General features: G+C 51.1%; 792 protein-coding genes, 3 tRNA genes, 1 other RNA gene, 7 pseudogenes, 3 riboswitches and 3 other annotated features (2 of these 809 running past the window's edge). Of the genes and pseudogenes, 166 read left to right on the forward strand and 637 right to left on the reverse strand.

From position 1 onward, the window contains the following. A protein-coding gene (locus tag BN2762_RS17800) for a glycosyltransferase (RefSeq protein ID WP_222861094.1) crosses the window boundary here: on the reverse strand, positions 1–1125 show its 5' end (the start). The gene continues 1377 nt to the left of window position 1, outside the view; only the first 1125 of its 2502 coding nucleotides appear in the window; it begins with the start codon at positions 1123–1125; its stop codon lies beyond the left edge, outside the window. A 173-nt stretch (positions 1126–1298) separates the two neighbouring features. Beyond that, positions 1299–2033, reverse strand: coding sequence for a glycosyltransferase (locus BN2762_RS17805; RefSeq protein ID WP_055108240.1), 735 nt, complete (start codon positions 2031–2033; stop codon positions 1299–1301). A gap of 206 nt (positions 2034–2239) precedes the next feature. Between BN2762_RS17805 and BN2762_RS17810 the strand changes: the two genes are divergently transcribed. Beyond that, positions 2240–2977 (forward strand): glycosyltransferase family 2 protein, encoded by a 738-nt coding sequence (locus BN2762_RS17810; RefSeq protein WP_055108241.1) that lies wholly within the window; start codon positions 2240–2242, stop codon positions 2975–2977. 137 nt (positions 2978–3114) lie between these two features. On the opposite strand, the gene BN2762_RS17815 is transcribed toward BN2762_RS17810, so the two are convergent. The 12 genes and pseudogenes from BN2762_RS17815 to BN2762_RS17865 all read right to left on the reverse strand — a co-directional run bounded on the left by BN2762_RS17815 (position 3115) and on the right by BN2762_RS17865 (position 16559). Continuing rightward, on the reverse strand, positions 3115–4845 hold the full coding sequence (locus BN2762_RS17815; RefSeq protein ID WP_055110179.1) for an ABC transporter ATP-binding protein: 1731 nt from the start codon (positions 4843–4845) through the stop codon (positions 3115–3117). A gap of 271 nt (positions 4846–5116) precedes the next feature. Continuing rightward, positions 5117–5917, reverse strand: a complete 801-nt coding sequence (locus BN2762_RS17820) for an alpha/beta hydrolase (RefSeq protein WP_230202536.1) — start codon at positions 5915–5917, stop codon at positions 5117–5119. A 106-nt stretch (positions 5918–6023) separates the two neighbouring features. Continuing rightward, positions 6024–7073: a FecCD family ABC transporter permease gene (locus BN2762_RS17825; protein ID WP_055108243.1), complete on the reverse strand. Its 1050-nt coding sequence runs from the start codon at positions 7071–7073 to the stop codon at positions 6024–6026. Beyond that, positions 7057–8064 carry a FecCD family ABC transporter permease gene (locus tag BN2762_RS17830; RefSeq protein ID WP_055108244.1) on the reverse strand — a complete coding sequence of 336 codons (1008 nt, stop codon included), beginning with the start codon at positions 8062–8064 and terminating at the stop codon, positions 7057–7059. The genes BN2762_RS17825 and BN2762_RS17830 overlap by 17 nt, the downstream gene beginning before the upstream one ends. Positions 8065–8074: 10 nt before the next feature. Next, the gene (locus tag BN2762_RS17835) at positions 8075–9097 is read right to left on the reverse strand and encodes an ABC transporter substrate-binding protein (RefSeq protein WP_055108245.1); all 1023 of its coding nucleotides are present in this window, start codon (positions 9095–9097) and stop codon (positions 8075–8077) included. A 318-nt stretch (positions 9098–9415) separates the two neighbouring features. Beyond that, positions 9416–10411, reverse strand: coding sequence for an iron-hydroxamate ABC transporter substrate-binding protein (locus tag BN2762_RS17840; protein ID WP_055108246.1), 996 nt, complete (start codon positions 10409–10411; stop codon positions 9416–9418). 95 nt (positions 10412–10506) lie between these two features. Further along, complete coding sequence (locus tag BN2762_RS17845) at positions 10507–11607, reverse strand: mechanosensitive ion channel family protein (protein ID WP_055108247.1); 1101 nt, start codon at positions 11605–11607, stop codon at positions 10507–10509. Positions 11608–11728: 121 nt separating this feature from the next. Next, positions 11729–11851: pseudogene (locus BN2762_RS28190) on the reverse strand (5-methyltetrahydropteroyltriglutamate--homocysteine methyltransferase); the annotation flags it as partial. A gap of 233 nt (positions 11852–12084) precedes the next feature. Then, complete coding sequence (locus BN2762_RS17850) at positions 12085–13008, reverse strand: LysR family transcriptional regulator (protein ID WP_055108248.1); 924 nt, start codon at positions 13006–13008, stop codon at positions 12085–12087. Positions 13009–13147: 139 nt separating this feature from the next. Continuing rightward, positions 13148–14719: a sensor domain-containing diguanylate cyclase gene (locus BN2762_RS17855; RefSeq protein ID WP_055108249.1), complete on the reverse strand. Its 1572-nt coding sequence runs from the start codon at positions 14717–14719 to the stop codon at positions 13148–13150. A 200-nt stretch (positions 14720–14919) separates the two neighbouring features. Continuing rightward, a complete protein-coding gene (locus BN2762_RS17860; RefSeq protein ID WP_055110180.1) occupies positions 14920–15375 on the reverse strand; it encodes a nucleoside deaminase in 456 nt (151 codons plus the stop codon). Between the two features lie 305 nt (positions 15376–15680). After that, positions 15681–16559, reverse strand: a complete 879-nt coding sequence (locus BN2762_RS17865; RefSeq protein ID WP_055108250.1) for an ROK family protein — start codon at positions 16557–16559, stop codon at positions 15681–15683. A 362-nt stretch (positions 16560–16921) separates the two neighbouring features. Between BN2762_RS17865 and BN2762_RS17870 the strand changes: the two genes are divergently transcribed. Beyond that, on the forward strand, positions 16922–17629 hold the full coding sequence (locus BN2762_RS17870) for a DNA alkylation repair protein (protein WP_055108251.1): 708 nt from the start codon (positions 16922–16924) through the stop codon (positions 17627–17629). A 20-nt stretch (positions 17630–17649) separates the two neighbouring features. On the opposite strand, the gene mgtE is transcribed toward BN2762_RS17870, so the two are convergent. Then, complete coding sequence (mgtE, locus tag BN2762_RS17875; protein ID WP_083485004.1) at positions 17650–18984, reverse strand: magnesium transporter; 1335 nt, start codon at positions 18982–18984, stop codon at positions 17650–17652. Between the two features lie 265 nt (positions 18985–19249). On the opposite strand from mgtE, the gene BN2762_RS17880 reads away from it, so the two are divergent. From BN2762_RS17880 to BN2762_RS17895, 4 genes are all read left to right on the forward strand, one after another. Beyond that, positions 19250–20692, forward strand: coding sequence for a PTS mannitol transporter subunit IIBC (locus tag BN2762_RS17880; RefSeq protein WP_055108252.1), 1443 nt, complete (start codon positions 19250–19252; stop codon positions 20690–20692). Between the two features lie 74 nt (positions 20693–20766). Further along, on the forward strand, positions 20767–22878 hold the full coding sequence (locus BN2762_RS17885) for a BglG family transcription antiterminator (protein WP_055108253.1): 2112 nt from the start codon (positions 20767–20769) through the stop codon (positions 22876–22878). A gap of 1 nt (position 22879) precedes the next feature. Then, complete coding sequence (locus tag BN2762_RS17890; protein ID WP_055108254.1) at positions 22880–23317, forward strand: PTS mannitol transporter subunit IIA; 438 nt, start codon at positions 22880–22882, stop codon at positions 23315–23317. Further along, positions 23314–24468, forward strand: coding sequence for a mannitol-1-phosphate 5-dehydrogenase (locus tag BN2762_RS17895; protein WP_055108255.1), 1155 nt, complete (start codon positions 23314–23316; stop codon positions 24466–24468). The genes BN2762_RS17890 and BN2762_RS17895 overlap by 4 nt, the downstream gene beginning before the upstream one ends. Before the next feature lie 251 nt (positions 24469–24719). On the opposite strand, the gene BN2762_RS17900 is transcribed toward BN2762_RS17895, so the two are convergent. The 12 genes from BN2762_RS17900 to loaP form a co-directional block, all read right to left on the reverse strand. After that, the gene (locus tag BN2762_RS17900) at positions 24720–25790 is read right to left on the reverse strand and encodes a hypothetical protein (RefSeq protein WP_055108256.1); all 1071 of its coding nucleotides are present in this window, start codon (positions 25788–25790) and stop codon (positions 24720–24722) included. Then, on the reverse strand, positions 25777–27273 hold the full coding sequence (locus BN2762_RS17905; protein WP_055108257.1) for a hypothetical protein: 1497 nt from the start codon (positions 27271–27273) through the stop codon (positions 25777–25779). Before BN2762_RS17905 ends, BN2762_RS17900 begins: the two co-directional genes overlap by 14 nt. Continuing rightward, positions 27245–28015 carry an ABC transporter ATP-binding protein gene (locus tag BN2762_RS17910; RefSeq protein WP_230202537.1) on the reverse strand — a complete coding sequence of 257 codons (771 nt, stop codon included), beginning with the start codon at positions 28013–28015 and terminating at the stop codon, positions 27245–27247. The genes BN2762_RS17905 and BN2762_RS17910 overlap by 29 nt, the downstream gene beginning before the upstream one ends. A 188-nt stretch (positions 28016–28203) precedes the next feature. Next, on the reverse strand, positions 28204–38832 hold the full coding sequence (locus BN2762_RS17915; RefSeq protein WP_187386550.1) for a non-ribosomal peptide synthetase: 10629 nt from the start codon (positions 38830–38832) through the stop codon (positions 28204–28206). 115 nt (positions 38833–38947) lie between these two features. Continuing rightward, on the reverse strand, positions 38948–49810 hold the full coding sequence (locus BN2762_RS17920) for a non-ribosomal peptide synthetase (RefSeq protein ID WP_055108259.1): 10863 nt from the start codon (positions 49808–49810) through the stop codon (positions 38948–38950). 13 nt (positions 49811–49823) lie between these two features. Further along, positions 49824–60605: a non-ribosomal peptide synthetase gene (locus BN2762_RS17925; RefSeq protein ID WP_055108260.1), complete on the reverse strand. Its 10782-nt coding sequence runs from the start codon at positions 60603–60605 to the stop codon at positions 49824–49826. Next, the gene (locus BN2762_RS17930; protein WP_055108261.1) at positions 60580–61626 is read right to left on the reverse strand and encodes a fatty acid desaturase family protein; all 1047 of its coding nucleotides are present in this window, start codon (positions 61624–61626) and stop codon (positions 60580–60582) included. The genes BN2762_RS17925 and BN2762_RS17930 overlap by 26 nt, the downstream gene beginning before the upstream one ends. 44 nt (positions 61627–61670) lie before the next feature. Then, on the reverse strand, positions 61671–72608 hold the full coding sequence (locus BN2762_RS17935) for a non-ribosomal peptide synthetase (RefSeq protein ID WP_074048736.1): 10938 nt from the start codon (positions 72606–72608) through the stop codon (positions 61671–61673). 258 nt (positions 72609–72866) lie between these two features. Further along, on the reverse strand, positions 72867–87113 hold the full coding sequence (locus BN2762_RS17940; RefSeq protein ID WP_055108263.1) for a non-ribosomal peptide synthetase: 14247 nt from the start codon (positions 87111–87113) through the stop codon (positions 72867–72869). A gap of 29 nt (positions 87114–87142) precedes the next feature. Continuing rightward, a complete protein-coding gene (locus tag BN2762_RS17945; RefSeq protein ID WP_055108264.1) occupies positions 87143–98872 on the reverse strand; it encodes a non-ribosomal peptide synthetase in 11730 nt (3909 codons plus the stop codon). 65 nt (positions 98873–98937) lie between these two features. Further along, positions 98938–99684 (reverse strand): thioesterase II family protein, encoded by a 747-nt coding sequence (locus BN2762_RS17950; RefSeq protein WP_230202635.1) that lies wholly within the window; start codon positions 99682–99684, stop codon positions 98938–98940. Between the two features lie 321 nt (positions 99685–100005). Beyond that, positions 100006–100575, reverse strand: coding sequence for an antiterminator LoaP (gene loaP, locus BN2762_RS17955; RefSeq protein ID WP_055108266.1), 570 nt, complete (start codon positions 100573–100575; stop codon positions 100006–100008). A 569-nt stretch (positions 100576–101144) separates the two neighbouring features. Between loaP and BN2762_RS17960 the strand changes: the two genes are divergently transcribed. Further along, the gene (locus BN2762_RS17960; protein WP_055108267.1) at positions 101145–102620 is read left to right on the forward strand and encodes an MDR family MFS transporter; all 1476 of its coding nucleotides are present in this window, start codon (positions 101145–101147) and stop codon (positions 102618–102620) included. A 138-nt stretch (positions 102621–102758) separates the two neighbouring features. On the opposite strand, the gene BN2762_RS17965 is transcribed toward BN2762_RS17960, so the two are convergent. Next, complete coding sequence (locus tag BN2762_RS17965; RefSeq protein ID WP_055108268.1) at positions 102759–103616, reverse strand: VOC family protein; 858 nt, start codon at positions 103614–103616, stop codon at positions 102759–102761. Between the two features lie 355 nt (positions 103617–103971). On the opposite strand from BN2762_RS17965, the gene BN2762_RS17970 reads away from it, so the two are divergent. Beyond that, positions 103972–105144 (forward strand): copper amine oxidase N-terminal domain-containing protein, encoded by a 1173-nt coding sequence (locus tag BN2762_RS17970; protein ID WP_222861096.1) that lies wholly within the window; start codon positions 103972–103974, stop codon positions 105142–105144. Between the two features lie 143 nt (positions 105145–105287). Here the strand turns inward: BN2762_RS17970 and BN2762_RS17975 are convergent, their stop codons facing one another. Both BN2762_RS17975 and thrC read right to left on the reverse strand, forming a co-directional pair. After that, complete coding sequence (locus BN2762_RS17975; RefSeq protein ID WP_055108270.1) at positions 105288–106880, reverse strand: Ig-like domain-containing protein; 1593 nt, start codon at positions 106878–106880, stop codon at positions 105288–105290. A 349-nt stretch (positions 106881–107229) separates the two neighbouring features. Next, positions 107230–108498 (reverse strand): threonine synthase, encoded by a 1269-nt coding sequence (thrC, locus tag BN2762_RS17980; protein WP_083485010.1) that lies wholly within the window; start codon positions 108496–108498, stop codon positions 107230–107232. 131 nt (positions 108499–108629) lie between these two features. Between thrC and BN2762_RS17985 the strand changes: the two genes are divergently transcribed. Further along, complete coding sequence (locus BN2762_RS17985) at positions 108630–109532, forward strand: LysR family transcriptional regulator (protein WP_055108271.1); 903 nt, start codon at positions 108630–108632, stop codon at positions 109530–109532. On the opposite strand, the gene aroC is transcribed toward BN2762_RS17985, so the two are convergent. Then, positions 109529–110584, reverse strand: a complete 1056-nt coding sequence (gene aroC, locus BN2762_RS17990; protein WP_055108272.1) for a chorismate synthase — start codon at positions 110582–110584, stop codon at positions 109529–109531. The two genes, BN2762_RS17985 and aroC, sit on opposite strands and share 4 nt — an antisense overlap. Positions 110585–110761: 177 nt before the next feature. Here aroC and BN2762_RS17995 point away from each other — a divergent pair, with 177 nt between their 5' ends. Beyond that, a complete protein-coding gene (locus BN2762_RS17995) occupies positions 110762–111679 on the forward strand; it encodes a LysR family transcriptional regulator (RefSeq protein ID WP_055108273.1) in 918 nt (305 codons plus the stop codon). 113 nt (positions 111680–111792) lie between these two features. Further along, on the forward strand, positions 111793–111963 hold the full coding sequence (locus BN2762_RS26970; protein WP_154674771.1) for a hypothetical protein: 171 nt from the start codon (positions 111793–111795) through the stop codon (positions 111961–111963). A gap of 217 nt (positions 111964–112180) precedes the next feature. Here the strand turns inward: BN2762_RS26970 and BN2762_RS18000 are convergent, their stop codons facing one another. The 9 genes from BN2762_RS18000 to BN2762_RS18040 all read right to left on the reverse strand — a co-directional run bounded on the left by BN2762_RS18000 (position 112181) and on the right by BN2762_RS18040 (position 121811). After that, a complete protein-coding gene (locus tag BN2762_RS18000) occupies positions 112181–113863 on the reverse strand; it encodes an Ig-like domain-containing protein (RefSeq protein WP_055108274.1) in 1683 nt (560 codons plus the stop codon). A 72-nt stretch (positions 113864–113935) separates the two neighbouring features. Continuing rightward, the gene (locus BN2762_RS18005) at positions 113936–115003 is read right to left on the reverse strand and encodes a hypothetical protein (RefSeq protein WP_055108275.1); all 1068 of its coding nucleotides are present in this window, start codon (positions 115001–115003) and stop codon (positions 113936–113938) included. Between the two features lie 40 nt (positions 115004–115043). Next, positions 115044–116618: an Ig-like domain-containing protein gene (locus BN2762_RS18010; protein WP_055108276.1), complete on the reverse strand. Its 1575-nt coding sequence runs from the start codon at positions 116616–116618 to the stop codon at positions 115044–115046. Between the two features lie 381 nt (positions 116619–116999). Beyond that, a complete protein-coding gene (locus BN2762_RS18015; RefSeq protein ID WP_055108277.1) occupies positions 117000–117605 on the reverse strand; it encodes a response regulator transcription factor in 606 nt (201 codons plus the stop codon). A gap of 57 nt (positions 117606–117662) precedes the next feature. After that, positions 117663–118790, reverse strand: a complete 1128-nt coding sequence (locus tag BN2762_RS18020; RefSeq protein WP_055108278.1) for a sensor histidine kinase — start codon at positions 118788–118790, stop codon at positions 117663–117665. Next, positions 118765–119949 carry a DUF418 domain-containing protein gene (locus tag BN2762_RS18025; protein WP_055108279.1) on the reverse strand — a complete coding sequence of 395 codons (1185 nt, stop codon included), beginning with the start codon at positions 119947–119949 and terminating at the stop codon, positions 118765–118767. Before BN2762_RS18025 ends, BN2762_RS18020 begins: the two co-directional genes overlap by 26 nt. A 131-nt stretch (positions 119950–120080) precedes the next feature. Further along, on the reverse strand, positions 120081–120548 hold the full coding sequence (locus BN2762_RS18030; protein WP_055108280.1) for a hypothetical protein: 468 nt from the start codon (positions 120546–120548) through the stop codon (positions 120081–120083). A 31-nt stretch (positions 120549–120579) separates the two neighbouring features. Next, positions 120580–121131, reverse strand: a complete 552-nt coding sequence (locus tag BN2762_RS18035) for a peroxiredoxin family protein (RefSeq protein ID WP_055108281.1) — start codon at positions 121129–121131, stop codon at positions 120580–120582. A gap of 50 nt (positions 121132–121181) precedes the next feature. Further along, positions 121182–121811 carry a hypothetical protein gene (locus BN2762_RS18040; protein ID WP_055108282.1) on the reverse strand — a complete coding sequence of 210 codons (630 nt, stop codon included), beginning with the start codon at positions 121809–121811 and terminating at the stop codon, positions 121182–121184. A gap of 388 nt (positions 121812–122199) precedes the next feature. On the opposite strand from BN2762_RS18040, the gene BN2762_RS18045 reads away from it, so the two are divergent. Then, the gene (locus BN2762_RS18045; RefSeq protein WP_055108283.1) at positions 122200–123327 is read left to right on the forward strand and encodes a hypothetical protein; all 1128 of its coding nucleotides are present in this window, start codon (positions 122200–122202) and stop codon (positions 123325–123327) included. A gap of 171 nt (positions 123328–123498) precedes the next feature. Here BN2762_RS18045 and BN2762_RS18050 read toward each other — a convergent pair whose 3' ends face one another. The 6 genes from BN2762_RS18050 to BN2762_RS18075 all read right to left on the reverse strand — a co-directional run bounded on the left by BN2762_RS18050 (position 123499) and on the right by BN2762_RS18075 (position 133484). Then, complete coding sequence (locus BN2762_RS18050; protein WP_083485011.1) at positions 123499–123936, reverse strand: PaaI family thioesterase; 438 nt, start codon at positions 123934–123936, stop codon at positions 123499–123501. 37 nt (positions 123937–123973) lie between these two features. Then, positions 123974–125653 carry a long-chain-fatty-acid--CoA ligase gene (locus BN2762_RS18055; RefSeq protein ID WP_055108284.1) on the reverse strand — a complete coding sequence of 560 codons (1680 nt, stop codon included), beginning with the start codon at positions 125651–125653 and terminating at the stop codon, positions 123974–123976. A gap of 28 nt (positions 125654–125681) precedes the next feature. Beyond that, positions 125682–127493, reverse strand: coding sequence for an acyl-CoA dehydrogenase family protein (locus BN2762_RS18060; protein ID WP_055108285.1), 1812 nt, complete (start codon positions 127491–127493; stop codon positions 125682–125684). A 138-nt stretch (positions 127494–127631) separates the two neighbouring features. After that, entirely contained in the window at positions 127632–128828 is a 1197-nt protein-coding gene (locus tag BN2762_RS18065) for an acetyl-CoA C-acyltransferase (protein ID WP_055108286.1), read from the reverse strand. A 21-nt stretch (positions 128829–128849) separates the two neighbouring features. Next, positions 128850–131243 (reverse strand): 3-hydroxyacyl-CoA dehydrogenase/enoyl-CoA hydratase family protein, encoded by a 2394-nt coding sequence (locus tag BN2762_RS18070; protein ID WP_055108287.1) that lies wholly within the window; start codon positions 131241–131243, stop codon positions 128850–128852. 45 nt (positions 131244–131288) lie between these two features. Continuing rightward, a complete protein-coding gene (locus BN2762_RS18075; protein ID WP_055108288.1) occupies positions 131289–133484 on the reverse strand; it encodes a (Fe-S)-binding protein in 2196 nt (731 codons plus the stop codon). A gap of 193 nt (positions 133485–133677) precedes the next feature. On the opposite strand from BN2762_RS18075, the gene BN2762_RS18080 reads away from it, so the two are divergent. From BN2762_RS18080 to BN2762_RS18090, 3 genes are all read left to right on the forward strand, one after another. After that, a complete protein-coding gene (locus BN2762_RS18080) occupies positions 133678–134262 on the forward strand; it encodes a TetR/AcrR family transcriptional regulator (protein ID WP_055108289.1) in 585 nt (194 codons plus the stop codon). Positions 134263–134337: 75 nt separating this feature from the next. After that, entirely contained in the window at positions 134338–135105 is a 768-nt protein-coding gene (locus BN2762_RS18085; protein WP_055108290.1) for an electron transfer flavoprotein subunit beta/FixA family protein, read from the forward strand. A gap of 22 nt (positions 135106–135127) precedes the next feature. Further along, positions 135128–136102, forward strand: a complete 975-nt coding sequence (locus tag BN2762_RS18090; RefSeq protein ID WP_055108291.1) for an electron transfer flavoprotein subunit alpha/FixB family protein — start codon at positions 135128–135130, stop codon at positions 136100–136102. A 119-nt stretch (positions 136103–136221) separates the two neighbouring features. Here BN2762_RS18090 and BN2762_RS26975 read toward each other — a convergent pair whose 3' ends face one another. Beyond that, positions 136222–136395 carry a hypothetical protein gene (locus BN2762_RS26975; protein ID WP_154674772.1) on the reverse strand — a complete coding sequence of 58 codons (174 nt, stop codon included), beginning with the start codon at positions 136393–136395 and terminating at the stop codon, positions 136222–136224. A gap of 137 nt (positions 136396–136532) precedes the next feature. On the opposite strand from BN2762_RS26975, the gene BN2762_RS18095 reads away from it, so the two are divergent. Then, the gene (locus BN2762_RS18095) at positions 136533–138368 is read left to right on the forward strand and encodes an ABC transporter substrate-binding protein (protein ID WP_230202538.1); all 1836 of its coding nucleotides are present in this window, start codon (positions 136533–136535) and stop codon (positions 138366–138368) included. A 54-nt stretch (positions 138369–138422) separates the two neighbouring features. On the opposite strand, the gene BN2762_RS18100 is transcribed toward BN2762_RS18095, so the two are convergent. Next, entirely contained in the window at positions 138423–139019 is a 597-nt protein-coding gene (locus tag BN2762_RS18100) for a nitroreductase family protein (protein ID WP_148499967.1), read from the reverse strand. 196 nt (positions 139020–139215) lie between these two features. On the opposite strand from BN2762_RS18100, the gene BN2762_RS18105 reads away from it, so the two are divergent. Both BN2762_RS18105 and BN2762_RS18110 read left to right on the forward strand, forming a co-directional pair. Next, complete coding sequence (locus tag BN2762_RS18105) at positions 139216–140370, forward strand: DUF4062 domain-containing protein (RefSeq protein WP_055108294.1); 1155 nt, start codon at positions 139216–139218, stop codon at positions 140368–140370. Further along, a complete protein-coding gene (locus tag BN2762_RS18110) occupies positions 140367–140558 on the forward strand; it encodes a hypothetical protein (protein ID WP_055108295.1) in 192 nt (63 codons plus the stop codon). The genes BN2762_RS18105 and BN2762_RS18110 overlap by 4 nt, the downstream gene beginning before the upstream one ends. A gap of 84 nt (positions 140559–140642) precedes the next feature. On the opposite strand, the gene BN2762_RS18115 is transcribed toward BN2762_RS18110, so the two are convergent. Together BN2762_RS18115 and BN2762_RS18120 are read right to left on the reverse strand one after the other, a co-directional pair. Continuing rightward, a complete protein-coding gene (locus tag BN2762_RS18115) occupies positions 140643–140957 on the reverse strand; it encodes a DMT family transporter (protein WP_055108296.1) in 315 nt (104 codons plus the stop codon). Position 140958: 1 nt separating this feature from the next. Further along, a complete protein-coding gene (locus BN2762_RS18120) occupies positions 140959–141309 on the reverse strand; it encodes a DMT family transporter (RefSeq protein ID WP_230202539.1) in 351 nt (116 codons plus the stop codon). 68 nt (positions 141310–141377) lie between these two features. After that, positions 141378–141483: riboswitch (guanidine-I (ykkC/yxkD leader) on the reverse strand. Between the two features lie 159 nt (positions 141484–141642). On the opposite strand from BN2762_RS18120, the gene namA reads away from it, so the two are divergent. The 4 genes from namA to BN2762_RS18140 all read left to right on the forward strand — a co-directional run bounded on the left by namA (position 141643) and on the right by BN2762_RS18140 (position 145260). After that, a complete protein-coding gene (gene namA / locus BN2762_RS18125) occupies positions 141643–142659 on the forward strand; it encodes an NADPH dehydrogenase NamA (RefSeq protein WP_055108297.1) in 1017 nt (338 codons plus the stop codon). A 31-nt stretch (positions 142660–142690) separates the two neighbouring features. After that, positions 142691–143617, forward strand: coding sequence for an oxidoreductase (locus tag BN2762_RS18130; RefSeq protein WP_055108298.1), 927 nt, complete (start codon positions 142691–142693; stop codon positions 143615–143617). An 84-nt stretch (positions 143618–143701) separates the two neighbouring features. Then, positions 143702–144397: a futalosine hydrolase gene (locus BN2762_RS18135; protein ID WP_055108299.1), complete on the forward strand. Its 696-nt coding sequence runs from the start codon at positions 143702–143704 to the stop codon at positions 144395–144397. After that, on the forward strand, positions 144397–145260 hold the full coding sequence (locus BN2762_RS18140; protein ID WP_055110192.1) for a 1,4-dihydroxy-6-naphtoate synthase: 864 nt from the start codon (positions 144397–144399) through the stop codon (positions 145258–145260). Before BN2762_RS18135 ends, BN2762_RS18140 begins: the two co-directional genes overlap by 1 nt. Before the next feature lie 196 nt (positions 145261–145456). On the opposite strand, the gene BN2762_RS18145 is transcribed toward BN2762_RS18140, so the two are convergent. The 4 genes from BN2762_RS18145 to BN2762_RS18160 all read right to left on the reverse strand — a co-directional run bounded on the left by BN2762_RS18145 (position 145457) and on the right by BN2762_RS18160 (position 149796). Continuing rightward, complete coding sequence (locus tag BN2762_RS18145) at positions 145457–146341, reverse strand: radical SAM/SPASM domain-containing protein (RefSeq protein WP_055108300.1); 885 nt, start codon at positions 146339–146341, stop codon at positions 145457–145459. 39 nt (positions 146342–146380) lie between these two features. Continuing rightward, the gene (locus BN2762_RS18150) at positions 146381–146866 is read right to left on the reverse strand and encodes a PCYCGC motif-containing (lipo)protein (protein ID WP_148500035.1); all 486 of its coding nucleotides are present in this window, start codon (positions 146864–146866) and stop codon (positions 146381–146383) included. A gap of 120 nt (positions 146867–146986) precedes the next feature. Further along, a complete protein-coding gene (locus BN2762_RS18155) occupies positions 146987–148156 on the reverse strand; it encodes a bis-aminopropyl spermidine synthase family protein (RefSeq protein WP_055108302.1) in 1170 nt (389 codons plus the stop codon). Between the two features lie 335 nt (positions 148157–148491). Further along, complete coding sequence (locus BN2762_RS18160; protein WP_055110194.1) at positions 148492–149796, reverse strand: voltage-gated chloride channel family protein; 1305 nt, start codon at positions 149794–149796, stop codon at positions 148492–148494. A gap of 111 nt (positions 149797–149907) precedes the next feature. After that, positions 149908–149968: riboswitch (Fluoride riboswitch) on the reverse strand. Between the two features lie 147 nt (positions 149969–150115). Between BN2762_RS18160 and BN2762_RS18165 the strand changes: the two genes are divergently transcribed. Next, positions 150116–151219, forward strand: coding sequence for a chymotrypsin family serine protease (locus tag BN2762_RS18165; protein WP_055108303.1), 1104 nt, complete (start codon positions 150116–150118; stop codon positions 151217–151219). A 90-nt stretch (positions 151220–151309) separates the two neighbouring features. Here BN2762_RS18165 and rpoD read toward each other — a convergent pair whose 3' ends face one another. After that, positions 151310–152206 (reverse strand): RNA polymerase sigma factor RpoD, encoded by an 897-nt coding sequence (gene rpoD / locus BN2762_RS18170; protein ID WP_055108304.1) that lies wholly within the window; start codon positions 152204–152206, stop codon positions 151310–151312. A 235-nt stretch (positions 152207–152441) separates the two neighbouring features. Further along, positions 152442–152597, reverse strand: a complete 156-nt coding sequence (locus BN2762_RS27335; RefSeq protein ID WP_187386551.1) for a hypothetical protein — start codon at positions 152595–152597, stop codon at positions 152442–152444. A 544-nt stretch (positions 152598–153141) separates the two neighbouring features. Between BN2762_RS27335 and BN2762_RS18175 the strand changes: the two genes are divergently transcribed. Together BN2762_RS18175 and BN2762_RS18180 are read left to right on the forward strand one after the other, a co-directional pair. After that, the gene (locus tag BN2762_RS18175) at positions 153142–154047 is read left to right on the forward strand and encodes a hypothetical protein (RefSeq protein ID WP_055108305.1); all 906 of its coding nucleotides are present in this window, start codon (positions 153142–153144) and stop codon (positions 154045–154047) included. Positions 154048–154331: 284 nt separating this feature from the next. After that, positions 154332–156629: an Ig-like domain-containing protein gene (locus BN2762_RS18180; RefSeq protein WP_055108306.1), complete on the forward strand. Its 2298-nt coding sequence runs from the start codon at positions 154332–154334 to the stop codon at positions 156627–156629. Between the two features lie 140 nt (positions 156630–156769). Here BN2762_RS18180 and BN2762_RS18185 read toward each other — a convergent pair whose 3' ends face one another. Next, positions 156770–157411: a bifunctional 4-hydroxy-2-oxoglutarate aldolase/2-dehydro-3-deoxy-phosphogluconate aldolase gene (locus tag BN2762_RS18185; protein ID WP_055108307.1), complete on the reverse strand. Its 642-nt coding sequence runs from the start codon at positions 157409–157411 to the stop codon at positions 156770–156772. Between the two features lie 154 nt (positions 157412–157565). Here BN2762_RS18185 and BN2762_RS18190 point away from each other — a divergent pair, with 154 nt between their 5' ends. After that, positions 157566–158264, forward strand: a complete 699-nt coding sequence (locus BN2762_RS18190) for a metal-dependent hydrolase (RefSeq protein ID WP_055108308.1) — start codon at positions 157566–157568, stop codon at positions 158262–158264. A gap of 72 nt (positions 158265–158336) precedes the next feature. Here BN2762_RS18190 and BN2762_RS18195 read toward each other — a convergent pair whose 3' ends face one another. Further along, positions 158337–159563, reverse strand: a complete 1227-nt coding sequence (locus BN2762_RS18195) for an MFS transporter (protein ID WP_055108309.1) — start codon at positions 159561–159563, stop codon at positions 158337–158339. Positions 159564–159751: 188 nt separating this feature from the next. On the opposite strand from BN2762_RS18195, the gene BN2762_RS18200 reads away from it, so the two are divergent. Next, the gene (locus BN2762_RS18200) at positions 159752–160510 is read left to right on the forward strand and encodes a DUF4339 domain-containing protein (protein ID WP_055108310.1); all 759 of its coding nucleotides are present in this window, start codon (positions 159752–159754) and stop codon (positions 160508–160510) included. Positions 160511–160589: 79 nt separating this feature from the next. Here BN2762_RS18200 and BN2762_RS18205 read toward each other — a convergent pair whose 3' ends face one another. The 5 genes from BN2762_RS18205 to BN2762_RS18225 form a co-directional block, all read right to left on the reverse strand. Beyond that, complete coding sequence (locus BN2762_RS18205) at positions 160590–161072, reverse strand: GNAT family N-acetyltransferase (protein WP_055108311.1); 483 nt, start codon at positions 161070–161072, stop codon at positions 160590–160592. Positions 161073–161086: 14 nt separating this feature from the next. After that, positions 161087–161632, reverse strand: coding sequence for a GNAT family N-acetyltransferase (locus BN2762_RS18210; RefSeq protein ID WP_055108312.1), 546 nt, complete (start codon positions 161630–161632; stop codon positions 161087–161089). Positions 161633–161712: 80 nt separating this feature from the next. Further along, entirely contained in the window at positions 161713–162183 is a 471-nt protein-coding gene (locus BN2762_RS18215) for a DinB family protein (RefSeq protein ID WP_055108313.1), read from the reverse strand. Positions 162184–162199: 16 nt separating this feature from the next. Beyond that, positions 162200–162502 (reverse strand): antibiotic biosynthesis monooxygenase family protein, encoded by a 303-nt coding sequence (locus BN2762_RS18220; RefSeq protein WP_055108314.1) that lies wholly within the window; start codon positions 162500–162502, stop codon positions 162200–162202. Between the two features lie 136 nt (positions 162503–162638). Continuing rightward, a complete protein-coding gene (locus tag BN2762_RS18225; RefSeq protein ID WP_055108315.1) occupies positions 162639–163568 on the reverse strand; it encodes an NAD(P)/FAD-dependent oxidoreductase in 930 nt (309 codons plus the stop codon). A gap of 94 nt (positions 163569–163662) precedes the next feature. On the opposite strand from BN2762_RS18225, the gene BN2762_RS18230 reads away from it, so the two are divergent. Then, positions 163663–164022: a DUF2512 family protein gene (locus tag BN2762_RS18230; RefSeq protein WP_055108316.1), complete on the forward strand. Its 360-nt coding sequence runs from the start codon at positions 163663–163665 to the stop codon at positions 164020–164022. A gap of 44 nt (positions 164023–164066) precedes the next feature. Here BN2762_RS18230 and BN2762_RS18235 read toward each other — a convergent pair whose 3' ends face one another. Further along, positions 164067–165770: a glycoside hydrolase family 13 protein gene (locus BN2762_RS18235; protein ID WP_055108317.1), complete on the reverse strand. Its 1704-nt coding sequence runs from the start codon at positions 165768–165770 to the stop codon at positions 164067–164069. Between the two features lie 218 nt (positions 165771–165988). Between BN2762_RS18235 and BN2762_RS18240 the strand changes: the two genes are divergently transcribed. Beyond that, complete coding sequence (locus tag BN2762_RS18240; RefSeq protein ID WP_055108318.1) at positions 165989–167221, forward strand: multidrug effflux MFS transporter; 1233 nt, start codon at positions 165989–165991, stop codon at positions 167219–167221. A gap of 113 nt (positions 167222–167334) precedes the next feature. Here the strand turns inward: BN2762_RS18240 and BN2762_RS18245 are convergent, their stop codons facing one another. From BN2762_RS18245 to BN2762_RS18270, 6 genes are all read right to left on the reverse strand, one after another. After that, positions 167335–168267, reverse strand: coding sequence for a hypothetical protein (locus tag BN2762_RS18245; protein ID WP_055108319.1), 933 nt, complete (start codon positions 168265–168267; stop codon positions 167335–167337). A gap of 55 nt (positions 168268–168322) precedes the next feature. Next, on the reverse strand, positions 168323–169249 hold the full coding sequence (locus BN2762_RS18250; RefSeq protein ID WP_055108320.1) for a Gfo/Idh/MocA family protein: 927 nt from the start codon (positions 169247–169249) through the stop codon (positions 168323–168325). A gap of 242 nt (positions 169250–169491) precedes the next feature. Then, on the reverse strand, positions 169492–170421 hold the full coding sequence (locus tag BN2762_RS18255; RefSeq protein WP_187386552.1) for a glycine betaine ABC transporter substrate-binding protein: 930 nt from the start codon (positions 170419–170421) through the stop codon (positions 169492–169494). A 119-nt stretch (positions 170422–170540) separates the two neighbouring features. Then, positions 170541–171197 carry an ABC transporter permease gene (locus BN2762_RS18260; RefSeq protein ID WP_055108321.1) on the reverse strand — a complete coding sequence of 219 codons (657 nt, stop codon included), beginning with the start codon at positions 171195–171197 and terminating at the stop codon, positions 170541–170543. After that, a complete protein-coding gene (locus BN2762_RS18265) occupies positions 171194–172324 on the reverse strand; it encodes an ABC transporter ATP-binding protein (protein ID WP_055108322.1) in 1131 nt (376 codons plus the stop codon). Before BN2762_RS18265 ends, BN2762_RS18260 begins: the two co-directional genes overlap by 4 nt. A 244-nt stretch (positions 172325–172568) precedes the next feature. After that, positions 172569–173189: a TrkA C-terminal domain-containing protein gene (locus BN2762_RS18270; protein WP_055108323.1), complete on the reverse strand. Its 621-nt coding sequence runs from the start codon at positions 173187–173189 to the stop codon at positions 172569–172571. A gap of 213 nt (positions 173190–173402) precedes the next feature. On the opposite strand from BN2762_RS18270, the gene chrA reads away from it, so the two are divergent. Next, entirely contained in the window at positions 173403–174647 is a 1245-nt protein-coding gene (gene chrA, locus BN2762_RS18275) for a chromate efflux transporter (RefSeq protein ID WP_055108324.1), read from the forward strand. A gap of 26 nt (positions 174648–174673) precedes the next feature. Here the strand turns inward: chrA and BN2762_RS18280 are convergent, their stop codons facing one another. From BN2762_RS18280 to BN2762_RS18305, 6 genes are all read right to left on the reverse strand, one after another. Further along, entirely contained in the window at positions 174674–175420 is a 747-nt protein-coding gene (locus BN2762_RS18280; protein ID WP_055108325.1) for an SDR family NAD(P)-dependent oxidoreductase, read from the reverse strand. An 84-nt stretch (positions 175421–175504) separates the two neighbouring features. Next, complete coding sequence (locus BN2762_RS18285; protein WP_055108326.1) at positions 175505–175903, reverse strand: hypothetical protein; 399 nt, start codon at positions 175901–175903, stop codon at positions 175505–175507. After that, a complete protein-coding gene (locus BN2762_RS18290) occupies positions 175900–176709 on the reverse strand; it encodes a DUF817 domain-containing protein (RefSeq protein ID WP_055108327.1) in 810 nt (269 codons plus the stop codon). The genes BN2762_RS18285 and BN2762_RS18290 overlap by 4 nt, the downstream gene beginning before the upstream one ends. 134 nt (positions 176710–176843) lie before the next feature. Beyond that, a complete protein-coding gene (locus tag BN2762_RS18295) occupies positions 176844–179834 on the reverse strand; it encodes a glycoside hydrolase family 48 protein (RefSeq protein WP_055108328.1) in 2991 nt (996 codons plus the stop codon). Positions 179835–179859: 25 nt separating this feature from the next. Continuing rightward, on the reverse strand, positions 179860–182589 hold the full coding sequence (locus BN2762_RS18300; RefSeq protein ID WP_055108329.1) for a glycoside hydrolase family 9 protein: 2730 nt from the start codon (positions 182587–182589) through the stop codon (positions 179860–179862). A 254-nt stretch (positions 182590–182843) separates the two neighbouring features. Next, positions 182844–183728, reverse strand: coding sequence for an EamA family transporter (locus BN2762_RS18305; protein ID WP_055108330.1), 885 nt, complete (start codon positions 183726–183728; stop codon positions 182844–182846). Between the two features lie 213 nt (positions 183729–183941). On the opposite strand from BN2762_RS18305, the gene mscL reads away from it, so the two are divergent. Continuing rightward, complete coding sequence (mscL, locus tag BN2762_RS18310) at positions 183942–184322, forward strand: large conductance mechanosensitive channel protein MscL (RefSeq protein ID WP_055108331.1); 381 nt, start codon at positions 183942–183944, stop codon at positions 184320–184322. Positions 184323–184475: 153 nt separating this feature from the next. Here mscL and rhaD read toward each other — a convergent pair whose 3' ends face one another. After that, entirely contained in the window at positions 184476–185330 is an 855-nt protein-coding gene (gene rhaD / locus BN2762_RS18315; RefSeq protein ID WP_055108332.1) for a rhamnulose-1-phosphate aldolase, read from the reverse strand. 272 nt (positions 185331–185602) lie between these two features. Between rhaD and BN2762_RS18320 the strand changes: the two genes are divergently transcribed. Continuing rightward, positions 185603–186358 carry a DeoR/GlpR family DNA-binding transcription regulator gene (locus tag BN2762_RS18320; protein ID WP_055108333.1) on the forward strand — a complete coding sequence of 252 codons (756 nt, stop codon included), beginning with the start codon at positions 185603–185605 and terminating at the stop codon, positions 186356–186358. A gap of 917 nt (positions 186359–187275) precedes the next feature. Here BN2762_RS18320 and BN2762_RS18325 read toward each other — a convergent pair. The 32 genes and pseudogenes from BN2762_RS18325 to BN2762_RS18480 all read right to left on the reverse strand — a co-directional run bounded on the left by BN2762_RS18325 (position 187276) and on the right by BN2762_RS18480 (position 226747). Then, complete coding sequence (locus BN2762_RS18325) at positions 187276–188118, reverse strand: aldo/keto reductase (RefSeq protein ID WP_055108334.1); 843 nt, start codon at positions 188116–188118, stop codon at positions 187276–187278. A gap of 80 nt (positions 188119–188198) precedes the next feature. Beyond that, positions 188199–189191, reverse strand: a complete 993-nt coding sequence (locus BN2762_RS18330) for a dihydrodipicolinate synthase family protein (protein WP_055108335.1) — start codon at positions 189189–189191, stop codon at positions 188199–188201. A gap of 36 nt (positions 189192–189227) precedes the next feature. Then, on the reverse strand, positions 189228–190427 hold the full coding sequence (locus BN2762_RS18335) for a M20 metallopeptidase family protein (protein WP_055108336.1): 1200 nt from the start codon (positions 190425–190427) through the stop codon (positions 189228–189230). Then, positions 190420–191754, reverse strand: coding sequence for a helix-turn-helix domain-containing protein (locus BN2762_RS18340; protein WP_055108337.1), 1335 nt, complete (start codon positions 191752–191754; stop codon positions 190420–190422). Before BN2762_RS18340 ends, BN2762_RS18335 begins: the two co-directional genes overlap by 8 nt. 31 nt (positions 191755–191785) lie before the next feature. Next, positions 191786–192679 (reverse strand): sugar phosphate isomerase/epimerase family protein, encoded by an 894-nt coding sequence (locus tag BN2762_RS18345; RefSeq protein ID WP_055108338.1) that lies wholly within the window; start codon positions 192677–192679, stop codon positions 191786–191788. Further along, complete coding sequence (locus BN2762_RS18350) at positions 192654–193637, reverse strand: Gfo/Idh/MocA family protein (protein ID WP_055108339.1); 984 nt, start codon at positions 193635–193637, stop codon at positions 192654–192656. Before BN2762_RS18350 ends, BN2762_RS18345 begins: the two co-directional genes overlap by 26 nt. A 133-nt stretch (positions 193638–193770) precedes the next feature. Further along, entirely contained in the window at positions 193771–194595 is an 825-nt protein-coding gene (locus BN2762_RS18355; RefSeq protein WP_055108340.1) for a carbohydrate ABC transporter permease, read from the reverse strand. Positions 194596–194629: 34 nt separating this feature from the next. After that, positions 194630–195565, reverse strand: a complete 936-nt coding sequence (locus tag BN2762_RS18360; protein WP_187386609.1) for a carbohydrate ABC transporter permease — start codon at positions 195563–195565, stop codon at positions 194630–194632. A 120-nt stretch (positions 195566–195685) separates the two neighbouring features. Then, on the reverse strand, positions 195686–196966 hold the full coding sequence (locus tag BN2762_RS18365; protein ID WP_055110200.1) for an ABC transporter substrate-binding protein: 1281 nt from the start codon (positions 196964–196966) through the stop codon (positions 195686–195688). A 191-nt stretch (positions 196967–197157) separates the two neighbouring features. Then, the gene (locus tag BN2762_RS18370) at positions 197158–199206 is read right to left on the reverse strand and encodes an alginate lyase family protein (RefSeq protein ID WP_055108341.1); all 2049 of its coding nucleotides are present in this window, start codon (positions 199204–199206) and stop codon (positions 197158–197160) included. After that, the gene (sdaAA, locus tag BN2762_RS18375) at positions 199199–200113 is read right to left on the reverse strand and encodes an L-serine ammonia-lyase, iron-sulfur-dependent, subunit alpha (RefSeq protein ID WP_055108342.1); all 915 of its coding nucleotides are present in this window, start codon (positions 200111–200113) and stop codon (positions 199199–199201) included. Before sdaAA ends, BN2762_RS18370 begins: the two co-directional genes overlap by 8 nt. Positions 200114–200144: 31 nt before the next feature. Continuing rightward, entirely contained in the window at positions 200145–200810 is a 666-nt protein-coding gene (gene sdaAB, locus BN2762_RS18380; protein WP_055108343.1) for an L-serine ammonia-lyase, iron-sulfur-dependent subunit beta, read from the reverse strand. After that, positions 200807–201880, reverse strand: coding sequence for a dihydrodipicolinate synthase family protein (locus BN2762_RS18385; RefSeq protein WP_055108344.1), 1074 nt, complete (start codon positions 201878–201880; stop codon positions 200807–200809). The genes sdaAB and BN2762_RS18385 overlap by 4 nt, the downstream gene beginning before the upstream one ends. Next, positions 201880–202896 carry an NAD-dependent epimerase/dehydratase family protein gene (locus BN2762_RS18390; RefSeq protein ID WP_055110202.1) on the reverse strand — a complete coding sequence of 339 codons (1017 nt, stop codon included), beginning with the start codon at positions 202894–202896 and terminating at the stop codon, positions 201880–201882. Before BN2762_RS18390 ends, BN2762_RS18385 begins: the two co-directional genes overlap by 1 nt. Before the next feature lie 200 nt (positions 202897–203096). After that, complete coding sequence (locus BN2762_RS18395; RefSeq protein ID WP_055108345.1) at positions 203097–203597, reverse strand: sigma-70 family RNA polymerase sigma factor; 501 nt, start codon at positions 203595–203597, stop codon at positions 203097–203099. Between the two features lie 28 nt (positions 203598–203625). Beyond that, positions 203626–204552 (reverse strand): D-alanyl-D-alanine carboxypeptidase family protein, encoded by a 927-nt coding sequence (locus tag BN2762_RS18400; RefSeq protein ID WP_187386554.1) that lies wholly within the window; start codon positions 204550–204552, stop codon positions 203626–203628. 247 nt (positions 204553–204799) lie between these two features. Continuing rightward, positions 204800–205465: a GGDEF domain-containing protein gene (locus tag BN2762_RS18405; RefSeq protein ID WP_055108347.1), complete on the reverse strand. Its 666-nt coding sequence runs from the start codon at positions 205463–205465 to the stop codon at positions 204800–204802. Positions 205466–205528: 63 nt separating this feature from the next. Next, positions 205529–208618: a hybrid sensor histidine kinase/response regulator gene (locus tag BN2762_RS18410; protein ID WP_074048738.1), complete on the reverse strand. Its 3090-nt coding sequence runs from the start codon at positions 208616–208618 to the stop codon at positions 205529–205531. An 86-nt stretch (positions 208619–208704) separates the two neighbouring features. Beyond that, on the reverse strand, positions 208705–209391 hold the full coding sequence (locus tag BN2762_RS18415) for a class D sortase (RefSeq protein WP_055108348.1): 687 nt from the start codon (positions 209389–209391) through the stop codon (positions 208705–208707). 135 nt (positions 209392–209526) lie between these two features. After that, complete coding sequence (locus tag BN2762_RS18420) at positions 209527–212997, reverse strand: LPXTG cell wall anchor domain-containing protein (protein ID WP_055108349.1); 3471 nt, start codon at positions 212995–212997, stop codon at positions 209527–209529. 143 nt (positions 212998–213140) lie between these two features. Beyond that, the gene (locus BN2762_RS18425; RefSeq protein WP_222861097.1) at positions 213141–213626 is read right to left on the reverse strand and encodes a hypothetical protein; all 486 of its coding nucleotides are present in this window, start codon (positions 213624–213626) and stop codon (positions 213141–213143) included. Positions 213627–213744: 118 nt separating this feature from the next. Then, complete coding sequence (locus tag BN2762_RS18430; protein ID WP_083485021.1) at positions 213745–214893, reverse strand: response regulator; 1149 nt, start codon at positions 214891–214893, stop codon at positions 213745–213747. A 24-nt stretch (positions 214894–214917) separates the two neighbouring features. Further along, on the reverse strand, positions 214918–216015 hold the full coding sequence (locus BN2762_RS18435; protein WP_055108351.1) for a sensor histidine kinase: 1098 nt from the start codon (positions 216013–216015) through the stop codon (positions 214918–214920). Beyond that, positions 216005–216700: a response regulator transcription factor gene (locus tag BN2762_RS18440; protein WP_055108352.1), complete on the reverse strand. Its 696-nt coding sequence runs from the start codon at positions 216698–216700 to the stop codon at positions 216005–216007. Before BN2762_RS18440 ends, BN2762_RS18435 begins: the two co-directional genes overlap by 11 nt. A 208-nt stretch (positions 216701–216908) precedes the next feature. Continuing rightward, positions 216909–217622 carry an MgtC/SapB family protein gene (locus BN2762_RS18445; protein ID WP_055108353.1) on the reverse strand — a complete coding sequence of 238 codons (714 nt, stop codon included), beginning with the start codon at positions 217620–217622 and terminating at the stop codon, positions 216909–216911. Between the two features lie 140 nt (positions 217623–217762). Continuing rightward, positions 217763–220069 (reverse strand): 5-methyltetrahydropteroyltriglutamate--homocysteine S-methyltransferase, encoded by a 2307-nt coding sequence (metE, locus tag BN2762_RS18450; protein WP_055108354.1) that lies wholly within the window; start codon positions 220067–220069, stop codon positions 217763–217765. A gap of 130 nt (positions 220070–220199) precedes the next feature. Beyond that, positions 220200–220396: riboswitch (cobalamin riboswitch) on the reverse strand. Between the two features lie 106 nt (positions 220397–220502). Continuing rightward, positions 220503–220862 carry a replication termination protein gene (locus BN2762_RS18455; RefSeq protein ID WP_055108355.1) on the reverse strand — a complete coding sequence of 120 codons (360 nt, stop codon included), beginning with the start codon at positions 220860–220862 and terminating at the stop codon, positions 220503–220505. Positions 220863–221057: 195 nt separating this feature from the next. Continuing rightward, positions 221058–221699, reverse strand: a complete 642-nt coding sequence (locus tag BN2762_RS18460; RefSeq protein ID WP_055108356.1) for a response regulator — start codon at positions 221697–221699, stop codon at positions 221058–221060. A 468-nt stretch (positions 221700–222167) separates the two neighbouring features. Beyond that, positions 222168–224539 (reverse strand): annotated as a pseudogene (locus tag BN2762_RS18465) (ATP-dependent RNA helicase). A gap of 200 nt (positions 224540–224739) precedes the next feature. After that, on the reverse strand, positions 224740–225546 hold the full coding sequence (locus tag BN2762_RS18470) for an SDR family oxidoreductase (protein ID WP_055108357.1): 807 nt from the start codon (positions 225544–225546) through the stop codon (positions 224740–224742). A 146-nt stretch (positions 225547–225692) separates the two neighbouring features. Beyond that, a complete protein-coding gene (locus BN2762_RS18475) occupies positions 225693–225887 on the reverse strand; it encodes a hypothetical protein (protein WP_055108358.1) in 195 nt (64 codons plus the stop codon). A 23-nt stretch (positions 225888–225910) separates the two neighbouring features. After that, positions 225911–226747, reverse strand: a complete 837-nt coding sequence (locus BN2762_RS18480) for a hypothetical protein (protein WP_055108359.1) — start codon at positions 226745–226747, stop codon at positions 225911–225913. Positions 226748–227210: 463 nt separating this feature from the next. Here BN2762_RS18480 and BN2762_RS18485 point away from each other — a divergent pair, with 463 nt between their 5' ends. After that, the gene (locus BN2762_RS18485) at positions 227211–227450 is read left to right on the forward strand and encodes a hypothetical protein (protein WP_055108360.1); all 240 of its coding nucleotides are present in this window, start codon (positions 227211–227213) and stop codon (positions 227448–227450) included. 59 nt (positions 227451–227509) lie between these two features. Here the strand turns inward: BN2762_RS18485 and BN2762_RS27340 are convergent, their stop codons facing one another. Together BN2762_RS27340 and BN2762_RS18490 are read right to left on the reverse strand one after the other, a co-directional pair. After that, a complete protein-coding gene (locus tag BN2762_RS27340; RefSeq protein ID WP_187386555.1) occupies positions 227510–227647 on the reverse strand; it encodes a hypothetical protein in 138 nt (45 codons plus the stop codon). 97 nt (positions 227648–227744) lie between these two features. Next, the gene (locus BN2762_RS18490; protein WP_055108361.1) at positions 227745–228965 is read right to left on the reverse strand and encodes an MFS transporter; all 1221 of its coding nucleotides are present in this window, start codon (positions 228963–228965) and stop codon (positions 227745–227747) included. Positions 228966–229253: 288 nt separating this feature from the next. Here BN2762_RS18490 and BN2762_RS18495 point away from each other — a divergent pair, with 288 nt between their 5' ends. Together BN2762_RS18495 and BN2762_RS18500 are read left to right on the forward strand one after the other, a co-directional pair. Beyond that, the gene (locus BN2762_RS18495) at positions 229254–230240 is read left to right on the forward strand and encodes a YpdA family putative bacillithiol disulfide reductase (protein ID WP_055108362.1); all 987 of its coding nucleotides are present in this window, start codon (positions 229254–229256) and stop codon (positions 230238–230240) included. A 1-nt stretch (position 230241) separates the two neighbouring features. Further along, complete coding sequence (locus BN2762_RS18500) at positions 230242–230694, forward strand: DUF441 domain-containing protein (protein ID WP_055108363.1); 453 nt, start codon at positions 230242–230244, stop codon at positions 230692–230694. A 127-nt stretch (positions 230695–230821) separates the two neighbouring features. Here the strand turns inward: BN2762_RS18500 and BN2762_RS18505 are convergent, their stop codons facing one another. Together BN2762_RS18505 and BN2762_RS18510 are read right to left on the reverse strand one after the other, a co-directional pair. Further along, positions 230822–232570, reverse strand: coding sequence for an ABC transporter ATP-binding protein (locus BN2762_RS18505; protein WP_055108364.1), 1749 nt, complete (start codon positions 232568–232570; stop codon positions 230822–230824). 15 nt (positions 232571–232585) lie between these two features. Further along, entirely contained in the window at positions 232586–233551 is a 966-nt protein-coding gene (locus BN2762_RS18510) for a phosphotransferase family protein (protein ID WP_055108365.1), read from the reverse strand. A gap of 150 nt (positions 233552–233701) precedes the next feature. Here BN2762_RS18510 and BN2762_RS18515 point away from each other — a divergent pair, with 150 nt between their 5' ends. Then, a complete protein-coding gene (locus BN2762_RS18515; RefSeq protein WP_055108366.1) occupies positions 233702–234220 on the forward strand; it encodes a hypothetical protein in 519 nt (172 codons plus the stop codon). A 235-nt stretch (positions 234221–234455) separates the two neighbouring features. On the opposite strand, the gene BN2762_RS18520 is transcribed toward BN2762_RS18515, so the two are convergent. Then, positions 234456–234758 carry a HesB/YadR/YfhF family protein gene (locus BN2762_RS18520; protein WP_055108367.1) on the reverse strand — a complete coding sequence of 101 codons (303 nt, stop codon included), beginning with the start codon at positions 234756–234758 and terminating at the stop codon, positions 234456–234458. Between the two features lie 471 nt (positions 234759–235229). Here BN2762_RS18520 and BN2762_RS18525 point away from each other — a divergent pair, with 471 nt between their 5' ends. Together BN2762_RS18525 and BN2762_RS18530 are read left to right on the forward strand one after the other, a co-directional pair. Continuing rightward, positions 235230–236987 carry an ABC transporter ATP-binding protein gene (locus BN2762_RS18525; protein WP_055108368.1) on the forward strand — a complete coding sequence of 586 codons (1758 nt, stop codon included), beginning with the start codon at positions 235230–235232 and terminating at the stop codon, positions 236985–236987. After that, on the forward strand, positions 236987–239062 hold the full coding sequence (locus BN2762_RS18530) for an ABC transporter ATP-binding protein (protein ID WP_055108369.1): 2076 nt from the start codon (positions 236987–236989) through the stop codon (positions 239060–239062). The genes BN2762_RS18525 and BN2762_RS18530 overlap by 1 nt, the downstream gene beginning before the upstream one ends. Positions 239063–239244: 182 nt before the next feature. Here BN2762_RS18530 and BN2762_RS18535 read toward each other — a convergent pair whose 3' ends face one another. The 3 genes from BN2762_RS18535 to BN2762_RS18545 all read right to left on the reverse strand — a co-directional run bounded on the left by BN2762_RS18535 (position 239245) and on the right by BN2762_RS18545 (position 241824). Beyond that, positions 239245–240150: an S-layer homology domain-containing protein gene (locus BN2762_RS18535; protein WP_074048651.1), complete on the reverse strand. Its 906-nt coding sequence runs from the start codon at positions 240148–240150 to the stop codon at positions 239245–239247. 151 nt (positions 240151–240301) lie between these two features. After that, positions 240302–240631: a four-helix bundle copper-binding protein gene (locus tag BN2762_RS18540; protein ID WP_055108371.1), complete on the reverse strand. Its 330-nt coding sequence runs from the start codon at positions 240629–240631 to the stop codon at positions 240302–240304. A 110-nt stretch (positions 240632–240741) separates the two neighbouring features. Continuing rightward, entirely contained in the window at positions 240742–241824 is a 1083-nt protein-coding gene (locus tag BN2762_RS18545; protein ID WP_230202540.1) for a CobW family GTP-binding protein, read from the reverse strand. A gap of 122 nt (positions 241825–241946) precedes the next feature. Here BN2762_RS18545 and BN2762_RS18550 point away from each other — a divergent pair, with 122 nt between their 5' ends. After that, entirely contained in the window at positions 241947–242459 is a 513-nt protein-coding gene (locus BN2762_RS18550) for a MogA/MoaB family molybdenum cofactor biosynthesis protein (protein ID WP_055108373.1), read from the forward strand. Between the two features lie 26 nt (positions 242460–242485). Here the strand turns inward: BN2762_RS18550 and BN2762_RS18555 are convergent, their stop codons facing one another. The 11 genes from BN2762_RS18555 to BN2762_RS18605 all read right to left on the reverse strand — a co-directional run bounded on the left by BN2762_RS18555 (position 242486) and on the right by BN2762_RS18605 (position 254123). Beyond that, positions 242486–243019 carry a hypothetical protein gene (locus BN2762_RS18555; protein WP_230202541.1) on the reverse strand — a complete coding sequence of 178 codons (534 nt, stop codon included), beginning with the start codon at positions 243017–243019 and terminating at the stop codon, positions 242486–242488. Between the two features lie 218 nt (positions 243020–243237). After that, the gene (locus BN2762_RS18560) at positions 243238–244248 is read right to left on the reverse strand and encodes an acrylyl-CoA reductase family protein (protein ID WP_055108374.1); all 1011 of its coding nucleotides are present in this window, start codon (positions 244246–244248) and stop codon (positions 243238–243240) included. A gap of 56 nt (positions 244249–244304) precedes the next feature. Further along, a complete protein-coding gene (locus BN2762_RS18565; protein ID WP_055108375.1) occupies positions 244305–246611 on the reverse strand; it encodes a thiamine pyrophosphate-dependent enzyme in 2307 nt (768 codons plus the stop codon). A gap of 66 nt (positions 246612–246677) precedes the next feature. Then, entirely contained in the window at positions 246678–247685 is a 1008-nt protein-coding gene (locus BN2762_RS18570; protein WP_055108376.1) for a 2-oxoacid:acceptor oxidoreductase family protein, read from the reverse strand. A gap of 302 nt (positions 247686–247987) precedes the next feature. Next, complete coding sequence (locus BN2762_RS18575; protein ID WP_055108377.1) at positions 247988–249442, reverse strand: nicotinate phosphoribosyltransferase; 1455 nt, start codon at positions 249440–249442, stop codon at positions 247988–247990. Positions 249443–249498: 56 nt separating this feature from the next. Further along, positions 249499–250041, reverse strand: a complete 543-nt coding sequence (locus BN2762_RS18580; protein WP_055108378.1) for a cysteine hydrolase family protein — start codon at positions 250039–250041, stop codon at positions 249499–249501. 87 nt (positions 250042–250128) lie between these two features. Continuing rightward, entirely contained in the window at positions 250129–250914 is a 786-nt protein-coding gene (locus BN2762_RS18585) for an NUDIX domain-containing protein (RefSeq protein ID WP_055110211.1), read from the reverse strand. 79 nt (positions 250915–250993) lie between these two features. Further along, positions 250994–251416, reverse strand: a complete 423-nt coding sequence (locus BN2762_RS18590; protein ID WP_055108379.1) for a PaaI family thioesterase — start codon at positions 251414–251416, stop codon at positions 250994–250996. Positions 251417–251620: 204 nt separating this feature from the next. After that, positions 251621–252055 (reverse strand): YlbF/YmcA family competence regulator, encoded by a 435-nt coding sequence (locus tag BN2762_RS18595; RefSeq protein WP_055110213.1) that lies wholly within the window; start codon positions 252053–252055, stop codon positions 251621–251623. 93 nt (positions 252056–252148) lie between these two features. Then, entirely contained in the window at positions 252149–253699 is a 1551-nt protein-coding gene (gene miaB / locus BN2762_RS18600) for a tRNA (N6-isopentenyl adenosine(37)-C2)-methylthiotransferase MiaB (RefSeq protein ID WP_055108380.1), read from the reverse strand. Positions 253700–253916: 217 nt separating this feature from the next. After that, positions 253917–254123 carry a DUF1657 domain-containing protein gene (locus tag BN2762_RS18605; protein ID WP_055108381.1) on the reverse strand — a complete coding sequence of 69 codons (207 nt, stop codon included), beginning with the start codon at positions 254121–254123 and terminating at the stop codon, positions 253917–253919. A gap of 169 nt (positions 254124–254292) precedes the next feature. On the opposite strand from BN2762_RS18605, the gene BN2762_RS18610 reads away from it, so the two are divergent. The 3 genes from BN2762_RS18610 to spoVAD are packed head-to-tail and all read left to right on the forward strand — an operon-like array spanning position 254293 to position 256671. Continuing rightward, complete coding sequence (locus BN2762_RS18610; protein WP_055108382.1) at positions 254293–255153, forward strand: DUF421 domain-containing protein; 861 nt, start codon at positions 254293–254295, stop codon at positions 255151–255153. A gap of 11 nt (positions 255154–255164) precedes the next feature. Then, on the forward strand, positions 255165–255653 hold the full coding sequence (gene spoVAC / locus BN2762_RS18615; protein WP_055108383.1) for a stage V sporulation protein AC: 489 nt from the start codon (positions 255165–255167) through the stop codon (positions 255651–255653). 1 nt (position 255654) lies between these two features. Next, the gene (gene spoVAD / locus BN2762_RS18620; RefSeq protein ID WP_055108384.1) at positions 255655–256671 is read left to right on the forward strand and encodes a stage V sporulation protein AD; all 1017 of its coding nucleotides are present in this window, start codon (positions 255655–255657) and stop codon (positions 256669–256671) included. 72 nt (positions 256672–256743) lie between these two features. Here spoVAD and pduL read toward each other — a convergent pair whose 3' ends face one another. The 96 genes from pduL to BN2762_RS19100 form a co-directional block, all read right to left on the reverse strand. Continuing rightward, positions 256744–257316 carry a phosphate propanoyltransferase gene (pduL, locus tag BN2762_RS18625; RefSeq protein WP_055108385.1) on the reverse strand — a complete coding sequence of 191 codons (573 nt, stop codon included), beginning with the start codon at positions 257314–257316 and terminating at the stop codon, positions 256744–256746. 121 nt (positions 257317–257437) lie between these two features. After that, positions 257438–258304: a 2-oxoacid:ferredoxin oxidoreductase subunit beta gene (locus BN2762_RS18630; RefSeq protein WP_055108386.1), complete on the reverse strand. Its 867-nt coding sequence runs from the start codon at positions 258302–258304 to the stop codon at positions 257438–257440. Next, positions 258305–260065: a 2-oxoacid:acceptor oxidoreductase subunit alpha gene (locus BN2762_RS18635; RefSeq protein WP_055108387.1), complete on the reverse strand. Its 1761-nt coding sequence runs from the start codon at positions 260063–260065 to the stop codon at positions 258305–258307. It abuts the gene before it with no gap. A gap of 229 nt (positions 260066–260294) precedes the next feature. Further along, complete coding sequence (locus BN2762_RS18640) at positions 260295–261242, reverse strand: dipeptidase (RefSeq protein ID WP_055108388.1); 948 nt, start codon at positions 261240–261242, stop codon at positions 260295–260297. Positions 261243–261395: 153 nt separating this feature from the next. After that, the gene (locus BN2762_RS18645; RefSeq protein ID WP_006286829.1) at positions 261396–261656 is read right to left on the reverse strand and encodes a stage V sporulation protein S; all 261 of its coding nucleotides are present in this window, start codon (positions 261654–261656) and stop codon (positions 261396–261398) included. A 131-nt stretch (positions 261657–261787) separates the two neighbouring features. Continuing rightward, the gene (locus BN2762_RS18650; protein ID WP_055108389.1) at positions 261788–262582 is read right to left on the reverse strand and encodes a TIGR00282 family metallophosphoesterase; all 795 of its coding nucleotides are present in this window, start codon (positions 262580–262582) and stop codon (positions 261788–261790) included. A gap of 87 nt (positions 262583–262669) precedes the next feature. Beyond that, positions 262670–264211: a ribonuclease Y gene (gene rny / locus BN2762_RS18655; protein WP_055108390.1), complete on the reverse strand. Its 1542-nt coding sequence runs from the start codon at positions 264209–264211 to the stop codon at positions 262670–262672. A 283-nt stretch (positions 264212–264494) separates the two neighbouring features. Then, positions 264495–265322, reverse strand: coding sequence for a regulatory protein RecX (locus BN2762_RS18660; RefSeq protein ID WP_055108391.1), 828 nt, complete (start codon positions 265320–265322; stop codon positions 264495–264497). 130 nt (positions 265323–265452) lie between these two features. Then, complete coding sequence (gene recA / locus BN2762_RS18665; RefSeq protein ID WP_055108392.1) at positions 265453–266511, reverse strand: recombinase RecA; 1059 nt, start codon at positions 266509–266511, stop codon at positions 265453–265455. Positions 266512–267383: 872 nt separating this feature from the next. Further along, positions 267384–268649: a competence/damage-inducible protein A gene (locus BN2762_RS18670; RefSeq protein WP_055108393.1), complete on the reverse strand. Its 1266-nt coding sequence runs from the start codon at positions 268647–268649 to the stop codon at positions 267384–267386. A gap of 107 nt (positions 268650–268756) precedes the next feature. Further along, positions 268757–269344, reverse strand: a complete 588-nt coding sequence (gene pgsA, locus BN2762_RS18675) for a CDP-diacylglycerol--glycerol-3-phosphate 3-phosphatidyltransferase (protein WP_055108394.1) — start codon at positions 269342–269344, stop codon at positions 268757–268759. Then, complete coding sequence (gene rimO / locus BN2762_RS18680) at positions 269341–270669, reverse strand: 30S ribosomal protein S12 methylthiotransferase RimO (RefSeq protein ID WP_055108395.1); 1329 nt, start codon at positions 270667–270669, stop codon at positions 269341–269343. Before rimO ends, pgsA begins: the two co-directional genes overlap by 4 nt. 140 nt (positions 270670–270809) lie before the next feature. After that, a complete protein-coding gene (locus tag BN2762_RS18685; protein WP_055108396.1) occupies positions 270810–271301 on the reverse strand; it encodes a YajQ family cyclic di-GMP-binding protein in 492 nt (163 codons plus the stop codon). Between the two features lie 335 nt (positions 271302–271636). After that, complete coding sequence (locus BN2762_RS18690) at positions 271637–272671, reverse strand: RodZ domain-containing protein (RefSeq protein ID WP_392391580.1); 1035 nt, start codon at positions 272669–272671, stop codon at positions 271637–271639. Between the two features lie 415 nt (positions 272672–273086). Continuing rightward, positions 273087–273341, reverse strand: a complete 255-nt coding sequence (locus BN2762_RS18695) for a DUF3243 domain-containing protein (RefSeq protein ID WP_055108398.1) — start codon at positions 273339–273341, stop codon at positions 273087–273089. Between the two features lie 142 nt (positions 273342–273483). Next, entirely contained in the window at positions 273484–274251 is a 768-nt protein-coding gene (gene ymfI, locus BN2762_RS18700; RefSeq protein ID WP_055108399.1) for an elongation factor P 5-aminopentanone reductase, read from the reverse strand. A gap of 3 nt (positions 274252–274254) precedes the next feature. Next, positions 274255–275535, reverse strand: a complete 1281-nt coding sequence (yfmH, locus tag BN2762_RS18705) for an EF-P 5-aminopentanol modification-associated protein YfmH (protein ID WP_055108400.1) — start codon at positions 275533–275535, stop codon at positions 274255–274257. A gap of 3 nt (positions 275536–275538) precedes the next feature. Beyond that, on the reverse strand, positions 275539–276819 hold the full coding sequence (yfmF, locus tag BN2762_RS18710) for an EF-P 5-aminopentanol modification-associated protein YfmF (protein WP_055108401.1): 1281 nt from the start codon (positions 276817–276819) through the stop codon (positions 275539–275541). Positions 276820–276952: 133 nt separating this feature from the next. Continuing rightward, positions 276953–277786: a spore cortex-lytic enzyme gene (gene sleB, locus BN2762_RS18715; RefSeq protein ID WP_055108402.1), complete on the reverse strand. Its 834-nt coding sequence runs from the start codon at positions 277784–277786 to the stop codon at positions 276953–276955. A gap of 172 nt (positions 277787–277958) precedes the next feature. Beyond that, positions 277959–280655 carry an FtsK/SpoIIIE family DNA translocase gene (locus BN2762_RS18720; protein WP_055108403.1) on the reverse strand — a complete coding sequence of 899 codons (2697 nt, stop codon included), beginning with the start codon at positions 280653–280655 and terminating at the stop codon, positions 277959–277961. 61 nt (positions 280656–280716) lie between these two features. Beyond that, positions 280717–280944 carry a YlzJ-like family protein gene (locus BN2762_RS18725; protein ID WP_055108404.1) on the reverse strand — a complete coding sequence of 76 codons (228 nt, stop codon included), beginning with the start codon at positions 280942–280944 and terminating at the stop codon, positions 280717–280719. Continuing rightward, positions 280941–281711, reverse strand: a complete 771-nt coding sequence (locus BN2762_RS18730; protein WP_055108405.1) for a ClpP family protease — start codon at positions 281709–281711, stop codon at positions 280941–280943. Before BN2762_RS18730 ends, BN2762_RS18725 begins: the two co-directional genes overlap by 4 nt. Positions 281712–281923: 212 nt before the next feature. After that, the gene (locus tag BN2762_RS18735; protein ID WP_055108406.1) at positions 281924–283603 is read right to left on the reverse strand and encodes a ribonuclease J; all 1680 of its coding nucleotides are present in this window, start codon (positions 283601–283603) and stop codon (positions 281924–281926) included. Between the two features lie 223 nt (positions 283604–283826). After that, the gene (dapA, locus tag BN2762_RS18740; protein ID WP_055108407.1) at positions 283827–284702 is read right to left on the reverse strand and encodes a 4-hydroxy-tetrahydrodipicolinate synthase; all 876 of its coding nucleotides are present in this window, start codon (positions 284700–284702) and stop codon (positions 283827–283829) included. A 22-nt stretch (positions 284703–284724) separates the two neighbouring features. Beyond that, entirely contained in the window at positions 284725–285948 is a 1224-nt protein-coding gene (dapG, locus tag BN2762_RS18745) for an aspartate kinase (protein ID WP_055108408.1), read from the reverse strand. Positions 285949–286117: 169 nt separating this feature from the next. Beyond that, positions 286118–286708, reverse strand: a complete 591-nt coding sequence (locus BN2762_RS18750) for a dipicolinate synthase subunit B (RefSeq protein WP_055108409.1) — start codon at positions 286706–286708, stop codon at positions 286118–286120. Further along, positions 286705–287604, reverse strand: coding sequence for a dipicolinate synthase subunit DpsA (gene dpsA, locus BN2762_RS18755; protein WP_055108410.1), 900 nt, complete (start codon positions 287602–287604; stop codon positions 286705–286707). The genes BN2762_RS18750 and dpsA overlap by 4 nt, the downstream gene beginning before the upstream one ends. A 186-nt stretch (positions 287605–287790) precedes the next feature. After that, positions 287791–288240 carry a dUTP diphosphatase gene (gene dut / locus BN2762_RS18760; RefSeq protein ID WP_230202542.1) on the reverse strand — a complete coding sequence of 150 codons (450 nt, stop codon included), beginning with the start codon at positions 288238–288240 and terminating at the stop codon, positions 287791–287793. Then, positions 288230–289483 carry a M16 family metallopeptidase gene (locus BN2762_RS18765; RefSeq protein ID WP_055108412.1) on the reverse strand — a complete coding sequence of 418 codons (1254 nt, stop codon included), beginning with the start codon at positions 289481–289483 and terminating at the stop codon, positions 288230–288232. The genes dut and BN2762_RS18765 overlap by 11 nt, the downstream gene beginning before the upstream one ends. A 200-nt stretch (positions 289484–289683) precedes the next feature. Further along, positions 289684–290667 (reverse strand): polysaccharide deacetylase family protein, encoded by a 984-nt coding sequence (locus BN2762_RS18770; protein ID WP_055108413.1) that lies wholly within the window; start codon positions 290665–290667, stop codon positions 289684–289686. 184 nt (positions 290668–290851) lie between these two features. Further along, positions 290852–292957 (reverse strand): polyribonucleotide nucleotidyltransferase, encoded by a 2106-nt coding sequence (pnp, locus tag BN2762_RS18775; protein WP_055108414.1) that lies wholly within the window; start codon positions 292955–292957, stop codon positions 290852–290854. Between the two features lie 276 nt (positions 292958–293233). Beyond that, entirely contained in the window at positions 293234–293503 is a 270-nt protein-coding gene (rpsO, locus tag BN2762_RS18780) for a 30S ribosomal protein S15 (RefSeq protein WP_055108415.1), read from the reverse strand. A 195-nt stretch (positions 293504–293698) separates the two neighbouring features. Continuing rightward, positions 293699–294652, reverse strand: a complete 954-nt coding sequence (locus BN2762_RS18785; protein ID WP_392391581.1) for a bifunctional riboflavin kinase/FAD synthetase — start codon at positions 294650–294652, stop codon at positions 293699–293701. A 34-nt stretch (positions 294653–294686) separates the two neighbouring features. Beyond that, positions 294687–295610, reverse strand: coding sequence for a tRNA pseudouridine(55) synthase TruB (truB, locus tag BN2762_RS18790; protein ID WP_055108417.1), 924 nt, complete (start codon positions 295608–295610; stop codon positions 294687–294689). After that, positions 295607–296584 (reverse strand): DHH family phosphoesterase, encoded by a 978-nt coding sequence (locus BN2762_RS18795; protein WP_055108418.1) that lies wholly within the window; start codon positions 296582–296584, stop codon positions 295607–295609. Before BN2762_RS18795 ends, truB begins: the two co-directional genes overlap by 4 nt. Positions 296585–296602: 18 nt before the next feature. Next, a complete protein-coding gene (gene rbfA / locus BN2762_RS18800; protein WP_055108419.1) occupies positions 296603–296956 on the reverse strand; it encodes a 30S ribosome-binding factor RbfA in 354 nt (117 codons plus the stop codon). Between the two features lie 15 nt (positions 296957–296971). Continuing rightward, positions 296972–299551, reverse strand: coding sequence for a translation initiation factor IF-2 (infB, locus tag BN2762_RS18805; protein ID WP_055108420.1), 2580 nt, complete (start codon positions 299549–299551; stop codon positions 296972–296974). Continuing rightward, positions 299544–299867, reverse strand: a complete 324-nt coding sequence (locus tag BN2762_RS18810) for a L7Ae/L30e/S12e/Gadd45 family ribosomal protein (protein ID WP_055108421.1) — start codon at positions 299865–299867, stop codon at positions 299544–299546. The genes infB and BN2762_RS18810 overlap by 8 nt, the downstream gene beginning before the upstream one ends. Next, positions 299860–300174: an RNase P modulator RnpM gene (rnpM, locus tag BN2762_RS18815; protein ID WP_055108422.1), complete on the reverse strand. Its 315-nt coding sequence runs from the start codon at positions 300172–300174 to the stop codon at positions 299860–299862. Before rnpM ends, BN2762_RS18810 begins: the two co-directional genes overlap by 8 nt. A 41-nt stretch (positions 300175–300215) precedes the next feature. Then, positions 300216–301313: a transcription termination factor NusA gene (gene nusA, locus BN2762_RS18820; protein ID WP_055108423.1), complete on the reverse strand. Its 1098-nt coding sequence runs from the start codon at positions 301311–301313 to the stop codon at positions 300216–300218. A gap of 39 nt (positions 301314–301352) precedes the next feature. After that, positions 301353–301814, reverse strand: coding sequence for a ribosome maturation factor RimP (rimP, locus tag BN2762_RS18825; protein ID WP_055108424.1), 462 nt, complete (start codon positions 301812–301814; stop codon positions 301353–301355). Between the two features lie 234 nt (positions 301815–302048). Continuing rightward, positions 302049–306365, reverse strand: coding sequence for a PolC-type DNA polymerase III (locus BN2762_RS18830; RefSeq protein WP_055108425.1), 4317 nt, complete (start codon positions 306363–306365; stop codon positions 302049–302051). Between the two features lie 173 nt (positions 306366–306538). Then, on the reverse strand, positions 306539–307990 hold the full coding sequence (gene proS, locus BN2762_RS18835; protein ID WP_055108426.1) for a proline--tRNA ligase: 1452 nt from the start codon (positions 307988–307990) through the stop codon (positions 306539–306541). Between the two features lie 35 nt (positions 307991–308025). Beyond that, positions 308026–309300, reverse strand: coding sequence for an RIP metalloprotease RseP (gene rseP, locus BN2762_RS18840; RefSeq protein ID WP_055108427.1), 1275 nt, complete (start codon positions 309298–309300; stop codon positions 308026–308028). Between the two features lie 110 nt (positions 309301–309410). Beyond that, positions 309411–310550: a 1-deoxy-D-xylulose-5-phosphate reductoisomerase gene (locus tag BN2762_RS18845; protein WP_055108428.1), complete on the reverse strand. Its 1140-nt coding sequence runs from the start codon at positions 310548–310550 to the stop codon at positions 309411–309413. Positions 310551–310633: 83 nt separating this feature from the next. Beyond that, the gene (locus tag BN2762_RS18850; RefSeq protein WP_055108429.1) at positions 310634–311437 is read right to left on the reverse strand and encodes a phosphatidate cytidylyltransferase; all 804 of its coding nucleotides are present in this window, start codon (positions 311435–311437) and stop codon (positions 310634–310636) included. Between the two features lie 21 nt (positions 311438–311458). After that, positions 311459–312226 (reverse strand): isoprenyl transferase, encoded by a 768-nt coding sequence (locus BN2762_RS18855; protein WP_055108430.1) that lies wholly within the window; start codon positions 312224–312226, stop codon positions 311459–311461. Positions 312227–312296: 70 nt separating this feature from the next. After that, positions 312297–312851 (reverse strand): ribosome recycling factor, encoded by a 555-nt coding sequence (gene frr / locus BN2762_RS18860; protein WP_055108431.1) that lies wholly within the window; start codon positions 312849–312851, stop codon positions 312297–312299. Next, on the reverse strand, positions 312851–313579 hold the full coding sequence (gene pyrH / locus BN2762_RS18865; protein ID WP_055108432.1) for a UMP kinase: 729 nt from the start codon (positions 313577–313579) through the stop codon (positions 312851–312853). Before pyrH ends, frr begins: the two co-directional genes overlap by 1 nt. Before the next feature lie 161 nt (positions 313580–313740). Next, positions 313741–314391, reverse strand: coding sequence for a translation elongation factor Ts (gene tsf / locus BN2762_RS18870; protein WP_055108433.1), 651 nt, complete (start codon positions 314389–314391; stop codon positions 313741–313743). 143 nt (positions 314392–314534) lie between these two features. Next, entirely contained in the window at positions 314535–315233 is a 699-nt protein-coding gene (gene rpsB, locus BN2762_RS18875; RefSeq protein WP_055108434.1) for a 30S ribosomal protein S2, read from the reverse strand. Positions 315234–315454: 221 nt separating this feature from the next. Beyond that, positions 315455–316108: a hypothetical protein gene (locus BN2762_RS18880; protein WP_055108435.1), complete on the reverse strand. Its 654-nt coding sequence runs from the start codon at positions 316106–316108 to the stop codon at positions 315455–315457. Beyond that, positions 316108–316638, reverse strand: coding sequence for a hypothetical protein (locus BN2762_RS18885; protein WP_230202543.1), 531 nt, complete (start codon positions 316636–316638; stop codon positions 316108–316110). The genes BN2762_RS18880 and BN2762_RS18885 overlap by 1 nt, the downstream gene beginning before the upstream one ends. 147 nt (positions 316639–316785) lie before the next feature. After that, the gene (locus tag BN2762_RS18890; protein ID WP_055108437.1) at positions 316786–317103 is read right to left on the reverse strand and encodes a hypothetical protein; all 318 of its coding nucleotides are present in this window, start codon (positions 317101–317103) and stop codon (positions 316786–316788) included. Between the two features lie 51 nt (positions 317104–317154). After that, a complete protein-coding gene (locus tag BN2762_RS18895; RefSeq protein ID WP_055108438.1) occupies positions 317155–318567 on the reverse strand; it encodes a DUF342 domain-containing protein in 1413 nt (470 codons plus the stop codon). Between the two features lie 49 nt (positions 318568–318616). Then, positions 318617–319405, reverse strand: coding sequence for a FliA/WhiG family RNA polymerase sigma factor (locus BN2762_RS18900; protein ID WP_055108439.1), 789 nt, complete (start codon positions 319403–319405; stop codon positions 318617–318619). Positions 319406–319420: 15 nt separating this feature from the next. Then, positions 319421–319843 (reverse strand): hypothetical protein, encoded by a 423-nt coding sequence (locus BN2762_RS18905; RefSeq protein WP_055108440.1) that lies wholly within the window; start codon positions 319841–319843, stop codon positions 319421–319423. Positions 319844–319845: 2 nt separating this feature from the next. After that, positions 319846–320343 carry a chemotaxis protein CheD gene (locus BN2762_RS18910; RefSeq protein ID WP_055108441.1) on the reverse strand — a complete coding sequence of 166 codons (498 nt, stop codon included), beginning with the start codon at positions 320341–320343 and terminating at the stop codon, positions 319846–319848. After that, positions 320336–320959, reverse strand: coding sequence for a chemotaxis protein CheC (locus BN2762_RS18915; protein WP_055108442.1), 624 nt, complete (start codon positions 320957–320959; stop codon positions 320336–320338). The genes BN2762_RS18910 and BN2762_RS18915 overlap by 8 nt, the downstream gene beginning before the upstream one ends. Before the next feature lie 4 nt (positions 320960–320963). Continuing rightward, the gene (locus BN2762_RS18920; RefSeq protein ID WP_055108443.1) at positions 320964–321425 is read right to left on the reverse strand and encodes a chemotaxis protein CheW; all 462 of its coding nucleotides are present in this window, start codon (positions 321423–321425) and stop codon (positions 320964–320966) included. A gap of 67 nt (positions 321426–321492) precedes the next feature. Further along, positions 321493–323583 carry a chemotaxis protein CheA gene (locus BN2762_RS18925; RefSeq protein ID WP_055108444.1) on the reverse strand — a complete coding sequence of 697 codons (2091 nt, stop codon included), beginning with the start codon at positions 323581–323583 and terminating at the stop codon, positions 321493–321495. A 27-nt stretch (positions 323584–323610) separates the two neighbouring features. Beyond that, the gene (locus BN2762_RS18930) at positions 323611–325077 is read right to left on the reverse strand and encodes a protein-glutamate methylesterase/protein-glutamine glutaminase (protein ID WP_055108445.1); all 1467 of its coding nucleotides are present in this window, start codon (positions 325075–325077) and stop codon (positions 323611–323613) included. A 28-nt stretch (positions 325078–325105) separates the two neighbouring features. After that, complete coding sequence (locus BN2762_RS18935) at positions 325106–325996, reverse strand: MinD/ParA family protein (RefSeq protein WP_055108446.1); 891 nt, start codon at positions 325994–325996, stop codon at positions 325106–325108. Next, on the reverse strand, positions 325993–327396 hold the full coding sequence (flhF, locus tag BN2762_RS18940) for a flagellar biosynthesis GTPase FlhF (protein WP_055108447.1): 1404 nt from the start codon (positions 327394–327396) through the stop codon (positions 325993–325995). The genes BN2762_RS18935 and flhF overlap by 4 nt, the downstream gene beginning before the upstream one ends. Continuing rightward, positions 327393–329429 carry a flagellar biosynthesis protein FlhA gene (gene flhA, locus BN2762_RS18945; RefSeq protein ID WP_055110215.1) on the reverse strand — a complete coding sequence of 679 codons (2037 nt, stop codon included), beginning with the start codon at positions 329427–329429 and terminating at the stop codon, positions 327393–327395. Before flhA ends, flhF begins: the two co-directional genes overlap by 4 nt. Positions 329430–329452: 23 nt before the next feature. Further along, positions 329453–330541 (reverse strand): flagellar biosynthesis protein FlhB, encoded by a 1089-nt coding sequence (gene flhB / locus BN2762_RS18950; protein ID WP_055108448.1) that lies wholly within the window; start codon positions 330539–330541, stop codon positions 329453–329455. Between the two features lie 15 nt (positions 330542–330556). Further along, positions 330557–331345, reverse strand: a complete 789-nt coding sequence (gene fliR / locus BN2762_RS18955; RefSeq protein WP_055108449.1) for a flagellar biosynthetic protein FliR — start codon at positions 331343–331345, stop codon at positions 330557–330559. A 12-nt stretch (positions 331346–331357) separates the two neighbouring features. Beyond that, a complete protein-coding gene (gene fliQ / locus BN2762_RS18960; protein ID WP_055108450.1) occupies positions 331358–331627 on the reverse strand; it encodes a flagellar biosynthesis protein FliQ in 270 nt (89 codons plus the stop codon). Between the two features lie 78 nt (positions 331628–331705). Further along, positions 331706–332467: a flagellar type III secretion system pore protein FliP gene (fliP, locus tag BN2762_RS18965; protein WP_055108451.1), complete on the reverse strand. Its 762-nt coding sequence runs from the start codon at positions 332465–332467 to the stop codon at positions 331706–331708. After that, positions 332464–333000, reverse strand: a complete 537-nt coding sequence (locus tag BN2762_RS18970; RefSeq protein WP_055108452.1) for a flagellar biosynthetic protein FliO — start codon at positions 332998–333000, stop codon at positions 332464–332466. Before BN2762_RS18970 ends, fliP begins: the two co-directional genes overlap by 4 nt. 10 nt (positions 333001–333010) lie before the next feature. Continuing rightward, complete coding sequence (locus BN2762_RS18975; protein WP_055108453.1) at positions 333011–333376, reverse strand: response regulator; 366 nt, start codon at positions 333374–333376, stop codon at positions 333011–333013. Between the two features lie 27 nt (positions 333377–333403). Next, the gene (fliY, locus tag BN2762_RS18980; protein WP_055108454.1) at positions 333404–334681 is read right to left on the reverse strand and encodes a flagellar motor switch phosphatase FliY; all 1278 of its coding nucleotides are present in this window, start codon (positions 334679–334681) and stop codon (positions 333404–333406) included. Beyond that, positions 334671–335669, reverse strand: a complete 999-nt coding sequence (fliM, locus tag BN2762_RS18985; RefSeq protein ID WP_055108455.1) for a flagellar motor switch protein FliM — start codon at positions 335667–335669, stop codon at positions 334671–334673. The genes fliY and fliM overlap by 11 nt, the downstream gene beginning before the upstream one ends. A gap of 41 nt (positions 335670–335710) precedes the next feature. Continuing rightward, positions 335711–336184 (reverse strand): flagellar basal body-associated FliL family protein, encoded by a 474-nt coding sequence (locus tag BN2762_RS18990; protein ID WP_055108456.1) that lies wholly within the window; start codon positions 336182–336184, stop codon positions 335711–335713. A 2-nt stretch (positions 336185–336186) separates the two neighbouring features. Further along, a complete protein-coding gene (locus BN2762_RS18995; RefSeq protein ID WP_055108457.1) occupies positions 336187–336405 on the reverse strand; it encodes a flagellar FlbD family protein in 219 nt (72 codons plus the stop codon). Positions 336406–336489: 84 nt separating this feature from the next. Next, the gene (flgG, locus tag BN2762_RS19000; RefSeq protein WP_055108458.1) at positions 336490–337308 is read right to left on the reverse strand and encodes a flagellar basal body rod protein FlgG; all 819 of its coding nucleotides are present in this window, start codon (positions 337306–337308) and stop codon (positions 336490–336492) included. A 90-nt stretch (positions 337309–337398) separates the two neighbouring features. After that, on the reverse strand, positions 337399–337782 hold the full coding sequence (locus BN2762_RS19005) for a TIGR02530 family flagellar biosynthesis protein (protein ID WP_055108459.1): 384 nt from the start codon (positions 337780–337782) through the stop codon (positions 337399–337401). Beyond that, the gene (locus tag BN2762_RS19010) at positions 337779–338360 is read right to left on the reverse strand and encodes a flagellar hook capping FlgD N-terminal domain-containing protein (RefSeq protein WP_055108460.1); all 582 of its coding nucleotides are present in this window, start codon (positions 338358–338360) and stop codon (positions 337779–337781) included. Before BN2762_RS19010 ends, BN2762_RS19005 begins: the two co-directional genes overlap by 4 nt. A gap of 18 nt (positions 338361–338378) precedes the next feature. Next, the gene (locus tag BN2762_RS19015; protein WP_055108461.1) at positions 338379–339785 is read right to left on the reverse strand and encodes a flagellar hook-length control protein FliK; all 1407 of its coding nucleotides are present in this window, start codon (positions 339783–339785) and stop codon (positions 338379–338381) included. Positions 339786–339836: 51 nt separating this feature from the next. After that, positions 339837–340769, reverse strand: a complete 933-nt coding sequence (locus BN2762_RS19020) for a MotE family protein (RefSeq protein ID WP_055108462.1) — start codon at positions 340767–340769, stop codon at positions 339837–339839. A gap of 46 nt (positions 340770–340815) precedes the next feature. Continuing rightward, positions 340816–341259, reverse strand: coding sequence for a flagellar export protein FliJ (fliJ, locus tag BN2762_RS19025; protein WP_055108463.1), 444 nt, complete (start codon positions 341257–341259; stop codon positions 340816–340818). A 10-nt stretch (positions 341260–341269) separates the two neighbouring features. After that, entirely contained in the window at positions 341270–342589 is a 1320-nt protein-coding gene (gene fliI, locus BN2762_RS19030; protein ID WP_055108464.1) for a flagellar protein export ATPase FliI, read from the reverse strand. Beyond that, positions 342586–343431 (reverse strand): FliH/SctL family protein, encoded by an 846-nt coding sequence (locus BN2762_RS19035; RefSeq protein WP_055108465.1) that lies wholly within the window; start codon positions 343429–343431, stop codon positions 342586–342588. Before BN2762_RS19035 ends, fliI begins: the two co-directional genes overlap by 4 nt. After that, positions 343424–344428: a flagellar motor switch protein FliG gene (fliG, locus tag BN2762_RS19040; protein ID WP_055110217.1), complete on the reverse strand. Its 1005-nt coding sequence runs from the start codon at positions 344426–344428 to the stop codon at positions 343424–343426. Before fliG ends, BN2762_RS19035 begins: the two co-directional genes overlap by 8 nt. A 23-nt stretch (positions 344429–344451) precedes the next feature. Further along, complete coding sequence (fliF, locus tag BN2762_RS19045) at positions 344452–346035, reverse strand: flagellar basal-body MS-ring/collar protein FliF (protein ID WP_055108466.1); 1584 nt, start codon at positions 346033–346035, stop codon at positions 344452–344454. Between the two features lie 32 nt (positions 346036–346067). Then, entirely contained in the window at positions 346068–346379 is a 312-nt protein-coding gene (fliE, locus tag BN2762_RS19050) for a flagellar hook-basal body complex protein FliE (protein ID WP_055108467.1), read from the reverse strand. Positions 346380–346414: 35 nt separating this feature from the next. Continuing rightward, the gene (flgC, locus tag BN2762_RS19055) at positions 346415–346864 is read right to left on the reverse strand and encodes a flagellar basal body rod protein FlgC (RefSeq protein WP_055108468.1); all 450 of its coding nucleotides are present in this window, start codon (positions 346862–346864) and stop codon (positions 346415–346417) included. 6 nt (positions 346865–346870) lie between these two features. Further along, positions 346871–347278: a flagellar basal body rod protein FlgB gene (gene flgB / locus BN2762_RS19060; RefSeq protein ID WP_055108469.1), complete on the reverse strand. Its 408-nt coding sequence runs from the start codon at positions 347276–347278 to the stop codon at positions 346871–346873. A gap of 389 nt (positions 347279–347667) precedes the next feature. Next, positions 347668–349074: an ATP-dependent protease ATPase subunit HslU gene (gene hslU / locus BN2762_RS19065; RefSeq protein ID WP_055108470.1), complete on the reverse strand. Its 1407-nt coding sequence runs from the start codon at positions 349072–349074 to the stop codon at positions 347668–347670. 122 nt (positions 349075–349196) lie between these two features. Further along, a complete protein-coding gene (gene hslV, locus BN2762_RS19070; protein ID WP_055108471.1) occupies positions 349197–349739 on the reverse strand; it encodes an ATP-dependent protease subunit HslV in 543 nt (180 codons plus the stop codon). Between the two features lie 82 nt (positions 349740–349821). Then, positions 349822–351147, reverse strand: a complete 1326-nt coding sequence (gene trmFO / locus BN2762_RS19075; RefSeq protein ID WP_392391582.1) for a methylenetetrahydrofolate--tRNA-(uracil(54)-C(5))-methyltransferase (FADH(2)-oxidizing) TrmFO — start codon at positions 351145–351147, stop codon at positions 349822–349824. A 41-nt stretch (positions 351148–351188) separates the two neighbouring features. Continuing rightward, complete coding sequence (topA, locus tag BN2762_RS19080; protein ID WP_055108473.1) at positions 351189–353288, reverse strand: type I DNA topoisomerase; 2100 nt, start codon at positions 353286–353288, stop codon at positions 351189–351191. A 92-nt stretch (positions 353289–353380) separates the two neighbouring features. Beyond that, positions 353381–354466, reverse strand: a complete 1086-nt coding sequence (gene dprA / locus BN2762_RS19085) for a DNA-processing protein DprA (protein WP_187386611.1) — start codon at positions 354464–354466, stop codon at positions 353381–353383. Positions 354467–354580: 114 nt separating this feature from the next. Next, entirely contained in the window at positions 354581–355510 is a 930-nt protein-coding gene (sucD, locus tag BN2762_RS19090; RefSeq protein ID WP_055108474.1) for a succinate--CoA ligase subunit alpha, read from the reverse strand. Between the two features lie 37 nt (positions 355511–355547). Beyond that, positions 355548–356708 carry an ADP-forming succinate--CoA ligase subunit beta gene (gene sucC / locus BN2762_RS19095; RefSeq protein ID WP_055108475.1) on the reverse strand — a complete coding sequence of 387 codons (1161 nt, stop codon included), beginning with the start codon at positions 356706–356708 and terminating at the stop codon, positions 355548–355550. A gap of 502 nt (positions 356709–357210) precedes the next feature. Beyond that, the gene (locus tag BN2762_RS19100; RefSeq protein WP_230202544.1) at positions 357211–357954 is read right to left on the reverse strand and encodes a restriction endonuclease; all 744 of its coding nucleotides are present in this window, start codon (positions 357952–357954) and stop codon (positions 357211–357213) included. A 471-nt stretch (positions 357955–358425) separates the two neighbouring features. On the opposite strand from BN2762_RS19100, the gene BN2762_RS19105 reads away from it, so the two are divergent. Next, positions 358426–360081, forward strand: coding sequence for a YifB family Mg chelatase-like AAA ATPase (locus BN2762_RS19105; RefSeq protein ID WP_055108476.1), 1656 nt, complete (start codon positions 358426–358428; stop codon positions 360079–360081). 288 nt (positions 360082–360369) lie between these two features. Here the strand turns inward: BN2762_RS19105 and BN2762_RS19110 are convergent, their stop codons facing one another. From BN2762_RS19110 to BN2762_RS19175, 14 genes are all read right to left on the reverse strand, one after another. Continuing rightward, entirely contained in the window at positions 360370–360768 is a 399-nt protein-coding gene (locus tag BN2762_RS19110; protein ID WP_055108477.1) for a YraN family protein, read from the reverse strand. Continuing rightward, entirely contained in the window at positions 360758–361069 is a 312-nt protein-coding gene (locus BN2762_RS19115) for an EscU/YscU/HrcU family type III secretion system export apparatus switch protein (protein ID WP_055108478.1), read from the reverse strand. Before BN2762_RS19115 ends, BN2762_RS19110 begins: the two co-directional genes overlap by 11 nt. Further along, entirely contained in the window at positions 361066–361593 is a 528-nt protein-coding gene (locus tag BN2762_RS27800) for a flagellar hook-length control protein FliK (RefSeq protein ID WP_055108479.1), read from the reverse strand. Before BN2762_RS27800 ends, BN2762_RS19115 begins: the two co-directional genes overlap by 4 nt. 5 nt (positions 361594–361598) lie before the next feature. Then, positions 361599–362456, reverse strand: a complete 858-nt coding sequence (locus BN2762_RS27805) for a hypothetical protein (protein ID WP_055108480.1) — start codon at positions 362454–362456, stop codon at positions 361599–361601. 100 nt (positions 362457–362556) lie between these two features. Further along, on the reverse strand, positions 362557–363177 hold the full coding sequence (locus BN2762_RS19130; RefSeq protein WP_055108481.1) for a ribonuclease HII: 621 nt from the start codon (positions 363175–363177) through the stop codon (positions 362557–362559). 169 nt (positions 363178–363346) lie between these two features. Further along, positions 363347–364321, reverse strand: a complete 975-nt coding sequence (locus BN2762_RS19135; RefSeq protein ID WP_187386557.1) for an MraY family glycosyltransferase — start codon at positions 364319–364321, stop codon at positions 363347–363349. A gap of 139 nt (positions 364322–364460) precedes the next feature. Further along, positions 364461–365324: a ribosome biogenesis GTPase YlqF gene (ylqF, locus tag BN2762_RS19140; RefSeq protein ID WP_055108482.1), complete on the reverse strand. Its 864-nt coding sequence runs from the start codon at positions 365322–365324 to the stop codon at positions 364461–364463. Positions 365325–365363: 39 nt separating this feature from the next. Next, positions 365364–365987 (reverse strand): signal peptidase I, encoded by a 624-nt coding sequence (gene lepB, locus BN2762_RS19145; protein ID WP_055108483.1) that lies wholly within the window; start codon positions 365985–365987, stop codon positions 365364–365366. A 104-nt stretch (positions 365988–366091) separates the two neighbouring features. Next, complete coding sequence (gene rplS / locus BN2762_RS19150) at positions 366092–366436, reverse strand: 50S ribosomal protein L19 (protein ID WP_055108484.1); 345 nt, start codon at positions 366434–366436, stop codon at positions 366092–366094. A gap of 641 nt (positions 366437–367077) precedes the next feature. Next, positions 367078–367386 carry a hypothetical protein gene (locus BN2762_RS19155; protein WP_055108485.1) on the reverse strand — a complete coding sequence of 103 codons (309 nt, stop codon included), beginning with the start codon at positions 367384–367386 and terminating at the stop codon, positions 367078–367080. Between the two features lie 214 nt (positions 367387–367600). Beyond that, positions 367601–367674 (reverse strand) — tRNA-Pro (locus BN2762_RS19160). Positions 367675–368136: 462 nt separating this feature from the next. After that, the gene (locus BN2762_RS19165) at positions 368137–368589 is read right to left on the reverse strand and encodes a hypothetical protein (protein WP_055108486.1); all 453 of its coding nucleotides are present in this window, start codon (positions 368587–368589) and stop codon (positions 368137–368139) included. 45 nt (positions 368590–368634) lie between these two features. Then, positions 368635–369291 (reverse strand): hypothetical protein, encoded by a 657-nt coding sequence (locus BN2762_RS19170; protein ID WP_055108487.1) that lies wholly within the window; start codon positions 369289–369291, stop codon positions 368635–368637. 308 nt (positions 369292–369599) lie between these two features. Then, on the reverse strand, positions 369600–370295 hold the full coding sequence (locus BN2762_RS19175; protein WP_055108488.1) for a hypothetical protein: 696 nt from the start codon (positions 370293–370295) through the stop codon (positions 369600–369602). Positions 370296–371240: 945 nt separating this feature from the next. On the opposite strand from BN2762_RS19175, the gene BN2762_RS19180 reads away from it, so the two are divergent. Beyond that, positions 371241–372152, forward strand: a complete 912-nt coding sequence (locus BN2762_RS19180) for a polysaccharide deacetylase family protein (RefSeq protein ID WP_055108489.1) — start codon at positions 371241–371243, stop codon at positions 372150–372152. Positions 372153–372254: 102 nt separating this feature from the next. Here BN2762_RS19180 and trmD read toward each other — a convergent pair whose 3' ends face one another. From trmD to BN2762_RS19275, 19 genes are all read right to left on the reverse strand, one after another. After that, the gene (trmD, locus tag BN2762_RS19185; protein ID WP_055108490.1) at positions 372255–373004 is read right to left on the reverse strand and encodes a tRNA (guanosine(37)-N1)-methyltransferase TrmD; all 750 of its coding nucleotides are present in this window, start codon (positions 373002–373004) and stop codon (positions 372255–372257) included. 2 nt (positions 373005–373006) lie between these two features. Further along, positions 373007–373525 carry a ribosome maturation factor RimM gene (gene rimM, locus BN2762_RS19190; protein WP_055108491.1) on the reverse strand — a complete coding sequence of 173 codons (519 nt, stop codon included), beginning with the start codon at positions 373523–373525 and terminating at the stop codon, positions 373007–373009. Positions 373526–373637: 112 nt separating this feature from the next. Then, complete coding sequence (locus BN2762_RS19195) at positions 373638–373868, reverse strand: KH domain-containing protein (RefSeq protein WP_019638108.1); 231 nt, start codon at positions 373866–373868, stop codon at positions 373638–373640. Positions 373869–373891: 23 nt separating this feature from the next. Continuing rightward, positions 373892–374164: a 30S ribosomal protein S16 gene (gene rpsP / locus BN2762_RS19200; RefSeq protein ID WP_055108492.1), complete on the reverse strand. Its 273-nt coding sequence runs from the start codon at positions 374162–374164 to the stop codon at positions 373892–373894. A 45-nt stretch (positions 374165–374209) separates the two neighbouring features. Next, the gene (gene ffh, locus BN2762_RS19205; RefSeq protein WP_055108493.1) at positions 374210–375589 is read right to left on the reverse strand and encodes a signal recognition particle protein; all 1380 of its coding nucleotides are present in this window, start codon (positions 375587–375589) and stop codon (positions 374210–374212) included. A 117-nt stretch (positions 375590–375706) separates the two neighbouring features. Further along, complete coding sequence (locus BN2762_RS19210; protein WP_055108494.1) at positions 375707–376060, reverse strand: putative DNA-binding protein; 354 nt, start codon at positions 376058–376060, stop codon at positions 375707–375709. 206 nt (positions 376061–376266) lie between these two features. Then, on the reverse strand, positions 376267–376914 hold the full coding sequence (gene trhA, locus BN2762_RS19215; protein ID WP_055108495.1) for a PAQR family membrane homeostasis protein TrhA: 648 nt from the start codon (positions 376912–376914) through the stop codon (positions 376267–376269). A gap of 47 nt (positions 376915–376961) precedes the next feature. Beyond that, positions 376962–377963, reverse strand: a complete 1002-nt coding sequence (gene ftsY, locus BN2762_RS19220; RefSeq protein ID WP_055108496.1) for a signal recognition particle-docking protein FtsY — start codon at positions 377961–377963, stop codon at positions 376962–376964. 81 nt (positions 377964–378044) lie between these two features. Continuing rightward, complete coding sequence (gene smc, locus BN2762_RS19225; protein ID WP_055108497.1) at positions 378045–381617, reverse strand: chromosome segregation protein SMC; 3573 nt, start codon at positions 381615–381617, stop codon at positions 378045–378047. Between the two features lie 113 nt (positions 381618–381730). Continuing rightward, on the reverse strand, positions 381731–382429 hold the full coding sequence (gene rnc / locus BN2762_RS19230; RefSeq protein WP_055108498.1) for a ribonuclease III: 699 nt from the start codon (positions 382427–382429) through the stop codon (positions 381731–381733). A 12-nt stretch (positions 382430–382441) separates the two neighbouring features. Next, positions 382442–383680, reverse strand: a complete 1239-nt coding sequence (gene fabF, locus BN2762_RS19235; RefSeq protein ID WP_074048652.1) for a beta-ketoacyl-ACP synthase II — start codon at positions 383678–383680, stop codon at positions 382442–382444. A gap of 122 nt (positions 383681–383802) precedes the next feature. Continuing rightward, positions 383803–384036, reverse strand: a complete 234-nt coding sequence (gene acpP / locus BN2762_RS19240) for an acyl carrier protein (protein WP_019638123.1) — start codon at positions 384034–384036, stop codon at positions 383803–383805. Between the two features lie 68 nt (positions 384037–384104). Further along, positions 384105–384854 (reverse strand): 3-oxoacyl-[acyl-carrier-protein] reductase, encoded by a 750-nt coding sequence (gene fabG, locus BN2762_RS19245; protein WP_055108500.1) that lies wholly within the window; start codon positions 384852–384854, stop codon positions 384105–384107. A gap of 93 nt (positions 384855–384947) precedes the next feature. Then, the gene (gene fabD / locus BN2762_RS19250; RefSeq protein ID WP_055108501.1) at positions 384948–385883 is read right to left on the reverse strand and encodes an ACP S-malonyltransferase; all 936 of its coding nucleotides are present in this window, start codon (positions 385881–385883) and stop codon (positions 384948–384950) included. Between the two features lie 151 nt (positions 385884–386034). Further along, positions 386035–387024, reverse strand: coding sequence for a beta-ketoacyl-ACP synthase III (locus tag BN2762_RS19255; RefSeq protein ID WP_148499970.1), 990 nt, complete (start codon positions 387022–387024; stop codon positions 386035–386037). Between the two features lie 8 nt (positions 387025–387032). Continuing rightward, positions 387033–388022, reverse strand: a complete 990-nt coding sequence (gene plsX / locus BN2762_RS19260; protein ID WP_055108503.1) for a phosphate acyltransferase PlsX — start codon at positions 388020–388022, stop codon at positions 387033–387035. Beyond that, positions 388006–388602, reverse strand: coding sequence for a transcription factor FapR (gene fapR / locus BN2762_RS19265; RefSeq protein WP_055108504.1), 597 nt, complete (start codon positions 388600–388602; stop codon positions 388006–388008). The genes plsX and fapR overlap by 17 nt, the downstream gene beginning before the upstream one ends. A gap of 215 nt (positions 388603–388817) precedes the next feature. Continuing rightward, on the reverse strand, positions 388818–388991 hold the full coding sequence (gene rpmF, locus BN2762_RS19270; protein WP_055108505.1) for a 50S ribosomal protein L32: 174 nt from the start codon (positions 388989–388991) through the stop codon (positions 388818–388820). A 52-nt stretch (positions 388992–389043) separates the two neighbouring features. Further along, positions 389044–389562, reverse strand: a complete 519-nt coding sequence (locus BN2762_RS19275) for a YceD family protein (protein ID WP_055108506.1) — start codon at positions 389560–389562, stop codon at positions 389044–389046. Between the two features lie 282 nt (positions 389563–389844). Here BN2762_RS19275 and BN2762_RS19280 point away from each other — a divergent pair. Then, positions 389845–390665: pseudogene (locus BN2762_RS19280) on the forward strand (nucleotidyltransferase family protein). Here the strand turns inward: BN2762_RS19280 and BN2762_RS19285 are convergent. Next, positions 390655–391704, reverse strand: coding sequence for a SepM family pheromone-processing serine protease (locus tag BN2762_RS19285; RefSeq protein ID WP_055108508.1), 1050 nt, complete (start codon positions 391702–391704; stop codon positions 390655–390657). The pseudogene BN2762_RS19280 and the gene BN2762_RS19285 overlap by 11 nt on opposite strands. A gap of 116 nt (positions 391705–391820) precedes the next feature. Here BN2762_RS19285 and BN2762_RS19290 point away from each other — a divergent pair, with 116 nt between their 5' ends. Further along, entirely contained in the window at positions 391821–393077 is a 1257-nt protein-coding gene (locus BN2762_RS19290) for a nucleoside recognition domain-containing protein (RefSeq protein ID WP_055108509.1), read from the forward strand. A 54-nt stretch (positions 393078–393131) separates the two neighbouring features. On the opposite strand, the gene coaD is transcribed toward BN2762_RS19290, so the two are convergent. The 5 genes from coaD to gpmA all read right to left on the reverse strand — a co-directional run bounded on the left by coaD (position 393132) and on the right by gpmA (position 396412). After that, positions 393132–393644 (reverse strand): pantetheine-phosphate adenylyltransferase, encoded by a 513-nt coding sequence (gene coaD, locus BN2762_RS19295; protein WP_055108510.1) that lies wholly within the window; start codon positions 393642–393644, stop codon positions 393132–393134. Further along, positions 393628–394245, reverse strand: a complete 618-nt coding sequence (gene rsmD, locus BN2762_RS19300) for a 16S rRNA (guanine(966)-N(2))-methyltransferase RsmD (protein WP_055108511.1) — start codon at positions 394243–394245, stop codon at positions 393628–393630. Before rsmD ends, coaD begins: the two co-directional genes overlap by 17 nt. A 431-nt stretch (positions 394246–394676) precedes the next feature. Further along, the gene (locus BN2762_RS27810) at positions 394677–394772 is read right to left on the reverse strand and encodes a hypothetical protein (protein ID WP_055108512.1); all 96 of its coding nucleotides are present in this window, start codon (positions 394770–394772) and stop codon (positions 394677–394679) included. A gap of 83 nt (positions 394773–394855) precedes the next feature. Next, entirely contained in the window at positions 394856–395569 is a 714-nt protein-coding gene (locus tag BN2762_RS19310; protein WP_055108513.1) for a glycoside hydrolase family 73 protein, read from the reverse strand. A 93-nt stretch (positions 395570–395662) separates the two neighbouring features. Continuing rightward, positions 395663–396412 (reverse strand): 2,3-diphosphoglycerate-dependent phosphoglycerate mutase, encoded by a 750-nt coding sequence (gene gpmA, locus BN2762_RS19315; RefSeq protein WP_055108514.1) that lies wholly within the window; start codon positions 396410–396412, stop codon positions 395663–395665. A 197-nt stretch (positions 396413–396609) separates the two neighbouring features. Here gpmA and BN2762_RS27815 point away from each other — a divergent pair, with 197 nt between their 5' ends. Together BN2762_RS27815 and BN2762_RS19325 are read left to right on the forward strand one after the other, a co-directional pair. After that, on the forward strand, positions 396610–397203 hold the full coding sequence (locus BN2762_RS27815; protein ID WP_230202545.1) for a hypothetical protein: 594 nt from the start codon (positions 396610–396612) through the stop codon (positions 397201–397203). 148 nt (positions 397204–397351) lie between these two features. Beyond that, on the forward strand, positions 397352–398023 hold the full coding sequence (locus BN2762_RS19325) for a tetratricopeptide repeat protein (RefSeq protein ID WP_055108515.1): 672 nt from the start codon (positions 397352–397354) through the stop codon (positions 398021–398023). A 184-nt stretch (positions 398024–398207) separates the two neighbouring features. Here the strand turns inward: BN2762_RS19325 and BN2762_RS19330 are convergent, their stop codons facing one another. From BN2762_RS19330 to BN2762_RS19355, 6 genes are all read right to left on the reverse strand, one after another. Further along, positions 398208–398642 (reverse strand): GNAT family N-acetyltransferase, encoded by a 435-nt coding sequence (locus BN2762_RS19330; RefSeq protein ID WP_055108516.1) that lies wholly within the window; start codon positions 398640–398642, stop codon positions 398208–398210. A 19-nt stretch (positions 398643–398661) separates the two neighbouring features. Next, on the reverse strand, positions 398662–399330 hold the full coding sequence (rpiA, locus tag BN2762_RS19335) for a ribose-5-phosphate isomerase RpiA (RefSeq protein WP_055108517.1): 669 nt from the start codon (positions 399328–399330) through the stop codon (positions 398662–398664). A 130-nt stretch (positions 399331–399460) separates the two neighbouring features. Further along, positions 399461–400138, reverse strand: coding sequence for a thioredoxin domain-containing protein (locus BN2762_RS19340; RefSeq protein WP_055108518.1), 678 nt, complete (start codon positions 400136–400138; stop codon positions 399461–399463). A 131-nt stretch (positions 400139–400269) separates the two neighbouring features. After that, the gene (locus BN2762_RS19345) at positions 400270–401520 is read right to left on the reverse strand and encodes a bacillibactin exporter BcbE (RefSeq protein WP_055108519.1); all 1251 of its coding nucleotides are present in this window, start codon (positions 401518–401520) and stop codon (positions 400270–400272) included. A gap of 78 nt (positions 401521–401598) precedes the next feature. Then, a complete protein-coding gene (gene helD, locus BN2762_RS19350; protein ID WP_055108520.1) occupies positions 401599–403941 on the reverse strand; it encodes an RNA polymerase recycling motor HelD in 2343 nt (780 codons plus the stop codon). A 331-nt stretch (positions 403942–404272) separates the two neighbouring features. After that, a complete protein-coding gene (locus tag BN2762_RS19355; protein WP_055108521.1) occupies positions 404273–405298 on the reverse strand; it encodes an FUSC family protein in 1026 nt (341 codons plus the stop codon). Between the two features lie 203 nt (positions 405299–405501). Here BN2762_RS19355 and BN2762_RS19360 point away from each other — a divergent pair, with 203 nt between their 5' ends. Further along, entirely contained in the window at positions 405502–405975 is a 474-nt protein-coding gene (locus BN2762_RS19360) for a hypothetical protein (RefSeq protein ID WP_222861098.1), read from the forward strand. A 149-nt stretch (positions 405976–406124) separates the two neighbouring features. Here BN2762_RS19360 and BN2762_RS19365 read toward each other — a convergent pair whose 3' ends face one another. Continuing rightward, a complete protein-coding gene (locus tag BN2762_RS19365) occupies positions 406125–407189 on the reverse strand; it encodes an AI-2E family transporter (RefSeq protein WP_055108523.1) in 1065 nt (354 codons plus the stop codon). 200 nt (positions 407190–407389) lie between these two features. Continuing rightward, positions 407390–408475, reverse strand: coding sequence for a lactonase family protein (locus tag BN2762_RS19370; RefSeq protein WP_055108524.1), 1086 nt, complete (start codon positions 408473–408475; stop codon positions 407390–407392). 177 nt (positions 408476–408652) lie between these two features. Between BN2762_RS19370 and BN2762_RS19375 the strand changes: the two genes are divergently transcribed. Next, positions 408653–409006 (forward strand): LytTR family transcriptional regulator DNA-binding domain-containing protein, encoded by a 354-nt coding sequence (locus BN2762_RS19375; RefSeq protein WP_055108525.1) that lies wholly within the window; start codon positions 408653–408655, stop codon positions 409004–409006. 131 nt (positions 409007–409137) lie between these two features. Here BN2762_RS19375 and BN2762_RS19380 read toward each other — a convergent pair whose 3' ends face one another. Further along, positions 409138–410142 carry an aldose 1-epimerase gene (locus BN2762_RS19380; protein ID WP_055108526.1) on the reverse strand — a complete coding sequence of 335 codons (1005 nt, stop codon included), beginning with the start codon at positions 410140–410142 and terminating at the stop codon, positions 409138–409140. Between the two features lie 139 nt (positions 410143–410281). Here BN2762_RS19380 and BN2762_RS19385 point away from each other — a divergent pair, with 139 nt between their 5' ends. From BN2762_RS19385 to BN2762_RS19395, 3 genes are all read left to right on the forward strand, one after another. Beyond that, on the forward strand, positions 410282–411163 hold the full coding sequence (locus BN2762_RS19385) for a hypothetical protein (protein ID WP_055108527.1): 882 nt from the start codon (positions 410282–410284) through the stop codon (positions 411161–411163). Positions 411164–411291: 128 nt separating this feature from the next. Continuing rightward, on the forward strand, positions 411292–412350 hold the full coding sequence (locus tag BN2762_RS19390) for a LacI family DNA-binding transcriptional regulator (protein WP_055108528.1): 1059 nt from the start codon (positions 411292–411294) through the stop codon (positions 412348–412350). A gap of 103 nt (positions 412351–412453) precedes the next feature. Then, the gene (locus BN2762_RS19395) at positions 412454–414889 is read left to right on the forward strand and encodes a glycoside hydrolase family 94 protein (RefSeq protein ID WP_055108529.1); all 2436 of its coding nucleotides are present in this window, start codon (positions 412454–412456) and stop codon (positions 414887–414889) included. A gap of 170 nt (positions 414890–415059) precedes the next feature. Here BN2762_RS19395 and BN2762_RS19400 read toward each other — a convergent pair whose 3' ends face one another. Genes BN2762_RS19400 through BN2762_RS19415 form a run of 4 tightly spaced genes read right to left on the reverse strand, consistent with a single transcriptional unit; the run spans position 415060 to position 418884 of the window. Beyond that, on the reverse strand, positions 415060–415449 hold the full coding sequence (locus tag BN2762_RS19400) for a RidA family protein (RefSeq protein ID WP_055110224.1): 390 nt from the start codon (positions 415447–415449) through the stop codon (positions 415060–415062). Positions 415450–415480: 31 nt separating this feature from the next. Further along, entirely contained in the window at positions 415481–416962 is a 1482-nt protein-coding gene (nhaC, locus tag BN2762_RS27820; protein WP_055108530.1) for a Na+/H+ antiporter NhaC, read from the reverse strand. A gap of 27 nt (positions 416963–416989) precedes the next feature. Next, positions 416990–418165 (reverse strand): MalY/PatB family protein, encoded by a 1176-nt coding sequence (locus BN2762_RS27825; protein ID WP_055108531.1) that lies wholly within the window; start codon positions 418163–418165, stop codon positions 416990–416992. 44 nt (positions 418166–418209) lie between these two features. Continuing rightward, positions 418210–418884, reverse strand: a complete 675-nt coding sequence (locus tag BN2762_RS19415; RefSeq protein WP_055108532.1) for a helix-turn-helix transcriptional regulator — start codon at positions 418882–418884, stop codon at positions 418210–418212. A gap of 241 nt (positions 418885–419125) precedes the next feature. On the opposite strand from BN2762_RS19415, the gene BN2762_RS19420 reads away from it, so the two are divergent. Further along, a complete protein-coding gene (locus BN2762_RS19420; protein ID WP_055108533.1) occupies positions 419126–420376 on the forward strand; it encodes a methyl-accepting chemotaxis protein in 1251 nt (416 codons plus the stop codon). Positions 420377–420512: 136 nt separating this feature from the next. On the opposite strand, the gene BN2762_RS19425 is transcribed toward BN2762_RS19420, so the two are convergent. The 7 genes from BN2762_RS19425 to BN2762_RS19455 all read right to left on the reverse strand — a co-directional run bounded on the left by BN2762_RS19425 (position 420513) and on the right by BN2762_RS19455 (position 431269). Continuing rightward, positions 420513–422711, reverse strand: a complete 2199-nt coding sequence (locus BN2762_RS19425) for an alpha-galactosidase (protein ID WP_055108534.1) — start codon at positions 422709–422711, stop codon at positions 420513–420515. A gap of 117 nt (positions 422712–422828) precedes the next feature. After that, entirely contained in the window at positions 422829–423935 is a 1107-nt protein-coding gene (locus tag BN2762_RS19430) for a DUF4349 domain-containing protein (RefSeq protein ID WP_055108535.1), read from the reverse strand. Positions 423936–424787: 852 nt separating this feature from the next. Continuing rightward, positions 424788–426215, reverse strand: coding sequence for a C4-dicarboxylate transporter DcuC (dcuC, locus tag BN2762_RS19435; protein ID WP_055108536.1), 1428 nt, complete (start codon positions 426213–426215; stop codon positions 424788–424790). A 227-nt stretch (positions 426216–426442) separates the two neighbouring features. Then, positions 426443–427363, reverse strand: coding sequence for a ribonucleoside hydrolase RihC (gene rihC, locus BN2762_RS19440; RefSeq protein WP_055108537.1), 921 nt, complete (start codon positions 427361–427363; stop codon positions 426443–426445). Beyond that, positions 427360–428250, reverse strand: a complete 891-nt coding sequence (rbsK, locus tag BN2762_RS19445; protein WP_055108538.1) for a ribokinase — start codon at positions 428248–428250, stop codon at positions 427360–427362. Before rbsK (BN2762_RS19445) ends, rihC begins: the two co-directional genes overlap by 4 nt. A gap of 15 nt (positions 428251–428265) precedes the next feature. Then, positions 428266–429246 (reverse strand): LacI family DNA-binding transcriptional regulator, encoded by a 981-nt coding sequence (locus tag BN2762_RS19450; RefSeq protein ID WP_055108539.1) that lies wholly within the window; start codon positions 429244–429246, stop codon positions 428266–428268. A 244-nt stretch (positions 429247–429490) separates the two neighbouring features. Continuing rightward, on the reverse strand, positions 429491–431269 hold the full coding sequence (locus BN2762_RS19455; RefSeq protein WP_055108540.1) for an ABC transporter ATP-binding protein: 1779 nt from the start codon (positions 431267–431269) through the stop codon (positions 429491–429493). Positions 431270–431432: 163 nt separating this feature from the next. On the opposite strand from BN2762_RS19455, the gene BN2762_RS19460 reads away from it, so the two are divergent. Continuing rightward, positions 431433–432302 (forward strand): helix-turn-helix domain-containing protein, encoded by an 870-nt coding sequence (locus BN2762_RS19460; protein WP_055108541.1) that lies wholly within the window; start codon positions 431433–431435, stop codon positions 432300–432302. Between the two features lie 73 nt (positions 432303–432375). On the opposite strand, the gene BN2762_RS19465 is transcribed toward BN2762_RS19460, so the two are convergent. Beyond that, complete coding sequence (locus BN2762_RS19465; protein WP_074048653.1) at positions 432376–432696, reverse strand: hypothetical protein; 321 nt, start codon at positions 432694–432696, stop codon at positions 432376–432378. Between the two features lie 478 nt (positions 432697–433174). After that, complete coding sequence (locus BN2762_RS19470; RefSeq protein ID WP_055108543.1) at positions 433175–434653, reverse strand: amidase family protein; 1479 nt, start codon at positions 434651–434653, stop codon at positions 433175–433177. A gap of 631 nt (positions 434654–435284) precedes the next feature. On the opposite strand from BN2762_RS19470, the gene BN2762_RS19475 reads away from it, so the two are divergent. From BN2762_RS19475 to BN2762_RS19490, 4 genes are all read left to right on the forward strand, one after another. Continuing rightward, complete coding sequence (locus BN2762_RS19475; RefSeq protein ID WP_074048654.1) at positions 435285–436280, forward strand: FecCD family ABC transporter permease; 996 nt, start codon at positions 435285–435287, stop codon at positions 436278–436280. After that, on the forward strand, positions 436277–437113 hold the full coding sequence (locus tag BN2762_RS19480) for an ABC transporter ATP-binding protein (RefSeq protein WP_074048655.1): 837 nt from the start codon (positions 436277–436279) through the stop codon (positions 437111–437113). Before BN2762_RS19475 ends, BN2762_RS19480 begins: the two co-directional genes overlap by 4 nt. Positions 437114–437190: 77 nt before the next feature. Continuing rightward, positions 437191–438249 carry an ABC transporter substrate-binding protein gene (locus tag BN2762_RS19485; protein WP_055108545.1) on the forward strand — a complete coding sequence of 353 codons (1059 nt, stop codon included), beginning with the start codon at positions 437191–437193 and terminating at the stop codon, positions 438247–438249. A gap of 31 nt (positions 438250–438280) precedes the next feature. Then, positions 438281–439219: a ferrochelatase gene (locus BN2762_RS19490; protein ID WP_055108546.1), complete on the forward strand. Its 939-nt coding sequence runs from the start codon at positions 438281–438283 to the stop codon at positions 439217–439219. Between the two features lie 176 nt (positions 439220–439395). On the opposite strand, the gene BN2762_RS19495 is transcribed toward BN2762_RS19490, so the two are convergent. The 4 genes from BN2762_RS19495 to BN2762_RS19510 form a co-directional block, all read right to left on the reverse strand. Next, positions 439396–440115: a 3-ketoacyl-ACP reductase gene (locus BN2762_RS19495; RefSeq protein WP_055108547.1), complete on the reverse strand. Its 720-nt coding sequence runs from the start codon at positions 440113–440115 to the stop codon at positions 439396–439398. A gap of 106 nt (positions 440116–440221) precedes the next feature. After that, positions 440222–441199, reverse strand: a complete 978-nt coding sequence (gene bioB / locus BN2762_RS19500; RefSeq protein ID WP_392391601.1) for a biotin synthase BioB — start codon at positions 441197–441199, stop codon at positions 440222–440224. A 221-nt stretch (positions 441200–441420) separates the two neighbouring features. Further along, positions 441421–441831: a hypothetical protein gene (locus tag BN2762_RS19505; RefSeq protein ID WP_055108549.1), complete on the reverse strand. Its 411-nt coding sequence runs from the start codon at positions 441829–441831 to the stop codon at positions 441421–441423. A 143-nt stretch (positions 441832–441974) separates the two neighbouring features. Then, positions 441975–442457 (reverse strand): hypothetical protein, encoded by a 483-nt coding sequence (locus BN2762_RS19510; RefSeq protein ID WP_222861099.1) that lies wholly within the window; start codon positions 442455–442457, stop codon positions 441975–441977. 132 nt (positions 442458–442589) lie between these two features. On the opposite strand from BN2762_RS19510, the gene BN2762_RS19515 reads away from it, so the two are divergent. After that, complete coding sequence (locus BN2762_RS19515; RefSeq protein WP_055108551.1) at positions 442590–443477, forward strand: helix-turn-helix transcriptional regulator; 888 nt, start codon at positions 442590–442592, stop codon at positions 443475–443477. Here BN2762_RS19515 and BN2762_RS19520 read toward each other — a convergent pair. From BN2762_RS19520 to BN2762_RS19555, 9 genes are all read right to left on the reverse strand, one after another. After that, entirely contained in the window at positions 443474–443938 is a 465-nt protein-coding gene (locus tag BN2762_RS19520) for a GNAT family N-acetyltransferase (RefSeq protein ID WP_055108552.1), read from the reverse strand. The genes BN2762_RS19515 and BN2762_RS19520 overlap by 4 nt on opposite strands. A gap of 156 nt (positions 443939–444094) precedes the next feature. Further along, on the reverse strand, positions 444095–444514 hold the full coding sequence (fosB, locus tag BN2762_RS19525; RefSeq protein ID WP_055108553.1) for a metallothiol transferase FosB: 420 nt from the start codon (positions 444512–444514) through the stop codon (positions 444095–444097). 44 nt (positions 444515–444558) lie between these two features. Then, entirely contained in the window at positions 444559–444702 is a 144-nt protein-coding gene (locus tag BN2762_RS26980; RefSeq protein ID WP_154674773.1) for a hypothetical protein, read from the reverse strand. A 136-nt stretch (positions 444703–444838) separates the two neighbouring features. Next, on the reverse strand, positions 444839–445576 hold the full coding sequence (locus BN2762_RS19530; RefSeq protein WP_055108554.1) for a GTP pyrophosphokinase: 738 nt from the start codon (positions 445574–445576) through the stop codon (positions 444839–444841). A gap of 145 nt (positions 445577–445721) precedes the next feature. Then, entirely contained in the window at positions 445722–446390 is a 669-nt protein-coding gene (locus tag BN2762_RS19535) for a phosphatase PAP2 family protein (protein WP_055108555.1), read from the reverse strand. After that, positions 446387–447556, reverse strand: coding sequence for an FtsW/RodA/SpoVE family cell cycle protein (locus tag BN2762_RS19540; RefSeq protein ID WP_055108556.1), 1170 nt, complete (start codon positions 447554–447556; stop codon positions 446387–446389). The genes BN2762_RS19535 and BN2762_RS19540 overlap by 4 nt, the downstream gene beginning before the upstream one ends. A 59-nt stretch (positions 447557–447615) precedes the next feature. Then, positions 447616–448194, reverse strand: a complete 579-nt coding sequence (locus tag BN2762_RS19545; protein WP_222861100.1) for a hypothetical protein — start codon at positions 448192–448194, stop codon at positions 447616–447618. A gap of 95 nt (positions 448195–448289) precedes the next feature. Beyond that, positions 448290–449744 (reverse strand): sensor histidine kinase, encoded by a 1455-nt coding sequence (locus tag BN2762_RS19550; protein ID WP_230202546.1) that lies wholly within the window; start codon positions 449742–449744, stop codon positions 448290–448292. Next, entirely contained in the window at positions 449698–450402 is a 705-nt protein-coding gene (locus BN2762_RS19555) for a response regulator transcription factor (protein ID WP_055108559.1), read from the reverse strand. The genes BN2762_RS19550 and BN2762_RS19555 overlap by 47 nt, the downstream gene beginning before the upstream one ends. 351 nt (positions 450403–450753) lie before the next feature. Between BN2762_RS19555 and BN2762_RS27345 the strand changes: the two genes are divergently transcribed. Then, a complete protein-coding gene (locus BN2762_RS27345; RefSeq protein WP_055108560.1) occupies positions 450754–451392 on the forward strand; it encodes a copper amine oxidase N-terminal domain-containing protein in 639 nt (212 codons plus the stop codon). Here the strand turns inward: BN2762_RS27345 and BN2762_RS19565 are convergent. The 5 genes from BN2762_RS19565 to BN2762_RS19585 form a co-directional block, all read right to left on the reverse strand. After that, on the reverse strand, positions 451379–451741 hold the full coding sequence (locus BN2762_RS19565) for a VOC family protein (protein ID WP_055108561.1): 363 nt from the start codon (positions 451739–451741) through the stop codon (positions 451379–451381). The genes BN2762_RS27345 and BN2762_RS19565 overlap by 14 nt on opposite strands. Positions 451742–451845: 104 nt before the next feature. Further along, on the reverse strand, positions 451846–452373 hold the full coding sequence (locus BN2762_RS19570; RefSeq protein WP_055108562.1) for a tubby C-terminal domain-like protein: 528 nt from the start codon (positions 452371–452373) through the stop codon (positions 451846–451848). 117 nt (positions 452374–452490) lie between these two features. Further along, positions 452491–452670, reverse strand: coding sequence for a hypothetical protein (locus tag BN2762_RS27830; protein WP_055108563.1), 180 nt, complete (start codon positions 452668–452670; stop codon positions 452491–452493). Between the two features lie 89 nt (positions 452671–452759). Beyond that, on the reverse strand, positions 452760–453446 hold the full coding sequence (locus tag BN2762_RS19580) for a phosphoribosylaminoimidazolesuccinocarboxamide synthase (protein WP_055108564.1): 687 nt from the start codon (positions 453444–453446) through the stop codon (positions 452760–452762). Positions 453447–453553: 107 nt separating this feature from the next. Next, positions 453554–454297 carry an alpha/beta fold hydrolase gene (locus BN2762_RS19585; RefSeq protein WP_055108565.1) on the reverse strand — a complete coding sequence of 248 codons (744 nt, stop codon included), beginning with the start codon at positions 454295–454297 and terminating at the stop codon, positions 453554–453556. A 275-nt stretch (positions 454298–454572) separates the two neighbouring features. Here BN2762_RS19585 and BN2762_RS19590 point away from each other — a divergent pair, with 275 nt between their 5' ends. Together BN2762_RS19590 and BN2762_RS19595 are read left to right on the forward strand one after the other, a co-directional pair. Further along, positions 454573–456387: a rhamnogalacturonan lyase gene (locus tag BN2762_RS19590; RefSeq protein ID WP_055110226.1), complete on the forward strand. Its 1815-nt coding sequence runs from the start codon at positions 454573–454575 to the stop codon at positions 456385–456387. A gap of 26 nt (positions 456388–456413) precedes the next feature. Then, positions 456414–457811 carry a M6 family metalloprotease domain-containing protein gene (locus BN2762_RS19595; protein ID WP_055108566.1) on the forward strand — a complete coding sequence of 466 codons (1398 nt, stop codon included), beginning with the start codon at positions 456414–456416 and terminating at the stop codon, positions 457809–457811. Between the two features lie 56 nt (positions 457812–457867). On the opposite strand, the gene BN2762_RS19600 is transcribed toward BN2762_RS19595, so the two are convergent. The 19 genes from BN2762_RS19600 to BN2762_RS26990 all read right to left on the reverse strand — a co-directional run bounded on the left by BN2762_RS19600 (position 457868) and on the right by BN2762_RS26990 (position 480740). Further along, a complete protein-coding gene (locus BN2762_RS19600; protein WP_055108567.1) occupies positions 457868–458617 on the reverse strand; it encodes a MerR family transcriptional regulator in 750 nt (249 codons plus the stop codon). Between the two features lie 114 nt (positions 458618–458731). Beyond that, entirely contained in the window at positions 458732–459601 is an 870-nt protein-coding gene (locus BN2762_RS19605) for an arylamine N-acetyltransferase family protein (RefSeq protein ID WP_055108568.1), read from the reverse strand. Positions 459602–459629: 28 nt separating this feature from the next. Further along, positions 459630–460160 carry a hypothetical protein gene (locus BN2762_RS19610; RefSeq protein WP_055108569.1) on the reverse strand — a complete coding sequence of 177 codons (531 nt, stop codon included), beginning with the start codon at positions 460158–460160 and terminating at the stop codon, positions 459630–459632. A 27-nt stretch (positions 460161–460187) separates the two neighbouring features. Continuing rightward, positions 460188–460724, reverse strand: a complete 537-nt coding sequence (locus BN2762_RS19615; RefSeq protein WP_055108570.1) for a DUF2569 domain-containing protein — start codon at positions 460722–460724, stop codon at positions 460188–460190. A gap of 458 nt (positions 460725–461182) precedes the next feature. Further along, positions 461183–461416: an MbtH family protein gene (locus BN2762_RS19620; protein ID WP_055108571.1), complete on the reverse strand. Its 234-nt coding sequence runs from the start codon at positions 461414–461416 to the stop codon at positions 461183–461185. A 16-nt stretch (positions 461417–461432) separates the two neighbouring features. Next, positions 461433–468707: an amino acid adenylation domain-containing protein gene (locus BN2762_RS19625; RefSeq protein WP_055108572.1), complete on the reverse strand. Its 7275-nt coding sequence runs from the start codon at positions 468705–468707 to the stop codon at positions 461433–461435. A 2-nt stretch (positions 468708–468709) separates the two neighbouring features. Next, entirely contained in the window at positions 468710–469687 is a 978-nt protein-coding gene (locus tag BN2762_RS19630; RefSeq protein WP_055108573.1) for an isochorismatase family protein, read from the reverse strand. Between the two features lie 84 nt (positions 469688–469771). Further along, on the reverse strand, positions 469772–471661 hold the full coding sequence (locus tag BN2762_RS26240) for a (2,3-dihydroxybenzoyl)adenylate synthase (protein WP_083485030.1): 1890 nt from the start codon (positions 471659–471661) through the stop codon (positions 469772–469774). After that, positions 471661–472983, reverse strand: coding sequence for an isochorismate synthase DhbC (gene dhbC, locus BN2762_RS19640; protein WP_055110228.1), 1323 nt, complete (start codon positions 472981–472983; stop codon positions 471661–471663). The genes BN2762_RS26240 and dhbC overlap by 1 nt, the downstream gene beginning before the upstream one ends. A 25-nt stretch (positions 472984–473008) precedes the next feature. After that, complete coding sequence (locus BN2762_RS19645) at positions 473009–473794, reverse strand: 2,3-dihydro-2,3-dihydroxybenzoate dehydrogenase (RefSeq protein ID WP_055108574.1); 786 nt, start codon at positions 473792–473794, stop codon at positions 473009–473011. A 204-nt stretch (positions 473795–473998) separates the two neighbouring features. Continuing rightward, positions 473999–474826 carry an alpha/beta hydrolase gene (locus tag BN2762_RS19650; protein WP_055108575.1) on the reverse strand — a complete coding sequence of 276 codons (828 nt, stop codon included), beginning with the start codon at positions 474824–474826 and terminating at the stop codon, positions 473999–474001. Between the two features lie 25 nt (positions 474827–474851). Next, positions 474852–475874: an ABC transporter substrate-binding protein gene (locus tag BN2762_RS19655; protein WP_055108576.1), complete on the reverse strand. Its 1023-nt coding sequence runs from the start codon at positions 475872–475874 to the stop codon at positions 474852–474854. A gap of 49 nt (positions 475875–475923) precedes the next feature. Beyond that, on the reverse strand, positions 475924–477150 hold the full coding sequence (locus BN2762_RS19660) for an ABC transporter substrate-binding protein (RefSeq protein ID WP_055108577.1): 1227 nt from the start codon (positions 477148–477150) through the stop codon (positions 475924–475926). A 266-nt stretch (positions 477151–477416) separates the two neighbouring features. Further along, positions 477417–478112, reverse strand: coding sequence for a GNAT family N-acetyltransferase (locus tag BN2762_RS19665; RefSeq protein ID WP_230202547.1), 696 nt, complete (start codon positions 478110–478112; stop codon positions 477417–477419). Further along, a complete protein-coding gene (locus tag BN2762_RS27835) occupies positions 478079–478396 on the reverse strand; it encodes a hypothetical protein (protein ID WP_230202548.1) in 318 nt (105 codons plus the stop codon). Before BN2762_RS27835 ends, BN2762_RS19665 begins: the two co-directional genes overlap by 34 nt. A 122-nt stretch (positions 478397–478518) precedes the next feature. Next, positions 478519–479277, reverse strand: coding sequence for a class I SAM-dependent methyltransferase (locus BN2762_RS19670; protein WP_055108578.1), 759 nt, complete (start codon positions 479275–479277; stop codon positions 478519–478521). Between the two features lie 46 nt (positions 479278–479323). Beyond that, the gene (locus BN2762_RS19675; protein ID WP_055108579.1) at positions 479324–479863 is read right to left on the reverse strand and encodes a GNAT family N-acetyltransferase; all 540 of its coding nucleotides are present in this window, start codon (positions 479861–479863) and stop codon (positions 479324–479326) included. Between the two features lie 14 nt (positions 479864–479877). Next, positions 479878–480354, reverse strand: coding sequence for a GNAT family N-acetyltransferase (locus BN2762_RS19680; protein ID WP_148500037.1), 477 nt, complete (start codon positions 480352–480354; stop codon positions 479878–479880). A gap of 227 nt (positions 480355–480581) precedes the next feature. After that, positions 480582–480740, reverse strand: a complete 159-nt coding sequence (locus BN2762_RS26990) for a hypothetical protein (protein WP_154674774.1) — start codon at positions 480738–480740, stop codon at positions 480582–480584. 302 nt (positions 480741–481042) lie between these two features. Here BN2762_RS26990 and BN2762_RS28200 point away from each other — a divergent pair, with 302 nt between their 5' ends. Further along, on the forward strand, positions 481043–486061 hold the full coding sequence (locus BN2762_RS28200) for a rhamnogalacturonan lyase family protein (protein ID WP_316246812.1): 5019 nt from the start codon (positions 481043–481045) through the stop codon (positions 486059–486061). Between the two features lie 224 nt (positions 486062–486285). After that, positions 486286–487404, forward strand: a complete 1119-nt coding sequence (locus BN2762_RS19690) for a VanZ family protein (protein WP_055108581.1) — start codon at positions 486286–486288, stop codon at positions 487402–487404. A 127-nt stretch (positions 487405–487531) separates the two neighbouring features. Here BN2762_RS19690 and BN2762_RS19695 read toward each other — a convergent pair whose 3' ends face one another. From BN2762_RS19695 to BN2762_RS19760, 15 genes are all read right to left on the reverse strand, one after another. Next, positions 487532–487924 carry a hypothetical protein gene (locus BN2762_RS19695; protein WP_055108582.1) on the reverse strand — a complete coding sequence of 131 codons (393 nt, stop codon included), beginning with the start codon at positions 487922–487924 and terminating at the stop codon, positions 487532–487534. Positions 487925–487975: 51 nt separating this feature from the next. Beyond that, positions 487976–488431: a GNAT family N-acetyltransferase gene (locus BN2762_RS19700; protein WP_055108583.1), complete on the reverse strand. Its 456-nt coding sequence runs from the start codon at positions 488429–488431 to the stop codon at positions 487976–487978. Positions 488432–488610: 179 nt separating this feature from the next. After that, positions 488611–489141 (reverse strand): DNA topology modulation protein, encoded by a 531-nt coding sequence (locus tag BN2762_RS19705; RefSeq protein ID WP_055108584.1) that lies wholly within the window; start codon positions 489139–489141, stop codon positions 488611–488613. Positions 489142–489379: 238 nt separating this feature from the next. Further along, positions 489380–489868: a GNAT family N-acetyltransferase gene (locus BN2762_RS19710; protein ID WP_055108585.1), complete on the reverse strand. Its 489-nt coding sequence runs from the start codon at positions 489866–489868 to the stop codon at positions 489380–489382. A gap of 103 nt (positions 489869–489971) precedes the next feature. Continuing rightward, positions 489972–492170 (reverse strand): DEAD/DEAH box helicase, encoded by a 2199-nt coding sequence (locus tag BN2762_RS19715; RefSeq protein WP_055108586.1) that lies wholly within the window; start codon positions 492168–492170, stop codon positions 489972–489974. Continuing rightward, the gene (locus tag BN2762_RS19720) at positions 492167–493507 is read right to left on the reverse strand and encodes an ATP-binding protein (RefSeq protein WP_055110233.1); all 1341 of its coding nucleotides are present in this window, start codon (positions 493505–493507) and stop codon (positions 492167–492169) included. Before BN2762_RS19720 ends, BN2762_RS19715 begins: the two co-directional genes overlap by 4 nt. 10 nt (positions 493508–493517) lie before the next feature. Further along, a complete protein-coding gene (locus tag BN2762_RS19725; protein ID WP_055108587.1) occupies positions 493518–495407 on the reverse strand; it encodes a TerB N-terminal domain-containing protein in 1890 nt (629 codons plus the stop codon). 124 nt (positions 495408–495531) lie between these two features. Beyond that, positions 495532–495825 carry a hypothetical protein gene (locus tag BN2762_RS19730; protein ID WP_055108588.1) on the reverse strand — a complete coding sequence of 98 codons (294 nt, stop codon included), beginning with the start codon at positions 495823–495825 and terminating at the stop codon, positions 495532–495534. 226 nt (positions 495826–496051) lie between these two features. Further along, a complete protein-coding gene (locus BN2762_RS19735; protein WP_055108589.1) occupies positions 496052–497770 on the reverse strand; it encodes an ABC transporter ATP-binding protein in 1719 nt (572 codons plus the stop codon). Between the two features lie 67 nt (positions 497771–497837). Beyond that, the gene (locus BN2762_RS19740) at positions 497838–498131 is read right to left on the reverse strand and encodes a DUF5316 domain-containing protein (RefSeq protein ID WP_055108590.1); all 294 of its coding nucleotides are present in this window, start codon (positions 498129–498131) and stop codon (positions 497838–497840) included. A 157-nt stretch (positions 498132–498288) separates the two neighbouring features. Beyond that, positions 498289–499098, reverse strand: a complete 810-nt coding sequence (locus BN2762_RS19745; RefSeq protein ID WP_055108591.1) for a hypothetical protein — start codon at positions 499096–499098, stop codon at positions 498289–498291. Between the two features lie 51 nt (positions 499099–499149). Then, on the reverse strand, positions 499150–499989 hold the full coding sequence (locus tag BN2762_RS19750) for an alpha/beta fold hydrolase (RefSeq protein ID WP_230202549.1): 840 nt from the start codon (positions 499987–499989) through the stop codon (positions 499150–499152). An 80-nt stretch (positions 499990–500069) separates the two neighbouring features. Next, complete coding sequence (locus BN2762_RS19755; RefSeq protein WP_230202550.1) at positions 500070–500423, reverse strand: GNAT family N-acetyltransferase; 354 nt, start codon at positions 500421–500423, stop codon at positions 500070–500072. Then, a complete protein-coding gene (locus tag BN2762_RS27850) occupies positions 500399–500566 on the reverse strand; it encodes a hypothetical protein (RefSeq protein WP_230202551.1) in 168 nt (55 codons plus the stop codon). The genes BN2762_RS19755 and BN2762_RS27850 overlap by 25 nt, the downstream gene beginning before the upstream one ends. A 177-nt stretch (positions 500567–500743) precedes the next feature. Further along, entirely contained in the window at positions 500744–501352 is a 609-nt protein-coding gene (locus tag BN2762_RS19760) for a hypothetical protein (protein WP_055108592.1), read from the reverse strand. A gap of 74 nt (positions 501353–501426) precedes the next feature. Here BN2762_RS19760 and BN2762_RS19765 point away from each other — a divergent pair, with 74 nt between their 5' ends. After that, positions 501427–502599 carry a hypothetical protein gene (locus BN2762_RS19765; protein ID WP_055108593.1) on the forward strand — a complete coding sequence of 391 codons (1173 nt, stop codon included), beginning with the start codon at positions 501427–501429 and terminating at the stop codon, positions 502597–502599. A 327-nt stretch (positions 502600–502926) separates the two neighbouring features. On the opposite strand, the gene BN2762_RS19770 is transcribed toward BN2762_RS19765, so the two are convergent. Beyond that, positions 502927–503994, reverse strand: a complete 1068-nt coding sequence (locus tag BN2762_RS19770; RefSeq protein ID WP_055108594.1) for a glycoside hydrolase family 11 protein — start codon at positions 503992–503994, stop codon at positions 502927–502929. 636 nt (positions 503995–504630) lie between these two features. On the opposite strand from BN2762_RS19770, the gene BN2762_RS19780 reads away from it, so the two are divergent. Together BN2762_RS19780 and BN2762_RS19785 are read left to right on the forward strand one after the other, a co-directional pair. Beyond that, positions 504631–505644, forward strand: coding sequence for a hypothetical protein (locus BN2762_RS19780; RefSeq protein WP_055108596.1), 1014 nt, complete (start codon positions 504631–504633; stop codon positions 505642–505644). Positions 505645–505659: 15 nt separating this feature from the next. Further along, positions 505660–506367, forward strand: coding sequence for an ABC transporter ATP-binding protein (locus BN2762_RS19785; RefSeq protein ID WP_055108597.1), 708 nt, complete (start codon positions 505660–505662; stop codon positions 506365–506367). A gap of 181 nt (positions 506368–506548) precedes the next feature. Here BN2762_RS19785 and BN2762_RS19790 read toward each other — a convergent pair whose 3' ends face one another. From BN2762_RS19790 to BN2762_RS19870, 17 genes and pseudogenes are all read right to left on the reverse strand, one after another. Beyond that, positions 506549–507619, reverse strand: a complete 1071-nt coding sequence (locus BN2762_RS19790) for a polysaccharide deacetylase family protein (protein ID WP_055108598.1) — start codon at positions 507617–507619, stop codon at positions 506549–506551. A 389-nt stretch (positions 507620–508008) separates the two neighbouring features. Further along, complete coding sequence (locus BN2762_RS19795; RefSeq protein WP_055108599.1) at positions 508009–512916, reverse strand: polysaccharide lyase family 8 super-sandwich domain-containing protein; 4908 nt, start codon at positions 512914–512916, stop codon at positions 508009–508011. Between the two features lie 113 nt (positions 512917–513029). After that, a complete protein-coding gene (locus BN2762_RS19800) occupies positions 513030–517190 on the reverse strand; it encodes a polysaccharide lyase family 8 super-sandwich domain-containing protein (RefSeq protein ID WP_230202552.1) in 4161 nt (1386 codons plus the stop codon). Between the two features lie 450 nt (positions 517191–517640). Next, on the reverse strand, positions 517641–518294 hold the full coding sequence (locus tag BN2762_RS27855) for a hypothetical protein (RefSeq protein WP_055108601.1): 654 nt from the start codon (positions 518292–518294) through the stop codon (positions 517641–517643). 28 nt (positions 518295–518322) lie between these two features. Next, positions 518323–518892, reverse strand: coding sequence for a pyridoxamine 5'-phosphate oxidase family protein (locus tag BN2762_RS19815; protein WP_055108602.1), 570 nt, complete (start codon positions 518890–518892; stop codon positions 518323–518325). A 172-nt stretch (positions 518893–519064) separates the two neighbouring features. Beyond that, a complete protein-coding gene (locus BN2762_RS19820) occupies positions 519065–519682 on the reverse strand; it encodes a nucleotidyltransferase domain-containing protein (protein ID WP_055108603.1) in 618 nt (205 codons plus the stop codon). Between the two features lie 41 nt (positions 519683–519723). Next, positions 519724–519939 carry a hypothetical protein gene (locus BN2762_RS28205; protein ID WP_316246813.1) on the reverse strand — a complete coding sequence of 72 codons (216 nt, stop codon included), beginning with the start codon at positions 519937–519939 and terminating at the stop codon, positions 519724–519726. Beyond that, positions 519914–520264 (reverse strand): histidine phosphatase family protein, encoded by a 351-nt coding sequence (locus BN2762_RS28210; RefSeq protein WP_316246814.1) that lies wholly within the window; start codon positions 520262–520264, stop codon positions 519914–519916. The genes BN2762_RS28205 and BN2762_RS28210 overlap by 26 nt, the downstream gene beginning before the upstream one ends. Positions 520265–520297: 33 nt before the next feature. After that, positions 520298–520699, reverse strand: a pseudogene (locus tag BN2762_RS26570) (nucleotide disphospho-sugar-binding domain-containing protein); the annotation flags it as partial. 160 nt (positions 520700–520859) lie between these two features. After that, on the reverse strand, positions 520860–521549 hold the full coding sequence (locus tag BN2762_RS19835) for a class I SAM-dependent methyltransferase (protein WP_055110235.1): 690 nt from the start codon (positions 521547–521549) through the stop codon (positions 520860–520862). Positions 521550–521613: 64 nt separating this feature from the next. Next, positions 521614–522111: an HIT family protein gene (locus BN2762_RS19840; RefSeq protein ID WP_055108605.1), complete on the reverse strand. Its 498-nt coding sequence runs from the start codon at positions 522109–522111 to the stop codon at positions 521614–521616. 583 nt (positions 522112–522694) lie between these two features. Then, on the reverse strand, positions 522695–522835 hold the full coding sequence (locus tag BN2762_RS27000) for a hypothetical protein (protein ID WP_154674775.1): 141 nt from the start codon (positions 522833–522835) through the stop codon (positions 522695–522697). A gap of 345 nt (positions 522836–523180) precedes the next feature. Then, positions 523181–524242: a TIGR04066 family peptide maturation system protein gene (locus BN2762_RS19850; RefSeq protein WP_055108607.1), complete on the reverse strand. Its 1062-nt coding sequence runs from the start codon at positions 524240–524242 to the stop codon at positions 523181–523183. Continuing rightward, positions 524239–525657, reverse strand: coding sequence for a radical SAM/SPASM domain-containing protein (locus BN2762_RS19855; protein ID WP_055108608.1), 1419 nt, complete (start codon positions 525655–525657; stop codon positions 524239–524241). The genes BN2762_RS19850 and BN2762_RS19855 overlap by 4 nt, the downstream gene beginning before the upstream one ends. Continuing rightward, positions 525632–527398, reverse strand: a complete 1767-nt coding sequence (locus BN2762_RS19860; RefSeq protein ID WP_055108609.1) for an ABC transporter ATP-binding protein — start codon at positions 527396–527398, stop codon at positions 525632–525634. Before BN2762_RS19860 ends, BN2762_RS19855 begins: the two co-directional genes overlap by 26 nt. Before the next feature lie 53 nt (positions 527399–527451). Continuing rightward, positions 527452–528249 carry a hypothetical protein gene (locus tag BN2762_RS19865; protein ID WP_055108610.1) on the reverse strand — a complete coding sequence of 266 codons (798 nt, stop codon included), beginning with the start codon at positions 528247–528249 and terminating at the stop codon, positions 527452–527454. Next, entirely contained in the window at positions 528246–529166 is a 921-nt protein-coding gene (locus BN2762_RS19870; protein WP_055108611.1) for an ABC transporter ATP-binding protein, read from the reverse strand. Before BN2762_RS19870 ends, BN2762_RS19865 begins: the two co-directional genes overlap by 4 nt. A gap of 227 nt (positions 529167–529393) precedes the next feature. Here BN2762_RS19870 and BN2762_RS19875 point away from each other — a divergent pair, with 227 nt between their 5' ends. Together BN2762_RS19875 and BN2762_RS19880 are read left to right on the forward strand one after the other, a co-directional pair. Further along, positions 529394–530131, forward strand: coding sequence for a LytR/AlgR family response regulator transcription factor (locus BN2762_RS19875; RefSeq protein WP_055108612.1), 738 nt, complete (start codon positions 529394–529396; stop codon positions 530129–530131). Then, positions 530124–531422 carry a sensor histidine kinase gene (locus BN2762_RS19880; protein ID WP_055108613.1) on the forward strand — a complete coding sequence of 433 codons (1299 nt, stop codon included), beginning with the start codon at positions 530124–530126 and terminating at the stop codon, positions 531420–531422. The genes BN2762_RS19875 and BN2762_RS19880 overlap by 8 nt, the downstream gene beginning before the upstream one ends. Positions 531423–531712: 290 nt before the next feature. Here the strand turns inward: BN2762_RS19880 and BN2762_RS19885 are convergent, their stop codons facing one another. From BN2762_RS19885 to BN2762_RS19915, 8 genes are all read right to left on the reverse strand, one after another. Further along, complete coding sequence (locus BN2762_RS19885) at positions 531713–532108, reverse strand: GNAT family N-acetyltransferase (protein ID WP_316246815.1); 396 nt, start codon at positions 532106–532108, stop codon at positions 531713–531715. 271 nt (positions 532109–532379) lie between these two features. Next, positions 532380–533105 carry a hypothetical protein gene (locus tag BN2762_RS19890; RefSeq protein ID WP_055108614.1) on the reverse strand — a complete coding sequence of 242 codons (726 nt, stop codon included), beginning with the start codon at positions 533103–533105 and terminating at the stop codon, positions 532380–532382. After that, positions 533102–533812: a fluoroquinolone export ABC transporter permease subunit gene (locus BN2762_RS19895; RefSeq protein WP_055108615.1), complete on the reverse strand. Its 711-nt coding sequence runs from the start codon at positions 533810–533812 to the stop codon at positions 533102–533104. The genes BN2762_RS19890 and BN2762_RS19895 overlap by 4 nt, the downstream gene beginning before the upstream one ends. A gap of 1 nt (position 533813) precedes the next feature. Beyond that, the gene (locus BN2762_RS19900) at positions 533814–534668 is read right to left on the reverse strand and encodes an ABC transporter ATP-binding protein (RefSeq protein WP_055108616.1); all 855 of its coding nucleotides are present in this window, start codon (positions 534666–534668) and stop codon (positions 533814–533816) included. A gap of 49 nt (positions 534669–534717) precedes the next feature. Beyond that, positions 534718–535332, reverse strand: coding sequence for a TetR/AcrR family transcriptional regulator (locus tag BN2762_RS19905; RefSeq protein WP_055108617.1), 615 nt, complete (start codon positions 535330–535332; stop codon positions 534718–534720). Between the two features lie 125 nt (positions 535333–535457). Beyond that, complete coding sequence (locus BN2762_RS28215; protein WP_316246816.1) at positions 535458–535673, reverse strand: hypothetical protein; 216 nt, start codon at positions 535671–535673, stop codon at positions 535458–535460. Further along, positions 535648–535998: a histidine phosphatase family protein gene (locus BN2762_RS28220; protein ID WP_316246817.1), complete on the reverse strand. Its 351-nt coding sequence runs from the start codon at positions 535996–535998 to the stop codon at positions 535648–535650. The genes BN2762_RS28215 and BN2762_RS28220 overlap by 26 nt, the downstream gene beginning before the upstream one ends. A 33-nt stretch (positions 535999–536031) precedes the next feature. Then, complete coding sequence (locus BN2762_RS19915; protein ID WP_055108618.1) at positions 536032–537234, reverse strand: macrolide family glycosyltransferase; 1203 nt, start codon at positions 537232–537234, stop codon at positions 536032–536034. 140 nt (positions 537235–537374) lie between these two features. On the opposite strand from BN2762_RS19915, the gene BN2762_RS27860 reads away from it, so the two are divergent. After that, positions 537375–537647, forward strand: a complete 273-nt coding sequence (locus BN2762_RS27860) for a hypothetical protein (RefSeq protein WP_222861101.1) — start codon at positions 537375–537377, stop codon at positions 537645–537647. A 66-nt stretch (positions 537648–537713) separates the two neighbouring features. On the opposite strand, the gene lspA is transcribed toward BN2762_RS27860, so the two are convergent. From lspA to BN2762_RS19945, 6 genes are read right to left on the reverse strand one after another with little or no spacing between them, the layout of a single operon-like run. Then, positions 537714–538187, reverse strand: coding sequence for a signal peptidase II (gene lspA, locus BN2762_RS19920; RefSeq protein WP_055108619.1), 474 nt, complete (start codon positions 538185–538187; stop codon positions 537714–537716). A 28-nt stretch (positions 538188–538215) separates the two neighbouring features. Continuing rightward, positions 538216–539283: a sensor histidine kinase gene (locus tag BN2762_RS19925; RefSeq protein WP_055108620.1), complete on the reverse strand. Its 1068-nt coding sequence runs from the start codon at positions 539281–539283 to the stop codon at positions 538216–538218. Further along, on the reverse strand, positions 539280–539978 hold the full coding sequence (locus BN2762_RS19930) for a response regulator transcription factor (protein ID WP_055108621.1): 699 nt from the start codon (positions 539976–539978) through the stop codon (positions 539280–539282). Before BN2762_RS19930 ends, BN2762_RS19925 begins: the two co-directional genes overlap by 4 nt. Before the next feature lie 16 nt (positions 539979–539994). Next, a complete protein-coding gene (locus BN2762_RS19935) occupies positions 539995–540768 on the reverse strand; it encodes an ABC transporter permease (protein WP_055108622.1) in 774 nt (257 codons plus the stop codon). A 14-nt stretch (positions 540769–540782) separates the two neighbouring features. After that, a complete protein-coding gene (locus BN2762_RS19940) occupies positions 540783–541559 on the reverse strand; it encodes an ABC transporter permease (protein WP_055108623.1) in 777 nt (258 codons plus the stop codon). Further along, a complete protein-coding gene (locus BN2762_RS19945) occupies positions 541556–542296 on the reverse strand; it encodes an ABC transporter ATP-binding protein (RefSeq protein WP_055108624.1) in 741 nt (246 codons plus the stop codon). The genes BN2762_RS19940 and BN2762_RS19945 overlap by 4 nt, the downstream gene beginning before the upstream one ends. 721 nt (positions 542297–543017) lie before the next feature. On the opposite strand from BN2762_RS19945, the gene ytxJ reads away from it, so the two are divergent. After that, positions 543018–543356 (forward strand): bacillithiol system redox-active protein YtxJ, encoded by a 339-nt coding sequence (gene ytxJ, locus BN2762_RS19950; RefSeq protein WP_055108625.1) that lies wholly within the window; start codon positions 543018–543020, stop codon positions 543354–543356. Positions 543357–543616: 260 nt separating this feature from the next. On the opposite strand, the gene BN2762_RS19955 is transcribed toward ytxJ, so the two are convergent. Beyond that, positions 543617–544087: an SRPBCC family protein gene (locus BN2762_RS19955; protein ID WP_055108626.1), complete on the reverse strand. Its 471-nt coding sequence runs from the start codon at positions 544085–544087 to the stop codon at positions 543617–543619. A gap of 221 nt (positions 544088–544308) precedes the next feature. Between BN2762_RS19955 and BN2762_RS19960 the strand changes: the two genes are divergently transcribed. Continuing rightward, positions 544309–544854 (forward strand): DUF1697 domain-containing protein, encoded by a 546-nt coding sequence (locus tag BN2762_RS19960; RefSeq protein WP_055108627.1) that lies wholly within the window; start codon positions 544309–544311, stop codon positions 544852–544854. A gap of 275 nt (positions 544855–545129) precedes the next feature. Here the strand turns inward: BN2762_RS19960 and BN2762_RS19965 are convergent, their stop codons facing one another. From BN2762_RS19965 to BN2762_RS20020, 11 genes are all read right to left on the reverse strand, one after another. Further along, positions 545130–545492: an NIPSNAP family protein gene (locus BN2762_RS19965; protein WP_055108628.1), complete on the reverse strand. Its 363-nt coding sequence runs from the start codon at positions 545490–545492 to the stop codon at positions 545130–545132. Positions 545493–545525: 33 nt separating this feature from the next. Then, on the reverse strand, positions 545526–546080 hold the full coding sequence (locus tag BN2762_RS19970) for a GNAT family N-acetyltransferase (RefSeq protein WP_055108629.1): 555 nt from the start codon (positions 546078–546080) through the stop codon (positions 545526–545528). A gap of 112 nt (positions 546081–546192) precedes the next feature. After that, positions 546193–547053 carry a YwqG family protein gene (locus tag BN2762_RS19975; protein ID WP_055108630.1) on the reverse strand — a complete coding sequence of 287 codons (861 nt, stop codon included), beginning with the start codon at positions 547051–547053 and terminating at the stop codon, positions 546193–546195. Next, positions 547053–547778: a metallophosphoesterase family protein gene (locus BN2762_RS19980; RefSeq protein WP_055108631.1), complete on the reverse strand. Its 726-nt coding sequence runs from the start codon at positions 547776–547778 to the stop codon at positions 547053–547055. Before BN2762_RS19980 ends, BN2762_RS19975 begins: the two co-directional genes overlap by 1 nt. Positions 547779–548654: 876 nt before the next feature. Beyond that, complete coding sequence (locus tag BN2762_RS19990; RefSeq protein ID WP_055108633.1) at positions 548655–549467, reverse strand: inositol monophosphatase family protein; 813 nt, start codon at positions 549465–549467, stop codon at positions 548655–548657. A gap of 23 nt (positions 549468–549490) precedes the next feature. Next, complete coding sequence (locus tag BN2762_RS19995) at positions 549491–550342, reverse strand: HAD-IIB family hydrolase (protein ID WP_187386559.1); 852 nt, start codon at positions 550340–550342, stop codon at positions 549491–549493. Between the two features lie 712 nt (positions 550343–551054). After that, positions 551055–551690 (reverse strand): copper amine oxidase N-terminal domain-containing protein, encoded by a 636-nt coding sequence (locus BN2762_RS20000; protein WP_055108635.1) that lies wholly within the window; start codon positions 551688–551690, stop codon positions 551055–551057. Between the two features lie 64 nt (positions 551691–551754). Then, positions 551755–552213 (reverse strand): hypothetical protein, encoded by a 459-nt coding sequence (locus BN2762_RS20005; RefSeq protein ID WP_055108636.1) that lies wholly within the window; start codon positions 552211–552213, stop codon positions 551755–551757. Between the two features lie 510 nt (positions 552214–552723). Then, positions 552724–553266, reverse strand: a complete 543-nt coding sequence (locus tag BN2762_RS20010; protein WP_055108637.1) for a phosphotransferase-like protein — start codon at positions 553264–553266, stop codon at positions 552724–552726. 24 nt (positions 553267–553290) lie between these two features. Further along, positions 553291–553677 (reverse strand): nuclear transport factor 2 family protein, encoded by a 387-nt coding sequence (locus BN2762_RS20015; protein ID WP_055108638.1) that lies wholly within the window; start codon positions 553675–553677, stop codon positions 553291–553293. Between the two features lie 375 nt (positions 553678–554052). Beyond that, entirely contained in the window at positions 554053–556779 is a 2727-nt protein-coding gene (locus tag BN2762_RS20020; RefSeq protein WP_055108639.1) for an adenosylcobalamin-dependent ribonucleoside-diphosphate reductase, read from the reverse strand. Positions 556780–557572: 793 nt separating this feature from the next. Here BN2762_RS20020 and BN2762_RS20025 point away from each other — a divergent pair. The 3 genes from BN2762_RS20025 to BN2762_RS20035 all read left to right on the forward strand — a co-directional run bounded on the left by BN2762_RS20025 (position 557573) and on the right by BN2762_RS20035 (position 561848). Next, entirely contained in the window at positions 557573–559336 is a 1764-nt protein-coding gene (locus BN2762_RS20025; protein ID WP_055108640.1) for a DEAD/DEAH box helicase, read from the forward strand. Positions 559337–559341: 5 nt separating this feature from the next. Next, entirely contained in the window at positions 559342–560277 is a 936-nt protein-coding gene (locus BN2762_RS20030) for a YqhG family protein (RefSeq protein WP_055108641.1), read from the forward strand. Positions 560278–560504: 227 nt separating this feature from the next. Then, a complete protein-coding gene (locus BN2762_RS20035) occupies positions 560505–561848 on the forward strand; it encodes a hypothetical protein (RefSeq protein WP_222861102.1) in 1344 nt (447 codons plus the stop codon). A gap of 72 nt (positions 561849–561920) precedes the next feature. Here BN2762_RS20035 and BN2762_RS20040 read toward each other — a convergent pair whose 3' ends face one another. Continuing rightward, on the reverse strand, positions 561921–562139 hold the full coding sequence (locus tag BN2762_RS20040) for a YqzE family protein (protein ID WP_055108643.1): 219 nt from the start codon (positions 562137–562139) through the stop codon (positions 561921–561923). Positions 562140–562754: 615 nt separating this feature from the next. Here BN2762_RS20040 and BN2762_RS20045 point away from each other — a divergent pair. Next, entirely contained in the window at positions 562755–563438 is a 684-nt protein-coding gene (locus BN2762_RS20045) for an N-acetylmuramoyl-L-alanine amidase family protein (RefSeq protein WP_055108644.1), read from the forward strand. Between the two features lie 161 nt (positions 563439–563599). Here BN2762_RS20045 and BN2762_RS20050 read toward each other — a convergent pair whose 3' ends face one another. From BN2762_RS20050 to BN2762_RS27355, 7 genes are all read right to left on the reverse strand, one after another. After that, positions 563600–563914: a MazG nucleotide pyrophosphohydrolase domain-containing protein gene (locus BN2762_RS20050; RefSeq protein WP_055108645.1), complete on the reverse strand. Its 315-nt coding sequence runs from the start codon at positions 563912–563914 to the stop codon at positions 563600–563602. 184 nt (positions 563915–564098) lie between these two features. Further along, positions 564099–565328 carry a serine/threonine transporter SstT gene (gene sstT, locus BN2762_RS20055; protein ID WP_055108646.1) on the reverse strand — a complete coding sequence of 410 codons (1230 nt, stop codon included), beginning with the start codon at positions 565326–565328 and terminating at the stop codon, positions 564099–564101. Positions 565329–565486: 158 nt separating this feature from the next. After that, positions 565487–566608 (reverse strand): NAD(P)/FAD-dependent oxidoreductase, encoded by a 1122-nt coding sequence (locus BN2762_RS20060; protein ID WP_055108647.1) that lies wholly within the window; start codon positions 566606–566608, stop codon positions 565487–565489. 1608 nt (positions 566609–568216) lie between these two features. Next, positions 568217–569302 carry an aspartate-semialdehyde dehydrogenase gene (asd, locus tag BN2762_RS20065; RefSeq protein ID WP_074048657.1) on the reverse strand — a complete coding sequence of 362 codons (1086 nt, stop codon included), beginning with the start codon at positions 569300–569302 and terminating at the stop codon, positions 568217–568219. Between the two features lie 119 nt (positions 569303–569421). Further along, positions 569422–569689, reverse strand: a binding site (T-box leader). 161 nt (positions 569690–569850) lie between these two features. Beyond that, entirely contained in the window at positions 569851–570507 is a 657-nt protein-coding gene (locus BN2762_RS20070; protein ID WP_055108648.1) for a GAP family protein, read from the reverse strand. Continuing rightward, entirely contained in the window at positions 570504–571289 is a 786-nt protein-coding gene (locus BN2762_RS20075) for a MerR family transcriptional regulator (RefSeq protein WP_055108649.1), read from the reverse strand. The genes BN2762_RS20070 and BN2762_RS20075 overlap by 4 nt, the downstream gene beginning before the upstream one ends. A gap of 25 nt (positions 571290–571314) precedes the next feature. Beyond that, entirely contained in the window at positions 571315–571497 is a 183-nt protein-coding gene (locus tag BN2762_RS27355; protein ID WP_222861132.1) for a hypothetical protein, read from the reverse strand. 249 nt (positions 571498–571746) lie between these two features. On the opposite strand from BN2762_RS27355, the gene BN2762_RS20085 reads away from it, so the two are divergent. After that, positions 571747–572340 (forward strand): DUF4097 family beta strand repeat-containing protein, encoded by a 594-nt coding sequence (locus BN2762_RS20085; RefSeq protein ID WP_055108651.1) that lies wholly within the window; start codon positions 571747–571749, stop codon positions 572338–572340. 160 nt (positions 572341–572500) lie between these two features. Here the strand turns inward: BN2762_RS20085 and BN2762_RS20090 are convergent, their stop codons facing one another. The 5 genes from BN2762_RS20090 to BN2762_RS20110 form a co-directional block, all read right to left on the reverse strand. Then, the gene (locus BN2762_RS20090) at positions 572501–573103 is read right to left on the reverse strand and encodes a hypothetical protein (protein ID WP_055108652.1); all 603 of its coding nucleotides are present in this window, start codon (positions 573101–573103) and stop codon (positions 572501–572503) included. A 38-nt stretch (positions 573104–573141) separates the two neighbouring features. Then, positions 573142–573702, reverse strand: coding sequence for a hypothetical protein (locus BN2762_RS20095; protein WP_055108653.1), 561 nt, complete (start codon positions 573700–573702; stop codon positions 573142–573144). A gap of 121 nt (positions 573703–573823) precedes the next feature. Further along, positions 573824–574255 (reverse strand): SRPBCC family protein, encoded by a 432-nt coding sequence (locus tag BN2762_RS20100; RefSeq protein WP_055108654.1) that lies wholly within the window; start codon positions 574253–574255, stop codon positions 573824–573826. A gap of 33 nt (positions 574256–574288) precedes the next feature. Then, positions 574289–575920, reverse strand: coding sequence for an FAD-dependent monooxygenase (locus tag BN2762_RS20105; protein WP_055108655.1), 1632 nt, complete (start codon positions 575918–575920; stop codon positions 574289–574291). Between the two features lie 23 nt (positions 575921–575943). Next, complete coding sequence (locus BN2762_RS20110) at positions 575944–576573, reverse strand: PadR family transcriptional regulator (RefSeq protein WP_055108656.1); 630 nt, start codon at positions 576571–576573, stop codon at positions 575944–575946. Between the two features lie 203 nt (positions 576574–576776). On the opposite strand from BN2762_RS20110, the gene BN2762_RS20115 reads away from it, so the two are divergent. The 3 genes from BN2762_RS20115 to BN2762_RS20125 are packed head-to-tail and all read left to right on the forward strand — an operon-like array spanning position 576777 to position 579042. Then, positions 576777–577157 carry a BlaI/MecI/CopY family transcriptional regulator gene (locus BN2762_RS20115; RefSeq protein WP_055108657.1) on the forward strand — a complete coding sequence of 127 codons (381 nt, stop codon included), beginning with the start codon at positions 576777–576779 and terminating at the stop codon, positions 577155–577157. After that, positions 577154–578437: a M56 family metallopeptidase gene (locus BN2762_RS20120; protein WP_055108658.1), complete on the forward strand. Its 1284-nt coding sequence runs from the start codon at positions 577154–577156 to the stop codon at positions 578435–578437. Before BN2762_RS20115 ends, BN2762_RS20120 begins: the two co-directional genes overlap by 4 nt. Positions 578438–578454: 17 nt before the next feature. Next, complete coding sequence (locus BN2762_RS20125) at positions 578455–579042, forward strand: copper amine oxidase N-terminal domain-containing protein (protein WP_187386561.1); 588 nt, start codon at positions 578455–578457, stop codon at positions 579040–579042. A gap of 143 nt (positions 579043–579185) precedes the next feature. On the opposite strand, the gene BN2762_RS20130 is transcribed toward BN2762_RS20125, so the two are convergent. The 3 genes from BN2762_RS20130 to BN2762_RS20140 all read right to left on the reverse strand — a co-directional run bounded on the left by BN2762_RS20130 (position 579186) and on the right by BN2762_RS20140 (position 581589). After that, positions 579186–579959 (reverse strand): DUF4367 domain-containing protein, encoded by a 774-nt coding sequence (locus BN2762_RS20130; RefSeq protein WP_055108660.1) that lies wholly within the window; start codon positions 579957–579959, stop codon positions 579186–579188. 90 nt (positions 579960–580049) lie between these two features. Further along, the gene (locus BN2762_RS20135) at positions 580050–581048 is read right to left on the reverse strand and encodes a DUF4367 domain-containing protein (protein ID WP_230202553.1); all 999 of its coding nucleotides are present in this window, start codon (positions 581046–581048) and stop codon (positions 580050–580052) included. Continuing rightward, positions 581014–581589 (reverse strand): RNA polymerase sigma factor, encoded by a 576-nt coding sequence (locus BN2762_RS20140; protein WP_055108661.1) that lies wholly within the window; start codon positions 581587–581589, stop codon positions 581014–581016. Before BN2762_RS20140 ends, BN2762_RS20135 begins: the two co-directional genes overlap by 35 nt. 163 nt (positions 581590–581752) lie before the next feature. Between BN2762_RS20140 and BN2762_RS20145 the strand changes: the two genes are divergently transcribed. Together BN2762_RS20145 and BN2762_RS20150 are read left to right on the forward strand one after the other, a co-directional pair. Beyond that, on the forward strand, positions 581753–582334 hold the full coding sequence (locus BN2762_RS20145; protein WP_055108662.1) for a TetR/AcrR family transcriptional regulator: 582 nt from the start codon (positions 581753–581755) through the stop codon (positions 582332–582334). Between the two features lie 228 nt (positions 582335–582562). Continuing rightward, entirely contained in the window at positions 582563–583603 is a 1041-nt protein-coding gene (locus tag BN2762_RS20150; protein WP_055108663.1) for an NADH:flavin oxidoreductase, read from the forward strand. 193 nt (positions 583604–583796) lie between these two features. Here the strand turns inward: BN2762_RS20150 and BN2762_RS20155 are convergent. Next, positions 583797–583880, reverse strand: a tRNA-Leu gene (locus BN2762_RS20155). 210 nt (positions 583881–584090) lie between these two features. Between BN2762_RS20155 and BN2762_RS20160 the strand changes: the two genes are divergently transcribed. Next, positions 584091–584996 (forward strand): hypothetical protein, encoded by a 906-nt coding sequence (locus tag BN2762_RS20160; RefSeq protein WP_055108664.1) that lies wholly within the window; start codon positions 584091–584093, stop codon positions 584994–584996. 141 nt (positions 584997–585137) lie between these two features. Here BN2762_RS20160 and BN2762_RS20165 read toward each other — a convergent pair whose 3' ends face one another. The 4 genes from BN2762_RS20165 to BN2762_RS20180 all read right to left on the reverse strand — a co-directional run bounded on the left by BN2762_RS20165 (position 585138) and on the right by BN2762_RS20180 (position 587057). Further along, positions 585138–585485, reverse strand: a complete 348-nt coding sequence (locus tag BN2762_RS20165; RefSeq protein ID WP_055108665.1) for a carboxymuconolactone decarboxylase family protein — start codon at positions 585483–585485, stop codon at positions 585138–585140. Between the two features lie 127 nt (positions 585486–585612). Continuing rightward, on the reverse strand, positions 585613–585828 hold the full coding sequence (locus BN2762_RS20170; RefSeq protein ID WP_055108666.1) for a hypothetical protein: 216 nt from the start codon (positions 585826–585828) through the stop codon (positions 585613–585615). Between the two features lie 233 nt (positions 585829–586061). Further along, positions 586062–586400 (reverse strand): hypothetical protein, encoded by a 339-nt coding sequence (locus BN2762_RS20175; RefSeq protein ID WP_055108667.1) that lies wholly within the window; start codon positions 586398–586400, stop codon positions 586062–586064. Between the two features lie 84 nt (positions 586401–586484). After that, positions 586485–587057, reverse strand: coding sequence for a xanthine phosphoribosyltransferase (locus BN2762_RS20180; RefSeq protein ID WP_055108668.1), 573 nt, complete (start codon positions 587055–587057; stop codon positions 586485–586487). 160 nt (positions 587058–587217) lie between these two features. Between BN2762_RS20180 and BN2762_RS20185 the strand changes: the two genes are divergently transcribed. Then, the gene (locus BN2762_RS20185; protein WP_055108669.1) at positions 587218–588255 is read left to right on the forward strand and encodes a YkvI family membrane protein; all 1038 of its coding nucleotides are present in this window, start codon (positions 587218–587220) and stop codon (positions 588253–588255) included. On the opposite strand, the gene BN2762_RS20190 is transcribed toward BN2762_RS20185, so the two are convergent. The 3 genes from BN2762_RS20190 to BN2762_RS20200 are packed head-to-tail and all read right to left on the reverse strand — an operon-like array spanning position 588252 to position 593810. Continuing rightward, positions 588252–591353 carry an AAA family ATPase gene (locus tag BN2762_RS20190; protein ID WP_055108670.1) on the reverse strand — a complete coding sequence of 1034 codons (3102 nt, stop codon included), beginning with the start codon at positions 591351–591353 and terminating at the stop codon, positions 588252–588254. The two genes, BN2762_RS20185 and BN2762_RS20190, sit on opposite strands and share 4 nt — an antisense overlap. Further along, a complete protein-coding gene (locus BN2762_RS20195) occupies positions 591350–592672 on the reverse strand; it encodes a metallophosphoesterase family protein (RefSeq protein WP_055108671.1) in 1323 nt (440 codons plus the stop codon). Before BN2762_RS20195 ends, BN2762_RS20190 begins: the two co-directional genes overlap by 4 nt. A 13-nt stretch (positions 592673–592685) precedes the next feature. After that, entirely contained in the window at positions 592686–593810 is a 1125-nt protein-coding gene (locus BN2762_RS20200; protein WP_055108672.1) for a glycosyltransferase family 4 protein, read from the reverse strand. A gap of 191 nt (positions 593811–594001) precedes the next feature. On the opposite strand from BN2762_RS20200, the gene BN2762_RS20205 reads away from it, so the two are divergent. Together BN2762_RS20205 and BN2762_RS27360 are read left to right on the forward strand one after the other, a co-directional pair. Then, positions 594002–595447: an RsmB/NOP family class I SAM-dependent RNA methyltransferase gene (locus BN2762_RS20205; RefSeq protein WP_055108673.1), complete on the forward strand. Its 1446-nt coding sequence runs from the start codon at positions 594002–594004 to the stop codon at positions 595445–595447. A gap of 132 nt (positions 595448–595579) precedes the next feature. Next, complete coding sequence (locus BN2762_RS27360) at positions 595580–595672, forward strand: sporulation protein YjcZ (protein ID WP_195903618.1); 93 nt, start codon at positions 595580–595582, stop codon at positions 595670–595672. Positions 595673–596054: 382 nt separating this feature from the next. Here BN2762_RS27360 and BN2762_RS20210 read toward each other — a convergent pair whose 3' ends face one another. From BN2762_RS20210 to BN2762_RS20235, 6 genes are all read right to left on the reverse strand, one after another. Next, entirely contained in the window at positions 596055–596870 is an 816-nt protein-coding gene (locus BN2762_RS20210) for a Cof-type HAD-IIB family hydrolase (RefSeq protein ID WP_055108674.1), read from the reverse strand. A gap of 21 nt (positions 596871–596891) precedes the next feature. Then, the gene (locus BN2762_RS20215; protein WP_055108675.1) at positions 596892–597650 is read right to left on the reverse strand and encodes a pseudouridine synthase; all 759 of its coding nucleotides are present in this window, start codon (positions 597648–597650) and stop codon (positions 596892–596894) included. Between the two features lie 5 nt (positions 597651–597655). Next, a complete protein-coding gene (locus BN2762_RS20220; protein ID WP_055108676.1) occupies positions 597656–599245 on the reverse strand; it encodes an RsmB/NOP family class I SAM-dependent RNA methyltransferase in 1590 nt (529 codons plus the stop codon). 154 nt (positions 599246–599399) lie between these two features. Then, on the reverse strand, positions 599400–599870 hold the full coding sequence (locus tag BN2762_RS20225) for a DUF309 domain-containing protein (RefSeq protein ID WP_055108677.1): 471 nt from the start codon (positions 599868–599870) through the stop codon (positions 599400–599402). Next, the gene (locus tag BN2762_RS20230) at positions 599860–600675 is read right to left on the reverse strand and encodes a GTP diphosphokinase (protein WP_055108678.1); all 816 of its coding nucleotides are present in this window, start codon (positions 600673–600675) and stop codon (positions 599860–599862) included. Before BN2762_RS20230 ends, BN2762_RS20225 begins: the two co-directional genes overlap by 11 nt. A gap of 30 nt (positions 600676–600705) precedes the next feature. Then, complete coding sequence (locus BN2762_RS20235) at positions 600706–601800, reverse strand: quinone-dependent dihydroorotate dehydrogenase (RefSeq protein ID WP_187386562.1); 1095 nt, start codon at positions 601798–601800, stop codon at positions 600706–600708. Between the two features lie 194 nt (positions 601801–601994). On the opposite strand from BN2762_RS20235, the gene BN2762_RS28090 reads away from it, so the two are divergent. Then, positions 601995–602126 carry a hypothetical protein gene (locus BN2762_RS28090; protein WP_262362825.1) on the forward strand — a complete coding sequence of 44 codons (132 nt, stop codon included), beginning with the start codon at positions 601995–601997 and terminating at the stop codon, positions 602124–602126. A gap of 3 nt (positions 602127–602129) precedes the next feature. Here BN2762_RS28090 and BN2762_RS20240 read toward each other — a convergent pair whose 3' ends face one another. The 3 genes from BN2762_RS20240 to BN2762_RS20250 all read right to left on the reverse strand — a co-directional run bounded on the left by BN2762_RS20240 (position 602130) and on the right by BN2762_RS20250 (position 605466). Further along, on the reverse strand, positions 602130–603560 hold the full coding sequence (locus tag BN2762_RS20240; RefSeq protein ID WP_055108680.1) for a L,D-transpeptidase family protein: 1431 nt from the start codon (positions 603558–603560) through the stop codon (positions 602130–602132). A gap of 257 nt (positions 603561–603817) precedes the next feature. Then, positions 603818–604060 carry a ferredoxin gene (locus BN2762_RS20245; protein ID WP_055108681.1) on the reverse strand — a complete coding sequence of 81 codons (243 nt, stop codon included), beginning with the start codon at positions 604058–604060 and terminating at the stop codon, positions 603818–603820. Positions 604061–604179: 119 nt separating this feature from the next. After that, entirely contained in the window at positions 604180–605466 is a 1287-nt protein-coding gene (locus BN2762_RS20250; RefSeq protein WP_055108682.1) for a DNA polymerase IV, read from the reverse strand. Positions 605467–605698: 232 nt separating this feature from the next. Between BN2762_RS20250 and cimA the strand changes: the two genes are divergently transcribed. Continuing rightward, positions 605699–607315, forward strand: coding sequence for a citramalate synthase (gene cimA / locus BN2762_RS20255; RefSeq protein WP_055108683.1), 1617 nt, complete (start codon positions 605699–605701; stop codon positions 607313–607315). Positions 607316–607414: 99 nt separating this feature from the next. Here cimA and BN2762_RS20260 read toward each other — a convergent pair whose 3' ends face one another. Then, positions 607415–607993: a TlpA family protein disulfide reductase gene (locus tag BN2762_RS20260; protein ID WP_055108684.1), complete on the reverse strand. Its 579-nt coding sequence runs from the start codon at positions 607991–607993 to the stop codon at positions 607415–607417. Positions 607994–608079: 86 nt separating this feature from the next. On the opposite strand from BN2762_RS20260, the gene BN2762_RS20265 reads away from it, so the two are divergent. The 5 genes from BN2762_RS20265 (at position 608080) to BN2762_RS20285 (ending at position 611856) form a co-directional block, all read left to right on the forward strand. After that, the gene (locus BN2762_RS20265) at positions 608080–608583 is read left to right on the forward strand and encodes a M67 family metallopeptidase (protein ID WP_055108685.1); all 504 of its coding nucleotides are present in this window, start codon (positions 608080–608082) and stop codon (positions 608581–608583) included. Between the two features lie 121 nt (positions 608584–608704). After that, on the forward strand, positions 608705–609133 hold the full coding sequence (locus BN2762_RS20270) for a MerR family transcriptional regulator (RefSeq protein ID WP_148500040.1): 429 nt from the start codon (positions 608705–608707) through the stop codon (positions 609131–609133). A gap of 40 nt (positions 609134–609173) precedes the next feature. Beyond that, positions 609174–609860 (forward strand): zinc metallopeptidase, encoded by a 687-nt coding sequence (locus tag BN2762_RS20275; RefSeq protein ID WP_055108687.1) that lies wholly within the window; start codon positions 609174–609176, stop codon positions 609858–609860. A gap of 182 nt (positions 609861–610042) precedes the next feature. After that, a complete protein-coding gene (locus BN2762_RS20280; RefSeq protein ID WP_055110242.1) occupies positions 610043–610756 on the forward strand; it encodes a response regulator transcription factor in 714 nt (237 codons plus the stop codon). Beyond that, the gene (locus BN2762_RS20285; protein ID WP_055108688.1) at positions 610753–611856 is read left to right on the forward strand and encodes a sensor histidine kinase; all 1104 of its coding nucleotides are present in this window, start codon (positions 610753–610755) and stop codon (positions 611854–611856) included. The genes BN2762_RS20280 and BN2762_RS20285 overlap by 4 nt, the downstream gene beginning before the upstream one ends. 53 nt (positions 611857–611909) lie before the next feature. On the opposite strand, the gene BN2762_RS20290 is transcribed toward BN2762_RS20285, so the two are convergent. The 7 genes from BN2762_RS20290 to BN2762_RS20320 all read right to left on the reverse strand — a co-directional run bounded on the left by BN2762_RS20290 (position 611910) and on the right by BN2762_RS20320 (position 639867). Beyond that, positions 611910–612710, reverse strand: coding sequence for a DUF4097 family beta strand repeat-containing protein (locus tag BN2762_RS20290; protein ID WP_055108689.1), 801 nt, complete (start codon positions 612708–612710; stop codon positions 611910–611912). After that, on the reverse strand, positions 612707–614332 hold the full coding sequence (locus BN2762_RS20295) for an ABC transporter permease (protein ID WP_055108690.1): 1626 nt from the start codon (positions 614330–614332) through the stop codon (positions 612707–612709). The genes BN2762_RS20290 and BN2762_RS20295 overlap by 4 nt, the downstream gene beginning before the upstream one ends. Continuing rightward, on the reverse strand, positions 614329–615204 hold the full coding sequence (locus BN2762_RS20300) for an ABC transporter ATP-binding protein (protein ID WP_055108691.1): 876 nt from the start codon (positions 615202–615204) through the stop codon (positions 614329–614331). The genes BN2762_RS20295 and BN2762_RS20300 overlap by 4 nt, the downstream gene beginning before the upstream one ends. Before the next feature lie 207 nt (positions 615205–615411). Continuing rightward, positions 615412–622965, reverse strand: coding sequence for a non-ribosomal peptide synthetase (locus tag BN2762_RS20305; RefSeq protein ID WP_074048659.1), 7554 nt, complete (start codon positions 622963–622965; stop codon positions 615412–615414). A gap of 29 nt (positions 622966–622994) precedes the next feature. Further along, entirely contained in the window at positions 622995–630890 is a 7896-nt protein-coding gene (locus tag BN2762_RS20310) for a non-ribosomal peptide synthetase (RefSeq protein ID WP_055108692.1), read from the reverse strand. Positions 630891–630921: 31 nt separating this feature from the next. Then, positions 630922–632796, reverse strand: coding sequence for a condensation domain-containing protein (locus BN2762_RS20315; protein WP_055108693.1), 1875 nt, complete (start codon positions 632794–632796; stop codon positions 630922–630924). A 36-nt stretch (positions 632797–632832) separates the two neighbouring features. Continuing rightward, positions 632833–639867 (reverse strand): non-ribosomal peptide synthetase, encoded by a 7035-nt coding sequence (locus BN2762_RS20320; protein WP_055108694.1) that lies wholly within the window; start codon positions 639865–639867, stop codon positions 632833–632835. A gap of 233 nt (positions 639868–640100) precedes the next feature. Between BN2762_RS20320 and BN2762_RS20325 the strand changes: the two genes are divergently transcribed. Both BN2762_RS20325 and ectB read left to right on the forward strand, forming a co-directional pair. Continuing rightward, a complete protein-coding gene (locus BN2762_RS20325) occupies positions 640101–641360 on the forward strand; it encodes an MFS transporter (protein ID WP_055108695.1) in 1260 nt (419 codons plus the stop codon). A 69-nt stretch (positions 641361–641429) separates the two neighbouring features. Further along, positions 641430–642752, forward strand: a complete 1323-nt coding sequence (gene ectB, locus BN2762_RS20330; RefSeq protein ID WP_055108696.1) for a diaminobutyrate--2-oxoglutarate transaminase — start codon at positions 641430–641432, stop codon at positions 642750–642752. Between the two features lie 98 nt (positions 642753–642850). Here the strand turns inward: ectB and BN2762_RS20335 are convergent, their stop codons facing one another. Then, complete coding sequence (locus tag BN2762_RS20335; RefSeq protein WP_055108697.1) at positions 642851–643759, reverse strand: glutamate biosynthesis transcriptional regulator GltC; 909 nt, start codon at positions 643757–643759, stop codon at positions 642851–642853. A 97-nt stretch (positions 643760–643856) separates the two neighbouring features. Further along, positions 643857–644459, reverse strand: a complete 603-nt coding sequence (locus BN2762_RS20340) for a rhomboid family intramembrane serine protease (protein WP_055108698.1) — start codon at positions 644457–644459, stop codon at positions 643857–643859. Positions 644460–644556: 97 nt separating this feature from the next. On the opposite strand from BN2762_RS20340, the gene tpx reads away from it, so the two are divergent. Then, complete coding sequence (gene tpx, locus BN2762_RS20345; protein WP_055108699.1) at positions 644557–645078, forward strand: thiol peroxidase; 522 nt, start codon at positions 644557–644559, stop codon at positions 645076–645078. Positions 645079–645145: 67 nt separating this feature from the next. On the opposite strand, the gene BN2762_RS20350 is transcribed toward tpx, so the two are convergent. From BN2762_RS20350 to BN2762_RS20355, 3 genes are all read right to left on the reverse strand, one after another. Further along, positions 645146–645538, reverse strand: coding sequence for a DUF1499 domain-containing protein (locus BN2762_RS20350; RefSeq protein ID WP_055108700.1), 393 nt, complete (start codon positions 645536–645538; stop codon positions 645146–645148). 190 nt (positions 645539–645728) lie between these two features. Continuing rightward, positions 645729–645919: non-coding RNA, 6S RNA (ssrS, locus tag BN2762_RS26255), on the reverse strand. A gap of 67 nt (positions 645920–645986) precedes the next feature. Beyond that, positions 645987–646844: a YesL family protein gene (locus tag BN2762_RS20355; protein WP_055108701.1), complete on the reverse strand. Its 858-nt coding sequence runs from the start codon at positions 646842–646844 to the stop codon at positions 645987–645989. 174 nt (positions 646845–647018) lie between these two features. Here BN2762_RS20355 and BN2762_RS26575 point away from each other — a divergent pair, with 174 nt between their 5' ends. Continuing rightward, positions 647019–647123: a sporulation protein YjcZ gene (locus BN2762_RS26575; RefSeq protein WP_083485040.1), complete on the forward strand. Its 105-nt coding sequence runs from the start codon at positions 647019–647021 to the stop codon at positions 647121–647123. 68 nt (positions 647124–647191) lie between these two features. Here BN2762_RS26575 and BN2762_RS20360 read toward each other — a convergent pair whose 3' ends face one another. Further along, positions 647192–648772: a degradosome RNA helicase CshA gene (locus BN2762_RS20360; protein WP_055108702.1), complete on the reverse strand. Its 1581-nt coding sequence runs from the start codon at positions 648770–648772 to the stop codon at positions 647192–647194. Between the two features lie 274 nt (positions 648773–649046). Between BN2762_RS20360 and BN2762_RS20365 the strand changes: the two genes are divergently transcribed. The 3 genes from BN2762_RS20365 (at position 649047) to BN2762_RS20375 (ending at position 651704) form a co-directional block, all read left to right on the forward strand. Beyond that, on the forward strand, positions 649047–649874 hold the full coding sequence (locus BN2762_RS20365) for a YitT family protein (protein ID WP_055108703.1): 828 nt from the start codon (positions 649047–649049) through the stop codon (positions 649872–649874). Positions 649875–650059: 185 nt separating this feature from the next. Then, positions 650060–650248, forward strand: a complete 189-nt coding sequence (locus BN2762_RS20370) for a hypothetical protein (protein ID WP_230202554.1) — start codon at positions 650060–650062, stop codon at positions 650246–650248. Between the two features lie 262 nt (positions 650249–650510). After that, positions 650511–651704 (forward strand): putative glycoside hydrolase, encoded by a 1194-nt coding sequence (locus BN2762_RS20375; protein WP_055108704.1) that lies wholly within the window; start codon positions 650511–650513, stop codon positions 651702–651704. Between the two features lie 177 nt (positions 651705–651881). Here BN2762_RS20375 and pfkA read toward each other — a convergent pair whose 3' ends face one another. The 3 genes from pfkA to BN2762_RS20390 all read right to left on the reverse strand — a co-directional run bounded on the left by pfkA (position 651882) and on the right by BN2762_RS20390 (position 654586). Further along, on the reverse strand, positions 651882–652853 hold the full coding sequence (pfkA, locus tag BN2762_RS20380) for a 6-phosphofructokinase (protein WP_055108705.1): 972 nt from the start codon (positions 652851–652853) through the stop codon (positions 651882–651884). A 239-nt stretch (positions 652854–653092) separates the two neighbouring features. Continuing rightward, positions 653093–654121 carry a tetraprenyl-beta-curcumene synthase family protein gene (locus BN2762_RS20385; protein ID WP_055110246.1) on the reverse strand — a complete coding sequence of 343 codons (1029 nt, stop codon included), beginning with the start codon at positions 654119–654121 and terminating at the stop codon, positions 653093–653095. A 144-nt stretch (positions 654122–654265) separates the two neighbouring features. Continuing rightward, positions 654266–654586: a hypothetical protein gene (locus tag BN2762_RS20390; RefSeq protein ID WP_055108706.1), complete on the reverse strand. Its 321-nt coding sequence runs from the start codon at positions 654584–654586 to the stop codon at positions 654266–654268. Between the two features lie 165 nt (positions 654587–654751). Between BN2762_RS20390 and BN2762_RS20395 the strand changes: the two genes are divergently transcribed. Together BN2762_RS20395 and BN2762_RS20400 are read left to right on the forward strand one after the other, a co-directional pair. After that, positions 654752–655939, forward strand: coding sequence for an MFS transporter (locus BN2762_RS20395; protein ID WP_055108707.1), 1188 nt, complete (start codon positions 654752–654754; stop codon positions 655937–655939). 95 nt (positions 655940–656034) lie between these two features. Then, positions 656035–656682 (forward strand): nitroreductase family protein, encoded by a 648-nt coding sequence (locus BN2762_RS20400; RefSeq protein WP_055108708.1) that lies wholly within the window; start codon positions 656035–656037, stop codon positions 656680–656682. A gap of 132 nt (positions 656683–656814) precedes the next feature. Here the strand turns inward: BN2762_RS20400 and BN2762_RS20405 are convergent, their stop codons facing one another. From BN2762_RS20405 to BN2762_RS20415, 3 genes are all read right to left on the reverse strand, one after another. Continuing rightward, positions 656815–657711, reverse strand: a complete 897-nt coding sequence (locus BN2762_RS20405) for a hypothetical protein (RefSeq protein WP_074048660.1) — start codon at positions 657709–657711, stop codon at positions 656815–656817. A gap of 115 nt (positions 657712–657826) precedes the next feature. After that, positions 657827–658795: a helix-turn-helix transcriptional regulator gene (locus tag BN2762_RS20410; RefSeq protein WP_055108710.1), complete on the reverse strand. Its 969-nt coding sequence runs from the start codon at positions 658793–658795 to the stop codon at positions 657827–657829. A gap of 332 nt (positions 658796–659127) precedes the next feature. Then, a complete protein-coding gene (locus BN2762_RS20415) occupies positions 659128–659325 on the reverse strand; it encodes a cold shock domain-containing protein (protein WP_009222768.1) in 198 nt (65 codons plus the stop codon). A 214-nt stretch (positions 659326–659539) separates the two neighbouring features. Here BN2762_RS20415 and BN2762_RS20420 point away from each other — a divergent pair, with 214 nt between their 5' ends. The 5 genes from BN2762_RS20420 to BN2762_RS20440 all read left to right on the forward strand — a co-directional run bounded on the left by BN2762_RS20420 (position 659540) and on the right by BN2762_RS20440 (position 663636). After that, a complete protein-coding gene (locus BN2762_RS20420; protein ID WP_055108711.1) occupies positions 659540–659773 on the forward strand; it encodes a hypothetical protein in 234 nt (77 codons plus the stop codon). A 40-nt stretch (positions 659774–659813) separates the two neighbouring features. Then, on the forward strand, positions 659814–659984 hold the full coding sequence (locus BN2762_RS27365; protein WP_055108712.1) for a hypothetical protein: 171 nt from the start codon (positions 659814–659816) through the stop codon (positions 659982–659984). A 275-nt stretch (positions 659985–660259) separates the two neighbouring features. Continuing rightward, on the forward strand, positions 660260–662050 hold the full coding sequence (pepF, locus tag BN2762_RS20430) for an oligoendopeptidase F (protein WP_055108713.1): 1791 nt from the start codon (positions 660260–660262) through the stop codon (positions 662048–662050). Positions 662051–662134: 84 nt separating this feature from the next. Then, positions 662135–662497 carry a LapA family protein gene (locus tag BN2762_RS20435; RefSeq protein WP_055108714.1) on the forward strand — a complete coding sequence of 121 codons (363 nt, stop codon included), beginning with the start codon at positions 662135–662137 and terminating at the stop codon, positions 662495–662497. A 101-nt stretch (positions 662498–662598) separates the two neighbouring features. Next, entirely contained in the window at positions 662599–663636 is a 1038-nt protein-coding gene (locus BN2762_RS20440) for a M42 family metallopeptidase (protein ID WP_055108715.1), read from the forward strand. Between the two features lie 163 nt (positions 663637–663799). Here BN2762_RS20440 and BN2762_RS20445 read toward each other — a convergent pair whose 3' ends face one another. The 8 genes from BN2762_RS20445 to hemE form a co-directional block, all read right to left on the reverse strand. Further along, entirely contained in the window at positions 663800–665821 is a 2022-nt protein-coding gene (locus BN2762_RS20445; protein WP_055108716.1) for an ABC-F family ATP-binding cassette domain-containing protein, read from the reverse strand. Positions 665822–665949: 128 nt separating this feature from the next. Continuing rightward, positions 665950–666765 carry a DUF92 domain-containing protein gene (locus BN2762_RS20450; RefSeq protein WP_055108717.1) on the reverse strand — a complete coding sequence of 272 codons (816 nt, stop codon included), beginning with the start codon at positions 666763–666765 and terminating at the stop codon, positions 665950–665952. Then, positions 666762–667409, reverse strand: coding sequence for a fumarylacetoacetate hydrolase family protein (locus BN2762_RS20455; protein WP_055108718.1), 648 nt, complete (start codon positions 667407–667409; stop codon positions 666762–666764). Before BN2762_RS20455 ends, BN2762_RS20450 begins: the two co-directional genes overlap by 4 nt. Before the next feature lie 35 nt (positions 667410–667444). Then, the gene (locus BN2762_RS20460) at positions 667445–668173 is read right to left on the reverse strand and encodes a glycerophosphodiester phosphodiesterase (RefSeq protein ID WP_055108719.1); all 729 of its coding nucleotides are present in this window, start codon (positions 668171–668173) and stop codon (positions 667445–667447) included. Positions 668174–668227: 54 nt separating this feature from the next. Next, positions 668228–669583: a CapA family protein gene (locus tag BN2762_RS20465; RefSeq protein WP_055108720.1), complete on the reverse strand. Its 1356-nt coding sequence runs from the start codon at positions 669581–669583 to the stop codon at positions 668228–668230. 214 nt (positions 669584–669797) lie between these two features. Continuing rightward, positions 669798–671222 carry a protoporphyrinogen oxidase gene (hemG, locus tag BN2762_RS20470; RefSeq protein WP_055108721.1) on the reverse strand — a complete coding sequence of 475 codons (1425 nt, stop codon included), beginning with the start codon at positions 671220–671222 and terminating at the stop codon, positions 669798–669800. A 7-nt stretch (positions 671223–671229) separates the two neighbouring features. Continuing rightward, positions 671230–672171, reverse strand: a complete 942-nt coding sequence (hemH, locus tag BN2762_RS20475) for a ferrochelatase (RefSeq protein ID WP_055110249.1) — start codon at positions 672169–672171, stop codon at positions 671230–671232. A gap of 59 nt (positions 672172–672230) precedes the next feature. Then, entirely contained in the window at positions 672231–673292 is a 1062-nt protein-coding gene (gene hemE, locus BN2762_RS20480) for a uroporphyrinogen decarboxylase (RefSeq protein ID WP_055108722.1), read from the reverse strand. Positions 673293–673495: 203 nt separating this feature from the next. Here hemE and BN2762_RS20485 point away from each other — a divergent pair, with 203 nt between their 5' ends. Then, positions 673496–674719 (forward strand): MFS transporter, encoded by a 1224-nt coding sequence (locus BN2762_RS20485; protein ID WP_055108723.1) that lies wholly within the window; start codon positions 673496–673498, stop codon positions 674717–674719. Between the two features lie 278 nt (positions 674720–674997). Here BN2762_RS20485 and BN2762_RS20490 read toward each other — a convergent pair whose 3' ends face one another. Continuing rightward, positions 674998–675627 (reverse strand): O-methyltransferase, encoded by a 630-nt coding sequence (locus BN2762_RS20490; protein ID WP_187386564.1) that lies wholly within the window; start codon positions 675625–675627, stop codon positions 674998–675000. Between the two features lie 130 nt (positions 675628–675757). Here BN2762_RS20490 and BN2762_RS20495 point away from each other — a divergent pair, with 130 nt between their 5' ends. After that, the gene (locus tag BN2762_RS20495; RefSeq protein WP_055108725.1) at positions 675758–676903 is read left to right on the forward strand and encodes a THUMP domain-containing class I SAM-dependent RNA methyltransferase; all 1146 of its coding nucleotides are present in this window, start codon (positions 675758–675760) and stop codon (positions 676901–676903) included. Positions 676904–676946: 43 nt separating this feature from the next. After that, a complete protein-coding gene (locus tag BN2762_RS20500; protein WP_392391583.1) occupies positions 676947–679151 on the forward strand; it encodes an LTA synthase family protein in 2205 nt (734 codons plus the stop codon). A 311-nt stretch (positions 679152–679462) separates the two neighbouring features. Here the strand turns inward: BN2762_RS20500 and BN2762_RS20505 are convergent, their stop codons facing one another. From BN2762_RS20505 to BN2762_RS20525, 5 genes are all read right to left on the reverse strand, one after another. Further along, positions 679463–679693, reverse strand: a complete 231-nt coding sequence (locus tag BN2762_RS20505) for a YuzB family protein (protein WP_055108727.1) — start codon at positions 679691–679693, stop codon at positions 679463–679465. 26 nt (positions 679694–679719) lie between these two features. Continuing rightward, positions 679720–680022 carry a HesB/IscA family protein gene (locus tag BN2762_RS20510; RefSeq protein WP_055108728.1) on the reverse strand — a complete coding sequence of 101 codons (303 nt, stop codon included), beginning with the start codon at positions 680020–680022 and terminating at the stop codon, positions 679720–679722. A 106-nt stretch (positions 680023–680128) separates the two neighbouring features. After that, complete coding sequence (locus BN2762_RS20515; RefSeq protein ID WP_055108729.1) at positions 680129–680368, reverse strand: YkvA family protein; 240 nt, start codon at positions 680366–680368, stop codon at positions 680129–680131. A gap of 106 nt (positions 680369–680474) precedes the next feature. Next, on the reverse strand, positions 680475–681398 hold the full coding sequence (locus BN2762_RS20520) for a M14 family metallopeptidase (RefSeq protein WP_055108730.1): 924 nt from the start codon (positions 681396–681398) through the stop codon (positions 680475–680477). A gap of 58 nt (positions 681399–681456) precedes the next feature. Continuing rightward, entirely contained in the window at positions 681457–682089 is a 633-nt protein-coding gene (locus BN2762_RS20525; RefSeq protein ID WP_055108731.1) for a TraX family protein, read from the reverse strand. A 97-nt stretch (positions 682090–682186) separates the two neighbouring features. Here BN2762_RS20525 and BN2762_RS20530 point away from each other — a divergent pair, with 97 nt between their 5' ends. Continuing rightward, positions 682187–683080 carry a diacylglycerol/lipid kinase family protein gene (locus BN2762_RS20530; RefSeq protein ID WP_055108732.1) on the forward strand — a complete coding sequence of 298 codons (894 nt, stop codon included), beginning with the start codon at positions 682187–682189 and terminating at the stop codon, positions 683078–683080. A 104-nt stretch (positions 683081–683184) separates the two neighbouring features. Here BN2762_RS20530 and racE read toward each other — a convergent pair whose 3' ends face one another. The 5 genes from racE to BN2762_RS20555 form a co-directional block, all read right to left on the reverse strand. Further along, the gene (gene racE / locus BN2762_RS20535; RefSeq protein WP_187386565.1) at positions 683185–684000 is read right to left on the reverse strand and encodes a glutamate racemase; all 816 of its coding nucleotides are present in this window, start codon (positions 683998–684000) and stop codon (positions 683185–683187) included. Between the two features lie 177 nt (positions 684001–684177). Then, positions 684178–684600: a YtxH domain-containing protein gene (locus tag BN2762_RS20540; protein WP_055108733.1), complete on the reverse strand. Its 423-nt coding sequence runs from the start codon at positions 684598–684600 to the stop codon at positions 684178–684180. 133 nt (positions 684601–684733) lie between these two features. Then, on the reverse strand, positions 684734–685174 hold the full coding sequence (locus BN2762_RS20545) for a DUF86 domain-containing protein (protein ID WP_055108734.1): 441 nt from the start codon (positions 685172–685174) through the stop codon (positions 684734–684736). A gap of 85 nt (positions 685175–685259) precedes the next feature. Then, complete coding sequence (locus BN2762_RS20550) at positions 685260–685481, reverse strand: hypothetical protein (RefSeq protein WP_055108735.1); 222 nt, start codon at positions 685479–685481, stop codon at positions 685260–685262. Positions 685482–685529: 48 nt separating this feature from the next. Beyond that, on the reverse strand, positions 685530–685817 hold the full coding sequence (locus BN2762_RS20555) for a Dabb family protein (protein WP_055108736.1): 288 nt from the start codon (positions 685815–685817) through the stop codon (positions 685530–685532). 238 nt (positions 685818–686055) lie between these two features. On the opposite strand from BN2762_RS20555, the gene BN2762_RS20560 reads away from it, so the two are divergent. Next, the gene (locus tag BN2762_RS20560; RefSeq protein WP_055108737.1) at positions 686056–686382 is read left to right on the forward strand and encodes a DUF2642 domain-containing protein; all 327 of its coding nucleotides are present in this window, start codon (positions 686056–686058) and stop codon (positions 686380–686382) included. Positions 686383–686447: 65 nt separating this feature from the next. Next, on the forward strand, positions 686448–687284 hold the full coding sequence (locus BN2762_RS20565) for a patatin-like phospholipase family protein (protein WP_055108738.1): 837 nt from the start codon (positions 686448–686450) through the stop codon (positions 687282–687284). A 102-nt stretch (positions 687285–687386) separates the two neighbouring features. Here the strand turns inward: BN2762_RS20565 and BN2762_RS20570 are convergent, their stop codons facing one another. The 3 genes from BN2762_RS20570 to BN2762_RS20580 all read right to left on the reverse strand — a co-directional run bounded on the left by BN2762_RS20570 (position 687387) and on the right by BN2762_RS20580 (position 690556). Next, positions 687387–688181, reverse strand: a complete 795-nt coding sequence (locus tag BN2762_RS20570) for a Nif3-like dinuclear metal center hexameric protein (RefSeq protein ID WP_055108739.1) — start codon at positions 688179–688181, stop codon at positions 687387–687389. 106 nt (positions 688182–688287) lie between these two features. Then, entirely contained in the window at positions 688288–689403 is a 1116-nt protein-coding gene (locus tag BN2762_RS20575) for a Gfo/Idh/MocA family protein (RefSeq protein WP_230202555.1), read from the reverse strand. After that, positions 689384–690556, reverse strand: a complete 1173-nt coding sequence (locus tag BN2762_RS20580) for a Gfo/Idh/MocA family protein (RefSeq protein ID WP_055108740.1) — start codon at positions 690554–690556, stop codon at positions 689384–689386. The genes BN2762_RS20575 and BN2762_RS20580 overlap by 20 nt, the downstream gene beginning before the upstream one ends. A gap of 275 nt (positions 690557–690831) precedes the next feature. Between BN2762_RS20580 and BN2762_RS20585 the strand changes: the two genes are divergently transcribed. After that, positions 690832–691647: a TetR/AcrR family transcriptional regulator gene (locus tag BN2762_RS20585; RefSeq protein WP_055108741.1), complete on the forward strand. Its 816-nt coding sequence runs from the start codon at positions 690832–690834 to the stop codon at positions 691645–691647. 21 nt (positions 691648–691668) lie between these two features. Beyond that, entirely contained in the window at positions 691669–692607 is a 939-nt protein-coding gene (locus tag BN2762_RS20590; RefSeq protein WP_083485048.1) for an alpha/beta fold hydrolase, read from the forward strand. Positions 692608–692634: 27 nt separating this feature from the next. On the opposite strand, the gene BN2762_RS20595 is transcribed toward BN2762_RS20590, so the two are convergent. Both BN2762_RS20595 and BN2762_RS20600 read right to left on the reverse strand, forming a co-directional pair. Next, a complete protein-coding gene (locus BN2762_RS20595) occupies positions 692635–693084 on the reverse strand; it encodes a nucleoside deaminase (protein ID WP_055108742.1) in 450 nt (149 codons plus the stop codon). A gap of 241 nt (positions 693085–693325) precedes the next feature. After that, the gene (locus BN2762_RS20600; RefSeq protein ID WP_055108743.1) at positions 693326–694045 is read right to left on the reverse strand and encodes a DUF981 family protein; all 720 of its coding nucleotides are present in this window, start codon (positions 694043–694045) and stop codon (positions 693326–693328) included. A gap of 654 nt (positions 694046–694699) precedes the next feature. On the opposite strand from BN2762_RS20600, the gene BN2762_RS20605 reads away from it, so the two are divergent. After that, a complete protein-coding gene (locus BN2762_RS20605) occupies positions 694700–695347 on the forward strand; it encodes a hypothetical protein (protein WP_055108744.1) in 648 nt (215 codons plus the stop codon). 1373 nt (positions 695348–696720) lie between these two features. Here the strand turns inward: BN2762_RS20605 and rbsK (BN2762_RS20610) are convergent. Further along, complete coding sequence (gene rbsK / locus BN2762_RS20610; RefSeq protein WP_055108745.1) at positions 696721–697641, reverse strand: ribokinase; 921 nt, start codon at positions 697639–697641, stop codon at positions 696721–696723. Between the two features lie 269 nt (positions 697642–697910). Further along, positions 697911–699443 carry a 2-isopropylmalate synthase gene (locus BN2762_RS20615; protein WP_055108746.1) on the reverse strand — a complete coding sequence of 511 codons (1533 nt, stop codon included), beginning with the start codon at positions 699441–699443 and terminating at the stop codon, positions 697911–697913. Between the two features lie 93 nt (positions 699444–699536). Next, positions 699537–699765: a binding site (T-box leader), on the reverse strand. A gap of 1131 nt (positions 699766–700896) precedes the next feature. On the opposite strand from BN2762_RS20615, the gene BN2762_RS20620 reads away from it, so the two are divergent. Then, a complete protein-coding gene (locus BN2762_RS20620) occupies positions 700897–702093 on the forward strand; it encodes an oxalate decarboxylase family bicupin (protein ID WP_055108747.1) in 1197 nt (398 codons plus the stop codon). 128 nt (positions 702094–702221) lie between these two features. Here the strand turns inward: BN2762_RS20620 and BN2762_RS20625 are convergent, their stop codons facing one another. The 7 genes from BN2762_RS20625 to BN2762_RS20655 all read right to left on the reverse strand — a co-directional run bounded on the left by BN2762_RS20625 (position 702222) and on the right by BN2762_RS20655 (position 706942). Then, positions 702222–702833 (reverse strand): flavin reductase family protein, encoded by a 612-nt coding sequence (locus BN2762_RS20625; RefSeq protein WP_055108748.1) that lies wholly within the window; start codon positions 702831–702833, stop codon positions 702222–702224. A 29-nt stretch (positions 702834–702862) separates the two neighbouring features. After that, entirely contained in the window at positions 702863–703477 is a 615-nt protein-coding gene (locus BN2762_RS20630; RefSeq protein ID WP_055108749.1) for an alpha/beta hydrolase, read from the reverse strand. Continuing rightward, positions 703477–704427, reverse strand: coding sequence for a ring-cleaving dioxygenase (locus BN2762_RS20635; protein WP_055108750.1), 951 nt, complete (start codon positions 704425–704427; stop codon positions 703477–703479). The genes BN2762_RS20630 and BN2762_RS20635 overlap by 1 nt, the downstream gene beginning before the upstream one ends. A 25-nt stretch (positions 704428–704452) precedes the next feature. Further along, on the reverse strand, positions 704453–705079 hold the full coding sequence (locus BN2762_RS20640) for a nitroreductase family protein (RefSeq protein ID WP_055108751.1): 627 nt from the start codon (positions 705077–705079) through the stop codon (positions 704453–704455). A 44-nt stretch (positions 705080–705123) separates the two neighbouring features. Beyond that, positions 705124–705519 (reverse strand): DoxX family protein, encoded by a 396-nt coding sequence (locus BN2762_RS20645; RefSeq protein ID WP_055108752.1) that lies wholly within the window; start codon positions 705517–705519, stop codon positions 705124–705126. Between the two features lie 160 nt (positions 705520–705679). Then, the gene (locus BN2762_RS20650) at positions 705680–706120 is read right to left on the reverse strand and encodes a MarR family winged helix-turn-helix transcriptional regulator (protein WP_055108753.1); all 441 of its coding nucleotides are present in this window, start codon (positions 706118–706120) and stop codon (positions 705680–705682) included. Between the two features lie 96 nt (positions 706121–706216). After that, the gene (locus tag BN2762_RS20655; protein WP_230202556.1) at positions 706217–706942 is read right to left on the reverse strand and encodes a YdeI/OmpD-associated family protein; all 726 of its coding nucleotides are present in this window, start codon (positions 706940–706942) and stop codon (positions 706217–706219) included. 101 nt (positions 706943–707043) lie between these two features. Between BN2762_RS20655 and BN2762_RS20660 the strand changes: the two genes are divergently transcribed. Next, positions 707044–707700, forward strand: a complete 657-nt coding sequence (locus BN2762_RS20660; RefSeq protein ID WP_055108754.1) for an SGNH/GDSL hydrolase family protein — start codon at positions 707044–707046, stop codon at positions 707698–707700. Positions 707701–707859: 159 nt separating this feature from the next. On the opposite strand, the gene BN2762_RS20665 is transcribed toward BN2762_RS20660, so the two are convergent. After that, entirely contained in the window at positions 707860–708042 is a 183-nt protein-coding gene (locus tag BN2762_RS20665; protein WP_055108755.1) for a hypothetical protein, read from the reverse strand. A gap of 224 nt (positions 708043–708266) precedes the next feature. Between BN2762_RS20665 and BN2762_RS20670 the strand changes: the two genes are divergently transcribed. Continuing rightward, positions 708267–708554, forward strand: coding sequence for a hypothetical protein (locus BN2762_RS20670; protein ID WP_055110258.1), 288 nt, complete (start codon positions 708267–708269; stop codon positions 708552–708554). A gap of 82 nt (positions 708555–708636) precedes the next feature. Here BN2762_RS20670 and BN2762_RS20675 read toward each other — a convergent pair whose 3' ends face one another. The 8 genes and pseudogenes from BN2762_RS20675 to BN2762_RS20710 form a co-directional block, all read right to left on the reverse strand. Continuing rightward, the gene (locus BN2762_RS20675) at positions 708637–710982 is read right to left on the reverse strand and encodes a DUF262 domain-containing protein (RefSeq protein WP_055110260.1); all 2346 of its coding nucleotides are present in this window, start codon (positions 710980–710982) and stop codon (positions 708637–708639) included. A gap of 20 nt (positions 710983–711002) precedes the next feature. Next, positions 711003–712517, reverse strand: a complete 1515-nt coding sequence (locus tag BN2762_RS20680; protein WP_055108756.1) for a hypothetical protein — start codon at positions 712515–712517, stop codon at positions 711003–711005. A gap of 269 nt (positions 712518–712786) precedes the next feature. Next, positions 712787–713296: pseudogene (locus tag BN2762_RS26260) on the reverse strand (transposase); the annotation flags it as partial. Positions 713297–713528: 232 nt separating this feature from the next. Continuing rightward, complete coding sequence (locus tag BN2762_RS20690) at positions 713529–714002, reverse strand: low molecular weight protein-tyrosine-phosphatase (RefSeq protein ID WP_055108758.1); 474 nt, start codon at positions 714000–714002, stop codon at positions 713529–713531. A 115-nt stretch (positions 714003–714117) separates the two neighbouring features. Continuing rightward, positions 714118–715038: an aminoglycoside phosphotransferase family protein gene (locus BN2762_RS20695; RefSeq protein ID WP_230202557.1), complete on the reverse strand. Its 921-nt coding sequence runs from the start codon at positions 715036–715038 to the stop codon at positions 714118–714120. Positions 715039–715136: 98 nt separating this feature from the next. After that, on the reverse strand, positions 715137–715565 hold the full coding sequence (locus tag BN2762_RS20700; protein ID WP_055108760.1) for a VOC family protein: 429 nt from the start codon (positions 715563–715565) through the stop codon (positions 715137–715139). Positions 715566–715612: 47 nt separating this feature from the next. Beyond that, positions 715613–716359, reverse strand: a complete 747-nt coding sequence (gene map / locus BN2762_RS20705; protein ID WP_055108761.1) for a type I methionyl aminopeptidase — start codon at positions 716357–716359, stop codon at positions 715613–715615. Between the two features lie 18 nt (positions 716360–716377). Then, positions 716378–716935: a hypothetical protein gene (locus tag BN2762_RS20710; protein WP_055108762.1), complete on the reverse strand. Its 558-nt coding sequence runs from the start codon at positions 716933–716935 to the stop codon at positions 716378–716380. A 239-nt stretch (positions 716936–717174) separates the two neighbouring features. Here BN2762_RS20710 and BN2762_RS20715 point away from each other — a divergent pair, with 239 nt between their 5' ends. Both BN2762_RS20715 and BN2762_RS20720 read left to right on the forward strand, forming a co-directional pair. Continuing rightward, positions 717175–718155 (forward strand): glycoside hydrolase family 43 protein, encoded by a 981-nt coding sequence (locus BN2762_RS20715; protein WP_055108763.1) that lies wholly within the window; start codon positions 717175–717177, stop codon positions 718153–718155. Positions 718156–718320: 165 nt separating this feature from the next. Next, positions 718321–718962, forward strand: a complete 642-nt coding sequence (locus BN2762_RS20720; RefSeq protein WP_055108764.1) for a DUF2306 domain-containing protein — start codon at positions 718321–718323, stop codon at positions 718960–718962. A gap of 242 nt (positions 718963–719204) precedes the next feature. Here BN2762_RS20720 and BN2762_RS20725 read toward each other — a convergent pair whose 3' ends face one another. Continuing rightward, on the reverse strand, positions 719205–719792 hold the full coding sequence (locus BN2762_RS20725; protein ID WP_055108765.1) for a TetR/AcrR family transcriptional regulator: 588 nt from the start codon (positions 719790–719792) through the stop codon (positions 719205–719207). A 186-nt stretch (positions 719793–719978) separates the two neighbouring features. Here BN2762_RS20725 and BN2762_RS20730 point away from each other — a divergent pair, with 186 nt between their 5' ends. Beyond that, the gene (locus BN2762_RS20730; RefSeq protein WP_055110262.1) at positions 719979–720299 is read left to right on the forward strand and encodes a DMT family transporter; all 321 of its coding nucleotides are present in this window, start codon (positions 719979–719981) and stop codon (positions 720297–720299) included. After that, positions 720299–720613 carry a DMT family transporter gene (locus tag BN2762_RS20735; RefSeq protein ID WP_055108766.1) on the forward strand — a complete coding sequence of 105 codons (315 nt, stop codon included), beginning with the start codon at positions 720299–720301 and terminating at the stop codon, positions 720611–720613. The genes BN2762_RS20730 and BN2762_RS20735 overlap by 1 nt, the downstream gene beginning before the upstream one ends. Before the next feature lie 1067 nt (positions 720614–721680). Here the strand turns inward: BN2762_RS20735 and BN2762_RS20740 are convergent. From BN2762_RS20740 to BN2762_RS20755, 4 genes are all read right to left on the reverse strand, one after another. Continuing rightward, positions 721681–724797, reverse strand: a complete 3117-nt coding sequence (locus BN2762_RS20740; protein ID WP_187386566.1) for a hybrid sensor histidine kinase/response regulator — start codon at positions 724795–724797, stop codon at positions 721681–721683. Between the two features lie 177 nt (positions 724798–724974). Next, positions 724975–725676: a sensor histidine kinase gene (locus BN2762_RS20745; RefSeq protein WP_055108768.1), complete on the reverse strand. Its 702-nt coding sequence runs from the start codon at positions 725674–725676 to the stop codon at positions 724975–724977. Between the two features lie 251 nt (positions 725677–725927). Further along, positions 725928–727262: a sensor histidine kinase gene (locus tag BN2762_RS20750; protein WP_055108769.1), complete on the reverse strand. Its 1335-nt coding sequence runs from the start codon at positions 727260–727262 to the stop codon at positions 725928–725930. 1 nt (position 727263) lies between these two features. Further along, positions 727264–727950, reverse strand: a complete 687-nt coding sequence (locus BN2762_RS20755; protein ID WP_055108770.1) for a response regulator transcription factor — start codon at positions 727948–727950, stop codon at positions 727264–727266. Between the two features lie 252 nt (positions 727951–728202). Here BN2762_RS20755 and BN2762_RS20760 point away from each other — a divergent pair, with 252 nt between their 5' ends. Both BN2762_RS20760 and BN2762_RS20765 read left to right on the forward strand, forming a co-directional pair. After that, complete coding sequence (locus BN2762_RS20760; RefSeq protein ID WP_055108771.1) at positions 728203–729255, forward strand: DJ-1/PfpI family protein; 1053 nt, start codon at positions 728203–728205, stop codon at positions 729253–729255. Between the two features lie 23 nt (positions 729256–729278). Continuing rightward, complete coding sequence (locus tag BN2762_RS20765) at positions 729279–729926, forward strand: DUF2306 domain-containing protein (protein WP_055108772.1); 648 nt, start codon at positions 729279–729281, stop codon at positions 729924–729926. On the opposite strand, the gene BN2762_RS20770 is transcribed toward BN2762_RS20765, so the two are convergent. Then, on the reverse strand, positions 729923–730807 hold the full coding sequence (locus BN2762_RS20770; protein ID WP_055108773.1) for a DMT family transporter: 885 nt from the start codon (positions 730805–730807) through the stop codon (positions 729923–729925). The two genes, BN2762_RS20765 and BN2762_RS20770, sit on opposite strands and share 4 nt — an antisense overlap. Before the next feature lie 553 nt (positions 730808–731360). Here BN2762_RS20770 and BN2762_RS20775 point away from each other — a divergent pair. After that, positions 731361–731900: a transcriptional regulator gene (locus BN2762_RS20775; protein ID WP_316246818.1), complete on the forward strand. Its 540-nt coding sequence runs from the start codon at positions 731361–731363 to the stop codon at positions 731898–731900. 650 nt (positions 731901–732550) lie between these two features. Here BN2762_RS20775 and BN2762_RS28355 read toward each other — a convergent pair. After that, positions 732551–732832: a GNAT family N-acetyltransferase gene (locus BN2762_RS28355; RefSeq protein WP_055108774.1), complete on the reverse strand. Its 282-nt coding sequence runs from the start codon at positions 732830–732832 to the stop codon at positions 732551–732553. A 466-nt stretch (positions 732833–733298) separates the two neighbouring features. Here BN2762_RS28355 and BN2762_RS20785 point away from each other — a divergent pair, with 466 nt between their 5' ends. Both BN2762_RS20785 and BN2762_RS20790 read left to right on the forward strand, forming a co-directional pair. After that, on the forward strand, positions 733299–733772 hold the full coding sequence (locus BN2762_RS20785) for an Lrp/AsnC family transcriptional regulator (protein WP_055108775.1): 474 nt from the start codon (positions 733299–733301) through the stop codon (positions 733770–733772). Positions 733773–733799: 27 nt separating this feature from the next. Beyond that, positions 733800–734261: pseudogene (locus BN2762_RS20790) on the forward strand (AzlC family ABC transporter permease); the annotation flags it as partial. A 588-nt stretch (positions 734262–734849) separates the two neighbouring features. Here BN2762_RS20790 and BN2762_RS20795 read toward each other — a convergent pair. Next, positions 734850–734922, reverse strand: a tRNA-Ala gene (locus BN2762_RS20795). A gap of 386 nt (positions 734923–735308) precedes the next feature. Between BN2762_RS20795 and BN2762_RS20800 the strand changes: the two genes are divergently transcribed. Next, complete coding sequence (locus BN2762_RS20800; protein WP_055108776.1) at positions 735309–737159, forward strand: hypothetical protein; 1851 nt, start codon at positions 735309–735311, stop codon at positions 737157–737159. A gap of 97 nt (positions 737160–737256) precedes the next feature. Next, positions 737257–737529, forward strand: a binding site (T-box leader). 91 nt (positions 737530–737620) lie between these two features. Next, positions 737621–739324 (forward strand): 2-isopropylmalate synthase, encoded by a 1704-nt coding sequence (locus BN2762_RS20805; protein WP_055108777.1) that lies wholly within the window; start codon positions 737621–737623, stop codon positions 739322–739324. 506 nt (positions 739325–739830) lie between these two features. Here the strand turns inward: BN2762_RS20805 and BN2762_RS27865 are convergent. Then, positions 739831–740010 carry a hypothetical protein gene (locus BN2762_RS27865; protein ID WP_222861103.1) on the reverse strand — a complete coding sequence of 60 codons (180 nt, stop codon included), beginning with the start codon at positions 740008–740010 and terminating at the stop codon, positions 739831–739833. A 414-nt stretch (positions 740011–740424) separates the two neighbouring features. On the opposite strand from BN2762_RS27865, the gene BN2762_RS27870 reads away from it, so the two are divergent. After that, a complete protein-coding gene (locus BN2762_RS27870; protein WP_055108778.1) occupies positions 740425–740655 on the forward strand; it encodes a hypothetical protein in 231 nt (76 codons plus the stop codon). Here the strand turns inward: BN2762_RS27870 and BN2762_RS20815 are convergent. Next, positions 740652–744062, reverse strand: a complete 3411-nt coding sequence (locus BN2762_RS20815; RefSeq protein ID WP_055108779.1) for a DEAD/DEAH box helicase — start codon at positions 744060–744062, stop codon at positions 740652–740654. The genes BN2762_RS27870 and BN2762_RS20815 overlap by 4 nt on opposite strands. Positions 744063–744280: 218 nt before the next feature. Here BN2762_RS20815 and BN2762_RS27005 point away from each other — a divergent pair, with 218 nt between their 5' ends. Then, the gene (locus BN2762_RS27005; RefSeq protein ID WP_154674776.1) at positions 744281–744448 is read left to right on the forward strand and encodes a hypothetical protein; all 168 of its coding nucleotides are present in this window, start codon (positions 744281–744283) and stop codon (positions 744446–744448) included. Between the two features lie 81 nt (positions 744449–744529). On the opposite strand, the gene BN2762_RS20820 is transcribed toward BN2762_RS27005, so the two are convergent. Beyond that, positions 744530–745162 carry a DedA family protein gene (locus BN2762_RS20820; RefSeq protein ID WP_055108780.1) on the reverse strand — a complete coding sequence of 211 codons (633 nt, stop codon included), beginning with the start codon at positions 745160–745162 and terminating at the stop codon, positions 744530–744532. Positions 745163–745356: 194 nt separating this feature from the next. On the opposite strand from BN2762_RS20820, the gene BN2762_RS27370 reads away from it, so the two are divergent. Further along, a complete protein-coding gene (locus tag BN2762_RS27370; RefSeq protein ID WP_055108781.1) occupies positions 745357–745971 on the forward strand; it encodes a hypothetical protein in 615 nt (204 codons plus the stop codon). 595 nt (positions 745972–746566) lie between these two features. On the opposite strand, the gene ltrA is transcribed toward BN2762_RS27370, so the two are convergent. The 7 genes from ltrA to nrdR form a co-directional block, all read right to left on the reverse strand. Beyond that, positions 746567–747859: a group II intron reverse transcriptase/maturase gene (ltrA, locus tag BN2762_RS20830; protein ID WP_055107312.1), complete on the reverse strand. Its 1293-nt coding sequence runs from the start codon at positions 747857–747859 to the stop codon at positions 746567–746569. A gap of 588 nt (positions 747860–748447) precedes the next feature. Then, a complete protein-coding gene (pstB, locus tag BN2762_RS20835; protein WP_055108782.1) occupies positions 748448–749206 on the reverse strand; it encodes a phosphate ABC transporter ATP-binding protein PstB in 759 nt (252 codons plus the stop codon). Positions 749207–749218: 12 nt separating this feature from the next. Continuing rightward, complete coding sequence (gene pstA, locus BN2762_RS20840; protein ID WP_055108783.1) at positions 749219–750106, reverse strand: phosphate ABC transporter permease PstA; 888 nt, start codon at positions 750104–750106, stop codon at positions 749219–749221. Continuing rightward, complete coding sequence (pstC, locus tag BN2762_RS20845) at positions 750103–751005, reverse strand: phosphate ABC transporter permease subunit PstC (RefSeq protein WP_055108784.1); 903 nt, start codon at positions 751003–751005, stop codon at positions 750103–750105. Before pstC ends, pstA begins: the two co-directional genes overlap by 4 nt. A gap of 74 nt (positions 751006–751079) precedes the next feature. Next, on the reverse strand, positions 751080–752021 hold the full coding sequence (locus BN2762_RS20850) for a phosphate ABC transporter substrate-binding protein (RefSeq protein ID WP_055108785.1): 942 nt from the start codon (positions 752019–752021) through the stop codon (positions 751080–751082). Positions 752022–752200: 179 nt separating this feature from the next. Then, on the reverse strand, positions 752201–752395 hold the full coding sequence (locus BN2762_RS20855) for a hypothetical protein (protein ID WP_055108786.1): 195 nt from the start codon (positions 752393–752395) through the stop codon (positions 752201–752203). 46 nt (positions 752396–752441) lie between these two features. Continuing rightward, positions 752442–752918 carry a transcriptional regulator NrdR gene (gene nrdR / locus BN2762_RS20860; RefSeq protein ID WP_055108787.1) on the reverse strand — a complete coding sequence of 159 codons (477 nt, stop codon included), beginning with the start codon at positions 752916–752918 and terminating at the stop codon, positions 752442–752444. 162 nt (positions 752919–753080) lie between these two features. Between nrdR and BN2762_RS20865 the strand changes: the two genes are divergently transcribed. Beyond that, positions 753081–753302: an alpha/beta-type small acid-soluble spore protein gene (locus BN2762_RS20865; protein ID WP_055108788.1), complete on the forward strand. Its 222-nt coding sequence runs from the start codon at positions 753081–753083 to the stop codon at positions 753300–753302. A gap of 83 nt (positions 753303–753385) precedes the next feature. Here the strand turns inward: BN2762_RS20865 and BN2762_RS20870 are convergent, their stop codons facing one another. From BN2762_RS20870 to BN2762_RS20930, 13 genes are all read right to left on the reverse strand, one after another. Next, on the reverse strand, positions 753386–753949 hold the full coding sequence (locus tag BN2762_RS20870; protein WP_055108789.1) for a lytic transglycosylase domain-containing protein: 564 nt from the start codon (positions 753947–753949) through the stop codon (positions 753386–753388). Next, positions 753946–754542 (reverse strand): dephospho-CoA kinase, encoded by a 597-nt coding sequence (gene coaE, locus BN2762_RS20875; protein ID WP_055108790.1) that lies wholly within the window; start codon positions 754540–754542, stop codon positions 753946–753948. The genes BN2762_RS20870 and coaE overlap by 4 nt, the downstream gene beginning before the upstream one ends. A 174-nt stretch (positions 754543–754716) precedes the next feature. Continuing rightward, positions 754717–755547 (reverse strand): DNA-formamidopyrimidine glycosylase, encoded by an 831-nt coding sequence (gene mutM, locus BN2762_RS20880; RefSeq protein ID WP_055108791.1) that lies wholly within the window; start codon positions 755545–755547, stop codon positions 754717–754719. A gap of 156 nt (positions 755548–755703) precedes the next feature. Further along, positions 755704–758370, reverse strand: coding sequence for a DNA polymerase I (polA, locus tag BN2762_RS20885; RefSeq protein WP_055108792.1), 2667 nt, complete (start codon positions 758368–758370; stop codon positions 755704–755706). 227 nt (positions 758371–758597) lie between these two features. Continuing rightward, complete coding sequence (gene phoU / locus BN2762_RS20890; RefSeq protein ID WP_055108793.1) at positions 758598–759257, reverse strand: phosphate signaling complex protein PhoU; 660 nt, start codon at positions 759255–759257, stop codon at positions 758598–758600. A gap of 19 nt (positions 759258–759276) precedes the next feature. Next, entirely contained in the window at positions 759277–760032 is a 756-nt protein-coding gene (pstB, locus tag BN2762_RS20895; protein WP_055108794.1) for a phosphate ABC transporter ATP-binding protein PstB, read from the reverse strand. Positions 760033–760187: 155 nt separating this feature from the next. Continuing rightward, the gene (locus BN2762_RS20900; protein WP_055108795.1) at positions 760188–761375 is read right to left on the reverse strand and encodes a methyl-accepting chemotaxis protein; all 1188 of its coding nucleotides are present in this window, start codon (positions 761373–761375) and stop codon (positions 760188–760190) included. Between the two features lie 265 nt (positions 761376–761640). Beyond that, on the reverse strand, positions 761641–762339 hold the full coding sequence (locus BN2762_RS20905; protein WP_083485052.1) for a Crp/Fnr family transcriptional regulator: 699 nt from the start codon (positions 762337–762339) through the stop codon (positions 761641–761643). Position 762340: 1 nt separating this feature from the next. Continuing rightward, positions 762341–764200 (reverse strand): heavy metal translocating P-type ATPase, encoded by a 1860-nt coding sequence (locus tag BN2762_RS20910; protein ID WP_055108797.1) that lies wholly within the window; start codon positions 764198–764200, stop codon positions 762341–762343. A 23-nt stretch (positions 764201–764223) separates the two neighbouring features. Further along, positions 764224–764451, reverse strand: coding sequence for a heavy-metal-associated domain-containing protein (locus BN2762_RS20915; RefSeq protein WP_055108798.1), 228 nt, complete (start codon positions 764449–764451; stop codon positions 764224–764226). 179 nt (positions 764452–764630) lie between these two features. After that, positions 764631–765374 carry a response regulator transcription factor gene (locus BN2762_RS20920; protein ID WP_055108799.1) on the reverse strand — a complete coding sequence of 248 codons (744 nt, stop codon included), beginning with the start codon at positions 765372–765374 and terminating at the stop codon, positions 764631–764633. Between the two features lie 168 nt (positions 765375–765542). Further along, positions 765543–767339, reverse strand: coding sequence for a two-component system histidine kinase PnpS (pnpS, locus tag BN2762_RS20925; protein WP_055108800.1), 1797 nt, complete (start codon positions 767337–767339; stop codon positions 765543–765545). A 3-nt stretch (positions 767340–767342) separates the two neighbouring features. Further along, positions 767343–768884 carry a fumarate hydratase gene (locus tag BN2762_RS20930; RefSeq protein ID WP_055108801.1) on the reverse strand — a complete coding sequence of 514 codons (1542 nt, stop codon included), beginning with the start codon at positions 768882–768884 and terminating at the stop codon, positions 767343–767345. A gap of 175 nt (positions 768885–769059) precedes the next feature. On the opposite strand from BN2762_RS20930, the gene yfbR reads away from it, so the two are divergent. Then, positions 769060–769683 (forward strand): 5'-deoxynucleotidase, encoded by a 624-nt coding sequence (gene yfbR, locus BN2762_RS20935; protein ID WP_055108802.1) that lies wholly within the window; start codon positions 769060–769062, stop codon positions 769681–769683. Between the two features lie 197 nt (positions 769684–769880). Here the strand turns inward: yfbR and BN2762_RS20940 are convergent, their stop codons facing one another. Together BN2762_RS20940 and BN2762_RS20945 are read right to left on the reverse strand one after the other, a co-directional pair. Continuing rightward, on the reverse strand, positions 769881–770750 hold the full coding sequence (locus BN2762_RS20940; protein ID WP_055108803.1) for an SDR family oxidoreductase: 870 nt from the start codon (positions 770748–770750) through the stop codon (positions 769881–769883). A 161-nt stretch (positions 770751–770911) separates the two neighbouring features. Then, entirely contained in the window at positions 770912–771790 is an 879-nt protein-coding gene (locus BN2762_RS20945) for a glycosyltransferase family 2 protein (protein WP_055108804.1), read from the reverse strand. 171 nt (positions 771791–771961) lie between these two features. Between BN2762_RS20945 and BN2762_RS20950 the strand changes: the two genes are divergently transcribed. After that, positions 771962–772309, forward strand: coding sequence for a helix-turn-helix domain-containing protein (locus BN2762_RS20950; protein ID WP_055108805.1), 348 nt, complete (start codon positions 771962–771964; stop codon positions 772307–772309). A gap of 118 nt (positions 772310–772427) precedes the next feature. On the opposite strand, the gene BN2762_RS20955 is transcribed toward BN2762_RS20950, so the two are convergent. From BN2762_RS20955 to citZ, 4 genes are all read right to left on the reverse strand, one after another. Beyond that, positions 772428–772853 carry a hypothetical protein gene (locus BN2762_RS20955; RefSeq protein WP_055108806.1) on the reverse strand — a complete coding sequence of 142 codons (426 nt, stop codon included), beginning with the start codon at positions 772851–772853 and terminating at the stop codon, positions 772428–772430. Between the two features lie 163 nt (positions 772854–773016). Continuing rightward, positions 773017–773958: a malate dehydrogenase gene (gene mdh, locus BN2762_RS20960; protein WP_055108807.1), complete on the reverse strand. Its 942-nt coding sequence runs from the start codon at positions 773956–773958 to the stop codon at positions 773017–773019. Positions 773959–773978: 20 nt separating this feature from the next. After that, complete coding sequence (gene icd / locus BN2762_RS20965) at positions 773979–775274, reverse strand: NADP-dependent isocitrate dehydrogenase (RefSeq protein WP_055108808.1); 1296 nt, start codon at positions 775272–775274, stop codon at positions 773979–773981. A gap of 85 nt (positions 775275–775359) precedes the next feature. Further along, entirely contained in the window at positions 775360–776472 is a 1113-nt protein-coding gene (citZ, locus tag BN2762_RS20970; protein ID WP_055108809.1) for a citrate synthase, read from the reverse strand. Positions 776473–776805: 333 nt separating this feature from the next. Here citZ and ytvI point away from each other — a divergent pair, with 333 nt between their 5' ends. Then, entirely contained in the window at positions 776806–777924 is a 1119-nt protein-coding gene (ytvI, locus tag BN2762_RS20975) for a sporulation integral membrane protein YtvI (RefSeq protein WP_055108810.1), read from the forward strand. Between the two features lie 71 nt (positions 777925–777995). Here the strand turns inward: ytvI and BN2762_RS20980 are convergent, their stop codons facing one another. The 7 genes from BN2762_RS20980 to BN2762_RS21010 form a co-directional block, all read right to left on the reverse strand. Next, the gene (locus tag BN2762_RS20980; protein WP_055108811.1) at positions 777996–778388 is read right to left on the reverse strand and encodes an FxsA family protein; all 393 of its coding nucleotides are present in this window, start codon (positions 778386–778388) and stop codon (positions 777996–777998) included. A gap of 113 nt (positions 778389–778501) precedes the next feature. Next, positions 778502–778921, reverse strand: a complete 420-nt coding sequence (locus BN2762_RS20985; RefSeq protein WP_055108812.1) for an acyl-CoA thioesterase — start codon at positions 778919–778921, stop codon at positions 778502–778504. Between the two features lie 111 nt (positions 778922–779032). Further along, positions 779033–780454 (reverse strand): pyruvate kinase, encoded by a 1422-nt coding sequence (gene pyk, locus BN2762_RS20990; RefSeq protein WP_055108813.1) that lies wholly within the window; start codon positions 780452–780454, stop codon positions 779033–779035. Between the two features lie 122 nt (positions 780455–780576). After that, positions 780577–781674 (reverse strand): acetyl-CoA carboxylase carboxyltransferase subunit alpha, encoded by a 1098-nt coding sequence (locus tag BN2762_RS20995; protein ID WP_055108814.1) that lies wholly within the window; start codon positions 781672–781674, stop codon positions 780577–780579. Next, complete coding sequence (accD, locus tag BN2762_RS21000; RefSeq protein ID WP_055108815.1) at positions 781675–782568, reverse strand: acetyl-CoA carboxylase, carboxyltransferase subunit beta; 894 nt, start codon at positions 782566–782568, stop codon at positions 781675–781677. An 86-nt stretch (positions 782569–782654) separates the two neighbouring features. After that, positions 782655–782843 (reverse strand): hypothetical protein, encoded by a 189-nt coding sequence (locus tag BN2762_RS21005; RefSeq protein ID WP_055108816.1) that lies wholly within the window; start codon positions 782841–782843, stop codon positions 782655–782657. 135 nt (positions 782844–782978) lie between these two features. Continuing rightward, on the reverse strand, positions 782979–783470 hold the full coding sequence (locus BN2762_RS21010) for a phosphatidylglycerophosphatase A family protein (RefSeq protein ID WP_055108817.1): 492 nt from the start codon (positions 783468–783470) through the stop codon (positions 782979–782981). An 835-nt stretch (positions 783471–784305) separates the two neighbouring features. Between BN2762_RS21010 and BN2762_RS27375 the strand changes: the two genes are divergently transcribed. Beyond that, a complete protein-coding gene (locus BN2762_RS27375) occupies positions 784306–784494 on the forward strand; it encodes a hypothetical protein (protein WP_187386567.1) in 189 nt (62 codons plus the stop codon). A gap of 1135 nt (positions 784495–785629) precedes the next feature. Here BN2762_RS27375 and BN2762_RS28095 read toward each other — a convergent pair. Next, complete coding sequence (locus tag BN2762_RS28095; RefSeq protein WP_262362833.1) at positions 785630–785755, reverse strand: hypothetical protein; 126 nt, start codon at positions 785753–785755, stop codon at positions 785630–785632. After that, positions 785742–789215: a DNA polymerase III subunit alpha gene (locus BN2762_RS21020; protein ID WP_083485054.1), complete on the reverse strand. Its 3474-nt coding sequence runs from the start codon at positions 789213–789215 to the stop codon at positions 785742–785744. The genes BN2762_RS28095 and BN2762_RS21020 overlap by 14 nt, the downstream gene beginning before the upstream one ends. Positions 789216–789447: 232 nt before the next feature. On the opposite strand from BN2762_RS21020, the gene BN2762_RS21025 reads away from it, so the two are divergent. The 3 genes from BN2762_RS21025 to BN2762_RS21035 all read left to right on the forward strand — a co-directional run bounded on the left by BN2762_RS21025 (position 789448) and on the right by BN2762_RS21035 (position 790664). Next, positions 789448–789780: a YtrH family sporulation protein gene (locus BN2762_RS21025; RefSeq protein WP_055108819.1), complete on the forward strand. Its 333-nt coding sequence runs from the start codon at positions 789448–789450 to the stop codon at positions 789778–789780. Beyond that, positions 789777–790274: a sporulation membrane protein YtrI gene (locus BN2762_RS21030; protein ID WP_055108820.1), complete on the forward strand. Its 498-nt coding sequence runs from the start codon at positions 789777–789779 to the stop codon at positions 790272–790274. The genes BN2762_RS21025 and BN2762_RS21030 overlap by 4 nt, the downstream gene beginning before the upstream one ends. Positions 790275–790352: 78 nt before the next feature. Then, positions 790353–790664, forward strand: a complete 312-nt coding sequence (locus BN2762_RS21035; protein WP_055108821.1) for a YtpI family protein — start codon at positions 790353–790355, stop codon at positions 790662–790664. A gap of 188 nt (positions 790665–790852) precedes the next feature. On the opposite strand, the gene BN2762_RS21040 is transcribed toward BN2762_RS21035, so the two are convergent. The 4 genes from BN2762_RS21040 to BN2762_RS21055 form a co-directional block, all read right to left on the reverse strand. Beyond that, positions 790853–792190, reverse strand: coding sequence for a DRTGG domain-containing protein (locus tag BN2762_RS21040; RefSeq protein ID WP_055108822.1), 1338 nt, complete (start codon positions 792188–792190; stop codon positions 790853–790855). A gap of 188 nt (positions 792191–792378) precedes the next feature. Then, positions 792379–792696, reverse strand: a complete 318-nt coding sequence (locus BN2762_RS21045; protein WP_148499976.1) for a hypothetical protein — start codon at positions 792694–792696, stop codon at positions 792379–792381. Between the two features lie 106 nt (positions 792697–792802). Then, positions 792803–793150 carry a YlbF/YmcA family competence regulator gene (locus BN2762_RS21050; protein WP_055108823.1) on the reverse strand — a complete coding sequence of 116 codons (348 nt, stop codon included), beginning with the start codon at positions 793148–793150 and terminating at the stop codon, positions 792803–792805. A gap of 32 nt (positions 793151–793182) precedes the next feature. Further along, positions 793183–794349: a DUF445 domain-containing protein gene (locus tag BN2762_RS21055; protein ID WP_055108824.1), complete on the reverse strand. Its 1167-nt coding sequence runs from the start codon at positions 794347–794349 to the stop codon at positions 793183–793185. Positions 794350–794627: 278 nt separating this feature from the next. Here BN2762_RS21055 and BN2762_RS21060 point away from each other — a divergent pair, with 278 nt between their 5' ends. From BN2762_RS21060 to BN2762_RS21080, 5 genes are all read left to right on the forward strand, one after another. Further along, a complete protein-coding gene (locus BN2762_RS21060) occupies positions 794628–795995 on the forward strand; it encodes a YheC/YheD family endospore coat-associated protein (RefSeq protein ID WP_055108825.1) in 1368 nt (455 codons plus the stop codon). Positions 795996–796014: 19 nt separating this feature from the next. Continuing rightward, positions 796015–797133: a YheC/YheD family endospore coat-associated protein gene (locus tag BN2762_RS21065; protein WP_055108826.1), complete on the forward strand. Its 1119-nt coding sequence runs from the start codon at positions 796015–796017 to the stop codon at positions 797131–797133. Between the two features lie 84 nt (positions 797134–797217). Further along, complete coding sequence (locus BN2762_RS21070) at positions 797218–798591, forward strand: YheC/YheD family endospore coat-associated protein (RefSeq protein WP_055108827.1); 1374 nt, start codon at positions 797218–797220, stop codon at positions 798589–798591. Then, complete coding sequence (locus tag BN2762_RS21075) at positions 798591–799715, forward strand: YheC/YheD family endospore coat-associated protein (protein ID WP_055108828.1); 1125 nt, start codon at positions 798591–798593, stop codon at positions 799713–799715. The genes BN2762_RS21070 and BN2762_RS21075 overlap by 1 nt, the downstream gene beginning before the upstream one ends. Positions 799716–799760: 45 nt before the next feature. Continuing rightward, a complete protein-coding gene (locus BN2762_RS21080) occupies positions 799761–800864 on the forward strand; it encodes a YheC/YheD family endospore coat-associated protein (RefSeq protein WP_055108829.1) in 1104 nt (367 codons plus the stop codon). Between the two features lie 33 nt (positions 800865–800897). Here the strand turns inward: BN2762_RS21080 and BN2762_RS21085 are convergent, their stop codons facing one another. After that, on the reverse strand, positions 800898–801608 hold the full coding sequence (locus BN2762_RS21085; protein WP_055108830.1) for an HAD family hydrolase: 711 nt from the start codon (positions 801606–801608) through the stop codon (positions 800898–800900). Between the two features lie 312 nt (positions 801609–801920). On the opposite strand from BN2762_RS21085, the gene BN2762_RS21090 reads away from it, so the two are divergent. Both BN2762_RS21090 and BN2762_RS21095 read left to right on the forward strand, forming a co-directional pair. Then, complete coding sequence (locus tag BN2762_RS21090; RefSeq protein ID WP_055110266.1) at positions 801921–803039, forward strand: amidase domain-containing protein; 1119 nt, start codon at positions 801921–801923, stop codon at positions 803037–803039. An 88-nt stretch (positions 803040–803127) separates the two neighbouring features. Continuing rightward, on the forward strand, positions 803128–804621 hold the full coding sequence (locus BN2762_RS21095; RefSeq protein ID WP_055108831.1) for an oligosaccharide flippase family protein: 1494 nt from the start codon (positions 803128–803130) through the stop codon (positions 804619–804621). Between the two features lie 106 nt (positions 804622–804727). On the opposite strand, the gene BN2762_RS21100 is transcribed toward BN2762_RS21095, so the two are convergent. The 22 genes from BN2762_RS21100 to BN2762_RS21205 form a co-directional block, all read right to left on the reverse strand. Next, complete coding sequence (locus tag BN2762_RS21100) at positions 804728–805102, reverse strand: c-type cytochrome (RefSeq protein ID WP_055108832.1); 375 nt, start codon at positions 805100–805102, stop codon at positions 804728–804730. Between the two features lie 29 nt (positions 805103–805131). Next, entirely contained in the window at positions 805132–805593 is a 462-nt protein-coding gene (locus BN2762_RS21105) for a FixH family protein (RefSeq protein WP_055108833.1), read from the reverse strand. 34 nt (positions 805594–805627) lie between these two features. After that, positions 805628–805927: a hypothetical protein gene (locus tag BN2762_RS21110; RefSeq protein WP_055108834.1), complete on the reverse strand. Its 300-nt coding sequence runs from the start codon at positions 805925–805927 to the stop codon at positions 805628–805630. 261 nt (positions 805928–806188) lie between these two features. After that, complete coding sequence (locus tag BN2762_RS21115; RefSeq protein ID WP_230202558.1) at positions 806189–808126, reverse strand: methyl-accepting chemotaxis protein; 1938 nt, start codon at positions 808124–808126, stop codon at positions 806189–806191. Positions 808127–808268: 142 nt separating this feature from the next. Beyond that, on the reverse strand, positions 808269–809129 hold the full coding sequence (locus tag BN2762_RS21120; RefSeq protein ID WP_055108836.1) for a sensor histidine kinase: 861 nt from the start codon (positions 809127–809129) through the stop codon (positions 808269–808271). Between the two features lie 74 nt (positions 809130–809203). Continuing rightward, positions 809204–809758, reverse strand: a complete 555-nt coding sequence (locus BN2762_RS21125) for a TlpA family protein disulfide reductase (protein ID WP_055108837.1) — start codon at positions 809756–809758, stop codon at positions 809204–809206. Next, positions 809755–810495 carry an ABC transporter ATP-binding protein gene (locus tag BN2762_RS21130; protein ID WP_055108838.1) on the reverse strand — a complete coding sequence of 247 codons (741 nt, stop codon included), beginning with the start codon at positions 810493–810495 and terminating at the stop codon, positions 809755–809757. The genes BN2762_RS21125 and BN2762_RS21130 overlap by 4 nt, the downstream gene beginning before the upstream one ends. After that, entirely contained in the window at positions 810488–811309 is an 822-nt protein-coding gene (locus BN2762_RS21135; protein WP_055108839.1) for an ABC transporter permease, read from the reverse strand. Before BN2762_RS21135 ends, BN2762_RS21130 begins: the two co-directional genes overlap by 8 nt. An 18-nt stretch (positions 811310–811327) precedes the next feature. Beyond that, positions 811328–812020, reverse strand: coding sequence for a nitrous oxide reductase accessory protein NosL (locus BN2762_RS21140; RefSeq protein WP_055108840.1), 693 nt, complete (start codon positions 812018–812020; stop codon positions 811328–811330). Next, positions 812017–813432, reverse strand: coding sequence for a NosD domain-containing protein (locus tag BN2762_RS21145; RefSeq protein WP_055108841.1), 1416 nt, complete (start codon positions 813430–813432; stop codon positions 812017–812019). Before BN2762_RS21145 ends, BN2762_RS21140 begins: the two co-directional genes overlap by 4 nt. 280 nt (positions 813433–813712) lie before the next feature. Further along, positions 813713–813952, reverse strand: coding sequence for a hypothetical protein (locus BN2762_RS21150; RefSeq protein WP_055108842.1), 240 nt, complete (start codon positions 813950–813952; stop codon positions 813713–813715). Positions 813953–814137: 185 nt separating this feature from the next. Beyond that, positions 814138–814854 carry a GntR family transcriptional regulator gene (locus tag BN2762_RS21155; RefSeq protein WP_055108843.1) on the reverse strand — a complete coding sequence of 239 codons (717 nt, stop codon included), beginning with the start codon at positions 814852–814854 and terminating at the stop codon, positions 814138–814140. A gap of 9 nt (positions 814855–814863) precedes the next feature. Further along, a complete protein-coding gene (locus BN2762_RS21160; RefSeq protein WP_055108844.1) occupies positions 814864–815880 on the reverse strand; it encodes a sugar kinase in 1017 nt (338 codons plus the stop codon). Beyond that, positions 815873–816628 (reverse strand): 2-dehydro-3-deoxy-phosphogluconate aldolase, encoded by a 756-nt coding sequence (gene dagF, locus BN2762_RS21165; RefSeq protein ID WP_055108845.1) that lies wholly within the window; start codon positions 816626–816628, stop codon positions 815873–815875. Before dagF ends, BN2762_RS21160 begins: the two co-directional genes overlap by 8 nt. A gap of 1 nt (position 816629) precedes the next feature. Continuing rightward, positions 816630–817733 (reverse strand): DgaE family pyridoxal phosphate-dependent ammonia lyase, encoded by a 1104-nt coding sequence (locus BN2762_RS21170; RefSeq protein ID WP_055108846.1) that lies wholly within the window; start codon positions 817731–817733, stop codon positions 816630–816632. After that, positions 817699–818832 carry an amidohydrolase/deacetylase family metallohydrolase gene (locus tag BN2762_RS21175; protein ID WP_055108847.1) on the reverse strand — a complete coding sequence of 378 codons (1134 nt, stop codon included), beginning with the start codon at positions 818830–818832 and terminating at the stop codon, positions 817699–817701. The genes BN2762_RS21170 and BN2762_RS21175 overlap by 35 nt, the downstream gene beginning before the upstream one ends. A gap of 200 nt (positions 818833–819032) precedes the next feature. Continuing rightward, positions 819033–821363, reverse strand: coding sequence for an alpha-xylosidase (gene yicI, locus BN2762_RS21180; RefSeq protein WP_055108848.1), 2331 nt, complete (start codon positions 821361–821363; stop codon positions 819033–819035). 31 nt (positions 821364–821394) lie between these two features. After that, positions 821395–822369, reverse strand: a complete 975-nt coding sequence (locus BN2762_RS21185) for a 2-hydroxyacid dehydrogenase (protein ID WP_055108849.1) — start codon at positions 822367–822369, stop codon at positions 821395–821397. Between the two features lie 48 nt (positions 822370–822417). Beyond that, the gene (locus tag BN2762_RS21190; protein ID WP_055108850.1) at positions 822418–823251 is read right to left on the reverse strand and encodes a carbohydrate ABC transporter permease; all 834 of its coding nucleotides are present in this window, start codon (positions 823249–823251) and stop codon (positions 822418–822420) included. Continuing rightward, on the reverse strand, positions 823251–824180 hold the full coding sequence (locus tag BN2762_RS21195; RefSeq protein WP_055108851.1) for a carbohydrate ABC transporter permease: 930 nt from the start codon (positions 824178–824180) through the stop codon (positions 823251–823253). The genes BN2762_RS21190 and BN2762_RS21195 overlap by 1 nt, the downstream gene beginning before the upstream one ends. A 111-nt stretch (positions 824181–824291) precedes the next feature. Next, a complete protein-coding gene (locus tag BN2762_RS21200) occupies positions 824292–825551 on the reverse strand; it encodes a sugar ABC transporter substrate-binding protein (RefSeq protein WP_055108852.1) in 1260 nt (419 codons plus the stop codon). Positions 825552–825723: 172 nt separating this feature from the next. Then, on the reverse strand, positions 825724–826758 hold the full coding sequence (locus BN2762_RS21205) for a LacI family DNA-binding transcriptional regulator (RefSeq protein WP_083485056.1): 1035 nt from the start codon (positions 826756–826758) through the stop codon (positions 825724–825726). 579 nt (positions 826759–827337) lie between these two features. On the opposite strand from BN2762_RS21205, the gene BN2762_RS21210 reads away from it, so the two are divergent. Then, positions 827338–828129: a CAP domain-containing protein gene (locus BN2762_RS21210; protein WP_055108854.1), complete on the forward strand. Its 792-nt coding sequence runs from the start codon at positions 827338–827340 to the stop codon at positions 828127–828129. A gap of 292 nt (positions 828130–828421) precedes the next feature. Here the strand turns inward: BN2762_RS21210 and yfcE are convergent, their stop codons facing one another. The 18 genes from yfcE to BN2762_RS21300 form a co-directional block, all read right to left on the reverse strand. Next, positions 828422–828967, reverse strand: coding sequence for a phosphodiesterase (yfcE, locus tag BN2762_RS21215; RefSeq protein ID WP_055108855.1), 546 nt, complete (start codon positions 828965–828967; stop codon positions 828422–828424). A 190-nt stretch (positions 828968–829157) separates the two neighbouring features. Further along, a complete protein-coding gene (locus BN2762_RS21220) occupies positions 829158–829481 on the reverse strand; it encodes an antibiotic biosynthesis monooxygenase (protein WP_055108856.1) in 324 nt (107 codons plus the stop codon). Positions 829482–829690: 209 nt separating this feature from the next. Continuing rightward, positions 829691–830404 carry a PadR family transcriptional regulator gene (locus BN2762_RS21225; protein WP_055108857.1) on the reverse strand — a complete coding sequence of 238 codons (714 nt, stop codon included), beginning with the start codon at positions 830402–830404 and terminating at the stop codon, positions 829691–829693. 293 nt (positions 830405–830697) lie between these two features. Then, positions 830698–831879: an MFS transporter gene (locus BN2762_RS21230; RefSeq protein ID WP_055110268.1), complete on the reverse strand. Its 1182-nt coding sequence runs from the start codon at positions 831877–831879 to the stop codon at positions 830698–830700. 461 nt (positions 831880–832340) lie between these two features. Then, on the reverse strand, positions 832341–833249 hold the full coding sequence (locus tag BN2762_RS21235) for an NAD(P)/FAD-dependent oxidoreductase (protein WP_055108858.1): 909 nt from the start codon (positions 833247–833249) through the stop codon (positions 832341–832343). A gap of 56 nt (positions 833250–833305) precedes the next feature. Beyond that, positions 833306–833785: an RrF2 family transcriptional regulator gene (locus tag BN2762_RS21240; RefSeq protein WP_055108859.1), complete on the reverse strand. Its 480-nt coding sequence runs from the start codon at positions 833783–833785 to the stop codon at positions 833306–833308. A gap of 151 nt (positions 833786–833936) precedes the next feature. Then, positions 833937–834890 carry an alpha/beta hydrolase gene (locus BN2762_RS21245; RefSeq protein WP_055108860.1) on the reverse strand — a complete coding sequence of 318 codons (954 nt, stop codon included), beginning with the start codon at positions 834888–834890 and terminating at the stop codon, positions 833937–833939. Between the two features lie 181 nt (positions 834891–835071). Next, entirely contained in the window at positions 835072–836877 is a 1806-nt protein-coding gene (locus BN2762_RS21250) for a copper amine oxidase N-terminal domain-containing protein (protein WP_055108861.1), read from the reverse strand. Between the two features lie 55 nt (positions 836878–836932). Further along, positions 836933–837337 carry a DUF2304 domain-containing protein gene (locus BN2762_RS21255; protein ID WP_055108862.1) on the reverse strand — a complete coding sequence of 135 codons (405 nt, stop codon included), beginning with the start codon at positions 837335–837337 and terminating at the stop codon, positions 836933–836935. Beyond that, entirely contained in the window at positions 837327–838079 is a 753-nt protein-coding gene (locus BN2762_RS21260) for a glycosyltransferase family 2 protein (protein ID WP_055108863.1), read from the reverse strand. Before BN2762_RS21260 ends, BN2762_RS21255 begins: the two co-directional genes overlap by 11 nt. Continuing rightward, a complete protein-coding gene (locus BN2762_RS21265; RefSeq protein ID WP_074048663.1) occupies positions 838045–839337 on the reverse strand; it encodes an ArnT family glycosyltransferase in 1293 nt (430 codons plus the stop codon). Before BN2762_RS21265 ends, BN2762_RS21260 begins: the two co-directional genes overlap by 35 nt. Positions 839338–839516: 179 nt before the next feature. After that, complete coding sequence (locus tag BN2762_RS21270) at positions 839517–840740, reverse strand: sensor histidine kinase (protein WP_055108864.1); 1224 nt, start codon at positions 840738–840740, stop codon at positions 839517–839519. 1 nt (position 840741) lies between these two features. Next, positions 840742–841452 (reverse strand): response regulator transcription factor, encoded by a 711-nt coding sequence (locus tag BN2762_RS21275; RefSeq protein WP_055108865.1) that lies wholly within the window; start codon positions 841450–841452, stop codon positions 840742–840744. 250 nt (positions 841453–841702) lie between these two features. After that, the gene (locus BN2762_RS21280; RefSeq protein ID WP_055108866.1) at positions 841703–842518 is read right to left on the reverse strand and encodes a hypothetical protein; all 816 of its coding nucleotides are present in this window, start codon (positions 842516–842518) and stop codon (positions 841703–841705) included. A 292-nt stretch (positions 842519–842810) separates the two neighbouring features. Next, positions 842811–843629 carry a carbohydrate ABC transporter permease gene (locus BN2762_RS21285; protein ID WP_055108867.1) on the reverse strand — a complete coding sequence of 273 codons (819 nt, stop codon included), beginning with the start codon at positions 843627–843629 and terminating at the stop codon, positions 842811–842813. After that, positions 843629–844507, reverse strand: a complete 879-nt coding sequence (locus tag BN2762_RS21290) for a carbohydrate ABC transporter permease (RefSeq protein WP_055108868.1) — start codon at positions 844505–844507, stop codon at positions 843629–843631. Before BN2762_RS21290 ends, BN2762_RS21285 begins: the two co-directional genes overlap by 1 nt. Positions 844508–844644: 137 nt before the next feature. Continuing rightward, positions 844645–845949: an ABC transporter substrate-binding protein gene (locus BN2762_RS21295; RefSeq protein ID WP_055108869.1), complete on the reverse strand. Its 1305-nt coding sequence runs from the start codon at positions 845947–845949 to the stop codon at positions 844645–844647. A gap of 116 nt (positions 845950–846065) precedes the next feature. Further along, positions 846066–850295 (reverse strand): NPCBM/NEW2 domain-containing protein, encoded by a 4230-nt coding sequence (locus tag BN2762_RS21300; protein ID WP_055108870.1) that lies wholly within the window; start codon positions 850293–850295, stop codon positions 846066–846068. A 204-nt stretch (positions 850296–850499) separates the two neighbouring features. Between BN2762_RS21300 and BN2762_RS21305 the strand changes: the two genes are divergently transcribed. Next, positions 850500–852251, forward strand: a complete 1752-nt coding sequence (locus tag BN2762_RS21305) for a cache domain-containing sensor histidine kinase (RefSeq protein WP_055108871.1) — start codon at positions 850500–850502, stop codon at positions 852249–852251. On the opposite strand, the gene BN2762_RS21310 is transcribed toward BN2762_RS21305, so the two are convergent. After that, positions 852221–853438, reverse strand: a complete 1218-nt coding sequence (locus tag BN2762_RS21310) for a response regulator transcription factor (RefSeq protein ID WP_055108872.1) — start codon at positions 853436–853438, stop codon at positions 852221–852223. The genes BN2762_RS21305 and BN2762_RS21310 overlap by 31 nt on opposite strands. A 307-nt stretch (positions 853439–853745) precedes the next feature. Between BN2762_RS21310 and BN2762_RS21315 the strand changes: the two genes are divergently transcribed. Beyond that, entirely contained in the window at positions 853746–854336 is a 591-nt protein-coding gene (locus tag BN2762_RS21315; RefSeq protein WP_148500044.1) for a cupin domain-containing protein, read from the forward strand. A gap of 634 nt (positions 854337–854970) precedes the next feature. Here BN2762_RS21315 and BN2762_RS21325 read toward each other — a convergent pair. The 9 genes from BN2762_RS21325 to BN2762_RS21365 form a co-directional block, all read right to left on the reverse strand. Continuing rightward, positions 854971–855171, reverse strand: coding sequence for a hypothetical protein (locus BN2762_RS21325; RefSeq protein WP_055108874.1), 201 nt, complete (start codon positions 855169–855171; stop codon positions 854971–854973). Positions 855172–855201: 30 nt separating this feature from the next. Then, on the reverse strand, positions 855202–855771 hold the full coding sequence (locus BN2762_RS21330; protein ID WP_055108875.1) for a manganese catalase family protein: 570 nt from the start codon (positions 855769–855771) through the stop codon (positions 855202–855204). A 54-nt stretch (positions 855772–855825) separates the two neighbouring features. Beyond that, positions 855826–856095 (reverse strand): spore coat protein CotJB, encoded by a 270-nt coding sequence (locus BN2762_RS21335; RefSeq protein WP_074048748.1) that lies wholly within the window; start codon positions 856093–856095, stop codon positions 855826–855828. A gap of 4 nt (positions 856096–856099) precedes the next feature. Then, entirely contained in the window at positions 856100–856333 is a 234-nt protein-coding gene (locus BN2762_RS21340; protein WP_055108877.1) for a spore coat associated protein CotJA, read from the reverse strand. A 179-nt stretch (positions 856334–856512) separates the two neighbouring features. Next, complete coding sequence (locus BN2762_RS21345; protein WP_055108878.1) at positions 856513–857919, reverse strand: hemolysin family protein; 1407 nt, start codon at positions 857917–857919, stop codon at positions 856513–856515. Between the two features lie 18 nt (positions 857920–857937). Then, the gene (gene yfkAB, locus BN2762_RS21350; RefSeq protein WP_055108879.1) at positions 857938–859074 is read right to left on the reverse strand and encodes a radical SAM/CxCxxxxC motif protein YfkAB; all 1137 of its coding nucleotides are present in this window, start codon (positions 859072–859074) and stop codon (positions 857938–857940) included. 109 nt (positions 859075–859183) lie between these two features. Continuing rightward, entirely contained in the window at positions 859184–860278 is a 1095-nt protein-coding gene (locus BN2762_RS21355; RefSeq protein WP_055108880.1) for an HD-GYP domain-containing protein, read from the reverse strand. Between the two features lie 94 nt (positions 860279–860372). Next, a complete protein-coding gene (locus BN2762_RS21360) occupies positions 860373–861203 on the reverse strand; it encodes an undecaprenyl-diphosphate phosphatase (RefSeq protein ID WP_055108881.1) in 831 nt (276 codons plus the stop codon). Between the two features lie 41 nt (positions 861204–861244). Beyond that, positions 861245–862687, reverse strand: a complete 1443-nt coding sequence (locus tag BN2762_RS21365) for a bifunctional metallophosphatase/5'-nucleotidase (protein WP_392391602.1) — start codon at positions 862685–862687, stop codon at positions 861245–861247. 147 nt (positions 862688–862834) lie between these two features. Here BN2762_RS21365 and BN2762_RS21370 point away from each other — a divergent pair, with 147 nt between their 5' ends. Together BN2762_RS21370 and BN2762_RS21375 are read left to right on the forward strand one after the other, a co-directional pair. Then, complete coding sequence (locus BN2762_RS21370) at positions 862835–863575, forward strand: molybdenum cofactor biosynthesis protein (RefSeq protein ID WP_055108883.1); 741 nt, start codon at positions 862835–862837, stop codon at positions 863573–863575. A gap of 87 nt (positions 863576–863662) precedes the next feature. Beyond that, positions 863663–864709 (forward strand): HD-GYP domain-containing protein, encoded by a 1047-nt coding sequence (locus tag BN2762_RS21375; protein ID WP_055108884.1) that lies wholly within the window; start codon positions 863663–863665, stop codon positions 864707–864709. A gap of 70 nt (positions 864710–864779) precedes the next feature. Here the strand turns inward: BN2762_RS21375 and BN2762_RS21380 are convergent, their stop codons facing one another. The 18 genes from BN2762_RS21380 to BN2762_RS21465 all read right to left on the reverse strand — a co-directional run bounded on the left by BN2762_RS21380 (position 864780) and on the right by BN2762_RS21465 (position 883503). Next, a complete protein-coding gene (locus BN2762_RS21380) occupies positions 864780–865220 on the reverse strand; it encodes a spore coat protein (protein ID WP_055110272.1) in 441 nt (146 codons plus the stop codon). Between the two features lie 220 nt (positions 865221–865440). After that, positions 865441–866838, reverse strand: coding sequence for a Fe-S cluster assembly protein SufB (gene sufB, locus BN2762_RS21385; RefSeq protein WP_055108885.1), 1398 nt, complete (start codon positions 866836–866838; stop codon positions 865441–865443). A 21-nt stretch (positions 866839–866859) separates the two neighbouring features. After that, positions 866860–867279, reverse strand: coding sequence for a Fe-S cluster assembly sulfur transfer protein SufU (gene sufU / locus BN2762_RS21390; RefSeq protein WP_055108886.1), 420 nt, complete (start codon positions 867277–867279; stop codon positions 866860–866862). After that, a complete protein-coding gene (locus tag BN2762_RS21395; RefSeq protein WP_055108887.1) occupies positions 867279–868493 on the reverse strand; it encodes a cysteine desulfurase in 1215 nt (404 codons plus the stop codon). Before BN2762_RS21395 ends, sufU begins: the two co-directional genes overlap by 1 nt. Next, complete coding sequence (gene sufD, locus BN2762_RS21400) at positions 868490–869791, reverse strand: Fe-S cluster assembly protein SufD (RefSeq protein ID WP_055108888.1); 1302 nt, start codon at positions 869789–869791, stop codon at positions 868490–868492. Before sufD ends, BN2762_RS21395 begins: the two co-directional genes overlap by 4 nt. Positions 869792–869808: 17 nt before the next feature. Next, positions 869809–870591, reverse strand: a complete 783-nt coding sequence (gene sufC / locus BN2762_RS21405) for a Fe-S cluster assembly ATPase SufC (protein WP_055108889.1) — start codon at positions 870589–870591, stop codon at positions 869809–869811. A gap of 378 nt (positions 870592–870969) precedes the next feature. Then, positions 870970–872229, reverse strand: a complete 1260-nt coding sequence (locus BN2762_RS21410) for an MFS transporter (RefSeq protein ID WP_055108890.1) — start codon at positions 872227–872229, stop codon at positions 870970–870972. Between the two features lie 13 nt (positions 872230–872242). Then, positions 872243–873433 carry an ATP-grasp domain-containing protein gene (locus BN2762_RS21415; RefSeq protein ID WP_055108891.1) on the reverse strand — a complete coding sequence of 397 codons (1191 nt, stop codon included), beginning with the start codon at positions 873431–873433 and terminating at the stop codon, positions 872243–872245. Positions 873434–873459: 26 nt separating this feature from the next. Further along, positions 873460–874128 (reverse strand): RraA family protein, encoded by a 669-nt coding sequence (locus BN2762_RS21420; RefSeq protein ID WP_055108892.1) that lies wholly within the window; start codon positions 874126–874128, stop codon positions 873460–873462. 53 nt (positions 874129–874181) lie between these two features. Beyond that, the gene (locus BN2762_RS21425) at positions 874182–875636 is read right to left on the reverse strand and encodes a circularly permuted type 2 ATP-grasp protein (protein ID WP_055108893.1); all 1455 of its coding nucleotides are present in this window, start codon (positions 875634–875636) and stop codon (positions 874182–874184) included. Beyond that, positions 875611–876567 (reverse strand): aminotransferase class IV, encoded by a 957-nt coding sequence (locus tag BN2762_RS21430; protein WP_055108894.1) that lies wholly within the window; start codon positions 876565–876567, stop codon positions 875611–875613. Before BN2762_RS21430 ends, BN2762_RS21425 begins: the two co-directional genes overlap by 26 nt. After that, a complete protein-coding gene (locus tag BN2762_RS21435) occupies positions 876564–877604 on the reverse strand; it encodes a C45 family autoproteolytic acyltransferase/hydrolase (protein WP_055108895.1) in 1041 nt (346 codons plus the stop codon). Before BN2762_RS21435 ends, BN2762_RS21430 begins: the two co-directional genes overlap by 4 nt. A gap of 23 nt (positions 877605–877627) precedes the next feature. Next, entirely contained in the window at positions 877628–878647 is a 1020-nt protein-coding gene (locus BN2762_RS21440) for a beta/alpha barrel domain-containing protein (RefSeq protein WP_187386568.1), read from the reverse strand. A gap of 93 nt (positions 878648–878740) precedes the next feature. Then, positions 878741–879487 (reverse strand): iron-containing redox enzyme family protein, encoded by a 747-nt coding sequence (locus BN2762_RS21445; RefSeq protein ID WP_074048664.1) that lies wholly within the window; start codon positions 879485–879487, stop codon positions 878741–878743. A 26-nt stretch (positions 879488–879513) separates the two neighbouring features. After that, positions 879514–880410: an ATP-grasp domain-containing protein gene (locus BN2762_RS21450; RefSeq protein WP_055108898.1), complete on the reverse strand. Its 897-nt coding sequence runs from the start codon at positions 880408–880410 to the stop codon at positions 879514–879516. Continuing rightward, positions 880382–881719 carry a hypothetical protein gene (locus BN2762_RS21455; RefSeq protein ID WP_055108899.1) on the reverse strand — a complete coding sequence of 446 codons (1338 nt, stop codon included), beginning with the start codon at positions 881717–881719 and terminating at the stop codon, positions 880382–880384. The genes BN2762_RS21450 and BN2762_RS21455 overlap by 29 nt, the downstream gene beginning before the upstream one ends. A 250-nt stretch (positions 881720–881969) precedes the next feature. Next, on the reverse strand, positions 881970–882815 hold the full coding sequence (locus BN2762_RS21460; protein ID WP_055108900.1) for a PhzF family phenazine biosynthesis protein: 846 nt from the start codon (positions 882813–882815) through the stop codon (positions 881970–881972). Between the two features lie 214 nt (positions 882816–883029). Further along, positions 883030–883503 carry a Dps family protein gene (locus tag BN2762_RS21465; protein WP_055108901.1) on the reverse strand — a complete coding sequence of 158 codons (474 nt, stop codon included), beginning with the start codon at positions 883501–883503 and terminating at the stop codon, positions 883030–883032. Positions 883504–883788: 285 nt separating this feature from the next. Between BN2762_RS21465 and mtnK the strand changes: the two genes are divergently transcribed. The 3 genes from mtnK (at position 883789) to BN2762_RS21480 (ending at position 886902) form a co-directional block, all read left to right on the forward strand. After that, complete coding sequence (gene mtnK / locus BN2762_RS21470) at positions 883789–885012, forward strand: S-methyl-5-thioribose kinase (protein WP_055108902.1); 1224 nt, start codon at positions 883789–883791, stop codon at positions 885010–885012. Continuing rightward, positions 885009–886130 carry an S-methyl-5-thioribose-1-phosphate isomerase gene (mtnA, locus tag BN2762_RS21475; RefSeq protein WP_055108903.1) on the forward strand — a complete coding sequence of 374 codons (1122 nt, stop codon included), beginning with the start codon at positions 885009–885011 and terminating at the stop codon, positions 886128–886130. The genes mtnK and mtnA overlap by 4 nt, the downstream gene beginning before the upstream one ends. Before the next feature lie 163 nt (positions 886131–886293). Then, positions 886294–886902, forward strand: coding sequence for a hypothetical protein (locus BN2762_RS21480; RefSeq protein WP_055108904.1), 609 nt, complete (start codon positions 886294–886296; stop codon positions 886900–886902). Between the two features lie 87 nt (positions 886903–886989). On the opposite strand, the gene BN2762_RS21485 is transcribed toward BN2762_RS21480, so the two are convergent. Further along, a complete protein-coding gene (locus BN2762_RS21485) occupies positions 886990–887376 on the reverse strand; it encodes a DUF423 domain-containing protein (protein WP_055108905.1) in 387 nt (128 codons plus the stop codon). A 171-nt stretch (positions 887377–887547) separates the two neighbouring features. Here BN2762_RS21485 and BN2762_RS21490 point away from each other — a divergent pair, with 171 nt between their 5' ends. From BN2762_RS21490 to BN2762_RS21500, 3 genes are all read left to right on the forward strand, one after another. After that, positions 887548–887961 (forward strand): hypothetical protein, encoded by a 414-nt coding sequence (locus BN2762_RS21490; RefSeq protein WP_055108906.1) that lies wholly within the window; start codon positions 887548–887550, stop codon positions 887959–887961. 127 nt (positions 887962–888088) lie between these two features. Continuing rightward, positions 888089–888958, forward strand: a complete 870-nt coding sequence (locus BN2762_RS21495) for a DegV family protein (protein ID WP_055108907.1) — start codon at positions 888089–888091, stop codon at positions 888956–888958. 26 nt (positions 888959–888984) lie between these two features. Continuing rightward, on the forward strand, positions 888985–889839 hold the full coding sequence (locus tag BN2762_RS21500; protein WP_055108908.1) for a DegV family protein: 855 nt from the start codon (positions 888985–888987) through the stop codon (positions 889837–889839). Between the two features lie 71 nt (positions 889840–889910). Here the strand turns inward: BN2762_RS21500 and BN2762_RS21505 are convergent, their stop codons facing one another. Further along, positions 889911–893540 (reverse strand): PAS domain S-box protein, encoded by a 3630-nt coding sequence (locus tag BN2762_RS21505; protein WP_055108909.1) that lies wholly within the window; start codon positions 893538–893540, stop codon positions 889911–889913. A 209-nt stretch (positions 893541–893749) separates the two neighbouring features. Here BN2762_RS21505 and BN2762_RS21510 point away from each other — a divergent pair. After that, a pseudogene (locus BN2762_RS21510) lies at positions 893750–894418 on the forward strand (DUF444 family protein); the annotation flags it as partial. Positions 894419–894430: 12 nt separating this feature from the next. On the opposite strand, the gene BN2762_RS21515 reads toward BN2762_RS21510, so the two are convergent. From BN2762_RS21515 to BN2762_RS21675, 39 genes are all read right to left on the reverse strand, one after another. After that, complete coding sequence (locus BN2762_RS21515) at positions 894431–895969, reverse strand: recombinase family protein (protein WP_055108910.1); 1539 nt, start codon at positions 895967–895969, stop codon at positions 894431–894433. 87 nt (positions 895970–896056) lie between these two features. Further along, positions 896057–896224, reverse strand: a complete 168-nt coding sequence (locus tag BN2762_RS27010) for a hypothetical protein (protein ID WP_154674777.1) — start codon at positions 896222–896224, stop codon at positions 896057–896059. A 28-nt stretch (positions 896225–896252) separates the two neighbouring features. Beyond that, on the reverse strand, positions 896253–896744 hold the full coding sequence (locus BN2762_RS21520) for an ArpU family phage packaging/lysis transcriptional regulator (protein WP_055108911.1): 492 nt from the start codon (positions 896742–896744) through the stop codon (positions 896253–896255). 57 nt (positions 896745–896801) lie between these two features. Beyond that, entirely contained in the window at positions 896802–897299 is a 498-nt protein-coding gene (locus tag BN2762_RS21525; protein WP_055108912.1) for a hypothetical protein, read from the reverse strand. Positions 897300–897374: 75 nt separating this feature from the next. After that, positions 897375–897536 (reverse strand): hypothetical protein, encoded by a 162-nt coding sequence (locus tag BN2762_RS27015; RefSeq protein WP_154674778.1) that lies wholly within the window; start codon positions 897534–897536, stop codon positions 897375–897377. After that, a complete protein-coding gene (locus BN2762_RS21530) occupies positions 897514–897873 on the reverse strand; it encodes a hypothetical protein (protein ID WP_055108913.1) in 360 nt (119 codons plus the stop codon). Before BN2762_RS21530 ends, BN2762_RS27015 begins: the two co-directional genes overlap by 23 nt. Beyond that, positions 897870–898919, reverse strand: a complete 1050-nt coding sequence (locus BN2762_RS21535) for a DUF5131 family protein (RefSeq protein ID WP_055108914.1) — start codon at positions 898917–898919, stop codon at positions 897870–897872. The genes BN2762_RS21530 and BN2762_RS21535 overlap by 4 nt, the downstream gene beginning before the upstream one ends. Before the next feature lie 13 nt (positions 898920–898932). Then, on the reverse strand, positions 898933–899496 hold the full coding sequence (locus BN2762_RS21540; protein ID WP_055108915.1) for a dUTP diphosphatase: 564 nt from the start codon (positions 899494–899496) through the stop codon (positions 898933–898935). A 395-nt stretch (positions 899497–899891) separates the two neighbouring features. Next, complete coding sequence (locus BN2762_RS21545) at positions 899892–900152, reverse strand: hypothetical protein (protein ID WP_148499978.1); 261 nt, start codon at positions 900150–900152, stop codon at positions 899892–899894. Continuing rightward, a complete protein-coding gene (locus BN2762_RS21550; protein ID WP_055108917.1) occupies positions 900149–902656 on the reverse strand; it encodes a DNA methyltransferase in 2508 nt (835 codons plus the stop codon). The genes BN2762_RS21545 and BN2762_RS21550 overlap by 4 nt, the downstream gene beginning before the upstream one ends. A gap of 2 nt (positions 902657–902658) precedes the next feature. Then, a complete protein-coding gene (locus tag BN2762_RS21555; protein WP_222861104.1) occupies positions 902659–903084 on the reverse strand; it encodes a hypothetical protein in 426 nt (141 codons plus the stop codon). Between the two features lie 41 nt (positions 903085–903125). Beyond that, positions 903126–904526 carry a class I SAM-dependent methyltransferase gene (locus BN2762_RS21560; RefSeq protein ID WP_148499980.1) on the reverse strand — a complete coding sequence of 467 codons (1401 nt, stop codon included), beginning with the start codon at positions 904524–904526 and terminating at the stop codon, positions 903126–903128. 653 nt (positions 904527–905179) lie between these two features. Further along, the gene (locus BN2762_RS21565) at positions 905180–905608 is read right to left on the reverse strand and encodes a hypothetical protein (protein ID WP_055108920.1); all 429 of its coding nucleotides are present in this window, start codon (positions 905606–905608) and stop codon (positions 905180–905182) included. Positions 905609–905626: 18 nt separating this feature from the next. Beyond that, positions 905627–906310 carry a hypothetical protein gene (locus BN2762_RS21570; RefSeq protein ID WP_055108921.1) on the reverse strand — a complete coding sequence of 228 codons (684 nt, stop codon included), beginning with the start codon at positions 906308–906310 and terminating at the stop codon, positions 905627–905629. Further along, positions 906307–907431, reverse strand: coding sequence for a DNA polymerase III subunit beta (gene dnaN / locus BN2762_RS21575; protein ID WP_055108922.1), 1125 nt, complete (start codon positions 907429–907431; stop codon positions 906307–906309). The genes BN2762_RS21570 and dnaN overlap by 4 nt, the downstream gene beginning before the upstream one ends. Continuing rightward, positions 907428–908099, reverse strand: a complete 672-nt coding sequence (locus BN2762_RS21580; RefSeq protein WP_055108923.1) for a hypothetical protein — start codon at positions 908097–908099, stop codon at positions 907428–907430. The genes dnaN and BN2762_RS21580 overlap by 4 nt, the downstream gene beginning before the upstream one ends. 18 nt (positions 908100–908117) lie before the next feature. Beyond that, positions 908118–908483, reverse strand: coding sequence for a hypothetical protein (locus BN2762_RS21585; RefSeq protein ID WP_055108924.1), 366 nt, complete (start codon positions 908481–908483; stop codon positions 908118–908120). Further along, complete coding sequence (locus BN2762_RS21590) at positions 908458–909750, reverse strand: replicative DNA helicase (RefSeq protein WP_230202560.1); 1293 nt, start codon at positions 909748–909750, stop codon at positions 908458–908460. Before BN2762_RS21590 ends, BN2762_RS21585 begins: the two co-directional genes overlap by 26 nt. 46 nt (positions 909751–909796) lie before the next feature. Beyond that, on the reverse strand, positions 909797–910162 hold the full coding sequence (locus BN2762_RS21595) for a replicative helicase loader/inhibitor (protein WP_055108926.1): 366 nt from the start codon (positions 910160–910162) through the stop codon (positions 909797–909799). Continuing rightward, positions 910101–910913: a replication protein gene (locus BN2762_RS21600; protein WP_055108927.1), complete on the reverse strand. Its 813-nt coding sequence runs from the start codon at positions 910911–910913 to the stop codon at positions 910101–910103. The genes BN2762_RS21595 and BN2762_RS21600 overlap by 62 nt, the downstream gene beginning before the upstream one ends. Before the next feature lie 16 nt (positions 910914–910929). Next, positions 910930–911580 (reverse strand): hypothetical protein, encoded by a 651-nt coding sequence (locus BN2762_RS21605; protein WP_055108928.1) that lies wholly within the window; start codon positions 911578–911580, stop codon positions 910930–910932. Further along, positions 911581–912345, reverse strand: a complete 765-nt coding sequence (locus BN2762_RS21610; protein WP_055108929.1) for an MBL fold metallo-hydrolase — start codon at positions 912343–912345, stop codon at positions 911581–911583. Beyond that, the gene (locus tag BN2762_RS21615; protein WP_055108930.1) at positions 912335–912799 is read right to left on the reverse strand and encodes a hypothetical protein; all 465 of its coding nucleotides are present in this window, start codon (positions 912797–912799) and stop codon (positions 912335–912337) included. The genes BN2762_RS21610 and BN2762_RS21615 overlap by 11 nt, the downstream gene beginning before the upstream one ends. Further along, on the reverse strand, positions 912796–913038 hold the full coding sequence (locus BN2762_RS21620) for a hypothetical protein (protein ID WP_055108931.1): 243 nt from the start codon (positions 913036–913038) through the stop codon (positions 912796–912798). The genes BN2762_RS21615 and BN2762_RS21620 overlap by 4 nt, the downstream gene beginning before the upstream one ends. After that, complete coding sequence (locus BN2762_RS21625) at positions 913022–913957, reverse strand: RecT family recombinase (protein ID WP_055108932.1); 936 nt, start codon at positions 913955–913957, stop codon at positions 913022–913024. The genes BN2762_RS21620 and BN2762_RS21625 overlap by 17 nt, the downstream gene beginning before the upstream one ends. 14 nt (positions 913958–913971) lie before the next feature. After that, entirely contained in the window at positions 913972–914121 is a 150-nt protein-coding gene (locus BN2762_RS28360; RefSeq protein ID WP_392391584.1) for a DUF6906 family protein, read from the reverse strand. 5 nt (positions 914122–914126) lie between these two features. Then, positions 914127–914399 (reverse strand): hypothetical protein, encoded by a 273-nt coding sequence (locus BN2762_RS21630; RefSeq protein ID WP_055108933.1) that lies wholly within the window; start codon positions 914397–914399, stop codon positions 914127–914129. 31 nt (positions 914400–914430) lie between these two features. Continuing rightward, complete coding sequence (locus BN2762_RS21635) at positions 914431–916014, reverse strand: AAA family ATPase (RefSeq protein ID WP_055108934.1); 1584 nt, start codon at positions 916012–916014, stop codon at positions 914431–914433. Between the two features lie 44 nt (positions 916015–916058). After that, positions 916059–916277, reverse strand: coding sequence for a hypothetical protein (locus tag BN2762_RS21640; RefSeq protein WP_055108935.1), 219 nt, complete (start codon positions 916275–916277; stop codon positions 916059–916061). Between the two features lie 10 nt (positions 916278–916287). Beyond that, entirely contained in the window at positions 916288–916545 is a 258-nt protein-coding gene (locus BN2762_RS21645) for a hypothetical protein (RefSeq protein ID WP_222861105.1), read from the reverse strand. Between the two features lie 57 nt (positions 916546–916602). Next, positions 916603–917151 (reverse strand): AP2 domain-containing protein, encoded by a 549-nt coding sequence (locus tag BN2762_RS21650; protein ID WP_055108937.1) that lies wholly within the window; start codon positions 917149–917151, stop codon positions 916603–916605. A gap of 110 nt (positions 917152–917261) precedes the next feature. Beyond that, positions 917262–917417 carry a hypothetical protein gene (locus tag BN2762_RS27020; protein ID WP_154674779.1) on the reverse strand — a complete coding sequence of 52 codons (156 nt, stop codon included), beginning with the start codon at positions 917415–917417 and terminating at the stop codon, positions 917262–917264. Positions 917418–917434: 17 nt separating this feature from the next. Then, complete coding sequence (locus BN2762_RS21655; RefSeq protein ID WP_055108938.1) at positions 917435–917698, reverse strand: hypothetical protein; 264 nt, start codon at positions 917696–917698, stop codon at positions 917435–917437. Then, positions 917686–917817 carry a hypothetical protein gene (locus BN2762_RS28100; RefSeq protein WP_262362835.1) on the reverse strand — a complete coding sequence of 44 codons (132 nt, stop codon included), beginning with the start codon at positions 917815–917817 and terminating at the stop codon, positions 917686–917688. The genes BN2762_RS21655 and BN2762_RS28100 overlap by 13 nt, the downstream gene beginning before the upstream one ends. Continuing rightward, positions 917798–917959 (reverse strand): hypothetical protein, encoded by a 162-nt coding sequence (locus tag BN2762_RS27025; RefSeq protein WP_154674780.1) that lies wholly within the window; start codon positions 917957–917959, stop codon positions 917798–917800. The genes BN2762_RS28100 and BN2762_RS27025 overlap by 20 nt, the downstream gene beginning before the upstream one ends. Next, positions 917956–918198, reverse strand: a complete 243-nt coding sequence (locus tag BN2762_RS21660) for a DUF7667 family protein (protein ID WP_055108939.1) — start codon at positions 918196–918198, stop codon at positions 917956–917958. Before BN2762_RS21660 ends, BN2762_RS27025 begins: the two co-directional genes overlap by 4 nt. Before the next feature lie 69 nt (positions 918199–918267). Then, positions 918268–918993, reverse strand: a complete 726-nt coding sequence (locus BN2762_RS21665) for a BRO family protein (RefSeq protein WP_055108940.1) — start codon at positions 918991–918993, stop codon at positions 918268–918270. Beyond that, positions 918971–919315, reverse strand: coding sequence for a hypothetical protein (locus BN2762_RS21670; protein WP_055108941.1), 345 nt, complete (start codon positions 919313–919315; stop codon positions 918971–918973). Before BN2762_RS21670 ends, BN2762_RS21665 begins: the two co-directional genes overlap by 23 nt. Further along, entirely contained in the window at positions 919284–919571 is a 288-nt protein-coding gene (locus BN2762_RS21675) for a helix-turn-helix domain-containing protein (protein ID WP_055108942.1), read from the reverse strand. Before BN2762_RS21675 ends, BN2762_RS21670 begins: the two co-directional genes overlap by 32 nt. Before the next feature lie 243 nt (positions 919572–919814). Here BN2762_RS21675 and BN2762_RS28225 point away from each other — a divergent pair, with 243 nt between their 5' ends. The 5 genes from BN2762_RS28225 (at position 919815) to BN2762_RS21695 (ending at position 922488) form a co-directional block, all read left to right on the forward strand. After that, on the forward strand, positions 919815–920507 hold the full coding sequence (locus tag BN2762_RS28225) for a helix-turn-helix domain-containing protein (protein WP_074048665.1): 693 nt from the start codon (positions 919815–919817) through the stop codon (positions 920505–920507). A gap of 214 nt (positions 920508–920721) precedes the next feature. Then, the gene (locus BN2762_RS26275; protein WP_074048666.1) at positions 920722–920940 is read left to right on the forward strand and encodes a helix-turn-helix transcriptional regulator; all 219 of its coding nucleotides are present in this window, start codon (positions 920722–920724) and stop codon (positions 920938–920940) included. A 246-nt stretch (positions 920941–921186) separates the two neighbouring features. Next, positions 921187–921747: a hypothetical protein gene (locus tag BN2762_RS21685; protein WP_055108943.1), complete on the forward strand. Its 561-nt coding sequence runs from the start codon at positions 921187–921189 to the stop codon at positions 921745–921747. A gap of 98 nt (positions 921748–921845) precedes the next feature. Next, on the forward strand, positions 921846–922040 hold the full coding sequence (locus BN2762_RS21690; RefSeq protein WP_055108944.1) for a type II toxin-antitoxin system HicA family toxin: 195 nt from the start codon (positions 921846–921848) through the stop codon (positions 922038–922040). A 64-nt stretch (positions 922041–922104) separates the two neighbouring features. Then, positions 922105–922488, forward strand: a complete 384-nt coding sequence (locus BN2762_RS21695; protein ID WP_055108945.1) for a type II toxin-antitoxin system HicB family antitoxin — start codon at positions 922105–922107, stop codon at positions 922486–922488. 101 nt (positions 922489–922589) lie between these two features. Here BN2762_RS21695 and BN2762_RS21700 read toward each other — a convergent pair whose 3' ends face one another. Next, a protein-coding gene (locus tag BN2762_RS21700; RefSeq protein WP_055108946.1) for an N-acetylmuramoyl-L-alanine amidase family protein crosses the window boundary here: on the reverse strand, positions 922590–922746 show its 3' end. Its footprint extends 545 nt past the window's final position; the window shows 157 of its 702 coding nt (coding positions 546–702); the start codon falls outside the window, past its right edge; it ends in the stop codon at positions 922590–922592.

A 922746-nucleotide genomic window follows, 5' to 3' on the forward strand; every position in this document is an offset into this window, starting at 1 on the left:
CAGAGGCTTGATTTGAAACGGAATTAGACAGACATCGAAAGCATGCAGATAGGCGGGGAGCTCTTGATACTGCTTCTCTCCAAGGATGAATACGTTATGAAGCTTTTCTATGTTTGAAGTATCACTATAGTACGTATCGCCGATTAGAACAAAATTCCAGGCCGGATTGTTCTTCGCGAGCTCATGCATCAATTCCATGTCAAACCAGTCGGCGATGGCTCCGATATAGCCGATAATCGGTTTATGAACCTTCGCTATATCAATGGGCGTGTAAGTTGGTTTTGCGGAGAAATGCTCCAATTCCCCTGCATTCCGTATCAAATGCACGGATAGATTGAGGCTTCGGGCCTTTTGATAGAGTATATCGGAGGAGGCGACTACGGCATCGGCCCGTTTCATTAAATCAGGCTCAAGTGCGAGCAGTTCTTCGGAGGGATTGGAAAAGTCGCCATGCTCATCCATGCAATCATAAATGACTTTATTATCGTCAAAGTCGAACACGAGCATGGACCAGAATGGAAGATCAACGATCGATGCGGTTTGGCGGATATTAAACTTTTGCTTCAGAGCATCAATAGACCATTTCATATACTGCTTATCCAGCGGATGATGGATTTTATCGCGGTATGCGTTCAAGCTCTGATAAGAGCATAATTTAACCCGCCAGACATTCTTCTCTGCCTCTTGAATCTGCAACGCTGAATAGATATCCGCATACGTGGCATCGTGTCTGCCCAACGCCATTGTTTCTATCGAGAAATAGAATACTCTGTACCCATGCCGGGCAAATTGCTGGCAGATATGCTGGGGTCTTTGCCATCTGTAATCCCAATCAATAATTGGAAAACGGAACAGTGTAATCGTCTTGGGAGGATCTAATAAAAGCTTCGGCGGCTCTAGATCGGCGGCGACTGCCGGATATTCTATAGGAGCTTCTTGCTGCATGATGTTTTCCTTTTTAGATTGTTTCTCGAGTTGTATCTTAGGTTGTGTTTCAGCCAGGCTTACACTCTGCATCTCGCTGCCGATTTCTGGGAAGTGCGGCTGAACCAGAACTTGTGGACGTGGAGGATTGATTATCGGATCGGGAACCGGTGTAGCCACTGCGTCCTCCTGATTTTTCATGGCAGGAATTCTTTGGTTCTTAGTGGCTTCCCAATGCTGTATTCTTCGAAGCAATGCTCTTTTTTGCATATTCGCCAGTCTTTTTCCTTTGCTCCACCGAATAACGCCGCTTAACATTCTTAATAACCTTCGCTGCTCCTTCGTGTACACGCGGATCCACCTTTCTGCCTGTTCTAAATTCCTAAATAATTTCGAATGATTCGGGGATGCTGCCCGGAGAACGGAACCGTTCTTACCTCATACTCGTCATGCCGAAACGACCAGTCGGGCTCGCCCGTATTGTCGTATAAATTGACATCCCCGCGTCGATTATCGTTAAATTTGAATCGTTTTCCGAAGGCATAATGGTAATGATATAGCGGTACATCCATGCGTTCGGACGGCAGTGACCAGATATCGCTGCTCGGTCCTTTAAGCGTGCAGTGATGCTTCTGATCCCGGTATCGTATGCCGATGCCATTGCGCCACATCCGGATGATATCATTCGACCATCTCTCGTCATTAGGTGCATTGACGCGCACCGTCCACGGATCCCGCCAGAAATTAATAATCGGAAATCTGAGCACATGCGCGGTTGTTTGGGCTAATATGCCAGGTAATACTGTATCCAGAGCGTCATCGAATATTTCATCAGCATCGATATTAGCGATCCAATCGCCCTTAGCTCGATCAACCATAAAATTCCTAACCTCGGATTCATTCCATTCATCCGTATAAGCGGTTCCCTGATTATTGGTGAAAAGGCGGATGTTGTGATGGCCCATAAAAGACTTGATGATCGGGATGGAATTATCGGTGCTTCCCCCATCGACGATGATAATCTCATCCGCAAAGGCCGTTACCCTTTCCAAAAACAATCTCAAAAAAGTCTCCTCGTTTAGTACTGGAGTAATTACCGTAATGGTCATTCGTCACCACACTCCATATATCATTCATTTAATTCACAGTCTATGCCCTTGGCTAGAATAGGAACATCCGCATTTGCCCTTTTGCTGTGTAAAACAGCGATTCCTTAAAAGTAGCCGAATGCCTCAATCGCCCGTTTCTCCAGATGCATATGCTGAAGAGATATTGAACCCAGAATAGATTGACAAAAAAGAAAGGGCGATATCTTGTGAAGACTGACCTGGTGATTGTAACCTATAACTCCGCCTCATATATTCAGCGCTGCATCCAAGCCATTCATGCCCATACGCCTTCTGATTACACCATTATTGTCGTCGATAACGGAAGCTCTGACGGTACGATCGAATACGTGCGAGGCTTCCCGGAAATCAAGCTTATCGAGAACGAACAGAACAAGGGCTTCGCTGGCGCAGTCAACCTCGGGATCAGGAACGGCTCCTCAGAGACGGTCGTGATCATGAACCCCGACGTGTTCGTAACGAGGAACTGGCTGCCGCCTCTGATTGACGCCCTGTGGAGAGATGAGCAGACGGCGGTCGTCGCACCCAAATTGATCAATGAGGCCAATCAGTTGGTCGGAGTAGGAACAAATTGGGATTGGACTTTACCCTATTTTTTATGTCCAAATGAACCGGGAATTCTGGAGGAGACCAGAGCCTGCCTGGCAATTAATGGAGCTTGCTTCTTATTGAAAAGGCATTTGCTGGAGAAGCTTGGTTTGCTGGATGAGCAATATTTTCACTATTTTGAAGAAACCGACTATTGCTTCAACGCCATTTATCACGGCTACAAGATACTGTTCTGTCCAGACAGTACAATCTATCATGAATATTATCCCAACCCGGAACGTGACGAGGCGATCAGACAGTATTGGGCGCATAGCGAAGCCCGGTTTAACAGCAAATGGAGCTATCAAGGCAATGGGATCGTCGCTAAAAATGCATGAAAAGAGGGTGGCTGAATTCAAGTTCAGCCACCCTCTTCATCTATGTTCATATTTCATTGCAAATCGATCTATAATTTAGCTCCCGGATCGCCCGAAAATACAGATACAATTATACATTCCTGCCCCCTAAGCCATCGTTACACAGCGCCGACCGCGCTTTGGAACTGGGCCTGGTGCAGACGGCTGTATGCGCCGCCTGCTGCGAGCAGCTCCTCGTGGGTTCCCTGCTCGGAAATCCCCTCCCCGGTAACGACGACAATGCGGTCGGCATTCTTAATCGTTGCCAGCCGATGGGCAATAACAAGTGTCGTGCGTCCCCGGGACAATTCAGCCAGCGATTGCTGAATGACCTGCTCCGTCTCCGTATCCAGCGCAGAGGTCGCTTCGTCCAGAATAAGAATCGGCGGGTTCTTGAGGAACATCCGCGCGATCGCCAGACGCTGCTTCTGCCCGCCTGACAGCTTCACACCGCGTTCGCCTATAACCGTCTCCATGCCCTCAGGCTGGGAGCGGATGAACTCGTCCAGACGCGCCCGGCGAGCTGCCTCCCAGACCTCCTCCTCCGTCGCATTCAGCTTGCCGTACAGAATATTCTCGCGGATTGTGCCTGCAAATAAATACACGTCCTGCTGCACAATCCCGATCTGATGGCGCAGCGACTGCATCTTGATGTCCCGGATGTCCACGCCGTCGATCGTGATCGCGCCGGCTGCCACCTCGTAGAAGCGAGGCAGCAGGCTGCATAATGTCGTCTTGCCTGCTCCGGAAGGCCCCACAAAGGCCACTGTCTCTCCCTGGCGTATCGTCAGATTGATATTGTCTAGCACAGGCAATTCACTGTCATAACCGAAGGATACTCCTTCAAAGCGAATCTCCTTTTGCAGCTCGCCAATCTCCACGGCATCCGGCCGATCCGCAATATCCGGCTCGGTATCCAGCAGCTCAACATAGCGCTTAAAGCCGGCAAAGCCTTGCGGATAGCTTTCGATGATCGCATTGATTTTTTCGATCGGCCGGAAGAAGACGTTGGTCAGCAGCAGGAACCCGACAAACTCACCATAGGACAGCTGGCCGCGAATGACGAACCATGTACCGCATACCATGACGAACAGCGTAACCAGGCGCATCATCATGTAGCTGATCGCCCCGTTCTTGGCGATCAGCTTGTAGGAGAACAATTTCGTCAGGCGAAACCGGCCGTTATTTACAGCGAATCTTTCCATCTCGTGCTTCTCGTTCGCAAATGCCTGAACGACACGAATGCCGCCGACGTTATCCTCAACACGGGCATTAAAGTCGCCCACATCGGTAAACAGCTGGTGAATCGCCTTGGTCATTTTGCCGTTAAAATACACCACCAGCCAAATAATAACGGGCACAACGACGAAGGTTAACACCGCCAGCTTCCAATTGATCAGGAGCATAAGCGTGAAGGAGCCCGCCAGCGTCATTACCGCAATGAACAAATCCTCGGGTCCATGGTGGGCCATTTCGCCAATTTGCATCATGTCATTCGTCAGCCGCGACATAAGATGCCCCGTCTTGGTGTTATCAAAAAAACGAAAGCTCAATTTCTGGATGTGCTCAAACAGCTTCTTGCGCATATCCGTTTCAATATTGATCCCGAGCATATGCCCCCAGTAATTTACAATATACAGCAGGATCGTATTTAAAAAGTATAATACCAGTAAACCAAGCGAAGCCCAGATGATCAAATTCCATTCTTCATTGGGCAGCAGATCGTCTACAAATCGGTTCACGACCAGCGGGAAGCCCAGCTCTAGCAGGCCAGCGATCAAGGCACAGCCAAAATCGAGCAGGAACAATCCCCTGTAGGGCCGATAGTAAGCAAAAAACCGCCGAATCATATTCATTGTACTATTTTCAGCCCCTTCTCCTATAAATTCAACCGCGATAGCAATCACCAGATTGGCAAATAGCACCATCATATCGGTAGCATACCGATGTTTTATTATTATTTCAACATCAATATGCGTCACAAATGATTGCATAGCCCCTCACTTGTCTTTCAAATCGTAGAAAAAGAAAGCTATTCAACGTCCGTTGAAAAGCTCTCTCCAAGTAAGTATGATGAATCTGCTCATTAGGCTGCTTGTCTGATGATTCGCTAATCCCCGATCAAGACTTATCCTCTGGAGCACTCACTAATGCAAAACGAACCGCCCGGCTGATGAATGCAGGCAGCACTGAAATATGGCTCTCTCCGGCAAATTCGCAATATTCCACCCGTCCCCCTCGTTCAGCCAGGATCGACAGGCGCTCTGCCAGCCCGCTCGCGTTCTCAACCATACGGCTGGGATGATGTTTCTCCAGCTCTCCTGCCGTAATCATCAGATTGAGCTTCATGCCGTCTGCTTGCTCGCTTCCCTGAGTAATCCGGGACAGGAACCTCTGCTCTGCCTCGGTCATGAACTCTTTATTCCAATGGATCGAGGGACTGCCCGCAACATAGTTCTGAAACATCTCCGGATGGTTGAATAGAGTCTGCAACACAAATAACCCGCCTAAAGAATGGCCTGCAACGCTCTGTCTGCTGCAATCAATAGGAAATTTGCGTTCGATTTCCGGCTTTAAATCCTGCCGGATAAAGGCAGTGAACGCATCGACGCCGCCCAGCTCGGGCCACGGCATCCCCTCCGGCCCTTTGATCAGCTTGTCGGGAGGAGTCGGCATCGTATAGTCATAGTAGCGTGCAGGATCAAACAAGGCGTCCGAAGGGTAGCCGATGCCGATAACCACAGCAGGAGAAACCCCGGTCTTCTTCTGCATGCGCGACTGCGCGCGCACAGCATCTGCCGTAGTCGCGAACAAGGCGTTTCCGTCAAGCAGGTAGATGACAGGGTATCCCTCGGGAGGCGGCGCTTCGGCCGGCTTGGCTGCAAAAATGCGATACTGGCGGTTCGTTGTGCTAGACCGCATGTCCCAATATTGCGAGTTAGATAACGTAAACGGTTGATTCACAGATTCCAAGGTAACCATTCCCCTCTTTATTTTTTGCAAAGACTGCTGCTGCTGAACTTGCCATTCAGGAATTGCTTCGTCCCTTTGCTCTATAGAGCAAAAAGATAAAATAAGGTACGCCTATGATTGCTATAACGACGCCTACCGGCAGTTCAGACGGGGTAAATACCGTTTTGCCGATATAGTCGGATATCATCACCAGCAGCGCCCCGACGACGCCGCAAATCGGAAGCATATGCCGATGGGCATGGCCGACAAGCCGCCTGGCGATATGCGGGGCCATCAGCCCGATGAAACCGATTCCTCCCGATACGGACACACAGGCGCTCACGATGCCGATACTGCCCAGCAGCAGCACAGCCTTCTCTTTTTCCGAGGCCACGCCTACGCTGATCTGGCTGTCTTCATCCAGTTGAAACAAATCAAGAATATACGGTCTCGATGCGATCAATGGAATGAGGAGCACAAGCCAAGGAAGCATGGATACGATATATTTCCAGTTCGCGTTATAGATGCTGCCCATATTCCATACGGCGGCCATTTCAAAATCGCCCGGATTCATTTTTAAAGTCAAGTACAGTGAAACAGCGCTTAAGCCCGAGCCGACGGCGATTCCTGTAAGCAGCAGCCGCTGCGGCTCCAGCCTGCCGTTCTTCCAAGAGAAGGCATAAATAAGTATCGCGGCAATAAGCCCTCCCAGCAGCCCAAACAGCGGCATGGCGAGGATCGGAAGCCAGCCGTCACTGCGGATCTGCCCTTGATAGAAGAAGAGGAATATCACCATCGCCGCGCCCGCACCGGAATTAATCCCCAAAATACCGGGATCTGCTAGTCCGTTCCGGGTAATGCTCTGAATGACAGCCCCCGCCAGACCTAACCCTGCGCCCACGAGCAGAGCAATTACGATTCGCGGCAATCGAAATTCGAAAATGACCAAATCATGATCGGGCTCCGGCCGGATGCGCAGCAGCGTCCGAACGACGTCACCGATACCTATGTCGAAGATGCCATTCGTCAAGCTGATGTATGAAGTAACCAGAATCAGGGCCAGCCCGCTGATGAATACGAATATAAAACGCCGATTCGCCGGTTTATGCTTATGCACGCTTTCCATCCCCCCTGGTTCGAATTAAGTAGAGGAAAAAAGGAATTCCCAGCAGGGATGTCACTACTCCGATCGGCATTTCGTAGGGATAATTCAGCAATCGGCTCAGGATGTCGCAGAGAGCCAGGAACAGCGCTCCGACGATGCCGGAGCAGGGAATGATCCATTTGTAATCCACACCGGCCAGGAAACGAACAATGTGCGGCACGATTAAGCCGACAAATCCGATTTTTCCTGCTAACGCAACCGAAATTCCCGTCAGAATAACGACAGTCAGCATCGTCGCAAATTTGATGAGCTTTGTTTTTTGGCCCAGGCCCAGGGCGATTTCTTCCCCCAGGCTTAGTACCGTAATGGACTTGGACAGCCAAACGGCAAGCAGAATGCCTGCGATAGCGAATGGAATCGCCAGCTTAATCAGCTCGGGGTTCAATTGATGCAGCCGTGCATTGTACCAGAAGCTGATGTTTTGCGATACTTGGAAATAGGCGGCGGTCGCTGCGGATATGCTGCTTAGAAACGTGCCGATAATTGTGCCCAGAATGGCCATCCGCACCGGAGATAAGCCGCCGGGCAGCAGCGCTGCAAGCCCAAAGACGATGAAGATGCTGAATGCCGAGCCGACAAAAGAATAAATGATCATTTCCATCGAGGAAGAATCCGGCATAAACACCATGCAGAGCGTGATAGCAAATGCTGAACCGTCGGATACGCCCATAATAGAAGGGGATGCAAGATAGTTTCTTGTCATCCCCTGCATTAACGCCCCGGATATAGCCAGGAAAGCTCCGATGAGCAGCGCGCCGACGACTCTAGGCAATCTGGAATGGATAATAATTTGATGATTCACATTTCCTGCATCGAAGTGGAGCAGCGCGTCGCGGATCGTGCTGATCTCGATATTTTTCGCACCGTACAATACGGATAGCAGAATCGTCAGCACGATTAGAATCGGTGAGCTCCATAGAATCAGAACAGTCGCGGTATGCCTTGCTCGCATATCGGATTTCTCACTTCGCTTCAACTAGCTTGCTGTTCTTCACAGCTTCCAGAAAAGCAATTTTGCTGTAGGCCGTCCCGCCCTGAGCGATAGGATCCACAATGTTCACGAACAGATTGCCATTCTTCACGGCGTTAATGCTGCCCCAAATCGGATTGCTCTGCAGTTCCTCCAGCGCTTTCGGCGTATCCTTATTCTCTGCTTCCGAGAATTGGACGAACAGATAGTCCGGATTCATCTCGGACAGCTTCTCCAGTGAAATGATTTGCTGCGCCTTCGCCTGCTTCACTTCCTCTGGCACGAGGGCTCCCAGGTCTTCATAAATCGATGGATTGAAGAAGACGTTCTCTGGATAAATCGCTATGCTGCCGGCACGAATTCTTATAAACAGTACATTTTTATCCTGGAGGGTCGGGCCAATCTTCTCCTTCAAATCAGCCGCATCCTTCCGATACGTCTCCAGCACCTGCTTAGCCTGATCTTCCTTGCCCGTGAGCTCCGCCAGCAGGTTCAAATTGGCTTCCCAGTCTGTAGAAATATGGGATACAGGGATCGTGGTGCTTACTTTGCCCAGCTTCTCTATCGTTTCAGCGGGAAATTTAGTGCTCGCCAAGATGACATCCGGAGCCAGCTTCAGAATGGTCTCCACACTGGGCTGCGTCTTCTCCCCAATTGCAGTTGCGCCCTCCGTAATGTCTGCAAATAACGGCCCGAACGAACCGCCGGAGGTCATCGCGCCAATTGGTTTGACGTCCAGCACAAGGGCATCCTCCATCGATTCCACCGACCCGGTGATTACGATCTTATCCACTTGGGCTGGAACCGTGTACTCCTGGCCTAAATATTGAATCGTCCTCGATTCCGCCCCGGCATTCCCGTGATTGACTGCAGCATCGCCAGCGGAAGCGGAGTACTGGGTGTTCAGATTGCCCGGGCTTGCGTTCGCGGGCTTGGCTTCTTCTTTGGTACCGCACGCGGTTAAACCAAGCATGGCCGCCAGCGTTAGAGCGAATATCGTTTGTTTCCTGAACATGTCTTACTCTCCCCTCATCCTCGATGACTCTCTCTGTTATCATCGATAATCATTCTCAATTACAGATTATAGGTCGCCAATCTGAAATAGAACATGGACGAAATCCAGATTACAGCGGGACGATTTCCTTCTATGCGGAGGATTCGATGACGGTCACACGACTGACATGCAAAGGCGAAGACATGATCCCTCATGAGCCGGAAGCTCGAATCAAGCGTATAATGATCAAGTTGGAGCTTGCTGAACCATCGATCAGACAAAAAACTGCTGCCCAAATAGGCAGCAGCTAATCTTGCGAAATTTTCGTATAAATCATGCTTATTTCAAAATACTCTCAACAACATCATCGATCATTTGGCTGTTCGCTATAACACCGGTATACAGCCAGCTTGATTCATTATCGAATTCATAGATCTGGCCGTTCTTCACCGCCGGCAGCCCTGCCCAGATCGGATCGGCAAGCAGTTCCTCCATCGGCACTGCGGAGCTGACAATGAAGATGTAGTCGGCATCCAGCTCAGCGAGCTTCTCTGACGAAATCTCGTTCCAGTTCGCCACAGCCGAAGCCGAAATTTCCCGCACGACGTCCGGCACCTTCATGCCCAAATCCCGATAAAGGACGTCTCCGCTGGAGAGCTTCTCGTGAACGACGAACGTATTCTTGCCAAGCGGCCACAGAACCGCTGCCGATTTCTCGCCGATGGCGTCCTGCAGCTTCTTCTTCGCCTCCTCTGCTTTCGCATCATAATCCGCCAGAGCCTTCTTGGCTTCTTCGGATTTGTTCAACACTTCCCCGACAGTCAGCAGCTCCTCCCGCCAGTCATTGTTCTGCTCCGTGCCTACGGAGTAGGTAGGAGCGATTTTGGAGTACTGCTCATATTTATCGCCGGCAACCATTTCTGCGCTATCCATTAGAATCAAGTCCGGCTGGAAGCTCATCACCGTTTCAAAGGGAAGCTCGGACGGGATTGTCGGCACGTCCTTCAGTTCATCCTGCAGATAATTCTGCACCGTCTTGCCTTGAGCCACGGACCACTGGGCTACAGGCTTGACGCCCAGGGCTACGAGATGGTCCTCCAGATAGGAAGCGATGATCCGCTCGGGATTAGCCGGCACCTTCACTTCGTGGCCTAAGGAGTCCGTAAGCAGCCGCTCCTCCGGCTGAGACGAAGTGCCCTGTTTATCCCCGGCAGCAGTGCTGGAATTGCCATTTTCACCGCCAGGGCTCGACCCGCCGGAGCAAGCGCTTAATAGCAGGATCAAGCTCAATAGCGCTGCTGCAAAAGCAATATTCTGTCTACGGTTTCTCTTCATTCCTGAATCTCCTCACTGTCCAGATGATAATGATAATTATTTTCAATAACATCAGTATATACGCAAATTGGACGAGATTCAATCAAAATCAATGCTCACCATACCTGCTTGCTTGCAACCCCGCTTGCCCCCGGCTTTTCTTCAAGGAACACGCGCTGTGCGGGATAGGCCAGCTTGATGCCTTCCTCCTCTAAAATTTGCATAATCGTTAAGTTGATTTCCTGCCACACCGTCAAATACTCGGCCCAAACCGTTGTTTTCGTGAAAAAATACATGAATATGCCTAAGCTGCTCTCATTAAAATCCTTGAATTTTACCATAATCGTCTTCTGGTGAATAGCCTCGTGTCCAATCAGCATATTCTCGATTCGCGTGACGGCGGTCTGCAGCCGTTCCCGATCCGAGTCCAAGGCTACGCCGAGCGTAAACGAAACTCTTCTTCTCTCCATCTTGCTCCAATTTGTAATCGGCTGAGCAGCGAGCGTAGCATTCGGCACAATGACCAAGGCGTCAGCAAAGGTGCGAATTTGGGTGCTTCGGAACGTAATATCCTCGACCATGCCCTCGACATCTGGCGTCAGGATCCAGTCTCCCTTGGAGAAAGGCTTCTCGAGAATAATGACCACGCCGCCAAAAATATTCCCCAGTGTATCCTTCGCTGCCAAAGCAACGGCAAGGCTGCCCAGTCCCATCCCCGCTACGACCCCGTTGATGCTGAAGCCCCATTCCGCGCCAACCAGCGTTACAATGAGAACGACCACAATGAACCGGATAACCTTGGACAAGAAAGGGATCATCATGCTCGTCTCATCCAATCCGAACCTTTTGCTGATCGCCTCCAGCACCGAGGAGGACGAAGCCGACACATTATAAACGCCCCAGCCGGCTAATATAATAGACGCACTGCGGTACAGGCGGTCAATAGTAATATTTATGCTCCACGGCGAGGGCAGCAAATACTTGATTGCAAGATATAACCCCGTAACGGTAAAAAAGATGCGAAGCGGCTTCTCAAAGCCCTTTATCCACATCGCGGCGTGCTCCGCTCGAGTGAGCTTCTGCACGACAAAAGTGAAGAAGTATTTCGTAAACAGCTTGCGAAATAACCAGAATACAGCCATGATGCCGAATGCGACAAGCAGCTCGATCCAACTGATGCTTTGCAACAATTTCACGATCCAATCCATCATTTTCATCTGTCCTGCTCCTTGATCCGAAAAATTAAAGCTATATTATAACATAGAACAGCTGCTGCAAAAAAACAGCCTGCCGGATCACTTCACGGCAAGCTGTACCTGCTATATATTATTTCCAAATTTCCTCCGCAATTTCCTTTATCGGTTTGAAATCCATCGCCCGATCGGTGTCGAATTCCAAATAATAGCCATCGATATGCTCAATCCCGAACAGATGCTCCGCTACCGGCTCATAGCCGCCGGAGGGAATCCCCCCTCAGGAACTTTGCTCTTGCCTCCTTCAATGCCTGCGGACGCAGGAAATTTCCTACCATATATGTCTAAACGGCGCGTTACGCTTCTTGGTTTGGCTGCTTCAAGTACACTGCTCATTATGTCGTCTCCCTTAACGTGAATATTCAAATCGATTTATTAAATGATACGGTACCATGGAACAGGTGTTATAGCGTAACTCCTATTAACTACATCTGGATATAACTAAATACTATATCTAGCATAATCCTTGGCCACGGATTCCTTGAGCGCCTCTACATAAGCCGAGCCCAGCTTCGTAAGCGGCATGCTGCGATGCGAAATCCAGCCTACATTGATCGTCTCGTCACAGTCCAGCGGGACGGGAATGATATCCCGGCCGTTTAAATCGGCGCTGAGCACCCCCGTAGATATTGTATAGCCATTAAGGCCAATTAATAAATTGAACAGCGTTGCCCTGTCATTAACCCGGATCATCTTCTTATGCGATAACGTGCTCAGTATTTCCTCCGAGAAGTGAAATGAGTTGAACTCGCCTTGGTCAAAGCAGAGGAACGGATAATCGTCGAGCTGGTCGATCGTGACGACCGACTGCTTCGCGAGAGGGTTTCTGGAACTGATAAAAATATGCGGCTTAGCTACAAACAAGCTGGTAAATTGCAGTCCGGCATCCTCCAGCAGCCTGTTAATGACCTTGGCATTGAATTCGTTTAAATACAGGATGCCAATTTCGCTGTACATATGCTTGACATCCTCAATCACCTCGTAAGTTTTCGTCTCTCGCAAGGCCAGCTCATACTCATCATGCCCATGCTCATTAACCAGCTTCACAAAGGCGCTGACCGCAAAGGCATAATGCTGGGACGAGACGGAAAAATGCTGGGGCGCCGGCTTCCCGTTCAAATACCGGCTCTCCAGCAGCGCCGCCTGCTCCACCACCTGCCGGGCATAGCTTAAAAACTCAGCGCCATCCTTGGTCAGCAAAATGCCTTTATTCGTTCGTTCGAAAATCGTGATCTGCAGCTCCTCCTCCAGATCCTTGATGGCATTGGACAGACTTGGCTGCGAAAGGAACAAACGCTTCGCGGCTTCATTCATCGAGCCGCGGGTCGCCACCTCAATTACGTATTTCAATTGCTGCAGAGTCATCCTCCACGCCTCCTTAGTCAATCTTGTATTCAAATCCATTGTAAAGCTATCCTTTGCAGCAGGCCGACCCGTCCCCTGGTCGGCTGTGTCGGCGCATATGCAGCTAGCTGGAACCGATGATAAATGCTTATAGCCATGCTTAAATGGCATCGTGCCCTTCAAAGGCGACAACCTGGTTCCGCCCGCGCTTCTTCGCTTCATACAAGCAATCATCCGCATCAGCAATTAGCGCATCGAAATCTGCGGCCTGATCGGGGTATGCCGCCACTCCCGCGGAAATCGTTACGATGTCGCCGCATGGACTAACCGTGCTCTCCATCTTCGATCTCAGCCGCTCCGCCACCCGTACGGCATCCTTCTGCACTGTGCCCGGCAGCAGAATGACGAATTCCTCCCCGCCATAGCGGCAGCAAATATGATGCGGCTCCACCGACTCGGTCATCAGCATGGCCAGAAATTGCAGCACATGGTCGCCGGCGGCATGGCCGTAAGTGTCATTGACCCGCTTGAAATGATCAATATCCAGCAGGATCAGGGAGAACGGCTTCTTTTCCTCCAGCCACTTCTTCATATGCTCGTCCATTCCGCGGCGATTCGTCAGCTTCGTAAGCGGATCGGTCCTGGACTGATGATTCGAATAATTGATGCGGTTATGAAGAATAGCAAGGCTATGGGCAAGCGCCTTTTTCAATTGGATGACCTCGTAATACCAGGCCGATATTTTCGCGATATGCTTCTCTTGATTCTTCTCCGTGCTGTTCTCGGTATAATAGGCCAGTTTATGCAGCGGGTGGGCGATTTTATTGGACAGCCAGACGATAAAAATAAGCGACACAAACAAGAATGGAAAGGACGTAACAATCATTTTTCGCAGCATCTGCTTCGCGGGGGCCAGCGTAATTGAAGTCTCCCGCTGGGAGACAACGCCCCATTCCGCCGTAGGAATGTAACTGTATCCCGTCAGCACATCCTTATTCTTCGTATTCATGACGCGCTCGGCCCCTCGCTGCCCTTCCATAAGCTTCTGCACAACCGGATTGCTGTCTACGACATCATTGACACGGCCTTGATCCTGATGATAAATAATCCGCCCATCCCGGTCAACGACGTAAACATAGGATCCGTCTTTATAGAAATGCTCTCCCAAAATTTCGTTGAGAATGTTCACTTCTTTCAAATAGATCGTTCCGCCTACCAATCCCAGATAATTATGATGCTGATCGAAAATCGGATAGGAGATAAAAATAATCAGGCGACCGGTTATGGCTTCATAAGGCTTGGAAATGAGCGGCCTGCGATCTTCAAGCGCATCCTTGCTTGAGGGGGAGGTCAGCATTTGTCCTTTAAGATCAAGCGATTGGGGGGATGTCGCCAGAACTTTGCCGTCCGCATTCGTAATCACTACCGAATTGAAGGTTCGTGTCTGCTGCATGAGGCGATCCGCCTCCCGAAGCAGCGCCTTCTCATTATCCATGATTAAAGCTATATCCTCAGCGCTGACGCTCAAGGTTTGCAAAGTTGTTTGCAGGAACGTCTCCGTCGTCTGAGCCAGCTTCTCTGCATACATCCGATTCGTTTCTAGCGTGCTTGTGATCAGCGTCTGTTTATACGTATTATAACCGCTCAGCAGGCTGCCAAGCAGCGTTAATATAAAAGATAATAGAGCCACACTGACAATCAAATACCGCAGCGACAGTTTCATTCTTTTCATTCACGAGTCTCCCATTTCAGCGCGAAAATACTTGAAAATTGTCTAATCCGTTGAATCTTATCATATTTACGGGCGGTTTTGAACAATCACTTTGTATAGGTAGCTCCAGCAACCAACAAGGCGAAAATGCCGCATATCAAATAGCCCTTCCCGGCTCGGAAAGCAGCTGGGAAGGGGTGGAAAATCGGGGCGCATCGCTTCTATTTATTCTCCTTCAGCCTGTGAAAGTGCTCGAATAAATAGTCGCAATCCTCGCGGGCCGGTACCTTGACCATCTTCAGCACGCTCTTATCCTTCCCCGTCAGGTAGTCGCGCAAATGCAGATCGCTGAAGCCGTGCTTATGTGCATCTTCAGCCGTATTGCAGTAGTATACCTCTTTGATACCCGACCAGATAATGACGGACACGCACATGGGACAAGGCTCGCAGGTTGCGTAAATAACACAGTCGGACAGATCCGTCGTACCCAGCCTTTGACAAGCTTCCCGGATGGCGGCCATTTCCGCATGCTGCGAAGGATCGGTATCGGCGATGACCCGGTTGCCGGTGACAGCAATAATTTCATCGCCGCGGACGACGGCAGCGCCGAATGGCCCTCCAATGTTCTCGTTCATCCATTCGATAGTTTTATCTACAGCCAGCTTCATGTAATCCATGTTCATCATCCTCTCCAACTGATTTTATACTAAGCCCGACATCGGGCCAGGAAGCTAATCATGTTGATGATTATTTGTTAGACGCAGCGAGAGATGTATTCCTGACAAACAACAGGATTATCTTTACCGTCCATAGTTATTACATACGACAGCATCGTTGAAAAGTCCAGCCTCAGGAGGTTAAATCCGACGCCCCAGCATAGGTAAGATCAAAGAGATAGATGTATTTAGGGTACTAAAAAAGCGAGCCTTAGAAATTTGCATTCCAAGACTCGCAGTTGTAGGGGCCCTGCTATAGCTTCTTCTTACTGACGCAAAAATAATGATGCCGCTCCGAGAACGCCTGCTTTATTCCCTAAAGAGGCCTTAAGTATTTTCACGTCCTTATAGCTCTGCATAACGAATACCCTAGTTTTTGCTTCAACCAGCCGGACCAAATCCTCCTGCTCCATAACGCCGCCCCCGACAATAACGGCGGACGGATTAAAAATATGAATGATCGAGGTCAGGCCGTACGCGACTTCATCGGCCCATGCATGCAGAGCCTGCTCCAGCTGTTCGTTCCCCTGCTTTATTTTCGCAAACAATATTTTACCGTTCGTACAGTCAGGGTCAATCTGCCTGGCCTTTTGCACCAAAGCCGTCGTTGAGGCGTATTTCTCGTAGAAATAATGGCCCTCCCCCCGGAAATCAGCTGGAGCATGAGTCATGATATGACCGAATTCGGCCGCAACGCCGTTAGCACCTTTATAGACCCGGCGATCGATGACAATGGCGCCGCCAATTCCCGTACCAAAGGTTAAGCATAAGAAATCCTTCAAGTGGCGCGCCGCACCGAAGAAGGCTTCGCCTAGCGCAGCTGCGTTTACGTCATTTTCAACCTTTACGGGCTTATGGAATCGCTCTTCCAGCATATCCTTCACTCTCATGCCGGTATAATCAGGTATATTGCTGTTAGCGAAGACAATCGCTCCCGCTTCGGAATCGACTTGTCCAGCCGTGCTGATCGCAATCGCATCAAATGCGTCATATTCAGCGATCTTATCCATCAGCCTGGCCATGACATGCGGGCCGCCCTGCCGGCTTTCCGTGTCGTACTCCTGGAACTGCTCAATGCTTCCGTGCTCATCACAAATGCATAGCTTGGTATTCGTCCCACCGATATCTGCAGCCAAAATTTTCATTCTCTCACGCCTCCATGAACTGTTTTGTAACCTCCACCGCATGCATCATCGCTGAGCCGACAACACAATTAAAATTACGATGGATCTTATGGAAGACTTTATAATCCTCATTCATATGTAATCACTCCACACTTCTCAATTAAGAAATTATGATCACCAGGAATCATTCGGATGGAGCTTAAGCTTCCCGGCTCTTATGTATTCAAGTTATCATGAACCTTCGATTCTGTAAATTATTTTCTTCGACAGCTTATTTAATGAAAATCATTTCCTAAAAAGTCAATGCTGGGTTTCCTTACCTGCCCTCCTTCCGGCCGCAGTATGGTACCATAGAATCCATAAATCCATAGGAGAGTGGCCATATGACATTCGCAGAAATCATGACAAAGCTCGAGGAGTTAGGGACGGAGCAGACAAAGAGGACCTTTATTCGCCACGGCGCCAAAGAGCCGCTGTTCGGAGTAAAGGTCGGGGATTTAAAAAAACTGGTCAAGCCGGTAGCGAAGGATCAGGACTTGGCCCTGGCTCTTTTCGATTCAGGCAATTCCGATGCCATGTATTTGGCAGGCCTGGCCGTTAACCCGCAAATGATGACGAAGCCGCAGCTTGAGCATTGGGTCAAACAGGCCAACTGGTACATGCTCGCCGAATATACTGTTGCCGGCGTTGCTGCGGAAAGCCCGTACGCGCTGGAGCTTGCCAGGGAATGGATGCGCTCTGCCGAGGAAATGGTTGCCGCCTGCGGCTGGAGCACGTATGCCAACTACATCTCGATCACTCCTGACGAACAGCTCGATATGGAGGAAATCCGTTCTTTGCTGCGCCAGATCGAAGCAACGATCCATAAAGAGCAGAACCGGGTACGGTACATCATGAATACCTTCGTCATCATCACGGGCAGTTATGTGACTCCTTTATATAAGGAAGCCTTTGGAGTTGCGGAGAGCATCGGAAAAGTTCACGTTGACGTCGGCCGAACCGCTTGCAAGGTTCCGTCCGCGGCCGAATATATCCGCAAGGTAGAGGAGCGCGGCAAGCTCGGCGTGAAGAAAAAGACCTGTATCTGTTAGGTCCTTCATCCTTTTGGCAGCTAGAGATTAAGCAGTATTCTTGCCACCGTGAAATAAATAACCAGGCCGGTGCCGTCTACGAGCGTCGTGATAAATGGCCCCGAGATGACGGCCGGATCCGCCTTCAGCTTATGCAGCACCAGGGGCAAAATAGCCGCGACCAGGGATGCCCATATAACGATCATCAGGGCAGTGATGCCGACGACTAGACCCACGTTCAGTTCCACGCCCAGCATCCAGGCACGCAGAAAGGCGATCACAAAAATCGTTGCCCCGGTCATAAGCCCCGTTGCCAGCTCCTTCTGGATGACGCGAAACAAATCGCGAAAATGCACCTCCCCTACGGCAAGAGCCCGAACGAGCGTTGATACCGTCTGGGTTCCCGTATTGCCTCCGGTACCAATCAGGAGAGGAATGAAAAAGGCGAGCGAAATGACATTCGTAAGCGTATCCTCATAATGTCTCAGAACCGTGCCTGTATAGGCTTCGGCCACGAACAAGATGAGCAGCCAAATGATCCTCTTGCGGTACAGGTGAAACACAGAGGTTTTGAAGTATACATTCTCCAGCGGCTGGCTGCCGCCCAGCATTTGAATGTCCTCCGTCGCCTCCTCCTGCATTACGTCGATCAAATCATCGACCGTAATGACGCCGATCAGGCGGTGCTGCGCATCCACTACGGGCAGAGCGACCCAATCATAGCGCGACAGCAGCTCTGCGGCCTGCTCCTGGCCCATGTTGGCCGGCACGGAGATGGGCTCATCCGCGATTTCCTGCAGCAGAGTATGCGGGTCCGCCAGAATGATTTTTTTCAGCGAAACGACCCCCAGCAGTTCCCCCTTCAACCCGGTTACATAAATATATGCCGTAATCTCGGCCTCTCGTCCCACTTTGCGTATATGCTCAAGCGTCGCTTCCATCGTCCACTGCCCTGGTGCGGCGATGTAATCGATCGTGGCCAGACTCCCCGCCGTCTCCTCCGGAAACGTCATCAACGTCTGGATGCGTTCGCGGTAATCCTCCGGCAGCAGGTCAAGCAGCTGGTCCGCCTGATATCTATGAATCGCCAGCATCATATCCGCCACGATGTCGCTGGGCAGCTCATTAAGGATTCGAGAGGTCAGCTCCTCCTTTAAACGATGCAAAATTTGATACTGCACAAGCGGCTCCACAAACTCCAGAATTTCCGCAGCTGCCGCCGGCGGCAGCAGGTCCATCAGCTGAAGCTGCTCCTCCGCCTTCAATTTCTCCAAGCTTTCTGCCAAATCAATCGGTCTGAACCCTTGTACAAATGAAACTATCTGCGCCTGATCCCCTGTCTGGATCGTCTGCCGCATCCGATGAAGATCGATCATTTTAACGTACTCCTTTAAACTTGTTATTTCATGCTTAATATTCCATTGTACCACGTTTCTTGGCCATAATAGGCTCTTATGAAGCTTTGGAGGTATAAGCCGGCGGCATTCATCAGACAATAAAATCATGGCAACAGCCCTCATGAAGCAACCTGCTTTTGATTTGATTGCCAGTGAAATCGCTGACAGATACGATAAGTATAGGATATATGAACTACTCCTTATTTTCAGATCCAACAAATATTTTTGTGGAGGTTAATATCATATGGATACTGCACAATCATCTGGTTTTAAAGTTCAAGTGCAGCGTTTCGGCAGATTCCTGAGCGGAATGGTTATGCCGAACATCGGTGCATTCATTGCCTGGGGTCTGATTACCGCTCTCTTCATCCCAACGGGTTGGGTCCCGAATGAAAGTCTCGCTTCGCTTGTCGATCCTATGATTACTTACTTGCTGCCGCTGCTCATCGGTTATACGGGCGGGCATATGGTTCACGGCGTAAGGGGCGGCGTTATTGGCGCCGTCGTAACGATGGGCGTCGTGGTAGGAGCCGATATCCCTATGTTCCTCGGAGCCATGATTATGGGTCCATTAGGCGCCTGGGTGCTCAAGAAATTCGATAAGGCCGTTGAAGGCAAAATCCCTGCCGGCTTCGAAATGCTGGTCAACAACTTCTCCTCGGGGATCATCGGCGGCGCACTGGCCCTGGCGGCCTTCAAAGGCGTCGGTCCAGTCGTTCAAGCATTCAGCGACGTCCTTGCCGCAGGCGTTCAGTTCCTGATCAATACAGGTCTTCTTCCGCTTGCTAACCTGCTGATAGAGCCTGCTAAAGTATTGTTCCTGAACAATGCCATCAACCACGGAATTCTTGGTCCGCTGGCGCTGGAGCAGGTGTCCAAGGCCGGGCAATCCGTTATTTTCATGCTGGAATCCAACCCGGGACCTGGTCTTGGCATTCTGCTGGCTTACTGGGTTTTCGGCCGAGGAATGGTTAAGAATTCCGCGCCTGGGGCTGTCATCATTCACTTCCTCGGCGGGATTCATGAGATTTACTTCCCGTACATCCTGATGAATCCGCGTCTGATCCTTGCTGCGATTGGCGGCGGTATGGCGGGTACATTCACCTTCTCGATTCTGGGAGCGGGCCTCGTAGCTGCGCCATCCCCGGGAAGTATCATTGCCTATATGGCCATGACGCCTAAGGGCGGTTACCTTCCTATGTTTGCCGGCGTTCTGGTGGCAACGGTCGTGTCCTTCTTGATCGCTTCCCTGCTGTTGAAAACAACGAAGGCTAGCGCCGAGGAAGGTACGGATCTGGAAGAAGCACAAGCGAGAATGCAGCAAATGAAGGCGGATGCTAAAGGAACCGCTGCTTCCAGCGCTGCTGTAACCAGTGCTGCTGCAGCCAATGCTGCGGTCAAATCCAAAGACGAGGTGAAGAAAATCGTCTTCTCCTGCGATGCAGGTATGGGCTCCAGTGCCATGGGGGCTTCTATTCTCCGGAAAAAGGTTACAGCCGCCGGCTTGCCGATTACAGTCACCAATACGGCGATCAACGACATCCCGGATGATGCCGACATCATCTTCACCCATAAGACGCTGACCGATCGGGCACGTCAGAAAAATCCTAAAGCAGAGCATATATCCATCGATAATTTCCTGAAGAGTCCTGAATATGATGCGCTCGTCGATAGATTGAGCAAGTAATTTCAAGCCTGACGCTGACAGTATTCTGTCGGCGTTAGGCTCATTTCTACCGTGAAGGATGATGCCGTATCATAATGTCGACTAGACAACGACGGATTGTAGAGCTGCTGTTCAATCAACAGAATGACATTACCGCAGCTGATATCGCTGCCGAAATCGGAACCAGTACGCGCACCATTCACCGGGAGCTTAACGATATTGAGCCGGCCCTTGCGGCTCATGGCATTGCACTTCATAAGAAATCCGGGATTGGCATCAAAATCGAAGCGGACGGCGGCAGCATTGACCGTTTCAAGCAGCAGTTGAACTTATCCGTGCCTGCGGATTATTCTCCCGAGGAGCGCAGGGTGCTGATCCTGTGCAAGCTGCTGCAATATGACGAGCCGGTGAAGCTATTTACGCTCGCCCATGAGCTGAACGTGACGATGCCTACCATCAGCAGCGATTTGGATCAGCTGGAGGATCAAATCAACGAGCAGCGGCTCACGCTGGTCCGTAAACGCGGCTACGGGGTTGAACTGACAGGCAAGGAGCAAGCCAAACGGCAAATGATCAGCCTTCTGGCGATCAGATACTTGGATGACTCGGACCTGTTCGGGCACCATGACGATGGAACCGACCATACGGTCGTGCATCCATTGACCAGTCAGTTGATGTCCATGGTCGGCAGAGAACAATTCTTCAAGCTTGAAAGAGCGCTATGGCAAATGAACAAGCAGTGGCCGCTCCGCTTGTCCGAGGATGCTTACACAAGGCTGCTCATTCGGCTGTCCGTGGCTTTGACCCGTATCCAGCTCGGCTGCTTAATCCAGCCAAGCAATTCTGAGGCTGCTGTTCCATTGGGCGCATCGGGCGCATCGGCCCCACCGGCACAGGCAGCTGCTGGGAATGGCAGGGAGAATGATCAGCTCGACCGTCTGCTCCAGCTGCTCGACCTGCAGCTGCCTGATCAGGAAGCTGCTTACATCAGCGCCTTGCTGACCGATGAAGCACAGCACGAGCTGGGGCTTCTGGTCAACCACAACGATATGTCTCTCATCGAGACGGTAACCGGGCTGATCCGCTTCATCGAAGACAAGACGCAAATTTCATTGATGAATGACCGCTCGCTGGTGGAAGGCTTGATCCAGCACATGCACCCTGCCTTTCAAAGAATTGCCAACGGCATCGCCATTCGGAATCCGATCCTGACGCAAATCAAAAAAGACTATGATGAATTATTTACCCTCGTCAGACAAGGTATTGACACATTTGTGCAAAATATCCACATTCCCGACGAGGAAATCGGATATATCGTCATGCACTTTGGGGCAGCTATTGAACGGCTGAAGCAATTGCCGTGGAAGGTTCGGGCCGTGCTCGTATGCACAAGCGGCATCGGATCATCCAAGCTGCTTGCAGTACGCATTTCCAAGGAGCTGCCGCAGATCGAATTGATCGGCCATCTCTCTTGGTACGAGGCCGTACGGCTGCCTGCAGATGATTATGATTTGATCATTTCTACCGTCAATTTGCCGCTGGCGTCCGATAGGTATATCAAGATCAGCCCGCTGCTTACGGAGGATGAGACTGTTAAGCTGCGAGATTTTATCCATGACATTACTTTAAAAAGCAAAGAGCCCTCCCCCGCTGTGCTGGCGGATTCGGACCGCGGCCCGGTAGATAGGCTAAGACAGCTCCGCCTTTACTCGGATATTGTGCTGCGGCTGCTCGACAATTTCCTAGTCCATCGGATGGAGCGGGCTGCCGGCGGCCCGGATTTGGCAAGCCAGCTGCTGCATATGGTGTCCACCATCGATCAGCCAAGCGTTCTGCTCCATAAGGAGAAGATCGTGGGGCAGCTGCTTCAACGGGAGCAGCAGGGCAGCCTGGTCATGCCGGATACGGAGATTGCCCTGATCCACACGCGCAGCGAATGGGTTCAGCATCCTGTGATCTCCCTCTTCCGCTATGATTTGCCTATCGAGCTGAATTATGAAGCGGGCTCCGTGAAGCAGGTCCTGATGATGCTAGGACCGTTGAAGCTGGATAAGGCTAGCCTGGAGGTACTCAGCGAGATCAGCGGAATGCTGCTTCTGACCGAGATGACTACCCTGTTGGAGGGAGGGAGCAAAGAGGAAATCAAGAGCTTTATTTCCGGGCAGCTGGAGAAATATATGATTAGAAAATTGGATTGGAGAGATTAACATGACTATTCTATCTAAAGATAAAGTGAAGCTGAATGTGAAGGTTCAGGATAAGTACGAAGCCATTCGCATGGTGGGACAAATGCTGGTCGATGCAGGGCACGCGCCGCAGGAATATATCGAGAAAATGATTGAGCGTGAGAACTCCCTCTCCACCTATCTTGGCGGAGGCCTGGCGATGCCTCACGGCACCAACGAAGCCAAATCCATGATCAAATCCACGGGCATGGCTATACTTACCGCCCCGGACGGGATCGACTTCGGCGGCGATGAGCCTGCGCGCTTAGTCATCGGGCTTGCTGCCATCCGCGATGATCATATGGGAATTTTAACGAATGTGGCCGTGCTCGTCTCCGATGACGAAGAAATGGAACGGATCGTAAATGCGACCTCGGAGGAGGAGCTCATTGCCATCTTCGAACAGGGGTTGAGCGAATGAAGGCCGTACATTTCGGGGCCGGCAATATCGGGCGCGGGTTTATCGGCCTACTGCTCTCGAAATCCGGATACGAGGTCACCTTCGTCGACGTGAATGACAAGCTGGTCGAGCTGCTGCGGAGCAAACGCCAGTATACAGTCGCTTTGGCCAATGAAGAAGCCGCTTCGATCACCGTGGAGAATGTCACCGCCATTGATGGCAAGAACACTGCCCTTGTCGCCGAGACGGTTGCCAAAGCCGACATCGTTACCACCGCCGTCGGCGTCTCTGTACTTAAGCATATTGCGGCTGCCATTGCCGAAGGGATCGAGCTGAGGCTGGCTCGAGGCGAACGCCCGCTTCAAATCATTGCGTGTGAAAATGCCATCGGCGGCAGCACACAGCTTAAACATCATGTATACGAGCATCTGTCCGAAGCAGTAAAAAGACAAGCCGACCAAACGATCGATTTTCCCGATGCCGCCGTGGATCGGATCGTGCCGCTGCAGCAGCATGATGATCCGCTGCTTGTCACGGTCGAGCCCTTCTATGAATGGACCGTCGACCGGTCGGCGATACGCGGTGAATTCAAGGAAATCGCCGGCGTACATTATGTAGACCGGTTGCTGCCCTATATCGAACGTAAATTGTTCACCGTCAATACGGGACACTGCATTGCCGCCTACCACGGCTTCCTCCGCGGATACGAAACGATTCAGGAAGCGATGAAAGACCCGGTTGTCGTTGGCGAGGTTAAAGGAGCTTTGCAGGAATCGGGAGAGATGCTTATCCAAATGTATTCATTCGATGAGGCATCGCATCGCCAGTACGTCGAGCAAATTCTGGAGCGCTTCATCAATCCTTACTTGACCGATGAGATCGTACGCGTTGGCCGCTCCCCGATCCGGAAAATTTCCGCGAACGATCGGCTCGTAAGACCGGCGCGGCTGGCCCATGAGCTGGAGATTGCTGTCCCCCATCTGACCAGGGCCATTGCCGCAGCCCTGCTGTTCCAAGAGGACGGCGATCCGGAAGCAGCCGAGCTGCAGGCCTATATTCATGAGCATGGTGTCCATGAAGCCATTGAGAAATATACGGAACTGCCGAAGGAGCACCCGCTTCTTGGGCAAATAGCCGATGAATATGCAGAGCTTAAAGATAATCGATCCTGATTAGCACACGAACCAGGGTCAAATTAGTAATATCACTTTATCGGAAAAAGAAGCCGTTGACGCTGCAGTACCCATCAGGCGAGCCTGCAGTCTATCGGCTTCTTTTTCCCTGTTTTACTGTGAAGCCTTAGCTCCATGTAAAATTTTTGATGATATGTAGACCGAATTGCTCATCCATCCTCAAAGAAATACGGAGGAAAAAAATAGGGTAAAGGAATTATCCTTTACCCCATTTTAAAGAATATGATTTTTTAAGCTTCTGCGTTTATTTTCAGGTGTACCGCATCCTGAAAGGCATCCGGATCGTCGAGCTTGATCCATATCTTAGTGATTTGCTCCTTGCCGCCCAGCATATAGGTCTTCCAGTGCGGTTCTTTTAATACAAGCTCATATTGGGGCGAATCAAGACTTAAAACACAATTGAAGGTATCTTTTGTCTTGTCTTCGTCACTAATATTTTTAGGCGCATGGCGAAAGACATCAATTTGATCCGGGCTGAATTCCGTCCTCGAATAAAACCCAAGTCTTAATATAATGACTTTATCCGTCACCATATGCGGCTCATACCGACATGAATTATAGAAGGCGACCAATTGGAACATCAGGTAAATGCTGGAAATCGTAATGATCCATGCTAGCGTCTTACTAAACAGGCTGATTAATAAGTGAAGGACGCTAACATCAATCAGAAGCATGATGCATCCAAAAATAATCAATACTTTAATCATAGAGGTTTTGTGGTAGGTGTAGGATACGTCCGCATCAATTTTCGGCGGCTTAAACCAGACATACAAGCAATAATACCACAACCTAATCTCATTGAAGGCCAGCCTCCTGAGCAAGCCTTGGCCAAACAGCGGTGTCAAGCTTTGCTCCAGCCGTACGATCGTTTCTTTGGATGGATCAACCCGTAAAAAATCCTGCCTGACCTTGATTAGCTTATACAGAAAAAAGACAACAAAGCTGGCCAGAATCGGAGGGCCTCCCCACTGTATAGCATATGTATACAATTCTGGCCTTGGATTGGGCAATATCAAAGCTGCAAGCAGAAAGGATATGCCAGTCATCATATAAAAGAATACAAACGGCGCTGCTGTCAGCAGACTGACAAACAAGCTAAGCATAGGAATTACAATTAGGATTCCGGCTGTGACGATCATAGTTTGATTGACCAGTAACTCTTCATTTCTGGATAGGAGGAAGTAGCCTCCCCCATAAATGATCGTCGTCATCAGCAGCATACATAGCTGGAGCGATTTTTGCAATCGGGTGCTTTCCGGCTTAGTTACGGCTTCTTTTCTCGGCAAGTTATCGATATTCACTGGCACGCACTCCTAAACCAAACATAGCGAGACATGGCAAGAAAAGCAACACAGAAAAGAGATAATGCAGATTGAACCAATATAGTGCAACAGCGATAAGCGTATAAATCAGGCCAGCAAAGCTGGACAATATAGGGATCGGACTTTGCGGCACCTGCTCCAGCATCCCGTTGGAATCTTCCTCTTTGATGATCATCATGACTGCCTGCCCTCCCTTTCGATCAAGGGAAGCAATCCCCAATTGCAGTAAAATAGCGCCCATCGTGATGGATACGCACCACACCAGCGTTTGTAAGATCACTAGGCCATCGATCTGCAAGAACAGAGCTACCACAGGGTACCCGATCAGTACGGGAACTACAACCAGCAAAACCGAAGTTATAAATTTCGCCGTGAAAATATGCCTGCCCTTGGTTCCGCTCATAAAATAAAGAAGATAGCTCTGCTTTTCTTGCTGATATAGCGCAGACACAATCTCACCAAACGCCAGCATGGTATAGAGAACGACAAATCCAAATACATAAGCAGGGGTGTTCTGCCCGGTAAGGAAGGAATTAAACATTCCGATTTTTGTGAGAACAATAGCTGCAATCATTCCAATCAGCCATAAGCCTACTCTCACTAATGTAATCTTATTTTTAATAATTAAAATCCAATCCTTGATCATAACTGCATTTTGCGGAGTTGAGATCAGATGGGAAATCCCGCTATCTTTGTTCTGGATCCTTTTATCATTCTCTACAAATCGAAGCCAGCCTTCATAATACAGCTCCCCCATTTTCCCTGTGAGAAGAAGCAATACGATTACACCTGCACCGCAGACCGCAGCAACCGGATACATGATCTGTTCAAATTGGCTCCAAAAAACAGAGGATACCGACTCCAGTGAAACTAGCACCCATACGATAAAGCCGAACAACGCCAAATAACCAATCGTCGCTATGCCGACAAATCCCTTTACGATGGCCGGAATATAATACATGGTAATAATCATCATATAGCGGCAGACCAGATCGACGGTCATCTCGGCTGCAAATCCAATGACAAACAACAATACCCCTGTCGTCAATTTATGGGCCATGCCCAGGCCGCTTGTCAGCGGAATCGTCAGGATTAAAGCTGCCCATAAATATAAAGGCATCCGGGATAGCCATTGTCCCATAATGAGCTGAAAGTTAGAGATACCCGACGAATGAAACAGCATCAAATTTTTTTGCATGTACATTTGCGAAGGCAGATCGTTCATAGCACGGAGCAAGCCGACAAGCAGACTTTCAGCGACAATAAAGAGAATTTTTTTAGATAAATCGGCCTCCATAAAAATATTCCCAAATTTCTCTGAAAAATAAATGGGAATCGCGATTCCTAGCAATAGAATCCAGATTAGCAATTTAGCCCGGCTGTGGTATAAATACTGATTCAGGAAAGGGCGATTATAGTAATAGATAATCGATTTAATTGTTGAGGGTAACAGGTTTTTCACCCCTTTCTATTAGAGATAGAAAGATCTCCTCCAGCTTGCTCTCCGATTCCATGCCCCGGCTTTGGCGCAGCTCCTCCATCGTCCCCATGGCCTGAATCTTCCCGGCGTCCAGAATAGCAATCGTGTCAGCCATCTCCTCTACCACATCAAGAATATGCGTCGTAAGAAACACGGTGACGCCATTCTTCTTCGCTGATCGATAGATTTGATCCTTGACCTCTCGAGCGGCCAAAGGATCTAGACCATTGGTTACTTCATCCAGGAATAGAACCTCTGGGTTGTGAATGAGTCCGCACGCAATAGCGGTTTTCCTTTTCATCCCTAAGGAATAAGCCTTGATTAACTTATCCGCACTCTCCAGCAAGCCAAACTGAGCCAGCAATTCCTCCGTCCTATGATGGATCTCTTCCCTTCCAAGTCCGTACAAGCCACCGACAAATCGCAGCATCTCCCGGCCTGTCAAGCCTTCATGCAGTAGGGGGACATCAGGTACATACCCTGTAATTTTCCGAATGCTTTTATCCTTCCACATGTCAATCCCTTTAATCAAAATACTGCCTGAGGATGGCTTTAGCTGGCCTGTCATCATTTTCATCGTTGTAGTTTTCCCGGCTCCATTACTTCCAAGGAAAGCAAAGATTTCCCCCTGGGGAACAGAGATAGATAGATTGTCTACAGCAAGATGCTTATCATAAAATCGGGTAAGGCCTTTCAGCTCAATCATATGGGGCACTTCATTCATCTAGCATTCACTTTCCTTTCATAATGACTGGGTTTGAGTATCGATGGGCAATCCTTCCGTGCAAAAAAGAGGAGACCCTTGCAGATATCCTAACCACCGGCAAGGGTACCTATATTAACCACATTAGTAAAAATTATAAAGTCAGTTTATTATACACTAATTTGAATCATGTGTTAAATTTGTAATTATTATTTATTTATTGCATCTTGTTTGACTTCACTTTTGTACATATAGTTGACCAGCTTTTGAATATACTCCTGATTCACAAGCGGATAATCGAACCCAAGCTGGCCTAAATAATGCTGTGTAAAAGGTGCGGCTACATCTACATTGATTTGTGCCTCCTCCGCCTCTGCATCCGGCCTGTCAGCCATAAACCCGCTAAGCCATTCATGCTTGCTTTCGTCTTTCATCAACTCTTCCAGATGGCTGGCTGCCTCTGCCTCGCTTAGTTGTTCCATCTTATACCCTGCCTCCTGCAATGCTTCACAAATTAAGGCATAGGTTGTCGGCCGCGGGTTGAAGATGTGGAATACGTTCCCGGCTGCCTCCTTTGTCCTGACAATCTTTAGAATCGCTTCAGCACAGCTGTCAATCGGGGTGAATTCCTCTGTCTGCTCAGCCATTTCTGCTATAGCAATTCCGATTTGAATAAAGGATTTCAAGCGGTTGTAGAACATATTCTCGTCCATGTTTTCCTGGAAAGCCCCGTCTCCATAACGACCGGTCAAATTGCCCACCCGGTATATCGAGGCTTGAAGTCCCTTCTCCATAGCTTCATAGATCAAGCCTTCAGCCTCAAATTTACTTCTGATATAGAGGTTGTCATCATAGTTCTGCCCGATATAGAAGCTGCTCTCCGTAAAACTCATCTCAGTCTGGCGGTCTTGAGGGATGCTGCCCGCTACACTTGTTGTGGATATGTGATGCATTCGGAGATTGTAGCTTTGGCAGAATTCGGCCACGTGGGCTGTCCCCTGAACATTCATGCGATAAAAATCCTCATAGTATCCATAATGCTTGACCAGCGCTGCTGTATGAATCACGCTGTCCACAGAATGGCCCAATTGCTCCCTTACCTCAGGAGACAGTCCTAAATCTGCTTTCGTTACATCCCCAGGGTAGACATGAATTCGAGCCAACCAGAAATTCATTTGCTCATCAGCCTCATCGGGAAAATAAAAATGAAGCTTCTTCACTAGCCGCTGCTGGGCCATGAATCTATCCTTTCCTCTGATAATGCAGTGAATCTCGGCTCCCGTATCAGTCAATAGCTCATATAGCAAATGAATGCCAAGAAAACCGGTTGCTCCCGTAAGCAGTACATGATCCAGTGGAGCCTGCTCCCCGCTTAACTGAACAGGCTGTTGGGCTTTTCGCTGTATCCATTCGGTTTGCGGACGGTGCAAGCCCGTTGTTGGCTCCTCCTCTACAGCAAGGGTGCCATCTATTTTGGCTGCCAGCTGCTCGATATTTTTGCATATATAAAAATCCTTTATCGTAAGCGGCCACTGAAGGACATAGGTTTTGGCGAGCAGCTTGAGAATAACCAGCGAATGGCCCCCCAATTCAAAGAAATTATCATGCATGCTAATTTGAGCTTCAGGAATGCCGATCCCTTCTGCAAACAACTCCACTAATTTTCTTTCCGTTGCATTTCTTGGGGCGACATACTCCGTGTTCCGGTAAATCACACCTTCTGGAATAGGAAGTGCCTTGCGGTCCACCTTCCCGTTAGGCGTTAGCGGGAATGACTCCAATCGTATGAAAAAGGAAGGAATCATATAATGGGGCAAATGCTCCTCCAGAATTGCCCTGTACTGTGAAGTGGTCATTTCCTGATCGGATTTCACATAAGCACATAATTGCTTGCTTCCATGGATAACCTTCGCGATAACGATCGCTTCCTGAATGGACTCATGAGTAAGAAGCCTGCTCTCCACTTCCCCAATCTCAATACGGAAACCACGGATTTTAACCTGATTGTCAAGCCGTCCCAGAAATTCAAGCTCCCCCGCCTCATTCCAGCGCGCAGCATCCCCGGTTCGATACAGTCTCTCGCCTGACACAAACGGATTATCAATAAACTTGGCCGCTGTCAGCTCAGGTTGATTGAGATAGCCCTCCGCTACGCAGGCTCCTGCGATACATAGCTCGCCCGGAACACCAATCGGCTGCAATTGACCCAGCGCATTCAGAACATAGGCATGCACATTGCCGAACGGTCGGCCTAATAGTACCGTTTCTTCATTCAGAGCACAGGGGTGATGCAGAACATCCACGGTAGTCTCCGTCGGACCATAATGATTAAACAACCTGTAGCCCTTGCTGACTACCTGATTGACCAGAGAAGGCTCCAGCTTGTCTCCTCCGGAGATTAACACCTGCAGACTTTCCATCCTAGGGGAATGAGCAACCAATTCCTGCAAGGTTACCGGAACAAACTGGCAGACCTGAATACGGTGCCTGTTCACATATTCGTAGAAGGCCTGCCTGTCTAAAATAATTTCCGCATCCGGAATAAATAAGGTTCCCCCATGCAGGAAGGTGACCAAAGTCTCCAGAACCGATACGTCAAATGAAATATTGGTCATTTGAATGACCTTGTTATTTTTCGTCAAGTTGTAGGTGTTGTGGAACCATTGCGCCAGGTTGATTACGCTATTCTGCCGGATGATAACCCCCTTGGGAAGACCGGTTGATCCGGATGTATATATAATATAAGCCCGGTCATAAGCGGAGACTCCCTCCATTGCCTGATTGTCTGCGCTGCCCTGATAGCTAAGCGGATCATCCAGCAATACAATGGTATGACCTGCCGGCGCTCGTTGTACATCTCTCCCATTCATGAGCAGCAGACTGGCTTGACTGTCCTCAAAGATATGAGCGATTCGATCCCTAGGGTAGCTGGGATCGACCGGAATATAGGCGCCGCCGGCCTTCAGGACAGCCAGTACGCCAACAATGTATTCCACGGATCGTTCCGCCATAATTCCTACCAGGCTGCCTCTGCCGACGCCCTCGGCACGGAGGCGGTTCGCCAGTTGATTCGCCTTCCCATTCACCTGGGCATAGCTGTGAGCCTCTCCCTTGTAGTACAGCATGGGGTGATCAGGTGTACTGTTAACCTGCTGCTCAAAGCATTGCATGATCGTTTTATCAGAGGGATAGCTCATCGCTGTATCATTAAAATCATGAAGGATTTGCCGCTTCTCTGCCTGTGTAATCATGTTCAGTTCTGCGATTCTCACCTGAGCCTGCGAGACAATTCCGTAGATAATCTCAGTAAAATGACCTGCCATTCTCTGAATAGTTGATTTCTTGAACAGACTTGTACTGTACTCAAAGGCCAGCTTGAGACTGCCGGGCTCTTCAATAATATCCAGCGCCAAGTCGAACTTGGAAATATTAAATTCGTATTCCTCTCCAGTCTCATGATGATCAACGGATGAATCATCCATATGGTCCGGGGCTTCGACGGTCAGCATAGTGATCATGACGTCAAACAAAGGATGGCGGCTTAAATCCCGTTGAACATTCAGCTTCTCGACCAGCTCCTCGAACGGATAATCCTGATGATCCTGAGCCAATAGAATCTGCTCTTGAACCTCCTTCAAGAACACCGGAAATGCCTTGCTTCCGGCAGGCAAACTGCGAATCGGGACGGTTTTGACAAACATCCCCATCAGATTTTCCAAATCGCTATGCGGCCGCCCGACTAGGACGGTTCCAATCACATTGTCCTCCTGTCCGGTATATTTGGTCAGAAGGATACTGAAGGCTGCCAACAAGGTGCTGAACAGGGTCGTTCCGTGAGCTGCAGAAATCTTCCTAAGCTCATGTGTCAGCTCAGAGGACCATTCAAAGGATACCTTGCCCCCATCAAATTGCTGTACAGAGGGGCGGGGATAATCTGTAGGCAAATCCAGAACCGGAATTTCCCCTTCGAACTGCTTCAGCCAATACTGCTCTTGCTGCGCAAGAAGATCAGCCTTCAGCACCTGCTGCTGCCATACCGCATAATCCTTATATTGAATTCTTAACGGAGGCAGCTCGCCGTTCTCATAGATCCAGAGCAGCTCCTGGTTAAACACAGACAAAGAGGCAGCATCCGAAATAATATGATGCATATCGTATAGAAATAGCGTTCTATTCTCGCTGGTCTTAATTAACGCAAACCGGGCTAAGGGAGCCGCGGACAGATCAAACGGGCGGACAAAAGCGGTTATCGTCTCCTGAAGCTTGGACTCATCTGTTTCAATAATTTCAAAGGCCAGTTCTGCATGCGGATGAACGATCTGCACCAGTTCTCCCTCGGCAATATCAAATGAAGTCCTTAATGCTTCATGGCGGACGATCATCTTCTCCAAGGCTGCGCGGAAATGAACAGGATCGATATCTCCGGACAACGGCTGAACAACCGGCAGATTGTAACCGATATCCTCCTCCTCCACCTGACTGACCATATAAATCCGCTTCTGTGCAGAAGACACCGGATAATACTCCCTTTCCGGCACCGCAGGTATGGATGAATACTTGTTCTGCAGGTCATGTTCCTCAATATAGGCTGCCAGCTCCTGGATTGTTTTTCTTTGAAAAACGATTCGCAAAGGAACTTCAATCTGCAATTCTCTCTGCATCCGGGATAACATCGCTGTCGCCTTAAGGGAATGTCCTCCCAGCTCGAAGAAGCTGTCGTTGATGCCAGCCCGTTTAATGCCAAGCACCTCTCTCCAAATTCGTTCAAGCTGTAGCTCCAGCAACGTCCTTGGAGGTACATATGCCGCATGCGTCCTTATTAATCCGTCAGGCTTTGGCAGCCGATTCCTGTCGACTTTCCCGCTAGCCGTTAAGGGAAGTCGCTCGATCTGGATGACATACGAAGGAATCATATATTCAGGCAAAGTTATGGACAAATGCTGCCGCACCTCAGTGATGCTCCAGACCTGGTCAGAGACAAGATAGGCCACCAAGCTCGTATCCCCATCTGAAACGGCATGAGGCATAACGACAACATCCTTGATGGCAGGATGCCTCCGCATTTGCTCTGTGATTTCACCAAGTTCAATGCGGTAGCCCCTGATTTTTACCTGATGATCCAGCCGGCCCATATATTCAATGCTTCCATCAGGCAGCCATCTTGCCAGATCGCCTGACCGGTACATCCGTTGCCCGGGCTCGTAAGGGTTCTCGGCGAATTTCTCCAGAGTCAGCTCGGCCCGGTTCAGGTATCCGCGGGCTACCCCTTCTCCGGCAATGCATAATTCACCAGGTATCCCAATAGGCTGAAGATGCTGCTCCTGATTAAGAATATAGATTCTGACATTATCAAGCGGCCTGCCGATGGGAATCTGTGCACACTCTCTCCCTACGGAATGCTTCGTTGCATAGATCGTCCCTTCCGTCGGTCCGTAAATATTTTCAAGCCGGATGCCAGCCGGGAGTCTTTGATACAGCTTCTTCACCAGCTCATGAGGGAGCGGCTCCCCGGCAATCAGGATATATTTCAAGCTGCTGATTCGTTCCAGACTATGTTCGCCAGCGGCAAATAACTGCAGCATCGAAGGAACAAAATTAATATGTGTTACCTGATTTTTCTCAATAGCCGATATTAATTTTTCGGGATCCTTCTCGTCTTCGGGAGGCAGAATGACTAATGAGCCTCCGCCCGGGATCCAGCCAAAGAGCTCGGTAACCGATACATCGAAGGTATAATTCGTCTTTAGTAAATATCGATCCTGCTCCCCCAACGGGTATTCCTGCTGTAAGCTGAATAACACATTTACTACCCCGGCTTGCTCGATCATCACCCCTTTGGGCTGACCGGTCGAGCCAGATGTATAGATGACATACGCCAAATCACTAGCATTGCCTCTAGGCAAAGTGCCTGCCTCAACAAATGCAGGAGGGCTTGTCTCCAAATCCAGAATTTCCCCATCGAATTGCAGGCCATTGGGTAATGGCCCGCAGGTCAACAGCAGCTTTGTACCGCTATCCTTCAGCAAATAATTTATCCGTTCAGCGGGATAAGCCGGATCAATCGGCAAATAAGCTCCTCCCGCCATTAAAATCCCCAAAACCCCGGCCATCATCTCGAAGGAGCGTTCCATCATAATCCCAACTATGCATTCGGTGCCGATGCCTTTGGATCGCAGCAGGTATCCCAGCTGAGCTGCCCGTTCATTGAGCTGGCTGTAGGTCAGCCTCTCCTCCCCCATCAACAGTGCTGTCCTGTCTGGGGTTCTCTTTGCCTGTTCCTCGAATAGAGCTTGTATCGTTGTATCCTTTGGAAATTCGGCATACGTCCTGTTGAACTCATACTGAACGATTTCTCTCTCTGAGGATGTGAGCAGCTCAATTTCAGCAACCCTTTTGTCCTTATTCCTGACGATTTCCCCAATAATTGTACAGAAGTGTCCCGCCATGCGACGCACCGTGTCTTCATTAAACAGCTTCGTACAATATTCCAAGCTGAATAATACCTCATCCTCAGCATCCACAGCCATCAGTGTCAGGTCAAACTTGGATACATGATGTTCATGCGGGTAGGGAGTTACTCTTAGCCCTTGCTGCACAGAAGCCGGCTGCTGAGCTTGCTGCTCCACGCTTTGAACGATAAACATCGTATCGAACAAAGGATTCCGGCTTAAATCCCGCTGTACACCCAGCTTTTCAATCAGTTCCTCGTAAGGATAATCCTGATTTTCGAACGCTTTCAGACAGTTGTCTTTGACCGACTGAAGTAATTGTTGAACAGTATGGCTGCTTGCAACCTTATTCCGCATAATCAGTGTATTTACAAACATGCCTGCCACCGATTCAAGATCGGAATGATGCCTTCCGGCTACGACACTCCCGACCATAATATCTTCCTGACTGCTATATTTGGACAGAAGCAGATTATAGGCGGCCAGCAGCGTCATATAAAGCGTTGTTTCTTCCTCCCGCATGAGCTCCTTCAGCTTCGCGGTGAGCTCCTTATCCATGCTGAACTCAATGACATTTCCGGCAAATTGCTGAACAGCTGGCCGCGGGTAGTCCACAGGGAGATTCAGCACCGGGATATCGCCCTTCAATGTTTCTAGCCAATATCGCTCCTGTTCCTTATAGCTGTCGGATTGCAGCCACTCGCTCTGCCACTGCGCATAATCCTTGTATTGTATCCGCAGCTTGGGCAGCGCATCGCCTTGGTTCTCGTAGAGGCATAGCCAGTCATGAAGCAATATATCCGTTGTTAGACCATCCGAGATGATATGATGCATATCAATCAGAAGAATATGCTCCTGCTCGCTTCTTCGAATGACTCCAACCCGCAGCAGAGGAGCTTGACCGAGGTCGAATGGTTGAATAAAAGCATCGATCTGAGCCTCCAGAGATACTTCTTCTGCCATAAAGTTAATTCTCAGCTCTGGCTGTTCATGAATACGCTGTACAAGCTCCCCGTCCACCATTGCAAAGCTTGTGCGCAGAGCTTCATGCCGTTGCATCAGATCGCGAAAGCTGGCTTGCAGCCTGATGGGATCGAGCGGTCCTTCGACTCGCAATACATTCGGCATATTGTAGTTAATCCCATGTTCCTCCAGCTGGCTAACCACATACATTCTGCGCTGGGCAAAGGAAACCGGATAGAACTCTTTCAACGGTGCGATTGGGATCGCCTCGAAGCTGTTATTGACAGCTGTTTGCAAATATTCCGCCATTTGTTCAATAGTTGGCCGCTGAAAAACCTCCCGCAAAGGCAGCTCCAATCCCAAATGCTTATGAATTCTCGAGACAAGCACCGTCGCTTTAAGGGAATGGCCGCCCAGGACAAAGAAGTGATCCCGAATCCCGATTCTCCGCTTGTTCAGCACCCCTTCCCAAATCTCTACCAGCTTCTCCTCCAGCTCATTTCTAGCAGGAGCATACTCCGTACCGCTCTCTGTCCCGCCTTCCGGCTCAGGCAGTGCTCTCGTATCTACTTTTCCGTTAGGTGTAAGGGGCAGAGCTTCCAGTGCGAGAAATTGGCTTGGCAGCATATACTCCGGCAAAAACTGCTGAAGATATGCGCGCAGCTCCGCTGCATTCCACTTCGCTCTTGGCACAATATAGGCGCATAAATAGGCGGGCTGGCCTCCTTCCTCGCGGGCAATGACAACCGCTCTTTCGATGGCGGAATGCTCGAGCAGCCGTGCTGTAATTTCGCTCAACTCGATCCGGTAGCCGCGAATTTTAATTTGTGTATCCTCTCTGCCGATAAACTGAATATCTCCGGTAGGCAGCCATCGTGCGTAGTCTCCCGTACAGTACATCCGCTCACCGGGAACAAACGGATTGGGGACGAATCTTTCTGCCGTCAATTCAGGTTTATTCATATAGCCGCGGGCTACCCCCGCCCCTCCGATACATAGCTCGCCGTCAATTCCGACAGGCATCAGCCGTCTATCGGCATCGACGATGTAGAGCTTCATATTCGGCAATGGCCTGCCAATCGGCACATGCCCCTTTACGTTTAAGCGAGGACTATCCGCCTCATAATAGCTGGAATCAATGCAGGCCTCGGTTACGCCATAGCTGTTGATGATTCTCATGTCTTGGCCAAAACGGCATAGCAGCTTTTCGAAATCTACGGAGGAGCAGCTATCAGAGCCAAGAATCAACAGATCCAGCGATGGGAGCGCTTTCCCATGCTCATACACATACTCCATCAAGGGCAGAATGAGCGCCGGTGTGGATTCAAAAATATGAATGTTATGATTCACAAGCAGATCATATGTATCTGCTGGAGACAGCTTAGCCTCCGCCGGACATAGCACCAGCGTCCCTCCATTAAGCAGGGTTCGGGACACATCCCCCGCAAATACGTCAAAAGAAAAGCTGGCCATTTGAAGCAAATTCATTCTTTTCCGATCTAGCCCGTACTCCTCTCTCCATGCGTAAGTTGCATTAACGAGATTACGATGCTCAATCAAAACCCCCTTCGGCAGCCCGGTTGTACCGGAGGTATAAATGACATAGGCCAAATGATGAGGAGCGCTGCTGCTCTCCGGATTTGCGATGCTTTCTTTGCTTATTTCCGGTTCATCCATATAGACGACTTCTTTGTGAAAAGCTGCCGTGCTCACACTGTTGCGGTCTGTGATCAATAATGACGTTTCGCTGTCATCCAATATATATTGGACACGTTCCTGCGGGTACTGCGGGTCAATCGGCAAATACGCTCCGCCAGCCTTTAATACCCCCATCACCGCAATCAGCAAATCGAGCGATCGGTCGAGCATAATGCCTACGATGGAATCAGGCTGTACTCCTTTTTTGCGGAGCCATCCGGCTAACTGGTTCGCACGTTCGTTCAGCTCTCGATACGTTAACTTCTCCTGCTTGAACACCACGGCTGTTTGATCCGGATATTGCTCCGCCTGCTGTTCAAACAGTTGGGGAGTAGTTTGGTTCAGCTCATACGATCGGGCTGTCGCATTAAACTGCTGCAGAATCTGCAGCTTCTCCGCCTCGGTAATCAATTCGATCCGGTTCAGATAAATGTCAGGATCCCCTACAACTTGCTCTGCGATGTGCCGAAAATGCTCTCCAATGTTGGCGACGGCATCCCTGCTGTACTTCAGCCCGTTATAATTAAAGTTAAGTCTCAGCTCTTCCCCTGGAACGATGGTGACATTGAAATCATAGCTTGTCTGCTCAAAGCTTCTGAAGTCTTGCACCGCTGCCGCATCCCGTTGGACTTCATGATGATCTAACTGAGTATCGATCGGGTAATTCTGAAAAACTAGCAGATGATCAAGCAGTTCCTGCTTCAGTTCGGAAGCCGCCTGAATATCTGCCAGCGATACATAATGATAATTCTCCGACGCGACAAATTGCTTCCAGACCTGCTTTAGCAGATCGCTAAAGGCTTGATTCGGGGAGGCTTGGACTCTCACCGGGACGGTATTGATGAACAGCCCGACCATCTCTTCCACACCCTCAATATGGGAGGGTCTCCCGGATACAACCGAACCGAAGACAATATCGTCACAACGGTTATAGCGCTGGAGCAGAATCGCCCAAATCACCTGTACCGTATTATTTAATGTAACCTGGTACATCTTGGACAGCTCATTCAGAGCCGCAGTTAACTCCCGGCTAAGATAACAGTCATCGAGCTGCTGCTCGAATCCGTCCGCTGCAGAGGATTCCTGCGGCAGACTTGCTTTTTCGGCATATCCATCGAGGTAGCTTCTCCAATAATCAAGGGCCTCTTCCTTGTCCTGCTTGGCCAGCCAACGGACAAAATGACTGTAGGGATACACCTTGCCAAGTTGGACAGGCTGCTTATTCTTAAGCTGATGATATACGGTAAAGAGCTCATTGAGCACTTTACCCAGACACCATCCATCCATAATGATATGATGATTGCTGATAATCACATGACAGCAGTTCGAATCCAGCTCCAGAACTGAAATCCGGAACAGAATATCCTTGGATAAATCAAAGCCCTTCTCCCGATCCTGCTTCATGTAATCTTCAATAAACGCTTCCTTCTCCGTATTGGACAGATGCGCAATATTGGCGCTCTGAATGCTGCCTTTGCGCTCCTTCAGCACGACTTGTACCGGCTCATCGATCCCTTCATGGATAAACACAGTACGAAAGGCATCGTATCGTTGCAGAATATAATTATAACTCTCTTCAAAAAGCGGCAGCTCCAGCTTTCCTGTAAATTGAAACGCCATTTGTTCGAAATAGGCATTCGAATCCCGGTCCAGCAGATAATGGTAGAGCATCCCTTTTTGCATCGGGATAAGCGGAAGCACCATTTGTAATTCCTTACTCTGTGACATGTATGCACCCCGTCCTTTTATAGTTGTGCCCGGAATCGTGTGATAGCGGCAGTCGGCCGGCATGACACGATTCCAGGACACACAAGCTGAAAAGTGAAAGAAATTACATCGAGAATTACAGAGAGAATTGAATTTTATCGGTAATGGTCAGCAAATCCTCGACAGACAGATCTTCATGCCCCAGATCACTTGGTGTAGCTTCTGAACCCTCTTTCTCAGCACAATGCCTAATAATATCCAGTAGAGCTTTTTTGCAGCTCTCAAGAAGCTCTATCATTTGCTGCTCCGAATACTCCTCCTGATGATACGAGAAGTTCATGGTCAGCTTGTGATCCAGTACAAGCCCGGAAATATCAAGTGAACATTCCCTCTTGTTCCTTGGACTGATGGCCGAGCCGGATGAAAGGGGGGATTGAACAAATTGACCCTTGTCGATGTCCCCGTCAAATTGCCCCAAGTAGTTAAAGCTAATGTCCGGGGCGATAGCAAGGCTCTGATCCTGCTCCTTCGTCCGCTCCGTCAAATAGTTTAACAATCCATATCCGATTCCTTTATTTGGAATGCTGCGCAAGGTTTCTTTTACATTCTTGATGTGATATGCCAGATCATGCACTTTGCTCATATCCAGCACTACTGGATACATCGTTGTAAACCAGCCCACCGTACGAGTAATATCCAGCTCCTCGAACAGCTCCTCTCTTCCATGGCCCTCCAGCAGAATCGCAGCCCGTTCATAGCCTGTAAAGGCATGCAGTGTTATTCCCAATGCCGCCAGCAGCAAGTCATTCGGCTCTGTATTGTAGGCGGAAGGCGCTTTTCTCAAGAACAAATCCGTCTCTTCCTCCGAGAACTGAATGGAGAGTGTCCGTGTGTTCTCCCAGGTTCTATCTGCTGCCAATCGCTGCTTCGGAAGCGGCTGCAGCTTCAGATTCGCTAGGCTGCGCCAGTAATCGAGCTCCCGGTGCATACTGCTGCTGTTGGCATAAGCATATAGGCGCTCCGTCCAATCCCGGTAAGAGCTGGTTTTATCTGGCAGATGAAGGGTTGAGCCTTCCAGCGCCTGCTGGTAGCATTGCTCCAAATCCTCCAGCACAATTCTCCAGGATACCCCGTCAATCAGGAGATGATGAATGGCGAGAAGCAAATGATCGCCGGCCTCCGTATGAAACAGCCCTAACCGAATTAAAGGCCCCTCATGAATATTCAAGCTGCTTTGCAGCTCATTGGCAGCCAACGATATCTGATCTTCTGATATGTCGTAACTCGTGAGAGTATATAACTGCTGGTTTTCTGCCTTGGCTGAACGGTTCACCTGCGTCAGATGGCCGGCCTGATGCAGGAAGATAATTCGCAGTGCATCATGATGCTCCACAACTTTATCAAACGCCATACGAACCAGCTCCGACTGAAAGCCTTCTGCTCTGAACAGCATCATAGCCTGATTAAAATGATGTGGCTCCGAAAAAGACGATTCAAAAAACCACTTCTGGACAGGTGAAAGTCTGACATCGCCAACGACTTCACTTTGATCTACCCGATATTTGACCGGTTGGACAGCTGGCGTGAGAGCGCTAATCGTCGGATTCATATACAAATCCTTCATTTCCAGCTTGTAGCCATGCTGCTTTAACTGAGCGGCAATCTGAATGGCCTTGATCGAGTCACCGCCCAATTCAAAAAAGTTGTCCTCCGTACCGACCCGCTTCATGCCCAGCACCGTCTGCCAGATTTCCGACAGCAGTCTCTCCTTCTCGTTCGCCGGCGCTGTGTAATCCGTCTCCGCCGCCTGTTCGCGATCCGGCTCCGGCAGCCGCCGGCTGTCGATCTTCCCGCTGCTCCCCAGCGGCAGCTCCTCCAGGCCCACATAGAAGGACGGCACCATATAATGCGGCAGATAACCGCTGGCATAACGCCGCAGCTCCTTCCTCTCCCAGCCGGGCTCCGCCACCACATAAGCGCATAAATACGGCTGGCCCGCTTCATCCTCCCGGGCCAATACTACAGCGTCCCGCACCTGATCATGCTCCCGCAGACGCGCCGCAATTTCTCCCAGCTCGATCCGGTAGCCTTTGATTTTTACCTGGAAGTCCATCCGCCCCAGGTACTCGATCGTCCCGTCGGCAAGCCAGCGGGCCAAATCCCCTGTCCGGTACATCCGTTCTCCCGGCTCGAACGGGTTCGCCGCGAACTTCTCCGCCGTCAGCTCCGCGCGGTTCAAGTATCCGCGCGCCAGGCCCGCTCCTGCGATACACAGCTCGCCAGGCACCCCCGGCGGCTGCAGCTGCCCGGCTTCGTTCACGATATAGGCCCGCACATTGTCCAGCGGCTTACCGATCGGCATGGTTCTCTCCCCGCCTGTCACCGAATAGCGGGTCGCATAGATCGTCCCTTCCGTCGGCCCGTAGATATTTTCTAGCCTCACTCCGTCCGCCTGCTCCCTAAGCTTGTCCGCCAATTGCACCGGCAGCGCTTCACCCGCCACGAACAGATACTTCAGCTGATTCAGACGCTCCAGACGCTGTCCGGCCATAACGAACAACTGAAGCATCGACGGCACGAAATTGATATGGGTAATCCGCTCAGCCTCGATCGCGGACAGAATCGCTTCCGGCTCCTTCTCCGCACCCGGCGGCAGCACCACCAGAGCGCCCCCGCCCGGGATCCAGCCGAACAGCTCGCTTACCGAGACATCGAAGGTGTAATTGGTCTTCAGCGCGTAGCGGTCTTCCCGCTGCAAAGGATAGGCTCGCTGCAGCGCATGGAGGATATGGCTCAAGTTCCTATGCTCGATCATGACGCCCTTAGGCTGGCCCGTAGAGCCGGACGTATAGATGACATACGCCAGATGCCCCGGTTCAGGCCGACGCTCCAGAGGGCTGGCATCCCCCTGGTACAGCTCCGGCTCCAGCAGATCGATCCATTCGCCGCGGAAGCCAAGCTCTGCTGCCTGCGGGCCCCGGCTGAGCAGCACACGAGCTCCGCTGTCCTCCAGCATGTACTCCACCCGCTCAGCTGGAAATTCCGGATCAATCGGCAAATAGGCGCCTCCCGCTTTAAGGATCGCCAGAATGGCTGCCACCATTTCGAAGGAGCGCTCGACCCGCAGGGCGACAATGCTCTCCGGTCCTACTCCCTTGCCGGCAAGGACGCGGGCCAGCTGATTGCAGCGGGCATCCAGCTCCCGGTAGCTCAACTGCTGGCCGCCATAGATGACCGCCGGCTGCTCTCCCAGGCGCTCGGCCTGCTCCTCGAACAGCTCGACTACCGTCTTCTCCTGCGGATAAAGCGTCTGCGTAGCATTAAAGTTCTCGGCGATCCGGCGTTTCTCCGCCTCTGTGATAATCTCCAGCGCAGACAGCTTCTGCTCCGGCCGCTCCGCAATCTGCTCCAGCACCTGCTTGTAATGCTCCGCCATCCGGCGGATCGTATCCGCATGGAACAGGTGAGTGCTGTATTCCAGCTCAAACTGGATGCCCTCTTCCAGCTCCCAGGCTGTCATCGTCAGATCAAACTTGGCCATCCGCTCCTCATGACCATAGGGGCGGAATTCCAGGCCTTCCGTCCGCTCGCTGGCCTCGCGCAAATTCTGTACGCCAAACAGGGTGTCAAATAGCGGATTGCGGCTCAGATCCCGCGGCAGCTCCAATCTCTCCACCAGTTCCTCGAACGGATACGCCTGATGCTCGAACGCCTTTAACCCGTTCTCCTTCACCTGCTGCAGAAACTCCCGGAAGCTGCAGCTCCCCTTTGGATAATTGCGGATCGGCAGGGTGTTGACGAACATGCCGATGACCGATTCCAGATCAGCATGCGTTCGGCCTGCCGCCACAGTTCCAACGATAATGTCCTCCTGTCCGCTGTACTTGGACAGCAGTACATTGTAAGCAGCCAGCAGCACCATGTACAGCGTCGTGTTTTCCGCCTTCATCAGCCGGAACAGCTTGGCGCTCAGCTCAGGCCCGATATCAAATGTGAACTGCGCCCCCTCGAACTGCTGCATGGCCGGACGCGGATAGTCCGTCGGCAAGGACAGCACCGGCAGCTCGCCGCTGAAGGTCTCCAGCCAGTACGTTTCCTGCTCCCTCTGCTGCTCGGTCCCCTGCTGTTCTTGCTGCCATACCGCATAATCCTTGTATTGGATACGGAGCTCCGGCAGCGGCTTGCCTGCATACAGACGGGAGAATTCCTCCGTCAGCACGGTCATCGATGCTCCGTCCGAGATGATATGATGCATATCCAGCATCAGAACATGCCGCTGCTCGCTCCAGCGCATCAGTCCGACCCGAAACAGCGGGGCTTGACTGAAGTCAAAGGGCCGGATAAACGCCGCAATATGCGCCTTCTCTTGCTCTGAATCAACCGCGCCTGATGGATGGGCTGTGTCAACTGCCAGCTCCTCCACCTTCAGCTCCACCTGCTCCTGGATCTTCTGCACCAGCTGGCCATCGATCATCTCAAAGCCGGTGCGGAATGCTTCATGGCGCTGCACCAGCGTCTGGAATACGTCCTCCAGCCTGCGAATATCCAGCTGCCCTTCCACCACCAGCACATTCGGCATATTGTAGCTGGTCTTCGCATTCTCCAGCTGGCTTACCACGTACATTCTTCGCTGCGCCGCGGATACGGGATAATACGCCCGCTTCCCGGCCGGGGCGATCGCTGCAAACTCCTGCTGCTCCTGCTGCTCCAGCGCCCGGGCCAGACCTTCAATTGTCGGCTGCTCGAACAGCAGCTTGAGCGGAATTTGCCGGTTCAATTGCTTGTGGATCCCGGCAATCACCGTCATCGCCGACAGGGAGTGGCCGCCCAGCTGGAAGAAATGGTCATGGATGCCCACCGGACTTACGCCCAGCACATCCTCCCAAATACGGGCCAGCGCCGTTTCAATGTCCGTACGCGGCGCAATGTACGCCGGCTTGCTGCTGCTATCGGGGCCAGGCTCCGGCAGCCGCCCGGTATCCACCTTGCCGTTGATCGTCAGCGGCAGCTGGTCGACCTGTATGTAACGGGACGGCATCATGTAATCCGGCAAGTATTGCGCCAGATAGCTGCGCGCTTCATCGCCCGTGAACTCCCGGTCAGCGGCGTAATATGCGCACAGGTACGGAATGTCCGATTGTTCCTCCTTGCACACCCTGACATACGCTTCCTTGATCGCCTCATGCCGCCTTAATTGCTCGGCAACCTCCCCCGGCTCAATCCGGTAGCCGCGAATCTTCACCTGATGATCCAGCCTGCCCAGGAACAGAAGGTTCCCTTCCGCTGTCCATTTCGCCAGATCGCCGGTCCGGTACAGCCTCTCTCCCGGGATCAGCGGATGGGGAACGAACCGTTCGCTGGTCAGCTCGGGATTGTTCAGATATCCGCGAGCCAGTCCATCCCCACCTACGCACAGCTCCCCCGCAACGCCGATCGGCTGCAGCTGCATGGAAGCATTCATCACATAGGCTGTGGAGTTGGCGATCGGTTGGCCAATCGGAACCATCCCCTCTCGCATCCGATCCATAGGATAGCTGGTGGAGAAGGTGGTATTTTCGGTCGGGCCGTAGACGTTCAGCATCTTCAGCTGCGGATTCTGGACCCTTACCTTATTTGCATCCGCAGGGGACAGAATATCTCCGCCGACCATCAGCAGCTTCAAGCCGTCAAAGAGATCCGCATCCTGCTTTAGCAGCTGATGGAACAAGGGCGTCGTCAGAAACATCGTCGTAATTTGATGCCGCCCGATCACTTCCTTCAGCCCCTGCGGGCTGAGCAGCCGCTCCTGCTCCTCCAGGTATAATTCCCCGCCATTCAACAAAGCGCCCCAGATCTCCAGCGTCGAAGCATCGAACACAATGGAGCCGGTCTGCAGGATGCGGTGCGGCTCCGTGAAATCGATAAAGTTCGTATTCTTCACCAGACGAACGATACTCTGATGCTCGATCATAACCCCTTTGGGGCGCCCGGTGGAGCCGGAGGTATAAATTACATAAGCCAAATCATGAGGCGACGCACTGATCGCCGGGCGGTCGACAGGGTATTCCTGTAATCCGGCATCCTGCAAGCTCAGCGTCAGGACCGAGCTGTATTCCGGGGTCGACTCGGCCAACGCGGTCGACGCCGACGAAGCGCCCGTCGGCAGCAGCAGCCACTTGGCACCGCTATCCTCCAGCATGTACCGGGTTCGCTCCTGCGGATAAGCGGGATCGATCGGCACATACGCTCCCCCTGCCTTGAGAATGCCGAGCAGGCAGACGATCATCTCCGCAGATCGCTCCGCCATGACCGCCACCGGCATATCCCGGCCTACTCCTCTGCTGCGCAGCGCATGAGCCAGCTGGCTGGAGCGCTCATCAAGCTCCCGGTAGCTCAATTGCTGGCCGCCATAAATGACCGCCGGCTGCTCTCCCAGACGCTCGGCCTGCTCCTCGAACAGCTCGATTACCGTCTTGTCTTTCGGATAAGCCACCTGCGTGGCATTAAAGTCCTCGGTAATCCGGCGTTTCTCCGCCTCCGTGATAATTTCCAGCGCAGACAGCTTCTGCTCCGGCCGCTCCGCAATCTGCTCCAGCACCTGCTTGTAATGCTCCGCCATCCGGCGGATCGTATCCGCATGGAACAGGTGAGTGCTGTATTCCAGCTCAAACTGGATGCCCTCTTCCAGCTCCCAGGCTGTCATCGTCAGATCAAACTTGGCCATCCGCTCCTCATGACCATAGGGGCGGAATTCCAGGCCTTCCGTCCGCTCGCTGGCCTCGCGCAAATTCTGTACGCCAAACAGGGTGTCAAATAGCGGATTGCGGCTCAGATCCCGCGGCAGCTCCAATCTCTCCACCAGTTCCTCGAACGGATACGCCTGATGCTCGAACGCCTTTAACCCGTTCTCCTTCACCTGCTGCAGAAACTCCCGGAAGCTGCAGCTCCCCTTTGGATAATTGCGGATCGGCAGGGTGTTGACGAACATGCCGATGACCGATTCCAGATCAGCATGCGTTCGGCCTGCCGCCACAGTTCCAACGATGATATCCTCCTGACCGCTGTACTTGGACAGCAGTACATTGTAAGCAGCCAGCAGCACCATGTACAGCGTCGTGTTTTCCGCCTTCATCAGCCGGAACAGCTTGGCGCTCAGCTCAGGCCCGATATCAAATGTGAACTGCGCCCCCTCGAACTGCTGCATGGCCGGACGCGGATAGTCCGTCGGCAAGGACAGCACCGGCAGCTCGCCGCTGAAGGTCTCCAGCCAGTACGTTTCCTGCTCCCTCTGCTGCTCGGTCCCCTGCTGTTCTTGCTGCCATACCGCATAATCCTTGTATTGGATACGGAGCTCCGGCAGCGGCTTGCCTGCATACAGACGGGAGAATTCCTCCGTCAGCACGGTCATCGAAACCCCGTCCGAGATGATATGATGCATGTCGATGAGCAGCACATGCTCCTGCTCGCTCCGGCGGATCATTCCGACTCGCAGCAGCGGCGCCTGGCTTAGATCAAACGGACGGATAAACGCCGCAATATGCGCCTTCTCTTGCTCTAAATCAACCGCGCCTGATGGATGGGCTGTGTCAACTGCCAGCTCCTCCACCTTCAGCTCTACCTGCTCCTGGATCTTCTGCACCAGTTGGCCATCGATCATCTCAAAGCCGGTGCGGAATGCTTCATGGCGCTGCACCAGCGTCTGGAATACGTCCTCCAGCCTGCGAATATCCAGCTGCCCTTCCACCACCAGCACATTCGGCATATTGTAGCTGGTCTTCGCATTCTCCAGCTGGCTTACCACGTACATTCTTCGCTGCGCCGCGGATACGGGATAATACGCCCGCTTCCCGGCCGGGGCGATCGCTGCAAACTCCTGCTGCTCCTGCTGCTCCAGCGCCCGGGCCAGACCTTCAATTGTCGGCTGCTCGAACAGCAGCTTGAGCGGAATTTGCCGGTTCAATTGCTTGTGGATCCCGGCAATCACCGTCATCGCCGACAGGGAGTGGCCGCCCAGCTGGAAGAAATGGTCATGGATGCCCACCGGACTTACGCCCAGCACATCCTCCCAAATACGGGCCAGCGCCGTTTCAATGTCCGTACGCGGCGCAATGTACGCCGGCTTGCTGCTGCTATCGGGGCCAGGCTCCGGCAGCCGCCCGGTATCCACCTTGCCGTTGATCGTCAGCGGCAGCTGGTCGACCTGTATGTAACGAGACGGCATCATGTAATCCGGCAAGTATTGCGCCAGATAGCTGCGCGCTTCATCGCCCGTGAACTCCCGATCAGCGGCGTAATATGCGCACAGGTACGAAATGTCCGATTGCTCCTCCTTGCACACCCTGACATACGCTTCCTTGATCGCCTCATGCCGCCTTAATTGCTCGGCAACCTCCCCCGGCTCAATCCGGTAGCCGCGAATCTTCACCTGATGATCCAGCCTGCCCAGGAACAGAAGGTTCCCTTCCGCTGTCCATTTCGCCAGATCGCCGGTCCGGTACAGCCTCTCTCCCGGGATCAGCGGATGGGGAACGAACCGTTCGCTGGTCAGCTCGGGATTGTTCAGATATCCGCGAGCCAGTCCATCCCCGCCTACGCACAGCTCCCCCGCAACGCCGATCGGCTGCAGCTGCATGGAAGCATTCATCACATAAGCTGTGGAGTTGGCGATCGGTTGGCCAATCGGCACGGAACTCCCCTCAATCTTCTCGGCGGTATAGGTCGTCGAGAAGGTGGTATTTTCGGTCGGGCCATAGCCGTTCACCAACTTCAATTGTGAATAGTGAGCTCTTAGCTTATTTGCATGCACCGGAGACAGAGCATCGCCGCCAACCATCAGCAGCTTCAAGCCGCCGAAGATGTCCACATCCTGCTCCAGCAGCTGATGGAACAAAGGCGTTGTCAGAAACATCGTCGTAATTTGATGCTTCCCGACCGCTTCCTTCAGCCCCTGAGGGCTGAGCAGCCGCTCCTGATCCTCCAGGTATAGTTCCCCGCCATTCAACAAAGCGCCCCAGATCTCCAGCGTCGAGGCATCGAACACAATGGAGCCGGTCTGCAGGATGCGATGCGTCTCCGTGAAATCAATGAAGTTCGTATTTTTCACCAGACGAACGATACTCTGATGCTCGATCATAACCCCTTTAGGGCGTCCGGTGGAGCCGGAGGTGTAAATTACATAAGCCAGATCATGAGGCGACCCGCTGATTGGCGGGCTCTCGATAGGGTATTCCTGTAACCCGGCATCCTGCAAGCTAAGCGTCAGGACCGGGCTGTATCCCGGGGTCGACTCGATCGAAGCGCCCGTCGGCAGCAGCAGCCACTTGGCGCAGCTGTCCTCGAGCATGTACCGGATTCGCTCCTGCGGATAAGCGGGATCGATCGGCACATACGCTCCCCCTGCTTTAAGAATGCCGAGCAGACAGACGATCATCTCCGCAGATCGCTCGGCCATGACAGCCACCGGCATATCCCGGCCTACTCCTCTGCTGCGCAGCGCATGAGCCAGCTGGCTGGAGCGCTCATCAAGCTCCCGGTAGCTCAACTGCTGGCCGCCATAAATGACCGCCGGCTGCTCTCCCAGGCGCTTGACCTGCTCCTCGAACAGCTCGACCACCGTCTTCTCTTTCGGATAAGGCGCCTGCGTAGCATTAAAGTCCTCGGCGATCCGGCGTTTCTCCGCCTCCGTGATGATCTCCAACTCACCGATTCTCTGCGTCGGATCAGCCGCCACCTGTCTGGACAGGTGAACGAAATGCTTCAGTAGTTGCTTTATCAGTGCGTGACTATATACATTGGAATTGAAGGTCATTTTTAAGACGATTTCTTCGCCTGGCGCTGCCATAAATGTCAGGTTATAATTCGTTTGCTCATGCGTATCTGTCTCCTGAACCGCAAAACCCAAACCAGGCTGCTCTTCCATCCCGGAATTGCCGCCTATCACGGGATAATTCTGAAATACATATAAGATATCGAACATGTCCTGCTTCAGCGGACTGCTTGCTTGAATCTGAGCTAATGAAATATAGTCATGACGCTGAGCCTCGATATCCCGCCACTTCACATCCCTGACAAGCTGGTCAAACGTGCTATGCTCCTCCGCTTTAATCCGCACCGGTATCGTATTAATAAACAGGCCGACCATTTTTTCGATACCTGGTATGTCGGAGGATCTCCCGGATACGACAGAGCCGTATACGACATCCTCCGTCCCGCTATAACGAGCTAATAGGATGCCCCAGATCGATTGAACAATATGATTCAGGGTAACCTGATGCTCCTTGGCGATAGAGGTCAGCGCTGCGGTAATCTCCTTGTCGATGGATACTACCAGTTCTCCCTTATCATAGCCGTTCTCGCCGGCCAGCCTCTCTTCCTGTCCAGTTAATACCGTCCTCTGCTCGCAATCTGCCAGATATCCCTTCCAAAATTCAAGCGCCTCGTCCATATCCTGCGTCTCCAGCCATTTAATATAATGGCTATAAGGATAGACGGGGCCTAATTGGGCAGGCGCATTGGCCAGCTGTGCAGTATACAATTGAAAAAAATCGTTCACTATGATGCTGAAGCACCAGCCATCCAGCAAAATATGGTGATGACTCCAGATCAGCCGGTAGCGGGTCGAGTCCAGTTTTACCAATATCATTCGCATCAGGACATCCCGGGTCAAATCAAAGCCTCTCTCCCGGTCTTCACTCTCGATCTGGCGGAGACGCTCCTCCTGCTCCCCCGCCTGCATATTTGAGAGATCGATGTGCGTCACTGCCGCTTCACGGTGTTTCAATACAACCTGCAGCGGTCTGTCCACATTTTCATAAATAAAGACGGTACGGAGTATACCGTACCGTTGAATGAGCATTTGGAAGCTTTTCTCCAGGATGCCGACCTTAATATCACCCTGCAGCGTAAAATTCATCTGTTCAAAATAAGCTTGAGCATTGTCATCTCGAATGGAATGATACAGCATGCCCAATTGCATAGGGGATAAATTATAAATATCCTCCACCTGATCTCGGTTAAACATAAGGCACCTCGCTTTAAGTTAACTTTTGTCCCAGCGCTGCAAACACATTTTCCAGATCCCCCATGGACAGGTTGGCTGCAGAGAAATCGCTTGGCGTCGACGCTGATTGCTCCTGCTCCAAACAGTGCTCAAGTATAAGAAGAAGATGCTTCTTATAGGATTCAGCCAATGCGGTCATCGTCTTCAGCTCATATTGCTGCTGGTTGTACATCAGCTGAAGGATCAATTGCCCGTTCTCCACCATTCCAGTCACCTCCAGCGCATAGCTTCTGTCCGAATCAGGGCTGAAGGATGCCCCTGAAGGCATGGAGGAGGGTCCAAACACTGCCGTCGCCATATCCTGGTCAAATTGTCCCAAATAGTTGAAGCTGATTTCCGGACACAGGTTGAAACGCAGCTGTTCCTTTCGCTCGGCGGGCGCTGCATATTTCAAAATGTGATAGCCTGTACCTTTTTCGGGAACGTTCCTTAGCATCTCCTTGATCGTCTTGATCTGGAAGGAGAGATCCTTCGAATGCTCCATATTCAACACCACCGGATAAAGCGAGGTGAACCAGCCAACTGTCCGGCTAACGTTCAAGTCCCTGAACAGTTCCTCCCGCCCGTGGCCTTCCAGCTCAATAAGCACCTGATTGGCTCCGCCCCACTCCTTGACGGAATAACCAAGGGCAGCAAGCAGCAGGTCGTTCATTTCGGTGTTGTAAGCGCGATGCGCCTTTTTCAATAAAGCTTCTGTTTCCTCTGCAGACAGCTGAACCGTAACTGCGCCGCAGTCGCTCCATCGATTGGATTGGACCGCAAAGTCCTTGGGAAGTGCGGGGATGTCCGCCTCTTCAACCTGCTTCCAGTAAGGGAGCTGCTTCATGATCTTATGGCTTTGTGCATATTCGAGCAATTTATTAGTCCAGTCTCGATATGAATTGGTTTTGGCCTGGAATACAATCTCCTTGCCGGCCAATGACTGCTGGTAGCCAATGGCCAAATCCTCGAACAAAATCCGCCACGATACGCCATCTACAACCAAATGATGAATAACGATTAGCAAATGATCTCCTTCGCCGGTTTTGAATAATCCAAGACGAAGCAGCGGACCCTGTTCCAGATTAATGCTCGCCTGAATCCGGGAAGCTTCCTCGTTTATCCGGTCAGCTAGGCTGGGCTCGTTCTCAAAATGGAAAATTTCCATTGAAAAAGGCTCAGCACTCATCTCCTGATAGGTCTGCACGACATCGCCCTCTCGCTTCGTGAATACGATTCGCAGTGCATCATGATGCTCGGTCAGCCTGTGAAAAACCTTTCTAAGATGCTCCGCATCAAAGCCTTGCGGCTGGCTGAGCATCATCGCCTGATTCCAGTGATGGAGAGAGGTGAAATTCCGCTCAAAGAACCATCGCTGGATCGGTCCCAGCGGGGCCTCCCCTGTCACCAACTCCTGCGATATCTCCGCTTCCAGCGGCTGTACGAATGGTGCTGTACCCGCTATGGTCGGATACTGGAACAGATGCTTGACCTCCAGCTTCAGCTGATGCTTATTGAGCCTTGCTGCAATTTGTACCGCTTTAATGGAATCTCCGCCCAGCTCATAAAAGTTCGTATGAATGCCCAGCGCTTCGGCGCCAAGCACTTCCTGCCATATGTCGGCTAATAACTGCTCAATTTCTGTCGTAGGCTGAGCAAAATGAGTTGGCGGCAGCAAACTGGCATCCCGTTCCGGTAAGGCTGCCCGGTCTACCTTTCCATTCGAGGTCATCGGGATATGATCCAGCCTGATGAAAAAAGCGGGAATCATATACTCCGGCAGCACTTGAATCAAAAATTCTCTCAGCTCCGTAACCGTCAGCGCTTCCCGCGATACAAAATAGGCGCACAGATACTTGTTTCCCTGCTCGTCCGTTTTATCGAGGACAACAGTTTGGGTGATCTTGACATGCTTGGCCAGTTGATTTTCAATCTCGCCCAGCTCAATACGATAGCCGCGAATTTTGACCTGGTGGTCTATTCTTCCGTAATACTCCATGTCCCCATTAGGAAGAATACGGGCCAAATCTCCCGTCCTATACAGTCTTTCTCCCTGCTTGTATGGATGGCTGATAAAGCGTTCGGCGGTCAGTGGCTCGTTGAACAAATAACCGCGGGCCACCCCTGCCCCGCCGACATATAGCTCCCCGACCACACCCACGGACACGAGCCGTTGACCGGGATCCATAATATAAGTGCGCAAGCTTGGAATAGGCTGCCCAATATTACTCTTATTCCGCCGCATATCTTCTGCCGATATTTTTTTATAGGTGACATGGACGGTTGTTTCTGTAATTCCATACATATTAACAAATTGAAGCTCTGGATATTTATGATGCCAATCCAGCAGCGCACGCGGCTTCAATGCCTCCCCGCCGAAAATAACATAACGCAGAAAATGAAGCGACACTCGCCCTTTAGCCTCCGCCTCACAAAGGGCATGGTAAGCAGTCGGCGTAATATTGAGGATTGTAACCCGTTCTCGCTCCAGCAGTCTAACAAATTCATCCGGACTTTGCGCCGTTTCTTTAGGGACGACCACCAGCCTGCTTCCATGCAACAGTGCTCCATATATTTCCCACACCGAGAAATCAAAGCAGCAGGAATGAAACAGCGTCCAGACATCCTGATGCTGGAAATCAAAGTGGAATGTACTTGCTGCCAGCAGGCTCATCACATTGCGGTGTTCCACCATTACGCCTTTGGGCCGTCCGGTCGTGCCGGAGGTATACAAGATATAAGCAAGCTGCTCCGGTTGGATTACCGTATTGAGGTTGCCGGCTGTACCTGCAAACAGCTCTTTATGCCGGAGCTCCAGAACCACTCCCTGGTAACGGTCAAGAATTGCTGGACGTTGTCCGGCAATCAGATAACGCGCCTCGCTATTGTCAAGCGTGTACAGAATTCGGTCTGCCGGATAAGCCGGGTCAATGGGCAAATATGCACCTCCAGCCTTCAGCACAGCCAGCATGCTCACAATCATATCCAATGACCGCTCTACCAGAAGAGCCACCACAGTTTCGGCCGTTACTCCTCTTTCCTGCAGCCTGCGCGCGAGCTGATTCGCCCGTTGGTTCAGCTCCTGGTAGGTGAAGCTCTCCCCGTTCATGGAGACAGCCACATCATCAGGCCGGAGTCTGGCCTGCTCCTCAAATTTTTCATGAATGGTCATGTTAGCATCACCAGACATGCGCACCGCTTCTTCTGTTGCCCCATATAGCAGGCGCTGCTCCTCCTCAGGCGTCACCGTACTGATTTCACTTAGCCGCTGTTCAGGAGAGCGGATAATTTGTCCGATAATATGCACAAAATGCGCGGCAAAGCGCTCCATCGTCTCCCGGTGGAAAAGATTCGTGCTGTACTCGCATTCGAAAACCAGCCTTCCGTTCGCTTCGGAGGCTTGCAAATTCAGGTCAAACTTGGCGATTTTATAAGGATGCTTGAAGGCCGAGAACGTCGCCTCTCCTGTCTGCCATTCCCCTTCTTCTATATTCTGATAGATAAACATCGCATCGAACAGCGGATTGCGGCTCATATCCCGCCGGATATCCAGCTTCTCCACCAGCGTGTCGAAGCCGAACATTTGATGGTTAAACGCCTCAAGGACATGCTCCTTCACCTCTGAGAGCAGTACCTCGAAGGTTTTATCCGCAGACGGATAGCAGCGTAAGATGGTCGTATTTACAAACAAGCCGATAATATTCTCCAGATCCATATGCGGACGGCCAGCCAAGGTAGTGCCGACAATAATGTCTTCCTGTCCGCTATATTTCGCCAGTACGACATTATAAACTGCCAGCAGCAGCATAAATGGCGTCACTTGCCGCTTGCGGGCCAGCTCCATGACCTTTGCAGTCGTTTCCTTGTCCAGTTCAAAGCTCACGCTATCTCCTTCAAAGCGCTGAAGAGGCGGCCGCTCCTGGTCTGTGGGGAGCTGCAATACAGGAAGCGGGCCACGGCAGACCTTCATCCAGTACTCCTCCTGCCTGCTTAGTTCGCCGCTGTCGCGGCTGTCCATTTGCCATTGGATGAAGTCCTTGTACTGCAAGGCTGCCGGCGCGAGTGTCTCACCTTCATACAGACGGATGAATTCATTCATAAAAATTCCCATGGATACGCCATCGGCAATAATGTGATGCAAATCCATCAGCAGAATATGCCTGTCCTCCGCAACCCGAAGAACCCCTGCCCGGAATAACGGTCCGCTGTTCAGATTAAACGGCTGAATAAACCTCTGGATGCCGTCCATAATCTCATCTTCAGCTACAGTCTTCCAGGCTATAGGAACATCAATTTCCGGGTGAATGCTCTGCGTTAATGTATCCTCGTTCATTGTAAAATACGTCCGCAGGGAATCATGTCTGGCCGCCATTTGGCCCAGTGCATAACGCAGGCGCTCTGCGTCCAGCCTGCCATTCACATCAAGGATAATCGGCATATTATAATTAATAGAGCTGCTGTCCATTTGATGGATAATATACAGCCTTTTTTGCGCTGCGGAGACAGGATAGGAGTCGCGTGCTGGCGCCTGCGCAATACGCTGGCAGCTGACGGGGGTCTTGCTGTCGAGCAGTTCAGCCATCTCCCGGATTGTGGAGTGGTGAAAGACGTCCCGCAAGGTAATGCGTACCTGGAACTGCTGTTCGATTCGGGCAACGAGCAAGGCTGCCTTGAGGGAATGACCCCCCAGTTCGAAAAAGTTGTCCTCCGTACCGACCCGCTTCATCCCCAGCACCGTCTGCCAGATTTCCGCCAGCAGTCTCTCCTTCTCGTTCGCCGGCGCTGTGTAATCCGTCTCCGCCGCCTGTTCGCGATCCGGCTCCGGCAGCCGCCGGCTGTCGATCTTCCCGCTGCTCCCCAGCGGCAGCTCCTCCAGATCCACATAGAAGGACGGCACCATATAATGCGGCAGATAACCGCTGGCATAACGCCGCAGCTCCTTCCTCTCCCAGCCGGGCTCCGCCACCACATAAGCGCATAAATACGGCTGGCCCGCTTCATCCTCCCGGGCCAATACTACAGCGTCCCGCACCTGATCATGCTCCCGCAGACGCGCCGCAATTTCTCCCAGCTCGATCCGGTAGCCTTTGATTTTTACCTGGAAGTCCATCCGCCCCAGGTACTCGATCGTCCCGTCGGCAAGCCAGCGGGCCAAATCCCCCGTCCGGTACATCCGTTCTCCCGGCTCGAACGGGTTCGCCGCGAACTTCTCCGCCGTCAGCTCCGCGCGGTTCAAGTATCCGCGCGCCAGGCCCGCTCCTGCGATACACAGCTCGCCAGGCACCCCCGGCGGCTGCAGCTGCCCGGCTTCGTTCACGATATAGACCCGCACATTGTCCAGCGGCTTGCCGATCGGCATGGTTCTCTCCCCGCCTGTCACCGAATAGCGGGTCGCATAGATCGTCCCTTCCGTCGGCCCGTAGATATTTTCTAGCCTCACTCCGTCCGCCTGCTCCCTAAGCTTGTCCGCCAATTGCACCGGCAGCGCTTCACCCGCCACGAACAGATACTTCAGCTGATTCAGACGTTCCAGACGCTGTCCGGCCATAACGAACAACTGAAGCATCGACGGCACGAAATTGATATGGGTAATCCGCTCAGCCTCGATCGCGGACAGAATCGCTTCCGGCTCCTTCTCCGCACCCGGCGGCAGCACCACCAGAGCGCCCCCGCCCGGGATCCAGCCGAACAGCTCGCTCACCGAGACATCGAAGGTGTAATTGGTCTTCAGCGCGTAGCGGTCTTCCCGCTGCAAAGGATAGGCTCGCTGCAGCGCATGGAGGATATGGCTCAAGTTCCTATGCTCGATCATGACGCCCTTAGGCTGGCCCGTAGAGCCGGACGTATAGATGACATACGCCAGATGCCCCGGTTCAGGCCGACGCTCCAGAGGGCTGGCATCCCCCTGGTACAGCTCCGGCTCCAGCAGATCGATCCATTCGCCGCGGAAGCCAAGCTCTGCTGCCTGCGGGCCCCGGCTGAGCAGCACACGAGCTCCGCTGTCCTCCAGCATGTACTCCACCCGCTCGGCTGGAAATTCCGGATCAATCGGCAAATAGGCGCCTCCCGCTTTAAGGATCGCCAGAATGGCTGCCACCATTTCGAAGGAGCGCTCGACCCGCAGGGCGACAATGCTCTCCGGTCCTACTCCCTTGCCGGCAAGGACGCGGGCCAGCTGATTGCAGCGGGCATCCAGCTCCCGGTAGCTCAACTGCTGGCCGCCATAGATGACCGCCGGCTGCTCTCCCAGGCGCTCGGCCTGCTCCTCGAACAGCTCGACTACCGTCTTCTCCTGCGGATAAACGATGTCGGTGTCATTAAAGCTCGCAAGCATGCGCACTGCTTCTTGTTCAGACACGAGCTTCAGCTCCTTCAGCAGCCGCTGAGGGCCGTCTGTAATCTGCTCGACCAGATGTTCCAGATGACTATGCATTCGTATTATAGTAGCTTTGCAGAATAAATCCGTGCTGTACTCCCATTCAAAATATAAAACGTCCTCCCCTTCTGTTACCTGAAGGGTAAGATCAAACTTGGCTGTCTTATACTCGAGCGGATATGGCTGCAGTTCCAGCGCACCTGCCTTGGCAGCCAGCGCATCCGTATTCTGCAAAACAAACAGCGTATCATACAGGGAGCTGCGGCTTGCATCCCGTTCCAGCTGCAGACGTTCAAGCAGCTCCTCGAACGGATAGTCCTGATGCTCATAAGCACGGATCAGCTGCTGCTGCATTTCCTGCAGAAACTGCTGAAACGAGCTATCCCCGTCAATGCGGCTCCGAATCGGCAGTGTATTCACAAACATCCCCATGATCGGCTCTAAATCAGGATGCGGGCGATTGGCGACAGGAGTCCCTACGATCAGATCCCTCTGTCCTGTATACTTGAACAGCAGCGCTTTGTAAATGGCCAGCAGCGTCATAAATAAGGTGCTCCCGGTCGCAGCTGCCAGCTCTTTTAATCGCTGTGTCAGCTGTTTGTTGAGACCAAAAGCGACAACCTCGCCGATAAAGCTCTGCTTCATAGGTCTCGGCGCATCCGTCGGCAATTCCAATACGGGCAATTCCCCGGAGAATACATCGAGCCAATATTGCTCCTGCTTCTTCATTGCGCCTGCATGGATTTGCTCCTGCTGCCATACTGCATAATCCTTATACTGAAGGCTTAGCGGTTCCAGATTTCGTCCTTCATACAGTTCAGCCCATTCCCTCATAAAAATAGACATCGATGCTCCGTCAGAGATCAGATGATGCATATCCAGCATCAGAACATGCCGCTGCGAGTCCAGCTTCAACAGACCGGCCCGAAACAGCGGGGCTTGACTGAAGTCAAAGGGCCGGATAAAGGAGGCCAAACGCTCTTCAAGCTCCTGTTCATTGACAGTCCCCGTGTCCACGACAAGCTCCAGATGCGGATGAATGCGCTGAATCAGCTCTCCATCCACCCACTCAAAGGAAGTCCTCAGCGATTCATGGCGATTGACCAATTGCTGAAAAGCGGCTATACAGCGAGCCTGATCCAGCTCTCCCTGAATCAGCGTTATGCCGGGCATATTATAATTTGTTGAGGCGCCATCAAGCTGGCTGACAATGTACATTCTTTTTTGCTGCGATGACGCCGGATACCATTCACGCGGTGCGGCAGGTACGATAGATGAAAGCTCTAAATTGTCAGACTGCTGCAAGTAAGCCGCCATAGCTTGCAAGGTGGGGTTCTGGAATATGGCAGTAACCGGCAGGCTTCGCTCCATCTGTTTTTTGACCCGCGAGCTTAATGCGATGGCCTTTAAGGAATGTCCGCCCTGTTCGAAAAAGTGATCCAGCAGGCCGAATTCTTTATGGCCGAGCACCTCCTTCCAAATCGCCGCGAGTGCCCGTTCCGTCTCGGTCGACGGAGCCCTGTATTCAGCCTGTCCGGGCAGATTTCCGCTAGGCTCCGGCAGTGCCCGATAATCAACCTTTCCGTTGGCGGTTACAGGGAATTCCTTCATATAGACAATGGCTTCCGGTATCATGTAATCCGGCAGCTTCTTGGACAGATGCTGCTTGATTGCAGACTCATTCCATGCCGCGTCCGCCTTCATAATCAGGTAAGCGCATAAATAAAAGTTCCCGTCCTGATCCTGCCTGGGCACGATGAGAGCATCCTGAATCGCTGGATACTGCAGCAATTCCCCGATGATCTCCCCCTGTTCAACACGGAAACCGCGAATCTTCACCTGCTCGTCCGCACGTCCTAGATATTCCAGCTCGCCGTTTGGCAGCCATCTGGCCAGATCGCCTGTCCTGTACATGCGCTCTCCCGGTTTGAACGGATGAGGGACGAACGCAGCCTCCGTCAGCTCGGGGCGGTTCAAGTAGCCCAGGGCCAGACCATCCCCCGAAATGTATAATTCGCCCGGTATCCCCTGTGGCTGCAGCTTGCGGTCGCTGTTAAGCACGTAGACACATGTATTGTCGATCGGCCGGCCTATCGGAATTGTGACCATCGTGCCTAACGGCTGCTGCACCTCATAGCTTGTGGCTACCACGGTGCTTTCTGTTGGCCCATAATTATTGACAACGGTGTAAGGCGTCGGTACAACATGCTTCAGCCTCTCCCCTCCAGTGAGGAGAACGCGCAAAGAACGGTTAGGAAGCAGCATGAACTGCTCTGCATATTGAGTCGGCAAAAAACAGATCGTAATGTGATGTTCTTCAAAATGCCGGTTCAGCTGAACCGGATCCAGCCGAATTTCATCCGGGATCATATGAAGGGTTGCCCCAGCTATGATATAAGGGAAAATCTCCCATACTGAAGCGTCAAACCCAAATCCTGCGAATTTGGCGGCTTGATCCTCAGAGGTAACCTGGAAGCGCCGATTATGCCAGTGGCATAAATTGACCACAGACCGGTTCGCTACCATAACCCCTTTGGGCGTCCCCGTAGAACCGGAAGTGTAGATGACATATGCCAAGTCCTCGGGCTTGGCGGGCGAGGACAGATGGGTTGCAGGAACAGATGCCTCGTATAGTCTCCCGCTATCGATCGCCACTCTCTCCCCTTGAAAGTCCAGCTCTGTTCCCAAATGGCTCTCGTGCAGCAGCATCTCAGCTCCGCTGTCTTGCAGCATAAAGTTGATTCTCTCTGCAGGATAATCCGGATCAATCGGCAAGTAAGCCGCCCCTGCTTTCAGAATAGCCAGTACGCCGATCATCATCGAAAGGGAGCGGTCTGCAATAATACCTACAATCGCCTTGGGCGGCAAGCCGCGCTTGCACAGCTCCGCACCAAGCTGATTGGCCCTATCATTCAATTGCTGGTAGGTAAGACTGTCCTTGCCGGAGACGACCGCAAGCTGATTCGGATGGCTATTGACGGTTTGTTCGAACAGCTCTACAATCGTCGCTGTGCTGGGATAACTGGCTGTAGTACGGTTAAAATCCACCAGCAGCCGCTCCCGCTCTGCCGGCGGTACGATCTCCAGATCCTGCAGCCGGACATCGGGGTTCGCAGCAACCTGCTGGGCTGCCATAATCCAATGAGCGCCTACCTCCTCTATCCATGCCCGATCGTATAAGCTGCCATTATAGCTGATTTTGATCCGTATCCGGTCACCCGGAGCCACCATAATCGTCAGATCATAATTTGTTTGCTCAAAAGCCTCCGAGCCGATAATCCGAACCGGGGAAGCATCCTTGTCTTCTGCCGGGCCTTCAGCGGAATTGAAATTTTGAAACGCTATAATATGCTGAAACAGGGCATGATCGACATCAGAGCGGGATTGGATGTCCGCCAAGGAGACAAATCCGTATTTCTCCGAATCCAGGGCGGAGAGCTGCATGGCTTTAATCAACGCAGTGAAGGTCTGATTCGCGCTGTCTTGGACGCGGACAGGAATCGTATTAATAAACAAGCCCATCATGTGTTCAATGCCTTCAATCTCGGGGGGACGGCCGGAAATGACAGAGCCGAACATGACATCATCCGCATTATTATAGCGCTGCAGCAGGATGCCCCATATCGCTTGGATAACTATGTTGAGGGTGACCTGGTTCCGAGAGGCCAGGTTCAGAAGCTGTTCTGTAATCTCGCTGTCCATTTCGACCAGCTGCTCCTCCAGGACATAATGGCCTCCATGTTGAATTGGCTTTTGATGCGGAATGACAGTTTGGCCGCTGACGCCGCGAATATAGTGCTCCCAGTACGCCAGCGCCTCCTCCTTGTCCTGTTTCTTCAGCCAATCTATATAATTGCTGTACGGATATACCTTCTTAAGCTGCAGAGGCAAGCCATGGAGCAAGCTATGATAGATTTGGAACAATTCATGAATGAGCGGCATCGTGCACCAGCCGTCAATCAGTATATGATGGTTGCTCCAAATGAGCTTGAAGGTCTGCAGCTCGGTTTGGATGAGTGTCATTCGTACGAGCAGATCTCTGGACAGATCAAAGCCTCTCAGGCGATCCGCCAGCATTTCCTCCTTTACTATGGCTTCCTTCCGATCCGATGCGAAAGACCGGATGTCTTTAAAGACGATCGTGGCTTTCCGCTCCTTTAATACGATTTGCCGGGGCTTTTGCACCTTCTCCCATACGAATAAGGTCCGGAATATATCATGGCGTTGAATAAGCCGATTAAAGCTCTCCTCCAATATAGAGGGAACCAGCTCTCCTTCCAGTGTTAACGTCAATTGCTCAAAGTAAGCTTGAGAGTGTTGTTCATACAAAGAGTGAAACAGTATTCCCTCTTGCATCGGTGTTAAAGGATACACTTTAGAGATCTCTGTAGGTGCCGTCATTATTTGCTCCCCCTATTCGCTCTTTGTCCTTTTGATTAAGCTTTCTTACAACATCATCGATGACCGAATAGAAGCCTGGGAAAAAACTTTTAAAAAATCCGGTGCAGTGATGAGCTCTGGCATAGGCCTCGTCCCGCATCAGGATGAGATGTGCCTTCTTCAAATTGTAATGCGGTATAGCAGGGAATAAATGATGCACAATATGATAGGTATCGTGATGCGGATACAGAATCAGGCGTTCAAGAACATTGCCGTAAGAGTTCCGGCTGGAATAGAGCGGGTCGCTCGACTCCAGGCCGGAATGGTCGGCTAAATCCGACCAGAAGCGAATGACCGGAAAGACGATCACCAGCGGAACCACCCAGTACATAATCAACTCTAGCCAGAAATTCAGGTAGATAGAAAGGGTAATAACCGCCGCCCAATAGCCCAGCTTGACCACATAATCCGTTGTCGTCTGCAGCTTGCGTGAGAATAGCTTGGTCAGCACATTCCATATATTTTTGGGCACATTCAAGACAATAAAAAAACCAATGATATGCTTAAAGAAAAAATGCAGCTTGGAAACCGTTGCCTTGTTCAGACCCATCGCCGTCAATTGGCTCGTATCCGGATCCTGATCTGTCCATAAATATTTATGATGCTTATAGTGGGACTGGCAGTAATCCATGTAATTGGTGAAGACGGGGAAGGAGACCAGCATAGATGTTACCCATTTGTTCAACCAGCGGTTTTTGAACAGCATGCCATGGCTGGCTTCATGCATCAAATTGTCGAGACCGCGCATCCTTCCTCCGATGAGAATGACTGCAAAAGCATAAGCGTAAATATTTTGAAAATATTGTGATACGGCAATAGCCAGCGCGATTAATGTCCAGTCGAGCGCAATGGAAAAGAAGTTGTACCAGTTGTTTTTTGCCTGCAATGCACGAATTTCATTTAAAATATCTTTAGAGAACATGGTCTTTGGATTTGCCGTGCGCTTCTGTTTTTCTGGTTGAAGTTCAACGATTGTTGTCATACAAACTCCCCCAATGAATGATTCTTGTTTTAGATCCAAACCTCTTACTTAAGCGACTCCAGCAAAGCCGTAATATCCTCAAGTTCCTCCATGGTCATCTCTTGGTCTCCAAGATCGCTTGGTGTGACATCAGTGCTCTCCCGGCTCAGACAGTGCGCGATCAGCTCCAGCAGCGCCTCCTTGTATCGCGCAGCCAGCTGCTCCATCGTCTGGCGTTCATATTCCTCACGGTCATAGGTCAGATCGATCCGAAGCCTGCCTCCGGTTACCGCTCCCGTTATATCCAGTGCCTGGCTTCTTGGGGCAGACGGGCTGATCGACTGTCCGGTCGGCAGCGGCGACAGTTCAAACAGGGCACCGGCCCCATCGCTCCCGCTGGTGTCAAACTGGCCCAGATAGTTAAAGCTGATGGCCGGTTCTGCGCCAAACTGGAGATCCTCCTTATGCTCTGCGGAGGTCATGTACTTCAGAACCCCATAGCCGATCCCCTTGCTTGGCACCCGGCGCAGCGTCTCCTTCGTCTGCTTCAGGTGGTATGACAGCCCTTGCTGCTGCTCCACCTCCAGCACCACTGGATACTCCGTCGTAAACCAGCCGATCGTCCGGCTGATATTGATTCCTTCCAGAATCTCCTCCCGGCCATGTCCTTCCAGCTGAACCGGCACCCTGCCGTGACCGCTCCACTCCCCGATCGCCAGGCTTAGCGCCGCCAGCAGCACATCATTCATCTCCGTCTTGAATGCGGTGTGCACCTCCTGGAGCAGCTGCTTCGTCTGCTGCTCATCCAGCTCTGCGCTCACCGTCTCGGCATTTCCCCAGCGTCTCACCGCAGCCTGGCCATCCTGCGGCAGCACAGGGACCGTCTCTAATGCTGTACGGCTCCAGTAGGCCTTCTCCCGGAGCAGCGCCTTGCTGTTCGCATAGCGCTCAAGCTCCTCTGCCCAGGCTTGGAACGAATGGCTCTTCTCCGGCAGCCGGATGTCCCTTCCCTCGCTGGCCTGGCGATAGCCCGTCTCAAAGTCCTCCAGGAGGATGCGCCAGGAGATGCCGTCTATGACCAGCTGATGCGCCACAATCAGCAGGTGGTCTCCCTCTGGCAGATGGAATAGCCCCAGTTGAACGAGCGGTCCCGTCTGCAGCTTCAGCTCCTGCTGCAGCCGGTTCACCTCGGCCGCAAGCCCCGCACCAGCTTCACCCGTCCATTCCTGTACGGTCAGCTCGACCGCTTCGGCGTCCGGGCCCCGATTGTATTGCCGGATGCCCCCGGCTTCCTCCAGGTAGACCATGCGCAGCGCATCATGATGGGTGAGGATCGCCCGGAAGCTTGCTTCCACCAGCTTCACCTCAAAGCCCGCCTCGCGGTACAGCATAAAGGCCTGGTTCCAGTGCTGCTTCTCCGCGAAGTCCTGCCCCATGAACCATGCCTGAATCGGGGTGAACCGCACGTCTCCCTCAACCGCCTCCTGGCTGGCTGCTGCCGTCAACGGCTTCACATAGCCGCTCAGCTCCTCGATGGTCGGGTACTGGAACAGATGCTTAACCTCCAGCTTCAGCCGCTGCTGATGCAGGCGCGCCGCAATCTGTACCGCCTTGATCGAGTCCCCGCCCCGTTCAAAGAAGTTGTCGTCAACGCCGACGGCCGCAAGCCCCAGCACCTCCTTCCAGACCTGGACCAAGAGCGCCTCCATCTCATTGCCCGGCGGCTTGCCTTCCATATCCGCCGGATGAAGCTCCGGCTCCGGCAGCGCCTTGTAATCGATCTTGCCGTTGGGCGTCAGCGGGAACTGCTCCAGCCTGACAAAGTGGTGTGGAATCATATACCCCGGCAGCTTCTGGGCCAATTGACGCCGCCACTGCGAGAGATCCGCCTCACTGTCGGTCAGGAGATAGGCGCACAGGATGCTTTCTCCTGCCGGATCTTGACGCGTCAGCACGGCAGCATCGCGCACCTGATCAAGCTGCAGCAGTTGATGCGTAATTTCACCCAGCTCGATCCGATGGCCGCGGATTTTCACCTGCTCGTCGATCCGGCCCAGATATTCGACCGTTCCCTCCGGCGTCCAGCGCGCCAGATCCCCTGTACGGTACATCCGCTCGCCCGGCCGGAACGGGTTGGCTACGAACTTCTCCTTCGTCAATTCCTCCCGGTTTAAGTAACCCCGCGCCAATCCGGCTCCGCTGATGCACAGCTCGCCCGGCACGCCGATCGGCTGAAGCTGTCCCGCTTTATTCGTAATATAGACCTGGACATTCGCAATAGGCCTGCCGAGATACATCTGACTGTCTTCTTTGCTGCAGGGATAGCGCAGAGCATCCACTGTTGTCTCCGTCGGACCATAATGATTGAATAGCCGATAGCCCTTTTCAATAATCCTTGCTGCTAGTGTTTGCTCCAGCTTCTCTCCACCACAGATGACGACTTGCAGACTGGGAATTCGCTCCGCAGGCAATAACAGCTCACGCAGCGTTGCAGGTACGAATTGGGCCACATGAATGTGATGAGTCCGAATATAATGAACAAGCTCCATAGGCTGTAAAATGGTAAATGTATCTGGCAAATGGACGGTCGCCCCGTTCAAAAGCGAACCTAAAATCTCCTCGATCACCACATCAAAGGAGAAATTAGTCATTTGCAAAACATTATAGTTTTCCGTCAGATTATAGGCGGAATGGAACCATGTCGATAAATTAACAATACTGTGATGTTCGATTTGAACACCCTTCGGTGTTCCTGTAGAACCGGAGGTATAGATGATGCAGGCCAGTTGCTTCGAGCTCTGCTCTACAGACAGATTGCTGCCGTCTCCCTGATACACATCCTCAGCCTCTAAATCGACTAGCCGGCCCGTGTAAGGGAAATCAACCAGCCGGGAAGGAGCAAGCAGCACAAAGGCACCGCTATCCTCCAGCATGTAGGCTTTTCTGGCCTGTGGATATTGCGGGTCAATAGGCAAATACGCGCTCCCTGACTTCAAAATCCCCAGAATCCCTGCCGCCATCGCAAAGGAACGCTCGGCCATCAGTCCAATGACCCTGTCGGGACCCGCCCCTAGCGCTCGCAGTTTCACAGCCAGATTGTTCGCATGCTCATTCAACTCCCGGTAGGTCCAGCTCCGCTCTCCGGCCACCACCGCAATCTGCTCCGGCCTTTCTTTCACCCGCTCCTCAAATAACTGATGGATTAGCTTCTCCTTCGGATAATAGGCCGATGTATCATTAAACGTATACAGAAGCTGGTCCTTCTCCTCTGGGGTCAGCAGCTCAATGTCTGAGATCAGAATGCTGCTGGATTTCATGACCGTATTCAAAACTGTTGTAAAATGGTGGGCCATTCTTTGAATCGTATGCCGCTCAAACAGGTCGGTCCGAAATTCCCATTCAAAACGCAAGATATTCTCGGTTTCTACAGTGTCCAGCGTGAGATCGAATTTGGAAAACGGAAAATCATACTCATACGGTCTTACGGACAGACCACCCGCCGGTGAAGCGGATCGTTCCCCGTTCTGGACGGAGAACATCACATCGAACAGCGGATTGCGGCTGCGGTCGCGGCGCAGCGCCAGCTTCTCTACGACTTCCTCGAATGGATATTCCTGATGCTCCTGCGCCCCCAGCACCGTCTGCTTGACTTCCTGCAGGAAGTCAGCAAACGCCTTGCCGCCCTGCGGGCAGCTTCGCAGCGCCAAGGTGTTCACAAACATGCCAATTGTCCGTTCCAGCTCTGGCCGCGTTCTGCCGGCAATTGGCGTCCCCACGATCAGATCCTCTTGCCCGGTATACTTGTGCAGCAGCACGTAATACGCCGCGAGCAAGGTCATGTACAGTGTCGTTCCCTGCTCTGCACTCCATTCACGCAGCTGCTGGGTTAGCTCCCAGCCAATTTCGAACGTCAGCCGGTCGCCTTCAAATTGCTGGACGGGCGGACGCGGCTTGTCCGTCGCCAGCGCGAGCACCGGCAGCTCACCGGCCAACTCCTGCAGCCAATACGCCTCCTGCTTCGCATACCGTTCCTGCTGGCGCTGCTCCTGCTGCCAGACCGCATAATCCTTGTACTGGATCGCCTGCTCCGGCAGGCTCGCTCCGTCATACAAGCTCATCCATTCCTCCAACAGCACATTCACTGACACCGCATCCGAGATAATGTGATGCATATCCAGCAGCAGCAGATGGCGCTCTGGATGCAGCTTCAACAGCTGAACCCGTAGCAGCGGTGCTTCATTCAGCTTGAACGGCCGAATAAATGACTTCGCTCTCTCCGCCGCCTCCTGCTCGCTGACCGTCTCCGGCTGGAGGCTGAGCCCTGGAAGCTGCTCATATGCCTGTACTTGCTGGACCAGCTCATTCTCAATCAACTCAAAGGAAGTGCGCAGACTGTCATGACGGCGTATCAACTGGTGGAGCGCCTGCTCCAGACGGCTGCTATCCAGCTGCCCTGTGATCTCCAGCATTTGCGGGATATTATAGCTAAGCTCTGCTCCTTCCAGCTGGCTGATCGCATACAATCGTTTTTGTGCTGAAGAGGCGGGATAATATTCCCTCTCTTGAATCGAAGGGATGCGCTCATAAACGAATTGCTCCGCTCCAGCCAAATAGCAAGCCAGCTGGCGTACTGTGGGATGACGGAAGATGTCGCGGATCGTTACTTCCCGGCCAAGCTTCCTGCCGATTCGCGAGATCAGCATGGTGGCCTTCAAGGAATGGCCGCCCCGCTCGAAAAAGTCATCGTCGATTCCGAGCCGCTGCACGCCAAGCACTTCCTGCCACAGCTCCACCAGGGCCGTCTCCAGCTCGCTCTCCGGCGCCGCATAGACCGACGTAACGGCCCGCGCCCAGTCCGGCTGCGGCAGACTCCGCCGGTCTACCTTGCCGTTTGCATTGAGCGGCAGCTCGTCCAGCTGGATGAAGAAGGAGGGGACCATATAGCTTGGCAGCATATCACCTAGCCGCTGGGTCAGCTCCGCAGCAGATATCGGACTTGCAGCGGTGTAATAGCCGCACAGGCAGGCCTCTCCGCTGGCGGCGTGTGCAGCCGATCCACCCTCCGCCCCTTGCGACGCTAGGGACGGCTGCATGTGATGCACCAGCACGTAGGCCTCCTTGATCTCCTCCTGCGCCAGCATTGCCTGCGTAATCTCTCCCGGCTCGATCCGGTGGCCGCGGATCTTCACCTGCTCATCGATCCGGCCCAGATATTCGATCGTTCCCTCCGCCGTCCAGCGCGCCAGATCGCCTGTACGATACATCCGCTCGCCTGGCCGGAACGGGCTCTCTACAAATTTCTCCTTCGTCAATTCCTCCCGGTTCAGATACCCCCGCGCCAGTCCTTCGCCGCCTCCACACAGCTCCCCCGGTACACCGATCGGCTGCAGACGCTGATAGCCATCTACGATATAGACGGTCGTATTGCTGATCGGCTGGCCGATCGGGATACTCTCCCGGTGCTTCTTGTCGATCACATAATACGTCGAAAAGGTCGTGTTCTCGGTCGGGCCGTAGCCATTCACCAGCTTCAAGCCGGGATGGGCTTGCCGCACCGCCTCGATATGCGCTGGCGACAAGGCCTCTCCGCCGACGATAAGCTGCCGGACTCCCCGGAACAGCTCCACATCCGCCTGCGACAGCTGGTTGAACAGCGATGAGGTCAGCCACAGCAGCGTAATGCCCCGCTCCCGGATCACCCGCTTCAGTTCCCCTGGACTCAGCAGCGTCTCCTGCGGCGCCAGATGCAGCTGAAGCCCGTTAAGCAGTGCCCCCCACAGCTCGAAGGTCGAAGCGTCGAATGCCAGCGAGCCTGTCTGCAGCAGACGATCCTCCGGCTCGAACGTCACATAGTTGGTCGCCTTCACCAGCCGGACCACACTCCGCTGCTCAATCATGACGCCTTTAGGCTGGCCGGTCGAGCCCGAGGTATAGATAATATAGGCCAGCTGCTCCGGCCGGTGAGCCGCCGGCAGATTCTCTCCCTCTCCCTGCTCCAGCAGCGAGGCATCCAGCGGGATACGCTGCCCCGCGAAGCCCAGACCTTCCGGCCAGCCGGAGGCGCTCAGCAGCCAGTTGCTCCCGCTGTCCTCCAGCATATAGCTGATCCGCTCCAGCGGGTACTGCGGATCGATCGGCAGGTAGGCCCCGCCCGCCTTCAGGATGCCCAGAATGCCCGCCGCCATCTCCAGGGAGCGCTCCGCCATAATTCCGACCACCTGCTCGGGGCCAACGCCCTGCGCTTTCAGCTGCCGGGCGATTCGGTTCGCCCGCAGGTTCAGCTCCGCATAAGTCCACTCCCGCTCGCCATCCGATACCGCGATGTCCCCGCCTCGAATCGCCACCTGCTCCTCGAACAACTGACTGATCGTCCGCTCCCGCGGATAGGCGGTGTCCGTCATACTGAAACGTTGCAGAAGCTCCTTTTCTTCAGCAGTCATCATATCGATATCCGACAGCAAGATCTCACAATCATCTGCAATCTGGCTCAGAATGTTCTTGAAGTGCTCCATCATGCGGAGCATCGTTGCAGGCATATAGAGATTCTTGCTGTATTCAAGGTCAAAGCTCAAGCTATGCTCCAGCTCAAACACCTGCAGCGTAAGATCAACCTTTGCTACCTTATACTCCAGAGGCCGAACTGTGATTGACAGATCAGAAGCCGATTCTCCGGCCCGATTCGGATGCTGATAAGCGAACATCGTATCGAACAATGGATTCCGGCTCGGGTCCCGCCGCAGCGCCAGTTTATCCACCAGCTCTTCGAAGGAGTAATTCTGATGCTCCTGGGCTCCCAGTACCGTCTGTTTGACTTCTTCCAGAAATCCCTTGAACGTCTTGCTTCCTTGCGGGTAGCTGCGCAGCGCCAGTGTGTTCACAAACATGCCAATGACCCGCTCTGTCTCCGGGCGGGTTCTGCCTGCAATGGGTGTACCGGTAATCAGGTCTTCCTGGCCCGTATACTTATGCAGCAGCACATTATAGGCAGCCAGCATGGTCATATACAGGGTTGTTCCCTGTCTCCTGCTTAATTCCCTCAGCTTCTGTGTCAGCTCGCCCTCAATTTCAAATGTCAGCCGCTCTCCTTCAAACTGCTGTACTGCAGCCCTCGGCTTATCAGACGCCAGCTCCAGCACTGGAAGCTCGCCGGACAGCTCCTGCAGCCAGTAGGCCTCCTGCTTCGCATACCACGCCTCGCTGCGCTGTTCCTGCTGCCAGACTGCATAGTCCTTGTACTGGATTGCCAGCTCCGGCAGACTCTCTCCTTCATACAGACTCATCCATTCGCTAAGCAGCACATTCATCGATACCGCATCGGCGATAATGTGATGCATGTCCAGCAGCAGCAAATGGCGCTCTTCGCCCAGCTTCAGCAGCTCCGCCCGTACAAGCGGCGCTTCGCTTAGCTTGAACGGCTGAATGAAGGCTGCGGCTCTTGCAGCTGCTTCCTGCTCGCTGACAACCGCCTGCTTCAAGCCAAACCCTGCCAGCCGCTGGATCTGTTCGTATGTTTGTACCCGCTGAACCAGCTCTCCCTCTATGAGTTCAAAGGTGGTTCGCAGGCTTTCATGACGCCGGATCAGCTCTATCAGCGCCCGCTCCAAGCGGCCTGCATCCAGCGAGCCGGCAATTTCCAGCGCTTGCGGGATATTGTAGCTCAGCTCCGCGCCCTCCAGTTGACTGATCGCGTACAGACGCTTTTGCGCTGATGACGCCGGATAATATTCACGGTGCTCAACTGGGGCAATCGCTTCATAGACCGCTTGCTCTGCTCCGGCCAGATGCGCTGCAAGCTGCCGTACTGTAGGATAGCGGAACAAATCACGCAGCGGAAGCTCTCTGCCCAGTTCGGTCTGAATGCGGGCGGCCAGCATAGTTACCTTTAGCGAATGGCCGCCCCGCTCGAAAAAGTCATCGTCGATTCCGAGCCGCTGCACGCCAAGCACTTCCTGCCATAGCTCCACTAGAGTCGTCTCCAGCTCGCTCTCCGGCGCTGCATAGACCGATGTAACGGCCCGCGTCCAGTCCGGCTGCGGCAGACTCCGCCGGTCCACCTTGCCGTTTGCATTAAGCGGCAGCTCCTCCAGTTGGATGAAGAAGGAGGGGACCATATAGCTTGGCAGCACATCACCTAGCCGCTGGGTCAGCTCCGCAGCAGATATTGGACTTGAAGCAGTGTAATAGCCGCATAGGCAGGCCTCTCCGCCAGCGGCGTGTTCAGCCGCTCCATCTTCCGCCCCTTGCGTCGTTGGGGACGGCTGCATGTGATGTACCAGCACGTAGGCTTCCTTGATCTCCTCCTGCGCCAGCATCGCCTGCGCAATCTCCCCCGGCTCGATCCGGTGGCCGCGGATTTTCACCTGCTCATCGAGCCGGCCCAGATATTCGATCGTTCCCTCCGCCGTCCAGCGCGCCAGATCCCCTGTACGGTACATCCGCTCGCCTGGCCGGAACGGGCTCTCTACGAATTTCTCCCTCGTCAGCTCCTCCCGGTTCAGGTACCCCCGCGCCAATCCGGCCCCGCTGATGCACAGCTCGCCCGGCACGCCGATCGGAAGCAGCCGATTATCCGAACCTAGGATGTAGACACTGTGGTTCGCAATCGGCCGGCCAATGGCTATATTCGCGGACAAAGCGGTGACGTCTTGGCTCGTTGTCACCACGGTATTCTCCGTCGGCCCGTAGTTGTTAACCAGCAGATAACGCTGTTTTTGGAATCGGTTCAGCTTGTCGCCGCCTGTCAGCAGCACCCGCAGCGAACGGTTGTCCAGCTGCATGAATTGCTCGCACAGCGGTGTCGGCAGGAAGCTGATCGTGATCCCTTCCCGCTCATAATAGGCATTCAGCGCATGGATATCGGTCCGGGTCGCTTCATCGATCATATGGAGCGCCGCTCCGCTGATCAGATAAGGGAAGATCTCCCAGACCGATGCGTCGAAGCCAAACCCCGCCAGCTTCGTGCTCCGGTCGCTCTCCCGCACCGCAAATTTCTGCTGATGCCATACCGACAGGTTGACCAGCGAACGATGCTCTACCAGTACTCCTTTGGGCTGGCCGGTGGAGCCTGACGTGTAGATGACATAAGCCAGCTGCCCGGCGTTCATGTCCTCCAGCGCAAGCTCGCTTCCGTCGCCCTGGTACAGCCCTTCCTCCTCCAAATCGAGAATATCTCCCGTGAACGAGGATAGCCCAAGCTGTTCTCCGAGCGAGGCCGAGGCCAGCCCAGGCCGTTCTCCGGTCGAGGCGGAAGCCTGCCCTTGCGGCTTTCCGAGGGGGGCGGAAGTCGGCCCTTCCGGCTCTCCCGCAGCCGAAGACGCCAGCAGCAGCCGGGCTCCGCTGTCCTCCAGCATGTACCGGATGCGTTCGCCCGGATACTGCGGATCGATCGGCAAGTAGGCCCCGCCTGCCTTCAGAATGCCCAGGATGCCTGCGATCATCTCCAGCGAAGGCCGGGCCAGGATGCCGACAATTTGCTCCGGCCCTACGCCCCGCTCTCTCAGCTCACGCGCCAAGCTGTTGGCCCGTGCATTCAACTCCCCGTATGTCCAGCTCTGTTCCCCGGCCACTACGGCTGTCTGCTCCGGCCGAACCTGTGCTTGCTCTGCAAACAGCTCCTCAATCCGCTTCTCCTGGGGATAAGCGGCCTCCGTCGCATTAAACTCATACAGCAACTGCTCCTGTTCCCTGGGCGTCACAATATCGATATCATGTACAAGGATATTCGGATCATTGGCCAATGTATTTGCCAAGTGAATGAAATGGCTGCCGACCCGTTCAATCGTATCCCGCTCGAAAATCCGCCCGTCATAGCTGATCTGAACTATGAATTGCTCTCCAGGCTGGACCATTACAGTCAATGGATAATTGGTTTGTTCGAACACCTCGGCCTTAGTGAAGCGCAGCTCCCGGCTGTCGCGATCTGCTGGCTCCTCTGCTTCCAGGCGATTCGAGAAATTTTGAAACGAAACAATATGATCAAACAGCCCTTGCTTCATTTCAGAATTAGCTTGAATATCCGCTAATGATGCATAGCCATATTTTTCACCCCGAAGAAGGGTCTGTTGAACCTGGGCCAGCAGCTCCGGGAACCTCTGCCCTTGCCGGGAGGTGATGCGCAATGGAATAGTATTAATAAACAAGCCGACCATGCCTTCAATGCCCTCCACTTCCGGGGGGCGTCCGGAAATAACGGTTCCAATTACAACATCCTGTGTAAGACTGTACTGTTGAAGCAAAATTCCCCACATGGCCAGAAACACATGGTTTAATGTGACCTGGTTTCTGATCGCGATCTGCGAAAGCTCGGCTGTCAGCCCGGCTCCCAGCGTAACCAAAGATTGCTGCCTGTCATAGTCTTCCTTACTATCAGAACGGAAATGGCTCCTTGGAATGGAGACTCGTTCTGCGTAGCCGCTAAGGTTTCGCTGCCAATACATCAATGCTTCCTCTTCATCCTGCTTTTCCAGCCATTCCAGATAGCCGCGATTCGATGGGACAGGATCCAGCTGTACCCTCTGCTTTGTACTGCTTTGCTTATACAGCTTCAGCAAATCCTCCATAATGATGCCAAGGCACCAGCCATCCATCAAAATATGGTGATTACTCAAAACAATCTTATGGCGGCTCTCCGAAATCTTAAATACGGCAGCGCGTATAAGCAGATCTGACTGCAAATTAAATCCGGTCTTGCGGTCTTGGTATGTAAACTGCTCCAGACAAGCCTCTTGCTCCTGTTCCTTCATAGCAGAGATATCTTCGTAGTAAACGGTCGCTTTTCGTTCCACAAGAACGACCTGCAGCGGCGTATCCATTTCTTCATATAGAAATACCGTCCGCAAGATGTCATGCCTCTCAATTAATTGGTTGAAGCTCGTCTCAAAGGCCGCGATGTCAAACGAACCTTCAGCAGTCAAAACCATCTGTTCAAAGTACTGCTGCGAAGCCGGCTCCAGCCTATGATGAAACAACATTCCTTTTTGCATGGGAGATAAAGGCTGAATCATCTTGATGTCCAGATTAGGCACTTTATTCACTTCCCTTGATTTATTGAGGAGGCCAGTCAGCAGCAGGCTGCTGCTCTATGGCTTGCTGATCAACAGCTTGCATCCGGCTGCTGCTGCCTTCCCCTGTTATCTTTTCTTCACGAAAACAATCCCCTATTTTAAGGAAGATATCGAACCGGGATGCTCCTTCGGCTCACCCCGGTTCACATTCTTGCCTGTAGCAGCCCTCTTGGCTTGCATAGTTATAATTTAGACAGCCTATACCTTGATTTTCAGCTTCAATAATGAGTTCACCTTATCCAGCTGTTCCAAAGACAATTGGTTATATCCCAAATCACTTGGTGTGACATCGGTGCTCTCCCGGCTCAGACAGTGCGCGATCAGCTCCAGCAGCGTCTCCTTATATCGTGCAGCCAGCTGCTCCATCGTCTGGCGTTCATATTCCTCACGGTCATAGGTCAGATGGATCCGAAGCCTGCCTCCGGTCACCGCTCCCGTTACATCCAGTGCCTGGCTTCTTGGCGCGGACGGGCTGATCGGTTGTCCGGTCGGCAGCGGCGACAGTTCAAACAGGGCATCGTTCCTATCGCTCCCGCTGGAGTCAAACTGGCCCAGATAGTTAAAGCTGATAGCCGGTTCTGCGCCAAACTGGAGATCCTCCTTATGCTCTGCGGAGGTCATGTACTTCAGAACCCCATAACCGATCCCCTTGCTTGGCACCCGGCGCAGCGTCTCCTTCGTCTGCTTCAGGTGGTATGACAGCCCTTGCTGCTGCTCCACCTCCAGCACCACTGGATACACCGTCGTAAACCAGCCGATCGTCCGGCTGATATTGATTCCTTCCAGAATCTCCTCCCGGCCATGTCCTTCCAGCTGAACCGGCACCCTGCCGTGACCGCTCCACTCCCCGATCGCCAGGCTTAGCGCCGCCAGCAGCACATCATTCATCTCCGTCTTGAATGCGGTGTGCACCTCCTGGAGCAGCTGCTTCGTCTGCTGCTCATCCAGCTCTGCGCTCACCGTCTCGGCATTTCCCCAGCGTCTCACCGCAGCCTGGCCATCCTGCGGCAGCACAGGGACCGTCTCTAATGCTGTACGGCTCCAGTAGGCCTTCTCCCGGAGCAGCGCCTTGCTGTTCGCATAGCGCTCAAGCTCCTCTGCCCAGGCTTGGAACGAATGGCTCTTCTCCGGCAGCCGGATGTCACTTCCCTCGCTGGCCTGGCGATAGCCCGTCTCAAAGTCCTCCAGGAGGATGCGCCAGGAGATGCCGTCCATGACCAGATGATGCGCCACAATCAGCAGATGGTCTCCCTCTGGCAGATGGAATAGCCCCAGTTGAACGAGCGGTCCGGTCTGAAGCTTCAGCTCCTGCTGCAGCCGGTTCACCTCGGCCGCAAGCCCCGCACCGGCTTCACCCGTCCATTCCTGTACGGTCAGCTCGACCGCTTCGGCGTCCGGGCCCCGATTGTATTGCCGGATGCCCCCGGCTTCCTCCAGGTAGACCATGCGCAGCGCATCATGATGGGTGAGGATCGCCCGGAAGCTTGCTTCCACCAGCTTCACCTCAAAGCCCGCCTCGCGGTACAGCATAAAGGCCTGGTTCCAGTGCTGCTTCTCCGCGAAGCCCTGCCCCATGAACCATGCCTGAATCGGGGTGAACCGCACGTCTCCCTCAACCGCCTCCTGGCTGGCTGCTGCCGTCAACGGCTTCACATAGCCGCTCAGCTCCTCGATGGTCGGGTACTGGAACAGATGCTTGACCTCCAGCTTCAGCCGCTGCTGATGCAGGCGCGCCGCAATCTGTACCGCCTTGATCGAGTCCCCGCCCCGTTCAAAGAAGTTGTCGTCAACGCCGACGGCCGCAAGCCCCAGCACCTCCTTCCAGACCTGGACCAAGAGCGCCTCCATTTCATTGCCCGGCGGCTTGCCTTCCATGTCCGCCGGATGAAGCTCCGGCTCCGGCAGCGCCTTGTAATCGATCTTGCCGTTGGGCGTCAGCGGGAACTGCTCCAGTCTGATAAAATGGTGCGGAATCATATACCCCGGCAGCTTCTGAGCCAATTGACGCCGCCACTGCGAGATGTCCGCCTCGCCGCCGGTCAGGAGATAGGCGCACAAAATACTTTCTCCCGCCGGATCTTGACGCGTCAGCACGGCAGCATCGCGCACCTGATCAAGCTGCAGCAGCTGATGTGTAATCTCCCCCAGCTCGATCCGGTGGCCGCGGATTTTCACCTGCTCGTCGATCCGGCCCAGATATTCGACCGTTCCCTCCGGCGTCCAGCGCGCTAAATCTCCTGTACGATACATCCGCTCGCCTGGCCGGAACGGATTGGCTACGAATTTCTCCTTCGTCAATTCCTCCCGGTTCAGGTAACCCCGCGCCAATCCGGCGCCGCTGATGCACAGCTCGCCCGGCACGCCGATCGGAAGCAGCCGATTATCCGAACCTAGGATGTAGACACTGTGGTTCGCAATCGGCCGGCCAATGGCGATATTCGCGGACAAAGCGGTAACGTCCTGACTCGTTGTCACCACGGTATTCTCCGTCGGCCCGTAGTTGTTAACCAGCAAATAACGCTGCTTTTGGAAACGATTCAGCTTGTCGCCGCCTGTCAGCAGCACCCGCAGCGAACGGTTGTCCAGCTGCATGAATTGCTCGCACAACGGTGTAGGCAGGAAACTGATCGTGATCCCTTCACGCTCATAATAGGCATTTAGCGCATGGATATCGGTCCGGGTCGCTTCGTCGATCATATGGAGCGCCGCTCCGCTGATCAGATAAGGGAAGATCTCCCAGACCGATGCGTCGAAGCCAAACCCCGCCAGCTTCGTGCTCCGGTCGCTCTCCCGCACCGCAAACCGCTGCTGATGCCATACCGACAGGTTAACCAGCGAACGATGCTCGACCAGTACTCCTTTGGGCTGGCCGGTGGAGCCTGACGTGTAGATGACATAGGCCAGCTGCCCGGCGTTCATGTCCTCCAGCGCAAGCTCGCTTCCGTCGCCCTGGTACAGCCCTTCCTCCTCCAAATCGAGAATATCTCCGGTGAACGAGGATAGCCCAAGCTGTTCTCCGAGCGAGGCCGAAACCAGCCCAGACCGTTCTCCGGTCGAGGCGGAAGCCGGCCCTTGCGGCTTTCCGAGGGGGGCGGAAGTCGCCCCTTCCGGCTCTCCCGCAGCCGAAGACGCCAGCAGCAGCCGGGCTCCGCTGTCCTCCAGCATATAGCGGATCCGTTCGCCCGGGTACTGCGGATCGATCGGCAAGTAGGCCCCGCCCGCCTTCAGAATGCCCAGGATGCCTGCGATCATCTCCAGCGAAGGCCGGGCCAGGATGCCGACAATTTGCTCGGGGCCAACGCCCTGCGCTTTCAGCTCACGCGCCAAGCTGTTGGCCCGTGCATTCAACTCCCCGTATGTCCAGCTCTGTTCCCCGGCCACTACGGCAGTCTGCTCCGGCCGAAGCTGTGCTTGCTCCGCAAACAGCTCCTCGATCCGCTTCTCCTGGGGATAAGCGGCCTCCGTTGCATTAAACTCATACAGCAGTTGCTCCTGTTCCTTGCTTGTCAGCAGCTCGAGTTCAGCCAGCGGCGCTGTCTCCCTCCCGGCAATGCTTTCCAGCAGGCGGACGAAATGGCGAGACATTCGTTCCACGGTTGCCCCATGATAGAGATGGACCCCGTATTCCCATTGAAATTGCAGCCTTCCTTCGATCTCGCTTGCTGTCAGCGTCATATCAAACTTGGAGCTGCGAAGCTCCCAAGGATATTCCCGAATCGCCCAATTCGCTGCTGCAGGCAAAGGATGATCCCCATCCTGCAGAACAAACATCGTGTCGAACAGCGGATTGCGGCTGCGATCACGGTGCAGCGCCAGCTTCTCCACCAGCTCATCAAAAGGATAGTCCTGATGCTCCTGCGCCCCCAGCACCGTCTGCTTCATTTCTTGCAAAAAGCCGGTAAACGTCTTGGCTCCCTGCGGGTAGCTGCGCAGCGCCAAGGTGTTCACGAACATCCCGATGACCCGCTCCAGCTCTGGGCGGGTTCTGCCCGCGACAGGTGTGCCGACGATCATATCCTCTTGTCCGGTATACTTGTGCAGCAGGACGCAATACGCCGCCAGCAGCGTCATGTACAGCGTCGTTCCCTGCCTTGCGCTCAGCTCGCGCAGCTGCCGGGTGAGCTCCGCCCCAATCTCAAACGCTACTTGCCCGCCTTCAAACCGCTGCTCCGGCGGCCGCGGCTTGTCTGTCGCCAGCGCAAGCACCGGCAGCTCGCCGGACAGCTCCTGCAGCCAGTACGCCTCCTGCTTCGCATGCCGTTCCTGCTGGCGCTGCTCCCGCTGCCAGACCGCATAATCCTTGTACTGAACCGTCGGCTCCGGCAGGCTAGCTCCTTCATACAGACTCATCCATTCGCTTAGCAGCACATTCATCGACACCGCATCCGAGACGATATGATGCATGTCCAGCAGCAGCAGATGGCGGTCTTCTTCCAGCTTCAGCAGCTCCGCCCGCAGCAGCGGGGCCTCGCTCAGCTTGAACGGCTGAATGAAGGCCTGCACCCGCGCTGCAGCTTCTTCCTCACTTGCTGCCTCAGGCTTCAAGCTCAGTCCCGCACACACGGCATCAACATCCTGCACCCGCTGCACCAGCTCGCCCTCGATCAGTTCAAAGCTGGTGCGCAGGCTGTCATGGCGCCGGATCAGCTGGTGCAGCGCCTGCTCGAATCGTTCCTCGTCGAGTTCACCTGTAATCTCCAGCACCTGGGGAATATTGTAGCTAACCTCCGCTCCTTCCAGCTGGCTGATCGCATACAGCCGCTTTTGAACAGAGGAAGCCGGATAGTACACTCTTGGCTCTACAATCTCAATCGTTTTGTAGACGACCTGCTCTGTGCCAGACAGATGCTCCGCCAGTTGACGCACTGTAGGATAGCGGAATAATTCCCGCAACAGCACTTCCCGCCCAAGCTGCTTGTAGATACGCGCAATAAGCATGGTCGCCTTTAGCGAATGCCCGCCTCTCTCGAAGAAGTCATCGTCGATTCCCAGCCGCTGCACGCCAAGCACTTCCTGCCACAGCCCGACTAAGGCCGTCTCCAGCTCGCTCTCTGGCTCCGCATAAATTGAGGTACTGGCTTGCGCCCAATCCGGCTCCGGCAGGCTCCGGCGATCCACCTTGCCGCTGGCATTGAGCGGCAGCCGCTCCAGCTGCATAATAACTGCCGGTACCATATACCCCGGCAGCCGCTTGGCCAAAGCCTGACGCAGCTGGACCGCGGGCAATTCACTAGCAGCTGTGACATAAGCACATAAGCTGTAATCCCCTCCTGGATCGGTACAGGCTGTTACAACCGCTTCGTTCACTCCTTCAAGCTCAAGCAGGCGTGCTTCTATTTCACCCAGCTCAATCCGGTAACCGCGAATTTTAACCTGATGATCAATTCGTCCCAGATACTCGATATTTCCGTCAGGCAGCCAGCGTGCCAGATCACCTGTGCGATACAGCCTCTCCCCTGCATCAAAGGAAGCTGCTGTAAATTTCTCCGCCTGCAGCTCGGGACGATTCAAGTATCCCCGCGCCAAACCGGCTCCGCCGATGCACAGCTCGCCAGCCACACCCAGCGGCAGCGGCTGATCGCAGCCGTTCAGTACATAAAGCCGCACATTAGCGATCGGCTTGCCGATCGTGATTTGTTTGCTTTGCTCCATCCGTCTCAAGCAGCTGGCAACGACACTGTTTTCCGTCGGCCCATATTCATTGACAAGCTCTACCTGAGGCAGAAGCCTGCTGCTCTCCTTAAGCATGGCTGCGGTCGGCTTATCCCCTGCTAGAGTAACAATCCGCAGCGGCAGCGCGGCCGGAGGCTGCTGCGTATCGTCATTCAGGCCTTCCAAAATTGCGGCGTACAAGCCAGGGATACAAATAAAGGTTGTAATTCCGCAATCCCGGATGGTCTGCGCAATAATCCGCGCATCCTTGCTCTGCTCCCTGTCAAGCAGAACGATCTCAACACCAGCCAATAAAGGGGTGAAAAAGCTGAGCACAAAACCGTCAAAGGCAAAAGAAAATAATTGCAAGGCTTTATCCTGCCCAGTAAAGGCGTACTCCTCATTTCGCCACTGCAAGGCATTAATAATACTGCGATGCTCAATCAAAACTCCTTTAGGCTGGCCGGTCGTACCCGATGTATAAATTACATAGGCTAAATGCTCCGGACGGGAGATCGTTTCCAGATCCGCTTCCGCCGCATCTGCTCCGCCTGCAGCTGTCACCTGATTTTCACTGTCAATTAGGATCACGCTATCGATCAACCCATCTGCCAAATGGTTGAATTTCTGCTGCGTCAGCAGCAGCTCCATCCCGGAATCCGCCACCATATACTGCATTCTCTCCAGCGGATGATCCGGATCCATCGGTACATAGGCCCCGCCAGCCTTTAATACCGCCAGCACAGCTACCGCCAGCTCCAGTGACGGTTCGGCCAGAATTCCTACCCGTCTGTCCGGCTTAACTCCGCGTTCCCGCAAAATTCGTCCCAGACAATTTGCCTTGGCATTCAGCTCGCTATAAGTAAGCTGCTGATCGCCAAATCGGATAGCACGCCGCCCCGGCGTGTTCTTTACCTGCTCCTCAAACCAGCTGTGAAGCGTTTGTCCGGCCTCATATGAAGCCGATGTAGCATTAAACACTTGTACCAGCTGATGATGTTCCTCCTCGGTAAGAAGCGCCATACTGTTCAGGCGCAGAGCTGGCTGTTCCGCCACCTCCTCGAGCAGCCGCAGGAAATGGCCTGTCATCCGTTCCATTGTAGCTGGATCAAATAATGAAGTACGGTATTCCAGTTGGCCGAGCAAATGGTTGTCTCCTGTCTCTTCCACCGTAAGCGTTATATCGAACTTGGCCATCGGATATTCCATTTCGAGCGGTACAATCGTGAGCTGACCATAATTTTTCTTGATCTGACCTAAATTTTGCATTACAAACATGACATCAAACAACGGATTGCGGCTTCTGTCCCCGTGCAGCGCAAGCTTCTCCACCAGCTCGTCAAAAGGATAATCCTGATGTTCCTGCGCCCCCAGCACGGTCTGCTTGATTTCCTCCAGAAAAGCGGTGAATGTCTTCGTTCCTTGCGGATAGCTGCGAAGTGCCAGCGTATTTACAAACATGCCCATGACCCGCTCGCTCTCCGGGCGCGTTCTTCCTGCAACAGATGTGCCGACGATCAGCTCTTCCTGGCCCGTATACTTGTGCAGCATGATTTTGTATACGGCCAGGAGGGTCATATACAAGGTAGCTCCCTGCCTGGTGCTTAGCTCACGAAGTCTTTGCGCCAAACTGCTGCCAATGGTGAACATGACACGCTTTCCATCAAATTGCTGTACCGGGGGACGAGCCTTGTCTGTGGTTAACTCCAGTACTGGAAGCTCGCCGGACAGCTCCTGCAGCCAATACGCCTCCTGCTTCGCATGCCGTTCCTGCTGGCGCTGCTCCTGCTGCCAGACCGCATAATCCTTGTACTGAATCGTCGGCTCCGGCAGACTAGCTCCTTCATACAAGCTCATCCATTCCTCAAGCAGCATATAGACGGATAGCCCGTCTGCGATAATATGATGCATGTCGAGAAGCAGCAGATGACGATCCTCCCCCGTCTTCAGCAGCTCCGCCCGCAGCAACGGGGCCTCGCTCAGCTTGAACGGCTGAATGAAAGCCTGCACCCGCGCCGCGGCTTCTTCCTCACTTGCTGCCTCAGGCTTCAAGCTCAGTTCCGCACACACGGCATCAGCATCCTGCACCCGCTGCACCAGCTCGCCCTCGATCAGTTCAAAGCTGGTGCGCAGGCTGTCATGACGCCGGATCAGCTGGTACAGTGCCTGCTCGAATCGTTCCTTGTCGAGTTCACCTGTAATCTCCAGCACCTGGGGAATATTGTAGCTAACCTCCGCTCCTTCGAGCTGGCTGATTGCATACAGCCGCTTTTGGACGGAGGAAGCGGGATAGTACGCTCTTGGCTCTACGGGGGAAATCGCCTCATAACCTGTTTCTGCCGCTTCCGGCAGCATACTGCTAGACATATAGTGGGCCAGCTGACGGACCGTCGCGTGGCGGAACAGCTCGCGCAGCGGAACCTCCAGGTTAAATTGCTTGTAGATTCGGGCAATCAGTGTCGTTGCCTTTAAAGAATGGCCGCCCCGCTCGAAAAAGTCATCGTCGATTCCGAGCCGCTGCACGCCAAGCACTTCCTGCCACAGCTCCACCAGGGCCGTCTCCAGCTCGCTCTCCGGCGCCGCATAGACCGACGTAACGGCCCGCGTCCAGTCCGGCTGCGGCAGACTCCGCCGGTCCACCTTACCGTTTGCATTGAGCGGCAGCTCCTCCAGCTGGATGAAGAAGGAGGGGACCATATAGCTTGGCAGCACAGCGCCAAGCCGCTGGGTCAGCTCCGCAGCGGATATCGGACTTGCAGCAGTGTAATAGCCGCATAGGCAGGCCTCTCCGCCAGCGGCGTGTTCAGCCGCTCCATCCTCCGCCCCTTGCGTCGCTGGGGACGGCTGCATGTGATGTACCAGCACGTAGGCTTCCTTGATCTCCTCCTGCGCCAGCATCACCTGCGCAATCTCCCCCGGCTCGATCCGGTGACCGCGGATTTTCACCTGCTCGTCGATCCGGCCCAGATATTCGATCGTTCCCTCCGCCGTCCAGCGCGCCAGATCCCCTGTACGGTACATCCGCTCGCCCGGCCGGAACGGGCTCTCTACGAATTTCTCCCTCGTCAGCTCCTCCCGGTTCAGGTAGCCCCGCGCCAATCCGGCGCCGCTGATGCACAGCTCGCCCGGCACGCCGATCGGAAGCAGCCGATTGTCCGAACCCAGGATGTAGACACTGTGGTTCGCAATCGGCCGGCCAATGGCGATATTCGCGGACAAAGCGGTAACGTCCTGACTCGTTGTCACCACGGTATTCTCCGTCGGCCCGTAGTTGTTAACCAGCAAATAACGCTGCTTTTGGAAACGATTCAGCTTGTCGCCGCCTGTCAGCAGCACCCGCAGCGAACGGTTGTCCAGCTGCATGAATTGCTCGCACAACGGTGTAGGCAGGAAACTGATCGTGATCCCTTCCCGCTCATAATAGGCGTTCAGCGCATGGATATCGGTCCGGGTCGCTTCGTCAATTATATGGAGCGCCGCTCCGCTGATCAGATAAGGGAAGATCTCCCAGACCGATGCGTCGAAGCCAAACCCTGCCAGCTTCGTGCTCCGGTCGCTCTCCCGCACCGCAAACCGCTGCTGATGCCATACCGACAGGTTAACCAGCGAACGATGCTCGACCAGTACTCCTTTGGGCTGGCCGGTGGAGCCTGACGTGTAGATGACATAGGCCAGCTGCCCGGCGTTCATGTCCTCCAGCGCAAGCTCGCTTCCGTCGCCCTGGTACAGCCCTTCCTCCTCCAAATCGAGAATATCTCCCGTGAAGGAGGATAGCCCAAGCTGTTCCCCGAGTGAGGCCGAGGCCAGCCCAGGCCGTTCTCCGGTCGAGGCGGAAGCCTGCCCTTGCGGCTTTCCGAGGGGGGCGGAAGTCGGCCCTTCCGGCTCTCCCGCAGCCGAAGACGCCAGCAGCAGCCGGGCTCCGCTGTCCTCCAGCATGTACCGGATGCGTTCGCCCGGATACTGCGGATCGATCGGCAAGTAGGCCCCGCCTGCCTTCAGAATGCCCAGGATGCCTGCGATCATCTCCAGCGAAGGCCGGGCCAGGATGCCGACAATTTGCTCCGGCCCTACGCCCCGCTCTCTCAGCTCACGCGCCAAGCTGTTGGCCCGTGCATTCAACTCCCCGTATGTCCAGCTCTGTTCCCCGGCCACTACGGCTGTCTGCTCCGGCCGAACCTGTGCTTGCTCTGCAAACAGCTCCTCAATCCGCTTCTCCTGGGGATAAGCGGCCTCCGTCGCATTAAACTCATACAGCAGCTGCTCCTGTTCCTTGCTCGTCAGCAGCTCCAGCTCTGTCAGCGGCGCTGTCTCCCTTTCGGCAATACTTTCCAGCAGACGGATGAAATGACGAGACATTCGTTCCACGGTTGCCCCATGATAGAGATGAACCCCGTATTCCCATTGAAATTGAATTCTTCCTTCCGTCTCTCTTGCCGCTAGCGTCATATCAAACTTGGAGCTGCGAAGCTCACAAGGATATTCCCGAACCGTCCAATTCGCTGCTGCAGGCAAAGGATGATCCCCGTCCTGCAGAACAAACATCGTGTCAAACAACGGATTGCGGCTGCGATCCCGGTGCAGCGCCAGCTTCTCCACCAGCTCATCAAAAGGATAGTCCTGATGCTCCTGCGCCCCCAGCACCGTCTGCTTCATTTCTTGCAAAAAGCCGGTAAACGTCTTGGCTCCCTGCGGGTAGCTGCGCAGCGCCAAGGTGTTCACGAACATCCCGATGACCCGCTCCAGCTCTGGGCGGGTTCTGCCCGCGACAGGTGTGCCGACGATCATATCCTCTTGACCGGTATACTTGTGCAGCAGGACGCAATACGCCGCCAGCAGCGTCATGTACAGCGTCGTTCCCTGCCTTGCGCTCAGCTCCCGCAGCTGCCGGGTGAGCTCCGCCCCAATCTCAAACGCCACTTGCCCGCCTTCAAACCGCTGCTCCGGCGGCCGCGGCTTGTCTGTCGCCAGCGCAAGCACCGGCAGCTCGCCGGACAGCTCCTGCAGCCAATACGCCTCCTGCTTCGCATGCCGTTCCTGCTGGCGCTGCTCCTGCTGCCAGACCGCATAATCCTTGTACTGAATCGCCGGCTCCGGCAAGCTTGCTCCTTCATACAGACCCATCCATTCGCTCAACAGCACATTCATTGACACCGCATCTGAGACGATATGATGCATGTCCAGCAGCAGCAAATGGCGACCTTCTTCCAGCTTCAACAGCTCCGCCCGCAGCAGCGGGGCCTCGCTCAGCTTGAACGGCTGAATGAAGGCCTGCACCCGCGCTGCAGCTTCTTCCTCACTTGCTGCCTCAGGCTTCAAGCTCAGTCCCGCACACACGGCATCAACATCCTGCACCCGCTGCACCAGCTCGCCCTCGATCAGTTCAAAGCTGGTGCGCAGGCTGTCATGACGCCGGATCAGCTGCTGCAGCGCCTGCTCGAATCGTTCCTCGTCGAGTTCGCCTGTAATCTCCAGCACCTGGGGAATATTGTAGCTAACCTCCGCTCCTTCGAGCTGGCTGATTGCATACAGCCGCTTTTGGACGGAGGAAGCCGGATAGTACGCTCTTGGCTCTACGGGTGAAATCGCCTCATAACCTGTTTCTGCCGCTTCCGGCAGCATACTGCTAGACATATAGTGGGCCAGCTGACGGACCGTCGCGTGGCGGAACAGCTCGCGCAGCGGAACCTCCAGGTTAAATTGCTTGTAGATTCGGGCAATCAGTGTCGTTGCCTTTAAAGAATGGCCGCCCCGCTCGAAAAAGTCATCGTCGATTCCGAGCCGCTGCACGCCAAGCACTTCCTGCCACAGCTCCACCAGGGCCGTCTCCAGCTCGCTCTCCGGCGCCGCATAGACCGACGTAACGGCCCGCGCCCAGTCCGGCTGCGGCAGACTCCGCCGGTCTACCTTGCCGTTTGCATTGAGCGGCAGCTCGTCCAGCTGGATGAAGAAGGAGGGGACCATATAGCTTGGCAGCATATCACCTAGCCGCTGGGTCAGCTCCGCAGCAGATATCGGACTTGCAGCGGTGTAATAGCCGCACAGGCAGGCCTCTCCGCTGGCGGCGTGTGCAGCCGATCCACCCTCCGCCCCTTGCGACGCTAGGGACGGCTGCATGTGATGCACCAGCACGTAGGCCTCTTTGATCTCCTCCTGCGCCAGCATTGCCTGCGCAATCTCTCCCGGCTCGATCCGGTGGCCGCGGATCTTCACCTGCTCATCGATCCGGCCCAGATATTCGATCGTTCCCTCCGCCGTCCAGCGCGCCAGATCGCCTGTACGATACATCCGCTCGCCTGGCCGGAACGGGCTCTCTACAAATTTCTCCTTCGTCAATTCCTCCCGGTTCAGATACCCCCGCGCCAGTCCTTCGCCGCCTACACACAGCTCCCCCGGTACACCGATCGGCTGCAGACGCTGATAGCCATCTACGATATAGACGGTCGTATTGCTGATCGGCTGGCCGATCGGGATACTCTCCCGGTGCTCCTTGTCGATCACATAATACGTCGAAAAGGTCGTATTCTCGGTCGGGCCGTAGCCATTCACCAGCTTCAAGCCGGGATGGGCTTGCCGCACCGCCTCGATATGCGCTGGCGACAAGGCCTCTCCGCCGACGATAAGCTGCCGGACTCCCCGGAACAGCTCCACATCCGCTTGCGACAGCTGGTTGAACAGCGACGAGGTCAGCCACAGCAGCGTAATGCCCCGCTCCCGGATCACCCGCTTCAGTTCCCCTGGACTCAGCAGCGTCTCCTGCGGCGCCAGATGCAGCTGAAGCCCGTTAAGCAGTGCCCCCCACAGCTCGAAGGTCGAAGCGTCGAATGCCAGCGAGCCTGTCTGCAGCAGACGATCCTCCGGCTCGAACGTCACATAGTTGGTCGCCTTCACCAGCCGGACCACACTCCGCTGCTCAATCATGACGCCTTTAGGCTGGCCGGTCGAGCCCGAGGTATAGATAATATAGGCCAGCTGCTCCGGCCGGTGAGCCGCCGGCAGATTCTCTCCCTCTCCCTGCTCCAGCAGCGAGGCATCCAGCGGGATACGCTGCCCCGCGAAGCCCAGACCTTCCGGCCAGCCGGAGGCGCTCAGCAGCCAGCCGCTCCCGCTGTCCTCCAGCATATAGCTGATCCGCTCCAGCGGGTACTGCGGATCGATCGGCAGGTAAGCCCCGCCCGCCTTCAGGATGCCCAGAATGCCCGCCGCCATCTCCAGGGAGCGCTCCGCCATAATTCCGACCACCTGCTCGGGGCCGACGCCCTGCGCTTTCAACTGCCGGGCGATTCGGTTCGCCCGCAGGTTCAGCTCCGCATAAGTCCACTCCCGCTCGCCATCCGATACCGCGATGTCGCCGCCTCGAATCGCCACCTGCTCCTCGAACAGCTGACTGATCGTCCGTTCCCGCGGATAGGCGGTGTGCGTATCATTAAACGTATGGAGTATCTTCTCTCTGTCACCGTCTGCAAGCAACTCGATACGGCTGATTTCCAATTCAGCGTCATGAATAAATTGCAGCAGCAAGCGCTCAAACCATGTCCCTAACTGCTCGATAGCCTCTTCATCAAACAGCAGAGCGTTATATTTGAATTCAAGCTTCAGCTCCGCCCCAGGCATAATCACAAGCGACAGATCATAGTTATTGCTGCTGAATTCCTGAATCGATTCCATTCGAAGCAAATCCGAATGATACATTTCATGGTCTACCGGGAAATTCTCGAGTACAACAATAGAGCGGAACAGCTCTTCGCTTTTTTTCAAACCGCAGCTCGCAGCAATATCAACCAACGCTGTCGTCTCATAGGCAAGACGCTCTACAAGAGCATCGCGGACATCTCGTATCGCCTGAATCAGGGTCGCGTTTGCTGAAGGCTCTGATTTCAACGGAATAGTATTAATCAGCATCCCCAGCATGGTCTGTACATCGGGCACCTGAACATTTCTGCCAGAAACGGTTGTCCCAAACACCGCATTTTTCCCCGTTAACCGCTGCAGAAGCAAGCCCCATATGCCGTAATAAACAGCAGATAGAGGAACATGATTCTGCTTCGATGCACGCTGAAGCTCTTGCAGGATGGAGCCGGATAGTTTAAAGCTTGCGCTGCGGGTATTTACTTTTTGAGCCTTGGAGGCAGGCTTTGCCAAAGGCAAGTCTGTATTTTCCGCTATTCCGGACAAATAATTGCTCCAGAAGGCTTCACTCGGCTTCGAAGGCTGGCTTCGCAAAAATTTAATATAATCCTTGAAGCTTCCTTGTGCTTGCGGAATACAGCTTTCTCCCCGGAAAAATGCTTGATAGGCGTGCCAGAATTCCTTCAACAGCAGGGAGAGACTCCATCCATCCAGCAAAATGTGATGGCTTGTGATGACCATTTGATAATGGTCATCCTTCAATTTAACAAGCGTTACACGAAAAGGGCTTAGTTCCAGATCAAACGATTGACAACGATCCGCTTGAACGAAAGCTTCCAGACGCTGTGCCTGTTCCGAAGCTCCCCATCGAGACCAGTCCATCGAATGAAAGTTCAGCTCCTGTGACCGTAGTATGACCTGGACGGGCTGAGCAATTTGTTTCCAGCGATAGACTGTTCTTAGGACCGGGTGATGCTCGCTCATCCACTGCCAAGCCTTTATAATCAGAGCTTCCTGTATAGATCCGGTCAATTTTATATTCAGCTGCATGACATACAGATGATCATCCGGAGCATGCAATGTATGGTACAGCACCCCCTGCTGCAGAGGGGATAAAGCGAAAATATCCTCTACATTCTTTTTATCAAGCGCCCTCTTCTTTGACATCAATGGACAACCCCCTCTATCTTGGACGATTACAGATCGAATAACGCTTCAAGCTCTTCGCTGCTCAGATCCGCAGCATCCAGCGAATCTGCTTGCAAATGGGAAGCATCCTCGGCCAGGCTCTCGACAAGTACTTGTATATGGTTAAGGTATCGCTCATGCAAGCTGCGTATGGTTTCTTCCCGGTGGCAATTGGAGTTGTACCGGAAGGCAACGTTCAGCAAATCATCTGTTATCCAGCATGTTACATCCAATTTGACTAAAAAATGGTTTTCTGGTGCTGCATTGGCCGTGAGCTGGAAGCCCGAGAACAGGTCATGAGGGGCAAGAGGCGTGAACTCTCCCAAATAGTTGAACTGAACGTCCTTCAACAGCCTATCCCGCGCAGGCAAAAGCTTGGTCAAATAATTCAATATCCCATAATGAAAGCCATGATTCGGCACAGACTTCAACTGTTGGCTGAGATCGCTTAGCTGCTGACTCGGATCCATATCCTCTTGGAGCGTCATGCGAATCGGATACATCGCTGTAAACCATCCTACAGTTCTTGAATAATTGAGCTCATCGGAATGTCTCCCGTGACTTTCCATATCTAGAACGACTTCTTTAGTGCCTGTCCACGCCTGAAGGCATTTAACCAAGGACATAAGAAGCACATCCTGCACGGAAACGTTCGATATGCTTCTGCTGGCGATACGCTTCAGGGCAGCCGTCTGTTTCAGATTCAAGCTGCCTTCCACTGCTCTAAAATGCTTAAAGCGCCAGTCTTCCGTCTCCATATCGGTCGGGATGGAATAGTCGGTGTTGTGAACCTGGTTCCAGTAGGCAATATCCTCAGCAAAATCAGTTTGAGCTGCATATGCATGAAGCCATTCCCCATACTCCTGCAGTGATGCTGTTTTTGGCGGCAAGATAGGCTGTTCATTTTGTTCCAAGCTGCGATAGATATGAAACAGATCATCCAGCAAAATCCGCCACGATACGCCATCTACAATGAGATGATGGGCACAGAGCATGAGTTTCCATGTATGGAAATCTATCTGGACTAGCGCCGCACGGAGCAGCAGCTCAGAGGCCAGATCAAATTCACCCTGCAGTTCCCGGCTCACCTCATCCAAGCCGGCCTGCTTATCCTCCCATTGGCTCAGATCAACTACGCCGATTTGTAAACGCTCGCCCAGGTGGGCCTCATTATAATAGAAGCTTTTGCTGTCCAGCCTGCAATTCAAGCGCAATGCATCATGATGTTGAATTAATAGGTTCAAGGCGTCTTCCATGCGTTCAATATCAGGAACAGCGTTAAGATCCATTTGAACCGCTTGGACATAATGCCCCGGATGGGACCAGCCCAGCTCGATAAACCAATAATCAATCGGCGTCGGGAGCTTCTCCCCGCGGACAATTCCTTGCTCATACTGCCGAACCTTTGAATGCCAGTCTACGTTCTGGCAAATATCAGCTATGGTTTGATGCTTCAGAATATCTCCGACGCTAATGTTTAAGCCCCGCTCACTAAGCTTAGCCGACAGCTGTATAGCCATGATCGAATCTCCGCCCAATGCATAGAAGCTGTCATTCACCTGAATGCGGTCTGTTTTGAACACCGATTTCCAAGCCTTAATCAGCTGCTCCTGCTCCCAGCTTAGCGATACAAGGCTATCATCCTGATTCGAGAGCGTCTCATAGACGATAGGAAGCTGTTCCAGCGCCTTGCGGTCTGCCTTGCCTGAATGTGTTAAAGGCATCTCCGGCAGCCAAATAAAATAGGACGGAATCATATAATGAGGTAATGCCTGGCTCAGATGCTGCCTCATTAAGTGGGCATCCAGCGGCTGCGGAGCAACATAATAAGCGCATAAAAAGACGCGCTGCCCTTCCTCTGCCTCCCGTTTCAGCACAACGGCAACCTGACCGATATTCTCGTACTCTGCCAAATGAGCTTCGATTTCCCCCGTTTCAATCCGGTAGCCTCTAACCTTGACCTGAGTGTCAATTCTCCCCAAATAATGCAAGGTTCCATCCTTAGACCAGACGGCCAGATCACCCGTACGATACATCGTTCCAATCCCGGGAATAGAACTTGTAACAAAGCTCCGACTGGTCAGCTCCGCGTTGTTTAAATAGCCGCTGGCAACCCCGGATCCTGCTACGCAAAGCTCGCCCGGAATGCCTAGCGGCTGAAGCTGGCCCAGCTTGCTCAGCACAAATACCTTGACATTGCTTAATGGCTTCCCGATAGGTACTGCCGCTATTGGCCCAGGGGCAATTGAATATTTCGTAGCATAGACCGTGACCTCCGTAGGTCCATAAATGTTTTCCAGCCGTACGGCAGGCAGTATTCGCTGGAATCTCCGAGCCAAGTCAACCGGGAAAGCCTCTCCGGCGACAAATACATATTTAACGTCCTGTAGTTGTGAAGCAAGCTGCTCATACTGCAGCAGCAATTGAAGCATAGAAGGAACAAAATTCAGATGCGTAATCCGTCTCTCCCGGATGGTTGCAGCTAGGCTGGTAATATCCTTTTCAAGCTCGGGCGGTAAAATTACAAGCTTGCCTTCTCCGACAATCCAGCCAAACAGCTCTGTGACAGATACATCAAAGGTAAATGTTGTTTTCAGCAAATAGGTGTCATCCTTCTCAAGAGGATATTCCTCTTCCAATGCGTACAGAAGATTCAGCAGGCTGCCGTGCTTGATCATGACACCCTTAGGACGTCCTGTCGATCCCGAGGTATAGATGACATACGCTAAATCATCCGATGAATAAACCGGATTAAGTGAATGCGAGTTCTCTTCCAGATAGATGTCTTCATCATCCAATGCAATCATGTCAGCAGAAAGCTGTTCATAAGCGCTCATCCACTTCTGCTGTGTCAAAATGAGCTCCGAGCCGCTATGCTCTAATAAGTAGCGTACACGCTCCGCAGGGTAGTGAGGATCAATCGGCATGTAAGCGCCCCCCGCCTTCATGACTGCGATAATACCGATCAGCATTTCGAAGGATCGTTCCGCCGCCAGGCCGACAATTGAATTCGACTGTACCCCTCTAGCCCGTAAAATGTGAGCTAATTGATTCGTCTTCCTGTCCAATTCCCCGTACGTAAGCTGTTCATCCCCAAACAGCAAGGCTGCTCGATCCGGCGTTTCAGCCGCCCGCCGTTCAAACCGCTGCATAAGAGAAGCATCGCCCTCATAAACAGTATCCGTATCGTTTAAAGCATGAATCGTGTAATCATATTCAGCAGGAGATAGCAGGGCTGCTTTATCGATCCGCTCTTCCGCATGATGAATGAACCTGAACACTACTGCTTCGAAATATTGAATGAGCCGCTTGCTTTGCTCAGGCTCCCATACCGATCCGACCCGGATTAAACAGTGATCTCCTGTTGCCGATACAGTGAAATCCAGCAGGGTGTTATTCCTGTCATGCAGCATTTCCATATCCAGCTTGAAATCACCGCTGCCCATGCCTGCATCCTTTAATTCGTCATACACATGGAAATCAACAAAATTAAACATAGTGTCAAATAGAGGGTTCTCCCCTTGTGCCGATTCTCCCAAAGAGCGATAAATCTCCAACAGGGACAGCCGGCCATAGGCCTTTAATTGAATCTGTTTGTCCTGTACCGCCTGGAGCAAGTCCGCCCATGTCCAATCTTCTCTCATCACGATTCTGAATGGCACAGTGTTCAAAAAGCAGCCGAGCATGCGGTCGGCGTCCGCGCATTCCGGCCGGCTATGCTCAACCAACCCGACAAGCAGATCATTGTCATAAGAAAACATATTTAAGGCTGCAATATAAGCGGAGAACAGAACCGCCTTCAAATTGGTATGATGTTTGCGGGCAACCTTGTGATTTAACTGATTCAGCATCTCCTGATCCAGCGTATGAGTTACAAAGGAATATTGCTGTGCCTGATCCGCGGAAGAGGAGACCTCAAATCTGCGGTAATCCTCCAGCTCATTTCTCCAGAATACTTTGTAGCTTTCGTCATTTTTTAATCTTTCCTGCTCCAGCATGAAATCTTTGGGGCTTGCCTTCAAGCCTGGCGATACGACCGCAGCCTCATCTTGTCGGATATAGGCTTGAATCCAGCCAGTCATAAAGGCCGCCAAGCTCCAGCCATCCAGTATCGCGTGGTGACAGCTTACACAGACCTTCGCCTGATGCCGATTCAGCAGGAATACCTTGGCACGCCAAAGCGGAGCCTCTTTTACCAAAAACGGAAGCTTTCTGTCCTGTTCAAAAAATGAGTGAATGATCTGCGCCTGTTCAGATGGAAAATATGGTTCCAGGTTCACTGCCTCAAATTTAATAGGAATTTCCTTCCAAACGATTTGCACTGGCTCCGTAAATCTGTCCACCTCCAGCGAAGTCCTCAGGACAGGATGAACAGCCACCACGCTCCTTAATGCTGCTTCAAATCGCTGGATATCAAACGAATCTACACTCAGGTCATATCCAAATTGGTCATGGTACATCGCCGCATCGGGATTTTTCATGCTGTGATAAACCATTCCTAATTGAACGCCGCTCATCGGATAAACCTCTTCAATATTCCCGCCGCCCATTGCTTCGCACACCGTACGCTTTAGCGTCTCCCATCTCGCCAAGATCTGTTCATTGAGGAGAATCGGCTGCTCGGCTTGGGCAAGACGACCGCTTTGCATATAGGTGTACAAATTCCGGATCGTCGGGTACTGATAGAGATCCTTTATTGTGAGCTGACTGTCAAAGCACTCATTAATCGAGCTTAAAATACGGATCGCCTTAATCGAATCGCCGCCAAGGACGAAGAAGTCATCATGCACGCCAAAATGAAGACCCTGCAGCTTCTCCTGCCAGATGTCCATGAGCTTGCTTTCGCCCTCGTTGGCTGGTGCTTCATATATAATACCGCTTTCCATTTGCTCATCCGGTCCAGGCAGCTGCTTACGGTCAACCTTGCCATTGGCAGTTAGCGGGATATGCTCCATCTGTATGAAGTAGGCAGGAATCATATAGCCAGGCAGCAGCTGGCTTAAATATGCTCGGAGCTCGCTAGTCGTCAGTTTGTGACACGGTACAATATAAGCGATCAGCTCCTGCTCTCCGCTGTCATTAAGACGCGCTGCAACGACTGCTTCTCTCACACCAGAATGCTTGAGCAGTTGTGACTCAATATCTCCTAGCTCAATCCGGTAACCTCTTATTTTTACCTGCTGGTCGCTTCTTCCTTGGTACTCCAGACTGCCTCCCGGAAGCATTTTGACCAAATCCCCCGAGCGGTACAGCCTCTCACCAGCCACAAACGGGCTGGGTATAAACTTTGCAGCCGTTAACTCCGGTAAATTCAAGTATCCTCTGGCCAGCCCCTCACCTCCAATGAACAGCTCGCCTACTGTGCCGACAGGCATCAGATTCAGATGAGCATCCATCACGTAGGCTTTAAGCGTAGGGATCGGCTGACCGATATCACTGATATTGCTGTCAATTTCCTTGGCGGTAATACGCTTGAAGGTAACATGAACTGCGGTTTCGGTAATTCCGTACATATTAATGTATTCAATGGACGGGAAGGACGCGGCAATCTCCTTGAGCATTATAGGAGCTAGCGCCTCACCTCCAAAGATGACATACCGGATGGGCAGACTTGCCGTATTCTGCTGTAAAATTTCGTTGATCAGCCCATAAAAAGCTGTAGGTGTCTGATTCAATACTGTAACCTGGAACTTGTTCACCAGAGATAAAAATTGCTGCGGATCCTGTGCCGTCTCCTTGGGTACGATCACAAGCTTGCCGCCATGCAGCAGAGCGCCGTACATCTCCCAGACCGAGAAATCAAAAGTATAGGAGTGGAACAAAGTCCAGACATCGGCGGCCTGGAAATCGAACAACGGCTGATCATTGAAGAACAGCCTGACAACATTGCGGTGCTCCATCAGTACGCCTTTCGGCTTCCCTGTCGTGCCTGAGGTATAAATGACGTAGGCCAGGTCTGCAGGGGAATTTATACTTGGCAAATTGGAGCCGTCGCCCGTATATAGCTCATCTCGGTCAACATACAATGCCTGTCCTTCATAATCCGCAGGCAGCGGAAGATGTGTCTGGGTGAGCAGGACGCGAGCCCTGCAATCCTGCAGCATATATTGAATCCGGTCCTCCGGAAAATCCGGATCAATCGGCACATACGCCCCTCCCGCCTTCAGAACAGCCAATATTGCAATCACCATTTCCATGGACCGCTCGACGAGCATTCCGACAAGCTGCTCACGTTCTACGCCAATACTGCGCAAGCGGCGCGCTAACTGGTTGGCACGCTGATTCAGCTCGGCGTAGGTCAAGCTCTCTTGTCCGAAGCAAACCGCGGTTTGATTAGGTGTGGCACTGACCTGCTGTTCGAATAAATCTACAATATGACTGTCTTGCGGATAGGGGACTGCATGAAAATCATTAATACTCCGCAAATAGTGCTGTTCCTCATCCGCTAAAATTGAAATTTGTGATATCCGCTGATGCGTATGAAGTGAAATGCCTTCAAGCAATTGCACATAATGCTTCAGCAAGGCATTCATCCGGTCTTCACGAAACAGCTCTGTGTTGTATTCCAGATTGAGCAGGACCTTGTCGGCTGACGGATAGGCATGCAGGGCAAAGTCAAATTTGGCGGTATCCGTCGGTTGCAGGCCGACCTTCATATGCAGCTTGCCCAGGGTTGTATGCTCAAAATAATGATCATGCAGGGCAAATAAAATTTGAAATAACGGGTGTCTGGACGGATCATGCTGAACGGGCAGCATCTCAACAATATGTTCAAAAGCAGCTTCGCCATGAGCAAGCGTCTCCAGCACTTCGCTTTTAACCTGCTTCAAGCAGTCCTTAAAGGTGCTGTTGCCGGAGACTTGAAAGCTTAGCGGCAGCGTATTCACAAAATAGCCAATGAGATGCTTGACCTGCCGGGAGTTGCGATTAGCGGATATGGTTCCAATAATGATTTCTTCCTGCTGCGTGTACCGGTTAAGCAGCGCGACAAAAGCAGCCAGCAGGGTCATGTATAGGGTACAGTCCTCTGCTCTGCTGATATCCATCAGGCGAGCCGTTATTTTGCTATCGATTTCGCATACTGCCGTCTTGCCGTAATGACTGAGCACCCTGGGTCTCTTATAATCCGTTGGAAAATCCAAAGATGGAATGGCGTCCGCATAGCGTTGCTGCCAATATTCCAGCTGCTCGATATATGCAGGTTGAAGAATACGGTTCTCTTCCCATGCCGCATAATCAGCATATTGTACCGCAAGCTCTGGCAGTTCAAGCGGCGTTTGCTCGGAATAATGAGCATATAAGCTCTTGAGCTCCTCTAAAAACAGACCTACGGACCAGCCATCGAAAACAATATGATGCATCACCACAAGGAGAATATGACTGTCCGCACTGCATTTAATGAGTACAAAGCGATGAAGGGGAGCTTGCTCCAACTGGAATGGCCTGTTCACTTGCTCCTGAAGCATGGCCTCTAACATGGGCTTCTGTGCTTCCCCTGACATACCTGATAAGTCCTGAATTGAAAAATCAAGCCGGGCCCCGGGGTCCTGACAAACGGAAACTAAGCCGTCCTGCTCCATGAAGTAAGAACGGAGAACCTGATGTCTGTTCAGGATGTGCTGCAAGCCTTGCATTAAGGCCGTCTGATTCAGATCCCCCTGGAATTCCAAGGTGAAAGCCGTATTATAATAAGGGTTCTCCGGTTCTCTTCGATACAAGTACCATTGCTGTCTTTGCCCCTGTGACAGGCTGGATGTGCCAGGCTTGCCAGCAGGGGTTATCCATGTTCCTTGATCTGGCTGTTCTTGAATGATTATTCCGGCTAACCTGGCTATCGTAGCATTTTGAAATAAGTGATGAATCGTAATCGTTACATCAAATTGCTCCTGAATGGCGGAGGTCATTTGCAGCAGCTTAAGCGAATTTCCTCCCATTGCAAAAAAATTATCCTGAATGCCAACCCGCTCTTTCCCCAAAATCCCTGACCAAATACGGGCCAGCTTCTCTTCTGTTTCATTCCGTGGAGCAACATAGTCGGAGACACCCATCGACATTTCCAAATCCAATAAAGCTCTACGGTCAATCTGACCATCTATGGTAGTGAGAAGCTCATTTCTTATTCGGTATTTAATCATGTATGGTGCTTCGGGATAGAATTGCGACATATAAGCATCGATTCGTCCTCTTAGCTCCTGAACAGCAAGCTTGCTGTCGCCGGTTGGCGGAAAATAGACATAGACCGTGTATTCTGGCCGGGCAGGCTCGAGCATCTGCCGTGCGATCCGGTCCTTGCGCTCATTTAAGCCAATATAGAGAACCGGCAGATTCAGCGTACTCCCGATAACAAAAGAAAGTACACCTTGCTGGGGCGAAATCGGATGAAGGCCTTGTTCAATGAGCATAGACGAAATCGCCGCATTCCCCTTGCTCATCCCCAGGTTATCCCACATGCCCCAGGCCAGGCAGTGGCAGCGTATTCTGCTTGTATTTCTGATGTGCTCGCTGAAGGCCTCTACAAACCGGTTGCTTGCACTGTAAGGTCCCATTAGCATGCCAGGGTCTATAGTCTCCGTAGAGGAAGTGGTTACAAATATCGCTTCAGGCCGTTCAAGCAGCAGCTGATACAGCACAAACGTACCGTACACCTTAGCGTTGTACAGCATTTCGATCTGCTCATGCCCGCAATCCTTAAGAGCTGCCTGTGTGCCAATACCCGCCAGATGAATAATGCCGGACAGTCTTTTCTGATGCTTCCGCTCACTCGCTTCAATCAAAGCTTTCATTTCTTCATAGCAGGTCAGGTCTACAGAGTGGTAAGCTACCTCGCCTCCAGCTTCAGCAAGCTTCTGGAGCCCCAGATAACGACGCAAATGATCGCTCTGTCCAGAACCGCTGCCCAGCTCCAAATCCCAATGCTCCTGTGGCGGAAGCAGGGTTCTGCCGGCCAGCACAATGCTGGCATTGTAATGCTCAAGTAAATGCTGCGCCAGCTGCTCCCCCACTGCACCAAGACCGCCGGTAATCAAATAAAGTCCCTGCTCAACAAAAGGCGGGACTTCATCTTGAATCAAGGCTTGGACATCTACCCGCTCCAAGGCAGGAATATAGCGCGTCTGATGGACATAGCTCACCAATTCCCTACCAACGCCAGCCCTTAATTCATTCAGCACCAGCCTGCAATGCAGGCTGATATTAATCTCGTTAAAATCAATTTGACCCGTGCGTATGCCGGGCATTTCCTTCCCGGCTGCTTTTACTATGCTTTCGATCGTTGCCTTTTCGCTCGCAATCGTTGTATTCCGGTTATTACATGAATACGTCGTTATAACCAGCAGATCGGCGGGAAGCCTGCTCTCTTCTAACGCCTTATATAGAGAAATCAAGCCTAGAGAGCCTGTCGATTGTGCTAGCCTCAACTGCCCGGCATTCTCCAAGAGAAGATAGGGCGTGTAATTCCACAGATGAAGAAGCTGCCTGATGTCCGATCCCGTCTCGGCCAATTCATTCCATAGCGTCCTATAATCCTCGATACGCTCCGGGTGGATCTCAAAGGTTGATGCATCGATTTTTCTATAAGCTTGCCCCGGATAGACGTGATACACCTGTTCATCCGGCAGGGCAGCTGCAATAGCATTCCCTAGGCCAAGCAGATCCGAAAAGATAAGCAGCCCGCCAGCCGATTCCTTCTCCGGTGCTTCGGTCAGAGCCTGCTCCTTCCAGGCCTGTTGAAAGAACCAGGATGGCAGAGTATCTCTTTCCAAGTGGGTATTTACAAGCTTGAGCTCTTCATCGAATTCCCCGGCGTTGAATCTTCTCACTAATTCTCCATGCTGAATTTTGCCCGAATTGGTCTTAGGAAAAGCCTCTTTGGATACTGGAATAAGATAGGTAGGCTCAATGCCAATATGCTTGACTACATGATATTTAATATCATCTGCGACTTGCAGGTAGAAGGAAGGCTCCTGCATATACGGCGAGAAGAACAGCGCGAGCTGGTCCTCATGCGCGCCCGGAGCAGTAATGGCTGCTGCTGCTGAATAAGTGGTTTCTACCCCAAATACTTCCTCAATTATAGCTTCGATTTCGTAATTAAAATGGTTTTTTCCATTTAAAATAATAATATCCTTTTCACGCCCTGTCAGTGTCAGCGCGCCCTCACGCAAAAAACCCAAATCCCCCGTATTAAACCAGCCATCCCCAACAAAGGATTCCGAATTAGCGGACGGGTTCTTGTAGTACCCCGCCATTAAAGCCTCACCCTTTACTTGCAGACGACCGATTTGACCTTCCCGCTTAAGCTGATTGTCCTGATCCACGATCCGGATGGACATTCCTGGAACAGGCTTGCCCAGCTCTACGAAGGAAACGGAATTGATATGCTGTTCGTCTATTTCCTTGAGTGTTGTGCTCAAGCTTAATTTATCGATATGATAAACACCGGTTAAGCGGTCATGCTCCAAACAAAAACTTTTGGCGAAGGTTACCCCGGAAGATGTTTCAGACATGCCGAAAGCAGGCGAGATTGCATCCGGTTTAAGTCCAAAGGGAATAAGCATTTGCAAAAAGGCATGGGCGGTCTTGGGAACGATGCTTTCGGCCGCATTGATAATGTAGCGCATCGAGGATAGGTCCCAATATTTCTGTTTGATTTGCTCTGCCTCCGCTGCTATGAGAGCAAAGGCAAAATTGGGCGCCCAGCTCATGGAGACGCGGTGCTTGTCAATCAGATCCAGCCATTGCAGCGGCCGGGCCAGAAAAACCTCGGTCGATGCTATCACTTGCTTGCATCCCAAGAACACAGAGGTCAAGTGAGAGAAGACAATCCCGCCAACGTGATCCAGCGGCATCCAGTTCAACCATACCTCCCTGGAAGTAAGCTCGAAGTGAGCCGTGACGGATTGTACCAATGCAAGCAGACTGTGGTTGCGGTGCTGGACGCATTTAGGAATTCCTGTACTCCCCGACGTAAGCAGACTCATTGCGAAGCTCTCCCGGCCTTTTGCAGGAAAATCGACAGCAGCTTCATGCTTCTCCAGCGACTCGGCCGAATAGACCCGAATCTCTGTCATGTCCATCGTTTGCTCTAATGCCAGCAAATCCGGTACAAGCGCTTCATCCGCAATAATTGCAGGTCTGCCGAGCAAGGTCCAGGAATTAAGCAGCTTTTTTAAGGCCGCATTATTTTCGGCGTAAGACGGAGCAGCGCCGATAGGGGCCGGGATAAAGCCGCCCAATAGACAGGCCCAGAATCCGGAAATCAAATTATAATTGCTTTTACACTGGAATAGCACATGCTCTCCAAGCGTCAGACCCGCTTGCTGCAAGCCTGTTAGAATGCGCTGGGCGCGGTTCAAGATTTCGGCATACGTGATGAACAGCTCTGAGCCGGGCTTCTCCATAAAAACAATGCCCTGACCTTCTTTAGAAGCTGCATTCAACAGCAAATCTGCAACCGATTGCAGGTTGTCATCGAACTCCAGATGCCCCCCCTGGCTTATGGCCCATGCATCGCTGGCCACATTAGCAGCCTCATCAAGGCTCGCATTTTGTAATCCGGAACGATGCGCAAAGAGCTGGCTTCCAGCTTCGCCAAACAAATCCTTGACATTGATCGGCGGACTCTTCTCATAGCCTGCTTGCACCAGAACTGCCGCTCCCTCCCGGCCCAGCATTTCCTGCAAATCCGTTTCTATTTTAAAAGTGTACGTCTCGTGTTCGAGCTCTGCTTTCCGTTCCAAATTGTACCCCTCCCCGCAATAATTGGCCTAGATTTAAAACGTTATTACAACCTTTGAATCATCGTCTAATGCTGCCCGGACGAGCCTGTTGATTGAGCTGCACTCATTGTTTCAGGCAGAAGCTGGTCACCTATACATCGAATCAGCTCCGGATAACGATCCCAAATATAGAAATGTCCCCCGTCGATTGCAATAAATGAAGCCGAAGCATTCGTGTAATTCGCCCACAGCATAACTTCATCTCTCGATATCTTATCCTCAGTTCCGTAGAACACAGTAAGCGGACAATCCACCTTGACAGATAAATCTGCTTCATAGGTTTCAATAAGCCTATAATCGGCACGAATAATAGGCATGAAGGTTTCCTGCAAATAGTCGGAATGAACAAATTCATCAGTTACGCCGCCATCCTTATGTAGTTTTTGCAAGAAATCCGCTTCATTCAATACCGAATAACGCTCGATTAAATGATTGGTGCATGGGGAGCCCTTGGCGGAGATAAATAACCGCTCAGGGGAGGAGTACCCTGCTTCTGCGAGCTTTTTGGTTAATTCAAAGGCTATCAGTCCGCCCATACTGTGACCGAAAAAGCAGTACGGATCATCGGGCCGCCTCTCCAGCAAATCTATAACCTCCGGGACTATGTGATTGATTAAAGATTCCATACTGGTATGTAAAGCTTCTCCCATTCTCGCCCCCCTTCCCGGCAATTCGAAGGGAAATACAGTAATAGCATCAGTTCCAAAGTGAGGCTGCCAGCCAAAATATATCGCCGAGGATCCGCCGGCATAAGCAAAGCAAATAAGCTTCATATTGTTCACAGTAAACACCTCAACCTCAAATAATCGATAAGTATTAAGTCATTACAGCTCAAGGTGAAAGCTTCAAAGGAAAGGTCACTTTACTTGAAAAGCAAAAGAAAAAAAGCCATTTCTTTAGATAAGAAGTGACTTTAAATAATTCTAACTATTCCTATGTTTTTAATATGAAATTGGGCACAGCTTCGCCCGCTCATCTATATAGAAACATATAGACTACTTTTGCCCGATTATAATCTCAGAGATTTCTCAACGTACCGAAGCAGCGTTTGATTCTTCTCTGATACTTGTATGAATCTTCAAGAAATAAGATCTTTAATGTACTTCAGGCGGGGACAGCACTTCGACCCCTACATCCACTTCTATTGATTTTCCCATCAGTTCAAGCACAATCCGTGCCCTCTTCTTGCGCTTGTCGATCTTCTTAATCATACCTTCCCTGCCCTTTAACGGGCCGCTTCTGACCTGTGATCTTGCATTCTCTACATACAGGACAGAATAGTTGATGATTTCATCGTGATCCATCAATTGCGTAATTAAGGTCATTTCCTCTTCATCAATTTGCGAGAATAAGCTCGTGGAGGAAGAGTTCGTTTCCTCATTTTTTCCTGTTGGCTGTTCATCAAATTTATATTTATTAAGAAGCTTATAACATCTAGGAATCTTCTTTAAGCCATAATAAGTGTCAATACTCATCTTAGCTTTGATAAACACATAGCCCGGAAACAAAATTCGGTTAATTTCATAAAAAACACCATCTCTTTTTTCTCTTAATCTACGTTTTGGTACGATTGGCATGACAATAGAGGAATCAAATTGCTGCTGAATTGCAGACCGAACAATGTCTTCCTTCCCTGTCTCTACAAATAATGCATACCATTTCATGGATTAAAACATGTCCCCTTTTCTGATGTTTTAACCTACTATTTGCTTCAAGCCTTTTTAATTGTCTCATACGCCTTTTATGGCTTATAAATTTATCAATTCACCTCCTCTTCTGCGATTTATTCCAGGTTAGTCTATCCTCCCCTTGTCTCCGTTCTGCCGAGTTACAGGCTATTAAAAATTGGAATCAGACACAAATTGTCTAAATATTTTCCTTATTTTGTCTTCTGATAACAGCAATTCTAGCATATCAAATCGACAGCGGTCAACCAAATATTGCCAACATATTTCGACAATAAACGATATTAAAACTGTAAAAGCTGTCCCTTAAAAACAACCCAGCCATACAGTTTGTGCCGTCCCATAGGCCCTCCAAAATAATTAAAATATTAATTATATCGTGATGCATTTTCATCCTAATCTGACTTGCATGCAGAAATGGATGTATCATGCGCCGTTCATGGAAATTTTGATTATAATAAAAAATTACAATTTTAAACGATGAAATTTTACATTAATCTGTTACAATAACACTGATCAAAAATAAAAAATAAGGATAGGGATGAGACTTGAATTCTACTTCTTCTACACAACAACAAGATATACAAAACATCAAGAAGCTGCCGATATTGATCTCGCTCATCATCGGGGCATTCTTCTCCATTCTGAATGAAACGCTGCTCAATATTGCTCTGCCGAAGCTCGAAGTGGCGCTGGAGGTTTCTGCTTCTACGCTGCAGTGGCTCGCTACGGGGTATATGCTCGTCGTCGGCGTGCTCATTCCTGTATCGGCGCTGCTCGTACAATGGTTTACAACCAGGCAGATGTTCCTTGGAGCTATGGTGCTGTTCACGGCGGGAACGCTTCTGTGCGGAATTGCCCCGAATTTTGAATTATTGCTGATCGGTCGTTTGCTTCAAGCAAGCGGAGCAGGCCTAATGCTGCCCGTCATGATGAACACGATTCTCGTGCTTTATCCGCCGGAGACACGCGGAGCAGCTATGGGCACGATCGGGCTCGTGATCATGTTTGCTCCAGCGATCGGTCCCACGCTTTCGGGCTTGATTCTGCAGTTTGCCGACTGGCGCTGGCTGTTTTTCCTCGTGCTCCCTTTTGCCGTGCTTTCCATCGCGGTCTCATTCATTTTCTTGAAAAATGTAACCACCGTTACCAGGCCGAAGGTCGACGTGCTGTCGATCCTGCTGTCGACCCTCGGGTTCGGCGGCATCGTATTCGGCTTCAGCAGTGCGGGAAAACCTGAGGCAACCTGGGCCAGTACGGAAGTATACGTCCCTTTAATTGTGGGCGGTGTATCATTGCTTCTATTTGTCATCCGGCAATTGAAATCGAAAGAGCCTATGCTCGACCTTCGCGTCTTTAAATTTCCGATGTTTACGCTCACGACGATTATGCTCATCATCGCGATGATGACGATGTTCTCGACGATGCTGCTGCTTCCCTTCCTGATGCAAGGGGTATTCCTGATGACAACCTTTGCGGCCGGGCTTGTCCTGCTTCCGGGAGGATTGCTCAACGGACTCGTATCGCCGATTACCGGCAAGCTGTTTGATAAATTCGGCCCGCGCGCGCTCGTCATTCCCGGCAGCATTCTTCTGCTCCTCATTATGTGGCTGTTTACGCGCATTGATTTGCAGACGACCACGACAATCCTGGTCATCCTGCACATTCTGATGATGATTGCCATAGCGATGATCATGATGCCGATGCAGACCAATGGATTAAACCAGCTGCCGCAGCGGCTCTATCCGCATGGAACGGCCGTACTGAATACTCTGCAGCAAATCGCCGGCGCCATTGGTGTCGCGCTGTTCATCAGCATTATGACATCAGGGCAGCAATCCTATTTCATGACGCTGACGGCGGAACCTACACCTGCACAAATCGCGGAGGGACTGCTGGCCGGCATTCATCGTGCTTTTGTCGTCGGCCTCGCATTCGCCATCGTCGCTCTAGCGCTTTCGCTATTCACGAAGCGGACGAAAGCCCCTGTGGAGCAATTGGCTGCCGATCATTCCGCATCCTAATGCTGCTGTTAGCATCATTTTCCGTAATACAAGAAGGACGATCTCCTAGCCTCTTAGGCTTGGAGTCGTCCTTTTTGCTGACTAAGAATAATGATATTCGCTTCAGATGCTGCCGTTAACTGTGTATTCGGATGCTTCTTATCTTTCAAAGCCAATGCGGACATGAATGCCAAACGGGTCGCTTAAGGCAATAACGTCATCTTGACGCTGGCAGGATAAATCCGCCTGTCTGATTCGCCCCTCTACTTCGGCAAGGGCCTGCAGATTCGGTAGTGCAACGGTATAATACGCCAGACCCGTTGCATCGGCGGCCGCAGGCGGCGCGCCTACTCCTGCCCAAGTGTTCAGCCCGATATGATGATGATAGCCGCCCGCGGAGATGAACAATGCCGCTGATCCGTAATGAGCGGTAATCTCGAAGCCGAGCACGTCGCAGTAGAACTGCTTGGCCTGCTGCAAATCGCCGACGTGGAAATGGACATGCCCGATCACCGTTCCTGGGGGCAGCCCCTGCCACTGTGCCTGCTCGGAAATGCGCAGCAGCCCCTCGATATCCACGGGATCCGTCGTCATGACATATTCCCCGCTGGAGCTGCGCTGCCATGTATCCCGCGGCCGATCCGCATAAATTTCGATCCCGTTATTATCCGGATCGTTCAAATATAGCGCTTCACTTACAAGATGATCCCCTTGTCCGACCGCAATGTTATGCTTGATCAAATTACGCAGCGCTAGTCCGAGCGATATTCTGTCAGGCACTAAAATGGCAAAATGGTACAAGCCGGAGGAACGGCCTGCCGAGATGCGGTAGTTCTCGTTCGCTTCCAGAACAATCAGCGTACGCCGCCCATCAGCAGTCAGCTCCGCCGTATTGCCCTCTTGCTTCAATAGCTTCAGCCCGATGACCTCTTCATAGAATGCGATCGAGCGTTCCAGTTGTTGGACCTTCAAACGTACCAGGCCTATCTCTGCCTGGGGATGTATCGATTGTGCCATGACTGCGGCCCCTTCCATCTGAGTCTATAAAGTATGCAGCATTAAACTTGTAATCAACTTAGTTACAATTGTTGTAATCAGTATAGTTACACTTATACCTTTTGTCAATCATCAGGCCAACGAACACTTCTGGAAGTGAGTATCTGTAATGTGTGCTAATTGCAGCGCTTATATTAAGTACCTATAGTCGGTACCTGTACTTAGTATCTGTAAACAGCTTCTATAAAATCAGTATCTATAATAAGTACCCGTTATGAGTACCTAAAATGATGTGCAACTTTTTACCATGTTCTTCGTCCAAAGATTATATAAGAGCATTAAAAACTTTTACAGTCAGGAGATTATGATGATGCACATGACAAAACACGTTTCAAACAAATTAGCCATGCTCGGGCTGGCCGCCCTGTTAACCACCGTTCCTCTCGCCTGTTCATCGGCTACTGCAACCGCGGCTGCGGCCACCAGCGCCAAGACACAATCCAATATCAAGCTGACCATCAACGGACAGAAACATTCGCCTTCCTCTGCGCCTTTGATGCATAAAGGAGCCGTCTACCTGCCTTTGCGGGATATCAGTGAGCTGCTTGGCAGCGTCGTGTTCTGGAATGCGAAGGATAATAGCGTGACGATGACGTACCCCAATCGCGTAATTTCTATGAAATTGAATACTTCAACCGCTATGGTCAACGGAAAGACAGTGAAGCTGAATTCGCCGGCCATCATCAAAGATGGGCGCACCTTCGTCCCCGTTCGCTTCTTCTCAGAAGCGATTGGAGCCATTGTAGATTGGAACGCTACCTCGAAGACCGTATCTCTGACTCAACAATCTATCTATGCCAAAGGAGGCGGAGTGAATACAACCGTTTGGCTGAATAAGGAGACGGGCGATGTGTATTTGGCCTATCCTTTTGAAGCGGATCCGGTTCACGTTGGACAACTAGACATAGACGTCAAGGAATTTTTGGACATCACAGCCTACAGTATGCCGGGCGGACAGCAAAGCTATATCATTACAGTCGAGGACAACTATGGCGAGCCCCATGTTCATACCAACGTGTATACGGCGATGATCAAAGACAATCAGCTTGTCAAACAAAGCAAAGCCTATTACTTCCAACGGTATGAGAAAAATGCCGTACTGGATCAAGAAGGAAATGCTGTCTTGAACGATGGCAAGCAGCTCACGATCATCGACGAACAAGGCCGCATCATCCAACAATATGACCTGCCCAAGCTGACCGGGAAGGATGAGAACCACTCCGTTCTGGCTGTCGCCTCATCCTATTTGCTCGTCCGGCCAAACCTGAGCGGACATCTGACCTTGATCAATTTAAAGGACCAATCGGCTACCCTCCTCTACCAAGAGTTCTTAAGCGGAACTGATCGCGAGTATGCCGAAATGAACGATGTGCCGTATTGGGGCGATAACCTCGTATTTATAGGCGAGGCTCCGGATGGCTCTCTGCAATTCGAGAACCACAGTCCTTTTGGCAGCAAGGATAAGAAATACACATACAAGTTGAATTAGCAGGAATGATCCATGGAGGACGGCTTTATCTATCTAGAAAAGCCCATCGCTCTGCACTATCAGCAACACCTGCTTAACTATACGTATATAATGAGAAAGAACCGGGTCCCCCCGGTTCTTTCTCATTATGGCATCAAGGATGATCAATAAACATCAAGAAGCGCTGTGTCCTCATAGCCGTTGTAAGTTACCTTCAAAGCGGTTCGCCCTATTTTTAACCCGATAATGTGACCATCCTCTATTCGAGCGATAGACGGATCACTGACTTCAAAAGAACTCTCAGCCGTAATGTCTGTAAGCTTGTTGCCCTCCTGATAGTAAACGACTAGATCCAGCGGTTGGCCGATATTAACACTATATTCTGCAGAATCCAACAGAACAGCTGTATACGTCCTCACGACAAAGACGGTGGCTTCTGCCGAAATGTTGTTAAATACCGCTCGAATCTTCGTTTGTCCGAGACGATGCCCTGTCAGATTGCCATCCTCATCAATAGAAACAATAGTTTCATCTTCCGAGCTATAAGCAGCTTGTCCGGTGACATCGCTCTTCACTCCGCCATACACAGCTGTCACTACCGTATCGAGCCTCTGCCCCTCGACCAGCGAGTAAGCGTTAGAGTCAAAGCTCAGGCTATCTTCCAAAGGAGCTTCCTCATTCGCCCCTTTGAATTTCAGCAGCTTTTGACCTGCAATTACAACAGCTCCTCCGTCCGTTGTAGGAGCCAGCTTGCTTAATTCGCTCAACGCTCGCTGCCATTGCACATTTCCGTTTTCATCCGTCTTATAAATGCCTTCTGTCGTACCTACCAGATAACCGCCATCCGCTGCTTCCTCAAGGGATTTCACTTCTCCTTTAAAAGAAAGCGGGAGATACAGCTCCGTCTCGTGTGAGGCTGTATTTTTAAGGAATACAACTTCATTCGTCTCGGCATCCGTGGCAAAAATGATGTATCCTCCATCATCCGTTGCAAGCGCCGCTCCGCTAATAAGCCCCTGATATTCCTGTGTTTCCAGGATCTGACCCTCTGCATCGAGCCGCCATACGTATTGATTTCTATAGTAACCGTTATATCCTTCCACCAGGTAGCTTCCGTCCGTCAATTTAATCAATCTGTCGGAATGATATCCGAAACTCGCAAATGTATCGCCGAGCTTGGTCGACCATACCGTTTCTCCTTGATCCGTAACTTTGCCGGCGAAAGCTCTGTCATGAATATTAAACCAGCCCCCCAGATTATTGGCATATAGTATCCCTCCATCCTTTGCGAGCCGAATATCTGAAAAACCCGGAGAGGTACCGCCAGTGAGATGTATATATGCTACACTGTTACCTTCGGTATCATATTTTTCGATAAAAAACGGGCTGTTCCGCTCCCTTCCAATTCCGACAGTGCCGCCAATTAAATATCCTCCGTCCGGTGTAGTGGTTCCAGCTCCTGGAAGATATCTTCGGCCGGGTTCGGAGTTTGCCTCATGAAATTTCTCCCAGTATAAATAACCTTCTGTATCGGTCTTAGCTAAATACAAGTCAAAGCTTGGTTTATGAGAACCAATTAGGGAGTATCCGTCCTCCGTCTGCTTCACATCGATGAATCTAATGTCCTTACTTAAAGTCCGTTCCCACTCCAATTCGGCTTCATTGCTTGCCGCGATAGTCCCTCCTGTTGGTAGAACGGTGAGGAGCATAACCGTTAACAGCCAAGTAAACCATTTTTGATTTAGACGTTTATTCATGTTTCTTCCCTCCAATAAATTAGAATGAAATAAAGGATTGATGAAAACGCCTGCTGCTGTCTTTGAATTTGAACGATGCTCCCCTAAGAGGTAATGTCATTTAGTTCATCCGATCTTTCACTGGAGCCACTCACAAGGCACGCCAGCTTTTTCCACCGATAGTGAAGCCACCTCTCTCCCGTCTTATCTCATAGATTAAACCTTGACCAAGCTCGAACTGAAACCACCTCCCAACCCAAGTTATATAGTTAGACTTAAAAATAGCCTGGAAGTTTCGTTATATTTTTCCATATTTTCATAATTTATTTATTCAATTAATAGAGTCATTTAGGGATAATCCCCAACACGATTATGGCAACTTATCCCTGACACTCTTCGGCGACAAAGGCTCATCGCCCAGATGGAGCATTTCCTCTCCATACATCTCCTCCAGCGCATCCACATCCTTGAGGATATGCCCGGTCAAGATCGCTGCCGCAGTCTCCTCCGGATCGATCACGCCACCCGCACGCAGCTTCTTCAGCCCGGCTACCGTTGCGGCGGAGGCCGGCTCGCAGCCGACTCCACTGCTGTCTATAATCCGCTTAGCCCGCATTATCTCCTCATCGCTAACCGATACCGTTACACCTCGGGTAAGCTTCAATGCAAGCAGTGCCTTGCGCCAGCTCGGCGGATTACCGATGTTCATGGCACTGGCCCTCGTCCGTGGCTGCGGATCAGGTATTAGCATCTGCTCGTTATTCTGCACCATTCGATGAAACGGACTAGCCCCTTCGGCCTGAACAAGCGCGATGCGCGGCAGCTTATCGATCATGCCCAGCCGCCATAAATCGTCCAATCCTTTGCCCAGGGCGGAAACATTGCTAAGCGCCCCTCCAGGGATCGCGATCCAATCCGGCATCTTCCACCCAAGCTGCTGCGCCAGCTCATAGATGATGCTCTTCTGCCCTTCGATCCGGTAAGGGTTCAACGAATTGCACACATAGAGGCCGAGCTCATCACCCCAACGCTCCAAAAATCTGATCCCGTCATCATATGTCCCATTAAAACGGATCACTTGCGCGCCATATGCAATCGTCTGATTGATTTTTGCCGGAGAAATATCGCTGGCCGGCGCGATAACAAGTGAAGCCCGGCCGCACCAGGCCGAATACATGGCGAGCGATGCCGAGGTATTTCCGGTAGAGGAGCAAGCGAAGACATCTCTTCCCAAGGACAACCCATGGGAGACGGCAACGACCATTCCGTTATCCTTGAAGGAGCCGCTCGGATTCTCGCTCTGTGCCTTCAGCCTGATCTCCCGTATTCCTGCATACGCGGCGCTGACCTCGGAACGGTACAGGCCTGTGTTTCCCTCACCCCTTGTGATCATGGCCGCCTCCGGAAGCTCTGGAGCGATCAGCTCCGCATACCTCCACACCCCGCTGGCATGAACATCTCCCCGTAGATGCAGCCTTTGCTCAAACAGCCGCTTTAAGTGTTCTCCATCCAAGCCGCTCAAATCACGCTGCAGCTCCAATATCCCCCCGCATTGGCAGCGAAGCTGCCAATGTCCGCTAATCCCGGCCCCGCATTCCAAGCAGACCAGCATATGTCCCCGATTTATGCTATTTGTCATCCCATTCTCTCCTTCGCTTAACAGGTGAATTTGTCATCCTACAAACACCATAACGGATAGCAGAAAATAAGAATAATATATATAATTTAGTTATATATAAATTTAATTTATGTATAAGGGAGACGAATTTCATGAACCTTCATGCACTACGCATTTTTCACCAAATTTCACAAGCTGGAGGAGTAAGCAAAGCCGCTGAAGAGCTTAAGATTAGCCAACCGGCGGTCACCATGCAGCTCCGTAAGCTGGAGAGGGAATTGCAAATGCGCTTGACGCGGTCGGAAGGAAGAAAGGTCGTGCTGACCGATGCGGGGATTTGGCTGGCTGCCCAGGCGGACAGGCTGTTTGCCCTGGAAGCGGAAATCGACAAGCAGTGCGGCGCCTATCAACAGGGAATCATTGGCAGCCTGAAAATATCAGCCACCTATTTGCCGGCAAATTATTTACTGCCGGCATGGCTGGCGCAGTATCAGCTGAGGCATGCCGGCGTTGAAATCAGTCTTGTATCGGGCAATGTGCAGTTTGCGATCGACAAGCTGCTTCGTTTCGAGACGGATATGGCCTGGATCGGCGACTCGCGCAGGCGGCTCCCGGCCGGCGTTGACGCCATCCCTGTGCACGAAGACGAGCTCTGGTTCGTAGCTTCTCCGCAGCATCCGCTTGCCGGGCAAAGCGCTGCCCCTGCCGAACTGCTCGCCTCTCCCTTTGTACTCAGAGAACCCGGGAGCTATACGCTTGAGGCTCTGCTGTCACTCTGCCGGACAGCAGAAATACCCGAACCGCTGCCCGCGGTTCGGGTAAATGGGCCCCAGGAGGCTCTTCGGGCTGCGCTTGCCGGGCTGGGGATTACGCTGACGTCAGCCATGGAGGCGCATTCCTACGTAGAGAACGGCTCGCTAATACGGATCGAGGCCGAAGGCCTTAAGGCGAGCAACGTTATTTCCTGCTGCGTGCGCTCCGGCGATCCCCTGCCTCCGCAAGCCAAATCCTTTCTGGAGCTGGTTCAGAAAGCTGGTGTAAAATGCTTGATTTAGCCGAGCATGGCAGCCTGCCGCTTGTAATGATCCTCAAGCACCAGGCAGGCCATCGCTTCAACGACCGGTATAATCCGCGGGCAAATGGATGGATCATGTCGGCCTTCCGTAATGATTTGCTGCTCCTCGCCTCGAATATTCATCGTTTGCTGAGGAACGGAAATCGACGAGGTTGGCTTAACGACGATGCGGAAGACGATTTCATTCCCCGTGCTAATCCCCCCGAGAATGCCGCCGGCATTATTGCTCAAAAATCCGGACGCATTCATCTCGTCGTTATGCTCGCTGCCCAGCATGCCCGCTGCAGCAAAACCCGCTCCAAACTCGATCCCTTTCACGGCACCGATCGAGAGCATCGCCTTGGCAAGCTCTGCATCCAGCTTATCGAAGACCGGCTCTCCCAGCCCTGCCTTTACGCCGCGGATTCGGCACTCTACAACGCCGCCGCAGCTGTCTCCCGCGGCTGCAAGCTGCTCTACCCGTTCAATCATCCGCACGGCGGCATCCGGATCACAGGCCCGTACCGCATTCTGCTCGATGATTTCTTCATTAAAGGTCTCGCAGCGAATTCCGCCGAGCTCCTTCGTATAAGCTACCACTTGAACGCCGCGAAGCTCCAGCAGCCTGCGGGCGACTGCGCCGGCAGCCACTCTGCCCGCCGTCTCTCTGCCTGAAGCTCTGCCGCTGCCGCGGTGATCGCGGATTCCGTATTTTTGCAAATAGGTATAATCGGCATGTCCCGGACGAAAAGCATTTTGAATGTCGCTGTACGCCTCCGGCCGCATATCTTTGTTTTCCAGCATAATGAACAGCGGCGTTCCCGTAGTCTTCCCTTCAAACATGCCGGATTTAATGCTAATGATGTCGTACTCTTTGCGCGGCGTAGTCACCGAGGATTGCCCCGGCTTGCGGCGATCCATCTGAGCCTGAATGTAAGCCTCGGTCAGCTCTACTCCCGGTGTAACTCCATCTACAATCACACCGACAGCCGCCCCGTGAGATTCTCCGAACGTCGTGATTTTGAACACTTCTCCGAATGTGTTTCCTGCCATATCGATCTCTCCCTCATTCTTCTAGGTTGACAGCTTCTTATATCTCTCATTATAATTTGTTCATTGATATAAATGAAATCGAAATTTCACTGAGTTGATATAGACAATATTTATATCAACTAATTACAATGTTAATATTCACAAACTAAGGACATCCATATGACGGGGTGATAATAGATGGAACAGATTCCCTTAAACCAAGTCAATATCGAGCTATATCGCATTTTTCTGCATACCGCACGCCTCGGCAATTTGACCAGGGCGGCCCAGCAGCTGCACATCACTCAGCCGTCCGTCAGCTATGCGATCAAGCAGCTCGAATCCCATCTCCAGGTCAAACTGTTCGATCGCCTCTCCAAAGGAGTGAAATTAACGCCGGAAGGACAGGCATTGCTCGAATACGTAGAGCAATCCTTCGCCTTGCTTCACGCCGGCGAGCAGAAGATCGCCAATCTCCGAACATTATCCAGCGGCGAGCTTCGCGTCGGCGCAAGCGGACCAATGATCAAGCATCTTCTCCTGCCGGCGCTGGATCAATTTCACGGTGAATATCCCGAGGTCAGAATCCGCTTGTCCCAAGGCAAGAGCAGCGATATTCAGCACCAGCTGCTGGAGGGGAAAATCGATATCGGGCTCGTCCATTTGCCGCTGAACGATGAGAGGCTTGTCTCTCATCATCTTATTTCACAGCAGTATATTTTTGTCGTCGGATCAGCCTATCGTCACTTTTCCGCAAAGCCGCTTAAAGCAAGCGAGCTCCATCAAATCCCCCTGCTCTTGTTCTCCAAAGACAGCAGCACGCGTCATTTCGTCGAGAAATGGCTTCATGCCCTGGGAGTCGATGTCCAGGTCGACATTGAGCTGGGCAGCCTGGATATGCTGATCGAATTCGCCAAACGCGGCTATGGGGCCGCCTTCGTCGCCCGCTCCTTCGCTATCCCGGAACTGCACGCCGGAACGCTGTTCGAGCTGCAAATCGCCGAACCGATTCCCCTGCGCTCCATTGCAGTGGCGACGCGCCGGGACATGTCGTTATCGATTAGTGCGAAGCAATTTATGGAGCTGTTGATTCAGTCTCTCAAAGCTTTACCGTAGCACGTAATCGATTTTTAAATTTTAAAGTTCAAAGAAGATCATGTTTGTAATACAGTGCAAAGGGTAACTATAGATAGGGACAGAATCAACTTTGCCTAAAGAAGGAGGCTTCTATGATGAACCAACGATCCGAAGATCAAGTCCGTAACAAACTGGATGAGCAAGGCGATTCTTTAGCCGAGAAGAAAAAAATCGAAAGCGGCAAGGATATTGAGCCGCAGGCTGAGGAATGGGTGGCCAAGCCCGTTGCGTTTGTCGATAACGACGAATCCGGCGGCAAATAGGAAGCAGGAATCTAGCAGGTACTACGACGGGGATGCCCCCTTACTTTGCAAGAGCAAAAAAAATATACACCCACAGAGAGGACGGAGCTCATATCCCGTCCTGCTTCTTTGGGTGTATCTGTATATCTTCACGGATTCCCTGCTGCAGCGCCGTCTTCACTCCAAGGGTTGAGGGGAAGCAGCTCCGTTTTATTAAAACGTGGAGCCTCTGTTTTCGTTAGTAGACGTCAACTACCGCCGTCGCTTCAATTCCTTCATAAGTCGCCGTGATCACCGTACGCCCTTTTCCAAATCCCGTTATATTCCCTTCGGCATCTATAGTGATGATGTCAGGAACAGAGACCGTCAACAAGGCGTCTCGGGTAACGTCCCTATGTTGATCCCCTCGGCTGTAGATCACTGTCAAATCCAGCGTCTGGCCCACGGTCAGGCTGTATTCGCTGGAATCCAGCTGCAGCCGGGCTGCTGGTGCTGATCCATAAACATATACGGTAGCGCTTGCCCTCACTCCGGCAGTCTCTGCAGTTATCGTCGTCACACCATGACGCAGCCCGGTAATGTTTCCAGCCGAATCGATCGATGCAATCTCAGGATCGGCCGAAGCATAATCCACTTGTCCGCTGACGTCCCGAATCTCCCCGTTGCCATACACAGCCGTTATGACCGTATCCAGTGTCTGGCCAATACTCAAGCTATAGCTCTCGGAGTCATAAGCTAGGGATCTGATCTTTTCGGGCTGGGGCAGCGCTATCAGCTTGATCATGCTGCCGGTTTCCGTGAGAAGTATCGCCCCGCCTTCGCGAGTAGGCACAGCCCCATTGACCCACTGGACATCCGTTTTTGCCCACTGAAGATTGCCTTCCCCATCCGTCTTGATCACTCCCCTTACCGTTCCTATAAGAAAACCGCCATCCTCCATTTTCTCTATGGAAAGAGGTTTGCCCTGGACACCATAATTTTGTGTATTTACCGTTTCCCCCGACGAGTCTAACAGCGTCAGCACGGTGTCGGTATAATACTCAGAGGAAACGATCGCATACCCACCATGGCCGATCGATGTCCCTACAGAAGGCTTAAAGCCGTCATAACTCCTGTGCCAAGCCACTTCACCCGCCCCGGTCAGCTTATAAATATCCAGCTTGCTTCGATTGGATGCAAACACGGTATATTCTTCTTCCCCGGATTGCTCAATCAATAACGAATCCATATTCCAAAGTTCAAGGAAGGTGCCGGACTTCAATGTTGTTTCCCAAACCTCCTGGCCGTTCGCATCCAGTTGACCCACCATCATATGCATCGGCTCGCCTGACTGGACCAGGGAATAAATAAAGTTTCCAGCGGTATCCTCCTTAATGTCATATAGCTCTGCATATTCAATATCCCTCTCAAAGGACTTACTCCACTCCAGCTCCCCGGCAGCATTTATTTTGGCCGCGTAGGAAATCGAGTCAAAGTAATAAAACTCCGGATAAGTTCCGCTGAGAATGAACCCGCCAGCCCGGGTAGGGGCCGCCGAGGTGATCGTAACGCGCTTGCCGTTGTCACCGGTTAGGTAAAATGTTCTGCTGCTTTCAAGCCGGCCTCCGGCATCTACCTTCGATAAATTCACCGCGTCCTTTAAAGCTACCCCTGCCAAATTGTAACCGCTGTCCGTTTCATGCAGATGAAAAATTCTATAGTAGCCGCTATACTTATGGCTCCATTCTATGATCGGCTGCTGATCAGTCTGGGGCATCGCGCTCACGATGAGTTCTATATCGGCCCCGAAATCCCGTTCCCATTCCAGCTTCCCCGCCGCTTGAGAAGCTGCTGTCTGCCCCGCTGGCAGGCACCATGCCAATACGATGGCCATCAGCCCAATGAATATCCTTCGATTTAAATATACACAAGCTTTGCTCATAAGTTCTCGCCTCCCAGGGGATAAGAATGTATGACTGTACCCGTAAGCCAGATATTCATAAGCGGTGTTCAGTTAGAGGCTGAGGCCTTGAAGCTTAACCACCTTTTCATAAGAAGAAATATATGCCGCTCCGCCGTCCTTCGTCGGCAGCGCCTTGTTCAATTGACTTACCGGCTTCCTCCAGACCACGTTCCCCTGCGAATCGCAGGCGATGACCGCATTGGAAAGTCCGATCAAATAGCCGCCAGCCCGGGAAGCTTCAATCGATCTTGCCGTACCGTTGATGCCGAGCCCCTTGCTCTGCTGCTGACCCTTCGAATCGATTAAGATTAGTACGGACTGATTGCTCCAGCGTTCATAGTTGACAATCGCCAGCCCGTTATTCGGGGCTGGTGCGACCCACCCGATCCCGTCGCCATAATAGTTGGTCCATAAGGAATTCCCCATAGCATCCAGCTTCCACAATATAAAGCTGCCGCTGCGGAAAGCTCCGGCGATATAGCCTCCATCAGCCGTAGGGCGAACGGTTTCTACGGATGCATTCGGATCGTATTTCGTCATGTACAGCTCATTGCGCCATTGGAATTCTCCCGAGGTTCCGAGCTTAACGATATAGCTGAGAGACCGTCCCGAGTTATAGGCATAAATAACACCGCCATCACCACTCTCCCGGATGTCGTTGAAATCCACGTAATCGCGGCTGAATTCCTCCTTCTCCCATAGAATGACGCCTTCCCCATCCGTCCTTGCTATATAGTAACAGGAGTCATATCCCGGCACTGTGCCTCCAAGAAGGTATCCTCCGTCAACCGTATAATGCCCGGCTGTGATAATGACTTCATTGTCATCAGCCGTTCTGAGATCGAGCGTCTTCTCCCAGACCGTATTTCCCCCTGGATCCAGCCTCGCCAGAAACGCCTGCTTTCTATCTTTCGTTCCGATTATCGTATAGCCTTGATCCGTCTCATAAATATCGAAAATTTTCATGCCGGTGCCGCTGTAATCGCGCTCCCATTCCTTTTCAGGGCCTTGTCCGCTTGCAGCCGCTGGCGCCCCAGCCGAAAAGCTTGCCGTCAGGGCAACTATTATGGCCAGCAAGAGAACCTGCCACGCTGTTCTCAACCGGAGTTCGAATCTCATTATATTCCTCCAATCTCAAGAGCCTTGTAATCATGCCCATTCAATATACTTCAATCGTGGCTTCGGCTTCCAAACCGTTATAGGCCGCCGTCAGAATCGTCTGCCCCCGCTTCAAGCCTATAAGCTTCCCCGCTTCGTCCACGGTTGCAATCGAAGGATCGCCTGTACTGAATACACTCTCCCCCGTCACAATACTTCGGCTCGCCCCTTCATAATAAGAAACGACCACATCGATCGGCTCCCCGATATTTACGCGATATGCGCTGGAATCCAGCTGCAAAGACTTATACATTTTGAATACATAGACCTGCGCCGAGCCTGCTTTACCGTCCAGCACGGCCCTTATCGTGGTCAAGCCTGACTTATGGCCCGTAATATTCCCGTAGGAGTCTATCGTTGCGATGGATTCATCGTCCGAGGAGAACGTCACTTCCCCCAGGTTAGATATGACGATTCTGTCCTTTCCGTAGACGACTGTAATCACAGTATCAAGGGTCTGTCCTTCCAGAAGGCTGTAGCTGTCAGAGTCAAATTCCAGCGTCTCAAGGCCGCTGCCAAGCTTGCTTACTTTTCCTTCCGCGAGAACCACGGCTCCCCCGTCTGATGCCGGAATAGCCTTACTCAGACCGCTGGCCTCATATTGCCATAGAATTTCCCCGCTTGAATTCGTCTGATATACGCCTTGGGAGGTACCCAATAAATAACCTCCGGCCGCCGTCTCATAGAGGGAGCGAACCTGCCCTGTCAAAGCAAGCGGGACGATATTAGGTTCTTGATGGCTACTGTATATATACAGCGTGATATAACCTTGCTGCGTTCCAGCCAAAGTGTAGCCTCCATCGGCAGTGGCTGCCGCTCTTCCTGTAGAGAGAGCCGCATGTCCCTGCTCATCCACAATGGTAAAATCATCGGCCAAGCTCCATGTATAGAATTTTTGATCCTTGCCTCCGGCTACCAGGTAGCCGCCGTCCTTTAATTCAAGAATCTGTTGAGCATATGGATATGTGAATCTTCCGCTGGCAATGGTTCTCTCTCTCCGGTTCTCACCGTTTGCCTCCATTTTCCCTACGGTTGTCTTGGAAAAATCGGCTAAATAAACCTCCGTAGTATTGAGAAATAAATATCCCCCATCCTTGGCCTCATAAATTTGATTAAAGGAAGCATGTGACCCTGATAAGTACTCAGAGCTCCACTCGATCCTGCCTTCAGCGCTAATTTTGGCCGTATAATAATCGCTATAGCGATAGTGAAATCCATCTACAGTGGCTCCTACAATATAGCCTCCATCCCGAGTTGTGCCAGCCGACGCAGGTATCGCCCGCTTGCCGTTAGCGGCAATAAGCTCAAGCTCCTTCTCCCAATAAACCGTTCCGTCGGCATGGAGCTTCGCCAAATACACAGAATGATTATTCCTGTTCAAGCCGACCACGGAATACCCATTTCCGGTTTCCGACACATCAAGCAGCCTCAGGCTTGCTCCCAAAGACCGTTCCCATTCCAGAGTCCCTCTCGCTTCTATGGCCGCGACCTGTCCCGCCGGCAGAGTCCATGCGACCGTTATGGCTAGCAGCAAGATGAATATCCTTGGATTCCACAGTGCACTCGTCTTATTCATAATTCTCTCCTCCAGGGTTTAAGAATGTATGACTGTACCCGGGTGAACCAGACATTCTAGATATTCATGATGACCGGTCTCATTAAGAGACCTTAAAAAGGGTTAGGATGTCATTATTCTCCTTCCATCTGTGATTGAAGCTTGAGATATAGCAAGCTGCAGCTGCCGATATCACCTCCGGGAGAACCAGGATATGGGCTTACACCAAATTAGACTACATATTCCGCTGGAAGTTTCGTTATAATTTACCAAATTTAACGATCATCAACAGATAAATATACACTTCTTGGGCCAATCAAAAAAACCACTTCCTTCGGAAGTGGCCTGCTCGATTAGGTTAGTCAAAACAACAGCGTTATAGTGTGCTTACCTTACCTATCTTCAGATCCAGCCGCGGTCACGAGCTTTGGCTATAGCGTGATGCCTCGTTTCTACTTCGAGCTTCTGGATGACGGAAGACAGGTAATTCCGAACCGTTCCTGTTGTCAAATATAGCGTATTCGCTATGACGCGGGTGGAGGCCCCATCCGCAGCCAGCCGCAGCACCTCCCGCTCACGTTCGGTTAGCGGATTATCCTCATGAGCAAACAGGGAATCGGCCAGATATGGACTGACTACCCGCTTGCCCTGTATGACCTTGCGAATAGCCTCTACCAAAAATTCAATCGGCTCGTCCTTCAACAAATAAGCATCTACAGATGCACTCATCGCCTGCTGTAAATAGCCCGGTCTTGCAAACGTGGTGACAATCATAATTTTGCAGGCCAGCCCCGCTCGCCTTATGGCAGCAGCAACCTCCAGGCCAGTGAGCCCCGGCATTTCGATATCGAGCAGGCACAGATCCGGCCGGCAGGCCTCGATCATGCTCAATGCTTCATGGCCATCCGATACCTGGGCAACGATCTCGATATCCTCCTCCAATTGCAGCAGGGAAGCAAAAGCGCCCCGCAGCATATGCTGATCTTCCGCTATAACGATTCGAATCAATGCGATAACCTCCTCTAACCGGAACGATGACTACAATAAACAACTACAATAAACTCTCTAGCTCTCGCGCTTACTGTACGGGGCAACCGAAAGCGGAACACGAAGCTTCACGATAGTTCCGCCAGAAGGAGCCGGAGCAATCAGAGCGTGCCCCTGTACCTGGCGCATCCGCTCCTGCATGGACGGCAGGCCGAAGCCTTCCGTCTGCTCTGGCTGCAGGCCTCTGCCGTTATCCTGTATCGTGATGCTGTAGCTGTCTTCGCCGACATCGTCATGAATGCTGCAGCAGTCTGCGCCGCTATGCCTGACGATATTCGTCACCGCTTCGCGAAGGGAGAGCGCCAGCATCGTCTCTGCAGAACTGCCTAGGGATGGAGTTCCCTGAAACCGTTCGTGATCTACCGTAATACCGGCGGACGAGAGCAACTGCAGCGCATGACGAAGCTCATCCTGCAGCGTTACATGCCGAATCGATGTCACCAGCTCGCGCACCTGCTGCAGCGCCTGACGCGCGCTGATTTTGATCTCATCGATTTCAGAGCGCGCCCGCGAGGTATCCTTGTCCATCAACCGGGAAGCGAGCTCGCTCTTCATTTTGATCATCGTCAGCGTTTGCCCCAGTGTATCATGAAGATCACGGGCAATCCGGTTCCTTTCCTCCTCCTGGATATAGCGCTCAAGCTTGCGGTTAGCAGCATGGAGCTTGGAGGACAGCCTCCGGGAATGCTCGACCGTCCGGATAATATAGGGCATTATGAGCTGAAGGATAAGAAACGGCATCATCGGCGACATGACAAAAGTCAAGATTTCTCCATACAATACCGTATACGAGACCAGAAACATGGCCGCAATACCGGCCATTCCCGCCCACATGATCCGGTCCGAGCGGGCCCGGCCAAGCAGATCCGCGTAAACAAATCCGTACAGAATCATCCAGCTGCTGTAATAAATCGAATAAACAGTTATGATGCCAAGTCCAGCCCAGGCCGCTAGCACCAGCAGCCATCCGCGCTGCCACAATGCGACATAAAAGCAGACTAGCATCAGTATATAGAGAAGAATGGCCGCTCCCCATCCCAGCGGCCGGTCAATTACGATCGTCAAGTAAGCCAGGGTAACCAGGACAATGACGTCGATAGTGAGATAGTGCTCGATTTGATCAGGCGGATACAGTTTTCGAATCATGATTCCTCTCTTTGGCGGATAGCCGCCTTACCATAATTTTTCTGATTGTCTCAAGGGGCCCTTGCTTAAACAAGCTGAGCCAGAGCCAGGCAAAGCATGAGAGGCAAAGACTGATGCACAGCCAAATTGCCACGGTTCCAAGCGAACCTGTCTTACCGCCGAGACCCCATCCCCATCCGTAAAAAACGACGGAAGCCAGCACATTTTGCAGCACATAGCAGCTGAGTGCCATTTTCCCAACCCGTTCCAGTACGGCCCAGAGCCTCCAGCGGTGGAATCGCTCCGTCAATAAAGCTATGAGAGCAATATAACCGATCGACATGACCGGAGCAAAAAGATAGCGCAGCGGAAAATCAAAGATTCCGCCCGGCACGAACAGCAGCAGGTTAAGCGGTATGCCTGCCCCCAGTCCAATCCTCAGCATGCGGCGGCGTATGGCCCGCCCCTTCTCGTCCGGATGAAACGCCCCCGCCCGCATGAGGCGCACCCCAGCGAGAAACAGGAAAATATTAAGGAAAAGCACGTATATCGCTTCCAGGCGGAATACCGCAAAATTCTCGATACGGAAGACGATTTGCTCCAGCCATGTTCCGGTGCTGTACAGACTCTCCGTGCTGCCAGCCATGTTCATGGACAGGCCGCCATCGACCAGGTACAGGGCCAGACTGGCAAGAAAAAGCAAGGATACGAACAATACATGAATAATGCCGGTGATCCACATGGTTCGTTTGATGGCGCGGTCTCCCCGTTTCACGATGAAGGCGACAATGACAGCCGTAAGGGCGTAGCTCATCAGAATGTCGTATTCCAGCACGAGCGTGTAATGAAGCAGCCCCTCCAGCAGCAAAAACACAGTCGTCCAGAGATAAGGCCCCGGCCAGCGCTTCTGTCTGCTCTGCAACCGGCCGAACTGTATCTCCAGCCCTGCTCCAAACAGAATGGTCAGCAGCCCCAGCAGCTTGCCGTTGACCAGAAACAGCGTGATGTAACGGATCAGTACATCTGCAGATGCCCACCAATCATAATGCGCATAGGTGAACAGGTAGTCCGTATTGCCAAGATGGGCGAAAAGCCAGATATTCGTCCCGAGCGTGCCGATAATGGCAAATCCCCGCAGAATATCCAGCAGCCGGATTCGTTCGTAGGATACTTTTTTCATTATAGATGCCCCTCCAGATCTTTCTGAATATATTTCATATCCAGTTTAAAAGTCAGGAGGTCATTACGATAGACACGGGAGTCATGCCTGAAGAGATGACAGGTGTCATAAAATTTTGCAATGAACGGATTTTAAGCTTTCAGTTCCTCAATCGTCTCTTTCCACCGCTCCATCACCATCTCTGGCTCCTTAAGCCGGATTTGCACGCCGGAGATAATATCGGCATATTTCGCCTTGTCCTCCCGGCACTCTGCCACTATAGCCTCAAACCGCGTTCGCGGATGCTTGGCTTCCGCAAGATCGGGAAGTCTCTTCAGCGACATCCGGACATAACATGCGGTCTGAGCAGAAACAGCCACCAGCATAGCTTGTCCCGTACGGACGATGTTTCGGGCTGTAACCGTATTCTCCCATAAACCGAGCCTGAGCGTCGTCCGGCTTACAGCCACGATTTCACCTGCGCTGATCATCGCCGTATGCGGCCAATTCTGCTCCGTAACAGTGAGGAGCATGAAGGCCTCGTGCTGCTTGTCCGGCAAATTCTTACCGCTCAGCAGCGAATATAGATGAGGAGACAGAGCTGCAGCGTCGTTATGCATCATTTCCCTCCCAGACTCATATTCACAGCACCTACTTTGCTGCTTTTTCATAGGCTTCCTTCATCATATTATAATCAATCGCTCCCTGGAACCTCTGCGTGATCACGCCCTCTGAATCAAGGACATACGTCGTAGGATATGCCATGATCTGATACTGTTCGGTGACGCGTCCCGTCTCATCAACCGCATGCGGGAACGTTAGCCCGAACTCCTCGAGAAAAGACTCCACATGCTCCTTGCCTTCCTCAAGATGGGTCATGTTAACGGCCAGCACGACAGCACCCTTCTCGGCATACCTCTCGTAGAACCTCTCCATATGCGGCATTTCTATCCGGCAGGGAGGGCACCAGCTTGCCCAGAAATTAAGCATCACCGTCCTCCCGCGGTAATCCGACAGCTGAACCTCTTCCCCATCAAGATTTTGCAGGGTGAAATCCGGCGCGCGGTTGCCAACCTTTAGACCGACTGGAATCGCTTCATCCATTTTCGAACCCGGCTGCGTATTTTCTTTTCCGGCATAATCATAAATTCCCCAACCGATTAAGCCAAGGAGCACGATCATGGCGATCCAATTTCTTCTCATATTATATTCTCCGCCTCCTTACCCGTTTCCATATCCGTGCGCTAGACTGATTACCGGCGAATCCAGAAGGAATCCAGAATCAGCAGCGACACCGCCAGAAGAATGAATAACAGCTGCTCCAGCGAAAAGCCTGCCGCTGCGATATGACGATTCGCATTCCAGAAAGGAATAATCGCAGAGCCGATACTGTACCACAGAACGAGGGGCACAAACGACCGGACAGGAGACGCCAGCTTCAGCCAGGCGCCAACCCCCAGGGCGGCCGATAATAGCGCAGAAAGCGGGATTTCCCACCCTCCACTGCCTTCCTCAAGCATGAACAGTGTAAATCTAGCGGCTTGAACGGCACTATAGGCTAAGACCGCCGATTTAACAAGCAATGGGATAGCCGGCCGATTCCTATAGCCTCTGTAGATCAAATAGATTATTCCAACGAGCGCCCCAAGCCATACCCCCCTCTGCCCTCCCGAAAAATAGAGCAGCGACAGCGGATTAGCGAGCGCTTCCCGCGGCTCAAAGAACAGCAGGCTGAATTTCCATAAGATAAATCCGATGCCCAGAGCATTAACATACGTATCCTTAATCCAGCCGCCCTTTTCATCATGGCGGAGCCGGATGGCCAGAACAGCATAACCGATGACGGCCGACAGCAGAAAAATGAGCAAATCCGCTCTTAACATCAGCGGCCCAAGTGCTATGGTTCCGATTTGATTCCCTCCGTTCTAGAATGCAGGCATGGAACTAACGCCTTTTGCATTTCTCATTTTCTATCCCCACTCCATAGATCCGATTCAGGCGTCGTTTGATTACATATCGTTTGACTTTATGTCGTTTGCCCATATAAATAAGGCAATTTTCCTGTACCTTTACCCCTATAGGTATATTAAGAAGGATATTAATTTTTCAGCAGCATGTCAAGTGAGCTTGGCTGCGATCTGTTTTTAAACTTTTCCACAAGCTGAAACAGACTATAGTCCTATTTTGGGCCATGTTGCGAAACTCCCCTCTTGCATGCTCGTATAACATCATTTATAACATAAATCACACAGAAACAGGAGGTTTGGCGATTTGATTGAAATGCGCAGCAAGGAAGACTTGAAATACTCCAACGAAATTCCGAAATGGGCAAAAATCGCCCACATCGTCATCATTTCCGTTATCGCGCTGATCGGAGCGGGAGCGTTCATCCTGGGCGGCTACTTCATCTATGAGGGGGACTGGCTCGGGGCGCCGCTATGTCTGATTATAGGAGCAGTCATCGTATGGGCCGTGCGAATGATGATCCTTGGCAGCAGGCTCCATACCGACTTTATATTTGTCAGCGAGCTAAGGGATGATGGATATTATACATATTTCAAAAATAGGAGGAGCGGTCAAGAAGACGAGCATCTGCTCCCGTACCAGCGCATGCAGGAGGTTCTCATCGGGCGCAAAACGCGTTATTTTTCATCGGGGACGGCGAATACTCCCGGCTATTACATCATCAGCGCCCAAGTGATCATGCAGTGGAAGGATGAGCACGGGAACATCGATTACATGCTGTTTGGACTGGGCAGCCGCGACGAATTGGCGAAGTGGGTAAGCAAGCTCCGGGAGCACGGCATTCCCTTATTCCATACGCATCAAAATGTCAGCGAAGCTTCGGCGGCGGATTTCAGCAGCGGATATCACGAGCTTGATAAAACGCCGCTAATGTCCATGGATGCCTTGTCGGACATCGAAACGAGGCGCCGCAACAATATCCCGATTTGGCGCAGTACGGAAATGATGCTCCGCCGCACACGCCAGCATGCTGCGAATGACCGCCGAATTTTCCGGCCGATGCTGTTCATCGTTCTATTGTCCCTGTTTCTGGCCGCCATGCTGTGGGTGCCTCGTTGGCCGATTGAGGAAGAGATGTTCCCCGACAGCTCGCCGTCTCCGGTGATCAGCATCTTGACCGTCATAAGCATAGTCGTTTCACGCACGTATTGGAGACGGAAGCAGAAATGGTATCGACCGCTTGCCGATACGCTAATGATATTAACCGCCTATTTTGCCGGTCTGACGGCAGCCAGGCTATGGACCTCTGTTTCATCCATTTATTACGAAGCGGTACTGATCGACGTGCTCACGGCCGGCTTCTTCCTGGCTATCATTTTCCTAGCCTTCAAGTTCATTTATTTCCGGGATCGGCTGGAGAAGCGGGATAAATGACAATAAACCGACCCTGTCCATATTGCCGGATCATCCGAGGCATCTTCAATCGGCATTCCCGTGAAATCCTGGATTTCACGGAGCTGCCTCGAATCGAGCCTGCTGGCGGAACTCACTATGGACTAGAGGTCGGTTTGTTTTTAACTGGCTATATGAACTGAGAAGGGGGCTTCACCCCGATCCGCGAATGACGCGAAACGTTCCGGTGCCGAACGCACAGAGCTCCCCGCTCTCCAGTCGGGCGAATGCCTGCGTCGAAATGGATTTGCGGGAGCTGTGGACGATTTCCGCCGTCACGATGATGCGCCCCTGTTCGGCCTTTGCCACATAATTCATGCCAAGATTGGTCGTCACGACGCTGTCCTCAGGACGCGCAAGCATGGCGACCAGTCCCATGGCCGAATCGACGAGCGTCGCATATACTCCGCCATGAACGATGCCGATCAGATTGCGGTGATGAGGCTGGATGTCCAGGATCACGATGACTTTTCCCTCATGAAGCTCCGCGATTTCGCAGCCTAAGTAATCCCAGAACGTATTCTTGGCCATGGCATTCCATTTCTCAATTTGGCGCTGCAGGGCGCCTTTGTCTTCCGCTTCCGCATGCATAGCATGTTCTCCCTTCCGCCGGGATCAATGAATTCGATTAATGTGGTTCCCCGCCTTCTTCCTCAATCAGCTTGCGGCGAAGCACTTTGCCGGCAAGCGTCTTCGGAAGGCTGTCGCGAAATTCATAAATTTTAGGCACTTTATATGCCGCCAGCTTCTCCTTGCACCACTGCTTCAGCGACTCTTCATCCGGCGATGCCCCGCTGCGCAGAACGACGTAAGCCTTCACCGTCTCTCCGCGGTAAGGATCGAAGACGCCGGCAACGATGGCCTCGGCCACATCGGGATGCTCGAAAAGCACTTCCTCCACCTCACGCGGATAAATATTATATCCGCCAGCGATGATCAGATCCTTGCGCCGATCAAGAATGTAGAAGAAGCCGTCCTCATCCATGCGCCCGAGGTCTCCGGTCAGCAGCCATCCTTCCTTCAAGGCCTTGTACGTGTCCTCCGGGCGGTTCCAGTAGCCCTTCATGACCTGAGGTCCGCGGACGGCCAGCTCGCCGATTTCCCCCGGCGCCGCATCCTCCAGCGTATCCGGGATGACGATCCGGGCTTCCGTGTCCGGAAAAGGGATGCCGATTGAGCCGTTCTTCCGCTTCTCCCAAATGTTGTTGGCATGCGTAACGGGCGACGCCTCCGTCAAGCCATACCCTTCAATCAGCTTGCCTCCCGTCAAGGCCTCGAACCTCGTCTGAACCTCCAGCGGCAGCGGGGCTGCGCCGCTAATGCACACATTGATGGAGGACAAATCATATTTCCTAACCTCCGGATGATTGATAATGGCTACGTACATCGTCGGCGCGCCCGGGAATACCGTGGGCCGCTGCCGTTCGATGGCTTTTAGTACCTGATCCACCTCGAACCTTGGCATCAGAATCAATGTGCCGGCCATATATACCGCTTTATTCAGCAGCACTGTCATTCCGAACACGTGAAAGAACGGAAGTGCCGCCAAATATTTCTCCTCCGCAGTGCGGCCGCGGTAGAACCATAAATGCGTTTGCAGCGTATTCGCTACTAAATTGGCGTGTGTCAGCATGACGCCCTTTGCGAAGCCTGTCGTGCCTCCCGTATACTGAATCAGCGCTAAGTCCTCTTTCCCATCTACTGCAGCTTCGTTAGGCTCTGCCGAGGCTTCCTTCAGCAGCTCCTTGAAGGGAAGCACCCGGTCGCTATAGTCTATTTTCACGTACATGCCGTCCTTTTTGGCTTTGATCGGATACAGCACGTTTTTAGGAAATGGCAGATAATCCTTCACAGACGTAACGAGGATATAATCAAGCCCGTCTCCGCTGCCGCCCATCGCTTTTTTGACACGGGGAACGAGGGCATCCAGCGTGACAATGATCCGTGTGCCGGCATCCTTGAGCTGATGCTCCAGCTCCCGGGGCATATACAGCGGGTTCGTCATTACGACGATCCCGCCCATTAGCAGCGTGCCGTAATAGGCGACCACGGCCTGCGGGCAATTGGGCAGCATCACAGCTACCCGCTCTCCCTTCCCGATGCCCAGCTTCCGAAGCGCATTCGCAAACCGATAGCACTGATCGAGCAGCGTGCCGTAGCTTATTTTTGCGCCCATAAACTCAAGAGCGGTTTTCTCTGGATAACGTCCAGCGGAATCTACCAGGAATTTGGCCAGATTATGTGCAGGATATTCAAAGTTCGGCGGTACTTCAGCGGGATAATGTCTCAGCCAGGGTTTGTTTGACATTGCCGTGCACCCCTATCTTTGGATGTTGTTACACAACATACTTCTCAGCAGCGATGACTCTACCTGCAATTTGCCGCTTTAAGCCTATACCGTCAGCCAGCGTTCTGCGGGTCAGCTTCTTGAGTACGGACAGCTGCGTCCGCAGCATATCCCCGGTTTCCATCGCCGCCAGCGCTTCCTTCGCCCAGATCTCCAGCTGTGCGAACTGTTCATGCACGAACACGATGGTCATGGCGATCGGAAGCCCGGCCTTCGCTTCGCCGGATGCTTCGAGAATTTTACGGGTTCTGAGCAGGGCGCTTTCCATGGCATAGATCGATATCATCATATTTGCAAGCAGGCTCAGGATCTCCTGCTCCTGCTCCAGCTTCAATTGGTATTTCTGCACCGCACCCGCCCCGCTCATCAGAAATATCTTCTTGGCCATAGCCAGCAGATGGGCCTCCTGCTCCAGGATGCCTTCAAAAGACGAGGACGGCACCATGCCCAGCAGCTCCGATTGCAGAGCCATCGCTTTCTCCATCAAAGGGAGCTCGCCCTTCAGCGCCCGCTTGATCAGTGTCCCCGGAATAAGCAGCCGGTTGATCTCATTCGTTCCCTCAAAGATCCGGTTAATCCGGGAATCGCGGTATATCCGCTCAATCGGATATTCCTGAATATAGCCGTAGCCGCCGTGAATCTGCACACCCTCGTCGGCGACGAAGTCCAGCACCTCGGAGCCGAACACCTTGTTGATCGAGCATTCCAGCTGATATTCGGCGATCGCCTTGGCCGACTGGTAGCCGACGTCCTCGCTCTGATGATCTACCCCGGAGAGACCGACGTCAAACAAGCCCGCCGTCCGGTATACCATGCTCTCCAGAACGAAGGTGCGGATATTCATGTCCGCCAGCTTCTGCCCAATGAGCGGGAAAGAGCTGATCGGGCGGCCGAATTGGGAGCGTTCGTTGGCGTACTTGGCGGAGTACTGGATTGCGTCCTTGGCTGCGCCGACGCAGCCGGCGGCCAATTTGAAGCGGCCGATGTTCAGAATGTTGAAGGCGATCAGATGGCCTTTGCCGACCTCCCAGAGCAGATTCCCGGCTGGAACCTTCACGTCCTCCAAAATGAGCGGGCAGGTGGAAGAGCCCTTAATGCCCATCTTCTTCTCTTCCGGCCCGATGCTGACGCCCTCCATCTCCCGTTCGACGATAAATGTGCTGAACTGCTTGCCGTCCACTTTGGCATATACGATAAATACGTCGGCAAAGCCCGCATTCGTAATGAATTGCTTCGTCCCGTTCAGCACGTAGTGCGAACCGTCTTCAGACAGCACGGCCGTCGTCTTCGCGCCAAGCGCATCCGATCCCGATGACGGCTCCGTGAGGCAGTAAGCGGCAATTTTCTCGCCGGAGGCCAGCAGCGGCAAATATTTCTGCTTCTGCGCCTCCGTCCCGAAATACACGATGGGAAGCGTGCCGATGCCGACGTGCGCGCCAACGGAGAGCGCAAACGAAGAGGCCTTCGTCAGCCGCTCGCTGATCAGCGTCGCGCTCACTTTATCCAGGCCCATCCCGCCGCAGCTATCCGGCACCTCGGCGCCGAGCAAGCCGACCTCCCCGGCTTTACGAAGCAGCTTCACCGTAAGCTCGTAATCCAGCTTCTCTATCTCTTCGTCCCGCGGCAGCACCTCTGCCGCAACGAATTCCTCCGTCGTCTCGGCGATCATGCGGTGCTCCTCCGTAAAATCCTCCGGCGTCGTCAGTTGCCTGATGTCCAAATCCTCGATCACGAATGCCCCGCCCAGGATCTTGCGCATGGATTCGGCCGGATGTGCCGATTGAACCGTTTCCTTGTTCATCCTAGATCATCTCCTCATTCCTTACGGATTTGTCCTCTCGAAATTTCCTTCACTAGGGTTGCCGTACTGTATTCCCGCTCTGCAGCCTCCCCGTCCTTCCCTTCTCCGAGCCTTACATTAAGTTCCAGACACTAACTGCTAGGATTTTGCCTGCTGCGCATGTACTTCGAATACGCCTGCCGCGCCCATGCCGCCGCCGATGCACATCGACACCACGCCGTATCCGCCGCCCCGCCGCTGCAGCTCGGAAATCAGGCTGATCGACAGCTTCGTTCCCGTACAGCCCAGCGGATGGCCAAGAGCGATCGCCCCTCCGTTGACGTTGACCTTATTCTCAGCGATCCCCAATTCCCGGATGATATGCAGGCATTGCGAGGCGAAGGCCTCGTTGATCTCATAGATCGATACGTCCTCGGGCTTAATGCCGGCCTGCGCGAGCGCCTTCGGGATAGCTTTGACCGGGCCGACGCCCATGATCTCCGGCTCCACGCCGCTGAGCGCGAACGAGCGGAAGGTTGCCAGCGGCGTTAAGCCCTTCGCCGCAGCACGCTCCTTGCTCATGACTACAACTGCCGCTGCCCCGTCGCTCATCTGCGACGCGTTGCCTGCCGTTACCGTCCCTCCGAGCTTGAAGCCCGGCTTCAGCCGGGACAGCGCCTCCAGCGTCGTGTCCTGCCTCACGCCTTCGTCCTTATCGAAGACAAATGTTCGGCTCCGGACCTGCCCGCTATCATCCACTGTCCTTTCTTCCACCTCAACCGGAATGATCTCGTCCCGGAACCTCCCGGCCGCAATCGCTTTCGCTGCTTTCAAATGCGAGTTTAGGGCGAACCGGTCCTGATCCTCCCGGGTGACGCCGAACCGCTCTGCAACCCGCTCAGCCGTATGCCCCATCGTCATATAAATTTCCGGTTGATTCTCCACGATCCGCGGGTTCGGGGACACCTTGAAGCCGGTCATCGGCACATGGCTCATACTCTCCACGCCGCCGGCGATGATGATGTCCGCGTGGCCCAGCATGATGCGTTCCGCCGCCAGGGCGATCGTCTGCAGTCCCGAGGAGCAGAAGCGGTTGACGGTCATGGCCGGGACAGTTACCGGAAACCCGGCATACAGCGCCATGATGCGGGCAAAGTTAAGACCCTGCTCGCCCTCCGGCATGGCGCAGCCGATGATCATATCCTCGACCTCCTCCTTGCTGAGCCCAGGAGCCCGCTCGATGACCGCTTCAAGCACGGCACGGCCGAGATCGTCAGCCCGAACCTGGGCCAGACTGCCTTTCCTCGCTTTGCCGACGGCGGTTCTTGCCATCGCTACAATTACTGCTTCCCTCATCCTTGCTCCCTCCCCTGTTCTTTAATTGCGCAGCGGCTTGCCAGTGGCCAGCATATGCTCCATCCGCTGCCGGGTCTTCGGTTCGCCGCAGAGACTGAGGAACGCCTCGCGTTCCAAATCGAGCATATACTGCTCGCTTACATAGGTGCCTGGCGGAACATCTCCTCCGGCCAGCACATGGGCGAGCTTCTTCGCAATGAGCAGATCGTGGTCGCTGATATAGCGGCCTTCCCTCATGCCGATCGCCCCCAATTGCAGCACGGCCTTGCCTTCCGAGCCGACGACGCGCAGCTTCTCCTCCTGCGGCGGTTCGTATCCGGCAGCCGCCATCCGCAGCACCGCCTGCTTCGCTTCATAGATCAAGTAGTCCGGATTAAGGATGATGCGATCCTGCTCCCTCAGGTAGCCGAGCGCCTTGGCATCATGTCCGCTGCTCGATACCTTAGCCATCCCGATCGTCTCAAAGGCGCGATTGATGAGCGGCTGCAGATCCCCGTCCGCTCCCGCGTGCCGGCTTGCCCGCAGCGCAAGCTCCTTGCAGCCGCCCCCTGCCGGGATCAGCCCGACACCGGCCTCTACCAGGCCGTAATACGTCTCCGCCGCGGCGATCACCTGATCGGCAGGCATGCACGCTTCGACCCCGCCGCCGAGCGTCATCCGGTGCGGGGCAGCTACGACCGGCTTCTCGAACCGTTTCAAACGGTACATCGTTCTCTGGAACAGCCGGATAATCTCATCGATCTCATCCCATTCCTCATCCTGCGCCTCCATGAGCAGCAGCATCAGATTAGCGCCGACACAGAAATTGCGTCCCTGATTGGCGATGACCAAGCCCGCGAAATTGCGCCTCACCTCGTCTACACTCTGCGTAATCATCTCCAGAATGTCCCCGCCGATCGCATTGTTCGGCGAGTGGAACTCCAGGCAGGCTACGCCGTCGCCGAGATCGATGAGGTTTGCTCCGCTGTTCGCCTTGACCACCTTGTTCTGCTCCTTCAGGTCGCGCAGGGAAATCTTCTCCGGCGGGATGTCAATCTGTTTATATTTCGATCCACACGCCTGGAACAGAACGCCTTGCTCTTTCTTGTAAAATGTTTCATGCCCCTCGGAGATCCAATCCTTAATCCAGGAGGGAACGGTTAATCCCTCGGCTTCCATTCGCGCGACAGAGCGGGACAGCCCGATGGCCTCCCAGGTCTCGAAGGGACCAAGCTCCCAATTGAAGCCCCACTTCATCGCCTCATCAATCTCGCGGAGGCTGTCCGCGATTTCACCCACCTTTTCGGCGGAATAAATCAGCACCTGCTTCAGAACATCCCAGGCAAAATCGGCATAACGATCCCCGCCGGCGAGCAGCGCCTTCGTCTTGGCCTTCGCGCCTTTAGCCAGCTTAGCAGCCTCGAGCGAGCCGGAGGCCGGCTTTCTCAGCGGCTTGTATTCCAGCGTGCTCAAATCCAATGCAAGGATCTGGCTGCCCTCGGCACCTTTCACTTTTTTATAGAAGCCCTGCCTTGTTTTCTCTCCCAGCCGCCCTTGGCTGACCAGCTCTTTCAGCACGTCAGGGATGGCGAACACCGAGCGCTCCCGCTCATCTGCCGCATGCTCGAACACATTGTTCGCCACATGCACGAACGTATCCAGGCCGACCAGATCCAGCGTGCGGAAGGTTGCGCTCTTGGGGCGGCCCATCGCGGGTCCGGTAACGGCATCCACCTCTTCCACAGACAGCCCTTTTTCAATCATCTCGCGCAGCGTGACAAGCAGCCCGTAGGTGCCGATCCGGTTTGCGATGAAATTCGGCGTATCCTTGGCTTGAACGACCGTCTTGCCGAGCTTTCCTTCCGCAAATTCAGCCATCCGGGCCACCACGCCGGAATCCGTTGTTCTTCCGGGAATGATCTCCAGCAGCTTCATATACCGCGGCGGATTAAAGAAATGGGTGCCGAGAAAATGGCGCCGGAACGCTTCTGACCGCCCCTCGGCCATCTCATTGATCGAGATGCCCGAGGTATTGGAGCTTACGACGATCCCCGGCCTCCAATGCCGCTCAATGTCGCTCAGCAGCTTCCGCTTCACCTCTAAATTCTCGACAACGACCTCGATCACCCAATCGACACCGGAAATGCGGTGGAGATCGTCCTCCAGATTCCCCGGGGTAATCCGCGAGGCGAAGCGTGCATCATACAGCGGAGCAGGCTTGGTCTTGACCAGCTGCCTGATGGCCGACGACGCAAGCCGGCTGCGCACTGCCGGATGCTCCAGCGTCAATCCTTTGGCTGCCTCGGACTCCGTAAGCTGCGTTGGAACGATGTCCAGCAGCAGGCAGGATATTCCCGCATTCGCCAGTTGGGCCGCAATCCCCGAACCCATAATGCCCGAGCCAATGACGGCCGCCCTTCTGATTGGTTTGAACATACTCCTTCCCCTCCCGTGCATATTTAATAGTTGCTCGACCGGCAGCTAGACCCTCTTCTCCTGCATAATCTCCGGCTGTCCGGCACTTGCAGTATCACTGCCGAATACGGACAGCGCCAAAATTTCCGCGACGTCCTTCGCCTTGATGTGTTCATCAACCTCCTTCAGCTTCGTTCCATCCTCCAGCATCGTGAGACAATAAGGACAGGCGCTGCTGATCAAGCTCGGTTTTACCTCCAGCGCCTGTTCGGTTCTGGCCACATTAACCCGTTTGCCGCTGGTCTCCTCCATCCACATCAGCCCGCCCCCGGCCCCGCAGCACATGCCGTTGTCCCGGCTGCGCTCCATTTCAATGAGCGTCACGCCCGGGATGGCTCGAAGCACGTCCCTCGGTTCCTCATATACGCCGTTGTACCTGCCGAGATAGCAGGAGTCATGGTAAGTGATTCTCTCCCTTACCTGATGACGCGGGGTCAGCCGCCCCTCCATGACCAATTGGCCCAGCAGCTGCGTATGATGCAGCACCTCCACCTCTCCCAGTCCGAAATCGGGATATTCATTCTTCAGCGTATTGAACGTATGCGGACAGGCGGTCACGATTTTTCGAACGCCATATTTGCGGAACATCTCGATGTTCTCCAGGCAAAGCTGCTGAAACAGAAGCTCATTGCCAAGCCGACGCGGCGTATCTCCGGAGCCTCTTTCCTCATTGCCGAGAATCGCGAAGCTGATGCCGGCTTCATGCAGGAGGCGAACAAGAGCTTTGGAGGTTTTGCGGCTCCGCTGATCATAGGACCCCATCGAGCCGACAAAAAACAAAAATTCAAACCCGGGATTGTCGCGTACCGTCGGCACAGGGATTCCTTCAATTTCTGCCGTCCAGTCCGCCCGGTCGCTGCGGCTCAGCCCCCACGGATTGCCCTGACGCTCGATGTTCATCATCGCGCGCTGCCCCTCGTGAGGCATACTTCCCTCCATAAGAACTAAATGGCGGCGCAAATCGATGATTTTATCCACATGCTCATTGCCGACAGGACATTGATCCTCACAATTCCGGCAGGTCGTGCAGGCCCAGATCTCCGCCTCCGTCATCACCCCGCCGATCAAAGCGACATCCTCAGGAGATTGCTCCCGGAACGTCCAGGAGACTTTATGCCAGGCCATGGTAGGGGCGATATCGGTAATGCCGGCCGATTCGGTCCAAACCGGCTGAAGAGGTCCAGCTTCAGAAGCAGGCTCAACGGCATGGGCTCCCTGCTTTAAAGAAGGCAGGCTAGGAACATATGGCGATTTCCCGGTGGCCGCTGCCCCCTTCTCCTGTAAATGGTCGCGCAGCTTCGTGATCAGATGCATCGGCGACAAGGCTTTGCCGGTATTCGATGCCGGACAGACATTCGTGCAGCGCCCGCATTCCACGCAGGCGAAGAAATCGAGCATCTGCTTTTGCGTGAAATCTTCGATGCGGCCCGCACCGAAGTTCTCGGTCTCTTCATCTTCAAGATCCAGCTTCTTGAGGCGCCCGATGGGCTCGCTGCGGCGCAGCCACAGATTAATAGGTGCAGTGATAATATGGAAATGCTTCGATTGGGGTACGTAGACTAAGAAGGATAGCAGGATGAGTAAATGCAGCCACCAGAACAGGTAGAAGAAAAAGGCTGCGTAGGGCGGCGGCATTCCGGCAAATGCGGCGGCAATAAGCGAGGAGACAGGCGCATAGCCGGAGGGCTCCAGACCGAGCCACAGACGCTCGAAGCCGAGCGATAGCAGGACAGTCAGCATAAGTGAGTAAATAAAGATAATGACAATGCTGGGCTTCCAGCCCCTTTTCAAGCGAGCCAGCTTCTCCCCATACCGTCGATATGCTGCATAAGCCATAGCGAGCAGAATGAGCAGAGCTGTGATTTCCTGGAGCAGCCCAAACTGCTCGTAGGCGGGAAGCGGCAAATGCTTCCCTTTGGCCAGTCCTTTGACGATCAGATCCAGCGCGCCAAACTGCAAAATGATAAATCCGTAAAATATCGCGATGTGCATTAAGCCGCTGCGCGGGTCCTTGAGCAGCTTCTTCTGCCCGAACACCTCGGACATGTATTCGCCCGCCCTGCCCTTGCTCCGGTCCTGCTGCTCTACCGGCCTGCCGAGCCGCAAATACCCGAAGCGGCGATAGACGACGATAACAAAAGCGTAGATGCCTGCTCCGGTTGCCGCTAAACACAAACCCAGGTTAATAAGCTGCAACGTCATGAGCTTTCCGTCCTTTCTTCCATAAATGATCGAGCCTGAAGACGACAAGCCTAAGAGAGCGTTTACATTTGCTTGGACTTCTTATACTTTTGTAGAACAAACATTGACTTTTTCCATGATTTCCCCTAAGATGAATACAAAAATGAATGAGCATTCATTCAGTTGGTTTAAATATTAACATTGAGGTGACCTCATGACAAGTAGAAAACAGGAAAAATTTGAAATGATTTTGGATGCGGCCCAGAAGGTCATCGCCGAGAACGGCTTTCACGGCTCACAGGTGTCCAAAATTGCAAAGGAGGCCGGCGTAGCGGACGGTACGATTTATTTATATTTCAAGAAGAAGGAAGATATCCTTATCTCTTTGTTCGAGGATCGCCTGGGCAAGCTGGTCGATAGGTTCAACAGCAGCATTCAGGAGACCGACACGGCGGAGCAGGCGCTGCGCAAAGTGTGCGAAATCCATTTCACCGAGCTGGAGAGCAACGTCGACCTCGCCTATGTTACCCAAATCGAGCTCAGGCAGAGCTCCATTGAGCTGCGCAAGGCAATCGGGCTCTCCGTGAAGCCCTATATTCAATTGATCGAGCATATTGTACAAAAGGGGATCGCGGAGAATTCGTTCCGGCCCGAGCTGGATCCCAAGCTCACGCGCCACCTGATCTTCGGCGGGATGGATGAGGTTGTGACCTCCTGGCTCATTTCTGGAAGGAAGTACTCCCTCTCCGCCCAGGTGGACAAAACGGTCGACTTCTTCCTGAAAGCCTTAAAGCTCTGAAGCCTTGCAGCCCAATCCAAGCTGGTGCTGAATTCAAATGTATCCTGCGTCAATCATATGAGGAGGGAAATTTGCATGAACATCTTCGTGATTTTGAAGCAAACCTTTGATACCGAGGAGAAAATCGTGCTTGACGGAGAAAAAGTCTCTGAGGATGGCGTAAAGTTCATCATCAACCCTTATGACGAATATGCGGTAGAGGAGGCGCTGCGGCTGAAGGAGCAGCATGGCGGTCTCGTCACAGTCATCTCTGTCGGTCCGCCAAGGGCTGCGGAGGCGCTGCGGACCGCCCTGGCGATGGGCGCAGATGAGGCGGTGCTCATCTCGGATGAGCGCATTCCTGCAGACGAATACAGCCTGTCGACCGTGCTGGCAGCCTGCCTTGCGAAGGAATCCGCCGACATCGTGCTTGGCGGCAATTTCTCTGTGGATCAAGGGTCCGGGCAGGTCGCCATCCGTGTTGCCCGACTGCTCGGGCTTCCCCACGTCTCCTCCATTACGAAGCTGGATGTCGCGGGCGGCAGAGCCGATGTGCTCCGGGATGCCGAGGGCGATACGGAGGCGATCGAGGTTGCTCTACCTGCCCTGTTTACGGCGCAGCAAGGCCTGAATGAACCGCGCTACCCTTCCTTGCCCGGCATCATGAAGGCGAAGAAGAAGCCGCTGCGGCAGCTTGGGCTGGATGAGCTCGGCTTGCCGGAAGGCAGCTTCGCTCCCCGAACAGAACGTCTCTCCCTGTCGCTTCCCCCGCTAAGAAATGCCGGACAAATTCTGCAGGGCGATCTGAAGCAGCAGGCAGCGGAGCTTGTATCCCTGCTGCGTAACGAAGCCAAGGCGATTTAATTAATCAAAGGGAGGAATACCCATGAGCCATCATTATGTGGTTATTGCGGAAGCACGAGGCGGGCAGCTCCGCCAGGTCAGCCTGGAGGCCGTAAAGGCCGCGCAGCTGTCTGCAAATGAAGGAGACGCGATCTCAGCCCTGATCCTGGGACATCACCTGGCTGAAGAGGCCAGACAGCTGTCCTTATACATTAGCGGTCAAGTGCATGTCGTCGATCATGCCGATCTGGAGCATTATTCTGCCGAATGCTATTGCTCTGCAATGCTTCCTCTCTTGGAATCCTTGCAGCCCTGCGGCATTGTGCTCGGCCATACAGCCATGGGCCGGGATCTGGCTCCCCTGCTCGCCGCGCACCTCCAAGCTGGACAAATTTCTGACGTGACCTCCATTCATAGAAGCGGTTCAGAAGTGCTCTACACTAGGCCTATCTACGCAGGCAAAGCCTTCGAGCAGAAGCGGTTTACCGCAGCCCCGCATATCCTTACCATAAGGCCTAACAATATCCCGCCGGCTGCAGAAGCGGAGTCTCCGGGCCAAATTGTTCAGCATGCTTACACGGCTCCTGCCAATCTTAGAACCGTCATTAAGGATGTCATCACCAAAGCCTCAGGGCGGGTCGATTTATCCGAAGCGCAAATCGTCGTCTCCGGCGGCCGCGGCGTGAAGAGCGCAGAAGGCTTTCAGCCGCTTGAGCAGCTAGCCGAGGTGCTGGGCGGAGCTGTGGGCGCTTCCCGCGGAGCCTGCGATGCCGGGTACTGCGACTATGCGCTGCAAATTGGCCAGACCGGCAAGGTCGTCACGCCGCAAATTTACATTGCCTGCGGAATAAGCGGCGCTATTCAGCACTTGGCAGGCATGAGCCAGTCCCGCATCATTATTGCGATAAATAAGGACCCGGAAGCCCCGATTTTCAAAATAGCGGATTACGGCATCGTCGGCGATCTATTCGAGGTGCTTCCTCTTTTGACGGAGGAGTTCCGCAAAGCGCTGGCTTGAAGCCGATCCTGCCAGCCTTGTGCGCCTGTAAACCTGCACCTAGTGCGGACTTCTGCCTATTCAATAATTTCCATGTCCTATAGACAGCTAAGGCGACGACGGTAAATTCCGTCGTCGCCTCATAATTTCACCAAGCTTGCGACCGAGCGCAGCAGGCGAAGCGCCGCTTGCCTCCTTAAATGCCGCCTTCTCGGTCCGATGATTCTCCCCTCCTCATTCACCCTGTAATGCTGAGGATGATGATGGAACCATTTCATATCTCTCTCCAACCGGTATAATTCCTCGGTGTACATCTTCTCTCCCCCTCAATCTTCCTAAGCCTTAATTCATTTCCATTATCATCTTCAAAAGCAGGAAGAAAAAGAGTACACTAATGAACAAGTAATTCCCCTTTTTATTGAGGAAGCGAATTTTAGGGCACAATGAGGTGATGGGTATGCTGACAGAGGAACGTTATTTGACATTGCTGAACGAATATATGGTGAAGGAACATCCGGCGGGCAGTTCCGGCACGGGCAAGGAAGTTACTTTAAAAGAGCTGACCAAGCTCTTTCATTGCACGGAGCGGAACGTCAAGCTCATCACACGCAAGCTCGAGGAGGAGAAGTTAATCGCCTGGCATCCCGGACGCGGACGCGGTCATCGCTCACGTCTCGAATTTCGCGTGCCTAGGGACGAATTTCTGCTCGAATATGCGAAGCGGCTTGCCGACAAAGGCGATTACCGGACCGTATTCGAAATTTTAAATCAGCATGAAGAGGACCAAGCCATACTCGAGCAATTCGTCAAGTGGCTCAATAGCCAGTTCGGCTGCAGCGAGGAGCCAATCTCCGGCACCGACTCCATCGATCTGTTCCGCCTGCCGGTATACCGCGCCCCGCTGACGCTCGATCCCGCCAATCTGTTCCACAGCTTTGACGCTCATCTTACACGACAAATATTCGATCGGCTCGTGCAATACGAATCCGATGAGAATTCAAAGGTGGTCCCGATGCTCGCTCATCATTGGGAGAGCAATGAGGACGGAACAGAATGGATTTTTCACCTCCGAAAAGGCGTCCGTTTCCACCACAAGCGCGAGCTGACGGCTCATGACGTCGTATTCACTTTCAATCGGCTTCGAGATCGATCGATAAACGATTGGCTGCTTTTTACGATGGACCGTATTGAGGCGCTGAACCCGATTACGGTCAAAATCGTCCTGAAGCAGCCCAATTGGCTGCTCCCGCGTATGCTCTGCTCCGCATGCGCCGCGATTTTGCCCGCAGATTTGGTCAGCGAGGATGAAGAGAAGTTCTGGGGGATGCCCATCGGCACGGGCGCTTTTCGGCTGACGCATTGGAGTTCGAACCTTATCACCCTTTCCGTGAACACCGAGTATTTCTTAGGAAGGGCCTACCTAGATGCAGTGAGCATCGTCATCCTTCCCGAGGAGATCCCCGGTTCTTCCAGACTGAGATGGGAGAAGCTGATCGACAACGAAGCACGGTTTCCAAGCAAACCGGAAAAGGATTGGAACCAAATCGAAGGCTTGTGGAAAAACTGCAGTCTGATTAGCTGGAACCGCAATAAACCCGGTCCGCAGCAATCCTTGTCCTTCCGTCAGGCCGTGAATCTCATTATGGATCGGAGGCAGCTCATTCAAGATGTGGAGCGAGGAGCTCCTGCCCGTGGTTTTTTGCCCCGTGAGGAACCCCTCGCCAGTAGCTCATTCAGGTATGACCGGGACGCCGCCCTGCAGTTGCTTCAGGAATCCGGCTATGACGGAACTCCCCTTGACCTGGTTACGACCGTTCATCAGAGCGAGGATGCCGGCTGGTTTGCGGAGCAATGCGCTTCGGTCGGCATAAATGTCCGGATAAATTATGTTGCAAGCAGCGTGTGTAATGACGAGGACATCGGCGCGGAAGCCGACTGCATATTGACCTGCCTTGCCTTCGCGGATGACGAAGTATGCCAGTTGGAAACTTACCTTCAAAGCCAAAGCTTTATTTATAACCATATGGAACACAACTTGCGCAAATGGATTTTTGGAATCATCGAGGAAATCCTGGCGACTGCGTCAATCGAGGCGCGCAGCGCTCTTTTTCAACAAATCGAGTTCCGGCTGCAGGACGAAGCTCAGTTCTTGTTTCTCGTTCACCGCAAAATCAATACCTATGTCCATCCCTCCATCCGTGGAATCGGCATCAACCGGCTGGGCTGGATGGATTTCAAGGACATCTGGTTAACCTCACCGGTCTCCGGTCAAAGTCTAAGCGGTTAAATGCTAAAAAGGGAAAGCATCCTTGGGACGCTTTCCCTTTTTATTATCACATTGTTATTTGAATACTTTCATGCGGCTCTCGATCGGGTTGAATGGCTTCTCTCCCGGCTCTGCCATCGGCTTGCCGAACGGCATTTGCGCAATCAGCTTCCAGGAAGCCGGAATGTTCCATTCGTTGCGGACCTTCTCGTCGATCAGCGGGTTGTAGTGCTGCAGCGTCGCGCCGATTCCTTCATTGGCAAGCGCCGTCCAGACCACGAATTGCAGCATTCCCGAGGATTGCTCAGACCATACCGGGAAGTTATCCTTATACAGGGCAAATTGCTCCTGAAGCCCTTGAATGACCTCTTGATCCTCAAAGAACAGTACAGTTCCGCGGCCGCTGCGGAATGCAGCCATCTTCTCTTCAGTTGGGGCGAAGCTGTCCGCCGGAACGATCTCTCTCAGTGTTTCTTTTGTGATATCCCACAGCTTATCATGCTGCTCATGGAACAGAACGACTACGCGCGAGCTTTGCGAGTTGAAGGACGAGGGCGTGTGCAGCACCGCTTCCGCTACGATTTCCTCCACGCGCTGGTCGGAAACAACCTCTTCCTTGCTGATCGCATAAATGCTGCGTCTAGCTTTGATTGCGTCTAAAAACTGGCTCATCATCCCAATCTCCTTTATCTTTTGATCTATTACTTACTTTTAATTAGTAACTCTGTTTTGTATATTACATGATAAAAATAAGAAATGCAATAGGAATAATTACTTAACCAAGTCTCCCTATTTCAACGCTATTCATTCCCCAATTTCTCGTTTATAATGGGAATAAAATCCAAACTGGGAGGGGGTGACTCCTGGCGTGGCAAGAACAAAGGTATTTATCAGCTCCGTAAACGAAGATGGATTAAAGCCCCTGCGCCGCGCTGCCTATCGCGAGCTGTCCTCCCTGGGGCATGAACCCTTGATGTGGGAAGAGAATTTAGGACCTTGGCCCTCCAATGCAGATCCGATCAGAAAGTGTCTCGAAGCCGTTGAGGAGTGCGATATTTACTTGCTGTTCCTTGGCAGTAAGGCTGGCACCTATGTTGCTGCATCGGGCATCACAATCACGCATTTGGAATTCATCAAGGCGCATGAGCAGGGCAAGCTTATTCTCGTTTTTGCGGATACAGAGATCAAATCCTTATTTTTTGGCGGAATCAAGCCCTACATCGATCAGCTGATCGACCAGCATATCCATGATCAGGAACAGTCCCCTTCCCCTTTACATATTATGGATTCCCTGAAGGCTAATCATACTATTCCTCCAAACATCGATCCCTATGTATGGTATTTCCTTTACGACATCACCCTCCGCAAAATATACATCGACGACATCTCGCTGGGCGTGCCTATCGATTGGAAAGCTTACTTCAGCGATTTGCTTCGCCGCGGCTCGCTGCTGATCCCCCTTGAGCAGTCCATCGCGCAGAACAGCTCCAGGCTGGAACAATTCGACGAAGCGGTTGAGCTGCTGTACCATCTCTTCCCCCAGCTTCGCATTGCCGGATGGCAGCAGCCCGAGGAGCTCCTGGAGACCATCCAGTCGCGTATGACCGGCGGCCGGATCGAGCACAGCTATGGTCCATACGTCGCGGAAACCGTCGGCTTCTATGGGGATTGCAGTGCAGCCACCTTGTATATCCAGGAGGAGGATCGTCTCCGCTTATTGGCCAAGGCAGGCCATGCGGCGGGAGCCGATATGTACAGGCTGGACGATCGCAGCTCATATAATGTGTTGACATACCTTATGGGGGATCATGAGGAGCAATTATTCTTCAAGGCCTCAAAGAATATGTTTTACTATTGCATGCGGATGGGCAGATTAGTATTGACTCTCCACTTCCCAGCCGCCCCCGATTGGGATTATAAGAAATTCATCCACTACAAAGAAGCGGCAAACGATGCTATAATTAGTAAAAATCCTTTAATGATCGAATTTATCAAGCTTATTCTAGGAGGGATGCAGTTGTGAGCACCGGAGTATTCGTCTCGAAGAACGGTAAAGTTACCGAAGCCGTAGGCACACAGCCCAAGGAAGCGCTGCTGTTCGCTCCTTCCAAGAAGACCTCCTCGCAGATTTTACGCGAGCAGCGTACCGCGATGAAGCGCAATAATCAACGGATCAAAGACCGCTTTAACGAAGCGACCAAGCGGGTCTGACCTCCTGTAATGCAAAGAAGCGGCCGGATTTCTCCAAACTGGAGATCCGGCCGCTTTTTTTAAATTCATATTCTGAGTGGCTCCTTAGGATATCAGCTTAAGCCCTACTGCTGCGCAAAGCACCATAGCTATGAACAGGATTCGTCTCCAATCCTTGGACTCCCCGTACAGCAGCATTCCCATAAGCGCGCTGCCGACGGTGCCGATCCCCGTCCAGACCGCATATGCCGTGCCCATGGCCAAAGTTTCCATCGCTATAGACAGAAGCAGAAAGCTGGCTGTGAACCCTCCGAACAGCAGCGCAAATGCTTTCCAATCTCTATGCTTGTTGATGCGGCTGATGCCCGCTACACCGATCACTTCGCCAATTCCCGCCAAGATAAGAATAAACCATGCCATCTTAGTGCACCCCCTGCTCGTCCTTTTCCTTGGTTACCAGCTTAAGTCCAGCCACTCCGCATATTAGAAGAATGATCAGCAGCAGCTTGGCCAGCCTGAACGGCTCGCCAAATACCAGCATTTCAAACAGTACCGTGCCTGAGGTTCCGATTCCCGTAAATACGGCATAAGCCGTACCGGTAGGCAGCTTCCGCGTCGACAGCACGAGCAAATACATGCTGACGAAGATCGCCACCACCGTCGCGAACCATGTCAGGACGTTATAGGAATGCTTCAGGCCGATAACCCAGCCAATCTCGAACGCCCCGGCGACCAGCACGAGCAGCCAGTAAAAATTCATCTTCCTATCCATGGAACTCATCCTCTCTCCGCTCTATCTTCCAGGCACACAAAAGCCCGGAAAGATATCGCTACATGATATCCTCCCGGGCTTTTGTCCCTCCGTGCCGCAGGATATTTCCTGCGTGTTCTCTCTTGGACCAGACCGGCTGCATTCGGCTGCCGCGGAACCCTAGAGAACAATTGTGATTCATATCATACAGGATTTTATGCTGAGGGTCAAGACTGCCAAGCGCGGCCTGTGCCCGTACTTGTCATCGCTTCCCGTATAGTCTAACATAGTTCCCAGAAGGAAATTTGCACCTTAATTCCTTCATACAAACCATACAGATAAAGGAGAGTAACTATGGCCCATACCCCTAAACTATTCTCACCATACACCATTAGAAATGTTACCTTAAAGAACCGGATCGTCATGTCGCCGATGTGCATGTACTCTTCCTATAACCGCGACGGCAAAGTCACTGACTGGCATCGCGTGCATTACCCGAGCCGGGCTGCCGGACAAGTAGGGTTAATTATGCTTGAAGCGACGGCTGTTGTACCGGAAGGCCGGATTTCTTATCAGGATCTCGGCATTTGGAGTGATGATCATATTGAGGGCTTGCAGGAAGTCGTCCGCCTGATCCACCACCACGATGCCAAGGCCGCGATTCAGCTCGCGCATGCCGGGAGAAAGGCCGAGCTGGAAGAGACCATTATCGCGCCTTCGGCCATCCCTTTTGAAGGAATGAAGACGCCCAAGGAAGCCTCCAAGGATGATATCGCCCATATTATCGCATCCTTCCGGGAAGCCGCGCGGCGTGCCAGAGAAGCCGGGTTCGACATCATCGAAATTCACGGCGCCCATGGCTACCTGATCAGCGAGTTCCTGTCCCCGCTCGCGAATAAGCGTACCGATGAATACGGCGGCAGTCTGGACAACCGTTACCGCCTGCTGCGCGAGATTATCGAAGCGGTGAAGACGGAATGGAACGGCCCGATCTTTGTGCGCATCTCCGCTAATGAGTATCACGAGGAAGGCAACCAGCTGGAGCAGTTCATCCAGTTCGCCGCCTATATGAAGGAGCAGGGGGTTGACCTGATCGATTGCAGCTCCGGCGGTGTCGTTCCGGCGGCCATTGACGTCTATCCAGGATACCAGGTCGATTTGGCCGATCAAATTCGCCATCAGGCCGGGATTGCTACAGGAGCCGTCGGCTTGATTTCCAGCGGGCTGCAGGCTGAAGAAATTCTCGGCAACGGGCGGGCCGATCTCGTCTTTATCGGCCGTGAGCTGCTGCGCAATCCGTATTGGCCGCTCAGTGCGGCGAAGGAGCTGCGCGCAGAGATCGAGCGTCCAGCGCAGTATCATCGTGCTTAACTCATTTTATGCGGTAAGGCGGTCATGAACCATGAAGAAATGGACGGCAGAGGACATTCCTGATTTGGCTGGGCGTACAGCTATCGTTACCGGTGCGAACGGAGGATTAGGCTATATCATTACAGAGGAGCTGGCGCGGAACGGAGCTCATGTCGTTATGGGCTGCCGTGACCAGAACAAGGGCATGCAAGCGGCCGATGCCCTGCGCTCGAAGCTCCAGGGAGCGAGCGTTGAAGTCGTTCAGCTCGATCTAGCGGATTTGTCCTCTGTTCGGACGTTTTCCAGCACCGTAGCGGATAAATACGATACACTCGATTTGCTTATTAACAACGCAGGGGTCATGGCGACCCCTCCGCGTAAAACGGCCGACGGCTTTGAGCTGCAGTTCGGCACAAACCATCTCGGCCATTTCGCGCTTACAGGACTTCTCTTCCCCCGGCTGGCTGCAAAGGCTGGCTCCAGAGTCGTTACCTTAAGCAGCATTGCGCACCGTTATGGCCGGATAAATTTCAGAGATCTTCAGCATGAGCGCAGCTATAGCCCCAACCTGGTGTACGGCCAGTCCAAGCTGGCCAATTTAATGTTCGCCCTGGAGCTGCAGCGGCGTATTCAGCAGGCAGGCCTGCACATGTGCAGCATCGCCGCCCACCCGGGCATCGCGGCTACGAACCTGTTCCAGGTCGGTCCGCAAATGAGCGGCAGCCGCTCGCAGCGACTGCTGTACGGCTGGATCACGCGCCGTTTGGCCCAGCCCGGGAGCATGGGCGCGCTTCCGGTATTATATGCGGCAACTTCTCCGGAGGCGCAGGGCGGACAATTCTACGGTCCTGACCGCTTCGGCATCAAGGGATACCCTGCCGTGGCCTCGGCATCGATTGCCGCGCGCAATGTGGACGTGGCCCGGCGCTTGTGGGAGATCTCCGAGCGGCTTACGGGCATCAGCTATCCGTTAAAGTAAATCAATAGTGTGCAGAAGTACGTACAGGTACGCTCAAGATTTACGGCATGAATGAATAGAGGTTTATAAGGAGTTGCACACAGTATGGATCACGATCATAAAGCCTTATCCCTTCCCCCCCGTTCTCCCCGAGTGCTTATCATGACTGCGGTTGACGCCGAAAGAGATGCGGTGCTGCGCGGATTAAACGGGGCAGCCGGATATGAGGTCATGCTCGCGGGAGTCGGCCCGATCGCCGCTGCGGCGAATACGGCAGCCATTCTCGCCACATCCTCCGGATCAGCAGCGTACGATTTGGTGATCAGCGCCGGGATCGGAGGGGGATTTACAGGCATTGCGGACATCGGCTCCGTCGTCATCGCTACGGATATAATCGCTGCCGATTTGGGCGCGGAGTCACCCGAGGGCTTCCTCAGCCTGGATCGGCTCGGCTTCGGTTCCTCCAGGCTGAAGGCTGATGCCGAGCTGGCGGAGCGCTGGGCCGGGGCTGCTCTGGCAGCCGGCATACCCGCCTGCGCAGCGCCTGTTCTGACATTATCGACCGTCACAGGGACGGCAGCCACGGCGAAGGAGCTCAGCCTCCGCATCCCAGGGGCTGCTGCGGAAGCGATGGAAGGCTACGGCGTGGCATTAGCGGCGAATCATCTTAAGCTGCCCGTGCTGGAGATAAGGGCCATCTCTAATCCAGTCGGCCCGCGCCAGCGCGAGCTGTGGAAAATCAGCGATGCCCTGACAGCCCTGGAACGAGCCTGTTCCTTATTACCGGAGGTACTGCAATGATGAACATAGCTTTTTCTCCTTGTCCTAATGATACATTCGTATTTCACGCCTGGGCTCATGGCCTCATTATCGGAGCGCCAGAGCTGAACATTACTTACGCAGATATCGACATAACGAACGGTCTTGCCGCTAGCGGCAAAGGACCTGATATACTGAAAATATCTTATGCTGCCCTGCCTTGGGCGCTTGAAGAATACGCCCTTATTCCGTGCGGAGGGGCACTCGGCCGCGGCTGCGGGCCGCTCGTGCTGACGGCCGGAGAGCAGGCCGCTCCTGGAGCAGGACCGAATGCAGCACAGCCTGATCCAGCTCAGCTATCCGGTAAGCGCGTAGCTGTGCCGAGCGAGCGCTCCACCGCCTACCTGCTGTTCCGCTTATGGGCAGCTCAGGCCGTCCCCGGCGGCGTAGGCGAAATCGTCGTGCTGCCCTTCGATCAGATCATGCCCGCGGTTCGCGACGGCGAGGTTGACGCAGGGCTCGTCATCCATGAAGCCCGCTTCACTTATCCGGCGTACGGCTTGAAGCTAATGCGGGACCTCGGCAGCTGGTGGGAGGAGGATACCGGCCTGCCGATTCCGCTTGGCGCTATTATCGCTAGACGCTCGCTTGACCTGGAGGCCATTGCCACATGGACGCGGCAATCCGTGCAATATGCCTGGGCTCACCCGGATGCGTCACGCCAATACGTCATGAGCCATGCCCAAGAAATGTCCCCGGAAGTCACCGAAGCCCATATCAATCTGTATGTGAACCGATATACGGAATCGCTGGGCGAGGACGGTTACGCCGCTATTACCGCCCTGCTTAGCCGGGCAGCCCGCGAAGGTCTGGTTCCAGAGGTTCCATCGGACCTGCTGCGATAGAACAGCAAAAAGAGCCGAGCTCCCGAATGCAGATAAAGCATTTAGGGAGGCCTCGGCTCTTTTGTTGTTCCTGTTGTCATCATCTATCAGGCATGTGCCGGGCTTAAGCACCGCATGCGCTTAATGAGCAGTGCCGGATTCATGAACCGTACGCGCTAAGGAGCAGTGGCGCATGGAGAAGCACCGGACGATATGCTTAGGCCCGGCCCCCAAACCGCTTCCGGTAGCCGCATTTGCGGCATAGCTCCTCCACGGCGGTCCGGCGCGAGAAGCCCTCATACAAACGGGTCGCCCGCTCCCCCTCAATAATTTCAGAGAACGGCGTCTTATAGACATTGCCTAGATTAATCACGCCTTCTCCATCTAGGCAGCACGGAATAACCGTTCCATCCACAAGGATGCCCGCTTGATTCCGCAGCGCATGGCAGAAGCCATGGCCGTCGTCCTCCTCCGCGCGCAAATCGGGCCAGTCGAACTCATGATCCTGATTCAGGTATATCCGGTCAGCCAGCTTGATTCCGCCTCCCGGAACAACTCTTTCCTCGATTTGATAATCCAGCCCGAACTCCTTCTCGATCATTTCCAGAGTGGCCCGGTTGCGGCTCCGCTGCAAATTGGTTTCGTTGCTCTTGTCCAGGTTCCACAGCCGGAACGAAACGATCAGATCCGAGGTGCTAACCGCTTCTCTTACAAAAGCCAATATATTCTCGATATATCCTTCACGATCCGTCGAGCCCTCATGCCCGTCGAAGCTGTGCAGCGAGAAATTCATTTGTCTTAGCGCCGGCTTGTTGATAATTTTGGGCCAGGCCTTGCGAATCAGCGTGCCATTCGTCGTAATATTTACTTTGAAGCCCTTCTCATGACTCAAATCCAGCAGCTGGTCAATTTTGGGATGCAGCAGCGGCTCACCCTTAACGTGAAAATAAATATAGTCCGTGTGAGGCTTCACTTCATCCAGCACCTTTGCGAATTCCTCGACCTTGATGAACTGGGATTTCCGTTCAGTCGGCGGGCAAAAGCTGCAAGCCAAATTGCAAATGCTGGTCGTTTCAATATAGAACTTTTTGAATTTTTTCATTTTCGTTTGATTCCTACTGTCATAATTATTTACGCATGATTATAGCGGTAACGGCGTATCCGTCGGCTTGGCATAGCCCTCGCGGTATTTCTCGTCAATGAATGTACGGATCTCCCCGGCCGCTTTTCCTCCCTGCTTCATCTGAATTGACTCCACAGCGATTTCCAGGCAGACGTTGCATTTCGTGCCATGATCATCCCAGACGATCGAGCCGTCCTCCTTTACCTCATGAATGAAGCAGTCCCGGTTGCTGCGATGGCCTGCCGAATCCCCGCAGCCGCAGTAGCAGGGCATGCCGTCCAGCAGCTCAGGGTACTCGCTGACCGCTCGATATACGAGCACAATATTCTCGTGCTGACCGTCCAAAAAGGAGGGCAATACCTCCTTGCCTGCCGTCAGCTCCTGCACATCCCCGCTAGCCGTAATATGTAATGCACTATGCGCATGGTTCGCTTCATCCCCGCTCTTATTTGCGCTGCCTCCGCAGGCGGATAAGGAGAGCAATAGCAGAGCAGACGCCAGCATCGTGGCAAACGCTTGTCTCACTTTTCAGAATCCTCCATTCATTTTGAAAAATATGATTTACATCACTTCCTCGCTAGCTCTATTCTATCTCAAAACCTTGGAAAACACCTAACGCAAGTTTTAGATTTCTTCTTTGCTCATTAATTTGAACGTGCTGTTACTGCAGCTGGGACAGCCTGCGTTTTTTAGCGCTTCGATCGTCTGATACTCCCCGTCCATTCCTACCCGGATGATCTCAGTGCATTGCAAGCAACAGTATGTTCTCCGAGTACGCTTTACCTCGCCCGTGTATAACGCATCTGTAAAGCTGTCCGTATATTCGGGTGCCGTATGATCCGTAGTTTTAAGAATCATCATTTGGCTTCGATTGGCTATCATTTCAGCTCCTTCATACTCATTGAAATGGAGTAGCGTACTGCCGACAGTAAGCCCCATCCGCACGAATTCCCTTTGCATGGCCAGCATGAAGTCAGGTGACTTATGCGCGAAGGACAGGAAAATTGGCAAGCCCTTCTCCTTGCGCAATGCGCTGATTCCCCGCGAGAGGAATAAGCTGGCTCCTTGAAGCGTATAGGGCGGATCTGTAAAGAAAGCATCGAACTGCCCGCACAAATCGGAGGGTAATGGTTCGCGTAAATCCACTAGTCGGCAGGTAATCGGCAGGTTCTCCCGCTCTGCGATCATTCGGATATAATCCAGGAAACGATCATCAATATCGACAACTTCAATTTCTGCTTTTGCCTCGCTGCTTCCCGGAAACAGCTGCTTCAGCAAAAAACCAAGCGACACACTCACAAGATCATCATCGCCGACGCACAGTATCCGTTTGCCGATTACTGCATGATTGCGCAAAGCAAGAATCGCCCTGCGCAAACTCGTTTCAGGCGTGCATTTGGATTGATCGATCTGCACGTTAACCTGGGGCCGGGTATTAAAAATTTCTCTCCATCCGTGCCATTCCCTCTCCTGAGTGAGCTCTTGAAGCTCCAGCCCTTCCCTCATGAATCTCCTGTACAAGCTCCGGTCGATATCCTGATAGCCTCCCGCCTGCTCAATGCATCTCCTGCCAGTGCTGGTGCAGTCCACACCTCTATCCTGCTTAAGAATCCTTGCCCGGATCAGCTCCTTCTTGATGGCTGCCGCCACAGGAATCGGCAGCATTTGCCGGCGCGCCAATTCTTTCGTAGATATACCGGGGTTCATGTAACATTCTATCAGCATTTGCTCGATGATTCCGGGGCCTTCCTGAAGCTTGACCTTGGCATAGATTTCCTTCACTACATCCTTCATTCCCATTCCCTCTTTTCTTGTTTTGGATAACAAAAAAAGGGCAGAAAATGAACATTAGCGTTCATCTTCTACCCTTGAATACCCGCGATATATCAAAAAAGGCCATGCGGAGTGCACGGCCAGAATCGCAGTGATTGGATTTGGTCGATGTCCTATGTTCTTAACTAATCGAGTCCTTCCAAATTAACATGGACAAACAAACCGCCTAATTGGCAGCTTTTGATCCAGGCCCTGGAATTGAACTCTATCCAATTAATTAGTTAAGAACTCCCACAAACACAAAGACATCCCCTAGGATTAAATTTACTAAATTATAACATCCCTTTCATTGCATTTCAATCCCTGGGACGACGGGATTTCAACATGCTCCTTCTGCTGCCGAGCCTTGTATCCGGCGGAATGCTTAGCAGCGAGCTCTTGGAGGCGCCGATCTGCTGCGAGCTATAAATGCCGCTGTGGCCGGAGAAGACATAGCTGACAAGACAGGCTATGAATAGATACACGGCACCTTCCGAGCCGAACAGCTCAATGCCCATGATGAAACAGGCGATCGGCGTATTGGCTGCCCCGCAAAATACCGCGATAAATCCGAGCGCGGCCAGAAAGGGCGCATACAGTTGAAGCCACCCGGACAGAGTGTGCCCCAGGCTTGCCCCAATCGCAAAGAGCGGCGTCACCTCTCCACCTTGAAAGCCCGAGCCCAGCGTCACCGAAGTGAACAGCAGCTTGCCAAGGAAAGCAAACGGAGATACCCCCTCTCCAAATGAATCCTCGATCAACGGCAGGCCTAGCCCCAAATAATCCCGAGTTCCGGCCAAATAGACCATGGCGATAATGAGACAGCCGCCGACTGCGCTTTTTAACACCGGATTTGCAAATAAGCGACTAAACCCTCTTTTTAAATAATGGGTCAGCTCGCTGAACAACAGACTGGTCCACCCAAATAAGATGGAGGCGAAAGCCACCTTAAGCAGCACCATGCCAGATAAAGCCGGGATTTGCCCTATATCATAAATATGATGCTGCACGCCCCATAGCCCTGTAGTCACCAAATGTCCTACGAAGCTTGCGGCAAAGCAAGGGATAAGCGCGCGATAGCTGATTACACCGAGCACGGCCACCTCTAACCCGAACATCGTTCCCGCCAGCGGCGTTCCGAATACGGAGCCGAAGCCTCCGCTTATCCCGCACATTAACAAAATTCGGCGATCCTGCGCATCCAGCCTGACCAGCCTGCCGAACCAGTCCGCCAAGCTTCCCCCCATTTGCACGGCGGTTCCCTCCCGTCCAGCCGAGCCTCCGAGCAAATGTGTCGTTAGGGTTCCAAACAGTACAAGCGGAGCCATGCGAAGCGGAATTCTTTCATTTCCGCTTTGGATTTGCTCCAAAATCAGATTATTGCCCTGGGCGCTGCTTTTGCCCCACTTCATGTAGGCATAGCTTACCAAGGCTCCCCCGGCGGGCAGCAGCCATAGCAGCCAGGGCTGTGCTGACCGCCATTGGGTAACGGTATCGAGACTGATTAGAAAAATGGCAGAAGCCGTGCCAGTTAGCAATCCGACAACGCTGCCAATTATTATCCATTTCAGGAATGAGCCGGGAAAGGCGGCAGCAGTTCTAATTGCTCCGGCCCATTTCATTTTTTGATTTCCGCTGTTAGGTAAGGTTTCGTGATCGGACTTCAACTCCAAGCCTCCTGCGTGAATTTATTGCCGATGAACAAAAACTCCTACCAGTGCATAACAAAATAAGCACTGGTAGGAGTCATCAGCCTGTTCGGCGGTTATGGCGAACTCCATCGCCTTATCATCAATATGATTACGTCGAAATTATTGTATATCAATTATACTATCTGCGTCAATTCCCCTGTCTTAGAGTATGAGCCAGATTAAATCCAGGTAAACCCAACCCTTGTCTCAGCATAATATGAATGAAAACAGACAGAAAAGGTGATTTCATTTGGCAAGCTTCCGTAAAGCCTATCTGGCCAAGCAGCGTATCGCGGCGCATGTACTGAAACAACGCGGCATACACGGCATTGGCGTAGGAATGTGCGATCCACGCCGCCCGGGGAAAGGCGCCGCGATTATCCTCTATGCCAGCGCTGCAGCGGCAACTGCAAATTCTAGCAAAAAAAGCCCGAAAAAACAGAAGACCATTAACCCCGTTGAGCTGCAGCGCAAAATAGGCGTGCCTGTACGAATCGTGCAATCGTCAAGCTTTCATAAACACAGTACCCAGGAGAATGACCGTTTCAGATCTAGAATAAGACCAGTGATCGGGGGATACAGCATCGGCACGCCGGATGCCTCAGGTACGGCGGGATTGATTATTGCCGATAGGCTCTGTGGCAGCCAGCTCTATGTGCTCAGCAATAATCATGTTCTTGTAAACGAGAATACGCGGCGCTGCTCCAAGACGCTCCAGCCCGGCGGAGCCGATGGCGGAACAGCAAGAGCAGATCGCATTGGAGAGCTGCATCGTTTCGTGAGACTAAGCAAGAATAGAAACAACTATCTCGATGCAGCGATGGCCAGGCCGCTGCGGCGTTCCTTGCTCAGTCCCCGTTACGCTGTATTCGGAACAGTGCCTGGCCATCTGCGGTCATATCGTATCGGAGACCAGTTCAAGAAGGTCGGCCGCACTACCGGCATAAGAACGGGGCGGGTAGAATCAATTCACACCGATATCCGCGTGGGATATGGTCCATACGGCAATCTCGGCATGATTACTTTCAAGAACCAGAGCGTCATTCGCGGCAAGCGACCCGTCTCTTTAAGCGGCGACTCCGGCTCCGTATGGCTGACCCAGCGCGGAAATTTAGCGGCTGCCGTCAATTTTGCCGGCTCTGACGATGGCTTCTTATCGATATCCTATCCGATTGAATGGTTTATGCAGGTATTCGGGACGCAGGTCGCCTCCCCCTTGCAGCACCGAAAAACGCATACACCGGCTCGCCCAGGCCGGAGAGCGGAGCGAAGCTATTTGTACACACAGCCTCTGCCGCCCAGACTGCTCCGCACGATCAAGCCGCTCCTCGCCAGACGATGCCCGGTAAAATGATGCAGCTAGCCAGCATCTATTAAAAAAGGGAGCTTCCATGACCTTTCGTCAAGGTGGCTCCCTTTGCATCTATTGTTATCAGATAAATGATTATTCCATAAAGTCCTTCAGCCGCTTGCTGCGGCTCGGATGTCTCAGCTTGCGGAGGGCTTTGGCCTCAATTTGTCTGATCCGCTCCCGGGTAACGCCGAACTCCTTGCCTACTTCCTCAAGCGTTCGCGTCCGGCCATCATCCATTCCGAAGCGCAGGCGAAGCACGTTCTCCTCACGCTCGGTCAGCGTATCCAGCACTTCCTCCAGCTGCTCCTTCAGCAGCTCGTAAGCCGCAGCCTCTGCCGGGGCCAGCGCATCGTGATCCTCGATAAAATCGCCCAGATTCGAATCATTCTCTTCGCCGATCGGCGTCTCCAGCGAGACCGGCTCTTGAGCGATCTTCATGATTTCTCGAACCTTCTCCGGCGTGAGATCCATTTCCTTGGCGATCTCCTCTGGAGTCGGCTCCCGTCCGATCTCTTGCAGAAGCTGGCGGGAAACGCGAATCAGCTTGTTGATGGTCTCTACCATATGAACCGGGATTCGAATTGTTCTGGCCTGATCCGCTATAGCTCTCGTAATGGCCTGACGAATCCACCATGTCGCATAGGTGCTGAATTTGAAGCCTTTCTTGAAATCGAATTTCTCGACAGCTTTAATAAGACCCATATTGCCTTCCTGGATCAGGTCGAGGAACACCATTCCCCTCCCGACATATCGGCGGGCGATGCTAACAACGAGACGCAGATTGGCTTCCGCCAGTCTGCGCTTGGCTTCCTCGTCTCCCTGCTCTATTCGCTTGGCTAGTTCGATTTCTTCCTCTGCCGATAGAAGCGGTACTCTACCGATTTCCTTCAAGTACATGCGTACAGGATCATCGATCTTTATGCCTGGCGGCAGCGTCAGGTCATCTGTATATTCTGATTCAGTATGAAGCTTCAAATCCTCTGTCACGATTCAGACCCCCACCCATAAATGAAATGCTACTTATCTTAAATCTATATTTCGTTTGACAATTGCCAGCTTTTATGCTATTATAAAAGCGATCCTAAAATGATATACCGTTATTTGACTATCCGTCATTTTAACACATAAATAATAAATAATCAATCTGTAGTTTTGTTCAGTTCATGCAAACAACGCTGATCCCTTACGGGTCGGCGTTTTTTAGTGGATTCGGATTTTAGGATCAATGTATCAGCCCAAATTCCCGGGCCTGCTCCTCCGTTAATATGAACTGTTCCTTTTCCCATACCTCATCGTTTTGCTCAAGACCGAATGCTTCCATGACTTTCAGCCATATCCCTTTCTCAACAGCCTCGCCCTGCGTAATAATAATTTTCATGCCAGAACTAGCCCCCTTTCATCGAGTGATTAATGCTCTAATATTTTGCCCTAATATTTAAATTTTTAATAATAGTTTAGCCAATTAGTCATATTTGAAACACTTCATTAGTGTGAGCAAATCGGCTGCAAAGTGTTTCCCACGCATTGCAACCGCTTACAATAGGTTCTTTATAGAGATTTTTTATTAGTCGCAATATAGGAACCAGTTCATATCAGGCGAACAGCCTCTTTACCGATAACTCCTATAATATGTTCCAAGTTTTTCACAGAAAACGTAATAAAATATATTTATTTACCCTATCAAGTCGTATTTGAACCAGGATTTTAGAAATCCATACTAAAGTCCTATGACAATTTACGACAATAATGTCGAATTATGTGATATAGTTCATTTATAACCATTTACTCATGCAATTTTAATGCGGTAAAGAAAAAGCAGGAGGTTGGGCCTGGAAATAACAGCATATCATTAAACCATTTCATCTTCCCATTACCACAGTCCTATTTTTATGTACATTTTATGATTAAAGGAGCTGGACAACATGAATTTTCCTACCCTTCCTTTCCTCCGGCGTCTATTTTTCCTGCTGCTAGCAAGCATGATTATTCTATCCGCAAGCAATCCCATTCGTACCGAAGCGGCAACAGGCAAGCTGCCCAAAGCAACTTGGCTGTGGCACGCGAAACTGATTGAGACAAAGCCAGATGAGCTTTTATCCTTCTCGGCATCCGAAGGCATCCACTTCATATATCTGCAGATCAGCAATAAGGTGGATACCTCCTACTACAAAAATTTCATTGCCAAAGCCCATGCCCTCGGCATCCGGGTACATGCCTTGAACGGGGCGCCGAATTGGGCGCTGGAGTCAAACCGCTCCCAGCTGGCAAGCTTCATGAAGTGGATTGGAGATTATCAAGCCACGGCTGCCGAGGAAGAGAAATTTACCGGTATCCACGTGGATATCGAGCCCTATCTGTTACCCGAATGGAAGACCGATCTTAACAATGTGATAAAGCAGTGGCAATCCAACGTGGAATTTCTCGTTCAAGAATCTGCCAAATTGAGGCTGCCGATTGCGGCAGACCTGCCCTTCTGGTTAGATAAATATGCAGCAAGCGAGTCGAAGATGTCACTGAGCTCCTGGATGATCTCCCAATTTGATTCTGTAACCCTGATGTCTTATCGGGACAGCGCCTCGGCCGTGATCAGCCTAGCCCAACAGGAGCTATTGGAGGCTGAGAAGCTGAACAAGCGCATATATACCGGTGTAGAGACCAAATATTCCTCGGAAGGCAATCAAGTCACCTTCTATGAGGAAGGCTATGATTACTTGAATATACAGCTGCTCTATCTGGATCAGCTGGGCCGAAACTACCGCTCTTATGCCGGGATCGCCGTTCATGATCTTGTAGGGATGATGGATCTGGCTGCACGAAGCCAGCCGTAATTACAAATTAGCCTAACAGGGGCAGCCTCAGCTCCACTTCTCAAGCTCGATCCGATTGCGGAGTGATCCTATTCATTCTCCGAGCGGGTCGAGCTTTATTCATCTCTCTGAGGAGGAGCCGCCTGGCGCGTAACAGCCTTTAGCGCAATGAGAGGAATCACCAAGCTGGAATTCGGTCTATTTAAGGCTGTTGCCCTTCTAATTTTTCAGCCGCTACAATAGGTATTGCAAACGTTTACAAAAATATGCAGCGGTAAGCTCCCGCGGAAAGAGAGGGATTTACGATGTCATATCACGGCGGCGGCTGGAAATCACGCGTTCTCCCTTTGCGATCCAAATGGCTGGTCATGTTGCTCGCTATCAGTATTATTATGCCGTGGGTTCCCGGCCAGAGTCTTCCAGCAGCATGGGCCGACTCGCAAATCACGATCGATTCGCACAGCAATGGTGCGCTGGTGGAGGCGGGAACGGTCACAATTTCGGGCCATTATACGGATGTCTATGATATTAAGCTGATTGTGAATGGGCGCGAGCAGCTCGATACGCATATGAACCATCTAAGCGGCACCGAATCTGGAACGTGGTTTGCCGAATTGGACACAACCCGGTATCACGGGGAGATCCGCCTCGTTGCACGGGGATTGGGCAGTGAGACCAGATACGGGGTAACATCCCCAACCAAATGGATTGAGGTCGATAATCCCACCGTCTCTCCTCCCTTAATCCGCATCGATCAACCGCTTGATGGCTCGGTCGTTGAAGGACAAATCCCCGTCACCTTATCCGTCTATGCCTTGAATCCGGTTCAAGCCGTTGAGGTCCGAATTAACGGTGGCGCTTGGACCGCCGCGCATGGCGCCGGCGAGACTTACGAGTATATATGGGATGCCGAGTCCGCCCCGAACCGTACTTCAAGCATTGAAGCCAGGGCGATCGATCAATTCGGCAACATCGGCCGCAGTCTGACGGCGTACGTAAAGAACGGCGATGTCGAGAAGAAAGAGATTGTTCTTGAACGTCAGGATCGGGCCATATGGATCTGGGAAAAGGCAGCCTACAATTTATTCCTAAACCCTGGCTCGCGTACCGCCCTCAAAGCATTTGCAGACGATACGGATACCTTCGGCTCCGATGCGGTAACCACCTTCTATCTGGGCGTATTCCCTTATGAAGGGATCGATATTCTTGAGGAGGAGCCCGATAAGGTTCGGGATTTCCTGGCCTGGGCCCACGATAACGGCTATAAGGTTCACGCCTGTATCGCCGGCGGAACGGTTCCACCTTATTTCGGCGCATTAACGGAGTACCATGAGCTGGCGATCCGCGAGATGGAGAAGGTCATCAACTATAACCTGTCATCTTCTCCTGACGAGCAGTTCGACGGCATAAACGTAGACATCGAGCCGTATATCCTGCCGGACTTCAGACTGCAGAAGCCGTCGGTACAGCTCCAGTATCTTGATATTATGGAACAGCTGATAGCTCGCAGAGATACCGCCGGCATCGCTCTCCCCTTCGGCCCGGCCATCCCCAGATGGTTTGACAGCAACGACCCGGCAAAGGATATTACGTGGAACGGGCAAACCAAGTGGCTGTCCGAGCACATTCAGGACATGAGCGATTATATTTCGATTATGGATTATCGCGATACAGCCGAAGGCAGTGTCGGGATCATCGCACATGCTCAAGGTGAAATCGACTATGCCAATCTGATCGGCAAGCCCAACTCGGTCATTATCGGCGTAGAAACGCTGGATATCGCCAACAGTGGAGACCCGGAGACCATCACCTTCCGGGAGGAAGGCCGCACTTATATGGAGAGCGAGCTGGATAAGGTCTATGATTGGTTCAACGGAAATCCCGCCTTCGGCGGTATCGCCATGCACCATTATGATTCGATCCGCTGGCTTCCGTCAGCCTGGGGACCTGAAGGGGTGAAATGGGCGGTGACTCCCGAGGACGTAACGCCGCCGTCAGCGGTCAGCGTGCAGCCCACTGCCGAAGCCTATGATTACCAGAGCATCACCCTTCGTTATGGCAGAGCCTTCGATGATTCTGACGTCGAGGAATACGTTATTTATCGCAGCACCGAGCCCGATTTCGAGCCTGACGCATCGAATATCGCCGGTCTTTCGCGCAATCTGAGCTATAAGGACCGGGGGCTGCTGCCCGATACGACGTACTATTACAAGGTCGCCGCGAAAGACATCAGCGGCAACGTCGGCCCTGCTTCTGAAATTGCATCGGCTGCTACTTTAAGCACCAGCCTTCGTCCGATGATACTAAGCGAAATGTCGATTCAACGCGACGGCACACGCTCGAAGGTAACGTTGAAGGTGTGCGATTATGAGACCGGGGAACAACTAACGGCCAGAGTGTATGGGCGCTTTACCTTCAATGGAGGCCGGTATGTTGAGCTTGCTCCCGATGTCAACGGGATCATGTTCGCCCATTCAGAAGCATTGCCTGCGGCGTCCGGAGAAGTCGGCTTCTGGCCGCAGCGCGTGCTGGCGGGCGGCTATTACTGGGCCACCGCTTACGATGATCCGAGAAACGTCTCCATAAGCTGGCCGAATCCTTAGAATAGCTTTGATGCCAGTCAAGCCAAACCGGCCCAAGTTCATGCCACAAAACTCTCGCCTAATATAAAGTAACAGCAGCAAGCTCCCTTGAACGGCGGTTCAAGGGAGCTTGCTTAATGCTGTCTGTACTTAATTTAATTTCACGGTCTGGCTGCCGAACGCGCTGCCTGTACGAGCGCTGCAGCATTCTGTTCAATTTCTTCAAAGCGGCCTTCCTTCATGAGAGCCATGTTCGCGATGCCTCCGCCCATTCCGACTGCCGCAGCTCCGGCTTGAAAGAATTCATGAATATTATCGAGACGGACCCCGCCCGTCACGATCATTGGAATATGGCTAAGCGGCGCCCGCACCTCTTGCAGATAGGCCAGCCCCAGCGAGGCCATAGGGAATACCTTCACGGCGGTTGCCCCCGCGTTCCAGGCCCGGACGATTTCACTCGGCGTCATCGCCCCCGGATAGACGTCAATCGATTGTTCCCGGGCATAGTTCACGACCGCTTCGTCCAAATTGGGGGCAATAAGATACTCTGCCCCTGCGGCTACCGCCTGCTTGGCCATATTTAAATCGAGGACCGTCCCAGCGCCGATCCGCATCCTGCCGCCGTATTGCTCCCGCCAGCGGGATATCATGCCCAGAGCGCCGTCACTGTTTAGCGTCGCTTCCACGAATACTACTCCCGCCCGATCCAAAGCAGCGATCAGCCCGTCTGCCCGTTCCTCCGGGACATGGCGAAGTATGGCGACGATTCCCTCTCTTCTCAATTGTTCAAACGCAGTGCTCATCTGCTTCCCCCTCTCGCTTCAAAAAGTAGCATGTTCCTGCTCCGAATACAATACTTCCTTTCTTTTGCCGGCATATATTGCCTGAAATGTGACTCCTGCGCCCAAGTCAGGTATAATTTAGTAGAGATTCAACTATGTTATTGAGGTGATAAAATTGAAGCTGACCTACTTAGGACATTCTTCCGTTCACATCGACACAGGCGAATACAAGCTCGTCATCGACCCGTTCCTGACGGGCAATCCGGTGGCTGCGGTCTCGGCTGAAGATATTCAGGCCGATTATGTGCTGCTGACGCATGGCCATTCCGACCATATCGGCGACGCCGAAACCATCGCACGTAACAATCATTGCCCGATCATTGCCATCGTGGAATTAGCCGATTATTTCGCGGCCAAAGGGCTGGAGACGACCGGCATGAACCTGGGAGGCTCCTGCTCGTTTCCTTTCGGCAAACTGAAGTTCACTCCGGCTCTCCACAGCTCCTCGGTACTTGTCGACGGCATGAACATTTATCTTGGAAATCCAGCTGGAATCCTGCTGGAGCTGAACGGGTTCACGATCTATCATGCGGGCGACACGGCCCTATTCACCGATTTGCAGCTGATCGGCACGCGCCATCGGGTCGATTTGGCCTTTATTCCGATCGGCGATTTCTTCACCATGGGGCCGGAGGATGCGCTTACCGCAGCAGAATGGGTTAGCGCCCGCCATGTCGTACCCATCCATTATAATACCTTCGATCTGATTCGGCAGGATGGCGATCTTTTTGTCAGCGAGCTGAGCAAGCTTGGCATTACCGGGCATGCCCTTAAGCCAGGAGAAGAGCTGCATCATCATCAGCTAAGCGTATAGAATATTATAATTGCATAAGCCTGGAAGCCCCTTGCGCCATGATGGAGCAAGGGGCTTCCAGTTGCCGCACGATTAATCCGCCAGCTCCTTTCCTTTCGTCTCTGCTCCAAGCCATAACACCGCTGCGGCACCTATAAGAATCGTTACAAAGAAAATGCCAAATATATATCCGATCTGATAATGCCGGGCAACAAGCATCCCGACCATGTAAGGAGCAAGAATGCCACCGACGCGGCCGAACGAAGCGGCAAGCCCTACACCCGTTGAACGTACGGCGGTTGGATACAGCTCCGGCGTGTAAGCGTACATCCCGCCCCAGGCGCCGAGATTGAAAAATGACAGGCAGATGCCGGCGGCAATCAACGCGCCTTCCGTCGTAGCCAGGCCGAACCAGGCGGCACTGACTGCGGTAAACACCAAATAGAGAACGAGGACGAATTTGCGGCCGAATTTCTCTATGAAATAAGCCGCAGTGAAGTAACCGGGCAGCTGAGCCAGCGTCATAATAAGGACATATTCGAAGCTCTTCACTAGGCTGAACCCTTTGATCATCATTACCGAGGGCAGCCACAGGAACATGCCGTAATAGGAGAATACGACCGTAAACCAGAGCACCCACAGCATAATCGTTGCACGGCGATGAGGCCTGGCCCACACGGATTTGAACCGCTGGCCAAACGACGCTGCCTGACTGCGCTGCTCCGCAGATTGCTGCATATATCTTGGCGGATCCTCGATGGCCCTTCGCAAATACAGGGCATAGAGTGCCGGCAGACCGCCGATGATAAAGGCCGCTTGCCAGCCGTACTTTGGAATGATAAAGTAGGCAATCAAGGCCGACGCGATCCAGCCCGCCGCCCAGAAGCTCTCCAGCAGCACGACCGCCCTGCCCCGGTCTTTCAATTGCACGGACTCCGATACCAGCGTCGAAGCGACGGGCAGTTCTCCTCCCAGGCCAAACCCGGCAATGAATCTGAGGATGCACAGGACAGCAAATCCGGTGGCCGCCGCCGAAAGGCCTGTCGCGATGGAGAAAATCAGCAGCGTCCACAACAGCACTGACTTTCGGCCGTACTTATCCGCCATATAGCCGGCGATGGCCGCACCGAATACCATGCCGATCGAATTAATGCTCGTAAACAAGCCGGTTTGCTGGGGCGACAGCTGCCATTTCAAGCTTAAGTCGGCAATAATGAACGACAGCATGCCGACGTCCATCGCGTCAAACATCCAGCTCAGCCCGGCGCTCATCAGCAGCTTGCGCTGCTTCGGCTGGCGGATCGTCTCCAATATGCTCATTTTTCTACCACTCCTACGGGCTCGTTTATTTGTCTATTTCATCTTAATATGGATTTATAATAGCAAATCATGACATTTTTCGCTTAAAAACTTCCGTTTGCCCGTTACTTCTATGTAATTCCATGGTACTATTGAGGATATTATGCTATATTCTTCAAATCTTTTTTATTAAAAGGCAGGATGATATTATGAGTAGTAATTATAACACTAGCCCGGTTCCCTGGTACTATGTGTATAATGACAGCATCAAGGGGCCGGTAACCATCGGCCAGATGCAAAGTGACTATTACATCCACCGGGAGCTGCAGCCAAACACGATGGTTTGGACTGAAGGGATGGCCGAGTGGGCACCGCTGTCTTCGACAGAGCTGATTCACCACATTATGTTTGCGCCAGGCAGCGGATCTCAGGCCAACCACGGGCAGCCGCCGTACAATGCAGCTTATCCGTATCCATCACCCGGCGACCAAGCTTATCCCCGCTCAGCTCCCGGAACTGCAGGATATCCGCCTGGAGGGCATACCCCCGGGGCTCAGACCTATTCGGGACAGCATACCGGGTATCAAGTACATCCCGGCCAATATCCACTGCAAAAAGTAAACAATACATATATGTGGCTGATCGTTGCGGTTTCCGGAACCACTAGTCTTATAAATCTTATTGCCCGGGACGCTGGCCCTTTCTTAGGACTCAGCTTCCTATTATGGATTGTAAAAATCGGATTATATGCTCTGTTTTGCTCGCTGGACAAAAATGAACTCCAGCGTTCCGGTCACCGGACTACCCCGATCTGGTGGTTCTTGATTGTCCCGGTATATATGTTTATCCGTGCATACCGGCTGCGCCAATTTCCGATCTATGCAATCCTATTTCTGGTCATCAGCTTTTTCGTTGGTTTTTTCTATGGTTTCTTCACCTCGTTTTATGATGCATTCCTATACGGCTAGCCGACTTTAGCCTGACTCCAATAAGAGTTGACCCCAGCTGCCGCTATCATCCCGGCCTCTGGGTACAGCTCTTCTGCTTTTAGGCTATGATCAAGTGATAAATATGCTGCGGCCCAATCGGGCCTTCAATCAGTCTGCCTTCGTCTCGAAAGCCTGCAGCCAGGTATACAGTCTGGGCCGCCTTATTGCGCTTATTTACCGCTAGGACGATTTCATTCCGTCCAGGGAACCGGGACTTCATGAATTCAGGGAGCTGGAGCATGGCCTGCTTGGCGATGCCCTGTCCTTGATGGCGATAATCGATGGAGAATGAGCGCAGCAGCATCGCTTGGGGATTAGGCGTAAATTCCGCGATAGCCGGCCCCTCATGCAGAATAAAAAAGCCGACTAGGCTCTCCCCGCAAACAATCACTACTGGATACCGATGACTGTCCTGAATCGCTTCGGACAGCACCTCCTTGGGCAAAGCGCTAAACAAAATCTGTCCCTCGGGAAGCTCATAGCGCTCCAATGCCTCCATGTCACCGGGCAAATACTCTCGTAAACTCACATTATTTGTCATGTTAGATCAAGGACTTAATCGCTCTCTATCCTCCTTCCCATAATAACAAGATCTCTTTCGGTTCCGTCCAGATTGGCCACCCGCGGCAATACCCCCCACTGCCCAAACCCGTGCTTTCGGAGCAGCGCCAAACTTCCAGCGTTATGCGCAAACACAAAGCCCAGCATCGTCTTCACTTCAATTTCAGGACAAGCAGCAATAGCCTTCTCCATGAGCAGGCTGCCAATGCCCTGGCCGCGAAACGCCGAAGATATGTAAATGCTAATTTCCGCCGTGTTGTCGTAGGCCGGACGCCCATAAAAGGACTGAAAGCTGAGCCAAGCCACTACCCGCTTTTCGTGCTCCTCTGCAGAGCTTGTCCCGTTTGCTGCTTCCGCTCTCACTACCCAAAGGGGCCTCCTGCGCGGTGTATGCTCCTCAAACCATTTCAGCCGGCTCTCCACGGTAATGGGCTCGAGGTCAGCTGTAACCATCCTGCTCCCGATCGTCTCGTTATAGATCGCTACGATCTGGCTTAAATCTTCTACTGCGGCATGTTCGATTCGATATGATGTCCCCATGATGGAAAACTCCTCACCAATTCAGCTTTTAAGCCAATCCAAGATAACAAATGAACTTAAAATTAGCTAGCCCCGGAAGGCTAGCTTTGGATTAATTTCTTATACATTTTAATGACGCTGAAGTGCATACCCTCGTGGTATAAGCAAAAATTCAAAAATCCCTCTACCCTGTCGAGCGTAATGCCCGAGGATGTTGTATACGGCTTGCTGACGGTCTCGTCCAGTTTCCCCGGCAGGATCGAAGCGATTTGCTGCGGCTGGGACTGCAGGACCTCAATAATTTCCGCAAGCTTGGGCACGTCCTCCGGCCACCCCTCCGGAGAGGTCCCGTTAGTGAAGCAGCCCTTATAATTTGCCGAAATCAGCGAAGGGCGGCCAGTCAGCCGAAATGCAAACGCGTCCTGCACGAAAGCGATATGCCCTAGATTCCAGCGAATATTGTTGCGGAAGCCGAAAGGAATGATGTCGGCCTGCTCCTCCGATAAATCCTGAACCATTTTTAGAGTCTGATTGCGGACAAATTCCAACTGGCTAAAAATAATCTCTCCCATACGCTACCTCCTTGGACTAATCCAGAGCATGCTTGATACGTACATAGTGCTGGACAATAGGAAACGGGTCGTAGAAATGATGAAGCAGAGCCTTCCATTCCTGATACTGTTCGGACTTCCTGAATCCAACCTCATGATCGGTAATGGAACGCCATTTGACAAGGAGTATGTATTTATTATCCTCCTCTACACACTTGTGAAGCTCGTGATCGATATATCCTGGCATTTCAGCAATGATCTTGGAAGCCTGGCGAAAGCTGCTCTCAAAATCATTAATCGTTCCCGGCTTGACGTGCAGCTCGGCGACTTCAAGTACCATTCTCTCCCCCCTCACCAGCTTGGACAAACTCAGCTTTTGCTACATCGACCTTATTATACCATCATATCTATGATGTGAGCGAATGAGTTAGTCCTGCTGGTATGGCTTGCCTGCCGAGAGGGCTCATGACTCAACGTTAATTTGACGGTTCCCTCTTTGCTCTCTGCTTTCGCAGCGCCTTATTGATCCAGATTGCAGCAATCGATCCCTCGCCCATAGCAACGGTCGCCTGCTCGGCATGAAGTGCTAGATCGCCGGCGACCCAAACGTTGTCCACGCTCGTCTGCTTGCTGCGCGGGTCGCTTTCTACATGACCGTTAGAGCTCAGCTTTGCTCCCAGCTGTTCTGCCAGCCCGGAATGCACCTGGTTCCCGCCAAACGCTATGAAACCTCTCTCCGCTAACAAAACCGTTCCGTCATTCAGCACGATCTGCTCAATTTGGCCCTCGGCGGCAGGGCGTATTTCGGCAATGGCCCTCTCCATATAGGTGACTCCCGCCTGGCGAAGCTGCTCCAGCAGCCTTGGGGAGACAGCCGATGCCTCATGGTTCACATAAGTGAGCTCATTTGTCCGTTCGGCAAGAAGAAGCGCCATATTGGCCCCGGCATCGCCGGCTCCCATCAGAACGGTAAGCTTGCCTTCAATCTCATACCCGTCGCAATCCGGACATATATACACGCTGCTTCCGAGCAGCGGAACAAGTCCGGGAATTTCAGGAATACGATCGCTTACGCCAGTGGCAAGCAGCAAAGTAAGCGCCTCGTACGTCCGGCCCGTTTCCCCCGTAAGCCGGATCGTTCCGGCATCGCTCCGCACGGCCGTGGTCACCTTGTCTCTAACGAAGCGGACACCCGTGCTTTCCGCCTGATCTCTGCCCCGTCTCCGCAGTTCTGCCCCTGACACCCCCTCCGGCCAGCCTAAAATATTGTGATAGCAGCGGCAGAGCGACGACCTGCCTTCTCCGGCATCAACGACCAGAACATCATAGGCCGAGTAACGTCCCAGTTGAATTGCGGCCTGCAGCCCGGCGATTCCGCCTCCGACAATAATGCAATCCTGTAGCATAGACGAACTTCTCCAATCTTTTAGGTTATGGGCGCTGAATATCTCCTGCGGCAAGCTGGGTATCATGAGTGTACATCACTAAGAGGAGGACATCATGACCAAGCGAATCCTTATCAAAACTGTCTGGAGCTGCCTCATTCTTGTAGGGCTCTTCATGCTCACGAGCAATGCCTCTTTCTTTGCTTCCCTGCTGTCTGCTCTCGGTCTGGCAGCTTTTTCGTTTTTATTGGTTGATCTGTTCGTACTGCCTCGGGCTACGAATGCCTTGGCGACGATGATCGATGCCGTCCTGGCCTACTTGTTCATTTGGGCGCTGGCCGCTAACAACGGCTGGTCGATGACACTGCCGGAGGTACTCACCATAACGCTCGTGCTGACTGTGTTCGAATATTTCTACCATGACTGGCTGATCAAGAACGGGATCCAGCGGGACAGGCAGATGAAAGTCGAATAAGCGAACAAGCCATAACGACCGCAATTGCGGTCGTTTTGTCCTATTCATTCGGCAGGTTTAGGCAGACGCTGCAAATAAACTCTGGCTTCATAGGGGCGCAGCTTCAGACTGCACAAGTCTTCATTTTGCTGCGTAGGATAATTTGAAATAAGCAGCTCGAGCCCCTCCCTGCTAATATCCTTAGGCAGCTCGAACACCGGCTCCCGCTCGAAAAAGTTCAGAATCACCAGCAATTGATCGCTATCCAGTGTCCGGGTATAGGCGTAGATTTCCGGATGCAGCGGCAGCAGCAGCTTGTATTCGCCATAGACGATAACCTGGTGCTGCTTGCGAAGCTGAATAAGCTTCTTGTAATAATGGAAAATGGAGTCGGGATCCTGGAGCGCATCCGCTACATTGATCTCCTTATAATTCGAATTCACCTTCATCCACGGATTCCCCGTAGTGAAGCCTGCGTTCGGACTTGTATCCCACTGCATAGGAGTACGTGCGTTATCCCGGCTCCTCTTGCGGAGCGCCTCCATAATTTTTTCCTCCGGCACCCCGTTATTACGCTGTTCCTCGTAGTAATTCAGCGTCTCCACATCACGGTAATCGTCAATGGACTCAAAGGCGATATTCGTCATGCCGATCTCTTCTCCCTGGTAAATATAAGGCGTTCCTTCAAGCGTATGAATGAAGGTGGCGAGCATTTTCGCTGAAGGCACCCGGTACAGCATATCGTTCCCGAATCGGGACACCGAGCGCGGCTGGTCATGGTTGCACCAGTAATTTGCATTCCAGCCCCGGCCATGGAGAACGTTCTGCCAGTTGCTGATAATTTTCTTCAGCTCGAGCAGGTTCCAAGGAACGACGTCCCATTTCCCGCTCCCTGAGGAAGCGGCATCGACGAACATATGCTCGAATTGAAAGGTCATGTTCAGCTCGCGCCGGCCGTCGCCTACGTAATCCAGCGCTTGCTCGGGGCCCAGGCCCGAGGTTTCTCCGACCGTCATAATGTCGTAGTAATAGAGCACCTTATCATGCAGGTTTTGCAGCAGAGTATGAACATTCTCCAAATTGGAGAACATTTCATAAGCCCGGACGGTTGTTGTCTTGTTCGGGTTATGGGCATCCGGAAGCCCTTCGGCCTTGACGATGTGAGAGATCGCATCAAAGCGGAAGCCGTCGACTCCCTTTTTCAACCACCATTCCACCATTCTGTGCAATTCATCGATTACTACGGGGTTGTTCCAATTCAAGTCCGGCTGATACTTGGAGTATAAATGCAGGTAATATTCATCGGTCTGCGGATCGTACTCCCATACCGAGCCGCTGAAGTACGATTCCCAGTTGTTCGGCGGCCCGCCGTTCTTCCCTTTCCGCCATATGTAGTAGTCCCTTTTGGGATTGTCCTTGGACTGGCGGGACTCGAGGAACCACGGATGCATGTGCGAGGTGTGATTCAGAACCAAATCCATCATAAGCTTCATCCCGCGGGCATGCATTTCTTGCAGCAGACGGTCAAAATCCTCCATCGTCCCGAATTGTTCATCAATATCGCAATAGTCGCTAATATCATATCCGTTATCGTGGCCTGGCGATTTATAGATCGGGCTGATCCAGACTACGTTAACCCCCAGCTCCTGCAAATAATCCAGCTTGGAGATAATGCCCTTAAGGTCGCCGATCCCGTCTCCGTTGCTGTCCTTAAAGCTGATCGGGTAGACTTGATATACAACACTTTCCTTCCACCATTTTGGTTTCATTGTCAACTCTGCCTCCTTATCCGGGTGCAGCCCTTTTCTTATCTTTAACCATCTTTAAACATTCGGAACGCCGCCATAACAGGCGACAAGAATATTCGGCGGAATCGCAACATTTTCACCGATTATTTTCATGGATATAGTATAATGAAATAATGCGCGTCTATACGCTGCAACCAAGCAATTATTGCAATTGTCTCGAAAGGATGTCTTTTCAGATTATGAATTCCCACACTCGCGATTATTCGACCGCAACTCCCTTATCGCCCTCGGCTCGGCTAAAGGCAATATTCATTCTCGGCAGCTTGTCGGCCTTTGGTCCGCTCTCGCTGGATATGTATTTGCCGGCGCTCCCCAAACTGGCGGAAGAACTCGGGGCGACAGCTTCCGTAACTCAGCTTAGCCTTACGTCCTGCTTGCTGGGACTAGCCCTTGGCCAACTCGTGGCTGGTCCGATGAGCGATGTGCGAGGACGCCGCTCTCCACTCCTACTATCTCTTTGCATTTACGCTATCAGCTCGTTGCTGTGCGTCTTCGCGCCCTCAGCCTGGGGACTGATTGCTCTCCGGTTTCTTCAGGGCCTGTCTGGGGCAGCGGGAATCGTAATTTCGCGGGCCGTCGTGCGGGATTTATACTCTGGCTCGGAGCTGACGAGGTTCTTCTCCATGCTTATGCTCGTGAACGGGGCGGCACCGATTCTCGCACCGATCTTTGGTGGGCAGCTGCTGCAGTATACGTCCTGGAGAGGTGTATTCGTAGTATTGTCCTTGATCGGCGTTGTTATGATGATCGCGGTACTGTTCGGTCTCCCCGAGTCACTGCCGAAGGAGCGGAGGCAATCCGGCGGATTAAGCGCAACTGGCATGACTTTTCGCCGTCTGCTCGGAGATCGCCTTTTTGTCGGCTTTTGCCTGACGCAAGGTCTAGTCTCTGCCGCCATGTTTGCTTACATATCCGGCTCGTCCTTTGTCATGCAAAATGTGTTCGAGGTATCGCCGCAAATGTACAGCCTGATCTTCGCCGCGAATGGAGTAGGTATCATTATAGCCAGCCAGGTTACCGGCCGGCTGGCTGGCAGGGTCAAGGAGGCCTCGATGCTGCAGCTTGGACTAGCCTTGGCGGTAACAGCCTCCATCGGCCTGCTGGCTTCGATTGTTCTTGGAGGAACGCTGATCACCGTGCTGATTCCGCTGTTCTTCGTAGTGGCCTGTGTAGGGATCGTCTCAACATCTGGCTTCTCATTGGCGATGCAGAGTCAGGGCAAAGCTGCGGGCAGCGCCTCAGCCCTGCTCGGACTCATCCCGTATATTCTCGGAGCTGCGGTCGCTCCTCTTGTAGGGCTCGGCGGCGAGCATACCGCTCTGCCGATGGTCATCGTTATCGCGATCGCGGAGCTTGGTGCACTGCTCAGCTATTTGCTGCTGGTGCGGCCGCGCCTGAACCCTTCGTCTTAATGAGAGAGACGGTGGACAGCAGCTTAAGCTTACAAAAAGGAAGGGATCATTTATCGCGGTTCAGCGATAGATAATCCCTTCCTTTTTCTGCGCGGGTTGATCCCTTTATTGATCTAATCCGTATATTGCTCCACGCTGCGTACATAACTTTGGCGCTTTACCGTCAGATCCGCTTCGACCTTGCGTTTCCAGTCGTTCAGTTGGGATAGAATCCGATTTATCTCTGACCGCTTGTTCTCCACTTGCTGCAGCATGTCATTAATTTTACCCTGGACAATCCAATCCATAATGAAGCCGTCAAAGAAATAATCCGAGAATTTGAGAAATCCGCCGATTTCAGTATGAACCGGCAGCTGCTCGCCTACATCCCGCAGCTCCTTCTCGAAATGCCGCAGGCTGTTTTGGGAGCGATATAAATAATCCATCGCCTCATCCAAGCGGCCATGCTTGATATGGGTTGAAATCATTCCGCCGCCAAGCATATCATAGGTCCCCCAATTTTTAGCCGATCGCAGCTTTTCGATGGCGCAATCCAAGTCGTGGGCGACCGAACGTCCGGCCTGCAGCGCCTCTTCCAATTCCTTGTTCTGTACACTTAATGCCGCCTGCTCTTCCGCCAAAGTTCGCAGCTCCTCGTTCTGCTCTAGCACTTGTCTTTCCTTGGCCTCGAACACCTGATCATAATCCAGCTTCCAGAATCTCACCTCCGCCAGTTGCTTCTCGATAGCGGCGATCTGCTGTTCAATATGCTGCACTGCCCGGTCGGCTTCATCGTATTTCAGCTTGGCTTCAATCGCCTCGCGCTGCTCTTGATCTAGCTTCTCCAGCTTTTTGCCAAGAACCGTGTACAGCAAATTGGACAATGACAAGCCTGTCAGTTGCTTGACGTCCTTCTCCTCTGCAGCGAGTCTCCGGCTAGCCTCTTCTCTAGCCCGCTCCAATGCGGCCAGCTCTTCCTTCAGCTGCTGGTGGCGCTGCTCCCATTTCTCCTTCTTCCGCCCCTTCTCCTTAAGCTCTGCCAAACGTTCATTCATGTCCTCATACATCCGTTGTCCACCTCCACTGAGCTTGTTCGTCTTCCCCTCTATCTTCTATCTTGGCTTACCCAAGCCAAACATCGGCACCCTGCTCCTCAGCATGCTTGACGACAAGCTCGCACAAGCGATGGCTTTCAAGGGCGTCACGAGCGGGCAGTCCGTCCGGCGTCCCGTTCCTTACGCTGTTCAGGAACTCCGCAATGATCTGATGAAAGCCTCTGCGGCACAGCACCGGATCCCAATCATTGAACTTGATCAGCTGCTCTTTCCCGGCATGAAAATGCCTGGTTGTGTTCAATCCATCAATAAACCATTTGTTCCCCGGATTCATCACCTCAAGCGTCTCCTCGGTTATCCCGTTATCGCGGTTCATGACAGCCATGCTTGTAAATCCGTCTCCCTCCAGGTGCAGAACAACATGATACAGCTTCCCATCCCGCTGATAGGTTGAAATTCGCGTGTCTTTAATCTCCCCTGGCGATAAATAGCGTACCGTATCCACAACATGAATGAAATCGTCCAGGACGAAGCGGCGCGCAAAATCGGGGAGTGCCGCCCGGTTCTTCTGCAGGATCATCAAACGCCGCTCGTTCTGTTCTTTCATGGCCGCATACATTGGAGCATAACGCCGGTTGAACCCGACCATCAGCTTGACTCCCTTGGCTTCAGCCAGCTCGACCAGTCTGGCGGATTCCTCGTAGAAGTAGGAAATAGGCTTGTCTACATATACATGGATGCCGTGTTCGATCAGACGCTCAATAATCCCGGCATGCGACTCCGTAGCTGTATGTATGAATGCGGCATCTACTCCGGCAGCGATCAATTGCTCGGGCCGATTTGCCGTTTCTCTGATACGATACTGATTTGCTACTGAACTAAGGACTTCGGAATTGCGTGTGCACAGTACAAGTTCTATATTTTCAATAGCCGATATAACCGGCAGGTATGCTTTGCGGGCTATGTCTCCAAGACCGATGATGCCTATGCGCATTTGGAACCCTCCTAATGATTAAAGTAAGAACGCCTACCATGTATTACGCATTTTCCCTGTTAAAGTTACACCAAAAAGGCATCTTCCGGCGCCGCTCCCCATCCGACCCTATGCATGATCAGTCTTCTGCCTCAAGCCGTTCTAGGCCAATAGGCTAAACAAGAGAGACTGCCCATTCTGCGATATCATCAGCAGAACGGGCAGTCTGTACTTATCGGCGGGCAAGAAGCCCGCTGATAAAACTAGCCTTCTATCAATCCTTTGTCAATCAGAAATTGACGAGCGACCTCTTCCTCCTTCATTCCTTCGACATCCACGTCGGCATTCAGCTTCTGCATCTCCTCATCGGTGATCAAGCCGCTCATCTGGTTCAGTACCTCTTCTAGCTCAGGGTACTTCTCCAATGTCGCTTTACGGATGATTGGTCCGGCATCATACGGTGGAAAAAACTCCTTGTCGTCCCGCAAAATGACCAGATCATGAACCTTAATCTGTGCGTCCGTAGCATAAGCGTTCGTTACATCCGTCTCTCCGCTCGCGATCGACTGGTACATGATGCCGTGATCCATCCCTTTCTGCTGCTTGAAGTTCATGCCGTACAGCTTCTGGATTCCGGGGAAGCCGTCGTCCCGATCGAGAAATTCGAATTCGACGCCTAGAATCATATCCTCGGACACTTTTGCCAAATCGCTGAAGGTCTCGAGATGATGCTTCTCTGCAGTCTCTCTTGTTACCGCTAACGTATACGTATTATTAATGCCGAACGGCTCCAGGAAAACCAGCTCGTCTTCGGCCAGGAGCTCTCTCGTTCTAGCGAGGGATTCCGCCGAATTGCCGGTTTCCTCTTGATAATAGTTGGCAACGACGGTTCCCGTATATTCGGGATACAGCTGAATTTCATCGTTCTTCAGCGCGCCCCATGCGACGTTGGAGCCGCCCAGGTTAACCTGCCGCTTCACTTTGAGGTCCGTTTTGGCTTCAATTAATTCTGCCATCATCAAGGCAAGCAGCATGTTCTCCGTGAAATTTTTTGAGCCAACGGTAATTTCCCCCGTGCCTTCTGCGCCGGCTCCTTTATTTGTTCCTCCTCCGCAAGCGCTTAGAAGCATCGCGGCCAATAGCAATGCCAGCATGCCTGCTGCCGTTTTTTTGCTTATCGCTACCCATTTCATCGGTTTCTTCAACCTCCGTTTTATTAAATCATCTGCATCAGGCCTGACTCAGCCTGATCCTGCTTAAACCCTGCTACAAATCATACAAATCATGCCTTGCCAGAGCATCTCTTACCTTGCTAAACCTTCAACCCTTTTGGAGTCGTTACCTTCTCCAGCAGGCCAAGCAAATAATCCATAATCAGCGCAAGAACGGCTGCGGGGATCGCACCTAGCAGGGTGAGAGCCTCAATGTTGCGCTGTATGCCCAGGAAAATATATTCTCCAAGACCACCTGCACCGATAAAAGAGGCCAGCGTTGCCGTCCCGACATTGATTACCGCAGCCGTACGTATGCCGGCCATGATGACGCTCAACGCGAGCGGCAGCTGAACGCGGAATAAGATTTGCCATTGCTTCATGCCCATCCCCCGCGCCGCTTCCACAATCGACTTGTCCACATCAGTAATCCCGGCATACGTATTGCGGATAATCGGCAGCAGCGAATACAGAAACAATGCGGCTACCGCGGTCTTCATGCCTATGCCGAAGAGCGGGATCATGAACCCGAGCATCGCGAGGCTCGGTATCGTCTGCAGCACTCCGGCGGTTCCCAACGTAATGCCTTTGAGCTGCTTCACTCTGGTAATCATGATGCCTAAGGAGACACCGACGACAATTGCCAGCAGCATCGACAGCAGCACGAGCTCAATATGCACCAATAGAGACTGGGCCAGCTCGCCCTTGCGCATATCGAATTGATGGATCAACTGCTCCCACAAAGATTTATCTCTCATGCTTCCTCTTCACCCCCTACCCATTGAGCGGCAAATGCTGTTAACAGACTGCTGCGGGTGACGATGCCGGCAATTATGCCTGCTTCCGTTACCACCGGGATAACGCCAAACGGAGCTTGCGTGATCAGGGCAAGGGCATCCCTGGCCGTCGCCGTATCCTGCAGAACCACCTGGGGCGGCTGCATGATCTCGCGGATGGTCATCGAGCTGTCCATCTGGGCGGAGACATCGTACGCCGAGACAATGCCCAGCAGCTTCCCTGCCTCATCGCTTACGAGCAGCGTATCGGTCTTCCTCTGCCTCATGAACGTAAGCGCCCGGCTCGGACTGCGTCCTGGGAGTGTTGTTGAAGGGTTATCGCGCATGATCGCCGTGATCGGAATGTATTCGGGATTTTGATAGAGGCGATTTTTTCCGACGAAGCCTTCTACGAACTCATTGGCCGGATGACTTAGAATTCGCTCCGGCGTATCGATCTGCACCAGCTCTCCATCGCGTAGAATGGCGATTTTATCGCCGAGCTTCAGAGCCTCCTCCATGTCATGCGTTACAAATACGATGGTCTTTCTTACCTCCTGCTGAAGCCGCAATAATTCATCCTGCAGCTGCTCCCGGGTAATCGGGTCAAGAGCGCCGAACGGCTCATCCATCAGAATAATATCTGGATCCGCCGCTAAGGCCCGGGCGACACCGACCCGCTGCTGCTGACCGCCGGAGAGCTGCTTCGGGTACCGCTTCGCGAAGACCTCCGGATCAAGCCCGACCAAGCGGAGCATTTCATTCACCCGCTCTTTTTTCCTGTCCGTCGTCCATCCCTTCAGCTCGGGAATTAAGCCAACATTGTCTTCGATGGTGTAATGGGGGAAGAGTCCGATTTGCTGAATGACGTAGCCGATGTTCCTGCGCAGTGTTACGGGATTCTCCTGCGTAATGTCCTTGCCTTGCACGTATATTTTGCCGGAGGTGTGCGGAATCAGGCGGTTAATCATCTTCATGGAAGTCGTCTTTCCACAGCCGCTGGGACCGATCAGCACCAGAATTTCTCCTGCCGCCACCTCAAAACTGATATTTTTTACTGCTTGATAACCGTTTGTATATGTCTTGCTTACTTCTTCAAATTTCAGCATCTCTGCCTCCTTTGTCCTTGAAATTCTGTTTTTCGCCTGCTCCCAAAGCTGACTTTGAGTCAGCCACATTGATAGTTTCTTACTGTGCTGGAAGCATCAATAGGTATTACTATAGCAAACCTCCCGACAACTGACAACCTTATATTTATAAATAAGTTGTATGTCAAAAAAAGGATCACTATGACAAAAAAAGAGGCTGACCCTGGCAAAATCGCCTTAGGGCCAACCTTTTTTCGTCCGTGCTCTATTCTATAATTTGATTAACAAATCGCTCGGTTTTATCGTAAATTTTGGGGTCTCCAACAAAGACAAGACTGTCATTCTCCCGCAAAATAACATGAGGTCCGGGCGAGATCGAAATCCTCGTGCCTCTGCGCAGCGCGATTACGGTAGCCCCGGTATTCTGCCAGAATTGCAGGTTGCCGATCGTCTTCCCTACCGCATGGGATCGTTCCTTAATCAGAACCTCCATCGGGTTGTAAGGCGTCAGGTTCTGCAGCCGGTCGGAAGCCTTCGTAATCTTGTTCAGCAGAACCTCGAATCGGCGATCCACTTCCTTCTTCTCCGCCATCAGAAGCTCCAGATCCCGTTTCAACGAATAGGCCGACTTCAAATAATTGCTGCTTGCCAAATACTCCTCGGCCTTCCGGTCCGATATGACGACAATCTCCTTGCCTTGCGAGACGGAGACGATGCCCTCGTCCTTTAATAATCCAATCGCCTTGCGGATCGTTTCTGGAGAGACGTGATACTGGGCCGCCAGCAAGGTGCGCCCCGATATTTTGCTATGGACGGCCAGCTCCCCGCTGACGATACGCTGGGCAAGATCGAGCGCGATGGATTTATAGACAGCGATTTCCTGCATGGCGTTGAATCCCCCTTTAAGTCAATCAACTAGTTTATTAAGTATATCTCGTTTGGTCCGGTAAATAAATGAGCGGGCTGACCTAGGAATTTCCGCAATTTACGCTTAGTTAATACATCTATGATAATGTTAGAGCGATGAATAACCCGATAAGTTTAACGGTACAAGATATTAATCAGTACAAGAACATTGGGAAAGGAACTTCCGAATATCATGGATATTAATACAGCGCCGCATAAAAAGGCAGTAAAGCACCGGTCCCAGGTCCCCGTTCAAGATATTTTTTTGGCCTCGCTTAAGCTGGGATTAACCTCGTTTGGAGGTCCTGCAGCCCATCTGGGTTATTTCCATCAGGAGTATGTCATCCGCCGCAAATGGATCGGAGAGAAAGCCTACGCCGACCTCGTCGCCCTATGCCAGCTTCTGCCCGGTCCAGCAAGCAGCCAGGTCGGCATCGGCATTGGCCTGCGCTGCAGCGGATTCCTGGGAGCTGCTGCAGCCTGGCTCGGCTTCACACTGCCTTCCGCCCTGCTGTTAGGTCTGTTTGCTATTGCTGTGCAGCAAATGAATATTGGCGAAGCGCCATGGCTGCATGGGCTGAAGCTGACTGCCGTCGCCATCGTCGCTCAAGCCGTATGGAGCTTGGGTGCAAAGCTGGCTTCCACCCGGAGCAAAGCGGCGATCGCCATTGGCGCCGCCTCGTTATCGCTGCTGTGGCCCAGCACGCTCAGCCAGATCATCGTTATCGGGGCAGCGGCATTGCTCGGCCTCTTCCTACAGCGGCAAGAGACGGCCTTAGTACAACCGGAGCGGCCTAGGGCAGCTGAAGACCGCCCGGATGCCCCTCGCTATAGGCCAGCCATCGTTTATTTAGGGCTCTATTTTGCCCTGCTTCTGCTGCTTCCCCTGCTTAGCCGATGGGCAAACAGCGGCTTGCTCCCCTTGCTTGACGGCTTCTACCGTGCAGGATCACTCGTTTTTGGCGGAGGTCATGTGGTGCTCCCGCTGCTCCAAGAGGAGGTCGTCGCGCAAGGCTGGGTCAGCCAGTCCGATTTCATCGCTGGATACAGTGCTGCCCAGGCTGTTCCAGGGCCACTCTTTACCTTTGCGTCCTATCTAGGCGCGATCTATGGGGGAGCACCCGGGCTGGCCGTAGCGACAATAGCTATCTTCCTCCCGGCCTTTCTATTGGTCGCTGGCGCCCTGCCGCTGTGGGACTGGCTGAGCCGCAGCGCAGCCATGCAAAGAGCGCTTCAAGGCATTCATGCAGCGGTGGTAGGGATTCTGCTGGCCGCGCTATACGATCCTATTTGGACCAGCGCCATATTCGGGCCCCTGGATTTCGTGATCGCACTTTGCTTGTTCGCGGTGCTTGTTTTCTTTAGACTGCCTCCGTGGTGCATAGTTATCATTGGAGCAGCAGCAGGAATGCTCCCGGAAATACTCCTGCTGCGCTAGCCTGGCGCTAGATGTGGAACCGCCTCTTATTCCTCATAGATCATTTTCCTAGTCATCCCGCCATCGACGACCATATGCGCCCCGGTGACGAAGCTGTTGTCTGGATGCGTCAAATACAGGCAGGCCCGCGCGATATCCTCGGGCTGGCCTACCCGGCCCGCCGGATGTTGGGCATGATCAGTCTCGCGAAGCTCGTCATAGCTGCCCGTCTCGATCCACCCAGGGCTGATGCAATTCACCCTGATTCCCTCGGAACCTAGCGATACGGCCATCGCATGACTCAGCGACACGATAGCGCCCTTCGAAGCAGCATAGGCCTCGGAATTCGGTTCAGACATCAGGGAGCGGGTCGAGGAGATATTGACGATGGAGCCGCCCCCCTGCTTTTTCATCCATTTGGCTGCCTCCCGGGTAACGAGAAAGCAGCTGCGCGCATTCGTATTCAGCACGTCATCCCACTCATCCGCCGTCAGCTCGAAGAACGGTTTGAAGCGGGACACTCCCGCATTATTAATAACAATATCGATTCTTCCATATGTACGCCCGATATTCTCTACCATGGCCGATATGTCCCGTTCTCTGCGGACATCGCAAGGAATGAACACGGCTTGCCCACCTGCCTGCCTGATGGCTTCTGCAGACTGTTCCCCAGCCGAGGGCTGCAAATCGGCCAGAATGACTGCTGCACCGCGGAGAGCGTAGGCCTCCGCAATGCCGCGCCCGATTCCTTGGGCGGCTCCGGTAACTAATACGACAAGATTAGCAAAAGACATAAGCAGGTATAGCCTCCTAATGATCATTTTTAAGCGGTCTGGCTCCATCCATAAACATTGCATCAGCGGCGGTTATTCTAATGATTACCGGGCTGCAAAGAAGCTCCTGATTAACGTCAGTCCGCTCATGAGGCCGAAGAAGAAGAACTCGCGCTTTTGAACCAAATGAAAATATTCAGCGATAGCGATAATTTTAATATACGTAGAGGCGATAGGATAAATCCACACCAAAAAGCATGGCAGAAACACGCAGAAAAACAGCGGTTTATTCATTTTTCTCCGGGAAGGCCATCCGTTAAGCAGGCTCAGATACAAACCGAACACAAAGGAATATAGCATGTTGGCCAGCAGCATATTGTCTGTCTTGTAAAGAATCGTCCGCTGATGCTCCATCATGGCAAAGAAGCTGCTGCTGTAGTAAACGAGCAAAAAGGCACCGATCATCCATACGATATAATAGAAAATCCCCTTTGAATTGTTCATGCGCCACTCTCCCATTGATTCGTTGGCACGCCTTGCTGCGGGCCTGATCTTCCCATTTTAACATGCTTCAGCTGAGCAACAATAATAATGCTGATCACAACGAGCAGAAGCCACGAGCTGATTTTGCCGATATGGACGAGCCTCCACACCTCCTCCTGATTCGGGTATTTCCAGGCGCCAAGGAAGGTAGTTACGTTCTCGGCAATCCAAATAAAGAAGCCGATCAAGACGAAGGAGAGCAGCAGCGGCATGCGAAATGTACGCTCTTCCAGCGTGAAATACACCGTGCAGCGAAAAAATACGACAATCAGGAGAAGCAGGAGTATCCAGCGATAATCACCGATAAAATGATGCGTGAAAAAATTAAGATAGATTGCCGTGCTGATCGCAACGGCATAGACTGATTTGGGCCAGCCCGTAATTTGCAGCTGCAGCCGTCTCCAGGCCTGGCATATATAGCTGGCTACGCTGGCATACATGAATCCGCTGTACAGCGGAACACCAAACACCTTGCTCCAGGCGGCTTCGGGGTAAGACCAAGAGCCCATATGGACTTTGAAAATTTCCAGTCCCAGACCAATGACATGGAACATGCAAATTACCTTTAGCTCATCCAGTGTCTCCAGCTTGCTTAGGATCATCCCTGCCTGTGCCAGCAAGCAAATCAGTAGAATCCAGTCATATCTAGGAAGAAGCGGCAGCTGGATTACTTTCGTCAGCGCAAGGGCTCCGAAAATGATCAGCGGAAATATACAGGATAGCGCTTGAAGCCATGCAAATACGAACAGCTTGCGAATAAACGTCATAACGGTGCATCAGCCTCCTATTTCTACAATTGGATTTTATCACAATCCGAGGGAATAAGGCTGACCAAGTAAAATTTCCTGTAATAAAAAGCGTCCAATCCGCCGTATCAGCAGATTGGACGCTGAGCTAACCTTTAGGGCTCAATCCCCCATACCAGATTTCCGTTCAAATACAGAGGTGCCTTCTCCCAGCTGGCAAAGCTGGTCTTGGTGGCATCATACGAATAGTCATCGGCTTCGTTATAATTGGACCAGTCCGTCTTATTCACCCGAATCTGGATTTCACCGCTGCTGGCTCCCGGCGCCAAGCTTCCCGCTCCCGGAGCGAAGGAAATTTCCAAGTAATAATCAGCTCCGGTCTTGGCCGAATCCAGCTTGACGAAGGTTCCGCTGACGTTGCCGCTGCCCACGGCGGCGTAATCGCAATGGAATTCCTGCGGCTTATCGCCATCGATCGTGTAGTAATAACGAATTTTCACATCGCTGAGCGATACAGCCGTATCGCCGTTGTTCACGATCCGGAACTGTGGACGGAACTGGTTGTCTCCCGGATTCGTATCATTCGTACGGTATTCTAGCGTCAAGTCGCCTTGCACCGGAAGAGGAACAGCTGTCGGCTTCGCACTTGCCTCCGGAGAATCAGGACTCTCCCCGACGCTGTTGGATGCACTGACCACATAATAATATGTCGTGTCATTGACTACATTAGAGTCGGTATAGGAGGCTTGGGCGGTTGTGCCTACCGTCGTATAAGGCCCGCCGCTTGTCGTTGCCCGTTTTACCGTATAGCTGTCAGCGCCGCTCACATTGTTCCAGGACAGGCTGACAACGCCATCACCTGCAACCGCATTCGGCTTCGATGGAGCTTTTGGCGCTACAGGCTCTACCGGGCCGCCTTGGTCGCTATTAATTAGACGGTCATATTCAGCATAGGCCGTCGCCATATCGACTTGAGACCAGAAGCGATGGTACGTGAATTCCGGAGCCCCGTTCGTCCATTTCTTCGTCTGCGGATCCCAGGAGCTATTGTATTTGTCCACCAAATACTGCCATTGCGGATCATTTTTAATGGCCGGACGGACATCCGCATAGCTTGCATATACGCCATTGCCGCCCTTAGCCGGATCCGAAGGCACTGTATTCGATCCAGGCAGAGTATTGCCTTGACCGAATAAGCCTGTCCAGCCGTTAGGGAAGTAGATTTCCTTCGTGAAATAACGATAGTAGTCCTCGCGCGGCTCAACGGTCGTAATTCCTATGCCGTCATTATAGCCCCAAGCTGCATCAAGCAGCGCTTTGGCCAGTTGTTCAGCCTGGCTTCCCAGCGCCGTATAGTTACCGGTTTCGGCTTTGGTGCCGGCTGCAAAGAAGGTCAGCGCCTTGATATAGCTGCCGAGAACGCCCGCATCCTGCCCTGGGTTCTTCGTTACGACACGGAGATTAGGGTTGCCGTTGTGGTTGCTGAAGCCGTTCCAGGTCGCTGGTTGGCCGGACCATTCCAGATTGCTTGGAATCCAGAACTCCCCAGGCGCCGGAACCGTTGCAATCGCCGGATTATTGCCGCCGAGCACCCGGTTGCCCTGATGATCCAAATAGTAGCCCTCGGAGTCGGTTACAGGCCGGCTGTTGGCAAAGGCATAATCCATGGACCAGTCGACCCATTTCTCTACGACCTGCTTAGCCATTTGGAAATTCTCCGAAGTCGTATCGCCATTGGAGGCTAAAATGTAGTACAGCTCGGCAATCCGTTCTACCGGCCAAGCCTGCATGCCGAACCAATTGTTGGAAGGCGGATCGTGGTAGACCGGTGCATCGTCATAAGCCATTCCGTAGAATGTGCTCTTGCCTGCAGGGTATGCTTTATACGAGCCGTCCCAGCTATTGGTTGCTCCGCCGGCAATCGCCCCTTCCGCAGATTGAAGCCAGGTGTAGAATTCCAATTGGCGCTTCAGGGAAGTTGTCCAATCCTGGCCTGCTGTCGGAGAGTTCGGTACCAGGCCGCCGTTCGGGTTAGAGAGCGCGTAAGCCGCTACGACGTTCTGGTACCCTTGGTGGGCGTGGCTGGACCCGATCCGCCAAGCCCAGTTGCCGGTTTGTCCCAGGCCGCCGCCCCATGCGGTGTACCAAGCCATCAGGTAATGGCTCGCATCCTTGCCCGTTCCGGCTGTTGGCGTTCCATTTGAAGCGCTTCCAATCTTCTGGAAGTATTTGTCGTACATCCCGTAACGCAAATAGTCTCCCATTTTTTTAGCCTTGTCCAGATATACGGGGTTGTTGTAGCCCAGCTCCTTGGCCCAATACATGGCTTGAATGGCCCGCGCGTCCGCATCGGTCGCATTCGTATAGCGCCACTGCTCGGCCGGCGCGCTGCTTTCATTAGTAAACAGCGTCATGAAGCCTTCCCCGGTTTTACCGAACGTTTTATTGTCCTGGGACGGGTGCGGCACGGCTTCCCATACCGACTCCTGCTCGCCCCGCTGGAACGTATTCACATAGGTTGCCGTATGGCTGGGATTGAGCAAATTGCCGAATCCGTACCAGTTGTCCACGTCCAGAAGCCAGTGCATCAAATACGTCTGGTTATTGCCATACGTCGCTTTAAGCTCCGCATCCAGCGGGTCCCTGCCAGCCGGATACTGCCCGCTCAGCTGGCTCGGATATTGATCCGGCTGTGAATATTCCGCCGCATAAGTCGCCGGACTATTCGGATTATAGTAGCTCATCGTCGGCTGTTCCTCGCGGCCGTCTCCCTCATTTACCGGGATGATATACTTCTCCATATTGTCCCAAGCGGCTTCCAGCTTGCTCCAGTCTCCCGTGTAATGCCCGTACAGCACCTCGAGCCACAGCCAGTAGCTGTACGCCTCCGAGGTCGTCATGTGACCATAATCCGGAGCCTCGCTCATCAAGGTCTCGATGGAGTGATAAGGAATTCCTTCGGGCGAAAAATAGCCATTGGCCGGATTTTTAAGCTGCTGATACATCTGCAGGAATCGGGTTTCCTCCGTCGATGGCGCGGCAAGAGCCTTGCTTGACTGGACGGTGAATGCGCCCGATACGATCGTAAGCGACAATGCAGCACTCAATAAGAACGACACCGGTTTCTTAAAAGCCGACAATTTCATGAATTTCATCCTCTCTTACCTGAATTTAGGGTTCATTTCCCCATACGAGAGTATTTCCTTGATGCAATGTCACTTTGTTCCAATCTGTAAAATCAACCTGTGTTCCACTGTACGAATAGTCATCAGCCTCGTTATAGCTCGACCAGTCTGCCTTGTTGACCCTTACCTGAATTTCCCCGCTGCCCGTTCCCGGAGCCAAGCTACCCGCCCCCGGTCCGAAGGAAATCTCCAGGTAATAATCCGCACCGGCAGCTGGCGTGTCCATCTTAACGAATCTTCCGCTTACGTTGCTGCTGCCGACGACAGCATAATCACAATGGAACTGCTGAGGCTTGTCGCCGTCTATCGTATAATAATAGCGAATTTTCACGTCGCTGAGCGCGATGCTTGTCGTTCCCGTGTTAACGATGCGAAATTGCGGGCGGAACTGATTGTCTCCCGAGTTTGTATCGTTCGTCCGGTATTGCAGCTTCAATCCGCCTTCGACCGGCGGCGTCTCTTCCTGCGGCATTGCACTGACCTGCAGCGAATTAGGGCTGTCCCCGACAGAGTTCCTGGCCGCAACGACATAATAATAAGTCGTTCCGTTGTTCACCCCAAGGTCGGTATAGGTCGTCCCCGCCGTCTCGCCAACTACAGTATAAGGCCCCCCGCTGATCGCCGCCCGCTTCACCACATACTGGCTTGCGCCGCTTACAGCATTCCAGGACAGCTCAACCCGGCTATTTCCTGCGGCTGCCTGAACTCCCTTAGGCGAAGCTGGCCGTACTGGCTCGCCGGGATTTCCCCGAGGAGGCTGCTGTCCGAATACGTGAACTCCTCCATCATAAACGGGGATGTTGTTCATCTTTACGGGAGTGGCAGCATTTAATGCAATACCCTGGAAGGAAAAATCATTGCTATTATCCCAGAACCTCGTATTTAACGGAGCCGAAATCCGGAACTGAACTTCCTTCCGGTGCGCCGATTGTCCTCCCGGATAAATCGGAGTGCCAGTAAAATCGATCGTCGTATAATAAATATGATTAGCTTCATCGTACGGCTTCAGCGGAGATACCGCTGCGCCTTGGTTATACCCGCCGGCCGAAACCGTGATATCCTCCGGACCGCAGCCGGCGGCTGCCGCTTCACTGAGATCAATATAATAATCGAAGGACAGCTTGTCGCTCGTTCGCGCAGGCCAGCCGGAACGATTATTGAGCAGGGCCCGGATCTCCACAAAATTGCTGCCGCTTACATTCACGGACGCTTCCACGAACATTTCATCGTCGCGGACTTCCGGTGCCGGGAAATGGGGTAACGGCTGCTGCCCTTGACCATGAAGCAGCACCATCTTGGCGAGTGCTCCTGTAAAGGCAGCATTGTAGTCTATGGCCACTTCGTTGGATACATAATCTCCGATCGAGTCGGTGTAGCTATCGTTCTTGGACGGGCCGCCAACGAGCGCACCATAGAGGATATGTCTGTGATTCTCAGGAACCTGCTGATTGTCTGCCCAGGAGCCGTGCGAGGTTCTATGATGCGGATGCTCCGGCGGCTGATTGCCGAATCCGACCACATAGCTGCTGCTGCGGGGATTATCCCCGAGCATGTACAGGATTTGACTCTCTGCAAAAGAACGCGCGCGCGATTTCTTGACAGGATCGCTCACCCAATCCGAGTAAACGAAAGCCAGAAATGCCTGATTGGCGGCATAGCGAAGGGCGCCCCATTGATCCAAATGAGCAAGTCCCCCCGGCGTATATGTGACTCGTTCTCCGGTTCCCGAGACGCCTGTGGTCCAGAACTCCATGCTTCGTTCCGTGGATTGAACGAACCGCGGATCCCCGGTGATCCGGGCCAGAAGCAGCTGAGCACCGTATTGCTTATTGTCCCAGTTATGCGTCCACTTGTAATCCCAGCCTCCGGACTGCAGAGTCCCCCATTGGTCGCTCGCCGCAATCGCCTTGTTCAGATAAGTCTCGTCCTCCGTCGCGAGATAGAGCCAGACGCCTCCCCAGCTCAATTCGTCGGCATATCCGCTCCAGGATCTGTAGAACTGAGCAGCATCGGTAATGCTGTCGGAATAAGCACCCCGGTATTGATCCGCGAACTGATATAACTGCTTCGCATGCTCAAGCAGCTTCTCCGCATAAGCCGCATCCGTATCCTTGAAAATGATCGAGGCCGCAGCCAGCGCAGCCGCCGTCTCACCCGCGAGGTCAGAGCCTGGCCGGCTAGCATCGATCTTATAGGCTGGACGCTGCATCGGCATAACCTCTGCCGGTCCCCACCAATTGTGGTCGGCCGTGCCGTTCCCTACTTGCCCCCAAAATTCATTGGGTGCCGTATGAGCCTTCATGAAGTAATCCGTCGCCCAGCGAATATTATCCAAAATATACTCAAGCTGGCCCGACTGCTCAAAGCCTTCCCGGTACTCATACACGGACCAAGCGAGCATCGTCGCCGTATAAGCCATCGGAAACCCGAATTTGACATGATCGCCGGCATCATACCAGCCTCCGGTCAGATCGTGACCGACGTCGGCGCCGTCCTGCAGCCCGGAATCGCCGCGCCATTCCACGCGATTGTTGTCCGGCAATTTGCCAGATCGCTGAGCTTCATAGAAATAGATCGACTTCTGCAATGCTTCGGCATAATTATAATCCGAGGCGGCGGCATGCGTACGCGGGCCAAACGTTAGGGCTGATCCTCCTGTAAGCGCTAACACAAGAGCGAAAGAAAATAACCCGCTTCGTTTTACCCATTGTCCCATCCCATTCTTGCCCTCCTTTCTAGCGACAAAATTTCCAAATCGAAACCGATACAGATCCGCTCCAACAACCACCTTCTTTCGTTGAATTAGGATTGTTGTTATAAAGTTTCCAATTAATTACAACATTCCTAGCCATAATATAGCATATGAATCTATTTATTTCTATAATTACCATAAAAATTGTTATTGCTTGTTAGCATTTATACACAAAAAGAGTGATATGTCGAGGACATACCACTCTTTCGAAGCTCGTTCTAAAAAACCCGCAGCGCAATCATGCCAATGATGCAGATAGACATGCCAATAACCTCGAGCCTTCTAAATTTCTCTTTTACAAAAACGCGGGTATACAGGAGAATCAAGAGTACATTCATGGCTACGACGGCGGAGACCAGCCCGGTAATGCCGAATTTAAAAGCAGTAATAATCAGGATCATTCCAAAAAAATTCGTCAAGCCGATGGCCATTCCTGCGAAAAATGTGCGCTGTTCATTCCACTTGCCTTGCTGTACAGCAGGTTCGTATGTATTAGAAGCTGCCTTAAGCCGTTTGCGGTTTCTGTCAATCAGCCACCAGACAGCAAAACAGATAGAACCGACGGAAAACATAAAGAATAGTGTCGGAAATAACTCCGCTTCCAAACGCGTCGACATCTTGCCCGCCATATCATTCAAGCCGAAAAACAGCATGGCCAGCAGCCCCCATTGCGCTCCCTGCAAATTCCCCATCCGAAGATCATTCGAATACCTCACGGTCAAAATTCCTGCTACAATCAGGAGAAACGCAAGCAGTTGTCCCAGGGACAGCGTCTCCCCCCACAGCAGATAGGCAAGCGTGACGACCACGACCGGCGGAAGTCCCGTCAGAATCGCGATGATGGACGGCTTCCCGACCGCAAAACCTTGAAACATGCAGGCATTTGCAATAAAAGAAAACGCCCCCATAAATACGCCAGTAAGCGCGCTCAGCGTCCAGCTCTGCCCGAACATGAAGCTGCCTACTAAACTAGCAATCGCCCCGGTAAAAAACACCCCGAACAGCATCAGATTGCGATCCATTCCCTGACTTGACGACCAATGGTACAAAATGCCGCGCAGGCCAAAGCTGATCGCCGCGAGTAACGCAAATAAAAGCCACATCTCCTTAAAACTCCTTATCTGTTGAACTCATGCTCGTAAAAAGCCACTAAATAAGCATTATACCATCATTCTCAAGCACAGCCATCCATGTTCATCACTTTTCGTGAAGAATCATTTCACTATTCCAGTCCTTAAAATGTTTTTTCTTGTTGCCAAGCCGGGGAAGCTCATTTAATCTAGATTTAAACTTATACACCGTAAGGAGGGACATTTATGTGGAAAGAGTTCAAACAATTTGCGTTTAAAGGAAACGTGCTTGACCTCGCTGTCGCCGTCATCATCGGCGGGGCTTTTGGAAAAATCGTCAGCTCTGTCGTCGAGGACCTGATTATGCCTCTATTGGGCATTTTGATGGGCGGCCGCGATTTCTCAAATATCGTAATTCCGGTCAATGAAGCATCGATTAAAATCGGCTCGTTTATTCAAACCGTCATCGATTTCCTGATCATTGCCTTCTCGATCTTCCTCTTCACCAAACTGCTCAGCAAATTAAAACGCAAGCAAGAGCCCAAGCCGGACAAGCCCGAGGAACCGAGCAAGGAAGAACTGCTGCTCACCGAAATCCGCGATCTGCTGAAGGAGAAGCAAATTTAATTTAGGTCTATTGCAAAGCAGCTATTCTACATAGCAGCGCCTGCAGCAAAGTCATATCTGCTGCGGGCGCTGTCTTTTTATCTTAATGGCGGCCTGCGTTCAGCATATGGATTATTTCCTCCAACATTTCTTCCATAAACTGCCCGCGCTAACTCATGGTTGTTTGGCGTTCAAAATACCCTCCCGCGGCGTTACGCCGAAGGCCTTGGCCAAATCAGCCAGCTCTTCGTCGGTGATTCGCTGTCTGATCGGCTGATGGACGATAAGCATGTAGATTTGGGCAGCCTTCTCAATCGTCTCAATAAGTCCGAAGGCCTCGTCAATGGTGCTGCCCGTGCCAAAGATGCCGTGATGCGGCCATATGACCGCGCGATGATCCTTCATTTGGGCTGCCGTCGCCCTGCCGATCTCGCTGGAACCTGGAACCATCCAAGGGATGATGCCGATGCCGTCCGGGAAGACAACGATGCATTCCGTGCACATTTCCCACAGCGTCTTTGTGAATTTATTCTCATCTAATTCGTGAATAAAGGTCATGGCAATCACGTTCGTCGCATGGTTGTGAATAACAACCCGGTGGCTGGGATCGACTTTCAAACGTTCAATATGGCTCATGAAATGGGACGGCAGCTCACTTGTCGGCACCGCGCCGTCCTTCAGCCCCCACAGCAGCTCCAGATGCTCGCCGTCCTTCGAGACGCGCAGCACGCCTAGATTGGCCTCGGGGTCGGCCACGACGTTCTTGAAATACTTGCCCGAGCCAGTGACTATAAAATAACGCCCAGCCAGCTCATGCACGGGAAACGCCGGCTTGATCGTCCGAATGACATGGTGAATATCGAGGTGCTCAGCTACTAGGTGTTCGTCAAGAATATAGCTTATATTGCCGCCGTTCCGTTCATCCCAGCCAAACCTCCACATATGCTGCGTAATTTGCGCCATTTCCCTCACAAAAGGAATGTCCAGCTTTCGCGTACAGGACAATTGATGCGGCTTAAAAGTTGTCATCGCGCTTCTCCCCTTTTCTTATTTCGAAGTGCCAGCAGCTTGCCTCCATCTCAACTGCTCTTACAATATTGGCACCGCAAAGCTGTGGTTTCGTCCCTTCTGCTTTCATCGTACCTGTGTTCACTTTGTTAGTCAACAAAAACAAACATGATAAAATGTTGTTTTACCTGTATTTATTTGTTTTTGTTAACATATTTGTAACAAAAACTATACTTTTCTTTATTTTCAACATATAATAAAAAGGACAACGAAGCACGGAGAAAGGAGCCACTATGCTAGCAGCTGAACGGCGCCAAATTATAATTAATATGGTACATATGGACAAACGCGTCCTCGTCTCGGAGCTCAGCGACAAATTCAACGTTACGGAAGAAACGATACGCCGCGACCTGGAGAAGCTCGAGAAGGAAGGCATCGTCACCCGAACCTACGGCGGCGCGATATTGAATAGCCACACCAATGAAGACCTGCCCTTTACGACCCGAAATGCTACAAATTCGGAAAGCAAGCAGCAGATCGCTTCCAAGGCATTGAACCTGATCAATGACGGCGATACCCTGATGATCGATCCCAGTTCTACCTCCCTTGAGCTCATGAAGCTGCTGCACCAGCGCAAAAATCTAACTATCATCACGAGCTCGATTCATATTTTGCATGAATTTTTGAACACAGGGATGCAGATTATTTCCACCGGCGGCACCTTGCGGCCGCGATCGATGTCCCTCGTGGGCACGAATGCGGAGGATATCGTCAAGAAATACAACGTGGATAAAGTGGTCCTGAGCTGCAAAGCGCTTGCCCTCGGCAAAGGGATTATGGATTCCAACGAAGCGGAATGCGAGCTGAAGAAGGCGATGCTTCGCCAGGCCAGCAAGGTTCTTCTGCTTGCAGATCATACGAAGTTCGATAGAACGGCGTTCGTAAAGCTTATGGATTTCGAGGATGTCGACGTGCTCATTACGGATCGGGAGCCTGAGGCGCCTTGGTTGGATATGCTGAAGGAGAAGGATATCGAAGTCCTGTATTGAGGAGCGGTAGTGTAATCCCAATATGAGAAAACCACGGAATCAACAGCAAAAAAAGGGCGCTCCTTAGTCATCTATGATGACTGAGGAGCGCCCCTTTCTTTTAGAAAGCTATCCGTTTTTGCAGAATTCGTTTCTGGATCCGCTTCTGGAAATGCGTTTCTGGAACTCCGTTTCTGCGGAATCAATGTTTGCCGGAAACAATTTCTCCTTTGCCTGAACCCCATTCTTTGGCTCGTCTTATACAAGCTAGAGAACATTGAATTCAAACATAAGCTGTCGAGCGCGATTATAAGGTATCGAGCTCGAATATAAGCTGCTGAACTCAAATATAGCTAATGGACTCGAACATATGTTGCTGAACTCGGACATAGCTGTCGAACTCAAACATATGTTGCACTCGAACATAGTAGCTACCGAACTCGAACATATGTTGCACTCGAACATAGTAGCTACCGAACTCGAACATATGTTGCACTCGAACATAGTAGCTACCGAACTCGAACGCTAAATGGAATTCATGTATCTAATGATGCTCTAAACGAGTGGTTCAATAGATTAGCTGGATTTGATGCACCTAGAATCAAGAATCCCGCCCACAATGAACCATTCCCTGCTTCTGACGACATGAAATCCATTTAAATCTGCTTTCCTTGCTTTGCCGCAGAAATTAATTACTATCATTCCATTTAAAACGAGTTGTCTTCGCGATTGACGCTCGACTAGAACAAGAAGTCTTCGCGATTCATGCTCGGCTGGAACGGGAAACCCGTGATTCGTGCCCGGCGCAAAGGGGGGACGATCGCGTGTTACTCAGATCATGGGCGGCCGGAGGCCGAAAGCGTGTTGGTCACATCAAGGGCAACCGGCCGTAAACGTTTCTGCGGTTTACTTTGGGGGCAGCCCCCTCTATGTTATGGCTAGAAATTGAAATTATCCGGGTCGGAGCCGAAACGGCGATTCCGGTTCAGCCTGTCGATCACTTCCATATCCTGCGCATCAAGCTCGAAATCAAATACATTTCCGTTTTCCGCAATCCGTTCTTTGTTTACCGATTTCGGTATCGTAATGACTCCGTTCTGCAAATCCCAGCGCAAAATGACTTGAGCCACCGACTTGCCGTGCTTGTCCGCTATTTCCTTCAGCGCCTCATGGTTCAACAGGTTCCCCTGTCCCAGCGGCGACCAGGCTTCCAAGCGAATCCCTTTGCTGCCGCAATACTCCAGCAAGTCCTTCTGGGTCAATTCCGGATGAAGCTCCACTTGGTTGACCGCAGGCACAATCTCGCTGTCCTTAAGCAAATCCTCCAAATGGTGAATTTGAAAATTACTTACGCCGATTGCTTTAGCCTTGCCCTCCTGATAAATTCGCTCCAACGCTCTCCACGTCTCCTTATACTTCCCTTTCACCGGCCAGTGAATGAGATATAAGTCCACGTAGTCCAGATTCAATCTGTCCATGCTCTTCTCGAAAGCAGCCAGCGTAGATTCGTAGCCTTGCTCCGAATTCCATACCTTCGTAGTAATAAACACATCCTCGCGGGATAGTCCGTTATCCTTTATTGCCTGCCGGACTGCCCGGCCCACACCTTCCTCGTTATGATAGGCAGCTGCGGTATCAATACTGCGATATCCGTGACGAATGGCGGCTTGCACGGCCTGCTCCACCTCGTCCCCTTCTTTGGCCTGATATACTCCGAGGCCAAGCCAGGGCATTTTGACTCCATTGTTTAGTGTGACTGCATCCTGCAAATGACTAGGCATAACGATATACCCTCCCATGAAAATGATGACAACAACTCTATTATGAAGGATTTTTAACTATTTTAAAAGCTGCCTCCCTGCTAATACAACCGATATGTCTGGATTGCCTGACGGAGAGCGTGGAGCTCCTGTTCCGTCATATCATGTTCAGCGATATCGTTCGCTGCGGCCTCCGGAATTACGCCGCATAGGGATAGGCAACACAGCATTCTCAAAATATATTTGTCCATCGGCTCGGTAAAGGTCGATTCAGCAAAGCCGTCAACGCGCTCCGATAATTCTATAAAGCGGGAATAGTCTTGCTTGAAATAAGCATCTATCATATCCGCCTGAATATTCGGGAACGCTGCTCCCAGGCCGACGAGCGCACTGCGCGCCCCGCGCATCAAAGCATAGCCAAACATCCGGTCTTCTCCCGTGATGTGCAGCTTCCCCGGAAACTCCCCGGCGAGTAGCCGGGCGATGGTCTGCATCGTCATGACGCTGTCCAATGTCGCCACCTTGATCCCGGCCACTTGCGGGATAGACAGCAGCTCCCGCAGTAGATCCGGGGAATACGACCATCCGCCGGCTTCTTCATACAAATAAAAAATGATAAGCGGAATGCCGAGCTGAGCCAAACTCCGGTGATAATCAACCGCCGCTTCTTCCCGGACATGAGCTGGCAGCTCCCGAAATATGACGGGAGGAAACACGAGCAGAGCATCCGCTCCTCCGGCAGCCGCCTCTTCCGCCATTCTTCTGCTTCTCGACTGCCAGCGGCTGATCCTCTCCGCATCGGCGATAGAGTCATCCGGCCGCGCCCCTACCCCGGCTATGACAATCCGGGGAGGCTCAAGGGCAGATCTCCACGACTGCAGAATATACCAGCGCTGCTCCGGCCGCAAATGCAGGCCCCGCCCGGTATGCGCCCATACCGCCACACCCGCGACTCGTTGGGCGGTCAAATAAGCTGCGTATGCGGCCTGCGCCTCTTCATGAATCTCCCCGTCCGCATAGCGCGGAACGGGAACGGCAGGGATCAATCCGCCCTGCAGCGCCAGCTTGACCCGTTCCGCTTGCTCTGAACCCATGTTCTCAATCCCCCTTCCAGGAAGCATACCCCTTTATTACGCCCCCACTGTCCTTCGCAAATAGCTGCGCACAAATTGTGCCAAATATGCAGCGCCATAGAGCAGGGCCCTTTCGTCGACGGCCAGCTCGGGATGATGCAGCGGGAACCTGCCCCTGCCTTCTCCGCCCGCGCCGATCAACAGAAAAGCGCCGGGAACATGCTCCATATAGTAAGCCATGTCTTCGCTCGTCATCTGCGAATGCGCAAGATGATGGACCGCTTCCTCCCCGTACAGCTCGCGAACGGCCTCTTCGGCGCGGAGAATCCATCTGGCATCATTCACGGTAGGCGGGTACCCGCACTCGTAACGAACGTCGGCCCGGGCGTTCAACCCCGCTGCGACGGCCCCGGCGAGCTCGGCTACCCGCGTGCGCATCCTTTCCCGGGTCGCAGTGTTCACCGCACGCACCGTGCCGCGAATCTCTACCCGGTCCGCGATAATATTCGGGAGACTCCCCCCGTGGATCGAGCCCATGCTCAGCACCACAGCATCCGCAGGATCGCTCTCGCGGCTGACCAGCGCCTGCAGCACCGACAATACATGGGCAGCGGCGATGATTGCATCTACGCCCTGATGCGGCGCAGCTCCATGCCCGGACTGGCCATGGATCGTAATATCGACGTGATCCATGCTCGCCATGACCGTGCCCGCCTTGACGCCGAAGCGTCCCGTCGGCAGGTCCGGCCAGAGATGCAGCCCGATAATGCCGTCCACACGCGGCGATTCCAGCACTCCGGCGTCAATCATATGCCGTGCGCCGCCCAGCATTTCCTCCGCCGGCTGGAAAATGAACTTGACCGTCCCCGCCAGTTCGCGCTCTAGTCCGGTCAGCATCCGGGCGGCGCCAAGCGCCATGGCCATATGGCCGTCATGGCCGCAGGCATGCATCACGCCGTCATGCCGCGACGCATAGGGCAGCCCTGTCTGCTCCTGCAGAGGCAGGGCGTCCATATCGGCCCGCACCGCAATGCACGGCCCAGGCCGGCCCGTCTCGAGCAGCGCGACAACCCCTGTGCCGGCGATACCGCGCTGCACGTGCAGCCCGAGCTGCTCGAGATAGTCCGCCACATACGCCGAGGTAATGAACTCCTGGAATCCCAGCTCGGGATACTGGTGCAAATGGCGGCGAATACTCACGATTTCCTCTTCCAGTGACACGGCGACTTGCAGCAGGCTCATATCCCCATTATTCATAGTCGACTCCTTCTAGGTTCAAAGAATAGATTTGTCGCGGTCTGCCCCGCCCCGCCGGCTGCTCCTCGCCAACGATGCTGGCGACCTCGTATTTCTCCAGCGTCGCCATAATCCTTCGGGCGCTGCGAAGCGTGATGCCAAAGCCCTCGGCCAGCTGGGCCGCGGTAATCGTCCTCGTGCCGAGCCTCCGGCATAAGGAAATAAGCTTGTTGATCGTGCCTACGCTAAGCCCCACCTTCTTGGCCAGCGAGATCAGCTCAGGATTCTCGCTCCGAGCCGAATATTCCAGCTTCAGCTCCGACCCCATCGGGCCGTAAACCATGCCGTCCTGCATCATCAAAAAGCAATTGCCGCCCCCGCCTGCCTTTGCTTTAAGCAGCGCCTCCCGGGCCTTTCCCTCCGCCTCGTTCGCCGTACGCCCCATGCCGATGCCGATGCTGGCATTCCACTGCAAGCGCTCCATCACCTCCAGCAGCAGCGGCGCATCCTGAAACTTACGCGTCACCTGCTCAATAATCCCGCGCGTCGTAATAAACGAGACTTCGTCCGAATCGCTCCATTTGATCAGGGATTGCGTCTCTTCCCCGAAATCGATCAGGATTTGCTGAAGAATGATTTTTTTACGCTGGATGTCGTATTCCGAGGCTGCTTCTTTGGCGACCTGCTCGAAATTATCGATGTTCATAATGCCAACGGCGATTTGCGTGCTGCTAAAGCGGACGCTCTTCCCTTCCAGCAGGGCGCAGTTCAAGGCATCCCGGATCGCCGATTGGGTTGGCACGACCCGGAAGGCCGGAACGCCTAGCGAGATCAGCCTATGGTACACGGAGGTTACACAGGTCACGGTCACCGTTACTTTTCCCGCTCTCCACAGGTCATAGTGAAAGGCTACAAACTCCTCATGACTCATGCCTGTCTCATAGGATTTAATGAATATGTCCTGAATCGGCAGCCCGATTTCCCTCAGCGGCTCCTCCACCTCGTTCTTCTGCAATACATCCACACTGATCGGCAGCCCTTCTTCGAAGGACAGAATCCTCTGGCGATAGCCTTCGAACAGCACCTTGTACAGCGCCGTTCCCGAATAATGCACATGAACCATTGGAACATCGGGCGACGCCGCCAATGCGATCTGGTAAGGAATCGGACCGGTGAACAGTAAAATATCCGCCTGATCCCTTATTTTGGCTACCCTCTCCAGCGTTTCCCTTTCATGTTGATAAGGCGCAGGGAGCATGGACAGTTCCGAAAACAAAGATCCAATGTGGAGAACCGCATCGACCAGGTCATGCGGACCGATGACTGCAACCTTCATGTTCAACGACATGCTCGCCACCTCCGAGTCAGGATCGAATGCTTTAATCCGGGTTAATGATCCGCTTATGCACATATTCAATTAATTCCGCTAACGATTGCTCCGCCAGCTCCAGGGCCCGATCCCCGAAATATTCGAGCGATATGAAGCCCCGATATCCTAGAGAAAGCAGCCTCTCGAGAATCGCCGCATGGCCGGCGTCACCCTGCAGTACGGGCACGGCCTCGCTTCTCCCCCAATCCTCATGGTTCCAGCGATAATCCTTGAAGTGCACATGGCTGACAAATGGATAATACCGCTCCAGAACCGGGATCGGATCGAGCCGGTCCACGTACAGATTAAAAGGGTCATAGATCAGTTCAACTTCCGTAACCTCCGCCGCTTCTGCCGGAGCCTGCCCCTTTTTCGGCAGCCGGGAATCCTGCAGCAGCCTGCCGAGGCTGTCCGCCGTATCCGCCAGCGTATTATTGTGAATTTCAACGGCGAGGGCAACACCCTGACCGCGGCAAATTTGAAGCGCCTCCCGGAGCCCCGTTGCCGCCATGCTCCAATGCTCGCTTTCCGCCTGCCTGGACGGCATATGCCCCGCAAATACGCGAATCCGCGGGCAATTCAGCGCCCTCGCCCATTCCGCCGATTGCCGGAGATCGTCAAGCTCCCCGGGGGACACTTCCTCGCCCTTTGTGAAGCAGCTGTATTCGCTAATACAGGGCACCTGCAGCCGGCTGGCCTCCAGCACTGTCCGCAGCATGCTCAGCGTGCCGCCCCGGTTCAGGTAGTCCCTGATATGCCCGCTCCAAATTTCTAGACCTTGCAGGCCCAACCGGCTGGCTTCCGCAGCGATGTCTTCAATGGCCATCCCTCTGAGGCCGGTCGTACATATGCTGAACTGCAGGGATGCCCGCCTCGCATCAAATAATGTCAACGGATTGTTCATCTCCCGTCTCATCCGAGCGGTACACCGCTTCCAGCACGGCAATGACCGATCTCGCGTATTCTCCCGAGCTGTCCGGCTCGGCATCCTGCCTGATCGACCTCAGTAAATCTTCAAATTGCAGCACGAACGGGTCAAGGCTGTCTTGAGGCTTAACCTCCTCGTACCGCCCATTTCGGCTTACCCACAGCCCTTTCGCGGAAACGAGCCGGATCATTCCATGATCAAAAATGAGCTCCGTCTCATCCTTGGGCACGCCTGCATAGCCGGATTGTACGACGACGGCTGGTATGCCGCTTGACGTTTCCAGGAATAGACATCCGCCGCCCTCTACATCGCCCCTCTCTCCTTCGTAGGATAGAAGCGCCTTGACCTTCCTGATCCGGCTGTCCGTCAGCCACTGGATTTTATCGATCGAGTGGGCGCCCAGATTCATGAGAATTCCGCCGCCCGCCTTGGCTTTCTCGAGAAACCAGGCTGGACGGTCATGATGGAAATAGTAGAGATGGCGCGTATCCTGGATCGCGACGAGCTTGCCGAGCTCTCCGCTGGCAATCAGGGCCTTGGCCTGAAGATTGGCTGGCCAGTAATGCTGCGTATGCCCGATCATCAGCTTGACCCCTGCAGCCTTTACCGCGTCCAGGATCGTGTCGCACTGCTTCACGCTGAGCGCCATCGGCTTTTCCAGGAGCAGATGGCAGCCCTGGGCTGCGCACCATACCGCACATTCCTCATGCAGAAAATGGGGCAGCGCGATAATGGCGATATCCGGCTTTTCTATTCGGATCATTTCCTTATAATCGCTGTAATAAGCGATGCCGTACTCGCCGCTGACCGTCCTGCCCCGCTCCTCGTCGATGTCAGCTACGGCTGCCGCGGACAGCTCGCTCATTTGCCGCATAGCGTTCAGATGGTTCCGCGAGATGATCCCCGCTCCGATGAGGGCGACCCGATAGGACATGTTAACGCCTCCCTTCCATGGGGTTACAAGCAAGCTGCTCCGGTTACTTGATACCGGAAGAGCTTGCCTGTGACACAAACTACGCCGGGTTACTTGATACCGCGGAAGAGTTTGCCCTGGCTCAAATGTCCGGTCACTTTATGCCGGATGAATTTGTGCCTTGCACAAAGTATTTCTCCGCGAACAAAAACACAAGAAGTATCGGAATTAAGCTCATAAGCGCCGCAGCAACCATATACTGCTCATTGCCCGACCACTGTCCCGCCATGGAGAGGATGCCGATCGGCAGCGTGAAGTTCTCTTTCGAAGTCAAGAAAATCGCCGGAGACAGGATCTCATTCCATTTTGTCATGAAAGTAAAGACGGCGAGCGTAGCAAAGGTTGGCTTGCACATAGGCAGGAATATTTTCCAATAAATCTGAAACGGATTGCATCCGTCCAGCTTGGCGGATTCCTCGTAATCCTTCGGAATCATCAGGAACGCCTGCCGCATCAGAAATATGCCAAACGGCTGAGCCAGCCACTCTATGATCCACAGCGGCGTTAGCGTATCTAGCAAATGCAGCGATTTAAAGATGACGAACTGCGGAATGATCAGAACAACCGGCGGAATCATCATCGTCCCGAGCACGATCATGAACAGCGTATTTTTGAAGGGAAAGCGCAGCCTCGCAAATGCATAGGCGACCATCGAGCAGGAGATCAGCGCTCCGCCCACGGACAGCGCCGTTACGATGACGCTATTGATCGTATACTGCCCGAACGGTCCCAGCTTCCAGACCTCGGCATAATTGCTCCATTGAATCGGGCTTGGAAACCATTTAGGCGGAACGGCAGTATACTGGGCATAGGTTTTTAAGGAATTGAACAGTGTCGTCAGAAAAGGCATGATCATAATAAGCGAGCTTAGAATAATGACGGCATATCCCATGCTCTTGCGGAAACGATGCAGCTTCATAATGGAGCCTCCTTTCGGCATGCTGTGCAGCGATTCATTCGTAATGCACCCACTTCTTCTGGAGTGTAACCTGCAGGGCGGTCAGAATGAACAGGATGACGAACAGCACCCAGGCAATCGCGGAAGCATAGCCCATGCGCAGGAAGGTGAAGCCTTCCTGGTACAAATAAATCATCAGCACAAGGCTGGATTTGTTCGGTCCCCCCGCCGATGAGGCGTCGAGCGCTCCTCCCGTCATGACATAGATTTGCTCGAAGGCCTGGAACGTCGAGATGGTGCTCAGAATAAGAACGAGGAACGTCGTCCCGGAGATGAGCGGCACCGTAATATGCATGAATTTGCGGAAGACCCCGGCACCGTCAATCTCGGCCGCTTCGTACACGTCAGCCGGAACATTCTGCAGCCCGGCGAGGAATATGACCATAATGTAGCCGATCCCTTTCCAAACGGCGATCATCACCAGCAAAGGAATGACGAGCCGCTCATCCTGGAGCCATTTTTGCGGTTCCAGCCCTATTTTCAGAAGAAATGAATTCGCCAGCCCAAAGCGGGGGTTAAAGATCGCATCCGAGACATACAGAATGACCGTCCAGGATGAGATGACCGGCACGAAATGCGCCAATCGAAAAAATTTCAGCCCACGCAATCGCTGGTTTAATGCCGTCGCGAGGATCAGAGCCAGGATAGTCTGCAGCGGCACGAACAGAATCGTGAAGTAGATCGTGTTCCACATCGCCTTCCAGAAGACCGGCTCCTGAAACAGCTTCTTATAGTTCGCCAGGCCTGCCCACTGCGGGGCGTTCAGAATATCATAATGAGAAAAACTGAAATACAAGGAAGCGAGCAGCGAGCCGAGCACAAACACGATAAAATGAACGATATACGGGGTAACCATCAATAGCCCCCACTTGCCATCGCTGTCAAGACGTCTCCTTCTATGGCTTTTGGGGGTTAAAGGTTTGTCTCCCATCCTTACGGTTTCCGTTTTTTCCATCATGATCATCACGCTTTCTGTAGCTATTCTGGGGGGCCGGCATCCATATGCCAGCCCCTATTTTCCTAAAGTGATTCGAATCCGCTTGCTGAGCAATTACTTCTTATAGAATTCATCAAGAACCTTCTGTACCTCCTGATCGGCCTGCTTCATCGCCTGCTCGACCGGTATCTCCCCTTCGAATGCCCGGTTGATGTTGTCATTGAATTTGCCGACCCATTCGCTCCATACCGCATTGACATCCAGCGTTCCGGCAAACTCGAAGCTGTCGAGGAAGGCCTGCTTATTGGCTGGCGACCCGCTCAGGAACTGCTCGGAATTGGCCACGGATTTCTTGACGGGGACCGCTTCGCCCAGCGAGGCCCATTCCTTCTGAACCTCATCCTCCGTCGCCCAGAATTTCACCCATTCCCAGGCAGCATCAGCCACGGCGCCATCCACCTTCTTATTGATTACCCAGGAATTTGCGATCACTGGAGAGAAGCGCTTGCCCTCAGGTCCCTTCGGCAGAAGCGTCACATCGTAGTTCAGGCCTGCGGCGTTCGCATCAATCGTTCGGGCGTAGATGCCGATTCTCATCGCAGCCGCTTTGCTCGGGAAGGGCGCCATATTGCTCTGGAAGCTCTTCAAATCGGAGGGCGTTGGAAGCAGCTCGCGCTGCATGCCGTCCACAATCCATTCCAGGGCGGCCCGATTCTCCGGAGAATCGATGACCGACTGGTCAAGCGTCTCATTAAGCACCCCTCCGCCGTAGGATTTCAGGACCGTCATCCAGCCCTCGGTAATGCTGAAAAAGGTGAGCCCGTATTGGCTGACTTTATTTTTGTCGAACGCCGGATCTGCGGCGTATTTGCCGTTGGAATCCTTCGTCAGCTGCTCCGCAGCCGCTTTCAGATCGTCCCAGGTCCAATCTTCATTCGGATACTCCACCTTCGCCTCGTCGAACATATCCTTGTTGTAGTACAGCACGGCGATCTGGATGCCCTGAGGAACGCCCCAATACTTTCCGGCAGCGTCTTTATTGAACTCCAACCCGTAATACTCATCGCCTTTCAAATCCTGCTGAATCCGTTCCGTCAAATCCATGAGCCCCCCGCGCTCCGCGTACTTTGGAACGAGCACGCCATCGGAGAGCCATACGTCCGGCGCGCTCTCCGCTGCGATCTGAGTATCCAGCTTCTGAAAAAATTGATTATACGGGGAGGATTCCGTTTTCACTTTAATATTCGGGTACTTCTCCTGGAATTTGGCGATGAGCTCCTGCATTTTCTCATCCGACTGGGCCGAAGAGTAAAATCCAAGCTTTAATTCCACATCTCCGCCGCCTCCGCCTTTGGAAGAGCAGCCGGAAATCAGCAGCGCAGCAAGCAAGATCATCGTTAGCAGCAGCGCGCTCCATTTGTTAAGCTGGCTTTTCAAGCTAAAACCCCCTAATGAATGGATTGTTCACCTAAATAAAGCGCTTTCTCAAAAATATGTCCGTTTCGTGAACGTGAACTTACCTTAAAATTACTTTATTCTTCCTTTTATGGTCAATGTCCTTAAAATGTCCTTTAATTGTGTTTTTCTTATATTTTTATGATGTAGGGCTTGACTTCATTCCCGGCTAAGCCGCCGCTGCGCACGACAAGCACCTCCCCGCTAAGGTGATGCGCTCCAAACCTGTAGCTCCGCGGACCTTGGTGGGAGAAGACAAGCTCCTCCTTTCCGCTTACCCGCTGGACCGACAACGCTGTAACTAAATGAGAGGGCACCGGGTTGCCATAGCTGTCCAGCACCTCCAGCTCCTGCAGAATCGGCAGCTTCGCCTGCGGATCCACACTAGGATAGAGCAGGGTTATGAATTTGGTAAAGCCGCTCCCCTTCTGAACGAAGGAGGCTTTATGCGCGGGGGTCTTCTCGTTGTAGTTGCGGGACACCCAGCTGGTACCCAGCTCGGTCCGAACAGGAACGAACGGAATGATCCAAAGAGCGGGACCGTGCTCGGAAGCAGCCGCATGAAGGATGCCCCCCTCCTGAATCGACGGCGTCAGCCCCTCCGCGAAATGAAAAGGGAGATGATATTCATGCTCAGCATGGGAACGGCAGGTATCGACCATGATCCAATAATCCGGCTTAACAAACAGCACTTGCCTGAACACATGAACCGGCTGTTCCAATCGCCAATAGCCATCATGCCCGGCCTGCACGTAATCGAAATCGGGACCGCTGCTCCAGTAACGGTCAACCGGCCTGGCCACGTTCGCCCATCTCCAGGAGCTGACAAAGGTGGAGATCGTCTCCCCGTCGACCGACAGCGTATTATGCTGCAGCGATTCCATGAAATATTTTCTGTCCTCCGTCTCCATGTACGTAAATCGGCCCGGATCGGTCAGGAACTCGCGGCCGTGGGCAAACAAGCTGATATGCAGAAGATCGTCATGCCCATGAGCCCGGATAACATCCATATGACCACCGTCAAAAACAAGATATTGCGCCTGACGGCTCCAATCACTGCGCATAAAGGCATAGCCGCTGTCGTTCAGCATGATCGAGGTGAAGCTTGGCTCTTGCACCGGCAGCTGCCTGTAACGATCATAGCCCCGTTCTCCAAAGAACCAGATTCCTTCATAATCCAGCCTCTCATAGGCCATCCGTTTCAAATCGCCGCGTCCGAATAGCACGGCCCCCCGGCAGAGCACGTCCCGCATATCCGTCCCGTCGCTGTCGCCGAGCATCGGCTGATGGCCATCAGGCTGAATGAAGGCCAGCGAAGCGGAATACATTCGATTCAGCGTTTCCTCCAGCACCGCCGGCATCTCGATGCCATTCAGCTTGCCCAGCCAAACCGATTCGAACAGACAGTGGAGCACCTCATGATGGTACATCGTGCACTGCTCGTTCTGAAGGCCGTCGGAATATACTTGAAGCCTGCACATTTCGGCCAGGCGCTGCAGCGCCGTATCAAGCCATTCCGCAGACTCCTCATGTTCAGGGAACATCAGCGCCAGCTGAAACAAGCCGTTCGTCTCCAGAAATCCCCAATTGCTCTGGCGATCATGAGGAACGTAGGCCAAGTTCAGATACATGCCATGCCGCCGGACCGCTTCTCGAAACAGCTTCTCCTCCGGCTCTCCCCATAAAGAGCAGCCGCGAACGCAATAGTATCCTTTAAGCCAATGCGTAATCCTTATGCCGCTGTCCAGCTTGCGCCATGTATCCTTAACGTTATACGCCCGATCCGCCGCAGACAGCACTTCTTCTTCCGTCAATGGATTTTGCCGGATCCAATCTTTAAGCAGCCGGATATACCCTTCGGCATACTGTTTCTTGCCGGTCAGCCAGTAGGCCTGCCCAAGCTCGCCCATATACCGGGCTCGATTGAGCATGACCAGCCATTCCAAGTCCTCGTTATGCCGATAATACCAGTCGATGCCCTCCGGAAACGCCACCTCCTCTTCACAGCGCTCCATATCCCAGCGATGAGTGAAAATAAAGGTATTTCTGCAGGCCAATTCCGCCCGGTGCAAGACCTCTTTCACTTCTTCCGGCCAGTGCTTGCGGCAGGCATCCACGATGAAGGGCTGATCATCCTCTGACCAGTAAAAGCGCCGAACCGGCTGCAAATCTTCACGCATTCTCTATATCCCCCTCCCCTGTTGTGCCTTGGTTTGAACCGAACAATCGGCGCCGATGCCTCTCGCCTGTCGGGGTCGCGGCAAGCCCGCCGAGGGCCGTCTCTTTCAGCGTACCCGGCATCGCCTGGCCAATGCGGTACATGGCGCCGATCACTTCATCCGCTGGAATGACGCTTTCGATCCCCGCAAGGGCCAAATCTGCCGCGACGATCGCGTTGGCTGCCCCCATCGCGTTCCGCATGACGCAGGGCACCTCCACGAGTCCGGCGACAGGGTCGCAGACCAGGCCCAGCGTATTCTTCAGCGCGATAGCAGCGGCATGAGCGGACTGGCTTGGCGTGCCCCCGGCCATTTCCACGATCGCCCCCGCAGCCATAGCCGATGCGGAGCCTACTTCAGCCTGGCAGCCTCCCGCAGCGCCGGAAATGAAGGATCGATTAGCGATGACATAGCCGATGGCTCCCGACGTGAACAGGAAGCGCACCATCGCCTCCCGGTCCGCCCCGATATCACCGGCCAGGCCAAAGAGACAGCCGGGAATCACTCCGCTCGCGCCTGCGGTCGGGGTGGCCACGATTGTGCCCATCGCCGCATTGACCTCATTCGTGGCAATCGCCCGGCTGACCGCCTGAAGCATCCTGGCCCCCGCCAGGGTACGACCCTGCTGCAGGTAGCCTTCGAGCTTGCGAGCATCCCCGCCGGTCAATCCGCTCCGTGATTTAACCTCCTCCGTCAGCCCCCGCAGCACGGCCTGCTCCATCGTGTCCAAATGCTGCTGCATCTTCTGGATGATCTGCTCCTTCGGCACTTCCGTGGCGTTCTCTTCCTCCTCGATCATGATGTCGGATATCGCTTTGCCCTGGGTCTCTGCCAGCCGTACCAGTTCCTCTATCGTGCTAAACCTCATCGTGCTGAACCTCCCTTTCTTTGCCTGCTCCTCACAAAGGCGGCAGGATTCGAACCTGCCCGACATCAGCAATGCCCGCGATCCTGGACCCTAAGGAATCGGCGATCGCTTCGTCCGTCTCGATGATCAGGAGAGCATCCTGGCCCTTCGCTTTGCGGGACATCCCCATTTTGGCGATATTGATTCGCTGATCCGCCAGTACGCTGGCTACGGAGGCGATCATGCCGAAATGATCCTTATGGAACACTAGCGCCGTCCAGGCATCCCCCGACAGATTCATCGCAAAGCCGTCCGCTTCCAGCATGGCGATTTTGCCCCCGCCGACGGAGATCCCCTTCACCCTCATTGTTCCTGCTCTGTCCTGCAGGGTGATCCAAGCCGTGTTGGGATGCTCTCCTGGCGGGTCTACGGTCGAAATCCTGATTTTCAGACCGATATCCTCCGCAATTTTGAGGGCATCCTTGATCCGAGGATCATGGGTATCAAAATTCATCAGCCCGCCGGTAATAGCCACATCGGTACCATGCCCCTGATACGTATTCGCAAACGAGCCGCAAAATTCAATATCGACCTCATGCGGAATGCGTCCAAATAAACGCCTGGCCATCCGGCCAATTCGCGCTGCACCCGCCGTATGCGAGCTGGACGGCCCAATCATCGCCGGGCCGATAATGTCGAAGACCGAGCGGTATTTCATAACGATCCCAGCCACTTTGCCAAATGGGCTCGCACGAATTCATCATCATTCAGATGGGGATAAGCGCGATAGACGCGATCTATCTCGTCCATTTGCCCCGGAGACAGCTCCTCCTCCGGGTTCAGGCACCAGCGGCCCTCGAGAAGGCCTTGACGGCGAAGCACCTCGTGTATGCCCGGAATGCAGCCATGAAATCCATGCCCCGGATCAAAGAAAGCGGCATTCGCATCGCTGATCTCCACCCCCCGCGTCAGCAGCTCTCCAGGTATGCCGTCTCCGCTTTCGCGCAAATCGATGATCTGCGACATCAGCTCAACGGCTTTGCGCGTCCATACGGCCCAATGCCCAAGCAGGCCGCCGACAATCCGCTTCTGTACTTTTACGCCGTTCACCGTAAACCGGTAGGTCGTCAGCAGATCAGCTACAATATTGTCATCGTTGCCCGTATATAAAGCGATGGACTCGCGCCGGCTGGATTCGCAGACGGCCCTGGCGACGTCCAGTGTCTGATAGCGGTTGAACGGTGCCATTTTTATCGCTTCAACCCCGGGAATTTCCGCCATTTCCCGCCAGAATCCGTAGCTCAGCCGCTGTCCGCCCACAGCCGGCTGCAGGTAAAATCCGAAGACGGGAATGACGCCCGCGATGGCCTCCACTCGCTGCAGAAGCTCGGACTCGGTCCACGATTCAAGTCCGCCGGTACTCACTAGGCCCAAATCAAACCCCAGCTTCGCTGCCAATTCCGCTTCCCGCAGTGCCTGATCCGTCGGACCACAGATGCCTGCGATTTTAATGAACGTCCGCTCCAGCCCCGCTGCCTCGACCTCTTCCGCTGCCATTCTCAGAACCGGTTCATACAGGCCAATGCCTGGATCGCGAATCTCAAATTGGGTCGTATGCACCCCGACTGCGATGCCGCCTGCCCCGGAATCGATATAGTACCTGGACAAAGCCCGCTGCCTGCGCTCATCCAGCCGCCTGAACGAATCCAGAGCCAGCGGATGGGCAGGGATAACAGTGCCTCGCTGCAATAGAGCCTTAGTGTCCGGTTTCAACTGGGGAGCTGCCATTAGAATGCACCCGCCCGTTCCTGGAAATGGGTCGGTTTGTTCAATGTGTCTCCCCCGGCTTCAACCCAGGCGGCGGTCCATTCCATCATCTGCCGCAGCGTGACGCGGGGATAGCCGAATACACGATGAGAATGGGAGGCATTGTTCAGCAATGCTGTCGGCTGCTCCGTTCCTGTAAGGCTTGGGGCAACCCCGAACATTTCACCAAACCGCTCCGCCAGCCAGCGTACGGATACGGTTTCCGGTCCGGTTATATTGAGCGTCACTGGTGGAGAGTCACAGAGAAGGAGCGAGCGTATGGCCATTTCATTGGCATCCCCTTGCCAAATGACATTGACCTGGCCCATGCTCAATTCAATTGGCGTTCCCTCCTTGACCGCCTTAGCAATCTCCAACAAAATGCCATAACGTAAATCGATAGCGTAATTCAAGCGAAAATTGACGAGCGGAGTGCCGTTCTTCCGGGAGAAGTATTCAAACACTCTTTCCCGGCCGAGACAGGATTGCGCATATTCGCCTACCGGAGCAGGAGGGGTCTCCTCGGAGGCGCCGCCCGATCCGATTTCTGTCAGCGGATAAATATTGCCCGAAGAGAAAGCAACAATACGCGATTGTGGAAACTTCTCCGCCACCCGTCCCGGCAAATAGGCATTCATCGCCCAAGTAAAATACTCCCGTCCGGTCGTCCCAAACTTGTTCCCGGCCATGTAAATGACATTGCGCGCCTCGGGCAGCCTCGCAAGCGACGCCTCATCCAGCAAGTCAGCAGCAATCGTCGCAATCCCTGCCGACTCCAGCTCATTCTGCAAATGGCCTGAGGAGAATCTTGACACTCCGGTAATTTTCGTCTTGAGGCCCGCAGCCTCGACCCCTCTCTTCAGGAGCTTGGCCAGACTCGGCCCCATCTTTCCGCCCACGCCGAGGATGAGAATATCACCATCCAGCTTGGACAAATCCTCTATTAAGCGGTCGGAAGGCTCGCTTAACTTGTTCTCCAGTTCGCTAATCGTTCTCAACATTCTCACCTCTTCAAATCATATGATCCCATGGAAGTTAATACCTCCCGTTGACTTCATTCTAGGAGCGGCAATATTATAAGACAACGTCTTTAAATCGACCTTAAAAGCGCTTACACAGATGACAAAATAAAAACAGCCGGGGATCTTCCCCGGCTTTGTCTGATGCCATACAGCAATTGAGCACTTATTGATTAAGGTCAAGCAGTGACTGTAGCCTTCGGCACACTGCGCAGCCTTTGTCTCGCACGATATAAGGTGATTTTGAATTTGGACAGCGAAATGTCCATCAAATTCGCCGCTTCCTGATAAGAGAAACCATGGATATCATACAGCAGCACAGCCTGCTGCTGGTTTAGAGACAGCAGGGACAATTGGCTGTACAGCTCTCGGCGGATCTCCTCCCGAAGCACGCACGCCTCCGGCGTTTCATCGGAAGCAAGTTGGTAGAAAAATTCATTCTCGTAAGAGGAGCAGCGGCTCTCCTTGCGCAGCTTATCTATGTAAGCATTATGAGACACGCGAAACAGCCAGGGCTTCACTTTTTTCTCCGGCAACTGCTCCAAATGTCCCCATGCCCGGCAAAATGTTTCTTGTGTCAAATCCTCCGCAGTATGATGATTCCGGCATAAATAGAACAAATAGCGGTATACGTCATTCTTATATTCGCGGTAAGCTTTATCTATCGATAAGACGTTCATGTTATTTCTCCCCTTCGCTTCTCTCTCTTTAACTTTGGAATCCGTAATTCAGCAATCGGATCGAATCCGACCACACCCCGAGCTCCGTCGAATGAAGAACTACAGAGATCAATTCTTTGTCGTTTTGGACGGCCGACCCGATCAGACAATAGCCTGCCTTCTCGGTGTAGCCGGTTTTAATGCCGTTAGCCCCTTGAAAATACCATTCATTATCGCTTTGAATCAGTTTATTGCGGTTATGAAAGGCTGCAGCTTCTCCAGCGCCCTCCCTATAATGAACCGGCTCGCCGACGATTTCCCGAAATGCTTCATGATTCATTGCGGCTAAAGCGATGGCGGCCATATCACGGGCCGTCGTATAGTGATCCGGATCATGAAGTCCATGCGGATTGACGAAATGGCTTTTCTTCGCGCCAAGCTCATTGGCCCGCTGATTCATCAATCCGGCAAAATATGCGATCGCTTCCTCCGGCTCCAGCTTGCGGCCCATATCTTTCTCAGCAACATAGACCGCAGCAGTTCGGGCGGCATCATTTCCTGACGGAAGCATCATGGCAGCGACTAAATCCCTGACGGACAGCTGGTCTCCTTCCTGCAAGCCCGCCGTGCTCTCATCGGCTGTGCGAAGGCGCGCCTCCCGGCCGACCGTTACAAGCTCATCCAACTGAGCTCTTTCCAGCACGACCAGCGCTGATAAAATTTTAGTTGTACTGGCCGGGTACATTTTGCTCTTGTCATTATGGGCATACAGGATTCTTCCGGTTTCCCGGTCCATGACGAGTACGGCTTTCCCTTCCATGCCGCGGAGCTCGGGAACGCTAAGCCCGCGCCATTGGGCTCTAGCATCGTTCATCAACGCGGCAGCACGCAGGTGAAGGCGCTCAAACTGCGGATGATAGCCAAGAAACAGCAATATTACGATCACTGCCAATAGTGCAAGCCATTTTTTTCGCAAGAGCCTTAACCCCCTTCTCTTCATGCTCCAGTCCAACGAATCGATAGTTCTATTATCGGGCTCATAGTTTTCTTTCCGCGTAAGAAATTATTAAGAATACCTTAAGATTTTGCTGCAAAATCCTTAAACTTCCTTCCTGACGCTGATCCAGATCGGCTACGGCAATACGGCAACGTTCCTCAAACAGCGTACAATTACAAAAAGACGCGCCTCCCTGTACGGGATGACGCGTCTTTAACAGACGGATCTAAAACAGCATTTTTTTCTTATGCTTCTTCCTAAGCGTGTACTCCAATTCCTTTAAATATTTATGCCTTTCCTCTCTGTAAAGCGAATAACGGTTTCTGCCGAGCTTCTTGGCGTGATACATTGCGAGGTCAGCTTCAGCCATCATTCGCTGCCGGTCAACCTTGCGCCCTTCACTGATGCTGATCCCGATGCTCCCGGTAACCTTGATGTTCCGACCCTGAATTTCAAACGGCCGGCTGATTTTATCCAGGATCAGCGCCGCCAGAATCTCCACCTTGTTCGGATCACAATTTTTCATGATGAAGACGAACTCATCGCCGCCGATGCGAAAAGCCAGCTGGTTTTTATTCGTGATTTGGCGCAGGCCGATGCTGACATCATGCAGAAGCTGATCTCCCGCCTGATGGCCATACGTATCATTGATTTCTTTGAAATGATCCAGATCCAAAGACAATACAGCCAGTTGATCCTTCCCTTTATGTCGTGCCCAGAAGTTTTCGAAACCATTTCGGTTCATAAGCCCTGTGACGGCATCGGTATAAGCCAGCTTCATCAGTTCTGTTCTCTCGCGGAGCAGCGACCGCAGAACAACGGTCATCCCAACCAGCACCGCGCTTAAAACCCCGATGATTATGATATAAATCGTTCCTGTATGTTCTGCCATACTCATATCACATCCTATTTCATAGAAAGAACTATAAATAGCGAAGAACCAAGGTCGGCCAGGCTATGATTTAGGCTTAGGTATCTTAAAAGCCACCCTCGTTCCTTCGCCAGGAACGCTGCTTATACGTAAGCCCTGTCCATAGAGCTGCTTCAAGCGCCGGTCTGTATTGATGAGCCCGATTCCACGGCGCGAACGGGAATCGGCTTCAAGCAGGCTGCTCAGCTTCTCTTCCTCGATGCCAACGCCGTCATCCTCAACGATAATCTCTGTATAGCCGGGGTGATTATGGATGCGGATCGTTACTGTGCCTCCGCTTACCCGTGTCAGCAGGCCGTGCCTGACCGAATTTTCCACGATGGGCTGAACGGATAGGGGAGGAATCTGCATGCTGCTGTAGTCCTGCAAGTCCCAAACCACCTGCAGTCGGTCTCCGAAGCGCTCCTTCTCGATGTACAGATACGAATGCAACAGTTCAAGCTCATGCTCTATCGGCACGAGACGCTGCAAATTGCGCACATCAAAGCTGGTTCGCAAATAACTGCCAAATCGTTCGAGGAGAACAACCATCCTTGACGTATCGATGACACTGAGCGAAGCCACGGAGTTCAGCGTATTATACAGAAAGTGCGGCTGAATCTGCGCTTGCAGCCAAGCAGCCTCCATGCGCAGCCGTTCCATAATCGACCGCTTAAGGGCAATCAAGGCCTGCACCCTTGTTTTTAGCTCTAGCGCATCCATTGGCTTGCTTAAGTAATCATTCGCTCCCGCCTTGAACCCGGCTTCGATATCCTGAGACCGGCTTCTCGCCGTCAGGAGCAGGATCTGCAGCTCGGAAATCGAGTATTTGCGGCGAATTTCCCGCGTAAGCTCGTAGCCTGATATATTGGGCATCATGACATCGGAAATGACGAGGTCCCATTCCCCCGCATCAAGAAGCAGCAGCGCTTCCTCGGCGGTGGTTACCGCCGAAATATGATAATGCTCCGCAGAGAGAACATGCTGCAGTATTTTTAGATTCACAGGATCGTCATCCACAGCGATAATTTTCGGCTGGCTGTCCCACCGGGGCGCCTCCTGCTCCAGAGCGGATTCCTCCGTAACGGCCGGCTCGGCTAATCCGTCGGAGGAAGCTAAAATCATGAAAGCCGCCTCGTCCTCTCCGGATTCCCCGGTCTCTGGAGCAGCTTCATTCTGAGCGGCCATGGCCAGAGGCAGCGAGAAGCTGAATACGGAACCATGGCCAGGCTCGGATTGCAGCTCCAGGCTGCTTCCATGCAGCTCGACGAATTGCTTGCAAATGCTGAGTCCGAGTCCCAGCCCGCCCTGTAGGGCAGGAGCGTTAGGATCCCCCTGATTATACGGGAGGAATACTCTGCGCTGTGTCTCTTCGTCCATGCCGATCCCCGTATCTCTTACATAAATACGGGCCTGATTCTCTTGCACTTCCGCCGACAGCACGATGAAGCCTTCATTCGTGTATTTAATCGCGTTATGCAGCAAATTGAACAGGATTTGCACCAGCCTGTTCTCGTCGGCAAGAACGCGCGGAAACGCATCAGGCACATCCAGAACCATTTCCAGCTTCTTCGCATCGCTTAAATAACGAAGCATCTCAACTACGCCGGAGGCCGTCGCCTGCAGGCTCACACTCTGCTTATACAGCCGAATTTGCCCCTCTCTGAGCAATGAAACGTCCAGCAGATCATTGAGCTGAAGCGACAGCCGCTGGCCAATTTGGACTAGAAGCTTCAGATCGCTGCGATGCCTGTCTACCAAGCGATTCTGTCCATTATCAAGCACCGCCTGGGCCATATTGATCATCCCGTGCAGCGGATTCCGCAATTCATGCGAAGTGTTGGCAAGGAACTCGTCTTTCCGCTTATCTTCCTCTTGCAGCCGTTCGGCCAGCTGCTTCGCTTGAAATGTCGTCTGCGAGAACCGGATAAACCAGAAGGCCGCAAAGCTGATAAAAGCAATGATCAAATCCACTGGATAGTAGGGCATATCCATCCAAAATCTACTCTTGATAATCCCGCCGATAAATATATTTATGGAAACGGCAGCGGCCGCCATCAGAATGAAAATGGCCGACTTCTCTCCTTCCCGTATAGAGCGGAATGCGAAGTACGGAACGAGTATAATGACGGCAAGCATAATGATAAGCAGCAGATGATTGCCCACTCTCAGATAGCGGTCCGGCAAGCCGATCATAAGCAGCATGCCCGCAGCGCTAAACACAAGAAGCGCGCGAACGATTCTTCTATTCTCATTTCGGCGCAGAAGAGTTTTCGTGCATAGCATCAGAAAAATTGCCAGGCAAATGTAGATGATAATCTTCAGCTTGAAGACCCATGCCATCTGCATAGGCAGCCAGACAAGCAGCAGCTTATCGTCGTCCGTCAACACGGAGAGGACGGCAAAGAAAATCATTAGCGCAAAGTAGAGCAGCTCCTTGCCGCGATGACCGAGCGCAAACAAAATTCCGGCATATACGCCATGCAGCAGCAATACGATACATACGACGATCTGCAGCATCTCGGACAACAGCCTCTCACTCATCATGGCCGAGGCTGTTCCAAATTGCACGGACTGTACAATGCCGCCCATGCCGTAAATATGAAAATTCGATACATGGAGGAGAACCTCAATTTCAGATTTATCAGTGTGAAAATCAACGGAATAAGGAACGTTTCTTGCTTTGTTCTGTTCCTTAGTCTCAGCGGGATGCCCCATTTCACCGTACATTTGACCATTTATATACAGTCGTGATGCTGACTGGACATTCGGGAGCCGAATCGAATATACGTCGTCCGTATCCTTAATGAGAACCCGAAGGCGGTAGGATCCATAGCCGTATTCGTGATTTATGGAAGAGCTCCATTTTCCCGGAACCTGCATATAGAGACTATCGAATTCACTACGCTGTTGTCCGCTTGCTGCTGGACTCACAAATTGCCCGGGGTAGAATTCCCACTCTCCATTCAGTGCAATAATCTGCCGGTCGCTGAACTGCCACTGTCTGAGATCCAGTTCTCCGCGCTCCGCCTGAGGATGCTCCGGCATGATGCGGAAGGAGTACCAAAGCAGTCTCAAGCTAACCAGCACAAGCAAAAATATTCCGAGATAAATGAATACTTTCCTCGTTGTCATCTGTTTCTTTGAAATGGACAAGGCTCAACAATTCCTTTACGGTAAGATTGTAGACCATGCCTCACAATCAATTGAAAAAGGGAAGTCTACTCATTTCCCGCTGCTTGTTCGCCTTCCCTGACGTCCTGCTTGGCATGAACAATCAATCGATGGGTAGGGTTAACCAGCGGATCGCAAGTAATCAAGGTGAGCGTCCGCTCGCTGCCGCGATTCTCCAGCACGGAAACATCAGTTGGTTCGACAACTGAAATTTCGTACACAGTGTATACGAACTTCTCTCCCTTGGAACGAACGATGATTTCATCTCCTACTTTAACCTCATCCAGCCGATTGAACAACCTTCCGGGCGTCTGGGAACGATGTGCCGCAATGGCGGCATTTCCTACCTGCCCTAACGGAGCTGTCTCTGTCATGTGCGCAGCCGCATGCTTCAAGTTCTTCTTAGTAGCCCCTTCCAAGACCGGCAGCTTCAAATCGATGACATCGATGAGAATCGTTCCCAAACCTTCTTCCTCATCAGCTTGGGTATCCTCTACCAAGTCAACGATTTGTTCCGGCTCCGCGCTCATTTCCTCCAGCCATTGAGATACCTGCGTATAGCTGGACAAGAGGCTTGAACGATCATGGCCGTCCTTCCTGCCCCATCCTTGTTCCGCCTTTTCAATCTCTTGCAGCAGCATTTCTTGTCTATGTTCGCTGTATAATACGTTCATTTTAGGATATAGGACGATGAGTATTCCTGCAACTATAAATACGTACGCTAATTTACGCATGTTCCTTTACTCCTGTTCTATCTTTTATATTTCGAGCTTGATTCGCCAAGTATACAATCTGGTTCTATACAATTTCTCAACGCTCCCTGTATAAAAAAATCCTTTCCCGGCAAATACCGGGAAAGGATCCTTCCATTAAGCTTGTTTCATTGTTCTGCGCCTTAAATAGATTCCGGCAGCAATCATTGCCAGACCTGCAGCATAGTACAGCAGATTAGAGCTTTCACCCGTTTTCGGAAGCTTGGTCACGCCTATATCCGTTTTGCCGGCCTGATCCTGCGTTCCTTGTGCAGCTCCTGAGTTGTCTGTGCCGTCCCCCGCATTTGCATGATCTTCATGGCTTTGTCCGCCGTCCCCGGTTTGAGGCGGGTTGCTATCGCCCGGAGCGATGTTCTCGCCGGAATCAGGGTCCTCCCCGTTGTCCTCTTCTGGCTGTTTCGGAACTTCCGGTTTCGATTCTACCGGCGGCGTCACCGGCGGCGTTCCCGGCGTTGTCACCCACGTTCCTGGCCATGTCACCGGTGGTGTCACCGGTGGTGTCACCGGCGGTTCTACCGGTGGTGTTACCGGTGGTTCTACCGGCGGCTCTACTGGTGGTTCTACCGGAGGCTCTACCGGTGGTTCTACTGGCGGCACTGCCTCTCTAGCATTGGCAATGACCACTCGCTTAACATTCCCATCGGTTCTGATACTTGAATCCATCTTAATATTCATGATTGCTTCAAGCACAACATAGCCATCCGGTGCCTGCGTCTCTTCTAAAATATAGTCACCGTACAGCAATTCGGTAAATAACGCTTTTCCATCAACATCCGTCGTTTTCGTGATTGCCGGTTTTTTGCCCTTGGCATCCTGCAAGACGAAAACAGCACCTTCCAATCCTTGAGACGGATTGTCAACATCCACCTTGGTAATCTCCAGATTGCCTCTGATTCCTGAGCCTGTACCCGAGCCCCCGGAGGTTTTGACGATAATCTCTTTATTTGAAGCCATTTTATCTGTCTTGATGTCGGTTCCTTCAAATTGTACCGTATTGCCCACAAGATCGCCGTTCTTAGCATCAATCAACGTTTCATATTTTAAAATATATGCTTCGGTGATCGGAGCAATAAACGATAATTCAAATTTTCCTGAATCGTCCGGAGCGAAGTCCAGCGAATAATCGACGCCTTCCTGAAGCGGCGTCAAGCCCGTGATGTCCTCGCTTACTCCGCGTTCGTTAACCTTTGCTTTATACAGGCGGAAGGATTCTTCGACCAGCACCTGATTTGGTGTCGGCTGGTCAATAATTTTGGCATTCTCGACATAGGATTGGCCGCGGTTGATATAAATCGTCCAATCGATTTTCTCGTCGTTCTGCTCCCCGCCTTTGGATACGAATTCGCCACCCTGCGGGATGGAAGCATTACCCTTCCAGGTTACCGGTCTGTTGTTCCCCTCTTTGAAGACCACTTCATTCTCTACCGAGCCTTTATCGATGATGACATTATCCTGAAGGCTGGTTTTGAATTCGATCCAGTACGGGGTCTTATCCTCCGTCGTATTGAATGTAACCTGCAGTTCATGGCCGTTGGCTTCAGTCGGAGGCGTCAAGGTGTACTTCGCCGGATCAACCGGATTGCCCCTGGACGTTCCGTTCCAGCCTCCGGTCAAGGTCATTTCATACACGGCCAGAGAACCGTCAACATACTTCTGTCCCTGCTTCAGCACGTCTGTGAGGACTGCGCCAGTCAAGGATTTCTTGTTATAGTTTGCACGAATCGTCCAAGTGATTTCTTTGGTTCTCGGGTCATAACTTCCTGACTTCGAGCCATTGTTTTTGGTCAAATCATCCGGCCAGAGCGTAGCTTCTGCCTTGGATTCTACAGGCGTGCCGTCTATTTCTTCACCTGTAATCGTCGCCCGGTTAAGGAACTTCGATACGTCCCCGTCATCCTTCCATTCCGGATTGAAATAGGTCACATACGTTACTGTATGCGCCCCGCTGATCGGCTGCTTAAAATCGAGCCTGAACCCTTCCTTCAGATCCGGCGAGGCGGGAACAAATTCATAATCGGCAGGTTGAGAGAGTACTGCGCCGTTATGATCCTTGACTACTAGCGATCCTTCCTTGAATTGCTGGCCGCCGTTTACGAATTCATCCGTGATGACAACATTCTTCATCTGGTAATTGTCTTTGTTGATCTCGATGCTCCAGGACTGTTCTTTTGTATTGTAGTTAGTCTGGCCTCTAGTTTTCTGGATCACTAAATTCTCGAGCACCATCGAGGCTGTCTCGGGGCCGTAGGTACCTGAAGTTACTGTGTTTACAACCTCTTCGTCCTTCAGGACCCTGCCGTTTGGTCGGGTATCATATTTGATAATGTAACCGGAATCAATAGGAGCGTTAAATTCCAAATTGAAGCCGGTCTTCCCTTTATCCGCTGGAACAGTCGTAACCGTATAATCGTTATTCGGGCCTTCGCTCAGAAGCGCGCCCGTAACCCGGTCATAAACCTCAAGCGTCCCATCTACTAAATGCTGAGAATCATTAAAGCGGTCTTCCAATTTTCCCTGCTCTATGTATTTGCCTCTGAAGTTATATTCAATCATCCAGGAAATTGTTCGAGTCTGCTCGTTGTAGCCCGCAAATTTTTTGGTTAATACCTCTGGCCGCTGAATCGGAACAGTATCCGATGCAGTGTCAGTTTTGCTTCCCGTCAGCTTCGCCGTATTGGTGAAGCTCGTTTCGTCCCCATTTCCAACATCTGTCGTATACGTCACCCGGTATGCCGAATCGATCTGGCCGTCAAATGCGATGCTGAAGACATTCGTGGCCTGCGTATCGAGCTTATACCCGGCTGTTACGAGAGCCCCAAGGCTGGTGCTGCCATCTACGTTGACGTCCAGCTTATACACCTCGATCGAGGAAGCATTCAACGTAAGACCCTCAGGTACCTCATCTGTAATCACGGCCTGATCGATCGTCTCCAGCAAAGTGTTGACATCGATCGTCCAATGAATCTGTTCATCCTCTACAGCAGTGCCTTGCTTATCAAGCAGCACGCCTGAAGCCGGCTTGAAATGAACAATGGCTACCTGCTGTCCTCCCCGGACCGGAAACGGAATATGAACCTCTGTACTCCCCGTCATCGAGGTTCTGAAATTAGTGTGAAAAATAATCTTGCCGCCCACGTCGGAATACTGGCTTACATCTTCATCGAAGGTAACCACGGCATGTCCGTCTTTGGTAGCCCTTAACTTGCCGATCTCGAGTCCGTCAATTTCCAGGATTCCTTCCACGCTGTTATACAGCTCGAATACCTCCGGAATTTTAAACTCATACGTGCTCCCGGCGACATAATCATGCCCATTCTCTAATTCCCACTCATATTCGAGGATTACCGGAGCCCCCATGATCACGCGACTGGCATCGGAATTATAGACGGCGTCAATAACGTTGCCTGCCTCATCCTTAAGCATGACCTTGGTAAAGATACTCTTACTTCCCGTACTGGCACTGCCTGCTCCCTGATCGGCCGTATTCGCCGACGCAAGTCCAGGAGCGATGATGCTGTGTAGAAACAGCACGACGGCTGCCAGCATTGCAAACATTTTTTTTCTCATACTTTTACCATTCTCCTATTTATCGAACTTGTCTTTCAGAAAAGGGTTGTTCAAAGCTTCCTCCCTTCGTCGGTATTTGCAGCACCAAATTTATACTACAATTTCCGACTCGACAACTTCTCAACAAATAGGGGATTTAGATGCTATAAAGCCATTTTCAGTAATATTATGTCGTTATCTTGAAGCTCATCCTCTTTTAAGGTGTAGAAGCTATAAAATTTCTTTCGTTTAACGGCCATGGCAAGCCAAGTAAAGAAATCCTGAACCATATCGTCCACCCACTCGTCGCCTTTGCGGTATAGTACGCGAGGATATACGATACGCAGCTTGGTTTCCCCTCCCCAGGTAAACAGGAATGTATTCTCCCGGCCATGGTGCAGCAGCTGTAATTTAAAATTATCCTTAAGTAAATAGGTATCCTTATTACAGAAGAACAAAGGTCCCTTCGGCGTAGCGACAATGCCAATCATTTGCCCATCAAAGTTAATGTAATAGCCTCTTCTGTAATTGGCATGCTTGTCTCTAGCAATTTCAATTTCTTTCATTGCAAGGAGATCCAAGCCCTTGGAAACAATGGTAGAGCGATGTCTGAAGTTACGTATTAATTTCATGCGCAGCTTTTCCTCCATCTTATATTTAAAGAAATTCTTCTATTCATCATAGATAATGATCCTTTACAATTTCTAAACAGGAAAAGAAGCTGCGCCTATAAATAAAAAAAGCCGCCCATCAGCGACTTTTCCAGGATCATAATCGGTCAATATTCTCTTTCCAATGATTGAACCACTCAACAATATAAGAGCTCGGTGCATCATTCAATTCTTGCAGGCATATCTGCGAAAGTATCTCAAATTGACGCTCTACCAAATGGGGATGATTCATGGCATGATGAATTTTCATAAGTGCTAGATAAGCTTGCTCCTCTAAAGGATGCTGCTTGCAGATCGCGGTATAGCTATTTATTGCCTGATCGATCAAGCCCTCATTCTCGTACCACCTGGCGACAGCATAAGAGGCCTCTAACCACAGCTCCTTGAGCCGCTGGCGTTCACTCTCCGCCCACCAATAATCATATTCCTGCAAATAATGCCCGGTATACATCCTTATTGCTTCAGCGCATTTGTCAATGCGCTCCGAATTCGGAGGCCAAAGCGAGACGAGCTTAGACTCCCACTCTTCCGCATCGATGATTACATTTTGAATTTTAAGAATATAGCCTTCGGTCGCATTGGCAATTTGAAACCGTTCCCCTAAAGGCTCCAGCGTTTTCCGGATATGGTACACCGCAGTATATAACTGGGAATACACCTTGTCCATTTCATACTCGGGCCAGAGCATCTCGATCAGGGCGGACTTCCGCACCAATTGCCCTCGATGCTGCAGCAAATACAGGAACAGCTCCTGTGCTTTCGAGGTACGCCACTGCATCATGGAGAATTGTCCGGGCGAGGTCTCGATCGTAACCTGCTTCAGGACGTTTAACCGAATATACTCATTTTTTTTCGAGGAGGCTTCCTGTTGCTTCGAGGCCAATTCCATCCGCGAGCGAACGCGCTTTATCGTTAAGGCCAGCCGTTCCGCGACGATTGGCTTGACAATATAGTCCAAAGCGTTCAGCTCAAAGGCTTTGACCGCATGCTCGTTGTATGCCGTTACGAAGACGATATGGATATCAGGCTTCTTCTCCAAAATCTGCTCCGCCAGCTCAATCCCGTTGATTTCGGGGAGATTGATATCGAGGAAAATGACGTCGACGTCCTGCTGTAAAATTTGCTCTTTGCCTATAAGTGGGTTAGTGTATTTCCCCAAAAGCTTAACCTGGCCCAGCTTGTTCAGCTGACGCTCCAAATAGTCTAAGGCCAGTCTTTCATCATCTACCAGAATTACCTTCATCATATATATACTCCTCCGACAACATGCTTAAGGCTTCGCTTTTCTAGATAACTTAACGGTAAATGCTGTGCGATCCCCATCGCTGTCCGCAGAAATTTCCCCTTGATGAAGATCAACGATGTGCTTGGCGATAGCCAGGCCGATTCCAGATCCTCCTGTGTTCGTAGCGCGCGACTTCTCAACCCGATAAAATCGGTCGAACAAGTGCGGGAGATCAGCTTCGGGGATCGGTTCTCCATAGTTGATCACCTCGGTAATTACCTGATCTCCTTCTACACGACCGCGGATGTCGATATATTTGCCATCGCTGCCATAACGGATAGCATTGGCGATCAAATTCTCATATACCCTTCTCAGCTTGTCCCCGTCGGCAATAACGAAGAGCTGCTGCTCTCCAAAGCAGAGGCGGCATTCCATATTACTCTCCTGCAGCTGCCAGCCAAAATGCGCCGTAATTTGATGGAGCATTTCCACTAGATTGATCCTGCTTTTGTACAGCTTCATTTCCTTGTTCTGCAGCCTTGTAAACTCAAACAAATCCTGGAGCAACTGCTTCAGGCGAAGCGATTCCTCGTAGGCCATGCCGACGTAATAGCGAAGCTCCACCTCGTCCTTGTACTGATCCTGCTCTATCAACCCTAAATATCCGGTAATCGATGTTAGCGGAGTGCGCAGATCATGGGAAACGTTCGTGATCAGCTCATTTTTCGTCTGCTCCGCCCTTCTCTCTTCCTCGATCGAGGTTCGCAGCCGTTCGACCATGCGGTTGATGTCCGTTGCCAACTGGCCCAATTTCCCGACATTTTCTATAGGTATTTTGCGTGTGGAACCCTCCTCGATCCGGTGCACCTCCTCAATCAGCAAAGCCAAATACTTCTCTTCATGACGGCGTATGCTCCGCCGGTAGAAGTACAGTGCAAACAGAAGCAGGATGGGAACGCCTGTAATGTAGTAAGCATCGGGATAACCGATGTTCCGGTTCACCCAGCTCAGTACGTATCCAATGGTTACCCAAGGGAATAGGGCGTAAAACAGCTTTGCTACCAGCACTAAAATCAGCAGCGCGGCGATGGAAGTGATAACGGTCCATAACAGCCACGTAAGAAATCTGAGGCTAGCTTTCAATTTTGTAGCCAACCCCCCATACGGTGCGAATCAGTTTCTCGCCGTCCATTTCCTTCTCCAGCTTATCCCGCAGCCGGCTGATATGAACGGTAACCGAGTTATTGCTCTCAAAATACTTGTCCTTCCAAATCAGCTCGAAAATTTCCTCCGACCCGAATACCCGCCCGGGATGGCTGGCCAGCAGGAACAGAATATTGAACTCGATCGGCGTTAGCTTGACTGGCCGGCCATCCACTGCCGCCGTATGCGTCTCTTTGTCGATTTGCAGCGAGCCTAAATGAATAATATGCTCCTGCGCCGACTGGACGGGCTGGATATTGTAAGACGAGCGCCGCAGCAGCGATTTGACGCGCGCAATCAGCTCCAGAGGGTTGAACGGCTTCACCATATAGTCATCCGCACCGGTCATGAGCCCCGTTATTTTATCCATGTCCCCATCCTTGGCGCTAAGCATCAAGATCGGCGTTGTTCGCGTCTCTCTAATTTTCATGCAGACGGTAATGCCGTCCATTCCAGGCATCATGACATCCAGGATGACCAAATCGATAGAATCCCGCTCCACGATGTCCAGAGCCTGCAAGCCGTTGTCTGCCTTAAATACGGCATAGCCTTCATTCAGCAAATATATCTCGATCAGCTTGGCGATCTTCTCATCATCGTCTACGATTAGAATTTGTTTGCTCATCCAATAATCCATCCTTTGGTGGCGGTTTAGATCGAAAAACCAGCTCTATCCTATGGCAGAGGTTGATCGAAAAAAACCAGGTTATTTCTATCATATCATGGCTGAATCGCTTAATTATGAATAAAAGGTAACGAAAAACACTTATTTATATCATCCCTAGCCTTCTAAGCAACCAAAATACGCGCGGATGATTTGGTAATTTACAATGCTATAAATTCTCTACTTCAACGCTGACGACATGATCGATTTGCCGTACGAAATGGTATATTTCCGTCGTATATTCGCGTTCCGGTGCCGAAATAACCATATCGATGCGCTGACGGCCCTCCTCCAGATCCTTAATCTTCAATCGGCGAATGCGATGACGATTCCACTTTGCTCCGGGACCTTTCTCGTCCTTGCATTCGATGATTCGGATCAGCTCAGTAACATTGCCCCGGTCCTCCATCACGATTTTGATGGAAACATCGCGTTGATTCAGCTTATAAGGACCAAGCCATTTAATCATGTAAGGTATAAAATTGACCGCTAAAATGAGCAGCACTACCGCTAACGCCGCCTCCAGATAAAAACCGGCGCCGATGGCGATACCTATGCCTGAGGCCGCCCAAATCATCGCCGCCGACGTCAGCCCGGAAATCCCTTCATTACTTCTGCGCAAAATAACCCCGGCGCCGAGAAATCCGATGCCGCTTACGATTTGGGCCGCCAGACGCATCGGATCCATATTCGGATGATCGGGACCGGAGAATTTGGCAAAGGACTGGATGGATACGATGGTGACCAGGCAGCTGGCGATACAAATAACCATGCTGGTCTTGATGCCCAGCGGCTTCTGCTTCAACTGCCGGTCGATGCCGATGAACAAGCCGAACAGAAGCGCGATAAACAGCTTCATGATGATTTCCCATTCTAATAACATTCGAAATCTCCTCCTGCATATAGAGTGAGTATAAGTTGAATTCCTATATTTATGCAAACAAAAAAGACTACCCTTCAGGTTATTTATTAACCTATTCAGGGTAGCTTTATTGTTTACTCGTTATGATTACAATCAGCGGATTACTTGATGCCGGTTAATGACGCTTTGGCGCGGTATTGCCCAGCGGCGAGCACCATGTTCTTCAAGGACTGCACCGTCTCTTCCACACCCCGCGTCTTGAGGCCGCAATCCGGGTTGATCCAGAACAGCTCCGGATCTAGGACTTGAAGAGCGCGATCAATCATAGAGGTCATTTCCTCAACCGAAGGTACCCGCGGACTATGGATGTCATATACGCCTAAGCCGATGCCAAGATCGTAAGTGTGCTCCTCGAAGCTGTGAACGAGCTCACCGTGGCTTCGCGAGGTCTCAATGGAAATGACATCCGCATCCAAGGCCCGGATAGAATCGATGATGTCATGGAACTCGCAGTAGCACATATGCGTATGGATTTGCGTTGTATCTCGAACGGTCGAGGTCGTAATGCGGAACGCCTTGACAGACCACTCCAGATACCCGGCCCAGTCCTTGCGCTTCAGCGGCAGTCCTTCACGAAGCGCCGGCTCGTCGACCTGTATCATTTCGATACCTGCGCGCTCCAGAGCCTCCACCTCTTTGCGCAGCGCCAGCGCGATTTGATAAGCAACCTGCTCTCGCGATAAATCGCTGCGTACGAAGGACCAGTTCAGAATCGTGATCGGACCGGTCAGCATTCCCTTGACCGGCTTGTCCGTATGCGATTGCGCATACTCCGTCTCCTTCACGGTCATCGGCTGGTCGAAGTCGACATCCCCGTAGATGACAGGCGGCTTTACGCAGCGGGTACCGTAGGATTGAACCCAGCCGCCCTTCGTAAAGGCGAATCCCGGCAATTTCTCACCGAAAAATTCCACCATGTCCGTACGCTCGAACTCCCCATGGACGAGCACATCGATTCCGATTTCCTCCTGCAGGGAAATCCATCGCCGGATTTGCTCCTGAATAAACGCATCATACTGCTCCTGGCTCCACTCCCCCTTGCGCCATTTCTGACGGGCCGAGCGGACCTCCAGCGTTTGCGGGAAGCTGCCGATCGTGGTCGTCGGAAGCAGCGGCAATTGCCATTTCTCCTGCTGCTTCCTGCGGCGAACCGCGAACTCGCTGCTTCTTGCGGCTGGCTCAGCGGAGATTTGCTCTACCGCCGCCGCTACGCCAGTCCGGTTGCGGGCCGGATGGTTCGCCAGCTGGTCAAGCGCCATGCGATTGCGCTCAAAGAACGCCTTCACGCTGTCCATGCCTTTATTGGCCGCGGTACTGAGCGCGACGATCTCCTCCAGTTTCTCCTCGGCAAAGGCCAAGGCATCGCGAAGCACTGGCGTCAACTCCACCTCCTGTCTCGCCGACACGGGGACATGCAGCAGGCTGCAGGATGGCTGGACGATAACCTCCGCCCCGGAGGCAAGCTCCAGAATTTCCTGCAGCAGCTCCTCCTGACGATACAAATCCGTTCGCCATATGTTGCGGCCATCGACGAGCCCTGCTCCCAGCACCTTGCCTGCCGGAAATCCGAACTGGCGGAGGGCAGCCAGGTTGCCGTTCGCGCCGTGAACGAAGTCAAGGCCAAGACCATCGACCGGTAAGGCAGCGACCTCATCATAGCGTTCAATCGCCTCGAAATAAGTCTGCAGGAGAACGGATATTTCTGGAGCCTCGCGCTGAATCGTATCATAAATCGCTCTGATCCGCTTCATGTCCTCATCCGTCATGGAGGTAACTAAGGATGGCTCATCCATTTGAACCCATGCGGCGCCCTCTGCAGCCAGCTCCCGCAAAATCCGGACGTACAGCGGCAGGAGCAGGTTTACCCAGCGATCCCATTCCGTCGCTTCATTAAATCCTTTCGATAATTTCAGGAAAGAATATAATCCGAGCAGCACCGGCCTGCCTTCGATCCCCAGCGTTTCCTTCGCTTCCCGGTAAGCCGCCAGCGGCCGATTGACCGTAAGCTGCGGCTGTCTGCCGCCAAGCTCGGGAACGATATAATGGTAATTCGTGTTGAACCATTTCGTCATTTCGCTGGCCGGGGCTTCTTTGCTCCCCCGGGCGATGGCATAGTACGTAGCCAGCGGAACCGCGCCGCCGCTATAATCGAACCGCTCAGGCACGAGTCCGAACATGACGGCCATGTCCAGCACATGGTCGTAATACGTGAAATCACCTACGGGTATGATTTCGATGCCTTGATCCCGCTGCTGCCGTAAAGAATGAAGCCGGATCTCGGTCAGTTGACTATGAAGCTGCTGCTCGCTCAGCCTGCCAGCCCAGTAGGCTTCGATCGCTTTCTTCCATTCCCGCTGTGCGCCGATTCTCGGATAACCTAAATTCCCGCTTTTTACCGTATGACTCATTTGAATAATTCCTCCCCAGTCTATGTTATTCCCAAACAAAAAGGTCCCCTATAGCGAATGCTAAAGAGGACCCTCGTCATATTGCGCGATGGCTCGAATCTTTAACACCTCCCTATCTCCCGTAGGTACAGCAGTGCTGACAGAACAGGCAGGTCTCCTGGCTTCAGAATCATGACTGGACAGCTGCCTTCCCAATGAATTCTCATCAGTGGCACTATAGCTTCCAGCTCCTCTGTTACAGTGGCGGGACCGCGCCGGCATTGCACCGGACTTCCCTTTTAAGCTTCAATCGACGGCGACTGAAGCACCTGTTCCCACAATATTCGGTTATGAATATAAAATTCATGTTACTTGATGTTGCCAAATAATACAATACAAATCGGATTAATCCCGGAATAAACCTTCAATAACTATGCAAAAAACTAAGCAAAAATCAATAATTATCGGCAACCGCCTTATTCAGCATCCCAATACAGCGGTCCAAATCGACCTTGACCTGCTTCTTGTACAACTCGGCCTTCTCATAGCCGCCATCGGTAAAATGATAGAGCACGATCTCCTGGAAATCCACGCTGGGATCATTGCCTTTAAGCTGTTTTGTCCGGTACAGCACCCCTTCCTGCACCAGCTCATGGAGGGCGCGGTAAATCTCGCTCTGCGGAGGCACATAACCGAAAGGCTTGAATTCTTCCTTCAGCTCTTCAAGCATCTGATACCCATAGCCTCTCCGCTGCTCGACCATCGAAATCAAATACAGCTTAATATACGCGCGCTGCGCAATCATAAAGGCCATTCTGCCACCTCCTGCTTTTCTAAAAGTATAAAACAGCTGTGAAACTTTCACAATAGCGGTTTAGTCTGCTCTTTAAAACTATTTATTTTATTAAATAGGTTCGTGGATAGAAGTAGATTTAGCTAGAAGGTGATAGAGAGATTTAGGTTTTTATTATTGTGAATTTTTCATATATTGAAATATTGGAATTAAGGGCTATCGGTCGATCCAGCCTTGCTCCAAAGCATATCTCGTCAGCTGCACCCGGTTTTCCAAATGTAATTTTTGTAAAATATTTTTTAAATGATTTTTGACGGTTTGGTCGGAAATTTGCAGCTCCTTGGCAATTTCCCGGTTGGTGAGCCCCTTGGCCACCCAATCCAGAATTTCGCGCTCCCGGCCCGTCAGCGGATGATCGGCACTGTTATTCTTCTTGTTGAGCGGAAATTCCTGGAGGATGCGGTAAGCCAGCTCGCTGGAGAGCGGCGCTTCGTCGCTGGCGACCGCCCGCAAATACTGCAGCCAGGTGCCCGGCTCCAGGTTCTTGAGCAAGTAGCCCTGCGCTCCCTGCTTCAGCGCTTCAAACAGATGTGCCGCATCATCGGAGACGGTAATCAATACGATTTTGACGTAAGGATATTTCAGTTTGATTTCCCTGGTCGTTTCCAGGCCGTCTTTGCCCGGCATATGAATATCCATCAATATAAGATCAGGCATCCACAGCTCCGTCTGCTGTAGCGCTTCGTCTCCATTCTGCGCGTATCCGATAATTTCGAAGCTTTCGTCATCCGATAGTATTTCGGCGATGGCCTCGCGGGCATGCGGATGATCATCGACCACTAGCACTCTTACCTTCATAGCTCCTGTCTCCTTTTATAGAATGTTATGTTAATTAACGTCTAATTTTAAAAATTGCATTTATACTTCAACGAATATACGCCATGAGCTCTTTGCTGGCAAGCTCGTCCTTTCATTCCCGGGCGCTTCGGGCTATGGCTCGGGTCCGCTCTATAGCCGTGTTGTCTTGGCCCTGCCAGTTCATTTCAGCTGCGCTAAACAGCTTCAATGCCATTATCCTGTAAGCGTTCAGCAGTTTTTTAACGATGAGACGAAAAATGGCTTAGAGCCGGGAGAGACTGGTTATGCAGGCGTCCGTAGGCTTTCCCATCCCTGCTCGCCACACTCTCATCGCCAGCCAGGTCAGGTGAGCTTGCAGTTATCAGATCGCAGGAAAAAAAGCCAAGCTTCCCCCCCTAAACGGGATGGCTGGCTTTGGCTTCTCTGTGGTAAAAATCTTATCATGGCCGCCCTGCACAGGGCTTTGGTTCATTTCGGACGAACCCTTCTGGTCGCCGTAGCCTGCAGCGGATCATCCGGCCAATAATGCTTGGGATAACGTCCCTTCAAGTCCTTCTTCACTTCAAAGTAAGCATGGTCCCAGAAGCTGCGCAAATCCGCTGTAACCTGAACGGGACGCCCTGCGGGAGACAGCAAATGCATGATGACGGGAACTGTTCCGTAGCCGATCCGGGGCGTATCCATCATGCCGAACAGCTCCTGCAGGCGGACCGCAGCATAGGGTTCACCTTGATCATAATGGATCTGGATTCTGGAGCCGCTCGGAACCGTCAAATGTGTCGGGGCTTGTACATTCAGCTCCTGCTTAAGCTCCCAATCCAGCTCATGCTCTAAAATGGACACGAGAGACAGCGACTCCAGATCCGAGCGCTTGCGGAAGCTCACAATATATGGTGCAAGCCATTCTTCCGCGCGCTCGGCCAGCGCGGCATCCGAGAAATCCGGCCAGCGGTCGCTCAGCCTGCGCAGAAAGCCGACCCGGGCCTGCAGCTGGCGGGCTTTCCCGGACCACGGCAAAATACCGGCTCCCTGCGTGGCCACAGCCCGCAGCAGCGCCTTCGTAAAATCCTCGGCCGCAGGCTGTACCGGCCGCTCCTTGATGACAATCGCGCCGAGGGTCTCCCGCAGGCGAACGCGAACTGTTCCCGCTTCCTCGTTCCATTCCGCCTGCCTCTCTTCCTTCATATGCGAGCCATAATACCGCATTAGATCATTCAGCTCCACAGGAGCCGCCAATAAAATCCGTCCTTCCGTTCCCTCATCATCGACTTCTGCAACGGCGAGGAAAGAAGCCTCCCCAAGCCGCTGCTTCCTGGCGAAGGCGGCGCCGCGGCCATTCCGCAGCAAATATCTCCCGTCAGCTCTGCGCTTAGCGATGCGGTCCGGATAAGCAAAGGATACGAGCAGGCCGCAAGCCTCATGCCAGGCCTGTCCGCTGGAGCTGCCGGCGTCTTTAAGGCCAAGCCTTCGCTCATATTGAACGCTCATAGCCAGAATGCGCTGTATGTCCCGCTCCTCCACGCGGAAGGCCGGATCTTTGCCCTTCCCGGAAGGGCCGCCTTCCAGCAATAGCGCCAGCCGGCTGCGGATGTCGCAATCCTCGCCAGTTCCCGCGGAGCCCCTGAACAAGTCCCGCTCCTCCAGGAGCGCGGCGAGACGGCAGGCCGGGTAACCCAGCCCGAGCTCCGCGGCCTTCAGCAGCATATGCGCCAGGCGGGGATGCAGCCCGAGCTCGGCCATCCTGCGGCCATGACCGGTGATGCGGCCTTCGCCGTCAAGCGCTCCGAGCTGCTGCAGCAGCTGCACCGCCTGTGCCTCCTATACACACCCTCCCGCTTCCTCCTTCCATGCCCACTGCCTCTCTTCCTTCATATTCGAGCCATAATTCAGCACTACCTCATTCTACTTCACTGCACCCGGCTCATGCCGGTGCGCGGCGAGAACAGCGCCGTGCGCCGCAGGCCGCTGTCGATCACCACCGTCACGCCTTCGATCGTCAGGCTCGACTCCGCGATCGACGTGGCAAGCACCACCTTGCGCTTGCCTGGCGGCGGCGGCGCAATGGCCCGCTGCTGCTGCTCGGCAGGCAGCGCTCCATACAGCGGCGCCAGAAGCACGCCGCTCGGCACCGATGGAGCCAGCGCCCGCTCCACCCGGCGAATTTCCCTCGCGCCGGGTAGGAACACCAGCAAGCTCCCCTCATGCCGCTCCAGCGCGCTGCGTACCGCGCGCGCTACCGACTGCTCCAAGGGAGCTTGGCCGGAAGGCCCTTCCGCGTACCTGGTCTCCACCGGGTACGTCCGCCCTTCGCTGCGGATGACCTCGGCGCCGCCAAGCAGCCTGATCAGCGGCTCTGCATTCAGCGTAGCCGACATAATGAGCAGCCGCAGATCGTCCCGAAGCAGCTCACGGCTTTGCAGCGCCAGCGCCAGCCCGAGGTCGCCATGCAGATTCCGCTCATGAAATTCATCAAAAATAATGAGCCCGGTCCCCATTAAGGCCGGATCATGCTGGAGCATCCGGGTCAGAATGCCTTCCGTCACGACCGTAATTCTTGTCCGGCTCGATACTTTAGTGTCCGTTCTGATCCGGTAGCCGACCGTTTCCCCCACCGGCTCGCCGAGCTGCCGCGCCATATAGCCCGCTGCCGAGCGGGCAGCAAGCCGCCGCGGCTCCAGCATCACGATGCCCTGTCCCTGCAGCCAGGGCTCTTCGAGCAGCTCAAGCGGCGTGCGCGTCGTCTTGCCCGCCCCCGGCTCCGCGAGCAGAATAGCCTTGCCCGCTCGCTGCAGACAAATCTTCAGCTCCGGAATCACCTCATCAATAGGAAGCCTTGTCATTCTCTTCTCCTTCATAAAACAAAGTGCTGTTAGCATTTTACCATACAGGCCTCATTTGTCCCACAGCGGCGTGAAGCCCCGTCCCGGGGCATGCGCCTGTCGGAACGGGGCTTTCTGTACGGCCTGCTGGATAGTTCGTTATGCAAGCGAATCCGCTTAACCGCTTAGTGCGTCTACAGCTGAATGGGCTCTCTTCCCTGCTACAGCAAAGATTCCGCCCCGTCAATGACGATGCGGGCCCCAGTAATATGAACGGATTCATCGGAAGCAAGGAACGCGACTAGATCAGCCACGTTCTCCGGCTGCCCGGGGCCATCAGCCAGCGGCTGCGCGCCTTCCGGGTACTCAACCGGAATGATGATCTCCTCCAGCTCCTCGCTCACCTCGGAGGTGGAATCGATATTCGTCGCGATGGCGCCCGGACAAATGACATTGACGCGGATTTTGAATTTCGCAAGCTCCAGGGCCAGCATCTTGGCAAAGGCCACCTGCCCGGCCTTGGTCGTGCTGTAAGCCGACATGCCGAATCCGGAGAAACGGTCATTTCCGTTGATCGAGCTAGTGATGATAATGCTGCCGCCGCCCTGGCTTTTTAAATACGGAACCGTGTGCTTCACCGTAAGAAACGTCCCGTTCAAGTTGATGCTGAGCGTACGCTGCCAATCCTCGAAAGACATTTCCTCCACCGGAGCCAGCGTTCCATTAATGCCTGCATTTGCGAACACGATATCGATGCGCCCGAAGTACTCTGCCGCTTCCCGAATCGCTTGCTCCATCCGCACCGGATCCGATACATCGACGTCGAATGAACGCGACACTCCCCGATAGATATGGTTAATCTGATGCTCCGTGCTGCGCGTTCGATCATCTATCAAATCAAACAGTGCGACTTTGGCGCCTTCTCTCGCCAATTTAATGGCGGCGGCCTTTCCGATCCCGGAGCCCGCCCCCGAAACAATAGCGGTTTTCCCTTGAAACCGAAGCCGATTACCCTGCTTCTCCGTCATGACGGTCACACTCCTACCGATATTTGGATTAGTGGCAAGGCATGCTGAGTCTGCTGCTTCCGCTTTGCCGTCTGTTTCAAGATTACCCAAAATGGAGTGCAATTAAATCACCGGACAAGCAAAATATTGAACCGGGCTACTATCTATCAAAAGACATATTGAATTACAACCATAGCCACCAGCCACAGAGTCATTAATCCAGCCACAGTCAGAAATCCGGCAAGGAACCACCGGACATAGTTCATAAACCGCGGAGACGGCTCCTCATAGAGCTTGGTTCGCTCCTCCAGCCGGGCGACCCGTTCCCTGAGCTCCGCTATTTCATCCTCGATCCTGCCCACATCATCCCTCTTTCCAAATTTAACTATTGCTTGCCTTCCGCTTGCTCGCTGGGCTTCCGAAACCAGTGAAGCAGCATTTCCTGGAATTGATCCTTCTGCGTAGGCGTAGCAATAAGCCAGTCCTCCTCCGCCTTCGTGCTGGAGCGGAACAGCCAATTGATCGTATGATTGTTCATAAACTGGGCATGCTGCGACTCCCATCCATCCCCGTTCCAGGAGAAGAAGCGGATATCCCCCTGCGCCACATGCGTCTTCAGGCATTTGGCCAGGGAAATAACCCCTTCCTGGTCATCCGTGATCTTCAGCAGTTCCACCATGACATCCTCTATATCTAGATAATCCAATTTCCGGACGATTTCCTCAAACTGCCGTCTGGACAGCATGAGCGCAGGCAGTTCTCCCGGACATTGCGCGTTCCACATCATTTCGCCGACTATGCTGCCGCATACGCTGCGCACCTCGCTAATTTCATCCAGCTGATGCAAAGCCAGGCAGTCCTTTGAACGCTCTACCTTGACAACACATTCATTCGCAATATGTAGAAATTGTTCGTACGTCTCGGTACCTGTGCGATATTTCACCCAGCAAGCCTTCTCGGCCAAGGACGCCGCCGCGAGCCTGGACATGACCTGCATCGGCACGGTCAGCCTTTCCTCGTTCCCCTGGGGCGTCAAGTAGCCTTTTTGAATTAAGGAGTCCCGGACAGTCTCCCAATCCTCATCCAGTTCCTTCAGCAAGAATTCGCGAAATGGATCCTCTTTGCCCATTAGGCGGTTTACTCCGAGCAGATCAGTTAAATAGATCAGTTCCTTGGATTGCAATGTTACGACTTCACTCTGGGACGCATCTGCAATTAACATCTGCCCACCTCCTCAATTTATCAGGTCTGACCCGTTATTCCTATTTTCTCTATAACTAATTATTGAAGTCTGTATTCCTTAGCCAGGAATGTTCAAAGGGTTACCTCATACCTAAAATTCAGCCAATATAATTAACCCTTTTTTCCAAAATTTGAAACACTCCTTACAGTTTTGTCATAATCTCATCCCTATCATACCACTGTTTATATCATTTATGCTCGGAATAATTTGGTAATCTATTACAATATACCCATAAAAATAGGAGGATCATCTTAACTTTTTTAGGCTTTTGAAACTTTATGGCTCTCTTATTCGTATCAAAAATAGAAAATTCATAGAATCCAGGTTCCATTCTTCTAGAATTCTCATCAAAGATTAATTGAATTATAATGTTTTCTTAATCTATTTTTAAGTTTTCTGCTTTACAATTTGTACTATGAAACCACTGTAAGAGGTGATTCGCATGAGAATACTCATTAACTTCCAGGATAATCTGGTACCTGTTTATTTCAATGTCGATAGCAAGCAGCCGATTCAACGAACGCTCAAGCTGCTGACTAGCGCGCTGGAGAACAAATTCAATAACGGAAAACGAGCTTTGAAGAAATGCCTTAATTCATTGATCAGTATCGAAATCGAAGGCTCGGAAGCTATATTGCACAGTAAGAGTGAATACGACTCCCTTGCGCTTTCCCTTTATTAATATTTTGCTGTAATTTCAAATCGACAGGAATGAAGAACAGAGGCCCGAAGCAGCGGCATTTATAATGCCGGCTTTCGGGCCTCTTCTTCATGCCAAGCCTTCTCAATGCGAATGATCAACAAACGGAGCAGATTTTGCTTCATCGGCTGATAAGTACAGCTTTGCAGCTTTTTGATGATAAACCGATCGATCGCCATGCTCTCCTCCCCTTCATTCGGGTCACGCAGCCAGGCGGGGGTTATTCCCCTTCCCTTTAATGGATATTTAACCCAAATATAACGGATTAAACGCCCATTAAGGGAGTCCTGCTGGGGTACCTTGATCTGAAGAGCGGCGGATTCCTGCCCTTGGCTTCAGCTTGAGAGCAGCCGCCGTCGCGGCAAGAAGCAGGCCGTTAAGCACGAACACCGCGGGAATCGATACCCAACCAGCCAGCGTTCCGCCAGCGATGGGTCCCATCATATTCCCCAGCTGCCCCGCCGACTGGTTCAGGCTAAATGCTCTGCCGCGGAATTCCGGCTCTGTCGTTTGGACGATCAGCGCATTCAGCGCCGGAAATACGGCGGCGAAGAACAAGCCATAGATGAACCGGAGCGTGCCGAAGCCGAAGATATCATGAAAGAACACCTGCAGAATATTGCCGAGCCCCCCGCCAACCAGACCGATTATCAAGGTATTCCGGTAGCCGATCCGCTCGCCGACTTTAGCCCACACGGGGGCAGCAAGCACAGTAGAAATCCCGACAGCCGAGAAAATGATTCCCGAACTAAACGAGGCATCCGCGGCACTTGCGCCAAGATGCAGTACATAGAGCGACAGCAGCGGTTCAAGAACCATGACAGAGGCGGTAACGATAAGCACAATGGTCAAATGCCGCATCAACGGACGGTTCTTGGAGGCAGCGCGCAAATCGTCAATCACCCGCGACCGAGCCTTGTTCTTGTCGAAATTGGACTCCCGGACGAACAGCCACGCAATCAAGGTAGGAATAAGCACGATCACCGCAGCTGCGAGAAAGGATTCCCGATAGCCGACGAATTTACTCAGAATGCCGCCTGCTAAAGGGCCGATGATTCCTCCTGCCGCCCCTGCGGTAGACATGATGCCTAGACAGAACCCCACCTTCTTCTCCGGGGTATTCGTCGCTATCAGCGCGATCGCCGATGGAACATAACCTGACAGCAATCCGGTAAGAATACGAACGAGGATTAGTTCGAACGGATTTCTGACGAAGGCATTCAGCACGTAGACCAGGCATAGGGCGAAGCCCGCCCGAAGCAGCATCGGCTTGCGGCCGTATTTATCCGAGAGGGAGCCCCAGAAGGGGGCGATAAGCGCACTGGCTAGAAATGTAATGCCAAACGTAAAGCCGGACCAGAGGGTCAGATGATCGGTAATTCCCAAATCATGGACAATAAACAGAGACATGAAGGGGATGACCATCAAATAGGCGGTGCTGCAAAAAAATACGCCGATCCATAGCACATATAAATTTCTTCTCCAGGGGATTTCCATGCAACCACCTCAACTTTGCGTTCTGCTTCCCTGGTACGCCAACAAGCTCAATAGGATAATTCCATTGTACCACTTTACCCATATTTCGCTTGTCTGAAATCTGCCGGGAAATGATATAATTTCTATGACTGGGCATATTGGGATGCCGTATTCAAGACGTACTGGCCTGACTTGCCCTGGAGAAGGCGCATTCCCTTCCCGGGTGGATATTCATGGTCATTTCCTGTAGGATGGTATTTGTTTCACTCAAGTGAACTAGAATTTTATTCAACAACTAGGAGGCCTCACATGCAAGACGTTATTATTATCGGTGCTGGCCCCTGCGGACTCTCGGCGGCTATAGAGTGTCAGCGGCGGGGACTTCATGTACTCGTTCTGGAGAAGCACTGTCTTGTCCATTCCATTTATTCTTATCCGACCCATATGCAATTCTTCAGCACGCCCGAGTTGCTGGAAATCGGCGATATTCCGTTCAGTACGCCGAACGAGAAGCCTTTCCGCCATGAGGCCCTGGCTTACTACCGGGGAGTCAGCCGCCACTATGATTTGCAAATCGCATCATACGAGGAGGCAACGGCCATCCATCGCCAGGAGGACGGCAGCTTCATCGTGCATTCCGTAACGCGCAGCGGCGAGAAATGGGAATACCCAGCGCGTAATGTCATCATTTCCACGGGCTATTTCGATCATCCCAACATGCTGGGCATCCCGGGAGAAGAGATGGACAAAGTGTCCCACTATTTCCGGGAGGCGCATCCGTATGCCGGCACAAAGGTCGCGATCATCGGAGGCAGCAACTCCGCGGTTGACGCGGCGCTGGAGTTGCTTCGCGTCGATGCGGAGGTAACGATCGTGTACCGCCGGGACAGCATTTCCGAGCAGATCAAGCCTTGGGTCAGACCGATCTTCGAGAGCATGGTCAATCGGGGGAGAATTTCCCTCCGCCTCTCCTCCCGGGTCATTGATATCGGCCAGGATCATGTGATCATCGAATCCGAGCTGGGCCGGGAGAAAATCCTTAATGATTTCGTGCTCGCTCTGACTGGCTTCCATCCTGACCGCAAGCTCCTGCTTGAGGCAGGCGTCGAAATGTCAGGCGATATGGAGAAGCCGGTCTTTCATCCGGAAACGATGGAGAGCAACGTGCCAGGCCTATACGTCGCCGGCGTTATTGCATCCGGAAGCAACGCCAATGAAGTGTTCATCGAGACCGGCCGCAAGCATGGCGTGCTGATCGCCGATCACATTATCGCCTCCAGAGCGGGAGAAGCTTAAGATGAGCCAGGTTGACATCACCTCGCTCATTCTGCTGTTCCTGGCGGCCCTGGGCATATTCAGCAGCAATTTGCCGATCACGGTAGCGATGATTTTCCTGCTGCTGATCCGGGTTCTGCAGCTGCACTCCGCCTTTCCTTGGCTGGAGAAGTACGGCTTGACCGTCGGCATTATCATTTTGACGATTGGTGTCATGACCCCCGTAGCCAGCGGCAAGCTTCCGCTGTCCACCCTGTGGTCCTCCTTCTTCCATTGGAAATCCCTGCTGGCTATTGCCGTAGGGATGCTGGTGGCCTGGCTTGGCGGAAGAGGCGCCGCCCTCATGGGCAGCCAGCCGACTGTCGTGGCCGGTCTGCTGATCGGCACAGTTCTCGGCGTAGCCTTCTTCCGCGGAGTTCCGGTTGGCCCGTTGATCGCAGCCGGCATATTGTCGCTCCTCATCGGCAAGCTCTAGATGCTCTGCCAGGCGAGACGAATAAGCGCCCATGAAGGCTATAAACTAAGCCTTCATGGGCGCTTTGTGTCTGCATCGTCTGCCGCTGCTCTGAAGTTATTATGAACTCTTAATAAGTCCCGGCGTGCTATGGATTCAAGTTCTGAATATTGTACAACTGAGCATACACGCCATCCTTGCTCATCAGCTCGTCATGCGTCCCCCGTTCGGCGACGCTTCCGTCCTTCATAACGATGATTTGATCCGCATGTGTAATCGTTGACAGCCTATGGGCGACGATTAAGGTGGTCCGGCTGCGGGAAAGATGCTGCAGCGATTGCTGGATCAAATGCTCAGACTCCAAATCCAGCGCTGAGGTCGCCTCATCCAGAATTAATATCGGCGGGTCCTTCAGAAATACTCTGGCGATAGCTACCCGCTGCTTTTGCCCGCCGGACAGCTTGACTCCCCGTTCCCCTACTTCAGTATCATAACCATTCGGGAGCTCCATAATGAAGTCATGCGCGTTCGCCGCCTTGGCCGCCTGATAGACCGCCTCATCGCTGCTGCCGGGATTCCCGAGCAGAATGTTCTCGCGAACAGTTCCGCTGAACAAGAAATTATCCTGCAGCACCATGCCGATCGAACTGCGAAGGCTCTCCATCGTCCAATCCTTTACATCCCTCCCGCCTACGATCAGGCTGCCCTTCTGAACGTCGTAGAATCTCGGAATCAAGCCGACAAGAGAGGATTTCCCCCCTCCGCTCATCCCGACGAACGCGACTGTCTGTCCCGGGTTGATCTGAATGGAGATATTCCTTAGCACCCAGGGGCCATCCTCGTGATATTTGAACCAGACATTGCGGAGCGCAATGCCATGGCTGCTTCCGGTCAAGGCGAGGGCGCCCGGCTTATCGACCATATCATAAGGCTCCTCCAGCAATTCCAGCACCCGTTCCCAGGAAGCGGAGGCCTGGGTCAGCACGGTAGAGGAATTGATTAGACGCTTAAGAGGTGAATACAACCGGTCAAGATAGCCGAAAAAGGCGATAAATGTCCCAAGCGTCAGATTCTGCTGAATGACCTGGTAGCCCCCGTAGCCGATGACTAGCAGCGGCGCAATATCAGTCAGCGTATTGATAATCGCGAAGGTCCAGGCATTCCAGCGGCTGTGGGCCAGCGCTTTTTTCAAATAATTCCCGTTGATGCCCTCCAGCTTGGCCTGATCATGCCTTTCCAGCGCAAAGCTCCGAATGACCGAGATGCCCTGTATGCGCTCATGCAAATACGCCTGAATGCCGGCAAGGGCCGCCGAGCGGTCTTTGGTCAGCAGCTTGAGACGCTTGTACAGCACCTTGACCGCAACCGCATATAGCGGGAAGATCGCAATAGCGACAAGCGCCAATACCGGATCAAGGTAGAACATGAACCCGAGAACGAATACGAGCGTAAAGGCATCCAGCCAAACGTTCATCATGCCAACCTCGACGATGTTCTTCGTTTGCTCCGCATCGTTGATGAACCGAGAGATGATCTCGCCTACCTTCGTGTTCTGGTAATACCGCAGCGATAGCTTCTGCAGATGGCTGTACAGCTTGTTGCGCAGATCGAAAAGAATTTTCGCCGTAATCAGCTGTGCAAAATACTGCCGGGCATACTCTACGGGCCCGCGTACAATGACGAACAGGAACAGAGTTGCTCCAAGCACGATCATCAACCGGGATATCTGCTCCTCCAGCCCCAGCGATTTACTCAGCAAAATATCGTCAACGACATATTTCTGCACCAGCGGCAGCAAGGACGGAATCCCGAATTTCAAGATCCCGATAAAAAGAGTGAGAATAATCCATTTCGTATACGGTTTGACAAAAGCAAAATACGCTTTCCAATGTTTCAATGATGCGCACATCCTTTATGTTGTTCGGCCGGGTGATCTTAGCAGACTTTCCGCATATTCGTCAAGCCTTGCTGCCAGCAAATCCTCGTGCAGATGGGTTACGCCGAGGTCTGTCCAGCCCCGGTATACCGTAAGCTCCCCCGATGCATAACTCGCGAGAGTAAGCATATCCCAGTAGGGATCATATTCAAATTCTTCTCCGCCGGCCATACTGCTCCTATAGGCTTCAAGAAAGCGACCCGCAGCCTTCAGCCCATGGAGCTGAACCAAATTGACCCTGCAATGGCCCACGTCAATACCGGCCGGGCCCAAGCAAGCATTGACCCAATCGACGATCCCGGATACTCGGCCCCGTTCCCAAAGGACATTGGCCGGATGATAATCGCGGTGGATAAACCGGGGAGTATAATCCGGTTCGGGTCTGTTGATGATTCTGGCGATTTCACGCCAAGCCTCCGGCCTGTCCGTCCAATCGGGAATACGGAAGCGAGCGGGCTCCATATAGGAGTAATAATGCCAAGAAAACTTCTCTATCTTCCCCGCCCCTTCCCGGTGCAAATGAGCTAAAGTCTGCGCCAATCCCTCCAGCCAAGCCTCCAGGGCTGCTGGCATTAACACAACCTCCCCCGGCAAGCGGGTCATCAGGACGGAAGGCATGCCGCAGCGGCTGCCGTCAGGGTCGGAGGCAATCCACTTCGGCGAAGCAATCCTATATCCTAACGCGGCTTGAAGCGCTGCCGACTCATGGACTGCAAGATCAGGCTCTTCCTCAAGCCAATTGCGGTCTGTAAATTGACGAAGCACCCATGAGGCCTGCTTCCCGTTCCTTTCCAGCTGCATCTCATATACCGCCGACGAAATGCCGCCGGGCAGCGGGCGGTATTGGCGAACCCTCCAGCCTCCCCCGCCTTGTTCTTCGATCCAGCTAATGACGCTGGCGGGAAGTTCCGAGTTCCGTGCCCATTCCTTAGATTCAGGCATAACCTTCCTCCAATCGTCATTCAATTTTTGCCGATTAAGCTGTAATTGTATTCATGATATGATATACTCCCTATAATATGTCCTGCCGCAGCCTAGCCAAGGAGCAGCAGGTGAGAGACCATTGCAGTAACCGTTTGTAGGAGGATAACCATGTCACGTCGATTTGTCATTGAAGCCGTGATGGTGGCCATTTATGGGGAGTTACTCGCGCCGGGCGCGCCAGTAGAATATATTGTACCTTACACCACCGTCATGGAGCTGTATGAATTCCAGAATAGCCCCGAACCCCTCATGCATGATCCAGCCGACGATCTGCATGTTAAGAATAAGATCAACGAATTGATAGCCTATCTCGAAGAACCGCTAAATCGCAAGAAGCTTGAACGTGCCCTGAACGTACCCTGGTCGAAAAGCCCTTCCATCCTGTTCGGCGAGAACGTCTCATGGACAGTGGTCAACGCGCTCGATAACGAGCAGTACGGGGAATTCCTTGATCCGATCGAGACGGAGATCGTGCTTACGGCGCAGCGTGAAGGCGCGCCTGTTCTCACGGATCAGCTTGAGCTGATTCGCCGGATTATCGAAGCGGAGGTTCCGGTACAGGTGTTCGATATCCAGGACTTTGAATTCGCCATGGAAGACAGCATTTTTACAAATAACCAACCGTGAAATAACCGCCCAGCAGCCTATTTTCTAAGCAGACAGACCGCGTTTAGCGGTCATTTTTTTTCGGCTAGAGCATTGTCAGTCCGACAGGAAATTTATCCATTTCTATATACTGAAAAATTGAAGGCCCGCAGTACGGGCCTTTTCTTGGTCGGGACGGGTCACGAATCAGCTTGTCCCCCTGAGCATGAAGATCGCTCTCTGATGTGGATATGCCGGGACGACCCGCTTCTGCAGCTTAATGCTGGCCACCGTCCGTCTCGTACGTATATTCGATATCATTGTGAATCTGATCATACACGACGTTCAGGTGATAGCCCTTCAAATACCATAAATCCTTGTCTTCCATGTAGAACGTAATCCCTTCTACCTCAGAGATGGTTCCCGGCGAGACGGGCTGCTCAATGCCGATCCCCAAGGAGAATCCCGGGTGGAGAGTCCCTCCGGCGCTATATCTCGCAAAAAAGCGGATCGCCTGACCCTCTTGTACGCCAAGTTCGTTTTTGAACCAGCCGGCCGCTTCTTTTGTTACGTTGATCATCTCGATCCCCTCCTATCTTCTCCTTATTTTAGACCAATCCCGAATGAATTGCCAAAATAAAAATTGACAGCCGCAAGAAAGCGGTGTTAAACTCAACAACATACGAGATCTCATTTGCATTAATTACCAAACGAAAGGGTGAGCACGGTGTTAATTGTTAATCATTTTCCTGCATTTCATGACGGAATCACATTACAACTGAATACCGGAGCAACCCCTGCAGGCTCGACCGGAATATATTCGCGAACTGTCCCCGCCGTCTTCTAGCGGGTATCGATAATACATTTTTGGCTGCGGTTGCTTCACACTTTGTGTTAGCACTGTACGCGTTATATGTTATTGGTTTTTAAGGCATATCGTTTACGGACGATATGCCTTTTTTCGCTTTCAAGGGAACTTGCCTGCAGGGATCTGCCAAAAAAATAAAATGACTATAATCATACGTTGTTAAGGAATAGGAGGAGGCTTTATATGTTTTCCGTTCTTCACAAGCTAGGCTGGTTCTTCCGCCGGGAGAAAAGGCGATACACGATCGGCATGGTCCTGCTGGTCTTCGCCGGGATTATTGAACTGCTGCCGCCCAGGCTGCTTGGCGCCGCGATCGACGATATCGTGAGCGGATCCATCAGCTGGGAATCGCTCGCCCGGTATATTCTGATGATCGTCTTCGTGCTCATCATCATCTATTACATGACTTACATATGGATGCATAAGCTGTTCGGCGGATCTAACCTCGTGGAAAGACTGCTCCGTACGCGATTCATGAATCATTTGCTCCGAATGACGCCGCCGTTCTTTGAACGGAGCCGTACGGGCGATCTTATGGCGAGAGCGACGAATGACCTGAGATCCGTCGCCCAGACGGCCGGCTTCGGCATGCTGACCTTAACGGACTCGACGGCTTACCTGACCGTGATCTTAGTCGCTATGGGGACACTCATCAACTGGAAGCTGACGCTGGCCGCGATCATTCCGCTGCCCTTCATCGCCCTGGCCATGATGATATATGGCCGGATTATCCATCAGCGTTATACGCTGGCTCAGGATGCGTTCGGTGATATGAATGACCAGGTGCTTGAATCGGTCGCCGGCGTGCGCGTCATCCGCGCCTATGTTCAGGAGCGGCTTGACGAGAAAAGATTTCAGGATGTGACCGATGATGTGTACCGCAAGAACCTGGCTGTCGCCCGAGTCGATGCCTATTTTGAGCCGACGATTCGGCTCTGTGTCGGGCTTAGCTATGCCATTGGCTTGACATACGGCATTTACCTTGTATTTCATAACGAGCTGACCCTAGGGGATCTCGTGTCCTTCAATATGTATCTCGGGATGATGATTTGGCCGATGTTCGCTATCGGCGAGTTAATCAACATCATGCAGCGCGGCGGCGCCTCCCTCGACCGCGTCAACGAGACACTGAACGTCAAGCCCGATGTTGAGGATGCTGCCGAGCCTGCTCAGGTGGATTCCCCCGATACGATTGAATTCAAAAACGTAACGTTCCAGTATCCGACCTCAACGATGGTCAATCTTGACAATATTAATTTAACAATTCGCCGCGGCCAGACGCTCGGCGTCGTCGGCCGCACCGGCAGCGGCAAATCCACGCTTCTGAAGCAGCTGCTGCATGAGTATCCGCTAGGCACCGGCGAACTGACGATTTCCGGCGTGCCGCTCCAATCGATTGCGCTTTCCCAGCTGCATGGCTGGATCGGTTATGTGCCGCAGGAACAAATTCTGTTCTCCAAGAGTGTCCGGCAGAACATTCAATTCGGCCTCAAGGATGCTTCTGACGAAGTAATTATGGAGGCGATCCGCACCGCGGCGTTCGATCAGGATCTCGGGACGCTGTCCGACGGGCTGGACACGCTGGTCGGTGAGAAAGGGGTTGCCCTCTCCGGGGGCCAGAAGCAGCGGGTATCGTTAGCCAGAGCCTTTATCGCCAATCCGGAGATCCTTATTCTTGATGATGCGCTGTCAGCCGTAGACGCCCGCACAGAAGCAAGGATCGTCGACAATATTCGGAGCAAGCGCTCCGGCAAAACCACGCTTATATCCACCCATCGGCTGTCTGCGGTAGAGCATGCCGATTGGATCATTGTACTCGATAAAGGGCGGATTATCGAACAGGGCACGCATCAGGAGCTGCTGGAGTCAAACGGATGGTACCGCGAACAATATGAACGTCAGCAGGTGGAATCTAGCCTGACGGACGGGGAGGTGTCCTAATGCACGCGAATACAGGAAAGGCGCTGTTCAAGTACGCCTTGACGGCAAAAAACACATTCATCCTGGCCCTGGTCATGCTGGCCGTCGGCGTTGCCGCTGAGCTGGCCGGGCCATTCATCGCCCGTTATATGATCGATGACCATATGCTGGCGATCGAGCGGCCATTCTACGAGACGTCCACTCCGAGCGAGGAGACCGTATCCTATGACGGCCGGTACTTCAAACGCGGAGATCGCTTTGCAGAAGGCGAAGTCAAAGGACAGGAGATCCGTGTTCTCCAAGCCGGCATGACCTTCGTCTTCATTGACGGTCCGGTAATGGAGACGAGCGGCGACCGCAGCTACTCGGACGGTATATTGACGATCGACTCTAAAAGTGGCAAGGCGGAATATCCGGCGGTCAAGCTGACGAAATCGGAGCTATTCGCTTTCTACAAGCCGGAGATTCCCGGCATCCTTACGCTAATCGGCTGGTATTTTGCTTTCCTTGCGGTAGCGATCGTTATGGAATTCGGCAAAACGTACTGGCTGCAGTCCTCGGCGAACAAAGTGATTCAGAAGCTTCGCCTTGACGTCTACAGCCATATCCAGCGCCTGCCGGTCAACTTTTTCGATAACCTGCCGGCAGGCAAGGTAGTCTCCCGGGTCACGAATGATACCGAGGCGGTGAAGGATTTGTTTATCGCTGTTCTGTCCAACTTCTTCTCGGGCGTAATTAATATGCTCGGCGTATATGTGGCCCTATTCCTGCTCGATATCAGGCTGGGATTCATCTGTCTTTTCGTCGTGCCCATCATCTGGCTCTGGGTTGTGCTCTACCGGAAATTTGCCACGAAATACAATACGATTATTCGCTCCAGGCTGAGCGAAATCAACGCTATAATCAATGAATCGATTCAAGGAATGTCGATCATCCGGATATTCCGCCGCGAGGAGCAGACCAGGGAAGAGTTCGAAAATCTGAACGACGATTACATGAAGCACCAGAACAAAATGCTGAATCTGAACGCCTTGACCTCGCATAATCTTGTGAACGTTATCCGCAGCCTATCCTTCGCTATCGTCCTGTGGTATTTCGGTTCAGCCCAGCTGACGGGAGCCGGTATCATCTCGCTCGGTGTACTGTATGCCTTCGTGGACGTGCTCGGACGGCTGTTTCAGCCGATTACCGGCATGGTGAACCAGCTCGCGGCGCTGGATTCGTCGATGGTCTCCGCTGGACGCGTGTTCAAGCTGATGGATGAGCCGGGCGAAGCAGTCACGGATGGCGGGATGCCGCGCTATACAGGCAACGTCGAATTCAAAAACGTCTCCTTCGCCTACAAGAAGGATTATGTGCTGAAGGACATTTCCTTTGAAGCGAAGCAAGGCCAAACCGTCGCTCTGGTCGGTCATACGGGCTCAGGGAAGAGCTCGATCATCAATCTGCTATTCCGCTTCTACGATCCTCAGAAGGGAACGATTACGATCGACGGGCAGGACATCACCAAGCTGCCGAAGCAGTGGATTCGCCAGCATATGGGCATCGTTCTGCAAGATCCTTACCTGTTCACAGGCACGATTGCCTCGAATGTGAGCCTTGGCGACGAGCGGATCAGCCGGGAGAGCGTAGAGAAGGCTTTGGCCGATGTAGGAGCTGCGCGGCTCCTGCAGCATCTGCCTAAAGGCATCGATGAGCCCGTGGTGGAGAAAGGCAGCACCCTGTCTGCCGGAGAGCGGCAGCTGATCTCCTTTGCCAGGGCGCTCGCCTTCGATCCGGCGATCCTGATTCTGGATGAGGCGACCGCCAATATCGATACCGAGACGGAGGCGCTGATCCAATCTGCACTCGAGGTGCTTAAACGGGGACGAACAACCTTCATCATCGCCCATCGCCTCTCCACGATCCGCAGTGCCGACCAGATTCTCGTGCTGCATCGCGGCGAAATCGTCGAACGGGGAACGCACGAGGAACTGCTGGCCCAAGGCGGCAGATACTATCAAATGTATCGCCTACAGCTGGGCTCGGCGGAAGCGGAGCCGCTTCCGCCGCAGGCAGGCTCGGTATCCGCCAAAGCTGCAGTGAACCCGGTGTAGCCAGCCCGCCGGCAGTACCTCGTACCATGCGCGGCCCGCCGTGAAGCGATATTGTGCAATATGATGGCGGTCTTTCGATCACCCGAGCCTGCATTCAGGCAAGCTTCTAAACCGGCCTCATTACCGACTAATAAACGTAATAAACGCCACTCACAATACGTGAGTGGCGTTTATTGTACCTTTTATTTTTTCAATGGCTTAATGGTCACTTCATATTTGCTGGATACATACGTTTCCGTCTTTGCATCCGTAATGACCTGTGGATAAAATTTATCCGGATCCGGCGACAGCAGCTCATAATGGACAACCGCCGTCTTATCCTTGAATTCTACCTTGGCCACGGAAATGCCGTAGCCGGGATGAGGCTGGTTAGCCCGAGTCAGGACAACCTTATTAACCTCGTCGTTCACCTTCTCGACCTGGTACGAGACCTTATTCAGATGCTCGCCATCCCCTTGGTCCGGCAGCGCGATCTCCTTATGCTTCTGGACGAATTCCACAGCGTTATATACCAGCCTCGCTGCCTCCATCCGGGTAATGGGTGATTTCGGATGAAAATGGCCGTCTTCGTCCAGGGAGGCAATCTTCGTCAGCAGCAGCGTTTGAATGCTGCCCATGTAATCGGGATGAACCTTATCCGCATCGGCGACGTTCACATACATCATGATGACGGGATAATTCCCGGTCGAAGCTATGCCCTGCATCAGCATGTTGGCGAAGGCTTCGCGGCTCAGCTTCTCGTTCGGCTGGAAATCCGCGGGCAGCTCAATGCCATTGTCCTTGGCAATCTGCAGCGCCTCGGAATACCAGAATGCTGCGCCGCCCTTTACGCCATGGGCCGCTTTGCTGTCGCTGCTGCCCTTCAAATCCAATGCCTGCACGATCATCCGTACGCCCTGTGCCCCGGTAAGCTGGCTTTTGGGCGCGAATTTGTCCTTCGTGACGCCATGGATAATGCCTCTCTCCTGCAGCGCCTTCGTAATTGCCGCGTCCTGTCCTGCCACGTCATCGAAAGCTGCAGCCGATGAGGCCAACAGGAGTGAGCTGGAAAGCAGAAGCGCGGCCGTTAGTTTCATTTTTTTGTTCATTATCATTCATCACCTCTGCCCTCTCTGACGCACTAAGCGTATCGAAGGTTTCAATTTTGCATGAACTTTTGTCATTTTTCTATCAGAAAAAGCCCAAGCATCCTTATGGACACCGGGCTCTCCTTGCCGATTAACCTTGGCCGATTATAAGCTACGCCACCATCCTGCGGCATATTTCCGCGCATCTGCGGCAGGCCTGCTCGCATTGCTTGCAATGATGGTGCTCATGCTTTGCGCATTCTTCCGCGCAAGCGTCGCAGGCTTTGGCGCACAACTCGCAGATTTCCCGGGCGAAGGGAGTGTTGCGCGACAGCGATTCTGCGGCAAAGGAACAAATCTCTGCGCATTCCCGGTCAAGCCGGATGCATTCCCTCAGCATCGCCAAATCGTATTCCTTCAAGCTGGATACATAGCAGTAGTTGCAAGCATTCATGCACTCCAGACAAGCCTGAATGCACTCTCTGTATTTCTCCTGAATCATTATTTATCCCTCCTGAAGTCGTTGTTTCCGCGGACAAGCTCTTTATTACACTAACCAGGAAGACCATGAAATGAAACGATGAAGGACGCTTTGTTAAATATTGACCATGTTCAGCGAGGATCCGCTTCAAGCTGGCGAAGCCGGCTCTCAAGCGTGTTTCTGTCAAAATGCTCACCGATAAATACGACGACATCCGGTACATTGCCCTGAGGCGTTATTTTCAAATAATCCGGCTCCCGGTAAGCGTATTGGAACAAGAAGCGGCTGGACGTATCCGAAAAGCTGAGCACGCCTTTAGCCCGGTACACCTCCCGCGGCAGCTCTGCGATGAATTCCTCGAACTGTTCGCTGTTTATCGGCCCTTGAAAATAGTGGCTGTACACCGTGACGTGTTCATGAGAATGATGCATCTGCCCCTGCCCTTCCCCATGCCCATGATGATGCTCATGATCATGCTCCTGGCAATCGCACGCCTCATCGTTGCTGCAGGATTGCCCCGGCGAATCAGAATCGCGTTCATGAACCTGCTGCGGGCGTTCATACAATGTTGTAAGACGCTCCAGATCCACTTCACATTTAACTGCGGGCAGCAGGTCGGCATATGGATTCAGCCGGCGCAGCAAGGTCTCGACCTGGTGCTGCTCCTCACCCTGCAGCCTGTCGGTCTTATTGACGATAAGAACCGAACCGCAGCGTATCTGCTCCATCATCAGCCGGTACGTCTTCCCTTTCTGCGCTTCATGCAGCTCCAGCAGATGAACTGAATCCACTACCGTAATCATCGGCTTGATATCGATCTTCGCCGTTAGCGACACCTCAGTTACAGCATCCAATATTTCGAGCGGATTCGCTGCTCCTGTAGCCTCAATCACGATGACATCAGGCTGCTCGGTATGAATGAGCTCGAGCATCTGCATGCTGAGATCTCCCCGGACCGTACAGCAAATGCACCCGCCGAGCATTTCCGCCATGGGCACTTCATTTCCGACCAGCAGGCCGTCTAGATTAATATCGCCAATTTCATTCATAATGACGGCAGGCTTCAATCCCTGATCCTTCCAGTACGACAGCATTCGCTGCAGCAGCGTTGTCTTCCCGCTTCCTAGAAAACCGGACAATATATAAACCGGCGTTACCTGATTCAAATGTTCTTCCGACATCATCTTACCCCCATCCGGCAATTCGCTTTCCATGAGAGCGAGTTTACACCAAGCCTTCCCTCGATGCAAGTTGTGTTTGGAGGAATCGCCCAGGGTAAAGTATGTTAAAATAAATTATTAGATAGTAAATCCACATTCAGAAAGGAAACGATACGATGAGATCCGCAGAAGATCACCGTCAGGAAGCGCCCTTGAACGTTTCCTGCATGATTATAACCGTGTCCGATACCCGAACCCCCGATAATGATGCCAGCGGCAAGCTGATGCGGCAGCTGCTGGAGGAAGGCGGCTTCGAGGTGGTTCAATATATGATCGTCAAGGACGATTACGACCAAATTCGCCAGCTCCTTCGGGAGGCCGCCTCCGACCGCAGCATCGAAGCCGTACTTCTCAGCGGTGGCACGGGAATATCGCCAAGGGATACGACGTACGAAGCCGTGCGCAGCCTGTTGAACAAAGAAATGCCCGGCTTCGGAGAAATTTTCCGCTACCTGAGCTTTACGGAGGATATCGGGTCTGCTGCCATATTAAGCCGCGCAATCGCCGGAACAATCAGCAATATGGCCGTCTTCTCCATGCCCGGCTCCCAGGCGGCCGTCAAGCTTGCCATGGAGAGAATCGTCATTCCGGAGCTTAGGCATGTCATTCGCGAAATGAATAAGCTGTAAAACTCAAAGGCAGAGGGATGGACCGGTCAAGGATTCGCAATCCGGTCCAATAAATCCTCAAACACGGCCCGCATATGATCAGTATACACCTGGTTTCTCATTCCGTTTGAGCCGTAGACGAATACGGTTCTGCCCCGCGCGGCGATCACCGCTGGCTGGTTGGCCGCTTTTACGCGGATTCCCCCTGTGCCGTAAATTTCAGCCATTTCCCGGACGCGCTTCTCCTCGGACGGGTAGACGTAGACGATGACGAAATGGCGGGGATCGCTGTTGATTAAATAATTGTAGCTGATTGTGCCGTCTAGCGTTTCCGCGTAGGTTTCTTTCGTCAGCCGGATTCCGCGTTTGGCGCTTTCGGCAACCAGGTTGTACAGCAGGGCTTTGTTCAGCGTTTTTCCCTGGACAGCCTGTCTCTGATTCCCCTTCTGGTACGTTCTCATCTGTATGCGATCCAGCTCCTCCTTGGCGATCTGGTTCGTACCGTCTCTACACCCTGCGGCAATCACAGCCATCCCCAAAATAAGCATAATTATGCACTGGCTGGCCTTGCGCCTGTTCATGGCAACCCCTTCTTTCCTTACGATTCTTCAGCTTAGAATTAAGATTAGGTTGTCTCAGGCAGGCCGGTTTCATACGAGCGTGGATGATGGACGATGGTTATGCAAAAAAAGAGCAGCTGCTCAAGATGAGCAGCTGCCCTTTTGTATCGAACTCTCCGCAGGAGCGGCAAGCTTCAATGACATGGCAATTACGTTGTAACATGCTGGAGTAGCCCGGCCTAGTTGCTAGTCTTTAGAGCGACGACCTGCCGGCCTAGCACCTTGCCGTCCAGCACGACCGACAAAGCGTCCTCCAGCTGTTCCAGACCGTATTCCTTTACGCCGTCCTGAAGCACCTGATCCGGTCTCCAGTCTGCGCCGAGCCGCTCCCATAATTCAAGCCGCTTAGCCTGCGGGCAGTACACGGAATCGATGCCTAGCAAATTGACGCCGCGCAGAATAAAAGGAAATACCGAGGCTTCAAAGGCTCCTCCGCCCGTTAGGCCGGACAACGCAACCGATCCGCCATATTTGACAGCCTTTAGAATTTCGCCCAGACCGGCTCCACCGACCGGATCGACAACCGCCGCCCAGCGGGTTCTGCCAAGCGCCCCTTTTATGCCTTCCGCAGCGGCTTCCCGCGAAATGACATCGGCGGCGCCCCAGCTGCGCAGGGCTGCTTCTGCTTCGGGCTTGCCGGTCGCCGCAACGACCTCAAAGCCAAGCCTGCTCAAAATATTGACGGCGACGCTCCCGACGCCTCCTGTAGCTCCCCTGACCAGTACTGGACCATCGCTCGGCCGAAGCTCATTTAGAAGCAGCCGGTCCACCGATAAGGCTGCGGTGAAGCCTGCTGTGCCGAGCGCCATGCTGTCCCGAAGCGACAAGCCTTCGGGGAGCTTGACAAGCCAATCCGCCGGTACGCGGGCAATTTCGGCATATCCCCCGTCATGGGATACGCCGAGACCGTAGCCCGTACATAGCACCTCATCGCCGGGCTGAAATTCCCGGCATCGCGAAGCTATCACTTTTCCGGCCAAATCAATGCCAAGGATTCTCGGATAGCTTGTGACCACTTTTCCCTTCGGGGTGCTGGCAAGGCCATCCTTATAATTTACGCTGGAGTAATATACTTCAATATCCACGTCACTGTCCGGCAGCTCAGACAGCTGCAGCACGTCTATGCCTGCCGAAAAGCCGCCTTCATCCTGATGTACCCGAAACGCCCGAAACGCAGACATCGTTTCCATTAAGGCACCTGCTCCTTTCTCCAAAGGACTCTTGGGATTATAACCTCCCTGACTTCTTACAAATACGGATGCTCATGCTTCGCCAATAAAATTTGCCATCTCCGGTTCACTTCCCGCTCGAACTCGGCCAGGGCTTCGCTGTTCTCCGGCTTCGTCAGATGCCGGGTTTTGCCCATCGTCTTCAGCCAATCCACCAGCGGGATGCGTTTGCCCTTTTCCTCCGGATTATACGTAATCGTCGTTTCGCCGCGTTCCACCTCATATAGCGGGAAGAAGCAGGAATTGACGGCGGCATCCACGATGTTCGTCCCTTCGTCATCGGGACTGATCCAGTTCAGCGGGCACGCTATTAATATTTTACCATAAACAAGTCCTTCATTCTGAGCGTACCACTGAGCTTTAGCCGCTTTCTTGACCAGATCCTGCGGATAAGCCTCGCTTCCGGTGAACACGTAAGGAATATGGGTGGCAGCCATAATTTGCGCCGTATCCTTGTGATGGAACACCTTGCCCTTCTGTACGGAGCCAATATTTGAAGTCGATGTGCGATGGCCGAGCGGTGTCGAATAGGACAGCTGGGCTCCGGTATTCATATACCCTTCATTATCGTATTCAACGATGATCATCCGATGGTTGCGCAGCGCTGCGCCAATTGCAGGACCCATGCCGATATCCATCCCGCCGTCGCCGGTGACCATGACGAACGTAAAATCATCCTGAAGGCCGAGGTAATCCAGCTCTCCCCGGCGCTTGCGCTCCCAGAACATTTCCACTACGCCCGACAAGGTGGCTGCACCGTTCTGGAACAGGTTATGAATATAGGTCGCTTTATGCGAGGAATACGGGTATCCGGTCGTCACGACCATAGCGCACCCGGTGTGAAACAACGCAATGATATCGCCTTCGATCCCTTTAAAGAACAGCTCCAGCCCGGAGAAGATGCCGCAGCCCGGGCAAGCTCCGTGACCAGGCGCTATGCGTTTCGGCTTCTTCGTTAATGCACGGAGCGGCGGTATGCGGACGCCCAGCTTACCGGTCTCTTCGTTTCGGGCCACTTGGATCAACCCGGTCTTCAAGTCCTCGAAGCGAAGCGGATTCAGCACCCGCTTCGGCGCCTTGTCGGGGTCTCCCGGCGTATGGCCGTAATAATCGAACGGAACGTCCACCTTCTGTTTCTTAGCGGCCTCAATCGCCAGTGAGAACAAATGGTGCCCGTCCTCGGCATAGAACTCCTTGCCGCCCAGGCCGTAGACGCGGCTGATCACCTGGGTCGTCGTATTGCCGTACGTAAACAAGGCCGCCTTGATTTCATTCGTCATATTGCCGCCATGCGCCCCATAAGAATCGGCCCGGTCGCCTACCGTTATGGCCTTCACGTTTTTGAGCGCCTCGGCGATTTGCCGCTGGGGGAAAGGACGAATCATGTTTGGCGCGATCGACCCCGCCTTGATGCCTTGGCTGCGCAAGCTGTCGACCACGTCTTTGATGATTTCCGAAGCCGAGTTCATCAGGAACACCGCCACCTCGGCATCCTCCATCCGATACAGATCGAGCATTTCATATTTTCTGCCCGTTAACAGCGCATATTCCCCGGCAATCCGCTCGAATACGCTCTCCGCCCGGTACATCGCCTGGGACTGCTGATAGCAGTTATTAATATAATCGGGCTCATTCATATAGGGGCCAACGGTAATCGGATTGTTGCGGTCCAGCGTATGCGGGAATCCGGCCGGCGGCTGCTCGCCGATGAATTTCTGAACATCCTCTCGTTTCGCGAACGTATGCACCCGGCGTTTCTGGTGCGAGGTGAAATATCCGTCCGAAGCGACAAGCACAGGCAATCTCACCTCCGGATCCTCCGCCAGCTTGATCGCCATAATATTCATATCATAAACCGCCTGCGGATCGCGGCACATTAAGATCGGCCATCCCGTGTTCAAGGCAAAGTACAAGTCTGAATGGTCGCCGTGAATATCCAGCGGACCGGATACCGAACGGCATACCAGGTTCATAACCATAGGAAAGCGGGTTCCGGACTGAACCGGCATTTGCTCCAGCATATACATATATCCGTTCGCGCTCGTCGCATTGAATACCCGTCCCCCGGCTGTGGACGCCCCGTAGCAAATTCCCGCGGAGCTGTGCTCCCCATCGGAAGGGATCAGCTTGATGTCATGCTGGCCGTTCGCCTTCATCAAATCGAGAAATTGTGCGACCTCGGTTGACGGAGATATCGGAAAATACCCCATGATATGATAATTGATCTGATGGGCAGCGTAAGCCGCCATTTCATTGCCTGACTCATATACAACGCGCTGCTCTACCTTGGCTGTACCTTGCTCTATTGCAATATCCATCGCCATAACGTTTCCGCCTTTCTATAATATATTTGACTTCAACGGCAGCTTCTCTATGCCGACATTTCCCGCCTACTGCAGCGCCAAATCGAATCTGTGCGGGATGCGATTGGCCTCTGCGTAGCCGTCCTCCTCCCGCTCGCCGGACAGCGCGTCCGTCGGGCAGGCATGAATGCATTTCAGGCAGCCTTTGCAATACTGATAATCAATACCCTGCAGGAACATCTGGAGACGCCCCCGTTTATCCGGCCGCTCCTCCCATACGAAGCAGTTATCCGGACAGACGTTGTCGCATTGGGCGCAGTGTATGCAGGCATCCAAATTAAAATGCGGCATCATCCCCGAGCGAGAAATGCTTAAATCCTTCAAAATACTGTTGCCCGGATTGGTCACAAGCCCGCCGATCGGCTGTGTCTCATACCCGAGAACAGGTGTATCCGCCCGGGTAAAGGCGGGCATGCTCATTCCTACCGGAAGCGGAAACGTCTCAATGGTCACCTCTTGATAGCCCCGTTCGAACGTGGCCAGGGCAGGAGCAACCGATTGGGGATATTTCTTCTCCAGCGACTTCCGGATGACATCCTTCATCGTCTGCGCATTCAAAAACGGGCACAAGCGGAACATCGCGCCCAGCATCGCCATATTAACCCGGTTCTTCTCCTCCAGGGCAATGCCCGTCGCATCCACGACAGCGATCGTCCCCCCGAGCAGCTTCATCTGCTCCTTCAGCTCAGCCGGAGATTTGCGGGAGTTCACCAGCACGGTACTGTCCTCATAGATGCCGCTGATCACATTGACGGTCTTCGCAAGCGCTTCCTGAAAAATGCCAACGATGTGAGGCCTCTCTACAGGGGATGTATCCCGGATTGGCGTATCAAGATCACAAAAACGGATATGCGCCTTAACCGGCGATCCCTTCTTCTCCGAGCCATATGAAGAGAAGCTTACCCCGTTCAATCCAGCTCCCTCGACCCCCGCTTCAGCCAGCATTTTTCCGGCTAGATTCGCACCAAGGCCGCCAATCGATTCCAGCCGAATTTCAAAAAATCCCAACTCATTCAATTTTGGTAATTGGACCATGCTCCGGACTCCCTTCTTTCGCCTATGCGTTTTGTTGAAAGACAGGGTTATAACCCTGTGATAAACCACCTTCTACAACATCACGATGCACCCGAGTCAAAATAACCTCGATTAATTTTTCAATTTACCATATAAGAGGTGTGACGGATGTAACAAATGTCATAAGGACAATTTTGGGACTGCTGTCGAATGAAGCAAGCATAAACGCTAAAAATAGCGCTTTTTGCGCTTTCCCGAGAAATAAAAAAGCTGTTTCCCAAGCGCATGTCTTGGAAAACAGCCAATCTGTACTGCCTATTCGATTAATCCTCATGGTTGCTCATATATTCCTCGATCAGCTTCTGCTTGAGCTCCCACGCTTCTTGGCTCAGGTTAACGCGGTATTTCTCCGGGTTTAGCTTGCGCAAGTATTCTGGCCAGAACATTTGCAGCTGCTCTTTATGATAGGCTCGGATGGCCTCCAAAGTAGGCAGCTCATAGACCAGCTCTCCCTCTGCAAAAATTTGCTGCTGCATCGAGATCGCGTTGTAATTTTTCACGGATTTCTTCAAGTAAGGATGAACCGGGTCAAACAAGCGAAGCTTGCCTCCGGACCTAGCCTGCTGCTCATGAGGGAAGCAGATGTAATCGGCAATCGCCTTGCCGCTCTCGCGATCAACGATCCGTAAAATATCCTTCTTGCCCGGGGTTGTCACCTTCTCCGGATTGGCAGATATTTTGATCGTCGGCTCCATTTTCCCGTTCCGCTCACGCTCTACGAGCTTGTACACTCCACCGAGAGCCGGCTGGTCCGCTGCCGTAATGAGCTGCGTTCCCACGCCCCAAATATCGATTCTCGCCCCTTGGGCTTTGAGGTTAAAAATCGTATTCTCATCCAAATCGTTCGATGCCACGATTTTGACATAAGAAAGGCCAGCCTCGTCCAGCATCTTGCGCGCTTTGGTTGACAAGTAGGCCAGATCGCCGCTGTCAAGCCGGATGCTGCCAAGCCGCTTCCCTTTGCTCTCCAGCAGCTTCGCCGTCTTAATGGCATTCGGCACTCCGCTGCTCAGCGTATCGAACGTATCCACAAGCAGAGAGACCTGATCAGGAAGCGCCTCGGCGAACCGCTCAAAGGCCTCCAGCTCCGAGTCAAAGCTCTGCACCCAGGAATGCGCATGCGTTCCCTTTGTAGGGATGCCGAAAATTTCCCCGGCAAGCAGGTTCGAGGTAGCGTCAAAGCCGGACAAATAAGCGGCGCGAGCACCCCAAATCGCCGCGTCGGCTTCCTGTGCGCGCCGTGTTCCGAATTCCAGCAGCACGTCATTCTCAGCCACTCGCTTCACTCTGGAGGCTTTTGTCGCGATCAAGGTTTGGAAGTTCATGAAATTAAGCAGCGCCGTCTCAATCAGTTGTGCCTCCATAATCGTCGCATCAACGCGAATCAGAGGCTCGCTTGGGAATACTAGCGCCCCTTCGGGGACGGCGTACAGATTGCCCTTAAAGCGAAAATTGCGCAGCAGCTCCAGAAAATCCGGATCGTAATTCTCTTCCTGCCTGCCCAGAAATTCGATATCGCTATCCGTAAACTGCAGGTGGGATATGTACTGCACGATCCGCTCCAGACCTGCAAACACGGCATAACCGTTGCCAAAAGGCAGCTTGCGGAAATAAGCCTCGAACACGGCCCTGCGCTCATGTGTGCCGTTTACCCAATGAGCATAAATCATGTTGATCTGGTATTTGTCCGTATGTAATGCCAAACTTGCGCTTTGCATGTGTCTTTCATCCTCTCTGGTGTCACAACTGCACAGATGCGCAGCTTTACTTAATTCTATCGGCTGGATGTCACATTTGCACCTAAAGCTGCGCGGAAATGTCCGAGTGCCCATGCATGGCCCTCTGGATTAAAGCTGGCTACTCCGTCTTCGTATACTGTAATGGCATAGCCTTTATTATACGCATCTACGGCGGTATGCAATACGCAAATATCAGTGCACACCCCGATGATCGCGATTTCCGTAATGCCGCGCTCCCGCAGCTTCTGGTCGAGATCCGTACCGCAAAAGGCGCTGTACCTCGTCTTGTCCATCCAATAAATCCGATCCCGGTGCCGCTCGTATACATCCGCTAATTTACCGTATAAGTGCCGTCCTTCCGTATCCCGGATATTATGCGGAGGAAACAGCTTCGACTCCGGATGGAGCGTATCTCCCTCCTCGTGCAAATCGACCGCCATAACGACGAAGTCGTCCTGCTCTACAGCTTGCTCCGTAATTTGGCATATCGCCGATTCCAGCAGAATCGCCGGCTCTCCTACGGGGAGCTTCCCATCCACGAAATCCTTCGTATAATCAACAACAAGCAGTGCCTTCATCCAGCTTCACCCAGCCCTTCTTCATTAATGAACATTCCGTATTGAACATGGTATGAACAATGAAACGACAGCCTGTTCGTGTTAGTTCTAAGTATATATAGATAACCTCGGACTATAATCGGTAAAGCGATAGAGCTGTGCAGGACGCTGCGAATATTGGTTAGACAGCAGCGGATTTCCGTTCTCATCGCGGACTTCCTCAAGAATCCCCTGACGGCTTCGCGTCGACGTGATTTTACGGATAAAATTCAGTTCCGCAAAGTCCGGCACCACAGTCTGAATCACCTGATACAGCTCACCTAAGGTAAAATGAGGCGGCAAAAACTGCTTCGCAATCGTCGTATGAAGCATCTGCTGCTGGATTCGCTTGTAGGCATCCTCCAGTATTTCCCGATGATCGAACGCCAACTGCAAATCCTCCAAGGCTTCCTTCACCGTAAACAGCCCGACCTCCTGAGCATCATCGGCGGATTGCCGCTTCTCCAGCACCCATTCCTCCACTAGCGCGAAAAAGGCATGAGAGATAATCCAGCCGCGCGGATCGCGGCCCGGCTTGCTGTACACGCCAAGGTACTCCAGATGGTGTCCGTCTACCCCCGTCTCTTCCTTCAGCTCTCTACGCGCCGTCTCATACAGGGATTCGTCCTCTTGAGAGAAGCCCCCCGGCAGCGCCCAAGCGCCGGCAAACGGCCAGCTTCTGCGGCGGATCAGCATGACCTTCAAGTCGAACCTCGGAAGCGACTTGGTAGCTGCCTTCCGCTCCTGTTTGGCTAGTGTAAACATGACGATATCCGCAGGAATTCCATCCGGTGTCCGGTATTTCTTGGCATCGTCACGATGCTGCCCCTGATCCTGTTCTTGTTCCATATTCATCATGAATCACCACATTAATCATATGATAACGCTGCCCGGCCCATGCGCCGCACAGCATTCCCTTGTAATTTCATTCTCCCTAGCCCAGATGCGAACCGGGAGCTCCTTGATCCTTCGGCAGGCGAAATGTCGCGGTGGAGATGCATCCCAGCGTCCCTTTGCTATCGCGGACTTCAGCGCGGAGCGTCATCGTCCGGAATGTCTCGTGCAGCGGATAAGCCGTCACGATTAATTCACCCATCGACATCGGGCTAAGAAAATTTACGTTCAGATGGGTCGTCACCCCTTCCCGCCCGCCCTTCACTGCGGTTACGAGCGTCCCCATCGCCTGATCCATCATTGAGGACAGTACGCCACCATGAACAATGCCCATCGAATTGAGATGCGACTGCGTGGCGGTAAGTCCGATTTCCACGCGCTGACTGTCTGCCGATATCAGCCTGAGGCCAAGCAGTCCCCAAAACGAATTCTCGCTGCGGGACAGGATATCCGTCCAATCCATGATCGTTCCTCCTGTTCCAGTAGAGGTTGATTCTACAGCAACCCTTCTAGGGTATTATTCCTAAGATGCCGCTGTTCAAACAATCGCAAAGTGGATATTTCATGACATTAAATAATTTCGTTTGCAGCTCCTGCTGCGCTTCTTCTTTCTATTATCGTCAAAAAAAGTGCGAAGGGAAAGCCTCCGCACCAGATTGATGACGACTTACTCGCCATATCCCGAGGCCGGAGCAGGTTCGCTTCCGGACTCGACATTCACCTTCTCCGATACCGTATCCCGGATTACCGAGATAACGAGCTGCAGCAAATAGTTGATATCGCTTTGGCTTTGCTGGAATTCGGTTACGAGCGGAATTCCATCGAGCTCGTCCTGGAGCTCATCGATTTCGCGCTCGATCTTCTCGACCATCGCTTGATTCTGGAAGCTTTGGAAGGCGACGATCTCCTTCTGCTTCTTCTTGATGGCACTGATAAGCGTCTGCACCCTTTCATGCTTCTGAATCAGGCGCTCAGCCTTCTGGTAATGCTGTACCTCCTCGCTTGTCCCGATCAGCTCTGCGAGTTCTTTTGCTTTAGCCATAATATCTTCCCGGATAACGAGATCACGGGAATCGAATTTCGGTATGCCGCAATCGGTCATATGATTATGCTCCTGTCCCAAGGCTCTATCCTCCCCATCATGATCAAACCATGTGATGCTGTAATATTCAATTCATTAATTTTAAGGTATTCATTAAACAGACGTAACTGCTTCCGGTACGATGTTCCCTTTAATGTACCAAGTCATTGGATCGGTGATCTCCACATGCACGAATTTGCCGATCAGATCCTTGCTGCCTTCAAAGTGAACCAGCTTGTTGCTGCGCGTCCGGCCGGACAAGACGTCAGCATTATTCTTGCTCTCTCCTTCGACAAGAACTTCGACGATCTTGCCTGCCATCAGATCGTTGCTCATCCGGCAATGCTCGTTAACGACTTCATTCAGCCGCTGGAGCCGCTCCTTCTTGACCTCCATCGGCACGTTATCCTCCATGACGGCTGCCGGGGTACCTTCACGCGGCGAATAAATGAACGTGAAGGCGAAGTCATAGCCTACCTCACGAACGAGGGACAGCGTATCCTGGAACTGCTCCTCGGTCTCCCCTGGAAAGCCGACGATGATGTCCGTAGTCAATACCACATTGGGTATGGCTTTCTTGATCTTGCGAACAAGCTCCAAATAGTGCTCCCGCGAATATTTGCGGCTCATTCGTTTCAAAACCTCGGTATTTCCCGATTGAACCGGGAGATGAATATGCTCAACCAGATTGCCGCCCTTGGCCAGCACTTCGATTAATGCATCGTCAAAATCACGAGGGTGCGAGGTCGTGAAGCGAATGCGCGGTATATCGATCTGGCGAATATCGTCCATCAAATTGGCAAACGTATAGTCGATATCCGTAAAATCCTTGCCATAGGCATTCACGTTCTGCCCAAGGAGCGTAATCTCCTTGAAGCCTTGCCGCGCCAAATCGCGAACCTCAGCGATGACATCCTCTGGACGGCGGCTGCGCTCCTTGCCTCGCGTGAATGGAACGATGCAGTAGGTGCAGAATTTATCGCAGCCGTACATAATGTTGACCCAGGCGCGCATGCCCTCGCGCTTCTTAGGCAGGTTCTCGATGATATCCCCTTCCTTGGACCACACCTCTACGACCATCTCTTTGCTGAATAGCGCCTCCTGAATCAAATAAGGCAAACGATGGATATTGTGCGTACCAAAAATCATATCGACGAACCCGTGCTTCTGCATAATGCGGTTGACTACGCCTTCCTCCTGCGACATGCAGCCACATACGCCAAGCAGCAGATCCGGATTCTCCGTCTTTAGTCCTTTAAGGTGGCCGAGCTCACCGAACACTTTATCCTCGGCATTCTCCCGAATAGCGCAGGTATTCAGTAAAATTAGGTTCGCTTCCTTACGCTCCTCGGTAGGGGTATAGCCCATTTCCTCCAGCAGGCCCTTCATCGTCTCGGTATCATGCTCATTCATCTGGCAGCCGTACGTGTAGATGATGTATTTCCTGCCGTTGCCGAGACCCTTCAGCTCTTCAGGAACGGCGGTGTCGTACAGCACTCGAATATCTTCTTTCCCGCGCTGCTTCTCTTTGCGGTGATCCGGTTCCGAAAGAATTTGAATATCCCGTCCGCGAATTCTGATCTTCTTCCCGCTCTCGTCCTCAGAAATGACTTTGGCATCTGAAAAATCAAAATACTTGGAGTAATCCTTCGTTTCCTTAGCCATGATGTCGGCCCACTCCTTTAATCAATCTATCGCTAAAAATACCACGTCTTCATGAGTGTATGAAAAATGCATTACACTAAATTATAACATGGTTCCAAAGTGATATCCAGACGCGAGACAGCCTTTAGCGATAATAGGATCGCAGGAGGCGCGCATGCCAAAAAGCCCGTTCCTTAGAACGGGCTTTGCTTGCTTCTTCATATGGTTGGGTCAGCCTTTAGAATCCTTTATACTGCGGCTCCTCATTTTCCAGCTGCTGGACTCTCGTTTCTACTTGATCCACGATTTGCTGCGTTTGCTGGGCTGCATTAGTAAACAGGTTTTTAGCATCCTGGTTTTGCGTGTTGAGCGCGAATTGCTCCAGATTTGCTTGAGCGCTTTTTAAAGACGCCAGCGTCGTTTTCACTTGGGCTGCTACAGTCATTGTTTCACCACCTTAGTCAATAGCTTTACTTTTCGCCATCATAATTTCACCATTCACTCACAAAACATACTCTCAAGAATAATGCCAAATTTTGTGTTAGTAAAAAAACTGCATCTGCGCATAATTTGGTTGTTGAGCTTGTTCATGAGCAGTGAAAGGAGCAGCGATAATGCCGTTATGGTTAGAGGTTGTTATACGTACTTTGGTATCCGTCGTCGTGCTGTTTTTTCTGACCCGGATGCTTGGCAAAAGGCAGGTCTCCCAGTTATCCCTGTTTGAGTATATTACCGGGATCACGATCGGGAGCATCACGGCCTATATTTCTCTAGATGTCGATACGGACTGGTATTTAGGCATTGTTGCCTTAGTTGTATGGGTGCTGGTTTCCTACGGGATTGAAGTCCTGCAATTAAAAAGCAAGCGCTCGAGAAACTGGATTGAAGGCAAATCTACCGTACTCATTAAAGATGGAAAAATACTGGAAGACAATCTAAAAAAAGAAAAGCTGACGAATGAAGAACTGCTGGAGCAGCTTCGCCAAAAAAATGTATTCAAGGCTGCCGAAGTCGAATTTGCCACCATTGAACCGAGCGGAGAGGTTAATATACTGCTCAAGAGCGAATATCAGCCTATTACGCCTGCCCATCTTGGGATCAAGGTAGCTCCCGAGCCCGAATCTCAAGCTGTCATCCTTGATGGACGAGTGATGGACGAGCCGCTTTCCAATCTTGGATTAAACCGGGATTGGCTGGATACCGAGCTGGAAAAGCTCGGGGTATCGATCGACAACGTGTTTCTAGGGCAGGTCGATGGATATGGTCAGTTATTTGTCGACCTCTACGATGATCAGCTGCAGGTGCCGGAGCCCCAGGAAAAGGCCTCTTTGCTTGCTCAATTGAAGAAGTGCGAAGCTGATTTGGAAATGTATGCCTTATCTACTGAGGATACCGAGGCGAAGCAGATGTACACCGATTGCTCCAACCAGTTAATGCAGGTCATTCATGACGTTAAGCCGCTACTGTCTCAATAGGAGGTAACAAGATGAGCAGCCAAAATAAAAAAATGACCCCGGTGCAGCAGAAGTATCAAAAGCTCGCTCAAACGAAAGAGCCCAAGCGGCCTGTATGGAGCAACTGCCTGCGCGCTTTTGTGATCGGCGGGGGAATCTGTCTTCTCGGCGAAGGCATTCGGCAGGCCTTTATGAAATATGGAGGCTTCGATGAGAAATCGGCCTCCAATCCAACGGTAGCTGTGCTGATTCTCCTGGCCGTAATTCTCACCGCTTTGGGCGTGTACGACAAAATTGCCCAATGGGCCGGGGCCGGATCAGCCGTTCCTGTAACGGGATTCGCGAATTCGATGGCTTCCTCAGCGATTGAGCACCGGAGCGAGGGGCTTGTACTAGGCGTGGGCGCAGGGATGTTCCAGCTGGCTGGCTCCGTCGTCGTCTTCGGCACTGTCGCTGCATTCGTTATCGGCATCATTTATGCCCTGTTTGTACCAGGCTATATAGGAGGAGGAGGTTCGTGAGATGCTCAAAGGCCACCAGAGCTGGATATTTGAGAATAAACCGAAAATCATTAGCAAGGCGACAATTGTCGGCCCGTTTGAAGGTCAGGGGCCATTGGCCAAAGACTTTGATATCATTCATGCAGACCTCTATTTGGGACAGGAAAGCTGGGAAAAAGCCGAGAAAACGCTCATTGAGGAGTCAGCCAGTCTAGCGATCAAGAATGCTGGACTCACTAAGGATCAGGTGCAGTTCTATTTCGGCGGCGATCTGATGAACCAAATTATCAGCAGCAGCTTCGCCGCAAGGACCCTCAGCATTCCTTATTTAGGGCTGTTCGGAGCCTGCTCTACCTCTATGGAGAGCCTTGCCCTTGCTGCATTCGTTGTCAATCACGGCGGCGCTAAATACGCTTTGGCTGGTACCTGCAGCCATAACGCCAGCGCCGAGAAGCAGTTCAGATATCCGACGGAGTACGGCTCGCAGAAGCCGCCAACCGCCCAATTCACCGTAACCGGCTCAGGCTCGGTCATTATCTCTCCGGACGGCGATGGTCCCGCCGTGACCTCCGCCACGATCGGAAGGGTCATCGACATGGGCATCACCGATCCGTTCAATATGGGGGCGGCGATGGCTCCCGCGGCCGTCGACACGATGCAGGCTCATTTCCGCGATATGGGCATTGAGCCTTCCTACTATGATTTGATCGTCACCGGGGACCTGAGCAAAGTAGGCTATGAAATTGCCAAGGAGCTGCTTCGTGAGCATCGCATTCCGATGGAAGGCACGATCTATAAGGACTGCGGAATGATGATTTACGATTACAGCAAGCAGAAGGTTCAGGCCGGCGCCAGCGGCTGTGCCTGCTCAGCGGTCGTCACCTATGGTCACTTGCTTAATCAGATGCAGCGGGGCGAGTTGAACAGGATCCTTGTCGTCGCTACAGGAGCTCTCCTCTCGCCGCTGTCATATCAGCAGGGAGAGACGATTCCCTGCATCGCCCATGCCGTATCGATCGAGAACACTACAGCACCTTAGATTTATTCATAATGTAAAAAGAGCTATCTCCAATTAATTCTGGAGATAGCCCTTGATTTAAGCTGATTGCTATTAATCAATGATCTCAGCCGTATCGCCATTGCTGGCTCCGGCTGCATTAGCCTCATCAGTATCGATATGCATGTCCAGAGCAAAGGAATCAGAGACGCGTGCAATCACGTTCTCCAGCACCAAACCGCGCTCTCCGCTCAAACGGACTTTTAGCAGCTGCTTGTCCTTAATGCCCCATTTCTCGGCATCGGAGGTATGGAAGTGAATGTGGCGAGCCGCTACAATAACTCCCTCCTGCAGTTCTACCTCTCCGGCTGGGCCTTTAATCTTAATGCCCGGTGTGCCGTCAATATGTCCAGATTCTCTAACCGGCGCCTTAACGCCAATCGCAAACGAATCAGTACGGGAAATCTCAAGCTGTGAAGCAGGCCGTGCAGGTCCTAGTATGCGAACTTTATCAAATTGACCCTTCGGACCGATAACAGCCACCGTCTCGTTGGCCGCAAATTGTCCTGGCTGGGACAACGGCTTAAATTCCGTAAGCTGGTAGCCTTGGCCGAATAAAGCCTCGATATGCTCCTGGGTCAAATGAATATGACGCGCTGATACGCCGACTGGCACTGTTTTGCTCATTTTGCAAACACTCCTCAGTTTTTTCTCTATGTCAAATGATGCTTTACATCGTTACCCATTATACACCTATTTCAAACAAAAAGAAAAAGATGTCCTCCCGAAAAGGACATCTTTCACCGATTTATCTGAATTCTGCTACAAGATTGTCAAAGTCTGCCTGGGATAATGCCAGCGATTGATGTGCCAGCGGCTCCTGGGAGAAACCGTGAACGAGATTCTCATAGCTCTTCTTCTCTTTGTTCTGATAGATCAAGCCTGTAATCATGCTTCCCGTCTCCATCAGCTTCGTCATCGCAGCGAGGCGGTTCGTAGGATCATAGCCTTCTACCGTATCCAGATTGATGATATTTTCTTTAAACCAGTCGTACGTGTTCACCTTGTTGAACGTTACGCACGGGCTGAATACGTTGATCAAGGAGAAGCCTTCATGCTGAATGCCTTGTTCGATCAAGGACGTCAGCTGCTTCAAATCGCTGGAGAAGGATTGCGCTACGAAGGTTGCTCCCGCAGCAATCGCGACCTCTAATGGGGACAACGTCGATTCAATGGAGCCTTCAGGCGTACTCTTCGTCTTGAAGCCTTCGCCGCTTCGCGGAGAGGTTTGCCCTTTCGTAAGTCCATAGATCTGGTTATCCATAACGATATAGGTGATATTGATATTCCGGCGGATCGCATGAACGGTATGGCCCATTCCGATCGCAAATCCGTCGCCGTCCCCGCCGGAAGCGATAACGGTCAGGTCGCGATTGGCGAGTTTTACGCCCTGCGCGATCGGCAGCGCCCGGCCATGAATGCCGTGAAGGCCGTATGCGTTAATATATCCTGATATCCGGCCCGAGCAGCCGATTCCGGAAATGACAGCCAAATTCTCCGGCTCCAGCCCAACATTGGCCGCAGCGCGTTGAATGGCAGCTTGTACGGAGAAGTCTCCGCATCCAGGACACCAATTCGGCTTTACTTTATTACGAAAATCCTTGAAAGTTGCCATTTATACCAACTCCTCCTGCGGTTTATTTCCGGCTACTTTTTTGCATTCGTTGTAAACTTCCGAAGGAAGGAACGGATTGCCGTCATATTTCAGCACATTGACAATTTTATCGTGATAACCGATGTTTTGTTTAATCAGGCTAGCCAGCTGGCCTGTCGCATTGTTCTCCAGGACGAGTACTTTCTTCGCTTTCTTAAGTTCCGGAAGTACTTCCTCTACTGGGAACGGATGCAGCTGGCGAACCGTCATATGGTTCGTCTTGATGCCTTCGCCGTCCAAGCGGATGCGGGCCTGATCGATCGTTCCGCCCGTAGAGCCCATGCCGACGATAAGAATGTCCGGCTCGGCATGAGGAGCCTGCAGATGGATCGGGTTCGTCACCTTCAGGTTGTTCAGCTTGCGCATACGCTTATCCATCATTTTCTTCCGGTTGACCGTACTCTCGGATGGACGTCCAGCCTCGTCATGCTCAACGCCGGTCACATGGTGAATGCCGTTCTTCTCGCCGGGCAGAACCCGCGGGGAGATCCCATTCTCCGTGAACGCATAGCGATTGAACATGCTGCCGTCCTCGCGATCAGGAATATCCTTCACCACGTAGCCGCGGTCGATGACGATTTTGTTGTAATCGAGCACCTCGCAAGACTGCTTGCCGAGCGACAGCTGAAGATCCGTCGCCAGGATAACAGGCACTTGATATTTCTCAGCAAGGTTAAAGGCTTCGATTGTATCGTAGAAGCACTCCTCAATCGAGCTCGGCGCAATAACGATTTTCGGAATTTCGCCGTGCGTACCATAGATCAGAGCATTGATATCACTTTGCTCCTGCTTCGTCGGAAGTCCTGTACTCGGACCGCCGCGCTGCGTATCAACAATCACGACAGGCGTTTCCGTCATGCCGGCTAGTCCAATCGCTTCCATCATCAGGGACAAGCCAGGTCCCGCCGATGCGGTCATCGTCCGAACACCAGCATAGTTCGCGCCGATTGCCATTGTAATAGCAGCGATCTCATCCTCAGTTTGAATGACCGTTCCGCCGAATTTTGGCAGCTTCGTTATCAGATATTCCATAATTTCGGAAGCCGGTGTAATCGGATACGCGCTCATGATCCGGCAACCAGCGGCAACAGCCCCTAGGCCGATCGCATCGTTACCGATCATAAACAGCTTCTGCTTGCCGTCAGCAGGGCCCAATTTAAAGCTGTCAATCGGACCTCCTGCAAGCTCAAGCACGAAATCCGCACCGCGTTTTACCGCTTCGATATTCTTCTCAACAATCGCCGGGCCCTTGCGGCCAAATTCTTCTTCTACGGCTTTGTTAAACACTTCTAATGGCAGACCAAGCAACGCCCAAGATGCACCGGACGCCACCATATTCTTCATCAGCGAAGTACCCAGCTCCTCCGCAATAGCCGTAATTGGCACCGCGAAGAGAGTCGCGTCAACACCTTCAGGAACAGTAGGATCGAATTTGGCATCCGCCACGATGACGCCACCGCTGCGGAGCTCATGTGCATTCAAATCGATACTTTCTTGGTCAAAAGCGACTAAAATGTCCAAATCGTCGGAAATCGCACGAATCGGCATTGTACTGATCCGAATTTTGTTATTCGTATGGCCGCCTTTAATACGGGAGGAGAAATGCCGATACCCGTACAAATAATATCCAAGTCTGTTCAAGGCCGTCGAAAAAATTCGATCTGTACTTTCAACGCCTTCACCCTGCTGTCCACCGATCTTCCAAGACAATTGACTAATCAAGATCGCCCACCCCTTTAATCGTATCGCTATAGCACTATTGGAATATTTATAGTGCAGCTAGAATGTTGACTTGAAAACAAGGATTTCCCGTTTTCAGATATGTGAACATTCTGTTTCAGAGTCATGTCAATTTTATGTCGCAAACAAATAAAAAGCAAGCGTTTTCGAGCCTTTTCTCATATAGTAGTTTTCGATCATATCGATCTCGCGATTGGATGAATTGAAGCGCTTACTTGCTTTTTGGCAGCCACTCGCGCAAAAAACCGACCCCGTTCTCGTACAGCCACCCGCGTACAAGCCGCTCGGGGTAATGCTTTACGAGCATTTCCGCCCATTCGGAATAGCGGCCGCAATGATCTAAATCACTAAGGTGTTCTTCAATTCCATCGAAGTCCGAACCGAAAATAATGTTGCTCTCCCCGCCCAAAGCGCAAATATGCTCAATGTGCTGAAGCAGATGCTTGCTCGACGCTGCATCGCCCTTATGAACGAACCAAGGGACAAATGTCACACCAATTCGGCCGTTCATTCGTATGATAGCTTGAATTTGCTCATCATGCAAATTTCTGACATGATCGCAAATAGCGTATGCGTTGGAATGAGAAGCGATAAATGGCCGCCGTGCTGCCTCAGAGAGCTCTGTAAGCTCCCAGAAGCCCTGTTGTGACAAATGGGATACATCCAATATCATTCCTAATTCGTGGCTTAAATGGACGAGCTGGACGCCTTTAGAGGTAAATCCCCCGTTGCGCGGCTCCAAAATACCGTCTGCCGCCCAGTTGGCATGATTCCAGGTAATCCCCAGCAAGCGTACTCCCAGATCAAAGCATACCTTCAAGTAATGCAAGCTTCCCTCCAGGCCATCCGCTCCTTCCAGCGCCAGCAGGCTCCCGGCTCCTCCGCTCTTCTCCCACTGCGCCAGATCTTCTGCGAAACGGACGGGCTTTAGGCCAGCCGCTACGACGCGAGTATTGTAAATATCTATCTGATCCAGAATATGCCCTATATTCGGTGAACCCAGCTGCTTGGATAAAAAGATGGCAAAGCACTGCAGCGCCACGCTGCCCTGTCTCATCCGCTCTGCCGTTACGTCAAGCCGGTCGTCTGTATTGAAATCCATATTAGGATGAAGCTGTATTTTGCTCAGAGCATCGCAATGGAAATCGACGACTTTCATGTTCAACCTCGTCACCCCGCTTTTCATTAGCTGATTACACTTTTCCGCCCGGAAATGAAACGATAAACCTGCAATACGCTTGCCTAAAATGCAAAAAACCTGTCTACGCAAGCACTCGTAAACAGGTATCTAATTATGATGCGATGTATTATTTTATCTAGGCTCAACGATCAGTTTAATGGCTGTGCGATCTTCGCCGTCAATGACAATGTCCGTAAACGCCGGAATGCAAATCAAGTCGACACCGCTAGGTGCGACGAATCCCCGGGCAATCGCTACCGCTTTAATGGCTTGATTGAGAGCACCGGCCCCTATAGCCTGAAGTTCAGCAGCGCCACGTTCTCTTAGAACTCCAGCTAGCGCACCGGCAACGGAGTTGGGATTGGATTTTGCTGAAACTTTTAATACTTCCATGGTAAGTACCTCCCTGGGAATAATGGTTGATTCCACTACTTAGAAGATATTCGTTAGAAGCGAAAAAATTCCTGCTTTTTACCAGGTGCCCATCTTCCGCAGCCGATATTCAGGCCTTATGCTAGGGACGCCTATTCCATGATCCACTCATCCTCCAGCAGACGAATTTTTTGAATTTGCTTCGCCCGGCCCGAAGACTCGTCGATATCAGCCACGGCGGCATGAAAATGCCATTTCCCCTCGCATACTTGGAAGCGTACCGGCAGCTGTGTCGTGAATTTCCGCAATACCGCTTCCCTCTCCATGCCCAGAATGCCTTCCCGCGAGCCAACCATGCCCACATCTGTTAAATACGCTGTTCCCTGGGGCAATATGATGTCATCGTTGCTCTGGACATGCGTATGCGTGCCTACAACGAGGGATGCCCGCCCATCCAAATGCCAGCCCATGGCGATTTTCTCCGAGGTTGCCTCAGCGTGAAAATCAACGAGGATGCATTTATGCTTCTTGGCTAATTTTCCAATGATCACGTCAGCAGCTCTGAATGGATCATCTATGGCCGGAAGGAAGGTGCGTCCCATCAGATTAACGATTGCCAGTTCCTTGCCGTTTGCTTTAATGACAGTATGACCCAGCCCCGGCGTACCTGGGGGAAAATTGGCCGGACGGACCATGCGCGGCTCATCATCAATGAATTCAAAAATCTCCTTATTGTCCCAAGTATGGTTTCCCATCGTTAGACCATGTACGCCGAGCTCGAAAAACTCCTTCGCAATCGCCGCAGTAATGCCTCTCCCCCCCGCCGCATTCTCGCCGTTTGCAATGATGATGTGAGGATTATATTTGGATTTCAAATGAGGCAGCGTTTCTTTAAGTGCTCTGCGTCCCGTGCTTCCTACGATATCTCCGATAAATAAAACCTTAATGGCAGGTACCTCCCTAAAATCATTAATTGTATCTCATAAGCAATGAGAAAAAGCGGCCCCAAAAGGGCCACTTTCTCAGCATTGGCTTTACTTTGCGTATTCAACCGCCCGCGTCTCACGAATGACGGTAACCTTGATATGTCCGGGATAATCCAGTTCATTCTCAATCGTCTTCGTAATATCTCTAGCCAGACGAAATGCTTCTGCATCGTCGATTTTATCAGGCTGTACCATGACGCGAACTTCACGGCCAGCTTGAATGGCATAGGACTTCTCCACGCCTTCGAACGATTCCGAAATTTCTTCAAGCTTCTCGAGACGCCGGATGTATGTTTCCAGCGTTTCGCGGCGCGCGCCAGGTCTTGCTGCCGACAAGGCATCAGCCGCCCCGACCAGCATGGCAATTACCGATGTAGCCTCGCAATCCCCATGATGGGATGCGATACTGTTGATCACCACCGGATGCTCCTTGTACTTCTTGGCCAGCTCCACGCCGATCTCGACATGAGATCCTTCCACTTCATGATCAAGCGCTTTACCGATATCATGCAGCAATCCCGCCCGCTTGGCCAGTACGATGTCTTCGCCTAATTCTCCAGCCATAAGGCCGGCCAAATAGGCAACTTCCATCGAGTGCTTCAGCACATTCTGTCCGTAGCTTGTCCGGAATTTTAGCCGTCCCAGAATTTTGATCAGATCCGGGTGAAGCGCATGAACACCAACTTCAAAGGTTGCCTGCTCCCCGTATTCGCGAATTCGTTCATCCACCTCGCGGCGTGACTTTTCGACCATTTCCTCGATCCGCGCCGGGTGAATCCGTCCATCTGCCACAAGCTTCTCAAGCGCAGTGCGCGCGATTTCGCGGCGAATCGGATCAAAGCCCGACAGAATGACCGCCTCTGGCGTATCGTCAATGATCAGGTCGATTCCGGTTAACGTCTCCAGCGCGCGGATATTCCGTCCTTCGCGGCCAATGATCCGTCCCTTCATCTCTTCGTTCGGCAGTGCTACAACGGATACGGTCGTCTCCGCTACATGATCGGCCGCGCAGCGCTGGATAGCCAGCGTAATGATTTCACGCGACTTCTTGTCGGCTTCCTCTTTCGCCTGCTGCTCGATGTCTTTGATCAGCTGCGCCGTTTCATGACGAACTTCCTGCTCTACATTATTCAGGATAATGACTCTGGCATCCTCCATCGTCAAGTTGGAGATCCGTTCCAGCTCCTGAACCTGATCTTTATAAATCTGATCAATTTGCTGCTGAGTTTCTTCAATTCGCTTCTCTTTGCCTGCCACCTGCTCTTCTTTTCGTTCAAGCGATTCTAATTTTTTATCCAGCGACTCTTCCTTTTGCAACAATCGTCTTTCCTGCCGTTGAATTTCATTCCGACGTTCACGAATGTCTTTATCAGCTTCAGTCCGGATTTTATGGACTTCGTCCTTAGCTTCCAGGACTGTTTCTTTCTTCAGTGCTTCTGCGTCTTTCTTTGCGCTTTCCAAGATTTGACTTGCAGCGTGTTCCGCACTGGAAATTTTAGCTTCTGCAAGAGATTTGCGAATAAAATATCCGATCACGAACCCAAAGAATAAAGCGGCTGCAACGAGAGCGATCCAGACTCCATCGTGCATCTGTTCACCTCCCCGTTGATTCCTCCAAGGCATTCCTTGGGATACTTGCAGTTGTAGTTAACTTTTCCCAATTCATCATCATTTCTAAGAATCGAATACAGGCCGATTCAGGTAGGCTGCTCACTATAAGCATGAGCTAAAAAGTTATAAGCCTTCATGATTGGCGAATAGAATGTGTGCAGAGTCATAATTTTGGAAGGAAAAAAGGACTCTGCGCATATAGACATTTTATTATTTGACGAAAGATATTGTCAAGCAAATGACAGCAGTCCGGCAAACAAGCTTACTCCTCTTCCCAATCCTCCGCATTTTCCTGACCGTCTTGATGGACCAGGTCGCGGATTACTTTGGCAACAAGCCCGCCCGAGTATCCTCTGCGCATAAGATAAGCCCCTGTCTTGCGTTTTTTATCTATGGGTTCGCCTGTGGTGGAATTCCATTTCTTCCTCCCTAGCTGTAAGGCGCTGTTATATTCATCCTCTTCACTGACTTCGCCAAGCGCCTCCTCGACCAAAGGCTTTGCAATCCCCTTCTGAATGAGTTCATGGCGAACCCATAGCTTACCCTTCCCCCGGTTCCCAACGCGCTGCCTGACCCATTCCTGAGCGTATGCAGCATCATCTATAAGTCCCTCTTGTGTTAGTCTGCGAAGCACCTCGCCCACTGTATCCTCGCTCCATCCCTTCTCACCGAGGCGGATCGCAATTTCGTAAGCCGTACGCGGCTTGCGGCTCAAATACAATAGGGCGTCGCCATAGCTTCTCTGCCGCTCATCGGCGGCGATAATCTCTTCCAAGTCTGCTTTGGCAAATGAAGCTCCCTTGATCATCCGATATTTAATCATCACATCTTCGTGAACCTCAATGCTATGGGTGCCGAAATAAATCCGGTAACGGAACTTCGGCCGCTTCAGAGCCTCCACCCTCGTAATTTCCACTTCGCCGTCATCCGGAAAATCCGAAAAGCTTGGTTCCTCGGCAAGGGATTCCTCCTTAGTATTGCCCCAAAAACGCTCTTCTGAAATATCAACTATTCCCTGCGGTTCCTGCAAACGCCTGCCGTCCTTTCCTGGTGCAGCCTGCCTCCCACTGGTTCCATGTCTTTCATTCATTGGCCGTCCTCCTTCCCGCTCTCCGGCTTACTTTTGTTCAAATGTTAGCTTGGCTTACCTCTTCTGCAAAAAATAAAACGCCCTGTCCTGGCTTAAGCCAGAATACAGAGCGCATATCATTTCTAAATTATTATTCCTCGAAAAGCGCCTGCTCTTCTTTCGCATCTTCCTCTTGCTCACTTGCTGAAGCCGGAGGAACAACTGTGGACAACTGGCTGACTTCGCGGATTTTCTGCTCAATGGCGTCTGCAATTTGCGGGTTCTCCTTCAAGAACTGCTTCGCGTTCTCGCGGCCTTGACCCAGACGTTCACCGGAATAAGAATACCATGCTCCGCTCTTATCAACAATGTCATGCTCCACGCCAATATCGATAATGCTGCCTTCCTTGGAAATCCCTTCGCCATACATAATATCGATCTCTGCCTGCTTGAACGGAGGAGCGACCTTATTCTTGACGACTTTGATTCGTGTACGGTTCCCGACCATGTCGTTCCCCATCTTGATGGTCTCTACGCGGCGCACATCAAGGCGAACGGTAGAGTAGAATTTCAGAGCACGTCCGCCAGGCGTCGTCTCTGGATTACCGAACATAACGCCGACCTTCTCGCGCAGCTGGTTGATGAAAATAGCAATCGTTTTGGATTTGCTGATGGCACCCGACAGCTTGCGAAGCGCTTGTGACATCAATCTCGCCTGCAAGCCTACGTGCGAATCCCCCATTTCGCCTTCAATCTCCGCTTTCGGAACGAGGGCAGCAACGGAGTCGATAACGATAATATCGACGGCACCGCTTCTTACAAGAGCTTCCGCGATTTCAAGAGCCTGCTCTCCCGTATCCGGCTGGGAGAGGAGCAGCTCATCGATATTTACGCCAAGCTTGCTGGCGTAAGAAGGATCCAGCGCATGCTCCGCATCGATGAATGCGGCTTGTCCGCCGATTTTCTGAACTTCAGCAATGGCATGAAGCGCCACCGTCGTCTTACCCGAGGATTCCGGACCATATACTTCAATAATACGGCCGCGCGGCAGTCCGCCCGTACCGAGAGCTATATCTAATGCCAATGAACCGCTGGGTACAATTTCCACCTGCATATGAGTGGACTCACCCAGCTTCATGATTGAACCTTTACCGAATTGCTTTTCTATTTGACGAAGCGCCATATCCAGCGCTGCACGACGATCTGACAATCAGCTCACATCCTTATCGAATTGATTAATAATAGGACTTTACATTAATAATTGTACCTTGTTTTGGAACGTTTGCCAAGCATTTTTTCGAACATATATTCGGGTGTCTCAACCCTCCCAAACCCTCCCTTACCGTAAGGGAGGGCCCCCGCAGGGCTTGCAGCCCTCGGGACTCCCGCAAATTGAGGGAACGTGGGAGGTGCAGAGGCGCTCCTGCACGCTGTCCCCTTCGGGGATGCGCTTGGCGTTGTGCGTGGAACGCTTTTCCCCCTTCGGGTACGTCTTACTTAGGGTTCACCCGGGCCACCTGAAAACACGCTGCTTAAGGAGAGAAGGTCGAGCTCCCGGGTACTTGGCCGCTAATCGAGCCGCTTGTCACCCTGCGGGTACGCTCTTGGTTTGCGCTCCTGCTATTACTTACTGCTGAGAGTTACACTGGAGCGGCTTGCTGCTGCTTGCTGCTTACAGAACGCTCTCCCTGTGGGATTCGCTTGCATGCGGCGCAGGGCTTAACACTTTGGTTCCTCGACTCGTGGATACTTTGGCTTGGAGTTACGTTAGTGCGGCTTCCTTCTACTTCCTGCTTACAGAGCGCTCTCCCTATGGGATTCGCTTGCATGTGGCGCAAGGCTTAATCATTTTGGTTCCTCGACTCGTGGATGCTTGGCTTGGGAGTTACGTTAGTGGGGCTTGCTTCTATTTCCTGACTTACTACAGAGCGCTCTCTCTAAGGGATTTGCTTGCATGCGGAGCAGGGTCACCAAATCAACAAAAAAAGAACCGCAGCGCAACAAATTAGTTAGGCCACGGTTCTTCCGTAAATCCATTATACCTCGAGTGTTGTTAGTTTTGCAAATACGAACAACAGACAGCTACGCATGATCGGCAATTTCTTTAAGCTGCCTCCATAGATGGTATAGAATCGTCTTGGTCGAGCGAATCCGGATCGTCTCGCGGTTGCCCTTTAGGTTCAGCTCATGCACAGCGGTCTCATGCCCGCGGCGGGAGATGGCAATGTATACAAGCCCTACCGGCTTGCGCTCCGAATATCCGGGACCGGCTACGCCAGTGATCGATAAGCCGAAATCGGTATCGACAATCATGCGCACCTGCTCGGCGAGCACCTTCGCGGTCTCGGCGCTCACCGCTCCAGGAGCGTTCTCACCCTCCAGCATATCATGAGGAACATTGAGCAGCTTTTCCTTCATTTCATTGGAATAGCAGACGATCCCCCCATGGAACGCTGCAGCGCTCCCCGGAATGGTGGTAATGGTCTCCATAAGCAGTCCGCCGGTACAGCTCTCGGCACAGCTAACCGTCAAATTCAGCTCTGTGAGCATATCGACAATCGTCTTCTCAATCGGCACATCCTCGGCAGCATACAGATGATCTCCCAGCCGCGCACCGATTTCCTTCTCCAGTCCCTCCAGCTTGGCCATCGCCTCGCTTTCAGAATCGGCCTTCGTCGTAAGCCGAAGCGTTACCTCGCTCTCCTTGGCATAGGGAGCAACGGTCGGATCGCTTTGTCCCTCGATCAAGTCGAGAACCCGGGTTTCCAGAGCCGACTCGCCGATCCCCGCAAATTTCAGCATCTTGGAGTAAATCGGTTTCTCATGGGTCAGCACATGCTGCAGAATCCATGTCTTTGCCTGCTTCTGAAACATCGGAATCAATTCCTTTGGCGGCCCGGGCAATACAATATAATACTTTCCATTATGAGCGATCGCATTTCCAACGGCCAGCCCTGTCTCGTTCTGCAGCGGCGTACAGCCGTCGATCGCATGAGCCTGGCGCCGGTTATTCTCGGTCATCGGAATTTTGCGGCCTTGGAAGAACCGGTCAATGTTATCCATCGCCATCCGGTCGTAATGCAGACTTCTTCCCAGAACAGAAGCCAAAGCCTCCTTGGTCAAATCATCCTGCGTCGGCCCGATGCCGCCCGAGAAAATAAGCACATCCGCCCTGGATTCGGCGGTATGAATCGCCTGCCGCAACCGGTCCATATTGTCACCGACCACGGTTTGAAAATACACGTCAATCCCAAGAGACGCTAATTCCTGGGATAAAAACTGCGCATTTGTATTTACGATTTGTCCGAGCAGAAGCTCGGTCCCTACGGCGATAATTTCGGCTTTCATATCTCTCCCACGTCTCCTTCCACCAGCAAAATACAGCAGAAAATCTCGTTCAGGCCTAATCCGCACTACTAACTGACGGAGCAATGCCTGTCTTCACAGCTTGTCTCCTAGCTTTTAGAGAAGGATAGCAGCTTTTTGTTCTTTACGAAGTAATCGATGCCGGAATAGATCGTGATCAGCGTAGCGGCCCAAATCGCGATTTCATCGAACGGAATGTTAAGCCATTCAAACGGAAAATTGTTCAGAAGAAGCACCGAGATGGCAATGATCTGAGCAATGGTCTTGGCTTTGCCCCATTTGCTCGCCGCGATCACCGATCCCTCCAGCAACGCAATCTCCCTCAGTCCCGTCACAGCAAACTCCCGGCTGATGATAATAATCGCAATAATCGCTTCGATCTCGCCCATGGCGACGAGCGCTACAAGCACAGCGGCAACCAGCAGCTTATCCGCAAGCGGATCAAGCAGCTTGCCGAGATTGGTGACCATATTATGCTTGCGGGCAATATATCCGTCGATGCCGTCCGTGCTGGCAGCCACGATGAACAATAATGCTCCGATCAACTGGTTTACAGGCAGCGTATATCCTCCCAACGATAATTCATATGACCACCACTGGAAATCCACCAGCAGGAACACAAGCATGACCGGAATCATGAATATTCGGGCAATGGTTATGCGATTGGGTAAGTTCAAAGGACACCCTCCCCAGACATATCGTATTCATAAGCATGCGTAATTCGCACCTTGGCCATTTCCCCGATGCCGACCGGACAATTCGTCACGTACACCTCTCCGTCGATTTCCGGTGCATCATATTGCGAACGTCCGATGTAGACATCGCTGCGCCCGTCATAGCGTTCCACCAGCACATCCAGCACTTGGCCGACGAACTTGCCGGCATTCTGGTTGGACACCTCGCGCTGAATTTCCATCAGCGTATTGGCGCGCCACTCTTTCACCTCTTCCGCAACTTGATCCGGCAGCCTAGAAGCAGGCGTATCCTCTTCCTTCGAATAAGTGAAGACGCCGAGCCGGTCGAACTTGATTTCCCTTACAAAATCGCACAGTCTTTCGAAATCCTCTTCCGTTTCCCCCGGAAATCCGACGATCAGCGAGGTGCGGAGAGAGACATTCGGAATGCGCGAACGAATTTTGGCGATCAACTCGCGAATATCGCGGTTCCGTCCGGGGCGGCGCATCCGCTTCAGCACCGCATCCTCGCTATGCTGCAGCGGCATATCGACATATTTGCAAATCTTTGGATTCGTCGCGATCGTCTCGATCAATTCGTCGGTGAAAAAGCCCGGATAAGCGTAATGAAGCCGTACCCACTCGATGCCTTCAACCTCCGCTACCCTGTTCATCAGCTCAGCCAGCTTATACTCGCCATAGAGATCCGTACCGTAGTTGGTCGAATCCTGTGCGATCAGACTGATCTCCTTCACCCCTTGCGAGGCCATAAGCTTCACTTCAGCGATAATTGATTCAATCGAGCGGCTGCGGAAGTTCCCGCGCATGATCGGAATGCTGCAGAACGTGCAATTGTTATCGCAGCCTTCCGCGATTTTGACATATGTAGTATATTTGGCCGTCGATACCTTGCGAGGCAGCACCTCTTCATAATTAAACACCGGATTGCCGACTTGAATCGGTTTCTTGCCCTTCAGCGCTTCATCGACAATTTGATTGATATTATAGAAATCCCCGGTTCCGACAATACCGTCAATTTCGGGCATTTCCTCCATTAAAGCCTGCTTATAGCGCTGCGTTAAACAGCCGGAAACAATCAGCGCCTTCAAGTTGCCCGTCTGCTTCAAATCCGCCAAATCCAGAATCGTGTTTACGGATTCTTCCTTGGCAGCATCAATGAATCCGCAGGTATTAACGATAATAACTGTGGCCTCTTCCCGATCCTCTACGAGGCGATAGCCCCTCTGATCGATCAGCCCCGACATAATTTCCGAGTCCACCAAATTTTTCTCACAACCGAGTGTCACGATGTTCACTTTTTCCGTCATATGCAGTATCCCCCATTGAAATTAACCGATATACCCGTTTTTCCCTACAAGTATAAGCTTTATGAATATCCCCTGTCAAAAACGTGCAAAGGTCTCTCACCGCGCTGAACCACGCGGCGAAAGACCAGCATTAGGAACGATTATTTGAAGTTGGTAAATTGCAAATCCAGCGATAGATCGCCTTTGCGAAGCATCTGCATCACCTGCTGCAAATCATCCTTGCTCTTTCCGGTAACCCGAATTTGGTCGCCTTGTATTTGGCTCTTCACCTTCAATTTGGAGTCGCGAATCATGACGTTGATTTTCTTCGCGTTCTCCGAATCGATGCCCTGCTTCAGCTTAATACGCTGACGTACGGTTCCGAGAGAGGCCGGCTCTACTTTGCCATAATCCAGGTTCTTGACCGGCAGCCCTCTCTTGATCATTTTCGACTGCAGAATGTCAATGACAGCCCCCAGCTTGTACTCATCGTCCGAGACGATAACCAATTCATCCTTTTCGACCTTAAGCTCGCTCTTGCTCCCTTTGAAGTCATAACGATTGGCAATTTCCCGCTCCGTCTGGTCAATTGCGTTCGTGAGCTCCTGCATGTCCATTTTGGAGACAATATCAAATGAGTTTTCAGAAGCCATAACTCTCCGCCCTTTCCTGTTTGCTTATCTCTATTAATTATATGTAAACCTATTGACAAAGTCCAACCTGCTGGATGGAACCCCTTTAGGTAACCACTATGATGATACGCCATGCATGACAAAAAAGCGTTCTTCGGGCCATTTCACCGCCCAAAAAACGCTAATGATGATTTTGTGTCAGCTATCCGGTCTATACGCTTGACAGCTCTGCATTCTAAACACTTAAATACCGAGAGCATGCGGAAGAAGCAAACAAGTCAAGCCGCAGCCCCATGCACTCGGCATTAAAAGCATAATTGATAAAGCGAGACAATAATCCCCCCGCACAGAGCAAACTATTCTATGCTGGTATTCGCAGTGCCCGCTTCACCGTCTGCACCGTCTGCACCGGCTTGAGCACCGGTCTCCATGTTCAGCTGGATTTTAGAAGTATTCTTGCCATCATCCACAACCTGGCCAGCTACGGTAATTTGCGTATTCGCGGAAGCGCCCGATTTGATATACATCCCCTCAGGACCGAGCTCATAAGTCAAAACATCCCCCTCGGACGTATTGTCAAAATACAGCTTCTCGCCGCCTTTGCCGCCCTTATACACTTCAACCCAGCTCGTACCGGTTGCATTGATTACGACCGGTACCGGCTGTCCGCCAGGATTGATAACCTTGAAATTCGTCGTGCTTCCGCTCTTGCCGTCTGGCTGGACGATGATCTCCCCGCCCGTTCCGGTTCCAGCACCATCGTCATTTAAACCGTTATTCGAACCGTTGTCCGTACCGTCCGGCGTCGCGGAATCCGTCTGGTTCTCATTGTTGTCTGAAGGAGAATTGCCTGCGCCCGGCTGCTGGTTCGAATCCTTATCCTTCGCCCCCCCGTTAGAAGCTCCGTTCTGGCTCTTGTCGCCTTGCTTTCCCGGGTTCTCTGATTGGGTCAATTTCGTCGAATCCGTCTCATTGTTCTTATCCGCACTTGGATTCTTGCCCCAAACCGTAAAATACATATAAATGACAACCAAAATTAGAATTGCAAAAGACCACATCAGCGCTGTGGACATCCATTTTGAATTTCGCACCGGGGTTTGTCTGCTGCGGCGCTTCTGCAGTACGGGTTCCATCGTCTGCTCCACCTGGGGAGCCGGAACATCCTGACGATGCTCGTTAAGCAGCTCATCTGCGTCAACTCCAACCGTTTCAGCATATGTCTTTATAAAGGCCCGCACATAAAAACTTCCCGGCAACACTTTATAATCTCCCGCTTCGATGGCTTCCAAGTATCTTTTGCGAATTTTTGTCATATCTTGTACATCATCCAGTGACAAGCCTCTGGCAAGGCGGGCTTCCTTTAGCTGCTGGCCCAAATTCGACACGTCCATCACCTCCTGCAATGATTGAAAAAATTTATATTTGAAATTGAAAATACAATTTGTAATAAAATGCCGTTCGGTACATTAACGAATTCGGGGGTTGAATTGTTACGCTTAAAGCCAACCAAATTATCCTGCGTACTATTTCACCAAAAAAAGACGACCAGTAACGCCATCTTTCATCGCCATACTCAAAAAGACCTACGAATTTATGTACCACTTCGCCAAATCCCTTAGAAGTTACTTATTCGACAAAATAGGTCATTATTCCTGCATTTGTGGATATGAACGGTGAAAAGTTTGCAGAAATTCAGCGAACAATAACAATACGTGTTTTATGATATATAAAATATTTTCGAAAGGCAAGCGGCTGTATAAAATGGTAGAAAAGCTCCCCATTACAGGGAGCTTTGCCTTTCGCGAACTATGCGTTTTCCTTAGCCAATTTCACCATCAGCCGGGCGATCGTCTTGCGTTCCTCTTCATTGCCGACATCCCACAGCTCTTTCAGGGCGCGGTTAGAAGCATTCTGAGGGTCGATCTTCTCATCCAGGAAGCCGCCGATTTCGTAGGCAAGGTGAGAGATGGCCTCGTCGCTAAGACCAGATCTTTCCGCATGTTTGACGCGTTCACCCAAGAATTTTTTCCAGGTATCAAAATTTTTGAGTACTGTTGACATGTTAAATCCTCCTCGCTTGAACGTTAGATTTAAAATCAACAGTCGTAATATGCGATGAATCCAGCATCTTTATTCGTCCAACCGCTCCCTGAGCCCCGGCCATTCCTTGGTTTATCAGTCAAATCCGGACATGTCAGCAATATTAAGTCAGCCAGCCCCCGTTAGGACTAATAATTTGTCCCGTGATATAGCCCGATTCCGGAAGGGCAAGAAAATACACCAAGGAGGCGATCTCCTCCGGCGAAGCCAGTCTCCCCGCCGGAATTTCCTCCTCCAGCATCCGGATTTCCTCAGCCGCAAAGCGCTCCATCATATCCGTTCTCACGGCCCCAGGAGCGACCGCATTGACCGTAACGCAGGATGGGGCCAGTTCTTTGGCCAGCGCCTTCGTGAAGGCATTTACGCCCCCCTTGGCGGCCGAATACACCGCTTCGCAAGCCCCGCCGGAAATTCCCCATACCGAGGAGACGTTGATGATTCGTCCGAACCTCTGGTGTATCATATAAGGCATAAATGCTTGGCTGCATAAAAATACGCTTTTCAAATTGACGTCCATCACTTCATCCCACTGCTCTTCGGATACGTCGGACAGCAAGCCGTAATGAGAAATGCCTGCATTATTCACCAGAATATCCGGCTTAAGGTCACGGCCCTCCAGTTTCTCCTTCATCCGGTAAATCTCCTCGCGGCTTCGAAGATCAGCGTTGACCGTGTATACCTTAGCCCCCAGCTCAAGGCACTTTCTGGCCACCTCATTCGCTGCTTCGTGCGATTTCATGTAGTGAATGACAATATTCATGCCGACCGCCGCAAAGCGGAGGGCGATCTCGGCGCCGATGCCCCGGCTCGCCCCCGTAATCAGCACAGTCATATCCCCAATGCACTTATCAATCCCATGATGATTGTTCATTCTTTACGGACTAACGACGAGCGATACCGCTAGCTGATTCCAATCAATATGCTCGCGCAGCCGGTTGTTCACCTCTTCCAAGGTCATGGATTCATAAATCGGTAATACGGAGAACAGATCCTGACCACGGAACCGATAACGGGTAAATTCATGAGCAATGTTCTCTGGAGAATTCAGCATGCGCAAATAGCCGCCGATCTTCTTCTTGCGAGCCCGTTCAAAGTCGTCGCTCTCGAACCCGGTGGTCAAAACGGCCTTAATGTCCTCTGTAACGATCTCCAGAAGGCGCTCAGGATCCTTGGTGTCCCCGCCGATCGTCGAGAAGGCATAGTTCGGGTTGCTGTTATATTCATGGCCGAAGCCGTCTGAAATAAGATCCATGTCATACAGCTTCTGATACAGCTTCGTGCTGGTGCCGATCAGGAGCTCCAGAGCCAGCTTGGTTGCAAGGTCCCGTCGCAGCAGAGCCTCGCCCGTAACTCCAAGCTTCGTCTCTTTAAATCCGAACAGGCATTTCGGCAGAGAGACCGGAAGCTTGATGACTTTCCGTTTCTCATGAACCTCTGCCGGCTCTGCATCGAACAGCCGTTGAATATTCCCCTGGGGCTTATAGTTTTTCTTGGCCTGGTTGCTCCGCACCAGCGAGAATACCTCCTCCGGCTCAATCCCGCCCACCACGAACAAGAGCATATTGCTCGGATGGTAAAAGGTTTTATAGCAAGTATACAGCGTCTCTTTCGTAATGGTTCCGATGGATTCCACCGTACCCGCGATATCGATGTGGACGGGGTGAACGGCATACATCGCCTCGATCAGACCGAAATATACGCGCCAGTCAGGATTGTCCTGGTACATGCCGATTTCCTGGCCGATGATCCCCTTCTCTTTCTCCACATTCTGATCCGTGAAGTAAGGATTCTGTACAAAATTGACGAGGGTCTCCAAATTTTCCATGAGATTCTCGGTCGCGGAGAACAAATAAACGGTTTGGTCAAAGCTTGTAAAGGCATTCGCGGAGGCTCCCAAAGAAGCGAATTTGGCAAAAATATCGCCCTCCGGCTCCTCGAACATTTTATGCTCCAAGAAGTGAGCGATTCCGTCAGGAACCTTTGTCTCGGCTTCGCCCTCCACCTGAAAATGATTGTCAATCGATCCGTACTTGGTAGAGAAGGTGGCATACGTCTTCTGGAACCCCGGCTTCGGAAGCACATACACCTGCAGGCCGTTGTCCATCGTCTCCCGGTATACCGTCTCTCTCAGTCGTTCATGCGTGATGACTTCCATCCGCTACGCCTCCTTCTTCCCTGTCAAAAAGTAAATCGTGTCGAGCTCAACCGAATTGGCGACGCGAACGACGTCCTCCGGCGTAATGGCTTCTATCTGGCGAAGCAGCTCCTCGACCGGGCGTTCCCGGCCGGACAGTACCCGATTAAAGTCGTACGCAACGATGTCAAATGCGGAGTCCTGCATTTCCAGCAAGGTGTTGCGAAGCATCGCCTTCGTCTGCGACATTTCCAGCTCGCTGATTTGCCCGTCCCGCAGGCTCGCCAGCTGGGCTTTAATAATTTCAAGCGCTTTACTGTAATTTGCGATTTCGATCCCCGATTGAATCGAGATGATCCCCTTATGGCCATCGAATCTTGAAGCGGCATAATAAGCCAGGCTTTCCTTCTCCCGAACGTTAATGAACAGCTTGGAGTGCGGATAGCTGCCAAGAATGCCGTTATACAACAGAGCGGCCGCATATTGGTCATCACCATACGTCACCGGAATGCGAAGGCCCATATTCAGCTTGCCCTGGTTCACATCTAGCACCTCTTCCACGACGCGGACGTCGCCCCCCGCTGCCTCGCTCTTTACCGGCACATATACAGGAGAGCTGGAACGGCCTAAGGTGAAGTGCTGCTCTACAAGCTCCTGCACCTCTGCCAGAGTCGTGTCACCAACGACATACAGGTCTAGGTTCGCCTGCTGCAGCCACTGCTGGAACGCCTCATACAGCGAAGCTGGAGTGATTCCATCCAGATCCTTGCGCTGTCCGAGGGGATGAAGGCGATAAGGATCACCGCGGAACATTTCCTCCATGCAGCGCTCGGCGGCATAGCGGATTTTATCGTTGATGATCGCCTCCAGCTTCTTGCGTACCGTCTCCCGCTCCGAATTCACGTAAGCTTCCCGGAACACCCCATTTTCGGTCACGGGTTTCGTAACGACCTCGCCGAGGAAGGAGAAGGTCTTGTGCAGCAAAGAATCGCTGCTGGACACAAATTCATCGTTAATCGTGTCCACGCGGAACTGGATAATTTGATAATTCCCGCGCTTATATACATCGAAGCCGAAGCCTGCACCATATAGATGCTCCAGCTGCTTGCGAAATTGAATCGTCTCCGGATAAGAGACTGTTCCCCGTCGCAGTACGAAAGGGGTAAGCGCCGCCGTTGTCACTGTCTCTTCATTCAACGGAATACCTGCGTAGAGCGATACGGCGAAGGTTTTGAATCTGGTCGTCGGCAGGACGTGGATCCTGATATGCCCGACACTGCCCCGTTCAAATACAGTTTTATTCAAAATAAAAACTCCTTTACAAGAGACTGTCATATCTGCACTTGCAACCTCAAATAAATTTAGTTCCATTCTATACCATGGCAAAGTAAAGAAGCAACCCGATCCCATGAGGGGCTGCTTCCTGCCAAACCATTATTTACATGCAGAAAATATGCTTTCCGATCGTTTTAACCTGGGGACGAGACCAGATCCATTTCGATGTCGCCGTCTCCGGATTAAAGTAATACAGACAGCCGCCGGTGGGGTCCCAGCCGTTCAATGCCTGCTGTACCGCTTTCTTTGCACTCTCGTTCGGTTCAAGCCAGATTTGGCCGTCAGCGACCGCGGTAAAGGCGAGCGGCTCGAAAATAACGCCAGATACCGTATTTGGGAAGCTCGGGGACTTCACGCGGTTGAGGATGACCGCTGCCACGGCAACTTGTCCCTCAAAAGGTTCCCCGCGGGCTTCGCCGTATACAGCATTAGCCATGATTTTCAGATCATTGGCCGATAGTCCCATCGCGTTTCCGGAAGATAAATCTGCCGACGTGTTGCCTTCGGCCTGCTCGGGCGCACTCTCTGCCCCCTTATTCGCTCCGGTCTCGCCAGTAGCATATTCCATGCCCGGCTTCCATTCCTTCGTGGCATTGTAAAGCTTCAGCTTCGTTTTCGGTCCGGCCAAACCATCGACCGGCATGCCAAACTCCGACTGGAACCATTTGAGGGATTCCAGTGTCTTTGGACCGAAATAACTATCGAGCTTGCCATGATAAAATCCTAGAAAACCCAGCCGGCCTTGAAGCTCATAGACATCTGTTCCAAAAGCGCCATACTGGATCACCTGTTCGCTGAATACGGGAAGGGAAGATTTCGGCTCCTCGCTTCTTTCCGCCATAACGGGCGTGATATTCCAAAGCCGATATGCTCCAAACAACGCCCCGCATAAAAGCAGCACTAAACCGGTAGCAAACCATATTCTCGATTTTTTCATCGTTTAGCTCTACCTTTCTTTTGTGGATTAACATAGATGGATGACATTATTATGACTACTGCCTCCCCTTCCTATGCACCCTAAAAAGAAACCTTTGCCTGAGAACAGCAAAATAAAACGGCAGACCCTTGTCCATCAAGGATCTGCCGCTTATGATTTACTGCTTGAGCTGTTATGAAGATATTTTCCCGATCTTGAACTGCTCCAGGGAGATTAGTACTTCCCTAGGCTTGCTTCCTTCATAAGGTCCCACGATGCCTCGGGCCTCCATGGAATCAATCAGTCTGGCTGCACGGGTGTACCCGATGCGCATCCGTCTTTGCAGCAGCGACACCGAAGCCTGCTTCGCTTCAAGGATGATCTGCACAGCCTGATCGAACAGCTCGTCCACGATCTCCTCTGTCCCTTGAACCTCTTCCTCCACCTCAGGAACAAGGCTGTCGTCATATTCGGCCTGGCCTTGTCCGCGAACATAGCCCACGATCGCTTCGACCTCCTGATCGCTCATGAAGGCGCCCTGCACACGGATCGGCTTCGAAGCTCCCATCGGCATAAAGAGCATATCGCCCCGTCCAAGCAGCTTCTCCGCGCCAGCCATGTCGAGAATGGTTCGGGAGTCTACCTGGGACGATACGCCGAATGCGATGCGTGATGGTATATTCGCTTTGATAACGCCGGTTATGACGTCGACCGATGGACGCTGGGTGGCGATAATGAGATGAATCCCTGCGGCCCGAGCCATCTGCGCCAGACGGGCGATTGCATCCTCGACGTCATTGGCTGCGACCATCATCAAATCGGCAAGCTCATCGACGATGACGACAATGTAGGGAAGAATAGCTTCCGGATTATCCTTCATCATCAGATTATAGCCTTCCACATTGCGGGCGCCGGATTTGGAGAACAGCTCGTAACGCTTCTCCATCTCGACGACGATCTTCTTCAGCGCCAGCGAAGCCCGCTTCGGATCGGTGACGACAGGTGCAAGCAGATGTGGAATACCATTATAGACGTTAAGCTCGACCATTTTCGGATCGACCATCATGAATTTTACTTCATCCGGCTTTGCTTTGTACAGAATACTGGTTATGATTCCGTTGATGCACACCGATTTCCCTGATCCTGTAGCCCCGGCCACAAGCAGATGCGGCATCTTGGCTAGGTTTCCGACAATCGTCTGCCCGGAAATATCCCGGCCGAAGGCAATGGAAAGCTTCGATTCGGCATCCTGGAAGACCGGAGTTTCCATGACTTCCCGCATCGTTACCAAAGAGACCTCATTGTTCGGCACCTCGATGCCAATCGCCGATTTGCCTGGAATCGGCGCTTCCATACGAATGTCCTTCGCTGCAAGCGCCAGTGCGATATCATCCGTCAAATTGACGATACGGCTTACCTTCACTCCGATGTCCGGCTGAATCTCGTAGCGGGTTACGGCTGGTCCGCGAACGACCTCCAGCACGCGTGCCCTTACTCCAAAGCTCTCCAGCGTAGCCTCGAGCTTTCGCGCAGTCTGCTTGTAATCCGCCTGATCCCCGGATTTGCCGCTTCCTGCAGGCTTTGACAGCAAGCGGAACGGCGGCAATTTATACGGCTTTGGAGCAGGCTTGGGCGGCGGAGGCTCCTCTTGCGGAGCATTCTTCTCAGCGATTCCCTCGCCTGCAGATGGCGCAGCCTGATCATTATCTGCATCCCCTGCCGGCAGCTCCAGCTCGAAGCCATCCGGCTCCAGCGTCTGATGCGCTTCCTCCGGCACAGCTTCAATCGGCCACCCCGCCTGTCCGCCGGTGGGCTGCTCCTCAGCTTCGGATTCATTTTCATAGGCGCCGGAACGGCCTTCAAACTGAATATTATCGAAGAAATCGCGAATAATGGGACCGACATCCTTCTGCTCATCGGTTTGCACCAGCGGTTCCCCGGTATAAGGGTCGAACCGGGCCGCCTCAGGAGTACTGCCTGCATATTCAAGCTGATTCCAGTTTACTTCGGAAGTATGTAAACTCTCCTGGTCCGCAAATTCTCCATGCAATTCCTCCCGGGATTCTTCAGCTATGTCATCCTGCTTCGGACGAGGCTTGAAGTTAAACAACTGAAAGAATACCGGCTTGCGCTGCGGCCCGCGGGGTACAGGCAGCTCCTCCTCTTCCTCCGCCTCCTCTTCCTCATAGCGATTGGCCTGCACGGATTCAGCAGGCGTACGCTTCGGCCTGCTGTTGACGGGAACAGGGCGCAGCAATTTCAGCTTCCGGCTGAAGCTTGTACCTGCCCCTCTTAAGTTTTTGCGGATCAACCGGAACAAATCAACATAAGACAGCCCAGTTATTAACATGAAGCTGATCGCCATCATGACGATCATGATCAGCTTGGCACCGGCAATGCCGAATAATGAATAGAGAAGGGCAAACTCCAGCCCGCCTATATATCCTCCGCTTATGTCCAAACCAAGGAGGCTGAATCCGGTATCCTCTAGGGCCGGACCGAATAAAGCGGTCTGAAGATCGTGATGGATCTGCGACATTATATTGCCCGCAGACAAAGACACCGATGGAGCTAGCTTCTTCTCCATGGCAAAGATCGTGCTCATCAGAACGAGCGATAGTACGGCGAGCAGCGCTCCGCTGCGTCGGGTATTCCAGCGGGACGGCCATTTTCGGCTAATCATCACGCTAAGCCCGATGAAAATCCCGATCAATGGAATGACAAAATAGAACTTGCCGAGGACAAGAGCGGACATCTTCGATAACGTTCTGCCTACCGCCGCTTCCCCAGACAAGGCAATGATCGATAAAGTAATCAGGATGATCCCATATATCTCGTATTTGAGCATAGTGCCCAGTGCTGCCTTTTTTTTCTTCTTCTTTCGCGCCAAACGAAGATCACCCCCTAGATGAATATTATACCATAATCACTGGGGGCAACCTATAGGACTCTTACGGTTTGTTTAAAATCGGTACGAACGTAATTTGCTGTCCAGGCGCAAATGCCGGGTTCAGATAATCATCCAAAGAACAGCGGAGAAGCCGGATAATCGTTGCCCGGTTGTCCGGCTCCATTCTGACCTGCATCAAAATGCCGCCAAGCTCAATTTCCGTATAGTTGTCTGACGTTTCCTTCTGATCCCAGTAGGCCTCCTCCGGTAAAATCGTGTAATGAGTCATTGCGTAATACCTCCTCCCGATGAGGCAGTCCGCCGCGATTCGATCAGCTCATTCAGCTTTGTGAGCCCCTGCCCGATTCCTCCGATTCCGTCGATCAATCCGTATTTAACCGCGTCTGCCCCGCCTACCGCTGTACCAATGTCCCGGTTCAGCTCCCCTGTCTTGAACATCAGCTCCTTGAAGGTGTTCTCCGAAATTTTAGAATGGGTCGTTACGAACCGCACGACTCTTTCCTGCATCTTCTCAATATACTCGAAGGTTTGCGGGACGCCGATGACGAGGCCTGTCATGCGGATCGGATGAATGGTCATCGTCGCGCTTTCGGCGATCAACGAATAATCGGAAGCGACCGCGATCGGCACCCCGATGCTGTGCCCGCCGCCGATCACAACCGTGACTGTTGGCTTGGTAAGGGAAGAGATCATTTCGGCAATAGCTAGCCCCGCCTCGACATCCCCGCCTACCGTATTCAGAATGATAAGCATTCCTTCGATACGCGGGTTTTGCTCCGCCGCCACAAGCTGCGGAATCAAATGCTCATACTTGGTCGTTTTGTTCTGCGGAGGCAGAACGAGATGCCCCTCAATTTGACCGATGATCGTCATGCAGTAGACATTAGATTCCCCGGGAGCAGGCACAGCAGTTTGTCCAAGCTGTTGAATCGTTTCGGTTACAGCTGCCGCCGTTTTTTCCCCTCCGGGAATTTGAGGCGCAGGCTCTGCTCCATCCGTAGCCGTATACTTGGGGTTCTGGTATTGCTCCTTCATCCTCGACACTTCCTTTCGGCTGCTGGCCAGTAATTGTCCATTATGTGGTTAGTATGCCTTGGCCGGCAGCCTTCATGCAGAAGAGAAAGACAAAATAAAGAAAGCCCCTTCTCCTACAAGAAACCGTCCAATATTACCGGCAGGAGAAGGGGCGACTGTGTGCCCAACCTAAAGGTCAGATATAAAATTATCCTACATTTAGCTGTAATTCATCATACTTCCATGATGATCGGCAGAATCATCGGTCTGCGGCGCGTCTGCTCATAGAGAAAACGTCCGAGCGATTCCTTGACATTGGTCTTCAGCGAAGCCCACTCGTTTACGTTCTCACTCATCAATTTCTCCAGCGTGCTGGATACGATCCGGTTGGCCTCCTCAAGCAGGCCTTCCGATTCCCTTACGTATACGAAGCCTCTGGAAATGATGTCTGGACCGGATACAATCGTTCCATCCTGCTTGCTTAGCGTAACGACGACGACCAGAATGCCGTCCTGGGAGAGCAGCTTGCGGTCCCGAAGAACGATATTGCCAACATCGCCAACGCCGAGGCCATCGATCAGTACGTTGCCTGCAGGCACTTTGCCGGCTTTGCGGGCTACACCGTTCTGGATCTCCACCATTTCACCGATATCGATCAGGAAAATATTGTCTGGATCAACACCAACGGATTCGCCCAGCAGCGCATGCTTCCGCAGCATGCGGTATTCCCCGTGAACAGGGATGAAATATTTAGGACGCATTAAATTGAGCATCAATTTCAATTCTTCCTGGCTGCCGTGTCCGGATACGTGTACACCGGAGTTGGAGCCGCTATAAATGACCTCGGCACCAAGACGGAACAGCTCATCGATTGTGCGACCGACATACTTCTCGTTGCCTGGTACAGGAGTCGCAGCGATAATCACCGTATCCCCAGGCAGAATATCCACCTTGCGGTGAGTAGAACGAGCCATGCGTGTTAACGCTGACATCGGCTCGCCCTGACTGCCTGTACACAAAATAACTACGCGATCCGCAGCCATCTTGTTCACTTCCTCCGGCTCGATCAGAATGCCGTCCGGAACGTTAAGATATCCGAGCTCTGAAGCGATCGTCACGACGTTAACCATACTCCGTCCGATAATCGTCAGCTTGCGTCCCGTTGAATAGGCCGCATCGATGACTTGCTGAATCCGGTGCACGTTGGAAGCAAACGTAGCGACAACGACCCTCTGCTGAGCTTTACGGAATATATCATCCAGAACGATGCCGACATTTTTCTCCGAAGGCGTAAAGCCCGGCTTCTCCGCATTCGTGCTATCCGATAAAAGCGCAAGTACTCCCTTCTTGCCGATTTCTCCCATACGGTGCAAATCAGCAAATTGATCATTGACTGGAGTATGATCAAATTTGAAGTCACCCGTGTGAACTACATTGCCTTCCGGCGTCTCGATGCACACCCCAACCGAATCGGGAATACTGTGATTGGTCTTGAAGAACGTTGCCTTAAGCGTCGAGCCTAACTGCACTTCCGAATCCGCATGAATGAGCACACGCTTCGTATCCCCTAACAGACCTGCTTCCTTCAGCTTGTTCTCGACCAGACCCAGCGTCAATTTCGTCCCGTATACGGGCACGTTTAAATTCTTGAGCACATAAGGCAACCCGCCGATATGGTCTTCATGGCCGTGCGTAAGCACGATGCCTCTTACTTTGTCACGGTTCTCCGTCAAGTAAGTGATATCGGGAATGACGATGTCAATGCCAAGCATGTCCTCTTCTGGAAATTTAAGGCCAGCATCAATAACAACGATATCATTGGCATACTGAACGACGTACATGTTCTTTCCGATTTCCGCGACGCCGCCCAATGCAAAGATCGTCAATTTATCATTATTCATTTTTTTGGACAAGTGAATCTAACCCTCCTAATAATTTGGACGTTGTATATTCAATAACATTAAATTTTTAAATCACCGCACCCAGTCACTTGAAATCATTATACATGATTAAAATGGCAAAAAACAAGTCAGACGCTTTACACCTAGTTAACGTTACCTTGCGCAATAACGAAAGAACCGATGCCTCAAAGCAGGCATCGGTTCTTGGTAGAAGAGCACATTTTTAACTTTTGGCTTAGGACAGCAGATTTCGGATAAACGCCGCCTCTTCTTCGGTAGGCGGTACAAGCGGCAAGCGTACGGAACCTACAGCAAAACCAGATTGGTTCAACGCATATTTTACGGCAACAGGATTCGGTACCGGGTGCGGACATTCGAATAGTCCTTTAAACACCGGAAGCAACCGCTGATGCGATTTCGCAGCCTCAGCCACTTGACCGTTCAGGAATGCCTCGATCATATCCTTCATCTGATTGCCGATAATATGGCTGGCTACGCTGACGATTCCATATGCACCGACTGACATAGCTGGCAGTGTAGCGGAATCATCGCCTGAATACACCTTGAAGCCCTCAGGAGCTCCGGACACAATTTGAGTCACCTGCTCAAGCGAGGCGCACTCCTTCGTCGCCACCACATTTGGCAACTCGGCCAAGCGCAGCGTCGTCTCTGCCGAAAGGCCGATCACCGTACGGCTTGGCACATTGTACAGCATCACCGGGAGCTTGGTCGAGCGGGCAATCGCTTGGAAATGGCGATAGAGGCCTTCCTGATTCGGTTTATTATAATAAGGTGCTACGAGCAAGACGCCATCGACGCCGCACGCCTCAGCCTTAGCCGTCAATTGAATGGACTCTGCTGTATTGTTGCTGCCGGTGCCGGCAATAATTTTGCAGCGCCCGTTCGACTGCTTCAAAGCAAACTCGAATAACGCAACCTTCTCCTCCTCGCTTAACGTCGGAGACTCTCCCGTCGTACCGCAGATAACGAGGGAATCCGATTGCTGCTCCTCGATCAAATAGTCTATTAACCGGGCCGTTTGATCCCAATCGATGAGCCCTTGGCTATCGAATGGAGTTACCATTGCCGTAATCAATCTTCCGAAATCCACTTTATGTCCTCCTCCAGAATAGTCAAGATTGGGCAAGCTCGAATTTGGAGTGAAGCGCTCTGAGCGCTTGCACCATGTCCTCTTTATGAACGAGCACCCATATCGTTGTGTTTGAGTCCGCAGACTGCAATATTTGTATCCCTTGCTCCGTCAATGCCTCGACAATTTTGGCCATAATTCCCGGAACTCCATTTATCCCGCCGCCAATCACGGATACCTTCGCACAACCGCTTAATATGCGAGGGGACAAGCCCATGGATTCCAATATCGCCGATGCTTTGCCGGCATCGCTGTCAAATACTGTATAAACGACACCGGTTGGGGTAACATTAATAAAATCAACGCTGATGGCGTTCTCCGCCATGGCTTTAAACACCTGCAGCTGAAGCTTCGCTTCGGATTGCCCGGACGGCTGCACCGTAATCTGGGTAACATTACCTACATAGGCAATTCCAGTCACGTATCTGTCGACAACTCCGGTCTGCACGTCCCTGAAGCCTTCCGGATTGGCAACCAGCGTCCCTTCGCTTTGCGAAAACGTAGAGCGGACCCGAATCGGAATGCCGGATTGCATCGCAATTTCCACCGCACGGGGATGTATGACCTTAGCCCCTTGATGGGCCATATTGCAAATCTCCGCATAGCTGACATGCGGAAGTGCTCTGGCATCCTCGACAATTCGCGGATCCGCCGTCAATATGCCGTTCACATCCGTATATATATCGACCATTTCGGCATGCAAGGCCGCACCCAGCGCCGTTGCCGAAGTGTCGCTGCCGCCCCGTCCCAGTGTCGTAAATTCACCGTCCAGATTCTGTCCCTGAAATCCGGTTACAATGACGACATTCCCTATCTCCAGCTCTGCTAGCACGCGAGTAGGGATGACATCCAATATCCGAGCATTGCCGAATTGGCTGTCCGTTCTAAATCCTGCCTGTGCACCGGTCAGGACGGTAGACGCAATTCCTTCCCGCTGAAGCAGGCTGCTAAGCGTGGTTGCGGATATAATTTCACCGCAGCACAGCAATAAATCCTGCTCACGCGAGGAAAGAGATCCCCCCGTCTGCCCGATTAGATCCAGCAGCGTATCTGTTGCATAGGGATCTCCCTTACGGCCCATAGCCGATACTACAACGACAAGCCGATAGCCATTGTCCAGCTCCCGGCGAATATGGGAAAGGACATGCTCCCTCGCTTCGGATGTAGAGAGGGAAGTGCCGCCGAACTTCTGCACCATAATGTGCATGTGTAATTCCTCCAATATGATGGCGGAGTAAAGCAGTACTTCATTCCGTCTTAACTTATGATTGCCTAAACTACTATTCATGCATTAACGACTTTCCGGCCGGGATTTCAGCGATTAACAGCGTTACAGGCTGCTGTCATAACCGATGAACACGTCTCCATAAAGTTTCTTACCTGAATCGCTCGATAATAAGAGGCTGATATTGCTTGCCCTCGAGCGCGGCATAAGCGACTTCCGGTATAAGTTCCATTCTGGCCACAAGCGAGTTGGGCTTGCCAGTCGGATTATCCTGCCCGAAAGGAACGAAATAAATATTCTTAGCGACGATTAGTTTAGCGATATTCGCCAGGTTGAAGCCTAGTCCATCATTAGTAGAGACGGCCAGGACTAGCGGTTTTCCATTACGGAGCTGGGCCTTTGCGGCCATCAGCACCGGACTGTCTGTGATCGCGTTCGCAAGCTTGCTTGTCGTCGTGCCGGTGCAGGGCGCGATGACCAATATGTCAAGCAGCTTGGTCGGTCCAAGCGGCTCCGCTTCGACAATTGTAGAAATGATATCATTCCCCGTTATATCTTTCAACTGTTTGCGCCAATCCTCCGACTTCCCGAATCGGGTGTCCGTCGTTAGTACCGTATGGGATATGATCGGAATCACTTTAGCGCCGCCATCAACGAACCGCTGTATTTGCGGCATCACTTCATCAAAAGTGCAATGCGAACCCGTTATCGCATAACCTACCGTTTTCCCCTGCCAATTCACATTTCATCCCCCCGTAAATGGAACTCTTCCGATATCGACTGACAGATCGTGTTCGCCATGATGGTTCCAGCCGTCTTGGGAGCTACGATTCCAGGTAAACCGGGGGCAAGAAGCGCCTTGATTCCCCGCTTCTCCGCGAAGCGGAAATCCGTCCCGCCCGGAGCCGAAGCCAGGTCGATGATGACCACGTTACGGGGCAATTTCGAGATGATTTGTGCTGTGATTATCATAGTCGGAATCGTGTTAAAAATCAAGTCGATTTCCCCGGTATAAGCGGTCAAATCCGTTGCTGCAAAAGGCTTCCATCCCATTTGCACGGCTCTGGCAGCCTGATCCACCCGGCGGATTCCCGCCCGGACCGTAGCGCCCAATCCCTGCAGCGTCTGGGCCAGCGTAAACCCCGTTCTTCCCAAACCGAGCACGAGGCAGGTTGAACCATGAATCGTAATGTCTGTATGCTGAATAGCCATCATAATGGCACCTTCGGCCGTCGGAATCGAGTTGTAAATAGCGACATCATCGCGTTCAAGCAGCTCGATCAATTTGAAGCTGAATTCAGCGGACATGCGTTTGAGCAAGCTTTTGGCCATCCCCGTGTAGACCGCCGTTCCTTCCCGGATCGCCGCGAACATTTCCTTGCTCATGACGATGCCTTCCTTGGCGAACGGAGCGCTGACCGCGCCCTGATCATCACATCCAACCACCGGAAAAACAATGACATCAGCATTCATTAACAAACCGGGAGACAGCTTCTCATGAGAAACTCCGGATAGAGGAGGCTCCAGTTGATCGAAGCCGACTACCTTTACCGTTGCATCAAGCTCCGTACATTTATTGATGATTTCGATCTGTCGAGCGTCCCCGCCAATAAACACTATAGTTAGTCCGGTAAGCATCGTGGACGTCCTCCTTCCAGGCTAGCACAGTATAGACCATCTTATGCCGCCGCCTACCAAGTGGTGAAAAATTCGTTTCTGAGATGCCGCCAGACAGCAAAAAAAGCCCGCCAGGCCTGCACTGTTAGGTGCAGACTGGCAAGCTTAAATGGGTTAGTATCATTAGCCGCTAAACTGGTGGACAATTCAATTTCTGCCGGTATGGCCGAATCCGCCCGTACCGCGCACGGTATCCGACAGCTCGTCCACTTGAACCAGGTTCACTTCAGGAACGATCTGGAATACCATCTGGGCGATACGTTCTCCGCGACGGAAGGTGAAAGGCTCGTCCCCGTGGTTGATCAGAAGCACCTTGACCTCTCCCCGATAGTCGGCATCGACCGTTCCCGGCGTATTCAGGCAGGTTATGCCATGCTTGAACGCCAGTCCGCTGCGCGGGCGAATCTGGGCCTCCAGACCCGCCGGCATAGCCAGGGCAAAGCCAGTAGGGATCAAGGTCCGCTGTCCCGGCTGAAGCACAACTTCATCCGTAATTGCTGCATAAAGATCGAATCCGGATGCCTGCTCCGACATCTTCCGGGGAAGCTCCAGATCTTCATTTCCCGCTAGACGTTTAATTTGGACTTCATATGACAAGTTCATCTCTCCTTATTCCTGACAAGACTCGGTCGGAAGAACCGACCATCGCTAGAGCATAAGGCTGCTTGAACATACCTTGCAGCACTTCATTGATATCCTCCATCGTCACCGCTTCGATTCGTGAAATAATTTCATCCAGCGTAAAATGGCGCCCGAGCATCAGCTCGTTTTTGCCCAGGCGATTCATTCGGCTGCTCGTGCTCTCCAAGCTAAGAATCAAGCTGCCCTTCAGCTGCTCCTTGCCTTTGCTTAATTCGCTCTCCGTAAGCCCGTTAAGGGATACATCATGCAGTATTTCCTTGGTCAGCTCCAGGACGTCCTTGGTTTGCTTTGGGGCCGTTCCCGCATACACGGTGAATAAGCCGCTATCCGCATGAGAACTATGGTACGAATATACAGAATAGGCCAGCCCTCGCTTCTCGCGAATTTCCTGGAATAGCCGCGAGCTCATCCCGCCCCCTAAGGCATTGTTCAACAGAACCATGGCATACTGATTTTTATCGCCAATTTGCAGCCCGGGAAAAGAAAGGCAGATATGATTCTGCTCCGTCTTCTTGCGGTGGAACCTCAGGCCTCCTAGAAACTCGGGCGCCTCCAAAGCGCCTTCAGCTCCACTTAAGCTGAAATCTCCAAAGTGCTTCTCCAGCAGTTCAATGATGTTGTCATCGTAGTTACCGGCAATACTGATGACGGTATTGTCGATCGTGTACTTCTCGCGCATGTAAGCTTTAAGTTGAGAAGAATCCATGGCCTGCAGCTGCTGCTCCGTGCCAAGGATAGGCAGCGCCAGCGGGTGGCTCCCGTAGGCTGCCTCAGAGATCAGGTCATGAACCATATCATCCGGCGTATCCTCATACATCGCGATCTCTTCCAAAATAACATTCTTCTCTTTGCGCAGCTCTTCCTCATCGAATAACGATCTAAAGAACATATCGGACAAGACATCCACCGCGATCGGCAAATGCTCATCCAATACTTTGGCGTAATAGCAAGTGTATTCCTTTGACGTAAAGGCGTTTACGTTACCGCCAATAGCGTCGAACTGTTCGGCAATTTCTTTGGCATCATACCGCTTAGTTCCTTTGAACAGCATATGTTCAATGAAATGGGAAATGCCGCCTGAATCAGGATTCTCGTTCCGTGATCCGGTTTTGACCCAAATACCGAACGACACCGACCGGAAGGTCGGGATTTTCTCCATAACCACCCGCAGGCCGTTTTTAAGTTGCGTTTTGTGCACGAAAGGCCCTCCTAAAAGTTTTACGAAGCTTTGCTTCTGTATATTCCGAACGCAGTAAAACTTGCTTCGAAAGCATCCGCTTCGTTTTACGAAGCTTTGCTTCATGTATTTCTACGCAGTAACCCTGCTTCGAAAGCAAGCGCTCCAATACTGCAAGCTCCGTGAAATCATCATTATCCTATCAAAAAAAGCAAGATTGCTCAACTCCCCGGCTGCAGGACCCGATCGCTCGACAGTGTCTCCTCCACGGTACCGAGCACCAGTCCTTTTGCGCGGATGACAGCGATCATCTCCTTCAACGCGCGGCTGGATGAATCCGTTGGATGCATCAAAATGAGCGTGCCTGGCGCCACCTTATCCGCTATTTTCTGCACGATGCTCGATGGAAGCGGCTTTTTCCAATCCACGGTGTCCAGTGTCCAAAGCACCGTCTTTAACCCATAATCAGCAGCCTGCTTGACCGTACGGTCATTGAAATCGCCGGAGGGCGGTGCAAACCAACGATTGTCCACACCCAGCTCGCTTTTGAGCAGATCCTTCGTCTTGGATATTTCCATTCTCGCCCGGTAATCGTCCAGCTGGCTCATATTCGGGTGAGAGTACGCATGGTTTTCCAGTTGATGCCCTCTTTGCTGGATTTCCTTCGCCAGCTCTACGTTTTTCTTCAGCCAGCTGCCATCTAGAAAAAAGGTCGCTTTGACCTTGGCTTCATCCAGCGTATCAAGCATGGGCACAATATACTCGTTGCCCCAGGCAACATTGATCATGAATGCCACCATCGGCTTATTCGGGTTCCCCCGGTAAATCGGCTCGGCCGCTAAATCCTCCAAATTGACCCGCGGCTTGATCTCCCGGTATTGGTAAGGTATGTCCGCTCCTTGAGGCAGCGCTTTTGCTTTCTGGTATGTCTTCTCGATATCCACTTCAATACCATTATAGCCGGGAATCGCCTTCCACACGCGATCTATCACCGCATCAATTGGCTCCTCGCGGCGCTTGGCCGCCTCCTCCCGGATGACCGTCATCAATTCATCGCCGCTGGCGTCAGCAAAGAGACGAAATGCGAAGCTGCCACTCTGTTTCATTGAACTTTCTTCTACAAATGCCCGAATTCCTCCCCACTGCCAAATTGCAAATACGACAATGAATCCAATCCCTATCGCGATGAATTTATTCCGACTCATGAACTGCCCATCCCCTTACCCCGGTTTTGTCCTCATCATATGAAGACAAGTTCCATAATATGCAATAGAACCGGCGGATCAAAAAAGCAATTCATCTATTCATCTATAAGAGAACAAATTAAAAAAGAGCCAGAATGTTCATTCTGTCTCTTTTCCCGCACATTTGATGAAATATGGGGGGTCTTTAGGATGATGATTTAGCGGCCTCTGCAGTTAATACTGCTTTGCGGGAAAGATTCACGCGACCTTGCTGGTCGATTTCCGTAACCTTGACGGTTATCGTATCACCGATTGCGACAACATCTTCCACCTTAGCAACACGCTCCGTAGAAAGCTGCGAAATATGAACCAGACCGTCCTTGCCCGGCAATATCTCCACGAAAGCGCCGAACTTCTCGATCCGTTTTACCGTACCTACATAAATCTCTCCGACAACGACTTCCTTCACGATGCCTTCAATGATTGAGCGCGCCTTATTATTCATCTCTTCATTTGCTGAAGCGATGAATACGCGGCCATCCTGCTCGATATCGATTTTTACGCCGGTCTCTTCAATGATCTTATTGATAATTTTGCCGCCGGCACCGATCACATCGCGAATTTTATCGGGATTGATGTTCATGATAAGAATTTTAGGCGCATAAGGAGATAAGCTTTCCTTTGGCTTCTGGATGCGCTCCATCATTTTAGACAGGATGTGCATCCGGCCTTCTCTGGCCTGAGACAAGGCATCCGTCAGGATCTGGCGGTCGATGCCATCGATCTTGATGTCCATTTGGATCGCAGTTACGCCATCCGGTGTACCGGCTACCTTAAAGTCCATATCGCCCAAATGGTCTTCCATGCCTTGAATATCACTCAGGATCGAGACTTGATCCCCATCCTTGATCAACCCCATCGCTACCCCGGCAACAGGCGCCTTGATCGGAACGCCAGCATCCATCATCGCTAGCGTACTAGCGCAAATACTCGCCTGCGAGGTAGAACCGTTCGACTCCAGAACCTCGGACACTAAGCGAATGGTATAAGGGAACTCCGATTCAGGCGGAATTACCTTGGACAACGCTCTTTCACCAAGAGCTCCATGCCCTACTTCACGGCGTCCTGGCGCGCGCAGCGGACGTGCTTCACCTACACTGAACGGCGGGAAATTATAGTGATGCATAAAGCGCTTGGATTCTTCCAGGTCGATCCCGTCAAGAATTTGTACATCGCCCAAAGCTCCAAGCGTACATACGCTAAGCGCCTGTGTCTGGCCGCGCGTAAACAAGCCGGATCCATGCGTACGCGGCAGCAGGCTGATGTCGCATTCAATCGGGCGGATCTCATCCAGCTTCCGGCCATCCGGACGGACTTTATCATGCGTGATCAGACGACGCACTTCTTCCTTAACGATATCATGGAGAACCTCCATAACATCTTTCAGAAGCTCGGGAGACTCTATGTACTTCTCCTCAAAGTGGGCCACCGTCTCATTATTGATCGCATCGATCGCATCCTGGCGCGCATGCTTCTCGGCAATTCTGACAGCTTCGATAAGACGAGCCGCCGCGAATTCCCGAACCTCGCGGTTGACTTCCTCATCTACCGCATGAAGCTTCACTTCCATTTTCTCTTTGCCGGCAAGTTCTACCAATTCCTCAATAACTGCCACGATATTCTTGATTTCCTCATGGCCGAACATGATGGCCTCAAGCATGACTTCTTCTGGAACTTCATTCGCTTCGGCTTCCACCATCATGATGGCATCCTTCGTGCCGGCGACCACGACATAAATATCACTTGCTTCCTGCTGGGCAACATTCGGGTTAATGACGAACTGCCCGTCCACCCGTCCCACAGCTACGCCGCCAATGGGGCCGTTAAACGGAACGTCGGAAATGCTGAGCGCTGCAGAAGTACCGATCATTGCTGCAATTTCCGGCTCGCAGTCCTGATCGACGCTCATGACGAGGTTTACAATTTGTACATCGTTACGGAAGCCTTCCGGGAACAGCGGCCGAATCGGCCGGTCGGTCAGGCGGCTTGCCAAAATCGCTTTCTCGCTTGGACGCCCTTCGCGTTTAATGAAGCCCCCCGGGATTTTACCTACGGCATACAGCTTCTCCTCATAGTTTACGGTAAGCGGAAAGAAATCGAGATCCTTCGGCTCGGATGATGCGGTCACCGTACACAATACGGCCGTATCGCCGTAGCGTACCATAACGGCTGCATTGGCCTGCTTGGCCAGACGGCCGGTTTCCAGTATAAGAGGTCTTCCTCCCAACTGCATTTTCACATGTTTCTCCATGAAATCCCTCCTTATCACAGATAGAAATTCGTTATAGCCTACATTATTTCCTCCTTTTGCCCAAATCATAAAAGAAGTTGGATTTAAACTTAATCATGATGGAAGGCAAATAAGAGGTCAGTCCCTATTCACAACAAAAGCTCCTGAAGGAGCTGTATGTACGTGAAAAGCAAAGCATATACATTTACGCAACTGTTAAAAAGCAACCCGACCGCCACCGTTCGCTAATCATAGCGTATCCGGCGGCAACCAGGCTGCTTTAGTTCACACGAGAAATTAACGACGCAATCCGAGTTTCTCAATCAAAGCGGAGTAACGTTTTACGTCTTTGTTCTTCAGGTATGCCAACAGCTTACGACGTTGGCCGACCATTTTCAAAAGACCGCGACGGGAATGATGATCCTTCTTGTGCGAGCGCAAGTGTTCGGTCAAATTAACAATGTTCTCCGTAAGGATAGCAATTTGCACCTCTGGTGATCCTGTATCGGATTCATGAGTTTTGTGCTCTTCGATCAGTTGTTGTTTGCGTTCTTGAGTCAATGCCATCCTGTTCACCTCCTTTATCTGAATCGCCGTTAGCCTCGTCGCCGGGCGGTGAGGTCCGGATCAACCAAGCTAAGGTTATAGCCGTCATGGCGAAAATACCAATCTCCACCATGAACAACGTAGATCAGTATACCATACATAATGGACAAATGTAAATGCCAGTAAACACATATCTGCAAAAATCAGCTTCTTGTCCTACTCAGCAGCAAGCAGCAGGCGTTTAGCCGTATCTGCATCTTTGCCGATCTGTGCTACAAGCTCATCAACAGAAGCGAATTTCCGTTCCTCGCGAATGAATTCTACGAGTTCTACAGCCAGAGTCTTCCCATACAAATCCCCGTCAAAGTCAAATAAATGAACCTCCAGGGAAGGCGCGACCTTATCGCTATGGAAGGTCGGCTTAACCCCTACATTCATCACGCCAGGCAGCCATTTCCCCTCATAATTTGCCCTTACGGCGTAAACCCCTTTGATAGGCAATACAAAATATTCATCCGGCTTAAGGTTCGCTGTAGGGAAACCAATTTTGCGGCCCCGCTTCTCGCCGTGCATCACCGTTCCCCGAATGGCGTATCTGCGCCCCAACCAGCGCGCTGCAAGCTGCACATTCCCTTCCGCCAGCGCTCTGCGAATTCCCGAGCTGCTCACCTTCTCGCCCTCGATAAGAAATGGAGGCACCGTGCTGACTTCCAGCGTATTGTCGCTAAGCTCGCGCAGCATTCCGGCATCCCCTTCTCCGCGATAGCCGTAACGGAAATCAAAGCCGACGACGGCCGTATGAACCTGGAGCGGAACGAGTACGCCCGTAACGAAGTTTTGCGGACTTACCCGCGAGAATGCATCATTGAATTCCACGATGTATACATAATCTACGCCTAGACTTCTTAAAATTCTTTCCTTTTCGCGGGGAGGCGTTAAATACCCGTCGTAGTCACCTTTCTTCATGACTTCCTTCGGATGGGGATGAAAGGTCATCACCGCGGCCGGCAAATTCACGGATGCAGCGAGCCGAACAGCCGACTCGATTACGCTCACATGTCCAAGATGCAAGCCGTCGAACTGGCCGATGGCCAGAACCTGTGGCTTGGCGCTGTAATCTATGGTCTCTTTTGTAAGGGGGTAGGTCAGATTCATTGTTTCCACTATCATTTCACCTGCAATTTCACTCGGATTGGCATATATTTCATTCCGGCGGAAATACTTTGACAGGCGTAATTGCGCCCGTAGACTCCTCGCCGCGAAAAATGCCTAAAAATTGTCCCGCTGCACCATACAAACGGATATTCTCCCCAAAGCGAGCTGGAGGCTCAAGCAGCCTGGAAGAAAGCCTCTGCCCCTGCAGGGCCTGCTTCACTCGCTCTTCAGGAATCCGATGGGCCGGCAGATGATTAACCGCCTCATCGACAGGAATAAGATGCTCTTCCAATGTTCCCTCTGCTGCATGCTCGGCTATCTCTTCCAGGGTCAGGCATTGTGCTTCCGTAATGCCTGCAGAGACCGTCCTCTTCAGCTGAGCCATGGCCGCAGGCACGCCCAGCGCACGGCCGATATCGACGCAAAGCGTACGGATATAAGTTCCTTTAGAACACAGCACGCGAAAAGAAATCGACGGGTATTCACCGCCAGTCTCATAGGAGATCAACTCCAGCTCATGAATCGTAACTTCCCGCGCCTTCCGCTCTACCGTTTTCCCTTCCCGGGCTAATTCGTAAAGCCGCTTTCCATCCTGTTTCAATGCGGAATACATCGGGGGGACTTGGGAAATCGTCCCGGTAAACCGGCTCAGAGCCGCATGAACCTCTTCCTCTGCAACATGCAGCCCTTCTATGCGCTCGATGATTCTGCCTGACAGATCCTCCGTATCGGTAGCGACCCCGAGAAAAAGCGTCGCCTCGTACTCCTTAGGAAGCTCCTGCAGATATTCCACCATTCTGGTCGCCCGTCCTAGGCAGAGCGGAAGGACTCCAGTGACCGCCGGATCCAGTGTACCGGTATGTCCGATCCGTTTCATTTTTAAGATGCCGCGGGTTTTAGCGACGACATCATGCGAGGTAAAGCCTGCTGGTTTATGAACGGCCAGTATACCTTCATAAGGTTTCGTCTTCATAATCGGGCTTTCACCTGCTCAACGATCTGCAAGACGACGGCGTCCAGACTGCCTTGCATCCGCACCCCCGCTGCTCGTACATGCCCGCCGCCGCCAAAGGCTTGAGCTACGGCCGCCACATCCACCTTGCCGGCCGATCTCATGCTCACCTTTACGGCATTGTCATCGATCACTTTAAATAATAGGCCAACCTCTACGTTCTGAATGTTGCGAGGGTAATTTACAATCCCTTCCAAATCCTCATGGATGGCACCGGTTAGCTTCATATCCTCGTCGTTGATCGTGACCCAGCTGATTTTTCCGTCCTCCGACATTTGCAGCCCATTCAAGGCTCTCGTCAGCAGGCGAATCTGCGGCAAGGTCATCTCTTCCAGCAGCAGCTGTGACAGAGCCGGTCCATCGACCCCGTATTCCAATAACTCCGATGCCATCGCCATGACTCTCGGAGAGGTGCTTGAATAACGGAATCCCCCTGTATCCGTAAGTAGGCCCGTATAAATCGCAGTTGCCGTATCATGATCGAGGGATAGATTCAGCCACTTCACTAAATCAAACAGCACCTGTACCGTAGCGGCCGCATCGGGGACGATAAGATTAATGCTTCCAAACCCGTCATTCGTAGGATGATGATCGATATTCAAAATCTTTGCGTCCGCAGCAAAATACTCGCTCGCCTTCCCGACTCTGCGAAAATCAGCGCAATCAACGCAAATAATATGTTTATAGGACTTGGTTAAAGGGGTTACTGACAGATCCATGATGCGATCCGAATGCAGCAGGTACGACATACGCTGAGGAATCGGCCCTTCATTGACCATAACGTAATTTTTACCCAGACATGAGAGAAGCCAGCCCACCACAAGGGTGGAACTGACTGCATCTCCATCCGGCTGTACGTGCGACACTACCAGGAAATCATCATGATCCTTCAGAAAATGCTCTACCTGTAGGAACTCCTGTTCATTGGTCTGCATTGCCGTCTCCTTCTAAATTCATTTATCCTCGTCATGCGTAATTTCGCCCAGCAGCTTCTCAATGCGGCTGCCGTACTCAATCGACTCATCGACTTTGAAAATCAATTCTGGCGTATGGCGCAAACGCATTCTTTTGCCAAGCTCAGTCCGCAGGAAACCGATCGCCTTCTCCAGCCCTTTCAGCGATTCCGATTTTTTCTCCTCATCGCCAAAAATGCTAATATATACCTTTGCTTGGGACAGGTCGCTTGTAACGTCCACGCCGGTCACCGTGACAAATCCGATCCGGGGATCCTTGATTTCATTCTGAATGAGGAGGCTGAGCTCTTTCTTAATCTGTTCGCCCACACGTCCGACACGATTTTTCGCCATTTATTGTCACCTACCTTACTTCCGCTCGACGGCCTCCATAATAAATGCCTCGATAACGTCGCCCTCTTTAATATCGTTGAAGTTATCCAGCGTGATGCCGCACTCGTAGCCTTGATTGACTTCCTTCGCATCGTCCTTGAAGCGTTTGAGTGAATCAATCTTGCCTTCATATACGACGATACCGTCGCGAATCAGGCGGGTTTCGGAATTACGCGTAATTTTGCCAGAGGTCACCATACAACCGGCGATCGTTCCCACTCGGCTGAGCTTGAACGTATCGCGAACCTCAGCATGGCCAATGACAACCTCTTTATATTCGGGATCAAGCATCCCTTTCATAGCCTGCTCAATTTCCTCGATCGCTTTATAGATGACGCGGTGGAGACGAATATCGACCTTCTCCTGCTCAGCCGTGGCTTTCGTCTGGTTGTCCGGACGAACGTTGAAGCCGATCACGATCGCATTAGAAGCAGCCGCGAGAATGATATCCGATTCCGTAATGGCACCAGCGCCGCTGTGAATAATTTTTACGCGAACGCCCTCTACTTCGATTTTCTCCAGAGAGCCCTTAAGCGCCTCGACGGAGCCCTGTACGTCCGCTTTGATGATGACGTTGAGATCTTTGATCTCACCATCCTTGATGTGGCGGAACAGATCGTCAAGCGTAACGCGCGTGTTGCCGCCAAGCTCGGACTGACGTTGGGTCACTGCGCGTTTCTCGGCAATGGACCGGGCTTTGCGCTCGTCTTCAAAGACCATGAACGGATCGCCAGCCAGCGGCACTTCCGTCAACCCTGTAATTTCAACCGGCGTGGACGGTCCTGCTTCCTTGATGCGGCGGCCTTTATCGTTAACCATAGCCCGGATGCGGCCAAAGCAATTTCCGGCTACGAACGCATCGCCCACCTTCAATGTACCATGCTGCACGAGCACGCGCGCAACCGGTCCGCGGCTCTTGTCCAGCTCGGCCTCGATCACCGCTCCGCGAGCGCGTTTGTCCGGATTCGCTTTATATTCATTGACTTCTGCTACGAGCAGAATCATTTCCAGCAAATCTTCCAATCCCATTCTTTGCTTCGCGGACACGTTGACGAAGATCGTATCTCCGCCCCATTCCTCCGGAACGAGCCCGTACTCGGTCAGTTCCTGCTTCACTTTGTCCGGATTCGCCGTCGGTTTATCGATCTTGTTAACGGCTACGATAATCGGAAGCCCTGCCGCTTTGGCGTGGTTGACTGCTTCCACTGTTTGCGGCATGACTCCGTCATCTGCAGCTACAACAATGATCGTAATGTCCGTCAATTGCGCACCGCGGGCACGCATAGCCGTAAACGCTTCGTGACCCGGGGTATCGAGGAACGTAATTTTCTTATTGTTAATCTCAACTTGATAAGCACCGATATGCTGGGTGATGCCTCCAGCCTCGCCGCCGCTGACATTCGTCGAACGGATGGCATCAAGCAGTGTCGTCTTACCATGGTCAACGTGACCCATAATCGTAACGACCGGAGGACGCTCCATCAAATCCGCCTCATCATCATTCTCTTCCAGCGTCTCGAAACGATCTTCCTCTACCGGGATTTTCACTTCGACCTCTACGCCGAAATCGCCGGCGAGCAGCAGGATCGTATCGATATCCAGCTCCTGGTTGATCGTCGCCATGACGCCGAGCATAATCAGCTTCTTGATAACTTCGGAAGCATCCTTATGCAGAAGCTTTGCTGCCTCGCCTACCGTCATATTGCCGCGAACGATGATCTTCTTCGGTGTATTGTCGATTTTCTCGCGCGGAGGCTGCTGCGCACCGCCCTTGCCTCTGCCGCCTTTACCGCCGCGGTTGTTCTTGAAATTGCCCGATCTGTTATCATCAAATCGTCTTTGACCCGGTCTATTGTTATTTCCCTTACGCTGGCCCTGGCCTCTGTCCTGATTTCTGCCAGCAGCATTGCTGTCATTACTGGACTGTGGCTGACGGGCAGCAGGTCCGTTATTGCGATTCGGGGCAGCCGCCGTATTTCCTGATCCCTGTCCCTGACGAGCTCCTCCCGCATTGGTATTTGCGCGTTGCCCTCCAGACGGCTGGGATCCCCTGCCGCCTTGAGAGCTATTGCGGTTCCCCTGCGGGCCGCCTCCTGGCCGTTTATTTCTTTCTTGCGTTGCCTGTGCTCCCCCTGCATGGGAGGATGTATTTGTATCAGTTCTATTATTCATACTTACCTGCTTTTCTTGTTGATTTTTGGTATTGCCTGATCCGCTGCTGCCCGCTCTATGCCCCTGACCCTGCTCCTCACGCTGGCCGGCATCAGCACCGGCCCCGGTTTTCGGCGTTTGGCTTCCTCCTGCGGAAGCGGGTGCCGACGATTTAGCTGAAGATTTAGCAGGCTCGGAACCTTCGCGCTTGGCAGCGGCATTGCTCTTAATATCCTTGAAAAACTGCTCTACCTTGGATACGGCATCATTCTCCATTACACTCATGTGGTTATTAACCGGAATATTTAGCCGTTTAAGAATCGTAATAATTTCCTTGCTGCTCATATTGAGCGATTTTGCATATTCATATACCCTGAGTTTATCCTTGTTTTCTTGTTTACTCAATATACTCCACCTCCGACGTTTTCACGATCGTTTTCCGAATCATATCGGCGAATCCCTGATCCAGCAGAGCCAGAACGACCCGTTCCGGCTTTCCGACGCTTGATCCAAGGTCTTCCCTGCCATAGCCGATGATCAAAGGAACTTTGTAGGTCGCGCACTTGTCACGAAATTTCTTGCGGGCATTCTCGGAAGCATCCCGCGCGACAATAACAAGCTTAGCCTCCCCGGAGCGAACCGCCTTAAGGACGCTCTCGTCCCCGGTGACTATTTTGCCAGCCCGCATCGCCAGGCCAAGACCGGACAGCACTTTACTCATCGGCATCCTCTTTCCGATCGCGTTCAGCGATAAAGTCATCCTCTACCGCAAGAAAGTCCCGTGCCAGCTGCTCGTAAACCTCCGTGCCCACCGGAGATTTCAGCGCCCTGTCCAAGGCCTTGTTCTTATGGGCCAGCTTGAAACAGGACGCTTGACCGCACAAATAGGCGCCGCGGCCTGACTTTTTGCCGGTCAAATCGATCGATACGTCTCCCTCCGGAGAACGCACGACGCGAATCAACGACTTCTTGGGCATCATTTCATTGCATGCCACGCATTTGCGCAGCGGTATCTTTCTAGGCTTCATCCTCATCGCCCCCCGTCCATACTAACAATTAGAGCTAATAATTAATCGACGGAGACGGAATCCTGCGGCATTTCACCCGAGTCAGTCTTCTCTCTTCCAAATTCCTCTTCCGCTTGACTCTCGCTCTTGATGTCGATCTTCCATCCCGTCAGCTTGGCTGCCAGGCGGGCATTCTGCCCCTTGATGCCGATGGCCAGCGAGAGCTGATAATCAGGAACGATTACGCGCGCCATCTTCTCCGCTTCAAACACCTGGACTTCAAGCACCTTCGAAGGGCTAAGCGCGTTGGCTACATACTCCTCGACATTCTCGGAATAGCGCACGATATCGATTTTCTCGCCCCGAAGCTCGCTTACGATCGTCTGGACGCGAGTCCCCTTAGGCCCTACGCAGGAGCCGACCGGATCCACTTCGCTGTTGCGGGAATAGACCGCGATTTTAGAGCGGAAGCCCGCTTCGCGCGCCACAGAACGAATCTCTACGACACCGTCAAAAATCTCCGGCACCTCAAGCTCAAACAGCCGCTTTAGCAATCCCGGGTGCGTACGTGAAAGCAAAATTTGCGGCCCCTTGGTCGTATTCTCCACCTTCGTGATGTATGCCTTAATCCGGTCTCCATGCTTGAACTTCTCATTCGGCATAAGCTCGTTCAGCGGAAGATGGGCCTCAATCTTGCCGAGATCGACATAGACATTACGCTGATCCTGACGCTGGACGATCCCCGTAACGATATCCTCTTCCTTCTCGACAAAAGCGTTGTAAATCAGTCCCCGCTCGGCCTCGCGGATGCGCTGGGTGACGACCTGCTTAGCCGTCTGTGCCGCAATGCGTCCGAAATCCCGAGGCGTAACCTCAATCTCGGAGATATCATCCAATTGGAAGCTTGGATTGATCTCACGAGCCGCTGCCAAGGAGATCTCCGTCCGCGGATCCAGCACTTCTTCCACGACAAGCTTGCGGGCAAAAACCTTAATCGCCCCGGTATGACGATTCATGTCGACGCGGACGTTTTGTGCGGTGTTAAAATTGCGTTTGTAGCTGGAGATCAGAGCAGCTTCAATCGCCTCGAACAAAATGTCCTTGCTGATTCCTTTCTCCCTTTCCAATTCATTTAAGGCTTCAATAAAATCCATACTCATCTGCCTCAAGTTCCCCCTTTCATCTTCCCGTGCAGATCATTAAAAAATGATGGCCAACCTAGCGCTGGCTACTTTGTTATATGGGATGGCATAATCCTTCTTCCCGACCGTAATGACCAGCTGGTCATTGTCAAAAGAAAGCAGCCGGCCTTCAAATTCCTTCAGACCTTCTACCGGTTCATATGTAGTCACAAATACATCCTTGCCGACGGCTTTAGCTACATCCTCTGCCTTTTTGAGCGGACGCTCCGCTCCAGGTGAAGAGACTTCCAGGAAATAAGCGGACGGAATCGGATCGGCAGCATCCAGCTTCTCGCTTAAATATTCACTGATTCGGCCGCAATCATCGATATCAATGCCTCCATCCTTATCAACGAAGACGCGAAGAAACCAGTTGCTTCCTTCCTTCACATATTCCACGTCTACCAGTTCAAAGCCGTTCTCCTGCAAAAAGGGGAGAACCATCTCTTCTACGGTCGCTTTGATCTTCGGTGTGCTCAAGCGTACATACCTCCATAAATTTCATTCCTATATACCAAAGAGTAAAGAGTGGGTTTCCCCACTCTTTAAACAACGGCTCTATCTCCATGATTACCAAAAAAATTATAACATAGTCCAGCATTAGTGACAAGTAAATCACCTTTACTCAGCAGAAGCAGGTCCATCCCGCAAAGACGATTGCCGCTCCTGCCTTTCAAATCTCCGGACCGCTTGTACGGCGTACCCGAAAGACATTTAAAATAACGACAGCTGGTTGCTCTCGGGAAGACCGCGGAAGCAGCCCATCGAATTCAGGAGTTCAACAACCGTTTTCGATGCCTTCGACTTCTGCTGGAAGTCCTCGATCGACAGAAATTCTCCCTGCTCCTTAGCGGCAGCGATATTCTTGGCCGCATTATCGCCGATCCCGGCAAGGGCCGAGAACGGCGGGATCAGGGCATCGCCGTCCACGATAAAGCGCGTAGCGTCAGAGCGGTAAAGATCGATGCTCTTAAACCGGAAGCCGCGAGCCGTCATCTCCAGCGCCATCTCCAGGATCGGCAGCATGTTCCGCTCCTTCGGCAGCGCTTGGAAGCCCTTTTGCTCGATCTCTTCGATTTTGCGGTAAATGGCTTCATAGCCCTGGCAGAACAGCTCGATATCGAAATCTTCCCCGCGTACCGAGAAATACGTAGCATAGTATTCGATCGGATGATAAAGCTTGAAGTAGGCAGTCCGCACTGCGGAGATAACGTATGCCGCTGCGTGCGCCTTCGGGAACATATATTGGATCTTGAGGCAGGAATCGATGTACCACTGCGGCACTTTGCATCTCTTCATCTCATCGATCCATTCTTGGGTGAGGCCCTTTCCTTTACGCACGCTCTCCGTAATTTTAAAGGCCAGACCGGCATCCATTCCGGCCTTGTAGATCAGATAGAGCATAATATCGTCCCGACAGCCGATAACCGTCTTAATGTTGCACGTCCCGCTCTTGATCAGCTCTTGGGCATTGCCGAGCCATACTCCGGTTCCGTGGGACAGCCCCGAGATTTGCAGCAGGTCAGCGAAAGAAGAAGGCTGCGACTCCACCAGCATCTGGCGCACGAATTTCGTCCCCATTTCCGGCACACCGTAGGTCGCTACCGGCGTCCGGATTTGCTCCGGCGTAACCCCTAACGCCTCGGTGGAATTGAACATGCTCATGACCTTCGGGTCATTCATCGGAATCGTCGTCGGATCGACGCCGGTCAGATCCTGCAGCATGCGCATCATCGTCGGATCATCGTGGCCGAGAATATCGAGCTTGAGCAGGTTCGCATCGAAGGCGTGATAGTCAAAATGCGTCGTCTTCCATTCAGCATTAACATCATCCGCAGGGTACTGCACCGGCGTAATGTCCTCGACCTCGATATAATCCGGGACGACGACGATCCCGCCGGGATGCTGCCCCGTGCTTCTCTTCACCCCGGTACAGCCCGCAGCAAGGCGGTTCAGCTCAGCCCCCCGCCAATGCTTATGATGCTCTTCCTCATATTTCTTAGCGAAGCCAAACGCAGTCTTCTCAGCTACCGTACCGATCGTTCCGGCACGGAACACGCTTTTCTCGCCGAACAGCTCTTTCGTATAATTGTGAGCATGCGGCTGATATTCGCCCGAGAAGTTCAAATCGATATCGGGAACCTTGTCTCCCTTAAATCCGAGAAAAGTCTCGAAAGGAATGTCCTGCCCTTCTCCTTTCAGCTTCTCGCCGCATTTCGGGCAAGGCTTATCCGGCAGGTCAAACCCGCTCGGCACGCTTCCGTCCAGGAACCATTCACTGTGCTTGCACTCCGGGTTCAAGCAGATATAATGCGCCGGCAGCGGATTAACCTCCGAGATTCCGAGGAACGTCGCCACGACGGAGGAGCCTACGGATCCCCGCGAGCCAACGAGATAACCGTCTCTGTTCGACTTTTTAACGAGCCGCTCAGATATTAAATAGTTAGCTGAGAAGCCGTATTTAATAATCGGCTCAAGCTCCTTCTCCAGCCGCTGAACGACTACCTCAGGCAAATCCTCGCCATAAATCGACCTCGCCGTCTCATAGCAGGTGTTGCGGATTTCCTCGTCCGCACCTTCCAAAATCGGCGTAAACAGCTTGTCCGGGAACAGCTCCAGCTCCTCGAAGGCGTCGGCCAGCTCTGACGTATTCTTGACCACGACCTCGTAGGCCTTCTCTTCCCCCAGGAATTGAAACTCCTCCAGCATCTCTTCGGTTGTCCGGAAGTGAGCGTCCGGCTTGCGAATATCCTTGAGCGGGCTGAAGCCCGTAATGCCGTGAATGGTGATGTCCCTGTATATTTTGTCACGGGGCTCCAGGTAGTGGACATTGCCGGTAGCTACGACCGGCTTGCCAAGCTTAAAGCCGATTTCGCAAATTTTGCGCAGCGCCGTCTCCAGCTCCTGCACGTTTCCAACTAACCCCTTCTCGACGAGGTGCATGTACATCGTGAGCGGCTGAATTTCCAACACATCGTAAAATTCTGCTACCTTCTCGGCTTCCTCCATCGATTTATTGAGCACCGTCTCAAAGAACTCCCCCTTCTCGCAGCCGGATAAAATGAGCAGGCCTTCTCTCATCTCAGCAAGCTTGGACTTCGGAATGCAGGCAACCCGTTTAAAATATTCTGTATGAGACAATGAAACCAATTTATAAAGGTTTTTCTTCCCGGTCATGTTGAGCGCATAAATACAGCAATGGAACGGCCGGGCATTGGATAAATCCTTTCCGACCTTGGCATTAAGCTGATCCAGCGTTTTATATCCCTCAATCTTGACCGCATCCTCCAGCAATCCGTTGAGAATTTCGCCGAGCGCCAACGTATCGTCGATCGCCCGGTGATGATTCTCCAGCGATACTTTATACTTGGCAGCGAGCGTGTTCAGACGGTGATTCTTCATCGTCGGGAACAGCATCCGGGCCAGCTCAAGCGTATCAAGCACCGGATTGCTCAGCGGCGGCTGGCCAAGCTCCTTCAGCTTGGCATTAACGAAGTCAATGTCGAATCTTGCATTATGCGCTACCAGTACGGCGTCGCCGACAAACTCGACAAATTCTTTGAGGACAGGCTCTACATCCGGAGCGTCCTTTACCATATCATCATTAATATTCGTCAATTGCTGAATATTGTATGGGATGCGGACATGGGGATTAACGAAGGTAGCATAGCGATCTACTTCCTTGCCCTCTACCATTTTGACTGCCGCAATCTCAATGATTTTGTTTTGCGTTACCGACAAACCCGTTGTCTCGATATCGAATACGATATATGTAGCTGTCTTCAAGTCATCCGGGCGCGGATGAAGCACAACGGCCACATCGTCATTGACGACGTTCGCCTCGAGCCCGTATATCATTTTAATGCCATGCTTGCCAGCTGCCTTTACTGCCTCCGGGTAGCATTGAATGCCGCCATGATCCGTCACAGCGATCGCCTTATGCCCCCATTTTGCCGCCGTTTTGATATATTCGCCAATCGGCGTTACGGCATCCATCGTGCTCATCGTCGAATGAAGATGGAACTCAACGCGCTTCTCCGGCGCATTATCTCTACGGCTCGGCGGCGGGGTCACTTCATTGACGTCCGAAGGAATCATGACTAGCTCCGGCACCTGCATGAAGCGGTCCATTTCCACCCGGCCGCGGGCCCGAATCCATTTGCCGTTGGCAAGCTGGTTCATGATTTTCAAATCTTCCTTGTTCTTGGCAAACAGCTTCATTTGCAAGGAGTCCGTATAATCCGTCAAATTAAACATGAACAACGTATTTCCGTTGCGCAGCTCCTTGCGATCCAGCCCAAAGATTACGCCCTGAATCGTGATTTTCTTCTCTTCATCCTGAATCTCCTGAAGCGGAACCGGCTGCTCCTTGATCTCATATCCAATCTGAAGCTTGACGATTTCCCCTTCATCCTCCTCCGGAGGAGCCTCCATCGCCATGCTCTCCATCATCTGCTGAATCACTTCACGTTCTTCCTCAACGATGCGCTGCTGGAATTCTTCGAAGGCCTCTGCGCTGTTCGATCCGGTCTGAAGCTTGACCCGCAAATTTAAAGTAAAGTATGTTTCATAGAAGGATACCACATATCTCTCAATGTTTTTCTTCTTGGCCAGCTCAAGGGCCATGGCATCGCTGAGCGTAATCGTGATAAGATCTCCTTCCGTCTCGCATATAGCCCTGGCCATCCAGCCGTTGACAGACGGCACCTCCCGTTGAACCCACTCAATGAACAGCTTCCAGTATTCGGACACGATGTCCGCTGCGGACACACTAGTGCCATATCGGAATCCGAACGAGATTTGCGCGATATGCTCCAGCCGCTCCTTGACCCGTAAACAAAACGTACGATAAGCCTGGGCAGGAACAAGCGTATCTTTGCCGATCGTAATCTTCCACTCCCGATTGCTGCGGCTGACTTCGACCTGCTCAATCCACCCGTCCAAAAAATAAGGATCCACCAAATTAGCCGGCATTTCCGCCTGCTGCATTAACAATTCCAGCCGTTGTCTCTTCTCCCCAACTGCGGTCATGATATCCTCCCCTTGATACATTCCTCAATATGAGGTAAAGGTACGCGCTGCTTTTCCCCATGATTACAACCATTGCTCTCATTTTAAAAGAGAGCTTCCGCTCGAGGTCCGAGCGGGTATGTGCCCACCCGACAGCTCACTGCCGGAAGCCCTCCTATATGAATGCTTAATGATTAATAAGCTCTTGCAAAAACAACCGTATGCTCAGCCTCTTCACCGCAAACAAGGCATTTTGACTTCTTCGTCGCCGGTTCAAAAGGGATGTTGCGGCTCGTCGCCCCCGTCTCATCCTTCACATGCCGTTCGCAAGCCTCGGAACCGCACCAGCCGGCCAGCGTAAAGCCCCGCTTCTCTTCGATGCTCGCTTTCATTTCATCGAGCGTCTCCACGCTGTAGAAATGCTCGTCGCGGAATGCTTTGGCACGCTCATACATTTCGTTATGAACCTGCTCCAGCATCGCCTGAACCTCTTCTACGAGATTGTCCTGCTGGACAACCTTCTTCTCACCGGAAATTCGGGAGACCAGTACGCAAACACCGTTCTCCATATCGCGAGGGCCGATTTCCAGACGAACCGGCACGCCGCGCATTTCATATTCATTGAACTTCCAGCCTGGACGTACATCCGCACGTTCGTCCATTCCAACGCGGATGCCCGCTTTCTTCAGCTGGGCAAATAACTCATCTGCACGGCCAACTACTGCGTCGCGTGTCTTCGGCGGTCCGATCGGAATGATCATCACTTGCTTCGGCGCCACCTTCGGCGGCAAGGCAAGGCCGCGGTCATCGCCATGAACCATAATGAGGGAGCCGATCAAGCGCGTGCTGACTCCCCATGAGGTCGTATGCACATATTCCAGAACATTATCCCTGTTCAAGTACTGAATATTAAAGGCCACGGCAAAATTCGTGCCCAAATAATGCGAAGTTCCCGCCTGAACAGCCCGGCCATCCTTCATCATTGCCTCTATCGAATACGTATCTACGGCCCCGGCGAATTTCTCCGATGGCGTCTTCTGACCGACAATGACTGGAATGGCCAAATAATTTTCAACGAAGTCACGATAGATTTCCAGCATCTGCATCGTTTCTTCCCGTGCTTCCTGCTCATTCTCATGGGCCGTATGGCCTTCCTGCCACAGGAACTCGCTGGTCCGCAAGAACGGCAGCGTACGCTTCTCCCAACGCACGACGTTGGCCCATTGATTGATCAATACCGGCAGATCCCGGTAAGATTGAATCCATTTCTCGTACATATGACCGATCATCGTCTCGGAGGTAGGTCGAATGGCCAAACGCTCCTCTAATTTCTCGCCTGCTGCCTCCGTGACCCACGGAAGCTCCGGATTGAATCCCTCGACATGCTCCTTTTCCTTCTGGAAGAAGCTTTCCGGAATAAAGAGGGGAAAATAAGCATTGCGATGTCCCGTCTCCTTGAAGCGGCGATCCAATTCTTCCTGGATGTGCTCCCAGATTTCGTAACCGTCAGGTTTAAATACGATACAGCCGCGCACCGGCGAATAATCCATCAAATCCGCTTTTTTGATGACATCGATGTACCAGCGTGAGAAATCCTCACTTTGCGGGGTAATTTCAGTTACGAATTGTTTCTCCTCATTAGCCATATCCAACCTAATCCTCCCGTTAAATAGACACAATATTATCTAATCAATCGCAAAATATCATTATAAGTCACGGCAATCATCAGCAGGAACAGCATGGCAAAGCCGATAAAATGCACCATTCCCTCCCGGTTCGGATCAACGGGCTTCCTGCGGACCGCTTCCACGGCGAGGAAGATCAGCCGGCTTCCGTCAAGAGCCGGGATCGGCAGCAGGTTGAAAATACCCAGATACAGGCTCAGTATCGCCGCCCAATATGTCAGCTTCACGATGCCCTGCTTCGCGATTTGACCTGTTACCTCAAAAGTGCGCACAGGTCCCCCGATATCATCCATCGAGAATTTCTGGATCAATTGCTTAAAGCCGATAAATATCAGTTTCGTTGTATTCACCATGTCTTTGCCGGCAACCGTAAACGTCTCCGAGAACGTTGCGCTTCGCATATCGAAATAAGTTACGATCGATGTGCCGACCTTGCCGCCTTCCTGATTCTCCATCGCACGCGGCGTCACGGTAATCGGCAGTACCTGATCCCCACGGCGAACCGTCCATTTCATCGGCACGTCCTTCGAAGCGGAGATCGTATCGATCAGTTTATTGGCATCCGTGCCTACAGGCACCCCGTTAATCGTCTCGATAATGTCGCCTGTCTGCAATCCCGCCTCCGAGGCCGGCATATTCTCCATGACTTCACCGATTTCCAGGTGCTTCGGCTGCTCAAGAGGAACCCCCGCCATTTGCGTATGAAGGGCAAACAGCACGAAGGCCAAGATAAAGTTCATTAGCGGCCCTGCAAAAATCGATAATGCGCGCTGACCCACGGTCTTGCTAGCGAATTGCCGATCCCGCGGTGCAATCTGCGTCTCTTTGCCTTTGGCCACCATCATTGCTTGCGGATGCACCTTATAGTTAAGTATTTCTCCGTCCACATCCAGCACGATAACGAGCCGGTCTTCCAGGTCAACCTCAACGATCTCGCCGCGAATGACGTTTCTCCGGTTATCCAACCGGTCAAGGTAAATTTTGCGCACCTCTTGTTCTTCTAGACGAAGAGCTACGGTTTGTCCGGTCTGGATCTGAATCAGCTCTGGATCCTCGCCCGCCATTCTCGCGTACCCGCCGAAGGGCAGCAAGCGAAGAGTAAACTGAGTCTCGCCCCTCCGGTAAGAGAACAGCTTTGGCCCAAAGCCGATGGCGAATTCACGTACCAATATGCCAGCCCGTTTGGCAAAATAATAATGTCCCCACTCATGAACCGTTACAATGACGAAGAACATGAGTACTGTCAAGAATATGATCCTCAGCAATTCCAATCGAAAGCATCCTCCTTTTAGCCACAGATCGTCCAATTCATTTAGATTATCATTATTCTCCGATCAGGCACAAGAGAATACCCATGTGGAAACTTTTATGCAGCGGCCAATTACAACGATGCAGCCAACTCTCTGGCCCACCGGTCCGCAGCTTGAATGGTTTCAAGATCGGCTTGTTTTTGAGGTATATGCCTGGAGAGTACAGTTTCAATTATCGTTTCAATCTGCAGAAATGGAATTTCCCGGTTCATAAAGCGGGCGACTGCGGTCTCGTTCGCCGCATTGAACACGGTCGTCGCTGTCCCACCTATTTTACCACATTCAAAGGCAAGTCTTAAACAGGGGAATCGCTCGTAATCCATTTCTTGAAAATGGAGCTTGCCGACCTCTGCCAAAGACAGGCGCTTGGATGCGGAGGGAAGCCTTGCCGGGTATGTCATCGCGTACTGGATCGGGATGCGCATATCCGGAGTGCCAAGCTGGGCTATCACGCTTCCGTCACGATATTCAACGAAAGAGTGGATAATGCTCTCCGGATGAAGAAGCACGTTGATTCTATCGTATGGAAGACCGAAGAGCCAATGCGCCTCAATAACTTCCAATCCTTTGTTGACCATCGTGGCCGAATCAATCGTCAGCTTGGCTCCCATCGACCAGTTCGGATGCTTCAGCGCATCCTCCAGCGTTACATCCTTGAGCTGCTCCCGGGCCAAATGGCGAAAGGAGCCGCCCGACGCCGTCAGCGTAATCTGCTCAACTTCGTCTATGCTCTCCCCGTTCAAGCATTGGAAAATAGCCGAATGTTCACTGTCTACGGGAAGTAAAGCCACGCCCTTCTGTTTTGCCAGCTCTGTAACGATATGCCCTGCCGTCACAAGCGTCTCCTTATTGGCCAGACCGATCGTTTTCCCTTCAGAAATTGCCGCCAGGGTAGGGGGCAGTCCAGCGCTGCCTACAATGGAGCTAAGCACAAAATCGGCATCGGTCCCTGCAGCCACCTCGATTAAACCTTCCTCGCCGTAATACAGCTCAACCTCCGCCGGAAGCAGCGGGGCCACCTGCTCTGCAAGCCGCTTATTCCCGATAGAAGCCTTCTTCGGGCGAAATGCATTCACCTGCTGGACGAATAAATCGATATTCGAGCCTGCAGCCAAGCCTTCAACGACGAATTGATCGGGATGCTGCCTGACAACATCCAGCGTTTGCGTTCCAATGGATCCTGTGGAACCGATGACAGCTATTTTTCTCATATCATACCTCGCATCATTACTCGCATAATTTGGACGGCTGGCCGGTAACTCGACAGCCGTGTCTTAACTTGCGGGACAGACCCTCAGTAGTAAGGGAGCAGCATTAAAATATGTACGAATGGAAACACGACAACCCAACTGTCACAGCGGTCGAGAATGCCGCCATGACCCGGCAGAAGCTTGCCCGTATCTTTAACTCCGTACACTCGTTTATAAGCGGATTGAATTAAATCTCCAAGCTGTCCCACAACCGCTGCCGACACTCCAAGCAGCAAGGCTCGTCCGATCGAAAGAAGCCCCCCGGAGAACAGGGAGAATAGCACTGCGGCAACGACAGCGAGCACAACCCCGCCAATCGCTCCTTCCACAGTCTTGTTCGGACTGATCGCCGGCCACAGCTTGTTCTTGCCGAATCTTCTTCCTGTGAAGTAAGCTCCCGCATCGCTGCTCCATATTGCGGCCAGCATCAGGAAGGTCCAGAACACACCATGTCCATCCGGTGTAATCCGCGTCATTGCGATGGCCGAAAACCCGATGCCCACATAGGCGGTACCTAGAAACAAAATAGCCGCTTGGCTAATCGGCAAGTCATTTTTAGTGAACACCGTTACCGCCAGAAACAGGAACATCATTAACCACAGGGCTGGCAAAACCTCAAGCGGCATGGTCAGGCCCAGCAGACTCCAGGGGAACATCATATAGAGTATGCATACATAACCAAGAATTGCGGCGCCTCTTAAGGGCGGCAATTTGATCATCCGCACGAACTCATAATAACCAACCAGCGCCATCGCCATGATGAGCAAGTGATACCCTAGCCCGCCAACCAAGCACATGCCCAGAAAAAAGATGCCGGCAATCAGACCTGTTATCAAACGTGTTTTCAACCTTCTACACCTTCTATCCTGCTATGATAACCCGCCATAGCGACGCGTACGCCGCTGATATTCGGCGACCGCTTCCACCAGCTGCTCGCGGCCGAATTCAGGCCAATATAAGTCCGTAAACCACAGTTCGCTGTAAGCTGCCTGCCATAGCATGAAATTGCTAAGCCGGAGCTCGCCGCCTGTACGAATGAGTAAGTCGGGATCACTTAATCCGCACGATAGCAAGTTGGAATTAACCATCTCTTCCGTAATGTCTTCCGGAGACAACTCCCCGGCCTGAACTCTACGCGCAATCACCTTCATGCTCTCCGTCATTTCGCGACGGCTGCCATAATTCAAGGCAAAATTCAAAATAAGTCCGGTATTATCCTTCGTGCGGGCGATCGCTTCCTCCATGGCTTCTATCGTATGCCGGGGGAGGTTATCCGTATGACCCATCATTCGAACCTGAACGTTCTTCTCAATCAGCTCTTCAAGCTCCAGCGCCAGAAATTCCTGCGGCAGCGACATCAGGAAATCGACTTCATCCTTTGGCCGCTTCCAATTTTCCGTAGAGAACGCATATAAGGTTAAAACCCGAATGCCTAGCTCATCCGCAGCAATCGTCGCCCGCTTCACGGCCTTCATGCCGTTGCGATGCCCAACGATGCGCGGCAGCCCTTTATTGCGGGCCCAGCGTCCATTCCCGTCCATGATAATCGCAACATGCTCCGGGACGTTATCGCTCGGCAGCTTCTCGGCAGAACGCTTCCCCCTATTTTTCCACCAGGATTGAAATAACTTGATCATTCGTCTTCCTCCAGCCGGTGATGAAAAAGAGACAAACCCCACCGTAAAAGGAGGGGCCGCTTTTCGTCTCTTAAACTTCCATAATCTCTTTTTCTTTCGCAGCGAGCACTTTATCGACTTCCGCGATAAATTTGTCCGTTGACTTCTGGATATCATCTTGATGACGGCGAGACTCGTCCTCCGAGATCTCCGTTTTCTCAAGCTTCTTGATATCATCATTCGCGTCACGACGGATGTTGCGAATCGCAACCTTCGCTTCTTCACCGAATTTCTTCGTCATTTTGACCAGATCAACGCGGCGTTCTTCCGTTAGAGGCGGAATCGACAAACGGATCATCGAACCGTCGTTGGCTGGAGTAAGTCCCAGATCGGACTTCTGAATCGCACGCTCAATTTCAGCCAGGGATGATTTATCCCAAGGCTGGATAGTCAGTGTACGGGAATCCGGGGTATTAATGTTCGCCAACTGATTAATCGGCGTCGGAGTTCCGTAATAATCGACTTGAATGCGATCCAGCAGCGAAGGAGCCGCTCTTCCGGCACGCAGAGTCGCCAAATCTCTCTTTAAGGCCTGAATCGCTTTATCCATACGTTCTTCAGCGTTTTTCTTAATCGATTGTGGCATTAATCTACACTTCCTTTCACAGTCGTTCCGATTTTCTCACCGAGGACTACACGCTTAATATTTCCTTGTTCCGTAATCGCAAAGACGATAAGCGGGATGTCATTATCCATGCATAGCGATGATGCCGTCGAATCCATTACGCCCAAGTTCTTGCTCAGCACTTCCATGTAGGTAAGCATTTCGTATTTTTCGGCTGCCGGATCTACGAACGGATCCGCTGAATACACGCCGTCCACTTTGTTTTTAGCCATCAGGATGACTTCGGCTTCAATTTCAGCCGCACGCAGTGCTGCTGTAGTATCCGTAGAGAAGAAGGGGTTGCCAGTACCAGCGGCGAAAATAACGACCCGGCCCTTCTCCAAATGCCGAATCGCGCGGCGCCGTATGTAAGGCTCGGCGATTTGCTGCATGGCGATTGAAGTTTGAACCCGTGTAGGCACGTCAATTTGCTCCAGCGCGTCCTGTAAAGCCAGCGAATTCATGACTGTCGCCAGCATTCCCATATAGTCCGCCGTAGCACGGTCAATGCCTTTGGCACTGCCCGCAATACCGCGCCATATGTTGCCGCCGCCGCACACGATAGCAACCTGCACGCCCAGCTCGACTACTTCTTTCACCTGCTCCGCAATCGACGAGATCGTTTCTGCGTCGATCCCATAACCGTTCTGGCCCGCTAGCGATTCCCCACTTACCTTCAATACAACACGTTTAAAAACTGGCTGCTCCAATTGTATACCCTCCACTTTAGATGAACCCTCTTAGAGGTTGCCCAGGAAGCAGCTCATATGCAAGGCTCGCTTCCCGGACTCACACAATTAAGGGCGTTAGGTTAAAAAAGAAGGAACACGACGTGTTCCATCTCCCTATAACATAAATGTTAATGATACGCTTATTGATTGACTTGGGACATAACTTCTTCTACGAAGTTATCCACTTTCTTCTCCAGGCCTTCGCCCAATTCGTAGCGGACAAAGCGGCGGATTGAGATGTTCTCGCCGATTGTAGCGATTTTCTCGTTAAGAAGCGTTGCAATCGTTTTGTCAGGATCTTTGACGAAGGACTGCTCAAGCAAGCAATACTCCTCGTAGTATTTGGAAATGCGGCCTTCAACCATTTTTTCAACGATTTTCTCCGGTTTGCCTTCGTTAAGAGCTTGGGCTTTAAGGATTTCCTTCTCTTTTTCAATTTCCTCTTGCGGAACGTCTTCACGGCGCACGTAGCGAGGGCTCGATGCAGCGATATGTAGTGCGATATCGCGAACGAATTCTTTAAACTGATCTGTAAGTGCAACGAAATCCGTTTCACAGTTGACTTCCACGAGAACGCCGATGCGGCCGTTAGCATGGATGTAGGATTCTACGATACCTTCAGTAGCAATGCGTCCTGCTTTTTTAGCAGAGGCAGCCAGACCTTTCTCACGCAGAAACTCGATAGCTTTTTCGATATCACCATTCACTTCTTCAAGCGCTTTTTTGCAATCGAGCATACCTGCACCCGTTTTTTCGCGTAGTTCTTTTACCGATTTTGCATCAACAGCCATTTTAAATTCCCTCCATATCGTTTATAGGACGTAATCTGTGACTTAAACCAGAGATTTATCCTTTAAAAAAAGGGCAGTGAGAGGTTTGACACCTACCAACCACCCTTTTCATTTAATTCATTGCTTATAATGGAAGCCCCGCATTAAGCTGTGGTTTGCTCCCCTTGGTTAGCTTCGATTACGGCATCAGCCATTTTGCCAGTCAACAATTTAACCGCGCGGATCGCGTCGTCGTTACCTGGAATGACATAGTCGATTTCGTCTGGATCGCAGTTCGTATCAACAATACCTACGATTGGAATGCCCAATTTACGAGCTTCCGCAACAGCGATGCGCTCTTTACGAGGGTCGATTACGAACAGGGCGCTTGGCAGACCCTTCATGTTCTTGATTCCGCCCAGGAATTTCTCCAGACGGTCCTTCTCCTTGCGAAGAATGATAACTTCTTTCTTAGGAAGCACTTCGAAAGTGCCGTCTTCTTCCCAAGTTTCCAACTGTTTCAAACGGTCGATCCGTTTTTGAATCGTTTGGAAGTTGGTCAAGGTACCTCCCAGCCAGCGTTGGTTAATGTAGAATTGACCAGCGCGTTCAGCTTCTTCCTTTACGGAATCTTGAGCTTGCTTCTTAGTTCCAACGAATAGAATTGTACCGTTGTCCTCAGCAATGCTCTTTACGAAGTTATAAGCTTCTTCGACTTTCTTAACCGTTTTTTGCAGGTCGATGATGTAAATTCCGTTTCTTTCAGTGAAAATATAACGATCCATTTTCGGGTTCCAGCGACGTGTCTGGTGTCCGAAATGTACCCCTGCTTCAAGCAGTTGTTTCATGGAAATGACTGCCATCTCCATGCACCTCCTAATGTTTTGGTTTTTTTGATGCTTCCTCCGCGGGTTTCATCCCCCGCCAAGACTTCTCGAAATCGTGAAAAGCACCCTTGGCAAAATCAACCCCCGTGCGTTATAACACCGTCAATTAATATACCATAAGTGGCAAATGGATGCAACCAATCTTCACAACTGTTTCCCCCGTTTGCCTGCCGCCGATAAAATGAGCAAAAACCATCCTATTTCTTAGATGGCTTGGCGGTTATTTTTGTAATGATCGAACTGTGCTTCTCGCCGACTTGAAACGAGTACGTCCCCGTTCTGATTTTTGTGTTGATGCCGCGCTTCGATGCTTCCTTGATAAATGCTTCGCTGCTCGGAATAATCCCCGCCTTCTGAAGCCCATCCGCCACTGAGGTCAAGGTGTCTCCGTATACGATTTTGTACCTTACCGATGTAGGTTCAGGCTCAGTGACCCCCGCCGGTTCGGCTGCCTCAGGCGCCTTGGTCTCCGGCTGCTCCGGCGTAACCGGATCGGCTGCTTCTGATTGACCGGCCGCAGTCTTATCAGAAGCATTCTCTCCGCCGGATTGCGGCTCCTGCGGCACTGCAGGCGTTTGCGGAGCTTTAGGCTTCTCGGGCTGGGCCGGTTCTTCTGCCGATCCCTCTTCCACTGCCTTTTCATCGGCCTTAGCTTTCCACTCGGCCTCAGTCAGCAGCTGCTCATCCTCACCCACAACCTTCAATTGAAGCTTCTCCGCGGCCTGGCGAACCTGCTCTTCCGTTACGAGCTTATTATGCTGGCCTTGTCCAATATTCATAATTTGCAGCAAGAACGCGCCGATGATCAGTCCAATTCCAAGTCCTAACATGAAGTTGCGATTTCTGAACATTATGCATCCTCCCTGTTAGCCAATTGCAGAATAAGCTGAACTTCGCCGCGCTGAATGCCGATAGTTTTGGCGATCATGTCGATAGACTTGCCTCTGGCATACAAATCGAACAATTCCGGATACCTGCTCCGCAGGGAATCCGCAGCCTCGGGCTGAGCCGGTTGTGCCTCCGGTACCTCTGCTGGTTTTTCTATCGTTCCCAAGCTTTTAGCGAATTCGGAGCTGGCTGGAGCCGGTTCGTTGTCATGCTGATGGGCTGCAGCCATTTGGGAGGATAATTCGCTGGATGCTGGAGACGGCGATGCCGCTGAGCTTTCCAAACCGCCCAAGCGGGACTCAAGCTGCCGATTCCACTGCTCTACCTCTAGCAGGCGCTGGCGCAGCTCGGCTATCGACTCCTGCTGCGACATTTGCTTGGAGGTCAGCTCTTGCTTCATCCCGGCAACCAATTCGATCAGCTCTGCGTTTTCTTTCTCGATGTCGGCCATATACTGTTCAAGGGTCGCCTCTATATTGCTAGCCTCACTCATGTTGCCGCTGAAAGAGTTCCTCGCTGGAAGAATAAACGCATATAGAATAGAGGTGGCCCCCAGTATGACAATATAAAACCACGGTTCTCCAAATGACAATGCAATCCACACCTTTTTTGCTGTGTATAGTATCTATGCTGTCTGCTGCTAGAGCGACAGGTCGATATGCCGTCCTTTATAAGGATGCTCCGCCTGCTCCTTCTCCCGCTCCTTCTGCTTCTCTTCTGCCTCAGCCTGCCCTTTCTCCTGTTCTGAAGCGGCATTTCCTTCTCTTTTAACGGTCTTATTGCGGGCGCTTCGCTCTAAAGATTGGCTCTTCTTGCGTTCAAGCTCGCTTGCTTTCATGTTCTGTCCGGCAAGTATGCTTTGGTCGATCAGCGGCCTTTGCTGCTGGTCCTGCTGAACGCGTCCTGCTTCGCTAGTACGAGGGACGGCGATTTGCATTTCAACGGATTTCATATTCATGAAAATCACCTCATGCGGAATTCGGACAATTTCATGTCTTTAAGTAGAGTTCTAAACGTATGCCGACATGGATATATCTCCTTCCGTGTAGTAGAAAGACATCCTTGATATAGGCTCTTTAATATATTTAGTGTATCTGCCTATAACGATTTTTGAGCCGCCATAAATCATGCTTAGAACATCTACCCGTGCGTTGCCCGTCTCCTCCAAGGCCTTCTCAATGTGCAGCATGCGCTCCTTGATATCCTCAAGCTCCTGCAGGCTCGATTTCTTGGTTAAGTTAAGCTTCGATCGCATCGCTACTTTATCCGGCGTAAGCTTGCCCATGGAAGCCAATTGATCCAAGAGGGTAAGCGCTTTCTCGGTCTTGTCGAGGCTTGCCATCTGCTCCTTCAGCTGTTGGCGCAATTCCAGCAGCTCATTGCGCAGTTCCGGAAGGACGCCGACTTCAATCGACGTCGCTGTAGACATTGGATTGCCGATAATTCTGGCCGTCACGCGTTCGCCTGCCTGAATGCTGCCACCGACGATCAATCCCTTGGAGCCGCTGCAGATAACATCCCTGCCTGCGCGAACATTGGAGTGCATAATGCTCTGCGTCACGACGACGTCCGCGCCGGCCGAGACGTTTCCGTCCTGGATGAAGGAACTCTTTACTTGCTGTCCTGCTTTAATGAGACCTTTATTATAACCGATAATTCCGCCCGTAATTTCGATCGAGCCGTCCGCGATGAGCTCGGCCCCTTCGACGCCGCCAATGACGCGAATATCCCCTGAAGCGCAAACCCGAAATCCGGTCAGAACGTTGCCTCGAATAACAACGGTCCCTACGAAATCTATGTTTCCGATGCTGTAATCCACATCTCCATTGACCTCGTAAACTGGAAAGACATTCAGCTTGCCTTTATCGGTTTGGGTGACCAGTCCGTCAATTGCAGCATACATCGCCGTTTGCTCAGAATTAAGAACGACGTTCTTCCCGATCTTAAAGCGGGCTGCCTTCCCATCCTTGCAGGGAATCGGCTCCCCTGTAACCGCTGTGCCAGGCTGACCAGGCACAGGCGGAACCAGTTCAGCGATAAGTTGTCCCCTCCGAACATTGTTTAGGCGAGTAATATCCTTGAAGTCCACCGTACCGTCATCGCCTTCCGAGGGGCGCCGCTGCTGATCCTCCCCATCGAGGGGCACAGCATAACGGATTGAACCGTCCTTGCCTTGCACGGGCTCGATCCCAATTGCAATCGGCGTCTTACTGAAGAAGTACTCTTTTGGGTTTAGGGCAAATCGCTTCACAATATCTTCCTGAATGCCGAATTTGATGCCTTCGCCGCGCAAAAAATGATTCAAGACTTCCGGAGTACAAGAAAACTCCTCGTCCTTCTTCAAAAACTGCAAATAGGCTACCGTTCTATCATCGTTCATCGTGACGCTCAGAATCTGCCCAAGATCATTCATATAATCCATAAGTCGTTCCTCCTTCCATCGATATACTGCCATAAGCCAATTGTACTCTTTAATCCTCCAACATCAACAAATCTTTCTGTTTCTCCAGGCTGCCGCGCAGTCTTAGTATAGCTTTGGAATGGAGTTGAGAGATACGTGACGGGGATAGAGACATCACCTCCGCAATTTCACTTAAGGATAAATCTTCATAATATAATAAGGAAACGACCGTCCGCTCTTTCTCTGTGAGCTTTTCAATTCCTTTAGCCAAAGAATCCTTAAGGAAGAATTCCCTTACCTTATAATCCGGATTCTTGGCCTTCTCATCGATCAGCAGCGTCAGCCGCGTCTCCGATTCTTCCTCACGGATCGGATCTTCAAGCGAACAAAGCGTCATTACAGCAACCTCTTGCAGCATGTTTTGAAATTCCCTTTCACTTACATTCAAATATTCGCTCATTTCAGAATCCGTCACGGAACGCAGATACTGCTGCTCCAGGTGCTGATATCCCTCTTCAATTTTCTTGGCTTTCTCCCGAACGGATCGAGGTACCCAGTCTCCCTGCCTCAATCCGTCCAAAATGGCGCCTCGAACTCGCCAAGAGGCATAGGTTTCGAACTGCAGCCCTCTTTTATAATCAAATTTCTCCACAGCATCAATTAAGCCCATTACGCCATTACTGGATAAGTCGTCTTTAGAGACATTTTTGGGAAGGCCCACAGCCAGACGTCCCGAAACATAATCGACAATGTGCAAATGCTTCTCGATAAGCTGCTTCTTGGCCTCAATATCTCCGTGTTCTTTCCATCGCTCCCACACATCGGCGTAGTTCAAAGTGGATGTCTTCCGCTCGTCCAATTGCCTTCACCCTCCTTAGTTTTCTGTCAGGTGACGAACAACCTTAGCCAGCTCTTCAGGATCTTTGTCATCAGGTTTCTTAACCAATCTTGGCGGGTTTAACGGTGTAAAATCGTCATTTCCTGTCTGACTTCCCGGTGGCTGCTTTAGCAATTCGTTCAATTCATCCGTTTCATCCGGTGTCGTCAAATCAAGCTGTCCACCTTTACCCTCGTCATCAAGAGGCGCGATCCGATCCTCGCTCGCAATTTCAGGAGACATCTCTTTCATGAAACCGATCATCCAATTGGCCGCATAGGATAGCCCAAACCAAACTACGAATGCGATGAGCCCCCGAATGAGGCTTGTCGTAAACAAGTTATTACTGGATGCGACTGCAAATGTAATCAAAAATCCCAAGAGTCCAAACAACGTGTAATACTTCAATTTTCCTGCCATGGCTACAATTCCTTTACACCCTTTTGTACGCTGCGAATAAATAAAATACCCGTTTCGCAATCAAGCTCGATGGTTCTTCCATAATTGCCTCCCGTATCCTCCGCCAGGAGCGGGATTCCCAACTCCGACAGCTTATCCTTACAGGATTCTACATTTCTCGGCCCAATTCTTAACGAATCTCCAGTTCCTGCAAAGGTGAACATTTGAGATCCGCCAGCCATTTTGGCCACAATCCGTCTTTGCTCCGCGCCAGCTGCCAACAGTTGCTGCAACAAAGCCGGTACTGCAGTATCCGCATATTTCGCAATATTGAGCGAACCCTCGCGGGCGATCGTAGATGCCGGGAGCATGACATGCGCTAGTCCTGCCACTTTAACGACAGGATCATACAAAGTTAGTCCCACGCAAGAACCAAGCCCTGTCGTCCGAATTAGTCCTGATTGCTGAATAATATTGAGATCTGCCATACCGACCTTTACGATTCGCTGCTCCTCAATCATTCATCGGTACTCCTAAAGCAGTAAAAATTTTGTCGAAGGATTCGGGGTCCGGGATGAGAAAGAATTGACCCTCCACTTCCTGCTGATCCTCGATGAATGTCGTGTCAATCAGCAGTGCGGAGTCCCCCATCTCCCCAGACTGCAGCAATCCGTATCCGAGTATCGCCCCCGCCATGTCCATCGCAAGCGCAGGAACGGTCGGCAGCATGGCAAGCGACGTAAAATCGGCCAGAGAGGAGAGGTAGGAACCGGCCAATATATTGCCGATCTCCGACAGGGCCGACCATTCCATCTCGGAAAACTCCTCTTCGCTCTCCACATGGATTCCGGCAAGCCGGCGAACCAGCTTCTTAGCCGCTTCTGGACTAAGAACAAAGAATAGATTCCCCGGTGCGTCCCCCTCGACTCTTAAAAACACGGCTAAAACAACGCTTTCCGCTCCTCCCACCGTGTCGGCAACGGCCTCGAAAGGCAGCATTTGGACTTTGGGAACGGCCATATCTATCGGTTTATCGAGTAGTCTCGATAAGGCGGTAGCAGCATTGCCTGCACCGATGTTCCCGACTTCCTTTAAGACATCGATTTTAATGTCTGCAAACCCTTTAAAGAGATCCACCGCTTCATCCCTCTAAGCTTTCCAATTGAATGATCTCGGAACGGTTCAGCACCTCAGACAGGTTCAGCATGACCAGGAGGCGCTCGTCGGAAATACGGGCGACACCATGCAGGTACTTCGCTTTAATCCCGCCTACGACATCCGGCGGGGAATCGATCACATCGCTGTTCAGATCCATCACATCGTTCGCGGAATCTACGATGAAGCCAACCTCCATCTCATTCACTGCCACGATAATGATCCGGGTCTGTTCGGTGTATTCAGACTCCGGAAGATCGAAACGCCCGCGTAAATCGATGACAGGAATGACTACGCCGCGCAGGTTGATAACTCCCTTGACGAATGAATACGTCTTCGGCACGCGAGTAATCGGCATCATACGCTCGATGGTCTGCACCTTGTCGACCTCAATGCCGTACTCTTCCTCACCCAGTTTAAATACGATGACTTTCATTTCCTCTCCCATGGAACATCCTCCTTAATGGTTATGGCAAAGAACAGTCTGTCCTGCCTGCCGCGTGAGTGTTATGCCCTTACTTAATAAAAGCGTTAGGATCAATAATAAGAGCTACTTGTCCATCGCCTAAAATCGTCGCACCAGCAACCCCTTGAACAGGAGGCAAATATTTACCTAGATTTTTAATGACGATTTCGCTTTGGCCAATGAAATCCTCTACCGTCAAGGCTGCCAGCCGATCCCCCTTCCGGATAACGACGATTTCCGTCTCCTCTTCAGCTTCCTCATCAAAATCGCGAACCTCGAACAGGCTGGCTAAAGACATCAGAGGAATATGGGCCTCGCGGTAAGGCACCATCGTATATCCGTGTACGCTGCGAATCTGCTTGCGCTGGATAATTGCCGTTTCAACGATCGATGACAGCGGAATAGCATATTTCTCGGAGCCGACCTTGATCAACATCGCCGAAATGATCGAAAGGGTCAGCGGAAGCTGCACCGAGAACTTTGTCCCTTTGCCCAAGGTCGAGGTTACGGATACTTCACCGCTGAGCGACTCGATTTTCGAGCGTACTACATCAAGTCCTACACCCCGTCCGGAAATGTCCGAAATGACGTCAGCCGTACTAAAGCCGGCAGCGAACAGCAGCATGTACACTTCTTCGTCCGTCATAGCAGCGGCTTCGCTCTGTGTGACAATTCCGTTCTTCAGCGCCTTGTTCAGAATTTTCTCGCGATCGATCCCGCCGCCGTCATCCTCGATTTCGATGAACACGTGATTGCCGCTATGGAAGGCGCGCAGCTGCACCGTTCCTGTCTCCGGCTTGCCAGCCGCGATTCGCTGAGCTGTCGGTTCAACCCCGTGATCCACGGCGTTTCTAAGCAAGTGGACGAGTGGATCCCCAATCTCATCGATAACTGTACGATCCAGCTCGGTCTCCGCACCCAGGATCACAAGATCGATTTTCTTATCCAGCGATTTGGCCACATCCCGAACCATCCGCGGGAACCGGCTGAACACGGTATCGATTGGGACCATCCGCAGCTTAAGAACGATATTCTGCAGGTCGCTTCCCACTCGGCTCATATGCTCCACCGTCTCGGTAAGGTCTGAACGCTTAATCTCATGGGCAAGCTGCTCCAGTCTCGAGCGGTCGATCAGCAATTCGCTGAGCAGATTCATCAGCACATCCAGCCGCTCGATATCGACGCGAATTGTTCTGGAAGGAGCCGCTCCACCGCCGGCACGAGGGCTTGCCTTCGCTTCCGAGGCCGCTGGCTTGGAAGAGGCCTGCGGAGCTGCTGCCGGCTTGCTGTCCGCTGCTGCAGCCGCTTCCGCAGTTGGGGCTTCGGCAGCTCCGGCCGCTGCTTCCTGTGCGCCGGAGGCAAGCTGGTTCAGCGTCTCATGATCAAGCTGCAGCACTTGCGCCGACTCGATCTCGGATAGATTTACGATCATGCTCTGCAGTTCCGATGCATCCTTTTGCGTTATGTAATACAGAGAAAAGCTGCGATCAAATTTCTCCTGCTCGATCTCTTGCACCGAAGGATGGGATTTAACGATTTCGCCATAACGCTCAAGCAGATCGAATACAAGATAAGCGCGGGCAGCCTTCAATTGGCAGTCTTCGCGGATCGCCACCTCAATGTACAATACCTTATGGCCTTCCGAGATCGACTGCTCCAGGACTGAATACTGGAATTCGTCGAGCTGAATCCCCGAATGAACCGCTGCGGCTCCCTGAGCTGCTTGCCCGGAAGCGCTGCTGTCCGTTCCGCCAGGAGCCTCACCGCGAACGATCGCCTGAAGTGAAGCTACGATAGATTGGACATCGGCCTTGCCGTCGCCCCCCTGGGTAATGTCCTGAACCATCATTTGCAGAGCATCCAGACTCTTGAACAGCGTGTCAAAAATATGATCCTGCATTTTCAGTTTTTCATTGCGTACAAGATCAAGGACATTCTCCATCTGGTGCGTGAGCGAGGACAAATCCTCGAACCCCATCGTCGCAGCCATCCCTTTCAGGGTATGAGCGGAGCGGAAAATGACTTGCACGATTCCGATGTCGTCTGGAGCTTTCTCCAGCTCTAGCATATTCTCGTTTAATGATTGCAAATGATCGTTGGACTCATCGATAAACATGGATAAATACTGATTCATGTCCATGGTGAGGCACCTCCTCTAAGAGATTCCTTATTTCACTACTTGTACAAGCTTAGGGCCTATTTCCTGCAACGGTAAAACATGGCTTACACAATGGAGTTCAATGGCCGAGCGAGGCATGCCATAAACGACGCAGGTCTCTTCACTCTCGGCAATGGTAGAGGTCACTCCAGCCTCATAAAGCTTCTTCATCGCCCTCGCTCCGTCACTCCCCATGCCCGTGAGAAGCACGACATGCTTCTTGAGAACGGCAAGCGGCAGAAGCGATTCATAGAGCACCTCTACCGATGGCCGATGACCATTTCGCGGCTCCTGGCTGCTTAGGGAAACCTTATATCCCTCTGAACTTGAAACTATATTCATATGAAAACCGCCAGGCGCTATATATGCCGTTCCAGGCTGAAGCTTCATTCCTTCTTCTGCCTCGACAACCCGCAGCTGGCTTAAGCTGTCTAGTCGCTGCGCCAATGATTTGGTGAAATTCGGCGGCATATGCTGAACAATGACGATAGGAGCCGGGAAATTGCGAGGTATTTTTTCCAGCACGGTCTTTAATGCCTTAGGTCCGCCGGTCGACGTGCCGATGGCGACAATGTCGGTAAAATCGGTTCTGGCACCCGGTTTCCCACCCTCCAAATTGCCTCGCTGCTGTTGTGCAGGTAATTTGGAGCTTGAATCTTCCTTAAGCCCTGTGGCCGATGACGGTGCGTCTTTCTTCAGGCCGGGAAGCCTCACCGCTCCTTGATTCTGAGGGGCAGCGCTATTCCTATGCTTTGCTCCGTCACCTCCAGACGGCGATTCGGTCTTGGCCGCCCTTCTCGCCTTTTCAATCTCCGTCTCCTGTTTAGGGATTGCTCTATTCAAGGAATCCTGCTGGCCTCGTTCCAGCTTGGAGGCCTGGCTCCGGGCAGCCTGCTCAGGCAGCACTTGCTCCGTTCCTTTTCCAGGCGTATTGCGTTCAGGCAATAGCGTGTCCGCCGCCCGCTTCAATTCGCCAACCACAGAACGTGCCGGCTTGTTCTTGACAGCTGGGCGGCGTACCTCCTGTTCAACCGGGGCTTTCAGCGCCAGCTGCTCCCTTGCCGCTTTCCGCTCCCGCATCAGCATAGCCGTGCGGATCTGTTCATGCAGCTCGCGTTTTACCTGCCCAACGTCATGTGTGCTGGTCGAAGCAGACGGCTTCCGAATGAAATCAAATGCGCCCAGCTCCAGCGCCATAATCGTCTCCCGCATCCCCTGCTCGTTAATGCCCGAGAGCATAATAACCGGAAGCGGCTGACGCTTCATAATGATCTTCAGGGCATCCAGCCCGTTCATCTCCGGCATTTCCACATCCATCGTCACTAAATCCGGTGACAATTCAGCAATTTGCTCGATGGCCTCTCGCCCGTTCCGAGCAGTGCCGATAACTTGGAAATCCGGATCCTGCTCAATTAAATCCGATACGATCTTCCTCATGAATGCGGAATCATCAACCACCATAATCCGGTAAGGCATCGTCCCACCCCTGTTCCTTAATACAGAATCATTTTGTGCGTTTGAGCCATCTGTGCATAAATCCTTTGATTCCTGTCAAGGTATCCTTTTGCCCTATCTGTGGAACTTCCAAATATCTCATAGCCAAACGTTGTATGTCACGTGAAGCCGCACAACTGGGAAATGCGGTTAAAAATGGGATTTGCTTCTTGACCGCCTGCATAACGTGCGAATCGTCATGCATATATCCAAGCATCGGGATCTCAATATCTAGAAAGCGCTTTGCTACCAATGACAGCTTATCTGTGACCTGCTGCGCCTCCTGCTGTCCTGAAGCCCGGTTAATGACGAGCCGAAACGGAACCTGCTGCTCCATTCCGTGCACAACCTTGATTAGGGCGTATGCGTCCGTTATCGATGTAGGCTCCGGAGTCGTCACCACGATACACTCATCGGCTGCCGTAATAAATTTAACCGTTTCTTTGGACAAGCCTGCACCCGTATCAAAAATGATATAATCCATCTTCTCTGAAATCTCTTCAATTTGAGATGTAAAATAGTTCAGGTCAGATTCCGATAAAGTAAACAAGTCCGCCATTCCCGAGCCGCCTGCAATGAAGGGCAGACCGTTTGACCCTAGCTCGATGATCTCCTCTAAATTACGTTCGCCTTTCAGCAGATGGTACAGATTGTATCTGGCCCGGACACCCATAAGCACATCGATGTTCGCCATGCCGATATCCGCATCAAAGATAAGCACTTTACGCCCAAGCGTCCTTAGAGCTAATGCAAAATTCAACGTAAAGTTGGATTTTCCGACACCGCCCTTCCCGCTGCTCACGGTTAGGATACGGGCTGAGTGGGTTCTGGACGCCTGCCGCTCCGGAGAACCATCCAGCTTCGATACAAGCCGCCGAAGGGATTGGGCTTGATCATTCATGTTCGCTTGACTCCAAGGAGCATATCCGTGAACAGTTCATTAGTTGCAGGCAGCAAATCATCGGGTACATTTTGACCATTTGTCACGTACGATACCTGCATGGGATATTCATTCAACAAATTGTAAATGGGACCCACGCTTTGCGTTTCATCTAGCTTCGTAAAAATCACCTTCTGGATGCCGTATTTGCTAAAATGCTCAGTAATCTTCTTCATATCACGACTCTTGGAGGTTAGGCTTAGCACCAAGTAAGTTTCGCTAAGCTCCGCTGGGGTTAACAAGCTATGCAGTTCTGCAACGTAAAGCTCATTCAGATAGTTCCTTCCGGCCGTATCCATCAGCACCAAATCGCAATGCTGCAGCCGCTGCATAGCCCTTTGAACATCCCCCGGCGATTGGACGACCTCGAGCGGAACATTTAGGATCGATGCATAGGTGCGCAATTGCTCGATCGCCGATATGCGGTACGTATCCGCAGTAATAAAGCCCACCTTCTTGCGGAGCCGAAAAATCTGATCCGCCGCAAGCTTGGCAATCGTCGTTGTTTTCCCGACGCCTGTAGGTCCGACGATATAAACTACTTTCGTGCCATCCTGAATACCTTCTCCGATGCGCTCCTTCATGAAGGACTCCGCCCTCGATCTTACCGAATCCAAGAGTTCCTCATCGCTCATCGTCCTCTGGCCGTTCTCCCAAGCCTTGTAGGTCTCGTCAATCCAGAAATCAATTAGCTCGGCGCTGACCTCTTGCTCCATGAGCCGCTCCTTGACTTCATTCAACGGTTCGGGCAGCTCTGGCAAGCCTTCCTGGAAGCGGGCCAGCTTGGCCATCAGCATCTTCATTTGCTCGATCTCTATGAAGAGCCGATCTTCCTTTGCGCTTGATGCCGAGGGCTGCAAGGATCTTTCCTGATCTGCCTGGCTCGAATTCATGGAAGCGGAGCTGGTCATTTTGTCCGAGGACAAACGATTACGCTCGTCTTCCGAAAGAGGATCCTCCTTCCTTGCGGCCGCCATCACAGCTTCGGACAAGCGGTTGTTGCCAGCTGAAATCTGCTCCCTCACTTCTTCCTCCCTAACTGACACCGGCTTCGGGTTTCCTGCCCCTGCTCCCTGTGACAGCAGTGCCGAGGTTTTCCGGTAGGCCTCTGGAACAGCCTGCGGTGCAACCGGCGGAAAGGCGGCAGCAGAGGCGGGCCGAGAAGGCTTCCCTTTCGGAACTGCCGCCTCCTTGCTTTCTGTTGCGGCGATGACCTCGATCTTTCTTTTCCGAAACATGCCGAGAAAACCGCCAAGCTTCAGCTCTTTCGTGCTTAAAATAACGGCGTCGCTTCCAAGCTCATCGCGGATTTTCTGCATGGCATCGGGCATTGCATCGACGATATACCTTTTTACTCTCATAAGTTGACCACTCCGACACTCTGAATTTCGACATTCGGCTCAAGCTCGCTATACGACAGCACTGGGATGTCCTGCATCGTCCGCTCGATCACCTGCCGCAAGTACATGCGGATCGTTGGCGAGGTCAGCACGATCGGCTGCTGTCCGGATTGAACTAGCCGGTTGATTTGCTCCGTCAGTTTCTGGTAGACCGTTTGAGTAGAGGCTGGGTCAAGGGCCAAATAACTTCCCTGCTCGGTTTGCTGCACGCTCTCGGCAATCTTCTTCTCAAGCGTGGGCCCTACGGTTATGACCTTCATCGTCTCGCCATGCTGCGTATACTGCTGCGTAATTTGCCTTGATAATGCCTGTCGCACGTATTCTGTCAGAACGTCAGGATCCTTCGTATAGGTCCCGTAATCGGCCAACGTCTCAAAGATCGTTACCATATCCCGGATAGAAATTTTCTCACGCAGCAATTTGGCTAATACTCTCTGCACATCCCCGATTGAGAGAACCGAAGGGATAAGCTCATCGACAAGAACGGCGTAATTCTCACGGAGGTTATCGACAAGCGTCTTCGTCTCTTGTCTGCCGAGAAGCTCGTGTGCATGCTTCTTGATCATTTCCGTCAAATGGGTGGCCACGACGGAAGGCGGATCAACCACAGTATAGCCTGACAGCTCGGCCCGATCCTTCGTTGATTCATCAATCCAAAGTGCCGGTAATCCAAAGGCCGGTTCCTGGGTCTCTATTCCTGTAATCGAATCGTCATCCATCCCAGGACTCATGGCCAAATAGTGATTAAGTAATAATTCACCATTACCTACGACATTTCCTTTTATTTTGATCACATATTCATTCGGTTTAAGCTGAATATTGTCGCGAATACGGATGACAGGTACGACAAGCCCCATTTCCAGGGCGCATTGCCGCCGGATCATGATGATCCTGTCCAGCAGATCCCCGCCTTGCCCAGTATCCGCTAACGGGATCAAACCGTAGCCAAACTCGAATTCGATCGGATCAACCTGCAGCAAATTGATAACACTTTCCGGACTGCGCACCTCTTCGATCTCCTGTTCCTCTACCTCCTGCTCCTGCTGAGCCTGACGGCGGTCCAGATTTTTCTGCATCCTGTAGGCCGCAAAACTCAGCATGCCGGCAAAAGGCAGCGTCGTAAGCGCCCCAATGGGGGTAAAAAGACCTAGAAGAGCGATGGTTCCGGCAACCACATAAATCAATTTCGGGTAGGAGAATAGCTGGCCCGTAATATCCTCCGCCAAATTCCCTTCGGACGAAGCCCGAGTAACGATAAGACCCGCCGCCGTCGAAATCAGCAGCGCAGGAATCTGACTTACAAGCCCGTCCCCGATTGTAAGCAAAGAATAAGTAGAAAGGGCATCTTTAAATGGCATCCCATGAATCGACATCCCGATGATGAATCCGCCGATCAAGTTAATTAGAAGGATGATGATGCTGGCGATAGCATCGCCTTTGACGAACTTGCTCGCCCCGTCCATAGCTCCGTAGAAATCCGACTCTCGCTCGATCTTACGCCGGCGATCCCGAGCTTGCTGCTCATTTATCAAGCCGGCATTCAAATCAGCATCGATACTCATCTGCTTGCCCGGCATCGCATCCAAGGTAAAGCGTGCAGCTACTTCAGCTACGCGCTCCGACCCCTTGGTAATGACAATAAATTGGACGACAACAAGGATAAGGAATACGATAAAGCCAACAACAGGCTGCCCCTGCGATACCCAGGCTCCAAAAGTCGCAACAACGTCCCCGGCCTTGGCTTGTCCCAGAATCAGCTTCGTCGTTGATACGTTAAGCGCTAACCGGAACAAGGTAGTTATGAGGAGCATGGCAGGAAAGATGGAGAACTGCAGCGCTTCCTTCGTATTCATCGCAACAAGCAGAATCATTAGAGCGATCGATATGTTGATAATGAGAAGAATATCTAGAAGCCAAGTCGGGATCGGAAGAATCATTAATAGAACGATGCCGATAATACCCACAAGTATAAATAAATCCTTAGCCTTCTTCATGGCTCCGCCTCCGATCCCGTCCATTATTTCGTCTTACCTTTCATTCTATATACGTAAGCCAGCACTTCGGCTACGGCCTGAAACAAATCTGCGGGAATCGTATCCCCGATTTCCGCTCTTTGGAACAATGCGCGCGCCAGCGGCTTGTTTTCCATAATAATGACGCCGTGTTCCTTCGCAATTTCTCGGATGCGCAAGGCGACGTAATCCTGACCCTTGGCCACGACTTGCGGAGCATCCATTTCCGAGCCCTCATACTTCAGGGCAACGGCAAAGTGGGTCGGGTTCGTAATGATAACATCCGCTTTAGGAACCTCTTGCATCATGCGCTGCAGCGCCATACGACGCTGTCTTTCGCGTATTTTTCCTTTGATCAGCGGATCCCCTTCCATTTTCTTGTACTCATCCTTAACGTCCTGCTTCGACATTTTTAGATTTTTCTCGTGATCGTATTTTTGATACAAATAATCAAGAACCGAGAGTACAAACAAAGCTGCGCCAATTTTTAATCCTAAATTCATCGTTAGCTTCGAAGTGAAGTAAAACGCATCTTCGATCGTAACATGTCCCAGGGAAGCAATATTGCCGCGTTCACTCCAGATGGTTGAATAGACCAGGTAACCAATAATCGTTAATTTGAGAAGGGACTTCAGAAATTCAACTAAAGACCGTATAGAAAAAATTCTTTTGAACCCTTGGATGGGATCGATTTTTTTGAGCTGCATCTTTAAAGGTTCCCCCGTAAGGAGAAAGCCGACCTGGGCATAGTTTGCTACAGCAGCCATAACGACCACGATCAGCAGCAAAGGGGCGAGAAGCAGCAAAATTTGAACGGCATAGTCCCCGAACAGCACCATGACATTTTCTTTCGTTACGTCCATATTCAGCCGGTGGAAATACACGTCAGAGAAAAGAGAAAGCAGCTGCTCCTTCATATATCCCCCGAACATTAACAAGCTTAAAAATCCCGATAACAATACGACTGAGCCAGATAAATCCTGGCTTTTGGCAACTTGGCCTTTCTTCCGGGCATCCTGCCGTTTCTTGGGCGTGGCCTTCTCTGTTTTCTCACCGGCAAACAACTGCAGATCCAGCGGATACCGGAACGACATAACGATCCCCCTATTCTACTTAGGTCTTTGCCCGATCGTACCGAACAAATTATGTAACGATTTGAATAATACCTGAAATAAATTCTCGAACGCGTAAATTAAGCTTGGGATAAGCAGAAGAAGCATAGCTAGCCCAACCAGAATTTTGAGCGGAATCCCGATCACAAAGACATTGAACTGGGGAGCCGTGCGAGCCAAAAATCCAAGCGCCACGTCGGTTACGAACAATGCAACCACCAGCGGGGCAGCCAATTGGAATGATAATAAAAATGCTTGACTAAAGGTCGAGACCAGGAACTCAGAAAGATTGCCTTGACTTATTCTCTGAAATAATTCATTGGATAAAGGCATCCAGTTATAGCTGCGTATTACCGCATCAAGCAGGTAGTGATGCCCATTCATCGATAAAAATAATAACGTCGCAATGATGTACTTGAAATTGCCGAGCACGGGCGCCGAGGACCCGGTCATCGGGTCAATGACATTGACGATTCCAAAGCCCATTTGAATATCGATAAACGATCCTGCCATTTGAATCACCGTGAATAGCAGCTGGGCAACATATCCCATTAACAATCCGATTAGCAGCTCACGGATAATAAACAATATGTAGCTGTAATCCGTCGGTACAGGTTGATTAAAGCCTTTAATGATCACTATCAACAAGGCAACGGCGGCAGATAATCCGATTTTGAATGAGTTGGGAACGCCCCGCGATGAAAATATCGGCGCTACGACAAAAAAAGCCGTCATTCGACAAAAAACAAGCAAAAAAACTGAAATTCCTTGCAATAAAATCTCCATAATCCTTAGCGCCTAACCGATATATTTAGAAAGATTATTTAGGATGCCGTAGGTGAAGTCCACCATGGTCGTTAAAATCCAAGGCCCAAAGAACAGCAGGGCAAGCAGGACGGCAATAATTTTCGGCACGAATGCAAGCGTCTGTTCCTGGATTTGAGTCGTTGCCTGGAATATACTCACGATCAGCCCGACGGCCAACCCAATGACCAGCATGGGCGCGCTCACCTTTAAAACGGTATACACCGCTTGCCCGGCCAACCCGATTATAAAGTCCGTATTCATCCGTCTTCCCCCCATGTTGATGTAATCCGCTTATGCCAGTCAGCCGGAATCCGAATCCGAATCCGATCCGCATTCCGGCTAAGGACTAAAACTTACTAGCAGCGACTTTACGACAAGGTACCATCCGTCGACTAGTACGAATAACAGGATTTTAAAAGGAAGTGATATCATTACGGGCGGCAGCATCATCATCCCCATGGCCATCAGAACACTCGAAACCACAATGTCAATGATAAGAAAAGGTATAAATATCATAAAACCCATTTGAAACGCCGTTTTAAGCTCACTGATGGCGAAGGCAGGCACCAGGACCGAAATCGGTAAATCTTCATAACTTGCTGGCTTTTCCGTCTTGGTATAGCTCATAAACAATTGCAGATCCTTAGGACGGGTATGCGAGTACATGAACTTCTTCATCGGAACGGCAGCTTTATTCAGAGCTTCCGTCTGCGTCAGTTCGCCTTTAATATAGGGCTGTAAAGCCACCTCATTAATCGTAGACAATGTCGGACTCATGACGAAGAGCGTAAGGAACAGGGCCAAGCCAATCAATACCTGGTTAGGAGGCATTTGCTGCGTTCCCAGCGAGCTGCGTACAAATCCAAGTACGACGACCATTCGCGTAAAGCTTGTCATAAGAACCAGGATTGCCGGTGCGATACTTAGTACCGTAATGAGCAAAATTAGAGATAAAGAGCTTGTACCAGGCTGTCCATCCGAATTTCCAATTTGTATTCCGATATCCGGGATCGGATTCACTGGAGCGGCTGAAGCGGCCGACACAGTCAGCACACTCCATAACGCAAGCAATAATCCAACAATTAAGACCTTTTTCTTCATGAATTCCTCAACCGATCTGTAGATTGTTCTTCCTTGTCCTGAAGGAGTTCCTCCACTTGCTGCTTCCGAGAAGGCATCTTTCTTAGCTGTGATTGAAACACTTCATGGAATGCCGTCTCGTCCAGCTCCTCCTCTTCCGGAGAGTTTTTACGAAAACGAGAGACCAAGCCGCCTATCGCGGAAGCCAGGCCGGAAAACTCTGTTCTTTCCTCCGAAAATGCCTGGAGCAGCAGCGCTACTTCTTCCGGATCGCTTATTTTATCCACCAAGGAAATGTCTTCGCCAACTCCGACAAGGTAGACATTTCCTCCGATTTCAATCACCTGCAAGGATTTATTCGGTCCCAGACCGACGGCTCCGAGCGTGCGGATCGATCGGTTTTGGGACAGATAACGGTTCCTGTTACCGAGGAAACGAATTAATAACACAATTAAAACAATGATGATAGCCAGCACGACGATAACCGTCAGCAAGTTACCCCAAATATTAATATCACTGCCAATCGGCTGAAAGTCCGGCTGATTCGAGTTCATCTCTTTAGTCCTATAAGCCTAGCGTTTTATTGATGGCTTCAATAACCCGGTCGGATTGGAACGGCTTAACGATGAAGTCTTTGGCACCAGCTTGAATCGCATCGATGACCATAGCCTGTTGGCCCATCGCGGAGCACATAATAACCTTCGCATTAGGGTTTAGTTGTTTAATTTCTTTGAGCGCAGCAATACCGTCCATTTCAGGCATAGTGATGTCCATAGTTACAAGGTCCGGGTTCAGCTCCTTGTATTTCTCAACGGCTTGCGCGCCGTCCTGTGCTTCTCCCACAACCTCAAAACCATTTTTCGTCAAAATATCGCGGATCATCATTCTCATAAAAGCTGCATCGTCTACGATTAGAATTCGGTTTGCCATTGATATAAAATCCTCCCTAAACTTCTACTATTGTAATTTTTGAATTCGGTCCCATTGGCTAACAATATCTGTCACACGAACTCCAAAATTCTCATCAATGACGACAACTTCGCCCTTGGCGATCAATTTGTTGTTCACTAGAATATCTACTGGCTCACCGGCAAGCTTGTCCAGCTCGATAATCGAGCCCTGGGACAATTCCAGGATATCCTTGATTTGCTTCTGGGTCCTTCCTAATTCTACGGTGACTTTAAGGGGAATGTCCATCAGTAAATTCAAATTATTCTCATCCGCTTGTCCATAGGCAGGAGCCCCGAAATTCGCGAATTGCACAGGCTGAACATTTAAGTTGCGCCCTTGCATTCCGCCATAATGCTGAGGCTCATTATATGGCCGTCCTTGCGGCGGATAGTGCCCCTGATCCTGCATTGGCGGCATCATCGGCGGCTGCTGAGCCGCTGGCATCGATGCATGCTGAGCAGACATCGGCGGCTGAGTATGCGCAGGCATCTCATCCAATGACGGGGAAGGCAAGGATCCCGCTCCTGACTCTGAAGCTGGCGCTGAAGATGCTGCTGGTACGGAAGCCGATACCGCCGCACTGTCCAGGGGAGTCGTCGATTCGGTAACCGTTCCATTGATCAGATTATCCACCATCTCTTTCGAGAACTGCACCGTAAGAAGCTGCATGATTGTCGAATCAATCAAATCTCCGATAGTAAGCCTGAATGAAATTTTAATGAGTGTCTCATCGGGGGGCAGACTTCCCACCCCGGTTCCGTTCGACATATTCAGGATATCGATGCCCGGGGGTGAAATATTAACAAACCGGTTAAATATGGTCGACATCGATGTTGCCGAGGAACCCATCATTTGATTCATCGCTTCTTGTACGGCGCTAATATGAATATCATTCAATTCTTCCTCTGCCGGATTTCCATCCCCGCCAAGCATAAGATCCGCGATGACCTGAGCATCCTTCGTCTTAATGATCAGCGAGTTAATCCCTTCAAATCCGTCTACATATTGGACATGGATTGCTACATGCGGCTTAGGAAACTCCGTTTCGAACTGAGAGCGCGTAATAATAGAAACTTTAGGGGTCGTAATATCGACTTTTTTGTTCAGCAGAGTAGATAATGCCGTAGCCGCGCTGCCAAACGTAATATTTCCGATCTCACCCAAAGCATCCTGCTCCAGAGGCGTCAAGTAATCATCTACCGTAGGTTCAGGCGGTGTATCGCTATTCGCCTGCTTTAGCAGAGCGTCAATTTCCTCTTGGGATAAATAATCTTTACTCGTCAAGTTCCTCAACTCCTTCGCTGACAATTTCGTCAATTTGAACGGCGACTCGGTCTTTGAGCGTACCCGGACTGCCGATATACTTCAATTTGTCGCCGACTCTTATGGCGAGCCCATCATGAACAGGCTTGTTTAGGGAAATTACATCCCCTACGGATAGTCCCAGGAACTCTTGGATCGTAATTTGCGACTCACCAAGTTCAGCAACGATCGGCAGCTTAGCTTTGTTTACGCGGTTGCGAAGGGCGTCAACCTCTTCGGGAGCGCGCGATTTCTTCTGGGATACGAACCAATGATGAACCGAGAGCTTCGGCATGATCGGCTCGATGACGACATGGGGAATACAAAGGTTGATCATTCCCGTAGTATCACCAATTTTAGTGCTCAGCGAAATGAGTGCTATCGTCTCGTTGGGCGATACGATTTGCATAAACTGAGGATTCGTCTCCAATCCTTCCATTCTCGGACTAATGTCTATAACGGTTTTCCAGGCTTCCTGCAGACTTTCAAAAGCTCGGCTGAAAATCCGTTCCATGATGATCGTCTCAATCTCGGTCAAAGACCCGATTTTGGACGGGGCCATGCCAATCCCGCCAAGCAATCTGTCCAGCATGGCGAAGGCGACGTTTGGATGGACTTCCAGTACCATTCTTCCTTCTAATGGCTCTGCTTCAAATATGTTAAGTATCGTCATCTTCGGTATGGACCGGATAAATTCGTCATAGGGCAGCTGCTCGACTTGGACCACGTTAATTTGGACGAAGGTTCGAAGCTGCGCAGAAAAATAAGTGGTAAGATATCTAGCAAAATTCTCGTGAATTCGGGTTAAACTGCGGATATGATCCTTAGAAAATCTCACCGCCCGTTTGAAATCGTAAGCCCGAATTTTCTTTTGCGTCTCTTCCTTTTTTAATTCCTCTGCATCCATTTCACCAGAAGACAGCGCAGCGAGCAGAGCGTCGATTTCATTCTGCGATAATACATCTACCAAACATCTCACCCCCTTCAAGGATTTAATCTATCGATATTGCTCTAGATTGCCTGCATCATAAAATCCGTAATATCGATTTGAATCAATTTCCCTTCCGGTAGCGATGTATTGATCAAATTCAGCAATTTCGTGCTTAAGTTATCTTTACCCTTCGCGCCAATCAGATCCTCTGGCTTCGTATCGGCAAGCGTCTTAATGATAATCGGCTTAATTTTATAATCCTTGATTTTATCAAAGGCTTCCTTCGATGCTTCCCGATCCAGTTGAAACGCAAAGTTCATGACCACTACGTAATTCGGATCCGACAAATTCGTTTTGATGCCATCGATGGTTGATGTTACTTTTACTAATTCATCCGCTGATAGCTGCGCAGGCCGGCTTACATTTTGTACTGCTTGGTTTACCTCGTTGCCTGGAGCAGGTCTATTAAATTGATTCACCAGCAGAAAAGCTGCCATTACGATCAAAGTGATTGCAAGTAACATCGTAATGAGCCAAGGCGCCATTTTCTTCATGACTATTCCTCCGTTTGTTGCACTTTAATGGTTGCTGCATGGATACCGATCTCACTGTAGTATTCATTGACCTTCGCGATAATCTCGGTTGCCTTCTCCAGCACGATCATACGCTTACCCGTTACGAGGGTTACATATGTATCAGGAGTTTCTTCTACTGTCTCGATCATGATGGCATTCAGCCAAGCCTGCTGCCCATTCAAGCGTGTTACAGATATCATGCTAACCCTCCGTTCAAGACGGGAATCGTGTTTTTGAAAAAAGAGGCGGAGGAAGGAGATCACCCTCCCCCGCTACTTAAAGACTTAGCGCTTCAGATTTACGACTTCCTGGAGCACTTCATCGGATGTCGTGATGATTCGGGAATTCGCTTGGAACCCGCGCTGCGCTACAATCATTTCCGTAAATTCACCGGTGAGGTCGACGTTGGACATCTCAAGCTGACCGGAAATAATCGCACCCGTTCCCGCCTCAGCGTTATTCCCTGTTGTCGGCTCTAAATCATCCACGTTGGCATTCGGGCTCAAACGGTACAGATTTCCGCCAATCTTCTCCAAGCCTTCCGGATTGACCACGCGAACTACCCCGATCGATTCACCTGCTACAATCTCGCCATCAGCCATTTTCTGCATAATGGTTCCATCCTGTGCTATCGTAAAGGCTACAACCTCTTCGTCCAGCGGCTCGAGCGGTGCTCCGTCAGCACTCCAAACTCGCAAGCCGTCGGAGGTTACCAGCTGGCGGGCAGCGTCCAAATGGAAATCTCCTGCTCTTGTCAAGAAAGGCACTTCCTGATCCTCAGAGAGGGTGACCATGAAAAATCCGTCTCCATCAATCCGCAAATCAAGTGGATTATTCGTCGTCATCGCACTGCCGGATGTATGGAGCGTGTCAATGGAGCCGATCGATACACCAAGCCCAATTTGCTTCGCATTGATGCCGCCGGCCCCTTCATCTGAAGGCGCTGTAACACCGGACACCGTCTGGCTCATGATATCCTTGAACATAACGCGTCCTGCCTTGAACCCTACAGTATTGACGTTAGCGATGTTGTTGCCGATAACGTCAAGCTTGGTTTGAAATCCGCGCATTCCGGATACGCCCGAATACATCGATCTTAACATTGTCTCTATTCCTCCTTGGAATGATGTTTGCTAAAAAGTCACTTCAGTCGATCCGTGACTCATTGGCCTTCCGTTTCCGGGCCAGCCAATTTAAGAAATAATAACAGCACTATCAATTTGAGTGAACACATTATTCTTCATGCTATTTCCATCCATCGCTGTAACTACCGTACGATTATGCACGTTAACGATCAGCGCCATATCCTGCATTAAGATAAGCGAGTCCTTAGCGCCCTTCGCCGCGGCATGGTCAATGGCCGATTCAATCTGATGGAGCTGCTCAGGCTTCAATTGAATCCCTCGCTGTTCAAGCCGCTTAACCGCATGATTGCTGAAATGAAGCAGCCGATCCTGCAGCATCGCTTCAAATGTAGCATCCTGCGTTTTCGGCAATCCCGGGTTCTTAAGCTGCTGAAGCTCATTCGGCTGAATTCGCCCCGGGTACAGATTGCCTATACGAATGGGGTCATTCATGGCGAATCAGCTCCATCGGAAGTCCCGTTTCCATCCTTCTGCTGCTCCACATCGGATTCTGCAGGCTCACCCGGATCAGGTGTCAAATCAGCTGGATCATCAGGTAATGGAGGGGTCTCCTCAGGAACTTCTTCAATTTCAAGAATATCCGACAGCTTGATTTCCTTGCTGCCTACTTTGGCATACTGTACGTTTTCGCGAATGACGATTCCTTCGACTATGCCGCTTCCAGTTGAAGTAACCGTATTTTTCCCCGTCTCAATATTGTATTCGTCAACATGATCCGTTTGGATCCACGAGACTCTTTTACCGATCAGTCCGGAGACCGTACCTAAAGACTGATTCATGACATCCAGCTGCTTAGAAATATTCATCAGTTGCTCTACGGATGTGAACGTAGCCATTTGCGCGATAAATTCCTTGTCCTGCAGCGGCTGCATCGGATCTTGGTTTTGAAGCTGGGTAATGAGTATTTTTAGAAATTGGTCTTTGCCTAAGGTCTGGTTATCCTCTTTGCTTTTGACGGGTACATTCTGTGCCGAATAACCGGGCCAAGCAACACTTGTAAAATTAGACACGGCTTCTCCTCCTTTCCATTAAACTCTGGCTACAAAGGAACTGCCGAAATTCTCATCGCGGGCTCTTACTTCAGAAATCCATTCATTCCATTCGTCGTTCAAGTCGCCCAAAGTCAGCAGGTCTTCTTCGCGGACTTCGCGCCGCTTATTGCTTTGCTGCTGATTCGTGCCGCCATTCTGCTGGCGCCCGTCTTGATACATATGGGAAGAAAGCGAAGAGTTTTGCGTCACTTCCAGCTTGCTTACTTGCAGCCCCTGTGCCTGCAGCGCCGATCTCAGCTGGGCCATTTGGCTCTCTAAGGATTCCCTTGCAAATGCATGCTCCGTCATGAACTGAGCGACTAATTGCCCGTTTTGCATCGTGATTTTGACGTCAACCTGGCCAAGATGCTCCGGATATAACGAAATTCTAGCTTGGGACATTCCTTGAAGCTTGACGATTTCTAGCTTGCTAACTAAAAAGCCGCCCATTTCCTTACCGAACTGCTCCACAGGAACCGCAGGCGCTGCTGGCTTAGCCGGAGCAGTCAGGGCATCGCGCATCGCCAGTTGTCCTGCTGTCACAACGTTACCCGCATGCATTCCATGACTGACGTCATCTGCAGCCTCTGCTGCCGGCGCACTCTCCGCTGATAATGCCGCGTTCATCAAGGATGCATTCTGTGCATTATTCTTACCAGCAACATTAGCTGTTGCGACGTGAGATGCCGGTAGTTGAAAATTTTGAGAAACACCATTCCTTGCCGTTTGATTAGAAGTAACGTTCATGATCGCAAGAATATTTTTTTCCAAGGCAGAAATCCAATTATTCGCGGTATGTCCTTCAGTTCCCTGAGCAACGGCTGGATTGCTGGTTTGAGAAGAACCGAGCATCTGCTGCAAAACTTCTATCAACTGCCGGGATTGAATCACCGTGGGAAAAGCTGCATTTTGTTGTTCAGACACTGCTTTAAGTTGTACAAGCGCGTCTTGAACCGCAAAGCGTACCGTCTCTGGGTGCTGGGCAAGAACCGGAATAGGAGCAGCTTCTGGATCCGGCTCAATAACGGATCCGCCATCAACAGGCTGTGTCACCATTTGAGCTCCCTGCAGCCAAGCTTGAAGAACAAGCAATAGAGATGGATTCTCCGCTAGCGCCTGATCAAGCTCATTCAATTGCTCAAGCAAATTGTCAACCATCGCTTGCAAAGCTTGAAGCTCTTCATCGGCCGTTCCCTGTTCATCAGAGTTCGTAAGCCCCAGCAGCCCCAGCGATTGCAGACGGGCTCCTCCTTCAGCAGATGAGACATTCCCGAACAGCATCGCAATGAGAGTTTGATCGAAAGTTGTGCCGCCGCCCTGAGCAGCGTCGCCCTTTCCGTTTGCAGGGATCGCAATACCGCTTGCAGTATTAGCCCCAGAAAGATTAGTAATCAGTTGGCTCATAATCATTCACCTCCTTTCTCTATAAAAATGAGGGATGTAAGCCTCTTCCTGTTATTTGCTTACCAGCTTGTTCAATATTTTAGCAGTAAGCTCCTCATCTTCTTTGGTCATCGCCGCCAAAATTTTGGAGCGAGTTCCGTCGTCTACGGAATTGAGAATTTTCAAAGCCTTATCCGGACTAATTTTATGTGTTTGGATAATCAGTTTGGAAGCTGCGTCAGCAGACATCCCCGCGAACGTCTGGCCTAGCTGCTTCTCGTCGAGGCCGGTCGTAGATGCCGCAGTCTGGGAAGGCGATTCCGCATCCTTCTTCAGCCTGGACTGCAGAGCGGCAATCGCCATGTCCTCAGCCGGCTTCGCATCTTTAAGCAGAATAGAAATGTCAGCCGCCTTTTGCGGATCCATTTTCTCGAGAATCGCGACCTTGCTCTCATTATTCATTAGGCTTAGCATTTGCAGCGTTTCTTCCACCGTTAATTTGTCCAGGATAGCCGCAGCTTTGCTTGGGCTCATTTGCGCATACAGCTGGGACAGCTTCTTGACCTCCTTCTGGTAGGCCTCGTCCTTAGCGGCTTCTTCCTTCTCGATCGTTTCCGTTAGTGCGGCATCCAGCTGAGCTTGAAGCTGCTTTACTTTATCCTCCTGCTCTGTAGCTTGACGATAAGCGGCTTCTAATTCAGCATCCTTCTGAGCCACCTGTTCCTTCAATTCCTTCACGGCAGCCTCAGTGTTTTCTGACTGCTGCTTCGTATTTTCTTCCTCGGCGTTACCTGCGATAGCCCCCCCTTCCGGGTCAGGCACAAAATTTCTGACGATCGGTATTTTGCTGCCAATTTCAATCATCGTTGCCCGAAAGTTCATGTTGAACAGCGTCAACAAAACCGACAGCAGGACCACCGTAAACAAAATCGGCGTAACAAAAAACATAAACCTGGCAAACCCGCCGCCTGATTCCAAATCTTCTTCTAAATCAGCCTGTGCCATTTCATTCCCTCCTTCGCAAACCCATCGCTGATGCCCGTGTTACTCCTTACCGGGCTTTCATGGCAAACCGGACCGTTGCCATTTCGTCCAGTTCGTTTTGTTCCCGAAGAAGCATTTCGTGCTGATATTTGTGTCTGGCTTTATCCCTGGCTTTAAGCCATACTTTCTCGTCAAGCATTTTACCGTTCAAAACGGCTTTCTTCTTCTCCACATTGACTTCAGCTTGCCGGATATCCCCCAGCTTGATTGCAATGCAATTTTCCAAATAATCCATATAGCGCTGTAATTCCTGAAGCTTGACCATCGACGACTTATTTTCCATTTCGAACTGGATTGCCGCGAGGGTTCTAGCTTTATCCTCCTCCAGCAGCTCCAAGGAGAGCTGCTCCGCCTGCAATTGGCCAACGGCAGCGGATAACATCCATTCTGCCTGCGTCTTCTGATTGGACTTTAAATCGACAACCTTCTGATAGACGTAACGGAACTTCATCCTCTACTCGTCATCTCCTCGAAAATTCAGCAATTAAACGTTCCTGTACTTCAGACAATGTCGCTTTTTCATTAACCTTCTGTCTAGTAAAGCTCCAGATGCTTTCGATATAATCCAAAGCCTCATCAATCTCGCTGTTCGATCCCTTTTGATAGGCTCCAATGTTAATCAAGTCCTCGGAATCTCTATATACTGCCAGCAGCCTCTTTAAATTCTCGGCCGCTTCGGATTGCTCCTCCGGGACGATATCCTTCATCACCCGGCTGATGCTTGCCAGAATGTCGATAGCCGGAAAATGGCCTTTATTCGCGATATTCCGGTTCAGCACGATATGTCCGTCCAGAATCCCCCTAACCGCATCGGCGATCGGTTCATTCATGTCATCTCCATCGACGAGTACGGTATAGAACGCCGTGATCGATCCCGCAGGCCCTGTTCCCGCACGCTCCATCAGCTTCGGCAGCGCGGCAAATACTGAAGGCGTATATCCTCTCATTGCTGGCGGTTCCCCGACGGCCAGTCCGACCTCCCGGAGCGCCATCGCATAACGCGTTACAGAGTCCATCATCAGCATGACATTAAGGCCGCGGTCACGAAAATATTCCGCAATCGTCGTCGCAATCAAAGCACCCTTCATCCGGATCAATGCCGGCTGGTCTGAGGTAGCGACGATAACGACGGAACGTTCCAGTCCTTCGGGACCAAGATCGCGTTCAATGAAATCCAGCACTTCGCGGCCGCGTTCACCGATTAGTGCGATAACGTTAACGTCCGCTGACGTGTTCCGGGCGATCATGCCCATAAGCGTACTCTTACCGACACCGGAGCCCGCAAAAATACCTACACGCTGCCCTTTACCGATGGTCAGAAGTCCATCGATCGCTCTGACTCCGATACTGATCGGCTGGGCGACGCGCGGCCGTTCCAGCGGATTCATCGGTTTGCTATACGTGGAATAATGCCCCATTCGGGCAGGAATGACCGATCCGTCCAGCGGTTCTCCAAGTCCATCCAGCACCTTGCCCAGAAGCTCTGATCCAACCTGAACAGTTAAAGGCTTGCCGGTTCCAACCACGTCGCAGCCCGGACCAATGGACTGCAGATCCCCTAAGGGCATAAGCAATACCTTATTATCCCGGAATCCTACGACCTCAGCTCTCAGAGGCTCGGAAGATTTACTCGGATAGATGTAGCAAAGATCACCAATGCTCGCATCCGGCCCCTCTGATTCAATCATAAGTCCGATAACCTGGGTCACCTTCCCGTTAATTCGAACCGGATCCATCTGCCTTAAATGATCTATATATTTCGCTGTATCAAGTTTCGTCATGGGCTTGTCACCGGATAGTCTTCATGATCGAGCGAGATCCGAAGAAGTTCCTTCTTAATCTCGGTAAGCTGCGTATCAATTCTTGCATCGATGCTTCCGAAGGCGGAGCGGATTACGCAGCCGCGGTCTTGCACTGTCGCATCCGGCAGAATTTGCAAATCGGCCTGTGAATCGATAACTAGGCTGAGTTCTTCTCTTGCAGCCTGAACAAACGCAAACTGCGACGGAGATACACAAAGCGTGATGACGCCCTGCTCTCTTTTTCTGGACAGGCTTCGCTTTACGAGCTCCAGCACATAATCCTGTTCTAGCTCCAACTGCCTATCAATCACTTTCTCAGCAATCGAGCAGCTGAGTTCAACCAGAAACGGCTCAGCCTCCTGAATAATGCGCTCCTTCTCCAGGTAGGCCTGCTGAAGAACAGCGCTTGCCTCGCTCATCATTTCCTCAATCTTCGCTTGCAGCGATTGCTCAGCCTGGAGCTTGCCCTCCTCATACCCCTGGTTAAAGCCCTCCGATTTGAGGGCCTCGATCAAATGCTCATCCTGCTCTCTTTGCTCCTGCCACCATGTCTCGATTTGGAGCTTGGCTTCCGCCAGCATGCTCTCCGCCTGCTCGGAAGCCTCCCTGATCTGCCGCTCGGCAAATTCTTTAGCATCGTTTAACATTTGCCGCCTTGCCTCTTCGGCAGCCAAATCCTCAGCGGATACGGTCTCGACCGGAGCTTGTAGAGCTTCATCATCTAATTGTTGATCCAGGGGAGGCTCATAGGTCTTCCCCAGATTCAACTGCTTGAGAATGTCGACCGGTACATATTGGGACACCTTAATCAAATTAGACAATGATGTCATCTCCTCCGCCGCGGGCTATGATAATCTCGCCGGCTTCTTCCAATCTGCGGATCGTGGCTACAATGCGAGTTTGCGCCTCCTCCACGTCACGAAGCCGCACAGGCCCCATAAATTCCATTTCTTCCTTGAAGGTGTCCGACATGCGCTTGGACATGTTGCGGAACACCGCCTCCCGAACTTCCTCGCTGGCGACTTTAAGCGCAAGCTGCAAATCCGCGTTCTCAATGTCGCGAATAATCCGCTGAATCGAACGATTGTCGATATTGACGATGTCTTCAAATACGAACATCCGCTTCTTGATTTCTTCCGCCAGCTCGGGGTCTTGGATTTCGAGCGAATCCAAAATGGTTCGTTCTGTACCGCGGTCGACCCCATTCAATATTTGGACGATCGACTCGATGCCTCCAGCGCTAGTATAATCCTGCGTCACGGTCGCGGACAGCTTCTGTTCGAGCACTCGCTCCACCTGGGAAATAACCTCCGGCGAGGTGCTGTCCATCATAGCGATTCTACGGGCCACTTCCGCCTGCTTATCCTGCGGAAGAGAAGAGAGAATCGCAGCCGCTTGCTCAAATTGAAGGTAAGACAGGACAAGCGCAATCGTCTGAGCGTTCTCGTTCTGGATAAAGTTCAAAATTTGGTTCGGATCCGCCTTCCGGGCAAAATCGAACGGTCTGACTTGAAGCGTTGCGGTCAGCCGATTAATGATCTCGTAGGCTTTACTGGAACCGAGAGCTTTCTCCAGAATCTCTTTAGCGTAATTAATGCCCCCTTGCGTAATATATTCTTGTGCAAGGCAAATCTGGTGAAATTCCGCCATAATCATATCTTTCTCGCTGCTATCTACCTTGCGGACATTAGCGATTTCGAGTGTCAGCTGTTCAATTTCATCATCACGCAAATGCTTGAATATTTGTGCCGATACCTCGGGTCCGAGCGTTATCAGCAAAATTGCCGCCTTTTGTTTTCCGGTTAGACCAGAAGCCATCGTTTTTGACAATACGTTCACCTCTACTCGTCTGCCAGCCAGGTGCGCAGCAAGTTGACAAATTCATCCGGCTTCTTCTTCGCCAGCGTCTCGAGCTGTTTACGCACTTGACTTTCGTTTGTAATAGTATCCAGGTTGATTGACGGGAATTCCGGAGGTAAAGGCAGCGGCAGCTCTTCTTCCTCTTCTTCCACTTTTTTGCGGCGACGGAACAGAAGCGCCCCGATCCCTGCACCGACTAGCAGAACAGCGATTGCTCCTCCCCAAATCCATGGGTTAGATAGTGTCAAGCTAGAAGCTTTTTCTTCAGAACCATGAAAAGTTTGTGAGAAAACAGAAACTTTTCTCTGCAGATCAGCGTCTGTATAAGTAGTACCTGAATCGGCCAGATAAGACCCGACGATATTCGTCAGAATATTCTCAATCGCATCCCGTGTAGTTTCATCTAAAGTATCCTGTCCGGCAGGTGGTTCAACAGCCACATTAATGGTTAAATCTTTAATAACATATGGACTGGCCACGATGTCTTTGGTAATTCGGTTAACCTCGTAGTTAATCGTAGAAGAGGATTCCTCCGAACTTGCCCCGGTGCTGCTGCCAGCAGCAGGATAGCCCGGAACGTCTTCCGTTCCTGTTCCTGGAATTCCACTGTCCGGATTTCCTTCACCGGTGTAGCTTTTCTGGATTCTCTGGGCGCTGATCTCAATGCCCCTCATATTCTCGGTATCAACGGGAGTCACGAGGTTGTTTTTCTCGATAACCTGATCAAAATTAAGGGTTGACGCTACAAGCACCTCAACTTTGTCGGGCCCCGTCAATTTAGAGAGAAATTGCTTTACGCTGCGGCTTACATCGCTTTCGAATTTTTTCTGTAAAGCCATATTTTCCTGGACGGCCGTCGTAAGGGAACCGATATTCCCTCCCTGCCCGGTTGGCAGAAGCACGGTATCGTCGCTGGAAGAAATCGAAATATTCTCGATCGGCAGGTTCGGTATGGAGGTCTTGACGAGATTGAAATAACCATCCACCGCTTCCTGATTCGGACGATATCCCGGCGCAAAGCCGATGACGATGGAAGCGGATGCCTTCTGCTGCTCCTCTGGACTTGCAAATACATTCTCCTCCGGCAGGTTGATCAGCACCTTGGCATCTTGTACACCCTTCATGCGCTTGAGCAATTGTTCAACTTCACCATTGAGTGCGCTCCTATATTTCACGCTGAACTCATTATCCGTCATGCCGATCAGGGAAGAGCTTTCGTTAAAGGATTCCCAGCCGATGGACCCATTCTTGATAATCCCCTGTGAACCGACATCCACCTTCACGCGCGCTGCATCCTTGCTCGGTACAGATATGCTCGTTCCATCCGGACTTAGCTTGTAAGGTATTCCGCTGGAATCAAGATGACTCATGATGCCTGCGGCATCCGTGGAATCCAAATTCTTGAAAGCTACTTCATACTCTGTCTTGGAAAATTGAATCGTCAGTAAAATAACCGCTAGTAGCACAATCGCTATCGTTGATATTAAAAGCGTTCTTTGTTTGCTGCTGAAATTATGCCAATATCCGGTCAATCGATCCCGGTACTGGGCGATTCTCTCATTCACAATGTCACCTCATCCACAGCTTGCTAGTTTCATTAAATTTGCGTACGCATAATCTCTTGATAAGCCTCTATCACTTTATTCCGAACTTGCGTAGTGAGCTGCAAACTTAACAGCGCCTGTTCTGAGGCGATCATCACTTGATCGACATTAGCTTGTCCTAAGAGGAACTGCTCATTGAGCCGTTGCACGTTGTTCTCCTGCTCGGCTACTCCGTTCAGCGCGTCAGTCAAATATGAACTGAAGCTTTGAATGGCTTCTGAAGGAGAGGCCGCCGTAGGTTTAACGGGCTCAGCAACTGCTTCTAATCTTTGAATCATGTCCAGACTAATATTATTTTGGATCAAATCTTCCCAACTCCTGACTGCTTCAATTTGACTGATTATTTACCGATTTGCAATGCTTTGGAGATCATGGCTTTGCTAGCGTTCAATGCAGTGATATTCGCTTCGTAGGAACGCGTTGCCGAAATCATGTCCACCATTTCCTTCATCAAATCCACGTTAGGCATGTAGACATATCCTTCGCCGTCAGCATCAGGATGCGTCGGATCGTATACCGGCTTGAAAGGCGTCGGATCCTCCGTAATTTGCGTAATCTTCACTCCCTGGCTAGCAGGCTTTCGTCCCATTACCGAATCCAGCATATTGCTAAAATCGGCTTTATTCGGGGACATGACAACCGTCTTCCGGCGATATGGCACAGCTTGGCCATTCTCTATACTGGCCCGAGTTGTTCTCGCATTGGCAATGTTGGAGGAGATCACGTCCATCCGAAGACGCTGCGCCGTTAGTGCTGAAGAACTAATATTGAAACTATTGCTAATTTTCAACGCTTATTATCTCCCTTCTGTAGCCACACGCTTCATCTTGATTTGATAATTCAACTGCTCTATGTACGCATCGTACCGGAGTTTATTTTCCGCGAGCAAACTCATCTCGCTATCGATATCCACATTGTTCGAGTTGTTGTTCATCGCTGTTCGGCCATCGACCGTGATCCGCGGCTCTGGTACATTTCCGGAAGAACCTATGACAAAATGCCTAAAATCGGTCCGATAACCCCGAAGAGTAGGCATTTCGCCGTTCATCTCCCGCTGCAATAAGGTTTCAAAAGATACGTTAGAACGCTTAAAATAAGGGGTGTCCACATTCGCAATGTTGTCTGCTATCACCTGCTGCCTAGTGCTGGCAGCCTGAATCGCGTTCTCGAGTCTACTAAATCCCACGCCATTAAGAAGCTGCATCTTCCTATCCCCCTTAATTCATTAAATTTTCTAATTCTCGACTCAGAACTAATTCAACATTCACTCGCAAATTCCTCTTTTTTTCGACAATAAACCATTTTGATAGTCTTTCTATCGTCCTATTTAGTTAAAATATAGCTTAATGTCATATATCCTAAGTTTCAAGCAGATTCGACATTATTACAATAAGAAAAAAGCCCTATCTTTACAGAAATTAACGATTAATTATACACAAATTGTTAATTTTTCTATAATTCAATGAAAAATCATCATATTTAGTCGTGACTATATGCCGATTAAACTTGTCGGAAAAAGAAGAAAAGCCGCCGCCCCATTTTCATGGGACTAACGGCCTTAAATCACTTTTAAATTCACAAAATTTTCGGAGATTAAAGAATAAACTGGCTAAGGTCACGATCTTGGGCAATATCGCCTAATTTTTCACGGACATATTCCGGAGTGATCGTCATTCGGTCAAGGGTTAGCTCTGGAGCCTCGAACGATAAATCCTCCAGCAGCTTCTCAAGAATGGTATGAAGCCGTCTTGCTCCGATGTTCTCCGTATTGGCGTTCACGGATGCAGCTATTTTTGCGATCTCGGCAATCGCTTCGGCCGAGAACTCGATTTCGATGTCCTCCGTGCGCAGGAGCTCCGTGTACTGCTTCGTCAGGGCATTTTTAGGCTCCGTCAGAATCGACACGAAATCCTCCTGGGACAAGCTATTCAGCTCTACGCGAATCGGAAAGCGGCCCTGGAGCTCAGGGATAAGATCTGAAGGCTTGGCAACATGGAAGGCCCCTGCGGCAATGAACAAAATATAGTCGGTTTTTACCGGACCATATTTGGTCATTACCGTCGAGCCTTCAACGATCGGCAGAATATCCCGCTGCACTCCTTCACGGGACACATCCGGCCCCGAGCCTCCGCCGCCCCGGCTGGCCACCTTGTCAATTTCATCGATGAAAATAATCCCCGACTGCTCGGCACGGGTAATCGCTTCCTGCACGAGATCATCATGGTCAATCAGCTTGCCCGCCTCTTCCTGGGTAAGCACCTTTCGCGCTTCCTTCACCGTCAGCTTCCGCTTTTTCGTGCGCTTCGGCAGCAAATTACCGAACATTTCCTGCATATTCATTCCCATTTGATCGTTGCCCTGCCCCGCAAACATATCCAGCATCGTTGGAGCGGTATCTTCAACTTCGATTTCCACCGTATCCTCTTCCATTTGGCCTGCAGCCAATTTGGCTCTGACTTGACGCCTCCGTTCGGCAACGGAGCTGTCCTCCTGAGCCTCGTCTGCTGAAGGTGTCTCGCTTGCATTCTGGTTTCCGAACAGCATTTCGAACGGATTGCGGGCGTTTTTCGATTTATGGCTAGATGGTACAAGAATTTGCACAAGCCGCTCATTCGCTAGTTCTTCAGCCCTATCTTTGACCTTCTCCGTGCGTTCCAGCTTGACGGTCCGAATTGCCGTCTCGATCAAGTCGCGCACCATGGATTCAACGTCACGGCCAACATAACCGACCTCGGTGAACTTCGTAGCCTCTACCTTGATAAAAGGGGCCCCTACAAGCTTAGCCAGCCGCCGGGCAATTTCTGTCTTCCCGACACCCGTCGGTCCGATCATCAATATGTTCTTCGGCACGATTTCATCCTGCACTTCCTCGCTGAGCAGGCTTCGGCGGTAGCGGTTGCGCAAAGCGACTGCAACGGATTTCTTTGCCTGCTTTTGCCCAACGATGTACTTATCCAGTTCAGCTACAATTTGTCTTGGTGTAAATTGACGATTCGTCATGGATGATCCTCCTTTTGAAGATTATATTTAAGACTCTGCCACGAAAAAAAGTCCGGTTCGCCGGACAATTCATCCGATGGACAGCCCATCCCGGCAAAAAACACACGGAATATAGCGTCGCATCAAAGTTCTTCGACAATAATGTTATTGTTCGTGTAGACGCAAATCTCAGAAGCGACCAGCAGCGATTCGCGCGCAATGTCCTTCGCCTCTAATTGAGCGGCATGACGCTTCAAGGCCCGGGCTGCAGACAAGGCAAAATTGCCCCCTGAGCCAATTGCCAGCACATCGTCATCCGGCTCAATGATCTCTCCTCCACCGGAAATTAGAAGCATGCCGGTATTGTCCATGACGATCATGAGAGCCTCCAATTTGCGCAGCACGCGATCCTGGCGCCAATCCTTGGCAAGCTCGACAGCGGCGCGCTGGAGATTGCCGTGATGCTCCTCAAGCTTCGCCTCGAACTTCTCAAACAGAGTGATCGCATCGGCTACGGAACCGGCAAAGCCAGCCAGCACCTGTCCTCGATATAAGCGGCGGACCTTCTTGGCCGTCTGCTTCATTACGACGCTTTCGCCGAAAGTGACCTGGCCGTCTCCGGCAATGGCTCCCTTGCCGTTGTGGCGGACAGCGCAAATGGTTGTAGCATGAAAAGTAGGAATCATTACAATCCATCTCCTCTATTTACGGGGTACCCGTATATCATTGTATGATGAGCCTTAAGGGACGATGCTTCAGAAATTCAATCTACAGACGGGTATCCTGAATAAACGCCTTTAAGCTGTCCAAAGCACGCCGGGCAAGCGCCTCGTTCTTCTCCGCCTTTTTACGATAACGGGTATCCAGCTTAGGAAACAAGCCGAAATTGGCGTTCATCGGCTGGAAATGCTTGAAATCAGCCGTCGTAATGTACCTCGCCATGCTGCCGAGCGTCGTATCCTCAGGGAAAACGATGCCTTCTTGTTCGTTCGCCGCCAGGGCCGCATTAATTCCCGCAATCAGCCCTGAGGCTGCGGACTCGACATATCCCTCGACCCCAGTCATTTGGCCGGCAAAGAACAAACTCCGCCGCTGCTTCAGCTGATAGGTCGACTCAAGCAGTTTGGGCGAATTGATGAATGTATTGCGGTGCATAACGCCATAGCGCACAAATTCAGCATTCTCCAAGCCAGGAATCATCGAGAACACCCGTTTTTGCTCCCCCCATTTCAGATGGGTCTGAAAACCTACAAGATTATACAGCGTCCCCGCTGCATTGTCCTGACGCAGCTGAACGACCGCATAAGGAAGCTTGCCGTCATGAGGGTTCACTAGCCCTACCGGCTTCATTGGACCGAATAAAGCCGTTTGCTTGCCCCGTCGCATCATGATTTCGATCGGCATGCAGCCGTCGAAATAAATTTCCTTCTCGAACTCTTTCAATTCGGCGACTTCCGCGTGAATAAGAGCTTCGTAGAACGCATCGAACTCCGCTTCAGTCATCGGGCAATTTAAATAGGCCGCTTCCCCTTTATCATACCTGGAAGCGAGGTAGACCTTGCTCATGTCAATGGAGTCCTTCTCCACGATTGGAGCGGCTGCATCGTAGAAGTAGAAATAATCCTCGCCAGTCAGACGCTTGATCTGCTCCGATAAAGCCGGAGAAGTCAGCGGCCCCGTGGCGATGATTACGATTCCGTCCTCCGGGATTTCCTGTATTTCTTCATTAATAACCTCGACCAGCGGATGTTCGCGCAGCGTCCGGGTAATCTCGCCCGAGAAGCCGTCTCTGTCAACCGCCAAGGCCCCTCCCGCGGGAACGGCATTGCGGTCTGCCGCTCCAATGACCAGCGAATCGAGCATGCGCATCTCTTCCTTGAGGACGCCTACGGCATTGGTCAGGCTGTTGGCCCGCAAAGAATTGCTGCATACCAGCTCAGCGAATTTGTCGGTATGGTGTGCCGGCGTTTTCTGAACGGGGCGCATTTCATATAGTCTCACAGGGATGCCGCGCTTAGCGAGCTGCCAAGCAGCCTCGCTTCCGGCAAGCCCTGCTCCAACAACGGTTACTCTCTTTGATTGCTCCACTCTCATTACCCCCTAATGTGTTTCAGTAAGCTCGTTCTAGTTGTCGTCTATTCATCGGAGGTATCTTCATTCTCCTCGATCGGCTCCACGTGATCGCAGGCCGTGCACTGCAGCTTGCCTCCCTGCTTGTTGCGCTTCTCGACGAGCAGCCCTCCGCATTTCGGGCAAGGCTTCGGAGAAGGTCGATCCCATGACACGAAGTCGCATTCCGGATATCGGTCACATCCGAAGAATATCCTTCCTTTCTTGCTGCGCCGTTCGACGACATGGCCCTCTTTGCATTTCGGGCAGCTTACGCCGATATCCTTGACGATCGGCTTCGTATTGCGGCAGTCCGGAAACCCGGAGCAAGCAAGGAATTTGCCGAAACGACCCAATTTATATACAAGCGGCTTGCCGCATTTCTCACATATTTCATCGGAAACCTCATCTTCGATCTCGATTTCCTTCATCTCTTCTTCAGCGACTTCCAGACGCTTCTCAAACGATTCGTAGAAATCGCTCAGTACGCGTACCCAATCCTCCGAGCCTTCCTCCACATGGTCGAGATCCTCTTCCATATGGGCGGTAAATTCTACGTCTAGAATCTCTGGGAAAAACTGCTCCATTTGCTCGATCACAAGCTCTCCGAGCTCGGTAGGCATAAACTTCTTGTCCTCAATCGCTACATAGCCGCGTTTCTGAATCGTCTCGAGTGTAGGAGCATACGTACTAGGACGTCCGATACCCAGCTCCTCGAGCGTCTTGACTAGACGGGCTTCCGTATATCTTGGCGGCGGCTGGGTGAAATGCTGCTTCGGCTCAATGCCTTCCGTTTCCAGCTGATCGCCAACCTCCAGTGGAGGCAAATATTTATCGTCATCCGTCGTCCCATCGTCATTCCCCTCCACATACACCTTCATGAAGCCGTGAAAGCGGATTTTGGAGCCTACAGCGCGGAACGTAACATCTCCTGCCGCGATATCAACGGAAAGGGTGTCCAGCACGGCAGAAGACATCTGGCTGGCCATAAAGCGTTCCCAAATCAGTTTGTACAGGCGGTACTGGTCACGGCTCATAAAGGATTTCACCGATTCCGGATCGCGCATCGCGGAGGTAGGACGAATCGCCTCGTGAGCATCCTGGGAGCCTGCGGCTTTCTTCGAATACTGACGCGGCGAATCAGGCGCATATTTCTCGCCATATTTAGCCAATATATACTCCTTCGCCTCAGTCTGCGCAGACTCCGCTATTCGCGTAGAGTCCGTACGCATATAGGTAATCAGACCGACGGTTCCTTCTTTGCCCAAATCTACCCCTTCGTACAGCTGCTGAGCAACCGACATCGTCTTGGCCGCACGGAAGTTCAGCTTGCGGGCCGCTTCCTGCTGAAGGGAGCTCGTCGTAAACGGAGCTGCCGGATGGCGGAGCCGTTCTTTCTCCTTCACGTCAGACACCTTGAACGCGGCGCCCTCGATCGATTTTAAAATACCGTTAACCTGTTCCTCATTCTTCAGCTCCAGCTTCTCCCCGCGGAGCTGATGAAACTTCGCTTCGAATGAAGAAGCTCCCGTCTTCAGCTTGGCAGTAATGCTCCAATATTCTTCGGGAACAAATGCGGAAATTTCATTTTCCCGGTCCATGATGATTTTGACGGCAACCGATTGAACTCTTCCTGCCGACAAGCCTTTCTTAACCTTCTTCCATAGCAAGGGGCTAATCTTGTAACCAACGAGCCGGTCGAGAATCCGCCGGGCTTGCTGGGCATTGACCAGATCCATATTGATTTTGCGCGGTGTCTTGAACGCATCCTTCACCGCTTGCTTCGTAATCTCATTGAATACGACGCGGCAGGTCTCCGTCTCATCCATATCTAGCGCATGGGCCAAATGCCAGGCTATCGCTTCCCCCTCGCGATCGGGGTCAGCTGCGAGATAAATTTTCTTTACCTTTTTGCTGGCATCCTTCAATTCCTTCAATACAGAACCCTTACCACGGATTGTTATATACTTCGGACTGAAGTCATTCTCTACTTCAACCCCAATCTGGCTCTTGGGCAAATCGCGAACATGTCCCATTGAAGCTTTCACGATGTATTTGCTGCCTAAGTATTTGCCGATCGTTTTCGCCTTGGCAGGCGATTCCACGATGACGAGTGAATCCGCCACAGGGTCATCCTCCTCTCAAACGTCAGAAACTAATTAACCTTCTCACAAGTCATATAGTCATATTTTATGAACCACTCTCAGTCAGGAATGGACTATATTACCTTATACACAGAACCGGGCAGTTGAACTGCCGCTTTTTTCATGATTAAAGATAACAGAACTGAATGTAAATGTCCAAATTCCCATTCCGTCTTCATCAATAGTTCATCAAGCGTACAATTTTTCTGCTCCAACATATGGTATATGCGGCGCTCCTCATCTGTCAACTGATCTATGGATCCGTTTTCTTCCTCTTTTTCCTGCGAGACAGGCAGCAGCCTTATATATTCTTCTAAAATATCCTCTGCATTCGTAACCATTTTGGCCCCTTGCTTGATCAGGCTGAGCGTTCCCCGGCTTTTCGGAGAGGTGATGGGCCCCGGGACGGCAAAAACATCTCGCCCGGCCTCAAGCGCGGCGTCAGCCGTAATTAACGAGCCGCTGCGGGCATCCGCCTCTACAACGACCGTCCCATGCGTTATGCCGGCAATGATCCGATTTCGCATCGGAAATAATCCGGGATGTCCCGGAGTGCCGATCGGGTATTCCGACAAAATCAGCCCTTGCTCGGCGATCATCTGGTACAAGGAGGCATTTTCCGGTGGATAAGCGACATCAATTGCCGTTCCAAGAACAGCTACCGTCTTGCCCTCGCAACGAAGCGCAGCTTCGTGGCATTGGCCGTCAATCCCCTTAGCCAGCCCGCTAACTACAACCATGCCCCGGCGGCAAAGGGCGGTGGTCAGCTCCGTGCATACCTTGCGTCCATAAGCCGTAGGAACACGGGTACCCACCATGGCAACGGAAGGCTCCGACAGCAGTCCTGCCTCTCCTATGCCATACATTACCCAGGGCGGCCGAACGGTTTCCTTCATTAATAAAGGGTACTGGCGATCCAATATCGTTATCGCCTGTATCCTCCTGCATTCCAGCTGTTCAAGCCTATTCTCGATCCAGCTGCTCGTCAATGTCTCGGCCAGCCTGATTGCCAGCTCCGCATTCAGCCCCCGTTCTACCCAATCCCCGGGAGTATAATCCAAAGCATGCACCCAGTCTTCCCGGCGCAGCAGCTGCTCAATCCGTTTCCAGCCAAGTCCCTGACTTTCGTGCAATCCGATAAGTAACGACCGCTTGTCCAATCCCTGCCCCTCCCTCATATAATGGGTTTGTCCAAAAATAAACAAAAAAAGCAACCCTCCTGCCATTTGGCCAAGAAGGTTGCTTACCTTTGCTACTATTATAACAGAGACCTATTAATGTGTCGTGCAGAGATTGAGAATTCCGCGCTCTTCGAGCACACTCACCAGCGTAGAGCCCATTTCCGATGGAGTAGGCGCAACCTTGATGCCGCATTCCTCCAGCTTGGCGATCTTCTCCTTCGCCGTCCCCTTGCCGCCGGAAATGATGGCACCGGCATGGCCCATCCGCTTGCCTGGAGGAGCCGTAACGCCGCCGATGAAGCCAACGACCGGCTTCGTCATATGGTCACGGATCCATTCTGCCGCTTCTTCCTCAGCCGTTCCGCCGATTTCTCCGATCATGATGACAGCATGCGTGTTGTCATCCTCATTAAAGCGGCGGAGGATATCGATAAACTCCGAACCTTTGACAGGGTCGCCGCCGATGCCTACCGCGGAAGACTGGCCGATGCCACGGGTTGTCAACTGATGAACCGCTTCATAGGTGAGGGTTCCGCTCCGCGATACTACGCCGACATGGCCTGGCATATGGATGTAGCCCGGCATAATCCCGATTTTGCACTCTCCGGGCGTAATGACGCCAGGGCAGTTCGGCCCGATTAATACCGTCTTCTTCCCTTCCATATAACGGGATACCTTGACCATATCGAGCACGGGAATGCCTTCCGTAATACAAATAACAAGCTCCATTTCCGCTTCCACAGCTTCCAGGATCGAATCCGCGGCAAATGCCGGCGGCACATAAATGACGCTTGCTGTCGCCCCGGTCGCTTCTTTAGCTTCCTTTACGGTATTGAATACCGGCAGGCTTACCGTGCTGCCGTTCTCGAGCGTAATGTCCACCTTGGTTCCGCCCTTGCCCGGCGAAGTTCCGCCAACCATTTGTGTACCGTAATCCAGAGCGCCTTTGGCGTGGAAGAGGGCGGTTTTTCCGGTAATCCCCTGCGTAATGACTTTCGTATTTTTATCGACCAAAATACTCATCGTTCGAGCCTCCTCTAATATGGATTGGAAGATTAGATTATGATACTAGTTCGACGATCTTCTGAGCACCGTCAGCCATGGAATCCGCAGACACGATCGCAAGGCCCGAATTCGCCAAAATATCCTTCCCGAGCTCGACGTTCGTTCCTTCCAGCCGCACAACAAGCGGACGATCCAGCCCGACCTGCTTCGCAGCCTCGACGATCCCCGAAGCGATGACATCGCACTTCATGATGCCGCCAAAAATATTGACGAAAATACCTTTGACTTTAGAATCGGACAAAATGATCTTGAATGCTTCCGTTACCTTCTCCGCGGTTGCGCCGCCCCCTACGTCAAGGAAGTTGGCAGGATCTCCGCCGTAATATTTAATGATATCCATCGTCGCCATCGCCAGACCTGCGCCGTTGACCATACAGCCGATATTGCCGTCCAGGGCAATGTAGCTCAAATCGTATTTCGAGGCTTCGATTTCCTTCTCGTCTTCTTCTTCCAGATCGCGAAGGGCCAGAACATCCTTCTGGCGGAACAACGCATTGGAATCAAAGTTCAGTTTGGCGTCAAGCGCCATCACTTCGCCGTCGCCCGTCACAACCAGCGGGTTGATTTCGGCGATGGAGCAGTCCTTATCCACAAATGCTTCATATAAAGCCAGCATGAACTGAGCTGCTTTGTTCACCAGCTCATTCGGAATGTTGATGGCATACGCCAGTCTGCGGGCCTGGAACGGCTGCAAACCGATGGCCGGATCGACGATCTCCTTGAAAATCTTCTCCGGCGTAGCCGCAGCTACTTCCTCAATCTCCGTACCGCCTTCTTCCGAAGCCATCAGTACGACGCGTCCCGTTGCCCGGTCGACAACGACGCCGACATAATATTCCTTCTTAATGTCGCAGCCTTGCTCGATCAACAAGCGTTTGACTTCCTTGCCCTCAGGGCCCGTCTGATGAGTCACAAGCACCTTGCCTAAAATCTCCTCGGCATATGCCCGCACTTCGTCCAGATTTTTTGCAACCTTGACGCCGCCGGCTTTCCCCCGGCCTCCAGCGTGGATTTGAGCCTTAACGACGACAACCCCGCTGCCCAGCTCTTCCGCTGCTTTCACGGCTTCATCCACCGTAAAGGCAACTTGTCCCTTCGGCACGGCTACCCCGTATTGCTTCAGGACTTCTTTTCCTTGATATTCATGGATATTCATTCGTAGAATCCTCCTATCAACAGGCGGTTATTAAGGTGAACATATGAAACCCAAATCATTGTACCATGTTTTTAAAACGCTTTCCTTAAAAATTCATTCTTTATACACAACTTTTTTATATCGGTTCGATCTAATTTTGATATAGGTCATGATCTTCTCCTCTCCATTTTAAGGAATTATGCTAAAATCACTCCTCCTTTTCATTCCCGATAAATAACGAGCTTTCGGCAAAACACGCCATTTATTTCAGTTCGCTTTATTCGAGTAAAATATATCATATTGAGATGGATTGGCCTATAGTCCAATTGGTCGAAGCACATTTTTTAAATGTAATATTTTTAATAGCGGCACGAGATGAACCGAAATCAAAAAAAGCATTAAATAAGCCGCCCCCAGGCAGGAGCGGCTTCAAAGTATTTATGTAGAGTTGTAGAAAGGAGAATCGTGAGAACCTGCTCCCTGTCCGATCGCCGTATTGAACGAAAGCTCCATAGGCATGTTATTATCCAATCTGATTTTTCCTAATGTATCGGCATTTAGGAAAGCCGCTGCACCCATAAAAGCTGCCCTTTGCACTTGTCCGGAGTATCATTTTATTGCCGCACCTCGGGCAAGTCATATCATCTTTTGGAGTTGCAGCGATGACCGCTTTAGGTTCCGGTACGGCCCCTGGATTCATGGCGAGAACCATTTCGATTAATGCTTCCCTGTTGGTTAAGCGAACCCTATTGGACTTGGCCAACTCATAAGCTGCATCGGTGTAATCCCTGTTTGTCACAACCCAGGCCTCCGAAGCTCCATAATGAGCAATAGATGCCTGTGCCTCCTGTATTGCCTTGATACCAACATTTTTACTGTAGCGTTTTGCCTGAACAACGATCTTTTTTCCGTCCTTATGAAGGAGGAGATCGGCACCGTAGTCCCCCGAAGCTTTTGTCACTTGGGTTTTATAGCCTTCGGCTTGAAACAGGTATGCTAGATACTTTTCAAACTGTAAGCCGTCCATCCTGTCGATGTCAGCAATTCCTGATTTCTTTAACCGCTCAGCCTTAGCTTTATTCACGAAAATCATAATTACTAAAACCAAGGCCAAACCTATGACGGCTGCCACGGCTCCCAGTTCAATGGATTTCGTTATATTCAGCACTAGCAGGCCCGGACCAACCATTGAAAATCCGACAACACCTTTCAGGAAATCCTCTCGCTGCTTCGCCTTACTCCTTCTCCGCCATATCGACCACCCCAAATTATTTCATCTTGCTTAATAGCTTTCGACAATTATGAGTATATTCCTTCAAAGAATGTAGAATATTAACAGACGAGATCTCCGCCGCGTTGTAGTATGTTCAATCCCATTACAATTCTCTAAAATCCAGACCACGCGCCGGACTTTGTGGCCTTCTCTTTTCCCGCCGAAAACAGTAAGCCAAGGGGCTTTTTGGCCTCCTAAAAGTATTCAAGGGTGCGAGAATCCTCCTTGATCCCACTCCCTATTCTGGAAGGATCGCCTTCTCCAGAACTTCTAGCAAACAACGAGAGCGCAGCGTTGCAGCAGCACCGGCCAGAACCTCTCCGTTTTCCCAGCCTGTTTCTTGACTTATTATAGTTCTTCTTCTAAAATACGGTTAAAGATGAATGGAGAATGAGGAAGCACCCTTTTCCTGAACCGCTTGGCTTAACGTGCCGGGCAGTGTGTGAATAAGGGGTGTTTTTTGTTATGTACGGTAAATTATTTAGTGCTTGCTTGTATGGAATCGACGGGAGATTAATCGAGGTCGAGGTGGATTTATCGAACGGCATACCGCATACGTCTATTGTCGGTTTGCCGGATTCTGCGGTGCGCGAGGCCGTGGAGCGAGTAAGATCTGCGATCAAGAACTGCGGCTATGCCTTCCCGCTTCAGCGGGTCACCATTAATCTGGCGCCTGCGGATCTTCGCAAAGAGGGCTCGGCATTTGATCTGGCGATTGCGCTTGGCATTTTGGCCGCAAGCAATCAGATTGCACTGCCTGAGGAAGAACGGATTCTCATGATCGGAGAGCTATCCCTTGACGGCCTGCTTCGCCCTGTCCCCGGTGTTATCTCCATGGTCGACCTGGCTAAACGCCAGGGCTTCGACGCAGTGCTGCTGCCAAGGGACAATGCAGCGGAAGCGATGCTGATCAGCGGTATATCCATCTATGGATTGAAGCATCTAAACGATTTATCATCTGATAAGGAAGCATCTGGTTCTGATTACGGGGTGCCTTCCCCGGGGCAAAAACGCGGCAAAGCCCTATCCCGTCCAAGGCCCCCCTCCGGTCAGGCTATTAAACGTCCGCTGGTCATCTCCTCATTTAATCATTTGCAATGTTCCGCAAGCGACGCAAGCAGATCGTCCCCCTCGCCCCCTGCTTCAGCAGGAGACTACAGCGATGTCCTGGGGCAGCAGCATGCCAAGCGGGCCTTAACGATCGCTGCGGCAGGCAGGCATAATATTATGCTCATTGGCCCTCCCGGTACCGGCAAAACGATGCTGATCCGCCGCCTTCCATCGATTCTTCCGGATTTGACGGAAGAGGAAGCCCTGGAGGTGACGAAAATTTACAGTTCCGCCGGAAAGCTCACCGAAACGGCAACCTGCTTAGTCCGCAATAGGCCTTTCCGTGCCCCGCACCATACGATCTCTGCCGCTGGTCTGGTCGGCGGAGGAACCATCCCCCGGGCCGGAGAGGTCAGCCTGGCCCACCACGGGGTGCTCTTTCTGGATGAGCTTCCTGAGTTCACCCGCAGCGCTCTGGAGGTGCTGCGGCAGCCGCTGGAGGAGCGTGCAGTGACAATCAGCCGAAGCCGGGCGTCGTTTACCTTTCCCGCAAGTTTCATGCTCGCAGTTTCTTTGAATCCGTGTCAATGCGGCTTTTTCGGAGCCCAGCCGCCGCTTCCGCGCTGTACCTGCAGCCCCTACCGTGTAGCCCAGTATCGTGAACGCATATCCGGACCCCTGCTGGATCGCATCGATATGCATGTCGAGGTGCCACTGCCGGTAGAGTGGCTGAATGATAAGCAGCCGCTTAGCTCGCAAGAAATGAAAGAGGCGGCGCTTCGGGCAAGGGAGCTGCAGCAGTATCGCTACAGAGGACTGGAAATCTCCAGCAATAGCGAGCTGAGCGGCAGACTGCTGCGGCAATATGCCGCCCTGGACAAGGAGGCGGAACAGCTGCTTGCAGCCACCTTCCAATCGCTCGGCCTCAGCATGCGCGCCTACGACCGGATCATCAAGCTGTCCAGAACGATAGCGGATTTGGAAGGGACCAACTGCATTTCCGCCGGCCATGTGGCCGAAGCAATCCAATACCGTCAGCTCGACCGCCGAATCGCAGATTCAATCGGATAGCGGGGATGTCTATTTCTAAGTCTATCTGCCACTGGAAGGCCCATTTATTCTACCCCTGAGCCGCCTAACTATCCGAACGACAATAGCCTTGCCGTCACAGGAAGCAAATTGAGGATTCTTACTGCTTCTTTGGGACTGCAAGGCTGCTTTTTTTGACAGCGAGTGCTGTTTAGATTTAAATGCTCTTACGTGTCTAGTCGAGTTGAGCCATTTCATTAACCGCCAGAAAACCGTCCCGCATACATACGGTCAGGCTTCATAGGAAATCAGACATTAATAGTTTCCCAATTAAAATGCACCCGGGATATGCTCGATGGCAACAACTTCATTTCTTCTCATTTGCACCGCCAGGACATCGAATCGAATGGACTCGTTATATTGATGCGTCTTGTGCAAATATACCGCTGCCGTCTCCCGGAGTTGCTTGATCTTCCGAGGCGTAATGGACTCGGCTGGCGTCCCATACTGCTCGTTATGCACACTTCGGCTCCTGACCTCTACGATTACGATCACGCCTTCTTTCTTGGCGATGATATCGATTTCCCCGGAGCGGCAGCGCCAGTTGCGCTCAAGAAGCTCATAGCCATGCTCCTGCAAATAGCGGGCTCCCGCTTCCTCCGCCAATCTCCCTCTAGCTTTTCGCCCGTCCAATGGGCGAATCTGCTTGTCCTTCGGATTAATAGTCATCGAACAGCCCCTTTTCCGCCGCTTTGTCCGATCGATAAATAAAGCTGAGAATTTCTGCAACCAGAGTATACAGCTCTGGCGGAATCTGTTGATCGAGATCCAGCTTGGAGAGCACCTCGACGAGCGCGGCGTCCTCCTGAACGGGAACCCCGTGCTCCTTGGCCTTCTCCAATATTCGGTCCGCCAGATAGCCGCTTCCTTTGGCAGCTACGACGGGGGCATCGCTTTGCGATGGATCGTATTTGAGGGCGACAGCTTTTCTGATTTGATAGGGGCGATGCTCTTCGTTGCTCTCGCTCATACTCGATAATCCACCCCTTTATAGATCGTAGGTGTATATGAAAACGGGGAGCCCGGCTCATTTCCACCCATCGTTTCAGGCTCAACAGAAGGCAGAAGGCCGCTTTTGAGGGATACCAGCTGATAGCCAGCCGCCTGCAGCGCCTCCTGAACCTCCTCCTCTCTCGATTCAAGGAACTGGCCCGTCATCTCTGCTTCGGTGTAAACCTTCAGCATGACCTTCTTGTCCAGCACCTGGACGTCAAGCATAATCAAGCCAAGTGATTTCATTTGCAGGTCGAACCAAAGCCGGCAATTTGCCGCGTCCAGCTCGCCTTTGCGGCCGCGGCGGGACTCGATATGAACGGCTGCGGTCTGCTCGCCGTCCGCCCCGACGAAAGGCAGGAACAGCGTTACCTGCGCAAAGGGAGCGGTGCGATCCGTATTCAGCAGCAGCTGCTGTCCTGTAAGCTGGTGGACGAGCTGGCGGGCCGCCTCCTGCAGCGGGGCCGGCACATCGTCTGCGGCCAGCATTTGCAGCAGCACGCCCTTCAGCGTCTCGCGCCAGCGAGCGCAGCGGCCGATGCCCCTGCGCCAGACGGCGCAGCCTGTCCGCCCTGCGCTGCATGCTGTCCGTCTGCCGTTCCGGCCGCAGCCTGCACCACACTCGCAGCAGACGAAGCGCTGGCAGCCTGAGGCGAAACTGCGGCATTTCCGGTCTGAGCGGAAGCTTGAGCAGTTGCCGCCTGCCCTTGAGCTTGCGCCTGTATAAGCCGGCCTCCTGCCCCATCCTTTGCCCCGTTCCCGCCTTCTGAGCGCATCCAATTGCCCAGCAGTTCATCCAGAGCGGAAAGCAGCTCGTGGAGCGGCGGGCCGAAAACGGCCTGATGCAAACCGGCAACCGTCTCTCCTGTAAGCGGAAGGCCTCGTCCCAATGCAATTCCCGCCGCTTGAATCCATTCCGACATCGGCACGGCCGATGGTTTATGTAAGGTTAATTGCTGTAGAGTCTGCAGGCTCTCTTTCGTTAAAGGCAAGCCGTTCGCCCGCATCATCTGCACAAGCTCGCGATTGGCTGCCGTATCCTCCAGCCCCATAGCGGCCAAAGCGCTCGCTAGCGAAGCGGCGGACATCGGTGCGGCCGTATTCGAGCCAACCGGCTTTAACACGGCCAGCCCTTCGGATGACGGCTGCTGGACCTGCAGCAGCGTCGTTTCCCCTTGGCGAAGCGGGGTTTCCAGGGCGGCGTGCAGCTTTACGCCCTGCACCTGTATCACCGCTTCTTGTCCGTCCTCTGAGACACTCAGTACGGTCCCTCTCACGATTTGTCCCGTTTTCAGTTCCAGGGCTCGAGGTTCTCCCGGCCGGGCATCCCCCATTAGACTGCGCAGCAGCGGTCCGATATTCATGAGCATCCTCCTGTTATTTATATCAATGATACGGAAAACCCGCCTTACTTAAGACGGGTCATGGAAGCAGCGCAAACTAAACATCAAGCAACGCATTCTCCTAAAACAAGGTCTGTTCCTGTACGAATAAATTGCGCATAAAGCTTTTGCGGTGCATGGGCGTCGCACCTAGAGCCTGTATCCGCTCCCGGTGAAGCTTGGTTGCATATCCCTTATGCGTAGCGATGCCATATTCCGGATACCGTACATCCCATTCACCTTCGCATAGCCGATCCCGAGTCACTTTGGCCACAATCGAAGCCGCAGCGATGGACTGGCTTACGGCGTCACCTTTTATGACCGCCAGCTGCGGGATTTCGACATCTACCTTCTCCGCATCGATGAGAAGAAAATCCGGCTTGACCGGAAGCTGCTCAACCGCCTGCTTCATCGCCAGACGTGTCGCCTGTTTAATATTTAGCCGATCGATTGTCTCCGCATCAACAAAGCCTGTGCTTACAGCCAGCGCCTCTTTCATGATGATATCGTATAATTTCTCGCGTTTTTTGGCGGTCAGCTTCTTCGAATCATTAACTTCCTCCAAGATTAATCCATGCGGCAAAATGACCGCAGCAGCGACGACATCACCGAACAGGCAGCCTCGCCCCACCTCGTCAATTCCGGCGATATGCTGGAACGAGCGCTGCCAGTACTCTTTTTCATACGTCAGTAAATCACTCATTGTGCCTCCTTGTATTTGCAAACCCGCCGACCCGCTGTACATCCGTTAGGAACAACAAACTTTTGAATGCTGCATACGGTTATATGAGTAATATCGGATGCTGAGCTTCGTTTATATAGGCTTTCAGCAAAAAATAAAAGACCGGGCGCTTCTCCCGGCCTGACATAATTTAAGTTTGGATAAGCAGCAGGATAATCGATGAAAGACAGAGACAAGTGCTGATTAGCATTAGAAACATGACGGTCTGCCTGTGGGTAAGGCCCGCCCGCAGCAAGCGATAATGCACCTGGCTCGCATCCGCCTCGTAAATGGATTTTCCCTGCAAAAAGCGTTTGATCACCACGAATAAATTGTCGAAAATCGGCACGCCAAGCGCCAGTACAGGTATAAACAGGGATAGTACTGTAGCCTGCTTAAATGCTCCATCCAGGGCGATCACTGCTAGAATGAACCCCAGAAACGTCGCACCAGCGTCCCCCATGAAAATTTTGGCCGGCGGCTTGTTGTAGCGCAAATAGGCCAGCGTAACCCCGACGAGGGTAATTGCCATAATCGCAGAAGTGGATTGCCCCTTGGTCAAGGCAACGATAAACAGGGTGATTGCAGATATTGCCGATAGCCCCCCTGCCAGCCCATCCAGGCCATCCGAGAAATTAATGACTGTAGTTACGCCAAATATCCATAGAATCGTCAGTACAAACTGTAAAATTCCCGGCAGCAAAACGTACTCCCCGGAAAACGGGTTGAAAAAGCCGGTGAACGAAATGCCGGACGCATATACAATCACAGCAGCCGATACTTGGACGATCAGCTTGGGAAGAGCAGGAAAATCCTTGCCTTTCGTCTTATACCAGTCGTCGATCGTACCGATTACAAGCAGCAATACTCCGCCGATGAAGATCGCCACCGTCTCCATGTTGAACTCTCTGCCGATGGCTAAATATGTAACGAAAAAGCCAATGAAAATCACGTAGCTCGCTGTGAGCGGTATAGGCTCCCTGTGAAGCTTGCGTTCCACGTCCTTTCGCGGCTTATCTACAAAATCGAGCCGGAAAGCCAGTTTGCCAAACGGGGGAATTAGCAAATATACGATAAGAAATGACATGATTAACGAAATTACGTAATTAATGATCAACACCACCATCAAGTATAATCAACAAGATTATACAATCTTACCGAAGGATTGTCGATATTCTAGGTAACTTACCAGCCGGATAGAGTGTAATTATCCCATTCGGCAAAAAACCGCCTTCCCCTAGAGGAAGACGGCCGAAGTCTTGTCTTTAGTAAGGAGCCTCCAGGGAATATCTTCCCAGCTTGCCAGCCCGCAGTTCGCGTAAGAGTACGCTGGAAGCCTTCTCAAGGTCTACCCGTCCGCCGCTCATCAGACAGCCGCGTTTACGCCCTACGGCCTCCATAACGGCCACGATTTCATCCGGGTTCTCGAAATCCTCCGGCGCCTCTTCAAGGCCGAACCGTTCAGCAAACGGCTCCCAATAATATTGGGTCAAATATTTTACCGCAAAAAAAGCAATGTCCTCGATGTTCAATATTTCCTCACGGATCGCCCCGGTCACAGCCAAACGGTAGCCCACGTTCTGATCCTCGAATTTGGGCCAGAGTATGCCTGGCGTATCCAGCAGCTCCATCTCTGTGCCTACCTTGATCCACTGCTGGCCCTTGGTAATTCCCGGCCGATCCCCGGTTGCTGCGATGCTCCGCCCTGCCATCCTGTTGATAAGCGTGGATTTGCCGACGTTCGGAATCCCAACGATCAGCGCCCGGATCGCTCTCGGGTTCATCCCTTTAGCCAGCTGCTTCTCAATTTTATCCTTCAAAAGCTCCTTAGCTAGCGCCGGAATCTCCTTAACCCCTTGGCCGCTGGAGGCGTCTACTGCGATAGCAGAGAAGCCCTCCTGCTTGAAATAGTCAATCCACTCCCGCGTGACGGCCGGATCGGCTAAATCCGCTTTGTTCAGCAAGATCAGCCGCGGCTTGCCCTGCAATATTTCATCAACCATCGGATTGCGGCTGGACAAGGGAAGCCTTGCGTCCAGCAGCTCGATAGCCACATCAATCAGCTTCAGCTTCTCCTGAATCTGCCGGCGTGCCCTCGTCATATGTCCGGGAAACCATTGTATCGTCATGTCATCACCTCAGTTCCCGTTAATCCCGCTTGTGGGTGTTCATTTATGCTTAATCACTTTAATATCCTTCAGGGGCCAGAATACAAGATCGGCTCTGCCTACGATATCCTTATATGGAACGAAGCCAATTCTCCGGCTGTCCGTACTGTTCGACCGATTGTCGCCCAGCACGAAGATATGCCCCTCTGGAACCGTATTCTCGTGAACGAATTCATTCGGAAAATTTCCTTCTGTATTATAAAGCTGATTATTATTATGCTTCTCATTTACGACATCTTTAATGTACGTCTCATCGACTACTTCTCCGTTAACCATAACGGTATCGCCTTCAACCTGCACCGTATCGCCCGGAACGCCGATGACCCGTTTAATGAAGTCGCGGCCCTGCGAAGGCACGTGGAATACAACGACCTCGCCATGCTTTGGCGCACGGATATCATAGAGAATCTTGTTTACGATAATTCTCTCGCTCGTATGAAAATTCGGCTGCATGGACTCTCCATCTACAATAAAAGGAGCAAAGAACAGCCACCGGATAAGAAGAACCAACACGACTGCAATTACTATGGCTTTTAGCCACTCCAAAGCCTCGTTTTTTTCTTTACTTGGCGGCTCCTGTACAGAGCCCGATTGACCCGTCTCCGATTGAAATTGCTGTTCCATTGTTCGCAACCTCACTTTACCATAGAATATGTAATTCAGTGGCAACCAGAACAAATAGTAAAGGGGCTTGAATAAATACAAGCCCCCACTTGATCGTTAATGAATTAACGACGCGCTTCTTTAATTCTAGCTGCTTTACCGCGAAGTTCACGAAGATAGTATAGCTTCGCACGACGCACTTTACCACGGCGAGCCACTTCGATTTTATCGAGTTTCGGGGAATGAAGCGGGAAAGTTCTCTCCACGCCAACACCGTTAGAAATTTTACGAACCGTAAAAGTCTCACTGATTCCGCCGCCACGACGCTTAATTACAACACCTTCAAACAATTGGATGCGCTCACGAGATCCCTCGATAACCTTAACGTACACTTTCAAAGTGTCACCGGAACGAAAGCTCGGAATATCTTTGCGAAGTTGTTCTTGCGTAATCGCTTGTACGATATTCATCTATGACTCCCTCCTTCCACTCAGGTGTTCTTGCCTCTTCCGGAGAACCCCATCGTTCTCCCTCATCATCCGCAGCGGACCACCGAATTCACAACAAGCAAAATTTTATCACATTTAACCAGCGTTAGCAAGGGATAATAATATGTACTGTTATCTGTGATTTATCAAAAAGGAATCCGACTATATGAAGTTCAAGACCATTAACTTTTCATTCTTGCTAATTAAAAATTATAAGAGGTGCAACAAGTAGAGTAAAGTGGTCTAAGTAACTTTCGAAGATAGTGTCCACTATGCATAAAGTAATTATTTTTACAATAAACTTTTCACCCTGAACCGCCAGCTAATCCATTAAATAAATCATAGTCTGAACTTTTAAGTATCCCTCTGATATGTAAAAATTGCCACCCCATGCTTATGAAATCATCGACACCGATTAATTTTCCATACTCCACCATTAAGCAGGAACCAGGCACCGATTTAAATCCATTGTAAATTGACTACAATTACGGTTATCTCACCTTCACAATGGTTGGTATTTTACCAAATATAATGCCAAAATCGTTTTTTTAGAAGCATTTTATTACCCTATTGCTATCGTCGGTGAAGAAAAGTAGGTTTTAGTATCAGAATATATTTATTGTTTAAAAATTTGGTCTAAAGGATTCGAAACGAGAAGATGTTTCCTTTTCTACTTTTCGTTTCCCGCCATGCAATAGATAGCTTTGATATGTATAATATCGTGTTTCATGAAGAATTTTTATTACCTCTGAAAATGCTATAAAGAGCATTCCAGAAACAAAACCACCTACCCACCATGTAAAGGCAATTCCCCAATGGAAACTATCATATCTGCTTGCTGGTTGCCCTGATACTATCCCTAAAATAAAGGCTAAAACAATTTCTATGAGACCGATCCATAGAATGACTTTTGCAATTTTATTGGACTCCATCCCTCTAACCTCCCAAATCTCAATATTTTGCATGATTATATCATCGATCGACAATATAGGTCTACAGCATCAGTGATTATTACTCAAGGTAGTTTAAGGTCTTAACACCTTGCGCTAATAAAAAAACCACCTCCTAGGATGTTAAGAAATCCATTTAAAGATGGTCTGAATTACTTTTATTATTTGGTTGCTCCCTTTTTAATAAAGGGATAAATCGGAGTAGCGGGATTCGAACCCACGGCCTCACCCACCCCAAGGGTGCGCGCTACCTGACTGCGCCATACCCCGATTTAAATAACACAAATATGCCGAAATATCAACGTTTACCCTGCGATGGTTCAACGCTCGTCGATCGCGGTAATACCATTATACCCCATAGCCGCGCACCCTTGCAAGATTAACGAGCGCACCCTCGCCCACAATTTGCCGCGAACTTACGCTATTACTGAACACATATATAATAGAAGGAACGCGCAACCCCCTATTTGCTTTCGTTATTAATATCGTCGGTACACGCACATCAGACGGACGGCTTATTACGTCTTAAAACGCAAAAAAGAGGCGCAGACTCAACGGATTTCTTCCGCAAAGCCTGCGCCTCTTATTACGTTCTTTTCGGTTTCATCCTCGCCGTTACCACCGCTACCATCCGCGTAACTTTCCGCCAGCATACGTCCTAATTGAATCGATGATAATTCAACCGTGTGACATCCTGGCGTTAGGAATCCCGTGATTATGTACCAGAATTTATCATCTGTTTATAATAATTTCTTTTTCGAATATGACTTCATTTGTTCCGTTGTCGGATTTAACCAGATCTCCGATTAGATTGCTGCCATTTACTCCAATCGCTTTTTTTACGTCACTAGATTGAACGCCTGAGCGAATTACAACCTTGTACCTGCCAATATCCAATTTAATATCTTCCGTTTGAAACTTACCATTGTTAACGTACATAGAATCATACTTTCTAAAATGTTCGTTATTGCTGATCGTAAACATTAAATCATAATCGTCTGGTAAATTTGTCTCGCCTTTAAATTTAACGTAACCATTAACGTTTTCCATTTTCAAATTAATGAAAACGTCGATTTTATTCTCGCTTATTTGTTCCTCTGCAGCGTCGGACGTTGATGAGTTTGATTGAAAACCTTCGCTATCAAAATCGATGATTTTGTTTTTAACCGCAATTAGGCTCATCATATTCGTCAAAGTTCCCCCGTATTTTTCATACGCATTGTAATGGCTCTATAATTTATTCATAAACCAATCCAAATCGGCACCAACGACAACGCCCATTCCCCCCCAGTAGTTTAACACTTCCGAAACGGCGCTTTCTCTCTGAAGACTATTAAATTCGATCCACTGTTTAGCATTTATTCGATGGATTTGATCATTATAAGATCCAGGGAAATAATATTCCTCACCGCCGATATTCACGACATTGTTACGATGATTATATTTTTTGTCGCTAGTTATAAATTGAAGTCTTGATTTGAAATCTGTCAAATAATTTGTAGAGCCTTCTTCTACTTTGTTTAGCCCGGTTAGAACTGTAAGGTGACGGCGAGATTCATTATAACTTTGATACACTTCTTCAATAAAACGGTATTGTTGTTCAACGGAGAGTTGATCAAAATCGTCCATCATATATATTTTCATATAGAAACAATTAAGATACGATTGGACGCACTCGTAACTCTTTACGCTTGGATTATTGGCTTTAACGTTATTTTTAAACCACGTATCGATTGCGTATTCAAAGTTTCGATTTTTAATTTCTTCATTGTTGGTTCTACTTGTTTCTACAATCACCATTACCAGAATAACAATCGTTAAAAGTATCCAGAATATGAATCTTCCTTTAGTAAAAAATCGCTTTTTTTCATTATAATTCACGTTCATTCACTGCTTCCTTTCGATTAATTTCGACACCCCCTATTCTATCATGAAAATAAATGAACTGGCACAATTTCCTAATTGTGAAGGCCGTAGAATGACCTATGATGAATTAGTCAAAATATTTTATATTCAGTTTTTGCATCTGTAGTGCCTTCTTCTAGGTAACAGTTATTTCTTCTGGCGTTAGGCTGATTCCTTTTAATTCGAGTTGTAGGCGTTTTTTGTTTGTCTTATATATTACCCTCTAAGGATTCAGAAAAGAAAAAACCTGCTCAAAGGCAGGCCATAAAATAATAATATATTATAATTTTTTATTCTCCAAGAAAATCTCCTATAATGGCTTCTAGTTCTGCTCTTATTTCTTCTTGAGTCATTTCTTCAACAGGCTTGTATTCACCATTACTATTATAATCATTTACGTTTGTTGAAGGGGTTTTAAAGTCATTTTCAAGCTCTTCACTCGTGTTTGTATCACTTTGTATAGTAGTAATGGTGAAATCCTTCGTTATATAAACCGTATTTCCCCAAACTGAATCAGATTTTATATTGTGGCCGGATAAGAACAATCCATTATCACCAATTATCTTCTTGACTTCACTTGGCTGAACATTTGCAGTCGAAGAGGTCACTACTAAATTATATGTACCTGCTGCAAGACCATTGCCCCGATCTGAAAAAGGCCCTGCTTGAAAAGAGCCGCTACTGACATTTACGTTATCCTGAGCAAAGTAAGAACTGGAATCACTTTTTAAATTCAGCATTAAATGCATGCCGTCTGGAAGATTTGTAGTTCCGTTGACTAAAACAGTATTATCAGTCTGAACAAGTGTTTGAATGGATAACTCAACATTAATAAGTTTTTTTTCAGCGTTCTCAATAGTTGAACTTGTTGTCATAGAAGAGTCCACGACTTTTGTTTTCTCTAGCTGAGACTCCTTATCAGAATCCGCGCAACCAGCAATAAAACAACAAATTAGTACAACTAATAACGTACTGTACTTTTTCATTTGTAAGCCCTCCAACCTAACATTTTCCACAATTCTATCATTTACGACAAATTAGGTCTATAGAATTAGAATGTTTAGGTTAGTGATCCAGGAGAACTATTCTAGCATCCTGAATCGGAATATCAACTTTGTTCTCCATTTTTTTACTCATGTGTAATCACACATTCCACAGGCCTTTATTTCAAATTTGGGGGTATTACGCCTTTCCTTCCTGCTCCTGATATATCCACACAATATCAAAATAGTGCAATTACCGATAGTCGTTAATAAATGCAAATTGCTTGGTGTCTGATGTAAAATATATAATTTTTTTCTTAGATACCCATTCATAGCTTTATAAATTTTTAAAAAATTACTACTTGAGATTAACAGATACCCCCCCCAAAAAAAATAAAGAGCGCGTGCGGCGGCTTCCCTCGCTGCAAGCGCTCTTATATTGCTTGACGTATTATCCTTCGATAATCACTCATATGGCAGGTTCTCGTTCAACAATTCAAATTCCTCATCTATCGGGTCGATTAAGTATTCATTTAACATTCGAATAACCTCCTTCTTGCAAAAAAAACTACTTCCCGCGGGCAGCGTAAAATTCAAGGATATCGTCCACCGTCAGGATAGGATCGTCTTCTCTTCTTCCATGATCTTGAGACTGCTGTTCTTCATTCTTCTCTTTCTGTTCCATGAAGCTCTGCCTCCCAAACAAAATAAACGTGATTAGACGCCTCTAGTTATTTAACCAGAAGAATCCATTTTGAAACAGCCTTGCCACGGTTTATGATCTGTAATCGAAGAATAAATATGCACATGCATCTTCATCATATTCCGCTGCAAGCTAGAGCGTGCCAGTCTACAAAGATTTTATGCAATATTTACATTTTCTACACCTTTTCAGCAGCTGCTTTCAGTTACAATAGAGCTAGCAAGTTACCAAGAAGGAGAGTCATTATGAAACGCTTTAAGAAGTACGCTTTAATTTCACTAGCTTGTATGATTATTCTGTATGCAGTAGCTGTCGCCAATCCAGGCACTGTTCTCTCGCGCAAAGCCTGCAGCTCCTGGAGCCTAGTCAAGGATCAGGCATTTCTTATGACTCACCCCCGGCAGAACGACAAGCCGAAGCTCCCTGCCGACTTCTCGATCCAGCCCGGCAGCGCCGAGCAGGTTCCGGTTCTTATGTACCACTACATCACGCCTCAAGCCTATAATGATCAGCCGAACAATAATTCAATCATGAATTTGGAAGCCTTCGAGGAAGGCATGAAATATTTGTACGAGCAAGGCTACTATACGGCTACGCTAGAGGAACTGGAGCAATACGTGATGGGCAAGAAAGCTCTTCCTGCTAAAAGCGTAGTAATTACTTTCGATGACGGCTATCAAAATAATTATGTCTATGCTTATCCTATCCTGAAAAAGTATGGCTTCAACGCAACCATCTTCCTGATCGGCAGCAGAATACAGCCGGAAACATCGGTCTTTGATCCCGCTAAAAAGAGCTATCTCTCCTTTGAAGAGATCAAGGCCGCGTCGGATGTGTTCGAGTTCCACAGTCATACATATGACCTGCACCAGAAAGGCTTTATGAAATGCGGAGTGAATTACGCGTCAGGCTTCGACACGGAGAATCTGGAGGCGGATATCGCCAAAATGAAGGAGCTCGGCATTGACAGCCCTTACTTTGCCTATCCTTTCGGTGAAAAAAGCACGCAGATGGTCTATGCCCTGCAGGAGAACAGCTACCGCATGGCCCTTACGGTGCATCAAGGCTTCGTCAAGCCCGGAGACCCGCTGATGAGATTAAATCGGCTCACGGTCACCTCGGCAACGAATATGGCTGAGTTGCTGCAAAATGAATAGAGAATGGCTCTATGAGTTGGAGCCAAAACAGATAAAAATAGCCATAAAAGTACGAAACAAATGACCCTCGCCTTCAGGCGAGGGTTTTAAAGCTTCTTTCCGCTACTCTTCATGCTCTGCCCTGATTTCCTCCAGCCACTTCCGGTCCTTTGGAGTAAGCTCTATCTGCTCCAGCAAGTCGGGACGTCGCAGCCACGTTCTGCGCAGCGCCTCCTTACGGCGCCAATCGGCTACATTCGCATGATGCCCGCTAAGCAGGATATCCGGCACCTTCCATCCCCTGAACTCCACAGGCCGGGTATAATGCGGGTACTCCAGCAATCCGGTGCTGAAGGAGTCGCTGATGGCGCTCGTCTCGTTGCCAAGCACGCCGGGGAGCAGACGAACGACGCTGTCAATGACGACCATGGCCGGCAGCTCTCCGCCCGTAAGGACGTAATCTCCGATCGACAGCTCATCGGTCACCAGATGCTGCCTGATCCGCTCATCATACCCCTCATAATGGCCGCATATGAAGATCAGGTGCTCCTCCTTCGCCAGCTCCTCCGCCTTGCGCTGCGTAAAGCTCTCGCCCTGCGGACACATCAGGATAACGCGTGGAGCAGACCCCTCGGAGGGGTAGCCGGACAGCAAGTCCTCCACCGCCCGAAATATCGGATCAGGCTTCAGCACCATCCCTCCGCCTCCCCCGTACGGCGTGTCATCCACCGTGCCGTGCTTATTTCCGGCGTAATCCCGAAAGTTCACCGGATTCAGGGAGACAAGCCCTTTATCCTGCGCCTTGCCGAGAATGCTCGTTCCAAACACGCCAGTAAACATTTCCGGAAACAACGTCAGTACGTCGACTCTCATCCCTACAGCAGCCCTTCCATCAGATGAACTTTAACCAGCTTCGCCTTCACGTCCACATCGAGCACGACATCGTCAATGACCGGGAGCAGTAGCTGCTTGCGGGAAGGCATTTTGACGACCCACACATCATTCGCGCCCGGACGAAGAATCTCCTCGATCACGCCGAGCTCTTCTCCTTCTTCATCCATGACCCGGCAGCCAATGATCTCATAGAAATAATACTCGTTCTCAGGCAGCTCCACGGATTCCTCTTTGCTCACCTTCACATCGAAGCCTTTATATTTCTCAACCTGATTGATATTGTCATACCCCGCAAAACGGACGATGAACATTCCTTTATTAGGCCGGGCGGAGGCCACCGTAACTTGAATCTGCTCTCCACTCTCCGGATGAACCAGAATTAGCTGGCTCTTCGGGGCGAAGCGCACCTCCGGGAAATCCGTGCTGGAAATAATCTTCAGCTCTCCGCGGATACCGTGTGTATTAACGATTTTGCCAACAGATAGCAATGAATCCGACATAACATCCTCCTTGACCAAAATTTATCGAGTGTGCTGATTCGATCTCCGGCTTCAGCTTCAGCATGTACGAAAAAGGGCTAGGACAGTCATCCTAACCCTCTTTCGTATATTTTTAAGATATGATATCCACGGTAACCCGTTTATCCATCTTAACGGCTGCCGATGCCACAACCGTGCGGAGCGCCTTGGCGATTCTTCCCTGCTTGCCGATGACTTTCCCTACATCGTCTGGATGCACAGACAGCTCATACACAATCAGGTGTTCCTTCTCCACGACCTCCACACGGACATCGTCCGGATGATCAACAAGAGCCTTCGCAATAACGCCGACTAATTGTTCCATAAAGGGACCCTCCGAATCAGCAATTATTTCTGCTGCTTAAGCTCATGAAATTTCTTCATTACGCCTGCTTTGCTGAGCAGGTTACGAACAGTATCAGATGCTTGCGCACCGTTCTGAAGCCATTTCAACGCTTTCTCTTCGTCAATGTTTACTGCTGCCGGTTCAGCGACCGGGTTGTAGTAACCAATTTCCTCGATAAAACGGCCGTCACGCGGGGAACGGGAATCCGAAACCACGATGCGGTAGAAAGGAGCTTTATGAGCACCCATACGTTTCAAACGAATACGAACTGCCACGAAATTCACCTCCTTCAAAGAATCAAAACTGATATCTAAGCGGCTTTAACGGAATGGAAACCGCATTCCTTTGCCGGCTTTGCCTTGAAGCTGCTTCATCATTTTGGAGCCCTTGCCTTTCGGCCCCATCATATCGGAGAATTGCTTCATCATCCGGCGCATCTCATCAAACTGCTTGATCAGCCGGTTCACATCGGCAAGCGTCGTACCGCTTCCTGCAGCGATGCGCTTGCGTCTGCTGTGATTGATCATGTCCGGATTCTGCTTCTCTTCCGTCGTCATGGAACGGACGATGGCCTCAACACGCCCCATCTGTTTCTCATCGACCTTGATATCCTTCATCTGCTTCATCTTGCCCATGCCCGGGATCATGTCCATAATCTGATCCAGTGGTCCGAGCTTCTTGACCTGCTCCATCTGCTCGAGGAAATCATCGAACGTAAACTCCGCATTGCGCATTTTACGTTCCATTTCCTTCGCTTTCTCCGCGTCGATATTCGACTGGGCTTTCTCGATCAGCGAGAGCATATCGCCCATGCCAAGAATCCGCGATGCCATCCGCTCCGGATGAAACGGCTCAAGCGCATCGATCTTCTCACCAAGCGCCGCGAATTTGATCGGGCACCCGGTAACGGCTTTGACCGACAAGGCTGCACCGCCGCGGGTATCTCCATCCAGCTTGGTCAGCACGACGCCTGTCAGCTGGAGCTGCTGATTGAAGCTCTCCGCGACGTTAACGGCATCCTGCCCCGTCATCGCGTCAACGACAAGCAGCACTTCATCCGGCTGCGTCACTTCATGAATCTGACGGAGCTCCTCCATCAATTCCTCATCGACATGCAGGCGTCCCGCCGTATCAATTAGCAGATAGTCGTTGCCGTTGTCCTTCGCATGCTGCAGCGCTTGTCTAGCGATTTCTACCGGGCTATTGCCTTCCGGGAGCGTAAAAACAGGAACCTTGATCTGTTCGCCAAGCACCTGCAGCTGCTTAATGGCCGCAGGGCGATAAATATCTCCCGCCACAAGCAGCGGGCGATGATTGCCCTTCAATAACAGCTTGGCCAGCTTGGCCGAGGTGGTCGTCTTCCCCGCTCCCTGCAGTCCCGCCATCATAACGACGGTCGGCGGACGGTTGCTCTTCGCCAGCTTCGCCTGGCTGCCGCCCATCAGCTCCGTGAGCTCTTTGTTAACAATATCAATAATGACCATGCCCGGCGTGAAGCTGTCCATCACTTCCTTGCCGACGGCCTTCTCCTTCACCTTGGAGATAAATTCCTTGACCACCTTGAAGTTGACGTCCGCCTCCAGCAGGGCGAGCCGCACTTCTCGCATCGCTTCGTTGACATCGTCCTCCGATACCTTGCCTTTGCCGCGCAACTTGCTGAACACGCTCTGCAATCGGCTCGTTAAACCTTCAAAAGCCATCTTCGGTCACCTCCGCTTCAAGGATTGAATATTTTCGAAATCGAGTATTCCTGCAAACCGCCGCGTAGCGGCTTGTCTATCCCTTAGCAGAAAATACATCGATAAACATATTTCTTATCATAATTGCTCCACCTGATCAAGCAAGTCTCTTGCTTCCTCTTTATGTACGGCGGGCAGCTCACTATCCGCGATCAGTTCTCCCAGCCGAACAAGCGCAGCGCTTCGTTCCTCATGCTTATGAAGCAGCTTCAGCTTCTCCTCATAAGCCTCCAGCATGCCTTCAGCCCGTTTAATATGTTCATAGACAGCCTGCCTGCTGATGCCGAACTCAGCTGCAATCTCGCCAAGCGAGAAATCATCGTGGAAGTAGTACTTCAGGAACGTCTGCTGCTTCTCTGTCAGCAGCTTCTCATAAAAATCAAACAAAAGGTTGATCCGATTCGTCTTCTCAAGCCTATTCTCCTGACTCATATGGGCACTCCCTCCGTCAAGGAAAAACACTTTACAGCGCGCATCAACGTTCTTTATGATACCTAATGGAAAGAAGGATGTCAAGTACTTTCCCTTAACATATCAACAATCCTTTTGCTGCAAACATTTCCGGCCGAAAATATTCAAGGCCGCATGTCATATCAACGGACAGCGGCCTTGTGAACGTATCGTTCAACATATTTAATTTACCATTGTGGAAGCAGGTACAGCAGAATAGCAAAGAAATGCGTAACACTGCCCCCGAGCACGAACAGATGCCAAATGGCATGATGGTAAGGAAATGCCCGCCAGACATAGAATATCGTGCCCAGCGAGTAAAGAACGCCCCCGGCCACCAGCAATGCGATGCCCCCAGAAGGCACAGCAGCCGTCAGCGGTCCCCAGGCGATCACAATCAGCCAGCCCATGATCAAATAGAAAAACGTAGACATGAACAAGAATCGTTTGACAAAGAATGCTTTAAACAGCACGCCGAGCAAAGCGATCCCCCAAATGATCCCGAACAGGCTCCAGCCTAGCGGGCCGCGGATGGCCACCAGCAGGAAAGGCGTGTACGTCCCGGCGATGTAAAGATAAATGGAGGAGTGATCGAAAAATTCGAACAAATCCTTCACTTTGCCTTCCTTGAAGCTGTGAACGAGAGTGGAGCAAACATACAGCAGAAGCATGGTAACCCCATAAATTGTAAAGCTGACTACGTGCCAGGCCGTCCCCTTCAAGCTGGAGAACACAATGAGCAGAACCAGTGCTGCCACGCTAAGTACAGTTCCAATCCCATGGGTAATGGCATTGGCGATTTCCTCTCTGCGCGGATAAGTATGCGTGTTAGCCATACTGTATCGCCTCCTATATTATTAGTATGCCTCTCTCTAATTCGCGGTTATTCGCCGCTGGCTCCAGCGGCTTCCTCTTCCTGAATCAAGCCGGCAAACAAGCCATGAACAAACTGCTCGGAATCGAATTTCTGCAGATCCTCCATCTTCTCGCCAAGGCCGACGAACTTTACCGGAAGGCTCAGCTCTTGACGAATCGCAACGACGATGCCGCCTTTGGCTGTACCATCGAGCTTAGTCAGCACAAGCCCGGTCACCCCGCTCTTCTCGCCGAACAGCTTCGCCTGGCTGAGCGCGTTCTGGCCGGTTGTGGCGTCAAGCACCATCAGCACTTCATGAGGCGCATCCGGAATTTCCCGCTGAATGACCCGGTAGATCTTATTCAGCTCCTCCATCAAATTCGACTTGTTCTGCAGGCGTCCTGCCGTATCGCAGAGCAGAATGTCTACGCCGCGCTGCTTCGCGGCCTGTACGGCATCAAACATTACCGCTGCGGGATCGGAGCCGGCCTGCTGCTTAACGACGTCTACGCCGACGCGCTGGCCCCATACCTCAAGCTGCTCAATAGCCCCTGCACGGAATGTGTCGCCGGCAGCGAGAAGCACCTTCTTGCCCTGCTGCTTATAGTAATGCGCCAGCTTGCCGATGGTCGTCGTTTTGCCGACGCCGTTAACGCCGACGAAGAGAATAACGCTTATTCCATTTGGATTCAGCCGCATTTCATTATCTTCATCGCCGCGCAGCAGCTCCGTCAGCTTCTCCGACAGAAGCGGCTGCAGCTCGGCTGCATCCTCGATCCGCCGTTTCTTCACTTCACTGCGCAGATCGTCAATCAAGGCGATTACGGTATTGACCCCGACATCCGCCCCGATCAGGATCTCTTCCAGCTCCTCGAAAAATTCCTCATCGATCTTTTTCCGGCGAATAACGAGATCGGCCACTTTCTCTACGAAGCCTTTACGGCTCTTCTCCAGCCCGTCCTTAAACTGCTTTGTCACCGTCTCCGTTTTGGAGGCGATGCTTTCTTTCAATTTTTTAAAGAAACTCATGTGGTTCCTCCCTTAAATCATCATCCTGATCCAAATATAAACATTAGCTTCGATGCTCTAATTATGCCACGGCTGAGCGGCTCAAGCAATTTCCACGGTTTCTTCATCCTCCAGCTTGACGGAGACCAGCTTGGATACTCCGCCTTCCTCCATCGTCACCCCGTACAGCACATCCGCCTCTTCCATCGTTCCTTTGCGATGCGTCACGACGATAAACTGGGTCTGCTCGGAGAATTCGCGCAAATATTGCGCAAACCTGGCGACATTGGCTTCGTCCAGCGCTGCCTCTACCTCGTCGAGCACGCAGAACGGCACCGGCTTGACGTGCAGAATGGCGAAGAGCAGGGCCATTGCCGTCAACGCCCGTTCTCCCCCGGAGAGAAGCTGCAGGTTCTGCAGCTTCTTGCCCGGCGGCTGCGCTACGACATCGATTCCGGTCTCCAGCAGATTATCCGGATCGATGAGGACGAGATCCGCACGGCCTCCGCCGAACAGCTTCGTGAATACTGTGCCGAATTCCCGGCGAATCGCGTCAAAGGTGCTCTTGAAGCGTTTGGACATTTCGTCATCCATTTCCTTGATCACCTGATACAGCGTCGCCTTCGCCTCGACGAGGTCATCCTTCTGCTCGCTCAGGAAATCATAGCGCTCGGATACCCGCTCGTATTCGTCGATGGCTCCCAGGTTCACTTCGCCCAGCAGCGTGATTTGCCGTTTGAGCTCCTTCACCTCGCCCTGCGTTTTAGGCACATCCTCAGGGACGGCATAGCGCTGCTTCGCCAGTTCAAAGCTCAGCTCATACTCATCGCTCAGCTTATGCAGAATATTATCAAGCTCCACGTCAAGCCTGTTCGCCTGAATCTCGGTTTGGCGGAGCTGCTCCTCGACGGCTTTGAGGCCGACCCGCTGCTCCTTGGTCTCGCTCTCGCCTTCCTCCAGCTTCTTAACCAATACGCTTCGGGAGGCACGCTCCATGTCCAGCTGCTCGCTGGTACGCTCTTTTTTCAATTTGAAATCATTCAGCTCTTCCCGCTGTTTGACGCTCTGCAGCTCATTTTGCTTCAGATCGGCCTCGATCGCCTGCAGGATGCTGCGGTTCTGCTCCAGCTCCTTCTTCTGAATCTCGAACTCCTCCTGAGACCGCCGCAGCTGCTCCCGCAAAGAGTGGCATTCCTGATCCAGCTTGCCCTCGCGCACCTTAAGCCCGGTCAATTGATGCTGGAGCTCTTCCTTGACGGACTCATTCGCTTTACGCGCGAATTCCGCAGCCTGAATCGACTGGCGGATCGTCTGCTCTTCCTTCTCCAGCTCCTTCAATCGCGCTTCCGCCATAGCCTTGCTCTTATCCAGCTCCTCGATCTCCTGGATGTAATGTCCCTTCTCCTGCCCGTACAGCTCGAATTGCTCGGAGACATGCCTCCATTCGTGCTCCACTTGCTTCAGCTCGCTTGTATGGGACTGCTCTTCCGATCGCTTCAAATCCCCGGCTTCGCGCAGCTTCTCCAGCTCCTGCTCGCACTGCTTCATTTGAGCGCGTACATCGGTGAGCCCGCCTCTCAGCTTGCTCAGCATATCCTCGCTTTCGCGAATATCCGCGGCCAGCTGCTCCAGCTGGCGCTTCCGCCCTAACAGATTGCTGTTCTTGCGATGCTGGCTCCCTCCGGTCATCGAGCCGCCGGCATTAACGACATCGCCCTCCAGAGTCACGATCCGGAAGCGATACTGGCACCGCGCCGCCATCTTGTTGGCCCGTTCCAGATCGCTTGCGAACACGACGTTGCCGAGCAGACTGCCGACGATGTTGGCATAACGCGGATCGTGGCCGACAAGCTCGGCGCCGATCCCGATAAAGCCCTCGGCCTCCTCCATCGTCCTCTTATCCGCCGCGGACATCTGGCGCGGCCGGATGACATCCAGCGGCAGGAAGGTCGCCCGCCCCAGCTGGCGCTGCTTCAGGAACGCGATGGCCTGCCGGGAGACGGCTTCATTCTCCATGACGATATGCTGCATCGCGGCTCCAAGCGCGGTCTCAACAGCGAGCTCCAGCTTCTCCGGCACCTGGATCAGCTCAGCTACAGCCCCATGGACGCCGCCGAGCTGCGATTTGCGGGAGGCTTTCAGCACTTCCTTGACACCCAGGGCAAAGCCGTCAAAATCCTCCTCCATCTCCTTCATCGTATCGCGCCGGGAGATGAGCGCCTCTCTTCGCTGTTCCCATTTGCGGATGTTAGCCGAGCTCTCCTCCGCCAGCTTCTGCAGCGATTGATGACGCTCGCTCTCCGTAATATAGCGGCTGCGAAGGTCGGCAATCTCTTTGGCAAGCCGCACCAGCACCTGCTCAAGCTCGGACTTTCTGCCCTTCAGCCGCTCCAGCTCGTCCCGCCATTTCGCGCCCTCTTCCTCCGAACGATCCATGCGGCGCTGGACGCCTTCTTTCTGCTGGTCCGCATAACGAATTTCATTGCGAGCCTCCGCCATCCGATTCATCGTTTCGAGCAATTGCCCCTTGAGTGCTTCCTCCTGGGCCTGGCTGATCCCGCCGGTAACGCCCACGAGCTTCACTTCCTCAGCCGACAGCTCAGTTCTGAGCTCATTCAGCTGCCTCTCGGCCTCCGCAAACTTCGCGGACAGAGCATTCAGCTCTTCCGCCCGCTGTGCATAGCGCTCCTCATTGACGGCGAGCGACTGCCGCAGCTGCTCCCGGTTCTGAATCAGGTTCTTCTCGCGCTCCCTGAGCACTTCTCCGAAGCCCTCGCTCTTCTCGAAGCTCTCGCTGTATTCCAGAAGCTGGCCCTGCAGCAACTCGATGTGCTCCTCTAATTGGCGAAGCGCTAACCGGTCGCTCTCCAGCTTGGCATCATGGGCTGACACGACCGTTGATAGAGCGAGCTGCTCCTCCTGCAGCTTGGCAAGCTTGCCGTTCGCCTCGCTCCAGCTCTCATGGATCTTCTCGATTTGATGCACATAAAGCGATATTTCCTTATGCTTCAGCTCCTCGCGAAGCTCTTTATACCGAAGCGCCTTCTCCGATTGTTCCTTCAAAGGACCGATTTGGTCCTCCAGCTCACTGACAAGATCGTGAATACGCAGCAGGTTTTGTTCCGTATCATCGAGTTTGCGCCGGGCATCCCGTTTGCGGCTCTTATATTTCACAATCCCTGAGGCTTCCTCGAATATCCCCCGCCGATCCTCGGAGCGCGTGCTCAAAATCTCCTCGATCCGCCCTTGGCCGATAATCGAATAAGCTTCCTTCCCGATTCCCGTATCCATGAACAGCTCGGTGATATCCTTCAACCGGCAGGATTGTTTATTGATCATGTACTCGCTATCGCCGCTGCGGTGAACCCGCCGCGTTACCGTAACTTCACTGAAATCCAGCGGCAAGGCATGATCCGTATTGTCGAGGGTTAGAGAGACTTCCCCATAATTCACCGCTTTGCGCGCATCGCTGCCCGCAAAAATAATGTCCTCCATCTTGCCGCCGCGGAGCGACTTGGCGCTCTGCTCGCCCAGCACCCAGCGTATGCCGTCCGAGATATTGCTCTTTCCGCTGCCATTGGGGCCGACTACGGCTGTAATGCCGCGTACGAATTCCATTTCCGTTTTGTCGGCGAAAGATTTAAATCCTGATAACTCGATTCGTTTCAAAAACATACCTTCACGATCACCTCTACCAGCTATTGTAACATACAAAAAAGCTTAAGGGGACAAGCAAAAAGTCCCCGTGCGTCAAGCAACGGGGACGTTCATGCATCTTGTTGAAAATGTCATTCATTTGAAATTCTCAATCGCTCTAGCGCCACTGCGGCAGCCTGCTGTTCAGCTTCCTTCTTGGAACGTCCTGTTCCTTGCCCCAGCGCGCGGCCGTCCATGGATACCTCGGAGACGAACTCCCGCTCATGGGCCGGTCCGCGCTCTTCGATAATGCGGTACTCCAGTACCCCCATATTGTGATGCTGGGTCAGCTCCTGCAGCTCCGTCTTGAAATCGGTCGTCTGCAGCTTTCCGTTAAGTGTGAATTGGGAGAACACGTGCTGATGAAGGAAAGCATTAACCGCCTGCAGCCCTTGATCGAGATAGAGGGCGCCGATGAACGACTCGAAGACGTCGGCCAGCAGCGCCGGGCGTGTCCGCCCGCCGGTTAATTCCTCTCCTTTGCCCAACAGTACGTATTTGCCAAACTCCAGGCTCTCGGCAAACTTCACCAGGGAAGGCTCGCACACGATGGCAGCGCGAAGCTTGGTCAGTTCGCCTTCAGGACGATCCGGAAACATCCGATACAAATGCTCGGAGACCGTCAGCTCCAGAACAGCGTCGCCCAGGAACTCCAGACGCTCATTATCCTGATGCTGACTGAACCGATGTTCATTTACATATGATGCATGGGTAAAGGCCTGTTTCAACAGCTGCCGGTTTTGGAATACAATTTGAAGTTTGTGCTGTAACTGCTTCAGATCTCCGCTCAACAGACTGACCCCTTATGCTTCAAATTTCTTCAGAACGATGGTGGCATTATGCCCTCCAAATCCGAAGGAGTTGGACATGGCTACAGTAACATTCGCTGATCTAGCTTGATTTGGCACGTAATCCAAATCACATTCCGGATCCTGGTTCTCCAGGTTGATCGTCGGGGCGATCTTGCTATTCTTGATCGTCAGGCCGCAAATCACGGCCTCGACGCCGCCCGCAGCGCCCAGCAAATGACCCGTCATCGATTTGGTCGAGCTGACAGCCACCTTGCGCGCGTGCTCTCCAAGCGCCTCCTTGATGGCAATCGTCTCGGAGCGATCACCTACCGGCGTTGACGTACCATGGGCGTTAATGTAATCGACCTCGCTGGCTTGAATGTCGGCATCGCGAATCGCCATCTCCATGCAGCGGCGCGCCCCGTTCGGATCCGGGTCAGTCATATGATGCGCATCAGCGCTAAGACCGTAACCGATCACTTCCGCGTAAATCTTGGCGCCGCGCTTCTGCGCATGCTCCAGGGATTCGAGCACGAGCACGCCCGAGCCTTCGCCCATGACGAATCCGTCGCGTCCCGTATCGAATGGACGGCTTGCCTTCTCAGGCTCGTCATTGCGAGTCGACATCGCCCGCATCGAACAGAATCCGGCGAGACCGGTCGGTCTGATCGTCGCTTCTGCGCCGCCGCAAATCATGACATCGGCATCGCCACGCTGAATCAATTTATACGAATCGCCAATGGAATGAGTTCCGGTCGCGCACGCCGTTACAGCTGTACTGTTAGGGCCTTTCGCTCCGAACAGTATCGATACGTGGCCGGATGCCATGTTCGCAATCATCATCGGAATGAAGAAAGGGCTTACGCGCTTTGGTCCCTTTTGCAGTAGGACATTATGCTGGTCTTCCCAGGTGCCAAGCCCGCCAATTCCGGAGCCGATAATGACGCCGACGCGCTCAGGATCCACCTGCTCACCAATCACGAGGCCGCTGTCTTTTATAGCACTCGTAGCCGCCGCCGCTGCAAATTGAACGAAACGGTCCATTTTGCGCGCATCCTTGCGGTCTACGTAATCCTCGGCATTGAAGTCTTTGACCGAGGCAGCGATTCGGGTCGGATATTCACTGACGTCGAACGATTCGATCGCCGATACCCCCGATTTCCCTGCCATGAGATTATTCCAGAACGTATCCAAATCTTGACCGAGGGATGTAACGACCCCCATACCGGTTATTACCACTCTATGCTTCAAACACACTCACCTCGTATTAGATCGCATGTGCAATATAGTTGTTAAGAACATTGTAAAGCTGATGATTTGCTAAGATGAGGAGAAGTCCCGCCTACAAAGGAGGTACGGGACTTTGAATGACATTAGGTATGAGATTGTATGTAGTTTACAACTTCACCTACAGTCGTAATCTTCTCAGCATCTTCATCTGAAATTTCCAAATCGAATTCATCTTCGAGTTCCATGACCAATTCGACAACATCTAGCGAATCAGCACCCAGGTCATCTTTGAAAGACGCTTCTAGCGTCACTTCAGCTTCATCTGCGCCGAGGCGATCCACTACAATGCGTTTAACGCGCTCCAATACATCGGACATCCGGTTCACCTCCTCCTTCGTATTATACGAAAATTAAATTCAAAATGCCATAGAAGCGAGACTCGAAATCACATATACATTCCGCCGTCAACGTGCAGGGTCTGCCCCGTCATGTAGGAAGCTGCATCTGAGGCCAGGAATACTGCGACCTTCGCGATTTCTTCCGGCTGTCCCAGGCGCGCGAGCGGAATATCGCTCAGCAAATTATTCCGCAGGTCTTCCGGCAGTTGATCCGTCATATCCGTGGCGATGAAGCCTGGCGCAATACAGTTCACCGTAATGTTCCGGCTAGCCAGCTCGCGCGCGGACGATTTGGTCAAGCCGATAACCCCGGCCTTCGCCGCCACATAGTTGGCCTGACCGGCATTGCCGAGCACACCTACGACAGACGATATATTGATAATGCGGCCGGAGCGCTGCTTCATCATCGGGCGGGTAACCGCCTTGATGCCGTTGAACACGCCTTTCAGATTCGTCTCGATCACCGCATCGAACTCTTCTTCCTTCATGCGCATTATTAGATTATCTCTAGTAATACCGGCATTATTCACAAGAATATCGATTCGGCCCCAAGCGTCCAATGTCTGCTTCACCATCTCATCGAATTGCGCGCTGTCGCCGACATGCCCTTTAACAGCAAACGCCTGAACGCCAAGCGCCTGGATCTCGCTGACGACGCTAGCCGCCGCTTCCTCATTGCCCGCATAGTTAACGGCCACATTCGCTCCCGCTTCAGCAAGCGCAAGCGCGATAGCGCGCCCAATGCCGCGTGAAGCGCCCGTAACCAGAGCTGCCTGACCACTAAGCAATTTCGTCAATGCACTCTCTCCTTTCCTAGGATATACCGGGTCGTCAGCCGGCCCAAGTTCAGTTCTGCAAGAAATGAATAATTCGAACCGTTTATTTGCAAGCTACAGCAGCGCAGCTGCCGTCTGCTCCAGGCTCTCCAGGCTGTTCACGTTATACGTTGTCACGCCGCGGTTAATTTTCTTGATCAGCCCGGTCAACACGCTGCCAGGACCGATTTCTACGAAGGTATCAACGCCCTGTTCAATCAACCAGGCCACACTGTCCTCCCACAGAACCGGCGAATACACCTGTTCTACGAGCAGACGGGATATGTCTTCGCCGCGCTGAACGGCACTGGCCGTCACATTGGCGACGACAGGAATGGATGCATCGCCGACCGCAATCTGCTCCAGCTTGCCGGCCAGCTTCTCGGCCGCCGATTTCATGAGCGACGAATGGAACGGTCCGCTGACTTCGAGCGGAATCGCCCGTTTGGCACCGATCTCCTTGATGCGCTCAACGACGGCACCTACGCCTTCCTTCGTGCCGGAAACGACGATTTGCCCCGGGCAATTGACGTTCGCCAGCTCGACCAGGCTGCCGCCTGCCGTAATATCAGCGCACAAGCCGGCCAATGCCTCGCGCTCACCGCCCAGCACCGCTGCCATCGCGCCTTGTCCGCCCGGTACGGCTTGCTCCATGAACTCGCCCCGCGCCCGTACGGTCGCGACCGCATCGCTGAAGCTGAGCGCCCCGGCTGCCGTAAGCGCGCTATATTCCCCCAGGCTGTGGCCTGCTACAAAATCCGGCTTGATGCCTTTGGCCGCGAACGCCTGATATAACGCTGCGCTCGTCGTCAGCAGAGCCGGTTGCGTATTCGCCGTCTGCTTCAATTCCGTATCCGGTCCTTCAAAAATCAAGCGAGTCAGCGGGAAGCCAAGAATATCATCCGATTGGTCGAACAGCTGCCGGGATTCCGGCACTGATTCATAGATGTCCTGACCCATTCCCACGCTTTGGGATCCTTGACCCGGAAATACAAATGCCAGCTTACCCATAAATTCGTCAGCACTCCTTCTCTCTTCAAACCCATATAAAGCACGCTATTCATTCGTTTATAAATCAAATATATGGCTTGTTCGGTTTGTTATGTCGGCCTGATCTCCATGCTGCAAGAAACCGCAACAAACAAGAGGCCAGACAAACAAATTACCAGACAAGCACGGATGCGCCCCACGTCAATCCGCCGCCAAAGCCTACAAGAAGCAAGGTGTCGCCTTCCTTGACACGGCCTTCCTCAACGGCTTCCACCAGCGCAAGCGGAATCGATGCCGCCGAGGTATTCGCATACTTGTCTACATTAATGACGCATTTCTCCTCCGGCAGATCCAGCCGCTGCATCGCGAATTGAATGATGCGGATATTGGCCTGATGCGGAACGAACAAATCGATTTCACTCTTATCCTTCCCGGCTTTGCGCAGCACTTCCTCCGTAGCCGTGCCCATGACGCGAACCGCGAATTTGAACACTTCCCGGCCGTTCATATAGATGAAATGCTTGCCGCTGCGAATCGTCTCCTCAGACGCCGGGCAGCGCGAGCCGCCGCCTTCCAGCTTGAGCAGCTCTCCGCCTGCACCCTCAGCCCCCAAGTCAAAGGACAGAAACCCTCGGCCTTCCGGAACCTCACCGAGCACGACTGCCCCGGCTCCGTCGCCGAACAGGACGCAGGTGTTGCGGTCCGTATAATCCGTAATGCGGGACAATGCATCCGCCCCGATAATGAGCGCGTTGTTGTACATTCCGGTCTGAATGAAGCCGTTGGCCGTAGCTAGGCTGTATACAAAGCCGGAGCAGGCTGCCGACAAATCGAATGCCGCGGCCTTCTTCGCCCCAAGCTTCTCCTGCAAAATGCATGCTGTGGACGGGAACGTCATATCCGGTGTAACCGTCGCGACAATGATCAACTCGATATCCTCGGCGGCGATGCCTGCCGATTTCAAGGCCTTTACGGCCGCCTCATAAGCCAGATCCGATGTCGCCTGATCCGGAGCCGCAATATGGCGCTCGCGGATTCCTGTCCGCGATACGATCCATTCATCATTGGTCTCGACCATCGTCTCCAATTCGGCATTCGTTAACACCCGTTCAGGCACGTATTTCCCTGTTCCAATGATGCCTACTGAACGCAATTTCATCATTCTACCACTCACTTCCTGCTGATTTCCTGTGATATGCTCTCCGTCAAACGGCTCTGAATCGCTGTTCTCGCCTGTCTCACCGCATTCTTGATCGCTTCTCCGTCAGAAGAGCCATGCCCCTTGACCACAAGCCCGCTAAGGCCCAGCAGCGGCGCTCCGCCATGCTCCTTGTAATCGAGCGTCTTCTTCAGCCCCCGCAGGGAAGGCATCAGCAGGGCCGCAGCCAGTTTATTCTTCAGCGATTTAGAGAACTCCTGCTTCAGGATCGAGAATATCGTTCCCGCCGTTCCCTCCAGCGATTTGAGCAGAATATTTCCCGCGAACCCGTCGCAAACAAGCACATCGCAGGCACCTGTCAGGATATCCCGGGATTCCACATTGCCGACGAAGTTTACCGGCAGCTGCTGTATGAGCGGATAGGCTGCCTTCGTCAGCTCATTCCCTTTCAATTCTTCGGTTCCGACGTTCAGAAGACCGACACGGGGACGCTGGATGCCATGCACCTTCTCCCGGTAAATACTGCCCATCAACGCGTATTGAGCCAAATGCTCCGGCTTCGCATCCATATTCGCGCCCAGATCGAGCGCCAGTACGCCTCGCTCGTCCACCGTCGGAATCATCGGCGCCAGCGCCGGACGCTCGATGCCGGCCATCCGTCCAACGACCAGCAGTCCGGTCGTCATCAGCGCGCCCGTGTTGCCGGCCGAAATCATCGCCTCCGCCTCGCCTTCACGTACAAGCCGGCCCGCGACAACCATAGAGGCATCCTTCTTGCGGCGCACCGCGCGAACAGGCTCATCATCCGCCTCAATCACTTCCGAGGCATGATGAATCCGCAAATTGCCAGGCACATCCGCGCCACTCAACGGCTCAAGCTGTTCTTGGTCGCCAACGAGAATAATTTCAATATCATTCCATTCCTTGGCAGCGGCCAAGGCGCCCTCAACCGTGCTCCTCGGCGCGTGGTCGCCACCCATGGCATCAATGGCGATTCTCATGCTGACTTCCTCCTTCATTGTTGTCCTCTACCGCAGAGCGGTAAATGACGAAGTTCCCTTGGAACACCATCTCTTCGCCGACATAGGTGAACACTTCGACCTTGGCCTTGCCCTTGTTGCCGGATACCGGACGAACATATGCTTTGGCGATGCACTTCTCGCCCAAATGAACCGGACGGATAAATCGGATATCCGCCGAGAACGTCAGCGCGATCTCATCGTTTATGACCGCCACGGCCAGCGAGTTGGCTTGCGCGAAAATATGATGCCCCCGCGCGATGCCCGTCCGGGAAAAGACATGCTCCTTGCTTATTTCAAAAATGGATATCCCGCTCTTATCCAACTGCAAATCGACAATTTCACCGATAACCTCATGCAGCGGCAGAGAACGCACCTGATCATAGGATCGTTCCGCCATCAGCTTCATCCGCTCCCGCAGCTCAGGTATTCCCAGCTCCATCCGGTCAAGCCGGATCGTCTGGATGCTCACCTTGAGCTGCCGGGTCAATTCCTGATCTGTGACAAATGGATTCTCCTCGATCAGTTTGACAAGCTGCTGCTGCCTCGCCCTCTTGGGCAAACGTTCAATGGGTAACACCCCCGAGTGATCATATGATTTTTATGTAAAACGAACGGCTTCGGTTTAGAACCTGGTACTAAGATAGAGTATAAAACATCTCCCCGCAAAAATAAAGAGAATTCATCAACCGCCCTGCATTTTCCAGATCGACCCATAAAAAAACAGCACCCCTTTGTGAGGAAGTGCTGTCTTAAGTTCTGAGATATTATCTGGGATTAACCTTTGATAACTTCTCTTGCTTTGTATGTTCCGCATACTTTGCATACGTGGTGAGCAAGCTTCAATTCTCCGCATTGTTCACATTTTACCATGCCCGGCACAGCCAATTTGAAGTGCGTGCGGCGTTTGTCGCGGCGCGTCTTGGACGTTCTCCGTTGAGGTACTGCCATGGTTCCCACCTCCTTAATGAAGTCAACCTTATTACGGTGTCACATTGTAATCTCATTTTTTGAAAAAATCACCGAGCGCTGCCAGCCGCGGATCGATCCGCTCCTTCTCGCAGTCGCAATCCCGTTCATTCAAGTCCGTCCCGCAGCTTGGACATAGTCCTTTGCAGTCTTCCTTGCATACGGCAGCATACGGAAGATTGAGAAGCAAAGCCTCTTCAATATATGGATTCAAGTCCACCTGATCATCGGCAATCAGCCAAATGTCATCTTCTTCTTCATTCTGCCCTTCTTCTTCGGGGGTGTCAATGCGTTTGAAAGTTTCCTCAAAATCGATATCGACTTTACGCTTCAAAGGCTTGAGGCAGCGGGAGCAGGACATGTCCAATTCCGCAAACAGCTTGCCTGTTACCTCAACTGCATTCCCTTCCACGTACACGGCCGTCAAGTCGCATGTTAGCGGGCTGATGCCGTGAATGTCCTTGCGTCCTTTAACGACACGGCTCACATCCAGAGCTTCATGCAGCTGCTTCGGCCCGTCGTGAGACGCCATCTGGCGAAATCTAAAATTCATGAGTATCACTCCAAACAAACAAAAATTATTATACCGATTTTAAGTAAGTTTTGTCAACAGCAAGCGTTGAAGAATAGCGGTTGTCCCCCTAATATACACATCCCCGCACAAAACGTCCATGCATACGACTTAATATAGAATGCGAATAGTGATGAAGACAAGGCATCTCGCGATGCAAAGGGTTTCGCTTCAGTTGAAGACCAATCCTTTCTGCCAGCTTCAAAAAGGCCAGCCGGTCGTGGTATAGTCATTTATTATAGGCCTCTAAAGGTGGTATTTCTATTGAATGTCGTCGGATTAATCGTTGAATATAACCCTTTTCACAACGGACATGCCTACCATTTGGCGGAAGCTAGGCGGCTCGCTGATGCGGAAGCCGTCGTGGCCGTCATGAGCGGCGACTTTCTGCAGCGCGGCGAGCCCGCGATCGTCAGCAAATGGGCGCGCGCCGAAATGGCGCTGCATGCCGGCGCCGACCTCGTGCTGGAGTCGCCAGCGCCACCGCCATACGCGGGCTGCTCCTGGGCAAGGGGGGTCTTGAAGCCGCCGCCCCTTACATCCCGCCGTATTCGGCGGACATCCTCGCCCGGGAGCTCCGGGCCGGCCGGGGTCCCGTCACCTGGGAGAGCTTCGCGGCTCCTCTGTTTCACCGCCTGCTGACAAGCTCCACGGCCGCGCTGGCCGAGCATCACGAAGTTACGGAGGGCCTCGAGTACCGCATCAAAAAAACGCTGCCCCAGCTCAAGCAGCTGACGGTCGAAGAGCTCTTGGAAAAGCTAAAAACCAAAAGATACACCTATACCAAGCTGCAGCGCATGCTGCTTCATATATTGCTGCAGCACGATCGGCAAGCCCTCGGTCCAGAAGCGCTGGCGCAGGGCCCCGGCTATTTGCGGGTGCTGGGCTTCAGCGCCCAAGGCCGCAGGCTGCTCAAACAAATGAAGGGCAGCGCCTCGCTGCCCATCATTACGAGAGCAGCCGCCTGCTCCCTCCCTGGACTGGAGCTTGACATCCGGGCAGCCGCCGCCTATGCGAACGCCATGCCTGGCAGGGACGAGGCCGAAATATTCCGGGACTACCGCCAGCCGCCGATTACGATTTAGCGTCTGTTTTGGCGGATTTTTTGACGGGCAGCTCATCCAGATAGCGCAGCGCCTCATCGACATGCTTGACCGGGACAAGCCTCATCGTCGTGCCGATCTCGTCCGCTTTGGCCTTGGCATCCTTATAGTTCGCTTCCGGCACAAAAAATATTTCTGCCTGCTCCCGGTGGGAGGCGACAATTTTGAACTGCACGCCGCCGATCGAGCCGATCGCCCCATCCTCGGAGATCGTCCCCGTCCCGGCGATCCGGTACCCTTTACTGAGATCGCCCGGGGTCAGCTGGTTATATATTTCGAGCGTAAACATCAAGCCTGCGGACGGTCCGCCGATCCGCGTGTCGGCAAATTTGACCTCTTTGTTCTTATCAACCGGCTTGACCTTGCGGACCTCACCGACGCTAACACCGAGGCCAGCCTTCGGCAGAGCGCCCTCCTCCCCGATTTCCACCAGCTCGACCTGCTGGCGAATTTCCTTGTCGCCACGGGTTAACACAACCTCTACCTGATCCCCGGCTTTCTTGCCCTGCAGAAGCGCCGGCAGATCCTCAAACCGCTCTACCTTCCGCCCCTCGACCTCGGAAATGATGTCTCCCGATTGAAAATCACCCTTCGGAGCAGATGCTCTGGACACCCCTACGACGAATACATACTCGGGCACGATCTCATATTTGACGCCGGCCAGATTATAAGCCGCCATAATCGCATTCGATTGGGAGCTGCTCATGTAATATTGCTGCTGTGTCGAATACTCCTTCTCGTTCCGATCCGGCTCCTTGCGGACAACCTCGGTATGAGCTTGAAAGTGCGAGGTTGCCAGCATCGCCAGATTCGCATAGCTTACCGATACCGTCGTCAGCATGAATGTGCCCTCTTCCTCCGGATCACCGGCAGGGATTGTCACCATCGGCCTGATTTCCTCCGCCGTGCCTGGCTGATTGATCATATAAGGCGTCGGCATATAAACAACTACGTAGACGATGATGGCGAGAGTGATGACGTATAATCCCGCTTTTATGACTGCTGATCTGGATTGACGCATAATTTTTGCTTCCTCTCTTTTTCACCGAAGCGGTGTATCTGGTGGTCTTTCAACTGCCATACGAGCATAGACATGTACTAGCCTTCCATATGCCCGTAAAGAGGTGAACGCGCCCGATGAATCAAGAACGTTCCCGGCATGGCGGCTTGCTCTCCACGATTCTGCTCGGGATAGCCGCCGTCCTGCTAGTCGTTTGTATCATTTATGCCCCCAGCCAAGCCTTCGAAGCTTCAAGCCAAGGGCTTGCCCTGTGGTGGAGAATCGTTTTTCCCGCTCTGCTGCCCTTTCTGGTGCTGTCGCAAATTCTGGTGGCCACCGGCTTTGCCCATGGGTTCGGAACACTGCTCGAGCCGGTCACGCGCCGCATTCTCGGTCTGCCGGGAACGCTGGGCTGGGTGCTTCCCTTAGGCATGACTGCCGGATTTCCCGCGGCCGCAGAAGCGGCGGCGGCCTTATATAAGCAGGGGAAAATCACCGCGCATGAAGCGGAAAAATTAGCGAGCTTCTCTCATTATTGCAGCCCCGTGCTGATTGTGATCGTGATCGGCACCGCTTTTATGAGGCAGCCCGAGCTCGGCCTTATCCTGCTCTGGATACACTGGGCAGCGGGCCTGGCCGCTGCAGCTACCATGCAATGGGTCTTCTTCGGCAATAAGCGCAAGCCCCAAGAGCCTGCACCGGCTTCGGGACGGACGGGAAGTCCGCCAGCCGCATCCCGCTGGAAGCTTGCCTTATCCCAAATGGAAGAAGCGCGGCGCGAGGACGGCCGCAACTTCGGCAAGCTGCTGGGCGATGCTGTCGGCTCAGCCGTACAGACGCTGATGTCCACGGGCGGTTATATGCTTATTTTTGCCGTTATCATCCATATAGCCTCGTCACTGCTTGCACCTGTTATTTCACCCGCTCTTACAGCGGTACCCGTCTCCGCCCTGCTGGAGGTCCATCTTGGAGCGCATGCCGCAGCAAAGCTCAGCTTGGCGCCTCCGCTATCGGCAGCCCTGATCGGAGCCTTGCTCGGCTGGAGCGGACTTAGCGCTTACTGGCAGGCCCGGGCAGCGCTGAAGCCGACCGGGATCAGGGGCACCGCATTCCTGATGAACCGCATGATCCACGGCATGTATGCCTATGTACTCACATTGCTTCTCTGGAAACCGCTGACCACGCTCGTGCCGCTGTCCTCGCCCGCCTACCAGAGCTTTAACGGCGCCGCAGCCTGGGTCGCGAGCGGCGAGCTGCCGGTTTCGGGGTGGAAGGTGTTCTCCAGCGTCATCTCCTGGCAGCTGTGCATGCTGGGGCTGCTGATCATGCTTGGCTTGTTTGCCGTCTATCTATGGTCGAAGCATTTCAAGACGAAAAGCGCAGGACCGACATAACTGCACCTGTCTGTCTGCACGAAATACGTTTGAGCGTTTGGCGATTGTTTCGAGTCAAGCTTTGGCAGGCTTCGATTTGAACTTATCCTTCAAAGCCTCCTCGACTATCCGCGGCACAAGATCGGACACATCTCCCTGGAAGCTGGCGATCTCTTTGACGACGCTCGAGCTCAAATAGGAATATTTCGGGTTCGTCATCATGAAAATCGTCTCTACCTCGCTGTTCAGCTTATGGTTGGTGGACGCCAGCTGCAGCTCGTACTCGAAATCCGTGACGGACCTTATACCGCGCACGATCACATGGGCTTGCTTGTAATCCATATAATTCACGAGCAGGTCTCTGAAGCTGTCAACTTCCACGTTAGGCACATGCTGCGTCGCTTCCCGCAGAAGCTCCTTTCGCTCATCCACTGTAAATAGCGGATTTTTGCTGGTATTGTTCAATACGGCTACGATCAGCCGGTCGAACTGGCGGGCGGCCCGCTGAATAATATCCATATGCCCTTTCGTTACCGGATCAAAGCTGCCTGGGTAGACTGCGATCCGAAGCTCATGTTGCTTCTCCATGTTCGTGGCGCTCCTCCTTCTCGGTCGAATCCGATTCTGTCCCGCTATCTTTGTCATAGACATAAATCGTAATTCCCGTCTCTCCATAATCTGTTTTGCGAATCATTCTAAATCGGCCGAAATCATCCCGATACTCAAAGGAAGATTCGTACTCGAGTACGAGGACAGCTTGATCCTTCAGCAGGCTCAGCTCGTCCATCCGCGCCATCAGCTTGTCCCCATGCTTCAATCGGTACGGCGGATCAAGAAACACAAGATCAAAAGACGCCCCTCGTTTGGCCAGCGTCTTGAGTGCTCTTTCCGCATCGTTCTTGTACACCTCTGCCTGTTCTGTGAACCCTGCGGCCTTTAAATTTGCCTTTACCGTCTCTACGCTTTTGTAGTCCAAGTCCACGAATATCGCTTTATCCATGCCGCGGCTCAGCGCCTCGATCCCCAAGCCGCCCGTGCCTGCGAATAAATCAAGCGCGGTTCCTCCTTCGAAATAAGGACCGATCATGCTGAACAAAGCCTCCTTCACCTTGTCGGTGGTCGGCCTTGTGCCCATGCCGGGAACAGCCTTCAAAGGCCGGCCCCTCGCGCTTCCCGAAATTACTCTCATCGTTATTCACACCCTATTTGGTTTACCTGCTTGTCCATGAGTTTTCATGGTATGTCGATATCGTACCATAATCAATAGCAGATTGAAATTTGCAAAAAAGCTGCGCCAAGCACAGCCGGCCCGCTTGAAAAATACCCATAAACTTTTTTTAACATTTTTGCATCCTGCAGGTATAAAACTTGCAAGCCGGGACAAACTTAAGATATCGACATCACAAATGTCGTAGACAACCGCGGAGAAGACTTACGTTTCCCCATAAGCTCTTCGTCCGGTTTCTCCTCTCCCATGATGGGCGTCCCGCAAGGGGCGCCCGGACAAAAGCCTTTGTAGCGTAGAATTCTACGAGGGCTTTTGTCCTTTTTTTGTGCACGCAAAAATAATCCGCTAGGCAAGCCTAGCGGACGATTGGTATGATTGCTTCAGCTTCAAGCTTAGATCCAAGCGCGAGATACGATAACAAGCAGAATGAACAATACAAGTATTACCCCAGTGGAAGTAAAGAGCCCTCCATTGCCAATTTCGCCCATCGGGATACCTCCTTTGCATCTGAGTCATGTTTAGAATATTCATTCCTTAAACAGAAGTTCGGGCAGCATCGGAAATTGTATGCTTATCCCACATCCGGATTATCGAACAGCCCCCGGCGGTGCAAAATCGTGATCAACCGATAAAAGTCATAACTTCCCTGCTCAGGGGATTGGATTAGAGGACGCTTCTTGTCATAGTTTACAGCTGCCTTCACCGCTTCCTTGGCCCATTCGGGCGTTTTCAGCTCAGCCCGCTTCTCCAGCTTGGCGATTCGTTCGGCCTGCTCCTTAACGGTTGCTTTTAGAGCCTCAAGCTGCTTTTTCTCCTCCGCCGTCATTGGTTCCTCCCCCCCTTCGGCGTCATAACGGTACAGATCATACTTATCCATCAGGTCGATCAGCTTGTTCGCGTAAGCCGGATCGGTGGCATAGCCTGCCGCTGCCACACCGCGAGCGGCCTCCCTTCCGGGTCGATGCAGCGTCTTCTCGTACCGTTTGCCAAGCAGCAGGCGGGTATGATCGGCGACGGACTCATCCCATGAATAGTATTTGCTAAAGGCGGCGTTGACGTTAACCGGCGTTCCGCCGCGATATTCTTTCGTGGGCAGGCTGATGCTCCCGGCAGGTCCCGTCCCCTTTATCCCAAAAAGGTTATTCGCCCGAACCGCCAGCGTACTCGTCCCCCAATTCGATTCCAGAATGGCCTGAGCGATCGTTAGCGCTGCTGATACGCCGCTAGCCTGCCAATCCCTGATGGCTGCCGGGGCAATTTTAGCGATAAAATCGTTTGGCTTCATTTCACTCCCACCCTTGTGCACTGCAGAAAATAGAGTTGCTTCCTACATTAAATGACGCCAAAGGCTGGAACGCTTGGACGGCTTGGCTTCTTTTTACTCCATCACTCTGTCGGGATCGGCCACTTTCTCCATTTTCTGTTCCACTCTCGTGTCGCTGCCCAGGTAGTATTTCTCTACGGGCCGTAGCTGCTCATCCAGTGTATAGACAAGCGGGGTTCCCGTTGGGATGTTCACCTGCATAATTTCCTCTGCGCTCAGATTGTCCAAATATTTGACGAGCGCCCGCAGGCTGTTGCCGTGTGCCACGATGATGATTTTTTTCCCTGCTTGAATTTGCGGTTTCATCTCGTGAAGCCAGTAGTCCTCCACGCGAATGATCGTCTCCTTCAGACTTTCCGTCAGCGGAATGAGTTCATCGGGAACATCCCTATATTTGGGATCGTTCCGCGGGTACCTCTCGTCCTCCTTCGTCAAGGCCGGAGGAAGCACATCATAGCTCCGGCGCCAGAGCATAACCTGCTCCTCCCCGTATTTCTGGGCGGTCGTCAGCTTGCTGAGCCCCTGCAGCGCTCCATAATGCCGTTCATTCAACTGCCAGGTCTTATAGGTGGGAATCCACAGCAAATTCATCTCATCCTGAATGAAATACAAAGTCTTGATCGCCCTTCTTAAATAGGAAGTATAAGCAATATCAAAATCAAATTTATGCTCCTTCAGCATCTGCCCGGCTTCCTGGGCCTCCTTCACCCCTTTGCTGGACAAATCTACATCCGTCCAGCCGGTAAATAAATTCGATTTATTCCATTCGCTTTCGCCATGCCGGACAAGCACGAGTTTATGCATGTTCCATCCGCTCCTTCCCTGCATCCGAATTTAGAACTCCACATCTACAAATCCAGTTCCCTGCTCTATTCCCCAAGTTCATTTCTATTCCGGGCCACTCCCGGAAATTAATGCAGCTATGAATATCTTTACCCTATCAGGGAAACCTAACCCTGGTTTCTCATACAACCAATAGCCAACTGAGGAGGATTTACGAAATGCATCAAAACGTAAACCAGCATATCCGCCAAATCGAGCAAACGATTCAGCAATTAGAGCAGCAAACCCGCCAAGCATCGACGATGTACCAACAGCTGCTGGAGCAGGAGCAGCAAAACGCGATGCAGCTGGAGGAAATCGCTCAACGCGAGCGCAAAGCCGCACAAACGATCCAATCCGCACTGCAAGGACATCAAACGGCCATGCAGCAATATCAGCAAATTTCACAGCTGGCAAGCCAAATCGAGAACATCGTCAGCTCCAATGTATCTCATTTCAGCAGCCCTTCCAGCTTCTCCACCTCCGGAATCGGCCAGCGCTCCATCGGCGGACAAGGTTTTGGGCAGCCTAGCTTTGGACAGCAAGGAAGCTTCGGTCAAGGAAGCTTCGGCCAGAGCAGCTTTGGACAAAGCAGCATCGGGCAAAGCAGCATCGGGCAAAGCAGCATCGGACAAAGCAATATCGGACAAAGCAATATCGGACAAAGCAATATCGGACAAAGCAGCTTCGGCCAAGGCAGCTTCAATCCTTCCCCATCCGGCTCATCCGTAGGTCAAGCGGGACAAAGCTCGCAAGTCCGCGGTTACCAATAAGAAGCGCAGCAAGGCAGACCAAGGAATCTTGATCTGCCTTTCTCTTTTCAATGCTCCAGCAAACATCCCCCTTCATCGCTTTGAGCATGCTCGTCTTTCGCTTCTTTCGTGGTATAATTGGAAAATAATCTTACCCACGGAGGAGAACATGAAATTCCTTATTCTCATCATACTTTCCTGGCTGACAGGAAATGTATTCCTTTCCTTGATTATTTTCCTGGCAATCCTATACTTTCTGGACAGACGATTTATCGGTATTTTCCCCAGCTTCACCAAGCCTTTTCGGAGAGCTCGGCAAATCGCCCGCCTGCGGCAGGAGCTGACGGTGAATTCCTTCAATGTCTCCTCGAAGCGGGAGCTTGCCCGGCTTCTGCTGGACCGCAAAAAGTTCCATGAAGCCCACGAGCTGCTTCTTGAGGTGCAATCCTCGTCGGAAGCCTCGGCGGAATACTGGAGCGATCTGGGCGAAGCGCTGTTGAAAATGGGCCGGCTGGAAGAAGGGGAACAGGCAACCCTTAAGGCGCTCCGCATCAACGAGCGCGTCAAATACGGGCAGCCCTATCTGAACCTGGCCTTTGCTTTTCGCGAGAAGAATCCCGAGAAAGCTCTTCAATACGCCAAAAATTTCGGCGAGCATTACTCTTCGTCCAGTGAAGCGCATTATTTGCTCGGCAGCCTGTACCAGTCCCTGAACCGCAAGGAAGAGGCCAAGCAGGCGTGGGAAGAATCGATTGCGATCTACAAATCGCTGCCAAAATACAAGAAACGCAACGAGCGTAAATGGGCCTTGAAAAGCTATTACAAAAAAATGCTCCTGTAAAGCAAGACAAAGCCGCCGGCCCCAAAGGGCCGACGGCTTTCTTCTTACCTGCTCCCGCAGTTGAACGGACTATATTCGTTAACATGGCGAAACAACTAAGTATCATCACTGGAAAAAAAGCATACACAGCAAGGGCGTCTATGCATGTCCATCCATGTATGCCTTGAATTTATACCCTGGCTTGTTAGTCTTCTTCGTTCTCTTCCGTCTCGTAGATACAGCGAAAATACTCCGGCCCGCCGGGAAATTTAGTAAAGCTGATCACCTGAAAGCCGATCCCGCGGAAGAAATCCGCGCTATCCTCATCCGTCTCGGCCAGAATGGCCGCAGGACGTTCAAGCACAAGGGCATCGAGAATCATCCCCCGGCCGTAGCCCAGGCCGCGATATTCAGGATGAACGGCCAGATGCAGCAGCTCCAGTACATCGTTCTCCCCTTTGCGGTAACCGATAATGCCGATATACTGCCCTTCCTCTTCATAAGCAAGCAGCTTGCAAGCCTCGTCTTCAGCATACTGCTTCATCGCCAAGCGGAGCTCCTCTTCATCGCCATGCACCGCATATTCCAGCAATTCTTGAACCTCTTCGCTGGAAATGAGCGGTTTAACGTCTATTAGCATCCCAAGTACATCCTTCCTGCTACTCGATAATCTCGGTGCGTCCATCTTCGTAGCCGATGATAACCGTATCGGCAATGCCGACGAACAGCCCGTGCTCTACGACCCCAGTCGTCGCCTTCAGCTCATCGCTCAGCCTGCCTGGCGATTCGATCCGGCCAAAGGCCGCATCGGCGATGTAATTGCCGTTGTCGGTAACATAGAGCTTGTCCCCGTCCATTCGCATTTCAATGTCAACTTTATAACGGCTCCGCAGCAGCCGGAGCGTCCATTCATAACAGAAAGGGACGATTTCGATCGGCAGCTTGAACTGGCCTAAACGCTCTACCCTCTTGCCGCTATCGGCAATGACGACGAATCGGTCGCTCTGAACGGCAACCAGCTTCTCCCGCAGCAATGCGCCGCCTCCGCCCTTAATCAGGGCCATATCCGGATCCACTTCGTCCGCCCCGTCGATGGCAATGTCCAGCCGGTCCACGTCAGCCGCAGGAACCAGCGGAATATTATATTTTGCAGCGAGCTCTTCCGAAGCCTTGGACGTAGCAATCGCCCGAATGCTGAGCCCGGATGCCACCATTTCGCCGATTTTCTCAATGGCATAATAGGCCGTTGATCCCGTCCCGAGTCCGACCGTCATTCCTTCCTTCACTAATTCCGCAGCACGGTAGCCCGCCGCCTGTTTTGCATTCATGGTTACCCCTCCTGATTATGTCGCTTCTCTATTATGTAGAGCCTGTTAACGATAAGAATCACGCTTACATCATACCAAAAGATAAGCCAAAAAAGAACAGCAAGCCCGCACCCGGACTTGCTGAACTGCATTATAGATTCTCGATAGCCGCTTGAATCCCTGCATATGAAGCGTCCTCGACCTCTTTGCCGTTTATGAAGACTGTCGGGGTTCCCCTGACCTGGTAGTGCTCCACGAGCAAGAGATCTTTTTTTATATTAGTGCTATACGTCCTATTATCCAAATCCTCCTCAAATTTCTTGAGATCGGCTTCGGGAATATAAGTCCGAATCAGGTCGAGTATGAACTCCTTCGTTGCCCAGGTCTCGTCCTTCCGGCCCTGGAACTCGCTCATCCTCTGATGATAGACCCAGAAATAATCCTCGTCCTGCTGATACAGCGTCTCACCCGCCAATGCCGCCAGGTTGGAATCCGGCGCGAGAAATGGATAATCAACATAATACAAGACGGCCTTACCCGTATCCAGATACTCCCGCTTCAGCGCAGGCAGAACCTCCTCGTTCCACCTTTTACAGGCAGGACATTTATAGTCGGAGAATTCTACGATCTTAATTGGAGCATTTTTGTCGCCCAAGTAAGGCTGCTCCTCTTCGTTGAACCCGTCCGGACTGAAATCAACTGCAACCTGCTTGAAATCAGGAAATTCCGGCTTGCTGCCCTTCAGGCTGGTAAAAATGACGACTCCTATGGCTAGTAAAGCTATCGCTGCCAGTGTTACCAGCCCCAGCCGCTGATTTTGCTGCTTCATCCCTATCCCCCCCATATTCATCGGTAAATCGCCTCGATTGTTCGATTGTATAGGGGGGACTTGCAAGAAGGATAGGACAAATCTAACACGGCTTGGGCACGTCGATGGATAACTTGTGAAATTTTACGAAGTCAGGATTGGTGCGCGGCACGAGGGGCTTTCTTGAAGCCGCCTTTGCCCTTGCCCTTGTCCGATTCCGGCTTGACCATCGTCAGCAGTAGAATGACCGCAACTAGGGACACGCCAGCGATGACGAAAAACATCGTCATATGACCTGCTTTCATGAGCAGCGACACGATCGGCGGCCCTAGAGAAACACCGATAAAGCGCATGCTTCCATAGATGGACGTAATCGTACCTCGCAAGGATTTATCAATCCCTTCCGTAATCAGAGCATCAGAGCTCGGCAGAACGATGCCGATCCCCGCCCCGCACACGATCAGGCAAGCGATAACAAAGTAAATATTATTGAAAAAGCCAATTCCGAAAAGAGCCCCCGTGGAGAAGACCAGCCCAACAACCCCGGACCATTTCATCAGCGTCTTATTGTTGCCGATCTTCTTTCCCGTTAAGTAGGCTGCAAGGCACAGGGCAGCCAGCGGAATCGCCAGCACGAGCCCCTTCAGCACTCCATCCAATCCATGCTTGGTCTCCAGCTGCTCCGACAAGTAGAAGAGCACGCCGAATAATAGAAACATACAAATGCATCCGATAGCAAATATCGCGTATAGCCAGCGGCCCTTCTCCTCAAATACCTTTTTAACTGTCTTCAAAAATTCGCCTAAAGGCTTCGCTTCCTCCCTCCGCTCCGGCTCCTTCACCATGAAAATGACGAGCAGCAGCGAGGCCAGGCACAGCACGGGGATCGCCAGAAAGGGCACGTACCAAATCCAGGCGCCAAGCAAGGCCCCGAGGATCGGGCTGAGCACTTTGCCGAAGGTGTTGGACGTCTCAATGATTCCTAGACTGTGGCTGACCTCATCATCATCGTCGAACATATCGCCCACCAGAGGAAGGACGATGGGAAAGGCTCCCGCAGCACCAATTCCCTGCAGCAGGCGTCCGCCCAGAATAATCCAGTACACGGCCGCTCCATCCGCAAACCAGCTGGCCGCCCCCGAAACTGCGCCGCCGACACCGGCAATAATGAGGCTGGGAATGATGATCATTTTCCTGCCGAATTTATCGGAAAGATAGCCTGCAATAGGTATAAGCAGAATTGCAACCACCGCATATACCGTTATGAGCATGCTGACCTGAAACGATGATACATGCAGCTCGCGCGAAATTTGTGGCAATATCGGAATAAGCATCGAATTCCCTAATGTCATGATTAACGGTATGGAGGCTAGTGCAAACAAATCGCCTTTTTTGTTATCCATCCTCTTCTGCCACCTTTCAACACACGATATGTACAACGTTAGTGTGGTTGAAAAGCGTAAATATATTCCGAATGCCGCCTAGGCCTGAATATAGGCCGATCGCTCGCTTTCCGTAACGAAACGGCTAAGTTCACCAACCGAATAAATATGCAGCAGGTGCATCGCTCTCGTGCACGCCGTGTAGAACAGCTTGCGCTCCGCTTCCCTGGTATAGCTCCGATTGGAGCCGTCATAAATAAGCACCGCGTCGAACTCCACGCCCTTCGCCAGATAAGCGGGGATAATATGAATGCCTTTCTCGAAGGACAATGTGGTTTTCTTGATCAGCTTGACAGGCAGATCCTCTGCCAGCATTTCATGCACCTGCTCGCTTTGCTCAGCCGTCTTGCAAATGACTGCAATCGTCTCATACCCGTCCGCCTGCAGAGCGGAGAGGTCTTGGCGGATCTCCCGGTGCATGTCCTCCCGATCCTCCAGCACTCTTACGAGCGGCTTCTCGCCTTCCCGGTTAAAAGGAATGATCTCTTCACCGCCAGCAATCATCCGTTTCGTGAATTCGACGATTTCGCGGGTCGACCGGTAGCTCTGCTTCAGCACAATGAGCTCGCTCTCCTCCGTTCCGTACAAATCCGTCAGCGTGGCGGATTGCTGGAGCACGGAGGCATGGGCATAAATCGCCTGGTTCAAATCGCCGAGCGCCGTCATCCGGGCGCGAGGGAACAGCCGTTTGAGGAAGAACAGCTGAAACGGCGAGTAGTCCTGGGCCTCGTCGATGATAACGTGACGAATATCCGTATTCGAGTGAAAACCCAGAACCAATTCTTTAAGGTAAAGAAATGGGGTAGCATCCTCATAGTACAATTCACCGGCCCGGATTTTGTTCACAGTCTGACGGCTGATGTCGCTCCAGTCCTCCGGCATTGCCTCAAGCCCCACCTCGGCAGCAACCTCCGGATCCTCGAACAGCTGCGTGTACAGCCTCGTGATATCGACGAAGCGCAGCGCCTTAACCCATCGGCGCAGCGGCTTCAAACGCTCGCTGACGACCATCCGGCCGAGAATTTCCTTCTCGTCCTCGTAATCGTTGAACGACGCGCTCGTTCCGCGCTGTTTGCGGCGCATGCGCTGGTATGCCCGCTGATAATCCTCCGCATCGAGAAGCTGAATCTGTTCCTCAACCCACGGGGTGTCGAGCTGGCTCTTTCCAAACGCGGCAATTTCCTTCAACAGCCATTCCTTCAGCAGCTCACAACGGTTAGCCAGGGTGATAGCCGGATCATATTCGTAGAACTGCCGGGAAATCGCCTCGGCATCCACGACGGTCTGGCCTTGAAATCGGATCGGACGAAACTTCATCCCTTTTTTCTCAAGCCACTGCTTATAGCGGTTGATCGCCTCAAGGTACTTGGAGGAGGATTTATAGCGTATTCCGCTGATCCGGTGTGTATAATCCTCATCTTCAGTCCCGGTCAGCACATATTCGATTTGTACGAACGGGTCCTCCAGCTGGAATTCCCGGCCCAAACGATGCTCCAGGTATTCCTGAAACGTGGTCTGCTGCATGTTCTCCTCGCCGAGCTCAGGGAGCACAGTAGAGACATAGCTGTTGAACATCGGATTGGGGGAGAACAGAATCATCTGATCGGCATTTAAATGCTCGCGGTGCTTATACAGCAAATATGCAACCCGCTGCAGTGCGGCCGATGTCTTTCCGCTGCCTGCCGCGCCCTGAACGATAAGCATTCGGCTATGATCGTTGCGGATGATCCGGTTCTGCTCCTTCTGGATCGTAGCCACGATGCTCTTCATTTGCGCGTCCGAGCTTCGGCTCAGCACCTGCTGGAGCATTTCATCGCCGATCGTAACCCCTGTATCGAACATCAGCTTGATGACCCGGCCATGAATGACGAACTGGCGCTTTAGCGACATCGTTCCCTCGATCTTCCCAGAAGGCGTCATATACGAGGCCGGACCCGGCACGCCGTCATAATACAGGTTGGAGATTGGAGCCCGCCAATCGTACACCAGGAACTCTTCATCTCCCTCCTCCAGCAGGGAGGCAATCCCCAAATAAATCGCTTCCTCCTCCCCGCCGTCCTCGGCGAAATCGATTCGTCCGAAATACGGGGATTGCTTGAGGCGTTTCATTTTCCCCAGAGCCGCTGAAGCGTGAAGATGGCTCCTCTCCCGGTCGGATAGAACCTGCGATTGCTGACGCAAGCTCGTCGAGGTCTCCCCGACATCGTCCGCTTCACTGAAATTGACAGTGACTTCGTCCCAGAAGTCCCGGCGCATGCCGACAACGTCCTCCCGGACCACCGTAACCTCCTGTTCAAGCCTGCGAATGTGCTTATCGATCTGATCCGCAACGTATTCGACTCGCTCCTGCTCTTCCTGCCAAGCCTTATCCGTTCTGTCCAATGATGATCGCCCCTCTACATTTACTTATGCGATAGCTCATCGTCTATCCTCTGTTTTTACAGTGTTGACAATCGAGTTATTCTGTGATATAATTTATTCAGAATTACTATGCCTTGACCTATGAATTTTCAGTCCATTTTTTATTTTAACCATTTATTGTGCCGATTTCAACAGTCCCTCTGTTTTAAGAACAGAGGGACTGTTTTTATTTCATGTAGCCAACGGCTGCCTTGATCCGGCAGACAACGCATGCCAGGAGCTGTTTGTTCAGAGCTGCCTGCTAGGGAGCCATGCGGCGCAGCCGCAGCAATTGCTCTGCTCTCTATACTACCTATGCTCCCGATGCAGGCATGTCAGAGTGATCCGCCAGCCGGTTCAGGCGCTGCAGTTGATGGCCGTATTCGTATATTGCCGCGGAGACGATGGACAAGCGAAGAATTCCTTCCCGCTGCCCGGTATAGCGATCCAGCATGCTTCGCTGAAATTCGTCGTTTTCCTGCCCGAACAACTCCGCCTCCCTGGTGTTCGGCTTCAGTTTCCCCTCAAACTTCAACATAATATGCTCATGGAACTTGATCAGCTTCTCCAGATGCATATCGAATTCCTCGTTAACCTCCGGCGGGCGAGGCGCCTGGAAATAATGCTGCTCAATGGCGTCCAGCACCTCATATCCCTTGCGAAGCGTCCGCAATATTTGCTTGTATACCACCAGCTGCCGGCTGTTGCTAAGCTTGGGCGCCTTTAGTTTTTTCTGATCTTCCTCCAGCATTTTGTACGTATCGCTTATAGAATTGATCGTATCTTCAAGCTCGCGCTTCTGGCTGCGGAACACGTTCTCCTTCATTTCGCCGGAAATCGCCGTACGGAGGAGAAGCGAGAGCTGGTCGAACGTTTTCTTAGTCTGATGCCCGTACTGTACCCTTGGTTTAGGAGGATATACGAGAATATTAATGACGAAAGCCGAGACGATGCCGATCAGGATGAGCGTAAACCGGGTAAGCGCGAATTGCCATTGCCCCGATGCCTCCATGACGGCTACGACCGTGACGAGCGTCACGCCGATCGTCTCGTTCATTTTCAGGCGAATGCAGATCATAATTACGAGGATGCACACAAGCCCGACTGCAATCGGCTCGCTAGAGAATATCGCGCCTCCCGCCATAGCGAGCACGGCGCCCAGCGTATTCGTCTGCAGTTGATCGAGCAAATACCGCCACGAACGGTAAATGGACGGCTGCATCGCAAAGATGGCAGCCACCGCAGCGATGACGGGCGACGACAGACCAAACCAGAAGACTACATAAAGCGCTAATGTTACTGCAAGTCCAGTTTTGAGCATTCTGGCTCCAAACGTCACAATGATTCCCCCTGTTCCCTAGCCTTCATTACTACATTTTTACCCATTTCACTGCTTCTTTCAATTTTCAGATGATTTTAAGATAACCTTTTGCTTTTTGGTTAAAACTACATGAGAGAAAGACCCAATTATTCTATACGATGAGGTGAAAAATGTCTATGAACCACCTAAGCAAACTACTGGGGAAAAGCCTCCTGGTTGCCGTGACAGCAGCTGGCTGCTTGGCGGCCGGGGATGCCGTGCTGGCCTATAACGAACCATCGGCAATTCCCGAAGCTTCGCCAGAGGGCGGAAAGCAGCAGCAGATGCCTCGGCACCACCACAAAAAACATTTTCGCGGCGGACATATCGTCAAGGATACCGCTGAACTCTTGGACGTCGAACCGAAGATCCTTATCGAGGAGTTGAAGGAAGGCAAGTCTTTGCTGCAGATCGTACAGGCCCGCAAGGGCTGGAGCGAAGCGGAATACGTGAAGAAGCTGACGGCAGTGGTCACCGGCCATATCGATAAAGCCGCCGCTGAAGGAAGAATGACCCCGGAGAAGGCGGCTGCGCTAAAAACGGAGCTGCCAGCCAAGCTCAAAAGAATCGTTAACCGTACCTGGAAAATGCCCGCTAAAGGTCATCCCGTAACCGACTACCGCAACAACACGATCCTATGGCATATGGCGGAATAAGACGGCTTCAACAGAACTTTCCGGCATGAAATGCTTTGCCCGAAAAAACAGAACCTCGCTGCATCAGCGAGGTTCCTTCACGTTCGTCTTTACTTTTATATATAACAAAGTATGAATCCTAAACTCCCGTAGTCTTAACAATCTTTCCGTCAAACTTCCTTCTTCTTGAGCTTCTTCGCTTTCGAGGGTATGACTCCTACCGGAACCTCCAATATATCGAGCAGGAAGATGAAGACAGGAACCCCGACGATCAGCCCCCAAACGCCGAAGAAATGCTCCGATACAAGCAAAATCATAAACGTATAGAAAATAGGCAAGTGCGTCTTGTTTGACATGAATTTCGGGTTGAGGAAATAGGCCTCAAACGCATGGACAACCGCAATCATGACTAGAACGTAGACGACTTTGATCAATCCGCCGATCTTGAAGGCGATGGCGCAAAGCGGAATCAGGGAAATAATAACGCCCATCACCGGTACCAAGCCGAGAATAAAAATCATGATGCCGATCGCAACCAGATTCGGAAATCCAAAAATCCAGAGAAAAATCGTGGACAAGATGGCATTGACGGTGGCAATCAGGAACTGAACCTCGATCACTTTACCGAAGGATGCGACGAACTTCTTGCCGAAATACTCCAGCTCATTGAACAGAAATCCGGCGCGGCTCTCTTTAAATCTGGCTGTAAAATTCGTAACCTTCTCCTTCTCAAGCAGGAAGAACAAGCTCAGGATGATCGCGATGAACAGGTTCAGGCTCCACTTCCCGATATCCGAAACGGTTTTTAGCAGGAAGTTTAAGCCATTGCCGACGTATTTGGACAAATCGATTTCCTTCAGGGAATCCACCAGAAAATTCAACAGGACGTTGTCCGGCAAATTCGTCGGGGGATTATCATAGAACGAAATGACCTGATTGACCAGATCGTTGAACTCCTCCAGAAATACGGGCAAATAGTGGTATACCGTCGTAACGAGCAAGGTTAGTATTACGGCATATATGAATAGGATAGAAATACTTCGATTGATCTTGACGACCTTATCGACGTTTCGGGCAATGAAATTATGCAGGCGGTTGATCAGATAAGTCAAGATGAAGGTGATGAGCAGCATGTTCAGCATGCTTCGCGAAAAATAGAGGATTAAGATGACGAATAACAAGGCAAGAAACCTGCGGAAGCCCGCAATTTGAAATAGCTCTTTGAAAAAAGTCATTATAAGCGACCTGCTCCTTTAATATTAAACTATCTATCGATACATCAGGACTTCCGGTTAACATCCGTTTTTCCTTGAATTAATCTTAAGGCAGTATACAAGTGAAAAGCAAGTCAGCGAGAACTCTTTTTTCGTAAAATTACTGTTAATCATGCAAACAGTCCCGCCCAAGCAAGCCTGGGCGGGACTGAAAATCCTTATTATAGACGGAACAATACGGGCTGCACACATACCGGCTTCGAAATTTCCACGGTCTGTCCCGTGAAGGCCAGCTTGCCGTCAGCCTGGTTCACACGGAATACCGCCAGGTTATTCGAATCACGGTTAGCCGCAACGAGATAGTCCCCGGCAGGCGTTAATGCGAAATGGCGCGGATGTCCGCCTTCGCTGGATATATGCTGCACGAGGCTCAGCTTGCCGCTGCCTTGGTCGATAGCAAAGACGACGATGCTGTCATGACCGCGGTTGGAGCCGTACAAATACTTGCCGTCGCGGGAAATCGCCACCTCGGCCGTTGTGTTCTCCCCGTCGAAGCCTTCCGGCAAAGTCGGCACCGTGTCCACTGCCGCAAGCGTTCCGGCTTCCGCATCGAAGCTGAACAGCGTCAGCGAGGAATTCACCTCATTGATGGAGTACAGCCATTTGCCGTTCGGGTGGAAGGCAAGGTGCCGCGGCCCCGAGCCCGGCGCAGTTCTGGCCTCGCTGTGGTATACGAGCCTGCTGCCTCCCTCGTCCAGCCGATAAACGAACACTTTATCAAGCCCCAGGTCGGCAATGAGAACGAAGCGGCTGTCCGCAGTAAACAGCGCGGAATGCGGGTGCGGCCGATCCTGCCGGACCGGGTCCGCCCCCTGGCCTTCATGCTGCCGTTCATCGACCTGCTCGCCGGCCAGCCCGTCCTCCTGCAGCCGTACGAGGCCGACATTGCCGCCATGATAGCCGGATACTACAACATACCGGCTGCTCGGCTCAAGCTCGATATGGGAAGTTGACGGCTGCAGCGTCAGCGTCCGGTTCAATTCCGTCAGGCTGCCCGCTGCCGGATCGATCGCAAAGCTGACTACCTCGCCGGTCCGCTCCACCGCAGCGGTCTTCGTCTCAGAAATAGCGTACAGCTTCCTTCTATCCGCGTCGACCTTGAGAAAGGTCGGATTCTTGAGTCCAGCGGCTTCGCCGAGGCGCGTCAGCTCACCCGTAGCCGGATTCAGCTCCACGACATAAAGTCCCGGATCTGCGGCTGCAGCGTAAGAGCCTATGTATAGCAATAGTCGTTGTTGTTCTGACACGATGGTCACTCCTTCTCTATATTATCCTGTCCTCCTATTCTTCCGTACTTTCAGGCAAATGTCCAGCCCGACAAAGGATGGAAATCTTTAAAATTTTAGCCTGAGCTCTACACAAACCCAAAAAAATATGTTATACTGCAAGCGCTTCCACAACATCATCTAAAGGGGGATTTTGGAATGATGAATGTCGGACTAGAGGAGAAGAACGTTTATGAGGCCCTTGACCCGCATGACGCTTATTTCTTCAAGGTAGGAGGTCACGGATTAGTTTGCTTTCACGGCAGAAACTACAGTATAAAAAAGAGACTCTCTGCTGAACAAACCTCAAAACTAATCTCGGACCCCTCATTCTACCGTGTCAGCACCAATTGTTATGTCAATCTGCACAAAGTGACGGAAATCCAAGACAACGTACTGCTGTTCAGGGATCAAATTCATGGCATCAAGACAATCAACGTGCCAAGAAGAAATTTGGAGCAGATCAAGCGCCTCCTTCCCGAGCGGAACGATAGTGTAGCTGAAGTCGGTTAATCTCCGCCGTTCCATCAGACCAAGCAAAAAGCAGCCTGAGTGCCCGCTCAAAGCGGAATCAGCGCTGCTTTTTGTCTATTTGTAAGTGTGTCCGTTAAAATACCCCCGACGGATTGCCGGGGTTCAAGAGCTTACTTGGCAGACTTCTTCACATAAAGTCTAGCGCGCTCCTCCCAAATCTCTCCCGGTGCCAGACTGAACAATCCGATTTCATCGGCCGGCAGGTCAACATGCGGCGCATTGACCAGGTTGATCTGCGGCTCCGGGCAGAAGAACCCTTCCGTCCCGCCGTTATTCCAGATCATCCACTGTTTGTAGGAGGTGCCTACGTCGTAAACGAGCGTCAATCCCAGCCTGGAATCCGTCAGCTCCATACGGTTTCTGCCGTTCTGCGGAACTGCCGTATAATGATTGTCCAGCGAAGTAAAGAATGGGTATACCCCTTCGCTCTTCATCGCTTCTTCCTCTGCGGTCAAAGGCATATGCTTGCCGGTCGGCAGCATCCGCTCATTCAGCTCCCAGCGCTCGCCGATCGTGAACTTCATCTTGTAATCGGCGGCCCGGCTGTCGGCTGCAAACGGTGCATTAACAGCGGTATGGAAGGCTAGCAGGCAGGGCATTTCGTTCTCGCCGTCGTTACGCACGAATACATGCTGCGCCAGACCGTGCTCACCCAGCGTATATTTCAGGCGGACCGTAAATTGGAACGGCAGGTAGCGATATACCTCGTGCGCCTCATTTACGCTGACTTTTACAATGACATAGCTTTCGTGCTGCGTGCTGCCGAGCTCCTCGACCTGCCACGGAATCGTATGTAGGAAACCGTGCAGATGGTTGCCCGTAGCTTCCTCGTTAACGGGGAATTGATAGGTCGTGCCCTTCCACGGGAACTTGCCGTCCTCATAACGGTTTGGCGGGAATAGAACAGGAATTCCATACACGCCCGGATTGCTGCGAAAATCATCCATCTCCGACTCGGCGGGCTCGCGCAGGAAGCGGAAACCGCTTTCGTTGTCCCGAAAAGCGATCAGGTTGCCGCCTACATTCGGCACCAGCGCGGCTTCATATTTTCCAGCTTGCAGCCATACGGCCTTCTCGCCTTGATACATGCCTTCATAAGCTTTGAGTTGCGTCATTTGATTATCTCCCTTCATGATCCAAGCAAGTAAATACAGTCAAATTTCCATTCGTTCCAAATTAACAGTATAATAAATACATGGGTTTCTTTCCATACACTTTCTATACATAATGAGGAGAAACAGAGGAGATTTTGGCATGGACGATTTGAAGAAAGCATACGAACAGCTCGGCCTGCCCGAGAACGCTTCCAGAGAAGAGGTAGAGCAAGCTTTTGACAAGGCGCTGCGCAAATCTCGTTCCCGCAAGGGAGCCGAGGATGCAGACAGCGAATACGAACGCTCGCTCCGGGCCTATAAATTGATCACTGAGCATGAGGACCAGCGCAGGATTGAACAGGCGAGTCAGGAAAGATTCGCCAAATGGGGGAAATTCGCAGGCACGGCACAAAAAATCGACGATTTCTTCCGCCTTTACAGAACGCATGTCATCGTCGGCATCATTGCAGTCATCGTATTGATCTTCGGCATTAATGCCATCGTGGATTACCGTGCAGAGCAGAAGCGAATTGCAGCGCTGCCCCCTCTCGACCTGTCTATTCTGCTGGTCGGCAATTTCGCAGTCGATGAGGCTAACGGCGGCCAAGAAGCGCTGGAGCAGGCCATACTTGCCCAGTTCCCGGAATGGAACCGGGTCGACGTGGAGATGACGTACGTTCCTGAGCAGGGCGAAATGGTATACCGGCAGAAGGCGATGGCCGTCATCGCCACCGAGAAGCCCGATTTATATATTATCGACAAGCCGACCTTCGATTGGATTTCCGGCGGCGGGGGATTCAAGAGCCTCCAGCAGGAGAGCGAGGGTGTGCTGAGCCCGGTGCTTCCGGATCAAGCCGCCCTGCGCGCGCAGGCGGAGGAAGATCCCGAGCCCCAGGTGTATGCCATTGATCTGACGTTCAGCGAGCTTGCGGACCAGCTCCCGCTCGGCAAGAAGGAAATGATCGCGGCATTAGGCTGGGGCGAAGAACGTTATGACAACACGATTTTGTTCATTCAGCGTTATCTCGAGCATATGAAGTAGCTGGCTGGAGGGCACGGAGCGATTGGACCGCTTCGTGCCTTTTTGGCGTATTTTTTAGGATTGATTTATCCGTCGGCTTCATTTATGATATTCTCATAAACGCGCGTTTACAGAAAGAGTGATGAGCTATGCGAAGCGAGGATATCGCTAAACTGGCCGGGGTATCGCGCAGCACCGTATCCCGTGTCATCAACAACTATCCTAACGTCCCGGAGGCTACCCGGGCCAAGGTGCTTGAAGTCATCGAACAGCATCATTACGAGCCGAACAGCTTTGCCCGCGCGCTCGCCGGCAAGCGAACGGATACGATCGGCCTGTTTGCAGTCAGCATGAACGAGAAGGAGAATACGAGCCGTATTTACCAGAACAGCTATTTCGCCCCCATTGTCGACCTCGTAGTCGACACGGCCAATGCCAGGGGTTTTTACGTGCTGATCCATACGGTCTACTCGCAGAATGACTTTCAGAAGGTCAAGCAGGCCTTCCAGCAGAAAAGAATCGACGGCGGGATCCTCGTGGGGACCCAGAAGGACATCGAGCTCGTGCGGGAAATCGCCGGGCAAGGCGCTCCGCTCGTCCTGATCGATTACGATATCGGGGAAATTACGGCCGAGCGGCTCGACAAGAATCATTTGGCCATCATCAATTCGAACGACTACGAGGGCACGGCGGAAGCGATGGAATATCTTATCGGGCTCGGGCACCGGCATATCGGCATCATCCAGGGAAGGATGAATACTTATTCCGGCCGGGAGCGCTATATGGCCTATGAGGATACGCTGCGGAAACACGGCTTGCCGATCGTAGGGAGCAGTATCCTGCACGGGGATTTCCTGAAGGATCAGGCCTATGAGGCCGTGCTGGGCCTGCTTGATTCCGGCGAAGAGCTGCCTACCGCCCTGTTCTGCTCGAACGACGATATGGCGATCTCGGCGATGGAGGCCTTTGCAGAGCGGAGCATCTCGGTTCCCGAGGATCTGTCTATCATCGGCTTTGACGATGTGCAGCTGGCCTCCCGCGTTCATCCGAAGCTGACCTCGGTCAGCCTGCCGATCGAGGAGATGTCCAAGGCCGCAGTGGATATGATCATCCGCCTCTGCAGCGGCGAGCAGGCGGGCTTCAGCACGCTTAGCTTTCCTACTCGGCTGGTCATGAGAGATTCCTGCAGACCGCCGCGTTCGCGGTAGTCCAGCCGATTTAATCAAGCATCACAGAGCTCCTCTCTTATTGAGAGGATCCCTTTTGCCCTAAAATAAACGCGCGTTCACAAACGAAAGGAGCCATTTACTCATGAAATTCGGAAGATTTGACGACCAACGCAAGGAATATGTCATCAGCACCCCAAAAACTCCTTATCCCTGGATCAACTATCTTGGCAATGAGGAATTTTTCGGCTTGATTTCCAACACAGCCGGAGGATATACGTTCTACCGCGATGCACGGCTGCGCCGGATTACCCGTTACCGCTACAATAACATTCCGCTGGATACGGGCGGACGCTATTATTATCTGTATGATAACGGCGATTTCTGGACGCCAGGCTGGATGCCGGTCAAGCGGGAGCTCGACTTCTATGAGTGCCGCCATGGCCTCGGCTACACCTCTATCACGGGGGAGCGGGGCGGTATTTCGGTGACGCAGCTGGCCTTCGTTCCGCTGGGCTATCAGGGGGAAGTACATCGCCTCACCGTGAAGAACACGGGCAGCGAAGCCAAGAACGTGTCCCTGTTCTCCTTCGCCGAATTCTGTCTCTGGAACGCGCAGGACGACATGACGAACTTCCAGCGCAACCTAAGCACCGGCGAGGTCGAAGTGCAGGATTCCGTCATTTATCATAAGACCGAATACCGGGAGCGCAGAAACCACTATGCCTTCTATTCCGTCAACCGCCGCATCGACGGCTTTGATACGGATCGCGAAGCGTTCGTGGGCCTGTACAACGGACTTCATGAACCGCAGGCCGTCATCGCCGGCAAAGCGACGAACTCGCTCGCCAGCGGCTGGTCTCCGATCGGTTCCCATGAATTGAAATTATCTCTGGCTCCGGGCGAAGAGCAGAGCCTTATCTTCATTCTTGGGTACGTCGAGAACGACGAGGACGACAAATGGGAAGCGCCGGGCATCATTAACAAGAAGCGGGCCCTCGCCATGATCGAGCAGTTCTCGACCGACGGGGACGTCGATCAGGCGATGAAGGAGCTTGCTTCCTATTGGGACGGCTTGCTCTCCAAGTATCAGATCCAGAGCGATGACGACAAGCTGAACCGGATGGTCAACATCTGGAACCCGTATCAATGCATGGTTACGTTCAACATGTCCCGCTCCGCCTCCTATTTCGAATCCGGTATCGGACGGGGGATGGGCTTCCGCGATTCGAACCAGGATCTGCTCGGCTTCGTTCATCAGATTCCGGAAAGAGCCCGGGAACGGATTCTCGATATCGCGGCTACCCAGTTCGAGGACGGCAGCGCCTATCACCAATACCAGCCGCTCACAAAGAAAGGCAATAACGAAATCGGCAGCGGCTTCAACGATGATCCGCTGTGGCTGATTCTCGGAACGTCCGCATACATTAAAGAAACCGGGGACATGAGCATCCTTGACGAGCAGGTTCCGTTCGACAGCAATCCGGACAATACGGCGACCCTGTTCGAGCATTTGAAGCGCTCCTTCTATCATGTCATCAACAATCTCGGACCGCACGGCCTGCCGCTGATCGGCCGGGCCGACTGGAACGATTGCCTCAACCTGAACTGCTTCTCCAAGGAGCCTGGCGAGTCGTTCCAGACAACAGCCAACATCGAAGGTCGCGTGGCGGAATCCGTCTTCATCGCCGGATTATTCGTTTTCGTTGCTCCGGATTTCGCGAAGCTGTGCCGCCTCCGCGAGCTGGAAGAGGAAGCGGGTAAAGCCGAGTCTCATATGGAAGCTATGCGCAAAACAACGCTGGAGCATGGATTCGACGGCGACTGGTTCCTGCGGGCGTATGATCATTATGGCCAGAAGATCGGCAGCAAGGAGAACGAGGAAGGCCAGATTTTCATTGAACCGCAAGGCATTTGCGTCATGGCCGGCATCGGCGTTGAGGAAGGGCTGGCCCAGAAGGCGCTGGCCTCTGTAAAGGAACGGCTGGATACGAAGTATGGTATCGTGCTGCAGCAGCCTCCGTATTCCAAGTATTATCTGAATCTTGGGGAGATTTCATCTTACCCGCCGGGCTATAAAGAGAATGCGGGCATTTTCTGCCACAACAATCCTTGGATCATGATTGCGGAAACCGTGGTCGGCAACGGAGATCGCGCCTTCGAGGTTTATTCCAAAATCGCTCCGGCCTATCTGGAGGAGATCAGCGATATTCACCGGACGGAGCCTTACGTATACTCGCAGATGATTGCAGGCAAGGACGCAGTCCGCCACGGCGAAGCGAAGAACTCGTGGCTGACAGGGACGGCTGCCTGGAACTATGTCGCGATTACGCAGGCCATCCTGGGCATTCAGCCGGACTTCGACGGCCTGAAGCTCGATCCGTGCATTCCATCCACCTGGAACGGCCTGAAGGTGACCCGCGTATTCCGCGGGGATACGTTTGAAATCTCAATCAAGAACCCAAGCCATGTGTCCAAAGGCGTGAAGAGCATAACGGTTGACGGCAAAGCGGTCGAAGGCAATGTCATCGCTCCGATCGGCGACGGCCGTACGCATCAGGTCGAGGTCGTGCTCGGCTAAGCTTGAAGCTCTTATCTGATTCATAAAGCGATAAAATCATAACAGCCCTCCGTCCTGTATTGGACAGAGGGCTGTTCGATCGATTCTGCATCGCCGTGTTACTTATGGGCTTTTTTGAGATTATTGTTTGCAGATTTATAGACTTGATTCTATCTGCTTGTATAGCCCAATCAGGCTTTGGCTGCAACCACTTCGATTTCAACCAGGCCATCCTTAGGAAGCCTTGCGACCTCTACGGCGCTCCGTGCCGGATACGGCTCGGCGAAGAACTCGGCATAAACCGCGTTGACAGCCGCGAAATCATTCATATCCTTCAGGAAAACAGTCGTCTTCACGACATCCTCCATCCCGTACCCCGCTGCTTCCAAAATCGCCTTCACATTGAGCAAGGAGCGCTTCGTCTGCTCTTCTACCGTCGGTGGAAATACACCGGAGGCATCCATGCCCAGCTGTCCCGAAGTGAACAGCAGGCTGCCGAAGCGAATCGCTTGTGAATACGGTCCGATGGCTCCCGGCGCTTCTGTAGTAGCTACTGCTTGTTTCTCCTGTTGTTGTTCCATTTTCATTGGTTCTCTCTCCTCTATCTATAATTTATTTCTCTTGCTGCTCCTGGTCATACTCCCGCAGCATTTCCTGCTGCTGCTCAGGCGTCAGCTTGGCAATGCCGAAGCCCGTAAAGCCGAGAATCGTGGCGAAGAATATCCCCGTCCAGCAGAGCACCGCCCAAGGCAGATAACTCAACGTTGCGACGCCCAGCGTTCCTGCCATGTAGGCGCCAGCGGCCGTCCACGGCAGAATCGGTTCAATGATCGTCGCCGAGTCCTCGATCGTCCGCCCCAGGTTCTTCGGATGCAGTCCCCGGCGGATGTAGGCTTCCCGCAGCATTTCACCCGGCATCAGAATCGATACCTGGCCATTGCTCGTTACGCCGATCATCGTCAAGCCGGTCACAATCGTAGTCAGAATAAGCGAGCCTGTGTTATGAACAAACTTGAGCAGCTTATTGACAATCAGCTCCAGAGATTTCGTCAAGCTGATCGTTCCGGCAAATGTGATCGCGCTAAAGCAGATAAGCAGTGTTCCCATCATCGAGTTCATTCCCCCGCGGTTCAATAGACGCGGGATATCGGCAATGACCGTATTAGGATCGAATCCGGCCGCCTGGACCATCGCTACGTCAAAGCCGTTGATCACCGACGACACTACGTCATGCAAAGTGAAGCCTTGAAAGATCATGGCATTCGCCATCGCAAAAAAGGAGGAAAACAGCATCACCGGAATCGTCGGCTTCTTCGTTATAGATCCATACAATACAATAAGTACAGGAACTACCAGCAGCAAATTCCAGTCAAAAATCGTATCCAAGGACGACATGATCGTAGCGACCTTCTCGGGTACTATCGCACCCTCGGCGCTCGTGTTCAGCCCGGTAATAATGTACACGATGCTGGCGACAAAAAAGGATGGCAGTGTCGTGTACAGCAGATGGCCGATATGCTCGTACAAATTAACGCCAGTGGATAGTGCGGCAATATTCGTCGTGTCCGAAAGCGGTGACAGTTTATCGCCGAAATACGCGCCCGCAACTACGGCGCCCGCCACAGCCGCGAGGTTGACGTCCATCCCGGCTCCGACGCCCATAAAGGCTACCCCGATCGTCCCTGCAGAGCCCCAGGAGGTGCCTGTACAAATCGAAACTACTGACGTAACGAGAAACGCTGTAATCAGCAAAAACTGCGGATTAATAATTTTCAAGCCATAATAAATCATCATCGGAATCGTTCCGCCGACCATCCATGCGCCGATCATAAAGCCTACCGTAATCAAAATCAGGATCGCAGGCATCGTCTTGGCTATTTTCTGTGCGATTGCTTCCAGAATATCATTATAGCTGTAACCAAGCTTAATAGCGATTACGCCAGCCACCACCGTAGAAGCAATGATCAGCGGCTCCGGGGGAAGCTCAAACATAACGTATCCCAAGCTGAGGAATAGAATCATCGTCAAAATTGGAAATAAGGCCAAAAACAGTGTCGGTTGCTTTACATTAGGGTTGATGTTCTGCTTGCTCATGATGTAAATCCTCCTAATCTACTATGTCTAGGTCTTCTTCAAGGGATACACTGCGGCTATTCTCTCCAACGCTTCCTTAAGCACGCTGCGCGGAGCAGCTATATTGATGCGAATGAAACCCTCGCCGCCAGCTCCGAATGAGCTGCCGAAGCTTACGCTCACCCGCGCCATCTCCTCGATCCACCGCTTCAGACCGCTCTCCGACTTGTCCACCGCCCGGCAATCGATCCATAGCAGATAAGTGCCTTCCGGTTCGATCACCCTTAATTCCGGCATCTGCTCCTTGATAAATGCCTTGGCAAAAGCGATATTCCCGCTCAAATAATCTCGCAGCGCCTCGAGCCAATCATCGCTGGCCGTATAAGACACTTCCAAGGCAGGCACCGCAAAGAACGTCGGATTGTGAATGCCGGATTGCTGCAGGGCATGCTTGAATCTTTCCCGGATCGCGTCATTGGGGATGATGATGTTGGAAATCTCCAGACTGGCCAGGTTAAATGTTTTTCCCGGTGAAGTACAGATGATGCTGCGCTGGGCAATTTCCTCCGATAGTCTGGCAACGACCATATGCTCATGCCCTTCGTGAATAAAATCAGCGTGAATGTCGTCGGAGACGATGAGCGCATCATATTTAATGCAGAGCGCAGCGATCCGCTCCAGCTCCTCTCTCGTCCATACGCGTCCAACCGGATTATGGGGCGAAATTAACAGCACGATTTTAATCCCCTGCTGCATGCGCTGCTCCATATCCTCAAAATCGATTTCATAACGCCCGGCAACGAGCCGCAGCGGGCTTTCCACTAGAACACGATTGTTCAGGGTAACGGCCTTGGCAACCGGCTGGTATACAGGGGTGTGAATAAGAATTGCGTCGCCCTCTGCCGTGAATTTCTGAATCACCAAGGATACGGCTTGGATGATCCGCGGGCAAAATACGATCCATTCCCGGGGCACCTGCCAATGGTAGGCACGCTTCAGCCAAGCTTGAACCGCTTCATAATAGGGTGAAAACGCATCCGTATACCCGTAAATTCCATGCCCGGCGGCCGCTTCAAGCTTCTCCACCAATACGGGCGGCGCTTTCAGATCCATGTCGGCCACGGACAGGGAAATCATGTCCTTGCCCATAGACTCGACCAGACCATCCCATTTCGCACTGTTTGTGCCTATGCGTGAAATGACTTCATCAAAGTTGTATTTCATCCTGCTCCCTCCTGATGTCCATGTTTACTGTGCTTGCATATCGTCTATCTCAGCTTTTGCAGGTAACGATATACCGTAGGCTCGGAAATCGATAATGCGCTGGCGACCTGGGAGACTCCTCCCTTAAGCAAAAATACTCCCTGCTCGTTCAATTCTTTCACGATCTCGATCTTCTCATTCGAGGACAGGCGGTCGATCGGCAGATTCACCTTGCTAAGGGCATTCGCGATAATATGCTGCAGCAAGTCGTCTACGTTACCCTGCAAGAATTCCGATTCCTGCGGCTTATCCCCGGCGGGCTTGTCCATCGGTACAGGCGGCGTAAGCGAGCCTCCCTGGAGCACATGATTAATCCATTCGGCCGCAACCTCCATATACGTAATATCAATGTTCAGGCACATCAGCCCGACCAGCTTGCCCTCCTCATCTTTAATAAAATAAGTCGAGGATCTGAACTTCTGTCCCCGAGGGCCAGTGGCCTCGTAATTGACGATATACTGCCGATCCCGGTACGCCTGTCCCTTCAATATTTTGAGCACAAGGTCGGTGGAACCGTCGCCAATCTTCCGGCCGCTGATGTGTCCGTTTTCAATGAAAATAATCGAACGCTCCGGATCGCTGATGTCGTGAACGACCACTTCGCACTTCGGCCCGACGATGGCCGCGATAAACGATGCCATTGGAAAATAGGATTCGAGCAGCCGCCGATTTGCTTTCATGGTATCCCTACTTTCGTTTTTTTGATAAATCTAATAATAATATTCTTATCTTAATAATAATTTATTATCTAATTTGATCATATAGCAAGCTTTAAGCGTTTTCAAGTGTTTTTTCAGCTTGAGGACCTGCCAATTTCCGCCATCATTTTGGTTAATATATCAAAATTCGATATATCCGCTTGGCCTTTCCAATGATATAATGGGATAAACATCCTATTTATTTAAGGAGGGTATCATTCTTATGTCATGGTTCAAGAGACTTCCCCTTGGCGGAAAAATTTCAGCTGCCTGCTACTCCATAGCCGCCCTGTTCGGAATACCGACGCTTATTTTATTCATTCTTCAGGGCAGCTTATTGACGGGGATCGTCTTGATTGTCGTTCTAGGAGCGCTTACCATCCCTCTTACTCGCTATGTTCAGAAAGCGCTTACGGAATCGTTCGATGACATCTCCAACGCCTCGGCCAAGATCGCCAAAGGCGATTTCACCAGCCGGATCCATGAATCAGGAAGCATGGACAATTTAAGCCGCTCCTTTAACAGCATGATAGACAAACTTCGCAACATTCTGCAGGAGACCTCCGAGATTACACGTAAAGTGATGGAATCCAGCCGGGCCATCTCGGACCGGAACGAGGAGCTTATCCAGGTGATGGGCCAGGTAGCCAAGTCCTCGAACGAGCTGGCAGTCGGCGCGAATGAAATTTCCGAGGACGTCAGCGGGATGACGGAATCGATCCGCCAGATCGAGGAGAAGGTCAGCAACTATACGGAATCCACCAAGGAAATGAATAACCGTTCCCGCGATACGCTGCAGCTCGTCGAGAAGGGCCGGGATTCCGTATCCAGGCAGGCGGAAGGCATGCGCCGCAACATTGAGGCTACGCAAAACGTAGCGGAGTCCATCAACGCCCTCTCCATCAACGCTCAAGGAATTACCCGCATCACAGCCACAATCTCTGAAATCGCTGAGCAGACCAACCTGCTGTCGCTTAACGCTTCGATCGAAGCGGCTAGAGCCGGTGAGCACGGCGCCGGGTTCGCCGTCGTCGCCCACGAGGTTCGCAAGCTGGCGGAGGAATCGACCGCTTCTACGAAAGAGGTATTCAGCCTCGTACGGAGCATTGAGGACGATGTGAAGCGAGCCGGACACAATATCAAAATCAACGAAGAGGTCGTCCAGCAGCAAAATCTGATGATCCGGGAAGCCGAGCAAATTTTTGCGGAAATCGTTCAGAGCGTGCATTATATCTCCGAGCAAATCGAGGCCTTCTCTAAGGAAAGCGAGAGCATGCTGGAAAGCGCCCAGCAGATTTCCCAGTCCATTCAGAATATTTCGGCCATTACCCAGCAGTCCGCTGCAGGAACGGAGCAGGTATCCGCATCGATGAATGAGCAAATCGAGTCCATTCAGAAGATGGCGGAGGAGACTGAAGCGATGAAGAATGCCGTTTTCCAGCTGCAAAAAACGATACATATTTTCAAGTTCTAGCTGCTGTCTCCCTTGCGGATTGCGAACTTATTCTATATCATGCTGAGCATGTGGACGATACGGCCAGCGTCATGCAGTGAAACACCGCGGCAAGCAAAGAAGCCATGGCCTAAGGCCATGGCTTCTTCTTCATATATTAGGATTGCGCAACAGCTCTTAAATGCACAACTCTGCTCTCAAAATCGCCGCGAATCGAAGTAATCGGCAGTCCGGCTCCCATCAAGCGGTCGCCGCCGTATATCGTATCCGTATCTCCCAGCCGATAATCCAGCATCGGGTCAAGGCCTTCCAGCCTCACTCGCTTGAGCGGCGCATTCGGCTCGGCAAGTACATGGAAGTAGAACAGCAGCGCTTCCCTCTGGTCCTCGCTGACGAACATCCAAGCAGTCTCATTGCCCTCGAAAGGACTCAGCAAACGATACATTTCACCCTGTTGGACCAATCCGCGAATTTCCTTGTAGCTTGCGATCTGCGCCTTGGCGATTTCCACCTCTTCCGGCGTAAACGTCGTCAAATCAAGCTCATAGCCGAAGTTGCCGGACATCGCAACATCTCCGCGGAATTCCAGGGAGGTACTGCGGCCGACCTGATGGTTCGGCACCGCCGACACATGAGCGCCCATCGTGGAGACCGGGTAGACCATGCTCGTGCCGTATTGGATTTTCAGGCGCTCCACGCCATCGGTATCGTCGCTCGTCCAGGTTTGCGGCATGTAATAGAGCATTCCCGGATCGAACCGCCCTCCCCCGCCGGAGCAGCTCTCGAACAGAATATGCGGGAACCCGCTGGTCAAGCGCTCCAGCAATTCGTACAGACCCAGAATATACCGGTGGGCCGTCTCGCTCTGCCGATCGGCGGAGCTAAGCGCGGATCCGATCTCCGTCATGTTGCGGTTCATATCCCATTTAATATATGAAATCGGCACATTCGTAAAAATATCGCTCAACCGCTCATACAGGTACTCCCGTACGTCCGCCCGCGACATATCGAGGATCAGCTGATCGCGCGCTTCGGTTCTGCGGCGGTTCGGAACATGGAGGCACCAGTCCGGATGAGAACGGTACAAATCGCTGTCTGGAGAAATCATCTCCGGCTCGAACCATAGGCCGAACTGGAGACCCGTCCGCTTCACCCGCTCCGCCAAATCCTTCAAGCCGTCAGGCAGCTTGCGGCGATCCTCAATCCAGTCGCCCAGCGAGCAGTTGTCGGAATCCCGCTTGCCGAACCAGCCATCATCCAGCACGAACAGCTCGATGCCGAGCTCCCCGCCCTTCTTCGCAATCGCCTCGATCTTGTCGGCATTGAAATCGAAATACGTCGCCTCCCAGTTATTGACGAGAATCGGACGCTCGAGATCCCGGTGTACGCCGCGGCACAATCTGGTACGGTACAGCTTATGGAATGTACGGGACATCCCTCCGAGCCCTGTGGCGGAATAGACCAGCACCGCCTCCGGCGTCTGGAAAGTCTCGCCCGGCTCAAGCTTCCAGGAGAAGTCAAAGGGATTGATGCCCAGCGACACGCGCGTCGTTCCGAATTGATCCACTTCAGCCTCCGCGGCAAAATTTCCGCTGTAAATCAAGCTGAAGCCGTACACCTCGCCCTGGCGCTCATTCGCTTCGGGACGGAGCAGCGCCAGGAAAGGATTGAACTGGTGGGAGCTTGCTCCCCTGCGGCTGCTGATGCCCGTTACTCCCGGCGCCAGCACCCTCCGCTGGATATGGCGCTCCCTCGCCCACGCGCCGGACAAATACAGCGCATCATAGCGGGAATCCGGCAGGTCAATCGAGGCGCTGAAGGCCCGCTCCAGCTGCACCGGCTCTCCCGACGCGTTCGACAGCTTGGCCGATCTTGCAATCGCGCTGAATTGCTCGAACACCGTGTAATACAGCGTGACGGTCAATCCCGCCTGGGCATCATGCAGCATCAGCTCCAGCGTCTCCGCCTCGCTCTCCCGCTCGGTATAAGTCGCCGGAAGGCCCTCCAGCGCCGGCTTTCCAGCTGTAATACGGTGCGATTGATAGGCCAGCTCGGTAATGCGGGTTCCGTTGTGCAGCTTGACCTGGTAGGCCGGATTCCGGAAATCGCTCGTACCATACTGCGGGTACTCCTGCGGCAGTGTATCCAGCGAAATCGTCTTGTCGTCCGGAAAAGGGTTCGGGCTGAACGAGGAGCGCTCCACCCTGTAAAGCAGATCCTTCAAATTGCTTCCTTGACGAAGCTGCGGGCCAAAATATACATGTGCAGGCAAGCCCCGCACGAGTTGAATTACGTAACTGGTTTGGTGCGATTGCAAGTGAAAAACACCTGAGGCTTCGTCATAGTAAATAGGCATTCTATATCCTCCTAATCAATAGCTGATACCATGTATTCTACTATGTTCTCCCGGTTACGTAACGTCAGTAAAGTGATATTTTATATGGATTTTTGTGTCCTAATTTCAAGCTAGCACTCAGTCTCTGTTATCTACATTGCGCAAATCGGCCTGATCGTTCAAAGCATCTGTCTGATTATCCTGCATGGCTTCGGCTGGCGGATTGACTGTATTTTTGCGCTGAAGGCGATACTCCCTTGCTCTCTTTAGCCGCTTACGGTGAACGATCCAGACCGGTGCGGCAATGAGGCCGATGAGCAGAAATACCGGCAGGGCTCCAGACAAAATAACGATGAGCCAGCCGAGCACCTCCGATATCGCTTTCAGGCTGCCATCCAGGGCGTTCAACGCCCGATGCCCCAGCGGCTGGGTTCCTTTGACTTGGCCGGGCTGCTTCGATTCCGGCTGATATAAACGAATCTCGACCGTGGAATAGGCTACGTTCTGGTCTATATAGCGCATCCGCCCGCGGATTTGTTCGATTTCTGTCTGAATCCGCTCCAGCTCATTCGCGAACTCGACCATCTGACTGGTCTTTGTGGCATCCTTCAGGAACTGCAAATACCTGGACTCCATCGCCTGCTTTACCTTAAGCCTCGATTCCAAATCGACATACTCCTCGGAGACATCCTGTCCCTGCATGCTTCGCTGCAGCGATTCATGCTCAAGCTTCTCCAGACGGTCCAGGAAGGAAGAGAATCCGGAGGACGGGATCTTCAGGATGATCGTTCCGCCCTGCTCATGCTGAGACTGGTTCTCGGTAAATTCCACGATGTAGCCGCCCGACAGGGCCGCCAAATTCCGCACTTCGGATTGGGCCTTGCCGTAGTCCTTCACTTCCATTACAACATTCGCCCGGTAAATCAGCTTCTTATTCAGCCCGGCCTGAGCATCGGCAGCCTGCATGCCCGGGCTTCCTGATGCTGCCAGAACGTCGGCGGCTTGCGGAATGGACGTGCTCTCCAGTGCAGACGTTCCCCCGCTGGCTGCAGCCGGTGCGCTCTGTTCGCTCGCGGTGTTCTTGGCATCCGCGCTGATGCTCAGGGATTCCGTACTCCCTGCAGCCCCGCTGTCCGCCTGGCTATCGGCTGCCCGGCCGGCGTCTCCCGGGCTTCCGCACCCAGCCAGCAGCAGGCTCGCTGCCACCACACCGGCGCATAGTATCATTTTCCACTTTTTAATCATTCTATAACCCCCTTTGCACCATCGACGCTTCCATTGTCTGGAAGGTTGCAGGGCTGTAGAATAAAAAAAGTTTTCTCGTACATCGGACGTACTTTTGTCTTTAACAGACCGGTGGTGACCAAACACGCTCCCTATCTGCCTTTTACGCTGAGCATGAATTGCGGATTTCTTGTACTAGCCTGGGACTAAACGCGGACTTCTGGTTCTGGCCGGGCATTAAGCGCGGACTTCTTGTTTTAGCCGGGCACCAGCCGCGGAGTTCTTGTTCTAGCTGGGCATCAAGTGCGGAGTTCTTGTTCTAGCTGGGTATCAAGCGCGGAGTTCTCGTTCTAGCTGGGTATCAAGCGCGGACTTCTCGTTCTAGCTGGGTATCAAGCGCGGACTTCTCGTTCTAAATGGATTTATAGTAGTTAGTTTCTGCAGCAAAGAAAGAAAAGTAGATTTAAATGGATTTTATGTCGTTAGTAAGAAGAAGGATCGTTATCCTTGGCGGGATTCTTGGTTTTAGGTACATTAAATCCATTCAATCCCCTGAAACATTCGTTTTGAGCATAATTTAATACATGAATTCCATTTAGTGCTCGGACAGCCTATGTCCAACAGTTAAGTAATATAAGGTGAGCTACATAAAATCGGCTGCAGGAAGGGAGATTTGGATTCCACAAAATAGGTTCACACAAAATAGGTTCACACAAAATGGATTCCACAGAAATGGATTCCACAGAAATGGATTTACAGAAATGGATTCCGCAGAACGGATAACTTTCTCAAAAAAAGGCCGCCCCTCATCCATTTATGATGGCTTTTGGGACAGCCCCTTCCTACCTTGAATGATGCTGAATTTTTATTTATTTAGAGAAAGATAACCATCGACAAGACGAACATAAAGATCACGCCTGCGATCATTGGAACCGACGTTCTTTTCACAATCGCAATCGGGTCGGTCTTCACCGTACCGGCAACGATCAGCACGACCGCCGCAACCGGAGATACCGCGCGGAACAGGTTGCCCGAGAGTCCCATCGGTACCGAGATTGCAATCGGGCTGATGCCCGCAGCATCGGCTAGCGGGACCATCAGCGGCACCATGGCAAAGATCAGAGCCGTGCCGCTGCCGCTAAGGATAACGATCAGCGCCGTAATGGCTACCAGAACTAGCGGCAGAACGAAGTCCAGTCCGTTGCCTTGAATATTTTGCATCGATTGCTGAAGCGCATCCACCAAGCCGATGGATTTAAGTCCTGTAACAAAGACGGAAGCCGCAACCAGCAGGGCGACGATCGGAACCGCTCCGCCCATTCCTTTAAAGAAGGATTCCGTTTTATCGAGCATGCTTCTGTCGCCTTTATGGCGAATAACTTCGCAAATGATGGCCAGCACGAACGATACCAGGGTAGCCACCTCTACACTGAGCTCGATGGCATTGCCCGTCGTAATCTGAATCGCGTAAGTTCCCAGCAGCAGGATAATCGGGAAGATCGGCAGGATCGCATATACCGTTTTGAACAGCTTGCCGCCTTGGATGACGATATCATCCTTGGAATCATGGCTCACTTCGCCTTCAACCTGCTGATGGCTTGCCTTCTTGTCCATGCGCTTTTGCCAGAAGTAATGAACCAGGGCGATAAAGATCAAGGTCGGAATGGATACGACGGCATGATATCTGAATACATAGTCTGTTACCGACAGGTTGGCGAACATCGCATGCTTGGCTAGCTCCTGAGCAATGGCGACGTTGTCGCTGCCCAGCGGCGTAGGCACGATGGTGGCGGATGTAGCGATGACCGCTGCTGCGGAAAGCGCTGACATGCCGGCTTTTCTTAAGATCGGAAACAGGGTTGCCAGCAAAATAATCGCCAGGTTAGAAGCACTCGGAATAACGAGAGACAACAGATTGCCCAGCAAAAATACGATTGGCACCAGGATATAGGCCGATTTGATTTTGGAAATAGGCTTCGTTAAAGCATTGACCGTTACTTCATTCGCTCCAATGGAGGACATATAGGCGGTGTAGCCTCCAAGCAGGAGGATGATGAAGCCCGCAGCCGTAAAGGTCTGCTTGAATTGGGTAACGATGACCTGGAGCGGATCCAGCCATATGGAGCCTGTCGATGCAAAATCCTTGACGGCAATCTCGTTGCCCATAGCTGTAGCGACCAGGATCAGGATGATCCCCATCAGGAAAAGCGTGATTTTGATATCCATCTTCTTGATTAACATGTAAATAACGATAAGTACAGCTATAATCGCTGAGCCGTACATGACTAAATTAGACCCCATAGCGATGTTCCTCCCTAAGATGCAGATTGTGAGTGCTGATAACAATACAGTTCAGATGCAATTCAAATGCAGATCAAAGCAGTTATACTCAAAGCAGATCAGATGCGGTCAGTTGCGGTCAGTTGCGGTCAGTTGCGGTCAGTTGCAGTCCGGTCAGATCGATACAGGCCAGATGCGGTCAGGAACTGATTCTTAAATATGGAGGCGCAGCGGACCCAAGGTTCAGCTTAGTTGCACTTGCTCAAGCCTTCCATGAACCATGTTTTGAACATTTGCGGATCGATATCGACGCATACTTTGGCGTTGTTGGCTTGTCCCAGGTATCCTTTCAAGTCAACGACGGTGCAGCCCGAGGTCAAGGAGCCATTCGTCTCTACGTCCACGAACGTATCCACCACCGTGAACATTTCAGGCTGAAGGAGATAAGCGAGCGCGGAGCTGTCATACATCTTCAATCCAGTCTTCATGCTTCCGCCTCTATACTTCTGGAACAGCTGGTAGATCATTCTTCCCGTCTCGTTCATGTCTTTCAGCTGCTCGCTGTCTTCCGGGTATACAAGCGCTTTCCAACCAACGTCAAGCCCGACCATGACGATAGGCAGATTGCTACGGAACACAATTTTGGCCGCTTCCGGATCAGCGTAAATATTGAATTCAGCCATGACTCCGGCATTGCCCCGGCCCGTTGATCCGCCCATAAGCACGATCTCGGCAATTTTCTCTTTTACTTCCGGATACATTTTCAGCAGAAGCGCGGCATTTGTCAGAGGCCCGATCAGAACCAAGGTCATCGGCTGCTCGCTTTCCATAATGACCCGGTACATGGCATTGACCGCATTCTCCTTCAACAGGAGCTCCTTCGTGGGTTCTTCAAAATCATAGCCGTCCATACCAGTAGAGCCGTGCACGTTGCTCGCATCAATCGGTTCTTTGATCAGCGGTCTGTCAGCGCCCATGGCCACCGGAATGTCCTTCTTGAAAAACTTCAGCAATTTCAGAGCGTTCTGCGTAACCTTATCCAAGCCCACGTTCCCAGCAACGGTAGTAATCAAGCGTACGTCCAGCTTCTCGCTGTACAAAGCAATCGCTAATGCAACTGCATCGTCAATTCCGGGATCGGTGTCAATAATAATCGGTCTTTTGTTCATTGGTTTCGTCCTCCTTGAATAAACTGTGCTACTTCTTCTTCAGTCGGCATTCCGGTCTGAGCCCCAAGCTTCGTGGTCGACAAGGCCGCAACGGCATTGCCGTATTCGCATGCAGCCTTCAGCGCCATTCCTTGGCTTAAAGCAACGGCTAGTCCGCCATTAAAAGAATCCCCTGCTCCTGTCGTATCGACGACGTTGATATTATAGGCAGGAACATTCACCTCTTCGCCCGCCTCCAGGATCGATACGCCCTGGCTCCCCTTTGTAACGATCAGCTTGCCGCTGATGTCCTCGCCTTGAAGCTGCCGCTCCAGCACGATTTGCTCATGCTCGTTAGGCGTAAGATAGTCGACCTGACGTATCAATTCTGCGGGCAGCTCCTGAATCGGAGCCGGGTTAAGAATGACGGTAACTCCGTGCTCTTTGGCAATTTCTACTGCACGTTGCACACCTTCCAATAGTATTTCCAATTGCACTAGGAGAATATCACTATCCGCGATAGCTTCCCGCTTGGATTCTACAAATGCAGCGGTTACATGATGATTAGCCGCCGGTACGACAATGATGCTGTTATCCTGGTTGTAAACGGTAATCGTAGCCGTGGCGGTATGATCTGTAACCGGTTCCACATCGGACACGTCAACACCTTCATTTCTGAGGTGCTCAAGGATATCCTGACCGAAGCGGTCATTGCCGACGCAGCCAATCAAGCGAACATCCGCGCCAAGCCGTGCCGCTGCTACCGCTTGATTGGCCCCTTTTCCGCCGGGATTCATCTGAAACTGCTTGCCAAGGAGCGTTTCACCGATTTGAGGCACTTGGGTTGTTATGGTGACTAGGTCCATGTTGATGCTGCCAACAACAGTAATTTTTGGTTTCCGCTCCATTCCTATCTCTCCTTCTTAGGTTGATTCTCTCTCTACAAGCGTTACGTCCAAAATAGTATAGTTCGCCTGATCCATGCTCTGCTGCTGCTCCATGAAGCTCACCAGCATCTTGGTTGCTTTCTCTCCCAATTCATAAATGGGCTGCTCGATGGTCGTCAGCTCCGGCGTCGTCGCCTTGGACAGGCTGATACCGTCAAAGCCGATGATCGCTATGTCTTCAGGTACTTTTCTGCCCAGCTGATACGCCGCCTTAATCGCCCCGATCGCCATGATGTCATTCGCCGCAAAGATACCGTCAATATCCGGATGCCTTTGCAGCAGTTCCAGCGTCGCCTGAATGGATGACTGCATATCAAATTGACCATCCGCGATGTAGGTCTCGTCAAACCAAGGCTCCTGTCCGACGATTTCCATATAGCCTTCGCAGCGCTCCTCCGCATTGATTACACTGCTGTTTCCCTTGATATGGCCAATCCTGCGGCAGCCCTTGCTCTGCAAGAAGCGCGTTGCCATCATGGCCCCTTTCTTGTTCTCTACGACAATCGTCGGCAGGCCTTTGCTGATAACGCGGTCGATGCTGACCACTGGAATGTTCAGCTGCTCGATTTGCGTCGCTGTCAGCGTATTCGAAGAAACAATAATACCGTTTACATACTGCTGCTGCAGCACGTCCAGGTAGTTCTGCTCCTTCTTCCCATCTCCATCCGAATTGCAAAGAATTACATTGTACCCTAACTGAATTGCCGTATCTTCCACAGCTCTCGCGAGTTCAGGAAAGAAGGGGTTCGTAATATCAGGCACGATTAAGCCGATTGTGCTGGACTGCTTCTTGAACAGGCTCCTTGCTACCTCGTTCGGCTTGTAATTAAGCTCTTTAATCGCCTTCTCTACCTTCACCCTCGTATCCTGGCCAACATACCCGCTATTGTTCAGGACTCTGGACACAGTTGCTACAGATACGCCTGCATGCTTGGCAACATCTTTGATTGAGATCATAATTTCACTCCACTCATAGGTAACCGGTTACACACCCAATATACTCCGCATGGCCTAGGAAGTCAACTAGTTTTTTATATTAATTAGAACTTCCTCGCCGCCTCGAAACTCATAGCTGCCCCTTCCTAGAATCTAGAGTTCAACTCATATAGCAACCCTGATCCATATGCCAAACAGCGAAAAAGACCACCTGGCAGCCCAATCCTTGCCGGTAGTCTTGCGTGCAGAGCATAGCTTGCCCCACTCACATATTTTTCAGCTTATAGAACTCGCCTTTTCGCTGCAAGAGCTCGTCGTACGTCCCGCTTTCCACGATTCTCCCCTTCTTCATGACGACAATACGGTCTGCGTTCTTTACGGTGGATAGGCGGTGGGCGACGATAAATGTCGTTCTCCCCTGCATCAGCTGCTCCATCGCCTGCTGAACGTGGCGCTCCGATACATTATCCAGCGCCGAGGTCGCTTCATCGAGAATGATGATTTTCGGATCGCGGACCAGCGCCCGGGCGATGGCGATGCGCTGCCGCTGTCCTCCGGACAGCCTGCCTCCATGCTCCCCGACAGAGGTATCCAGTCCATCCGGCAAGCTGTCGATGACATCCTGCAAATTCGCCATCCAGATGGCCTGCTGCAGCTTCTCCTCGGAAATATGAGGCAGCCCGTACGTAATATTCTCCCGAATCGTTCCGGAGAATAGAATGTTGTTCTGCAGCACGATGGCCAGCGACTGGCGGTAGCGCCTCATGCTCAGCTCATTCATCGGAATGCCGTCCACCCAAATCTGCCCCGCCTGGGGCTTGTAGAAGCCGATAATGAGATTTAGAATCGTCGATTTGCCCGAGCCGGATTCCCCGACGAACGCGACGGTCTCGCCCGGTTTGACGGTTAAAGAGAAATCCTGCAGCACATGGCGCTCCGAGCCTTTATACCGGAACCCGACGCCTTCAAAGCGGTATTCTCCCTCGATTTGCTCGGGCTTGTGCCGCCCCTTGTATTCCTCCGTCTCCCGGGACATGATCACTTCCGTAATGGAATGCAGGGATTCGAAGCCCTTCACCAGGTTCGGGTATACGTTCAGGATCGAGCTGACCGAGTTGATGATCATGGCAAAAAAGCTCTGGTACATAACGATGTCCCCGATCTCCATATATCCCAGATAAGACAGATACGCGGTAAAAAACAAACAGCCGACCTGGAACAACTGAAAAACAACCCAGTTGGTCGAACCGAAATAAGCCTCCAGAATATCGAGGCGATAGCCGCGCTCCCGAATTTTCTGCAATGCAGCATCCACCTTGCGGATTTCTACCTCCTCCAGGCCGTGAGCCCGGGTAACCGGAATCATCTCGACGGTCTCGGAGACCTTGCCGGACATTTCCTCGATCTTCTTCCGCACCTCGCGGTTCTGCTTCGACATTTTAGAGCGGAAAAAACGGACGAAAGCGATCGCGGTCGGTGCCATAAAGACGAAGAACAGCGCCACTACCCAGCTGTGGTACAGCGTCAGGCCAATGACAATAAGCAGATTGATCCCGGCCGGAATCAGGCTTGTCATCATTTGCCGCGACAAGAAATCGATGGCCTCCACGTCCCGCAGCACCTTGGACTGCAGCCGCCCGGCGCTCATATCGCCATGATAGCTCAGGGACAGCTGCTGCATTTTACGGACCAGGGTGCTGCGAAGGCCTGCCTCCACATGCCGGACGGCCTTGCTGATATAGCTGACATGGAGCGTATGCATCGGAATATTCTGCAATATAACAACGATAATGACGGCCAGATTGATCCAAAATTCCCGAATGGAGTGGCGGTCGGGATAGCTAACGATATTGATGATGTTCGCCGTAACGATCGAGAGCACCCATTGGGGAGATGATTTTATGGCATAGCAGAACGCGGACAGGGCCACCTTGCTGATGTGATCGTGATACAAGCGTGCTAGCAGCCGAATTGGCTTGACTTTGGCCTCCTGCTCGTTTTGGAACACTTTGGAATAGTCGAGCGATATTTCTGATTTCGCCATGTTGTTCACCTGCTTTTTAGCTTATGATAGGTATGTAGATGCAGGCCTATATATCAGGCCAGAGTTAAGTATAGAACTCTCCTTATGTAATCTCTATAACATCTTCGGTCTGATTTAAAACGCAAGTTTTAACCAAACCGGACATCAAGGAGCATAATAGGCTATGACAACGACCTATCCTGACAAGCTGTTTCCCCACCTCCGTTCGGAGGCTGTGCTGTTCGCGCCGCATACAAAAACGGTTGATTCCGGCTGGATCTGCGGGCGGCATATCCATCATATGATGTTCGAACTGATGCTCGTCCTGGAGGGAGCCCATACGGCCGTCCTCGGCACGACGGAGTATGAGCAGCGGGCGGGAGATCTCATTCTCGTATCGCCGATGCAGGTGCATGACTACCAGGCGCGCCAAACGGGCAAGGTCTCCTTCTTCACGGTGCATGTGCAAATTGAAAATCCGGAGTTTCTGCAGCTGATCGCCACAGCAAATAAAGGGTTCTATCCGCAAGGACATCCCTTGAATGAAGCGGTCGTTCCGGTGCTTCTTCATTTCATGGACATATTTTACGAGCAGCCGGAAGCCAAACTGTCGCTGTTCAGCAAATTATATGCCATCCTCGAGCAAATACAGAACCATCTGTCTGCTGACAATCGGCACACGAGCCCGGTGCAAACCTCCGAGCTCCCTTCCCGAATCGCCCTGGAAATACAGAATCTCGTGCTGAACGGCGGCAAGCCTGCGGATATGGGCGAGCCTGCAGCACCCGGCGACTGGCTGGAGGGCATTTCCCGCAGGCTGGGCATCAGCCGAAGGCATTGCCACCGGGTATTCCGCCAGGCGTATGGCATGCCGCCCCGCGATTATTTCATGGTGCTCAAGCAGCAGGAGGCCGTACATATGCTCATGACGAGCAATGAATCCATCGAACGCATTGCCCACCGGATCGGATACGAAAATGTGCAGAGCTTCAGCCGGCAATTTACCGCCTGGGTCGGATGCACGCCGGGAAATTTTCGCAGGAATAACCTATAAGCTATTATACAAAAACGGCTTGAGCCTTCGATAGGCCCAAGCCGGTTCTTCCAATCCTGCCGAACGTAGCAGCTTATTTGCTGCCTTTGCTTTTCCCGCTGCTTCCTCCTGTTTCATAAAAGTCGAACTCATTCCAGTTGCTCTTGATTTGCTCGATCTGCTTCCGCATGCTCGTGCCTTCCAATTCGGCAACAAGTAAATATGTAATTCCCAGAATCAACGCGATCGTACTAAGAATGATAGGGCCGTTTCCGATAAAGTTCAGCATCTCGTTGAAATGATCCGCATTCCAGGCTTGAGTGTTAGCGCCATAAATCGCCGCAGCCAAATAACGTATGCCATACAGAAATGCAGATATCGTAATAAGGAGCATTCCTGTAGTCCTTCTATGCATCAATTATCACCTCAGCCTATGTATGTAATTAACCATCTGCTTAACAAAATATTCAAAAAATCGGGCTGCTGCAGACATCATTGCGTTCAGCAATTTCCCCGAAATTAGCCTGAAACACCTTATAACTACCTTCTTCGGGACTAAACGCAGTATGCCAATGTCCTTATGTCACAATTTTACAAGTAGTTACTTACTTTATACAAGGGACTTAATTCATACTATTATTCATGCTTTTAAATAAAAAAAACAGGAAAACTGCGAGAAAAAATCCCGCTATCTTCCTATTTCTCCTGCAATTTTAACTAATTTAAGTCTTATGCCTGCTTCCCCGTCGTCTCAAAGCCGTTAAAACGGTGAAAACGAAGCACGAACCGTAGTCGTCCCGCCCATTCATAGGTCTAATAGCCCAGATGCGAAGGTTCGAGCCTAGCAAGGCTTCCAGCTTGTAATAAATTGGTCAAACGCCGCTAATTATTTTCTACAGATTCGGAGGCACGCGATGCTGTGTGGCCTGTTCAAAGCCATAAGCCAAGCGGATGAGCGTAGGCTCGCTAAAAGCCGTACCCACAAAAGTTATTCCGTGAGGACCTTTCGTCGAATGCCCTTCCTCTGTTATCGTTCCTTCCGCAACAAAACCGCCAGGCACGGTAATCGAAGGGTAGCCCGCCCGGGCAGCGAGGTCGTTCATGTCATCATCGCCAAGGATCAGCAGCGCATCCAGCCGATATCGCTCGAGAGCCGCATCAATTCCCTGCCTTCCCGCCAATTCAAAATTTCTCCGCTTGCTGTTCAAATATACCTGCTCCGTCAAGGTACCGCTCGTCTGGTTCGACCAAAGCAGGACGTCCTGCCCGTATTTCAAAGCCGTCTCGGGGTGCTGTTCGTTAAAGCGGATTACGTCCTCCAGCGTACGAACCGGTACAGATTCCGGCAGTGTTCTCAGGTAATCATTCAAATATTTCTTGAACTCAAATTGCAGTACATAGGCATCCCATTCCTCGCCCTGGCATGGCAGTTCTACCGGATCGATCACCGTTGCTCCTTCGGAACGGAGCACTTGAATGGCATGCTCCAGCAGCGCCAGGCTCTCGTCATCAAGATGCTGATAATAATGCCTTGGAATGCCGATCCGGGCTCTTGCCAGAAAATTGCGATCCAGAAAAGGCGTATAATCTGAGAACGCCAAGCGATGCTTCTTGCAGGTAGAGGCATCCCTGCGATCCCGAGCCGTAAGCGCCCCCAATAGAAGCGCAGCATCGGCAACCGTGCGCGCCATGGGCCCTGGCGTATCCTGAGTTTCGGTAAGCGGGATAATGCCATAACGGCTAATCAGACCCACCGTCGGCTTGATGCCGACAATGCAATTCTGGCTGGCGGGACTGATGATCGAGCCGGAAGTTTCCGTCCCAATCGCAGCAGCAGCCAGGTTGGCGGCAACCGCTGCCGCCGACCCCGAGCTTGAGCCGCCGACAAATATTTCTCCCGGGCCATATGGATTCAGCGTTTGTCCGCCTCTTGAGCTATACCCTGCGGGCATCGTACTCGACATAAAGTTAGCCCACTCCGTCATGTTGGCTTTGCCAAGAAGAACAGCCCCGGCATCGCGCAATTGCGAAGCTACGAAGGAATCCTCCTTCGGAATGGAGCACGCTAGCGCTAAAGCTCCCGCACTCGTACGAGTCTTGTCATTCGTTCCCATATTGTCTTTCAGCAATACGGGAATCCCGTGAAGCCCTCCCCGGCTGCCCCGTCCTTTGCGCTCGCTATCCAGGGCCCGGGCGATGTCCAGCGCCTCAGGATTGACCTCAATGACCGACTTCAAGCTATGGTCATAGCGCTCGATCCGCTCCAAATATTGAGATACCAACTCCTCGGAGCTGAGCCTCCCTTCCTCCATCGCCTGCTGCATCATGCCGATGCTTGCTTCAACGATCCATTCATCAAGCTTGCTTCCCATCTTTCGCTCCCCTATCCTCTTCACTTGCCGCGATTTTCATATGAATTGCTGCTTCCAATGTTTAACCAGCCCGAGCAACTTAGGGCATAATCCCGTTTTTGTCCTGAACGGGCCGCAAGCCACAATGAGCCAGCACGAACACGAGCACGGCCAGTGCTGCAAGTCTAGCCTGCTTCTTATTCAATTCCCGCTTCCTGATAGGATCTCCTCCTTCTTTGCAAATACGTGACGATTCTCAAACCAAGGTACGGTTTAGATTTGATTCATGAAGCAAAGATGAACTTTTGCAAATATGTTTCCCTAGGTAAAAAAATATGTGTATAATTAAAATAATTTCACCACGTCCGAAGTGTCAAGATTAAATCCTAATATTATGAGCCTGATCTATTAGCGAATGGAGCAATCCGAAAAAATAACACACTCTTTTCAAAGTGTAAATCTACGGCATTTGAGGATTTTGATGAGTTATTGCAATTAATTTTTGCCTTAGGCAAATAAATTTGGTCTATACAAAATATTTTTCCAATATTATAATACACACTAAATTGCTTGAGGAGGGAATCGCATTCGAACTCATTTCACAATCCGCAGCACTAAAATATCATGGCAGGCAGCAGCGCTGCTCCTGCTGATGGTTGCACTAGCCTTGACGGTGGTTGCGGCGTCCGCGATCGGTCCGATCGGCATCCCGTTTCGCAAGACGATAGCTGTATTGCTGGCCGAAACCGGCCTTCCTACCCTCTCCTCTTTCTCAGAGAGGGAGCAGACGATCATTGCCGAAATGCGGCTGCCGCGAGTGCTTGTCGGAGGCTTGGCAGGGGCCGCACTCGGCGTATCCGGCGGTGCGATGCAGGGACTGTTCCGCAATCCGCTCGTCGAGCCGGGCTATGTCGGCGTATCCAGCGGCGCAGCATTGGGAGCCGTATGCGCGTTATATTTCGGATGGAGCCTGCTAGGCCCGTGGACTCTGCCTTTATCCGCTTTCGCCGGCGCTGCCCTGGCTGTGATGATCATCCTGTCCGTCTGGCAGCGGCATCGCCATAAATCGATGGCAACGCTGCTGCTGCTCGGGATCGGCATGAATGCCCTGCTCTCTGCGGTCATCAATTTGCTCCTGGCAAGCTCAGGCAGCGAGCAGGAGCTGAGGAGCATCGTGTTTTGGCTTCAAGGAGGCCTCGAAGCGCGGACATGGCATCACGTGCAGCTGATCGCTCTTCCCATCCTGGCAGGCTGTCTCGTTCTCTTCGCGTTCGGACGAGATCTTAACGCCATGCTGCTCGGGGATGAACAAGCCGCCAACGCCGGCATCAATGTGAACAGGATCCGTCCTTTCCTGCTGATCCTGACCTCCCTGATGACTGGCTCCGCCGTGGCCGTTAGCGGCATCATCGGCTTCGTGGGCCTCGTCGTCCCGCATGCCGTCCGGCTGGTGACCGGCCCGGATCACCGCTTCCTGCTTCCGGCCAGTGCGCTTGGAGGAGCGATCTTCCTCATTTGGGCCGATCTGGCTTCGCGTATGCTGATGCAGCCTGTCACTGTACAGGTCGGCGTAATATGCGCGCTGATTGGAGCCCCGTTATTTATGGCGCTGATCATGTCTTCCCGCCGAGGAGGTGCTTTAAAATGAACATGCTCGATTTTTCCGGTGTCAGCGTCATCCTGCAAGGGCAGCCGGTCTTGAAAAATCTAAATTTTACGGCCGCGAAAGGACAATTTATCGGCTTAATCGGCCCGAACGGCAGCGGAAAATCAACCCTTCTGCGAACGGCATCAGGATGGATCCCCTGCAGCAAAGGGCAGATCCGAGTGGCCGGAAAACCCCTTAGAAGCTATAAGCGCCGGGAGATTGCCCGCCTTCTCAGCTTCGTGCCCCAGGATACGCTGGTGGATTTCGATTTCCCGGTACGGGATATCGTAATGATGGGCAGGCATCCGCACATGTCGCGCTTCAAGGAAGTTGCCCATGAGGACAGGCTTGCTGCCGAGCAGGCCATGGTCTTGGCGGGAATTGCCCACCTGGCTGACCGCGCTGTCACCCGCCTGTCCGGCGGCCAGCGGCAGATGGCCTTCATCGCCAAAGCGCTGGCCCAGACTCCGCAGCTGATGCTGCTCGACGAGCCGATCTCCGCGCTGGATATCCGGCATCAGCTGCATGTGCTGGAGCTCGTCCGGCGGCTGGCCGACGATGGGCTGACCGTCATTGCGGCTCTGCATGATCTCAACCTGGCAGCCCGTTACTGCGATCAGCTCATCCTGCTGCGCCAAGGACAAATTCTCGGCAGGGGCACACCGGAAGAAGTGCTCACCCCGCCTAAGCTGCTCGAGGCATACGGGGTTCATGTCGGGCTGAGGCGAGATCCATGGCTGGGAAGCTTGACGGTAACCGCCATCGGCAAGAGCAGCGCAGACTCATCAGCAGACCAGGTTGATCTAAAGCCGACGGCGGTCTCAATGACTTAAAGGCAGTCACTTAAATATGGCATAACTTGAGACGGAATAATTTAAGGCGGAATGACTTGAAATGGAGGAACGAAACCATGAAGCTTATGAAAACGACCGAAAAAATATGGAGAGGATGGCTTATTGCCACCGCCTTCATTGCTTCCGGGTGCGCAAACGAAGCCCCGGCACTTAAAGGGCCCGAGCCGGCTTCCGCCGCTGCAGTGCAAAATTCACCGGAATCAGCGGCAGCGGATATTCCGGAATATCCAGCCTCCATGAGCGAGGAAGCACGCTATCCGGTGACGCTGCATATCGGCGGAACGGATGTAGTGATTCCCGATCGGCCTAGCCGCATAGCCGCCCTGTCGCTTGATGCGGCCGAAGCGGTACTGGAGCTATCCGATCCCGCGCGCGTTGCCGTGGTCACTCGCAGCGCAGCGGATCCTTCCCTAGCCTTCAACGCCGATAAAATAACCGGAGACATCGCGCAAATCGCCGGCGCGACATCCCTTGACCCGGAGAAGATTATGTCCTACAATTCGGATCTACTGATCATGACAAAAGGGCATGAGCAGGAGAAAGAGGCTGCGGAAATGCTGGGACAGGCCGGCATCCCCTTAATTAGCCTCGAGGTGTGGAATACGTTTGCGAAAATGGAGCAGAATTACGCTATCCTCGGCCAGGCGCTTGCGGAAGAGCAGGCCGCCGGGCGGATCATCCGCGAAGTGAATCAGAAGCTGGAGACGGCCCGACAGGCGGTGGCCGATCGCCCTCGTCCTTCGGTGCTCGTCATCTCTCCGGTCGGACCGGGAACAGGACCTTTTCTGATCGGTTCTTCCAATATTTCTGATGACATCGTTCGCCAGGCCGGCGGCAATCCGCTGGCGGAATCGTTATCGCTGGGCCGTTCCACTAAAGCTTCAATGGAAGCTATTCTCAAAGCGGATCCCGACCATATCATCCTGCTGCAGTGGAAGCCGGGGGACGATTCCGATCTGCGGGAGCTCACCGAGGCTGCCGGATGGTCCTCGCTTGCGGCAGTTCAGAAAGGCCAGGTACATACGATGACGGTCAGACAGATGCTGTATCCGAACCGCTACAATGCCGATACCGTTCTCGAGCTGGCGCGCCTGTTCCATCCGGATGCGTTCTGAATATGGGTTATAGCCCCAAGGAGTGAATTGAATGAGAGCCCTACTATTGATGTCCTATTGCCGCTTGCAGTCGATTGATGATATAAGCCCGTTCTATCAGCATTTATTCCATGGGCGGATTCCCGCTCCCGAGGTGATGGAGGAAGCGGTTAACCGTTATTGCAATCTGGCGAAGCCGGACCCGCTCGGCTCCACGACCATCCGTCAAGCAAATGCCCTAAAAAGAAGGCTGGAGCAGCGGCTCGGGGAACAGGTGCCCGTCTATACGGCCCACAAGCATACCAGCCCGTTTATTCCCGAGGCCATAGAGCAAATTCTCAATGACCGGGTAACGCATTTGTACACGCTGCCGCTATCCCCGCTCTATTCGAAGACGGGAACCGGAAGCTATCAGCGGGCTGCCGATCGGACTGCCGCCCTGGCCCACGATCAGCAGAAAGCGGATTTAATCATCACGCATATTCCGCCCTGGCATCTTCATGACCGGCTGGTTGCTGCGCTCAGCACGCGGCTGAACGAAGCCATGGCCTGGATCTCCGCGAATAACCGCAGCCGGACGGTCGTCATTTTTACAGCGCACAGCAAACCAGGCCTCCCCGCGCCCCACCAGGACTATATCACGGCCTTCGGCGAGCTGGCCCAAGCGGTCGCCCGCAAAGCCGGCTGCTCCCAGTGGAAGCTGGCGTACCGCAGCGGAGGCCCCGCCCCGCAAAAATGGCTTGGCCCCGACGTGCTCGAGGTTATGGAGAGCGCTGCGCGGGAGGGTGCGGCCGCCATCGTAATTTGCGACCTGCTCTCGATGACCGAGAACATTGAGACTTTGCAGGACTGCAGATTTGACGGATTGGCCAAAGCCCGGGAACTGGGCCTGGAATTTACGACGACGGAGTTTTTGAATGATGCGGATGATTTTATGACGGCCCTGGAGGAAATCGTACTAGCAGAAATGCAGCGGGAGGCGCTGCCATAAGTACAAGCAGCGCTGCGGCGGATTTATCATAAGCCATTTGAAGCCAGCACCCCTCCAATGAATGGAGCGACGGTTCCACGGTCAGCAGCTGTTCTGCTTGATATCTCGATCTCGATATAAGGATAAGGCCCTGATCCGCATACTACGGTTCAGGGCCCTTCTTATTGCCATATCTTTTATTGAGGATTTGTCGTCCAAATACCAGCGGATTTCACGAAAACACGCTGCGGCAGCTTCAGCGCAGCCAGCGCCAGCTCCGCGACGTCCTCCGGCTGCATCATCCGGTCTTCCTCACCGATGCTCAAGCCCGCGTTGACCGCAAGCTCCGTATTGACTGTACTCGGTGTCAGGGCAACTACGCGGATATTGTTCTTCCGCACCTCCTGCATAACCGCCTCCGTCAGCCCCATTACAGCAAACTTGGAAGCATTGTAGGCTGAGCCCGTGGCAAAGCCTCTTTCTCCCGCTGTCGAAGCGATATTAATGATATTGCCATAATTCTTGGCAATCATCTTGGGGAGCACGGCGCGGGTCATGTAATAGGTGCCCATCAGGTTAACCTGAATGATCCGCTCCCAATCCTTAGGATCCATTTCCACCAGCTTGCCGAATTTGGCTATGCCGGCATTATTGATAAGGATGTCCACGCCGCCAAGCTCGGATACAAGCGCATCGACGGCCTTCTCTGCCGCTGTCGGATCGGAAATATCGGCAGATGCGATTGCTGCCTTGATGCCGTACTGTCCCTGCAGCTCTGATTGCAGTGCCTCCAGGTCCGAAGCTGTGCGAGCGATCAACCCTAAATGAACGCCCTCCTTGGCAAGCGCCTGCGCAATCGCCTTGCCGATGCCTTTGCCCGCGCCCGTAATGATCGCAATCTGATTGTTCAAGCTCATGATAATCTCTCCTTTTTCTATACTTAGCCAACAAATGTTTATTCGCGATTCCAAGCTCTATTATACCGAACCTTCTTCGCCTATAACAAACTATAGAAACCAATGGTCAGAGGGCGCATTCCTCAATTTCGAAGCCAAGGTCTTCGATCATTTGATGATCCGCATTGGCCTCTTGCCCTCCGGTTGTCAAGTAATCACCGACGAACCAGGAGTTGGCTGCATAAAGAGACATCGGCTGCAAATGTCTTAGGCTGGACTCGCGCCCTCCGGACACGCGGATTTCCTTGGACGGGCAAATAAAGCGGAATAGCGCCAGCACCTTGAGCGCCTGCATAGGCTTAACCTTCTCCGAGCCTTCCAGCGGAGTTCCCGCTACAGGGATCAGGAAGTTAACCGGTATCGAATCGGCGTCTAGCTCCCGCAGCGCATATGCCATTTCAACAATTTCCGCCGGGCTCTCCCCCATGCCGATAATTACCCCGGAGCAGGGCGACATCCCCGAGGCCTTCACCTTTCCGACCGTCTCCACACGCTGCTCGTAGGAATGCGTCGTCGTAATGGCGGAGTAGTTGGCTTTGCTGGTGTTCAGGTTATGGTTATAGCGGTGCACCCCTGCCTCCGCAAGCCGTTTGGCCTGTTCATCGCCGAGCAGCCCAAGGCAGGCGCAAATTTTGAGGGGCATCGTGCTGCGGATTTCCGTCACGGCCTCAATAACCTGCTCCAGCTCCCGCGGGGTGGGCCCCCTTCCAGAGGCTACGATGCAGTACGTCCCGGCCTTGCGGGCCATCGCCTCACGCGCTCCCGCCAGCAATGACTCCTTATCGAGCAAGGAGTATTTCTGTACAGGCGCGCTCGAGACGATCGATTGCGAGCAATAGCCGCAGTCCTCGGGGCAAAGCCCGCTTTTGGCGTTCATAATCATGTTAAGCTTCACTTTATTGCCGTAGTAGTGGCGGCGAACCTGATACGCAGCCTGCAGGATCGGCAGAATTTGCCCATCATCCGCCAGCAGCACCGCCAGCCCTTCTTCCATCGTTAGCCGTTCTCCGCACAGCGCTTTATCCGCAAGCTGCTGCCAGTCCATCTTTTCTATCACGTTATGCATCCTTTTCTCGTCCTTTCTTGGTAAGTATCCAGACTATTGCTGGACTCCGAATTAATTGTTAACCTATAAATATTATATTTGGTTAACAATTAAACCAAACGAGAACATCTTACCAGAGATGTTTCACGATTGTAAATAGTCCCATGATTTTCTCGGTAAAATGCAACCGCTTCTATATGTCCTCGGATCTACGCTTCATGTCACCCCTCAACCAGGGCATAAAATCTAATATCTCCTTGATCCGTCTCGGCAATGACGATATCGCCGCGCTCCTTGACACCATATATTTTCGTCCCGACGGGAAGACCGCTGGCAGTTCCATTCGCAAATTCGTCTCCTACCCGGCTATATTTCAATATTTCCAGCACTAGTTCTCCTTTCGTCAGCTCTAGTTCATCAACCCATTGAATACCAGTTTGATACACAATGTCCTGATACACTATTATGTTAGCACTAGGATCAGATGCAAGGATATCACTCGCCGTAGGATTGCCAATCGTCGTCGACTGCTGCGGGGCAGGTCCACTGAATCCACAGCCTGTTATTATGAAGAAAAGAAGGGATATCAAGAGCAGACGAAACGAATTCGTTAATCGCAAGGCACGGATCATGATCAATTCCCCTCTTCCGATCGGCATCTATACCAATATGTATATAATAGCTGGTAGTTCATTTTTTCATATAAGCGATTCGCCGAGGCGTAAATAGCTTGAATCGATCTTTTAGTATAACCTTTTGGGCTCTCCTTTCACATTCAAGTCATGGTTGCTTTTTTCAAAGCTCTTGTTATCCATTTGTTAAGTACAATCATTAGATTAAGATACAAATACGACCCTAAAGCACCTGATAGAATCAAGCTTCTATAGCTCGTAATCTCGCTTCCATTCATCAGTCTGACTAAAGCAATGAGCGTAATTGCTCCTGCAATCATATAAACGATGGACATGATCAGATAATGGGCAGGCTTAGGGGAATTCAAGCGCATTTTTACCAGCCATTGATCAACTATTAGGGAGACGGGCACAGCTATGAATAAGAATATAACCAAGACGACTATGAACCCCTGCCCCAGCAAGCTTGCAAAGGAATAATAATAAATGCCTTCCTGCCGATCTGCTATTGCAGTGTAATTCAATAAGGAAATAACCAGGCTAACAATGAAAGCCGAGGATAAAGCACTAAATATTCTGCTTACCATGACAAAATTCCCCTTCATGACTATTTTCGCGCTCTTCAAACATATTGGTAGGTTCAACTTTTTTCCATAATTATACTCCGATGCAGCCTTCGCGAGCTGCTGCCTTTTGATGCGGCCTGCTGCACTACGGTTGACCCGCAGACGCTTCTGTCCACCGGGGCGGTTACGGAGGTGGGCATCGAGGCCATTCACGACCGTCTGTTCGAATATGAATATTTGCGTGAGGATTTCAACAAATACGCGCGACTGGCTCAGGAGGAATCCCCTGTTGCGATCTTAAGTGCCGCGACCAATGGAGAATTGGAACGAAGCAGTCGGTTCCGTGAGATGCTGCAGCCGGCTGGATTCGCAGATGAGATGCGAGCTGCTCTGATCTATGAGGGGAGGTGCTGGGGGTATTTAACTTTATTTCGCCGGCAATTATTTCTGGATGCGGAGCGGGATGTGCTAGCTGATTTCGTTCCCGTCATCGCATCCAGCTTACGCTCGACAAGCCTCTATTTACCGGAAGAAGCCGTGAGCAGAATTGAACAAGGGCCTGGTATACTGGTGCTGTCGGAACAGCTAGATTCGTTCTCAGCCAATGAAGCTGCCGAGAGTTGGCTAACCCTTCTGCAGCAGTGGGAAAGCATGGATAGCAGGACACTGCCTCGGCCAATCCGGGCGGTCTGTTCCCGCTTGTTGTCCCAGCCCTCAGGGGAAGCCCGACACTCGGACGAGGCTAAAGTGTCTCTTTGCCTCCCCGATCTGCCCTGTATCACAATTCGCGCAAGCCGTTTGCGCGGGTCAGCTGCGACTGGAGGAATTGCTGTCCTGTTGGAGCAGGCAACCCCCGCGGAGATGCTGCCCATGATTGCAGATGCCTACGGATTAACGGAGCGCGAGAAAGAAATTATCAGCGAGCTTGTAACAGGGGCATCTACGAAGGAACTGGCTCACACCCTAAATATTTCAACCTATACAGTACAGGATCATTTGAAATCGATTTTTGCCAAAACCGGGGTATCGAGCCGCCGAGAGTTAATCTGGCACTTGTTCTCCCGATTCAGCAACGTCTAAATCTTTTTCTCATAAACAACGATTTCTTTATTATTCTTCATGGTGAATTTCACCGGCCTCATTCCTTGTCTTTGCCAAAAGCGATGGCCTGGCTCGTTCCCGCTAATAACCCCGAGTCGGAACTTCTCCACCTGACGTTCCTTCATCATCTCATAGAAGAGGTTTAACGCTTTATAGCCATATCCCTTGGATTGATGCTCTTTTTTAATTTCCAGCAAACTGAGCCAAGTGTAGCCATCGTTCGGATTCACCATAAGGACTTCCAATATGCCGACGTACTCTTCCTCTTCTTTAATCAAATAGCGTTCTACGCCAAGCTCCAGCGACTCCTTGATCTCTGCCATGATCTCCTCCATGGAGAGAATTTCTTTATCATTGACTATTAGATTATAAAATGGATCTGAATTGAGTATGTCGGCTTCGATCTCTATCATATTTAAGGTCGATTTTTCTAATTTCATATAAGAATAACCTCATCTCATGTTAGTGTAACTTTTCATTATACTATTTCTTTGAGGTTGAATTCATCTGCCTCGATAGATAAACATTTGTTGAGACAGTCCTCATAATGATGCAGGATTGAGCTTTTTCCGGTAGCTGTTTTATAAATGGCCTGTTCATTCATAAAATTTCATATGTCCTTTATTCCTTTTATAATATTCCATTCGGTCGGTTAAGCTGCCCGTATGAAATTCAAACATATGTCCATCCGGATCTCGAAAATAGATGGACTTCTTGTCCTTCTCATCTCTTGTTCGTCCAGGAAGAATGTTTACTTGGAGCTGCTTTAATTTAGCCTCAAACGTATTAAATTCAGCCTCATCAATAGTGAATGCAATGTGAGTGTACGAATGATTCGAGGCACTTCGGTCTATATCCTCTTGATTGAGAGCGATCCATAAACCGTTCAAATCGAAATAAGCCAGTTTCCTTCCCTTGACTAATATTTTGGCTCCAAAGACTTCCCTATAAAATTGGATGGATGCATCCAGATCCGATACCGAGAAGCATAAGTGATTTACCGCTTTAATATCCATGACGTTACCTCATCCTAACTAAGTTGTAATCTTTACAATGCGCTTTATTTCCTGCTTACCGCATCCAGGAGCTCATCCAGCTTCTCCAGCAGCAGCTTATCGCTTTCCTGCTTTTTCTTCAGTCTCGCATCCACACTAAGAATTCCAAAGAAGATCAACAAGAGCAAAACAATAGTGATAATCGCCATCTCTATCAGCTCCTTATATCATATTTGCTGCCCATCTATTTCCCTGATACAAGAATAAAAATGACCCGACTAAAGATAGCTCCTATCTTAAGGTCGGGTCATGAATCTCAATGAGCTTAATTCTGCTTATTATGATTTATTCCTGTTTGCCTAACACGTCAATCAGTGCACGCGGAAGACTGAATTTCTGATTATTGATAATAATGCTTGTCAGATCTTCGGTGGAGTGATCCTGCAGATGCTTGATCGTCTGGACTTCATTCATCAGGCGCTCCATTTGGTGATCCAGCTCATCCGCGGTATCTGCCGCATCCTTCAGCTCCTGCAGCAGCCGCTCCGGGACGGACTGATTATATTTATAGAAAATTTTATGCTCCAGGCTGGCCCAGAAATCCATAGCGATCGTGCGAATCTGCACCTCAACGCACACCTGCTCCACACGATCAGACATAAATACCGGAACTTCGATAAGCAGGTGCAGGCTTTTATAACCATTCGGCTTAGGATTCTTGATGTAGTCCTTGATCTCGAGCACCTTTAAATCATTCTGCTTCTGCAGCATATCGCTCACTCGATATATATCCGATAAAAAAGAGCATGTGATCCGAATCCCGGCGATATCCTTCACCGTTTCCCGGATCGATTCGAAGGAGAAGTCCGCGCCCTTGCGGTACAGCTTGCTCATGATGCTCTCCGGGGATTTCAGCCTGGTCTTCGTGTGCTCGATCGGGCAGTAGTCGTGAAGGGATTCGAACTCTTCCTTCAAAATCTCAATTTTTGTCTCCATCTCGTCCAGGGCAAATTTGTAGGTCAGTAAAAAACGGGTAATCTCGTTGCGCATGATTTTCAATTGCTCGATTTGTCGTTCGCTCATATGGCTTTCCCTTCCTGCTATATAAGTTGAACTATTAAAATGCATCCCATTCTTCTAATCATCTTATATAGTTCACTTCTCCCTTATTATAACGAATTCGTACCCGTGATGCACGAAAGCCGGACAGCAGCCGCCTAAGGCCGCCCTAACGATACCCGGACACCCTGCCGTGGCGCCCTTCATACCATTGGGAGATCCCGATCATGACGCTCAGCCAAAATCCGCTAGCCAGCAGCGCTCCTGCAATATCGCTTGGATAGTGAACGCCGAGATAAATCCGGCTAATACAGATCATTAGCACCATTACGCAGCTGAAAATGATCAGGAGAATGCGTCCCCACCTCGGGCGGATATGACGCCATAGGAGAAAGGCTAACGCCCCGTATAACGCGAAGGCCGCCATGGCATGGCCGCTGGGGAAGCTGAAGCCTGTCTCTTCGACCAAGCGATGCGCAAATGGCCTTTCCCGCTGAAAGCCAAGCTTCAACAGCTTGTTCAGCAATGCCGCTCCGCCCAAAGAGGCTGCGAGAAACAGCAGCTCTATCCGATGCTGCAGCGCGAAGAATAGAAGAGCCATGGCCAACAATGCGATAACAATCGTAAACTTCGTTGAGCCAAGGGTGGAGAAGAACACCATAATTCCGGTCAAGGGATCTGCCTCAAAGCTCTGAACCCATGCTGCGATATGGAGATCATAGAAATTCAGCGGCTGCCGTACCGCTACAACAGCAATCAAGCCAAAACCAATCAATGCCAGAATGCCCCAAACTATGATAAACGGATTAAAACGCCGTTGTCCGCGCAATTGTCTCATTTCATTTCCTCTCTTTCTCTTGAAGCGCCATCGAGTGGCGGCAATGGTACAGCCAGCTCATCCTTATGCAGCTTCACGCTAAGAACGAGCCCGCTCGCGATCATGTTCGTAATCAAAGAGCTGCCTCCGTAGCTGATAAAAGGCAGCGAAATCCCCGTTAAAGGCACGAGCCCGAGATGCATCCCGATATTCACGAAGATTTGGAACACGAACATCGCCGAAATTCCGATAACGAGGTAGGAGCCTGCCAGCTCCTTGCTCTCGATGACGATATGGATCAGCCTGGCAATCAGGCAAAAATACAATAGCAGCAGCGCTGCCGAACCGAGAAATCCGTACTTCTCCCCGATAACAACGAAGATCGAATCGGAATAGGCGTAAGGAATATAGCCCTGCGTCAAAAAGAACCCATCGTCCCCGGCCAAGCTGCCCGAACCGATTGCCAGCATTGCATTTTTGACATGCCAGGATTTGTCGGGATCGCTGGAAGGGTCTAGAAACGTCTGTATTCTCGACATTTGATGCGGCTTGATGACCTTGGACAGCAATTCGTTATTGGCATAATACAGCCACAGAATGGTTCCGATCATCAAAGCGGCGCCGCCCGCAAACAGCAGCATGTACCTTAATCGAATATTCCCCATCCAGAGCATGCTGATCAGCACGCCAACAAAGACGAGCGCCGTGCCCAAATCAGGCTGCTTGATAATCAGCAGAACCGGGAGCATAAATACCAGACAGACCGGAAGCACATCCTGTACCAATCGAAGCTTCCGGCCCTGCCGTTTGCTCAGCATATGGGCAGTAAGCAGGATTGTGAATATTTTAACGAGCTCAGAAGGCTGAAGCTGGAACGATCCGATACTTAACCATCGGACCGCGCCGTTGATATTCTCCCCCATAAATTGAACTAATAGCAGCATGCCAATCCCGAAGGCGTAGAGAATATAAATGAACCTGCCAAAAATGACCCTGTAATTAAAAGAAGCCGCAAGCAGCATGATCACTATCGAAAGGCCAATCAGCAGCAGGCTGTTCCAATGCAGCCCCTCCAGCTTCGTCCCGGTTGTCGCCCCATAAACGGCAATTGTGCCTATCGCATTTAAACAGAGGATAATAAATAAGGTTGGCCGGTCTATATTTTTAAGCTTGCTAAGAAAAATCATGGTTTAACCTCGTATTCCCGGATCACGCTTCCCAACACAACATGGCTGGAAATCACGATCTATGATGCAGAATCGTTATGCCCGAGCGGATGCAATATTTCGTTCAGCTCCTTGCTCTCATGGTAGCCCCGGCGATCCTGAAGCTTTAACGTGCCTTGATCCCATTCATAGATATCAAGCCCGTTTACGCCCTCGCCCAGCGACCAGCCCAAGAGGATCTCCACCGATCCATCCCGGTCCACATCATGGATTCCTGCATAATCCAGCCCGTGGCCGCTGCCTTCCCCATGCCATATGATTTGCCAGGCATCCTGCTGGCGCGTCAGAAGAGCCGCCTTTAGCATCCGATTGCGCCCTCCGCCCTCTTGATATACAACGATCGCCTCATCCCGCCCGTCTCCATCCAAATCGCCATAGGAAATGGGACCATTCCCTTGTCCACCCGGCGCCAGCAGGCGAGCGCCATCCGGCAGCAGATCCAGCAGGCTTGTCTCGGCATTGCCGCCGGTTCCCTGGCCGACTCCAGGATCATAGCTATCCTCCCTGACATTCGGCGCGCCGATAAGATCCTCCGGCATCGGCGGAATTGCGCAGCCGCTCAGGAAGAGCAATGCTAAGGCTGCCACCATAAAACTCATGAGCCTGTTTGACATATTAGCGTCCTGCCCCTTATAGATTCTTCGTCCTATTCTATATGGTTTGACGGACAAAGAGGTTATGAAATAGTTAAAATTCACTCCGGCCTCGCCTCTATGCTCGGAAGATAAATCAACACCTCGGTCCCCTTGCCAAGCTCGCTGTGTATCTTGAGCTGGCCCTGGTGCAGGCGGACGATTTGCTCGGAGATGGACAGACCAAGCCCGCTGCCACCCCTCTTATGATTCCCTTTATAGAATTTCTGCGTTAAGTTCGGAAGCTCATCCTTGGGAATGCCGGCTCCCGTATCTTTAATGGCCACGACGACCCGAGCTTCTGCTTCATCCGGCCTCGCCAAAATGGTGATCGTGCCTCCGCGCTCCGTAAATTTCAGCGCGTTGTCCAGCAGATTAATCATGACCTGCTTCAGGCGGTTCTCATCACCCCAAATTACAGGCAGCCGTTCCGCCGCCTTGACCTCCAGCAGAATCCCCTGCCGCTCAGCCCGGGGACGCAGCTGCTGCCCGATTCTCCCTAAGAAATCTGCTAAATGAAGCGGAGAACGGGATAATACCATACGCCCGTCTTCAAGCTTCGAGAAGTCCAGCAGCTCGTCCACAAGCCCCGTCAACCGGTCCGCTTCCGACTCGATAATGTCCAATCCTTCCTCAAGGCGTACCTTTCCATTCAGACGACTGGTTTTTAGCGTAACGACCCAACCCTTAATCGACGTTAACGGGGAGCGAAGCTCATGCGACACGGAAGAAATAAAATCATTCTTGAGCCGGTCGTGCTGCTGGATTTTGCCGGCCATCACATTCAAGGTATCCGCCAGCGCGCCGAGCTCGTCGTCGTATTGCTTCTCCGCCCGGGCGCCATAATCCCCATCCGCAATTTGCTCGGCTGCGTGCTTCAATCCAGTAATGGACTGGGTGATCGTTCTGGATAATAGAACGCCGACCGCGGCAACGATGAGCACGACAATGAGGCCTGTGCCGATTAGGATGGCGGCAATCTGCCTGACCGTCTCCTTCGTTTCTTGCAAGGAGGTCACGAATCTCACAGCCCCAACAACCTTGCTGCCGGTCAGCAGCGGATAGGATACCGCCATGACCTCCTCCTCCGCAGCGGGGTCAAGCCCTCGCCAGAGGCCGGCCTTGCCTGCCGCCGCCTTCCGTACGTCCAGGTACCCAAGCATGCTTTGCCCCGGCTGAAGCCCGGACGAATCCTCCAGCAGCCGGCCGGCAGAGCTGATGATTTGAACCTGCCCGGCGAAATGATGCGAGAATCCCTGCAACAGATGGGGAGCCTGCTGCTCCAAATCTGCATCCTTAAAATATTGCTCATAGAACGAAGCCGACAGCTCCGCCTGTTGAACTAAAATACGCTCAATATTGTGGTAATAATAATAGTTCACAGCAGTAATCAGAATGGCTACAAGAATGATCACCGCCGTCAAAATAACCAGGAGATAGCTCCCGACCAGCCTTTTGCGAATGCCCACTTCAATCGTCCTTCCTCCAGCGGTAACCGACGCCCCATACAGTCTCAATACGCTGCGGCCTGGAGCTGTCCTCCTCCAGTTTCTCCCGCAGCCTCCGCACATGGACATCCACCGTTTTCGTATCGCCGACAAAATCCTCGCCCCAGACCAGGTTCAGCAGCTCATTTCTGGTTAAAGCAACATCCGGATGCTCCATAAACGCCTTGACCATCAGGAATTCCTTCGGCGTAGCCTCGATCGGTTCACCATGCTTGTACAGCTTGTTCGCAGTCAGGTCGAGGCGAATAGCCCCTGATTGGAGAACAGCATGCGCGGAGTCGCCCGATTTGCGGGTACGGCGCAGCACCGTGCGAATCCTGGCCGTCAGCTCCAGCGGATTAAACGGCTTGACGATATAATCGTCGGCACCGAGCTCCAGCCCTTTGATCCGGTCCAAATCCTGCCCGCGCGCCGTTAGAAAAACAATCACGACCTCCGTATCAATTTCCCTTAGCCGCTCACAGACCTCAAAGCCGTCGGAATCCGGAAGCATGACGTCCAGAACGACAACATCAGGCCGGCTTGCCTCGAAGCTCTCCAATGCCGTCTCCCCGGTCGCCGCTTCGGATACATGAAACCCGCTGCCATCCAGATGGATTGCGATAAAGCGGCGTATATGATCATCATCCTCCACAATCAGCACGTGGCCACGGTTATCCAAATCCATCTTGCCCTCCCGAATAGCTAGTTCGTTCAATGAATCATATTAAAACACTAAATCCATCATCATGCAAAACCCCCTGCAATTCTTCGAATAAATCAAAAATAACCCAAACGGGTTGTAAGAACCATTGGGTTATGTATCCTCTGCCGCTCCTATTCCTCTACTTCAAAGACCGAATTCACGATAATCGGCAAATTATTTCTCACCGAAATCGCACAGAAACATTCACCGCTTCCGCCAATCTATGTTAAATTAGGGAGTAGTAATTTCATAATCATTCCACAAATTATACCGATATAACACTTAAGCATAATATTTGCTATTCATACTATGACTCTTTAAGGAGGCTGTACGATGAAAAAAGTTGTCACTCTTGTTGTCAGTCTGGCTTTACTGTTATCCACACAGACGGCGGCTCTTGCCCATCCTGGCAGAACAGACGCCAACGGCGGACATAACTGCTCCGAGAAATCGAAGCAGAAGGGCCTTTGCACTGGTTACCATTATCACAATTCCGGTACGACGAATTCAAGCTCGAAGTCAAAATCCACGACAAAATCAAAAACCTCCAACAATAACAGCTCATCCAGCAAAACCGGCACAACCGGTAAAAGATCCGCTCCTAAACCGGGATATACCACGGTAGACATTACATTGATCGTGAACGGAAGCATCGTGCCCTTGGATCAAAAAGCCGTCATCGTTAATGGTACGATCCTGCTCCCGTTGAAGAATATGTTCGATGCGCTTGGCGCCACCCTGGAGTGGGATCAGGCTGCGAAGAAGATCACCGCCTCCAAAGACGGCACGACCGTGGAACTGACCGTAGACAGCACCGCGGCACGGAAGCAAAACAAGGACATTACGTTGCAGGTCAAGCCGATTGTCATCAATGGATATACGATGGTACCTGCCCGCTTTGCTGCCGAGTCGTTCGATGCTGCCGTTGAATGGGATTCGCTATCAAGCACGATTACAATTACAACGCCTTGATGCATTCGACCCGGTTGCCAAACGGATCTCTGAACTCAAATCTTTCATACCCTGGGATCGGGATCGATTCCAGGGTCACTATCCCGTTAGCCTCTAACTGCTGCCAAATTACCTGCAAATCCTCCACCTCGTAGGCCAAATGAGCTTTGGTCGAACTTCGGTCCACGCCATCCTCAGTCCCGATATGGAGCTCCTGATTTCCTACTTGAAGCCAGATTCCGCCTCTTCCCTGCAGGCTCTCCGGTTTTGGAATTTCCTTTAAGAGCAGCACGCCGCAGTAAAATTTCCTCGCCTCCTCCTCCATTCCCTTCGGGATCGTGATTTGCGCGTGATGAAAGCCTCTGATCATATTCCTCAGCTCCTTAGTCTGTATTGGATTCCCCCCAGCCTGTCATAATGCCGCAGCAGCCACACTGGAGTATGCCTTCATTCTGTCATCATAGACCTGAAGCGTCAATTCGCGTTCTTCATTAAAAAATCGAGACATGCCGCCAGCAGCGGACTAAACTCCTCCTCATACAATTTAATTTCTCGAGTATATAGCTTGCTAATAGACTTGCTCGTTATTTCAGCGCAAACCTTACTCCCGGTTTGGTTTATAATGCGGGTTCTCTTGTCCAGCAGCTCTTTAACGACCTCGAATGATTGACCGTCAAACCTGAATTTATAACAGGGATGCGTTCTGATGATGCTCTTATCCTCCAGCATAAAGCTCCGCTCTGTTCCTTCTGCGGAATAAGTAATCATCCACTTATTTCTTCCCAGCCATACCTGCATATCGGCAATCCGAATACTGCACCGGTCAGCTTCCGCCGAGAAGCTTACTTCCCAGTTGTCCATGATCCAGCACATGGCTTTACTGAACCGAGTTTTAAATGTTCTCGTCATGTAACCGCAGGAGCTGCCGTCATTACTGGTCAGCTCTATGCCAGCCGCCGCCGACATTTTCAGTACCGGAAGCTTGTAATAATATATCTTCATTCCCCGTCTCCTATAAAAAAATGATCCGCGCCAATTGACATTCTCTCGGCCGGGTCTCAGAGCTGCATGCGCCTTCTTCCATAATTATACATTATATCTGCTTCATTCCGAAAGGCTTTACGGGAAATCATGTGAATGAATCATTTCATAGAAGGCCTCGCGCATCTCTTCATTCACCTTAAAAAAACGCTTGAACTCCACACTAACATTATTGCTAGAACGAATGCGCAATAGCTCCAAAGAATTTAGCTCTGGATCAACGGTAAACTCAATATCGAAGGTCGTTAAGTCATCCATTCTCTGTGTTAAATTAGAACAAAAATCCGGCTTTAAGGCCGGATCTTTGCGATGTCTGATATGATTGATATTCTATCTCTTTGCAGCCATTAACCTTCTACGATCCATTTCTCCAGCTCCAGCGGCTCCACATATTGGCCATTCTTGTACGCGCGCATATTGCCGCCGGAAATTTCGTCAATCAGGACGATTTGGGCGCCGTTATCTACTCTGCCGAATTCAAATTTGATATCGTACAGCTCAATGCCTTTGCTGGCCAGCTCGGCCTTCACGACGTTGCCTATCGTTTGCGTCAGCTCTTTAAGTACTTTATATTCGGCGGAGGACAGAATCCCCAGCATGTCCAGCGCATCCTCTGAAATCGGCGGATCCTGGCGCTCGTCATCCTTGATGGTCACTTCTACGAAAGCATCCAGAGCCTGGCCTTCCTCAGCATACATCCCGTAACGGCGCAGGAAGCTCCCGACCGCTCTGTAGCGGCAAATCACTTCGAGGCCCTTGCCGAATACGGTGGCCGGCTTCACAGTCATCGTGGCGTTATCGATGTCGGCATCTACGTAATGCGTAGGGATTCCCTTTTCCTTCAATATTTCAAAGAAATGCTTCGTCAAACGGAGTCCTGCTTTGCCCGCGCCTTCCATCGTCAACCCGACCGTATTCGCGCCCGGATCAAATACGCCGTTCTCCCCCGTCACATCATCCTTGAATTTCAGCAAGTAGTTTCCGTCCTCTAGCGCATATACATCCTTGGTCTTGCCTGTGTAGATCAATTTCATTCCTGCAGATCCTTTCTCGTAAAAAAGATTTTATTTACAATATAGCACGCCTTCCCGACCGGAGACCATTATTTTTATGATTATGACTACGGAACGCCTCCTCCTGATCAGTCCCGTATCCAAGCTTCGATAATTTCATTAAAAAGCTCCGGCTGTGCCAGGGGCACCCCGTGTCCAACCTGCGGAAGAACCCTGACTTCGCAGCTCCGATGGCTTGCCGCGATATCCGCCGCCGACTTTCTCATCATCTTCTTCTCCTTCTCTCCAACCGTAACGAGGATTTTCGCCGTAGACCGATGAAGCTGTTCAGGAATTTGAAAAGTCATATTTTCCTGCAAAATGTCAACCAGAGTGGCCGCCTTCATTCGGCAGGTCTCTTGGTAATAGGCCTCAAACAGGTCCTCACCAATATACAGCTGTTTAGCCTGCAGCCTGGAAAAGCCTCTATGCTTGGCAAGCCCGTGGGTCATCCTGACCATAGGACCGATGAGATGCCTGGCCAAGGGGACAGGTCTTACCAGTGCGCTATTGATGATCGCATAATCAATCATTTGCGGCTGCATGCTTAGAATTTGCAGGGCGATCTGCGCCCCCAGAGAAAATCCGATCAGAATCACCGGCTTCCCCGATGCCTTCCGCTTCATCAAATCGATGATTAACTCACTGCTGCCGCATATCGAGAAGCTGATCTCCGAGCTCCTGCCATGCCCGGGCAAATCCGGTACTAAACAATGATAATGCTGAAAATATTCGACCTGGTTCTCCCACATCCAGCCGCTTACCCCGCCCCCATGCAAAAAAACGAGAAGAGGAGCCCTTACATCCCCCGACTCTCTATAAAATAATTCCAACTTTGCTTCCCCCTTTTCCGCCAGCACTCCCTTAATCCATGATGCCTTTATTTTAAATTTCCATAAAATATATCTATCTTCTGAATATTTCCTAATATATTCCGGTTTAATCTATTGTAAATAATGTAAATTATGTTTATTATTTCATTATGTAAGCACTTTCTTTTTGCGCAATGATAAACATTTTAAAAAATGAAGGAGGCACGCATATGAACCATTTTACGGGAGTCGACGGAAGAAAACCACTGTTTTGGCTGCTTGCTTTTCTGGTATCGATGCCATTGTTCGCCTTCGGAGCAACCCCCGCCTCTTATGCCGCATCCGCCAGGCAAATGGAATCGCTTAAGCGCGGCGTTGTCGCCGTTAAGGTAAACAATGGGGTATTCGTAAGCTGGCGCCTGCTCGGCACCGAGCCGGACAATATTGCGTTCAACCTCTACCGGGGAAGCACCAAGGTCAATGCCAGCCCCATCACTAACAGCACCAACTACATCGACCCGCAAGGTACAACGAGCTCGGCCTATTCGGTAAAGGCTGTGCTGAACGGACAGGAGCAAGCGGCTTCCGAGACGGCAGCGGTCTGGGGACAAAACTATCTATCCGTTCCAATTCAACAGCCTCCCGGCGGTACCACGCCCGATGGGGTTGCCTATACTTACAGCGCCAATGATGCGAGCGTAGGCGATCTGGATGGGGATGGGATCTATGAAATCGTGCTAAAATGGGATCCTTCCAACTCCAAGGATAATTCTCAAGCCGGCTATACCGGACCGGTCATCCTTGATGCCTATCGTCTGGACGGCACCCGGCTGTGGCGCATCAATCTGGGCAGGAATATTCGGGCTGGCGCGCACTATACGCAGTTTCTCGTCTATGACTTGGACGGCGACGGCAGAGCTGAGGTCGTATTCAAGACGGCGGACGGCACCGTTGACGGGGTCGGCAGGACGATCGGCAATGCAAATGCGGATTACCGCAACTCCAGCGGGTATGTACTGTCCGGTCCCGAATACCTGACGGTGTTCAAGGGAAGCACCGGAGAGGCTTTGACGACTGTCAACTATGAGCCCGCCAGGGGGAACGTCTCCGATTGGGGAGATAACTACGGCAACCGCGTCGATCGTTTCCTGGCCGGGGTTGCTTATTTGGACGGGCAGCGTCCCAGCTTCGTCATGGCTCGCGGCTATTATACGAGAACCGTACTCGTAGCCTACAATTGGCGGGACGGCAAGCTGGCCAAGCTGTGGACATTCGATTCGAACTCGCCGGGTAACGGCGCATATGCCGGCCAAGGCAACCACAGCCTCAGCGTCGCTGATGTCGATAACGACGGCAAGGACGAAATCATCTATGGCGCAGCAGTCATTGACGATAACGGCAAAGGGCTGTATACGACAGGACTCGGGCATGGCGACGCCCTGCATGTGGGCGATCTGGATCCCGACCGGGCCGGGCTAGAGGTGTTCGGCGTTCATGAATCGGCCAGCGCGGCTTACGGAGCAGAGATTCACAATGCAGCCACAGGCCAAATCTATTGGGGCATCCGCACCGGAGCGGATACCGGACGGGGATTGGCTGCGGATATCGATCCGCGAACAAAAGGAACGGAGCTATGGGCCTCCGGCATTGGACTCTATTCCGTCAAAGGGGTAAAAATTAGCGATGCCACGCCGAACTCCACCAACTTCGCCATCTGGTGGGACGGGGATTTGCTGCGCGAACTGCTCGATCATACCGGCGGAACAGGCAAAGTCGACAAATGGAATTACGGCTCGGGTACAACCAATCGCCTGCTAACGGCTACGGGGACTGCATCGAACAACTCGACTAAGGGCAACCCGAGCCTGCAGGCCGACATCCTTGGCGACTGGCGGGAGGAAGCCATCTGGAGAACCGCTGACAATACCGCGCTGCGCATTTATACGACTACTGACGTTACTTCCCATCGGATTTACACGTTGATGCATGATCCCGTTTACCGCCTGAGCGTGGCCTGGCAGAACGTCGGCTACAATCAGCCTCCGCACACGGGATTCTATCTCGGAGAAGGGATGAGCGCTCCGCCCAGACCAAATATGCGCCCATCCTAAATATAGAAATAGAAAGGAGAATGATCATGAATCTATTCCGCCAAGTTCCCCCCTCTCCGGAGGTCACTGCTTATCTGGTTAACGAATATCAAAGAAACTGGAAATCTGCTGGGTTTACTTACAGCCAGTTTCTCATTGCCCGGGGATATCAGAACCCTGCCCACAACCATCCGGGAATGGATGACCATGTAACGGGCATGCCTCCTGCAGGGGCGGAGCTGATTCACACGCCGCGCAAACCGGTTACCGGAGACCTGAATGTCAAGGTGCTTCTTGTCGATTTCTCCGATATGCCGGGGGTGCTCCCCAAAGAGCACTATGAAGATCTGCTCTTCTCCCGCAACACCCACACAACCGGGAGTATGGCGGATTATTATGATGAAGTCAGCCGGGGGCTGGTGCAAATCCACGGTGAAGTGCACGGCTGGCTCAGAATGCCGCAGACCTACTCCTACTACACGAACGGCAACTCAGGCCTGACCGATAAGCTCAACCGGGAATACTATCCGCAGGACGCCAGAAAGCTCGCTGAGGATGCCGTCGATGCTGCACTGGCCCACGGTGTCTCTTTTCCATCCCACCTGGATGCCCTGGACAATGGCACGATTACGGCGTTATTCATCGTACATGCCGGACGCGGAGCCGAGAAAATCCTCCCGCCGCTCAGCGGCAGCCATATCTGGTCCCATAAATGGCAAATGGTCGAGCCCAAAGAAGTTGCTCCGGGGCTTGCCGCCGTTACTTACTTAATGGTGCCCCAGGAAGCTCTGCTCGGGGTGTGCGCGCATGAGCTTGGACATCTGGCTTTCCAATGGGATGATTTCTATGATCCAAACTATGATGCCGACGATGACCATTGGGACGGAAATGGGATGTGGGACGTGATGGCCAGCGGTTCCTATGCCGGCAGGGAGATGCGTCCGGTTCATCCGGCAGGGCTGCATAAACTGCAGCATGGATGGATTGAAGGCGAGAAAATTCATCAAAGCCGGAGCGGGCTGACGCTGCTCCCGGTGACATCGGCTGAGGGCAAGGTGGTTAAAATTAAAGGGCCGGGCTACACCAGCAATCAGTATCTTCTGCTTGAGAACAGAATCCGGGAGAAATTCGACGGTGAACTGCCGGGCGAAGGCCTGTTAGTTTGGCGAATCGACGAGAATGACGATCAAACCAGAAGCGCTGCCCCCGGCATGTATTTGATCCAGGCGGACGGGAATGAAGACTTGAATGATCCCGATGACCGCAATAGCGGGGATCGGGGAGATCCTTTTCCCGGAAGCAGCCACAACACCGAGCTTCTGGATCATGGAAGAATATCCACCTCTTTTCCGGGACAGCCATCCGGTATAACGCTGAAGAACATTGCCTTTGACCCGGAAACGAAGCAAATTACGCTTGATGTCTTCATTGAAGAGAGATCATGACACGAAATAACAAGATCCGGCTTTTAGCAATTTGCCTGCTAAAGCCGGATCTTGTTTTATTTCACATCCGCATAAGATTCGGCCGCTGCAGCAAGATAGTACGCCAGCCCTGTCTGCTGCCCCTCAAGCATCTGCAAATGGAATGAGTCGCTAAGGAAAAAACGCGTCTGCCCCGCAAAATCCTGAGCCGATACAGCATGGCCGTGACGGTTCATAAATTCCAAATGGCTGCGGATCAGCTGCCCGACTTCCAGGCTGTTATGCATCACGCCCGTTTGTAAATTCCGGGCCATTTCATCCATAAAAGCCTTGGCTTCACGGGCCTGCTCATTCATGTCCTGAACGTCGATCTGCGCCGATTCCAGCGGGTCAAATTCATAACTCTTCTGTAAATGTGCATTATGCTCTTCCAGGGCTTCCCGCCATTCTTCCTCCCGGGCAAAGCCCATAAACAACTCTGAATGATCCATAGGTTCTCCTTTCTCCATACCATGGATGGAATGCCTCAATGTTGCAATGACTGCCTGCAGCCTGTTCTGTCTAGCCAGAAGCAGTTCCTCCTGCTGCTGAAGTACGGATAAGCGCTCAGGCTCTCGTTCGAGAAGCTGCTTGATCTGTTCCAGTGGAAACTCCAATTCGCGGTAAAACAAAATCTGCTGCAATCGTTCCAGCTCTTCTTGTCCATACAAGCGATACCCTGCTCCGCTTATTTCACGGGGCAAGAGCAGGCCGATTTTGTGATAATGATGCAGCGTCTTGACCGTTACGCCGGACAGCGAAGATACCTCTTTTACCGTGTAGAGCATCTGGCTTTCCTCCTTTCAACCCCACTTTACTGCCTCCCCTAACAGGAGAGTCAAGCTTAGCGTAAAATGAATTTTGCAGGAGGACGATTTCATTAAAAATGGTAGAATATCAGCTTACTGATTCCTTTTCCACTCCTCATGGACTTTTAGAACCTTCGTCCATAATTCGTCTTTTTCGAGCTGGCTGAAGTGATTTAACGGTTCTCCAAATACGTCGCTTAATAGCTCAAACCATTCGGAACGAATTGTAATTTCGCTTTTGGCCAGCCCGTGCTCATCGCGCCTGCTGTATACGCATCCTCTAAGCTCATTAATGTTTGTCTTATGCCTGTTTCGTACCAGCAGCAAACGGATCCACGTAGAATCCGGAGACGAGCTCAGATGCTCATGCTTCGGGACGAATTCTGCCATATTGGGCACAGCTTCAGGGTCGATATCAACTCCGATAAAAGCTCCTAGAGGATCATGCACCAATCGCCAACCCGGCGTAATGACACTGGACCCGGTAAGCTTATAGGTATGAAAACCCTGCTTATGCTCCCCAAAATGAAGCGGAATCGGCTCATACAGCATATCGCCTAATCCAACGTCAACAAGCCATGTTTGCGCCTCGGCATCTTTTCTGTTTTTATTTTCAATAGGCAAACGAACGGACAGTCCTAAATGATAGGAATCGATCCTGGCCTCTTGGCCATGGGACTGTACCCCAGCCCGGTGTAAAGACACATGATATCCTAAAGAACGCAGCAAAAGTTGGAATGCCCCGTTCAGGTGAAAGCAATACCCGCCTCCACGATAAAGGATATGGTGCATCAAGCTGCCAGAATCGATCGGAACAGGCTTGCCGGCAAATAGGTCGATCGTTTGCCACGCAATTCGCTCAACATGGGCGCGGTGCAGTGCAAATAAATATTCTGTCGTCGGCTGCTGCTGCTCCATGCCTAACCGGCGCAAATAATCCTTCCTTTGTTTTGGCGATAGCATCGTTTCCCTCCAACTGCATTATTCCAGCCTATTCTTTGGCTGTGATATGAATCTCCTGGTCGATTTCAAGCTCAATCATCTCAGTCTGCCGATTTCCTTCGTGATCCTGCCAAGTAAGCTCAAGCGAAGTGCTTTCATAATTCGACCGGTCCTTCTCCAATTCCCCATAGGAATAGGGGCCCGTTAATGAGCCAATATCCTTGACATTATCCAGGATAGATACTTCTCCGTTATTGGAGTGAAACTCATTCGCATATACGACTTCCTTCTCGCCCCGGCTGTTATTTTCATAAAATTTATATTCGAAAAAAGTGCTCCGGCTAAGCTCCCCCGGATCTCCCTTAAATTTCAAAGAGGCATGTCCCCTTAAGATCCGGTCCCCCGTAATCATGATTTTATAGTCCCGAATATCCCATGCCTCGCCGGTTCCATGCAGCAAATACAAGCTTGCGCCCGAGCTGGCTTCCACGCTGGTCTGCTCCCTATCCAAATATAAATACAGCCATAAGGCATTCGTGATGATCATAATAACTGCCAAGAGCCAAACGGTTTTTTTCATCTTGTATCTCCAACTCTTATCTTATTTCTACTTCACAAACGTATTCTTCACTCGTTCCGACTTCAAAAAATATGGAATCCATATTGCGCAGGTGATCGCAGACTTAACTACATCCCTGATCGAGCTCCCGTCCTCCACCTCCCGGGCTAAAGGAATTTGATACATCATGATTATATCCGCAATCCAGAACAACAAATTGGCGCTGTATAATATGATCATTAACTTGGGCAGTATCGCTTTTTTCTGGTAAAACATGATCAAAATAAATATCGTGAAACCCATGAGCAGGCTGTTAAATATGGCTTCGAAAATCAGCATCGGTGCCCATAAAGGATGATAATATACCGAATCCTTGGAGGTAAATAGTTCCCAGGTCTCCGTGCCGAATATAGACAAGAAATATTCAGGCAATTGCAAGAATCCCAATACAAGCGTCAGAAACAAACCGATTTGCGTGAGGACCAGCCAGCCTCCAAGACCTGACACGCCTAATGGCTTAGTATAGTCCACCGTTTCCTGCACATTTGTCTGCTGCGTATTCGTTTGTTGAGCGTTCGACTCCAAAACACAACACTTCCCTTTTCAAATTATGTATTCGAATTCCCCGGCAATCAGCCATTTCGCTCATAGTTGTCAGAGTAGTAGGCAATGACCCAATTGTAAAAAATGCCTCCAAGCAACAGATGAATGGACGGCTGCCTGCGTCGAATCAATCATGGATCCCGATAATCGCCGCCAGCTATTAAAAGCAGCAGACTTCCCTTTCCTCTCTCCTCCTTACAAGGGATCTGATCGCTCCGGACAAGCTCATGCCAGGCGCATGAGCATCGGTAGTCCCACTGTATCACCAAACCCCGAATCATTTCCAGCAATTCCAAAAAAGAATAAAGCCTCCGGGCACTTTCCGCAACCCTGGAGGCTTTGATATAAAGTAATCTGGGCAGATCATGCAGATCGTGCGATCGTGCAGATCATTCTAATATGCTAACGCATGCCGTAAATTTCCATGTCACTGCCAAGAGCTACCGGCCCGCCTCGTTACTCTGCATCTGCCGCTCGGCGTTTCGCAAGGAGAGAGGGCGGATATCCGTCCACTCTGATTCGATATGTTGAAGGCAGGCCTCGCGTGTGCTCTCGCCGTAGACCACCTGCCAGCCCTTCGGCACCTGAAGGAAGGCCGGCCAAAGGGAGTGCTGTCCCTCGCTGTTTACGAGCACCTTATACATACCGTCCAATTGCTCAAATGGATTTGCCATTTTCTCATTCCTCCCCCTATCTGTCCGCATCTCGTTCCTGTGGTTCCTGTCCTGCCTGCAGCTTCGCCAGCAAGACCCGCCCGATTTCCGCCAGCGGCCCCGGCTGGCATAAATCCTTATGCCGGCAAGCGATGTCATGCCTTTCAATCCGGCCCCCGATATAAGGGGCCCACATCTCCGGCTCGATCGGGTCGAACCAGTCCGGGATAATGGTCGAGTGGAAGAACAGCAGATCTCCCTCATATTTCTCGGGAACAAAGGCGCTTAGCAGGCGCACCGAGTTTTCGTACGTACTTTTCAGGTTTAAAATAATGTCCTCGTCCAGGCTGGCCAGAGCGCTGCCGTCGCTGCGCAAAATCCCGATAGCCCGGGCAATGTCCAGCGGGCCGTCCTTGATCGAATCAGGATCATACCCGCCCAAGGCGAGCAGCGCAATCAGCGCCTCGTCTTCGCTGGCTTCGCCGCGCAGCGGCAAATAGTGGCTCGGAAACGCATCGAGCATCGCCAGGAAAGCCACTTCCTCCCCCTCGCGCTGCAGCTGCACCGCCATCGCCTGCGCAACATTGCCGCCGAACGACCAGCCCAACAGGCGATACGGACCCTGCGGTTGAACGGTGCGAATCTGGGCTATATAATCAGTGGTCATTTCCTCCAGCGTCCCGGGGTACTGATCGGTCTCGGCGATGCCCCGCGCCTGCAGGCCGTAGATGGGATAATCCATCCCGAGATGCTTCATGAGACCCGCATAGCACCAGCTCAGCCCTCCTGCGGGATGCACGCAGAACAGCGGAATTTCCCTGCCCTCGGCGCGGAGCGGAAGCAGCACCTGGAGCGCGCTTTGCCCCTGGTCCGAATACAGCTTCTCCGCCAGCCCCGCTACAGTTGGAGCCTCGAAGAGCAGACCGATGCCAAGCTCCCTGCCCATCGTTTCGCGAATCCGGCTCATCAGGCGCACCGCCAGCAGCGAATGGCCGCCAAGCTCGAAAAATCCGTCATCTATGCTGACCCGCGGCAGTCCCAGCACCTCAGCGAACAAGTCGCAGAGCAATTCCTCCTGCGGAGTACGCGGGCCCCTGCCCTCCGGCGTCAGTGTATATTCCGGCGCAGGCAGCGCCTCGCGGTCCAGCTTGCCGTTCGGTGTAAGCGGCAGCGAATCCAGCTGAATGATCGCCGACGGCACCATATATTCAGGCAGGATCGAGGCCGCATAACGGCGCAAATCCGCTGGCGCGATACCGGCTCCAGGCCCGGGAACGATGTAAGCGGCGAGCCGCTTGTCCCCCGGCTGATCCTCCCGGGCGATGACCGCTGCCTGCTCCACGCCGGGATAGCCGGCAAGTGCGGCCTCGATCTCTCCCAGCTCGATGCGGAAGCCCCGAATTTTGACCTGCTGGTCGCCGCGGCCCAAATAATCGAGCCCGCCCTTCGGCAGCCACTTGGCCAGATCGCCGGTTCGATACATTCGGCTGCCCGGCGGGCCGTACGGATCGGCGACGAAGCGCTCGGCCGTTAAGTCCGGCCTCCCCCAATATCCCTGAGCCAGCCCTGCGCCCGCTACATACATCTCCCCGATTACGCCGGGCGGTACCGGCTGGAGGGACGAATCCAGCACATAGACCCGCAGGTCGGGAATCGGCCGCCCGATCAAGCTGCTTCCGCCTTGTGAAGCACTGTCCCTGTCAAGCTCGAGATAACTGACATGCACGGTCGTCTCCGTGATGCCGTACATATTGATGAGCTTCGGCGCATCGTCCGGGTGGCGATCGTACCAGTCCTTCAAGCGGCTCAGCTCCAACGCCTCTCCGCCGAAGATCACATAGCGCAAGGCCAGCGCCTGCCCCAGCTCCGCATGCTCCCGGTCCGCCTGCATGAAGGCGTAAAATGCCGACGGCGTCTGATTAAGCACGGTCACCCGCTCCTCCGCCAGCAGCTGCAGAAATTGCGCTGGCGAGCGGCTGATTTCATGAGGCACGACGACGAGGCGTCCGCCGTAGAGCAGCGCCCCCCACAGCTCCCATACGGAGAAGTCAAAGGCATAGGAATGGAACAGCGTCCAGACATCCTTAGCGTTGAAGCTGAACCAGGCGTCCGTTGCCGCAAATAACCGGGTAACATTGCGGTGAGGAATGACTACGCCCTTCGGTTTGCCCGTTGAGCCCGAAGTATATATCATATATGCCGGGCTTAACGGGGTAATGCAGCCTTTTCGTTCCTCCTCGCGCAGATCGAGCTCGGAGCTGCCGCGAAGCTGCTCCTCCGTCGCCGGATCGCCAAGTACGATCTGCGGAATCCGCAGCGTACCTGGCAATTGAGCGGCAGCCTGTGCGCTAGTGATCATATATACCGGCTTCGCGTCCTCGACCATCCACTCCAGACGGTCAGCCGGATAGTCGGGATCGAGGGGCAGATAAGCCGCTCCAGCCTTCAAGACGGCCAGCAGGCCAACGACCAGCTCCAGGGAGCGCGGCAAAGCCAGCGCCACCATCTGGCCGGCGCTCACCCCGCCTGCAATCAGCAAATGCGCCAATCGGTTGGCCGCGCGGTTCAGCTGCCCGTAGCTTAATGCCTCGCCTCCGCATACTACGGCTGGGGCGTCCGGCCGCTTGGCTGCCTGCGCCTCGAAGCGTGCGAACAGGCTGGCTCCGTTTGTGTCCGCCATCGTGCCGCAGGCTGGATCAAGCTCTGGCGTTTGGATTGCTCCCTGCCCGGCAGCAGAGCCGGCGCCGCTGGTCACATCGCTCGTCCAGGCCGCCTCCATCAGGAAGGCTTCACGCTCCTCCGGCGTCAGAATATCCACCCTGCCGATGGGCTGCCCCGGCTCCTGTGCCAGCGCTTCGAGCATCTGCACATACCGATAGGCCAAAGCCTCGGCCGTATGGGGCTCATATAAATCCTTGCTGTACTCCAACAGCCCGCTCAATCCGCAGGGCCCGCCGTCCGCACCGCGCCGCTCATTCAATTCGACCGTAAGGTCGAACTTCGCCGTGCCGGAGCTTACCAGCTCCAGGGAAGCTGACGCACCTGGAAAATCAAACGGGGCCGCCGCCGCGTTCTGCAGCACGAGCATGATCTGGAACAACGGATGCCTTGCTCGCGAGCGGGCCGGATTCAACACCTCGACCAGCCGCTCGAACGGCAGATCCTGATGCTCATAGGCAGCGAGATCCGCCTCCCGGACCCGGGAGATCAGCTCGGCAAAGCTCGGATTTCCCGACGTATCTGCCCGGAGCACGAGCGTGTTGATGAACATGCCCACCAGGCCGCCAAGCGCATCGTCGTTTCGCCCGGCAATCGGGCTGCCGATCGGAATGTCATTCCCCGCCCCAAGCCGGGTTAGCAGAGCTGCCAGCGCGGCATGCAGCACCATGAACAAGCTGGCCTTATGCTCCTTCGCCACCTGCAGCAGCCGGGCATGCAGTTCCTCGCCGAGCTCGAAGGGAATGACTCCTCCGGCATAGCTGGAAGCGGCTGGCCGCGGCCGGTCTGTCGGCAGCTCCAGCTGGTCGGGCAGCTGATGCAGCGCATGCTTCCAGAACTCCAGCTGGCGGGCATAGAGGCTGCCTGCGTCGCTTTCTACGCCGAGCAGCTGCTCCTGCCACAGCACGTAATCGGCGTACTGCACGGGCAGCGGCAGCCAGGACGGCCCTTCCCCCCGGCAGCGGGCCGCATAGGCGGCGGACAAGTCGCGGCCCAGCGGCGTCAGCGACCAGCCGTCCCCGGCAATATGATGCAGCAGCAATAGCAGCGCATACTGCTCTCGCCCAAGAACGAATAACTCCACGCGAAATGGAGTCTCCGCGCATAAATCAAAGCTGTAGCTTACGCTCTCCGCGAGCTTTGCCTTCAGCCCCCCCTCTGTGGTCTTGGTGACGATCAGCTGCGGCCTCGCCTGCTTCGTGTCCAGAATCCGCTGCTCCGGTACGCCGAGCACATCGGGAAAGACCGTCCGCAAGGCTTCATGCCTCTCTACGATATCCCCAACCGCAAGCTCCAGAGCCTCCACGTTCAGCGGACCGGAAATCCGAGCTACCCAAGGCATGTTATAAGTGGGGGTCGGCCCCTCCATCCGGTACAGAAACCACAAGCGCCGCTGGGCAAATGAAAGCGGAAGCTGCTCTGGGCGTTCCCCCGCGCGAACGGGCGACCTTGTATGCTTCGCCCGGTCCAAATGCTGGATCAACCCGGCTGCGGTCGGTGATTCGAATAAATGGCGGATGCCGATTTCCGCGCCGAAGACGTCGCGAATCCGGGCGGTCAGCCGGCCCGCAAGCAGCGAGTGGCCTCCCATTTCAAAAAAGTCATCGTCAATGCCGACGCGGGCCCGCCCCAATACCTCGGCGAACAATTGGCACAGCAGCTCCTCCTGCGGCGAGCGCGGCTCGCGTCCGCCCGCATGAATCAGGCCGGCCGGCGCCGGCAGAGCCTTATGATCTATTTTCCGGTTCGGCGTCAGCGGCATTTCATCCAGCTCCACAAACGCCGCCGGAACCATGTACTCTGGCAAGTGCTCCGCTGCATAACGGCGCAGCTCGGCGGGATCGATGGGACCGGCAGCGGCGGCAGGCACGAAATATGCGGCCAGCCGCTTATCGCCGGGCCGATCCTCGCGCGCCATGACCGTGACCTGCTCGATGGCCGGATGCCGGAAGAGGACGGACGTAATTTCGCCGAGCTCGATGCGGAAGCCGCGGATTTTGATCTGGTGATCGGCCCGGCCGATATAATCCAGCGAGCCGTCCGCAAGCCAGCGCACAAGGTCGCCGGTGCGGTACATCCGCGAGCCCGGCTCTCCGTACGGATTGGCCACGAAGCGCTCCGCCGTCATGCCCGGCCTGCCCAAATAGCCGCGGGCCAGCCCGGCTCCGGCGATATACAGCTCGCCTGGGACGCCGGGGGGAACAGGCTGCAGCGCCTCGTCCAGCACATAGAGCTGCGTAGCCTGCACGGGCCTGCCTATCGCGGGCTTGGCCTCCTCATCCCCCAGCCTGGCGGCGGTGGAATAGATCGTCGTTTCCGTCGGACCGTACTGGTTGTTCACCTGACAGCCCAGCGCCTGCAGGCCAAGCTTCAGCCCCGCCGGAAGCGCCTCGCCTCCCGCAATGACCGATAAGCCTGCAAAAGGCTCGGGCCGGATGGACACCAGCTCCTGGAATAAAGTCGGCGTAGCCTGCAGCAGGGTGACCTTCTGCTCGCGAATCCGCCTGGCAAGGGCGGAGGCGTCCAGAATCGTCTCCTTCAAGGCGATATCCATGCAAGCCCCCGTCGTCAGCGGCAGGTACACCTCCAGAACAGATATGTCAAAAGCAATCGTCGTCACGGACAGCATCCGGTCCTCTCCGCCTAGCGGGAACCGCTCCCGCATATCCGTGATCAGGTTGACCAAGCTGCCATAGGTGACCACAACCCCTTTGGGCTGGCCTGTTGAACCCGAAGTATACAGAATATAGGCTGGATGAAGCGGCGACAAGGAATCTGTACGCTCGGCAGCCTGCGGATTCTGAATGGAATACTCCCGCAATTTGTCCTTCATGCCTGGAGCATCAAGGATTAGGCGGGGCGCCTCGCGGTAACCGGACAGGCACGCTTCGCTGGCCTGGTCAGCCAGGATGCAGCATGGCCGGGCATTGCCAAGCATATAGGCGATGCGATCCTCCGGATAATCCGGATCCAGCGGCAGATAGGCCGCTCCGGCCTTGTGCACCGCCAGAATGGCTGCGGCGATCAGCGGGGAACGGGACAGGGCCAAGGCCACGATGCTTTCGGGGCCGGCTCCCTGCTCCATCAGGAGACGGGCGAGCTGATTCGCTTGTTCGTTCAAGGCGGCATAGCTGAGCGAGGACTCCCCGCAGACGACCGCAGTCGCCTCAGGTCTGGCGGCGGCCTGCTGCTCGAACAGTTCCGCCGGGCTCGGATCTGCACTGCAGGTTCCCCGTGCTGTTTGGTTCCAGCCCTCAAGCACCAGACGGCGCTCCTCGGGCGGCAGCCATTCGATATCCATTACCGGCTGCCCCCGCTCCGCAGCCGCAAATTGCTCCAGCAGCCGGACAAATCGGTGATGATGCCGCTCCAGCTCCTCCGGGGCATATATGTCCGGGTTCGCATCGAAATCGATCCGCAGGCTGCCATCCGCCGATCTGGGGCGGGCATGCACGATCAGATCATCCACCGGCCCCGCCGACAGATTATGAAGCGTTCCGGGCACCCCGTCGAAGCTCAGCGTCTCATCCAACGGCATGATGTTCAGAATCGGGCCGAACAGCCGCTGATGATCGCCCAGCAGCCGGAGCTCGCGCCGAAGCTCCTGCTGCCGGAATTTCTGGTGCTGCCTGGCCGCCCTTAGCTCCTGTGATACCTGCGACACCACTTCCAGCAGACTCATGTCTTTGCGGACTGTCAGGCGCAGCGGAACCAGATTCATGACCATGCCCGGCACCCGCAGGGAGGCGGAGCCCAGCCGGCACATCATCGGCATTCCGAGAATGACATCCTCGGCTCCGGAAGCCCGGTGCATGTATACAGCCATCGCTGCAATCATGAACTCGGGCCAGCTCGCTCCCGCCGACTCGGCTGCTGCCCGCAGCGTATTCAAGCTGCTGGGGGCAAGCTCGCCCGACTGGCGCAGGAAACGGCTGGCCGTTCGCTGCACCCTGTCGCCTAACCCGGCCGCATCAGGCTGATCGGTAAAGCGCGACAGCCAGAACCTGCGGTCCTGCTCCTCCTTCCCGGATGCGCGGTATTCGGCCTCCTCCCGCAGCACCTCCTGCCAGGAGCCGAAGCCCCGCCCGATGGCTTCACCACGGGACAGCGCCGTATAAATTTGAGCTACCCTCCGTGAGAGCAGCGAGAAGCCAAAGCCATCAATGGCGATATGGTGGATTCTCTGATACCAGAAGAAGCAGTCCGGGGCAATTCGCAGCACGGCCTGACGAAATAGCGAACCCTGCCTTAAATCGGTTGGTTCGTTGAGATCCCGGTTCATCCAGGCTTCTGCCGACGCCCGCGGATGCTCCTCCCCGCTAACGTCCATATAATGCAGGCTCCAAGCATCGCGAGCCTCCATGATCTTTTGCCAAGGACCGTCCTGGTCCTCTCCAAAGCGCAGATGCAGAGCCTCCGCCTCCGCGACCGCCTGCCTCAAGGCCTGCTCCAAAATTTCAATCCGGAGTGATCCGCGGATTTCAATGTATTCTGCCGTATTATAGATGGGATTCTCGGGGTCAAGCTGCTGCGCGAACCATATTCCTGATTGCGCCCCCGTCAAGGGATAACGAACCTCCGTTTGCACAGGCATGCTTAGACCCCCTTCTCCAGCGGATAATAGTCCACATTGGGAATGGAGGGACTTAGGCGTGCAGACAGGAGCTGCCACCAATCTCCCAGCGTCGGGCGTTCGGCCAGATCTGCGAAGGCTACCTCGCTTCCATCGCGGCTAAATCGTTCGGCCAGACTCATAATGCGGATCGAATCCAGCCCCCACAGCTCGACCAGATCGTCCTGCCGCCCGATCTCCTCGGCCGCCTCCTGCAGCAGATCGGCGACCAGCTGCCGCAGCTGCTCATAAGTCAAGGGGCTCGAAGCAAGCGCAACATCCGGTTGACCCGTGGATGCATCTCCCGACTGGACCGCTGATTCTGCCCCGCCTATATCGGCCAGCAGCCTCTGCGTCGTCAGCGTGACCGCGCACCGCTCCGCGGCATAGGTCAAGGCGAGCTTATGCTTCTCAAATGAGAAGTCCGCGACCGCATCGGCCACCAAGAATGGCTGGATGTCCTGCATGAACGCTTCGCAGGAGGTCAGAAGACAGCCGATATGGGCATAAATGCCGCAAATGATCAGCTGATCCCTTCCCTGCTCTCTCATCCGCTGCAGCAGATCCGTTTTTTGAAACGCGCTGTACCGCCACTTTGTCATCAGGATATCCTGATCTCCCGGGGCGACTTCCGCAGCAATTTGCGCCTCATACGGATCCGTACCGATTCCCGGACCCCAGAAATCCTGCAAAAGCCCGCGATCCTCCGGACGCTGGCCTCCGGGCTGCGCCGAATAAACAACGGGAATGCCGAGCTTGGCACATTCGGTCCGCAGCCGGGAAATGTTGGAGAAGAGCTCAACGACTGGAGACTCGGCGATGTTGTAAGCTTTAAGAAAATAATTTTGCATATCGTGGATAAGCAGTACCGCCCGCTGCGGATCAGGCCGCCATGCGACCTTGTTTGCGGGAAGCTCCCCCTCGGCTGGCATGGTATACGGAGAAATTGCTGGAATACCCATATAGATCTTCCTTTCAACGGTAATTGGTTGAATGACCGAAACGACGTTGATCCAATAGAACGTTCATCCCCCAAAAGGGGCCGTTCAACGGCGCAGCTTCTCTTCAATCAGCTCGCGCAGCGCTTTTTTGCTGACCTTGCCGACCTTGGTCTTAGGGAACGAATCGATGAATTCAATGCGGTCGGGAATTTTATAAGCAGCAAGTCCCCGCTCACGCAGGAAGCCTTTAATCTGCACGCTGGACAACATTTTATTTGCAGCTGGCTGCGGGATTACGAAAGCGCAGATGCGTTCGCCCAAGTACTCATCCGGCATGGCCACCACTGCAGCATCATGCACTCCCGGATGCGCGAGGAGATGATTCTCGATTTCCTCAGCAGCGACCTTCTCGCCTCCGCGGTTGATCTGATCCTTGTCTCGTCCTTCTACAATGAGGTAACCGGCCGTATTGACCCGGACCAGGTCGCCCGTGCGGTAGAACCCGTCGCTTGTAAAAGCCTTCGCATTATGCTCCTCGGCCTTGTAATATCCGCGAATCGTGTACGGTCCGCGGGTAAGCAGATGGCCGACCTCGCCAGGCGGGACCTCGTTATCCTCATCATCGACGATCCGGATCTCATCCCAGGGCGACATCGGCCTGCCCTGGGTATGCACGACGACCTCATCCGGGTCGTCGAGCCTCGTATAGTTGACGAGGCCCTCTGCCATCCCGAACACCTGCTGCAGCTGGCAGCCGAGGGTCGGTTTCACACGCGCGGCCGCCTCGGCGCTGAACTTCGCGCCGCCGACCTGAAGCACCTGCAGATGAGGGAATTCGGGACGCAGCCTGTCGGCCGCATCAAGCCATACCATAGCAAGCGGCGGCACCAGCGCGGTAATCGTAACCCGCTCCCGGATCAGCAAAGGGAAGGCCTCGTCGGGGCTTGACCCCCGGGCAAGTACGACCCGGCCGCCGGCATATAGCGTCCCGAGCACGCCGGGCGAGCTGAGCGGATAATTATGCGCTGCAGGCAGTACGGCGAGATAGACGCTGTGTTCGTTAAGTCCGCAAATTTCCGCGCTTAGGCGAAGGGAATAAATATAATCGTCATGCGTGCGGGGAATCAGCTTCGGCAGCCCTGTCGTGCCGCCTGATAGCTGGAGAAAAGCGACGTCCTCCGGACTCGGCCCAGCCAGCCTGCTGTCCGGCTTCTCATATTCCGCATGTCTTGCCTGGGAGGCTTCGGCATCATGGCCTGCTGCGAGCGGACTGCCCCTGTCTATTTCGGGCGGACTTCCGCAGTCTGTTTCGAGCCTTCTCCCACTGCCTATGCCGATTTTGCTGGTACTCGCTTCAGGCTTACTGTTACTGTCTATATCGAATTTATTAGCACTGCCTGCTTGAAGCTTCCTATCAGTGACCCTATCGAATTTGCTGTCACTATCTGCCTCAGGCTTTCTGCCTCCGTATATCTGGGGCTCCTTATATAAATCCGCCAACGCCACGAACTCCTCGGGGTCACCGGCGACCAGAACATGACGCAGCGCAGGAACCTCCCGGATGATCTCTCTCGCCAGCTCGCGATAGTCGAATGCCCCATCCTTGTCAGTTATAATGTAAGCTTTCGCCTCTGAAAACTCGGAAATATACGAAATCTCATGCCTCCGATGCAGAGGTAAGGCGAATACAGGCAGCGCGCCAATCCGAAATAACGCGAAAATCACTTCAAAAAATTCCAGCATGTTCGGCAGCTGAACGACGACCCGATCCCGGGATTCGATCCCGATGCTACGCAGTCCTTCCACAAGACAGTCTGTACGGGCGTCCAGCTCTGCGTAGCTGATGCGCTGCTCGCCGCTGACGATGGCAATCCGCTCGCCATGGGCCCTTGCCCGCTCCCGCAGCATCTCGCCAAACGTTTCTCCGCGCCAGCAGCCCTCTCTGCGATATCGCTTTGCGAACTCTTCAGGCCACACCGGACATCCAGCTAGCATCACAATCCCTCCTCTGCGCTGACCCCGGCGGCTAACTGCGGATCATTGAGCCCCATGGCCAATAGCAGGGTACGGAACTTTGCCGCCGTCTCGGCCAGCTCGGCCTCCGCGCTTGAATCCGCGACGATGCCCGCGCCGGCGTAAAGACGCAGGCTTCTATCCTCCACCTCCGCACAGCGGATCGTCACGATCCATTCGCCGTCTCCCTTGGCATCGCACCAGCCGACCGTGCCGGTAAAAAAGCCTCGCTCAAATGGCTCTGCTTCAAGGATCGTTTCCCGGGCCAGCCCGGTAGGCGTTCCGCATATCGCCGGCGTCGGATGCAGGGATAGCGCCAGGTCAAGCACGGTGACCTCTCGGTCGGCCAGCTCTCCGTAAATGTCCGTCGACAGATGCCACATCGTCTCGGTCTGCACCAGCGACGGTCCCACAGGAACTTCCAAGCTCCTGCAAAAGGGGTGGAGCGCAGCTTCGACCGCCTCGACGACGAGCTTATGCTCGAACCGATCCTTCGCCGAGACAAGCAGCGCGGCTGCCCTGCGTTCATCCTCGGCAGGATCATCACTGCGCGGCGCGGAGCCTGCCAGCGGGTTCGCCCGGATGCTCAGACCGGTCTTGGTAATGAGCAGCTCCGGGCTGGCTCCGATCAGCGTCCGCACTCCGGCTGACTTCGATCCGGCGCTGCCTCCGGCCTTCCGGGCCAAGCCGCCTTCCCCGCCGCCCAAATTAACCGCAAAGGTATAGCCTTGCGGATTGTGACGGGCCAGATTGCGAAGCAGCCGGGACAGATCGATCGGCTCGGCGGAGGTCAGCTGCAGCGTCCTCGACAGCACGACCTTCTGCAGCAGGCCCTGATTCATCCGGCGAACCGCCTCCTTCACGCTCTGCTTGTAGTACTCGGGTGCTGGGTGCATGCTCACTTCGTATCCCGGTCCGGGGACAGTTTGCTCCCTCGCCCGGCTGCCCCTGCCGGCTTCACCGCCCCTGGCTGCCTCTCCTCCATCCTCGCCGCTAAAGCTTAAAGGTCCTGCCCAATGCGCAGACAACGGCACGACGAGCTCGGCCGGCTTCGTTAAATCGAACGGTATCGCACCGACGACAATCGATTCTCCGCCGGTGCGCCCAGCAGCGGCCAGCAGCTCATTGACACGCTGCGAGAGAGCCTGCGGGGAACCCTCCCCCGGCTGCATCCACAATCTCGCCCACTCGCCTTTAGCAAGCAGGGTACGTCTGGGTGAGGATAAAAAGAAACACACTCCCGGTTCGTACTCGCCGAGAAGTTGTGCCGCCGCGTCTGCATATACAGCTCCATGGTTCACCATTTCCTTCAACATCCCCTTTCCGTGGTTAGACTCCCAATGTCGCCCCTCCATCCACGCACAAATCAAGCATCGTAATATGCCGCGCCCGGTCGGACGCGAGGAACAAGACCGCAGCGGCAATATCCGCTGGCTCGGCAATTCTGCCCAGCGGTATGCCAAGGCGATACGATTCAGGCGAACCGGCGATGACCGACTGCGGCCCGCTGGGCCCGTTCCACAGCATCCGCTGCATCCCCGTATCGGTCGATCCCGGCGATACGATATTGCAGCGGATATGATTGGCTGCCTGCTCCAGACCCAGGCATTTCGTGACCATAGCGGCGGCTGCCTTGGAGGCGCAGTAGGCCGCCATGTGCATGCGCGGCACCAGGGCGGCATTGGAGCCGACCGTTACGATCGCCCCGGATTTGCGCGGCGCCATGCGCTTTACGACGGAGCGGGACACATAGAACACTCCGCTGGCATTCACCGCAAACACGGCAGCCCAATCCTCATCGCGCAGGGTTTCAATGCTTCCAAGTCTAAGCAAGCCGGCGACGTTAACGAGAATTCCAATCGGGCCCAGCTCCTGCTCCGCCCGCTCCACGGCTGCCTCCACAGCCTGGCTGTCCGCGACATCGGCTGCGAATGCCTTGACCAGAAAGCCTTCGGCACTCAGCTTCTCCGCAAGGCACTCTACGGCTTCCTTATTCACATCCAGGGCAGCCACCAAGGCCCCCGCCTCCGCCAGAGCCCTGGCGACGGCCTCGCCGATCCCTTGGGCGGCTCCAGTGACCAAGGCAACCTTTCCTTGGATACCCGTGTATTCCACTTCCCAATCCTCCTCTCTTTGTAAGCAAAAACTGGATTTGTCATCATCCCCCCTTCCTGTGACTAGGTCTCCCTCGTTCAATTTCCCCCTATCCTGCCGCCTCTCCAATTGACATCTCTCAGCCTAGGTTTATCTATTTATCTGTTATTTGGTTTATCTCGGATATCCCTCATCTTCCTTAGGCTTGAACATTTTTGCCGCTCGTCAGCGCCCGGATTCCCAGGAATGAAAAGCAAACTGCAGGGCCCGGCTGATCAAGGCCGGCAGCACAGTAATATGCCCCTCGCCCTCAAACTCCTTGAAGCGGGCTAGGATCCCGGAGCTTGCGAACATCGACAGCCGCTCAGCGAGCCTGCGCGCATTTTTGCTGTTCTGGGAAATATGGTTCCGCTCCAGCTCTCCTACCCCGAGCAGGAGCTTTGCATTCAATGCTTCCCGCTGCAGGCGGTTGACGAACATTTCCTCGGCTTCGCTGATCATGGCTTTGTTCCAATGGAACGAAGGACTTCCGGCGATGTAGCAGGCAAAGGCCTCCGGCCTCGTGAACAGCGTGTACAGAGTAAACAGTCCTCCGAGCGAATGGCCGAATATCGCCTGCTTGCCTCGATCCACCGCGTATTTGGCTTCGATTTCCGGCTTCAGCTCTTCCTCGAGGAATCGCAGAAATGCGGCCGCTCCCCCCTGCTCCGGCAAGGGAGTTCCATCAGGCCTGAAGCGGTAATCCGTGCTGGTCGCCGGGGTATAATCGTAATAGCGCTCCGGCGGGAACAGGTCCTCCTTGTCATAGCCGATTCCCACGATCACTGCCGGAAATACCCCCGTGTTATGGGGACAGCTGCCCTGTAGACGCGCGGTCTCAGCCATCGTCCCGAATACAGAATTGGCGTCCAGCACATAAAATACCGGGTAGCCCGAAGCCGGAGGCGGCTCCGCAGGCGCGCTGACCATTATCCGATACTTGCGCCCTTCCTTGCGGGAATGCATGAGCCATTGCGCTGCACGAAGGATGACTATCTGTTTTTCGTCAGCCATTTCCTTTTGATCCACCTTTATTCCCTTATTCAGCCATCAGCTTGACCACATCATCGATGATCTTCTCATAAGCGATCAGGCCGCTTCCCAGCCAGTACTCATCGCTTACTTCATGCACATGCCCCTGTTGAACGGCAGGAATGCTCTTCCAGATGCTGCTTTCCGTCATCTCCTTCATGCGTTCCGTGCCTTGACCGTAGGCATTGATGACAAAAATATAGTCCGCATCCAATTCAGGCAGGATTTCAAGCGATAAATTCAGGCTGTTCTCGTTCTCCGTCAGCTTGGTCATTTCGATGCCCAACTGCTGATTAAGGACGTAGCCGCAGAAATAATTGCCGCCCATCAAGCTTACGCCCTTGGCGGCGAAACGGATAATCGCTACCTTCTTGCCGGGCGCGTTCTTCTCGATGGCCGCTTTGGCCTCATCCACCTTCTGCTGGTAAGATTCCAGCGCCTGCTTCGCTTCCTCGGTCTTCCCCAAGAGCTCTCCCAATATTTCAAGCGATTTCTCAACATCTCCCGCGGCATTGTTGAATACATAGGTCGGCGCGATTTTGGAGTAATTCTCGTATACACCGTCACCGGCATAGTTGGCCGTATGCAGGACAATCAAATCGGGCTCGTACGACAGCAGCACCTCTGAAGACGGCGCCCCGCCCGAAAAGTCAAGCTTCGGCACGTCCTGCAGCTCCCCTTGCAAATAACCATGACCCAGATTGCCATTCGACCACTGCGCTACCGGCTTAACCCCCAGCTTCAGCAGCGAATCCTCCAAATAAGGCGCGAACACGCGCTGCGGCCGCTCCGGCACCTGAATTTCATGCCCGAGATCATCCTTGAATGTCCGTTCCCCAGACTGTGCTTCCGGAGCATTCTTTGCGGGTGCAGAGGCTTCGGCCGGCTGGCTCGCCGCAGGCTGTCCGGGTGAATTCTTGGCGGAATCCGTGCCGCATCCGGCCAGCAGACTTCCTGCGAGCGCAATGCATAGCAGTATTAAATCATGCGATTTCACTTTTTCTCCTATCCTAGCAGTAACTTTCAACATGGGTGCCCCTCTCTCCTTGATAATGATTATCATTGAGAATGATTATAGATCATGTCCCCCGGACAGCACCATGGACAGTATCCTGCAAACGATATGGACATTTTCCTGTAAACATGAGCAGCGCCTCATCCAGCATGCGGCTGACGGCCATCGGCGAATATTCAAACCAAGGATCCGACGGAATCAAATGAATCTGTCCGTTCTTCACGGCCTGCAGCTGCCGCCACTGCCTGGAGTGCTGCAGAGATAACCAATAGGAACGGGATGCGGTCTCGGCGCATACGACGACCAGAATCCGATCCGGGTTGATCACCGCAAGCTCCTCTATGGGAAGCATTCTGCTGCCTGAGGAAGAGGCTGGACAGGCGGGCCTGATGTGCAGGTCCTCATACAGCACCTCCCCGATTCCACGGTTCCCATACATGTGAAGCTGATCTCCGTAAATCCGCAGCACCATGAGGCTATCGCTTCCTAGTACTCCTCTGATCTCTGATCTTGCTGCCTGGACTTTAAGCTCATGCTGCTCAACCCACTGCTCCGCCTTCTCCTCCCGGTTCAAAAACCCGGCCAGCATACGCAGCTGCTCCCGCCACCCGCAGCGCTCCGCAGGCACGAAGAAGGTCTGCGCTAAGCTGCTCAGCTTGGCCTGCTCACTGCTATCGAGCTGATCGGTACCGATAATCGCATCTGGACGCAGCAAGGCCAGCTTCGCCAGATTGGCTTCGAAGGCCCGGGAGTTATATGGCCCCGCGAGCTGCAGATGGGACGAGATCCTCGTCCGGTAATCGTTATAATAATAAGCCGTCCACTTCGGATCCAAAGGAGCAGCCACCGGGATAATATCCAGGGCCAGCAGCAGCCCAGTGATCTCGGGAGAGCATGCTGCGACGCGGGGCCTCGCTTTTCTAATATAATCAGAGGGGGACATGCCCACCTCCTTCTTAAATTTGCGGCTGAAGTAGAATTCATCGCTGTAGCCGACCATCAAGGCAATATCCCGCAGCCGCAGCTGCTCCCCCGCCGAAAGCAAATAGCGTTTGGCCTGATTGATGCGCAGCTCGGATAAATATTTCATGGCACTCTTGCCGAAGCTCTTCTTGAACAGATCGACGAAATACTTCGGACTGATATTTGCCATTAAGGCCAATTGGGCAATGGTTAACGGTTCATGAAAATGCTCTTCCATGTATTTCTTTATCTGAGACAGCTCTTTCCTCACATTCTGCTCATCCCCGGCAGAGCATGGGCCAGCTGAATAGGACTGTTCTGAAAGCATCCATAATTCCCCCTCAAAAAATAAAAGGAATCATTTCATTATTGAAAATGATTCTCAATATCATTGACTATATTCTAACCAATCTCTGACAATAGAAGCAAGAGACGATCTGTTCATTGATTTGGAGAGTAAAAAAACACCCATTTCCTCTTACTCCAGCCATAAGCCCGAATTAAATCTGGTCGGCTAGCCATAAAGTAAGGTAAATGGATGCATATGAACCGCTTGCGAGAGGTATTTTTCGTATGCTGCTGGCGTGGCTTGCATCAAGTGGTTAATATTTTTACCATCTTATAGTCCCCAGGTACTGCTGAGAATCCTAAGAGATCGCGATTAATCTTCAGCATCGGAGCATTGAGAGAATCGTTATTAGTACGCATATATACCGCATTGAACTTTAAAGCGAGTTCTATGCAGCTGAGTTTTAATGCTAGACCCAAGCCTTGCCCTCTATATGCTTTTCTTACTCCCGTATATTCGTGATACATGCTTTGCGTTGTTTCGTGGAACAGCAGATGGGCGACGCCTACATATTTATTCTGATTCAATGCGATCAATATGTACTCCGGTTTAGAGCCGGGTAAATCAAGAGTCCATTTCCTCCACTCGGTGAAATCAAAATAATCTCCTGCGAAGCCCGGTATATCAAAGGAGGTTTCTCTATATAGTTCATACAGCTTTTCCTCTTTGTCTGGCTCATTTATGTCCGAGAGGGGTACAATCGCCAACGGTGCAGAAATGGAATTCAGAAGGCTTTTATCGAAGCTCGCCAAATCCAGGACGGATTCGAAGGTATGTCTTTCGACCTGATATTCATGTTTTCTCGCGAAGGCTATGGAGCTCTCTTCATCGTCACTTATTTCATAATTCAACCTGCTGGCACCATGCGCTTGTGCCCATTTCTCCAGGGTGATGTAAAGTTGATGGCCTATACCCTGGTTGCGGCAGCTCGGTTCCACCACCAGTACATGATTGAGCTCCCCCCGGCTGTCCAGGGGGCCCTCCAGGATAAGCCATATCCTATGATGCGGGACACCTCATCGACGGCTACGATACGGTATCTGTCAAAGCCCCCCAGCAATCCATTCTCCGTCTTATGAAGCATGCCTTTGGCTGGAATTTTAGCGTCTTCCTCAGCTAATAGATCTGCGTTCGTCTTTTCAGACAGCACCCAATTTAGCAAATTGGCGATTTGAGCATAATCATTAGGAATAGGAATTTGTATTTCGCGAATCGAAAATTTCATGGATACACTCCTTACGAGTCTAATGACCCTATTTAACTTCATCCTAAAGAATCTGATTAGACTGCGAAAGAGAATTCTTGATTATAATTAAAGTTTCCAAATTGTTGAAAGTCCCCGTTGGCTTAAACCCGCTTTCTTGCCTCGTATGTAATCATTTGATTTGCATGCTGGGGAGCGGTGCCGTATTCATAGTTTCCAGAAATGACAATGTCGCTGAAGCCTGCTTTTTCAAGCAGCATAGCGAACTCATTCATGCCATACCATCTCACGGGAAACCGTTGGAGCTCCGACTGGATCAGTTGTCCATCCTTCCACTTTTCGTACTTCAAGAGGGACACGACTCGCTGCTCGATGAAGTTGACCTCAATTCGCTTCTCCTCTAAAGTGAGGGTCTCCTCCTTCTCTGTCTCCCATAAGCGCGTCTTTACGGTATTCATGTCAAAGTCCGTCTCCAGAAAAATATCCGCAATAAACACGCCCCCATCAGCCAAGTGATCATAGTAGCATTTCAGCGCATTTACAATATCGTCTCTGGAATCGATCAATTGCAGTGAGCCACCGGGGATCATAATCGCTTCATAAGCCTTCTCTAATTGAAACTGGCGCATATCAGCTTCAAACAAAGCTGGATAAAGCCCTAGCTCTTCGCATTTTTGTCTGCAGGAGTTCAGCATATAGGGCGAATTATCTACCCCCTCAACCTGAAGGCCTGACTTCAGCAATGGAATCAGGACCCGTCCTGAGCCGCAGGCTACCTCTAGAATTTTTCCGGTGATGCCTCTTAATCTCTCCGCATAATACTCAATGTCGCCGAACGAATACCCGACTGGCTTGCTGAGCTCGTAGACTTCAGTGCACAGCTCACCATACGTGTTAAGCATTTTCTCATCTCCATTCACTGTTCTGCTTTAGTTTGTTCCGCTGACCTTAAGGATGGGGATATTCCATGAGCCAGCAGTCTCTATACTGTCCTTCATGCCATTCATGTGCCTTTAGCAGCTTCACTCTTCTAAAGCCGCATTTCTCGTAGCACCTTATCGCTCGTATATTCCAGGCCTGCGGATCCATCACGACTTTATCAGCTCCATTCTGGCAAACCAGATACTCGAGCATGGAGGTGACCAGCTTCCCGCCAATGCCTCTGTCCCAGTAATCGGTCTCGCCGATGAATTGATCCATCCCATAGATTACGCCACTTGTTGGGTAACCGTACTCTCCTCTAGATTCTTCGTCCAGCAGATAGAATTGGATATAACCGATGGCCTTGCCGCAGTACTCCACCATACATCGGGTCTCGCCATCATTTTGATAGAAGGATTCCCGGATCATCTGAAGATCATGAGGGCGATCCCGCCCTTCGTAGTATTGCAGCAAAACGGGATCGGACAGCCAGGCAGCGAGCTTCAGCTCGTCCTCCCGCTCCAGCTCGCGGACCATAATCTCCCCGGCAGTATAGATTATTTCCATTGTACTCTCCTTTTCTAGGAAGGAATAGGATGAAAGGAACCTGCATCCAGACTTAGTCTGATCATGTCCCTGCACGGAATTCCATTCTCAACGATCTCTTCATCATAATGCCTGATAAAAAAATCGCGATCCACCCCGGTAATGCGGAATCCGCATTTCTGATACAGCCCCAATTGGCTTAGGCTCGAGTTACCCGTACCGATTTCAATCGTCACGGCCTGCTGCTCTATCGCTTTGCCGATCGCGCACAAGACTAATTTCTTCCCGATGCCTTGCCCCTGGTACTTGTCGCGGACAGCGACATTCATGATTTCCATCGTTCCCGGACGTGTTCTTAACAATACAAAAACGCCGATGACTTCGTGCTTATTCGCAGCAACGTAGCACTGGCCTCTCCGCAAATATTCATTGATATGGTCTCTGGAAGGATCGGCCAGAAGCAATAAATCATACGGGGCATCTTGAATGTTCTCTAATAAATCTATCGACATATCCATGGCAAATACTCTCCTTGAACGCGCAGACTATTCCGCAGGCTATTCACTTATTTGTCTCATTAATAATATTATGCCGGTTCCAGGCGGATGTCTAACTCCTTCTCCATTCAAGAGTCTATATTTCGAATTATAGAGGGCGTTAAATCATCACTCCACGCCAACAAGGGTGCCCTCGGCTGCTGACCGTCAAGGCACCCCTTAATATCGTATATCAGGCGGGATTATTCTTCGCGCTTGGCTTGCTCTTGTCCGAATGCCGCCTTTGCATCCTCAACCATTTCTTGGGCAAACTCTTCCCGTTCCTTATCGGGAACCGGCATTTTATTCAGCGGAGTCCGCTGTACTTCATACTTGCTGAGACCTTGATTTTCCTTGCTCATGCTGTATCCTGCACCCCCTTCGGTTCTTATGCCATCCAATGCTAGGATGCGGCTGCACAAGCCATTTTATGCATCGCCTGAATGCACCGGATTCGCCAAAAAGTCTGATTTTCAAGGAAAGATAACGGTTTTGTGAACCTTAATTGCCAAGTAAAAATGCTATGATCTTAATTGTAATTAACAGATATTTCAAAAAAATCAGGCGAAAGGGGGACAATTATTATTGACATAGAGGTACTATTTCCGAATAACTTGTAACCGCTTACAGATTGCTAGATTAAATTAGAAAGAGGGTATGGCAAATGATGAAAACCAGCGTTTATAGGCATCCATTCCTTATTTTCTTAATCTTGGTTATGCTCTTCACCACGCTGCTCCCCTTCGGCTCCTACGCTCGCGCAAATGAGCCAGAGCTGCCTGAACTTCTGCCTGACACAGTCACTAGCTCAGTCTACGATGCACCTGCATCCATACTGGATCGCGATGAGCTTCGCTTCGATTTCGGCCCCGGTCCGGCTGCAGACGGATACATTCCGGTTACGGCAGCTGCGGCATATTCCCAAGAGCGGGGTTATGGCTTCGCTGATCCAACGCAGGTCTCCGAACAGGATCGCGGGACAGCACATCCGCTGAAATCCGATTTCGTCGTACCGAGAGACACCTCTTTCATCGTGGATCTTCCAAACGGCGATTACACCATCTCGATTATTGCAGGCGATGAGAACGGTCCAACGGACGTTGCCATTGCGGCCGAGACGATGCAGAAGGTGCAGCAAACGTCCAAGCCCGCCGGGCAGTATTTGGAGATGGATTTTCAAATTGCCTTGATTGACGGTCAGTTGAATTTGGACTTTACGGGTACGGCCCCGAATATGAACGCGCTTGTCATCCGCAAGCAGCCGGAACGCCAGCCTGGTGAACAACCCGTCGTTTATCTCGCAAGCGATTCTACGGTCCAAACCTATGACCCCTATTGGCAGCCGCAGGCGGGTTGGGGCCAAATGATCGGCCGTTACTTTACGGACGATGTACGCATCGATAATCGGGCGATCGGCGGCCGCAGCTCCAGATCGTTCGTATATGAAGGCCGGCTGGATGAAATCCTGCGGGCAATCAAGCCCGGCGATTATTTGCTCGTCCAATTCGGCCATAACGATGCAACGATCAGCCGGCCGGAGCGATATACCTCCCCGGAGGATTTCCAAATTTATCTGAAATCCTATGTTCTTGGTGCAAGGCAGCGCGGGGCAACCCCGATTCTGGTCACGCCCGTCGGACGGAGGGATTTTAATGCCGCTACAGGCAAGTTTAATGTTAGCTTTCCAGATTACGTTAAATCCATGAAGGAAGTGGCGAACGAGCTTGATGTAAGGGTCGTCGACTTAAGTGCGCTAAGCGTTGCTTATTACGACTCCATAGGGCCGGAGGCCGCCCGCTCCGTGTTCCTGCACGTGGATCCAGGCGTTTACCAAGCTTTTCCCAACGGCTCTTCAGACGATACTCACTTCCAGGAATACGGTGCAATTCAAATCGCCAGGCTTGTTGCCGGTGGAATACGGGAGCTGGGTTTAACGCCGCTTTCGAACTATGTGAGGGAGACCGAGCAGCCGGAAAGCGTGCCGGCCAAGCCCCAGGGCTTAACGGCTGGCAGCATTAGCAATGCCGGGGCTGTCTTGAAGTGGGATGCTGCCGAATCAGCAGAAATCTACAAGGTATACCGCAAGCTGGCTTCGGAGCCCGAATCCGCCTATAACATGATCGGAACCTCTACCCTTCCATCCATTACAATTACCGGGATGCTGGAGGGGACAGCCTATACTGTTCGTGTAACCGCCGTTAACGGCCGGGGAGAATCCGAGCCTTCGGATGAAATCCGCATAGGCACGAAATCCGCCCAATACAAATACGATTTCGGCCCAGTAGGAGCGCCGGTTGCCGAAGGCTATACAGAGGTAACCCGCCAAACGCTGTATACGCCGCAGCTCGGCTACGGCTTGACCTCAAGCGAAGGCATGGACGACCGGGATCGCGGCAATGCAGCAGATGATCTGCGCCGGGATTTCGTGATTTATTTTGGCGGAAGCTATGAATTCAAGGTCGATCTCCCGAACGGCTCGTACTCCGTCAAGACTTATACAGGCGATTGGATCGGCTCTACGAGAACCAACATCAGTATCGAAGGCAAAGATTACGGCACAGTCTCCTCCGGCAAAGAGAATATCGCCGAGAAGGTATTTAATCAGATCGCGGTTACCGACGGACAGATGAATCTGGTCTTCAGCGGACAAACGGCGCATCTCAACGGCCTGGAGATCACGCCGATCCTGCTTGCGCCGGATTCGCTGCAATTGGATGAGCTGGAGCTGGCAAGCGATCCGGCAGTGGCGAAGCTATCCTGGAAGCCAAGCGCTGCGGATGCCGCCAAATACCGAGTGTACCGCCAAACGGAAGGCGCGGCCCATCCCGAACTGCTCGGAGAGACGACTGATACATTCTTTGCCGATACAGCGGCGGATGTAGGCCTCAGCTATGTTTACAGTGTAACCTCGATCGACCACGGCGGATTTGAATCCGTTCCCTCGAACGGACTAGCCGTCACCATGATCGATCCTAGTCAGCCTCTCGCTCCAGTGCCGACGTCGCTAGTCGTTCAAGCCATCCAGAAGAACGATGTTACGCTCGCCTGGGATGATGTGGAGGGAGCTCGGTTCTACAACGTATATCGGGCTGCCAAGGAGGACGGCGAATATACGCTAATTGGCAAAACCAAGACAGCAGCTTATACAGACACGGCCGTGCTGACGACAATCCCTTATTATTATCGGGTCGCCTCGGTCAATGCAGGCGGAATCTCCGAGCTGTCGGACGTGCTGAAGACCGAGGCGGTGACGACACTATACCGAGAGATGGAATATTTGGATCGGGCCCCTGTCGCGGTTAAGACGAAGGTCGGCAACTACATCGGCTGGAGAATGCTCGGCCTGGATCCGGACGATATCGCCTTCAATATTTATCGGGACGGGATTAAAGTGAACCATAAGCCAATTGCGGACAGCACCAATTTCGTGGATAAGAAAGGGAAAGAGCATTCGGTATACAAAATAACGACGGTCATCGGCGGCAAGGAACAGGAAGCCAGCCGCGAGTTCGGCGTGTGGCAGCAGCAGTATCTGCCGATCCCGCTTCAAAAGCCGGCGGATGCCTATACCAAGGACGGCCAGCCTTATACGTATACAGCAAATGATGCCAGCGTCGGCGATTTGGACGGGGACGGTGAATACGAAATCGTGCTGATGTGGTCGCCATCCAATGCCAAGGATAATTCGCAGAGCGGCTACACCGGAATCGTCTATTTGGACGCGTATAAGCTAGACGGAACGCAGCTGTGGCGCATTAATCTAGGCCCTAACATCCGGGCCGGAGCGCACTATTCCCCATTCCTGGTCTATGATCTGGATGGTGACGGCAAAGCTGAGGTCGTGCTGAAGACGGCGGACGGAACCATCGACGGCCAAGGGAAGGCGATCGGCGATGCCTCTAAAGACCACCGGAACAGCTCAGGTTACGTACTGCTCGGCGACGAATTCCTCACTGTATTCGACGGCGAGACCGGCGCAGAATTATCTACGGTCGACTATGACCCGCCGCGCGGGGATGTTGGTTCATGGGGCGATACCTATGGCAACCGGGTAGACCGTTACCTGGCCGCTGTCGCTTATCTGGACGGAGAGCATCCCAGCGTTATTTTCAGCCGCGGCTACTACACACGCACTGTTCTGGTCGCCTACAGCTTCAAGGACGGCCAACTAACAAAGCAATGGCGGTTCGATACGAATGATGAAGGTAACGAGAACTATGCCGGCCAGGGCAACCATAATCTGTCTGTCGGCGATGTAGATCATGACGGCAAGGATGAAATCATCTTCGGCGCCATTACCATTGATGACGATGGCAAAATACTGTACACCACAGACCTTGGGCATGGGGATGCCCTCCACTTTGGCGATCTCGACCCGACTCGCCCCGGCCTGGAGGTATTCGGCGTGCATGAGCATACGGGCGCCAAATACGGGCTGGAGATGCATGATGCGGCTACCGGTGAGATCCTGTGGGGCGTATTTACGGGCAAGGATACCGGCCGCGGCATGACGGCCGACATCGACCCGAATTACCCGGGCGAAGAAGCGTGGGCGTCAACCATTACAAATGAGGAGCATATTCCGATCACGGGGCTCTACAGCGCGCGGGGCGAGTTCATCAGCGAACAGATTCCGTCCTCCGCCAACTTCGGGATCTGGTGGGACGGCGACCTGCTGCGCGAGCTGCTCGACCACAAATGGGACAGCGAGACCAAAACAGGTACAGGCACGATCGACAAATGGGATTACAAGAACAAAACAACCATCAACCTGCTGACTGCCGAAGGCACCTTATCGAACAACTATACTAAGGGAAATCCGGCTCTGCAGGCCGATCTGTTCGGCGACTGGCGCGAAGAGGTCATCTGGCGCTCCGAGGACAGCACAGAGCTGCGCGTCTACACCACCGTGGATCCAACGGAGCACAAGCTTCGCACCTTGATGCACGATCCGGTCTATCGCCTCGGAATCGCCTGGCAGAACGTCGGCTACAACCAGCCGCCGCATCCGAGCTTCTTCCTTGGAGTTGGCATGGAGCAGCCTAAGGCTCCGTTAATAAGCTATGTAGGCGCACCAAATGAACCGGAAGAGCCGGTTAAGGCGACCGGGGCTCCGGGCAAGCCGGTATTAACCGATAATCATGGATATAATACTGGCCTGCTGGACGGAAACTATACCATTACGATGAATATGTGGTGGGGCAATAATGGCAGTGAATACAAGCTTTACGAGAACGGGCAGCTGATTGGCACACAGAAGCTGACTGACAATTCCCCTTCCTACCAGACAGCTTCAACGGAAATTGCGGGCCGGCCGAACGGCACCTATATCTACACCTGCGAGCTTATCAACCCGTTCGGTACGACTCAATGTGAAGCCAGGACCGTGACGGTGAAGCATGCAGTGCCAGCCAAGCCGGTGCTGTCGGACGACAATTGGGATGGCGATGGCAGCTACGAGCTGACCATGAATCTGTGGTGGGGCACGAACGCCACGGTCTACCGTCTTTATGAGGACGGCGTTCTGATCGACACCCAGAACCTGGCCGCTTCTACTCCACACGCCCAGTCGGCGGTGACCAGAATCGAAGGCAAAGCCGCCGGGGTGTATAAATACCAGGTGGAGCTGGAGAATAGCAGCGGAATTACGAGGAGCGATATTCTAACCGTTACCGTAAAATAAAGCTGCCAATCTTCTCCCCCGTGAAGCCGAACGGTATCAAGGATAAAGATCCTTTACGGCATAAGAAGCAAAGGCCGGCCTGAATCCTTTCGATTCCGGCCGGCCTTTTTATTAGGCATGAGCATAATAAACACACCAGTAAATCTAAATATAATTAAGGTTGACAGGAGATCATAATCGTACGAATATAATAAATCTAAACGAAATTTTTGGCAGGTGCATTTATGCTTCAATCTTATCTGTTTCCGATCAAGTACGCTTTTTTCGCATTTCCTATTGCTGCATTCTTATTTACGCTGCCGTTTCTGATTGTGCAGTATCGCAAGTATGGCTACATCAACAAATTCAGAGGATTCATTTTATATTTATTTTTGCTGTATTTAATGAACGCCTATTTTCTCGTGATCTTGCCGTTTCCTGCCTCCAGGGATAACCTCCCCATGGCATCGGGAGGGCTGCAGCTGGTTCCGTTTAATTTCATCAATGACATTCTGAAGGAAACGTCCATCGTCATAAATAATCCGGCGACCTACCTGCATTTGCTCAAAGAGCGGGCTGTTCTTCAGGTTCTGTTCAATATTCTGTTGACCGTGCCCTTCGGCATGGTGCTCCGCTATTATTATCGTCTTGGATGGCTGCGCTGTATTGTGTTCACCTTCCTGCTCTCATTGTTCTTCGAGCTGACACAGTTAACAGGCTTATACGGCATTTACAGACATCCCTATCGGGTATTTGACGTTGACGATCTGTTAATGAATACACTAGGAGGCATCATCGGGGTACTCCTTGCCGACTGGACCTCGAGCCTGCTGCCAAAGGTCGACCGTCTGGACGCTCATGTAGATCCTGCAGCCAAACGCGTTACTTATGTCAGACGAGGGGTAGCGTATCTGATGGACTTTTGTCTATGGTCTCTCCTTCAGATCCTATTGGATGCATTCCGTTTGCCGTTTTCATTCCTGCTCTCATCAGGGATCTATTTCATGCTCATTCCTTATTTAACAGGCGGATTTACCTTTGGCAAATGGGTGGTAAGAATCCGGTTAACACGGATGGGGACAAACTCCAAAATTTCTTTGCCGTCCCTAATCGTACGTTATGGTATTCTGTACTGGCTGATCTTCGGAATGAACCAAATCACCTCTAACATAGATGAGTATATTTCTCAGCCCGTCAGCGCATTTGTGATATTGATGATATTTGCCGTTAATGTGGCCTTTTTTATTCATGTTGTCATTTATGCCATCCGCCGGGAACCACAGCTTTTCTATGAGAAAATCAGCAATACCAAGCATGTCGTAGCCTGGGACTCCAAGGCAGATAAAGCTGCTCAGAGCAACTGAATCGGTACGGTAGAACGTTTCACGACCTGCCGTACCCTTTAATCCTGGTCTCCGGCTGCCGGGTCACTGGACGGTGATTAAATTATTTATCATCGGATAATCTCCTGGCGGCTCAGAATCTTCAGTTTTAATATCTAGGATAAAAACCGATAACCTTCATCGTGTTAGGGTTGATGATTGGTACAATAGGACCGAGAAGGCCGTCTTGTTCCGTATGAAATGTTACTGCGAGCAGTGTGGAATTGTCATTCAGAAGCTGCTCCAATTGCTTCCTCTGTTCATCATCTATCGGGACAATTGATCTATCCTTCGAATCAATAAGCTCTACTCTTGCCTCTTCCCATGGAGTCGTAATCGTCCCATATCGGTTGTTCTCTACACTCTTCCATGCGATCTCCCTGACCTCATGCAGATTTAAATTGGATATTCCATTCGATTTACTGCCCATGAATATCGAAAGGCTAAAGACTAGCACTACTATTAAACCTATGCCAAACGTTCCGAGCCATATTTTTCTCATCGCAATTCATCCTTATAAGAATAATAGCTATGAGCGATAATGGGCCACCGCTCACAGATCCAGGCTATAGATCCTTGTATATTGCCCATCCCCTTTAGGAGCAAGCTCTTTGTACGCCCAGCCGAATCTCTCATAATACCCCACGTGATCCGTTAATAAATATAAGTGCGGATATCCTAATTTTCGGGCTTCATCAATGGCATGGGCCTGCAGCCTTTCCCCGACCCCCATCCTCCTCTTCGCTTCCGCAACATACAAGCTAGCAACCCAGGGATACAGATCCTGCCTGCATTTTAAATCATTCATCCACAGCGATACCGTACCGATGGGCTCATCATCCGCTATAGCCACAAAGGTCATGGGAATCCGGTCTGTTTGGGTATTATGCTGCACCGCGTATCTGATGTATTCAAAGGCCGAGCCACTTCCCCATTCCTGCCATAACCACCGGCTGACGTTATCAAGGCAGTCCTCTCGATCAGCCAGATTGACAATCCTGATGTCCATACAAGATGAATTATCGCTCCTCATATAAATTGACACTGCATCCTCTCCATCAACTCAGCTTATAAACTAAATCAACTAAGATCTTAAATAATATTCGTTCTTTCATGAACGAATCCCTTTGGAATGGAGCGCTCTCTAACCAAAATCATGCCATAAAATCCAGCGGGATCTCCACCTCTTTATGTAATACGGGCTTGGCCGTTCAATTCTATCTCGGTCAGATACTTCTCTACTTCCCCTGTTGTTCTAAAAATGATGACCTGCTTCTGTCCTTGGACTTGTTCCAGCGACTCTAATATTCTGCCTCTGCTTCTCGTTCTGAAGTTCCAAATCCATCTCAAAAACTCCAGATCAAGCTTCTCCTTGCAGCCCGGTGCCATATCCTCTCTCGTTCGTCCGTGATTGATAATCCTGCGTTTAATAGCTCTATAAATGCATAACAGACGCGGAAAATCAAAAAAAATGACCACATCTGCATCCACAAGCCGTTTGTTTAATGTTCTGGAGTAATTTCCATCCATAATGTAGGAATCATGGCTTAGCAATTCATCCACCGTACGATCCCACTCCTCTTCGGAAGCCGCGATCCAGCCCGGCTTCCAATAGAACGAATCAAGATGAATTACCGAGAGCCCGGTTATATGCCCGAGGCGTGAAGAAAAAGTCGATTTTCCCGAACCCGCGCAACCCAATACAAGCACTTTTTTCATAAAAGAACGCCTCCTGTTTGAAAAAATAAAAAGCCCCAGCTTAGATAAGCTCTTATCTCAAGCTGGAGCAAGGTTCGCCGGAGCTTCATCCACAATTATTCACCCCGGGTTCGTTTGGGGTAGCAGCCTCCCGCTTTTTAATTCGCCTCCCACCACTTCCATTTTCCATAATTATACACACTTTGGCGAATAAGGCATAGGCCGTTGCTTTTATTAAAAGGATGCGATTTGGGGTGACTTACATGGAATAGTGCATAACTATGAATTCGACATCCTCATGACCGACTGGGCTTATAAACGACTGCCCTCTCTTAAATCCAACGCGCTCGTAAACTTTGATCGCCCGTTCATTAAACTTAGCAACCACTAACTGGATTCCGAAAGGCCCGAATCGTTCTCTAACAAAACATAAACTGCTCGTTAGAAAATGCACCCCTCTGCCCTTCCCTGTCCACTGAGGCTTTAATCCCAAGCCTAAATCCAAGCAACCGCGGTTATAAATATTTATGCTGTACCCTCCTGGCACACGTGCAGAATGCCCCGTGCAAATAAAGCCAACAAGCTCTTCATGTTCATCCAGAACGGAATAATAGTCGCCGTTCATCAATTCGGATAAGCATTCCGGACTTCCATCCAAATTATAGAACGAGTATTGACCTTCATATTTCCAGCTGGCAATTAACGAAGCGTACTCCCCGGTCATTGGCAAATACTGATACGATGACATGATCCATTTGCTCCTAACGTTTTTTTAATCGGCAGTGGATTCTCGGCCGGCAAGGACCTAAGGTTCCACTGTGAGCCAATCTGCGCCTTCTGCAGGACGAGTATTATATTGATTGCTCGAAAGCCAGCACCTTGGCCAGTCCCTTCACATCCAGCCCATCGACAGCAAAAGCACCGCGCACCAGCTCAGGAGGAACGAATTCATCATACTTGCCCAGGTACGGCGCTTCATCCGCATTAAGCAAGGCTTGCGGATCCGTGGCGGCAGACAGTTCCGCTTGAATGCCTGCCAGCAGCTCCGACGCAGCAGCCCTGCCCGACACGACCATATAATACGGCTCCATCGGGACAACCTGGCGCAGCCCCATCGGCTCGGCGAGATTATGCTTCAGAAGACGCTCCAGGGTACGGAACGGTTTGCTTCCCGCCCATGGCACAATAAACAGCGAATCGCCGCCCGCCGGAATGACCGTACTGCGCAGCAGCCCGCTTTCCCGGGCCAGTCTGCGCGCTCGTTCCAAGCGGTTCACCGCACCGGCAGCCAAATATGGGTACAGCGTCTGCTCCTGCAGCACCTGGCGCATTTTCTGCAGGACGCGCGTATGGACGTCGCCGCCGGCCCCTAGCCACAGCGTATCCACCTTGCCGCGGGAGGACTTGACGTAGACAGCCTTATGCTTGCTGTCCACCTCCTCCACCTTCCACAGCTTGCCGGCCAATGAGAAGCAGTAGCCCGGCGGCGGCACGGTTGTGATGCTTCCGATCTCCTCGGAGCCGTTATATACCGCATGCTCCTCGTCATCCTTAAACACCGCATAGAAGCGGAAATTGTTTACAACCTTCTCGCCGCCGAGCCCGATGATCAGCGTGCCTTCCTCCGTCTGCTGGATATGATCGGTCTGGAGCAAATAACGAAGAAGCTGCTTGAACTCCTCCGGCGTTATGCCGTGAAAAGCCGGCAAGGTCAGCACGGCCCGCGCCAGCTCGGCAGGCTCTGCTTCACCCATGCTCTTGAGCGTGCTCATCGTCTGATGGTAGAGCACCCCGAACGGCTTGCGCCGCAGATCCGGCGGCTCCACCCAGCGCTCGCGGACGTACAGCTCGATAACGGCGATCGCCCGCAGCAGCGTCCACGGCATTCGCGCAGGCAGCTGCGCCTCCTCGTCCTCTTCCTCCGCGCAGAGGAACATCATCTCCGACGCCTGGTCTTTGCGGCGGCCAGAGCGCCCGAGCCGCTGCACAAAGCTGGAGCAGCTGTACGGCGCGCCGAGCTGAATGACCCGCTCCAGCTCACCAAGGTCAATGCCGAGCTCCAGCGTCACCGTCGCTGCCGCTACCGCCGGACCGAGCCCGGACCGGAGTGCTGCTTCGGTCTCCTCGCGCAGCATCGCCGAAATGCTTCCGTGGTGAACGTGGAATACGTCACGCTCCTCGCGCTTCGCAGCGATCCGCCGCAGCTCCAGCGTTGTCAGCTCTGCGTCCGAGCGGCTGTTGGTGAAGACGAGTGCTTTTTTACGATGCGTATGGTCATAGATGAAGCTGTAGTACCGCTGCTTGGCTAGCTCCAAATGCTCGGCCTCCCGCTCATCCCGGGCGTCCGGGAACGAGAAATGCTCCACGGATAGCTTCAGCCTCCGTCCTCCCTGGGGAGACACCACCTCGACCGGATGAGAGGTTCCGGCGCCCAGCCAGCGTGCCGCAGACTCATAATCGCTCAGCGTAGCGGACAGGCCGATTCGGCGCGGTGAGCAGGAAGCCATCCGCTCCAGCCGGGTCAGCTGGCTCAGCACCTGAATGCCCCGATCCGCTCCCATGAATGCATGGACCTCATCAATCATGATGTACCGCAAATCATGGAACAAGGCAGGAATCGCATTCGGCCGGTTCATCAGCAGCCCCTCCAGCGATTCCGGGGTAATTTGCAGAACGCCGGATGGGCGCTGCATAAGCTTTGTCTTCTCCGCCTGGGAGACATCGCCATGCCAATGCCAGACCGGGACCTCCCCCTCCCGGAGCAGCTCGGTAATGCGCTCAAACTGGTCGTTAATCAGCGCCTTGAGCGGCCCGATATAGAGAATGCCCACAGAACCGGAAGGACGGTGGTACAGCTCCGTCAACGCGGGAAAAAAAGCCGCCTCCGTCTTGCCCGACGCCGTCCCGGAAGCGATCAGCAGATGATGGCGCGTATCCAGCAGCACGCGGCAGGCCTCGATCTGCGCCTCGCGCAGGCTGTCCCATTGCTTGCGGTAGATATATTCTTGAATGAAGGGCGCCAAGCGGGAAAAAGGTTTCGCCCCGCTCATAGCTCAAACTCCGCCAGGAAGTCATCCAGCTCGTCCTTCGCCTTGCCCTGGCGCTCGTTCGCGGTGGCTGCATGCTCCCGTTCCCGTTCGCCCAGCAGCGCCTCGAACGAAAGCCCTTCATGCTGATGCAGCATATGCAGCACATCCATGAAGTCCCGCACCACCTCGCGGGTCGTCAGCAGCTCATCGGCGCCCAGCCGGTTTACGGCCGCCTGCATAAAGGCGATCAGCTGTTCATCCGCAAGCTGCGCCTCGTAGCCAAAATGCACGGCATGGATATGCCGCAGCTTCTGCAGCAGGATGAGGATTTCCTCATGGGACAGCATATCCAGCTTAAGAATCGGCGAAGTATATGTCCTGCGGGAGCCGCTGCTGTAGCGGCCATCCATCAGCCGCGAACGCAGAGCCTCATAGCTGAACAGCCCCCTGCGCTCATCCTCGACGAACTGCGGCGTCCCGCCCAGATAGATGCCGAGATACTGGGCTTTCCCCTGCATCGTGTCATTAAACATCGTAAGCAGCTTCTCATAGTTGCTCTGGCGGGAGATGCTGTTCGTGATTTTGTACAAGTTAACTCCTTCATCGATGAACAGCAGCAGCCCCTTATACCCGATGCGTACCGCAAACTCGGACCACAGCTTCATGTAATCGTACCAGTTGTCATCATCGATGATAACGCCGACGCCGAGCTCCTTGCGCGCCTCCGTCCGTGTGGGAAATTCCCCGCGCAGCCAGCGCAGCGCCGCCGCCTTCCGGTCGTCATCCCCCAGCTTGCAGCCGCTCCAGTATGCAGCGAGCACCTTGGCAAAATCAAAGCCGTGCACCAGGCTCTGCATCTCCTGGCATACCGCATAAATACGGAGCTCAACCGCTTCCTGCAGCGCCGGATCGTCAGGGCGCAGCCCGGCTGCCTGCATAAGCTCCTGCTGGAGCGTTGAGATCCACTTCTGCAGCATCGCCTCCAGAGCCCCGCCATCCGGCCTCGTTCGGGTGGACAGGTTCATCATCAGCTCCCGGTAGGTTGCGAGCCCTTGCCCTTTCGTGCCCACAAGCCGCCGCTCGGGCGACAAATCTCCATCCGCAACTACAAATCCCCGATCCATCGCATAGTTGCGCATCATTTGCAGCAGGAAGCTTTTGCCGCTTCCGTACCGTCCGGTAATCAGGCGAAAAGCGGCCCCGCCCTCCGCGATATTGTCCATATCCTGCAGGATAGAAGCCACCTCGGCCCTGCGGCCGACGGCGATATGCTCCAGCCCCACTCGCGGCACGACCCCTGCCGTCAGGGAATTCACCAGCGCCGTGGTCAGCCGCTTTGGTATGGTTACCTGTTTCATCGGTGTCACCTCATTCATCTGAACATATTGTGCTAGGGTTGCCGAAGAAGGCCTCCAGCTCTGCCCTATACTCCTCCGCGATCTCCTCGCCGTCGATGAGCAAATCGCCGATCAATTCCATCGCGATTTCGTTAATTTCGTCCAGCAGCAGCTCTGGCATGGAGCCGGCCTGCTCGGCAATTCCGAACCGTACCGCAGCGTCCTCTCCATCAAGCAGTGCGGCCAATGTTCTGATATGCGCGCTGGACAGCCGGGCAAATAGCTCGCGCCACTCCTGCGGCAGCTCCGTCTCGTTCCCCGCCTCCGCGGTTTCAATATATCTTCCGCTCCTGCCATTCGGCTCCGCATTCAAGAGGCCGCCATCCCTGTGCGTAGATGCTGCGGAGGAAGGCCCGACCGGATCACCGAACGGCTGGGTATCCTTCCCGGGATGATAGAACGTCTGCGTACTCTCCTCGGAATCACCAAACGCCTGCGTATGCTCCTTAGGATAACAGAACGTCTGTATATCCTCCTCGGAATCGCGGTACGATTCGGCCGTTCTCTCCTGTGCCGGGTCCGCCTCCTCCAGCTCTGCCCAGCCCCGCTCGAAATCGATCTCCGCCTGCTGCGGCTGCTCTACTGACTCCCGGCTCAGTTCCCGAACCGGCTTGGCCGGCTGCGGCGGCAAAGCTTCTTCCCCGCTCATACCGGTAAGAGGCATCTGCTCCAGCGCCTGCTCCTCAAGCAGCAGCATATCCCGTACCTCGTCCGATTCCCGCTGAATCCTGTGCAGCTTCGCCGCGTTGATCTTCACCCTGGGAAGGCGGGCTTTGGCCCCTTCGGCCTTGCGCTGCTCAAACTCTTTGCGCAGGAAACGGGTAACCAGTTGATCAACCTCCGGCTCCACGGTAATTCCCCGCAGCTTTCCTCTAAATCCCGTAAACTCGCGCAGCCGATTCTCCGTTAGCCTGACAAGCTGGGTCAAGTACGCGCGCAGCGGAGGATGTCCGCTGATCGGAAGCACGCTTACCGTCACGCTGCGCCCGTACAACTCGTGATCATATACTGCGGTTCGGAACAGTACCCTGCTGGCCTTTGACTCACGGGGCATACACCTCTCCAGGAGCCTTGTCCCCTCCGTTCTGGATAAATAGCTATCCACCAGCGTCACCACCTTCGGGGCATAGGCGTGCAATTCCTTTCTCCCTTGTCCTGTGCAGAAGCGGCTCTTCTCCACGTCGTAATCGATCAGCGTCCGCAGCATGTCCCAGGTTAGCGCAAGCGGCTCAGCAGCAAACCTGCGCTTCCACTCCAGCTCCCTCAGCTCCGGCGATAAATTCCGGGGGAGCTTCCGCAGCGGCTCAGGTGGCGGCATATCCAGCCCGAACACCAGCGCGTAATCATAAAGCCATTCCCGGACGTATGCGTCCAGCTTCGGATACCGCTCCCGATAGGCTATCCATACCTGCTGCATCAGCTCATACCCCTCGGTCGGTTCCTTCGAGCCGATTCCGTGGATCAGCTCATACAGGTACACAAACAGATAAGACAAATCCGTATCTGGATACCGTCCGGAACGAACCTCTCCCCGCCAATACAGATACCATTTAAGCTGTCCTGGCTGCATTTGCTCATAGGTAGGCCAGTAGGCATGAAAAGGGACAAACTCCACCGCTGCTCCGCTCTTCCATTCCCATTCACGCGCCTGCTCCACAAACTGTCGCTCCCGGGAGACATAGCGGAAAGCCTGCCCCCAATCTACATCCCGGCCACCACGCTCTGGGATCACCACCAAGGGCTCTGCCGGCTTCCGTTCCGGCTCCCCAAGCTCTATCTCGGCAAACGCAGGCTGCTGCTCTAAGCCTCTCCGCTGGCGATCCACGAGCGCGTCTCCCTTCCAGACCCTTCTATCGTTCATCGTCCATAAACCTCCATGGCATCATTATACCACCAAAGCGAAAGCTTGTTCGTATTTTTTCGAATCAGCTTAAACTATTTCGAACGAATTGAAGGAACTGATTTGATTGCTAGTACGGCTCAACTTACAGCGTATTTCCTTCCTGTTTCTTTCGCTCCTGCTGATTTTGCTCCTGCTCCAGATCCTTTAGCAGCTCTTCTTCAATTTCTTCATCGCTCATATTAAAATCCTCATTCTCTTTGATTCCCAGCTTTTCCTTGATTCGCTTGATGTCGCTGTGCATTTCTTGGCTCCTGAAATGCATGCTGAGAACCAAGCCAAAAATAATAGATATCAGAACCACCCCTCCAGCCGGACCAAGAAGGATGGAAACGAATAGAGCAACAGCTATTGCAAGCATCGTTCCCATGACAGACATTATTCTCAACCCTCCCAAGCTTGAAGCAGTTTACGGTGTGAAGTTGATGCCAATTTATGCTCCAAGCGAAATTTTTCTTATAGCTTTAAAAAAAGGGCGAGGTTTGGTTGGAAATCGAACCATAAGCCTCGCTCTTTCTATAGAAGTATGGAAAATTTCATTTGCGAATCAAAGGACGGTCAAACCGGCCTTATTGAAAAATCTTCTACTCGGACAGCTCATCGGCTCACGCATGCTGGTACTGCGCTTGATGCAGCCTGCTATAGATGCCGCCGGAAGCAACCAGCTCGGCGTGCCGGCCTTGCTCGGCAATACCGCTCTCGTCGATGACGATGATCCGGTCGGCGTTTTTGATGGTGGCCAGACGGTGGGCGATAACCAGTGTCGTCCGTCCGATCGACAGCTCAGACAGCGATTGCTGAATCGCCGCCTCGGTCTCGGTGTCAAGCGCCGAGGTCGCCTCGTCCAGAATCAAGATCGGCGGATTTTTCAGGAACATTCTGGCGATGGCAAGCCGCTGCTTCTGACCTCCAGACAGCTTCACGCCCCGCTCGCCAATGACCGTATCCATTCCGTCAGGCAACCGGCCGATCATCTCCTCCAGAGATGCCCTTCTGGCCGCCTCCCAGATTTGCTCTTCGGTAGCCTCCAGATCCCCGTATTTGATGTTTTCCCGGATCGTGCCCGAGAAGAGGAACACATCTTGTTGAACGATGCCGATATTTTTGCGCAGCGAGTGCAGCGTCATATCTCGGATATCCATGCCATCGACGGTGATCCGTCCTCCGTTCACATCGTAGAACCTCGGCAGAAGGCTGCAAATGGTCGTTTTTCCAGCGCCTGAAGGACCGACAAACGCAACCGTTTCTCCCGAGCGAATCGACAGATTGATTCCATCCAGAATATTTCGACCTGGCTCATAACCGAACGTTACATTTTCGAAGCGAATATCGCCTCGCAGCGTCTCGACCGCGACGGCATCCTCCCTATCCGCAATATCCGGTTCGGTATCCAGAATCTCTGTGTACCTCTTGAACCCGGCGATGCCCTTCGGATAACTCTCGATTACGGCGTTGATCTTCTCAATCGGACGGAAGAAAATATTCGATAATAGTATAAAGGCCATAAATTCGCCCAGTTCAATCTTGCCTTGGATATAAAACCAGGCCCCGCACACCATGACGAAAATAGTGATAAGCCTCATCAGCATGTAGCTGACCGAAATGCTTCTGGCCATCGTCTTGTAAGCCATCAGCTTCGTCTCGCGGAAATTGCGGTTGTCTGCCGCGAACAGCTGCTTCTCGTGCTCTTCGTTCGCGAACGATTGAACGACGCGGATTCCGCCGACGTTCTCTTCGATCCGGGCGTTGAAATTACCGACATTGGCGAACAAGCGGCGATAGGTGCTGGTCATCCTTCCCCCGAACACGATAATCAGCCAAGCCATGATCGGGATGATAATGAAGGTGAGCAGCGCAAGCTCGAGATTTATATAAGCCATAAGCGAAAAAGAACCTGCAAGGGTCATGACAGCAATAAACACGTCTTCCGGGCCGTGATGTGCTAGCTCACCGATTTCGTTCAAATCATTCGTCACTCTACCGACCAGATGCCCCGTTTTGTGATTGTCGAAAAACCGGAACGACAGCTTCTGGATATGCTCAAACATTTTTCGCCGCATATCGGTCTCAATATTGATGCCGAGCATATGTCCCCAGTAGGTGACGATATAGTTCAAAACCGTGTTTAGAGCGTAAACGCACAGCAGTCCAACGCTTGCAAGCACGATCATGCTCCAGTTTCCTCCCGGCAGCAGATCGTCGATAAACTTGCTTACGGCTAGCGGGAATCCAAGCTCCAGAACACCCGCGATGACCGCGCAGCTGAAATCTAGAATAAATAAGCCTTTATAAGGCCGGTAATACGAAAAAAATCGACGCCACATGGCTGTTATTTCTCCTCTGTTCATTAATTGATAATTCCCTAGTTATAGGATCAGGATTAAATTTGATTTATTTAGTAATAAAAAAAATGGCTGCAGCAGTTAGGAGAAATGGGAAGCCAAATATAAAGAATGTCGAGGATAGCTTGCTTCTAAACTCTTTATTCTCTGCCGTTTCGGCCCCTTGGTTCGCTCTCATTCGATCCCCGCTAATAAGAGCTCCATTAAAAATGCCGGCCAACAGCAGCAAAATAATCCCTGCTCCTCCCGATACGTTCATGGCTTGCTTCCAGTCCCAAAGGAAGCCTGCTAATAAAGCTATTACAAGGCTTAAAATCGCTCCAACCATTAATTTTCTAATCAAAAAATCTCCCCCTCCTCTCTACACACACAAATGCCCCACCCAAGGATAGCTCTAATCCCTGGTTGAGGCATCGGTGGATTCAAGCATCTTCCATGATTATACATCTGAATATACAGAGGCGAAAGGTTAGATGCGCTTGAATTCACTGCTGTACCTATTAAGGCTGCTCTGTCCAAGTTGTTCTCACATATCCTATTCTCATGCCGACACTCTCCATATTTCTATGACTTTGGGTTAAGAAGCCAGCCTGACTTACTACCATATCGCATTTGTTCATGACCGCTTCATAGATTCGTCTTCGGATTAGTGCCTGATGAAGTCCAGAATGACGACACTCCGGCAGTGTTCCAGCAAAAGTTAATGATGCCACCGAATTATTCATATGCATGACACCTGCAGCTGCAGGAATTTCATCCTTCATTGCTATGAAAAATTTCCAGCCTGGCCTGCCATACAGAACTTGATTATTTTGGGCTACATGGGGAATGCCATCATCGGAAAGCCCGGTACTGCGGCAATGAATTGTTGCATACATGATGAATTCATCCTCGGTCATCTCCCGAATGCGAATATCGTTCACTTCAATAACAGCTTGATCCTCTATCGGATAATATAGCGATGTGTGGAACCCGGACTGATAAAATCCTCTCTGGGCAAGCCCAAGCAAAAGACTCTGATTCACTCGGGAGGGTACAATTTCAAATTGCGCCTTGCGTTTCCTTACTCTATAGAAGTCGATAATCTCGTCGAGCAACTCAAGCTCATCAGCGCTAATGCCTTTAACCGTATTGAACGCCGGCCAAGGCATTGTTTCGCTGTATAGCGCTACTGCGCCACCAAATTGCTTCACTTCGACCCCCTCAGGATTGCCGGGTCTTTCCTGGATCGCTCTCATTCTATCCAGCATATAATCCAATTCTGACTTTTCAATGAATTCAACTTTGTCTTGCGTTAAAGGATGTGACATGATAACAGCACCTTTCCATTAAATATGTACTCTCAGACTTACTAGCAAACATCAGGTTAAAAACGAGATAATCTCTTCGTTAATAATCTCTGGCAGTTCATGATTTAGCGCATGTCCTGCATCCTTAATAATCTTGTAATTCAGCTCATTATCCTCCAGCTTTTTTATCGCTTGTGGATAATTACTGAGTCTATCATACTTACCTATTAAAAATAACAGCTTGCCTCTAGCCTTGGCTATTTCAGCAGCATCATCCATGATGGCAATCTTGTGGTGCATCATGGATTTATTGTTAAAATACCTCAGCAAATAATACCAATGCGTTATCAAAACCTCATTCTCTGCAAATTTTATATAATTAGGACCGCTCAGTTTCCTCAGCAGTTTCTTGCAATGCTTCTCCGATGGAAGCAAGGCCTCCGGCAAAAAAGCCGCCATCATTTTCGACATTATTTCAAATTGACTTGAGGGAATTCTGCCTGCCAAGCATATAGCCTTATTTACCTTATCGGGCCTTTTTAAGGTGTAATAGTAAGATAAATATGCACCGTACGAAACTCCGCAGACATTTAGGGATTCCATATCTAAAACGCTTACAATTTCGTCGATCCAACGGACTTGATCGAATTGATGGCCATAGTTTAAATTGGGCTCGCTTTTCCCCGAACCCCCGATGGCATCAACGGCGATAACGTAAAATTTTTCCGCCAGCTCCTTGATGTTATAGACCCACATCATTGCAGAATTATCGGCTGTTCCATGAAAAAGCAGCAAAGGCGGATGCTGGGGATCCCCAGCGATAATCATATGGGTCTGGCCATAGGTCGTCTCTATATCCCGTTCTTTAAAACTTGTTTCCCAGGCACTTAGCAACTTATCATAGGAATCCATAATATACAGCCTTCCGGATCAGCTTCTATATCTCTTCATGCTTGCATCCCTTCATCATTGATTTTGGGCTGACTCGCTTATCATTTTATCCAGTAGCGGCAGATTCCATCGGTTACGGATTCAAGCTGTCCATGATTGCTCTCGATTACTTTTCTGGAAGGGACATTGTCTTCATTACAAGTAATTAATAATTGTTCAATTTCTAGTTTCTTTGCTTGCTTAATCATTTCACTTAGAAAAAGCTTGCCATATCCTTTACCTCTCTCCGTCGGCCTAACAATGTATCCTACATGGCCTCCATACACTCGCAGCTTCTCATTTAGCTGGTGTCTTAACTTTCCGTAGGCTACAGGTTTTCCGTCAACATACAGCCAATAAATGGTTTGAGGCACATAGCCCTCAGGAAGCTCTATTCCCTCTGAAATCTGAACCATTCGAGGCAGCTTCTCTTAAACTCCTCGAAATCTTTGTCGGGAAAATTGGTTGTAAAGCTATTCTCCCCTAAGCCTATCTCTTGAATCATGTCAAAAATGTCCTGGCCATCTGTCTCGCTCAATTCCTTTATTTGGATTGCCATGGGCAGCCTCCTCCTTGTTAATGACTTTTGTAATCATCCTATCCCGAGCTTGAATGCTGGTTTCGGGTGCTTCCATAAATTCAGGATAATAAATTGAAATTTTTTTAACAGATGTTGTTTTAAACGTAACCGTGTTAATCGTTCAAGACAACTGCGGGGAAGTTGTCTTTTTACCAGCTACTGTACTTTGATCGCTTGAGGGTCCGATTGGATTTGAAATTCATAAACTTTATCGTTGTAATTTATGCTAAATTCAGCTTGGCAAATTATTTCATACTGCCCTCGCTTATTTACTTTTAGTTCATATAATTTAGTGCTAACATGTCCCTGGCCATCGTAATTATATTTACTATTCGGTTTAAGTGTTGTACCAATTCCTATATCATTAACCGCGATCATTTTCTCATTTCTTGGCACTAATTCTCCTTGATCATCATAAATGGCATAAGTGAACATACCCGCACCGTGGAAAATGTCCCAGTCGTGATTACTTGTATTTATCAGAAATCCTTTTACCTCAAATGATTGTCCTGCTTTAATCTCTTCGGGAACCTGCATTTCGATTCTAAACATGGATTCGGAAGGTCCGTCCTCAGGTTCAGTGTTGCTGACATCAGTATTGCTAGCACCAATATTGCTAGCACCAGTATTGCTAGCATCCGTGTTTCTTGCTATTATTTGGTTGTTATTTGGGCTAGCCTCGGATTTGTTACTATCACTATTACAACTAGTAAGGAGGACCAGGCCAATAACGAAAAGAATGACAAGACAGCTCTGTTTTTTCATCTTTTTTCTCCTTATTCGCATGAATTTTGAAGCTTGAAGCTAGGAAGGAATATGTAGTAAGGCAGGTAATCAACATGCTCCATATTTTACGGGTAACCGGATTTCATGATACCGCGATTTTTTTTCTAGGAAAGCACGGCGATGAAAACGTCTATTATGTAGAAGTTGACGACCCTGATGAAATCGATGCCAGAATAATAATGAAGAAGCTTCTGCTTCACAATACCCGATCAAATACGATCCACACGTATCCTCTCCACTATCCTGCAAACGATTTCTCGGGAATGATAAGCAGCGGAGCTCTTTATTATTGTCGTTACTCGCAAAAGGATACATTTCTTCATATTCATAGATTGAATTTCTCCCCTATTCATTCATCGGAAATCATCGTGCCCCTTGCCGACATGACTGGAGACGCTACTATAAACAGAACGGAAATGAAGGGGATCGACGAACGCTACTGTCTATTTGGCTGCTCGACTTCAGAGACTTTTGAAACTACGCATTTACTGCTGATAGACTTTAAAGAAGAAGCCTATTACAACATGATGCTTAACCTTGGCTTAGAGGGCGTCCCTGGAATCGAAAGAATTTTCAAAATAAAGGACTCATCCATCCATCCTCATCATGAACAAATTATTCTTATCACCGGGGGATTCCATTGGACAGAAAAATATGAAGTTTGGAAAAACAAAAATTCTGCATTAGACATATTAACAGAACAAGTTATGGCGTTCGAGAAGGAAAGCTTTTTCCGCAATATAAAAGCTGGCCGCTCCTTAGAAGCGCTCGATAAAATTTTAATAGAGCATTGCAATTCGCAAAAGTCTATCATTTCATATGACTACAATGAAGCTGAGCTAATCTATACAGTGGCGGATTTTGACAAGAACAAAACTAGCGGCATGAAGTACAACGTTCATTCCGGTTTGCAGAAGGTTTTTGAATATGAATCCACCCTGAGCGAACCGTTGTATATAAACAGCCAGCTGTTTTCCGTTGAAACACTTGATCATGGGAGACGAGCCATACTAGATTTAAATACGAATAAAATCGTGGTCATTCTGGCTTCAGATGAGAACTTACTTGCCATAGACGAGCATAATTTAATTACCTTTAAATGGTTGAATTCTGGGTGTCAACAATTGATATATCTATATGACCTGACTGAAGAACCATTGGAGCAAAAGTTTCTAGGCATAGGGTATTCCCATTATTATGATAAGCAATTAACGATATTTAGCTAAATTAATCATTATTGCGTTTAATCTAAACCAATCCATGGACAGCCACCCCCCCATTCACAATATTCGGGCTCAAGTTAAATTCATCCACGAAAGATCCCATATTCCAAAATAACGTTAATGAAATAATTAATTATGCTCCTAGCTCATTATCACACCATCCCCCATTTGTATAAAACAGACGAGGCATCCGTGCAGCTTGTTGCAAAATTCTTCAAATTAATTAATCCATAGAAAAATCCCGGTGGGACGTCCCGCCGGGATCATGTTTGGAAAAGACGATCAGAATTCAATTCATAAGCTCAAAGGATTATTTACCGCTTCATCAGATTAATGGATCTCGAGATAATCAATGAAAGCATCCCATGTTCCGTTATCGGCGGTTACAACGAGTTCAACCTCTTGATTTCCGGTTCCATGGCTGACATTATTCAGAGTATAGACCGCAGGGCTGCTTCCGCCGAAATAGAAGGTCCCCTTCGTCTGCCCGCCGATTTTCAGGTCAACCCGGGCCATATTGGAGTTGTTTGATGCCCCCCGGAGTGAGAAGTTATGGGTGCCGGTCGTGAAATTATGCGTGAATTTCACGGAATCATTGTTGGCATACAAAGCGACTCCGTTGAACGGCGAGCTGATATTCCCAGTGTATTGTCCGCTTTTGGTCATACTCTCGGCTTCGATCTTTGTGCCTGTGGTTGGTGGAGGTGTTGTTCCCCCGCCGATCGTCAGTGTATGGCTATACACATTAGCGCTTCCACTGCTTTGATAGCCTTCAACCGTAAGCGCGACTTCATACATCTTGCCCATGGTCATCCCCAATTTCTCCCAGGCCTTAAAGTGCTCGCTTACAGATATGGTTCCGCTCGTCCGTTTTGACGTCCGGACACTCCAATACTGCTTGAAGGTTGCCGTGCCTTTAATGGAAGGCTGGTTGACACGAGTTGTCTCATAAATGTCATACGTTCCTCCGTCAACGTTAACAGTCCCCTTTGGCGATGCTCCAGGCGGACGCCAGCTGCCCCAGCTATCGACAATGTAATATTCGACGAGGGGGTCAACCGTCCAGCCATAGACCGTTAAATACGAATTGCCATTCGGTTGGTAGGTGGCACCATAGGTTATGGAAATGTTTCCAATTTGCTGATGGGTCTGCGTCTCATTGAACTTCTTGCCTTTACGGAACAGAATATTATTGATATTGCTCCACTCGGCACTGAACGTACCGCCACTACCGAGAACCATAGTTCCATTCCCGCTGTCCTTCCAGTATTCATAGTCATAACCGTCATGCGTACCGACCGAATTGCTGGTGATCGTCTGCGCATGCACTGCCCCAGGAAGTGCAAGCGTAAAACAGAGTAAAAATGCGGCAAACAACTTCATTCTCTTTGCTTTCATTGAACACTCCTCCTTATTGGTTAAATTGCATGTCGTCTTGCGATGCTGCTGTGCAGCCCCCAACAGGCCGATGCTGCAATATCACTTCCTTCCATTACTGTAATTGAAAGCGTTTGCAATTATTATTTTATCAAGGGACTCCTCTATATTTCTTGTAATAAAATATAGTTTATACCTTCAAAAGTTTAGGATTTTTACAGCTTAGGAGTCAGTCCACGATTTTTTACGTCCCATATAACTTCTTTGAGAATCATAATATTCAATCCGAAACGTTCTCTTTAACTATTAATGTTGAACAAAATTCTTTATATGGATATGATTGTTATATCATCGGAAGGGGAAAGTTAGAATGAGCTCAAGCTTTAAGCTTTACGCATCCGTTTATCTTGTCCGGATAAAGCAGATCACATGGCGTGATAGTGTTTTAATGCTGTTGCTCCTCCTTTTGCTGCCCCGCGGGCTGTATCAGCTCACTACAATGTTAGCCGCCAAAGGCTTCTCAGCCACATTTATAACGGCATGTTGGGGGCTAATTGGCATGATCGTTGGCATCAGTCTGTTTTCCGCCAGCCTGATGATGGCGGAAATGCGATTCTTATGGTCGCTAGGACGAGGTCCTAGCTTTTTACATCATATATGATTTGGAAAAAGTCCCCGTTTGTTCTAGCGATAGTCTGGATGCTGCTGGGTCAGTTGTTCTGGTCCCCGTCTTATAGCATCGGACAAGCATTCCTAATGCTGCTGCTCGGACTCTCTTATGCAGAACTCGGTGTTTATTGCTTCGTGGCGCTTACAGGAATGGCAAGAGAGCGAAAAGCCAGAGCGCTATCTTTAGCATTGCTGATATTAGCCGTACTAGCGCTTGATCTTTCGATTATGATGCTGCCCCTGATGCCTGCAATCCGGGGGATTGTTGCAATTGTCGTGGCCACTCTGCAATGCACCGTCGCTTTCCGAGCGTCACATTTCACTTGGCCACTAATGATGAGCGCGGCGCCGCCGGCTGAATCCCGCGCCAAACAGCATATCCTGTCCCGCTATCCGCTACTACGCAAAGAGATTTATTTTCTAACCCGCTTCAAAGATATGTTTCCTTTACTTATTATTTTATGTTTGCTACAGCTATTCACCTACTACTCAGCCGTCGATAGCCCGATTATAATTCCAATAGGTGCAGCCTTACTCGTCTGGCTGGTCAGCGACGTTTGGGTGACCAGTAGCTTTATCAACGAAGGCCGGGGACTAGCGTTATACACCGTTACCTTGGACGCCTGGCATAGATTGTTACGGGCAAAATGGCTTTTTTATGGGGCGATAGGCATAAGTGCGTCAATCGTTCATACCTTAGTCTGGCAATCCCGTATAGCTTGGTCTTGGACGGCAGGGTCGGTTTCCGAGTTATGCGCGCAGAGCCTTCTGCTCACCTCCACGTTTGTTTCATTCAGTTTGCTGGCTGGATATCACTTTACAACTCAAGGGCGTATTTCGCTGCCCGCCCAGCTGTTAATTACCCTTTGCATGTTTTTGCTAATATATTTGCAGCAAGCGCATCTAGTTTTATTTTTATTCGTCTCCACAGCTATACAACTAGGATTTTATCGGCTTTACCGCCGCGTGCCTAGCAGTCTTCCTGTCAAATTTTCAATATGAGGAGAGATGAATTAGATGGAAAAAAACATAGCACTGTCCCTGCAATTGAAGCAAGTCAGCTATGCGTACGGAGGCAAGCGCATCCTGCACAACATCGACTGGACCCTGCAGGGAGGAGAAATTACGGTCCTGCTCGGCCCCAACGGAGCAGGTAAAACGACGTTATTGCATTTGCTGGCAGGGATGAAGCCGACCCAGCAAGGCAGCATTTTGCTCAACCAGCAAGTGGTGCATTGGCAGGATCAGCAATATAAAAAACGTATTGGCTACATGATGGAGTTTCCGTTTCAGTACCCCTTCCTGACCGTGATCGAAATAATGCGACTCATCGGCCAACTGCGCAATGTCTCCCCTGATCAGCTGGAGGAGTCTATACAGTACTGGCTCAAGCATTTTTTGCTGGAATCCTACAGCAACTACCCGATAGGCACTTTATCCCAAGGAACGGCCAGGCGGGTCGCATTGGCATCTCAACTGCTGCACGAACCGGATATCCTTCTCCTGGATGAGCCGACCAACGGGCTTGATCCAGATCAAGTCATGATCGTGCGCGATACATTGCAGCAATACTGCTCGCGGGGGGCTCTCATTCTGTTATCCACCCATATCATCGGATTGGCGGAAAAACTTTCGCATCAAGCTGCTATTTTACGAAATGGCCGTCTGGTATATGCCGGCAAGTCTGCTGAAGATTTGGAGAGTCTCTACGTAGCCAGTAAGTAGCCTGCAGTTCTTTTCTCCTCACAAATTTTTGCACAAAAAATATCCCTTCTCACCAACGGCTCTCAATCCTTCCACGGATACCTACAAAAATCCCAGCAGGGAAGAACCCGCCAGGATTTTGTTAAAAAACGATCAGCATTCAAATCAGAATTTCAAAAGGATCATTTACCGCTTCGGAGTTCTAATGGATTTCGAGATAATCAATGAAAGCATCCCATGTTCCGTTGTCGGCGGTCACAACGAGCTCTATCTCTTGATTTCCGGTTCCATGGCTGACATTATTCAGCGTATAGACCGCAGGGCTGCTCCCGCCGAAGTAGAAGGTCCCCTTCGTTTGCCCGCCGATTTTCAGGTCGACCCGGGCCATGTTGGAATTATTTGAAGCCCCGCGGAGTGAGAAATTATGGGTGCCGGTCGCAAAATACTGCGTGAATTTCACCGAATCATTGTTGGCGTATAAAGCGACTCCGTTGAACGGCGAGCTGATATTCCCGGTGTACTGTCCGCTTTTGGTCATACTCTCAGCTTCGATCTTTGTGCCAGTGGTTGGTGGAGGTGTTGTTCCGCCGCCATCAGGCGCGACCGCCCGGCCGGTGGCCGGCGAGATCATGCCGGAGCAGAGGCCGCGGCTCTTGAGGTTTTGTGCGATCTGCGGGATCGCTTGAAGTGTGGACTGGTACTGGTCGTGCATCAGAATAACATCTCCGTTCTGCAGTCTGCTTGCGGCGGCTACGATCTGGGCAGTAGAGGCGCCGTTCCAGTCCTGGGAGTCCACGTTCCACAGCACTTCGGTGAGGCCATTCTGGGCCAGAATTGATCTCAAGGTCGCGTTGGTCTCGCCGTATGGCGGCCGGAACAGCTTCGGTGCGGTTCCGGTAATCGCCTGGATCGCCTGCTGCGTTCGCGTAATTTCCGACGACATCTGCGAGCTGCTTAATGAAGTCATGTGCGGATGCGAATAGGAGTGGTTGCCGATCCACATGCCTGCGGCCACTTGGTCGCGAACCAGAGCGGGGTTATTCTGGACATTCTGCCCAAGGTTGAACATCGTTGCGCGCAGGCCGGCCTGCTTCAGCGCATTGAGCAGATTGGTCGTGTTGCCAGGATTAGGTCCATCGTCAAACGTCAGGGCCACATATCCATTCGGGCAGCTGGCATCGGCAGCGCTGGCGGCAGGCATCAGCGGAATAGAGAACAACGTGCCGAAGAGCATCAGGGCCAAGGCCCCTTTTACTAATTTTGCTTTGAACATTAAATAGTACCTCCTCGTAATACATTTACAGGTATAGTTGCTCCCGTCCCTCCCAACCGCTGCAACTCTCTCTACTAATTTTAAAGGGGCCCCATCTCCTTCCATTCTTTTATACCTCACAAAAAAGCGCTTTCAAAAAATGGCTGCGAATAGCTTGTCGCAGATTAGAGCGGCTTTTTGCTAGGCGAGTATAGTATAAACGATGTGTAAATCGAAAAATATATTACAATTAAACCAATTTACCCCAATTTTCTTAGGGAATTATCTTAAGCTTTGCATTATTTATGTCTATAGCTTTATATAAAAAAGCCGGTCAACGTTACGTCAACCGGCATTTATTGCTCCTTCATGATGCGCAGCGCGTTAAGGTAGGCTGCAGCATTTTTTCTTTATCTGGTGGAATCTGCTTGAAGTACGTTCAGTAAGACCGCTACGGCTTCTGCTCGGGTTGCCTGCTCCATCGGGGCAAAGCGTTGATCGCTGCGTCCTTGAAGAAGCCCTTCACTTACGGCGGATGCGACCCAGCCTTGCGCCCATCCCGGAATTTCTCCAGCATCGGCGAAGGTCAGCCCGGCCTGCGATCCCTTGGCAAGCCCCCGTGCTTTAGCCGCCATCGTAGCAAGCTCCATGCGAGTGATCGCTTGATTTGGACGGAAGGTATTGTCGACATAGCCGGCAATGAATCCTTGATGAACGCCCTTGGCTATATCCGATGCTGCCCACTTTGGAAGAAGGCCGGCATCCGTGAATGCAAGCTCGGCTTCTTTGCGCAGATTGAGTCCCCGTGCCAATAAAGCGGTAAACTCGGCGCGTGTGACCGGCTTGTCGGGAGCGAACGTTCCATCCGCATAACCTTGAATCAAGCCTTGTTGCGCCGCATCCTCAATTTTGGCTTGAGCCCAGTGCCCTTGAATATCTCTGAAGATTGCGATGGCCGGATTCACCGGTTCGCCGATTTGGACAGACTTGCCAACGGCGATATCTTGCGCGCCAAGCTGGTGGTTAACAGCGGTCAGACTGTTCCAGCGAACCCCGGTGCTTCCGCTCTTCTTCACTTTAAATACTAAGCGGCCAATTGTAATATCGCCCTCTTCGCCGACAATATTCCCTATCATCGTATGAAGGAACGTGATCTCTCCGTTCTTCACGACCGGTGAAACGGAGAAGCCGCTCACCCCCGAAGCTGCCTCGGCTAATTCCAAGTATTCAGGATCAAAGCTCAATTTTATTTCGTAAGCATACAAATCCCGTACATTTGTCCCTGTCAAGGCCAGTTTAACGGTGTCCCCTTCCTTCCAGTTGCCCGAAGCTGCAGTAAGATGGAAAGATGTCGGGCCTTGGGCCGATACATGTCTAGGAATATCGTTCGGGCCAGCCACTTTGCGGGCGATCGAGGCCAGATCGATCACGTCGATTTTGCCATCGCCGTTGGCGTCGAGCGCTTTGATTCGCTCCCACTCTGGACTAGTCTTGTCATGGCCGAGGAGCTTGACAAGCTGCTCTAGATCGCTAATCCTTGCACTATCCGTTTCACTTGAACTTGTACCAGACGTGCTGTTCGAGCTGCTGCTGTGCCCCGATCCGTAGTCCGGCTGCTGCGGCTGGCCGGGTTCCTCCGGTTCTCCCGGCTCTGATGGTTCCTCCGGTTCCCCAGGTTCTCCCGGTTCGGCAGGTTCTTGGATATCGGGCTGCAGCTTGTAACCGAAGGATGTCGATACCGCCTCCACTTCATCGCCGCGAGCGTCTCCGATCCGCGCCTTGATGATATCCATGTGACTCTCGGTCGCCTGCTCGACCTGGTTCGTATCGAAGCTCAGCTTGAGCAGATCCTGATTGCCTTGTATCGGCTGGCCTTCGCCGGCAAGAATGAGCCGCAGCTGCCCGGAATCATTTCGGGTATCCAAAAGGGTTACTCCTTCCTGCAGCGATTCGGCAGAGACGAATGTCAGCATATTCGCGTCGTATTGCAGAGTCACGTCGTGTGCATACATTTCCTTCATGGCCGACTTGATTCCGTAATGGACTGTCAGCGGCTTGCCGCCCGTCACTTGATCCGGTCCGCTAATTTCAACCGTCGGCTGCGTAATGGAGACGACAATACTTCGCGTATCCTCGACATTGCCCGCTTTGTCAATCGACCGGTATTCAATCGTATGAACACCCTCCTCTTGAATAGCCAGCTTGCCGTCTTGCACCGTTCTCCACTTGCCTCCGCCGATCCGGTATTCGGTACGAAGTACACCCCAGCCGTTAGGATTATCCTTGGCAGAGAAGCGAAGAACCACTTCTTTATAATGCTCTCCTTCTGTCTCGCCGCTTCCCTCTAGCTGAACCGTTGTCGCAGGAGCTTCCGTGTCTTTGAGGAGGATGTCCAGGTAAGCTTGGTACTTGCCGTCTTCGTTTTTGCGGCTGCGGATCTCCGCGTGCAAATCGCGGCCGACTTGCTGCAGGGATAAGCTTACTATTTTATTGCCCTGCAGTTTAGTTTGCACGAATGGCGTTACATTGAACGTCCACCATTGATCCGGCGACGCCAGCGTCGTCAAATCGATTCGTTCGCCTGCGCCCGGTTTGTTCTTATAGGTGATCATGTCTTCCTTCCAGCTATCGTCATGAACCTCGAATACGCCGATGTCGGATTGGGTTCCGTTGTTGTCTTTGGTTTGGCCGTAAACATGAAGCGTGGCCTGCTCGATTTCATCGGCAATGTCCGAAAGATCAAACTTCAGGAACACGCGGCGGTCGTAGTTCCCGCTTCCATTGCGGATGTTAAGGAAGCCTCTCGTTCCAAAGTTTGTATTCTCTTCGCTGCCGCCGTTCACGAACGTGTCTTCAGATACGTTAATGCGAAGTTTAGCCGTATCGTCGGGCTCAAGCGCGCCTTCTTCAGGAAGCTCCGTTTCCGCATCAGGGTCGACCTTCAGTTTAATGACATGGCTGCGGCCTTTCGTTCCTCCCGTGGCTATCTCCAATTGAACCGACGGAGATGTCCGCAAGACGGTTACGGCCGGATCCTTGGTTAATTCCTCAAGCGCCACCGCGGCAATATCCACCTTCACCTTGGATTGGGTCTGCGTAGGATCGGATACAGACACGGTCCATTCGTCGCCTTGCTCCTTCACCATTACCGAAGCAGGCTGATAAGCGCGCACGCGGCCCAATTCGCCCGGCTGCCAGAAGTTAATGCCCGTCAGGCCAAGCTTCGTATCTTCCACCGCCTGAACTTTTGCCGTATTGCTCAAGATGCGAATGTCCGGGTTCTCACTGTACGCTCTCGTCGCATCCGCCGACAATGTCGGCAGCAGCACATAGGAATACGCAGCGTCCGCCGGCTTCGTGCCATGCTCTACAGCCAAGCTGACATAATTGCGCGTGATCGGATCGGCGGGACCCGACACATTAATGTCTTTCCATGAACCGGTTCTCGCTTCGCGCAAAGCCCGAATATCGGAGCTCTCCGGAAAATAGTAGCCGATATCGGCTCCGTCCGCCGTACCCGCCAGATGCGCCCAGTTCACCGCCTTCAGTTCATCGGACCAGCCCAGCTGGCTTGGCATTACTTGACCGTTTACGGTCAATGGATTAGTGCCGGCCGGATTAATCATCCGATTTTCCACAATCGTCTCAACCTGTCTTCCATCTGTCCGTTCGTCAGGTGTTGTAATGCCCGCTCCCAGCGCGACGATTTCATTGTCAAACATAAACCACGACTTCTTCCCGGTCAGCTTGCTTCCGGGCGGAGCCAGGTCCATCCCGGCGACACCGTACAAGCTGTCCATAGACGAGCCGCCGACCCAGGTCTTCCCGGTCGTCTTGATCATCGGGCGCTCCACGCCGTCGGACGTCGTACCCGGCATCCGGTGGGCATCTACCGTCGGCCAGAACGCATCGCGAAATTGTCCCGAATCCCGATTATATAAATACGTCATTCCGTCACCGGTATACCAGCCTCTGGTATGCTCGCCGTTCATTCCCCCCTCAAAGTTGGCAATGCGGGAGGAGGACATGCTAATGCCAAAGGTATAGCCAGGCCGCGAGTGAACGATCCGGTCCATGGCGGAAAATGGACGGTGCGCAATCAAGTCTCCGCGGGGCACGATCGAGGTATCGCTCATCAGCTTTTTAAATAATACAATGTCTCGAATTTGCATGCCTTCGTACATATTCGGCATCGTTTTATCGGAAATGACCCAATCCTTAACCATGCTCTTATAGTAGGCAGCCTGTTCTGGAGGAGCGTATTGCGCCAAACGCAGAATCGTCCATACGGCCCCCCGGGTGTTGTTATTGTAGCGGGAGACTGCTCTGCCGCTAACCATCTCCATAATGTGACCGCTATAAATAACCGGCTCGAATGAATGAGTAATCCAATCCCACACATGATGGAAATTCGGGTCTTCGATCGGCCACGGAGAACCGCTCAAGACGGTCAGCAGCTTTGAAATATCCCCTAGTAGAACGCTGCCGTAGCTGCCGGTATACGCAATATTATTATGCTGGATGAAAGAACCATCCTCATAGAAGCCGTCCCCGTTAGTTACATACGGGAAGACGGAGCCGATTGCATCGCGCGCTTGCGTGATTTTTGCCTCGTCCTGTCCGAGTACACCGCGCAGCAGAACTGCCAGTGATTTATCCAGCAGGTTGGCCCCCGTCTCCTTCAAGCCCGGAGCGCCAATCAATCTCTTGCTTGGATCCGGAACAAACCGGTCGATCGTCCGGGTATATCCTGCGATCTGTTCTGGACTGAGATGATCGTACATCAGCGTAACGATATCGGCTAGCGAGAGCGGCGAGCCGATCTCCCACTCCCACCAATTGCCGTAATTGCTTCTTGTTTCATTGAAACGGTGCTCGTACATCCAATCCAGGCCTGCAATAATATCATTCTTTAGTTCCTCGTTCTGATACAACGCTGTGCCGGGAGTTGCGAAGGCAATCGCCATATCCTTCAGACGGTTGTACGATAAGGTGATATGGTTCGGGGCGGTCGTACTGTTATAATCCGCCCACAGATAGGTTCGGTCTGCCGCTTTATTGAGTGTATCCCATACCCCCGTTTTACTGTCATTCGTTACCTTGCGTGCATTCGCCTCGACCGCATTGCAGATGTCCGCATCATTCAGGTCGATTTGCGTCCCGCCCGTCAAATAGTCAAACCATCTTATCCGCAGCGCATCGAATTCATTCGTCTGCTGCTTCACCGCCGCCGCAGCCGGGGCTGCTGGAAAAGACGCTATAATTAGCGAAAAGATCAGCAGTGAAAGGACATAAAATTTGAAGCCGTACTTGTTCACGATGTAGTAACACCCCTTCCAACAATTTGCGAGAGGGACCGGTTGCCAGTCCCCTTCGCTCATACAATCAGTCGCTTAAAATGTGTTAAGGTCTGAATAGAAGCCATATTGTCTTACTCGGCGGTCATGAATTCGGCAAACCATTTCAAATCCTCCGCATCGATGATGCCGTTGCCGTTGATGTCGGCAGCCATGACCGCATCCCAACCAGGGCTGCCGGCCGTCTTGCCGAAATGGGCGGCGGCCATCGCCAAATCACCAACTCCAACGTGGCCGTCCCCGTTCAGATCGCCAGCGGTATCCGTTAGCGTAATGTGAATAACGCAGGTTGCCGTAAAAGCGCCGTCCTCGGTCGTGACCATCACTTGAGCGCGGCCCGGCTTCAAAGCGGTTATGGTCGCTTGGCGGCCGTCCGATTTCAACTCTGCGATATCTCCGCGATCAATGGTCCACGCTACATTGCCATTCGTCGCGTTCTCCGGAATCATCCATGCCTCGAGATTCAGGCTATCGCCAACGATAAGAGCCGCCCGCTCTTTGCTTAACTGGACCCCTGCAGCCGGTACAGCTGGCTTCAACGTTATTTCCAAATAAGATTTGTAAATTCCGCCTTCGTTTTCCTTACTTCTAACTTCCACCGTCAAATCGGTTTCGCCCTGCAGCGCGATGCTCAATTGCTTATCGGGATCGGCAGCCATCCTTGCCTGGGCATAAGCGGTAAGGTCAAATTGGCGCCATCGATTCTCACTGTCAAATGATACCTTGTCGATCAAGCTTCCAACTTGAGGCATATTGCTCCAGGTAAGCGTGCTTTCCTTCCAAGCATTGCTCTCTACCTCATAAGCCCCAACGGTCTCCGTTACACCGCGAGAGTCATTCTTTTTACCGTACACATGCAGGTTCACCGACTCAATATCCCCTGAAATATGGCTTAAATCGTATTTCAGGAATGTTCTGCGCTGGTAGTCGTTTACGCCGTTCTTCACATTGAGATAGCCGACGCCGCCGAAGTTCTGACCCGCTTTGCTGCCAGCATTGACATAAGCGTCTTCAGTCACATATACAGTAACCTTCTCCTCTTGGCCAGGTTCCGGGTTCGCAGGATCTTCCATTTCCGGCGTCTGGCTCGGATCGTATTGGAATTGAATCGTATGGGTTGTGCCAATAGCGCCCTTCGTATTAATTTCTAGCTTCAGATAAGGCGATGTTTGTACTACGTTGACAGAAGGGTCTTTCGTGATTTCCTTCAACACCGCCTTGCCAAGGTCAACCGTCACTTTCTCTTGCTTCTGCGTCGGATCGGAAACAGCGATGGTCAATTGATCGCCCTGTTCCTTGACCATGATCGAAGAAGGCTGATAGGCCCTTACAAATTCTGAACGATCCGCTTCCCAGAAGTTAAATGCGGTAATGCCAAGCTTCTTCTCTTGTACGGCATGCACTTTGCTTGTCCGGCTCAAAATTTCAATATCGGCATGCTGGCTGTATTGCTCGGTCGCAGCCGTATCCTTGTTCGGCAGCAATACGTAAGCGTAAGACCCTCTCTGCGGCGCTGTCCCGTGATCAAATGCCAAGCTGAGATAATTTCTCGTGATCGGATCGGACGAGCCGCCGCCATTGATCTCTCCCCATGAGCCCGTTCTGGCTTCGCGTTTCCCCGTGATATCGGCTTTGTCCGGGAAATAATATCCGATGTCGGAACCGGCGACATTGCCCTCCAAGTGGGCCCAGCCGATCCCTTTCATCGGCTCCTCCCATCCAAGCGCATCGGGTTTCACCTGACCATCCACCGTTAGCTTATTCGTGCCGCTGTCCGTCAATTGGCGGTTCTCGACAATTGTTTCTACTTTACGGTTGTCTGTGCTTGCAATGTCCGAGCCTAATGCCACAATCTCATCATCGAACATAAACCATGATTTCTTGCCCTGCAGTTTGCTGCCGGTGCTTTTATCGAGTGCAAAATTCATCCCTGCCGCGCCATACCGTCCGTCGATGACCGAGCCGCCGACCCAGGTTTTCGAATTGTAATAAGAGGCCCAATCTTTCGGAGCCGGTGCGTAACCGTCTGTTGTCGTTCCCGGCAAGCGGTACATATCCACCGTCGGCCAGTATTGGTTGCTGTATTGGCTCAAGTCGTTATTGTACAAGGCGGTCATGCCGATCCCGGTGTACCAGCCCTTCCGGTTCTCGTTGTTGCCGAATTCAAAAGCCGAAATGCGGTCAGAGAACATACTGAGCCCGAAGCCGAATCCCGGACGCAGGTGAACGACCCGATCCATCGCGGCGAAATTCTGGTGCTTCACCAGTTCTCCGCGCGGCTGGATCGCAGTATCGCCCATGATTGCCTTGATCAAATTCATTTCATAGATCGGCATATTTTCGTAATAGTTCGGGAACGTCGTATCGGAGAATACCCATTCCTTAATCATGCTCTTGATCCTGGAGGCTTTCTCTGCCGGGGCTCCCTCAGCTAAGCGCGCCAGCGTGCGAATGATTGCCCGGCCCGTTAAATGATCGGAGTCCTGCTGACGCGAGATGCTGCGCCCCTTCACCATGTCCATCATGGCGCCTTTGTAAATCAAGGCCTCGAACGAATCATCCACCCATTTGTATACATTTCCCGCGCTTGGATCGTCCAGCTCCCATGGCGAGGCATTGAACAAATACATTAAATCCGCCATACGTCCGACCAGCACGGCGCCGTATGCTCCGGTATAAGCAATATTGGAATGCTGGATCAAAGAGCCGTCTTCATAGATTCCATCGCCGCTCCTCGCATATTGGAATTCCCTGGACATCGCATTCCGGCCTTGTTCGATCTTCGCGCCGTTCTTGCCGACAACGCCGCGGAGCACAACGACTAGCGCTTTATCAAGCAGGTTTGCACCTGTTTCCGTGACATTCGCGTTCTGCACTCTTTTCGTCGGATCTGGAACGAATCTGTCAATGACCTTCAAATATTTATCTACTTGCTCTGCGGGCATATCTTCATACATCAGCACGAGAATGTCCATCAGCGCTTGCGGCGTTCCGATCTCCCAATCCCACCAGTTCGGGACGCTGTTCTTGCTCGGGTTATATTGGTAGGTGTGCATCCATTCCAAAGCCGCAAGGATGTCGTCACGCAGAGCCTCATCATGATACACAGCGGTGCCCTTGGTTGAATAGGCAAGCGCCATATCTCTGATCATCCCGTACGCTTTCGTAATTCGAGCCGTATCGGCATTGCTCTTATCGATCACATCCTCCCATAGCGCATTAGCATCCGGCAGGATGTTCATCCGGTCCCAGATTCCTGTGCCTTCAGCATGGGATACTTTATCCGATAATGACTGAATATAAGCAGCAACATCCGGATCGGACGAATCCATGGATGCTCCGCCGATGAGTTTGTCATACCACTTCAACCTTAGCTCGTCATAGCCGGTCCGCGTTGCGGCAGACTCCACCGTTACGTAAGATTGGGCGCTAACAAGACCGTCCGGCGTCGATACGGTAATGACAGCGGTTCCAAAATCAAGCGCCGTCACGGTTCCGTCTTCCACCAACACAATCGCCGAATCGGAAGAGCTCCATACGACAGGTTGATCCGATGTATTTTCCGGCATATAGACCGTAGTTAATGCTGCGGTTTCGCCTTTTTCCAAGGAAAGCATCTTCGGTTCCAAAGACAGTCCGGTAATCCCCTTGCGCGGTTTAAGCATCACATCGTCAAACCAAACGGTTCCCGACCCCGTCTCAAAAAACGGTTCGATCCGGACATATTTCGCTTCGGCCGGAGCGGACAACACCGCTTCTTTCAGCGTCCAGTCGTTGGTCCCATCCAATTTAGCGGTCGAAGGGCCGTCCCCGACTTTTTCGTTCCGCGTGCTGCCGTCCAGACCTGCAATGCTTTTATAGAAATTCGTTCTTACAAATACACCGCCGCTTGATACAACATCAGCCGTTTTGATCCGGGCGCTGAATTCATATGTATCTCCGCCGGTAATCGGTACATCCAGGCTAAGACCTGTCCGGTCATCAGCGCTCAGATGCTCGATCTGTACCGAGTAGGCTCCGGAATAATAAACGGCGTCGCTCACGGATAGTCTGCCTTGTCCCTTGGCCAGCCACGCGCCCCAGCCTTGCGGCTCTATTCCATCTACCCAGGATGGGTTCCCCGTTAAACCTACAAGCTCAAATCCCCCATTAGGAACGAGATTATCTCCCGTATCGCTCGCTTTCGCCATGCTCGTCGACCAAGTCGGAAACACCGGCAGCAAATTCAACGTCATACAAAAAACCAAGACTACGGATATTCGTTTGTATAGCGCTTTCACAAAACTTCCTCCTCCCAGCTGTTGAAATCGCTTTCTGCATTCCTTTCCATCATAAAACGGAGGGTGGAGGTTAGAGCAGGGTCAATTTTTGCCTTCCGGTGAATAATTTTGACTTCTATTATAGAAATACAGGCAGGGAGCTTGGATTGTAGGAATGTACCCCCAGTGTTTTTACAGAACCATTTCAATAAAATAGCAAGCCCATGTCCATCGCATGAGCTTGCTGCTTTAAGAAAATGATCTATAAAATCACACGGATTTCTTGATTGTTTGTATTCGTTGCTTAATCGTATGGATTTATTCAAATGCAAATAAATATGTCTTGTAGCCGGCATAAGTATTAATCCAGCTATCGTTTTATTTCCCCAATACTCAAGCAGCCAACTATTGAACGAGCATTCCAATTTACCACTTCAAATCGTCCCTGGTTACCGATTCGAGTCGATGTCTTGCGGAAGCTGGTTCCCGACGCTCTCCCGCTTGGTTCTTATGATGGCTGGGGATGGATTGGCCTTGTTCCTTTTTATCTGGAGGAGGTTGCTTCTTATCGATGATTTGTTTTATTGCAAATAATATAAAAACAAGAACTAGCATTATAAATGCATTTATTAAGTTAAAAAGATATAACGATCTAATATAATGAAGTGGCGCAATAATACCTATGCTGTCCCAAGTAAGCGCATATTGTGGCTTTCCCAGAATAGTGCCTATGACATAATCCATTAATTGTTCTTGTGGTTCTTCGGTTCTTTGGTAAGCAATTGCAACCCATAAAAAGCTAAATAATGAATAGAAAAAATTTAACAATGCAAGTCCAGCAATAGCTTTGTTGAGTACACGATGCTTTTTAACTAGTAGAATTAAGCAAATCATAAATCCTAATAAATTGACTACCATAAATAAAACTTTTGTTAACTGAAAAGCCGTCCCTAAATGAGGATATCTTGCTTCCATTCCACTTTTCAATACATCAAAAAAACTTCCAATAAAGAAAACACCTATTACTAATAAAATGAAAAAAGCCATGACTTGCGAAATGATTTTTAGTTTCGGTTTCATGAAAATTCCCCAATCAAGTTGATGTAATTCAATTTTGCTTATTTTCTATATTTAGCTCCATTCCAATTGGGGTGGGTAAGCCGTCCATACTCTTGGAATTTTTACGCCTTCTATATTCTTTCAGTCCATCTTCTCCCTGTTTTTCAGCCCAATCTATAAGGGTATTCCTTTCACCCTCGAATGAATACAAAGGCACCCCGAATCCACATGATGTTTTCACCATTTGAATATGGGATACAATGATTTGTCTGGCCCCAGGCAGCAGATTAAAATGACCGACTAATTCATCCCATTCTTCACTTTCTGGTAAAACAACTTTCCCATCACCAAAAAGCCGTAATATCAAAGGTTTCCCCTGAAAAGAAATAAACATATATGTGATGCGGCTGGTATCTAATAAATGTGCGCTTGTCTCATTTCCACTGCCTGTTAAATCCAGGTAGGCCACTTTATTTGGAGACAAAATTCTAAATGCATCATACCCTTTTGGAGAAATATTTACATGACCCTCCCGGCCTGCCGTCCCCACAAAAAACATATGCTGTTCTTTAATAAATTCCTCATGCTCAGACTCAATTTGTTGATATACTCTTCCCATGATTTTGCCTCCAAATCCAGTTTTCCTGTAACATTTATAGATTTACAAAATAACCCAGCCTTAGATAGCTCTATCTTAGGCTGGGTCATTTGTTGGCTGGTCTGAGCTCCTTCCATGATTATACATCTGACATCGAGGTGGGGATAGTCCCAATGTGATCTCTTCTATACTTCTATGCATCTAATATATGTTCTATTAATCTTTTCATGTTTTCATTACTTGAATTTCTGCTTAGTGCCTCTGAAAAAAGATGGTACGCTGCTTTATCATTTTCCAGGAGCCATTGAAGTGATTTTTTAGGGCCAAGATACCACAGATTTTTTATTTTAAAATAAATTTCTAAACTATCACTGAGCAACCAATGGTATCTAAAATCACCTTCGACATCACCTCTCAATGAACGGCTTAGCATTTTAGCGAGCCATTGCTTTAAAAAGATGGCTTCATCAGAGCTCAGTTGTTCCGGCCCTTTTTTAAGTAAAGTATTTACTTCTTCCATTAGCCAAGCCCCTAATGACTTTTCATCCTTTAACACTATTCCATTCTGTATTCGTAAAAATGGTTCTACATCCTTTGCAGCTTCTGAGTTATATATCCAGGCATCTAATTGTTTATCGTTTAGAATAGAACTATCATTTTTATTCTCTAACCCATCATAAAAACACACTAAATCAACATCGCTTTCCGAGGTATAATCATTGGATGTGTATGATCCATATAAAATGATAGTATGGCAATTATACTTACTCTCTAAGTACTCTATTACTTCTTGAATAAATGGGTTATTCATTGTATCCCCCCTAAGCTTCTCTCTAGTTTTTAATACCCTAATCACTTCCAAATGCGATTTATACTAGGGGTCACTTCCTCAACAGCTTTGACGAGTTCATATACATCTGGGTTGGTTAAGCTGCTCCATTCATCGAATCCGTAGCTATTATCATAATGTTTTAATATCAATGACAACAGATTTCCATGAGTAACTACTGCAATATTCCTCTCTGGCCGCTCGAATAAGTCTTCAATGACAGAAATTCCGCGCATCATGGCTTCTCGCGAGGATTCTATCCTTCCTATCCAAATTGTCAAAGGATTCTCTAAGTGTCTCTATCCAATCATCCAGCGGCTCCGTGGACAAAACTCTCTCACTCAACCGACTATCGGTATGTATTATCAAATTTTGTTTCTGGGCAAATGGACGAATACTTGAGATCGCTCTCTCATATGGACTTGAAACAATATAATCCATCGGTCTCTTAGTTAGAAAATCAGATAGCTGATCTGCCTGCATCTGTCCTTCGGTCGTTAACGGAGCACCAGCTTCTTGCCCGGCAGCCTTACAATGCCTGATGATATATATATGCTTCTTCATAACAGATCCCCCCTCCCATTCAATGCCAGCCCCTTAGATTCGATGCTGCCTTTTAAATTCCATAATCTCATTAACAGCTTGATCATACCCGCCTGATTTTCTTAAAGATGCCCCGATATTTGCAGCTGCTGTCTGGAAGGATGACCGGCTCAGCACATGATCTGCAGCTTCACGAAGCTGATTTGCAGTCAAGCTTTGCATTTGTAAAACAACTCCTGCTCCGATATTGGCAACCTGCTGAGCGATAACCGGTTAATCCGCGCCTTGTGGGATCACAATTAGCGGAACCCCGCAATATAGTCCTTCATGGGTACTGTTCATTCCACCATGTGTAATAAATAATTTGGTGTATTGCAGCACATCCATTTGTGGAACATAGTTTTCTACGATAAAGTTTCTAGGTATTTCTCCTAAATCTGAAATTTGGATTTTATCCAACTCCAATCGTTGGATTGATATGTCCCTCTGATCCACCATTTATAAATAAAACACGCGCCATTTCTACCACTCCTTAGGCATACTGTTTTCTAAATTGTGCAAGAGTAAGACTGTCCCATACCATCGCCTGGATCAAATCATTCATCATTTTGTTTGTTTATAGGTTTCTCCACCAAATCCCTGCACATTCTGGTACTGTTGACCATTGATTATCAATAATCTTCTGTACTAACTCCTCTCCAAAGAAAAACTCGGTGTATTTTCTTGCTTCTTCAACATCTCTAAATTTATAATCCAAGCGAATCCAATCGTGATGAAAGCCGAGGTCATCTTCAAGAGCTTTATAATAATCCCTAAGAAACTCAGGAGGATTGGGGGTTTCCGTTCCCGTCCCCATAGTCTCGAAAATAATGATCGTACCATTCGGTCTTAAAACACGATTAAGTTCTGAAATAATAAGTCTAAGGTTTTCATTCCATTTCTCATTTTTTATATTGGTTAAATAACAGATACTCCAACCAGAAACCACTAAATCAATGGATTGATCCGCAATAGGCAGTTTTCTGTGATCCGCCACAACCGTAGTCCAATTCCGGGCTATTCCTTGTTCTGTTAACTTGTTATCTAGTATTTCCAGCATTGAAGAGGATAGATCTGTGCATATTAGCGACTTGGCATCTTTTGCAAGAACACTTGCTAATCTGCCTGACCCTGCTCCTAAATCAAGGATATTCAAATCCTTATATGGCCGTATCTTTTTTATTAGCTCAGATAGTTCAGGCTGCTTACTAATCATGAATTCATAGGTATCCGATTGATTTTGATAAATCTGTTCATGCGTAGCCATAAGGATCACCCTTTTCTGTTTTTTGTACATGATTTCTGGCAACGTTTCTGTGTTCACGAACCCGTCAGGGATTAAATCCACATAAACCGGCCTTTAGTTTGTTGATTCCTTCAATTACGCTTTTCATATTCTTTTCATCGTTCATGTTTTTCCGTGCATGTAATAATACAGGTCTTAATGATTCTACTGAGTTTCCAAATTGTCTCATCCACTCATATCTCGGAACCATCCATAAATGAAAATGATGTGTCGTGTCTTCGTTATAAAAATAATACACCTGATCTATGCCTAATCGTTTTCTTTGTTCCATTCTGATTCTATGTATCAATGAAATATATTCTGATTGTTCTTGATCTGTTAATTCATCCATACCATAAAAATGCCGCTTGGAAGCTAGTATGATTAACCCTCTTATGGGATAGGCAACTTCCTGATGGACATGAAAAAGATTGGATTCGTAGACGACTCCCCCAGTTGGCGTAATTAATCCACTTGTCAACGCGCAGCTCAAACAGTCAACTTCTACTGTTCTTCCATCAGCAAGAGTAATTTGTCTCGGCATTATGCACCTCAAGGTTTAAATTATTTCTTAATTCGCAATTTCAAATAAACTTCTTATAGTCACGAAACGCCCAAGCCTTAGATAGCTCTTATCTTAGGCTGGGCGTTTGTTGTCTGAGCTTCTTCCATGATTACATCATAACCAAGGGTCCGATAGCCTTACACCGAGAATAAAGCTTAGCCAAAGTTTTTACCGCCTATGATTACTCTATAAATATAATTATTTATTCCTTTGTACCAGTCGAATCTTCCCATTACTTCTATTACCCAAGATTATATCTTAATTATAAAATGTAGGAAATGACAAAAAGGAGACTCACCGAGGTGTTGTCTCCAATTTTTCAAAAAAATAACAAAATGGTTATGATTACTATAATAGTCGTGACCAATTCGATTTCTAGACAACAGCAACGATCTGACCGTGAAGACAGAATGACCTCTAGTTTTTAAGCATACATTCGTAAATGTTAGAATTTTTTTCGATAATGAATTAGTTGAATGTTGGTGCAGGGGATGTATCCAAAACAGATATGCCTGAATTTACACTAAATCACAAAAAATTAAAAGTGGTAATTAATGAACGATTAGCTCTGAACAGCGTGAAGCGCATCCAATTGATCGCTATGGCGTTTTTCTGTAAAGATCAAGCAAAAACAGATGCAAACACAAGCCGCTAGTGTTGATACAGAAGGCGTAAGCTGCTGCGAAGCATTTTTATTTAACATTTTTATTCCTCCTTTTTTTACATTCTGCTTTGAATACATCTCTTGCGCCAACATATACAACTAATTCTTGATAACCGAATAATTTAAATAACTTTAAGAGTATTTAGATATCAGTATAGTTAAATTCTCGACAGTTAAATTTTTTATTTCTTTAATAAATGAGTCGTCAATTACAAACCCAAGCTCCTTTTCAAGATCCGTTAAAATATAAATAATATTTCTTACCGACGTTATACCAAGAAGATTGGTTGTATCATTAAATTCGGTTTCTATATACATGGAAATTATATTCTTGACAACTCCATGTACTTCTATTTTTGTACGGATCATATCCCTCACCTTCCTTTAAACTATGGCAACGTTATTTTGAAGCTCTAGAATAATCATTTCAAAGACCTTTTGCGAACTCCAAGAATCTGAAATGCTGAAGGTATTCATGTTTTCCAGTGGTCTGATGATATTTTCAATTAAATATGAATGGTCTACCGAAAAATAATTTAATTTTTTAGTTTCAAAATCGTAATCGCATACTTTTTTAGATATGTGAAAATAATTCACTTCTGCACCAAAACGATAATAACAAGTGGATTGAATTTCTTTAAGTTGCTGCTCTGTATAGTTTCCGCTATATAAACTCAAGATAGATAAATCTGGTATAACAGCATTACTAATTAAAAACGGAATATAACCATAGCCATTAGGAACACTATGGCTATACTTTAAAATACCTCCAGGAACACCTAAGATAATTACATCGGGATTCTCCTTAATCTCAATTTTCTTTATAAAAGAGTTTATCTTCTGAACATGCTGGGAGAAAGTTAGCCCGGAGTTATCAAAACTTGAGGGAAGAGTATAGTACCCCAGTAATTGAGAGATAGGATTACTAGAGATAAGAGTGGCACGGTATCCTTTATGGTGAAAAAAATCACATAATTCGAGTTGAAGATCCCATTTTTCGCAATTTTCTCCGAGTCCTAAGATCATGATAACGGGAACATCTATACTTGCTATTCCGGTTTGTGGGGTTATGTCAGCTATTTCAGTTCTTAAACATATCCCTTGCCCCATAAATAATTTCCTAATAACTGGCTCTAACTCAAAGACATAAATAATTTGTTTACCATGTTTTTCTGCAAGGACCGTTATTCGATGATATAAAGAATAATTAATATTAAAAATGGGCAAGCACAGTAAAAAGGCGTCAATTGAATGAATTAAATTTTCAGAATAAAATTTTTCTTCGGAACAAATGTACCCTAAAAATGATTCGTCTGATTCACTGAATGTTTCCCAACCATCAGGAATAATGGCATACACCAATTCATAATCTCGAATTTTGTTTTTATGCCTCATTATCGGCATCAATTCCTCAAAGAACGGATAAATCGCCAGCTTCTGTCTCATGGTATCAACTCCTCTTTATTAAATTGATACTTAAATTCTCTCAACATTGTGTAATTTTTTAAATTTTCCAGTGCCGTAGCTCTTACTCTATTACATTTACTAAGTTTATAGCTCTGTGAGTAACGCTCATTCTTACCATTATCCGTTGAGGCAGGACATAATGAACAACAATGAAATGCCCAACAGTCTTTACAATGCTCTTCAGTAACTGATCCAACATTAAGAATTTCTCGAACTTTATCTATTTCAAAGCCCTGCTCTACGTTCCCCATTCTCATAAAAGTTGAATTTTCATTTATACGCTCACAAGGAAAGAAATCACCATTCACATCAACAAATAGTTTTTTTAATCCAGGGATACAAGTTCCACTTGGGTGGGCTACTGATGAGGTATCTTTTATGGGAGTAAAAAACTCTTTGAAACTAAAAATCGTTTCTATATCAGTTTTATGATATGAAATAGGTTCGATTTTTAATTTTCCAAGAAGAATTAAATATGCTTTAAGCGTCTCATAATTTCTTTCCGCGAAATAGTCTTCTTCGTAACCAAAGCTCGAATCTGTATAGTTTAAAGACAATGTATTGAAACTGACTTTCGAAGGATCAACTATGTCTTGATTACTCCTGAAAAAATCAAATATTTGACGATAATTGCTCCCCGGACTAATTACAGCATTAAACTTTAACCTTTCATATAGCTGCGGATACTTCTCTTTAATTCGCTTAATGTTTTGATACAATACATCATAAGAACCACGTCCACTAGCATAAGAACGATTTTTATCGTGTATTTCTTTTGGTCCATCCAAGCTAACCATGATTGTTAAATTGTAATTACATGCTGCCTTGGCAAACTCATCGTCTAATAGTGTTGCGTTCGTAGTCATACCAAAAGATATATCTTTTCCATTGACTCGATTTAAAGTATACTCCATGGTTGAAATCACCAAATCTTTAGCGATTAAAGGTTCTCCCCCATAGAAAGCAACATGTAAATGATCAACATCTTTAGAATGAGTAATCAGGAAATCTATACCTTTTTTTATAGTTTCCCATTTTATATTTTTAGCTAAATGTGTTCGATTTTCGTAAATGCCATTATTAGAGTAAGGGCAATATGAGCATCGCAAATTACAATTTTGGGACATTTGAAATGTAATCGAGTTAACGCAACGCTTCAATTGATACTCTAGAAATTCTGTAGCCGGATGCTGCACTTTTACTATTTGTGAATCTAACAGCATTCCTTGTTCCTGGTATTTTTTCAGAATAGCAATATCCTCAGGCTCATTACTTCCAGAGTTCACTCTACATAAAGATTCGTACTGTTGTTGTGACGTTCTATATACACTATTTCGATTCATATCATATACATAAAAAAGATTAGGTCTAGTCTGAAAAGGCATAAATGGCATGATCTTGTACCTCCTCGTTTTGCGTACTCATGATAATATCTCTGAAGCCCTCCACAGATTCATATAACTCATCAAAAGTACCAACTCCCATAACTCTACCTTTGCCTAAATAGATGATTCTATCTAACTTTTTCAATACTTCGGGCCTGTGAGTTATTATAATAGTAAAAATATAACGATCAGAAGATACAATTTCCTCATTGAAGATTTGTTCCGAATAATAGTCATAATTGGAGGTAGCTTCATCTAGAATCAATGCTTTTGTATTTTTTCGGGCTAATGTACGTGCCAGAGCAATCTTTTGTTTTTGTCCCCCTGACAACTTTGCACCATTATAACCAATTTGAGTTTCAAATTTTTCCGGTAGTTCTTGAATAAACGAATATGCCCCTGACCTTTTACAGCCGTCAACAATTTCCTCCATAGTGAGTTCTTCCGATATGTTGATATTACTTTTAATAGTATCGTTGAATAAATAATTGTCCTGAGCCATTAAACTCCACATAGAACGATAAGATTCAAATGTATAAGATCTTATATCGTTATCATTTATCTTAATAGAACCTTCCGTCGGCTCATAAAAACGTAGAAGCAAATTTATTATTGACGTTTTCCCGCTTCCATTAAATCCAATAACAGCAATTTTTTCACCTTTATTTATAGTAAAATTGACCTGATCTAGCGCTTTTTCCTTGTCATAAACTAAAGAAACATTTTCAAATTTAATCTGTTTAATATCCATTGAATCTGGAAGTACTACAGAACCCGGATTATCCGTTTCCGTATCCGTACTAAGAAATCTCAAAAAACGTTCAAAAGCAGGTTTAACAATTGATAGCCGTGTAATAAGGTATGAAACAATACCAATTGGCTCAAAAACTAAAGAAGAATAGGAAACAAAAGAAACTAGACTTCCAATCGTCATTTCATTCTTTTGAATCAGCAAAGACCCAAATAAATAAAGAAAGCATGTAAACAAAATAGATAGTGTAGAACCCGACACATTGTCAATGTATCCATAGAACATTAATCGAGACTTTGCTTTCATACTGTTTTCTAATATATCATTCAGTTTGGATAGCTTTTTATTAATAATTCCCCATAGCTTTATTTCGACGACGCCGCTAATCCCATCTCCGAGCCAAGCGGAAAATTTAGACTGCACCTTCATAATAACTTTATAAATCGATTCCTGTTTTTTAAATAAAAGACTGCTAATTAAAATTTTAATAGGTATTGTCGCCAGCATAAATAATGTTAATTTCCAATTGATAAGAAAAAGAGCGACTAATCCAGCTATGATTTTAAATAAATTAACGAAAGAAGAAAGAAATTGTGTATCTGTTAAGGACGAAATATTAGCAATGTCTTGAAAAAGTTCTGATATCACTTCCGAGAAATTTCGATCTTTGAAATACTTTGTTCGCACCAGTAAGACATGTTTACATGCTCGATAGTTTAGGTCTAGGGGAATCTTTAAACTAAGAATTCTATAATAATAAAACTGGATTACTCCAAATAGCTGCTGTGCCAAAAAAATTATGAATATCAAACTAACATAAAGAACAGTTTGTGAAAAATTAGCACCCATAATTCCAATATCGATGAGTTGCTTTGTCAACCATGGAGTTAAAAAGCTGCCAGTCGAAGTAATCATCATAATAACGCTTATTATGATTATATTTTTTCGATAAGGCGCAAATAATTCTTTTATTTTCAAGCTAACCCCATTATGTTTCATTACACATAACTCCCGACTGTAATATCTTTACTCAAATTTAACAAGCTTTCTAATTATGTATGAATATCACTCCTCCCAAAAGAAATTATAGTAACAATCAAACAGATAGTAATAATTAATATAGGAATTAGCGCCATACGAATGTACTCACTTAGATCAGATAACCCGATAAGCTGTGAATCTATAACATACCCCCCAGAAAATTTCAAAATCTGAGTCATTAATGTATTTTTAGAGATCGTTTGTAAAAATGCAGACGAAGAATCTTTAAGATAACCACTTAGCATGAAGTCTCCAAAAACAATAACAAAAGTGACAACGACCGCTGAAGCCGTTCTTTTGATGAGCATACCAGCCATCATGACAATGGCAGCATAAGCAGCCAAGTATAAGATATTGAAGCTGAGTGCCGATATTGTGATAATCATATCTTCGCGCAGATTGTTATTTCCAATGTGAGATCCCGTAATAAGAGCTGCAGCCATATAAAAAATATAGAAAAGCCCAAAAAACTGAAATATCCACCAGAGAATTACTTTAATTTCCGAAATATATTTCCCAATAAAATACGAGGATCTGCTTCGGCCAGATGAAATAATGTTTTTTAAAGTACCATATTCAAATCCTTCTGTTGCAAAAAAACAAGCATGTACAGGAATAATAAAGTATAAAAAAAGCGAGAATGAAACTGCTGACCTTAAGGGTTGAAAAGGATTTCTAACATCAAACCCAACCTTCGTTCCTATCCAAGTAAGTAACACGATAGCCGCAATCAAAAAAATGAAGCTGATTCCTCTAAAAGTTGAATCCTTTTTTAAATAATAAGCTTGCCCTTTTAGGAAGTCTCTCACGATTTGCTCCCCCTTATTAGAGCCAAATAGTAGTTTTCAAGATTAGGAGTAGACAAATTAATTCCTTGGATTTGGATTCCCTTTTGCAAAAGGACAGACATTAATTTTTCCATATCTACATTCTTTTTAGAGATTTGAATTTCTCCAACCTCAGAAATCGTAATAAATTCGATTTGCAGTTCATCTTTTAATATTTGCGCCGTTTCTTCAAGATTGGTCGTTCGAATACATATCTGTTTTTCTGCGGATTTTAACAATTCATCAGCAGATATTTCCTTAATCATTCTTCCTTTATGAATAAACCCGAATTTCGTTGCCAGCAATTGCAACTCACTTAAAATATGACTGGAGATCAGGATGGATACCCTCTTCTCTTTTGCCAAATTCTCTAAAATTTTTCGAACTTCCATAATTCCAGAAGGATCAAGCCCATTAATCGGCTCATCTAAAACCAGAAATTTCGGTTTATTAAGGAGGGCAACAGCAAGCCCCAATCGCTGCCGCATACCAAGCGAATAATCTAATATTTTCTTATTTCCTACATTCGACAAATTTACAGCCTGTAATACATCAGGAATCCGTTTTGGATCATTAATGCCATAAATATGGCAATAAAACGTCAAATTTTCCTCCGCATTTAAATTCGGATAAAGAGCCGGCATTTCAATCAGAAATCCGATCTGCCGCCTAACTAAATGAAGTTCTCTTTTATTACTTTTTCCAAACAGGGATAATTCACCGCTCGTTGGATGAACCAGGCCACCAATAATTCTCATAAGGGTCGTCTTCCCCGCTCCATTTTCACCAATAACTCCATAAATATCTCCGGCTCTAACTGTCATGTTGATATCTTGGAGTGCAAATGCTGCTCCATATTGCTTAGTTAATCCTTTTGCTTCGAAAACCGTAATGTTCAATCAGAACACTCCTCTTTCTATTCCTGCTATATCCAACAAAACTTGATTATGGTTTGAAGACAACGTAATATTAGCATTCGTATATAGATTTAGCGCACAAAATGTTTATATTAAGGCTAATTATGTAATTTCTAATCTTATTCCCCTTCATTTGTTGGGTTAATCATATAGATTTTTTTCCAAAAACGTATACTAACATTATAATATTCATCGAAAGGAATGATTTTGTGATTCATATCGTTGTTTGCGATGATGACATACGAGTAGTGGAACAAGTTGAAAGACTGATTCTAGATCTTCAGAATAGTATCTCTAATAAAATAGAGGTCACTACCTTTTATTCGGGGGCTAGATTCTCAAAAGCCATTCAGAATGGCTGCCCATTTGACATTATATTTATGGACATTGAAATGGAAGGTATAGATGGCATTAAAGCAGGACATTTGTTAAGGGCAGACGAGGATAATGATTGGGTTCAGCTCATTTATATTTCTGGTCATGAACAATATCATGTACAGCTATTTGACGTTCAACCATCCGGGTTTATCAAGAAACCCATTCAACCCGAATTATTTAAACACAAATTACTTTCCACCGTAAAAAAAGCAATCCGTAGGCGACAATTAGGAACAAGAAGTTTTCTCCCGGTTCAACAAAAAGGAAGGGAAGTCTTAGTTCCCTTTAGGGATATCATATATTTGGAAAGCAGGGTCAGAAAGGTAAAACTACACACCCGAATGGATCAGATTGAATACTATAGCACCTTAAATGAAGAGGAGAGCAAACTCCCATCTAGTAACTTCATCAGAATACATCAATCATATATCGTGAATTTTTACTTTATTCGAGAGATAAGCTATAAAAATGTGAGCCTCGTTACTGGCCTAGAACTTCCAATTAGCGGGAAGTACAGCGCCTCCGTTAAAAAAAACTATTTGAAATTTAGGGGGAGTCTAATTGAATGATAATATTTTTATGGAAGAACTGTTTTATATAGTGACCTTCGCGTTTTTATTGCCTATCATTCATTATTTTTATAGCCGTTTTTTTGTCTGTCGCTTCGATAATAAATTTAAACTTGCTTTACTTTATTCTCTGTATTTTGGATGCCACGTCGCCCTATACTATAGCTCCTGGCCTGGCTCTGTTCTACTCGTCATTAATACAGCACTCATTGTATTTTTATCACTTCTTTATAAGGGAAATCTTAAATGGAGAATATGTGCTGCACTGTTTATTATGGTTCTTATATTTCTTAGCGATGCCGTCATGCAGCCTGTCTACTCTACAAGCGGTTATATTGTGACGCTCTTTCTGTCCAAACTACTCTTGTTTATGCTGGTCTACATATCTACGCGAATTTCTCATGCATTCGGTGAGGGGAATTTTTCAAGATGGTACTGGTTTATCCTATTTTGTTGTCCGTTTATTAGTATTTTGGGGATTGTCCTACTATCGGCCAACCAGATCTTTCGAACTTCCCCTATTCTTATGCCTGTAGCATCATTTGGGTTACTTATGATTAATTTCCTCATTTTTGTATTATCTGATCGGGTTCTATATATCCAATCCACCCAGAGTAAGAATCAGTTGCTTGAACAACAAAATACTTACTATATAAACCAATATCATTTAATCAAAGAAAAACACGAAGAATCATCTAAATTTCAACATGATATCAAGAACATTCTTCTTGGGCTGCGGGGGCAACTACAATCAGGTGAAGATGATAAAAGCATTAATGAGATAAACAAATTACTTGGCAATGTCGAAAATCTGTCAGGAATCTGCAACACTGGGAACTTGATTATTGACTCTATAATCAGTTACAAGGCACAAACCGTGAAAAGGTACGACATTCCCTTTATCATTGACTTGAATATCCCCTCAAGGCTAGAACTAGACACAACTGTTATCAGCGTCATTCTAGGGAATGGGTTAGACAATTCAATTGAAGCATGTAAAGAAAAGACCAATATAGGCCGCTACATTAAACTTCAGATGCATTATTTAAATAAAAGTTTATTCATGAGAATTCAAAACCCGTATGTTCATGAAATTCGTACTAATATTTATGGGGAATTCCTCTCTACGAAGTCTGGTGCCCAATCGCGTCCTGGTATAGGACTGAAGAGTATAAAAAAGATCGTTGAAGACAATCGAGGGCTGGTAGATATAACCTATCGTAACAGTCTTTTTCAGGTGGAAATTGTTCTTTTTAATGTGGCATGCACTGATTTAAGGTTGAGCCACTAATTTCGCGGATTGATAACCATAGGGAACCCGCTTCGCTCTCAACGATCCAAGGAGCGAAGCGCCTCTACAGGAATACAGCGTTATCGGATTTACTGACCTCTTTGAAATACTAACTAAACTGACTTTAGAATTGTCATTTTCCGATCTACTGTTGACGTGAAGATCTCTTGCTTAATGTCTTTCCGTAATACTTCCTTTATTCTATCTCTTCCAATCTCATCAAACCGCTCTTGAACTCGCTGTACATGCTCTTCATCAGATTTAATATGCCGATGCCTTCTTGCTTTAACTTACAAACTATCTTTAATTTCCTCATATTCATTCTTTAATATTCCCATAATAATTGTATCTGCATAACTTCCATTGATATAATGCCTTTTTCTTAACCGCCCTTCTTCTTTAAATCCGCATTTCAAATAGCATCGGTATGCTCTTTCATTGAAATCATGTAACTCAAGTTGTATTCTATTTAAATTCATTTGATTAAACACAAATTCTTGTAAAATTTTTACCGCCTCAGTCCCATACCCTTTACTTAGGTGACAAGCAGTCCCTAATACAATCCCTAATTCGGTTGTTCTATTCTTCCAATTAATGTTGAACAAATCGATTTGCCCAATATACTCCTCAGTTTCCTTGTGGGCAATTACAAATCCTTTATGATTATCATTTCGATCCTCTAGCATTGAATTTAAAAATTGTTCTGTATAGCATGCTCTGTATGAGGATAAAGAAATATATCCGACAGATTTTTTACAATTTCGGAGTCGTTCACCCAGTTCCTCATATATTTGAGGTCATTCCTCTGATATTCTCTTAAAATAATTCGATTCCCAATCAGTCGTGGCATAATATCACGTCCTTTATCAAATGATTGCATTGGTTTCATATAGCATTCTTTATATTCAAGAATCGAGAGACTTAAGGGCAAGTACCGTGTTCAGGAGCCCGCAAGGATTAATCGTTTCTTTGCTTATAACAGCGATAGAGCCAGACCGCCAGCAGGGAATAAATCGCAAAAGCAGCCAAATAAATAAAGAACGCTCCGTTCCAAGCTTCCATTCCGGCCCAATAGGCTTTGGCTATCCAGAAGGTGGGCAGCACCGAAGCCAGCCAGGACCATGGTTCGGGGGCTAAATAGATAGCCAAGGGGGCGGCCATTGTTATTCCAACTCCTTTGGACAATGCCATTCCCTCCACCTTGTTCGCTGCAAAAGCCAGCAGAAGCAGAGCGACGACCGGAGCCTGCAAGGCAAGCAGCAGGGTTAACGGAAGAAGAGCGGCCACGGGAACGCGTACCAGATCGGTAAAGTATACGAAGAAGACCGTGTAAGCAGCGGACAGCAGCACGGGGGAACTCAGCCGGTACAGCAAATACCCCGATTTGGTCAGCGGCGTCACGGCGAAATAAGCAATCAGATTCTCGTCCCTCTCATCCAGCATCAGAAATCCGGCGATCACTCCCAGCATTAGCGGAATAAGCAGGAGAGCTTCAATCAGAATCAGGTCATAGTAAACCGTCAGGTCAAAGGCCAAGGTCAGGTGCAGCCACTCGGCCAATATTCTTATTCCATAACGGATGGCGGCTGCGAGAATAAGCGGGCCAAAGACAGCCAGAACCAGCATGGGATCGCGGCCAATATTTTTCGCGTCTGCGGCAGACAGTGAAACATATTTATTCATTGGCCTCTTCCCCCTATCTTCAAGACGATATGGTTGATGAAGGAACGTTTAGCCCATAGATAAGCCAAGCTAATCCCAATCACGAGTACCGTAAGCCCATACAGCATCTCCCACATAGTCAGTGAATGAAACGGGGAAGCCAGCAGCAACAAAGTCCCTTGAGTAGGCAGTAAGTAATAGAAGGGGGACTCATAGATCTCCAAGTATCCTAGGACAGGAACATAGTAGATGATCGAGTATAGCGGGGAGGCGAGAAAAAAACCGTTCAACGTCTCATAGCGGACAGCTAGGCCCAATCCGATCAAGGTGAAGAAAGCCGAAGTCAGAAATATTCCCGCTATAAACAGCAAGCTGAAGCCTTCCCACCCGAAAGCTGATAAATGAATGGCCGCTGCACTTAATGTAGATAACATGGCTAGAGATAATGTCTTGGCCGCCATATATTCTCTGACCTGCAGAGGAGTCACGAACAGATTATCGTAGATGCTCTGTCCTTTCTCCAGCAGCACGATCCCGCCGATAAAAAAAAAGCCAAGGGCGCTTGGATCGGAGAATACGATGAGAACGGAGACATAGGCTCTGGCACCTGACGGGGCGAGGGACAGCAGCAGACAGTACATAACGGTGATGAGCATATAAGCCAAATAAAAACCTTGCCGAATCTGAAAATGGATATCATGTCCCCAGGCGGTGAGCATTCTTCGCATATTAATCCAGCTTCCTTCCTGTTACATCGATAAAGATGCGCTCCAAGGTCGATTCCTGGCTGTGCATCGTCTCGACGGGCTTCTCCCGTATAATATCCAGAAACCGGTCATTATGCCCGAGTCTATCGAGAGAGAATTCCTCTGTTCTGCGACCTTGGCCTTCCTTGTATTCCACAACAAGCTTCTTCGTGCCCCGTCTTATCTTGAGCTCCCGGGGAGAATCGATGAGCGAAACCTGTCCGTCGACAATAAAAGCTACCCGATCACAAAGCTCCTCAGCCGCATTCATATTATGTGTCGTCAGTAGAACGGTTTTGCCTTCCGCCTTTTGCTCCAGTATCAGATCCTTTACCAGCTTCGCGTTAACCGGGTCCAGTCCGGAGGTCGGCTCATCCAGAAATAGCAGATCCGGCCGGTTCAGCAGAGCCCGGCATAGATTCAACCTCATCTTCATTCCTTTGGAGAAGCCGGACACTTTCTCGCGGGCGTGCTCCTCCAGGCCTACTCTGGCCAGCAGTACCCCAGGCTCCTCCGTTTTACACGAATACAGAGAACGGAAGAAGTTCAAATTCTCCAAAGCGGTAAACCTGGAATAAAAATTAGGGAATTCAAAGGCCACCCCAATCCGTTCGAAATAGTCCGTTTTCGCGCGGCTCAGCTCCCGGCCCATCACTTGAACGCTCCCTCCATACTGCTTCAATACTCCGATCAGCACCTTCTGAATGGTGCTTTTGCCCGCCCCCGAAGGGCCGAGAAATCCGAGGATTTCTCCTCGGGAAATATTAAAATCAATCCCTTTAATCGTCTGGGCCCGGGCTCCCGGGTAGGTGTACGTCAACCGGTTAACCTCTATCAAGAATCTTTCCCTCCCCTAATCGTTGTTGGCTTCCTGTCTGTGGCCGCTTTCAGTGACCACCAGCTTCGGCGGTCAGCCCTTGGGCTATTAGTTGAATGAGCAATTCCATAGTCTCGTCGAATACCTCTTCCCCGATCAACTGTTTCTGCAGAGTCAACAGAATAAGCGAGCGAATCAAGCTAACGATAACTTCCGGACGTTGAGAAGTCAGCCATCCCTCCTTCTGCCAGCGGCGGACAAAAGGCATAGCAACGTCCGCATCCTTATCAAAATGGGCGGCGAGCTTCTCGGGGGGAAGCTTCCGTACCAATTGCTCCATTACATCTTCCTCATATAACTGGCGAAAAAACGGATTCTCCCCCATCACTGTCAGTGATTTCCGCAGGAAGCGGACCAGCGCTTCCTTGTCCATCCTTCCGGATCCCTCCGTCTCTTCCAAGAGCTGCTGGCGAACCCTTTCCTCTTCCAGCTCCAACAGCTCGAAGTACAGCTCCTCCTTGGACGGAAAGAACAAATAAAAGGTCCCCTGCGCAATTCCCGCTGCCTTGGTCAACTGCTCGATGCTGGTTTTCTTTAGCCCGTACAAGCCGAAGCATTGCTTCGCTGCCTCCACTAGCCGCTCGCGAATCCTCTCCTTCTCGTGATCACTGAACTTTCTGGCCATAAAATGCTGTCCCTCCGAACTATGATTGTATGAATAATTTTATTTTATATTCATAAATGATGATAGACAATTCTTTCCTTACTGTCAATATCGCTTTTGTTCTCGAATTTGGATCCGCCGTCTAATCACTTCCAAATGCGATTTAAACTAGGGGTCACTTCCTCAACAGCTTTGACGAGTTCATATACATCTGGGTTGGTTAAGCTGCTCCATTCATCGAATCCGTAGCTATTATCATAATGTTTTAATATCAATGACAACAGATTTCCATGAGTAACTACTGCAATATTCCTCTCTGGCCGCTCGAATAAGTCTTCAATGACAGAAATTCCGCGCATCATGGCTTCTCGCGAGGATTCTATACTTCCTATTCATATTGTCAAATGATTCTCTAAGTTTCTCTATCCAATCATCCAACTGCTCTGAGGACAAAACTCTCTCACTTAACCGGCTATCGGTATGTATTATCAAATTTTGTTTCTGGGCAAATGGACGAATACTTGAGACCGCTCTCTCATATGGACTTGAAACAATATAATCCATCGGTCTCTTAGTTAGAAAATCAGATAGCTGATCTGCCTGCATCTGTCCTTCGGTCGTTAACGGAGCACCAGCTTCTTGCCCGGCAGCCTTACAATGCCTGATGATATATATATGCTTCTTCATAACAGATCCCCCCTCCCATTCAATGCCAGCCCCTTAGATTCGATGCTGCCTTTTAAATTCCATAATCTCATTAACAGCTTGATCATACCCGCCTGATTTTCTAAAAGATGCCCCGATATTTGCAGCTGCAGTCTGGAAGGCTGATCGGCTCAGCACACGATCTGCAGCTTCACGGAGTTGCTTTGCAGTCAGGCTTTGCATTTGTAAAATAACTCCTGCTCCAATATGGACAACCTGCTGAGCGATAACCGGTTGATCCGCGCTTTGTGGGATCACAATTAGCGGAACCCCGCAATATAGTCCTTCATGGGTACTGTTCATTCCACCATGTGTAATAAATAATTTGGTGTGTTGCAGCACATCCATTTGTGGAACATAGTTTTCTACGATAAAATTCCGAGGCACTTTCCCTAAATCTGAAATTTGGATTTTATCCCCGATAGCCATAACAATAGTATAGTCCGTGTTTCCAAATGCCTCAAAACAAAGCTTATAAAAATCTATTACTTGGTTAAAGACAGTGCCCAGTGAAATGTAAATGGACTCCTTCCCTTTGATTTCATCCAAGTCGAAGCTTGCTTGAGCTGATCGTACAGAGAGGGCTGGCCCTACAAATTTATAAGTTTGGTCAAATGCTTCTCCATCAGGCTGGAGCTCCTTTGTTGTATAAACAATGGTCAGCGGGGCGGGATTACAAAACACTTCATAAGGAGAACCGATCTCCACCTCATATTTTTCCTCCAATCCGGCCTTCAAGCTTTGAAATCTATCGCTTATAGGCTTGACTGTTTCTGCAGGAGCTTGTATAAAAGATTGCTCCAGCATTTTATCGAATAAGGCTTTAGTCTGGGCAAAAGAAGTGCAGGAGCTGATTGCCGGAAGCTTAAGAATTTGAGCAAGTATACGCCCGCAACCAAACATGGAATCATGAATGATGTAGTCAAAATGCTCTCCTTTGATCTGTTCAAGAACACTCGGTATGACGATATCCGCCGTAAGCAAAAGGCCGTTGATTCTTTCGAGCATATAGCTTCTTCCGCCTGAGATAAAAGCTTGTATAAATTGTTGATCATCAAATGTGCATACGGAAGCTCCCGTCTTTTCAATGCGTTCCCGAAAGGCTTCTATACAAAAGTAAACAACCTCTTCTCCACGTGCAATAAGCTCCTGCACAACTCCAATCGTTGGATTGATATGTCCCTCTGATCCACCATTTATAAACAAAACACGCGCCATTTCCACCACTCCTTAGGCATACTGTTTCTATATTGATCAAGAGTAAGATCTAATGGGCCGTACCACCGCCTGGATCAAATCATGCATCATTTTGTTTATTTATAGGTTTTTCCACCAAATCCCCGCACATTCTGGTACTGTTGACCATTGATTATCAATCATCTTCTGTACTAACTCTTCTCCAAAGAAAAACTCGGAATGCCTCTATCTTTGAAATCGCCAGCTTTGCTTCGCACAAGAAAAAAATAACTGAACGCAAACCAGTTGGTGACCTTATCCTTGCTACTAATCACTATGTAAGCAATGAAATGCAAGAATTCGATGACTATCATTTTTGGCATTCGGAAATGCGTTATAGTGAATATAAGGATATGCGTATTGAAAATCCGGAACAATTTTGGATAGTAATGTAGTGCTGCGAAAGATGGCGATTGTTCCGGAAAAACAAATAGCGAGTACACCAATATTAGCTTAGCTTTTCATCCAATTTTTCTTAGTTTTATATCCTTGTGACGCGCCTCTCTCCAAGATTGAAGCAGCACAATCATGACACCAATGCATAAGAAGGAATCAGCTACATTAAATACTGGGAAGTTGAAAAAATGAATGTTGATCATATCCACAACTTCCCCTTTAAAAACTCGATCGATATAATTGCCCAATGCTCCGCCTAATATAAGAGCCAAACCATAGGGCAATATCGTCTTCTCGCGGTGTGCATAAGGTAAATAGAGCACAATTCCAATCAGGACAACGGTCGTTGCAATAATAAAAAATGTGGTCTGCCCTTGCAGAATACCAAAAGCGGCTCCTCTGTTTCGGATAGATGCAAGTCCAAGAACTCCAGGTATTAAGGGGATTTCTTGTCCGATTTTCATGTAAATCGACACAAGCCATTTGGACGCATGGTCTGCAATCATTACGCACAAGGCTATAAGGTAGTAACGAAACATACTAGCAACTCCTTCCCTGTTCTGGATACTATTTAATAATCGGCAAAGTCAAATAAAACTCAGTACCGATCCCCTGTTTGCTCTGCACTCCAATACGACCGCCATGCTTTTCTACAATTTGCTTGCATATTGCAAGGCCAAGCCCCGCTCCTCCAAATGCACGGGAACGCGACTTTTCTCCTCGGTAAAAGCGTTCGAATAAGTAAGGGAGATCATCTTCAGAGATACCGATTCCGCTATCTTTAATCATAATTCGAATCCTGTCTCCTTCGTCCCGTGCCGAAATAGTCAGTTCAGCGGGACGACCGCCATATTTTTTGGCATTTTCGATTATATTTTCAAATACCTGTGCCATGCGATCATGATCGACTTGAATGAGTCTGGAGGGAAAGGGCCGCTCGACAGTTAACTCAACACTCGGGTTTTCATGAAATTCCAATTCAAATGGGGCTGCCATCGCTTCAAGGAACTCGCGACTGTCTGATTCCCGCAGCTCCATCGCCAATTGTCCAGATTCCAGCTGCGAGAATTGAAACAAATCTTCAATCAAGCGGTCAAGCTGATCCGTTTTGTTTTTAATGACTGCAAGATATCGGGCGACCTTCTGCTCATCTCGAGCTATGCCATCCTGCAAACCTTCGACATATCCGCGAATAGATGTAATCGGTGTTCGCAAGTCGTGGGAAATATTCGCCACCAGCTCATTGCGAGCCTGCTCGTAAGCAGCTTGCTGATCCAGCGATTCCTTTAGCCTTGCTCTCATGACATCGAAGGCCGAAATAAAATTGCCCATCTCGTCATTGTACCGGCTGCGAATTTCGACATCGAGGTTGCCATTCATAATTTGTTCCGAAGCATCATTCAGCTCCTTCAACGGCAGAAGGATACGCCTTGTAATGAATCGTGCCAATAGGTAAGCACATAACACAAACGCAACTACCAGAAAACCAAGCACGAACATAAATTTAATGCCAGTTGCCCCATTAATTGAGTTTCCATGATTTTCTCGAACCCCGGATATGCTCATCAAAACAACCGGAATGAAAATGATCCCGGTAAGCGATGCTATTAACTTGAAACGAATGCCGAGCTTCATCGCGGATCACCGTCGAGCTTATAGCCGACTCCCCACACCGTTTTGATCAGCGTTGGATTTGCAGGATCGACCTCGATTTTTTCCCGGATTTTCTTAATATGAACGGTTACAGTGTTTAAATCCCCATGCTCGTCGAAGCCCCATACATACCGGAAAATTTGTTCACGAGTCAATACCTGATTCGGGTGAAGGGCTAAATAACGCAGCACTTCAAATTCCCTGGCCGAGAGCGGGACAGGTTGATTTCTAACCGTAACTTCATAAGCTTTAACATTGAGCGCCAGCTCTTGATAGCGTATAATTTCAGACGTCTCCGCAAGAGACGAAAGCTGATTTGCCCGACGGAGCTGTGCTTTGACCCGTGCGATCATCTCGCCCGGACTAAATGGTTTAACGACATAATCATCCGCGCCAATCCCTAGCCCGACAATTTTATCTACATCGCTTTTCTTGGCGCTAAGCATGATGATTGGGATTGCTGACTGTGATCGGATTATGCGACATACTTCTATCCCGTCAAGCTTCGGAAGCATAATGTCCAAAATCATCAATTGCGGCCTAAATTCACTAAACAGCTGTATTGCCTCTTGTCCGTCACTGGCGACGATAACCTCGAAACGTTCTTCCTCCAAATAGTCTTTTAACAATTCTGCGATTTCTTCCTCATCTTCCACGATTAATATTTTGTCAAACAACGTGGGCTCACCCCATTTACGTCAAAATATCTTTCTTCCTTATCATCATAACACTACCTGTATATGAGACACCAAGATAGGTGAGAATGACGGTCAAGCCGCCCAGCAAATCCTGCGCTGCCGGGTCGTGCAAAGGAAGAAGTGGAAAGGCTCTTAGCTGATACCCGATAAACAAATCCTCGAGCTGCGAAATGCCCTCGACCAACGGAGAAAGTACAATAAGCACAAGAGCCGTTCCGATGGAAGCGCCTGGATTCGCCGTTACTAAGGCCACAAATATTACGACCATGCCTAACGCCAGATTAGGCGGTACAGATAGAAGAATCATATGCACTAAAAGCTGAATCCCTTCGCTAAATGGATAGACGACTTCACCAACAGCAGTTCGATCCCCCCACCCAAAGGCCACCGTCCCGACAACATAGGAAGAAAAAACTGAAAATATAGGCAGAACCATCATAACAGTAAACATAAACACGATTTTGGCGTGAAGCAGATCCAATCTGCTTATCGGGCAAAGAAGTGCTTTCTTGAGCGTACCGCTTCGATATTCCTCTGCAATGGAATCGGCGGCCAGAATTGCAACAAAAATAGCGATAAACAATGGGCTGTTATGAAGGACAAGCAGTGGAAATGATTGACCGTTGGGTCCAGTATCAGTAAAGCCGGATGCATCCCACTCATATTGAAAAACTGCCGATATTTCCACCGCAATTAGAATAAGCATGAACAGATACAGCTTTTTCTGCCTAAACACTTTAAATAGTTCGAAATGGATTAGCTTACTCAAGCGAGGTCCCACCTTTAAAGAATAAAGTCTTTTTTCTTGATCATGATTGCGCTAATGAAATAAGAAACGATGAGGTATCCGGCAAGCACCACGACGTTTTGTAATATGGCTGCTATGTTTGCCTGATGAATAGATTCATGAAAAAAGTACATTTGATTTACAATGGAATACGGCTTGAGCGTATCAACAATATTCAAATATTGCGCAGCTGTTAAAATGCCGATTGACAACCCAATCGCCGCACTTATACTCGCAGCAGACAGGGCAACGATGATTACAATCATTCCACAAGCCATATACGGCAGCAGCATGGAAAAGGCCAAGCGAAGCGTCAGCCATACGCCTTCTGACTGTGAATACAACGTACCAGCATAGAGGGTCTGTTCTTCCCAACCAAAGGCCAGCGTTCCGATCACATATTCCGCTGCGATAGAACAAGCAAGCAGTACTACCAAGAATGCGAATAAGGAGACAATCTTGGCGCAAAGCCATTCGATTCGCCGGACTGGGCACAGCAATGACAATTTTAACGTGCCGTTGTTCACTTCACTTGTGATCATGTCAGCAACATAGATTGGAATAAAGACGATCATAAATTGAGCCATGCTATTAAGAAGTGTTAACGGAAGAGACTGGCCATTCGGCACCACGATCACCGACTTCCACTCTCCGCCCGCGTTATAGAAATAGACCGTTAACCATGCATGTACGGCCAGAATCGCCATAAAAATATAAAGCTTTTTTAATCTGACCATTTTGTAGAGCTCGTTTTGGATCAGCCTGAGCATCATAGCCGGCCATCTCCTTCCGTAATGTCGAAAAAGAATTGCTCCAGCGTCCGAGTTTCCTTCCCTGAAGCAAGCAATTGCTTTACCTCCCCTTCTGCAATCAGCTTCCCTTTTCGGATCACACCTGCCTTGTTGCATATTTGTTCAACATCATGAAGCAGATGACTCGAAATCAGAAAAGAGATGCCCTGCTCCGCAGCAAGCTGCACGATCAGCTCCTTGATCTCCTTCATACCTTGCGGATCCAGTCCGTTCGTAGGCTCGTCCAGAATAACTAGCTTCGGCTGATTCAGCAGTGCGCCAGCAATGCCAAGCCGCTGCTTCATGCCAAGCGAAAAGGAAGCGACTTTATCTTTCGCACGTTCGGATAGCCCGGCGATCTCCAGCACTTCATCTACTCGCTTCCGTGTTACTCTCGGATACAGATTCGCCATTAACTTAAGATTGTCATAGGCAGAAAGATAACTGTAAAAAGCCGGATTCTCGACGATGGCGCCGACAAGCGAAATTGCGGATTTGAACTGTGATTTTAGATGAAACCCACCTATCCGTACTTCGCCGGCATCGGGATGAATGAGACCGGTAATCATGCGGATTGTCGTCGTTTTACCCGAACCGTTTGTGCCAAGAAACCCGTATATATCTCCTTCTGCTATACGAAGATTCAGACGATCCACTGCCACCCTCGAGCCAAAGGTTTTCGTAAGCCCTTGTACTTCCAGCAGTGCTTGGTTTCCCATAAGCTTTCTCCTCCAATATTTTGTAGATAGCCTTACTCCTTTCATCGTAAACATTGAAAATAAACAGCTGCCGTTATAAAAATTAACATTTCATATTGAAATTATTAAAATTCGATAAAGCGATAAAGAAGGCTCTTGAATACAACGATCAGTCTGAGCTAGACTTCCAATCGTCATTTCATTCTTTTGAATCAGCAAAGACCCATATAAATAAAGAAAGCATGTAAACAAAATAGATAGTGTAGAACCCGACACATTGTCAATGTATCCATAGAACATTAATCGAGACTTTGCTTTCATACCGTTTTCTAATATATCATTTCAGTTTGGATAGCTTTTTATTAATAATCCCCCATAGCTTTATTTCGACGACGCCGCTAATTCCATCCCCGAGCCAGGCGAAAAATTTAGACTGCACCTTCATGAGCCTTCTTCTAAGTTAAAAAAGCATCATTCATTCTAATCGCTACCTTTAGGTCTTTGTGGTTTCGTCTAACGTCTTAGCTATAAACTTGGTGAATACTTCCATAATACGGGTATCTTCCTCTCTAGTAAATGCACCCGATTACAGCCCCTGCACTAATGAAGAAGTTAATAATCGCCTAAATACACAGCATGAAACTTATATCCAACTTGACTACGGACAGGATCATGTTAAAATTCAATCATTCGATGGATTTAACATGACATAATATAAAACTAACGAGGAGAGTAGACCTGTATGAACTGGAGAGAAATTACGACACTTGAAGAGTGGGATGAAATCATGACTAAATCAACAGAGCGCGGACAGGTTATTTTAAAACATAGCACGACATGTCCTGTTAGCTCCAATGCGCTTCATGAATATGAACAATATTTACAAGACACGCCTAATTCAGAATTGGATTATACACTAGTGAAAGTCATCGAATCCCGTCCGGTGTCGAACAAGATTGCCGAGGATCTGAATGTCAAACATGAATCGCCGCAAATTATTTTTATCAAGGATAAAGCCAAATACTGGACCACCTCCCACTGGTCGGTTACCAAAGCGCATATGACAGCAGTTTTGGACTAGTTCGAGTTGGCAGGTTCCCAAATCAGCTCGGTTGGGAGCTCCTTCTCTATTTCAACACCCAAGTGAAAATGAACCATAATAAGAAAGCCCGATTCCTTAAACGGAACGGGCTTTTTCTGTTTAGTTTGAACTGTACATTTAAAATTTTAATGTAAAATAGGCAGGGTTCGATTATTGCAATCCAGCCCCGCCTTCTTACATCCCGTTGAATACATTTAGTTGAATAAGGTACCTCAGAGCAATCGGACAGCAGCCTAGTCTCAGACAGACATCCTCTGCAATTGTGCTTCGAGGCGGTCAAGATTTTGTTCGTTGGCTGGGAGTGCGACTTTCTTGACGGCGTTGAATACGGCAGCGTTTTCGAAGCGCTGGCGCCAAGTCAGCCTGGTTTTTCCGCCAAGCTCCTCAAAGGTTGCCGTGAGCTGATAATAGGGTGAGCAAAGATGCCGCAGCACAATCCGTTCAGGCCCAATTTCCACAAATTCGCTCTTATTGGGATAATCGGCTCCGTTCGGTCCGTGCATCACGAACTCCCATATTCCTCCCGGCCGTAAATCAAATTCATGAAAAGTGTTTGTAAACCCGCTGGGACCCCACCACTGTGCCAAATGCTCGGGTTTTGTCCAGGCTTTGTAAACGAGAGCAGGGGATGCATTTAAAACCCTTGTAGTGACCAATTCGTATTCTTCCGCTCCGTTGATTTCGTTGTTAGCTGCAAGGTTTTCCGTCATGCCTGTTCCTCCTCTGTAGAATAAAGTAGGTTAAGTTGAACACCTATTTATCGTTAGCTATACTATAAAACATAACGTCACGTCACGTGCGGAACTTTAACTTATGTTAAGAAAAAAGTTACCGCGCTGATAAATATCAAGCTTTTAGCAAGAAGAAAAAGAGTGGGAAATGAGCAGCTTTATGGTACAATCAGTTATCAGATAAATCTCAGGAGGTTTGTATGGTCTATGTTGCGCTGCTCCGCGGAATCAATGTTGGCGGAAACAATAAAATCGACATGAAGCTGTTAAAGAATGCTTTCGAGCAAGCAGGCATGACTAACGTTGTGACTTATATTAATTCGGGTAATATTGTTTTTACCTGTGTAGATAAAACGAAGCAAGAGATCGTAAATATTTTAGAAGAATGTATCGTCGAGAACTTCGGGCTTGAAATCAAGGTTCTTGTTCTTCATTTGGATGACATGAAAAAAGTCCTTCTTGAACTCCCGGAAACATGGACAAATGACGAAAAAATGAAGAGTGATGTGCTGTTTCTTTGGGAAGAAATTGATGATGCAGCCGTGCTGGACAAGCTGGTAATCCGTCCCGAGATCGATACCGTAAAATATGTTCCGGGCGCTATTCTATGGTCAGTTGATAAAAAAAACGTCACAAAAAGCGGAATGAGCAAAATCATCGGTACAGAAATGTACCGAAAAGTTACAGTGCGAAACGTGAATTCAACTCGCAAGATATATAGTTTGATGCTTGCCGCCAACGAATGAGACCATCGGATAGCCCTGATCAGATACACACCTAATTTCCGAGAAGCCCAGTAACTCTTATATACTCCCGGATAGCTGAGTCCCCAGCTACAAAAAAAGTCCAAATGGCCCCGATAATTCCCCCCTATAGGTTCGCGGCAAAGTTGTCAGCGAACACTGCCATCCTGGAGCAGCACCGTAAGTGAGTCCAGCTTCACTCTCTGCGGGCAGGGGGGGAAGTTCCGTTGACGGAAATACAGAGTTATTGGATGTTACCATCCTCTTAGAAATACTAACTAAAATGTCTTTAAAATCGTCCTTTCCCTATCGATAGTTGACGTGAAGAACTCTTGCTTGATGTCATTCCGTAATACTTCCTTAATTGTATCTCTTCCAATCTGATCAAACCGCTCTTGAACTCGCTGTACATGCTCTTCATCAGATTTAATCCTCTTCTCAATCTCTTCGTATTGTTCATATGTATCATATTCCCATAATGCAAAAATCTCACTGTTTTCCTCATCGATATGCATATGCCATCTACCAATAAGTCTCGCACCATATTTCAACTGAGAAGGCAGCAAAATATCATTGAACAATGCATTGAATTCCTCTACAAATGAAGAAGCAACAATATAAGTCTTTCTACGATATATCATCTCTGCACCTCTCTCGGTAATATCCCGTAATTACTAGCTATCTTCAATTTCCTCATATTCATTCTTTAATATTCCCATAATAATGGTATCTGCGTAACTTCCATTGATATAATGCCTTTTTCTTAACCGCCCTTCTTCTTTAAATCCGCATTTCAAATAGCATCGGTATGCTCTTTCATTAAAATCATGTAACTCAAGTTGTATTCTATTTAAATTCATTTGATTAAACACAAATTCTTGTAGCACTTTTATGGCTTCAGTCCCGTACCCTTTGCTTAGGTGATCAGCAGTCCCTATTACAATCCCTAATTCGGTTGTTCTGTTCTTCCAATTAATGTTGAACAAATCGATTTGCCCAATATACTCCTCAGTTTCCTTGTGGGCAATTACAAATCCTTTATGATTATCATTCCGATCCTCTAGCATTGAATTTAAAAATTGTTCTGTAGCATTCTCTGTATGAGGATAAAGAAATATATCCGACAGATTTTTTACAATTTCGGAGTCGTTCACCCAGTTCCTCATATATTTAAGGTCATTCTTCTGATATTCTCTTAAAATAATTCGATTACCAATCAGTCGTGGCATAATATCACGTCCTTTTTCATAAAGATTCGTACATTTTTACCCAGATCCAGACAAGCCTTATGATTCAACTGTTACACTCCATAATGCCACTGTACTTCATTTAATGGACAAATCAACTACATTGCAAAACTAACCATACTTTATTAAAGTCATTTCTCTTCAGATCATCTTCATGAATCCAAAAGAAAATCCTACCTACGTCTCCCCACATCATTCCAATATCTTCTTCAGAATCAATCTGTAAAAGCAGTTTCCACGATTCTGCCCCTGATTCTAATATTTCTTTTCTGGGATCCTGATAACCTGTGAGATCACCACAATATAAGCCATTCGAAACTAATTGACATTCTAGTTTCATTTCGCCTTGAATCTGATCAGGGTGGCCAAGAATCCTATGAATTGTTCCATTAGAATCATTGTGTTCAAATACTTCTTCTGCTAACTGAATGTATAAATCATTTTCGTTTTCATTAAGATTTAATTGTTTTATTGCTATAGACTCCCAAGAGGGTACTGTTGTTTGAACAGAGAATCGTATTTTACAAGTTCCGAAAATCCCTTCTTCTGCTAGTTTGGCAGCAGTTGCTTTTCTTTCTAATTCATGCGTCTCTTCAATATAAATAACCTTCCATCTTCCAGCATCTTTTGGATCAAATCCCCATGGTTGTTCAAATGCATCATAAAAGAAACTAAGTAAACCGTTCTTTGGGAGAACATTTTGCAACATTGAGATTTCATTCAAGTTTATTTGAGCAATAAAACTGAGGTAACTGCCGTTTATTGATGGCCAATTTATTGAAGCAGGCAGATCGGGCTGGCCACCGATTTTTGTCATACCCAATGGGATGTTTTGATCTTCTGTAATCTCTGGAGTCATTCTAATTGAATTCATAGATAACATAGCAATCTCGTTTTTAACTCTACACAGTTCACTGTTTTGAATTATGTCAATCACTTTATTATCCTTTAACATTAATATCCCTCCAAACCCGGATTCTTTATAGTCGCTGTATTATATTTTCCTTCATCATAAATCAAACAATTTAACTGCATTCCATATGCACAGCCACCGTCTATCCCTATCTTACCCTGACCGAACCAGATATCCGATGAATCATGAAGCTCAATAGTCCTTGTATGACCAAATATGACTAGTTTATCGGTTTTCGGTTTCGACTGATGAAACTCTTCCTTAATATACATAAAGTCATGCTCAGGTTGTTCTCGCCAATTTATATACTTCGGGTTGAGTCCAGCATGAACATAGACATGGTGTGAGTCTTCATAATAAAGAGGCAAGGATTCTAGAAAATCTATATGACTATTAAAATGTACCCGTATGTACTCTATAGCTTGTTTAAACAATTCCTCATTCATATTGTCAGTAACAAAATGACAATAGCTTTGGAGCGTTTGTATACCGCCATGCTCCAGAAATTTGCCTTGGACCATCTCACTTTCCGTCCTAATTAGGTCAACCAATCTTTGGTCATGGTTACCCCGTAAAGCAATAACATTATGGTTGTCTACTAGCTCTTTAACTCGCTCCACTGTTTCTTTACTTCGTGGCCCTCTATCAACATAATCACCAATCAATATTAAATTGTCTTGGGAAGGGTTGTAATTAATTACATCTAGCAACTCATTAAATTGTTTAATACATCCATGGATATCACTGATCATTAAAATTCTACTCATCTTATCTCCTTTAATTTAGATTGAATTTACGCATTTTTGGGGATTCACATACAAATTTCTTACAACCTCTTCCTTACCGGAAAATGTAGCTTCCAGAGTGAATTACAGTATACATCTCGAATCCATACGTACCCGCTTGCTCATAATCAGATCGGATCACTTATTTCATTCAGTATTTCATTAAAAGCCTGTTGTAGCTTGGGAATTATCAGTTTTTCACTTGTATCTTTAAGAAGAGTTTCAGTTTTTATAACCACCTATTAATCTTCCCATTAATTACATCAATTCCATTTATACTTGCCCACTGTTTTAATTCCTTTATATTAGTCTCCTCATTATTCCTGAATCTAAAATGAAAACTGATTGAAATGAATTTATTCCCATATCGTTTAATACCAATACTCTGTGCAAAATAACCTTGTATTATAATTTTCTCAATTTCTTTTATAGAGACTTCCTTACGATTTATCTTGATTTCATTTTTTGTAATTACTAACTCATTTGTGTTTCTTAGAATCTTTATCATTAGTACAATTATTGCTCCAACTTGTAACAGAATACACAATAATAGAATTACAACGAGAACGAATGAATTGGATATGAACAGCAACTTTAACATCAACAGTGTTACTATTATGTAACTTATCACTTGAATATAGATAGACACGGGTAACTTAATTTCATATATCTTGTTCATTTTTGGTTTTAACACCCTCTTACAAACCCGAAAGGCTTTCTTCAACTGCCGGCCGCCCCACTGTTTACAATGTTACATCCCTGTCTAAAATCAATTATCTAGTAAAGGTATTTCTGCCAAAAAGATTTTTATATAGATCTCCCTAGATATGAACAAGTGTCTTTTTCTCGAATTTAGATTCATACCTCGAATAGTCCCATGCCTTCCTTAACAACTTTAATCAATTCATCTTTATTGTCAGGATGACATGCGATTAAATAGGGTTCTTCACTCATCCCCGTAAACGGATTGCCATCAAAATCAATAACCACTCCTCCTGCTTCTTTTACCATTAAAATTCCAGAATACAGATCATCCCCTTCGGAATTGTAGAGGACAATCCCATCAATGTCGCCTTTAGCAAGCATGCACCATTGTAATGTCGGTGCCCATAACCTCATCATTCTCTTAAAATTCAGCTCAATATGATGCCTTAATGTGACTGCTTTAAGATCATTTTGAACTTTATGTCCTTGGATCCAGCCGATATTTCCTCTTTTGAAATGGTTGCTTCTTTTCACTTTCATTTCTCTTCCGTTGCAATGAGCACCTTTATTAATACAAGATTCAAATAGTCTATCTGTCATTGGCTCGTATACTACACCAAGAACAGGTTCCCTTTTATACATCAGAGTGATTGAGGTAGTAAACACTGGGAGACCAATTGCGAAATTGTTTGTTCCATCCAATGGATCAATTAGCCATAGCCAATCCGAGCTTTTCCCATTGTCGCCTGCTTCTTCGCTATGTATTTGATGATCTGGAAAAGTACTACTTATACCTTTTAGGATGATAGCCTCAGCCATGTGATCTACTTCAGTTACAACATCACCAAAGCTATCCTTTGACCTAATCTGTTCAAAGTTGTCAAATCTTTCTTTGGCAATAAGTCCAGCTTGTTTAATTAATACCATTGCAAGCTCTCGAGCTAAATGAATAATATCCGCGTTCATAACTCACCTCTTAATTTTTAATGTTACTTTATATAGGATATGTCATTCATATTTGCCTTGATATATTTGGCTACGCCATCTTCGTTATTACTCTCGATGACCGCATCTGCAATTCTCAAGATATCTGCATGCGAGTTAGACACTGCTATTTTCTTGCCGCCAACCTCAAATAATCCTAGATCATTTAAATTATCGCCAAATATACAAATATCCTTGGTTTCTACATTCATATGCTTTGCCCACATCTTTAAACCTTCACATTTTGCAGCGAGGGGATGACTAAATTCAAGGAAATATTGATTTTTTATATAATAGTCTTTCATGATATGGAGGTTTACCTGATCTCCTAATACGGAGCTTACTTCATCTTTAAGAGGTAATAAATCATCCAACTCTCCAATAAACGTCAAGGCTAATGTCTTTTCATCATCGGACGATTCAAGTGTGTTCACTTCCATGAACCTTGGATCATTGATCCGGCTCTTTAGGAATTCTATCATGCCAAAGGAAGTTAATTTCTCGTGATATACCCGTTCTTTATTCATATCGTCCAATAAAAAATAAAAAGGTGAACAACCATGTTTCTTGCCTCTATGTATGATCTCATTTGTCAAACCAGCGTCCAAAAAGTATCCATCAATCACCCGATTATGAATAACATCAAACAGTAGTGCGCCATTATATAAAATAACTGGATGCTTCCACGCGATATCAGAAACTACACTATAAGCGCTTATTAACCCTCTGGCGGTAGCAAAACTAATAATATAGCCTTCTTGAATAGCAGAGTTTAGAACATTAACGGTAAAGTGAGACATCGTTTGATCGGATCTTAATAAAGTTCCATCTAGATCAGTTATAAATATTCTACTCAAACTCATACCTCCTTACGTAGTTTAGTGATGGATTTTCTCTATACCCTGTCCTAGGCTGATTAATGCTTGATGATAACGACAATCATCAGAAATATTCTCCCCCACAATAGGTGACATATTTGATTCAGAATTGTTACCTGCATTTCTTCAGATAACGTCCTTGTATTCACAAAATGACCCAGCCCCCAGCCATAGATAGCTCTTAAGGTATTAGGTATATTTAATTCGTTTAAAAAACATGAAATCCTTTATCTATCGGTTCTCACGCTTTTATAGGGTCTATGAAGAGTGCAAAAGCGGTTATGTCTTGTGGGCAAGTTGTGGGCAGAACAAAAAGGGAGCTTCGCCAGTTAAGTGCCAGCGGGGCTCCCTTTTATCTATATTTCTAACTTCAAATCTTGATCAACTATTTTTCAGTTTGGATTGTAAGTAATACTTCTTCTAAAAGCGAAATTAAATTCTCAATGCGTGAATTCGTTGGATTTAAGAAATCATCATTAATTCCTTTTTAATCAGCTTAAGAGCTTCAGCCATTACATAATCACCACCCCCGGCGTTGTGTTGGTTTTGCAAAATGGTTTTGCAAAAAGAAAAAGCCACCCGATTGAGTGACTTAGATTAGATCATTATCCCGTATTTAACTTTGACTTTCTTGATAGTCCTATATTAACCTTTCAGCTGTTTCGTTCATTTGCTTTTCAAGATGAGATGGCTAATCTTCTATGTATTCAATTACCGCATCTGGCGTCAATGTTACTTTATAGTCATGGTCAGTCCCACTTGAGATGTCTATTTCATAAACTATCTCTTCTTCTGGTAAGAAACCGAGGAAATCGATCAGAACTAAATTGTTAGTCTTAGTTAATTCCCCTTCTTTGGTGATCTCTAGCGATCCACTTGGAGAGTCATAAATCAGTCCCTCAAAAGATGGGCTGTTTACTAGTACAATATCTACGTCCTTTAGATATACAACTTTGCTGCCTGTCGCTTCCGATACGATCCGTAAAGGCACATAAACACTTCCATTAGAATTGAATGGCGCAACTTGGAGTGTTTTATTTACTCCGTTTATGTTCGCCTTCTTGCTCCCTACCGTGAAAGTTACTTGCAGTTCCCCCTTAGTGCCTGTTACTTTTTTACTTTTCGAATCATATTCAACTGTTAGTCCTAATTGAGTAAATAATTCTCGAAAAGGAACAAAAGTATTATTGTTCTTGTTAATTGCCCCTCCAGATAATGCAATACCGTCTACTACAACATCTCTTTTCCCCATAAATGCAGATGCTGATACAGGCATTATAGCAAACACCATTATGGCAATCATCGCTACAAATGATATTCTCTTCATTCAATCTCCTCCATCGTTGGTATTAAGTAAATTCTACATGAGGGAGGTTTTTCCTGCAATAAAATTACCGGCACCCGTTAACGAATAGTTGCTGCTTGGCCGTCAATATCATCGCTCTCAGCACGTCAACTATATGATTTAGGCAAGATACACCATGATGTTTGAAAGGTCCTGGATAGTCTTCCGAAGCTATCGTCCCGGCACCAATAAAATCTAAGTACCTCGACCTACGATAAATTCTAAATGCTTTTCCCTCAAACTCCTCATAATCATCCCAAACGGTAAACGATTCGTTGATCACCGAATAACCAACATAGCTATTAAAGTCAATTTGAATTACAGGCGATTTCTCGTCAATTGTAACGGTATAACCATCCCCAATATTTTTGTCTCCAATTAATATAGGTTCTGGTGTTGAACTTGTAATACTTCTGCTAAAGACAAGACGTAATGAATTTTCTTCAGGCTCAGTGAGACCTAGAAAAAATATTCCTTTGAATTCCATTAATTCTTTGTACTTCATAGAAATCACTCCATAAATAGTTGCACGGATTTTATAACGTTTCCATATTTACGAACCTTAAGGCTCTGCAGCGTAAATACAGTTGCAGACTTGTATTTATATATTTACTTCATCCCAGTTATAAATCACGTATCCCAACTGACATAAGATCACAACTAAATAACTGATACTTATACTTAATTTATATTTATGTTTTTTTGATTCAGTTATATATTCATTTTTATTTATTCTTCCATCAAATAACCTATTCCTTATATCCTTGTATGACTTTAATAGCATTCTAAATTCAATTATACCCATTAGACTCCATAACAAAGTGAATACTAATAATAGCGCATTAACAAGAGATAGCAGCATTCCTACGCCAACATCCGCGATTTTTATGAATTTAAAACATAGATGGAATACAGCTGTTGTTATAAAAAGAACTAAGCCAATCAGGCTTAATATCGGTTTGGGACTATTAATATGCTTTTTCCCGCCTTTCGGTCAAATTCCTTACGCCATTATTCATGATATTAATGCCTCAGTCTGCAGCCTCGCGATAATTTCATTAACGGTCTCTTCAGGGGACAATTCGGATGAATCCAACCATAGTCCGATGCGAGGCGTTTCATTTTGCAAAACACCATCGAGCTCCTCAACGCTCCAAACACCGTAGCCTTTCTTTGTGCGAGCAGCCTCCCTTGCTGCGACAACCGCCGTGTTTGGACAAAGCACCACTACATAAAAAGGGCGGCTACTGATATACGAGATAAAATCATTTAGCATAGGTCCAACGATTACATCTTGAACTACAACTGTAAATCCCGCCTGATGATATGCCTCCGCTGATTGTGCAGCCAGCCGATATCGCAGCCGCAACTGATCCAGCTCATCATTTCCCGAGTCAGGATGAATCTCTTTACGGTTATTTACGATCATTCTTCGAAAAATATCTCCACGTAAATGCACAGATTTCTCGAATTGTTCGGAAAGCAGCTGCGCTACTGTCGATTTTCCGCTTGCCATGATCCCTGTAATTAATATAATGCTGGGACTTTCCGCTAACATACCATCACCAACTTTTCCTTATACTTATTGCCTATAGGGGAAGAACTTCTCCTGTTTCATTTCATATTCATTCAATTCTACAATGAAAGAATCTCTAAAATATACAATACTAGAACCATCCCATTCATATTCTTTACCTTCGAATATACATTTGAATTTCCACTCCACAAATGCCGACATACGTTCTTTATCAAATCCAAAATTATGACTTATCCATTTTAGAACCGTGTTTTCACCTTCATTCCATTCAGTAAACCATCGTGTTAATTCATCTTTACCTTCAATAACTGCGCCTGTGCATTCTCTTACGATGGCTTCATCATGCATAACCTTAGTAAATTTTATAAAATCCTTCTCCATCCATGACTCAAAATATAAAGTGACAATTTCTATTGCTTTATCACGGTTCATGAATACCCTCCTTGAGCTTTATTAAAGACTGAATGCCTTGTAAGTGACAATGCTCCCAGTGCTCCAAAAACGACCCAGCCTTAAAGAGCTCTTATCTTTAGGCTGGGTCGTATGTTGTCTGGGCTTCTTCCACGATTATACATCTGGCTACTGGAGATTGAAAGTTGTCTCGCTTTTATTTTACTCTTATCTGCTCCAATTGGACTACAGGCGGGTTCATGTTAAAATTCATTCATCCAATGAATATTATCGTTGTATATACAACTAGCCAGAAATGTGTACTTGTATGAACTGGAGACAATAGAGAATGATCCATCCAAAAAAACGGTCAGGCGCATTGATTGAATGCTGCCTGACCGTTTATTTCTTTCTAGCTTACGAACACTTGCTATACCCGCAGTTGGCGCACGTTTTGCAGCCCTCCACGTTCAGCAGCGAGGCTGAGCCGCAGGAAGGACACAGATCGCGCGAAGACGTTTGTGCGCCGCCATGATGGCCGTTGCCAGCAGACTGGCCACTGGCCGTTACGCTGGCCGCAGAACCGACGCCTGCTGCTTGTCCCGGCTCCTCGTGGTGAGCCAAGGTCGCCGCTACCGGAGCCGGATCATGATCATCGTACGGTCCATGCTGTACATGGATTTCCAGTGCCTTGGCAACGGCATCGGCGATCGACTCGACGCGATTCGGACCAAAGCCAATGGCGCCGGAGCCGCCAATGCCCTTCAGATGCTTGATGAGCAGTTCCACCTTCTGGCCATGATCGCCGTAGCGCAGGAACAGGGAGCATACGCGGCCCAGAGCTTCGGCCATTGCGAAGACGTCCGAGCCCGCCTTGCCGACATTGAGGAAGATTTCGCTCGGAATGCCGTTCAAGTCGTTGATCGTAATATACGCCATGCCGAATGGCGTATTGATTTTATACGTTGCCCCGTGCAGGACCTGAGGACGTTTCTTGTACTGCTTATCGAACACCGTTTTCTCACTTGGTTTCACCCCGGCGGACAGCGTTTGATCCAACTCGCTCAGCGAAGTCTGCTCCGCTCCCGTCACCTGGCCTTCGGCTTCGCCTGCTGCTCCTTCTGCCTCACTTCCTGCATCAGCTGCAGATGCGCCAGTTGCGGTTCCCTCTGCTGCACCAGATCCAGATCCTGCCGTCTCCGCTGCATCATCCTTCTTCTCCGTCTGCAGAACCTGCACATCGCGGCTGCCGTCGCGGTAAATCGTTACGCCCTTGCAGCCGAGATCGAATGCCAGCTCATACAGGCGCTTCGTCTCCTCGACCGTGAAATCAGCCGGGCAGTTCGCCGTTTTGGAGATCGAGCTGTCTACCCAGCGCTGGATCGCTGCCTGCACGCGGATATGATCCTCAGCGGACAGGTCCATCGCCGTCACGAAATAGTCCGGCAGCTTCTCGCCCGGATGCGCATTCATCCACTCCTGCGCGATCGGCACGAATTGCTCGTCGAAGCCCAGCCGGCTCTGACGATAGTATTTGAACGCGAAATAAGGTTCAATGCCCGTCGATGTGCCGACCATCGTTCCCGTGCTGCCCGTAGGCGCCTGGGTAATGATCGTGACGTTGCGGATCCCTTTCTTGCGAACCGCTTCACCCACCTCAGGATATACCTCCGTCATCACCTTCATAAATCCGCTTTGCAAATACTTGTCCGCTTCAAATGCCGGGAACGAGCCCTTCTCCGCTGCGATATCCGCAGAAGCAAGATAAGCTTCTTTCGCAATGAAGCCATATAGTTTATCGAGGAATTCCAGAGACTCCGGACTGCCGTAACGGATGTTCAGCTTGATCATCAGCTCGGCCAGCCCCATCGTGCCAAGGCCTACGCGGCGCTCGTTCTTCTGGTTCTTCTCGTTCTCTTCAAAATGATAAGGCGTCTTGTTAATTACGTTGTCCAGGAACCGAACCGAATAACGCGTCGTCAGCGCCAGTTCATCCCAGGCGACGTCATGCTTGTCCGCATCATAGAATTTGGACAGATTCATCGCCGACAGGTTGCACACGCCCCAAGCCGGCAATCCTTGCTCACCGCAAGGGTTCGTGCAAATAATCGGGTTGAAATACCAGCTGTTCGACATCTGGTTGTAGTATTCCATGAATACGACGCCCGGCTCAGCCGATTTCCACGCCGATTCAATGATCGTATGCCAGATTTCCCGCGCCTTCACAGTACGGAAATGGTTGACTCTCCGCCCGGCAGCCTTCCATTTCTCCAGATCGCCGTCCCATACCTCATTGTAATCCTCATAAGTCGTATCCGGGAAGACGAGCTCCCAATCCAGATCCTCCTTCACGGCCTTCATGAAGTCATTGCTGACGCAAACCGACAGGTTCGCGTTCGTTACTTGACCCATCGTCTGCTTCACCGTAATGAAATCAAGCAAATCCGGATGCCAATCGTTGATCATCAGCATCAGCGCACCGCGCCGGCTGCCTCCTTGCTCGATCAGCCCTGTCGTATAGCTGAACAAGCCGCCCCACGATACAGCACCGCTGGAAGAACCGTTCACGCCCTTGACGACGGCCCGGCGCGGCCGCAGCGAGCTCAGGTTAATCCCAACTCCGCCCCCGCGCGCCATAATCTCGGTCATCTCGGACAATGTCTCCATAATGCCGCCGCGGCTATCCTTCGGCGAAGGAATTACGTAGCAGTTAAACAGCGTCAGCTCATCGCTGGCTCCCGCGCCAGCGGCGATGCGCCCGCCAGGCACCAGCTTCCAGTCATCAAGCACGTAACGGAATTTCTCCTCCCACTCCTGCTGCAGCTCAGGCGTAGCCTCCACAGAAGCCATAGCGGAAGCGAGACGATCCCACATTTCCTCCGGTGTTTTCTCAATATTCAGCGTCAGCTTCTCAACATCCGATTGCACGAGCTCGCCGCTGCGGGTCTTCACCGTCACGATCCGCCCCTCACGCGCTACGACCTCGCCTACTTCCTTCGTAGGGAACTTCGGATCATCCTTGGTCAGTACAAGGACCACATCGCCGACCTTCGCGTGGCTGGGATCAGGATTTTTCCAGGCGTACCGATCCAAAAAGATTTTCTCACTAAGCCCCTCCAGACGTTGCTTCTGCTCTGTTTTCAAAGAAAACACCCTCCTCTAAAATTATAATTTGCGCCGTAATTCAACATCATTCGCAGCGGATTGTCGTTTCTTGTATGATACCGAGAACCGCATTCATTCCCCGGATGGGCGCAAAAAAATGTCGGTAGCTGCGCAGATGCCTTACCTGCGCAAGTACCGCCGATTCCTGTCCGTTCTCTAACCTTTTTCCTCATATATTTATAACCCGCATCCACATCACATAAACGATCTTTTTATGTATAAATCACAATATGTAGTGGGCGAGTACCATTATACTATACAACATCTCGATATTACAGCTTGGCAACTCTGAAAATTAAGGCAGATTAATGGCCTTTATCCCCTAAGAGCTCCGCTTTCCTTCGAATCCCTCTATTTTTCATTCCTTCCTTTGAAAAAACACTGAAAATCCTTCCACGCCCTGCCTGCAATTCCATTTCAGCTGCTTAGCTTTAGAATTGCCTTTTTCCGAGAATATCATCCTCTGATCCCCGCATGCCACTGAGGATGCGCTAATTTTACCGGCCTGCTCTTGCCAGATCATGCCCTTCCCTTATACAGAATGTGACATATATCGACATTATTCACGCTATCGGATGTCACGGTAAAGTAAACTACAATGCCGTATCCACGAAACCGAGTACCACTTGAACGCAGTACCATTTCACGATACCGTATGCCACGATATCCTATGCTACGGATTAGCCTCTTCTGGAAGTTATGAATTTCTACTTATTCGTCCATACTACATCTACATGAATTTAGAAGATGACAGATAAGGGAGGTTTACATCATGAACCCGCATCCTCCGAATCCCGCGCAGCCATTACTGCAGCCCGCGCCCCAAATCGAGTTCGATCGCTCCTGGTTCGAGGATTTGAACAGCCGTCTGGACAAGGGCGGGCCTTGGGACGACTGGAAGCTGTTTAACCTCGCCATGGAAGCGGAGAACGCGTCGCTCGTGTCGAGCTTTGAAGAGATCCTCTGCCTCTCTCATATCCACGGAGTAGAGCCGCTCCCGCATCAGACGGAGACCGCCCGCAAAGTACTGTTCGAAATGCGGGGCCGGGCGATTCTAGCCGATGAAGTAGGGCTGGGCAAGACGATTGAAGCCGGGCTGATCCTCAAAGAGTATATGATTCGCGGACTGGTACGCAAAGCGCTGATTCTTGTACCGGCCTCCCTGGTGCTCCAATGGGTCCGCGAGCTCAACCAGAAGTTCGCCATCCCCGCCGTCGCCCAGAAGAAGCAGCATTCCTGGGACAACGATATCGTCGTCGCCTCCATGGACACGGCCAAGCGGGATCCCCACAAGGCAATCCTGCTGAATAACGAATACGATATGGTCATCGTCGACGAAGCGCACAAGCTCAAGAACAAGAAAACAACCAACTACCAATTCATGATCCAGCTGCGCAAAAAATACTGCCTTCTGCTCACCGCGACCCCGGTTCAGAACGACCTGAGCGAGCTCTTCAACCTGATCAATCTGCTCAAGCCGGGGCAGCTTGGCGGGCAAGGCGATTTTGCCGCCAACTTCGTCGTGGACAAGCGCATCCCTAAGAATGAGGAGAAGCTCAAGGAAGAGCTCTCCAAGGTCATGATCCGCAACCGCCGAAGCGACGGCGATCTGGAATTCACCAAGCGGATCGTCCGCAACATCCATGTCGAGCTGTCGCCCGAGGAGAAGCAATTATACGATGGCGTTACTTCCTTTGTCAAAGACCAATATCATGCAGCAGGCGGGGATCTGAGCAGCATGCTCTCGCTTGTCACCCTGCAGCGGGAGGTCTGCAGCAGCCGGGATGCCGTATTCGTAACGCTCGTCAATTTATCGAAGAAGCTCGCTCCCGACTCCCCGCTTCGCGATCGCATCTGGGATTTGGTCGGCATCATCAAAACGATCCAGGCGAACAGCAAAGCGGAGAAAGCGATGGAACTGATCCGGGAAATGAACGACAAGGTGATTCTTTTTACCGAATACCGCGCGACCCAGGAGTATCTGCTGAAGTATTTCCGCGAGCGCAACATGACGGCCGTACCGTACCGGGGCGGCATGAACCGCGGCAAGAAAGACTGGATGATGGACTTGTTCCGCGGGCGAGCGCAGGTCATGATCGCGACGGAAGCTGGCGGCGAGGGCATCAACCTGCAGTTCTGCCATCAGATGATCAATTTCGATTTGCCCTGGAACCCGATGCGGGTCGAGCAGCGCATAGGCAGAGTACACCGCCTGGGCCAGAAAAACGATGTGAAAATATACAATTTATCCACAAAGGGCACGATCGAGGAGCATATCCTGAATCTGCTGCATGAGAAAATCAATATGTTCGAAATGGTCATCGGCGGTCTCGATGTGATTTTGGAGCGTTTTGAGAAGGAGCATTCCCTGGAGAAGAGCATCTATAAAATCCTGCTGGAATCGCAAAGCGATGAAGAGATCGCCAGCCGCGTCGATTCCCTGGGCCGTTCCCTGCACAAACTTAAGGACGAGCTCGTCAAAGAGCCCCCAAAGGAATCGTCCGGCACCAAACTTACGGAACTCATGGGAGGCTGACAACAATGACCATGACGATGGAGCAAATCCAGCAATATGTGCTGGCCTACCTCGATATTACCGAATGCCGGATACTTGAGAAATCGCCGCATCACGTAACCGTCAAGCTCTCGCCCCAGGCGGATAAAGATTTAACGAACCGCCCGTACTATTGGGGCTTTATCGAGCGTACCGGCGCTGAGCCGGAGACGATGTCCTTCAAATTCGTCTTCGATGCCGAGCACCATGATGCAGATCTCGCCGCCGCCGAGCAAAATGAGCCCAAGCCGCAGGAGGATCAAATTCTCGGGCGCCATTACGGGGCGATTCGTCCCCTGCCTATACTCGGCCCGTCACGGATTCAGCGCGAAGATTTGGCCTTCGGCAGCCCGCGCCTCAAGCAGATATTCGATGCCGCGCTGAGGAGAGGACGCTGCGTCTATCTGTTCGAGAGCGCGGCGCCCAGGCAGCGGATGACCCTGCTCCCGGCCGCATACGAGCCCTGGCTGGGCGTGAATTTCAAGATCGAGTTCTGCTGCGACATGAAAAGAGAAGAGCTCCGTTCACTCGGCATTTCCCTGCTGACCGGGCAGATTGACCCCTCCTTCGGCACCAGGCTGCAATCCCTCTCCCTCGTCCCCCGCGTACCGGAAAATGTCCATATCGAGCCGACCAGACTCTCCTTGACAGAAGGCCGAGACACATTGGAGCGGATCATTCGCGAGGAAATCGAGGCTTATGACCAGACCTGGGCAGAGGAAGCCAACGAGCGGCTCCAGGAGGAGCTTCTGCTGATCGACGGCTACTATACCGACCTGCTCCGCGACCCGGACGAGGAGCGGAAGAAGCTCGTTCAGGAGCAGTACGAATCGCGCCGTGGGGAAATCCGCTGGCAGTACGAGCCGAGGATTGTCGTATCCGCCATAAACTGCGGCATCTTCCATTTGCGTTGGATGCGTTGACAAATAATTGACCGTTCTCGCTAAAAGACCGCAAAAATAGAAGCGGCCGTGCGCGACAGGTTGAGACAACCTTCTTGGCGCTGCTCTTTTAAGATAGAAGCAAGCCTACCGCAACAAAATATACGAAAGCTGGTGATCGTTTGTTCCTGTTCCGCTTTCCTTATAAAATAAGCCTCGCCTTGCTGCTAAGTCTGGTGATTCTTATCGCACCTATGCCGCGTGCACAAATGGTACAAGCTAATGGCGACTCCGTTCCTTCCAGCCCGCAGGCCATGCTCGCTATAGCTCCTTCTGGGCCAGCGCCGAAGGAAGTCGTCCAGTTCGCCGGCCAATTGATCAATAAGCTGTCTGGCCGCAAGCCGTTTACGGACTGGCAGGGGGCCAGCCCGGAATTCCAGCCGCTGGGACCGGGCATGCACGCCTGGCTTGTGACGTTAACCCGGGATAGCCAGCCCGTAGGCTATCTTATCATCGGCGCCCGGCCGTCAGGCGGCTACGCCCTTATCGAGTACGGTGCCGGACCGGAGCCCTTGTTCGACACAGCAGCGCTGCAGCGGGCGCTGGCGGCGGAGAACGGCAGGTCCGCCCAGACCGATTCTCTCCAAGGGCTCCAGGTTGAGCACCTCTACGCCGGACCGCTTCTCGCCGAATGGCGAATCGTCAACAGGGGCATCCGAGCCAACGGCGAACAAACCTTGATCGCTCAAACCATAAGCAATCAAGCCCCGAGTTCGCAAACCAAAAACAAACAAACCTTGAACTCACAAATTACTGATGGAAAAGCCACTAACGTTCAAGCCATAGGCGGACAGGATATGGACCGATATGCCAAAGACGGACAGGACATGGGCAGACAGGCTGCAAACGCTCATGCCATAGTTGGACAAGCTAGAAACACTCAAGCTCAAGCCATGGATGGGCTAGCCTCGAGCGGGCAAGCTGTAGGGGTACATGCCATAATCGCTCAAGCTAAAGGCGGACATGCCAGGAACACACAAGCTCAAGTCATAGACAGGCATACCGCGAGCGGACATGCTATGGTTGAGGCCATCGACATGCAGGACAAGAGCATTCAGACCCAAGGGGTGCTTGCCCAAGCTATCCCCAGCGATGTTCTTTCTCTGCAATACCGCGATGCACGAAACGCCGATCCGCTGCCCGATAATGAATTGGTCTGGCAGAAGCTGCTGTCGGCCCCGCTCCAGCTCTCTTCCGCCATCATAGCCAGCGATGGGGCAGACACCGCCGTTCCTGAACCACCCACGATAACGGCAGCCAGCTTCGATCCGAACGACAATCTCCTGTGGCTGACAGGCGATGATCTCAAGCTGACGGCCTCCTCCTTAGTCCAGGAGCTCCGCCAGCATAGATCACTTATTTTCGCGGCCCGCAGCGAAGAACGCAATTATACCTTGCCCTTACCCGTCTACGGCTACCAAATTTGGGAGCAGGGCCAGAATGCCGCGGATGACCAGGTATACGTCATGACCGGCACCTCCTCCTCCCCTCGCTTTATCGCTTTTAGCGAATTGGCAAAAGCCGGACAATTTTACAGCAGCACAGGTCAGTAAAAAAGAAATAGAGCCGGGAACTAGCCTCGGGGACTGTCCCTCCCCACGCTTAGCTCCAGGCTCTTTTCAAGGTTACTCAGGGCGGGCCCTGCCCTTCCCTTTTCCACTGTTGGACGGCTTATGAGCCATCTGCCTCCACCACATTCCCAGACTGAACGGGACCATCCCGAACCATCTGCGGCTCCAGGGCTCCTTCCCCTGGCTTCGGCTGCGGCGGACATCCCTCGGCGTCTCCATATAATCGACGAATCGTTCGGTAATGTACTTGACCAGTTCATCGCCCTTGGCCATATCTCGTCCCTCCTTTTTTACAGCCCTTATCATTTGTCTTATATCGCTAGTTTGCACCGATTGCCTCACCCTTAAACTTCTGGAGTTGCTCGCCAAATGGCCCGAAACGTGAGCCTGGTTACAGTTCACTGCTTATTATTTAATGCTAACTTTTTACTGCTCACTGCTTACTCTCATTGCTTAATGCTCACTACCCACTGCTCACTGCTAACTGCTAACTGCTTACTGCTTACTGCTTACTGCTTACTGCTCACAGTTCACTACCTACTGCTTACTTTTCTCTGCCCACCGCTTACCTATCGCTTAGATTGATTGCCTGAACGTAAAGGTAGCCTTATTAATTTAATCAGCCCCGCCATAATAAAGCTTCGGTACAGCTGCCCCGGTGCATTGAACACTCTCTGCTGCCGTGAGCACGGTGCAAATTTGGACCACGCTCGAGTGGCCGCCCAATCAATCAGCCAATCATATGCAATAACCCCAAACCAATGGCTTGGGGTTATTGCATAGCTCAAAAACGGCTTGAGTATCATTCCTATGGCTTAAGAGCCTCATGCATGATTTTTCAAAATCTGGCTCATTCTATAGTACAAATATAATCGTGGAGGTGACTGCATGAGACCTAAATGCCTGTTTGTCTTTGCGTTTCTTTTGGCCTTCAGCAGTACGTACGGTACCTATGCGGCAGCTGAGGATAATCCCTTCAAGCATGCCTTCCCCCAGCCCGTTATTCTTATTGATGCCGGGCATGGCGGAATCGACGGCGGTACCTCTTATGGCGACATCCTGGAGAAAGATATCAATTTAGAGATCGGTCGACGCCTTTATCTAATACTTCGCAGCCATGGATATCGAACAATCCTGAACCGGACCGGGGATTATGCTTTGAGCGACGATAATCGCTGGCTCCGCAGCCGTTCCCGCCATTTGCGGGATTTGGCTCAGCGCAAGCAGCTTAGCGAGGAGCTCCCGTCGGAGATTGTCATCAGCCTTCACGTCAACTGGGGCAAAAATAAATCTAAACGCGGCCCGGTCGTTCTGCACCAGACCGAGGGACGCAGCGCCATCCTGGCTTCTTCGATTCAGAACTCCCTGGACGTCCTGTACGGCACCTCATCCTTGCCTCAGGTGGGCAAGCCCTTCTATTTGCTGAATCACGTCGACTGTCCCGCCGTTATCGTGGAGACAGGCTTTCTCAGCAACGCACAAGACCGCGCTATGCTCCACAGCAAGCGCGGCCAACAGCAAATCGCGGAAGCCATCTATGGGGGGATCGTCCAATATTTTACGGCAATATGAACCCGTCTCATCACCTCGTGAGAGCTTCCATATACGCAGCATCTAGAAAATTATTCTTCTAGATGTTTAGCTCCCTTTCGCGAGGTGCTTCACTAGAAAGTTTTTAAATCAGCAATTTATGCAGTATCTGTAATAAAACAACCTATGGCGCGCCACCTGTGTCAAGAATATCTATCCGACAGCTTCCTGTGATGAGCTTCGAACACTTCTGTTAAGGAAATATCGTACTTATTTGCAATAACGATTAGATTGCCCAGCACATCCCCTAATTCTTCTATTAATTGTTCTTTATTGTCCGCATAGGTCCCTGCCGCTTCATCCGGCCGGTCTCTGCCAATTTCCAAAGCGCGGATGGCCCTGGCCACCTCTCCGGTCTCCTCAGCAAGAAAACCGATCCGGATAAAAATATCCAGGCTGGACCAGTTTCTTTCATCATAATACTGCTTGACCCATTGTTGAAATTCGCTAATATCCATGACTTCGGCTCCATTCACAAAGTAAGATCAGATGTTCTCCACCGTTTATTGTAGCATAGTTAAAAATGAAGCAGAACAATCGCTCCTGGTTTAGGTTTGGCCAAGCCTTCTGCTGAGGCCATTTACAGGCCATTTAAAACTGTAAAAAAAAGCAGGGGCCCTCAGGCCGCCTGCTCCTTCTGATTTAAGCACTTGCAATTGTTTGCTTGCCTTCTTTGCGCTTTTTGGCATATTCGGCGGTAGCCGTGAAAAGCACGTCCGAGGATGAATTCAGCGCCGTTTCAAACGAATCCTGCAAAACGCCGATAATGAACCCTACCCCCACAACCTGCATCGCCAAATCATTCGATATCCCGAACAAGCTGCACGCCAGCGGAATGAGCAGCAGCGAGCCGCCGGCCACCCCCGAAGCGCCCGCAGCAGATACGGCGGACAGGACGCTGAGAATCAACGCCGTACCGAAATCCACTTGAATGCCGAGTGTATGTACGGCTGCAAGCGTTAAAACAGAAATCGTAACCGCCGCACCCGCCATATTAATCGTCGCACCAAGTGGAATGGACACGGAGTACGTGTCCGGATTCAGCTTTAATTTCTCGCATAACCTCATATTAATAGGAATGTTGGCGGCGGAACTCCGCGTGAAAAATGCCGTTATTCCGCTTTCCTTCAAACAGCTAAGCACCAGAGGATAAGGATTCTGGCGAATGTTCAGATATACGATCAATGGATTAACGACAAGCGCTATAAACAGCATGCATCCTATTAGCACGAGAAGCAGCTTTCCATAGTCGAGCAAGGAGGCAAGCCCGTTGGTAGTAACGGTATCGAAAACAAGCCCCATAATTCCAAACGGTGCAAATTGAATCACCCATTTGACGATCTGCGAAACGGCATCTGAAAAATGGGTAAGCAGGCTTTTTGTGTTGTCACTGGCCCCTTTTAAAGCCACTCCAAGCAAAATCCCCCAAGCCAGGATACCGACATAATTAGCATTGATCAGGGCGTTGACCGGATTATCAACCACTTGAAGCAGCAAGTTCTTCAGCACCTCAACAATGCCTGCGGGAGGAGTAATATCCGCGGTATTTGCCACCAGGGACAGGCTCACGGGGAATATAAAACTTGCACCTACGGCGATAAGCCCGGCCATAAAAGTACTTAAACCATAAAGGCCGAGGATCGCCTTCATATTCGTTTGACGCCCTTTTTTATGGCTGGCTATGGCAGACATAACCAGAAGCAAAACCAATATAGGGGCGACCGCCTTTAAGGCGGAGACGAACAAAGAACCGAAAATTGCAATACCTGCTGCCTTTGGAACAGACAGAGCCAAAATCACCCCAAGTATAATTCCCGCAACTATCCGCTTGACGAGGCTTACTCTGTTCCATCTAAGTATAAATGCTTTCATTTCTTCTCCTCCGGTCACTCTCTATGAAAAATAACAGTTCACTGCCACGACGCTTTAATGAGACATAGCGTTAGTTTACCATGCCAACGGTCGTTTGTGTTCATGTGGAAATATCTGTGCGATAATTTTCAAATCTGACCAAGCAGCACCAAGCAGAGTTATTGGCCAATTGCTCCCTCTATCTTATAATCCTCCAAAGCAATATCGGTACCCAGCCCCAGAACCAGTTTGGCCAGCTGGTATCCGATATACGGCCCCATCGTTAGTCCTGATGCTCCCAAACCATTGGCTGCATAAATTCCTTGCCAGCCTGGCAAAGCGCCGATCACCGGAAGAAATCCCGGAGTGAACGGCCGGAAACCTACCCTTGCCTCCAAAAAGCTGCCATCGGCAAGCCCAGGGGCATATGCCAATGCCTTGCTGATAACCTCCTGCAAGCCTCCGGCCGTGACACGAGTGTCGAAGCCTTGCGGATCATTCTCATGGGTCGCGCCGATTACGATCCTCCCTTTGTCAAAGGCCAGGATGTACTGATCGCCGGGCGGCATGACGACAGGCCAGCTGTCGGTGTCCGCATCCGGCAGTGCCAAATGGGCGATCTGCGCTTTTTGATAGGTCGCTTTGAAATCTATACCTAACGGCTTTAGCAGCGGGTTGATCCAAGCGCCGGCGCATACGATGACGGCGTCGGAATCGATCGAATTCCCATGAACCCGTACTCCTGTAACCTTGTCCCCGGCAAAGCAGAGCTCCGCTTCTTCGTTCAGAAGAACAGCGCCCTTCTTGATGGCTGCGCGGAGCAGCGCATCCCGGAGAGCGCGCCCATCGACGCGGGCGGCCCCGCTAATATGGAGGGCGGCATAGTCATCGGCAAGCGGTGGAAATAAACGCTTGACCTCACTGGGGGCCAGCAGCGTAATGACCCCTATCTCGGGGGCATTTTGCCTGCGCTCCTCGGCACGTTTTTTTAGCTCGACCAGCTTTTCTTGCTCTTTATGAATTCGAAGCGCGCCAACGCGCGAATATCCGGTTTCGGTCTCACCGTCTCTCTCCAGCTCCTCGATCATGGCCGGATAGAAACGCGCCCCTTCCCTGGCTAATTTATACCAGGCCTGATTGCGCCTCTGGGAGAGCCACGGACAAATGATCCCCGCAGCGGCGTCCGTTGCCTGACCCTTGTCCTTTCGGTCAACGATCACTACTTCCGCGCCGTTTTTAGCCAGCTGATATGCCGTTGAAGCACCTAAAATCCCGGCGCCGATCACGATAAACTTTTGCATGCAGCAGCACCCTTTTGCTTAAAGTAAAATTTCTTTCATGAGCCGTTCCTTCTGCGAGTTCTTTACTTTCCATGAGTCGTTCCTTCTGCGAGTCGTCCTTCACTTTCCGTGAGCCTTCCTTTACTTTCCGTGAGCATTACTTTGCTTTGCGTGAGCCGTACCTTTACTTTCTGCGCTCAGAACGAGTTGGAGACGTGAGCCTCACGACTCACGTCCCCATAGTATACCTTATATTAACCCGCAACCGACAGTTGGCGTGTTAGACCGACTATAAATCTGCATCCAGTAACTAACATCGACTTGTTGGCACTAAACTCCCTCCGTAACTTTAACACAACTTAAAGTACCAAACCTGTCACTAATGGCACAGCACGCACTGCCTGCAGTTCCGATCCATCTAGTTAGCTCACTGCTCAACGGCTGTACTGTATGCAATGCAATAGACCTGGAAGACGCTCTACTGCTGCACTGAATTTAATGCAATAGACCTGGCAGATGTTCTACTGCTGCACTGAATTTAATGCAATAGACCTGGCAGATGTTCTACTGCTGCACTGAATTTAATGCAATAGACCTGGCAGATGTTCTACTGCTGCACTGAATTTAATGTACTGGGCATTGACAGACGTCCAACCATTTCACTGTGCGCAATACACCAGACCTGACGAATATACTCAATCGTTGCACTGACTGGCTGGACTAGAACACGCTCAACTGCTGTACCGTATGCATGCACTGTGTATTAACAGACTCTCACCTGCCACACTAATAACAATGCACTGAACCTGACGCTCAATTACTGCACTTCGTAGAGAGAGGTGCCTTTTCACCTGAGCTAACGGACACACAGGACGCTATTCCACCTGTTCAGCTGAATTCGGCAAGGCTAACGGACCTACGATCCGCTATTCTCTAAAAACAGGCTGTTTTTTACCCACTTTCCCTATGATAGCGGAACCATGGTCCGTTAATATTGGAATTATCGCTTTTTTCATGAAATAGCGGAACCACGGTCCGATAGGCTCGGCTCAAAAAGCAGCTTCTTCCGAAATATGCCGATCAGCATTCCTTTTTCATTCAAACAAGCAATGCAGATCCCAAATCCAGGTAACTATAGTCAACTGCTCGGCTGATCCCAACATGCCCCGGCTTCTCACGCAACATACGCACAAAGTAAATTACAGTACAGAGTACAGTATACACAGAGTACATCACCGCGCAGGGTACGTCACATACTGAATACATTGCTCAGCAAAGTACATTACAGCACAGAATGCACTACACCTGAGCTCATCACGCGCACGGTGCAGCACACACAGAGCACATTACTTACAGAATGCACCACACCAAGCACATCACGTAAAGAGTGCACTACACACATTGAGTACACTACACACATTGAGTACACTATACACTGAATACATCACCGCGCAGGGTGCAGCACATACTGAATACATTACTCACAGAGTAACATCAAACGCACGGTACAGCACATACAGAGCACATTACTCACAGAATACACCACACCGAGCTCATCGCGCACAGAATACACTACACACTGAGTTCATCACGCGCCAAGGTGTACCGCAGCGCCGCGATGCGTTCCGCCTATTTCGGCTGGATATAGCCTTCTGCTTTGAGCAGTTCGGCGATCAGGACAGCGCCTCCGGCCGCGCCGCGCAGGGTATTGTGCGACAGCCCCACGAATTTATAGTCGTACAGCGAATCCTCGCGCAATCTGCCTGTCGAGACGCCCATCCCCCGCTCAATATCGCGGTCGAGTCCTGTCTGTGGTCTGTTCTCTTCCTCAAAATAGGTGATAAACTGCTTTGGTGCACTTGGCAAATCCAGCTCCTGCGCTCTTCCTTTATATTGCTGCCAACGCGCAATGATTTCCTCTTTGGAAGGTTTATTTTTGAACGATACAAACACTGTCGCCAAATGTCCGTCCGTCACGGGCACACGGATACATTGCGTCGTAATCAGGGGAGCGCTTGCCTTAATGATCTGCCCACCGTCAACACGGCCCCAGATGCGCAGCGGCTCCTGCTCGCTTTTCTCCTCTTCCCCGCCGATATAAGGGATGACGTTGTCCAGCATTTCAGGCCAATCGGCAAAGCTCTTGCCGGCCCCGGAAATCGCCTGATAGGTCGATGCCACCACCGTCGTCGGTTCAAAATCCAGCAGGGCGTGAAGAGCAGGGACATAACTCTGAATGGAGCAATTGGGCTTGACAGCAATAAACCCGGTGCTCGTTCCAAGCCGCTTGCGCTGCGCAGCAATTACTTCGAGATGCTGCGGGTTCACTTCCGGAATCACCATCGGAACATCAGGCGTCCAGCGATGAGCCGAATTGTTGGAGACCACAGGAGTTCCGGTCCTAGCGTAAGCTTCCTCCAAAGCCTGGATCTCATCCTTCTTCATATCTACCGCACAAAACACAAAATCGACGTTAGCCGTTACCTCTTCTACCTTCGACGCATCCTGAACGATGATATTTTTAACGCCGTCCGGAATGGGTGTGGACAGCTTCCAGCGGTTCTGCACGGATTCCTCATATGTTTTGCCTGCGGAATTAGCGCTAGCCGCAATAGCCGTCACTGTAAACCAAGGGTGCTGATCCAGCAGCTGGACGAACCGCTGCCCTACCATCCCCGTCCCGCCAACGATAGCTACCTTTAATTTTTCTCCCATGTGATATCCTTTCCTTTCCATGTTTGATATTTGATGTTTGTTTGTGTCCATACCTCGAACAATGATTGCACAATCCTTGCAAAATAAAAAAATCCCACCCCCAAGACCTTCTATTCCGTCTTGGGGGCGAGATCTGTATGCCCGCGGTACCACCCCAGCTTCGTTAATATGTCGCCATATTAACCTCTTCAAGTACAGCACACCCTATGCGCGGCGCCTATACTCTAGCTCTGTAACAGGAGCTCCTGGCACACCATCCCGGATCATTCTCGTTCCGATGTGCTGCTCAGAGGCTTTTTTCAATAAAGAAATACTTTGCTCCTTTCCAGCCAACGGAGCTCTCTGTAAAAGATTTCATTTATCTACTCTTCTCGTCATCGCATTTAAATATTGCGATTATATTACCAAATAACTGCCCTTACGTAAACCCATTTGTGAAAAATAGGCTGTTTGAGTGACAAAAATAAAGTAAAAATACCATCATAATCGCTGACCACCGGCATTTTGAAAAGCCTGTTTAGTCAATTTCCGTTATCCAAGCCCGCCCGCTATAAATAATCCAAACTATTAAAAATGAGAATAAGTCCCACAATACACAGCACCCATGACAGAACCGAGCCGGATTGCTTGGCGATCCTCTCCTGAAGCCGTTCCAGTAGCCTTTGCACCCTCCGCCCGAACAACCCATACAGCATAAATAGGATCAGCGAAGGCAGAACCATGATCAGATTATAACCGCCCAGCATCGGCAGCCACTGAACAGGAACCAGATCAGCCGTCGTCATCAAACCAATGGCGGCAAAATAAGGAAGCGCCGTTCCCACCTCAATCAATGCTGTTGTAAATCCCAGTGCAACCATCGAGATTCGGCTTTTGGACTTCGGTCGGGGCAATTCCGTTTTACTTTTTTGCGGAGTGTAAAAACTGGCTATAAACAAGCCTGCCCCAATAATAAAGATTACCCAGCTTACCGCTCTGCTCTGGAAAAGAGAGGCCACCGCTTCCAGCAGCACCCCCATCCCCAGCATTAGCATGACTCCTACCGAGAAATAAAAACCGGCGACCGTCAGCAAATAAATCAGCAGCCTTGAAGCAAGGCTCTTGATTTCCGTTAACAGCAAATATACGGTAACCCCTATAGTGGCTGGACTCAATGTATCCAGCAAGGCCAGTCCGCCTACGGAAAGCAGCAGCTCTATACTCACACTTCTTCCTCTCCCCGGTCTTGTTGAGGAGCCCGCCCTGCATTCAGCAATGACATATAGTATTCATAGGCTTGCTCCATAAATTCGAGAACTTCCCGGTCGATCGGATAGAATCCAAGCTCTTCCGATTGAGACGGTGACATCCTTGCGTCCCATAATTTTTGGATAAACTCATCCTGGCCCGAAAAATTCTCCTGTTGTTTTTCAAGCATGCGTCTGATGATGCTTTGCACCTTCGGTGACGATACGCCCTCTTTCATAGACTGTTTGAGTTGACCTATCAGCGCGATCCATTCCAAAGAGTCGGGATCATCTCCCCTCATATGCGGTACCTTCCGCAGCAGCTCCAATTCTTTATCATCAAACAGGCTTTCTTTAAACGACTGCCGTCTTTTCCTGTCCTGGCTCGATAATTGAATGAATTTCTGGATCGCAAGTGCATCCTCCCCCCCCTCCAAGACCAGCCCGCTGATAAGCTCGCGCAGGCCCTGCTCTATTACTCTAAGTCTTGCTTGCTCCTCCAGGATATAAGCCAGTTGGGCCTTCAGGCTGGTCGACCAATTCCACTTGGGATCGGCAAGCATTTCTTTTATATCCTTCAGACTGTACCCGACCCCTTTAAAAAACTGGATCTGTTGAAGCTTGCGCAAATCTTCATCCGTATAAAGCCGATGTCCTCCTTCCGTTTTGGAGGAGGCCGCCAATAATCCGATCTGGTCATAGTAACGCAGCGTCCTTACCGTAACCCCCGTCTGCTTTGCCACCTTTTGAATCGGTATCAATCCCGGACACCTCCCGACAACCCGTTCATTCTTCTTTATCCTTATACATGGCCTGCTTGATCAGATAGCCTACGCCTAAACCGACCAAGGCGCCAGGGAACGCTTGATCAAGAATCAATCCGATTCCAGCACCTATAATGACGCACGCATAAATTATAATATCCCCTTTGTTCACATCACTCTCTCCTTCGTCCCAGCGGTTTCCCATCTGCCATGATCATTTTTTTAAAATGTAACCTTATGATCAACCTGCATATCGGTCAGGGACATTATACAAAATGACGTAACGTCAGTTTCAAGCCTTTTTAAATATCACTTGAAACTGACGCTGCGTAACCTTCTATAATCACTCTCAGAGAAAAAAGCAAAGTGAGGAGTAATAAAGATGAGAAAATGCTGTATTAGTTTGCTGATTTTTTGTATGTTTTTTCTAGTGGCCTGCAGTAACGGAGGAACCATGGATCTGCAGAGCAAGAATCTAGAGGGGATAGATCGCCTGCACATTGATCATGGCAGTACCCCTGTGCATATCGAATCGGCTGAGGTAGAGACTCTCGAGGCTTTCTTATCGATGGGCAGCGACAACTCCGGAATGGTGATGGTTCAAAAGAACAAAGAGCTGAAAATTCAATTGAAAAGCGATCTCAGGCAGATAGTAAACATTGGGAGAAAACCGCGCTTAACAATTCGGGTTCCCATGAACTATGAAGGGGAGGTCTGGCTGAGCGGCTCTTCAGGAAACGTAAAAATTAATGATTTACAGGCTGGCAAGCTTAAAATTGATAGCAAAAGCGGAAATGTCTCCATGGATTATCAGGAGATAAACCAGGATATCGATGTTTCCGTCCACAGCGGGAATGTAGTTTTAAGCTTGAAGAATAAGGATTCCAACGTAAAATGGCAGCTTAAATCAGGAAGTGGACGACGCTCTGTGGCTATTCCGTGGGACAAGCGCCGAGACGGTCACAAATCGACAGAGGGACTTACAGGAAATGGCTCCTATGACGTGTATATTGAGACGCGTTCAGGAAATATCAGCATTAAGGAATAATCCAGCAGACGTTTATTCGTAACCGTAGCAATACTGCAAGATACGATTGACCGGAGCCAACAAAGAGGCTGCCGATAACAAAAAAACGCCCTTAACGGGGCGTTTTCGCTAATCGCAGGGTTCGTGTGAACCCCTCTTCTTTGCCTGGCCGACGAGCTGATTAAAGGGATTTATTGTCGCTGCGTCCGTGGAGCCATCGCTCGAAATCGGCAGCTGTCCGTATCCCATGGTCTAATACAGCTGTGTAAATATCGAAGCTTTTTACTTCCTTCCCATATTCGGCTCTTGATGCCCAAATGGTTTTAATGCTTAGAATAGAAACCATCGCTTCCGGAGTAAGACGCTTCGGTATGGTATGAATATGCTTCAAATCGGGTTGTTTATCAGGCTCGTCAACGAACCAAATATCCAGCTCCCAGTGGTTCCCGCCCGTGGATTGATAGGTCAAACCGATAAAATAACCGTCCGGATAGGCTGGATCGGTGTTCCAGCTGCCAGTATCGTTAATGAATTTCAATTCCCGGACCCCTGGATTGAACATCAATTGCGCAGCAATTCCAGAAATTGCTGCGATGTCCAGCTTGGAGCAAACGACCGTTAGATCGAGGTCTCTCCAAGCCATTAAACCAAGCGCCGCACTCCCTACTTTTACAGGGGTACCTGCTGCCGCCAACAGCTGGTCAAGGTGCAGTTCCTCCGCAATCAAAGCCGCCTCAGCCTGCAACTGCCGTTGGCGGGCGAGCAAATCTTCCGGTTCTATCATTTTTGCATCCTTCCTTTTACGCAATTCACTCATGCGGATTACCCGCTGTGTTTTAAGGCTTTGCCATAGTGATCAACAGCGAAGCCAAATAACACCTTCAGCATAAATAAGAGGCAAGTAATCAACATATACGGCTGGATATCCGGCAGCAGGGGGACACAACCGAAACCGATCGACAAAAGCAGGCCTGCAACAAATAACTGCGACTGCTTCCCGATCAGTGAATTGACGATAAATGCAGCTGCTATGGTGTATGCCCATACCGCTATTGAATATCCGATCGCTGTGTTTAATAACAACGAAACCAACACGATATGAAAATGAATGGCAATGAACACGATTCGGTTCTTTTTCCTGGCGGCGTAATAATTGCTTGTTGAAACTGTAAAATTAGCTATGCAGCCTGCGAAAATATCAAAAATGAGGAGTAAAGCCAGCACACTTCGCCATACCGGCAAATCGGAGGTCATCTCGGGGTATATCCAATACAACGCAGCAGTCAGCAGTCCGCCAAAAAGTAAAATCGTAATAATAGTTGAAACAGGCTGTTTTTCGCCAAAAACATCATGTAAAATCGCTGGAATCCGTACTTGTTTCATTCCTCTACGCCCCCTAAGCATTATTGTTCCTCTCCTTTAGCTGAAACCGCAAACTCATTTCAGGCCAAAACTTGCGGTGTTTTGCAGCATATCGGTAATCCCTTGCCGTTGTGTATAGAGGTTAACCCTTAATCACAGCCTTCAGGTCGGCAGCTGTTTTCGGCTGTTCCTTCTTCATCAATTGACGCATGAAAAATTCAGCTACCTTAGGCACGCTGCCAACTTGAATCGTGAAATGGACACGGCAAGCCTTCTCCGAGACCGGCTCGACAAGGTAGCTTTCGCGAAAATACTGTTTCTCCCCGGGAGCTGTCTCCATGGTCAACAATTGATCCTGAACCAGCTCAGTCACAATCATGTTTTTTTCACTTTTGAAGCCTGAGTATTTTCCGCTTTCGAAATACTTCGTCCTTAACTGGGCAGGACCTTCCGGGGTGACTCGATTGTCGATAATCCCCTTCATCCGGGAAGGCCGCCCCTTCAGATCCATGAGACGTGAAAACACGGTAGCTGCCGGATAGTCATAGGCTTCTGCATATTCAAATGTAAGCATGATGATTCTCCTCTCCCTTTGGAATGGATTCATTTAGCGAAAAAGAAGGGTTGACAGCACATCGGTCAGCTCTTGTGCCATTTTCTCTTTATTCTCACCGGCAATTGGTTTTCGCCATCCAATGTACCCGTCTGGCCGCACGATAACAACCCCCGTCGAAGTAATTCCGTAGGCGTCAGAAAAGTTGTTGCCGGGATTGCTGAAGCCGCCATGACCGCCAATCTGATATATATCCATCGGAAGCTGGAGCGCAGCTTTAACCTGTTGAGCAGCCTCCAGCCATTTCTGCCCGCTTGAGCCAGTCAGCAGCACGAACCTTGAACCATACAGATCCAATATCGAAACAGGCTGACCCTCCCGTTCAAGAATGAGATGAACCGCACGGGTTCCGGGCTGTCCCGTCCATAGCTCGGGCGGCTGTACCATGGGGAGATGAACCCCGCCTGCTTCCGGTACGATTGCGCCGCACGGGTAGCGATACCCCATATTGACATGAAGGGTATTTACCGTGATTCCATCCGATCCCTCGTGTTCGCGCTGCTCAGACAGCATAACGACCTGCTCCGCCGTATAATCCGCTATGGGCCGCCGCTCCGCATCATAGGTAGCAAGCAGATCCTGACAGGCTTCACCGCGTAAGACAGCGGCCAGCTTCCAGGCGAGGTTCTGCGCCTCGGCGATGCCGGTGTTGCCACCCAAGCCGCCGCTTGGGGGTTGAACGCGGGCGGAATCGCCAACTAGAAAAACGCGTCCTTGCTGGAAGCGGTCAGCAACGCGGGCGGCCATTTCCCAGGTCATCACCTTCCTGATCGCAACAGGGATGTCAGGTATTCCGATTGCCGCCCTAACTAAGGCAATACAGCGCTCCTCCGGATAATCGTCGATGGTCTCCTCTTCAGGATCATACACAACATCTAAACGATAAATATGAGGCCGCCTGAATGTGCCAGGGTACAGTACAAGACTGCCGCTGGCCTCCTCATTGGCGAAAAAACACATATGCGCGTTACTGCTTCTGAACAGCTCATGTATGTCCGCATCGAAAATAATGCTGATCAGATGACAGAGCGTGCCTTCTCCATGCTGACCAATCCCTAATTGTTCGCGGGTTCCACTTCGGCTCCCATCGGCTCCAACCATATACTCGGACCGAACGTGACGCGTTTCGCCGCTGATTCGATCCCGAATTATAGCCGAGATGCCATCCTCATCAGCCTCAAATTCGACCAGCTCCGTGTTGTAGCGAAGATCAGCGCCTGCTTGCTCGGCCCGCGCCCGAAGCACCGGCTCCAGCAAATCCTGGGCAATGCCGTTTCCTTCAACAGGACTGGCATCCGTAAAATAAGCGCTCATATCCTCCATCAGATTTTCATAGACTTGCCCGGCCAAGCTCTCTACAAACATGATGCCAAATTCCCCAGGAAAAGGGGGTTCCTCATGGCGAATCTCCTCCTCAATGCCCACCGAACGGAATATTTCCATCGTGCGGGCAGTCAGGCTTGACACGCGCGGGTGAATGGCCGTTCCCGGATGGCGCTCAACGACTAATGGCTTAATCCCCTGCTTCGCCAGAAAAAGGGATAAGGACAGGCCTGCCAGACTTCCTCCAACAACGAGCACGGGAACTGTTTCATCGAAGGAGGGGTTATTTAAAGCTTGTTTCATCCCAAAACGCCCTTTCCTAATTTTTAAGTTCCTTTTCCATCCAAGCCATGATCCATATCCCTGGCCTTCTCGCGCAGCTCTTCCATACTCCAGGTCAGCCTGTTAGCTTCAATATCGGCAATGACAGATTGGATCCATGCGATTTCAGCTTCAAGCACGGCTCGTTGAAATTCGGTCTCCAATAAGAACAGCCTCGGCAAGCTCAACACAGCTCCTTTCTGAAACTGATCTTCGAGCCGAGCGAGCGTGTTTTCAAGAGCGTTGACGCGTTGTTTGAGCAGAAGTGCAACCTCCTCAGGAGTTAACAGCGCCAGAAAAGAAACTGCGGCGGGGAACTCTAAAAATTCCTGAGCCGGTATAGAGATCATTTCCCGGATCCAGGAATAGGCAGCACTGCGTCCCAGATCCGTAATTTCATAAACAATGAGGTCCGGTCTCCCTTCATTCTTTTTCTTGCCCTGAACGGCAATGGCCTTGTCTCGGTGCAAACGGTCAATCGTTTGGTAAATGCTCGTTCGATGGCGAACGTTAATAACCTCATCCTTCTCCCTCTCTTTAATAAGCTGCTGCATACGATAAGGGTGCATAGGCTCCTCAATAAGGAAGCAGAGCACGGCTAAAGCGACAGGTGATTTTTTAATCGGATTTTTCATAGTAATAATATTACTATTAATAATATGACGCGTCAATACAACTGAAGCCTAATTTTCATCCCAGCACCCGTGTAGAAGGCATCTAATAAAGGCAGAAAGCTTTTTTGAAACATATGGAATTTTAAGCATTGACACCTGCGACAACTTGTCGTATATTCGATCTACGACAAGTTGTCGCAGTAAAAAATTGAGGTGCGCGCCCAATGAAAAGCTTAGGAAGACTGTCCGAAACTGAATTGGAAGTTATGGAGGTGATCTGGGAAACCGCAACAACCGTAACGGTCAATCAGCTTTTGGACATTTTCGATCACAAAGGCTGGAAAACATCAACGTTGTCAACCCTACTGAATCGGCTCATTGAGAAAGGGTATTTGACTAAATCCTTGAGCGGCAAAACAAATTATTACGCTCCCGCTTTGACGTTGAGCGAATATAAGAAATACGAAACCCGCTCCTTTCTCAGCCGCTTATACAACGGGAAGGTCAAGAACTTTATTGCAGCTCTGGTTGATGATGAAGAACTCAGTCAAGACGATATAGCGGAGCTTAAAGATTGGTTTGCCCGCAAGGATGGCAAGAAATGATGATGGACTTTATTTCGTCACTCTTTATTGCCTCATTCGCCGGCACGATCCTTTGGATTTTGCAGTACAGTCTAAAGCCCATCACGCAAAAATACTTTTCTCAAACCTGGCATTATTATTCCAGCTTGATTCCCGTATTCTTTCTTCTTGGCGGATCAGGGATCATGAGCAGACTAGTCTCTTTTATCCCCTCTGCCTCTACTAGTCCAAACCATATTCAGGATTCCGGAATGATGACGGAGCTGCATGACCAAGTCTCAACAATCGAGCAAACCGCGGCGAACGTCTCCCTATGGATTACGCAGCGATTTGACGAGCTGAGACGCTTCAGCAGCGCAAAGGAATTTATGCTTATCGCAGCTATAATTTGGGCTGTTGGGGCCGCTGCTTTTATCGTGGTACATATCCGAAAGTACCGGGGATTCAAGCGTTCTATCCTCAAAGGGAGCCGAACATGGCATATTGAACCATGCCCTGTACAAGTCATCGCAAGCCCTCATGCAACCACACCACTGATTATGGGGTACTGGAACCCAATGGTTGTACTGCCGGATATCTCCCTTGGTGAACAAAAGCTTGCCATGATTCTATCCCATGAACTCGTCCACTTAAAACGCGGCGACTTGTTGATCAAGCTGATGATTTTTGCGGCAAATGCAATTCATTGGTTTAATCCTGCGGCCTACATACTGAATCGGCAGATTTCCATGTTTTGCGAGCTCTCCTGTGATGAAAAGGTCGTTCAGCACATGGATATAGAGGGCAGAAGAAGCTACGGTGAAACATTGATATCTATGCTGGAATATGGCGTTATGAGAAAGAATGTAATGGGTACAAGCAGTCTATGCAGCTCCAAGGAGCATATGAAAAGGAGACTTATTCATCTTATGAATGAGAAAAAAATGAACAAGCCGGTCATGGCACTGTCTATTGTCGCTGCAATCGCTTTGGTTGGCGGAGGCGGTGCTGCCGCTTATGCAGCGGAATCTGCTTCAAAGACTACGACCGTTACACAAGTTGAAGGTTTTAATGTAACCGTTGAATATCCCGACGGAAGAATTGAAGCTTTTGATAAAGACGGAAATCGGGTTGCCGCGAAATCGAAAGAAAGCTATGCCCCAAAGAAGCTAACCACTGAAGAGATAGTAGATCGAATAAAAAAACATATTGAAAAGGGAATTACTGTGCCGCAGGGATATATCGACGAGCTTCCGCAGCAAAACTTGGAGGCCATCAATGAGAGTTATCATTTGAAGCTTCAAAAATCAAATAGGAATTAAAGCTGGAGATGATGATCTTGTTAATAAGAAAATGGAAATTTATCACTACCATCAGTTTACTTGTGGTCCTTATGACCGGAAACTTGGCATATGCTGCTGAGGATTTCTTTTGGTCAGATGTGGAACCAATCCTCACTTGCTATAAGAGCCGCGACGGAAGCGCTGCTGAAATGGGTATAGAAGTAGATGATAAGAGAGTAAGCCAAGGCATTCCCTCTTGTGAAGATGCTAAGAAAAATCGTGTATTAGTTCTCTTGAATGGGAAATATCTTAATACCTATGCCGGAACCGGGGCAGATCCGTTTATTGAGAATGGGCGGACTATGATTCCACTGCGAGCACTTGCGGACGGATTCGGCTTTGAAGTGGACTGGGATCAAAACGATAAAAAAATTACATTAAATAAAAATCATAAAAGTATCCTTATGCAGGTCGGAAAATCAGAAATGCTGGTTGATGGAGAAAAAGTGAATTTGGAAGATGTCGTGCCCATGGTTAAAAATGGCGTTACTTTCTTACCCGTCAGACAGCTAGCTGAAATACTTGATGTTGAAGTTGAATGGGACAATACAACAAGAATAGCAAAGTTTACGGAAAAATCATAAAGAATAGATTTTACGATGCTTACAAAAATAGCCTTAGTCCAGTTGAACTGAACTAAGGCTATTTTTATATCTGAAGTACATTGCCCAGTAATCTCATTTTTCGTTCAAGAATACCTTCTAATGCACTAGGCGGTCCCCCCACTCTACTCCTGCAGAATGCTTTCCGCAATCGCTACGAGATCTTCCTTCGTCAGAGGACTTTTCCTGTAAGTAGCAATCTCGTACTCCAGCTGGTTTTCCGCATCCTCCCAGGTTAGCCTGGTCGAGTAAACGGCATTGGAACCCGTAGAATAGATCGCTTCGATCCCGCCTATGCTCAGCTTTTCAAATTTCTCGCCCTTCCCTGGTACCCGGGTGATTTCCGTAATCAGCGGCTGCACTCTTTTGGCGCTGATTCGGATAATATCCTTTTCTTTCGCGAAGACAATGGCCGCTTCCCCGGCTTCACTCCAATTTAATTTTTTCGCAACATATTTTTTCCCTTTCGCCTCCGCTTTCAACTTCTCTAGCAAATCTTGATATGCTTGACTAAGAAAGTGGAAGTATGGCGGAGAAATTTCGCTCGATTGAAAAACATATCCCTCCGGGAGCCACGCCGGCTGCTTCAGCTCCGGCGCTTTGTGAACGGACAGTAGATTCAAATAATCCTCATAATCCGCACTTCTTATGGATAGAAAATTATAAGACAGCGTATGGTCTGTCCCATCATACAGGACGGTTAAATCACCCGGGTTTTTCGTACTGGAATGGATGGCCATAGCCTCTTTTTTCTGTAGCTCGAGATTGCTTTTGCCCGGTGTCGCTTTTGTCTTTGATTGCGGCTTTGCTGCGGCAGCTTCCGCAGGGATTCCACTTGCTGAGCTTAGCGCAAGCAGGATGCTTGCAGTGGCGATCATCGTTTTTGTCGTAAGGTTCATGAGTAAATCTCCTTTCGGCCAGACAGGCACATGGTTTTGTTTACTTGTATAACGCCCGAGCCTTCTGGAATGGGACACCCCGGAACAAAGTTATCTCAACATGCTCTCTACAATGCGGACAAATTCAGACTTGGACAAAACACTGCCCGGGTTATCGTAAACCAAATAATAGACCTCCGCCTCCTCATCCAGCCATTCCAATTTATGCTTATAGTGAGTTTCCGCTGCCTCCGCCTCCATATAAACCATCTCTTGCCCGCCTGCTGTCAGCTTCTCTACTAACACACCTTCGGGATGCATCGTTGTTACCGAAGATGGGCTCTGTTTCCGTGCATAAGCGTTGATATTGATCGTATCCTCCCCATTGGCGTATCTCGCATTTGCGCTGCCCGCTATATTCCAGGACAGCGGTTTGATGAACAATTTGGAGTCACTGGTGGAGGTCTCAGCCATGCGGATAAATTCCGGCTCCAGCCTTTTCAGATTTTCTATACTGGCCTCCCCTACCATCACACTGGGAAATACATTTCCCGCTTCGAAGGAGAACCCTTGCGGCAAGTATTTGGGTTTCAAGAATAGCGGTCCGTTTGTCATTTCAAGCTGCTTCTCAAATGCCGCGTAACTGCTGTGCTCCACCGGCTTATATACGGTTTGAACCTTATTTCCTGTATCGTAAGCATTCAGCGTATCGTTATGGACATAGTAGGCCACGAGTTCACCTGGCTTAAGCATCCCTAAGACATGCTCTCTGTAAGCAGATCTCATTTCATGATAAGTCTTGGCATGGGGAGTAAACGCATCTTCCCTGATTTCCTTGCTTTCAACAATCACTTCGCCTTTGGGGTTCAATATTTGCACATAACGGAAAGCCGCGAGGCCTGTTAAAGAGGTCAGCACAACAATGAGGCTGGCGATCATGACTACGGCTCCCGTCTTACGCCGAACTGTTTTTTTGCCGCTGCTCCGTTCATGGATTTCCCGAACCCGGTTCATAACGCTCAGGCGTACATCGATGGAATCCTGATCCGCTGTGGTCAGAAGCTCCTTTAGCGTTTCATCTTGAAGAATAGTGCCGCTCTTTCGCATCATACCCCGCCCCCCCTTTCTGCTCCATCAGTCTCTGAAGCTTCAGCTTCAACCGGCCGTATTTTTTCTTGACCGCCTCTGTGCTTTTCCCTGAAATTTCTCCAATCTCGGCAAATGACTTCTCTTCAAGCGCCCGTAATATTAGCAAACTGCGCTCCTCCGCGCTTAGGGATGTTATGGCGGACGCCAGCGGCTCTCCGAATAATCGGCTGGTTATCGTTTGTTCCGCGCTTTCGGCAACCGTATTCTGCCGGAACCAGCTCTGAAATTTATGCTGGATGCTGCGCTTGCGAAGCAGATTTAGACAATGGTTATGGGCGATCTTATACAGCCAGGATGAAAAACTGCCGCTGGGCTCATACATTCCTATTTTTTCGAACCCTTTGACCAGAATGTCCTGCACCGCATCCTCCGCTTCTTGCCGGTTCCCCAACATACGGCAGCAGTAGCGAAAAATCGGTCCCTGGAATGCTTCAACGATATGTACGTACTGATTGATTTGGCCCGCTTTGACTTCCATGACGCATTTTTCCACAAACTCCATGTACCGGCCCTCCTCTCTATCTACTGTATAACACTTAAGCAATAGGAAAAGGGACATTTATACTGATTAATGTTTGGACACGGAGAGGGAAATCGATGTTAGGAAAGCGTCCTACCAATTTGATTTTATTGACTGATTAGTCAACAAATGGTATATTAAACTCATGAGCAGACCGAGAGAATTTGATGTAAATTGTGCATTGCAGCAATCCATGGAGACATTTTGGGCAAAAGGCTTTAAGTCGACATCCTTTGAAGATTTGACTCGTGAAACGGGGGTAAAGAAACAAAGCTTGTATTGCGTATTTAAAGATAAAAAATCCTTGTTCTTAAAGGCTTTAGCGCTTTATCGGGAGCAAAGCACAGCCATCCTGGAAGATCTGGCTGCACAGGATATGCCTCCGCTAAAGAAGCTTGAGGCCATGGCCTGTGTGTCACTTTCTGATGAGAGCGGAATAAATCAACGAGGATGCCTTATGGTGAATTCCATTTTGGAATTTGGAACCGAGGATCAGGAGGTAGCCAGAGAAATTGAAATGATGTTGTCCACGATTGAACAAATATTTGAGCAAATCATCCGGAGCGGCCAGGAGCAGCAGGTGATTACAAATCGCCTTGCCAGTAGAGAGCTAGCCGCATATCTGAACAACATTTTTATCGGTGCTAAAATTTTGGAGAAATCTGGAGCCTCAAGTGAGAAGATCGAAATGAACTTGCGCACTGCGTTTGCGTTACTAGAGATATAATTTTTCTGCAAAGTTTTTGACCATAAGGTAAAAAAATAAATCTCTAAATGCGTATCACTAAAAAAAGGAGGTGGCTCTCCTAGGCCCTTTCAGATTCTTTATTTTCGTAAAAGCAGCGAATTTTTTTGGTTAGTTATTGACTATGTAGTCAATAATAACTCAGAAGGTTCTGTCATAAAGCCTTAAAGTTTAAAGTCTTCATTAATCTGAGCTGTTGGAGGTAATTTTATGAATCAAAGGCAATCCGTTCAATCGTTATTTGAACCCTTCCCCTTTGGGGATACGACACTAGCGAATCGCATTGTGATGGCCCCGATGACAAGACAATTTTCCCCGGACGGGGTTCCGGGACCGGATGTAGCTGCCTATTATCGCCGCAGGGCTGAAAACGACGTTGGACTTATCATTACCGAAGGGACAGTAATTAAGCATCCAGACTCCTCCAATCAAAGCAATGTGCCGTACTTTTTTGGCGCAGATGCCTTGAACGGTTGGGCCAACGTAGTGGCTGAGGTACATGACGCAGGCGGAAAGATTATACCTCAGATCTGGCATATGGGTGCTCGAAGCCATGTCAACGATTACTCCGAATCGGATATTGAGGCAATTATTCAGGCCTTCTCTGAGGCTGCCTCCGAAGCTAAGCGTTTGGGATTTGACGGGATCGAACTTCACGGCGCGCACGGATATTTAATAGACCAATTTTTCTGGGAGGAAACGAATCAGCGCACGGATCGATACGGAGGGGACTTTGTAGAACGCACCCGGTTTGGGGCAGAGGTCATCTCAGCCTGCCGTCTTGCTGTAGGCCCAGATTTTCCGATCTTGCTGCGGTTCTCGCAATGGAAGGGAACGGATTATACTGCCAAATTAGTGAAGACGCCAAATGAGCTGGAAAGCTTCTTGGCCCCCTTAGTGGACGCAGGCGTTGACATTTTCCACTGCTCAACCCGCCGATTCTGGGAGCCTGAATTCGGAGATTCCCCTCTGAACCTTGCTGGCTGGACAAAAAAACTGACGGGGAAACCGACAATCACCGTAGGCTCGGTTGGTTTGGACCGCGATGTGACGAGCTTCTTTGCTGAAGGAAAGGGAGCCCGTCTTAGTCGAATCGACGAATTAATCGAACGGCTTGATCGCGAGGAATTCGATCTGGTAGCCGTAGGCAGGTCATTAATAGCTGACCCTGCTTGGGCCAGCAAGCTCCGTGAGGGCAGAATTGACGAGTGGGTTCCCTTTGATCCCGAAGCCGTAAAGAAACTGTATTGAGACGCTTGTTGAATAAACCGTGGGGGTCCATTTTTAAGCGGATGTAACGCGATAATTCAAATAACCAGCGGCGATACTGGATTATTTTCTGTCCACAGCCCCCCGCTGGTTATTTTATATAAAAATCCTAATCATGCAAAAAAGCTCTTGAATCCTCGTAAGAAGATCCAAGAGCTTATTCATTATAAAGGTATGCGGTCGAGAGGACTCGAACCTCCACGGGGGTAAGCCCACACGGACCTGAACCGTGCGCGTCTGCCAATTCCGCCACGACCGCTTGTTGTCTTGTCTTGCAGAGTGTGTTCCGCAGCGACAAGATATATATTATCATGCCTTAGCGAGAGAGTCAACACCCTTTTTTTATTTTTTTACAACCGACCGGGAAACTCATCCTGCAGACCAATGGCAATTAATTCCTTAGCCCGATGAATCAACCGTTTGTCTCCCGCTACAGTGAGAATAAAAACTATTTATTGGAGGTTGAACCGTGAATCGACAATTAAAAGGCTTTGATAACAGCTCATCTGTAAAACTATTCGAAGGGGAGCGGGTACTCGTATGGGCTGGCTTACTGGGATTTTTGCTGGCGGCCATTTGCGGGATATGGGTGCTGCTCTATGGAGGCGAAAGATCACCGGACGGAAATGTCGCCAATGCATTTTCCTTTAATGCTGCATTCGGCATCTTTTTGCTTTCTACGGCAGCCATCAGCCCCCTTTCCGCCAGGAGTCCCCGAAAAAGAGCCTTCTTCCGATGGGCTTTAGTACTGCTGGCGCTATATTCTTACGGAGCAGAAACGATCCAGAATTTCCGCGGGGTCAATCCGCGTTTTGTGGAGGATGGCTCCATCTTAGATCATTTCGTTGGTATTGGCTTCGGCCTGGTTGCTCTCCTGCTGGTCCTCGTATATATTTTCTTCTCGATCCCCTTCTTTCAAAGACAAGCTTCGCTAACCCGCCCCGAAATCGTATTGGCTATCCGCTACGCGCTGCTGACAACAATGCTATCTTTTGCAGCAGGCATTTGGATTTCCGTTAACCAAGGCCGGTACACTGGACTTGAAGGAAATATAATCTGGCTGCACGGCCTTGGCTTTCATGGTCTTCAGGCGCTTCCTCTCATCGCTTGGCTTACCGAGCACTCCTCTATCACCACAGCCTTACGCCATAGAATCATTCATCTAACAGGGGTGGCCTTCACATTAGGTGTTATTTTTATCGGTTGGCAAACGCTGCTCGGCAACACACTATGGGAATGGACATGGCTCCCTATACTGGCCGGCGGCTGTTTTCTAGTCACTTTAGCGATCGGCGCAGCCGCTCTGTTCCAAGCTAGGCATGTGTTGTCCCCCGCCTACTGGCAGAGGGCCTCCAATCGGCACCTCGCTTCCTGAAGAAAATTACCCACCCTTCTTCCCTCACAGACAAATAAAGCTGTCCTGAAGCCTCTCTGGGCTTCTAGGACAGCTTTATTATTTAACCGCAGAATTGTGCTCACCCGTGGTCGGTAAATCGGCCACATCGAGATTTCTAAGCTACTGCAGCGCCGGCCCCGCAGCCAAAGCCTGCTGTACGCGGGTTACCCCCTGCGACAAAGCGTTGCCAGCCAGCGCGGCGGATGCCACGGCAACCGTCTCCAAAATCTCCGCGTCCGACGCCCCTTTGGAACGAGCCTCGTTCACGTGGTAGAACGTGCAGACCTCCTGATTCATGGATAACGCAATACCTACCGCAATCAGTTGCTTCGTCTTGGCATCCAGCGCCCCATCCGCGAAGCATTCGCCCGTGTAAGCATGGTACGCGTAGGTTACTTCCGGCATCGTTTCGCCATACCGGTGGATTTCCTGCTTGTATGCACTTATTTTATCGCTCACCAGCGACATGAACGGACATCCTTTCATAGTAAAGTGAAGCTGCAGTTGCTCCGGCCATAGGCTCCAGAGCTATGCGCTTGTAGTGCTTGTGCTTGAACTTACACTTACTACGTTCTCCCGTCCGGCAAAAAATATGCTATCCTTCCGGCGATATTCTCGGTTCGCGGGAAGGTTGAATAATGTATCGCCGGTCCAGCTTGACCACGTTCCGATTCGGCCGGCGGATCAGCACATGCGTATCATCCCAGGCTACGACGATGCCCCGGACGTCATTCTCCGGCAAGGCATCCCTTACGACGCGAACCTTCTCACCGGATACCCGGTACGCATCCAATTGTTCATCCGAAATCACGGGACAGTCACCTCCTCCTTCATATATTAACACAACCTCGCAGACGCTATAATATGACTTGCGATGATATCACTGGCCATAGCCGGAACCGCGGCATATGTGCAATGACTGACTCCCTGATTCCATACCTACAAAAAGCGCAGAAAAAGACCCCGCTGCAAAATGCGGAGTCTTACTATATCGCTAAACCTTATGACCGAGCTGCGAACAAGAACCAGCAACACATCCCTGCTTTAACGTTGTGCATGCTCCCGGCTGTCATTCTTCTCAAACCAGAAATCAAGCACTTTGGCCGACATCACCCGCTGCTCCAGGTAAGCCACCTGCTGAGGGCTGAATTGATCCTTCCAAGGAATGGACAGTTCCTCGCACAGGCCCGCAATCGTCAGAAGCTGCGACCAGGCTACATAGCGTTTGTACCAGAAGAACTGGGGATGTTCAAGCATATAGGGATAAAGGTCGTCAAATTCTGTATGTTTGCAATCCAGGGCACGTTCAAATACAACCTTTGCATCAGACAGTTTGGAAATAAAGAAATTCACGTCAACAACAGATTGATTTTGATCCCCCATCGTTTAGCCTCCTCTCCCTAGTGCTCCCATTATATCGAAAAAAAGAGGCCCTGCAAAGGATTGTTGCAAAATTGGTACAATTTTTTATTCGGCAAAGGTGATTTTTCCATCGGAAAGCGAAACGATTTGCACGAGTGATTCCAGGCGGATTCCCTGATCGCGGATCGCCCTGCCACCGGCTTGGAATGTCTTCTCTACAACGATTCCCGCTCCAACCAGCTCGGCTCCAGCGCGCTGAATAATTTTGATGAGTCCCCGTGCGGCATCCCCGTTCGCGATGATGTCATCGATGAACAGAATCCGGTCGTTGGGCGAAATAAAATTGCGGGAAATCAGAATGTCCGTCACAATCCCTTTCGTAAACGAAGGAACCCGTTCGCAGAGCATATCGTCCTCCGCCAGCAGCGTCTTCTTGCGCCGCGCGAACACCAATGGAACTCCGAGCTCGTAAGCAGCGGCGAACGCCACCGCGATGCCGGATGATTCCACCGTCACTACGCGGGTAATCTTGTCCTCCTTGAAGCGCTTGGCAAATTCCTTCCCCATCTCCATCGTCAGCTGGGGATCGATTTGATGGTTGAGCAGAGCATCCAGCTTGAGGACCTGCTCGGAGACGATCACGCCTTCCTCGGCGATCCGTTGTTTTAATTTCTCCATACTTTTTCCTCCCGGGTCATCTCGTTTGTAACAAATTAACATATTCATTTCTTCGCATCAACAGGAATTCGTTGAGGACAGCAGGACAAGTTTAAGTCATGTCCCCTTCCCGCGCAACATACCTTGTACTATATATAGCACATCATCCAGGGGGAAAACTATGAAAAATGCCTTTAACGTCCTTAAAATCGCGTTCACTTATATCGGGACCGTCGTGGGGGCGGGCTTTGCCACCGGCCGGGAAATACTGCAATTCTTCACCCAGTACGGCAAATGGGGCATCCTGACGATTCTACTCACAACGATACTCCTGATGTGGCTCGGCACGAAAATGATGCTGCTGGCCCACCGCATCAAAGCCGCCTCCTATGAGGACTTGAACCGCCATCTGTTCGGGGACAGCTTTGGCCAATGGCTCAGCCTGTTTACCTTAATCGTGCTCATCGGCGTCAACAGCGTTATGCTCGCCGGGGCAGGCTCCGTATTCGTGGAGCATCTCGGCATGAATTACCAGATCGGGCTCTGGTTCACCCTGATCGGCACCTTCGTGCTGCTCCGGCGAGGAATTGAGGGCGTTATGCAGCTCAACACCGTCGTTGTGCCGATGATGATCCTCCTGTCCATCGCCATCATCGCCTCTACCGCAAGCTCGCCGAGCGCCATGCGCTTCATCACGATCACAGCCGATAAGAGCTTGTTTACGACATGGGCTTCCCCTTTACTATATACCGCCTTCAATCTCTCCATGGCCCAGGCGGTGCTCGTCCCGATCGGCGGCCATACCGAGAGTCGGCGGACGATCATATGGGGCGGAATTATCGGGGGGGCCGGCATCGGCTTCATGCTGATGGCCGCACATTTTGCATTATCAGCCTTCATGCCGGGGATCGGCCAATTCGACATACCGATGGGCAGCATTGCCGCCCAGTTGGGGACGGCCATACAGCTTTTTTACATCGTCTTGATATTCATGGAGATATTCAGCACCTTCGTTGCCGACGTTTACGGCGTTACCCTCCAGCTCAAACAGCGGATAAACATTCAGCCCTATGTCATTTCCATTACCGTTCTCATGATCTGTTATGTCACCAGCCAGTTCGGATTCAGCTCCCTGCTCTCCGTCCTTTACCCTACCTTCGGGGTATTCTCGCTGCTCTGGGCTTGCGTCCTCGCTTCCTATAGACGAAGGCCGGCTTAACCCAAATTGATGATCTGCGCTTCCGGTATCTGCGCTGCTATGCCTTCGACGACATGGGCATGGCAGGTCATCATGATCATCTGGCGCTTCAGGGCGACTTCCTTCAGTACCGAAATAGCCCCTTGCATGCGAGCCGCATCGAAGTTGACGAGCAAGTCATCAAGCAGAAGCGGGATGCTACGATGATGGGAGACTGCATCAGCCAAAGCCAGCCGCATCGACAAGTACAGCTGCTCGGCCGTGCCGCGGCTTAACGCCCCGCTTCCGATCGCACCGTAATCGCGATGCTCGGCCAGCAGCTCCTGGCTGCCCATCTTCAGAACGATCCGCTCATACCGCCCGCCTGTCATCGTGCGCAAATAGGCGGAGGCCAGCCTCAGCACCTCCGGCTGGCGCTCCTCTTCATACACGCGCCTTGCCCGGGAGATCAGCTCCTGACATACTGCCATCACTGCATATTTGTCCAGGCTGTCGCGGAGCGCCGCCAGCTGCTCAGCCAGCTTCTGGTTTACATCCTCCTGCCTTCCGCGCTGTTCGAGAGCCTCCTGCTCCTGCAGCAGGCGTCCCCTGCGCTCCTGAAGCTCCCGCCAGGCTCTCTCCTTCGTCTCCATCGCCTTCTCGGCAGCCAGCAGCCGATCCTTCAGCTCCTCCTCAGAGCAGCTGCTGAGCAGCTCTTCGAGCTGCCCCTGCGTCTGCGAATCGCAGCCCGAGAACATAACCGTCTCCAGCTGGCGGATTTCCCGCTCCAGCTCGGCGCGGCGTCTGACCTCCGCGCTCCGCCGGAGAAATTCCTCCCCGCTAGCCGCCCCTCCTTCCAGCAGAAGCTCCTGCTCCCGAAGGCCGATCCGCTTCAGCCGGTCATGAAGCCGATCTATCTCCCCCTTAAGCGTCTCCAGCTTCGAGGAGAGCGAATCACGCTCGGCCTGAATTTGCTCTGCAGCCGCAAGCTGCGATTTCGCTTCGATCACGATCCTTCCCAGCGATGCTATGCGCTGTTCGCTTGGACCGGTGTCTCTTCCGCTCTCGGTAACAGACAGGGGAGCGGATTCGGATTCCTCCCGCCCCGCTGCTGCCTGCTCCTCACCCGGCCAGTCCTGCACCGACGCAGTGCCGCTCAACTCGCCGAATATCGCCCTCGCCTCACGTTCAAAGGCGGCATTCTCTTCCGTTAGCATCGACAGCCTGGCCTCCGCCTGCTCGATCCGGCTCAGCTGCTCCCTGCCCTGCTCCGCCAGGCGGAACACGTCAAGCGCCGCCTCCATAAGCTGGCGCAGCTCCCGCTCCTGCCGATCCCAGTCCTCGGGCTGCAGGGGCCCGTGAGCTTCGCCACTACGGCCGGCTGCAGCAAGCGGATCGGCAACCAGCCTGGCCAGCAGCCCGCGCAGCCTGGCATCGGTCTCAGAAGCAGCGTCCGCTCCCGGAAGCCGCCGCAGCCCGGACCTGTGCTTCGACCGCGCAGACCGGCTCATGCCCAGCCATAAATAAGCATCCAGGCCGGCAAGACCCGTAAAGGCCGCGAGTGTTCCCCAAACCGAGCTGGAGGACAGCCAAATCGCCCCGGGCAGAATGACCGTAAGCACCGAGCTGGCAGCAAGCAGGTTCCGGTACAGTCCTTGCATTTGCTTCTCTGCTAACGCCTCCGCCTCCCTGGCATGAGCCTCCTTGAGCCGGGACGAGGAGGTCTCATGCCAGCGGTCCAGCTCGAAGCTCAGCTCGCTCCATGCACGCCGGATTTCGTCCGGATGCCTTGGCACAAGCATCGTAAATTCGCGCCGGCCGGCTTCCTCGCTCTCCTCCAGCCGGGACATCGCTGCGGTGTACGCCTCCTTCGCAGCAGCCGCCTCCTGTTCCAGCTTATAGCGCTCGCTGTGCAGCAGCTCCATCTCTTTGTCATAGGCGGAGAACCGTGCCCCGAACCGCCGGACGGCTTCCCGTTCGCCAACCGTCCCGGCGAAGGAGGCAAGCTCGCGCTCCGTCCAGCTCGCATCGATGCTGCGAAGGCATTCGGCAAGGCGCCGGCGCAGCGAGCGGAGCTCCGTCCGCAGCTCCGCCATGTCCTTCACGCGCGCCTCATAGCCCGCCAGCTGCCCGTGGAGGGACCGCACCTCCTCCGCCTTGGCCAAGAGTGGAGTATTCGGAGCAAGCCTGCCCATCTCCGCGCTCAAGGCCTCGATTCTGCGCGCCAGCTCCGCGCGGTCCAGCAGCAGCCGCTCCTTCTCCTCCTGGAGGGCATTCCAGCGGACGGAGCCTTCCTCCGGAAAAGCCTCGTAATAAGGCAGGGATTGTAGCTCTGCCCGCAACTGCTCGCGCACGAGCCAGTCCTGCCGGATTAGCGATGCTTTGCTCAGCTCCGCCAGCTCCCTGCCGCAAGCCGCTCGCTCCGCCTCGCACCCGGCCAGTTCGTCCATGACCCGCTCCAGCTCGCCAAGCACCTCATTGTACCGCGGCAGCAGCCTGCCCGCCGCTTCGGCCTCCTGTCTCAGCCGCTCATAGCCCTGCAGGAGCCGGGCCATTTCCTGCGTGCGCCCGCGAGGCCGATAGAGCTTGTCCATCTCCTGGCTAAGCTTCTTCTCCCCGCGAAGCACAGCCGCGCCGCCGCCGATTCCTGCATGGAACAGGAAACGGTTCAGCTCCTCTGATTGAAGCGCAGCCACCTCCTGCAGCTCGGTCAGCGAGATCGCGAACAACTGCTTGAACATATCGCTGGACATGCCGCCGAGCAGTTCCCGCTGCATCTCCTCCTGCGCCGCTTCAATCAGCCTGCCCTCTGCGTCGGTCCTTGTAATGCGCAGCCGCTCGCTCCGCGAGCCCCCTGGCCTGCCTTCGGGCGGCAGGGCATAGCGCTCGATAACCCAGCGGTCGCCTTCATCGCCGCGAACGGCCAGCTGCCCGCCATGCGCGCCGCCCCGGGTCGGTTCATATCGCATAGAACCGTACGTCCGCGAGGGAATGCCGAACAGCATGGCCCGCACGAAGCCCAGCAGCGTGCTTTTGCCCGCCTCGTTCGGACCGTACAAGACGGTGACAGGCCCCTTGAATTCCAGCTCCAGGCCGCTCAAATGCCCGAACCCGCTTACCTGCAGCTTGTCCAGCCTCATCGCTGCGCGCCTCCCTTCGTCTCCTGCTCCGCCAGCAAGCTGACCGCCATCTCCGCAGCTTGGCGTACGAGAGCCTTCTGATCCTCGGTGCCGAGCTCCCTGACGAGCATGCGGAGACGGCGGTCCTCGCTTACCGCAGCAAGGGCCGAGCCCATAATCTGCTCCAGCAGCTCCTCCTCCCGTTCCGCCAGGTCCGCCATGCGCAGCAGCTCGCCGAGAAAGCTGTCCTCCTGCCTCATCGCCTCAGGATCGAGATCCGCTCCCGTTCTTACTTTCAAGCCTGCCGGCCAGACGACCGGAGCGGAGGGACCGAGCCCGGGGGCTTCCCCTTCCAGGCGGCGGCTTTCCTTCCGGCGCAGTTCCTGGATCAGCTCCTCTCCCTCGGTTCCCGTCTGCAGCATCGCGTGAAGCGGACCCCGCCCACTCAAGACGAGGCGAACGATCTGGACCCTCCCCGAGGCTTGCTCCCTGAGCTCCTCCAGCAGCTCTTCGGCCAGATCCCGCAGCTGCTCCTCATTGGCCAGGCCCTCAATGGACAGCTCCGCTTCCTGCCAGCGGACGGTATCCAGCGCCCGAAAGGAGAGCCGAGCTTCGCCATGTCCGTTCACATCCACCACATAACAGCCCTTCGGACCGGTCTCCTTCAGGCTGCGCCCCTGGGGATTGCCCGGGTAGACGATCCACGGAGCTTCGTGCAGAATCTGGCGCTTATGAATATGGCCTAAAGCCCAATAATCGTAGCCGCTTTGCTGCAAGTCCCGGAGCGAGCAAGGCGAATAGGCGTCATGCCCCTCCTGCCCGTCCACATTGGCATGCAGCAGACCGATATGGAACAGGCTGCACGAAGGATCCCGGCGGAATTGCAGGGACGTATTCTCCGTAACCGCGGAGGTCGGGTAGGAAATCCCGGTGATGACCGCCACCGGCTCGCCATCGCTGCGCCGAAGGGCGGTGACACTCTCCGCCGCAGGGCCGAACACCGTAACATGCTCGGGATGCGCAAGACGGAGCCTGCCCGCATTCAGCGGATCATGATTGCCGTGGATGACATAGACCGGGATGCCGTGCCTGCCGAGAAGTTCCCAGGCCTCCCGAAGCCGGAGCTGCGCCCGCAGCGAAGAATCAGAGGCATCGTATACGTCCCCGCTGATGACGATAAAGTCCGGCTGCTCGGCGATCGCCAGCTCCACCAGATGGTTTAAAGCGGCGAACGTGGACTGCTGCAAATGCTCCCGCAGCCGGTCCGGCACGCTGGACATGCCTGCAAAGGGACTATCCAGGTGCAGGTCGGCCGCATGAATGAAACGAAATGGAATCATACTCTCACTCACTTTACCGCTTGAATTGCAAATAAGTATTTTTCAGCTCATGAACGACCCGATCCAGCGAATAGTATCTCTTGGCTTTCTCCAGTCCCGTCTCGGCGAGACGGGCGCGGTAGTCCTCATCATTGATGACCTCCTGCAGGGCATTCGCCAGAGCCAGATCATCCTCCGGATCCACAAGGCGGCCGTTCACGCCGTCTTCAATCTGTTCGGCAATCCCGCCGATATTCGTTCCGACCAGCGCCAGATTGCACAGAGCGGCCTCGGCAAATACCGAGCCGAATGCCTCCGCCCGGGACGGCAGCACAAATATATCGAAGAACGGCATAAATTCCTCCGGATGAAGCGTATAGCCGTAAAAAATCGTCTCATCATATATGCCAAGCTCCACAGCCAGCTGCTCCAGATCCTGGCGGATCGGTCCATCCCCGATAATATGCAGGACATAGCTGAGGCCCCGCCTTTTCAGCTCCGCGCATGCGCGAAGCAGCACATCCAGCCCCTTCGCAGGCACAAGCCTGCATACAGTCACTAGCTGTATGACTTCATTATGGTGCGGGATAGGCTTGAATCTCGCATCGTCAAACCCGTTCCGGATGACCCCGATCCGCTCGGGATCGTCCACATGCGGGGCTAAATATTCGCGAAAGGATTCGGAGACCGTAAACATCCGGTCAGTCCGGTGCTCCAGCTCGCGGTAGAGAGAAGAGAGGAAGCGGTGCTCCAGCCCGCCCTCCTTGATTTTGCCGTTGAGGATAAGCTCCCGCTCATAGCTGGAGTGGATGCTCTGGACGACGGGCGTGTCCGGAAAGACCTCCTTCATCACAAGCCCGGCGATCGGGTGGTGCGCATGAATCAGATCGTAGGATTGCTGCAGCCGCAGCTTGGTCCACCATAAATAATCGCGGTAGGTCTGCATATATTTCTGGACGATTGGGCTCTGCCCGTATTTTTGCCAGTCAAAGGTATGGAATCTGATCTCCTCCGTCCCTTTGCCCCGGATCCGCTTCGGCAGGGAGAATAACTCCATCTCCCATTCAGGAGGCTCGAACCTGTCTTGCAGGTAGGGAATCATCGAAGATACGCCTCCAGGCTGCTCTGGAGGGAAGAATAAGGCCTGCAGCAGTTTCATACTCGTTCTCCTTTACATGCTTGAATTCTCTATATTGTTTTCTCTGCATAAATATCTTGAAAAAAAGCCATGCTTCTTCAATTATGACACATTAAAGAAGGAACATCCATTCCCCTTTTTAGATCAAATCCGGTTGTGGTAAAATTTCCGAAGTGCATTTTATCCATCGAAAAAGGAGTATTCTGAAGCTTATGTCCAAGACAGCATTGCCGGATTCCTTCCGCGAACGCATGCTCTCGATGCTCGGCGAAGCCGAAGGGCAATCCTTCCTTGACAGCTATGAAAGACCGCGGGCATACGGACTGCGGATCAACTCCCTTAAGGTCAGGCCCGGATCGGCGGCAGAGCGCGACATCCAGCAGCGCTTCGGGCTGGAGGACGTGCCTTGGTGCCGGGGAGGCTATTATTACGATGAGGCATCCCGTCCGGGCAGGCATCCTTACCATGCCGCAGGATTATATTATATTCAGGAGCCGTCGGCGATGTCTGCCGTAGAGCTGCTGGACCCTCAGCCGGGAGAGACCGTGCTGGATCTCGCTGCCGCCCCGGGGGGCAAAACGACGCAGATCGCCATGAGGATGGCTGGTAAAGGGCTGCTGATCAGCAACGAAATCCATCCCCAGCGCGCCAAAATCCTGGCGGAAAACGTCGAGCGCTTCGGCGCTCGCAACGTGGTGGTGACGCAGGCTTCTCCCGGCGAGCTGTCCGCGCGCTTTCCGCTCGCCTTTGACCGGATCATGCTGGATGCGCCGTGCTCCGGGGAAGGCATGTTCCGCAAGGACCCGGATGCGATCGCCGAATGGTCGGAGCAGATGGTGGAGCTATGTGCGGCAAGGCAATGGGACATCCTGCAGGATGCCATCGCCATGCTGAAGCCGGGAGGCCGGATCGCCTATTCGACCTGCACCTTCAACCGGCAGGAGAACGAGGAGATCATCACCCGGCTGCTGGCGCAGTATCCCGAGCTGGAGCTCGCGGCGGAGAAGCGGATATGGCCGCATCTTCACCGGGGAGAGGGCCACTATGTCGCCTTGCTCCAGCGGAAGGGGCTGGATGGAGAATATCTTCCAGCTGCGGAGAATCCCGTGCGCCTATCCGGAACGGGCCCAGCCTGGACCAAAAGCAAGCCGCACAGCAAAAAGCGCAGCTCCGGCGAATCGCCCAACAGGAGCGCGGCAGCCGCCTTTGAGGCCTGCAGCCAATGGGCGGACCATGAGCTGCCGGGGTTAGGGGCTCTCCTGGGCGACGGCAGTCCTGTCTTATTCGGAGAAGCTCTATATTGGCTCCCGCTCAGTGCAGGACTGTCGTTATCCCCGCGCAGCCTTGACGGATTAAAGGTTCCCCGCGCCGGTCTTCACCTGGGGGAATACAAAAAAGGGCGGTTCCAGCCGGCCCACGCGCTGGCTATGGCCGCAGCCCCAAACGAGGCCGCCCTGATCTGGACCCTGAAGCCAGGCTCTCCCGGGCTGGCTGCTTATTTGCACGGGGATATCCTGGCGGTTCCTGAGCAATATCGCGGCTGGTGCCTCGTCACGGTGGAATGCGGCGAGGACAGCTTCCCGCTGGGCTGGGGCAAAGCCAGCGGCGGGCAGCTCAAGAACCATTTGCCCAAAGGGCTGCGCCAGCCTCTCTCTTAAGCCTATAGCAGGGTTATTTATCACGTTCTTGCAGCGGAAAGACAGCAGTCCAAAACTCCTTTCTCTTCGCGTCATACTATACTCTATCCCGTCAAATACGGGGGACATTTCCGTCAAAAGGGAGGAATAACTATGGGCGAAATTTTTGGAGGAGGCTTCACTTCCACAGGGGTCATTCTTGTGCTCTTCATCCTGCTCGTTATCGTATCCCGTTCCTTCATATAACGGCTTTATGGACGAGAAGCGCGGACTACTAGCGCCAGACTACTATAGTATCATTCCTTAGCATGCCTGCTCAGAACCATCTAGTGTGAAGGTAGAATTGAAAAAAGGCGGTGGAACCAAGGGGTTCCTACGCCTTTTTGTTCCTACGCCTTTTTTCATAACAATGCCTATGTACAGCACCTCAGCGGGAGCACGCTGATATTCTGCACGGCAACTGAAGCACGCACGCCATCGATCCGCACAAAACGAGCTATTGAGCAGCATGCGAACGAGAGGAATTCTAATGAACAGAATGCCAGCGAGAATTTGCTGACGAGCAGCATGCCGGCGAAAGAACGCTGGCGGTCGGCATGCCATCAACAGATGCAGGCGACCCAGCTTATCAGCTCACGGATTGTTCGAAACAATATTTCTCCAGCGCCAGCTTCACGCCCTCTTCATTGTTCGAGGCCGTAACCGCTTTGGCAGCCGCTTTGACCTCGACTGGCGAGTTGTCCATCGCGATGCTGAGCCCTGCATACGTAAGCATTGAAATATCGTTGTAATAATTCCCGATCGCCATGACGTTCTCCGCAGGGATTCCCCGTTTCTCGGCCAATTTCTGGAGCGCAGCGCCTTTGGAGGAATCTCTGTGCGTAATATCAATGAAGAAATCACCGCTGCGCAGAATGTTGAACTCTGAATTATCCCACTTGCTCCAGTCATCGTACACCCGATCCATCTCGTCCTTATGGCCGGAGATGGTCACCTTCACGATCGGCTCGCTCAGATCGGCCCAGCGCGGCAGCTCCTTGGGAACCATCATGAACTGCTTGTATAAATCCAGCGCCTCCTGAGTAAGGCCGGCCGCACCCTGAACATAAAGGGCAAACGTCGTATTCACGTCGAAATGAACGCCGTTGTCCCGGCAGTAGTCCATATAAGGCGCCAAGGCCAGCGGGCTGATCTCGAACTCATGGACGATCTCCAGAGTCTGTATATTGACCGTGGCTGCTCCGTTATGCGTAATCACATAGCCATCCAGACCCATTTCCTTCATGAACGGAATGGAGTTCCCCGGAGCACGGCCCGTACAGAGGACGAATTCCGCGCCCTGCCTGGCAATTTTCTTGATCGTCTCCGCCGTTCCCGGCGTCAATACGTGATCATCGTTCAACAAAGTACCGTCTACGTCCAAAGCGATCAGTTTATATTTCATCTCCATGTCTCCTTTGTTTGCCTATAGCGATTTCTTGTATGTTTTCAGCAGTTCAACCTCTGCCTCCGTCAATTCCCGGAATGTACCGAGCGCCAGGGAATCATCCAGCGCAAGCGGCCCCATGCTGACCCGCTTCAAATACATCACCCTGGATCCCACCGCCATGAACATTCGCTTCACCTGATGGAACTTGCCTTCGGATAGGGTCAGCCGAATATGGGACTGGACGCCCTCTTCACCGCGCATTACCTCCAGCACCTCCAGCTCGGCCGGAAGCGTAACATAGCCGTCATCCAAGGCGACTCCTTCGCGGAACAGCGCGGCTTCCCGCTCCCCGATCTCGCCGAGCACTCGAGCCTCGTATGTCTTCGGCACATGCTTGCGCGGGGACAACAGGTCGTGGGCCAGCTGCCCGTCGTTGGTCAGCAGCAGAAATCCTTCCGTGTCCTTGTCCAGGCGGCCCACCGGAAAGGGCGAGAACGCGCGAAGCTCCGCCGGGATCAAGTCCAGCACCGTGCGGTCCCGGTTATCCTCCGTTGCGGAAATGACGCCTTGAGGCTTGTTCAGCATCAAGTAGACAAATTCACGATAATCGATATTCTCGCCGTCCACCGCAATGCGATCCTCGTATGGATCAGCCTGAATTCCGCTGTCCTTCGGCACGGTGCCGTTTAGCGTGACTCTTCCCTGCTTCACCATTTTTTTGATATCTGTTCTTGAGCCGTAGCCCAGATGACCCAATATTTTATCCAGTCTTTGCGTTTTCTTGCCTTTGCTCACTTCGTTTATGTCCACCTCCACCCTGCGGGATATTCATTCTTGAGCATGCCGTCAAGCCATTTCCCCCATCCCAGCGACAGTCCGTCTACACAGACCAGTACATATCCTTTAGGGAAACCCTGGATACCCCGGCATTCAATTCTGGATGCCGGGACATTCAGGGTTTCCCCTTTAAGATATCTGACGGCTTCGCCGTTCTCCTTAGACAAGTTGAGGACCCGGTTGGCTTCCCCGGCGGATAGCGCCGTCGCTAGCGGGTGGCCTGGGGTGAAGCGGCCGTTCTTCGCCGTACCGGCATACCATCCGGGACGGACGGTCTTCAGGCCGGCCAGCTGATCCTTCGCCAGCGGGGACAGGTACAGATGGCCGCCGAACAGCAGCGGCTGGCCCGGGAGCTTCGCGTCCAGGTTCTCGGCTGCAAATTGCTGCCAGTGGTCTAGAAGCTCCCGGTCACCGGGCACCTTTCCGGCACTCTCCCGCTCTTTGGCAGAACGGCCAGGCTGGCGTCCGCTTGGTTTCTTGCCCATTTTGCCCCTGCTGCTGGCATAGCCCGAATCCAGCGCGGAAGCCGCAGCAGGAGCCGCAGCCGTCCCGGGCTGCGCTTCATCGCGGCTCGCCAGGAGCGGCCGGCCTCCTGCCGGCCCCTTATGCTGAAGCACGGCCAGGAAATGCCCTTCGCCCTCTACCAGATGCGGCCATAGCCTGCCGCAATTTGCGGTCAGGCTGGCGGCTTGCGAGGAGAAGGCAGCATCACCGCCTTCCGTATTCAACCGGTACAGCCACTCCGGACGACCCGGCGAGAAGCCAAGTTCCCCGGGCAGCGGAATAAGCTCAAAATCCGCATGCCAATCCAGAAACCGGGCGATCATCGCCTCATTCTCTTCAGGAGCAAATGTACAGGTTGAATACACGATTCTTCCGCCAGGCACCAGCATCGCTGCAGCCGACTTCAGGATGTCCTGCTGAATGACGGTGCACTTGGACGTAGAGTGAATTTCCCACTGCCGCGCCATAGCCTCGTCCTTGCGGAACATGCCCTCCCCCGAGCATGGCGCATCGATCAATATTTTATCGAAATAATTCGGAAAGGATTGTGCAATGCGCTCTGGCGTCTCGTTGAGCACCACGGCGTTCCGCACTCCGTACAGCTCAATATTTTTAGCCAGGGCCTTGGTTCGTTCCGCATGAATATCATTGGTAACCAGCACCCCTTCGCCCTGCAGCTTGGCTGCGATTTGCGTAGATTTGCCACCGGGCGCGGCGCATAAATCCAGCACCTTCTCCCCCGGTGTAACATCAAGCATTTCCACAGGGGCCATCGCGCTCGGCTCTTGTATATAATAGAGCCCCGCATGATAGTACGGATGCTTGCCCGGCTTCAGGCCTTCCTGGACGTAGAATCCGGTAGGGCACCAGGATACGGGCTTCACTTCAAACGGAGATACGCCCAGAAACGACTGCACACTCATTTTGAGCGTATTCACGCGAATACCGACATAACGGGGATTGTCATAAGAGGATAGAAAAGCGCCGTAATCGCTGCCCAGCAGCTGCTGCATCTTTTCCAGAAAAGCCATCGGTATATGAACTGCCATATATTAAACCATCCATCCTTATCATCAAGAATATGTCCATTGTAACATACCAGTATCATCAGATTGTAAAACAATAAGCGATTCCCGTCCAGCGCCAGGCATGAACGGCAGCTTCAAAAAGCCCTCTCCCGTTCTCGGGAAAGGGCTCTGCTATTCATTCGCTCCTGCCCTGCATCCGCAGCTCATGCTTGGCGCCTCGCTGAGGCCCCCTGCGCTGAGGAATGTTGGGCTCTATTTCCGGCGCTGCCTTGTCCACGAGCTCCGATAAGTGCGAATCGAGAATATCAATCGTTAAATCATAGTAAGGAAACGGAGACTCGTCATAGTTCGCCAGCGCGGCGGCGTAGGCCTCCGTCTCGCGAAGCAGCTTGCCTAAATCAATGCCAAGGGAATCCGGCGGATACGGAGCCAGCCTCTGCGCCGCCGATTCCATCATTTTCCGCCCTCCGGTCACATTGCCGTTGCGGAAATGGTACAGGCCGACCGCGACCTGCAGCAATCCTTTATGCAGCGGGTCCTTATCCAGCTTCAGCCACAGCTCCTCCATCACTTCATGGCATTCGAAGTAATCCCGGTCACGGTTGAAGTAGACGAGGAAGGCGACATACAGGCGATCATACGTCATCGCCGGACTCCACGGTTTTCTTCGCCGCCTTGATCAGCTGCCCGACCTCGGTATGCAGCTCCTTCAGCCCTTCCATGTTCCGGGCTTCCCATAGCTCGTTGAAGCGCTGCTGAGCCTCGATGGCCTCCGTGACCTTATGATAAAAATAGAGCTGATGAATCGCCGTGAGCAATCGGTTCACGATGGTGGATTCGTCCTCAAAGCTCTTCTGGGCAAGCAGAATCTCCTCGCGTATGCTGGACATTTCATTGTCCAGGACGAATGCGGCCTCTGCAGCCTTCTTCAGCCTGATGCGCATTTCGTCAGGCAGGCTTTCCCGGTATTTATAATTCAGGGAATGCTCGATCGTCGCCCAGAAATTCATGGCCAGCGTCCGGATCTGAATTTCCGCCAGCACGTTTTTCAGGCCCAGGGCAGTCTGTACGGGGTATTCCACGATCATATGGAAGCTGCGATAACCGCTTTCCTTGTAGTTTGTTATATAATCCTTCTCATAAATCACCCGGAGATCCTTGCGGGCCCGAATATACTCGGCCACCCTGCGGATGTCCTCGACGAACTGGCACATGATCCGTATGCCGGCGATGTCCTCGATCCCTTGCTCCAGCTGGTCCATCGGCACGTTCAGTCGTTTGGCCTTATCGAGAATGCTTGATATTTTCTTGACCCTTCCGGTAACGAATTCGATCGGCGCATACTCCTCCAGCTTCTTAAGCTCGGAGCGCATCGTCTTGAACTTCACCTTCAACTCTTCAACCGTTTGCTCGTACGGAAGCAAAAATACTCCCCAGTCTCTATTATCCATCCACTGTGCCTCCTGTCTTCTGTGGCCCGGTTAGCGATGGTCTGCTCCTACAGCTTCGGAAATATGGCTAAATCCGTCGCGGCGCAGCAGGTCCAACAGACCGCGATGCACTTCGCGGTTCACCTCGGGACCTTCATATATTAGAGCGGTATATATTTCTACCAGACTGGCGCCGGCACGAATTTTCTCATAGGCGTCCGCAGCGTTAAATATTCCTCCGGAACCGATAATCGGAAGCTTCCCTTCCGTCAGCCGATAGACATGGGAGATCATCTCTGTCGATCTCTCCTTTAGCGGCTTCCCGCTAAGACCGCCGGTTTCCTGCGCATGCTCATGCTGGATGCCTTCACGTGAAATCGTCGTATTGGTAGCTATAATTCCCGATACGCCGCTATTCATAATCGTCTGAACCATGAATTCAAGCTCCGTCATGCTGACGTCTGGCGCGATCTTCACCAGAACATGCTTCCGCGCTCCGTGCTTCTCAGCCTGGTTCTCCATTTCCTTCCGGACGGCTTCCAGTAAGGAAGCGAGCTCGGTGCCATGCTGAAGATTGCGCAAATCCGGCGTATTCGGCGAGCTGATGTTCACCACAAAAAAATCCGCATGGGCATACAGCGCGGAAATACACTTCTCGTAATCAAGATGCGCCTCTTCGTTCGGCGTTGCTTTATTCTTGCCGATATTGACGGCAACCGGAATCCGCCTGCTGCGGAGGGCTGCCAGCTGACCGGCCATATAATCAGTTCCGTGGTTGTTGAAGCCCATGCGGTTGATCAGCGCCTCCTGCGGCTTAAGGCGAAACAGCCTGGGCTGCTCGTTGCCCGGCTGCGCCTTCGGCGTAACCGTTCCAACCTCCATGAAGCCGAAGCCGATGGCCGAGAACGCCTCCACCGCTTCCGCATTCTTATCCAGCCCGGCTGCAAGCCCTACTGGGGTCGGGAAATGAATGCCGAACAAATCGACCGCCAGCTCGGGAGCCTCCTTGACTCCATACATGCCGTGCATAGCAGGAATAAATCCCGGTATTTTCGCGGCTTTATTTAATCCTCCGATCATGAGATGATGCGCTCTCTCAGGATCCAGCTGGAAGAACAGATGCTTTCCAATATTGCGATATAACACGTCTACCTTCACTCCGATCATAACATATGCAATAAATTGCCCTGTTCTTTAGTTTATCGTTTTCTCGTTCAAAAGAAAAGTTTAACCTCCCGGAAACGCAAGGATTTCGCCGCCGGGAAGTGATGGCATTTTAAAATGAAAGCTATTACAATAAGAGTGTAGCTCTCTGAACAATATGGAAGGGAATGATTGTCATGGCTGCCAAGCGCAAACCGCCGACGCTCCAGCAAAAGAAAGAGGAAGTGAATAGAAAGGGGCTCATTTGGGCCATTTCCGTCGTTGCTGGACTCATTATACTGTTCACGGTAGCTCTCTTATTCAAATAATGGCTAATTCAGCCAGCGATACGTCCGGTGAGGGTTGCTCTGATCCTGCCTGTCCCCAAGCGTGAAGCGCTCTTCCGGGACAAGGCTCTGATCGGGCAGCCCTCCCTTTCTTATCGTCACCTTCGTTCCGACCGGCAGAAGATCGAACAGCTCCTCGACATCCTTTCTTCCCATCCGGACGCAGCCCAGCGATTCATCGCGGCCGATGCTGTCCGGCTCGTTCGTGCCGTGAATCGCATAATTCGTATCGGACAGCTGCATGCCCCTGCTGCCGAATTCCCCATCCGACCTGCCGTTCGGATTCACGACCTTGTCGGTAATGCGGAACGTTCCCTCCGGCGTTTTATCCCCGCCTAGCCCCACCCGGTAGTTTCTCAGAATGACGGAACCGCTGACCACCGCCAGCCGATGATTGCTGGTATCCACGATGACTTCAAGCGGCTCATCAAAGAACAGCTCCAGCTGCCGGGCTGCCTCCTTGCTGCCGCCGGATTCACGCTGTCCCGGTCCGCCTCCGCCTCCCTGCAGCTCCCGCCGAGCGAGTTCCTGCTTCAGCGGCGCAAATGCCTGCTTGATATGATCGTTGGTTCCAGCCAGCCAATTGTCCGGGAAGGGCTGCGCCAGCTCTTCCAAGCTCTCCGGCCAGCGCCCCTCGTTCTCTTTATACTGCTTCATCGCCGAAGACAGCACGGCCAGGGATTCCTGCCGCTGAATCCACGCCTTGGCCTCCGCCTGCAGCTTGCGGGAATCGGGCGGGGTGCACAGGCATGCCGCCGGGTCGTAGGATTGCACGCTGGTCTGGCCGCTGCCGAGCGACTGGATTCCGTAGACGACCGGCATTTTATGCGACCAATTCAACCATTTGTCCTGTTGGCCCATGCCCAGCACGACCTGATAGCGGCCGGACGCTTCGTTTCCCTTCAGCAGCCCGCCGATATTGCCCGTCACGCCTCTGCCGCCGGAAGCATAGCCGATCGCCGTAAAGCGCGGAGCAGCCGGCTCCGCACCTGCACCGTCAGAGGGTGCATCCGCTTCCGGTCCGTCTGTGGCCGGTCTATCCGGGGCATCCTTCATTTCCTCTAATACCGGCCCCGGATCCTTCGGGGCTGTAGCCAGCAGCTTGCCGGGGGCCTGCGCGGAAGGAAGCCAGAGAAGCAGCAGAAGCATGACCATAAAGCCGGCCCTGCGAATCAGCCGGCTGCGCTGCTCCTGCCTGCGCGACTCGTGGAGAATGTCAGCCTCATACCCCATCCATAGATCCTCGGGGATTTTGCTCGACTCAAAGGCCTCGTATACGCTTCCTGCCTGAATATAGCAATAATGCGCCTTGCCCTCCTGACCGCTTTGTTCGTATTCTTTGCCTAGCAAATACCAGGCCATTTTATTATTTGGATGATTTTCTACATATTTTTTGAGGTAAGCCGAGTTTTTCATCGTAAACCTCCACCAGGATTCAACTTGTTTATGTATGACACCTCTTACTTAATATATCGGCTGCAGAACGTCTGTTTTCAAACCCTTTTCCTTGTTCCGGCGTAATTCGATACGAAATACCCAAAAAGCTGGCCTGAAGGCAGCTCCTGCTGCGGGCGGTCAGCACCAGAAACAGGAGCCTGAACAGCAAAAAGCATCCCGTGCCATCAACAGGCGGGATGCTTCTCCTAAAGCGGGATGTAACTCGTTCTTTCCTGTTAACCTTCCATATTGAACGGAGTATCTGCAATCTTGATGGAATCCGTTGGGCATCCGTCGGATGCATCCTGAAGGTCATCGTACAAGTCTTCCGGAATTTCCGTTACACCGCGGTTACCATCATTATTGTAGATAACTTCGGCCAGACCCTCATCGTCGTAATCGTAGATATCCGGTGCCGTAGCGCCGCAAGCGCCGCAAGCGATACAAGTATCTTTCTCTACCCAAGTATATTTCGCCATCTTTATCTGCCTCCTGATAAACGGTACAAGTGCGGTGAATTGCTACCACCATGACCAATATAATATAAAAAGAAAGCAATTTCAAATGATTTGTTACCAATTTCCATTGATAATTGTTATCATTCCTCCCGATTTTCCCGGAGAAAATCCGTCTGCAGGGAGGTTCCGCGGATTTTATGGTTGCGGATCAAGGCGGAAGGATCGTCGCTGAGCATGCCTGCCGTCAGGATGGCATCCTCTCCGAATTTGTCCCGGAGCAAATCCATCGTCCGCGTAAGCGACTCCTTCCTCGGCTGCTGCTCATAATCGAACAGATCAAGCTGGAGTGCGGAGCTCTCCTTCGGGACTAAGTTTTGCAGCGTAATGCCGAGCAGCCGTACCGGCCTGCCGTGGCCCCAGTGCCGAACGTACAGCTCGCAAGCTTCTCTGTAAATATCATCCGCCTGCTCCGTAACGTTCCCCAGCGATTGGGAGCGGGTAATCGTCTTCATGTCCGGCGTTCTGATCGTAATCTGCACCGTCTGGGCCATCAGCTTCTGGCGACGCAGACGCCGGGCCACCTGATCCGCCAAATTGAGCATGACGCGCTTGATGTCCTCCAGCTCAGTCAGATCCTTCGGAAGCGTCGTCGTATGGCCGATCGACTTGTTTTTCTCCCGCTCCTCCTGTACCGGCGAATGGTCGATGCCGTGCGCGGCCTGCTTCATCCACAGACCGATAACCCCGAACCTTTCGGACAGCAGGCGCTCGTCGGCTGCGGCAAGCTGGCCAAGCGTGTATATGCCCATTTTCTTCAGCTTCTCGCCGGTTTTACGGCCGATGCCGAACAGCTCGCTGCACGGCTTGCCCCACAGCAGCTCAGGCACATCGCGCAAACGAAGCACGGTGATGCCATTCGGCTTCTTCATATCCGACGCCATCTTCGCGAGCAGCTTGTTCGGTGCGATCCCGATGGAGCAGGGCAATCCCAGCTCGGCAGCGATCCGCGACTGAATTTCGTGAGCGATCTCCAGCGGCGTGCCGAACTGCTTCGAGCCGGTGATATCCAAATAGCACTCGTCGATAGAGGTGGCCTGCAGCAGCGGCGTGTAGCGGTAGGCGATATCCATGAAGGCCCGTGAGTAGCGGCGGTATAAATGGAAATCCGGAGCGATCAGGATGAGCTTGGGGCATTTCCTTAGGCCTTCCCGCACCGTCATGCCTGTCCGGACACCCAACGCCCTTGCCGCATAGGAGCAAGTGACGATAACGCCCTTGCGCAATTCTACGCTTCCCGCGACGGCCGTCGGCTTGTTCCGGTAATTTTCCGGCTCCTCGGCCTCGTGTACGGAGCAATAAAATGCGTTCATATCGATATGGAGCACAACCCTGCCGTTTACAGGATAATAATCGTCGATATTCCTCACTAATGTTCCCTCTTTTATTTAAACTAAACGATGATGCTGTAATCTGTACCTATGTTCGTTACTTATACTTTCCGGCATCTATAAAAAAGCATACCTTTCTAGCTAAAATGGGTCAACCGCTGCATACAAATTCATAAAAACGGTGTTACATTTAAATTACAGATGCTATAATTAGAAATTATACTAATCAGAGCTCACACTCAGATGATATCCAAAGGGGGACATTTTCATCATGTCAAAGGCTGTAACCATCTTCGACACAACACTACGTGACGGCACTCAAGGAGAAGGCATTAGCCTGTCAGCGGACGATAAGTTGAAGATAGCCAAGAAGCTGGATCAGCTGGGTGTACACTATATCGAAGGCGGCATTCCTGGCAGCAACAGCAAAGATATCGAGTTCTTCAAGAGAGTGCAGGAACTCGGATTATCCGCGACAGTCACCGCTTTCGGCAGCACCCGCCGCAAAGACAGCATCGCTGAGCATGATCCTAATTTGAAACGCATTCTTGAATCCGGTGCCAAAGCTACGTCTCTGGTTGGCAAGTCGTGGGACTTCCATGTGCATACTGCTCTTCAGACGACATTGGAAGAGAACTTAGCCATGATCTACGATTCGATCGCCTATTTGAAACGGGAGGGCATGGAGGTGTTGTTCGACGCCGAGCATTTCTTCGACGGATATAAGAACAACCCGGAATACGCTCTCGCCGTCATGCGCAAAGCCGAGGAGGCCGGCGCCGACTGGCTAGTCATGTGCGATACGAACGGCGGAACGATGCCTCATGAGGTATACGAAATCGTCTCCGTTCTGGCCGGACGCGTAACGACGGCACGGCTTGGTATCCATACCCACAATGATTGCGAGCTGGCCGTAGCCAACGCGCTGAATGCTGTACGAGCCGGTGCCCAGCAGGTTCAGGGCACGATGAACGGATACGGGGAGCGCTGCGGCAATGCAAATCTCTGCTCCATCATCCCCAACCTCCAGCTGAAGCTGGGTTATGATGTCATCCAGCCGGAGCAGCTGCAGCAGCTGACGAACACGGCCCGCTATGTCGGTGAAATCGCGAACGTGCATATGCCGGTAGGACAGCCTTTCGTCGGAACAGCGGCCTTTGCCCATAAAGGCGGCATCCACGTGTCGGCCATTTTGCGGGATTCCCGCACGTACGAGCATATCGCTCCGGAGACGGTAGGAAATCGGCAGCGAGTGCTCGTATCCGAGCTTGCCGGACAGAGCAACATTCTATCCAAAGCGCAGGAAATGGGCATCCAATTCGATCCGGAGAACGAGGAGACGCGGCAGGTCATTTCCAAAATCAAGGATCTGGAGCACCAGGGCTACCAGTTCGAAGGCGCGGACGCTTCCCTGGAGCTGCTGCTCCGTCAGGCTAACGGCGAATTGAAGGAGCTGTTCGTCTTCGAATCCTTCAAAATGCTCGTCGAGAAGTCGGCTGGAAAGCCCGTCGTGTCGGAAGCCTTCATCAAGCTGAACATCGACGGGAACAGCCTGTACACCGCTGCGGAAGGCAACGGTCCGGTCAATGCGCTGGACAATGCGCTGCGCAAAGCGCTGATTTCTTATTATCCGGCCCTGAAGGACATCCACTTGTCCGACTATAAGGTCAGAGTGCTGGACGATAAGGATGCTACGGCTTCAAAAGTCAGGGTCCTGATCGAGTCGAAAGACGCGACTAATTCATGGAGCACGGTCGGCGTGTCCGGCAACGTCATTGAAGCGAGTTGGGAAGCGCTTGTCGACAGCCTGCGCTACGCTCTGCTCGGCCATACGAAGCTGGAGTACGAAGAGGTTGTTTCCGCAGCCCAAGGATTGGTTAATCATTGATTCGTAGTTAATGCATCATCAGCCATAGCGCAGGAAGGCCCGGGTATCCTTTACCAAGGAACACCCGGGCCTTCCTGCCTTCATTTCCGCGCCATCAGCTTATGAGGATTTCAGCAGCTTTTTGATCTTGGCCTCCAAATCCTTCGGGGGCACAATGCCGATGATAAGATCCTGGATTACCCCGTCCTTGTCAATAAGGACATTCGTTGGAAAAGCCATGCCGTTGAACTTCTTGTAGGCCTCTTCCTTCTTGTCCAGCAGGATTGGAAACTTGATTCCGTATTCCTTGACGAAGGCCTCGGCCTTTTCCACAGTATCATAAGCCGTAACATTAACGCCGTAGATATCGAGACGATCCCCGTACTTCTCATAGAGCTTGACGAGATCGGGCGCCTCCTCCTGGCAGGGATCGCACCAGGAGGCCCAGAAATTGACCAGCACCGGCTTCTCCCGCTCTCCTCCTACCTGGTATGTACGCCCATCCAGCCCGCTCAAGGCGAAGGAAGGAGATGGGGAGCCCGGCTTTGGCGCGGACTCGGCGATCGCGGCGCCCAGCGTTTTCTTTTCTTTGCCGCCCACGCCCTTCACGAACGAGAGCAGGTCAGTACCGTAATTTTGAAACAAAGCGATTCCAAGCAATACGATCAGGACCGCAATTATCGGTGCATTTTTTCTCATGCGTACTCTTCCTTTACTTGTTGTGTTATTATTGTACCCTGTTTTCCGATTTTGTTACAAATCGCTGGAAGAGGTGAATCCAAGTCATGAGTATGTACGGCAAGCTTCCCACATGGATCATCCCCCCATCCGTCTTTAAGGAGCTGGAGCTGGACAGTCTGGCCAGGTATCCTCAAGAGGCTTGCGGCGTCCTGCTGGGTGAAATCAAAGCTGGAACTGCCGTTATTAATGAGTATGTACCGCTGCACAATGCTTCCGGCCAGCCGGAGCGGCATTTCGCGCTGGAGCCGAAGGAATGGGTCAGATACTGCTATCATCCTAGGCTGCTGGGCCTGTATCACAGCCATCCTTCCGCCCCGCCGCAGCCTTCCCGTACCGATCTTGCAGAGCTGCCTCTATTTGCCGGCCTTCTGCATTTATATGCCATCGGTTCCTGCTGCCCGAAGGCGACTTTAGAGAATCTGCCGGAACCATCCGCTTCTGCTGCTGCATTTATGATTCAAGGATATAACGTCATCCGCGATCCGCAGGGAGCTGCAGCGCTGATAGAAGCTGAGCTTGCCCCAAGTATAGCGGAAAAAAGAAGCTAACGAAAGTTACTACCGAATAGAAAGCATAACGTTTGACTGTATACTTACCGATCAGGTATCATTATTTTAAGAGACATATAATACTATATATCCTTAGGAGCGAGGTGAGCCTACCAGGATGATGAAACTGTACAGAATCGGCGAATTAGCCAAAGCCGCCAACGTAAGCGAAAGAACGATCGATTACTACACAAAGCTGAAGCTCATTACACCGGAGAAGCGTACGCAGACAAATTATCGCCTATACAGTATTGAAACCTTGAACCGTCTGAAACGTATTAATGAATTGAAACAAGAGAAGTATACATTAGAGGAAATTCGCTCGAAGCTGGAGCTGTGGAATAAAGTAAGCGACGAGCAGGTAACCGAGAAATTAACCTCCCTTGAGATCCATATGCAAAGATTGGAACGGGAAGTCAAGGAGCTTGAGCCGCTCTTATCGAACCTGAAGCCTGGCCAGGCCAGAAAGATGTTCTCCAGTCTCATGCCGCAAAGCCTTGCTTGCATCGAAGCGCTCTACATTCTAATTAACCAAGGGCCAATTGCGTAACACAATAAATTATTTTTACAATAGGGGGATTGAGAGACAGATGAACTCGAACATTATGTTTATTCCGTTATTATTCGCCATCGGTTTATCTTTCTGGGCGCAATTCAAAGTAAAGGGAACCTTTAATAAATACGCCAAGGTTCATAATATGTACGGACTAACCGGGCATGAGGCAGCGCGCCGCATGCTGGATGCTAACGGCTTGTATGATGTGCCGATCGAGCCTGTTCGCGGCTCCCTCACGGACCATTACGACCCAATGAAACGCGTCGTCCGCCTGTCCGAGCCCGTATATTACGAAAATTCAGTATCCGCGGTTGCTGTAGCCTGCCATGAGGTCGGCCACGCCATTCAGCATAAAGAATCTTATTCTATGCTGGTACTGCGCCACAAAATGTTCCCGATCGTCAACCTGACCTCCCAAGTGTCGCCGTTCCTTATTATTGCAGGCTTTCTGTTCGGCTCCCTGAACCTGCTTGGCGTCGGCATTATCTTCTTCTCGCTGGCCGTGCTGTTCCAGCTGGTAACCCTGCCGGTGGAATTTGACGCCTCCAACCGGGCACGCAGAGGCATGCTCAGCATGGGATTGGTATCGCAGAATGACGAACGCGGCGTAGGCAAGGTTCTGAATGCCGCTGCTTTGACTTATGTTGCCGCTGCATTGGTTTCCCTCTTCGAGCTTCTTCGTTTTATAATGATGTTTTTTCAAAGCCAAAACAGGGAATAACCTTTATGCCCGATAACAAAGAGATTACAACTGGTAATCTCTTTTTTTGTGCTGCCGCCGAGGCGCATAATCCTCCAATTATTGAAATTATTGGGTGTATTGAGGTAGAATAGAGAGGGCTAGAATAGGAATCTAATGGACTTAGGAGGAATCAAATATTGCTCAGGAATGAGAAAATACTCATGGTTGACGACGAGGAAGGCATTTTGAACCTGCTGGAAATCATCTTAAAGAAAGAAAGATTCCATGAAATCTACTCCTGCACTTCAGGGGAAGAAGCATTGAAGCTGATTGATCAGCATGCCTTTGATGTCATTTTACTGGATGTCATGCTTCCCGATACCCATGGGTTCGATCTATGCAACAAAATCAGAAGCGTGACAAGCACGCCCATTATTTTTATCAGCTCCTGCTCCAGCGATTTCGACAAATTAACGGGTCTCGGCATTGGCGGGGACGATTATATTACGAAGCCATTCAACCCGCTGGAGGTCGTAGCGAGAATCCAAAGCCTGCTCCGCAGACAGAACCTCAATCGGGCCATGCAGCAGCATGAGCACCATGATCATTATAAGGAGTACCGTTATGGCAACCTTGTGTTAAAGCCCGCGGACGCCCAGCTTATCGTCGACGATCGGGTGATCGAATGCACGGCCAAGGAGCTGGAGCTGCTGCATTTCTTCTTTAAGAATCCCAACCGGCTTTTTACGGCAACACAAATCTATCAGTTCGTTTGGGGGGAGGAGCCAAGCTACGGGGAAGAGAAAACCGTGGCCATGCATATTTCCAAAATAAGAAAGAAGCTCGAAGTCAAGCCGAAATCTCCCGCAATCATCATTAATCTAAAAGGAATTGGCTACAAATTCGTCCCTCCCGTTGAAAGGCAATCGCTATGAATATCAAGCTTCGATTCAGCATCCATTTCATCGTCGGATTATTCACCTGGATATTATGCATGGGAATCGTCATGATGCTTATCGTGGAAGGCGTACTGCCGATGCTTGGCCTATATGAAGGCATGAGCGGCTACGATTTGATATTGCTAATCCTGCTTGCAGCCGGGATCGTGATCTCCAGCCTTGTCTTCAGCTGGTACTTCAGCAATCCGATCTGGTTCATCATTTCCTGGATATCCAGCTTATCGCGCGGGGTTTACCAGGAGCCTCCCGACAGCCATAAGATTTACACGAAGAAAGAGAAGCTGAAGAGACCCTACCGTCTATATAGCGAAATCATTGCCAACATCCATGAGCTGTCCATCAGCCTCCGTAAATCCCAGCAGGAAAGAGAGAAGCTGGAGCAGCTGAAGAAGGATTGGATCGCGGGCATTTCGCATGATCTCAAAACCCCGCTGACGTACATATCCGGCTACTCTGCATTGCTGTTGAACGAGGAGTATTCCTGGAGCGAAGAAGAGAAGCACTCATTTATGCAGGAAATATTGAAGAAGAGCAAGCATATGGAGGCCTTGATTCAGGATTTTAATCTATCCCTGCAGCTTCAGGAATCCAAGTCGCAGATTCCGCTGCGGCTGGAGGAGGGCAATCTGGTTGAATTCCTGAAGAGCCTGCTGGCAGATACGTGGAATGACCCGGAGCTCCAGGAATACGATTTAAGCTTCCACTGCGAAGAGGATGCGATTCCCTTCTCCTTCGATCGACGCTTGCTGTACCGGGCGATTCAGAACCTGCTTATGAATGCCGTACTGCATAACCCTCCCGGCACCGCAATTACGGTGCAGCTAACGAATGTACAGAATCAATTCGTCAAAATTACGATTAAAGATAACGGTGTCGGCATGGACCGTATTACTTTGGAGAACCTGTTCAAGAAGTATTACCGCGGGGCGCCAAATACGCCTGACGCACGATATGGGCTTGGCCTGGGGATGTCGATCGTGAGAGACCTGATCATGGCCCACGGCGGGCATATTTCCGTGGACAGCGTCGTTTCGCAAGGCTCCTCCTTCTATATCACAATCCCTTTTGCCAAATAACAATACCCGTCCTTCCCCAATGCAGCTTAAATGCTGGGAAAGGACGGGTAGCTTTATTTAAGATAGATGCTTCCAGACGAGGATTTGATCGTTAGACTTGGGGCACCAGCTGCCGAGCCGATCGTAGCCTTTAATTGCTGTCCTGCGCCTGCAGCATTTACGTCGGAGGCAGAGGCCAGAGAAGACTCGATCTTCCCTGATTCAGTTGAAGCGTTAATCTCCAGGGCGCTTGGCACATTATCGAATGTCATCTCGACCTTGCCGGTTCCAGTTCTGATGCTGCTTCCCTGAGCAAGCTTGCCTGTATGGGATACCTTTACGTTGCCTGCATCGTTCTCGATTTTGAAATCGCCCGCAACACCGCTTAGTTGGATGTCTCCAGCGACGATTTTTCCTTGAATCTGATTTCCCTCGAAGCCGTTGATCTCAAGGCTTCCTGAATCTCCTTGAAAGACGAGCTCATCTGCTTTCAAGCCTTTTCCTTGAATTTTCCCCGCAAATGTCGTCAAGCTGATTTTTCGAAACTGCTTATCCGGCAGCTCGACCTGCAGAGTGTCTGTCTTAAGGTTGACTAGGTTCGAGGAGCTTCCGTAATTAATATCCAGCACCCCGCCGCTTAAATCAGCATGGATTTCTTTTCCTGCCTTGGTACTGACCTTTATTTCCCCACTGCCGGCCGGAAGTATTTCTATATTCTGCCCGTCCGTTTTTATAATGATTTCCTCCACTTGTCCCCCGTCAAATGTCTTTCCGGCACTGCTCGCTTTGGAACCGCAGCCAGCAAGAGTTAGAGCGAGAACCCCGGCTAATACCAGGGCCGTTATTTTTTTACTTCGACGAATCTTGGAACTCATGAAACTCCTCCTTTGTAATATTGCTTTGATTTGCTTTTGCTCGCGCCGCCTGCCGTTAGAACTCCAGCTTTGATCTGCTGGCCGATAAGGGCAGCGATCAGCAGAATGCCTGCCAATATACCGTACAACAGGGAATGGTTCGTCTCTCCGCCCAGGAAATTCAGATAAGGAAGATCATTCACTGCTCCCATATACCACCATAGAATATAGACGACTTCGAACATTTTTCTCGACCCGCTCAGCGTCCCCAGGGCCATCGCCAAGGTCGGAATGAATAAGACGCTGACCAGCCAGGCTGTTAAGAGCGTCCATTGCCCGTCCAGAGCAAAGTGTACGAGTGCGCCCGAGAATACGAGCAGAGTGATAAGAATCCCCGCTATCCATACTGCCAGGAACCTTTTTAGCGGAGGGCAGCTGGACAGCAGCAGGTCCCGGGTAAAATAGTATTTCTCGCGGGTACCCATCTGCGACCAAATGGCAATCGGCCATAATGCCAGCACAGGCAGCCAGGACAGCACTTTTTCCAGCGGGATCAGAAGGCTGGCAGCCATGCTGCCCAGTACCAGCAGATACCACCAAATTGAACAGTCCTTCAGCATAATGTACATTTCTGCCCGAATGATTCTAGCAATACGAACCCCCTTCTCCTTCTTGACAGGAGACAGCGTAAAGTCATGGCTCTTCGCAGATTTGACGGCAATCCCCTTCTTCGGTTCATAAATTACCGGCACATAGCTGCGCTTCGAATTATCCTTCATTCTGAACCGGTTAAAGACGAGAGAGGAAATGAGAATGATCAGCAGAGCAACGCCTACCCAAATCAGCCGGTCGATCAGCAGGCTCGAATTCCAATCAACGCCCTGCCAGACAAACGTTGGGCTGTTGCCTTCAACCGGATAATATCCGAAGCTTCCCCCCTCCTCGCTTGTAGACAGGAACGAATATTCCTTCATTGCTTCCTGGACCATATCCGAACGGATAATGTCCAGCCCGAATACATCCAGCGAGCTGTTCGGCGTAGCGATCGACACGATGCTGAAGAATACCCATATGGCAAAGAAGATCATATTCCCCACAACGCCTTTCAAGCCGGGCACGACGTCAAATAGCACGGTCAGCGCGGCCAGGACGAACAGCGAAGGCATTACGATGAAGACGAAGGGCTGCCAATAGTCGGCGAACCGGATGTAGTAGTCTTCCCCCCGAATCAGCTGCATCCCCATAAAAGCCAGAAACAAAATCAGCTCGATCACCAGCAATACAACATAGTTGGAAATGGCTTTGCCGATGATATAACGAAAATTGGTGACCGGCGTAGCCGCAATAATCTGGCCGACTTTAAGCCTCTGGTCCTCGGAAATCTGGCTGCGCAGCATGAAAAAGGCAAACAGCCATATCAGCAGCGTGGACATCATCGTGACCATCCCGCCCAACCATGCGGAATTGTAAATCCCACGCACCCCGCCAATGTAGAACACCTGGTATCCGCTGGAAGGGGATGGAACGCAGGCATATCCCAAGAACAGCGTCAGCAGGACGACGATCAAGAAAGAATAGCTTCTCGTTTGCTTGATCAAGTTGTTCTTAATCAGACAATAGTAGACGCTCCACATGTTGCTCATGACGCCCCTCCTAATGGGGACACTGCATACAGGTACGCATCCTCCAGCGTAGAAGGCAGCGGCGTAGCATTCTGGGACGGGCGGAAATCAGAGACGATTCTAGCATGCACCCCGTCGCTCCGGTGTATGGCGCTGCTGATAATATACTTCTCCTGCAAATCATGCAGCTCCGAGGATGGGATAATGCTCTGCCACACCTTATTGTCAGCCCCTTGGATCAAGCCTTCCGGCGTCGTAAAGGTCACCAATCTGCCCTTGAACAGTATCGCAATATTCGGTGCAATCGATTCGATGTCTGTCACGATATGTGTGGAGAGAATGACGATCCGGTTGGAGGACATCGTCGACAGCAAGTTTCTAAAGCGGATGCGTTCTTCAGGATCAAGCCCCACCGTCGGCTCATCGACAATAAGCAGTGACGGATCATTCAGGAGAGCCTGGGCAATGCCTACGCGCTGTCTCATTCCGCCGGAAAAGCCGCCCAGGAGCTTCTTGCGATCATTGGACAGATTCAATATTTCAAGCAGCTCGTCGATCCTCTTCCTCGCCGATTTCAATTTCAAGCCCTTCATTGCAGCCATATATTCCAGAAATTCTACGGGATTCATATTCGGGTACACGCCGAAGTCCTGCGGCAAATACCCGAGCTCGGTGCGGAGGATATCCGGATGCTGTGCTATATCTACACCGTTCCAAGTAATCACTCCGGATGTCGGCTTCTCTATGGTGGACAACATTCTCATTAAGGTAGACTTTCCTGCTCCATTCGGCCCCAGCAGTCCTAGAATGCCTGGCTTAAGATGCAAGGTGACCTGGTTCAGGACCTGTTTTGAGCCATAGGATTTAGTTACGTGCTCGATTTTCAATTCCATGCTACTCTTCACCACGCCTCATTCGATATTTATACAACCATTATTTTCATAACCTGATCCTAGTATACTGTGTCAAAGTAAAAGTATAGTAAAATCAGAACAAATCTAATATAAAATACACAGAAGCGCTGGATCAGCCCTGGTTATAAGCCGAGAAAAGCCCAGTCAGACGGCCTATTCCCGCACTGACTGGGCTCTACTTAAGTTCTAAATCCGCAGCAAATCTTCCTCGCTGCAATGCTCCGAAAGAAGCACTAGATGATGCCTGAACCGGCTGGCCAGCATGTCCATCGACCCTCTTGCAATCCGCCGGCGGTTGAACCTTAGGGCGCATCTCAGCTGGCCGTTTACGATATGGGCGTTCAACTCCATTTGATACGGCCAGATCATGCTGTGATCGATTAAATCTCCAAACGGAATGGAGGCTGATCTTACGCCTTCCTGCTTCAATCCATCCTGGAATTCCCCCAGATAGTTGAAGCAGATCTCGGGCGCGAATCCGAAATCGATCCCTTCCTTGCGCTCCGGATCCGTCAGAAATTTCAGAATGCTGTAGCCGAAGCCTTTACGGGGAATGCTTCTATGATTCTCTCGAACCGTTTTAAGCACCGAGAGGAGGTTCCCTTCGGGAATCTCGTAAACTGCGGGATAAAGCGAAGTAAACCAGCCTACCGTTCTCGTCAAATCCTGATCCGGGCTGAATTCCGATCTTCCATGCCCTTCCAGGTCGATTGCAAACCTAGTATGGCCGCACCACTCGTTTAACGTTCTAAGATAGGCTGCAATGAGCAGGTCATTCATCTCTGTGCCCCATGCAGCGGGTGCCCTTCTGACCAGAATGCCCGTCTCTTCGGCCGTCAGATCGACTTCAATTTCCTCCATATCCCCGAAGGTATGGGATGTGCCTGCGTTTTGCCCGGCCGGCAAGCCCGGGACCTCCTTGCTGATAACTGACGACCAGTACTCAGCCTCCTCTAGGACGTCAGCCGTATTGGCATAACGCGCCAGCGCCTCGCTCCAAGCTTGGAATGAGGTCGTTTTAGCGGGAAGCTGCGGCGTCTCGCCGTGCTCATAGCATCCGTAGAGATACTCGAAATCTTCCATAATAATGCGCCATGAGACCGCATCAACGACAAGATGATGAATAATAATTAGAAGATAGCTGCCGGCATCGGTACGGAACACGCCAAGCTTGGTCAGCGGCCCCTGCTCCAGCCGAATGCTGCGCTGCAGGCGATCAGCTTCCCGCTCGATCAAGCTCTCGGCGTCAGCACGGCCTTGGAAATCAAAGCATTCAAGGTCAAAGTGCCGGCCGGAAGCGCTCTGATTCTCCTGAATCATCCCGTGATCGTCAGGATAGTAAATCATGCGCAACGCATCGTGATGCTCCGTAATGCTCTGGAACGCCGCGGTCACAGCATCAACGTTCCAGCTGTCTTCTCGCTCCAGCATGATCGCCTGATTCCAATGCTCCGGATGCCCCGCCAGCTGGAACACCCATTGCTGCACAGGAGTCAGCGGAACTCTCCCCTCCACAGCCGCCGTGCTTGCGCCGCTGGATTGCTTTACCAGCTTGGCCGACAGGCCTGCAATAGTCGGGCTCTCGAAAATATCCTTGATCCTGAACCGGAGGCTGCTCCGATTCAGCTTCGCTGAAATCTCAATCGCCTTGATGGAATCTCCGCCGAGTTCGAAGAAGTTGTCCTCTACGCCAATTTCATCTACAGCCAGCACCTCCTGCCATACCTTCAGCAGCTGCTCCTCCTGCGCGTTGCGCGGCGCTATCTTCTCCCGGGATCCCAGCTGCGGCTTCGGAAGCCGCTTGGCATCCACCTTCCCGTTCGCCGTCAGCGGCATTTGCTCCAGCGGCGTAAAGTAAGCGGGAATCATATACTCCGGAAGCTCCTCGCTCAAATGGCGGCGAAGCTCCGATGCGCCAATCGGCCCAACGGCTACGTAATAGGCAGCCAGCGCCGTGGTTCCCCCCTGCTGAACGGGAACCACGACGGCCTCCCGGACAGATTCATGCCTAAGCAGGCAGTCGGAAATTTCCTCAAGCTCGATGCGATAGCCTCTGATTTTCACCTGATGATCCATTCTGCCTAAATATTCGATCTCTCCGTTCGGCAGCCAGCGGGCCAGATCTCCTGTCCTGTACAGCTGCGTTCCTGGCTGAAACGGATTGTCGATGAATTTCTCCGCGGTAAGCTCCGGACGATTCAAGTATCCCTTGGCCAGTCCTGCGCCGCCGATGCACAGCTCGCCGGGAACGCCGACCGGCTGCAGCTGGCGATAGGAATTCAGGATATAGGCTTCGGTATTTTTAATTGGCTTCCCGATGGTAATCCGCTTTGTGCTCCTGCTGACAGGTGTCAGCGTGGAGCAGACGGTAGCTTCCGTAGGGCCGTAGGCATTGATCAATGTGCGTCCCTCGGCCCACTTCTCGATCAAATCCATCGTGCATGCTTCTCCGCCGGTCACCAGGGTATGCAAATCCGGCAGCTCTTCGTAAGGGATGCTCCGCAGAACGGACGGGAGAAGTGTAGCTACGTTGATCCGCTTCGCCTTCAGCCAGCTTCCGAGCCCCTGCTCCAGCAGCACGTTTCTGTCTTCGATATACAAAGTGGCTCCCCGCAGCAAGGTCATGAAAATTTCCCACACCGAGGCATCGAAGCTGAAGGAGGAGAACTGCAGAACCCGGCTGCCGCGCTGAATGCCCAGGGTATCCGACACTAGGGACAGATTGCACACGCTGTGATGCCTGATCATAACCCCCTTCGGCTTGCCCGTTGAACCGGAGGTATAGATGACGTAGGCTAAGTCATCTGGGGCGGCAGCATGCTCTGGATTCGGGCATTCCTCCTCTTCAAATGCCAAATCTTCCACGAGAAGCAGCTCCTGTTGGCCGGCCACCACCCGGTCCTCCATTCCTTCTCGGGTAAACAGCAGTCCAGCGCCGCTATCGCTCAGAAAATGATGAATCCGCTCGGCAGGATAGGTCGGATCGATCGGCAAGTAAGCTCCGCCAGCTTTTAGAATCCCCAGCATGACAATGATCATTTCTGGAGACGGCGGCAGCATGATGCCTACGATTTGATTCCTCCCCACCCCTTTACGCCGCAGGATGTTGGCAATTTGATTCGCCTTGGAGTTGAGCTCACGGTAAGACAGGCTCTGCTCCCGCCAAAACAGAGCCGTATCATCCGGGTTTAAGCGAGCCTGATTCTCAAACAGACCAACTATCGTGGAATGCCGATGCTCGGTCGTTCCTCTGGCTGCATTGAAGCTCTGAAGAATCTGCTCCTCCTCTGGTGTAGCCAGGAGGATATCCTTAATCGCGATTTGCGGATTGCGAAGGACCTGGGCAACGATTGACTTGAAATGCCCCGCAAGCCGCTCCATCGTTGCTCTCTGGAACAGGCTCGTATTGTAGCAGAGATGAATGAACAGCTTCTCCCCGGTAACGATCTCCCAGGTCATGTCGAACTTGGCGGCCGGCTCGCCGAGCCTCAGCTCCCGAAGCTTTAATCCGCCGGCGTCAATGTCAACCTCTTCGATGTCCTGCAGCGTAAAAAGCGTATCAAACAGCGGATTGCGGCTCGGATCACGCTGCAGGGACAAGCGCTTCACCAGCTCTTCCAGCGGATAGTCCCCGTGCTGGTATACCTTCAGAAGCTCGTTTCTTACATTTTGCAAATACTCGCTGAAGGTCTGGTCGAAGGAGAGCGGATTACGGAGAGGAACGACATTGGCGAACATGCCTGTCGTGTAGTCCAGTTGCTCCGACGGTCTTCCTGATAACGGCGTACCGACGATAACGTCGCGCTGTCCGCTATATTTTGCCAATAGAATATGGTATACCGCAAGCAGGGCCATGAATAGCGTAGCTTGCTGCTGCACGGCAAGGGATTTTAGCTCCTCCGTGCTTGCCTTATCGACCTCGAAGCCGAGCTGATCTCCCGCGAAGGTCTGAACCGGCGGCCGGGCGTAGTCGGTCGGAAAGTCCAGAATCGGGAGTTCCCCCGCAAAACGGCTTACCCAGAACTGCTCCTGTTTCGCGTATTCAGGCGAGCCGGCCCACCGCTCCTGCCAAACCGCGTAATCCTTATACTGCACTTGAATGACCGGCAGGGCTTTATCCTGGTAAAAGTGAAACAGATCATGCAGCAAAATGTTCATCGACAATCCGTCGCTGATGATGTGATGAACGTCCAGCAGCAGAATATGCCGCTCGGGGCCGGCCTGAACGAGCCCTGCCCGGAACAGCGGGGCTTTATCCAGCTCGAAGGGCCGGATGAATTCCATCATGATGCGCTCAAGCTCAGCCGGATCGGGAGCAGCGGCGAGCAGTGCAAGCCTGGTCTCCACCCGGTCGGCTACGTACTGTACGAGCCTGCCGTCCTCCGCGCGCAGCAAGGTTCGCAGGGACTCATGGCGGTCGGCGAGCCGCTGAAGAGATTGCTCAAGCTTGGGAATATCGAGGGCACCCGTAATCTCCAAGGCAACCGGTATGTTATAGCTGACCCCGGACGGATCGAGCTCCTGAATGGAGTACAGTCTCTTTTGCTGCGAGGTTACCGGATATTGCGGCAGCTCAGGTGCAGGATGAATGATCTTCATTTCCGGCAAGCCCTCTTCGGAGCGGATATAACGCGCTAAATCCCTCACGGTAGGGTTGGAGAACACCTCGCTTACCGGAACATTTGCACCCAAGGCCTTTCTGATCTTAGAGACCAGCATCGTCGCCTTGAGGGAGTGGCCGCCCAGTCTGAGAAAATGATCGGTCACACCGAGGTCCGCCATGCCGAGCACGTCCTGGTAAATGCCCAGCAGAGCAAGCTCCAGCTCGCTCTGCGGAGCCGCGTATTCCGTTGCGGACTTGCGGATATCGGCAGGGCTGGGCAGCGCATCCCGTCTGATTTTTCCATTTGGCGTCATAGGCAGGCGGTCCAGCTCAATGAAGAACGATGGCACCATGTACTGCGGCAATCGCTCCGACATATACTCGCGCAGACTGTCCGTATGGATCGTCTGACTGGCCACAAAATAGGCGCATAAATAAGGGATTCCATCCCCGTCGCTTCTGGCAAGCACGATACCGTCCCGGATATGCTCGTGCAGAAGCAGCTGGGCGCTGACCTCCTCCAGCTCAATGCGGTGACCCCGGATTTTCACCTGATGGTCGATCCGGCCGAGATATTCCATCTCTCCGCCAGGGAGCCATTTGACCAAATCCCCGGAGCGGTACATGCGCTCGCCGGGCGCGAAGGGATTCTCGATAAAGCGCTCTGCGGTCAGCTCGGCACGGTTCAGATACCCGAGAGCCACGCCGTCGCCGCTAACGTAGAGCTCCCCGGGCACGCCTATAGGCAGCAGCTGCTGGCGCTCATCGAGCACATATGCCTGCAGCGTCGGGATCGCCCGGCCGATATTGCTGACATTGCTGTCAATCTCCCGCTTCGTGATTTCTTTGTAAGTGACATGAACGGTCGTTTCCGTAATACCGTACATATTGATCAATGCCGTAGACGGATATTTCTCATGCCAGGCCTTGAGCTGGATCGGCGACAGCGCCTCCCCGCCGAAGATAACCTTCCGGATATTCAGATGATCCTCATGAGCTGCCTCTTCGCTGGCCAGCATATTGAAGGCCGAAGGCGTCTGATTGAGGATCGTAACCCCCTCGCTGCGCAGCAGCGCCCGGAATTCCCGGGCATCCCGCGCCGTGTCGGCCGGCACGATGACCAGCTTGCCGCCGTACAGCAGCGCCCCGTACATTTCCCATACCGAGAAATCGAAGCACATGGAATGAAACATCGTCCACACATCATTCTCATTAAAATCAAACAAGTTATCGCTATTGAACAGCAGGCGCACGACGTTCTTGTGCTCGACCATGACTCCCTTCGGCTTCCCGGTTGAACCGGAAGTGTAAATAATATAGGCGCGGCTATCCGGCCTGTTCAGCTCCTCCAGACTGGAGGAATCCCCGCTCTTCCAGAAATCGCCGTCCAGCGAAATGACGGCTCCGCGGTAAGAATTTGGGGCAGTCTGGCCTGAGGCTGCCAGCAGCAGCTCCGCTCCGCTGTCCTCCAGCATGTATTGAATCCGTTCGGCAGGATAAGCCGGGTCAATCGGCAGATATGTCGTACCAGCCTTCAAAGCTGCTAATATGGCAATAATCATGTCTGCCGAGCGATCGAGCAGAATGCCGACGATGGATTCGCGCTTTGCCCCTTGAGCCAGAATCTCCCGGGCCAGCCGGTTCGCCGCCTCATCCAGCTGCTGGTAGGTAAGGCTCTCCGCACCATGAACGACCGCGATGCGGTCCGGCGTCCTGCGAGCCTGTTCCCCGAACAGGCCATTTATTGTCTGCTGGCGCGGATAATCGGCCGCAGGAGGGTTAAATGCCAGCAGCTCCCGGCGCTCCGCATCATCCACTATATCGATCCGGTCCACCTCGATATCCCGATCGGCAGCAACGGCCTCGACGATATTTCTCAAATGCCCGGACAGCCGTTCGATGAAATCGGGGGTATATGCCTCCTGATTGTAGGTCATGTTGAATTCAAGCTCTTCGCCGGGCTGGATGATGAGGCTGAAATCATAGTTGTTGCGCTCGACCGAATCGCCTTGCCTGAACGTGAAGCCGAGCCTGCTGCTCAGCTCCCTTACAGAATCTAGAGAAGATACATAATTTTCAAATACGACGATATGGTTTACCAGCTGTCCCCCGCATTCGGAATTGGCCTGAATATCGGCCAGGGAGCTGTACTCATAAGGCTTGGCTGCCAGGGAGCTGCGGTGCACGCTCGCTACGAGACTGGAGAAGGTCTGGCCCGGCTCTTTTTTGACGCGAACGGGTATCGTGTTAATGAATAGTCCTACGATATCCTGCACCCGCTCAAGCTCCGGGGGACGGCCTGATACTACGGAGCCGAAAACCACATCGTCGGCACGATTGTATTTATACAGAAGGATTGCCCAGGCCGTCTGGATCACGTTGTTCAAGGTCGTTTGCAATTCTTTGGCAAGCTGAGCAAGCCTGAAGGTGGTCTCCTTGCTTAGCCGGAATATGTGCTCCCGGTGCAGGTATTCGCTTCCCTGCCTTTTCTGCTGGCGGGGAATGACTGCCGCTTCCTCATAACCGCTCAAGTAATCGCTCCAGAACGCAGCGCTCTCCTTCGCATCCTGCCGCTGAAGCCACTTCATGTAAGAGCTGTACTTCGGGGGCTGGCCAGGAGCCGGCTGCTGGCGGTTCAGCAGCCGGCCGTACGTCTCAAGCAAATCCTCGAACACGAGCCCCCAGCACCAGCCGTCCATGACGATATGATGGAAATTCCAGATCAGCTCATACCGGTCAGAGGACAGCTTGATCAAATGCAGCCGAATAAGCGGATCCTTGGCCAGCTGAAACGGCTTTTCTCGATCCGCCTCCTTGTATTCCGCCAAAAAGTGGGTCTGTTCCTCGGCAGACAGATGAGTGATATCCTCGTATTGCAGGGAAACCTCCCGCTTCTTCAGCACGATTTGCACCGGCTGCTGAAGGTTCTCATGCACGAAGGCGGTGCGCAGTACATCATATTTGTCGATCATGGCTTGAAAGCTGCTCTCTAGAACGCAGCGGTCCACGGTGCCCTCGAGAATGGCTGAACCTTGAACGAAATAGAAATTGTCCCGGCCGTCCCGGATCGCGTGAAACAGCATTCCTTTCTGCATCGGTGTAAGTTCATATATATCCAGAACATTGCTCTTATCCACTTTCCTACCTCCTCGACATCATTTACCAGCTATTGTTTTAATGCTTCAAAGATATCGTCTAGCTCCTCCAAACTGAGCTCCCGGGCCGAGAAATCGCTCGGCGTCAGCTCGGTGCCCTCTGCCTCTGCGCAGTGTTGGATCACTTGCTCCAGATGTTCCTTGAAGGAATTGCGCAGCTCTTCCATCGTACGAAGGTCGAATTTGGCGGCATCATATCCAATGACGAGCCTCAGCTCCCCGTTCACGACCATCCCGTTGATCTCAAGCCAGTAGAGCGGCTCCACATAGTCGCTCGCCGCACTGCCGGCCGGTGCATCGGATAGCTTGAAGCCGCCTTCTTCCCCGGCCCCCAGCTGACCCAAATAATTGAATAGAATCCGGGGCTGCGAACAGAAGCGGTGATGTCCCTTGCTGCCCGGTGAGGTCATGTACCGCAGAATGCCGTACCCCGCTCCCTTATGCGGAACACTGCGCAGCGTCTCCTTGACCGCCTTGATGACATGCGGAATGGCGCTGCTCTGCAAGCGGAACACGACGGGATACAGGCTGGTAAACCAGCCTACCGTTCTGGACAGGTCGACCCCGGCCATCAGCTGCTCCCGGCCATGCCCTTCCAGACTAACAGCCATGCTCTCCTCTCCGGTCCACCGGGTGACTGCCAGCGTCAGCGCAGCCAGCAGAATATCATTGACTTCAGTTCGGTACGCCTGATGAATGGTCGTCAGCAGCTGTTCGGTAAAGTGCCCGTCCAGCTTCAGCTCGACCTCTTTATAACGCTGTCCAGCTTCACAGGCATGGACCCCGGCAGGCAGAGCAGCACATGCCTCGACCTGGGAATCGATATCCTTCCAATAGGACAGCTGATTCAGGAATTCATCGCTATCGGCATAATCCTGAAGCTGCTTGCTCCAGTCGAGGAAGGAGGTCGTCTTTGCCGGCAGCCGAACCGGCTGGCCGGAATCGATTTGGCCGTAAACAGCGGCAAAGTCCTCCAGCAGTATGCTCCATGACACGCCGTCCACGATCAAATGGTGCATGACAATAAGCAGATATTCACCCTCGCCGCTTCTGAAATGACCTAACCGGATCAGCGGCCCCTCCTCGATGTCCAGCGATCGATGCAGCTCGTCACCTTTCTCCCGAATCCAAGCGGTAATGTCGTTATCCTCATCGATCACCCAGCTGTCAAAGCCGAAAATTTCGGCATCCGGATCCCGGTGGGTGAAGCTGCGGCCGCCCTCCTCCTCGCGGAAGACGATGCGCAGCGCGTCGTGATGCTCCGTCAGCCTGCTCCACGCCTGCTTGACCGCCTCGATGTCCCATCCGCTCGCACGCTGCAGCAGCACCGATTGATTCCAATGATTGCGATTGGAGACCGGCTGTTCAAAGAACCATTGCTGGATAGGGGTTAGTGTTCCGTCGCCGCGCACAATGCCTTGCTCGGCCCGAATCGTTCCTTCCTTGAGCAGAGGAGCAAGGGCTCGCACGGTCGGGTTCTGGAAGAACTCCGTCATATCAATCTTCAATTCATGCTGATTCAGCTGTGCTGCCACATGAATCGCTTTAATCGAATCCCCGCCCAGCTCGAAGAAGTTATCATTGACGCCTACGCGGCCGACATGCAGAACCTTCTCCCATATTTCAACAAGCAGCCGTTCCTTCTCACTCTCCGGAGCTTCATACTCCTTCTCCACGGTGAAGGCCGGCTCAGGCAGTGCCTTCCGGTCCAGCTTGCCGTTATGGTTCACTGGCAGCGCCGGCATTTCAATGAAGTGGGCAGGCACCATATAATCAGGCAATGACCGGAGCAGCTCGCTTTTCATTGCTGCAGGCTGAAGAATCCCCTGCTCGGCGCCGACATAATACGCGCATAAATAAGGAGCTCCTCCTGCGTCCTGCCTGGCTATCGCGGCGGCTTCGCGAACGCCCTCAATTTCCAGAAGCCTGGTGGTGATTTCATCCAGCTCGATCCGGTAGCCGCGAATCTTCACCTGATTATCAATGCGTCCTAAATATTCGATGTTTCCGTCCGGCAGCCATCGGGCCAAATCCCCGGTCCGGTACATCAGCTGCCCCTCCAGATATGGATTTGGGACGAAGCTGGCGAGCGTCAGGTCATCCCTGTTCATATAACCCCGGGCCAGACAGGCTCCAGAGATGCACAGCTCCCCGGGAACCCCGACCGGCTGAAGCTGATCCTGACGGTTAAGAATGAACAGCTGCACATTATCGATCGGTTTGCCGATCGGAACCGTTCTCGGCTCTCCCTGCACGGGACAGTGATAGTAAGACACGTCGATCGTCGCTTCGGTAGGGCCGTAGAGATTGTAGAGCCGGGCCTGAGCATGTCCGGCCTGCTGAAATCTTGCCACATGGCTGGGCAGCAAAGCCTCTCCGCTAGTAAAGATTCTTCGCAAACGGGCAAGCTGTCCCATATAGGCCGGCATTTCCATGAAATCAAGGAAGCTGCCCAGCATGGACGGGACAAAATGAATGCTCGTGACCCCGCTGCGATGCATGCAATCGATCATCCGGTCAGGCGCCTTCTCTTCTCCGGCAGGAAGCAGGCAAAGGCTTGCTCCTGTAAAAAACCACATGAACAGCTCCCATACCGAAACATCAAACACATAAGGTGTCTTTTGCAGAAAAACATCCTCCCGGCTGATGCCGTATTCCTTCACCATCCAGGCGATCCGGTTATACACCGTATAGTGCTCGATCATGACACCCTTCGGCCTGCCCGTCGATCCGGAGGTATACAGGATGTAAGCCAAGTCCCGCTCCTGATGGATATGCGCCAGATTGCTGCCGTCCTCGCCATAAGCTTCCGGCTGATCGGCATAAATCGTGACGGATGCCAGCCCCTCCGCCAGATCCGCATATTTCCGCTCCGTCAGCAGAAGCTTGATGCGGCTGTTCGAAGCCATGTATTCGATCCGCTCCCGCGGAAACTCCGGGGACAGCGGCATATAGGCACCGCCGGCCTTTAATACCGCCAGTATGCTGATCATCATTTCAAAGGAACGGTCGAACAGGATGCCAACGGCCTGATCCCTGCCTACGCCATGTGCCCTTAACCTTCTGCCCAGCTGATTAGCGCGTTCATTCACTTCCCGGTAGGTCATTTGCCCGCCGCCGTACAGCAGCGCCACCGCATCCGGCGTCTGCTCCGCCTGCTCCTCAAAAATAACGTGCAGCGGACGAAACGGCGGATACGCAAACCGGGTGTTGTTAAAGTCCGTCAATATTTGCCGGCGTTCGCCCTCTGTAATGCATGCGAGCTCTTGAATCGCCGCTTGCGGGTTGTCAATTGCTTGGGCCAATAGCTGAAGGTAGTGTCCGGCCATTCTTTGAATCGTCGCCTTCATGAACAGCTGCGTGCTGTATTCCACCAAAATTTGCAGTTGGCCCGAGGCCCCCTCCTGCACGTACCAGGTCAAATCCAGCTTGGAATACTTCCAGCTTGGATTATGGAGATTATGCTCGATCCCCATAAATCGTTCGCTGCTAGCACTATGAGCTTCCAGAACGAACATGGTATCGAACAATGGATTTCTGCTGATGTCCCGCTGCAGCCCCAGCCTGCGGATCAACTCCTCCAGCGGGTATTCCTCATGCTCAAGAGCGCCGAATACCGTTTCCTTCACCTGGGCCAGAAATTCAGCAAACGGCTTGGAAGCATCCGGATACAACCGCAGACCAAGCGTATTCGCGAACATGCCGACGACGGATTCAAGATCCGGATGAGAGCGGCCCGCCGTCGTCGTACCGACGACGATATCCTCCTCATTCGCGTACTTGGACAGCATGATGCCATAGACGGACAGCAGCGTTGCGTACAGGGATGCTTGGTGCTCCTCCATGAACCGGGCCAGCTTCGCTTTCAATTCCTCCGGCAGCGGCACGGTGACGAGATCTCCGTCAAATTTCTTGATGGCCGGCCGCGGATAATCCGCAGGCAGCTCCAAGGCCGGGAGCGGACCCTTGAACTGCTCCAGCCAATATTCCTCATGCCGTTTCATGCCGCCCTTCTCCAGCGCATTATGCTGCCAAACCGCATAGTCTTTATATTGAATCGGCAAGGCAGGAAGAATCTCGCCGCGATAGAGCTTCATCAGCTCGTCCAGCACCGTATCGCCGGACAGGCCATCGTAAACAATGTGGTTGGCATCCATCAGCAAATAATGCTTATGCCGGCCAAGCTCGACGATGGCAGCACGGAAAAGCGGAGCCCGGCTCAAATCGAACGGTCTCGTAAACCCTTCCGCATAAGCCTCCAGCTCCTCGTCAGAGCCCACTGACCCGAATTCCACGCGAAAATCGACCTCTTCATGGATCTGCTGCATCAGCTCGCCCTGTACGAGATGAAAGGAGGTGCGAAACGCCTCATGTCTCCGTACCAGCGCATGCAGCGCTTCAGCCAAGCGTTCCTTCTGCAGCGGTCCTCTCAGCTCCAGAAGCAGCGGAATGTGGTAGCTGGTTCCGATCCCCGCGAACTGCTGCACGGAATACAATCTTTGCTGTACAGAGGTGACCGGATAATAGGCTTGCTGCTCGGCTGGGCTGATTGCTTGGTACGAGATGCTTTGAGCCTGCTTAATATAGCCGGCCAGCTCCTCGATCGTCGGGTGGGCGAGAATAGCCTGCAAACTGATTTCCACTTGAAAAATTTTCTGTATCCGCGACAATAGCGTCATCGCCCGCAGCGAATGGCCGCCGACGGCAAAGAAATCCTCCCGCAGGCCGATCTGCTCGCGTCCGAGGATTTCCTGCCAGATCCGAAGCAGCTGCTCCTCCGTCCGATTCCGTACAGCACGGGAGCTGATCCCCGCCTCCAAGCCGGAATGCCGCTCGGCATCGGAGCCCCCCTCAGCGTCCGGCAAACCGAGCTCCCCGATGTATTGCAATTCGCCATTCTCCAAATATCTGGCGAGAATGCCGGTTCGGATCAGCTTCGCTCCGGGCACCCAAGGATGATCGACGAGGCGTTCAGGCATCCCGTTCTCATACAAGGCCAGCTCCATCCCCGCAGCACCTGCATACAGCTCACCGGGAATTCCCGGCGGCATCAGCTGCAGCCAGTCGTTCAGGACATAGAGCTCTTTGCCGGGAAGCGGCAGCCCCGTACTAGCACTGGAGCAAGACTCGCTGTAATACGCATGGATAAGCGGACCTGCTCCGGCAGCCCCATAGAGGACGGAGAAGCTTCTATGCTCTGCCCACGCATGAATCAGCTCCGGGGACACCGTCCGGGAATTCGTGGTGACCAGCCTCAGGCAGGGCAGCTCCTCCTGCGGTACAGCCCGGAGCTCGTCCTCGCCAAGATGCGCAACGGCGATGCTATTCTCCTGTAAATACTGTGCGGATCGTTCTGCCGGCAGCCCGCTTTTCTCCGGCAAGCAGAGTGTGGCTCCGTGAAGCAGCGGCAGAAGCATCTCCTGACAGGAAGCATCCATATAGGCAGAGTCGCTCTGATAAATGCGCTCTCCGGGCCGAATCGAATAAGCTTCCGCCAACGCTTGACTGTCCAGGAGCGCATGGTGCGTAACCTTCGCGCTCATCCGTACCACGGGATGCCGTCCGCCTCCCAGACCCTCAATCCCAGCCGCCACCTCGGCTTGAATATGCTGCTGCAAGGCGCCGGGCTGAGGCAGTGCCTTCCGGTCGACCTTCCCGTTTGCCGTTAACGGCAGCTTGTCCATCGCGATAAAATAGGAAGGTATCATATAATCAGGCAGGCTGGCGGATAGCCGTTCTCGCCAGTCGCTGCCCCGGATCGGCCGATCTGCGACGTAATAGGCGCACAGCGCCTTCTCCCCGCTCTCCTCCTCGCGGACCGCCACGACGACTTCCCGGACCGAAGGCTCCTTCTGCATATGAGCCTCGACTTCCCCCACCTCGATGCGGTAGCCTCTGATTTTAGCCTGATGATCCATCCGTCCGACGAAATCCACATTACCGTCAGGCATCCAGCGGGCCAAATCTCCGGTTCGATACAGCCTTTCTCCAGGCACGAAGGGGCTGGCGATGAACTTCTCGGCCGTCAGCTCCGGGCGCTTCCAATAACCTTTTGCTACGCCGTCCCCGCCGATGCACAATTCCCCCAACACGCCGATGGGAACAGGCTGCAGCGCTTCGTCTACAATATAGAAGCGCGCGTTCAGAACAGCCCGGCCAATCGGGACGCTCCCCGAATCCGGCAGCTTGGAGAGCGGCTCGTCATACAGGCTGGAATCTATCGCAGCCTCCGTTACTCCATAGCTGTTAATAATGCGGAATTGCGAGCCGAACCGCTCTTGAAGCCAGCGGTAATCCTTCACGCTGCAGCTGTCCGAGCTCGTAATGAGCAGTTTCATGGAGCTCAGGGCGAGCCCCTGATCGGCCACATGCTTCATAAATGGAATAATCAGGGCTGGCGTCGATTCAAAGACGGTAATTTGCTGGTCGCGAATCCAGCGGAATAATCGATTCGGATCAATGCGGTCCTCTTTAGGACAAATGACCATGGCTCCCCCGTTATAGAACGTCCGGGCTATGTCGCCGACGAATACGTCGAAGGAGAAGCTGGCCAATTGCAGCAGCCGCACCGGGAAATCGCCCAGTCTGAATTCCCTGCGGTAGCCGGCAGCGGTATTCATGAAGCTGAAGTGGTCTATCATAACCCCTTTGGGACGGCCGGTTGTCCCCGAAGTATAAATGACGTAAGCCAGGTCAGTGGTTTGCTGGACTGGCTTCAGATTCGCTGTTTCGTCGTCATAGATCCCTTCATCCTCCAGATAGAGCACCCCGCTGCCTTCCTTGCCGGCCGCACTCGACCAGTCGGCGGCCAGTTTCTGCAGATGGCGCTGGGTAAGCAGAACTGACGCCTCGCTATCCTCCAGCATGAACCGGATCCGCTCCTCGGGATACTCGGGATCGATCGGGACGTAAGCCGCACCGGATTTCCACACTGCAAGCACGGAGACTACCATGCCGACGCAGCGCTCCACGAGTATGCCGACCAATTCATTCGGCTTCACCCCGCATTGGCGCAGCGTCCGTGCCAGCTGGTTTGCCCTGGCATTCAGCTCCCGGTATGTCAGCCGTTCTTCCTTGTATTGGACTGCGATCGCATCGGGATGACGCTCAGCCTCGGCTTCGAACCATTGATGGAACATAACCTCCTTCGGGTAATCCATATCATGGCGGTTAAAGTTATCAAGCACGAGCTTCTTCTCCTGCGCCGACAGCATGTCCAGGACAAGAAGCTCTGTTTGCCGATTCTTCAAGGCTGCTTGCAAGAGCCGTTCTAAATGGCTCGATGCCTGCTCGATGAAGGCCTGTTCATACAAATCCGCGCGATAGAGGAAACCCAGGTACAGAGCGCCGCCCCGCTCCTCCAGCTCGATGGCAAGATCCGCCAGAGCCAAATCGCTATCCTCGAAATGATAAAAATTGCTCAGTCCCGCCAGAACAGGGGTCCGAAGCTGCCCGGAAAGCCTCCGCAAGCAAAGCTCCTCCGCCCGTTCTTCCAGCGGCAATCCCTGCGCTGCGGATAACAGCAAAGCTAGCTGCCGATTGCCTTCGATCATCAGCTCAAAGGTATCCTTCGCGCTTATTGGCCGGGAATGCAGCAGAATATGCATCCTCCCGCCGGCATTCTCCGAATCGGCATAGGGAAGACCAATGGTGATCTGACTGTCCCCGGTATACCGGTAGAGCAAGCCTTGGATGCCAGCCAGCAGGAACGCCAGGAGCTCGCTGTAATCATGCCGGCATTCTTCGAGCAGGCTGACAGACAGCTCCTCTTCGAGCGTCCGGACTGCCTTCATCCAGGTTGTATTCTTGCCGCCGAGCGCTTTGCTGTATGGAATCATCGTAGGTGCGAGCTCTTCGCCGCCCGGCGAATGATTTTGCCATAGTATGATTTTTTTATTTTCAGCCATTGCCACGTCCCCTCTCTTGCATTGCATCTTTTTACTGAAAAACGATGTACGCCGGATCCTCCGGCACACTGTCAGCGTCCCCCGGTACGCTGGCCGGCTCCAGCTGCTGCGCTGCCGCTGCCAAGCCCTCCCCCTCTGTCTCCTCCATCCAGAGCATGCCGGCCTGAATGCCGGGTAACGGAGCAAGCTCCCTGCTGCTGATGACGTACTCAGATGAGCTGTAATGAAGCATGGCGTTGACTCTTTCCACCGGCTCCTCCGGCATAATCGGCACATACGCCGCGCCGGCCTTCAATACGGCGAGCATCGCGATAACCATTTGCACCGACCGCTCCAGACGGAGGCCTACATAATCGCCTCTTCGGATTCCCAGCTTTTGCAGTCTCCTAGCCAGCACAAGAACCTGGCGGTTTAACTCGGCATACGTGTACTTCTCATCCCCCATCATGACGGCGGTCTGATCCGGGTAAAGCCGAACCTGCTCCTCAAAGCGCCCGATTACTGTCTCCTTCTGGCGCCCTTCTTCACTCCGTCCCTGGGAATTGAATTTCCGCAAAATTCGCTTCCTCTCCTCTTCCGGCAACAATTCAATCTCCCTTATGTGCATGGATGGGCTGCTGGTGACCTGTTGAATGATCTGCTCCAGATGCATTCCGATGCTTGATACGAAGCTGTTGCTGTACATATGCTCGTTAAAAGTAAAGACGATCTTGAGGCGTTCGCCTGGATAGACGGTTAAATCTAAATCGTAATTCGTCTGCTCGAAGGCTTCGATCCCGGCAATCTCAAACGGGCACCGGGCCTGGGCCTGAAGCTCTTGAAGATCAAGCGGATAATTCTCGAAAACGAGCACATGATCGATTCCGCCTCCCTGGACGCTGACCGGCTCCATCATCTCGGGCAAGGAAACATAGCTGTATTGCTCGGATTCCAGCATATGCCGCTGTATGCCAGCCATCAGCTCGAGGATGGTGCTCCCGTCCTCTCCCTTTACGCGAACAGGGATAGTGTTGATGAACAAACCGACCATTTCATCAATGCCAGGTACGGGTGCCGATCTTCCAGAAATAACGGAACCGAAGACAGCATCCTCCGTGTTATTGTATTTTTGCAGCAAAATCCCCCACACCGTCTGGAAAGCCGAGCTCATCGTAACCTGGGCAGCCTGGGCCAGCTTCGCGAGCCGGCCGGTTAAATCCTCGCCGATTTCATAAGTGACCTGGGCAAACGCATAATCGGCAGACTTCCCCGCTTTCTGCAAGGGAATGCCGGTACGGCCTTTATACCCCCGCAAATAACTGCCCCAATGTTGCTTCGCTGCCTGATCATTCTGCTGCTGCAGCCATTTGACGTAGCTGCTGTACGGAGCCGGCTGCTGGGGGGAGGCTGAACTGCCGCTTGCGGATGCGCTGCTGTAATGCTGCAGCAAATCCTTCAATATAATGCCGATGCACCAGCCGTCCATCAGAATATGGTGATGGCTCCAGAGCAGCTTGTATTCCTCATCCTCCCATTTGAGCAGCTTAAACCTTAGCAGCGCATCCGAGGTCAGGTTAAAGCCTTGATTGCGGTCGCTTACCTTGAGCCTCTCTAGATGCTCTTCTCTGCTCCGGTGATCCAGCCCGGAAATATCCTCATATTGAAGCGGGAGCCTCCGCTCCTTGAGCACGATCTGCACCGGATTCTTGAAGGAGCTGTAATCAAATACCGTTCTGAATATGTCGTAAGTCTGAATCAGTGCATTCAGGCTCTGCTCGAGCCGGCTCGCCTCGACTGGACCTTTGAGCGTCAACGTCATTTGCTCGAAATAAGAATGGGATTCCTGATTTTGCAAATAGTGAAACAATATGCCCCGCTGCAGCGGGGACAGCTCGTATATGTCCTTAATATTTTTTTTCTCTATCACAAAATCACACCTTTGATCTATTTATAATAGAAGGAATTAATTCAGCCCGGCCAGGAAGAGATCCAATTCGTTCTGATCGATTCCAGAGGCGCTAATGTCACTGGAAGTGAGCGCCCGCTCTTTTTGCTCCAGGCAATGGTCTTTAATTTCGCATAAGGAGCTGTAGAAGCGGCTGGACAGCTCTTCCATCGTCTCCGGCTTGAAGCAATAAGGGTTGTACCGGAAAGTAAAATGAAGCTCGCCTCCAAGAAGCGCACCGTTAATCTCGATGGGGGCCGCCATCTTCGTTAATGGGCTGATGGAGTCGCCGATGGATACCGCCGCCGATTGGCTCAACCCTTCAAGCACCTCCCCGGCCTCAAAAGCGCCCAGGTAGTTAAAGCTTACTTCGGGAGCTGGGAATCCGGTCTGAGCATATGCAGCCCGGCCTGGTCCGAAATACTTCCATACCCCGTAACCCGCACCTTTGTTCGGAACCTCCCTTACCGCGTTCTTGACCAGCTTGATCGTCTCTCCGATCTCGCTTGACGCCAGGCACAGCACCAGCGGATGCATAGACGTGAACCACCCTACCGTCCGGGTTACGCGAATATCCGGGAGCATCTCCTCCCTTCCGTGTCCCTCCAGCTGGATCGCGATCGAGCGGACATTCATACCGTGATAGAGCGCCAAAGCGAGGGCGCTAAGCAGAATATCATTCGCTTCCGTCCCGTAGGCATGATGCGTCTTGGTCAGAAGCTCGTCGCTCTCCGCCGCAGGAATTACCATCGTTACGAGCTTGCTCTCCTGAAGCGTGCAGTCCCTTGCCCCGGGACCGTCCTTCGGCAGGGCCTCCAGTGACGTCTCCGCGAGCCTCTCCCAATAACGTGCTTCAGTCAGGAAGGCTTCCGTCTGTACGTACTCCTGCAGAGCCTCGCTCCACGCTTTATAAGAATCCGTCTTTGGAGGGAGAGAGAGCGGCTGGCCCTGCTGAAGCTGTCTGTACAGCGCGTGGAAATCCTCCAGCAGAATGCGCCAGGATACGCCGTCCACGACCAGATGATGCACCGCGATCATCAGATAGTCGCTGTCCGCGGCATGAAAAATCGCGGCCTGAATGAGAATTCCCTGCTCCAGGTTCATTCTGCGCTGCAAGGCACCGGCCTCTTGTTCAATCCGCTGCGCGGCATCCCCGCCGCTCTCAAGCTGAAATTCTCTGAGCTCGAAGCAGAAGGCCGCCTCCTCTACAGGCCGGTTCATTTGAAGGATGTGATCTGGTGCATCGATCCGATCTCCTGCGCCTGTATTAGTGATATCCTCATTGCCTTGTCCGCGTCTGCTATATATCATCCGCAGCGCATCATGATGCTCCGCCAGCTTGACCAGGGCTCTCCGGATCCATTGCTCCTCCCATCTCTCCTCAGAATGCAGCAGGACCGATTGATTCCAGTGCTGCTCGTCGGGAAGCTTCTGCTCGAAGAACCAACGCTGAATCGGGGTCAAGCAAACCTCGCCCGCTACAGGCTGCTGGCTTGTCTCTTTGGTGATCCGTTTGAGTTGCGGCGCTAGCTCGGCAATTGTCGGATATTTATATAAATGAGAGATTTCCAGCTGATAATGCCGGGCGCTTAGCCTTGCCGCGATTTGAATTCCTTTGATGGAATCTCCGCCAAGCGCGAGAAAATGATCCGTCACGCCAACCCTCGGCAGCTTCAAGACGTCCTGCCATATTTCCGCCAGCAGCATTTCCGTTTCATTCCCGGGCGCAGCATAGTCGTCCTTCGTCTGTACCGCTCCCCTTGGGTCAGGAAGTGCCTGGCGATCGATTTTATGGTTGGGCGTTAAAGGCAGCTCCGGCAGTACGGTCAGGTAGGACGGGATCATGTATTCCGGCAGCAGCTCCTGCAGATATGGCCGGATGGCATCCTGATCCCCTGCTTCCTTTAGTACAATATAAGCTGCAAGATAAGCCTTGCCATCATCCTTCCGGTCGACAACGATTGCTTCTTTAACATGAGGATGGCTCAGCAGAGTCTCCGTTATCTCGTTCAATTCGATTCGATGCCCGTTGATCTTCAACTGATGATCGATTCTTCCCAGGTACTCGATGGAGCCATCCGGCAGCCAGCGGGCCAAATCTCCTGTTTTATAAATGCGGCCTTCATGGAACGGATTGGGGATAAATTTGTCCGCGGTCAGTTCCGGTCTGTTCCAATAGCCCCTCGCTATGCCTGCCCCGCCGATGCAGAGCTCTCCCGGAACGCCGATCGGCTGAAGCTGATGCTCCGCGTTCAGAATGTATATTTTTTTATTCCACATCGGTTTTCCAATCGTGACCTTGCCTTCCGTCCCGGACAAAATCGCAAGCGTAGCTCCTACGGTCGCTTCCGTCGGGCCGTATCCATTAACAAATGTGCGCCCTTGGCCCCAGATTTCTACCAGCTCCCGCGAGCACTCCTCCCCAGCCGTTACGATCGTCCCCAGCTTGGGCAGCGGTGAATAATCAATCGCGCGCAGCAGGCTTGGCGGCAGGATGACCGTAGTGATTTCGTGTGCTCTTAGATAGGCCGGCAAATCCCGGAGAACTGTATCCTTGGTGTCTACGTACAATGTCGCTCCGCTAAGGAGAGCATGGAATATTTCACAGACGGACGCATCGAAGCTGAATGGAGCAAATTGCAGGACATGGCTCCCTTCTTTGATTCCGAAGGCCTCCGCTATAAGGGCGAAATTGCACACTCCCTGGTGCTCGATCATCACGCCCTTCGGCTTGCCTGTGGAGCCGGAGGTATAAATCATATAGGCAAGGTCATTCGCCATATTTACATGATCCAGATTGTCGCAGGGCCGCGCATCGATGTCTTTTCCGTCCAGCTCCAGCAGTTCGCCCACATAGCCCGAAGGCCGTGCGCTATGCCGGTCTTTAATCAGCAGCTTGGCCCCGCTGTCTGCGAGCATATAGTCAATGCGTTCCGCCGGGTAATTCGGGTCGATCGGGATATAGGCTCCTCCCGCCTTCAACACACCCAGGACGGCGGCAATCATACCGATCGACTTGTCCATCATGATGCCGATGAACTCATCCCGCTGAATGCCCCTCTCAAAGCGCAGCTCTGCGGCAATGCGATTGGCCCAATAGTTCAGCTCGAGATAGGTCACGCTCCTTCCGTCCGATACAACGGCTTTGCGGTCCGGATGCAGTCTGACCTGCTCTTCAAACCATTCATGCAGCGTCTTATCGTGCGGATAAGCCCTCGCTGTGTCATTGAAATCAGACAGGAGCAGCTGTCTCTGGCTCTCGTTGAGCAGTTCAATCTCCGCTAAGGCCTTGTCCGGCTCATCGGCGATTTGTCCGAGCACGGTTATGAACAGCTCGACCGTCTGCTCGATCGTCGGCTCAGAGAATAGGGCCGTATTATACTCCACATAGCCGACCAGGCTGGTCCGGTCATAGAACTCCCAGGAGAGGTCAAGCTTGGAATAGCTGCGCTCCACCTGAAGCGGCCTGACGTCGGTATCGGGAAATTCAGGTTCGTGCTGCCCCATGTTTTGTAAAACAAGCATCGTGTCAAACAGCGGATTTCTGCTCGCATCGCGGCGGGTTCCGAGATCCTGGACGATCCGCTCAAAAGGATATTCCGCATGATCGAAAGCCTCCAGAACCGCTTCCTTCACGGATTGCAGAAACTCGGAGAAGCTCTGTCCGGCATGCGATGTATTCCTTAGAGGAACTGTATTAACAAACATCCCGACGACTCTTTCCAAATCCGGGTGATTGCGGCCGGCGACAGGCGTGCCGATCACGATGTCCTCCTGCTCGGTCAGCTTGGACAGAAGGACGTGATAAGCGGCCAGCAGCAGCATGAACAGGGTGGCTCCCTGGTGCTCCGCAGCAGCCTTCAGCCGCTCCGTCAGTGCTGGCGGAATCGTGAAGCACAGCCTGCTGCCCGAGAAATCCTGAACCGGAGGCCGAGGATAATCCGCCGGCAGATTGAGCACAGGCAGCTCGCCTCCAAGCCGCTGCAGCCAATACTGCTGCAATGTCCGCATATCGCCTGACCTGTGGGATTCCTCATGCCAAACCGCGTAATCCTTATAGCTAATAGCTGGTGAATCAGGCTCCATTCCTGCATACAGAGCCGCCAGCTCCTCCATGATGATGTTCATCGAAATTCCGTCTGTTACGATATGATGAATATCCAGGACGAACACGGTCTCATCCTCGTCGACATGGATGCAGCCTGCACGCAGAAGCGGAGCGCTCGACAGGTCAAAGGGCCGCACTAAATCAGCGGCAAGTTCATGGATGCTGCGGTCCCCGTCTGAGGAAATCAGTTGCAGCGTCCACGGGACATCCTTATGAATCTGCTGAACCAATTCCCCCTGGACGTAATGGAATGAAGTTCTGAGGCTGTCGTGACGCTGAATGAGCTGTCTTATGGCTTGCTCTAACCGACCGGTATCCAGCCGCCCTCTCACACTATACGCATTCGTCACGTTATATCCGGTGCTGAGCGGATTCAGCTGCTGGACGGTAAACATGGTCTTCTGAGCGGAAGTAACCGGATAATAGGCCTGCTCCTTGGCAGCTGGCAGCGCCTTGGAGACTGCCTGCCTGGGCAAGGCATCGATATAGGAAGCCAGGTCTGACAGGACAGGCCTTTGAAAAATCTCCCGGATGGGGAGAGTGACGCCAAATTCAGTCCGCGCCTGGGATATTAGCATCATCGCTTTAAGCGATTGGCCGCCCCTCTCGAAAAAGTGATCCCTTCGGCCGATCCGATCCGCCGTTAAAATTTGCTTCCAGATATCCGAAAGCGTGCGCTCGGTGTCGCTCTGCGGGGCTTCATACGGAATATCGCTTTGCTGGGAGGCGGAAGGATCGGGCAGCGCCTTTCGATTCACTTTGCCATTCGGCGTCAGGGGCAGGCTATCCAGAGCGACGAAGTAAGCCGGTATCATGTATTCGGGCAGCGATTCAGACAAGTATTGCCTTAAAGGAAGCTCCATTCCAGGGCTGCCGCTAACATAGTAAGCGCATAAATAAGCATGTCCGCTGTCATCCTTCCGGGCGGTTACAATCGCTTCCTTCACGCCGGAATGCTGGCGCAGCTGCTTTTCTATTTCTCCCAGCTCAATGCGGTGTCCCCGGATTTTGACCTGATGGTCTATCCGGTCTATGAACTCTATGCTGCCATCCTCGTTCCAACGCGCCAGATCGCCCGTTCGGTACATTCGTTCTCCCGGTGAGAAGGGGTTCTCTACGAAGGTCACTGCGGTTAATTCCTCTCTGTTCAAGTACCCTTCGGCCAAGCCTTCGCCGCTTATGCACAATTCTCCAGGCACCCCGACCGGCTGAAGCTGATTCAGCGGATCCAGAATATACACCTGGGTATTATGGATCGGCCTTCCGATCGGAACTATTTCCATCTCCATAATGTCATGGCCAACCGGATAGTAAGTAGCGAACACCGTCGTCTCCGTTGGGCCGTATACGTGGATAATCCGGTCATCCCCCAGGATTTCATAAGCCCTCTGCACATGCTTGATGCTGGCATTCTCCCCGCCGAACAATATTTTGCGCATGCTCTTGAAGCAGGAGACGTCCAGGTCGACAAGCATGTTGAACAGCGCTGTTGTAATGAACGTAACGGTAATTTCCTCTCGGCGGATCAGCTCCGTTAAATGCAGCGGGTTAAGCAAGGTCTCCTTCGGTACAAGCACTAATGTGGAACCGTTCAGGAGCGCGCCGAAAATATCGAATGTCGAGCCATCGAACACATAATTGGACAGCTGAAGCACTTTATCGCGGCGATCCAGCTCGATATATCCGCAGTTGATCATGGTCTTCACGATGTTGCGATGCGTGGTTACGATGCCTTTGGGCATCCCGGTGGAGCCGGAGGTATAAATTACGTAGGCTGGCAGGGACGAATCCAAATGACTTGGCTCCCGCCGGGCAGGCTCTGCTCCGGCTTGCAAAGCATCCTCAATGGCTGCCGAAGCGATCCCCCACTGGCCATGCTTCATCAGATGCTTGTCCAGCAACAGGAGCTCAGCGCCGCTGTCCTGCAGCATGTATTCTATCCGCTCCCGCGGATAATCCGGGTCGATGGGCACATAAGCTGCACCGGTCTTCAATATCCCCAGAATCGAAATGATCATCCCGGGCGAGCGCTCCGCCATTAATCCCACCCTGCATCCGGGCTTGACACCGCTCTGCAGCAAATACGAGGCAGCTTTATCCGAAGCCTCATCCAGTTCGCGATAGCTTATATTTCTATTCTCAAACACAAGGGCGGTTCTGTCCGGCTCGCGTTCGGCCTGTTGTTTGAATAAATCACCGATGGTCCGGTTATGGGGAAATTTTACTTTATTTTTATTTACCTGCATCAATCGTTGAACTTCCGTTAACTTAAGCAGGCTGATCTCCTGAAGGAGCTTGGCGGGCTGTAAAGCTATTTGTCGTAAAATATTAAGAAAGTGTAAAGTCATGGAGCGAACAAACGAGGTAGTATAAACATTGTGTTTATAAATAAAGCTTATAATTAAATCAGCGTCTTTATCAGCGTCTTTCGTAAATTTTGCAGCGATGACAAAATCGTGGTTGTGGATCTGAGGAAGTTGATATAAGTCCTGCGTTTCAGTATCTGCCGTTATGAATAGAGTTGAAAATAATTCTGGCTCGGAGCTTGAAGCATCAAAATACGCTCTATATTTATATGCCTGAGCAGCATTCTCGGCCGTACGCTTAAGAAGCTCAAGCAAGGATTCGTGCGGGGCGGAAGTAATCCGAACCGGATAAGGCTGCAGAGGCTCTTTAATCCCCGCTGCCCCGAATACGACATCATGCGTATTATTATATCTCTGGAGGAGAATTCCCCAGACCGTGTGCAGCACGGATTCTAAACTCACTTTATGTTCTGCAGCCAAGCGCTCTAACGCTGTAATAATTTCCAAATCCGGCTTTAAGTTAATTTTACTATTTTTTGGTTTTTCTTCGCGATGCCTATGAAGCTTTGATGTCGGCTTCGGTATTTCAATGTATTGCTCATAGCCTGCCAGGTAGTTGTCCCAATATTTAACCTCCATGGAATCCTCTCCTCTTTTTGATAGATTAATCGGGATTGCAAGCGACCTAGATAATACCATTTTCCCCCTTTAAAGGTTAAACTAACTATCAAACTACTTTAACTTTCATTTTATGTCAATATTTATTTTTTTTATAAATATATGTTTTTTACTTGAATTTTATGTGGTTTTTTGTTACTTTCTTGTCAGTTAGTAATAAATTTACAAGATTATTTCGATAGAGGGGGAATTTAATGCAAACACAATCCGCGCTTCCCAGAGAAGCGCAGGCCATGGCCGAGGAAGCTCCCTTGTTTAAGAACAAAGTATTCATGCTGGCCTTCCTCTCTCTTATTCTGAACAGCCTGAGCACCTCTGTTTTTTTATTGACCGAATCCTGGTACATCGTAAATTATTTGGGCAAAGGCAGTTCCCTGGGCATTGTGCTTATGATGGCGGCGATTCCTCGTTTGCTGCTTATGCCGATCGGGGGCGTAATTGCCGACCGATTTAAGAAGACCCATATTATGTTTCTTTCGGATGCTTCAAGAAGCATTTTATTGGTTATTATGCTGGTCGCCTTCCAGATGAATACCCTATCCTTGGCATGGATGGCATCTTTCGCGCTTGTCTTCGGAATCCTGGATGCCTTTTATTGGCCTGCTTCACAGTCTCTCATCCCTACTGTAGTCTCGGAGAACCGGCTTGCCCAAGCTAACTCTGTCTACCAAGTCGTACAGCAGGTATTCTACCTAACCGGGCCGTTAATCGGCGGCCTGATCCTGACCTTCGGCACCTACACTACCTTATTTGGCACGATATCAATTATGCTGCTCTTAGGAGGCATTCTCTCTCTCTACCTGGGCAAATTTCTGGCCAAAGAGAAGGAGGGGGATGCTGCGGCTCCATCCTTTAAACAGGAAATGCTTGAAGGGCTGCGTTACGTCAAAGGCCAGACCTTCATCAAAATTTTAATGCTGATTCTGATCGTGGCCGGCTTCTTCCTGTCCGGTCCGCTGTCCGTAGCCATTCCACTGCTTGTGGACTCGGTTCTGCAGGGTAATGCCCTTACTTTGAGTTACCTGGAAATATCGGTATCTGTCGGCATGATTCTCGGCGGGGCCGTGATCGCCCTCACTAAGCTAAGGCAGCGCAGGGCCTTAATCTCCGTTCTAAGTCTGGCGCTATGCGGGATATGCCTTATCCTGCTAGGACTCACCTCTAGCTTCCTCATCATGATGCTGCTGCTGGCGACCTGCGGTATGGTCCTGTCATTCAGCAATACTTTCTTTATAACGCTGCTGCAAGAAAGAACTTCTACAGACAAAATCGGCCGTGTCATGAGCCTAGTGACCACCGCCACGACCGGCTTGCTTCCACTGTCCCATGCGGTTATTTCGTTCTCTATGCATAGCGGTGTTACCATTTCCAATCTCTTAATCTTATTTGGCTCGATCGTTGCTGCTTATTGCTTCCTCTTAATTTATTGTTCCAAGTCCGTTCGGACGGTCTAGAAGCTTCTTGGCTAGAACCTAATAAACAAGTGATTATTCCAGAATAGATGAATCGGAGGATGAGGCGAAATGAATCTATTTGAACAATGGGAGTCCAATGTTCGTTCCTACTGCAGAAGTTTTCCGGCTGTTTTTGACCGGGCCAAGGGAGAGCTGCTATACTCGGAGGACGATAAAGCGTATATCGATTTTTTTGCGGGAGCGGGGGCTTTGAATTACGGACATAACAACATGTACATCAAGGAGCAAATTCTTGATTACCTGCATTCGGATCGGATCATGCACGGCTTGGATATGTATACCAAAGCAAAGCTGGAGTTCATCCAGACCTTCACAGAGCGAATTCTTCTTCCAAAAAAACTGGACTACAAGCTGCAATTCTGCGGCCCGACAGGAACGAACGCAGTCGAGGCAGCGCTTAAGCTGGCCAGAAAAGTAACCGGACGCTCAGGAGTCTTTGCCTTTATGGGCGGATTTCACGGCATGTCCCTCGGCAGCCTCTCGGTGACGAGCAGCAAATCGTTAAGGGCAGGCGCGGGACTTCCCCTGGATCGCGTGACCTTCATGCCGTTCCCTGGGGAAGCCTTCTCGGAGCATGACTCCTTGGCTTATATCAGGCAGGTCTTGAAGGATACTCATTCCGGCGTGGATATCCCGGCAGCTATCATCCTGGAGACGATCCAGGCGGAAGGCGGAATTAATGTCGCCAGCGCATCCTGGCTTCAGCAGCTCCGGCTTCTGTGCGACGAGCATCAAATTTTGCTAATCGTTGATGAAATCCAGGTCGGCTGCGGGCGGACAGGCCCTTTCTTCTCCTTCGAGCGGGCAGGCATCGTGCCCGATCTCGTTACGCTGTCCAAATCGATCAGCGGATACGGCCTGCCGATGTCCTTGCTGCTGCTTAAGCCTGAACTCGATATTTGGGGTCCGGGGGAGCATAACGGAACCTTTCGCGGCAACCAGCTGGCCTTCATCGCGGCCAAGGCAGCGCTTGAATACCGCAGCATGGTGGATTTGGAGAAGCAAGTCCAGCAGAAGGAGGAGTTCGTGAGGAGCTTCCTGATCAATGAGATCATGCCCCTGCATCAAAACATCGACGTTCGAGGCATGGGCTTGATTTGGGGGATCGATGTATCAGGATTCGCAGACGAACGACGCGCAGCCTTGATCAGCTCCAAATGCTTCGAGAATGGTTTGATTATCGAGCGTGCGGGGCGAAACGATACCGTTCTTAAGATTATGCCCCCGCTGACGATCAGCCTCGAGAGCCTGGAGGCAGGCTGCCTTATATTAAAGTCTGCCTTGCAGCAAGTCATTGCGGATTCTGAGCTGGATATTCGCGCTGAGGCCAGCCGCCATGCGGCTGCAGAGCCAAGCATGGCTCGGAATTAAACCAAAAAAGACGGCTGTTCCCGGATTCGATTCGGAGCAGCCGTCTTCTTCGTTATGGCATTTTTATGATAGGCGTTCAAAAACAACGCCGCCAGGCCTTAGCTTGGCGGCGTGTCCGGTTGTAATCCGAAATATTCTAGCAGAAATATACGGAATGATTGCGCGACTAGCGGCAGTTTATCGTCAGTTCGATGAATAAGCCCAATCGTTCTCGTTACCTTTGGAGTGGAAATGCGTACCCTGGCCGGCTGCAGCGTAAAGCTCTGGAATAACGCCACCTCAGGCAGCAGGCTTACCCCCATCCCAGCAGCTACAAGACCGCGGATTGTGTCCGTTTCTTCGCCTTCAAACGCTATTTTCGGTGTAAAGCCCGCCTCCAGGCAAGCATGCCACACAATCGGCCTTAACGAGTAGCCTTTACTGAACAGGATGAATTTGTCGTCCTTCAATTGATTCAGTTTAATGCTCTGCTCGTTGGCGAGCGGATGGCCTGGCGGCAATATCGCCACCAAATCCTCGGTCAATACGACATTTCCCGTAACCTGATTATGGTTCTCTGGAAACGGAGAGATAAAGGCCAAATCCACCTCGGCTGATACGACATCGCGAATGAGAGTAGGGTACATCCCCTGCTTGAATCGGAACTTCACATTGGGATATAGCTTACGGAATTCGGCAACTACACTCGGTATAACATGGACGCCCAGGCTGTGTGGAAACCCGAGTCGAATTTCGCCTTGCTCCGGATCAATAAACTCGTGAACTTCATTTACGGCGCGATCCAAATCCTTGAGGATCGTTTCGACCCGGCTGCAGAACAGCTGCCCTACCGCAGTCAAATGCAGGTTCCTGCCCTTTTGCATGAATAAGTCGACGCCAAGCTCCTGCTCCAATTGGTGAATTTGCCTGCTTACCGCGGATTGGGCTACATGAAGCTCCTCGGCCGCCTGGGTAACATGCTCCTTCTTCGCCACCTTCACAAAGTATTGCAGTTGTCTTAATTCCACGAATCTGATCGCTCCATTTCGATTCCTGTCATACCCATATGGGTGACTTGCCATCATATTTGCTCTAACATAACTTTACCATTTACTTTCAAGGGGTTCAACGTCGTTTTAACAGCCGGATAATTAATCCGTAGATAAAGAAGCCGCCGATGAAGCCGCCAAGATGCCCTACCCAGTTGATTTGGGGTACGAGAATAGAGAACACGACTCCGATCATTAGCAGGGCGTACAGTGTCTTGCGCGAAGCCTCATCTATCAAATGCCGCTGCAGCAGTACAACGTACATAAAGGCTCCGTAAATTCCGTAAATGGCTCCTGATGCCCCCGCAGACACATGCAGATCGGTTGTATTTTGAAAGTACCCCGCTGTGATCAGATTGCCGATCATTCCGCTGCCTACATACAGCAGAATATACCGCCAGGAACCAAGCAGCCGCTCCATGGGCGGGGTAAAGACAAGAATACCGAAGCTGTTCGAGAGCAGATGGTGGAAATCAAAATGCAGAAATGTCGAGGCAATGTAACGCCACCATTCGCTGGCATAAGGCTCTGCATTCAGCATGGCTCCATAATCAAGGATGGCTGTCTCCCGCCCTATGGCAGTTAAGATAAACATCACAATATTAGCGGCGAGAATAAGACAGGTAACGGGGTACGACTTCAAATACGTTCTCCAATTCTCGTATCGGATAAAAATCATAAAATCGAACCTTTCTTCCTAATGTTGGACAATCTCTTTCTAAAAAGATTATAATTAAAATAAGGTGCATTCACAAAATTGTTAGGAGGAGATATATTTGGCACAAGAACGTACTAATGCCGCAACTTTTAAAGGCAATCCAATCACTCTGGTAGGTCCGGAATTGAAGGTTGGCGACACAGCTCCGGACTTCCGGTTAAGTAAAAACCTGCTCGAGGAAGCTACTCTTCAGGATTTCGCAGGCAAAATCAAGCTGATCAGTGTCGTTCCCTCCCTGGATACAGGCGTATGCGACGCACAAACTCGCCGCTTTAATGAAGAAGCTGCCAGCCTTGGCGACGACGTCGTCATCCTCACCGTAAGCGTGGACCTTCCATTCGCTCAAGCCCGCTGGTGCGGCGCGGCCGGCGTTGACCGTGTCGTTACGCTGTCCGACTATAAGGACAACTCCTTCGGCCAAGCCTACGGCGTACTGATCAAGGAATTCAAATTGGATCAGCGGTCCGTGTTCGTGGTCGACAAAGACAACAAAATCACTTATGTTGAGTACTTAAGCGAAATGACAGAGCATCCGAATTACGATAATGCAGTAGCTGCAGTCAAAGCGCTTTTGTCATAAAACTGCAGATTTGAAAGAACAACAAAAGCGAGTAAGAGGCGGAAGCCCTCTGCTCGCTTTTGTCTGTTTAAGGAGTTACTTTATATGCTCCGAGCTTCTTGTCCAGCGCGGCGAAGAGGTTAAGGATATTGCGGTAATTGCTGCCCAAATCCCCCAGTGAGCCGCGGGTAGCCGAATAAATATCCACGGCGCTGCGAAGCGGCCCCGTAGAGACGATCGATACGGTAATATCCATCGTTCGGCCCAGAGCTGTTTTCTTCTCCAATGTAATTTCTCCGACAGATTGAACCTCATGCAGTACTTTATAGCCAGGAATTTTCTTCAGCGTTGAAGAGACTTCCTCCCAAATTTTATCCTTGGACAATTGATAATACCTTGTTTTCATCTCAGGCACTTTCGCGCGGTCACTCGTTCCTTCCTGGCTGCGGAATATGCCGATGAGCGTTCTTTTTAATGACACGGTGCTTCCTCCTTCGTTACTCGTGACGAGCCATAGAGTATATGTACTTCTTCTGTATCTAGTTTAACATTGTTGCGTAACAAACAAAAGCAAAGTCATCCTGCCGCTTACTATAAAATTGAACAAAAAAAGCACCCTGCCGCCTTTAATCAATAAAGGGGTGCAAGGTGCCCGTCCACTATTGAAATTATGTAGACCCGCCTATGCCGTCCGGTTGCACTGCCTCGAACCTGCATCAGCAGGTGGGTGACCGCAGCAGCGCCTTTGAAGTCCCCTTATCGCAAGTGATAGGGCCTTTCAGCAGCGATGCAATGTAAGTCTCCCTGGACATTGTCATTGGTTCAAAACAACATGGAACCGAAACGCACATCGCAGGACGTAAAACTATTATAGTCCTTCTGCTTCCAAATGTAAACCTAATATCATGACAGCCTAAAAAATGTAAAAATTATGACTGATATCTGGAGTTATCCTTGTCACTGCGATCCGGCAGCCCGGCCTCTTGGCCGTCGCGCTCGGCAGGCTCTCCGTGGTCTTCGCGGTTCTCGCCGTTCTGCTCGTCGCTATCCGAATTCTCCTCGCTGCCCTTCGCGCCCTCTTCCTTCTGGCGCATCTTCTCTACCTTCTCCTGGAGCTTGTTGTAGCTGATATTAAAATTGTAGAAGGCAACGAACGCGGTAAGCGTGCCGAAGCCGAATAAAATCAACCATGTAAATTGCATGGTGATGAATCCAAGGGCAATGACGCAAAGCACGGTCGATAATACGCGGAACGGCCGCAGTATCGTCAAGAGGATCGCATTTTTGATCAGCAGTGTAGTCTTCAAATGATAATGCGCCACCAAAGAAAAGAAATTAAACAGGGAAACCGACAGCAAAATCAAGAAAATCAACATGATGATTCCGATGATTTGCATGTTGGTGAATTGCTTCATATATACGTTATAGTCGACGATCATGATGATAATCAACAGCGTATAGAAGATTCCGCCGATCATGCTTTGCTTATAGTTCTCTTTGTACCCTTTAAAATACACCTTAACAACGCTGACATCCGTATCCCCCATCACCCATTTGCGTGTTACGGAGAATAGCGCCGCTGTTGCCGGGAAAAGTGTAAACGGTGCCAATATCGCTAAAATCCAGGCGATCTGAATCCACATTTCGATGTCAGGGGTCAACAATCCCGTAAGCACGAAAAACAGAAAAGGCGACGAACAGAGAAGCCAGAGCAGATTGCTTCCCGAAATTCTCATGATCCACTCGGTTACTTTGTAGAAACCGCTCATTAGTCCTTTGTATTCCAAAAAAAATTCTCCCTCCAGTAAGGTTTATGTCTATTAATAATACTATACATGATTAAATGAGCTCTATCCAGCGCCTATTTTGCATCAGTCTAGGTTAACGTCTAATCTTGTTGAACAATTACACCATAGTATATACCGTAACTTCAAAAACAACACTTTTAAGGAGGTTATCTCATGTCCAACGTAGGCGGAGGATATGGCGGTTTCTGGACTTCTACAGGTACTATTCTCGTATTGTTCATTCTGCTCGTTATTGTGAGCCGTTCCGTGCTGTACTAATCTCCAATAGCAAGAAGACGGAGTGCCCTTGAGGGCCTCCGTCTTCTTGGTTATGCGTTCGTAATTCATTACTTATCGAACGATGGGTTGTCATTGCGTCTGGTCGGTCTGCGCTCTCCTCCGCTGCTCGCTGGACGCGGCTTGCGGTCCGAGGAGGAGGAGCGGTAGGAATCCCGTCCGCCGTCCCGGTTGTAGCCGCCCTTGCTGCCATAGCCGCCGCGGCCGCCGCCATCGCGGTTATCCCTGCGGTAGCCGCCTCCGCCGCGATTGCCGTAACCGTATGGCTTGCGCCCGCTGGAGCGAATGTCCGGGTTGCGGCGCTTGACGCGAATCGGTTCCTCTGGCGTCAGCTCAATATTTGCTTTATCGGCCTTATCGCCCGTAATGAGCTTAAACGCCGCTGCGAGCAGATTGACTGAATCGTACTGCTCCAGAAGCGAAATTGCGATTCCCTTATATTCGTTCAGTTCACCGGCTTCCACGAGCTCAAGAATCCGCTCCGCCGTAATGCGCTGCTTCCCTTCAATAGCCTCGGCGATCGAAGGCAGCGGCTTGCGCGCAATCTTCTGGCGGGTAATCCGCTCGATGAAATGCAGATGGTCGATTTCACGCGGGGTGACAAATGACCAGGCCACGCCCTCTTTACCGGCACGACCCGTACGGCCAATGCGGTGTACATAGCTCTCCGGATCCTGCGGCAGGTCGAAGTTCACAACGTGGGTTACGCCGGATACATCCAGACCGCGGGCCGCTACGTCCGTTGCGACGAGCACGTCGATGCTGCCGTCCCGGAATTTGCGCATCACGTTATCGCGCTGGTTCTGGGACAAATCGCCATGCAGGCCGTCCGCGGAATACCCGCGCTTCTGCAGTGCCTCCGCCAGCTCGTCGACACGGCGCTTCGTCCGTCCGAAGACGATAGCCAGCTCCGGCGATTCCATGTCCAGCAAACGGGTCAGCGCGTCGAATTTCTGGCGCTCATGTACTTCGATATAAGCCTGATCGATCAGCGGTGCGCTGACTTGCTTAGGAATGACGGATACATGCTCCGGGTTTTTGAGAAATTGCTGGGCAAGCCTTTGGATATTTGCCGGCATTGTAGCGGAAAATAGCATTGTTTGGCGCTCTTCGGGGACAAGCTTCAGAATCGACTGAATATCGTCCATGAAGCCCATATCCAGCATTTCATCGGCTTCATCCAGTACGACAGTCTGTACGTCATCAAGCTTAATCGTCTTGCGATTAATGTGGTCGAGCAAGCGGCCAGGGGTTCCGATAATAATCTGAGGTTTCTTCTTCAAAGCTCGAATTTGTCTTACGATGTCCTGTCCGCCGTAAATCGGCAGGGAACGAATTCCTTTGAAGCGGGACAGCTTTCCGATCTCTTCCGCCACCTGAATGGCGAGCTCCCGGGTTGGGGTCATGACCAGAGCGACGATTCGCTCCTCGTTGGTTGGAATTTTGCTGATCAGCGGAAGGCCGAACGCTGCCGTCTTCCCTGTACCTGTCTGGGCTTGTCCGATCAGGTCGCGACCTGTCATCGCAATCGGAATCGATTTGGATTGAATCGGGGTGGCCTCTTCAAATCCGAGTTCTGTTATTGCCTGTAGAACTTTAGGCTCTAGGCCGAAATCTGCAAATGTGCTCAAAATATTCATACTCCTTCTATATAGTGGACATCCCACCATCTTGACTGTATTCTTAAGTAGCATTGGAACGTTTATAGGCTATCCCATCAACCCATAAATTTTACATAGCATACGGATCTTTTGACAAATTGCACAGATCACTATACATTCTTAACCATTTTTCATGGAAAAGGATACCTACTCAAGAATATCTCAAACATTATAGCACAAAACATGAAAAGAACACCAGCAAGCTGTCAGGCATATTTCTACATCATCAAGAGGTGGTTTATAGATGCTCAAAACAATTTGGAACAGCCTAGTCATCGTGTTCGGAGCGGCATTGATCGCGGCAGGCTTCAATCTGTTTCTTGTTCCGCATCATCTGCTAAGCGGCGGAGTGTCGGGTTTGTCCATGCTGACCGGTTACTTTACCCCCCTCAGCCTCAGCCTACTATATCTCGTGTATAACATCCCGATTCTGATCGCCGGACTGTTTCTGCTTGGGAGAAGGTTCATTCTCCTCAGCATTCTCTCGGTCGCATCCGTGACGTGGTTCATCGCCCTGATTCCCGTACGGGAAGTTCCGATTACGACCGATACGTTCCTGTCTGCGGTCGTCGGAGGGGTGCTGGTCGGGATCGGCAGCGGAATATCGTTCCGGGCCGGGGGCTCCTCCGGCGGCTTTGACATCATAGGCTCGATCATTACAAGATACCGTGACTTTCCAGTCGGCAGTGTCCTTGTGGCGATGAATGCCACCGTTATTCTAGCCATGGGCTATATCGAGGGGGACTGGAACCTCGCCCTTGCATCCATGGTATCCATCTACCTCAGCGGCAAGGTGGTCGATCTTCTCCATGTCAGCCATACCAAAGTTACCTTGTTCATTATAACGGACAAGACTGAGGAATTGCTAAGCAAACTTTTAAAGCTTCCGCGAGGCGTTACGCTGATCAAGACGCAGGGCGCTTTTTCACATAAGGAGAAGGATATGCTGATGACTGTAACGACCCGCTATGAGCTGACTGAGCTCAAAAACATCATCAAAAAAACCGATTCCTCCGCCTTCGTCAACATCGTCGAGACCGTGGGCGTAATGGGCTCGTTCCGAAAGAAGTAATTTTTCCCATCAGCCTGTCCGCCGTGCCAAAGTATTCCGCGTTATGTTATAATGAATTATGCGCGGTTCCTTCGTCAATTTCATAGGATTTCAGCTTTACCCGATTTCACAGGCTTTGTGCTTTTCCGTTTAAGAATGATTCTCTACGCGAATGATTCTAGAAGGAAAGGGTGATTGATGTGGAAATGGAAACGGTAAAACTGGCACAAATCGTCATGAAGTGGTTCCCCGACATGCTTCCCTTCTTTAACGAGAAGGAGCTGGACTCCATGATCATCCTCCGGGACGGTATGAGCTTCTTGGAACCGAATGATGCCATGGAGATTATTCAATTTAGCATTTGTGAGCTCCAGGATACTAATTTGCTTCATTAATATTAGTCTCTGCGGGCTTCAGATTTATAACGCAGCACCCAGGCTGCTTTCTTTTGTCTCGGCAGAAGAAGGCGGCCTTTTTTCGATTAAGAGGGCTTGATGGGTTAAAAACGTCATTTTTCGCTGCTTTGCTTAATTCCGGTTTCAAACGGGAGACATTGTGTTAAAAGAGTAAAGCCGCGGTTCAATATAGCGCAAGCAATAACAATCTGTTTAATAGGGACAGCATACATAACCAGAATCATATTGGGGAGAGAAAACGATGCACATCATTTGGAGCATTTTACTGCTGGCTTTAGCCACAGGGGGCGGGGACAACAGCAGCCCTGTCCTGACGGGAACCTCTTACAACAGAATGCCGGGTATTCTGCAATCATCCTATCATACCTTCATCGCCAATGCCGCCCAAGGACGGCTCGATAACCCGCTGCCGCCCAAGATGCTAGCGGTCAACCCTCAGACGGAAGCGCCGGTCGTCAAAGGAATCTACGTAACGGCTTACAGCGCTGGCGGCGCCCGGATGGATCAGCTTATTGACCTGCTGGACAGCACCGAGTTGAATTCGATGGTTATTGATGTGAAGGATGATACGGGCTACATTACTTATAAGACAGACCAGCCGAAGCTTCAGGAGCTCGGCAATCCTCAGCCCTTTATTCGCGATATCCATGCGCTGATGGAGCGTCTGGAGAAGCACGACATCTATCCTATAGCCCGCGTGGTCGTCTTCAAAGACAGCATTCTTGCCAAGAAGCACCCGGAATATTCATTCGTACATAACGACGGCTCCGTCTGGAGCAACAACAAAGGAGATTCCTTCGTCAATCCGTACAGCCAGGAGGTATGGGAATACAACCTTGAAATCGCCAAGGAAGCGGCCAAGCTCGGATTCAAGGAAATCCAGTTTGATTATGTCCGCTTTCCAGAAGGTTTTGAGAAACGGGCCGATTCTTTGAAGTACCGGAAGGATGAGCGCAGCCGCGTGGGCGCTGTGACCTCCTTTGTCAAATACGCCAAAGAAGAGCTGGAGCCGCTGAGAATCAAGGTATCCGTGGATATATTCGGTTACGCTGCATCCGTTCCTGCCGCCGAAGGAATCGGCCAGGATTTCGTGAAAATCTCGGAGCATGTAGACATTATCTGCCCGATGATCTACCCCAGCCATTACACGACGGGCTGGTTCAATGCCAAGGATCCGGACAAAGCTCCTTATCAGACGATACGGGGAGCAACGATGGATACGCAGAAGAAGCTGGAGCCCTTGGGCGATAAGCAGCCGTTGATCCGTCCCTGGATTCAGGACTTTACCGCAAGCTGGCTTGGCAAGGACCGCTATATCCATTACGGCAAGCATGAGATCGAGGAGCAGATCCGAGCGCTTAAGGATTTGAACGTCGATGAATATTTGCTCTGGAACGCCTCGAACCGATATACGTCGGGCGTCACATACAAATAAAACAGGACCGGCGCAGATTCGCCAAGCGGGCGCTTCAGCCGAAGCCCGAATATCTGCCATGTGAAAATGAACTTATTCAACACAAAAAGGGAAATCCAATGACAACATTCATTGGATTTCCCTTTTGAATTCCTGCCGCTATACAAGGCTGCGAGGCGCCCTTTCTGCCGCAGCCCCTTATTGGGACAAGCGGGAAGCGAGCTCGTACAAGCTCATGTCAAAGCTCTTCTTGGTGGATACGACCTTCTCGATATCGGTTAGCACCATTTCTCCGCCGATCATGCCGCAGGCTTTGTTCGATTCACCTTCGATCAGCTTGCGTACAGCGAAGTCGCCGAGACGGCTGGCCAGGTTGCGGTCGAACGGAGTCGGAGATCCGCCGCGCTGAATATGGCCTAGCACTGTCGCGCGAGGCTCCAGGGACGGCTGGCGCTCCTTGATCGCTCTGACGACTTCCTCTCCCGTACCCACGCCTTCGGCCACGATGACAATACTATGTCTCTTGCCGTTATCGAAATTCGCTCTCATTCGGTCAGCAACCTCATTCAGGTCGAAAGGCACCTCCGGGATAAGAATCGTCTCCGCGCCGGCCGCCAAACCCGCATGCAGAGCAATGTCTCCGGAGTGGCGGCCCATCACTTCAACGACGGACGCCCGTTCATGGGAAGACATCGTATCGCGCAATTTATTGACGGCATCGACCACGATGCCTACCGCTGTATCGAAACCAATCGTATAATCGGTAAAAGAAATATCATTATCGATCGTACCGGGAAGGCCCATCGTTTTGATTCCAAGCTGGCTGAGCTTCGCCGCCCCGTGATAAGAGCCGTCTCCGCCGATGACGACCAGGCCGTCAATGCCGCGATCGCGTAAAATTTGAGCACCCTTCTGCTGGCCCTCAGGCGTTTTGAATTCCGTGCAGCGCGCCGATTGCAGGATCGTTCCTCCGCGCTGGATGATATCGCCTACGCTTCTAAGATCCATGGAGAAGATGTCATTATTGAGCAGTCCCTGGTACCCCCGTTGAATCCCGAATACTTCAAGCCCATAGTACAATCCGCTTCGCACGACTGCACGTACGGCTGCGTTCATGCCCTGGGAGTCACCGCCACTGGTGAGAACTGCTATTTTTTTTACTGCTGACATAATGATTCCTCCTAATAGTTTTGTGAAACAAAACTTTGCTTCATAAGCATCTGCTTAGTTTTGTGAAACAAAACTTTGCTTCGTAAGCATCTGCTTAGTTTTGTGAAGCAAAACTTTGCTTCGTAAGCAATCTGCTTAGGGATATGAAACAAACTTGCCTCGTAAGCATCCGCTTAGGTCTGTAAAGCATAACTTGCTTGGTAAGCCTTCGCTTATGGTGTTGTGAAATAAGAAACCAGCTATTTCAAACGTTTGCGGATCCAGCGGCTGTTCACGAAGAAGAACAATCGCATGAGCGAGCTTCTTCTCATCAATCGTTTGGAAACTCCTCGAATTTCTTGCTGCTCACTGACTTTGGGATCGGATAAATACAGAGCCAGCAGCCCTTCGATAATCATCACATGAAATGACGACGCCGGCAGAACGGCGACATCCCTCCTGGCCTCCTCGACCATGAATACTATGCGCTGAAGCATCGTCTCTTTATTATCGTAATAGCTGCAGAAATTCAAATCTCCGCCAATTTCATCTTCGGCCTGATCAATCAGATAGTCAAGCATTATATGTAATCCGCATACATAAGGAAAATAAGCGTCCTGGACCGACCTGGCGCCAGCCTCGTCCAATTGCTCGTCGCTGGCCGACAGAAACAGCATGAATACGCCTAAGGTCGAGCCCGTTGCCGCTGCAAACTCATTCCATTCCAGCTGCGGTGCCCGCGATTGGTGAAGCTTCCACCACGAGACAAGGGCATCCTCGCGGAGACTCGGGTCGATATGCTTGTACACCTGCAAATCCGTGTACAGCTGCACCAGCTCGGTAATGAACGGCTGAGCCGCAGAATATCCGGGCAGCCTGGCAATCTGATCCTGGCAGGTCAAGACGAGACGGTGCAGGTATCCCCCATCCTCGCGCTCATCCCGCAGTGCGTAATAATCGGTCAGTTCTGCCTGTGGATCAATGGCATCCAGCATGCTTTGATGAAGCAGGCGGAAATCCCCCTCATCCATCGAAGTGCTGCGGTCACAAAGATTATCCAAATAATCACTGATCGTTTGAAACGCTACGATTAAAGGGATCAGAATATGACGCTTCGGCAAATTGGCAGCCGCATATACAGCGCCCCCCTGACAGTGGAATTCCTTGGTCTCAATACTAGCAAGCGCTTGTCTTCTTAGCTCAGGGTCGGGAATCAGTCCCGCATCCTTCCTCCAGCCATTAAGTTCCTTGCGAACATCAGGCAAAATGAATTTATACACCCGGCTCATCAGCCTGATCGGCTCTTTAGGAAACTGGTTTCGGCTTTGCTTCGGTTCAATCAATGGCCTGCCTCCACTAGTTTGTTAGATATAGCGAGTTTTAAACCAGTCTATATTATAATATGATCCCTCTCTTTGCACAAATTAACTTAATCACAGATGAACTTTGGCCGTCGGCTCATCCTGCGACACGCGGTACCATATTTGCAGATCATGAATCTGACTGGCTAATTCGGCGATTTCCCCGTTGATCTGACAGCTTCTCTCGAAATCGTTCTCATTCCCCATCTCGGACAGCTTCCGCTCAATCAGCCGTTCCAGCGCCATGATCTTGGTCGGAATTCGCCCGCGAATGCTCTCCCAGTTCTCGATCATCGCCAGTCTTTCCTCCATGCCGTAGTCTTCGAAGGGACGGTTTAGTGACGGGATATGAATATCCAATCGTTCGTCATATACGAAGCAGGAATGATACATGTTGATTCCCCCCTATCCGAGGCAATATATTGCTAAGTTATATTATAACTAATTTAATATGTTAACAAAACTTTTTTAGTTAAGGTTATGATATACTATCCATGTTATAGCTCAACCGCATGATGCTTGCGAACTAAATCACCCTGAACGGAGTACATATCTACGATGAAATCACATGACTTGGCCCGCTCCGAAGTATCCTGGCTTAGGGCTCTTATCTTTACGATTTATGGAACGAGTGCGCTGGTCGCCTCCTATTTTCCTCTTTTCTATGCAGAGCTCGGATTCTCCAGAACGCAGATCGGCTACATCTATGCCGTTGGTCCGATGATCTCTTTGATATCCAATCTACTGTGGAGCTATGCAAGCGACCGCTACCGGACGATTAAGAAAATACTCTTCATCCTGCTGGCAGGACAAATACTGATGTCCTTCTTCCTTTCGATGACGACGCAGTTTGGAGTCATTATGCTTATCATTACCTTATATTATTCCTTCTTTTATCCTGTGCTTCCGCTGTCCGATTCACTCGCAATTTCGACAGCGAACCGCCATCATCGCAACTTTCTATCGATCCGTATTTTCGGCTCGATCGGCTTTGCGATTTTTGCACTGCTCATCGGTTACGTGCTGTCAGCCATACCTTCCATAACGACGATGGGCGTATCGATGATTATCGCTGGGGCAGCGCTGTTCTTTACATTATTCGTTAAAGATCAGGCAGCCAGCGTAGCGAGGGTCGATTTCTCAGGCGTCTTATCGATTCTAAAGCAAAAGGAGTTGCTCTGGTTTCTGGGCTGCGTTTTCTGCCTCGCCTTGGGCATGCGGATGAACGACGCTTTCCTATCGATCACGCTGCATGATCTTGGGGCCGGGGAGGAATTGATCGGCTGGGCTATGCTTATGTCGGCCTTCTCGGAAATACCGATTTTTCTGCTGCTTACCAAATACGGCTCAAAACTCAAGGAGCTCCCCCTGCTGCTGATGGCAAGCCTGATGTTTGCACTAAGATTCCTCCTGGTAGGCATCTCGGATTCGGCAACCAGCGTTCTGCTCATACAGCTGATGCACGGCGTATCCTTCGGCATATTCTACGTCACGGCCATACGGATGCTCTCTCGCCTCATCCCGCCCCAGTTCCAGGCTACTGGACTGGCCCTGTTCACGGTCATGTGGTCGAGCTTGTCCGGGCTATGCAGCGGAGCCTTTGGCGGTATGCTGTTCGAGAATTTCGGCAGGGAAAATTTCTATTTTGCTGCGATGGGCACAGCTTTACTGGCCGCTATCGGCTTTGCCAGCCGCTATTTCTATAGAGCCAAACCCAAGAAACATAGCAAAGAATTCACGTCTTAGCATGAATAAACGATTCTGTTCAAAGACTTACACATAAGTTATAATTAAGAGCAGCTTATAGTACCAAGTGTTAATTGAAATGAAGGTGGGATATTATGGATTTTAATCAATTCCGGGAAATCGTCGCTACCCGCCGAAGCATCCGGGACTTTACAGAGGAGCCTGTTGCAGTGTCGGATATCGAGGAAATTATCGATTGCGCCCGCTATGCACCTAGCGATACGAACTCGCAGACCTGGGAATTCATTGCTGTTGTCAATAAGGAGAAAATTAAGCACATTGAGGATTTCACCTGGGAGAAGCTGCATGAGATTGCCGCTCGTGCCGAAGGCGACGGACTGGCAAGAGAAGCCAAGCTGCTCGTCAAGTCCTTTGGTCCTTATGCTACTGCCTTCTCAGGAGCACCTGTGCTGATCGTCTGTCTAGCTACGCCGTATACCTCAAAGTTCAGGGAGCGGATCTTTGACCCGATTTCGTTTGTAGCGCCTGAAATATGGACAGAGGAAGGCTTGAAGAGCAGCTGTCTAGCTGCGCAAAACTTGATGCTCGCTGCCCATGCAAAAGGACTTGCGACTTGTCCGATGACAGGACCTGTGCTTCTGGCGGAGGACAAGCTTCGCGAATTTCTTGATATCCCAGACGACCGGGTAGTAAATATGGTCATTGCGCTGGGCCGCCCTGCCATATCACCCAAGGCGACACCGCGCAAGGAAGTAGCGGATATACTTAGAATCGTAGAATAAACAACAACCAGGAAGACGTCCATCGAATTGTTTTATATTGCTTTAAATTCATAGATTCTTTAATGGATAACGGACTGAGCCGGGCATGGATCCCTAACCAGTCCGTTTTTCGTCAATCTATTCTATACTCCCTTATAATCGTCCATAGGCCTGGAGCGTCAAGAGATGATTTACCGTCACGTATCCCCGCCACTCCTGCTCCGAGGCTGTACTGACGGCTGGCCACGCAATCGGCCAACCGCCGTCAGACTGCTGCCGCCGCTGGAGCTCGTCCAAATGCAGCTCCACCTCATCCTGCGTTACAAAGCGATAGGCATAGCTTGCTGGAGTAGGGGCGTAATCGAGCACTTTGTGTACATACCCTTCCGCATGCGGATTCCGTTCTATAACCCCTGGTGTGCTGAGCCAATCGTCAAGCACCGGGTAGAGCTCGGCTGCTCGCGCGGTGTCCGGGGCGTGGGCCAGAAACACCATCCATTGCTCGCCATCGTGATAATCGTTCGGGCGGCTACTCTCCAAAGCCTGCCAAAGAAATGCCTGATGAGCTTGGAACCAATCCTGATCCCATAATCGCTCGCGCAGCGGGCTGCCTAACAGCATGCCCACGATCTTTCCAGTGGGATTCAAGGCTGGGATGCCGTCTGCTTCCGTTGCCCACCAGGGAGCATGCCCATAGCGATTGACGGCGGTCGTAGCCCGCGGGAGACCTCCGCCGGGGAGTGTCAGCTTTTGCAGGTAAGCTAGTAGCGGCGGAACCAGCTCTGAATCCCACGCGTCAATCTCTTTAATCAGCGTGATTGCCATCTCCGAAGCCACCGGTTGACTATCCGGACAGCGCATATCCGGCTCCAGAGCTTGCCCAAACCCGCCGTCCTCATTCTGGTACAGCCCAAGCGCACGAATGACATTCTCCCTGGAGCCGTTCTCAAAGTGGTAAGCAAAACGCATTCGATCCAGCAGGCGGGCGCTGTTATAAATAAAGCTCCTTGCCCGCTCTATTGTTTCTTGGCCTTTTATAGGGTCAATCATATCCTTGTTCCTCCCCATCCTAATAATTCGAAACAGGCAGTGGCTGCCCGTTGCAAAGCAAAATGGCATGCCGGTCCGGGCGATGCATTCCTTCCATCATCCATCTAGCTCCCGTTCAATCCATCCCCCCTGTCTCCCTCTGCCGGTAAGCATCATAACGCTCCGCAACCTGACGGGCCCGCTCCAGAATATCCGCTCTCAAACGCTGGGGCTCCAGCACCTCTGCATCCATTCCGAGTCCGTAGAACAAAGAGACTGCCCAGCTCCACTCCGTTCTGGGACAGAGGAAATCCGCCTCCCATAGGTCGTCTCCGATCTGCTTCACATGATGGCCCATATGAACATCCTGCTCGACCAGGAGCGCCCCTCTATAGGTCAGCTTGACCCGGATACGAACCACTTCTGTCAGCTCACCGGTATCGGCCTTCATTCCGGAATTATCAGCTTCCGCTGCTTCCGCTGGCTCACAGATTCGTTGAACCTCATCCATCCGGTCAATCCGGAAAGTACGCTCCTCGCGATGCTGCACCGAATAGGCTTCACAGTACCAAAATCCATGGGCGGCATAAATGCGAAGCGGCTTTATTTCAAGATATCGGGAACGATTTTGGGACCGGTAATAAATCCGCAGCCATTCTCCCTCTGCAGCAGAATGCATCACCGCTGTCAAAAAAGACGTCTTGTAGCGTCGATCCGGCACCTCCAGCTCGACATGGCTCAGCAGCGGGCTTACTTCGGACAGCGTGCCCTCGGGGAGAACCGCTTTGATCTTGTCCATTACCGTCCATCTCGCCCGATGGAATGGCCCGTCCGCGTATTTGGCCATTCCTTCTAGCGCCAGCAGCACGGTCATCGCCTCCTCCGCGTCCAATTGAAGCGGCGGCACGGTATACCCGTCCATCAAACGGTAACCGCCGCCGGGCCCGCTCTCCGCATAGAGGGGAACCCCCATTTCGGAAAGCGCCTGCATATCCCTCAGCACCGTTCGCCGCGATACCTCAAGCTTATCGGCCAAGGACTGTGCTGTTTCCGGCCGCTGCTGCAGCGCCAGGATCACAGCCAGCATTCGATCTATCTTTTTCATAGCGATATCGCCCCGATTCATTGACATCATAACAAGGGATCAGTGACAACAGCATGTCACCAAATATGTAATATTCAACAAAAATAAAGGGACTCGAATTTCATGGATTCGCAGTCCCATTGTGCAAGCTATCTGTTTCTGTCTTTCAGTTTATCATTCACTGTCCAAGCGGGTCAAAAGGAGTGAGGCGACGCCCCTTCCTGCCTTTCTGCTTTCATGCCTGCCATTTGGGTCAGCACAAAAAAACACAGCCCAATAATGAGCTGTGTCTTTCATATTTAAGCCTTCTTGGAACCAAACTTTATAAGTGATCCGCTCCTGCGGAAGGGTTCTTATAATTTGATTACGTTAGCGGCTTGAGGACCACGGTTACCGTCGGTGATTTCGAACTCAACGGCTTGGCCTTCTTCTAGTGTTTTGAATCCTTCGCCTTGAATCGCGGAGAAATGCACGAATACGTCTTCGCCGCCTTCAACTTGGATGAAGCCATAGCCTTTTTCTGCGTTAAACCATTTAACTGTACCTTTCAAATGAACAACCTCCTAAAAATAATCGCCATCATTGACGAATATCCATATTATACTCCATGGTTTGATACATTGCAACGTATCATTTACCCAGCGGGCAAGCATTTTTTGCGAAAGACGCTCCCGCCGTTTTTATTTGCTTTCGGACGGGGCGTGAGTTATCATTTTACATAAAAAATACAACTACTAAATAAAGCAGGATCGGAGAACGGCCAAAATGATCAAAAAACACGAAATATACAAAAGAGACAAATGGAATATGATGACTGTAGAGGTTCAAGGGAAGTATATCGTCCTTCGGGAGATTTCCGATCAATGGGGCGAGGAATCGCACACGTTTCTCAGCCGTCCTGCCCTCATGAACTGGGCGGAGAGCCGCTTCCCTAAAGAGGAATTTGTCGGAAGGGAAGAGGAGTGGAACGACATCATGAATGCGTTCAAGCAAGTATAAATGCGTCTTATTACCTTTAAAAAGGAGAACTTATCAAGCGATGGACAGTTCTAACTATCTGATCTTTATCATTTCCGCCTTTGCTCTCGGTATCGTGCTGATCCTGAGCAAGAATCAAGTTCAACCCCGAATCAGGCGTTGGCTCGCCATTTTCGCCAGCGTGATGATTGCCTTTGCGTTCGGTCTGATCATTTACAGCTTGCTGGTATAGACGGCGGAAGGCACAGGTTGGCGGCAGGAATCCAGCCGAGAGGATCATCGGGATCCGATATCCATAAACAGCCCGGTTCCCAGAGTAGATGCCGGGAGAGAAGGATATACTAGGATAATCTCCATTTATGATCAAGGGAGGTTCCTATGAAAATAACACCCTTATCCCTGCTACCTCTCCTGCTGTCCTCCTCTCTGCTGATATCGGCAGTATTCAGCGGCATGGCCGGCGCGAATGACCGGCCGAAGGCTCATCCAATACAAAGGAGGATACCTATGACTACATTACCTAAACGTTCTGAAGTGCAGCCAGAGAATAGCTGGCAATTAGAAGACTTGTTCCCGAGCCAGAAGGATTGGGACGCCGCATATGAGGAGCTGAAGCAGCTGAAGAATAAAGCGGCGGATTTCGAGGGCAAGCTGAACACGCCCGATAACGTCAAAGCGGTATTCGCTCTGGAGGACGATCTCTCCCTGCGCATTGAGCGCCTGTACGTATATGCCCACCTAAGCCATGACCAGGATACGACGAACCCTACATACCAAGCCCTCGTCCAAAAAGCGAAGAAGCTCAGCGTCGAGGTCAGCGAAGCGCTGTCGTTCATTACGCCGGAAATTCTGGCTTTGCCTGAGCAGCAGCTGGACAGTTACATCAACGACCCTGGGCTCGCTGACTACAAGTTCACCTTGCAGGAAATCAAACGCGAGAAAGCGCATGTCCTTAGCAAGACCGAGGAGGCCTTGCTCGCCCAGGTTGGCAATCTGTCGCAAGCGCCGCAGCAAATTTTTGGCATGATCAACAATGCCGACATGAAATTCCCGAGGATCAAAGACGAGCATGGCAACGAAGTCGAGCTGACGCACGGCAGCTATATTCAATTTCTGGAGAACCCGAATCGGGAGGTTCGGGAGCGGGCCTTCAAGGCTGTATACGAAACCTACGGCAAACAGAAGAATACGATTGCCGCGACCCTCAGCGCTAACATTAACAAGAACATGTTCTATTCCCGGGTTCGCAAATACCCTTCCGTACTTGAAATGTCGCTCTACGGCGACAACATTCCAAAGGAAGTGTACACGAACCTGATCGATACGATCCACGAGAGCCTGCCTCTGCTGCACCGCTATTTGAAGCTGCGGAAGAAGCTGCTCGGCGTGAATGAGCTGCATATGTACGACCTATTCGCGCCGCTGGTGGAAGAATACAAATGGGACATCACGTATGAAGAAGCCAAAGGGATGCTGCTGGAGGGCCTGAAGCCGCTTGGCGAGAATTATCTGAGCGTACTTCGCGAAGGCTTGAGCAACCGCTGGATCGATGTATACGAGAATGAAGGCAAGCGCACAGGAGCTTACAGCTGGGGCGCTTACGGCACGCATCCATATGTGCTGCTGAACCACAAGAATAACCTGAACAGCATGTTCACGCTGGCGCATGAGATGGGCCACGCCCTGCATTCCTACTTCTCCGACGAGAACTTGAAATACCGGGATGCCCAATATACGATCTTCCTGGCTGAAGTAGCCTCGACGACGAACGAAGCGCTGCTCATGGATTATTTATTGAACAAATCGACCGATCCGAAGCAGAAGCTGTACTTGCTCACCTATTACGCCGATCAATTCCGGACTACGGTATTCCGCCAGACGATGTTTGCAGAATTCGAGAAGCTGATCCACGAGCGTGCCGAATCCGGGGAATCCCTGACACCGCAGGAGCTGTCCAAGATCTACTATGATCTCAACGTGAAGTATCACGGCAAAGAGATGACCGTCGATCAGGACATCGAGATGGAATGGGCTCGGATTCCACATTTCTACACCAGTTTCTATGTGTACAAATACGCTACCGGCTTTAGTGCGGCAACGAGCTTCTCCAAGCAGATTCTGGAGGAAGGCCAGCCTGCCGTTGACCGTTATCTCGGCTTCCTCAAAAGCGGAGGCAGCGACTATTCGATCAATATCCTTAAGAAGGCCGGCGTAGACATGTCCTCGCCGGAGCCAATTCGCGAAGCGATGAGCGTATTCCGGGAGCTGGTTGAGCAAATGGAGAAATTAACCCAATAGCCTTTCCGGCAGAAATGAATAAATCCCTTGCCCTTTTGGGGTAAGGGATTTTACACTGTATACAAGAAGGAAGGTGACACGAATATGAAAATGCAATGGTCTCTCATTCTTGCTCTCGTCTTCGCCCTGATTACAGCGGTATTTGCTGTCATTAACGTGGAGCCGGTTCAAGTCAATCTGCTGTTCAATTCCGTACATATCCCGCTGATTCTGCTTATTCTGGGCTCGACCCTGCTCGGCGGAATTATCGTAGGCTCCTTCGGAATTTACCGGGGATACCGGCTGCAGAAGGAAGTCAAACAATTAAGCGCCAAGCTGGCGCAAATTCAGGAGGCCACGGGCTACGAATTTCCCGAGAACCCGACATCCGCTTCAGAGCCGCAGGAGAATGCCGAGGGGGATGCCAGGGAGAATGCCGATGCCGCAAACCCGAGTTCACAAGCTTAGCTCGGTCTGATTCGTCGATGCGGTTCATCGTTGCGGTTGATCGATTCGAGTCATCGATTCGGTTCATACTTACGATCCATTTTTCAATTAGGAGGCCTGCTATGAATATTCAACTCAATGAAGCCTACATACTGGATTTGCTGGTCAAGCTCCTGAATACGCCGAGCCCCAGCGGCTTCACGCATCGCATCATGAAAGGGATTGAAGCTGAAGCAATAGCGCTCGGCTATGCCGTTACATGGAACGAGAAAGGCGGAGCCATCATTACCTTGAAAGGGAAAGACTCGTCACGGCGCATAGCCCTCAGCGCTCATGTCGACACGCTGGGCGCGATGGTACGCTCCATTAACTCCCAAGGCACGCTGGCGATTACCTCTGTGGGCGGATTCATGATGCAGAGCATCGAGAACGAATACTGTACGATTCATACGCGAAGCGGCAAGACCTATACCGGCACGATATTGACTTCCCGCCCATCGGTTCATGTGTATAGCGATGCCCGGGAATTCAACCGAGAAGAGAAGCATATGGAAATCCGCATCGACGAGCTGGTGAACAACAAGGAGGACGTCATGAAGCTGGGCATTATGGCCGGCGATTACGTGTCCTTCGATGCCCGGCCGGTCATAACGCCGAGCGGCTACGTGAAATCCCGGCACCTCGACGACAAGGCGAGCGTTGCGGCCCTCTTCGGGCTGCTGGAATCGAGCCGCCGCGAGGGCTGGCTGCCTGCGCATGACGTAGTGCTGCTCATCTCCAATTACGAGGAGGTTGGTCATGGCGCTTCGTGGATACCTGGCGGCATCCACGAGATGATCGCTGTAGACATGGGAGCGATTGGCGACGATCTAAGCTGCAAGGAAACGGATGTATCGATTTGCGCCAAGGATTCCACCGGACCCTACGACTACGATATGACCGGCAGGCTGATCCAGCTTGCCCAAAAGCTGAACATTCCTTTTGCGGTCGACATCTACCCTCACTATGGCTCCGACGCATCCGCAGCACTGCGCGGCGGCAGCAACATTCGGGCCGCTCTGCTCGGTCCGGGCGTGCATGCTTCACATGCCATGGAGCGAACGCATAAGCAAGCGATATTCAACACGGCCAGACTTCTCGCCGCTTATATTGCGGGCTGACGCCTCAGCAGAGATTTTTGCAGGCATGCAGCCTGAATAACAATGCTGGAACAATGGCTTCAGTGACCTAAGGTCAACGCCGCGGGCCGGTGATCATCAGACAACCAAAAAGAGCACCCTGGCAGATCATCAGTCCCTGCCAGGGTGCTCTTCATATCTTCTGTTAATTCCGCTGAGCTGCGATTTTCTCGGCCAGCTCGTTCAAATACGTCCAGCGGTCCATCAGCCGCTCGAGCTCGGCTTCCGCTTCCTGCTGCTGCTGCATGAGCTCCTGCAGCCGGGAGGCGTCGCTGGAGGCCTGCTCCATCGCCGCGGCAATATCGGCGAGCCGCTGCTCTGCGGCTTCCACCAGGCCATCGATCGCATCGTATTCCCGCTGCTCATTATAACTGAACTTCACCCGCTCTGCACGGGATGGGTCTTTGCCGCTGCCTGATGCGCCTGATCCGCCTGGTGCTCCCGAGCCACTCGTACCGCTCGAGCTGCTCGAAGCCGAGCCCGGGGAGCTTCCCAAAGCCGCCGCAGAGGCCGCCTTGCCTTTGGAAACCGAGCCGCCCCCTGCCGAACCGCCATCAGCGGACTTGGCAGACTGCTGTGTCCGCTCCGCATAATCGCTGTAATCGCCGACATGAACGGCCACGACGCCATCCCCCTCGAACGCCATAATTTTATCTACGGTTCGATCCAGAAAATAGCGGTCATGGGATACGACGAACACGGCGCCCGGAAACTCGTCCAGATAGGCCTCCAGCACGGTCAGCGTCTGAATGTCGAGATCGTTCGTCGGCTCATCGAGCAGAAGCACGTTCGGTGCGCCCATGAGAACGCGGAGCAAATACAGCCGCCGTTTCTCACCGCCCGACAGCTTCCCGATAGGCGTCCACTGCATCGCCGGCGGGAACAGGAACCGCTCGAGCATCTGCGCAGCCGTAATCCGCGATCCGTCCGCCGTCGTGACGACCTCCGCTTCCTCCTTGATGTACTCGATAACCCTCTGCTTGTCATCCATCTCCTGATGCTCCTGCGTGAAGAAGCCCAGCTTCACCGTCTGCCCCAGCTCGACATAGCCATGATCCGGCTCGATACGCCCAGCGATCATATTCAGCAGCGTCGACTTGCCGCTGCCATTCGGCCCAACGATGCCGACGCGGTCACCGGGAACGGCGGTATAGGTCAGCTCCCGGATCAGGAGGCGATCCCCTGCCGATTTGCTAAGCTCGGAAATTTCCACGATTTTGCGACCCAGCCGGGTAGAGGCCACCGAAATATCCAGCTGGTCGCTCTTGTACTCCGTTCTCTCCTGCTGCAGCTTCTCAAAGCGCTCAATTCTTGCCTTCTGCTTCGTCGTCCGGGCTCTTGCCCCCCGGCGAATCCAGGCCAGCTCTGTGCGCAGCAGATTCTGCCGCTTCTGCTCTGCCGAAGCCTCCCGCTCCTCCCGTTCGCTCTTCAGCTCCAGAAACCGGCTATAGTTCGCTTCATAGCGGAACAGGCGCCCATGATCCAGCTCCAGCATGACATTGCATACCCGGTCCAGGAAATACCGGTCATGCGTAATGAGAAGCAGAGCGCCGCGGCGTCTCTGCAAATAGGACTCCAGCCAGGCTACTGATTCGTTATCGATATGGTTCGTCGGCTCGTCCAGAATCAGCAGCTCAGACGGGACGATAAGCGCGGATGCCAAGGCGATCCGCTTGCGCTGTCCGCCGGACAGCTCCCCGACTTTAGCGCCGAAAGCGGTAATTCCCAGCCGGGACAGCACGCTCTTCGCTTCGCTCTCCAGACTCCATGCCTGAAGCCGGTCCATCGCCTCGCTCAATCTTGCTACCTCGGCCTGCAGCCGCTCATCCGCGGGATTCAGCTCAAGCCGGTCCACCGCTTCGATATATGCGGATACAGTTTGCAGCATCGGGTCACCGCCCTGAAATACCTGCCGCAGCACCGTTGTTTCCGGGTCAAAATCCGGATTCTGGGGCAGGCAGGCAATCCGTACATCGTTGTTTACGGCGACGCGTCCGGAATCCGGCGCCTCCAGCCCGGCAACAATGCGCAGAAAAGTAGACTTCCCCGTTCCATTGACACCGATAACACCGATTTTATCATGCTCCTCCATCCCGAAGGAGGCATCCTCGAACAGCACCTTTTCCCCATAGCTCTTTGCTATTTGTTCAACCGTTAAAATATTCATTTTGTTCCCTACTTTGCATAAATTACGAAGGCTCACCGTCGATCACGCCAATTTCCGCAGCCTGGCCGGAGTGGCGTGCTGGTTAACGGATGAGGACTCTTCAGATTGCCTAAATTCCAATCCATTCTCTAGAGCAGCCAGCTTCCCAGCGCTAGAGCAATAATGCCCGCCGCAAGCGAACTGATCATATTCACCATGTCATTATTCATCCAGCCCCAGCCTCGCAGAGGCACCGTATTCTCGCCGCAGTGCTTGGGAACTTCGACGCTGCGCCCGCAGACCGTACAGCGGTACATGCTCTGCAGCGTCGCTCCCATGTAAGAATCAAGCATCGCACCGGCAAATCCAGACAAGCCGCCGATTATGATCCAGCCCAGCAGCGGCAGCTCCGTGTAACCTTCCAGGCCGCTCCATAAAGCCAGCAGCCAGGCCGCGCCTCCGATGATAACCGCTCCAGCCAAGGCCGCGAAGCTGCCGAGCAGCGATACCCCGCCGGACGTGCCCGGGGCAATCCGCTGTCCGCTAAGAATTGACCTGGGCGGCTTCCGGCTCAGGCTGCCCCATTCCGTAGCCCAGGTGTCTGCAGTTACCGAGGCCATCGCCCCGATAAAAAACATGGCCCATCCGGGATGGGGCCAAAGGGCGTTTCCTATACAGGCAGCCATTCCCAGCCCGCCGTTGGCCAGCACTTGCCCCGCATCCCGAGTGCCTGATTTGGCGTAGCTTTTCTCCGCCTCCTGCTTCCGGCTTGCCTTCAGCTTGGAGAACGCGCTTGAAGAAATGAAAAATAGCAGCAGGATCCCGAACCAAAACAAGTTGCCGGCGCCGAAGTACACCGTTCCCATGACGGCCGCCGCCGCCATGCCCGACAGGCTGAGCGACCGCTTCCAGTACGCTGCCGCCGATACGGCAATCGCGCATACTGCTCCGATGATCCAACTCATCTCGCTGAACTCGAAGAGCCGAGCTGTACGGTGCAGCTGCCCAGAGCCCGTCCGCCATACAGCAGCTCCAGCTGGTCTCCGGTGGCTACGGGCCCGACCCCCTCGGGCGTGCCTGTGAAGATCAGATCACCCTCGCCAAGCCCATAATTTTCTGCAATGTAATCCACAATTTCCTGCAGCGGAAAAATCATATTGCCGATATTTCCCCGTTGGACGACCTCGCCGTTCTTGCGAAGCTCGAAATCCTCTGCGGCCGTATCCGCCGCGCCGGGAAAAACGGTATACGGCGTCAGCGGCGCCGAATTCAGGAAGGCTTTGGCCGCCGTCCATGGATGGCCTTTATCCTTCAGCTTGTTCTGAACATCGCGCAGCGTAAAATCTATGCCAAATGCCATGACGTCGACCAGCTCGTCCACGGCCATCCCGGGCCGGTAATCCCGGGCGATGCGAAGGACGAGCTCAGCTTCATAATGCACCTCGCCGCGTCCCCCAGGCAGCGCGATTGTGCTGCCATCCATCGGCACTATGGCATGCGAGGGCTTCATAAAAATCATCGGCTCGGACGGAACGGAATTTCCCAATTCCTCGGCATGCAGCCTGTAGTTCCTGCCGACGCAGTATACGTTACGGATCAGTTGTTTCATCTCTTGAAGCGCCTCCTCATCATTCATATCCCAAATTAAGTCAGCATGACTTCTTGCCATAAGTCAGGCCGGTTCGTGCAAATGAGAATATCCTTATGCAGCGCAGCGACCCGCCTCATTGTCCGCGCATCGTCGATCGTCCAGGCCATGACCGCGATCCCCAGCTTGGCCGCCCGGGAGGCCAGATCCGCCGTTAAGTAACGATGGCTGATCGATAGAAAGGAGCAGCGAAGCAATTGCATACGCAGCAGCAGATCCTCAGGCCTGCTATCGATGATGAGGCCGGTGCGGATGCCGCAGGCAATTTCCTTGATTCTGGCCAGGATGCGCGGCTCAAAGGAGGTGAGCACCACATCATGCTCCATCCGGTGCCTCTGGATCTCTGCGATGACCTTCTCTTCAATCCCCGGGTACATATTTCCCTTAGTCTTGATTTCAATGTTGGCCCGCAGCCTGCCGCATACCGCCTTCAGGAATTCACCCAGTGTTATCAGCCGCTCCCCCTTGAACATCTTCGACTTCCAGCTCCCGGCATCCAGCCTCCTCAATTCCTCCCACGTCCTCTCCCCTACAGGACCCCGTCCATTCGTCGTCCGATTCAAGGTGAAGTCATGGATAAGTATCGGAATACCGTCTTTGGTAAGCTGTACGTCTACTTCAACCCACTGCACATAGGGGTCCTGCATGGCCATCTCCATCGCGGCCATCGTATTCTCCGGCGCCTTGCCCGAGAAGCCCCGGTGGGCCACGCACAAATTGTTCATTCTGGAGCCTCCTTCAGCCCGTCAACAGATATCACGCTCCGCCGAAGTATATCATTAACCGTCAATCAAGCTATGCACCGCTCCGTTAGCGTCGATAGCGATGTTCCTGGACAAGCTCTCCACCTTCTTTAAAATCCGGGCCCCTTCCTCGCCCTGAAGCGGAACAGGCTGACCGACTTCCGTGCGGAACGGCAGCAGTCTCATCCGGCAATCCCCGTGCTTCGTGCATTTCGCTTCAAATACGGCAGTATCCCAGGTATCCTCAGCTGAAGCTTTCTTGGTAAAAATAAAATTGCCCGTACTGTAGGCGATCCATTTGCCTTTATAGCGCTCCAGGCCTTGAAGCACATGCGGGTGTCCGCCGATGACCAGATCCGCGCCCGCATCAACAAATTCGCGAGCCAGCGTGGTCTGGTGCTTCTCCAGCTTCGTCGTCCGCTCCTTTCCCCAGTGGGTCATGACGATGACAAGATCGGCGTTCTGCCGGGCGCCCTGCACCGCCTTGACCGCCTCCGCAGAATCGTAAGCCACAGCAAGGCCCGGCTTGTTCTTGCCGGCTGCCCAATCCGCCTTGGGGATGACCCGGCTGAATCCGCAGAGCGCAATTTTGATCCCTTTGCGTTCCAGATATACGGGAGCATAGGCTTCCTGCTTATTAGTCCCCGCTCCGAAATAATGAATGCCGCTATCCTTCAAATGCTTCATCGTATCGAGCAGCCCTTCGACGCCTTGATCCAGCGTATGATTGTTAGCCAGACTAACGGCATCGACTCCTGCTTGATGCATTGAAGACAGCGCTTTGGGCGGCGCCTTGAATACGAAGGATTTATCTTCCGCCGGCGTTCCGCGAGTTGTAACCGGTGTCTCGAGATTCAGCACGCTTAAGTCGTCGTTTTCGAACAATTCACGAACGTATTCATAAGGATAATGATAGCCTTCCTTCTTCAGCTTCGATTCGACGCTTCCCGAGAAAATCACGTCTCCGGCAAAATGCAGATGCACAAGCTCCCCATCCTCCGGCTCGCCAGGCACAGGCGCTCCTCCTCCCTCATCCGCAGACAGGTCGGGCTGGATCAAATCCGTCCCCTCGTCCATACTGCCGCCGGCCGGATCAATGCTATGCTCCGGCTCCAGCTTCGGGTCAGGCTTCGGATCTTCCTCGGCGGTCCCGGACGGGTCAGTTCGCCCGCTCTGCTCTTCCGCGGAAGAATCAGCGGGAGATTCAACGGGGATCGCGTCCCCTGAGCTTCCTTCGCTCGCCGGAGCCATCCGATCCTCTACGAAGTAATATGCGCCCAGCGCGAGAATCGCAATGATCAGCGACACATTTAGCGTAAGCCAGAAGCGGCTTTGCCTGCGCTGCTTATCTTTTTTTCGCTTCCGGTATTTCTCTGATCTTGGTGGGAACATCGCAAACTCCTTTATACCTCGTTCATGTATGCCTCATTCATACACCGTGAACGAACCGTCATTCTAAACTTGCCTTGATTTAAAAAGAATCTATACTCCTAAATCTAGGAACAAAACCATTGCACCAATGATTTTATTATATCAGGTAACCTCAAATAAATAGAACCCCTCGCCTATTTTGCGGCGAAAGGGGTCCTTATTCCATCGGTTATTGCTAACGGGCCAGCAGCCTGTCTGCCATTTGCCCGGCCAGCTCCTTGGCTTGGCGGATGCAGTCCGGCAGGCCGACGCCTTCAAAGGCCGCTCCGGTCGCATACACACCGGGCAGCGTTCGATCCAGCCGGGATCTGAACTCAGCGATTTGCCGCAAATGATTCACGGGGTACTGAGGCATGGATTTCGGCAGGCGGGTAATTTCCGCAAACAGCGGCTCGGCCGTAATATTCATCAGCTCCCGCAAATCCTTCCGCACCAGCCCGATTAGCTCCTCGTCCGGATAAGACACCTTCTCCTCATCGCCAAAGCGTCCGACGTAGCAGCGAAGCAGCATCTTATCTTCGGGACTGGTGTGCAACCACTTCACGCCCGTCCAAGTACAGGCTGTGATGTTGCGCCCTTCCTTGCGGGGAACCAGGAAGCCGGAGCCGTCAAACGACCCGCTGACCTCCTCCCGCTCGAAGGCCAGCACAACGTTCGCTACGGATACATAATTGATCGCATCCAGCTCGCTTACGTCCACGAGCGGCCGCAGCAATGCAGCGGCGGCAAAGGCCGGGGTGGTGACCACCACATCATCGGCCGCGATCCTCTCGCCGGAGGCCAGAACGACTTCATAGCCTGCGGAATCGCCGCCGCTGCGTTCAATGGCGCTAACCTCTGCTTCCAGCCGCTGTTCCACATCGTTTAAATCATGCACCAGGGCATGCACCAGGCTCTGCAGTCCCTGACGAAAGGTCAGGAAGGCGCTTTTCTTCGTTCCCGTATGCGTCTCTACAGGCTTCTTGCCCGTCATCATTCCCTTGATCAGGCTGCCGTATTTGCGCTCCATCTCCCCGAACTGCGGAAACGTCGACTGCAGGCTGAGACGATATGTATCCCCGGCATAAATGCCAGCAAGCAGCGGTTCCGTCATATTGCTCAGCACTTCAGCTCCCAGTCGCCGCTCAATGAAATTGCCAAGCGACTCGTCCTCCGCGCTCTGTCTGGGAGCACGCACAAGATCCGTCAACGCTCTAAGCTTGCCGCGCCAGCTGACAAGCCCTGATCTCAGAAAGGGACCGATCTCTGTAGGCACGCCGAGCACAAGCCCGGACGGCATCGGGTGCAGACGCCCCCGGTTGACGATATACGTCTTCTTTGCCTCCGGATTCGTCGTCACCAGCTCGTGATCCAATTCCAGCTCCTTGGCCAGATCGACCATCGCCGTCTTGCGGGCCAGGAATGAATCCGGCCCCTTCTCGATCACGAAGCCGTCGCGATGCAAGGTCTCGATCTTGCCGCCGAGAGACTTGTCCTTTTCGATGATCGTGATTGCAGGTTTGCATCCTTTTTCTTTGTAAAATTTGCGGATATAGAAGGCCGCGCTAAGTCCGGTCAAGCCCCCGCCGACAATGACTACCTTGCGGGACGCATCGCTCATATGCCACTCATTCCTTTGCCCAAGTGTTAAGGATAACCTCACTTAATGTCTCCATATACAATGGATCCGTATTTAAAGAATCGATCCGCTCCAGCCGTATATCGAGCTCCTTGGCGATCGCCTTAGCTTCGATATCCAGATCGTACAGCACCTCTAGGTGGTCCGACACGAAGCCGACCGGAGCAACGAGCACATCCTCCACCTGTTCCTGGCTCAAAGTGCGAAGCGTATCGAGGATATCCGGACCCAGCCAAGGCTCTGCCGTACGGCCCGCGCTCTGCCAGGTAAACTGCCACGAGACTGCTCCCGCCTTCTCCGCTACAGCGGCAGACGTCTCCAGAAGCTGGTCCTGATACGGGTCGCCCATGGCGAGTATTTTCTCAGGCAAGCTGTGCGCGCTGAAGAGCACTCTCACTTTGCTCCGCTCGGCCCCTGCTTCCTCGAACAGATCGAGCTTGCTGGATACACGATTCGCGAAAGCCTGGATCAGCTTCGGATGAAGATGGTAGCTCTCTACAAATTTCATAGCCACCCCGCATTCCTCGGCCTTGGCCTTGGCACGCTTAATATAGCCGCCGACGCTCATGACGGAATAGTGCGGAGCCAGAACGATGCCGATCGCTTCCTTAATGCCGTCCTCGGCCATTTGGGCTACGCCGTCTTCGATAAACGGACGGGCATGCTTGAGCCCCTGGTAGCATACGAATCGACGATTCTTGTCCTCATTAAGCCGGTCCAGCGTCTCCTGGAGGGCAGCCACCTGGCTGTCGGTGTTGGCCCGAAGCGGGAATACGCCCCCAACGATCGCTTCGTAACGGTCTTTAAGCTCCTGCAGCTGCTCTTCCGTAGGCGGATGCCCCCGGCGGATATGCGTATAGTAGGCTTCTACCTGATCCATGCTCTCCGGCGTTCCGTAAGACATTACCAATACACCTATTTTGTTCATTATCCTCTTCACCTCTGTCAGTGTCGTTTAAAATTGAAGCATGGCCGGCCTAGGCCTTTGTTCTAAACTGTCTGCTGCTTCTGGCGGGCGATCGCTTCGGCGGAATATTCATGAACGTACTCTGTCAGCTCACGGAGCTTGTCCAGCGAGGCTTCAGGAAACAGCCCATGGCCCAAATTGAAAATGAACCCCGGAGACTCCACGCCCTGATCGATAATTTCCCGGGCGTACGCTTTAATAACTTCCATTGGCGCGGTTAATACTAAAGGATCAAGATTGCCTTGGATTGCGTAATTGCCGCCCGTCCGAGACCGGCCCTCGCGAATCGGAACGCGCCAGTCCACGCCGATGACATCTGCCTGAAGCTCCGTCAACGTAGGCAGCAGCTCTCCCGAGCTGACCCCAGGAAAATATATTTTCGGTACATTCAAATCCTGAAGCTCGGCAAAAATACGTTTAATCGTCGGCAGTACATAGATCTGAAAATCCTTGGCCGATAATGCGCCTACCCAGCTGTCGAACACCTGGAACGCTTTGCCTCCGCTCTTGATATGGGCGCGCAGATAAGTGATCACCATATCTCCGAGCTTATCCATCAGCTTATGCCACAGCTGCGGCTCGCCATACATCAAGCTCTTCGTGCGGATATAGTTCTTGGAAGGGCGCCCTTCGATCAAATAGCTGGCAAGCGTAAACGGCGCTCCCGCAAACGTAATGAGCGGAACATCCAGCTCTTTGTCCAGGATCGAGATGGTTTTCAGGATGTGGGACAGATCCTTCTCAACATCGATCGGCTTCAGCCGCTCAATGTCCTCTTTCGTCCGAACCGGATTATGGATCACCGGGCCGACATCCTTGACTATATCAAAATCAATTCCGATAGAAGCGACCGGATTCATAATATCTGAATATAAAATAGCGGCATCCACGCCCAGCTTTTTTACGGGCATCAGCGTGACCTCAGCGGCAAGCTCAGGCTGAAGGCAAATTTCAAGCAAGCTGTACTTCTCTTTGATCTTGCGATACTCCGGGTCGTATCTTCCGGCCTGTCGCATATACCAGACAGGAGCGCGATCCACTTCCTGCCTGAGACAGGCACGGATAAACCGGTCATTGTAACTCATGTAAGCAAGCCCCCAATATTTAAAATTTCCCTAAGTTACATTATGCCCTTTTTAAAAGTAAGTAACAACCGTCACACCCAAATATCCGATGACAATACTATGACATCCTTTATCAAGCCGATGCCGTCATTATGATATACTTGAATATATTTATGTAAAAATAATGAAGTCAACGAGAGCGTACAGAAAGGAAGTGAGAATACGTGAAGGACAATACTTGGAAGGTGAACGTCCTTGTGCTTTGGTTCGGCCAGTTCCTCGTAAATGCCGGCATGACCATGATCACTCCTTTTCTGTCTCTTTACCTGGCAAGGGATCTGCACGTGCATGGCGAGCAGGCGATCGGATTGTGGGCCGGGTCCATCTTTGCCGCGAACTTTGCTACGGCTTTCATTTTTCAGCCAATTTGGGGCAAGCTCGCTGACCGTTACGGCCGGAAAATCATGCTGCTGCGCTCCGGCTTCGGGATGGCCATCGTCATCACCTTGATGGGGTTCGCCACCCAGCCCTGGCATCTGCTGGCTCTGCGCATGCTGAACGGTACCATATCCGGGTTCAACCCGGCGGCGGTCTCCCTAGTCTCGGGAACCGCGCCCAAGGAGCGGATGGGCTTTGCCATGGGCATAGTGCAATCCGGCATTGTGGCCGGGACGATTCTCGGCCCGCTGATCGGGGGCTTGCTCGCGGAATGGGTCGGATTCAGACCGATTTTCTATATTACGGGGGCCTTGCTGTTCATTGCCTCGATCCTCGCCCTGTTGTTCGTGCGCGAGAGCTTCGATCGCGAGGAAGCGGCGCATGTCCCGCAAGCTTCCGTCCTGCAGGGATTCAAGGAGCTGAACAAAACGCCTCAGCTGACCGCATTGTTCGCGGTAACCTTCCTGCTGCAGTTCGCGATGCTAAGCCCGATGTCGCTCCTGCCGATCTATGTGGAGCATCTGCACGGCATCGCGGCCAACGTGCCCTTCTGGGCCGGCATGGTCACCGCCGCAACGGGCATATCGAACATGATTACCTCGCCCGTCCTGGGCAGGGTCAGCGACAAAATCGGAGCTCACCGCATTCTGACCTACTGCTTGATCGGGGCAGCCGCGACGCTCATTCCCCAGGCCTTCGTGCAAAATGTCTGGCAGCTTATCATTATCCGCTTCCTGATGGGCGTATTTATGGGCGGACTCCTGCCCAGCGTCAATGCGCTCATCCGGCACTATACGCCGGACGGCATGGAGAGCCGGGCCTTCGGCTTCAACAGCAGCACGCTCGCGCTCGGGAACATGCTCGGGGCGCTGATCGGCGGATTTCTGTCCGGCTACATCGGCATCGAGGGGATCTTCATCATTTCCGGCGTGCTCCTCTTATGCAACACGGTCTGGGTGCGCTTGAAGCTGTACGCGAAGCCGAAGCTGCCCTCGCTGAAGCAAGGCTGAGGCGCTGGGCACGGCAGGCTTCCTGGAAATACGGCCCGAAAGTCAGCCGCGATCATGCGGCGCATACCGCGTGCTAGAGCGCTGTGAGCTGGGCAGCTGCGTCCGCGTGCCATTCTTAGGAAGCCTGTCCGGTCCGCAAGCAAGCTTCGGCGTCCTGCGATGTGAGCATACAAAGGCGCCGTGTTAATCCCCATCTAAATAACCTCGCCGGAGCGGCGAGGTTATTTCTTTTTACGATATCTATCTGCTCTGCTAATGAAATATGCCGCTAACAGCTGTTATTTGACCAGAGCCAGCGCCAGGCCGTCATAGGCCGGAAGGAAGGTGCTGAGCAGACGCTCGTCACGGGCTATCTTTTCATTAAATTTACGCATAGCAAGCACAGAAGGGCCGTTCTTGTCGGGATTCAAGGTACGCCCGCGGAGCAGGGTATTATCCCCGGCAATGATCGCCCCGGGCACCGCCAGCTTGATCGCATATTCCAAATACGCCGGGTAGTTCTCTTTATCCGCATCGATGAAGAAGAAATCGAACCGCTCACCCTGACGCTCCAGCTCCACCAGGCTCTCCAGGGCCGGACCAACCCGGTAGTCTACAATTTCTCCGTACCCTGCAGCCTCCATATTGCTGCGGGCCAAAGCGGCGTTCTCCTCCTTCAGCTCCAGGGACAGCAGCCTGCCGCCCTCAGCAAGTCCTCTTGCCATGCATATTCCGCTATATCCGCCCAGCGCCCCGATTTCGAGCACCGCTTTGGCCCCGGAGGACTTGACCAGCAGGGTCAGCAGCCGCCCATACCCCGGCACGATCGATACATCCCTAATCCCGCTGTCCAGAATCGATTGCTTCACTCTATTCAGCTGTTCATCCTCAGCATATAATTCTTCACTATATTGTTCAGGCGTTGTCATAATTCCGCATGCTCCTCTCAGCCGAATTCTTTGCCGAATCCGTTTGTATCTTCATTGACATTGTCCTATACTGAATTGTATGGTTTTTAGACGATGACTACAACTGATAAAACGGAGTTGATTCAATCATATGCCAGGCCCACTGCAATTAATCGCGACCTCCCCTATGGGCCTCGAAGCCGTTGTGGCTCGGGAGCTTAAGGAATTGGGGTACGAAGATACAAAAGTCGAGAACGGACGAGTGAATTTCACCGGAGACCTCATCGACATTTGCCGCTGCAATCTATGGCTGCGCACGTCGGATCGCGTGCTGATCAAAATGGGCGAATTCCCCGCGGCCACGTTCGACGAGCTGTTCGAAGGGACGAAGGCGATCCCTTGGCAGGAGTGGATTCCGGCCCATGGCGAGTTCCCCGTTGAAGGGCGTTCCCACAAGTCCCAATTGAGCAGCGTACCCGCCTGCCAGGGAATCGTCAAAAAAGCGATTGTCGAGAAGCTCAAGGAATCCTACCGTACCGAATGGTTCGAGGAGACCGGGCCGCGCTACGTCATTGAAATCCATCTGCTGAACGACATCGCCCTGCTGACGCTCGATACGACCGGACCGGCATTACATAAGCGCGGCTATCGCAAGCTGGCAACGGAGGCTCCGCTGAAGGAGACCATGGCCGCCGCGATGATCCTGCTCAGCCGCTGGAACCAGAATCCGGCGCGCCCTTTTTACGATCCTTGCTGCGGATCGGGCACGCTGCCGATCGAAGCGGCGATGATCGGCTGGAATATCGCTCCGGGGCTGCGCCGTTCCTTCAATGCCGAGGCATGGCCCGTTCTCCCCGAGACGCTGTGGCAGCAGGCGCGTGAGGAGGCCTTCGACGCCGTAAAGGATGACATCCCGCTGAACGTCGCCGGCAGCGACATCGATCCGAAGGCGATCGAGGTGGCCGCTGCGGCAGCAAAGAGCGCCGGGCTCGGCAAGGAGATTTCTTTTCAGGTGCTGCCCGCGGCCAGAATCCAGCCCCAAGGCGACTATGGCTGCTTGATTACGAACCCGCCGTACGGCGAACGGATCGGCGAAGAGAAGGAGGTACGCAAGCTGATCTCCCAGCTTGGACGGGTAGCCGCCGGGCTTCCGACCTGGTCCTTCTTCGCCCTAACGCCGACCAAGCAGTTCGAGCATGATTTCCAACGCAAGGCAGACAAGCGCCGCAAGCTGTTTAACGGCCGAATCGAATGCCAATACCTGCAATTTCTCGGTCCCCTTCCTCCGCGCCATTAGCTGCTGCGGGAAGGGGATTCCCTTTGAAAGGAGCTGAATGCCCATGCCGAAGCAATCCTATAAGCAGGCTCGTCCCGGTCTTGGCTATAACAAGCTGCAGCGCCTCAATTCCGGGATGCGGGCCCTCCGTTATTTCGAATATCCCTGGTTCATCTTGGCTCTGTTCTGGAAGCTCCGCTACCTTCATTCCAACCTGCACGCCAACAATATAGATATGAACCGGCTGGATGACCTCATCGCGATCGGATCGCTGCTGCTCGTATCCTTCTGGACGCTCTGGCTAAGTGCCCGAGCCCGGACAATAGCCCTGGCGCTTCTGAATGTCCTGCTTACTGGCGTGATATTCGCCGACCTTGTTTACTACCGTTATTTTCAAGACTTTATTACGGTGCCGGTCCTGCTGCAGGCGGGTCAGGTCGGGGAGCTGGGCGAGAGCATTTCATCCCTGATTCTGCGATCCGACCTGTGGCTGATTTCAGATTGGCTCATCGGACCTGCCGTATTCGGCTTGGCGATGGCCCGCCGAAGGATAACACGAGCCCGGCGAGCTCAAGCAGGGCAGGCTCAAGCGGGTCAAGCCAGCGAAGCGGTCAGGGCAACCAGCACAGCGACAACAGGCAAGAACCATGAGGGCGAGGCAGCCGGAGCAAGCAGCGCAGCCGAAAGAGGGAAATACAATTTAAACGAGGCCAGCTATGCAGACGGTAAAGGCGAAACTGACCATGAAAATGTAAGCGATGCGAAGATTAAGAATTACTCTGGCCGCAAAGGCGGCAGAAGAAGGCCGATAGCCCGCCTGCTTGCCGGACTGCTAGCCCTTGTCATCGGATATTCCATAACGATGGGGCCGATCCAGCATTACAAGAATACCTGGGCCGGCGATTTGTTCGTCGGCAACTGGTGGAATCTGTCTCTGTATAACATCACTGGCCTGCTCGGATTCCACTATTACGATGGCTATCGCTATGTCAAAGAGCACTTAAGCAGCCGGCCTGCGTTATCTGTGGAGGAGCATGAGGAAATTCAGCAGTGGTTCCGCGATGCAGCGGAGAAGCGTCAGGCGCGGAAGGATGATTTTGGCGCGTATGAGGGAAGCAGCATCATGGTCGTCCAGGTCGAGGCCCTGATGAATTTCGTGATCGGGCAAGAAATCGGCGGAAAGGAAATTACGCCTCATCTCAACCGGCTGATGAAGGACAGCATGTACTTCTCCAGCTATTACCATCAGACCGGACAGGGGCGGACGTCGGATGCCGATTTTTCCTCGAACAGCTCTCTCCATCCGCTGCCGACCGGCTCGGTATTCGTTCGCTTTCCGAATCATGATTACGACATGCTGCCGCAAATCCTCAGCGAGCACGGCTATGGGACAGGAGCTTATCATGCATACGAAGGCAGCTTCTGGAATCGGAACGCGATGTACAGGGAAATGGGCTACGACTATTTCTACAGCAAGAAGCACTACGTCATGGATGAGGCGCTCGGCTGGTCGCTTGGCGACAAATCATTCTTCCGCCAATCCGTCGAGTTCATGACCCGGGATCAACAGCAGCCGTTCTATGCTTTTCTGATTACTCTGACAAGTCATCACCCGTACCAGCTGCCTGCTAAAGAACGCAAGCTCGACATCGGAGAGTTGGAAGGCACGATCCTCGGCAGCTATTTGGAATCCGTCCATTATGCAGATGAAGCCTTGGGAATATTGATTGAGGAAATGAAGCAGAAGGGACTTTGGGACAATACGATTCTATATGTATACGGGGACCATGATAATTCCATCAAGGAGAAGGATGCCTACGAGAAGTTTCTTGGCAGGCCTCTGTCCGAGCTGGATATGCATCAAATTATGAATCAGGTGCCTCTGCTGATCCATCTTCCGGATGATGGGCAAACCGGCATCTATAAGGAGCCCGCGGGACAGCTGGATATGGCCCCTTCGCTCCTGAGCCTGCTCGGCATCCCTTCCGAATCGTATTACATGATGGGCAACAATCTGTTCGGGAGCGGGGATCGCTTCGTCGTTCTGCGTTCCGGCGCTTTTACCGACGGGCGCATATACTATATTCCTTCAGCCAACGGCCTGTTTGCTGACGGCCAGTGCTACAGCCTGGACAGCCGGGAGCTGACGGACATCGGGCAGTGCCGGACCGGGTATGAAGAAGCGAGCCTGCGCCTGTCCATCTCGGATCGCGTCATTCAATACAACCTGCTGCGGCAGTACCGTGGGCAGCAGCAGGCGAGTCACTGAATTAAATATGAGCCCATCGCGTTGTCGCGAGACCGCCCCCCGGCCTCGCTGGGAGCTTACCGCAAAAGCATGGACTGAACGCAAATGAGTTTGGCGGCAAACTCTGGCTAACCCGCGAACGCTGCGACTACTACAAACTGTGGCGAACCAAAACGTTACAGTTAACCACAAACTGTTAGCGGACTGCAAAGGCTGCGACTAACCGCAGAAATGCGGCTGACTATAAAAAAGAGCTGCTTTCTCTCTCAGGAACAATCCCGCTCCCGGAGAAATAAGCAGCTCTTCTTCTATGGTTTGCTTCTATTCTTGCTTTATTTGGGCTTCTTCACGAAAGGAGCCGCTTTGGTCAGCACCTCTTCCTCGGTCGGAGCACTGATGTAACGTCCGTTGATGTATACGAACGCCCGCTTGCCGCATGGACCGCAATAAGATTTGCAGCCGATCTTGATTTCCGCGTCCGGCGCCAGCTTCTGCAGCTTGGGCACGAACGTCTTCATCCGTATATGATTGCATTTATCGCATATGCGAATGTCATTAGCCATGCTGAATCCCTTCTTCTTTCAAAGTGCTAGTGGTCGCCGTGATTTCCTTTGGATGGGTTCGTGATGACGAAGCCTTCCTCCGGGAAATACAAATAGTCGATCTTCACGCCTTCAAGAAGCGGTTCGCTCAGATCAATAATAACGTCGATTTCTTTATCTGTAGACACGATATGCTCCGTGCCGGCAGGCTTGACCAAATCAAGGCCGTAATGGGCATGATCCCCATGAGCGTGAGTGATGAACACTTTCAGCACTAGACCTTGGTTCTCTTCCTTCTCTAATTCTCTCTTTATCACCTTCGCCGCATTGCGGGTAATTTTGACGCTCATACGATCGCTCCAATCTTCTTATGACTACCTAATATTCCTATTGTAAAGAATGTCATCCGTTCACGCAAGCATGTCATTTCGGGATGTTTATTTAGATTCAGCTCCTCTAGGTCTGCGGATGTTTCCGTTCAGCCCTCGTGACGAACCAGTCCATCAGCAGCATCGTCACTGCCATATCATCTACCGGAATAAACGGCAGAACATCGGGCAGCACCCAATACGCCAGAGCGGGAACAACAAGCAGCAGCTTGTCCAGTACCGGAACCCGCGATGAAGCCAGCAGCCTTGGCACGCGGCGGAATATATGCGACCAATGCCGAAGCGACCACAGCCTTCTCCATTTCATGGCGGTTCCCCTCCTCAATTTGCAAATGCCTGCCCTCCCATTATGGCTGGCCCGGCTTATCTTTTACAATACCCTAGTTGCGTAAATTTAAAAAATATACCCGGGGTTACCCCCGGATAAATTCGGTCAGCAGCGGCTTGATTTCAGCATAAATCGTCTCGAACTGCCCGGCTGGAAGCGGATTTACCCCCTCCCCGGCTTCGATCGTAAAACCGGGACGGCGGAATTCGCTGATGAACCAGTCTTTATAGCCTGCATCGCTGCCCGTAAGCTTCACGGCCTTGTAGCCGCTCACAGAGGCTAACCGGTTGGCCAAAGCTTCCGAGCAGGCCGGTTCCAGCTCCCGGTAATTCCAATAAATTTCGCGCCCCTGCGTGTGCAGCGATGCTACCCTGCTGAAGCGAAGCCTTCGCGTCAGGCCGGCCAGCGCAGCGGCCTCCGGCTCGCAGAGCGGCTCGCTCCCTCCGTAATCCTGGGAGGCCGGGCCGTCCGAGCCGCGCCGGGCACGCTCCTCCTCCCACCCAGCCGGGAATTGATCATTCAGATCAACGCCGCGAATATTCGCTTTCCAGCCGCTGAAGTTGTCCGAGCCTCCGTTCCACACCAGCAGCTGCTCCCTGTAGGGACATGCCGGCCATAAGCCGTCCTGCGACAAATTCATGCCGTCGGGATTGGCCATAGGCACCGCCCATAAAGTCAGCCGGTCGAGCAGCTCTCGCCCTGGGCAGCCGCTGCTCTCAGGGCCAGCCCCGGACTCTTGCCCGGCTGCCAATTCTTCCATGAAGCGGAGCAGCAGCGGGGCAGTGATCCACTCATTGGCATGAACCGCAGCATTTACGTGAATATGCTCCGGGCCATTTCCGATCACGAGCGCCGCAATCGATTTTCCCAGCACGCTTGTTCCGATCTCCACACGCCTCAAGGCATCATAGCGGGCCATTAAGCGCCCGATCTGCTCAATGCCGTCCTCATAACGGTAACCTTCATGCACGCGAACGACTGGCCTCTGGCCACGGTTTGCTGACGCCAATACGGATCTCCTCCCTTATCGGACGCCGAAGGCCGCAGCATCCTCCGCCTTCTTCCCGCTATTTGCCCAGCAAATGGACGACCGCGGCAAGCAGAGCCAAATGCGCCGGATAGAACAATCTCCAGACCCAGCGGGGGACGCGCCACGACTCCAGCTTCCTCCACAAATTAGGTCCATATACGATGATCATCGTCGGAATGATGCTGAACAACTGGATAACCCAGCCATAAGTATACAGCGCGGCCAGATTCAACAATAAATGCATCCCGACGAGCATCGGGCCGGACTTCATATAATTGAATATAAGCATGAGAAGCAGTCCGTATGCCCCGTATTCGAACGGAAATATTTCAAACAGGGCGCAGGCCAGAACGATCAGCGTATAAGAGATCCAGCCCGGCGACAGCCCATCGAGTATCCGGAGCAGAATCGCCGCCACGCACAACGAGGCAACGATATTCAGTTCATTCGTATCAAAAGCCAGCTGGTACGGAATCTGCGACAATGCCGCGATGCCGAGCAGCCGGAGCACGTACTTGCCGTGTGAGGCTGTATGCTGATGCCCTTGCGCCAAAGCATAAGCGTAGAGGGGAAAGGCGATTCGGCCAATGATTCTCCAGAGGGGCTGATCGGGAAAAAAAATCAATCCGACATGGTCGATCAGCATCGTCAACATGGCGAGCAGCTGCATCGTGATCCTCCTTCTAAAAATTATGATGTTCTTTTGATGCCATATTGCTTACACTTGAGTAGGTACAATTACCTGCATCAAGATTTGGGGGACATCCATGTACTTGTTCGTAATTAATGAACAATCCGGCAACGGCAGCGGGAGCCGGATCTGGAGCATCATACGCAGCGTGCTTCACGAGCGCCGTATCGATTACGAGCATATCGTTGCGAGCAGCCGTGAAGAGGCCAATGCCCTGCTGAAGGAGCGTCTGCATGCATTCGCCCGCTGGCGCGCGGTCGGCGTCGTAGGCGGAGACGGAACGATTCACGGTCTCCTGCCGGTTCTGAGGGGCTCAGGGATCCCCCTAGCCGTCATTCCAGCCGGTTCAGGCAATGATACCGCGCGCGGCTTCGGCATTCCGATCCAGCCTTTGGATGCGCTATACGTCATGCTGGAAGGAAGGGCGATGGAGATTGATCTCATTGCCGTGCAGGATCAGGCAGCGATAACGGCGCTGGCCGTGGGCTTCGATGCCAAGACGGCAGACAATGTGAACCGGGGCTGGTACAAGAAGCTATGCAACAAACTCGGAATCGGCAGGGTATCTTATTTAATCGGTATTATCCATACACTGCTGACTTACAAGCCTAGCTCGCTTACAATCGAGTGCGACGGAATCACCGAGCATTATTCAAAAGCATGGTTAACAGCAATCAACAACGTGGCGAGCTACGGCGGCGGGCTGGAAATTTGCCCCGGGGCTAATCCCGGCGACGGACTGCTGGACATTTGCGTCGTACATAACTGCAGCAGGCTGAAGCTTCTGCTTCTTTTTCCCACCGTACTTACCGGCCGTCATATTTCCTTGCCTTACGTCAGGCTTCGCCGCGGACGCTCTGTTACCGTGCGCAGCCCGCAGCCTCTGCTTGCCCTTGGTGACGGCGAGCCGATGGGCCGCACCCCCATCACGGCTGCCGCCGAGCAGGGAGCGCTGCGAATCATGCGTTAATCCCCGGCTAGGGGAATTGCCGCCGCTCATTACAGCAGGCGGTACAAAAACAACCTTTGCCAAGACAACAGTCCTCCCGGCAAAGGTTGTTCTTCTGTTCCGGCTCAGGAAGGAGCGGAAACCTGCCATACGATGGGCGTAAGCTCAATCTGCTCTCCCAGCCACTGACGCGCGATTTTACTGAACATTTCTGAATCTCCGCTGCAAAAAAACTGATGTATCGGAATTTCGCTGCCGCGGGCCAGCTGCCCCTTCTGGTGCAGCACCGTGCTGATTTCCCGCGCAGTCTCGTCCGCAGAGCTGATCAGCTTCACCTTGGGGCCCATAACCTCCTGAATGGAGCGCTTCAGGAACGGATAATGTGTGCACCCGAGAATGAGGCAGTCGATCGGATGCTGCTTCATCCCTTGGAGCGATTGCTCCACAACCCGTTTCGCCTCGAGCGTCTCGAACTGCCCTTGCTCAACCAGAGGAACGAAATCCGGGCATGCTTCGCTCACTACGTCAATCGCAGGATTCAGTTCCTTCAAAGCCGAGGTGTAGGCTCCGCTATTGATCGTGCCGATCGTGCCGATAACGCCTACCTGCCCCGACTTCGTCGCGCTGATCGCAGCCCTCGACCCAGGATGTATGACCCCGATAACAGGGATGCTAACCTTCTTCTTGATATGCTCGAGTGCGGCTGCTGTTGCCGTGTTGCACGCGATGACTATCATTTTGGGGTCAAATTGAATCAAATAATCCACGATTTGCTCGGTAAATAAGGTGACCTCTTCCGGAGATCTCGGCCCATACGGCGTACGTGCCGTATCCCCGAAATATATGATCTTCTCTCTGGGGAGCTGCCTCATGACTTCCTTGGCTACGGTAAGTCCGCCCACTCCCGAGTCTAGTATTGCGATGGCTTGCTGCACGAACATACCGCTTCCTTTTTTTATAGTTTAGATGCTCTACGTTACTTTATGACCGTTCATCCTAAAGTGTACTAATTAATATTACCCTATGCGAAGAGAAAGTGACAAGGAAAGGGATCGGCAGCCTGTCCCCCCAAACCTGAGAAAAAAGACCCTGCAGGGTCCCTTTCTTGATCATACCGGCTATGACTGGATCTTATCCTCGCTGTCCCCTTCCGGAACCGCCTGCTCTACAGCTGCGGCAACCGGAGCTTCCGTATCCGCAGTCTCATTCCCCGCGGCGATCGCGGAAATCTGTACTTCCTTGCTTTCGTTCTCGCCCTTGCCTTCGTTCTCGCCGCCTTCTTCGCTTTTGCCCTCGCGCCAGGCCTGAATGTCCTGGATGAGACTTCCGGCGGTTTCTTTTACGATTCCGGCCAAGTGAACACCCTGCTCACTTACCTTGCTGGCGATTTCGCCTGTTTTCTCTCCGACCTGACGGGCTCCATCGGCAATGTCCTTGCGCAGCTCTTTTCCCGGCTTAGGTGCAAGCAGCAGCGCTGTAACCGAACCGACGATCGCCCCGATTGCCGCGCCCCATATCCATTCTTTGTTTCCCTTGCTCACGATACATCTCTCCTTATGCGGCCCGCCCGTACATCAGGGCTAATGCCTATATAGTTAATTCATTATAAGCAGCAGATGCTTGTTTCGACACAATCTGGAGAAGACATTTTTGGATAATGATTCTGCAAGCCGATTAAAGCTCGATTCCTTCCTGGTCCAAATAAGACCGGACACGCTCGGCAAAAGCCGTCAGCGCTTCCGTGTCCTTCAATTGCTCCAAGAGCGCAGAAGCCGCGCCGCGGTCTACATCAAAATATTCCTGCACCAGCGGCTTGCGCAGACGCACCAATTCAATCAAGACAGCGTGCAGACTTGCGTCAACCACTTTCTCGTCCAACATAATATCGATGATATCCTCGTAGCTGCTGGCATCCCGCATAATAAAACCATCGATCAGATAGCTTCCAACATCCGTTACGATTTCCAGCGCCAAATGAAGCGCTCTTTCAATAGCATAACGTTCCAGAAGTCCTGAATCCTTAATCTCCAAAGTATTTGATGATTGCAAGACTTCGACAATTTCCGGCAGCATATGTAATCTGCGTTCGATTTGTTCCCGGTTGACGTAATACACGAAAGTCTCCTCCTTCATTATACTGCGGACTACCTTTGTTTAGCGGCCAGCTGCCAGCTGTTCAGCCTGCTAGGCCTAACCCGGTTTACGGAGCGATATCCGTTCTGCCGGATCCGCTAGCCTGGCTTGAAGAGACGGTTTCCCCGCCGTCCAATGGCATTGCCGCCGCTCCTGGTGCTGCTTCATGTCTGTCCTCGTTTTGCTGCCTTTGTTTGCGGCGTCCCTTCAGCTTTAACCAGACCAGCATAATTACAAATCCTGCCACGGCGTAAAACACCGTATAAACGGTAAACATTACATCTGCCATATCACCAGACTCCTTCGCTCATTTAAGAATAGCTTATTTCCCGGCGGCCTAGAATTCGAAGTCTACGGCGACCTGACTCTCTCTGGCTTCCGCCATATGCTCGATCACCTTCTGGTGTACAGGATGTACCTGATAGCCCTGCAGATCCTCGAGGGAATCGAAGGTGGTTACCAGCGCAATATCATAAGAGCGCGGCGACTTCACGACGTCAATACCGACCTCAATGCTGCGAAGCTGTTCGATCTTGCCCTCCATATTACGAAGAACGCCAGCCGTTCTCTCAATGCTCTCCGGTGAAGAATCCTTCAGTTTGAACAACACAATATGCTTAATCATGACATGCTCTCTCCTTAGTTTAATAAACTACTATTAAAATATATCATACCGCATTCTGCAACGAAAAGCGTGCTGCATTTTCCGGCCGAACCCTTGATCAGGAATACACGCTGAGCATTCCCGGTTCACTCCACGCAGCATCTTTGCTGTCGGAAGGCACACTTGTCCAAGCTCTATGAATCTACCGAGCATACAATATATTACGATTCGCATCAAGGCAGCAAGGGGGATTTTTAGAATGGGCATCCTAAGATCATGGTTCAAACGGCGCAGGCTCAAGCTGCGCATGCTTCAAGCCGCACTAGAGCTGCTGGAGCAGCGGATCGGGCATTTGGAAAGCCTGCTCGCTGCAGCGACATTTCCCGATTCCGAAACGATTGAACGGCTAAGCAAATTTACCGGTGAGCCTCTTGCCGTTCAGACAATCAGCTTGAATGTTCCAGGGACTCTGGTAGCCGTCCATAGCGATAACTTCGAAATCCGTGATACCAGCGGAAGGCTTGTCTTCATACCCGCAGCCAAAATCATTTCCGTTACGTTTGATAATAAAGAGCTGCCGCATTAAACTAGAAATATGCGTTCTTTATTCCAGCTAATTTGATCCCAATTGTTCTGATGAGGTGAGTTGAAGTGCCAAGCTTGATACTGGAGGGGGGAACCCTGCGTCCAATTTTCAGTGCGGGCGTTATGGATGCGCTGCTGGACGAGGAAATTATGTTCCCTTACTGCATAGGGGTATCCGCAGGGATCAGCAACGGCTTCTCCTATATATCCCGGCAGAAGCGGAGGAATTTGGATATCGTCGAACAGTACCGCAACGATCCCCGCTACATCGGCTACCGGAATTATATCCGCCATCGCAGCCTGTTTGGCCTCGATTTCATCTTTGGCGAAATTCCCGGCCAGCTGATTCCCTTCGATATGGACACGTTTCGGAGCTACAGGGGAAAGCTGCTTGTCGGCGTAACCAATGCCGAGACGGGTCAGCCGGAATATGTCGATGGCCTGCAAATTGATGAGCCAATGACCATGCTCCGGGCTACCTGCGCCATCCCCATGTTCTTCCCGGCGATTGAAATGAACGGCTCTAAATATTATGACGGAGGATTAACTGATCCGATTCCGATCCGCAAGGCTGTGGAGGATGGCAATGACAAGCATTTAATTATTCTGACCCAGCCCCAAGGCTACGTAAAAACATTTAGCAAGCAAAATGCGGTGGCGGCAAGATTATTAAGGCGCAAGTATCCGCGGCTGGAGGAAATTTTGCTGACAAGGCATGAACGGTATAATGAGACGGTCGCCTATTGTGAACGATTGGAGCAAGAAGGACAAGCGGTCATTATCCGTCCGAAGATGCCGCTTAACAGCTTCGAGAAGGATATCAGCAAGCTGAGGGACACATGCCAGCACGGGTATGATCTAGCCATGGAGCATATAGAGGACATCCGCAAGCTGTTCCAATAACCGGCGGATCTTCGTATACCCTTCCGTTACTTAGAAAAAGACGACGACAGCGGGACATCCTCACTGCGTTCGTCTTTTTTTAAATGGAGCTTATTTCGTTCTTCAAACGATCTGGAAAAGAGGCCTCTCCTTCAGGTAATGCACCGGAACCGTCGGAAACAAGGCTTGCAGCCGCTTGGCCAAGGCTCTCATCCCCGGCGCTTCGCTTTCCGCATGGCCGAGCATGATGAGGGCCTTCCGCCGTCCCTGCTGGACCGCGTCCCTGACATATTCGGGCGTCTCCCATTCCGGCCCTTCCCCGGCGATGATCACATCGAGATTCTCCTCGCCGAATAAAGGGATCGCATTGGCGCCGCCGCCCCGGTACCCGACCAGAATGCCTGCGCGCCTGCAGCGCATAGACAGATCCCCGGCGACGCGCACATACGGGATATCCAGCTTAAGCTTCGCTTGTTCCGCGATTTCGGCTGCGGTCATCTCCGGCAGATTCAGGACAGCCGAAGCCGGATGGAATTTTAATACGAAATCCTCCCAGCCCATGGCCTGCACCAGACCAGCCGTAATCCCGTCCGGGTTGTATTTGTGTATGGCGTCATGCAGCCGGAATACAGCGATCCCTGATGCTTCAATCAATTCTTGTTTTTGCGAGTAGACCTCGTTCTCCCGCAGCAAATCCGTCTGGATATGGTGGCTGTAATAAGCGCCTTCATGCGTTATGAGCAAATTAATCCCCAAGCCGGCGGCGTTCCGGATGACTTGATGCGTCGGCATGAAGGTAACGCCGATTCCGGTAACCTCAGCTGCGGGATCTCCCGTCTCCAGCCGGTCCACGGTATGCTCCAGAGTCGGTGCCGGAGCCGTCAATTGATCCAATATCTGCTGTATCGTTATCCTCATTGGCAGTAACCTCTCTATGTTTAGCTTATCCGTTTTTAACTAAATTTTGGCTGATTTCCACCTGATTATCGATAGACAAAGCCTATCCGTTATCCGTTGGATGGGCTTATGTCCGTTCCTCCACCCAGCTCCGCTTATCGGCTGTAACGGTCTCCCCGGTTACAATCGCCTTCTCGATCATCATCCCCAAATAGTGATCCTGGGAAGCTTCGGCAAGGCTATAAAACGCCGGACCGCCATGGATATAGTCCGCCATGCGCTGGAGGCAGCCCGCGATCGCTATTTCATCATCATAGAGTCTGGCCGGGGCGAACGGATTATCATATAGCCACTGCTCTCCGCAGAGGATGCCTTGCAGGAAATACCCCTCCTGGTTCTCAAGTTCCCCTTTGTTGACGCGCCTTAATTCCAGCTGCAGCGGAACCGTCGATGCCTGCTGGATCAAGACACGGCTGTCGAAAATCTCTCCACGCTCCCCCCGCACCGAGAGGTGATTTGACCGGATCCATGAGCGATGCTGATCCCTCGTAAAATCGTAAATGCCCAGTCTGTCGCCAAAATCTAGCCACGCCAAATCCCTATGCAAAGGTACCCGCCGATCCTCTGTCGGCGGTCCTTGCCGTGTCGGTCCCTGCACCCAGTCGGATTGAAAGCGCATCGCCCTGATTTTGACCTCTTCGTACTGAATGCCGAGCATTTTGCGGATCAAGCTGACGCCATGGTAGAGATGGGAAATGGATACGGTCGTCTCCGTAATCCTCCCCAGCCTTCCCGAGTGAATGAGCGCCAGCCGCGCTTCCTGGATAGGATGGAATTGGTACTGCTCCGCTACCTGAATGCGAGCCCCTGATTTGCCGAGCCGCTCGTGCAGCAGCTCAAGGCCCTCCAGATCGGGCGCCGGCGGTGTCTCCATCAGGACAGGAATCCCCGCTTCTGCCAGCTTGAACAAGTACTCCATGCCCACGGCTCCACTGACTGAGACGACGACAAAGTCGGGGTTTTCATTCGTCAGCAGCTGCTCCAGCGACCGGTACGTCGTCGCCCCCCACTTCAGCTCCATTTCTCTGGCATTAGATTCGTCTCTGACGACCATGCCGCTGACCTGAAAGCGTTCTGGCAAAGCCGCGGCAATGCGCAAATAATACTGCGCCCGGAAGCCAGCTCCGCCGATTATCCCGAATTTTACCGGCTGCTGCACCGCATTATTCATGGGAAGATCCATCACCATCGCCTCCTCCGGGGCTTGATTCATTTGCAATTGACGCGGTTAATGCCCGTTTGGAATGAAATCTCGGCGCATGAGCCAGGAGCCCTTTCCGCGAATAAAATGGACTATCCTTCCGCAGCGGAAGACTTACGGCCTTCTTCGTGATAGCTGCCTCGTAGATCGCCGTAATAAGCTCCAGCACATTTCTTCCTTCCCGTCCATCGATAAGCACTTTAGCCGAGTTATTCTCGATAGCCGTCAATATATCGTCGATTTGGCCCTCGAAGCCGCTGTGCTGGAGAGGTTCGATCTGATCGCCGAACTGCTCGATTTCCCTCTCCAGTTCCCTATTGCGCTCAGGGAATCCGTTCTCCAGCTGGGCGGATGCGAATACCTTCCAGGGCGCAGAAATCCGGGCCCGTTCTCCCTGAAATATCAACTGCCGCTCCTGGCCGTGATGTACGACCGAGCTCGTAATTTGCGCCAGGCTGCCGTCCGGATAAGCCAGAATCGCAATGGAAATGTCCTCGACTTCCGAGTTGCGGTGCGAGGTATTGCTGATGACGGCCTGAACGCTTTGCGGCATGCCCATCATCCAAAGCAGCATGTCCATATGATGAACGCCATGGTTCAGCGTGCAGCCGCCTCCTTCGCTTTCCCATGTGCCTCTCCACCACAAATCGTAATAGTTGTCACCGCGCCACCAGTAGGAATCGACCTGTGCGTGCACGATCCTCCCAAGCAGGCCGGAATCGAGCGTACGCTTCAGCTTCCAATGGGGATCAAGGAAGCGGTTCTGCCCCACTACGGACAGGATGCTTCCCGATGCAGCGGCAGCCTCCAGCATTTGATCGCATTCCTCAAGGGACATGGCCATCGGCTTCTCCACGAGCACATGCTTTCCCGCCCGCAGAAAATCGTTTGCAATTTCAGCATGCAGCTGCGGGGGCGTGCATATCGACACCAAATCTATTTTCTGATTGTGGAGCAGTTCTTTATAATCCTCCAAAATCAAGCCATCCAACTGGAACTCGTCCCTAAGCTGAATGGCTTTTTCTATATTGCGATTCACCAGGGCAACTACCTTGCAGCGATCCGAGAAAGCCAAGTATGCTTTCACATGGGAATGTGCAATAGAGCCTGTACCAATGATAGCCACGGAAATTATGACGAATCACTCCTCAAAATGAATGTGAAGATAGCGCTTCCAATCACTTCGCTTATTCTATATTACCAATTCAGCGAAGGAGTAGATATACGGGCAATGCACAATTTATTTTCATATCCTCCCAAAAAAACGATTCCCCTGTCATAGAGAATCATAAGGAACACCATGCCATAAGCATCCACATATTGACAACGGCATGAGCCGAGGAATACAATATTAACATACTTCTCAGTATGTTAATATAACATTAATTGCAATCCGATCGAGGTGATCTAATGCGTCCATCTGCCGATATCATTATTCATACAGCGATTGAGCTGGCCCGGCGTATGCCCTGCGATAAAATTACATATGCCGACATAGCCAGAGAAGCCAAGGTTCATTGGACAACGGTGCAGAGACATTTTGGCGGAAAGGAAGCGATGAGAGCCTTTCTAAAGAAACACATGCCGTCTTCTGCTGGAGGGGAGCAGACCCCGGCTTTGGAGGACACGCGATCCCGGATCTTGCATGCAGCCAGCCGCGTTTTTGCGCAGCATGGCTACGAAGGAGCTGCGCTGGATCTGGTTGCAGCGGAAGCCGGGTTGACCAAAGGTGCTGTGTATTGGCACTTTGCAGGTAAAAGCGATTTATTCCTGGCTATATGCGAACGCAGTCTATCCAGGCTGATGGCAGGGCTCCCTCAGCAGGCCTACCAGGTAGCCGCTTCCGGCAATCCCGAAGAAGCGCTGCGGCGCCTCCTGGAGTCGGAATTTGCCTCCTGCGAGCTTGACGGCGGGGAACGTCCTCTGCTTCTCTTTGAATTCGTGGCCAACAGCCGTAATCCTGAGGTTCGTGCCAAGCTGGGCGAGGCTTTCGCGAAGCTGTTCTTAAGCACCACCGGCGTCATCGCCGCCTTGCAGCAGCAGGGGTTGATTACAGAGGATCGCGATCCCCACAGCCTAGCCGTCTCGCTTCATGCGATGATCAACGGAGCTGTGCTCATGTGGTTGATCGCCCCGGACCAGGTCTCCCTTCAGGCCCTTTCCGCTGATATTTCGAGTCTTTTGTGGAATGGACTTCGGCCGGAGCGGAGTAAGGAGGAAAATTAACATGGGGAAGGGGGATTCATCATGAGGATGATCATAGGAATAGCAGGCCTATTGGCTCTGGCTGCCTTGATGATATACAACATATACAAATTCAAACAGGCGGAATCCAAGTATCCGCCTCGTGGACAGTTCGTCACGGTTCATGGGGTTCGATTGCACTATTTATGTAAAGGCAAGGGGAAAGCGGTCGTTTTTCTTCATGGAGGAGTCTTATGCAGCAGTGATTTTACCGAAGCGATGGATCTCGCTGCAGCACAAGGATATCAGGCCCTGGCCTTCGATAGGCCAGGCTATGGGCATAGCGGAAGACTTGGCCGTGAACACGCCAGTCCCCTTGCTCAGGCCCGCCTGATCCATGATGCGCTGCAGGAGCTGGGCATCCAAAAGCCGATTGTCGTTGGACACTCCTGGAGCGGAACGCTGGTTATGGCCTATGCCTTGTTATATGGAGATGAAGTTGAAGGTGTAATTACGCTTGGCGCAATGATGTATAAAGAGGGCTATCCCGCCGAGCATGGGGACCCGATATCAAAGCTGGTAACGACGCCGGTCCTCGGCCGTCTGCTCCTCTACACCCTGCTGCAAAGTCCGCTCGGGACGATGATGGCGAAGCGAATCACGGCAGAGACCTTCTCGCCCGAGGCGGCTCCCTCCGGTTACGTAGAGGCTGTGCTCTCGCTTTGGTTCCGTCCGGGACAATTCAGGGCGAACCGCGAGGATGTTCTCGCATTCGCCCCTGCCGCCATAAGCATTCAGCATCGCTATCCTGAAATCCGCCTCCCGGTTGTGATCGTCGCTGGAGAGCAGGATCCCTTCGGTACGAAAGAGCAAGCCTTGAGATTGCAGCGGGATATTCCGCATGCGCAATTGGTGGTTCTCCCGCAGGCTGCGCATATGATTCCGCAAAATCATCCGGCAGAGGTGATGGAGGCGCTCCTCCAGCTAAGCGCTATCCATTAAAGGCGATGATTCGCTGCTATTATTTTTTCATTTTGCTTGATCCTGTTTTCCATTTCGCTCGATCCATAATTCAAAGGGCTCAGAGCCGTTCGCCATCTCTACATATTGATAGGGAACGTTCTGATTGCTGCCCGCAGGAACGATATTCGCCTTCATGGCAGCTTCTTTGGGGGAGGCGTAGTAGACTGCTTTAAGATCAGCCCGTCCAATTGCGCCTTGGCACATAGGACACGGCTCCCCGCTCGCGTAGATCTCGCAATCGGACAACAGCTCGCTTCCCAATACCCGGCTGGCCTCCCGAATCGCCCTCAGCTCGGCATGGTCGGTCGGATCCTTTGTTTCCAGCACAGTGTTGACGCCGGCCGCAATAATCTCACCGTTCCGGACGATTACAGCGCCAAAGGGGCGTCCCCCCTTCTCCATTACGTTGCTGCGGGCCAAATCGATCGCCTGCTGTAAAAAATACTGAGTATTCATCTATGCAATCCCTCCTGACTATCTCTATTATATCATCCGCTATTTTGGGTGTAAGCCTGGCCTGCTTAAACAAAGTAAAGGCCGCAACCTTCCCGGCTGCAGCCTGACAGTAATCTTTTTCTTATACCTTGGTTCAAACCCATTCGCCTATGATATAAGCTCGTTGCGACATTGCTTACATCGTGTTAAGGATGAGCCCTTTACCGTTGTCGCAGTACCAAACGCCTAAAAACTACATTGCTCACATCGTGTTAATAATGAGCCCGATATGCGTAAAGTAGTTCATCGCTCCGAAAAGAACAAAGAGTATTCCTGTCACCCTCCAGCATAACCCCATAATTCGGGTAACCATAGGATTTCGCGTAGCCAAAGAAAAGGGCAGAAGAATCGCCCCGATCCCGGTAATGGCATACAGCCCGGATATAAAGGAAGCCTCCAGCATCGGATAATCCGCGAAGCGCCCGGATATCGGCTCCTCGGGCGGCGCGGCAAACAGCTGATAGTATACGCCGGCAATGGCTATCGATATAAGCGCTAGTCCCATAGCAGCAGCGAAATAGGATAAAGGCCGGATCATCTCGATCAGCTGTGAAGCCAGTAAGCCAGATGGCTGTTTAGCTTCCTTGCCGCCCTGCTCGGCCTTCAGCTGCAGATTTGATCTCCGCCAAATGAGGATCGATCCGCCCAGCAGCATAACTCCGAACGCCAAAGTAGGCTCTCCGAATATAATGTCATCAAACGGAAAACCAACCTTCGATAGAGGCCAGGTGAGTGTCATTGCCCCGCCCGTTAAGGTTAAAATGAAGCCGGGAATAGCGAAGCCAATGGACCAGCCCTCGAGGCTGATTTTTTCTCCGCGGGTGATATGCCGGCTAAAACGAACCAGCATCAGCAGCGCAATCCCAGTTGCTACGGACATGATGGTATTGTACATCTGTGTTTGTGACCAATCGATTTGCATGCGGTGCCTCCCCTACTCGTGTAATTCGCCTTCTCGTCCATTTATTCCCACAAAATAAACAGGCATACTTTCCAGCTAAAAAACCGTTATCGCTTACGCTTCAGCGTTCCGGGCACCCAAATATGTTGCTTGAGCCGAGTGTTGGTAGGCCTCCAACGCCGGAAGAAGTAAGGTATCAAGGAGGTATGTCGGGAGGTGCGTGGGAGGTACGTGGGAGGTACGTGGGGAGGTACGTAGGAGATGCACCGCAAGATACGCGGAAGGATGCACTGCGAGATACGCCGAGGGATGCAGTGCGAGATACGCGGGGGATGCAGTGCGAGATACGCTGAGGGATGCAGTGAGATACGCTAAGGGATGCACAACGAGATACACAGGGGATGCAGTGAGATACGCTAGGTAAGCAATCATGGTAAGTAGTGAAGGAAGATATGCATTGAAGCCTGTATCGAAGATTAGCAATCAATATTAACTTGCCGAGCAGGATAGTTTCAATTTATACTTGCCTTAAACGGTTATTTTCAATATGGAACGGTCATGAAGCACATGCCGCTTTGACTCTCATCCCTTCCTGGTAATGGAAGGCATGTTGGGTCGGAGCGGTTTTTGCGTTCCTTAGCTTGGCGATTCATATATAGGGAAGGATGTGGGCCGATGCGGCGCTTTGAAGAAGAATATGAAAAATGGCTAATGAATCAGATTTCAGAGGAAAAAAACCACCGACGACGGGAACTGCTTGAAAAGGGACTCGGGCACGGAACAATAGCATTTTTACGATCAATATGGTTTCCCGCGGTCGGTAACTTGAATAACTTGTATCCCGAATGGGAGGTACGCGACTTCCATAGCGGCTATCGTTATTTGGATTTGGCATATATGCCAGGAAATTCGAAGGGCGGAATTGAAATTCAAGGCTACGGTCCTCACGCAAGGGATCTTGATGTCAGGCGATTTAAAGATCTGTGCCGAAGGCATTGTCTGCTTGCTCTCGATGGCTGGGTTTTTCTACCGATTGCCTACCTGTCCATTCAAGACGAGCCCGAGGAATGCCAGCAGCTTGTTCTGTCCTTCATCGGAAGGTTTATTTCCACAGACGTTCCGTCCCACCTGCCTTGGCTTGAAGCTGAAACGATGCGTTTTGCCCGCCGTTTGCTTCGCCCTTTTACGCCTATTGAGCTTGCCCATCATCTGCGGATCAGCGACCGCCATGCCAGACGGATTCTTCAAAGGATGCTTGATATGAACATTTTGGCCATTGCCAGCGGCAATCAGCGAGGGCGAAGCTATAAGCTTAAAATATAGACTTAGAGAGAAAATGCTAGGGTAAATTATGTAGGTTAAGTGAGATTAGCGAGTTAAGTGAGATAAGTGAGTTAAGTGAGATAAGAGAGTTAAGTGAGTTAAGTGAGTTAAAATGACGGGAGAGCCGAGAGTTTTTGACAGAAGCGTATTCGTGTCAGGATTACACCGTATGGTGCAAAGTTTAATGTTTGGTTGTAGTGGAAGGCGCCAAGTGTGTAAAGCGTCGGGATGAAGGCAGACCTGCGTTCCAGACGTACGGAGTGTAAGGTGGACAGATTGGACGTGGTGGATGGTGCAATGTTCGGTGTGCAGACGGGTAAGGTCGGTTATGCTGTTTTGGTGTGCGGTGTGCGGTGTGATGGATGGAGGCGATTTTTGCGGGGTAGAATCAACCTGGTGCATCATGATGGCGTTTTGGGGAACAGTGCACGGCATGTCGTGTATGATGCAGCTGTTCGATATGTAATGTAGGTATGTTGTGTTGATGCTCTATGTTCGATATGTGGCGTAGGCATGTTGTGTTGGTGCTGTGTGTTCGATATGTGGCGTAAGCATGTGATGTAGGCCGGAATCTGTGGGGTGCAGTTCTCGTGGTGGGGTACAATGCCTGGCATATTGTGGGAGGTGCAGCCTGTTCGATATGTGATATTGGTGGGAAATCGGTGCAATTGTGGTGGTATGCGGTGTGCTAAACTCTGCTTTGGTTATGAACTAATTGCAGGCTATAGTGCCGAAGCAGTGCTGAAAAGTTTTTTAATGTTCTGCATGATCACCCGATAAAAGCTAACGGACAAGAGATCCGCTATTTCACTTTTTAAGCCATTTTTCCAAAGCTAACGGACTTAGGATCCGCTATTCACCTAAAATCAATGTAAAATTCATCAAATATAGCCTAATAGCGGAACTACGGTCCGTTAGCTCCAGATTTTTTGGCTTTTTCTCAAAATAACGGAACCAGGGTCCGTAAAGTTAGGTCTCCATTTGCAACCGATGTAACTAGTGTAATTGTGTAGGTGCAATTATGGAGGTGTAACTGGTGTAATTGTGTAATTAATGCAGCTTTTGCAGCTGATGCAGTTGATGCAGTTGACGGAGGTTCGAACCTTCCAAGCATAATCAAAGCTCCTCACCAAGCAGTAACCACAGCAGTAAGCAGCCTAACCTAGCAGTAACTGGGCAGTAACTAGGCAAACCGTGCAGTAACCAAGCAATAACCTAAGCATTAACCAAACAGCAACCAGCCAATAACCAAGCAATCACCTAAGCAGCAACCAAACAGTAACCAGCAGTAACCAGCAGTAACCAAGCAAAAACCTAAGCAATGACTAGACAGCAACCCAATCCTTGCTCCAGGTTTAGAGCTCTGTCTATTCCTACTGCGTCAAAAGGTCAACCTCGCGCCGATCCGGTATCGAGGTCTGTGCCCCTGCCTTGGTTACAACGATGGACGACACTTTTGTAGCAAAGGCAATCGCTTCCTGTACGCTTTTCCCCTCTGACAAACCTACTGCAAAAGCTGCAACATACGAGTCGCCCGCCGCCGTTGTATCGACCGCTTTAACTGCACGGGCCGGAACATGAACGGTGCCACTTGCACTCACGTACAAAGATCCGCTGCTGCCAAGGGTAACAATCACATTTCTTACGCCTTTGGATAGAAGTACTTTTGCCGCATCTTCTGCGGCGGTTATGGAATCGACAGGCTGGCCGCTCAGCTTGTGCAGCTCGGACTCGTTGGGAATTAAATAGTCCAGTTTGCTGAGCACAGCGTCAGGTATAAAATCTGGTGCAGGCGCTGGATTTAAGATGACGGTTTTACGATGCTTGCTTGCCAGTTCAACAGCCTGGTACACCGCCTCATGAGGGATTTCCATCTGCAAAATAACCATTTCCGCTTCCTCGATCAGATCCTCATTGGCCACAATGTAGTCTTTATCGGCAAGCTCATTTGCACCCGCCAGCACCACAATGCTGTTATCCCCCTCATCATTCACTTGAATCACAGCCAATCCGGAAGAAGCCGCCGATATAAGTTCAATGCGAGCGGTATTGACCCCTGTCTCCCGCAAGTTATCTAAGAGAGGGACCCCAAATTCATCTCCTCCTACCTTGCCGAGCATGGTGACACTAGCCCCTAGCTTTGCAGCAGTTACCGCTTGGTTAGCTCCCTTGCCCCCTGGTATCCGCTCAACAGATCTGCCAAGCAAAGTCTCACCCACCTGTGGTATATAAGCGACCCGTAGCACCAGATCCATATTAATGCTGCCAATTACTAAAATTTTGCTTGCTCCCATACGTTACACTCCTTAATGACGTTGCCTCGATATAACAAATCAATGCTATTCTATCCTAGTATTCTTTCCAATACCAGTTGATTGAAACAGGTTAATTCCTAATCGATGGAGTGGTACCTCATGATCTTAGAAAACAAAATGAAAGAGGACCGGGAGCCAAACAGCAATCCGAAGGAACACAAAGCCAAATGAGGACGAGATCACCAAAATTAGGATCAAGGTGGAAGCCGGCGTTGCGCCCCCACCCATTCGTTTATTGCGGTTATTTTCTACTGAGCTTGCGGTTCGAGCAGAACTGCGTTGATGCCATTCAGGAAAGCAAGTGCACTGGCTTTAATGATATCGGTATCCATCGCGCGGCCCGAGTAAATTTTGCCTTCATATTGAACGCGGATGCTCACCCGGCCGACAGCTTCCTTGCCGCGAGACAAGCTGCTGATCTTGTAATCCTCAAGCTGAACATCCAGACCGGCCAGAGACCGGATGACACTGTATAGTGCATCGATCGGACCATCTCCAACGGCGCTCCCTTTTAACGATTCAGTGCCTTTCTTCAGCTCCACGATAGCCGTAGGATACAGATCATTCGTAATCACTTGGAATGAGACGAGCTCATAGAGATGCTTGCTGCGGCTGTCCATCGTCCGGTGACTTGCGATCAGATAGAAGACGTCGTGATCATATACCTCCTTCTTCGCGTCAGCCAGCCGAAGAAATTTCTGAAAAAGCTGTTCGAAATCTGCTTCTGCCCCCGTATCAAAGCCCAGCTTCTCTACCGTACTCTTAAAGGCATGCCGGCCGGAGCGGGCCGTCAGAATCAGCTCCATGCTGTCCGCTCCGACCTCCTCCGGCGACATAATCTCATAGACTTGCTTATCCTTCAGCAAGCCGTCCTGATGAATCCCTGAGGAATGTGCAAATGCATTTTCACCCGTAATGGCCTTGTTCACCTGCACATCCAGGCCTGTCAAATGGCTTACCAGCCTGGAGGTTCGAAGCAGTTCCTTGGTTTGGATATCAGTATAGCACTGATAGTAATGCTCTCTTACCTTAAGGGCCATTACCACTTCCTCTAGTGAAGCATTCCCCGCGCGCTCTCCGAGCCCATTAATCGTACATTCGATTTTTTCGGCTCCATTCTTAATGGCGCTGAGGGTATTGGCCGTGGCCAGTCCGAGATCATTATGACAGTGTACACTTAAGATGACTCGATCATCCAAATTTTTAAGCCGTTCATTGATTCGGCGAATGAGTTCGCCAAATTCCTCGGGTACAGCGTAGCCCACCGTATCCGGCACATTGATCATGGTGGCGCCTGCCTTTACGACAGCTTCGATCGTCTTCCACAAGTATTCGAAATCCGATCTAGACGCATCCTCGGTGGAATACTGCACGTGGGGAAGCAGGGTTTTGGCATATTTGACCGCGTCAACTCCCATTTGTAGCACCGCTTCCTTAGTACGGCTGAATTTTTTCTCCACATGAATGTTCGATGTACCCAGCACAATGTGAATCAACGGGTTTTGCGCCAATTTTATGCTCTCGTATACGGCATCTATATCGCTTCTGACCGCTCTGGCAAGCGCCGTAATCGTTATTTGGTCTCCGACGCTTCTGGCGATTTCCTGTACAGCCTGAAAATCCCCCTCTGAAGACGCGGGAAAACCGGCTTCAATAATATCAACATTCAGGCGCTTGAGCTGCTGGGCCGTTTCTATTTTTTGCTGCATGTTCAGTTTTGCGCCCGGAACCTGCTCTCCGTCTCGCAGAGTCGTATCCAGCACGATGATTTTTCGATTCATGAACATTACCTCCCAGACCATATTAAAAATATATATGTGAAGCGGGGTTGGTTAAACCCGGAATTTAACCAACAAAAAAACCCCGTCTCTACGCATAGAGACGAGGTTTAACCCGCGGTACCACTCTAATTCATTTCCCGAGAAATGATCTCATTCGATGGCCAACACCATCTATCCCTGTAACGGTGGAATTCCGGCTGGCCCTACATGTCAGGCAGCTGTTCATAGACGAGTTCGAATTGAAAGACACTGCCGTTTCCCACCAGCCAACGGCTCTCTGCAAGGCCAATTCACTTCTACTATTTCTATTCATCACATTTAGATTTGAATTTATTGGATATTATATGCCCGTATCCCTGTATTGTCAACCATATCGCAACTGCAAACTTTTCCTAACCACTGCCCGGAGTCGTGCTAATCCAAAATCAAAAGATTCCATATTCATTCATTGACAAAGCAATTTAGAATTAGGAAAGGCTTGTCTCGCCTGCTCGAAGGACGAGATACTCCTATCCCGGCCCGTAGCTCCATACCCCGATAACATATCCAAATGGCGGCTTGGCATGCAGCAGCGGTTCATTCACGATATCAACGAATCTGAATTTTCCATCTCAGTCCGGGCGGATTGAATCCACTGGATTACCTCTGCCCTTTGCCCGGAGGCGGAGAGGCTGCCGATCCAGAATCGTTCTTGGCTTCCCCGGATCAGAGTATGGAGTAAAGGAAATCCATTACTACCGGTTAAGTTGTTCGCCGTATGCGCCGCCATTCAGTTCATGCTGTTACGGGTCGCTTCCGCGAAACTCCATTTGGCCGAATTCTTAGGCATAACCTGGTTCAAGTAACACGGCAAAATTGACGGGCGGCATTCGCAATCACGTTGTCTAAAAACTTGCTGCCGGTCGCTACCCCGGCACGACATCATTGATCCAGGATGGAGAGAACAAGGAAGCTACAAATACAATTAAAGTCAGCCGAACCGCCAATTTCGATCCTGACCATACATTGTTTACCTCTCTTTTTTTCAGCTGATCATTTGCGCGGTTCCCTCGACTGAAACTGAAACAGCATCACCTCCAGCCACAAAATACAGCTTTGTTAGGCGCTTACATTACCCATATTATAGAATTCAATCCACAAATAACATACTGGAAATTAAAGTATTTATCTTCATTATTATAGTATTTTGACCAAACGAAAAACCATTCCATGTGGCCTGAGCTCGTAAACAGCGCGCCGTTTATAGATTATTATTCTCCGAGGCCGTTCTTAGAATAACACTGACTGAAATTTTCGAAGGTCGACTCAATTCCCTGCTTGATTCAATCGCTCAGCCCCGACTTTCAATTCTTAGCTATTAAAGCCTAGAGTTATTCGACTTCATATTTTCCAAGCACTCCCCCATAGAAATATTTAGAGGACTCGAATTTCGATGAATTGGAGGACAGCTATCATGAAAGAGCCTTATCCGGGCTATACCAAGCCCCTTATCGTTCCTCAGCCTTTACGGAGCGATGGCGCAGGAGGGCCGGACTTTGGCCCGCGCGATGTGCTAAGAGACTTAGAAAACCCGAATATGCTCGTTCCGCCTGCCACAGACGCCGGTTTGGTGCCAAATCTGAAAATGTCTTTCTCCGATACTCATATGCAGTTGAATCACGGAGGCTGGTCTCGCGAAATTACCGTACGAGACTTACCCGTTGCAACGACGCTCGCCGGCGTGAACATGAGCTTGACTCCTGGAGGAGTAAGAGAGCTGCACTGGCATCAGCAGGCGGAATGGGCGTATATGATTTGGGGAAAAGCACGTATTACAGCAGTGGATCAGAACGGTCGCAACTTCATCGCAGACGTCGGTGAGGGCGATCTATGGTACTTCCCTGCTGGAATTCCGCATTCCATCCAAGGCTTGGAGACGGGATGCGAGTTCTTGCTCGTGTTCGATGATGGAGAATTCTCTGACTTAAACACGTTGTCGATTTCGGATTGGTTTGCCCATACTCCCAAGGATGTGCTGGCCGCTAACTTCGGCGTTTCGGAAAGCGCCTTTGCCACGATTCCTTCCGAGCAGGTTTATATCTTTCAGGACGATATTCCGGGTTCCCTGGAAAGCCAAATGGTCGAGTCCCCTTACGGCACGGTACCGCAAAGCTTCAAGCACCGTCTCCTGGCTCAGAAACCGCTAGTAACGCCGGGGGGAAGTGTAAGAATTGTGGACTCCTCGAATTTTCCCGTCTCCAAAACAGTTGCCGCTGCCCTGGTCGAGATTAAACCCGGCGCCATGCGGGAGCTCCATTGGCATCCCAATAACGATGAATGGCAGTACTACCTCACAGGACAAGGACGAATGACCGTATTTGCCGGAAACGGAATTGCCCGCACCTTCGATTACAGGGCAGGCGATGTCGGCTATGTTCCTTTTGCATATGGCCATTATATTCAAAATACCGGAACGGAATCGTTATGGTTTCTGGAAATGTTCAAAAGCGACCGGTTCGCTGATGTTTCCTTAAATCAATGGATGGCCCTTACACCGCGGGAGCTTGTGGCCGATAATCTTCATGTTGGCTCAGAACTGATCGATGCCTTACGAAAAGAAAAGTGGCCTGTCGTTAAATATCCCGATTGTTACGGGGAGCCTAAATCATAGAATGAATAGTCCGGTTGGCAGGTGGCCGCGCATCCCTTACTGCAATCCCTGCCTTTCTGGGGCGGGAGAACGAAAAAACCCTAACAACGGCTGCTAGGGTTATAATAAGGGGGATTATAATTTGATTTCTATTGCGGCCGCTCTATCTCAAACCGCTTGCCAAGGCGAGCATAGAAGCTGCCAGCCAACCGGCTGGCCGGATTCAGCCTCACAGGATCGATATGACCATTTTCGTATATCTCATCATCGATGACAAAACGTACGACCCGGGCAATAAGCAGGTCTGTGGCCGGCGCTTCTTCGGTCCCGCCCAGTGTGACGGATTGATCAAGCACGCATTCCATCCGAACCTTCGCTTCGCGGATTCCGGGAACGGCAACGGCCTCGCTGGCGATTGGAGTCAAACGGGTCAAGGCAATTTCACTTTCCTCCGGCGGCAGGTTCGCAGCTGTCTCGTTGACAGCTGCGACCATGCTTTCATCCACGATGTGGATCACCATTTCCCCGCGAGCCATCGCATTGCGGGCTGTGTCCTTCGCTTCCCCATTCTTGCGCTGCACAGCCACGGACAACAGCGGAGGCGAGCTGGATACGATGGAGAAATAACTGAAGGGCGCAGCATTGAGAACTCCCTTCTCGGATAAGGTCGTTACGAAGGCAATAGGCCTGGGAATGACGCTGCCAATGAGCAGCTTATAGCTATCGCGCTCACTCTGCACGGCTGGATCTATAGATATCACGATGCTTCGCCTCCCGTTTTTTGGACAGATCAGGCCCTGCCCAGCTTTTCGCTGAACCAGGCGGCTGCTGCAGTTACTTCACTGTTCGTCAGCTGATGACCGAAGTTCTCCCAATGCACAGTTACATCGGCTCCCGCTTCGCTCAACAGCCCTTCCAGCTCCTCGGTTTCATCTGGCGAACAGATCGGGTCATTGCTTCCCGCGCCGATAAATACGGGAACTCCGGCAAGATTCGGAAGCTTGATGCCTCGCAGAGGAACCATCGGATGATGGAGAATCGCCCCTTTGAAGGCATGTTCATAATGGAACAGCAGGCTGCCGGCAATGTTCGCTCCATTCGAGTAACCGATAGCCACCAAGTTCCCCCGGTCGAATTCGTATTCCTTGGCGGATTGATCCAGGAAATCATTCAGCTCCTTCGTGCGGAGGACCAAATCCTCTTCATCGAACACGCCTTCCGCAAGCCGTCTGAAGAACCGCGGCATCCCGTTCTCCAGCACATTCCCTCTTACCGAAAGCACGGAGGAGTTAGGCGATACCAGCTTGGCGAGCGGGAGCAAATCCCGCTCTGTTCCGCCAGTTCCATGAAGGAGCACTAGCGTAGGTGCCCCTGTGTCAATCCCTTTTTCAAAAATATGTCTCATTACTTGGTCCCCTCCTTTAGTACCCTAACTACAAACGGTTCAAGATTCGCCTCGATCTGCCCGCGCACCGGCTCAAACCAGGACGGAAGCATCAGCTTCTCGCCCAGCGCCTCCGGCTCCTCATCCCGGGCAAAGCCTGGAGGATCGGTAGCTATTTCGAACAGTATGCCGCCCTCCTCCCGGAAGTATATGGCATTGAAGTACTGGCGGTCGATAATTGGCGTCGGGTTAAAGCCGCTCTCCCCGACCCTTTGCTGCCATTGCTCATGTTCGTCGAAGTCCTTAGCCCGCCAGGCGATATGGTGCACGGTTCCGGCTCCGCCGCTGCCCCATTCCATATCCTTCAGCGGCACATCGATGATGTTGCCGATCTCTCCCGAAGCTTGGAACCGGGCATAGAAATCGTCCTCACCGGTTTTGCTCAATCCGAGGACCTCCTCCAGTACTCGCATGGTCTGCTTGGCATCCACACTAAACAAGACGGCGCCGCCAAAGCCCTTGATCGCTTTATCTGCAGGAATGCCGCCGAACGACCAGGTGCTGTTCGCTCCCGCTTCGCGCTCTACAAGCTCAATCCACAATCCTTCGTTATCCCTGAAATGGAGATATTCTTCACCCAACCGCGAGGTTTTCGTTAGAGAGATTCCAAACCCTTTTAACCGCTGCTCCCAGAAGTCAAGCGCTCCCGGCGGCACGACATACGTCGTAATCCCCACCTGGCCGCCTCCAACCTTCCCCCGCCGGGAATTCGGCCAAGGGAAGAAGGTAATGATCGTTCCCGGACTGCCGTGCTCATCGCCAAAGTACAGATGATAGACCTCGGGGGCATCGAAGTTGATTGTTTTTTTCACCAATCTTAAGCCGAGAATACCTGCGTAGAAGTCGACGTTCTCCTGCGGACTCCGCGCAAATGCCGTAATATGATGAATGCCTGCTGTTTGTAATGTCATAATCATACACTCTCCTTTGGTAATATTAAAAGCCGTTATACGTAACAAATTCCCCTACAGGCTTGCGGTAACCGCGCAGCCGCTGTCCGGATACATCCTCTTTACCCAGAGCAATCAGCATGACCGGCACATAGCGCTCTGGAATATTTAGCTCCCTCCGCATCTGCTCCGGGTCAAAGCCGATCATTGGACAGGTGTCCCAGCCTTTATCCTTGGCAATCAGCATCAAGAGCATGGCCGACAGGCTCGCGTTGCGAATCGCCTCGTCCCGCTTGAAGGAATCGCCGCGATCCTCATAGAACTGAGTCACCGATTCCACCGTCATATCGAGTTCCTGCTTATTTATGATGCCCAAATGCAGCATTCCCTCGTTCATTTGCCTCACATTCTCGAAGGCATTTAAATCGCCCAGCACCAGAATGGCCGCCGATGCCGTCTTGACCTTGTATTGCTTGTTCGCGGCCTCATACACTTTATTCTTCCGCTCAGGGTCTTTAACGACCACGTAATGCGCATGCTGCAAATTAAAAGCAGACGGGGCATACTTCACGAGACTGAATATCTCCTCCAGCTCTTGATCGGAAATGGTTACCTCGGAATGAAACTTTGTGGCAGACCTTCTATCCTTCACTACATTCACTAGTTCGCCCATGAATATAATCCTCCATCACCCAATCGTTTTTATTTATACCTTTTTTAAAAAAGAGCAGCCAACGAATAAGCGCCTGCGCCTGTTAAGGCAATACCGATAACTACGACGAGCAGAACCAGCGGATATTCATAGCCGTTTGCCGTTGACCATAGGCCGTTCTTAAAATGTACCTTTACAATAGCCCCTATCATAGCCAGGCCAATGAGTACAGCCGCCAGCGGCGTCAATAGCCCAAGGGTGAAGAGCAGCCCGCCGACAAATTCCATGAGGCCGGCCAATACCGCCATGAGAACTCCCGGCTTAATGCCGATCGACTCCATCCAGCCCCCCGTGCCTTTAGGCCCGTAGCCGCCGAACATTCCGAACAGCTTCTGTGCCCCATGCCCGATGAACAATATCCCTATAACCAAACGAATCAGCAACAAACCTAGATCCAACATAATTTATACATCCTCTCTCACTATTCATTATTTTGATATTCATCTTCTTTAATTCAAGATATTTTAGAAAAAAAAGAGGTCAGATGGAGCTAGCGTAAAACTGCTTCTTGACCTATACGACGATCAAAGGATGGCTTTCTAACTTCCTTCATTAACCCCGCTAAGAGTTCTCGGCCCCCTTGCCCAGACGCTTAAGCAATTCTGTCGCTTGGAGCTTCTCCTCATAATTGAGGCCGCTCAGCCTCGAATGCACAAATTCAGAATGATCGGGAAAAATCTGCTCAAACAGCTCGGTCCCGCTCGCCGTAATTTCCGCATAAATCACTCTTCTATCCTGATCACAAGGCACTCGGCGAATAAGTCCCTTCTGTACAAGCTTGTCGATATTGTAGGTCACGCTTCCGCTGGTGATCAGAATTTTATCTCCAATCTGCTGCAGGGGAATCCGGCCTTTGTTATACAGTACTTCGAGAATCGTAAATTCCGAAGGTGATAAGCCGCGCCGCTTCATATCCTTGATCGCCTGGTCCATAATCGTTTTGTAGGCTTTGGAGAGAACAACAAACAATTTAAGCGAAGCTGTATGTTCTTGATCCGGCATTTCAGTCACCTCCATTTATTTCGTGTTCAAATATCTTGAATTAAAGATATATGATTATTCGCTGATTGTCAACCTTTTTTAGAAAAAGGGCTGGCTCTATTCTCTTCTTGCTCTATATAAATCAATCGACTTATATCCCTGGGCTAGAATATCGCACATCTGAAGCAAACGCTTCTCCTGTGTCTCGCTTCTTTTCGCACTGTATACATAACGTGCCCAGTCCTTCTGATATCCAACAGCTAAATTATCGTATTTATCCAGCAATTCCTTCCTGCTGCCCAAATATTCACGAAGGCTCGGGATATGATCCACATAGTCGTTGACCCGTTGGCTGCTCTTTGTGCCCGGTGATTTGCCCTTCGGAGATTGCGATTTCAGGCCAATCACCGTAAACACATCATCCATGCTGACCATCCGCGAGAACTTCAAAGTGCTGTCGGATACGTATCCTTCCGCATCCACCAGGTTTTGTTGAAAGAAGCTGTCCCGATCGATGTATTCCTTGTATTTGCGGTTGTTTTTCTTCGGGTAGGCAAAAAATAAATAGCCGTTCTCTTGAATGGCCTTCTTCTGAATGACTAGATCCAAATACTCCTTGAATTGACCCATATTAAATATGAATACAAAAATGAGATCATATTTCTCCTTCGTCATTTCGGTATCATACTGCAGATCCTTAAAATCCTCGATATCCTCCGGCTGGTTCAAAATCAGCTTCGAAGCGTATTTATTTAAATTCAATTTGGCAACTACATTATTCTGTGCGCTCATCATGCTCTTCAACCTTTCTACATATGCAAAATCAAGCTGTTCCATATCCATGATAACATAATCTAAAGCAGGAATTAAGGAAGGCTGAGTAGAAAGGAAAGTTAGAGAATGAATTTATATTGTCATGTACCCGAAGGGAGAATCCGAAGAGAATGCTGTTGGAAAAAGGTCAAAAGCTGCTGTTTATTGGAGATTCGATTACGGACTGCGATCGCCAGCGGCCGCTCGGCGAAGGTGGGTATGGCGCGCTAGGCAATGGGTATGTCGCCCTTGTTGATGCTTTGCTGCTATCCGTCTACCCAGAGCTGGGAATACGCGTCATAAATCAAGGAATCAGCGGTAATACCATCCGCGACCTGCAGGAAAGATGGGAAGAGGACGTACTGAACCGCAAGCCGGACTGGCTGTCCATCATGATTGGGATCAACGATGTATGGCGGCAATACGATACGCCGCGGATTCCCGAAAGGCATGTCTATGCCGAGGAATATGAAGCGACCCTGCGCAAGCTGGTGACACAGACGAAGCCGCAGCTGAAGGGGCTTATATTAATGACACCGTTTTATTTGGAGCCCAACCCGGAAGATCAGATGCGCAAGACCATGGATGAGTACGGGGCCATCGTGAAGCAAATTGCAGCCGAGGCTGGAGCGGTATTCGTCGATACGCAAGCTGCGTTTAATGTAGTGATGGAGGAGCTGTACCCGGCAGCCCTGGCCTGGGATCGCGTCCATCCGACCTATCCGGGACATATGGTTCTGGCCCGGACATTTTTGCAGGAGATCGGGTTTGATTGGAACCGGAAATAAGGCTGTAATCCATAATTATTTTATATGAACAAAACCTGACGGTTCACCTGTCGCTAAATAGCACAACTTAATTATAAACGCTTTGTGGATATAGGACTTTATTTAACTAACGAAATGACCTCTGATAAAAAATCTATCAGAGGTCATTTCGTCAAAACACTATAGGTTTTTATCTCCAATCGGTATGGAGCCATTAATTTCTTCGTATTCTTCAATGTGCTGCTCAATTAAGTATTCAATTTGCATTGCAATAGATCGTTTATTTATATTCGCAATGTACTTAATCTTCTCAAAATTACTTTCTTGTAGTCGCAGAGTAAAAACACGTTTATCAGTCGCCATTATTCTACTCCCTAAAAGTGATGTCAATATTGTATCATTGTGAAATAATTTTATATAGAATCACTTTGACATCACTGTGATGTCACTTTATAATAATTATTAAAACTAATATAGTTTTTAACAATACCTTACTCGATAGCCGACCCACACTTCCTTTAATCCCAACTCACATTCTTAACAAAATCAACTGAATACATACAATTATTAATTTGGAGGCAATAATGATATCCCATTCATTAGAAGTTTTGATTGAACCGCTTATTCAGCATCGATTGAAATTACTTTATAAAGAATTGGCCAGAACAAACTCCCAATATTATGAGATGTTCAAGGAACGTGAACGATATTTACACCAAATGCGGGAGTCAATACCCGATATACTTTACGATACCCTATTTCTTTACGAAGATACCCAGATTTCTATGCAAACCATTTTAGAAAGAAATATCTATCTTCAAGGCTTTAAAGACGCTTTGTACCTTTCCGATGAATTATATAAATATACTTTATAATATCACTTGCTATCTTTTACGTAAAAAAGCAAAACACTTGAGATGTGTTTTGCTTTTTTATAAGGATATCAAATTAAAAATGTTATTTTAGGATATTTGCTTTAAAATTATCACTTGTTTCAAACAGATTTTCAATTGTATAACTTTCTGGAACCTTTTGTATGATTTTATAAATCGAAATTAATTTTTCAATTATCACACTTTTATTCTCTTCAATCATTTCAAACGCTAAATCATCCAATAAAACCCAGAGAATATAAAAATTTTGATCCGTGCGACTTGAATTTGATTTTGACTTATGAGCAAATATTACATTTAAATAACTATCATCATTATCCGTTAATAGATTTATTTTCTCTATAAATTCTAGTACTTTTCTTACTGAATTTTCAAAAGAAGTCGAATCATTATTAGTAACATCACTTAATATCTTTGTGATATCAGCTTTTTGCTTAATTCTAGCACTTACCCTACCTGATCTAATAAATATATTTAATACACTTCTTAATTCATTCCCTGAAATATTCCTTTTATAGTCCATATAGGCTAAAGAAGTAATTAACTCTTCATTTCTCATTCTAGTATCCTGCGCTCTGAATATTCTACCTGAATATTTTTTCGATATTTCCCTTATCGATAAGATAGTTTCCTTATCAACGTAAGCATTCCACATTTCAAAAGTGTTTGGTTTAATTGGATATGGTTTTGTATTAAGTCTTAGGAATAAATCAATACTATTAAAATTTGGGTTTTGTTCTGCATCAATTTCAACTACATCCAGTTGAAAGTCAAATATTTTATCTCGAAATATTTCTCCTATACTTATAGAATCACAATCGTTAAGTTCATCTAATATCTTCAAACCTTTTAACTTAAACATATGTTTCTCAGATAATTCCTTACGTCCTTCTTCATTCAAATAACTTTCGCCTAAAAATCCAATAATCGAAAGAAGTCGTTGTTGTCCATCTACAACTTCACTGACTCTATCATTTCTCTTATATATAAAAATTGGAGGTATTTTAATACCGAGCAAAATACTTTCCATAAGATATGATGATTTTAGTGGATTAGTGACTTCAGAACGCTGATAAGGTGGACGAATCAAGAATCGTGATTTTTCTATTTTTTGAATAATATCCTCTATAGTCATTGAGGTAGGATCAGTTTTGTTTAAACGATGATAACTTATTTCATATAATTGTTCTGAATCATTGCTTAGCACTGTTTTAAAATCCGAAGAATTTTTAAGATAACTTTCTAAATTAAGTGAATATTTACTTATGAAATAATTAGCAACAAAGGTGTACCTATTAAGTATCGATTTATAATAATGACTACCAGTCGTCTCAAAAATTTCATCAATATCTCTTGTTTGAATATCTATATCATTCCAAAATTGATCAAATTCCTTAGCATTATCAATATCTTCACAGAATTCTTCTAAGTTAATATTATTAAATATTGAACTGTAATCTTTATACAGTATTGAGAAAATCCAATAGCAACATTCATATAATAAACCAGAATCTACAAATTTACTCTTATTTTTAATTAAGATATTTCTTATTACTTTTAAAACTTTGATTACATTTGTAAATTCATCAATAACATCATCAATATTTTGAGTTGCAATCTTTTTTTTGTAATAAGCACTAATTACATCATTTTTATAACTACTATGAGCATAATTTCTAATAGGAATTAAAGGTAATGTTATAAGTCTTCTAATTCTGGTCATTAAAACATTTAACTTATCCCTGTTTTGGGCTTTAGATTGGCTTTTCGGTAAAAATATATTAACTACTTCATTATATAATTGTGTATCTCTTTTCAATAATTTATTTAATTCTATTGTAGTAAAATCCTCAATAAACTCAGCTCTATGTATTTCTTCTTTTTTTAGTGGTATGATTCCTGAGTTATACCTTCTAAATATCTCCTTTTTTATCTTATCTTCTTTAACTTCTTCTAATGAAGGCTCATTAACAACACTATATTGTAATATTCGTAGTTTAATCTCTTCAAACCGTTCTTGGAGTTCTTCGGGTAATTCAATAAAACGTTTTCCAGCTAAACTCTTTAAAGACTTTAAACCATCTTCTTTTAAAAGAATTTTATTTTTTAAAAATCTGTCAATAGTTTCGTACCTTTGCCTTCCATCAATAACTTCATTTACTTTATGGTTATTAAATAGCACTAAAGGTGGAATTTCCGTACCTAATAAAACACTTTCAATAAAATATGTTGCTTTTGAATCATCCCAAACATACTTCCTTTGAAAATAGGGGGCATAATTTATTTTTTGGGAAAAACGTTTATTTTTAAATATTGAAGCAATAGATTTTAATGTATTTTCAATCTTTAAATTATTTTTGAAAATACTAGTGATATCTGAATAATCCAACTCTATATCATTATGTGACATAAAATACTGCCTCCCCATATTCATTCTATAGTTTCTCTTTTACTAATTGTTTTGTTTTCAAAACCAACTATCTCTTTTGAAATAACTGACCCTTGAAAAAAATACTCATTATTATAACTGATTCTTTGTTTAATTAACCCGTCTAAAGCAAAACGGAAGACATACTGCCAACTTAAATTAGAGAATGCATGTTGTATTTGATGTAATGATGGTAACCATTCATAAATATATCTACATTCATCAAGTACAATTACGTCCATAAACATTTCCATGTTTTTAGCTTTATATTTATATCTTTTAATAGCATTACTATTGTAATGAAGAGGGTAGGATAATTGATTGACTAAAACATCTAATAAAAGACTGCTATTAGGTTTATCTAAATATTGATATATCCCTTCTCCTTTATCGAATTGCTTCTTTAAAATTTCTATGTCACTTTTCAAGAATGAATCCTCATTTTTTATTTTGTAAAGAATATTTAAAGTTTCAAAAAGATCTTTCGGCATATCTCCCAAACCTGAAAAGCCTTTAATAAAAGTTCTAATTTTTTTATTGTTAATGGCATCACTATCTTGTTCAATTAACTTAATTAAATAGGAAAATTTAAGCAGTGAATTATTTTTTATACTATTGAGTTCGTCTAAATCATATTTAGTTGTCATTTTTGTAGGTAATTCTTTTACAATACTCCCTATATAACTTGAATTTACGAATCGTTGTATTGGTACTGCAAGAGCCGCAATATCAATGATTGAATTAGTTATTAATTCACTATAAAAGTTATGAAAATCTTCTTTAACCCTATTTTTTAAAGTTATGTACGATTCAGAATGTATTTTAGAATTATTATAATCAATCACATCATTTGGGAATTGCTTACAAAATAAATACTGTGTTATCATTTCAGAATATTCTTCTAATACTTCTCCTTTAGTCAAATCAGGACAAGCAAAATTGGACACTATTATTCCTGGTGAGTTCAATCTATGGTATTTACACAAGGTGGCAATAATTCTTAGAACTTGCTTCTCAGAAGCTATAGATCCGCAAGCATCAATATAAACAATGTCAAACTTTTTAGGGGTATGTACAAAAAAATGTTCAATTGATTGCTTTATTATCTTGGGTTGAGGGTAATCACTACCATAATTAGCAAGCGCTGTATTATAAGTGCTAGAATTCATTTCAAATGCCCAAATATTTTGAGGATGAATCCCTAATGAAATAAGTTCATTAAAATCATTTTGTGGTTCTGGTCCAGAAAGATAACATACTACCAAATCTTCCGGCCTTTTAAAACCTACACAAGAATCATGTAAGGTTTCCCAACTTTTCACATGGCTCATATCTATTTTAGATGCCTCATCTTTTTCCTTTGTCTCATCTAAACTCAAAAAATAATCAAGAATCTTTCGAACATATGACCTTTCTACACAACAAGCTTTATTTCTATTAGTCGTTAATAAATCTATAGAATAAAAAAACATTTTATGACGTGCATTTATTTTATTTAATTGAGTATATGTAGTCATATCTTCACCCTCAAATATAAGTAAATAAGAAAATTTTTGTTACAAATAACAAATTACTTACCATGAAGTATATCCCGATATTAAGTCCTAAGTCTATAGATTATTATGATATTAGGAAATATTGCTCACAAAATTTATATTGGGTGTTATGAAAAATTACTTTCTATTTATATAAAGACAAACAATGATTAAGTTAATTAAATACCCTTTTCCCTCCTAGTTAGATGAGATAAAGTAAAACATCCCCTCCGTAAAGGGGATGTAGTGTTTCCATGTGCTTTGCGGTCCTCCCTCACAGCCTCATTGAGTTCTTCAATATAGTCCATGGTTTTTTGCAGAACTTCCTGCTTGGTATAGTGGTGCTTGTTAGCATTGGCTTTTACGTGAGTGGAATCCGTAATAAGCACGCGCCCACCCTCCATTTTGTGCGAGATCACCTGAAGGACTACTTCGTCAAAAATCTCCTGGAAAATGTCGGTATCTTTAAACCGGGTCCGCCGGTTCCAGCTAATGGTGGAGTGATCTGGGACTTTGTCCGTAAGACAAGACCCAAAAACCAGCGGTAAGCCAAGTTCGTTTGAATGCGTGTTCCAACTGGCGTTCCGAGCGAATGCCATAAAAATAACCGAGAAAAATCATCTTAAACAACACGACCGGATCAACTGCTGACCGCCCGTTATCTGCACAGTAAAGAGGACGAACCTTATCATCAATAAAGGAGAAGTCGATATACTTGTCTACTTTCCGCACAAATGATCCTGCGGAGCCAAGTCTTCAATCGAAACGAATTCGTAGCTTTGTTGTTCTCCCGACTAGATCTCAGCACTCAAAACACCGTCCGTTCATAAATTTTTATTTATATTATACAGCATTAACGCAGTGCTGTATTAAATTAAATCCATATAAAGAAGGCTGTCGAGACTTTCTCGACAGCCTGACAGCTGTAATCGCAGCAGCTTTCCTCTGCTTCACCAAGAAATCCTGTCGATCCATCGTGCTTGCATAACAGGTTTAAGTCAAGCCATGCTCTTCCTTAATTTCGTTAAGCAGACGCCTGCAGCCCTCATCCACCATTTCGTATACCTCTTGGAAATTTCCTGTATAATACGGATCGGGAACATTTCCCCCGGCATGCTTCGGAACGAAATCAAGCAGCTTCTTCACTTCCACCTTGCGGTCATCCGGGAACCATTTGGTTAAGTCCTTGACGTTCATATCATCCATCGCAATGATGTATTGATAATCTTGAAAATCCGTAGAGGTAACCTGTCTGGCAAACATCCCTGCATCATCTATGCCGTATTGCTTCAAGATTTGACGAGTTCCTTCATGCGGCGGTTTGCCGATATGCCAATCCCCCGTGCCCGCAGAATCAACTTCGATTCGATCCGCTAATCCGGCTTCCTTCACCTGGCTGCGAAAGACGGCTTCCGCCATCGGAGATCTGCAAATATTACCGAGACATACAAACAATACTTTAATCATGACTACAACAATTCCTCCTATCATTCATCACACGTACAGTTTCTCTATTTATCGTTGAAGCTGACTAGGCGCACTTCTATTCACTTTACTAATAAACCGGTACTTTATCAATGTCCTACAGTTCCATCTCCCCTTTAGGCAGATACCAGCCCGGTACATGCGCTTCAAAATCGTTATACCATGCCAGCACCTTCTCCGCTCGTTCCAGCATAAGCGCTACTTCTGCTTCACCAAAGGGAATGGCCCAGTGAATAGATGAAATCTGGTTGCTCGCGATATATAATGCCATTAATTTAAAAAATGTATCGGGCACTTCGTTATGAAAATACCCGTGAATGCGGCCCGACGCGAACGACGCACTCTGGAAGGCACACCAGGTAATCCGGTTGAACTCCTCCCAAGGATCGCCGTAATCAAGCCTGTTGAAATCGATGATGCCAAGCTCGCCGGAATCAGTAATCACCATATTGCCGATATGATAGTCGCCATGCTGAAACGTCAACGGCCGCTGATCTAGCAAATATCGATGGCCTTCGATATAGTTAAGGACTTTGTCCGCTCCCTTTAAATGAAGCCCGCTGGCCCTGTAATTCGCGATATATTTATCAATCTTGGCATTATAACGCTCTGCCCAGGACGGGGTGTGGCTTGGCGCTGGAAATTCATGCATAGCTCTTAGGATTTCTCCCGATTTTACACCAAGCCGATATTGATCTGCTGGATTCAACCTGGTCATAGCTTCGGCTGCATCCTCTCCTTCGACCCAAGTGAACAAGGAATATACGGATTGACCCTGATTGCAGATCCCGAAATCCACGGGACGAGACATGAGAACATCCAGTTGCTCCAGCAGCCTTACAGCTTCGAACTCCTGCCTTTTCCGCTCATATTGCATTCTATCCGCCAATCTAAGCAGCAGCTTCCTATCGTCATGCGTCCGGACATAGTATTTTTTGTCGCTCGACCAGCCTGCATGAATCTCTCTCATCGATGTCCACGACTCATACCCAGGAATTTGACTGAATAGGTTAATCACTGTACACTCCCTCCTTCCAGGATCCAGCATGGGTAATGTGGCTGCCCTAATGATTTTCCATAGCTAAACATAATACGATCACTTAAATCCGTATAGTGCTAAGATTCCTCCACGATGTCCCATGCCGGATTCCAGACAACCTCCCATAAGTGGCCGTCCGGATCCAGAAAATGAGCCGAGTATCCGCCCCAGAAGGTATCATGCGGCGGGTCTGTGACGGTTGCCCCAGCCGCCAGAGCCTGTTCAATGACGTGGTCCACCTCTTCCTTGCTGCCCACGTTGTGGCCAATCGTCATTTCGGTCGAGCTGGAAGCCGCCAGCGGCACCTTGGCCTCGTGTGCAATATCCTTGCGGCTCCAAATGGCCAGCTTCAAGCCGGCCTGCAGCTCAAAAAAAGCCACGGCGCCATGCTCAAACTCCTGCCCGACAATGCCTTCTGTCGGAAAGCCGAGCCCGTCCCGATAAAATTGCAGCGACCTTTCCAGGTCGTCAACGCCTAACGTGAGAACAGTTATTCGCGGTTTCATAAATACGATACACTCTCCCTTATTGTCATGATCGTCCACTAACAGAGTTATTGCTGTGTTAAAATAAGCGGGCCGTTCTTAGTTATAGCAATCGTATGTTCATACTGTGCCGATAATTTGCCATCGACGGTTCTAGCCGTCCATCCGTTCGCATCCATTTGGCTCTGCCATAAGCCTTCATTGATCATAGGCTCGATAGTAATCACCATGCCTTCTTTAAGTCTTACTCCTCTTCCCGGGGATCCATAATGGGGAATTTGCGGCTCTTCGTGAATGGTGGCTCCAATGCCATGACCGGTGAAATCTTTGACGACCGAGAAGCCTTTGGATTCCGCATAAGTCTGAATGGCGTGGCCGATATCCCCGATGCGATTGCCAATACAAGCCTGCTCGATCCCTTTATACAAACAGCTCTCCGTCACTTCCAATAATTCTCTTGCCTCGTTCGAAACAGGTCCCACTGCATAGCTCCAGGCAGAGTCGGCCAGGCTGCCATTTAAATTGACAACAAAGTCAATCGTGACAATATCGCCATGCTTTAACGGAGCTTTCCGAGGATAGCCGTGGCAAATTTCATCGTTAATCGATGCGCAAGTGGCAAATGGATAACCCTTATACCCTTTCTGTTCAGCAGTTGCGCCATGTTTTTTTAAGTATTTTTCTACAAAATGATCTATTTCCAAAGTGGAAATCCCCGGCTCAATCATTTTCGCTATTTCTTTATGACAGGCCGCCAACAGCTTTCCTGATTCATGCATCAGTTGTATTTCTCTATCCGATTTTAATGTGATCATGGTCATTTCTCCTTAGTCTTATTTCATTTTCATTAATTCATCGCCGCTTGCTTTCCCATCGGAGCCTGCATCTTTAGTTTTCCGAAGAATGTAATGATGGCGATTCCGGCAATTTGAGCTGCAAAATTTAGCTACTTTAGCACGCGGATAAGGAATATACCAATCCCCGCAATGGATGCAGGTTAGCAAATTCAGCGACGGATTTTTCTCTATGGCTTCAAGCAGGCTGATGATCGCCTCCATGTATCTCCGTTTCAATTGATCCGGTTTGTCCACAAACTCCGTATGCAGCACAATTTGCCGCTGGGCTCGCTCGGTCTTGTGTTCTTCGACGAATAGATCCTCCATCTTTGAAACGAGGCTCACCTTTAAGCGGATCGCTTGATACGCTTCGAATATTTGATTTACCCTGTGCAGCAAGTTCCTTGAAATGACCTGATTGGAACGAACCGATTCAGCAAGAGTCAGCAGAACTTCTCTCATCTCCTGTTCCAGGCCTCCGCTCTGCATTTCATGCCGCTTGGCTTCGTTGATCACCGTCAGAAAATAATTCTCACGCGATAAAGTAGGACACATCAAACTCGCTCCTTGCCGTGTGCTTCAGATTAAATGCATTAATGTATTCAATACATTTATATCATTCAGTCGTTTGGGCATCAATATTTCCTTTGTTAGCTTTATACAGCAATTTCGGAATTAACTAAAGTTTTTTGGTGAAAAACAAAACATTCTCCAGGTCTGCTTCAGCCGACATTTTGATAAAATAAGGCTAACGGCAGTATTTTTTAAAGGACGCAACCAAGGAGGAAATCTCAATGACCAAGCCAGTGAAACAAAACGAGCCTTTAGTGACTCATATTTATACCGCAGACCCTTCGGCCCATGTATTTGAGGGCAAGCTGTACATTTACCCTTCGCATGATCTCGATCATGAAATGGAATCCAATGACAACGGAGACCAATACGATATGGAGGATTACCATGTTCTATCGATGGAGGATGAGAATTCTCCTTGCGTCGACCATGGCGAGGTCCTGCATTTACGCGATATTCCATGGGCCAAGCAGCAGCTATGGGCTCCCGATGCGGCCTATAAGAACAATACCTACTATTTGTTCTTCCCTGCCCGGGATCATGACGGGATCTTCAGACTCGGCGTAGCTACCAGCTCTTCCCCTGCCGGGCCATTTACGCCGCAGCCGGATTATATGCCGGGCAGCTACAGCATCGATCCAGCCGTGCTGGTTGACGAGGACGACAAGGCCTACATTTATTTCGGCGGTCTGTGGGGCGGACAGCTGGAGAAGTGGCAGACCGGCACCTTTAAGCCAGACGCGGAAGGACCTGCTGCAAACGAGCCTGCGCTTGGGCCAAGAGCAGCCGAGCTAAGCGAGGATATGCTAACCTTCAAGGAGACGCCGGTAGAGATCTCCATCGTAGACGAGGATGGCAACCCGCTGCTCGCCGGCGATGAGGACAGAAGATTCTTTGAAGGTCCATGGGTTCATAAATACAACGGGTATTACTACCTGTCCTATTCAACCGGGACTACGCATAAAATCGTATATGCCATGAGCAAAAACCCAATGGGTCCTTACGTTTATAAAGGGACTATCCTAACTCCTGTCCTTGGCTGGACGACGCATCATTCCATCGTGCAGTTCAAGGATAAATGGTATCTGTTCTATCACGACAGCTCTTTGTCCGGCGGCGCAGACAACAAACGCAGTGTAAAATTCACGGAAATCAAATACAACGAGGACGGAACGATCCAGACGATCGATCCTTATAAATAAACAGCAGCTGAAACAAGAAACGAGAAACGGGATCATGCCGCTTATCCATCATAAAGTGGAGCGGCACGATCCCGTCTTTATGTCTGTTGTTAAATTCTTCCCGATGCGTTATCATATTGAAATTGTACATATATAACTAGAATGCCGCTGTGAGGTCAATTTGATATGCTGAAAAAGAGAACGCTGTATTCTCTCGCGTTGGTAACGTTCGCCTTTATCCTTTATGTCGTATATTACAATTTTATTTACGATCCGCAAGCTGCGGGCTTTCTAAGTCATAAAACCAATCTTAAAAGGCCCTTGCAGCTGCCAGTTTGGCTGAACGTCATGTATGTTCATGTCATCTTCGCTTGCTTGGCGATGGCCGCGGGGATCATAAACTTCTCCAGCTACGTCTTCAACCGCTTTCACCGCTTCCATAGAATCAATGGTTACGCCTACTTCGCCTCCATCTTTATGGTCTGCCTTACGTCCGGTTATATGGCGCCATATGCAACGGGCGGAAAAATGACCAGCATCCCTTTCAATTTACTGAACATCATCTGGCCCGGCATGGTCGTCATCGCGCTGTACTATATTAAGAAGGACAACCTGAATCGCCACCGGAATTGGATGTTCCGCAGCTATGCTCTCTGTTTTACCAACCTGTTCATTCACCTGATTACCTTGCTTGCACGCAACGTCCTGGGAACTGATTATAAGACGGCATATATCCTCGGAGTATACGGCTCGATCACGCTGCTGCTTGTCCTCCCGTCATTGGTATTAGCCCGCAAGAAGAGCCCTTTATTTGAGCTTGAAGCCTAATGATAAGGCACCTTTAGGGGTGCTTATACAGGTTATGCATCTATGAAACGGCTTCACTGATTTCTACGTATAAGATTCCTATAATTTAACCGCTTCCCAGTTCCCATTTAATTTCAACCTGAGTCAATTTAATTTCTAAGCTTTGGAGAGATAGGCCGTCTTTGAAGCTCTCGATAATATATAACTCATGATAAAGCATGGCAGCGCAGCTCGCGCCAAGCTGCCCCCGCGCGAAGCCTTCCTCAGGCTCGGCAAATCGAATCGAGGTGGTAGCGAATCACGTCGATGACACGGCTGCGGTTCACCCGCTCAGGGTCGAGCAATGCATGCATGGCTATCCCGTCAATCAAAGCGTGCAGCCGCTCAATTTCCAACTCAAGGCTTAAGCCTTCCTTCAACCACCCTGTTGAATGCAAATAACCGACCATTTTTCGGAACGCCTCATACAGCCCGTCATTAATTAGTCCGACCGCATCCTTCCGATGCTTCACATGGGCCACAAAGGCAAACCAGACATCCATTTCAATTCGCGTTTCCTCATTAATCGGCACCATTTCAAGAAGCATCGCCATGATCATTTCCTTCGGCGGCAAATCCCGCTTCATAATGGCTTCAATGCGCGCAGTAGCTCTATCTTTGACCAGCGTCATCGCATAGACAAGCAAATCATCCTGGTTCTGAAAATAATGGCGTAATGCTCCAAGCGAGAGCCCCGCCTCCTGTGCAATATTACGCACCGTCGCCCCTTCCATCCCTTTATCCAGAATGACCTGCCACATCGCCTTAGCAATGCGCTCCCGTCGTTCTTCATGATCTACGATTTTTGGCATAAATTTAGTTTAATCAAAAAAGAGAACATTAGCAATTAAATAATACACTTGTATTAAATAAACTTATTGTGGTAGTATGTTTTTAAATAATACAACTGTGCTAAAAAAAAGGGGGAGAGAACTGTGATTTCAGATCAAAATAAAAAAAGCAGTATTCTAAAGCAAGGCCAGCCTTTAACAAGGGGGATGGCGTGGCTATTTTTGATTGCTGGGGGACTCATAGAAATTTATTGGGCTTCAGCTCTTAAGAGCAATTCGCTGGGGATTTTTACCTTAATTGCCCTTCTACTTAGCTTCGAGCTATTGATCAGAGCCACGAAGATCATTCCGATCGGAACGGGATATGCCATTTTTACCGGAATCGGTACAATCGGGACCATACTCGTTGACATGTTTTATTTTCAAGAGCCCTTTAGATGGGTCAAAATCCTGTTGATCCTTCTATTGGCAGCATTCATCATTGGTTTGAAAATTTCCGACGGCGGCGTGAAAAAGGAGGGGGCATAATGGCGTGGGGTTATTTGATTATCGCAGGGCTATTTGAAATTATCGGTGTCATCGGCGTGAAGCGGGTCGCTGAACGGAGCAATATCCTTAACAACTTGATATTATTCGCCGGATTTATCCTCAGCTTTACTTTTTTAACCAATGCGATGAAGGATATCCCTCTATCGACGGCTTACGCGGTTTGGACGGGAATTGGCACGCTGGGCTCTACTTTGATGGGAATATTGTTTTTTAAGGAGCCGCGAAATGCGTTAAGAATCATTTGCATTCTAGGCATTATCTTCACCATTATCGGTTTGAAGCTGGTGAGCTAATGGCCTGGCCTTCTGCAACGGGGCTGTCCACGAAGCCATCATAGATGGCTGAAGGGCGCCCTTTTTTCAGAAAGCTACCCGTTTTCTGCAGAATCAATTTTTGCGGAATTTATTTTTGCGGAGTCAATTTCTCCTTGCCTGCATTCCATTCTTTCGCTCATCTTATGTAAGCTGTCGAAAGCGAGCACTAAAGTCCCCTTCTTTGGCCTATGTTGTATAGCTGTCGAACGCGCCCCCATTCTTTGACTTCTGTTATGTAAGCTCTCGAACGCGAATCCCCATTCCTTGGCTTCTGTTATATATGCTGTCGAACACGAATCCCTATTCCTTGGCTTCTGTTATATATGCTGTCGAAAGCGAACAATAAATGGAAATCATGTATCTAACTTTGCGCTAAACGAATGTTTTAGGGGAATAGGTGGATTTTATGTGCCTAAAATCAAGAATCCCGCCCATAGTGGACAGTTCCCTTTTTCTAACGACATGAAATCCATTTAAAGCCGCTTTCCTGTCTTTGCCGCAGAAATTAACTACTATAAACCCATTTAGAACGAGAAGTCCGCGATTCGTGCTTGGCTAGAACGAGAAGTCCGCGATTTTATGCTCGCTAGACGAGAAGTCTTTGCGATTTATCTTCGCTAGAAAGAGTAGTCCGCAATTCATGCTCGGCTAAAACGAGAAACCCGTAAATTCATGCTCAGCGTAAAGGGAGGTGAAGAGCCTGTTTGGTCACATCAGTGTTAAAGACAAATGTACGTTCTATGCGCGAGAAGAGACTGTCCCAATAGGCATCGTAGATAACTGAAGGGCGACCCTCTTTTTCATTTTGTTAAACAAAAAGAAACCAATCCTTGGTGAAATGGAAGTGTCGAGCAGCCATTCCAAAAGGAGAGGTTTCTTTTGTACATTCAATATACTATGAATCAATTCTATTTACCCATGGATCTAAAAGAGGACATTCCCGCCAACTTAGTCTTACTTAGTCTTACTTAGTCTCACTTAGTCTTACTTAGTCTCACTTAGTCTTACTTAGTCTCACTTACTCATACTCCCTTAAGCTAATTCATCTAACATACCACAAATGACACTGTCGTCCCTTTGCCTGGAATGCTGGATATTTGTAATCCAGCGCCGTACAGCCGCTTCAAGCGGAGATCCACATTGCGCAGCGCAATCCCTCCGGCTGCATTCGCCTCCAGCAATTTGGACACGGCAGCTTCATCCATGCCGACACCATCGTCGAAAACGGAAATCTCCGCGAAGTCTCCCTGCTTTCGCAGCGTAATCCGCACCGTTCCGCCTGCGGCCCGCTTCATAAGCCCATGCCGGATCGCATTCTCCACAAGAGGCTGGATTGAATACGGCGGGATCCGCAGCAGTTCAATATTGCTGTCGATTTTCCACTCAACCTGAAGCCGGTTCTCAAATCTCGTCTGCTCGATAAACAAATAGGAGCGCACCAGCGTTAGCTCATCCTGCAGAGGAACAAGCTCCCCTACATTCTGGAACTTAAATTTTTCACGCAAATAATCACCAAAATGTTCAATCAGCTGCAGCATCGAATCGGGGTTGATCGTATGCAATGCGGCAATAGAATTCAATGTGTTCAGGAAGAAATGCGGTTCAATCTGCGCCTGCAGCCAAGCGGCCTCCATGCGAATACGTTCGCGGGTCGAGCTGGTCAAGCGTGTCAGGGCCCGAACTCTGGCCCGAAGCGCCCTGGCATCAACAGGCTTGGTTACATAATCATTCGCACCTGCCCAGAATCCCTTCTCAATATCCTCCGGGCGGCTGCGGGCGGTAAGCAGCAGCACAGGCAGCTCGGATACCCCATACCGTTCCCTGATCTTCCTGGTCAATTCGTACCCTGACATACCGGGCATCATAATGTCCGCAAGGACTAAGTCCCATTCCTGAATATGAATCAGCTCCAGGGCTTCAGCACCGCTCGTACACGTTACGGTCATATAGTCCTCGTTAGAAAGAATGGAGCTCAGGACATTCAAATTCAGAGCATCGTCATCCACAGCCAGTATACGCGGCTTGTCCTTAACGGGCAGCTGCCCTGGCTCCGGCAATTGGGCCTTATGTTCGTAAAGCTCTGGCAATGCCGCAGCTGCGGCCAGGTCTTGGGAAGCATCTGCTGCATTTGCTGCATTTGCTGCATTTGCTGCATTTGCTGCATCTGAAGCATCTGCTGCATTTGCTGCATTTGCTGCGTCTGCTGCGTCTGCTGCGCTTACTGTGTCTGCTGCACTCCTGCTGGCAGCCCCCAGCATCGCCCTTATCTCCGAGCTTCCATCCAGCTTCAGCGTAAAGGTGAATTTTGAACCCTTGGCGGGAGCCGACTGTACGGTAATGGTTCCCCCGTGCAATTCAATCAATTGTCTGCATACGCTTAGACCCAGGCCAAATCCGCCTTCATACCCGTTCATTGAACCAGCCTGCTCATAAGGCTCAAATACCCGCTGCTGAGTTTCTTTATCCATGCCGACACCACTATCCGCTACAATCACAAACACCTGTCCTTTATCGGTGTAAGCCTCTACGTATACCTCGCCTTGATGCGTAAATTTGACCGCATTATGCAGCAGGTTGAACAGGATCTGAATCAGGCGATTCTCGTCGGCAAGGACTTTGGGAAAATGCTCCGGAACCCGGTTTGTCAGCACGATCGGCTTACCGGCAGTCATAAACCTAATCATGTCCATTACTCCGCTAATAATCGGCTGCAAGGAAACGCTATTGATCTCCAGCCGCAGGCTGCTATCCTTCAATCGGGCGGTATCCAGCAGGTCATTAAGCATGAGAGACATTCTTTGCCCTACTTGAATTACCGTTTCCATCTCCCGGATGCTTGTGGCGTTTATGGCATTTCGCTCCCGGTCAAGCACGACCTGAGAAATATTGATCATGCTGTGGAGCGGATTACGGAGCTCATGAGACGTGCTTGCCAGGAACTCGTCCTTCTTCCTGTTGATCTCCTCCAGCTTCTCAGTCAGCTCTTTCTGTTCCGTGTACAATATAAAATGACGCTTGATCCATATGTAAGATAGCAGCAGCATGCCCAAAATAAGATCAAACGGATAAAAAATGACCTTAATTCCGGTGAATAAATAAACCGTCCACCAAATCATATGATTCACAAACGCTAAAAAAGCTAAAAATTGTATCAAACTTTTCCGGATGCCCCTCATCGCCATACGAAGCACGGAAATGATAAATAATACAATAATCGGCACAGAACATAGGAAAATCACATACTGCATAGTTTCATTATTTTGAGTCGGCAGCCAGGCGCTCAGCCCCAGTCCAAGGATCCCCGCAGCACCGTACGCACGCAGAATCTTGGTTCGCCACGCCTCCGGAAGCTCTATGCTCGCCATCTGCAGGATAGAATAAAAGAGAATTATAAGGCAAAAAAGCAAGAGCTTGAAGCTCCAGGCGTATGATATCGATAGCCATTGCTGCAATAATTTATCTTCGCTGCTATTAAGGAGAATGACCATGAAGACCAATAAAGCCAGGGCAAAATAAAACCAAAACTTATTTTTCTCAATAACATAGAAGACCAGCAAATAAGCAGCATGAATAATCATAGCGGCTGCAGTTAACTGCTGAGCCGCCAAGGAATACTGCTTCTCGCGATAAATGTTCTCATTCGTTCCAAATTTGAGCGAGCGGATCATTCCTCCGCCCCGCGGGTCGGTAAAGTTCGCGGCCTGAATCACGATCTCGATCATACCTTGTGCATCCGGCTTAAAGGTCGCAATGTAAGGAATATTTTGGGCCTTGTAATCCTCTGCGTTCGTCGCGGGATCGCCGGAGCTGGCAATGAGTTTCCCGTTCACGTACAGCTGGGATGCACTGCGAATACTCGGAACATAGATGCTGTATACTTCATCTGTGGAATTGACCAGAACCTGCAGCCGGTAGCTTCCGAATCCATATGGAGTCGGTGCATCCGGCCGTAAGTGCGGGCTCCAGTCCGAGGGAACCTCTATTCCTTGGGGGGAGTGCTCTGGCGAATCCTGATCGGATCCGGCGGACAGCAAGAAAACACCCGGATAGAATTCCCACTCCCCATCCAGCGTTACCGTCTTCCAGTCTGCCTCCTCCCAGTTCTGCAAATCGAGCAGCCCGTTCACTGCATAGGGCTGCCCGGACGGCTTGAACAACTCCATCCAAAGGAGACGACCAGTCGTTATAATTGAAATAAAGAGTACAACAGCAATAAAAACAGGAGCCTTTTTCATAGTAATATAAAGATTCGACAGTTTTCGTGATATCCCTTTTCATAGTCCTTTATTTTAATTATATTGCTTTGGCCTTCTTCATCTTTCAGCAGCCCCCCTAACCTTCTATGTAGGCTCTGTTGCAGGGCTTGGCATGACAGGAATTTTGACGACAAACGCTTTGCTGTTCCCGTTCTCTGAATCTATATATATGATCCCTTGGTGAAAATCCACGATTTTCTTGACGATGGACAAACCTAAGCCATTGCCTTCTATATTTCGGTCTCTAGCCCGATCCGCTTTGAAAAATCGCTTAAATATTCGCTCTCGATCTTCAGGCGGCACTGCAGGGCCATTATCATAAAAACGGATCTCTGCCTGATCCTTGTCCGCCAGCAGCTCGATTATAATCCTTCCATCGGCAGGAGCGAACTTAATCGCATTCGACATAAGATTGATCCACACCTGGTTCAGAAGCTCCTCATCCGCATAAACCATCGTTCGAGCCCCTATCATCTCTACCTCGAGCTGTTTATCCGACCAAAGCGGCTCAAAGGTGAGGACTGTTCTCCGAATCTGCTCAGCTAGGTCGAAGTATGCCGGATTAATCGCGTATCTCTCCGATTCCAGCGCAGCCAAGCGGAGTAAATTATCGCTTAACCGCGATAAGCGTTCACTCTCCTGGATGATAATTTGAAGGGCTCGCGAGCGCTCCGAGTCTTGAAGCGACCCTCCAAGAAGTATGGCGGAGAAGCCTTTCATTAAGGTGAGCGGGGATTGGAATTCATGGGATACGTTAGCGACAAACTCCTGCCGTTCCCGGTCCAACTGCCCCAGCTCTGTTTAAGAAAGGAGGAGAATCAACATGCAGTTTTCCAAAAGCACCGATTACAAAAGGATTCTATTTGCTGTCGGAATGAAAGATCGGACGCTGGGCATCCCAGGACTAGCCGAAGTCTATGGGATCTAATCTGGAGGCCTGGAAGCCAAACGGATGTAGATATGACGATGCGGAGTTCACGTCTTGCCGCCCGGCAAAGGCGTCCCCTATTGCAAACCGCTTAATAGGCCTTATCCTATTAAGCGGTTGCTGAAGGGATCCAGCCTGACAGAAGGGCTCCCTGGTCGGGATGGTTGCCTGCGGCAAGCTCGCCTCCGTGCTGCTTAATAATTCTCTGTGAGATGGATAACCCTAATCCGGCTCCTCCTGTTGATCGATTTCTGGAGGCTTCTCCCCGATATAGCGGTTCAAATACATGCCCCAATTCATCTGAAGCAAAACCTGGGCCTGTATCATGAATCGTAAAAATTACTTTATGCTCATCCTTCTCGCATTGAACGAGAATCTTACCATCGGAAGGTGTATGTCTAACCGCATTATCCATAATATTGTTTAAGGCTCTCTCCAATAAATGCGCATCGCCTATAACGCGCAAATCATCTGCAGAACAGTTCATGATTACAGAGATGTCCTTTTGCTGGGCTAGCGGCCTTAGGTTATCAACCGCTTTTTGCAAAATAAACCCTAGGTCAAGCGTGCTTCTGTTCAGCTCCGCTTCCAGATATTCAACCTTCGTAAATGTGAACAGGTCCTCGACCAGCCTGTCTAACTGCGCTGATTTTTCCTTGCAGGCCGCCAAATATTTAGCCAATTTATCCGGGGAATCTGCAATGCCTTGTTCTATGCCGTCTAAATAACCCCGCAAAGCAAACAACGGTGTCCTTAAATCATGTGCGACGGCAGCAATCACGAATCGGCGTTCTTCTTCCATTTCCAGTTGTTTCTGAAAAGATTGCTGCAGTCCCTCCACCATCACTTCGAAACCATTGCGTACTTCGGCAATTTCCGTAATTCTGAATGAGGGCAGCTGCTGAATCTCCCAATCTCCGGAGGCCAGTTGCCGGGCAGCCCTGCTCATTCTGTCGAGGGGTTTGAGAATCAGCCTCCGCATTGCGACAGCGACTATCATAACAGCCAGCAACAGCCCCGAAACAACCGCAATCATCGAAACCGCTTTTGAACTGGGCAGATAAATGACGACTCGGCCAAGCACTTGACCATCTCCGATCATGGAGAACTGTTCGGACGATTGCCATGCCCTTTCTCGTCCCGGCTGGGATCGGTAAATTTCCTGATCAGAGGCATTCAGAATGACCGCATCTAATTTCGCTTCCCGTAAAAGAGTTTGCAGCTCGTTTTGCCAGATAGGATCCGTCCAGTTGTCCGCATGAGTTCCGATCAGATGGATTATCTCAGATACTCTTTTTTGTATCCTCTGTTTTTGAAGCTGATTGCCGCCCAAGCTCAAAGTGTTTGTTTGCAAGAAATGTGCCGTTAAGAAAAAGATCCAGGGCACTAAAAGTATGAATAACAAGCCAAGCATTGTGAATGTACGAATGTGAACAGTCCTCATATCATCCTCCCTCGAACCGGTAGCCCACGCCCCACACATTAATCAAGTATTTAGGGTGATTCGGATCAGCCTCGATCTTCTCCCGGAGCCGGCTAAGATGAACGCGAATGGTGTGCTTATCGCCCACGCCGTCCCAGAATTTCTGAAGCAATTGATCATACGAGAAAACATGCCGCGGATGCTCGGCAAACAGTCTCAACAGCTCAAATTCCTTAGGTGTCAGCGAGATGCTCTGCCCCTCTACTGATACTTCCCGCGTGGATAGATTGATTGCAAGGCGTCCATAGTCCAGAATCGCTCTGCTGACCACCTGCTGAGGGCCGGTACGCCGCAATACGGCTTTCACCCTGGCAACAATCTCCCCAACGGAGGCCGTTTTGACAATATAATCGTCGCCGCCCAGCGTCAATCCTCGGATCTTGTCTATATCATCACTGCGCGCGCTCAAGAACAGGATAGGAACGCTGCTTTCCGCGCGTATTCGCCTGCATAATTCAAAACCATCCAGTCCCGGCATCATGATGTCAACAATCATGCAGTCAATCGCACTCCGCCGGAACTCGGCAAGCGCTTGTGCCGCATCGCAGGCGGTTTCGACTTGAAAGTTATCATGCTCCAAAAAATCCTTCATAAGCTCGACAATGCTCTCATCGTCATCCACGACCAAAATCGTTTTCAGTTCATTCATTGAGTATTCCACCTTTAAGCTTGTGATCTATCCTATAGAAGATAGAGGAAGATAAAAATAGAGATCGTTCTCATGGAATTCGAAATAAGTTTATCATTTTTTTGATTCAAAAAACCAAACCTTACGTTTTGTGATGAATTGTTTATTGTTTTGTGACTTTTTCATAGCCGGGTTCGAGATATTTGATTGGTATGATCCTGTTATGTTGCAGCCAATACAAACTAAACTGATGTGGTAAAAGGAGAATGGTTCATGCTATCCGTTCAAATTGTATTATTTGATGGTTTTGATCTTTTAGATGCCACTGCGCCTTACGAGGTGTTCTGCGCTGCCGAAATGTTTGCAGGCGGAGCACTTAACGTTGAATTCGTTACGGCCGAAGGGCCACGACCCGTGCCAAGCGGCACGAACGGGTTAATCATTGAGGCCAGCGGCCAGCTGAAGCCGGATAGGGCGGGAATCCTTCTCGTCCCTGGCGCATCTGGAGATGTCGACGGGGATAGGCCCGATTCCGTGCCGGCTATTTTGGTCCGGGCAAGGAATACGGCATTAACCCGACTGATCCGGGAGGCGTTTTTGCAGCAAGATGTCGTAGTTGCTACCGTATGCGGCGGCTCCCTGCTGTTAGCCATGGGAGGCTTGCTGGAAGGCAGATCGGCTGTTACCCATCGTTTGGGCATGGATCTGCTCGGATCGACCGGCGCTATTCCCATCCAGGCCCGCGTTGTCGATGACGGCAATCTGGTTACAGGCGGAGGCGTAACATCCGGGCTCGATGTAGCTCTGCATCTGGTAGAACGCGAGCTTGGGCCGCGTATCGCCCATGCAGTAGAGGAACTGTTTGAATTCGAACGGAGAGGAACCGTTTGGCGAGAGATTGGCATGGCGCCAAGGACTGAAAAGGAATTAAGCAGCAACGATCCAAACGCTTCGGGCACGCTGCCAACGCCGGGGACGCCTACAGAGACGGCGGCATTGGAGAATCGGCATAATACTGCCCAGGCATCTGCTTTTGACGGAGATTGGGATACAACCATCGCAACGCCTGTCGGGAAAATACAGGTCAGGCTTTCGATTTCAACCCGAAATGGGATCACTCAGGGGACAGCCACGCAAGGAGATGAAACGGTAGCGTTTATGAATCCCTTGCTTCAGGGCGACAAGCTTGCCTGGTCGCTCCAAATCTCCAAACCGATGAGATTGAACCTGAGATTTGAAGTGGCTGCCGAAAGAAATCTAATGACCGGATTCGCCAAAGCTGGCGTACTGCCGGGGTCTAAATTAACGGGAATACGGGTTTCCTGAACCGATGGGGGATTTTAAGTCATATGAAGAAACGTAATACGCTTTTTATTATTTTGTCCGTGATCAGCATGATTGTCATCCTGTACGCCTTAGTAAAAAACTACTTGATTGATCCGGAAGCGACGCAATTTTTGAGCCACAAAACCGGATTGCGCCGCGAGTTAAAGCTTCGGACATGGTTAAACGTAATGTATGTGCATATTGCCTTTGCCTGCATCGCCACGGCTGCAGGGCTGCTCAATTTTTCGAATCGGATCCTGGCCAAAAACCGCAAATTCCACCGCATTAACGGCTACGTTTATGTCGTGTCGGTATTAATTGTCGTGCTGACTTCCGGCTATATGGCCCCCTACGCTACTGGCGGAAAAATCAGCAGCATGGGATTCAATGCGATGAATATGATATGGATGGCTTTTACCATCACCGCGCTTGTCCAAATCAAAAGGAAACGGATCGCCCAGCACCGGGGCTGGATGATGCGAAGCTACGCTTTTTGTTTTACGAATGTGCTGATTCATCTTACGACCTCCCTTGTTCAACAGGGCTTCGGTTTTGATTACGCTGCCAGCTACTCCATTGGCGTCTATGCCTCTCTGGTCCTGCTGCTGATCCTTCCTAACTTTTTCATATATAGAAGCCAGTCAAGCTCAACATCCAATACAAAAGGCTAGCCAGAATGGCTAACCTTTTTCTTTCGTTGAAGAGTGGACAGCACTACTCCCCCGACAATCAGGAGAGAACCTAATATCTCCACTCCCGTGATTGGCTTGTACAGCAGAACAAATCCCATCACCATAGCAACAAAAGGCTCTAAATTAGATAAAATTGACGCTTTTGACGCATCCACATGCCGGATATTTTGATTCCAAATCAGCGTGGCTATCCCATGCACAACCACGGCTGTTCCAATTAAAAAAGCCCAATCCTGGATTTGGAGACTTATCCGAATGGGATGATCTAATGCAGATATGAAAGGCAGCCCAACGATAAAGCCGACGATATTTGAATAGAGAGTGATTGTCAGAGGATTGATTCTTTGAGAAAGTACTCTCGTCATAATAATCATTATGGCAAATGTCACCATGGTGAGCACGATCCATAACAGCCCTTGATCTACATGTATTGTTGAAAAGTTCCCTTTCGTCACTACAAAGAAAATGCCTAATATTGCAATGATGGATCCCAGCAGCATCCGAACCGTTAATTTCTCCTTTAAAAATACCGCGGCCAATACCCCTGCCAAAATAGGCGTCATTGCTAAAATTAATGCCGACGTTGTAGGGTCGGCGGTTTGCAGGCCTGCAAAAAAGGACCATTGATTAATAAACACGCCGATCACACCAAGAACAAACAGCAATATAAAATCGGTTTTATTGATACGCACAAAAGCTTTTTTAAAAGCAGCTAGTCCAACTAAAAACATCACAATAAACAATAGTCTCAATTCGGTCAGCACCGTTGGCGAGAAATGTTGGATTAGCATCTTTCCAAACACAAAATTGCTCCCCCAAACGATGACACAAAAAATGAGCCATGAATAAGCCTTGACCATAATACCATCCGCTCCTAATCTAAGATCAACTACTCTATTCTATAGACAAAAGCTTCTCGTGTATACGTTTGCCGAAATTACCCATTTGCAGTCCTATATTTAAACAAACTAAATCCTTTAGCGGTGCTTGTTATCATGCCTCGGATGGATCATCAATACATGTGATTTCTGATGAAACAGCGCCTCTAGGCCCGGTAGAGAGAATTGGTCGTTTGCAGGTGCTTCCTGTTGAATCCTCACCGATCATCTTTGACTCAAGTGGTTTATTTGAAATCCAAGCGCTTTATTTGGCAAAATTCATTTGAAAAATCCCCCACTATTGGCTACAATAGATTTTAAATTATCGGTGTAAAGCATATACCGCTTTGATATCCATGTTCTCGAACATCGGGTGTTAAGGCGGTTTTTGTTTTATTAGGATGGGAGCGAACTGGAGTGAGCATGTTCGAAGAGGTTTATCCAAAATGGCTGGATCAGCAAATTGCTAAGGAGATAACTCCGCGAAGAAGAGAGCTGCTTCGAAAGGGGCTGAGCTGGGAGATCGGTAGAATTTTTGCGCAAGATTTGGTTTCCGACCATAGGCAACTTTGATCACTTATACCCAGAATATAAGGTTAGAGACTATAACAACGGCTACCATTATCTTGATCTCGCGTATTTGCCGGGAAATGCCAGGGGCTGTATTGAAATTCAAGATTATCGGAGCCACGCCAGAGATATTGAAGTCAGTCGATTTAAGGATTTGTGCATGAAGCAGTCTTTACTGGTTCTAGATGATTGGCTGTTCCTCCCGATAGCCTATTTATCTATCAGCGACGATCCGGGCGTCTGCAAGCAGCTTACCCTTTCCTTTATTGGAAAGTTCCTCTCCTGCTCTGTACCCTCCGGACTCCATTGGGCGGAGGCTGAAACCTTACGGTTTGCCCGGAGACTGCTGCGCCCTTTTACACCCCGTGAAATTTCCGCCCATCTTCAACTTTCGGAGCAACATACGCGCAAAATCCTCCGCCAACTCGCTAGCAAGCAATTGCTGCTGATCGCCAGCGGCAAACAACGATATCGAACCTACAGGCTCCCCGATGCTGAAGCTTAGATCGAAACTTAGAGCGAAGCTTAGGGCATGACTTGGACCGTAAGCGAGATGTGACCCAACATTAGAATGAGATGTGGGCGGGAGCGGGTGCGAATGACCGAGAATGGAACCGAAATATGACAGGATCGAGACGGAGATTTAGACCAAACCAAAGCAACCGAGAACTTGAACAAGACAAGAAGTGAATACAACCATAAATACGACCGCGAAGCATAACGCATATGGTGAGCTCGACCGTAAAGTGAATGCGGACCGTGACCGAAACATTATAACGAATCTTACGATCGCTATTGGTCTAAATACAACCGTTATCAAAATGTAACGAAATCAGATAACCTTATTTCATTCTTTACGGCTCCAAGCAGAGGATAAACCCGTAAATAGAGTGTCTGAAATTCGCTAGATTTAAATAAACGCAAATATGTACGAATAGCGTGAGTGAGATTCGTTAGACCTGAATAACGGAACGGTCACCTCCTATGCCCGCCCCGTTCCAAACAGAACAAAAAAAAGCCAGCAACTATGGCTAGCCTTTTTTCCTATAGAGCCTAGGAGCCTAGGAGATCAACCCCAATCCCCTGAGTTCTTCGCTGTCAAAAATGCGGCTTCCCTCCATTATCGGTTGCACTGCCCAAGAAATTGATCAATATTCATCTCACATATTTTAAAGATATAAGATGGTTTATTCCATTATTCTCAGCGAACCTTCTTGGAAGTGCTTTCCTCTTGTACTCCTTAAGCCCTAACTTATCGTAAAATTTTATTGCCTTGATATTCGTATCGGCCACCTCTTCAATCAAGTACACTTTATTTGGCGTACTTTCGATAATATAAGAAATCACTTGCGAAGCCTCTCCTTGACCTCTGAATTCGAGTGCTGCTCCGAAAAACTCGATTGAACATTTATCACCGATGGGATTACTGAAAGGCACCTGAAAGATTCTCTCTTAAGTACTAATCCTGCAAGCATTCCTTTGTAAAAACCCAAATGTTTTATCAGTTGTTTTAGTATTGAAACCCCGTTTGATGAATACTTCCCTTTTCCGCTAATTCTGATTAAAAACCCAAATTACGAGCGAACCTATCAGCTTGCTTTGGATGAGAAGCGATATTTGGCAATAGCGGCACGCAAATTACGAGACTGCGTCCTTCATTATTCTGCAAATTTAAAAGGATAAGAACCTGCTTCTAAGCCTATTTGTAATAATTTAATTCAGCATCCCTAAGCGGTTGATTTGAATAGCTGCTCACAGCAATCTGAATATAACTCCAAAGAATTATATTCTGTTATTTTTTATATTTATAGAATTAAATTCGTTATTTATTTGACTATAATTATCAAATTCGATAGAATGTCTAATCAGATGAATTTAATTCATTTCTCAGGAGGTGTGCGGTATGATGAATAGTCTTGACGAAAATGATAAGGCAATATTAAGAGAACTGCAGGAAGATGCTTCAATATCAAATTTGAATTTATCAAAAAAAATTGGGCTTTCACCATCGGCTTGCCTTGCAAGAACAAAAAACTTAGTAGAAACAGGGATTATCAAAAAATTTGCAACTATTGTTGATGAGAAAAAATTAGGAATGGAAGTAACTGCTTTTGTACTCGTCAACTTAACACCTCTGAATAGAGAAACCATCCATTCGTTTTTAGAGGTCATAAACAAATTGTCGCAGGTTCAAGAATGTTACACACTTACTGGAAGCCATGATTATTTGCTTAAGATTGTTGCAAAGGATATGGAAAGCTATCGAAATTTCATTATCGATTCATTACTGCAGAATTCCGCAGTCAGTAGAGTTGAAACAAGTATGGTGATGAGTATAGAAAAAAGAACCCTCTATGTGCCAGTTGACGAGATTTAACATAATACACCTAGGATGTGAGTCATCATGAAAAAAGGAAATAAAATCTGGATTGCTTTTAGGACAGCTTTTCCATCTACCATACCCATTTTTGCAGGATTTGTATTCTTGGGAATCGCATATGGAATCTATATGCATTCACTTGGTTTCAATGCCATTTATCCATTTCTAATCAGTCTAACCGTATTTGCGGGTTCTATAGAGTTTGTTACAGCAAATTTATTGCTTGGAGCATTCAATCCGGTTCAAGCTCTTTTTCTAACTTTGATGGTTAATGCACGACATTTGTTTTATGGCATTTCAATGCTTGATAAGTATGGGGATAAAGGAAAGAAAAAGTGGTATATGATTTTTGGACTTTGCGACGAATCTTTTGCGATCAATAGTACGATGAATATACCGAAGAATGTCGACCAAGGCTGGGTTATGTTCTTTGTTACACTGCTTAACCATTCCTATTGGGTATTAGGTGCAACTTTAGGCGGCATTACATAAAATAATGCAAAGCCTGCCGCCCCGACAAGTACGATAAAAATCAACAGCCGCCATCTTTTCTTTTTCATTATCCTCTTCATCATACCGTCCTCCCCAACTAAAAGTAAACTCAGTCTAACTTATTACGTAACGTAATACGCAAGGGGGATTGTTGAAGATAACACAAAACGCCCCGCCCCTCTCTGCACTTTGCTGGAGGCTCGGGGCATGTGTACTGTACTGAAAGGCAACGATTTTTTCGTACTCTTTGCGGCTACCCTCCATCATTCGCTTCGAATCAGGAATGCCCAGCGGCGTCCACAAGAACGATTGCAAAAATACTTACCTCAGAAATGTTCCCACTATCCGAATAAAATCTACAAAAGCGCTCCCAGAGGCGAAGTAGATACCTTTTTCTCATTAATAGGCGTATGTAACCATGCCCTTTGTCCAAAAAACTATAAGATCGTTCATTCTAATGTCTGACCACCATCGCATCGACTCCCTGCGCGTGGGCGAACCCCTATTTTGGGGTTCATCGTCCCCTAGGCAATCCGAACAAAAAAACGCCACCACGATATGTGGTGACGTTCCTTATTAGTATGGAGCCTAGGGGGATCGAACCCCTGACCTCATCGCTGCCAGCGATGCGCTCTCCCAGCTGAGCTAAGGCCCCGCAAACGACTATTTCATTATATGAAATTGTTAGTTAGAAGTCAAGCGCTGCTTCCAAAGTTATTTTTCGACAACATACAACAATACGTGCTGATTATCGATAAAAAATAAATTTCCAAAAATGACCTTTTTCTCATGCCAAAAGTATTCCTTCTTCCTCCGTCCCATTCCACTCTCCTTCCAAAGCTCCACAAATCAAATATCTACCAACAAAGAAAAATAATTACATATTCATAGGAATATATGCTCTTTGTGGGATTAATTATATTCCCTTTTAGAATCATAATGTACTTATATAATCCATTTTATTCCATTTCAAAAAATCTATCTTCAATTCCAAATCCGGTAACACGAGCTTGTTCTTCAAAACTGAAAGGAGTGAACTATTTGTTTAAATCTCCGGCCCGACGATTTAATTTATTTAAACCCTTGCTCCGCAGCCCAAGCCTCTTTTTTGCTGCACTAGTAATTACGCTGTCCGGCATAACCGCAACTGAAGGACTCCCCGGCCTGGCCCCGTCTATTTATGCAGCAGCACCAGAGCCAAAACAGACGGCCATGGAATGGTCCAGGGACTATGGGACACGTTCCTCCGGTAAAGGCGCCATCAGTACGTCGGACGGGGGATATTTGTTGTTGGGCGATATTTCGGAGCCTGGCCCCTGGGGGTATCTGGAAACGCTGGCTTACATCGTGAAGACCGATTCGGAAGGCAGTACGGAATGGGAGACGAAAATCAACTACTCCTCGAATGACCAGGCAAGAAATGCCATAGAAACGCAAGACGGCGGTTACTTGGTCGCAGGAACGATTACGGATTACAGCGGCAAGCCTTACAGCGTAATCTACCTGGTGAAGCTGGATGCCCATGGCAACATTCAATGGGAGAGCACCTATGATGACTCTTACTACTATAACAACCCGCTCTCGGTCATAGAGACAGCCGACGGCGGGTATGCCGTTACCGGGTTTGGCGCGACCAGCGCCGGCATTTATTCCGCCTTTGTCCTTAGAGCCAATGCCGAGGGCGAGCAGCTGTGGTACAAGAAATATTGGTTCGGGGACGACCAGGATTTATATGATCTCGTTCAAACTCCGGACGGCGGCTTTCTCGCCGTAGGCAGCATTACGAGACAGAGCTATGAGATCGGGGATGTCCAAAATGCGCTGCTTATCATCAAGCTGGACGCACAGGGCGTTATGGAGTGGAACAAGCAGTACCAGGACAAGACCGCAAACTTCCTTGCTTATTCCATTATCCCGGCCCAAGACGAAGGCTACCTCATCGGGAATCGCAAAACCTCTTACGGCCAAAGCGATAACCTGTTAACCAAGATTGATGCTAGCGGCAATATTCTCTGGGAGAAAGCCTATCCTTCCAAATATGAGACAGGTACAAGAACCTACAGCCACTTGGTTCCCGCCGAGCACGGCTACGCCTTGCTTGGAGCTAATACGAAAGGGGACTACCCGAACATCAGGAGGCAATACGCCGTGCTGACCGTCGACCATGAGGGACTAGTGCTGGGCGAATATTTATACGAGGGACCGACGCTCTACAGTCACGGCGAAGGAGCGGCAGCTCTGGACGGCGGGTTTATCGTAACAGGCACAATCAAGAGAGGCGATTTCTACAAAGCCCAGCTGAGCAAGCTGCCCAAGCCGCAGGAAACCGCTCCGCCGATCGATCGGACGCTGATGAAGATCACTTTTACAGAATCCGAGAAAAAAGTGCTCAAAGGCCATAGCGCCCCTACCGTTATTCAGGCCGTCTACTCCGATGGTTACACGAATGCCCTCTCGGCTGCCGCGCAGTACCAGATCGAAGATCCTTCAATTGCAGCAGTTGACGGCCTGGGCCGGATAACGGGAATCGAACCGGGCGCTACTCGTCTTGTCGCAAGCTATCAGGGCCTGCAGACCACTATGTCGATTATCGTGCTGCCCGAGGATTCAGACGAACTAGAGCCGGCCGGCTTCAATCTGGATTCCAGCGAATACTCGCTCTCTGTCGGAGATAGACTGGATACAAGAGCATACATTTACGATTATGCCACTTCCAAGCGAACCGACATCACCCACCTCACAAGGTTCAGAAGCGAGAATCCGGAGATCGCTGACTATGACGACAATGGCGACCTCGTAGGACTCAAGGCGGGAACGACCAAAATCAACGCTTATTACAAAGGAAGCTATAGGTCGGCAACCGTTCAGGTGCTGCGCTCCTCCGCCCCCTAAGAGTGAGCGGCACTTCCGACTTAACGAAATACTTTACAAAGCCTTGTCAAAAATATCTTGATTCCCTTGCTGCATTGTAGTAAACTAACGTCAATATTCAAATACGTTGAAGAGGAATAGTAGGATTGACGCTGGGCGCCCAGAGAGCTGTTGGCCGGTGCAAAACAGTCGCAAGCCAAATCCGAACTCACCTTGAAGTAGCTCGCTGAAATTGTATTAGAGTAGGTGGAGCCGGAGCCTAACCGTTACAGTAGGAGGATATACGGCCGTGTCTCGTTCGAGTGCGCAGCCCGTATCCGCAGAGTGCATACCGTTACGGTATGAATCAGAGTGGTACCGCGTAAGCTGACAACAGCCTTTCGTCTCTAATGTCATTGGAGATGGAAGGCTTTTTTATATTCCTAATACAAATAAGTTGTAAATTAATGAAGATCCAATACGAGGGAAAGGTGGACATTGCTATGAAAAATTTCGAAAAATACACTAGAGGTTATTTTATGCCTCCCAAAACGAGCCTGAAATGGACGCAAAAGGAGTACATTACCGAAGCCCCTATTTGGTGCAGCGTCGATCTTCGCGATGGAAACCAGGCCCTGGTCGTACCGATGAACCTGGAGGAGAAGCTCGAATTTTTCCAAGTGCTCGTTAAGCTGGGCTTTAAAGAAATCGAAGTCGGCTTCCCTGCGGCCTCCGAGACGGAATATACCTTTCTGCGCACCCTGATCGAGCAGGATCTCATTCCCGACGACGTAACGATCCAGGTGCTGACTCAATCCAGGGAGCACATTATTCAGAAAACCTTCGAATCCCTCAAAGGCGCAAAGCAGGCGGTCGTGCATCTGTACAACTCCACCTCCGTCGCCCAGCGTGAGCAGGTATTCCGGAAATCCAAGCAGGAAATTATCGATATTGCGGTGACCGGAGCCGAGCTGTTGAAGAAATATGCGGCAGAAACCGAGGGCAATTTCAAATTCCAGTACTCGCCTGAGAGCTTTACCGGCACCGAGGTCGATTTTGCGCTTGAGATCTGCAATGCCGTGCTCGACGTATGGCAGCCAACCGCCGACAACAAGGTCATCATCAACCTGCCGGCTACAGTCTCCATGTCCATGTCGCACGTTTATGCGAGCCAAATCGAATATATGAGCGATCATTTGAAATATCGAGACAACGTGATCCTGTCCCTGCACCCACACAATGACCGGGGAACCGGGATTGCCGATACAGAACTGGCCCTGCTTGCCGGAGGCCAGCGCGTCGAAGGAACGCTGTTCGGCAACGGGGAGCGGACGGGGAACGTGGACCTTGTAACCCTGGCCTTGAATATGTACTCCCACGGCGTCGATCCGAAGCTGAATTTCGAGAATATCCCGGAAATCATCGAGGTTTACGAACGGATGACCAAAATGAAAGTGAACGAAAGACAGCCGTATGCGGGCAAGCTCGTATTCGCCGCTTTCTCCGGCTCTCACCAGGACGCCATCGCCAAAGGCATGAAATGGCGCGAGGAGCATGACTGTGAGCATTGGACGGTGCCTTATCTGCCGATCGATCCGAAGGATATCGGCCGCGAATACGAAGGCGATGTCATCCGCATTAACAGCCAATCCGGCAAGGGCGGTATCGGCTACCTGCTTGAGCAGCACTACGGCCTGGATCTGCCGCCGAAAATGCGCGAGGACTTCGGCTACCGGGTCAAGAACGTCTCCGATCGTCTGGCCAAGGAATTGATGGCGAACGAAATTTACGATATTTTCAAAGAAGTCTACGTTAATATCAACTCGCCTGTCGAGTTCCTGAACTATCGCTTTACGCACCACGATGATTATGAGACGACGGTTACAGTGAAGCAAGACGGAGTGGTTCAGGAGATCAACGGAGTAGGCAACGGTAGACTGGACGCGATTAGCAACGCTCTGCAGTCAAAGCTCGGCATCAGCTACAGCAATCTGGTCTACAAGGAGCATGCGCTTGAGGTCGGCTCCAGCTCCCAAGCCGTATCCTATGTCGGCATTACGGCGCCGGACGGCAAGATCCATTGGGGCTGCGGCATCGACGTCGATATCATGACCTCCTCAGTCAAAGCGCTCTTCAGCGCCGTGAACAATATGACCCAGGAGCAAAGCGAGCAGGCCGCTGCCAAGGGGGCCGTTATCAAGAAGTAAGCAGCAAGCAGGTAACAAGTACGTAACATGTAAATAACAGGCAAGTAGCAATAAGTATGCAATTTGTACGCAGCAAGCAGGCAACTGCTAGCAAGGAACTGCAAACAGACAACTCTAGCAAGGAGCAACAAAGGGGCAGTCCCAGAAGTCATTATAGATGACTGAGGGGCGCCCCTTTCTTTTAAAAAGCTATCCGTTTTGACAGAATCCGGTTTTGCCTGAATCTATTTCTGTAAATTTAATTTCTCCCTTATTGCATCCCATTCAGGCTCATCTATATAAGCTGCCGACTAAGCTTGTAAACTCGAACATAGCTATCGAACTAGAACATAAGCTGTCAAACTCAAACATGAGCTGTTGAACTAGAGCATAAGCCTTTACACTCGAACATAGCTGTTGAACTCTAACATGAGCTGTTGAGCCTATCTAACTAGAACATAAATGGAATTCATGTATCTAATTATGCTCTAAACAAATGATTCAATGAATTAGATGGATTTTATGCATCAAAAATCAAGAATCCAGCCCATGATGGCGATCTCCCTTCTTCTAACGACGTAAAATCCATTTAAATTTGCTTCCCTTTCTTTGCCGCAGAAATTAACTACCATAAATCCATTTAGAACAGAAGTCCGCGATTCAGGCTCGGCGTAAAGGGGAGCCGGGAGCGTGTTTAGTCTCATCATGGGCAGCCGGTGCCGGGAGCGTGTTTAGTCTCATCATAGGCGGCCGGAGCCGGGAGCGTGTTTAGTCTCATCATAGGCGGCCGGAGCCGGGAGCGTGTTTAGTCTCATCATGGGCAGCCGGTGCCGGGAGCGTGTTTAGTCTCATCATGGGCAGCCGGTGCCGGGAGCGTGTTTAGTCTCATCATAGGCGGCCAGAGCCGGGAGCGTGTTTAGTCTCATCATAGGCGGCCGGAACCGTGAGCGTGTTAGTCACATTATGGGCAAGCGGTCGCTTCCAAGCCTAAGTGCTGACAACTTTTAAAACCGACAGAGTCAATTTTAAAAGTTACCAACACACTCCGGATTTCGGCTTTCAAAATTCAGGCCTATTCTAGATTATGAATGGGGAATCCATTAAAAATAAATGTTCGTTCTATGCACAAGAAGAGGCTGTCTCCCAGTCATCTAAAAAAAACCGTCATTGCCGATGCGGGCTATGACGGTAAAAATAAAATCTTGGAGCAGAACAAAGTCGAAGCCATTGTTAAGTATAGTACGTATCATTGCGAAAAGAGGCGGCATGACAAAAGGATAGGTTTGGGACAGCTCCTTTTATTGTCGCTTTTATTGGTCGCCAAACGATTCTATTGTCAGTTCAACCGCTAGATCGCCAGGATCTCGCGGATTTCCTCCTCCGTCAATGAAGACAGCGCCTCCTGCCCTGGCTGAATGACCTCGTCGATCAAATTTTTCTTCTTCTGCTGCAGCTCGTACATTTTATCCTCGACAGTGCCCTGCGTAACCAGGCGAATGACGTGAACCACCTTCTTCTGCCCCATGCGGTGCGCCCGGTCGGCAGCCTGCTCCTCCACGGCAGGATTCCACCACAGATCGTACAAAATAACCGTATCAGCTCCGGTTAAATTGAGCCCTGTGCCGCCGGCCTTCAGGGAAATCAGGAACACGTCCTTCTCCCCGCCGTTGAACCGGCTGCACAGCTCGACCCTTTCCGCTGCCGGCGTACTGCCATCGAGGTAGAAGAATGGAACGCCTTCATAGCCCAGCTCCCGCCCGATCAGGCCCAGCATTTCCGTAAATTGCGAGAAGATTAACATGCGTTTCCCGGCGCTGCGGCATTCCTCCACGATTTCCAGCAGCTGCTCGAATTTGGCCGAGCTCCCCTTGTAATCGTCTACGAACAATCCAGGATGGCAGCATAGCTGGCGCAGCCTAGTCAGGCCGGCCAGAATTTTAATCCGGTTCCGGTTAAAATCATCCTGATCCAGATGCTTGAGCGTCTCCTGCTGCAGCTTGGCCAAATAGGCAAGATACAGCTTCTTCTGCTCAGGCAGCAGCTCGGAGGCCTGCAGCGTCTCAATCTTCTCCGGCAGCTCCTTCAGCACATCGCTTTTCAAACGGCGGAGCAGGAATGGACGGATTCGCCGGGCAATCGTCTCCCGGGACAATTCATTGAATTCCTTTCTGCCCGGGAAGAGCTCCGGAAACACCGCCTCAAAAATCGACCACAGCTCCTCTAGCGAATTCTCGATCGGAGTTCCGGTCAGCGCAAACCGGTATTTCGCGTAAATCGACTTTACTGCCTGTGCCGTCTGGGTCGTATGATTCTTGAAGGCCTGAGCTTCATCCAGCACAAGCGTATGGAATGAGCGGCCTTCGTATAAATCGACATCCCGCCTCAAGAGCGGATACGACGTAATGATGACATCGATCCCGGAGGAATTTCTTATCGCCCGTCCCCGTTCGGTCCGGCTGCCGTCTACGACAAGCGCCTTGATATCCGGGGCGAACTTGCCAAGCTCATTGCGCCAATTATACACGAGGGAGGCCGGCGCGACGATCAGCGCCGGCAGATCCTGCTGGCGGATTTCCGGGAGCACCGAGACGATAAAGGCAATGCTCTGCAGCGTTTTTCCAAGCCCCATATCATCGGCCAGTATTCCGCCAAACCGATAATGCGCGAGGGTCTTCATCCATTGGTACCCGTATTTTTGATAGTCCCGCAGCACATCGACCAGCTGCTGGGGAACGGGAAAATCCAGATGGTCCGGATTCCGCATATGATCCAGCAGACGCCGCAATGATTTGCCCAGCTTCACATTAGAGGCCGTTCCCGCATAATTCATAAAATGAAGCCCCCGAACGGCAGGCAGCCGGGCTTCTGCACCGTTCAAATCGGCCCGGCGGATCCCCACCTCGTTCATAAGCTTAATCATCTCCTGGAACTCGCTGCTCTCCAGCGGAAGCAATGCCCCGTCCGGCATCCGGTAGTATTTTCGCTTCTCCTCCAGCGATAAGAGCACGTTTTTGATTTCCGTTTCCGGAATGCCTTCCATTTCAAATTTGAATTCCAGCCAGTCGGTTCGCTCATCTACATTGACACGGATTTGCGGCGGCGCATGTTCCGTGTACAGCCTGGCCTTGACCGCAGAGGTGGCATACACATGAACCAGCTTCTCCAGCTCCGGCAGAATCCTGTACAGGAACTCGTATTCACTATCCTCATCGTCCAGGAAATAGCCGCTTTCCGTTTGCGCGAACAATCCGGTCTCCATCAGACTCAATATTTGCCCCTCTTTGTCGCCGTCGCGCATAATGATACGGCTCTCCCCGCGCCGCTCATCATGAGGCGCTAACGGATTGAAGACAATGTCCCCGTACTGGAATTCGAGCCCGGCCAGCAGGCGGTCTCTGACCCTGTCCAGGTAGAGCCTGGCCGTCAACGCCGCGTGCACGATTTGCTCCGAAATCGCTTCGCTCATCTGAACGATGCCTAGCTTTCGCAATCCGGGGACGACCTTCTCGATGAACGGCTCCATTTGCTCCGCCGATATAAATATGTCCTGGCTTCGCGAGAAATACAGCATATGCTTCAACTCAGATAAACGGCCGCATTGCTCTGCAGGCAGCGGGACCAGCTTATCGCCGGACAGCACGAGCCCATATGGCTCCAGGACAATAAGCTCGTCCAGCCCGTCGATCCGAAGCTGGTATCCCCCCGAATCATGCGAATCGAACTCGAAATGAAGCGGAAGCCTCTCATTGGAAATTTCAAAAGCGTGCGTTCGATGCTGCTCCCGCATAATTTGCACCGCCGAGTTCCCCGTAAGCAAAGGCTGCAGACCATCCCAGGCAAACGGCGGAATAAGCAGCAGCCGATCATCGCTGATCAGCCGGTCATACGCCGAACTGGCCCCAAGCTTGGAGCTGGTCTCCTGGTACATCCGCTCATTGCGGCAGATTTGCAGCAGCTGGCGAATGACGATTTCGTCTTCAGGCCGAAAATAATGAAGCTCCGGCAAGTACGTGAAATGTTTTGAGAACTCATAGGGCTCCCCGCGTTCCACACAGTCGAGGAATTCGCGGATTTTTTGCACGATATACAGCCGCTTCGTCCCGACCTTAAGCTCCACGCCAAACAGATGCTTCTGAGACCGGTAGGGATGCAGCCTGCAAATGATTTCAACCTCAAGCGGTGTCTTGAGATCAGCCAGATGCTGGGTGCGAACCAGCCGGCCCTGCGGTCTGTCATCGAATATTTTTAATATCCCTTTAGTAATCCCTGCGTCTTGTGTAGCAAGCGAGCTGCGCCGGAATCTTGACGTCATGTGAGTCCCGTTCGACCATCCACGGCCTGCCCTGCCTTTTGGAGAGCCCGGCGCATAGGAGGAATCTGAATTTACCGCTCGAGCGGCAGCTCCTCGCAGTCCATCGGCCTCGTCCAAATCCGCGGTCAGACTGTAAGCCCGGTCGGGCTTGGCCCCGTCATGCTTTAGGTCATGGATTGCAATTAATGCCCCGGCGATATGCCGGCAATAATGATCTCTATTCCCGCTCGCGGGGCAAGAGCAATCAGCCTCCACGTCACCATCACTATCGATGATTACAGATACACTGTAGCTCTCCATGCCCCGAACCCGTACTGTATATTCCGAAGCCCCAGGATCGGGATTATTTAAATGCACCTGTCCATTTTGAACATAGGTATCCCCTTGCTTGTAATTAGCATCACCGCATAGTAATTTGATAACCCTGGTCGTCAACTGAACGCTCATGTTCCTGTCCCTTCCTATTGAAAATCATATAACATCGCTTTTCCGAACACTTTCGAATATCCAGCTATAATGATAACAGAGTGCCAAGGCTTTAATCAAAGAACAAAAACGCATGAATCCGCCCATCCTGCCTGACGCCGGAAAACATGTGCATTGCCCATGCCTTGAGAGCAAAAAGCTGCATATGATGAAAGAACAAGATTTGAGCAGGTGATAGCTTGGCGAAAAGGAAAAAGAAATCAAAGCAAGAGGATATTGAATTAGCAGAGCTTACCGCCGATGAGCTTGCAATCATTGCTGCTGGATTGAGCTTGATAAGTAATATTTTCACGATATGGTCACTGGTTAAAGTAAGGGAAACCGCTGAAAGTGAAGAAAATAAATAAAAAGGCGCGAAGCAAGCATCTGCCTCGCGTCTTTTAGTGCTTTTTGTGTCTATAAATCGTCCCGCCCGTAGACCATAAGGGCTAACCAGGCTCTTTCTCCGCCTTCGTCTCCTTCAAGCGAAGCCTCCGCCATTTCCAGATAAACCAGAATACCAGCAGCGCCCCGATCCCCGTGCATATGTATTTCAAATAGCTCTCTACTAACGAGAATATATGCTGCCACTGCTCCCCGAACACATAGCCGATGCCGACGAACACAATCACCCAAATCGCTGCCCCGGTATAAGCATAAATAGCGAATGTCCGGAACGGCACCCGGATAATTCCCACGAAATAGCCAAAAAATTGCCGCACGCCAGGTACAAAAAAACTGACCAGCAGCATTTTATTTCCGTATTTATCATAAGTGCGCCTTGTTTTCTCAATTTGGGCGGGCTTGATAAATATCCATTTGCCATACCGCTCCACCAGCGGGGCCCCTACCTTGTATCCGATCAGATATGTGACCGTGACCCCGATCACCGCTCCTGCAAAAGCTGCCGCCATAGCCGGGAACAAGCCGAATACGCCTTTATAGGCCAAATAACCTGTAAACGTAAGCGTCGTCTGGCCTGGAGGCAATGGCAGCGCAATAAAATCTATAGGAAGTCCAATCAGCAATACCAAATATCCGTACTGCTTGAACATCAGCTCAATCCACTCTACTACATTCATCAGAAATCTCCTTATTCCGAGCGGTGCCTCGATTGAATATATATACAAACATAAACCTGCTATTTATGTTACCAAAACGACTGCGCAGGTTGCAATCCTCCGCAGGGCATCGAAGAAATTGCCGCACCTCTCTATGGGCTATAGCATAGGATGTCATCAGCACAGCACATTGGATATCAGTGGAGGTTAAACGCATGGCGCCAAAAGAAGGTCATCAGCAAGTGGTCTATCAGGCCAATCCGAATGCCGTCCAAACGATCAAAAGCATGAAGGAGCAGCTGCACAAAATCTGTAAGCAGTACTCGAACCGGCCTGTTCGCATCCAGACGGCAGACGGAATAACTTACGAAGGCGTATTATCGCATACGGACGGCGGCCTGTTGTTTCTCATGATTCCCGGCCAGCAGGGCGGCGATGATCCGGAATACGGGTACGGTTATCCTAGCAGCTACGGACAGTACGGTGGCTATGGGCAGTACGGACAACAGGGGTATGCCGGACAATACGGCCAGCAATACGGACAGCCGGGATATGCCGGACAATACGGACAGCAGTACGGACAGCCAGGATATGCCGGACAATACGGACAACAGTACGGGCAGCCGGGGTATACCGGACAATACGGACAGCAGTACGGACAGCCGGGGTATGCCGGACAATACGGACAGCAGTACGGACAGCCGGAATCCCCAGGCGGCTACACAGCCCCAGGATACAGGTACAACCGCGGTTTGTTCGGCTCCTATTACTACAACAATGTCATTCTTCCGTTAGTGCTGTATGAACTGCTCGTAATCAGCCTGCTGTAATTGCAGAGCCCCGGTATAATTTAGATCAGCGGGAACCGGACAGGATTATGCCGCCTGTCCGGTTGGTTCTGATCATGACGACAGCTCTGCTGCTTCTAGTCTATCCGGCAATTCATGAATCATAGACAACTCCTGTTCTAGGGAGACCATGCACATATAAATAACTATATCGATTTTATCGTAAATTATCGTAAAATAGACAAGCCTCGTAGAACAGCGTATGCCCGTCTACATGATCGAAATCAACATCATATCTGGATTTTATTCATTTAAATTCCAATTCCTAACTTACAATACCACGGACCTCAAATGGTTTCAATCGGGGACCATGATTGGACCATGATTATAATCGTAATATCCATCTTTCCTCCCAATCACACACCTCGCTGCGATCAGCCGTTAACAATTCTGCTGTATTTATTGTACTCCACCCCTACGGGGATGTGCCAATTTTTATCCATCTTCCAGAAACAGAAATAAAGCAGCAGCATTGCTAGAGTGAAAGGCTGGGCGGGGCCCAGCCCCTCCTCATCAAACCGTACGTGAGGTTTTCCCTCATACGGCTTTCCGATGTTCGTCATCATGAGCATGCAGATTACAAGAGCGTTTTAAGTCCATATTGAATAGACAAAGACTTCACTTCGCGCAGCGAACTCAACCATCGTCTGCGTTTGTGTTTCTTAGCATACCACTTCGCAAACCGCTGCCGGATATACCAATCCAACTTCGCCATCTTCCTCTGGCTGTAAGCTGTGTAGTAGTAATTGCGCCAGCCTTGAATCTTTGGATTCAGGTACTCCACGTGCTCTTCGAAACTCAGGCGTCGCATACCTGGCGGAGCTAATCGCTCTTTTACCCCTTCCCGTATTCGCTCTTCCGCCTTCCGGCACAACCACTGCTGGGTTGTGTAGTACACTTGGCCTTTGGATGTTTCGGCCTTCGTCTTTCGATGATGCATGCCCAGAAAATCGAAGCCTTCTTCCCCAGTCCAAAGTCCAACGATGCGCGTTTTCGTGGGGTGCAGGGTTAATTCCAGGCGTTCCATAATCGCTCGTATGAGTTCATAGGCCCGCTGTGCGTCCTTCTTCGTCTTGCAGATGATCACCAGATCATCTGCATAACGCGTCAGTTCCCCAAGCTTACCGCCATGTCGTTCCCACAGAAGATCAAAGTAATTCAGGTAGATGTTCGCCAGCAGTGGTGAGATCACTCCCCCTTGCGGTGTACCCAAGTCTGAGCGTCGGATGTTTCCTTCTTCCATCACTCCCGCACCTAACCACTTCCTCACCAACTTCAAGATTCGCCTGTCACTGATCCGCATTTCGATCAGCTTCATCAGTTTCTCCTGATTGATGTTGTCGAAGTAGCCTTGGATGTCGACGTCGACCACCCAATTTCCTTTGCGGTTGCATGCTTTCCGGATTCGCTCCAACGCCTGTTTCGCGCTCCGCTTAGGCCGAAAACCGAAAGACGTGTCCTGAAAATCCGCCTCGAAAATGGGTTCCATGACGAGTTTGGTCGCCATCTGGATGACGCGGTCTCTCACCGTCGGGATCCCCAGCGGTCGCAGTTTGCCATCTTTCTTCGGGATGTAGTGGCGTCTAACGGGTTGTGGATGGTACTTCCCTTCTTTCAGTAGCCGTTGACATTCAAGCACAAAACGCATTTCTCCCTGTTTCTCGATGTCTGCCAACGTCTCTCCATCCACTCCTGCCGAGCCCTCGTTGGCTCGTACCCTTCGCCACGCTTCCCATAAGATGTCTACCCGATAGACCTTGTCGTACAGCGCGTGAAATCTTCGCTTCTTGTTCTCCTTGGCCGCATGACCGAGTTTCCCTTGGAGTTGTTGAACGTTTTCCTCTGGTGTTGTTAGCCGTTTGGCATTCACTGACTCGTACCTCCTCAAGAAACTTGAACAAAGCAGGGCTCCTTCCCTCCCGCAGGTTGTGTTGTCCTGCGTTCCACGGTACTATGAGCCCCTCGGACTCCCTTCCTGCAGACCGTTCACTTCACCTCTGGGGCTTATAGAAGGCCTCTTTACGGTTTCTGCAACCGTGCAGGGGAGGGCCTCCCCAGTTCACTGCATCCTCTTTCATACCATGCCGTTCCCTCTACGCCGGAGGATTCTTCACTGTCGCTCCAAGTTCTAGGCAGCTTCCATGGCCTTCGTCCATGTACGCGGGACTCGGCTTCCTCTTTTCCCTCTTGCGAGGCCTTTTTGACGACGCGGCAGGATTCACTTTCATGTTACGGCCTGGTATGTTGCTCGCCCTGCCTCTGACAGGTACTTTCGTCGATACGCTTCTACGTACAGATTTCGCCATACGTAGGTATCCTAGCTACGCGGGGGCTTGGCCCTTCCCGCGACCGGACTTTCACCGGCTAGAAGATGCGTGCTTAGCTGGGCACGCCGCACATCAAAAAAGCAGACGAGGATGAATCCTTCATCCACGCCTGCCTTTACGCTGCATCCAGTTTATCCGAATCTTCCGGAAATATAATCGTCAGTACGCTTTTCCTTCGGATTCGTAAAGATTTTGTCCGTGTCATCGAATTCAACGACCTCGCCCATTAGGAAGAATGCCGTCTTCTGCGAGACCCGTGCCGCCTGATGCATGTTATGGGTAACAATAATAATGCAGTATTCCTTCTTCAACTCAGCGATCAGCTCTTCGATCTTGGAGCTGGACACCGGGTCAAGCGCCGAGGCCGGCTCATCCATCAGGATGATGCTTGGACTTACTGCGATCGATCTGGCGATGCACAGCCGCTGCTGCTGCCCACCGGACAGCGAAAGCGCGGAGCGGTGCAGCCTGTCCTTCGTCTCGTCCCACAAGGCGGCCTTCGTCAAGGATTCCTCGACGATTTGATCCAGCTTTTTTCTATCCTTAATCCCGTGATAGCGGGGGCCAAAGGCAATATTCTCATAGATTGATTTATGAAAGGGGTTCGGTCTTTGCCAGACCATGCCGATTCTTTGGCGAAGCAGAACTACGTCGGTCTTAGGATCATTGATATTCTCGTCGCCGATCCATATTTCCCCGGTAATTTTAGCACCGCTGATAAGATCGTTCATCCGATTCAGGCTGCGCAGGAACGTCGATTTCCCACACCCGGACGGGCCGATCAGCGCCGTCACCTGCTTCGATTCGAAGTCAAGCGACACATTCTTGACCGCCTGCTTCTCCCCGTAGTATACGCTCAAATCCTTGACGGACAGTTCGATATTGCTCATAGAGGCTCCTCCCTATTTCGTTGCTGTGAATTTCTTGTGCATGACACGCCCCAGCCAGCGGGCCAACAGATTGAACGCCAGCACAGTGAGTATAAGTACGGCTGAAGCCCCTGCAGCAATTTCCGGAGCGTCTGGAGCTAATCCTTCCGAGTTGATCTTCCAAATATGAACGGCCAGCGTCTCCGCAGGACGGAAGGGATTCAGCGGCGACATCGGGCTGAACGGGTTCCAATCCGTGAAATCGAGCCTCGGGCTGCTCATCCCCGCCGTAAATAGCAGAGCTGCCGCTTCCCCGAACACGCGGCCTGCAGCGAGAATCGTTCCCGTCAGAATAATCGGCATGGCTATCGGCAGCATAATCGAACGGATCGTTTTCCATTTCGACAGGCCAAGGGCCAGGCTTGCTTCCTTCTGCGCAACCGGTACGCTTTTCATGCCCTGCTCCGTAATCCGGACCATAAGCGGCAAGTTGAACACGGTCAACGCAAGGGCCCCGGAGAACAGCGAGAAGCCGAACCCGAATACGTTAACGATGACCAGCAAGCCGAACAAGCCCACAACGATCGACGGGAAGGAGGACAGCACTTCCACGATCAGGCGGATAAAGTCCGTTACCTTCCCCGGCTTGGCGTACTCGCTCATATAAATTCCCGCGCCAAGTCCTAGCGGAATTGTAATCAGCAGCGTTAAAACGAGCAAAAACAAGGAATTGAACAGCTGCGGACCGATACCGCCGCCCTCCTTGATCGTCTCTGGCGGTGAAGTCAGGAAATCAAAGCTGATATGCCCGAGACCCCGAACCAGTATGAAGCCAAGAAGCCCGGCAAGAATGAGAACGATAAAGCCAGCCAGGGTTACAATTACGGCTGTAGCGATTTTGTCTGCTGTTTTTGCGCTCATCGGTTAGCTCTCCTCTCCAGCCACCGTACAACGAAGACGAACACGAAGGTCATCATCATCAGGATGAGAGCCAGTGTCCACAGAACATTGTTCTGCATCGTGCCCATGACGGTATTGCCCATGCTTAATGTAATTACGCTTGTTAAAGTAGAGGTGGATTCAAATAGCGAGCCCGGAATATGCGGCGCATTCCCGATCACCATCTGTACGGCCAGCGCTTCCCCGAAGGCGCGCGCCATGCCGAGCACGACGCCCGTCATCAGGGCGGGCAGCGTCGTAGGCAGCACCGTTCGATACAGCGTCTGCCACCGCGTTGCCCCAAGCGCATAAGAACCTTCTTTAAGCCCTGGAGGCAGCGCAGCCAGAGCATCGGTGGCAATGGACGTAATCGTCGGTAGAATCATAATCGACAGCACGGTGGCGCCAGCAGCGATCCCCAGCCCTTGACCCGGAAAGACGTCCCGGTAGAAGGGAACGATGACGCTCAGGCCGACGAACCCGTAAACGACGGAAGGAATACCCGCAAGCAGCTCGATTACGGGCTGTAAATATTTCCTTCCTATTTTTGGCATAATTTCAATCATGAACAGCGCCGCACAAATTCCAAGCGGTGCCGAAATGAGCGCGGCGAGCAGCGAGGTGCTGAACGACCCGATGATAAACGGCAGGGCGCCGAAGATTGGAGGCTCCCCGTCCGGCTTCCACTGGGTGCTGCCGAATATTTCGGCCACGCTGATTCCATCCTTGAAGAATGTGCTTAATCCTTTGGTAGCCACGAAATAAACCATCGAGAAAATAGTCACTACCAGCAAGACAATGCATAGTGATGTAAATATTTTACCGGTCCATTCTTCGATAATATGTTGCTTTGGTTTTTGTCTTCTGCCGGTATGAGCCATAAGACCTCTCCCTTTACACAGCACAGAAAGAGGCAGAAGATTCCGCCTCTCGCTTGCCGATATGATGTCGTGTATTATTTATTCGTAATGTTGCCGTCCACGTCGCGCGTTACTTGCATTTTTCCGGCTGGAATATATCCGAGTTCAACGACATCGTTATTTTGTACGTCATCGGAAACCATGTAGTCCAGGAATGCTTTCACGACTTCATTCGGCTCGCCTTTCGTGTACATATGCTGATACGCCCATACAGGATAGCTGCCGTTAGCAACATTTTCTTCGTTCGCTTCGACGCCGTCATACTTCAGGACTTTGATTGAATCGTCCAGGTAAGACAGGGCAAGGTAGCCGATAGCACCCGGTGTTTCTTTCACCAGTTTTTTAACTGTGCCGGAGGAGTCCTCTTGAATGGAGCCCTGAAGATCTTCCGTTTTAGTGCCTAATGCATATTTCTCAAACGTCGCACGCGTACCCGAGCTCGACGGTCTGTTTACGATTTGAATCTTCTGATCCTGTCCGCCGACTTCCTTCCAGTTGGTGATTTTACCCGTAAAGATACCCACCAATTGATCCTTCGTCAGATTATCCACCGTGATTTCCGGATTGATGACAGCGGCCATAGCGACAACCGCTACTTGATGGTCAACCAATTCAGCGGCTTGGCTGGCATCCAGCTTCTCTTCGGCGAATACGTCGGAGTTCCCAATATCGGCTTGTCCGCCGGATACCTGAGTCAGGCCCGTACCGCTACCGCCGCCTTGCACTTGGATAGAAACCTTCGGATTTTGATCCATGAATTTCTTAGAAGCCTGATCCACCAGAGGCTGAAGCGCCGAAGAACCCACAGCCAGGATCGAACCGGATAGTTCGGATGAAGGCGTCTCATTTGCCGGAGTTTCGTTAGCAGCGCCTGGAGCCTCTGCCGTATTATTAGACTTCGGCGCGTTATTTTGACCGCATGCGGCCAACATGATAGTCAATACTAAAGTCATTACTAACATCAAACTCTTTTTCATTGTTAAGGTTTCCCCCTCATTTGTTTGTACAACTTGATTATAGAAACCGAATATCAAAAACGTGTATGAGTTTTGTAAACTCTGTGTAAAAAATAATAAATACCCGCTTCTTTCACTTAACGTGAATTAAACGGGTATTTATTATTCAGATCTGTGATTAAATTTAGTGGAACGAAGCATTAGTTTGCCTTAGAGGAGCTGCGCAAATACCTTCGGATCGCCCAAAGTCCGGCTGCAGTTCCCAAAACGCCGCATGCGCTCACGATGGCAACCAAATCATAGGATTGCCAGCGAAGCAGGAAGCCGATTCCGCTGCCAAATGTCGTGCCGGCAAGAAAGCCTAGCGCCATACCGGCCTGATTGTTCCATCTCACTAACGCAATCCCTCCAGCGTTCTAAATTAAATCGTTCGTGTTCGCATTACAAGGCATCTGTCGGCCCGCTGCTTTTCGATAGCAGGCCCTTCAATTCCTTCATAAACATATTAATGTCCTTGAACTGGCGGTATACCGAAGCGAATCTTACATAGGCCACCTCATCGACCGGATACAGCTGCTCCATAATAAGCTCTCCGATTTCCCGGCTTTCTACTTCGGCGTTAGCGGTATGGCGCAGCGATCTTTCCGCTGCCGAGACGATCGATTCCAGTTGATCCACGGATACCGGCCGTTTCTCGCAGGCCCGAATCAAGCCCCGGAGCAGCTTCTCGCGGTTGAACTCTTCACGGCTGCCGTCCTTCTTAATGACGATTAGCGGCATTTCCTCGACCATCTCAAAGGTCGTGAAGCGGCGGCTGCATTTCTCGCACTCCCGCCGGCGGCGGATTGAACGGTTCTCGTTCGCCGGTCTTGAGTCAAGCACCTTCGTCCCGGAATAATCACAATATGGACATTTCAACGTGCTTTTACCCCCTTTTGTATGAAAAAAATTGGATGAATGCTATCTCATGGACTATGAGAAGTATGTTTGACAATGCCAATAAATAACTAAAATATCCGTAATGAAGATGACTATTTCGGCACATAATACTTTTACCAACCACAAGGAGGTGAACATATCATGGCCCAAAATAATAATTCTTCGAATGACCTGGTGGTTAGACAAGCTTCCGGAGCCCTGGAGCAAATGAAATATGAAGTTGCTCAGGAACTTGGCATCTCTTTCCCACAAGACGGATATGCTGGTAACCTGACTTCTTACGAGAACGGTTCGATTGGTGGTTTCATCACCAAACGTCTGGTAACGATTGCCGAGCAGCAGCTGGCAGGTCAATTCCAATAATTTGACCAACCGAGCTCAGGAAGCATTGGCGCAGGCCCCAGCCTGTCCAATGCTTCTCTATCATGATGGGATGAGCGCGGAATTCATAAATGCTCGTAAATGTCAGAGTATTGGTCATAGTAATGGGTTACTCTTTGCACGTAATGCCTGGTTTCGCCAAAAGGAATATTCTTGACAGATTCGAGCCGTCCGTCCCACTTGCCGCTGCGCAGCCAATTGCGGACATTGGTCGGCCCTGCGTTATATGCTGCGATCATGGCAATATCATTACCTTCGAATTGTTCATACAGCGATTTCAAATACCAGGTTCCGATCGCAATATTGGCATCGCTCTCTTCCTTCACTTTATCTAAGGATATATCAGGCAGCTTCGACTGTTCAATGACCCATTTCGCAGTATCCGGCATGATTTGCATGATGCCGAGCGCGCCCTTCTTGGATTCAGCCCCTGTCTTGAAATTGCTCTCGACCCTAATGATCGCTGCCACCATCAGAGGGTCCAAATCATGCTTCTGTGCATGCACCTTAATCTCCTCTTTATAATAAATCGGATAAAATAAGGCCAACCACTTGGAGTTAAAAAATAAAATAACGGTAAACCCGAGAAACAACAAAAGCAGCACTCTTTTTTTACGAAGCCACTTCATAGCAAGCCCTTGTTCCGCCAAAAATCTTCGATCTGCGACTCCGTCTTGTCCAATCCGAGGCTGTTATCAATCAAAATATCCGCCCTCTCCTTCTTCTCCTCAATGTCCATCTGGGCTGCTATTCTAGCCTCTGCCTGCTCTAACGTCAGTCCATCTCTTTGCATCAGCCTCTCGAGCTGTATTTCGCGGGGAACATATACCACCATGACCTGCCGGAACATCGCCTCCAGCCCGGATTCATACAGCAGCGGGATGTCCACGACGACAAGGCGCTCCGGGTCGGCAGCCTCATAGTCTGCCATCCGCGTCCTCATCTCGGCGCGAATTGCCGGGTGAGTCAGATCATTAAGAGCTTTGCGCTCCTCGGGATCAGAGAAGACGATTTCGCCTAGCTTTTTACGGTTCAATGTCCCGTCTTCATGAATTACGGCTGTTCCGAACCGCTCCTGTACCGCTTGAAGTACCGGATGCCCGGGTTCCATGACCTCCCTCGCGATGGCATCGGCATCGATCAATACGGCCCCCCGCTTCACCAGCATCCGGGAAACTGTGCTTTTACCCGTTGCAATTCCGCCCGTCAATCCGATAATCATGCACTCACCTCTTTATCCAGAATTGCTCCATGCCTAGCCACCGATTCCTTCACACATAGACTCGCGCCGAACCGTGAAAGCCCCGTTTACTACTTCTCGGGTCCAGCCGTAACGCGCGCAGCTCCCAGTGCGCGGTGCCTGGCGTCTCATGACAGTGGTCAACCACTGTCCATCCTACTTGCGTACCTGGCAGTTCGGGCAATAATGCGTGCCCCGGCCTCCTACGACGGTTTTCTCGATAGGATGTCCACAATTCATGCATGGCTCGCCCTTGCGCCCGTAAATCTGCAGCGAATGCTGGAACATTCCCATTTCACCTTGGCCATTAACATAGGATTTGATAGAGGAGCCCCCGGCTTCCACCGCTTCGGTCAAAGTAGCGAGAATGGCTTCGTGAAGAGAAATCCATTCTCGCTCCGTTAGTGTATTCGATGAGCGCTCCGGGTGGATTCCTGCCCGAAACAGCGCTTCATCCACATAAATATTGCCAAGCCCCACCACATATTCCTGATTCAAAAGCGCAACTTTGATTTTTGTCGAACGCTTAAACAATAATTCCCGGAGGGCATCTGCCGTAAAGCTGTCTTCCAGCGGCTCAAGCCCCAGCCTCATGAGCGGCTTCTCCTTGAATTCCTGACCGGGGAGGAACAGATGCATCGTGCCGAATTGCCGGACATCCTTATATCTAAGCTCCGTGCCATCGGTAAAGCGAAAGATGACATGCGTATGCTTCTCGACTTCATCGTTCTGATTGTACACCCCATACCGTCCCTCCATTCGCAAATGGGAGACCAGCACGAGCTGATCCATAATGATTCGCAAAAATTTGCCGCGGCGTCCAATCTCTACAATAGTATGACCCGCGAGCTCCAATTCGAATCGCTTAATATCGTCGGGACGCTGGATAATTCGCGGCAGCAGCACCTTCACCGACTCTATCGTCTTGCCGACGATGAGACCGGAAAGGGTTCGCCGCACGGTCTCGACTTCCGGCAGCTCCGGCATATTCCTTCACCTCAGACTTTAACTGTATTGCTTTATTCTTAGCTGATTTTTCTAGCGATATAAAAAGGCTATTCCTGATCGTCTACTCCATTTTAGATCTTCAAAAGCGGCTTTTTTAATTTCCAATTCAAATAAGATTCAAAAAGCCGCTTGTCTTTATTTGGCTTCATACCAGTTGGTTCCGCTGCTTACCTCCGCCTTCAGCGGCACTGAGAGCTGCAATGCCTTCTCCATCGTTTCCGGCACAAGCTTGCTCATCGTCTCCAATTCCTCAGGCGGCACCTCGAACACAAGCTCGTCATGCACCTGCAGCAGCATTCGGCTCTTCAGGCCATGCTTGCGCATCGTCTCATCCATCAGCACCATCGCCAGCTTAATGATATCCGCAGCCGTCCCCTGGATCGGCGTATTCATCGCCGTACGCTCCGCAAAGGAGCGCAAGTTGAAGTTCGATGCATTGATCTCCGGCAAATAGCGTCTGCGTTCCAGCAGCGTGGTCACATAGCCGTTCCGCTTCGCCTCCTGGACGATTTCGTCCATATAACGGCGGACACCCTGGAAAGCCTCGAAATATTGCTCGATGAACTGAGCGGCTTCCTTCCGGGTGATATGCAGGTTCTGCGACAATCCGTAATCGCTTATTCCATACACGATTCCGAAATTTACGGCCTTGGCCGAACGGCGCATGTTCGCGTCCACTTGGTCCTGAGATACGCCGAAAACATCCATGGCCGTCTTCGTATGAATATCCATGTCATGCAGGAAAGCCTCCTGCAGCCCCTTGTCATCCGAAATATGCGCCAGAACCCGCAGCTCGATCTGTGAATAATCCGCGGCCAGAATATACCAGCCTTCTTCCGATGGCACGAATACCTGGCGGATTTTTCGCCCTTCCTCCAGGCGGATCGGAATGTTCTGCAAATTCGGATATTGGCTGCTCAGCCTGCCCGTAGCTGCGATCGTCTGCCGATAGAATGTATGGACCTTCCCCGTATCCGGGCGAATCTCCTTCAGCAATCCTTCCACATAAGTGGATTGCAGCTTTGCCAGCTGGCGGTACTCCAGAATGAACTGGACGATCTCATGATAAGGCGCTAGCTTGTCCAGCACTTCGGCATCGGTGGAATATCCCGTCTTGGTCTTCTTCACCACCGGCAGCCCCAGCTTATCGAAGAGCACCTCGCCGAGCTGCTTCGGCGAATTCAAATTGAATTCCAGGCCGGCAAGCTCATAAATTCGGGTCTCGAGCTTACTGATCTGCGCCTCGAACTCTTTGCCCAGCTCGGCCAGCGCCTCGCGGTTAACCGCAATCCCCTGCTTTTCCATATCCGCAAGAATGCGAGATAAAGGCATCTCCAATTCATAGAACAGACGGTTCATTTCGTTCTTCTTGAGCTCTTCCTTCTGCAGCGGAATCAGGCGCTGCATCGCCAGCGCCTTCCGGGCCAAATGGCGGCTGAGAGTTTCCTGGTCAGGCACCTTGAATTTGGCCCCCTTCCCGTACACCTCGTCATCGGAAGGCACATGAGGCAAGTGATGCTTGGCGGCCAGCCCGCTAATCGTCTGGTTATTGTCCGTCGGATCAAGCAAATAGGCCGCAAGCTCGATGTCGTGCTCTGCCCCGGCGAACGAGACTCCCTGCCAGTACAGCGCCAAATCAGCCCGGTGAAGATCATAGCCGCGCTTTGGAATTTGCGGATCCGCAAGCCATTTCTTAATCGGCTCCGCCGCTTCACTCAACAGAAATTCATGCGGCACGAAGAATTGCCGCTCCGGCGAAGAGAGAATCAGCCCCATGACCTCAGCCTGGTGCGGATTATCTCCATGCGACTCTACATACATGACTTCAACTCTGGGCAGCTGCTCTGCGAGCTCCTGCAAAGAAGTCTTATCGACAATTGTCACTTCAACTTCATCCTGCGCCTGAGCGCCTTCTTCACCGGTATCGGCGGCCCCGGCTCCTTCCCCGAAAGACAACCGCTCGAGCAGGGATTTAAACTCCAGCTTGCGAAGCATCGGTGCCGCCTTCTCCTCCTGCAATCCCCGAAAGACCATATCGTCAAAGGAACGGTCGACCGGCACCTCGCGGTGAATTGTAGCAAGCCTCTTGCTCAGCCGGGCATCCTCCGCATGCTGGATCAGATTCTCCTTCATCTTCCCCTTAAGCTCGTCTGTCCGCGCCAGCACTTCCTCAACGGAGCCGAACTGATGGAGCAGCTTCAATGCCGTCTTCTCTCCGATTCCCGGAACGCCAGGAATATTATCCGAAGCGTCGCCCATAAGGCCCTTCAAATCGATGATCTGATCCGGCGTAAGCCCGTATCGCTCTTGTATTTCCTGAGGCCCGTATGGCTCTACTTCACTAATGCCTTTCCGGGTCAAGGCTACCTTGACCTTGTCGCTGACTACCTGAAGCATATCCTTGTCCCCGGTTACGACAAGCACGTTCTTGCCGGCTTCCTCGGCCTGCCTGCTAATCGTTCCGATAATGTCGTCCGCCTCGTAGCCTGGCAGCTCAAACCAGCATATTCCAAAGCTCTCCAGCAATTCGCGCGTAAGCGGAAACTGCTCGCTCAGCTCCGGCGGCGTCTTCTCGCGCCCTCCTTTATAATCCTCATACCCCTCGTGGCGGAACGTCACCTTACCCGCATCAAACGCTACCATAATATGAGTTGGCTTCTCGTCCTGAATAAGTCTTAGCAGCATATTCGTAAATCCGTACACAGCGTTCGTATGCAAGCCGCTTGAATTATTCAACGGCGGCATAGCAAAGAACGCCCGGTAAATAATACTGTTTCCGTCAATAAGAATTAATTTTTCCATACAGCACCTCGTTCTTCAGCATACTCCTGACTATTATTCTAACACATGCTCCCCCTATATTTAAAAACAATGCGCCCTGCGCCAAGAAGTATTTTTTGCATAAGCCTGAGGAACGCCAAATACTCCTAGGCCATAAACAACATCCAGCCTATAAAAACAGCAAAAACGCCGCGATTTACCGGCGTTTTTGCTATCTATCCGTCTGCTTTTATTCTGGTTAAGCCAAGCTATTGATTGAGATCCGGGCGATGCCCGGTTACAAGGTACACAGCACTCTCCCCGATGTTGGTCGCATGGTCGGCGATCCGCTCAATATATCTGCCCACAAGCGTCAGCAGCATTACCTGCTGAAGAGAATCTGGATGATGAATGACGATCGAATACAACTCGCTGATCATCTGACTGTACAGATGGTCGACCTCATCATCATCCTTCGCCATCTTGTAAGCAAGGTCTGTATTTTCATCCAGATAAGATTGAAGCGATTCCTCCACCATCAGCTCCACCAGTTCCGACATCTTCGGAATATCGATAAGCGGCTTAATCAGTGTCTGCCCTTCGAGACGCAGCGTTACCTTGGCGATATCAACTGCAAGATCGCCCATACGCTCCAGATCGCTGGAGATTTTAAAGGCCACGATAATCCGGCGAAGATCCTTGGCAACAGGCTGCTGCGTAACGATCAGTCTAGAGCCGATCTCCATGACTTCTTCTTCCATCTCATTCAGCTTCAAATCCTGGGCGATAATCCCTTTTGCTTTGCTTACATCCAAGGATTGCAGCGATATAATGGACTCTCTCAGGGCGTGCCCTACATGCTCTCCCATTTCCCTCAACAACTGCCGCAGCTCTTCCAGATTTTGATCGAATTCTCTTCTTTGGATCATACCTCACTGCTCCCTTCTGTTAACCAAAACGTCCAGAAATATAATCTTCGGTACGCGAATCCTGCGGTGTTGAGAACAGCTTGCTGGTGTCATCTGCCTCTACAATCTCACCATTCAGGAAAAATACGGTTCGATCGGAGATACGAGCCGCTTGATGCATGTTATGAGTCACCATAACGATGGTATACCTGTCTTTTAATTCTTGAGCCAGTTCTTCAATCTTCAGCGTGGATATCGGATCCAGCGCCGAAGTCGCCTCATCCATAAGCAGGATGTCCGGCTGAACGGCAATCGCCCGCGCAATGCAGAGGCGCTGCTGCTGACCGCCGGACAGGCTGAGCGCGGAGCGCTTCAGAAAATCCTTAACCTCTTCCCACAGCACGGCTTGCCGGAGGCTCTGCTCGACGATTTGATCCAGCGTAGCTCTATCCTTTATGCCGTGAAGCCTCGGCCCATAAGCGACATTGTCATAAATCGATTTTGGAAAAGGATTCGGCTGCTGAAACACCATACCGACCTGCTTGCGTAAAGTTTCAACCTCGACATCCTCGCCATAAATATCTCTGCCAGCGATTCGTACAGAGCCTTCTATCCGCGTGTGCGGGATCATATCATTCATTCGATTCAGCGTCCGCAGCAATGTCGATTTTCCGCAGCCCGACGGGCCGATAAAGGCGGTAATTGCCTTCTCCGGAATATCGAGCGACATATTCTTGAGCGCCTGAAACTGGTCATAGTATAAATTCAATTTATCAATATGGATAATCGGTTCCATGTCATTTCTCCTTCACATCACAGCAGCATACCGACATAATCTGTAGGTCAGTGATTAGTGTGCATCAAACTTCAGACATAAAACCATTTTACCTTCATTATGTAAAAGATATTACCCCGGAATGTTAACGCAATGTAAAATATGTTTTCCTTTCATTAACGCTCCAAGGATAACTGCTTCAGCTCTTGCAGTACAATCGCTGTCTTCTGGGCTGCATCTCCTGCGGATTGGAACATGTCCATTCCCCTCGACTCCACGCTCCGCGCCGAATCAACTAGCAATTTAAATGTACGATCGGCGCTGTTCACCCGATCATGGCTAAGCTGCATTTCCTCTGTGGTCAAGGAGGAGGCTTCCGCCGTCTGCTTGACCAGCCCGCTGACAATGTCCAGAGTCGATCCGATCTCATCCGAGAATTGCTTCGTCTGCGCAGCGAGCTTTCTGATCTCGCTGGCCACGACAGCAAAGCCTCGGCCATGCTCCCCGGCACGGGCTGCTTCAATCGATGCATTCATAGCCAGCAAGCCGCTGCGGTCCGCCAATTCCCGGATAGAAGCCGCGATTGACGAGATGTTCCCCGCATGCTTGAACAGGGCCGCCACCTGCTCCTCCTGGGACTTCGTCATGGCCAGCACGCGGCTAAACGAAGCCTGCACCGCCTCAAGTTCGTTCCGGCCAGCCGCTGCAAGGCTGCTCATCTCCTCCGATTCCCTCAGGCTGCTCTCCGAAGTCACCGATACCTCTTTAACTGACCGTTCAATTTCAAGCACTCTGGCATGACTTTCCTTAACAATCTCTACCCGGAATTGATCCGCTTCCCGCTGCAGTTCCCTTGACATCAGCATCAAGTCCTGGACGGTCATCACGCCCTTGAACCTTCCCTCCTCCGTCAGAATCAGGCTGTCATAGAACACGTCTGACTCCCGGCTCAGCGCTGCATCGATAAGCTCCCGGGGCGGGGTAGCAATCTCTGTGATCAGAGGCGATTTCTCCGCAAACAACAGAGCCGGCCTCTCATAGAACAAATCGGCGGCAAAACGCCCGGCCAGTCTGCGATAGAACGTATCACGCATCAACAGGCCCAATGGCCTATGCGAATGATCGCATACTACGACACACGGAATGTTCCCGTTGTCCCGAAATAATCTCAGCACACCGTGGCATGATTCTTCAGGAACCGCCGTCGGCACAGTTCTACAGTAGGTTTCTGTCTTCACCACGCTGCCGGAATCTCTTAGGACCACGGATGGCAAATCTTTTTTCTTGTCATCCTTCACCAAGACGATAGAAGTACCGTAATCCGCTTCCGCGCTTTCCCGTTCGGCGACGGCCTGATTAACCATACTCACCACTCCTCATCCATACTTACTCATCTTAATTTCTGTCTGACTGAATCATAGTTGAGTTTTGTTAAGGGAGTATCAACGGTACTTTGGTCCTATATTAAATATTTTACAAAACAACAAACTTTAAGCGTATTTTTAAAGCATGCTTCTACGGCTGATTCAAATCTAACTAGGAGAGACGGAGGGCTCATGTTCCTATCGGCATTCGCAACTAACCATGAGGCTTGCTTGGATGAGGCACAGCTCTTGAATGGGAGCTTGATCAACGGGCTGATGGATCAGCCAACAAATCAGCCAGCCGCTCGGGGGCGAGTATGACAATCTTCCGGTGCCCGACCAGCTTAATAAGCTGTTCCTCCTGGAAGGAGGAGAGCTTTCGGCTTAAAGTCTCCTGACTCATGCCCAACTGCGAAGCGAAATTTCCCTTGGTCATATTCAGTAAAATTTCGTGCTTCCCCTCAGACATTTGCATAAGAGCCTGAGCCAGCCGCTGCTCTACAGAATGCAGATGAATGTCCTCAATCAATTGCTCCGCCCGCTGTAACCGCCGGCTCAGCTCCTCCATGATTTTAAAAGCAATAGACGAATAAGCCGCCATCAGCTCCTTCAACTTGCTGCCTTCAATCATGCACAGGGTAGATGCCTGAACAGCTTCCCCATAGTCCGCCCTGGGTAAGGAGTTGAATAACGTCAGCTCCCCCATAAATTGCCCAGGCTCCAATATTCGAATGACCTGCTCTCTGCCAGTTGGGCTGAGCCGAGCGATCTTCGCCTGCCCGCTATGGATCACGAACAGCTTATCCCCTGAATCCCCGGCTGAATAAATCATCTCGCCTTTATCATAAGCTTTCGCCGTCGTTATGGCGGCAATTTCTCTGAGCTCCTCCCCGGACAAGCTGCTAAAGATCGGTACTTTCTCTACGCAATGCCCAGCATCAGATTCGCTGCAATGACAGTTCAATTTATCCCCTCCTCGTTTTTCCATAGCCTCTTAATCTAATAGCATTTACAACGACCAGCAGCACGGACACTTCATGAATAAGCATGCCATAGGACAAATTGACCGTTTTAATAAGCACTCCGCCTAGTAATAGAACAGCAACCAGGATAGCAAAATAAATATTCTGCTTCATATTCCTCACCGTAGCCCGGCTTAACGCCAGGGTATAGGCCAGCTTGCTGAGCTTCCCTGACATGAGCACCACATCTCCGGTCTCTATAGCTACGTCACTGCCCGTCCCTCCTATCGCGATACCTAAATCCGCGGAGGCCAAGGCCGGCGCATCGTTAACTCCGTCTCCCACCATAGCGGTGCTTCCATACTTGTCTTGAAGCTCCTTCAGAACCCGGACTTTATCCTGCGGCAATAATTCGCTGTAAGTATCGTCGATGCCCAATTGGCTTGAAATTGCCTTGGCAGCCCTGGGATTATCCCCTGTAAGCATAACTATCCGGTGAATGCCTAACGATTTTAAGTGATGGACAGCTTGCTTAGCATCCTCTCGAACCTGATCAGCGATGGAGATAACCCCTAACACACCGTGCTTATCTCCGATAATCACCGCAGTCTGTCCCAATGCCTCCTCCTTGGCCAAATAAGATTCGCAGGCGTCAAGCTGAATTTTTCGTGACGCAAACAGCTTTCTATTCCCCATTAAATATAATTTGCCCTCAAAAATAAACAATAGGCCTTGTCCGGGGATATAGTTCACCTCTGCCGGCCTTTCATGGATCATGCCCAGCTGCTTTGCGGCATAGCTTACGATCGCCTTCGCCAGAGGATGCTCGGAATAGATTTCTCCAACCGCCGCTATTTTCAGCAGTTCCTCCTCCGTCATTTCATACGCCTTAACCCGGGTAATTTCAGGCTTGCCTTTAGTCAGTGTCCCGGTCTTGTCAAAGGCAACCACTTTAACCGAGCTTAATTTCTCCAACATCTCTCCGCCTTTAAAAAGCACCCCATGCCTAGCCCCATTCCCTATTCCGGCAACGATTGATACAGGCGCAGAAATGACGAGCGCACCGGGACAAGCGATGACGAGCAGCGTTAAAGACATGACGATATCACGGGACACAACATATAATACGACAGCAAGCAGGATGACTAACGGAGTGTAATACCTGGAGAACTTCTCCAGAAATCTTTGCGTCCTGGCCTTTTTGTCTTGCGCCTCCTCCACCAGTTCCAATATTTTGGCGAATGTCGTGTCTTCTCCTACTTTATCGGCCCGGATCAGGAGATAGCCCGATTCAATGATCGTTCCCGAATAGACAATATCACTCACGGCCTTGTTGACCGACAGCGGCTCGCCCGTAATGGCGGACTGATTAATATAAGCCGAGCCTTTTACAATCGTACCATCTACGGAAATTTTCTCGCCAGGCTTTACGATGACCAAATCCCCCTTAATCACCTCTTCCGGACGAACAGCCACTTCCTGTCCATCCCTGTGAACGGTTGCCGTATCGGGAACCAATTTAAGCAGAGCTTGAATGGAGGATCGCGTTCGTTCAAGCGTTCTCGATTCTAAATGATTCCCCACCATAAACAAAAAGGTTACAGCTGCCGCTTCCCAATACTCACCGATAAGCCATGCCCCGATAACAGCAATAGTGACTAAAGCGTCAATGCCGACGATCCAGTACCTTAAAGCCCTAACCGCATTCACGACGATCGGCACACCCGCCAGGAATGTAGAAGCTGCCATCACTATAACCGTTATCCATGCATATCCCAATGATTTATTTAATATAAAAGATGCCGTTACCAGAATACTCGCCAGAATTACCCGATGGTTCTGGTTGATTTTGCGCGGATACATAAGGGATCCCCCCCTTTTGCTGATTAGTTCGCTGCTTGTTTTTCCCCGATCACTTTATATCCCAGCTTCTCGATCTGGCGCTTAATTCTTTCTGATTCCACCTCCTGTTCCTCAAAAGTCACACGCACGCGCGAGCTATTGAACAAGACCTCCGAGGAGCGCACCCCCGGTGTCTTCTGGAGCATTTTCTCGATTTTGGCGATGCAGCTCGGGCAGGATACCGCCTCTAGCTGGTACATTTTTGTTGTCATTTGAATAACCTCCTATTGCGGTTTGGATGGATGTTTTTAACTCTTGATTTGATTCTATTTCAGGAGCCAGACCATCGCTTTGACCCAGGTCAAAAAAAGAAAAAAGCGCCAATCGGCGCTTCCCCCCAAAAAAATGACCCTGATCTGGTCAGAAGTCATCCTTTGTATTCATTCATATTCTACAGCTCATTCGAAACGGCAGAGGCTCTCTTCTTGTTTACGACAAGCTTATACCCGACGCCGCGAATGGAATCGATATACACCGATCCTGGATCGAGCTCCAGCTTCTTCCTCAGCGAGCTGACATGAACGTCCACAGTTCGCTGCCCGCCGATATAGTCAAAGCCCCATACCGCATTCATCAAATCATCCCGAGTCATGACTACTCCCGGCTTGCGGGCCAAGTATAGCAGAACCTCGAATTCCTTTGGACGAAGCGTTATCGGCTCGCTGCCCAAAGTCACTTCATATTTCTCCGGATAGATGACGAGATCGCCCAGCGTAATTTGCGAGCCAGTCTCCTGCAACAGCGGCTTCTTCTCCGGCTCCTCCAGTCCCGAGGACCTTCTAAGCACCGCAGCGACGCGAGCCAGAAGCTCAGCTACGCCAAATGGCTTGGTAATATAATCATCTGCTCCCGACTTCAGGCCCTGAACTACTTCCTCTTCGGCATTCTTCGCAGTAAGCATGATAACGGGTGTCTTCACACCCTCACTGCGAAGCCTGGACATGATTTCAAACCCGTTCATACCCGGCAGCATTAAATCCAGCAGTATCAGATTAAAATCATTCTTCAATGCCGTTTCCAACCCAGACTGTCCATGCTCTTCAACGACGACTTCATAACCTTCACTCGACAGATTATAAGACAGAAGCCGCGAGAGCGTGGGCTCATCCTCAATAACTAACAGCCGTTGCGTCATAGTACCCCCCATTTTCTAGTCCAGCATAATGGATGTCGACGAATCATGACAAGCCCAGCATATCATGGCATTGTTAACGCGGTGTAAAATTTTCAGCAAATTTCACATTGTCCTAAATATTTAATCTTATATTTTCACTCAGAAGGCGTTTCTGATGCGGATTGTAAATCAATCTACAGGATGCATGAGCGGAAGCTCCAGAATAAATGATGAGCCTTCGCCAACCCTGCTCTCTACCCGAATCGTTCCCCGGTGCAGGTCCACCAGGTGCTTCACAATGGACAGCCCGAGCCCCGTACCGCCCGAGCCGCGGGAGCGCGCTTTATCCACCCTGTAGAACCGCTCGAAAATACGCGGCAAATCCTTCTTTGGAATGCCGATGCCCGTGTCGCTGACCGTGAACCGGACCATCTCATGCTCCCCGCCCTCGTTCAGAACCCCGGCGCTCACCTTCACTCTGCCGCCCTCTGGCGTATAACTGATCGCATTAGAAATGAGGTTGAGGAAAATCTGGCGCAGCCGATCCTCATCTCCCTCGATAAATAAATGCTCGGGAACTTCCTGCAGCAGGACGATCGATTTCTTCTTCGCTGCCGGAAGCAGCACCTCAACGACACTGTCGAGCAGCTCCTTCAAATGAATCGGTGAATATTCCAGAGGAACACGCTTGGACTCAATCTTGGATAATTCCAGGATATCCCCGATCAAGCGGTTTAACCGGTCTGCTTCATCATATATGATTTGCAGGAATGATCGCATCGTCTCAGTGTCTTTAACCCCGCCGGCAAGCAGCGTCTCGGCGAATCCCTTGACAGCGGCGATCGGCGTCTTTAACTCGTGGGATACATTGGCAACGAATTCGCTGCGCATGCGCTCCAGCCTGCGGATCTCGGTCACATCCTGAATCAGAAACAGCATTCCCCGGTAGCTCCCGTCATCCTCGCTCATGGGAACGCCGTCGAAATGAAGAGTTCGCTCCTCAGGGTCGTATACATTGCGTTCCTCCTGTAAGTACTCTTTATGCTGAATGCCTTCCTCTACGAATTTCATGAACTCGTAGTTCCGTTTCAGTACCGAGTAGGGCTTGCCCAAAAGCTGATCGCCTCTCATATGCAGAATCCGCTCCGCCTCCCGGTTCACCAGGGCGATCTGGCTATCGGCGTCCACCATCACGATTCCCCCGGTCATGTTCGCCAGCACGCTCTGCATCAGATCCTCGTTGTCCCTGATCCACTTCAGCTGCTGCTGCAGGCTGTCTGCCATTCCATTTATGGCACTCCCCAGCTGGCCAATTTCGTCCCTGCGCTCCAGCTTGACGCGCGCATCGTAGTCCAGGCCAGATATTCGGTTGGCAACCCTTGTAATATGCTCTAGCGGCTTCGTTAGCCCCCCGGCAATCCGATAGCTGAGCAGAGCCGCCGCCAGAAACAGAATGACCAGGCCTCCGGCCATCCAGGCCCAGCCTCGGTTCATTCCTTCATCAATGGCATTCAGGCTTACCGACAAGCGGATATATCCCTCAAAGCCGTCCTCCGAATACACCCTGTGCGCCACGTACAGCATATCTTCATTCAGCGTCTCGCTGTGCCGGATTACGCTCCCGAATTCTCCTTGCGACGCGGACATAATCTCCTCGCGGTCCAAGTGATTGTCCATATCCGAGGCATTCTTCTCCGAATCGCCGACCACTTGCCCGTCCAGTGCGATGAAGGTGACCCGGGAATTGATGCGCTTCTCCAGTTCCTTCGCTTCCCGGGTATAATATTCCGCCGCCTGCGGATTGTTATCAAGAGGCTGAAACGGGAAGGTGTACTCCAGCAAGCTGATTTCCCGGACCAAATTCTCTTCCAGGGCCCGGATATGGGAGTCCTTGAATACCCGTACCATGGACAGCCCGGCGGCAAGCATGGAAACCCCGATCAAGCTCATCAGAATAAGCGTTAGCCGTGTCCGAAACGTCTTCATGGCTTATTTGAATACCGGGTCTTTGAACGCGGCCAGCTTCTCCAGCGAAGATTTCTCAACATCCGCATGCAGGCTCTCTCCATGTGAATCCATCGTCACGATGGCCGCAAAGCCATCCACTTCCAAATGCCACATCGCCTCAGGAATACCGAATTCCATGAAATCGACGCCGTTTACCTTCTTGATGCATTCGGCATAATATTGGGCTGCTCCGCCGATCGCGTTCAAATACACGGCGCCATGCTCCTTCAGCGCCTCCAGCGTCTTCTTGCCCATGCCGCCTTTGCCGATTACGGCGCGAATGCCGAATTTCTTGATGATATCGCCCTGATAAGGCTCCTCGCGAATGCTCGTAGTCGGTCCGGCTGCCTTGACATGCCAGCCTTCTTCGTCCTTCAGCATTACCGGTCCGCAGTGATAAATCACGGCGCCATTTAGGTCAATCGGAGCCTCATGATCCATCAGATATTTATGAAGAGCGTCGCGGCCTGTATGCATCTCGCCCTTGATAACGACGACGTCCCCCACCCGGAGACTGCGGATCTGTTCCTCCGTAATCGGGGTGTGCAGCACCACTTCCCGGTTAGCCTCCGGAGCATCAGCTTCCGCCGCAGCAGCCGACTCGCTCTCCTCCACCGAAACCTCGGAGCCCCGTTCGTACAGCCAATTCATAATTTCGCCAGTAGCCGGATCAATCGCTGCGCCCTGGCGCCGGAAGGCCCAGCAGTTATAGGCCACCGATACGAAGAAGCTTGCCGGCAGGCGGTTTGCCGCCCCAATTTTGCAGCCAAGCAGCGTCACCTCTCCGCCAAAGCCCATCGTCCCGATGCCCAGCTTGTTGGCGTTATCCATAATATATTCTTCCAGCTGCCTTAGCTCAGGCACAGGATTCACATCGTCGGTAGTGCGGAACAACTGCTGCTTCGCGAGCTCGTACCCCGTCGTCCGGTCACCGCCTATGCCGACGCCGATAAACCCGGCGCTGCAGCCTTGCCCCTGAGCCTGATACACCGCGTGCAGAATGCACTTGCGAATGCCGTCCAGGTCCCGCCCAGCGCGGCCCAGCCCTTCCAGCTCGGCCGGAAGGCTGTATTGAATATTTTTATTTTCACAGCCGCCGCCCTTGAGAATCAAGCGGATATCCACGAAATTCTCTTCCCATTGCTCAAAATGGATGACTGGCGTGCCTGGCCCCAGATTATCGCCGCTATTCTCCCCGGTTAGCGAATCAACCGAGTTAGGGCGCAGCTTGCCCTCTTTGGTCGCGCGCTGGATCGCCGCGAGAATAGCCTTCTTCATTTCGATCTGGTTCGCACCGACGGGCGTATGAACCATAAAAGTAGGCATGCCCGTATCCTGGCAAATCGGCGAGATTTGCTCCTCCGCCATTTTAATATTGGTCGCAATCGTGGACAGAGCCAGTCCTGCTCGCGTAGCCCGATTCTCCGCCAGCGCTCCCCGCTTTACTGCCCGCCGCACGTCTCCGGGCAAATTCGTTGAAGTCTCCACGATGAGTTCATACACGCTTTGTTCAAACTGCCGCATAATCCAAGATCCCCTCTCTTGTCTTCGAGTGACTAATTGACATCATAATGCCGCGAAAATGTCGCAAATCTAGCGTTGGATTAACTTGTTCATTAGTCTTATAATAACATAAACACCGTGGTACGTTGACATAATCTGTTCAAAATTGCTTGCGAAGAAGAGAGGTAGCTCACTGATGAATTTTCATTTCTCTGCCTATATGTACCGCCTTCGTTCTATCCGCCGCTGGAGCCTGATGCGCAGCACGGCTGCCGAGAATGTAGCCGAGCATTCCTTTCACGTGGCCCTGCTGGCCCATCTGCTTTGTGAAATTGGCAACAGCCTGTATGGGCGCAGCCTGAATTCGGATCGGGCAGCAACGCTGGCCCTGTTCCATGATGCTACGGAGGTGTTCACCGGCGACATCCCGACTCCCGTGAAGCATCACAATCCCCGCTTGCTCTCCAGCTTTCGCGAGATGGAGGAAATCGCCGCAGAACGCCTTCTTTCCATGGTTCCTCCAGAGCTGCAGCACACCTACGGGCCGCTATTGTCCCCAGGCCATCATGCCGACCGGAATACGGAGGACGCCGTACTGCTGAAATACGTCAAAGCGGCGGACAGTCTGGACGCATATCTTAAATGCGCTTGGGAGCTCACCTCGGGCAACCGTGAATTTGCCGTAGCCAAAGAACAATTGCTGGAGAAGCTTCATCGCCTGGCTCTGCCGGAGATCAGCTATTTTCTGGAACATTTGGCTCCCAGCTTCGATATGACGCTCGACGAGCTGTCCGAGCAGGAGCTTCCTTCCCAGAAATAAAAAAGAGCATGAATAGCATTGCTTGTTCTGCCTGCTGAAAACTTGATATTTTCATATTCTTATCAAAAATCGCTCCAAGAAGCAGGCTGCCGGTTCAACCCGCCTTTCTTGAGAGCGATTTTGACATTTGCCAGGCTTAAATCGAAAGCCAAAGCGGCCTATCATCCAGCCCTTCCTATCCTTTCTGCTTCTATCTCCTAGCCATTTACGATCTCTCCGCCGTTAATATGCAGCACCTGTCCGCTGATGTACGACGAGTCATCCGAGCCCAGGAACACATAGGCAGGCGCCAGTTCCTCCGGCTGGCCCGGGCGCTGCATCGGCGTATCGCCCCCGAACTTCGCTACCTGCTCTTTATCGAAGGTGGAGGGGATAAGCGGGGTCCAGATCGGTCCAGGGGCCACGGCATTCACGCGAATGCCCTTCTTGCCGACGATGTTCATGGACAGCGCCCGCGTGAAGCTGACGATCGCCCCTTTCGTCGCTGAGTAATCGATCAGCTGCGGATTGCCCCGGTAAGCCGTTACGGAGGCCGTATTAATGATCGCGCTGCCCTTCTTCAAATGAGGCATAGCCGCCTTCGTCACGAAGAACATCGCAAAGATATTCGTCCGGAACGTTCTCTCCAGCTGCTCGGCCGTAATATCCGTAATGTCCTTCTGCGGATGCTGCTCGGCGGCGTTATTGATCAGGATGTCGAGCCCGCCCAGCTCATCGACAGTCTGCTGCACGGCCTGCTGAGCGAACGCCTCATCACCCAAATTCCCGGATATCAGCACGCATTTCCGCCCTTCCTGCTCGACCTCCTGCTTCGTTTGCTTCGCGTCCTCATTCTCGTTCAGATATACGATAGCCACGTCAGCGCCCTCTTTGGCATAGGCTACCGCTACGGCGCGGCCGATTCCGCTGTCGCCGCCGGTAATCAGCGCAACCTTGCCTTTAAGCTTGCCCGCTGCTTTATAATTCCCTTCGTAATTCGGGCGCGGATTCATTTCCTCCTCGATTCCGGGCCGCTGGTTCTGATGCTGCGGAGGCATGGTTTGCTTAGTTTGTCCACTTCCTGACATGCTGCATTCTCCTTCCTCGCCTGTGGATTCATTTCCTTACCCTGTTAGAATAACCCTTGTGCCTGCGTGCTTATGCCGCATGAATGCAAAATCATGCTGACCAAGGGATGAGTCAATTGAAAATTACCACAACGAGCGAAGGCTTAAACAAGATAGACGGATTACAGCAATATGCCAAAGCGGCGGGCAATCCATTCAGGTTCATATCGGTAATCCCCTAAGCGCTTCTCCCTGACTTCATGTGCGTCTTCAAGCTCGAGACCGGAGGGCGGCTCCCCGCCGCAGGCCAGCACCTGCTCCCGGGTCTTGTCCACGATCTCCCTCCCAAAGTGCAGCCGGGCCAAGGCAATCGCGTCGCTGCCCCAATAAGCGGCCCGCCCGTCGGGAGGGTAGTTATGCCTGAAGACCAGCGTTAGACATACGTCTGGAACGTAATAGCATACGCGCCCAAGCAGCCAGGTTCTTAATGAGAATTCAGCGGTCTCTATTTCTTTCGTATAAAAGCAGCCCTCAAGCCCTCCTATTTCCTGAAAGGTCTCGCGCAGCACGGCAAAGCAGTCCCAGGACAGCCAGGGAATATCGCCTTCCTCCGATACGGCGGGAAAATTATAAATGGACGCGAATAACCCCTGAGACGGAAGATCGTATCTTTGCACATTGCTTGGACGGCCTTGCGCCGTAAATGAGGGCGTTGTGCAGTCAGCTCTGCCTTGCCGGATCGGTTCCAGTAGAGCCTCCATCCAGCCGTCTTCGAAATAGAGCCTGGGGCTGCAGAAGATCAGGTATTCCCCCACGGCCTGGGAAGCCCCGAGCTGCCTGGAGGAGATCCCGCTCTGTGCCTTAAGCTTGCGGAGCGGCATCTCGAATTTGTAGTTCATCAGGAAATCGCAACAGCCATCCACGGAACCCTCATCAACAATGATAACCTCGTAACGCGCAGCTACGCGGGATACCTTCATGGATTCCAGGGTTGTCTGTAAATCAATTCCTTCGTTCTGCACCGAAATAATGACGGATACGAGAATAGGTTGAGCAGACATGGTTTCTCTCCTTACTAAATGGCAATAATAAAATATTGAATGGAAATTAAGAAAATATTAATCATTGATTACATATTAACCCATTTAACACTTGGAGTAAATACAAAGAAAACTAATAGTATATTATCTTTACCTCTCATACTCACTATGGTTAATTACAGGAGGGGTGTTATGGATTACAGATCATTGGGCAAAAGGCTGCGCCAAGAACGTCATAAGATGCATTTGACCCAGGAAAAGCTTGCTGAGAAGATCGAGGTTTCCGATGCGTACATAGGTCAAATCGAGCGGGGCGAAAGGAGCTTATCATTAGAAACTCTTGTTAAACTAGCTAATCAGTTAGGTGTAACCGTCGACTATCTGCTTCACGATTCCATTGAAATCAATGACGACCATTTCCTGAACCAAATTAACCAGATCATGCTTCACCGGTCACCGAAAGAGAAGCAATTGGCATTAGACACCATCAAGATGATATTTACTCACTTGGACGATATGCAAAGCAACAGCAACTCCTGATGTTCCCCATACTTAACTATTTCGCCGCAATATGAAAAAAAACCTCTGCTTTTTCGAAAATTCGAAAAGCAGAGGTTTTCATTTTTTCAAGCAATTGTTCTCATGTTCCATTTCCGGACTAAATAATCGTCGAGAATACCATCAAGAAGGAAATCAGGATCACGCTGATGGACAGCAGTACGCTTAGCGTACGGAGCTTGGCCGTCTCGGCTGCAATGCCTTTGTTCTCGCGGATGCTTGCGACCGCCAGCTTCAGGGGCTTCGCCATTACGCCGCCAAGCGCGCCAATGAGCAGGAAGAGGACAACTACCACGATCATCCAAGCTACGGAATAACTGCCCTTCCCGATCAAGTACCCCCCTGTCAACAGCTGAATTACTAGTCCGAACTGAGCGAAGCGATTCAGGGATTTAACCGCTGAGAGAGTTCCTTCCTGGGCTGCCAGCGACAGCTTGCCGACGGCTCCGAATACAAAGGGCAGTACCAAGTAGAAACCGAGCGCAAGGGCCCCGATGATGTGAAGAAAAAGCATAACCTGAAACATAAATATTAACCGCCTTCCATTTGTCAATTAGATTCATTACTATATAAAACCTATTATAGCTGCCCGCTATTAGAAGAACAACGTCTATCGAATTTACGATCCTATAAAAAAGCAAACCTGCTCCTAAAGAGAGGTTTGCTCATCATGATCCGATAAACGGAGGCTAGCCTTGAACGATCTTGATTACATTGCGCACCGAATCGGCGGATTTATCAAGATCAGCCTTCTCTTCGGGCGTCAGCTCCAGCTCGAAAATTTTCTCGATGCCAGCGCCGCCCAGAATGACCGGAACCCCCATGAACAAATTATCGTAGCCATACTCGCCTTCAAGAAGAGCGATGACCGGAAGAACACGTTTCTTGTCCTTCAAGATCGCTTCCGCCATTTGGACAAGCGAGGCTGCCGGGGCATAGTATGCACTTCCGTTGCCGAGCAGGTTAACGATTTCCCCGCCGCCTACACGGGTCCGCTGGACGATCGCATCGATCCGCTCCTTGGAGATCAGCGTATCGATCGGAATGCCTCCGACGCTGGAATAGCGCACTAACGGCACCATATCGTCGCCATGCCCGCCAAGCACGAAACCGCGAACGTCTTCGACCGATACATTAAGCTCCTGCGCGATAAACGTGCAATATCGAGCTGTATCAAGAACACCGGATTGGCCGATAACGCGGTTCTTGGGAAACCCAAGCGCCTGGTAGGCCGCATAGGTCATGGCGTCCACCGGGTTGCTCAAAATAATCACGATCGAGTCCGGGCAGTACTTCTTCACGTTTTCGCATACCGAACGGACAATGCCTGCATTCGTGCTTACGAGATCATCCCGGCTCATGCCCGGCTTGCGGGCAATGCCTGCCGTAATGATCACGATATTCGAATCCGCCGCATCCTCATAGGAGGAAGTACCTATAATGTTGCTGTCGAAGCCCTGTACGGGACTTGCTTCCAGCATGTCAAGCGCCTTGCCTTTGGTTGGATTCTCCAACTGGGGGATATCCAGAAGAACGACATCACCAAGTTCTTTTTGTGCCAGCATCAGTGCAGTCGTCGCGCCGGTGAATCCGGCACCGACGACTGTGATTTTGTTGCGATGTATGGCCACTATGGTCAAGACCCCCTACATTACATGTTTTTGATAACTTGATCTGCAAATTCAGAGCACTTCACTTCTGTAGCGCCTTCCATCAAGCGTGCAAAATCATAAGTAACGGTCTTGTTGTTGATCGATGTCTCAAGCCCTTTATAAATGAGATCAGCCGCTTCCTGCCAGCCCAGATGCTCAAGCAGCATGACGCCGGACAGAATGACGGAACCAGGGTTAACCACGTCCAGATCCGCATATTTCGGAGCTGTGCCATGCGTAGCTTCAAAGATAGCATGGCCGGTTACATAGTTGATGTTAGCGCCCGGAGCAATACCGATGCCGCCTACTTGAGCTGCAAGAGCGTCGGACAGGTAATCGCCGTTCAGGTTCAATGTCGCGATCACATCGAAATCAGTCGGACGAGTCAATACCTGCTGAAGAGCGATGTCGGCAATAGCATCCTTGATGATGATTTTGCCGCTGTCTTGAGCTTCTTGCTGGGCTTTGTTGGCTGCTTCAGTTCCGGATTCCTCTTTGATCCGGTCGTACTGTGCCCATGTGAACACCTTATCGCCGAATTCCTCTTCAGCCACTTCGTAGCCCCAGTTCTTGAAGGCTCCTTCCGTAAACTTCATGATATTCCCTTTGTGTACGAGCGTTACGCTCTTACGGCCATGCTTGATTGCATATTCAACCGCAGCGCGAACGAGACGCTTCGAGCCCTCGGCAGATACAGGCTTAATTCCGATACCGGAAGTTTCAGGGAAGCGGATTTTGCTTACCCCCATTTCATTCTGCAGGAAAGAAAGCACCTTCTTCACTTCTTCCGAGCCTTCTTTATATTCAATGCCTGCGTATATATCCTCGGTATTCTCGCGGAAGATCACCATATCAACCAGTTCAGGATGCTTGACCGGAGACGGTACACCGTTGAAATAACGGACAGGACGCAGACATACGTATAAATCAAGCTCCTGGCGCAGAGCAACGTTCAAGGAACGGATTCCTCCGCCGATCGGCGTCGTAAGAGGTCCTTTGATCGCTACAATATACTCGCGGATCGCTGTCAGCGTATCGGCCGGCAGCCACTCTCCGTATGTATTGTAGGCTTTCTCACCGGCAAAGACTTCGTACCAGGCAATCTTCTTGTCGCCGCCGTACGCCTTCTCTACTGCGGCATCCAGAACACGCTTGGAGGCTCTCCAAATATCGCGGCCTGTTCCATCTCCCTCGATGAATGGAATGATCGGATTGTTAGGCACCTGCAGCTTGCCGTTTTCAATTTCAATTTTTTGCCCCTCTGTTGGCAGGGCAAATTTTTCTAATTTCAACATATTGATGGTTTCCTCCTCAATTGAATTAGTAATACTTGTCCGGTCTCCATTCTACCATAGATTGAAGACCGGTTGCTTCTATCAATTATCTCATATCGACTGGAATGTAGCGCTGGTTCGTAGGGCCGACATAGTCCGCTCGCGGACGAATGATCCGGTTGTCATCCAGCTGCTCCAGAATATGGGCCGTCCAGCCCGAAAGGCGGCTTACCGCAAAAATTGGCGTAAACAGATCGCTAGGAATGCCCAGCAGCGTGTATACGGAGGCGGAATAGAAGTCTACGTTCGGCTTCAATCCTTTTTGTCCGGTCACAAGCTCCTCGACCTTTACGGAAATGTCGTACAGCGTGGAATCGCCCTTCAGAACGCTAAGCTCGCGGGACATCTTCTGCAGATGCTTCGCGCGGGGGTCCCCGTTCTTATAGACGCGATGGCCGAAGCCCATAATTTTCTCCCGGTTGTTCAGCTTGTTCTGGATGTAGGCTTCCGCTTTATCCAGCGTGCCGATTTCGCTCAGCATGTTCATTACGGCTTCGTTGGCTCCCCCGTGCAGAGGCCCTTTTAACGTACCGATCGCCGAGGTAACCCCGGAATAGATATCGGACAGCGTCGCAATAGTGACTCGCGCCGAGAACGTGGATGCATTCAACTCATGATCAGCGTGCAGCACAAGAGCCTGATCCAGGGCACGAACGGCAACTTCGTCCGGTTTCTCGCCGGACAGCATGTAGAGGAAATTGTATGCCAGCGATACATCTTTAAGCGGCGCAACCGGCTCCTTGCCGTCCCGAATGCGCGCATAAGCAGCGATTAGCGTAGGCAGCTGGGCCTGCAGCTTGATCGCCTTCAGTTGGTTGCTCTCCCGGGAGATATCATTAGCTGTCTCATCATACAAAGCAAGAGCCGACACGGCGGTCCGCAGCACGGCCATCGTATTGGCATCCTTCGGATAAAGCTTCATTTGCTCCAATACCGCCTGCGGTACTGCTGCATAATCGCTGAGCTGCTCCTGCAGGTTCAACAATTGGGATTTCGTAGGCAATTTGCCGTACCAAAGTAAATAAGCGGTCTCTTCATAGCTTGCACGTTCTGCCAATTCGTCGATATTGATCCCGCGATAAGCGAGGACGCCGTCATGAATGGAGCTAATCGAGGATGTAGCCGCCACAATACCTTCAAGGCCTTTAGTAGCTGTCATAGTATATCTCTCCTTTGTTACAATATTATGATAAAACTAGCGGATGAAAACATTTACATTTTAAAAGATTAAAATTTTTAAAATCAGGCCGGAGGAGGCCAAATCGATATAAACCGCTCTAAATTCCCCCTAAATCATCATACTGGATTTCGGGAGGCAAGGGAACAATCTAGGAGAAACCTGTTTATCAAAATGTTTTATAACGGTGATAAAGATTTTTTTGTAAACGATTCCACATTGCAATGACATATATCACAACAAACGCATTTTATGGATTTTCGTCATACTCGTCCCATTGGACTAATAGAGTAGAAATGGGAAGGAGGAGACGACGTGAACAACGTATTCGCCAAACGCGTGCTGCGCGGCACCTGGGTGTGCTCCATGCTGATTGCCCTGCTGCTGCTTGCTTACTGGCTGATTCCCCTGCTGTACCCCTTCCTGATCGCCTGGCTGGTTGCATACATCATAAACCCCTTCGCTTCATGGATCGAAGGGCAGCTGCGCCTGCCCCGCTGGCTGGCCGTAACCTTGGCGCTGCTCACCTACTTCGGGGGCGCACTCATCGTCTTCTCTGCGGCCATCACCCGCCTTGTCAAAGAGCTGATTCATGTTACCGAATCCCTGGATTTGAGCATCGAGAAATGGAAGAATGTCATCACGGAATGGAGCCAGAACGAGAAGCTGCAAAGCATCTTAAACGAAATCAACCGCTTCATCGCCAGCCATCCCGGCTATTCCAATACCCTCCATAGAAATATAGATTCCACTGCGGCGAATATAAGCACCGCTATCTCCCAGACCGTTGCCAGCCTTCTGAATGGCGTCCTCAATCTGCTGGCCTCGCTGCCCAGCCTTGGCATCATTTTGCTGGTTATTTTGCTCGCCGCATTCTTCATGAGCAAAAACTGGAATCAGAATTTACTCCTTCTCGCCCGCCTCGTCCCTGAACCGTTTCAGCAAACTGCGCGGGAGATCTGGAATGACCTGCAAAAGGCATTATTCGGCTACCTGCTGGCCCAGTTCATCATGATTTCCATTACAGCGGTTATCGTGTTGATCGGACTGCTCGTTCTGGGCGTCGAGTCCGCCTTCACTTACGCTCTCCTGATCGGATTCGTAGACCTTCTGCCTTACCTCGGCGTCGGAACCATCATGGTTCCCTGGCTCATTTACGCTTATATCAGCGGAGACCTGTCGCTCGGCATCGGGCTGTCCGTCCTGTACGGATTGATTCTGGTCGCCCGCCAGCTTATCGAGCCCAAGGTGCTGGCCACGAGCGTAGGACTGGAGCCCCTGCCTGTGCTGATCGCGACGTTTGCCGGGCTCAAGCTGTTCGGCGTGCTCGGACTGATCATTGGCCCTGTGTCCCTCGTCATTCTCGGAGCCATAGTACGGGCCGGAGTGATCCGGGATCTCAGGAATTATATCGTCAGCGGTCGGCTCCGTTAACATCGGCAAGCCTGCCTGCAATATACAGAGCCGGACTCCGTGGAGTCCGGCTCTGCAGCCGTTAATTTATATCAACGGCGAAAGAATGTGATTTTACCTTCCTTGATCATCTTGCCGACCCATTTCATGAGCAGCAGGCGGAAAAGCGGTCTCGTTAGCGGAAATACCATGGCAAAGCCGACTGCATCCGTAATGAAACCGGGGATCAGCAGCATGATGCCTCCGGCGAATACGCAGATGCCGTCCAACATCATTCGGCCTGGTACCTGTCCTCCGCTCATTTGCGCCTTCGCGTCAGCCATCACCTTGCGTCCTTCGAACTGCATCATCAGTCCCCCGATAATCGAGGTGGCTAGGGTAAGAAATATCGTCTTGCCAACTCCGAGCCTCTCACCCACTTCGACGTAAACCCAAAATTCGGCGACAGTAATCAGAGCAATAATGACAGGTATCCATTTGCGCATGCAATAACTCCTTTACAATGAACATCCGGATGGATGGGATTGGTCAGTCATATCTGGATGCATAATCATAATACTTTTCTTAAAAAGTATTTTACCGTTTCATTGCGTCTTTTTCAAAGTTTACTCACCTGCTCGAATGCTGCATACCAATCGGGGAACGTTTTTTTGAAAGCAACAGGCTTGAAATCCTCGCGCCTAACGACGTAATGAGATGATTTCCCTTCGACGCAGAGCGTACCCTCCCCGTTGAACAGCTCATATCCGTAGACCGTCTTGACGCCGCCATTCTCCAAGATCCGGGTTTTTAGAACAACCTGGTCTCCATATTTGATGCCTTTATGGTACTTTACGTTCATCTCATCGACCGGGGAGATATAGCCGGCCCGTTCCATATCGATGTACTTAAATCCCAGCTCCTCGATGAGCCTCGTTCGTCCAAGCTCGAACCACCCCAGGTAGTGGGCATGGTAAATGATGCCCATCATATCAAATTCGAAATATTTCGGAACGATCTCTAACTCGCTGACGTACATTGCACAGCCTCCTCCTTGTGCTCAGGAAACAAAAAGCAATGGTATCCGCATAGATCGGAATGCCCATTGCCTTTGTCCATGTATCCTTAATCGTATATAAGCTATCGCGAACTATTTGCGAACTTGGCCGATTTTAACCAGATTCGTCGAGCCGGAACGGCCAAGCGGTACCCCTGCTGTAATCACAACAAGATCGCCTTCTTTGACCAGGCCGCTGTCAAGTCCGCCCTTCATTGCTTTATCGAACATTTCATCGGTGGAAGAAGCCACGTCACCTTTAACCGGAGTAACTCCCCAATTCAAGGCAAGACGGCGCATCGTGTTATCCTGCGTAGTAACCGCGATGATCGGAGCCTTCGGACGATACTTCGACACCATGCGGGCTGTATAGCCAGTCTCCGTCGAGGTGATGATCGCCTTAGCGTTCAGCTCAAGCGCAGAGTTGGCAACTGCCTGGCTGATTGCTTCCGTAACCGTGGTTTGTTGTGCATTGCTTTGCTTGATGAAAATTTCGCGATATTCGAGAGCAGATTCTGCCTTCTCTGCAATGCGGGACATCGTCAATACTGACTCGACCGGATATTTACCGGCTGCCGTCTCACCGGACAGCATAATCGCATCGGTGCCGTCAAAAATAGCATTCGCTACGTCACTTGCTTCCGCACGTGTCGGTCTTGGGTTACGCTGCATGGAATCCAGCATTTGCGTTGCCGTAATGACCGGTTTGCCTACACGGTTGCATTTCTCGATCATTTTCTTCTGCGCTAGAGGCACGTCCTCCGCTGGAATTTCAACGCCAAGATCACCGCGAGCAACCATCAAACCGTCGGAAACCTCCAAAATTTCATCCAGGTTGTCGATCCCTTGCTGGTTCTCAATCTTGGAGATGATTTGAATATGAGCTGCATTGTGACGCTCAAGCAATTGACGGATTTCAAGAACGTCGCTAGCTTTACGTACGAAGGATGCGGCAATGAAATCGATGCCTTGTTCAATCCCGAAAAGAATATCGTTAGCGTCTTTCTCTGTGATGCCCGGAAGGGAGATGTCTACTCCAGGGACGTTAACGCCTTTCTTGCTCTTGATCGGACCGCCGTTGATCACGCGGCACTTGATTTCTGTGCCCTGGATATCAACTACAGTCAAGCCAATCAATCCGTCGTCAATCAGAATGGTCGAACCTACCTCCACGTCTTGAGGAAGATTCTCATAAGTGATCGAGATGCGGTCCTTGTCGCCAAGGATTTCCTCCGTCGTCAAGGTAATGAATTCATCCTGCACGAGCTCAATCGGTTCTTCCTTCAGCTTGCCGGTACGGATCTCCGGGCCTTTCGTATCTAGCAGTATGGCGACTGATTTCCCCAACTCTTCACTCGCTTGGCGAATCGCTTTGATCCGGTTGCCATGCTCCTCGAAATCTCCATGGGAGAAGTTCAGGCGAGCGACGTTCATTCCGGCCATGATCAGTTTCTTGGTGTTCTCTAACGATTCGCTTGAAGGACCGATAGTACATACGATTTTTGTTTTGCGCATTTGGGTTTCCTCCGTTTTGTTTTGTTCTCTCTATATCGTCTTTTCCAACATCTAAATTTACTATAGTTTTCACATTTTGTATAGGAAGTTTGTCATATCGTCAAGAACTGGGACATTTTATACTACTCATTACCCACTGTCGCAGCGTCTGCTGCGGTGTTGCTCTCTATGTCCTCGCCGTTATCCGCCGCGGCTTTGCGGGGGTTGTCCTCCGCAATCCTGCCTGCGTCTGCAGCCGGTTCCTCCGGCAGCTTCTCGGATTTGCGCGCCTCGGCAAAGCGGCCGATTTTGCGGAACTTAAGATACCGGTCCTCGAGAAGCTCGTCCGCATGGAGGCCGGACAATTCCTCAAGTTGCCGTACCAGCGCATCCTTGATCGCCTCGGCTGTCGACTCGTAATCCCGGTGCGCTCCGCCGCGGGGCTCGGGTACGATCTCCTCTATAACCTCCATAGAGAGCAGATCCTGGGCGGTAATTTTCATCGCTTCGGCCGCCTGATCCGCTTTGGAGGCATCCTTCCACAAAATTGAGGCCGCCCCATTCGGGGAGATTACGGAATAAATCGCGTTTTCCAGCATGATAACCCGGTTCCCAACGCCTAACGCAAGGGCGCCCCCGCTACCGCCTTCGCCAATGACTACGCACACAACGGGCACGCGCAGCATCGCCATATCACGAAGGTTGCGGGCAATCGCTTCGGATTGGCCTCTCTCCTCGGCGGTAATGCCGGGATATGCTCCCTTGGTATCGATAAAAGTAATGATCGGGCGCTTGAATTTATCGGCCTGCTGCATCAGGCGCAGCGCCTTGCGGAAGCCTTCCGGATGGGGACTTCCGAAGAACCGGGCAATGTTATCCTTCGTGTCCTTGCCCCGCTGCTGGCCGATTACCGTCACGGGGACGCCGTTCAATTTGGCCAATCCGCCTACAATGGCCAGATCATCGCCAAATACGCGATCACCATGCAATTCGATGAAATCGGTAAAGATCAGGTTTATCAAATCAAGCGACGTAGGGCGCTGATGATGGCGCGCCAAATGCATTTTCTGCGAAGGAGAGATATTGCTGTAAATCTCATCCTCAAGCTGCTTGTAGCGTTCCTCCAGCCGCGCGATTTCCTCCGTGAAATCGATTCCCTTCTCGTTGCCGAACTGCTCCAGCTCCTGAATCTTCTCGCGGAGCTTCACGAGGGACGTTTCAAAAGGCAATTCTCCAGCCACCTATACTCCTCCCTTCACACCGTGCAGATCAAGCAGCTTGCCTAGCGTCGTCTTGATCTCTTTGCGGTGGACTACCATGTCCAGTTGTCCATGCTGCAAATTGAACTCCGCGGTCTGGAAATCATCCGGCAGCTTCTGGCGAATCGTCTGTTCGATGACGATCCGGCCCGCGAAGCCGAATACCGCTCCCGGCTCGGCGATAATAATATCTCCGAGCATGGCAAAACTAGCCGATACGCCCCCTGTGGTCGGGTCCGTAATGACCGAAATATAGAGTCCGCCTTGTTCATTCAGCCTAGCCAGGGCAGCGCTTGTCTTCGCCATTTGCATCAGGCTGAGAATGCTCTCCTGCATGCGGGCACCGCCGGAAGTAGAGAAGATGATCAGCGGGAGACGTTGACGGGTGGCGGCTTCAATCGCCCGGGTAATCTTCTCGCCGACAACGGAGCCCATGCTGCCTGTAAAGAAATCAAAGCTCATGACGGCTACGACAGCGGGCAAGCCCCCGATCGTGCCTTGTCCGGTAACTACCGCCTCGCGCAGACCCGATTTGAGCGTCTGCTGCTCCAGCTTCGTAGCGTAGCCGGGGAATTCCAACGGATCCACGGAAATCAAGTCAGCATCATATTCAACGAAGCTGCCCTCATCCAGCGTAATGCGAATCCGGTCGAGTGCATTCAGGCGCATATGATATCCGCAAGAAGGGCATACCTTCAAATTCTTTTCCAGCTCTTTGCTGTACTGAATGCTCCCGCATTTACCGCATTTATTCATCAGGCCTTCCGGAATTTCGCGCTTAGGCCTTTCCTCCGGATGCACACTGTCTTCATTCCCTAGACTTCCTGAAGGAATGGTCGCGTATTTTCTTTTTTTATGGAACAAATCTTTAAACACAACTACACCTCTTCAGCCGTTGATTTAATAGGCCGCACCTACAGTCAAGGATACATCGCTTTTACTGATTTGCCCTCACCTTGTACTCAAGGATGCAAAATGGAATTCAGCACTTCTTGAACCTCTTCAAGCTCGCCCGAAGGGACCAGAATTTCAAACTGCTGTTTCGATAAATTGACAGGACGTGTTTGGACGAGAAAGCCTTCTTCCGTTAGCCTCGATTTGATCATTTCCGCAATTTTGGCGGTAGGCGCAATGTACATTACAGTCCACATGTCCTTACCAAAGCCCCCTAACCTTTCGTTTTGAGCCCGTATAATAGAGTAATGATAACATAATTTTCAAAAATACCGCAACAAAGGGGCGAAAGCATCATTACGATCGGCCGGGGGAACTCTGAGAATCGAGCCTTACTTTGCGGGGTAGCTGTTCGCCGAATCGCTCTTATGGGCGATCCGCGCCGAAGCCGCGGCAGCAAGTCCAGCGACCAGATCATCGAGGAAAACGTGAACCCTCTTCCCTCTTGACCCATTTAGCCTGCCTATGATTTCCGGCTTGACCTTGTCCAGATAGCCGAAGCTTGTAAGCCCGATCATGCCGAACACGCTGGTTATGCCCAGCGCCATCGTCTCATCGACCCCATAGAGCGGCTCATCCGCCTCCATAATCGACTGCAGCGGCTCAGGAAGAAGCTTCCTTTCTGCCATTTCATCCAGGGCGATCCCTGTATATAACGTATATTGAACCTCCCTTTTCTGCAAGACGGCCTTTACGCTATCCAGACATTTCTCCAGCGTTAAATCGTCATGATAGACTACTTGCAGCGTATATACAATCTCGGCGATATCCTCCAGGGCAACCCCTCTGCGAAGCAGCAGGGCCTTGGCAATTTCATATGACATCCTTCATTCCTCCCGCATCCAGATAAGCTTGTGCACTCGTGCCCTTGCCTGTCCCTCACATCGGCTTTCTAGCACCGCTCACCCCGTCTGCAGCTCGCAATCAGCTTCCTTTGCAGCGGGTCAGAGCACGGTTGGCGAACGTACGGCAAATCGTGTGGCAATTCGTGTGGAAAATCTTGTGGGACAACGCAATTGTTGTGTTCCTAAGTGTATGCAGCGACTCCTCAAAATGTTCGTAAAAACTGCTGCGGAAATATTTTAATAGAATCGGAGGCAGGAGCAGGCCGTCATGCACCACTCAAATTTTCAATGGTAGGAATAGGTAAAGCAAGGCTGTCCAGGATGGGATTGATTCCTTAAGCGACGGGTTGAATTTACGAAAACTAAAGGAGGACGATTCATCCCACGGTCAATATCGGGGCTGTATCGGGACAATGCCAAGGCAATTTCCGGTGCTGTTCCGGGACTGTATAGAAGCTGTTCGATCCAAATACTGAGGTAGGACCGAGGCAGTACTAAGGCAGTGTCGAGGTAGTGTCGAGGTAGTGTCGAGGTAGTGTCGAGGTAGTGTCGAAGCTGTTTCGATCCAATGCTGATGCGGTACTGAGGCGGTACTATGGCAGTGTCGATCCAAGGCTGAAGCGGTTTCGAGACTGTAGTCGCCAGAGCTGGCAAGGCTGCTCAAAAGGATGCTGGATACAATTCCTACGACCTCGAGGATGACTAGAGAAGATGTTGAAGAAGACGCCTTCTAACGACCGCCGTCATGCCCCCCCACCCCGCGCAGCTGGGAGCTGCACGCTAGAGAAGGTGTAAAAGAGGACTGGAGAGGGTGTTGGAGAGGGTGTTGGAGAGGGTGTTGGAGAGGGTGTTGGAGAGGGTGTTGGAGAGGGTGTTGGAGAGGGTGTTGGAGAGGGTGTTGGAGAGGGTGTTGGAGAGGGTGTTGGAGAGGGTGCTGGGCTGGGTACCGGGCTGGGTGCCGGAGTGGGTGTCCGAGAGGGTGACGGGGGGATGCCCCTCCTAAATTGCGGATAAGAGTGCTTTCGCTCTTATGAAGGCTTCAAGAACCCAGGCTTCTGACGGTAGCTCAAGATACGGCACCTGGCAGCAGCGCAAAGAGGGGCTTTCCCAACGTAAATTCTACGACCGGTTGCCCTTGATGTGACACACTCTCGGCCTCGGATCGCCCATGATGTAACCAAACATGCTCTCCACCTCCCGTTCTAGCTGAGCATGAATCACAGGTTTCTCGTTCTAGTGAACATGAATCGCGGACTTCTCCATCTAGCCGAGCATGCATCGCAAAGACTTCTCGTTCTAAATGGAATCATAGTAGTTAGTTTATGCGGCAAAGCAAGGAAAGCAGATTTAAATGGATTTCATGTCGTTAGAAGAAGGGAACTAGCCATCTTGGGCGAGATTCTTGATTTTAGGTGCGTGAAATCCATCTAATCCATTGAACTATTCGTTGAGAACATAATTAGATACATGAAATCCATTTAGTGTTTGAGTTCGACAAGCAAACCTAAGCCGATGTTAGGCGGTAAAGATTACATGAATTCCATTTAGTGTATGAGTTCGATAGCTTATTTGAGTTCAATAGCTCAATCGAGTTCTATAGCTAATCCGAGTTCTATAGCTTATGTTCGAGTTCTATAGCTTATGTTCGAGTTCTATAGCTTATGTTCGAGTTCGAAGTTCGATAGCTGCTGATATAGGATGAGCCAAAGTATGGGGTTCGGGCAAGGGAGAAATGAATTCAGCAAAAATGGATTCCGCATTCCGCAGAGGCGGATTTCCAGAAACGATTTCTGCAAAACGAATTCTGCAGAAACGAATTCTGCAAAAACGGATAGGTTTCTAATAAAAAGGGGCGCCCCTCAGTCATCTATGACTTCTGGGACAGCCCCTCTTCGGCTCATGGCTGATCGGCCGAGGCATACGTGCTGTATGCAGCTTGTACGGCCTCACAACCTGTTTCTGACGGCTTTGGCCAGGCAGCCGACATAAAACTATTCATCGTATGAAGACGCACGCCTGAAGCCGCTAGGCCGTCCTGCCAGCGTCTCCAGGCCAGGCTTGCAGGCAACGGATCAGCTATACGCGTGTCTGCGCTTATTGACCACCGGTAACGCAGCTAATTTGCCAGCTCAAGGGCGCTACTTGATCTTAACCGTTCCGGCGCCGAGCATATCCTCCATCTCCTGGAACAGCTCCGGCGAAGGCTTGATGCTGTAGCGCTCGCTCAGCGCCAGCAGCTTCCCGCTGCTCTCATAATAGAGCACCGTAGCAACAGGGCCTGGGTGAAGCTGAAGCAGCGCCTTCAGCTTCTCCAGCAGGCGGGCGTTCTCCGCCGCCGCTGAAATCTTGATGAAGACGCGCTGCTCTGGCGTCTTCGCGGTGCGGCCGCCCGGCGTAGACGCGGCCGCCCTGGGGGGCTTGCTGCTGGACGGTGGCGCGCAGCGCCAGCAGGGCGCCCTTGGCGACCAACTCTCCGCTGCGCCGCCAGATCTCGGGGAAGAGCACAACCTCGCAGCGCTCGACCTGATCCTCCAGCTCCATGAAGGCCATTGCCTTGCCCTGCTTGGTCGTAATTGTCTTCACCGATACGACCATACCGGCAACCACAATCCTGCTGCCGTCGGGACTCTCCGCAAGATCCATCAGCCGCTCGATCCCTTCGCCGTCAAGCAGCTCATCGTAATCGTCCAGCGGATGGCCGGACAAATACAGGCCTAGCAGCTCGCGCTCCAGATCCAGCTGCTGCCCTGCGCTGAAGGGAGGAATGTCCGGATATTCGATGTCCCAGTTCGGGGTCTCCACAAAATCAAACAGCTGAATCTGCAGATCCTCCCGCTCCTTCCGCCATTTCAGCGCCGCTTCCACCGTCTCGTCCAGCATGGCGAGCAGCTGGGCTCGGTGGCCCGGCAGCGAATCAAAAGCGCCGCCCTGAATCAGGGATTCAATAACGCGCTTGTTACAGGTGCGAAGATCGACCCGCCGGCAAAAATCCAGCAGGCTGTCGAAGGGCCGCTCCAGGCGCTCCCGCAAAATACTCTCCATCGCCTGGGTGCCGACGTTCTTGATCGCAGCCAGACCGAACCGGATCACGCCCTTTACCCCCGCTCCGGCGTCCGGAGAGGTCAATCCGGCGGTACTTCCAGACTCCGCCGCATCATAAGCTGCCCCTGTCTCCGCAGCAGCCAGCGGCTTGTCTGCCAGCGTGGCTTCCAGCGGGATCCCCGCCATAGCCGCTTGCCGTGCCGCCTTCGCGTCGGTGCCTGCAACCAACCGCGGCGTAAACAAAATCCCGCTCTCGTTTACGTCCGGAGGCAATACCGTAATGCCCATCCGGCGGCATTCGATTATATACTCGGCCACCTTGCGGTGGCTGCCCATGACGGCCGTCAGCATCGATGCCATGAAATGGACAGGATAATGCGCCTTCAAGTAAGCCGTTTGAAAGGCCAGAACGCCGTAAGCCGCAGCATGCGCCCGGGGAAATCCGTAGTCGGCGAAGCGCACGATCATATCGTAGACCGCGTTCGCATCCTCCGCTTGATATCCCTGCGCCATACTTCCTGCCACAAAGTGGCCCCGCTCTTCATCCAGCACCTCGCGCTTCTTCTTGGAGACGGCGCGGCGCAGCAGGTCGGCCTCACCGAGCGAAAAGCCGGCCATCTTCGAGGCAATCTGCATGATTTGTTCCTGATAAACAATAATGCCGTACGTGTCCTGCAGAATCGGAATCAAATCAGAATGCGGATATTCCACGGCAGTCTGCCCGTGCTTGCCTGCGATGAATTTCGGGATAAATTCCATCGGACCCGGCCGGTACAGGGCCAGCACGGAAATGATATCCTCGAACGTGGAGGGCTTCAAATCCTTGAGCACCCGCCGCATCCCCGCAGACTCCAGCTGGAACACGCCCGTCGTCTCTCCCCTGCCGAGCATTTCATACGTCTTCGGATCGTTATCCGGAATGCGGCGAAAATCGGGGACCTCCCCTTCCTGCTCGCGAATCCAGTTAAGACAGCGCTCGATAATCGAGAGCGTCCGCAGCCCCAAAAAGTCCATCTTAAGCAGCCCGATTGCTTCCAGATGCTCCATGGAGTACTGGGTGAGCGGCGTCCCTTCGCCGCCGGCCTGAAGCGGCACCGTATCCGTCAGCGGATCGCGCGAAATGACGACGCCGGCCGCATGGGTCGATGCATGGCGCGGCATCCCCTCCACCTTCCGGGCCATGTCCAGAAGACCCCGGACCCGCGGCTGGGATTCATAGAGCCCCTTCAGGTCGGGGCTTTCCCGAATCGCCCGGTCGATCGTCATGCCAAGGCTGCCGGGGATCAGCTTCGCCACTTTATCCACTTCGCCGAACGGAACATTCAGCACGCGCCCGACATCCCGCACTGCGGCGCGGGCGGCCATCGTTCCAAACGTGATGATTTGCGCTACATGCTCAGCGCCATATTTATCCGCGACATAAGCGATGACCTCATCCCGCCGCTCGTCGCTGAAGTCGATATCGATATCCGGCATCGTTACCCGTTCAGGATTCAGGAACCGCTCAAACAGAAGATTGTATTTGATCGGATCGACGTCGGTAATCTTCAGCACGTAAGCCACGAGGCTGCCCGCCGAGGAGCCGCGTCCCGGTCCGGTCGCGATGCCCTGCCTGTGAGCGTAGGCAATGAAATCCCAGACGATGAGGAAATAATCCGAGAAGCCCATGCTGCTGATGACGCCCAATTCATATTGCAGCCGCTGATGAAGCTGCTCTCTCGAATGCTCCTGCCGCCAAAGATCCAGATGCCCGTATCTCTCCTCCAGCCCTTGCCCGCACAGGAAGGCCAGGTAAGCTTCCGCGGTCATCCCTTCCGGAATCGGCCGGTATGCGGGCAGTATATGCCGACCGAACTGGAGCTCTAGATTGCACTTGTCGGCAATGACCTTCGTATTGGCGATGGCTTCGGCAATATGCGGGAACAGCGCCGCCATTTCAGCCCCGCTTTTAAGATATAACTGGTCGGTTGGGATTTGCAGCCGCTCCTCATCCTCTACCGTCTTGCCTGTGCCGATGCAGATCAGCACATCCTGCACCTCGGCGTCCTCCTGGTTGAGATAATGCACATCATTGGTTGCCACCAATTGCACGCCCAGCTCCCGGGCGAGCTTGATCAGCTCAGGGAGCACCTTTTTTTGCTCCGGAATGCCGTGATCCTGAAGCTCGATATAGAAGTCCTCGCCAAATACCGCCTGGTAGCGCTCGGCGGCCTTCCGGGCCTCGTTATACCTGCCGTGGAGCAGATGGTGCGGCACCTCCCCGCCGAGACAGGCGCTCAGACACACCAAGCCCTCGCTATGCTGCTCCAGCGCCTCCCAATCGATCCGCGGCTTGTAGTGGAAGCCCTCCAGATGGCCAATCGAGGTCAGCTTCATAAGATTCCGGTACCCCGCTTCATTCTTCACCAGCAGGATCAAGTGATGGATCGGCTGATCCTTCCGGGTTCCCCGCTCCTTCCGCGAGCCGGCCGTGAAATACACTTCGCAGCCAAGAATCGGCTTTATACCGTTTGCCTTGCAATATTTATAAAAAGGAACCGCCCCGTACATGACTCCGTGATCGGTCAGCGCCAGCGCCTTCATCCCGAAGCCCGCCGCCTTGGCTACCAAATCCTGAAGTCTGGCGGCGCCATCCAGCAGGCTGTACTCGCTATGCACGTGCAGATGAACAAATTCGTCCATGCGTCTCCTTCCTTTCCAAGACAATCCCCGTGATCAACATTCAACATTCAACATTCAACATTCAACATTCAACATTCAAGATAAACATCCTGTTTTAAATCAAGTAAACATCCTCTCAAAATATTTTATCATATCGGGCTGAAAAGCGCCCATACAATGGTAAAGAGGACAAGCGAACCGAAGCCGAATGGCCTGCAGAGGCAAGTCCAACGAAAGGGAGGAGTGTTGGAGCATGAGCACGTTTCTGACCAAAGCGGTGATGGACTTCTTTATCGCTTTCGGCATCGTGCTGGGAGGGGCGATGGTTGGAGGGATTGGCGCCGTCATATCCCTGCAGCCGCCGACCCAGACGATGCTGGATGTGGCCGACCGGATCAAGATCTGGGCGCTCGCTGCCGCGGTAGGCGGGACGATCGATCCGATGCGGGTCATCGAGAGCAATTTTTTTGACGGCAACCTGTCGCCGGCGATCAAGCAGATTCTATATTTATTGTTCGCCTTCCTGGGAGCGCATATGGGATCTGAGCTGGTCCGGTGGGTATGCGGCGGAGGCGGCAGGGGATGAGCCCATTTCGTCGCCCGACGATCGAGGGATTCCGGCGGTTTATGCAGCTGACGGCGGTATTCGTGCTGGGGATGGTTACGGGCAGCATCGTATACAACATCATTTACCAGACAAGCTACAACACGCTGTGGATCCAGAACAAGGATCTGCAGATTCAGCTGTATCAAGCGGAGGAAGACAACAAGACGCTGAAGAAATACAATAAAAGATCAACCGTTATCAAGGAAGTGAAAATCCGGGTCGAGGATCGCGATCCGCCGCTCGATTCGCTTGCCGTCAAAGAGGTCGTGCGGCAGCTGCATGAGGAGCTGGAGGTGCTGCGCGGAAGAAGCATCTTCGAAATCGACTCGGACGGCAAGATGGCCCGGACCCTGCTGAACCGCAAAATCTACGCCGTCCGCGACAAAGAGTACAGCATCCAGATCAAAACCATGCTGGTTAGCGAGGGAGTGCTGCAGATCTGGGTGGACATGCGGCCATATATCAGGGGCTGACTTTTTGTCCGTATCCGATTACAATGAATATTGCCATCATTTTAAGGCCAATCGCAAAAAAGGAGCTGTTTTCGTTCCATGATCGAAAGTATTCAATACGTGTTGTATGCCGGACTGTTGATTTCATGCATTTTCTCCGTCTTCTTCAGCATCAAGTCCCGACGTTCCATAGATGGCAAGGCACGCGGCCTGGCCGCGGCAAGAATGAATATCAGCATGGGCTTCATGCTTCTGATCCTTGCCTTTATCCAAATGTTCATCTTCAGCGGTTCGTCGATTCGCGTCGTGATCGGCGCCGTATTTATGGTGCTGGGAGCTTTTAATATTTTTGCCGGCATTCGCAATCACGGACTCTGGGCTCGTTATAATCCGGAATCCAATAAATCCTAGACAAGCCTTGCAACATCCCCAAAAAAAGGACAATCCTGCGCTGATTCAAGCATTCAGGAATTGTCCTTTGCTGTTTGTAACGGCTGTCCAAGGCTTCTTCGCTGCCATTTGGCTCTATGAAGCGGGGCGTAGACGGTCGCTTGATGTGACCCCTAATTTCTTATCCGCCTGACTAGCCGATGCCGGCATCAGTCATGATCGATCGACTGCAGCGTCATGACCGCCTTGGAGACCAGCAGGTCCTGGTGGGTGATGACGATTTCCAGCTTGCATGCCCGGCGGCTCGTCTCCAGAACGACCGGCGTAATGACGACCGGGTTCTCGATCTGCACAGGCCGAACGAAATAAGTCGTTAAATGATCCACGACATAGTCCCCGCCGCCGACATCCTTGGCTGCGATAAGGCCGGCCTGGGTCATAATCGAGGTCAAAACGCCGTGGGAGATCGTCCCGATATCCGTCGACATCTGCGGCGTGATGATGCCATGGAAGAACAGACGCCCCTCCTCGTCCCGCTCCTCGACGAAGCCGTTCCACATCAAATGCTCGAACGTCTCGCCAAGCTGCGGTTCGTTGCGGGCATCCCGCATCGCCTGCAGCACCTCCTTGCGGGTGACGGAGGAGACCAGCTTCCGGTTGCGGTCGATGACCGGCAGGAAGTCGATGCCTTCCCATACCATAATCTGCGCCGCCGAGGCGAGCGAGGTTTGCAGCCCGACCGTTATCGGATGGCGCACCATGCATTTCTCGATGTGATGGTCTCCGCCGCCGATTTCCTCGACATTCTTGCGGCTGACGATGCCGATAACCCGGTTCCACTCGTCCACGACCGGAAAATGCTGCATCCCTGTTTCCAGGGACAGCTGGTCAAAATCCGAAATATTGCTGTTGACCTTTAGCATGTTAGGCCTTGGCTTGGCAGCAACGATGTCCTCGACCAGCATGATCTTCTTCTTGATCAGCCGGTCGAACAGCGCCCGGTTAATCATTGAGGCGACGGTAAACGTATCATGCCTGGAGGAGATGATCGGCAGGCTCAGCCTGTCCGCGAGCGCCTTAACCTCCCGGCTCGTTCCGAACCCCCCGGTAATGAGCACCCCGGCCCCCAGCTCCAAAGCCAAGGAATGCGCGTCCTCCCGGTTCCCAACGATCAGCAGGCTCCCGGCATCGATATACCGGGCCATCGCGTCGATCTTCATCGCGCCGATCACATATTTGTGCAGCGTCTTATCCAGACCCTCGCCGCCGCCCAGCACATGCCCCTCGACAATCTCCACGACATCCCCGAAGGTCAGCTGATCCGAAATGTTGCGCGGCTTCTTCTCCACCCGTACGGTGCCGATCCGCTCCTTCGTGATGACAATGCCGAGATTCTCCGCTTCCTTTACCGCACGGTAGGCTGTCCCCTCGCTGACTCCCAAGCTGCGCGCCAATTTGCGGACCGAAATTTTTGTGCCGATCTTCAGTCCCTCGATATACTGTAGCAGTTGTTCGTGCTTTGTAATGCTCTCTTCATGCCCTTGCAACTGTTACACCCCCCGTTCAAATCTGTACTAATCTGTATCTATTATACATCTTTTTCGCTGGAATAAAAATGCTCCTGCAGCTTTGGATCGGAATGTGCAATTTATGGCTGCCGTGCATACAAAAAGCCGCACCCTGCTGCCAGCATTGGCTGGCAGCAGGTGCGGCTGATTGAAAAATGAGCTTTCCTTTAGCCCTGCTTGCTCTCCATCGTCTTCTGCAGCCTGCCCTGCCACTCGCGCAGCTTGGCCCGGCGCACGGCTTCCAGAGCCCGCTGCTTCTCTTCACTAACACCAAGCAGAAAGTGCAAATGGGCGCCAACGACCATAAAGGCAAAGGCCGCCCAAACGATACCGAAGACCGATACCCAGCCCGCGCCGGGGTCAAACGAAATGAGCGGCAAAGCATATACGAGCATGCCCAAGGCCAGAATCAGATAGACTGCGTGCTTCCATTTGTTCCGCTTTTTTTCCTTCTTGATTAAATGCAGCGCCTTCATTGTTTTCATAATCTGCAGCTCCTTCATACGAATCTATAAAATGAATCTATATTCTAGTCTATGAAGGAGACATGCTTAATATGAGACTTGGCCAAAAAAAGCGTAATAAGCCGGATTAGGAGTGCTCCGGGCCATACAGATGCTGCAGACTGTCCGTAATGATTTTATTCACATCCTGGATGATTACGCTCAGGCGTTGCTCCGCATCAAACAGCCGGCGAATGTTCAAATTCAGGCTCAATACTTCAAACAGCTTCTCCATTTTCTCCATTTCCTCGGCAGACGGCATATCGCCATTCATCATCCGCTGCTGCACTTCATTTTGCTGAAGTCGGAAATCATCCAGCATTCGTTTGCTTTCCGGATCAGCGTCCACCAGCTTCATAGCTGCCGTGATGTCGGCAACCTCCTGACTTTCTTTAAGCGCTTTAGCCAGTTCATGTGCTTTGTCATAAATGTTCATTTAGTTATATCCTCCTAGTATAGAATGATCAGTTACCTTCCAACCCACAGCAGCAGCAGTGATTGGATCAATCCAATCATACCGCCTAGCAGTACCCCAAGCCAGGTAATCGCTCTAAATTCCTTGCCGGATACGCTGAGTATAACCTCCTCCAGCCGCTCTACCGGGAATTTCTGCACCTGCTCCTTGACGAGCTGCGGCAGCCGGATCACCTTCATCGCCGGAGGGATGATTCGGGCAATGATCCCCAGCAAGCGATCCGCAATGCCGGGAACAGCTGCTTCCGCTTGGCTGTGCCACGGTGCAAGCAATGAAGAGATCCTTACGCCCTCAGCCCTGGTTATCCAGTCTGCTGCAGGGAGCTCTTCAAGCTTAGTCCCGATCCAGACCTCCGGCTCGCTCCCTGCCACGGAGGCGAACAGCTCGCCGATCGGCTTCTCTCCGTAGACCTCGAGCCGGGCTTTGATGGCGGAAGCAACCCTGCTGCGGGCCTCCTCTCCCTGTAGAACGCGGACAAGCGCCGGTGTGAGCCTCTGAACGAGCTTCTCCTCATCCATAAAAATCGCTGCCATCGTTCCAAGGAAGCCCCCCGTGCTATTCGCAAGGCCGGCGGCCATTTTAGCAAGCAGCCGCTGGCCCTGCGAGCTGAGCAGCTCCTCTGCTGCAGCTTCCAGGATCGCACCTGCTGCCGCCTCGCTCCAAAGCTGCCGATTGTCGTCGTTCCAGCCGGGGACGATGCTTCTGAGCGGCTTGTGCTCCCATTCATATTTATGCCAAGCCTGCCGGAATCCCAATTGAAGTATCGCTGTCAGCGCAGCTGCCGTCCTGCCCTTAACCGATTCCCATTCTTCTTCCGACCATACATGAAGAGCCGCTTCCTTTACTGTCATGCTGCTGTTCGCCCAGCGACTCAGCAGGGAGCGGAGCTTCTCCTCAGCCTGGCTGCGGAACTCAGGCCGCAGCACCATCTCCTGAAGCCCTTCCGGAGTCACGAGATAATCCGATACGACGCTGCCCAGAGACTCCGCTATATCATCCCGGCGCTTGGGAATAAGCCCCGGCGTAAACGGAACGCGCCGCTTGCCGATCATAACCGGGTTCCTCGGGTGAAACAGCATTTTTATCGCAAAATGATTCGTGACTCCGCCTACAAACGCAGCTATGGAGACGCTGACCATAATGTATAACCAATCTGCCAACCTGAAATCCTCCCTGTATATCCCTAAGTATCACTAACGAGCCTAATTATTTCGCCAATATCTAGGCGACTGTCACAATTTGCAGCACGCTATGCGTCTGTACGTGTCGTCAGCCTGCTTGATAGGCCTGGAATCTCCGCCATTCGCCTGCTTTTGCTCAAAGTTATTTCAAAGATGGGTTAATCACCAAGGATTCTATGTCCTCATATGATGCATTACATGTATTTACGAAGACGCATCCAAGACATCAAGCCTAAGCTTGGAAGGAGATCCGCTTCATGCACTCCAAAAAAATAAAAGTACAAATCATGAACTCGGGTTTGCTGGAGGATGACTGTCTCGTACTTGGAGAACTGCTCATCAAGCAGTTGAAAATCCCGACCAATCATCCGCTTCAGCTGTCCTTCGGTTCATTCCGGCACAATGTCAAAGTCATTCCCTTGTCCCGGCTAGAGGGGATCCGGATCAGCCAGAAGCTTGCCAAAAGCATGGCTCTTCCAGCAAGGTCGACGCTTCGGATCATTTATCGTCCCCATTCCTCCACGATTCAGCTCGGACCGGTCCTCGGGGTACTAATCAGCCAAGACTACCCGGAGGCTTTCGAAAGGCCCTTCGGTCCAATCACCTTATTCTGCCGGGAGCTCGTTAACGCTTGTCAACGGCAAGGAGTCTTTGTGTATTTCTTTACGCCATCCCATATCGGGAGCAGCAGCTCCAATGTAACGGGATGGATTTATGCGGATGGCTGGAGGAAAACCGAGCTTCCTGCCGCAAACGTCTTCTACAACCGTCTGACATCGCGCAAATTGGAGAATAAACCTAGCGTACAGCATTTCATGAAAGAAGTAAAATCCCTCTACGGCAGCCACTATTTCAACGAAAAATTTCTGGATAAAACCGAGGTGTTCGATGCCCTCAGCCACGCTCCGCTCCTGTCGGCGTACATGCCTGAATCGCATCTGCTCCGCAATTACGCGATGCTGAGATCCATGTGCAGCAAACACCCGATCGTCTTCCTCAAACCGATCAAGGGCAGCCTCGGCAAGGGCATTATTCGGATATCCCGGCTGGAGGGGGGAGGCTATCAGGCGCTAACCGTACAGGTGGGCGGCACCCAGAAGCAAAATTATGCAAGTCTTGCCAAGCTCTTCTCATCCCTGTCCGGCAAAATGAAATCGACGCGCTACCAGATTCAGCAAGGGCTCCATCTCATGATGATGGATCGGCGTCCGGTAGATTTCCGCGCGCTGGTGCAAAAGAATCGGCTCGGAAAATGGAACATCACCTCCATCGTCGCCCGGATCGCCGGAAATCAGCATTTCGTATCCAACCTGGCACGGGGGGGCTCGCTCTGCTCGTTAAAGGACGCGGTCTCGCGCAGCATGCTTCCGCCCAAAATCAAGGCGAAACTAAGCGCCAGACTGAAAAAGGCGGCGCTCGATATCGCTATCGGCATCGATGAGCATATCCCGGCCCATTTTGGCGAACTGGGCATTGACCTTGCAGTCGATCAGCAAGGACGAATCTGGCTGCTGGAAGTCAACTCCAAGCCCTCGAAGAACGATAATACGCCGATTGGCGGGAGCAAGATCCGTCCTTCCGTCAAACAAGTCATTGAATATTCTCGCTTCTTGTCCGGCTTCTAACAAGGAGGAATTCGAAAATATGAGCTCAGCTCCTCAAGGAATCGTAGGCATTATGGTAGGCGAATGCAACGGCCCCCTCCCATTTGCAGAAGCAGCGTTTTGCCGCCAATTATGCCAAATTGGCCATCAGCAGGGAATGACGATATACGTATTTTGTCCAGGATGGGTAACGACCAGCCGCAGAAGCATTCCTGGATATACGTTTGAGAACGGAAAATGGATACGCAAGCCATTTCCAGCCCCGGAAATCATTTATGACCGCTGCATTTCCCATGACAAGAAACAGCAGCGCCGCAAGCAGCGCTGCCTGGAAATATTGACCGGACTTCAGCCCTTCGTATATTTAGCCCGTGGACTTACAGGCAAGTGGTCCGTCTATCAAGCCCTGAGAAAAAACAGCCTATTCGTCCCTTATCTCCCCGATACAGTCCGATATGAAGGCTCTCTCCAATTAAGCCAATGGCTGTCTGATCACGGCGGCGAAGCCTTCCTTAAGCCGCAAAACGGCACGCACGGCAAACGGACCCTGCATGTCAAGGAATCGGATGAGCCGGAAGAGGCGCTTATATTGACCGGCAGAGACAGAAGCAACCAATTGTTCCGCAAGAAATTCCGATCCAAGCAGGACGGACTTGATTGGATACGACGCTTCATTGGGTCAAGGCTATTTTTGCTCCAGCCCTATTTGCAGCTGAGCAATGCCAAAGGAGAGCCCTTTGATGTCAGAGTGCTCATGCAAAAAGGTGAAAACGGCTTGTGGAGTATGACCGGGATGGCCGTACGGGCCGGACGCAAGGACTCCCTTACCTCTAACCTGCATGGAGGCGGAAACGCTTATAAGGCCCTCCCTTTTCTCAGCAAGGAGCTGGGCCATCGTTTCGGGATAAGGGCCGTGCAAATCATACGTTTTTTGTCGGAGGCTATCCCCGGCCATCTGGAGGCCCATTTCGGCAGGCTGGCTGAGCTCGGGATTGATTTTGGCGTCGATCGCAGGGGACATGTATGGATTCTAGAAGTTAACTCCAAGCCCGGCAGATCCTCCTTGTTCCGCATCGGCGACATCCAGGGGGCTCGAAAATCCGTGGAGAATCCGATACAGTACGCCCGGTACTTGCTGCTCCGCAAAACTTTAGCCTGATCTATGAGCCTTTTCATTTTGCAAAAATGGAGCCTTGGGCTTTTGAAGTGCTTTGCTTCGCAATACGTTTAGGAGGATAAATTCATGAGCTTGACTTTCTGCAACGTCCATTTCACGCAGCAGCCTCAAAGGGTTGTCTACGTGTCGGGATCTTTAATGAAGAACCTGAAACTGTCAGGGAAAAAGTCAGTCCATCTCAGGCTTGGCCAAGAACGCATTCCTGCTGCAGTCAAACCGATTCATAAGCCGGGGAATCATCTATATCTCGCTACGGGCGTTCGCAAAGGAATTAAAATTCCGAAATCAGGAGGCGTGTTTCTCCGCAGTCTCCAAGAGGGCGAGGTACAGATCGGCCCGCTTATCGGCGTGCTGTCCGACGGGCCTACCAATTCGTCCGACAATCCTTTCGGCTCCAGAACCAGCTTCATCAAGCAGCTTCTCAAGCAAGGAAGCAAGCAATCCTACATTTTTGCCTTCACCCCGCGGGATATCAATTGGGAGCAAGAGACAGTCAACGGCTATTTCCTGGGAGAGTCCGGACGATTCCATCGCAAGAAGGTTTCTCTCCCGGATGTCGTCTATAACCGCTTGCCGAGCCGCAGAGCTGAGACGACAACCCCCATCAACCAACTGCGGGAACGGTTCATCCGCAGAAAAATCCCGTTCTTTAACTGGAGCTTCTTTAATAAATCGGATATTTACAGACTGCTGGAAAGAGACAGCTCAGTTAACCGCTACGTCCCAGAATCCATTATGAATCCCACGCCCGAACAAATTAAGGATTTGCTAGATAGGCATTCGCTCATTTATTACAAGCCGAACAACGGAAGCCTCGGCAACGGCATTTACAGATTATCCTACATTCCCAAAAACGGTTATTACGCCCGTTACCGTAAAACAGGAAGTAATGCGCTGCTGCGCTTCAGTTCCTTCGGAAGTCTCATCCGAACCCTGCAGGCCAGGCATGGGCGCCAGCTGCGGAGCTATGTGGCCCAGCAAGGCATCCGTCTCATTGAAATAGACGGCTGCCCGATCGATTTCCGATTCCATATGCATAAAAACGGCCGGAACAATTGGGTAGTCGTAGGCATCGGAGCCAAGAAGGCGGGAAAAGGCAGCGTAACGACGCATCTCAAAAACGGCGGTTCGCTGCTCACTCCCGAACAAGCGCTCAGCCGCGCCTTCGGCGCCCGAGCCGACGAGGTGCTAAGGCATGCCAAGAGCGTCGCCATTACGCTGGCTGAGGCGATCGAGTATCACCATCAGCATTTGATTGGAGAAATCGGCTTTGATATCGGAATAGACAAGGATGAAAAAATCTGGATGTTCGAGGCCAATGCCAAGCCGGGAAGATCCATATTCCAGCACCCTTCCCTGAAAGCCGAAGGCAAAGCATCCATCGAGCATATTTTAGAACACTGCCTCTATCTCAGTAAATTCCGGAGGAGGGAAGGCTGATGAGCCATCTCTTAATCGACAGAAAGCCTGTCGTCGCCGTGCTGACCGTGGCGGATCCCGATTGCCTGTTCCGCGGAAACAAAGCCAATTTCAAAGATATCGTCAACACCGGGAAGGATTTGAATTTTCCCGTATATGTCGTAACGACCAAGGATTTGAAGCTGTCCGCCAAACGGATTCGCGGCTATCAATACAATACGGGCGATAAAGCTTGGATGAAGCAGTGGTTCCCTCTTCCCGACGTCATCTATAATCGGATCCCGCAGCGGGAAGACGAACGCAAACGAAGCGTCCGCGAAAAAATCCAGGAATGCCTGCTGCATGAATCGATCCAAATCTATAATCCCTATTTCTTCAACAAGCGCAAGCTGTTCGAGTGGCTCCGGAAAAACCGCTCCACCAGGGCGCTTGTTCCCGATACCAAGCGGCTGCTTGGCCCCAAGACGCTGGCCTCCATGCTTGCGACCTATGAGAAGCTTTATCTGAAGCCCGAAAGCGGCAAGGCCGGCAAGGGAATCATGCTGCTGCAATATGAAGCTGAACATGCTAAGCCCTACCAATTAACGATTCAGGGCAGGAAATACAGACATATCGTATATCGTACGGCCAATTTAGGATATCTGTGGAAGAGAATCAAGACAGAGATGAACAATACCCCCTATATTATGCAGGAAGCTATCCAGCTCGCGACGTACAAGGATCGCAATTTCGACTTGCGCGTGCTCGTTCAAAAGACGGGAAAAGGGATATGGATGGTCACCGGGGTAGGCGCACGGCTGGCCGGTCTAAAGCGGATTACGACCCACGTGCCGCAGGGCGGCAGCATCGAGTCGCCTGAAAAGCTGCTGAATCCGTCGTTCGGAAGCGAAATGGCCACGCTGATCCTGAACCGCCTGAAGTCCAATGCCGTGCTGATCGCCAAACAGATCGAGAAGGCCTCCGGGCATATGCTGGGAGAGATGTCGATGGATCTCGGTATAGATACAGAAGGAAATATGTGGTTCTTCGAGGCGAACAGCAAGCCGATGAAATTTGATGAACCGCAAATCCGCAAAAAGTCGCTGGAGCGCATTTTTCAATACAGCCAGCATTTGGTCAATCAGCTTAAGAAGCCGGTTCCCTAGCCCGAGCCCTAAGAACCCCACTACCAGACAAAGAAGGTGAACGTATTGTCTCAACCCGTCCTTGGCATATTGACGCTGTATATGAATGACAGAAAGCAGCTAGAGGAACGGCATATTTATCAGAAAATGATTACAGAAGGCCAGAAAATCGGATTGGATGTTTTCGTGTTTACGCCGTCGGATGTGTATGATAAGAAAAAAATGATTTATGCCCTGAACTACGATCCAAAATCAAGAAGATGGTCCCGAAAGTGGCGCAGCTTTCCGCATCTAATTTTTGACCGGGGGCGTATCCAGAGGAATAAGCGCTTCGAGCAGCTCGTCAGATTTCGCAGCCGCTACGGCAACCTGACATTCCTGAATCGGCCGCTTCGGGATAAGTGGACGATATACCAGCTCCTCTCCCGCAAGCCGAGGTTCAAGCCCCACCTGCCGGATACGGCCATATTCCAGGATATGAGCGATGTGCACCGACTCATGCGCTACCATTCCAGCATTTATGTTAAACCGATGCAGGGAACGGGAGGAAGAGGCATTCTGCGCGTGGACCGAGTTGGACCGGAAACCTATCTCATCCAAGGGCGCAAGCTAAGCAGGAGGATTATTCCAGTCCAGAAGGTCCACAAGGCAAGGCTCGCCCCGTATCTGCTGCGCTGGAAGGGCAAGAAGCGCTATATGGTACAGCAAGGGATCAATATCAAGCTGCCGAACGGCCGGGTGCATGATTATCGCATGCTCGTCCAGAAGAGCGGGACAGGACGCTGGGAAGTTACCGGGTGTGCCGGAAGGGTCGGTCCTCCCCGAAGCGTAACCTCCAATTTGCATGGCGGAGGCCATGCTGTCCCGATGGGCACGCTCCTGAAGCATTCCAATCATAGCGAGGAGAAGCGGGCGGAGATCCGGCGAACGGCAGAGAAGCTCAGCCTCGATATCGCTGCAACGCTTGAAGCTAATTTCGGAGCGCTTTGCGAGCTGGCCCTGGATCTCGCCATCGATCCCAGCGGAATGGTATATGTGCTTGAGGTCAATCCGAAGCCGGCACGCGAGGTATTCATCCAATCCGGCGATTCCGATGCTTACCGTATGGCCATCGTAAGGCCGCTTGAGTACGCCTTATGGTTATATAAACAAAGAGCCGCCCCTTCCTGACGGAAAGGGCGGCTTAGTCTATTTGGCATCTGGCTATCCTTGTTTTTCAAGTTCTACAGCTTGATCATACAGCCGAATCAGTTCATCGAAGGAGGCGATCAGCCGATCGGCTCCCTCCAGCTCCTGCCCTTGGCCGAACCCGGCATAGGCGCAGCCGATCACCGTCTGGCCGTTCTCTTTGCCCGCCTCGACGTCAGAGGAACGGTCGCCGATCATCCAGGCGCTGCTTACGCCATGCTGATCAAGCAGCAGCCGAACCAAATCAACCTTGGAGGCTGTCTGATACTCGCCAGCGCTATAAATGCCCTCGAACAGAGATGCTATGCCATGGGCATTCGCGACCTCTTTGACATAATGCTCCAGGCCATTGCTCGCCACGAACAGGCGAACCCCTCGCTCCTGCAGCTTCTTCAAAGTCTCTGCTACAAGGGGATACAGCTCTGTATCATATTCCTTCAAACCGACAAGCTCAAATTCCAGCAGCAATTCGTCTGCACGCCGATGGACGGTCACATCATGATCCGGGAGCACTCTCTTCCAGATGTCATCCAGCAGCATGCCAAGCCCGCCAAGGATTCTTTCTTCCGGCGGCGTCTCCCCGCTATACAGCTTCTCTTCCCTCAGCTGGTCGAATAAGCGGTGATATACCGGAATAAGCAAGGTTTCCGTTCTGAACAGCGTGCCGTCCATGTCAAAGATCATCGCTTCCGGTCTTATGAGTCGTGTAGTTTGGGTGGTTTCCATGTCAGCGTCCTTCCTGTCATTGTAATAGCCCCATGATATTCCAAAGCGAAGGCCTTGTAAACCCCTGTTTAGCTATAAGTTTCCTGCTTAGAAAAGCGTTCTGCGGATATCCTATCCATTGCAGCCAGGTCAGTGGCAAAGCGAATAGAATGCACAATATATAGCAAAAACTACCCCTAAGAAACTGGCTATGTCAATGGTTGCCGCCTAAATGCAGAAATTCTCCAAAATTAAGGGCGTAAAGCGAAAAATACAAAAAAAGGAGCATGAGTAGCGTGATCGTTTCTGCCAGCCTGGATGGTGAATATGAACATGACTAATAAAATGATATCCATCGTGTTGATCCTGTGTCTTGCTTTGCTTCCCTTGAAGGCGGGGATCGCCTTAGGTTCAGAGGGCGAGCGGGAGAATGAGGTTCGAGCCTTTCTGGACAAGCTTTACAAAGCTCGGGCAGAAGTGCTGGTCAGCCGGGACACAGCCCGATTGAAGAGCTACTACCTCATCAGCACTAAAATCGGCAGGCATGCCTGCAGCCATGAGGAGAACCGTACGAACTATCTTAACGAATGGGCGGGCAAGAGGTCGATCAAGCTCGTTAAAGCAAGCAGCGATATTCGCATCGTACGCCTGAGAATGACCGGGGAGACGGCTAAAATTTCGCTGGTTCACTCGCTGAAGATCGATTATACCTATTCGAATAAAATTGTGCCTGTTCAGTCCTTCGGTATTGGAACGGAGCATTTCCTCACCTTGAAGAAGGATGGAGACGCCTGGAAGGTTCATAAGGAATGGTATTTGGATCCTCTGGATGAGAACCCGAAGAAAATTGCCGCAACGGAGGACGGTCTCTCTCCTTCCGTGAGCTATGACAAAGCATTAGTGGACAGCAAAAAATATCGCCGGGCCCGGGCTGTGGAATACGCCAATAAATATGCAGGAACCGCCTGGGGTGCTGGCAATAACCACCGATATAACCGCAAATATGCCGATTATTCCGGTCAGGGCGGCGACTGCACGAACTTCGCCTCCCAAGTGATCGGGGATGATGAGGAAGGCGGAGGACTGCCCAAAACCGGAGGCTGGCGTTATTTCGCCAATAAAGGAGGAAGCGAAGCCTGGATCCGGACGGATTCCTTCTATCATTTTCTCGTATATTCCGGGTACGGGAAGCTGCTGGCCAGAGGCCATTTTCAGGACATCGTTACACCTTCAGCCAAGCATCCCCAGGGAGCAATCTCACGTATTGAACCCGGCGACCTGATCGGGTACATCATCAGCGGCAGCGATGTGGATCATTTCTCTATTGTCGTAGGCTTCGATGACTACGGCTATCCGCTCGTCAATTCTCACTCGGCGGATCGTTACCGCGTGCCTTTCGATTTGGGATGGGATCAGCATACGAAGTATTTGCTGGTGCACATTAAGGACTGAGGAAACGACGCGGGGCTTGTCAGCATAACCGCAAATTATCGTCATACAATAGGAACAGAATGATATCGACGGTTATGCTGGAGGACATATGAAATTATCCCGCCTGTTAAAACAGTCGGCAATCAGAGCCGGGGCTATGGCTATCGTCAAATTGATCGGCCTGGTCGGCCGCGTAATCCTGACCCGGCTTGTTGGCGCCGAGGGGATCGGCCTGTATCAGATAGCCTATTCCTTCTATGGGCTGCTGCTTATGATTTCCGGAGGCCTGCCGACGGCTCTGGCCATTATTACGGCAAAAAAGCCGTGGCTGGGGTGGCATTTTTTTAAGTGGATTTCGCTCTTTCTAGTATTGTTCGGGGGCCTATCAAGCATGATCGTCTTCTGGAATTCTCCAGCCATTTCCAATATCTTGGGAAATCCCGGCCTAGGGTATGCCTTGCGGAGTTTGGCACCGGCTATTTTTGCCGCTCCATTGCTGGGGCTGCTGAGAGGTTACTTACAGGGGCTGGAACGATTCAACATTATCGCATTATCCGAATTAACAGAGCAGGGCAGCCGGATCGTCTTCATGCTGCTGATAGTCGGCCATCTGCTGTCGCATGGCATACATGTGGCGGTCGGCGGTGGTGTGCTTGCCGCTTTTATCGGGGTCATCGTATCGTTTGCGCTGCTCACCATCTATGTCTCCGCAGACCAAAGAAAGAACCCGATAGCGCCGGTAGCGGTATCCCAGCTCCCCTTTGCCTGGCTGCTAAAGGCTTCCTTCGTTATATCGCTAACGCGCCTGCTGATCCCTGCTTCCGATTTCATCGATGCGATTCTCATTCCCGGCAGACTGATGGCTGCCGGATATGACACCTCCCGGGCTACAGCCATGTATGGCGTCATTACCGGAATGGCGGCCATTATGGCCTATACGCCTACACTCGTCACCCAAGCGCTTAGCCACACTGTAACGATGCGCTTGGCCAGCTGCTGGCAGCGCAAGCTGTGGTCCGAATTCCGCAGGCTGCTGGCCTTATCGCTGGAGGTATCCTGGCTATGGGGCTTGACCGCTGCCATCTACATTTATGTATACGCCCGCGAGCTGTCCGTGTTCATCTTCAATACGCCCGAGGCGGCAGAGCCCATTCAATATTTAGCCGCGCTTCCCGTCATCGTCGGCTTCCGGGAATTATCTACGAGCGTCTTATGGTCGCAGGATATCAAGAAAGTTTCCTTTTACGGGCTGCTTACAGGTATCATCTGCTCCATCGTTATTCAGTATGTCCTTATCGGCATTCCCGGCTGGGGGTATATCGGAGCCACCCTGGGGATTATCGCGATGGAAATCGTCGCTTCCTTATGGAATTTATACGCGCTAAAAATCAGGCTTGCCCGCATCATGAAGCTGCTCCCATCACTTGCCCTGGACGCTGTGATCCTGCTCGCTTCCATGCTCCTGGTCATCATCGTCAGCGGGCACAGCGGAGCAGACAGTTCAAGAAGCTTATTCGGATTCCTGCTGGAAACCGCGTTGTTCTTCTCGGCGGCGGGCGTTTTCCTCTATATCCGCTTTAAAGGGAAGCTGCTGGCGGGCTGAGGAGCAAAGATTGCCTAGTGCCCAGCTTACCGGAAGCGGCCTGATAGGCACTAAACGGTTCAATTCGGTTCGGGCGCCGCCCCATCGATTCGCCGCTGTATTCGCCTTATGGGGACTCTCCCTCAGCTGAACCTGCAGGGGCGGCGAGCCAGGCAGCCAGAGCCTGAATCTCCTCTGCCTGCAACCTTTTCTCGAAAGGAGGCATCCCTTGCCTTCCCGAGCTAATCGCTTCAAAAATCTCTTCTTCGCTAAGCGTAGAGCCGATTTCCTGCAGGCTCGGACCGATGTTTCCGCTAAGATCCGCAGCATGGCAGCCCGCGCAGCTCTGTTTGTAGATTAGCCTCGGCTGCGCGCCGCTATTGCTGCCGGCTTCCTGCAAGGAGGCCGAACGGTTATCCTTTGGCGCCGATGGCCCGCAAGCAGATAGAGTGAATACTGAGATTATGAGCAACAAGACCAGCAGAAATTGTCCTATTCCCATTCTCACTTGCCATCCCTCTTTCCCGTCAACTAATTCATGTGCGAGCTTTGGTCATAGAGTGAGTCCTTCGCCTGTTCAATCTCTTCATCCGATACCGTGCCGACGATAAATTGCTTCCGAGGCATATTATGCATGTCCCGTGCCGTCACATGAGCAATAACATTATATACGCCATCCTGCTCAAAGGTTTTCTCGATGCTGTATATCCCGTCTCCGGCGTGCGTGCCCTCCAGCATCTCATGATGCTCGTCCCCGCTATGCCACACCTCGAACATAACCGATTTGGCATCCGTCACAGCTTCATTGCCCTGGGTAACTTTGGCTTGAATCGCCACAGGCTCCCCGGAATTCAGCTTCTCGGGCTCGCTTAGGATTTGCACCTCGATCATTTCCGGAAGCTGATCCGGCAGTCCTGCCTGGCTTCCTCCATAGGCGCACCCTGCGATAACCGCGATCATAAGCACCATGAGCGCTGCCGTCCATCTCTTCATAATCTGCCTGAACCCCCTCTTAATGAATTATTTATTACCAATCCCATGGTCCTTTTATGGCACCTAGGCTGCTTAATATAGCATCCATAATGCTCATCTTCTGGCCTGACAGCGAATCCGTAGTGCACTTGGCATCAGCTTCATACTGCAGCTCCCTCGCTTTGGCGAGCGTAGACTCCGCTATATTATTCGTTAACTTAGCCTCGTTAAAGCAAGGCGGAGAGACATATACTTGCAGGGTATGATCCAGGATCATCCGCGTCTGCCCTGAAGGCTTAACGTTTAGCGGGATAAAGAAGAGGCTTAATAAGATCAATGCCGCCAATATCAACACTAGACTGGTTTTTTTTATGACTATTCCCCCCCTTGCTGGCAGTATATCTCATAATTATGAGGCAAAAATGACGCTTTGGGGCTAATTTCCTTTCCAAGTTGTTAACATTCTGTGAATTATCCCATATTAACAGCAGCGCCTGCGGCTGCTATAACAAATATCATTGTAACGGCTTGTTATCGAAAAATAAAGCAAGGACCACAGCACCTAACGGCGTGGTCCTTGCTTTGAAATTAGCTGTCTATTTCCCGGCCTTGATTGCTAGTACTTGAATTTCCCGATAACCGTCTTCAGCTCAGCTGCCATCTCCGATAAAATCAGAGCGGAGGAGGAGATTTGCTCCATTGCTGCCAGCTGCTCCTCGGAGGAAGCGGCAACCTCCTGTGCGGCAGATGCGTTGCCGGTAGCGATCATCGACAGCTCGTTGGCCGTGGCCACAATCTGCTGGACGCTCGCCGAAATTTGCTGCGCTGTCGCGGCAATTTCGGCAATTTGCGGCGTCGTCTCGCGGATTCCGCCCATGGCCTGCTCCAGCCGCTGCATGGCAAGGACGGAGATGTTCAGCCCTTCCTCGACCTCTGTGGTCACGCGCGTCATCGTCTGTACCGACTCCTCGGCGTCCTGCTGTATGCTCTCGATCAGCCCTGTAATTCGCAGCGCAGACTCCCCTGATTGCTCCGCCAGCTTGCGGACTTCGTTCGCGACTACCGCAAAGCCGCTCCCGTGTTCGCCTGCCCGCGCCGCTTCAATCGCGGCATTCAGGGCGAGCAGATTCGTCTGTCGGGCAATATCTCCGATTAGCTTCGTGATCTCTCCGATTTCGTGCGTGCGTTCGTGCAGGGAACGGATCATGCCATTCGACTGCTCGACCGATTGGAAGATCGAGCCCATCTGATTGCCATTCTGCTCTACCGCGAGGCTGCCCTCCTCCGCCTGAACCGAGGAAGTCCTCGCCAATTCGGCTACGGCGCTTGAACGCTCGGCAATGAGCGCAACCCCCTGGGCAATCTCGGCCAGCGCCGAAGTCGCCTGCTCCAGTCCTGCAGTCTGCCGTTCGGCCCCGCCGGCAATGTCCTGTACCGCTTCCGCAATATGGCGGCTGGTCTCGGCAGTCTGCTCCGAGCTTGACGTCAGCTCGCCAGAAGAGCGGGCTACCTGCTCTGCGTCTTCCCCTACCTTGCCGATCAGACTGCGCAGCTTCTGCTGCATGACTTGGAAGGCTTCGGCCAATTGACCAATTTCGTCTGCCGATTCCACCTGAATTTGCTGGGTCAAATCCCCTTCGCTTACGCTTTGGGCCCGCTCCTTCAAGTTGCGGATCGGCCGGATTATCGATTGAATCATAAAGTAAATAAATGTGAAGCCGATCAAGAGACAAATAACTCCTGTGATCAGTGTATTGAATATGATCGGCTTAGCAGCCTGGCTGACTTCGGATAGATAGATCGTTCCCCCGATCTTCCATCCCGTCAGCGGATTGGTTATGTATGTCATGTACTTGTGCTGGCCATCCAGGGTATAGGTATACTCCCCTTTGTCCTCATCGTACATTTTCAGTTCGGCAGGCTCGTTTGTTTTCTCTCCGGAGGTATGCATCGGATGAACAATATAATGCTGCTCCCTGTCGAGAAGAATCGCGTAGCCTTCCTTGCCGACTTTAATATCGCTGAGCGTTTCTCTAATCTTGTCCATTCGCAGATCAAGGCCGATAACTCCAGAGCCGTCAGCCGTCGCCATGGACACCGATATCGTTATGTCCTTGTCATCGTCAGCAGAAATATAAGGCTGACTCACTACGGGCCGCCCCTGTTCCTTCAATGCCGCCTCATACCACGGCCTCGTCCGGGGATCAACCTCCTTCGATAACTGCTGCTCTGGCATAATGAGACTTTTTCCTTCCTTTGTCCCGTAATAGATCAGGCTGACCTCCGGGTGAAGCTTGACATATTGTTCAAAAGAAGCTCTTGTGGCCGCCAGTTTGAGATCATCCAGACTGTTCGCCTCAAGCTCCCCTGCAAAAAATTGCACATCGTGCAGCTTAGGCTGAACGAGCTCATCAATCATCGAATTTGCCAGCCTGATGGATTCGGTAGCACTCTGCGTAATTTGCTCCTGAATCCCGTTCATGGCGCTCTTGGCCGCCAGGATACCTACGACTAAAGAAGGAATGATAAGGATGATTCCGATAGAAATAAACAACTTCGCTTTAAAATTACCAACCAGTCTGCCGATTCTTGTTCTAATAGCTCCTATCTTTCTTCAGCTCCCTTCACTAGATGCCTTGTCCTTACAATAGTCAGCACCCCTTCCCGCGATCGTTAAGAGTGACTATTATCGCACATTATAGATGAAGCTCACCTGATAGGCAACCATTATTGCGCAGCTCAACGGTTGTATGTTTATTGTCTGCAGAAATCCGAAAAATCCAATTCATCTCTCTAGCTCTTTCCTGCAGGATAAGCAGGCCGTAGCCGCCTTTCCATTGCTGTGAATCCCCCTTGAAGCCGATGCCGTTATCCTGGATCATAACCCTCCAGCCCGGCCGATTCGCCAGAGGCTCGCCCCGAATCCAGCCCTTGGTAGCCTGGGCGTGCTTCTGAATATTGACGACCGCCTCCCGGATGCTGGCCAGCAGCTCCACCTTCTCTTTCGCGCTCAGGAGCCCGTCGGGAATGCTCCACTCAACCTCAATCGGGACGAGCACCTCCCCGGAAATCTGCTTAACCTTCTCCTCTAACGTCTCCCGCTGCAGAACCATCGCCTCCGGCACAGCGGAATATCTGAGATTGGCAATCGCCTGTCGCACATAACGGTTCACCTCATGCACCGTCTTGCGGATTTGGAAAATTTCCTCATCATACTTCCTCTGATCTGACGTAAACTCGAGGCGATCCACCTTAACGGACAGCAAAAACACAGATTGCGCAATGCCGTCATGCAGCTCTTTGGCGAGATGCTCCCTTGCCTCAAGTGCCGCTTTAGCCGTCCGCTCCGCTTGGAGCTCCTGCTGGATTTGCTCCAGCATGTAAAACAGCCTGTTCAACAATGTCACGCTTACAAAATAGACCAGAACCGGCGTAAGCCAATTGCCCAAATCCATCGAAATATACGGAAGCAGAAACTGATGACGGACATACTCCCATAGGCCGACAGTGATCGTCGGTATGAACAGAATCATCCATTTGATTTGCTTGTAAGTCACGGAACATACCCTCTCTCGCTTTGCAGCAGTGATATTCTGTAAAAAGACTGAAGCAGATGAGCAAAGCATAAGCTTTATTCATCTGCTGCGGCTTGAATATAAGTCTGAAGCTGTTCGCTGCTCGTAATTTCCCCAACGATGGATTGGTGGAGGTTCCCTTGTTTATCAATAATATAGGTGACCGGCAGGCCCACTATCCCGTATAACCCAGCCACCTTGCCCGTAACGTCGATCATGACCGGAAAATCAAAATCGTTCTCGGCCAGAAATTCATTGACGGTGCCCTTGGATTCGCCGGCATTGACGAATAACACAGCCAAATCCGCTTGATCCGACTGATATACCTCGTTGATCAGCGGCATTTCCTTGACACAGGGCCCGCACCAGGAGGCCCAGAAGTTCAGCACGACCACTTTGCCCCGGTAATCGGACAACGCAACCTTGTCCCCGTGCGTATTCGTCACTTCGAAGTCCGGAGCGCTCTTGCCAATCACCAGCCTTGCCTTCTCCGTCTGTTTATCGTCTTTAGAGGATGCGATAATCGTGCCGATCGCTCCTATAGCAAACAAACCTAATAATAGAGTAATTACAGCGTTAATGCGCAGCCCCCGGTTTTCCTGTCTGTTCATATCGATTCACCTACTGAAGATTGTATTCCCAAGCTTTGTCGAAACGCCGCATGAAGCGGGTAAGTACCATACTGCTGGCGGAAATGCTCCACCGTACCCTCGCCATAATTGCGGCCGTTATTCAAGAAGACGACGTAATCCGCCACTTCTTCGGCAATTTCCAGCTGATGTGTAGAAAACAGCACGGTATGGCCTTCGCCCCGAAGGTTCCGCAGCAGCCGGACGAACTCGTCCATCCAGTAAGGATCAAGCCCGTTGGTCGGCTCGTCCATAATTAGAAGCGGCGGCTTGCCCAGCATAGCCTGGGCAAACAGCATGCGCTGCCGCATGCCCTTGGAGAAGGTGTGCACCTGCTTGTCGCGTTTGTCCTGCAGGCCCACAGTCTCCAGCACTTCCTCAACCCGGCTCGCCGGAGCCTTGCGAAGCGCGGCCCAGAAGGACAGCGCCTCCCCCGCCGTCAGACCGGGGGAGAATTGAAAATCATCCGGCATATAGCCGATCTGCTGCGAAAACAGCTTCCTGTCCTTTTTCCACTGCAGCTTATTTACGATAATCTCCCCGGTCGTCGGCTGCATGATTCCTGCGATCATCCGCAGAACAGTGCTCTTGCCCGCTCCATTCCCGCCGCACAGGCCAACGATGCTGCCCGCCTCGATGCGCAGATTGATATTCTCCACGAGCTTCTGCTTCTTGATCACCTTGCCCACGCCAGCGACCTCCACGAACGGATCAGCCACGAGATCGTCCCCTTTCCCAAATCCAATATACCCCTGCAATGGACACCCCGATCCATGCCAAGCATACTACAAAAAACAACAGGCTGCCGCCGGGCTGTTGAATCCAGGTCACCCATTCGTAATACTCCGGGCCGAGCACGGAGCCGCCGCCCAGCTTAATGACGACAAACAGGCGCACCAGCTCCGCCGGATTCAGGAACGTTAGTGCAGTCAAGGCAGGCTTGATCCACAAATAAGGCAGCTGGCCCAGCACAGCAATAAGTATGGTCGTCCAGCCGATAACAGCAAAAAACCAGATCATGACGGAATACGTCAAAGCCTGCCAGCGGTTTCTGGATAGAGAACCGACCAATAAAGCTGCCGCGAGAAACAGCAGCACCAGACCGCAGGAGAACGCAAAAAATAGCAAATAGGCGTTAAGCTCGAATGCCTTCCCCGTCAAAACAGAAATGATTCCCATCAATCCATAGCCAAAAGAGACGATGGTCAGCAAAACGACCGATAACCCGGCGTATTTGCCGATGATAAAAGGCATGGTGCCGAGCGGGTACGCCGATAGCAGCTGCCAGCTGCCTTCCTCCTTCTCCCCTGTTAAAGAGAAGGACCCCAGAAACAAAGTCATCAGCGGCAGCAGATACAGAATGAGGCTCAGCATCGAGCCGGTAATCGCGGAATAGCCGCTGACCGCATTTTGGGAGTTAACGAGCAGCAAGCTTACGCTGAATACGGAAAACAGGAGGAGAAATGAATAGGACCACGGATTGCGGAGCCCTATTTTGATTTCTCTTTTTGCAACTTGAAGCATATCCGTCATCGTGATAACCTCATTCTTTTATTGATGGCTGCCTTCGTCATGGGCTTCGGCATGCTCTGCAGCTTGATCTGCAGCATGCTCTTCGTTATGAACTTCACCTTGCTGCTCATCGCCGCGGGCTTCTTCTTGCCCTGAATCCCCACTATGCTCTTGATCCCCATTATGCCCGTGAACTCCATCGTGCTCGTGATCTTCAGCGTGTCCGTCCTCCCCGCCATGCTCATGGTGCTCTTCTCCGTGCATATGCATTATGCCTTGATTCTGCTGCCAGCTGTGGTTAGCAAGCTCAGCCGCGCTGAGGACTTGTCCCACGCCCTGCTCTTTAACGAAGGCTTCGGCGGAGGATTTATCCTTGAAGCTGACAATTCCGTAAGCCATCGGCGTGCGAATCGATGCATCGTACACATAGGTCGCCTTGCTGAATTCGATCCACTCCTTGTCATTATAATCACGGACATAATCCATGCCTATATTGTCCGTACCGTTCTCCTGCTTCCAGGTGTTCATGCAGCCCAGATCGTCGAATTTCAAGCTTTTGCCGTCCTTCGTCACAATTTGCGTGGCAAAGGCGTCATCCTTCACCTGCATATTGCATACAACGCAGACATCCACATCTTCATTAATGGCCTGTGCCGCGTATTTATCCCCACCACAGCCTGCCAATAATGTGAATGTAAGTACAAGAATCAACGCTAATGACCATTTTCTCATGATTTGGATACCCCCGAATAAAGTATAGTTAAAATAGCTGTTACCAGCAGCATCGAAGCGATAATCAAAATCAGCGTTTGATCGGAAATAACCGGCTCAGCCGCCATATTGCCTGCCGCTAATTGCGGAGCAGCCGCTGCCAATGCGGTATTCAGCTTCATTTGCGGCGCGCCGTCCTTGGCCCAGCGTTCCTCTTGTTCCGTGTACATGCCGCTCAGAAACATCATGCCCGGCGATTGAAAAAACAGCTGAAACGCAGGCGTCTTTGCTATCAGCTCTTGATAGAAAGGATTTATTCTATACGGTATTTCACTAATCCCGTCAGCATTCATATCCAGGCCTTGCGCCGAATCCCAATAATTCCCTGCGAGTTCATTCTCTCTGCTATCCGTCGCCTCCGCCTCGATCACATTGGCCACGAAATCGTTGGACTGGATCTGGTTGCCCTCTGCTTGCTTGAATTGAATCCCGATAAAATTGCGAACGATCGAATTCCCGATTACTTGGTTATCCTTTGACAGCTCGATATACAACCCCACTCTGTTGCCTTCGACGAGATTTCTCTCAATCACCGAATTCTGCACATCGAACAATAAAATGCCTTGCGAGTTCACGTTCCGGCTTTGCTTCGCGAAAATGTTGCCGGCCACATGCACATCCCTCACGCCCATAATCATAGCCCCCGTCACATTGGACTCGCCCCGATTATTAAGAATCCGCACGTCCTTCACATACATGCAGTGGATGCCGTAACGGGATGCATACAGCCGGTTGTCCTCAATGCTCTGGCCATTGCTGTTCTCCAAATAAATGCCGTCCCGCATGCCCGCGATCGTATTCCGCTCGATCCGATTGTCATGCGAATTGTACAGATCGATGCCGTTTCCCTTCTGGCCCATCGTTACATCCGCTTCATTCGATGTGCTTAACCAGGAAATTTCGTTGCGATCAAGCAGGGCCTCGTCTGCATCGCGCAGAAGAATGCCAAAGCCGGCGGTTTTGATTCTGAGCTCCCGAAGAACGGCCTGGTCTGCGTGCACAGCAACCGCAGCGGTCTCCTCTCCGGCCGCCTCCTGCAAAATATTCACTCCCCGGACGATAACGCCTGGCGCCTCGATCCGAATCGCCGCCTCCGCCGTCTCGTTATAGAGAATCGCCGTCTTGCCGCCATCGATCGTCAGCTGCTTGGTTATCACGGCAGGCCCTGCATATTTTTCTTCAGTCAGCACTAGGGTGTCTCCCGGCCTTGCTTCGTCCACCAATTGCTGAAGAGACGGCAGCCGCTGTTCTGCAGCTTCAGCCTCGGCCGATGACTCCGCAAACACAGGAGAAGCCGGATCAGCTGCTAAAGCTGGAAGCAGCAGGAGCAGCCCGGCAAGGATAAGTACTGGCACGACTCCTCTATTCCTCATAAGTTTAACTTCCCATGCCCCCTTTTCCCCTGAGATAACCCAGTCGACCCATTCGACTTACATGATAAGCTATAACATTTCTCACTCATATAGCCCATTGGAGTCGCTTTTAGCCGATTTCAGCGTCATATTATGGCAATTCTATGACATTCTATTTACGGCGAGCTTTATGCTCCCGCCAAACGAACCATTCAAACAGCCGCCAAACAAAATACCGGCGGCCTGTGCCCGCAAGAAAAAGCAGTTTTCCTAGAGAACTGCTTCCATTATGGAGATTAGATTATCTTTTTCCCTTCTTCCCGCGATAATTCGCTGAACAAAAAACATCCTTGGTTTCAAACGTGTACTGATGATGGGGAATCGGAACACAGTGATGCTTGTTGATGATTTGAATCGGGTGAATCACCGGGACGATCTGGGGATGATAATAGTTTTTAACCACATACTGCGTAGGATCGATAATCGCCTCTCCCGGGGGACAGCAATATCCTCCCTTATGATGGTGTGGATACAATCCCATAACGCCTTCTCCTTTCATATAATATCCACTTCTATCATATGCGGAGACATTTATCATGATTGGACAGCTGCCTCTGGTTCATCGCCTGCAATGTTAATTCTATCAAACGGTCTTCTCTAAGCTGCTGCGGTCAAACTAAGCTTAAGCTGAAGCACATCCACCAGGATTCAAGGAATTCCACCAATTTACACGTCATAATTCACGACGTAATTTTGCAGCTCCGTATTGTAATATCCGACGCTAAATTCCCGGATGCTGCTATGTTCATCATAAGAATACCGCGATCTCTTGAGCAATGGCAGGCCCTTGCCGCTAAGCATCAAAATCTCTTCCGCTTCCGGCGGAGGCGCGGCAACCGAGAACTCGTCACGCAGCCTGTCGAGAGAGATGCTGCGCTCCTCCAACAGCTCATACAACGAGCGGGCGTTCAGATCGGATAGCTCCAGTTCGCCCAAAGCCATGCTCAAATAATGCGCATAGTAAATATAAGGCCTGTCATCAAGATAATAAACCCGCTCCAGCTTATAGCATTGTTCACCGAACAATTCGTGCAGCTCCGTACCAGCCTCCGTGCGGATCGCTTCCACACGCAGCCACTTCTTGTGGATTTGATGTCCCTCCTCCACCAGAATTTCTGTGAAGTGCTTCCACTTCGAGAGCTTGGAGGCAGCCTTGTTGCGAATCACCTTGGTTCCTTTTCCGCTGCCCCTTTCGAGATAGCCTTCCTGAACCAGCTCTTGAATCGCGCCTCGAACGGTTATTTTGCTCACGGAAAATTCCTGCTCCAGCTGCGGCTCAGATGGAATGTTCTGCCCTAAAGGGTAGACGCCGTGCAGGATCCGGTCCTTTAAAATATTTTTGATTTGCAGATATAGCGGTTTATCCTTTCTGGACAAGCTCACTTATTTCCACTACCTTTCTATATCGCCAACGGACTTCGTCATAGCCCGCAGAATTTCTTCTTCAGCTGCCATCGGAGTATCGCCCGATACGGTGTGCGCTAACATACCGGCCGCCGCGGCAAAGGCGACTGTCTTCTCCGGCGGGAAGCTCTCCAGCTCGCCATGAATGATCCCGCTCGTAAAAGCGTCCCCAGCTCCTATTCTATCATAGACGGAAAACGTCAGCACATCTGAAAAGCAAAAGCCCTGATCCTTGAACAGGAAGCCGCGCAAGGAATGAGAATTGTCGTTGTGAATCCAGCGATGGGTTCCAGCGATGACCCGGATCTGGTATTGCTTCGCAACGGCTGGAATGAGCTCCTTAAGCTGCTCTTCACGCTCTTTCTTCTCCGTATTCATCCCCAAAGTATACAGCGCGTCTTTCTCATTCATCATGACGATGTCCGCCAGCTGCAGCATCTCCTCGTAATGCGGCTTCGCCCTGCTATATCCCCCCTCGCCCCATAGGGACGGACGGTAATTGCAATCGAAAATAACGAGACCGCCCCGCTGCTTCACTGCCCGTGCCAAAGCTTTCATATGCTGTCTAACGCCATCATTCATAGCCAGGCTAATGCCGCAGAAATGAATCGCATCAATTCCCCGGGCAATATCTTCATACTGATACGCGTCCGCCGGTGCTGTATTGAAGCTGCTTTCCAGGCGATTACTATAGGTCACCCTGCTGGGCCTGACGCCGAATCCGTTCTCGAGAAAATACATGCCGATATAACTTCCCCCTCTTAAAATAAATGTAGAGGAAATCCCCAGCTTCCGTAAATACGCTGCGGCGGCATCCCCAAGCGGATTGTCCGGCAAACGGGAGACCAGGCTGCCTGTATGTCCGAACCGCGCCAGCGCCGAGGCGATATTTACCCCGGTGCCGGAAAAAGTATATTGCAAGGTGTTTCCCTGTGACAGCAGATCATATCCGGGGACCTGCAGACGCATCATGACCTCGCCAAACGCCGCTATCCGCTTAGACATACCTATCAGCCAGCCTCTTCATGATCGCCAGCAGCTCGCGAACGTCCTGGACTTTGGTTTCTCCCGTGGTCTTGTCAATAATCGAAGAGTACACATGCGGGATAACCTGCTGAACCCCTGCCTCCAGGGCGATCCGTAAAATAGCCTCGAAATTATCCATGTCAATGCCGCCCGTCGGCTCGAGGGCAAAGCCCTCCTCGGCACAGCCCCGGGCAACGGCCCGGAACTCTTCCTCCCGGCTCAGCCCCTCCATCGGAAAATACTTCAGAGCATTTCCGCCCATATCCCTGACGAGGGAAATGGCCGATTTCACCGGCACGATCGCAGGCTCGCTGCCCGCTGCACTAAACGGGCCAGTTGAGATATTTACGAAGCCTGCTTGCCCCGTCGGCGATACCAGGCTGTTAATCCAGCTCTCCTTGTCTCCTAGGTTCGCACGAGTAGCTCCGACGGCCGGAAATACCTGATTAATATGGCTGCCGGGATAATGCTTAACGATTTCCGCCACGACAGCCGCCTGGCGGTTATCGCCAGCTCCGAGCCCGATCGATACCGCTTCATCAATTTCCCGGCCATATTGCCTCATAGCCGCTACCGCTTCTTCCACGGTAGCATAATCCTTGGATAGGACACCGACCAGCACATAGCCTTCAGCCGCCTCGAATACCTCCTTGGCATTCTCTACATCTTTAGCCAGAACATTTAATGCGACCCGGCCTTTATAGAAGCGTTTGGAAATTTGTGACATATTAACATCCCCCTGTTAATTCGCGTATTCTAGCTTCAATTACGACGATGTCATCTCCGAGCAGCGGCCGCGGATCGATGTCGAAGTACCCCTGGCGTACACCGTAATCCCTTGTATATATGGCAATGTCGCCGTTCTGCAGCCCGGCCGCTACCTCTTGGGCAGTGATGCCTGTCTTCTCCGGGTTGATTTGAACGCGGGCGCGGTAAATCGCCCGTCCTGCTTCATCCTGGACAACCGTAACCTCGACCCCGTCGATATTATTTAATGGCATTAATTTATCCAGCAGCGCCTTCTCCTGCTCACTCTTGTCTTCCTTAACGATATATTCATCCAGTGCCTGGAGCAAGCCGAAGGTCGTTTCCTTGCCCACCTTCATACTGCGGCCAATTCCGTGCAGCTGTACTTTCACCCATTCGATCAAGGTCCGTTTTCCGGCGACAATGCCCGATGTAGGGCCTTCAATGGCTTTCGAGCCGCTGTAAATCGCCAAATCTGAATATTTCACGTATTTCTGAAGATCCTCTTCGGCCGCCGCATCCACGATAAGCGGAACACCGCGGCGCTGAGCGACCTCCCACGCCTCTTCCACCGAGATCATGTTTTTCTGAACAGCATGATGCGATTTGACGTACAGGATGGCAGCGGTCTTGTCGGAAATGGCCTCCTCGATATGCTCTGCCCGGCCTTCATTGGCGTAGCCGACCTCCAGCAGCCTTCCGCCCCCCAGATACACCATCGTTTCTACTGGCGCGCCATACTGCACATTATGTCCTTTCAGAATGATGATTTCATTCTTAGTAATGATCTCCTGGTGCAAGCGCTCGCTGCGGCGCTTACTCCCCTGAGTCACTAACGCCGCTACCGAGAGGGCGATTCCGCTGGATGCCGAATTGACGACTACCGCTGCTTCCGAACCGAGAATCCGCGCAACATGGTCCCCTGCTTTGTCAACTAGATCCGCAATCTCGACATAGCTCTGCCCGCCCTGCTTCATCGCTTCCATGACCGTGTCGGACGGCGCGGACACACCCAGGATGCTCATCCGTCCGCTGGCATTAATAACCCGCTTAAGCCCGTACTTCGCATTCCATGTATTCCCCACCTGCAACCACTCCTTTAGCTTTAATTAGACAGTTCGCCACTCTTCGCTCCCCTTCGGAATCGATGAGCTCTACCCGTTCGTTCTCCACCGTAAACAGCGTCAAGTTTGCAACATCGCCTGCCTGAATCCGGCCCAGCTCCGGCCGGCCCAGCCACTCAGCCGCATGGCTGGTAACCGCAGCGATCGTCTCTTCTAACGTGTAGCCCAGGCTGAGAAATTTGGTCAGCACGTTAGCCATGCTGTAGACTGGGCCATTCAGCCGATTGCCCCGGTAAATATCCGTGCTGATCGTATGCAGTCCGATCCCATGGCGTTTGGCCGCTTCCGCTACACGAAAGGAAAAGCTGGCCGTTCCATGCCCGACATCCAGATGAACGCCTCTCGCGATGGCATCGTTTAATATTTGCAGCGGCCGGCCGTCCGCCTCAAACAAATTGTTCTTCTTTCCATTGAGATAATGGGTAATAATATCTTTTCGCTGTAAAAGAGGAATGACCTCCCGAATATCCGGAGGACCTGACCCGATATGTACCATTAGCGGCAGTCCCGTCTCGCCGGACAGCTCCCGGGCGATGCGAAGCGGCTCTACGCCGCGTTCACCGACAACGCTCCTGCTGATCCTTGCTTTTAGCCCAACAATGAAATCGCTGAATCGCCGCAGAGCTTCTTTTACCTGTTCCTTATCGATCCATTCCGGCCGGGACAGCTCATCAATTCTTAATAGCCCGATCCGTGAAATGTTCAGGAAGGCCAGCACCTTCGTCTTGGCTTGCTCGCTGCTCGCCGCCAAGTCGGCAATCCGTTCCGCCCCGCAGCTTCCGGCATCCACAATCGTCGTTACACCCTGCTTCACGCCAATCTCATCAATTTCGTCCCCGTAAGGATCGAATTCAGGGAAGGCATGAACGTGCATATCGATCCAGCCGCTTGATACATAGGCACCCGCGACATCCTTCAACGGCTGCCCGCTGCCCTTTCCGGCATCGGTAATTTCAGCGATCCTGCCATCCTCGATGACAATATCGATGATCTCGCCGCTTACCCTTTTTACCTCGGGAAGAACGTATCTGCTCCCCGAAGCTTCCTTCCGATCACTCAAACTATCTACCCCCTCCACCCAAACATTATAATGTTTAAAATAACATGCTTATGCCTAAAAGTAAATATAACGTTATAATGTTTAACTCTGAAAACTGCTATAATCCAAATATATACGGAACCGCAATATATCTAAAGCTTAAAAAGACCTCGCCAAGCGGCGAGGCCTCATAAATCAATTTCCTGCATTTCATCTATGAATCAGTCATTTAATTCAATGATCATTTTCTGAGCGCCCGCCTTCGGAATAATGCGCAGACCCATCGGCCCTTCTGATTGCGTGCCATCAATGATGGATTTTACTCCCGCTATCCCGCGCAGCACCAGCTCCCAAGCTTTGCCTTCCACACTGCTCGCTGTCACAGTAAGCGTACGTCCCTTCCGCTCGACACTGACTTTCAGCTCCAGCTCTGCCTTGGTGCTGTAAACCGATGTCTCCGCCGTCTGGCCATCCCCCAGCTCAAATAGATGCAGGGCCACGCCGTCCGCATAATCATAGTCAGGGACCAGCTCATTGGCTCCTATCGCTACGAGGCTGCCCGGTCTGACCATCAGCGGCAGGCTGAAATAATCATGCTGCTCCTGAATCCAGCGCCCGCCTTCAATGACCTCTCCGCTTAAATAATTCGTCCAGCGTCCCTCCGGAAGATAATATTTCGCCGTACCCTCGCTGTTGAAGATCGGAGCGACCAGGAAGGAATCGCCGAGCATATATTGACGGTCCAGGGTATCGCAGGTCGGGTCTCCGGTAAATTCCAGCACCATAGAGCGCATTACGGGGACGCCCGTTCTTGTCGCTTCTACAGAGGTGCTGAACAGATAAGGCATTAGGGTAGCCTTCAGATGCGTAAAATGCCTCAGCACATCGCAGGCTTCCTCGTCAAACAGCCAAGGCACCCGATAGGACTGGCTTCCGTGAAGCCGGCTGTGCGTCGAGAGCAGGCCGAATGCCGTCCAGCGCTTGTACAAATCCGGGGTCGCCGTATTCTCAAAGCCGCCGATATCATGGCTCCAGAAGCTGAACCCGGACATTCCCAGCGACAAGCCGCCGCGCAGCGTCTCAGCCATAGAGACATAAGTGGCCGAGCAGTCTCCACCCCAGTGCACGGGATACTGCTGTCCCCCGGCCGTTGCCGAGCGGGCGAACAGCATGGCTTCGTTTTTGCCCCGGGTTTCCTCCAGCACTTCGAATACCGCTTTATTATACAGATGGGTATAATAGTTGTGCATTTTCACCGGATCCGAGCCGTCGAAATAGACGACATCGGTCGGAATGCGCTCGCCGAAGTCTGTCTTAAAGCAGTCGACGCCCATTTCCAGCAAAGCTTTAAGCTTATCCTTATACCAGCGTACGGCTGCCGGGTTCGTGAAATCGACCAGCCCCATGCCGCCCTGCCATCTGTCCCACTGCCATACATCGCCGTCCTTCGTTTTGACAAGATAGCCATGAGCCTTGCCCTCGTCGAACAAATAAGACTGCTGGGCAATATAGGAGTTAATCCATACGCATATTTTCAAGCCCTTGCTCTTGAGCCGCTTCAGCATGCTCTCCGGGTCAGGGAACACATCCTCATCCCATTTGAAGTCGCACCAGTGGAACTCCTTCATCCAGAAGCAATCGAAATGGAACACATGGAGCGGGATATCGCGCTCGCTCATGCCGTCGATAAAGCTGGTTACCGTACCCTCATCATAGCTCGTTGTAAAAGAGGTCGTCAGCCAGAGGCCGTAAGACCAGGCCGGAGGCAAAGCCGGTTTTCCCGTCAGCTTCGTATAGTTATCGAGGACTTCCTTTAAATTCGCTCCGCCGATAATATAATATTTTAACGTTTCGCCGGGCACGCTGAACTGTACCTTGGAGACGACTTCAGACGCTATCTCGTAGGATACGCGTTCCGGGTGATCGACGAAGACGCCATAGCCGTAGTTAGACAAATAGAATGGTACATTTTTATAAGCTTGCTCGCTGCAGGTACCGCCGTCTTCATTCCACAGGTCGACAACCTGCCCGTTTTTCACAAAAGGGGTGAATCGTTCCCCGAGGCCATAGATATACTCCCCTACGCCGAGGTCAAGCTGCTCGCGCATATAGGTCGTTTGATCCGGCATTTTGATATGGCCCGGGCTTTTATATCCGCTGCCGGTCAGCCGTTTGCCGTCATACAGGAAATGCGTGCTCCAGCCTTCGTTTTTGTGAACCTCCACGCTGAGCCTTCCGCTCGTCAAGCTGGCGATATCCGCGCCGTTCTCGATCCGTACCTCGGCAGCGCCGTCAAGCAGCTTTTGAAACTCCGGCCCCTTCGGCAGGCGCCCGCCGTGATGCACCAGCTCCACGGCGATGACATCCGGCATCGGCGACGTATAATTAACGGTTAAAATCGCCGTGTTCAGCGTATCTCCGCGCGTGATGATTTTTTTGCAGGAGGCCAGCACCGTAAGCTTATCCTCCGCCGTCCTGACACCTCGAACTTCTACTGGATAGTTCAGTGTAACGCCTGGTCTGACATGCCAGTACCCATCCGTAAATTTCATCTCTCGTATCCTCCAATATGCTGTATATTTATTAAAGCTGCTGCAGCTCGGGAACGATCTGCACCGGGGCTTGTCCCGTTAAGGCATGCACTAAATTTCTCGCGGCCGCGAAGGCCATATTCAGCCTCGTCTCGGCCGTAGCAGAGCCGATATGAGGCAGGGTGACCACATGATCCATTTGCAGCAGCGGATGATCCGCCGGAATCGGCTCGCGCTCATACACGTCCAGCCCGGCCCCGGCGATTTGCCCCTGCTGCAGCGCCTGGATCAATGCCGCCTCATCGACGTTCTCTCCGCGAGAGGCGTTGACAAATATGGCGTTGTTCTTCATCCGCTCAAACTGCGCCTTGCCCATAAGATGCTTCGTCTCCGGCGTAAGCGGCGTCATTAGAATTACATAATCCGAGGTGGCCAGCAGCTCATCCATAGAGCAATATCGGAGTCCATAGCGTTCCTCCGCCTCGGGCTTGCGGCGCCGGTTATAATACACGACATCCATTTCAAAGCCCAGCGCCGCCCGGCGGGCGACGGCTTCGCCGATCCGTCCCATGCCGATAATGCCCAGCCGTTTGTGATGGACATCGAGCCCATACAGCTCGGCATCCATTCCTCGCACCCAGCCGCCTTCCTTGACAAGCCGATCCAGAGCGGTCACTCTGCGCGCCGCCGCCAGCAGCAGGGCCATCGCCAGATCCGCCACCGTCTCGTCCAGCACGTAAGGAGTATGGGTGGCCACCAGCTTGCGCTCCTTCAGCGCCTGCAGATTCAGATTGTTGTAGCCGGCCGATAGATTGCTGATGACACGGAGACGCGATCCTGCTTCCAGCACCGCTTGCCCAATTGGGGTTCCTGTGACAAGCAGGCCTTCCGCATCCCCGATCTCCTTCGCCAGACGCTCTTCGGTAATATCTTCCGGCCCCTGCCAATACCGGCATTCTCCATGCTCCTCCAAATAAGCGGCCACGGGCTCCGGCAAATCCCTTGCAATATAAATCCGCGGTTTCATCCCAGCTCCTCCTGTCTCTTCGTTGTTCGTCAGCCTCGCTCCGCTAGATCAATCCTTCATAGAGCCAGCTGTAATCCCGCCGACCACGTATTTTTGCATGGAGATAAATATCACGATGATCGGCAGCGCCGCAATGGTCGCAACCGCCATCAGGTTGTTCCACTCCGTGCCGTATTGGCCGATAAACCGATACAGCCCCAGCGTCAGCGGCCGAACCGAGTTGCTGGTCGTCAATGTCAACGCGAAGATGAAATCCCCCCAGCCGAACAGGAAGCAAAAGACGGCCACCGTCATAAGCCCGGGCATAACCAGCGGCAAAATGATTTTCGTAAATGAGGAAAATTTATTGCAGCCATCGATCATCGCGGCTTCCTCAAGCCCGCCCGGCAGCGCCAGAAAGAATGGACGCAGCGTAATAATGGCAAACGGCAGGGAATGGATGAGATCCGCAAAGATCAATCCGGCAAAATTATCGATCAATTGCACCTTGGAGAACATAATGTACAGCGGCATCGCCATCATAATGCCGGGGAGCATCTGAATCGACAGCACTGAAATCATCATGAGTCCTTTGCCCTTAATCGGGAGCCGTGCCAGCGCATATGCAGCCGGGATCGCCAGCAGCAGCGACAGAACCATCGTCCCTAGCGCGATAATAAAGCTGTTGCCGATGTAGCCGATCATGTCCTGATTGCGAACAAAGTTGTTGATATAAGACTCGAACGTGGCACCTACGGGAAAAATATGCGGCGGATTGTGATAAAGCTCCGTTACCGGGGTAATTGACGTTTTTACCATCCAATATACCGGGAAAAGAAACACGACCATAATCAGAATGCCGATGAAGGTCGAACCGCCCATTCGCCATCTCGAATTCGTCATTAGTGGACCTCCTCCTTGCTCGACATTCTCAAATATCCGATCGATATGACGATTAGAATCAGGAACATAATCATGGATACTGAGGCGCCCTGACTGAATTCCAGCGTCGTAAAGGACAACTGATAGGCGTAGATCGGCAGCACTGTCGAAGAGTTCACCGGTCCGCCCGCGGTCATGATAAAGATGAGATCGAATACTTTAAACGTATTGATGATGCCCAGGATCATCAGTACAAGAATCGTCGGGCGCATCAGCGGCAGGGTAATATGCCGAAATTGCACCAAGCGGTTCGCCCCGTCCAGCTTGGCAGCCTCGTACAGATGCTCGGGCAGACCTTGCAGCCCGGACAATAGAATAATCATATTAAACGGAATCCCGATCCAAATGTTGGCCACGACCGTGCTTAGCAGAGCCGTGCTGCCTTCGCTCAGCCAGTTGATTGGCTGGTCGATGATTCCCAAGGTTTGCAGGAAATAATTGATGACGCCGAAATCGCCGGACATCATCCATTGAAAGATCGTCCCGCTAATAACGACCGGCAGCATCCAGGCCAGCAGCATCAGCGAGCGGAACAGATTGCGTCCCGGGAATTTCTGATTAAAGAACAATGCCAGCGCGAAGCCGAGCGTAAATTGGAAAAAGATACTGAGCACCGTGAACACGGCGGAATTTTGCAGCGCGGTGTAAAACACCGGGTCCTTCAACGATTTCACGTAATTGGATAATCCGATAAAATCATGCTTGCCGCTTAGGTTATACACGTTGACGTTCTGGAAGCTCAACATGAGATTATAAAGCAGCGGAAAACCGATAAATACGATCATAAAGATGAGAGCCGGTACGACAAACAAATAATTGTTCCAGGATGAGAACCATTTGGCTCCGCGGGATTGTCCTCTATTCCCGTTTACGGCTGATTTATGGGACATAACTTCTCCCCCTATTTGCTGTGTATGGGGATGCAGCGCAGCATCCCCCTTGCTGATTGACTATCGTTATAGTTATGGTTCCTGTATACCTCTGCCTGCTTAGGATTCAGCCTATTTCTTGACAAGCGGCTCGATCTTCGCGCCTGCCTCCTTCACGGCTTGCTCCGGCGTTTTGCTTCCGGTAATAACCTCCTGCAGCATAATTTGAATCGCCTCGGAGATTTTCGGATATTCCGGCCCATAGGCTCTCGCCCTAGCGACTTCCATCGCATCGGCGAACACCTTCAGTTCCGCGTCATCCTGCCAGAAGGGATCCTGCAGCAGATCGGAGCGGCTTGGCAGACGCCCGGCTGCCTGATCAAACGCTTTCAATCGTTCCGGCTCGTTAGCGAATTTAATAATGTCGAATGCGATATCTTTATTTTTGGAAGCCTTCGTAATCGCCCAGTTTTCTCCGCCAAGGATCGTGCCGCCCTGCTTATTCACCGGCAGCTCTACAACGCCCCAATTGACTTTTCCTTCTTTTCTCAGCAGCGGAATTTGCCAAGTACCGTTGATCATCATCGCTACCTTGCCTGTAGAGAACTGCACTACTGTATCGGACTGCTTCTGATTAATGATCTCCTTGGACATGTAGCCATTCTTCACCAAATCCTGCACCAGCGTTGCCGCTTCAATCGTGCCCGCACTATCGAAGTTATCGATGTCTGCACCTGCTTGATACATCAGAGGCAGGAATTGGAATGTGCCCTCTTCGGTTTTCACCGCAGTCATGGACAGACCGTAAACATCACTCGTCGTCAGCTGCTTAGCTGCTTCTTTTAACTCCTCCCAATTGGTAGGCGGGGCAATTCCCTTGGCTTCCAGCATATCCTTGTTGTAATAGAGCGCCAGATTATTGCTGCCGATCGGCACGCCATAGTTCTTGCCTTCATACATCGTCGAGGACCATGGTCCTTCGTAATACTTGTCGGCCTCTCCCCACGCCTTGATCTCATCCGTCAAATCCGCCAATATCCCAGCGGCGGCAAAAGCCTGATGGTCCGGGTTGTCCAGCCAGACGATATCCGGCATTTGATTGCCGACGGAGCCGAGGAGCAGCTTGTTCTTAATATCCGCAAACGAAATATAAGTTCGTTCGATCTTCACATTCGGATAGGCCGCCTCGTAGTCGGCGATAATCGTCTGTATTGCGCCCTGAGTCGCTTCACTCGTCATCGAATCCCACCATTGAATGACGACCTTATCGCCATCCTTGCCCGAGTTCGGCGAGGAGCCCGACGTTCCCGACTCGGTGCTCGGTGCGCAAGCCGTCAGCAATATGGCGAACGCGACCAAAGCCGCCATGAGAGCCCTTACATTCTTAAACATATACATTCCCCCTAGCAAATTTTTTTATATTTGCATGCACTGCCGCTTTATCGAAACATAAAACGGAGGCAGTAATGCCTTTACCCGGGATTACATCAGAATCAAGTGCATAAATTGATGTGCGCACATCAATTTTGATGTAAAAAAAGCGCTGTACTACACTTAACGCTATTTAAATGTAATAAAGCGCATTTTCTTTGGTCACCAGCTCCAGCTTGGTGATGTTCTCCTTAAATCCAACCTTTTGCCCATTGACCAGGTAATCAAACATGGACTTCACGGTGAGATACCCCTGGTTGACGGGATCCTGGCAGATCGTGGCCGTAATGATGCCTCGTTCCATATACATCTGCGTCTCCTCGGTCATATCATGGCCGATCAGAATCGGCTTATGGTCAAGACCCAGCCCTTCCAGATGCTTAGCGACCACATCCAGCCTTGCACTGGACACGTAAACACCGTCGACCTCGCGGAAATAATCGGCAAATGCCTCGGGCGAATCGTAATCCTCCTGCCTCAGCCTTAGAGGGCCGACCAGTTCGATATGATCGTATTCGTCGACGACTTCCCGGAACCCGGTAATTTTCTGCTGCATTTGAAAATTGGTATACGACATGACCAGGCCAATCCGGGTCTTCTGCCCGAGAAACTTGCAAAGCACGTCGGCGGCCAGCCGCCCGGCAATGCGGTAATCGCATCCGACATAGTACAGCCGCTTGCTCAGGGGCGAATCGCTGTTAAAAGTGCAGATCGTAATCCCCTTGTCCACCCCGCGGTCGATAAGCTCAGCCATCTCCAGCGGATCATTCGGCGACAAGGCGATCGCATCATACTTGCCCGAATCAATGAGCTGCTGAACCAGCTGCTTCTGCGGCTCCAAATCATATCCTTCAGAACGAAAGACGCTGACCGAAAGACCATAATCACGGAATTCATCAATCGCAATCTGAATCCCCTTCTCTACCTGCTTCCAGAAATATTCCGGATGCTCCGGAAACACGATCGCCATGGAAAAATCATTCATCCGAGCCAGAAAACTCGCCGACTTGTTGGGCATATAGTTGAGCTCTTTGATTTTCTCCATAACTTTCTCATAGGTTTCACGCTTCACGTTCCCCCTATTGTTCAGCACCCGGTCCAATGTTGCAGGAGAGACGCCAATTTCCTTGGCAAACTCTTTAATCGTCAATCTCCTACCCTGATTCATGGCTTTTCCCTCTGTCTAAACATAATTTCAAACCTTGTAATGATCAAATCATATCAATCCCAAAGAATCTTGTCAACGTTTTCATGATGCTTTTTCGATTTTTTTTGATTTGCGAACATCATTTTGTTGTTTATACCTGAATTACGGAGTTACTGTCCGCTGGCTCCTGAAGTTATTGATTTAATGAACTACTATCTGCTAGTTTTGCATCACCTAAAAACCTAAATGCTTAATACCTATATGTAAACATACAAACATATAAACCTACATTATTATAAACCTTACATTCTTATATACTTGCAATCCTGACTGCAGACTGTAGCTGCAAACTTACCAGTTTCCAATCTTGCAATCTTGCTTTCTTGCAGCCTTGCAGTCTTGCAACCGTACTAACCTGCCAACCTGCACCCTATCCATAACTTACCTCCCCATTTTCTTTAGCAGGCATGATAGAATGGGTTTGTGACAAATTACAAATTTGTAACTATTGTCATTGTAGTTAATGTCGCATTCGTATTTCTGTCTTTTAAGCTTCAAGTTTTCTAAAACCTACCTGAATGATGTGGAGGGAACCTGACTATGAATAACAAACATTTCAAAGCAATATTAACTGGAAGCATGGCCACCGCCGTATTAGCTGCGGGCATCGTGCTGCCGCAGGCAGGCAAAGCTGAAGCCGCTGCAGCGCCGAGCAATAACTGGCATAAGCAGGCTCAGCAGGTTTGGATCCAATGGAGCTGGAATGGTTCTTTTGGCAATCTGGATTGGTACAAACTGCTGCAGCCAACACCAGGGGAGCAAACATGGACTCCTGAGAAGCCACAAACCGAAGCGCCATCGGCTCCAAATCAAAAGCCGACGGCACCAAGTCAAAAGCCATCAGCTGGAACGGATGGATCTGCCGGGAAGGATGCCGCTGCAAAACCGACTGCGCCGGCAACACCAACAGCTCCTACGGCACCAAGCAAGGAGAATGGAAGTACAGCCGGGCAGACCGATGCTGCTTCTTTTGCCGCACAAGTAGTTGATCTGGTTAACAAAGAGCGGAGCAAAGCAGGCCTGAAGCCGCTTGCGACGCAAGCCAATCTCACGAAAGTGGCTGCTGCCAAAGCAGCGGATATGCGCCAAAATGGATATTTTGACCACCAATCGCCTACGTACGGCTCTCCATTCGATATGATGAAGCAGTTTGGCGTTACCTATAGCTATGCGGGCGAAAACATCGCAAAAGGACAGCGTACTCCTTCCGAGGTTATGAATGCTTGGATGAATAGCGAAGGCCATCGTCAAAACATTATGAACGCAAACTTTACCCACATCGGCGTTGCCTATGACAACGGCTATTGGGTCCAAGAATTCATTGGAAAATAATCCAATCTATATTAGATGAACCATAGATTTTACCGGTAAATTATCCGGATGAAATGTTCTTTCGAAATTGTGTACAAAACCATAATGCTAGGCGCCCTGCGAACATGTTCGGGGGCGCTTTCGTATGATTTTCCAACAAAACTGCCAGGATTGGATGCCTCTGCGACTCTTCTGTAGGATTTTTCGTACAAAGTGCTTGCTGCAGCCGACAGGCCCGATTCCAGCTCGATCGGGGAAGAGAGGCCAAAAGGCCGCCACACGCTTAGAGCATATCAATTGAATGAAAGACAAATTAGTTGAATGAAATACGTTTTACCACTCCGCCATCAAAATCTTTTACACAAAACTCTCCGTTACTCAGAATGCCATAAGAGTTAGGATAATTCTCTTTAGGCAGCGATATAGAGCCTGGGTTCAACACGTATATTCCGGCCTTCCGGTCAGCCACAGGAATATGGGTATGCCCCTGAATAAATACGTCCTTGTCCGCTAGAGGCGGCAGCTGCTCAATATTAAAGCCATGCCCGTGCGTGGCAAAAATACGCCGGCCTTCATGGAGGACAATCGTATATTCCGCCATCATCGGGAATTCAAGCAGCATTTGGTCTACCTCGGCGTCACAATTCCCGCGTACAGCAATAATATTATTTTTATGCTGATTGAGGATTTGGGCAACCCGCTGCGGATCATAGCCTTCGGGTAACGGATTACGCGGCCCGTGATACAGAAAATCCCCAAGAATCACAATCTGTTCTGGGCACTCCTCCCGAACCTTCTCCATGGCTCGTTCCAGCCAATAAGCGGATCCATGAATATCGGATATAAACATTAGTTTCATAAAAACTCTCTCCTTAATACGCATCTGCAGCCACTTCATAAAATCTGCCTTAATTCATTTTCCAAATAACCAGCGATGTTGGTCAGTACTCTAATTTTATATTAAAAAAGACAATCCTCAAAGGACTGCCTCTTTTACCTATAGGTCGTTTACTTAAATATCACAGATATATAAATATTCCATGACGCTCTTACGGATTCAAGCCTTCCTTCACGGCCTTCACCTCATACATATTGACAGTTGTGCTGATAATGTATTCCGGGGCCGGTTTGCCTCTGTTCTGACGATGCCCCTGAATATGGACATCGCTCTTCTCCCAATTTTTCCAGTCCTCCACAGATCTCCAGCGGATCATAACGACGACCTCTTCGTGCTCCTGTTTTTTTCGGTTAACCATGACGGTTTTATCAATGAGCCCTTCCATCGAATCCATCGGGCTTTCTTTGGAAAAACGCTCAAGGACGAGATCCACCTTATCCTTCTGCACCAATATCGTTCTCGTTTGAATTAACATAGTATTGCCTCCTCTTATTGTTCATAATTATGATCCTATTTTAAATGAACTTAGGCCGCCTTGCGAATCGCAGAGCTTCATCAAGAATCAGAATTCGCAGCAGCTTCGTCCATAATTAGAATTCACGGACGGAAAGTGATAATGCGCGCGAAGGAAACAGAGCTTCGTCTTGCCTCGGACAATCCGCGCCCCTCCGACGGCCTAACTCCCTATTCACCGGTATGGCTATCGTCCGTGGACGGCTTATTAGAGGATGGCTTCGGCACAGCTTCGTCCTTGCTGACATTCTCGGAGGAAGCCAAATTATCAGACAGGCTGGCTTTTAGCGCGGTCATAATCTCCTGAAACTGCGCCGCCTGCTTGGAGCCAGGGTTTATCTTCGCCGCTTCCGCCGCTCTCGCCAGCAAATGGATTACCTCGGACCAATCCTTCATCAGCCCTCGCAAAAGCTGCCTTCCATGCCCGCCGCCATAAGGCCGGTGCCGTCCAGGCTGCTCCCAGGGGCTTCCCGGCCGCTCTGCTGCTTCCTCTTTTTGCTCGCGCAGATATGTCAGTCCCTCATCCGTAATATGGTACAGCTTCTTGCCATCCTTCTCGCTGGAGCCTATAAGCTGCATATCCTCAAGCCACTGCAAGTTTGGATACACAGAGCCTGGACTTGGGGAATACAAACCGCCCGTCTTCTCCTCCATCGTCTTAATCAGCTGATACCCGTGCATCGGCTCTATGGCCAGCAGCTCAAGCAGGGCGAACTTGAATTTCCCGCGCTCAAAAAAGCGCTTGCCCTCTCCCCGTCCGCTAAATCCCCCCCGCCCACCACCATGGCGGTGTCTTAGGGATATATCCTGGTAAGCTCCATCCCTGCCATATCGTCCGCGCCCAGGCTGACCTGCGCGCCAAGCTTCATTCTCGTGAAACCTCATATTTTCGTCCACCTTTCAATACGATATATCGTTATATTACAACGATATATCGTATTGGTCAATGTACTGCTGAGAAAAATAATAATCACGCATAAAATAATGACCGCAATGTAAGTTAGGAATGTAATTTAAAAAGGACGTCCAGTAGAACTAAAAAACAAAATTTTTCATCTACAATCCGCTCGGCTTGCTGATCATGTACAAGCTCAAAAATAAAAAAAGCCGGAGGCTCTGGTACTCCAAAGTCTCCGGTTCATCCCTTCCCGCACATTCGCCCGCAAGGCGAAGCTGCGTCAATTTGTTTCCGGGGGAACAGCAGCCATACTCTGTGAGCGCAGCCCATTTTTCTTCAACAGACGCTTTACAAAGAAAATGAACAAGAGCAGCGACAGCCCGACCGAAATAGCGCTGACCGTGAACAATATCTGGTAGCTCGTATGCTGGGAGACCCAGCCCAGCACGATCGCGCCCAGTCCGATGCCTAGATCGGCAGCGGTCAGAAAAGACGCATTGGCCACTCCTTTCCGATCCGGGCGGGCCAGATTTATCGCTGCCGCTTGAAGCATCGGCTGCGCGGAACCAAAGCCAATGCCGTACAGTACGGCGGAAGCGAGCATGCCGAATAGTCCGGTCGAAAGGCTGAGAACAATCAGAGCCACAATGGTTACCGCAAGGGACGGGATAATGACAAATGACTCACCATGCCGGTCCGATAGTTTTCCCGCAATGGGACGAATTAAGAACAGCGTTATGGCATAAACGAGAAAGAACGTGCCGGAATTAACCTGAATCGAGCTGGCAAGCATCGGAACGAAGGTCGTGATGCCCCCGTAAGCAATCGTCAAGAAAAAGACCGACGCCGTAACAGGCAGCACCGAATTCTCGAAGAGTACGATCCTCGTTGTTTTTTTCTGCGGGCGGAACGGGATTTTGGCGCCGAGCGCTAGGAGCAGCGCAGCGACGGAGAGACCCGCCGCGGAGAGAAACAAGATGGTATATGACATATTCTGCGTTAACCAGATGCCGATAATCGGGCCGACGGCCATCGCCAGGGTCATCGCTGTGCTGAACCATCCCATGCCTTCCCCGCGGCGGGTGGATGGAATCATATCGGTAGCCGCCGTAAAAAGGGCCGTCGTAGATACAGCCCAACTGACCCCGTGCACGATTCGAATCCATAATAAGACGGCGATGCCGCCGATCCAATCGTACATATACATCGCCAAGGCGAAGAATATCAGCCCCCAAACGATGAATGGACACCGCCCGAACCGGTCCAGCAGTACGCCGACAACCGGACGGCAGACAACGGCCGACAGCATGAATGCCCCCGCAATCAAACCGATTTGCGCTTCGTTGCCGCCCAGCTCCTTAATGAACAGCGGCAGCGTTGGGAGCAGCAAATAAAATCCAGCGAACAAGAACAGCGTGCCTACTGTTACAAAAATAAACGATTTCGTCCACAGACGCTCCACGTTCATTTCATCCCCCTTGAAAATTTCCCCAGTATTCTTAACGCCCTCTTGTTTTCAAATATGCTAAGCCACAATCTGTCCTATGCATCCTATTTATCGGAGCTTCAGAAGCGATATACCAAATTGGTCGCTATTCTAGCCTCTCCATATCAGCGATCCTAATCCTATACTAATAAATAACAATCATAAACAGCATAAAGTTCTCTAAAATTTAATTATATATTCATTCTGTGCCCATGGCTGCGATCAACTCAAGACAGGCAAATTTCTTTTATCCGTTCAGGTCATCACTTCATCGGAGCTGTAAAAAGCCTCGGATCACTCCAAGGCTCGGGTTGCTGATAGGAACATGGACTATTTTAAAATGTTGATCCCAGTTCCGCCACCTACGTCCAGGATTCGCTCCCCGCATTCAGACTGCTGCAGGGACAACACCTCGGCTCCCTGCATGCCGAGCATCTTCATCCTCTCTCCCTCCATGCCTCTGTGTTGAGTTCATTGTTCATGGCGGCGGCGGATAATGTCCCCATCGCAGCGGCGGCAATGGCCTGATGACGCATCGAAGCCGCATCTCCAGCGCTGTACACGCCCGGAATATTCGTCTTGCCAAGCTCATCGATGACGACGGTTCCCGCCTCCGTGACTTGGCAGCCTGCAGCCTGAGGCAAATTCGATCCCGCCACCAGCTTTGGCCTAAAAAAGATCCCGCCGCACGGAACGATCGTCCCGTCTTCAAGCACAACCTGCCGCACCATCCCGCCCTCTGAATCAATCGAACGAATCGGTGATTCGAGCACGGGCACTTGATGCCGCCGGAGCTCCTCACGCTCCGGTTCAGACAGTTCAGCGGCACCGTTCGTGCAAATCGTAAAACGGTTCGTCCATCCGGATATCAGTTGGGCAAAATGCATAGCATCGGGGCCCTTGCTAATGATGACAAGCTGCTTGTCCCTCAGTTCCCAGCCATCGCAATAAGGACAGACAAAGGCGCTTGTCCCATAGACCTCCTTCAGCCCTTTAATGTCGAGCGGGCGGTCCTTCATGCCAACGGCAAACAACAGCTTTTTGCATTGAAAGCTTTGCCCCTTCGCAGTCTCAACTTGAAAATCGCCGTCTGTTCCTGTGATCGCCACGGCCGTATCCGCCACAAAAGAGACGGATGGATAGGCACCGATCTGCTCGATCGCAATCCGCCTGAACTCGCTGGGACTTATTCCATCGCGCGTAAGGAAGCCATGGGCCTCACGGGTCACTCCGTTGCGGGGACGGCCTTCATCGATCACCGCTGCCTTCTTCCTTGCCCGGCCCAGCACGAGAGCGGCGCTAAGGCCTGCCGGTCCTCCGCCAATAATTACTGCATCCAATTTCATCCCTTAATACACCTCCGTAGATCTTTAATATCTATAATTAAAGTACAAGAAGCTCATCACTTCTTGTTTGCGCCAAGGCTGCTCTTATGGGAGGCAGCATCCAATACCGACTGGATCGTATGCTCCCGCAAGTATTGATGCAGATGCTCCTCGGCGCCGTCCATCACCTTTTTGACCAGGCACTCCCCAGGTTCATCCTGAGCGGGTCCAGCCGCATTCTCTTCAGCAAGTAGGCGATGCTGCGGCGAATCCATATTCGAGCATTCAAACAGCCGCTGCCTGCCTTCAATAACCTGAATAACCTCTAGAAATGTAATCTGTTCTGGCGGGCGGGCCAGCTCGTAACCGCCGTTCACTCCAGGCACTGCTCGTACAATTCCATCCTGCCTCAGCTTGGACATGATCTTGGACAGATAGCTCTCCGAAACGCCAAGCATTGAGGCCAGCTCCTTAATTCCGATGTTATCGCCCCGCTCAGATCGAGCCAAATGGATTAAAGCGTGCAGGGCATAGTCGGTGCTTTTAGAAAATTGCAGCTTTACTCCCTCCTTTCCGGCAAGTTTGTATAATAGACCCTATAAGCTATTCGTCTTTTTATATTGTGGATTTTGTAAATCCATAATAACCATAATGTATTTTGACTGTCAAGAAACGAATTAATTGTTTATTCTGAGCAGACTATCCCCGCTACTTGACGTAAGCCGCAATAAATTCAGAGACCTCGCGGTCATATGCCTCCGGATTCACTAGCCGGGCCTGACCGTGTCCCGCGCCGGGGACAATAACGAGCTTTTTCTCTGCCGGGCCGTTCTCATACAGCTTGTAGGCCATTTCAGTCGGCACAAACAGATCCTGGTCGCCATGAATAAACAATGTCGGAGTAACGGATTTTTTCACCTGCTCCAGCGCTGAGGCCTCGCCGAAAAAATATCCTGCCCGCAGCTTGGTCACCAGGCTCGTAGTTTGCACCAGCGGGAAAGCCGGAAGATGATACATGCGCTTTAACTGATAGGCCAACTGCTCCTTGGCCGACGTATATCCGCAGTCCTCCACAACAGCCTTGACATGGGGAGGCAGCTTCTCTCCGCTGGTCATCAATACGGTTGCCCCTCCCATGGACACGCCGTGCAGCACAATTTGCGCCTGATCGCCCGAATGCTCTATCACCTGATCGATCCATTGGATGTAATCCCTGCGCTCCGGCCAGCCAAAGCCGATATAATGCCCTTCGCTATTTCCATGTCCGCGGGCATCCGGCAGAAGCACATTGTAGCCCAGCTTGTCGCTGTACATTCGGGCCAATTTCCCCATATCAGCAGCCTTACTGCTGTATCCATGCGCAATAATAACGGTTTTATTCGTTTGAGCTGGAGCTCCCAGATAGTATGCATGCAGCTTAAGCCCATCGTCCGACATCAGGCTCCAATCCTCGAAGGCCTGCTGCTCCCACCAGGCTCCGATATCCGAGTCAGGATCATCCTCCTTGATGCTGACGCTAACCTCCAGGTCGGGATTGCCTCGCAAAAATTCCTTCTCCGTGCGGGCGACCGCAACATTGTAGAAATAGAAGCTTGCAGCGGTGAGTACTAGAACTAGCAGAACAAAAGCAGAAGCGATCACAATAAACACCTTTCTCTTCATAATAATTCCTCCGGTTTGCCCTCAAATTCAACACACTATATTATACCGCGTCCCGTTCTCATTACCTATTCCTATTTACTCTGCAAGCCTTGCATTTTCGAATCTCTGCGCAAGCAAAATTAAGAAGCAGCCCGCTAACGAACTGCTTCTCCCATTTCCCGATAAGTCTTCGTCTTCTCTATTATTTCTTCACTTCAGGCAGCGGCATAAATAGAAATGTAAACGGCAAATTGCTGCCTGCGGCTGGCGTAATCCATAGCTCTACTTTTTCCTCCTGACTCCCCGTTCGATAGAGCACGCTGGTGCTGTCCTGGGTTGAGCCAATATGCTTAATATGGACGACCTCATTATTCACTCTCGCTGCACCGGAGTAGAGTCCGCCGCGAGGGTTGAAGGTAATAAGCGTGTTCGGGGCCACGCGGTTAAGCACGATATAATAGAGCACCCCGTAATTGCCGGAGTTCGTAGCCTCGGTAAATTGAATCCCGTCTATTCCTTTTTGAAAAGGGTCGGTGGTATTGTCGGTTAGCGGCAGCCGTTCCGGCCTCGTCCCTACTAATTCGTTATACTCGAATACCCGGACCGAGTCCTTGAAGGTCCCCCGAATGATCGATTCCTTCGGATCGAGATAAGGCAGCGCAGGGAGCAGCTCCATAGGATCATTCTTTGCCTTCACGATGAACACCGTATATTGGATCGGACCGCTGCTCGTCACATCGGCATTCAAGGTGACAACATCGCCGCTGGGTACGGTCACCGCACTCATTTCCGTAAAAATCAGCTTTTTTTCTCCCGGCAGCAACGTCGTATTTTTACTGGCACTGCCGTTAATCATCGATTCGAAATATCTCGCCGCTGCGGATCTGCCCGCTACCTCCGGGTGACTGGAAGGTCCGGCGAAGCCTAATCCGCCTATATCGACGCTTGCAGGAGACTCGCCTTTGTTCTCGGCCACGACATAGAATTTCGCTTTTTCTCCAAGCTTGTTCTTATGATGAATCATAAATAGCGCAGGTCCTTCCATCGTATCCTGATACAGGATTCCCTCATGGCTTACCGTCTCTGGGCCGCTGGATCGAAATAAGGTATACGGCTCAGTCCGATAGGCATAGGGGAGGGCAGCGAAGGACAGCACGGAGCTGCCTGCAATATCAAAATTGCTGCCAACCGGTGTGTACAAACGGTCAAACTCTTCCTTCGAATACAGCTGCTCCGCAGTTATCTCGATCTGCTGCTTGTAAGTGGAGGATAAGCCATGCTTGTTCGTAACTTGCAAGGATATTTCGACGATGCCCGGCTCGAAGAAGGCCGGCTGTTGATTATCCCACTTGCGCTCTACAATAGCCTCCTCATCGTCCGTGCTCATATCATCGTATCGAATCGGCTCGCCCATGCGATATTTATGCTTGTCCGTTGTAAAATAAGCTGTCGGCGGTAATTTCGGCTCTGGCTCGGGTTCCTGTACATCCTTGGCGGGGAGCTGAAGCACTACCTTGTCCCCCTCTAGCACAACGGTAATGTCAAAGGCTGCGGCCAGGGAGCGCAGCGGAAGCATCAGGACGCCTTCATCCATATAGGGTGTTCCATTCAATGGATAAGAGCTGCCATCCATGACATAAGTGTCTCGATTCGCCTTGAACCTGACCTCCGAGGCATCGCCCGCGCTCACCAGCGCTTCATATGTGCTTGCATCATATCCGACCTTATAGCCGAGGCGTTCCGCTAACGAACGCAGGCTTACATACGTTACGCCTTGCTTAACCGTCATGTCGCGAAGCGCGGTGTATTCCGCGCCGTCCTGCTCCATTTTGCGGCTATTCAGATATAAGACCAGCTGCTTGGATATTCCGGTATCAAAATTGCTATCGCTATACTGTACTTCCTTGTCCCCTAGTATGCTCTCCGCAGATTCCGCATACGCAGGTACTGCCCAGGCCGCTTGCGAAGCAGCTAGAATGGCAGCCAACATCGTTTTTTTAATATTCATTCGTATAATAAGCTCCTTTTCCACCCGTTCTCCTGTATTTGATCACCGGAATTTTTCATTCCTTCGCTTGCGCTGTCCCTCGATTTGCACCTCCCCCCTCCTGCAGCTCGTTTTGCTTCGCCAGCGCCGCGATTTTGCGCTCATGCAGGGCGATGGTCTGGATCAATTCAACATTGCGCTGGGTAAGCGAGGATACCGCCATCGTCAGATGAAGCAGAATGAATAGAATCCCGACGACACTAAGCAAATATAGCAGCGATGGGGCATATTCGATGTGAATCAGCCCTGCCAGCTCATCCAATATGGACGGAAATAAAGATAGTATCATCATCATCACGCTCAGTGTCAGCCAGAGCAGTGCGTATTGCTCCTTCAGCTTTCGATTCCGGATGAGATAAAGAATCGTCGCTGCGAAGCTCAGGCTGATCAAGAAGCTGAACAGATAAATATCAAGTGTCATGGCTCATTTCCCACGCTTTCTTCTTCCTTGTCTTCATAATGAGAATGGCTAAAATAACCTTGCACATATAATAAATCGATTTAAGAGGTGAAATGCTGGACACGCCGCCTTGCCGTTCGTTCATGACTACAGGAATCTCTTTAAAAGTCAGCTGGCAGTTATCGAGCAGCACCAGCGCCTCAACCTCCGGATAATCCGTAGGATACTGCTGCGCAAACAAAGCGATCGCCCTCCGGTTGCATAACCGGTAGCCCGAGGTAGGATCGGTAATGCGTTTTCCGGTCAATTGCGTAACCAGAGCGACAAGCAGATCAATCCCCAGCTTCCTTGCGAACGTGGACTGAAATCCCTCTTTTTCGATAAAACGGGATCCTACGACCATATCTGCACCGGTCTCCCGCATGCCGCAGAGCAGCTTGCCGAGATCGGAGGGATTATGCTGGCCATCGCCGTCAATCTGAACGGCATAGTCGTAACCGTTCTCTGCGGCATAGCGATAGCCGGTCTGTACGGCGCCGCCGATACCCAGGTTGCAGCATAGATGGAGCACCATTGCTCCGGCATTCTCTGCAAGCTGTCCTGTTTCATCCGTTGAACCGTCATTGATCACCAGAATGTCTGCATATGGGGCATGCTTCTGCAGCGATGCGATCACTCGTTCAATGCCCTCCTCCTCGTTGTAGGCGGGTACGATAGCAAGAATCTTATTATTGTTGAGATGATGCTGGCGTTGGTTGAGCATCGTTCATACTCCTTTCTGCAGGCAGAGCAGTATTGCGCTTTACAGGCAGCCATCTGCGGATTAAGGCGGCGCCTATGATGCTGTCCATGATGATTATGAACGGCATGACCGTATAGTTATATCGGTATTCCGGCACGAAGGCAAGCCTTACGAGCGACATCGTCACAAGAATGACGGCAAGCATTGCAGCGGGCTGCCTCCACCTCCTGGCAATTACAACGAGCGAGATGATAGAGAAGAAGACGAGCCCGCGATGCAGCCAATTCAGCCAGCTCCATGGCACAACTGGAATCACCGGATAGAGCGGTTCATGGCCGCTGCCGAAATACATTCTGGAATACGTTTGTTTAAGCTTGCCGTACGTGTACCATTTGGTGAATTCCCAGGTATGCTCCGTAAAGCCGACCTTCAAGCGCTCCTTGGCAATTTCCATTTGCGTCTTTCCTCGGCGGTCTACCAATCCGTCATCATAGTTCTTGTCCGGATAGGTTCCTGCCTGAAAAGGGTTCACTTGGGTCGAGGCAACCACGACTTCATTCAGCGTAATCACATTCCGTATCACCCATGGAGACAGTACGGCGGCCGTCCCGATCACGGTGAACAAGAACAGCCTTAATGTCGTGCGTCTATCCTTCTTCCAAAAATAATAAAAGATATAGATCGGAAACAGGAGGATCAAAAATTCAGGCCGGGTCAGCACAAGCAGTCCCATGGCGGCCCCGCTCAGCATCGCGAGGGTCAGCGTTTTTTTGTCAAATACCATAAGCTGCAGGTAGACAAAAGTCACGAAAAACAGTGTCGCAAGTGTCTCGGTAAGAATGCTGGCGTTGCTCCACACAAACGGCGGATATACCGCTCCAATGAAGAGGGCCGCGATACCGGCATTCCGTCCGCCCAGTCTTCTGGCTATAGCGTAAATCAGCCACAGCGTTATGAGACTGATCGCGACCTGAATGTAACGGATCGCCGGAAACGGATCATTGTGCTGATAATCGACCAGCTTGTAGATCGCAGCCATAAACAAGGGGTATCCCGGCGTCACCTGCGCATTCGGCTCTGTATCCTTATAGGCATATATCCCTTTCTCCAGCAGCTGCCTCACCATCTCGTCGTAATGAATCGAGTCATGAGATACCTTGTGATTGACGGAGACGAGAAAGTCGACTCTCAAATAGGCTGCCAAGGCGATAATAAGTACAATGAGTGTCATCGCGAGCCACGACTTAGGCGAACGATGGCGGGTTGATCTGTTTAGCATGCGGCATGCTCCTTTCGTTTCGGACGATAAGCTCCTATAACCTTATAATAGACTTCTTAATAAATGGCGTCGGATTGCTTAACAAATCCTTAATTTAATCGTATTAACCGCTTAGGATTCCGGCCGGATCGGACAATAAAAAACCTTCCACCATTGTGGAAGGTTGCGGATTAGAGCTATTACGTAATAGGAAGAATAGTTTCAAAGCAGGTCTGCCGTTTGTTGCTGCTTACGGATATGCTCCCGCCATGAACCTCGATAATGCTTTTGGTAATCGCAAGCCCAAGTCCTGTGCCTCCGCCGGTCTGCTTCGACCTGGATTTGTCCGCGCGGTAGAATCGGTCGAAAATAAACGGCAGATCCCGCTCGGGAATGGGGTCGCCATAATTCACGACCTGAATCACGACCTGGCTGTCCTGTTCTTGAATGTAAATATCGATTCGCTTGCCGGCGCTGCCGTATCGAATCGCATTGGAAATTAAGTTCTCATAAGCCCGGACGAGATGATCTCCGTCGGCTCTGATGATGACAGGGTGATCAGGTGCGTGGACACGGCAGGATACGCCCGCGCTCTCCAGGTTAGGCACAAATTCCTCGGCAAGCTGCTGAAAAAAATCATTCATATCGAGCCGCTTAATGTCCAGTGGCATACCGTTATTAATACGCGTATATTCGAACAGATCGTCGATAAGCTTTTTTAACGTTACGGACTTTTCATAGGCAATGCCGATATAATAGCGAAGCTCGACCTCATCGAAATAACGGTCTTTTTCAATCAGCTCCAGAAAGCCTAATATCGAAGTCAGCGGAGTTCTGAGGTCGTGCGACACCCCGGTGATCAGGTCATTCTTCGTTTTCTCCGCGTTGCGCTCCTCCTGAATGGAATGGTGCAGCTGCTCGCTCATTTGGTTAATACTCTTCGCAATTTCACCCAAATCATGATCCGGCTTGACCGGGATATCATATTGAAAATGCCCTTTGGCAATTTCCTGGAGCCCATAGTTGATTTCCCGCAAATAATCGTTCAGCTCTTCCGCGACGCGATTGGCCTGGGAAGCGATCAAGCCAAGCTCGTTTGGAGTTTTCACCTCTACGGGTTCATGGAATTTGCCGTTGGCCATGTCCTCCAGCGTGTCTGCAATTTCCTTCGTGTAACGAACCGTCGGGCGGCTTAAAACGACATAGAAAAATAAATATAGAATAATTCCCGATACGGTCATGGTAGGCCTCGAGCCAATGTTGTGAATCACCCATATGAGCACAGCATTAATCGAATTAAATTGCATAATGTAATTGGCAAGCAAATTACCGAGCAGCAGGAAGAGTGCGGTCAGCAGGATGCTTAAGATCTGAATCAGCAGGAATCTCCATCTGATTGAATTGAACAGTCTGATGCGAGTCATGTTACAGCTCCTTTGATGATTTCATTTTATACCCGATGCCCCACACAGTCTTTATAAATCGTGGATTTTGCTTATCCTTTTCAATCTTTTCACGGATCTTCCGAATATGAACCATGATCGTGTTTTTAGAGTCCATAAACGGTTCATTCCAGACCTCCTGATAGATCTTGTCCATGCTGAGCACGATCCCCTGATTCACGGCAAGCATTTCCAATATAGCAAATTCGCGGGGCGTCAGCTTAACCTCCTGATCATCTACAGTTACGGTATGAGTCGCGGTATTGATCACCAGCTCATCGATGACGATCTCATGGTCGTTTCTGTTCGACTCTTGGCGGTTCAAATGCTTATATCTCCGAAGCTGAGATTTGACGCGGGCGAGCAAGACCAGCGGATTGAAGGGCTTAGTTACATAATCGTCGGCTCCGATGCTGAGCCCTGCAATTTTATCGATATCCTGACTTTTGGCAGACAGCATAATGATCGGTGTATTTCTCTGCTCTCTGATCTTCATACAGGCCTGTATGCCGTCCATCTCAGGCATCATAATATCTAGAATAATGAGATCGATATCATGGGCTTGCAGCACTTGAAGAGCCTCTATACCGTTGGAAGCTTTGTAGAGGATATACCCCTCATTCTTCAGATAGATCTCTATCAGTTCAATAATTTCCTTCTCATCGTCTACGAGTAGAATCGACTCTCTGGACATGATTGCACCTCTGCTTTATTCTCTTTGGTTTCTACAACAATGTTGTAAATATACCATATCGCCAGGATGTCTTGCTGAGCCAATTTAGCGGTTAGTATCCTTATTCTAGTCGTTACATCTTAAAATTGACGAGCGCAAATGCTTAATTTTTTCTTAATTTTATCTGGAAAAAATACAAAAACGACAGCTTGTTAAAGCAAAGATAGGCCAAGCGCTACTCGCTGGCCTATCTTAGTATAGTTTAACTAGGTTAGTTTCCGAATACTTCGTTTAAATACGAATGTAATTTGCATGTAAAATCCAAATCCATATCGCATTGAAAATCATCAGAAAGTACACGTATTAAATCTTCGATTACACATAGTGCAGTTGAATAAGCTTTGTACAGTTCTGCCGCATCTAAACTTGATGTTATTGCAGCGTACTCGCCATAGGCCTTTTCCGGCAGATCCCTTTCCAGGTTCTTTGTCGCGTTCAGCCAGCGATCTACATTTCTTTCTCGAACTCTGATCAGTTGTAATACGTATTTCTGGACACTGGAAAGGCACTCTAATGAACGGGCATGCTCTCCTCTTTTCAAAACGTTCACGCCCATTAGCCATGCATTTACAAAGTTATTAAAGGCAAAATTGACATTATCATCAGTCATTCTCTCCGGTCCATCGCCAGCCAGATGCTCCAAACAGGCCTTTAACTTGCCGGTTCTATCATAGATATACATGGACTCCGTATCAGGAAAAACTCCTGTATCTTTGAATGACTTTATAATTTCGATATCAGACTCTGGAAGGAAGTGAAATTCACCTCTGATTAAATTGGCGAACACGACTACCTCAGTTCCATATTCGTTGAAGAAGAGCAGATCGTATGGCCCAATATCCTTGATCCACTCCGAAGATTTAAAATCATGAATCTCATCATCTTTAAGAAATATATAAAACTCAACATCCGAGTATTGGTCTCCCTCACCTTTCGTAAAAGAACCATACATCATGCATGCCGAAATACAAGGATCAATTTCACATTTCTCTTTAACCAAATGAATTAACTTTTCTTGAAATAACATTTACACAAACAACCTCCTTAATTTTCAATTTAAAGAGATGTTTGCATATCTACAACTGGACAACATGAGCAACACATATACAGCGCTCCTTTCATCTGTATCGATGTTTACACTATCATATTTAATGCTGTTCAATCAACACGTGTTTGAATTTACCCGGAATACTTGACTTATTGGGCGTTCTCAAACTCAAATGCGCGTCAACATCATTTTGGCGTTTCATGGGATCGCGCGGAACAGCCTCCTGCTTAAAACAAGGGGCTGTTCCTTCCATATTCTCATTGTTTCACACCTATCCTTTAATCGCCCCGTCGGCCATTCCTTTGATGAAATACTTTTGCAGAAACAAATATACGACGGTCATCGGAAGCATGCCGATGAAGCAGCCCGCCGCAACCCAATTCACTTGATTCTGAAACTGGGAGATGAACTGTGAGAGCGCAACGGGAATCGTCTGCACGGTCGGCTTCTGCAAGAAAAAGATCGAGAACTGGTAGTCGTTCCACACCTGGAGCCCGATCAAAATGATAACCGTCGATGTAATAGGCTTCAGCAGCGGCATAATGATGCGGAAGAAGATGCCGATTCTGCTGCTCCCGTCAATCAGTCCCGCATCATCCAGCTCTCTGGGAACCGTGTTGATAAAGCCGGTGAACAAGAAGATCGTCATTGGCAGGGAGAATGTGACCTGTGTCATGATCACAGCCCAATATGTATTGATCCCGCCTAGATCAACGATAAATTTATACAATGGCACCAGAATCGTGAGCGCCGGCACAATCAGACAGGATATGCTCAGCATGTACACGAATTGGTTCCATTTGGTCTGAAATCGGGCCAGCGGATAAGAAGCCAGAGCTCCGATCAGGACGACCAGCAGCACCGCAAAAAATGTAATGATCAAATTGTTACCCAGCGCCCGTGACAGATGGGCTTGCTCCCAAGCATTCGCAAAGTTATCCCATGTCGCCTGAATCGGAAACCTCCATTTGGAGGTCGTCTCCTCGGATGATTTAAACGCCATATTAAACAATATATAGAACGGGATTAAATGAAACACTCCGATTAGGATAAGACAGACGTATTTGCTGACCCTTGATATGTTCTTCATTACAAACGCACCTCTCTCCGTCTAAGCGCGATTAACGCCGTGATGCTGATGACGGCGATCATCAGAAACATCACGTTGCCTAATGCTGCCGCGTAGCCCGCGTCCTGTCTGGCGAAATACAGATTGTACATCATCGTCGAGAGAGAAGATGACGCGTATCCAGGGCCGCCGTTGGTCATGGCGATAATTACATCAAATAATTTCAACCCCCCGATAATATTCACGATTACATTGATGGTAATGGACGGCATCAGCAGCGGCAGCGTCACCCGCTTGAATTTGATCCATCCCCCGGCCCCGTCGATGTCCGCAGCTTCATAAAAATCCTTCGGAATCGACTGTAAGCCGGCTAAATAAATAATCATCGCAATGCCCATATATTGGTAAGTGTTTACAAATGTAATAATCCACACGGCAACCTTGCCGCTGGCAAGCCAATCCACCGCTTCCTTGCCGAACAAGCCAAGCACATCGTTGATCGTCCCTCCATCGTATTGAAAGAAGAAGTACCATATATAACCCATAATCAGCGGGCTGATGATAACCGGCAAATAAACGATGGTTCGTACGATGCCTTTTCCTTTCAGGTTTCGGTCGAGAAAAATTGCATACAGAAGCCCGAAAAAATTTTGCAATATCGTACTGCCGAAGCCATAAATAAACGTATTTTTTATCGTAATCAGAACATTTTTATCCTGAAGCAACGCCTTGTATTTATCCAAGCCCACCCATTGGAAATCCGGCGAATATCCGTTCCAATTTGTAAAGGACACCCGTACTCCCTGAATAAATGGATAGAAAATAAACAAGCCGAACATGATTAACGCCGGTAAGTACATAAGATTGATCCAAGCCGACGTGCGTATATGTTTCCTCATCTGCTCTCATCCCCGTTTATATTTTCCCTTTCTATCGATCGAAAAATCAGAGGGTCCGGAACCCCAAAATCGCCTGCTTGGGACCAGACCCGTGATACCGTTAGCATTGAAAGCCACGGATTCGTTACATCAAGAGCTTAATTTGCAACTGTTAAGCGTTCAAATTCCTTTTTCATATTTTCCGAGTATTCTCGGGCCGTAATTCCGCCCGACAATAAATCCTGGCCGTTTTTACACATGACATCCCACATCCCGTTCGGCAAGTAAACCCGGTCGAAATATGGCAGCACGCGCGTATCCTTGTATTTCTCGTAATATTCCGTTAGTTGCCCCGCGTCGATATCCACTCCGTTAAGTCCCGGAGGCAGTTGATTGGATTTCGCCACCAGCGTGATATTTTCCGGCTTAGCAAAGTAGGCTACATATTTTTTAGCAGCTTCTATATTTTTGGACTTGTTCCACACGCCCCAGGTTGTTTTCTCCCCGCCGGCGAAGGTAGGTGTATCTCCGGGCACAATGGACGGGATCGGCATTAATCCGCCTTTCAATTCCGGGTTGATCTTCTGGGCCTCCTCAATGAAATACGGGCCAATGACAGTGAAAGCGGCCTTCCCTTCGGCAAAAGCCTTTGCGGAATCACTGTATTTCGACGTTAGGACATCTTTGTTCAAATAGCCTTTATCCTGCAAATCTTTCAGCATTTGCGGAAGGACATCGAATTTGTTCCAATCGAAGGTGCCGTTCAGCAGCGCTTCCCCTTCATTGTTTTCCGCGCTGACCAGCAGCGGCGTCGCGAAGAAGTCGAAGAACTGGCCAAGCGGCCAAGCATCCGCTCCCCCGATGTGAATAGGAATCACTTTGCCTCCGCTCTTGGTTTTTATAATTTCGCAAGCGGCAAGCAGTTCCTCATAAGTACTTGGCACTTCAATACCATATTCATTTAGAATATCCACATTGTAAGTTGGTCCCGACTTGTCCTGATCCATAGGAAGAACGTAGACTTTTCCGGACTCATCGGCTACGGAAGGCCTAATCGCTTCGTTGATTTGTGCGGCCCAGGCTTCTCCTGACAAGTCCTCCAGAAACTCGCCGTAGCGCTGTTTAGCCCAGCCATGGGTGGCGAACACGTCAGGCATATCGCTCGAAGCCATTTTGACCTTCATCATATTTTCATATTCCTTTCCCGGAGCACTAAAGTCCACTTTAATATCCGGGTTTTCTTCCATGAATCTCTCCGTGATTTCCTGCAGCACTTTCGCCTGCTCCCCTACCACGTTCGTAGACACATTCAGCCGGATTTGCTTCCCGGAGCCGGCGTTTCCGGAGTCTCCCTCCACTCCATTACCCGATTTTCCATTCCCTCCGTTCGAGCCACAGGCACTAAGTGCCAATACGCAGGCCAGAACAGTAAACAGCAGTACGGATCTCTTGCGCTGTTTCATTGCAGCTTCCTCCCTTGATGGTTGTAATAAACCGTTTACAATCCCACTTTAACATGGTTAAGATTCCATACCTACGCTACAAAACTACAGTCTTCCGCGTCTATTTCTACAATGATTCATTCACGCCCAAGCAGACTTCCCAGCCGCTGAATCGCCGCCACCGCTTCCGCACGGGTGGTTGGAGCCTTCGGTTCAAATAATTTGGAACCACGGCCTTTCAGGATTCCCAAAGCCGCAGCAGATTTCACGTCATCCATCGCCCAAGGCGCGATGCGGCTGGCGTCGTCGAATGCGGCAGCTGCCGCTGTAGTAGCACTCTCTCCCGTTTCGTGCAGAACAGCGTAAGCACGCATCAGCATGACCGTCATTTCCTGGCGGGTGAGCTGCTGATCGGGTGCGAAGCTGGAGCTGTCGACCCCGAATATAATGCCCGCCTGAAAGGCCGCCCCGACTTGATCTTCATACCAAGCGTTTGCGGGGAGATCCGTAAAATTCGCCGAACCGCCGCCGCTCAGCTCGAGCGCGGACGCCAGCACGAAGACGAATTCCGCACGGGTAATCGGCCGCCCCGGTTCAAAAAGACCTTCCTTCGTCCCGTTGATCCATTGCTTAGCGGCAAATGAGGATATTGCCTCAAATGCCCAATGATTCCGAGAGACATCCTTAAAGGCAGATAAGCTGTTTAGAAGCCCGTAACTGCCCGAGCTCCGAATCTCGGCTTCCAGCTTGCCTTCGGCGGCGGAATGCATTCCGGAAAGGCGCTGCAATTTGCCGTTCTGAAGCGTATAAACAGCGGCCAGGCTTCCGTCCCTCGAACTGAGCGAAAGATGAAGCACAACGCCCTCTTCCCATTGTTTCAATTCTTTCGCGACGCCTTCAGATTCAATGGCAATACTCAGCTTTACAAAGTCTCCCGCTTGTTGGACATTGACATATCTCAGCGGATTGGCGGCGATAAACTGCTGTTGTTCCACTGGGGACAAGGGGCTCAGCTTAAGGATTACCTTAGCTTGATTCGCTGCCTTCGGAAATACAGAATGGATCCACTGGCCGAACGTTTCCCCGGAGATTTCGACCGCCGCACCTCCTTGGCGAACAAGCAAAGAGCGGGAGTCCAGCTTCTGAAGAGCGGACGGAGTCAGAACGATTGCTTCCGCTCCTTCCCTCACATGGATTTCCACGGTTCCACCATCGTTGAACGACAGCAGATCCTTATCGGTTAAAACTTGAACATTCGCCTGATCCGGCTGTTTCGTTTCGTTTCCTGGCGGGCTTGTTAATGTTGATCCGGGGGAATTTCCACCGGAAGAGCTTCCACCGCCGGAGCCGTTGCCCCCGCCCGTTTCCGGAGCAGGTGCCTCCGCACGAGTTATGAAGGAATTTGGGCCGCCCGTATTGTCCACTTCCTTGCCGGCCTCCCCTTTCATTGCGGTAACCTTCCAATAATACGCCCTGTCATGGGATAGGCCCGCAACCTTCGCTATCGTCTCTTCCGTCACTGTACTCCATACTGCCGGCTGCAGCGAAGGATTCTCCGATACGGTAACTCTGTAACGATCCGCACCGGGCGAGTGTTCCCAGCGAAGCACTACGGAAGCGGGATCCACCGAAGTATCGCCGTTGGCCGGCTCGATTAACGCGAACGGTTCAGGAGCCGGCGTAAAGTCGGTGCCGGACGGGAAAATGGATACCGCTTGTCCGGCGGACAACGTCAAACCCACTTGACCGTTTTGAACGGGAACCTCTTGCGTAAGGAGAGTGAGACCTTCTTGGCCGATTTCATAAATATCCAGCGACTCTACGCCCGTCCAGTTGTCCGGCAGCGTCCAGAGTTTTCCTTCATACCCGGATTTGCTATATGCGATGATTTCCTTATATTTGTTCTCATTCCACGCTGCCGGGAAAAATATATCTCCCCCGTTTCTCAGCGCTTCTCCCTTTCGCTCGATAACTAGACTTCCGTCGCCCGCTTTACGGCTCGTTACCCCGTCCGAGAAAGTGACCGTCCCGTTCGTATCGGATATCCGATCCAACCGGTTCAGGTAGTACCACGGGAGAGTCTTTAAAGCGAAGTCATCGATAAAACCTCTTAGGTTCACCGGATCGCTTTTAATAATTCCTTCTCCGAGCATACCTGTTCCGAGCCGTTCATCTCCCCCGTCCCCGCCGGTATAGAGCGAAGCGGGAATCTTAAACTGTTCCGAAGCGCTCCAACGGATATGCCAGGCCATCGGCTGCAATCCGATCAACGGGTCAACCCGGTAGCTTTTATCAAATTCCGCCGTTACGTCTACTCCTTTATCCCGGAAATAGCGGATAATCTTCTTCTGCGTCTCGGCTTCCTGTTGAGAAGTGATTTTATGATAAGGACTGATGAACCCGGCTTCGAGCTTAGGAATATTTTGATGAAAAGCATCGATATGAATGGTGCCGGCACGTTGGATCGGAAGCAGTTCGAGCAATTCGTCGATCCGTTTCGTGGTTAGTCCTTCTTCCCATTCCCGAGTGAAGCTGATCGGATAACCCCATACGTACTTTCTCAAGCTTCCGTCGGCTTCTCTGGCGATCACATCTTTCTCTAGATAGGTGTTCCATAACGGACTTTCCGCGCTCGCGTCCAGCATGTTGATGTGAAGACTGATCGTGGTATTGTATTTGAACGCTTCATCCATCAGCCATTTCAGGCTGTCTTCCGCTTTGACGTCCTGCTCCCGCTTCAGCTTAGGATTGACGACATTCAGCGCGGGATAACCGGTGTCATGACCGTCAAATTGCCAGCCTACAAGATAAATGATCTTCGGAATGCCCCGAGTAAGATGGTCGATCTTCTTCACGGCTTCCAACGCTTGTTCAAAGGTCATCTTGACCGTGCCGTTATTTTCGGCCATGAACATTTTCATGGTCAGCGTTTGATGATATTCATGTTGAAACGGCTGATCGGCCGCGAATTGCACCTTAAACGGCAGATCGGCTGTTCGAGTGACACCGCCCAGTGTGACGGTGGCCGTTAAAGAAGCAGTTCCGGGGGAACTCAGCTTCGTTCCTGCCCGCACCTCTGCCCCGTTTTCCGTAGGCTCCACGGAGGCGATCACATTCGGATTACTAACCGAATATTTGACGAAGGCATTTTTCAAATCCGCATCCGCCCCATTGCTCAACTTCCCGCTCAATTGCACCTGGGCGACGCCATCCAGATTCAGAGTTGTACGATCACTTATCAAACTTACGGACTCCAGCGTTTCTCCTTCACCGGCAATGGCTTTGGCCAAGAACGAAAGCACGGCCTTATGAAGCTCGGCAGTCGTCTGATTGACCACATATTGGCTGGCGTTTACGTCCTCGTAAACGGATGTGGCCTTGGCGATGGCCACCCGAAGTTCTTCTTTTGCGCCCGTGGGATATTGTCCGACCTCTGTCCCTTCAACCGCGTTGTCATAATAAGCTTGTGCATTGGACAGCTCCGCCTGCAGAGCTGTTTTGTTGGCTGTTTCGGTAGGCTGAACCCCCGGCACCAGCACCTCAAGCGGAACCGTAGCGGCAGTCTCGCCATTGGCGAGCTTGGTCACAAGCAAGACCAGGGTTACCTTCACATCGGAAGCGATCGGAAAAATCTGCGCATCCTTTGGAATAATGTCTTCCCGATCCGATGAAGCGATTTCAATGGTGAACCCTTCCGGAACGAACGGGAGACTTAAAATGGTCTGCCCCTTCTCCGGCTGCGCGATAGTGCGGATGGATGAGGCAAGCGAAGCCGCTGTCCGTTCGGACGGATCGCCCAAGCTCAGACGGGCTTCTGCCCAATCCGCATACGAGGTTGTCTGCGGGTTGGAGCCAGCCGCATGGCCATTAACCTCCAGCGACAATTCGTTCACCCCCGATACGTCCACGTCAATCGTCAGAGGGCCAACATATGGCTTTGCGGTAAAGTGCGGACTTTCATAAAGCTTGTTTCCGTCCCCGTACACAGCAAAAACGACATTGGTGGGCAGCTTGCTATTATTGAGCGCTTCGTCGTCGATTCCGATCACGGAGGAGAAACGTTCATACTCCCCGTTGATTTGATAGGTGATCTTGGAATCGGCGTGGGTCCCCAGCCCTTTCTCGTAGGTCACCCCGTTCATCTTCATTTTTTTGCCCGTAGGATTGGCCGCCGCAATTTGATCCTTCTGCGTTTTGACCTTTCCGTGTTTGATCGAGGACCAGTCCAGGTCACTTACGTATGCTTCCTGATAGGAAGCTGCTTGTGAATCCGCGGAAACCCGGTGGTCGGTGGCGGTTATGCCAAGGCAAGAAAGCCCGAGCACGAAGGCCAGAAACCCCGAAATCCTCCTCTTTGCTTTGTTCATTGCGCTTAAATACCCCCTTTTCGTGATCCGGTTCATTTACAGGTTATCATTAGGTATGCGCTTACAAAATGATCCGAAACTACACTCTAAGCGGTCATTTCTACACTCGGAAGGAGAAAAACGGCTACCTGCCGAAGTTATCATCCATTCGAAAAACATAACGGGCAAAAGCAAGCAGAGCCAGCCAAAGGAGTGAAACGCCGCATGAAACCCAGCAATCACAGTCTCCGTTTCAAAATAACTCTCCTGTTCCTGTTGACTACCGTCATTCCCGTCCTACTGATTGGACTGGTGATCCCCTTCTACTATCAATCGATGCTGTCCAAGGAAAAACAGACATTGACAGAGGGAACGCTGACTGCCATGTCGCACAATATTGAAACGTATCTAGATGAGTTGGAGCGGCTGACACTCGCTCCATTTCTCCACGACAACATTATGCAGACACTGAAGCTGAAGTTGAATCCGTTGACTGATACCTTAACCGACTATAATAAGCTGCAGGCAGACCGGACGCTGCAGGAAACGCTGCTGATCATGTTCCAGAATACGCGCAGTGATATCCTTGGAACCGTCCTGCTGCCTTTTGACAATTCCGTATATGTTACCGACAAAAAGGGGCCTTCCGTGCACATTCCCGATTTTCCTTTTGCAGAGCAGGACTGGTACAAGCAAGCACTGGCTCGGAACGGCGAGGCCACCTTCATAAGCCCTCACCAGCGAAACTATCTGATCTCTCCTTCAGAGGGAGAGGTCTTCTCCGTTGCCCGCCTGATTAAAGATCCAGATTCGCAAAAACCACTCGCGGTAATCATGGCAGACGCCGATACGGGCATCCTGAGCGAAATTGTTCAGGACATCCATTTCGAGGTCAACTCGGTCATCACCATCTTTGACAGTAATCAGAAGCTGCTGTATTCGAGCAAACCGGTTCCCCGCGATATGGAAGTTCAAATCAGCCGTGATCCCGAATTCGTCGAAAGTGGCGGGGACAAGTATGTACTGGTGAAGAAAACGATCCCCTCCTCAGGGTGGGAGATCGTTCTGTTGATGTCGCATAAAGAAATTCAATCCAAAGTCCGTTGGTTATACATTATGGCCTGTTTGTTTACATTCGGCGGTTTGACCCTGACCTCACTGCTGTACGCTTATCTCTCCCTGTCCGTCGTCAACCCGATTCGCCGAATGATGACGATCATGGGGAGAGTCAGGGACGGCGATATGGACAAGAGGGTCAAACCGAAAGGAAAGGACGAAATCGCCCAACTCGGGTTGGCTCTCGATGAAATGATTACCCGGCTGAACGACACGATTATCCGGGAATACCGGACAGGGCTCGCCAAGAAGGAAGCGGAATATCGCGCTCTTCAGAGCCAAATCCAGCCTCACTTCCTGTATAACACTCTTAATGGACTGGTCGGCCTGAATCGAGAGGGGCGGACCAAAGAACTGGAGAAAGCCATTGTATCCTTGAGCGGCATGCTCCGTTATTCGTTGGAGTTTAGTGATTGGGTAACGTTAAAGGAGGAATTTCAATTTTTATCGAGGTACGGGGAATTGCAGAAGCTGCGTTTTCAGGAACGACTGGATTTATCCATATGGTGCGATCCCGAGCTAGAATCCTTCCGGATTCCTAAGCTGTTGCTGCAACCGCTGATGGAGAACGCCATTGTGCACGGGGTGGAGCCCTGCACCAAGAGCTGCCTTATCCGGATTCGCGCCGAACCGGAAAAACAGCAGGGCCAGGGAAGCAAGATTCGGCTCATCGTCGAGGATAACGGTGTCGGCTTTGCCGCCGATAATCTTCGGAAGCAGACCAGCGTAGGATTTCAAAATGTGCGGGACAGGCTGGAGATGGCCTACCCCGCTGCAACTATGGACGTGTTCTCGATCCAGAACGTCGGAACAAAGATCACGCTTACCATTCACTGCTCCGATACGCTTTCTGTGAATTGACCGTCGCGTAATTCAGAAGGATAACAATTAAAGTACTCCCTGAATAATTTGGTAAAATGACGGGTGGTGTAATAACCGACCTGCTCCGCCACTTCGTAAATTTTGATATGGGGGTTATGTTCAAGAATTTCCTTGGCCCGTTCCATACGTATTTTGGTCAGAAATTTCATGAAGGTGACCCCCTGTCTTCTATGGAACAATGAGCTTAAATAATTCGGAGTCACCTCCAAATCATAGGCGATTTGCCCGATGCCTATATCCTTCATATAATTGTTCTCTACGAAGGCGACAACCTTATCCACGATATGAATAGATTCGTCCTCGTCTTTTTTGTCTCCGAAATCCGAATCTACGTCTCCATTAGTTTCCGCCAAATCTAGCAGTTTTTTGGTTGCCGATTGAAACGACATATCGCTAAAGGTATTTAACGAAACCTTGAAAGAACTGTTATTGTTCGCGATTCTGTCCTGTACAGTATGATTCCAATAATCCTCCAGCATCTTCTTCCCTTTCTCGGCTAGCCGAGGATCCATCCCTATGACTTGGACAAAATACCCGTTTGGTAAAATCAGCATCGACGTCCGATATTCCGGACAAAGGAATCGGAGATCCGCATGCTCGCGAATTTCCTGCTGGTAACGGCATTCTTCCAGCTTTTTTTGCGATTCCGTCAATGTCCCGCTGAACGTGAAGCATCCCAAGGAAAATACCCAATCCTTATATACGGAATATTCGGGGATATCTTCAATTGATCGAGTCATGTATACCAAAGAGGCCAGAATATTCGCGAATTCGGAATTTCCTGCCCGGATTTGAAAAATATATCGCTCCCTCGCCTTCTTCAGGCTTAGTGCCAATTCATCCAAATCGACCGGCTTCAATAAATAATCGAGCGCGTTAAGTCGGAGCGCCTCTCTCGCATATTCGAACTCGGAATAGCCGGATAAAATCAGGAACTGCGTATTCGGGCTGCTTTCCTTGAACCGCTGGACAACCTCCAACCCGCTCATGACCGGCATTTTGATATCGACAAACACAATATCCACGCCGTTAGCGTCCATCATTTCCGCTAATTCTCCGCCGTCCTTCGCTTCCCCCACAATCTCCAAGCCCGAATCCAGTTCGTTCAGCATGCTCCGCAATGTACTGCGGGCCAGCTTCTCATCATCAGCGATAATCGCCCTCATGTCATCACTTCCCTGGTAGTTATGTAACCGCTCCTAATCAGTATAGCAGGCCCCCTTTATTTTCCACAGTCAAAAAAGTACAAATCAAACTGCCGCGAAATCTGTATATAGGGTAAAATGGCTCGGAAATCCAGTAAAATCACTACTTAAAAATATTAGAATCTGCAAAATTAAGCAGGTCTGCAATGAATGACACCCTCTATTACTGTAAGACGGAGTACCTAAATCGGAAAATAGGCATATGATGAATAATAAACCTATGGAGGGCAAATCAATGTGTTATTCACCCGGATCTTATCTAAGCTCCATGTATTCTCATCCTATGTATCCTTGTCCCAAGCATCCACTGCACCCAAATCCTTATGCGCATTATACGCATAATGCGCATACAACCATGCATTACTTTCATCCTGCGCCTAGAAACCATCAGCCGTGTGCTGCACAGCCAGCTATGCGAAATCATTGGAAGGATCGGAATGATCAGGTCATCCGGGACTACGGGCCAAATCCATTTGTAGTCAATATTGAACAGGTTACCGAACAAAATAACACTTATCGAACCGCTTTATGGACAGGTAATCATTTTCAACTGACGGTTATGAGTATTAATGTCGGGGAGGATATCGGTCTAGAAGTTCACCCGGAGACTGACCAATTCATCCGCATCGAGGAGGGCCAAGGAGTTGTCCAAATGGGCGACAGTAAAGATAAGCTGGATTTTGTGAGAAATGTTTATGAAGACTATGCGATCGTAGTTCCTGCCGGCAAGTGGCATAATGTAACGAATACTGGCAATAAGCCGTTAAAAGTATATGTAATTTATGCACCGCCTGAGCATCCACATGGTACAGTTCACAAAACCAAAAAAGATGCTCTGGCTCCCAATCCTAGCTATTAAAAATGATCTGAAACATGTTCATGCTCGTAAGCCTGTTTGGGCAGCATGATCCTGCAAATGTAGGAGGCCAGAGTGGCTTTATAGACTAATAAAGCAGCATTCTTCATTAGAATGCTGCTTTCAGGAGGCAGACGAGATGAACTCCCAAACTCTGTAGAGTTTTTTATGATCTGCCTCTATACTTATTAGAAAAAGGGAATCGGTACTTTTGGAGGTAATCAAATTGGGGATGCTCGGCTTCTTTATCCTACTGCTTTGCTTGATCTTTCAATTGTTGTTCTTACTAAGAAGTAATCATAAACTTCGGGACCTGTTTCTGACTCTTACCGTCCTCTTCACGCTAAACTCTATATTGCTGCTCTATGGCTTTATTCAAACCATACAAGGAGCAACGGACATTTCTTATCTGTACATTTTCAGCCTGACAATGAGCCAGGTCTTCCCCTTCTTCAAGGCATCTCTCGGATTAGCCCTGGTCAGCTTTACCCTATTTTTGTTCAACACCATCAGACAAGAATGATCAGCTTTCAAAAAAAGGGCCTCCGCATTTTGGCGAAGGCCCTTAGGTTTATATTTCTGCTCCTCCCTGATACTCCTGTCTTCAGCGTGTCTATCCGCACAAATGAGGCGCGATTTACTTTACGCCAAGCATGCCGGCAGCGTCAATTTTTTCCTGGGGGGCATTGAAGCAGCGCTTGCATACTTTCAAGGCCTGCCCGGAGCCGATTGTTTTCGTATACAGCAATTTGATGCGCGTGCTTCCGCATACCGGGCAGGTGCCCCGGCCTCTGGAGGGAAGCGCCCACAACGCTTTTCCGCGCTTGGATTTGGACATCGGTTACCACCTTCATCTCAAATTAGGCTGCTAGAAAAACTTCTTCTTATCCCGGTCATCCTTCAGAATCTCTACCGCCTCGCGGAAGCGCAGCGAGTGTACGATCTCCCGCTCCCGCAGGAATTTGAGGCCGTCCTGCAGGTCGACGTCATCGGTCATATCGATGAGCCACTGATATGTAGCCCGGGCCTTCTCCTCTGCCGCAATGTCCTCGTACAGATCGGCGATCGGGTCGCCCTTGGCTTGAATGTAAGCGGCGGTCCACGGTACGCCTGAGGCGTTCTCGTAGAATAATGCCTTGTCATGATTCACGTAATATTCATCCAGCCCAGCCGCCCGAATCTCCTCTACCGTCGCATCCTTGGTCAGCTTATACACCATCGTAGCAATCATCTCCAGGTGGGCGAGTTCTTCGGTACCGATATCGTTGAGCAAGCCAATAACCTTATCGGGAATCGTATACCGCTGATTCAAATATCTCAGGGCTGCAGCCAGCTCCCCGTCCGCCCCCCCGTATTGCTCGATCAGCAGCTTCGCCATTCGAATATCGCACTTTCCTACGCGAACCGGATACTGCAGCTTTTTCTCATAGACCCACATAAGCTTGCATTCCCTCCTTATTCATTTTCAGCAAAAGTGAAGCCAGGCAGGGAGTTACACCTGCCACGGCCACGGCACCTTGGACCATTCCCACGGAAATTTCGAAAAGGAATGCCCGAAGTTCATGAGGGGACCATAGAGCTGCTGAAAATGGTTCGCAAGCTGGCTCCGTTCCTGCGCCAGCTGGTTGTACTGCTGAATGGAAGCCAGATCATCAGGATGCGTATCCAGGAACAGATTCAGTTCAACAAGCACAAAATCGAGGGCCTGCAGCTTTTCGAGCATCTCATAAAATTGCGGATCCAAATCGGCTTTATGTGACATCATCTCACCTTCCTTTTCCCCATTTGGACTCATAGGGACTGTAAAGCGCAGGCCACAGGGTTCCGTGCCTTAAAGCGTCTTCCGGGCAGAACTGGGGAAGATTCAGCGGTTGAAAGTGCATGAACAACTGCGGAGGAGTACTATACGTCTTGCACAAAATCGGCGGACAGGGGTCGAACGGACCGATAAAAGGGGCCCAGGCTTGCTCTTGGGGATGACTCCATGAATGATGATTCAACGAGCGTTCCTCCTTCTGTCATTTTGAGTTTTCCGACTTATGGGGAGCAATGCTCCCTATTCCTCACCATTAACATATGACGTTCGCCCAGAATATGAACCAACAATTGCGCAAAATAACAAAAAAGACAGAAAAAAAACTCCTGCCAAGCGATTCCACGCCCGGACAGGAGCCAGATCTTATACGCCAGGCTCGTACTCTTGCGAAGTTCCCTCCGATTCCTTGCCTGCCGACTCCGTATTCGATTGTTCTGTATCGCCCTGGCCGCTCACCTTCTTGATGTTTACCCGCATGATGCGAAGGGGTTCGGCCTCGGCAACCTCGAAGAGAATGCTCCCGACTTGAACATTTCTGCCAACGGCCGGGGCCCCATCCAGCTCCTTAAACAGCCAGCCGCCGATGGAATCCACTTTATCGTGCTCGATGATGATGCCCATCAAATCATTCACATCCTCGATCAGCATCCGGCCATCGACGGAGAAGGTGCCGTCGCTAAGCTTCTCTACCTCCGGACGATCGACGTCGAACTCGTCATATAAATCGCCGACAATTTCCTCCATAATCCGCTCTGCGGTCAGCAGCCCGGCCGTACCCCCATACTCATCCACGACCACGGTCAACTGGGAATGCTTCTTCTGCATGAGACGAAGCACGTGGCTGACCTCCATCGACTCCGGCACATTCAGGATCGGCCGTACGATTTGGGTCAGATTCCGGGAGCTTCCTCCATCTTGGAGGAACAGATCGGCCAAATGCACGAACCCGATAATCTGATCCTTGTCCTCAACGGCGACCGGATAACGCGAATGCTTCGTCTCCTCCACGATCTTCATGTTCTCCTCCCAGGAGAGGTTAGTGTATAAGCAGTCCATATCGGTTCTCGGCAGCATGACCTCCCTGGCCAGCAAATCGGAGAAATCGAACAGATTGTCCATCAGCTTCATCTCGTCCTGGTCGATGACGCCGCTCTTCGCGCTCTGATCCATCAGAATGCGGATTTCCTCCTCCGAATGGGCGGCTTCGCTCTCGCCGGCCGGCTGGATGCCGATGAGCCGCAGCAAGCCGTTCGCTGCAGAATTCAACAGCCAGATCACCGGCAAGAACAATCTGTAGAAGAACAGCAGGGGAGCGGACAGCCATAAGGATGCTGACTCCGACTTCTGAATTGCGAGCGATTTCGGCGCCAGCTCTCCAATGACGATATGCAAAAAGGTAATGATCGCAAATCCTACCGCTACCGATACCGTGGATATCAGCGTCGCATCCGTCACGCCGATCTTGTACATCAACGGTTTGATCAACAGCTCGGATACAGCCGGCTCCCCGACCCACCCCAGCCCAAGCGAGGCCAACGTAATTCCTAATTGCGTGGCTGATAAATAGGCGTCCAGTTTTTTATTGACTTTGAGCGCGTATGCTGCACGCTTGTTGCCTTCGCTGACAAGCTGGGTGAGCCTGGATTGGCGCACCTTGACCAGCGAAAACTCCGCCGCAACAAAAAAACCATTCAAAAGTACTAAAATGATAACCAGAAACAAATTGAATATCAGCTTGCCAATTTCAAATTCCGTATGTCCGTCGGGCATAGGTATAGCGCCTCTTTTCTAAAGTGTGATTGCTTTGCGGGATTTAAAGTCGATGTCCTGATAATACATGTCGGCAACGAGCAGGTTAGGACCGCAGCAGTTGGCCGCTTCGCAATAACAATTAACTTTCTGGTTGAGAGGATGGTCATTCAGCCATTTCGCAAAAATATCATCCAGCCGCTCCTCATGCACGTTGCCAAAGGAAGGAATGTCAGCAAAGTCCGTTACGAACACTTCCCCTGTAAACATGTTCACATTAACTCTGTTGCGCCCATCCGGGTCGTTGCGGACCGTCACCATCGGCTCCTCGCGGAGCCGCTTCAGCAGGGCGGCATCGGCCTCATTGTCGTTGCAGGCGTAGAACGGCAGCGTTCCGAACAACATCCATATCTCTTTATTACGCTCATCGAGCAGCGAATGAATCGCCTGGCGCATCTCATCCAGCGATAAGACCGGCAGCCCCTTGGCGAAATTGGATGCATACATCGGATGAACCTCATGCCGACGGCAGCCCATTTCCGTAATCAGCTTGTGAATAGCAGGCATCTTATTATGGGTGCGGTAATTAATCATCGACTCCGCCGAAATGTACATTCCCGCCTCGCTCAGCCTGCGCGAATTCTCGATCATCGTGTGGTACAGCTTGTAAGCGACTTCCTTCTTCACAGGATGCCCGCTATTTGCAAAGCCTATCTCATAAAAATCCTGCTCGTTCGTATAATTGAACGAAATATGCATCACATCAAGGTAAGGAATCAGCTTCTCGTACCGCTCATAATCGAGGGTCAGGTTGGAATTGATCTGCGATCGGATTCCCCGCTCTTTCGCATACTTCAGAATCGGCAGAATCTTCTCGTCCACCATCTGCTTGCGGAAGGTCGGCTCGCCGCCGGTAATGCTGATCGTCCGCAGATGCTCCACTTCATCGAGACGGCGAAGCATCAAATCGAGCGGGATTTGCTCCGGCTCCTTCAGCACCAGGCTGTCCCCGACAGCACAGTGCTCGCAGCGCATATTGCATAGATTCGTAACCGTCATTTCCACGCTGGTCAGCACATGCCGGCCGAACTCCCTCAGAGAGACGATCGGATCCCAGGGATCATCCTTGGGATTCACCGGTGCTGTCATAGCGGATGTATGCTTAAGTATTTTCATTATTGGCCCACCTTATTTCTATTATTAACCTAAAAAAGAAAAGAGTGCACTAATGCGGCACGTCTTCCCTTGCAAACCCTATTTCGCCTATAGAATCCACTACATAATGTTAACCAATTTGATTCATTCCGTCCACTTCTGTAATGACGATCGATAATTGCTCAGACAAATCCAGATCATAAGGAGTCTTTAAATCCTCGCCGTAAGGGTCGGTCAGCACGCGAACGACGGGGCGCTGCGGGAAAATGCCGTGGATTTTGGCGATGATGCCCTTTTCCCCCGTACTAAGCTTGACCATCATGCCCAGCGGATAAATAGCGACCCGGTCGCGAAACACCTCAAGCTTGGATTTCTCGTACAGAAGGTCGCACCCGGTATACAGCACCTCCAGCGCCTGATGGGGCAGCATGGCGGAGCGGTATACCCGGTGTGTCGTCATCGCATCATAGGAATCCGTAATCGCGATCCAGCGGGCGAATTCGCTAATTTCCTCCCCTTTGATTCCCCGGGGGTAGCCGCTGCCGTTCAGCCGTTCATGATGCTGATAAGCGCAATGCGCGGAGATGAGGGGGATGCCGGGCTCATCCTTCAGCATTTTGAACCCGATCTCCGGATGCAGCTTGATCTGCTCATACTCCTCATCCGTCAGCTTGTCCGGCTTGGTCAGCAGCTTGAGCGGGAGCTTCGTTTTTCCGATATCATGCAGAAGCGCCCCAAGGCCAAGAAGCTTCAGCTCACTCTTGGAATATCCGTGAACCTGCCCAAGTAGTATCGTATAGATGCATACATTAAGGGAATGCCTGTACAAATACTGATCCATGCTGTTAATGTTCATCATCATGATCATGGCATCCTCCCTGGAGCTAAGGTCGTCCATGATCTCCTCGACGAGTCCGGAGAACGTCTTGCCCAGATAAGGATAGACAAGGCCTTTGACCGCAGGCTCCGTCATTTTCCGAAAATTCGTGCGTATCTCCATCAGCGCCCTGCGCCGCGTACTCTCCTCGATCATATCTACTGGAACAATGTCATCGGTACGCGGATCGGCGACATACACGTAATTCAAGCCATGGCTGCGCAGCCGCCGGATAATGGCTTCCGTCAGCTCGGCATTCTCCGACAGCAGAACGATGCCTTCCTCGTTATATATTTTCTTACCCAGTTTCATTCCAGGCTGTAGCGAATTGATTGGAATTAATCGCATGATAAATCCACTTCCGTCTCTAAGGTTAAGTTAATATGATATGTATTGCGAAAAGCGGCTTTATAATGTGATATGACTGGCTTGTCGCCCCGAGCTATCGCATGATAAATGTCCAAAATAAAGCAGCAAGAATAAAACGATAATAAGCGAAATGCCTCAGCTGAATTCTCTGAATGGATTTTAAAAAGGCCATAACCACGATATAAGCCACGATGAATGATACGATAAAACCGATTGCGAAATATCCCAGGGTGTCTAAGGTAAAATACCGGTAAGAATCCAGCATCTCATAACCCGAAACGGCAATCATGATCGGGATCGCGATCAGAAAGGAGAAATCCGCCGAAGCCTTGTAGCTCGCCCCGCTGAACATTCCGCCGGCGATCGTCGAGCCGGAGCGGGAGAAGCCCGGCCACAGCACGGATATGCATTGATACAACCCGATCCATAGCGCCTGCTTGTGGGTAAGCTGATCGATATCCTTGGCCGTGACCTGGGCCTTGTTCTTGGAATACCATTCTGCCGCGATCATGAATACCCCGCCGGCGAGCAAAGCCCAGAGCACGGTCGATGGGCTGAACAAGCTCTTGATGAAGTCCCTGAAGAAGTAGCCGACCGCCAGGGCCGGAGCGATGCCGAGAATGACATGAACGAGATCGAGGCGGCCCGATGGAGCCGGGTTCCGGAATAGCGGGGTCACCTCTTTTTTCAATCCAAGCAAACGGAGAATCCTTTCCCTGTATACCCATGAAATAGCAAGAATCGCACCAAGCTGAATCACAATCATGAATGTTTTCATCTCGGGAGTCGAATCATCATAGCCTAGCAGCTTGGCCGTCAATATCATGTGGCCTGTTGAAGATACCGGAATGAATTCCGTCAGGCCTTCTACAATCCCCAGGATAATCGCGACAATAGAATTCATGGCTCACTCCCCTTAATGAAGCGGCATCGCCGCTTGTCATCTTAGCTCTCCGTCCGGATCCTCCAGCGGTGATAGAAGCAGCTTTCGACCGCGCCAGCCGTCTGGAGCTCCATCCGCAGCAAATCCCGCAGAAATTCAGGAAGCAGATACTCCTGGCTGCTCCCCTCCTTCAGGCATTCGTAGCCGATGCCGAACGTGAACATATCCAGCGTACCTACCGAATAAACGCCTTCCGGAACGATGGGAACGCCCTGAATGCTCGCCTCGATGATTTTGTGATAAGGCAAGGCATTCGGGTCATATAAAATCTCCATGCCGTCGACGCAGATACCGCCCAGCTGCTTCCCGCGAAAGCCAAACCCGTAGATCGCCTTGTCCGTAATTTCCGCAATCAGGGATTGCTCCAGGCTGTACAATATATGCTTGCCCGGCAAATTCATGCGGCAAGGATTAATCGGCGAGGGGCAGCGCTCATGAAGCATGCCCTCGCTGATCTCTCCGGCAGGCAGTCCGGAGAGCAGCTGGCCGCTGTTTACAATTGAGAGATCGCTCCCTGTAAACCTTCTGACGGCTTGGGCCAGCAGATTGCCGAACGGAGATTCCTGGTCATAGCGGACTGGGAGCTCTTCCTCAATGACCGCTACGGTTCGGGCCATCCGCTCGACCGCCCGGTGCCTGTGAATTTCCAGCGCTTCGGCTACCGAGTAATCCTCCGGCCCGCTCTCGGCAGGCAGGCAGATGCCTGAGACGACCTTGGCCAACCCGGTCAGGGCATCGCGCTCTACCGTGATTTGTCCGAGATGCCTGCCGAATTTCCCCGCTGCTGCAATTGCCGTCTGACCGATTCGGAGCGGCTCCTCCAGCAAATGATGTGTATGGCCGCCAAGAATCAGATCAATCCCAGGAACCTGCTCGGCGAGCTGGCGGTCAAAGGACAGACCTAAGTGCGACATCACTATGACAAGATCGACCTCGCTGCGCAGCTCCTTAACCGACCTTGCTATCTCCTCTAGCGGATCAAGCGCCGTCAAGCCCAGTAGCTTGTAAAATTCAACATAGGCGGCTGTCGCTCCAATCAGACCGACTTTGAAGCCGGCTCTCTCTAGCATGGCATGCCTCTTCATCCATTCGGGCGGCTTACCCGTCCTGGCATCCAGCAAATTTCCGCAGACGATTTCGCAGGCCAGTCCTGCATAGGCTTGATCCAGCTGCTCGGGCGTAAAGGTCAGGCCTTCATTGTTGCCAATCGTTATTGCGTCATATCCCGTCAGGTTAAGAACATCGACATTGGCTTGTCCCATCGTGCCTTCCGTCTCGGGAGCGGCGCGATCCATGTGGTCGCCGATATCCAGCAGCAGCACCGCGCCGTTATGCTGGAGCCTCAGCTCATTCACCATAGAAGCGATCCGTTTCATGGCGCCGAAATGGCTATGCAGATCGTTGGTATACAATATGGTTAGCGTCTTCTGGTTCGTATCCGGCAGCATGATTTATCCCCCCTCGATCTATGCCTGTACAGCCGTCCTAGTAAAAAGATTAGATGTAGAATATTATATACCTCAAAATTGATCATTGTCTCCCTAAATATGATATATTATAGGGGCTTATCAAGTATTACGGGGTGAATGAATATGACGCTAACGATTTCTCTATTCGCAGGATTGGCAGAACACATCGGTGCTTCGCGGATTGAGGTAACCTGTCTCGAAAGCACGGTTACCGCTGCCAGCCTTAAGCAGAAAATCGCCGAATTATATCCGGAGGCCGCAGCGCTGGTTCACTTGTCTTTTCTCGCTGTCAATCAAGAATATGCAGCCGGGGATCTTCTCATTACCGAACAGGACGAAATCGCCCTCATCCCTCCAGTGTCCGGAGGACAAGGGGACATGGAGCCAGACTCGTTCTATTTCGACAATGATATGTACGTCATCACCTCAGAGCCTCTATCGATCGACGAGGTCACCTGTAAGGTCAATACCGCCAACCACGGAGCAACGCTGGTCTTTGTCGGAACGACCCGGGAAATGACCGGAAATCAGCGTACCGTCTATTTGGAATACGAGGCCTATATTCCTATGGCCCTGGCCAAAATGAAGCAAATCGGCACGGAAATCGCAGCGAATTGGCCAGGAACCATGTGCGCCATCAGCCATCGCATCGGGAAGGTCGACATTGCCGAGAGCAGTGTAATCATTGCCGTATCCACGCCTCACCGCGATGACAGCTATGCAGCGAGCCGCTATGCCATTGAAAGACTGAAGCAGATCGTCCCCATCTGGAAGAAGGAAGTCTGGGAGGACGGAACGGAATGGAAGGGTCATGGACAAGGACCTTGGGACCCTTCGGCGCCAGGACAAATATCACATCTATAGCGTCCAAAGACCCAAAATATCATTGCCAATCCAGTTATTCCCTGCTATCATGAAGGAAATACTGCAGATTATGAGGTGTCATCGTTCTTGAAATTACATGTAATCGAAATCAGCCCCGGCGACCGTCTTAAGAATGATATTTTCAATCAATTCGGCGTTTTAATTCTGCATAAGGGAACAGAACTGACCCATGATGCAATCGTCAAACTGATGCAGCACGGAATCGACTACATCGACATTGAACCCCGCACCATCGACATGAACAATCCTTCCAGCAGCACGCACCATGATCCCGTCAAGAAGGTTGTCCCGCTATTCGACGAAGCCGTCGATGGCTATGAACAGATATTCTTGGAAGCGCTATCTAGCGGAACCTTTGATGACTCCAAGGTCGACGAGCTGCTGCAGCCGTTAGTGAATGAGCTGGTCGGCCAGAAGGACGTTGTCTCACTGCTACTGCTCCTGAATAACGGTGATAATTATACATACAATCATTCCATGCAGGTCGGAATGCTCTCTTATTATATCGCAACTTGGCTGGGTTATCCTAAAGAGGAAGCCTATGAAGCCGGAAAAGCCGGTTATTTAATCGATATTGGCAAATGCATGATCTCCCAGGACATCCTCGGCAAGCCAGGCAAGCTGACGCCGGAGGAATTCGAACAGGTCAAGCGCCATACCCTCTACGGGTACGATATCATTCTGAATTCTACGGGAGACGAGATTTCCGCACTGGTCGCCCTGCAGCATCACGAACGGGAAGATGGCAGCGGGTACCCGAAGGGCCTGCACAAAGACGAAATCCATCCGTATGCCAAAATAGCCGCTGTAGCAGACGTCTACACGGCCATGACCTCTAACCGCGTCTACCAGTCCAAGCAGGAGCTCCTCACGGTTCTCCGGGAGCTCAACTCCCTAAGCTTCGGCCAGCTGAGTCCGGAGCCGACCCAAGCGCTGATCAATCATCTCCTCCCGAACTTTATCGGCAAGAAGGTGCTGCTCAATTCCGGCGAGGTGGGGTCGATCATCATGACTAATCAGACGGATTTCTTCCGTCCGCTCGTTCAAACCGATTCCAGATTCGTAGACTTATCCAAAGAACGGAATTTGTCGATTACCGAGGTTTATATTTAGTACTCCTGCTCACTGCTCTATATGGACTCTAACCTTCCGCATGGCCATGCGGAAGGTTTTTTAGATCCGATTATAAAGCGAGCGCCTTATTAGCATTAGCGACGTCGTTGGCCAGAAGCTTAGGAAGGTCATAGGAAGGGTAGTACCCGTTCTCCAGCATGAAATAGAAGACTTTCGCATGAAGCTGGATCGCCGCATTCAACTGCTTCTGCAAGGTCTCCCTTAATTGAGGAGTAGAGGTCTCCGTAATGGCAATCGCATAAGTACGTACTGCCGTCTTCGCGAACCCGAGCAGCTGCCCCGCATAAAAAGCCGTCAAATCTATGCCAGTGTTCTGACTTCTCGTTCCTTGCGGCGCCTTCGGAAAGTACTGCAGAAGCTCCTTCAGGTTATTCTCAATGCTCTTGATCGCCTCTAAATACAGGGCTCTCAGCTTCGGATTGGCGATATCATCCACGACCATCTTGAAATGTACCAGCTGATTGCTCTGATATGCCGTTAGCTCATGCATTTCCAAAGTCTCATGCCATGCTAAATGGGGGTGATGCTTTTGCTGATGTTTAAACAATTCATATCCCTCCTAAACGGTATGCGATAGCCTATTCAGCTAAAGCCTAGGAAGTTACAGCAAGCAGGCATGAAAATATGTTCGCTGACAAAAAAACTTCGCGGCCCTCAGGACCGCGAAGTTTATATTGTCGAATTCAATATTGCAGGGTGCAGCCGTGCAATTACCCGATGCTGCCTTCCATCTCGAATTTAATGAGACGATTCATCTCCACCGCATATTCCATCGGCAGTTCTTTCGTGAACGGCTCGATGAAGCCCATAACGATCATTTGCGTCGCTTCATCCTCGGTCAGACCGCGGCTCATCAGATAGAACAGCTGATCCTCGGACACCTTCGATACTGTGGCCTCATGCTCCAGAACGATGTTATCGTTCATAATTTCGTTATAAGGAATCGTATCGGAGGTAGACTCGTTGTCCAGAATGAGCGTATCGCATTTGACGTTCGATTTCGCGCCTTCAGCCTGACGGCCAAAGGAAGCCAGACCGCGATAGGTTACTTTACCGCCGTGCTTACTGATCGATTTAGACACGATCGTAGACGTTGTATCCGGAGCCAGATGGATCATCTTCGCTCCAGAGTCCTGATGCTGGTTCTTGCCGGCTACAGCGATGGACAGCACGCTGCCCTTCGCGCCGCGGCCTTTCAGTACAACAGCAGGATACTTCATCGTCAGCTTGGAGCCGATGTTGCCGTCAACCCACTCCATATTCGCATTCTCTTCAGCTACAGCACGCTTAGTTACCAGGTTGTAGATGTTTGGTGCCCAGTTCTGAATCGTCGTGTAACGAACGCGTGCATTCTTCTTACAGATGATTTCAACAACCGCGCTGTGCAGGGAGTTCGTGCTGTATACCGGAGCGGTACAGCCCTCTACATAATGTACGAAGCTGTCTTCATCCGCAATGATCAGCGTTCTTTCAAACTGTCCCATATTTTCCGAGTTAATGCGGAAGTAGGCCTGCAGAGGAATTTCGCATTTTACGCCCTTCGGAACGTAAATGAAGCTTCCTCCTGACCACACCGCACTGTTCAGTGCAGCAAATTTGTTGTCTGTCGGCGGAACGATCGTGCCGAAGTATTCGCGGAAAATCTCCGGATGCTCGCGCAGCGCCGTATCCGTATCGCTAAAGATTACGCCCTGCTCTTCCAGTTCCTTCTGCATGCTGTGGTAGACAACCTCAGATTCGTACTGGGCGGATACACCCGCCAGGAACTTCTGTTCCGCTTCCGGAATACCGAGCTTATCGAAGGTTTCTTTGATTTCTGCGGGAACCTCTTCCCATGTCTTACCTTGTTTCTCCGACGGTCTTACGTAGTACTGGATATCGTCGAAATCAAGCTCATCCAAGTCGCCGCCCCAACGCGGCATCGGCATTTTCTCGAACTGCTCAAGCGATTTCAGGCGGAAATCAAGCATCCACTGCGGTTCATTCTTAATTTTCGAAATTTCCTCAACGATTTCACGAGTCAAGCCTTTGCCTGACTGGAAAATAGATTTATGCTCGTCGCGGAAACCATATTTGTATTCCCCTATATCTGGAGCCTTCTTAGCCATGGTGGATTACCTCCTTGTAATTTATGACTCTTGAATCCCTTTCTTCAATGCGTTCCAAGCCAGTGTCGCGCATTTAATCCGGGCAGGGAATTTATTGACACCGGATAGAGCTTCGATATCTTCCAGTTCGTCAAATTGGACGTCCTCGCCCTTCATCAGCGAAGAGAAACGGTCGGCCAGCTGGAGGGCATGCTCGAAGGTAAGGCCTTTAACGGCCTCCGTCATCATCGATGCCGATGACATGCTGATCGAGCAGCCTTCCCCTGTAAACCGCGCATCCTTCACGATCCCGTCCTCGACGATAAGCTGAAGAGATATGCGGTCCCCGCAGGTCGGATTGTTCAGATCCACGGTCAAGACGTCATTGTCAAACTTCCCGCGGTTGCGCGGGTTTTTATAATGATCCATAATAACGCGCCGATATAAGTCGTCAAGTTGCATTACTTGAAATACTCCTTTGCTTGGATTAAAGCGTCGGCCAAACGGTCGATGTCTTCTTCCGTATTGTACAAGTAGAAGCTAGCTCTCGCCGTCGCACTCGCTTCAAGCCAGCGCATGAGCGGTTGGCAGCAATGGTGTCCAGCCCGGATCGCGATGCCTGATGCATCAAGCACCGTGGCCACATCATGCGGGTGAACATCGTCGAGATTGAACGTAATCAATCCGACCTCCCTTTCCCGGGGTCCATAGATCGATATTCCTTCGATTTCCGACAAGCGCTCAATCGAGTAGGCTGCAAGCTTCGTTTCATGGCGATGGATTTCATCCATGCCGATCTCCTCGAGAAAATCGATTGCCGCCGCCAGTCCTACCGCACCGGCAATAATCGGCGTACCGCCCTCGAATTTATAAGGAAGCTCCTTCCATGTCGATTCGTACATTCCTACGTCATCGATCATTTCTCCGCCGAATTCGATCGGTTCCATGGCCTCAAGCAGACGCTTCTTACCATATAGTACCCCAATACCGGTCGGAGCGCACATTTTATGTCCCGAGAAAGCGTAGAAATCGCAGTCCAGATCCTGAACATCCACCTTCATATGCGGCGTGCTCTGGGCCCCGTCAACAACCATGACCGCACCGTGGCGGTGGGCAATTTCGGCGATTTGCTTCACGGGATTGACCACGCCGAGTACGTTCGATACATAAGCCATAGCTACGATCTTCGTCTTGGAGGTGACGGTGTTCTCTACGTCTGCCAGCTTGACGCTGCCGTCAGGCTGAAGCGGAATATATTTCAAGGCAGCTCCGGTCTTCAAAGCCAGCTGCTGCCAGGGGATGAGATTGCTGTGATGCTCCATCGGCGTTATGACGATTTCATCGCCCTCGCCGAGAACGGAAGGTCCGTAGGACGAAGCGACGAGGTTAATAGCCGTCGTCGTCCCCCGGGTAAAGATAATTTCCTCCGTATGCTTCGCCCCGATAAAGCGGGCCACCCTCTCACGAGCCGATTCATAGTCATCCGTAGCACGGCTGCCCAGCGTATGGACGCCGCGATGCACGTTGGCATTATCCCATTCGTAATAATGCTTCAGCGCATCGAGCACCTTGCGCGGCTTCTGGGAGCTTGCAGCACTATCAAGATAGACGAGCGGATGCCCGTTGATCTCTTGATTCAGAATGGGGAACTGCTCCTTGATCAGCGCCGGGTTCATTGTCCTAGCTTCCTTTCAACCAATGTCTGCAATTGCTGCTGCAGCTGCTCCAGCGGAATATCCGCCACGACAGGAGCCAGGAAGCCGTAAATGATGAGGCGCTCCGCTTCCTCTTTGCTGATGCCGCGGGACATCAAATAGTAGATTTGCTCCGGGTTAACCTGGCCTACGGAAGCCGCATGACCTGCCGTAACATCATCCTCATCGATCAAAAGGATAGGGTTCGCGTCTCCGCGAGCCTTTGGACTTAGCATCAGCACCTTCTCGGTTTGCTCGCCGTTCGCCTTCGTAGCGCCATGCTCAATTTTGGTAACGCCGTTGATAATCGCCGTGGCCTGCTCGCGCATCACCGCCCGGGTAATCATCTGGCTGTCCGAGCTCTTTCCGAAATGAACGGCTTTTGTCGTATAGTTCAATTTCTGGGAGCCGGAGCCGATCGCGATCACCTTGGCATCGGACGACGATCCATTGCCCTTCAGCACGGACAGCGTCTCGCTCATCGTATCGCCAGAGCTCATTTCGCCGACGATCCACTCTATGCGTCCATCGTTCTCAATGACGGAGCGGCGGTAAGTCAAATCCGTTGTCTTCTCGCTCAGGTTATGAACAGTCGCGAATTGAACCATCGCCCCCGCTTGAACGAATACCTCGGCCACGCCATTATGCACGATAGGCTCAGCGAGATCGCCGGAGATATAGTTATCCACATAGGTTACACGGCTGTTCGCCTCGGCAACGATCAGGACGTGCGGAGCGAATACAGCCTTGCTGTCGTCCACAAGGAAAATGCTTTGCAGCGGAACGTCAATCTCTACGTTCTTCGGAACATAGAGGAAGACTCCCCCGCTCCACATGGCGGAATGAAGCGCCGTAAGCAGGTTCTCATCACTCTTTACAGACTGATGCAGATATTTCTGCACGAGATCGCCGTGCTCGCGGGCTGCCGTCTCTAGATCTGTGAATATAACGCCCTTGGCAGCGAGCTCTGCAGACAGCTTCGTAAAGACGGCTGTCGAGTTCCGCTGAACGATCAGGCTGCTCTGCTCGTTCAGCTCGACCAGGCCGGATACGCTCTCGGGGATTTCCTGCATAGCGTCGGCCTGCCCTTGACGCGGCGTTCCATAGTTCTGCAAATTCCAACGGTCAATTCTAGTCTTCTCCAGCTTCGGCAGCTCGAGGCCTGCCGCAAGCTTCAATGCGCTTATGCGGCTTTCTGTCAACCAAGCCGGTTCTCCGTTGCTCACGGAAGCGGTCTTTAGTACATCCGGTTCTACCGGTAGAACGGTTTGTGTAGTCATCTTAGCTCCTCCTTCCGTTAAACTTGCTCTCCCACTGTCTCGTCTACGATTCCGAGCTCTTCTTTAACCCAATCGTATCCATCCTTCTCAAGGCGCTCAGCCAGCTCAGGACCGCCGGATTTCACGATGCGGCCTTGCATCATCACATGGACGAAGTCAGGCTTGATGTAGTCAAGAAGCCGTTGATAGTGAGTAATGATCAGGAACCCGCGATCCTCGCTGCGCATGGAGTTTACACCCTCTGCTACGATGCGCAAAGCGTCGATGTCAAGACCGGAGTCAACCTCGTCAAGAATAACGATTTTCGGATCAAGCATCATCATTTGCAAAATTTCGTTCCGCTTCTTCTCCCCGCCGGAGAAGCCTTCGTTCAGGTAACGGTGCGCAAATTCAGGATTCATTTCCAGCTCCTTCATTTTGCTCTCCATTTGGCGGATAAATTTGATAAGGGATACCTCATTGCCTTCCCCGCGGCGTGCATTGATCGCACTGCGAAGGAAGTCGGAATTTGTCACACCAGCAATTTCACTTGGATACTGCATAGCCAGGAACATGCCTGCGCGTGCGCGCTCATCTACTTCCATTTCCAGCAGGTCTTCTCCGTCAAGAAGCACCTTGCCGTCGGTAACTTCATATTTGGGATGTCCCATCAGCGCGGAAGCGAGCGTGCTTTTGCCCGTTCCGTTCGGTCCCATAATGGCATGAACTTCTCCACCTTTTATTTCAATATCGATTCCCTTGAGAATCTCCTTGTCCTCGATTGTCGCTTTAAGTCCTTCAATAACGAAATGTGTCGCCATGTTTTACTGCTCCCTCCATTAAGTCGTTATAATCCTTACGTATATTATTAAAGGGACGCCTCCCTTTGCTTCCTGCATTATAGCACAATAATTCTCACTTTAGAATTATTCTAAGTGATTATCACTGATTCTCACTTTATTCTAACCTACTTCCAATGCTTAAGCAACGTACCATAGCTGGATAGACAGCAATTCGCAGCACAGGTCTCAGCTTCCTAAATTCAACAAAACAATTCAAATTAGCTTCGATTCTAACATAGTGACCCGTTTTGTACCATAACATTCCCCAAAATGAAGACATCAAAAACCTCTTACCGGGACGCTTCATTCTGGCGCGCTCAATAAGAGGTTCGTTTCATCCGTCTATTTTAAAATTTATTACAGGCCCGCGCTTTTCGGCTCATCTTCCGAAGGTGAACGGCTGTGCACTATAGAGTGATCCTCATTCCTGAAACCAGGCCACGACAGCAGAGCGGCAACGGCGCCGATTCCCGCAACGGCAAGATAAATCACCGGATAGCTTAGTAAGCTGGCTGATATGCCGATGAAGAGGCCGGCCAATAAAATCATAAGGGAGTTCATCATGTTGACAACGCTTTGGATCCGGCCACCGAATGCATCCTCTGTCTCCTCCATGATTTTGGAGTTGAGCCAGCTGCGCGACATGACCACAAAGAAGCCTACTGCAAATATAGCCGAAGCCGAGGCAGATATATGATAGGTAAAACCGAACCAACCCTGCGCAAGGGACAGCAGCAGCAGAGCACCAAAAATCGTTTTGCGTCCTGTGCCGGGCTTTTTTGCCGTTACGAGCAGCACTCCCGCCAGCATCGCTCCCGCTGAATACATCACGCTGACCAGGCTGAAGCTGTCTGCGCCCAGCCGAAGAATATCTTTGACATATGCCCCGACAAGAATGTTATTAACCTGCACCACCAGCGAAGGAAACAGAATGAATAATATCGCCGCCAGCAGCGCTTTGCGCTCCCGGATATACCTGACCGTCTGCGAAAGCTGTCCCCGGCTTAAACCCTCCACGGAAGCAGGCCGGGCAGCAGCCTCCCGCCGCTTCATATAAATAACTAATACGGCGGACAGCAAAAAAGCGCCTGCCCCAATTGCAAGCGTATTGGCGGCATTCACAAGAGCAACCAGGATGCCTCCCAGCCCGATGCCGATGATATTTCCCGCTTGGGACGTTATTTCATGAAGGGAGTTGGCTTTCATCAGATGGGAGGTTTCGACAAGCTCCTGCATATACGCCCGGGCCGCAGGCACAAAAAACGTGTTCCCGACCGACAGGAACAATGTAATGATATAAACGGAGGCATACCCTGCAGCATTTTGCCCGATCAAATAGGATATGATAAGCATCGGCACCGCCTGCAGCAGATTCATATAGAAGCAAATCCTCCGCCGGTCGTAACGATCTGCCCACGCCCCGGCCACCCCCACAAGAAGGACGCCGGGCAGCGCCCGAATGCAGAGCATAATTCCCACGGACAGAGCCCCTCCCGTCCGTTCAAGAAGAAGCCAGGGGATAGCAATTCCTTGAATTCCTATCCCCATGAAGAACATCGTATTCACCATGAAATAAACGACCAGAGACGGAGAGAACAGCCTCTTATACTGACTCATGCGCGCTCCCCCTTCATGCTTCAACCCGGATTTGCCCCCGGAACCATTGATCCAATTCCTTGATGCGCGCTTCAACCTCCTGCTCGTCAGCGCCTTCTACGACAAAGCTCGCCATATGATCGACGCTTGAAACGGCTCCTGTCATACGCTCGCCCTCCCGCAAAGCCGGCACATAGCTGACTACCCATTCAAAAGGCGCAGCTGCCGGGATCGAACGCAGGATCCCTTCACCCGGGGGAACGATAAGCCAGCCTGCCGTCCGCCCGCGATGATCGCGGAGATTACCCAGCTCGGCGCGCAGGCCGCATTGAAGCCGGATCCACTCGCGGTTCAAATGAATTCCGAAGGCTGCCTCATTAGCGTCGACCACACGGGCGCCGCCCGTACGGCTAGCAATCTCGCACAGCAGAAGGCGATTGTCCTTCGTGAGGAAATACTCGGCATGAAATGCGATCACCGGAGCAGCCGGCAGGGCACGCAGTGTACGCTCGGCTTCGCTCTGCAGCCTTGATATGAGAGCCGTGTCCGAGTTCAATATGGCGCTCCCCAGGCTCGTCCCGGAATGAAACGACAGACATCCGTTCACATAACGGGAAACGCTGGCAAACAGCAGTTCCCCCCGGTGCATTAATCCATCGACATGGTACATTTCGCCTTCCACAAACGATTCGATCATCATCCCTTGAGGCATGCCGCTCTCCAGAAATGACCGCATTTCATCGCTGCTCCGCAGCACGGCAGTATGCCGCGAGCCGCCCCCGTCAACCGGCTTGATCACGACCGGATAGCCTTGTTCCCGGACAAATGCGGCAATATCGGCAGGGGTCGCGATTTCCTTGAAATGGGCGACCTCGATGCCTGCCTCCCTGGCCCGCTCCTTCATGATCGTTTTATTGCGGTAAGCGAGCGCGCTTTTCGCATTTTGTCCGGGCAGGCGGAAGTATTCGCGCAATTTCGCGGCTCGGAGAAGATCATACTCCGAGTGGCACACAACCGCCTTCACAGGATGCCGTTCGCTCAGTCCGATCAGCTCCCATTCCATGAGCGCATCCCGGTCTAGAGCCTCTCTTTTGAATACGAAGTCATAGCCGTCCTCTTCAGGAATATCCACCTGCGTAAACAGCGTCAGCTTTTCGGTGATTTCAGGGACCCAGCTTTTATATGGAAACGATTTGCTCCGATTCAAAAATACGATTTGCCCCATGCCGCACCCCCACTCCCGACCTTGGATTATGCGTTGACACGCAGCGCGTACTGGTTATAGCGGTGCTTGATCCTGGCTTCCTTCATCGGCATGCCGTTCCGCAGATCGAGCAGAATCCGCTCCTCCATCTCTTCAATTTCCCGGACCCGGCGATATACCTGGTCTGCCATTTCCTGGGGAATAACGATCACCCCCGAGTCATCCGCAGCTACGATATCGCCGGGACGGACGACGGTGCCGCGAATCGTTACCGGCTCCTGCCGGGCTGCAAGCTTGACCCGGTTTTTGCCTGATTTCATATAACTGCCCAGGGAAAATAACGGATAACCCGTTTGCAGAATCGCTGTCGCGTCTCGGCAGCAGCCATCGATCACCGTTCCCTTCAGACCTTTGATGATGGCGGTATGCGTCAGCAAATCCCCCCATACGGTACAATACTGCCTGCCGCCGTTGGCGATAACGACGACGCATCCCTCCGGCACCTCGTCAATAAACTCGCCCGCTTGGGCTGCCTCTCCTTCCGGGACCGGCTCATACTGCAGCGTATAAGCCGGGCCCGCAAGAGCCATGCCCGGACCGAGAGGCTTCAAGCCCTCCAGCCCTCCGTTGATGCCGAAGGTGTCAAGAGCATCCGATATGCAGGCTGTGGATATTCCTTTGAAGGCTTCCGGTCCCGGATCATGGGATTCTATCATCAACAATCCCTCCTCTAATCTAATGATCTGCCAAAGGCAAGACGCCTTAACCGTCAGGAGCAGCGCTCGTCAGCATGGGCGCAGCAGCCGCCGCAGGAATCGCAGTCCGAACGCGCCCGCTTTGTTCCTGGCGGTGTAGCCAGGCTGTCGTCAATGGAGAAGATCGCCTGTTTGCTTCCGCCCTGGAACACATTCACCTTCAGCTCATCGCTTAATTTGGAGCCGAAGCCCTGAAATTCCCCGCCGAACATGAACAGATCCGCGCTGAACTTCTTATGAATCAGAGAGCGCTCCCCGCCGGAAGGAACCGGAATTTCGGGTGCAGCAATGAGCTCCTGCACGATGTAAGGCTTGTCCCAGCATTGATCGATCAGCTCCTCCCATTTCTCCTGGGTAGTGGACAGGCCGATGACAACCCCTTCCCCTCTGATGTCGTAAGCGGTTTTTAATACCAGCTTTTCCCGATGCAGCTTGAACAGCTTGCGTAACGCCAGCTCATCATGCTCCTCGCCGGGCATAGCAGACAGCTTCCGTGCCCAAGGGATATGCTTGTCGAGTACTCCGCGCTCCTCTGCGGTGAAATGCTTGTGGAAGGCCGGGTCTGAAAGGTAAGCCAGGCAAAGCTTGCTCTCCGTTATAAATCGGGCCTGAAAAGAATTGACATGGCAGACGGCCAGGTCCTCGCAAGCCCAGATCAGATCGGACAGTGCATCGGCATCGCCCAAGAGAGGGATAAAATCGGCGGTGTTTATTTTATTCCAGATCAGCTCAATCCGCTGGTTACCTGCATAAAGCTTGCCTTCCCGGTAGGACAGCTGCCTTGGATCTGCAACAACGGCTTCGATTCCCGATAGGCGAAGAAGCTTGACCATCTCCTTCACCTCGAGGCTGACCCGATTTTCAAGCTGAAGGATTGCCATGCTCCGGAGCTGTGATCCGGGGGAAAACTCCGCAAAGGTTGAAGTCAATTCATGGATAAATGCATCGGGCTTGTGGATGCCCTCCTCATAAATAGGCGGGATATTCTTCAAATAGGTGGAGAGTGACGGAATTTGCCTGAGCACCTTATTGACGCGCCCTGTAAAAATGACGCCAGCCGGGCAATCCGTATTGTTTTCCAGCACCTTGAAGCCCTCCTCGCCCGGCACAAGATACGTATCGAACCGGGATATGCGGATTTTACGATCATAGCCGGGATCGATCCGCACAAGGCGGGAAGCGGCTTCATCCAGCATGAAAAACCGCCGGGTGTCCACATCCTTGTTATAAAGCTGAATGACCTTCTCCAGTATAGCAAGCAGCTTCTCGGCTTCATTTCGTATCCATTCCCGGTCAGAGGACGATAAAATGACGACTCTCGGGTATAGCTGAAACGGCTTGTTTCTATACACATAGCCGTCGTTCTCCAGTCTGCCTTCCAGTTCCCTGATCTCCTCGTCCAGACGGCTCCCTGAGCTGGCCACCATTCGGTTATAATCCTGTTCATATAGGAAGCGCTGCATCTGCATTTTCGATCTCCTCCTTCGGATAAATCACGATATCCTCCACACTTGGTTCCAGGCTTTGTTCCCGGATATATGCCGCATCGAAATATTGCCTCATCAGCAGTGCCGTAACCGGGCCGATGCGCCCGCAGCCTAGCTCATAACGGTCAACGCTCACGACAGGGAGGATTTCCGCCCCCGTCCCGCAGAGAAAAGCTTCATCCGCCAAGTAACATTCCGTCCGGTCCAGCTCCCGCTCATCTGCAGGCAGGCCCAGCTTCTTGGCCCAGTTCAGGATATGCCTGCGGGTGATGCTCTCCAGAATACCGGACGTGACGGCGGGAGTGATCAGCATACCGTTTTTGACGATGAAAAATGCCGCTGTCGGGGCCTCTGCAATTTTACCGTTCTGATTCAGCAGAAGCGTGTTGTCATAACCGTCCGACTTGGCCTGCAGCAGCGCCAGGCGGCCGTTCTGATAATTGGCAATGCATTTGATTCTTGGCGGCATCATATGATCGGATATGCGCTGCCAGGAGGAGACTGAAATATGAATGCCTTGATCCGCATGCGGCTTCCGCTGCATCGGGAAGGCAGCAGCGCTGAGCAGTACGGGTCCCTTCGACTCCAGGGGGCCGTCCGCTTCGACGGAGGCCGCAACCCGGACATAACAATCCTCCTGCAGCCGATTGACCATAATAATGTTGTGAATATTCCGGATCACCCGTTCTTTGCTCCAGTCATGCTCCATCCCCATGATTTTCATGGAGTCCAGTAGCCGATCGACATGCTCGGACAATGAGAACAGGTGCAGCCGCTGCCGGCCGGCATCCCAATAGCCGCGAATCCCTTCAAATACGGAGGCCGCGTATTTCATCGCTGCGGAGCCTACGTGAATGGTCGCTTCGCCATAAGGCACGACCCTGTCGTTTAATTGAATGAAATATTTCGTCATGCCATCCGCCTCCTCTCGAACCGATACACATAAAATGGATCCCTGCAGGGGTAGCCCTTACAGACCCTCATCCTGCCCTCGGCGGGCTCCATAATGACGGAAGCTACCGTCGCGACCTTGCGCGGATTTCCATCCTGATGAACGCAGAGGCTTCCCGGCCCGCTCTCGTGATAAGCGAGCAGCTCCTCGATCTGCCACACTGCCGGGCTGTTGCCGTATTGCCGCAGCTTGTCCTTCGTCCGTTCGAGGCGAGGGTACGTTGAGGTGCCCGGACTCACCAGATCGCAGCGTTTGAATTCCTCATGCAAATAATGATTGGTATGCACCAGAAAGCGATCTTCAAGCACATGCTCGTTGTCAACGGTCATTTCCACGTTAAGCAGACGTCTGCCGTCCGTCATCAGCAGGTTTCTGGAGGATGCGCGGCGAATCCGGCCGATTTCGCGCTTGCATGCCTCCAGGGTCGGCTGATGCAGCAAATGGCGGATTAGAAGATAGGGAGGGACGCCAGCCCGCCACCCCGGACTAAGCACCATATTCAGCCCGATGCCAAGTCCAAGGCTGTTAATGCCCAAATATCCGATTAGACCAACATGCGTATACATCAACAGGTCAGGCTCCTCTCCCGGCGTTCGGACTTCCAGTATCATCCCCAGGTCCGTCAATCGGCCCGCCAAATCGACATTCTGCGCAATGACGGCATGCCCCTCCTGGCTGAAGCAGGCAAACGCGGTGCATTCCAGGCCGGCCGCGATAATCTCTCGCCTAAGCTGGAGCAGCATGCCTTCCCTGTAGCTGATGCCGGCACCCTGTGCCAGCCCTTTGATCTCCTCGGCGAGCTGAGGCGTGCAAGCTTCGATATGCGGAATATAGCTGTCAGCCATACTTAAGGCTTCCTTCAGCGTTAACGGATCGCGTCTGACAATGTTGATCCGGGCGACATGATCACTCAGAAAATCCCGGATATCATGCCGCAGCGTCTCCCCGTATTGCGCTCCGCGCTCAAATGGAGAGCCGCTGACGGCAATATGCTTCAAGGGGCTGTACACCTAAGATCACCTCACAAATGCTGCAGCTCAAGATTGTTTTTTCTGATTTGGGAAGCGGTAAACGCAATATCCTCGCTTGTAATCAGGTTGGGCGGATAATTGCCCAGCCCATATGCGAGCTGTTTCCAGTAGACGTTATGCTCAAGGGATGCATCCATGATCGGCTGCTTCAAATCCGTCGAAAAATTCATCAGGCCAAATAGGATATCTCTGGTCATGGGCGTCATATACTGCTCGGACACAAGTATTTCATCCTGAACGAATTCAGCAGCATCCATCATTTCCACCAGCTTGAAGCCGGCCGTCCCGAAGCAGCGCTCGATATAGGCGGCATACACCTCCGTCGCCAGGTTCCCTCCGCTGCGTCCCATACCGCGCAAAGAGCTGTCGATCCAATCCACCCCGGACTCCAGTGCGGCCATTGTATTGGCCAGGCCCAGAGACAGGTTATTATGCGCATGGAAGCCGACCGGAATCGTCAGCGCAGACTTCAGTACCGTAGCGATGGACTTTACTTGCTCAGGTACCAGATGTCCGTTAGAATCGGCAAAATAGACGATATCGGCGCCGGCAGCCTCTGCTCTTCGCGTCATTTGTTTGATCTCCCGGCTCGTAAAATAAGTGATCCGCACAAAGTTCGCCGAGGTAAACAGCCCTGCTCTTTTGCACTCCCGGATCGTATCCAGCCCCTCCTTCAGGCGGTCCTGCCGGATGCATACGCGTACAAGCGACACTCCCAGCTGCTTCAGGGACTGGAGATCCTCGCCCTGAATATTATGGGGGTGAAGCATGACGACCAGGCGGGCCAGCGGCGCAAATTCCCTTAACGCCGATATATAATCATCGTCCGTAGCCGCCGTCATGCCCAGCCCCGCCGTTCCCTTGGCAGGCCCGTTCCTGTAACCGATCTCGATCCAGTCCACCCCTGCCTTTTGCAGCCCGCTTACAATGTGTTTTGCAGTTTCCAACGAAAAATCAAAACCGTTAACGTATCCGCCGTCTCGCAAGGTTACATCTATCAGCTGGGCCATATAATCCTCCTCCATTTATGAGGGACTCTTAGTTTAATCAGTTAATAGGAAATCCTTATCGTAAGGACTTCCTATTAACCGTTCGGATCGTTTCTAACCGAGCACAGGCTCTGCTTCCGCCTCAATGCCTGTCACGCGAAGGATCGCACTAAAGTGCTTCATGCGTACTTCAATCGATTTATACAGGGCTGCGATCGCCTTCTCCTGGAGTTCCTCCGTAACCGCATATTTGCGGAGAAGATCATACCCGGCTTCCGCATGATCCTCCTCTACCTCCATGTCATGGGAGCTGTGGATCGTAAAATACTGCACACCTTCCTTGTTCAGATTATAAAAATGCTTCATCGCTTCATTCATCGTGCGTCCGTCCCAGGTAACCGGCGGCTGCCCTTCCATATATACGATCAATGCCGCTACCGCCTCTACCAGATGATGATCCGGACCGCAAACCTTGTTGTTCCAGTTGATTACCTCCTGGGATTCAGGCAAAATGTCACAGTTCTCGATATCTTCCCATGTCAGGCCGAATTGCTCGCCAATTTTGAAAAACAGCTCGAGATGCCGCATCGTTCCGGTAAGCTTGCCGGTCTCTTCCTCATAAATGTTCTCAGCCAGCTCCTTGCGCACCTCGACATCCGGAGTTTTCGAATGAATCGCCGAAATATTGCGGGTCCAAAAACTTTTAATATGATAGCGGTGCAGAACAAAATTTTTCAAAAGCTCCGGCGTTGCCTCGCCTTTCATAATAATCTGATAAAGCGGATGGGTAATCTTCTTATTCTCCTCCACGATAGATTTGAGTTTCTCCACGAACTGTTCTGGACTAAGTACCACTTCCATCACTCCTCATCATGATTTTTTGAAATTTATGATGAACTACCATCCTGGACTTTTGCCCCAAATGATAAGTGCACCCTCTGTTCGATCAAGTCGGCTACATGCCTGACGGTCTCCATATGCGGCCAGGTAATCGCGGGCGTGGTGTTCACTTCAATAACAGCGTAATCGTCATCGCCCACTTCCAATAAATCGACGCCGGCGACCGGCGCCTGAAACACGCGGGAGCACTGCTCGGCCAGCTCGATCAGCCTCGCTGTAAGAGGACAGGTCTCCCAGGTTCCCCCGCTGGACAGATTCGTCAGAAAGCCCCCATTCTTCGCGTAACGGAAAAAGGCGAATTCTGCCCTGTAGCCTACGACCCTGACCCGGATGTCCCTGCCAGGCTTGTCCAGGCAGGCCTGTACATACAGCGCTTTATGGTCCCGCAGGTAATCAGGGGCAAGCTTTCTCAGGCTATTTATGTCATCCACCCGCACCACCTGCTCGCCCTTTGCGCCGATGACAGGCTTCAGTACGAGAGGAAATCCCAAGGCATCCGCCGTTTCCTCCAATTGCTCGCAAGAGCCGATGAGCCGCGTTGGAATATGCGGAATCTGATGCTTGGTAAGCAATACCGAGTTCAGGAACTTGTTCTGGCCGCTGCCGAGAACTTCGGATCCGTTGATGACCGGGATCCCGCCTATTTCAAAGGCTCTCAAGAGCCAGAGCCCGTATTCGCGCTGTGAGAGCGATACCCAGCCCAGCACGCAGGTTAAATCCAGTACCCGGTCATTCAAAATAAAACGGATTCCTAATTTATCCATATCTACTGTCACTTCGCAAGGCTTCGCGTAAATGGCGGAATGTCCCCTGTTATTCAAGGCGGCCGCCAGTTCGACAACATCCGATGTTTCCTCACGGCATAAAATGAGGATCGATTTCACGGGCATCCTTCCTTTCCCTTTCTTCGCTGTAAAAGACCGGACCTATTGCCGCGCCGTTCGCGTAATTGATCACGGCGTCTTCCCCGGTATTTTTCGTACGCAAAATGTGGCCGATATGCCGATTTCCAAACAGGTAGCAGCCCCACAAGAGGCTTGCCTGCTCTTCATAAACGACGCCCTGCTCATTCGCGACCACAACAGGACCTAAGGAAGGGGCAACCCTCTCCTGGACGACGGCCCATGCCCCGTACGGCGCAGAGGATAAATAGGAATCGATATAGCTGCTCCACTCTTCCTCGGATGTCTTCCAGCCGCAGACGATGCCTGCTCCCCCGCATCCGTCCGCCGGCTTGATCAGCAGGCTCTCCCTGTTACGCAGGGCATACCCTTTATTCCCGACCGTCAGCAGCCGGGTTTGCGGGATATGTAATCCGATCCATTCCATGTCCTCCGAAGAGAGGCCCGCTTGATAGGCGGGATCGGACAATAAGGCAAACAGCGCCTTGCTTCCGGCAATTCGGCAGGAGAGGCCCATAGGCATTTCTACCAGGCGCTTCTCCACCGCATCAAGTAGATGTTCAAATTCCGAAGGATCTCGCTGCAGGTCCTCCAGATCGAATAGCCGGTAAATGACATCGACCTTCTCGCCGCTCGCATATAGGCCATCCTGGCGAAGCTCAAGCTCCCTCGGCGTGCGCACCATTGCCCGTATTCCGGTGATATCATGAAACCGTCCAGCGAGATCATCCAGCGTCGCCTGCATCGAGGGCATGGAGAAGTCGCTTTCGACAAAAGCCACTAGCGGATTGGAGCGATTCGGCCGAACCGACCGGGCCGTGAGCCAGGCCCATTCCTTCAGCGTATCCAGCCATCCGGCCTCATGCTCGCGGACAGCGCTGTTTACTGAGGACAGCCGGAGCAGGAGCGAATGAAGGGAGGCTTCCAGCAGTCCGCCTACGCTGCTTCCCAGGTTTAATTCCAGCAGCTTCGGCACGCCGCAATCGTCATAAAGGTCGCTTCGTACCAGTACGTGCTGGCTGTCCAGACGGGGACAGGCTTGAACCCAGCGCAGCACCGCGTCCGAATAACCTAGCCAGCGGGCGGCGCGTACCATATCTCCGCCGAACAACCGCTCGACGGTTAAACCGATCAGGTTCAGCAGCTTCTTCGTCGCATCGGCTTCCTGCTTCATTTGTGCAGCGTCCCGGATTTGCGGCGAAATTATGAGCCGCGGTTTATTGGCCAATGCTTGCCCAGCCCGGTTAAACATTTCTTCTACTTCGTTCGCCGTTGGAAGAATCGGTTTCATCAGTTTCCTCCAATCTTGGATTGATATTGAGCTATATCAACAACCAATTTCATTCAAATTATCCATTAGATGTATTAAATATATCACACTAAAATGTAAAATGTTGTTATTTTTTGTATTTTTTAAAAATTTTATTTTATTTTTAAGATTCGTAGATAAGGAGAATAAAATAGAAAAGCAGTGCTTTGAAAGAGACATAGCCTCTTTTCAAAAGCACTGCTTCAGTTCTTCATAATGATCAGATTATCCGCTATATCAAATGCAGAACGGAGCCGCCAATTTCCACGTTTTCCTCTTTGACCTCCACGCGGATTTCACTTTCAGCACCGACATGCTTGCCCTGGCGGATTGCATATGCGGCCGGCCCTCCCTCCCGGTACAGGAGGTCGGCAAGCGCCCCTGCCGCCACACCGGTCGCAGCATCCTCCGCAATGCCGAACAAGGGATTAAAGCCGCGGGCATGGATGCAGGCAGCCGCAGAATCCGGCCCCTTCCCGGTCGGCTCTGGATAGGCATAAGCGTATACCCCGTTTATACGGTGCTTTTCGCTCCAGTCCTTGATTTTCTCGAAATCAGGGGCCATTCCATCCAGGACGCTGAAGTGACGCAGCGGAACCAGCAATTTAGGCGAGCCTATGCTGGCCGCGCAAAAAGGAGCATCCTTGGAAATATCCTCAGGCTCCACCCCCAGCATATGCGCAGCTTCGATCTTATCCGGGGCCAAATCCAGACGGCGCGCCCGTTCCGTCCGAAAATAATAATGACCCTGCGGAGATTTGCGAATATCAATGGGCGTACCTGTTCCGGAGGAAGCGTGTATGCGGTTCCGCTCGCATTGCTGCAGCATAAAAGCGCCTGCGGCCAGAGTCCCGTGCCCACAGAATGCCATTTCCTTCTCCTTTGAGAAATACCGCAGGACAGCGTCCCTCTCTTGACCGCTGCTCCATTGCACGAATACCGTTACAGGCGCGCCGGAGCCCCTCGCTATTTCCAGCAGCTCTTCATCATGTTCTCCGTTATGCTGGACAACAGCCGCCGCATTTCCTTGGCTGAGATCATCGGTAAACACTTTGTATACCTTAATAACCTGCGTCATACAGCTAGCCCCCTCACCAACAAAGCTATCGTAGTTCAATACTACCTCGTCTGCCTCCCATGTCAACCTGTTTTTTCCATTTCCAAAAAAACAGCTGTACCGTATTTAGTGCAATTCTTCTTGCGACTAGAGATGGGTCCATCTCCGCCGTAAGCGCAAAAGGGCTGGATCGCTAAACGATCCAGCCCCCGATATCCATTGCAAGCGTAATAGCCTATCCCAAATAGGAGCGAAGCATCCACATATGCTTCTCCAAATCCCCCTTAAAGCCGGTCAATAAATCCGCTGTCGCTTCATCGCCTGCTTGGTCGGCAAGCTCAATGCCTTCCTGGAACGATTCAGACAAGGTCGCGAAATCCTCTATCAGCGTCTGAACCATAGCCCGCTCATCCTCCTTGCCTGTGGCCTCCTGAATCGTGGCGATTTCCAGATACTCCTTCATCGTAGCAGCCGGGCTGCCTTTAATTGTGAGGAGACGCTCTGCTACGGCATCCATTTTCTCCGTAACCTCATCGTAGAGCTCTTCAAATTTAACATGCAGCGTGAAGAAGTTCTCCCCTTTCACATACCAATGGTAATTGTGTATCTTAACATACAGCACGTTAAGGTTAGCGACCTGCTCGTTCAGAACCTGCTCCAAACTTGTTTTGCCCGTCTTGCTTGCAGACTTTGAATCAGCCTTAGCCATAATGAAATCCCTCATTTCTTTCGTAATAATTATATGTTCACCCCAGAGCATGCAAATCATGCCTGAAATGAATGCAAGTTATACACCGGGCACCAGCACCCATATTATTATGTTACCCGACCGGAGTTTTTACGAAACAACATACATCACTACAGCCTCTATTAAAAAAGTAATGCTAATATCATACTTTTCCGATATACTAACTTTAAACTAATTATAAATGAAGTTTTCTATATTTAAATATAGAAACAATTACAAAAACAATTTATTCGGAGGTGCCTTATCATGTCCGCCTATCATCCCTTTTCCTTAGAAGACGCTATCGCCTATGCTAGGTCGATTCCCGGCTTCTTCGCGGCCGATGCCGCCCTTACCTGCGAAGAAATCGGGGATGGCAATTTGAATCTGGTGTTCAGGATTGCCGACCCCAAGCAAAAGAAGAGCCTGATCATCAAGCAAGCTCTGCCTTATGCCAAGGTTGTCGGCGAATCCTGGCCGCTCAGCCTCGACCGCGCCCGCATTGAACGGGAAGCGCTGATCATCCAGCATCAGCTCTGCCCGGAGCTGGTGCCCGCCGTCTACGGGGGCGACGACGAGCTGGCGGTCACGGTCATGGAGGATCTGTCCGGTTATACGATCATGCGCCAAGGCTTGATCCAAGGCAGCACGTATGAGCGCTTTGCAGAGCATATCGGCAGCTTTATCGCCACGACTCTGTTCTATACCTCCGATCTTGGCATGAACCAGCAGGAGAAGAAGCTGCAATCGTCCAGATTCATCAACCCCGATCTATGCAAAATCACCGAGGATTTAATCTTTGAAGATCCTTACCGGGATGCCGAGAATAACAATTTTACCGAGGACATCCGGGAGGAAGCCGAGAAGCTGTGGCATGACCAGGCTCTTCATCTCGAGGTCGCCTTGCTCAGAGAGAAGTTTCTGACGCATGGGGAGGCGCTGCTGCACGGCGATCTTCACACCGGAAGCATCTTCGTCACGGCCGATTCGACCAAAATCATCGATCCCGAATTTGCTTATTATGGGCCGATGGGCTTCGATATCGGAGCGGTTATCGCAAATCTATTGCTGAACTATGCCGCACAGCCAGGCTGGAGCAGCAGCAACGATATTCTTGAAGAGCGCCAGGCATGGCTGCTTACGACGATTGTCGGCGTATGGAACCATTTCGAGCAGCATTTCCGCCGGCTATGGGACGCCAACGGCATCGATATGATGTCGAAGACACCCGGCTATCAGGATCTCTACCTCAAAAAAGTACTGAAGGACGCCATCGGATTTGCAGGCTGCAAGGTGATTCGCAGAATCGTCGGCTTATCCCATGTTGCGGACGTTGACACAATCGCAGACGAACGTTCCCGCCGCCAAGCCAAGATCACGGCGCTGGAGATCGGCAAGCAGCTGGTAAAAGGCGGAAGATCCGCATCCTCCATCACCGAAGTCATCGCATGGGCCAAAGCTGCAGCAGCCAAGGAGGGTGCTAACGTATGAGTGGGCGAAGCAGCAGAAATACCGGACCAACACGAATAGAGGGGCGTCAAGAACCTCTTCTTAGCCTCCGCTGGAGTGAAGGCAAGCTCCTGATGCTTGATCAGCGGCTGCTGCCGGAAGAAATCGTATTCCTGGAGTTAACGGCTCCCGAGGAGGTATGGGAGGGCATTCATGCCATGAAAGTGCGCGGAGCCCCTGCCATCGGCATAGCCGCCGCTTACGGCGTCGTGCTGGGAGCGAACTCCTATCAGGGAGACGAAGACAGATGGCTGGAGCATGTGCTGTCTACCGCCGAGTACTTGGCAACCTCGCGCCCGACGGCAGTTAACCTGTTCTGGGCGCTTGACCGAATGAAGGAGCGGGCGGAGCAGCTTGCAGCGGCTCAGCACAGCCGTGAGCTGCGCGACGAGGGCTTGCTCGCCGAGGCGATAGCGATTCATCGCGAAGATGAAGAGGTATGCCGGAAAATCGGGGAGCATGCGCTTCCCCTGTTTACTTCAGGCATGGGGGTCTTGACCCACTGCAACGCCGGGGGACTCGCTACCGCGAGATACGGAACGGCTCTAGCGCCGTTCTATCTCGCACAGGAGCAGGGCATTGAATTGAAAATCTACGCTGACGAGACCAGACCAGTCCTCCAGGGAGCAAGGCTGACCGCATTCGAGCTGCAGCAGGCGGGAATCGATGTAACCCTCCTCTGCGACAATATGGCCGGACTCGTCATGTCCAAGGGCTGGATCGATGCTGTCATCGTAGGGACGGACCGGATTGCCGCCAACGGAGATGTCGCGAACAAAATCGGGACTTATAGCCTAGCCGTCCTGGCCAAGGCGCATAATATTCCTTTTTATGTCGCGTCCCCGCTCTCGACGATCGATCTGGGTACTGAAAGCGGCGAGCTCATCCCGATTGAAGAACGGGCCGAGCATGAAGTGACGGAAGGGTTCGGTAAACGAACTGCCCCCGCCGGCATCAAAGTGTACAATCCTTCATTTGACGTCACACCGAATCATCTGGTTACGGCCATCATTACAGAGAAAGGCATTGTCAAACCGCCATTCCGGGATCATTTGGCAGCCCTCTTCAATGACAAGGACGATTCCCTAAAATCGTTCTAATTGATACGGTTTTTCACACCTTTTGGTATATTCAAAAAAAAAGTATCAAAATGAATCATTAGGACTATGATTGTCCCGCGAGCGGTGCTATGATTAATGGGTGATTTTATGAATACCTGACATCTTAGGGCAACGATACTCAACATGCATTTCTGGGGGACTTATGGATAATCAAACGAATAATGATCATGAACAATTAGGGTATTTATTTAACGTGGAGATTCTGGTCAAAGGCAAGTCCAACGCTGCCGCGCTTCAATCCTTGCTGCAGGTGCTCAACAGCGGTGAACCAATTATCGACTACCGGATCAACTCAGGGATTGAGCTTGGCCAAATCATAGAATCGCTTCTAGCCACTAAGAAGCAATCCATAATCTCCGGATCCTATAATCGGCTTTCGATGAAGGCGCCGGGCAAGCCCGAAGCTCCCGGCAAGCCTAAAGACAGAACCGGCAATATAACGCCTGACATAACAACCGACAAAACTACTGATAAAACGAAGGCTCCTGATAAAGCCGAACTGTCGCCGAATGTGGAAGACCGTTTCGCCGCCGTCGCCATGAGCGGAAATTTCCAGGATTGGATTCAAAGATATATTTCCGAGAATCGGCTGGTTCGGATCTTGATCAATCGCAATGGAGAACGCACAAGCATTCCGTGCCGCATTCTGAATTTCCAATCGGAAACCTACGCCATCAATGTCTATCACGTCGACGAGAAGCAGGTATACACTTTTATGCTGAGCGAAGTCATTGATTTCATCGATACGTAGAATCCAAGCACTGGGCTCGCTCCAAAACGAAAACAAATGCTGCGCTGTCCTTTCCGGATAGCGCAGCATTTCGATTTCACGGTCCTGTTACTTTTTTCCTGTCCCGGCAGCCCCCCACGCAGACAGCGCGAGCAGCAGCCAGCCTGCAATGAAGGATACCCCGCCTAGCGGAGTGACCGGACCAAGCCATTTCCATCCCGCTACCGCCAGCAAATACAGACTGCCCGAGAATAGAATGATCCCGATCAGAAACAGCCATGCCGACCAGCGCAGCTTGCCGCTGTCGCCCCATACACCGGCTGCGAGCGCAGCAAGAATTATTCCCAAGCCATGAATCATATGATATTGAACCCCAGTCTTATACGTCTCAATCGAATCTCCGATGACCGGCTCCAGCACATGAGCTCCGAAGGCTCCGAGCGCCACGGCCGCCAGCATTACAATTGCGCCGATCCCGGCTATCGTTCGCTGCATACCTTATCCCTCCTCACAAAAAATCACGATTTACCTGCTATCTATCATAACTCAGACGGCTGCGCCTTTGCCAGAACTGGCACGAAATGAATTTTTTTCTTGATTTTTTAACGAATCTGTGGAAGATTATACGTTAACGTACCAAATTTCTACAAAGGAGCTTGATTATTAATGAATTATGAACCTGGGGCTCAACCAAGCCCTAACCAAGCTTATGCCGCATCGGCCCAGCCTTTGGCCCCTCTGAAGCATTCCGGGCTCGGTATCGCCTCATTCGTTATGAGCATCATTGCGGTAATCGGCTATTTCGCAGCTTTCTTTATGATCATTGCTGCCATCGGCCAGGCCGTTCAAAACCCGGCCTACATCGAGCAGAGCCTCATGGAAGATCCTGCGGCAATCCTTGGCATCCTAGCGTTATTCGGAGCAGCCATTATCAATTTGATCGCTCTTATTCTAGGAATCATCGGACTTGTAATTAAAAACCGCAAAAAAGTATTCGCCATCATCGGAACCATTCTTTCCGCGCTGTCCTTGCTCATGATTGTTTTCTTCTACATCATCGGCACTCTGCAGCAAGTATAAGTCCATAAGTCCGTTGCCCCCACGTTAGCCTGAACGAAGTTATCGTGGGGGCAATTTATTTGAGATGTTAAACCCTCGGGCTTTTTGATAAAATAAAGCTGGACTATCTGAATTTAAGGAGATACTTATGGCACAAGTTAAAATTTTTGCGGACAGCACGTCCGATCTGCCGGCCTCTTGGGGTGAGGAGTACGGCATCGGCATCATTCCGCTGTATGTCGTCTTTAATGATCAGACCTACCGCGACGGCATCGATATTACTCCCGAGGGCATATACGAGAGAGTCGCCGCCGACGGGAACCTGCCGAAGACGACGGCACCGTCTCCCAAGGACTTCATGGACGCGTTTGCTCCGCATATCGAGCGGGGACACGATATCGTCTATATCAGCATCTCTTCCAGCCTGTCATCCACTTACCAGAATGCGCTCATTGCGGCTGGCGAGTTCCCCGAGGGACGGGTACATGTCGTAGACTCGCTTAATTTGTGCAGCGGGATCGGACTCTTGGTCATGAAAGCGGTCAAGGCTTCTCGACAGGGACAAAGCGCTGCCGAGATCGTATCTTTGCTTGAACGCTCCAGACAACGGGTAAGCACGGAATTCGTCATCGATACGCTGGAGTATTTATACAAGGGCGGCCGCTGCTCAGGCATGCAGAACTTCATCGGCAGCCTGCTCCAAATACGTCCTGTGCTCAAAGTCGTCGACGGAAGCATTATTCCAGCCTACAAGGTCCGCGGCAAGAAAGAGAAGGCCGTCCAGCAAATGCTAGACAATGCCCTTGCCAAGAAGGAGCAAATGGACGATGATTTAATTATCGTGGCCCATACCCTTGCCGGGGAAGAGGCTCGCAAACTCGCAGCTATTCTCAGAGAGCAGACCCCGGCCCGTGAAGTGGCAATCGCCGAAGCCGGCTGCGTCATCTCCAGCCACTGCGGTCCTCATACCGTGGCGATCATGTACATGAACAAGGGCCCCGAAGACCGAATCGGATAATCCGAAACTCACTTGGAGGGATCACTTTGAGAACGATAAGAATATTTGCGGACAGTACCTGCGATCTTCCAGCAGCCTGGATCAAGGAATACGACATCGGCATCGTTCCGCTCTACGTTACGTTCGATGAAGAGATGTACAAGGATGGAGTCGACCTGACAACCCCGCAGCTGTACAGCAAGGTAGCGAAGCTCGGGCGCTTGCCAAAGACGGCGGCACCGTCTCCGGCAGATTTTGTCCAGGCCTTCACCCCCGCAATCGAGCAAGGACAGCAAGTCATATACATAAGTCTGTCGTCCGAGCTATCCTCAACCTATCAGAACGCCCTTATCGCGGCAGAGGAGTTTGAGGAGGGACAGGTCACCGTTTTTGACTCGCTCAATCTGTCCACCGGGATCGGATTGCTCGTCATGAAAGCCGTGAGGGCTGCCTCCGAAGGGCATAGCGTTCCGGAAATCATAGCTTTGCTTGAGAGAACCAGACCCCAGGTCGAGACGGAATTCGTCATTGACTCGCTGGACTATTTGTACAAAGGCGGCAGATGCTCCGGAATGCAGAATCTCGTAGGAAGCCTGCTCAAAATCCGTCCAGTCATCAAGGTCATCGACGGAAAAATGTCGCCCGTCTCGAAAATCCGCGGCAGCCGGGAGAAAGTGCTTGATCAGTTGCTTAACAACGCCTTGGCAAAAATCGAGAACATGGATAATGATATTATATTCATTACCCATTCTCTAGCCGATGAAGACGCCGTCCACCTGCAGCGCATATTGCAAGCGAAGACGAAGGCCAGGGAGGTCGCCATTTCGGATGCGGGCTGCGTCATTTCAAGCCATTGCGGAGCCAAGACGATCGGAATTTTATATACGAAATCGATTCAGTAGCATAGACGAAGAAGCCAGCGATCGAGACCGATCGGCGGGCTTCTTTCTTTTGTCGCTTCATTCAGACTCGATTACGGCTTGCCCAGCCTGCGTCTCCATTCCTGAAGCAGCCGGGCAACCTCCTGGCCGCAAATCGGCTTCATTAGGAAGCCGGTCATCCCGCTGGCGAGGCAGCGCTCGCGCTGCTGCTCGATCATCTCAGGACTGCTCATGCCGATAATGACTGGCATTCGGTCCACCGGCGCCCATTGCCTGATTAAGCGAGCCGCCTTGATGCCGTCCATGACCGGCATCTCAATGTCCATGAATATCAGATCGTAGGACCGGGCAGCTATGGCCTCCACCGCTTCAACGCCGTTATGGGCTACATCTGGCGCATACCCGTGCTTCTCAAGCATTTGGACGAAAATCTGACAGTTGACCGGATGATCCTCGGCGACGAGCAGAGAGAATGTGCTGTCACGGGGATCGGAATCGTCCGGCTGTCCCAAGTCCGTACCCTCAGCGACCTGGGCCCGGGCAGCTTCTTCCGAGAGCCCGGATGCTCCTGCGGCGATCTCCGGCTTCGCTTCAGGCAAGCCGGATTCGAAGCCGGAAGGCCTGGTCTTCTGCGGATAACCTCGCCGCTCCAGCTGGTGCCCCAAGGCTCGCCCTTCGCACTCCTGCTCCTCTTCCCGCTCCCCGCTGATCAGCGTAAAGCGAAACGTCGAGCCCTCTCCCTCCCTGCTCTCAACCGTAATCGTTCCCCCCATCAGCTCAACCATTTTTTTGCAAATGGCCAATCCTAGTCCCGTTCCACCGTATTTTCGATTAATGACGGGATGAACCTGGGAGAAGGATTGGAACAGCTTATGCTGCTGATCCTCCGGAATGCCGATCCCCGTGTCGCTTACGCTGACCTCCAGAAGAACGGAGGAGGGAGTCTGCGCCTCTTTTTTGACAATCGTCACGACAATTTCACCCTGCTCCGTGAACTTTAAGGCGTTGCCGATCAGATTTACAAGGATCTGCCGCAGCCTGACAGGATCGCTCATGACAAGGTCCGGAACATCCGGTGCAATGTCATAGGCCAGTGTGATATTCTTCTTGTCCGCACTGGGCAGAAACAGCTCTATTACACTCAGCACGCTGGCCTTCAAATCAAAGAGCTCATATTCAAGCGCCATCTTGCCGGCCTCGATCTTGCTGAAATCCAGCACATCGTCCAGTATCGCCAATAAGGCGTGGCTGCTGCTGGAGATAATATCGGCGTAGTATCGCTGCTCTTCATTAAGCTCGGTCTCCAGAAGCAAATCGGTCATGCCGATGACGCCGTTCATCGGGGTGCGAATCTCATGGCTCATCGTAGCCAGAAATTCCGATTTGGCCAGCGCCGTCCGCTCTGCCGATTCCTTCGCGCGCAGAATTTCCCGCTCGCCCGTTATATCGTGGAACACGACAACCGCCCCGACGATTTGCCCCCTTTCGATCATCGGATTGACCGTATACTTCACAAGGAAGCTGGAGCCGTCCCTTCTCCAGAACACATCCTCGTTCACCGCCCGTGAAATGCCATCCTTCATCGTCTGGATAATCGGGCACAGCTCCTCCGGATAATCCGTTCCCTCGCTCGTCGTATGGTGGATCAGGAAGTGATCCGATTGCCCGATAAAATCCTCCTGCTTATACCCGAGCATTTTCGCCGCGGCCTTATTGATGAAAACCGTTCTCCCGTTCTCATCTAGACCGTATATCCCTTCGGATACCGATCCCAGGATGAGAGAGTGCAGATAGCTAAGCTTCTCGATCTGCTCCACATAACGCTTTCTTTCCGTAATGTCATTCGCCATACCGTATACCCCGACAACGCGCCTGTCGACCATAATCGGCACATTCGTGACGGCAATTTCGATCTTTGTTCCATCCTTATGGATAACTACCGTTTCATAGGTTTGCGGCTTGCCTTCCTTCGCCAGCTCAAAATGATGCACAGTCTTAACCAAATCGTTCGGGTCGATCAGATCATGGAAGCACATCGTTGTCAGCTCTTCCCGGCTGTAGCCCGTCAAATGCTCGAAATTGGAATTCAGCGTCAGGTACCGGCCAAGCAAATCCATGGAGTATACGCTAGCCGGACTGTATTCAAACAGGGATTTATAACGCTGCTGGCTCTCCTGCAGCCGCCGCTCGCTTTCTTTGCGCTCCGTCACGTCCCGCGAAATGACGATCATCTCGTCAATTTCGCCAGTCAATTGATCATAGCGGTATCTCCCCGTACTCTCAAACCAAATATACTGCCCATCCTTACATCGTATCCGGTAGGTTACCGTATAGACCTTCCGGGACTTCATCTGCGACTCCAGGTACTCCTTAACGACCTGCACATCCTCGGGATGGAAAAAATCATACATGCTGCGGCCAGCCATTTCCTCGGGATTGTAGCCAAGCAAGCTTACCGAGGACTGCGAAGCGAATAAAAACACGGCCTGTTCATCCGCCGTATGCCGGGAGATCAAATCCATGGAATATTCGGAAATGAGCCTGAATTGACGCTCGCTCTCCCGGAGCGCCGCCTCGATCTTCTGACGGTCCGTAATATCCTGTACGACCCCGATAATCCTTGCGGGAGCGCCGCTTGAATTGTATTCTATCGTCGCCTGCGAACGAATGACCTGAAGCTCCTCGGATTCAAGCACGATCCGGTACGTGATTTCAAAGGGAGTTCCCTGCAGGATATCGCTCATCGCTTGCTCGTATGCCGGGAGATCCACAGGGTGAATTCTCTTGCCAAGCGCTTCGTTCATCTCCGGCAGGCTGCAGAACTTCTGCCGGAAGATCCGGTCAAACTCGGCGGAGGTTGAGAAACGCCCGGTAAGCATGTCCAAATCCCATGAACCGATGACGGCGAGCCTTTGTGCTTGCGCCAGCGTCTCCTCGCTTTTGCGCAGCTTGATCTCCGCCTCCTGCCGAGCTGTAACGTCCCTCGCGATCGCAAGTATCTTCCTCGGAACGCCATGCTCATCGTATATTTTTCGTATCCTAGTTTCGACCCAGACTTGTCCGCCGTTCTTGTGCTGCAGTAAATCGATCACAACAGAACGGTCATTGACCCAGCGCCCTTCCTCTTCCGAAGGCCTCCTCTCGCGCTGAACGATCAATTCCCTGAAGTTCTTACCAATCAGCTCATGCGGTTCATAGCCGAGCAAATTGCGGACCGCCGGAGAGATCGACAGGCAGTTGCCCTCCAGATCGGTAGAAGCGATCACATCCTCCGCATAGGTCGAGACGAGCTCATAAAGCTTCCGTGACTGCTCCAGGCTCTCCTGCACAGCCTTAGCTTCCGTAACATCCTTGGAGATCGAATATACCCCGATCACCTCGCCGTCATGGACGATAGGGACATAGGTGATGTACACATCGCGAAGTTGTCCGTCCCTGCGCTTGAAGGAGGCCTGGAAGCTTCCAGATTCCCCTTTCAATGCCCGTGAGAAGCATTCATCCTTCTTCTTCCTTCCCTGCTCGCAAAACAGCCGCTCTAGCGGAAGCCGTACAAATTGCTCGGGCGGATACCCCGTAATCCTTTCGGTTGCCGGGTTGGCATCCACGTAATTCCCTTCCACATCAATGACACAAATGGCATCCGGGTGATGGACATACAAGGATTTGTATGTCCCCCCTTCTGAGAGTAATTGCTGAAGTAATCCATTTTTATCGTTGATCACAGTGAGGGCTCCTTTTCTCGCATTTTGTCATTGCTACAATTTTAACCGATTGTCCTCGCGAAAGACTAGGGACCCAACACCTATCCGCGTTCGTCTGTCGATTCATGCGAAGTACACGATCTCCCTCACATATCGCTCCCTCTCCTGAATATACTTTAGTTACATCCAATTTCTTTGTTTCCAATTATATTTATTGGGAGGTGTCCATCATGCCATCTACACCTGGCCCGTACTCATTCATCGTTTCCAAGGAAGACTGGTCCCTTCATCGCAAAGGTTATCAGGATCAGCAGCGCCATCAGGAGAAAGTACGGGAAGTGATCAGGCAAAATCTTCCCGACCTTATCACTGAAGAAAGCATAATCATGTCCGACGGTAAAGGGATCGTCAAGGTCCCTCTCCGCAATTTGGAGGAATACCGGTTTATCCATAATTATCAGAAGCATAAGCACGTAGGACAGGGGAACGGGGACAGCCAAGTAGGAGATGTACTCGCCCAGGATGATCCGAAGGAAGGAGGCAAAGGCGGCAAGGCAGGCAACAAGTCCGGGCAAGACATCGTCGAGGCCGAGATCAATATCGAGGACTTGGAGGAGCTGCTATTTGACGAGCTGGAGCTGCCCTACATGGAGGAGAAGGACAAGGAAGAGCTGGAGACATCCTCGGTCCGCTTTAACGATGTCCGCAAAAAAGGGCTCATGTCCAATATCGACAAGAAACGCACCATTCTAGAAAATCTCCGCCGCAATGCCACCTCAGGCTCGCCCGGAATCCACGGCATTTCCCCGGACGATCTGCGCTACAAGACATGGGAGGATGTCGTCGTCCCGAGGTCGAGCGCTGTCATTATAGCCATGATGGATACTTCGGGATCGATGTGATATTCACAATTAACTAAACAGTTTGATCCTATATTCAATATCGATATGATTGTTTTCGAGGTCGATTTTTTTTATTAATTCATGGAGGATAGTTCTCAATCTTCCGATATCTGATATGTCGAGTTCCAGGAATTCAGTGATTATTTTATAAATGTTGGCCGTTTCATTCGATACAGCTTCGATGGCAGAAATTTGATTAGTAATTATGTTTACCTCTTCCTCGATACCCTCGGCTTTCGTCTTCAGTTCAATCATCTGTTCCTTATACATAGCCTCCGGAAAAAGATCCCTTTGATCAAAAAGGTCCCGCTGATCTCTGTATAGCCTGTCGAGAAGTTTCATTCTTGACTTTTTATCTTCCTCAAGACGTGCGATATCGCTACTCCTGTTATTGAATGCAGCTAGTTTATTTTTGTCCAACGTTCTCACTCGATTCCGAACAATTTTAATCACATCGGACTCCAACTCGTCAGCATTAACATTTGCTTGAGGGCATGCATCTCTACCGTATTTATGGTACGTTTTGCAAATATAATACCGATATTCCTTATCTTTAAAAGATCGTTTTTGACAAACCATCCCTTGGCCACACTTTTTACAAAACAAAATCCCAGTTAACGGGTGATAGGCGCGCCGCGGCTCCCTGTGATGCGTACGTTCACTTAGAATGCCTTGTGCTCTATAAAATACTTCTTCACTGACCAGAGGTTCATGCGTATTTTTTACAATAGTCCAGTCGGACGGGTCTATTTTCTGGACAACTTTCTTTTTGGTCATCCTACCAGTGTCATCATAGTTACGCTGAAGAACGTTTCTTCTTTTTCCGTATACCGTATGACCAATATAAGCTTGATTCTTTAGAATTCGGTTAATCGAAGTCCTGCTGAACAGGTTTCCATCACGTGTACGTTCTCCCTTATCATTCAAAGTTTTTGCAATTGAAAAAGTACCCATACCTTTCTCAGTGTATAAATTAAATATCGTCTGAACAATGTGTCCCGAATCTTGGTCGACTTCTAATTTCTTTGTTTCGCTATTCAACTTATAGCCAATCGGAGCATCTGTATTCCATTGCCCCCGGCGGGCTTTTTGTTTTTTAGCGCTACTAACCCGAACAGATATCTTTTTACTCTCCTGCTCGGAAAGAACAGACAGAATATCAAAAGTAATGTTGTCTTTATTATTACTGTCGTAGTTGTCGTTGATCGCTATAACCCGTACCCCATATTGTTCAAACATCCCGATGATCGCGGGATTTTCCTGTTTATCTCTTCCAACACGGCTCACTTCTTTGAATATCAATACCTTACACCGACCGCTTTTTGCTTTTTCGATAGCGTTTTTCATGGCCTCTCTATCAAAAACGCTCGTATAGTAACCTGAAACAGCATTATCTACAAAAATACAATCCTCATCGAGGTAATATGTATCCCCTAGCCGGCTTATAAATTCCTCACCTTGGCTTAATTGATTTTCAACTGAATCGCCTTGCTTGTCCGTACTTACTCTGGCATAAATTCCACATGGGATCTTATTCGTTGTTTCCAAGCCAATATTCCCCCTAGAGATTTTTAGTTAATTTTAACAACACCCACTATTTTTTTCAATGTATCATTAACTAAAAATGGAGACCTCTTATGCAGAGGTCTCCTCTTCCTTATTTGATTTTTTAATTTTACTATCAGGCAAAACGACTATATCTAGCTCCATTCCATACTGAGATTTTGCATATTCTTTTACCTTTGCTGCTAACCATTCATATGCAGGTTGGTCTCCATCTATTTCGGTATAAGTGAATTTCATTCGACCTCCCTCCCTTGAAACATTTTATTCACAGTTGCTTGTCCTCTATGTTCTTTACTAAGCTCTGAATATTGATGATGCGGAAATCCGAAAGCGTAAATGCTAGCCGATAAAATGCCCTTAATCTCAGGTTCGTGTATTTCGTTTTAGACATGGGCATTTCAGTATCATAAATTTGGTAATCCCGCTTATAGTCGTCCTCCATATACCTTTTAGAGATTAGTAACCTTTCTTGCCCCGGGAGTTTGGACACAGCCCGCTCGATCTTATGCATGAACACCCTCCGCCTCTCCGGCTCATCAACGTTAAAGATCGCTACATTGGCCGTTTGATCACTGATCACATTTGTTGGTCCACTTGGCCGATCCTCGTAACTCGCTGTCGTCGTTGCTTCCCGTTCTTCAAAAGTGATGGATTTATAGAAACGATACTTCTCAAATACGGCCTCAATCGACTTTTGAGTTTTGGCTCCGTCCAGATCATCCAATCTTGGGATTTTTAAATCGAACTCTTCCTGCATCCATAATCACCTCGCCCCAAAAGGAAGGGTTTCCCCGGCCGAAGCCGGGGCGCTGCATTAAATCGGCAGATCATCTTCGTCATCGTGAAGCGGATTAATCCCAGCCATCGGATCGCTTTCCGCTGCCAGAGCATCATCGAGCGTCATTTGGTTTTTATCCTCGACATCAACCGTTCCGTCTGGGTTGATCTTGCCCTTGAGACCTTCGCGATATTTCTTCTGGTGCTCTGCAAAATCTTCGAGCGATTCATCTGACTCAGTAATCGTCAGAACCACATCTGAGCCGGCCTTTTTGTAAAACTCGAATGATCTTTCCGCTGAAGCATCGCCCTTCACTTCGAAGTCCAACACCGTCTTTTTAGCGTCTTTGGACGATTTCTTAAATTCGGCCGTCAATGTCTGCTCTACGCCCTCAATACTGAGGACGACCACGGAACGGGTCATTTCGTTTAGCTCTGGCTTATGTTCGTCCTCACCCTTCACGTAAAACTGAACTGCTTCTTTTTTCGAATCTTTCGTTTGCTTATTAAATCCTGCTTTGATTGTGATGGACATTTTTAATTTCCCCTCTCGGAATAATATTTGGAATGATTTACGGAATAATTTCATTAAAACTAGACAATATGCTCACTATTTAAGATATTTCCCCCAGCGCCCCTGTTTCGGAGCTGTAATCTTAAATGGGAACTCATTCTGAGGTTCAGGCGGCTTGTCTGCACCGATCTTCTTGCAATGCTGAGCAATCTGCTCCGGCGTCCAGACTTTACGCTCAAGACCCTTGTCCAGCTTCATCGGGATCACCTTCCCCTTGCTCAAAGCGCTGAATGATCTCGTCAACGACTTCGCCCACACCTAACTCATATGTCCATTCTTCTTCAAACCGTCTCTTTACCCATGCCAACGCCGCATGTAGCCGCCCGATCTCCCTATTCTGCCGCTGGAACCTCGCTTCCTCGGCATGGTGCAGGCACGCCCAATGCGCGGCGCATTCGTTAGCCTGACGCAGCTGCTTTTGAAGAGACTCCTTCTCTTCTAGCAGTTCTAGTATTTTCTTAGCGGCAGTTCTGGCGAAATCGTCATATGAGTTAAGAGAAATCATTCGCAGATCGTCTCTAGTCGGTTCGCTCATGGCTGGCCCTCCTGGGGAAACTCATCCCAAGTGCGGCCATCCAGCATTCGGCCAGTGCGCTTCTTGCCATCTCGATCCATATATGCGATTTGACCCTCGTAATCAGTTGGTAAACTCGTATGAAAATGCCCTGCCATGCCGCTTTCAGTCACCCAATATTCAGGGTCATATAATCCGGTTGGATTGACCGGACCGAACTCTCCCCACTGTTTGAAGAAGAAGGAGATTCCTGCAGCCTGGCATTGATCTCGCAGGCTTCTGGCCCAGTTCGGATGCATCGGGCGAGCGCCGCGGCCGCTTTCTCCGCCGGCTATAATCCAGTCAATGATTCCGGCTCCGTCCGGCCAATCACGAGGACCTTCACCCCAGTCAATCCTGTTCATAAAGACCTCTGGAATAATAACAGGTCCCAGTAGAGGCTCGCAGGAAAGGAATCGTACCGCTGCCGGCGTCTGCAACAGCAGCGGAGTTCGTTCGTCAGCCGCCTTCTGGTTCTCTACGCTGACGCCGAGCCAGACGTTCGGCAGAGGCCAAGGGATCTCAACATTGTCAAAATAGCCTTTGATTTCAACGCGCCCGAATTCTCCTATTTGTGGAGGAATCCACTCGCCCCCAAGCAAGTCGATAACCCTCTGACCGTCCGGAGCTTCGAATGCCAACGACTCGCATATGTTTTCGCGGCGGCTGGTTATGTACTCCAGCATCCGCTCTGGCCGTTTGGTCAGTACCTGGAAAGTGTGCTGCGGGCATAATGCCATGACAGCGAAAACCTGATCGATGTAACCGTCCGGGACGTCCGGATGGAAAAGGTCACTCATGCTGTTCACGAATATCCTGCGGGGCCGCTTCCATCGTAGCGGCTGGTCTAATTTTTCCGGCCGCACTGTTACCTTAAAGCCAGTTTCAAAATAGTGGCCCGGCGTTCCCTCAAATCGCTCGGTGAACGTCTTGGCGTAGCAGTTCCGGCAGCCTTCGCTGACCTTAGTGCAGCCCGTAACCGGGTTCCATGTAGCATCAGCCCATTCAATTCCTGTTTTGTCACTCATAGAGTTATCCCCCTCAATAGCCGTTCGCCTGCCGCTCGTGATTCACGGCGTTCTTGGCAACATAGGCAGCTGCGATCTGTTCCCATGTGAACTCAAATCCAATCATTCCAACCGCCATAAATACAAACCAAGCGTTTCTGAAATAAAATACTTCGGTTGAATAACCTAGTTTTTCTTTGATGTTCGGTAGTTCCTCTTTCTCCATATACAATTTCGATAGCCAATAAATAACCTCAAGAATAGCGCCGCCGATACCGCCGTCTAATCCGTTATCTCGCGCTTCTTCGATCGCTTCCTCATAGAGATAGAGGTGTTCAAGCCACCCTTTTTGAACGGCGATGCTTAGGAAGAAGTGCAGGCAATCTACGTATTCTTCGAGCATCTTTTCCCGGCGCGGTTCCCTGTCGTTGCTCCAATGCTTAAACCCTCGCCATTCGTTCGCCAGTTCCGCAATCTCAACCTGTAACGCAAGCACTGTATTCGGCAGCAAATCCTGTCCTTCCAGCCCCTTCTCCTTGATGATTTTGGCATCGAGCTGCTTTTGCATTTCGTACATTTGTTCAATGGTAAGTGCCATTTATCTCAATCCCTTCTATTTCGCTAAATTTTTCGAACTGTGCATTAGAAAAATCTAATTCCAATCCAGATTCCGAATAACAAAGTCCACAGCGGAAGCCCAAGTAGAACCAGCATTATCAAAGCTTCAACGTCATATACAAACCTATATTTAAAATAGTTTTTCACTCTTTCCCCCTCCTGCATTATCCGATGGTTCTCCTGCATTTTCCGATGGTTCGTATCCGCTGCAATATTCTGGATCGTCCGCTCGTCCGTACAAAGGCATCCCTGTTTCCAGCCTGTAGTAACAGGCCGTGATCTTTACTCCATTTGCCACCATCTCCCGGTTGTAATAACAACTCTTGCATTGGGACATGATCTACTCTCCTCTCGTCACAGTTTGTGTCTACTGCGCTAAAACAGCGTCAATTGCTCCACCCGCTGCGGCGCCCGCGGTATCGCGAAGCGATCCCAATTTGCTGCCGGCCACGCTCCGGCGCCGCTCTCGGTCCGGAAGTAAACCACCTCGGTACCACTTGGGATTCTCACCCGCTCAACAAATCTAGCCGGGCCTGGTCCGATCGTATGGATATCATGCGTCCAATCGCCAGGCGGCGAGCTCCTTATGCTGGCCAGCAGTGACATGCATGCTTCGTGTGTGAGTTGCTGCATCATGCCAGTTCCTCGAAATCAAAGAGCGTAGGCATATCCACTTCCATCTCGGCAGCCTGCAGGTAGCCGACTCCGTCCCGGAAATAGTCCGTGTTTAGTTCGATGCCGTAACCACGGCGCCTCATCTTTACCGCCTGCATCGGGACCGTCATCAGGCCGCCGAAAGGATCGAGCACGAGATCGCCAAGATTGCTATACCGGTGGATGATCCGCTCCACAATATCGAGTTGTAGCGGGCAAACGTGCATCTGCTGGCGGCGCTGGCTTTGTGTGGTGTTTAGCGTCCGCATCCGATTTATGTCGTCCCATACTTCATCTGTCCAGGATCCCGGGGCTACCACCATGAACGTAGCCGGCAATTTCCCGTCCTGGTCCAGCTTTTTCGCCAAGGCGACATGCTCCTCATAGCTGTACACATTGCCCCTCGAGTATTTGCGGTACGCATCCTGCAGCTTGTTGACCGGGGTCGCGGCAAGCTCCTCTTTCGTCAGCAGCCGGTCTCCGCTAGAGCGCCAGTAACCGTGGGCATCGATCTGCCATTGCGCCCGGGTGTACTCTTCTTTTGTCTTGATGACTGGTTCGTCGGCGTAGGCCCGGCTGGTATCGCTCGGGAGCTTACGGAAGAGAAGAATGTACTCCGGGCAGCCGACACCCATCTTCGTCCCATCCTTGCACTGCTCCGACCAGCCCAGGCGGTAAGTCTGGTTGTTTTCCCGGACGACATCCGTTACAACCGTGATCATCCCGAAGTATTGGAACCCGTGCCGCCGGTAGTGATCAATGCACATCGCATGAAATGGCTCCATCGTTGGCATTCCGGTACCCGTTGCATTCCCGAAGAGTACCCGATCCTTTACGTGAATGGCTGCCACGCGGCCAGGCTTCAGAATTCGGAGCAGCTGCGGCGTGAGGTAATCCATCTGTTCAAAGAATCGCTCGGTATCCTCGTTATGACCGAAGTCGTTGTAACTCGGCGTATATTCGTAATGGTTCGAAAACGGAATGGATGTATGAATCAGATCAATGCTGTTTTCCTCCATTTCCGATGTTTCCAGTACACAATCATTGTTCACGGCCGTCCACCGCTCGCCTTGTAATTTCACTCGCTCAACCCCTATCGTGCGGGCTAACTTGTCGATGACCGATGTGCCCGATAATCCATATTTTTTGATAATCTCGACCATCTTGCTGACCAGATAATCATGCTGCCGCCATTTCTCCAGCAACGTCTTCATGATCTCGGATTCAGATTCCATATAGATAAAATGAATTTCACATCGTTGTTGCTGCTGGAACCTGTGAATCCGGTGAACCGCCTGAATCGTATCGTTAAAGCTGTAGTCGATGCCCGCAAAGATGGCGATATGACTTTGCTGCAGGTTGGCCCCGGAGCCCAATATTTCCGGTTTTGACAGGAGCACGGTATATTTCCGATCCTTCCAGTCCAGCACACGTTGCTCCTTTTCCTCATGTGTCAGGCTGCCATACACCGAGGCTACGGTGATTCCCTCTGCCGCCAGCGCCCGCTCGATAGCGTCCTGTTCGTCGTTCAGGTGGCACCAGATTACAACTTGCTCCGGAGCGCTCGCTTTGACGATCTCCACAACCCGGGCAACCCGCTGCGGAATACTTTCCCGCTTCTCCCGCGCAGCGTCTTTAAGCCCGATTGCCGCATCACGCAGCAGCAATAATTGTCCGTCCCGCTCGGCTCCGGCCGAGCTGTGATCAACCGGGAGCTCATGATACTGGATATCCAGCGGCGGTAGATCATAGCCCGTGTCATCATAGCCCAAGTCGCTCGGCTTGGTGATAAACAGCGCCCAAGTCGATACCCATAGCCAGAACTCATCCTCCTTGTGAGGATAAATGGTCAGGTTATTGGCCTTAGTCGAATCCCGCTGGAAGAACCGCGTAAGCGCCTGCCCGGTATCCATTACCTCGAGGAAGCCGGCGTAATGAATAAGCTCCTTGTATTTGTTCGGGCTCGGCGTCGCTGTGCAAACCAGCTTGAACGGCACGCCCTTGAACTTGTCGAGGAACGTCTGGTATGTCTTGCTCCCGTATCCTCGCAGCACGCTCGCCTCGTCCAGCACGCAAGCCGTGAAGTAAGTCGGATCAATGTCACCGTCCCGGACCCGTTCATAATTCGTCAGCAGGATAGAGCCAGTTGCGGCCTCAACCTCCGTCATGTTCCGAACGTACTCCGGCTTTTCCATTCCCAGCAGGTTCACGGCGTCATTCTCAAATTCCAACTTCACACCGAGCGGTAAAACGATCAAAGCTTTGCCGCCTTTGTGTTTAACAACTAGCCGACTGAACTCCAGCTCTTGAATTGTCTTCCCCAGGCCGAAGGCTTCGAACAAAGCTCGACGGCCTCCGCGTATTGACCAGACTACCGAATCTCGTTGATGCCCCTTTAAAATCGGGTGTATTTCATCCGGGGAGATTATGAAGCCCGTCTCCCTAGCAATTTCAATTTTCGTTCTAAGGAAGTCGATGTACTCCAATTTTAGGACCCTCCTTTCCATTGCAGTAAAATGAGGCCACGCCGGCGGCTCCGGCCGATATTTCGCCAGCCCGCCGCCTTAAAGCAGTATCCGGGGTTGGAACTGCGAACCTTGGAAGAATCGACATAAGTGATAATTCCATCCGGTGGCAGACCTTCCCATTCGGTACATGTTGCGACAACGGCCGCCCGAATCATTTCGCTGCTTAGATACTTATCTGGAGCCTCATTACGGAAAATCGTGCATTCCCACGCTTGTAATCCGTCGTCGCGGATGCCGTCCCAAGTCACCCACACAGCAGCGCCATCCGCTGTGCGCAGCACTAGGTTTCGTCCTGGTCGTGTAAATTGCGGCGCTCCTATTGTTTGTCTGGAATAATGTCGGTCGGCCAGCAAGCGGCAGGACTGATCGCCTTTATGTGTGATCAACCAGGGGCCATATTGCGGCATATTGAGCATGAGTTGATTCATCAGTGCACCAATGCAGGTACTGAATCATCCTCGTAAGGTGCGACCCAAACCGTATCCCATGACATCGTGAATGTGTCCCTGGCCTCTGCCTGAGCTGCTGCCAACAGGATCACGTTACCCATTGCTTGAGCTGCGTCGCACGGCACGGCATTGCCGATGTATTCCCGAGCCTTGGCATCTGAGCATCCCTCCAACTGGAACGGGCGGCCGTCTGGAAGATATCTCGGAAAACTCTGGAGCATTGCCAGTTCATACGTGGTCAATGGGCGGTGCCAGGTGCCATCCTCAGCAATCAAGATCCATTCCCCTCGATCGGTATCAGTTGGGATTCGTGGATCGGCCACTGCTGATGTCCCGGAATGGATGTCACCTGCTCCCGTGACCGTCTTTCCTGTTTCATTCCAGTCTTGCACTCCGTATGATCCTGCCCGCGGTGAGCATTTAAGGCGATGGTCAGCTACCAATGGCGCTCCTGCCTGCACATCCGTAACACCTGTGACCGTGGCAGCCGGGTTATCCATGTCCTGCATTCTGTATTTATCCGAATACCTATTTTTCAGGTCCGATAGACGAGGATCGCTGATGCTGGCCGGGCTATTCATGATTCGGCTTGCTCCCCGCACTGTTTTTCCTGTCGCGTCCCAATCCTGGACGCCGTAGCTATCTGGCATCAGGTTGGTGTTGACTCGTGGATCAGCAATAACCTTTCCAGATCCTGCAGAAGTGCTTCCTGTTGTAACAGTAGGAGAGGAGTTCTCCCAATCAGATACCTTATAGGTCCCGTTGTGGTACTGCTTATCAATTCTTGGATCAGCTATTGCCAAAGCTCCACTGCCAAACCTGGTCCCGGTGACGCACGGCGCTGGCTCATCGGCCCTGACAATCCGATATACTCCCGGATGCCGCCCTGCCCTGTCCTTAAGTCGCGGGTCTGAAATCGAGATGGCTCCATTGTTCGGCCCGTGCGCTCCGGTTACCGTCGGGCCCGGTTGATCATCCCGGCAAACCCGATAAATCGCTCCGTGAGTATCCTTTTTAAAGTTCACCCGTGGATCAGATACTGCTGCAGCTCCGTTACTTCGCCCTGGCCCGGCCGTTCCTGTCACCGTTCTGCTAGTTTTATCCCAATCCTCGACTGCAAAGGCTCCGCCTCGCGGCTCATGAACGATTTGGTACTGCTCGAAGGGTACATTTTGAAGGTCGCGCCAGTCACCGCCGGGTGGAATCAGAGCAAGCCGCACCCAAGTTTTCCACTGGAGTTTAGGAAGCCGATGAAGCGGTCCGCCCGCTTCGGTATCGCCTGGCATTGGTAGCTGTCCGATTACGTCCCCAATACTTCTAAGCTGCTTTTCTTCCGGATAGAAAATGAAATTTGGCACCTGATCTTCTTGTCGTGACATTATTAAGAACCTAACTCTATCAGCCCCTAAACCGCCTATCTTTCCGAGGTTGTGATCCGCGCGCATGTTAACTGCGAATCCGTTCTTTTTCAGCATCTTTTCTATCTGCTGCAGCAGAGCTTTTCCACGAGTCCGAATCCGGGGAACGTTCTCTAGTTGAATGATTGCTGGCAGCCGATCTCCATAGAGCCTGCACGCCTCAAGAACAAGCCATATACCTCGAACCGTAAGCTGATTTAGCGCCTGATATTTATCCGTATTGGCCGATTTTTCGGGAAGTAGCCCAGACAATCCCTTGCATGGTGGAGAAGTGAAGAGGAAGAATGGTACTTGCTGCCCCATAGCAACCCACATATCCCAAGGGGTTACTTCCTTCCAATCGGGCGGCGGTGCCTCGCCGTGCCATGCGATGTACTGCTCACGGGTGAAGAGATCCATGCAAATAGATGTTTTCTCGCCAGTTATTAAATCGTGGTTGCGGCAGGCGACCGGGTCGTTATCTACAGAACCAAGAATTTTGAATTTGTATACCTTGCCGCCGTAGTCAACATGGCTTCGCATGAGCCCCTTTGTTTCGCCACCGATACCACCGAATAAAATGAATGCTGTCTTATACTGGATATTCTCTAGAACTTGCAAAACACACCCTCCCCTCAATTCCTCTTGTCGAGCTTAAGCGCGATGGCCATCCTACATACATCATGCCTGCTGCGCTTCAAAATCCGGGCTGCTTCCGACCGGTTACGCTGGTACTTGCGGTAATTTCTCAGCATCCAAGCTCGCTCCTCATCGCTTATCGCTACATCTGCCTCAACCGGACCAGGATCGGGAGCTATAAATTCAAAGTCATCGCCGGGGAGTGAATACGGTTCACCTGTTTCCTTAACAAGCACGCCCTTCTTCGCCAGATTACTGAGCGTAACCGCGATCGACCGCTTTTGTCGGCCTGTCAGCTTCGCCGTTCCCGACAGTGTTCTGCATTGGAAATAGGCAACAAGTACTTTGTACTCCCCTGGCTTAATCACTTCTTGCTCCCGCAGCTCTTCGAGTTTCTGCTCAATGTCCGAGTCCAAAACTGGCATTGAAAACCCCTCCCTCCGTCAAAATAAGCACGTTTGTTCTGTTTTTTGGGTATGACTATCCGCCGCCGCAGGCTTCCCCCGGCGTTTGTTCGGTTTTTTCTTTTTCTTCTGAGCTTCATACTCTTTATATCCAGCTGGGTCGATGATAGACCATACAACCTCACGTTGATAGGCAAGTTCGATATCATCCAATCTGGCCATTCCGTTCCGAACCTGATGCACTGCCTCGCCGATCTTGGCGATGATGTAGGCGTCAACCACGTCATTACTTGGGTGCTGGTAACCGAAATGTTTCAGTGCAGCTGAGGCCATTGCCTTCTTCTTGGCCTTCCCTTGGAGCCTCTGTTTTGATCCGGGCTCTCCTACCCATCCGCTCACATTGACAAATTTCTTGACTGCATCCGGCGCTACCTCATCAAAAGTGAGGTCCTTACGGGTAATCATACTCTCCAGGCCGCCGTGTATTTTGGCCGTGGTAATGAGCATCTGCGTGCCGTTCGCAATGCCCTCTTTCATGATCACGTCCCCAGGCTGCAAGAGGCGGTACAGTTGATTCTCAAGCGAAACGCGCTGCTCCTGGGTTATGCCGCCGGGAGCCGACTTCCCTTTGCCCCTCAGAACCGTTTCGATGATCGGGGTGCCTGCTGCGTCCAATATGACTATGCCGGTATTGGTTGCCGGGTCGATACCCACGAATCTCATACCGATGTCCTATACGGCAGGATCAGGTACAGATTCTCGTTTCCATCCACAGGTCGGATGATGATTGGGCTCATGGCCCCTGTGAATCCTATACGCAGCCGCTCACTGTCGATGATCTTCAGGACATCAAGCATGTACTTGGAATTGAAGGCGATTCGTATTGGCTCACCAGCAAACATCTCAGCTTCCAGTTGTTCGATCACTTTCCCAACCCCGGAGGATGTGGACTCTATTCTGATTTCCCCGTCCTCAACTACTTCCAGCCGGACAATGTTCGTTTTCTCTTCACGTGCCAGCAGATAGGCTCGATCGACCGCATCGGCGAACTCCTTGACGTTAACCGTCAGCTCGCTTTTGAAAATGGTCGGAATGATCTTAGACGTGTCTGGGTAGCTTCCATTCAGCATGCGAGTGTAGAACTTAACTTGATCGGTTTTAAAAAGAACATTACCACTACCGACCGATATCCTGACATCCTCCTTATCCTGCACGTTCTTTGACAACTCAGCGAGTGTCTTGGCCGCGATGACAACATTCCGGAAATCCGATTCCTCGTCTGCCCCCGTATCCACTTCGGCGCTCGCCAGGCGGTGCCGGTCCGTTGCTGTAAGCTTCAGCCTGCCGTTGTCCAATTCCCACAGTACGCCTGTTAGTAGGGGGCTTTGCTCGTTTGTAGATACTGAAAACGCCACCTCTTTGATTAGTTCCTTGATCTCGGCCCCGGAGAGGGTTAGCTTAAGCTCATCATTATCTGCAGGCATAGCCGGGAATTCTTCTGGATCCATGCCGACCATGTTGATCTTTGTCCGGCCGGATTGTATCAGGGTATTGAATCCCTCCTGCACCTCTATGCTGACAGTTTCCTTCGGCAGCTTCTTGATGATTTCCACGAAGAACTTCGCGGGGAGCACTACGCTGCCACTCTGTTCAATTGCTACAGGCTCAACCGGGATAATCGCCTGAATGGTTGTTTCCACATCGCTCGCCGTTAGCGTAACGCCCTGGTTGGTTACGTCCAGCTTAACCCCGGTTAGGATCGGTATTGCAACCTTACTATTGACCGCCTTGGAAACGTGCTGGATAGCTTCGCTTAAGGCGTGTTTTTGGATAGTGAGTTTCACGCCTGTTCAGCCTCCTTCGCATTCAGCCAGTCGCAATAAGCCTGACATTCTTCCTGGCTGTTAAATGCAACATTCCAGCGTTCCACTTTTTCGAATGGCTCACCGCCGTATGGTCGTCTGCATGCCTCGAATGAGTCGTACTCTCGATCCTCTTTCCTCTGGTAGTAGAGGGATATCGCTGGCATTTTTCCACCCCAACTATTTTTTGATTGATAGAATTGATAGCATTCTATTTCTTCAGGCTTATAAAAGCGTTTATATTCTGAACATTCACATCGTTCGTGTGCTGGTTTCCCGCTAGGTGTTGTGTAATGGATCAATCGTTGCTCATCGCATTTATCACACTTGGGCTTTCGGTTATTTTGACTACTCGGAAACCATGCAATTAATAAATTCTCGCCTAGCAATTCCGCTAACCTCATTCGCTTTAGCTTGTTTTCGAAATTCAATTTTTCAGACTCAAACTGGCGCAAAGCGTTGGCGTGTTCTGCTTCAATTTCTTTTTTACGTTTTTTTATATCTTGCAGCTCCGCATTCTCTTTACGCAGCCTCTCCATCTCTGCCTTATACTCGTACCGAACAGCATTCAAAAGCGACTGTTTGAATTCATCCACTTGCTGCTCGAATTCGCTGGGTTCATAATAAAAATCCTCGTTGTCGCGATTCATTTCTCCTCTTCCCCTTTCTCAATCGTCATCGTCCAACCAGGCTGCTGCCGCCGAACGTTTAGGTTCTTCCGGTTTCTCCGGTGGTGGAGTTGCTGCGGTCGCAGGGACGGTTTCGGGCGGCGCAGGAGCGGCCACCGGACTATTAAACGCCTGATACTCCCAGCCCAACTTTCGATACTGCTCTTTCAGACCCGGGAACATCTGCACGCGGCGGCCCCGATCATATTTGAGCATCAATTCTACTGTCCGATCATAGATTGCCAGTTTCCGCTCACGCTCCCTAGGCGACATTCCGCTGAGAGGATCGTCCAGTTCGGCAGCCAGCTTGAACTTCGCTTCTTCGGCACGCTGGTACTCCTCATCGTCTTTTATGACTCTGCTCATATTCCCTCACCTTCTCCGCCAGCTTTTCCTTGTCGTCTTGGGTCAAGTCAGTAAACCGCCCATTCTTCCGGTTAAAGAACATCTGAATCATGCCAGTACCGATTTTCCGGCCCTTTGCCACAATCAACTCAATAACGCCCTTCCAAGGTGTATCCGGGTAATAATAATCATCCCGGTACAGAAAGATAATCACGTCAGCGTCAAACTCGATGTTTCCAGACTCCCGTAGGTCGGACATCATTGGGCGCTTATCATTCCGTTCTTCGCACTTCCGTCCAACGGAACTGATCGCTACCACAGGTACATTGAAGGTTCGGGCTAACCTTTTCAATTGCTTAGACACATGATTAACTCTGTCTGCTGTTTGAGTAAAATTCTTTTCCGTCAAGATCACCTGTAGGTAGTCCACATAAATGATCAAATTTGGATGCTTCTTCTTCATTGCCTTGGTCTGGCGCCAGATGTACTCGATGGTCATGCCCGGCGTATCATCGATGTAGATTGGAAGTTGATCAAGGAGGTCGAGCGCCTTACTGTAATTGCCCCAGTCGTTTTCCGTCAGCCGGCCCTTCTGGACCTTCTTAGCGTCGATTCCGCTGATATCGCAGATATACCTCTCAGCCACATCCTTGGAGGACATTTCCGCCGAGAATACCCCGACAGTCCAACCGGACATAGCCGCTGTCTTGGAGTCGCTAACGATATAGGCTGTTTTCCCAATGCTTGGACGGGCAGCGACTATAGTGAAATCTCCTCTTTGATGACCTCCACCCATTTCATCGAGTTCTACGCTCGCCGTTTTAGCCCCAGTGATTCCGCTACGAGAACCACGGTCCATAATCTCCTTGTGATGCCCCTCGAGCACATCTGCAACGAGCTCCCATCCGTCTGCCGTGCCTCGGCTCTGCAATTCCTGCAGCTGCTCCATCTGGTCTTTGACAAAGTTCAGATCCACTTCGCCAGCGGAGAGGGCTTCCTGTAAGGCAGCTGCAGCTCGGCGCTGGATGCTGGCCTGCCGAATGATTTTCTGGTATTGATCAAAATTTGAAAGAGTTGGGACCGACTCTCGAAGCCGCATCAGGTAAGATATACCGCCTATTTGCTCGAGGCTGTTACCCCAATGCTTGGCCAGTACCAACGGATCGAATGGGTTCTTTACGTCCGATCGGTCAGACAAATGTTCGTATGCCCAACTTAGCGCCTTCATCACCGATCCATTCAGGCCATTCGGGTCAAAATCTTCAGCCGTGAGATAGCAGTCATCCATAAGTTCCGGCTTCTGTAACAGTGCCCCTAATACCGCCTGTTCCGCTTCAAGACTCATGGCTGTTCACCTTCCGTTTCGCGCGCCGCTCCAGTCGCTCTCTGATGTGATCAGGCATAGGAACTGCTTTCTCGTTGTAGGCTTCCAGGGCTAGCCGTTCCTGCTGCTCTTCCTGTCTTAGCAACTCGTAATAGGAAGGTTCTTCCGACTCGCTGGCCGGAGCCTGGACAATCTCGGAGATAGTCGGGGCAAACTTGCTTGTTTTTATATGATGAGCAAGCCGCATCTGAGCCGTTTTAAAGTCGATGTCCTGCAACATCATGTGCCAGAGTCTGGTACCAGGCTCTGTAATTTCAAAGAAGGGGTAGGCGGTCTTGATCATGGCCAGGAAGCTCGCTGTTTCCGTTTGTTTCATGAGCCGCACCCTCCTCGTAGAATTGATTTAATATCGCCATTTCTTCTTGATTGCGTTGAGCCTTTGTTTTAAAAGATGATTTGTTTCTTTCCATATCTCTCTTGATCCAGACGCGAAGGGTTTTGTTATGATCTTTCTTGTGCTGTGAAGGCTTCTTGTTTGATTGCCATTCATCAAGGGCTTCAATTGTGTTATCTACCTTGTGCTTACCGAAATCTGCACATAGTTTTTCGTATTGCTCCAGAGTGAGAAATACAGTGTCGTGAAACTTCAATTTCTCTTTAGGAGAATTCATATATATATCTCCTTTCTTTAAGTTTTTCTTTCTTTCTATCTTGGGTGATGAATTACTCACCTCTAGGGGTGGTGTATTGATCACCTCTAGGGGTGGTGTTTTGCTCACCCCCTTAGTTTTTTTAGGGGGTGATGAATTACTCACCTCTAGCCATTGATCAGAGTATTTATTGAATGATAGCTTTCGGGAGTTTATCCCGGTGTAAGACTCCACTTCTTTTAAAACTTTACAATCGATTAATCGAGTTAACTCGTGTTTGATAGTCCGTTCGTTCGTGTCTAGGGCATTGGCGAGAAATTTAACTGATAATGAGTGAGACTTCCGATTGAATCCGTATGTGTATCGCCAGACAATCAAGAGAATTCTCAACTGGGTTCCGTTAAACTTCCTCTTTGCCACATCTTCCAATATTTCATGTGCTACCCTTGTGAACGGATCATCCAGTTTCCCGCTCATTCCTCCTCACCAACGTTCAAGTAAATTGCTTTGCGTGCTCCACGATACGCCCAGCCATCCGGTCGATCAATTTCTCATCTATCGTTGAGCCGCGCCAGTCGCCTAGAAGTTCCTTGACCTCCGCGTGTAGCCTTTCCTCCGGTGATTGCTCGACGGTGTAACCGTTGGCAAGGGCTTGAATGAGTTGCCCGCCGTTCTCCCGTGAGTAATTTTTAAGGGTGACCAACCGATTCGATGGTGTTCCTCCATTAGATAAATCTCTTGCTAGATACCTCATAATGTAGTCGTTGTCGTGTCCTTCATCTCTAAAAGATTCAATAGCTTCAGCAACATCCCGGGGCAGCATGACCTTTTCACGCATCGCATTCAATTCATTTTGTATATCAACCAATGTCTGCGCATGTTTGGCCAGATCGTTGATCGCCTTATCCCGCTGTTGAGCAATTAATTGGCTATTACGCCACAAGTTCGTAAATTCGTTTTCAGGGATTTCTTCAATACTTGGCAAATAAACAAACTTGCCGGCATAATCCCGGGGCATAAAGATTTCTCGTGATTCCTCGTCATAACCAATAATTGTTCCTATATCAATTGTCACTCCACCATTTGGTACGTACAGATTCCTGTAGACCATTGGCGTCTTAACAACCGCATATTTGTAGCCCATCTAAACCACCTCCAGAAAATAATCTCGTTTATTGATAAGTCCCTTTTCAAACAACGCCATCCGGACCGCGTGGGAGGCGAGCTCCGGCGTATTGTTATTGCTGCTAAGATGCGTCAGATAAATCCGCTCGCCTCGGCCCTTAACCAGCTTTTGCAGCGCTGCCGCTGTCTGATCGTTGCTCAAATGTCCTCGATGTGGGTCAGATATCCGATCCTTGAGATAGTCGTCGTATGGACCATTCTGCAGCATCTCCACGTCATGATTGGCCTCGACGATGTAGACGTTGCTGCCCTCCATCATTTCGAGCATTTCGTCGTCGATCTGCCCGGTGTCGAATACCACGCAAGCGTTATTGCCCCAGCCATCCTCAACCACATATCCAACTGGCTCATAAGCGTCGTGGTGGACCTTAAAGGGGTAGACGTGCAAATCGTCGCCAATCTCGATCCTTTCGTATTTGCTCCACGTGGTTTCAAGCACCCGGCGCAACTCCTCGTCTACGCCGGATATGCCTTTCCATTCGCCATCCGTGGCCCATACCGGGATACGGTACTTGTTGGCTAAAGTCAGACCCTTGATATGATCTCCGTGAGCATGTGTCACGAATATGCCTTGGATGTCCGTCGCCGCGTTGATGTTGTTTGCCAGCAGCCGCTTTTCCAGATCACGCTTCCACTTGCCGGCATCGATCAGGATGCCTGTTGTTTCGCTTTGAAGATGGATGCAGTTTCCGTCAGAGCCGGTTGCGATGATGCTAACCCTCATCGTCATCATCCTCAAACAATTCATCAAAGCACTTGCCGCAAACGCCCGATATGATTAACTCCCTATCATCTGCTGATAGATAAGGGAATGTATGCTGTGCATGAGCTCCATCTTTGTACTGTTGCAGATCACTCCGTCTGACAGGTATTACCTGAGTCATCGCGCAAATGCTACAAGGGATATGCAACTCTTCAGTTTCAGGCACTGTTTCTTTATGATTCTCAAACATTACAGAATTGAAGTGATATCCGGGAAACTCCTGCAGGTAAACATCCGTATGCCATCCTCCGACATCAGTACGCTCAACCGTGTAAACCTCACCTTCAACTAATCCGATCTCTCTTGCTCGTTCAGGTTCCCAGTCATGCCCATTCTTGTTCAGAAACCTGACTCTATCACCTTTCTGTGAGTAAATATTCATAGTTGGCGGCGGTTCAATAAAGTTAAAGTTCATATGCTCCTCTCCTTCTTGATCCGTTCTTTCCAGGCCCTATCTCCCAGGCAGCGGGCAGGAGTTACCTCGTAATATCTGCGTCCCTGCACGTAAGAGACATATAGCCCGGTGCTGCGCTCATAGTACATGCCGTTCAGGACTGGCTCCCCGGCCGGAGCCGGAGGCGGCTTGTCATTACTACTGCCTCCGAATAAGTCCAACTCCAATTGCACGGGCACCTGGTTAGATTGGGAGTTCATCTTGCTCCGCCTGCTTCTCGGCTATGTGCAAATCCAAAACCTGCAGGTAAGCCTTAATCTCGTTTACGGTAGGGACTTTGCCATTGAACTTGAAATGTTTGTCCATGTGCTCGTCTCGCTTAGCTTTATTGGTTAGACCAAGCTGGGCTTGCTTTTGCATAATCTCTGCTCGCAGTCTCTCCATCTCCAATGAATCGTCTGCCGGCGGTGGCGTCTGCTTTGGTTCCTCTGCTGGTGGCGGTGTCGTGGCTGCAGTTGATGAGTTAGCTTCCGCGGTAATGTCCCGACGTTCCGGTTCGTATTCAAGTGCAGACGCACCCGACCCAGGAATTTCTTCCTCGCTTATATCAATTCCGAACTGCCCTTTCAAAGCCCGCTTTGCCACATGCTTCTTGAACATGTCAGCCGTGTATTTTGTCCACATCGTTTTTTGATTCGTAATCTGGCTATTTAAGAAGTGTTCAACTTCGCTCCAGTCCATCAGCACGGTGAATGGAGGATAGCCATTTCGATACGCAATTGCATATGCACCAATAACTTTTCCGCGTGGAAATCCAATTTCGTGTTCGACAATGACCCATTCATCCTCACGCTTCCCTGTTTTCTCGTTGTAAACAGTGGATTTTCTGGCCTTGAACGTGTCGTTATCGCACACAACTTGGGCGTCATACCCTCTGTAACCATCGTGCTGTTTTGCTAGGTACGCAATTCCCTCGATACCAATTTGTAAAGACATTTTTCCTTGATAGACAATGGCGTAAATATGGTTAAGGAATGGATTAAGACCTGATGCATGTGCCGTCCGCAAGAACAATTGAAACTGGGAGTCTGTTGTTCCTGCAGCGAGTGTATGCTTCATTGTTTCGATATCTTCAATACTCCAATTCCCGACAGTAGCTAGTTGTTTTGAAGATGCCATATGATGAATGCCTCCTATAAGAAAATGATTTTAGTCGTGCCTATATATCGATGTACTAGATAAAGCCGATCGGGCTCAGCCCGCTGAACTAGCCAGTCACCCGGCGTTCCGACATTGGCGGCAATGATCTTTTTCTGTGCTAGAGTTGGGCGCTTACCTCTCATTCCGCTCACCCCCGAGCGTAAAACTTTTGGAATGGCTTTCCTGTATCCTTCGCAAGCTGTTTGCGTTCTCGACGTGAGAGAATGCGACCGAACTCCTTTGCGATTGCCGTTGCAATAGCCGACGGGCCGATGCTGCCGCGTTCATATGCCTTCTTGTCAGAAGCCGGGCGTTTGAAACTGCGACGAGATTTGAAAACGGCATAATCATGGGCGGCGCCTGCTTGCATTGCGGCTTTTAGAGCATCTTTTTTATTGGAAAAACGATTAGTATTTTTCATAGATAAGTCCTCCTAGAGATAGTTTTATAGGTTAGGCAGCGGTAATGTCTTCCGTTTCGATTTTGAATTCTTGACCTTTGATTGCTCGGGCCGTGATCAGCTGGCCGTAGACTGCGATCTCGCCCGTATACTCGCCGATACCGTCAATAAAAGTAGGAACGATAAGTTCGGATTGCTTGAACAGTACCTCAGTGAGCTCCAGACCCGCAGCGATCTTCTCGCCTGTGGACAGTGCAGCATAGTCCTTACCGTCCATTTGGATGCTGAAATCCGGCTCGTATTCACCAGTGGTCTTCACGTATTTAAAGAGTCGGATTTTGAGTCTAGTGAATAGCGACTGGACTTTTTCAGCCTGCAGTTCGGCTTCCTTCGCGCGGTATGCCTTGATTGCGTCCAGAATGAAGATAGACTCTTTGAGTGCAGCGAGCGTGTCGTCCTCAGCCTTCTTGGCTGCCTCGACATCCGCCTGCAGTCGTGCCCGGACCTCCTGAGCTTTGATCGAATCCTCTAATGCATCCCGCTTCCGTTCAAGCTCACGCATTTCGTTCCAGAGGTCTGAGACGTCGACCTCCTCCACGCCAGCCAGCTCGGCCTCTAACTCCTTACGCTTGGCTACGGCCTTAGAGTGCTCGGCATGAAGCTCATGTTTCCGCTTTTCCTTGCTGTCGGTTGCAGCTTTACGCGCTGCGTCGTCAAATGGCCGCTGGCAGGTCGGGCAGGCGTCTTCGATTGGCTCGGAGTAAACCTTCATGTACCGATCTTTGGCAGCTTCAACGGCCATGCGAGCCGCAGCGAGTTTACCCATAACAGATGAGCGTTCTTGATTGGTTTGCTGGGCCGCTTCAATCTGCTCGTTGATCTTCTTGATTTGTTCCAGCAGCGTGGCAGATTCAGCTTTGACAGCCTCAATATCCTCTGGCGCATCCGGCAGGCGGTCATACTGTTCCCGCAGCGTCTTGGTTCGACTTTGAGCGGCGATGTGCTGCTTCTCCAGCTTCGCTTTCTGGCCCCCGGTCCCGCCGTGAATCTTCTGGAGATCGTCCAGGGAATGCTTTTTCGTCAGCTCGTCGAGCTTGGCGGCAGCAGGGTTGTGGACGATATCCTTTACCTTCTGTTCAGGATTAGTCCGGCTCATTTCTGCGAGTACATCGGATTTAGCTGGAGGTAAAGCGTGCTTCATTACCTGCTCCCGCTGCTTAGTCCAGTGTTGGGTGAAGAAGAACCCGGGATTATATAAGGAAAGGAATTCTTCTTTGCTAAAGAGCTCGGCCACTGCCGCTTCATATTCCTTGGCCTTTGCAGGCACATAACTGATGCAAAATTCATTGACCCCGTTTTCGTTAATTTCTCGGGTGAAGGTCATTTCCTCGCCATCGACCGATAATCTAAGTGACGCATATACCCGATCAAACTCGTATGTTGTAGGCGATGGGTTGAATCTATTTCCAAATAAATCAGTACCGAAGAATATCCAAGCCGGGGCTTCCCCGAATGTCGTCTTGCCTTCTCCGTTCCGGCCGGACAGTTTGGTGATATCTCCATATTTTTCATCCAGCTTTCGTATCCCGGCGAAGTTCTTCAACTCCAATTGGATGAACCGAATTTGCTTAGCCATTCACGATCCTCGCTTTCCGTGGTATTATTGGGTTGGATTATTTTTTATTGACCGCTCTCTTGGGCGGCTTTTTTTCTGACTACAACAGCGCCGTACTTAGCTTCGATCAGTTCAAGCTCCGCTATCAGGTGTGCTCTGATTTCTGGATTTGTTTCGGTCTGTAACCAGTCCAAAACATACAGGTAATTGTTTAGATCGATACGAATTACAGCCGGCAGATTGTTATAGATTTGCTTGATTAGTGCGGCAGGAAATTGGGACATCGGCAGCCTCCTACAGTTCGTCGAGCTCTTGCTCGAGCAGTTTGATTTCTTCTTCGACTTGATTCAAGACGGCTACTTTGGCGTTGGCTGCGAGGCGTCTGAAATCGTAACTATGAATCCGAACAGATCCACGGCCGTCCCCGTTTATTTCAATAGTGCATTTACCTTCGCTGCGCTTAATAAAGTCTTTAAGCACTCCGATCTTTTTTACGATTTCCCGGGCTTTATCGACCCTTTCGCCCAGGTACTGCAATGTTTTTTCGTCCATGCTTTTCCCTCGTTTCGTTGATTTTTGGGCTAAAAACCCCGTTTTTGGCAAAAAAAATTATAGCCTCCCTGTTTTGGAGCTCGCTTCTTTAGAAAAAGGCATATACTTTGCTCGCGCTTCTTTGGCCGCTTGATCAGCTTCGCCAACTGTGTCATAGCGGCCGATGTGGATTGATTTCCCTTGAACCACTACTGATACGCTCCATTTTCCATACCGTTTATCCCAGCTAACTCCCCTTGCGCCCGAAGTGTTGTTTCTTTGATTCCTTGCTCTGTTTTGTTGATTGCCTGATCTAGTAACAATCCTTAGATTTCTATCAGTGTTATCCAATGTATTGTTGTTGAAGTGATCCACCTGCATATTTTTCGGGCACTTGGTAATCCATCTGTGAAGATACATGGTCGATATCCTTCCATCCGAAAGTTTGATCCTGCCAGCGCAATAGAAGCTTTTTGTAATAGGGCTCCAGTTTGCATACCAAGTTCCTTCGTATGATTGAGCCAGAGGAAGCTTGGTAGTGCTGATCAATGTTTCCATTCGGCCATATCGAGGGCTATTAAGAACGATGGCAGTTACTTCGCCGCGAACCCAGTACATGTTCTTCATATTCCTTACCTCCTTCCTATTCGCAATCCTCACACTTCCGCGGATACCCCGGCTCCTCGCCGTCGATCAGTAGCCCGCAGCATTCACAGAGCAGACCGTCCAGCACCATTTCAGCAGCTTCTCCCATCGTTTTCCTCACCTCCCTCCAAGCGCTCCACAAGCCCGCTATCACGCTCCTGCTTGTAGGCTGATAATTCATCCTCCTGCGGCTTTCGGCGCTGCTGCTCGCCCCACAGTGGCTGGGAGAAGCGATCAAGATCAGACATAGCCACCCCGCACCTCCTCAGACGTAATGCTGCAAACTCTGGTAGTACGAGATTAGCCCCCGCTTTTTAAGCTCCAGATATTTGTTCTGTACTACCCGCTCTGTCTTACCGAGAGCAAACGACATCGCCCGCCGACCATCATGCTTGTAAAACTTGCACAAATAGGACAACTCATCTTCCGTAAACCGCTGACCGTGTTTTTCATGAAATTCCGGGTGATACATCATCCGGCCTAAGTTGTCATATTGGATACCATCATCTTCTATGGCTAGGCCAGCCATGCGAACCACACTCCCCGCTGCACCTTCCCAACGAAGTCCCCGAAGGTTATGCCGTAGCGGGCGCCAATATCGAAGTGTTCAAAATAGGTTCCGAGCCGATCAAGCAGTTCGTCTGGCATGCTGCTCACCCCAATTTGCAAAGTACATTTCGCGGTGTTTCCGGTACTGCTGCCTGGCCCATCCCGCCACTTTAAAACGATTATTCGCCCTGGCGAAGGCTTCGATCCGAAGGAACAGGACCATCTTTTCTACAGTGTTCAAGTGCATTTCGCCTCCATTTCATCGAGTTTCATACAAAAGTGTTGAAGTAGATCGTCATTGCCGATGCACTGTGCTGCATAAGCGGCTTCTTTATAGCCGTCAATCTTTTGCACAAGATCAGCGTTTGCCCTGAGACAGTGCATCATTTCGCTGGCTTCGAATGGGTTTAAGCCGCCCTTCAGCATTTTTATTGTTAGCTCAGCCACCCGGCGATGTACCGGGTGAACCATTATGGCCATGCCATCGCCATCCTTTCTGATTTATTTCCTTGCATATTCGATTTTCAAAGATCAGGTTGTGCTATTTACTTAAGCCGTTTGCTTCGTCAGCAATAAGCGGAATGTCTCTCTGCCCTTGGGAGTAACCATCGTTTGTGTCCCAGCCTTATTACCGCGTTCCCATTCTTTAAGTTCAAACAAGTTTGGGACATGCTGGGCGTAAGGCTTGAGTGCCCCTTTGCCGTCACGGAAGACATACCCGCGATCTAGCAGCCAATTGATAAACTCCCGCTCCTTGACTTTCAGCTCCTTGGCCGTGTCCCTGAAGCTAGTAAGGAGGTTCCGATCGACCAGAGCATCGAAATACTCCGCCTTTGGCTGCATGATGGCGATTTGTTCATTTGCCTTGCGGACCGATTCAAGCGTGATCCGAAACATAGCTTTCGTTTGTTCATCCGCATGCGGCAAATAAGTTTGAATGAATAAATCGTCGTTTGCCACATACCCGCCTGTCTTGCGGATCGTCGGGAGGACTTCATGCGTTATCCAGCGTTTGAATTGCTTTGCTTCTGGCTTGCGACTACGCAGGATTAAGGAGTACAGGCCGGGTTCGTTGATGATCAGCGGTTTTCTCCCTGAACCCGAATACTGTTCGTGTTCGGATTTTTCATCATCATCCAAACCTAGCAGGGCTTTATTGGTGTCAGTTAGCTCAAGCACCTCGCAAACATCCTTTGCAATCCACCAAGGCTGGCCGTCCTTCTCGATCACTCGCACTTCCTGACCATTGAATTTATATATCTGTGGTTCGTTCATTCTCGCCACCCTTTCTATTTCGAGACCGGAACTTTTCGATGACTGCAACCAACTCCTTAATCATTTCGGTTGCTTGGTCCAGACTTTCTCCATAGAAGAAAGTTTGATGACGGAGATCAAAGGTTTTTCGTGCAATAGTTGAAAATGCGCTATGGATTCGATAGTCATCTCCAAGGATAGGGCTGACATGTCTTCTGATTTCATTCATCAGCTCGTATCTGGATGCTTTAAGCGGCAATTGTTGTTTCCGTACTTCCTCAATAATTTCAGCTTTAAGGGCTTCTAATTGCTCAGGTGTTAGCACTATAGCATTTGGATTCATTCGAACCATCCTCTCCATTACCATCTTCGTTACCTAGTGGTAACGGGTCTTCAAAAATAAATAGGTCATTAAGACCCATTTCTCTGCAAGCGTTCAAAAGACCAGCTATGAATTCATTTCCGGGAGATCTTTGCCCCCGTAGAACACGATATACTTGTGTCCTTGAAACACCGATTTTTTCAGCTAGTTCTGATTCGTCCCAACCTTTAGATTGCATGTATGCTTCAATATTCTTAAGGTTAATCTCCATTCGCATGTTTTCACCCCCTCAGCGTGTATATTCCATTACCTTATGGGAACACTTATAAAGTACCACACCTATACCATATGGTAAAACACCGAAAATGGGAATATTCGTTCCTATGCGGTGATTTTCAAATGATTTTACCACTCGGTAACGTTTTTTCGTTGTTTTTCTTTACCTATTGGGAATTTTCATGTATATTTACAAGTGTGATGCTTAAAGAAATTACTTTTTTTGAATTGGAGTGTACCAATAATGAGTTCAAATTTCGGCATATATTTAAAATCACTGCGTGAAGAAAAGGGTTTAACACTTAATCAATTAGCAGAATTATCAGGTGTAAGTAATGCACAAATATCCAGAATAGAAAATGGCTTACGTGAGTTACCTAGACCAGAGACAATAAGGAAATTAGCAGCGGGATTAAACACTTCCCAAACTGACCTAATGGAGAAAGCGGGGTATTTTGAAGGTTTAGACACACAAAAAAAATCCGGTGTAAAAAACTATTTACGAATTCAAGAAGCTCTTGATGCTACTATCAATGAGTTGATCAAAGAGGCGTACGAGTCGGGGCAAGATAAAGAAGTATTCAAAACTATTGGTAAATTTCTTCACGATGATCTTGAACACTATCTTGAAGAAAAAGAATTAGAAAAACTTCCAACTTCTTTAGAGGATATTGCGGATTTTATAAGATTTTGCGATATGAGCTTGGAAACAAAAGCAGATTTCATTCAATTTCTAAAGAAAAATATAGTCAAAGAAAGCCCTGCCCCGAACGAAGCCGAGAAAGAGCTTTTCGATAGATCGCTTGATTTATCAGACGAGGAAATCAAGCAACGCTTTGATTTTAAAGTTGATGGTCACGATCTGACAGAGGAGGAGTATCAGCGGATGATTGCTGCCGTTCGTGCTGAACGATTGTATCGGAACAGCCAGCAATAACTCTTTTTAAATATTCTGGATCCTTGCCCATCACCTCAGATAACTTACTTAGGTCAATACTTTTTTTTTGAATAGGTCATCACTCCTGGGTTATGTGCTAATATTTTCCGATGTGATATAAGACGAGCATACCACAAACACGAACAAAAAACGAGAACAAACGTTCCTGAAAATAAATGATATATTTCCTGAAAAGAAAGGTGGAATTGATCAATTGGCATACTCCCGAGGGAGGTGCCTGCTGCAATATTGGCTTGATCATCGAGGCATGAGCCAAGCAGAATTTGCGCGACGTATAGGCTGGTCAAAGCGCATGGTATCATACTGGTGTAGCGATGAGCGTCTCATGAGTGTTGAAGCTATGTACACCGCTTCGGTGATCTTGGAGATCTCTATGGAGAGTCTGTATCAATGGCGAATCTCCGCCGAATAAAGCAGGCGTCGCGGGTAATCAACCGCACTCCCCCGGATGAATTGGGAACGTATAGGTTCCCACACCTTTCAATAATTCTAACCTCCCCCTCATTTCTATTACATAATTTTAACGCGACTTAAAGCTTACAAAAGGACATTTCTCGGACAAATCATCCCCTCTCCTAGAAAATTTCCTTGTTTGGCATAGAAACTTTTTCCTAGTTCTGGTAGACTGGTCTTTAATAAATCCGAACCGGAGGAAGTCATGAAAAAAACATTACTCATCTTGCTTTTTGTATCACTGCTGGCTGGATGTGGAGAAGTAAAAAATACCGAAGCTAAAGATAGTGGTACTGTGAAGCAAACTAAAACTGACAAGAGATCACCTGAATTGAAATTCGTCGAGGATGATCTGGATAGCTTGATAAGAAGTACAAGTTCGCTCGTTGACCAGACTTGGAAAACATCTGTCGCCGAGTCAATCGATAACTATCAATTCGGATTATTAAGCGCCGAATCTACAATTTCTGATCTTGAGTTAGCGAAGCAGCAGTATAATAGTAAAATCACTGAGCTGGAAGGTTTTGAAACTCCTAACGATCTTGAATTAACCGCATCCGCTAAGATTTTTTTGGATGGAACAATCGAGAATCTATCCAAAGCAATTCAGGGGCGAGTAGAGGTTATCGATTATTTAATTGACTCGGTTAATAAAGGGTCATTAGGCCAAGATACAGTAAAAGAAATTGAGAGTAGGTTAATTGTACCGAACACTTATTTACAACAAGCGGCTAACAGCTATGCTAATCTACTTGAAAACATATAATCAACGCAAAAACCACCGAGGCGTAATGCCTGTGGTTTTTTTAATTAGTATTGCAATACGTATTGATACGTATTATAATTAAATTAGGAGGTGAGGGGATGAGAAGTTATTCTTCAAGAGAGGTCATCAAAATATTAAAGAATAACGGATGGTATTGGGTGAAGACAGTCGGTGACCATTGGCAATTTAAACACCCAACCATAAAAGCTAAGGTCACAGTGGTACATCCTGAAAAGGACTTGGCAATACATATCTTAAAGGATATTGAGAAGAAGTCGGGGCTGAAGTTCTAGCCCCTCCCCTCTTCTTTAAAAATAAAATAAAGTAAATATAATAAAAGTGAAAGGAATGATCCCTTTGAAAAATGAGTTTCAATATGTAGCTGTTCTTGATTTTTCAGGGAAACATATTGCGATTACTTTCCCAGACTTAGAAGAAGCTATATCTCAAGCCGATGACATTGAGCAGGCTATCCGTAGAGCTGATGAAGTTCTCAAACTAACTATTGAAAGCCGGATAGATGATAATGAGGAAATTCCTGAGCCCACACCATTAAATAAGATCGATCTACAGGAAGGACAGCGCACGATCGTTGCCAAATGTCATCTAAAAGAAAAAATAAAATACGATAAGAAAACACTGACCATTCCCCATGATCTAAATGTCGCTGCTGAAGCTGCTGGTTTGAATTTCTCGCAGGTACTTCAAAAGGCATTGCGTGAAGAATTGGCAGATAGGTAAATAAAAAAAGGAGCCCCACGACCGTAGTCGCAGGGCTCCTTTTTACCGGTGTTTCCGGATTGCATATCAGGGGTGCTGATATCTTGACCATATTATACCATTTATTTAATCAATCTTCCAAGTATAGTTCCCAGCGTTCCGATATCAACTGGATCGGTCGCTTTCCATTCTGGACTGATTTCAGCATTCTTGATTAGCCATTCCCGGCCCTTCTCTTTCCACTCAGGCGCTTTTATCACGACTAACCCCTCCCTTCGC

Origin of the sequence: Paenibacillus ihumii (assembly GCF_001403875.1) — a bacterium.
GTDB classification, from domain to species: domain Bacteria; phylum Bacillota; class Bacilli; order Paenibacillales; family Paenibacillaceae; genus Fontibacillus; species Fontibacillus ihumii.

Coding starts and splice junctions, on each gene's coding strand:
- BN2762_RS17805 (WP_055108240.1), bottom strand. CDS start 2,033: ATGACCATTACGGTAATTACTCCAGTACTAAACGAGGAGACTTTTTTG.
- BN2762_RS17815 (WP_055110179.1), bottom strand. CDS start 4,845: ATGATTCGGCGGTTTTTTGCTTACTATCGGCCCTACAGGGGATTGTTC.
- BN2762_RS17820 (WP_230202536.1), bottom strand. CDS start 5,917: ATGCGGTCTAGCACAACGAACCGCCAGTATCGCATTTTTGCAGCCAAG.
- BN2762_RS17825 (WP_055108243.1), bottom strand. CDS start 7,073: ATGGAAAGCGTGCATAAGCATAAACCGGCGAATCGGCGTTTTATATTC.
- BN2762_RS17830 (WP_055108244.1), bottom strand. CDS start 8,064: ATGCGAGCAAGGCATACCGCGACTGTTCTGATTCTATGGAGCTCACCG.
- BN2762_RS17835 (WP_055108245.1), bottom strand. CDS start 9,097: ATGTTCAGGAAACAAACGATATTCGCTCTAACGCTGGCGGCCATGCTT.
- BN2762_RS17840 (WP_055108246.1), bottom strand. CDS start 10,411: ATGAAGAGAAACCGTAGACAGAATATTGCTTTTGCAGCAGCGCTATTG.
- BN2762_RS17845 (WP_055108247.1), bottom strand. CDS start 11,607: ATGAAAATGATGGATTGGATCGTGAAATTGTTGCAAAGCATCAGTTGG.
- BN2762_RS17850 (WP_055108248.1), bottom strand. CDS start 13,008: ATGACTCTGCAGCAATTGAAATACGTAATTGAGGTGGCGACCCGCGGC.
- BN2762_RS17855 (WP_055108249.1), bottom strand. CDS start 14,719: ATGAAAAGAATGAAACTGTCGCTGCGGTATTTGATTGTCAGTGTGGCT.
- BN2762_RS17860 (WP_055110180.1), bottom strand. CDS start 15,375: ATGGATTACATGAAGCTGGCTGTAGATAAAACTATCGAATGGATGAAC.
- BN2762_RS17865 (WP_055108250.1), bottom strand. CDS start 16,559: ATGAAAATTTTGGCTGCAGATATCGGTGGGACGAATACCAAGCTATGC.
- BN2762_RS17870 (WP_055108251.1), top strand. CDS start 16,922: ATGACATTCGCAGAAATCATGACAAAGCTCGAGGAGTTAGGGACGGAG.
- mgtE (WP_083485004.1), bottom strand. CDS start 18,984: ATGATCGATCTTCATCGGATGCGGCAGACGATCCAGACAGGGGATCAG.
- BN2762_RS17880 (WP_055108252.1), top strand. CDS start 19,250: ATGGATACTGCACAATCATCTGGTTTTAAAGTTCAAGTGCAGCGTTTC.
- BN2762_RS17885 (WP_055108253.1), top strand. CDS start 20,767: ATGTCGACTAGACAACGACGGATTGTAGAGCTGCTGTTCAATCAACAG.
- BN2762_RS17890 (WP_055108254.1), top strand. CDS start 22,880: ATGACTATTCTATCTAAAGATAAAGTGAAGCTGAATGTGAAGGTTCAG.
- BN2762_RS17895 (WP_055108255.1), top strand. CDS start 23,314: ATGAAGGCCGTACATTTCGGGGCCGGCAATATCGGGCGCGGGTTTATC.
- BN2762_RS17910 (WP_230202537.1), bottom strand. CDS start 28,015: ATGAATGAAGTGCCCCATATGATTGAGCTGAAAGGCCTTACCCGATTT.
- BN2762_RS17915 (WP_187386550.1), bottom strand. CDS start 38,832: ATGTCACAGAGTAAGGAATTACAAATGGTGCTTCCGCTTATCCCGATG.
- BN2762_RS17920 (WP_055108259.1), bottom strand. CDS start 49,810: ATGTTTAACCGAGATCAGGTGGAGGATATTTATAATTTATCCCCTATG.
- BN2762_RS17925 (WP_055108260.1), bottom strand. CDS start 60,605: ATGACGGCACCTACAGAGATCTCTAAAGTGTATCCTTTAACACCGATG.
- BN2762_RS17930 (WP_055108261.1), bottom strand. CDS start 61,626: ATGACAACAATCGTTGAACTTCAACCAGAAAAACAGAAGCGCACGGCA.
- BN2762_RS17935 (WP_074048736.1), bottom strand. CDS start 72,608: ATGATTCAGCCTTTATCTCCCATGCAAAAAGGAATGTTGTTTCATCAT.
- BN2762_RS17940 (WP_055108263.1), bottom strand. CDS start 87,113: ATGTCAAAGAAGAGGGCGCTTGATAAAAAGAATGTAGAGGATATTTTC.
- BN2762_RS17950 (WP_230202635.1), bottom strand. CDS start 99,684: ATGAAGCTTATTTGCTTTGCTTATGCCGGCGGATCCTCGGCGATATAT.
- loaP (WP_055108266.1), bottom strand. CDS start 100,575: ATGAAATGGTATGCATTATTTGTAGAGACAGGGAAGGAAGACATTGTT.
- BN2762_RS17965 (WP_055108268.1), bottom strand. CDS start 103,616: ATGGCACAATCGATACATCCCCAGGCAGAGATAGGCCTGGTACGTTTG.
- BN2762_RS17970 (WP_222861096.1), top strand. CDS start 103,972: ATGACAAAACACGTTTCAAACAAATTAGCCATGCTCGGGCTGGCCGCC.
- BN2762_RS17975 (WP_055108270.1), bottom strand. CDS start 106,880: ATGAATAAACGTCTAAATCAAAAATGGTTTACTTGGCTGTTAACGGTT.
- thrC (WP_083485010.1), bottom strand. CDS start 108,498: ATGACAAATAGCATAAATCGGGGACATATGCTGGTCTGCTTGGAATGC.
- BN2762_RS17985 (WP_055108271.1), top strand. CDS start 108,630: ATGAACCTTCATGCACTACGCATTTTTCACCAAATTTCACAAGCTGGA.
- aroC (WP_055108272.1), bottom strand. CDS start 110,584: ATGGCAGGAAACACATTCGGAGAAGTGTTCAAAATCACGACGTTCGGA.
- BN2762_RS17995 (WP_055108273.1), top strand. CDS start 110,762: ATGGAACAGATTCCCTTAAACCAAGTCAATATCGAGCTATATCGCATT.
- BN2762_RS26970 (WP_154674771.1), top strand. CDS start 111,793: ATGATGAACCAACGATCCGAAGATCAAGTCCGTAACAAACTGGATGAG.
- BN2762_RS18000 (WP_055108274.1), bottom strand. CDS start 113,863: ATGAGCAAAGCTTGTGTATATTTAAATCGAAGGATATTCATTGGGCTG.
- BN2762_RS18005 (WP_055108275.1), bottom strand. CDS start 115,003: ATGAGATTCGAACTCCGGTTGAGAACAGCGTGGCAGGTTCTCTTGCTG.
- BN2762_RS18010 (WP_055108276.1), bottom strand. CDS start 116,618: ATGAATAAGACGAGTGCACTGTGGAATCCAAGGATATTCATCTTGCTG.
- BN2762_RS18020 (WP_055108278.1), bottom strand. CDS start 118,790: ATGATTCGAAAACTGTATCCGCCTGATCAAATCGAGCACTATCTCACT.
- BN2762_RS18025 (WP_055108279.1), bottom strand. CDS start 119,949: ATGAAAAAAGTATCCTACGAACGAATCCGGCTGCTGGATATTCTGCGG.
- BN2762_RS18030 (WP_055108280.1), bottom strand. CDS start 120,548: ATGCATAACGACGCTGCAGCTCTGTCTCCTCATCTATATTCGCTGCTG.
- BN2762_RS18035 (WP_055108281.1), bottom strand. CDS start 121,131: ATGAGAAGAAATTGGATCGCCATGATCGTGCTCCTTGGCTTAATCGGT.
- BN2762_RS18040 (WP_055108282.1), bottom strand. CDS start 121,811: ATGTTAAGAGCGGATTTGCTCATTTTTCTGCTGTCGGCCGTCATCGGT.
- BN2762_RS18050 (WP_083485011.1), bottom strand. CDS start 123,936: ATGCATGCGGAAGCGGAAGACAAAGGCGCCCTGCAGCGCCAAATTGAG.
- BN2762_RS18055 (WP_055108284.1), bottom strand. CDS start 125,653: ATGTCAAACAAACCCTGGCTGAGACATTATCCCGCTGAAGTACCGCCG.
- BN2762_RS18060 (WP_055108285.1), bottom strand. CDS start 127,493: ATGAACAAGGAAACGGTTCAATCGGCACATCCGGCCGAATCCATGCGC.
- BN2762_RS18065 (WP_055108286.1), bottom strand. CDS start 128,828: ATGAGGGAAGCAGTAATTGTAGCGATGGCAAGAACCGCCGTCGGCAAA.
- BN2762_RS18070 (WP_055108287.1), bottom strand. CDS start 131,243: ATGTTCAAACCAATCAGAAGGGCGGCCGTCATTGGCTCGGGCATTATG.
- BN2762_RS18075 (WP_055108288.1), bottom strand. CDS start 133,484: ATGACGTTGCAGCTTATTAACCTGGGTTTGTGTTTAGCGGCAACCGGA.
- BN2762_RS18080 (WP_055108289.1), top strand. CDS start 133,678: ATGACAAGTAGAAAACAGGAAAAATTTGAAATGATTTTGGATGCGGCC.
- BN2762_RS18085 (WP_055108290.1), top strand. CDS start 134,338: ATGAACATCTTCGTGATTTTGAAGCAAACCTTTGATACCGAGGAGAAA.
- BN2762_RS18090 (WP_055108291.1), top strand. CDS start 135,128: ATGAGCCATCATTATGTGGTTATTGCGGAAGCACGAGGCGGGCAGCTC.
- BN2762_RS26975 (WP_154674772.1), bottom strand. CDS start 136,395: ATGTACACCGAGGAATTATACCGGTTGGAGAGAGATATGAAATGGTTC.
- BN2762_RS18095 (WP_230202538.1), top strand. CDS start 136,533: ATGGGTATGCTGACAGAGGAACGTTATTTGACATTGCTGAACGAATAT.
- BN2762_RS18100 (WP_148499967.1), bottom strand. CDS start 139,019: ATGAGCCAGTTTTTAGACGCAATCAAAGCTAGACGCAGCATTTATGCG.
- BN2762_RS18115 (WP_055108296.1), bottom strand. CDS start 140,957: ATGGCATGGTTTATTCTTATCTTGGCGGGAATTGGCGAAGTGATCGGT.
- BN2762_RS18120 (WP_230202539.1), bottom strand. CDS start 141,309: ATGGATAGGAAGATGAATTTTTACTGGCTGCTCGTGCTGGTCGCCGGG.
- namA (WP_055108297.1), top strand. CDS start 141,643: ATGGCCCATACCCCTAAACTATTCTCACCATACACCATTAGAAATGTT.
- BN2762_RS18130 (WP_055108298.1), top strand. CDS start 142,691: ATGAAGAAATGGACGGCAGAGGACATTCCTGATTTGGCTGGGCGTACA.
- BN2762_RS18135 (WP_055108299.1), top strand. CDS start 143,702: ATGGATCACGATCATAAAGCCTTATCCCTTCCCCCCCGTTCTCCCCGA.
- BN2762_RS18140 (WP_055110192.1), top strand. CDS start 144,397: ATGAACATAGCTTTTTCTCCTTGTCCTAATGATACATTCGTATTTCAC.
- BN2762_RS18145 (WP_055108300.1), bottom strand. CDS start 146,341: ATGAAAAAATTCAAAAAGTTCTATATTGAAACGACCAGCATTTGCAAT.
- BN2762_RS18150 (WP_148500035.1), bottom strand. CDS start 146,866: ATGCTGGCGTCTGCTCTGCTATTGCTCTCCTTATCCGCCTGCGGAGGC.
- BN2762_RS18155 (WP_055108302.1), bottom strand. CDS start 148,156: ATGAAGGATGTAGTGAAGGAAATCTATGCCAAGGTCAAGCTTCAGGAA.
- BN2762_RS18160 (WP_055110194.1), bottom strand. CDS start 149,796: ATGAAATGGGCCGGAGCAATTAGAACTGCTGCCGCCTTTCCCGGCTCA.
- BN2762_RS27335 (WP_187386551.1), bottom strand. CDS start 152,597: ATGAAAATTATTATTACGCAGGGCGAGGCTGTTGAGAAAGGGATATGG.
- BN2762_RS18175 (WP_055108305.1), top strand. CDS start 153,142: ATGAATTTTCCTACCCTTCCTTTCCTCCGGCGTCTATTTTTCCTGCTG.
- BN2762_RS18180 (WP_055108306.1), top strand. CDS start 154,332: ATGTCATATCACGGCGGCGGCTGGAAATCACGCGTTCTCCCTTTGCGA.
- BN2762_RS18185 (WP_055108307.1), bottom strand. CDS start 157,411: ATGAGCACTGCGTTTGAACAATTGAGAAGAGAGGGAATCGTCGCCATA.
- BN2762_RS18195 (WP_055108309.1), bottom strand. CDS start 159,563: ATGAGCATATTGGAGACGATCCGCCAGCCGAAGCAGCGCAAGCTGCTG.
- BN2762_RS18200 (WP_055108310.1), top strand. CDS start 159,752: ATGAGTAGTAATTATAACACTAGCCCGGTTCCCTGGTACTATGTGTAT.
- BN2762_RS18205 (WP_055108311.1), bottom strand. CDS start 161,072: ATGACAAATAATGTGAGTTTACGAGAGTATTTGCCCGGTGACATGGAG.
- BN2762_RS18210 (WP_055108312.1), bottom strand. CDS start 161,632: ATGGGGACATCATATCGAATCGAACATGCCGCAGTAGAAGATTTAAGC.
- BN2762_RS18215 (WP_055108313.1), bottom strand. CDS start 162,183: ATGGGAGAGATTATTTTTAGCCAGTTGGAATTTGTCCGCAATCAGACT.
- BN2762_RS18220 (WP_055108314.1), bottom strand. CDS start 162,502: ATGGTACTTGAAGTCGCCGAGCTGCACGTCAAGCCGGGAACGATTAAT.
- BN2762_RS18225 (WP_055108315.1), bottom strand. CDS start 163,568: ATGCTACAGGATTGCATTATTGTCGGAGGCGGAATCGCCGGGCTGCAG.
- BN2762_RS18230 (WP_055108316.1), top strand. CDS start 163,663: ATGACCAAGCGAATCCTTATCAAAACTGTCTGGAGCTGCCTCATTCTT.
- BN2762_RS18235 (WP_055108317.1), bottom strand. CDS start 165,770: ATGAAACCAAAATGGTGGAAGGAAAGTGTTGTATATCAAGTCTACCCG.
- BN2762_RS18240 (WP_055108318.1), top strand. CDS start 165,989: ATGAATTCCCACACTCGCGATTATTCGACCGCAACTCCCTTATCGCCC.
- BN2762_RS18245 (WP_055108319.1), bottom strand. CDS start 168,267: ATGTATGAGGACATGAATGAACGTTTGGCAGAGCTTAAGGAGAAGGGG.
- BN2762_RS18250 (WP_055108320.1), bottom strand. CDS start 169,249: ATGCGCATAGGCATCATCGGTCTTGGAGACATAGCCCGCAAAGCATAC.
- BN2762_RS18255 (WP_187386552.1), bottom strand. CDS start 170,421: ATGAAATGGGTAGCGATAAGCAAAAAAACGGCAGCAGGCATGCTGGCA.
- BN2762_RS18260 (WP_055108321.1), bottom strand. CDS start 171,197: ATGAGAGATAAATCTTTGTGGGAGCAGTTGATCCATCAATTCGATATG.
- BN2762_RS18265 (WP_055108322.1), bottom strand. CDS start 172,324: ATGCTGAAATTTGAAGAAGTAAGCAAGACATATACAAACGGTTATCAA.
- BN2762_RS18270 (WP_055108323.1), bottom strand. CDS start 173,189: ATGCAGGAAATCGCTGTCTATAAATCCATCGCGCTCGATCTTGCCCAG.
- chrA (WP_055108324.1), top strand. CDS start 173,403: ATGGATATTAATACAGCGCCGCATAAAAAGGCAGTAAAGCACCGGTCC.
- BN2762_RS18280 (WP_055108325.1), bottom strand. CDS start 175,420: ATGTCTTTTGCTAATCTTGTCGTATTAGTTACCGGAGCCGCCCAAGGA.
- BN2762_RS18285 (WP_055108326.1), bottom strand. CDS start 175,903: ATGAACAATTCAAAGGGGATTTTCTATTATATCGTATGGATGATCGGT.
- BN2762_RS18290 (WP_055108327.1), bottom strand. CDS start 176,709: ATGACGTTTATTCGCAAGCTGTTCGTATTTGCATGGCTTCAAGCGCTA.
- BN2762_RS18295 (WP_055108328.1), bottom strand. CDS start 179,834: ATGAAATTGTCGGCTTTTAAGAAACCGGTGTCGTTCTTATTGAGTGCT.
- BN2762_RS18300 (WP_055108329.1), bottom strand. CDS start 182,589: ATGGGACAATGGGTAAAACGAAGCGGGTTATTTTCTTTCGCTCTTGTG.
- BN2762_RS18305 (WP_055108330.1), bottom strand. CDS start 183,728: ATGTGGCTTTTATTTGCGTTACTCGCGGCGATCAGCTTTGGCCTGCGC.
- mscL (WP_055108331.1), top strand. CDS start 183,942: ATGTGGAAAGAGTTCAAACAATTTGCGTTTAAAGGAAACGTGCTTGAC.
- rhaD (WP_055108332.1), bottom strand. CDS start 185,330: ATGACAACTTTTAAGCCGCATCAATTGTCCTGTACGCGAAAGCTGGAC.
- BN2762_RS18320 (WP_055108333.1), top strand. CDS start 185,603: ATGCTAGCAGCTGAACGGCGCCAAATTATAATTAATATGGTACATATG.
- BN2762_RS18325 (WP_055108334.1), bottom strand. CDS start 188,118: ATGCCTAGTCATTTGCAGGATGCAGTCACACTAAACAATGGAGTCAAA.
- BN2762_RS18330 (WP_055108335.1), bottom strand. CDS start 189,191: ATGGGTTCAGAGCAAGCGGAACGGGTCAAGCTGGCGCTGCAGGGCGGA.
- BN2762_RS18335 (WP_055108336.1), bottom strand. CDS start 190,427: ATGAATAATGGGGATATGAGCCTGCTGCAAGTCGCCGTGTCACTGGAA.
- BN2762_RS18340 (WP_055108337.1), bottom strand. CDS start 191,754: ATGTCGTTGAACATGAAGGTTGCAGTCATCGGTCCGCATGACCTGGTC.
- BN2762_RS18345 (WP_055108338.1), bottom strand. CDS start 192,679: ATGAACAATCCGTTGACATTATTTGATGCGAGGCGGGCATCCCTGCAG.
- BN2762_RS18350 (WP_055108339.1), bottom strand. CDS start 193,637: ATGTCCTATCGGGTCGCCCTCATCGGAGCGGGGATCATCTCGCGGAAC.
- BN2762_RS18355 (WP_055108340.1), bottom strand. CDS start 194,595: ATGAAGCTGCATCGTTTCCGCAAGAGCATGGGATATGCCGTCATTATT.
- BN2762_RS18360 (WP_187386609.1), bottom strand. CDS start 195,565: ATGGGAGACAAACCTTTAACCCCCAAAAGCCATAGAAGGAGACGTCTT.
- BN2762_RS18365 (WP_055110200.1), bottom strand. CDS start 196,966: ATGATCTTGCTTGCTGCGCTGCTGATTTCCGGCTGCTCTTCCAAAGGC.
- BN2762_RS18370 (WP_055108341.1), bottom strand. CDS start 199,206: ATGCGTGAAGATTTGCAGCCGGTTCGGCGCTTTTACTGGTCAGAGGAT.
- sdaAA (WP_055108342.1), bottom strand. CDS start 200,113: ATGAGGTTTAGCACGATAGAGGAACTGGTACGGCTGGCAGAGACCCAG.
- sdaAB (WP_055108343.1), bottom strand. CDS start 200,810: ATGAAATACCGCTCGGTCTTCGACATTATCGGCCCGGCGATGATTGGG.
- BN2762_RS18385 (WP_055108344.1), bottom strand. CDS start 201,880: ATGGCAGCTCCCCAGTTGAAACCGGACACTAAGGCTCTATTGCAGCGA.
- BN2762_RS18395 (WP_055108345.1), bottom strand. CDS start 203,597: ATGAACGTCTTATCGATAGATAAAGCTTACCGCGAATATAAGAATGAC.
- BN2762_RS18405 (WP_055108347.1), bottom strand. CDS start 205,465: ATGGCAGAACATACAGGAACGATTTATATCATAATCATCGGGGTTTTA.
- BN2762_RS18410 (WP_074048738.1), bottom strand. CDS start 208,618: ATGACAACGAGGAAAGTATTCATTTATCTCGGAATATTTTTGCTTGTG.
- BN2762_RS18415 (WP_055108348.1), bottom strand. CDS start 209,391: ATGCGTAAATTAGCGTACGTATTTATAGTTGCAGGAATACTCATCGTC.
- BN2762_RS18420 (WP_055108349.1), bottom strand. CDS start 212,997: ATGAGAAAAAAAATGTTTGCAATGCTGGCAGCCGTCGTGCTGTTTCTA.
- BN2762_RS18425 (WP_222861097.1), bottom strand. CDS start 213,626: ATGGAGGAAAAGCTGCGCATGAAATTAATACGTAACTTCAGACATCGC.
- BN2762_RS18430 (WP_083485021.1), bottom strand. CDS start 214,893: ATGATGAAGGTAATTCTGGTAGATGATGAAAGACTGGCCTTAGACTAT.
- BN2762_RS18440 (WP_055108352.1), bottom strand. CDS start 216,700: ATGAGCAAACAAATTCTAATCGTAGACGATGATGAGAAGATCGCCAAG.
- BN2762_RS18445 (WP_055108353.1), bottom strand. CDS start 217,622: ATGTTATTAGAATGGGAAATCATCATGAAGCTGTTTATCGCGCTTCTG.
- metE (WP_055108354.1), bottom strand. CDS start 220,069: ATGAGTCATACGGTAAAAAGCGGGAATTTAGGTTATCCGAGAATCGGC.
- BN2762_RS18455 (WP_055108355.1), bottom strand. CDS start 220,862: ATGGCCTTTATGATTGCGCAGCGCGCGTATATTAAGCTGTATTTGATT.
- BN2762_RS18460 (WP_055108356.1), bottom strand. CDS start 221,699: ATGAAGGTAAGAGTGCTAGTGGTCGATGATCATCCGCATGCCCGCGAG.
- BN2762_RS18470 (WP_055108357.1), bottom strand. CDS start 225,546: ATGACGGAGAAGCAGGGTAATCGGCTTCGGTTTCAAGGGAAAACCGCT.
- BN2762_RS18480 (WP_055108359.1), bottom strand. CDS start 226,747: ATGTTAATTGCAGATGCGTCCCAGAGTGAAGTCGTAACATTGCAATCC.
- BN2762_RS18485 (WP_055108360.1), top strand. CDS start 227,211: ATGAGAATACTCATTAACTTCCAGGATAATCTGGTACCTGTTTATTTC.
- BN2762_RS27340 (WP_187386555.1), bottom strand. CDS start 227,647: ATGGCGATCGATCGGTTTATCATCAAAAAGCTGCAAAGCTGTACTTAT.
- BN2762_RS18490 (WP_055108361.1), bottom strand. CDS start 228,965: ATGGAAATCCCCTGGAGAAGAAATTTATATGTGCTATGGATCGGCGTA.
- BN2762_RS18495 (WP_055108362.1), top strand. CDS start 229,254: ATGCAAGACGTTATTATTATCGGTGCTGGCCCCTGCGGACTCTCGGCG.
- BN2762_RS18500 (WP_055108363.1), top strand. CDS start 230,242: ATGAGCCAGGTTGACATCACCTCGCTCATTCTGCTGTTCCTGGCGGCC.
- BN2762_RS18510 (WP_055108365.1), bottom strand. CDS start 233,551: ATGCCTGAATCTAAGGAATGGGCACGGAACTCGGAACTTCCCGCCAGC.
- BN2762_RS18515 (WP_055108366.1), top strand. CDS start 233,702: ATGTCACGTCGATTTGTCATTGAAGCCGTGATGGTGGCCATTTATGGG.
- BN2762_RS18520 (WP_055108367.1), bottom strand. CDS start 234,758: ATGATCAACGTAACAAAAGAAGCGGCCGGCTGGTTCAAAAACGAACTT.
- BN2762_RS18525 (WP_055108368.1), top strand. CDS start 235,230: ATGTTTTCCGTTCTTCACAAGCTAGGCTGGTTCTTCCGCCGGGAGAAA.
- BN2762_RS18530 (WP_055108369.1), top strand. CDS start 236,987: ATGCACGCGAATACAGGAAAGGCGCTGTTCAAGTACGCCTTGACGGCA.
- BN2762_RS18535 (WP_074048651.1), bottom strand. CDS start 240,150: ATGAACAAAAAAATGAAACTAACGGCCGCGCTTCTGCTTTCCAGCTCA.
- BN2762_RS18540 (WP_055108371.1), bottom strand. CDS start 240,631: ATGATTCAGGAGAAATACAGAGAGTGCATTCAGGCTTGTCTGGAGTGC.
- BN2762_RS18545 (WP_230202540.1), bottom strand. CDS start 241,824: ATGGAAAGCGAATTGCCGGATGGGGGTAAGATGATGTCGGAAGAACAT.
- BN2762_RS18550 (WP_055108373.1), top strand. CDS start 241,947: ATGAGATCCGCAGAAGATCACCGTCAGGAAGCGCCCTTGAACGTTTCC.
- BN2762_RS18555 (WP_230202541.1), bottom strand. CDS start 243,019: ATGAACAGGCGCAAGGCCAGCCAGTGCATAATTATGCTTATTTTGGGG.
- BN2762_RS18560 (WP_055108374.1), bottom strand. CDS start 244,248: ATGGAAACGATGTCTGCGTTTCGGGCGTTTCGGGTACATCAGGATGAA.
- BN2762_RS18565 (WP_055108375.1), bottom strand. CDS start 246,611: ATGGCGATGGATATTGCAATAGAGCAAGGTACAGCCAAGGTAGAGCAG.
- BN2762_RS18570 (WP_055108376.1), bottom strand. CDS start 247,685: ATGGTCCAATTACCAAAATTGAATGAGTTGGGATTTTTTGAAATTCGG.
- BN2762_RS18575 (WP_055108377.1), bottom strand. CDS start 249,442: ATGCAAAGCGCAAGTTTGGCATTACATACGGACAAATACCAGATCAAC.
- BN2762_RS18580 (WP_055108378.1), bottom strand. CDS start 250,041: ATGAAGGCACTGCTTGTTGTTGATTATACGAAGGATTTCGTGGATGGG.
- BN2762_RS18585 (WP_055110211.1), bottom strand. CDS start 250,914: ATGAATATGGAACAAGAACAGGATCAGGGGCAGCATCGTGACGATGCC.
- BN2762_RS18590 (WP_055108379.1), bottom strand. CDS start 251,416: ATGGATTGGACGGATATCCTGTCCCGCAGCGAGAATTCGTTTTGGGGA.
- BN2762_RS18595 (WP_055110213.1), bottom strand. CDS start 252,055: ATGACCGATTGCGGCATACCGAAATTCGATTCCCGTGATCTCGTTATC.
- miaB (WP_055108380.1), bottom strand. CDS start 253,699: ATGGCTAAGGAAACGAAGGATTACTCCAAGTATTTTGATTTTTCAGAT.
- BN2762_RS18605 (WP_055108381.1), bottom strand. CDS start 254,123: ATGACTGTAGCAGCCCAAGTGAAAACGACGCTGGCGTCTTTAAAAAGC.
- BN2762_RS18610 (WP_055108382.1), top strand. CDS start 254,293: ATGCCGTTATGGTTAGAGGTTGTTATACGTACTTTGGTATCCGTCGTC.
- spoVAC (WP_055108383.1), top strand. CDS start 255,165: ATGAGCAGCCAAAATAAAAAAATGACCCCGGTGCAGCAGAAGTATCAA.
- spoVAD (WP_055108384.1), top strand. CDS start 255,655: ATGCTCAAAGGCCACCAGAGCTGGATATTTGAGAATAAACCGAAAATC.
- pduL (WP_055108385.1), bottom strand. CDS start 257,316: ATGAGCAAAACAGTGCCAGTCGGCGTATCAGCGCGTCATATTCATTTG.
- BN2762_RS18630 (WP_055108386.1), bottom strand. CDS start 258,304: ATGGCAACTTTCAAGGATTTTCGTAATAAAGTAAAGCCGAATTGGTGT.
- BN2762_RS18640 (WP_055108388.1), bottom strand. CDS start 261,242: ATGAAAGTCGTCGATTTCCATTGCGATGCTCTGAGCAAAATACAGCTT.
- BN2762_RS18645 (WP_006286829.1), bottom strand. CDS start 261,656: ATGGAAGTATTAAAAGTTTCAGCAAAATCCAATCCCAACTCCGTTGCC.
- rny (WP_055108390.1), bottom strand. CDS start 264,211: ATGCACGATGGAGTCTGGATCGCTCTCGTTGCAGCCGCTTTATTCTTT.
- BN2762_RS18660 (WP_055108391.1), bottom strand. CDS start 265,322: ATGAATGAAAGACATGGAACCAGTGGGAGGCAGGCTGCACCAGGAAAG.
- BN2762_RS18670 (WP_055108393.1), bottom strand. CDS start 268,649: ATGAAAGCCGAAATTATCGCCGTAGGGACCGAGCTTCTGCTCGGACAA.
- rimO (WP_055108395.1), bottom strand. CDS start 270,669: ATGACGGAAAAAGTGAACATCGTGACACTCGGTTGTGAGAAAAATTTG.
- BN2762_RS18685 (WP_055108396.1), bottom strand. CDS start 271,301: ATGGCTTCTGAAAACTCATTTGATATTGTCTCCAAAATGGACATGCAG.
- BN2762_RS18690 (WP_392391580.1), bottom strand. CDS start 272,671: ATGGACGTGTCGAATTTGGGCCAGCAGCTAAAGGAAGCCCGCCTTGCC.
- BN2762_RS18695 (WP_055108398.1), bottom strand. CDS start 273,341: ATGTCAACAGTACTCAAAAATTTTGATACCTGGAAAAAATTCTTGGGT.
- ymfI (WP_055108399.1), bottom strand. CDS start 274,251: ATGAACAATCATCATGGGATTGATAAGTGCATTGGGGATATGACTGTG.
- yfmH (WP_055108400.1), bottom strand. CDS start 275,535: ATGGAAGTCATCACGCATGAACGACTGAGAGAGACGGTATACCGGGAG.
- sleB (WP_055108402.1), bottom strand. CDS start 277,786: ATGAAAAAATCGAGAATATGGTTTGCTACCGGTTTAGTGCTGCTTTTA.
- BN2762_RS18725 (WP_055108404.1), bottom strand. CDS start 280,944: ATGACTCATTACACGATTTTACCGGAGGAGGCCTACTGGGATCAGAAG.
- BN2762_RS18730 (WP_055108405.1), bottom strand. CDS start 281,711: ATGAAGGAGCAATACCAGAACCCCAAGTATACGGCTACGGATGGAGCA.
- dapG (WP_055108408.1), bottom strand. CDS start 285,948: ATGCACATTATGGTGCAGAAGTTCGGCGGCACTTCCCTCTCTACATCC.
- dpsA (WP_055108410.1), bottom strand. CDS start 287,604: ATGCTTACCGGACTAACTATAGTGTTTATTGGCGGGGACGCTCGACAG.
- BN2762_RS18770 (WP_055108413.1), bottom strand. CDS start 290,667: ATGAGTCGGAATAAATTCATCGCGATAGGGATTGGATTCATTGTCGTA.
- pnp (WP_055108414.1), bottom strand. CDS start 292,957: ATGGAGAAACATGTGAAAATGCAGTTGGGAGGAAGACCTCTTATACTG.
- rpsO (WP_055108415.1), bottom strand. CDS start 293,503: ATGGCATTGACTCAAGAACGCAAACAACAACTGATCGAAGAGCACAAA.
- BN2762_RS18785 (WP_392391581.1), bottom strand. CDS start 294,652: ATGATAGTGGAAACAATGAATCTGACCTACCCCCTTACAAAAGAGACC.
- truB (WP_055108417.1), bottom strand. CDS start 295,610: ATGAAGACGAAACCTTATGAAGGTATACTGGCCGTTCATAAACCAGCA.
- BN2762_RS18795 (WP_055108418.1), bottom strand. CDS start 296,584: ATGCAGACCAATGAACAGGAGTTCCTACAGGTAGAGCATTTTCTGAAG.
- rbfA (WP_055108419.1), bottom strand. CDS start 296,956: ATGGCGAAAAATCGTGTCGGACGTGTGGGCGAACAGATTAAGAAAGAG.
- BN2762_RS18810 (WP_055108421.1), bottom strand. CDS start 299,867: ATGAGTAAAGTGCTGTCCGGTCTTGGCCTGGCGATGCGGGCTGGCAAA.
- rnpM (WP_055108422.1), bottom strand. CDS start 300,174: ATGAAGCCTAGAAAGATACCGCTGCGCAAATGCGTGGCATGCAATGAA.
- nusA (WP_055108423.1), bottom strand. CDS start 301,313: ATGAGTATGGATTTTATTGAAGCCTTAAATGAATTGGAAAGGGAGAAA.
- BN2762_RS18830 (WP_055108425.1), bottom strand. CDS start 306,365: ATGACCGCAGTTGGGGAGAAGAGACAACGGCTGGAATTGTTAATGCAG.
- proS (WP_055108426.1), bottom strand. CDS start 307,990: ATGGCTAATGAGGAGAAACAATTCGTAACTGAAATTACCCCGCAAAGT.
- BN2762_RS18845 (WP_055108428.1), bottom strand. CDS start 310,550: ATGAGAAAAATAGCTGTCATCGGTTCCACAGGATCCATTGGAACGCAA.
- BN2762_RS18855 (WP_055108430.1), bottom strand. CDS start 312,226: ATGATCAAGTTATTTCAATCCTGGTGGAAAAATAGGGGGAAGCGTTCT.
- frr (WP_055108431.1), bottom strand. CDS start 312,851: ATGCCACAATCGATTAAGAAAAACGCTGAAGAACGTATGGATAAAGCG.
- tsf (WP_055108433.1), bottom strand. CDS start 314,391: ATGGCTGTTGATGCAAAATCGGTAAAAGAACTACGCGAAAAAACGGGT.
- rpsB (WP_055108434.1), bottom strand. CDS start 315,233: ATGGCAGTCATTTCCATGAAACAACTGCTTGAAGCAGGGGTACATTTC.
- BN2762_RS18880 (WP_055108435.1), bottom strand. CDS start 316,108: ATGTTCAGAAATCGCAACTTCATGTTAGGACTTGGAATTGGACTGATC.
- BN2762_RS18885 (WP_230202543.1), bottom strand. CDS start 316,638: ATGAGTGAGGCTAGCAATATAGAGGCGACCCTTGAACAGTATATGGCC.
- BN2762_RS18890 (WP_055108437.1), bottom strand. CDS start 317,103: ATGAATATGAAATCCGTTGAAATGCAAATCGCCGTCCCTCGTACTAGC.
- BN2762_RS18895 (WP_055108438.1), bottom strand. CDS start 318,567: ATGGATTATATGAATGATCTTGGGCAGATTCTGAGCGTCACGATGAAC.
- BN2762_RS18905 (WP_055108440.1), bottom strand. CDS start 319,843: ATGGCAGGAAAATTGAAGTATTACACGTTGTTTGGACTCTTGGGATTT.
- BN2762_RS18910 (WP_055108441.1), bottom strand. CDS start 320,343: ATGATTGAGGAGCAGCGAATCGTAAAGGTCGGTATGGCAGATCTCAAT.
- BN2762_RS18920 (WP_055108443.1), bottom strand. CDS start 321,425: ATGGGAGAGGAAATGAAAGTCATCGTATTTAAACTGGGTGAGGAAGAG.
- BN2762_RS18925 (WP_055108444.1), bottom strand. CDS start 323,583: ATGGACATGAATCAGTATTTATCCATGTTTATCGATGAGTCCAACGAT.
- BN2762_RS18930 (WP_055108445.1), bottom strand. CDS start 325,077: ATGCCTTACCGGATTATGGTGGTTGATGATTCCGCATTCATGAGGAAG.
- BN2762_RS18935 (WP_055108446.1), bottom strand. CDS start 325,996: ATGAATGATCAAGCCCAATCCCTTCGGCGGCTTGTATCGAAGCTGGAT.
- flhF (WP_055108447.1), bottom strand. CDS start 327,396: ATGAGAGTAAAAAGGTATATCGTCGATGCAATGCCCGATGCCATGCAG.
- flhA (WP_055110215.1), bottom strand. CDS start 329,429: ATGAAGAAGGCTAAGGATTTATTTATACTTGTGGGTATTATCGGCATC.
- flhB (WP_055108448.1), bottom strand. CDS start 330,541: ATGTCGTTCCGGTATCCGCTGGATCTGCAGTTGTTTGCCGGTGAGAAA.
- fliR (WP_055108449.1), bottom strand. CDS start 331,345: ATGGAGATTTTATTGCAAGGAATTTCAGTTTTTTTGCTTGTTTTTTGT.
- fliQ (WP_055108450.1), bottom strand. CDS start 331,627: ATGAATACGGACTTTATAATCGGGTTGGCCGGGCAAGCGGTGTATACC.
- fliP (WP_055108451.1), bottom strand. CDS start 332,467: ATGAAGAAAAAGGTCTTAATTGTTGGATTATTGCTTGCGTTATGGAGT.
- BN2762_RS18970 (WP_055108452.1), bottom strand. CDS start 333,000: ATGAACTCGAATCAGCCGGACTTTCAGCCGATTGGCAGTGATATTAAT.
- BN2762_RS18975 (WP_055108453.1), bottom strand. CDS start 333,376: ATGGCAAACCGAATTCTAATCGTAGACGATGCAGCTTTTATGAGAATG.
- BN2762_RS18990 (WP_055108456.1), bottom strand. CDS start 336,184: ATGAAGAAAATGGCGCCTTGGCTCATTACGATGTTACTTGCAATCACT.
- BN2762_RS18995 (WP_055108457.1), bottom strand. CDS start 336,405: ATGATATCTGTAACACGCTTGAATGGGCAGCAGGCTTGGCTGAATGCC.
- flgG (WP_055108458.1), bottom strand. CDS start 337,308: ATGTTAAGATCGATGTATTCGGGCGTATCCGGAATGCGCGGATTTCAA.
- BN2762_RS19005 (WP_055108459.1), bottom strand. CDS start 337,782: ATGAATGACCCCATTCGTATAGGCAATCTGTACCCGGGGCGAATTCAG.
- BN2762_RS19015 (WP_055108461.1), bottom strand. CDS start 339,785: ATGAGCCAACTGATTACTAATCTTTCTGGGGCTAATACTGCAAGCGGT.
- BN2762_RS19020 (WP_055108462.1), bottom strand. CDS start 340,769: ATGGCACAGGCTGATTTAGAAGAAGATTTGGAATCAGGCGGCGGGTTT.
- fliJ (WP_055108463.1), bottom strand. CDS start 341,259: ATGAAGTTCCGTTACGTCTATCAGAAGGTTGTCGATTTAAAGTCCAAT.
- fliI (WP_055108464.1), bottom strand. CDS start 342,589: ATGACGAAACTTGATACAGCGAAATATATAGATCATTTAAGGCAGATG.
- fliG (WP_055110217.1), bottom strand. CDS start 344,428: ATGGCTTCTGGTCTAACCGGAAAACAAAAGGCGGCAATTTTGCTGATA.
- flgB (WP_055108469.1), bottom strand. CDS start 347,278: ATGCAGCTTCTTAATGGCGTGGGATTTAGTAGACTCGAGAACGCGATT.
- hslU (WP_055108470.1), bottom strand. CDS start 349,074: ATGACGAATCGTCAATTTACACCAAGACAAATTGTAGCTGAACTGGAT.
- hslV (WP_055108471.1), bottom strand. CDS start 349,739: ATGATTCCTACTTTTCATGCTACAACCATTTGCGCTGTCCGCCACAAC.
- trmFO (WP_392391582.1), bottom strand. CDS start 351,147: ATGAGAGTGGAGCAATCAAAGAGAGTAACCGTTGTTGGAGCAGGGCTT.
- sucD (WP_055108474.1), bottom strand. CDS start 355,510: ATGAGTATTTTGGTCGATAAAAATACGAAAGTCATTACGCAGGGGATT.
- sucC (WP_055108475.1), bottom strand. CDS start 356,708: ATGAATATCCATGAATATCAAGGAAAAGAAGTCCTGAAGCAATACGGG.
- BN2762_RS19105 (WP_055108476.1), top strand. CDS start 358,426: ATGTACGGTAAATTATTTAGTGCTTGCTTGTATGGAATCGACGGGAGA.
- BN2762_RS19110 (WP_055108477.1), bottom strand. CDS start 360,768: ATGACTATTAATCCGAAGGACAAGCAGATTCGCCCATTGGACGGGCGA.
- BN2762_RS19115 (WP_055108478.1), bottom strand. CDS start 361,069: ATGAGCGAGAGCAACGAAGAGCATCGCCCCTATCAAATCAGAAAAGCT.
- BN2762_RS27805 (WP_055108480.1), bottom strand. CDS start 362,456: ATGAATATCGGACCGCTGCTGCGCAGTCTAATGGGGGATGCCCGGCCG.
- BN2762_RS19130 (WP_055108481.1), bottom strand. CDS start 363,177: ATGAGTGATTTACTGACGTATGAAAAAGAGTACTGGCAGCGCTCGTTC.
- BN2762_RS19135 (WP_187386557.1), bottom strand. CDS start 364,321: ATGGTGGTGTTGATCATTAATTACGTAATTTCGTTAATCATGTCATTT.
- ylqF (WP_055108482.1), bottom strand. CDS start 365,324: ATGACGATACAATGGTTTCCCGGACATATGACGAGGGCACGCCGGCAG.
- lepB (WP_055108483.1), bottom strand. CDS start 365,987: ATGGAACAGCAATTTCAATCGGAGACGGGTCAATCGGGCTCTGTACAG.
- rplS (WP_055108484.1), bottom strand. CDS start 366,436: ATGAATATCGTACAAGCGATTACGCAAGAACAACTTCGCAAAGATATT.
- BN2762_RS19155 (WP_055108485.1), bottom strand. CDS start 367,386: ATGGAGTCCAATAAAATTGCAAAAGTCATTCTATGGATCGGTCTCATA.
- BN2762_RS19165 (WP_055108486.1), bottom strand. CDS start 368,589: ATGATGAGCCTAATTGCGGTTAAAAACAAAATCATCGATTTTGATAGC.
- BN2762_RS19170 (WP_055108487.1), bottom strand. CDS start 369,291: ATGAACGTGAATTATAATGAAAAAAAGCGATTTTTTACTAAAGGAAGA.
- BN2762_RS19175 (WP_055108488.1), bottom strand. CDS start 370,295: ATGAAAAAGTACAGTACGTTATTAGTTGTACTAATTTGTTGTTTTATT.
- BN2762_RS19180 (WP_055108489.1), top strand. CDS start 371,241: ATGAAACGCTTTAAGAAGTACGCTTTAATTTCACTAGCTTGTATGATT.
- trmD (WP_055108490.1), bottom strand. CDS start 373,004: ATGAGAGTCGACGTACTGACGTTGTTTCCGGAAATGTTTACTGGCGTG.
- rimM (WP_055108491.1), bottom strand. CDS start 373,525: ATGTCGGATTCATTGCTATCTGTTGGCAAAATCGTTAATACACACGGT.
- BN2762_RS19195 (WP_019638108.1), bottom strand. CDS start 373,868: ATGGAACAATTAGTCGGCGTTATTGCGAAGGCTCTTGTTGATCATCCG.
- ffh (WP_055108493.1), bottom strand. CDS start 375,589: ATGGCTTTTGAAGGTTTAACGAGCCGATTGCAGAGCGTGTTCAGCAAG.
- BN2762_RS19210 (WP_055108494.1), bottom strand. CDS start 376,060: ATGAGTCAGGAGAATAGGCTTGAGAAGACGAATCGGATCAACCTTTTG.
- trhA (WP_055108495.1), bottom strand. CDS start 376,914: ATGGCTAACACGCATACTTATCCGCGCAGAGAGGAAATCGCCAATGCC.
- ftsY (WP_055108496.1), bottom strand. CDS start 377,963: ATGAGTTTCTTTAAAAAATTGAAAGAAAGCATCGCCTCCAAAACGGAG.
- smc (WP_055108497.1), bottom strand. CDS start 381,617: ATGTTTTTGAAACGAATCGAGTTATCAGGATTTAAATCTTTCGCCGAC.
- acpP (WP_019638123.1), bottom strand. CDS start 384,036: ATGTCCGATGTATTGGAGCGCGTTAAACGCATTGTAGTGGATCGCCTC.
- fabD (WP_055108501.1), bottom strand. CDS start 385,883: ATGGGTAAGCTGGCATTTGTATTTCCGGGTCAAGGATCCCAAAGCGTG.
- BN2762_RS19255 (WP_148499970.1), bottom strand. CDS start 387,024: ATGATGAAATTGCGTTCAGTAGGCATCATTGGAACAGGGAAATACGTG.
- plsX (WP_055108503.1), bottom strand. CDS start 388,022: ATGAGAATCGCCATTGATGCCATGGGTGGCGACCACGCGCCGAGGAGC.
- rpmF (WP_055108505.1), bottom strand. CDS start 388,991: ATGGCAGTACCTCAACGGAGAACGTCCAAGACGCGCCGCGACAAACGC.
- BN2762_RS19275 (WP_055108506.1), bottom strand. CDS start 389,562: ATGAATTTTAGATTTCGCCAGATGGCGTCTCACGACGGGCCGAAGCAG.
- BN2762_RS19285 (WP_055108508.1), bottom strand. CDS start 391,704: ATGCGTCAATCCAGATCAGCAGTCATAAAAGCGGGATTATACGTCATC.
- BN2762_RS19290 (WP_055108509.1), top strand. CDS start 391,821: ATGAATCAAGAACGTTCCCGGCATGGCGGCTTGCTCTCCACGATTCTG.
- coaD (WP_055108510.1), bottom strand. CDS start 393,644: ATGGAGAAGCAACATGAGCTTCGGATCGCAGTCTACCCAGGCAGCTTT.
- rsmD (WP_055108511.1), bottom strand. CDS start 394,245: ATGAGAGTAATTTCGGGAAGCGCGAGGGGCCGGCCTTTGAAGGCTGTT.
- BN2762_RS27810 (WP_055108512.1), bottom strand. CDS start 394,772: ATGGGCGAAATTGGCAATGGAGGGCTCTTTACTTCCACTGGGGTAATA.
- BN2762_RS19310 (WP_055108513.1), bottom strand. CDS start 395,569: ATGAAGCCAAACGATTTTATCGCTAAAATTGCCCCGGCAGCCATCAGG.
- gpmA (WP_055108514.1), bottom strand. CDS start 396,412: ATGCATAAACTCGTGCTTGTCCGGCATGGCGAAAGCGAATGGAATAAA.
- BN2762_RS27815 (WP_230202545.1), top strand. CDS start 396,610: ATGCATCAAAACGTAAACCAGCATATCCGCCAAATCGAGCAAACGATT.
- BN2762_RS19325 (WP_055108515.1), top strand. CDS start 397,352: ATGAAATTCCTTATTCTCATCATACTTTCCTGGCTGACAGGAAATGTA.
- BN2762_RS19330 (WP_055108516.1), bottom strand. CDS start 398,642: ATGCTAATAGACGTTAAACCGCTCATTTCCAGCGAAGAGGTTCAAGAA.
- rpiA (WP_055108517.1), bottom strand. CDS start 399,330: ATGAATGCAAAACAGGCGGCGGGCTACCGTGCTGCGGAATTAGTGAAG.
- BN2762_RS19340 (WP_055108518.1), bottom strand. CDS start 400,138: ATGAAGCAGCAAAATCAGCGGCTGGGGCTGGTAACACTGGCAGCGATA.
- BN2762_RS19345 (WP_055108519.1), bottom strand. CDS start 401,520: ATGGATAACAAAAAAGGCGATTTGTTTGCACTAGCCTCCATACCGTTA.
- BN2762_RS19365 (WP_055108523.1), bottom strand. CDS start 407,189: ATGACTTTTTTCAAAGAGCTATTTCAAATTGCGGGCTTCCGCAGGTTT.
- BN2762_RS19375 (WP_055108525.1), top strand. CDS start 408,653: ATGATGAATGTCGGACTAGAGGAGAAGAACGTTTATGAGGCCCTTGAC.
- BN2762_RS19380 (WP_055108526.1), bottom strand. CDS start 410,142: ATGACGCAACTCAAAGCTTATGAAGGCATGTATCAAGGCGAGAAGGCC.
- BN2762_RS19385 (WP_055108527.1), top strand. CDS start 410,282: ATGGACGATTTGAAGAAAGCATACGAACAGCTCGGCCTGCCCGAGAAC.
- BN2762_RS19390 (WP_055108528.1), top strand. CDS start 411,292: ATGCGAAGCGAGGATATCGCTAAACTGGCCGGGGTATCGCGCAGCACC.
- BN2762_RS19395 (WP_055108529.1), top strand. CDS start 412,454: ATGAAATTCGGAAGATTTGACGACCAACGCAAGGAATATGTCATCAGC.
- BN2762_RS19400 (WP_055110224.1), bottom strand. CDS start 415,449: ATGGAACAACAACAGGAGAAACAAGCAGTAGCTACTACAGAAGCGCCG.
- nhaC (WP_055108530.1), bottom strand. CDS start 416,962: ATGAGCAAGCAGAACATCAACCCTAATGTAAAGCAACCGACACTGTTT.
- BN2762_RS27825 (WP_055108531.1), bottom strand. CDS start 418,165: ATGAAATACAACTTTGATGAAGTCATTTCACGCATAGGCACAAACAGT.
- BN2762_RS19415 (WP_055108532.1), bottom strand. CDS start 418,884: ATGAAAGCAAATCGGCGGCTGCTCGAATCCTATTTTCCAATGGCATCG.
- BN2762_RS19420 (WP_055108533.1), top strand. CDS start 419,126: ATGTCATGGTTCAAGAGACTTCCCCTTGGCGGAAAAATTTCAGCTGCC.
- BN2762_RS19425 (WP_055108534.1), bottom strand. CDS start 422,711: ATGCCTATTTACTATGACGAAGCCTCAGGTGTTTTTCACTTGCAATCG.
- BN2762_RS19430 (WP_055108535.1), bottom strand. CDS start 423,935: ATGATTAAAAAGTGGAAAATGATACTATGCGCCGGTGTGGTGGCAGCG.
- dcuC (WP_055108536.1), bottom strand. CDS start 426,215: ATGGGGTCTAATTTAGTCATGTACGGCTCAGCGATTATAGCTGTACTT.
- rihC (WP_055108537.1), bottom strand. CDS start 427,363: ATGAACAAAAGACCGATTATTATTGACACCGATCCCGGAATTGACGAT.
- rbsK (WP_055108538.1), bottom strand. CDS start 428,250: ATGGAGCGGAAACCAAAAATTACTGTTGTTGGCAGCATCAACATGGAC.
- BN2762_RS19450 (WP_055108539.1), bottom strand. CDS start 429,246: ATGATCTCAATCAAAGATGTTGCCAAGCATGCAGGCGTATCTGTAGCA.
- BN2762_RS19455 (WP_055108540.1), bottom strand. CDS start 431,269: ATGGCGAAATCAGAAATATCGCTCGACTATTCCAAAGTGTTCCAAAAC.
- BN2762_RS19460 (WP_055108541.1), top strand. CDS start 431,433: ATGACAACGACCTATCCTGACAAGCTGTTTCCCCACCTCCGTTCGGAG.
- BN2762_RS19465 (WP_074048653.1), bottom strand. CDS start 432,696: ATGCATAGAAGGACTACAGGAATGCTCCTTATTACGATATCTGCATTT.
- BN2762_RS19470 (WP_055108543.1), bottom strand. CDS start 434,653: ATGGGAAGCAAGCTTGATGAATGGATCGTTGAAGCAAGCATCGGCATG.
- BN2762_RS19475 (WP_074048654.1), top strand. CDS start 435,285: ATGGTTGCACTAGCCTTGACGGTGGTTGCGGCGTCCGCGATCGGTCCG.
- BN2762_RS19480 (WP_074048655.1), top strand. CDS start 436,277: ATGAACATGCTCGATTTTTCCGGTGTCAGCGTCATCCTGCAAGGGCAG.
- BN2762_RS19485 (WP_055108545.1), top strand. CDS start 437,191: ATGAAGCTTATGAAAACGACCGAAAAAATATGGAGAGGATGGCTTATT.
- BN2762_RS19490 (WP_055108546.1), top strand. CDS start 438,281: ATGAGAGCCCTACTATTGATGTCCTATTGCCGCTTGCAGTCGATTGAT.
- BN2762_RS19495 (WP_055108547.1), bottom strand. CDS start 440,115: ATGAGCTTGAACAATCAGATTGCGATCATTACGGGCGCGGGCAAAGGC.
- bioB (WP_392391601.1), bottom strand. CDS start 441,199: ATGGACTGGCAGCAGCTTGCGGATAAAGCGCTGTGCGGAGAACGGCTA.
- BN2762_RS19505 (WP_055108549.1), bottom strand. CDS start 441,831: ATGATCCGTGCCTTGCGATTAACGAATTCGTTTCGTCTGCTCTTGATA.
- BN2762_RS19520 (WP_055108552.1), bottom strand. CDS start 443,938: ATGAAATTAGAAAAATCGACCTTAAATATGATAGAGATCGAAGCCGAC.
- fosB (WP_055108553.1), bottom strand. CDS start 444,514: ATGGATATTAAAGCGGTAAATCACTTATGCTTCTCGGTATCGGATCTG.
- BN2762_RS26980 (WP_154674773.1), bottom strand. CDS start 444,702: ATGGCGATTATCACTATTGTTTTGCTCTTGTTGATCTTCTTTGGAATT.
- BN2762_RS19530 (WP_055108554.1), bottom strand. CDS start 445,576: ATGAGCGAACGACAAATCGAGCAATTGAAAATCATGCGCAACGAGATT.
- BN2762_RS19535 (WP_055108555.1), bottom strand. CDS start 446,390: ATGAGACAATTGCGCGGACAACGGCGTTTTAATCCGTTTATCATAGTT.
- BN2762_RS19540 (WP_055108556.1), bottom strand. CDS start 447,556: ATGATTTTTCTTAGCAAGCTTAAAAATATAGACCGGCCAACCTTATTT.
- BN2762_RS19545 (WP_222861100.1), bottom strand. CDS start 448,194: ATGAGTTTTATGGTGGCAGCCTTAGCATTGCTCTTCCTGAGCGGCTGC.
- BN2762_RS19555 (WP_055108559.1), bottom strand. CDS start 450,402: ATGGATTTGGATAACCGTGGCCACGTGCTGATTGTGGAGGATGATGAT.
- BN2762_RS27345 (WP_055108560.1), top strand. CDS start 450,754: ATGAAAAAAGTTGTCACTCTTGTTGTCAGTCTGGCTTTACTGTTATCC.
- BN2762_RS19565 (WP_055108561.1), bottom strand. CDS start 451,741: ATGATCAGAGGCTTTCATCACGCGCAAATCACGATCCCGAAGGGAATG.
- BN2762_RS19570 (WP_055108562.1), bottom strand. CDS start 452,373: ATGAAGATATATTATTACAAGCTTCCGGTACTGAAAATGTCGGCGGCG.
- BN2762_RS27830 (WP_055108563.1), bottom strand. CDS start 452,670: ATGGATGACTTAACGACCTTCGATATTGAGTTTACCGTTGATCCAGAG.
- BN2762_RS19580 (WP_055108564.1), bottom strand. CDS start 453,446: ATGAAATTGATCTACACAGGCAAGACCAAGGATGTATATGCGCTAGAG.
- BN2762_RS19590 (WP_055110226.1), top strand. CDS start 454,573: ATGCCATTGTTCGCCTTCGGAGCAACCCCCGCCTCTTATGCCGCATCC.
- BN2762_RS19595 (WP_055108566.1), top strand. CDS start 456,414: ATGAATCTATTCCGCCAAGTTCCCCCCTCTCCGGAGGTCACTGCTTAT.
- BN2762_RS19600 (WP_055108567.1), bottom strand. CDS start 458,617: ATGCTCTACACGGTAAAAGAGGTATCTTCGCTGTCCGGCGTAACGGTC.
- BN2762_RS19605 (WP_055108568.1), bottom strand. CDS start 459,601: ATGCTATCGCCAAAACAAAGGAAGGATTATTTGCGCCGGTTAGGCATG.
- BN2762_RS19610 (WP_055108569.1), bottom strand. CDS start 460,160: ATGAAAAAAACCGTTTGGCTCTTGGCAGTTATTATGATCATCACGAAT.
- BN2762_RS19620 (WP_055108571.1), bottom strand. CDS start 461,416: ATGGCAAATCCATTTGAGCAATTGGACGGTATGTATAAGGTGCTCGTA.
- BN2762_RS19625 (WP_055108572.1), bottom strand. CDS start 468,707: ATGCCTGTGCAAACGGAGGTTCGTTATCCCTTGACGGGGGCGCAATCA.
- BN2762_RS19630 (WP_055108573.1), bottom strand. CDS start 469,687: ATGGGTATTCCAGCAATTTCTCCGTATACCATGCCAGCCGAGGGGGAG.
- BN2762_RS26240 (WP_083485030.1), bottom strand. CDS start 471,661: ATGCTAGCTGGATGTCCGGTGTGGCCTGAAGAGTTCGCAAAGCGATAT.
- dhbC (WP_055110228.1), bottom strand. CDS start 472,983: ATGGTGAACCATGGAGCTGTATATGCAGACGCGGCGGCACAACTTCTC.
- BN2762_RS19650 (WP_055108575.1), bottom strand. CDS start 474,826: ATGGCTGACGAAAAACAGATAGTCATCCTTCGTGCAGCGCAATGGCTC.
- BN2762_RS19655 (WP_055108576.1), bottom strand. CDS start 475,874: ATGTTGAAAGTTACTGCTAGGATAGGAGAAAAAGTGAAATCGCATGAT.
- BN2762_RS19660 (WP_055108577.1), bottom strand. CDS start 477,150: ATGCTTTCAGAACAGTCCTATTCAGCTGGCCCATGCTCTGCCGGGGAT.
- BN2762_RS27835 (WP_230202548.1), bottom strand. CDS start 478,396: ATGAAATTTTCGATTCGCGAAATACAAATTCCTATTCCTAATGATTAT.
- BN2762_RS19670 (WP_055108578.1), bottom strand. CDS start 479,277: ATGCTTAACACGTATGGTGAGCTGTGCACTGAAGTCTACGAGCTCAGC.
- BN2762_RS19675 (WP_055108579.1), bottom strand. CDS start 479,863: ATGGAAATAATCTATACTGCCGGGGAGATTATGGTCCGCGAGCTGGAG.
- BN2762_RS19680 (WP_148500037.1), bottom strand. CDS start 480,354: ATGTCGATAGATTTATTAGAGAACATTCAAGATGCCCCGTATGATTTA.
- BN2762_RS26990 (WP_154674774.1), bottom strand. CDS start 480,740: ATGAGCAAGGAAAATCAAGGTCTCAGCAAGTATGAAGTACAGCGGACT.
- BN2762_RS28200 (WP_316246812.1), top strand. CDS start 481,043: ATGATGAAAACCAGCGTTTATAGGCATCCATTCCTTATTTTCTTAATC.
- BN2762_RS19690 (WP_055108581.1), top strand. CDS start 486,286: ATGCTTCAATCTTATCTGTTTCCGATCAAGTACGCTTTTTTCGCATTT.
- BN2762_RS19695 (WP_055108582.1), bottom strand. CDS start 487,924: ATGAGAAAAATATGGCTCGGAACGTTTGGCATAGGTTTAATAGTAGTG.
- BN2762_RS19700 (WP_055108583.1), bottom strand. CDS start 488,431: ATGGACATCAGGATTGTCAATCTGGCTGATCGAGAGGACTGCCTTGAT.
- BN2762_RS19705 (WP_055108584.1), bottom strand. CDS start 489,141: ATGAAAAAAGTGCTTGTATTGGGTTGCGCGGGTTCGGGAAAATCGACT.
- BN2762_RS19710 (WP_055108585.1), bottom strand. CDS start 489,868: ATGTCATCGTATCAGTATTTGCCAATGACCGGGGAGTACGCTTCGTTA.
- BN2762_RS19715 (WP_055108586.1), bottom strand. CDS start 492,170: ATGAGCGGGGCGAAACCTTTTTCCCGCTTGGCGCCCTTCATTCAAGAA.
- BN2762_RS19720 (WP_055110233.1), bottom strand. CDS start 493,507: ATGAAACAGGTAACCATACCAAAGCGGCTGACCACGGCGCTGGTGAAT.
- BN2762_RS19725 (WP_055108587.1), bottom strand. CDS start 495,407: ATGAACGATAGAAGGGTCTGGAAGGGAGACGCGCTCGTGGATCGCCAG.
- BN2762_RS19730 (WP_055108588.1), bottom strand. CDS start 495,825: ATGTCTGTCATGGGAACGATGCTTGCAATAGCTGTTGCTCTATTCGTT.
- BN2762_RS19735 (WP_055108589.1), bottom strand. CDS start 497,770: ATGTGGCGTCGATTTTTTTCGTATTACCGGCCTTATAAAGGCTTATTT.
- BN2762_RS19745 (WP_055108591.1), bottom strand. CDS start 499,098: ATGTCACATCCTTTAACGCAAGACAAAGTTGAATTCATTGAAAAGTCA.
- BN2762_RS19750 (WP_230202549.1), bottom strand. CDS start 499,989: ATGGATTCCTATGATAAGTTGCTAAGTGCCTGGGAAACAAGTTTTAAA.
- BN2762_RS19755 (WP_230202550.1), bottom strand. CDS start 500,423: ATGGTTCAGATTTCAGAGGGAATAGAGCTTCCTGAGGGCTATGTGCCT.
- BN2762_RS27850 (WP_230202551.1), bottom strand. CDS start 500,566: ATGGCAATCCAAATAAAGGAATTGAGCGAGACAGATGGCCAGGACATT.
- BN2762_RS19760 (WP_055108592.1), bottom strand. CDS start 501,352: ATGAAAAAACAGAGCTGTCTTGTCATTCTTTTCGTTATTGGCCTGGTC.
- BN2762_RS19765 (WP_055108593.1), top strand. CDS start 501,427: ATGCTCCATATTTTACGGGTAACCGGATTTCATGATACCGCGATTTTT.
- BN2762_RS19770 (WP_055108594.1), bottom strand. CDS start 503,994: ATGAAAGCAAAGAGAATGAAGTTGTTTGCCGCATTTTTACTCTGTTTT.
- BN2762_RS19780 (WP_055108596.1), top strand. CDS start 504,631: ATGATTTGGAAAAAGTCCCCGTTTGTTCTAGCGATAGTCTGGATGCTG.
- BN2762_RS19785 (WP_055108597.1), top strand. CDS start 505,660: ATGGAAAAAAACATAGCACTGTCCCTGCAATTGAAGCAAGTCAGCTAT.
- BN2762_RS19790 (WP_055108598.1), bottom strand. CDS start 507,619: ATGTTCAAAGCAAAATTAGTAAAAGGGGCCTTGGCCCTGATGCTCTTC.
- BN2762_RS19800 (WP_230202552.1), bottom strand. CDS start 517,190: ATGACGTTGAATTTGCTGCCGGTGTTTCCGACTTGGTCGACGAGCATG.
- BN2762_RS27855 (WP_055108601.1), bottom strand. CDS start 518,294: ATGAAACCGAAACTAAAAATCATTTCGCAAGTCATGGCTTTTTTCATT.
- BN2762_RS19815 (WP_055108602.1), bottom strand. CDS start 518,892: ATGGGAAGAGTATATCAACAAATTGAGTCTGAGCATGAGGAATTTATT.
- BN2762_RS19820 (WP_055108603.1), bottom strand. CDS start 519,682: ATGAATAACCCATTTATTCAAGAAGTAATAGAGTACTTAGAGAGTAAG.
- BN2762_RS28205 (WP_316246813.1), bottom strand. CDS start 519,939: ATGATGCGCGGAATTTCTGTCATTGAAGACTTATTCGAGCGGCCAGAG.
- BN2762_RS28210 (WP_316246814.1), bottom strand. CDS start 520,264: ATGAAGAAGCATATATATATCATCAGGCATTGTAAGGCTGCCGGGCAA.
- BN2762_RS19835 (WP_055110235.1), bottom strand. CDS start 521,549: ATGGCTACGCATGAACAGATTTATCAAAATCAATCGGATACCTATGAA.
- BN2762_RS19840 (WP_055108605.1), bottom strand. CDS start 522,111: ATGCCGAGACAAATTACTCTTGCTGATGGAAGAACAGTAGAAGTTGAC.
- BN2762_RS27000 (WP_154674775.1), bottom strand. CDS start 522,835: ATGTTAAATAAAAATGCTTCGCAGCAGCTTACGCCTTCTGTATCAACA.
- BN2762_RS19850 (WP_055108607.1), bottom strand. CDS start 524,242: ATGAGACAGAAGCTGGCGATTTATCCGTTCTTTGAGGAATTGATGCCG.
- BN2762_RS19855 (WP_055108608.1), bottom strand. CDS start 525,657: ATGCCATTTATGCCTTTTCAGACTAGACCTAATCTTTTTTATGTATAT.
- BN2762_RS19860 (WP_055108609.1), bottom strand. CDS start 527,398: ATGAAACATAATGGGGTTAGCTTGAAAATAAAAGAATTATTTGCGCCT.
- BN2762_RS19885 (WP_316246815.1), bottom strand. CDS start 532,108: ATGCTAGAGGATCGAAATGATAATCATAAAGGATTTGTAATTGCCCAC.
- BN2762_RS19890 (WP_055108614.1), bottom strand. CDS start 533,105: ATGAATAAATATGTTTCACTGTCTGCCGCAGACGCGAAAAATATTGGC.
- BN2762_RS19895 (WP_055108615.1), bottom strand. CDS start 533,812: ATGCGAAGAATGCTCACCGCCTGGGGACATGATATCCATTTTCAGATT.
- BN2762_RS19905 (WP_055108617.1), bottom strand. CDS start 535,332: ATGGCCAGAAAGTTCAGTGATCACGAGAAGGAGAGGATTCGCGAGCGG.
- BN2762_RS28215 (WP_316246816.1), bottom strand. CDS start 535,673: ATGATGCGCGGAATTTCTGTCATTGAAGACTTATTCGAGCGGCCAGAG.
- BN2762_RS28220 (WP_316246817.1), bottom strand. CDS start 535,998: ATGAAGAAGCATATATATATCATCAGGCATTGTAAGGCTGCCGGGCAA.
- BN2762_RS19915 (WP_055108618.1), bottom strand. CDS start 537,234: ATGGCGCGTGTTTTGTTTATAAATGGTGGATCAGAGGGACATATCAAT.
- lspA (WP_055108619.1), bottom strand. CDS start 538,187: ATGTTTCGTTACTACCTTATAGCCTTGTGCGTAATGATTGCAGACCAT.
- BN2762_RS19925 (WP_055108620.1), bottom strand. CDS start 539,283: ATGAAGCTCGGCATTCGTTTCAAGTTAATAGCATCGCTTACCGGGATC.
- BN2762_RS19940 (WP_055108623.1), bottom strand. CDS start 541,559: ATGATGCTCAGGCTGATCCAAAACGAGCTCTACAAAATGGTCAGATTA.
- BN2762_RS19945 (WP_055108624.1), bottom strand. CDS start 542,296: ATGGGAAACCAAGCACTGCTGGAAGTACAAGGGCTTACGAAAACCTTT.
- ytxJ (WP_055108625.1), top strand. CDS start 543,018: ATGAACTGGAGAGAAATTACGACACTTGAAGAGTGGGATGAAATCATG.
- BN2762_RS19955 (WP_055108626.1), bottom strand. CDS start 544,087: ATGACGGAAAACCTTGCAGCTAACAACGAAATCAACGGAGCGGAAGAA.
- BN2762_RS19960 (WP_055108627.1), top strand. CDS start 544,309: ATGGTCTATGTTGCGCTGCTCCGCGGAATCAATGTTGGCGGAAACAAT.
- BN2762_RS19965 (WP_055108628.1), bottom strand. CDS start 545,492: ATGATATATCGTAGAAAGACTTATATTGTTGCTTCTTCATTTGTAGAG.
- BN2762_RS19970 (WP_055108629.1), bottom strand. CDS start 546,080: ATGCCACGACTGATTGGTAATCGAATTATTTTAAGAGAATATCAGAAG.
- BN2762_RS19975 (WP_055108630.1), bottom strand. CDS start 547,053: ATGTTAAAGGATAATAAAGTGATTGACATAATTCAAAACAGTGAACTG.
- BN2762_RS19980 (WP_055108631.1), bottom strand. CDS start 547,778: ATGAGTAGAATTTTAATGATCAGTGATATCCATGGATGTATTAAACAA.
- BN2762_RS19990 (WP_055108633.1), bottom strand. CDS start 549,467: ATGAACGCGGATATTATTCATTTAGCTCGAGAGCTTGCAATGGTATTA.
- BN2762_RS20000 (WP_055108635.1), bottom strand. CDS start 551,690: ATGAAGAGAATATCATTTGTAGCGATGATTGCCATAATGGTGTTTGCT.
- BN2762_RS20005 (WP_055108636.1), bottom strand. CDS start 552,213: ATGAAGTACAAAGAATTAATGGAATTCAAAGGAATATTTTTTCTAGGT.
- BN2762_RS20010 (WP_055108637.1), bottom strand. CDS start 553,266: ATGTTAGCGGAAAGTCCCAGCATTATATTAATTACAGGGATCATGGCA.
- BN2762_RS20015 (WP_055108638.1), bottom strand. CDS start 553,677: ATGAACCGTGATAAAGCAATAGAAATTGTCACTTTATATTTTGAGTCA.
- BN2762_RS20025 (WP_055108640.1), top strand. CDS start 557,573: ATGAACCCGCATCCTCCGAATCCCGCGCAGCCATTACTGCAGCCCGCG.
- BN2762_RS20030 (WP_055108641.1), top strand. CDS start 559,342: ATGACCATGACGATGGAGCAAATCCAGCAATATGTGCTGGCCTACCTC.
- BN2762_RS20035 (WP_222861102.1), top strand. CDS start 560,505: ATGGTACAAGCTAATGGCGACTCCGTTCCTTCCAGCCCGCAGGCCATG.
- BN2762_RS20040 (WP_055108643.1), bottom strand. CDS start 562,139: ATGGCCAAGGGCGATGAACTGGTCAAGTACATTACCGAACGATTCGTC.
- BN2762_RS20045 (WP_055108644.1), top strand. CDS start 562,755: ATGAGACCTAAATGCCTGTTTGTCTTTGCGTTTCTTTTGGCCTTCAGC.
- BN2762_RS20050 (WP_055108645.1), bottom strand. CDS start 563,914: ATGGATATTAGCGAATTTCAACAATGGGTCAAGCAGTATTATGATGAA.
- sstT (WP_055108646.1), bottom strand. CDS start 565,328: ATGAAAGCATTTATACTTAGATGGAACAGAGTAAGCCTCGTCAAGCGG.
- BN2762_RS20060 (WP_055108647.1), bottom strand. CDS start 566,608: ATGCAAAAGTTTATCGTGATCGGCGCCGGGATTTTAGGTGCTTCAACG.
- asd (WP_074048657.1), bottom strand. CDS start 569,302: ATGGGAGAAAAATTAAAGGTAGCTATCGTTGGCGGGACGGGGATGGTA.
- BN2762_RS27355 (WP_222861132.1), bottom strand. CDS start 571,497: ATGGGAAACCGCTGGGACGAAGGAGAGAGTGATGTGAACAAAGGGGAT.
- BN2762_RS20085 (WP_055108651.1), top strand. CDS start 571,747: ATGGATCTGCAGAGCAAGAATCTAGAGGGGATAGATCGCCTGCACATT.
- BN2762_RS20090 (WP_055108652.1), bottom strand. CDS start 573,103: ATGATAGAACCGGAAGATTTGCTCGCCCGCCAACGGCAGTTGCAGGCT.
- BN2762_RS20095 (WP_055108653.1), bottom strand. CDS start 573,702: ATGAAACAAGTACGGATTCCAGCGATTTTACATGATGTTTTTGGCGAA.
- BN2762_RS20100 (WP_055108654.1), bottom strand. CDS start 574,255: ATGCTTACATTTGAATATGCAGAAGCCTATGACTATCCGGCAGCTACC.
- BN2762_RS20105 (WP_055108655.1), bottom strand. CDS start 575,920: ATGAAACAAGCTTTAAATAACCCCTCCTTCGATGAAACAGTTCCCGTG.
- BN2762_RS20110 (WP_055108656.1), bottom strand. CDS start 576,573: ATGAAAAATCCGATTAAAAAATCACCTGTCGCTTTAGCCGTGCTCTGC.
- BN2762_RS20115 (WP_055108657.1), top strand. CDS start 576,777: ATGAAAAGCTTAGGAAGACTGTCCGAAACTGAATTGGAAGTTATGGAG.
- BN2762_RS20120 (WP_055108658.1), top strand. CDS start 577,154: ATGATGATGGACTTTATTTCGTCACTCTTTATTGCCTCATTCGCCGGC.
- BN2762_RS20130 (WP_055108660.1), bottom strand. CDS start 579,959: ATGAACCTTACGACAAAAACGATGATCGCCACTGCAAGCATCCTGCTT.
- BN2762_RS20135 (WP_230202553.1), bottom strand. CDS start 581,048: ATGATGCGAAAGAGCGGCACTATTCTTCAAGATGAAACGCTAAAGGAG.
- BN2762_RS20140 (WP_055108661.1), bottom strand. CDS start 581,589: ATGGAGTTTGTGGAAAAATGCGTCATGGAAGTCAAAGCGGGCCAAATC.
- BN2762_RS20145 (WP_055108662.1), top strand. CDS start 581,753: ATGAGCAGACCGAGAGAATTTGATGTAAATTGTGCATTGCAGCAATCC.
- BN2762_RS20150 (WP_055108663.1), top strand. CDS start 582,563: ATGAATCAAAGGCAATCCGTTCAATCGTTATTTGAACCCTTCCCCTTT.
- BN2762_RS20165 (WP_055108665.1), bottom strand. CDS start 585,485: ATGTCGCTGGTGAGCGATAAAATAAGTGCATACAAGCAGGAAATCCAC.
- BN2762_RS20175 (WP_055108667.1), bottom strand. CDS start 586,400: ATGGGGGATCAAAATCAATCTGTTGTTGACGTGAATTTCTTTATTTCC.
- BN2762_RS20180 (WP_055108668.1), bottom strand. CDS start 587,057: ATGGAGAAATTAAAACAACGGATCGCCGAGGAAGGCGTGATCGTCTCC.
- BN2762_RS20185 (WP_055108669.1), top strand. CDS start 587,218: ATGAAAAATGCCTTTAACGTCCTTAAAATCGCGTTCACTTATATCGGG.
- BN2762_RS20190 (WP_055108670.1), bottom strand. CDS start 591,353: ATGAGGCTGGACAAGCTGCAGGTAAGCGGGTTCGGGCATTTGAGCGGC.
- BN2762_RS20195 (WP_055108671.1), bottom strand. CDS start 592,672: ATGATTCCATTTCGTTTCATTCATGCGGCCGACCTGCACCTGGATAGT.
- BN2762_RS20200 (WP_055108672.1), bottom strand. CDS start 593,810: ATGAAACTGCTGCAGGCCTTATTCTTCCCTCCAGAGCAGCCTGGAGGC.
- BN2762_RS20205 (WP_055108673.1), top strand. CDS start 594,002: ATGTCCAAGACAGCATTGCCGGATTCCTTCCGCGAACGCATGCTCTCG.
- BN2762_RS27360 (WP_195903618.1), top strand. CDS start 595,580: ATGGGCGAAATTTTTGGAGGAGGCTTCACTTCCACAGGGGTCATTCTT.
- BN2762_RS20210 (WP_055108674.1), bottom strand. CDS start 596,870: ATGAAATATAAACTGATCGCTTTGGACGTAGACGGTACTTTGTTGAAC.
- BN2762_RS20220 (WP_055108676.1), bottom strand. CDS start 599,245: ATGGCAGTTCATATACCGATGGCTTTTCTGGAAAAGATGCAGCAGCTG.
- BN2762_RS20225 (WP_055108677.1), bottom strand. CDS start 599,870: ATGACGTATGATCGCCTGTATGTCGCCTTCCTCGTCTACTTCAACCGT.
- BN2762_RS20230 (WP_055108678.1), bottom strand. CDS start 600,675: ATGGATAATAGAGACTGGGGAGTATTTTTGCTTCCGTACGAGCAAACG.
- BN2762_RS28090 (WP_262362825.1), top strand. CDS start 601,995: ATGGCTGCCAAGCGCAAACCGCCGACGCTCCAGCAAAAGAAAGAGGAA.
- BN2762_RS20240 (WP_055108680.1), bottom strand. CDS start 603,560: ATGAAAAACTCGGCTTACCTCAAAAAATATGTAGAAAATCATCCAAAT.
- BN2762_RS20245 (WP_055108681.1), bottom strand. CDS start 604,060: ATGGCGAAATATACTTGGGTAGAGAAAGATACTTGTATCGCTTGCGGC.
- cimA (WP_055108683.1), top strand. CDS start 605,699: ATGTCAAAGGCTGTAACCATCTTCGACACAACACTACGTGACGGCACT.
- BN2762_RS20260 (WP_055108684.1), bottom strand. CDS start 607,993: ATGAGAAAAAATGCACCGATAATTGCGGTCCTGATCGTATTGCTTGGA.
- BN2762_RS20265 (WP_055108685.1), top strand. CDS start 608,080: ATGAGTATGTACGGCAAGCTTCCCACATGGATCATCCCCCCATCCGTC.
- BN2762_RS20270 (WP_148500040.1), top strand. CDS start 608,705: ATGAAACTGTACAGAATCGGCGAATTAGCCAAAGCCGCCAACGTAAGC.
- BN2762_RS20275 (WP_055108687.1), top strand. CDS start 609,174: ATGAACTCGAACATTATGTTTATTCCGTTATTATTCGCCATCGGTTTA.
- BN2762_RS20280 (WP_055110242.1), top strand. CDS start 610,043: ATGGTTGACGACGAGGAAGGCATTTTGAACCTGCTGGAAATCATCTTA.
- BN2762_RS20285 (WP_055108688.1), top strand. CDS start 610,753: ATGAATATCAAGCTTCGATTCAGCATCCATTTCATCGTCGGATTATTC.
- BN2762_RS20290 (WP_055108689.1), bottom strand. CDS start 612,710: ATGAGTTCCAAGATTCGTCGAAGTAAAAAAATAACGGCCCTGGTATTA.
- BN2762_RS20295 (WP_055108690.1), bottom strand. CDS start 614,332: ATGAGCAACATGTGGAGCGTCTACTATTGTCTGATTAAGAACAACTTG.
- BN2762_RS20300 (WP_055108691.1), bottom strand. CDS start 615,204: ATGGAATTGAAAATCGAGCACGTAACTAAATCCTATGGCTCAAAACAG.
- BN2762_RS20310 (WP_055108692.1), bottom strand. CDS start 630,890: ATGGCTGAAAATAAAAAAATCATACTATGGCAAAATCATTCGCCGGGC.
- BN2762_RS20320 (WP_055108694.1), bottom strand. CDS start 639,867: ATGGAGGTTAAATATTGGGACAACTACCTGGCAGGCTATGAGCAATAC.
- BN2762_RS20325 (WP_055108695.1), top strand. CDS start 640,101: ATGCAAACACAATCCGCGCTTCCCAGAGAAGCGCAGGCCATGGCCGAG.
- ectB (WP_055108696.1), top strand. CDS start 641,430: ATGAATCTATTTGAACAATGGGAGTCCAATGTTCGTTCCTACTGCAGA.
- BN2762_RS20340 (WP_055108698.1), bottom strand. CDS start 644,459: ATGATTTTTATCCGATACGAGAATTGGAGAACGTATTTGAAGTCGTAC.
- BN2762_RS26575 (WP_083485040.1), top strand. CDS start 647,019: ATGTCCAACGTAGGCGGAGGATATGGCGGTTTCTGGACTTCTACAGGT.
- BN2762_RS20365 (WP_055108703.1), top strand. CDS start 649,047: ATGCTCAAAACAATTTGGAACAGCCTAGTCATCGTGTTCGGAGCGGCA.
- BN2762_RS20370 (WP_230202554.1), top strand. CDS start 650,060: ATGGAAACGGTAAAACTGGCACAAATCGTCATGAAGTGGTTCCCCGAC.
- BN2762_RS20375 (WP_055108704.1), top strand. CDS start 650,511: ATGCACATCATTTGGAGCATTTTACTGCTGGCTTTAGCCACAGGGGGC.
- pfkA (WP_055108705.1), bottom strand. CDS start 652,853: ATGTCAGCAGTAAAAAAAATAGCAGTTCTCACCAGTGGCGGTGACTCC.
- BN2762_RS20385 (WP_055110246.1), bottom strand. CDS start 654,121: ATGAGCCGGGTGTATAAATTCATTTTGCCTGATGTTCGCAAGGAACTT.
- BN2762_RS20390 (WP_055108706.1), bottom strand. CDS start 654,586: ATGTATCATTCCTGCTTCGTATATGACGAACGATTGGATATTCATATC.
- BN2762_RS20395 (WP_055108707.1), top strand. CDS start 654,752: ATGAAATCACATGACTTGGCCCGCTCCGAAGTATCCTGGCTTAGGGCT.
- BN2762_RS20400 (WP_055108708.1), top strand. CDS start 656,035: ATGGATTTTAATCAATTCCGGGAAATCGTCGCTACCCGCCGAAGCATC.
- BN2762_RS20405 (WP_074048660.1), bottom strand. CDS start 657,711: ATGATTGACCCTATAAAAGGCCAAGAAACAATAGAGCGGGCAAGGAGC.
- BN2762_RS20410 (WP_055108710.1), bottom strand. CDS start 658,795: ATGAAAAAGATAGATCGAATGCTGGCTGTGATCCTGGCGCTGCAGCAG.
- BN2762_RS20420 (WP_055108711.1), top strand. CDS start 659,540: ATGATCAAAAAACACGAAATATACAAAAGAGACAAATGGAATATGATG.
- BN2762_RS27365 (WP_055108712.1), top strand. CDS start 659,814: ATGGACAGTTCTAACTATCTGATCTTTATCATTTCCGCCTTTGCTCTC.
- pepF (WP_055108713.1), top strand. CDS start 660,260: ATGACTACATTACCTAAACGTTCTGAAGTGCAGCCAGAGAATAGCTGG.
- BN2762_RS20435 (WP_055108714.1), top strand. CDS start 662,135: ATGAAAATGCAATGGTCTCTCATTCTTGCTCTCGTCTTCGCCCTGATT.
- BN2762_RS20440 (WP_055108715.1), top strand. CDS start 662,599: ATGAATATTCAACTCAATGAAGCCTACATACTGGATTTGCTGGTCAAG.
- BN2762_RS20445 (WP_055108716.1), bottom strand. CDS start 665,821: ATGAATATTTTAACGGTTGAACAAATAGCAAAGAGCTATGGGGAAAAG.
- BN2762_RS20450 (WP_055108717.1), bottom strand. CDS start 666,765: ATGAGTTGGATCATCGGAGCAGTATGCGCGATTGCCGTATCGGCGGCA.
- BN2762_RS20455 (WP_055108718.1), bottom strand. CDS start 667,409: ATGAAACAACTGATCCGTAACGTATACTGCGTCGGCAGGAACTACAGG.
- BN2762_RS20460 (WP_055108719.1), bottom strand. CDS start 668,173: ATGAACAATTTGTGCGTGGCCCACCGGGGCTTCTCGGGCAAGGCGCCG.
- BN2762_RS20465 (WP_055108720.1), bottom strand. CDS start 669,583: ATGTTCCCACCAAGATCAGAGAAATACCGGAAGCGAAAAAAAGATAAG.
- hemG (WP_055108721.1), bottom strand. CDS start 671,222: ATGAGCGATGCGTCCCGCAAGGTAGTCATTGTCGGCGGGGGCTTGACC.
- hemE (WP_055108722.1), bottom strand. CDS start 673,292: ATGAGTTACAATGACCGGTTTATCCGTGCCTGTCTCAGGCAGGAAGTG.
- BN2762_RS20490 (WP_187386564.1), bottom strand. CDS start 675,627: ATGACAACGCCTGAACAATATAGTGAAGAATTATATGCTGAGGATGAA.
- BN2762_RS20495 (WP_055108725.1), top strand. CDS start 675,758: ATGCCAGGCCCACTGCAATTAATCGCGACCTCCCCTATGGGCCTCGAA.
- BN2762_RS20500 (WP_392391583.1), top strand. CDS start 676,947: ATGCCGAAGCAATCCTATAAGCAGGCTCGTCCCGGTCTTGGCTATAAC.
- BN2762_RS20505 (WP_055108727.1), bottom strand. CDS start 679,693: ATGGCTAATGACATTCGCATATGCGATAAATGCAATCATATACGGATG.
- BN2762_RS20510 (WP_055108728.1), bottom strand. CDS start 680,022: ATGAGCGTCAAAATTACCCGCAATGCGGCGAAGGTGATAAAGAGAGAA.
- BN2762_RS20515 (WP_055108729.1), bottom strand. CDS start 680,368: ATGAAATGGAGAAGGCTGTGGTCGCTTCGGCATTGGTCGCATATATTC.
- BN2762_RS20525 (WP_055108731.1), bottom strand. CDS start 682,089: ATGCAGCTGCTCGCCATGTTGACGATGCTGATCGACCATGTCGGATTG.
- BN2762_RS20530 (WP_055108732.1), top strand. CDS start 682,187: ATGTACTTGTTCGTAATTAATGAACAATCCGGCAACGGCAGCGGGAGC.
- racE (WP_187386565.1), bottom strand. CDS start 684,000: ATGTTCGTGCAGCAAGCCATCGCAATACTAGACTCGGGAGTGGGCGGA.
- BN2762_RS20550 (WP_055108735.1), bottom strand. CDS start 685,481: ATGGCAGATGTAATGTTTACCGTTTATACGGTGTTTTACGCCGTGGCA.
- BN2762_RS20555 (WP_055108736.1), bottom strand. CDS start 685,817: ATGATTAAGCATATTGTGTTGTTCAAACTGAAGGATTCTTCACCGGAG.
- BN2762_RS20560 (WP_055108737.1), top strand. CDS start 686,056: ATGGGCATCCTAAGATCATGGTTCAAACGGCGCAGGCTCAAGCTGCGC.
- BN2762_RS20570 (WP_055108739.1), bottom strand. CDS start 688,181: ATGAGGATAACGATACAGCAGATATTGGATCAATTGACGGCTCCGGCA.
- BN2762_RS20575 (WP_230202555.1), bottom strand. CDS start 689,403: ATGGATCTTCCCATGAATAATGCGGTGCAGCAGCCGGTAAAATTCGGG.
- BN2762_RS20585 (WP_055108741.1), top strand. CDS start 690,832: ATGCGTCCATCTGCCGATATCATTATTCATACAGCGATTGAGCTGGCC.
- BN2762_RS20590 (WP_083485048.1), top strand. CDS start 691,669: ATGAGGATGATCATAGGAATAGCAGGCCTATTGGCTCTGGCTGCCTTG.
- BN2762_RS20595 (WP_055108742.1), bottom strand. CDS start 693,084: ATGAATACTCAGTATTTTTTACAGCAGGCGATCGATTTGGCCCGCAGC.
- BN2762_RS20600 (WP_055108743.1), bottom strand. CDS start 694,045: ATGCAAATCGATTGGTCACAAACACAGATGTACAATACCATCATGTCC.
- BN2762_RS20605 (WP_055108744.1), top strand. CDS start 694,700: ATGCGGCGCTTTGAAGAAGAATATGAAAAATGGCTAATGAATCAGATT.
- rbsK (WP_055108745.1), bottom strand. CDS start 697,641: ATGGGAGCAAGCAAAATTTTAGTAATTGGCAGCATTAATATGGATCTG.
- BN2762_RS20615 (WP_055108746.1), bottom strand. CDS start 699,443: ATGAATCGAAAAATCATCGTGCTGGATACGACTCTGCGAGACGGAGAG.
- BN2762_RS20620 (WP_055108747.1), top strand. CDS start 700,897: ATGAAAGAGCCTTATCCGGGCTATACCAAGCCCCTTATCGTTCCTCAG.
- BN2762_RS20630 (WP_055108749.1), bottom strand. CDS start 703,477: ATGAGACATATTTTTGAAAAAGGGATTGACACAGGGGCACCTACGCTA.
- BN2762_RS20635 (WP_055108750.1), bottom strand. CDS start 704,427: ATGACATTACAAACAGCAGGCATTCATCATATTACGGCATTTGCGCGG.
- BN2762_RS20640 (WP_055108751.1), bottom strand. CDS start 705,079: ATGGGCGAACTAGTGAATGTAGTGAAGGATAGAAGGTCTGCCACAAAG.
- BN2762_RS20645 (WP_055108752.1), bottom strand. CDS start 705,519: ATGTTGGATCTAGGTTTGTTGCTGATTCGTTTGGTTATAGGGATATTG.
- BN2762_RS20650 (WP_055108753.1), bottom strand. CDS start 706,120: ATGCCGGATCAAGAACATACAGCTTCGCTTAAATTGTTTGTTGTTCTC.
- BN2762_RS20655 (WP_230202556.1), bottom strand. CDS start 706,942: ATGGATATGGAACAGCTTGATTTTGCATATGTAGAAAGGTTGAAGAGC.
- BN2762_RS20660 (WP_055108754.1), top strand. CDS start 707,044: ATGCTGTTGGAAAAAGGTCAAAAGCTGCTGTTTATTGGAGATTCGATT.
- BN2762_RS20665 (WP_055108755.1), bottom strand. CDS start 708,042: ATGGCGACTGATAAACGTGTTTTTACTCTGCGACTACAAGAAAGTAAT.
- BN2762_RS20675 (WP_055110260.1), bottom strand. CDS start 710,982: ATGTCACATAATGATATAGAGTTGGATTATTCAGATATCACTAGTATT.
- BN2762_RS20680 (WP_055108756.1), bottom strand. CDS start 712,517: ATGACTACATATACTCAATTAAATAAAATAAATGCACGTCATAAAATG.
- BN2762_RS20690 (WP_055108758.1), bottom strand. CDS start 714,002: ATGATTAAAGTATTGTTTGTATGTCTCGGTAATATTTGCAGATCTCCG.
- BN2762_RS20700 (WP_055108760.1), bottom strand. CDS start 715,565: ATGAAACCGCGAATAACTGTTCTCACGTTAGGCGTTGACGACCTGGAA.
- map (WP_055108761.1), bottom strand. CDS start 716,359: ATGATCACATTAAAATCGGATAGAGAAATACAACTGATGCATGAATCA.
- BN2762_RS20710 (WP_055108762.1), bottom strand. CDS start 716,935: ATGTGTCCTACTTTATCGCGTGAGAATTATTTTCTGACGGTGATCAAC.
- BN2762_RS20715 (WP_055108763.1), top strand. CDS start 717,175: ATGACCAAGCCAGTGAAACAAAACGAGCCTTTAGTGACTCATATTTAT.
- BN2762_RS20720 (WP_055108764.1), top strand. CDS start 718,321: ATGCTGAAAAAGAGAACGCTGTATTCTCTCGCGTTGGTAACGTTCGCC.
- BN2762_RS20725 (WP_055108765.1), bottom strand. CDS start 719,792: ATGCCAAAAATCGTAGATCATGAAGAACGACGGGAGCGCATTGCTAAG.
- BN2762_RS20730 (WP_055110262.1), top strand. CDS start 719,979: ATGGCGTGGCTATTTTTGATTGCTGGGGGACTCATAGAAATTTATTGG.
- BN2762_RS20735 (WP_055108766.1), top strand. CDS start 720,299: ATGGCGTGGGGTTATTTGATTATCGCAGGGCTATTTGAAATTATCGGT.
- BN2762_RS20740 (WP_187386566.1), bottom strand. CDS start 724,797: ATGGAGTTGTTCAAGCCGTCCGGGCAGCCCTATGCAGTGAACGGGCTG.
- BN2762_RS20750 (WP_055108769.1), bottom strand. CDS start 727,262: ATGAGGACTGTTCACATTCGTACATTCACAATGCTTGGCTTGTTATTC.
- BN2762_RS20755 (WP_055108770.1), bottom strand. CDS start 727,950: ATGAATGAACTGAAAACGATTTTGGTCGTGGATGACGATGAGAGCATT.
- BN2762_RS20760 (WP_055108771.1), top strand. CDS start 728,203: ATGCTATCCGTTCAAATTGTATTATTTGATGGTTTTGATCTTTTAGAT.
- BN2762_RS20765 (WP_055108772.1), top strand. CDS start 729,279: ATGAAGAAACGTAATACGCTTTTTATTATTTTGTCCGTGATCAGCATG.
- BN2762_RS20770 (WP_055108773.1), bottom strand. CDS start 730,807: ATGGTCAAGGCTTATTCATGGCTCATTTTTTGTGTCATCGTTTGGGGG.
- BN2762_RS20785 (WP_055108775.1), top strand. CDS start 733,299: ATGATGAATAGTCTTGACGAAAATGATAAGGCAATATTAAGAGAACTG.
- BN2762_RS20805 (WP_055108777.1), top strand. CDS start 737,621: ATGAAAAATTTCGAAAAATACACTAGAGGTTATTTTATGCCTCCCAAA.
- BN2762_RS27865 (WP_222861103.1), bottom strand. CDS start 740,010: ATGATGAGACTAAACACGCTCCCGGCTCCCCTTTACGCCGAGCCTGAA.
- BN2762_RS27870 (WP_055108778.1), top strand. CDS start 740,425: ATGCACAAGAAGAGGCTGTCTCCCAGTCATCTAAAAAAAACCGTCATT.
- BN2762_RS20815 (WP_055108779.1), bottom strand. CDS start 744,062: ATGAGCGTTCAGTTGACGACCAGGGTTATCAAATTACTATGCGGTGAT.
- BN2762_RS20820 (WP_055108780.1), bottom strand. CDS start 745,162: ATGAATGTAGTAGAGTGGATTGAGCTGATGTTCAAGCAGTACGGATAT.
- BN2762_RS27370 (WP_055108781.1), top strand. CDS start 745,357: ATGGCGCCAAAAGAAGGTCATCAGCAAGTGGTCTATCAGGCCAATCCG.
- pstB (WP_055108782.1), bottom strand. CDS start 749,206: ATGAGCAATATCGAACTGTCCGTCAAGGATTTGAGCGTATACTACGGG.
- pstA (WP_055108783.1), bottom strand. CDS start 750,106: ATGAGCGCAAAAACAGCAGACAAAATCGCTACAGCCGTAATTGTAACC.
- pstC (WP_055108784.1), bottom strand. CDS start 751,005: ATGGCTCATACCGGCAGAAGACAAAAACCAAAGCAACATATTATCGAA.
- BN2762_RS20850 (WP_055108785.1), bottom strand. CDS start 752,021: ATGAAAAAGAGTTTGATGTTAGTAATGACTTTAGTATTGACTATCATG.
- BN2762_RS20865 (WP_055108788.1), top strand. CDS start 753,081: ATGGCCCAAAATAATAATTCTTCGAATGACCTGGTGGTTAGACAAGCT.
- BN2762_RS20870 (WP_055108789.1), bottom strand. CDS start 753,949: ATGAAGTGGCTTCGTAAAAAAAGAGTGCTGCTTTTGTTGTTTCTCGGG.
- coaE (WP_055108790.1), bottom strand. CDS start 754,542: ATGATTATCGGATTGACGGGCGGAATTGCAACGGGTAAAAGCACAGTT.
- mutM (WP_055108791.1), bottom strand. CDS start 755,547: ATGCCGGAGCTGCCGGAAGTCGAGACCGTGCGGCGAACCCTTTCCGGT.
- polA (WP_055108792.1), bottom strand. CDS start 758,370: ATGGAAAAATTAATTCTTATTGACGGAAACAGTATTATTTACCGGGCG.
- phoU (WP_055108793.1), bottom strand. CDS start 759,257: ATGATCCAAAGAAGAGAATTCGATCAAAATCTGGAAGAGCTGCGGCAG.
- pstB (WP_055108794.1), bottom strand. CDS start 760,032: ATGGAACCGATTATCCATATTGATAAATTGAATTTATACTATGACCAG.
- BN2762_RS20900 (WP_055108795.1), bottom strand. CDS start 761,375: ATGGTTAATCAGGCCGTCGCCGAACGGGAAAGCGCGGAAGCGGATTAC.
- BN2762_RS20910 (WP_055108797.1), bottom strand. CDS start 764,200: ATGTATCCGCGCAAAATCAACCAGAACCATCGGGTAATTCTGGCGAGT.
- BN2762_RS20915 (WP_055108798.1), bottom strand. CDS start 764,451: ATGACAACAAAAATGTACCAGCTAGAGGCGGTATCCTGCCCGAGCTGC.
- BN2762_RS20920 (WP_055108799.1), bottom strand. CDS start 765,374: ATGACGCAACGGCTGTTAGTTATTGAGGATGAGCCCACGCTCTCGCGG.
- pnpS (WP_055108800.1), bottom strand. CDS start 767,339: ATGAAGACGTTTCGGACACGGCTAACGCTTATTCTGATGAGCTTGATC.
- BN2762_RS20930 (WP_055108801.1), bottom strand. CDS start 768,884: ATGCGGCAGTTTGAACAAAGCGTGTATGAACTCATCGTGGAGACTTCA.
- yfbR (WP_055108802.1), top strand. CDS start 769,060: ATGAATTTTCATTTCTCTGCCTATATGTACCGCCTTCGTTCTATCCGC.
- BN2762_RS20940 (WP_055108803.1), bottom strand. CDS start 770,750: ATGTCAGGAAGTGGACAAACTAAGCAAACCATGCCTCCGCAGCATCAG.
- BN2762_RS20945 (WP_055108804.1), bottom strand. CDS start 771,790: ATGTCTGCTCAACCTATTCTCGTATCCGTCATTATTTCGGTGCAGAAC.
- BN2762_RS20950 (WP_055108805.1), top strand. CDS start 771,962: ATGGATTACAGATCATTGGGCAAAAGGCTGCGCCAAGAACGTCATAAG.
- BN2762_RS20955 (WP_055108806.1), bottom strand. CDS start 772,853: ATGTTTCAGGTTATGCTTTTTCTTCACATCATCGGGGCCCTTGCGCTC.
- icd (WP_055108808.1), bottom strand. CDS start 775,274: ATGTTGAAATTAGAAAAATTTGCCCTGCCAACAGAGGGGCAAAAAATT.
- citZ (WP_055108809.1), bottom strand. CDS start 776,472: ATGACAGCTACTAAAGGCCTTGAAGGTATTGTGGCGGCTACATCCTCG.
- BN2762_RS20980 (WP_055108811.1), bottom strand. CDS start 778,388: ATGCGCAAATGGATACCTGTCATTATTGCTCTGATTACTGTCGCCGAA.
- BN2762_RS20985 (WP_055108812.1), bottom strand. CDS start 778,921: ATGTACGTCAGCGAGTTAGAGATCGTTCCGAAATATTTCGAATTTGAT.
- pyk (WP_055108813.1), bottom strand. CDS start 780,454: ATGCGCAAAACAAAAATCGTATGTACTATCGGTCCTTCAAGCGAATCG.
- BN2762_RS21005 (WP_055108816.1), bottom strand. CDS start 782,843: ATGTGGACTGTAATGTACATTGCGCCTACCGCCAAAATTGCGGAAATG.
- BN2762_RS21010 (WP_055108817.1), bottom strand. CDS start 783,470: ATGTCATATGAAATTGCCAAGGCCCTGCTGCTTCGCAGAGGGGTTGCC.
- BN2762_RS21020 (WP_083485054.1), bottom strand. CDS start 789,215: ATGGACGAATTTGTTCATCTGCACGTGCATAGCGAGTACAGCCTGCTG.
- BN2762_RS21025 (WP_055108819.1), top strand. CDS start 789,448: ATGAGCACGTTTCTGACCAAAGCGGTGATGGACTTCTTTATCGCTTTC.
- BN2762_RS21030 (WP_055108820.1), top strand. CDS start 789,777: ATGAGCCCATTTCGTCGCCCGACGATCGAGGGATTCCGGCGGTTTATG.
- BN2762_RS21035 (WP_055108821.1), top strand. CDS start 790,353: ATGATCGAAAGTATTCAATACGTGTTGTATGCCGGACTGTTGATTTCA.
- BN2762_RS21045 (WP_148499976.1), bottom strand. CDS start 792,696: ATGAAAACAATGAAGGCGCTGCATTTAATCAAGAAGGAAAAAAAGCGG.
- BN2762_RS21050 (WP_055108823.1), bottom strand. CDS start 793,150: ATGAACATTTATGACAAAGCACATGAACTGGCTAAAGCGCTTAAAGAA.
- BN2762_RS21060 (WP_055108825.1), top strand. CDS start 794,628: ATGCACTCCAAAAAAATAAAAGTACAAATCATGAACTCGGGTTTGCTG.
- BN2762_RS21065 (WP_055108826.1), top strand. CDS start 796,015: ATGAGCTCAGCTCCTCAAGGAATCGTAGGCATTATGGTAGGCGAATGC.
- BN2762_RS21070 (WP_055108827.1), top strand. CDS start 797,218: ATGAGCTTGACTTTCTGCAACGTCCATTTCACGCAGCAGCCTCAAAGG.
- BN2762_RS21075 (WP_055108828.1), top strand. CDS start 798,591: ATGAGCCATCTCTTAATCGACAGAAAGCCTGTCGTCGCCGTGCTGACC.
- BN2762_RS21085 (WP_055108830.1), bottom strand. CDS start 801,608: ATGGAAACCACCCAAACTACACGACTCATAAGACCGGAAGCGATGATC.
- BN2762_RS21090 (WP_055110266.1), top strand. CDS start 801,921: ATGACTAATAAAATGATATCCATCGTGTTGATCCTGTGTCTTGCTTTG.
- BN2762_RS21095 (WP_055108831.1), top strand. CDS start 803,128: ATGAAATTATCCCGCCTGTTAAAACAGTCGGCAATCAGAGCCGGGGCT.
- BN2762_RS21100 (WP_055108832.1), bottom strand. CDS start 805,102: ATGGGAATAGGACAATTTCTGCTGGTCTTGTTGCTCATAATCTCAGTA.
- BN2762_RS21105 (WP_055108833.1), bottom strand. CDS start 805,593: ATGAAGAGATGGACGGCAGCGCTCATGGTGCTTATGATCGCGGTTATC.
- BN2762_RS21125 (WP_055108837.1), bottom strand. CDS start 809,758: ATGAACAGACAGGAAAACCGGGGGCTGCGCATTAACGCTGTAATTACT.
- BN2762_RS21135 (WP_055108839.1), bottom strand. CDS start 811,309: ATGACGGATATGCTTCAAGTTGCAAAAAGAGAAATCAAAATAGGGCTC.
- BN2762_RS21140 (WP_055108840.1), bottom strand. CDS start 812,020: ATGAGAAAATGGTCATTAGCGTTGATTCTTGTACTTACATTCACATTA.
- BN2762_RS21145 (WP_055108841.1), bottom strand. CDS start 813,432: ATGAGGAATAGAGGAGTCGTGCCAGTACTTATCCTTGCCGGGCTGCTC.
- BN2762_RS21150 (WP_055108842.1), bottom strand. CDS start 813,952: ATGGGATTGTATCCACACCATCATAAGGGAGGATATTGCTGTCCCCCG.
- BN2762_RS21160 (WP_055108844.1), bottom strand. CDS start 815,880: ATGTCTAAGCGGATAGCGGCGTTTGGCGAGGTCATGATGCGTCTGCAG.
- dagF (WP_055108845.1), bottom strand. CDS start 816,628: ATGTCACAAATTTCCAAACGCTTCTATAAAGGCCGGGTCGCATTAAAT.
- yicI (WP_055108848.1), bottom strand. CDS start 821,363: ATGAAATTTACGGATGGGTACTGGCATGTCAGACCAGGCGTTACACTG.
- BN2762_RS21185 (WP_055108849.1), bottom strand. CDS start 822,369: ATGAAACCGCGGATTTATATTGCAAGGGATTTGCCGGAGCCCGTGGCC.
- BN2762_RS21190 (WP_055108850.1), bottom strand. CDS start 823,251: ATGACGAATTCGAGATGGCGAATGGGCGGTTCGACCTTCATCGGCATT.
- BN2762_RS21195 (WP_055108851.1), bottom strand. CDS start 824,180: ATGTCCCATAAATCAGCCGTAAACGGGAATAGAGGACAATCCCGCGGA.
- BN2762_RS21200 (WP_055108852.1), bottom strand. CDS start 825,551: ATGTTTAAGAATGTAAGGGCTCTCATGGCGGCTTTGGTCGCGTTCGCC.
- BN2762_RS21205 (WP_083485056.1), bottom strand. CDS start 826,758: ATGAATCAGGGTAGGAGATTGACGATTAAAGAGTTTGCCAAGGAAATT.
- BN2762_RS21210 (WP_055108854.1), top strand. CDS start 827,338: ATGAATAACAAACATTTCAAAGCAATATTAACTGGAAGCATGGCCACC.
- yfcE (WP_055108855.1), bottom strand. CDS start 828,967: ATGAAACTAATGTTTATATCCGATATTCATGGATCCGCTTATTGGCTG.
- BN2762_RS21220 (WP_055108856.1), bottom strand. CDS start 829,481: ATGTTAATTCAAACGAGAACGATATTGGTGCAGAAGGATAAGGTGGAT.
- BN2762_RS21225 (WP_055108857.1), bottom strand. CDS start 830,404: ATGAGGTTTCACGAGAATGAAGCTTGGCGCGCAGGTCAGCCTGGGCGC.
- BN2762_RS21235 (WP_055108858.1), bottom strand. CDS start 833,249: ATGAAATTGGATGCAGTAATTATTGGCGGAGGACCGGCAGGCCTTAGC.
- BN2762_RS21245 (WP_055108860.1), bottom strand. CDS start 834,890: ATGAAGAGAAAGGTGTTTATTGTGATCGCTTCTGCTTTTGTTCTGCTA.
- BN2762_RS21250 (WP_055108861.1), bottom strand. CDS start 836,877: ATGAATATTAAAAAAACGATGTTGGCTGCCATTCTAGCTGCTTCGCAA.
- BN2762_RS21255 (WP_055108862.1), bottom strand. CDS start 837,337: ATGACACTTGATATTTATCTGTTCAGCTTCTTGATCAGCCTGAGCTTC.
- BN2762_RS21260 (WP_055108863.1), bottom strand. CDS start 838,079: ATGCTCAACCAACGCCAGCATCATCTCAACAATAATAAGATTCTTGCT.
- BN2762_RS21265 (WP_074048663.1), bottom strand. CDS start 839,337: ATGCTAAACAGATCAACCCGCCATCGTTCGCCTAAGTCGTGGCTCGCG.
- BN2762_RS21270 (WP_055108864.1), bottom strand. CDS start 840,740: ATGACTCGCATCAGACTGTTCAATTCAATCAGATGGAGATTCCTGCTG.
- BN2762_RS21275 (WP_055108865.1), bottom strand. CDS start 841,452: ATGTCCAGAGAGTCGATTCTACTCGTAGACGATGAGAAGGAAATTATT.
- BN2762_RS21280 (WP_055108866.1), bottom strand. CDS start 842,518: ATGTTATTTCAAGAAAAGTTAATTCATTTGGTTAAAGAGAAATGTGAA.
- BN2762_RS21285 (WP_055108867.1), bottom strand. CDS start 843,629: ATGAAGAACATATCAAGGGTCAGCAAATACGTCTGTCTTATCCTAATC.
- BN2762_RS21290 (WP_055108868.1), bottom strand. CDS start 844,507: ATGAGGAAACATATACGCACGTCGGCTTGGATCAATCTTATGTACTTA.
- BN2762_RS21295 (WP_055108869.1), bottom strand. CDS start 845,949: ATGAAACAGCGCAAGAGATCCGTACTGCTGTTTACTGTTCTGGCCTGC.
- BN2762_RS21300 (WP_055108870.1), bottom strand. CDS start 850,295: ATGAACAAAGCAAAGAGGAGGATTTCGGGGTTTCTGGCCTTCGTGCTC.
- BN2762_RS21305 (WP_055108871.1), top strand. CDS start 850,500: ATGAAACCCAGCAATCACAGTCTCCGTTTCAAAATAACTCTCCTGTTC.
- BN2762_RS21310 (WP_055108872.1), bottom strand. CDS start 853,438: ATGAGGGCGATTATCGCTGATGATGAGAAGCTGGCCCGCAGTACATTG.
- BN2762_RS21315 (WP_148500044.1), top strand. CDS start 853,746: ATGTATTCTCATCCTATGTATCCTTGTCCCAAGCATCCACTGCACCCA.
- BN2762_RS21325 (WP_055108874.1), bottom strand. CDS start 855,171: ATGTCCAAATCCAAGCGCGGAAAAGCGTTGTGGGCGCTTCCCTCCAGA.
- BN2762_RS21330 (WP_055108875.1), bottom strand. CDS start 855,771: ATGTGGGTCTATGAGAAAAAGCTGCAGTATCCGGTTCGCGTAGGAAAG.
- BN2762_RS21335 (WP_074048748.1), bottom strand. CDS start 856,095: ATGTCACATAAAGCCGATTTGGATCCGCAATTTTATGAGATGCTCGAA.
- BN2762_RS21345 (WP_055108878.1), bottom strand. CDS start 857,919: ATGCCCGACGGACATACGGAATTTGAAATTGGCAAGCTGATATTCAAT.
- yfkAB (WP_055108879.1), bottom strand. CDS start 859,074: ATGAAAATACTTAAGCATACATCCGCTATGACAGCACCGGTGAATCCC.
- BN2762_RS21355 (WP_055108880.1), bottom strand. CDS start 860,278: ATGCGATTAATTCCAATCAATTCGCTACAGCCTGGAATGAAACTGGGT.
- BN2762_RS21360 (WP_055108881.1), bottom strand. CDS start 861,203: ATGAATTCTATTGTCGCGATTATCCTGGGGATTGTAGAAGGCCTGACG.
- BN2762_RS21370 (WP_055108883.1), top strand. CDS start 862,835: ATGACGCTAACGATTTCTCTATTCGCAGGATTGGCAGAACACATCGGT.
- BN2762_RS21380 (WP_055110272.1), bottom strand. CDS start 865,220: ATGCATGAGCTAACGGCATATCAGAGCAATCAGCTGGTACATTTCAAG.
- sufB (WP_055108885.1), bottom strand. CDS start 866,838: ATGGCTAAGAAGGCTCCAGATATAGGGGAATACAAATATGGTTTCCGC.
- sufU (WP_055108886.1), bottom strand. CDS start 867,279: ATGCAACTTGACGACTTATATCGGCGCGTTATTATGGATCATTATAAA.
- BN2762_RS21395 (WP_055108887.1), bottom strand. CDS start 868,493: ATGAACCCGGCGCTGATCAAGGAGCAGTTCCCCATTCTGAATCAAGAG.
- sufD (WP_055108888.1), bottom strand. CDS start 869,791: ATGACTACACAAACCGTTCTACCGGTAGAACCGGATGTACTAAAGACC.
- sufC (WP_055108889.1), bottom strand. CDS start 870,591: ATGGCGACACATTTCGTTATTGAAGGACTTAAAGCGACAATCGAGGAC.
- BN2762_RS21410 (WP_055108890.1), bottom strand. CDS start 872,229: ATGAGTCAGTATAAGAGGCTGTTCTCTCCGTCTCTGGTCGTTTATTTC.
- BN2762_RS21415 (WP_055108891.1), bottom strand. CDS start 873,433: ATGGGGCAAATCGTATTTTTGAATCGGAGCAAATCGTTTCCATATAAA.
- BN2762_RS21420 (WP_055108892.1), bottom strand. CDS start 874,128: ATGATAGAATCCCATGATCCGGGACCGGAAGCCTTCAAAGGAATATCC.
- BN2762_RS21425 (WP_055108893.1), bottom strand. CDS start 875,636: ATGCAGATGCAGCGCTTCCTATATGAACAGGATTATAACCGAATGGTG.
- BN2762_RS21430 (WP_055108894.1), bottom strand. CDS start 876,567: ATGACGAAATATTTCATTCAATTAAACGACAGGGTCGTGCCTTATGGC.
- BN2762_RS21440 (WP_187386568.1), bottom strand. CDS start 878,647: ATGGCCCAGCTGATAGATGTAACCTTGCGAGACGGCGGATACGTTAAC.
- BN2762_RS21445 (WP_074048664.1), bottom strand. CDS start 879,487: ATGGAAGTGGTACTTAGTCCAGAACAGTTCGTGGAGAAACTCAAATCT.
- BN2762_RS21455 (WP_055108899.1), bottom strand. CDS start 881,719: ATGAAACCGATTCTTCCAACGGCGAACGAAGTAGAAGAAATGTTTAAC.
- BN2762_RS21460 (WP_055108900.1), bottom strand. CDS start 882,815: ATGACGCAGGTTATTAAGGTATACAAAGTGTTTACCGATGATCTCAGC.
- BN2762_RS21465 (WP_055108901.1), bottom strand. CDS start 883,503: ATGGCTAAGGCTGATTCAAAGTCTGCAAGCAAGACGGGCAAAACAAGT.
- mtnK (WP_055108902.1), top strand. CDS start 883,789: ATGTCCGCCTATCATCCCTTTTCCTTAGAAGACGCTATCGCCTATGCT.
- mtnA (WP_055108903.1), top strand. CDS start 885,009: ATGAGTGGGCGAAGCAGCAGAAATACCGGACCAACACGAATAGAGGGG.
- BN2762_RS21480 (WP_055108904.1), top strand. CDS start 886,294: ATGGATAATCAAACGAATAATGATCATGAACAATTAGGGTATTTATTT.
- BN2762_RS21485 (WP_055108905.1), bottom strand. CDS start 887,376: ATGCAGCGAACGATAGCCGGGATCGGCGCAATTGTAATGCTGGCGGCC.
- BN2762_RS21490 (WP_055108906.1), top strand. CDS start 887,548: ATGAATTATGAACCTGGGGCTCAACCAAGCCCTAACCAAGCTTATGCC.
- BN2762_RS21495 (WP_055108907.1), top strand. CDS start 888,089: ATGGCACAAGTTAAAATTTTTGCGGACAGCACGTCCGATCTGCCGGCC.
- BN2762_RS27010 (WP_154674777.1), bottom strand. CDS start 896,224: ATGAAATTCACTTATACCGAAATAGATGGAGACCAACCTGCATATGAA.
- BN2762_RS21520 (WP_055108911.1), bottom strand. CDS start 896,744: ATGCAGGAAGAGTTCGATTTAAAAATCCCAAGATTGGATGATCTGGAC.
- BN2762_RS21525 (WP_055108912.1), bottom strand. CDS start 897,299: ATGTCCATCACAATCAAAGCAGGATTTAATAAGCAAACGAAAGATTCG.
- BN2762_RS27015 (WP_154674778.1), bottom strand. CDS start 897,536: ATGAAGCTGGACAAGGGTCTTGAGCGTAAAGTCTGGACGCCGGAGCAG.
- BN2762_RS21530 (WP_055108913.1), bottom strand. CDS start 897,873: ATGAGCGAACCGACTAGAGACGATCTGCGAATGATTTCTCTTAACTCA.
- BN2762_RS21535 (WP_055108914.1), bottom strand. CDS start 898,919: ATGAGTGACAAAACAGGAATTGAATGGGCTGATGCTACATGGAACCCG.
- BN2762_RS21540 (WP_055108915.1), bottom strand. CDS start 899,496: ATGGCACTTACCATTGAACAAATGTACGAAATGCAAAAGCAGCTCGAT.
- BN2762_RS21545 (WP_148499978.1), bottom strand. CDS start 900,152: ATGATGCAGCAACTCACACACGAAGCATGCATGTCACTGCTGGCCAGC.
- BN2762_RS21560 (WP_148499980.1), bottom strand. CDS start 904,526: ATGTCACGACAAGAAGATCAGGTGCCAAATTTCATTTTCTATCCGGAA.
- BN2762_RS21565 (WP_055108920.1), bottom strand. CDS start 905,608: ATGCCAGTTTTGGACTCGGACATTGAGCAGAAACTCGAAGAGCTGCGG.
- BN2762_RS21570 (WP_055108921.1), bottom strand. CDS start 906,310: ATGAGATTCGTGGGTATCGACCCGGCAACCAATACCGGCATAGTCATA.
- BN2762_RS21580 (WP_055108923.1), bottom strand. CDS start 908,099: ATGAATCGCGACAACGAGGATTTTTATTATGAACCCAGCGAATTCGAG.
- BN2762_RS21585 (WP_055108924.1), bottom strand. CDS start 908,483: ATGAGCAGAGTCATAAAAGACGATGAGGAGTACCAGCGTGCCGAAGAA.
- BN2762_RS21590 (WP_230202560.1), bottom strand. CDS start 909,750: ATGGATGACTGCTATCTCACGGCTGAAGATTTTGACCCGAATGGCCTG.
- BN2762_RS21595 (WP_055108926.1), bottom strand. CDS start 910,162: ATGAAACAAACGGAAACAGCGAGCTTCCTGGCCATGATCAAGACCGCC.
- BN2762_RS21600 (WP_055108927.1), bottom strand. CDS start 910,913: ATGAGCGGGAAACTGGATGATCCGTTCACAAGGGTAGCACATGAAATA.
- BN2762_RS21605 (WP_055108928.1), bottom strand. CDS start 911,580: ATGGGCTACAAATATGCGGTTGTTAAGACGCCAATGGTCTACAGGAAT.
- BN2762_RS21610 (WP_055108929.1), bottom strand. CDS start 912,345: ATGAGGGTTAGCATCATCGCAACCGGCTCTGACGGAAACTGCATCCAT.
- BN2762_RS21615 (WP_055108930.1), bottom strand. CDS start 912,799: ATGAACTTTAACTTTATTGAACCGCCGCCAACTATGAATATTTACTCA.
- BN2762_RS21620 (WP_055108931.1), bottom strand. CDS start 913,038: ATGAACTCCCAATCTAACCAGGTGCCCGTGCAATTGGAGTTGGACTTA.
- BN2762_RS21625 (WP_055108932.1), bottom strand. CDS start 913,957: ATGGCATCTTCAAAACAACTAGCTACTGTCGGGAATTGGAGTATTGAA.
- BN2762_RS28360 (WP_392391584.1), bottom strand. CDS start 914,121: ATGAGAGGTAAGCGCCCAACTCTAGCACAGAAAAAGATCATTGCCGCC.
- BN2762_RS21630 (WP_055108933.1), bottom strand. CDS start 914,399: ATGAAAAATACTAATCGTTTTTCCAATAAAAAAGATGCTCTAAAAGCC.
- BN2762_RS21635 (WP_055108934.1), bottom strand. CDS start 916,014: ATGGCTAAGCAAATTCGGTTCATCCAATTGGAGTTGAAGAACTTCGCC.
- BN2762_RS21640 (WP_055108935.1), bottom strand. CDS start 916,277: ATGTCCCAATTTCCTGCCGCACTAATCAAGCAAATCTATAACAATCTG.
- BN2762_RS21645 (WP_222861105.1), bottom strand. CDS start 916,545: ATGGACGAAAAAACATTGCAGTACCTGGGCGAAAGGGTCGATAAAGCC.
- BN2762_RS21650 (WP_055108937.1), bottom strand. CDS start 917,151: ATGAAGAACATGTACTGGGTTCGCGGCGAAGTAACTGCCATCGTTCTT.
- BN2762_RS27020 (WP_154674779.1), bottom strand. CDS start 917,417: ATGTCTGATCTTGATCGCTTCTCCCAGCCACTGTGGGGCGAGCAGCAG.
- BN2762_RS21655 (WP_055108938.1), bottom strand. CDS start 917,698: ATGGCTGGCCTAGCCATAGAAGATGATGGTATCCAATATGACAACTTA.
- BN2762_RS28100 (WP_262362835.1), bottom strand. CDS start 917,817: ATGCCAGACGAACTGCTTGATCGGCTCGGAACCTATTTTGAACACTTC.
- BN2762_RS21660 (WP_055108939.1), bottom strand. CDS start 918,198: ATGGCCATAATGGTTCACCCGGTACATCGCCGGGTGGCTGAGCTAACA.
- BN2762_RS21665 (WP_055108940.1), bottom strand. CDS start 918,993: ATGAACGAACCACAGATATATAAATTCAATGGTCAGGAAGTGCGAGTG.
- BN2762_RS21670 (WP_055108941.1), bottom strand. CDS start 919,315: ATGAATCCAAATGCTATAGTGCTAACACCTGAGCAATTAGAAGCCCTT.
- BN2762_RS21675 (WP_055108942.1), bottom strand. CDS start 919,571: ATGCGAATGGAGATTAACCTTAAGAATATTGAAGCATACATGCAATCT.
- BN2762_RS28225 (WP_074048665.1), top strand. CDS start 919,815: ATGAGTTCAAATTTCGGCATATATTTAAAATCACTGCGTGAAGAAAAG.
- BN2762_RS21685 (WP_055108943.1), top strand. CDS start 921,187: ATGAAAAAAACATTACTCATCTTGCTTTTTGTATCACTGCTGGCTGGA.
- BN2762_RS21690 (WP_055108944.1), top strand. CDS start 921,846: ATGAGAAGTTATTCTTCAAGAGAGGTCATCAAAATATTAAAGAATAAC.